This is a genomic window from Halobacteriovorax sp. DA5 (assembly GCF_002903145.1).
GTDB lineage: Bacteria > Bdellovibrionota > Bacteriovoracia > Bacteriovoracales > Bacteriovoracaceae > Halobacteriovorax_A.
In genome coordinates, this window is record NZ_PPDJ01000002.1 from 1 (window position 1) to 700671 (window position 700671).

Genomic DNA, 700671 nt, shown 5'->3' on the forward strand with positions numbered 1-700671 from the left:
CAGATCAATGATCTGGCTTTTTTTGTTTGTGGGTAAAAAAAAATAAGTCACACTACTTCAAGATTGAATTTACCTTTTCAAGTACTTCCTCAACAGTAATAAGATTCATCATATCATCTTCTTTTATACGAAAGCGCCAAGGGACATCGTTCTCTGTTTTATGAAAGTAGTGTTCTAAGGCCCTAGGATAGGCATTAATACAGTTTTCTATTTGACCGAATGGTCCAGTGTATTCTGGAGGTACGGCCGTATATAGACCTATTACCGGTGTATTTAGCGCTGCTGCCATATGGGCAGGTCCAGAGTCTGGAGCAATCACCATTCTAGCTTTTAAAAAGACATTCTTAAGTCCATTAAGAGATGTTTTCCCACATAGATTCATGATATCGGCCTGTGATTCTTGTTCAATAGAATCACATATATCTTTATCGCTTGGAATTCCAGTTAGTACAATTGGTATATTATGTAGTTCTTTTATTTTGTTTGAAAGCTCGATGTAGCGCTTTGTGGACCAAGTTCTTTGAAGTGAAGAAGCTTTTGGATGTATAACGATAAAGTCTTTTGGAGGAAGTTGTGAAACTTCTTCAGTCGTAAAAGGTAAGTTGAATTCGATTTCGTTTGAATTGATTCCTAAGTAATCAGCGAAGCCTAAAAAAGCGTCTACAGAATGCTCCTTCTTGAAAGGGATTGATTCATTGATGAATATTTTTTGTAGATCACGTCCTCTTTTTGAGTCAAAGCCAATTTTTCTCTTAGCTTTTATAAATGGGTAGATAAAATTAATTCTAAGGTTTGCCTGTGTACATAGAAGTACATCAAAGTTGTAAGGGGCAAATACACTTTTTAATTTAAAGTAGTCTTTTAACTTCTTTGGCTTATCAATTCTTATAAGTTCAATATCCTCAATTCCTTCGATTAAAGGGGCAAAGGTATTGCTCGTTATAAAATATATCTTAGCTTTTGGAAGGGCCTTGCGAATGCGATTAAGCATTGGAAGTGTCCAAATAATGTCCCCAAGGGCAGATGTTCGCATAATAGCGATTGATTTAATTTGATCTAATTTCATGTGGTTATTATAGTGATTTTTTGTGAAAAAGAAAGGCCCACTTTGCGTGGGCCTTAAAGTATTTAGCTAATAATTAAAATTAGAATTTTAATTGAACACCAGCTGCTGCCATTGATGCATCATTTTGTGTTGCACCAGTATCAACTTCATATGTTAGGTAAGTGATATTGAAGTCAATATTCTTATTAAGCATATATCTGTAGTGAGCTGCAATTTGAGTGTAGTCATTATTAAGATCTTTCTCATCACGATTTTGGTAAGTAACAGAGAAAACATTCTTATTTAGCATATAAGTGATACCAGCAAGAATACGATTAATTTCGCTATCAGCTACTGTCGTGTCGTTATTTTCAATACTGTAACCTAGATTGATCTTGAAGCTTCCTAGTCCAAGATTTACACCAGCTAGAGTGTAGTTGCTATCTTCAGTTGAAGCACTTGCCCATTGGTCATAACCAGCGTAAACGTCTAGATCTACCTTATCCATTTTTCTTTGGTATCTTACTAGACCTGAGTAATGTGTATCGCCGTAGTTAGCTGTTGGGTCGTTATCATTTCCATTTCCACGATCTGTTGAAAGAGCGATTGTAAGACCACCCATACTTGGTGTTTCGTAAGAGAACATGTCTGTTCTTGCACGGTATCTAAAACCAAGACCACCTGATGCTGCTCCATCAATTCTAGCACTAGTATCAGAACCGGCCATTGAAGCTACTGTTGAGCTTAGTGGATCTGATTTTAGCATTACATAATCAAGTGGAGTATATGTTTGACCCATCTTGAATGTACCAAAAGAAGTCTTTGCTCCAACTGCAGCTTGACGCATTCTGATTCTGTAATCATTACCAGAGTTTGATTTACTTGAGTTAAGGCCCATTTCAAGTACGTAAGTACCTTCAATTCCTTCTGTTCCCCATTTTCCTGTAGCTCCTAGTCTAGACTCAGAAGAATCAACGTCTACAAAGCCAGAAAAAGAAGTTCTGTTTGAGTTTTCGTTGTCAGTGTAAAGTGCAACTCTGTTTAATTTTCCGTAAATTGTTGGCGCATCAATTGTTGCTGTCGCCGCGATTGCTGGAATTGCAACTAGCGTAGCTGCAACTGTCATTAGTTTTTTCATAATTCTCTCCATGAATAAATAATCTAATATAAATATTAAAACGAGAGGTTACAAAATTGGCAAGTTAAATACCTGAAAAATATAATGATGATTTAATGAAGAGAGCATGGTATAAGGCAGCATGAAGAAAAATTTAGAAAATATGGTTTTACTTGGTACGGCAACTAGGCCTCATGGAATTAAAGGTGCTTTTGTTTTTAATCTTGAAAATAAAGTGAATAGTGTCCTTGAAAATGGCTCAACTTTTATAGCTATGCCTTTAAGCGGAAGTAAAATAAGTAAAGATGGCGAAGAGAAAGAGATTAAAACAATTTCTTTTGGTAATAAAGTCATCGCATATTTAAGTGGTGTTGATAATCGTAATATTACAGAAGATATGCTTCCTTTTGAAATCTACGTAAGTCGAGATATTTTTCCTGATATTGAAGATGAGGATGAGTTTTACATGTCTGATATTGTCGGTCTTGATGTTTATGACTTAGAAAAAGAAGCGGTAGTGGGTAAAGTTGATAAGTACTTTGATAATGGAGCTCACATTGTTCTAGTGACAAAAGTAGGTGGCAAATTTGTGGATATCCCATTTGTTGATCATTTTGTTAAATTAGTTAATCTAGAAGAGAATCGTGTGGAATGCTATATTCCGCATCTAATGTAAATGAAGAAAGTTTGGGTCCTTACATTATTTCCACAATTTTTCACTGCCTTTAAAGATAGTGGAGTCATTGGTAAGTTCTTAGGTAGTGAAGTTGAGTTTAACCCTCTTTACCTTGGAGACTTTTCACCAAAGAGTTTTAAAGGTGTTGATGGAGCTCCGTATGGCGGAGGGCCTGGAATGGTTATTCGCGCAGATGTTTTAGAGCGTGGAATTAATCATATCCTAGAGACAGAATCTCTTGATAAGTCTCAGTTAGAGATTATTTATACTTCTCCTCGTGGTGATGTTTTTAATAACGAGGAAGCCAAGTTGTTAGCAAAAGACTTTCAACAAAATAATAAGCAGTATGTTTTTATTTGTGGGCGATATGAAGGGATTGATGAGCGCTTCATTTCTCAGTATGTAACTAAAATAATTTCTCTTGGAGATTATGTGTTATCTGGTGGAGAGTTGGCCGTCATGACTATTGTTGATGCTATGATGAGGTTTTTGCCTAAAGCTCTTGGGAATGAAGATAGCGCAATTCTTGATTCTTTTGAAGATGGACTTATTGAAGGTCCAGTTTATACAAGGCCTTCTGAGTTTAATGGCATAAAAGTTCCCGACGTTTTACTCGAGGGAAATCATAAGTTGATTGATGAGTTCAATCACAGTAAAAAACTAGAATATACAAAGAAGTATAGGCCAGATTTGTATAAAGCCTATATGAGAAATAAAGATTAAGGATATACCAAAGATGAAAGATAATATTTATCTAGGCTTAGTACACCACCCAATTAAAAATAAAAGAGATGATATTGTTACGACTTCAGTAACGAATCTTGATATACACGACATCGCAAGAAGTTGTCGTACTTTTGGGATTAAGAACTACTTTATTGTAACGCCACTAGAGGCCCAACATAAGTTAGTTAATAGAATCCTAGGACACTGGGAAGAAGATGATGCAGGAGCTTATAATCCTGATCGCCAAGATGCACTTGCTATTGCACGCCTAGTAAACTCTGTTGAAGAGGGAATCAATAAAATCAAAGAGATAGAAGGTGTTGATCCTTTGGTCTGTGTTACTGGAGCAAATTTTGAATCAAATAACGGTGTAGAAACTGACCTGATCAATAATGCGCGCCTTGACAAAAAGCCTATCTTCCTGTTATTTGGTACAGGATGGGGTCTTCATGCACAAGTACTCGAACGGGCACATTTTGCGCTTGAGCCAATTTTTGGTGGAAGTGCTGATGGGTATAATCACTTGTCTGTTCGCTCGGCAGTTGCCATCTATTTAGATCGACTGAATAGTGCCTCTGAGACCATGAAATAGAACTTACTTAAGAACAACACGGTGTTGGTCCTCTGAGAAGTTCAAGACGTTAAAGTAGGAGTTCGTAATGAATTTAGTAGACGTTGTAAATGAAAATTACAAGAACACAAACGTAGAATCATTCCCAACATTTAAAACTGGGGATACAGTTGCTGTTCACGCAAGAATCACTGAAGGTCAAAAATCTCGTATTCAGATTTTCCAAGGTGTAGTTATTGCAATGAAAGAAGCTGGAAAACTTACTGGTCACTTCAGAGTTAGAAAAGTTTCTTCTGGAATTGGTGTTGAAAGGGTATTCCCATTCCATTCACCAAACGTAGAAAAGATTGAGATCGTTCAAAGAGGTAAATCTAGAAGATCGAAACTTTACTACCTAAGAGATCGTTCAGGTAAATCTGCTCGTATCGCAATTGACTACGATAGAAAATAATCAAAACTATTTAAGTCATAGAAGGGCCCCTAGAAATAGGGGCTTTTTTTATTTTAAGGTCAAAAATGTTCGAATCACAGTTTGTCGATAACCATAAATTTATCTTAGCAACAGATGAAGTAGGTAGAGGACCTCTTGCTGGCCCTGTTGTAACCTGTGCTGTAAAGGTATCAATTGATAACTTGAAGTCTCTCGTCGAAAGGCTAGACTCAGTTGGTGTGACAGATTCTAAAAAATTAACACTTAAAAAAATGGAGAGTATTCTCAAAGAATTGGGGGTAGAGAAGTTTTCAAAATTCAATGAACATGAACTATTTCAATACAGTGTTGAGAAAGTTGCGCCAAAAAAAATTGATGAACTCAATATCTTTCAGGCGAGTTTATTTGGAATGAAAAAAAGCTGTCATAATCTTCTTTGTGATTCAAGTTCAGTCGTTCTTGTTGATGGAAAGTTTCCATTCTCTTCAAAAAAAATTAACGATATTCATCCGATTATTAAAGGTGACTCAAAATCATCACTCATTGGACTTGCTTCAATCATTGCAAAAGTGTGTCGTGACCACCTTATGACAAGAGAGGCGAAAAAATATCCTCATTACGGATTTGAAAAAAATGCTGGTTATCCAACGGCCGTCCATCGCAAGGCCATAGAAGATTATGGTATCACCCCGATTCATCGAAAATCATTCAAAGGGGTAAAAGAATTTGTCACTCAGGAAAATAGCTAAAGGAAGTTCATTAGAACTTAGAAAGTCTCGACTTGTTCACTCTGAATCTGTTCCTCTTTTGGTTTGTTCGACAATGCTTCGTAGGCATGGTTGTGGGCAAGTCGATATAGCAGGTATTTATAAGCTAAATGGAGAGTTTCTCATTAAGCTGTTTGAAGTTAAATCGAGCGGTTTTATGTCAGAGTCTCAAAGGTTGAGGTTATTAAATAGTGCTCATTTTATCTCTTCTTATTTTGAAATATCGTGCATAGTGTCGCTAGTTTGAACAACATTTACCTTGCATCGAACGAGGCCTTCTTTTACAATTTTCATATGGTTAAAAAATTATTCTTAATTACTCTTTTTATTTCAACAACTTTTACTAGCTTCCAAGCAAAAGCAGATATGGATCCTCGTGTGAAAATCGTCGCTTTAAATGCAGGATATGGAACCGTTGGAGGAGCTCTGCTCGGTACTGCTGCCATGGCATTTGGTTCTTCGGGACGCTCAGTTGCAATTGGTGCATCTCTTGGTCTTTATGCTGGATTAATTTTTGGTGGGTATATTGTAGGAAGCCATGAGTACAGAAAGAATGATCGTATGCAGCCTAGCCAAGAAAATTATTATTATCCAGATACAAACGATAGTCCTTATCAAGATTCTCGCTACCAGGGTGGTGGTTATAATTACCAGGGATCAATTAATCAGGATGGCTTCTCTTTAGAAGGCCCGGCCGAAATTGGTTTTAAACAAGAGCGCCCAGGCCAAGATTTTTATGTGAATCTTTTAAATTATCAGTTCTGAAAAGTACGTTTTCTCTGACCGTAGAATTGTGAAAGCTCTGTATCGTCAGTTTCGAATTCGTTAATTAGAATATCCATTGCATCAAAGTTATAGATTTTGAAAACTTTTAAAAACTCTGGCGCAACATTTGAAAGTCTAACTTGATCACGTCTTTTATTTAATGCTTTGATTGTATCAACGAATACACCAATTCCTGAAGAGCCAACAAAGTTAAGGGCCGTCAGGTCAAGAGTGATTAATGAAGTAGGGTGAGTGTTAGTGATTGTAGCTAACTCTTGCTTAAGAGGAATGATATTTTCATAATCCATTCCACCTTCGATATGAACAGTGATATTTCCTGTTGAATCTGTACGTACTCTTGCTTGCATTGTCATTTAAACTCCTTCTTCTACAAAATAACAGCATCTAATAATTATTGTAACGCATTGCGTATTAAGATTTTAGATGGAAGTTATTTCTTATGTAAGTTATAAATAAGGGGAATCATTAAATATTAGGACTAACTTTGAAACTGACTCTAGTAACAACACCAATAGGAAACCTTGGAGATATAACTGAGAATATGCGTCAGGCATTTGTGAGTTGTGATCTCGTTTTGGCCGAGGATACTCGTGTTTTTCGCTCACTCTTATCAAAATTAGAAATAGAGCGTTCAGATTTAAAAGTTGTCTCATTTAATGATCATTCACAGGATCGTCTTAAGTATTTTCTTGATTTAATCAGATCGGCACAACACCCAATTCTTGTCTCTGATGCTGGAAGTCCTATCATTTCTGATCCAGGGCATATTCTAGTGAAAGAGCTCATTAATGAAGGCGGTGAGGTTACATCAGTAGCAGGGCCTAGTGCAGTTACTGTTGCACTTGAGTTAAGTGGAATGGCACCAAATCCATTCTGTTTTTATGGATTTCTTCCACGAAAAAAAGGTGAGATTTCGGCAAAATTCCAACAAGCATATCAGACAAATGTAACATCTTTATTCTTCGAATCACCACATCGTATTCATGGGACACTAGAGCAATTGTCACAAGAATTTCCAGAAGCGCAGGTAAGCGTTTGTCGCGAATTAACAAAGAAGTTTGAAGAGTGTGTACGCTTTAAAGCACAAGAATTTAAAACTGATTTGATTAATGCAAAAGGTGAGTTTGTTTTGGTTGTTTCATGGCCTAAGCTAGAAGCTGGAGCAACAGCATCTAATGAAGAATTTGAAAAGTTGGCCCAAAATTATCTCGGTAAGCAAACGCCGAAAAACCTTGCAAAACTTCTTTCAAAGATTACAAATCGAAAAACACAAGAGATTTATCAAGAGCTTACTTCTAAATAAACCTATTTTTTCAGTATCTTATTACTAGTAAAAATTTCTAATCCAAGTTAAAATTAAATAAATTGGAGTTAGAATGATCGTTAAAGTCATTGGAGGCCACGGTGGGGTCTCACCACAGTGTCGGGCCACATCGTACTTGGTGGATGATAAATTATTAATTGATGCAGGATCTGTTGCAACAGGTATCAGTGTAAAAGAACAGATAAATATAGATAATATACTTATCTCACACTCTCATCTTGATCATATTTCTGACTTAGCATTTTTGGCCGATAATTGTTTTGGTTTAAAAGATGACCCATTTTATATTTGGACATCTAACGAGGTTCAAACAAGTATTCAAAAGCATCTTTTAAATGATGAAATTTGGCCGGATTTTACTAAGCTTCCAACTAAAGATGATCCAACTCTTAAGTTTTTAAATATTGAAAATGGCGAAACAAAGAAAATTGGAGAGTATACAGTTCACGCAATTAAAGTGAATCACTTTGCAGGCTCTCTTGGCTTTATTATCGAAAAAGGTGATTGTGCAATCATCTTTACACAAGACACCGGGCCTACAAATGCAATCTGGCAAAAGGCCAAAACAATCAAGAATATTAAAGCAATCTTTTCTGAGGTTAGTTTCCCTAATTCTTATGAACAGTTGGCCAAGGATAGTCGTCACCATACTGCGCAGACGATGGGGCTTGAGATCGCAAAGATGCCTAAAGATATTCCAATTTACTTAGGGCATCTAAAGCCAAATTACTTAGACCAGTTAACGAAAGAAATTGAAAAAATTAATACTCATGGACGAATTAATATTATTGGTTCTGAGAATAAGAGCTATCAATTTTAATAGATTTTTATAGTCAAAAATTTCTTTTCGTGAGATATCTCTTGCCGTGAAAAATACAGATAATTTCCAAAGTCAAAAACTTGAAGAGTCATTTCTAAAACGTCTTACACTTTTATGTGGAAAGGAGAGTTTTAGACCTAAGTTAGATCATATCAGAGATTTTCTTTCTCAAGACAGACGCGTTATTGAAGCAAGGTCTAAGGTTATTATCGTAGGTGGTACTAATGGGAAAGGTGAAACTTCCCATAGCTTAAGTTACTTATATGAACGTGCAGGGTTTACAAGTTGTCTATGGACTTCTCCGCATGTTTTATCAATCACTGAGCGCTTTAAATTGAATGAAAAGAATATTTCGATTGAAGAGCTAACAGAATTATTAGATGAGAATGAAGAAGTCATCAAAAGTTTAAAGCTCTCTTTTTATGAAGCACTATTTGTTCTTTTCATTAAATTTGCACTTAAGCATGAAACTGACTTTGTCATTCTTGAGGTAGGCTTAGGCGGGCGCTTTGATGCAACAAATATCTTCACAAGGCCAATTGCTGCTATTACATCAATTGGATTAGATCATACAGAAATTTTAGGCAACACATTAAAAGAGATTTTATTTGAAAAATATGGAATCACTCGTTTTGGTGGAAAACTTTTTGAAAATATTGAGCAGACATTTCTAAAGGATATTCTTTCTCAGTGGTGTGAGCGCGATGATATCACTTTAACTTCTGTATCTAAACAAAGTGAATTACCATATTTTGAAAGAAATAGGCAGATGGCCGTTGCGCTATTTGAAGAATCAACTCAGCAGAGTCTTGATAAGGATTCGTTGAAGAAAATTGAGTGGCCTCTTACACCTGGACGTTGGGATAGTATGCTGGTTGGAGATAGGGAGTTTGTTTTTGTTGGAGCTCATAACCAATTAGGCCATAAAGTACTTTTAAAAAGTATTTCAGATTGTCAGGGCAAAGAGTCATTTGATGTACTTATGAGTTTCTCCACAGGTCGTGAAGATCAAATTAGTAGTACGATTAAGCTCTATAATACTTATCCTTGTATTATTAAATCAGTGAATATTTTAAGCTTTCAGCACGAGAGAGCATTAAGTAAGGAAACACTTCAACAAAACTTAAAGACTGGCACAAAAGTGTATGAAATACACGATTTTCTCGATACAATATTAAGTACTAATGAGGAAATTGACACAGAAAAACAATCAAATATCGAATCACTTAGATCTGGTTCCAACAAACTTCTTGTTGTGGGCTCTTATTACTTTATCGCTTGTATGCAAAAGTATCTTCGTACTAAGTATTCAAAATAATATCTACGCAGATACTCCAAAAGTTTTAGCTTTTGGAGAAAATGATGAAGTCCAAATTCTTTCTGATAAAGCCTATCGTAAAAGTAGTGATAACTCTTATGAAGCTCACGGCAATGTTATTATCAAGCTTGGTACAGATACAATCTATGGTGAAAAGGCCAGCATCTCTCTTGCGACGAAAATTGGTAAGATTTGGGGAAATGTTCGCTACGCCGGTGCCAAATTTAATCTTTATGGAACACAGATTTCATACTCTCTTCAAAAGGCTGAGTTTTCGGTACAAAATGCAAAACTAGTTGATGAAAACTTTGTCCTAAGAGGTAAGGAAATTGTTCGTCATGATAGTGGAGTTTTTAAAGCGATTGAGGCGGAGTTTACAACATGTAAAGATTGTCCTGAGTCTTGGAGTATTCAAGGGCAAGAAGTCACAGTTGTGCCTGATGATTATATTAGTCTAAAGCATGCATTTGTTAAGATTAATGGTGTGATTATTGTTTATATCCCATATGTTTCACTACCTATTAGAAAGGTTAGAGAGTCAGGGCTCCTTTTTCCAACGATCGGTCTTGATTTTGATGAGGGCTTCTACTTTAAGCAACCAATTTATTGGGCAATTAATGATAATAGTGATGCTACTTTTTCACCGACTGTTTTTGGTAAGCGTGGAAATGGTCTAGCTCTTGAGTATCGTAACTCTCTTGGTAAATATTCTAATATCGAATTTGATGGGAAAACTGTAAACGATAAAATTTGGCAGCCAGGTAAGCTCGATCTTGAACCAAGTGGCAAAGATGAGATTAGGGGGGCGTACAAGTTTAACTATTTTTATCATCCAAATAATAAATTATCATTTTGGGCAAACTCTACTTATTTAACAGATCTTGATATTCAAAGTGATTATGAGGAGTACTTCGAAAAAAATATCTATATGGGTAGTGAGAAAGGCTCTCGTATTTCTACTGATTATATGGGTGATTCAGTTATCGCAAACTTATACTCTAGTTTTATGAGCAATAGTATCTTCAGTGATCCCGAAGGTTTCGATACTGATTATGTACAAAATACTGTGAGACTAGGATTAGGACATAGACCTTTTAATATTTTTAATTCGAAAGGTGTTCTATCAAAAATAAACTTTTATCAAAATCTAAAGTTTGATTACTTTAAACAAGATGTTGTTAACGAAAATCTCTATTATAGAAATATTCAGCGTTTTGACTATAACCCTTCCTTAGAGTTTGTTTTAAGGCCGATCTCTCATATTAATATAAAAATGGAATCGGGTCTCGATGCTCAATACTATGTACTTCCTACAGAGAAACTTGAGAAGCAAAACGGTTATAAGTATGGGAACTATGTTAATACTTCAATGTGGGTCGATATCGAAAAAATTTATGGACGTGCTTATATTCAAGAAGAGATTATCAAGCCTGTTTTAATCGAAGATGAGGAAAGAAACTTAATTGCTAAAATTCCACGTACAGAAAAAGAAGAATTAGACGTAAGAAAGCTTTATCGTTCTTCGTATAAACATAGTTTAAAATTCGGTGTGAACCATTTTTATTACAATGCTCAAAAATATCGTGGAAATAAGAGACTAGGGGATCAATTCGCTCTTCTTGAAGACAATGGGCGTTTTGATGAAAGAGATATTATTAGAGGTCGAAATAATACACTTCAAGATGTATCGACTCGTACTGATTTACCTGAATCAAATACGATTGAATTAGTGTTTAACAATAATATTTTAAAGAAAACTCCTAAGCCTAATTATCAGATGTTTAAGAATTTTAATTATCAACTTGATAATTATGAATATTCCAAAATTGCTTATTTCAATATCTCTCAAGGTTTAATCCTAGAAGATAATGAAGAGTCAACGATTGATACTGATGATAGGCTGACAAGGCTTGCAATTTTAAGTGGTCTTAACTTTAATAACTTTTCGCTTAATTTATCAGAGTATTATTTCCATACAGAAAGTAAGCATATTACTTCATTGACAATGAAGCATGATTTGAAAAGATTTCAATATGAACTAGGCTTCAACTACGACTCTTTCTCTGAAGATCGACGTTATTTTACTATTGATGTTGATTTTGAATTAAATGATATCTTTTCATTTAGAACTGGTTATTACTATGACTTCGAATTAGAAAGGGTATATGAATCTTATCTTGGAACTCGTTACAATCCACTTAATAATTGTTGGGTATTTGATATTGAATATCGTCAAAAGGATGAGTTTGTTAATAATAAATTAAATCTTGATCAATCAATCTCATTAAAGATTTTAATTAACTACAATGCTAAGAATTTTGATTCAGTCTTTGGGGTAACTTTGTGAGACTAGTCTTTATCGACTTTGAAGATAGTTTTACAAATAATATTCTCTCTTATTTTGATCAGTTTGATTTTCATATTGATATCGTAAACTTTCGAAATCTTTCTAAAAGCAATATTTCAGACCTCCTAGAAAATCAACTAGTCGTTTTAGGGCCAGGCCCTGGCCACCCAGAGGAATATTTAAAATCCTTTGTAAGTGTTGGTGTCAACTTTAAGGATGAACTTTCAAAGGCCAAGCGGATCATAGGGATATGTCTTGGTCATCAATTAGTTCTTAATATTTTTGATGAACTTCGAGTTGTGAGAAGCTCTAGGCCAATGCATGGTCAGGCCATTACGATGAAGCTTGAAGAAGATGAGGATCTATTTGATTGTTTTAATCGAGAAGATAGGACTGAGCTAATTCATGCCAAGCTTCAGCGCTATAATTCTTTAAAAGTAGAAATTGATAGTGGAGAGTATAAGTCTGGTAATAAGGAGTGTCTGACTCAATTCATTTTCGACAATAACGATGAATTATTAATGGCATACCGCCCGAACTTCTTTTTTACGATGCAGTTTCATCCTGAATCAGTTGGTACCTCATGCAATAATATCCTCTTTGAAGCAATGAATAAGTTTTTAATGTAGAATTATTAGGATGAGATTTGTACTAGAAGGTATATACGACAAAAGAGGATTTAAATTTGCCAATGAAATGGCAAAAGGGGCCTATGGTTTTGATTTTAGACCTAGGAGTTTTAATTTTATCCAAGGTTATGTCATTGAAGAACTTTTAAAAGAATCACTTCTAAAGCTTGAAGATATTATTGAACTACATTTTGAAAATGATGCTCCATTTGTAGTGGATTCAATTATCGAACAAGTTGCAAAAATTCATCCAAATATCAGAATTAACTATGGTACTAGTGGACTTCACACTAAAGAAGAGTTGGAAAGATCTGGTAAACCTTTTTCTATTATTTTTGATATCTCTGACTCACAAGTTTACGAAAAAATTCAGTCTCACTTATGTCAAAGTGTCGTTTTCCTATATGATGATATTCATCAGATGGCGCAGCAGGGACAATTAAATAGCTTCATTGTTAATTTTTATACAAAGGTTATGTCTTCTAAGAATGAGAAGTTTGAATTAGGTATGAAACTAAACTGGGATTCAAATCTTTCAATTGGAATTATTGAGCAACTAGATCCTGACTATATTAAGTTTGAAATCTCATCTCAAGTTGAACGCTGTTATCGAAATATTGATGTTCCTAAGTTATCAGAATACTTTGGTGCTACGATAAAGGCCCTTGCTATTTAATAGCTTTTGATTAATAAGTAATCTATGAATATTTTACTCTCAAATGATGATGGATACTCTGCTGAAGGAATTCAGTGTCTTTATGAAAGTCTAAAAGATATCGCCAATGTTGCAATTGTCGCTCCTGATAAAGAGCGCTCTGCTACATCTCAGGCCTTAACTCTTCATGACCCAATTCGCGTAGAAAAAATTAATGATTACACTTTTAGTTGTAATGGCTATCCGGCCGATAGTGTATTAATTGGAATAAACTCTGTTTTAGACTTTAGGCCAGATTTGGTTATTTCTGGAATCAATCACGGGGCCAACCTTGGACAAGATATCTATTATTCTGGAACAGTTGGTGCTGCAAGACAGGCCGTATTTCAAGGAATAAGGGCCATTGCTGTTTCTACTGTTATGAGATCATCTGATGATGTTAGGCACTTTCAGACGGCCGCTGGAGTCGTTAGAGAGCTCGTTGAAAAGAAGTCTGAAGCATTGCTTGCAATGCCTGAGTGCTCACTGTTGAATATTAATGTACCAAATGTGTCGGCCAATGAGGTTGGAGAGATCGTTTGGACAACTCCTCAGATGAGAAGATACAGTGAAGAAGTCTATGAAAGGGTAGATCAAATGGGACGTCAGTATTTTTGGATTGGTGGATCTCCTTTAGAAATCGATCCAGACACGACATCTGATCACCATGCCATAATGAACGGAAATATTTCGTTTTCTTTCCTAAACCTTTTGAATTTTTCGTCCGATGTATTCCATGAATGGGCGGCAAAAATTTCCAAATAATTTGAAATAATTGATCATTTTTGTCCTCATTTGAAAATTAAACGAATGAGGACGAATGAAGAAGTCATTGCTATTTCTTATAACATTAATGTCGCTACTTAGTTGTACGACCCTTAAAAATGGGCGCTATATTAAGTTAACGGATAATTATAATGCTAAGAAATTAGCAGAGATTTTTAGTATCCCTGAGTGGCAAATCGAAGAGTTTAATAAAGGTGCTGCCTTTAAAAAAGGTGATACGATCTTTCTACCTTATAAGAATGGTATTTTATATAATCGTGTTGAAGGACGATCTATTTCTTCTATTAACTATCAAAAGCTTCGTCAAAGCTCTCGCTTCCTTTGGCCTGTGCCATCATCTAATCGTGTAACTTCAGGTTATGGGCATCGCTGGGGCAGACCTCATGAAGGTATTGATATTGCTGCCCGTAAAGGGACATATATCGTTTCGGCCGATTCTGGTGTCGTTGTTTATAGTGGTAGGAAGTCAGGTTACGGTAATATCACAGTCGTTTCTCATATTGGTGGATTCTTCACTGTCTATGCTCATGCACATAAGAATTATACGAGAAAGGGACAAAAAGTTGCTCGTGGCCAAGTTATTGCTTCAGTAGGAAATACTGGTAAATCAACTGGTGACCACTTACACTTCGAAATTCGACATGACTCTAAGGCCTTTGACCCTCTAGAGTTTTTTCACAAGCACTAGGTCTAATAACTTAAAGTACATTAGAGCAGTGTTAACAGCATCTTCAAGTGCCGTGTGAGCAACATCACCCATATTTAAAAACTTCATAAGTTTTGAGCCTGACTCACATTCTGCTGGTATGATGTCCATATCAATGAGTCCGTAGGCAATACATGAAAGATCAAGTTGACGGTGCTCAAAGTAAGTTCTCATAAAATCCCAGCCAAGATCTCTTGTCATAAAAGGAAGATCAATCGCACTCATCGATTTTCCAAATAGTGTGATTTTTTTATTTCCAAAGTATTCTTTAACTTCTGGTGATTCAAAATATTTAATAAGCTCTTGTTTGAAGTCTTCAATTGCAACGCCTTCAGAGTGGGCCTTTTCAATAAGTTCTTTATTATGATCAATAACCCATTGGTTTAGATTTGGCTTTAACTCTTCAAAGCTTGGGCATTTTATATAAAAATGTTTTTGAAGTTCTTTATTAATTGTTTTTGTTTTTGCACAAAAGGGAACCATTGCAAATTCGATGATTAAATCTTTTTCTTCAAGTCCAGTAGCTTCAATATCGAATGATAAGTAACGCATAGTTTTTCCTTTTTTATATAAGTTTATAAATATGAAATAGTAATATTAGAATTATACTTTTGAATGATATCTTTTACTAGTAGGCCACATGCCAATTGATCTTCATTAATTAGGCAGAGTCTACATACTTCTTCACCATCACAACTAGATGCAACAGGTATGTTATGTTTTCTTAGGAATTCAAGAACTGTTAGCTCAAGTTCTGACTCGTTGACCTCTAGGGACCAACTCTTTTGTGAGGCATCTCCCTTGAGTGTTAATTGCATGTAAGTTGACCGTTTCTTGGATCTTTATATGTACTTAATCCATTATTGAGCTCAAGTACCGTAAGCTTACCAAGTGCAGGCGTATAGTATTGTGCCGTACCTTGTTCGTTCTTAGTCGTTCCATATATTTCAGAGATTGTTCTTTTTGGATTTTGAAGAACTAAAGATCTTTTTGTATTCATATACTCTTGCGCCGAGGAAACACTTGGAAAGTTATTAATTAGTTCTGTTAATACTTGAGCATTATATGTGATTCCATTCATGAGTAGGATATAGCGTCTACCTTGCTTTAATTCACTCATACAAAGTGCTGTGTAATTATCATTTTCAAAATTCGATAGTAGAACATCTTTGATTGAATTATTAATCTCAGGTAGGGAACTTGTAATCCCAATAATATAATTATTCTGGTCTTTATAATGAGAAAAAGTATTGTAGTAAGATTTCTTAGGCCTTTTTAAGATGGCCATTTTTGAGTCATGAAGTTTTGAATCAAATGAGCAACTATAATTACCTCTTCTAAACAGGTAGTTGGAGTTGTAGCTATTTATACTATTATGATCTTTAGCAAATTTTGTTAATTTACTTAGTCTTTTTACATAACTAAGTCTTGCAAATAATTCATTCTCACGTACACCTTGAGCACCTCTAAAATACAATCTTTTCAAATCTTTATTCTTAAATAATTCGGCCTGATTATCTTTAATAAATTGTTCCAAAGAGTTTGAGGCGTAGATGTATTCACTAATGTTCTTTTCGATAAGCGTTAGTCGATTTTTGATTGCGAGCGGTTTTTTATAGAAATTTGCCATTTGAGAAATGGCATTCAAAAAAGCGAAATCATTTTGTTTTTGTGGAATACTGTTAATGAAGAAATCTTTTCCTGCAACCTTTGCAATCAATAAGGTATGAGAGTTGAGCGTAGTCGCGTGCGGAGAGAAGTATAATTGAGAGAGTGTAAAATTTAATATCTGATTACGATAGCTTGAGTTTGTTGATTTCGAGCTAATTATCTTACTAATCTCGGGTTCATTTTTTTCGTTATCTAATAAAATATTATTTTTCTTTTCTACAATAGGACAAGTATGGTTAATACTTTGAGAAGTATTTAACTGCTTTTCAACTTCAGAGCATCCGATAAGAGGGATTAATCCTAGGAGTATAATTAAAGTTTTAAATTGATTTGTATTAAGCTTTGTAATTATCATCTTTATGAAACTCTTCATTTTCTTCGTAATAAATCTCAAGCTCTGAATCACTCTCTGTACTGTAACTCGAATTAAAGGAATCATTTAGCTCTTGAATTAATTTTGTAACTTCTTTTTGTTTTCCAAAAATCTCAATTATTACCCAAAGGCCTTTGTCATTAACAGCAGTATGAGCAATATGATAGGCCATCTCTTTTGCATTTAAGAACTGAGTAACTTGATCAAATGCTTTTTCTTGATATGGTGTCGATCTGGCCGGTGGGGAAGGAATAAAATATGTAAATGTTTGTTTGTATTTTTGAGACTCAAAAGCATGAGTGCTATTATTTGCCGCTTTATTCCTGTTGAAAATACTCATCTATTCCCCGTAAGTTTTTGTGATTACGTTTAATTATAAACGTGCTTCAAGGTAAATGGAAATGTTTACCCATTTATTTTTTTTCTGCATTTTTCATTATTGTGCGTTATAATTTAATTGATCGACAGGATGTCGTAGCAAGAGATAGGCATGAAGCCGAAAAAATGGAGGGCCAGTTGCAGGGCCCTCTTTTTTTTACTCAAAAATCTCGTTATCAAAATTCTTATTCAATTCTTTAATAGTTAATCCATTGGCCATATTTAAAACTTTAAATTTTCCATCTTCAATTTTAAAGCTTCCACATTCAGTTACAACGTAATTAACGACACTTTTTCCAGTGAGAGGGAGAGTGCACTCTGGTAATAGTTTAGGCTCACCAGTTTTGCTATAGTGACTCATCATAACAATGATATTTTTAGCGCCATTGACTAGGTCCATAGCTCCACCCATTCCCGTGATTTTCTTACCTGGGATCTTCCAGTTTGCAAGTGAGCCTTGTGTATCAACTTCCATTCCACCAAGGACACAGAAATCGATATGGCCACCTCTAATCATTCCAAAGCTCATCGAGCTATCAAAAAAGCTTGCACCTTTTTCAACCGTAATAGTTTCTTTGCCTGCATTAATTAAAGTAGCCGATACTTCGGCTTCTGTCGGGTTGTCACCTACACCAAGAACACCGTTTTCACTATGAATGATATAGCTATGATTCTTAGGAAGTTGTGATGGGATTATTGTTGGTAGTCCAATTCCAAGATTAATCGTAGAGTTCTCTGTAAAGAGAGTTGTAACTTCTTTGGCCATCTGCTCTTTCGTCCACATTATTATGACTCCCTCGTTTTTAAAAATTCAATAGCATTTTCATAATTTGAACCTTGATAAATTCGCTGAACAAAGACTCCTGGTATATGCACATCTTCAGGTTTGATATCTCCAAGTTCAACTATTTCTTCCACCTCAACGATCGTTGTCTTTGCTGCCATTGCCATAAGAGGGGAGAAGTTTCTAGCTGTTTCTTTAAACCATAGATTTCCATATGGATCTGCTTTTTGTGCTTTGATAATTGCAAAGTCTGCGTGTAGTGCTTCTTCTAAAATACATGGACGATCAAATTCTTTGACTTCTTTACCTTCGGCCACTTCTGTCCCATATCCTGTTGGAGTATAGAAGGCACGAATTCCCATACCTGCCGCTCTAATTCTCTCACTTAGCGTTCCCTGAGGTACTAGTTCGATTTCTATTTCATTTGCAAACATGGCCGCTTCTAGGTCTGGATTGCCTCCTACATATGAACAGAATCCTTTTGAGATCATTTTCTTTTTCAAAAGTTTTACAAGTCCTCGTCCTGAGTTTCCAATATTATTTGAAACAACTTTTAAATCTCTTAGTTCCATTTGAGCTAACTGATTAATTGAGTTTTCCGGGATTCCACAAAGGCCGAATCCGCCACTCATTATCGTTGAGCCACTTGTTACATCCTTGAGCGCTTCTTGGGCACTTGGGTAAATCTTACTGTACATATGAGTCCTCGATTATATTTAATAAATTATTTAAGCAAGCTTCTAGTTCTTTTGGTGCGTAATTTAGATACGGACAAAGGATTAGAGAGCGGTTTGTGATATTAATGAAAAGACCATTTGAAAGTAATTTGTTCCATAATAGAGAACTTTCTATGATTACATCACTAAGGTCAATGGCCATGAGAAGACCAATATGCCTGATGGAATCTATCGCATGAGAGTTTTCTAATTTGATCTTAAATTGATTTAAGAGGTCATAGTTCTGGTTTCTTATTTTAATAAAATCATTCGATTCAATTAATGACATAACTTCATCAAGAACTTTTAATCCGATAGGGTGTGCAGCATTTGTAAGTCCACAGCTTAGTATATTGTCATCAAAGTAAGCTGCATTATCTTCACTGACAAAGACTGCTCCAAATGGAAAGAATCCACCAGAGATATTTTTTGCAAGACTAATAAAATCAGCTTCTAAATTTGTATAATTTTGAAAACCAAAATTAGTCATTGTTCGACCAAATCCACACACGACCTCATCTAAAATGAGTTTGATTCCATTTTCCTTGCAAATTTTCATGATTTCATCATAGTAGCTTTGTGGGGGAATGAAGACGCCATTGCCACCTGTTATAACTTCGATACAAATCGCTGCAATATCACTACTTCCAATGTCTTGAATGACTTTTTTTGTTTTCTCTAAGTCTGGATCATTAAAGAAGTTTGGAATGAAAGCGTGAAACCTTGAAGGAACACCCGCACCATCTCGGCGCCAATCTCCTGTCAGAGCAAGAGCACCCAGTGTCGCTCCATGATAGGAAGTTTCACATGATAGTATAAATTGGCGCCCTGTAATTTGCCTGGCCATCTTTATGGCATTTTCATTTGATTCGGCCCCTGAAGTTGTATAGAAGATTCTTCCGTCAAGACCTATTAGGTTAACGAGCTTTTGCGATACAGTCTCTTTAAGTTCAAATTGACATTTTGGGGTTGCCATTGGCATTGACTTGATTTGCTCAATCATTGCCTTTTCTATTTGAATATTTCTATTGCCGAATGACTGATGATAACTTCCTGAAGAAAGGTCATAAATCTTCTGATTAGAAGATGTAATATAGCCCCATTCAAAAGTATTTTGGATATCGATTTTCTTGGCCTGGTTTTGTTTTGTCCATGTGTGAAAAAAAGGTAGGTGGGCCATAAACTCTCACTTTAAAATCTAATTTCTCATAAAATTAGGGGTAGATGAATTTCTACATATTCAAAATTTTTGTCATATTTTTTGCAGCCTCTCCAGGCCTTAAATATTTGTGTTTGATAATTATAAAGTGCGCCACCACATGTTTGAGAAGGATCACTTGCTCCCTCTGGAGAGTAGTGTGAGCAAATTGATAAAGGATGGCCGTCGTGAGACATAAGAAGTTTCATAATAGATGCTTCATCCTTAAGTTCACTTCTATACTTTTCGACAAGATCAAACCTTGCATGTGTCGTTTTACTAATATTGTTTCGATCTTCTACTTTTCTAACTGTGCTACCAAGACAGTGATTTGTATGGAAGATTAGACCTTGTGGGTTTGTATTTAAAATTTCTTTTTGTGTAGGAGTGATCTCATAATTGAAGGCACTTTTTCCATCGCTTATAAGATAATTATGGCCTGATGTAATGGGAGCTTCCATTAGTAATTTTCCCATATCATTGAGGCTTTTTTGTTTCGCTGCTTTTCTAATTAATGCAGGCCAGATAATTCCATTTGTTCCATCTAGGACATTAATATTGTTAACACCAATGAATTGACCATGGTTATTAACGGCCATTAATCCTAAACATCCACAAACTGTGTAGATAAGTTCTTTTGTACCATTATCCTTATCGTCAATTTCAATTAGCATGAGATAATTTTTTGCACTTTGATGCATATCCCATGTCTGAGCAGCGATGCTATTTTTATCATCGATATATGAGACCGATGTACACCCTTCGTCTTGATTCTCACTATCGAGTTGAATATCTCTAAAGTCAGTGTAGTTATTTAGGATAATAATGTCTTTGATTGAAGTTTCACTGCCTTTCGCTATCCCTTCAATCTCTTGTGCTAGACTTGCATCAAACTTCATGGTTTCTTTAAACTGTAAGTTTGCAAATTCATCAAGTTTATCTTTCAAATGCGGTGACCTTTTAAGAAGAAGGCCAGTTCTAATCTCTATAAGTTCTTGTATTGCTTCTTTAAAAGTTTCACCGTGCTTAAGCCCATTTTCGTATGGGCCACAAGCATCGTATTTGAATATAGGTAAATTTAAGTCTGTCATTAACATGTAAAATACCACTTCTTACTTGTTTGGTTACCAAAAATACTTGGCGCTTTTAGTGTAAAAGCGTAAGAAGTGTCGTTAATAATTTTAAATTCTTTTTTAGCGTCAGCAGGTGACTCTAAATATGATACAGCTTGAGAAAGAGCATAAGCGTCACCATCCCAAGTTGAGATCATCATTAGAGGCCTTGATTCATAGACTTCTTCTTGCAGCATACAAATACCAATTTGTCCTGCGATGTGAATGTAGCTAGCATCCGGAATAATTCCATGGTCTTTTGAAAAGAGTTTCTTTTTATTATGAAAATAAACACTTTCGTTAAAGACAACTTTTGTTCCGTTGTCATGTGCGATTTTTATAATTTCTTTTAGTTCTTCATTAGTAAAATTGACTAAAAGATCACCAATGAAAAGAGCTAAGTAATCTTTGGTCGCAAGTTTTTCTTTTAGTTGGCCAATTGTATCTACTTTAGAGTTCGGATAAAAGTCTAAGACGCCTGAAAGAGTAGCGGACATAAAGCTTTGCTTACCAAAATAGTCATGGTTAAAAGATATTACTTTTGTTCTTTCTTTTTGGTTTTTGATAAGAATCGATTTGAATATTTTTTCTACACACTCACTATGTCCACTCGCTGTAAAAAAGTGTTGTAGTTCTTTAGGTGCGATATCTTTGAAACGCTTAAGATTTGCCATAAAACTTTCATCAATGAAGTTTGAAAGACAGATCTTGTTTACAAGTGTTGGCATACTCTCGAATGAAGCAGCATTTAAGATAGGGGAAGTTGAGTACTTTAATTCCTCATTACTCCATCTCAGGTTTTGGCGATAGATGATAACATCGCGGTGCTCTTCATCATCGAGATAATTCTCTTTTAGTTTCATCTCAATGATGGCCCCAAGAGAACAGTTTATAGAAAGCATTGCTCCTGCGTGAATATCACGGTTTCTTCCGTAGATATATTCGTTGCCATTGGCACTTGCAATAAGTGTTAGCGCATACTTTAGGTATTTTCCCATTCCTTGTGATTGCTCCATATTTATAATTGTTGTATCGAGCATATAAAGAGTTTTTGGACTATTGAAATACTTAACTAAGCGTAGTCCACTCTCATGAGGGAAGTGGGTAATTTTACCTGCAAATGAGATTCCTACCAGTTGTCTCGTTTCGCTTAGTAGGGCCAGCGCAATTGAATCTTTACAATGAGCAATTTTTTCGAATTTCTCAATGCTTGTTTGTCTCGTTGGCTCATATGTATGACGTTGGATTTCTTCAATCTTGTGCTTGTAATAGTCGAAGTTTTCACCATCAATTTTAATTAATTCTAAGTTAAATTCTTCATTAAAGAATTTTTGGGCAAAGCTAAATGCCGCTTTGTCTTGAAGGTTCCCACTGAAGGCTTCCACTAATTTTGCATGCCATAAGTATTCATTGGGAGAATTTACTTTAGTCTTTGGAGTATATTCTAGTTTATTTGTTTCACCTTTATAAATTCGGTTAGCAATCTCGTTAATTGCGTCGAATAGATAGTCGATATCTTCGTTAGTCCAGGCCGTATTAAGTCTAAATCTTAGTGTATTATCTCCAGCTTGATAATAGAGTAGTCCTAGGTCAAAGCGGTTTGAGATAAAAGGTGCAATATCTTTTGCATCCGATAGATCAAAAGCAAATGCGACACCAAAGCATCTAGGTGATGAAAGCTGATCCCACTTACTTATAAGTTGATTAAGTTTATTTCTTGTATATTCTTCGATTGTTGCAATTTTGTAGCGAAGTTGATCGATTGCTATTGCTTGATAGTAACCTCTGATAACAGAAGAAGTTTGAAACTCATTATTCTCCCAGCATGGATCTTGTGTCAGTACAATTCCACTTTGGGCCTTCTTTGCACATGTAATATACTCAGGATTAATTTGATTTCCTTGTGAATCTTTTAGATCAAATGTTCTGTGCCAGAAGAAGTCACGTCCAAGTCCAAACCCTGTTTGAACCTCATCATAGATAAGTGCAACTTGATAAGATTTTACGATCAAATTAAGGGCCACATGGAAGCGATTTGTTGAATAGCGATCACCACCTTCGCATTGCATTGGCTCAACTAAAATTGCAAAGTGAGTATTCTCTTTTAGAACTTCATGAAGTTGCTTTAAAGAGGCGATTTCTGATTTAAGTAAATCATCAGCTTTACTTTCAAATTCTTTTAAATTTGCTTCAAAGCTTGGTGAAAATGGATTCTCCCATAATCTAATCCACTCTGGATCTATATCTAAAATAAATTGATCATTCTTTGTTTCAGGATAATCGATGAAAGTTGTTTCATGTCCTTCGATTTGATATGGCTCTCGCTTACTTGGATTCCAAGTCGAGAAAAGTGTTGATAGGAAGCGTCCGTGAAAACTGCCTTCAAAAGCTATGATTTTGTTTGCACCAGTATGGGCCCTTTTCATATAGGCCATAATAAGGGCCGCTTCATTGGCTTCCGCTCCAGAGTTCACAAATACTGGTGTAAGTTTGTCGTTAGAAGCTTTCTCTCTTAGAAGAGTTTTAAAAGACTCGGCGATTTCGATAAAAGTTGAATCGAGATAGTTTCCTGTCCATGCACTTTCATGCATTGTTGTTCCAAAAAGGGCCGTTGCATTGAAACCAAGTCCTAGTGTGGCTATCTGTGAAGCAGCATCGAGGAGAAATTCTGGAGAATTTTCATCTCTTGTTTCCATCGCAAGGTATGCTCCTTGTGAAAATTTATGATGAGGAATATATTCTTTCTTCTCTGCAGAAGTGAAGTTATCCTTGTACATTGTTGCTAGCTTTTCTTTAGCGTGTTCGTGACTGTTTTTACCAATTAAGTTGATTTCCATCTCTTTAACCCTTAAGTGTTTTATATTATCTAACTTCTTTTTGAATCTTCTCTTTTAGAAAATCACTAAATTTGAGTCCTGTGTTTTCTAGCATTTTTGGAAACATTGAAATACTTGTCATACCTGGAAAAGTATTGATTTCATTTAAGTATATATCCCCATCGCTTAAGAAGAAGTCTATGCGTGACAGATGTCTTAGCTTTAGGCATTTGAATGCTGTCTTAGCTATAATTTGCATTTGAGAGATCTGTTCATTAGTTAACTCAGGCGCCTCAACATAAGTTTTAGCTTTTGATTGCTCACTATATTTTTGCTCATAATCATAAAATTCATCACTTGCATTTACGATTTCACCAGGTTTAGATGCGTGGAGATTTCCTTCTTGCTCAAATACTGCAATTTCTAGCTCACGCCCTTTAAGTGTTCTTTCAATGAGAATATCATCGCTATACTCGAGTGCTTTATTGATTGCATCCACCAAATCTTCTCTATTTGTTACGTGGTAGCAACCTACTGAAGAGCCCTGACTAGCAGCCTTGATGAAAACGTCATTATTTGATTTTTCAAAAAAATCCACAACTTCACTTCGTTCATAAGGTAAATCTTTGTGAATCGACATCCACTTCGTATTTGGTATACCTAGATGATCAAACCATAACTTTGTCGTTACCTTGTTAAAACAAATACTACTTCCTTCATGGCGTGGGCCAAGGTAGGGAAGCTTATGCATTTCAAGGAAGCATTGTATTTCTCCAGTTTCTCCTGGAGGTCCATGAATAACTGGAATGACATAATTGATATATGGCCTTTCTGTTGCCGTTTCTAATATCTGTCCATTTAGGCTAACTTTTTGACCGTTTAAAGTAAGATCCCCCGACTTTGTCATTTCAACGACAATAGGGTTGAACTCTGGATTGATGGCGACTTGCTCTTTTATATATTGAGCAGAGCGAAGAGACACTTCATGCTCAGTAGACCCACCACCACATATGATTAAGATATTTTTCCTTTCCATGGAAACCTTCTTTTAAAGTGAATATATAAAAAACCCTAAAGCTTATGCTTTAGGGTATTTTAAACTATCTAGTGCCTTAAGTTTCTCAAGCATTTCTGCATTCGTCCAATTGAACGAACCTTTTGCTCCATGCTTTCTAACTGCTACGGCATTGTTTTCAATTTCACGATCACCAACAACGAACATGAATGGAATTTTAGACTTTTGAATTTGGCGAGTCTTATATCCCATTGTTTCATTACGATCATCTACGCTTACACGATAACCTTGCGCAAATAATTGCTCTTTAAGTTTGTGAGCAGCTTCCCCGTGTGCTTCATTATTAACTGGAACAATAACGATCTGCTCTGGTGCTAGCCAGAAAGGGAAAACACCTGCAACGTGCTCAGTGTAAACACCAAAGAATCTCTCAAGTGATCCAAGTAGGGCACGGTGTACAACAACTGGTCTTTCTTCGCCACCGTCTGCCGTCGTGAATTTAAGATCAAAACGGTCTGGTAGTTGGAAGTCTAGCTGAATTGTCCCAAGCTGCCACTTACGTCCAATTGCATCTGCAACCTCAATATCAATTTTTGGTCCATAGAATGCACCGTCACCTTCTTTGATAACATAATTGTGACCAGAAGCTTTTAGTGCTTCTTCAAGTGCGTTCTCTGCAATATCCCAAGTCTTATCATCACCAGCTTTCTTTTCTGGACGAGTTGATAAATTAACAGTGATATTATCGAAACCAAATAGCTCGTAAGCTGTGAAGATCATCTTCATTGTTCTTTGAATTTCTTCTTGAACTTGATCAAGTGCTAAGAAGATATGGGCATCATCTTGGCAGAATGAACGCACGCGAGTTAGACCTGCTAGTGCACCTGCTTTTTCATTTCTGTGAAGACGGCCAAAGTCCGCATAACGAAGTGGTAGGTCACGGTAGCTATACTTATAGTGCTTGAACATTAGCATGTGACATGGGCAGTTCATTGGTTTTACCGCATATTCACGATCGTCAATCTTTGAAAAGAACATGTCGTCTTTGTAGTGCTCATAGTGACCAGAAGTATGCCAAAGAGAGCTATCTAAGATTTGAGGCGTGATAACTTCATCGTATTCATAGATACGGTATAGTCTTCTAATATAGTTCACAAGTTCGTTAATAACGATTGTTCCTTTTGGCATAAAGAAAGGAGCACCTGGAGCAACTGGCTCAAAGTGGAATAATTCTAGTTCTTTTCCTAACTTTCTGTGATCACGCTTCTTTGCTTCCTCAAGCATCATAAGATGTTGCTTAAGTTCTTTCTTATCTGAGAACGAAGCAGCATAAATTCTTTGCATAACTTCACGCTTTTCATCACCACGCCAGTATGCACCCGCAATGCTAAGAAGCTTAAAACCTTGTGGTAGGTCAGTTGTATTTTCTACGTGTGGCCCACGACAAAGGTCAATGAATTCACCTTGCGAATAACAGCTAACTTCTTCGCCTTCAGGGATTGCTTCAATAAGTTCTACTTTAAGTTCCTGACCTTGCGACTTGAAGAATTCAACAGCCTCAGTTCTAGTCATAACTTTTCTTTCGATTGGTAATTTTTCTTTGATGATTGTTTTCATCATATCTTCAATTTTTGGAAGATCTTCCTCGCCCAGGGTTCGATCCATCAGAATGTCGTAGTAGAAGCCATTTTCAATAACAGGTCCAACGCCAAATTGAACGCTCTCATTAGGATAAAGTCTTGAAATTGCTTGCGCCATTAAGTGGGCGCTCGAGTGTCTGATTGTGTCTAAATCGTACTTGGGCATGTAATCTCCATAAAATTTTGGAATAATTCCTACTTTAAAGGCCCATAATATCAAATAATTAAAGGGTTCATCAATATTTTGAGTGTAATTATTTTAGTTATTATAAAGAGTTTTGACGGGCAGCGTGATGACATGTTATGAACATGTTGTGGTAAGATTCCACAAAATTCTCACAGCGGAATAGAAATAGGGAGTTGATATGCAGATTGTCGGGGGACAAGAATCTGGAAATAGTGTAAACAGCGGCTTTAAGACTGAGGTTTTAGGCTTTCTTGGTCATGGTGAAGGGCTTATTCCTTCACAAGATATTTTGACTAAGTTAGAGGTTGGTAAGGCTTATTACCAATTAGGAAAACTTCATTATGATAAAGCCGATCTTAATAAGGCCGAAGTAAACTTTTTAAAGGCCATCGACTGTGCTGAGTGTCCTCAGGATAATTATCGCGTATTAAAAATTCTAAGTTTTCTTATTAGAATTGCTGCTGAAAAGCTTGAAGATGAAAAAGCCGCTAAGTATGTAAATCAGAGTGAGAATATCATTAATGACTTACAGGTAAACCTTGGTAGTCTTTCTGCTGAATACTTCTATTATGCAGGTTTAATCAAGTCGTATCGAAATGATTTTGCAGGTGCATTTAGCGACTTAGAGCTATCTTATAATAAATCTAAAGAAGAAAATGATCCTGATCTTCACTCAAAGTGTTTATTGGCCCTGGCTAATAATGCTTATAATAGAGGTGAATTCGACCTTTCTCTTGATTTCATGGCCCAACTGGATAACTTATTAAAGATTATTAATAAGGAATATCTTGGTGGTTCGATGCATATGACTTATGGAAAAATCCTAATTGCCAAAGGTGATGTGGAGGCTTCTTTAAAGCACTTCAATCTTGCTAATATTACACTTCAGAATAAGAAGTGTTGGAATCTTTATGGTTATATTCTTTTAGGAATTGGTCAGGTTGAAAAAGTGAAGGGTGATTATGATAAAGCTACTCTTTACTATAACCTTGCAAAGCAAGCAGTTGATTCAACAACGTTTAAGCGTCTAACTAATGTACTTGATGCTGAAATTCATGAAGTTAATGATTCAAGTGTTGATATTTACCTTGATCGCAATAATAGAAAAGTGAAAGAAAAGAATATTGGTGTTATCGACTTTAAGCACCGTTTTGTTCTTCTTGAAATTCTATTCTTGTTAGCTAAGAACCGTGGTTCTTTTTATGACAAAGAAGATCTGGCACGTGAGATTTGGAAAGACGAGTACAATCCACTAATTCACGACAAACTTATTTATACGTCAATCTCTCGTCTAAGAAAGCTTATCGAGCCGAAAGACAATAGTAATACGAAGAGAAAGTACATTATCCGTGGTAAAGATGGATATACTTTCAACCCAGACGTTAAGATTCGTTATCAGATGGAGACAAAACTTACTGCAGGTAAAGCTGTAGCTAACGTTGACATTAGTTCTCCAGTTTAATTAGCATTATACCTAATGCGATTTATTCTAGTTTCAATATTTTTAATGAATACATGGGCCCTCAAAGATAGGGCCCTTTTCTCTGTAAATGGCCAAATCTATTTCGGTCAAAACACAAATGATCTTTTAAAAGCTTATAATCAAAGTTTGTGCCTGATAGGGAAAAAGAACTATATTGCTAAGTTAACTGGACTAGCTCCTGTTCTTGAGCAAGTTACAATTGCGCCAGAGTCCCTTAATGCAAAACAGAAAGACTTAATAAAGAGAGTATTATTGCTCTCAAAGTCTATGGATTTAGAAAGTGAGTACGCTTCGTATCCAAAGTTTGGCACTTGTAAAATAAGTAAAGAGCTAACTAAAAAAGTGGTTCAGATTTATAACACAAATTACGAATTGAAGAAGAGATACCAAAATTTTCTAGAAACTCATAAATTAGATAATGGCCCTTATATTGATGAGGAATATAAAGACTTCGTTTTAAAGAATGTTGACTCAAGGTTATTCTTATAAAGATGAAAGAATTCAAAATAGACTTAATAAGCAATATTGACGAAGAGATACTGTCGAATTTATGCGATTTTGAAGCTGCATTTTTCAAATGGCCTTGGTCAAAAGAAAATTGGCAACAATTGGCATCCTCTGGTCGAGACATTTCATGTATCTGGGCCGAAGATGATGAAGTTGTGGGAATTTGTGTGTTTGAGGTGAACCAACCAGATTTTTGTCATTTATATAAAATTATCGTTCACCCTGACTTTAGAAGACGCTCAATTGCCAAAAAGCTATTTGAAGACATGCTGAGTCATTGCAAGAGTGTTTTTAATGGCCAAATATTTCAAGTTTATCTTGAGGTGGAGGCTTCAAATGAGGGGGCCATCAGGTTTTATGAGAGATTGGGCCTTGAAAAAATTCATCTAAAGAAGAATTTCTATGCAGATGGGAGTAGTGCTGTTATAATGCAAGAAGTCGTAAGCTGAAGTTGTTTTCATAAGTTATCAATGACAAACCTTGACAAGATTTCAAAATCTTTGATAATTAATAAGTACTTAGAAATTAGAAAGTTTTTTTCAGATTTTTGAGTAAATAACGATTAGTTAAATATTTAACAAGATATAATCGGGTAGACTTTTAGGGCTACCCTTTTTTTTTATTTTTATAGGCTTTTTTGTAAAAGCATATGGGATGCGTTTTAATGGATTTAGATATCTCTTATTCAGGTATGGAACAAAAATTTTTCGAACTTGCTACTGAAGTTGTAAGTGGGGAAGGTTACCTTCTTTATGATATGGAGTATATCAAAGGTTCTAAAACTTTACGCGTCTACATAATGAATAAAGAGACAAGAACAGCAGTAATCGAAGATTGTGTGAACGTTGACCGCGCTTTTAGTGAGCCAATGGAAGCACTTGATTGGATTCCAGATGATATTGTTCTAGAAGTTTCTTCTCCAGGAATGTTTAGAAAAATTAAAACAAGAGAGCACTTAGAGTTAAGTATCGGTGAGCGTATTCTTGTTCAACTTAATAAGAAATTTGGGGATCTTTTCCCAGGTGAAAAGTTTGATAAGAAAACAACAAATGCTAAGAAAGTTATTTGTAGCTTAAATAGCTACGGAGACGACTATATCGACGTGACTCTCGATAGTGATTTTGATTTAAAATTAAACTTAAATGATATTAATAAGATCGCACTTGAACCAGAAGTGTAATTGTTTGAGGTGAAAAATGAGTTTCTCAGAATTAAGTAAAATTATTGATGTGTTAGGTAAAGACCGTGGTATCGATAAGGCCATTATCGTAAACGCAATTGAACAAGCTTTCTTAGTAACTGCTAGAAAGAAGTTTGGAATTCAAGGTGAATACGAAACTCGTTATAACGAAGATGACGATGATGTAGAGATCTTCCAATATAAAAACGTTGTAGATGAAGTAAGAGATTCAATTATTGAAATCAATCTAGGTGATGCTAGAGAGCTTGATGAAGATGTTGAAATCGGTGACCAATTAGGGATCAAAATTGAAAACCCTAACTTCACACGTGTTGACGTACAAACTGCGCGTCAGATTATTATGCAAAAAGTTCGCGATGCTGAAAGAGAAATCCTATTCTCTGAGTTTAAGCACAGACAAGGTGATCTTGTAACTGGTATCGTTAGAAGATATGAGCGTGGAAACGTGGTTGTTGATCTTGGGAAGGCCGATGCTGTTCTTTCAAGAAGAGAGCTAATTCCTGGTGAGCAATTTAACCCTGGTGACAGAGTACAAGCTTACTTAACTGAAGTAGTTATGACTAACCGTGGGCCAGAAATTAGACTTTCAAGAACTTCACCAATGTTCCTTGTTAAGCTTTTTGAAATTGAAGTTCCAGAAATTCAAGATGGAACAATTGAAATCAAATCAGCTGCACGTGAGCCAGGTCAAAGAGCTAAAATCGCTGTTCAATCAGTAGATAAAGATATTGATCCAGTTGGTGCTTGTGTTGGTATGAAAGGATCACGAGTTCAAAATATTGTTAATGAACTACAAGGTGAAAAAATTGATATCGTAAGATGGAATGATGATCTAGCTACATTTGCTATTGCAGCTCTTGCTCCATCTGAAATTGAAAATATTTCTATTGATCATGATTCAAAATCAATGGACGTAATCGTAGAAGAAGATCAGCTATCACTTGCTATTGGACGTCGTGGACAAAACGTTCGTCTTGCAGCAATGCTATCTGGTTACAATATTAACATTATCTCGAAGTCTAAACTTCAAGAAAAAGTTAATAAGTCAGTTGAGAACCTGCTTCAAATCCCATCTGTTACAGATGCAATGGCACAAGTACTTGTACAAAATAGCATCATGGCAATTGGTGACTTCATGGCAACTCCTGCGGATGAAATTGCTACTATGACTGGTGTTGATGCTGCTACAGCACAAACTGCAATTGATGAAGCTGCAAAGTTAGTTGAAGAAGGAACAATTGAGCTTCAACCAGAAGGTGAAGAAGAATTAGTATCTGCTTCTGCAGTTCCTAAGTACCTAGGTATTATTAATAAAGAAGGTGCTGAGCAGGAAGATGAAGGTTCAGACAAATTTAATGAAGCAGAAAGAAGATTAAGAGAAGAATTAGCTGCATTTAAAATTAAGTAATTTTAAAATAGAAAAGTGTAGTCATACTACGGAGATAAAATGCCTAAGAAAATATTTGAATTGGCCAATGAACTCGGAAAGAAGCCATTAGACCTCGTAGAAGAGCTGAAGTCACACGGATTCTCAGTAAGAAACCACATGTCGGTATTATCTGATGAAGATATTACTAAGTGGGAATCACTTACTGGAGGAAGTGCTGGAGATGCACCTGCTGAGAAGGCGACAAAGAAGAAAACGGTCAAAAAGAAAGCTGCAAAAAAGGCGACTGTAAGAAAGAAGTCTGCGGCACAAGCTGACGATGATAGTGAGGAAGATAAACCTGCTAAGAAGACAGTTACTCGTAAGAAGAAGACTGTTGTACGTCGTAAAGCTTCATCAAAATCTTCGGAGGCAACTTCTGATGATGAAAACACTGAAGCTATTGTTGAATCTTCTGAAGATATTGAAGTAAATGCAGAAGAGACTGTAAGTACTCCTGTTGCTGAAGAAGCTCACGCTCCTGAAGTAGAGGAAGAAAAAGAAGTTGAAGCTAAGGAAGCAAAAGAAGAAGTTGCTGTCGAGGCTAAGACTGAAGAGAAAAAAGCTTCTGAAGAAAAAGAAGAGAAGAAAGAATCGACGACTCTAGATGGAAAGCCATTTGGTCTAAGAATTGTTTCAGCTCCTACTAAAGAAGATAAAGAGAAAGCTGCTGCTCGCAAGGCAAAGAAAGCTGCTACTAAGGACGAAGAAGTTCAAGATGATATCAACACTAAAGCAGGTGTTGTTGAAGGTGATGAAGATCGTACCGCTAAGAAGGATAAAAATCGTCTAAGTGGTCTTGCTTCTATGTTAAGTGCTAAGAAAACGGTTAACCGTTCACAAGCTCTTAACGAAGAACGTGCAACTTCAGAGCTTAAGTCTTACTCTTCACTTCAAGGTACTGGACGCCCAATGTATACTCAAGTTAAGAGAAAGCGTCAGTACTCAGGACCTTCGAAATCAACTGAGATTACAGAAGTAAAAGAAGCAAAGAGAATTATTAAGCTTCACGGTGGTGCTTACGCTGAGCAATTAGCGAAGAAGCTATCTATTAAGCTTAAAGATATGATCGATAAGTGTCTTGACCTAAATCTACTTGTTAGAAATGGTGACTATATTGGTCTTAAATTAGCGGGACAAATTGCGTCTCTTTACGATTATAGAGTAGAGGATCAGACTTTTGATGAGGATGCGGCACTTGGGAAAGAATCTCTTTCTGAAGAGCAACTAAATAAGCTTCCACTTCGAGCTCCTGTTATTACAATTATGGGTCACGTTGACCACGGTAAAACAACTCTACTAGATTATATTAGAAATGAATCGATTGCTGCTGGCGAAGCTGGTGGGATCACTCAGCACATTGGAGCTTACTCGGTAGATGTTAAAGACTCTAAGCTTACTTTCCTAGATACTCCAGGTCACGCGGCCTTTGGTGCTATGAGACAGCGTGGTGCTGATATTACAGATATTGTTATTTTAATTGTTGCTGCTGATGATGGTGTTATGCCTCAGACTGTAGAGTCAATTAAATACATTCAATCTGCAGGTAAGCCTTTAATTGTAGCGGTTAACAAAATGGACCGTGAAGGTGCTAACCCAGATCGTATTAAACAAGCTCTAACAGAATTTAATATCACTCCTGAGGAATGGGGTGGGGAAACTCAATTCTGTCATATTTCTGCACTTAAAGGTGATGGAGTAGATGAACTTCTTGAAGCAATTGCACTTCAAGCTGAAATCATGGAGCTTAGAGCTGAACCTAAAGGGCCAGCTGAAGGTGTTGTTATTGAATCAAGAATTGAGCACGGACGTGGTCCTGTTGCAACTGTTCTTGTTCAAACAGGGACACTTAAAAAAGGTGACTCAATTGTTGTTGGAGAAACTTTTGGACGTGCAAGAAGTTTAACTGACCATAAAGGTGTTCAACATAATAAAGTTGGGCCTTCGATGCCAGTACAAATTATTGGACTTGCAGAAGCGCCATCTCCTGGAGATAGCCTAAACGTTGTTAAAAACGAAAGAGAAGCAAAGAAGATTGCTCAAAACCGTATTGATGAAAGAATCAGAATTGAAACTGCAGCTCAGACTCAAGGGCCTAAAGTTTCTCTTGAAGACTTCTTTGCAACTGCTGTATCGGATGAGGGACAAAAGAAAGATCTTAACCTTATCATTCGTTCAGATGTTCAAGGATCTTTTGAAGCGATTAAATCTGCTATTGAAACAATTTCAAATCCAGAGGTTGAAGTTAAAGTTATTCGCGGTGGTGTCGGTCAAATTAGTGACTCAGACATTGAACTGGCAAATACTTCAGGTGCCTTTGTTCTTGGATTTAATATGAGACCATCAACTTCTGCACGTAAGCTTTCTGAGCAGTATGGAATTGATGTTAAGACTTACTCAATCATCTATGAATTAATCAATGATGTGAAACTAGCTGTTGAAGGTCTTCTCGATCCTGAGTTTACTGAAGAGTACATCGGGCGCGCGGAAGTACGTGATACATTCTCTGTTCCTAAAGTTGGAACAATTGCTGGTTCAATTGTTGTTGATGGTGCTATCCAAGTTGGTTGTAACGTACGTCTTCTTAGAGAAGGTAAGATCATGTTTGATGGTAAGATGTCTTCTCTTAAGAGATTTAAAGATGATGTTAAAGAAGTTAAAAATGGTTACGAATGTGGTGTTGGCCTAGAAAATTACAACGATGTAAAAGTTGGCGACCTATTCGAAGCATATAAACTGAAAGAAAAGAAACGTAAGCTTGAGGATGTTTTAACAGCAGACTCACCAATTCTTTAATTCGGTTGGAGATGTCATGAGTGGCAATAAGAAAAAACTTCAATATGAAGAACAAATTAAAAATGAAGTAAATCAATTACTTCGTCGTGGACTAGATAACTCTGCGTTCACATTTTGTTCGATTACTAAGGTTGAGATAAGCCCAGACTTTTCTACGGCAAAGTTATATTGGGATACATTCGATCCTTCTAGAAGAGGTGATATTGCTAAGGCGATGGATACTTCTCTAGGTAAAATTAGAAGTCACCTTGCTAAGACTTTACAAGTAAGACACACACCTTCATTAACTGCTGAGTATGACTCGCAATTTGAAGATGAGCAGGAAATTGAAAAACTACTGCAATCTGAAAAAGATAAAGGAAAGTCTTTCTAATGGCTTCAAGAAATAAGAAATTTAAGGGCCCAATCTTTGGGCCTTTCTTTTTTAAAGTTGATAAACCAAAAGGGATAACTTCCTTTGATGTTATTAGGCGCTTTAAAAAAAACCTTCCTAAAAATATTGGTAAAATCGGACATTTTGGAACTCTTGATCCATTTGCAACTGGTCTACTTGTTATTGGTATTGGACCTGCAACAAGATTAAATCAATACACTCAAATTGATTCAAAAGAGTATATTGCGACAGGAATTCTTGGTGTTAATTCTCCAACAGGTGATTTTGATACTGAAGAAGGTACAATTGAAGAATTAGAGTTTTCTGACGTAAGCTTCGATGAGGTAAAGAGTCAGCTTGAAACTTTTATTGGTCCGTATATGCAAAGCCCTCCCGCTTTCTCAGCAACTAAGCACGAAGGCAAGGCGCTTCATGAGTGGGCACGAGAAGGTGTCTTTATTGAAAAGCCACCTGTTGAGCGAACAATTCATGAAATTGAACTATTAGAGGTTCAGGGCCGTAAGATCGTCTTTCGTGTTTGTGTTTCTTCTGGAACTTATATCCGAGTTCTCTTTGATGACCTTGCTAAGAAATTAGGAACAAGAGGTGCTCTGGAAGACTTAAGACGAACTAATTCAGCAGGAATTGATTTAGAAAATAGTATTGATTTGGCAATCTTTGATGATGAGAATTTCAGCGCTAATGATTTTTTATTGAATTACACAAATCCGATAACTGAACTTATTGGATTTGAAAAAATAGAATTAGACGAGGCCATGAGCCTACGTTTTGTTAATGGCCAAACATTAAAAATGGATGTGGCCGATGGCCACTATTGGATGAGATCGCAAAATCAAACACTTGGACTCGCGGCCGCAAATGGTGGACTACTTAGGAGTTGCGTGGGCTTTAGTCCAGCTGCGTTAGATAAAATCGATTTAACTATGTGTAATTCCTTAGACGAATAATTTTAATTCGTGCTATACTCTAGGAAATTACAAGTGAAATTTAAGGAGATAAAGTGAATACTACTTTAATTGCATTAGCCATTGCATTATTAGTTGTAACAGGGATGGTTGTCCAACTAGGTGTTTTAAGCCTTCTTTCAGGTTCATTCTTCTTCCTATTTGGGAAGTCGAAGTTTGAAGTTCTAAAATCTTCAGATGATGAAAGTTTTGCTTTTGGTTACCGTTGGAATAATTCTAGGCAGCCTGCTAAGTTTAACCACGTTACGGTAAGGCTATTCAACCCATTTGGTAAGAAAACTCAAGTAACTGTTTCAAGTGACTTTGCTGTTCAAGATTCTGACTTTGGTATTGAAGTTAAAATGGGACCGGCTTTTAAAGATATTTTAGAGCTTGAAAACCTTGATTCTTCAACAGTTGAAATCGAACTTAAGTCTAAAGACGGTGTTACTCAATCTCGCACAATGAAGGGACGCAAGTTTATTGAAGCATTCCGTGGTGCTGAAAATACTGTTGAAACATTTAATGAAAAATATGGTTACGTAAAACCAAAGATGTTTTATCACCAAACAACTCGTTCATTTATTGCAGATGCCATTCCACAAGGTGATATTCCTGTAGGACTTAGAATTTCTGCAAACCCACAGTTTGCTGGTGAATTCGCTGGTGCTGCTGGTGCAGGAGCTCCTGCTCAAGAAAACTTTGCTGTTTCTAAGGTATGGATTGAAGAAGGTTGTATTGTTTGTAACGCTTGTGAAGGTATTTACCCTGAAGTATTCGAAGTTACAGATACTAACTGTGTGATTCGTCCAGATGCGCCACTTGATAACGGACTTTTAATTCTTGAAGCTGCTGAAGCTTGTCCAACTGAAGTTATCAAATTCAATAAAGCATAATTCAGATTTTAAATTTTGATATAAATAAGGCCCTCGAAAGAGGGCCTTGTTGTTTCTATTTTCTGTTATAATTATTAAATGGAAGTAGATAAATATTCAACACTCTTATCTCCTGTTGATAACGAGCATTTTAAACGCCGTTTTTTCTTAACTGGAGAACCAATTAACGAATCCCTTATAACCAATGTTTTCTTTGTTCCAAGGGCCGGTGACAAGTGGCTATACCTTGTTAAAGACAGTGGTAAGCTTGACTATCCTGGAGGAGAATTAAGAGAAGGGGAAAGCGTTATTTTTGGTTTAGAGCGAATGCTAGGTCTTGAACTTGGCATTAGTATGAAAAGTATTAACAAACTTGGGCATTGGATCTTAGAAGATAAATACGAGACGCCCTTGCGAGAGCATTTTTCTCATCCTATCTCAGCTGCTGTCGTTTTCACTGGAGATGCAAATTTCGTTAACTCTAATAATTTAAAATCAGCTACCACTGAAGAGGTTTGCCGACTTTTAAAGTCAGAAGGCCGCCATTTACAAGCAGATATTTACTTAGCATGCGCTGAGTATTTAGAGTCTTTGGATTAGTTTAAGACGAAGGGGATACATGAATAGAATTACTCTAAGATATTTAACTCATGAGGATAAAGATGAATTCTTTGCTGCTTTCCATGAGGACTGGGAAAACAATTTTGACTTTGTTCATTACTGGGAAACTCTAGCTAATAGAGAGTTTGAGAAATATGTTTCGATAGCTCCGGAGTTTGCAAGGGGAATTCATATTCCAAAAGAGCACGTAGCTGCCGCATTACTTTTTGCCTTCAACGAGGACGGGAGAATTGTAGGCCGTACATCAATTCGTTTTGAATTAAACGATCATCTTTTAAAGGTTGGTGGCCATATTGGTTATGGAGTATGCCCCAATTTCCGCCGTCAAGGATATGCGACTCAAATCCTTGCTGAGTCCTTAAACTACGTTAGGGCCAATATTAAGGGCCTTAAAAAGGTTCTTGTTACTTGTGATGAAGGTAATATTGGATCTGAGAAGACAATTCGTAATAACGGTGGTCAGCTTGAGAATGTTATTGAGGTTAATGGTGTGAAGAAGATGAGGTTTTGGGTCGAGTTGTAATTTTTTAGGGACTTTAATTCAATGAGTAAGTAGTGTGGTTTTTGAAGTTGGTTACCCGAAGGCTCCCTTTATGTTCAGGAAGAATTGTATGCCTGCGAGAGGCAGGAGCCGAAGCAGGCCGTGGTCGCCTCTGGGTTGTTCGGCATCATTTTGCCATCGTGGCAAATGACGCCTCCAAAAAAAGAAACCCGCCTGGACAGGGCGGGTTTCAAATTTAAGAACAATTTATCGGTAGATGGTTCGGATTATTTTCCTTCCATCGGATTAATTAGTCTGAAGTATAATCCAAGAAGTTTTACGTTTCTCTTCATATCTCCGTAGAAGCTATCTACATCTTTAGTAACTTTCATTTTCGTCATCGCTTCACCAACAAGCTGATCCATTTGCTGAATCTGAGCGAAGCTGTTTTCTTGGATATCTCTTAAGAAAACATCTCCTAACTTGATTTGCTCGTTATTATTTAGACCTTGGATGATCTTTGTAATAACTGGTGCGAATAACTCAACTTGACCTTGCTCGTTCACAGAAGGCATTGAAAAGTTGTTCAGAAGGTTAGTGATCTTATTGTCTAAGTAAGTATCTTTGTTTCCAGTCTTTGCCATTTGAATCATATCAACTGTTGAACAGTATTGCTCAGAAAGACGACATGCTTCAGCTTCAAAAGCGATTGGAGCGATTGCCTGGCTAAGTACTTGGTTAATGTATTCAAGTGACACACCTTCAAGACCAATCTCATTCATCATTGTTGTAAATTGTGCTGATACAAAGTATGAACCAGCTTGTTTTACAAGTGCTCTTTGAGCAAGGAATCCTGCAATCATCTCTTTTTGATTTTGTGAAGCAAGAAGAGCGTTGATCTGAGCGAAGTATTTCTCCATCTCTGATTTAATTGCTGTTGCATCACCAAGAGCTGCTGCCATATCAAGCTCTGTCTTTTGAGCTTTCATTGTATCTTCAGTTGCACCTTGTGCCGCTGGAGTTTGAGCAAGTTGAAGTCCTGCGATTTGTGCCTGCTCCCATTCTTTAAAGAATGTTGACCAACGCTCATCGTGAGAGATTAACTGCATCATACTCGCTTTCTTAATAACGTTACCAGCTACATATGAATCTTGTGCGTAAGGTACATATGCTTTTCTGATATCAGTTTTCTCAGCTACATAATCCTCTGGGATTTGGTAAGTTTGCCCTTCGTGCTCAAAAGTCTCAGTAAGTAGGTCGTTTTGAGAAATGTGGTTTACCCAAAATGCACGAGCAGGGTTAGCTGTTTGTTCAAAAGTATCAATGTTACCGTAAACTAGACCACCGATAGCAGCATAGTTAGTTTCAACTTCACCAACTTCAACTTTAAAAGCTCCGTTAGTTAGTGGGATATTACGTCCAGTTTCTGGGTCATATACTAGTGGTGTAACTTGACCAGAAAGAACTTCTCCAATTGTTGATTGTACAATTGAATCTTTAATATCAATTCCAAATAGGTACTGCTCTAGTAACTGGTATGGAATTCTTAAAGAGTTTGAACGGTACTTATAAGAGTACGATTCTGACTCTGTAAGTGCTACAAGAGCTGCAGCCTTATCATATTCAACACCACGGTTTTTAGCTCTGTATGAATCACTATCTAGTGAGATTGCCTCATTCCACTTAGTTTCAACAACCATTGGTTTTTGCGTTGCTACTTGTAGAACTGTTCCATCTTCAGCTGTTACTTCAGTTTGAGATGGTACAAGAGTCGAAACAAATCTCTTGTTTCTTTGTGCTTCAGTATCAAGTCCAGCACCTGGAGTGATATCTGGAGTTGCAACTACCGACTGTAGGAAGAATAGTGATTTAATTACACCATTAACTAGGTCGTTAGTTGTTGCATCATGAGTTGCTTGATCTGCTTGAGAGTACAACTCTGGAGTATAAATTAGGTGGTAGAATACCTCTTCATTCATCATTCTTAGCTTGTAGAACTTGTCCATTAGCCAACCAAATGCTGCTCCACCGTAGAATTCCTTACGCTTACCTGGGAAGTAGATATACTCATACATCTGACGGTAGTCTGCAATTTGGTAATCTACGATTTCTTCAAAAGATGAACCAAAGTCGTGTCTGTTACACTGAGGAGAGTTTCCAGCGTCCTCATCTGAACAGAATCTGATTCTCTTAAGACCAGCTTCCGCCATAAGTCTATGCTTAGAGATATTTGATGGGTTTCCATTTTCTCCAACTAGTGCATCAACAACATCTTTAATTCTTACTAGGTGATAGTATAGACCTGGTTCGAATTCAGACTCTACAGAAGATACCTTAACGTCAACACCGTTGATCTCTACAGATTTCTTTCTTGAGTTTGTGTAACCTTCAAGTTCAACCATCCCTGTATAAGCTGCACGTAGTGCGTATACATCGTATGGAGCTAGACCATCGTAAGTAGCGTGGTCATCAATTGTATAATCCATAACAGAAGATGAAGTTCTCTTAGTTTCTTTTTCTCCTGGGAATACCCAGTTCTTCTTATCAAATGATCCAACGAAGTTGTGACGTAGACCAAGGTTGTGTCCAATTTCGTGAGCAAGAGTCGGCATCCAAATATCAATTAGGATATCGTTCTTACCTTCGTCTGTTTGTGCCATCTTTAGAACATCGTAGTTCTTAGCAAGATTACTTAGAGCAAACTCAGCTGTTTCGTGGTTACAAATTGGGTTTTTATTACCTTTTGCATCGTACTCCATTGAGTGCTTGATCTTCGCTTGAAGGGCCTCAATTGAGTTGTCACCATGAATCGCAGCTTGTAGTGCAACATCATCTTTATTAGCAATTGCTTGCCAAGCAGCATGTACTGCTTTTGCTTCTTTTTGGTTAGCTCTTGTGAAGTTAGAAAGAACTTCATCTTTATCAAATGAGCTAGCTCTAAAGTCGTTCTTCATTAGACGGTGAGCATCTTTGATTTTCCCCATCTGTGAAGCGATATTTGGACGCTTAATTGTGTTAAGTAGGCTGCTCTTTAAGTTAGTATGAGCAACACCATGACGGTGAGATTTCATCTCAGCTTTCTTTGTGCTTTGAGATACTGTTTCACCTTCAATTTCAACTTCAACTTCAACTTCAACTTCATCAGAGTCAGCAACTTGTGTATTTTGTCCTGCCGCTTGAGTCTTTGCTTTGTGCTCAGCTAGAGCATCTTCAATAGCTTTCTTATTAAGCTCGTCAGCAAGGTTTTTAAGCTCTTTAGTTGGAGTAATATTCTTAATAAAGTTCTTCTCTGCGATGGCCTTATCAACCATCCAATTAATTGAAGACTTCATGTTACCACCGTATAGGTAAACAGAAGCTGATTCAACAACACCATTTCTTGGGTTAAATGACGGTCCACCAAGTCCAATGATTGAACTTGAAGTTGCTTTTTCTACCCAGTAGATGTGGTTACGTTGTAGATCACCAAGGTGAGTTTTTTCTACTACCTCGATATTTACTGAACGTGACTCACCATCAAGATTGTGAGTAAGAGAAAGATTCTTCGTTCCTGCTGGAATTGAATCATCTTTTTCTATTTTAAGGGTGATAATATCACCACGTCCTCCATATTGTGTACCTTTGAAAGCACGCTTGAAGCCTAGGTTGATATCATCAACAACTTTTTGAGAAGAAACGATAATCTTATTTCTTAAATCAAGTTCTGTTTGAGTCAGTTTTCTAATTAGCTTCCCATCTTTATCATATTTATTTGATGGAATACCTGTAAGTACGTACTCGATATTTTTACCATTTCTGATATCAAATACCATTGGTAGATCTACCGTTGTATCAAAGTCACGAGTTTGCTCAGTGTATCCTTTTGGTACTAGCTTAGAACCAGTGAATAGACCAAAGTTAAACTTCTTTTGTACTTCGTAAGAAAGGTTTTGCTCTGGTTCTTCGAACTCTTGATTATACTTCATGAAAGTAGTTCTTTCTTTGAAAGTCATTGTTTCATTCTGTTGTCCCCAGTAATCTCCACCGAAGTCAGCACAGTTAAAGAAGTTTCCTTTCTTATAAGTTGATTGAGTAGAGAAGTTAAGGAATTCATCTCTTCCGTCAACTACTTGTACGATGTCACTTACTTCTGTAAGACCATGGGCCTTACCTCCACCACAAACGCTCATTAGGTAAGGGTCTAGTGACGTAAGAACATCACCAATTTGATCGTTTCCAAGATTAACTACTGCAATTGCTCTTTCATCATTGTGACTTGCTGGAACGTAAACGATTCCACCTTTGTCATTCTTACTTTCACGGAAGTATTCTGCTTCAAAAGCTAGTAATGGTTCAGTGTCTAGATCAGTTGATCCTGTCTTATCAAGTAGTGGTCTTGATCTTTTTACTAGAACACGATCTGGCTCAAAGTGGAACTTAACGATTTCAACGTGGAAAGTCGCTTTAGAACCTGCAAAACTGTAGTTAAAGATATTTGGAGAGTCTTCTAATACTCTTCTAAAAGTGAATTCTTGATTCTTAAATTTTTCAAGTTTTAGCCAAGCTGTCGATAGCTCTTCTCTGATCTCAGTTGGGTAAATCTCTTCTGGTTGAGAGTCTTTTTCTAGTTGAATGAATTTTGCATCTTCAGCAACTGTACTAGAAGAGATTTTCGTCTCAGCTAGGATCTCATCATTATCATCGATATCGTACTTGAATTTAACGTACTTAATTTTTTCAGAAATTTCTGAACGTAGGAAACAGTTATCAAGAGCGATTCTAGCTCTCTTTGCTGTATCAGCGTCACATCTAGAAAATAGTAGGTTAAATCTTTCTGCACGAACTAATTTTTCTTCGTTATCAGTTAGGTCTTCTTTCTTGATAACACGAGCAAAGTAAGCTTTGCTTTCATTGTCATCAAGAATAACCTTGATTAGATCCTTGTTTTCAAAAACATGACCATCATGCTTAGACGTTGTGAAAGCATTTTCGTTATTAAGGATTCGGTCTTCAAGTTGTCCTACTGTGAATAGGTTATTTTCAACCTTATCACGACGGTAGATTGTCGCGATTTCTTTTTGATCCATTCCGAAAACACCTGTGTAAGTTCTGTTTTCGATTAGGTAGTCAACTTTATAGTGAGTTGATTCCGAACGGTCCTTCTCAACATATCTGATATGTCTTGTTTTCTCATCAAGATCATTCTTTACATTTTCTCTTTGGTAGAAATCAACACCGTATTGAAATAATGGAATACGATCAAGCTTTGAAGCTTTAACTGGAAGAACATCGCGAATGATTTTATTAGAAGCGCTAAGAGTTTGTGCACTAGCATTTACTGGAGCAATATACGCTACTAGGTAGTTTGTTGTAAGATCAAATGTAATCTCAAATTTCTGACCTTCTTTTTCTGCGAAAATAAGAAGATCTTTTACAAGAACATTATAAGTCTTATCATTAGAACTAACGATTTGAGTTGAGTAAAGAGTCTTTGCTTCACTTCCAACACTTGTGTCGATTAGGTCTGTTGAAATTCTGTTTTTAGAAAGCTCTTCTTGAGTCGCAACTGCTTTTGATTCAATAACTAGCTTAGCTGAAGTAACAGAGTTCTTAGTACGGTAACTTTCTTGTGCAAAATCAGGCTCTTTGTCCGGAAGAGTCTTTGCACAACTTGAAAGGATCGCTGCCAATGCGAAAGCATGTGTAAGGCCTCTGAGCATTCCAAACTTGTTTTCATTTTTGATTTTCATTTTTTCTTCTACCTTTGTTCTTTTTGTCATTTGTTCTTCTTTCTCTTTGTCTTCGTTATGTGTGTTCTATATTTTTATTGTTAGTGATGCATAAACTGATGAATCTCTTTCATCAAATAGGTCGATCTCAACCTTCTTCCCATCAGGTGATAGGGGAGTTCCTCCAAATTCATGACCTACCTCTAGGTTGTATTTAGGGCCAAAGCTATAGCCAATGGCCTGTGAGAACGAATAAGCATCTTTTGTATTATTCTGGTATGTCCAACCCTTCATATACGTTCCTCCAAGTGATAGGTATAGCGCATCCGACACGCTGTATGTCAGATATGCAACTGATGAAAGACTATATGAAGTATTTGAGCTTCCAGTCATTGTTGTTTCATACTCATGGAAGTTCTTGGATGCACCAAGAATAACTAATGCAGATAGGTCCTTAATCCCAATAACACTATCGGCTATTGATAGGCCTTCACTTAAGCTAATTCCTGCTTGAAGCTTAGAATATTTTCTAGAAACCTTACTTGTTGGAAGTTTTAACGATGCCGTACCAAATGAAACAACACCATCAAATGGCTGAGAAGCCTTTCTAGTAAAGGATACTGACGTATCGCTGATTCTACTTTTTCGCTCATCAACAAAGTCTTTTGATACTGTTGTTTTAGCGGCGAAACTACCTTTATCAGTAATAATATTGAAACGAAATGAGTTATACATTCCACTATAGTGGCCTGCCTCAGATGTCTTTAATAAATCTCTTGAAACTGTCGTATCAACTCTAGCTGACCAATTTCTAGTCGCACCTGGTGCTTTTTTGACACCCTGGATATTACTAGTGCTACTTTGGGCAACAACAGATGTTGTTGTAAGCGCAAGTAAAATTAATGAGATACACTTAAATGGTGTCACTCTGTCTCCTTTTTTCGTTCCTGAAAATGAAATTCGTTCAATACTTGATGCAAATGGTATGCCATTTGTTCATCTTCGGACGAGTTCGCATTTGAAGTAAATATATAACAATAGGAGTACGAAGACGCTGACTTTGGAAAATCTACAGGGTTGTTTAGGGAGTTGACGATTTTTGAGGGAAGTATAAAGGGAGGCCGTTGGACGGCCTCCGATTACACCTAGGCCCAAAAGAGAGAGGGATTATGAGGGATATTGGGGCCTAAATGATATTTATACCAAAATATAAACATGGGCGCCGCGATGCAGCACTCTCATTTTGAATATGCCTTATTAACGGATTTAGCGCTATCGAAGATAAGTTAATTTTGTTTAAGAAGAGTAAATTAACCTTTAGAGGAATCGTTTCAGAATTCCTGATGTGATCATTTCTTTGAATCCGACTTCATTTTCTTGCCACACTTCTTCAACAGTTACACCAGTATCTACTGTTGGGCATTCAAATGTAAGTACAGGTGCTCCAAGCTCAACACTTCCGTAAGTTCCGAGTGAGCCAGGAGTTGGGTAGCCGATATCATCTGCAATTGGATAATTATTGTGTTTGGCCAAAAGCTGCGCAACATCCTTACAGTCACCATTGTAATTTACAATTGGTTTCCATGAGTGAATTGATAAAATAAAGGCCGGTGGATACTCAATAAAGAGCTTATTTAGGAATTGGTTTTCAGGCTCACTTAATGGAGCACTTCCTGGATTGTACTTATCTTCTTCGAATTCACTTTCCCAGCTTTGAGTAGGTAAGTTTCGATTAAGATCAACTCCATTAGCATTAACGCGCGTTCCTGCATTAACACCATCTTTATTGACGATAGGAATAACGACTAGAGGTAGATCTGTTTCAACTTCAGTCTTAAGCCATGAAAAGATTTCTTTTAGGCAGTGAACTCCCTCGATTTCATCTCCATGAACTCCTGCCATCAGATAGATATAGCGAGGTGAATCAACTTTATTTTTAAAAGCTTCGATTTCAAGGTTGTTAACTGTTTTTCCTGACTCTAGTTTAATAAATTCCATAAAGAAATTGTGGTGGAAGTTTCCTTTTTTGTAAATGAAGTTTTATACTTATGACTTTAAAAAGGAATACTTAAGTAATGAAAAAGAAAAACATACTAAAAACTTTAGAATATTTAGAAAGCGTACTTGATACACAAGATGATCATGATGCAATTGCTCAGCTTCGTGAAAGTGTCGAGCTCCTTGAGGATGTCGATAATGGCGTTGCAAGTGGCAATGGACACTTCAGTATACCAATGGAGGCCATGGGAGCCTATACTGTCTATAGTGACGGTGGATGTCGTGGGAACCCTGGACCTGGAGCGTGGGGGGCAATGGGACAAAATCCAGATGGCGTCGTTTTCTTTGAAAGCTCTGGCTTTGAGTATCAGACAACTAACAATCGAATGGAGCTTACTGGTGCCATTGAATCATTGAAGTCACTAGAGAATGAATTGGAAGAGATGGGGCTAGATCATGGACATGCCGCTTTCCTTTATAGTGATTCGAAATATGTTGTTGATGGAATTACGAAATGGGTTCCTGGTTGGAAGGCACGTGGTTGGAAAAAAGCCGACAAGAAGACTCCAGAAAATATTGAGCTGTGGCAAAGTTTTGATGAAGTGGCAGGACGTTTTTCTAATCTTCAGTTTCGTTGGGTAAAAGGACATAGTGGTCATCCGCAAAATGAGCACTGCGATATGTTGGCCAATAAGGCAATGGATGAAAATATTTAAGGCTTGAAAAGCAGACCAAAGCACTTTAATCTATTTATATAAATATTAATTAGTAAAAAGACTTCAATAAATTTAGACAAAGGATGTTAAATGAAGAAACTACTAGCAACAATGGCAATCGCGCCATTACTATTTGTTTCATGTGGTAAGAAAGAGGAAGTAAAGCCTGAGACTGAAAATGATAAAATCTTCTATTCAGTTGGACATGTTTACGGAAAGAGATTTAAGGATTTCAAACTTACTGAAAGAGAAATGAATAACCTTGTTCAAGGTGTTCGTGACGGTATGACTAAAGATGCAACTGATATTGATACAAGACAATTTGCATTTAAATTTAGAGATATCGTAAACCAAAGAATGAGCGAAGTATCTAAAACAGAAAAAGATGCAGGTGCAAAATTCCTAGAAGAATTTGTTGCTAAAGAAGGTGCTAAGAAGACTGAATCTGGTTTAGCTTACAAGATCATTGAAGCTGGTTCTGCAAAGAAGCCAACTGAAACAGATACTGTAAAAGTTCATTACAAAGGTACTTTAAGAGATGGAACTGAGTTTGATTCTTCTTATAAGAGAAATAAGCCAATCGAATTCCCTCTTAATAGAGTTATTAAAGGTTGGACTGAAGGGATGCAACTTATTGGTGAAGGTGGAAAAATTAAGCTAGTAATTCCATCTGAGCTTGCTTATGGTGATCAAGGTGCTCCTCCATCAATTCCTGGTGGCGCAACACTTACTTTCGAAGTTGAACTAATCGAAGTTCTTCCAGCTGCAAAGAAATAATTCTTAATCGAATTAATCAAATAAAAAGTCGATAAAGTATAGGCCTTCTTAAGTTATCTTAATGAAGGCCTATTTTTTTTCACATCAAATGACATTCAATTTTCGTTATGCTTTCCTTTTACTATTGTTTCTAATTAGGGAGGAAAGATGAAAGTAATTCTACTGATTGCCTTATTGTTACAACCTGTCTCTGAAGCTTCTTTCTTTAAGCATAAAAGAGAGAAAGAATCATTCTTTGCTTATATTATTAGGATATTGATTAAGCCTTCAATTCCTCATGATGGTGAAGGTGATACTTAAAAGGCATATCCAACAGATAGGCCAAACATTGTTTGATCTGTCGATTGTTGGAAGCCATCTGCGAATTCTTCATCAGTTTGGATAGCATCAAAATTAGCTTTGAAAATAAGTGATTGAGAAGTTGAAACCTTATACTCAAGACCTAAGCTGACTGATGGAAGAAGCATTGCGCTTCCAACTCTAACTGTATCTTGGATACTCGTTTCAGAACGGCCAAAGCCTGCGCCTAGTGAAATAAAGTAGCTGAAGCGATAACTCCAACTATTATTAAATGAAATTTTTAAGGCCGCTGTCCCCATCATTCTTTTGGTTTCCTGCTCAACATTTGGATTTAGAAGTGTCAGAAGATCTAGATCGTAGCGAAATCCTATGATTGTTTGAAAAGTTTGATTAATAGGGATGGCGTAGTTAAATTGAAACGTGTCACCAGTTCTCGTTCCATCATTATTAATACTAGAACTTGTCGATTCACTTAAGCCTTGATTCTTCCCGTAGAAAAATTCAAATCGATTATCATAGCGTTGAAATTGTTTTTCTCTAAGAGACATCTCTTCTTCTGCTAGCATCTGTTTGTATTTTGCATCTCCAAGAATTTTAGGGATTTCTAACCATACTCGCTCAGGAGAGTAGTTAACTGTAACAATTTGACCTTTTTCAAAAGGCACGCGCATATTATTATCAGTCACAATCCACTGAGAGTATTCTTTCGTTATGGAGATAGCACGGGCCGTAAAAGAAATCTTCTTCGAAGAAAATAGAGAGACTTGTCCCTTTACAATATTATCAACTCGTCCTTTTCGAATAACAAAAGACATTCCATCATTAGCAATATTTTGAATAACAATTAGGTTTGTATTGAGGTCATACTTTTCGGCAAAGGACGCTGTGGCCAATGATAGAAATGTAATTGTGACTAAAAGAGTTTGCAAAAATCTTTGAACGCTATTCATATAAGTATTTTATAACCAATGACAAGTTTAAGAAATCATTGGCAAATACTCCTTATTTGCAATTGATAACCAAGTGCTTTGGTATAGTAATATTAATAGTTTAACTTTATTTATTAATCTCCGATATGAAATTAGGGATTTATGGATATGAAACTTAATAATGCATTTTACATTCTCTTCGTTGTACTTTTTGTCGCGTGTAAGCCGGTGAGTAATACCGCTCGCAATAACGTTGATTCATCAGACACTTCTGATATTACTAAAAGACATCAGATTACACTTATTGAAGTTTCTTCAAATCAATTGATTCTTAATGGGACAAACCTTTCAACAATAAGTGCTGTTAAAACAAAGAATGGCCCACAAGTTATTAATTTAAATATTTTATCAAAGTCAGCAAATATGGTGAGGTTAGGAGTACCTAATGGTTTAAAGATCGTTGGTGGCTTTATTTATGACCTTATTGTTACAGATGCCTTTGGACAAACAGTGACATCTGTAAGTTTTGATGTCCAAAATAGTTCGATTTCTACAAGTAAAATTCAAGATGGAGCAATTACGAATTCGAAATTAAGTTCTCTTGGCGCATCTAGTGCAGGACAAGTTCTACAGTATAATGGATCAGCTTGGGTTGCTGTTGATTACCTTGGTGGCTCAAACTACTTAGGTCGATTAATTCTTGATGCTGGAGGAGGAGTTACACCACCTTCTGTAGCAGGAGTTAATAATGGTGACTTCTATGTTGTTAATGATGCAGCACCAGTTGTCGGTGATCTAAATGGTGATGGAAATATTGAAACCTTCACTGCAGGGGACATCATTCGCTTTAATGAATCGACTAATAAGTGGGATCTGCAATTAAGTAATGGTAGTTATGCTGGCCCTTGGGATATTAGTGGTTCACATATTAGACGAGTAGGTTCAGGTGGAAAAGTTACAATTTCTGATGATCCTTATGAAGGCCCTTCAAAATTAACTGTAAGTGGAAATATTGCAGGCCCTACTACTGCTGAAGAAAGTATTCTACTGCATGTTGGTGGAAATGTTAGTTCTGGTTTAGGATCTAGTTGGGCAAGGGCATTATCATTTGGTTTAAGACAAGAGCATAATGCCACGATGGGAGTATACGGAAGTAACACTAATGTCGGTGGGATGAATTACTTCTTTATCGATGTTGATGGAGACGGAGATAGTTTAACTTCATCTTTTTGGAATTCTGCTGAATTCTATATCGACTCTTCAGGGAGAACATCAGTTGGTGGTATTCCTAATCCACTATATCTGTTCTACGTTTATGGTAACTCGGGAATAAATGGAAACTTTAATGTTTCATCGACTGTTACAGCTGCTGCATTTGTAGGGGACGGTTCTGGGATTACAAATATTAATGCTATCAATATGACTAATTCTGGAACGACGACAATAACGGCCGGTAGTTCTGGACCTGGTGATATTGCATTTCAATCTGAATCTTCAGATTTTGCTCTCTACGATGCAAATGGTTTTCTTTCATTTGGGCATACATCAAATCTTGGAACATTCAATGCGACTGCTCAAATTGATGTTCGTAGTGACTCTGGAGATGCGAGTGGACAATTCTATTCTTATGGTGGAAATCAGTCATCAATTAATCTTGCAAGTTCACAAGGTCTAATCACTGCACCTTCGATGACAACAACTAACGATGTTCTAGGTCTCTTAAACTTTGGTGGAGATACTGGTAGTGGAATAGTTAATACTGCAAGCATTCGCTCAACTGCGACAGAAAATTTTAGTGCGACAAATCTTGGTACTGAATTGAATTTCTATACAACTGCAAATACTTCTAATACTCAACAAGAAAATATGAGACTGACAAATAATGGAAGGCTATTAGTTGGTAGTTCTGCCGTTTCCAATACATCGGGTTACCAGATGGTTGTTGGTGGAAGTACTCAACTTGCAGGCAATCTGAATGTTACAGGTATTTCTCAGTTAAGTAGTACTGTTGTTTCCGGAACACTTTCTCATACCGGAAATTTATCAACAACAAATTTAACAGCAAGTGGGACAATTCAAGGAAATGGAATTACTTCAACAGGTGGCCTTGTAAGTACAGGCGTACTTACAAATAATGGAAATGCTGTTGTAAATGGAGCTCTACAGGTTACGGGCGCCGCTACTTTTGACAGTGATATTACTGTCACTGGTAATGTGGATTTTGGAAATATTTCTGTTAATACGATTGCAGGTGATGCAACGACAAGTTCAGCATTCTTTGGTCAAGTTACTTCAGCACAAAAGATTATTTCTCAAGGTGGAATTGATAATGTTGTTTTTAAAGGTGGAACGCTTAATAATTTTGAAGTTCTTGTAGATAATGGAACTGGTATAAAGCTTGGAAATATGAACTCAGCAGGAGCAGTTGGCTCAAGCCTTCCTGTTACAATCACTACAGCAAATACTGATCGTATTACTGTTACGGCAGCAGGGCGTGTTGGAGTTGGAACAACGACACCTTCAGAGCAATTTCATGTCGTGGGCAATCTAAGAGTTCAAGGTGCAACAGACTGTACGCTTGGAGGTGGTGCCGGTGCCACGAACTGTACATCAGATGAAAGATTAAAAGATAATGTTGTCGAAATTGAAAATGCACTTGATAAGATTAAGGCACTAAAGGGGGTTGAATTTGATTGGAATGAAAAATCACTTTCTCCTGGAATGCACTCAATCGGTGTAATCGCTCAAGATGTTCAAGCGCAATTTCCAACGGCCGTCATTGAGAATGCAGATGGATGGCTATCTGTGGATTATGCAGTCTTAGTGTCGCCACTTATTGAAGCTGTAAAAGAGCTAGATAAGAATATTTCCATGTATAAGCTTATGAGTGAAGGTGTTGAAGTTCAGTTGGCAACAAATACTCGTGAGATAGCTACACTAAAAGAAGAAAATAATAAGCTTAAAGAAGAAAATGAAGAAATGAGGCAAGCACTTTGCTCGCTTAATCAAAGTTTCAAATTTTGCAAATAGAAGAGAGCGCCTGTCAGTTATTTAAGGCGTTTTCATTCTTTAGTGCATATCTAAGTATCCATAATTACATAAATATAGAGGCGGGATCAGCTATCTTCTATAATATTGAAATAACATAAGTGTTTGTTTGTCTTTATTTAAAGTTAAGAAATATTTTGGCGATAAGTTATTGGGATACTTGGGAAAGATAATGAATCGTTTACTTTTATTTACAATATTTTTAAGTGCTTTCATCGGTTGTACACCGCAGATGAATTCTTTGAAGCAGGCAAGCTGTGATGATGGACACTATTTCGATGAGATCACAAGAAGTTGTGTTCTAGATGTATCTCCCAAAGCTCCAGTTATCACGACAACTTCAGTCTCTATGATGGAAGATGCGCTTAAGACAAGTTTTCCAATCTCTTTTACTGATCAAAATGGGGGAATCCCAACTTCATGTACGATCGTCAATAGCTCTTCAGGCCTTAATCAATCGATTACAATTGGATCAATGACTTTTGAAAGAGTTAATACTTGGCAAAATGCAATTAACTATGCTGATCTATATATTGAACTTGTGGATAATCCTTCTGTTATTGCAGGATCAGAACTTGTTTCAATTGCAACAAATACAATCACAGTACAAATTGATTCTGGATTTTCAACTTCACTTCAAATTACGAATGCTATAAATTCTAGTTCATTGATTAACCCAATTATCGTGGCCTCAATTACTGGGCCTAACACAACAGAGAGTCCAACTCCTGGAATAAAAATGTTAGGTGCTACTTGTGAATGTATTAGTGGTACTTGTTCAATGGATATTGAACCATCACGCCATATTAATGGTTCATCATATATTGATTTCTATATCAGTGATGATGATGGTGATAGTGCCGTTTCTAGATTATATGTTGATGTGACAAATGTTGATCAATCACCAAGTGTTGCTGCAACAAGGTCTGCGACAGTAAGCGAAGATGACTTAATTACTTTTGTTTTTGATAGTGAAGTAAATGAAATTCCAGTTTCTGGATATTTTGATTATGATGGAGACTTTGCAACTTTCTGTAGTGCTAACTCAATTCATGCAAGTGTCCAAAACTCATCAATTTCATGTAACTGTTCGCTAGGTAAGTGTACTTTAGCCTTTAGAGCAAATACTGATTACTTTAATGCTTCTTCAGAGGCCATGGTTGAGTATCAAATCTATGCAAATGGAAAGTACTCTAATACTGGTGTTGCTTCTGTAAGAATTGTTGAAGTCGATGATGAGCCTGTTGCTGCTAATATTATCACTGTTACAGTGGATGAAGATAGCACGGGAACGCCAGGTGCCCAAACTGCCGTTGGTTTTTACTTTCCAACTGCATCAGATGATTCTTATATGGGATTTCCAAGTTCAGATCTCCGTTATAAATTTAAAAATTTAACAAATTATTCAGATATCCAAGGTTCATGTACAGGTGCTCCTGGAGATAATTTTCATGCTAATAGTGTTGATGATGCCACTTATTGTAATCTCTTCTTCGATGGAGATGCTAATGGTGTCTATACAGTAGAATATCAAATTTCTGACTCACCATTACCTTTAACGAGTATGGCAGATTTTCATACAACAGGTTATATCAATGTTGTTATCAATGCTAAGAATGATCCGCCAGTTGTTGCAGGTGGGCCATTTACGCATACAATGAATGAGTCTTCTGATTGGAATAGCGTAAGTGAAACGATTTCATTAGGTAGTGTTTCTGATGTCGATAATACAACATCGACTCTTACTGTTTATTTTATCGATGGTAGCGGAAGTCGTATTAATACGATGGCCGGACAAAGCTCTGTCTCAGGAACAGAGGGGACAATTAAGGATTGTGCAATTTCTTCAGGTGGTGCAATTACATGTTTATACGAAACCCTCAATGGTAATAGCGCTAATACGCTAGGTACACCTGATGATTTCCAATTTGTTGTAAGAGATTCAAGTAATGCGGAGTCTGTTGTTCAAACACTTGATGTTGTTGTTCTTGAAACATCTGATGCACCTGTTATTTGTAATTATTCTGTATATAATCGCCGCGCTGGACGTACCGAGTGTGGTGTAAATAACTGTATTGGAAATGGAGCACCTAGCTTCAATCCTACGTCACACGTAAGTAATGACCCTGTCATTTATTTTGATCGCACAAACGGCCTATGTTATGAATCAATTGATACAGACGAGTGGTCAGTGGCCTCTAATAACGGTACTCAAAACGCTAGTTACATGAGTGATGTTATCGTTGGTGAAAAAGAAGATATTATTATTGATAATGTTATTATTAGTGAAGGTGGAAGTATCAATGAAGCTTCTCAAACAGTAACGATTGAAAATGTTGTTTCAACTAATAATGTACTGATTCAGCCAATGAATATTCATTTTTTAAAAGATACTGATCTAGATGGTGAATATAGTGAAGCCGGAGATCTTGCTGCTGTAAATGGTGCTATGGCAAGTGGTGTAATTGATAATGGAATTTCTATTAATGAAATTCTAAGAATAAAAATGATCCCAACGGCATCTCAATTTGGTGAGACAACGATTTCATTTGATCTTGTGGATAATGGAACTGGATCACCGAGAACTTCTGTTTCTTTCAAAGTTAGAGTTGAGCCGCAGACTGTTGCTCATCATGGTTGGGCAGATGTAAAGGCCCTTGGTACAAAGGTTAACCATTTTGGAATTCGTGTTGAATCAAACTTTACTTGTTCACATTCTCTTACTAAGTGTGACGGTGGAAAAGAGTGTTATGGAACGGTTGCTCCAAACACATCAAATGTAAAACCTGATTCTGCTGGTGCTATTTACCGTACGGCAGGAAATCTTTGTTATTATTCAACTGGAACGACTTCAAGTGATTGGGTACTAATTAATAAGTCTGTTGCATGTAATATCTCAGAGGTTAATCGCGACTACACAACTGATGGACTTTTAGAAGATACGACAACAACTTGTGATGATCTTGGAAGTGCAAGTTGTATTGGTGATGTAACATATGATTCAGGTGATGCTAGCTCTGTAAGTGTTGTTTTCAATTCTCAAACTGAGACATTACTTGCAAGTGATAATAACGGAAAATTCTTATTTAATACTGCTTATCAGGCAACTACTGGTCAGGATTGTTTTTATTCAGATGGATCAAATTGGATTCCTTATCATGGTACTTCTAGAGTGAACCTTGAATGGGAGAATTTCACTGTCGGTACTTCTGGAGCAATTCAAGGCTACAATGTATATCGTAAGAAGGCCGGCCCTCTTTATACGTTTAATTATAGCAATCCACTAAATAGAGAACTTATTACTTCGTCAAATACATATGTTGATAACGGTGAGAACTCGCGTTTAGCTCCTGTTCCAAACCACACTTATGTTTATGAAGTTAGACCAGTTCTTAGCTACACTAATCAGCTAGGGGATAATGAATCTCTAGAGATTACAACTAATAATAATGTTGCAAAACTAACTGTGGTTGCACCTCAAGAAAACTTTGCATTTGTACATCGCTGGATGGTTAATAAGAAGGCGTGTGAGATGATGCATTCTGATTCGTTTATCGATAGTAACTATGTATGTGAGTATAAAGGCTTTGGTGATACTGCCTCAGCTCTTGGAACGATTGGTTCTGTCTATGACTTTGGTAAGGACTTACTTGTACCTCGTTTTGAAATGGGATGCCCTTATTCAAAAACAAGCTGTGATACAACTGATGGACAGTGTGTGGCCCAAAATCTTGGAGCTTATGATGGTCCTGACGGATCAATCTTCTATGAAAGATCAACTGGTACTTGTTATGTTAAAAACGGAACTTGGCAAAACTTTTCAACTCAGACTTTAGACTCTGCTGTTGCATTCCAGTCGTTCTTGCCACCATTAACTAATATTACTAACTCTAGTGCTGTTAATGCATGTACAACACTAACTGGCGCTCCAACGATCGTTGGTTATGGTGCTGCTACTACTTATAAGCTGCCAACTCGTGATGAGCAAATTGCTTATAGTGCATGGGATGTTAGAGCGACTTCTGATGCTAATGTTGAAGTTGTGGAAAGAGGACTTGCGCTTAATTCTTCAAGTAAGTGTAATGCTTCATTAGCAAGTGGGCTTGAGTCTTCGTTCATGGATATTGATAACTTAAGCTCATCAGATATTCATACAATCCCTGGAACAAATTCTTCAGGAATTCGCTCTTTGCATACAGGTTCTGTATTCACGCAAGATTGTACATCTGCCTTTGGTGTTCAAGATGCTGTAGGAAACGTTTCTGAGATTTCTAATACGGCCTATAGCTTCAATGCTAATATTTATTCTTTTGCTTCAATTGTTTCAACTAAAGCTGATATCTATGGTGGGACAGGTGATTATCTGATGGATTCACTCATTGGGCCATGTAATGACTCTGATGGAGACAATGATTGTGACCTAGAGCTTGAAAGTCATTTATTTGAAAATGTTTCTGATTATAGTGCAAGATATTTTAACTATGTTTTCGGAATTCCTATTTCAAATGCAGCAAAAGCTACTGAAGATGCTATGCCGGGAAGTGTTATTAATGATTATACTCTAAGAATCGGATCGACTGCTGGTATCACTAACTCACAACTTCACGATGATGAGATCTTTAGAATCTTTGACAATACTGGTGGAGTTAACGGAAGTATGGCAAGTGGTGGTGATTATTCAAGTCTTTCGGGTGCTGGTGTGTACGCATTTGAGTTTCTTCCAGATACTGAGGCAAGTAGTCGAATTGGTCTGCGTTGTGTTATCGAACTTGATCCAAATCAGTATGACTAATTGGTACCCACTTCTAAATTTATGATATAATCTTTAAGCATCATGACAATGAATGATTCTTGGGAGAAGGTTATGTTCTTTGGTCGCAATCGCACAAATACTTTAGAAGATTTAGGTAAAGGAAAGATAATATCTTTTCTTAATCAAAAGGGTGGGGTTGGTAAAACAACAATGTGTTTTAATACTGCCCATGCCTTGGCCCAGAAAGGTCACAAAGTTCTTGTTATTGATATGGACCCTCAAGCGAATATGAGTTACTTGTTTGGTCATGAAGAAAGTAGAGAGAGTATTAGTATTTTCAATCTGCTTCTTAATTCGATTAAAGAACTTAAGCATCTACATTCTTCAACGATTTTCGAAAAAGTTGTCTTCAAGTCCGAGTTAGGTGTTGATCTACTTCCGGCGGCCCAAGAATTATCTGGATTTGAATTATGTGTCGCTGCCATTAATTCTCCAAGACAAACAATTCTAAAAAAATATGTAGAACAAGCGGGATTAAGAAAACGCTACGATTATATTCTTATTGATTGTCCACCAACTCTTGGACTTTTAGTTGTTAATAGTATTTGCGTCAGTGATGGAGTGATTGTTCCATTTAGACCAGATGATTTTTCAATGAAGGGGCTAGAGCATTTTTATGGGATGTTATCAGACATAGAAGATATGGATATAGTGAAGCTTCCAGAGATCATCACTCATATTCCGAATCTAATGGATACGAGACGTAAGCAAGAAGAGAGTGATCTTGATGAGATTAAGGAACTGATTCGTAAAGTAACTGGAGATGACCGCTTCATTGCTCCATTCTTTAATAAGGCCCAAATAGTGAAATCACAGGCCGCTAAGAAGTCAATTTATGCTTATAATTCTAAGGAATATCAGCCGCTTCATGAACAATTTAATAAAATCGCAAATTTAATTGATTCGTGGAATGATTCGACTTTATAACTATAGTTAAGAGACAAAAAAGGAGCTTTCGTGGCCACTATTAAGAACCCATTATATGTTGTAACAAACGAAGGACGTGACGTGGAAGGTGTCGCTACTTATATCGAATTACTAGTCAAGAAATTTGGTTTGCAGCCGTATCTTGATATTCTGGACTCAATGATTGCGATGCTAACAAATCAGGTTGGAAATTACGGCTTTTTCATTGCCCTTCAAAACTTTATTGACCACATTGCCGCTCAAATTGAAAAAGTGGTGGAGTTTGCTTCACGCATTATCTAAAAAATGCTAGACTCCGACTCATATTGACTTAAGGAGTTCATTTTGCAAATACAAGAAAGAGTTGACGCACTTATTTCAGAATTTAATGGATTTGGTGATTGGGAAGATCGCTACATGCACATCATTTCTCGCGGGAAACAGATGGAGTCCCTACCTGAAGATTTACAACAAGAAGAATATAAAGTTAAAGGATGCCAGTCTCAAGTTTGGCTAATTCCAGAGCTTAAAGATGGAAAAGTTTTTTTTCGTGCCGATAGTGATGCGGCCATCGTAAAGGGGATTGTTTCAATTCTAGTTGGTGTCTACTCAGATGCTACACCTGATGAAATTCTCGCAACTAAGCCTGACTTCTTAGATACTATTGGTCTTCGCCAGCACTTATCAATGTCTCGTGCGAATGGACTTTCAAGTATGATCAAGCAAATTTCAATGTATGCCCTTGCTTATAAAACTAAAATTCAAATGGGATTATAATCTATGTATTTAAATAATATTCGTCCAAGAAGAAATAGAAAGAATCACGCAATGAGATCTCTAATGCGTGAAACAACGCTAACAGTAGATGATCTGATCATGCCACTTTTTATCGTAGGTGGAGAAAATCAAACGATTCCTGTAACTTCAATGCCTGGGATTAATCGCTACTCACGCGATCTAATTGTAAAGGAAGTGAAAGAGCTTTGGAACCTTGGCATTAAATGCGTTTCTCTTTTTCCTGCACTTGATGATTCTATTAAAGACCGTTTTGCAACAGAATCAAAGAATCCAAATGGGCTTCTACAAAAGACAATCAAAGATATTAAAAACGCATGTCCTGATATGCTTATCATGACTGACGTTGCTATGGACCCATACTCAAGTGATGGTCATGATGGACTTGTTTGTGAAAAAACAGGTGAGATCTTAAATGATGAAACTCTGGATATTCTAGCAGGGATGGCACTTGCTCAGGCCCAAGCGGGAAGTGATATCATTGGTCCTTCTGATATGATGGATGGACGAATTGCAGTTATCCGCGATGCCCTTGATGGTGAAGGTTTCTCAAATACACAAATTATGTCGTATACGGCCAAGTATGCTTCGGCATTTTATGGGCCATTTAGAGATGCACTCGATAGTGCTCCTAAAGCAGGTGATAAGAAGACTTATCAGATGGATCCGGCCAATGCTATCGAAGCTCTACGTGAGATTGAGCTTGATGAAGCAGAGGGGGCAGATATCTTAATGGTTAAGCCAGGTATTAGCTATCTAGATATCATTGCTAAAATGAAAGAGCGCACTAATCTACCTGTTGCCGCTTACAATGTATCTGGTGAATATGCCATGGTTAAAGCAGCAGCTCAAAATGGTTGGGTTGATGGTGATGCCGTAGCAATGGAGATGCTTACGAGCTTTAAGCGCGCTGGATGCGATATGATTTTAACGTATTTCGCTAAAGAAGTGGCCGTTCAATTTGCCAAAAACTAAATTTATTTGACCTTAATAGGGATGTAGGCCTTAGCTCTTTTCTCGCGGGCCTGCTTCTCTTTCACTGAAGCAATTCCAACTAAAATACCAACGATAATAACAGGAATCCACATAATCACTCCTTGGTTCCTTTCCTAAGGAAATTATATCATTATTATCGGATAATATTTGATAAAACTAAGTCAATTTTTTGTGAACTTACTCTAAATGCTTGAATCTACGTAGTCTTTTAGGCTCTGGGCCGACTCTTTAGTGCCATCTTTAAACCACTTTGCCTCTGGATAACTGACAATATGGATACCTTCACGGCATTTTCCAAGGCAGTCGCTTGAAGTAACTCTAACGACACCTTTTCCATATTTTTCGTTGAAATATGTCTTTAACTCGCTCTTTAATGCCATGGCATCATCAAGCATAGGGCAATCATTCTTCTTACAGCTCTTGCAAATAAAGATGTGTTTTTTAAAGAGATTCGTGTCGTGTTCTTTTGCCATATAGAGTCCTAAGCTGTTATTATAATTAAAAAATTTTAAGGATTTATACTATGGATTTTTGCCAAATTCTATCAGCAAAACAAAAAGCATTACAAATTAATTTAGATAATAAAATTTACGGCAGTTTCGCAGAAATTGGTGCAGGACAAGAAGTTGCTCGTGAGTTCTTTAGAGCTGGCGGTGCAGCAGGGACTGTTGCTAAGACGATGTCTGCTTATGATATGCAAATTTCGGATGCTATTTACGGTGTCGAGACATCTGGACGTTATGTTTCTCAAGGACGTCTACATACGATGCTAGAGACAGAATTCACAAAAATGTACAAGCGTCTTAAAGATCAAAGAGAAGAGGGAACAAAATTCTTTTGCTTTGCTGATACTGTTGCAGCAAAAAGTTACTCTGGTCGCGGAGAGTGTCATGGTTGGCTTGGTGTACGTTTCCAACATCAAGCAGGGGCAGCTCCTTCTGATTTAATCATTCACGTTAATATGCTTGATCAAGAAAATCTTCAGCAACAAGAGGCCATCGGTTTTCTTGGTGTGAATATGATCCACAGCTGTTTTTATAATTCAAATGATTCATCTCATCTTGTTTCATCTCTAATGGATAACTTATCTGCTAGTCGTCTTAGGATTGATATGATTGACGTTAAAGGTCCGGCCTTTGATGGAGTTGATCCTCGTATTCTTTCTTTAGAACTTGTTAAGAGAAAGTTTACTTCTGCTGTTATGTTTGATGAGAATGGTAAAGTTGTTCAAATCAAAGATTACTTGTACCGCAAGCCACTTGTTGTTTTAAGAGGCTCTTTTAGGCCGCCAACAAAGGGAAATGTTGATGCGCTTAAAGTAGGGCGTGAGCTTTTATGCACAAGTGAGAAGTGTGAGAATGTTGTGACTCTTTCTGAGATCTCAATGTCAAAATTACTTTCTCGTTCATCTTCAATTGATAACGCTGATTTTTTAGCTCGTGTTGATTTACTTGCAAAAATTAAGCAAAAAGTTTTAATTACAAACTTCGCTTCTTACTTCGAACTCAATCAGTTCTTACAGCCAATTGCTAAGAATCAAATTGCATTTATTACTAACACTTATAATTTAAATGAGATTTTAAATATCAAGCATTATGAGGATACTTCATTTGGGATCCTAGGTGGATTAGGTGAATTATTTGGCCTTAATACTAAATTGTATCTTTATCCATGTGCAGATGATAATGATGCAAAAAATCGCCTAAGCTTTGCTGATGTAACTTATGACAAGTCTCTTGAGTTTCTTGTTAAGTATCTTCGTGAAAATAAGTTAATTGTCGATCTTGAAGGTTATGATCATGAAGCATCAGGAATCTGGTCTCGTACAGTTATTGAGATGATCTCAAGCGGCGAGAGCGGCTGGGAAAAAATGCTTCCAGAAGAAGTCGTTGAATTAGTTAAGAGTAATAATTTATTTAAAAATTAAGAGAACATCATGAAAAAGATTCTAAGTATTATTGCAGGCCTTCTTATATTAATCATAGCAAGCGTCTACTTTATGCTATTGGGATCTTTTCCAGTAATGCATGGTAGTCTTAAAGTTGATGGCCTAAATGGTCTCACTAAGATCTATCGTGATCATGAAGGAGTTGTTCATATCGAAGCAGACTCTCGTCACGATATGAATTATGCTCTAGGCTTTTCAATGGCCAGTGATCGAAGCTTTCAATATGAGCTAATTAGTCGTGCTGGCCAGGGAAGACTTGCAGAAATTCTTGGGCCAGATCTTGTCGCTGTTGATAAATTATTTCGTACTTTAAACTCTAAGTATATTCGTGATGGCATCTTGGCCTCTCTTGATCCGGTTGTGAGAAAAGATCTTGAGTCTTTTATGGCCGGCTATAACTACTATCTTGAAAATAATGTTAGGCCGATTGAATTTTTCTTACTGGGAATAAAGCCTAAGAAAATTGATATCGAAGATATCTATGGTGTCTTCGTTTACTTAAATTATAGCTTTTCGCCATTTATGAGAAATGAAGTTGCTTATCAAAATATTATGGCAAATGTTAAGCATCGTGATTTTAAGTATCTCTTTGCTAATAATGAGGTTGATTTCTCTAAGCGTGTAAGACGTGTCGTTGATGCAAGCTTTATTGACTACGAATCATTATTAAAAGGAATTGGTACTTTTACTGGCTCAAATGCTTGGGCGATCTCTGGAAAGAAGACGAAGTCTGGAAAACCAATCCTAGCAAGTGATCCGCATATCAATTTTTCTGCACCTAATATTTGGTATGAAGCAAATATTAAGAATAAGGAAGAGGGCTTTCATATGTATGGCCACTTCCTACCACTTATTCCATTTCCGGCCATGGGCCACAATCGAAAACTTGGTTGGGGATTAACTATTAGTTACACAGATGATGTTGATCTTTATCAGTTAGAAGATGATTTTGAAATTGTACGAGTTGAAGACTCTTTGATTAAAGTGAAGGGAGAAGAGTCAATCGATTTCCAAATCAAGTGGAGTAAGAAGGGTCCTGTTGTTAATGAAATCGTTCAGGCCGTAAACAAAGACGCAAAGAATATTGCGGCCCACTTCAGTTTCTTTCAAGAAGGTAACAAGCCTATTGAGGGATTTTATGGTCTTGGCCGTGCAAAAAACTTTGAAGAGATAAAGAAGGCCACAAGTATCGTTAAGTCACCTGGCCTTAATATTGTCTATGCGGATGCTGATGGGAATGTGGCAAGACTTATCATGGGGGATAGTTACAAAAGATCACATCCATTTGAATCAGATCTTGTTCAAACACCTGATCGCAAGATTCTAGGGGTCTATACATTTGATGAGAAACCTCATGAGATTAATCCTGAAAATGGTTTTGTTGTTTCCGCTAATGATGCACCAAAGACAATGAAAAATGGTATCTATCACCGTGGTGGTTGGCATTCAGATAATCGCTATAATACTATTTTAAAGTCACTTGAGCTTCGAGATAATTGGGATATGGATTCTCAAAAGATGGTTCAAACTGCAAGCTTCAGTACGAATAATCGTAGGATGCAAAAAATTATTAATAATGCGCTAAAGAAATATCCAATGACTGCTCTTGAAGAAGAGGCCTTAAAATTCTTTATGGATTGGAAAGGTCATTCTCGCAAAGAACAGGTTGGACCGACAATATTTCATGAAACAAATATGCGTATTCGTAAGCTTCTAATGGATGAGATGGGTGAGGACTACGTTAAGTATTGTAAGGCCATTAACTCTTGGATTTATTATTACCGCTTACTTGAAATGCCAGATAACTCTTGGTGGGATATTGAAAAGACTGCACCAATTGAAGATCGTGACCAGGTCATTTCAATGGCATTTAAAGAGGCCGTGAACTATCTAAAGCAAGAGCTTGGAGATGATGTCAGCAAGTGGCGCTGGGGACTTATTCATCAGCTAACAATGCCTCACCCATTTGGAAAAAATGAGTTTCTTGCGAAAATATTCAATCAGGGCCCATATGAGGCCAACGGATCTATCAATAGTATCAACCATATTCGTCGTGTCTCATGTGAAGCAGGACACACTCCAGTGACAGGACCAAGTACTCGTCGACTAATTGACTTTGCTAATGTCGATATTTCTTACGGGATCCTTCCATTAGGAAACTCTGGGCATATGCTTTCTCCTTATTATGATAATCAGAGAGAACGCTTTATGAATGATGAGTATCGTACACAAATCTTTAGTTTTGATTTAATGAAGAAATCAGGCCCTAAAGTCTTAACTCTAAGGCCATTATAGAAGTTTATTTAAGTCTAAATTGTGAAGAGCGATTTGGTGCATTCCACCTATCGCTCACAAGCTCACTTGCAACCTGCTGAGAACGACTGAAGTCCACATTTTCTGGCGCATAAGTTACGCCTGGGTCTTGTTGAACGTGAAGAGTTTGCGTAGGGAAGGCAAAGTTAATACCATGCTTCTTGGCCGCTCTTAAAATATCTAATAAGAATTTATGCTTTTCATTTAATTCGTCATCCCAACTTGGAACTTCCCAAAACATATAGACAAGAATATTTAGAGAGCTTGCTCCCATCGAATTAAAATATACTTGGAAGTTATCCTTTCTTGTCATTGGATGAGCAACGATAATCTGACGGATACTCTCGCAAAAGTTTTCAATCTTTTCTGGAGGAGTCGCGTAATCGATACCTAGAGTTGTATTAAAGCGACGATATCTTCTGCGTCCAAGGTTGTCGATATTGGCATTGATAAGGTTTCCGTTTGGAACTGATAGCAGGGAGTTGTGAAATGTTCTGATACGAGTTGAGCGCATACCAACTTCTTCAATAATACCTTCGATATCATTATTAATCTTTACCCAATCTCCAATTGTAAATGGGTTATCAAAGAGAACTGTAAATGAACCAAATAGGTTAGAGATTGTATCCTTGGCAGCAAGAGCGAAGGCGATACCACCAATCCCCATACCAGCAAGAATTGATTTCATATCTAGCTCGAGTGCATCTCCAATGAAGATGATTCCAACTGCGTAAATAAAAAATCTGGCAGTCTTTCTGATAAGTGGAACGACAATATCATCAAATTTATTTTCTGTTTCACGTGCTTTGTCTTCTAGATAGAGACAAATAACAGTGAGAAGTTGATTTAGGATAAATACCACAGAGATTGCCATGACAATATCACAGGCCTTAACAACAAGAACGAGTGCATCTGCAGGGAGATCAATCCATGTTGCTAGCGTTTGAAATACATAGGCAAAAGCAAGACTACCAAAAGGAGAGGTTAGTCTATTTTGTTGTTTCTCTGTAAAAGTGATATTTCTTTTCTTTAAAATTGAAATTGTTTTTGCTGCAATATAGTAGCGAATGATTCGGTCAACGATAAAGCTTAAAAGAGTAATTACAAGAAGCAGAATCCAGTGAATATTTAAAAGTAGAAAGCGCTGATGAAATGTCCATGCTGGAAGGTATTCTTTTAATCGATCCTTAGGGGATTGGCTGTAAACGACATCCTTAGCAACTTTTTTACCTTTAAGAGAGAGGTCATAGAAGCGAAGGGAGTTCATCGTCTCCTTTGTAAATAGCCACACCATCTTGTCGCCACGTTGTACTTGGCGAATTGATATCTCAACATTGTGATCTTTATTTTCTACTTGGACGACTTCTTTACGGTAGTACCAAACTCCATCATCTACCTTTCGTGGGATCTTCTTTACATCTATATATTCAATACGATCAAAAATAGTGATTAGAGTTCGTGAGAAATCTTTAAGCTTAAAATCTTTTACTGTCTCTGGAATATGGCGGCCATCGAGCGCAAGTATTGCTTGATCGAGTCCTCTTTCATTTCCAAGCTTGTAGGCCTTCATTGACTTTAAAAAATAATTCATCGTCGATCGTGGTGAGCTTAGATCAAGAGGTGGTAGTTTTTGGGCAAATACCTGTGCCTTTAAAATTAAAACTAGGATTAGAAAAATCTGAAGAAAAAATTTATTCATAATAATCTCATTTATTTCGAAAAAAATATTTTGGTTACCTTGACAATTATAAAACACGTCCCATCTTTATAGTAGAAGGGGAAAAATACCTCATAATTTTAGGTGTTTATACCCATAAAATTGCGTGGAGGAATTTTTATGAATAAGTACGATTCAATCGTTGCAGGCAGTCTCGATATTGCCCAATCTCTTCTTATGGAAAAGAAGAATACTCAACTATCTGAGTGGCACCTTGCTTACGGGCTGGTGAAAAATCCTTCTTCTTTTTCATCAAGAGCACTAAAGAATAAATTAAAAGATATTAAGGCCGAAGTTGAGCGCTTACCTCAAGCTTCTCAAGAAGTTTCACTTGATAATGTTAGACCAACTGCTGGCCTAAGTAAGTGGCTAACATTGGCATCTTCCAATGCTATTCAATCAAGCCGTCAGGAAGTAACAGAAACTGATCTTCTAAAGCATATTGTGACAACCCTCTCCAGTCTCAATATCGATCCGAATGTCTTTAACTCTGCTATGAATGAAGACGAAGAAGAGGTTCCTGCCTTCCTGACGAACCTGAATGAAATGGCCCAAGAAGGCAAGCTTGATCCTGTCATCGGTCGCTCTAAAGAGATTCGTGCCGTGATGGAAATCCTAGGACGTCGTGGAAAGAATAACCCTGTTTTAGTTGGGCCGGCCGGTGTTGGTAAAACAGCTATCGTTGAAGGCCTTGCTGAAATGATTGTTAAAGGGACTGTCGCCGATGTACTAGAAGGTAAAACTGTCTATGCCCTTGATATGGGGGCCTTGATGGCCGGAACAAAATTTCGTGGTGAATTTGAAGAACGTCTACAAAAGCTTTTAAAGTATATTAAGCAAAATGCGGCCACTTCAATCCTATTTATCGATGAGATACACCAATTAGTTGGTGCTGGTAAGACAGATGGTGCGATGGATGCGGCCAATCTTTTAAAGCCAGCTCTAGCAAGAGGTGAGCTAAATTGTATTGGTGCAACGACTGATGAAGAATATCAAAAGTATATTCTAGGTGATAGTGCACTTGAGAGGCGCTTTCGTGCGGTACCTGTAAATGAGCCTTCAAAAGAAGATGCAATTGAAATATTAATGGGTATCCGTGAGAAGCTAGAAATCCACCATGGAATTAAGATCTCTGATGATGCAATTTATAACTCTGTCATTTTATCTGATCAGTATATTACGGATAAGAACCTTCCTGATAAGGCAATTGACTTAGTTGATGAAGCAGCAAGTGCTCTTAAACTTTCTGCCGAAGCTATGCCTGCTAAGCTGGTTGAATTAGAAGCGGATATTCGTTCTAAGAAAGTTAATATGCAGATTGATAAGGATAATGAAAAGCTTGCTAAGGAAGTCGAAGAGTTAGAAAAAACTTTCAATGCACAAAAAAGTACATGGGAAGAAGAAGTTCTTTCTCTTAAAAGAGTCTCCGAGTTAAAGAATCAGCGCGATCGCTTAAATTTTGAGCTTGAGGCAGCTGAAAGAAATCAGGACTATGAAAAGGCATCAATGATTAAATATTCTCAACTTCCTGAAGTTGAAAAAGAACTAGAAGCTTGCCATCATGATTGGGTTCTAGCGACAAAGGATATTGCACTTGTGATCTCAAGACAAAAAGGGATTCCTGTTGAGAAAATCCTTAAATCTAAACAAGCGCAAATTTTACAGCTTGAAGGATTCTTAAAGTCTCGTGTTTACGGACAAGAGGAAGCCTTGACTGAAATAGCTGATACCATTGTGTCGGCCCACGCTGGTCTTACTGACCCTTCTCGACCACTAGGTTCATTCCTCCTAAAAGGTCCTAGTGGTGTGGGAAAGACGGAAACAGCAAAGGCCCTTTGTGAGTTCTTGTTTGATACACAAGATAACTTAATTCGCTTTGACCTCTCAGAGTTCAGTGAAAAACACTCTGTGAGTAAGCTCATTGGAGCGGCCCCTGGTTATATTGGTTATGAAGAGGGTGGTGTTCTAACTGAAGCAGTAAGACGTCACCCTTATTCAGTGATCCTATTTGATGAAATTGAAAAGGCCCATCATGATTTTGGCGATATCTTGTTACAGATTCTCGACGATGGAAGGCTTACAGATAACAAAGGTCGTACGATTGATTTTAAAAATACGATTATTCTTGTCACTACAAATGCGAAAGAAGTGGAAACGGCATTTAAACCAGAGGTGTTAGGACGTCTTGATGCTATTCTGACATACAATGCTCTTGATCGCTCAATTATGAACTCGCTAATTGATAAGCAAGTACGCTTACTTAACTCGAGACTTCTTGGACGTAAACTTAAAGTCGATCTATCTGAAAATGTACGTGCGAAACTTAATGAGCAAGGGTATAGCGAAGCCTATGGAGCAAGACCTCTGGCATCAATCTTTAACAGACTCGTTACTAGGCCTTTATCAAAAGAGATAATGGCACATGACCTAGAAGAAAAAGACTTAAAGATTGATTATAAAGATTCTCAGTTTACAATTAATTAAAAACTTAGGGACTACTTTTGAAAGGAAGTAGTCCCTTTAAATCCTCATGATATTTTTTCACACTCAAGTTTTGATTATGTACATGATTGGCAATTGCTTCATGTAATTGTGCATTTTTTAAATGGTGCCATGACTCAATCTCCACTGGCCTAAAGCCACGATAGAGCTTTTGTTCTCCTTGAGCACCAGCTTCAAAGATCGCTAGGTTATTTTCAATCGTATACTCCATTGCTTTGTAGTAACACATTTCAAAGTGGAGAAATTCGAAATTGTGTTGGTGTAGTGGGTGAATTCCCCAGTAGCGTCCGTAGAGTTTTGTTTCAGATTCAAAAAAGAGTGCCATTGCAATAATTGAGTCTTCTTTATAGGCCAGGTGAAAAAAACAATTATCTAGTGTGTTTAAACCTAAGAAGAAGGCAAGTGTAAGATAGGCGTAGGCCGATTTCTTATCAATTGTTGTTAGATATAAACCATAGATTTGCTTAAGCTCATCTGATGAAAGCTCTTTAGCGAAAACTTTTTTTATCTCAATATCGTAAGAGTGACAGGCCTTGCGCTCTTTCTTAATACTCTTTCTTTTATTCTTTTTAAGTTTAGAAAGATAGTCGTCAAACGATTCGAATTCGTTAATAAAATGATACTGTGTTGTGATTTGCTTAAAGAAGCCAAGCTCCTTAAGTTCAAGATAGCTCTCATCTGTAAAGTAGTAGTGCTCACTTGATAGCTCGAGTCCTTGATACATATCAAAAGACTTCGTTAGAAGTTTACTATCAAATTCTTGAGTGAATTTACTATTATTTACTGGTGTAAAAGGGATGGCATGAATTAGTTTTGGGTAGTATTCAATTCCCATACGGTGATAAAGATCTGCCCAGGCCCAATCAAAGATATATTCACCATAGCTGTGAGATTTTATATAGGAGATGAGTTGATTATTTTCTCCCTCAATGTGGACAGGCTCCCAGCCTCTTTGAGGGCATGCACTCCCACTATCTTCAATTAATTTTAGAAAGTGGGAGTTGGCAAATGTATGCATGTTATTTATTTAATTCTTCTCGGATCTGTAATTCAAGTTGTTGGTAGCTAAAGCGCTCTAGTGGCTTGCCGTTGATAAAAAATGTTGGTGTACCACGAACTCCAAGGGCCTTACCGTCTTCAGCATCTTGTCTAATCCATTCCATAAACTTTGGATCATGCATATCACTCTTAATTTTGTCGATATCTAAATCAAGAGTTGTAAGGTAGTTCCAAATAAGATCTGGTCTCGGGTTATGATGATTTCCCCATGCTGGCTGACTTTTAAATAATAGATCAAGTGTTTCCCAATACTTTCCTTGTTTTCTTGCGGCCTCTAAAATTGAGATTGCATATGCAGAGTTCTTATGAAATGCAGCGTAGCGAACGACTAGTTTTACCTTACCTTCATATTTATTCATGATTTCTTTTACATATGGAGAAAACGCGCGACATGATTCACATTCCGGATCTAGAAATTCTACGAGAACAACCTTTGCATTATCTGGTCCCATTGATGGAGAGTAATCACGTACAAATAGCTTGTGGTTTTCATTGGCCATAAAGCCTAGTTTGGCCGCCTGCTGTTTCTTGTAAAATGTTGCACTAATAGCAAATACTGCAATAACTGTAATAATCGCAGCTATGATCTTATGACTTTTTTGCATTTAAAAATTCCTTGTTGTTATAAATTTCTAATAAGAATAGTGATAATAAAATTGTAAAAGCAAAGAATGCCAGCATTGGGATTGAGATGAAACCAAACCAATTAATCCATTTTTCTGAACACGGCACACCACTAACACATGGGCTAGCGCTTTCAGGAATGACTTTAAGCTGGACAAGATTGTGATAAATCGAAATGAGCCAGCCTGCAAAAATGAATGGTGCACTATAAAGTATGCTGCGCTTATCATCTTGATAGAAGCCAATTAATAATATGGCCGCAAGAGGATACATTGCAATTCTTTGCCACCAACAAAGTGCACATGGAACAAATTCCATGATCACACTAAAAAATAGCGAGCCAGCTGTTGCAAGTACTGCAACAATCCACATAATGAAGAGAGTGTTTTCTTTGATTAATTTCATGACAATAATCATAACGAAACTTTAAACAGATGACCAAGTAATTCGTCATCTGCTTAAAGCGTTATATTGTCAATTTTTTGTAAAGTGGTTTTTATTAAAGAGAATATTCAGGATTGAACTCTTGTTGTCCTTCTTCAAGCACAACTGTAGGCTCCGCCACGATATCTTCATCTTGTACTTCTACAGAAGATGTATGATTTGATGTCGTTCCCATGTTAAAAAAGCGCTCAAGATTTTCTTGCATCTTTCTAAGCTCTTTCATAATTGAGTCTGCTTCTTTACCTTCATAAGTTAATTCTTCTAAAAGAATTCGAGTAAGGTTCTTATTCATTCTCTTTGATAGGTTTCTTAGGTGTGCGTATTCAGCTGGTAATGGCTCCATTGTCTCCATTTCCTGTTCTGCTTCTTGAACTCCACCTCGTTTAGCAGCTGCAACGATTTGCTTTACTTCTTTTACTGTCTTATCTGCAATCATTGGAAGAACGCTATCTTGCACTTCCTTGTCTAATTTGATGATTTCATTTGTTACACTTGCATTGATGTGACCAAGCTGGCGTGCTTTCTTAACATGTTCTGAAGCAAGAGCATCTCTTTTGATTGCTCCTTTAATAACACTCTTTGAAAGACCAGTCTTTTGTGCAGTAATGGCAGCAAATGAATCTTGATCTTGCTCTTCTTTAGCTTTTTCCAGCTTCTTCTCTTCTGTTGTTGTTGCGATTACATCAACTTCAATCTTAGTCGCTGTCGGATTAAGCTCTTCAAAGATTTCGCGCCCACGATTAAGGCACTTTTCAAATTCAAGTTTATCAAGTGGTCTTCTCACTAAGTTTTCATCAATTGAAATAAGTTCTTGCTCAAGGCTTTGTCTATCAACTACGTGAACAGGAATCTCTTCAATACCGAGTTCTTTGAGTGCTTGATATCTTCTAGCACCTGCTAGTAATTCATTATCTTTATTAATTGTTAGAGGATTAATTAGACCAATATTTTCGATACTGATTTTTAATGTATCAACATCAGTATTTGTTCTTAGGTATTCACTATTAAGTTTAATATCATTGATATTAACAGTTGTTGTTTGCATGGAGTCCTCTTAATTTTCAAAAATTTGTGTGTTGTGTGGGCCCTAGTTTAATAGGGAAATGTATATCTGACTAGAGGTGTAAGGTATTTTTAGTAACCACGCCCTGTGTTGACGCGCTCAATTATTCTCAGTGTAAGTGTGTGAGGTATAGTAGTTAATAGGGTTTTGAAGATTTTGTTTAGAAAACCTGGGACAATATAAAATTTATTTTTGCTAAGTGCGCCTATCGTCTCATTCACCACTTGCTCTGATGAAATACCACTGAAGTGCTGCTTTTCGGCCTTGCCTTGGTTAATTCGAAATTGAGTGTAAACAAGTCCAGGGCAAACTGAAATAACTTGTTTGTTTGTCCCGCTAAGATCTCTTCCTAGGGCCAAGCTAAATGAATGAATCATGCTCTTTGAGGCCGCATAGACACTCTGTCTTGGAACAGGGAAGAAGGCATAGAGTGAAGCGATATTGATTATTTTAAGTTCTTCTTTTTGCTGTAAAAAGTGATGGCTTAAGCGCATTGGTACTTCGACATGTACTCTTTGCATGCTTACTTGTTTTTCAATATCTGTTTCAGGATATTTTCCAGCTACTCCAAAGCCTGCATTATTAACAAGGTATGACAAAGGTTCTTTGATCTTAGAGATTACGTATTCACAAGCTTCACTTTCGCACAGATCCTTAATAATGATCTCACAATTTACTTGGTATTTCTCTCGGTACTCTTTTGCATTTTGATCGAGAAGAGTAAGGTTTCGGCCATGAAGATAGAGGTCGTATCCAAGAGAGGCAAAATAGTCAGCAAAGGCCTTACCCATACCTGTTGTTGCGCCCGTGATAAGTACTGTCTTTTTATCTCTATGATTGCTTACGTTCATGATACCAAATTCCAATATTTCGAGGGGACTCTACTTCATTGAAGAATGCCATAAGTTTTGCTTCTTTGCCTCGCTCTTGTAACATGATAGCACGATCATAGAGAAGGTAAAGCTCAAGAGCACGGCCAAACTGCCAGCGAACAATATTGGCAAAGAAGAGCTTTTCTAATAACTCTTGATTTTTTGCATAGAGTTCATCAAGTTGCTGTGCTGTTAAATTAATTGGAATATTGTTTTCTGTTAGCTTTGAAATAGCGTATTCACTAAAGGATTTAGCATAGAGTCTTTTATGAGCATCACCAATTGAGATCACATCAATATCACTTCCTAGTACACTATCAATGTAGATTTGAAGGCAATAGCGATAGTTCTTAACTTTTTTCTTTTGCTCGAATTCTTCGAGACTCATACTTTGATGGCCGCGAGTTGCCAAAGTTAAGCTATTACTCTCAAGCTCTAGTGGCCCAATTTCTTTTGCATAATTTGAAATATTAATATGCTTACTTGGTTCAAGTTTATTATAGCAACAACCAAAATTTAAAAGTCCACGTGTTTGATTTCTACTTGCCACCTGCATATGCTTAACCGCAAGAGAGCCACAAGTGTGAAGTCCTAGGGAGAAAGAATCATTACAAAAAATACGCGCATTCTCATCTCCATCAAGATCAATACTAAAATCATGATTGATGAAGTTTACGTCTTTTGCCAGATCTGGCCTTGGATATTTTTTTAAACGATTTTTTCCAATTTCTTGAAATTCACTATTAATATCAAGACTAATCATTTCCATACCAAAGTAGTGGGCAAGGGTGCGCGAAAGATGACCAACACCGCCACCAATATCAACAGTATGCTTAAAATCGCCTTCCTTATTTCTAAGTTTCTTAAGAAAATTTGCAATGATTAAAATTTCGTCTTGCTTCTTTCCCTTAACCTTATTAAATGCCCAACTCGGAAGCTCATCTACGCCGCGAATGAGTTCTTCATCCACCGTTTCATAAACTTCATTTTCTCTAAGAGAGCATAGTAAAGTTTTTAAGGGGCCATCTTCTAATTTCGAGTAATCACGAAGACAGTCCATCTCATAGAGCTCTTCGTGAGTAAGCTTTTTTAGAGGTGTGAGGAATTCTTCAGGATACAGCTCGTCGATTTCTCCAGTGCGCCATGCTTGGAGAACTTCTCTTTGCCATAGCTTAGTGTATGGCCTTAAAATAGTGGCAAGATTAAAAAAAAGCTGCTGATAATTCATGCACAGCAATGTAGCACTTTTATCCATATTTTGGAAGGTAATAGTCATATGATCATCAATGAATCGTTAAATAAGTATAATAAGATAGCTGTTGTAGGCCTTGGGGTTTCTGGAGTTTCAGCACTTCGCTTGCTGGCCTTTCTAGGTAAGGATATTTATTTAGTTAATCAAGGACCTGTTGATAAGTGGCCGGCCTTTGAAGATTCGACGTGTATTAAGGCGAGACTTCCTCAAGATGAAGCTGCCGATATGCTAGGGGAGATGGATCTGATTATTCTCTCACCGGGGATGTCTAAGGAGTTGCCATTATTTTCAAAAGCATCATGCCCAATTTGGTGTGAAATTGAACTTGCTTATAAATTTGCTGATGCACCAATTCTTGGAGTGACAGGAACAAATGGTAAGACAACAGTCGTCTCTTTCCTTGAAGAATGTGGCAAGCAGGATCCAACTGGTGAATACTTTGTTGGTGGTAATATTGGAACACCATTTTGTGACTATATCTATGAGCGCATGAGTGGAGAGCGTGAACCGGCCCAAGGTATAATTCTAGAGCTTTCAAGTTTTCAACTAAATCTCATTGAAGAATTTCAGTGTGATGTTGCAGGAATCTTAAACCTTACTTTCAGCCACGGTGAACGCTATGATGATCTAAGATCATATGCACTGGATAAATTCGAAATCTTTAAGAATATGGCCAATGAAGGAATCGGATTCTTACCGAATAATTTAGAAGTAAAAAATGAATTCCCAATTCGCAACGAGCATCAACTTGATCTCTCAATTGCTAAGGTTAAAGAAGAGCTTTCTGAGGTTATTGATATTGATTCACTTAAAATCTACGGTGAACACAATCTCGTCAATACATACTTTGTCTATCTTATGTGGGATGCCTTTACTGGCAATATCAAGGCATTTCAAAATGCCTGTGAAGTCTTTAGTGGTGTGGAATACCGCTTGCAGATGATAAGACACACGCAAGAAGGACGCTATTTCTTTAATGATGCCAAGTCCACAAATTGGGAGGCAACTCTTACGGCCTTAAACGGTGTGAAGGGGCTAGGGGAAGTTGAGTTAATTATTGGTGGCCAGCTTCGTGGTCATGGTGATAACCAGCTTGAGAAGCTTCTTCCTTTTAAAAGTCAGATTAAGAAGATTCTCTTCTTTGGTGAATCTGGAAAGGTTCTAAGTGAATCGAATTTTGAAATTGAATCTGAGTATTTTGAAAATTTGGATGAGATTTTTAAAGCAGGCTTTAGTGCAAGTGTCGTTCTATTTTCTCCGGCGTTTCCTTCTTTTGATCAGTATGCAAATTACGTCAAAAGAGGAGAGCACTTTACGAAATTAGCACTTACTTAAGAACTGAAATTGTTACTTTTTGTGACTTGGAATCCCTCATATTATCTGCAACAGCAATCTTAAATAAGAAAATAATGAGAATTCCAATAATAAACTTACCTGACTTTGATTCCATAATGTGATTATCGGTACTTAGTGATAATACTTTAGTAAATATTATCTTTTGTTAATAAATTTTTGCTTGCGCAAATCTCTTTGTTGAAACTAAGACCAATAATAGCATGCACAGCCCTGCGATCAAGGCGGCGGAATCCTTTGCTGGCGGGTGTTCAGAAAATTCCGTACTTATCTTTTTCTCAATATCCTCATAAATATGGCCATCATACTTGGCACTATCTTTTATCGGTGCAATTGAGCCACACATTGGTATTTGTTCCTTAGGATAAAGGTAAGTGGCACCATCCCAATCGTCTTGCCCAATCGTTTCTCTACCTGTGAGGTTTCTAAAGTACATAAGTGAGCTTTCTTTTGAAGAGTGGCCAAGGCCAAAGGCATGTCCGATTTCATGGGCAAAAAGAGCAATCTTCTGGGCCCTTGTCTGGTCGTTGTAGCGAGTTCCTGCAATGTCATTTAGGCCAATGACAGAGCCTTGGATAACTGTTCCGTTTAGATTATTTGGTAGTGTTACAGCTAAAATTCCTGTGGAAGTAAAAACTGTATTATTACTATTACAAACGATCAGAATCTGTGTGTTAGTACTTGGTACTTGGCTGACACAACCAGCTTCTCCTGCAGCACAGATTTGTTCAGTTGTATAATCATTGTTAACCGTTAAGATATCGCCACCTTTTAGGTGTAAACTACTTGTCGCAATCTTATTCCAATATTCACTAACTGCAATCTCTACCATATCCATGATTTCATCAGCAGAGTCTGTAATATTTGCGCAAGCATTATCCGCTATATCGACACGAATTTCTGGACTTGCAAAGCGAATAGGAATATTTGCGTTGATCGTAAATGCTAAGGTGTATGTTGAAAGAAGTAAGCTTATTATAAATTTCATTAGTTATTTCCAAAAGTATAGTTAAGAGATAATGCATAACTAAATGCGCGCTCATCACCATCTTCAAGGTTGAAGACGCTTAATTGTCCATTTACAAAGTAAGTCTTATTGAAGAGATAATCTGCACCAAGAATGACAATATTATTAACTGCTGTTTGGTAATCATCCGGTGTGTAGAATTGTTGTGTTGATGTTCCATTGCCAAGAGTTTGCATTTTTCCATCCATTGCTGTGTAGGTAAAGAAAATACCAACTCCTGCTTGTACTCTAAAGCTTTGATTGAAGGTGTGTTCGATAAGTGCATGAATCCAAAGGTTTGTAACAGTTACTGCACTATCTTCACTCGATTTTGGAAGAGTTAAACCTGTTTCAATATTTAGCTTTTTTTCCCAAGCAATATCTGTGCGATAATTGGCCCTGATAAATGGATTGAAAGTGAAGTAATTTCTCCCGCCATCAATATCGTTTTGAATTTTACCGACGTATTTCGTCAAATTCCCAAATCCAAGTGAGAACTCGCCAGGAATATTAAGTTCCTTTGCCTTTATAGAAAATGGAAGTATGCATATAATGCACAGAAGTAAAGAATGGGCTGCTTTCATGTAATAATTGTTAAGAAGTTTTCAAGCTTTGACAACTTCTTATTTGTTTTCAAATACTGGCATTTTATTTAAAATGCCAAGAGATTTAAAGAAACTTAAAAAGGATTTTAAATATGTTCGAAAATTATAAGATACCTAATGAATTAATTCCTAGTGATCCACGCTTTGGTGTTGGGCCATCTCTTGTTCCAACTGAATTTGTTCAAAGACTTGCTGATACAAAAGCAACGCTACTTGGGACTTCTCACAGAAAACCGGCAGTGAAAAATCTTGTAAAAGAAGTACAAGAGGGATTAAAAAATTTCTACAACTTACCTGAAGGTTATGAAGTCGTTTTAGGAAACGGTGGAGCAACTTTTCTTTTCGATATGATCGGTCTTGGTCTCGTTAATAAAAAAAGTGTTCACTACACATGTGGTGAATTCTCAAATAAATGGTTTAAGTCACATCATGCAATTCCATGGATTGAAGCGCAGGAAATTGCAAGTGAGTATGGCCAAGGTTGTGAGCCACAAGGCTCAGATGCTCATGCTGATGCTGACATGATTTGTTTTACTCTTAATGAAACTTCTACAGGTGTTCAAACGACGACAATCCCAAGTGTTAATGATGAGACACTTGTCGCTGTGGATGCAACAAGTGGTGCAGGACAAATTCCTCTTGATCTAACTAAAGTAGACTGCTATTTCTTTTCACCGCAAAAAGTTTTCGCATCTGAAGGTGGTCTCTTTGTCGCTATTATGTCACCGAAAGCACTAAAGCGTGCTGCAGAGATTGCAAAGACTGATCGCTATATTCCTGGTATTATGGATTGGACTGTTGCTATTGATAACTCTCTTAAAAATCAAACTTATAATACACCAAGTATCTCAACTCTTTTCTACTTAAATGAGCAGGTAAAGCTTATGAATTCTCAAGGCGGAGAAAAGAATGCAGTAGAACTTGCACGCAAGAAAGCTGATATGATTTACGGCTGGGCAAAGGAAGAAAGCTTTCTTGAGGCATACGTTTCTGATGAGAAGTATCGTTCAACTTCTGTTGCGACGATTAATATCGATGATAAGTATGAAGCTGCAGCACTCATTAAAGTACTTGAGCAACAAAATGCAGTTAACGGAATTGATTCGTACAGAAAGTTAGGAAAGAATCAGTTTAGAATTTCTCTTTTCCATAATGTGAAATTTGAAGATCTACAAAAGCTAACCAAAATTATTTCAAGCGCTGTTAATCAAGCAAATAATTAATTAATAAAGAAAAGGGAGTACTAAGTGCTCCTTTTTTATTTCAAAGAAATCGCTCTTAGATCAATTGACATGGATGAGTTAGTGTAAAACTCTAAGTAATCGCTTCCTAGGTTATCCCAAATCTCTTGTGTTGATAGAGGATTCTTTCTATTTTGATCAGCTACACCAAAGAAGAGTCCGATGATCTCTCCTGTATCTCGATTCATAATAGCACTTCCGGAATCTCCGGATTGAGCATCGCAGGCAGTAAAGAAAACATCTCTTACCTTATCCTTGTTGAATCTAATATCCATATTCCCTGTAAGATAAATGCAGTCAGTATCTTGTGCTATCTTAGCATCATATCTTCTCAGATCGGCCTTGCCACCACCAAAACCAACAGTTACGAGAGGATCTCCAGCTACAGGATTTGAAAATTTAGTATTAAGCGTTGGAAGTTCTGAGAGAAAGTTTAGTTTCTCACTTTTCTTAATTCGAAAGTAAAGATAATCGCTACCTGATTTAATTGTGCCTATGCTTATAACACCATCACACTTTGCTACTATCTTATTGTGGTCTTCATTAATGAGTAAAAGGGAGGATTCGCTACATTCTTTCTCGCCACTTATTACGTGATAATTAGTGAGAAAGATATAATGTTCAAGTTCTTCTTGGTAAAGAAAAGCAGTTCCAATTTTTCTCTTTATTTTGTTAACGACCTTGGCGGTACGAAGAACTAAGCTCTTTGTGTTTGTATCAAGTGTTTGAAAGAGCTTCTTTGTAACCCTTGGCCTACTCCATTCATCTCCACCAACGTAGCGTTTGGCCATTGTTAGATTAGAAAGCAATATCAATGTAAGTATAAGAATTATCTTGATCTTCCCCATAGTAGGGTTTTAGCTTAGATTATTTTTTGGGTCTAGAAATGTGAAAAGTTTATAAGAAAAAGGGACACCGAAATGTCCCTCTATATGGTTTTATTTTTTAGTTTTTAGCACCATCATCTTTATTGTAATTTTTTAAAAATTCAGTTTTCCACTCGTTGTAGCGATTATCTAAAATTGCTTCACGAGCTTCTTCTGCCATATTCTTATAGAATTCAATATTGTGCATTGTCGCTAGAACTTGTCCTAGGATCTCATTTGAATCAAAAAGGTGCTTAACATATGCACGAGTGAAGTTCTGGCAACAGTAACACTTACAATTTGGCTCAATAGGGAAGAAGTCACGACGATAGTTCTTGTGACGAATTCTAATCTTTCCACGTTTCGTAAATAGCGTTCCACCACGTGCAAATTTTGTTGGAATGATACAGTCACTCATATCAATTCCGTATTCCCAGATCATACATAGGTCTTCTGGATTACCAACGCCCATAACGTAGCGTGGTTTATCTTTTGGCATCTTAGGCCCTGTGTACTTAACGATTTTTTCCATAAGCTCAGGCCCTTCTCCTACGGATACACCACCAATGGCATAACCTGGAAGGTCGCGCTTAACAAGTTCATCAAGACACTCATCTCTATAATCATCGTATGTAGAACCTTGGATAATACCAAAAAGGGCCTGCTTTGGATTTGTCCAAGCATCAATACAACGATCTAGCCAGCGGTGAGTACGATCGATTGAATTCTTTGTATACTCGCGTGTCGCTGGGTATGGAATACACTCATCAAAGGCCATCATGATATCTGATCCAAGCTCTTGTTGGATTTGAATTGATGTCTCTGGAGAGAGCATAATTGATTTACCTTTATGGTCCTTAAACTCAGCTCCTTCTTCTTTAATGGCCTTTCTTTGAAGTGAGAAAACCTGGAATCCGCCTGAGTCTGTAAGAATTGGACGATCCCAATTCATAAACTTATGTAGTCCACCTGCTTTTTCAACCAGTTTTGAACCTGGTGATAAGTGAAGGTGGTACGTATTTGAAAGAATAATTTTAGTGTCCAGATCCTTTAGGAAGTTTGGTGGTAGTGCTTTAATTGCACCGTGCGTACCAACTGGCATAAATACTGGAGTTGGAATTTCACCATGAGGAGTAGTGATAACACCTGCTCTTGCTCCTGAATTCTTATCTTCGTGGACAACTTTGAATTTGAAGTGTTCTTTGACTTGATCTTGAATGCGCATAGATCACCCTTTGTCGTAACTCGACTGTTGAAATATTTCTACTAACTTTAATTATTTAAAGTACTTAGCTTTAATATTTCTTTTGCTGCTTCTTGTCCAACAGTATTTGTGCTACCTTGTAAAAATTTGGCCAGATCTCGGGCAAATTTTGTAAATGAAGCACGGTTCTCTCCGTTATCCTTAATTGAAACGAGCTGATTGATCTCGTCAAGTTGACTCATTAAAATTGATTTATTTGTACCGAGAAATGCCTTTTCAACACTATCTATATATTCAATCTTAACTTTTGGCTTTGCTAAGAATGTTAGGCCTTCAAGTTCACTTGATTTCATATTGCCGCCAACCTTTGAGAACTGCATAACTGAGTCATCTGAAATATAGAGATAGACTTCATCAAGATTGCTTCTATAGAAAGACGTGAATTTATTTAAGTTACGATATTGTTTATAGTTCATTTTAAACTCTGCAAAGGCCTTCTTTGATTGGCCAATGGCAAGTAGGTCAACATGAACTAAATCTTTTGTCGATCGTCCTTTGATGATCTCTCCGGCCCAAAATAATTTTCCAAAATCTTCTCGCGTTAAATAGCTCGATTTTTCATCTTTATAGAAAGAGCTTAAATAAGGATAGCGATACTTGAAGAATGGAATTGAGCTAAAGCTTTTTTGAAAATTTCTAAACGACATTTCATCTGTTAATTTTAAAACATATGTATTTGCTGTTTCCTTATTGATGATAAAGTAGCTTGGCCTTTGCCCTGCAATTCTTAAGATAATATTTTCCTGAGAGAATTTTTTTGAAACTAAAACCTCTTTAATTTTCAGCGGTCGTTTACCTAGCTCTTTTGGCACATTGATTTGTTTAGGAACAGGCGTGTCCGAAAAGCTTTCCTGAATAATAGGATAACCAATTACTAGCATTGTAAAGATTGCTAAGTTGATAAGTGAGATGAACTTAAATCCCTTTATACGATAAGTAATTCGCCCTTGAGTGATAAATTCTTTAAGAGATGGTGAATCAAAGATAACAGGGAGCTCAAATAATGGGATAAGGTGAGCAATAAGATCTAGTGGAGTTCTAAGAACAGCTTTTGCTCTTTTTGTAAGAAATGATCCTGTTGTTGTTGCACCACTAATAAAAAGGGTTGGTGAAACACTTAGAATTAAATTTGAAATAAATAGTATACCAAAAAGTACAATTACAATTTTCGCAATATCTGGGCTTACACTGAATTCGACAAATTTTGCAATTTCTGAATTTAGTAGAGTTGCGAGTTTATCACTTAGGCTCTCTATTGCTTCAACATCAATCTGAGTTGAAACTATCGTTGTTGCAAAGACAAGTGTTAATGCACTAACGAAGCGAGTAAAAGGGCCTACTAGTTTTCCTTGAGACTGTTTAATTTTTTTCTTTTTTTGTTGTGCTTTTCTGATCTTCGCACCTTCGTAGTCACGGGCAACACCAAGTTTTAGATCAGAGTCTTTATTTGTTGATTTAGTGCTCTTTTTTTTCTTCTTCGCTTTCTTCTTTTTTTGACTCGTAAGTGGTCGGCTAACGTGATCATTAGATTTTACCGACTTCTTACTTTGCTCTGCCTCTGCACTTTGAAGACGGGCAACGTTTAGAACTTGAGTAATACTTAAGGAGTCAGTGTCTTCTTTCATTCGAGGTTGTGAAGGCTGATCTCCATTTGTATCAATGACAAAGGAGATATCATCTTCATCGCTATCTGATTCGTCATCTGACTCATCTCTATTAAGCATACCACTACTTGTCATTTCAAACGAAGGTGTATGCCCTTGTGTTTGGGCCTTTATTTCTTCAACGCTTTCTTCTTGCTCATTCGTTGCAAAATTACTTAAGTCATCAAATTCAAGATCATCCTCATCATTTGCTGAGGCAATATCAAATTCATCAGGAAGTTGTTTTTCAAGAGATAGAGACTTGAGCTTAAATTCGCTACTTTTGTAGCTAAGTTTTTCTCCAATCTCCATGAAGTAAGTTGATCCTTCTTGCAGTGGAGTATCTTGTAATTTAGCGTCTTGTATTTTTTGAATTAATTTTAAAACTAGGCAATCGTCATCGACATGAACTTTTATGCTACCACCGTTTTCAGAGATAATGAGTTCATTATTTTCTTCTTTAAAAAAAAACTCTTTATTTGAGATTGTGATTTCTTGATTTTCGTTAGAGTTGCTGTGGATAAAACCAACTTGCATAGTCAACCTTTGTTAATTTTCAATTAAATTCCTTTTTATTTTAAAGGGATTATATAAATTTTCCTACTAATTTTTAGAATTGATTCCGTGTTAATATTGGTAAAGAGAATTAAGAAGATTTAACCACGGAAGGGGACAAATAGATGAAAAAATCTTTTTTAGTAAGAGCGACGTTTGCTACGCTCTTAGCAGGACAAGTGGCTTTTGCGGCCGATGCAGATTACAATGTACAGGAACGCTTTCGCCTAATGGAAGACAAATTCCAAACTCAAGAGTTTCTAAGAGAACCAGGACATGACTTTCTTATTGATATGTCTGTTTATGCTAATACGGATCTAATGGAACTTGTTGGTGATGTATCTGATGCTTCAGATGCTGCTGACCCAGATCAAGCAGCTGCTGATGTTCTTTCAGCTTATGCTGATACTGAACAAAACCTTAGACTGAATGTAGAAGTAGGTGTTCCACTTCCATCATTTAATGCTTTTAAAGGGACAATTAGTCCAAGTGTTAGGCTAGGTGTAAATGTTGGATCACTAATTGGAATTGGTGAAGAGGATATCATGATTGATACTTTCATCTCTGCAGTTCCTGGTGATGCTGAACTTAAAACAGTTCTTCAAGATAAAATCACACAAGGTGTTTTAAATGCCATTATCGGTGGTACAGCGGGTTACCAAAATGTTACAGATTTAGCAGCTACACTAGGTTTAAGTACTGAAGAAGAAACGGCCCTAAGAGATGCCCTTGGTGGTGAAGCTATTCCATTTGCTGGTTCAGGTTCAACTGCTCCAATTATCGATGCATATGTTAAGGCAGACGTTACTGCTGGTTTAAACTTTGATTATAAGAATGAGAGACACTTCGGTTCATTTTCTCTTTATGGTTTATATAGAGCTGACGTAAGACGTGTTCTTGATCAAGATGCAATTGCTGGTGACGGTGATGTTATTGATACTGAAAACCTTGATCAAAATATGACTCTTTATGCGATGGCCGACATTACTTATGGTTTCCACTGGCTATCAAATTTCAGAACAATGTTTAAGATCCAAGATATTGCTCTTGCAACAGTGATTGAAAATGATGAAGGTTATCTTCCATTATATGAGCCAGAAATTGGCTACCGTATGCACACAGATTATAGCTTTAATCTTTCAAATATGAGACTTCGTCCATTCGTAGGTTTCCACATGAGAGATGGTTATGATTTTGCTGATGGAGTTTATGCTGGTACTGATCTAATGTTCCATGTTTGGAAGGAGAGACTAGCTGTTACAGTAAGAGGGATGGTTGACTCTGAACACCTAACTCTAACTCCAAGAGTTAAGCTTGGATTCATGGATTTCATGTATTCTCTTAAGCAACCAATCACTTCTGAAGTAAAAGGTGTGAAAATCTCGACAATTCACTCTGTAAACTTCAGACTTCACTTCTAATTTAAGAAACATTGTGTTAAATATCGGGGATCAAATTGATCCCCTTTTTTATTTTGTCCACGTTAGGCCAGGGGACCGTGAGTGGATATGTCTATTTAGGAGAGTATAAAATGGCAAAAAGCACAAAAGAATTTGTTGACATTGTTGATATGGACCTATTTGCAGGTTTCCTTAAAGAGAATAAACTAACAAAACCAACTGAAGTACAAGCTGAAGCAATTCCTCAGTTTCTAGAAGGTCACAACCTACAAGTACAGGCCCAAACTGGTAGTGGTAAAACACTAAGTTATCTTCTACCACTATTTCAAAAGCTAAAAGAAACAGAAGCAGACATAAAAAATCAAAAGGCAGGCTCGCCTCGCGCGATTATTCTTCTACCAATTAAAGAGCTTGCGATGCAAGTCTCTGATGAGTGTAAGAAGATTTCTCACCATGCAAAGATGCGTGTTCGTCTTGCCCTTGGTGGTGAAAAAGGCAAGAAGGTAAGTACACTTAAAAAACAAACTTTTGATATTCTTATTGGAGGCCCTGGCCGAATTAAATCAATGATTGAGAAAAAAGAGATCCGTCTCGATGAACTTGAGTATCTAATTATTGATGAAGCCGACCAGCTTCTTGATATGGGATTTATGCGTGAGCTTAAGGCCATTCGTCGTCATCTTACGTCTTCGTACCAAGCATGCCTTGTTTCTGCAACGATGGCCGATGACTTTGATATGCTAAAGGCCGACTTCTTCTCAGGTATGGAATTTAAATCAGTAAGCCTAGTTGGCTCACACGGACTTTCTCAAACTATTGAAACTTTCAATATTGCTCTCGATTATACAGAGAAGAATGCCATGCTTGATGTTTTCGTTAAAAAAGAAGCAAAGGGCAGTGGGATTATTTTTGTTAACCAAAAAGAGAAGGCGGTAGAAGTTTATAACTATATGAAGCAAGCAAAACTTCATAAAAACCTTTACGTTTCTCATGGTGATATTACTGCAAAAGAAAGAAGTGAGAATTTTAAAAAGTTTAAATCAACTGGTGGTATTCTTATCACTACTGATATGGCGGCCCGTGGGATCGACATTAAGACTCTGCAATGGGTACTAAATTACGATCTTCCATTTGAAGCAGTTTATTATATTCACCGTTCGGGACGTGTAGGTCGTGCTGGAAGGGCCGGAAGTGTCTATAACTTTGTAACTAAGAAAGATCAAAAACTTATTGGTCAAATTAATGATGCCATTAAGAATCAAGATACTTTGAAGATTGATCCAATCTTTCTTAAGTCGATGGCAAAGAAATCGGGAGCTAAAAAGGTTGCAAAGAAAGTTGCTAGACGTGGGCCAGCACCACAGAAAAAGACTTCAAAAACGACGACGAGATCAACATCTCGCACAGGTGGACATACACCTTCTCGTACTTCAAAAACTTCTCGCGGCAGACGCCGTTAAATGATAAAATGCTAATATGTTTAAACATATTAGCATTTTCTTTCTTCTATTAACTTCACTTATTACTTCATCATGTTCTGAAAAGGATATTTATACGCCTTTGGAAATGTTTGATATGGCCTATAAATTCGACAATACAATTGAAGAAGTTCGCCTTAGTGTGAAGGAGAAGGAGAGACACCTTGACTGCAAGGATTATCCGGCCGGCTGTATTGAAGGCTCTCCTAAGCGCTTTAAGGTGAGACTAGTTGAAATGATTGTTGTCCAGTACTTATCATCTAATGAAGCATGTTTGGCCGCTTATAAGCTTGGTCAATATTATGCTCGCAATTGGCTCTTTGATGATGTTGCAGATGAGCCTGTTCTTGTTGATTTTGTTAAACAGGTTTATAAGGCGAAAAGTCCTAAGACAAGACAAGAGTGTAATTAAACCTCACTTACTTTAACCACTGCCTAATCTCTTCATAGTATTGTTCTAGTTTTTTATTAGCACCTATAAAGTCACTACTTGTGATTTGAAAACTCTTGTTATTATTTAATCGTATTTGAATTGCATGATTAGAAGCTGTGGCCCCTTTGGTTTTCAAAAGCTCTACACGTTCAATTTCATCAAGTCCAAATTGTGTGATTTGTTTTCTTAGCAATGAGCGAGCGACTAATCTTGCAGTATTTCTCGGTTTGCTCATTTCCAAGTGACGGTATTTTATTAAGGATAAGACGACAATGGGTGTGAAGAGAAATAGAAGTAGATCTTTTTGAGCCAGCTTATTATTGAATGTTAAGTAACTTCCAAGCCCAACAACAAGTAGTAAGATACACATAAGTGCTAGCTTAGTTGGAAATGAGTTAAGTGTTAAGTTTTGAAAATTAGTTTCAAGTTTTAACATATCGATCTCCGTTACGCTCTATACTTTATCAGGCCTTAAAGAAGTACTTTTTAAAGCCCGTCTGGAATGCATCAATTTTTACTTCCCAAGCATTAATAAACTCAGGGGATTGCTGTCTATATTCATTTAATGTTTCTTTAAAAAGCATTACCCAACGTCCAAGCTCTCCCATATGAATATTTAAGTACTCATGTGCCTCAAGTAAGTGTGCCGCAGGACGAGGAAATTTTATTCCTAGCAATTGTGCCTGCCAAAAAGCATTTATATTAACGAGATGCTCTTGAAAATCATCAATGCTTGAGAGTGGAGCGCTATTAGCAGTTATCTTTCGAAAGTGATAGCCGATGAATACGTCATTAATGGCCTTCTCGTAAAATGACCGAGTAACTTTCTCTATTAATTGAATTTCCAACTGATTGCCTGTCATGACTAAAGTCTACACTAAATATTGCGCTTTAAATACCGATGAAAGTTTATGAACAAAATAATTATATCTTTATTTTCATTACTACTTAGTAAATTTATTTACGCCGGAGCATTAACTTCTGTTAATAACGACACTTGTTGGTACAAGGAAGATGAGGGGCGCACTAAAATAGCTTCCTTTAATGATCAGGTAAGTATTAATACAAATCGTGATGAGATTTTAGGCCACGTTGTTAAGTACTTACATGAACAAAAATTTGCGGCAGACAAGATTGATATGATTCATTCGTTCGGATTATGTGGACCAAGACTTTCTTTGGCCTTTCGTATCTCTTACGATAAAGTCGATTATTGTCTTAGAGCAAATGTAAATAAGAATACTGAGTTAACTTTCTCAGGAATTGGACTTGCTCAAGATAGTAAAGGAGCTTGCCAGTCAATTGCTAGTGATAAATTGATAGTTTCTATTGATCAGAAAAATATTGTCGATCTACAAAAGCTCTTGGGTGAGCAGGGGATGTCGCCTAAGAAAGTTGATAAACTCTCATCTAAGGTTTACGTTTTATACTTTAACGTTGAAAGAGATGAAATTAAAGATGTAAGAAAGAGTATCGTCACATCAAATCTAGTTAACTCTGCGGAGTATTCAACTGGACAATATCATATTGCAGATGAATTCGAGTTATTAAGTATTAGCTACTTTAGAAAGTAGCTAAAACAAATAAAAAAGCCTCGCGATGCGAGGCTTTTTTAATTATCTTTTTCCAATTTCAGCAATTGTTTTTCCAAGAGACTTTGAACGTTTTAAGTATACGTTTGATCTCTCTTCGTGCTCAGCTTCTTCTTTACATGAAATACAAAGTTCCGCTGTGTTTCTCGCCATTAGACGATCGTAACCAATTTCAATATCACACTCATCGCATAGGCCATATTCACCTTTTTCGATTTTTGTAAGTGCTTTATTGATTTTCTTTACGTAGAAGTTTTCACGATTTCTGAAACGAATTTCCTGCGATGTTTGAACGTTAGCTACTGCCTCATCTAGAGGGTCAAGTAGTTCGTTCTTGTCCATGCAATACTGCTCTTTCTCACTGTTTTTGTTAAGAATTCTTTCTTTGTCAGCAAGTAGCGCATCTTTAAGTGCAGCTATTTGCTTGTCCGATAGATACGAGTTAGCTCTGTTCATTTCGACTCCCTTGTGCCGTGTTTCTTCCAGTGAAACAAGTTGCTTGTAACCTTTAATTTGCGCTTAGGCAAAACAATTACGCACAACAAATATTGTGTTCGTGTGTTGTAGAAAGAATTTACTGGTCGGGAAAGTGTTAGTAAAAGGTATTTTTCTTACAAAGGATTACTTTGTCACGAAATTTCAACAGTTTAGATCTAGTTTTTAGGAAACGTTGCTTCACAATGAGGGCAAAACTTCCAAAACTGCTTATCTACCTCATTTTGACAGCTTGAACATGTGATTAGTGCGCTTAATTCCTCAAATGCTTCGTCATACATATTGGCAAAGAGATCGCTTCTCATGGCCGCTATCGTTGTTGGATGGGCCCTGAAAGTTCCAGGCATGGTTTTATTTGGAATGAATTTGGCCGGTGTTACGCTCTTGTCTGGAAAGATCTGAACCTGAACTTCTTGCGAAGGCTGCATTTGATACATCTGCCTATTTGCAATATTGCGTTCGTTCTTTAGTAATTCAAAATTCTCATTGGCGCTAAACTTTCTTTCCATAAGCTAATTGTAGCACACTACTTCCAGCGACGTTCTAGTAGCTCAATTATTTCCACGCAGGCCTTCTTGTGCTGGTTAAATCGTGCAAAGAAGCCTGGTTTTGCTTCTAATACGGCCTTTTTGAAATAAATTGATTGTGAACCAAGGGATTCAATAAGGCGCAGAGTCCATTCAAAGACCTCAGGGTCTTGATGGCCAATAAGTTTTTCAAGTGCCTCTAAGAAGTCAAAAGGTAGTCTTTCACCTCTTTTGTGGAATTCATCTATTATCTGCTTTCTGGCAACGCCTAAACACAGAGTAAGGACTTCTGGATCGTGGCAAAGTGCAAGGCAGTCCATAATCTCTGGGTAGATAATATGATCAAGAGTAATGGTATTATCAAGTAAACACAGTAGAGGGATAAGTGCATCCCAGTTTTCTTCGCGATTTAGCTCCTGAAAACGTAGCTTAAAAACACTGAAATCTTCTTTTGTATAAGTGCAGTTGGGCCTTTTTCCCGCCTGTAAATCAGCGATGACGACGCGAAACTGTTCATCTATATCAATCATATTTCTTCCCTTGGGCCATTTTTGCGATTTTTCATGTAGCAATTACTCGATTTACTTTTAAATATATGACATTTTAAGGCCTTATGCTATATAAATACCCTTTAAGAAGGTTTTCAATGCAGCAGTATCTTATTAACGACATTTACCGTGCTACAGAAGGAGAGGGAGTCTTTGTTGGACGCTCTCAGGTCTTTGTGCGCTTTCAAGGTTGTGCCGTTGGTTGTATTAATTGTGATTCAATGGATACTTGGAGTTTTGATATTGGGCCAACTTCGATTGAGTCGATTTTTGAAAAGATACTAGAAGAATCTTATCAGGGAAAAATAAATTGGATTTCAATTACAGGTGGAGACCCACTTCATCCTAAGCATGTTCCAAGTGTTGTTGCTCTATCAAAATTTTTAAAAGAAAAAGGCTTTAAGCTTAATCTTGAAGCTGCAGGGACACGAGTTGTTGATGAAGTATTTGAAAACCTCGATTACATCTCATTTGATCTAAAAACACCTTCGACAGGTGTACAGACTCGTCTTTCACTTATTGAAAAGCTTGCTCAAAACTATAATGGAAAGTTTCAGCTAAAGGCCGTTATTGCTGATCGTAAGGACTTTGACTACACTCTAGGAGCTTATCGTAAGCTTGAGGAGAGTTTAGGTTCAATTGATTTTCCTTGGGTGCTAACACCGTGTTTTGAACCAAGTGAAGAATTTCCAATGCAAAGATTTATCGATATTCAGGATTGGAATCAGTTAGAGGGTGGACCATTTAGAGTCATCGGACAGCAGCATAAGTGGATCTACGGTGCTGATAAAAAGAGTGTTTAATTAAGCGGCCCTTCTCGTTCTTGCTAAGGTCTCACGTTGCTTGGCCTCGAGTAAATCAACTCCATATTTTTTAATCGTTCCTAAATCAGTAATCGTATAGGAATTAGAGTCGGCCTTAGTTCGATCTTCCTGAGAGAAGTTATCACAAATAACAACAAGTTTTGTGTCTGTAGGAAGTTTCTTAAGAGCAATTTTGATAATCCCTTGAACCTTATCAAGAGAGTTTGTACAGTAGACTACATATTTCTTGTCGTCTTTAGAGACGCTAAAGTGCCAAAGATTGGATTTGTTTTTTGATTCAACGACATGATAATCATATGATTTAAAAACCATCGTACATTGAGTAATAAACCCCTTAATAATTTTTTTAGAATTTGCTATCTTTGCCATTAGATCTCCGCTTAACATCAAGCATATCGGTTAATTGGCCAAAATATTAAGAAATTTTAGAAAGATTATTCCGTATCAATTTTTAGTTAGTTAGAAGTTTTGTGGAGGATTTTTGTCCAATACCTTTACCCATTTTAAATTGTTTACCGGCCTTAGCGCCAAGATTCCATGCATTTGCATCAAAGCTAGTTGCCTGACTTGTTTGCGATGAGACACGAGGGTAGACTCGGTTTCGATGGGCCTCGGCAAGACCTTTAATATGGATTAGTTCACGTGAGCTTATTTGCTTGCTCTGATGACCTTTAAGTTCACTTAGGAATGATTTCGTAAAACTCTTATAATAAGAATTACGAGCACGAACACCTTTTAAATTTGAGTTTTTCTTGGCCTGCTTCCAAAGTCCTTCCATCGCATTTACTGTATAGTCATAGATATAGTGAGCGGCCTCAACATTTTCTTTGGCGCCAATAATTTCGAGGTAGCCCCCGCCACGTCCAGAGCTGAAGACTGGAGAGACTGCATATTCCTTAAGTATATCATAGAGGCAATCGTGAAGAAGGTTACGTCTTTTAAAAGAGGCGACTCGTCTGACATAAGTATCTTCAAAGTCTTTCATATCAAAATCATCTCGTGCTAGATGATTAAGTTTGAGTTTGTCTAAGTTGTGTTTTTGAATGAGATCATTTGCTTTTTTGGCAGCAAGTTTGGCCTCAAATTCATTTTCTGACTTTGCAAGCTCCAGAAGCTTTTGAATCTTTGCCGTGATATTATCATTGCTTTTTACAAAGGCACTTAAGTTGACTTGCGACTTTGAAAAGTTATCATCCCAGCCAAAGCGTTTAAAAATACCTCTAAATTCAATCCCATGGGCCTGCTCGTGTATGCCACATTCAATATGAACTAAGAAGTGGGCAAGCTCATGCTTGAGAACATTTTCTAGAAGCTTGTCATCGTTAATTGTAAGAAAGCACCTGTTGATTCCAATTTGATAAATAAGGGGATCGTAGAAGCCTAGGATTTTGTCAGAGTCATTTACAACAAATGTAAGCGGGTACATCACTCCTTTGTAGTGGAGGCGTGAGCGCTTAAAAGAGAGACCTATTCCCGCGAATATATCACAGGCCATAAGACGAATCTTTTTTATAAATAATTGGGTATTTTCGTTATAAATAAACATTAATATTTAACACTGCATCCATACGGTTTTGTTCTCGCTGGATTTACTTTCTCATTGTTCTTAAGTTGTTCTAGCGCGTTTTTAACATAGTTTCGAGCGTTTTGAATATCACTTTTGTCGGCCGAAGCAATACTGTCGATGGCCCCCATATAGTCAATTACACCACTTTCATTAATGATGAAAATCTCTGGCGTTGTCTTTGCATTATAGCGTCTACCAACAGTTCCATCCGTATCAATCAGAAGGTGAGAAGCATTTGATTTTTCGACCTGTAGGCGATTCTTTGCAGCAGCGGCGTCTCTGATATAACCCTGTTTTCCAATATTAGATGAATTAATTGTAAGCCAGTAATGGCCGCTATCTTTTGCAAGCTTCTGTGTCTGCTGCATATTTAGTGAATCATAATGTTTTCTAACAAAGGGACAGCCTTCGTTATACCACTCAAGAATAACTTTCTTGCCTTTAAAAGAGGCCAGTGTAATCTGCTTTCCGTCTTGGTTTACAAGAGTAAAGTTTGGGGCCTTATCTCCTGGAGATAAAGCGAGAGTAAGTGTAGTTATAAAGAGAGAGACGATTAATTTCATAAATGCTCCTTTTGGATATTCTACGCTGTGAAAAAGGAGCATACAATAAATAAAGGCCTACATTTGTAGGCCCTTATTTTTATTTGAATTTAATTTATTAAATTAAACAGTTGGTGTCGTCTTAGATGTTACAGCAGCTTTTAGAAGCTCTCTGTTCATACGAGCGATATTTGTGATTTCAATTCCTTTCGGGCATGAAGCTTCACATTCAGCTTCGTTAGTACAGTTACCAAATCCAAGATCATCCATCTTCTTAACCATGTTTTGAACACGTTGAGAAGCTTCAGCTTGTCCTTGTGGAAGAAGTGCCATTTGAGAAACTTTGGCCGATACGAAAAGCATCGCAGAAGCGTTCTTACATGAAGCAACACAAGCTCCACAACCAATACAAGCTGCAGCGTCCATTGCTAGGTCTGCTTGCTCTTTTGGGATTAGGATAGCGTTTGCATCTTGAGCATTTCCTGTGTTTACAGATACGAAACCACCAGCAGCGATGATTTCATCAAATGCACTACGATCAACCATAAGGTCTTTTTCTACTGGGAAAGCTCTTGCTCTAAATGGTTCGATAACAATCGTATCACCATCAGAGAACTTTCTCATGTGAAGCTGACAAGTTGTTGTTTCAGCTTCTGGCCCGTGAGCTTGACCATTGATCATTAGAGAACACATACCACAAATACCTTCACGACAGTCGTGGTCGAAAGCTACTGGCTCAACACCTTGTGGGATAAGTTCTTCGTTTAACTGATCTAGCATTTCAAGAAATGAAGCATCCGGAGAAACGTTTTCTAAAGTATAGTCGGCCATTTGACCTTTATCTTCACGATTCTTTTGACGCCAGATTTTTAAATGAAGTGTCATATTATTATTGCTACTCATATCATATACCTCTTATTTGTAACTTCTTTGTGTTAGTGGAACGTTAGGGAAGTCTAGTTCTTCCACGTTTCTAATTGGCTCACTAGCTTCACCAGTGTATTCCCATACAGCTGCGTGACAGAAGTCATTGTCATTTCTTAGGGCCTCGTTCTCATCTGTTTGAGACTCTTCTCTGAAGTGACCACCACATGATTCTGGTCTTTCAAGAGCGTCGCGTGCCATTAGCTCACCAAGCTCTAGGAAGTCTGCAAGACGGTTAGCTTTTTCAAGCTCGATATTAATTCCATCTGCTGTTCCTGTAACCTTAACGTCTTTCCAGAACACTTCACGAAGTTTTTTAATTTTATCAATCCCTTCTTGAAGACCTTTTGCATCTCTTGCCATACCAACATGGTTCCACATGATTTGCCCAAGTTCCTTGTGAATTGACTCAACTGATCTTGTTCCATTGATTGAAAGTAACTTAGAGAATCTTTCTTTTGAATCAGTAAGTGCCTTGTCAAATTCTGGGTGATCAGTTCCAACTTTATTACCCATAAGTTTTTCACTTGCTAGGTAGTTAGGAACTGTAAATGGAGCAACAAAGTATCCATCTGCTAGACCTTGCATTAGTGCAGATGCACCTAGACGGTTTGCACCGTGGTCTGAGAAGTTTGCTTCACCAAGAGCAAATAGCCCTGGAACTGTTGTTTGTAGGTTATAATCAACCCATAAACCACCCATTGTATAGTGAACCGCTGGGTAAATTCTCATTGGAACTTTATATGGGTTTTCATCAGTAATTCTTTCGTACATATCAAATAGGTTACCGTAGCGCTCTCTAATTGCGTCTTCACCATCGCGCTCAATCGCCGCTTGGAAGTCTAGGTAAACTGCTTCTTCACCGGCGCGAACTGATTTACCTTGGTCAATTTGTTCTTTTGCATTTCTTGAAGCAACGTCACGAGGAACAAGGTTACCGAATGAAGGATATTTTCTCTCTAGGTAGTAATCTCTTTCTTCTTCTGGGATCTCAGCTGCTTTTCTGTGATCACCTGGAGTCTTTGGAACCCAAACACGTCCATCGTTTCTTAGAGACTCTGACATAAGAGTAAGTTTCGACTGGTTTTCACCATGTCTTGGAATACAAGTTGGGTGAATTTGAGTGAAACATGGGTTAGCAAACATTGCACCTTTTTTATAAGCTTTCCAAGCTGCTGAACCATTTGAAGTCATTGCGTTTGTTGATAGGTAGTAAACGTTTCCGTATCCACCTGTACACATTAGAACGGCATCAGCTGCGTGCTTTTCGAATTCACCAGTGATTACGTTTCTTGTGATAATACCACGAGCGCGACCGTCAACCATAACTAGGTCAACCATCTCACGACGAGTTAGCATTTGAACCTTTCCACGTCCTACTTCTTTCATTAGAGAAGAGTAAGCACCAAGAAGTAGCTGTTGACCAGTTTGTCCACGAGCATAGAATGTACGTGATACTTGAGCACCACCAAATGAACGGTTGGAAAGAGTCCCACCGTATTCACGAGCAAAAGGAACACCTTGGGCCGCACATTGGTCGATAATATTATTTGCAACTTCAGCTAGGCGATAGACGTTAGCTTCACGTGCACGGTAATCTCCACCTTTTACAGTGTCATAAAATAGACGCCAGATTGAGTCACCATCATTTGGGTAGTTCTTAGCAGCGTTAACACCACCTTGAGCTGCAATCGAGTGTGCACGACGTGCAGAGTCTTGAAGGCAGAAACACTTAACATTGTAACCTTGCTCTCCAAGAGTTGCAGCAGCAGATGCACCAGCAAGTCCAGAACCAACAACGATAATTTCAAACTTACGTCTGTTGGCAGGGTTAACAAGCTTCATGTTAAATTTATGTTGAGTCCATACTTTAGTGATATCGTCACCAGCTGGAACTTTTCCATCCATTTTTTTGATATTCATATTAGTCATTACATTCCTCCCTTAACGTGACACCAAATTGCAATTGTAGAGTATCCAACAGTTAAGACAACAGCATATAGTTTCGATAGAAACTTGATTGCTGGCATATACTTAGGGTGGTTAAATCCAATTGATTGAAAGGCCGACCAGAATCCGTGAGATACGTGGATTCCAAGTACAATCATGAAAACTACATACATTCCCACATTAAGAGGAGAAGCAAAGTATACGATTACTGTTTTGTAAAGGTCACGAACTTCCATTCCGTTTAATGTCGTCATATATACAGCACCATACTTAAAGTTAATTAAGTGCATGATGATGAAGAAAAGAATTAGCATACCTGTGTAAGGCATAGTTGATGATGCGAAAGTTGCTCCGCGTCCTGTTGGTTGCTTCATGTAGTACTTAACTGGACGAGCTGCTTTATTTTCCATCGTAAGTTTCAGGGCCATAAAGAGGTGAGTTAAGAAGATTACTAGAAGACCTGCTTCAGCAACATAGATTAGCGGGTTTGAAGTAAGCGTGTAAGCGTACTTGTTAAAAGCGTCTGCTCCAACCATTAGTAAAAAGTTACCAAGCATGTGTGATAATAGGAAACCACATAGAAGAAGTCCCGTAACTCCCATTACTTGCTTTTTAGCAACGGAGTTAGTCAAATAAAAGCGTAATGCTGACATTGATACATTTCCTTTGTCTAATTTAATAAAAATTTTAAAATGTTATTTGAATGGATTATAATCCTTAAATCACCAAAACTTAAGTGATTTTCATTTTGTGATGCACAGTGTAAATATGCCTCAAGGATTAGGAGAATTTTAAATGTTGATCCACTCTTTTTTTGATAAAGACACTAATACTCTGACTTATATCATTTACTCTTTGGCAACAAAGAAGGCAGTGGTTGTTGATCCCGTTTTAAATTTTGACTACGCTAGTGGATCTGTGTCAACAAAAGAAGTCGAACTCATCGACGAGTTTTTAAAAGCAAATAGTTTAGAGCTAACTTATATCTTTGAGACTCATGTTCATGCTGATCATTTATCTGGTGCATCGAGCCTAAAGAAATTTTATCCAAATGCAAAAATTGTCATTCATGAAAATATAAAGCAGGTACAAGTTGTCTTTAATCAAGCTTACCGTTCACAAGTTAAAGAGGATGGTTCTCAATTCGATTTATTAACACGAGAAGGAGAAACATTTAAAGTTGCAGATGATCTTGAAGTTGAAATTATTGAAACACCTGGTCACACGCCTGCTTGTATGAGCTTATATGTAAATAAAGAAGCGTTATTTGTAGGAGATGCGATCTTCATGCCTGATATGGGAACAGGGCGATGTGATTTTCCTAAAGGCAGTGCGGATGACCTTTATGAATCCATACAAAAAATCTATGCCTTAGATGATAATTGTACCATCTACGTCGGTCATGATTATGGGCCTGGTGGACGTGAGATTATGTTTATGACTACTGTAGGAAAACAAAAGCGTAATAATATACAATGCAAGGCAAGTACTTCTAAAGATGAGTTCTTAAGCTTTCGAACAACTAGGGATGCACACTTAAGCGCTCCAAGGCTACTGATTCCTAGTATTCAGTATAATATGAATGGGGGAGAGTTTATCTTTAATGAAGAGGATGGGGCACCATTTTTGAAAGTTCCAGTTAAATTATAAAATCTAACTAGCTAATTTTATTTAAGTTTATACTTAGAATGTCGATTAGTACTTTGTGGGAGCAAACTAAATGACAAACGAAACTCATCCAGAAATTGAGAACACGATGCAATTTACTAAAATTGGTATCGCCCTTAAAGATTGGCCTTCTCTTTCTGAGTCTGAGCGTCTCTCAACTTTTAATAGTATGTCTGAAGAAGAGGCATTGGACTTCTTTGACTCTCTTGATTCAAACTACCAAGCTGATTTATTTGAACAATTTGACCGCGATCTTAAAAGACGTTGGGCAAATGACTTGGCCTATGATGACTTGGCCGATATTCTTCAACTTCTCGATCGAGACCAAGTAGAAGAAACTCTGTCTCTTTTAGCAAAGCATGCGCGTGTTGAGGTAATGGCCCTAATGGCCTATGCCGAAGACGTTGCCGGTGGTCTAATGAACTCCAATTATATTCGCCTGCGTGCAAATATGATGGTGGAAGAGGCCATTCGCTATATTCGTACTCAAACGCTGAGTAATGTTGAAACGATCTATTATACTTATGTTATCGATGCTTCTCAAAAGCTTTTAGGGGTGGTTTCTTTGCGAGAGCTCTTTGGAGCTCGTGATGGTCAAAAAGTATCAGAGCTTATGAGTAGTGGACAGGATCTAATTGCGATCCCCGATAATATGGACCAGGAAGAGATTGGGCGTGTGTTTGCCCGTCACGACCAGGTTGTTCTTCCTGTTGTTGATGAAGAATTTCGTATGAAAGGTATCATTACAGTTGATGATATCATTAAGGCGGTAGAAGAAGAGACGACAGAAGATATGCAAAAGATCGGTGCCGTTGAGTCTCTTGATGCTCCTTATCTTGAAGTTGGTTTTTTTGAAATGGCAAGAAAGCGTCTAGGCTGGCTTATCATTCTCTTTATTGGCCAGATGTTAACGGCAACTGCCATGACTCACTTTGAAAATGCCATTGCTCAAACCGTTGCTCTTGTAACGTTTATTCCTTTAATTATTTCATCAGGTGGAAACTCGGGCTCGCAAGCTTCTACACTTGTTATTCGCGCCCTTGCTCTTGGTGAAGTTAAAAATTCTGATACTGTCAGAGTCTTTTTCCGTGAAATCGGCTCAGGACTTTTCATGGGGCTTATTCTAGGGGTTTTTGGTTTTTTAAGAATTTATTTTTGGCCTCATGCAAATGAAATTTACGGCCTAAACTTTGCTCGAATTTCCATGATCGTTGGCTTCAGTATTGTTTGTATTGTGACGTGGGGAACTCTTGTGGGTTCAATGCTGCCATTCATTCTTAAGAAGCTTCGCTTTGACCCGGCCACGGCCTCGACTCCCTTTGTTGCAACAATTTGCGATGTTACGGGAATCATTATCTATTTCTCAATTGCTCACGCGCTCCTTTAGCTTATGGTAAATACTTCAGGGGGGAGTGTTTATGTCTCATCGACCATGCTAAATATCAGAAAAAATATTTAGGAGAGTTTATGAAATTAGCTTTGGTAATTTTAGTAAGTGCATTTAATTTTTATGCAGTAGCTGGTCTACAAACTTTAAGAATTGTTGATTTAGCAACAGTATCTTCAACGAGTTGTTATACGGCCGAACAAGAAGAGTCAGGAAGTATTTCTTCAGCTAGCTTTTATCTTGGTAACTATAGCGGTGAAGGTGAGGATAGAACATTTAATTATTATGAAACTTCAGAGACTTATTATGCATCATCTGTAGTTTGTAAGAATATCAAGTTATTTAATAAAGCATTTGATAGCTCTCTTCCTCAGGAAGAGAAGGTATTTAAGTTATTTGTTGATATGAATGATCACATAAAGGGATTTATGTTGCGAAATAGTGATAAAGTTTTATTTTTTGAAGAGTAGAGTTTTATAAGAAAAGGCCCTCAAGTGAGGGCCTTGTTTTTATTTTGATTTTTTCTTTGCCGTTTTCTTTGCCGTTTTCTTTGCAGTCTTTTTGACTACTTTCTTCGCTGCTTTTTTTGGTGCAGCTTTCTTTGCTGTTTTCTTAGCTACCTTCTTTGCTGTTTTCTTCGTAACTTTCTTGGCAACTTTTTTGGCAACTTTTTTGGCCGTCTTCTTAGCTACTTTCTTTGCTGCTTTCTTCGCAACTTTCTTGGTAACTTTTTTGGCCGTCTTTTTAGCTACCTTCTTTGCAGTTTTCTTTGCTGTCTTCTTTGCAGTTTTCTTTGCTGTCTTCTTTGCAGTTTTCTTCGCAGTCTTTTTGGCCACTTTTTTCGCAACCTTCTTTTCTGCTTTTTTAGCTACTTTCTTTGTCGCTTTCTTTACAACCTTCTTAGCTTCTTTCTTAGCATCTTGTGCTTTCTTTGTTAGATCATTAGCAACTTTCTTAGTCGTGCGTTTAACTTCGTTTACCGCTTCTTCAACATCATCTGACATCTCTTTTGCGGCCTTTGCAACTCTGTTAATTGCTTTCTTCGTCGACTTCTTAACATTTTGATATGTTTCACTATGACCAATGGCCTCTAGTTCTTTTTCAATAAGCTTGTCGTATTCTGCTAGAACTTTCATTGGGTCTTTACCCAGGCGATCTAGTTCTTGTTGAAGCTCTTCAAAGAATTTTTCAACCTTATGCTTTTGTACGTTTACTTTGTCATAGCGAAAGCGAAAGTGAGCATAGAGTTCATCATATTTCTCACTACCTTCTTCTTGAATTCTTTCTAATAGGTGTCTACACTTCTTTACAATCTCGTCACTTGATGACGTTAGTGCATGCTTGGCCTGCTTGTTCTTCTTTTTTAAAAAATCGTCTAAACCACTCATTGTTTCCCCCTGTAACAAGATTATCTTGATACACGTAAATAATATTACGTTATAAAGTGTAACGTATTAGAAAGTATTTTCAACACTTTAATGATGGTAATTTTTTAATATTTACTTGCTTTGAGTCACAGAATTCTCTATATATACTTATATCAATCAATTGGACGCTTATGGACAACAAAATGGAAGAAGTTAAAACATCAAAATATGACGAATCAGCTGATCGCGCAGGGTTGCTCGTTTCTGTCTTATGTTGCCTACATTGCATGGCAATTCCATTATTGATTATTTTTGTACCTTCTTTGGCAACTTATTTTGAAAATCCACTTATCCATAGCCTTGCGATTTTTATTGTTGTTCCAGTTGGACTCTTTGCATTTATGAAAAATTTAAAGATTCATAATGATAAGAGACCACTTTTTATAGGTATCCTTGGAATGGCAGCAATTCTAATTGGTCACTTCAATCAATACTTCCTAGCAGATCATGCTGGGCATATGCATATGCACACTCACGCTCATTCAATTGGAACAATAGAAGTTGTGGCATCAATTGTTGGTGGCCTAGCTCTAATTGCGGCGCATTTACTAAATATTAAACTATGCCGCTGTCACCACTGCGAACACTAGTATCGTAGATTAGTTCTTTGGGAAATTTTTAACGAAGAGTTGTTCATATAAAGATCAATGGCATCGCTATATTCTTGCGGCGTCTCTAGCGCAAAGAGTTTCTTTGTAAAGCTATGACCGAAATTAAGCCACACATGACCAACTTTTAAAAAGAAGCGGATACGCTTAAGGGCCGCTTTCTTATCAAAGTATTTAAAGCAAGCATTAACATAGGCTTTAACAAACTCACCATAGTAGCTCGCGTGCAGGTAAGGGTCTTCACTTAGAAATTGTTTTTGAAACTCATTAAGCTCATATCCTTGTTGGGCCGCAAACTGTGTAATTAGCCAAGGTTTTGCTGTTAAAGAGCGACCTAGCATAACGGCCTGGCAACCAGTTTCATTAAGCATTTGAAAAATATCGCCGTGATCTTGAATGTCACCATTACCAATTATTGGAAGATCAATGCTCTCTTGTAAGAATTTAATTTGCTCCCAGTCTGCAACACCTTTTCTTTTTTGAGCTGCAAGCCTTGGGTGTAAGATTAGCCAGTCTGCACCTGCTTCTTTTAGGGCACTACAGAAATCGATAAGAAAGTTCTTATCATTTTGATGACCGGCCCTAAGCTTAACTGAAACAGGAACTGTTGCGTGTCTTTTAACCATCTCCACAACTTCGGCGGCATACTTTGTGTCTCCCATTAGAGAAACGCCGTAGTTATGTTTAAGGGCCTTTTTTACAGGACAGCCCATATTAATATCAATGGCCTTTGCACCCCATTGTTCAAGCTTAGGAATGGCCTTTTCAATATATCTTTCCTCGTTGCATAGGATTTGCGGGTAGAGCCCATAGTCAAATTCACTTTTGAATGTCTCAGGTGTTTCACCAAGTACTTGATCGGGAAGTCTTCTTGAGTTTAACATCTCAGTGGCCCACAAAGTTTTCATTTCACTCGGGAAATAAGGCCTTAGAGCTTCTCTTAGTGCAACATGGGAAAGTCCAACCATTGGCGCAAGCAGTGCCTTAAATTCAATTAAATCGTTAAATTTTTGCCAAGAAGGCGAGATAGGTTGCACCAAATTTGTTCCTTTAGGTCTGCTAGCTGTAGCTTTTGCCTTACGGCGAACTCTTTATAGAGTTGTGAAATTTCAAGATCGCTGCGATCATCAGTTTCAAAGAAGATATACTCTAAGTCCACTTTATTATTCAAGATGGTCTCTTGAATTTTTGCATTTGAAGACTCATAGAAACGTGGACCTAAACTCGTATAAATCTTTCGTTCATGACAATCTTTTAAGTCCTTGATCGTGCCATTAAAGTCATGCAGAATCCAAGCTGTGTGGTCCTTATGAGTTTTATGAAGGCGAAAGATATCTGAGAGGCATCTTACATTATGGATAATTAGTGGCTTGCCTAATTCATTGGCCAACTCAATATGCCAAGTAAAGATTTTTTCTTGTTCGTTAAGGTCTGTCTCAATGGCACGGTCTAGGCCTGCTTCTCCCACCAGAAGGCAATCATCTAGACGACACAGCTTCTTTACCTCTTCAAAGCTACTTACAGCATCTGTGAGTTTCCATGGGTGGACTCCAGCACTATAAAATTGGCCATCTCTGGGTAAGTCATTGATTTGCGGTGAGTAGGAATAAATACGAAAATCCTCAATAGAGGTCGTTTTATTCGATCCCGAATGGCCGTGAAGGTCGATAAATTTTGCACTTTCGCTTTCTTTGCTTGTCATATGGCATATATTTTAATACATTACGGTTCTAATTAAAAATTTGAAAAAAGATATTGCTTATCTTTTTAAAATCAATTATTTATTTAGGAATTATTTAATATATTTATTATAAGCGTTACAAATTGATGTAGGAGTACTTAATGTTAACAATTAGATTACAACGCGGTGGTAGAACTCACATGCCTATTTACACAATCGTTGCAGCTGACTCAAGAAATGCAAGAGACGGAAAATTCAGCGAAAAATTAGGTCAATATAACCCACAACTTAAAGAAAATAACCTTATCGACATTAAAGCTGAGAGAATCTCTGAGCTAATCGGTAAAGGTGCTACAATTTCTGATACTGTAAGAACACTTCTAAAGAAGAACAAAGTTACTCTTAACTAGTAATTTTTTGTTTTTCATTTAAAAAAGCATAAACGGCATTTTTGTAGAAGGAGTTCATGATGAGTGAGTTAAAAGACTTAATCGATACAGTTAGTCGCGCATTAGTTGATATGCCAGAGCAAGTAGAAGTAAACGAGATTGTTGGAGAACAAACAACAGTTATCGAACTTAAGGTTGATAAAACTGACCTTGGTAAAGTTATTGGGAAGCAAGGGAAAACAGCTCGCGCACTAAGAACTATTCTTAATGCTGCTTCAACAAAGTTGAAAAAAAGATCTGTTTTAGAAATTATAGAATAATTTACTTGAATCAATAAATATTGTGTTTTAAAAAGACCTATCGAAAGATAGGTTTTTTTATTTTTATTTTGTTTATACAAAAGCGAGCACATATATGATTGAAACAATGACGATGTCACAAAATCCAGAAATAAAACGTATTTTACTAGTAGATGACCAAGTTGAGATACTAGAGCTATTACAAGATGCTCTTCGTATGGAAGGTTATGAAGTCGATGCATGTGCTGATGCTAGTGCGGCCCTAAGTGCATTAGGTGAGCATACATATTCACATGTTATTTCCGATTATCAAATGCCTGAAGTTAATGGAATGGAATTGGCCACTAGAGCACAGGGTGTTCTTAAGGAGAAGATGCCTCCATTTATTCTTGCGACAGGGGATTGTTCAATTAATTCTGATACGATTAAGGGCAAAGGTGTTAGTAGTATTCTACCAAAACCATTTACCCTTAAGCAGGTAATAACTGTTCTACAGAACTAGAAACTAGCTATTCTTATTTTCGTTATTTGATTGGTCTTCGATTTTACTAGCAGTATTAGTGTTATTCTGCTCATCTTCCTCTTTAAGCCCATGTTTAAAGCCTGTGATGGCCTTCCCAAGTGACTTTCCAAGTTCTGGAAGTTTCTTACCTCCAAACAGTAGAACAATAATAGCTAGGATAATTAAACTTTCAGTAATTCCAAGGCTCATATTTTCCTCATTTTACGCTAAATTAATAAATTTTAGATAAGTCCATTGTATACTTACCTGGAGCATATTCGCTAAATCTTTTTGCACGAATATCCTTATAAATCTTCTTATTGTTGGAATTTGAAGCATATGGATAGATGCAAATTCCACCTCTTGGCGTAAATTCACCAATAACTTCAACGTATTTTGGGTTCATTAGCTTAGCTAAATCGTCACAAATTTTTTGCACACAATCCTCGTGGAAGTCACCATGGTTTCTAAAGCTAAATAGGTATAGCTTTAATGACTTCGATTCAACCATCTTCTTATCTGCGATATAGTTAATATAAATACGAGCAAAGTCTGGCTGTCCTGTTTTTGGGCATAGAGAAGTGAACTCTGTACAAACAAATGTTGTCCATGCATCACTTCCTGGATTTTTATTGTCAAAGGCCTCAAGAACTTCTGGAGCATATGTATCAGGGTATTCAGTATTTGCTGAACCAAGTGCAAATGCGTCTAGCTCTTTAACATTTCTTCCTTTCGGAGATTGTTTAGGTTTTGATTTCGATTTTGATTTTGTTTCAGTTTTCTTAATAGATTTTTTCGATGCTGACATTTATCGACTCTCTTGAATTATTTTGATAGGTTATATTTACTTAATTTAACACTATCAAGGAACAATGGCAATGCGTCATGATCATTTAACATTTCCAGTTGGTAAAAAAGGTGAGCACAAGGTCACTAAAGTTGTTCTTGTTCAGCTTGGCTCTCCTAAGTCTCCATCAACTTCAGATGTACGTAAATATTTAAAAGATTTCTTGGCCGATCCACGTGTTGTGGACATTGATCCAAGACTTTGGAAAATCATTTTAAATCTCTTTGTTCTACCATTTAGGCCAAAGAGGTCAGCAGCACTATATAAAAGAATTTGGGAAGGAAGTGAATTTCCTCTCACAAGAATTACACGCGAATTCACTCATCGAGTAAATGAGCTTACTCCTGAACATATTGAAGTTGAGCACGCTTTCTTGCTTTGTGAGCCTAAGGTTGCAGACGTCTATGCTAAGTGGGAAGCGGAACTTGATGAAAGAAGAGATCCTGCTCAGAAGCTTATTGTGATTCCAATGTTTCCACAATATTCAGAATCAACGATTGCTAGTGGAATTGATTTCTTTGGAAAACTTTTAGAAACAAAAGTTAGAATTCCAAACTTTGAAGTCATCACAAATTTTCATCGCCTGCACGCTTTTATTGATAACTCAATTGCCAAGATTAATGAGAAGTTGGCAAATGAAAGTATTGATGAATTAGTTATCTCTTTTCATGGGATTCCAAAGAGGAGAGTGATCTATAAGAAAGATCCTTATTATCAACACTGTTTTGAAACTTTCGAGTTGATCAAGCAAGGGGTTGTAGGGATTGAAGCAGATAAAATTCATATGACTTACCAATCTCGCTTTGGAAGTGAAGAGTGGCTTACTCCTTATACAGATGAGTATACGGCCAATCTTGCAAAAGCAGGGGCAAAGAATATCGCTGTTTATTGTCCGGCATTCGTTGCAGATTGTTTAGAAACGATTGACGAAATTGGAACTGAGTTACAAGAAGAAGTTGAAGAATATGGGACTCACATTCACGCAATTGAGTGTTTAAATGATGATGAAAATTGGGCAAAAGGTTTTGCTAATTACGTTGAAACACTTTGTGAGAATCCAAAAGATGTTGAAAAAATAGAGTACCAATTAGAAGAGGAAAAATACATGGAAATGCCAAAGCAAACAATGGAATCTGAACCATTAAGTGATAATGCTAAGAAGTCGCTTAAGATCGTCTTTTTAACACTATTCTTAGACCTTGTGGGATTTTCAATTATCTTCCCTCTATTTCCAGCACTTGCAAAATATTACTTAACAGTTGATGCAGATAACGTTTTCTTAAAAGCAATTTTTGGTTCAATTGATACGTTAACTCAAGCAGGGGGAGCAAGTAACTTCTCGGCCATCGTTCTTTTTGGTGGTGCGCTTGGAGCACTCTATTCACTTCTACAATTTGTTGCCGCACCTATCTGGGGAACAATTTCAGATCGAATTGGAAGAAAGCCTGTTCTTTTAGTTTCAGTCTTTGGACTGTTTATTAGTTATGTCCTGTGGGCCGTTGCTGGTAATTTTACAATCCTAATTATTGCAAGATTCATTGGTGGGATCATGGGTGGAAATATCTCAACAGCAACTGCTGTTGTGGCCGATGTGACAACTAATAAGAACCGCTCTAAAGGAATGGCAACAATCGGTATTGCCTTTGCCCTAGGTTTTATTATTGGGCCAGCAATGGGTGGAATTCTTTCTCTATTTGATCTAACAAAGTTTTATCCAGTTCTTGCTGACTATGGTGTAAATCCTTTTTCAATGGCCGCAATTGTCGCTGGTGTTCTTTCGTTATTTAACTTAATTAATTTATTTAATAAGTTTGATGAAACACTTCCTGAAGCGAAGCGCGGAAAACATGAAAGTGAAAGAAGTGCTAACCCAATTACTCTTTTTAAGCCTCTTCCGTACAAAGGTGTTAACCTTACAAACTTTGGTTACTTCTTATTCTTACTAGCATTTAGTGGGATGGAGTTTACATTAACTTTCCTTGCAGCAGAAAGACTAAGTTACTCATCAATGGATAATGCTTATATGTTTATCTTTATTGGTTTAATCTTAGCTCTTGTTCAAGGTGGTTATGTTCGCCGTAAGGCACATACTGTAGGTGAGAAGCGTATGGCACTTCAAGGCCTTGTGACAATTATCCCGGGTCTTATTCTTATTGGATTTGCACAATCTTCTTGGTTAGTTTACGCAGGTTTATTTTTCTTAGCAGTGGGGTCATCTTTAGTTATCCCTTGTCTAACTTCGCTTGTTTCAATGTATTCTCCGGCACAGAGTCAGGGACATGTTATTGGTGTTTTTAGATCGCTTGGAGCATTAGCAAGAGTGATTGGGCCAATTGTTGCCTCTCTTGTTTACTGGCGCTATAGTTCGGCAGCACCTTACTATCTTGGAAGTATCTTTTTGATTATTCCAATTCTTATGATTGCAAGACTTCCAAGTCCACAAGAAACAAACGAATAGTCTGCCATACAGATAAAAGAAAAGCCTCGCTTTGCGAGGCTTTTATCATTTTGGACTAGTGTCCCGTTTTCATTTCAATTTGCGATTGCATGTAATTTTCGATACCAACTTTTTCAATTAAAGATAGTTGAGTCTCTAACCAATCCACGTGCTCTTCTTCAGAGTCAAGAATCTTTGAAAGAAGATCGCGAGAAACATAATCTTGCTTCTTTTCACAAAGTTCAATTGCTTCTTTAAGTAATGGTACAGTTTCAGCTTCTGTTTCAAGATCAGCTTCGATGATCTCTTTTACATTTTGACCGATTCTAATTCTTTCAAGCTTTTGAAGATTAGGAAGTCCCTCTAAGAATAGAATTCTCTTAATTACTTCATCAGCATATTTCATCTCATCGATACTTGCTTTGTATTCAAGATGGCCAATCTTATCGAGTCCCCAGTCTTCAAGCATTCTTGCATGAAGAAAATACTGATTAATGGCCGTTAATTCTTTTGTAAGAACATTATTTAATGCTTTGATTACGTCTTGATCACCTTTCATGATTAATCCCTTTCATTAATTTACTATGGATTAATGCTATAGAAGATTGGGATGTGTTTCAAGGATTTTATTTTTTGACTGGAGTTAAGTTATTCTTAACCTCATTGCCTTGCTCATTTTGATTCGATTTGAGGTTCTTCTTAGCAAGACCGGCAGAGACTTGTTCTAATAAGCAAACACCGCATGAGTTACCGATTCCAAGGCTGTTGATTACCTCTTTCTCTGTTTGTCCCTGCTTTATCGCATTATCGAGCATATCTTGTGTAATGGCGTTACAAATACAAATATACATTTACTTGTCTCCTCATTTGATCTTATCGTCAAAAGTTTTGTTAATCAAACAAAAAATTGAAGAATGATATAGAAATTTGGAGGGTCTAATATAATTTCAGTAGTTTATGACTTTTTCAACGAAGTATTGGGCCATCGTTGAACGGTATTGGGAAGATAATAGTAGCTCATCGCTGTGACTCATTCCGGGGCATCCGTTCACTTCAACAAGCTTATATTGGCCATCTATGGTCTCAAGAATATCAATGCTGATGAAGTAGAAATCTAAGGCGTTTGAAACGCTCGTGGCCAATTCTAAAACCTTAATTGGGACATTCTCTTCGTTAACTAGAATTGTGTTACTAGCGGCAAAGTTTAGAATGTGAAATGCTTCTTCACTTGCCTTAGGCGTCTTCTTTATAACGAGCTTTTGAATTCTTTTAGAATGAATATTTTTAAAAAGCAGCACGCGCCATTCTGCACACAACTCAATATAAGGCTGGATAATATAATTTAGATCTCCCTTACGCAGTAACTCTTGTCGATCTTTTAGAATATCTGTTGAAGGGAAAACTCCCTTTGCCTGTAGGCCTCTAGTCGTTTTAATAATCCACTTCGATTGCGTGTCACAATAATGAGGCCCTTGTTGCAGTGAATAGGTTTGTATTAACTGTGAAGGCGCTAGAACTTCCTTAAAAAACGGCCATTGTTTATACTTATCTCTAAGGATTCGTGAACAAGTGATAGGGTTGATGACTTTTTTATTGCTAAGTGTGGCCAATTTTTCAAGGTCATCATCATTATAGCTTAGTCCCGTGTTACGATTAATCACGAGATCGGCCCAGGCCAACTCTTCATAACTTACGGAGTAAGGATCACTGAATCGGCACGAATGAGTTGCTTCTGTGATCGCTGCTTCGAGTTGAACACAAGCATAAAGCTTTGGGTTCGTTGTTAAGATGAGTAAGTTTAGACTTTCCATATTGCGTAATATCTCACTAAAATATTGAATATCTATAAATTATATATGATATTATAACACTATACTAATTTGGCCTTAATGGTAGCTATGAATCGATTATCAAAATTTAATTACACAATTTTATTCTCATTAATTATCTTTTTACTTTCTTGCTCTGGTGTTGAGGTTATTGAAAATGGCCAACTCAATAAGGAAGTTGTCGTTACCAATAGTGCTGAGCATAGTGATCATCAGGGGGAAGTGGCCAGAAAGAAAATCGAGCACCCGAAAAATGATGTTAAAAGTGATAAGTTCAATTTTACTGACCACTCACATAAGAATGAATTTTCTGCAGTAAAGAATACAAAGCGCGTTGAGTCTTTTTGTGGCGATATTGATGACAAGTTTAAAAAATATGGTTGGGGTAAGTCTCATTGTGATTCATATAAATGGATTCATGTAAGAGATACTCATCAGGGCCGTCCTATTATGTGGACTGTTTTTGGTGATGAAGAAGAACACAAGCAAGAACCTAAGAATATGACTTTAGTTCTATGTGGTGTGCATGGTGATGAAATCACTCCAATTAAATTCTGCTTTGATATCCTTCACCATCTCTATCACGAAGTAGCGACAATTGAAGGTCAAAAAAAGCTTAAGGATAATCTTGTGGCAGTTGTTCCAATTGTTTCTCCTGATTCATTCTTTAAGAAAAGACCAACTCGAACAAATTCTCGTGGCATTGATCCTAACAGAAATTTTCCAACTAAAGATTGGGAGAATAAGGCCCTTCATCTTTGGAAAACTCGCTACGGAGCTGCTAAAAGAAGGTTCCCTGGTAAGGTGGCAAATTCTGAGCAGGAAACAATATTCCAAGTAAATATTATTGCTCGTTATAACCCAAATAAGATCATTACTGTTCACGCACCTCTAACTATTCTCGACTATGATGGACCGGTTGTTTCAAATCATATTCATGAAGAAGATGGCCTTGCTCTAAAGGCAGAAGAGCTTCTAAATACAATGAGTGAAAAGGCCAATGGTTACCGCGTAAAAAATTATCCTTTCTTTCCTGGAAGCTTAGGGAATTACGCTGGAAATGAGAGAAAGATTCCTACTTACACACTTGAACTTCCTTCAAGTGATAACCGCAATCATAAGAAGTATTGGAAGATGTTTCGTGAGTCAATTGACTTCGCTGTTTTCCATGCTCCAATGACTCGATCGGACGTTACGGCCAGAAAGAACCGAATTGATTAAAGTTTAGTCATTTTAGTTACTTAATGGGCCTTTAGGGGCCACTTTTTTACACTTTCATATCAATTTAAATTGACTGAAATTCCATTAGGATTTATTAGTAGCCTATGGAAAAGAACTTATGGAAATTAGCGGGCCTAGAGGCTCCAAGTACCCCTTATGATATGGCAATTGTTACTGACGAAGTTAGGCCTCACAGCGTCAACCTTGTTGGTTTTGGTTTTGATGGAACGGCCTGTTTTAGAAAAGGAACACGCCTTGGGCCAGATGCCTTAAGAGAAGTCTCGGACGGTATTGAAACGTATTCACCATATCTCGATCTTTCGACTGAAGATTGCACTTTCTATGATCTTGGAAATCTTCCTGTTGCTGATCAGCAAGAAGAGAGTTGGAAAGTTGCAACTGCTTGTTTCGAAAAAAACTTCGACCATATTAATTTAAAAGAAAATGATATTAAGATTATGACTCTTGGTGGAGAACATTCAATTTCTTATGCACCAATTAAAAAGTACCTTCATGATTTTGACGATCTAATGCTTATTCATCTTGATGCGCATGCAGATCTTCGTGATGGTTATTTAGGCTACCATTACTCACATGCTTCAATTATTAAAAGAAGTCTTGATCACTTTGGTCCAAAGCATAACCTCATTCAATATGGGATTCGCTCTGGAACGAAAGAAGAATATGATTATATGAATGAGCATGGAACAATTGCAAAGTCTCGCGCAGAGTTCTTAGACCGAGTTCGTGCGATTCCTGCAGATCGTCCTGTTTATTTAACTCTGGATCTTGATTATTTTGATCCAAGTTTCTTTCCGGGAACAGGAACACCTGAGCCTGGTGGAGAGGATTTCCATTCATTCATCAGTTTTGTTAAAATCCTACTAGAAAAGAATATAGTAGGTTGTGATATTGTTGAGCTTGCCCCTGAGATTGACTCTTCTGGGAATAGTTCTGTTTTTGCTGCGAAAGTTGTAAGAGAGATGATCCTACTACTGACTAGTAAAACGAAGTCTTAATAAGAAAAGGAAATTTAAGTAATGACAAATGAGACTTGGACAATTCAAGATTCTGATCGCCTCTACAACGTAAGTAAGTGGAGTAACGGTTATTTTAAAATTGAAGAAAACGGACAACTTAAAGCAACTCCAAATCCAAATAAGAATGTTGGAATTGTTATTAATGACGTTATTGAAGAAGCTAAAGAACAAGGAATTCAATTACCACTAGTAATTCGTTTCCATGATATTTTACGCTCACAAGTTAAGCTTTTAAATAATACCTTTCAAAAGGTAATTGATGATGAAGATTACCGCGGAAAATTCTTTGGTGTTTATCCTGTTAAGGTAAACCAAATGAGAGAAGTTGTAGAAGAAATCGTTGATGCAGGCTCTCGTTATAATTATGGACTAGAAGCTGGTTCAAAGCCTGAGCTTTTATCTGCACTTGCATATAATAATAATGCTGATTCTCTTACTGTACTTAACGGTTACAAGGATCGTGATTATCTAAAACTTGCTATTCTTGGTGCAAAACTAGGACGCAAGGTTTTTGTTGTTATTGAAAAATTCTCTGAACTTCGTATGCTTGTAGAGTTAGGCAAGGAGCATGGAGTAATTCCATTTATTGGTATTCGTGGACGCATGTCTGTAAAAGGCCGTGGTAAATGGGAATCAAGTGGAGGCGATAAGGCCAAATTTGGTTTAACGACTTCTGAAATTATCTTAGCTATTGAATATTTAAAAAAGCATGATCGTCTTGATATGCTAAAACTTTTCCACTTCCATATTGGATCTCAAATCACTGATATTCGCTCGATTAAAGAAGCAATTGAAGAGGGTTCTCGCATCTATTGTAAGATGCAAAAGATTGGAGCTCCTCTGCAGTACTTTGATGTTGGAGGTGGACTTGGTGTTGATTACGATGGAACAAACTCGACAAATGATTCATCAATTAACTATTCAATCACTGATTATATTACTGATATCGTTTATGGACTAAAGTCTGTTTGTGATCTTGAGGGTGTTGAGCATCCACATATTATTACTGAGAGTGGCCGTGCAATTACTGCACACCACAGTTGTGTTATCACTAATATTATCGGTGAAATCGATAATACAAAAATTGAGTTTTCAACTAAGCAAGAAACTGGTGAGCATAATCTTGTTACAGAAATGAGACAAGTTGGTGAAGTTCTTGCAAAGACTAAAAATTGGCAAGAAGCATATAACGATGCAATGAAGATTAAGTCGGATTCAATTCATGCATTCAAACTTGGTATTCTAGAGCTTGAAGAGCGTGCAAAAATTGAGACAATGCACCTTCGCATCTTAAAGGAAATTAGTACATTAGTTCCAGAAGAAGATTTTCAATCAGAGCTAATGGAAGATTTAGAAAATACTTTAAGTGGCCAATACCTTTGTAACTTTTCAGTTTTCCAATCTGCATGTGATAGTTGGGCAATTGAGCAAGTGCTACCTGTTGTTCCATTGACTCGCTTAAATGAAAAGCCTGGTAAGAGATCAACACTTGCTGATATTACTTGTGATAGTGATGGTAAGATTGATCGCTTCTATGACCCAGATGAAGGGTTTAAGAAAACAATTGCTGTACATCAACTAACTGAAGGTGAGGAGTACCGTATTGGAATCTTCCTAACAGGTGCTTACCAAGATGTAATGGGTGATATGCACAACTTATTTGGGCGTGTAAATGAAGTTCACGTTTATGCAGATAGCGATGATCCAAAAGGATTCTATATCGAAGAAACAGTTGAAGGAAACTCTGCTCGTCAGGTTCTTTCAACAATGCAATATAACCCAGAGTTTATGGCATTTAAGGTTAAGCGTTATATCGATCGCCAAGTTTCTCGTGGCCGCATTCGTCCACGTGATGGTGTATCACTTGTAGACTTCTATGAGGATTGCCTTAAGAGTTACACTTATCTTAAATAAAACGGCCGTAACTTATTAGTTACATTGTAAAATTATCGGTCCCTGATAATTGACTTACTTACTTTAGTGTTTGATAATTATTGTATTATTAAAAGAAAGTTTGTCAGGGATCGATAACATGTCTTTAAAATTTGAAAAGAATTCAACCAAAACAGCTAAATCACCAACATCTAAAACTAATTATTTCATTATATGTACACTGTCTTTAATGACACATGGTGTATTAATTTACAATTGGCTCATCACAAGAAGCTTATATAACTTAATCTTCATGGTTGCTGCCATTGCTTTTGCTATCTTTGCTATGATTCCAATGATCAAAGAGTATTACGCAAAAGTAAGACTCTTTAATGATTCAGAGTTACTTCGTTTAGAAGTTGATCGACTAAAAAATGATATCAAGGATTTGAAAGATAGTAAGAAGTCTCTTCAGATTAAACTTTCTCAGGAAATGGATATTGTTTCTGGTCAAAAAGAACAAATCTCTGAATATGAACTAATGACGATTGAACTTCAAAATACAATGGAAGATATCAAGGACCAGCTGCTTGTTGTTAATGATGGCCATAAGGGTATGGAATCAATCGTTGATGCAGTTAATGAGTTAAGAGAGAAAGGTCTTGAGTTCATTAAAGAGCTACCAAAGCAAAAAGATGCACAACTTCAAGCAGAGCAAGGGGATGTGAAGTTCAAGGAAACATTTGAAAAGTTCATGAGTGAATTCCAAGATATGAAAGATATCATCTTTCAACTTAAAACACTTAGCTTTCGCGTTGATGTTCAAGCAAGTCTTCTAAATGACTCAGAAATGACTCAAAGTAGTAGCGAACTTGAAGGACTAAGTCGCAATCTTGCTAAATTCTTCAATAATGTTATTGGCCTACTTTCAAACCTAGAAGAGACATATCGTGGAAATCAAGATGAGCTTATTGAGAAGCTTTCTAAATGTCGTGATGAAATGGACTCTTTCCTAGATTCAAAGCAAGACATTGCTTGTGAAATAGAAGAAGTAAGAGGACAAATCGAGGCCGCTAGCGAAATTATTGCAACTAAAATGGATTTAGTTGAAGAAACTATTGGCAGTGAGGAGAATTCTCTTTCTGACTTTCTAGACGATGAAGACGTTGATGCAGACTCTGAAATCGTAAAAGAAAATACAATGATTTCAGCTACTAACGCTCAAAATTTAGATTCTCAAATAATTCAATAATTCATATATTAAAATATTTTAATCTTTTTACCGATACTTCTCATGTCAGCGACAAAGCTGATGTGAGGAGTAACGGGAAATGCCAATTCAGGACCTATCAAATGTCGATCTAAGTGCTGCCGATAGTACACAAGAATCAAGTGTGCAGGAGTATAAATTTGGTGGTGTTCATGGCCATAACGACCTCTCACATCTTTCTCTCTATTATAAACAACCTATTAAAGCTCTTATTGGACGAACAGGAATTGTTATTCTTAGTTTTTTTACAATAGGGCTTATCTTGTCATTTGTGACTTTATTCCTTAGTTATACAACCTTTGGAAGAGAGTTTTTACAAACTCTAGTCTTTAAAATTTTCTAAGAAATATCTTTTAAAATAGTGCTCGCAATTTGTTTGGGAATAGGCATGATTGAAAGGCGAGAACCCTTCTTTACAAGAGGCATCTCATCGTAGCGAGGATCTGCTTTCATCTCTTTAAGGGTTAGTGCTTTTGAAAATTTTTCGACAAATTTTACATCCACAAGAAACCAACGAGGATTATCAGTCGTGGCCTTAGGGTCAAAGTACTTTGATTTTTCATCGAATTGAGTTTTATCTGGATGAGACTCTTTGACAACTTCAGCAAGTCCCACAATTGCTGGCTCCTTACAACTTGAGTGATAGAAGAAGACCTTGTCTCCAAGCTTCATTTCATCTCTCATGAAGTTACGTGCCTGATAATTTCTCACACCATCCCAAGACTCCGTTTGTTTCGGTCTTCTTGCAAGGTCATCAATTGAGAAAGCATCAGGTTCGCTTTTAAAGAGCCAGTACTGCATGAACTAAGTCCTTATGGGTTTTGGATTAAACCTTCAAGATTCTTCTTCATAAATGTTGGCAGATAGAAAGCTGCCTTATGAAGTCCTGCATTGTAGTAAGAGAACTCAAGTCCAGATTCTGCTACTGCTTCTTCTCTAAAGTCATTAATTGGGTGAGTGTCGCCTTTAGTTGCAAAAGTAAATGACCACAGTCCACCAGGGTAAGTTAGGTTAGAGAAGTTATAGATAAATGTATTTTTGAAAATATCATTTAAAACACCAAGCATACTCTTTTGAATCTCTGCTTCAAACCAAGGTGATTCACCTTGTGAAACAACGATACCATTATCTGCAAGACACTTATTTACGTTTGTGTAAAATTCTGGACCAAATAGAGGGGCCGCTGGACCGATTGGATCAGTAGAGTCGATGATGATAACATCAAACTTTTCAGTAGTTTCTTGTACAAATTTAACACCGTCACCGATGATAAGGTCTAATTTTGGATGGCCTTTAAGTACTTCAGCAGTTTGTGGAATGAATTCCATACATGCTTCACATACGGCGCCATCAATTTCAACCATTGTACACTTCTCAACAGAAGCGTGGCGAAGAACTTCTCTTGCTGTACCACCGTCACCACCACCGATAACGAGAACGTTTTTTGGATTAGGGTGAACAAATAATGGAACGTGAGAAATCATGTCGTGATAAGCGATTTCATCTCTTTCCGTTACCATTACTAGACCGTCGTTAAGAAGCATTTTTCCATGCCCTTTTGTTTCAACAACGTCTACTGTTTGGAATTCTGTTTTTTTCGAGTAAAGAACGTTCTCTACTTTATATCTCATTCCGTAAAAATCTTTATATCTTTCTTCAATCCATAGGTTACTGTGCATAGTTGTCTCCTAAAATATTTAAATTAATTAAAGTAATTTGTAAGGTTTTAAGCGGTTTGTACGTAGCTTGTAAAAATGAGAAAAGTACATGATGTATCCACATTTTAAGAAGCTTTCAACTTGCGTCTTTGCCTTGTATTCACCTGGGTTAACATTTAAACCACAAGTCCCGTCTTGATTAGGGCAGAACTCGATGAAGTCATAAGAAATTGGTTCCATGGCATCGATTAGAACACTTGCAATTTCTTTCATATCAATATCAGTTTCAAAACTAATATATGGGCACTCTTCTTGCGGAGTAATATGGCAAGTGAAGTAGTTATCATCTTTAATCGCATTTAAAGAATATCCGTAAGGATTGAAAACAAAATCATCTAGTTCAAATCCCGGAAGAATCTTATCAAGCTTTAATAAGTCTCTAATTTGATTTTTTGTCACATTCTCATCTGTAAGAAGTTTTCTTGCTTCACAAGAAATCTCATACATTAGAAGCTCATAAGTATGATCATCTGCTGAAGGAGTGTATTCTTGATCTAGGAAATAAATATAATTGTGATGGTCGTCGATATTTCCAAAACGAAGCGCTGTTCCATTAAATTTATTTTCTAATAATTTTATATCATCCATAAAAGTTGAGTGCTGCATATGTGAGAAGTACTCATTCTTTCTTTGAAATATAAGTTGTTTAATTGAATCCTTGCCATATTCGCTTGTGAAGAAATCAATGGCCTGAATCAATGTCGTTTGTCCACAAGTGATGATAAGCATACGATCTTCCCAAACAAATAGGGAAGATTCTGAAAGTAGGAAAGCTTTCAGTTTGTCATTCTTTACACTAGATAGGATTGTCGCTTTCGCTTTTTCAACTAGCTGGGCCCAAAATGTATCAGGGATTTCTAGTAAGTTAAGGCCATCTTTAACGATAATTTCGGCCTTCTTTTCTGAACCTTCAAAAATCATAATTCATCCAATTTTAAATGCATTTATACCTGCTTACTTTACGCAAGTACTCAATATTACAACTAATTTTAATATCACATCTTATTGCTTGTGGGCCCATCAGGCAAGTAATAAGGAGCAAATGCGGCCAATCATATAGATTTTATAGCCAATAATTTTGGGCAACAGCCTAAAGTTTTAACCAAATTTTACCGATTAATAACTGTATAGCATTAATGAGGGGATTATCATGCTCGCCAGTTTTTCAGAATTTAAGTTCTTTCAGTCTTTCAGAATACCTGTAGAGGAAGCAGATAACCTACGTTTTCTTATTCAAAAAGAAGATGAAGTAGGACATCTAGAATATATCGATGATGCAAAGCTTGTTGATATTTCAATAACAGGTTTTGGCTTTAAAACTCATGAGAGAATATCTGTAGGAACGGAGCTTGAAGTTTCTTTGCAATTTAAGAAAAAGCATCTTGATCTTACGGGGCGAGTTGTTCGCGCTTTCTCGAATGTATTAGAAGACGAAGAAATTATCTACGGTGTTGAGTTAGATGTTGAAAAGGGAATTAATAAATTCCTCGAAAGCTATATCATGAGCTTCTCTTCAGAAAGACTTAAAGACTGTTTAATTCAATCAGCATTAAAAGAGCGCTACACAGATCCTAATGAAGGATTTGAAATGTTCTCTCTTTTACTTTCTCTATTTAAAGACATCACTCACTTTGGTGACAAAGAAGGGTTTCTTGATACTATGCTTGAAGAAGTTATCCGCATTTTAAATGCACAACGTTCTTCAATCTTTCTAATTAATCCAGATACAAATGAGCTTGAGGCCATTGCAGCGTTAGGGCTTGATAAGACTGGTTTAAAGTTTGATTACCGTCTAGGTGTTGCTGGATCTGTTTTTACAACAGGTGTTGCGCTAAATATTTGTACGGAAAGTGATGAGTCACGTTTTAATAATGCTTTTGATGAGCAAAATGGATTTACGACAAAGTCGATTATCTGTTATCCAATTCATAACCGCGAAGACAAAATTATTGGTGTCATTGAAGTAATTAATAAACGTAACGAAGACCGTTTTACAATTGAAGATGAAAAAACAATGAAGGTTCTCGCCCTTGTTTTCTCTTCAGTATTTCATAGCTTTAACCCGATTTCGAATAATTCTAAAATTCGTAGGTTCTCAGCTCCGTATGATCGTCAGTATGCAATTATTGGAAACACAGCTGGTGTTAAGTCGATGAGAAATTCAATCTCAAAACTTAAAGATCTAGATAGTCCTGTATTAATCACTGGAGAGAAAGGTGTTGGTAAAAATCTTTATGCAACTGTTTTACACTTTGAAGGTAAGCGCGGTCTGCATGAAGTTAATACAGTAAATTGTAAATTACAAGATATGCAAAAATTAGAGGCCCAGCTATTTGGTCCTGATGAAGAAAAATGCGTTTTTTCAAAGACTCAAGGTGGAACAGTAGTTCTTAATCACATTGAGAACCTATCTTACGAATGGCAAGAGAGGCTTTTTGATGTTATTTCAAATAGAGGAACTCCTGGTGGTATCGTAAGTATTGATTGTCGAATTATGGCAACTTCTATTAAGGATTTAGGAATTCTAACAGATGAAGGTTTATTTCACCGTGATCTTTTTGAATTCTTATCACAAGCGCAAATTAATATTGACCCACTAAGACGTCGTGAAGATGATATTGAAATGCTTGTTGAGTATTTCTTAAAAGTTGAGTGCAAGAGACAAGGCCTACTTCTTAAGAGCTTCTCTAAGAAGGTTATGGAGCAAATTCTTCAGTACGACTGGCCAGGAAATGTTTACGAGCTAAAAAAATGTATTGAAAGAGCTGTGCTATATCATCCGAAATCACATATTATCTCTGATATTGAAATCAATGATGGTGTATCACCTTTAGTTGATATCTCAATGAAGCAAAAACAGTTTGGTCAAATTGATCACGTAACGGATTTTACTTTACCTCTAAAAGATCGTCTTGCACTAGTTGAGCGTGAGATGATTCTTAATGAGATTAAGAGAAATTTTGGTAACAAATCTAAGGCCGCAAAAGAGATGGGAATTTCAAGAGAGGCACTTCGTAAGAAGCTAATTTTCTCTCAGGAAGTACTTGATGCTCTTGAGAGTCCAGCAGAAATTACGAAAGAAAAGAAAGTTGCTTAAACTTAGTAATAGTAGAAATAAAAAGGCCTCGTAATGCGAGGCTTTTTTATTATAATTTATAGTTCAATAATAGGTTTCCATTCAAGCCAATCTTTATCGGCCTTTTTATGAATTCTAAAATAGTCTTTTTTACGCTGTGAAAATTTCTCTGGGGTTGCAAACTCAACTCCACCCGATAAAAGCGTTTCTAGTGATTGTGTGCTGATCTTTGCGCCTGAAAATAATCCGAATTCAACATCAACTCCACTTACATTCCAAAACTTTGTCTCTTCTTTCAAAAGTCTGTGGTATGGAGAATTCACAAAGATGTCTGCGATAACATTCTTAGCGCGTGTATTAAGTCTTACGTCTGTAATAACTCCCACTTGAATGCCACGATAATAAACACCTTGGCCTTTTGCTAGAGAGTTTCGACGATCACTATAAAGGCTGAGTCTTTGTCCATATTTATTATGAACTTCTTTGAGTGGAGCTTGTTTCAAGGCCTTAAATCTATCAGTTTCTTTACTCTTTCTATATCTTGAGCGACTGATATCAACAGCTATATAATTTCCTGTAAGTGCATCTAGTGACTCAATCCCACTAAGAGAAATTTTTGGTTTAACTTCCCAAAACTGTGCACCTTTAACAACAACTTTTTCAAACTCTTTCTTTATATTGGCCTGTACTGTTAGTGTTGATTTATTACGATCAACTTTTGAGCCTGTCACATAACCAATAATGATACTTCTAAATTTAATAGGTGTTTTAATCTTTGAAACAGCACTTCCCAGTGGGAACTCTATTGAAATTTCTTTACCTGGAATTGTTTCTTCGTACGATGAGTAGAGTTTATAGCTCTTTTCGAAGTTTTCTTTTAAGATTGTTTCATCATCACTTTCAAAATTAACAAATGAAATTCCTCCTCTTACAAGAGAAGCTAAGGATTCAGTTCTAACTTTTACTCCAGCAAGTGAAGCATCAACACTTATTCCGCTAACATTGTAAAACCTAGATGTTGAGTGAATAAGATTTTGGTAACGATCTTCAATGAAAACAGTAATATCAACACCATCTCTTTCCATATCCAGATCATAGCCTGTTACTTCACCAACTTGAATCTTGTTATAGTAAATAGGTGAGCCTATTGAGATAGGGCCAAGTTTGTCGGCGTTTAGCTTGATATAGATACCATCTTTTCTAAGACTTCTTGGTGTTTCATTTAGGGCATCAAATCTTCTAATGAACTTGCCTTTAGCTGGATGCATGTTGATAAATTTACCACTAATAATTGTGCTTAAGCCTGAGATACCTGAAAGATTAACCGTTGGGCTTACTAGCCAGAACTTTGTATCCTTTGAAAGATACTCACGCATGCGTGGATTCATCTCAACATGAACGGCAACACTTGTAAGGTTTTCATTTAGTTCCGTATCTTTTACACGTCCTACAATTGTTCCTTTATAGATAATTGTCGTTTTACCTGGAATGATCCCATCAGCATTTCTGAAGTTGATTGTGATATATGAGCCACGGGCCATTAAGTTTGTATACAAAAGCCAGATTCCAATAGAAACCGCAGCAACAGGAAAAAACCATATTGGATTTATTCCTTTTTTGTTAACAACTTGAGGTTTTGCATTACTCATATCTTTCCTTATCATCCCAGATTAATCTAGTGTCCACTTCGTTTGAGGCCAGGATGGTTAGTATTACAACTGCTGTAAAGTAGAGCACTGCGGGCTCTGCCTTTATTTGAGAAATGAATTCAACATTAACAAGAATAACGAGTAGGGCGATGACAAAGATATCAAGCATAGACCATTTTCCAACGATATGAACAACTCGATATAACTTTGTTAACTTCTTCTTTTTTCTCTCATCTAAAGTATTTATATTATCAATGATATACCAAAGTGAAATGATTTTAAATATTGGGACAATTATACTTGCCGCAAAAACAATCATGGCAATGGGATACATTTTTAAATTGATTAAGTTTATGACACCACCAAGAATTGTTCTTGGTGTACCTCTGTTAAATGTAAGAACGGTCATCATGGGAAGTAGATTCGCTGGAATATAAAGCGCGATGGCCGCAATTAAATAGGCCTTACAACGTGAGATCCCATCATAGTTTCGAAGCTCGATCTTTGCTCCACATCGTGTACATGTAAGAATAGAATTTACTTTCTGACACTTCGGGCACAGGGCCTTTTGATGATCAATTCCTCTCATAAAGCCTCTTCCATAATTCATCAAAATGAGTAACCGATTGAAGTAGAATGTTATTAACCATGAGGAGGATTAAGCTCAGAGTCCCAATTGTGAGCTCAACATCTGAGCGGTCGACCATTTTGGATACGGTAACAATAATCCCCATAAAGTAAACATCAACCATAGACCACTCATGTGAAGGTGCAAGGTACTTCAAAAGAGGCCTACCAATATTTCGATTAATAAATTTGTTTTTAAAAATTATTGATAAATATACAAGTAGTCTAAAGAGTGGAATAAGGATAGCGAAGAGAACCACGGAGATTGCTATTGGCCAATAAGCTTTAGTGGCAAATGCGAAGACTGACTGATAAGTCGATGTTTCTAAATTACTACCTGCCATATGAATTTTTAATACTGGTAGAAAGAATGCCGGATAAAATAAGAGAAGGCCTGAGATTGTAAGAACTCTTACCATGCGAATCGTGCTATCTCCGCGGTAAAGAGTGTAGCCACAACAGTGGCAAACGGCCTTTTGTCTCGGGGCGATTAATTCAAATTCATAAAGTTCATCACAGTCAGGACAGAGGATTAATTTTGAATTATCCTTTAGCGTTTCCTCATCAATTGGAAGAGACGTTTTGTCTGTGTCGTCTAGAATTATGGCCATACTAATATTAGGCCATAAATTACTGATATTTTTAAGAGAGCAAACCTTGCACTATGGACTAAAAGGCCTTGTGAGAATCAATTAACTTACCATTGAGGTAGTGTTGGCATGAGCCATCTGTGCGAAGTTCAATATAGCCATGTATAAGCTTTGGCGGCTCATCCGATTCTTCAATACCTGACTCATCTAAGCTGGCATCAGTACTTCCTAGTGCTGCAGCACGGACACCTGCAGTCATGGCCGTGGCATTATCATAGAGGTTTTCGATGGTTTTAGAATCGTAGAAGCTTAAAGTTCGCTTCTTTTCACCACCACCAAGTTGTGGATACATAATTGATTCAACAGATTTTGAATTAGTATGTTTTAATCCTATAAGGTGCCCTAGCTCGTGTAGGATGACTGAAGGCATGTCGTAAAACGAATTGGTCATTTCTGTATTATCGAAAGTAAACCAGTAGTCACGAAGATTAACGATAATATCACCGTGAACCATTCGAAGGTAATCACCTTTGTGTTCAGCAAAGTATGAAGTAATGGCCAGAACGCCATAGCCAACTTCTGGGTACCAGTCTTGAGTGATATAAATTCCGACTTCGCCGTCATAGAAGTCATTTAGATTTGAAGAAGGTGTGCGCGAAGCCGCTTGCCCGTGGCCAAGAACAAAGTAGTCTCTCTTTGAGTCTGCATCATTCCATGCCTTTTGCATCTCTTCCATTAGATCATATTCTAGGTAATCGCCATCATCTTCGGCCGCTAGAGGCAGACTATCTGATCCACGATCCAGCTCATTTATAATATTGAAGTCATTGTGAACTTTTACTGTTAAAGGCAGGGCAGAGGCATTCCAACGAAGGGGTAATGCTGCTAGGGATGGGCCTTTTTCTGGCTCAGCAACACACGAGATTGTAGCGGTACAAAAACACGCTAATAGAAAAGTTGATTTTAAAAAATTCATCCCAAACCTTTACCAAAAATAAAAGAGCGAAACGCTCGGATATGTGCTGGTAAGCACTATTTTAATAGATATCGGTCTGTGGGAATTTAAATTTAGAAAAAATAAAGAAACGGGGAGCATAACTCCCCGTAATCACAAATATTATTTATAGATATTCTTTAGATGTGATAACTGCTGATTATTTCTGTGACTTCGCGTGATCGGCCAGAAATTGTGCCAGTCCTTTTTCAGTCAGTGGGTGAGCGAAAAGTGACTTGATTACACCAAATGGCATTGTTGCGACGTCTGCACCTACCATTGAGCAGTGCTTAACGTGATCAGCGTGGCGAACTGAAGCAGCTAGTACTTCTGTTTCAAATCCATAGATATCATACATATGGCGAATTTCTTGGATTAGAGTCATTCCATCTGCACCGATATCATCTAGTCTTCCGATGAATGGAGAAATATAAGTTGCACCATTTTTAGCTGCTAGTAATGCTTGGTTTGAGCTAAAGCATAGAGTTACGTTTGTTTTGATTCCGTTCTCGCTGAACCATTTACATGCAGCAATTCCATCTTCAGTTAGGGGAAGTTTAATGACGATATTGCTGTGAATTTTAGCAAGCTCGCTTCCTTCCTTAATCATACCTTCTTTGTCAGTTGCAATAACTTCAGCTGAAATAGGCCCGTCGATAATTTCACAAATATCTTTGATAACATCAACTTGTGAGCGTCCTGTTTTAGCAATGATTGATGGGTTAGTTGTTACACCATCAATGATGCCCCATTTTGCTGCTTCTTTGATTTCGTTAATATCACCTGTATCGATAAAAAATTGCATTCTTTGCTCCTAAGGGAAATGTAAAAATTAACTAGTGAAATTTATCATGGGCAGGGGTAATGGACAAGTTTTCTGCCTCTTTTAGTAAAGACGTTTTGCGCTATAATGAACATATGAGATTAATACTTCTAGTATTTTCATTGATTATTGCCCAAGCTCAGGTCGTGGCCAACGCTGATGGTTTTATCATCAAAAAAGATGATGTTCGCAATAAGAATATAAAAAAGGACTATAACGCCTACGAAAATTATATTAACGATCATGGCTTTGATACTTTCTATGATCCAAGTGTCGATTATTCAAAATTTTCAGGACGTGTGACAGATAAGGATCCATCTTCAACAGTTTTTAAAATTCAGGTCGAGTCTCGAAATGTTAAATTTCTAAAACCATCTGATACAGTCTTTTTTAATGTTGCAAGAAATATGGATAATGATCGCTGTAAAGGACATGTGCGCTCTAGTGAAGATAAGTATATAACAATCTATGCTAAAGACCTTGAAGACTGTTGGGGTGAAAATTCGTCTTTAAGAAGAGGTACAATTCTTGTTTTTGAAAGCAAGATGCTCTCGGCCCGAATCAAGGAAGCATCACGCTATCGCTTGTCTCTTCTTGCTAAGAAGAGAGATTTTACATTTCAGTTGAATGACGTGAATAAATTTGTCTGGGGATTTTCTCAAAAGCAAGTTGAAGTAGCGGCCGATTATGATAAGCAAATTCTTGAGCTTCAAAGAAAGAAAGACGAGGCCTTAAATTTACTACTTTCAAAAAAGAACGATCAAGTTCGTCTGCAGGCTGAACTCATTTATAAATTGGATAAACTTGATCAAGACCTTAACTTTTACCGCGTTGAAAAAGATGAGCTCTACACTGATCGCTGGCATCTTGATAAGGATGCAGGCCTGCCTGTTTATGACAGACCAGTTCCAATTAAAAACTCTTATTAATATTTTAGATTAATTTATCTTCATTCATTGCCAACTCAATAAATTGGTCGTTATAGAAGTGCTTATCCATATGTTCTTTATATGGCCTTAGAGAATATGCTGGCGAAACTCCTAACCATTCCTTCATTGTTGTCTCATTAACTCCATTATGAAGCCAAGTAAAAATACAAGACTGACGAAGTGATTTAGGTGTTATTTGAATCATCAGTTGGCTGCGCCACTCTTCGAATAAGAGCTCCATTCCACGTGCGGAAAGTCCTCCTGAGAGGATTTTGTGTGCATTGGCATTAAAGAGTAAGTGAGGGAAGTTATGTCCCTGCTCTTTTTTAACTTTCTCTAAGAGCTCAACATATTCATAAAATAGTCGTCCAAATATAGCTGGAAAAGTAACTGTATAAGGATCACGCTTTTCATGGGTGATAACCGCTTTTATTTCATCTCTAAAAGAGAAACTAGAAACTTTAATTTTTGAAAGCTCGCTTACTTTAAGACCACCAAGGTAGATGGCACTAAAGATAATCCCATTTCGCTTGGCCTTTAGTTTTTCTAGGTCATTCTTGGCCGTACGCTGATCATTTAAGATTGTATGCCACAAGCTTTTAATGTGGGAGAATGTCGCAGGTCTGGGAATATCTAAAAACTTTGGTGAAGTTGGAATCTTTCTAACAGGATTCGCGTTAAAAATACCTTCTTCAACTAAGTGATCAAAAAAGATTCTTAGTGCCTGTACTCGACGGCGACGAGAGTTATCTGAGTTGTACTTGGCCTCTAGAAATTTACCGTATTCAAGAATCTCAAGGATTGAGTATTGTTCAATACTGGTTTGCTTTGCACTTTCTGTAACATATTGGTTAAAACAGGCCAAGTCTGTTCGATAATTCTTAATTGTGTTTAGGCTTCGGCCCTTGGCCTCTATCTTCTTGAAGAAGGCTTTTTGCCACTTTTCTAACTTGTTTTTATTGGCTGTAGTGATTTCCATATCCATCCTTAAACTACGTATATTACTGAATATATTAACGAACCTGTTATTATTTCACAAGAAGAAGCTTAGGCTTGCTTTTGGTGGGATAAAGCATTATAAATGGCCTTAACAATTTAATATTAGGTGATTTATGCTCGAGACGACCTCACTCGCCCCGCAAGGGAAGAGTAATCCATTTGCCCATGCATTTTATGTGCACACGATTGCAAATTTTAAGCAATCTGGTGACGCTAATGCTACTGGTGCATCTGAGCAAAATCACAAATTCTTAATCGATACATTCCTTAAATATTCAAATATTGAAGAGAAGCTTCTAGCTACTTTCAATTTAAATTTTACAGACAGCGCACTTCTTATGCGTGCTTTTACGCATAGTTCATATGCTCACGAGGCCAAAGTAAAAGTGAAAAGCTATGAAAGACTTGAGTTCTATGGTGACTCTGTTTTAGGTGCTTTTGTTACTAAGAACCTCTTTTTAAATTTCGAAAATATGAATGAGGGGCAACTCTCTAAGCTTCGTAGTGCTCTTGTTAATGAGGAGAGTCTAAGTGCTCTTTCGAACTTTCTTGGTCTATCAAATTTTCTGATTGTTGGAAAAGGTGAGCTAGATGAGGAAGTGAACAGTGGGATTCTTTGTGATCTTTTTGAATCTCTTCTGGGAGCTATCGCAATTGATCAAGGTGTTGATCGTGCCGATCAGTATTTAAATACATTACTATCAATGTATGAAAAAGAAGTTGGTGAGAAGTTTTTTTGTGAAAAGAAGCTTTTGGACTTTGATCCTAAGACAAAGCTTCAAGAAGAAACACTAGCGCGTTTTAAATGTTTACCAGAGTATCGCGCCACGAAGATTGAGCAAGAGTTTAAAATTGAGCTCTATGTAAATGAGCAATATATCTGTGAGTTAATCTCTCATAGCAAGAAGAATGGAACAAAAGAAATTGCAAAAAAATGCTTAAAAGATAATTTATTAGATCGACTTTAATAGGTTTAATTTGACGGAGAAATTATGTTATTAGAAAATCAACACCCAGACAACAAATCACTTATGGCAGCAATCGTTGGAGCTCCAAACGTAGGAAAAAGTTCACTTGTAAACTACTTACTAGGAATGGATTTATCAATTGTAACAAGCAAGCCTCAAACAACTCGTAATAAATTTCACGCAGTATTTACAGTTGATCATACTGAAGTTGTTTTAGTAGACACTCCAGGTCTACATAAAGCAAGTCAAGAACTTAACAAAAGAATTAATCAACAAGCAGTAGAAGGTGTTGATGGTGTTGATGTAAACCTTCTTCTAATTGATTTAACAAAGGATATCCTTGGCCAAATTAAAGACTTTAAAGAATATATTGGTGGTAAAGAGTTATCAAAAACTTGGTTAGTATTCACGAAATCTGATCGTGTTGAAAATGCTGAAGCTCTTCCTCTTGATAAAGTTTTTGAACAAGCAAAAGAAGTTATTCCAGCACTTGAGAAGTTTTTCTGCATTTCAACTAAGTCAGGGGATAATGTTCACTTACTAACAGCTGCTCTTTGTGATAACGCACAACCAGGGTCACACCTTTACTTAGATGGTGCAATTTCAAATAAGTCACAAAGATTCTTCGCAACAGAATATATCCGTGAGCAAGCTTTTGAATTATTAAAAGATGAGCTTCCATATGAGATGGCCGTAGTAATTGATGAGTACAAAGACTTTAAAGATAAGACAGGGGAATTTGCTGCTCACATTTCGGCTTCAATTCTAGTTAACCGTCCTTCTCAACGTGCAATCGTTGTTGGATCTAAAGGTACAATGATTAAAGAGATCGGTATGCGTGCTCGTAAGAAAATTGCTGCAATGACTGACGGGACAGTTCACTTAAACCTACACGTTAAAGTTTCTCCAAAATGGTTTAAGAATAACTTCGTACTTGAAGAGCTTGGTCTTCCAAGAGCAACAAACTCTGCACGTGTTTGGAAGAAAAAATAATTTAATTTTAAGAAAATAGGACTTTAATATGCAAAAACGATCAATGATCATTTCATTAATTGGGCGACCGAATGTTGGAAAGAGTTCCGTATTCAACCGATTAATGAAGAAACAATTTAAGGCCATTACGCATGATATGCCAGGTGTTACTCGTGATCGTCACTATGGAATTACAACTTTTAGTGATGCCGATGAGGATCGCCCATTAGATGCTATTCTTGTTGATACTGGAGGGTTTTACCCAACACAAGTTGATGAACAAGGTAAGAATGAGCAAGAGATTAATGCTAATAAATTCTTTAATATCATGACGGATCACGCACATCAGGCAATCGAGGAATCAGATCTAGTTCTTTTTGTTGTTGATGTTAGAGAAGGCGTACTTCCATTTGATAAAACGATTGCTAATTTCATTAGAAAACAAAAAAAGAAAATGTGGCTTATCGTTAATAAGTTTGATTCAAGCGCTCAAGATGGTGATGAGTATGCTTTCTATGAGCTTGGTGTAAATAATGACGAAATGTTTGTCACTTCTGCGGCCCATGGCCTTGGAATGGAGAACCTTCGTGAGAATATTCACCGTGAAATGATGGCATTTTCTGAATCTAATAATGTAATGAATGTTTCAGCACTTCAACGTGGTGTTACTCCACGTGAAAACGTTGTTGCCAAACTTGCTCTTATTGGTGCTCCTAATGCTGGTAAATCAACTCTTTTAAATCAGCTTCTTGGAAGTGAGCGTGCGCTTGTTTCTGATATTGCTGGAACAACAGTTGATCCAATTGATGGCTACTTTGATCTTTTCCTTGGGGAAGATGCAAGGAAGCTTGATGAAGCAAAGGCATTCTTTAAAAACGATAACCTTCTACGTTCTCAGTATGAAGATTTTAAAAAGAACAATCCTGATCTTTATAATGAGCTGATTTCATCATATGACCTTGAAGAAGAGATTGAGACTGAGCTTGACGAGTTCGAACTTGAAGGGCTTGAAGATGTTATGCTTGAGCAAGACGAAGAACTTGATGAAACTTCTGCGACTCGTATGGAAGCACAAGTTTTCGGTGATGATGTTGAAGCTGAATCTTCTGAAGAGGCAAGTGAAGACGTAGTCGAAGCGTTATCTGAAGCAGAGGATGAAGGTAGCCACTGGCGATCAATCCACATCGTGGATACTGCGGGAATTAGAAAGCAAAAGAAGATTGATGACTTTGTTGAGTCTCAGTCTGTATATCGCTCCCTAAGAAGTATTGCAGATAGTGATGTGTGTATCTATATGATTGATGCTGTAAAAGGTGTTTCACACCAAGACAAGCGTCTTCTAGATATCGCAATCGAAAAAGGTGCTTCTGTAATTGTATGTCTTAATAAAGTTGACCTTATGGGAGATACTTTCAAGGATCAAGAAGCACGTAAAGAGTGGCTTTTAAATATTCGCGATAAAATGCCTTGGCTTAATTACTGCGATATTATTCCTATATCGGCTAAACACAAAAGAGGACTTAAGCGTCTTAAAAAGATTCTTGCAAAGACAATCTTCATTAGAAGACAGTCAATTGCAACTGGTGCTCTAAACCGTTTTGTTTTTGAGTTAATTGAAAGACACCCAATTATTCTTAAAGGTTCACGTGGTAAGAGATTCCGTGTTAAGTACGCATCTCAAATTAAGGCAGATCCACCAACTTTCTTATTCTACACGAATAAGTCTAAGGGGATTCCTGAGAACTATCGTCGTTATCTTAAGAATGGTCTACGTGGAGCTTTCCCACTTGATAACACACCAATTCACCTGATCTTTAGAACAGGGACGGATTTACAAAACCGCATGAAAAAAGTTTCAAAATAAAACCAAGGCCCTCGATTGAGGGCCTTTTTCATTTAATAAATTCTTAATTATTCTCTAGATTTGACTTTACTCGCAATTACTCGAACGGCTTGCCGATAAGTAAAGGTATGAGTAGTGATTTTCCTTTTTCCCTATTTAGAAAACTTCCTGTAATGAATTCTAGCGCTAATAAGTATAGCTTTGGCCATGTTGTCATTATTGGTGGAAATCTAGGCTATGCTGGTGCTGCCAGGCTTGCTGCTGAAGGGGCGCTTCGTTCAGGTGCCGGGATGGTCAGTGTTTTAACACGAAAAGCAAGTGTATCAGGTATCATTTCAGCTCGACCAGAAATCATGGTACGTGGAATTGATGCTAATGATAGAGGACTAGCTCATGCTAGCGCAATTTTGGAAAAGGCATCGTCTGTTGTTCTTGGCCCTGGTCTTGGGCGAGATGAATGGGGCAAATTTATGTGGGATCATTTTTGTCATCTTAATCTAAAAAAAGTTGTTGATGCGGATGCTCTTTGGTTCTTATCTCAGGCACAAAGTACTATGAAGCTTGTTAATTCTATTATTACTCCTCATGAAGGAGAGGCAGCAAGACTACTTAATGTACCGAGAGAAGAAATTTCAAAGCATAGACTTTCAAGTGTAAAAAAAATAATGAAGTTTTCAAATGTATGTGTACTAAAAGGTCATGATTCCTTAGTCTCCTCACAAAATGAAGTATATGTTAATAAAACAGGAAATCCCGTTTTAGCAATGGCCGGAACAGGGGATATCTTGGCCGGCATAATAGGCAGCTTTATAGCGCAGGGACTTAGTCTTGAAGAAGCAGCTTGTCTTGGTGTCTGGGTACATGGCCGTGCTGCCGATATATTATATGAAAGTGAAGAAGGAATAAGGGGAAGTGTGGCCAGTGACCTCTTCCCCTATATTAGAAAAGTTATGCTTTAACTGAGTACTTCCCACCGTTTGAAAAGAAAATAGCGATATACGCTACTGCATAAAGTAGTGCTTTTTCTTTTGAAGCAAATGGATCATTTCCATGTATTACAAAAGCAGCAACTAACATTGTTACAGCAGAAATAGCTGCAAACCAACGAGTTTTGATACCAACGATAATGAAGGCCTGGCAGAAAACTTCTGCAAAAACTGTTGCTGTAAGTGAAAATGGAATCCCCAGTCCAATTGGGTCAGGGAATTTTGTTAGTAGTGTTGTGAAGTTAGCAAGCTTGCCCCAGCCATGTGCTAAAAGCATCATTAGTGCTGTTGAAACTCTAAGTACAAGCCAACCTAAGTCTGAGTTCAATCTGTTCATTTAACTGTCCTTGTTATGCATTATTTTGTGTTCTATTTTTTATCAACTCGCTAAAGCTCGTTGAGATTAATGTTACTACGTCATTGCAGACCACTGCGCACGCACCGCTCAAAATGGTGCATATTAAGTTTGCGCTTTGCAATCATCAACTCGCTAAAGCTCGTTGAGATTAATGTTACTACGTCATTGCAGACCACTGCGCACGCACCGCTCAAAATGGTGCATATTAAGTTTGCGCTTTGCAATCATCAACTCGCTAAAGCTCGTTGAGATTAATGTTACTACGTCATTGCAGACCACTGCGCACGCACCGCTCAAAATGGTGCATATTAAGTTTGCGCTTTGCAATCATCAACTCGCTAAAGCTCGTTGAGATTAATGTTACTACGTCATTGCAGACCACTGCGCACGCACCGCTCAAAATGGTGCATATTAAGTTTGCGCTTTGCAATCATCAACTCGCTAAAGCTCGTTGAGATTAATGTTACTACGTCATTGCAGACCACTGCGCACGCACCGCTCAAAATGGTGCATATTAAGTTTGCGCTTTGCAATCATCAACTCGCTAAAGCTCGTTGAGATTAATGTTACTACGTCATTGCAGACCACTGCGCACGCACCGCTCAAAATGGTGCATATTAAGTTTGCGCTTTGCAATCATCAACTCGCTAAAGCTCGTCGAGATTAATGTTACTACGTCATTGCAGACCACTGCGCACGCACCGCTCAAAATGATTATTAATCATTTTGCAGCGGATGCGCTACCAATTCCAAACATATCCAACCATCAGCGTGAATGCAAAACCAGTCAGATCACTCACGCCTGGTCCACCCTTCGTTGCTGGGGCATATTTGATTGTACGTACATCTTGAAGAGCAACTGAGTGAACAAGTGCCTCAACATTTACGTATGATTCTTTTATTTTAATTGGGAATTCAAGTCCTCCACCAAGAGCGATACCGACCCCTCCGTAAGAGTCTTCAACTTCACCGTCTTGATTTGAGATTTTTTCCTGCTCATACCAATATTCAAATCGAGCTGTTAAGTAAGGATTTGAATAAGTGATGGCGGTTCCTAAATTTGATGTATCAATATAATAGCGGTAACCAAAATAAAATCTAAGCATTGAGATATCAACAGAAGTTGGAAACTGCTGGATCCCCTGAGTTGGATACGTCAGTGTAATATTGTGTTTTGAATAAGCAAAACCTATATTCCAGGCCGATTGAAAATCAGAAAAATATTGGATTGTTAAACCAAAAGTAGGAGGAAGGTCTTCATATAACATTCCACGGTTTCCTGTCCAAGTTGTAAAACCGATTGCCATTGAGAAAGAGAAGAAGCGCCCATATTTATAATAGCGTTCGTCTTCATAAATTTGAGATTCTTCAAGGTCTTCATTGAAATCAGAGAAGATATCTCCACCAATATTTAGGTCATCATCAGCACCGACCATTCCCTCTTGGGCAAGAGATAGGCCTTGCAGGCAAAAAAGTGTGATGAAGAAAATAATTTTATTTTTAAACATTAAATTGTCCGTATTTTATAGGTAGAAGTGAAAACCTGCTGTGATAAAGTGTTCACCCATTGTTGTCACTTCAAACTCGTCGATATTCTCAAAGCGAATACCAAATTCTGCACTAAGGCCAATGCTATCCACTCCCTGAAACGAAAACTCTGTTCCAAAGCCTAGGTCTCCTTGAAAACCTGAGTCTGAATCTTGTCCCGGTGTTTTGTTATTCAAGAGAACAGCTGCACCAACAGCATAGAAAGTTAAGTATGGTTCATCAAAGATATTGCGGTAGAGGCGCACACCACCGTGCCAGCCACCATTTTCCGCCGTATTTACACCAAAAATGGCGCCATATGCGAACGTTGTACTGCGTTGAACTTTAATCGACAACGATGGGATATCATTGTTAACTGTATTAGAGAAACCAATCCCCAGCCGTCCAACACGCTCTAGAGCGAAAGTGTTTAGTGAGATGATAAAAGCTGCTATTACTAGTGAAATCCTTTTCATGGTGCGTAATTTTCCTTTTTCCTAATTATGAGTAAATATATTTTAACAATACTCATGTATTTTTGACAACTTTCAATGTTCTTTATTAAAATGATAAAAATTTTTAACCAGAGGGTAATGGATGACAACACAGGTAGCGCCAAATGAAGGCCTTAATTCTGAATTAAATTCAACTGAGCTTGGAGCGTTTATCGCTCAAAACAAAGCTTTATTTCTAGGACTGATTCTATTAGTTGTAGCTGCTATTGGTGGATACGGAATCTTTTCTTACACAAAAGCACAAACAAATGAAAAGGCCGCAACTGCTTTTTATCAATTTGAGCAAGGGTCATTAAAAAAATATCAAGAAGGTGGACTTGATGCGAGTGCAATGAGTGCAGAACTTGGGCTGCTTCTAAATGACTTTGCAGGTACTTCGGCTTCTTTCGCAACTAGCTTACTTGCTGTTGATTACCTTACAAATAAAGGTGAAAACAAGATTGCATTTGAAGTTCTTACAAAGATGCAGCCGGTAAACTCTCTTCAGTCTTACTTTGTAAACTTAAGAAAGGCCGTAGTTCAAGAAGACTTAAATGATATTGATGGTGCAATTGCTTCATTAACTGAACTTAAGAATAATGAAAATAACCTAACAATGGGACGTGTAGAGTTAGACTTAGGACGTATGTACTTTCTTAAAAATGATATGGCACAGGCCAAAGCTCATTTTGAAAAAGTTCTTACATTAACTACTCAAAACGTCTACAAATCACTAGCGAAGAGCTATTTAGCAAAAATTAAGTAATTCTATGATAAAAATTCTAACGGCCACAGCAGTGGCCATTCTTCTTACTTCTTGTTCAACACTAAATGGTGTTAAGACTAAAATTTCTGCTGATAAGTTAGAAAAAAAGCCGCTAACACTTGCTTGGGCAAAGAATTTAGAGCCAAGATATGAAAGTGGAAATCTTCCAATTTCATTAGCATCTCCCTTAATCCATGATGGACAGTTATTTGCAGCTGATGGCCGTGGCCACTTTAATGCATATAATGTTGAATCAGGTAGACTCCTTTGGACTTTAAATATTAAAGGACAAATGACAAGTGCACCTATTGTTTACGAGAATCTTTTGATTTTTGGAGACAATACAGGCCGTGTTTATGCTTACGATCTAAACAAAGGTGAGTTGGCATACGAGTTTGACTTAGACGCAGGTGTTGACTCAACTCCAATTGTTCATAACGGAAGACTCTTTATCCATACAAGAAATCATAAGCTATTTAATATTGATGCCTATACTGGGAGAGTCATTTGGTCTTACAAAAGATCAGTTCCTTACTACTCAACAGTACAAAGAACATCGACTGCTTTAATTTCTGGTAACAAGGTTTATGCAGGCTTTGCTGACGGCTACTTCATTTGTTTCTCACTAGAAGAAGGACAAGTTCTTTGGGAAAGACGTATGAGTACTGGACAGAAATTTGTTGATGTCGATATGAGGCCAACAATCTTTAATTCCAAGATTATTGTAGGATCTGTTGACGATAAAATGGAAGTTATTGATCAGAAATCTGGTGTTCTTTTTAAGAAGCTAGGTTTTCAGTCTAATCGTAAAGGCGTTCTAATTGATGGTGGAAAGCTTGCTGCTTTCGGTAGTGTTAATGGTGAAGTCGTTTATATCGATTCAACTTTTAATGAAGTTAAAAGAGTTAAGGTTGATGATGTTGCAATCTCTTCTCTAGCTGCTTGGAAAGATGGACTTGTTGTAACTACAGTTGGAAAAACTGTATACTATATCGATTCTCGTGGGCAAATTTCTCAACGATTTGATCTAGGATCTGCTTATTCAGCAGTATTTGGAAATATGACACAGGACGAAGATTTTATCGCATTTATTTCATCGCGATTTCGTCTGTACACCTTCAAATAAATCCAAGACATAAACTCTAAAAATTACCTTGTGCGTGTTATTTCGACAATGTTATTATTTGCTCGTTATAACACACACAAGTTTCTAATTTCAGGGGAGAGTAATGGATTTAACATTCAAATCAAATGGTATTCTAAGTCGTGGTAAAGGTCTTACTTTTGACGATGTATTATTAGTTCCGAGATATTCTGAAATCTCTTCTCGAAGACATACTGATTTAAAAACAAAAATTACTAAGAATCATACTATTGATATTCCAATTATTGCGGCCAATATGGACACAATTACTGGGCCAGAGATGGCCATGGAAATTGGTCGTCTTGGTGGTGTTGGAATTCTTCATCGCTTCATGTCACCTGAACAACAAGTTGAGGATGTAAAGGCGATCCAAAAATATTTTAAGGAACACTCGATTACTCTACCTATTGCTGCTTCTGTTGGTGTTAAGGAAGAGGGGATGAAAAGAGCAGATCTTTTAGCTGCACTTGGTGTTGAAATTCTTACCGTTGATATCGCTCATGGTGACTCTATTATGATGATGGAGGTTCTTGAGTATATTAAAAAGAACTATCCTCAAATTGACGTTATCGCTGGTAACGTTGCGACTCCAGATGGTGTTAAACGCATGATTGATAAGGGTGCAGATGCTGTAAAGGTTGGTATTGGACCAGGAAGTATGTGTACAACAAGAATCATCACAGGACATGGTGTTCCTCAGTTAACAGCTGTTGCAATGTGTGTTGCTGAAGCCCAAAAAGCGGGAATACCTGTTATTGCCGATGGTGGACTTAAGAACTCAGGTGACATGGTAAAGGCCCTTTGCGCTGGAGCTAGCTCATGTATGGCCGGATCTCTCTTATCTGGTGCACTTGAAACTCCAGGTGAAGTTAAGGGTGGTATGAAAGAATATCGTGGGATGGCGTCTAAGGCCGCTCAAGTTTCATGGCGTGGAGAGCTTCCTAAAGGCATGGCCGCAGAAGGTGTTGATACAATGATTCCTTGTAAGGGACCAGTTGAAAATATTATCAATGAATTAACTGGTGGTATTCGATCTGGAATGACTTATCTAGGTGTTGATAAACTTGCAAACATGAGTGAAGCAGCACTATTTATGGAAATGTCTTCATCTGGTATGGCCGAAAGTAAACCACACGGTAAACACTAATAAATTTAAAAAAGACGATAAGGTCATCGATTATGGAAAATACTATTCTTGACGATTTATTAAGTTATCCAAAACTTATTAAAAGAATTGAAGAAAGTGATAACCCTGAACAAACTAAGAAGAAGGTTGTTGCTAACTTTAATGAAATGCGAGCAGATTATTCTCCATCTTACCTAAAGTCGATGGCCAAGTTTTTCGATGCAACTCTTCCTCGTTTATACGATGGGGTGAGTTTCAATGAAAATGGAACCGACCTTAAGGCTCTCTTGGAAGAGGCCAGTGTTGTTCTAGTTCCCAATCACCAATCTCACGCTGACTACATTGCTATCAATTATAAATTCTTTAAAGAATATAAACGAATGCTCTATGTTGCTGGTGGTGATAACTTAAATATTTTTCCAATTGGAAAGATTTTTAGAAAGTCAGGTTGTTTCTTCATTAGAAGAAGTTTCCAAAATGATATTCTCTATAAATTTACAATGGAAGCGTATCTCTTTGCGTTGTTAAAGCGTAAGGAGCCCATCGAATTCTTCTTTGAAGGTGGAAGAACAAGATCTGGAAAACTTAGACCTCCAAAGTATGGGCTATATCAAATGCTACTTGAGGCCCACTCGCATCTTCCAGATGCGAAAGAAAAAGGTCTTGCCTTCGTTCCTGTAAGTATCGCACATGAATATGTACCGGAACAAAAAGCATTAGCTAAAGAGATGATGGGTGGCAAGAAGGTTAAGGAATCAACAGGGCAACTTTTTGGTCTTTTTAAACTTATGGCCTATCAGTTTGGAAAAATTCATATCTCTCTTGGAAAACCACAATATGCACATAAACTTGATGATGAGCATGAAAACAAAGTTAACGTGAGAGAGCTTGCTTTCAAGTGTTTCAGAAGTGTTGGTGACCAAATGGTAATCACACCAACGAATCTCTTGGTTTTAATCTTACTTGATGAGCCAAGTGGTGCCTTAAAGTGGAATGATATTATTTTAAAAGCACAAGCTATTTTAGAATATTGTAAGCGTTATGATATTCCTTTTACGGAAGGTCTAAAGGCAAATAAATTAGAAGATTCTATAGGTCGCGCTATGGATATTCTTATTGGTAATAATAAAGTTGATGTTATTGGACAAAGTGAAGGAACATCTCTTTTTTATGCGATTAAAAAGAATTGTCGCGGCGAACTTTTATTCTTTAAAAATACGATTGTTCATCATTTCATCATTCCTTGGACGATTTCACTAGCGTGGTTTAATGTCTTCAGCGGCGAAATTGATAATGTTGATGATCTTAAAGCATTCTTTGTTAAGCAACGAGATATGCTTAAGATGGAATTCTATCTTCCAACTGTCAAAGAATACTATGCAAAGACATTACGCATTTTAAGTAACGCCGTTGGCAGAGATATTACAAATCTTCAAGATGCCATCGAATTCACAAATAAAGACCTATATGAAGTTGCTTCAAAGCTTAGCCTTTTTGCTCGAAGCCTAACTTATATTAACGAAGCTTATTTTGTATCAGCACTAACACTTGAGAGTTTTCAAAAAGATGGTGTGGATCACTTTAAGTCGGCAGACTATATGAAGCGTTTTGTTGAAGTATTTAAGGCCGAAATTCAAAGTCAGCGCATTATCCGCTTTGCGGAAAGTCAGAATGTTGAGCTTATGAAAACTGCTCTGACTTATTTTGAGCAAATTGGTGTTCTTGGTTACGAAGATAATTCTTATGTAATTGCTGATAGAACAAAACTTGATGATTTTATTGAATCAACAGAAAAGACATTGAAAGACCAACTAAAATTAAATTTTAAAGTTGTCTAAATAGGAGATCTTTTGCATTTAGAGCTATCTAAGAGAGAAAAAGAAATAAAGAAGGTTTTAATTATTACTTTCTTTTTAAATTTAATTGTCGCTCTAATTAAGATTCTTGCTGGAATAGAGTTTAATTTTATATCTCTACGTTCTTCAGGTATTGAATCTATCTTTGATGGAACTTCAAATCTCCTAGGCATCGTGACTATAGCACTTGCTTCAAAACCACGAGATCGCAGACATAATTATGGCCACCATAAATTTGAAAATGTTGGGGCATTAATCATTGCTTTCATGCTTTTTGGCTCTGCAATTAAATTAGGGCTTGATTACCATGATCTTATTCTTGGTACACAAACTAAGTACGGACAATTCGGACTTGTTCCTGTTTTATCAATTCTTATTTCAATGGCAATGAGTTTTGGAGTTTCGACCTACGAAGGTAGAAAAGGGCGTGAGCTTAATTCTCAAATATTAACTGCAGATAGTAATCACACCTTTGGCGATATGATTATCAGCTTTGGTGTTCTCATATCAATTATTGCTGCATATTTTAAAATTTACATTATTGACTATATTGTCGGTGGATTGATTATTTTATATTTGATTTACCTTGGTATTCAAATAACTTTAGAAAATTTAAATGACCTTTTAGATGTAGCTCCTATATTAAAAGATAAGTACATTTCTTCACTTGAGGATATTAAATATGTTCGAGATATTCACAATTTTCGAGCACGTGGAAATTCTACGTGGATGCAAATTGATTTTCACTTGTTACTCGAACCTGACTTATCACTGAGTCAGGCCCATGATATAGCTCACACAGTAGAAGATCGACTTAGGTTGATGCTAAAGGATTATTGTCGCGATATCGATATACTGATCCACATGGAGCCAGATGATGAAGGTCATAAGGATTAGAAGATGAGAAATAAAATAAACAAGAGAAAAGTTGGAAATATTAGACTTGCAATCGGTCCGTGGGAAGAAGATTTTACGAAATTATTTTCATCTGCTGCAAAGCTGATGGCACTAATTGTTCATGGACAGCTGATTCATTTCAAAAGTGACGAGATCTTTGTTTTTGCTGATAAAGAGCTTAAAAACTTTCGTGTTGGTGTTCCAATGATAGGTAATCTTAAGGATAAATACCTAGAAAGCTTTGATCTTCATTCTGGTGAAGTTGAGAGTACTGAGTTTGGTATCGAAAAACTAAAGGAATTCGAAAGAATTAAGAATTTATATACTGATCTTTGCTTATCTGAAGAGTATTTTATAAGAATTACGTCTCACGGCGGGCAATATCTGTCATTTTATGAGAAATATCTCATTCAATAATGTATACTGTGGGTATATTTTTTGTTATGTTTGCAATCCTAATAGCTAGATATTAGAATTGAAATTATTGAAAATAACTAATTCGCTAATAATTGGTTTATTTCCGGAGGTGATTTATTAGCAACAATTTTAAAGGTGGAAGGGTTAAAAAAGAAAGAGGCCCAAGAATTAACGAGCAAATTAGAATTTCTGAATGTCGATTAATGAGTGATGAAGAGCAGTACGGAGTTGTATCAATTGATAGAGCACGTGAAATTGCGGAAGAACTTGGTGTCGACTTAATTGAGATTGCTCCAACAGCTAAACCACCAGTTGTAAAGCTAATGGACTACGGAAAGTATAAATATGCTCTTCAAAAGAAAGCTGCAGAAGCTAAGAAGAAGCAGGCCAAGGTTCAGCTAAAAGAAATTCAACTTCGTCCAAATATTGAAGCACACGATCTTGAGACTAAACTTAAGAGAGCCTATAAGTTCTTAGAGGGTGGTGACAAGGTTAAATTTGTTATGCAATTTAGAGGTCGTGAAATGGCCTATAAGGACATGGGAAAAGAGAAATTTGAAGCGATTCTTAATGGCGTATGCGAAGAAGCTGATGGAGTTATTGAGTCTCCAATTAAGATGATGGGTAATAGAATTATCACAATCGTCGCTCCAGGAAAGAAAAAATAATAATTCTTTTATAAGTGCCTGATATTACTTCAGGCACATTCCATTTATTCTGTCTAAGTACCCGATATTTTTTCACTTATTTTAAATAATCCTTTGCATTAATAGCTTGAAGCTGTTAAAAATATGCACTTATAGTTTTGTTGTATTTTGTTGAATTCTCAACTTGCTTTCGAGTGAGTAAAATTCAAGGAGTAAAAAATGCCAAAAATGAAGACTAGAAGAGCTGTTGCTAAAAGATTTAAGCCAGTAGGTAACGGTAAGTTCAAAAGAAAAAGAGCTAACCTAAGACACATTCTTGAAAAGAAGCCAACTGATGCGAAGAAGAGAGCAGGTAAAACTGACTACGTACACGCTTCAGATGTTGCTCGTGTAAAGAGATGTCTACCTTACGCTTAATTAGCGCAAGCGATTCAAAAAAAAGATTGAGTTGGTCGAAACTTTAAATCGACAAAATTGTTTTTTTAACCTGATTTTTGGGAAAGAACGAAAGAACCATTAGCTTGGTCCCCAAACGTCAAAAAAATGGAGTAAATTATGTCTAGAGTTAGAAGAGGTTTTAAAGCAAGAGCGAGAAGAAATAAAGTCTTAAAACTAGCAAAAGGGTTTCACTTTTCTAGAAGACAAAAGTACTATCACGCTTCTGAAACAGTAAAAAGAGCATTACACTACAGATACATCGGTAGAAGACTTCTTAAAAGAGATATGAGAAGACTTTGGATCGTACGTATTTCTGCAGCTGCTAAGCTTCTTGGTACTTCTTATTCAAAGTTCATGGGACAGCTTAAGAAGAACAATGTTGAAATCAACAGAAAGATGCTTGCTGAAATCGCTGCAAGAGATTTCGACGGATTCAAAGCAATCTACGAATCAACAAAATAATTCATTAAACTATTTGATTTAATAAAACACAAACAAAACTATATAGTGCTTGGGCCTCATTTTTGAGGCCTTTGTCTTTTTGCGGCATCTGCAGGAGCAGATGAAGCATAAAGTCCAGGGAGTCCCAGGATGGGACGAGTCGGAAACAGGCCTCGCATACTCACTTAACTCTATCCTTTCATGAATTTAACTTTCACTTTCCTCGTATGAGTCGCATCTCTGAATTCACAAAGATAAATTCCAGACCATCGGCCAATATCAAGTTCACCATTTTCAATAATCATCGTAAGGGAAGTTTGCATAAGAATTGACTTCATGTGAGAAGGTGAGTCATCAGGCCCTTCAGCTGTATGAGTGATAAAAGAGAGGCTTCTTGGGGCCAGATGCTTGAGGAAGTTTTCCATATCAACTTTTGCACTTGGGTCAAAAGCCTCGTTTATACATAGCGCAGCACTGGTGTGTTGTATTTGACACACTAGGATACCATCTTCATCACTAGGGTTGAGTTCTTCTAAGCATTGTCGCATCTGGGCCGTTATGTCGTAAAAGCCTTCACCTGATGTGTTTACTATCTGCGTTTTTATAGGCATCATTAAACTCCTAACATTTTAAATATTTAGCAGTTTATATATTATGACATTATTTTCAACGCTTCTAAAGCAATTAAGCATTAAAGATTTTTTCGACATGGGCATTGTCGCCCTGATGATCTATCAGGTTCTAAAGATCGTAAAAGGGACAAGGGCCATTCAGGTATTACTTGGTATGGTTTTTCTCGCTATCCTCTATACTCTTGGGATTAAGTACAATCTCTACACAGTAAATTGGATCCTTGAGCACTTCTTTGATTATATCTTCATTATTTTCATCGTTATCTTTCAAGACCAGCTTCGTGCTGCTCTTGCAACAGTTGGTACGGGAAGAAAGATGTTTAACTTCTTTGATCGCTCTCCTGTTAACTATGACATCGAAGAGGTAATTAAGAGTGTAACGGCCCTTTCTAAAGAGAGAACAGGTGCTCTTCTTGTCATTGAAAGAAAAAACGGTCTACAAAACTATATCGATACTGGAACAATTATCGATGCAACGATTCATTCAGACTTAATCTATTCTATCTTCCAAACAATTTCGCCTCTTCATGATGGTGCCATTATTTTAAGAGATGGAAAACTTCTGGCCGCAGGTTGTTTCTTGCCATTATCTAAGAATATTGAAATTGATCGCCACTTCGGAACTCGCCACCGTGCAGCTCTTGGTGTTTCAGAAGTATCAGATGCCATTGTTATTATTGTAAGTGAAGAAACCGGAAAGATTAAACTGTGTATTAATGGCCAGTTCTTCTATTCTCATAACGAGAATGAGCTACGTATGATGCTTAAGAAGGCGTGGGCAGGCAAGAGACTTGATCTACAATCTCAAATCGTAGGGCAGGTATAAGATGTTAAAGAAAATTAAAAGCAATAATTTATTTGAATTAATTCAAAATCAGCTACTAACTCTACTGAGTATTATTCTTGCAATTTTTCTTTGGTTCTATGTTGTAAACTCGGAGCCAATTACAACTGAAAGAATCTATAACCTAGAAGTACTTCCAGCAACAAGTATGGATGTTACTTCAGTGTCTGCTCACGAAATTCATGTGACATTAAAGGGAGCTCGTGCATTCCTAAAAGACTTTCATGGCGATGATCACTTGAAGCTTCAAGTTGACCTTAAGAAAATGAAAGTTAATCGCACAACGAAACAAGTAAAATATTCGATTAGCGAAACGGATTTAATTGTTCCTTTTGGTGTTGAGGTTGTGGATATTAAGCCAAAGCATATAGCCATCAAGCTAGATAAATTAATTTATAAGAATGTTCCTATTAAGGTAAATTACATGAATAACTTACCTAAGGAATTAAAGCTCATTTCTTCATCTCTTAGTCGTAATCAAGTTAAGATTGAGGGAGCACGTGATATCATGAGAAATGTGGGGCAGGTGAAAACACGCCTAATTGATCTATCGGAGTTATCTGGTCAGGGGGAAGTTCCGATTCAACTTGAAGATCTTCCAGAGTTTCTTCGTTACGGTGAGAATGACACTCTTTCGTTTAAGTATGATATTAGGCCACAAAAAGCTAATCTCACGTTAAAGAATATCCCAATTTTATTTATTGCGCCTAATATGAAATTTCGTTCTCGCATAAGAAAGGTCTCTTTAGATGTACTAACTACTGGTAGAGATGATATAAAGGCAAGCGAAGTTAAGGTTTATGCAGAAATTCCTTCTGATATGGGAAGAAGTGCAGATATTCGTCTAAGGGCCGAGCTTCCTGAGGACGTTCATTTATTAAAAATTCATCCAGAAATAATTAAAGTGAGTAGATAATGACTGAAAGAAAACTATTTGGAACTGATGGAATTAGAGGTAAAGCAAATATTTATCCAATGGTTCCTGAAATTGCGACAGCACTTGGACGTGCAGTAACTTTCTATTTTCAAAAAAAGAATAAGAATAAGAAAACACCTCTAATTATCGTTGGTAAAGATACAAGACTAAGCTGTTATATGATTGAGCAAGCTTTTTCGGCAGGTGTATTATCTCAAGGTGGACGAGTGATTTTTACTGGACCTCTTCCAACTCCTGGAGTTGCTTTTGTGACAACTTCTATGAGAGCGGATGCTGGTGTTATGATTTCAGCTTCACATAATGATTACGATGATAATGGTATTAAGTTATTTGATGCCCACGGATTCAAGCTTCCAGACGAAGTTGAGTTAGAGCTTGAAGAGTTAGTTCTTAATCCTAAACTTATTCCACCAAAAGTTGGTGCCGAAATCGGTCGTGCAAAAAGACTTGAAGGTGTTGAAGGCCGCTACGTTGTTCACGTTAAGTCAGCAATTGATGAAGAGTGTGACCTAAGTGGTATGCGTGTGGTTGTGGATTGTGCAAATGGTGCTAGCTATAAAGTTGCTCCTCTTGTCATGAGTGAGTTAGGTGCAGAAGTTTTTCCATTAGGTGTAAATCCAAATGGCCAAAATATTAATTTAAATTGTGGAAGCTTACACCCTGCTCTTGCAAGTCAAGAAGTAGTAAAGCTTCGTGCAGATATGGGATTTTGTCTTGATGGTGATGCTGATCGTATTCAAGTAATAGATAAAGACGGTGGACTTATTAAAGGTGATAAGCTGATTGGAATTTTTGCGAAGCTTTTACTTGAGCAAGGAAAGCTTAAAAAAGGTGACACTGTTGTTGGAACGATTATGTCTAACCTTGGGCTTGAGAACTACCTTAAGAAGTTAGGTCTTAAATTTCATCGTACAGCAGTTGGTGATCGCTATATTATGGAGTATATGAGAAGTGAAAATGCTCTTCTTGGTGGTGAACCATCTGGGCATATTATTTTTCTAGAGCATGCAACTACTGGAGACGGGACTCTTGCAGCTCTTAAGTCAATTGAGGCCACTTATTTCTTTAAGAAATCAATTAATGAACTGTCTCAAGAAGTAGAATTATATCCACAAGTTTTAAAGAACGTATCTGTTTCTCAAAAGAAGAAGGTTGAAGAAATGCCTACATTTGCAGCAGAACTTAAGGCCTGTGAAGAAGAATTAGGTGAAGAAGGACGTGTGATTTTCCGATACTCAGGAACTGAACCTCTAGCACGTGTTATGGTTGAAGGACGTTGTGAAGATAAGATCAATACAGTTTGTGATCGTCTTGTGAGCGCTCTTAAAAAGGAAATTGCATAATGACTGATAAAATGATTCCAAGACTTGGTGTAAATATTGACCACGTAGCAACTCTTAGACAACAAAGAGATGAAGGCTACCCAAGTGTTGCAAACGCCGCTCAAGATGTTTTAATGGCCGGTGCTGATCAAATTACTATTCACTTACGTGAAGACAGAAGACATATTCAAGATACGGACTTAACAAGTGTTATGGCCGTAACAAAGCGTTTTGAAAAACCATTAAATCTTGAAATTGGCTGTGCTAAAGAGATTGTTGAAATTGCAGCTGATTTTAAACCAGATTGGATCTGTCTTGTTCCAGAAAAAAGAGAAGAGAAGACAACAGAAGGTGGACTAGATCTTTCTGCAGCTAATTTTGATAAAGTATCACAAACTATGTCATACCTAAGAGAGCATTCTCCAAAAACAAAAATCTCTCTTTTTGTTGAAGCCTCGACAGATGTAATGAAGAAGGCCATCGAATTAAAAGCAGATGCTGTTGAAATTCATACGGGAGCATATGCTATCGACTTCCTAAAAGAAGGAGATCTTAATCCTCATCTTAATAACTATGTTGATTGTTTTAAAGTTCTAGAGGGGACAGGTGTTGCTTTCCATGCTGGCCACGGATTAACAATGGAGAGTGTAAGACCTCTTCTTGAGCAAGGTCTTTTTGCTGAATATAATATTGGTCACTGGATTGTGTCTCAAGCTGTATTTAGTGGAATCTCTAATGTTACTAGAGATATGTTAAATTTGTTTAGAAACCATCCAGTTAAGTAAGGTATGGTTTGCCTTTGATTGCTAATTGATTTTTATCGTGGAAAATAAATATCTAAGCAATTAATTCTAAGGAGCACCTGTTGTTTGACTATCAAGATGTTAGGCATTGGAAAAAAGTATACCAAAGTGATATTTCAAATATTATTGTCGAACTAAAAGAGTCGTTAAATGAGCCATCTGTTGTGATTTTAGATGGAGCAGTTGGCGCGGGAAAGACAACATTCACTAATGTCTTCTTAGGTGAAGACAAGTCAGGTTCTCCAACATATTCCCTTATCAATGATTGCGGCGATGTTGTCCATGCAGACTTCTATCGTCTTGATTCGCCAGAAGAGATCATTCATCTTGAACTTGCAATGTACCTCGATGAGAAAAAATACTTTCTTGTTGAGTGGGGCAAGGACTATATCAGAGATATTTACCGTGAACTTTCTGATGACTTCAATTATTTTCAACTAAGCATTGAGGCCAATGACAAGAAAGATGATGAAGAAAGTGCATCTCGTAATTATTTTTTGAAGAAAATTATTTTTTAACATCTTCTAACAAGTGGGCAGAAATAACCGATTAACTCTGTTTGGCATATCTTGTCATCGCAGTTGAATAATTCCCTAACATATAGATATTATTGATATTATGTGCTCCAGCATTGTCTCCAGTAAAGAAAAAATATTTTTTTTATAATAATTGATTAAATCAAGTTGACTTTAAGACTTGTGGGCTGACATAATATTTAGGAAGAAAGATTTTAACGGAATAAATCTTTCAACAGAAAGGATAGCACGGAATGCGAGTCCTAAATTAGCACACAATTTATTTGCTTTAAGTTTAAAACTATTTTTTTATTTAACATTTGGATTTATGGAGGAAGACCAATGAGACTCACTTCGAAAGGACGCTACGCAGTTAGAGCAATGCTTGACCTAACTACTCACAGCAACGGAAACCCTGTAAGACTTCAGGAAATTTCAGAAAGACAAAACATTTCACTTCACTACCTTGAGCAACTTTTCAGAAAGCTTAGAAATGGCCAAGCTGTTAAGTCAGTAAGAGGACCAGGTGGTGGTTATGTTCTTGCTCGTTCGATGGAAGAAATTACAATTAAAGATGTACTTGAATGTGTTGGTGAAAATATCAACCCAGCAAAAGACATCCTAGGAACAGAAGCAGAGCAAGCTAGCACTGTTGAATTCCACCTGTCTAAGAATTACTTTCAAAACCTTGGTTTCATTATGAGCGAATACCTAACAACTACTTCTTTAGGTGACCTTGTAAGAAAATCTGGTGAAGTTGAGTCAGAAGTTAGAGGTGAAGAAGCTTCTAATGAACAAGCTACTCAAACAGTAGAAGCAGTTACTCAAAACACTTCAAATGAAAGTGCATTTAGCGAGTACGCTTCAGGAATCAGATCAGGTTTAGGTGAAATTAATCAATAATTATCTCTACTTAGATTATAATGCTACGGCCCCCTTAGTTAAACCAGTCCAAGATTGGCTTTGCGAGGGGGCCGTCTACTTTGGTAATCCAGCTTCGATTCACCAGGTAGGAAAGAAGTCAAAATCTCTCATTAATCAAACAATCAAAAAGATTCAAGATACTTTCAATGCGACAAGCTACGATGTTTTTTTTCACTCAGGTGCCACAGAGGCAATCAATAGTGTAGTAAAAGGTTTTTGCTTTAATGCTCTAAAGCTTAAATCAAAATTCCACGTATTCTGCTTTGATGTTGATCATTCGAGTATGGTGAATCAAAGAGAACATGTAGAGCTTCTTGGTGGTACTTTTCACGTGTTAAAAACACATGGAGGCGACTTTGATAGACAAGAAGTAATACAAGCTCTAAACGAGCTTGAAGGAGAGAAGCTCATTAATTTCACTTATGTGAATAATGAGAATGGTGTCGTGTGGGATCTGGCCGATGTTTTAAAAATCAAAGATGAAACAGGCGCTTGTGTTCATGTTGATTGTGTACAAGTTGTTGGAAAAATCAAAGATTGGAATGAGCTTACCCTAGGACTTGATTACTATACTTTTTCTGGACACAAATTTGGTGCTCTTAAAGGTGTAGGTTTTACACTTGTTTCAAAGGATGCGAGTTGGACTCCACTTATTCGTGGTGGTGGTCAACAAAAGGCAATGCGCTCAGGAACTGAGAATGCTTTTAGTGTTCATACAATTAATCTCGCTCTTGATTACAATCTGTCACACTTAAATATTGAGCGAGCTCAAAAAGTAAAAGATGAGCTTGAAACGTGGCTTCTTGAAAAATTTGGTGAAAGAATTACTCTTATCGGTGCCAAGGCAAAGAAGAGAAATGCGACAACTATTTTCTTTAGTGTCCATGATAAGAATATTAATACTGTTATGATGGCCCTAGATATGGCCGGAATCTGTGCTTCTAGTGGTTCTGCTTGTGCATCTGGAATCATTAAACCATCACGAGTTGCAAAGGCATATGAACTCAGTGATGAGGCAGCAACTAATGTTATTCGATTTTCTTTATCTCCATTTTCAGAAGAAGCGGCCCCGATTATTTCAAAATTAGAACCTGTTTTAACAAAATTTCTATCTTAATTCTTTATTTAAAAGATATACGAACGATGCGGCGCAGTGTGCACTTTGGGCCTCTTTTGTATTTACTGTAACGAGTTCATTTTGACCTCAGTGACCTTTTTACTCCAGTAATAAGTGTTTGATTTTATTGAAATTGATGTCTTTGGATATTATTCAAAAGTTGGCACGATCATTGCTTTATTAATAGTATCAATGGTTGGACGGCCTTGGTTCTTTAAAAAGAGTCCCAATAACACTTCTACCGGCCATGCTGAAAAACAGGAATCTGTTTTTTTCTCTTGTTCTAAAATCCTATCTTTTCTTCTTTAAAGTAAAAACCAAGGCCCAATTTTTTTCTTTAGATCGCACCTGAGTCGTTTAGAATTTTGATACAATCTTCATTGCCATTTCTTTTTGCATAGTCAAGAGCGCTTCTTCCGTGAGTGTCTTTTATCTTTAGGTCTGCTCCTGCATCAATAAGAGCTTTTAGAACAGTGGGGTTACAATTTAAGCTCTTGTCCATCGCCATTGTAAAACGTCTATTGTTAAAGATGATATTTGGGTTTGCTCCCTTGTTTAGAGCTTCTATAACTAAGTCCTCGCGCTCATCTGCAAGTGCGGCCATTAGGATGTGATTAGCTTCTTTGTTTTCTTTCAAGGCCGTAGGAGCTTTTCGTGTAAGAGCTGCTCTTTTGTGAACGATTTGTGATTCAATTGCGTTTATCGGGGCCGGTTCATCGTATTTGTTTTGAACAGACTGTGTGCTCTCTTTTGAGATATAAGTAGCAAGGGCCAAAAGTATTACGACGATGGGGATAACTGATTTGTTCATTTATAACTCTTCTATTGGTCCTTCTAGAGGCAGGAAAGATTGTGGTTTGGTGTAGTTTGTTATTTTCTTTGCACCAGCGAATTCTTCAATTAAAAACTCTGTCATAAGATCTTGAACTATCTTAGCATTGTACTGATCTTGTCCATTTGATTTAAAGACTTGATGAAAAAAGCCGAAGTAGATCGCTCCTGACTTTGTCGACAATTTACCTGCCAAAGACTTGGTATTCATAAGAGTGCCTGTCTTTGCAAGGATAGAGCCTAAGTTTCTTTGAGAGTTTAATCTTTTCGATAGAGTCCCAATATCAATTCCTGCAATAGGTAGGACTTGTTCAAGCTTATGGCCACTTTGATTCAAGTTATTTTCTAGTTCCTGGTAAGAGCTAATTACAATAGCGCAAGTTGCATAGTTGTCGACGCGCTTCCCATCTATTTTTGAATCCAGGCCTGATCCTGTATAAAGATAAGTATTTTCTTCAGTATCGTTAAACCCAATTCTTTTTTGAAAGTAATCATTACCAAGTTTTTCTTCAATAAGATTTTGAAGATACCACTTTGAGTATTCTTGAGCTCCATAACTTTTATAAGTTATGTCAGAGAGCCAATTGTGAGAAACTGAGTTTTGAAACTTTAGATAAGTTAGAAGCTTAGGAGATTGAACTAAGTAAGTTTTTTTGATGTCTTTAATAGGATTCGCTGCGGAATACACAACACTATCGACAGTCATTCTATAGGCCGATACTTTTAAAGGAAGACCTAGTTCTTTAAGTCTTTCTTCTTTGGTATTTTTTAAAAACTCTTTAAGTCTTGTTTTTATTTTCTTATTGTTATCAAGGTTAAAGTATTCTTTAAGCTGTTCGATGTTATATTCTTTCGAATACCAGGCTTCGCTCATACTCATATAAGGCCTTAGGGCAATTGCAAAAATAGGAGTATTAGCATCAAAGCTTATGGTGTTGAGTTTAACGATTCCATTTGCATTGAGGGCAGCGATTAAGTAGAAGATTTTTTCTTCACTAAACATTCCATCATTTGCTCCTTCAAGATGGATATTTTCTCCATCAGAAATCACTTTTGTTTCATAATGAAAATTTGGGCCTAGAGTTTCGAGTGCCATTAGTGAAGTTATGGGCTTTGTCGTTGAAGCAAGTCGGCTTTTTAAGTGTGCTGTTGTTCCAAAGATTTCACCTTGGTACATATAACAAAAACCGTGCTCATTTGGATTTAAGTTGAACTCTTTAGATAGTGATAACCATTTCTTTTCGATAGTGTCGTGATTAGCTCCAAAGACACTGGTAAAAGTTAAGAATAGTGGGAGTAAATACTTAATAATAAACATGAAGTTTAATTCTAAAGAATTAGAATAAGTCGGTCAAGAAAGGGGAGCGCTCTGTGTTATTTATCGAGCTAGAGCTTTGCTTTTAAGATAGGGAGAATATTTGAAAGTCCATGAGTGATCATCTGAATTGACATGGCCAGTAGAATTAGCCCCATAATTCGTGTTGTTACGTTTACTCCAAGCGTTCCTACTTTTTGACTAATACGATTTGCATTAATAAGAACAACATAAATTGCTAGGACACTAACAAAGATAATTGGAATACTTAGGGCCCAGTCAATTGGAGAATCTAATTTTTGCGCGTAGATAATTGTCGTTGAAATAGCTCCTGGACCTGCTAGCAGAGGAATGGCCAAGGGTACAATTCCTATTTCACGGATTTCATCATCATCAATTTCATCTTGTGTTAGCTTTGATTCAACATCTTTGGCATTGATCATGGAAGTTGCCATGGAAAAAATAAGAATCCCTCCACCAACTGTAAATGAGGCAATCGAAATTCCAAAGAAGCTAAGAATTTTTTCTCCAATAAAAAGAGAAACTACAAGTGTGACAAAAACAGCAATCGAGCAAACTCGAACCATGCTTCTTCTTTGTGTCTCAGACAAGTTTTGAGTCAATGACATAAACATTGGCAGGGCACCAATAGGATTTACAACTGAGATTAAAGCAATAAAGAAAGAGGCCATGATACTAGATTCCATTGGTTCATTATGACTACTTTCATGGATTATTCAAGTTAGTTTTTTGTTAGCGTCATCTGCAGCATCGTGTGGCAAAAGTGCCCCAACGGGCAGTTTTGACTCACTGATGTATGTGACTTAAGAATCAAAGAGCGCAGCTCGCGTGATTCGGTTATGAACCTAAAAGACACCTTAATAACTCTCTTGAGCTAAAGTTTAGAGTTGTGCCTCAACCATCTAATAGTACATAAACAATGAAAATAAATAATATTTTCTAAACATCTCGAAATGAAAAAAAATATATTTTCTTAAAGTGTTTTTGTTTTAGTTCGATAAAGAAATAACATGTTCATTTGCTGAGGTATTTATTAATTATCTAATTTTTCTTTTGTCTGTCCTTTTTTTAACTTCTTGTGTTTCCCATGTCGATTTTAATTTTGATGATGATAAGCCGGCCCCTTCCTCTGGAGATGGAGTTGGAAAGGTTATTACAACATCAGATTTTTCATTCTTAATGATTAACGATACTGGATCTGGTAATGAGGTTTATCTAAGCTACGGACTAGCAGCTGACACGGTTCAAGTCCCTAATGCTAGCTTTGCTTATTCAAAGATGACTAATCCAGACACGCAGGCTACTGACTCAGTAGGAAATCACTACACATTTTCTAATGGAATGATTGTAGCTGGTTTTAATTCTCCTAATTACGACATCATTCTAATTGATAAGAGTAATAACTTTAATGTTCTGGCAACAATTCCTGGTTTTGGTGATACACAGTCTGATCCAATCTTTGTCAATCGAGTTGGAAATCAGCTCTTTTTTATCATCAAGTCTACTGCCACAACTTATGATCTTTGGGTGACTGATACGACAGTTGCTGGAACTAAGATGCTAAAAACTGTTTCAAATACTTACTATAGTACTTTAAATATCAGGGAACGAAATGTCCTCTTTAATAATAAGATGTATTTTAAAGGTGGCGACGCTGTCAATGGACCTGAGTTATGGGTTACAGATGGAACAGTTAGTGGAACGAAAATGGTTGATGATTATATTGCTGGAGCTTCTGGGCTTGATCCTCGTAGGTTTAGCGTTGCTAATAATAATCTCTATATCTTTTCACAAACAAATCAGACAATTTATCAAATGGGAGCAGATGAAGTTATTTCTGAAGTTACATCTCTTCCGGCATCAATGACTTCTGCAACCTTTAATGAAGCACAGGTCGTATCTAATGATTCCTATTTCTGTTTTAAGCTGTCTGTTTCTTCAACTAAGTATCTCACTTGCATCAATACAGATACTCAAGTTGCAGAGTCTAGGCTTTATACGAGATCGGCAGATTTTCTAGGTGAGGATGGAGGAAAAATCTACTTTGCTGATGTTGTTGATATAGACCCTACTGCAGCGACTGACTATACGGCCTATATTTATGAAACTTCTGGAGCGATATCATCACAGGCTCCGAGCCAAATTCATGAAATGTCTGTTCCTGTAGAGATTCTTAGAACGAGTCAAATTAATTATGACAATAGTAACGGGGCAATAAGTTATCTTAAGTATGATCATACTGATGATGGTGATAAACATATGTTTGTTAAAATCAAGGACTCAGTGGTTACAGAAATTGATAATATAATCTATCCATTTAGTACTGATCCAAATATTACTCAAATCAATCTCTATACGTCTTATAGTGCGTACCGATCGACTACACCAGGAACCTTTGTCTATTTGGTAAATGATGCTGCAATGATGTTAACGGTGTTGCAGTCAGACGGAACGCTGGCCGGTACACAAGTTCTCACACAGGTCGATTTGGCCGATATTATGGCAGATATTTCAGGTGGGAATGCAGCACAGGGATATGCTCGATATATCGTTGGCCTACTTGATGGGATGTCAGTTGTGCGTCCTTATGACTTTAGTGTGGATCAATACTTTAATCCGAATGCTAGTGGGTTGAAATAGGGGGGAGCTGGTTTTGGAGTTTGGTTTATTTTGTTTTATGAATTGTTGCTAAATTTTACTGCGTAAAATTATCGCTTATTTTTCACTTCGATTGCTTTCCCATTAGTCAGCGCTTAAGCAACAAAGCCGGGCTTGAACCCGGCTTGTTGAAGATATATTTCATTTCAGGCGACGTGCGCTATCGGCGCGTCCAATAGATTGCCTTTGGGCAATCAATGCCGCGCCTATTCATCAATAGCGTCCCAATCAAGGTCTTTCGAGATTGTGACACCAGAGATCGTTTTTTGGATTTCTTTCTTAATAAAAGGGAAGTTGATTGCTTCAAAGTTATACTCATTCAACAGGCCTTCTTCCATGACCTCATCAAATGCAATTAAAATATTCTTTGGTGAAGCATCAACAAGGTGTGTGAAGTAAAAGTCTTCTGGTAGCTCAGGGATATCGACTTTCGCTTCTTCGTGTCCTTCAAGAATGGCCTCATTCATTGCTGCTTCTGCTTGGAGGGCCATGATTTGTTTAGCAGGAGATTCTTCACTAGTATCGCGTACGATTAGAGATCCCTTGATATTGGCCGGGTTTAAATCTCTAGTGATATTCCAACTAGCAATATTAAAGAAGTCTAAGTAGAAAGTTGATTTTCCATACTTGATCTTTCTTGGAATTTGCAATTGCGTAAGGAATTTACGCGTTGATTCATCTTTTGATTTTCGAGCAAGTTTTTGGGCCAGTTTTGCGTCTTGGACACGGATAATATAGGCACCAGCTTCCTTCGTAGACTTAAATAACATATATTGGAACGCCACACTAAATAGCGTATATAATTTATGTTGACCTAAGTGGATTCGTGACGCGTCGCTTTCGACAAGGGTTTTAACAGACTCATATAGGTCTTGTTTGCTAAGTTGTGAAGACATTCAGTTTATTCCTTTTATTTTGTGCGAAAGATTTTTTAAGAATTAGGTCATTTTTTGTCAACACGTTTGTCAAAAATAAATACTTAAATATTCTTTATTTTAAGCTCAAAAAAGCCTTATAACTCGTTGACTTGAATGGGTTTTTTCTCTAATATGCAACACTGATTATTTTATCTTATGAACGTTACTTTATAAATTTGGTCATCCATTTTTATTTGGACTCAATTAAATATTAACAACCTCAAAACGGAGTTAAGAATGATTAACAACAAGCTGATGGCGAAAACGAGAAACATCGGTATTTCGGCGCACATCGACTCTGGTAAGACTACTCTTTCAGAGCGTATCCTTTTTTATTGTGACATGATCCACAAAATCGAAGATGTTCGTGGTGGTGGAGCTGGTGCAACTATGGACCACATGGAACTAGAGAAGGAAAAAGGGATTACAATTACATCTGCTGCTACGACAGCACACTGGAAAGGTATTAGCGGTAAAGGGACAACTTTTGCTGACGGTATTGAAAAAGATACTCGTATCAACCTAATCGATACTCCGGGTCACGTTGATTTCACTGTTGAGGTTGAAAGATCACTACGTGTTCTTGATGGTGCGATTCTAGTTCTTTGTTCTGTTTCAGGTGTTCAGTCTCAGTCAATCACTGTAGATAGACAGATGAAAAGATATAACGTTCCAAGAATGGCCTTCTTAAATAAGATGGACCGTATGGGAGCAAACCCATTTAATGGACGTGACGCTCTTAAGGAAAAACTAAACCACAATGCTGTTCTTATGCAAATCCCTATTGGAGCAGAAGATCAGTTCACAGGTGTTGTTGATCTAATTACTAAACAAGCAATGTACTTTGATGGTGATAACGGTGAAAACGTTAGAATCGAAGAATGTCCAGCTGATCTAGTAGATCAAATGGAAGAGCTAAGAGCTGAGATGATCGATGCTGTAGCTGAGTACGATGATGATGTTATGGAAGCATACCTAGAAGGTAATGAGCCAACAGAAGAACAACTTCACCTATGTATTAAGAAAGGTGTTCAATCACTTCAGTTAACTCCAGTATATATGGGTTCAGCATTCAAGAATAAAGGTGTACAAGCACTTCTAGAAGCTGTTGCAAGATACCTTCCTTCACCACTTACTTGTGCACTTCCAACTGCACAAGATGCTGATACTGATACTAAAGTTGAGATCATCCCTGATCCAGCTGGTGACCTACTTGCTATGGCATTCAAGATCACTGATGAGCAATTCGGTCAGCTGACTTATACAAGAATCTATAGAGGTACACTAAATAAAGGTGATACTGTTTATAATACAAGAACAGGTAAGAAAGTACGTATCGGACGTATGGTTCGTATGAACTCTAACGATAGAGAAAATATCGATACTGCTCACGCAGGTGATATCATCGCTATCGTAGGTATCGACTGTGCATCAGGGGATACATTCGTAGGTAACGACGATAACTTAAACCTTTCTCTTGAAGGTATCCACGTTCCAATCCCAGTTATCGAGCTTTCGATTTCTTGTAAGGATAAGAACGAGCAAGCGAAGATGTCTAAAGGTCTTGCTAAATTCATTAAAGAAGACCCGACATTCCACGTTTACACTGACGAAGAATCAGGTGAGACACGTATCGCTGGTATGGGTGAGCTACACCTTGAAATTTACGTAGAAAGATTAAAGCGTGAATTCGGTGCAGAAGTACAAGTTGGTGCTCCTCAAGTTAACTACCGTGAAACAATTAGAACTGAAGCTACTTTTGATTATACTCACAAGAAGCAAACAGGTGGTTCTGGTCAATTCGGTCAAGTTGTTGGTCTACTTAAGCCACTTGCTGACGAAGACAAGGATAAAGAAGATCAAGTATTTAAATTCAATAACGAAATTAAAGGTGGTTCGATTCCTAACGAATTCATCGGTGCCTGTGAAAAAGGTTTCCAAGACGTTATGGATAAAGGTCCTCTTGCTGCATTCCCAGTTATTAACTGTGAAGTATTCTTAAGAGACGGTAAGTCACACGACGTTGACTCTTCAGATATGGCATTCCGTATTGCTGCAAGACAAGCGATGAGACAAGCTATCAACAAAGCACAACCAGTTCTTATGGAACCAGTTATGAAAGTTGAAGTTACAACTCCAGATGAATTCCAAGGTTCTGTAATTGGTGACCTTTCTTCAAGAAGAGGGATGATCCAAGGTTCAGAAACTGATCCAGGTGGAGAAGTTATCATCAATGCTGAAGTACCACTTTCAGAAATGTTTGGTTACTCAAATGACCTAAGATCTATGTCTCAAGGTAAAGCATCATACACGATGGAATTTGCTCGTTACGTAGACTGTCCTTCAAACATCCAAGAGACAGTTATGAAAGAACGTAAAGAGAAACTTGCGAACGAAGATTAAGCCGATATTTAAAAATATTGATTTATATTCGAAGGGCCGTATTTATACGGCCCTTTTTTTATCTTGCGTGAATTACTTTTAGGATACTACTCGAAAGTGTTTTAGCATCAACCCAGATCTGTCCCTTCTCATCAACTTCCCAGGCCTGATCATATTTACGATAATCACCCCAGCTATTTCTAACAAGGTATTGGCATGAGTTATCTTGGGCCTTACGTTGTCCAATAACAAGGACAGAGTGATTGCTACAACTTCCATTCATAGCAGGAAGAGAGCGTTTAAAACTTTTGTTTTTTTCTGTTAAAACTTCTGCACAGATATCGACGATAACTGGTAAGTTGTTTCCTGATTCAAGACTATCACTTATGTTTTGGATAGCGTTTTGGTTAATTTCATCAACTTGAAATCGCTGTTTGAATTCTTCATCAGTTTCATGAAAACCAATGTCACTTGGAGAGTAGTCATGGTATTCAAGCTCTGGCAGATTTAAGTTTATCTTGTGGCCTTCACATAGTTTTTCAAAAACAAGTTGTTCTCTTAAGTAAAAACCTTTTTTCGAAACGGCCTGGGCCAACGTTTCATCTTCAACAATATTGAAGAATTCATCTGCTACACCACGAAGTTTTAGTTCGTTTTTTAAAGTAGAAACTTTTTCTTCAATTGATTTATTTGCATAGAATTCGTAAACAAACGGCTCCCAAAAAGTATTAGGGTCTTTGATTCCAATTGACGTAAGAAAGTTTTGATCACAGCTATATCCTTGCTTCATCTGTTTAAAGAGAATATTAATTTGTCCGACACCAAGGCCTGAGCGACCGGCCCCTCTTGATATATTCGAAAGGAGATTAACGCTACTACCATTGTCTCTTGTTGGTGATAGCTTTGTTTGTAAAGCTGTCGTGATAGGGGAAGTTATATGCCCTTTTGCTTTCATATCATTTTGAATAACAGCATCAATAAATTGTGAGCCAGCAAATGCATAACACATTTGAGAGTCTGTCTTCTTCCCATACATTTGGTCGTGTATAGGGAGGTCTTTAAAAGGAGCATTCTCTCCTTTATCAAGACGTATCTCTTGGCAATCATTTGCATAAATTGTTGTTGATAGGAGTGTTAGTGATGTGATGAATAGTTTTTTTATTTTTATCATTTGATAAATATACAGTGGAATAGTTTCTATTCTTTGTTTGATGTAGAAATTTCTAGCGTGTTAAGTAATAAGACAGAACTCATTTCAAATTTAATGTCATTTTATAAAAGCGTTTATATTATTGACTCTTTTGCGATAGTGTTCATTTTTTAGACGGCCTAAGTGATTGAATGCCTTATAATAAATTGGCACTAGCATTGCTTTATATATCCATGTGAAGAAACTTATTATCGCTCTATTCTTGGTCGCAACTAATGCATACGCAATGAATCTTACATATATTTATGGAGGCATTACACCGCATATTCAAAAGCCAACAGGGCCTAATGCAAGACCACTATGTAATGAGTTATCAGAAGGTAGTGGAGTAATTTTTAATGAATTGCACTCAGTACGATTCAACTATGCCCATGACTGGTCCACTGGACTACTTGTTGGTGAGAATTCGTACTGTGAGCCAATTTGGGGAGTAACCCAAAGCTATAACTTCTACCGCAATAGATATGTAGAGATCAATGGAACTGTAGGGTTTTATCACTTCGATGAAAATGGTTTCGATTTTAGCGAGGGTGCATACTTTGCTAATATTGGTGACTTCTACTTTGTTCCAATCGTAGGTGCGGAAGTAAATTTTAGTCTTTACAAAGATAAGGACTTTCAAATATCTTTCATGAACCTGCTTACTCCGGTTATTACAAATCATTCTTTTGGAGTAACGTTTTTCTTCTAATTTACAATTATTTGACAGAGTTCTTATTTACAAATGTTCATTTTTGGTATAAGGTATAACTTATACTTAAGATAAGGTTGAAATTATGTTAGAAACAAGCCAATTACAAACTCTCGTGGCCGTTGCCCGTGCTGAAAGCTTCTCTCGTGCAGCTGAGGATCTCAATGTGACTCAATCTGCTATCTCTCAATCAGTTAAGAATTTAGAGACTAAAATAGGCGTTAAGGCCTTCAAGAGGACTGGTAAGAAAGTTGTTCTAACTCAAGAAGGTGAGAAGCTCTATGAGCTTGCGACTAACTTTTTAAATGATATGGATGAGACTCTTGTCCAGATTAAAGATAATAAAGATGAAATGAAGGGAAAGATTCGTATTGGGACACTTACCGGTGTTGGTAAATCCTGGCTTGCTAACGAGCTTCTAACATTTGCTGAGCAAGAGAAAGACCTTTCAATTCATATTTCTTTAGGTTTCCAAGAAGACCTAATTAAAAGTTTTGAAGAAAATAAAATCGACTTTTTAGTGCTTCCTGAAGGAGCACTTCCGAAGGCCGGTGAGAAGCTACTTTTAAGTGAAGAGGCCGTGACTCTTGTTTATCCGAAAGGGAATCCTTTTAATATAACTGAGCAAACTTCTCTTGATGAGCTCACTAAGATGCCTACAGTTCTTTTTGAGCAAGGTGATCGTCTTTACTATAACTGGTGTGTTGCAAAGTATGGGAAGAAGCCTAAAAAGGTAAATGTTCGCTACTCAATTAACTCACATGGAAATATGCTACAGGCCGTAAAGAGTGGCCTTGGTATCGCTGTTGTTCCTAATCACGTTTTAAAACGTTGGTACTATAGTGATGAAATCGAAACTTTAGGCAAAGCATTTGAAGTTTCTAATGACCGTTTCTACATTGTCTATCATAAGGAATCGACAGAGCTAGTACGTATTAGAAAGACAATTGAAATGCTTACTAAAGAGGTGAATCCATTTCTTTAGACTCTGCTATGAAGAAATATGACCTCTCTAATATTCCAAACTCGATACAACTTTTCATTAGAAAGAGTTGGGAAAAAGGCTTTAGGCTTTGTCTTGTCGGTGGAAATGTTAGGGACTGGTGTCTTGGTAAGAAATCTACAGACTTTGATTTTGAAATCAGACATCTTGATCGCTACGAAGGGGAGAGTTGGATTCAATTTCTAACTGAAAGCTTTCCTGAGGCCAAGTATATTGGAATGGGAGTTTTTCGTATCAATCTCGGTGAGGCCGAAATCGAATTCTCGTCTGCTCGTCTTGAAGTATTTAATGAAGATATAGGTCATAAGAACTTTACCCCATTTTTCTCTAGTAATTTAAGCTATGCTGATTCATTTAAACGAAGAGATCTTAGGCTAAATGCCATTGGTGTTGAGTTTAATATCGTTAATGACGAAATTCAGTTGAACACCATAGATCCATTTGAAGGCATTAAAGATATTGAAAATAAGGAGATCAATTATATTGATTCCGATTTCTTTAATGATCCTGTAAGGCTTCTTAGAACAATTCGCTTTAGTATCAATACAGGATTTAAAATTATTGAAGATGATAATTATCGAAAGTTTGATTTGAGAAAAGTTTCTCTTCATTATCTAAAATATGAATCATCAAAGTGCATTAATTGTCAGCTATTTGTTGAAACACTAGTGAAATTAATAAAACGTTTTAATATAAAACTACCAATTGCTCTAAAGGATCTTCCTTTGTTAGAGAATCATTATCTTGTAAATGATCTACACTCGATTGAGGAAGTTGTTTTGTATAACTATGCAGGCTTTAGTGAAGAACTTTACTCTTTCTTTGCTATTAAGAAAAACCAATACAAGAAAATTTTAAGCTTTATCACTGCTAAAGAAGAGCTTTCTAAATGTGATAGCATCGAATCTCGAATCGATTTTATCAACTCTATTTGTCGTTTAGATGATGATAGTAGACTAGAAAACTACGACTTGTTTACAAAGATAAGAAGTTATTTAAGTGAACATCGTTCGAAAGATGCTAGAAATAAGGCAATCAGCTCTTTGGCCAAAAGTGAGCTAGGCAAAAACCTCCTAAATAAATAATGCACTAGATTTCTACAGGAATTTCATGTCATAATAAAAGAAGGAAAATCCTTCTTGGGGGAGTTATGGTTGACATACATTCAATAATTGCAACTCATAAAAATAAAGAAGTTGATTCAAGTAAGATCGATACGAACTCTTATCCTATTCCTACGTTTTCTGATATCCCTGAAATATTTTTTGATGAGATTCTTGTTAACTATCGTTTAACAAGAGTTGAAATCGTTGTTTTAATGTATCTCTATCGTCGTGTTTGGGCGAAAACAAATCCATATCGTGAACATGGAATCTCTCAACTAATGTCTTTGTCTGAAATAGTTGAAAGGCTTCAAATATCTTTAGAGGAAATTCATCAATCAATTCTTAAGCTTGAAAACTTTGGATTCATTTCTACTATCAGAGTTGGCCAATATTTTGTCAGAAGATTCTTTACGAAAGAATATGACGAGTATTATGGTCAAAATTATGATGACTTTGAAGTTTAGATTTTGTGTCAAACTTATAATCCCTGTAAAACCAATATGTTGTGTACTCTTTTTTAAAACATGATATCATGTAGATAAGATTAATTTGCTGGAGCTAATTTGTGTCAAAAAAGATTGCTTATCTAGGACAGGATCTTGGTTATTGGGATGACCTAAAGAAAGTTTACGCCAAGACTTATCCTGATGAAGAAAAGAGTTTTCATCATTTTTCTTATAATGAGAAAAATATCAATCTTTGTATTTATGATCTCTTTGAGTTGGCCCCTTCAATTATCTATATCGACATAAAGAAAGAAGAAGTTTTTGGACATAATTTAGGAATGATTCTTAAAAGAATTCATTTTTTTAGATCGATACCTGTCGTTGCAATTGTTAGTAATTTAGATGAAGTTAAAAAATTAATATCAATTCATTTTGACTTCGTATTTGTTAAGGGGATTGAAGTTCACGATGTTGTACACCACCCTTATAAGCTTCGCTATCCTTCAGAAGCTGTTTCTTCAGAGTTTGCTTTAGCTAAATTAACAGCACCTATTAAATTAAAAGAGATTGCTCGTGTTGGTTTTTACGGACTAAGCACAATGCACATTGAAAGTAATAATATCGCACAAGAAGGTAAGCTTGTTGAAGTCGAGCATTCTTTAGAAAAGAATTTAATGGCGACAAATTACTTCATTGCTCGCAAGCACGGGTTTGATAATATCTATTATGGAGCAAATGGCTGGTCAGAGTTAGAGTATTTATTCGTCGATCCTGCAAAGCGTGAAGATGGAAGCTTTAGTTTTAATGTAGAAGATTTATCAGAAGATGAGCTTAATAAAAAACTAAAGATTGGTAAAACGTTTAAGTCTTGGGTTAATGATAACTCTTCATATGGGTCACAAAAGCGTACAAAGCTATTTATGGTCGATCCTCAATTACATTATTTCAAGCAAAGTGAAAAGTTAATCGATACTTATGATTTTGTTTTCCGTATCAATGAAAAATTTGATCAGGACTATACTTATGTGGGCCGTTTAAATCCAGATATAATTGTCTATTGTTATCCTGATTTTATTTCAGATGTTGAGATGGAGGATGCTAAGGATAATCAAGATGTAGAGCAGATGGCCAATGTTGCTCAAAATCTTGAAGAGTTCCACAAGAGGCAAGACGAGATTCTTAAAGATGCGATTAGCAATATTAAAAAATTAAGTGATAACAATCCTTATTTTATCGTCATAAATTGTGATCGATATGATTCAAAGGCCTTTCAAGAAAGATTTAATTATCAATTTGCTCTCGTAAATCCAACAATGATTGGTATGAATGTTCTATCTCAAATGGTACATCAGTTAGAAGAAAGACGCCTTGTTAAAGAAGAACAAGAGCTTAATACTAAAATTGCAGCATTAAGAAAGAAAGATCCAATTAAGTATGCTAAATTGAATAAGTCATACTTTGATCCACCTAAATACTTCATTAGTAAAAAGTCACCTTTAAGTCATGCTCTAATTATAAGAGACGCTAAGTTAATTGAAATTTCTGAATCAATATGTTTCTTTTCTTTAGATCAAGAACTTGTTCTAGGGAATTACTATCTAACTCATCCTTTTAATTTTGCAGTAAAAATCATTCCTCAAGATGGTAATGTTTTTATCAAGGACGGCAATACTTACAAATATAAGGGGCTGATACACGCCATTGGCGAAAAAGAAAAGATGCGTCTTCGACAATTTGTAAATGATATCTACACTCAACATAAGAAAGAGATCCGAGAAAAAGAAGCACTTGAAATGCAAGAGGCCAATGCTCGATTCTTAGAAGAACAAAGAAAGGCCGGTCTAACTGAAGAAGAGGCCGCGGCCGAGGCTGAAGCGCAGGAGCAAGCTCTTAAGGAAGAAAAGCTTAAGAATACGGCCCCTGAGAATATGGATCTTTTAAATGATCTTGATGCTGCTATCACTAAAAAATCAGGACAGTAGTCTGAGTAGTCTGAGTAGTTTGTTCAACTAAGTTGCTAAACATTCTCTTCTTTTCTTACATCTTGTGATTTATTTTCCAACTGCCATTAAAATGAAAGGATATTTTCATGGAGGAAGATAATGAGAAATCTAATGCTAGCATTGATGCTATTAGTATCGAGCAATGTTCTTGCGCTAAATTCAGATACAGTAAATGAGAAATTCAATAATAGATTCTCTTTTGAAAGAGATGACTCTGGAAAGCTTATTGCTGTAAGAGACCGTACTATTCGTACACAATTCAAATTCAAGGATTACGTTGAGTATATTAAAAACTCAATCCTAAATGAACAGGCCCTGATGTCGCAAAGTGGTTTAACTGGAAATTATGAAGCAGAAGTTGAAGGTCTATTTGAAACTGGTCACAGCTTTTTAGGAAATGATTTTCAAACTCAAAAAAATGTAAAAAGAGTTGTTACATCTATGCGTGCATTTGAAGGTGTTGACTTCAATGCAATTTTTGCTGATGAAAACTTTAATAACTTAATTGAAGAGTTTGGTTCAAAGATTAAAGATGCTTTCTATTATATTGATCCAACAATAATTGCTAAGCCTGATAATGCAACTTTCTTTTATCGTAAAAATGTAACTTATAAGATTGTAAATTGGGCGCTAAATCAAGCGCGTAAGCGTTTATCAACTGTTCCAGCTCTAAATACAGCTTTTTATGTAATTACAGAGACGGAAAAGCTTTTTAGAACAAGACGCTTTTATCACCAAAACCTTCTATTACATTATCTTGAATTTGCAACTCCTGTGGAGCTTGGTCTATCTAAGGAAGAAGCTGATCTTATTTATTCTTCTATCTATGAATCAAGAATTGATTGGATTGCATTTTGGGAGTCAAATAGTGCTAAGTTAAACTGGTCAAGATATGGAACAGCAAGCTTTTATTCTCAATTTAGAACAGCTACAAATCGATTTAGATCTTATAAGTCAAAGTATTCAGAGGTTGGCGAAAGAATTAACTATGGTTTCCAAGAGGTAACACTAGATGGCGAAAGAGTTATCGTTAACTTATTCGACGGTAATCATACATTTGATAAGTCTCCAGCGATTGCTTACTCGTTTGATCGTCCTAATCGTGTAAAGAGACTTAGAAGCGTACTTACTCTTGCTAGCCTTGGCCTAAGTTTTGTACCACTTCCTGCAATTATTAAGGATAATGTTGATGGTTTTATTAAGTCATACTATAAGCAGCAACAAATCACTGAAGGAGCGCTGATTGGATACTTCGAAATGAATGATGACCAATTTATGCTTCAAGAAATTAGATCTCAATATATCAATCCATTTATGTAATAAAAAAGGGCCTCTTAGAAGGCCCTTTTTTTATGCTGCTTTATGATTTGATTTTATGACTGTTAGAATTAAAAAGATCGTTTGCACTGCAAAGAATGTTCCTAGGAAGTAGGCACCACCTTGAGAGAATCCATAAGAGTGAAGTCCTGTTGCTAGGATGTAGTTAACCCCAAACCATGCCATCATTACACTCATGAAAGCTGCTGCAACTAGTACTGAAAAGCTCTTATTTGTGATCCAATTTGTGTACTTTCCGTGAAGGATTGCCATGTAGATACAAAGTACAATTAATGACCATGTCTCTTTTGGATCCCATCCCCAGAAACGTCCCCAAGAGTAATCGGCCCATACACCACCAAGGATAATTCCTGCTGCAAGCATGATGATACCGTATTTAAGAGTCGTATAGATTAGATCGTTATAATATGTCTCATCTTCAACTTTAAAGTCTGTGAAAGCTCTTTTGAAAAGAATTGTATTTGCTAGAATCCAACTAAGAGCAAGGGCACCATAAGACATGATAATTGTCGTAACGTGTGTGCTTAGCCAGAAGTTATCTCTTAGAACGGGAACAAGTGGACTAATCGATGGTGAAACCATATTTGTCGCAAATGTAATCATCATAAGTGTACATAGGTTGTATGCAAGTCCCATGTATAGGTAAGTCTTTTCATTTTTCAGGTGACCAATGATCATCGATAGAAGTAGAGCACCATAGCCTGAAAAGATCACTGTTTCATACATATTTGTAATTGGCGCACGTCCTGAAATATAAACTCTTAATGCGATATAAACAGTTTGAACAATGATTGTAAGTGTTGATAGAGCAAGAGCTACACCAAATTTCTTGAAAAGAACTAATGCTGCCAAGCCAATTAAAGTAAGAGCGAAAGCGATTTTAGTTAGTTGTAGCTTATCGAATAAGAATTCTGTTAAATACTTCTCTCCTTTAACTTCGATATAGTCTTTCTTTGCTTTAGCAAATACATCTTTAAATGGAGTTGAAGATACTTGCGCTAGAGCGTCTACTTTTTCTTTTGTTAGAAAGTTTGTTACAGGCTCCCAGCTTATCTCATTACCCATTTTTACAGGTAACTGCCAGTTGTTCCCACTTGTTATATCTTGATAAAGAGCGATCTTGTTAAGGAGTCTATTAAGCTCCTTCTTGTAACCCGACTCAACCTTTTCTTTCTGGTAGGCCATTCTAATCGTTACATTTTCATCGATTAAGTCATCAAGTGCCATTGAACTCTTGCCGCCAAGAAGTTCCTTTGCGTTCTTGTGTTCAATCTTTGTCTCAAGCTTAAATGGAGCCTCTAGGCCAAATGCCTTAGAGCTAAGAAGACAAAATGTATCTACTGATGAGTATCCTTTTGCCTTGTACTTTCCTGTTAGGTGATGAATTACTTCCTTTGCATGTACAGTAAGCGGCTTAATTCTTCCATCTTGAAGAATTGGAAGCTTACCTAATTCATCATTACAAAAATTAACGTTTGCAAGTGTACTTGTTGCAATAAGTAAACTTAGTAGTATCTTAATCATTTCTTATCTCCTAGTTGGCCATTATCTGCTACTTCAAGACCTAATAGCTCCTTAGTTTTTCTCTTTGGGCGATAATTTAAGTAGTAATGCCATAGAGAGCCTAATACGAGTAGGATTGAGCCTAGGTATTTAATCCAGCGTCCTTGATCAAGGTTAACTGATAGGGTTGAACTATATTGTCCAGTTTCTGGGTCCTGTGAGTAAGAGGCCTGGTAAAATGTGAAGCCATCATACTTAAGGGGGTTATTCATATAGATATGATATGGAGATGTCTCTCCGTCTGTGAATAAGTTAACAAAACTCTCATAACTCGCTGGACGGTTAGTACCAGGGTCTTTATCCATCTTAAATCGAGTTAACGTAAACTCGAATGGTAGAAGAAACGATCTCTTTGTTAAGTAAACATTAGTCTTTACACCATCGATTAGAACAGAAACAGGCTTGTCATCTGTTAGCCAATATTCCTTGTCTCTAACTTGGATTTTTGCAGCTCTCGTAATACCTTTTACAAGGCCTCCGTTTTGCTGAATAGGAAGAGTTGATTGTGGAACCATTGTTGGAACAAGATTTTGTTCATTACGTACAAGTTTTAAAGTAAAGCCCATCCAAGGAAGTGACATTAGGCCTTGGCCATCAAAACTTTGGCTTACCCATTTATCTGCATCCTTATCAAAGAAAGATGCTGAATCCCCAAAAAGGAATAGGTTCGGTTTTTCTTTAAAAAGATTTTTTGAGAATACTCTAATTGGAGCATTCATTGCTGGCTTTAATTCTTGATCAAGTGCCCATGGGCTTAAGTCTGGAAGAAACGAGTAAACATTTTCTCCATCTTTAATGACAAAGAATCGTTTATTTGTTGCTGTCTCTTCTACCTTGATATTTTTCTCTTCAGCTGTGTAGCATTGAGATGTTCTTGAGTCCCATAGAATTAATCCACTATCACTTGGTGTAGAAAAGCATGGAGCAAGTGTCTTTGGTAAGTAAGTGATGCTTAGAAGTCCCATGCTTAGAGAGGCTTGAAAATCAAATGCTTCAGGATGAAGACTTAGAGTGAAGTCTTGGGCCACGTTATCATTAGAGATGATATAGCTTGATGAATGCATATTCTCAGAGTCATTTACGCTATCTTTGGCCGGCTGCCAACGCATAACTTTATCAGCAAATGGAATGTACTCTTTAATTTCAATTTCTTTATATGTAACATCAATACTACTATCAAATGCACTATAAGGTAGGGGAAGAACAGCTCTTGTATTCTCATCTGGACGAGTGATCTCAATTACATCTTCATTTAAAACAACTTGCCTCGATGGGCTCATTGGTTGTAAGTGAATTGTCCCGTCGATACCTGCGATATATGTGACAAAAGAACCAATACCAATAATGATAAGGCCGGCGTGAATTGTATAGAATCCGTAAAGTCTCTTTTTAACTGGAAGTCTGATTAATGCCGCAAATAGAATACTTAGGCCCATGAAGAATTGGATGGCCATAAACCACCATGTCTTATAGATAAGTCTTCCTACAAAATCTGTTCCGTAATAACTTTCAACGAATGTTCCTACAATCATTGCAAGTGAAAATAGTGAGATAATAAAAACTGCGAATTTCATTGAGCCAATCGAACGCTCAAAGTACTTGTAATTGAACTTGTTACTTACCATTGCTTTTTAGCCTTTTTCCTTTGCTAAATTAAATAGCATAGTTGGTAAAGAGAGGCTATGGATTTCAAAAAGTTTTCAAAAACCTTACAAAAGTGGCGCGCTTTTTATGATCATGTACGCAATATAAACAATTGAGTAGAGAAAGAGTTGATGAGTAACATAAATGATGAATGAGTGCTTACCTAAGAACTGAATAAAGCGCATAATTTTCCACTGAGGATAGTCGATTTGATACCATTTTAGATGAAAGAAGGTGATACCAAGCATCGAGACTGCGGCCCATGGAAAGACTGCTATATAATCTAGTGAAGCGTGACTCATTTCTGGAAATGGAATGGCATATGGAGTCATTTGAAGCACGAGAATTACCAATGCAAGTAATGCGCTAAGCCAAGGTTTTTTTCTTATAGGAGTCACTAGGATTGTTGTGAAGAAGATACAGTGTAATGTTCCAAAATAGATCCAATTTTTTGGAAACATAAAATATGTTGAGATGCTGATAATTAGTGCCGCTATTCCGATCTTTGCGAGGCGAATTAGGTAGGGACGTGGGTGAATCTTTCCTGGGTGTGCCATGCACATTGAGACACCTACTGAAAACATAAAGAGAGTCACAATAAGGCGTGGAAGATAGTACCAAAACCCTGGTCTAAAAAATTCAACATCCACAAAACCAAAGACATCAAGATCATAAGTAAAGTGGAAGATAATCATTAAAATGACGGCAACACCTCTGGTCAGGTCAATTAGGTGGTATCTCTTTTTTACTGTTTGTGAATCTTGTGTCATTTCTAAATGATAGCATAATCTCTTAATTTATGGTCAAAAGTATTCAAAGCTGATAATTTGATCCATACAAAAAGGTGGATAATGACAATTTCAAATAAAGCACATGAGCTTCTTAGGGAGCTCGATCCTGCACAATTTAATCAATATATTTCTGCAAACTTCTTTGATGATAGCTTTATGGCAAATGAAGAGGATGCATTGAAGAAAAAGGCCCTACTTTATAGTGCTCTTACTATTATAAAAAAAGTTGGCCCGGCATCACTATTTGTTATGACTTTTAGAGAAGCCGAAAGTTTTCTAAGAGATAATGCTAGTGAGCATAGCTGGCCTAATGTTTTGGATTTAAAAAAGTGGTTTGAAACAATCTTGCAAGAGATTCAAAAAGAATTTTTTGAAAATGCACTTATGAATAATAAGATTGAGATTCTTAATTGGGAGAAATTGTCTTTGCAAGAGCGAATTCAGAAAATGGCCCTACTTATAGATAATGTGAATACTACATTGGAGAGTTATAATTTAGGTCAAATTGAATTATTTAGCATTGAAGAAAATGAGGTCTGTGTAGATGATGGGATAGCTTTTGGTGGCTTGCGTCAGTTACAGGCCGATAGTTTAAAAGAAATTATTTACGATGGAATCGCTAAGTATTTGAACTTTAGCTTTCAATCTCAGCGTATAAAATTAGTTGCGCAGTGATGTATAAGCAGTTAATATTAGATAGCTATACGGTAAAGAAAATTAACAAATTAGATATTATAAAAGAGGAAGTAGAATGAAGTTAACGGCCCTTGCACTTATCACACTAGGTATTTTTTCAATGAATACTGCTCACGCTCAAAGCGCGGCCAAAGGTAAGACTCTATATTCACGTTGTATTTCATGCCACGGGGATAATGGGGAAGGAAAGAAGTCGATGAACGCTCCTCGTATTGCTGGACAATACGACTGGTATATCTATTCATCACTTGTTCAGTTTAAAACTGGTGAAAGAAAGAACCCAGATATGTTACCATTTATTAAAGGTCTGAACGACTCAGACTTTAAAGATCTTGCTGCTTATATCTCTACGCTATAATTGTAGAAAGATCTCAGTTTTTTACAATATTATTTACTAGGAAGGAATCATGGTAAAGGCCATTCAATTAGGTGAACTAAGTTTTGAGTCAGTTACATCTCAAAAGAAAGTAAAAGACGTTTACGACTATAACGTTGAGGCATTTTCTGATAGTCCAGATTTCAAGTGGACATTAGATGATATTAAGAAAGAGTTGTCTGATGGTTGGCAGCTTTATTCAGTAAAGTTATCTGAGGAGATTATTGCAGCTGCTTTCGTTAAGAAAGAGGGTGACAAACTTCTTTGTAAGAATACATCGATTAAGATGCAACATAGTGGAAGTGGTTTTTCTCACAGAATCATGGACTTTTTTGAGCAAGCAGCGAGAGAGTTTGATGTGAAGGAAATTGTTCACTTCTGTTCAATTGATAATTTCAGACAGTATTCACTAAATGAAAGTCACGGTTATGAGAAGACGGCCCGTCGTCTTGGAAATAACGGACACACTACTGAGTGGATTAAGCAAATTAGTAAGTAGTAGCAGGATAATGTCTTGTGCTTAGGGGAGACTCGTAGCGAGTCTTCCCCCAACTCTTTTCGATTCTTCCCGTCTTATTATCGATAATTGCTGTAAATGATTGCGGCATCCCATTTACATCACGATTTACAATATAAATACTCTTATCTGTTATTTTTAACCTCTTTACGATTTCGAATTCACTATCTGCAAGGATAGGCAGGTTCTTTTTAACTTTCTTAATTACAGCGATGTCTTCTTTTGTGAGCTCTTTAGCAACTTCTGCGAGTGAGTCTGATTCGCTCACTTCTGTATTTGGCGTTGCTGTAGAAGGGATCGATGCAATTTTTCGTGAGTGATCGCTATGGCCGTGGTGATGCTTGCGCGCTTTAAAGCGTGTCTTCTTCATACTGTCTGTAGGTGAGTATTCTTTAGAGATCGTTTTTGCATCATTTTGATATGAAGAAATAATAAATAATGCTGCTAACGAAATACTGCAAAATATTAAAAACTTTCTCATCGAGGCCTTCTTTTGATTGCGTCTATTGCTCAATCGTAAAGTTAATATTTAAAATACTAAAAGGTTCTTCACCCGCAAATTCATAGTCTTTAAAATCGTCATAGTTCGAACTACTAAGATCATGGTAACAGTCTTCACAATTTGCAAATGTCATACGTAGACGACAAGATACTTCTGTTCCTAGTGGTATATTTTTATTGATTTCAAAGAACATAATATTTGAGTCAGTAAAGAGTGGTGCTCCTTGCTCGGCCTGCATTGTTTCTTGCCAGTTTGACTTTGGTGCCATGAATGGAATGTTTTGAACATTTGTGCTTGGAATTGCTTTTACGAAACAATTATTTAAGTCATTCTGAGTGCGGTCTTCACCTTGACCTAAACAGTCTTTTTCAAGAAGTCCAATATCTGACTTCATTTTCTTTAAGAATTCATGTTGGTTTAAAAGTTTTGTACTTGTTCCATCATTATAAGTAAGCATACAAACAGGCATGATTCTTCCTGTGTCGTTGTAATTAGTTTCATTTATAGGGTCACAAGCTTTTCCACCTTGTGAAACAGAAGGGTAGCCATCACTTAGATTTGAGCATGGAACTCCATCTTGCATATGGGCCCAATCTGAAGCAAGGATTCGTGTTCCTGCCATGATTGAACTAGAATTGTTATAGACGCTAACAAATAGACCTACGATCTCTCCAGGTGAAACTTTACCGTTTCCATTATTATATCGTGCATCTACTGTTGTAACTTCTCCAACATCCATTTGATTTTGAATTGTTTGATACACTGAAGAGCGAATATCAAATACACTTAATGATGAGTAAGAAGAGCGTGTGTCTTTAATAAGTAGATTCTTGTTAATAAGCTCTGACTTTTTACGATTAAGAGGATTAACAGTAATATTTGTCGTTGAAACTGAGTTTAAGTTATTATTGTAAGTTCTAAAAAGTAGCAGCCCGTATGAATCAAATAGTTGTTCTAAATTGTCTTTAGAAAAATTTTGGTATGTGCATAGGTTGTATTGGCTATTTGTAATATTATAAACATTTCTAGCAAGTGATTGCGAAAAACGTCTGAAGTTAATTGGATTCACTGATTTAAGCCATTCTTTTGCATATTGTTGATCAAGGTTGATTTGGCCACTAAGACCATCTTTTGCCTGTGCTGATAGATCTCCTAATTCTCCTAATGATTCAACAAGTGCGTAGAATACAAGTTTCTTTGCACCGTCAATATTACCTGTACAACGTGTACTAAGTTCCTTTGTTAAAGCAACAAGAAGGTGACTGATGATTTGGCCATCGACGTGAATATCGTCAACACGGCTTTCTGTGTTGTAAACGTCGTAACCTAAGTATTCAGGATAGCTTAGTCTTGAGTTTTCATCTGTTGAAATACCTGCAATGTGCATTGAATCGTCTTCTGAGATCGGGCGTGAAGCATTTGCAAATTTACCTAGTCCCCATTCACCCATGTGTTCTCTATTATTTGTGAAGTATGAGAAGTAATCTGCAATACCTTCATTTATCGAATAGGCCTCATCGTGACCAAAGTAGCCTAATGCAGATTCTTCAAGACAAATTGGATTTGATGTATTTAAACAAAAGGCAGCGTTAAATGCTCTGTTTCTGTGGTTCATTAAACGATCAACAATTGCATGTCCAAATTCGTGATAAATGACAGAAGGGTCTTGGGCCATCTTAATATTTTGATAACCAGGAATATAACCTAATTTGATTAGGAAGTTACTAGGATCAAAACTAGCATTTTTTCTAAGGCTAGCATCTGCGTGGACAACCAATTTTGCCTTATTAGAAGCATTCCAGTACGCCTTGTGTAGGTCTGTATTTGTCGGTACTGAAGTATCATATGAAACTTCATTTAAGCGGTCGTAGACATAAGTTGTCACATCACCTAGATAAGTATCGATTACTTTTGCTGTATGATAGAAAGCATTGATTTGTAAGAACTCTGTAGTCGTAACAGGAAATGCCCATTTTCTCGATTCATTTTGAAAAGCTGATACACCAGCATCTTCAGTTACTTCGAGGCAATCTCCAATAAGTGAGCACGACTTTGTTAAGTATTCATTGCTTGTAATGTAAACAGGTGAGCGAGTTATTAGTGTTGATAAATCAGTATTCTCATCAGCAGCATAATCGCTTAGAACTAGTGGGTTGGCCGTTAAGATACGGCCATAATTTGCTGATACAGTGTTTTGTGTATTATTTAATGCTGATCCACCAGATCCTTCTCTTGATGAAGATGCTTGATCGACTACACATGAAGTTGCAAGGATACTGATACACCCTAAAGTCCCTAGTGTATGAAGTATTTCTTTTCTTTTTTTAACTATACGTACCGCAAATTTCAATTAGGCCTCCCATGCCCTTGAATCAATATAATCTTTTATTCTTTTCGTCTTATTGAATCATTCCATCTGACGCTAGGTCACGATCGATCTTTTCAATAAGTCCTGGAATAAATCCTTTTTGACCGTATTGAGAACCATTGATGGCCGCACAAGCAGTTCCACTATATTTCTCACCAATACGGTTCCATTCACTTTGTAGTCCTGGAGAGCTAATTTGAGTAATAATCTTGGCCTCGTAAGCAACTCCTAAAGCGACTAACTTATCTTTTTCAAAGTCTTTTCTTTCTCTCGTAATACATTCTTCTTTTGCTGTATCGGCCTTACTGTCACATAGTTTACCAACGTATTGGTCACGCCCAGAAGAGAGCATTTTACAAAGACCTTTTCCATCATAATCACCACTAATTTCTGATGCTCTATTCTTAAGAGACTGAATCTGTTGAGCGATAATTAGGTTCTTATCAGAAATCTCCTTAAGAGCATCATCACTCATTTGAGTATCTTCTTTGATAAAGTTTTGAATCTCTTCTTTATACTTACTCTCATCTTCAGATAGGTTGTCTGTTAACTTGTCTGTTAGAGATGTAATAAGTTGCTCATCATTTTGTCCACTATTAGAACAAGCGCTTTGTAGCTGAGCTAGAGATTTACCACTATTTGTTGACTCTTTAGAATCTCCATCTGATGGAATACTTCCTTCCGCTGATGCACTTGCACATAACTTCTTATACTCAGAGATTTGTTCAAAAATTAGTGTACTTGATGATCCACCATTCATTGCCATTTGAAGAGGTGACTGTCCACCTGCTTGGGCCTGTAGGATTGAAGCGATCTCAGTTGCATCTGAATAAAGATCACTTGCATTATTGTCTCCAGTACAACCTGGTCCTGGACTAGAGTCCTGTAGACCTTTTAACTTGTAACAGAACTCAACCTGTTGTTGTGATGCCTCGGCAGCTTTCTCTGCACCTTCTTTCGCTGCTTTTTGAGCTGCTTGATTTCTGTCGTTAATTGCAGTGGCACAGTTCGATACGAACTCTTGCCATTTTCCTCTTTCTTCTTGAAGGCTCTGGTTAATTTTTTCAACTTGAGAAGCTAGGTGAGTATTTTGATTCTCAAACCATTTGTTAAGGTCTGCTCTCATGCTTGCACTGTTACCATTCATTCCTGCAAGAAGGTCACGCATAAAGACTTCAGGATCTTTTTCTAATAGAATACCTTTCGTTTCAGCTTCATCCATTGCTTGATCAAGGTCTTGAAGTTTTCCAAAAGTTAAACCTGAAGAAGCTGGAATACCATATGCTCTTGCCATTTCTGGTGTTAGGTTAGGGAACATATTTTTGTATGCATGATCCGAAACTTTTTGCATATGTGCTTGCATTTGCGCCATAAGTGCTTTTGCTTTATTTTCGTATTGCTGCATTTGTGCGTTGTAGACGTCTGCTTTTTGCTTAAGTTCTGCTGTTTTTGCGTTTACTAGTGTTTCTGTAAAAGTAGCACATGTATTAACATTGTCTGAACAAGCTGCGGCCTGTGTTACACAAAATGATTTACTAGAAGTTTCGTAAACATCTGGGCCACACTTGCTAAGCTCAACTGCATTTCCATTACAGTTGTAAATAAGCTCATCGATTTCGGCCATGATACTTCCACTTCCTTCAGAGGCAAGTGTTCTCTTTGTAAGAGACTGAAGTTCTTTAGCTTCTGCCTTAAGTGCTTTCGCTTCAGCACGGTATGTTTCAAGGTTTGCTACATCACCAGCTGGCTTAAGGTCACCATTGTAGATGGCCACACATTCATTTTTAATATCGCTATAGTATTCTCTAGCTGTTTTTGTCACACTTTTTCCACTGCTATTAGAAACAGTGATTCTAATATCATTATTATTAAATGAATTTGCTACGCTATCTAAAGAAGATAATGAAGTCGGATCAGAGAAGGCATTTGAAGCAGCTCTTTTAAAAGATGATAGTGTATCACCTTGGTTCCCAAGTCTAACGTTATCAAATGAGTTAACTGCTTGGTTAATTGGAGTCGAGTAGGCTGCGGCATTTTTACCTGTCATACATTCGATAATGAATTTTTCTTTGTATGAGTCTTCTGATTTTGAAGCTAAGCGATCAACTTTAATTAAAAAACTTGGATCATCAAATTTTGGAAGGTCTGCATCGCTTACACCAAGACTAGAAAGCATTGTTTGAACTTTCTTAAGTTTTGCTGTTGTATTTTGAGCAGCAAAAGTTCTTGCAGATGAGAATAGGTTAGCAAATTGAGTACCTTTGAAAAGGTCTTCTCTTAATGCTTCATCATATCCACCTGTAGCAAGTCTTTGAGCAACTTTCTTCTTATCAGACTCAATTTGATTTCTCATTGTGATAAGAGAGCTTCCTCTAAAGCGCTTTGCTTTACGGTCATCACTGCTCATTCTATCTTTTAATCCTACTAGGCCACCTTGCTTCTTGATGATTTTATTTACATCATATGCTTCTACACATGAAGCAGGCATTAATTTGTTAAAGTCAGTATTAATAAAGTCCTGACTTACGTTATTTCCACCACCATTTAGTAGGGCATGGATTTCTTTAATTTTGATTCTATTCTTCTTTTGAATTTCTGCTACTTGCTTAAGCTCTGCTTCGAATTGTTCAATCATGCGATCATACTGAGATGTCATTGAAGCAAAGTTATCTTGAATACTCTTCATACCATCTTCGATACATTGAGATCCAATGTAAGGAGGTGTGTTTCTTGGTTTTAGAAAACTTGTATATTCGTTTAAAATATTTTGTCCAAACTCTAGTGCCTGCTCTGGAATTTTTAGATTCCCACCAATATTACAAGCTCCGTTTGGTGCAAGGATTGGCTCAGGTGCAAGAGGACAATTAAATGCAGGGTGCATTCTTCTAGACTGAAGCTTTTGTTGAGCATCGGCCTTTGACTTGTTGAAAGCTTGAAGTGCTTGGATCTCTGTATTTGAAAGACGTCCTTGGTTGTACATTTGTTGAGAGATATCCCCAATCATGTTTAGACCACCAATAACCGTCTTCATACCTGAACCAGACGTGAACTCTGACCAAGACTCACCATTTTTCTTAAAAGCGAATGCGCTCATTGGAATAGATGAATGAATAAGAGTCAGTGCCATTACGCTAACTTTAACTTTTTTGAAAGAGGAACTCGTTCCTTTCTTTCCTAAGTTATTTTGCTCTTTGGCCTTCGTTAATCTTTTCACTTTACTTCCCCTGTCAATTCAATGCTTTATACTTATCGACATTTTAGTAATTTTCTTTATTTTATTAATGAATCGATGCCTGACCTAATAAATTGGTTAATAAAATGGCCAGGGGTGCAAATAAGTCGCTGATTTTATGTGATGGAACATGAGATTTCATAGTGTTAAAATACTTCTATAATTGAGAATATTTAAAATTTCAGTGCCAAAAATAGTGGCCGTTGGTTGATTTATCTATGACGTTTTATTCAAATCGCTACCTAAGAATTACTGCTACCATCATCGATTTATGCCTGTGCTTATTTATAAGTTATGCTCTACTTGGTAGTGAATTTATCTTATCCATTACAAATGCTATTTTTTCGATAAAAAATCTAAGCGCTTCACTACAGCATCTCTATGTTTATCTGATGACGTATTTTCTCTACGTTTTCTATTGCTCATTATTTTTCAGCATAACAATTGGACAATACTTTTGTGGTGTAAGGATCATTGCTAATACGGCCATGCAAAAGAGATTGGGTGCAATCATGCGCTTGATTCTCTTACCAGTACGCTTATTACTTGATGTTTTTGCAAAGGGGATTGAGTCTCCATTTAGTGTGAGGCTTACAGCATCCCGAATTACATATAAGTCAAAAGTAGTCTCTTATCTCATGGCCACAATCATCTGTGTTGTTGCAATTGGAGTAACTCCATTTAGTGCCTTAATGTATAAGCAACAATTGTTTAGCTCGCAGTTTGTTGATTTCGGCCTAAAAACTTTTGTTGAGGGTGAAATTACTGATTTTGAATCTTTTGCTGAAATTGGCTCAACATCTTTGGGATTTTCAAGTTTTACAAATTTAGATAATTCGAGATTTACAATTAGGCCTAGTTTTGAAATTAGAAAAGTTGATTCGAAAACGATTTATCGTCCACTAATTTCTATTTGGGATACGAAGCTTAATAATAAGGGAATCTTTAAAATTTCTTCTCGCTTTGATCTTTATTCGTTGGTTAAGATTGCTCGTGATAATCTGTTTCTATTTGATCTGTATTATCCCGAGTTGAGTAAAGTATTAGAGTTATCAAAAAGGGGAGATGATGAACTTTACTATTTAAGTAGTAGAGCTAGTTTGGAGTTATTTGAATTGATTTCAAATGCATTTCTCGTTAACTATAAAAGTATTCCGAGTTTACTATTAAGGGGTCATTTTCAATTCCTTCCTTATCTTCAACTTAAGTTAGAATTAGAGAAGTTACTTGAAATAACTAATGATAATTATATCGACTTTATTAAAAGTGGTGAAAATATCCTGATTAGAAAAAAAGATTATTCTGGTGAAAATATAATTTACCGTGAGACTTTTTTCAGCCTTTCACTTCTAAGGCCTGTCGTTTATAAAAGCATTTGGGACAGAAACCTTGATAATGATAAAGCGCAAACTGCTTTTGCAAATGCTCTTTTTTTTAAAGCAAGATGGGGAGAGCAAGTAAGTGAACGCTTAGCAATTTGGGTAAAAGATCAGATTTTTAATCCATTGGCAGGTTTTGATCTTATCTCTAATAATTCACAAGTCGAGATCTCGAAAAACTACTCCCGTGGACTAGAGAACTACCTAGTTGAATATTACAAGAAAGATGCAATTAGAGCGATAGAGTCTGGAAATGATAATTATATTTCTAGTGTACGTTCGGCCTTACAGCGATTTGCATTAGTTTTTCAACTAGCAATGGAAAAAAATGTAAATTCTTATTCAAAGGCAACAATAAAAGGTTTTAATGATATCTTACTTGCTCTAAAATTAAAGGATGCAAAAATGCTTTCAGAATTAAAGAGTAATTCTGAAGACAAGAAAAAAGATACGTCAAAAAATACTAAAAAGAATAAAAGTAAGCGCAAACGCAAGCGTTAAGAAGTAACAAAGGAAGTTGAGAGATGACATTATGGATGGCAGTCGTCTATGGAATTATTCAGGGGCTAACAGAATTTTTACCAGTTTCTAGCTCTGGACATCTCGCTCTACTACCTTTTATCTATGAGTTTAAAGACCCAGGTATTTTCTTTGATTTGGCCATGCACGTAGGGACTGCTCTTGCGGTTGGTATCTATTTTCATCACGATGTGAGAAGAATTGCTAAGAACTCTTTCTTATTTTTTATTCCCGGAAGAAGCTGCGATAACTTTACTAAGAACTTTATTATAGCAACTTTCTTCACGGGCTTTTTTGGCCTAATCTTAAAATCTACGGCCGAAACTTATGGCCGAAACGAAGTCTTTATTGCATTTAATTTGGCGTTCTTTGGTATTTTACTTTTTATTTCAGATCGAATCGGTAAGACGAATAAAAATATGGAAGGCTTCAGGGCATCTTCTTCAATTGTAATAGGCCTTTCGCAAGTTCTATCAATCTTTCCTGGTGTTTCTCGTTCTGGAATAACAATAACGGCAGCTCGATTTCTAGGGCTTTCAAAAGAGGATGCTTCTTCTTTTTCATTCCTTTTATCTCTTCCCTTAATCTTTGCCGCATTCTTATTAAAGTCTTACAACTTGATTGGCAATCCACAAGACGCTCAATTTGAGGTTTTAAATTGTGCTATTGGCGTTCTTGTTTCTTTTCTTGTAGGCCTTGCGACAATACATTTCTTTATGAAATTGATTAAGCGAATTCAATTCAGCTACTTTCTGATCTATCGCTTAATCCTAAGTGCTTTAGTTTTTTATCTTCTCAATTGATTCGTCGATTGAAATTCTTGGAGAATAGCCAAAATCATTTAATGCGTTATTGTGTTTAAAATAATGAGATGTTCCCATTTGAAGGGCCACAAATCTTGTCATTGCCGGTTGGCCATCGTATTTACCGATTAACTTATAGATGAACTCACAAATTGCACCAATAATGTAGACTATCCTTAATGGTACTTTCTTTGTTAAAGGAGCAACTCCTTTTGCCATAAGTAGTTCATTAATAAAGTGCCATAGATTTACTGGTCGCTCTTGACCAATAAAATAGGCCTTACCTTTATTCTTGGCCTCTCCAACTAGCTCATTAAGGGCCATTACATGCGCATAAGAGGCATTCTCGACATAGTTAATATCGACGAGATTATCTCCATGACCAATTATTTTTAATCGTCCACTCTTGGCCCTTTCAACTAGAGTAGGGATGATATTCTTGTCTCTTTCTCCGTAGATTAAATGAGGGCGAATTGCTGTTGTTAGAAGATCTTGAGTGTTTGCTGCAAGGACAAGCTTTTCCGCAATAGATTTTGTCCTGGCATATTCATTCAAATAATTTTCTGGATATTCTAAGGCTTCATCACCATTTTTTATTTCATCTTTTCCAAAGACAACACTTGGGGTACTCGTGTAGACAAGATATTTAACGCCTGCTTCTTTCATTGCATTTAAAAGATTTTTTGTTCCTTCAATATTAATTCTTTCAAAATCTTCTTTTCTTCCCCACATCCCAACTTTTCCGGCAACGTGGAAAACAGCATCGATTTCAGACAATGCGTTTCTGATATCTTGATAATTGGTAAGGTCTCCTTGGTGTGTTTTTATACCCAGCTCTTTAACTTCATCAGTTTCACGTCTAGAGAAGTTAAATACATCATGACCTGCGGCCAAAAGATCCTTTGCTATATGATAGCCTAAAAAGCCTGTTACACCTGTGACGAGTATTTTCATTTAATTACCTAAGTTTTCCCTGTTGTGCCATTTGGGCCAGTGCTTTGCGATCAATTTTTATATTATGTCTAATATCTACTGGAAATTTAGAACAGATGTAGATCTCATCTATATCTTTAGTATGACTATATTTATTTGCCATAATCTTAAGCTCTTGCTTAAGGCGTGATTTATTAAGAACTCGTCCTTTCGGTTCAATACTCAGGGCAGGACGAACACGGTTATTTCTTAAAATCCAAATCAGTGCCGATTTATTTACTTGAGGGTGCTTATTGAAAATCGCTTCCGTTGAAATAGGGTAGTATGTCGTAGCGTGGGCCTTTACCTGATGGGCCTTTCTTCCATAAAACCATACACGCCCTTGTGCATCTATCTTTCCAAGGTCTCCCATTCGGTGCCAGAATGTATCACCATCATAAATTTTAGCTTCTCTCGTTTTGTTTGGAAGCTCATGATAGGCCGCTGTCGCAGTTTTTGTACGAACAATAATTTCCCCAACAACACCTTTTGCTAATTGCTTAGTATCTTGAATGTCTTTGATAACACCATCAACATCTTTAATGATTCTAATTTCGACACCAGGACAAGGTAGGCCTATACAAGTTCCACCACCTTGTGCCGTCTCAAATTGTGTGTTCGTTAAGACTTCTCTTCCATTAAAGCAGCTCACAGGCAAACACTCAGTTGCTCCATAAGGTGTATAAGTGTCAGCATCCTCTCGTTCAAGGCGAGCGATTAGTTTTTCATGGACTTCATTTCTAACTGGCGCTCCAAACATGACGACATATTTCACCGTCTTTAGTGTTTGGTTGGTTTTCTCTAGGTAGTCCCCAACGCGCTCCCAAATTGCTGGTGAGCCAGCAATGAAAGTGGCACCATTATCATTAATATTCTTAACAAGTGCCTCAGGATTACATTTTGCAGGCTTGCTTGGGTTCATATCTGGAATGACACTCGTCATCCCCATCGACATTGTAAAAAATGAAAAGAGGGGAAAGCCTGGTACATCAACATCTTCAGGTGTTAAGCCAAAGAGTTCTTGTAAGACATCAGTTTGACGATTAAAGATCTCATGAGTGTATTCTACACCCTTAGGTCTTCCTGTTCCGCCTGATGTAAAAAGAATTGCTGCAAGATCAGAATTTTCAACTTTCTCAGTATCATATGTTAGCTGATCTTTTTCTTTTAGTGACTTGATTGTTGTTAAATGTGAAAATAGTTTACCTTCAGTCGTAAAATATTTTTTTATACTTTTGAAGCTATCCTTTTTAAACATTCTTAGGATATGAACAATATTTACTGCAATTAGGTAGTCAGGTTTTGCATCTTTAATCGCTTTAAAAAGGTTTTTAAGTCCCATTCCAGGGTCAATTAAAATTGGTATTGCTCCAATTTTAAAAAGTGCAAATGTTAGGGCAGGAAAGTCAAAAGATGGCCTTACAAATAAAAGAACCTTGTCTCCTTTTTGAATTCCTTCCTGGTTTAATGCAGCTGCATAGTGAGAGCTTAATTGATTAAATTCTTTAAATGTCAGCTCATCATAGTGATAACCACTACCAGTTTTTTTAGGGAATTTTAAACAGATTTTATCAGGCGTCTTTTGGGCCCAATTTTCGATCCTATGCGCGATATTCATTTAAGAAACCTTTTATTTCCTTAAGACAATTTTCTTTCTCATCTTCAATCACGTAGTGGCCAGCATCTTGGTATACTACATACTTGCTGTCAGGGTAAAAATCCTTCCAACGCTTTAGGAAATCCATATTAAAACAGAAGTCTTGAGCTCCCCAAAGAAACATCTTAGGGCATGTTACATTTTTCAAATTGTCTTCAATTTGAGAAAGCTTCGAATATGTTGGATGTTTACTTGATAAAGGGATATCCTTTACAAAGCGAGCTGTCGCAATACGATTTGCATAGTTATTGTAAGGATGAAGGTATCCTTCTTTAATATGCTTTGCTAAAGGCTTTGTCGTCGTCATAAAAGTTGCAGGCCAAGCGAATGCATTAAATGCACGCACCATTGGCTCTCCAATTACAGGCAGCTTACAAAGGGCAATTCTTTTTGGAATATCAAGAGATCTGAATGCTGCTGTATTTAGTAAGATTACACCAGTTACATCTTGCGGGCGTGATGTTGCAACACCCATTCCAATCGCACCACCCCAGTCATGAACAAGTAGTTTAAATTTTTTCACTCCCAATTTATCTAGGAGAGTCAATACATTGTTAATATGATTTTCTAATGTATAGTCATAATCTTGTGGCTTATCTGAAAGTCCACAACCAAAATGATCTGGCACAATACAGCGGTATGTATCTTTTAATTCATTTACAATATTTCTGTAATAGAACGACCATGTTGGGTTTCCGTGAAGCATAACAATGACTTCAGCATCTTTATTTCCTTCGTCTAGATAGTGATATTTCTTATTCTCAATTTCGATGAAGTTACTCTTATATGGATATTCTGCTTTCCAGTTCATTACCAACTTACTCCTAGTACTGAGCATGATAGCCCAGACCCAATGCCTACAAGGGCAATTTTCTTACCTTTTTCAATTCCTTCAATGTCATTCATCTTTGCAAGAGTGATTGGTAGTGCGGCAGAGCCGGTATTTCCCAATGTATCAAAGGTATCAAAAGTTTTATGATTAAGTAGACCAAGTTCTCCCAAGACTATTTCTTTGTGGGCCTTTCCTACTTGATGGCCAATCACAATATCAATCTCGTCTTGATTAAGTCCTGAGTCAGCAAATGTTTTCTTTGCAAGGGCCTTTCCATACTTTAGTAATTCCTCTGAATCCGTCTCCATTACTAAAGATTCTGGATTCCCATCACCTTGACATAATTTATTTGCCGCTGAATCACTACGATTTGTAATAGAAGTAATTTGCGGCGCACTTGGTGCTTCGCTTTTGTGAGCAAGGCAGTAGGCGACACCTGCTGAACCAATTGTTAAATTTGCAAAGAATTTCTTCACAGATTTTCTTGTAATTGACTCGTCTTCATTTAAAGTTTTGATAGTATTTTCTAATAGAGGAGCGCTGTTTTCACCTGAAACAATAATGGCCCTTTTAATCGCACCTGTTTCAATCATATTGGCAACCACTTCCCAAGCACTCACCATTCCAAGACAAGCATTTGAAATATCAAAGAGCATGCACTCGCTAGACATCTCTAAATTTGAGTGTATTACTGAGGCTGTTGATGGCTCAAGAAAGTCACGACATACACTTGAGTTGATAAGAAGATTTACATCTGCTTTTTTAATTCCTTTCTTAGATAATTTATCTAAGAGTTTATTTGCAGCTTCTGTTGCAATTGAACTTGGCCTAGTTGAGTTAGGCCAAAAACCACGTGATTTGATTCCCGTCATAAGCTCAAGCCTTCCTTGTGGAAGCTTTAGTCTCGTGTAAAGAGGTGAGAGCAGCTCTTCAAGTTTATCACTTGTTAGAACCTCTGGCGGTTTGATGTATGCATAGTCTTCTATTACAACATTATTATATTTCATATGGTGCCTTTTATTCCATTAATCCATGTAGGTTTGCCATGGAAATTCCACTTAGCATGGATCCGATAATCCCAAGGAAGCCTTGATCCGTTCCGCATAGATAAAGTCCTTCAACTGGAGTTCTTCCATCTCTTAGCTTATCTGTTGATCCATATACACATCCACGAAGGTGTCCAGTGTAGCGCTCAATTGTATGTGGAGTGAAAACATCTTTGAATTTCACATCAAGTGAGGCATTTGGATATATATTTTTTAAAGTTTGAAGTGATTGCTCATAAACTTCATTTTTCATCGCAAGGTAAGCCTTGCGATCTGAGTTTACTAAATCTTTCCATTTTTCATAATTTGCCATATAGGTAAGGCGAATAACTCCCTCATCACTATCATCACTTGCAAAATTATTTGGAAAGCAGATTACGGCGCTCTTATTGTCAATAAAGTCGCTTGGCCCGCGATACTGATAATCTTCTCTCTCATTATAGAAAAGAATAGTATCATTCATGTCAAAGTCTTTTGGTCGCTCATCAAGACAAAGAATTGTTTCACAAAAAGTCATCGGTCCTACTGCAACCTTTTGTGCGCTTTGACCTTCTGTAATGGCCATCGTTTCTGGATGTCCCATGCTTGAGATGACCTTGTCACATTCAAGGATTTCACCATTTTCAAGAGTAACACTCGTTACTTTATCTGAGTTAGTGTTAATAGAAGCAACACCTGCGCGAAAACGAAGTTCTCCGCCAAGTCCTTCATACTTATCAAGTAAGAGGTTAATGATTTTTCTAACCCCACCATCAGGTCTTGCAAAACCTTCAAGGTAGATACTCTTAAACATGATAACAAATTGAGAGAAATCCATATCATCTTCCCATGCTGATCCGTAAATCAACAGCGGAGCAAAAATCATGGAAATTAGCTTTTCATTCTTAATATATTTTCTGGCAACATCTTTTGCCATATAAGTTTCATTATTTAGGGCGACTTCGTTGAAGTCTCTAATATAGACAACAAATTGATTAAACTCATCAATTGATGCTGGGAATTTGTCTGCAATTTCTTGCGTAAGAACTGCAAAGTCATTTGTAAATGTCAGTGTTGTCTCAGGGAATATAATCTTTGATTGTTTCTGTTCAATAAGATCAAGTTCTGACCAAGGAATTCTTAGTTGTTTAAGAAGTTTTGTTAGAGGTTTTCCTCTTTCTCCTCTGGTCGCAAAATTTGTTAGGGCATGAAGGCCAACATCGAAATTTCTTTTACCGCGACGGTAGTAAGAGTTAAGCCCTCCTGAAATTGAGTGTTTTTCTAAGCACACAACTTTCTTGCCAAACATAGCAAGGCGAATGCTTGCTGCAAGTCCACTCATTCCAGCGCCAATTACAATTACATCATATTTTTGTGTCATAGTTTTTACTTTATAAAAGGGCCACGGTTGTGGCCCTTATTAAATTTATTGAAATTTTGGTGTTAGGTAAGCAACACAAGAGTTCATTGAAGCTAGCTCAGGGTAATCTTCTTGAGGTACTTCAATTGAGTGTTGTTTCTTAAGTTCCATTACGATATCAAGGAAGTCCATTGAATCTAGGTCTAGTTGATCTCTTAGTGGAGTTGCATCATCGATTGAAGTTACATCGTCATCAACTGCAATGTCTGCGATAATATCAACTACGATTTGTCTTACTTGTTCTGGTGTCATATTTTTCTCCTGTGATAATTTAAAGTTAAGCCTTAGCTTCGTATTTTTTTATAATTAAAGTTGAATTAATTCCTAACATCCCAAATGAGTTGTTAAGGATATATTTAACGTCTTTCTTTAGTGGTGCTTCAAGTACAAGCTGATCCATTGCACACTCAGGATCGATTTCATCAATCTTGTGACATGGGTGTACTAGGCCATCTTCAAAACTAGGTAGGTTCCCTGCAAGCTCAAGTGCTCCGGCCGCACCCATTGCATGACCAATTAAACCTTTGGTGCAATTTACTGCAACTTCTGGTGCATCTTTAAAAGCTTCTTTTATTCCTGCTACTTCTTGGATATCACCCATCTTTGTACCAGTTGCATGAAGGTTCACAATATCGATATCATTAATTGTGATACCTGCTTTTGCTATTGCTTTGTGGACACATTCCATCTGGCGCTCAGGATTAGGAAGAACAAAGTCTGTTGCATCACTATTTGTATGATAACCTGCAACTTCTCCGTAAATCTTAGCTCCACGAGCTAGAGCATCTTCTAATCTTTCTAAAGTGTAGACACATCCACCTTCTGAGATAACGATTCCATTTCTATTATTATCAAGTGGGCGCGAGGCACGCGTTTGATCTTCTGGAAAATCTGCTAGTGCACCTTGTGCTTTGAAAGATACATGGTTACCAAATGAGTTCGATGACTCTGAAACTCCACCAGCAAGTGCAAGATCAACTTCTCCAAGTTGAAGCATTTGAACTGCTTGAATTAGTCCCATATTTCCTGCCGCACACGCAGCTCCAATTGTATAGTGAGGTCCAGTAATTCCAAGGTTTAGTGAAACTTCCCCTGCAGGATTATTTGCAACTGTTCTTGGGTTATGGTGATGAGTCCAAAGCTCAGGCTTTTCTTCATTGTTTTTATAAAATTGGAAAAGCTCTTCTTCAGTTTCAACAGGTCCGTGCTCTGTAATACCTAAGTAAATACCAATTCTTGATTTATCAAGTGTTGCAAGATCAAGTCCAGCATCATCGAGCGCTTCTTTTGAGCAGTAGACAGAGATTCCACCGACGCGAGTTCCACGTTTTCTCATTTTTCCTTTTTGGTGCTTTCTTTCGTCAAAGTCACATTTTCCTACAGGGATCTGGCCCATAAAACGTACTTCTTCATAAGTGATTCCCGACTTTTGCTCTAAAAGAGCGCAGCGGAATTCATTTAAGCTATTTCCATTTGGTGCAGTAAGGCCTACACCCGTGATGACAACACGAGATAAGTTCATTCATTAACTCCATTATTACTATGTTTTTCATTTTCTATTTTTGAAACAATATTAAGGAAAGAGTTCCTTAAACCAGATGTGATCCCTGACTTTATTTGATTAATATCTGTCAGTGAGTTCTTCAGCACTTTAGTGACCATTGGAAACTTTTCAATGGCCATATAAGGATTATCAAGCTCCTTGCTAATAGAGATGATAAATTCACTTAGAGACCTAGCAAATCGAGTCGTTGTTAGGATGTTAGTTAAGCGCTTCTTTCTTTTTTCATCGTGAACAAATTTAAGAGATTCTTGTGTGATATTTTCAAATTCTTCGATTATTTCGAGCTCACGCTTCTTTACGATATTTGAGACAATATTGATGGCATCATCATTGGCCTCATGTATCTTCATACGTTTAATTTCTGGGTGATCATGAGTGATGATCATTTTATAAGTCGCAAGAGTCTTTAGAGCACTAGAGACTGCAGGCTGAGATAAGCCTAAGATTTTTTCAATTTCATCAGAAGCTAGTGGCCTAGATGAATAGACAAGTACACCAAAGATGGCACCTTCAATTCTTTTAAAGCCAACTTTTGAAAAAAATGCTTCATAATGAGGTAAGTACTCAAGTAGCTTCTTTTCAACAATCTCAATGTCCATATCAACAGCTTCTTTCATCTTGAAATAACCTTTATATTTTAAAAATAAAATATAAGTAATATTGTCTAAGTGGTCAATCTTAAAAGGATCCTAAATCTTTATTGGTGTGCACAGTGTCTTTATTTTGCGATGCAAGGTGCATCTTGGACCTGATATTTCTAACAGTTTCTTAAAGCACCAGTAAATAATCCAGTTTAGGGCCAATGTGGTACTAAAAACATCAACTTTATGAGACAAAAGTTGGCATGAATCTTGAACTAGTTTCATTATTCTAATTTTAAAATCACGAAGATTTTATTAATGACTGGCCTTGCTGAATAGCAGAGGTATCAATTTTTTTGAGGGAGAGTATAAATGAAAAAATTATTAGCGGTTGCAGCACTTGGTACGTTACTTGTTTCTTGCGGTGGGAGCGGAGGCTCAAGTTCATCGTCTACTTATGGAAGATACACTTCTCCATATGTGACAGCACAAGGTTTTGTATCGGCACTTAATAGTGTAGATCCTTATTACTATGACCTAAACACTCTTGAGAAGGATCAGTATGATTCTCTTAGAGAAGATTTCTTTGTTTATTTCGATGCTAAGTATAATGAGTTCGTAGCAGTTGATATTACATACCTAAGAACACTTGCATATTGGGATTACTATTCGAATAACCAAGGTTTAGCTGATGAGTTCCGTGACATTCAATCAGATGATGCTTGGGACTATGGAATCATCGGTGATGGATGGGGTGATAACTATGAAATCGTTGATTATGTAGGATCTGATGTATTTGGTGATCCAGTATTCCAAGGTTTTGATACTGGTTACTACTATGAAGATGAAGAAGAGACAATGGATACAGGTCTTATGGCCGCAAATGATGAAGAGCTACAGATGTTCAATAAAGCATCTCTATACTCTCAGGCCTTCAAGCTTCCTGCTGATAAGGCACTTTCTCTAGTAACGATGGAAAAAGAAGTTAAAAAGATGCTTGATAATGCAAAAGATGGTGAGCTACTTGAGCAAGATCAACAAGCAATCGCAAACAATATCAAGCACTTCACAGGTAAATCAATCGAAGAGTTTATGGCAGCTAAAAATGATCTAAATGCACGTGAACAAATCATTGATGATGTAGCTGGACACCTAGGAACAACGACTCAAAATATCGAAGACGTCATTCTTCCAGAGCTACTTTCAATTGAATTATAAGTCATTGAAATTATATCCAAATACCACACATTTAAGAGGGCCTGAATAGGCCCTTTTATTTTGAACTTGTACATCGCTTAAACAGCACTTGTAGATCTTTCAAAAGATCGGTCTCATGCGCCAAATATTGTTATTTTATAACGTAATGAAAATATTAAATTTAAGTATATTGATTTTACTGATCTCGATCTTAACGGCCAAAGTTTACGCCGCCGATGGACTTGTTGCCATTAATGGTGAATCACTTCCAGCAGGTGATCTTTATAGTATAGAATATGGGCCAATTGATTCAGAACAAGCATATGAGCTTCAGGCCGAAGGAGTTGATCTTTCAACTCTATCTCCCGTTTTATCTAATCTTTGGAATGGCGCCAATAATTTCTCCGATTACAAAGATGATCTCAACTTACCAATTAACGACTTTGAAACTTTGAATTTTTCTGGTGTGATTAGCTCTCCTGCGGGAGTTTTGAGGTTTAATGCACAAAATGGAGAAGGAAATTTTCAGGTACATTTATCTAAAACACTTCATACGATTCTTCTTAGAAAGAATATGCTTAGAAGATTAGGTTATGTTGTTCCAGCTTCGAAGTATCTTAAAAATATAAGAATTAACTTCAAAGATGAAAAGCAAAAAGATTACTTCAAAGATGTTGAGCTAGTAATTAAGTTGGGTGCTTCTTATAAAAACTGGCTAGTTGAAGAGGGAAGTGATTTTCTTGTTTTAAAAGATATCTTTGTAAGGCAGCCTAAAGAAGACGATTTCTATGATGTTGCTCTTACATCAATTAATGACACAAAAGACTTAAGAACACTAAGAAGTCTTATCGTGGTTTATTCACTTCTAAATCTTGAAGAATCGATTAATAAGTATTCTTTTAATTTTCTAAAAATAAAAAATGATCACTTACTTTTTGAGTATCCTAGTTCAACTGATTTCAGTGCTACTTATGATGATGTAAAATGGATTTCGCGATTAATCGGTGATCTTAATCGCCACGAGATTACCCAAGTCGTAAAGCAGTCACACTATCCGGCCGTCGTTGAAAAACTATTAATTGAAAAGATTATTGGCCGTCGAAATAACCTTATATCAACACTTAAGTTAAATGCACCACTTATTGAATATATTAAGGATATTAAAGACCCTCTTGTTAAAGATGGATTTCTAATTCCACATGAATTTGAAGGTTACGCTGGCCAGTTTAGCTTCGGTGCTAGTAAGTCGCCAATGGATGATATTCCGGCCTTTCTCTTTTCTGAAGCGCAAAGTAGTACATTCAAATGGATTACGGGCAAAATTAGTGAAGGACTTAGCGCATTTGATCTATCAAAGGCCAAGGTTAAGTGGTTACAAGAAGATTTCCTTGCAAATAAAGACTACGCTATTGATTATTTTGCGGAACATGGAGAGTTTCCACCTCTACCTTTCTCATCTTGGAAGTCTCCAGTTGTTAGAGGAAATATTATATTTGGCCGAGACATCGTTGTTGGTCAAAGCCTTGGTACGGACAACTTTGTTCAGCTTGCTGACACAATTGGCTTCACAACAAACCTTGGCCTATTTATTGGCCTAGAAAGATTTATTTCTCAAACAACAGGTGGGTCAGTTTTTCCAAATATTGGGATCAATACAAGTTACACGCATGTAAGGCCAGTTCAAGACCTAAGAGTCGCCGTAAAGACTCCATATAAGAATATGCTAGTAGGTAAGACACTTCGTAATATTGAAGAAAAGCTTAAGCAGTCAATCAATATCTCAGACCTTGATAATGAAACGAGAAGAGAGGATCTTCACGCAATTTATAATGAAGTTTCTCAGCAATTTGGTGTTGGTGAGTCCATTATTATTTCGACTTCAGTTGTACCTGATGTAACTCTTTCTCTAAATGCTCCTTTATTCGGCGTTGCAAACGGTTATGGTTCAATCAGTACAAAATATAAGGAACTTTCGAGAATTCATATTACAAGAAAGTCAAAGTACAAGTTTCAAGTCTACTATGATGAGGCCAATGTTAGTGAGGTTAGGGCACGTGGTGGCCTTTCATATTTAATTCCAATTATTATGAGTGAAGCGGCCGCAATTAAGTCAAAGCTTGATTTAAAGTTTTATGAAATCAATATGGACCCTGAACAAGAAGATTTAGAATTTTCTAAAAATGCGGTTAAGTTCCTTTCTATTCTAAGAGATCGTTCTAATGAAGCAATGGGGCCAGAAGATATTCAATTGTATAATCATTCAAAGGATTCTACTTTTAACCTAAATCTACTTTTCTTTGTTTCACGTACTTTAAAGTCTATTACAGAGCTTTTTGTGAAAATTAAGGATCAAGTCAATATTAAGTTAATATCATCGACTTATGGTGAAATGGATGGGATCGCTGCTGGAAAATTCTTAAAGAATATTGCCTCTTATCATCTAAAGAAATTTATTAATAATTTAGAAGTAAGCTTTGATAAGAGCTATATCCCTATGATTGAAGAGGCCAAGCACTACTATCAGAACCCAGGTAAAGAGCTTTTTGGGGCCGCAACGACTTATGAAACTAAGTTTGAATCTAAATTAAGTGATATAAATGCCAAGGCAAGCTTTGATAACATGAATGAGCTTTATCTTCACTATCGTAAAACTCATGAGAAAGCGATCATGAAGGAGAAGACAATTAAGAAGTATCTTAAAAAAGAGAATGAAGCTTTCAATCTTGATTTCTATACGCCTTCAGATGCGAATGATGCTGGTGATATGCACTTTGTTCGTCTTGAGAGTAAAATTCACTTCTTTGATAAGTCAGTTAAAAAAATTCTCTCAATTACATCAAGAGATTTAGATAAGATTTCCGAAAAAATGAAAGTAAGAAATTGTTTTAGAGGTGGAAATCGAGACAATGATAACTCCGGGCGAACGATATCTGAACAGCTACGTTGTGGCGACCTTGATCCTATTAAGAGTAAGCTATATTGGTGTAATAAGTATTTAAATAAGGCAAAGACTGAAAAAGGTCTTAAGTGTCTAGCTCATGTTGGTCACTATTTTGCTAAATACGTTGATGCAAGAACTTTACTCGAATTTTTCGGTGAAGATAATATGTATATTGAATCTCAACTTTCTGGCTACCGTGTTGGAAGTGAGCTAATGACTAAGCCTATTGTTGGAAATTCATATGGGAAGATTAATTCTCGAAATTTTGGTGGGCCAATTAATAAATTAGTTACTGTCCTTGGAATGATTAAGGCCGAAGTTTTAGGTCTTTGGTATAGGGAGACACTAAAATGATAATAAGAAATATAATGCTCCTTTTTATCATGTTATATGCTCTATCTAGTCAGAAGGCTTTTGCAGTAGATCTTTCTGGGAGACAGTGGAATATCAAAAATACTGGTCAGTCTTATATTAGGAAAATCTCTGAGCTTGGATTTGAAAATATAGAGGGTATAAAAGGTGTTGATGTAAATTACTTTACAGAGAAGCAATTAGCTTCATTTGGTTCTAAGAAAATTATCGTAGCGGTTATAGATACTGGTGTAGACGTTGATCATCCTGAGCTAAAAGACAATATTTGGAATTATCCAGGCTGTATCGGTAAGAGTGAGGAAGAGAAAAAGGCACTACCATGTCGTGGCTATAATGTTCTTGATGGAAATGGAAATGTTTCAGATGATATTGGACACGGTACTTTTGTGGCCGGGCTATTGGCCGCTAAAAAAGATGGGCTCGGCGTTGACGGACTCCTTCCTGAAAATATTGAAATTATGCCAATTAAAGCGATTACTAATTTTAGAGGCTTTACGCATGAGGGAAGTGTTGTTTCTAGCTATATTGCAAAGGCCATTGCTTTTGCCGTTAATAATGGTGCACAAGTTCTCAATCTATCACTTGGTATTCCTAAAGTCATTGAAACTCCACAGATCGTAAGTGCCATTGAATATGCACTTAAGAAAAACGTTATTATTGTAGCTTCAGCAGGAAATAATAATAAGAGAAGAAATATATTTCCATGTAATTATAATGGTGTAGTTTGTGTTGGAGGTTATGATATTCAGGGACAAAAAGTATCCTCGTCAAATTATGGACAAACTGTAGATATATTTGCCCCTGGAGAGAAGCTCGTTGGGACGATTCCATCTAGTATGGAGTCGACTGTACTACGTGTCGGAAATTATGATATTAAAACTGGTACATCATTTTCTATTGCTCATGTCACGGCCCTGGCTGCAGCAGCAAAGCTTAAAGAAGTTAAGACTAATAGTTATGAGTTTCTTGCAAGGCTTAATGCAACTTCAAGAACTCTAGAGGCATCAGAATTAAATTCTCCTGATTATCAACGTTTTCATAATTCATTTAATGAGATTTCTAATACTCTTCTTTCTCCTTTATTTCTAACAAAGAATATCGATAGTATTTCAGTTTCATTTGATAAGAATAAAAGGCCGTTCGCTAAAATGAGTTTTGATATTCATTCAAATCAGATTTTAGAAAATGTGGATATTTGTTTGTCCTCAATTGTTTTTGATCCCACAAGAAGTTGTAAAAAGAATAACTTAAATAAGGGCCTTAATCGAATTGAGTTAAGTTCTTATTTAAGTGGCCTAGATATTGAGAGCTGGCAAAATCTTCATTTGGAGCTCATTCATGATGGAGTATCTCTTTCTTCAAAATCTTTTGAAGCTCAATTCTTCATTCCACTACCTATTGTTGAAAGTAAGAAGATTTCTAAAATTGCAGCAGGTGCTCTTTTAAGAATCGCTCCAAATATTAAGAGTTCCCAACTTCAAAAAGTTATCGAGTTCAATGCTAGCAAGAGTGAACAGGATTATTTTGTTTTAAATAGTCGCTCATTAAAAAGCATATTCTACCTATCTGAAGAGAATAAATCATTTGAGCCTTTTCAAATCAATTTCTCGCAAGACATAAAAGTTATTAGTGTCATGAAAGTCGATATGAATGTTGATGGTAAATTAGATATTCTAGTTTATGGAACTTCTGCTAATAATAGAGAGTATATTCTTGAGTCATTTGACTCAAGAGGTAGGCCGTTATTTGGCAAATATTCAAGCTGGAGCTTAAATGCGACTCAATTTGGTGGTCTTGATTTTAATCGTGGTAGGCCATATTTCAATTTTATCAAGGCCCAAACTAAAGAGTTGGGAACAGTCTTGGTTCCGCTTGTTAGTAAGGTATTTGAATTACCGCAAATTGATAATAATGCAGATCCAATTGATTTTATGAATAATATCCAAAAGAAAAGGCCATATTACCTTCTACCTTCTCTTGAAGAGGAAAAATTGAAGTTGCAGATTCGAACTCTAGAATCATATAAATTTGATTCTAAATTAAGAAAGATGCTTGATCTTCCATTCTTCAAAAAACTACAATTCGTATCTTATCTTGAACAAGATAAATCCTCTCAAAATAGTGGGCGAGTTAGGCTTGTTTACGCCGTTGGAGAAGTTACATTTAATGAATATTATGAAATCGTATTTGATGATATCGACTCTTTTACAATTGATAAAAAGGGAAGATCTCTCCAGATTCATCAATCTAATATTGCTACAATAAGATCGACGGCAAATGGTGATTTTATTGATGAGTATCTTATTACACGCCAGCAGGAGTTGAATAAACTCTCATTTAAGCTCTCTGATGGAGGAAGAACTCTTCGTTTCCAAAGTGACTGGAATGATCCTTTAGCTTCAATTCTGGCCGTCTATAAAGAAGATGAAGCCTACTCTGTTTACATTGAAGGTCGTTATCATATTCATTTAGTTGTTACTGATGGTAAAAAAATTATTAGAACTTCGAAAACGGCCATTAACCGTGAATCAAGTTTTCCGGGTGGGAATTTTTCTCAGCTCTTTCAAATGGGCCAAATCAGTCCGTCTCAAGGTGCTATCTATACTGATATGCAAAGACTTTTCGGTGATAATATTCGTTTGATTACAAGTGAAGATCAGAGTTTAAGTAAGATGCTAAAATATAATTATGCAGTACCTTCTCAATGTGCACTGATAGGGCATACACAAGTTGAAAAATATATGCAAATAAGGCTTCATTGCCTTGGCCCTGATAATTTGTCATCTGTACTCATTTCAAATGGTGCAATTAATTAGTGAAAGGAAAGAAGAGTGTCGATAATGTAAAGATTTGATGCTCTTCACTGTTGCCATTTTCGCAGTCAAACTCTTCTGTAAATTCATCGATAAACTGCATGATCTTTTTCTTAGCATTTGAAAGCTCAGACTTTTTCACATTGATTAGAAAGTGTTCTAAGACCCTTTGTTCCTTTGGAAGGTAATAGCTGTCACTTGATAGTTCACAAATCTCTTTATGAAGAGGTAAGAACTGTGACATATCAAGTTTGTATTGTGGGGTATAATCTTTGTTCAGATAAATTTTAGAATTTTCTATATTGATGATTTTTGCACTCTTCATTTGTTTGATGATTTGTGCGTAATCTTCATGACCTTTATAGATTAATTTTTTAGAATTAAGATCTTTAATCGTATTAAAATCACTCCATTTAAGCATTTCTCTTAAAAGGGCCATTTCCCATTTAAATTCAACCTGTCGATCAGATCTTGTTACATCAGAAGTACGTTTTTCTACTATGGCCTTAAAGGTTTCTTCATCTCCTTTAGAATTCTTTTTAGCATCAACTAAGGTTTGAAAGAATTCGGCCTCTTTCTTATTGAGTTCAAGATTCTTAATGAGCATGGCCGTTATTTGTGGCCCTGGATGCCTTTGGCCTTTTATAATCATGGTTAGGCCTGAGACACTTGATATTCCAAGCTCCTTGGCCCAACGGCCAAATGTATACTTTTTATCGACTGCTTTACGACTTAGATAGATATCTTCTAAGTATTGACGATAATCAATATAGCTAAATAGGTCTATACCCCTAATTTCCATGGTTTACGTATCGACATCTCTTAGAAAACATTTAGTAAGTACCTAAATATATTACACACATACTTGATGAAAATGCTTGAGTATAGGATAAATATCCCCATCATACATAAGGGACTGAAATGCTAAAATCAATTTTACTATCTATTCTTATCTCATTTAATACTTTCGCACTTATTTCAAGTGAGAACCCTTTCACGTACAAAGGAAATCAAATTGATATTGATTTTAAAACTGGATGGGGTGCTAAGACTGGTTGGGGTGCTGATGAAATTGAAGATATTGTAATCGATGTAATCAAAAGAGATTACAAGAAAGTATGTTTAGATGGACAGAAGTCAGCTTTATCGATTGCTGAAGATGAGCTGAAATTTAATATTTACTCTCTTAATAACTTCGATCAAGAAAGTCCTAGTGATAGTACAATTTATCTTTCTGTTTTTGTTTCAATGAAAAGTCGTTATATGTTCTCAGGTGTATTTGACAATTATCTTGTTAAAGTAGATTACGATGAGAATCTTGATCAGATTTTTATTAGTTATAGAAATGAAAACGGCGAAAATAATTCAATTAAATGCTTCTAGCTCTTTGAGCTAGAGGCGAAAGCTTATTCCAGCACCGATTGTCACACCACCTACAGATGAAACAGTCTCTGTGACAAGAGTATCCATTGAACTAGTATATAAAGTCGATATCCCGGCCTGTCCGTAGAAGCCAATTCTTGAGTACGGAGCAATCCTTATACGGCCACCAATATTATAACCATAGGCCATACCTGTTGCTTTTTCACCGAAGTTCTCTTGTTCAAAATCACCGGTTAAGATTGCACCAAAGTAGCCTTCTGCTACAAAGCTATTTCGATTAATGAAGCGATATTGGTACTGTAGTTCACCGAGAATGCTGTTGATTGAGCTATAAGTTGCGGAGGCGAAAAGATAGCCAAGAGAAATTTTAAAGCCATGGCGATGTTTTGGGTCTCTGTATTCAATCGCAAGATTTATACGATTAAAAGCAGGTGAAGTCTCGTTGGCATATTGTGCTTGAAAGCTATCCCAGTCAGTTCCAACTTCAAGTCTAGAATAGTCTAGCGAGAAGAAGCTATTTTCTCTTAATCTTTGAGCATCATTAGTGAAAATCGTTTTTACATCGTGGTCCGTTAATTCTGGAACGTGCTCGAGTTTAGTGCCATCTATTGAGTAACTAATATCATTAGTTCTCACATATGCAATCTTTCCTGATACAACTAGTGGTACAATCGTGCCTTGTTTTAAGTCATTGTCACCAACTTTGATTTTACGGCCACTTCGAATGTAGCCAATTGGTGCCGATAAATTTACATCAGCATAAACAATTGTTTGGCGTGATTTTGTCACAGCAAAACGATAGGCGAGAGAACTTAATTGAGTAAGAGAAAAAATTAACACTAAAAGTTTTTTCATATATCTATTATAATCAAAATAGAATTTTTGACTACATTAGTTTAGGATTATTTATGAGATTTCCAGGTAAGAGAAGATCAAAGCATTATTTCCCAGTAAGTGCTAAAGGTCGACTTTCTTTTGAAACAGATTTTAACCGCAAAGAAAATGTTTATATTGTTGGTATCGATCAACTGCTTGTTGATATCGAAGTCGACGCTTCATTTGAGCTTCTAGAAGAATTTAAGCTTAAGGCCGGAGAGTCTTATGTTCTATCAGATAAGGACGTGGAAGACTTGTATCAGCGCTCTTACGAAGAGGGAAGAATACTTGGCCAGTATGCTGGTGGAGCCGTTGGTAATACATTACATAATTACTCGGTATTGTCGGACGACCAATCTTTTGCTCTTGGAACAATTTGTGAAACGATTAAAGTAGGTGACTACGCCTTTAAATATATTTGTAGCACTTCTTCAAAAGTAGACTTTAGCTATCTTCAGCCATGTGCTGGTAAGATGGCGAGGGCAATGTGTCTTATTACTCCAGATAAGGAGCGAACTTTTGCAATTGGTAAGGGGATTATGAATCAACTTACTGAAGAGTTTATTCCTGATGATCTTATTAAAAATTCTAGTGCATTACTTGTGACGGCCTTCTTATTAAGAGATCGCAATGCGCCTCTATTCAAGGCCACTCTTAAGGCCGTAAATATTGCTAAGGAAAATAATGTACCTGTCGTTTTTGCTCTTGGAACAAGCTCTCTTATTGAAAGTGATACACACTTTTTCAAAGAATTCATTAGAGAGAATGTAAATGTTCTAGCGATGAACCGTGATGAGGCCCAGGCCCTTCTTGATATTGATGATCCACTTCTAATAGGAGAATCTATTTTAGATTATACTGATCTTGCTCTAATCACAGATGGGGAAAGAGGGCTTTATATTGCCTCTTGGGCCTGTCAGACAAGGGCCCGTGAAACAAAAGATAAGCTACATTCTAAGTCGATTGAAAATTATAACCAATTCGAATATTCACGTTCTCAGTTAAAAGTTGATTGCCAAGAGCCTATGAAAATTTACTCTCATATTAATCCTTTTATGGGAGGGCCTGAGAATATTGAAAATACTAATGGTGCAGGGGATGCTGCTTTATCGGCCATTCTTCACGATATTGCGGCCAATGTTTATCACCAAAAGCTGCTTCCTCATTCAATTAAGCATGACGGGAAATACCTAACTTATTCTTCGATTCACCAACTTTGTAAGTATGCTAACCGAACAAGTTATGAAGTTTTGAAACAGAAGTCTCCTAGACTTTCTCATAACCTACCTGTTAAGGAACAAAGTCTAGAAGAGAGCTACTGGGATATGTAAGAAAATTTTCAAGGAAAGAGGTTTTCTTGTAAAACCTCTGGATTCTTTGTAATCGGTCTGCCAACCACAAGATAGTTAGCACCCGCCTTTATGGCCGCTTCTGGTGTCATGACTCTAACCTGATCGTCATGGTCTCCATCAAGTCTAATTCCCGGACATACTTTAGAAAAGTTGAGATTACTTTCATTTTCAAAGAAATTAACAATATCAAGATCAAGACCTGAGCATACAATCCCTCTAACACTTGAGGCCTTAACTTCCTGGAGTAAGTTTATAAGCGCATCTTTATGACTTCTTCCCCAGATATTTTGAATATCATCTTGATCGTGAGAGGTTAGGATTGTTACCGCCAAAATCTCACAACCTGGAATTACTTTTGAAATACTTTCTTGAGCAAGACTTAGCATCGCGGCGCCTCCCGTTGCATGAACAGTGAGAAAGCGAATATCTAATCCCTCAAGAGCATTGCATGCTTTAGCAACAGTTGTTGGAATGTCATGTAGCTTTAGATCAAGAAATATTTGTACTTTAAATTTTTCCTTTATTTCCTTAACTAGCTCTCGTCCGTAGCGGAGAAATAACTCAAGGCCAATTTTGACATTTTTTATTTGTGGATACTGAGACAAGAGATCTAAGACCTCTTGTCTATTCATTCCATCAAGGGCAACAAAGGTTTTATTCATTCGTCATCTCCTGAAGGCTAACCGGTGTTGCCTGAGCTTTGTTGGCCGAAATAATGGCCTTACAGACAGCATTGATATTTTCAATTCTCGTAAAACAAGGGATTGCATATTGAATGGCCGTGTTTCTAATGAATTCACCATCTGATTTTGAGCGTCCTTGATTTAGAGGCGTATTTAAAACCATCGCAAGATCTTCATTCTTAATGGCCTCTAGCATTCCAATATTACTCCCATCATCTGAAAGTTTATCTACTAGTGTTGCCTTGATTCCACATTCATCACTTAAGAATGAGTAAGTTCCCTTTGTGGCAAAGAATTTAAAACCTAGAGAATTTAGCTCTTTTATATTTTGAATCAATTGCTCATCATCTTTTCTCGCAAGAGATAGGAGAACAGACTTCTTAGTTAGAAGATCTGGGTAATTTCCAAGATAAGACTTAATCATGGCGATATCCCCATTCTTATCAATCCCTAAAGTTTCACCAGTTGATCTCATTTTTGGACCAAGAATAATTGAGTCTTGTACGAAACGGTCAAATGGAAAAGTCGATTGTTTAATAATCTTATAATCACTTTTGAAATTGTGATGGTTTTTAATCTCTTTGCCTAGAAGTGCTCTTGTTGCGATGGCCGCAAGGTTTACATCATAGGCCTTTGATAGAAATGGGATTGTTCTTGAACCTCTTGGGTTGGCCTCGATACAGTAGATCTCGTCATTTTTAAGGGCAAATTGGAAATTAATTGGTCCCGTTATCTCCATTGTATTGGCCATATCAGTGGCAAGTTTTCTCATTTTATCCACTATTTCATCTCTGGCCTTTACAGGAGGAGAGATCATTCCTGAATCCCCTGAGTGAACACCTGCATATTCAATATGCTCACAAATAGTAAAAACAGTATTTCCATTTTTGTCTCGAATAAGATCGACATCATACTCAAGAGCATTCGAAATATAATTTTCAACTTGGAAAGTGATAGTGTTTTCGTGAAGGGATTTTAGAATTTCTTCTGGAAGGTTTTCAATGTCCTGTGGCCCTTCAAAGATAAACATACTTTCACCACCAATTACATAACTAGGCCTTATAATAACTGGATAACCGATTTCTGTAATTGTACTGATAAGGTTTTTATAACCTCTAACTTCTCTTGATGTTGTATGTGCAAGATCGATCTCTTTGGTTAGAAGATCAAAGCGCTTACGGTCCTCAACTGTATCGAGAAGTTCAAGACTTGGGCCTAGAAAATTAAATTCTTGGTGTTTTGTTCTAAAAGGTGCCTCAAGATGAGCACGTATGTTTATTCCTGTCTGCCCACTAAATGATGTAATAACATGAGTAGGGTTTTCAAAAGTTAGAATCTCATAAAGATCTTCTGAAAATAGTGGGCTCAGGTAGAGTCTGTCTGAGCTATCATAATCAGTTGAAACTGTTTCAGGATTAGAGTTAAGAAGAATTGATTTAATACCTTGCTCTTTAAGCTCTTTAGCACTTTTTACACATGAGTAATCAAACTCAATACCTTGTCCGATTCGGTTTGGCCCTGAGCCAAAGATTGCACAACTCTCTTCGCTAATTCTTTGAACATCATTAAATTGTGTATAAGTCGAGTAGAAGTATGGTGTTAGGGCATTAAATTCCCCCGAACATGTATCAACGGCCTTAAAGACTGGCCTTATTCCAGCTTCAATTCTTTTGTCGAGAATTTGCTCCTGGCTTTTTCCAGAAAGAAGGGCCAGGTACTTATCTGAGAAACCGAATTTCTTTAATTCATAGAGTTCGTCTTGGTTGTTGATTATTTGTGAATCTTCTTTTAACTGCAATTCCTTATCTAAGAAGCAAACCATTTGATCGATAAACCAAGGAGTAATCGCACTTACTTCATGAATCTTTTGTGGCGATATCCCAAATCTTAGTGCTTCTAAAACAGTAAGTAGTGATAATTCTCTTTGATTCTTTAATCGCTCTAGTAAGTAATCTTGTGTTATCGGATATGGTGTCGTCTTAAGCTGCTCAAGACTTGGAATCTCAAGTCCTTGCTCTGTTGCTCTTAAAGCTTTCATAAAAGCTTCATTGAAACTTCCTCCAAGAGCTAAAACTTCTCCAACTGATCTCATTTGGGGACCGAGGATTTGAGAGCTTGAAGGGAACTTATTAAATGGGAAGATTGGAATCTTAATCGCCACATAGTCTAGCGTAGGCTCGAATGCAACAGGTGAGATACGTGTAATATCGTTTAGAATTTCAAATAGTGTTAAACCTACAGCAAGTCCGGCCGAAATTTTTGCAATTGGATATCCTGTTGCCTTTGAGGCAAGTGCCGATGAGCGTGAAACGCGAGGATTCATTTCGATAACAACGATATCATTTTCATCTTTTGGATTAACTGCAAATTGTACGTTGGCGCCACCTGCAACAACATTCATATGCTTGGCAATGTTTAGCGACATTGTTCTTAATTGCTGATAGCAGTGATCTGAAATCGTTTGTGCGGGTGCAACAGTAATTGAGTCTCCTGTGTGAATTCCACAAGGGTCGATATTCTCAATTGAGCAAATGACAACACCACAGCGGTTCTTATCAACCATAACTTCAAGCTCAAGCTCTTTCCAGCCCAGTAATGACTTCTCCATAGTGATTGGGAATTTAATATCACTTGAAGAAAGAGTTTGTGCCAGTTCTTCTAAATTGTGAACAAGAGCCGCTCCTTTACCTCCAAGGGCAAAGTCTCTTCTTATAATCAGTGGAAACTTCACTTGGTCATCAGCTAACTCTAGTGCGTGATCAAAACTTTTTGCACTAAATCTCTTTCCAGATTTGTAGCCAAGCTTATCCAGCTCTTTTGCAAAGAGCTCACGATCTTCAGTTTTTTCAATAGTATCAATATTGGCCCCTAAGAGCGCAACTGCGTGATCTTTTAGGAAGTTTTCCTTCTCTAGATCAATACACATATTTAGTGCTGTTTGGCCTCCCATTGTGGAAAGAACAGCGTCAACCTTTTCTTTTAGTATGATTTTTTTAATCGTCTCTTTGGTAATTGGCTCGATATAAGTACGATGACTCATATCCTTATCTGTCATGATTGTTGCAGGGTTTGAATTAAGAAGTACTACTTCAAATCCTAGCTCTCTTAATGACTTAAGGGCCTGTGTCCCACTGTAGTCAAACTCTGAAGCTTGTCCAATTTTAATAGGGCCTGAACCAATTAATAGGATCTTCTTATATGGTGAGTTGAGTTCTCCTTCGTGATACTCAGGAATATCCTTGATTTCTTCAGGAGTAATTTCCTGTGCTCCATTTTGGAGATACTCCTTGATCTCACTAAAGAATATGGATGCATCTTTTGGGCCAGGGTTTGATTCTGGGTGAAATTGTACACTTCTAACTCTTGAGTCATAACTTCTGAGTCCTTCAAGAGAGCGATCAAATAGTGAAGTGTACTCACAAAATAACTTAAGCCCAAATTGATTTTCCAATCTCTTGCTCTCAAAAGATTCTTTTTCAATTGCATAACCATGATTTTGACTTGTGATAAGAAGTTCTTGGTTATAATGAGAATAGACAGGGTGATTAGCGCCTCTTTGTCCGAAAGGAAGCTTGATTGTTTCCATCTCACATGCCAGACCTATTAGTTGGTGGCCTAGGCAAATTCCACGAATTGGAATATCTGTTTTAAGTAAATCTCTTACAGTATTGATTTCTTCTTTATAAAGCTTAGGGTCTCCTGGGCCATTAGATAAGAAGACCATCCTTGGTCTATATTCCTCAACTTCATGTGCTGGCGTATTATGTGGTACAACCACAAGAGGGTAACCTAAATCTTTTATATAATTTACGATGGCCTTTTTAATTCCGTAGTCGATAACGACAATTGGATTATCTCCATCTCTAATAACTTTCTTCACTTTAGATGAAACTTTTGAAAGCTCATTGCACTCTAGGTTGTAATCTGAAAAATTTGGCGCTTGCTCTGTTGTCGTTATTAGGCAGCGATGATCTTTTGATTTACATGAAAGATATTTTGTTAGCGCCCTTGTATCGACATCACTTATAAGTGGTAAGTCACAATTTTCTAAAAATTTATTATAAGAGAAGTTTCTTGCAATTAGGCTTGTGGCATAAGGTTTTGTGGAGTTTAGGCCTTGAGAGACTTCTTCATTGAATTCATAATTTCCTACGTGAGCAGTTGTATAAATAATATGTTGACCTAGAAAAGATGGATCAGTTGCTGTTTCTTGATACCCACTCATTCCTGTTGTAAATGCGGCCTCTCCAAAGATGCCATCTTTTAGACGAGTGTCATTTTTGTCGAGATTAATATAGGCTTTAAAAATTGTTTGGTCAGGAAAATGAAGGAAAATAGGAGTCGTTTTAAGAGATTTTTGAAAGAGTAATTCTTGGGATTGAGATAGGAGTGCGTGCCTATCAAACTTTGCTTTCGTCATTTTCCGTTAGTCCTTTTAGTGCTGAGATATGATTATAACGAGCACCAATTTTAGTGTCGCCATTAGTTATCATGGCCTCAATAATTGCCATTCGAATATAGATAGAGTTTTCAACTTGCTTATGGGCCATCCAGAGGTCTGAGTTAACGATTTCACTGTCAACTTCAATTCCAATATTTGCAGGGCCTGGGTGAAAAATTGGTGCGGTCTTTCCAATACTTAAAAGACGCTCCACATTGATTCCCCATTGAAGGTTATATGTCGACATATCAAAGCTCTTTTCATGTCGCTCATTTTGAATTCTAAGAAGATAAATCGCATCACAATTCTTAAGCGTTTCATCAAGATCATCACTTATTTTAATTAGTTTATTATCTGGCAGTTGGGCAGGCATAAACTCTTTTGGTCCACACAGTGTGATCTCGATGCCAAATAGTGGAAGTAAATCCATAAGTGAATGAGTTACTCTTGAATGAGTGCAGTCTCCAACAATACAAACTTTCTTACCAGCAAGCTCGCCTTTGAAATATTCTTTTAGCGTGAATAAGTCGAGAAGGGCCTGGGTTGGGTGCTGATTTGTTCCATCTCCACCATTAATTATCTTAATTGGCGGGTAATCCTTAAATTGCTCCAGTAACTTTGTCTCTGTTGTACGAACAATACAAATATCAATACCTTGATAGAAGAGAGTTAATAGAGTTTGTTCGAGAGATTCGCCTTTTTTGAGAGAAGATTTCTCAGCATCGAAATTAATATGAATACCTTCAAGTTTCTTGATGGCCATTTCAAATGATAATTTTGTTCGTGTTGAATTCTCAAGAAAAGATGTTGCGACTGAAATTTTTCTTTTAAGGGGAAGTCTTGCCGGGGAACCTAATTTAAGTTCCTGGGCGCGGTGGAGGAGTTGCTCAACTTGCTCGCGGTTTAAATCTTCTATTCCTTCCAGAATAGATGGAAATCCAATCATGACATTCCAGTAGTGTTGAGATACATTTATTGAAGAAAGAATAATAAAGAGATACTCACTTGGCCACAAAAAAAAACATATTTTTTTGCAGCTTAACGAGTTAAGGAAATTAAGTGTCTACGAGCTCTGGCAATAACCAATTCATTAATAATTTCAAAGAAATTCATAACCGTACACAACTTGAAGCTTTGAAAAACGAGATCAAAGGTAATCTTTTTGAGTTTCTCGTTGCCAAGGAAATTTCCGTTTTAAATAAAATAGAAGCAAATTTTCTTAAAAATATTGATCAAGAGCTAATGAGAATGATGCGCGAATATGAAAGTTGGTTAAGGCTTCATGCGCGTACTCTTTTGGATGAACTTCCAAAACTTGCTAGAGAGATGGCCAGGGCTATAAATGTAAATATAAAAGGTGATATTACCAATATTACAGTTGTTGGAAAGTTAAGTGATCATCTGATAAAGTCACAACTCCATGAAGCAGATATTGTTGCTCAAGTGAATATTGATGATAAAGTGCGAATTATTCCTATTAGCTTAAAGTTAGTTAAGAGTGGGGCCAATATCACAACCAAATCGGCCGGAGCTAAAAGTATTTTCCAAAAGTATTTCAAGTCTTACTCAGATATTGATTTTACTCAACATACATTGAATGAATATATCGATCAGGAATTTTCTCGCTTTAATAGAAAGCTCTATGAACGCTATGATCTTGAGTACAGTGGACGTTTTGATTCGCAATGGGAGATGACCCAACTTCCTGGGGAGCTTGAAGGAGAGGACCGCGAGGATCTATTTGAACTGTATCGAAGCTTAATCAAACATTATCACGATATATTTTCAGGATTACTGGAAAAGGATAAAGATAAATTTATTTCGTCGCTATTGCCACTTATGGGCCTAGGCAATAAAGATGTTGTCCAAGGGATATGTTTTTATAAACACAATAGTTATAAATTAGATTTTTGCCACGTTGTCAATTATGCCCAGGCCGCTAAGATCTCTATCTGTGAACTTAATCCGGAGATCTCTTCATTTAATATTGAGATTGAAAACGATAAACTACAGATTCGCGTAAAACCTATGAATAAGTTTACAGCGCCATCGTACAAGATTAATTGCTCGATGAAATTTGATTACAAAAAGGATTAATATGTTTGATATTGTATTATGTCAGAGAGACTTTCAAGAAATTAAAGAATGCTTTGGTGACTCTGGAAAATTTGAAATTCATGAATTCTCTGGCGACTCCCAATTACGAGCATACTTGAATGATAATAAAACAGTACTCTTAATTACGACAAAAAGTAGTGTGAAACCTGATCTTTTTAATCTTTTTGAAATGCCAAAAAAAGGCAATTGCGAATACTACTACCTTTCTAAGTTAAATCTCGATAGAGATGAACTTGAGGCCTGTGAGAAATTCTTTCCAGATGTGAGAGATATCTCTGTTTGTGCTGATTATTATAGTGCTAGTGGTGTTTTTTATATCGATCAAATTGATCCAGTGGGAATGCCAAATTTTTCAAAAGAAATTATGCCTGTTCTAAAGCGCTACTTTAAAGATAGCGATTATAAAGAGGCGCTCTTTCTAGATCGTGATGGAGTATTAAATATCGACCATTCTTATGTTCATAAAATTGAAGAACTCGAATTAGTCTCAGGGGCCTACGAGTTTCTACTAGATGATTACAATAAGACTAGGCTTAAGATTGTTCTGACAAATCAGTCAGGTGTATCAAAAGGTAAGTTTGAGTATACTGATGTTGAAAAATTTAATAGTGCATTAAATGAATCACTTCATCATTTAATTGATGCTTTCTATATTGCTCCATTTGAGTTTCTAAAGGGTGTTGGTCAGTATAAGTACCATTCTCTTTTAAGAAAACCTCACCCAGGGATGCTGCTAGAAGCTTGTTTTGACTTTGCTGTTGATTTGAAAAAATCATATATGGTAGGGGATAAACAAAGTGATCAACTCAACTTTCCTCTTCTCGAAACGATTCATCTAAAGAATCGCTATCCTTTAGAAGGTGTGAAATATTTGGCAAATAATTTTGCGGAAGTATTAAAATTTGCCAAGACGTTGCCAAATAAGACAAATTGAGTCAAAATAGCAGCTATGTAAAAGGAATTACATATGAAAATAATAGACTCTATGGGCCTAGCTAGATTTAATAATTTAAGTACTCTCTTTGCCCTATTTTTAACATTTATAACTTCTGCAACTTTTGCTCGACCTCTAATGAATACTGAGCTCGAGTTATCACGTCAGTTAGACTCTCTTAAAGAAAAAAGTAAAGAGTATATCTCTGTTATTAGTTCTCGCACTAATCTTGAAGAGCTTCCTATATCTAAGTATCTTTCTTTCGTTATCTTAAAAAATGGTTGTGCACCTTTTGAGCAAACAATCGAAGAGATTCAATTACAGGATGAGTCTTTTCCTGATCAGAGTGAAGGATTACTTGAAAAGCTAAACTTATGTCGTAAGTCAACTCGTGCGCTTAAGGAATTTGATGTAAGTGGCCTGGATGCAAGTGTCATTGAACGCTTAAGTGAGGAATAATAAGCTCATCACATGGCCTCTACTCCAATTAAATTCTACTATATCCATTCAACTAATCCCTATGTCAATTTAGCATTTGAAGATTATTTGTTTCGTAAACATCAGCTTGATAATAGTCATGAGCAAATTCTCATTCTTTGGAAGAGTGCTCCAAGTATTGTGATGGGGAAATTTCAAAATCCATGGATTGAGTGTCAGGTAAAAAAAATAAGAGAGCTTGGGATTAATCTTGTTAGAAGACAAAGTGGTGGGGGCTGTGTTTATCATGACCTAGGTAATTTAAACTACTCCTTCATTTGCCCTAAGTCTGCTTACGATAAATCTAAGAACGCTTCCATTATTGTATCAGGACTTAAGTCTTTGGGCATTGATGCTTTTGAAAATCATCGTCATGATCTTAGGCTTATACATAATGAAGTGGATTATAAAATATCAGGTTGTGCCTTTAAAGAAACAAAACATAGTGCCCTTCATCATGGAACGCTTTTAATTGATGCTAACCTTAATCAGTTAAATGATCTTCTGCGCTCGAAACTTACGGCCGAAGCGGCCATGGGAGTTAAGTCTGTTCCTTCACAGGTGATAAATCTGAAGCAAGTAAATGCTGATATTAATGAGTCAGTTATTGTTTCTGCCATTAAGAAGTCTTTTGAGTTCAATTATAATACCCAGAGCGAGGCCTTTGAATTAGCTGAACAAGATATTTGTATGATCGATTCCCTGATGGAAAAGATTCAGTCAAATATGAGTTGGGACTGGGTTTACGGTGCAACTCCTAAGTTTTCATTCAAGGTCGCAGACTACTTGGTAACAGCTAAGTACGCTAAAGTTATTGCTTGTAATCCAGAAAATCCTTCTTTAATTGATCTAATCGTCGACAAGGATTATTATTTATCAAGACAAGATTTTAAACTTACTCAGCAGCAAAGCGAATTTATTAAGGAATGTCACCGTATTCTCTTTGTTTAGCTTATCGGAGAAGAAATGAGAGAGACTATTCATATTATTCCAGGTGAGGCCATCATCAATGAAGGCGAGGAAAGTAGTTGTATGTACCTCTTAAAAGAAGGCACGCTGGCCGTCTATAAAGATATTGAAGGTGAACAGAAACAGATAGGAACGATTTATAGTGGTGAATTTGTCGGTGAAGTAAGTTTTCTTGATAAGAGAACTCGTTGTGCCACTGTTAAGGCCATTACTGATTGTGAGCTTGAGATTTTTGATGCACAAAAATTCAATGAGTTTATCGAGTCGAGGCCTAAATGGTTACAGAGTATGATGAAGACCTTGGCCGATCGCCTTCGTTCAACTAATGAAAAGATAAAAGTTTAAAAGGATAGTGATATGAGTAGCCCAACTAATTTATTCATTAATGCTAATCAATATCTTATTCGTGAAGGTGATGAGAGTACAGAAATCTATATCCTCGAAGAGGGAACTCTTGGGGTCTATAAAGTTAGAAATGACCAAGAGGTTAAGATTGGAACGATCTTTCCTGGAGAGTTAGTTGGTGAGATGAGTTTCTTTGATCGAGGGCCACGTTGTGCCACGATCAAGGCACTGACAAACTCAAGGCTAATAGTCATCCCTTCAGTTAAATTTGAAGCTTATTTAAGTAAGCAACCTAAGTGGTTTAGAAATTTATTAGAAACTTTAATTGATCGAATCCGAAAAGCATCAAGTCGTATTAGGCCAGAAGTTTAGCTATTTTTGAGTCTTCTAAATTCATAAAGATTTTCATCAGTGATTTCATTATTGTCACATGAAAGGTGGTGTAGCTTCTCTATTGTTGCAAGGACTCGTGGCACTTGCTCAAATTTGTTGTTATCGATATTTAAGCGTCTAAGTTCTTTGAGCCACTCAAACTCATTAGGAAGAGTTGTAAGTTGATTGTTTTGTAGCTCAAGGCTTTCAAGCTTGCTTTGTTCCACGCACCAATTAGGAAGTATTGTAAGATTGCAATTTGCTAATTGGAGTATTTTTAAGTTTTTAAGATGACTTCCTGCTAGCTCTTGTAGGTTGCATACTCCCTTGAGCTTTAAGATCTCAAGCTCTTGAGCATTACTCAGTGTAAGTTTGCACTGAGCTTGGGCGTAGATATATAGCTTTCTTAAAGACGATAGTTTTGCACAGTCGATTATGATGTGACACGAGTGCTTAAGTGAGAATTCGAGATTTTCTACGGATAAGTAATTATCAATATTTTTGCTGGCCTCAAAGAGGTCATGCTTCTTACTTAGCTTTAGTAACATAACTACTATTGTAGCATAGCTAAAAAAATTAGAGGTATTGAATAAATTTATTATTCTTATCGACTAAGATCTGTTTTGGTCTAATATCTTTTTGGTCAGTCATTTGAAAACCAATAATGATAACTTCGTGGCCCACATTTATAAGATGAGCGGCAGCACCATTTAGACAAATCTCTCCTGAACCACGTTCGCCTTTGATAACATAAGTTTCTAAGCGCGCTCCATTCGTATTAGAGACGATAAGAACTTTTTGTCCTGGCCATAAATCGACAAGCTCAAGTAACTCTTCATCAATCGTAATTGAACCGATGTAATTTAAGTCGGCCTGTGTAACCACGGCCTTGTGAATTTTTGATTGTAACATTTCACGCATAAGAGCTTTTTATCAAATTAGTCTTGGCCCGCCAATGAAAAATTAAGGTTTTGTTAACTAGTTCACCTATAAAATTTCTAACAATCACAATACTTATTGTTTTGAATCTGGCCCTGGAATACCTAGGAAGTACAAGATAGATGTCATTGGTCCGTGACTCATGTGATTTTGAGCATTTTTACGCACGATGTCTTTTGCATGGAAGGCGATTCCTAGGCCGGCCTGCGCTAGCATTGGAAGATCATTTGCACCGTCCCCAATAGCAACAACTTGTTCAAGCGAAATATTTTCTTGTTGAGCAATAAGGTTAACAAGAACGGCCTTCTGGTCAGCGTTAATAATTGTTCCTTTTACACGTCCAGTGAGCTCGCCACCCTCAATTTCAAGTTCATTAGCAAACGCATAATCGAGGTCTAATTTCTCTTTTAGGTAATTAGCAAAGTAAGTGAAGCCACCAGAGATGACAGCAACTTTGTATCCATATTTCTTTACTGTGCGAATAAAGTCTTCAACACCATCTGTAAGAGGCAGATTTAAAGAAATATCTTGTAGTGTCTTCTCGCTTAAGCCTTTTAAATGTGAGACGCGTTCAATGAGAGATTGATTAAAATCAATCTCACCATTCATTGCTCTTTCTGTGATTTCTGAAACCTTGGCCCCTATTCCGTGCACCTTTGCAAGCTCATCAATGACCTCGGCCTGAATTAGTGTTGAGTCCATATCAAAGACGATAAGTCTTTTTGAGCGTCTAAAGACGTCATCACGGATGAAAGCAATATCTGTATGATGACGATTGCTTATATTTAGTAGATCGGACTTTACCTTATTTAAGCCAACTTTCTCAGGTACGTCAGTTAGAACCTCAAGAGAGTTAAAGCCTTCTTTTGATACATTATCAATTCGGTAAATGTTAATATCGTTATGTGCTAAGCATTGGGCAACATCAGCGATAAAATTTGCAGAGATCTTCTTTGGCGCAACACAATTTAAGATAAAGCTATTATAAGGAGTTTTATAAGTTGTCTCTGCACTTACAATCGAATACTCAAGTTTAAGTCCCATTTCATGGGCCGTGAAAAGTAGTTCTTTAAGAACATTTTGATTTTCACCTTTCTTCTCACTCATCTTAATAACAAAAGATAGCGACAATAAGTTATGTGTAATTGCTTGGTTGATATCAGTTATATCAGTATTGTTCTCACTGATAACTTTCATGAGGCCAGCTGTAATACCTGGACGGTCTTGTCCTGATACGGTGATAATGATTTCTTTTATTCCGTTTTCTAAGCTATTTGGCATGGCTGATCCTTCTATTTATTTTTGCTTTCGCTCTTTTCTTACTTCTGAAATCTTCTTAAATAAGCCAAAGGTATAAACTAGGGCCGAGAAAACAGAAAAAACGAACGAAAGGTAAATAAGTATTGTCCCTACTAATGGGAATGAGAAACCAAATGGTTTATCCCAGGCCATAAGCATTGGAATGGCCATCATTTGAAATGTTGTCTTCCATTTTCCAAGTTGGTTAACACTTACTTTTAGGCCTTTTTCCATCGCAAGTAGACGAAGCGCTGTCATATACATTTCACGCACAACTAAAACAATGACAACAATCACGTTGACGCGATCGAGGGCCTGTAAAAGAATAAGAGATGAGACAACAAGGAACTTATCTGCAATTGGATCAAGAAATGAGCCAAACACAGTAACGATATTTCTTTTGCGAGCTATATAGCCATCTAGAAAGTCTGTGAATGATGCGAGGACAAATGTCCATGCCGCAATATAGCCAAGTGTTTTAACAGTGGCCTTAAAAATATTTTCTTCGAATAAACAGAGGTAAAGGGTCAGGCAAATAACGGGGATGAGTGCAACTCGGAAAATTGTAAGGCGATTGGGGAGATTATCGATTTCCCATTCACTGAGAATTTCCTTTTGCGAGACAGTATTATGTGAGTTTTGCATTTTATTTTCCGACATATTTACTCAATGAAGATTTTTCCTATTTATTAAACTTTAAACCTTCGGCCCATAAACGTCTATAATAATTAACATAAATTACTTAAATCGAATAAAAGGATAACTCGAGCTATGAAAAAGCATCTCAATCTTATTAAAACAGGTCACCAATCTATTGAAAAGCGTGTATTTCCACGTTTTCCTTTTAGTTACTTAGTTTTTAAAAGAGAAGATAATTCGAAAAATTATCAAGTTCGAGATATTTCATATGGTGGAATGAGTCTAACACTTAGTGATGGTGATTTAGGCGCGCAGATGGAAGATAAATTCTCTGGAGAGATTCACTGGTATGACCAAAAAGTAAAAGTAAAATGTATTGTAAGAAGAGTTGAAAAAGACAATCTTGGAATTGAGTTCATTAAAGATGATATCTTTGACAAGACGCTTTTAAACTTTCTATCAGTTGCTAATGTTTCAAAAAATCTTAGACCAATTCACGAATATGATGAGCAGCTTGAGCTTCCTGTGGGACTTAAGACTTGGCTTCGTTGTGATGGGCCATTTGAGATTTTCATATGGCACCACAGAGATGGTGAAATTTCAAAAATTCAAATCCTTATGATGGACTCTATTCTAGAGTGGACTGATGGCGAAGGGATTCAGACAGGAAAAGTTCTTAATGTTAGAAGCTCTGACAAGCCATTAACGCATGAAGAAGAATTTGAATTCCTTATTGATACTCCAGTCGATCAGGATCGTTTAGACTTTGCACGTGAACTTGTTGCCCACGTTCCAAAGAGTCTTATTTCCGAAGGTGATCTTGAGTTTCTAACGCGAAAAGTTATTGGTTAATATAACCTTAAGCGCTTAATCGTTAGTTTAATTCATTTATTTCAAAACGAAGCTTTTCAATTGAGGTTTATCTCCTTAAAATAATGCTAAATGTTTTGAATTAAAAGGATTGATAATGAATAGAAACCTCGCTTTAGAATTTGTAAGAGTTACTGAAATGGCCGCTATTAGCTCAGCTAGGCTAATGGGACGTGGTGATGAAAAGGCCGCAGACCAAGCAGCAGTTGATGCCATGAGAACAATGCTAGACTCTGTTGAGTGTAATGCAACTGTTGTTATTGGTGAAGGTGAGCGCGATGAGGCACCAATGCTCTACATTGGCGAAAAGGTTGGTTCGGGCAATGGCCCAGAGCTTGATATTGCTCTAGATCCTTTAGAGGGAACGACAGTATGTGCAAATGGTGGTTGGAACTCAATCGCAGTAATGGCCATTGCTGAAAAAGGTAATTTCCTAAATGCTCCTGATACTTATATGGAAAAAATCGCTGTAGGTCCTGAAGGAAAAGGTCTTATCAATATTGATGATACTCCTGCCGAGAACTTAAAAAGACTTGCTGAGGCAAAGAAGTGTCGTATTCAAGATCTTACTGCTGTTATTTTAGATCGCCCTCGCCACGAAGAATTAATTAGACAGGTAAGAGACGCTGGTGCTCGTATCCAATTAATTGGTGACGGTGATGTTTCTGCTGCAATTGCTTGTAGTGAACCAGATAGTGGTATCGATATCCTTTTTGGGACAGGTGGTGCACCTGAAGGTGTAATCGCTGCAGCGGCCCTTCGTTGTATTGGTGGAGATTTTCAAGGAAGACTTAAGCCAAGAAATGATGAAGAAATCGCTCGTGCTAAAACAATGGGAATTGATGATATCAATAAGATCTACACAATCGATGAGCTGGCTTCTGGAAATGTAATGTTCTGTGCAACAGGTGTTACAGATGGAAGTTTTTTAAATGGTGTAAAATTCAAGTCATGGGGTGCGATTACTGAATCAATCGTTATGAGAAGTCAGTCGGGAACGATTAGAAGAATCGTTGCTGAACATAGATTTGATACAAAACCACGCTACTAATTTTTTAAATAATAATTACAAGGAAGTTGATTATGGCAAAGGCAAGCCGCACTGAAGTTTTTGATATTGATATTAATAAACTATATGACGTTATTGTTGACTTTGAATCTTACCCAGAATTTGTTCTTGGTGTGAATGAAATTAAAGTTCATGATATGACTGAAGCAAGTGGTGTTGTTGAATACTCAATCGATATGATTAAAAAATTAAATTACCAACTTGATATGGAAATGAGCCGTCCTAATAAGGTTGCTTGGACATTCAAGAAAGGTGATTTATTTAAAGTTAACGACGGTGGATGGGATTTAAAAGATCTTGGTGAAGGTAAAACTGAAGTAACATATAGTTTAGAGATCGAAGTCAAAGGATTTATCCCAGGCGCTAAGATGATCGTGAATAAGCTTACTGAAACATCACTGCCTTCTATGATGAAAAGCTTCTACGAGCGCGCAAAGAACTAGTGAGTCGATTATGAGCGAGTCTAAGAAAACAGATAAGTCAGATGGAATTTTAGGTGATACGATAAAGAAAGTTGTCTCAATTGGTATTGGGGCAGCTTTTATGACAGAAGAATCTGTAAAGAAGGTTCTAGATGATCTGCCTTTGCCAAAAGATATTGTATCTGGACTTATGACAAACGCTAAAAAGACAAAAGAGGATTTTGTCATTTCTGTTCGAGAAGAACTTCGTAGTTACCTAAAGAATGTTGATCCTAAAACAATTGTAGAATCAATACTTGAGGATTATGAAGTTACTGTAAGTTTTAAGAAGAAAGAGAAAAAATCTGAAAAATGATTTCTGAAAATTATCAAAAAATTCTTACTCAAGTTGGTGACAAGAATAAACTCTTGGCGGTAACCAAGTATAGTGAGTTTGAAGATATCATAACTGTTTACGAATTAGGACATAGAGACTTTGGTGAGAATCGTATTGAGTCACTTATGCCTAAGGCCCAAAAGGCACATGAATTAGGTTTTCATGATATTAGATGGCATTTCATTGGTCATATCCAATCAAATAAAATTTCAAAAATTTGTCAGGTTCCAAATTTAAAATGTATTCAATCTCTTGATAGCTTAAAGCATATGCGCCTTTTCAATGAAAAGCTTCAGTCTCCTTGCGAGTTTTATATTCAAGTTAACACTAGTGGTGAAGAACAAAAACGCGGCCTTTGGGATCTTGACTCTGTTAGAAATTTTATCGACGAGGCCAAAGATCTTAGCAATATTCATATCGTGGGCCTTATGACCATGGCCGCTGCTAATGGAGCTGCTCCTCGTGATAGCTTTAAAAAGTTAGTAGAAATTCGTGATGCTGTCGATAAAGAGCTAAAGCTTTCAATGGGAATGAGCGGTGATATGGCCGATGCTCTTGCATTAGGCAGTGATTGTATTCGTGTAGGAAGTGCTATTTTTAAGGCATAATTATTGTATCCTTACTATCTAATTTCTCAAAATCCCTTTCTAACTATATGTAATTGCATTGTGTATTAGTCGTGGCTTATAATTGTCATTATTGACTTTAATTTATGCGCACTGTAATAAATTTTTATCTACTAAAATAAATCGACATCAAATATGGAGAGTCATTATGAGTACTGCAAATAATAATGAAAGAAGAGTTCCAGAATTAAGCCTTACTTCTTACACTGAAGGCTCGACTGCTGATCAGATTAAATTTGTCGACGACTTAATGTACGGCCTAAAAGAATACGGTTTTATCATTCTAGATAATCACACTGTTGATCAAAATAAAGTTGATGAAGCATATGATATGGTAAAGAAATTCTTCTCTCTACCTGTGGAAACTAAGCTTAATTACCAAGGACAAAACGGTGGTCAACGTGGCTATACTCCATTTGGAATGGAGCACGCAAAAGATAGCAAGCACCCAGACCTAAAAGAGTTTTGGCACGTTGGGCGTGAGCTTGCAGCGACTTCACAATACAAAGGGGTTTATCCTGAAAATATTTGGCCTGCAGAAGTTCCTGGCTTTAAAGAAAAATTTCTTTCTCTCTATGAATCTATGGATGCTACTGCAAATGTTCTTTTAGAAGCAATTGGAAAAGGGCTAGACGTACCACAAGGCTTCTTTGCAGATATGGTTAATGATGGAAATTCAATTCTAAGAACGATTCACTACCCGCCAACAACTGGTCACGATACAACAAACTCAATTAGGGCCGGTGCACACGAGGATATCAACCTTATCACAATGCTTGTTGGTGCAACTTCATCAGGTTTACAGCTTTTAGATCGTGATGGAACTTGGCTAGATGTAGATTCTAAACCAGGACAACTTGTTGTTGATTCTGGAGATATGATGGCAAGGCTAACGAATAATGTACTTCCTGCAACTACTCACAGAGTAATCAACCCAGACAATTCTGGTGAAGAAAGATACTCTATGCCATACTTTGTGCACCCGCACTCAAAAGCATCTCTAGCTTGTTTAGAAAGCTGTGTAGGTGAAGGCAAGAAGTGGGAAGATATCACAGCTGGAGACTTCCTAAATCAAAGACTAAGAGAAATTGGTCTAATTAAGTAATTTTAATAAATACTGGGGAACCAGAACAACAACACTACGAATAATAAGAATGTAAAGGCCTCGCAATAGTGAGGCCTTTTTTTATTTGTTGATTAAATGTCTATTTGTCTAAATTCTGAACACTTTCTAAACTCTAAATGCTTATAATTTAATCAAAATGGGTGGCACTTTTTTTGCATATTAATTGCCATGCAAAACCTAAAGAAATCGACTTTAATCAAGTTCGTCACTATTCTTGTATTCAATTTCACGATCCTAGCATCTGCTTCAACGCAATTTAATCGTGAAGTTTTATCAATGAAGAGGGCATCTTCTAAGATTCTTGTTCGCTTAAGAAATATGGCCAAAATCCATAATTCAGAATATCAGCGAAATGGATATACAGAAGCCTATTACCAATATGAGAATATTCATTCTGCTATTAGAAAGTTTCACAAGAGAGTTTTAAAGAAGGGCCAACTAGGCACAGATAAAGAAGGTGAGTACACAGATGAGCTTGCCTATAAAGAAACACTCGAGTTCATTCAATACTTAGATAAGCTTATCCCAACATTTTCTAAGACAAAGGGATACGAGAAGCTACCATCTTCTCGTAAGATTCTTATCTCTCAAATTTCAGCATCAGCGCTTAATTTAGCAGAAATGTTAAAAGAAGAAGATATTTATATTCAAATTTCAAAACCACTTAGAGAGGTTGCAAGGGTATATCAAAAGCAGGAAGAATTCCTTAAGCAAAAAGAAGAATTACTAGGTGACTTCTATAATGCACAAGATGAATTAGAGATTTCACTAACAAGAATGATTGATCATCTTTCACTGTTTATTAAAAGGAATCATGGGCCAAGAAAAGAATATCGTCGTCCATATACTGCCGAATCCTATGACTATATCAAATATAAGAAGATCTTAAAGGAAGTAGAAGAGCTTCTCGAAGACTTTGATATCAATGATGGAGCACAGTTTGCAAAGCTTACACAGTTAGTGTCACAGACTAGACAGCTAGTAAATCTTACAAAGACAAATACAAAAAATGCGCGCGTACTTTTATCTCGTGTATATAAGACTTTCAACTTATTTTCTTTAGAAGCTAAAAGCTTAAATAAGAGATTAGTAGTGATTGAGCTTGATCCAACGCTTGGTCTTAAAGAGATGGAGTTTAAGTATTATCGTGCTACCCAAGTATGCTCACTACTTGGCGGGCCAGGAAATATTCTCCTTAGAAGATCACTAGAAAGTGATATCGATCTTTTTGAAGACTTTAGTCCTCGAACTTCAGGGGCCATCAAGCTTGTCGAGTTTTTAAAGTTTAATGATCGAAGTCTAGAGTTTAGACACGCTGAGATCATTACAGAAATAGAGCGTGATACGCGTATAAATACGATGGGATTTTACCCTCTTAGCTTTAATTGGGGAAAGGAAGAGGAAGATAAAATGCCTCCTTTTCTCGAGATAAAGAAGGGATATCGCAAGTGTCATTCTGATGGCTGCGATACTTATGATGATTATCGCACAAATTTTGCATGGCTTCGAGTTAATGAAAAGAGTGCAAAGAAGATGACTCGTACCAAAGAGAAGGCATTAAAGAAAGTTGAAAATAAAGAGGATTATTCAAAGCTAGGTGTATGTTCTGACTTTGTGAATTGGGCATTTGGAAATGTCATAACTTCAAATTGGAACCAGATTCCAATAGTTAGAAATCTTATTCAGATTATTTATCCTCCAGAAGGATTGCAGACACCAGATAATCTTTATGACTCTTACAAGACTGATGTTATTTGTGAAGTGGAAAGAAGAAAACTTAAGTATCCACATTATATCAATGCCCACCATTTAAAGGATCAGGTATTGAGAGACTTAAATTCGCAAAACCCTGCGATAAGCACTCATGCGAAGAATACGTTAAATGAATTAATTAAGAAAAATATAATGGATAACGAATTAAATTTGAACTATGACGTTATTAATTTTGAAACAAAGTAAGAATAAAAACGAAAAAGGAGAGAAGAGAATGAACAACAAAAAACAAAAACTTCTAGTTGCCGCGTTCTTGATGACGCAAGCACCTGCTGTTATCGCGGGTTATTACAATTCTTCAATCGAAGGGATTTCTTTAGATGGTATTTATACACCGGAGAACCTAAGTAATATTTCTAAAACTGTTTGTAAGAAAGTTTATGATGATCCAAATATGGATAAAGAACACACTCAAATGTGTGAGCGTGGAGTTCAGTCTGCTCAACGCATGGCCGCTGTATATGCCGCTGGAGAAGGGACACATTTAGGTTGTGTTGATGGTTATCAACAAGGTCTATATCGTGGGTTTAATGTGACTTCAAACCCGTCGGTTGATATCTTAAGAGACGAGCAACGTGCTCTTAAAGGTGTGACAATTGAAAACGCTGTAGCACTTGGTAAAGATAAGGCCGCAAAGGATTCACGTTATTCTACAGAATCTGAAATCATCTCACGTTTTAGAGATAATGTAAGAGATGATGCTTCTCAAACTGTAACAGCTCCATCAAAAGATTATTCTAATGTTCTTAAAGTTCCACGTTTTGAAGGTTTTGATGATGGTTACGCAAGAGATGGGAAAGGTGGATCATTTAGTGATGTAATTAACGCTGGGTGGGTTTCTTCTTCATCTGCAATCTCTAAGAGGATTCACGCTCGTGCTGTTGCTAGACAATTTGGTCTTAGATCAAGTTTAGCAGATAAGTGTTCTTCAACACCTATTCTATTCGATAAAGGTCTACACACTGTTTCAATGTGGGATCTATTCTCTGCATACGGAGAGTATAACTTCAAAGACTATGGTTGGAAGTCAACAACTCGCGCATGGAATAAGTTTCAAGCATCTGATGAACAAGAAGCAATTGCTTACCGTAATATCCAAGATGTTAAAGAAGCATATCAGCAAAGAATTGGATATCACCAAAAAAGTGTAGCTGTTGAAATCGATGAGATCGGTGCTGATGGACAGCCAACAGGACGCAAAGTAGTAAAAAGAGATGCAAACGGAAATATCGTTTATAAGCAAGTTGATGACTTAAATCGTCCAATCTTTGAAACTCGCTACCGTACTGTTTCTGGAAAGTCTGCTCAAGACCTAAAGGCCGTATATGCTGACGCATTTGCTGAGTCTTATAGAAATCTTGCAAAAGAGCACTTTGGTAAGGCCTTCGTATCAACACATACAATGGCACGCAACCTTGGAGAAGATTCTGGGAAGGCCGTAGGTCTAATCGTTGCACGTGACCTTGCAAAACAACAAGCTTATGATGAAGTTTATAAGGCACAGTCGGCAACTTCATTTGCTAAAGAATACGAAAACCTATTTGTAGCTTCTTGGAATAAGAATTTCGATTACTTTGTAAATAACCCAATGGTAGAGATCACAGGTTTCGATCTTTCTGGTGACGGAAATGGAATCTTTACAAGAGGTGAGTCACTTAAGTCTGTATTAGGTTTAAGAAACTTAGGTCTTAAGTCTGGAAATATTAAAGTTTCTCTTGATTCAGCTTCATTTGAATCAGGTTCAAGTCGCTCAGAGTACGTAACTGCTCCAGCTTCATTGAACTTTACTCACACTTCAGCAAAAGCTCAAGGTAAGCTTTCAAATAACCTAAATGTATTTGATTCAGCAAGACTTACAGTAAGTATTGATGGAAGCGATATCAAGAAGGTTTACGAACTTAAGAGTACAGATAGCAAAACTATCGAAATCTTAGATGTAGCACCAGTTTACCATGCACAAACTCAGATTAACTCTGTAGTAGCTGGGGACGCAACAGTATACGTAACTGTTAAAAACCCTTCAAACTCAGAAACTTCAGCTTCTGTTGATATCTCTGTAGCAATGAATGATGGTAAGACTTATACAGCTACAACAACAGCTCTAAAAGCAGGTGAGTCAAAGAGAGTTCCTGTTCGTGTTACAGGAGTTGATCCATTATTCATTATCAATAATGGGCTTTCTGGTAAGGTAACATCAAAAGTTGGTGGAAGAATCATGAATACACGTAGTGCTTCTTTTGATAATGTGAACTTTGATAAGGCCGTTGCGGATTACTTCAACTCAATCCTTACAAACTCAACAACTAACTACGGTGATGATGGGTATAAAGAAGATAGAGTTGAAACTTTAATCTCTATCATCTTAACTGCTACTGAAAGAGAAATTAAAACTGATTGGGATAACAACGCAAAAGTTGCTAATACAATGATCGGTGCTCTACAGAAAGAATACAAGGCATCTTCAGCTGCTGGTAAGCTTAATGAAGAAGCAAAAGAAACATATAAAGTACTAGCTCAAGAACTAGAAGCTTTATATGACTCGACTTTTGGATACAAAGATTACATCAATCAATTAAAAGTATTCAACGGTGATCTTGAGACTCGTTCAAAGAAAGATCGTAAGAAAGACTAATTCATAGTCCATTAAATAAGAAAGGCCCGCATCTTGCGGGCCTCTTTATTTTCAATAATTTAATTTTTAATTATTGTGCTTCAACTACAGCTTGACCTGGTTTGAACCAACATAGTGGTCTTAGTCCAGTTGTGAAGTTTTCAGTTCTGTTACAAGTACCGATGTTTGCATCGTTTTGATCTACATCTGTGTAAGCGTCAACAGTACATAGAGCACCTTGGTAGTAAGTATCTAGACGACACTGTGGTGCTGGGTGGTTGTCATTAGTTTTAGAAACTACAGCTGGATCTGGAGTGTCAAACTTAAGCTCAGAAGTCATGCTTCTTAGTGCTCTGAAAAGGTTAGCTAGTGACATACCTGCCATTGAACCTCTTAGACACATTGCATATTCGTTTTCGTTAACAAAGTTTTTCTCACAGTTCTTAACTGCTACAGCTGGAACTTCAACTTCGCTCATGATTGAAGCGTTATCGTCGTTTTCCATGAACTTTCTTAGACACTTAGAAGTAGCGAAGTAATCAGCTTGACCTTCGTTTGAAGCCCATGAAGATCCCCACCAGCTAGCTTTCTTAGGTGCTCCACCTAGGTGGTGACCAAGCTCGTGACATACAACAGTTGCAAATCCGTCTCTTGTGATTGTTTCGTGTCTTGCAAGACCACCAAACATACTAACACGCCAAGTGTTACCAATTTGCTGAGCGTATGCGTTAACAGTTCCATCTTCCCATTTTCTTTCGATTTCTAAAGTTTTACCTTTAGCAGCGATAATCGGTGCATAGATCGCTTCAATCTTATCAATGATTGAGTTGAACTCACCTTCTGAAATTGTGTTGATACTTTTAACATTTGAAGGAATCCATAGGTTGTTGTCTTCTACGATTCCTGTTGTTCCGTGCTCGTCACATGCGAAAGAAAAAGTCGATACACATGCAAGTAGTAGAGCTAAAATTCCTTTTTTCAAATCAGTCCTCCCTGAAAAGTATATTATTGATTTGCCAATTCTTTTTCTGGTTTAGCGTAGATATGATTTTTCTGAATTTTTTACACTATGTAAAAGTCTTTTTTTGATTTGGGCCTTAATGTAAGATTTTGTTGGTTTCTAGATGCTGTGCTGCATTGTGAATGTGTTAAAGTTTTTCACCACTCTTTGGTTAAGTCATTAAAATTATGATAAAGTTTTAGCATTATGAAGAAGATAATTTGTATCACTTTTTTTCTACTTTCAGTTGTAAGTTATGGTCAAACTAATGATCCACTGGTTGATCAAATCACACAAATGCGTGATGAGATGTTTAAGCAGATGCAAGCAGGGGATAGCTTTGATGCCGAGATTCAAAAGATGTTTGAGCGATTGCAGAAGTTAGGCCAGATCAAAGGACTTCCTGATCGCTTCAATCGTCATGTGAATATGGTGGAATACTTTTGGCAGGATGCTGACACTCTCGTTATCAAAATTTCTAAAGATGATGAAGTCAATGTCGAAGTGAAAGAAAACATCATAGTTATTAGTGGTCAAAAGGTCATTAAATCGCCAAATGGTATTTCTAAATCATCTTTTTCACAGAGTATCCCATTAAGAGCTAATCTTGACTCGACTTCAGTTAAGATGAGTATGAAGGATGGTAATATCGTAATGGATTTTAGGCCTTTAAAGAAATCTAAGCAGCGATAATTTCTCCGTTTAAATTTTCGAGAATTGCGTAGAGCTTATGATTGAAGTCCTGGGCGTTAAATGGCTTTGTCAGAACTTCTTCTACATTTATCTTTGAAGCATCATGAATCTTGTCGACATCGATATCTCCCGAAATGAGCATGATATGTGGATATTTCTCACGTTGCTTTTCTTCGAGGTGATAGAGTCGTTCAATATATTGTAATACTTCTTGGCCACCCATTTCTGGGAGATTTAAGTCGATGACAATGAGATCATAATTATCATTTTTAATCATCTGACAGGCATCGACTCCATTTGAGGCCATTGATACATTTGCAAAATAGCCACTGCTTGCAATTAGTGACTTAAGGGATTCTGATATTGTTCTTTTGTCGTCAATGATGAGAGCTTTCATAGGTGATTTCCTTATCAGTTACAAATGCAGCGTTGATTCAAAATTATAAACAATATGAGCTTATTTTAATTCGTCACATTATTTTTTATAACTAAATTAATCTATAATATTTGTTAATGTTACTAAACTACTGAAATAACGAGCAAAGTAGTCGGCTAAATTTGAGTAGACGACTAAAGTATCCACTATAAGATACCGATAAATAATTTATGAAAAGCTTCGTTGTGACGTTATTGACATTGATTATTACATCCTTTGCCTTTGGCATCCAGGAGACTTACTTTCATAAGAAAGAGGAATTTGAGATTCCTAAGAGAGATCTGTCGATTATCGCTACAGATAAAGGTTTTTTTCCTTCAAAGGTTACGGCCTTCGTTGGTGAGAAGTTAAACCTTTATGTTACATCAGCGACAAAACAGCCTAGTTGTCTAATATTAAAAGAGCACGAAGTATATGTTGAGGCCAAGACTGGTGAAGTTAGGGAAGCTTCAGTTTTTCTTGATACGCCTGGACGCTTCAAATTTTACTGCCCGTCAGGACAAATCAGTGGAATTTTAACTGTTATTGAACATCCACGAGAGAAGGCAAAAAAAGACGAGCAAAAAAGAGAAATCGCATCTCGTGAAAGTGAGCGAGTGCGTGTTTGGCGTCCAAAAGACGACTGATTTATATTTAGAGATTGATTGTGAGGGATTATGTCTTCGGTATTTAACGATGCGATTAAGAATTTACTTTATCCAATAGGCGACCTTTTGGAAGATGAAGGTGTTTCCGAAGTTATGATTAATGGGCCCCATGAAATTTTTGTTGAAAAGAAAGGTCTCGTTTTTAAAGTTCCAAATCAATTCGAAGACGAATCATCACTTATCTCTGCAATGCGTGCCATTGCTCAATCGGTAAATCGAACAATTGATGAAGATAACCCGCGCCTAGATGCGCGTCTGCCAGATGGTTCACGTATTCACGTGGTACTACCTCCAATGGCAAAGAATGGAACGACAGTGGCCATTCGTAAATTTTCTAAGGAAAGTCTAACTCTTAAGGACCTTATCTCATTTGGTTCTATGTCTGATGTGGCCGCAAGGTTTCTGGATATATGCGTGTATCTTGGAAAGAATGTTCTTGTATCTGGTGGTACGGGTTCTGGAAAGACGACGATGCTAAACGTTTTAGGGGGAAGAATTCCTAAAACACAACGTCTCATCATTATCGAAGATGCGGCAGAACTACAAGTTGATGCCGAACACGTCGTAAATTTTGAAACGAGAAAGGCGGATGAGTTAAAGGGGATTGAGGAAGTTTCAATTCGTGATCTCGTTATTTCTGCCATGAGGCTTCGCCCTGATAGAATTATTGTTGGGGAGGTTCGTGGAGATGAGGCCCTGGATCTTGTTCAAGTTATGAATACTGGTCACGATGGTTCAATGGGAACTGTTCACGCCAATAACCCAATTGATGCCTGTACTCGTCTTGAGACACTTTGCCTTATGGGTGATACAAAAATTCCACCAGATGCTGTTAGGAAAATGGTTGGGAGTGCTTTGCAAATTGTTGTTCAGTGTAGTCGTTATCATGATGGGGGACGTCGTACGTCGCATATTTCAGAAGTATTAGGTGTCGATAATAATGGGAATTATATTGTTCGCGATATCTTTCGCTGGGTTCAAACTGGTAAGGATCCGCAAACTGGTAAGTATATAGGAGAGATGGTGCCGTGTAATTATGTACCAACTTTCTTTGAAGATATTGTTGTCCATAAGCTACCATTTCCAAAATCTAATTTCCTTGCCCCAGATTGGGTGAAGGATATGGTTAAGAAAAAGGTCGCTTAATTATTAGATATCAACTTCGATACCATCCTCATAGATTTCAACGATAAATCGGTTCTGATCTAGCTCTTTAGTCTTGTCGACGATTTCCTTGATATCATCCACTTCAAGTTCTGGTTCAAGCTCCATATCAGCGCTAAAAACCTTGATGATAGCGATACTCATCTTAAAATCACTTAAGTCATTGAATTCAGATAGGGGGAATGTTACCTTGTAACCCCCTGAAAACTTGTCAATATCCACGTCTATTTTCATATAATTAATTGTAATTACATTAGAGTAAAAAGCAATAAAATTTAAACTACGTAGATTCCTGTTGTGTTGTCTAAAATTTGGTGCATAGAAAATGAACATGGCATTACTATTTTTCAACTAGGCCCAATAAAGTCATTTCTGCTGATATTATTGAAGGCGTCAAATAGCTTAATTTTATTTTTGAGGGAAAAATTAAATGAGAAATAGAACTACTTCATTCATCAAATCAACTCTTGTGATGACAGCGATTGCTCTATCTGCAAATGTTTTTGCACTAGAAACAATTCAAGATGATATTGATTCTATTCGCTTTCAGCTTAAGTCTGAGCAGATCTACACTCTTAAAAATTATGGGCAGGGACAATATAAAGAACTTGCTTTTACTCGAATTGAAAAACCAAATCTTAAAGTTGGCCTAAATAAGAAATCTGCAACAGAAACACTAGAAGTTGCAATTGATGAATCTCTTTTAGTTGAAAAGAATTCTCTTGTTCACATAAAGTTAGAAAAAAATAACTTAGTAAATATTGAATCTGCCAATGATAAGGCGGCGGTTTTAACAAAGCTTAAAAATAACGGACTTGGCCTTGATAAAAATCAGGCGGCAAAAATACTAAAGAAAGATATTATTGCAAATCTTAATCGTGTTATTGCAAAAATTGGATTTCGCGATAATACAAAAGTTAGTTATGAGATTAAAAACCTTGCATTTAACTGTCCTTCACTAAAAGGGCGTATCACAAATTGTCGTGGTAAATATGATGTTATTGCTACACTAAAGAATGAAAAGAAGAAGACTTCAAATCTTTCAGAGATCCTTATTAACTCTACTAAGAATTTGAATAATTTTGGTTCTGAAATTGATATTAATGCATATATTGGGGAACTTCGTTCAATCAATAAGCAGCTTAATAAATTATCGGAAGGTAAGCCTAAGGGTGTTGATCTAAAGAAGCTTTACGCTCTTAAAAAAGATGTTCAATCAGAAATTCTTGATTCGTACCAGTACACTGCGATTGCAACATCAAGTGCAAGGGACTTCCTAACAAAGCTTAATTCAAAGCTTAACTAAAACTAGCTGACGCTTTGTTTTAAACTCACAAATAAATTAATTATTTCATTTAATACATCATTATGAAGCTGGCCAAAACTAGCTTCATATTTTTTTGCTTGAGAATCAAATTCAGCTCGATTCTCTTTATTTTTAACTTCTAGCTTTAACTGATCCTTATTGAAAATTAGCTTAATATCAAGATTGTAAATCATGACTCTAAGAATAGGGGATTGCTCCCATTGTCCAAAAAACACCTTGTAACTTAAAATTGTATTTCTATGATCAATACGGGCCAGTGACTTTTTTAGCGTTAGTAGAGTTACTTTTAGCCACTCAAGTGATTTGTCTTCGTTTAGTCCTGTCTTTGGTGGGATTGATTTTAAGTTCTCAATTGAACCATCGATCATGGCCTTAACGGCATATTGTTCAAATTTCTTTGCATCAAAATTTTCGACTTCGTTTTGATATTCGATAAATTCTTTATCCACTAAATTGAGAATGTTCATTTGATCAAAGTGCAAAAGTAAATTATGGTCATTGCTCTCAACGTGAAGATAGATATCATGAAGATTTTTTCGATCATCACGCAAAGGTGTCTTTTCAAAAACATTATGGGCCAAGCAAATTCTCACCGGACTTTGTAGCGACTCTTGCATAGACTTTAAGAGCTTGTCTCTGCTATCATCATTAGATAGACGGTTTTTATTAATTCTAGTGAAAAAGTTTACGAATTTATTTTTAATACCCATAAGGGATAAAATAACGACTTTTTTAGGGATGTCTAGCATTTAAGGTGAAATATTGAAGATAGGTATTTTTGATTCTGGCATTGGTGGACTTAGCGTGTTGCGTGAAGTCGCAAAACTTATGGATCGTTGCGAAATTTATTACTTTGCAGATCGCCTGAATGCACCATATGGCAATAAGACAAAAGAAGAAGTATTTACTTTTTGTCAGAGTATTGTCGAAGACTTTATCTCTCATGGAATTGATACCATTTTAATTGCATGTAACTCTGCTACGGCCATGGCCATTAATGAATTACGCACTAATTACCCAAATATTCGCTTTTTTGGGATTGAACCATTTATTAATGTCATTAACCTGCGCCCAGAGCTTAAAAAGCAAAAGGGAGTGGTTTTAACAACTAAGATTACTGCAGATTCTATGCGTTTTCAGAGCTTGAAAGAGCGCTATGATCCAAAAGAACACTTGGTTTACCGCGTATCAAAGAATTTAGCTAAAATTATTGAAGACAGTTTTGATAGTGGAAGGCTCAATGAAGATGAGATTTCTAAAGAGATAGTTGATTCAATTTTTCCTTCAGGCCAGAAAGAGAGTTATGATTATATAATTTTAGGTTGTACTCACTATCCTTTCGTCAAAGAGCTATTTAAGGCCAATGTTGGGGCCCAAAGTATTTCTCCTTGTTATCATGTGGCCAAGCATATGGCAGATCAATGTGTCATAAACGAAGATGCTCAAATCGTTGATTTCTTCTATTATCGTGATAGTCGAAGCCCAGATTTATGGCGCAAAGTTAAAAAGCAAAATTTAGAAGGTTTTCCCTTTTTCTAAGTGACGATCCTTAAAAGCGTAAGTTAAAATATGGCAAATTTTAAACTAACGAAGGATTGGTATATGTCTAAAATTAAATCTATTACTCCACGTCAAATCTTAGACTCACGAGGAAACCCAACTGTTGAAGTTGATTTAGTAACTGAAAATGGTTTTATGGCCCGTGCAGCAGTTCCTTCTGGGGCATCAACTGGCTCTAAAGAAGCGCTTGAGTTAAGAGACGGTGACAAGTCTTACTACCTTGGAAAATCTGTTAGAAAGGCAATTTCAAATATCAATGAATATATCGCGCCAAAAATTATAGGAATGGATGTTTTTGACTTAAGAGCTGTTGATCAAGCAATGCTTGATGTTGATGGAACAGAAAATAAAGAAAAGTTAGGAGCTAATGCTATTCTTGCTGTTTCAATGTGTGTTGCTCGTGCAGGTGCTCTTGAAAAAGGAAAGTCTCTTTATGCTTATTTAAGAGAAGATCTAGGTGTTCCTGTGGCAAGTGATAAGTATCGCTTACCAACTCCTATGATGAATATTATCAATGGTGGGGAGCACGCTTCAAATAATCTTGATATTCAAGAATTTATGATTATTCCTCATATGGAAAAGTCATTTAGTGAAAACCTAAGAGCTGGTGTTGAAACTTTTCACGCTCTAAAAAGTGTTTTAACAGAAAAAGGATATTCAACAAATGTTGGTGATGAAGGTGGGTTTGCACCATCTCTTAAGTCACACGAAGAGGCCCTTGATCTTATTCTCAGCGCTATTGAGAAGGCCGGTTATAAACCAGGTCAAGATATCTCGATCAGCCTTGATGCAGCTGCTTCAGAGTTCTATAAAGATGGAAGCTACAAAATGCAAGGTAAGAGCTATTCAAGTGAGGATATGGTTGAATATTACTCAAATTTAGTTTCAAAATATCCGATATATTCAATTGAAGACGGGCTTGATGAAGCTGACTATTCTGGTTGGGTAAAGCTGACTGAAAAGTTAGGGGATAAATGCTTACTAGTTGGAGATGACTTATTTGTAACAAATAAGAAGATCCTAGCTGAAGGTATTGAGAAAAAGCAGGCAAACTCAATCTTAGTTAAGATTAATCAAATTGGTTCTCTAAGTGAAACATTTGATACGTTAAAGCTAGCTTTTGAAAATAACTTTAGAGCAATTATCTCTCACCGCTCAGGAGAAACAAGTGATGCCTTCATTGCTGATCTTGCTGTAGCAACTTCGAGTGGACTTATTAAAACAGGTTCTGCTTCAAGAAGTGATCGTCTTGCAAAATATAATCAACTACTAAGAATTGAAGAGGCCCTTGGTAGTGAAGCAAAGTACGACGGATTAATCTAAGTCAAAATATAAAGGCCTCGTTTTAAGAGGCCTTTTTTTATGTCTAAAAATATACCTAAGTCAGATAACGAAGCACTACATTTTCTTCATGATCTTCTCAATCACACACATGGCCTGAAGCTCTATTTAGAGTCTCGTCATGGTCAGATGGAGCAAGCAAGTCTTAATCTTATTTATAATGAAGTTCAGGCCTTAGAAAATCAAATATCATCCCAATTTAAGCGTTTAAAGGATACAGATTCATATAGTGTCGAAAGTCTTATTGATACTTGTAAGAGACAATTTGAAATTTATCAATTAAAGGTCGACTTAAAAGTTTCCATTTTTCAAAGTGATCTGGCCCCTATTGAATTTTCTTGTGATGGACAAATTTTTGAACGCCTAATAAAAAATATCTCAAAAAACTTATATCTTTGGTCGAGTCCCAAAAGTATGATTGAGTGTCACATCAGTGAAGTTGATGAGAAGATTCAACTAACTTTCTCAAATGAAATTAATGAGCACACAGACTTAGAACAACAATCAAATGGCATTGGCCTACTCTCAATGAAGCGTCTTGCTAGTGAAAATGGCATTACATTTCAAAGTTACTTAGAGAATGAGAAATGGATAACGATAATCCTGATTAATAAAGTCGGACATATTAAACAAAATATCGCCTGCTAGGTAAAAGAATTCTATCTATATTAAAAAGTAATAAAGAAGGTTATTCTATATAACATATGGAATTTATAAAGATCTTTATTTCGTTAACGATTTTGTTTGCCTCTGGCCTACAGGCCTTAGCAAACCCTCGAATCTATCAATCAGACGCTACTGCACTAAATAAAGGTGCATCCAAAGTTAAGATTGAAGGCAGCTTTTCTTCGACACTTTCTCAAGTTGATAGTGAGGGTAATGAAGTGGTTTACAATGATGATGTAAGCTACAATTTACTTGATGCAAATATTGATTATCAATATGCCATCATGCCTAAGTTTCAACTTCTTGCTGGCCTTAAAGGACGATATGTAAGTAGTGGTGATACTCTTGAGACGCAAACGACAGCTGGGCTTGAGTCTTTTTATGTCGGAGCATTCTATGCTTTTGATAAAATGCATGGAAAAGATTTTGCTGTAAACGCACTTTATCGCTTCAGGCCTTATACTGTTGATACGTATTCTGGTTCAGCGCCAAGTGATGAATTAATCTTAGGTGACGGTGGAAATGATCTTGAGCTCAATTTCCTTGCTAAATTTGAATCAACAAAGTGGACATCATACGACTTCAAGGTTGGTTACCATATTCCTGGGGCCCCTATTTCTTCAGAGATCATTTTTGATGCAAGACTTGTAAAGCATTATGTTGATTGGGCCTTTTGGCTTTCTGCAAATGGTGTCTACTCCTTGGGTGGTGATGAATACACTGATAACCCGAACGCAAAACCTGTTGTTGCTAGTGGTTACACTTCAAGGTGGAATTCGATTAATCGCCAATTCCTAAACTTAGACGTTAGTGCTCAAACTCTATTTGGAAAGAAGTATCTTGCTTATGCAACAGTTGGTGCAAAGGTTGTTGGAACTTCAACTGATAAAGACTTTTATACAACTCTAGGTCTTACTTGGACTACTGGTGGTGTAACTGCTCAGCAGAAATTTGAAGAGAGTTTTAAAGAGTACTCTGTTGAGGCCAATGTTATTAAGGTTTCTCCTAGGGGAGTTTTCATTAAGATTGATCATGGCTCTCTTGACGATATTCAAGTTGGAAATATTGTTGATATTTATAAAACAGACTACTTTGGCGGAAATATATTAGTTGCTCAAGGAAAGGTTTATGAAGTTTCAAGTGCTTCATCAATTATAAAAGTTGTGGCACGTTACCGTAAGGTGCCAATAGAAAAAGGCTTTGCTGCCAGGATTAAGTAGCTGAAATGAGGAAATATTTAGTAATTGATATAATTGTAAGTTAAGCTAAAATATTGAATATAAACATAAAAAGGATATTATCGATGATGAAGCAAATTCTAATTGCTTTCTACCTACTGGCCACATCAGCTGTAATTGCAAAACCTTATACTTCTAACTTTCTTGAGTTCGAACTACCAAATGGTTGGGAGTGTTCTATTGAGGGAAGTGAGTATGTTTGTCAGTCGACAAATGATAGAAGAAAGAAAGAGGCCATCATTATTTTCGCGGCCAAGCACCGTGGTAAACAAGATGACTTAATTCAATACAAGGCCTATTTAGAGCAGGCCAAAACATTTAAGCTACCTGGTGGAAAAACACAAATTTCAGAACCTTCATACACGAGAATGAAGAAGATTCAAGGTCAAGGTCATACTTGGGTTGATTCACTTCACTTATCAAGTGAGGTTCCTGGCTTTTATACTCGTTATCTTGCGACTGTAAAAGGAGAGTTAGGTGTAGCTGTAACGTTCTCAGTTGCAAAGGAACACTACCAAACTTATAAGCCAATTTTTGATAAAATCATTGAGACGATGCAGGTATTTTCTCGCATTAAGAATGATGCTGATGGGCTTAAGCTCGCTGGTAATAAAGGTGAAGCAGTTCCGGGTGCTTCAGGTGACTTCTTAGATAACGAAGCAGGTCTTAATGATATTGGCGTTGGTGGCCAAAGACAAAAAGGTAAAGGTGCCGGTGGTGATGATATGACTCTTTATCTGATCCTTGCGCTTGTTGTTGGTGCTGGAATCTTTATCGCTAAGAACCGCAAGAAGAAAGGTACTAAGAAAAAGAAAGGTAAGAAGAAAAAGAAATAAATTTATAAAATAAAGCCTCTCTTATGAGAGGCTTTTTTTATTCTGAATCAAGACAAGCTTGAATCGCTTTATTGAATGATATATTTGTCGAAACGCTTGTTCCAAGATTTGTTGTATTACTATAGTGATTGATTGAGCAGCCACCATGTGAGTGAACACCAACAATTTTTCCCGATTTTAGATTAATAATACTTGAGCCAGAATTACCACCAGTCGTATCAACCTTATGGCGAATTAGGCCAGTTCTTCCAATACTCTCTATATAACCGATGCCGTTTTGTTGAGCAAAAGATCTTTCTGCTTCAGTATCGACTCCGTAGCCAGTAATACTTATAAGTGATTTACTTGCTGCAACAGAGTAATCTAATTCATAAAAGCCTTGAACATCTCCCGCATACTTTTGTGTCGTCTCATTTGGTAGTATTTTCATAACGGCCCAGTCATTTCCTGGTCCAGCATCACTAAGAGTAATTGAGCTTTGATCTACTTTATATGTGTCTTCTTTAGATGAGTAGTTTATGCCATTTTTGTCAGATTCAGGCGTATTGAATTCGATGATATTAAAGTACTTCTTGCAGTGGCCTACTGATAGGGCGCAACTTTTTGAAATCATCGTGACTGTACAGGCATCAGTTGCAGTTTCATTACGAAGAGCTCTACCTACCTTGGGTTCATTTGAAGGAATTCGATCATCATTACCACATATTGACTTTTCTAAGGCAAATATTGAAGGCGTGATAAGTAATATAAAAATAGGTAATAATCTATTCATGGAAATCCTTGTTGTTGCGTGATGCGTTAATTTAAGGGATTTCTGAATTGTTATCAATGCTTAGTGTAGAGTTTATAGAGATAAAAAGGCCTCTGACTTAGCAGAGGCCTAATATTGTAGTCAATAGAATTAATTTTCTTTATTCACTTGCTAGGCAGTTTTCAACGGCCGCTTTAAACTCTGCATGTAGTTGAAGAACAGTTCCAGCATTCGCATTTGATTCATCACTTCCGTAGCATCCACCGTGAGAGTGTACTCCAACGATTTCACCTGTTTCAAGGTTAAGTACGCTTGAGCCAGAGTTTCCACCCATTGTGTCAACTCTGTGGTTTAAAATTGCAGCACGATGCTGTCCATAATAGTCACCACCGATTTCAGTTAATGGGCCAATATTATTTTGTTGAGCAAACTTTCTTTCAAATTCGTTATCGTTTCCATAACCTGTGATTGAAAGAATCGTCCCAACTGCAGGAATATCTTTAGCGATAGGGTAGAAGCCTTGTGCTTGACCAGGTAGTAGACCTGTCGTTCTATGAGGCTTGATTTTGAAAACGGCCCAGTCATCTCCTTGGCCATTGCTCTTATATTTAATAGTCGCTTTATCAGCTTCGTAAATATCTTTAGGGTCTGGGTGTGCAATTCCTCTTCTTGTTGAAGCAGGAGTGTTGAATTCAATAACATTGAATGTAGCAGCACAGTGACCTACTGAGATAGCACATGAGTTTGATACAAGTGTTACTGTACAACCTGCTTTATCTCTTGCTCTTTCAAGTGAGCGACCAACTTTTGGATCACTTGAAGGTACTCGATCATCCATTCCGCAAATTGTCTTATCCGTGGCAAAAATTGAAAATGGTAAAATCGCTAGTAGAAATATTTTTTTCACTCTTCTCTCCTTAGTTCGTGAAGAAATATATTAGGTCGTCAAAAAGTAAACGACAAATATGTATTTGAGATAGTAAGAAGTTGTTAGAAAGTTAAGATTTGAATATTTTTTTAAGAAGATTTGAATAAGTCTCTTTATTCATAAAGTGTATATTATGAGAAGCATCATCTATTATATAGCTATGAAATTTCACGTGATCAGATTGTGTGTAGGCGTTAGAGTATGCCTTGTACTTTGTATCTAGAGCGCCGCAGAGGTAATGATATGTGATGCCTTGTGGTAATTCGTTAAGATCTCTTAAGTCCCTTTGCATAGCAACAGAAAGTTGTGGTGATACCTTAGACCAGGCTTGAGCGTACTTTACATATTCTTTCTCTTTGCGAGTAAGCATTTCATCTATGCCAAGACAATCGTTCATTCCTTTAAAGACGCCTTGATCATACCAATTTCGGAAGAATGTTTTTTCATTCTTTCCATCAAAAAGGCCAGAGTCATGTGCGAGACGTTTTTGTCTTTCTTCTTCATTTCCTAGAAATCCTGGAGCGCCGCTTTCATTTATAAAATTCTTAATATTAGTAAGATCTGCTAATTCATTGTCTCGAAGAATCTCGTTAAAGATTCGCCCGGACATCGAATATGTAATGAAATGTACATTCTTATCTCTATCAATTTTCTTAAGAGAAGAAATTAATTGTTGCTTAAATGTTTTAAGAGAATTTAATTTGTAATTCTTTCCGTGTCCCGGTAGGTCGAGATAGATAAGTAGGTAGTCCTTTGCCAGGCCATTTGTGGCCTCTTCTAGCTCTAGTGCATTTCCCATAAAACCGTGAGAAATGAAAATAAGATCACCATTAGGGTTTCCTTGAACGCTGATTGCAATTTCTTCATCAAATTTTAAAAAGAGTTTATTAGTGAGCTCTTTTATTTTTTCTCGATTTATTTTCACCGCCACTTGCACGTCTTTGAGGTCCATGGCCTTAAATAGTAGGTGTGGTCTCTCAAAAGAGATAAGCTCTCGCTCAATAGTCTCTTGCGCATCTTTTAATGAAATGTCATCGCAATAAGTAATGGCAATAAGATTTTCATACCTTTCGTTTTTTAAGGGTGACACATAAATATTCTTGAAGAATTTAGAAAGTTTCTCTTCAATGATTTCAGGATTTATATTCTCTGCAGCTTTTTGGAAAACGAAATCACTTCGCCCTTTGATTGTGTAATTACCGTCTTGATCAACTTCGATCAGGTCATTAGTATAATACTTCTGATCGAAGTCTTGGCCGTGTAGGTAGCCAAGAGCGATGCTCTTTCCCTCTAGAACACATTTAGCATCGATAATGCTAATTTTGCCATCCATGGGTTTGCCACATGTGCTTAGAAGTTTTATGTCTCTTGTAAAGGGGGTTGCCAGAAACTGCGCACAAGACTCACTTGCCCCAAATGAGTTTGATAAATAAATCCCTTCTTGTGTTGCTTTATTTATCAATGCTGTTGCCACTTTTGATCCACCAAGAACGACACCCTTCATTTGACTCATTCTCGAAATCATTTGAGGATCATCGATTAATCTTGCTAGTTGAAGTTGAACCAGAGAGCAGATTGTAATTTGTGTATTGAGTATTAAATCATTTTCTAATTGTGCGACGTTAACAATAGTAAGTGAGCTGGCCGCAATAAGGCTGCGCCAAGCAATCATGATTCCACCGATGTGAAAAAGTGGAAGTGATAAGGCCCAGTTGTCATTAGGGGCTATATGATAATGTTCTACGGTTGCTTGTGCACTATTTAAAAGTGACTCAAGACTTAGTCTTACACCTTTTGGACGGCCCGTGGAGCCAGAGGTGTAAATGACACTTGCGCATGATTTCTCGTTAAGAATTCCCTCAAGCTTTGCATTTATTAAACTATCGAGATCATAGTCTTTGGATGAAGCTTCTAATCTTCTTGCATCAACTAGGATTGGAGTTATTCCATGCTCGATTAAGCGAAAGTATTCAATGAGGAAGGAAATATTATTGTCTGGACGCCAGGATAAAACTTTGTAGCTTAAGTTTTTACCATCGGCCTTTGATGCTTCGTCTAGCTCTTGTATTTGAGATTTTAAGTCCTCATAGCTAAGAACACACTTACCATCTTGATAGATAAATGGCCCTGAGGTATTAGCAATGAGTTTTGATATAAAACCAATTTTATTCATAACTTCGCATTAGACCAACAACAACACCTGCGATTCGAAAGTCATTTTCTGCTGTGATGACAAAAGGTGAGAGGCGATCATTTGCAGGATGCAACTCAACTGAGTTTTTCTTCTTAAAGAAGTTTTTAACTGTGGCCTCATTATCAACAAGAGCGATGACTGTTTGGCCTTGGTTAGCATTTTCTTGTGCACGACAAACGAGAATATCTCCCTCGTGAATACCGTCGTTAATCATAGAGTCACCTTGTACATTTAGTGCAAAGTATCTTCCTGGCCTTGAGACCATATGACTTGGTACGAGAGTGTGCTCACTTGGGTTTTCGATGGCCTCAATTGGATTTCCTGCTGCAACATCACCAAGAAGGGGAATCTCGCTAAATTGTGGACTCATATTTGTTAAGGACGCTAGTTGTTGATCAACATTAGATGTTGTTTGCTCCACATCCAGTAACTTAATTCCACGACGAGCATTCCAGTCAACTTCGATTTTTCCGGCCTCTTGCAAATAGTGCATATATTTATTTACGGAACCGAATGACTTAAGGCCAAAATGCTCTTTAATTTCTTTTTGCGTAGGAGCATAGCCCTCGGCCAGGTAGTAATTCTTTATATAGAGATAAACTTGGTTTTGTTTCTTTGTTAATGCCATAACAATATGTTATGCGTAAGATATGCGTAAGTCAACATAAGTTTTGTTCACATACTTTGTGAATATTTTTCACGGTTTTTGTGAAAAAAACTTACAATCAAAAATCATCTCTTTCTTGAATTGACGTAGGGCCTTGAAATAGCTACTTATAGGTCATCAAATTAAAGGGAGGGTCCATGAAATCGTTTACAAGTTTAAGTCGTTTGGCAGTTATCGCTACATTACTATTTAGTACGAATGCATTCTCTCTAGATGCTAGAGCGCTGAATAAAGCGAAGTTTGAAAAGCTCGATGCAAGAGATCAAGAACAGTATCTTGAGATTGTTGATCGTGAAGTAACTGAAGTTTATCCTCGTTATGGACTTGTTTATAACAAGTTAACAAATGAGAAGAGTGGCGCAGGACTTGGTGAAGTCTTTATGACAGTTGATAAGATTTTGGCCCTTGGGCAAAAGATTTGGAAGATTGTCGATGCAGGAAAACCTGTTAGTAGCACAAAGTTTACAAAACCAATCAGTATCATCCCAAATATGGAAGATGTTAATGGAACATTCTCTTCAATGTCTCACTGGAGAGCTCCAATTGTTCGCTCATTCAAAGTTGCTTACCGCAATGGATTTGGCTCTGAGGTTATCTCATTCGTTTATACAGTTGTATTTCAATACGGTGGAAAGTTTGAAGGCAAGGGATCTTATATTACTGGCCTTTTTGTAAGTGCAAGTAACGTAAGTGTTTCTTGGGGATTTAACTTCTCAGCTTCAAGTGAGATTATGTCAATTGCAAATCAGGGAAGCATGGATTCACCAGTTGCTTCAGCAGTAGTTAATATTAACTACAAGGCATCATCAGTTTTGAAATCGATTGATGAAACAGATATCTTCTACGTAAATGGAGATGGCCTACTACAAAGAATGAATTAAGAATTAAAATAGAAAAGGCTTCCGATGGAAGCCTTTTTTTTATAGTTTGTTTGCCTCTTTTAAAGCATCTGTTAGCATTGATTTGAAACGATCCAGCCTTTCTTCTTGCTGGTTCTTATACTTCTTAGAAGATGCCCTTTCCGCGCTTAAATCACGCCCTTCAATCGCTGGTGCAATAATTTCTTTAATTATATATTCTCGAGCACGAGCACCAGTTCTTGTTTTAGTAATTTTATACCATTTGAAATCTTTCTTATCGATAATATTTAGGAGGTCTCCTGCGTTTATCGTAAACTCTCTAAAGAAACCTCTTAGGCCACGTGAGCGATTTCTCATGCGATTAAGCTCAGTTTGAACAAGAGCATACGAGAGTTGATCGCCAAATGATCCATCTTTCGTATCACTTGTAAGTGCTTGAGCAAGTAATTTTCTAAGATTAGTATCCTCTGCAATATTATCAATTGCACCTTCTTCAACTTTTTTAAGAATATATTCTTTAAGCTTGCGCCCTTGTGGTGTTCTCATAATATCTGTTAGCAGACGATTATTTGTAATATCTTCAATCTTTTCGATAACAAGATTATCTGGCCCATTATAAGAAGCTAGCTCTTTTTTAAAGACTTCATTTAAATTCATTCCCAATTGTGAAGTGATGAGGTTTTCAAGCAGTTCACTTTCCATGAGGGCCTGGGTATTTTGTGCTGTTGAAGACGAAGGATTATCAAGGCCATGCCTTTGCATTGCAATTGTTGTGTTGTGAATTGCCTGATCGCAGATAGCAGTATTATTTTCGCATGAATACTTAAGTGTTGATCCTACTAGCTCAAGAGTTGAAATAAGTTGTGCATTCGGCATTCCCTCAGAAGATGACGAATCTTGTTTGTGATCAGTTTCTTGAGCTTTTGCAGGAATGGTGAGGAGGATATCCATGACCTTTCCTAGTTGCTCTGGGTTTTGTCTTCCGTAGACTTGAATAAAACGATTCTTAACTTCATCTTTTGCTTGTGCTTCAAGTTTAGTAACACAAGAGTTCATATTTTGAGTGGCCTCTTCTAGATCAGGGTTTCTAGGCCCATCAATACAACGTTCAAATTCGCGGTATGCTTGTGATTTCGTGAAGTCCTGTAATGTTGCATTTGGATTTGCAAACTTATTAAGATCAGAAAGGAGAGTCTTAGCAATTGATTTGGCGATATTTCCAATTTCACTGCTAAGGCAATCTTTTGCGTTATCCTGTGCTTTTATATCATCACTTACCGAGTCAAGACACTTCATTAAATTTCTTGAAGATGTTTGAGTTAGAGATGCTACTTTGTTTGGTTCGTTGCTAAAAAGTGGTGCAATCGTTTCTTTTATAATCTTTGGAGCAAGTGAACGGTAAGCATCCTTAACAGTCACTGACATACAAATACTCGCTGCCGTTGTTGCGTTTATTTCACTGTTTCTTTCTTTATCTGCAAGTGTCTTATCAAGACAATTATTAAGTTGGGTACTGATTTTCTCTTTTGCTGCTTCAAATTCAGCTTTTGTAAATTTCGACTTAAAATCCTCTAGAGTCTTTTCAATTGCTCCAGGAGCAACTCTTTTAATAAGTAGAGGAGTTAGGGTGTCGACGTTGCTATCAAGATTATCAGGAGTACTATTAGTTATGTGATTCTCGATAAATCTATTGAGGGAATTAACTTCGTTTGTTGGTAAGTTAAACTCTTTTACCTGAGCATGTGCCATTTCTTTTGCAATTAAACCAATGACACTTCTTTGGGTTTTAAATGTACAGGCCGAAATAATATTGTTCATTTCATCTTGATATGAGCCTAATGATGTGTGTTTTGAAAGATCGCTTTCTAGGCAACCTTTCATTGTATTCTTTACTCTTGATAGCTCTTGCTCTGATATTGCCGCTTCAACTACTGTGTCAGCAATACCTTTGTCACTTGTTGCTTTATAAATACTATCTTTTAGAATTGATCCTGAAAGGGAAGTGATGGCCCCTGTTAAGCACTGGTTAATAAGATTTTCATCAATGTTTTTTGTCAGGTCTCGATATATTTCTCTTTTTGCTCGTTCAATACAAATTTCATAATCTCCAATAATTCTTTGAGAAAGACGAACTCTTTGGGCCTCGTCGATATTAAGAGCATCAAATTGTTTATCAAACTCAAGTGCTAAAATTGACTTTGCAGCTTGTGCTGTTGCCATGGCCGTAATAAATGCTGAACATTCATTTCCGTCAGTTGTATTCTTTGCATTCATACAGGCCGGTAGATGCTTCGTTTTAATTTCTTCAATTAAAAGATTTTTTTCATTTTGAGATAGGCTTTCAGATATCTTTGGATTAGTTAAGATTGCAATTTCTACTACATCGTAAGTTGCACTCATCTTAAGACTATCAATACATTCACCAATTGTTTTTGTGAATTGTTGGGTACTCATTTTAGCAAGCACAAGATATTCTTGTGGTGTTTGACCCTTTTCATTAACAATAGGTGCATAACGACAGTTATTTGACTTCCTTAGTATATCTCCAACAATAGCGTTGTTTTGTGATTTTCCTGTGTAGCCTTTAATTGCATCATTAACACGTCCAGCACGAGTACGATGATAACTTTCTAGGATTCCTGTATAGACACAACCTTTAACGACTGATGTTGTGTCGATGATCTTTTCAAACTTATTAAAGTTTTCACTCACACACTTCATATATGCGTTTGTTGACTTTGATTTAAGTGTCGGTATGCCATCTTCTGGTGTGAAATTAAGGCCAATTTGTTTTTCTAATTCTTTCTCACCTATAGCTAGTGCAATATTATTTGTGAATATATTTGAACATTCGATGACTTGATCTTTTCTGACGGCCTTATTAAGACACTTATCTAAGTCTTTAAGGTAAGGTGTAACAAAGGCCATCTTTTCTTGTTCACTAGAAAAAGTCTTCATATCATCAAGTAGTAAATTGACAACTTCTTTTGAGTAAGCGCTTGCTAGCTCCCTTATTTTATCGAAATTACCAATATCCTTCTTGTTAACATCATCAAATATTTCTTTAATTCTTGCCTCTGTTAAGTTTTCAGAAATTGCACCAATATTCTTAAATGTTGTATACAGAAATTCTTCTTTATCAAATGGGTTAATGCTTCCAAAGAAGTTAAAGACGCCAATAGCACCTCTTTCAATGACTCCCATTGTTTTGTCTCCAAAGTCAGGGGATTCCATATTTGAGTAGCTAAGTCTTGCTGTAAGTGACTTACGATGACACTCTTTTTCAAGATCACGAAATTCATTTGTAAGCTCTTGCCTTTCTTTTGCAATAGAAGTTTTTTCGTATCCATTTAGCTTAGAGATGATTTCGTTTAATTGATCATTTAATTCAATGGCAGGAGTAATAAGGTTTGCAATACACTCTGCTGCATTATTGCAAACGATAACTGCCGATTCTTCACTATAAGTTGTGTCCTCAAGAGTTGCTAAAAAATCAGACTCAAGCTCATACTGTTCTTTCAGTTTATTCATAGGGATAAACTGTCCATCACTAGAGATTATCCCAGCAAGGATCTCTTCTTGATTCGTTTGATTTTGGCAAATAATAGGTGAAGCGCTATATGACTTCGAAAGTTTAAGCTTTTTAATATCACTTAAAAGATGTGTTGATCTTACATCAACTTCTTTTGATGCTGCTTTAATTTTACAATTAGAAAGATTTTCGTCGCTATGATGCTTTGTTGGAAAGTAGGCGATGGGTGTGTCTAGCTTTAGGGTTTTATGAGCAGCATCTCTTTGATTGTATCTGACAGCTGGAATTCGATAGCTAATGCTATCGTTATGACAAGATACATAATAGCGAGTTAATTGTAGGGCCCTTGGATTAGATGTACGTGTACAACTTTGTTCATATACTATCGTATTTCGATCGAGGATAGTTGCACTACATATCGGCGTTGCACTTTGTGCATCTGATTTAATATTGCCACGTTTTAAAACACAGGCCGACAGATCGTCTGAAGCATAGACTTGAAAGGTCGTAGATATAAATATGAATAAAATAACAATAAAACGATACATTTCATTGATCTTTTCGGAATGTTTAGATTAATACTTGAGGGAAATGTTGAGGTATTAAAAAAGACTTGGGCCAGAGATTGAGTCTAAGTAGCTGATAATCCCTTTTGCTGAGTATTTTGCATAGAGGTGATGAAACCAATCATCTAAAACAAGAGAGGCTTCAGTAGTGTTCGTAAGAAAGCCGGCCTCTAAGAGAATAGAAGGTCTTTTTGATAATGCTAGTACATAGAAAAGGCCCGGTTTTAGGCCTCGGTCTTTCATCTTATAATTCTTTGTTAGAAGCTTTCCTAATTCATCGTGAACTTTAGTCCCAAGCTTTTTAGATTCTGGTGCAACACGCTCAACGACAAGATCAGTTAGAATATTGTTGATGATGACCTGTTTTCCTTCAAGATCTCGGTTTTCTACCGCTTCAATTTTTGCGATCGCAGCATCTTGGTGATTGTTTAAGTAGTATGTTTCAAAGCCACTTGAGCTATTGTCTTCGGCCGCATTTAAGTGGATTGAAATAAAAATATCGGCCTTAATAATGTCGGCCATATCTGCTCTTTTTTGTAGAGAGACTGTTTTATCAATTGTTCTTGTTAAATAAGCGCGGTGCCTCTTTGTTTCATTGATATACTTTTTCAATTTAACAGCAATTTTTAGTGTGACATCTTTTTCACAAACAACGTTTAGCTTCTTTTTTCTCCACACTTTTGCCTTGGCCCCACAGTCTTCACCGCCATGACCAGGGTCAATCAGTACAGTCGCTGCAAACGTCTGTGATACGAGTAAGATGGAACAAATAAGAAGTAAGTTTTTAATCATGTATAGTTATTATATGGATATCCCTCTAGCAGTGCAAATGGATTTTATAAAGCTTATGAATCTTTTGATCATGAAAGTCCTCAGGGATGCTCCATCTTGTCATATCCTTGACTTCAAAGCTCTGTTGTACTTGCTCACTAAGTTTAAAGCTACGTAAGTTATTTGAAAAATAGAGGACGCCACTATCTTCAAGAAGTTTTGAACAGTGCTCAATTAAAAGCTCGTGGTCTTTTTGCACATCAAATACAACATCCATTTTTTTAGATTTTGACATTGATGGTGGATCAAGGATGATGACATCGTATTTCTTGTCCTGCTTTAAAGCTTCATCTTTTAGGTATTTTAAAACATCTTCTCTAATGAAAGTATGTTTATTGATATCTAATTCATTAAGTTTAAAGTTTTCTTTTGCCCAATCAAGATACGTATTAGACATATCAACACTTGTTACAGTTGCTCCAGCATATGCACTTGCAACAGATAAGCTTCCTGTATAGCAAAAAAGGTTTAATACTTTTTTATTTTGAAAATCTTCTTTTGCTAATAATTGCCTTAGTGGCCTATGATCGAGAAAGAGGCCTGTATCAATATACTTATTTAAAACTAGTTTAAATTTTAAATTACCTTCTTGAGAAATAAGGGGAGTTTCACCTTTAGATTTTTCATATTGAAAATCCTGTCCTTGTACCTTTCTTTCTTTTATGAAAATGGCATCATCGTTAAGTTCAGTGTGTTCCTTAATGGCCTCAACCAATAGGGGAAGATGGTTCTTATCAGCGTCAATCTTATCAATGCTTCTTTTATAAATAACACAGTAATTGGCGTGAATATCAACAATGAAAGGAAAGTCAGGAATGTCTCTGTCATAGAGGCGAAATGAATCAATATTATTTCTCTTGGCCCATTTCTTTTTATGTCGATAAAGTTTTTTGATGCGCCCATTGATTGCACTCATGATTTTTCCTTCTGTAAATTCAAGCAGCTGATATCACAAAGATTATGCTTAAATTTTAATATTTTGCAAGTACCTGACTAAAGTATGCGACTAAGGTTTCCGTTAAGTAAGACGATATTACGAAAGCTTATCAATTTTAACATATATACAATTGATTCACATTCTATTTCGTGAGGAGAGTTTAATGAAATTTATGGGTAGAAGTATGCTTGCGCTGTATGCGTTTGTAGCAATTTCTGGAAGTACTTATGCAAGTATCTTTACTTTTGGCGAGCTTTTATTGAAGCCGGTCTCAATCAAATCTAAAATTGTGAAAGAAGGGGTCTCTGGCGCTTCTGTTACAAGCCTCAAAGATTCGATTAATAATAGTGTCGCTTCGCTTTCGCATGGACATGCAAGTTTGAGTGATGCCCTTGTTGAGCTAAGGCCAAATACGACAAAAGAAGATGCTGCAAAAATAGGTCGTATTCTAGCTGCATTAAAAATGAATCACGATACCGTCACAGGGCAAGAGTTTAAGGATATTGTAAATGATCTTGCTTATATTGCATCTGTTTATGGTGAAGACTCTAGTAAGATTTTAAATTGTTCATATTGTAAATCGGATCAATTAGCTAGTCTTGGATTCAAGTCAAATATTACTGTTGTTGCTGATCCAGTTTTAAAAAAACAAGTTTCACGACTTCCAAAAAGTTCTACATCTATTTCTCGCTACATTAGCAAGATGTCTCGAAAGGGCAATGCTAAAGATGTCACTCGTTACCTCGATGCAGGTGAGCGTAAGACTCTAGCGTTATTCTTAAGTTTTAATGATCGTGGAGCAAAGAAAGAATACAAGCAGTTCTATGATGCTGTTTCAAAATACAATGCTGACAAGGCCGGAAATGTAACTCTTGCTGGACCTACTGCAAAGGCATCTTTCTGGAAAATTATTGATGGTAAGTTTTCGCCACAAAGAGCAGCGAAATTAGCTAAGGCCATTAATGAAGCAGCTAAGAAGCCAGTTTCTAAAAGAGAAGATGAGTTTTATAAGCAACTTTATAAAGTTAGCGATAAGACTCCTGAAACAGCAAATAGTATTGAAGAGCTAAAAGCTAAAAAGTGTTTTTTCAAATAATTAAATAAATAATAAAAAATGAAGGTATAGCGTATGAGTGATACTAATAGAAAATTTAAAGATCTTTATTTGCCAGTTGTTGGAACTGTTGCAATTGGGACAGCTGCTTTTTTTGGGGTATCCCAACTTAAGCATGGTGATTATCGAAATCCATCTTCTGATGGAAGTTTCAAAACTGCTTATGAAGCATGGGCCGATCTTCAGTATTCTGGAGCATCATATAGTGCCAAGGCGCTTTTAGTAGATGATAAAACTCTTCCAGGCATGCTTGGAGGGGTAACTTACGGTGCCGAAAAAGAAGCGTCTTCTTCTCTATTAACAAGAGTCATGTCTCCTTCGACGGCAATTATTAAAAAGAATATTGATACTCTTTCAGATGCAAATAAAGAGCTTTTCTTTCGCGATTTCTTAGAAAATTATGCAAAGGACTCTAATGGTTATCGTACTTATAAAGACGTTACGACAGGTCGAAAGATTGATCTCGCAAGAGACGTTGTAGACGCCGAAGGAAACCCTAAGGTTATTGACTTAACTGAGCTTAAGGCAACTGATATCAAAACAGCTGACTTAGCAACTTTAGAAAAAGTTTTCTACAATCTATTTGAGCAGATGGAAGATCGATCAATGACTTTCATTAAGCCGACTGTTAGGCGTAAGTTTTTTACTGGAAACCTTCCTGGTCTTCCAAAGATTGTTCAACCAGAAGGTGGTGGTTGGTATAGCAAACCACATAAATTTCTTGGTAACAAGCAAGACTACCGCGAGTGGAAGCCTAACTTTGGTAAGGCCGAAAGATTTCTTACAGATGCCCATGGCCACGGTGGTGGTAATGGTGGTTGGGAGATTAACTTTAAGGCCCAAAATACTTATGGTGAATTCGAAGAAATGGTTGCATGGTTTAGGGAATCTCTTTCTCAAGTTGTGCGCGATCCTTTAACTGGTAAGAATAAAGTTCAACTCTTTCAAGCTCCTGGTCACCAGAGACTTGTTTTTAGAAAGCACCCTGATCTCGATGAAGCAAAGCTTTCAGAGTTCTACCGTACGATTCAGTCTTATATTGTATTAAATGGTATTAAAGGTAACTCTGGAATTGAATTTGCCAATTATAAGAATGTTCAAACAGAATCAAACCTTACTAATCTTTATCATGGTGGACGTGGTGTAATTAGGCCAGACGATCAGTGGAAGCCATGGATTGAAAAGACTGGTGGTTTAGGTATAGAGTTTAGGGCCGGAACAAAGAACCTTGCGCCTGCAAGATTTTATCAAACGACACTGGCCGCTCGTATTGGGGCCAATGACTTTAGTGGCATTGCAAGTATTTCAGACTATAACTTAAATAGCCCTGCATTTAGAGAGCCTGAAAGTATTGCAGCGCGATTTGGTATTGAACTGAGTGTTGTCGAACAGGCAATCGCTAATATGCAAAAGGCAGGAATTAAGGCCGACTACCGTGTGATGTTCTGGGGCTGGACAGAACCAGAGGTTGCATTCATTGGGGATACAAAGCGCGAGATCATTAAAAATCTTGTTAAAGATTATACACAAAAAGTCGCTCTACTTGATCCGAATATGTCTCAAGACAAACTAAAACAAGAAATTCGTGAAATGAATCGTACATGGGTTTCAGCTTCTAAGTTAATTGATGATCTTGAAGCCTATATGCGTCCTAAGAAAATGGACTATAATGCATTAACAATGGACTTTAAGGCCAACGTCGATGCTCCTAATAGAGTTGCAAATCCAGTCGATGTTAATAAGATTGATCTTGGTATCGAGTACTCTGGTAAGTTCCCATTAAGACTTAAGTCGATTACTTCTAAAGATCGTCTTGAAGATGGTAAGCGCGCTTGGGTACAAACTGTTATTGATCTGTCATCACAAGAGCGTGAAGCAATTATTAAAAGAGTTGCTCAAGATCTTTATGAAGAAATTGGTGGAGAAGAAGGTGAGGCACCTGTTAAATTAGAAGTTGATGGACACGGGCACGGACTTGATGTTGCCTATGCAATTCGCGATTCTAAAGGCCGAAAATGGCAAGTTGAATGGGATGGTATTGGCCGCTCATATACTCCTTCTGGTGAGATCATTGCAGATTCTCCACGTGGGGGAACGATTGAGCTAATTACGCCAAAGTTTACTCCTACTATTGAAGAGGTATCGTCGGTATATAAAGCTTTTGAGAAGAATAATGTTCTTCCATCATTAATGGCCGGTGGTGGTCACGTCAATATTGACCTTGCTGCATTTGATGGTAACCCTAAGGCCCTTGCAAGATTCTTAACAATCTTCCACGAGCATAGAGGGATCATTTCATTAATGTTCCAGCATATTAATCGTACACACACTTCAGAGCCTGTCGTTGTAAGTGATACACTTAAGAATGCACTTAAGGACTTTAATGGATCTGAAGAAGAACTTAAAAAGCTTCTTTATAATGAAAGGTACTTTAATACTCGCTTCGGACGTAAGACTCGTTATATCCAACTTGATGTTTCAGCTTACTTTCAGGATGTTATCCCAGAAGAGTTTGTAACAGATGACTTTGATATCTCTAATCCTACAACAGATTGGAGAAGAACTTTTAGAGTCGATCCAAAAATTAGAAAAGGTGAGTTTAGAATGTTCAATGCTCCTCGTGATGCGGCCGAATCAGCAATGCAGATTCAGCTTGTAAGAGCAATGCTTGATAAGGCCATCAATAGTACGACTGCCTTATCTGGTGAAATTGATAATACGACTCATGTTGATTATGTTAAGAAACCAGATATGGTTGAAGATGATCTTAAAAAGTTATGTGATGATTTAGGACTTGATGTTAACCAATTCCGTACAGCTGCAATGGAAGGTTTATCTATTTCTCAACTAGAGTCAGATAAAATCTTCTTTAGAAGTATTGATGAGAAAATGGCAATCCATCCTCATCAACCTGGTTGGGGAAAAGCTGTTGATGCAAGAAGTAGCGATGAAGCTCTTAACTCTACTGGACGTCAGTGGACTCCAGGGCCAGCTGATGAGTTAAATACAATGGATAATGAGCACCGTATCCGTGCAGCTCTTGCTGCCCAAGAGATGAGACAAGATATTGTTCCAGCTCGTGAGCTACCAGGAGAGTTTGTGAGAACAAATAGTTGTGAAGAATTATTAAATGAAATTTTATAGAAAAGAAAAGGGCCTCATCAGAGGCCCTTTATTTTATATTAATTTTTAAGCTTGTAAATCCTGAATATAATCCATAAAGACTTGATGGCGAATTGGCTTATAAAGAATGTCATGTGCGCCTAGTTCTTTTACTTCATCAAGAGACACTTCTTGGTGGGCCGTTACAAAAATAAATTTCTTGAAATCTAGTCCTTCTAAAATAAGGTTTTTTAAGAAGTCGATTCCATTCATTTTTGGCATGCGAATATCAGAGAAAATATAATCGAATTTTTCATTCTTAACTTTCTCAAGCGCCTCTTCACCATTGTACGCAACTTCATAATCTAATCCGATGCGATCAAACATGTATTGATAGAGCTCTACTAATTCAACTTCATCTTCCACAAATAAAAACTTCAAATTAAAAATCCTGTTGTGCCGTGCTGTGTTGTCTAAAAGACACTTCATCATAGTTAATTTTTATTTGTTTATCAAGCAATTTAGTTTGATTGACTTAACTATTTGAAATCATTTGTCTTGAAAAACTCTACATCAGCATACTTTTCCGTTGCAAGCTTAAGGTCCCATTCCGTGCGGTAAATAAAGCAAGGGCGGTCCTTAATATCAAAAGCGATATTTGCACTATAGCGGGAAACAAACTCGTCTTTAATTTTCTCGCTTGGAAATTTTATCCATCTAATACCGTTGTAAGGGAAGCCTTCGTATTCTCCCTTAACATTATATTCGTCTTCTAGGCGACGTTGGACAACTTCAAATTGCAGGGCACCAACTGCACCAAGAATTTTCTCTGTTGAGTTATGGCGTCTAAACAACTGAACAGAACCTTCTTCTGATAGTTGCTGTAGACCTTTATCAAGCTGCTTTCCTTTCATTGGATCTTTTAAGAGAACTCTCTTAAATAGTTCCGGGGCAAAGCTTGGAATCCCTGTAAACTGCATGATTTCACCTTCTGTAAAAGTGTCTCCAATTTGCAGCTTTCCTGAATCGTGGATACCAATGATATCTCCTGGAATTGCATATTCAGTAATTTCTCGATCTTGCGCTTGAAAGATTAGTGGAGTTGCTATTTTTAATTCTTTTCCTGTTCTTGCTAATGTAACTTTTTGGCCACGAGTAAACTTTCCTGAACAAACGCGGATGAAAGCGACACGGTCACGGTGTTTCTTGTCCATATTTGCTTGAATTTTAAAAACGAAACCACTGAATTTATTTTCGTTTGGTTCAACAATACGTGTTTCACCTTTTTCAATTGGAGCAGTTATAACTTCACGCTTACCAGGTCCTGGAGCAAATTTTGAGAATGTATCTAAAACTTCTTTTACACCAAAGTTATTAAGGGCCGATCCAAAGTACATCGGTGTCATGATACCTGCTAAGAATTCTTCTTCGTCGAATTCTGGCATTAGCTCACTAATCATCTCAAGATCGTTTTCTAACTTTTCTAATAATTCTTCGCCAACAAAGTCGACAATATGTTGAGCTCTCAAGTCACTTGCATCAATGATATTTGGACTAAACGGGTCTTGAGCATCTTTAAAGCTCATAATTGTTTTCTTCTTAAGATCGTAGACACCTTTGAAATCAACACCTGAACCAATTGGCCATGTCATTGGAACGCATTGAATTGAACAAGTCTTTTCAACATCATCAATTAGTTCAAATGGGTCAAGAGAGTCGCGGTCAAATTTATTACAGAAGGAAACGATTGGAGTGTCACGCATACGACAAACTTCCATTAGCTTCTTAGTTTGTGTCTCAACACCTTTGGCCGAGTCAATCATCATAAGAACACTTTCAACTGCCGTAAGTGTACGATAAGTATCTTCAGAGAAATCCTTGTGACCTGGAGTATCGAGAAGGTGCATGGCACGTTCGTTATATGGAAATGACATAACAGATGATGTAATTGAGATACCACGCTCTTTTTCCATCTCCATCCAGTCTGATTTTGCGTAATTACCTTGCTTACTTTTAACCATACCTACGCTGCGCACAACCTGACCAAACCATAAGAGTTTTTCTGTCATCGTTGTTTTACCCGCATCCGGGTGAGAAATAATCGCAAAGGTCGCTCTTTTTAAATCTTCCATTTAGCTTGTATCCTAATTTTATAATTTTATGATGCGACACTGTAACACTCTTATGATCATTTGAATAGCTTGTATCAGCAGATTGATAAAGTGAATTTATGGAAGAGAGTCGAGGATTTAGTTGAGTTTTAAGTTTTATTAATGGGACTTATTAGGTCAACAAACTACTGTTGTAATATTTACATGTGCAAAAATGATAGGTTGAAACATCTCAAATCACGTCGTATAAACCACTCATTAATGTAGCAGGGATTGATGAATAAACATATCGATAAAGTTGTGTTGTTGTTCTTTGTTCCCCAAATTCGTGTTAATTTTCGTGTTGTTGTTATTCTCGAATTATTCGTATGTTTTTCAATTTCTGCTACACCTAATATATATAAAGGCCTGCATTGCAGGCCTTTTTTTTTATTGTTTTAATTCTTTGTGCTTGTCTTGAATCATTTTAACAATTTCTAGTGTGTCTTTCGTGCGTAACATCTTAGGTGAAATCTCGTCACTTGGAAGCTCCCAAAGTTTATCTAGGGTACGGTAGAACTTAAGGTTCTTATTTGCCCATACCTCATCAACTTTACTAACAGCAGTGAAGTGAGGTGCTGTGTGTAGTACTTCTGGAGAATCAGAAAGAACATTTTTGATTGCTACTAGAACATCAGTAAAATCATCTAGCTCTTTCTTTGTGAAAGATTCAGTTGGTTCAATCATAAGACCAAATACTTCTGGGAAAGCAACTGTTGGTGCGTGAAGCCCGAAGTCTAGGAATAACTTTCCAACTTTTGCAATAATCTGGTTCTTAAGAGTTCCTGACTTTTCAATATGAGCAAACATATCGTCACTTAGTGTAATAATAAATTCGTGCATACGAGGTGTTTCATCCGCTCCATGTGGTAGCATTGGATAAACATCCTTAAGCTTTTGGAAAAGATAGCGTGCACTTAATACTGCAATTTGTGACATTGTCACAACACCGTCTTGGCCTAGGGCCTTTAGATAAGTGTAGGCACGTACCTTGTGAGCAACGTTTCCATCGTGGCGGTGGAAGTCTCCAATACATTTTGGAGCACGTACTTTCTTGTATGAACCATCAGATAACTTCTCAATTTGAGTTCCTGGAATATAGTCAACAAGTTTGCTACTTACAGCAACGATTGCATCTCCTGGTCCACCTCCACCGTGTGGAATTGTCCAAGTTTTATGAAGGTTGTTGTGGCAAGCATCCACTCCTAATTTTTCAAGAGAAACAATCCCTGCAATAGCGTTCATATTCGCACCGTCCATATAGACTAGGCCGTCAACAGAGTGAATAAGATCCGCTACTTCTTTAAAGTTCTCTTCAAAGATACCTGCTGTATTAGGATTTGTTACCATGATACCAGCAATGCGCTCGCCATCTGTTTTGATAATCTCTTTTAGTTGCTCAAGATCAATTTGACCTCTTTCATTAGCATCTAAAGTAATGATACCAACTTGTTTCCCGTCAACTTTAGCTGGGACAAAACCAGCTACTGCGGCAGTCGCTGGATTAGTTCCGTGGGCAGAGCGTGGGATAAGAATTACATTCTTAGTTTCAGCGTTACCTCTATCTGCATGATAGGCCTGGAACATCTTGATACCAACAAGTTCTCCCTGTGCACCGGCCACTGCTTGAGTAACAAGTCCTGGAAGTCCTGTTATCGCCTTAAAATCTTCTTGGATATTGTAAAGTAGCTCAAGTGTTCCTTGAGTATACTTATCATCTAGGTCTGGGTGTGCCATTGTAAAGCCAGCAAGCCCTGCTGCCCAGTCATTCACATATGGATTGTATTTCATTGTACATGAACCAAGAGGGTAGATGGCATCATCTGGAGAAACGTTTAAGCTTCCACACTTGTCGTAAAATGCTTTTACTTCTTCTGTTGTGAAAGTTGCAATCCCTGGTGCATCTTCTCTTATATATGTTTGAGGGATTTCCGGCATGAAGAATTCTGATTCACTTTGCGCTGAAAAATTTGCATTAAAAGCAGCAATTAATTTATCGAGATCTTCTTGAGTGTGCTGGTCACCAAAAGAGACTTTTAATAGGTTTCCTTCTAGATTGTGGCGGCCACTAATATCTTTACCAGCAACTAGATCTTCAGTTGAGGCAAGCATGTCACTTACTTTCTTATCTAGCTTTAGAACAACTTCATTAAAGTAAGGAGCATCAAAGGCAAGCTCCACACCATCTAGGTGTAGAATATTTGAAAGGAAGTATTGAGTGTTTTGTCTTGAAGTTGCAAGCTTATCTGATAAACCTTCATCACCAAGTGCTAAAAGTGCAGCACCTGCAATTGTTGCTACAAATGACTGGTTTGAGCAGATATTACTTGTGGCCTTCTCACGACGGATATGTTGTTCACGAGTTGATAGTACCATCGCAAGACATTCTTGATTATTCATATCAACTGCATTACCTACGTAGCGTCCAGCAGTTTGGCGAATTTGATTCTTATTTGCGTCGTTAAAACGAATTCCAAAGATACCTAAACCTGGTCCACCATAGTTTGCGTCTAGGCAAAGGTGTTGACCTTCACCAACGATCATTGTTGCACCGGCCTTGTCACTACCGTATTCACTTGGCTTCTTTAAACCACCCTTAGCAAGTAGCATTGGATCGATAATAGCAATTGAGAATACTTCGTTGTCACGACATAGGTCAGTTAAGGCATCAACATCTTCTAGTAGACCAAGTGAGTTTACTTGGCCAAATGCAAATGCAGCAATTTCTATATTTGTTTCAAGTAACTCTTTTACTTTATCGAAGTCTGTTAGACCGCTTTCTTTATTAATTGGTGCCCATAGGATTTCCAGATCAGTATGTGCAGCATTTGTTTCAAGTACACTTCTATCTTGAGGATAGATTGCTTCACTTACTAATACTTTTGTTCTCTTGCGTGCAAGACGTACTCCTGTCTTTAGTGCTTCAAATAAACAAGTTGATCTTTCGTATAAAGACGCATTAACCGCTTCATAACCAGTTAGTGCTGTAATTGCACTTGAGTAGATCCAAAGAGTGTTTAGTGTTCCTTGTGATCTTTCAGGTTGGTAAGGAGTGTATGCTGTTGTTAGACCTCTAATATTACAAACATATGGAACGATCTCATGAATTTTAAACTGTGGAAGTCCATCACCTAAGAAGTTTGTAGGGATTTTATTCTTTTTTGATAGTTCATCAAGATTAGTAACGAGATCATCATAAGATAGTCCTTCTTTTAAAGGAATTTTTGATGAGAATTTTACATCGTCTTTAATATGAGAGAATAATTCTTCTAGTGTCGTTAGACCTAGTTCGTTTAACATCTGTTTAATTTCTTCATCACTTGCACTGATATAATTCTTTGCAAGTTCACGATTAAGATCACCAGAGTTTACTTTTAAATTTCTTGGGTCAAAACCAAGTTTCTCAATAGTTGAGTTTGATACGTCTTGTGTGTGTGACATCTGTTCTCCGTGTGTGTTATATCTAGATAAATTAATTCTAAAGTATGTATTTACGAAAAGTATATATAGCATAGAAAAAACTGGCCATCTACTTGATTTTAATATGAATGAGACTTCACTAATGACTAATATTGATATTGTAATTGACTGCGCGCAAGAAGAAGATTTAAAAACAGAATCTCTGAATCAAGCGCTGCGCAACTATTTGCAGAAGCTCTCTTCTCATAAATTGACTTATCAATTGCACATGACAGGAGAATCCTTAGAAGGGGTTTATTTAGTTTGGAAAGATGATGAGTTGTACTTATTTGATCCGGCCCGAGATTCTTCATTGAAGCTTGATTGGGCAGCTGATTTACAAACTCATCTAAAAAGGAATTATGCTGTAACAAAAGAGCCTCTTTTTCGTGCCCTAAAACTGAAAGGTGGTGACATCGAGCATAATAAAGTTGTTGATGCAACCCTAGGTACAGGTAAAGACGCTTGCTTACTTTTAAGCTTTGGCTGTCATCTCGATTGTTTTGAAAGAAATCCCTATGTTTTTGGACTTGCTCTTTGGGCGTATGAGAAGGCCATAAGTTTTGAAAATGAAAAGATTTCTAATATTTTCAAAAAATATATGAGCATCAGCTATGGTCAAGCAACTTTGGCCGATACGGGAAGTGATTTTAAGCGATGCTTTTACGATCCCATGTATGAAATGACAAAATCCAAGGCCAAGAGTGCGCTTAGTCGCAAGGAAATGGAAGTCTTTAAGGACTTAGTAGGTAAAGATACTGATCAGGATCTATACCTATGGTCTTTGTGTACCAAATTTCCTTTAGTTTGCTTAAAGAGGCCAATTAAAGCAAATGAGGTACAAATTCCTACTGATTGTAAGCATCAAAGAGTCGTCTACAGCGGTAAATCGACACGTTATGAGCGCTACTTTCTTCCTTAATATTCTTAAGAAAACATAGTCTTTTAATAAAGTTATTGTTATTATTTCAAGCGTTTAGTAACTCAAACTCAAATTAAAGGAATTTCATGGATATCGTTATTTCTCCAGCGAAGAAACTTAATTTTGATCACTCAGATATCACTGTTGCTCAAGATGTAAATCTAGAGAAACCTACGTTCATAAAAGAGGCCACTGAGCTTGCTACTAAGATGGCAAATTTTGAAAGTGAAGATTTATCTAAAATGATGAAGCTTTCAAAGGCCTTGGCCGATTTGAATGTTGATCGTTTTAATAATTTTAAGAAAACAAATGATCTTGGCGCTGCAATTTTTAGTTTTGCAGGAGATACATATCAAGGCCTAAATGCGGGTGAGCTTAAAAAGAGTGAGTTAAACTATGCTCAAAAACACTTAAAGATTCTTTCTGGCCTCTATGGTGTTCTTGCTCCATTTGATGAGTTACGTGCTTATCGTTTAGAGATGGGAACTCGTATTAATGGCCAAGGTCTAACAAATCTTTATAATTTTTGGGGCGAAAAAATTGTTGAAAAAATTAATGAAGATGCAAAAGCGAATAAGTCTAAGTATCTTGTAAACCTCGCTTCAGAGGAATACTTCAAGAGTGTTAAAAAAGACAAACTCGTACCTGAGCTTGTTAATGTGCGCTTCTTAGATTTTAAGAATGGCCAATATAAGGTTATTTCTTTCAATGCTAAAAGAGCACGCGGTATGATGGCACGCTTTATTATTGAAAATAAAATTAAGGATATTGAAGGCCTTAAAAACTTTGATGTTGCTGGCTACAAGTATGCTGATTTTGATGAAGTAAATAATGAACTTATTTTTAAAAGAAAAGAGTCTTAAATATAAAGGATTAAGTATGAAGAAGTATGATGTGTACGGAATGGGAAATGCCCTTGTTGATATGGAATTTAAAGTTTCTGATGAATTCCTAAACGACCACCTAATTGAAAAAGGCCTAATGACTCTTGTTGAGAAAGAAAGACAAGATCACCTTCTTAATTCTCTTAGAGGAAGTAATGTTGGTCATTCTCGTGCTTGTGGGGGATCTGCTGCAAATACGATTATTGGTGCTACTCAACTTGGTGCTAAAACTTTCTACTCATGTAAAGTTGCACAAGATGAAACAGGAGAGTTCTATAAGAATGACCTGCTTGCAAATGGTGTTAAGTCTAATATTGAACAAGGTCTATATGATGGTGAAACAGGTAAGTGTCTTGTCATGATCTCTGAAGATGCAGAAAGAACTATGAATACTTTTCTTGGAACGACTGCAACATATTCAGATGAACAACTTGATCTTGCCGCTCTAGGCGACAGTAAGTGGCTTTATATGGAAGGTTATCTTGTAACTGGTGCGGCGGGAATTGCTGCCTGTCAAACGGCCAGAGATTTTGCAAGAAAGAATGATGTTAAAGTTGCATTAACATTTTCTGATCCTGGTATTGTAGGCTTCTTTAAAGATGGCTTCAAGCAAATGATTGGTGATGATAAGTTGGATCTTCTTTTCTGTAACGAGGAAGAAGCAAAATCATTTACTGGAATGGATTCAGTTGAGAAAGCATTTGAAGCGCTAAAGAATATTTCACATTCTTTTGCAATTACTGCTGGCTCAAAAGGAGCTTTCCTTTATAATGGTTCAGAGCAAATTAATGTTTCAGCTCCAAAGGTTTCTGCTGTTGATACTAACGGTGCAGGAGACTTATTTGCAGGTGCATTCCTTTACGGGATTACTAATGGACTAGACTTTAGCGCTGCAGGAAAACTTGCATGTGCGTGTTCTGCAAAGCTTGTAACACAATACGGGCCAAGATTAGAAAAAGAACAAACTCATTCTATTTTAAAAGAAGTTTTATAAGAAGGTATTTAAATGACACAATTAAAGCGCATCGAACTTAAGCAATTATTTGATCAGGCATCTGACTTTATCGGCTCTGTTGTAACTGTTAAAGGATGGGTACGTTCGGTAAGAAAATCAAAAGCATTTTCTTTTATTGTTTTAAATGACGGATCTTCTCAGGATCTACTACAAATTGTAGCTGATGGTGGTATCGAAAATTATGAGGCCCTTTCGACTATGTTAACTGGTACTTGTGTATCAATTACTGGAAAGGTTGTTGAGTCTCAAGGTAAGGGGCAGACAATTGAGATGCAGGCGACAACTGGTACTGTAATTGGTGCAGTTGATGATTCTTATCCTCTACAAAAGAAAGGTACTTCACTTGAACACTTAAGAGATATTGCTCACTTAAGAGTTAGAACAAATCTATTTGGAGCAGTTTTTCGTGTTCGTCACGCACTTGCTATGGCAACTCACAAGTTCTTTGATGATAAAGGTTTCTTCTACCTAAACTCACCAATTATCACTGCAGTTGACGGTGAAGGTGCTGGAGAAATGTTTAATGTTTCAACGCTTGATAAGCACAATCCTCCAAAAACGGATAAGGGTGAAGTTGACTTCGCTAAAGATTACTTTGGTAAAGATGTTTCACTATGTGTAACTGGACAACTAGAAGGCGAGTGTCACGCATTAGGACTTGGAAAGGTTTATACTTTTGGTCCAACGTTTAGATCTGAAAATTCAAATACTAAGCGCCACCTTGCGGAATTCTGGATGATTGAGCCAGAAGTTGCATTTGCTGACCTTGAGGATGTGGCCGAACTTGCTGCTGATTATATTAAGTATATGATCGAGTATGCCTTTACACATTGTCGTAAAGAACTTGAATTCCTTTATTCAATGCCATTTACTGATGTTGATAAGAATCATTTTGAAACACTAGCGGCAGTTCGCGATAGTGAGTTTAAGAAAATTACTTATACTGAAGCAATTGAAATTCTATCTGCTTCAGGTGCAAAATTTGAATTCCCGACAAATTGGGGAGAAGAGCTTCAAACTGAGCACGAGAAATATTTAACAGATGTACACTTTAAATCACCTGTTATTGTTACGGATTACCCAAAAGATTGTAAGGCCTTCTATATGAAGCAAAACGATGATGGGAAAACAGTTCGTGCGATGGACGTTTTAGTTCCAGGTATTGGTGAGCTTATTGGTGGATCTCAACGTGAGGAAGATCTTGATAAACTTACAAAGCGTATGGATGAGATGGGAATGGAGAAAGAAGGTTACTGGTGGTACCTAGAGCTTCGTAAATTTGGCTCGGCTCCTCACTCTGGATTTGGACTTGGTTTCGAGCGTGCAATTATGTACATCACAGGTATGAGCAATATCCGTGACGTTATTGCATTTCCAAGAACTCCAGGAAATTGTGACTTCTAAGAATCGCGAAACGATTATATTTTTTCCGGGGCTTAATCAGGCCCCGGCATCTTTCATCTTTTCAAACCCAAATGTTAAATTTATCTCACTTTCTTTCAACAAGAATTCTCGTCCTGATATTGGAAAGGATTTAGAGCGAATTAGAAAAGTATTTAAGGAAAATGGGCGATCTATTATCGTTGCTCATTCTTTGGCGGCCTTACTTATTGAGTGGTTAATTCAAAATGAGAATCTTGATATAAGAAATTGTAAAATTACTTACGTCGCCCCTGCGTTTTACCCACGCAATTTACTTACTAAATTTGTTAAGGCATCAGCAAGGGGAGCGTTATCTCGTCTTCCTATCCCATCACTTGCGCCACTTAAGACTCGTGTTCGTTCCTATGTCGAACTTGGGGTTTACGCAGAGATTTTGGCCTTAAATGAGGGAGTTCTACTAAAGAGGATTAACGCTTCTGTTATAGTGGATAAGAGAGATGAGATGCTTAATGTAAAATACTTGAAAGCTATCTCTGGGCTTGAAATAGTGAGGGAAAATCATTTCCCTCACCATCGTTGTTATACATCTTTAAAAAGAATTATTGATTAGATTTTGTTTCCGTATTCTTTGGTTTATCACCAGAAGGCTTACGGAAGTTTCCGCTTTTTGATTTATTGCGGTTCCTATTGCGATTGCGATTCTTGTTTTGTGACTTATTTTGGCCATCTTCAGATTGTGCATTTTTATCCTGAGGCCTTCTGTTTCTAGGCCTATCATCACTATCTTTGTCACCTTTTTCATTTCTATTTGTTGGGCGACGCTTTGGACGATTGTTATTATGGCGCTTCTTTTCAATTTTTTGCTTTGGAATATTGTCCGATTCATCTTCAGTTGAATCTAATGGAATCTTCTCAATGTCCTCGTCGTCACTATTATTTGATTCTTCTTCATCATCAAATAACTCGTGCGCATCTTCTTCAATATCATCGCTATCACTATCGTTATTTAGGCTCTTAAGGAAGGCCTGCTTTCTTAGACGTAGCTCTTCTTCTAACTCCTCAATTCCAATAATTGTCGAAGTTTCTTTTGTGATTGATCTAAATTCAGTAGGGAAGCTCCATTCTTTAGGTGGACGACAACGTTTTTTATCAAATTGATTCTTATAATAGCGACGGATATAGCCTCTATCAGTTAACATTTCAAATTGTTCTAATAGAATATGAAGCTTTAAAACCTTTCCGATATCACCATTCTTAGTGCGGATATAAGATCCTTCTCCTGGAAGGAATTCTCTCTTATTTGTGTAAACATCATCTTCGTATTTGATACAACACTTAACTTGTCCACAAACACCATTAATTTTTGAAGGAATAAGGGCAAGGTTTTGATTCTTTGCCATTTTTATGGATACGTTTCCGTAATTTGTTAAGAAGTATGAACAACAAGTTTGAAGTCCACAAGCTCCTGTTGCTCCAAGTGCCGCGGCACGATCTCTTACTGAGATTTGGCGAAGCTCGATCCTCATCTTAATCTCTGACACAAGGTCTTTTACAAGATTTCTAAAGTCTACACGCTCTGGAGCAGTGAAGTAGAATACGGCCTTTTTTCCAAACTGAATAAACTCAACGTGTGTTAAGTTCATATTTAGATTGTACTTTTCAATGAGGCGAAGGCAGATGATTTCGGCCTCGTTCTCTTTTTTCAAATAACTCTTTTGTTCGTCGATATCTTCCTGAGTTGCAACTTTCGAAATTGAACGAATAGGGAGCATCGACTTGTCGAATGTGACTTCGTATGGGAAAGAGTTGATATAACCAACAGTCATTCCTCTGTCACTCATTGCTATTACTTTTTGTCCGTAAGTGAATTTTCTCTTACCTAGTAAGAAAGGCTGACTTTTAGCATTTCCTGGGAAGCGAACTCTTACCATTGTAAGTGTTTGACCTTCTTCGAATTTACCATCTTGCTCTTTAGCAAGTTTATCATCATGCTTGTTGAATTTATTTACTTTCTTCTTACCACCTGACTTATCATTGTCATGTGATTCAGATATATCTTGCTGATCTTGGTTCGTCATTTTGTCCCATCAATTTTTTTTGAGTAGCTTCAATTGTCGTATTATTGGTAGCTTATGTCTAGCCAAATTGCATTAAATCACAAGTTGAAGTAGACGTGCTAGTCGTGATTTAGATGAACCATTAAATGGAATTTCAAAAGTTGAGGCCTTTGTCGCATCTAGACAGCTTTGAGCATCATCGAAGCTATAGTTATTGCTCTGATTCATATGTGAGGCCACTAAGTGATGTATATTTGCTTCTCTGCTTGGTTCTTCTTTAATTAGGTCTCTTAACTCATCTAGTTGAAGGTTATTTGGCCTGATCGTTGATAGAGTTTTGGCCAACGCTTCATCCTCACATTCTTCTGTGATGAAATCAGAAAAGCTCATATTCGTTCTACGCTCAATACTACTATGATCGTGAGAGACAATGTTGATTTTGATTGTTCTTGAATCAATTGTAGCAAGAGTCTTTTCGTCATTTGATTTGATAAAGACGAAAATATGACCTTCTGGTGGCTCTTCAAGTGTTTTGAGTAGCTTATTTGCTAATATTTGAGTGATCTTTTGCGATTGTTTAAAAATCGTAAATGAATATTTAAGTTTCGAAGGTTTGAAACGGATGAAATTGAAGAATTCCTCAATACTATCATCGCTAACTTTATAGGACTTCTGGTCTGTTGAGACAAAGAGAATATCCTCATGTCCACGCTCGAGAACTTCTTTGGCGTGAGCTGGCTCCCAACCATTCTCATAGCAAAGAATATTTATTAGAAATTTATTGGCCCATTCTTGCAGAATTTCGTCTTTGGACGAAACTTCACGGTGGCCACCTGTATGAAGAGTGTAGAAGTGGGCCAATTTTTGCTCTTTGTAACGAGCAAAAAGCGCTTCAAATGGAATATCTTTAACTTTTGAAGAATTATCCATTAATAATCGTTTCAATCTCTTCAATTAGTTTCTGAGTGACTGATTCAAGCTGTGCACTTCCATCGATTGTTGCAATACGATTAGGAAAGATCTGTGCACAATAATCATATCCTTCAATCAGGTCTTGATGAAAACTATTGTCACGTGACTCAAAGTAGTCCTTTGGCATATTTCTTAAACGTTGTCTCTCTAGTGATTTTTCTAAATCAATTCTTAGGTAGAATGTTTTATGAGGGACAATATTTAATGGAAAGCTTGAGTGAATATTTAAGATATACTCTGGCCCTAGTTTTCTTGCCACTCCTTGATACGCAATCGAGCTATCTAGGAATCTGTCACAAATTACTACTGTATTTGGTGAATCGAGCTCTTTCAAAATCAGTGCATGTAGATTTTGTGCACGAGCACTCGCAAATAAATGTGCTTCTGCTGCAGGGTGAATATCTGTATTAGAAGTTAAAATGGCCTGTCTTAATTTTTCACCGAAAGCAGTTCCGCCTGGTTCGCGAATAACGATAACGTTAAAGCCTTTATCTTCAAGGTAATCCTTGATTTTTACAATTTGTGTCGATTTTCCTGAGCCTTCAATTCCTTCAAAGCTGAAGAAGAATGATCCAGGGAAGGCCGCTTGGCGAAATACATTAGTTAGTTGCGTGATATCTTTAGTGTGTTCCATAACTTAAAAGTAACATAAACAATCAATTATTGACTACTTATTCTTTCAATTTTTATGGAGACAACCTATTAGAATTGTTCACCTTCTATAGCATCTTCAGGTGTGAATTCATCACTAAGTCCTGGTGATTCATCCGGGTTTGCACCGGCCGCAGGCGAGCGATCAAGATACTCATCAACGATTTCTCGTGCCGCATCAAGCTCGTCATAATTATTTAGCTCTTGCTCTGGTGGATCAAATGTCTCTTTTGAGATTCTCTCTCGTACAGGATCTAACTCTAGTGCCTCATTGGCATCATCGAAGATAACCTCTGGTGGAAGATCAGCAGGGTCCATTACTGCATCATTCATCTGCCTTGATTCAGATAGAAAGTCAGCGTTTCCAATTGAATCGTTACCTTTTGTAATTTGACGCCTATTTTGCGCTCTCTTCTTAAAGGCGCTTGGAGCTTCTCTTCTTTTTGAAGTTTTAGTCACTGTCTTTGCAGAAGGCTTCTTTTGCACTTGTGCTGCAGGAGTTCTCTTTGTTTGTGTTCTGGCCGTTTTCTTCGTTTTTGCAACAGGAACATCAGGCGTTCCAGACATCTTGCTAAATACAAAGAAGATAGCAAATACAAATACAAAACTTGCAGCAAATGCTCCTAAACGAAACATGGTCGCTGGGTCTGATTTTTCTTTTTGTTCAAAATCGTCAATTGATGCTTTATTTGGGTTTAGCTTTTGATTTCCAATATAAGCAAGATCGTAAATGAATTCACGATCTTCAGAGTCTTGCTTAGATAGCTCAATTGCTTTGTCTGCGTCTAAGATTGAGTTCTTAAAAATATGACCTTGAGGCGATTCTGGTAAACTTTCGTTTGAGCGGCTGCGACGATCAAATACTTCAAATTCATGAATTGTTCCCCAACTTTGTCCGTTATCGACAGAAATAAAGTCAGTGTAGAGTAGTTCTAGAGAATCAAGCATGGCCATAATTTCACTACTCTTATATGGCCCGTCTTTCTTATTGCTTCTTAATATAAAGAATTGGTCGTCTTCATCAACTTGAAACTCTTTAATGATCTCTGGCCTTCTTCTTTGAAATAGAGGATGGGCCGTAATGACAGACCATTGTTCTTCCAACATGCTTTTTACGAAGACCTTTTGGTTAAATAATGAGTATTCTTCAATAAATTCCTTTAGGTCTTCTTGCCAAAATGGTCCAAGTTCCTTGCCACCATCTTTGATAAAGTAGACTTCATTAGGCTCATAGAGTCCTCCTGAAATTTGTTCTTTCGTAAGTAGGTATTCAGTAACTTTTTTCTTTGTACTAGTGGCCATAAATCCTCAAACCCTGATTAGATTAATCACTTTCTATTAGGTTTATCGGAAATTTTTGCCTGTAGTTTAATAAAGACTTAAAAAAACAAAGCCGACTATTAAAGTCGGCTTCGTAAGTATTTAAAATGGAGTAGTTAATTAAAAAACTGGGAAAAATGCTGATACGATTAAAGAAGCATTTTTTAGTGTACCATCAACGAAATCTGGGTCTTCACCTCTGAAGTCAACTGGCTCAAGAGCAAGTGCAGCAGATAGAGAACAGATTGGGAATGAGTAACCAATTTCTGGTGAAAGTGATAGAGTTTCAGACTCTGTAGCACCAGTTTTTCTCTTTGTACGGTAGTACTCAATCGATAGAGCTGTATACCACTTATCATTGATATAATAAGTTGGAGCTACGGCAGCATAGTAGTTCTCTAGAAACTTAGATGAACCAGTATTTCTGATATAATTTTCATAGAACGCATATGTTCCAATCTTGAAGTTATCAGTGATTTTCTTACCACCAATTAGGTAAAGTCTATTCTTTACATCGTACCCTGAACCATTTCTAGTTGCTGCTGGGTAGTAGTAAATTCTGTTTTGTAGGTATAGATCAAAACCGTTCTTTTCATCAGTTAGGATATTCTTAACGTAAAGACGTGCTTGAGTTGCACCGTATTGTTGGTGAACTGTACGGCTTCCGTCTGCATTCTCTTGTCTCTTAGTAAAGTCTGTTTGCCAGTATGGAACAAGCTTAACTGCGAATGTCTTATTGATATTGTAACCAAGGTATAAGTAGTTGTAGAAACTGTAACCATTGATCGATTGTTTAAAGTTGTTAGAACCTTCAACTAGGTATTGCATATTAAAAGGTGAGTCTTTTAATTTTTGGTACCATGAAGTTCCTGTTGAAGCTTCTGAAGTTGTTGCAGAATCTGTTGAAGATGCTGCTGTTGAAGTTGATGAGCTTGACGATGGCACAGATACTGATGACGTTGATGTCGCCGCCATAGAACTTACTGCCACGAATGCAATGATTGCTCCCTTTAAAATTCCCATTTTTTCTCCCTCTTTCTTTTATAGACTGTAGATATTGGAATTTTTTTTATTGAATTGCAACAAATGATTGTAATTTAGTGAATTAATATTTCAGTTTGTAAGAACATGTCAGAAAAATATGTTGATTTAATTACTTTGGTGTCAAATGGACCTTATTTTGGCTTCTATATTAGAAAAAACCTCATTATAATATACCTATGTTATTGATTTTTCTTATTCAGGCAATTGTAAGAATTGCGCTCTATCCATTATTTTTTGTGCTTTATCTATTAAAAGTGGGACCTTTCTACGCTCGAGTCTCCTTTGAAAGAAAGAATTATCGAGATGAAGGTTGTAGGCCCTTTGCTCGATTTGGAAAAAAAGCACACTGTGTCTTTCACTTCTCAAGTGAAGGAGAGTTTGAGCAGATTAGACCTTTGGCCGACGAGCTTATCTCTTTGGGCAAGAATGTTGAGCTAATTTTCACATCTCCAAGTGTTGAGCATAAGGTTATTGATTACTATCAGGCCAATAGAGAAAATATTCGTTATTTACGTTTGCCTCTGATGATTTATTTCCCGCTTCTTTCACGCCAGAATATAATTGCTTGGTCGAGCGCAAAGAAAATGATGATGGTTCGTTATGACTTTTTTCCAGAGCTACTTTATCTTGGCTCTAAAATGAAAGAATTTATTCTTTTTTCAGCAACTGTTAAAAGCTCACGTATAAAGACCACAGATATAAGTGAATTACGCTTACCTGGCCTTAAGAAGTATATCTATTCAATGTTTAGTAAGATTATTTGTGCAACTAATGAAGACTATATGATTATCGGTAAAGATATTAGTGCTGATAAACTAGAGCACCCAATTGAGCTTAGAATGTTGCAAATTGATTCTCGTCAGCACTTCTTTAGAAGACATTCTTTATATGAGGACTTGAATAAGCTCTTATCTTTGGCCGAATATGAAAAGAGAATTTGCTTGGCCCAGACTTGGCCTGTTGAAATGGATGCTTTTTCTGATCAAGAATTTTGCAAGCTGATAGGAGCAGGTGAGTTATTTGTGTTTATGGCCCCGCATGTACTCAAAGACGATAATATTGAAAATTTAAAAGTGCTTATATTAAAGCATTGTCCCGATTTATCAATTCATATGCTGACAAAAGAAATCATTGAAAATAATCAAATAGACTCATTTATTTCAAATTATAAGCAAAGACCTGGACTCATTATATCCACTCTTAGAGGCATATTATGTGAGATCTATCCTTATTTCCGAACTGTCTTTGTAGGCGGAGGACATGGGAAGGGGATTCATTCTGTACTAGAACCCTTTGTTGCTGGGGCAAATATATTTTGTGGGCCAAATGTAAAGCGCTCGACAGAGTACGATACTATTGTAAAGTCCGGGGTTGGCGTTGGTGTGATTGATAATATGAATGATGCCTATTCAATTATAAAAAGCACTAGCACCAATAAGATGGCCAATGAGTTGATTTCTGATATGATTAAAGAAAGTGAAATGGCCAAACGCAAACTTATCGCATTATTAACGAATTAAAAAAATATAATATATGAATAAAAAAATAGATACTCTCATCATTGGAAATAATATTGCTAGTTTTTTAACAGCAACTCAAATTCTTAAAAGTGGATTTGGTGCAATCTATTTGAGGGATAAAAGAATTAAGGCAAGTGATCCTTATTTTAAGTTCTTTGGGCCTTTAGATTTAGCATTTATTGAAGCTTGGGCCAGTGATCTCGAATTAGATTCGACAATCTTTGATAAGGATTCATTTGTTCACGCTCCTTTTTATTTAAAATATAAGAGTGAGCAAACGCTTTGTGCAGGACTTAGTCCTTATTTAAACTTCTCTCAGATTTGTCGTCATTTTCCTGAGCTTTATAATGAGTTTATCAATCGTTTAAGAATTGAAGAAATTGATCAAGAGAAGTTTGACCAAGATTTTATGTCTTCTGTTAAGCGCCTTGGAGAGTCTTTATGTCGTTATAAAACATTCCATCAGGTGACAGTTAATACTCTAAGATCAGCTCTTCCAAATTATATTCATGATATTTATGAAATTTTCAAAAAACATTTAAGACTTAATAAAGACCTTCAACGATTTGCTAGTTGCTTTCGCTGTGTTTATACAAAGACATTAGAGCTAACATTTTCAGATCTTGAAACAATATACTTCTTTATCCTTATGTTATCTCCTCGCTTTAGGTTTCAGTGGCAACTTGAAAAAGAAGAGCAGGCCACAAAGACTATTGAATGTTTAGGAGGAAGTAGCTTTGAGGATATCGTTGAAGAATTTAGTTTTTCTAGCAGAAGACCTTGGGCGGCTCAATTGTCGTCTTTTTCAGGGGTCGTCGCGCCTCAAAAGATCGCAATTTTTAGCTCTAATTTAGACAAATTAAATATCGCTCATAATATCACTGACCTCTATCGCTGTGTGAAGCTAGATTATGCCTTGGCCGATAAGCTAATCAGTGCTGATTACTACTACTTTAATGAAAGTTCATTTGGTGGTGATATCGTCTTTATCAGGAAAGAAATAAGCTTGGATGGTACTTGTCAGATTAAAATGTTTAAACAATTTGATGACTGCTTAAAGTATGATTTCTGCGAAAAAGAACTTCATCAATTTCTTTTAGATAACCAGATAATTGATAGAAATGACACTCTTTTAAAAGGTAAACTGACAAATGAAACTTGCATGCTTCGTAATCACAGTGTGATTAATTCTGGCTCAAGGATTAATCTTAAGTTTAGAATGGGTCAAGCTGGTAAGTTCGAGTCTGTAAAAGGCGTCTTCTACCATGGGCCACTAAAGAAGAATAACTTAGGTATCACGCAAACATTATTAGAGGCACGTGACTTTAAAACCTTTATTTAAGTATAGGTATAATGAAGAGAAGCTACACTACAACCATTCTAAAATCACAAAGCGGTCAAACCGCAGTTGAGTATCTTCTACTTCTAGTGGCCGTCGTCTCTATTCTCTTTGCGGTCTTTCAAACTCTTGATGCTCGCTTCAAGGCCGACCCTGAAGCATGCCAACAAGGTAGTATAAATCCTCTTTGTTTTCTTAAAACTATCGGAATTGATGGCTCCAATGAGGTCGATCCTAAGAAATTTCGTACATTCAGGCTTCGTTAGACAGTTCTAACTATCTAATTTTAAAGAACTTTTTCCGTTTTCATGAAATTATTTCATCAGCGTTCGCTTTTGAACAGATTAATCTCGCAATGTGTTATAAGAAACTGTAACTCTATTTAAAAGAGACAGGGAGAACATCATGAAAACAACAATGATTAACTCGGCCGTATTGGCCGCACTTCTAATTTCAAGTGCAGCCTCATATGGACAACAAGACGATCCATTATTAAGTGAAACAGATCAAGTTGTTCATACTGACGAAATCAATATCGACGGGTTCTACAAAAAGAAAAAGAAACCATCACAAGCTGACAAAATCCAAAAGCTACGTCGTGAGCTAGAGGAGAAACACGAGCAGATGATGAGAAAGAATGTTGAGGATATGCGTCTACAAGAAGAAAAGCGTATCGCTGACAAGATCCAAAAGGCACTTGAGGGACAACTTAAGGCAATGGATGAAATAAATAATCAACAAGCAGCACCTGCAAGAGTACAAGCGGTCGCTCCTGTTGTAGCAGAACCAGTACTTCCAGAACTTAGTAATAAACTAACAATTGAGACTGGATATAAGAGTATTACTGGTGAGCAAAAAGAATGGACAGCAGGGATCAATTTCCAAGCTTCTGTTGAAACTGTTATTTCTGAAAGAGTTTCAATCGGAATTAGCGCTGGATTTATGAACCTTACTATTCAAGGTAATGAGCTTAGTAACTACAACAACTATGGTTACTACAATTATAATAACTATAATGCTTATAACTCTTATTCTCAAAATGATGAGATTTCATATAATGAGTTTAACTTTGGTGGATATGGTAAATTTTATTTCTCACGTTCAGCTAAGATTAAACCATACTTAAGTGTTGGAACTGGAATTCACTTTGGATCTTTTGAAATCCAAAACCCAGTTGATACTTTTAACGAGACTAAGCAATCGATGAAGTATGTATCAGGTAGTGCATCTCTTGGAGCAGAAGTTAATTTTGCTAAAGAATTTAGCGCACAAGTTGGCCTATCTTACGAAAAGAATATTTTTAGACTTGGTGAAGAAGCACAATACAATGGTTCAACTAACCAGAAGGCATTAGTTGACCAAGCTAGAAATATTGAAAATGCTGACACATTTACTTTAGGTGTTGGACTTTCATACCTGTTCTAAACAATTGTTTAAAAAACCCATGTTCTCATAAAAAGGCTCCGCTCAGGGGCCTTTTTACTTTTCATTGCCACTGATTATCCTTACAATATTAAGCAAGTAAAATAATTTGAAGAAAGGAATCATCAATGAAACCAGTCTACATTGTCGAGGCAGTGAGAACTCCTCATGCAAAAGCCGGAACTATAATTAAAGATATTCAAGCCCCTTATTTAGGTGCTTACCTTGTTCGCCATATTATGGATGGAACTTCAATCGGTGACGATGAAGTTGATGAGGTTATATTTGGAAACACAGGTACTCCTGCAAAGTATCCAAACGTAGGACGTGTTATTGCACTAGAGGCAGGCCTTCATAAGAAGACTTCTGGTTACTCTGTTCACAGAAATTGTGCTTCAGGACTTGAGGCCGCTTCTCAAGCTTTCATTAAAGTAGCAAGTGGACGTTGTGATGTCGTTGTTGCTGGTGGTGTAGAGTCAATGTCAAATATGCCACTTATTTATGGGAAGCAAATGACTGAGCTTTTTGCTTCACTTATGAAAGCAAAAACAACTGGTGATAAATTAAAAGTTCTTTCAACTTTTAAACCTGCATACCTTTCTCCAATTATTGCAATTGAACAAGGTTTAACGGATCCTTTTTGTGGCCTAAATATGGGACAAACTGCAGAGCTTCTTGCACGTGAACTTGGGATCACTCGTGAAGAGCAAGATATCTATGCAAATGAGTCTCACCATAAAGCTATTAAGGCCATTGAAGAAGGTCGTTTTGCTGATGAGATCGTGCCACTGATCTATGGTTCAAAATTAGATAAATTACTTATGAATGATCATGGGCCACGTAAAGAATCTTCTGTTGAAGGTCTTGCAAAAATGAAGCCTTACTTTGATCGTAAGTCAGGAACTGTTACAGTTGGAAATAGCTGTCCAATTACAGATGGTGGATCAGCGATTCTTTTCTGTTCTGAAGAGGCCGTAAAAAAATATAACCTAGAACCACTTGCAAGAGTTGTTGATTATCACTTCCATGGACTAGAGCCTGAGCGTATGGGAATGGGACCACTTCATGCAATGGATGGTGTCTTTAGAAGATCTAATATGACTCTTGAGCAAATGGATCTAATTGAAATTAACGAAGCCTTTGCTGCACAAATTATTGCTGTTAAGAAGGCATTTACTGATAAGAAAGTTGCTGACTTCTTTGGTATTGATAAATTATGGGGTGAAATTCCTGCTGAGAAACTAAATGTTAACGGTGGTGCTATCGCTCTTGGACACCCAGTAGGATCAACTGGATCACGCTTAATTGTAACTCTTGCTCATGAGCTAAAGAAGAGAAAAGCAGGATTTGGTGTTGCTTCACTTTGTATCGGTGGTGGTCAAGGTGGTGCCATGATTATCGAGAACTTACAAAAGTAATTAATTTAGAAAATATAGGATATAGCAATGACATATAAGAGAATCAGTTTTGAAATCAAGGACAAGAAAGCATATATCGGCTTTGGTTATAATGACAAAGCTTCGATGACTGTTTTCGATGAAGAAACATTAAAAGAGCTTCAAGATATCGTTGAAGATCTTCATACAAAAGAAAAAGAGCTAGATGGAGCAATCTTCTTTTCACACAAAGACAGATGTTTCATGGCAGGAGCAGATATTAAATTATTCGATACCATGCATACTGCAGCAGATGGACAAGCAGGAGCTGAAGCAGGTCAGACAATCTTTAATCGCATTGAAGACTTAAAGATGCCTACTGTTGCTTGTATCCACGGAGTGTGTCTTGGTGGCGGACTTGAATTTGCTCTTTCTTGTAAATCAAGAATTGTAAGTGATGACAAGGCAACAGGTCTTGGCCTTCCTGAAGTTAAGCTTGGCCTAATTCCTGGATTTGGTGGGACTTTTCGTCTACCAAAAGCAGTAGGGCTTCCAACTGCTCTTGATATGATCCTTTCGGGAAAAACTCTTAATGCTAAAAAAGCAAAGAGATCTGGACTTGTTGACGAGGTATACGCAAAAGAGCGTCTTGTTGATCTTGCACCAAACCATTTCAAGAAGAAAGTTGATAAGCGTGGATTCATGGATAAGATGCAAGACGCTGCAACTGATAATGTATTCACAAAGAAGATTATTTTTCAAAAGGCACGTGAATCAGTTTTAAAGAAAACAAAAGGTTTCTACCAAGCTCCTCTAAAAATTCTTGATGTGATGGAAGCTGGAGTAATGAAAGGTCGCACATCTTACTTAACTTCTGAAGCTCAGGCTTTTGGAGAGTTATGTATTGGTGAACAATCAAAGAACCTTCGCCATATCTTCTTCCTAATGGAAGGATCTAAGAAAATGGACGATGCCAAGGGCGTTGGAAGAAAGCTTCGTCGTGGTGCTTGTCTTGGTGCTGGTACAATGGGTGGTGGTATCGCTTGGCTTATGGCAAAGAATGATATGTTTCCAATCATGAAAGACCTAAATCAGGTAGGACTTGAGCTCGGTCTTAAACAAGCTTCAAGTAACTTTGCTGGTGCAGTAAAAAGAAAGCGTATGTCTCACGATGATTTTGAGCGCAAAATGAGATCAATTAGTGCTCAAACAGATTACCGTGGATTTGAACACACAGACCTTGTTATTGAGGCCGTTGTTGAAAATATGGATATTAAAAAGAAGGTCTTTGCTGAAACTGAAACTAAAGTTCGTAAAGACACGATCCTTACTTCAAACACTTCATCACTTTCTGTTCAAGAGATGGCCAGTGCACTTGAAGATAATTCAAGATTTGCAGGACTACACTTCTTTAATCCGGTTCACATGATGCCACTTGTAGAAATTATTAAACACGATGGTGTCTCTGATGAAACGATTGAGTCACTATATGATTGGGTTGTTAAAGTTAAGAAGACTCCTGTTGTTGTTAATGATGGCCCAGGATTCCTTGTAAACCGAATTCTTATGCCATATATGAATGAAGCAGGATTCTTACTAGAAGAAGGTGTTTCAATTAAAGATATTGATGATGCTTGTCTAAACTTTGGTATGCCAATGGGGCCTTTTAGACTTCTTGATGAAGTTGGGATCGATGTAGGTGATAAGGTTTCTAAAATCATCTATGAGGGACTAGGTGAGCGTCAAGCTTCAAATGGTATTGGAAAGCAAATGCTTGAAAAAGAATTCTTTGGAAAGAAAAATGCTAAGGGATTCTACCTATACGATGAAAAAGGTAAGCCAACTGGTCCTAACCAGGAAGCTTGGAATATGCTTCCAAAAGCGTCTAAAAAGCTGAGTGAAACAGAGATTCAAATGAGAATCTTTCTGCCAATGATTAATGAAGCGGCAACAACACTTGAAGATAAAATCGTTGCAAAAGCAAAAGACGTTGATTTAGGTCTAATCTTTGGTATCGGTTTTCCTCCATTTAGAGGAGGTCTTCTGAGATATGCAGATACTCAAGGTATTGCTCGTTTAAGAGATGAAATGCTTAAGTTTTCTGAAAGTGTAAGTAAAGCCAGGTTCACTCCATGCGCACTTATTAATAAGCTTGCTGATGAAAACTCAACTTTTTACGAGTTATAGTTTAAATGTTTCTAAGTTTTTTTAGATTTTTTCTAAATTACTTATTTAAAGCTAAGACTCGCCAAAGGCTACTTATTATGGCCTTGGCGAGTCTTATCATATCAAGCTTTTCACTCCTAAGTGTTCAGTCAGTTCTTAAAGGACTTCAAACCAATCGCATCGAGCGTGGAAAGCAAACTCTTGGCCGATACATTATTGATCTTCCAAAAGATCTTAGTTTTGAAAAAACACAAGCTTATTTAGATGATAAGAATTTAAAGTATTCATTCGAGTATGAAATCGAAGGACTTATTCGTCTTGAAGGCTACTTAGCACCTGTTATTTTTCATGGTGTAACGAGTGAAACTTCTACGATTTTACCTAAGGCCATTGATCATTGGCCTGCAAGAGAAGAAATTCTCTTATCACCTTATTTAGGTCGAAAGATTTATGCCGGACTTGATGATAAGATTCAATTTATTTCTCCGGCCCATACAGATGTTTTTTTTGGTGAGCTTCCTCGTTTTAAGTCACTGATGATTGAAAATTTCACTGATTCAATGGACCCAGATATCGATGAACTTCACGCCTGGGGACATGCTTATAGTGCGTTCTCAATTGCAAAATCACGTCGTTACAATAAACTGAGGGTTTATAGTGTTTTGGGTGCTGCTGAAGTAGGAGAGCTCAAGCAGTATTTAACTTCAAAAGGTGCAAGCTTTAAAACATGGGAACAGTTAAATCAGAATCTTGTTTATGCTCTGGCGCTAGAAAATAATGTGGTTCTCTTTTTATTTTTAGCAACGATTGTTCTTGTAACATTTTCGATTATCTCAGGGCTTTCAATTTTCTATGCAAGAGTTAGAAATGACTTTGCTTCTTTTTGGATCCTTGGAATGAGTATGGATCAGATTAAGAAGTATGGGGGACTTAATATTGCCATTATTACGGTTTGCGCAATTGCTCTAGGTAATCTTCTAAGCTTTATTGTATTAAAGTTATTAGCGCAGTTTTCTCCTGTTATTATGCCGGCAATGTTTGTTGATCGTTCACTACCTGTTCGATTTACGGCCTCGTCGTTCGTATTTTCATTCTTGGTACCTGTGATTATTACAGTAATCTTCACTCTTTTTTCTAATTGGAGATTTTTCAAGGATAATGGGAATTTCATTAGTTTTGTTAAAAAAGTAGGAACTTAATGTTTAAACATATTCTTCTATTATTTATCTTATTAAATTTTTCTGGATGTACAGGTATGAGTAAAGTTGCTTCTGTATTTATGTCTTCTCTTGGGGCCCACCCAAATAAGAATGAGTTAAGAACATTTGAAAAGTCGGAAAACTTTGATGCCTCTAAGCAAATCTTTATAAACCGCAGACCTAATATTACTAAAGAGCAACCCATTCAAAAAGATGGTTTTGGTTTTTCTAAGTTTATTGAATTCTTAGGAAAGGGCGGAGGGCGCTATCCTGAAAAAACTTTGCCTTCTATAAAGCCTGATATGGAGAAGTTCTTAGAAAAGTCAGATCACGTTAAATCGATTTGGTTTGGACACTCAACGATTCTTTTAAATGTCGACTCTAAGATTGTTCTAATTGATCCAATCTTTTCGGGCTCATCTTCTCCTGTTCCTTTATTCGTAAAGCGCTTTGCACCTCCTGTTCTTAGCTTAGAAGAGCTTCCAGAAATCGATTATATTATTATTTCTCACGATCACTATGATCACCTTGATATGACGACAATGAAATTTTTCGCTAAGAAGAAAGACGTCAAAATTATCACACCACTTGGAGTAGGTTCACATCTTAAAAGATGGGGAATAGATGACTCTCGTATTACTGAACTTGATTGGTGGCAAGATGTGGATTTTGAAGGCATCAAATTTACTGCAACTCCCGCTCAGCATTTCTCTGGGCGTGACCAGGCCCATGAGAATACGACTCTGTGGGCATCGTGGGTTGTAAAGACTCAAAATAATAATCTCTATTTTAGTGGTGATACTGGTTACGACATCCATTTTAAAGAAATCGGAGCTCGTTTAGGGCCATTTGATGTAGCGTTCATGGAATCCGGTCAATATAACCCAGACTGGTTTGCGGTTCACTTGCTTCCTGAAGAATGGCCAAAGGCCTATGCCGATATCAATGCAAAATACTACTTCCCAATTCACTGGGGTGCTTTCTCTCTCTCATTTCATACATGGGATGATCCAATCTTAAAACTAGATGAATATGCTCAGCAAGGTGTTCTTAAGCTAATGGCCCCAAAGTTAGGAGAAATTGTCTCTTTTGATGAACAAGACTATGTTACAAAAAAATGGTGGTAATTCTAAAAGTAAAAGGGGCGCGGGTACCTTTCGAGATTTCCAGTAGATAGCATAGACTATTCTTTGTTCATAATTATAAATTTTTCAACTTTCCACAAATCGACTCCAATTGCTGTATTTTAAATTTGTTTAGTAACGAAAATCTAAGTTCAAGAAAATATAGTAATGGAGGTTACGAATGAAAAAATTATTATTAGTTCTACTATCACTAACAGCACTTTCAGCTCATAGTGCAACTTATAAGGGACAAAATGAAATGGATCAGGCCCTTGTTGGAAATGAGAATGTTGAAGTTACAGAAATCGTAGCAGGTGAGAAGTATAATCTTAAGATGAATTATGCTGGTCAGCTTCAAGTTGATACAACTTGTGAAAAAGACCGTGTTTCAAATGGCTCTATTGTTTTCAGCTGTATGATCTATGAAGAAGAAAACCACAAAGTTGATCTAGTTTTTTGGAAGCAAATGGGGATTCTGGATATGATCACAATCGATCTTAACACTGGAATGGGCCTAAGAGTAAACCTAGAAAGAATTGATTAATAAATAAACTCAAAAGAGGTATGGAAATGAAAAAATCAATATTGCCATTTGTTTTATTTGCAATTTTTTCTACAGGGATTAACGCTAACGATTTGAATACTAACTTTGATATGCCAAGTGCATGTGAAATACAATATAGCTATTCAATGAGTTCTTTTAATAAGGCCTTCAAGTTAAATAACACTCACTTTAATAGAGCTGCAACTGAACTTAATAATACGTATAAAGGTGGCGAACCAACTGAGAAGAATTGTGAGTTGTATCTTGATATTGTGGAAACTATTCAGCTAATGAAATACTACACAATTACTTCATTACAGTCATTTGATCGTGCTATTTCTCAAGGTTGTGATGAAAGTAGTGACTTAGAAAAACTAAAGGAAGGCTTTCGAAATATTAATACAAATTTTAATGGATTAATAGATATTGAAAATAATTACGTTATGAGATTTGCAACATCATGTATTAAACGCGAACTATAACAAATCAAATGATAGAGAGTTTCTACGTGTAAATAATTTTTTAAAAAGTAATAAATCAATTCAAAAGAGGGCCTGTGTTGGGCCCTCTTTTTATTTTCTGTCTTTTAAAGTGTCGATTATTTAGTCAATTTTAAAATTTTTGTTCATGATCTATACATCATTAATAGTCCAAGTAACTAATATTTCATAATTTCTTTGGCCCATGTATTGCTATTTTTATTGATAGAGAGGTTAGAATTTATGTATCGATATTTAATTATTCTTTTCGTCGTTTTCCTAACGACATCACAAGTTCATGCATTGACGAAAATTCGTAGTATGGAACAACTTTGTCTTGATTTAAAGACATTCACTAAGAGTGAACTTATAAAAAATAAGAAGATAAGTATTCATGAAGATAGTAAAGTTGATTTTCTATATTCTAATTATGTCGACTATTGTGGCAAAATCAGAAAAGTCTTGGATATTGATCATTATAAGATTTATCAAAATATTGATGACGGTAGAGTTATCGAATTTATCATTGATCGTGAGGGTACAATTCGTATATACAAGTATGAGTATCCTATTGTTCAAATCCATGCAAGACAGCTAATGCCTAAAAATGGTGATGTTATTCTACCAACCTTTATCTTTAGGCCTCTCGATATACCTTTCAGTGTAAAGCGTGATGCGATCTTAAATCAAACACCATATAGTTTTCATGGAAAATCAATTATTGATGATATATATCAGAAGAATGAAGTTTTAATCAGAAATTATGATTTCATTACTAGTGTTGCCAGAGGTACATTATTTGGTAATAAGGGTTTTGATTGGCTTGATTGGAAGCAAACGAGAGAAGATTCCAGAGCAATTATAAATGAAATTGTTAAGAATGATTGGCATAGTGGGAATATTATCTTAGAGGGCGGATCATATGATGGTTACATGGCCCTTGCTGCCGCTACTACTTATCACCCAGCTATTAAATTAGTTGTTGCTGGAAGCTCTCCGACAAGTCCATTTGAACACTCGTTAACAAATGGTGGCCTCTACCATAAAGGCCTTAATTACGAATTAAGTTATAAGTCAAAGAGCTTTCGACATTTTGATGCCTTGAATAGTCTTGAAACTAATCATTATAAAGGTAGTGATTCTACAACAAAGAAATTAGCTGACTATTACAATCTATTTAGAAGTGATTTTACTAATGTTCAAGCTAATAAGTTTTATGACAATGTTATGGCAACTCAAAATCATATCGTTTCAGACTTTGCTCAGTCGAATAATGATGACTTCTACCTTGCACTTAGGAAGGTTGATATTCCTATCGTTCTAGAGTTTGGAGTCGAAGATGATCAAGACAGTAAAGATTCACTAGATCTCTATGGCCATTTAAAAGATATGGATAATGTAAAGTTGATGTCTCATAACCTAGGGCATGCAACCCAAGCATTGATGTTTGGCTTCTTAACTTTGGCAAACGAAGGACAAACAGAATTTAATTTTGAAAATCATGTTAATGTTTTCAATGGACTAAGTTCTTATAATTTTCTCTTTTACCAAGATAGTATTAATTTTGTAAAAATTGAGGATGACTCTTATAATAGTTTTGTTTCAAAAAACTACCCTAAGAATTTAACATTATCTGTTTCTGATGGAATCGCATCAGCTGAGAATGAGTATGTTTTTGGAACTTTTAAAATACGATTTAAAGTAACGGGAGTAACAAAACCCATATTTGTTAAATCAACTCTTAAAATAAATAATAAGTGGATAGTTCAAAACATACTTGTCAAAAAGATTGATAAAGATGGAGTGTATGAAGTTGAAACTCAGCATTTTGGAGGTGCACTATCTGGTAAGATCACGCCTTACTTTTCGCTTGAGAAAATGAAAGAGGGTGACCCTTCAATTGACAATATTAAGGTCCAGGCCATTGATGTTTCGATCAATGCTATGAACTAGATATTAAATATAAAAGGCCGGGAATATACCCGGCCTTATTAAATTATAATTTTAAAAATTAGTGAAGAATCTATTTAACTTTAAAACCTGCAAGTGCAGCAAATGCATTATTCTTTAAAGGTGCATCGTTTTGCTTTGGCATCTTAGGTTGTCCACCACCACGAGGCTTACTCTGGCGAGGTCCACCTGAAGGGCGCTCATAAGTTTTTGCTTCTTCTGCACCATCTGATTTTAGAGATAGGGCGATACGCTTTCTATCCATATCAACGTCAAGAACAACTGCTGAAACCTTTTGGCTTTTTGAGAGAATAAATATCTTTTTACTAAAAAGCATATTGAACATTATTTTAAATAATAATTTTAAAATTACGTATGCAACTGAAATTCTAAAGGTAACTTTTAGGTTAGCTGTATATCTATTGGAAATGATAATTAATATGACTTTTTTAATCACATACTTATATAAAATGAAATATATACCGATAATTCTTCAATTAGTTTATTTTTATGAGGGGGTTTGATTGAATTCATTTTCAAAGAAAAGAGTAAAGGGAGCTAAGTCGGTTACTGATCACAGGTCAGAATTTGAAATAGACTTAGATAGGTTATTGTTCTCTACACCAGTTCGTAGACTTGCTGATAAAACACAAGTTTTTCCTCTCGAAAAGAATGATAGTGTTAGGAATAGGTTAACTCACTCTATGGAAGTATCAAATCTCGCCAGAAGTATTGGTAATGCTTTAGTTGGAAATAGTAGTGTATTTTCAGAAATTGATTTTCCTATGCGTACAATCCCGCCAATCTTGGCAACAGTTGGTTTAATGCATGATATAGGAAACCCTCCTTTTGGTCATCAAGGTGAGAATGCTATCAGGGACTGGGTTAATAGTAACAAAGTATTACATAGTATTGAGCATATAGACGATTTTAAAAATTTTGAAGGTAACGCACAGACATTTCGATTAGTTACAAAGTTACAATTGTTAGATGATCATACTGGCCTAGACCTTACTTTTTGTACTTTGGCCGCGTCTGTAAAATATCCAGTTTTTAGTAGTGGAATTGATAAAACTAAACCATTTAGAAAAAAATTTAATTTCTTTGAATCTGAAAGGGGAAGGGCGGAAGAAGTAATGAAAGAAGTTGGTCAAAAACTAGGAGAGAGGCATCCTCTAATTTTTATTGTAGAGGCTTGTGATGATATTGCATACAGTGTTTTTGATGTTGAAGATGGTGTAAAAAAAGGGATTATTTCGTATCATGATGTTATTTCATACCTATCCAATAAATCTAATAACGATACGGTAATTAATCGGTTGCTAGATAAATGTAATAGTAAGTATGTCAAAGACTTAGAAGAAGGCCTTAGTCCGAATGAGCTAAATGATGTTTCTATGCAAAGATTTCGTGCATATGCAATTTCTGAAATGGTTAACTCTACAGTTTCTGAATATGAAAAGTCCTTTAGTAGTATTAAAAATTATCGTTATTTTAAAGACTTATTGAATGAGTCGGAGTCTGCAGAATTAGTCAAATTGTTAAAAGAATTAGCTAGTTTACATTTGTTTTGTCATAAATCAGTGTTAGAGCTTGAGTTAACTGGGTATAATGTTATAAAATATTTAATGAATTGTTTTTGGCAATCAGTTAGTGGTAGAATTAAAGACCCTAAAGGCTTTGAAAAAACTCCTTTTCAGAATTATTGTTATTCTCTTATTTCTGAAAATTATAAACGTCAATTAAGCCGTCGTAAAGAGGGCTCAGATTTATCAGATGAATATATCGAGCTTCAGCTTGCTGTAGATATGGTTGCAGGAATGACAGATTCTTTTGCTATTGATCTATATGAACAATTGAAGAGGTATAATGCTTAGCAATCTTCCATCGGAAAGACACCTTAAAAAAAGGATTGAATACTTCTTTCATTCAAGAAAGGGAGTTCAGGCTAATGAAATTTCTAACTTTATTGAACTTCTTATTAACAATTCTTTGGAAGTATTAATCTTTGGTGGTTTGCTGAGAGATTTAACTATAGACGGGTTAAAGTTTTTTAAGTCTGATGTAGATATCGTGTTAGATGGATCTGAGATAGATTTTTCATTGATATTACTAAGAATATCAAAATCTTATAATATGAAAAAAAATAAATTTGGCGGTTATCGTATTAAATTGAATTATTGGGTTATAGATATTTGGTTATTGTCGAATACATTCGCTTTTAAAAAGAAACATGTTGAATATCGAGAGCAGAAAGATTTGTTAAAAACTGTATTTTTCAATTGGGATGCGATTTATTATAATTATAATAAAAAAGAACTTGTGTATTCAAAAGACTATTTTGAAAGTTTAAGGATGTTAAAGCTTTCTATTGTAAATCCTATAAATCATAATCCAGTCGGTGCATTTCGTCGATTAACTCGATTTGCCAGTAAAATAAATTTTGAAATAGATGTTTCTGTTGTCTCGTATTTTTCGGATTTACCTTTGGAGTCTGAGTTGTTAAATAACAAAGATAGAGAACTGCTGTCTAAAATAAAAAAACATTTTTTAACTTCTTCTTTGTTTCCAATCTTTTTGTGTAAAGAAGTTCAAACTAATCTCTTCAAGTAGCGTACAGTTTGGTTATATAAATAAAAAACTAAAAAGTATATTCCAGTTCTGATGTATAGTTGCAAAACTAAAGATACTGATTCCTAATAGATATAATGAAAACGTGATAAGAATTGGTTTGAAGTCCTTCCACATTCTTTTTAAAGAAGCTACAATAATATTGTCTTCACTTTTTTCAATGGCTGAGTTAAGTGGGAGTATTTCTGACTCAATAATCTTGTATGGGGATTTGTTGGAGTAAAGTATCTGATTTGCAAAGTTGTTTATAGCAGAGGAAAACTCTTCATTCTCTATGTTTTTTTCTTTTGCGATTGTTTCTAATAAGTCAGTACCAATTCTGGTGTCTTTTAAATTTTCAATACAACTATTTGTTAGTGACTCTGTTGAACAACCTTTTTTTTCATATTCTTCTATCAGTTTAAAAAAACTTTTGGTTGCTTTCTCTATTGGATTTATAATTGTATTTATGGCACGACTCGGTAAATTAAAGAACCATTGCAGTATGAATGCTGCTGTAAAGAAAATAATTGACCAAAGTAAAGCTCCCTTACCACAGAGTGTTATCAGATTTTCAGTATTAAGTAAGAAAATCCCAAGGCTTCCTGAGTATAAAAATTTTAACTGTTCCTGAATCTTTTTTATATTTGAATTGTAAGAGATACTAATATCATTTTTAAATTCAAGTTGAATTAAGTTAAGCTTTTGCTTGAATGACTCTATATTTTGCTCCATTCGTTCCAACCTATTCATTATGAGATATTATCTCACCCATTTTATTACTTAGTTTTCCTAATTATCTAAATTACAGAGCTTAATGTTTTGGAATTTGATCACTTTTATATAATTTAATAATTAGAAATAGTGGTATATTATTAGTTTTGTAAATATTGTGTAGCCGAGAAGTATCCCGGCTACAAATTAGTCTTTATAATATATTTATATTTTAGTTACTTAACTTTAAAACCTGCAAGTGCAGCAAATGCATTATTCTTTAAAGGTGCATCGTTTTGCTTTGGCATCTTTGGTTGTCCACCACCACGAGGTTTACTCTGGCGAGGTCCACCTGAAGGGCGCTCATAAGTTTTTGCTTCTTCTGCACCATCTGATTTTAGAGATAGGGCGATACGCTTTCTATCCATATCAACGTCAAGAACAACTGCTGAAACTTCTTGTCCTACTTTAAGTACTTCAAGTGCATTATCAACAAAGTGATCGGCCATTTGAGAGACGTGAACTAAACCATTCTCTTTAATTCCGATATCAACGAAGGCACCAAATTGAGTGATGTTTTTAACGATACCAGGGTAGCGCTCACCAATTTTTACATCCTTAAGCTCACGAACATCTTTTCTAAATTCAGTTGTTTTAAATTCTGTACGTGGATCCTGTGACGGGGCCGTTAGTGATTTGTAGATATCATTAACTGTGAACTCACCAAGCTCAGAAATTAGATCCTTATCTGATTTAAGTTGGTTTGCTACAGCGTTATCTGTTGTTAACTGCTCTAGAGTGTAACCTTTTGACTGTGCCCAGTTTTCTAACATTTCATAGTTTTCTGGGTGGATGAATGTTGCATCTAGTGGGTTTTTTCCGTTGTAAACGCGAAGGAATCCCGCTGCTTGTTGGAAAACCTTATCTGTAAAACGAGAAACTTTTAGGATCTCACTTCTGTCACCAAAAAGTCCGTTCTTATCTCTGTGCTTAACAATATTTCCTGCAACAGTTGGCCCAATACCTGAGATGAATGAAAGTAGAGGAGCTGAAGCAGTGTTGATGTCAACACCAACAAAGTTAACACAACTTTCAACTACACCATCTAGAGATTTTTTAAGTCTGATTTGGTTTACATCGTGTTGGTACTGACCAACACCAATTGATTTTGGGTCTATTTTTACAAGTTCAGCAAGTGGGTCTTGGAAACGACGTCCGATAGAAATCGCACCTCTTACAGTTGCATCTTTATCTGGGAACTCTTTCTTAGCAATAGCAGAAGCTGAGTAAATTGAAGCTCCATCTTCTGAAATCATTGTTGCTTTAACTCGACCATCTTTAACAGCAGTTACATTGTCTTCAACGAATTGTAGAGTCTCACGCCCGAAAGTCCCACTTCCGATTGCAATATATTCAACATTGAATTGCTCGATCATTGCATTAAGAATTGTCGCTGACTCACGAACCTGATTTCTTGGCGGGTGAGGATAAACAACAGTATCAACAACAAACTTACCAGTATTATCAACAACAACAGTTTTACAACCTGTCACAACACCTGGATCAAGTGCAAGAACTGTCTTAGGCCCTAAGTATGGCTGAAGAAGTAGGTTTTTAAGGTTCACACCAAATACGTCAATTGCTGACTCATCAGAAAGCTTCTTAAGCTCACCTTTGATTTCTAAATCAAGTGAAGAGTGAATATAGTTTTTGTAGGCCTTTGAAGCGCAATCAACAAGTGCCTTGTAGCTCGTTACTGTTGTATCAGCAAAATGCTTCGAAAGAATCATGTTAGTTGCGTATTCTTCGTCAAATACGATTTCTACTTTCAGGATTTTCTCTGTTTGTGCACGTCGAATTGCTAGGAATCTGTGGGCCGCTTTTGGATCACGAAGATCCGCTACTTTTTGTTCATACTCAAAATAGTCTTTGTATTTTTGCCAGTCTTTGATTTCCTCATAACCTTTTCTTGGTGATGACTTAATCATTGCCTGTGCCCAGTAATCATTTCGAAGAGTCTCTTTCAGCTCTGTATCGTGTGCGATTTCCTCAATGATGATATCGCATGCTCCTTTTAATACATCTTCAAAAGTTGCAACTTTCTTATCTTTATTAATGAATTTTAAGGCCTCTTTTGCAAGCTCTGGCATAGGAAGCTTCGAAGTCTTCATTAAGATTGCAAATGGCTCAAGCCCAGCTTCTTTAGCAATTTGTGCTTTTGTTTTTCTCTTTGACTTAAATGGCGCGTAGATATCTTCAAGTTGGTTGATATTTGTCGCTGCTTTAATCTTCTTTTCAATCTCAGGTGTCATCATCTCTTGTTTTGTGATGGCCTCAAGGATAAAAGCACGGCGTTTTTCACGCTCAATATATTCGTCGTATTTTTCTTGGATTAGACGGATTTGTTCTTCATCTAAACCACCTGTTTTATCTTTACGGTAACGTGTGATGAATGGGACAGTACAGTCTTCAACAAGTAACATGGCAAGTACGGCCATGATTTGTTTCGCTGTGATATCTGTGTTGTCTACACAAAATAGGACGGCATTTTGATCGATGATATCCATTGGGTTTTTTGCTGCTTTTTCTGTCGTCTCTGACATAATTCATACTCCATTAACTAAATTTGAATTAAAATTGTATAGTTATTGAATTTGGAATGACAATGGAAAACTTGAGTAAATTCGACTGGTTAACTTAAAAATATTGATGTAAGAAGTTATTATGACAAATGAATTCGATTATTTAGTAGTTGGTGATGGCATTGCTGGCCGCGCCATTTTATATTTCTTAACAAAAAAATATCCAACGGCAAGCATCGCTCAAGTATATGATGACGAGGCGTTTCCAGCTTGTTCGAGACGCACGACAAGCGTTGTATCATTCGGATTATTTGAAGAAGGGATTTCGAAGCTTGGAAATATTCTCTTTCATGCTCATGAATTCTTAAAAGACTTCGTTGAAATAAATAGGCCATCTGGAGTTTATAGCTGTAAACAATTCTATCTTCCTCCAAATATTAAAGAGGATCCTCTAAAGTTTAAGCAATTTGAGGCCCGTTATGGTGCAGACTTTATTGAGTTTAAGAATCAGCAGACTGTTGCTAAAGATGCATATGTTATCAATCCTGATGAATTCCTTAATTTCTTTAAAACTGATGTCGAACAAATTAGGGCAAGAGTTAGTGGCGTTAATAAAGGCGAGCTCAAGACTAATATTGGAAGCTTCAATGCTCAAAAAATTATTTTAGCAACAAGTGCCTACACGTCATTAATCTTTAAAGATAAGAGTTTACCAGAGGGGAAGCCTGTTAAAGGCACTTACTTTACTTGGGATATCGATTTAAACGAAGAATCCTTTGTGATTTCTCGTGGTCACTTTAATCTTATTTATCGTGCTCAGGATAATCTTCTACTATTTGGTGCAAATTCAATTGAGGGGCTTTCTCATCTTCATTCTCCTAAAGAAGTGTATGAGAAACTAGAAATCTTTCAAGGCTTATTTCCTGAATTTAAAAATCTTGAAAAACCAATGATTCACACAGGAATTCGTCATAAAGGTAAGAGACGCACACCTTTTTGTGGTGAGGTTTGTGAAGGTGTCTACGCTCTAAACGCTCTATATAAGAACGGTTGGAGCGCTGGAGTTTCTCTAGCAAAAGAATTAGTGGATAGGCTCTAAGTTTTCTGAACGGTTTGCTCTAATTTCTTCTAGAACATAATCCCACATCTGTGCTCTAAGTTTAAGTGAATCAAGAGCTACTTGCGTTGCTTGTTCTTCTTTTTCAGCAGTGTCACAAAGCTGTGAAAGAAGTTTTCCCGCAAGGTCTCCATGCTCGTCACCATCAAGTTCAATGTGACGAACTAGGTAGTGCTTAAAATATGGGGCATCGATATTCTTCTCTTCTAAAACATTCACAAATGGTTGAAACAGATCAGGGATCAGATTTTCTCTTCCATAAAAGAATGCTGAAGCAACTGCACTCGGGTGTGCATTTGTTACTAAGTTTAGATTAAAGGCCGTAAATTTAGCGATCTCTTGTGGTAGTTCTTCAAAAGAGAAGTCATTGAAGAAGTTTTCAATTGGCGTTGTATCAGCACCAACTTCCTTCATCGCATTTAAATACATTGTGAAGTGATCAATATGGCCACCGTTTAGATCTTCATCACTTTCTTCACCTAAAACAATCTCGTTAATGAAACGAACGCACTCTTTGTCATACTTTGAAGGCATCCATGGCGTTGACACACATGTCACTTCACGTTGAAGGCCTTTTAATAGAGACATGAAATCCCATACTGCAAAGACGTGCCACTTCATAAGAATTTTCACATCATCAATATCGTTGATATTTGAATAAAGTGGGTGAGCGCATAGCTCGTTGTGGGCGTTTTGAATTGCTATATTGACCGTTTTCATATGCGGCCAATATAGCGTAATTTACTTAACTCTTAAAGTGCGAATTAACCCTTTAGCTTTAGTTGTGAAATAAGTGGTGGAAATCAGGCCTACTTAATGAGCGGCGTCTTCTTGGGCCATTGCGTCGACCACCTTGCATTTGAAGCTTTTGATTATACTTCTTGTCTTCAATATATTTTGTGTACTTGTCTAAGTCTTCTTTTCGGTAACTCTCAAGTTCTTGAAACATTTCATTAAAAGAGAGGATTCCTCCTGCTTCTTTCTCCGCCTTTGCAATCCTTTCGTAGAGCTTCTCACCAACTTGGTCTAGAACAACAAAGAGATCAATCTGTTTTGAACCTAGATTGAGTGGAAATTTCTCTTCTAAGTTTACACCTGCTACAAATTTAATAATACCGCGACTGATAACTGAACGACGTGCAAGCCAAGCAAAATCATTACCTAGTTTTGTTCCAAAGCTAGGATCAAATTCATATCTTTCCTTTTCCATCCATTCAAAAATCTTTGAAAGAATCGCGTCTTTGTAACGTGTATCCTTAAGTTTATCTGGGTTTCTCCATTCGGCAACGAGATCAAAGCGTGAATCAAATTGAATTTCGCCAGGGCCGAATGTTTTAAACTTTGCGATATTTTCACTTGTCACTTGGAGACCAAAGTCTTGTAGAAATGAAAGTAGGGCCGGGTTAAAGCTCGTTTTAAACTCTGGGATATCCATAGCTGTTCCAGAAAGTTTTTCACTGGCAACTTTGTAACCATGATAAATAACTTCAGAGCAAAAGATTTGCGAGTCATCGTTATAGTCCATGGCAAAGTCGTATGGGATATTTTTATCGTTTTTTTTAGTAAATTTAGAGAAACGCTCATGCATCTCTTTGGCCGCTAAATGCGCTAATTTAGCGTCTTTGTGACGAAAGACAACAGTTCTAGAATTTGCCTGATCAAGGTGTACTTGAAAGGGAGCAACAACGTTACCCACTTCGATATGGGCCTCTGACGTGAAAAGCTCGCCTGTCTTCTTGTCTTTATATACTAATGTTAAGTGTGAAAATTGATGGTCATCATCGCCGATTCGAGCAATAGCGGCACTTGAGTAGGCATTCCCGCGTGATAGAATAATATCTCCTGATTTGAGATCTCTCGGGCCAGAGAAGCTATATTCTGGATTAACCATAAAGTGAATAGGAGAGTCGCCATCAAAATTTAATGTGTTAAATTGGCGCGGTACTTTTCCCTTAGGCCTTGAGGCATAGTAGGACTCGATAAAGTAGTCCTCGAGATAGCGTAGGGCCCTAAAAATATCTTTTACACCCTTAAGACATTGCTTTTCATCTTGATCAAGTTCCTTAGTACTATTGAGATCTTTTAATTTCTCCTTGAGATCAAGGCGAATATTAAAGGATGCATTCACGAAATCTTGCATTTGATACTGCGAGAATTCAGAAAAATCGATATCTGTTGATTTAATGGAAAAGAGGCGATTGTAGTAATGTTGAGTCTTTTTCGCACATTCTGCAGGAGATTTTACGCCCTTGGATACCTGTTCGTGCATCTCGTGCATGAGGGATTCAAACTTTGAGCTCTTTAATGAACTTGGCATTCGATAAGACTTCTGATTACAAGATACTAGCAAGGTAGAGACGATAATGGCTCCGGCGATCCCTGTAAGTTTCTGATTTTTCATTGTTTTCCCCCACAATTCTGAAAAATATAAATAGCTAAATAATCAAAATTGAACATGACTCAATAAATTTTTATCGGATTTTACCTTTTAAAACTTAAGTATTATTATCGGGTATAGAGAGATTTATTTATGACAAGCAATAAAAGTGAAGAAGTACATTATCGAATTTTAAATGCAGTAACCAAATTAGAAGTTGCTAAGGGACACCTTAACTGGAAAATCGCCGAGGTGGCCAAAGAGGCCGATGTTACTCGCTCACTCATCTATTATTATTTAGGTAAGGAAAAGGATGTAATCCTTAAGGAAGCGGTTAAGTATATGATTGCTCGTATCTTTAACCTATCTCAGGAAAACTCTGTTGGAATTCGTGAGCGTATTAAAATAGTTAGAAAGCAAATCATTCAAATGCCATATCTGTTAGCACTTTATATGATCAATAAGGGTGCTGGTAATGAGTTGTCTGATATTATTGTGGAAGCCGAGGCCGAGTTATTTGAACTTCTAAAGAAGAAATATCCTAACGTTGATCCTCGTGAGCACTTAAAAATTTATCTTATGGAATTAGGGGTATGTCTTTACCGCGATGTGGATGATGATACTCTTGATTATATCTTTTCCAAATATGACAGCTTTGAAGCAAAGTAATTAAAATAGAAAAAGGCCTCTTTAGAGGCCTTTTTTATTTCTAGCAAAAATCAATTGATGCGTGATTGTACTGATCTGGTGGAAGTTCACACTTGTCTTCTGAGAAGTTGTGGTCTCCGCCGTTTTTAATTGGGTCATACTTCTCAACCGTACCTGGAATTGCTTGGTCATCGATTAAGTCGTGGTTGCTATCAAATGCTTCTTTATAACTCTTGTACACATCTAGCATATAAACATCTGGTGACTGAGTCTTTCTTTCTTTGATGTTAAACATCGAGCTTGAAGCTTTTGCTAGGAAGTCAGTAAACTTATAAAGTGTCTTTCTTCCTCTAAACATCATTGTGTATTGGTTTTCAGTCATTCCAAGTCTATCTCTTAAGATTGAGTTGAATTGGAAACCTTCACCTGTAAAGTACCATGTTTCTTCTAGTCTTTCTTTTCCTGCACTTGGTTTACATACTTTGTAACGAATCGGATTGTTAACAGTGTTGTAAACTAATCTACCACCAAGTCCGTGATTTGATGGATACTTATCAGAGATCCATTCTGCTTTAAACTTTGATGTTCCTTCGATCATAAAACACTGGTGTGTTCTTGCTTCAAAGTTTAGTGTAATTGCTTCAGCGTATAGATCAATTGATTGTCCGCTGTCACTTCTGTTATTATCACCATTTGAACGATCTAGTGACCATGCTGTTGACCAGTCGTATCCTGCTGATACACCAACTCCACCGCTTACTGGTAACTTTTCTCCAAATGGAAGTTTGAAGTCAAGTTTTGCACCAACACCTGTTTTATATCCGTGAGAGAATCCAACTCTTCTGTTTTCAGTAAAGTAAGTTCCGCTACCAGTTGATTTAGAGATTCTAATAGTATTCGAGTGGCTAACTCTTGGTTTTGAAAGAATCTCTTGTACGTGACTTACTGGTGTAATCATCATGAATTCCCATGGAGACTCAATACACTTTTTCATATTGTAGTCTGAGTAAGATTTCCAGATTAGACCTGTTTTTTCTTGGCTAAAGAATGTCCCACATAGCTTAGCAAGTGTTGCTGAGTCGTATTGGTCTTCGTATAGCTTAGAGATTTCAGTCGTCGTAAGCTTATTTTCTTCAATAAGTTTTTTGTTCAGTCCAGTGTGATCAACTTTAATTGTCTCATCAAAAAGCTCGTGCTTCTTAAGTTCGTCAGAGAAGATCGCCTCAGAACTTTTGTTATAACGAGGAGCTAGTTTAGCTGCAATGATATCTTTCTTTGTCACACCTTTTACATCGTTTGATAGCTTCTCTAGGTAGTTCTCAAGTTGTACCATTTCATTCATTTTCTTATCAATTTTTGTATTTGTGAAATCTTGCTCTTCAAACTTATCCGTCACTTGAAGTTGAGTGTGAAGGATTGAGTGAAAAGACTTTGATGATGCGTGGAATGTACCTGCTGCCCAAGCTGGACGAGGTGCATTTCTTGGATCATCTCCCTCTCTTAAGATCGGTGAAAGTTTAATTGCCGCATAAGTTCTCGTGTGGATATATGGCATGTCCACAAACTTGATTGGCATATCAATTCTTGCCTTTAGTAAGTTGTTTTCTACTTCTACTTCACGTGAAGCAACTGAGATAAGTTTAAACTTGTGCTTGTTCTCATTTGTTAAATCAATATCACCCTGTAGTGGCGCTAGGAAGTATACTTCTAGCTTAAGCTTTCCTTGGTAGAAAGGCTCAATTGGATTCATGTGGTGTACGTAGTTACCGTAGTTAACTTTTGGGTACATCTTAACAATGAATGACTTCTCAATTACTAGATCAAGGTTCTTGTTAAGGTGGAAACCGTTGTTATTGTCGTGTCCTAGGAAGCTGTAGTTAACTTCATCAACAAATAGCCTTGCTCTTTGGTTGTTATTATCTTTTTCACACTTTCCAGTTCTTGAAACCTCAGCAAAAATCCAACCGTTATTTGACCATGGGTAAAGACATAGTCCACGTGTTACTTTTGCATTTTGAAGTGTTTCATTTTGAACTTCAATTTCTAGGTTAAATGGAATACGACGAGTGTTTGTGTATCTTTCGTGCTCAAGGTAGAACTTGATTTCACCACAACCTGACTCATCTAATTGACCGTCAGTAATGTCATACATTTCAGTTACTGCATGCTCTTCACCGTTTTCTTGTTTTTCAAGGTTGATTAGTCTTGCTTTAACAAATTCGTTTGATAGTGAGCTACCATTTGCCTTAAGGTTTAAACATCCATTTACAACAACTTTTTGATCAATAATTAAATTATCATTTCTTGGATCAACTTGACCAAAACCTTTAGGAGTGATTTTAACGTTCTTAACATTGATGATCTCGTCTGCACTTAGACGGTTCTTGTTAAGAGAAGTTTTCATCACATAGTTATTTCTGTGAATAATGCTATTTGTATACTGATTCATCGACAGTTTTAGGTCGTATGAAATATTAGCACTTGTTGCAAGAGTTACTACTCTTTCACCCATTGGAAGGTAAGTGTTTGGAAGAGAGTAGTCCATAGTAATTGGCTCATCCCAAAAGATACAGCTATTGTCATCAGCAGTTCTTTCTACAGTTTGAAAGTTTTCACCAGATACGTAGAAAGTTTGGTACTGTAAGCTCTTTCCAAGTTTTGAACTTAGACATGCTTTTACATGAAACGTCTTACCATAAGCGATTCTTGACTTCATTGATGCCTTATCTTCTGTTACTCCTTCTACTGTGAAGCGTGAAACAGACACAAGAGCACTTTCATTTGCAGAAGCCTTAAGCTGTCTTGCAAGTTGCTGTCTTTCGTCGTTGGAAGTGTCACTTCCACAACTAACAAGCGTTGTTAGTGCAAGCATTGAGATGCTTAGGAGAGTGATGTTCTTCATGTTCTTACAAAATGTCATATTCTTTCCTTAGGGAGATTGTATAAACTTGTTCGTCACTGTAACCATCAATTAAGTACGCTGAGTCAAGGTTTCCAAGTACAGTGCGATTAATATAATTAAATTCTGTGCTAAATCCTTTTTGTGTTTCTAATTCAAATCCTACGGCATATCCTTTGTAGTCATTTGAAAAGATTCCACCACGGTAGAAAGCTGGAGCAGTATCTGCTTGGTTTTCAAATGCTAGGGCAGAAAGAGTAATTTTCTTGTCACCCATATTTGTTTTGAAATCTGCTCTGTATGAGTAACCAGTGTTCTTATCATCTGGAACTACTGATTCAGTGTTTTTAATATATGAGCCTGAAAGCTTAAGAGAGTTATCTCCTAAAGCAATTTCAATTCCTGCATTAGCAAAGATTCCTGTAAAGTCATAAAGGTATAGACTTTGATCAATTGGTGTACCGATGCTTACAGAGTTCCCCCAGTAGTAGTCTTTGTTAGCAAGATCACCTGAAAGTTTCTTGTAGCGGTAACTACCTACAGCACCACCAATGCGTAAAGCTTTTGTAAGGTAGCTAATGTCTGCTGACTCAGAGAAGAATTGTGGATCACCTGAATCATCAATATTAAAAGTTTCTCTTAAAATTGCATTTTGTGGCTTAGCTTGTGTTGCTTGAAGGCGAAGGTAGAAGTTTCCAACCTTAGTTGCAATCACTTCTCTTGCACCAATAAACGATGTTCCACCGTTAATGAATGGAGAGATATATTGACGCTTAGTTGAGTTATCAAGAGCACCTGCACTGATCTTTACAAAACTAAGTGGCCTTAAATCAAAATAACCATAGTCATATGTGAACTTTGGCTTGTAAGTTTTAACTCTTTCTGCTTCTTGTGAAGAAGAGTTACCTGATTGATAGCTAAAACCACCACTGAAGTTAAAGTCGATATTTTCAACAACCTCTGCTTCAAGCTCTAGGTTCATCTTTGTCTGATAAACACTTCCTTTATCAGTTCTTGAATCAAGAGCACCATAATCCGCCCCAAGCTCTAGCCCTACATTTTTGAATCCTGCTGTCTTTAGAGTAGAGCTAAGCCCTTCTGTAAAGATTTTTGCCGATTCGTTCTGTGCGAAAGCTTGTGCCTGGCTTAGTAAGGCCAGTAAAATTAAATGTTTAGTTACGTTTTTCGCTTTAATCATGTCATTCCTATTTGTTTTGATACTAGAATAGATGCATGAATGATGCCATGTGTAATGAAACAAGTTCACAGGTGTAAAAAGTTTAAACTGCTGAAATGTGGTGTAAGTATCGAAATTTAGTTTAGGAAGTTAGTGTTAACGAGCTGAACACTGTATAATAAATGAACAAACACTGATTTGTTATGTCTAAGAAGTAATTTGTAATTTATTGGAATTAGATAAGAGGAGAATGGTGCGAAAGGGCAGATTTGAACTGCCGACCTACGGGATATGAATCCGTCGCTCTAACCAACTGAGCTACATTCGCACATTTCGATTGATTAGGATATTAATGACTTGCGCCTCGTATGTCAATATTATAATTTATCAAAAAGTTAAATTTTGTGAAAATAATGGCAATGAATCTAAAACCTAAACAAAAAAAATCACATTCGCTTGAAGCTAAGATGATTTCTCATTTTAAGAAATTCAACGTTGATATGGGCCTTGATCTATCTCGACCTATGGCCGTTGCCTGTAGTGGTGGCGTTGATTCTATGGTTTTAGCGCATCTACTGGTTCAAGCAGGGGCCAAGAAACTTAGACTTCTACATATTGATCATGGCACAAGAAAAGAGATTGAAGACGAAGTTGAGCTGATATCAAGTTTTGCTAACAGACATGGCCTCGAATTTAAGACATATAAGGTTGAACACTTATCTTTAAAGACAAGGAATTTCGAATCTATTGCACGCCAAAAAAGGTATCAACTATTATTGTCCAATCTAGCAGCGGGAGAGTTACTTCTTACTGGTCATCATCTTGATGACTGCTTTGAATGGTCACTTATGCAGCAGTTTAAATCTTCGGCAAAGCAGATTGATTTAGGTATGCCGTATCGTAATGGCTATATTTATAGGCCACTTTTTGCATTCTCTAAGAAACAGATTCTCATGTATGCTAAATTGGCCAGGCTAGAGTGGCTTGAAGATGCCTCTAATAAAGACCTACGCTACGAACGCAACTTTATAAGAAGTCTTGTTGCAAATCAGATTGCTCCACGCTTTCCTGGACACCTTAAACACTATTGTAATCGCATGAATAAGCTGAAAATGATTAAAAAAGAGCTTAGTCGTGCACAAGACTTCAAGGTTATTCAGCGTCAGTGGGGGATCGTGATTTCATATAATGGTGAAATTAGTGAGGGCATTGAGCAGGCAATTCTTTCACAATCTCATTCATCAAAAGGGCGAACTCATTCACAGTTTGATAAGCTACGCTCTCTTGTAAAGTCTTCGAGTATTGGGCCATTAAGCTTTAGCGGTGGGCTACGAGTATTTAATTTTAAAAATCATTTGGCCGTGGTCAAGAAAGGTCATAAGATTAATTTTAGCATTAATCATTCGCAGATTCCTGAAGGCGTTCCATTTCTATCAAATAACACTAATACTAAGCATTCGCTTAAGATTTGTCCGATAGCTGATAGGGATGGGAACCTAAACAAGTTCTTTTCTGAAATTAGTCTTCCAGTTCATTATTCATGGCGTAAAAGCGGTAAAGTTTTAGTTTGGCTTTAAATTACTAGGCTTGACACTCACTAAAATGATACCATTTTAATAACTATAAGGTTACAATATAGCTTTATATTTTATTAAGAATTGTAATTAGTTAGTGAATATTTGATTAATAGTTAATTTGAAAATTAATTAAAAAGGATTTTAATGAAAGGACAAAACAAAACACTCCTCCTATGGATTATCTTAATCCTTATGTTTGCGGCCATCGCTAAAATTTCTTCTGAAAGCCGCCAGGCATACAAGCCTGTGACATACCCGGACTTTGTTAGTGCAATTAAAGGCAAACATGTTGATAAAGTTGTTCTAAAGGGTAAGGACAAGATCTTAGGAAAGTTTAAGGACGGCTATGAGAATGGAGCTTGGTTTGAAGCGACAGGAACGACAGGTGCCGAAACTTTTAAAATTTTAGAAACTCACGGAATCTATCCAGAGTACGAAGCGGAAGAGAAACAAAACGTTATCACAACTTTCTTGCTGCACTGGGGACCGATGATTTTCCTATTCCTCATTGTTATTTTCTTCCTTCGCCAACTTCAATCAGGTGGTGGCAAGGCAATGAGTTTTGGAAAGTCTAAAGCACGTATGCTTTCTCCACACGATAAGAAAGTTACATTTTCTGATGTATCAGGTGTAGAAGAAGCAAAAGAAGAACTAGAAGAGGTTGTAGACTTTCTTAAGGATCCAAAGAAATACACTAATCTTGGTGGTAAGATCCCTAAAGGTGTAATTCTTGTAGGTCCTCCTGGTACAGGTAAAACTCTTCTTGCAAGAGCTGTTGCTGGTGAAGCAGGTGTTCCATTCTTTTCTATTTCAGGTTCAGACTTCGTTGAAATGTTTGTCGGTGTTGGTGCATCTCGTGTACGTGACCTATTTGAACAAGGTAAGAAGAATGCTCCTTGTATTATCTTCATTGATGAGATCGATGCTGTTGGACGCCACCGTGGACACGGTATGGGTGGTGGACACGATGAGCGTGAACAAACACTAAACCAACTTCTTGTTGAAATGGATGGTTTTGAATCAAATGAAGGTGTTATTCTTATTGCGGCAACAAACAGAATTGACGTACTTGATAAGGCCCTTCTTAGACCTGGTCGTTTTGATAGACGTGTAACTGTTGGACCTCCAGATGTTCGCGGACGTCTTGGAATCCTAAAGGTTCATACAAAGAAAACTCCACTTGATACAGCTGTTGATCTTGAGGTAATTGCAAAGGGGACTCCTGGATTCACAGGTGCAGACCTTGCAAACCTTGTTAACGAAGCTGCTCTATTTGCTGCTCGTTACGGTAAGAAGGTTCTTCAAATGATCGATTTCGAACAAGCAAAAGATAAGGTTCTAATGGGGCCTGAAAGAAAGTCGATGGTACTTTCTGATCTAGAAAAGAAAGTAACTGCATACCACGAAGCAGGACACACTCTTGTTGGTATGAATCTTCCAAAGACTGATCCTATCCATAAGGTTTCTATTATGCCTCGTGGAGGAGCTTTAGGTGTGACGCAAACTCTTCCAAACGAAGACATGCACAACTTAACACTAGAGAAAGCTGAAAACTTCATTGCTTTCCTAATGGGTGGACGCGTTGCTGAAGAAATCGTTTTTAACGAAATCTCAAATGGTGCTTCAAATGATATCGAAAGAGCAACTCAACTTGCTTCTAGTATGGTTTGTTCATGGGGGATGAGTTCTAAAATGGGACCTCGTAACTTCCATCAACCAGGTAATTCTCCATTTGGTTCAACTGCACCAAGTGAAGGTGTAGGGTACTCTGAAGAGACAGCACGTGAAATCGATACAGAAATCACACGTTTCTTAGATGAGAACTATAAAGTTGCTAAAAAGATTTTAACTGATCACCGTGATGCACTTGATAGAATTGCTGAAGGACTAATTGTTTGGGAAACTCTTGATTCAAAACAAATTCAGTCTTTAATCGATGGTGAAGATATTGGTGTTCCTTTAGTTGAAGAGGTTAATAACCAACAAGCACCTTCTCAAAAAGCAGCAGGTGAGTCGACAATTTCTAAACCAATTGACGATCCAAAATTAGCATAATCTAAAATGACTAAAATATCTTTTTTAGGGGTAGTTAACACTACCCCTAATTCATTCTCTGATGGCCACTTAAATCTCGATCAAGACTATCAAATCAAACAATTAGAAAAGTTTAAAAACGCCAATTACGGTATCGATATTGGTGCTGAAAGTAGCGCTCCATTTAATGATCCTGTCTCCTTACAAGAAGAATGGGCCAGGCTTGATTCGTATTTGTTCCAGCACCTTAAGTATCTAAATGAATTTAAAACGATTTCAATTGATACCTATAAGCCTGAAACAATGAGGCTGTTCTTAGACAAGTATGCTAAAAAGTTTGAACGTATTATCTGGAATGATGTTTCTGGTGTTATCGACGATAAATGTATAAAACTTTTAAAGGATTATCCAACGATTGAGTACGTCCTTTGTCACACTCTCGTTCCTGGCCGCGATAAGACTCTTGAGCATATGAATTACTTGGATCCTAAGCTCAATGCTGACTCTCTAAAGACTTTTTTCAAGCAGGCAATGGATAAGCTTCAAAGCTCAGGCATAGCTTCTGAGCGAATCATTTTAGATCCTTGTTTTGGCTTTTCAAAAACCACAGATCAAAATCTAAATCTATTAGATGAATTACATGAGATTCAAACAATATCTAAGCGTTGGCTCATTGGCATTTCCAAGAAGTCTTTCTTGCGTCATCTTATTAGCTTAGAGCGCCCAGAGATTCGAGATGATAAACAGGCCTTACTGGCCGCGAGTGAAGGTCCGCACTGGATGTATCTTGGCCAGTTTGCACGTGATTTCAACGAGGTAGATGATCTTATTTTCCGTGTTCACGAGGTTGGAAAAATTACAAAAATTACGTAAATACTCGTGTTTATCAGCTTTTTGGCCTATATATATGAACATTATTTTATAAAGGGCCAAAATGAACAAATTAAAAGTATTATTTTCTATTACTTCACTTTTTATTTCATTCAATGCTTTTGCATATCTTACGCCAAGTATTTCAGATTTAATTGATAATATTGATAAGGCCATTTATGGTGATCTTGATATCGTTGATGTCAATGCAGGAACGTTAATGCATTCTCCTGTTGCAAAGATAAATGCTCACTCGAGTGCTATTGTTGTTAATCGTTGGAGTTTAAACGAAGTAATTAGCGGTAGGCTATTTTCTATAACCGGTTCTGATTTCACAAAGAATGCACGTCTTTGTGAGGGGGAAGAGAAGTTTCTTGACCAGAAAGCGTATGGAAAGTGTAGCGCTGTTCTTGTTGGGCCAAAGCAGGTTCTAACGGCCGCACATTGCATTCAAAATGTTCAAATCGCTTGTGATCGTAAAAGCTTTATCTTTGATGCACGTGAGGATCTTGGAAGTAGTAATGCAACTCAATACTTTGTGAAATCTCAGGTATATAACTGCAAGAAGATTCTTGCCTATAACCAAAGTCGCGATAAGACATTTGATTACGCACTAATTGAGCTAGATCGTACAGTTGAAGGTGGTAGAAAGCCTGTGGAAGTAGAAGAAACTAAACTTGAAGTTTCAGATGAAGTCTATATGATTGGTCATCCAAACGGTTTCTTATCAAAGTATTCTTATAATGGTTTTGTCAGAGATATTGATCCTTTATTTTATATCACTAATCTAGACGCTTTTGGTGGCAATAGCGGTGGGCCAGTATTTTCAAAAGAAAGTAATAAGATGGTTGGCCTTCTTATTCGTGGCCATGATGATTTTGAGTGGGATACTAAAGCTAAATGTAACCGCGTTGTTCACTGCCAAGAAGATGGTTGTGATGGGGAATACGTATTAAAAATCAATGCCATTATTGACGATATCGAAAAGGCCCGTAATAATTAAGAGATGAAATTAGGTCACATCGTTTTATTTAGCTCAAATGCTCATTTAACTTCCACTTTTTTAAGTGAAGTTTTTGATCTTGAAGTTGAAGGAGCGTCTGACTCAGTTGTTGTCTTTAACGATGAGTTACGATTTCTCGTGGTTGAACGTCCTAAACTTGCCCAAGTTGGTAATAATATCGTTTTTGATTTTGTTGTTGATAATTACGATGAGTTAATTGAGCTACAAAAGAAGGTTGAGTTTGTAAACTATCGACTAGAAAGCTCTGGTGAAAACCTTAATATTCTCTCTAATGAAAAGATACCTGAAATACTTGTGCATGAAGGTGTGCAATTCTTCTTTATAACTGATCCAGACAATCGTCGTTGGAAAGTTACCTTAATTGAGTCCAATTAAATCAAGCCTAATTTTTTTAAGCTAATTTAAATTTTATTTAAGTCACAATTCTGACACCTTTTTCTTCGCAATTTGGCCCTAGCGTGTGTCATTTTGACAGGTAAATGCTGGGATGTAGCTGATATCGTAAGATGAACAATTGGCACGGTTTGTGCTTAGTATATAGTAGTTGCCTCAGGCAGGATGCCACAGGCCTTTCTTTATATAAGATATATAAGATCAAAGAACTCAAGGATTGAGTATGCGACTTTTAGTACTTGCTTTGGCCGCCTTCAGTGCGGCCAATATTTCGGCCGATTTTATCATTAAATACAAAGATGGAAGTGTCGAAAAATCAAAAATTAATCCAAGCTCACAATTTTCTTCATTCGCTTTAAGTGACGACGTTGAATACGTGGAAGAAGATTTAAGGCTCTTTGCTAATGGTGGTGAGTACAACGACACTTACTATCCTAGTCAGTGGCACTTCACAAATTACCTCGACAATACTTTCTATCATGCACGAGAGTATGCAACTTCTGAAACAGATACGAGAGTTAATGTAGCAGTTATTGATACGGGGATAACAGACCATTTTGATCTAAATACAAATGTGGTAGGTGGTTATGATTTTATATCCGACTCTGATAATTCAAGAGATGGAGATGGCCGTGATGCAAATCCAAATGATGAAGGGGATTATGGCTCTGCTACTACTGCATGTAATTCTGGAACAAATGCATCAACGTGGCACGGTACACACGTAGCAGGAATTATTGGAGCAAGCTCTAATAATAGTTATGGTGTCGTTGGGGCCGCCAAAAACGTTAATTTAGTGCCACTTCGAGTTTTAGGAGCATGTGGTGGTCTTACTTCAGATATTGCTGATGCTCTGAGATGGGCCGCTGGCGGTAGTGTTTCCGGAGTCCCGGCCAATCCTTATCCTGCCCGTGTTGTAAATATGTCTTTAGGTGCACGTGGTAGTTGTAGTCGTTACATGCAAGAATCAATTGATTTTGCGCGCTCTAAAGGTGTTGTTGTTGTGGTTGCAACTGGAAATTCAAATGCAGACGCTTCTTTTTATACACCATCAAATTGCCGTGGAGTTTTAAGAGTTGGTGCCGTTGCAACAACACGTGCTCGCTCTTCCTATTCAAATTATGGCCGTATTGTCGATATTGCTGCTCCAGGGGATAGTATTTTATCGACTGTTAACAGTGGACAATCAACACAAGGAACAGCTGTCTTTTCAAGAATGAATGGAACTTCAATGGCCGCTGGCTTTATATCAGCAACTGCCGCAATGATCTTTCAAGCAAATCCTTCTTTATATCCAGATCAGGTTAGAGATATCATCACAAGAACAGCTGTTGATTATTATTGCGATCGCAGCTCTTGTGCAAAAGGTGCTGTCGATGCATACGAGGCAGTATCTCTAGCATTTTCGACAACTCCTAATGCAAGTTTCCGTTATAACGATCCCGTTCTAGTAGGTGGAACAGCTGCTTTAAACGATAGCTATAGTAGTGGTAAAAGTGGTGGAGGAGCCTGCGGAACGATTGAAGATGTTAATAATAGTGGCAGCGGTGGAAATATGCTAGCTGGACTTCTTTTGATTATGGCAATTGTCGTAGCTCATCGTATTAAACTTATGAGGCCTTAACGGGACTGCATTCGACTTCAATATTATTGTCGACTATTTTACAGCTATCAACTTTATAAATTTGAGCTCTCGAAGAGTGACCATCTAATTTAATAATGGCATTCCTTGGAATCTCTTCCTTTGTTAAAAGCTTTAAGTGTTTATGATCTTTTTCAACGACACGATAACCTTGAACAACATCACTTATTTCAAATACCTCTATAATATCTCGACCGAGTCTATTTTCATCATTGATTATTTTATTAATCTGGTTAATCACAACATCAAAGCCTTGTTGTTTGAGTACAAAGAGATCGATACCTTTGCGTGCGGCCTCCTCTATTACTTGGCTGTCATTTTCATTTGTTACTAAGATAAAACTCATTTCTTTATCAAGTAATGAAATCTCATCGTACAATTCAATTCCATCCATCTGTGGCATCATATAGTCGCAAATAATATAAAGCTTCTCTCCGCGATTAAGCTTAATTGTTTGTATATCTTCAATGGCCTTAAATGGATTAGTGTGAAAACGAACATGTGAGTTAAATGTGTTCTCGAGGCTAGTGGCAAGGAGCTTGGCAGTTTCGTAGCAGTCGTCAATAACCATGATATGCTTTTTCATAGGAACAGTATAATTGACTTAAGTGCTACCATAGGGATAAGTCGTCTAAATTTAGCTTAATTTAGATTAAGTAAGACGTTATTTAAACAGTCTGTAGGCCTATTAAGACCTACAGTGATACCTCTTGAATTTTGTAACCTTCACCGTAAACACTTCTGATGATAAAGTTAGAATTTTTGATCTTCTTTCTAATTGAACTTATATAAGTATCAATCATGCGATCGTTAACCTTATGATTATCAGGAGCGATATGATTGAGGATTTTCTCTCTCGCCAAAACATTTTGCTCATTTTTTAGAAGTAGATGAATTATTTTGAACTCTGAAGATGTAAAATGAATTCTTTCTCCACGTATTTTAACTTCTTGAGATGGGATATTAAGAGCAATGTCGCGGTAATTAATCACTTCAAGTGCATTCTCATTGTTAACAGACTTAAGAGTTGTGCTAATAATGCTTTTAACTTCTGAAGGCTCAAATGGTTTACTGATAAAGTTTATGCCACCAAGTTGATAACCAGTTACTCTTGTATTCACATTATTCTTTGAAGAAATGAAAACAATTGGTGTATCTTTAAGTTCATCATTCATTTTTAATTGCGAGCAAATTTCAAATCCAGATTCATTTTGTAATAGTATATCTAAGAGGATTAGGTCTGGCTTTTCTTGCCAGGCCGTCGCAATGGCCTCATCCTGATTACTTGCTTCAACGATATTATAATTACTTTCTAGTAGCGCCCTAAGCAGGTCTCTAATTTCTTGATCGTCATCGATTATTAATATTTTTTTCATGAATAACTCCTTTATATTCATGAATATAATGTATAAATATATCAAAAAATCTTCAGCTTAATTTAGGTAAACCTTATATAAAATTCTTAAACACTTGTTTTTAAATCTTCGTTATTTGCAAAGCTTTGAATATTATCAAAAATGAGCTTGGCCATATCAGAACGTGCAACATCATTTGCTGAACCAATATGTGGAAGAATGAAGATATTGGATAGTTCTCTTAAAGGAGAGTTACTACTTAGTGGCTCGTTACAAACAACGTCAAGACCTGCCTGTGCTTCTTCATTATTTTTAAAGAAGTCATACATTGCATTTTCATTTATAATTTCACCTCTTGCCGTATTAATTAGAATTAAATCTTTCTTCATTAATTTAAAGGCATCGTGACCTAAAAGCTCATGTGTTGACTGACTATATGGACAATGAATAGAGATGATATCACTTTCTTTTAAAAGTGTTTGAAGATCAACATAAGTTGCATTGCACTCATTTTCAATTTGATCTTTCTTGCTTGGGCCAGTGTAGAGAATCTCTTGGTTAAATGCGCCCTTACACATTTTTGCAAATTGAGTCCCGATTCTTCCTGCACCAATAATTCCATGTTTTAAATCAAATAAAGATTTTCCAATAAAGCCTGCTGGCTCCCATGTTTGCCATTCTTTATTAATTACATTTTGTCTTGCTGCTTCAATTTTTCGTGCACTACAAAGCATCAGTGCCATCGCAAGCTCTGCCGTGGCCTTTGTGAGAACATTGGGCGTGTTTGTGACAGCAATATTATTTTTTCTACAGTAATCAATATCTATATTATTAAAACCAACTGCATATTGAGAGATGAGTTTAAGTTTTGGAAGTTTTTCTAAAGTTTGTGCATCAAATTTATTGCTCAGCATTGAGATAATAACATCACATTCCTTTGCATTTTCGACTATGTCATCTTGAGTGATTGTTCCATGTTTTAAACGATCCCAAATTTTAACTGTATGGCCTTGTTCTTTTAAATCTTGGAATAGGGGACCTTTGATGACATCTGTCGCAAATATCGTTAAATGACGCATGACTTCCTCTGCTGTATTTGAGTTCTTTATACTATATAGTATTTGTTCTATGTAAGACGTTGTAAGCTATCTTCATTTTACATATGCAATCTACATTTTAAAATAGATAATAGAGCTTAAATTTAATCAAAATATATTTCATTGGAGGAAATTTTGAAAATATTAGCAAATATATTAGCAGTAGCACTTTTATCAAGTGCGACAAGTGCTGCAACAATCGCAATTATTGATTCTGGTACAGATATGATGCATGAGCAGATTGCTCCAAAAGCATGGATTAATGAACTAGAAATTCCTGGTAACGATCGGGATGAGGACCGTAATGGTTATCAAGATGATGTCTACGGTTGGAACTTTGCAGAAAGTAATAATCAAGTTATCGACTATAAGTACCTTGGTACTTTAAATGATGACATGGTTAAGTTCTTTGAGCTTCAAGAGAAGTCAATGAGAGGAACAATTACTGAAGAAGAGGTTACTTGGATAAGAACGATTGTAAAAGACGAAGACTTCATTAAGAGAATGACTGTGTATGGAAACTTTATGCACGGAACACACGTCGCTGGTATCTCTGCTGTAAAATCTGATGATGCTAAAATTCTTGCAGTTAAGCTTATTCCAACAGAGGTTAAGCTTCCTGGTCAAAAAATTGCTGTTAATTCATTCTTAGGTGGATTTGTTGAAAAACTAATTAAGGCAGGAATTGATCAACTTGCAAAAGCACAGACTTCAACATTTAACGAAATTGCTTATTATATCGCAGACCATGGAGCACGTGTTGCAAATGGCTCTTTTGGTACAGGTTACCCACAAGCAAAAATGATTGTTGAAACTGTAATGAAGACTTTTTCAAAGAAAGAACCAAATCCAGAAACGGTTGATATGTATGCGAAGTACTTTCTAAGTGCTCTTGTTAAAAACTCTCAATCAATGCTTCAGGCTGCTCCAAATACATTATTCGTTTTTGCAGCAGGTAATGATGGCCTTGATAATGATGTTTTCCCAACTTCACCAACAAATATTCAAGGTGATAATGAAATCTCTGTCGCTGCAACAATTGATTACGATCAACTAGCTCCATTTTCTAACTACGGTGCGAAGATGGTTGATGTTGCTGCTCCTGGTGTAGGAATTCTTTCTAGTGCTCCAGGAAATAAATACATTAAAGTATCAGGAACATCACAAGCAGCTCCATATGTTGCTGGTGTTGCAGGTAAGGTATTTGATATCAATCCTGAACTGACGCCGCTACAAGTAAAGAGAATTATTCTTGAAACAGTTGATGTAAAAGGCTTCCTTGCTGGAAAAGTAAAAACATCTGGTGTTGTGAACTCTGAGCGTGCACATCGTGCTGCTGTTTTATCTCTAACAGTTTCAGTTGATAATGCAATTGCATCAGCGAAAAATGAAGTTTTAGATATGGAGTCACCTCGTCTTGAAAAAGGTGTAAAGAAGCCTATTTATATTGAAGGCTCAATTCTTCCACTTCCATCTAACTTTGTTATGTCAAAGTAATTAATAAAAAAGGCCGCTTTAAGCGGCCTTTCTTCTTCTTATAATGTTTCTTTTAATTCTTGTATTGTTCCTCTTTTGGCCGTTCCAAAATCCGGAGTCTTTCCCTTTTGCTCAAGCTCTTTTTTCTTAAGTCCTTTCATGTAGACGACAAGACTTAATTGATTTTTACGAGTAGGGTCTTCTATTTGATTGATGAATGTTTGTACTAAATCAAAGCCATACATTGCAGGCTTGCCCATCACAAGGTTTACATCCCATTCAATTCCTTGCTTGTCTTCATTAGGATTTGTTTCATAAGAGTATTGAATAAGTTCCGTACAAACGAAACGAGAATACGAATTTCCATTGAATGAATAATCATACTTCTTTCCAATACTTTTAAATGTACGCTCTAGTGCAAGCGCCTTATCTTTCTTTGTTAGGTTAGGTCGAAGAATAACCAAATTATCCCAGGCCATTGATGGACCTAGTTCCATAAAAACAACACCTGGCTTGAGTCCTTCAAGTGTTACATATGGCCTACCCTGTTTTTCACTATCTTCATATTCTTTCATAGACTCAGGATATTTCTCTTTTAAATACGATATATAGTCCTGGCATTTCATGAATTCGCTAACGCACCTTTTTGCAAAAACTTCATTTGTTTCTATATCGTCTTTAAAGTAATTATTAAATTTAGAATACTTTCCAATAAACATTAGGCCATGGGTCCAGTTACCTTTAAATACAAGATTAGATAACTTTCCATATCGTTGGATTGCACCAACGTCTCCTGGTTCAAATTCTGCCTCAGAAATTTTCTTGAGCTCATCGACTTTTATTGCATGCTTAATAGGCAGGGCAATATAGCTAAAACTTTTTAAAATAAATTCTTTAATATTGTAGAAAATTGTATAGCGGCCAGCATTCCAACTTGTTTCTCTAAGTAAGCTTTTAAATGAAGTTAGCTCTTGGCGAGATTCTTCAATATCATTTTCAATATCTTCAACAAGAAGCTTTAGGCCCTTATCGTTACCTGCAAGCTTTAACACTTCATCGTTGAGATTGTGAAAATCTGTGATTGTCGCAGCTTTAATGTATCTCAGTTGATAGCGATTATATGGAGCTGAGATATGATTTCTGCCTGTCTGATTATTTACACGATTGGAGTCGCTTAATTGACGTTTTGTTTCTTTGAAATCTGCTTCAAAATGTTTCGACTCGTAATTTATATCTTCAAAGTCATCTGAAAAGACTGAGATAAAGTTTTCACCTGACATCATCATGTAGTTCATAAGTGACAGCATTGCTTTGTACTTGGAAGTACGAATTCTTATAAGCTCTAGTGCCTTGGCGTTATTTTTCTTTCTTATATGATGAGTGATTTTTTCTACTGCTTCATCATGTACATGTAGTAAGTAGTCGAGTTGTTCGTAGGCCGCTATTAATTCAAGTCTCTCGTGGTAGCGAACAATATAACGTGGAGTAAAAGTCGTTTGATAGGCAATGTCTTTTGTCTCATAAACGAAGTCCATCAAAGCAGCTTGAAGCTGCTTATCATATGAGGCCGCAGACTTTTGAAAGTCTAAACTATTATATTCTTTTGCCTTAATTGTTAAAGGCAGTGACGAGGCAATTAGTAGCGATATAAATAGAGTTTTCATTCTCTCTTTATAGCAAATTTATTTGAATAGCAGCTTTGGCCTGTAAAGCTTACAGACCAAGTATTAATAGGTTAGTCACTTACCATTCGTGATGACATTGTGGCGGTAAAGCCCATTAATCCAGTTACTTACATCACTTTTGTAGTTATTTGAGAACCTGCGATCACTTAGGCCTCCTGGTAAGACTGTGTAGACGTCTGCTTGATTGTGGTCAGTAACCATTTTCCATGAAGGTACAAAAGAAGTCGTCCTACCATGGGCCTCATAGACTGCCCCTTGGGTAATGGTCGATCGGTTGCCTGGTATTTCAACATTATCAATATCAAAGCCTAGGAAAGCAGGGAGTTTTCCATCAAATAAAATATGCTTCATCTTATAACGATTCTTATCTCCCCAGCGCATATTCTTTGGTGCTTGGAGTTGACTTTTTTCTAGTGCTTTTTGAATATAGTGTTCTTTTTCTTTTTTATCTTTAAACCAAATATGGTCAATATCATTTGTTAGGAAAATACGATCAAATAAACCGTAGAAGTCAGCGATAATTGACGTTTCATCCATACAATAAGTTGTGACTTGTTCTCCTAGAAGGTGATCACTAAAGAAGTCTTTAAGTAGGGTGCGATAGAAATCTTCAAATAAAGTTGCTTCACAATTGTCGACATCATAGTTGCGCTTCCAATTTATTAGGCGTTGGCCTATCTCATTCTTTTCAAAGACTGAATGAAAAACGTTAATATAAAGATCTGCTTGTCTTGAGAATGTGTCAGATTGCATCTTTTTAAACATTTCAACGTTATGATCTTTGTTGCCAATCAATAGCTCTTCAATTCTATCTTTTCGATAAGATGCCATCGGCGCATTGATGGCCGTTGGGAATTGCTCATGCTGAATTCGATTATTAGCAGTTGCAATTATTTTAATATCAGGGTTTTTGTAATGATATAGCTGATTGCCTTCATGATAACCTTGCCAGATATTTTGCTTAAAATAACCTTCAACAGGGTATAGGCCAGAATGGGCCCTCTTTGGAAGTACTCCAGATTGATGGTAACCAATATTTCCGCTTGAATCTGATAATAGCCAATTACAGCTAATGGCCACATTAGAAACACATGCGAATAAATCATCGACATTTTTTGCGTAGAGAAGATCTATGATGGCCTTTAGTGTTTTTGCGCCACCTCTTTTTCGACATGACCACGCCATCGATAAGTAGTGTCCATCAGTTATGCTCTCTAGCTCACTATTGACTTCAAGAAAGCCAGCATGAGTTTCACGCATATATATTTCAACATCTTCTTTCTTCTTTCTTTTAATGAGATCTCTTCTTATTTTGAAATCAAATAGGTTTGATTCAAAACGATACTTATTGTCACGGACCTCTTCAATGAAGTGATCTACCATATCCATGAAGCCGTATGTGAAAGAAAAGGCCGTATCATCACTTCTTCCCATAACAAATCCTGGTACACCAGGCATAGAAATACCAAAAAAGTTACCAACATTTTTTATGTTGGCCTTCATTTCATACCAAATTGCAGGAAGTCGATTACATTCTAAATGCGGGTCACAGGCATGTATTGCATGTCCCTGCATATTTGAAACCCAGTTATTTGAAGCTTGAATCTTTGGAATGTTTTTTAAAAATTTATAACTTTCAGGAATAAGTGGATTGTAGATTCTAACTTTATTAACAAGATTAACTTCACTATCTGTAATTGTATCAAGAGCACCTTTGGCCAGTGACTTAATTCTTTCGACCTGTGTTTGTTGATCGTTTTTGTCGTCTAATTTTTGCGCGTTCTGTAGTAATTGAATAATTAATTTCTCTAGATCCTGTTGCCCTTGGGCTAGTCCTAGAAAGCTCATTGCTTTAATTGTTAGGATTGTATCACTTATTGTCCACGCACTTGGTTTGTGGCCAAGAATTTTGAATTCAAAGGGATAAGCTTCGTGAATGGCCTTATTTATCCCATCTACATAGTGTGTTAATAAGCTATTTGTTTCTTCATCAATATTTTGTACTTCTTCTTTAGCATAGTGATTAATACCCAACTCACGCATATACTTATCAATTGCAAAAGTTTCCTCACTATCTTTAATGCACTCACACAAACGACCTTGTGCGATTAGACGCAACATCTCCATTTGCATTAAACGATCTTTGCCGTGATAGTAACCTTGAGCGAAGAGAAAAGAGTTGACGCTCTCGCATGAAATCTGTCTAGTGACATTATCTAAAACATCTGAGGTATAATCTAAATTAGGTTTTTCCATATATTAATAATGACACGTTTAGCGTTTCCTAAAAAGGAATTTTTTAGGATATAATATGTAAAATTACATTCAAGGATTATTTTATGACGACAATTGATCAAGGCGTAGATCACTCGAAGATTCCAGATTTAGAACACAGAAATTTTAGAAATGATGACTTTTGGAAACAAATTCCTGCTTGGGAAAATGTTACTAGAGGTGAGTTCTCAGATCATATGTGGCAACTTAAGAATTCGATTCGAAAAATTGACCAAGTTAAAAAAGTTCTTGGTGATAAAATTTCAGATGAGTTTTTTGAAGAACTAAAGCAAGGTCAACATATAACTCCAATGAATATTCGTATCACTCCATATGTATTTGCATTAATTGATTGGGATGACCCTGTAAACTGTCCTTTAAGAAAGCAATTCCTTCCTATTGGATCTCAATTCCTAGAAGATCACCCTATGCATATGGCCGACTCTTTAAGTGAAGATGTCGACTCACCAGTTCCAATGCTTACTCACCGCTATCCAGATAAGGTACTTTTTCTACCTCTAACAATTTGTCCAGTTTACTGTGCTTATTGTACACGCTCTCGTGTTATTGGTGGCTCTACTGAGACTGTTGAAAAAGAATCATATGGTGCAAATCAGAAGCATTGGGATAATGTATTTGCATACCTTGCAGCTCACCCAAAAGTTGAGGATGTTGTTATCTCTGGAGGGGATGCATTCATGCTTAACCCTAAGCAGATTCAATACATTGGTGAAAACTTATTAAAGATCCCTCATATTCGTCGTATTCGTTATGCTACGAAAGGGATTGCAATTTTTCCACAAAAGATCTTAACAGATGATGCGTGGATGGAAGCGCTTATTAAGGTTAATAACCTTGCCAAGGGTTTTGGAAAACAAATGATGATTCATACTCACTTTTCTTCTCCACTTGAAATTACGAAATGGTCTCAAATGGCCATGGAACGTCTTTTTAGCGAAGGCATCCTTGTTCGTAACCAGGCCGTACTTCAAGAGGGCGTAAATAATCATGTTGATACGATGGTTCTATTAACTCGTAAGCTTGGTTATATGAATATTCAGCCGTATTATGTTTATATGCACGATATGGTACCTGGTTGTGAGCACTTCAGAACAACTCTTGCTGAAGGTGAAGAGCTAGAAAAGGCCGTTCGTGGTACGACTGCTGGTTTCAATACTCCTACTTTTGTATGTGACCTTCCTGGAGGTGGTGGAAAACGCCATGTTGCTTCTTATGAGTACTATGATCAAGAAAATGGAATCTCTGTTTGGCGAGCACCTTATGTTAAGCCAGATAAGTTATTCACTTATTTTGATCCGATTCATAAATTAGCACCAGATGCTAGGGATCGATGGAAAGATGCGGCCACTCGTAAGGCCATGATTGACGAAGCAATCGCTAAAGTTAAGTAAAAGCTAAGTAAAAGCTAAGTATCTAATATTACACTTGTGTGTGGCATTAAGTTGGCACACGCAAGTTATTGATTTTCCGAATTTTGTACCTAAAATTAAACATTTATATTCTGCTTGAGTAAATTACTCATTATTCCGATAAAATATATATAAATTTAATCTTAAGGGAATTAAGAGGGAAATATGTTTCGTCTCATAATATTATTAACATTCACTACCTTGTTCAACTTTCATACCTATGCTTCAAATGATATGGCCAAGCTTGCTACTGAAGAAGCGAAAAAGCTTGAGACAATTGTTGGCAAGGGAAAAGAAATCGATAAGAAAGCTTTAAAAGCTTATATGAAAGAAAACCTTGATGGCACTAGTGATGAATATATTCAATTTCTCATTGATAAAGTAAAGAAAAAGCCCGTAAACACTCGTGCTAGAGAATTATCTCTTCTAATTTATACAGAAGCAAAATTTATTCCAAAAGGTGGCCCATGTTATTCACCAACTAATCAATGTGTGAAAGGTACAGTATGTGGACTTCCTCTTTATTCAAATTCAAAACATGTTTATGAGAAGTGTCTGGTTTCAAAAAAAGAAAATCAAGCTTGTTCTCCTTTAGAAGACTTTTGTGAGTCTGGCTCATGCAAGAAGATGAAGCGTCTAACAAATATTAATACATGTAGTATTGAAAAAGACTCTTGTTCAAAAGATAGCGAATGTTGTTCAAATTCATGTGATAAGACTCGAAAAGTATGTCGTGCAAATTATAAGTGCTCAAGTTGTTTCAGTGTTGGTCAACGACCTGATAAAGGCGGTGAGTGTTGTGAGTCTCTATTTAAAAACTCAAATGGAGTTTGTGCTCCAATTCTACCAACATTCTCAAAGCTGATGAATTTATTAATTCCTAGTGCCCATGCCTTTGGCAATGCAGGTGATTCATCAGAGATTCAATCTAAGGTCTCTACTCTTAAGTCAAAATTGAGTGCTTTACTATCAAATAATCAGGTCACAAGCACTAGAGCTAGTACATATATGGCAACTGTTGATAGTGAGTACAATTCATGTTTATCAAAACCTGAAAGAGTATATGATAATGATGCTCCAACTCGTTACCCTCGTAAGGAATGTTTTGAGCAACTATACGTTGGTGTCTCAACAGAGTACTCTCATCAACAACAAGTTGCTGCAAAAACAAGTGAGGCCACTAAATTACTAGATCACTTTAAAGAAGAGACGCAGGCAAATCCAAAGCATCCTCAAAACTCAAGTGATGCCTTTAATAAATTTGCGGCCCCATATCAAAATGCTATTGTTTCTTGTGCCAATAAGGGTGCTCCTCTCGGTTCAGACCATAGCACTCGTATGAAACTTGTTAATCAATGTATTGATAACGCTAAGATTACTATTAATGATGGAGTCGTAGAGGCAAATTATATTTCAATGATGACAGGGAAGGAGACAACTGACCCTGACTACACTCTTTATAATGGACATCAAAATGCTTCACCTCTATTTGAAGATGTTTACGTCTCAGATATGAAGTCTTGTCGTGTAAATCTATTTGGTGACTTTTTATCTGCTCAGTCAAATGACTACTTTGATGTTATGATGATGATGTATGCAATGGACTATACTACTGGTGGTAAGGACGAAGGTGACTTCTTTCATATTAAGTCTCAGTACAATACATATCGTCCTGCTAGTGGAAGTTATACTGGAACAGACAACCAACCGTATAATTGGAATATTCAAACGAATTCAATGCGTGGATTTAATTTTTCTCGCTTCGATCCCTCTATCGTAGGACGTGGTAAACCGCTGTGGGATGAATTTGATTACACTGTGGGTGAAGAGGCCTTAAAAGAGATCACAAATTATATTGAAGATTTACCAAAGAATGAAAAGAAAATATTCCTTCACTTATTCTATAACGGAAAGCTTACACCAGAAGCACGTAATAATATTGTAAATTACTACATGAAAGACGATGCAAAGTTTCTTGAAACTTTTGATGGCAATGATCCTAAGTCTGGTGCTGGACGCTATAATATTCGCGATGTGGTTCGTTTTGAGGCCATTAAGTATAAGCACTCTCAATTTAAGCTCTATTCTGTTTTAAAGAAAAGATCTCTTGAGATGATGTGTCGTTGTGTTGATACTGTAGGGCCGATGAGTCCAGAAGACTGGCTTCAGCCAGATGTTGAGGCCAATTACCTTGCTAATTGTAATGGGTTAGGAAAGTATGACACTTACGTTTTAAATAATGAAAAAGAAGTTTGTGATGAGACTGGTGGAAACTGTAAGAAGGTTTCTGATAAAGACTATATGCAAACAATCACAGAAAAAGAAAAGCAAGGTGTTGAGGCCCTTGGTGGTGAGTCCGCTGTTGAAGAAAACTCTCTAGGAAATGCTGTTGTTAAAAATGATGGATATTCTCTTAGAGATAGAGAACAAGACTATTTTGTGCAAACCCTAGATCAAGTAACTGCTTGTATTGGAAGTGGTGAGTGTACAAAATCTTCTCGTTACGGAGAGTTTGTTCAAAATGGTAAGGTTACTTTTACAGATGCAAGAAAAGAGACAGCAAAGGGCCATGGTATGGACTTTACTCTCTTTTTACGTGATATGGCCCTGATGAAGATTAAGGCCATTGAAGATGCAACTCTACAAAATATTAGCGCTGGTACGGCCCTTTTTGAATACACTGTGCAGTGGCTTAAGGAATACAATTGGAATTACATCAAATACAATGGAAAGAGGTACACTCTTGGTAAGAAGTGTCTCTATCCTGTATGTTGGATTATGAAGTTAATGAAGTTCTTTGGACTCCATAAGAATAGTCTTATTGGAAATCTCGTAAATATCACAACAGGTGGGATACTATTTGGTAGTGACTACGATGTTGATCTTGACCCTGAAAGAGGGCCAGAAAATATTTGTGGACCAAGAACCAGCTCGACTTGGAAGATTGCACGCGTTCCAGTCGGCCGAAAATACAAGATTAAATGTATGAGTTTTCACTCCCAGAATAATGATGTCTGTAATAAGGAACTTGCTGCAGGTGCTTGTACGAGAAATACTTATGCTAAAAAAGAGGGAAGTGTTGCACTTAAACTACTAGATCCGTTCTTGCCGGATATGTCGAGCCTGTATTCGACAAATTATACTTCACGCACAAAGATTCCATTTAATGCTGGAAAGAATGATATCCACAATTACTATGTGTTTAATGATCGAATTACAAATTTCTATCGTGACCATGCAAGAGGCTATTTCTTATCGACTCTTGTATCAGAAGATAATGGCGATGAAAAAGAAACTGAAGACCGTAGAAGAATGGCCGATGAATTTGCCCAATATGCTTATCGTTACCATTTTTATGCACCAAAGGTGAGTCGTCTTGACTACTATATAACACCTGGTCTTATTCCGTACTTTGAAATGTTAATTGCAAAACTTAATAATTTCATGGGACAAACACTAGCAAACCTTTCTGGAACGGCAGCATATGCTTTAAAAATGCATAATTACTATCATACTGTTAACGACGGTATTAATGCTTCCACTAATGTTGAGCGCAAGCAAACACACCGTGGTATTCCAGATGTTCAATTAAATAATGGATTTGGCCAGTTTACAAATTGGTTAGGTGGTTTTAGTACTGCAGGCGTTAAATTTGCTGATGCACTTAAGGGTGAAAAAACTCTAGATTCGACAGTTAGTGGAAAACTTCAAACAGGTGGAAATTCAACTAACTCAGCTATTTCTCGTTTAAGTAATGGAATTAGAAAGCAGCTTGATCGCAATGCTAAGAGACGTAAAGATACACAACTAATGAAAGACACCCTTGCAAAACGTGGTAAGAGTGGTGAATTTGCTTCTCTTCAAAGAATTGCAGATAAAAGAAGTGCTGAGCATAACTCAAACCTTTCTTCACTTACAGATTCTTTCCTTAATTCAACTCTAGGAAGTTCAGCGGCATCTCGTATTAAAAATCGTATGGCCAATCAGGGCCGTGGTGATGGAAGTCTATCTGGTGAAGGTTATACTCAAGGGGAAATCAATCCAGATGCACTCTCTTCAAACTCTAAGAACGCACGCGCAGCAAAAGGATATGGAGCTGGAAGTGGTGGCGATGGCCTAAATGGTTCAGGTGGCGCTGGTACGGATGGTATCGGAGCTGATGGATCAATTGCTGCAATTTCATTTGATAACCTTGATGAGACTGACGGACTTTTTGATATGGATGATGGTGCGATGGTTATGCTTGGTGATCAAAAGATGACTGCAGGCCAACTTAAAAATTATATTTCAAACATTAAAGATAAGCGCCAGCGCCAAAACCTTTTTCAAAGAGATGATAAGGAGTGGGAGCGTGAAGGTGTAACCCTATTTGAACTGATTTCTCAACGCTATCAAGAATCTGCATTTCCAAAAATGCTCAAATAAAAAAGGCCGCGATAAGCGGCCTTCTTTTTTAATCTTTCAGTATTATGATCCTGCAATCATTAAATCTTTGAAAAGAATTTTTGGTGTAAAGAATGAGTGGTCACTCGATTCTTCAAGCTTGTCACCAATTAGCTCAATTTCACTTAGCATTTTAAAGAAGTTACCACTAACTGTTACATCTTTAAAATAACCTTCAATTTCACCGTTATTCCATACACGCCCACTTACACCTAGTGAGAATTCACCACTAATTGGTCTAATCCCACTGTGAAGGCCCTGAGCTGTTAGGATTTCGACATAACGTCTAGAATTAAATTCGTCTTTTGTATTTGTACCAGCTTCAATGATGAAGTTTGAAGTCGTTGCTCCTAGTGCAGACTTCGCTCCACGAGTGGCACAGAAGTTATTGGCAAGACCTAGCTCTTTTGCTGTGGCACTATTGTGTAGAAACTGGGCAAGTTTACCATTTTCTAAAAGAGTATTTACTTGTTTCTTTTTTCCCTCTCCATCAAATGGACAAACACTATAACCACCAACGTAGAAAGGGTCGTCTTTAAATGTTAGGCGAGAGTCAGCAACTAATTCTCCTAGCTTGTCACGCCATGGATTTGACTTATCGATGGCCGCACGTGCACTAAATAGAAGCATAAAGCTTGAAAGGATACTATCGAATAGATCGATTTCAAAATTTACGTCATAATCACCAGTTTTGATTTGTTTGGCATCAATAAAGTTATTAGCTACCTCTAGTGAAGTATTGATTACTTTATCGTAGTCAAGATTTCTGAAGTCTCTCTTTGTATCTGCAAAGTAGTGCATAGCATTTTTATCGCCTTTTTTTATAAGAGCTGACGTGTATGCTGTATAGGCCTTTGATTGGTGAGTACAAAGAACTCCTTTTGAGTTTCCAATTGCAAAGTTTGAAACACCTTCAGCGATTCCATTATAAGGAGCACTTTGGCAGTTTTCGTCACGACGTCTTACTTCTGCTTCTAAATAAAGTGATTTTTCAATCATCTCATTTGCATCAGGTGCATGATCGACGTTAACACTAGGGTTGGCATCATCTAGTGTGATACCTTCTTCAATCATTTGATACTCATCAATTTTAGAAAACTTAGAGTTTTGAGAAGCGTTGTAAAGAGTCGTGCGAATGGCCTCATCACTTAGGTCTTCTGTAAAACTAAGGCCTACTCTTTGATCCTTAATAACACGTACACCAAGTGCACCAGTGTTAGACTTCTTGTATTCACTTAATTCACCTTGTTCGGCCTTAAGTGAAAATGACTCAGATCCTGAGATGATAACGTCAACGTTATCGATTCCCATATCCTTTGCCATATTAAGGGTGCGGTTAATATAGTCTTTTTGTAGCTCTGTTTTATTCTTACTCATTATTTACCTCCACCCACAAGAATTTCATCAACTTTAAGGGCAGGTTGTCCAACTGTTGTGTTTACTCCACCTGAAATTGAACCACAAACACCGGCCGCAAAATCAAGGTTATCTGAAACCATTGATATTTGCTTTAAAGCATCTGGGCCTGTTCCAATTAGAGTGGCCCCTTTTACAGGATCTCCAATTTTTCCATTCTTAATTTCGTAACCTTCGATAACAGAGAAGTTAAATTCACCTGTACCAGGACTTACTGATCCACCACCCATTTGAGCACAGTAGATACCGTGATCAATTGAAGCGATCATATCTTCAAACTTATCCTTACCTGCTTCAATATAAGTATTTCTCATACGTGAAGTTGGTGCATATTTATAGTTTTCACGACGTCCAGAACCAGTACGCTCAAAACCAGTCTTCATTGAACCCATCTTATCAACCATAAAGCTTGTAAGCTTACCGTCTTTAATAAGTTGAGTCTTTTGTGTCTTCATTCCTTCATCATCGATATTGATTGAACCCCAGTAGTTTTGATTAGTACCATCATCAACGGCACTAACTACACTAGAGGCAATCATTTGATCCATCTTATCCCAGAAAACAGAAGCTTTTTTAGCAACTGAAGTAGTTTCTAGTAAGTGACCACAAGCTTCGTGGAAGATAACGCCACCAAAACCATTATCAATTACTACTGGCATTTTTCCGGCCGGGCATGGCTTTGCCTTAAGCTTAGTTAAAACTTCTTTTGCCAGTTTTTCCGAAATATACTTAGGGTCTTGACCTTGAATGAACTCCCACCCAAGCATCGCACCTGGTGAATAACCAGCACTATCTTGAATCGTTCCGTCAGATGCAATACAAGACGCTCTAAGGCGTACATAGTTTCTCTCATCTGTGACGTGAAGTCCTTCAGAGTTGAAAATTTCAACCTCTTGGAAGCGTTGACTTGTTCCAATTGGAACTTGTGTGATCTTATCTGTTGTCCCACGAGTCAGGCGATCAATTTCAAGTAGAAGTGGAATTTTTTGATCAAGAGAAATATTGTTTTTAAGTCCAGTTTGAACAAAGTGATTTTGAATTGGTTTCTCAAAATTAAAATTTGTTGCAGTAACGAGAGGATCACGAAGATCTTTTGCACTTAAAGATGAAACAATATCGAGTAGTTCTTCTTTATTTGTTGAATTTGTATAACCGTAGAGAACTTTTGTTCCATAAAATAAACGGATACCAATTCCGAAGTTAATTCCGTTTTCAATATTTTCAACATTCGAACTCTTAATGCTGATTGATTCAAACGTTTGGCGATCGACAAAAATTTCTGCAAAGTCAGCGCCGCGAAGAAGTGCGTAGTCGATAACTTCCTTTGCAATTGTACTATCTAACATCATTGTGTTTCCTCCAAAATATTAGAATATCTTAACAAAGAATGGGGGTGATTAAAAGGCAACAAGCGTTTTTGAGTTGAATTTAAGCTGCTTCTGGTTCGTTTTTTTCCTGATCCTTAAGCTTTTGCTGAACACGTTTCACGCTTGGGCTGTGACGCTCTGAACGATCTGTGGAACGGCGAGTTGTTAAACTTGTGATACTAACGAGTAGGTCATTATGACGAGTTGTGATTTCATCAAATTGATCTTTATCAAGCCTATAAAGCTCACAATAACCAATGGCGCGAACATTAGCGTTTCGCTTGGTGTCGTGTAAAAGAGCACTCTCTCCAAAGAACTGGCCTTCGTGAAGAGTTGCAACAACATTTCCATCACTCAGGATAACCTCAACACTTCCGTGACCAATAAGGTACATTTCGTGTCCAGTTTCACCAATATTGATTATTGTTTGGCCTGGGCCATAGTATTTTTGCTCAAGGGCCGCGGCCACTTCTTTTAAGCAACTTGAACTTAGTGTTTTAAAGATAGGTAGATTACGAATAAGTTTTATATTCATATAAACTGTAAGCTCTCCTTGAAGTGCTTGAGGCAGTTCATTAATAATCTTATTATCATTTTCAGTTAATCTTTTTGTGACAAGGTGATTGTAGTAACTATAAACATTTTGCTGAAGACGTTCAGGAACGTTGTAATGCTTCATAAAACTAACTAGATCATGCATTTTTTCACGGTTTTGCTGCTTATAGCGCTCACCATCTTGGACCATCTTGTTGACTGTACCAATAACAAAACCGTAGACACCAACGCCTAAGATCATAATAACCATGGTAAAGAGACGTCCTTCATTAGTTGTTGGCGTAATATCTCCATACCCAATCGTTGTCAGTGTCGTTACTGTCCAATACATGGCAGTGATATAGTGAGTTGCACGATCTTGTACAAGAGACTGGTCAATAGGAGTGATCATAATCCAGCACAGACTAATCCAGTGTACAGCAACCATAAAGAGTGTAAGTACAGCTGTAAATTTAATCATCTTAGGAACAAAGGCCAGATTTGAAACCATCTCAAAGAGACGTGCAATTCGCACTAGGCGAAAGAGCCTAAAATAAGTAAAGGCATGAAAACCAAATGCGTAACTTAAAATATCATAGGGTATAGAGGCGATTAAATCGATCCCTATTAGTGCATACCACTTATTCTTATGGGCCTTAGACGTAAAACTCATATTCTGCGATCTCTTCTTACGAATTCTAATAATCAAGTCACAAACAAATAGTGAGGATACTGCAAAGTCACAAAAGAGTTGCCACTGTTGAATTTTAGTTTGAAAGATAAATGAAAACGGCGCTTCGATGGCCGTAAAGATAACTGCTGCAAAAATGATCGCATTCCATAAAATTTCTTTTCTTGTAATGTGTTTATTGTTGATCATTTTGCTCTTTTTAAATGAAAATCGTTAACAGTTCCTTATTAAATAGTCGGTTATTTATTATATTTCTTTAGGCCTTTCTGGTTTATTACTTTGAATTGTTAATTTTTTGTAAACAATAATTCGTCTTATTGACCAAATTTACGATTAATCTCTATCATATTGAGAATATTATTTTTTAGGAGTTAATCTAAAATGCTAAGAATTGGTTTATTTTTACTTACAAACATACTGGTCGTTGCCACAATCGGTATCGTTCTTAATTTACTTGGTATCCGCGGCTATATGACTGAAGCGGGGATGAATTATAATTCCCTGATCATCATCTGTGCTGTTTGGGGACTTGGTGGGTCTTTTATATCTTTGGCCCTTTCTAAATTCATGGCAAAAATGGCCTATCGCATGACTGAGATCTCTCCAAATGATCCTAATTATGGATGGGTTGCTCAAGCAGTTCATCAATATGCGCGCGCTAGTGGAATTAAGAACCCTGAAGTTTATATTTATAACTCAAATGAAGTAAATGCTTTTGCTACAGGGCCAAGCCGTAATAATTCAATGGTTGCGGTTTCTGCAGGTCTGCTTCATACAATGAGCCGTGATGAGGCAGAAGGTGTAATTGGCCACGAAGTCGCTCACATTGCAAATGGTGATATGGTGACAATGGCACTTGTTCAAGGTGTGGTAAACGCTTTTGTCATGATCTTATCGCGAATTGGGGCCATGGTTATCTCAAATGCACTTCGCTCTGATGACGAAGAGGGACCAGGACTTGGGCCTTTTGCCCATATGGCGCTTGTCTTTGTTCTCGATATTATTTTTGGCCTACTTGCAATGCCTATTACAATGTGGTTTTCACGCTTTCGTGAATATAGAGCAGATGCAGGAAGCGCGAAATTAGCTGGCCGTGAGAAAATGGTTGCAGCTCTTCAAAAACTTCAGCAGAGTACAAAAATGGTTGATAACTCAGATCCAAATCTTACAGCTTTTAAGATTTCGAGTGGGCCATCTTTTGCTGAGCTTTTTAGCTCTCACCCAAGCCTTGATAAGCGTATTCGCGCACTACAGACAGGCCTTTAAGATTCCTTTAACGTAAAATTCGTAAAAGCTTCTAATATACTCATGCCCCTTTTCACATTTGAACTTGGGGCATGATTAATGACAATACCATCACATGGTGCAATGATAGGGGAGATAACCTCTTCTAAGCTTTCAAGTTTATCAAAGTGATAGACACTCATGATCTTTTCACCCTTCTTAAACTTTTCTCCAGGAGCTTTGTGATACTCAATAAAGCCTGCACTTGGTGAAAAGAAGCCCTTGTAATTCTTTAATTCGCAGAAGTATTGTGTATTCTCTTTTGTGTTGATTTGGTCAGAAGCAATAACACCTCTCTTTACAAGGTAATTGTAAATATTGATCGCATCTATTTGGCCGGCCTTAGAATCTATAACTTCCTCACTGCCTAACTCTAGTGTGTAGGATTCAAAAGCATTTTGACTTTGATGAACCTCATGAAACTTTACCCATGGAAAAAAGCACGCCTCATCCATTGCTCCTCCAAACTCAGGAGGTATAACGAGATGGAAAGGGAAATTAAAGTCGGCCATTTTCTCTTTAAGATAATCTGGCCCGTAGATATAGCGACAACCTACACCTGCTGTGTGAAGATCGAGGACTATATCCGCATCACTTGCTAATTCTTGAAGAGTAATAAAGAGCTGCTTATTTTCATCGATACCATAGGCCTTGTGGTAACTTCTATATTCAGAAAATTTATTTTTAAGAAGTTCCTTATAAGCCTGCTTATTTTCACAGGCCTTAATTTCTTCTTCACTTATGAATCCTTGTCCCTCTTTTTGAGCAAAGAGGTTTAGATACATTCGATTCCAATTATCTCCTGTAATCGGGTTAAAGCGTCCATAAGTATATGTTCCCATCTTTACTGATGTCGCATATGGGTTTGCATTAGGAATCATCCTAATTCTTGCATGTATCTCTTCGTCTTCTAAAAGGTTTAAGAGTTTGAATATTGCCATATTCCCTTGTAGCTCAGCTCCATGAACATTTGCTTGGATATAGATTGTTGGCACATTCTCATCAATTTTATCAGGTATTAAATCGTAGATATGAATTTGGTACTGGGCGTGGTTTGTTTCATCAATTGCAATTGTGCTTTTTTCTAGTTTCCAATTAGACATACTCAACTCCCTAGTGCCTCATTTATAAGTCACTAAATTTTCGAAATTTGACAGATAACCATCTAATTATACATGAAAACCCGTAAGTTGTTTGAATTAATCAAAATTTAAATAATAATTAAGTAATTTCTGATGGCCAGACGATAAGGTAGCGATGATAAAAATAAGTCGACTTTTATATTCAGCTTTTCTAGTTCTAGCAGTAGTTCTATCAACAACTGCAAGTGCTAAGGTAGGTCAACGTATTTATACGCTTGATTTAACTAAACCAGAGTATAAGAACTTTATCACGCTTCAGTACTATCATAATTCAATTGTTGATTTTCATGAAAAAATTGAAAATGCAAGAAAGTATAAAAATCGTTATACATTCCAATTCTTAATTGAAGAAGCATACGCCGCTTCAAGTGAGTGCTTCCTTGCGGGACACAAGTCTACACTAGTAAATGGTAAGTGTCAGATCCCAAAAAGTATCTCATGTGAGACCAGTTTCTTTGGTAATAAAATTTTAAAGCTTAGATGTAATCCTCTACTATTTGGCCCAGGTCAAGATGGGCGTGGCGCTTGTGTTAATGCTCGTCAAAAGGGAAGTAGTAGCTCTAACTTTGGTACAAGCGCATGTAAGAATTCTGCAAGCGAATATACCACTCCTCAAATTGTGAAAGAATTATTAGACGATGAAAAGAAGATGCAGGCCTTTGATGATCTTGCTTCACAAGTTGAAGAGTTTTGTCGTGATAATATGGCCGATGCTTCTTGTTTAGAACAAAAAGATAGAATTGCTAAGATTAAAGAAAGTGTTGCTAAGGCAAAAGAGAATCAAGAAGGTATTGAAAAGGGTGTTGGCCTAGGGCTTTCTAAAGGCGTCGGTATCCTTTCACGTTGTGAAAAAGATTACCGTGCACAAGCTGAAGATAATACTCTTGGAACTTTCTTTATGAGTTCAAGAAATATTGGTGATACTCTTGTTCAAGTTGCTTGTAGTAATGACCAAGTAGTACAAAGTGTGAGTAGTTCTGAATTAAATACTCTTTCTGAGGATTTTGGACGAATTAAGAGACACTCTTCTATTAAATCTCTTCTAGATGATAGTTTAAAAATTGGAAGTGAACTTTCAATGAAGAATTATATTCTTCATAAACTTAAGTCTGATGGTGCTAGTGAGAATAATCTTGATCGTGCAATTGATAAAATTTTAAAGGAATCTCCAAGTTTCGCACAGGAGCCTTTTTTAGGTATTCTAAATAGTGCAAAAGATGAATTTAAAAAGGCCATCGCTGATGGAAAAATCAAAAAGACTAATAAGGGAGAGTTAAGATCAAAAGTTAATGATCTACTTGATGGAATCAATAATCAATGTGATAAAATTAAGACAAAATTTCCATGTGTAACTTCATCTCAGGTAGGAAACTACTACATGGGTGATACACCATATTGTACAACTGTAAGAAGTTCTCGAGCGTATAAAGACTTTATCGCGACGCAACAGAATAATTATGTTTCTAATTTAATGAGTTTTTCTAATGAAAATCCTGATTTTAGAAAGTATTACGCAACAAATGAATTTCGTTCGAAATTTCATGCACCATCAAATGACTTTGCAAAGGACTGTGCGGAGAAAACTTCTTTATTTGGGACAAGTAAGCCAGCAAGTGCAATTTCTACAAGTGATTTTGCAGATCTAGATAAGACTGTAAGTGAAAATATGCTTGAAGACTTAGAAGATCTTGAAGACAAGATTCCATCTTCGTCAAAAGATATTAACGATATGGATGACGATTTAAAGGATCTACTAAAGTATAGGCCATATCTTGTTGCGCAAGCATTCAAGAACAATCGTGCAATTCCAGGCCTCCAAGATATGCAAGCATCATTCCTATGCAGTCAGATGCGCGATATTTATGCCAATGATGAAACTTGGAAGCTAGCAAATATCACAATGGCCGGGGCAGGGATGGCACTATCTGGCGCCCTTGTCATGACAGGAATCGGAAGCCCAGTGGGGATTGCACTTGCTTCAGCGAGTTCTGCACTAATTGTTGGTGAGGCGGCCGTAGGTGTAAGAGAAATTAATGATGCTAATAAACAGCTTGATACAACTGATACAAAACACTCTCTTGGCCTTTCTTCAACTGAAGAAAATATTGAGGCCATTGCAGCTGCTGAGTCTCAAAAACTTAGTGGTCAGATTGCCGTTGGTTTATCACTTGTTAGTGTTGCAACCGATGGTGTAGCTGTAGCAAGATATGGTGCTGATGCCCTGAGTGCAACAAGAGCTGGCCGAAGTGCAGGTTCTACGACTGGTGCAGCTGTCGCTAAAACAGCTAAAGGTACACAGGTCGCGACAACAGCGACAAATGTATCTCCTGCACCAATTGGAATCTTAAATACTAAAACATTGCTGAACGCACCAAAGTCTCAATCTGTTATAGCACTACCTCCACCTAAGGTTCTTGGACTTCCGGCACCAACGACGACGAGTAAGGCCGTTGCTGTTGTTGATGATCAGTCACAAGTTCCAGCGATGCTAAGAAGACTTGAAAACCAATCTGGTGGTAAATTAACTAATGCAAGATTCTTATCTGATAAGGTTATTCCAGAGGTGAGAAGCTATATTAATGGATTTGATGAAGCCGCTAACCCAAATGTTGTTTTCTATACGCGTTTAGGAAAGCGTATGGAAACATTAAAAGAAGGAAAACTACTTGAGGATGGAAGTGGTCTAATTATCAATAAAGGTTCTGATAATTATCAGGCCATCATTGATTCAGGACTAGGAACAGTAACTGATAAGGGTGTTGTCCTTAAGTTTGGTATTGATATTGATAATATTAAAATTCTTTCTGATGCTAAGACTGCTCAAGGCCAGGCAATGAGAGCAGAGAGACACTTTGTTTTTAAAGAAACTCAGCTTCCGCAAATGAATGGAGCTGTTCGTAGTCTTGATGATGTTAAGGATAGAATCTATGATTTTTCTGGTTTAAGTGACCTTCAAAAGGCCACGACTTACCAAAATATTGAAAGTAAAATTACTCGAGGCGAGCGCCTAAGTGATATGGACTTACTTGCTTTGGCCTATCGTAAAGATGTTGCTAAAGGTGGTGAGCAAAGAGCACAGGGGATTCTTGACCTTGTTACATCAAGAGATCCATCTATCATTGATAAGTTAATTAGTGGCCCAAGTGCTGCTTCAACTGCTCGTCGTGAAGTCCTAAGACAGGCGGTAAGCTCAGGTAAGCCTACGACGCCGCAAATAGCATCAACTACCTCAAATGCTCTTATTACGAGACCAGCTCGCGCTCCACATGGGACTCCGCAAGGAGCAATTGCTGGTGAGAAGGCCCTCGGACTTCCTGCTCCGACTCAAGCTAGTCTTCCTGTTCCAACAAGTCCGGGAAGCCTTATAAAGGAAACAGGACAACGTATTGTTGATAAGGCCAGACAATTGGCCCATACAATTGCCAGAACAGATGATAAGATAGAGTTAATTAAGGCCGCTAATAAAAAAGCAAGTGATGCAAAGACAGCTAGTGACACTAAGACAGCTGTTAATGATGGAATTACAATTGAAGGTGAGTTTACAGATATTACGAATCAGGTAAATGCACCTAGATTAACTTCTGGTTCTAATGGATCAGTGAGACCTGGATTACTTGCAAACCCAGGTGTTAGACTGGCCGGTGTTCATGCTGCTCAAGGCTCAAGTGCGATTGAAGCGACTATTGCTACAGTAGTTGAGGAATATTTAGGTGGCGGTGAGGATACTCAGCACGAGCTAGATATTAATGAGCCAGATCCACCAGCAGCAACAGAGCCTACTGATGAAGCTCAACCTGAACCTCCAGCAGCACCGGCAAGTACAGATGCAGATATTAATATTGATTTCAATGGTTCGAAACCTGCTATTTCTGTAACTTTTGAAGCGACAAAGGTTAGTGCTTGTAAGCTTAAAAAGACATATTTTGAAGAAGATGAAGATGGTAATCGCAAAGAGAAAGTTAGCACACTTAATTCTTCACTAGAGAATGGTAAAGAATATGAGTTATCGTCTTATGACTATGCCTATATTGTCTCTGTTGAGTGTAAGGCCACAGAAGGTGACTTTAAATTAGTTACAACTGAAAACTTCAGTGATCCAAAACTATTTATTACAGGGTTAAATGAAGGTAAGGCAGAGTATGTCGTAAATGAGTGTGATGGCGAAAGTTGTGCTTCTGAAAGCTCTAATGGCCCAGGTAGAGGAGTTCCAAGACTTACTCCTGCGCAGCTTAGACAAATGGCCCCGCCTAATATTCAACTGGAAAATATTCCAATTTTAAATACTTTATAATTTGGTAGATTATTCAACCCAATCGGCACTTGTTTTAATTGTTCTGGGAATCATAACGTCTCCTTTGTATGAAACAACTTCCGCCGGTAGATTGTGACAAAGAAAAAATGGCATACTCTCAGTAAAGCCATAAGCGCCACATTGAGTGAAAACTAGCCAATCTCCGTAGTCACAATCTTGTGGTAATTCAAAGACCCCAAGCTTGTCCAGAGATGTGCACAAAGGACCGTGAACGTGAAATTCCTTAGTTTCTTTGGCCTTTTTATCTTCATTTAAAACACGGCAAGGAAAGGCCTGATCCGTAAGGGCCGGTCGTGCGATATGATTGATTCCGCCGTCAAGTACAAGAATCTCTTGGCCACGTACATTTTTTCGATCAATGACTTGGCTTAAATATAACCCGCATTCACCAACGGCAAAGCGTCCTAGTTCCATCCAAATTTTCTTAAGATTATGCTTCGCTTTCAAGCGCATAAGGGCAGCATTAATATCTTTAAAATCTATTCGCGCGTCTTGATTTTGATATGGAATACCAAGGCCACCACCAAGATCAATGACCTCTGGTGTGATATTCATCTTGCTAGCAAGAGTATTGATGCGCTCACAGGTTTTATCCCAAACCTCTTCAAGTCTTTTGGGATCAAGAATATTTCCCCATTGAAAAACATGAAAGCCAATGGCCTCTATATTTTCGTATTCATTTAAATCGATTGATGACCACGTGTCCTCATCAAGTCCAAAGGCCGTAATTTCATCTCCACCAAGAACAGACTTTTCTTGAGTATCCCATTCAAGTTGTACCCTTAAAAGGGCACGGGCCTTAATCCCTAGCTCCTTAGCTTGTTCATTTAACCACTTTAGTTGATAGATACTTTCAACAACGACACAGTTAATTTCATGCTCGAGTAGAGTTCTAATATAGCCACGAGACTTACTTGGGCCAGTAGAGATAATGTCACAAGACTTCACACCACTGGCCACAACTTGGGTAAGCTCTCCCTTGGAAGCAACATCGACGCCGATTCCAAGGTTTCTGATAAGTTTTAAAATCGAAGACAGGGGATTGGCCTTACAAGCATAGTAAAGCTTTATACTTTCATCCTTATTGTCTGTGATATAGCGCAGATGCTCTTCAAGGGCATCTAAATCATAGAAATAAAATGATGAATCTAATCTCTTTGTTAACTTCGTTAAAACTTTTTCCATTAAAAATTTGCCTTATCTTAAAAATGCTTCTAGCTCAAGTGAGGCATCTGATTTTTCATCACGGTATTTAACAATCATGGCACAGTTCATTGAAAGGCCCATATCTCTTGCCCATGAAAGCTTCTCGTTAACAGGTCTTGTTCCTGGAACGACAATTGCGCCTTCTGGAATTGGCTCACCTGGTTCAAGTCTTCTTTCATTAACACAATCATATACCGGAACACCTTTTGATAAGATAACCCCTGGAGCAATAACAGCGCGTTTTAAAACTTGAATTCCTTCAACGATAACTGCACCGGCACCGATAAAAGCATCATCTTCAATGATTACAGGAGCAAGGCCAATTGGCTCAAGAACGCCACCAATTTGTACTCCTGCACTTAGGTGAACATTTTTACCAATCTGTGCACATGAGCCGACAAGAGCGTGAGAATCGACCATTGTTCCTTCATCAACATAAGCTCCGATATTTATATATGCAGGAGGCATGATAATAACACCACTAGAAACATACGCTCCACGACGTACACTTGATCCACCTGGAACCATACGAACACCACGGTCTACACTAAATTTTTGTGCTGGAATATTGTGTTTGTCGACAAAGCCTGGCCAGCCAAATTCAGATTGTTCAACATTTTTTCCAGCTTTAAAAACCTCAAGGATCATTTGTTTTACTTCAGTGTTCGCAACCCACTTACCATCAACTTTAGAAGCTGATCTTAAAGTTCCACTCTCAAGTCCTAAAAGGATTTCATCTACAGTCATTGTCATTATGCTTTTCTCCATTCATTAATTTTCTTATTTGCATTTAAAACATTAGCTTCTAATTTCATATCTTTGATTGAAAGTGGCGGTCGAAGACTTGCATCTTTAATTTGCCCATTCTCTTTCATAAGCCATTTTGCAGGAACTGGATTTGAAGCAACAAACATTGCGTTGCTCGATTCGACCCACATTTTAGTTTCTTCTTCACTTAATTCGCCACCTAAGCAAGCAACCGTGTATGCATGAGTTTGGGCCGGCCATGGATTTGAAGCGACTGAAACGAGACCTTTGGCACCTAGAGGTGCAAATTCTGGAAGCATTCCATCATCACCACTATAGACTCGACCTAACTCACCAGCTGCTTCGACATATTTTGCAAATTTCTCAGGGCTTCCACTTGCTTCTTTAATTGCCCAAAATTGCTTATGCTTATTAAGGCGTTTTACGGCCTCAAATGAGAGCTCAATTCCAGCACGAGAAGGAACATTGTAAAGCATTACAGGTTTGTTTGAAACATCCATTAGGGCCTTAAACCATTCATACTGTCCTTCGGCTCCTGGCTTTGCATATAAAGGAGTAACCATCAAATAAGCATCGATTGCTAGGCCATCAAGGTATGATACCCATTCACATGTTTCAGTTAAGTTGATACCGCCAACCCCACACATTAATGGAACTTTTAAACCAAGATCAATAACGAAGTTTAGAATATTTTTTCTTTCTTCAAGATTTAGATTTAAGGCCTCACCTGTAGAGCCTAAGATTAGAATCCCATTTCCTGCTTTTTCTTGTTCTCTTAAAATAGACTCAAGTGAGTCCAGATCAATCGTTAAATCAGCGTTAAGGGGAGTGATTACTGCCGTCCAAAGGGGCGTTGAATTTATATAGTCGTGATTTGCCATTTATATAGCTCCTTAAATTAGTTTCTTTCTTAGCTATTTCTAATTACTTGTAATGCAATATCGCTAAAGTCGTGTAAACCAGGCGCAAGATTACTTACGCGTTCACAGGCCCAAAGAGCACCTGCTGCAAAAATTTTTCGATCCTTAGCTTCGTGTTTAATTGTAATATATTCATTCGGAGTATCAATCTTTAATTCATGAATTCCAATAACATCTCCAATGCGCTCACTTGTAATAGTTGAGTCTTTTTCTAACCATTCTTGCCATGAAAGGGCAGTGCCACTTGGAGCGTCCAATTTTTTTGTATGATGAACTTCATGGATTTCATATTTTAGATCACTGGCAGGAAAGAGTGCTTGGGCCTTGGCCGCAATACGGATCATTTCTTTTGCTAGATTCATCCCAAGACTAAAGTTAGTTGCTTTAATCCATGGTGACTTAATTTGACTAATTAATTGCGCAGTCCAAGTGAAACCAGTAGAACCAGTTACTACGCAGATTCCTGACTCGCTTAATAATTCGAAATAGTGCTCTAAAAATACATCACCATTCAAAAAAGAGAGGACTATATCAAATCTATTAAGATCATCTTTTTTTAAAGGATTTTTTGAATCAAAAACTTCTAATTGAATATGTGAATATTCTGGTGATTCACAAAGCTCAATTACTTTTGAGCCAGTTTTTCCTTTTCCTAAAAGTGCAATTTTCATTAAATGAATTCCTTATGTAATCTTTGAATCGTTTGATCAGCATCATTCTTACCTACTAAGAAACAAAAATTATGCTTACTTGCACCCAAGCAAATCATACGAACATTAATTCCTTCAACAGCATTAAAAATTCGTGCTGCTAAATTTGGTGTGTGATTGATTTCATTTCCAATTAGACTTACTAATGTTAAGTCCTTTTCCACTTTTACGCTACAAAGCTCAGATAAACGATCAATAATCTTCTTATTTAATAAAGCACTATCATCTAAAGTCAGTGCGACTGAAATCTCTGATGTCGTAATGGAATCAATACTGACTTTAAATTCATTAAAGATCTTAAAAATTTCAAATAGAAATCCGTGTGCTTGAAGCATTTTAGGTGTTGATAATGTGACAAGGCTTTGTTCACGTCTTAGCGCCATCGCACGAATTAGTGGCGCTGACTCAGTATCATTCTTAATCCACGTTCCAGGCTCATTTGGCTCATAGCTTGATCCAACAAAGACCTTAATCCCAGCACGTAATGCCGGAGTTAAGGTCGTTGGATGAAGTATTTTTGCACCAAAAGTTGCCAACTCGGCCGCTTCAGAAAACGTTATTTCATTAAGAAGCTTTGCTTCTTTCACTATTCTTGGATCTGTTGTGGCAATACCAGCAACATCTGTCCAGATCTGTAATGTGTCAGCACCCATGGCCTCAGCAACAAGGGCCGCTGAATAATCAGAACCACCACGACCTAAAGTTGTCGTAAGCCCATCACTCGTTGCACCAATGAATCCTTGCGATACATAGACAATATCGCCATATTTTGCATTCACAAGAAACTGGTCAGCACGAGCTTTTGTCGCTTCAATATCCGGAGCTGCCTTTGTAAAATTATCATCCGTTACAAGAACTTGTCTGATATCGAATAATTCAACTTTCTTATTTGATGCTAACTGTTCATTGATGCGTGCTAGAACTTCACTGAAGACAAGGGAAGAAAGTCGCTCACCAAGGCTTACAAGTGAATCATAGGCGCGATCCGAACACTCTCTTAGCAGTAGCATTCCTTTGGCAATCATCGTTACTTCAGATAGAAGTACTGTTACATCATCTTTTAAACTTTCAGAAGCCTGCATTTCTTGAAGGATTTGGCGGTGCTTGTCTTCGATTTCATGAATAAGCTCATTAACTCGTTCTTCGTCACCAGCAGGTGCCTTTTTAGAAATTTCGACAAGTAGGTTTGTGACACCATAGACAGCTGAGACAACGACCATATTAGCGCCTTTATTAACACTAATTTGAGCACTACGAGTCATGGCCTCGAGATTTGCCATCGACGAGCCACCAAATTTCGCTACAATAACTTCATTTGTTTGAGTTGACATAAGTCTCCAAAGTAAAAACGTTTAAAGTTTTAAAATTAAGTTAATTGTATGTAGGAGAATAAAGAAATGCAAAAAAACATCTAGCCAAAAGATTAAGCTAACATTTGCATTTGAAGCTCTCCACATAACTAAATCCTAATTTCGTTAATTAAAATTTACTATATGACAGTCCTAAGGCTTCTCCCTTAGTAACCAATAAGATAAGTTGCACACTCTGATCTTATTTCGGCAATGAACCCATTGTGTTGACTGATAACGGACTAATATAGTTGTGCATCCTTATCAACACGCTCTGAACACTGCGCCTCTTCAATTGAAATTTATTGTAGTGGATAGACACATTGATGTCTATACTTTTATAATTTTAGGCGTAATTATATGAAAAGGCCTTTGCCTGTGGAGATCAAAATGAAAAAAGTTGGAATTATTGGTTGGCGTGGAATGGTAGGATCTGTTCTTTTAGAGAGAATGGAAAGCGAAGGTGACTTTGCTAAGATCGATCCCTACTTCTTTTCAACTTCTCAAGCAGGACAAAGTGGTCCACTTATTTACAATGCGACTCATACTTTAAAAGATGCAAATAATATTTCAGAACTTGCAGATATGGATATCATCATTTCTTGCCAAGGTGGAGACTACACAAAGCAAGTGCGCCCAGAGCTTGAAAAAGTTAATTGGCCAGGATTTTGGATTGATGCTGCTTCAGCAAAGAGAATGGATGATGATTCTTTAATTATTCTTGATCCAGTAAATCGCGACATTATTGATAAGGCCCTGAATGATGGGATTAAAAATTTCGTAGGTGGTAACTGTACAGTAAGTCTAATGCTTATGGGAATTGGTAGCCTTTTTCAAGAAGGTCTTGTTGAGTGGATGAGTACAATGTCTTATCAAGCGGCTTCTGGTGGTGGTGCTCGTCATATGAAAGAACTTTTAACACAGATGGGAGTTATCGGAAATATGGCAACGCCATTGATGGATGGACCGATTCTACAACTTGATCAAGATATCTCAAATCTTTTGAAAAGTAATGAGCTTGATAGTGACTGCTTTGGTGTTCCATTAGCGCTAAATCTAATCCCTTGGATTGATAGCGCTGTTGAAGATGGCCAAACACGTGAAGAATGGAAAGCATTTAGTGAAACAAATAAAATTTTAGGTCGTACACAAAACCCTATACCAATTGATGGAACGTGTGTAAGAGTTGGAGCTCTTCGCTCACACTCTCAAGCATTAACTGTAAAATTAAATAAGTCTGTTGATCTTAAAACGATTGAAGAGATGATTAAAAACTTTTCTGAATACACTGAGTTTGTTGAAAATACACCTGAAGCAACACGTGAAAAACTAAATCCACGCTATGTTTCAGGAACTCTTAAAACAACAGTAGGACGTGTACGTAAGATGAAAATGGGTGATGATTACTTGAATATTTTTACAAGTGGTGATCAACTTCTTTGGGGAGCAGCAGAACCATTAAGAAGAATGCTTAATATCGTGCTATAGTAATTATATGGAATTAGATTTTGATAAATTAGTTAATGATTTTTATGAAAATGGTTTTTGCATTGTTGAAGGCCTTTTTGACTATAAAGAAATAAAACGCATCAAACGCTCATTTGATAACCTTTATGAGGCGTCACAAACGATCAATGAGACGCAAATGCTAAAGCTTGCTCAATTTGTTTTTGATAAGAGCGCTCTTAATCGCATTGTCTGGTGTGGTGGATATGATGAGCACTTACTTGATATTGGTGCTGATAAAAGAATTTTAAATATTGTTAGTAAGATTCTAGAATCAAATGAAATGGTTCAACTCATTAATCAGGCCCACTTCAAGTTACCAGGACAAATTGTAGAGTTTAAGTGGCATCAAGATAGTGAACACCGTCGCTACGGCACTGAACTCTGGGAAGATGTTGATGGGCGAGGAAGTTATGTACAAACTGTAATGGCCATTGATGATATGAATTCTTTAAATGGACCACTTAAGTTTATTCCTAAGTCACACTTACAAGGTCATCTTAATTACAAAGAAGATCCAAGTATTATCGACGAATTGCTAGATAAGCTTCCGTCTATCGACTTACAGCTTAAAGCTGGAGATGTTGCCTTCTTTGGCCCGTATACTTTTCACTCGTCATCTCTTAATAAAACAGATTCACCAAGAAGAGTTCTCATCAACGGATATGCACAGCCGGGAGCTAATAAGAGAGAGTATCCAGGTGCTGGATACGGCAGACATTTGACTCTTTAAATATTTAACTTTAATTCACGATTCTTAAGTCCATTGCTATTTTCCTTGCGCTATATTGTGACTAAGCACACAATAAAACAAGGAAATAGCTATGAGCAAATCAAGTTATAAGAAGTATCTTCTTCCTAGCTTAGGGGTGACTCTTGCCATTACATGGATTTTCACCGTTACCTATCTTATTCAATCTAATACACCTGAGAGTTCTCAAACACATTTAACGCGATCAGAACTTGATAAGATTTATTATGGGCAATCAACAGAAGCAGAGCGCTCGATTGCATCAGTTCCAGTTAAAGATGATCCGTTATTAAAAGAGGCTTATTCCTTAGGACTAAATGCTTACCTCTGGGGATCAACTCTTGTAAGAATGGAGAATATTGCTCGTACATATACTGATGTCGTCCAAAAACAATCTGAGACAAGTTATCGCGCACCCTTAAATGAATTTGGTCACTCAAGACGCTTACCTGGCCCTACTGATACTGATATGCCAACGGCCAATCAAGACACTCTTTATTCCAGCGCAATTTTGGACCTTAATCAATCAGCGATAGTCCTATCGACACCTGAAGTAAAAGATCGATACTATGTTATTGATGTTTTCGATATGTGGCACAACCTTATCAAATATGTTGGAACTAGGCAGACAGGTACGAGTGCTCAAAAGTATTTAATCGTCCCACCAAACTCTAAAGAAATGTACCAGAAGCAAAAAGGAGTGGAAGGTCTAACAATTATTGAATCTCCAACTTCTAAGGTTTGGTTATGGGGAAGAACCCAGATACTGAAGTCAGATGATATGGAAAAAGAATTAAATGATGTACACAAAATCCAAGACCAATACAAACTAACAGAATTAGATGAATATCTTGGTAAGAAAAATCGTGTCCGCATTTATCCTCTGTCAAAACGTGTTGGAAGTGATAGTGACCCTTTACGTTTTTTTGAAGAATTAGGAGAGTATTTAAAAACTAATCCTGTTAGTGAAAAGGAGAAGGCATTATTTGGGCAATTTAAGAAAATTGGTCTAACTAAAGAAGGATTTAAAAAAGAGATGCTCTCTCAGCAAGTACAAGATGTTCTAATACAAGCTTTAAATGATGGGCCCCAAGTGGTTGCTGCGCAAATAAGAAATCCAGCAAATACAAAATTCATTAATGGATGGAGCTATGTCTTTGATCTAGATAATTTTGGTGATGACTATGCTTTAAGATCAATGGTCTCTCATCCGTACCTAGGCGGGCAAGGGGCCAAGGAAGCTCTATACCCTTTGGCCGAAGTAGACTCTAAAGGAAATAAGCTAAGCGGTTCTAAGATGTATCGTATTCGTTTTGATCGTGAGCCAAAGGTTGGAGCATTTTGGTCTGTCACTGTTTACGATAGTGTAAGTAAAATGCTTATCGAAAATGATCTCAAACGCTACTCATTAAACAATAGTAGTAATTTAACAAAGAATTCTGATGGTAGTTTTGAGCTATACTTTTCTAACCAAGTTCCAAAAGATGAAAAGAAGAAAGCGAACTGGCTGGCCACACCGAAAGGAAACTTCTACGTTATTATGCGTTTATATATTCCGTCTCAAGAGATTTTAGACTTAAAGTGGAAGGTTCCAGGGATCGAGCAAATTGAGCCGAAGGTAATTTCAATGAAATAGGTGAAAATGTGGCAAAAAATGATTTTTCCAAATTTCGAAATATAATTCTCTCAGTCATGGCCGTCATTTTATGGGTGGCCATGATTTCATATCTTTATATTGAGCATGAAAATCGTAGCCGTGTTCCTGCTTCAATGAAAGATAATGACTCAAAACAAAGACCTCATCGTCTCTATCGCAATTAGCTGACTTAGTTTTTGACACCTATGTAGATTTTTTTGAAGACAATGAAAATAGGGCCATGCTTTTGCTATATTTTAGCTATGCGATTCCTATTACTTCTCATTCTTTTTTCAATTTTCAGTGTGAATTATTCATATTCTCAGGACTATGGACTTCTTGATGTAAAAGGATCAATTTATTCAAAAAGAAATGTCGACAATTATTTAAGGCCATTTCAAACAGATGGCTGCTCATCGATCTCCCCACAAGGTACTTTTAATGCTCCTAAATTATGGCAACATTGCTGTATTGAACACGATATAAGCTATTGGATGGGTGGCCCATTAATGGATAAAATTAAGGCCGATGAAGATTTAAAAAGCTGTGTATCTGATGTATTTTCAAGTATTTTTGGCAAGGCGATGCAAGTTGCTGTCTATATTGGTGGGAACCCAACTTTTCATACAGGTTATGCTTGGGGCTATGGTTGGAATCATATTCGAGGCTATCATGAATTATCGAGTTCTGATCGCTACGAGATTTCTAAAAAAATGCCACAAGATCCTTTAAATCAAGAAATCGTCGAGCTAGGTTTTGATAAAGAAACAATTCCTTTAAAGAATGACAATATCTGCTTAGAAGAAATTAATGACTTTCTTGAGAAACGCATTAAAGCAAAAGTCGATATTAAAGTTATCGAAGATATTGATACATTCTTTTCGAAAGGATTCTTCATTGAAGCAAATAACTGTAAAGGTACCTTAAGAGCAATTATGAGACATGGTGTTGATCATAATGACTGTCGAGATATTCCTTATGAAAACAAATGGGAAAGAACGGTTCGTTCACTTGAGGCAACTGGAGAGTGTGCTGAGATTTATGGAACCCAGCACTCTTTAAGAAATTAATAGTATCGAATTATGCTTTCTTAACAATATACTTTGCGAAATACTCATCTAATTTATGCTTAACTTTTGGTGCCAACCAAATTGTCGCAACCATATTTGGAATGGCCATTAGAGCAAAACCAATATCCATCGCATTTACCATATCATCAGGTGCCGAGATCGCTCCCATAAGAACCGTTGATGAATAGAAAAGTGCAAAAGTTAATCTTGCCCCAAGAATGGGGATACCCCCAAAAAGAAAATCCCAACATTTCTCACAATAGTTTGATGCACCTATTACTGTTGAAAGTGAAAAGAGAATGATTGAAAGTCCTAGTAAATGTGATCCTGCAACTCCAAAGTTTTTAACAAAGGCCATTTGAGTCATTAGAACTCCATTGGACTCTTGAAGCTCTTGTGGTGTCAGAGAACTTAGAATTACAATTGAAGTCATCGTACATACAATGATTGTATCAATAAAAGGGCCAATCATCGCAACAAGACCTTCCGCAACGGGCTCACTTGTCTTAGCATTTCCGTGGGCCATTGGAGCAGAGCCGACACCTGCCTCATTAGAGTAAGTCGCTCTTTTAATTCCAGTCTTAAAAATGTGAACAACGGCCAGTCCAGATGCTCCACCAACTGCAGCTCGTCCATTAATGGCCTCATTAAAAATAAGAACAAAAACATCAAGAACACTTGATAGATTCATAAAAATAATAGCAATGGCACAACCAACATATAAAAGGCACATTGTTGGAACAATTTTTGAAGTTGCTTCTCCAATTCTTCTAACTCCACCCATGAGAATATAAACCATCAAGGATGCAGTGATAAAACCAGAAATGTATGTAGGTATACTGTAATTTGATTCGATGAAGGTTGCCATTTGATTTGTATTGAATACACCGAGTGAACCGATTAAGCCTGCTACAGCAAAGAAATAAGCTAGGAAGTGCATATACTTAGGTAGGGCCTCTAAGATTGTATACATTGGGCCCCCTTGAATTTCTCCATGGTGGTCATTCTTTCGATACATAACCGCAAGAGTACATTCAAAGAATTTTGTATTCATCCCAATTAGAGCACCAACCCACATCCAAAAAATAGCACCTGGGCCACCTTGCGAAATAGCAACGGCAACACCAGCAACATTTCCCATTCCAACAGTTGAGGCCAAAGCATTTGTTAGTGCCTTAAAATGAGAAATTTGCCCCTTACTCTCATCATCGTGTTCATGGTGAAATTTACCTACGATAAGCTTTATGGCGTGAAAGAAACCTGCTAGCATTTTGAAACGTGAAACGGCCACAAGATAGAGACCTCCGCCAACGAGTAAGATTACCAAAGGTAGTCCCCAGACAATATCGACGGTTTGCGCAAGAAATGCAGAAATATTCATAAAGGTCCTTTAAAATGCGGGTAATAAAACTTATTTAAAATTTTTCCACACAATAACGTAAATGGCCAGACAATGGAATACAACCTCGATGTATTTGGAGGCAACTCAGGATCAGCGATTTATAGTATTGAGCAACAAGCTGTTATTGGAGTCCATACATTTGGATCTGCATCCCTCATATACTGGCGCAGGAGGCCTTGCAGGAGGGATGCCTATTCGTGAAATACCATCTTATTTTCTTAATGATCTAAATTAATAAAGTTGGCACTCTAGTTGCATCATATATCTCTAAGAAATCATTGAGAGAGGTATATGGTGTTAAAATCTAAGTTTTTACTAGTTATTCTTTTGACAGTGACTATTTTTTCGACACAAGTGCAGGCCAAACCTATGCACAGTGGTCCAATTAATTCTCGCGCCGATGAAGAATGGGGTAATGAAGAAGCATTAGTTTCACTTAAATGGCCTCTTAAATTTCTTCGCTATGATCTTCAGGACTTACTCGTTGGAGATGGTAAAGGTAGCTTTAAAGAGATCTCCAAGATTGACCTTGATCCAATCAATAGAACTTTTCACCTTGATGCCACCGTAAATATTCCAGACTCGATGCTTTTATCGATGGAAGATAAGGCCGGCGATAAGCTCTTAAATGAACACTCAATCTCTCTTGTTCTTGGCTTTCCTCCATATGTGCGTGGACAATATGTTGAGTTAACAATAGAGAAATTTGTCTTAGATGACGTTGATTATACAAATGGTATGCATATTGTAACTAATGTAACTGCGGCGCTTTTAAGAAATCGAAGCTTACTCAATTACTTCATGGCCGATGATAAGGCCCCTACAGATTATTCTGATGAAGACCTTTCTAAAACAATTAAAGATTTATTTGATAATGAAGATATCGTTTTAAAGGACAACCGAGTTCGTCTGCGTTTCAACTTTATGAAACTCTCCGGCCTAACACGTTACCGTGATCTCGAAAATCTTCAAGTTTGGTATATTGGCCCAAAGAAATTAAAAGGAACAAAGCAAGGAGCTTCATTTCTAATTGAAGGTGGAATTGGAAATCCTTCTCTTAGTTATATCAAAGGAATGAAAGAAGAAGGAAAGGTTGCTGCTGATGAGCTTAAAAAACTTCGTGAAGCAGAATATAAGACATATGGTTTTAGCGCTGATACTGAGCTAAGACTCTCCAAAATGCACTCAAGACTCCTAGAAGAGACAGGAATTTATAATTGGAATGATCGCGAAAGAATGATTATTAACGAAATTCTAAAAACGTCTATTACAAAAGCAAGAAAGGCCCTAAGCCTAAAAGACTTATATTTTATTGATGAGCCACAACTGGCAAATATCAAATTCTTTGAGCAAGCAGGCGAGTTTTTAAGAGTCTCTATTGCTGATTTAAAGCTTAGACATGCAGTTGATTGGGAAACTCGAAATGGAGGCCGTAAAGGCTCAGAGATGCCTTTTGTAAGCTCTCGCATCTCACAAAATGCGGTTTCACAATTCACAAATTTCTTTCGTGACTTCAAACTAATTGATAAGGAGCCACTATTTAAAGAATTGAATGTTGTGCTAGCTCCACATCTTCCTGGAATCATCTTAAGAGGACGTGTAAATCTTGAGCTAAACTCGCTATTTGAGATGGGCCTTGAAGGTGAAGGAATTGATTTTAACAATCCAGATATTCGCCTTGATAGTAAGACTTATGGTAACTCTGTTCCATTTGAAATTTCTTTATATACATATATGAGAGATAAGGGTGTTTTAGAGCTAGATATTAAAGATGCGACACTTGGTAGTGGAAAAAATAGCGTTCTTCTAACTCCTAAAACTGACAAAGGATACTTTCTTGAAGAGTTCACAAAGCTTGCAACAGCAAATATTTTAAAGACGTACCTAATTAGTGATCCTCTTGCGACAAAAGAAGATGAAGTTGTAGTTGATGAGGCAGAAGTAAAAAGAAAGCTTATCGAAAAACTTGAAAACTTCAAAAATAACTTTCAACTTGCACAAACTGTTAAGACAGAAGAAGAAATCATAGCGGTTAAAAAGCTTGATCTTCAAAGTCCATTTAATTCAATCCCTGAAGAGATGACAGAAGAAAACTTAGTTGAGTTCTTCAATAATATCCTTGGAATTGATCGCCGTACAGGTAGACTTCAGATCAATCTTGATCCGACTATTTTAAGTGAAAAGATTCTCTATGCTCAAAATAATGTACAAGTTTGGAATATAGAGCCAATCTTCGATAAATTAATGGATAAGACCTATATCGATCTAGCAATTGGTCACGGTGTAAGAACAAAAGACTTCTTATCAAATATTTATAATCGTCCAGAAAAGAAAGATAGCTTAAATTTTGTAGGTACTTCTGGTGATTTTAATAACGAAGGACCTACTGATTACTCATTTAAGATAAATCTTAGAGAATTCGAATCAATGGTAAACTCGATTCTTACGGCCTCAATTGCTCCACAAGTAAAAGAGGCCAAGGCCCAGCTTGCATCTCTTGAAGAAGGAAGTGTTAATATCCTTGAGGATCTTACTGTAAGGTCACAAGGTGATAATCAGCTATACTTATCAATTGCCCTAAATCAAGTTGAAAAGAAGAAGCGCTGGTTTGGAGCAAGAATTGTTAACAATATCTTTGGCAACGAAGACAAGAATTATGTTATTGAGAATAATCGCTCATCAATAAGTGCAAGAATTAAGCTGCATGCTGTGCCTTTAAAAGACTATAAGAGTGATCTAATTGCAAAGAATCAGGATGAAATCTTTTTAGGAAATACTCTTCTAAAGATTGAATTAGAATCAATTGGTCGCACGGCAAAGAATCCTGGACTATTCGGATCGGTTTTAAACGCCATGATAGGGGATGTTAACCTTAAAAATGGCATCGTAGGCTCTAACCTTAAAAAGCTAGTCCTTAAGATTGCAGGGCCAATGCTAAACCCTACAGGTGAGAGAAATGGTAATGCAACTCTAGCGGGATTTGCACTCAATAATTACTTAAAGGTATTTACGACTAAAAAAGATATCTTATTACAGCTTAATCCACGTCTTGCAGGCCCAGTATGGGATCTACTACTTGTCCAAGACCAGGACTTTAAGGGACGCAAGATTGGAATTGGTGTGGATTATCCAAGTGAGACAATTAACTTTGACTTTAAGATGGTCTTTAACCCATCGACAGTTGATAAGCATGAGCTTTATTTAATTATGAAGGAAGCAAGTGAGATTTCCCAATCAGTAAAAGATGGTAAGATTAAATCGACTGCAGACTTCTTAAAAGTTTATGATCGTCTTTTCTATAATAGTGACATCACAAAGCTTTCACTTAAGCATCGACTGATTAAAGTAATTGATAGCTACAATGCGCTTTCTGTTTTAAATGAAGAAGAGACTCATGCTGATAATTACTCAACAACTGGAGCAGAGCTTATGCAAATTGCCACAGCGGCAAAGGTTTTAAGAGATGCCTTAACAAGAGTAAGTGATCTTAAGCAACCAAAAGGTATTAGCACATATGCTAATAATGCACATAGAGTTTTAGCTGAGCTTGATGAAAGATTTATTGGGCCTTATTATCGACTTTATAATAAGCGCTACAAAGAGAATAATCTTAAGATCATAAATGCACAGATTACGGATTGGACGCTTTACATCCTTCCTGATGCACTCTTTGCACAGAAGGCCTTTGAGTTTCTTGACTAGATTTCACAAAAATCTAGCGAGTTGACTCTCCAAGAATATAATTTAGACCGAGAAAAATACTTTCGCGATAGCCTCTTTTAGTTAAGGGGCTATCTTCTACCGCTCCGGAATACTTCGTATACGAATAGAAGCTATTTAAAACGTATTTCTTTCCAATAGGGTAATTAACAATAAGCCTAGCACTTAGCTGATGAGAGGCCCCTGGAGTGTATTCAGGACGATCTGCACGAGCTTCAGCACTTGAGACACCAAAATAGTAGCGACTCCAATTGTCGCTATACTGAGAGTATGTGATACCTGGAATAAGAACGATCTTTTCACCCTTCCAAGGCTCAATTGGGAATGCCTTAGAGACTGAAACATAGTATTTGCTAGCTTCAGAGCGGCCACTAATATCGTGCGTATAACTAAATCTCGTCATAAACCACTTAGATGGCAGAATAAAGGTTAGCCCTAAATCAAGGGAGCGATCTCGCTCACGAAGTCCGTCATTATATGTACCAGCTTCGGCCTCGACTTTGTTAAAGTCTGGAGTAAGAGTTAGGCTTGTGAGAGGAAACAAGCGAAAGCTTGCTGCAATCCCACGAAATGAAAATCTCTTATAATTGTAGTTAATTGAGGGAACAACTGGGATATCGAATTGATCCCCAACTTTATAGAGCGAAGACGAGAAACTTGTTCCTAAACCAACTTGATTTGTTGGCGGCGGTCTCTTATCTCTTTGTCTTTCTAACTCGTTGATCCTCTCGGTTCTACCATTAGAAAAAACAGGGGCCGAAATAATAACGGCCCCTAATGTGATTATTTTGAAAAATAATTTTTTACGACTTGGCAAACGTACTCGCATTCTTCTTCCGTGATATAGGCGAAACATGGCAGGTTTAAAACTGCTTTACTAATATAATCAGCATTTCCGTGATCAATTGATCCAACACTATGGGCAGGAGCACCTTCTTGCTTGCTCATTGCACCTGGATAAATTGTTCCGAAACCTACATTTGCTTCTTTTAAAGCAGCTGAAAGCCCATCTCTAAGCTCTGGCTCAATTAAAGCAACACTACAGTATCCATTTTCTCCTACGTGAGCTGGAACATCTTGAATCTTAAGAGGAAGACCCTGAAGATTCTTGCGGTAGTATTCAACAGCCGCGCGACGAGAATCAAGTCTTGCATCGATATGCTCAAGAGATAGGTTTAGAAATAGTGATTCATAAGCACCAATTCTTGAGTTCCAACCAATTAGGCCGTGGCTATAGTGACTTGTACGTCCGTGGTTAATTAGAGTCTTACAAGTGTTAATTAGCGTTTCATCGTTTGAGAAGATTGCACCTGCATCCCCAGAAGCTCCAAGAACTTTTGCTGGGTAAAAGCTTGTCGTTGAGATCTTAGCTGTTCCTAGAATCGACTCTCCATTGATTGTCGTTCCAAAACACTGAGCACCGTCTTCAATAAGCATTACGCCATTATCTTCAGCGATCTTTCTGATTTCCATTGTATCTGGACATGCCCAACCATATAGGTGAACAAGAATAGCTGCCTTAGGATTGAATTTTTCAACGGCCTCTTTAAAAGTATCTTTATCCCAGTGTAGAGTTTCACGGCTAACATCAACAGTTGCAGGGTTTGCACCTACGTTAACAACTGCCTCAAAAGTCGCCCAGAAAGTCATATCTGGAACTAATACAACGTCGTTTTTTTCAACGCCACTTGCTCTTAGAGCAATCTGGATTGCATCCGTACCGTTGGCACAACCAACTGCGTATTTTGCACCAGTCTTAGCTGCTAGCTTCTCCTCAAGCATATTAACCTGAGGTCCACCAATAAATTGTGTGTTATCAAAAAGTGTTTCAACGCCTGAAAGGAATTCATCACGAAACCCGTCTTCAAAGCGATTTAATGTAATAAATGGTACGCCGTTAACTGACATATTTCCTCGCATTTTTAAGTAATTACAAACATTATAGGGGAAAGAATATGACTTAGGAATAGCGAATATTGTTAAATTTGGGTCAAAAATAGGGGATTTCAAAGGCGATTTCAAGCTGAATTTTCAAGGCCTTACGGCCCAACTTTAATCAACAAAATCTATACACCACTATATATAGATTTCAACATCACTCATTGCGTTCAGATTATCTGTTATATAAATAAAATGAAAACAATCTCATTAGCTATTATTTCTCTAATATCAACTAATATCATGGCCTCTAGTGTGATCACGACGGAAAGTGAGTTTCGTGAAGTCATTGAGAGCGTCCTAAGTATCTACGACCAGAAGTTACCACAAGGCAATCAGCGCCAAGTTGATATTAACTGGGAATCTAAGACATTAAATGCGTCAGTTGGTTACAAGAGAAATTCAGAATCTGTGCGCTTTAGCTTTCACGGAGAGTTTGTTCGAAAAAACCAATTAACAAAAGATGCCTTTGCTCTTGTTGCTTGTCATGAAGTTGGCCATATCATTGGTGGTTATCCGAAGGTTATGCCGACCCAAAAGTATTCAAGTGAGGCGCAGTCTGATTACTTTGCTACTAATGAATGTTTAAAGAAATACTTTGCTTTAAATAACTCTGATAGCTTTGAGCTAAATGGTATTAACGCTGAGAATCTTTTAGAGTGCAAGCAAGATAAATCATGCCTAAGAGGCCTTGGTGCCATTAGAGATGCTTCAGTCATTTATCCTGGAAGTAATATCAACGCTAAGTCAGATCATGTCTCAAAAGTGACAATCTTTAATGATTACCCACAAAGTCAGTGCCGTGTGGACACGCTAAAAGCAGGCCTTTTAAATCAGCCAAGACCAACTTGTTGGTTTAAGTCTTATCAAGCTGAGCGCTATGAATATCAGTACGACTATGAATATGAAGAGGCCCAAGGTGTCGCAGAGATTACCGAAGTAACAGCAACAGATTTCGGTTGTCATATTCGTACGAAATACCCCGATGTATGGATGGGAAGTTACTTAAACCCGCTGTCAGAAAGCGAATTATTACTTAGAGGCGTGCGCTACGTAGGTACTAATTGCAAGTATCAAGTAGGGGATACACTTAGTGGTGCCATGACCCTATTTCGTGGGAATTTATACCTAAATCTAAATCCAACGGATAAGTAAATCTTAAGTTTTCTTAACTATTAAGATCGCCCCCATTTGCATAATAATTGTTAAATATTATTTACAGTTGGGGGACAAATGAAGATTTTAACTAAAATCTCTATTGCATTAACATTAATTTCAGCAGTATCAACAATCGCAGCAACCGTAGACTTTGGGACAACGAATCACATTGCATTCCGTTGCCAAGTAGATATCTTTGAGAAGGTTGTTAATCCAGTTTCATACCGTGCCTATGCCGGAAGACTTATTAATTCAGTATTTCACGAACAGTACAATAATATCACAGGCCCAGACCTAAAAATGCTTATGGATTATGGCAATGGGCGCGCACTTTTTTCTAATGTAATTATTGGTGGAAATGGCTATTTCAAATGGTCTGTTGTGGAAACCGATGATCATGCAATTGATATATTAGATGCAAAATGGCCTATTTCGGCCCGTGTTCTATACAGTCCGAGACACTTTGATCGTGCCAAAAATGGAAAAGCAATAGGAGAGTCAAACGACCATCTCTATCGCGTTGAATGTTTTGAAGTAAAACAAGCACCTGGTGACGACGATATCGTTATTGGTGTCTAAAATAGTGATTGAAAAATCCCCTTCTTTTATGAAATAATTTTTGCTTACTTATTGTTTTATAAAAGAAGGATTTTTCATGAAACTTTCCCTGGTCATTTTAGCAGCTATTTTTAGCTGTTACTCATACGGCTTAAATTTTCAAAATACACAGCAAAATACCTATGAAGCTGCGACTTTAATTGGTGGTGTTGGCATCAAATGCGACAACGGCTCAAATCAGGCCGTAAAGGCGTTTGGATGTAAAACGCGACATCTATATCCCGTAAGATTTGAAGACTTCATTGTGGGGCAAAATTTAGAGGCCGATAAAATCGTCGTGTCATACACGGACGAAAAAGGCCGAAATAAATCGAAAACTCTCCGTTACGATATGACTAGTCAGCGCACGAAAACTTCAGTCAATCTATGGGCCAAAAACCTTCGAAAAAAACCTGTGCTACACACGGGCAAAAATATCATAAAAATGAGCGCATATTTCAAAGGCCGTTTAGTTGAAGAAAAAACACACGAAATCTTTGTTGAAGATCTAGGTCAAATTTCATGTGGATCACAGATGTTTATCTCACGTGATATGTCAGATTGTTTCTCAGCGGCCAGAGCATGTGAGAAGCTATATCAACTGACAAATTACTGTCGTTAGAAATAATACGAAAAAAGTGACGTTCTAAAATGGATTCTAAGAGATTCAAATAAATTACGCGACCAAGTTGTCGCGTTTTTTGTGCTAAAAATTGCCTAGGTGAACACAGCAAAAATTGGGGTTATAATCATTATTATAAGTTACAATATGGCCTTACCCCATATAACTGATATTATATGATATAAAATATTTTCCCCTATAACACTTAAACCCGTCTGAAAAAGTCACTCTCTAAATGCTTTATATCCATAAATTATTCTATGTAATTCATTATATTTTTTATCTGCGTCTTTTTGTTTCTTAAAAGAGCCTCCATGTATTTGTAAACAAGCCTTCCACTTTTTTTGTTTTGTACAAAAATTACTTCCAAAAGTATCGCCAGAATTTCGCTGACTTCTTTTTTTGCAAAATTGTTATAACTATAAATGTTAGCCCAACCAAAATGCTAAATATCATTTCAATGTACTCACCTGTTTTTGGATTAGATGGCCTTATTAGATAAATACCTGAGACCGTATTGTTTATTCCGTGTAAAACAGCACAAACCCAAATTGAATTAGACTTTATTTTAAACCACCCCAGGGCAAAGCTCATAAAAATAATAATTAAAGGGAAAGTAATAAAAGTAGTCAGAAAAACGTTCTCTGCACCATTTACACCTCCTAGGTTTGCAGGAATATGCCAATATGCCCAAATCAATCCAACGAGAAGCGTTCCCTTTAAAAAGCCGTACTTAGTAGTTAAAGTATCTTGTAAATACCCTCTCCATCCAATCTCTTCTCCAAGAGTGGCCATAATTGTTGTTGGAATAGTTCCAATTAGAATTGTTATAAATAGATTCAAAGCAAGGAATGAATATGACTGCTCACCTGTCCCTAGCATTAAACCAATCTTTTTAACTTCAGCTATTCTGGAAAAATCGGGACTCAAAACAAAGCTTTCGCTATTCCATGCCCCTAAATCAAGCATATAAAAACTTAGCTGTGACAGGATGTATGGCGTTAGTGCAACGATAGGCGTGAGTGCCATATATTTAAAAGAAAAAACTCTTAGATTTTTAATAACGTCTTTAGCTTCTTCACCAAGTCCCAGTAGGCCAATCGCAGGAGTCCACATCGCAATAATTAGGAATAAACTATTCTTGTAATAAAGAAATAATCCCTGACAAAGAAAACCACTAATAAAAGTAATTAACAAAAATTTAAAAAGCTTCTTATCTTTAATCATAGAACCTGAGTAACCATATTGCATCGAACAAACCCTTTCTTCAGATTCTCTTTCAATCTTGTTGTACTAACTAAATCTGTTACTGAAGAATTATCTTCAGCATATTTAACTGCACAGCGGGTAACTTTCTCACCTTGTGATTTACAAAGAGCTGCAGTATCAAAAAATTGAGTAATAAGTTTTCCAAATGATGATTCGTTAGAGATATTTCCGACACACTTCACTGTTTCATAATCATACTCATGGCATAACATTAGATTGTAATTAAAACCGTAAGTCGAAAGAAGTGAGCTCGTCGTAACTGCACATTCAATAGTTTCACCTGAATACTTCTTACAAGTCGTTAAGTTGTCCTTAAATGAATTAGGTATCCACATTGAGTTATTATCAGATAAATCTAATGAGCAGTTTATATCTTCTTGGCGCTCGTTTGCGCAGTAGCTTACAGCTTCTTTGATATTTAAATTTGAAACTTTTTTATTCAGGTCTTTCCCGCACTCTAGTTGAACGCGTGTGTAGTTTAGACATAACTCAATACCCACTTTAATATCTCGTGGTGATAGATCTACCCCACACATTATATTTTCAATATCTAGTGAATATTCTCGGCAAAGATTAAGCGCCTTTACTTGGGAAAGTTTCGTGTTACTTGCTGTGTTTTTAAGGATTTCAATTGAGCAATCAAATTGTTCCTGTGTTACCTCGTTTACACTTGAACAACTGTCTTGTGCTACGATACGCATCGAAAATAGTAATGAAATTGTAACTACAGAAAATTGCATAATTTTCATGAAACACTCTCCTAATGATAAACATTTAGAAGGTGATACTATTTTTATTGAACTAGATAAATACGACCTATAATAATTACTGAATTCAATCTTGCTATATAGATATATTATATAATAAACATAATTATCATTCTTAATATGTATAATAGGAAATCTTATGGAATTAGGTCACTTAAAACATTTCTACTATGTCGCCAAGTACGGAGGCTTCACAAAGGCATCTAAGAAGCTCTACGTCCAGCAACCATCGATTAGTAAAACAGTGGCCCTATTAGAAGATCAGCTTGGTGTGAAACTCTTAAATCGTGAAAAGAGGAAGACGACTCTCACTGATATTGGCCAAGAGATCTATGCCAAATGTGACCTTATTTTTAAAACAGTTGAAGATATCGAAAATATCGTAAGTGACGGAAAATTTGAATGCTCAGGCCCTTTAAAGTTTTGTGCTAGTGAGCCGATTTCTGCATACTTTGTTCCTCGAATCTTAAAAGAATTCCTTAGTGAATATCCGCAAGTACAACCAGCGTGTTTTACAAGTTTCTCATCTGACTTATTTAATAGGATCGAAGATGGAGAGTTTGAATTTGGTCTCTTTTTTCATACGCCAGAGATGGCCAAATACGCCCACAAACTTGATCTAGAAGAAGTTGCATCAATCCCCTATGATTTAGTTATTAAGGCCTCTGAGCATAAGAATTTGGACGTTATACGATCATTCATTGGCTCACGCGAGGTTGATGATGTGACAACGAAAAAATATCCGACAATTTCTAAGATGAATAAGGATTATAAGAACGTTAAGATTACAATCTCATCAAATAGCTTAACGTCACACAAGGAAATGGTCTTACAAGGCCTCGGGGTTTCAATCCTGCCGTCAATTATGGTCGAAAAAGAAACCAAGGCAAAAGAGCTTAAAAGATTATATCCAAAGGGGACGTTTCACTTCCCTCTTAAGCTTGTCACAAAGAAGAATCACTTTCTTTCACGAAATGCACAGGCGTGGATTAAGTGCTTAAAAGAGCAATTATCAATCATTTAAACAGCTTGAAATAACTTGGTAGCCAGCAAGAATGATATCAAGTCTCCAGGCCGATGCTCTGACAATTTTTATAACCTGCTTCTTATCTTCTTTGCTAAGCTCACAGTAGCCTGCACTCAGATAACAAGGAACGTGGTGAGAGATGGCAGTTTTCTTAAACTCTCGACAACTAGACTCAGAAGAAATGTCATTCATGCCAGAGATTAGGCAGGCCTTAACATCCTGAATCCATTTCCGACCGTCTTCAGAAAACTTCTCAACCCTAGAATCGAATTTGTTGCAATATTTTTGCCCGAAGGCCAAGGGATAACCACGTTTTCCACATACTCGCTCTTTTTCTATACAGCTGTAATATGCACAGTCGTCACTTAGATCAGCACAATCATTTGCAGCAAACGAATGCGTGGCCAAAAGAATGGAGAAAAAGGTGAAAATGATAGATTTCATCATCAGTAAGTAGCAAATTAATCATCGCTTAGTAAACTTAATGAAAAGTTTATATTCTCTTTACAATATGGCCTATGCAAAAAAGATAGCTAACGCAAAGATTGCTAGCAAACTAATGACGATTGTTTCAAAGAAGTAGTTCTTCTTTGTCTCCGGTGCCTTAAACTCACCTGTTAAACGAAAGTGTGAGTCGTTGATATTGTTTATCACGTATTGAATTTCCCCTAGAGGTGTAAGTCCTGTGAAGTCATAAAGAACTTCTCGGTTTTCACAAATGGCCGTGTATGGAACTCCACGAACACCAAAGTGATCCGCAATCTCAGGACTCTCCATGGTATTTACTTCATAAACATTCACTTCTGGGTTATTTTCATTTAGGGCCTCAAAGACAGGTGCCATTGCTTTACATGGGCCACAAGTATCAGAGTAAAACTTGATAACAAAAACGCTTCTTTCACTAGATACAACAGATTCAAAGTTTTCATTATTTATTCTTTTTATATTCATAAAAGCACCACCCTGATAAATTCAATCTTACTATAACCATTCACATTAAAATTTACAACAAACTTAATTGGATATAACAATTTGTATTCAGGTGGCGTCTACCTTCTATTTACAGTAGAATAGTATTTTTAACCTACATAAAGAAAAGGCATATATTATGAGAGGGACTTTCTTCTTAAAACCATTAGAGTTGAATTTAGAGCTTGCTGGCGAGAGCTGGCCCCAGGGAGAGCAGATAAACGGAGATCTTACGATTAAGGCCCATGGTGAAGCCGATCTATCAAAAATAGGCATTCACCTGTGTGAAGTGAATATAAAGAAGTTTAAGGCCAAGGACGAAGCGGCATTTAAAGTTATTGAAACAGTTGAAGCAAGCGGTGAGCAGACAAGCTTAAGTTTTAAACTAGCTGAAAACTGCCTTATTACTGAGAAGGCCACTTCCCTTTATGTTATCTGTGGAGATATTGATACACCATTTGAGTGTGGGCATCTTCAACTTGATATCCTTCCAAATAAGAATATTTTGAGCTTCATTGAAATCTTTGAAAATTTTCTTAAATTCAAATTTAAGCCACTTAAAAATAAGGCCGGAATGATTCAAGCAAAAATCACTCCACCAGATATAAAAGACTGGACAAGTATTCAGACCATAAATCTTGGAATGTCTTGTATTGATAATATTCTTTCACTCGATTTCGCTTTTAAAGTGAAGAAGATGTCATACGAAGGTGGTGCAGTAGAGACGAAAGAAGTTAAGATTAACAATAAAGTTGAATTTAAACCTAAGGATTACATCCTTTTTGAAAGTACACTAAATCAAGATTTCATTACTGGAGAGTTAAACAAAGTTCTTGATGAGGTAAGGTTTAAGCCGGTTATTTAATAAATGAAATATCGCCACTGACGTGGCCCTTTTTTATTTCGAAGAAACCTTCATACAGTTCTTACTTTGATAATTCTTCTTAACGGCTATAATCTGACCTCTAACACTAGCAAGTTCAAAGGCTTCAACGCCATCGCCTTTTCCTATGCCTCCAAACATGAGTGCCTGGCTATAGCTATCATCAACCCTTCTTCGTTGAGCATCAACAAGAACCTTCTCATGCTGCTTTAATCCGCCATACTCACTTACAAGCATCTTGCAATCAAAGTTTGCGTATTTTTGTGGTGAAACATAACTTGCTTTTACATGCTCTGGTTCAGTCGACATATTTGCACAGCTTGTAAGCAGAAAAAATAGAACGATCTTTTTCATAACTCTCCCTATTGAATTCTTTTGTTTTATATCGGTGTAAAGTCACCAATTAGTGAACGATTTCAACACCTTAAGAATTATTCGAGAATTACTTGGTAAGCATACGAATTTATTATTTTGTGATTTGCACCCTTGCTTACTCTTTACATAGTTCAACTAACTATAGAGAATTAGAACAACACAATTACACAAGATTTATGAGACAATTACTATTACCTATTTTAATATCACTACTTATTCAGCAAGCTCTTTACGCATGTGAAATAAGTGTAGAAAACTTTAGCTTCGACTATGTCGAAGATATTTCACTTACTAGTGATGAATGTCGCCTTATTAATAATAGAGTCATTCAGCTAAAGCAGGAATTCCAACTGACAAATAAAGCCCAAAAACAAAATCAAGAAAAGTATGTCAGCAACTCCGAAACCCTGAGCCTTCAGATTCAACAACTTCGAATTAATGGCCAGGTTTACGGACAAGTCTTGATCGGTAAGTTTTTACTTTAGGGGTGCGCTCATGGGATAAGCCCAATCTTTCGCTCTAGACTTCTGTCATGTTGAAAAAACTTAACTTGGCTACGATAGAAGTCCACCACAGTTTTCTCCATTTCTGGATACACACTCTCCGCTAAGAAGCTTTCTAACTCTTGGGACTTGATCTGCATATCAGGCTTGTCTTGCACATACTTAAAGAGAATTGCGTCTTTGCCTTTCTTGTAGCTAAAATCAAACTTAATATTTTCTGCTGGCTGCAAACTCTTATTACCATCCATGTGAAGTCTAAGTAGGATTGAAAAAATCCAATAACCATTCTCAGCAAGCTTTACGGCCCCGTGAGGTGTATAGGAGACGTCCTCATCAATAGGTGAAAAATATTCTCCTTCATCTTCTTCACTAAACTGAATGGTTGGAACGAGCTTAATAAGATCGTACTCACTCTCTGCAATACCCAAATGACTTTTAAAACCTTTAAACAAAGTTGCTGCAAAATTTGAGGCATCATCATGGGTTTTAAAGAAGAGCTCTCGAGATTTCTTATATTCGCTACATAGATCCAAGTATGACATGAAGGGTTTATCGGGATCGTTTAAACATCTAAGTACTTAAATATTCTTAAAAAAGTGTAAAGCTTACACACTTTTTGAAAACGTCACCTGATGTAAATGAGAGAAATTCAGCTATCGATTATCTTGTCCTCACAGAAAAACAATCAAACAAACAAAACATGATTAAGAAAACGAGGAGAAAAACATGAAAAAATTATTATTAGCACTAGCATTAGTATCAACACTTTCAGCATCTGTTTCAGCTAATTGTGTAGGAATTTATGAAAATACAACAATCCAGCACAATGAGAAAGCTTCTAAGAATGTCTTAGCAGTTATGGGCAGTGAGTATAAAGATATGTTCGAATTTCTATTGGCAAGTGGAGATGCATACTCAATTATTGTATCGCCACTTGCTGCAGTATTGGTATCACCAATTGTTCTTTACAAGTCGATTCATTACAAAGGAACTTATAAGTTCTATAAGAGATTTGTATCAACAATGAATGAAAATAGTGAAGATCATAAGAAAGATTTTAAAAAGTTTAAACGCTCAGTTGCAAAACGTTTTAAAATTTCGAATGAAGAATTCCTTGATGTATTAAAGGATCTAAATGACAGCAGGTCACTTTGTGAAGGGTATAAGAGAAATACAGTTTTAACAGAAGAAGGTATCGCTTACTTAGAGTCAAGAGGCTATAAGACATTTCTTCAAGCAGCTCTAAACGGAAAAAGAGATCCTGTAACATTTAGAGAATTACAATCAAATCCAAGATACTTCACAGTTGTTTACGGCGGAGTAATTGATGCATATGATTTTAAAAAGATCGTAAGAGCAGAAATTGAAGCTCGCGGTTACGAAAAATAATTAATAAATTAAAGGCCTCGACTTCAGTTCGAGGCTTCTTCGTCTTCTTGTTTATCTAGATAATTCACTATATTTGCAATTTCATTAATCTTTTCTTTTCGACGCTTATTATACAAAAAAGTCATACGCGGGTCTGAGTGCCTCGCATACGTTGCCTGATCCTCAAGGCTTGCTCCGTTCTCATATAGATTACCAATGCCTGTAGCACGTGATGAGTGCGGAGATATCTTATGCTTAATCCCAGCAAGCTTTGCGTATTTTTGAAAGATCTGATCGATGGTATTTCGATTAAGAGGTTTAAGTTCCTGAGACTTACGGCCAGAGGTAAATAAAGGCTCATTTTCAAGAAATTCACGGCGAACTCTAAAGACTTCCATATAGTGTTTAATGTCACTGTAGGTTTCATCAGAGATGTAGACCTTTTGTTTCTTGCCACCCTTACTTCGTACATGAAGGTAATTGCCAATATTATCACTAGCAAAGTCCCCTACTTTAAGCGCAATTAATTCCGACTTTCTCAGTAAAGTATAGAACATCACACGTAGAATCGTATAGTGAAGGACACCACTTAGATTATAGCTACCATCGCGGTTCTTTTGATTAACACTCTCAAAGAGGTCCATAACTTCAGGTGCACTAAGATCATTGGTTTTAACTTCCATGACAACTTTAGGGCGAAAGACTCCAGTTGCTGGATTCTTATAGCAAAGCTCTTTTTCAACTAAGAAGTCAAAGAAGCGCTTTATGGACGACAGATGTCTTGCCACCGTGGCATCTTTTAGTTCTTCGTTTTTTAGAAGATGGTCTCGGTAGGCCGAGATATGCCTCTGGGAAACATCAGATAGGCTTGAAAAGGTCTCAAATCCTTTTAGAAACGTTAGAAACTTCTTAAGGTCTCGTCTATAGGCATCTCTGGTATGAGCAGAATTAGACTTGGTCAGGAAGTCCTCAAAGATATCGTTAATTTTTGCATTCGATCTAGCAGGCCTTATGGCCCTTGACCTAGAATAGCTTACTCCAACCATTACTGAAACGATCCTTCATCAACTGTATGCTTATAACTCTTAGACCATGACTCGAGTGCTTCTAGAAGGTTTTCCTTAGGCGAGATAACCCATGTATTAATTTGGGCCAATTCTTTCTTTGTAAAGGCCTCTAAAAGGTCATCTTCATCAAACATATATTCGAAGTGAAGTCTCTTAAAAATATGGCGTCCTTTAAGCACACGCTCTTGGTAGTGCTGGGCCTGTGAGATACGGCCATGTTTCTTATTAGAGATTAAAAGCTCTGTATCATCAATGATTAGATCAAAAAGGTTTCTAAGCTTTGTTAGGAGTCTCTTCTTACGAATAAGCTCCTTATCATATTGCTCAACTAATGCCTTTAGAATTGTCCCAAGTCCTGGTTTCTTTCTTGTAATCTTTGAGGCCACAAGATCGTAGGCCCAAGAAATATACTTAGACTTAATCATGAGAGTCTTATGGATAACTTTATCATTATTATGCTTTTGAGCAAATTCACTCTGATTGCTTCCACTAGATAGAACAATCATATCGTATTCATCATATGTCGGTTTTGTATTATCGATTAAAGGTGTCGATGCTTGAGACGTCCTTCCAGACAGAGATCTAAGCTGTTTCATAAGCGCTCCTTGCTTATTTTAATTTTATCATTCACATGGGTCATATATCAATTTTTCCCCACGTCGATTTTTATTTTTTTATATCTAGGCATAACTCCAATTATGCCTAGATATATTACATGTTACTTTAAACCTAGAAACATGTCATGTTTTTGAGATCAAAATTTGTCACGGTAAATATTTTTAAGCGACATTAAAATTATCATCTGAATCTTTTTCGTATTGTTTCATGCGATGATCGACATCCATTAACCATAATAATCTTATTGATGAAATAATTAGAACAAGCCTGACTATGCTATGCAGATAAATTAATGGTGCGAATGCTTGATTTCTGATTTCATTAAGGCTCATTAAATTAAATACTAAGAAAAAGAGAGCTACTATAATTGTCATAAAAGTTGAAATACGAGGTTTTTTTATTTTCAATAGGCATGCACTACAACTCAAATAGATAGTTCCCATTAAAACGGCCACAAAGAAATCAAGATTGGGTTTCAAACCTTGTGCAAATAAGAATATAAAGCCTAAAATCATCCAGAGAGTGTGTCCAATTAGTATCGAAGAACATAGAAAGCGCCACTTTGTGATTAGATTATTTCGCGCTCTATTGGCCTCATTTTGTTCTAGCTTGTTGTGTATGAAGACGGTCAAAGAAAATGTAATTGAGATAAGAAATAGTGGTACTAATGGTGTTATCCCTAAGTATCTCACAAATAGAAATCCGAATAGTCCACCAATACTTGATATAAGTACATTAGTCGGTTTTACTTCTTTCTTCATAGACTCTCCCTGAATAAGTTATTATCAATTGGGAAAGCCTAGATACAAAACTTTGAATTAAATATTATTTTAGAATTCAATCTATGTCGGCGCTTTATTCGAAATTAAAGATAGTTAGATGATGTGGCCAAAAATACCCTAAAATTATGCTTTTAAAGCGGAAATCAAAGCATTGCCAAATAAATATGTTTTTAGCGACACTCACCATAAATAAGATACTTGCTAAAGGCCGCATACTTTTCTCCCATAGCTAAGCAGCGATCAACTGCAACTGGACAAGACATGGGTATTTGGTCCATGGCCTTCTTGATATTTTTACGCATAAATTTCGATGTATAGGAATTACAATTTATCCCTTCATCCATTCCTTCATCAACAAAATCGGCCATATCGATATCACGAGTTGCTTTAAATTTCCCGTCTATACATTTTATCACACCGGTTCCAGTGAGGTCTTCATTAGTAAGAGGATCAATTCCTTTACCAAAGAGTTTCTGATAAAAGCGCATCCCTTGAAAGTTAGCGACAAGATCACCATTTGAAACAATGCCATTAAAGAATCCTCCCCACATGATATTTTCTGCATTCTTACCATAGTGAATTATCTCTTTAATTGATAGGCCATGTTCTAACTTTCGATAATAGAGGTAGCCGACATTAAATAGATGGCTAAATTTGTCACTTCCAACTAGAGCATCATTTACTTTTAGTAATGGAGAGTAAGGAGTTAGATTCAAAATTGGTTTATAGATAAGTGGAATATAGCGAAAGATGGACTCACTCTTTTTTGTCTTTACCAGATATTCTTTTCCAATTCTTCCCTTGTCGATATAGCGTTGAAGTGGAGCGCTTACAAAGAAACCTTTAAAACTTGCAACTAATTTCTTTTTAACTTTTCGACGTATTGTATATTCGCTACATGATTGTCCAAATATCTCATCCGCATGATTTGCTTCAGCAACGGCCGATCTAATTTTTCCATTAACGTACTTATTAACTTCATCTAAAGCATCATCCTTAACAATGGCCTTATCACGATGTGTGAAGCTATCAACTTCCAAGGCATACGAACTAAAATTGAAACAAATAAATACAATAAGAAATTTCATGAAACGATGCTAGCCCACAGGTAACAATCAAAATATTTAAAAAATCTTAATTTTCTAACTGCGTATATTATTAAATGTCCTTGCCCTCTGTCGTAACTGAAAGTACTCCTGACTCAAAAGGATCATTTATATTAATAAAGTAATAGCATTTCGAATTATCTATCATAAAACCATTAGGTGTTTTAGAAGACATTTGCATACGCCAACCTCTAGCAAGAATTGGTACATCCACCTTTATCAGCGCACCTTTAGTGTCATAGTAGAAATTAACCATAGTCATTTTTAAAAAAGATGGGTCATCTCTAAGCTCACTACCGTGTAAGATATTAAATGTATAAACCATACCAGAAGATTGCTTGGCCTTTAGCACATAGGCATGCTCAGGTATTGCAAAGTAATAAAAAGCTCGCTCAAAATCCTTGATACACATATCTTGTTGGCCAAAACGATTTTCAATCATACCAAGGTTATCTCGGGCCTCAATTCCCCTATCACGCCAATTCTGATCGAGGCGTTCATAATCACTTAGTTCCTCTGAACTAGGCTTTCGCTCATCATCTTTCTTATTACTAGAACAAGAGAAAGCCGAGACTAAGATAAAGCAAATTATAAATATAAGGAGAGTGAGATACTTAATCATAAGAAGCTCATCGGGCATAAGTGTATTTAAACAACCATCAAAGTACTTTTTTAAGAATATTTAACTTATGAAATAGGCCCTTAAAGCTATCGGTATTCCTACTAGGTTCCGCTCGTTGCTTAGAAGCTAGGCCTTGTTCAAAACAAAACTGATTATTGATCTTTGCCGCAACACCAATTTTTCCAATCTTCTTTTGTAAGAAAGTCTTTGAGGTATTTTTTGGATATTGAATTTCATCCCAAGATTTCTTTAACGGCATAAGTTTGTAAATATCTAACTGAAATTCTTTTTGCGTGTACATTAACTCTCTATAGAAACAGCGTAAAATCTTGACTGACATGATATTACTTTGCTTATCATCGCTAGTGTATAGGTTCTCAATTGCGGCAACAACCTTATGAAGTGAATCGGTCATCGTTTTCTTAGCTTCAGCAGAAATTTGTAATGTTGATATCGCCTTATTAAGATCAGCAATTGGCCTTTGTGCATATCCATCAAAGAGACTCTTATCAAGTAATTGAGAATCAACATATTCTTTATACTTTCCAAAGCCAATGGCCGCGATAATTGTCGTGACAAATATTAGTATTAAAATTACCAGAACTTTCTTTTGTGACATTAGTAAAAATCATCCTCTTTTAAGCTATTTCGTATTTCCTGTAGCTCAAGAGTGTGTCCTGTCCCGAGACCGAGGTGATCATTTAAGTAGAGATCATCAATCACAATACTTAACGAATCTTTAACACTAGATGCATAATAGTCGTTATACATATCAGTATCTTTCATTCTCTTATTTAAATTATCCTTTATCGCAGATATATTATTTTTAAGTAGCTCTAAGGTTTTTACAGGATCTTGCTTAATATAGGCTTCATGAAATACTGAAGCAACAATTCGAGCTGAAGGATAAGCCGCATAATCAGCAGAACTCTCTGCTTCAATTTTATCAATCAGTTCATTGGCCATTTCATTATCATACATTTTTGGCCCCCAATCAGAGACAATTAAAGTCGATAAGTGCAATCCTATCGGATTAAAATATTCACCTTGAGCACGAGCAAGAAGCACTTGTGCTTCAATGCTTCCTGGATTTTCCTTTATATAGTTTATTGTGGCACGCATTCCATTACTTGATAGGTAAGCATGTTTTGAATAATCTAAGAAATCTCTTACATAACGAACGTCACCTTCATTATTATAATCTCCCTTACATACTCGACAAGCAGCTTCAACTCGTGCCTTTTCATCGTCACTATTATAAGACAAGCAACAGTCCTCACAAGCGTAAGAAAACTCAAATCCCTCGCCATGAGAATAGCCTAGGTTATGAAGTTGCTCATGGAAGAGAGTTTTTCTAAGTTCATTTCTTTCTGCATCACCTTCAGGAGTAAACTCTAGAGATGTGGGTTGACCAGGATTGATGGCCATATAAGGGTGTTTAACTTTCCCACCATATGCGTCCTGTGTTTTTTCTGAAACAGAAGCATAGGCCAGAGTTCCTTCCCAGTACTTCATGTCATCGGCACGATCTGTACACATTACAGTAACTTCATTTTTACTAAGAAGTTGTTCTAAATCATATGCAATGCGAGTTGAACCCACGGGATTTTTAATATCTTTTCCTAGCTCCTTTAAGCATGCAATACCGTCATGAATAGAGCTCTTTAAGAAATTTGGAAAATCCTGTCCCCATTTAGAAAGACAAGCATTTTCAATGCGATAACCAAAGTCAGTAGGTAGGAATCCATCATCAAAGCTTGCACTGACTTTATTAACAAGAGCAGATAGCTCGCCAATTACAGACTTCGATTGTGGTAAATGGCATTCTTGTTTCTGAATTAAGCTTTGAGTGTTTTTGTATTTTATTTCGAAGACGCCATCAAAATCCTTATCAACCTCAATTGTTGCCTGAAATTGAGAATCATTTAGTTTTCGATAACTAACCCTACGATCAATTTTCCCATCACCGTTGGTATCTTGTAATGTTTGTTTGTATATCTCTTTTAGGTTGAACTTCGTGATAAACTCAAATTTCCCATCGCCATTTCGATCTTCTTGAATTTCAACAATTTTCTTTCCAAGACTTATTTCGATGCGATCGATCTTACCATCTTTATTGATATCAATTTTCTTATGGCGTAATTTTTGAGCTGCATAAGTATTAAAAAATAAGGAAAGGACTATAATAAATCTCATTCCTAAATTTTAACATAAATTGGATTTATCGACGTATAAATTCTAAAGAAATTTCACGATCACTACTGAAAACAAATTTTTGCTTTGGTTTTACTTGCGCTAAATCACATGCTGGCCTGATATGATAACTTCTTAATATATGGGCAAGAATGAGCTTTACTTCAATACTTGCCATTTCACGCCCTAGACAAGTACGTGTTCCTGTTGAGTAAGGAATATATGCTTTCTTCTGCTCACTTGTTAAATGATAAAAACGCTTTGGATTAAATTTATCGTGATCTTCACCCCAAATTTCTTGATTATTGAGGATTTTACCCAGAAGTGAAAAGACGATTGTCCCCTTCTTAACTTTGAATGTAATATCTTCGCTTGTTAACTCTTCATCTTCTGCTGCTTCTCTAAACAAGATAGGGAAGGCCGGCCTTAAGCGAAGGGTTTCTGCAACATAATTTTCCAAGAATTCATTTTTAATTATTGAATTTGAATCGTTAAGATCTAGTGTAGCTAACTCTTGATATAATTCATTTTGTAATTCTTGATTTTGAGCTAGAAAGTAAAGGGCCCATGTTAAAGAGACCGCTGTTGATTCAAAAGAAGCTCCTACTAGGCCATATATTTGACCAATAATTGCTTCAGTATCTAGGCCTTGATTTTTTAAGTGAGTAATTAATGTATAACTAGTTGTTCCTTTCTCAACTTTTTCACGAACAAATTGTTTTCCTTCCTTAATAAATTTAGAAAATCGTAGGTTGCTAAGCGTTGGTAAGTATTTCCACATTGGGCCATAGTTCATTCGCTTAGTAAGTTCAGCAATAAGAAATTTTTGAAAGTAATAGAAACTATCGCTATCTGCATTTGAATTTGTAATTTCCTCTTTATTAATTTGAAAATTATGTTCAATAAAGAACTCACTTGTGATGGCCAAAGCAATTTTTCCCATCAATACTTCAACATCATCAACAATTGAATGATCATCAAATAGTGGAAGTGACTTTTCAAGTCGCTTGCTTGTAATATCATATAGGTTTTCTAATACCTTAGGTGTAAAGAAATGGACTAACTCCCCTCTTAAATCCTGCCACGTTTTACCATCGGCATCTAGAATTGAGGGCCTCCCTTTATTGATGTGTTTAATCTCATTAAGGGTACTTCCTTTTAAAAAAGTATTTCTTTTTTTAACAATTACTTCTTTATAGAGATCATAATTTCCGATTACCACAATATCTTTATGAAAAATTTTAAAACGATATGAATCTCCAAGCACCTTGCTTTTCTCATTAAGCTGATCAAATAGACACTTTTTGAAGTCTAACTCTCCAATACTGCCGATTACAGGTAATGTTTTTAAGCTTGGAATTGTACTCATATTAACCTTCTTTTATAGTCCTAAAATATCGCCAATTCGATCAAAGATTCCTCTTGCAGTATCAGCAACAGGCTTCTTTAGGCCGTATTCAACTGTTCTTGGAGAAGTAACAAATCCAAGTGCCTCATATTCTCTTGCATCTAGTTCAACAAGAGAGTCTTTAATACAAGATTTTTCAACTTCATCTATTTTAAGTGAGCCTGTTTTTAAGTAATTCTCAACACAATTTTTCTCTTCTTTCGTATTAATTGCAGCAGTAAGAAGAACAGCTGAAACTGTTGGTGCAGGATATTTCATATCAAGCTCACCTTTTCCAACATAGTTTCTAAGAACAGATAATCCGTAATTGGCCCCCTCTTCATCATTTGATTCATAAGCAGAACAGGCAGCAATACTAGCAACCTTAAAAGACGAATAACTTGTTGAGTAGCTAACACAAGTAAACTGTTGCTTTGAAGAAATTTGATTACAATATTCAACGACTTTATCATCAATATTAAAGTCTTCTTTTAAGTAATCCACACAAGCAGGCGAAGCATCAAGTAGTCCGGCCTTTACTTTTTGAATAATAAGTTCCTTTTTGTTGACGCCTATACACTCAACATCTGCATCAACAGAACAATAGGCCATATCACCTGCGATATAACAGTCTGAATTACTAAAATCTATTTTTTCATTATTGTCACAAATTCTTTTTATACTAAAAGTAGCATTGGCCTTTGCTTGTTTCGTTGCCGCCAGTTTTGCCTTAGTTTCAGCAAAAAACTTTCCTTCAACTTTTGATTCACCTTGTGAGCGAAGACTTAGATCTGCACGATCACCATATTCATGCAGGCGAATCTCTTGGTACTCAACACTATCCATTGCCTGATCAGCAATTGAGATCGCTCCATGGGCCATAGAATTTAGCAAGAAGAATGCAAGTAGTGATAGTGTTTTTTTCATAAGTCATTACCTTTAAAAATTGTACACCTATAGGCCAGCTGTCCAAAAATGAAACAGGCATAGTCCTCTAAAGTGCTAAATTCTTTAACAAATTAAGTATTCAAGGTAATAAGTTGCAAGGGATGGGCCAATTTAGAAATTTGTTTCGTAACCGCTTTCTTTAAACTCTAATTCACGCCATACACTTTTCCAGTCATCCTTAAGTAGAGTTGACGGCGTAAGTCTTGCTTGATTAGGTGTATCTTCTTTGAGCTCGATTTTCTCAAGGCCAGAGATGAGAAACATTTTATCTTTATCGAATTCAATATAAAAATCAGATTGGAATAAATGTCCCTTTAATGTCTTTCCCTTTAGGAGTACGAGGAGATAATCACTTGTTTTACATTTCTTATCAAGACGATATAGAAGCTCGCTTTTTGCGTTGTAATAGGTTTTGCGCAAGTCCCCCAAGTTTAAGCGCTTCTTACCAATCATAGGAAAAGCGATATTCTCTTTAAGTAGATAAGAAACTGTAGTCGGGGTATCTGGATAGTTAGAATAATATTCTTTAAAGCATTCTTTGTTAAAGAAGCTACCTCTGGTTGTAGCAGCAAGTTGAGACCTTACTTCATAGACCTGGTCAACAATGTGATCGTTGGAATAAGTTGAATATTCATAGAAATCGACAACGACTTCGCCTGCTATTACAGGAGTCGAAATAGTTATCAAAATAAATATTAACTTAGCAAAATGTCTCACAATACAGTTTGTTTACCATAAAAATATAGTGTTTCAATAAACACTTAAGGTTTTTGTAAAATATCTAAGACCACGGCCTTGATTATACGCATTTGTTGGCCATCTTTCAGGTGATAATTAGCTCCTGAATGTCCCCACCAGTCCCAACAACCGTGTGGATTTCTTCCAGGAATTACTGATTTCTTTGCTTGAGGAAAAAGAACAACAACATCAAGCTTATCAGCAGCTTCTTTTATTCCAGTATCATTAATATAACTCATGCCAATATGATCTACAGTTTGCTTACAGCCATGAAAAGCTACATGCAGGTCACACTTTCTGTCACCTTTACAACGCGAAGGAATATAGAGATATGCCTTGTCTTGTAATAGTGGCGTGAATGCTCCAACATCAAAAGCTGTAAAATGCTTGGCCTGATCAACTTCAACTGTTTTTCCTTTGAAAGTAAAACGTCTTTGCTTCTTTTCAGGATAGAGCGCACTAAGCGACTTCAAAGCACCATTGTAATTACAATTTCCAATATATGGAACTTCTGAAAGCTCACACTCAACTCCTTTATTTTCAGTAGGATAAGTATGGCCAGCTGCTAATGTACCCTCGTACTCGAGATTTTTAACACCAAAGAAAGCATACAAGTCTCTAAGTTCTTCACTTACGCTAGAAACGACTGTTTTATCGTTTTGCCCAGAAAAAATATAAACCTTATCATCTTTTAAATTTGTCGTAGGATCAATAAGGCCCATCATGGCCAATCCACTGGCAAATACATACGACTGATATGCACTGCCCCAGGCACCATTTCCCTTCATACATGTATTTGTCGCCAAGGCCACAGAGCCCTTTGCGCAGTAATAAGGGCCTGCTGCAAATATAGCTGCACCTTCTACTAGGTTGCTATTGGCAATGTGAAACTGATGAGCAAAGAAGCCTCCTGAGGAGATCCCTGATACAGTAATTTTCTCACTCAGGTTAAGAGCGAATACATTTGAAACTAAGATTATATAAATAGCTAAGATTATTTTCATTTTTGCTTTATAGAACAAAATCTATCGAATTTAAATGAGCGTGAAATAAGTAAAGGGGGGCCTCCTCACAAAGCCCCCAATTATGCTAGAACAATCAGCAAACCCCTAAGAATTCTTGATTATTCGACAACAATAAAGTTGAATTCACATACGTATTTTCCGCCACCGAACATACCTTTTTTGTAGAAATCAACATCTCCAAAAACATATCCGATAGTTGTATTGATGATTCTGTTTCTCATTTTCATACACTCAGTATATGACTTATCGTAGTTATTAGTGATTTTCTGTTTAATTTGCTTCTTAGATAGTACTTGCTCGTAACTATCAAGAGTTGTTCTGATTTCACAAATGTGATGGCTACCACTTTTTCTAGTGATAAATTCAAATTCAATACCTTCAACTTTGATATCTTTGATTTCATCATACTCAACTTCTGCGTCAAGACATGCTTTCTTGGCCTGCTCCTCTGTGTCATAACGATCTATTTCGATGCTTGATGATTGAAGCTTTGCAAAAGATGATAAAGAAAATACTGCACATAAAATTAAAAGTAGGTGTTTCATAAGTTTCCCCTCTGTTTTTCAATTGTTAAAAAATAATGTTTTTTCTTGAGAAACTTATAGCCAATGAGACTACTCAGGTCAGTTTAAGAAAGGTAAAGTTAAAAGTGAAAATGTATAAACTCTCTTAACTTTACATTATCTCTGGAATTTTGTTGGTAATTTCGGATATTTAGCTAATTCGTCGTTGAAAACCTAGTACAACAAGGGAAAAACCGAAGATGACAAGCCCCATAACTTTATAAATACGAGTTGGATCAAAAGAGATATTTAACTTAACCTTCTTCGGTGTATATGGACTTAATGGATCTAGAGAAATTAACCAGCCACTTATATTAGCTTTTGAATTCTTCGAGTTTAAAATGTATTTTTGATCTGAAATTAAAAGTTCATAACTACTTTCATTATTTTGTTTTGAGATTTTGTCTAAACGAATATCAAAAGGAAGTTTAAATTCCTTATTATGAAATTTAAGATCATAGAATCTTCCTTCACTATCAATAATCTCTCTCGTTTCACCTAATTTCATTTGATAAATTTTTTGAGTATTTCCCTTCTCATAAAACTTAAGAATGTCACTATCATGCTTTTTAAAATTACTGCTATAGCGATATTCTAATTTTAGGCCAGTATCCTCTAAAAAGTTATTTAAGCGGTACTTATAACTATCACCAACAACTTCTAACTTAACTTTTTGCATTTTACATTCGTTACCTAAAGAATAAAAACCATCTTCTTTAAGAGCATATTTATTAGTTAAACAGTATTCTTTTTTGAGCAATGATATTGACTTTCTTCTTGTGTACACTGAACAAGCAGGGTTCACATTTGATAAATTTTCCAAGCAATTGAGCATTGATTGATTAAAAAGAACGATCTCCAAATTACCATCCTTTATACTAGTTGGATGATCAAGACGACTTGAAGAAAGATAAATCAACTCACTATTGACTCCCGAAAGATAGCGAGACTCCTTCAAAACGACAGCACTATTATCTCCTGTACTTTTAAAGTTTGCGTGAAATTTTTCGCTATAAGGTAGGTATGAAATTAGATAAACCGGACCAAAATCGAGATTTAGGCCTTGAGGTCTTACTGAAAAATTTAGATCAATATATAAAGTTTTTCCGCTAGATCGCTCTCTTAATTGAGCTTGGTACTGATCGAGCATAGCAGTTTTAACTTCCGACTTCTCTAAGAGTTCTATATGACCCTTAATTGATGTGAAAGTTGAGACTATCGTCGAGACACAAATAGTAATTAAACCAATATGTGTTAAATGAATACCTAGTAACCTAGTTCTTATTGGAAACTTTTTAAGAAAACTTACGACTAATGATAATGTTACAAGTGAAAGTAAGAAGATAAAAAATGGGCCATTAAAAATTAGGGAATTTGAAATCTTCGGGCCATATAAATAATCGACTACCGCACCTATGACCAAATAAAGGACAAAAATGATGACTAAAGTGATAGCACTATAAACACTACTAAAAGAATGATTTAGTTTTGATAAGACTTGTCTCATGACAATAGAATAACTTGGGTCAAAATATCTGTCTACGTGCTAAAAAAGCGCTAAAAGACGTAAAGCACTTCATTAACCAACCGATAATATAAGGTATGAGAAGAGCTATTATAATTACACTTTTACTACTATTTAATTTCACGGGCCAAGCTAATAAAAATCAAGATTTAGAATGGGAACATGACTTCAGTTTTGACAACATTCAGGTCTGGAAGAATTCTCATAAGAGACTAACAGTCGAGGATAAGAATTCATCGAATAAAATTGAGAATTATAATAAAGAAAAAATAAGAAAATACTTAGATCAAAGAAACAAAATACTCAAGTATAGCGATTTCTCACAATTTAAAACAGAGTCCTTAGACTTCACGAAAAAGAAAAACTATATTCAAGTCTATAAGCTTGGTAGCTATAAAAACTCAAGATCCAAAACAATCTACTTAGCTGAGATACATCGTCTTTATAAAAATCGCACGATTATCACAATGCTAAGCTCTGAAAAAAAGATATCAAAATCAGATATAAAAGACTTAAATGAAAAATTCAAATTTGTTACGGAGCAAAGATAATGAGAAAACTTTGTACCGTACTTACTCTAATTATAAATATGTCAATTCACGCATTTGTCCCAATGAGTAATTATGAATTGGATCTTAGTGTTGCACAGACTCAATGCTTAGAAATTGGAAACCTTAATATTCTTGATGAGGCAAATTCACAACAATTATGTGAAATTGTTGTAAACTCACCTGCCTGCGAAGATGTTGAAGCAATAGATAAAAGAAAATGTGATCCGGGCCTTATAGTCGAGAGCAATGTTGCTGTTGATTTTATCTCTTGCCTACAGGGTCTTTGGGGTTCTGCGGTTGAGTTTATGAAGTTCATTGGTTCAGTCGTCGATTATATTATTGATGATGAGTATCGTGGAGAAAAGAATGAAGAGCTCCTTAATACCCTTCAAAGCGCCAAACATATGCTCGCTATGGAATGGTCGCGCTCACTAAGTGAAACTGATGGTATAGGGCCTTTGCATTATATCAATGCAGCAAAGCACTTCTCAAAAACAATGGGAACAATTATTTTTAATATGCTCCAAGATGCTTATTATTCGACGCAAGCAAACTACGCTTGTCTTTCACCAGCGGCAAGAACAAAAGCAATATGTCAATTTGCGGGTTCTTATGTTATTCCACCAACAATTGTCATAGCAAAGGTTGCGAAATTTCTATTAAAGTCAAAAACTGGTATAAGTCGCTATACTCGCGAAGACTTTGCAAAAGAAGAACTCGAAAATAATATTCACGAGAAAAAAGATATTGATGATGAAGATGTCGTTGAAACAAAAGGGCCTTATTCAGAAGAATCAAGCTTTTTAGCAAGACTCGATTTATCACTGGCCAAAAGAGCGTTTGAAAAACCTGAGCAGATCACAGAGATTTCAAATGCGCAGACAGAAGGAATATTAAAGGTAATCAATAAAATTGAGCTTCCACATCGAATAGATATTATTGAAATTCAAGGAAAGAAAACAAAACGAATTGTTCTTTATGAAGGTGATCTTGTAGCAGCAAAATCAGATGCGGCCAAAGAACTACTTGCATACATGAAACAAACGGGAAGAAGTCAGATCGTTATCTCACCTCAAGAGATGTATCAAAGAAGTAGTGCTCTTCTTGCATCAGATAAAACAACATTCGTCTCAGGTACAGGTCTTGCAAATATCCTACGCCTTAATGAGAAGAATAGTCTGAATCAGAGCAGGGCCTCTGCAGCAATTGAGGCAACGATGATTGATTCATCAGATGAAAACATAATTAGACTTGCAAAAGAGTTAAATGATCAAGGCTTCTCAGTTCGTGTTATAGAAAGAAAGGCCGTTAATAAAGAGACGAATCAGAATGTAACTAAAAAGGCCCTACAATTTAATAAATTTGCTGCAGATCAAGACAACCCAGCAGTAATTAGACTAAATAGATTCAGAAATGAAGATTTCAGACAAAAGATAGTCTTTTATCCAGATGACCTAAAGAAAGCGCAAGGCTCTTCAAATAGAGGTACTAGAACTGTCTCATTTAATTTTTCAAACTTAAGAGAGCTAATTAATGGAGGCCATGCTAATACTCTGCCTCATGAGTTTAGACATGCTAAGTTTGAATATAATCGCTCAATCGGAAAAGAATCCGCTTACGATCTACGTGTTCAACACTTAAAACCAGACGGCAAGCTTCATGATGGAAGAACTTATACAAATTATTTTTCAATGGAAGAGCTTTATAACCACGCACAAGATATTCAAAGTGTGACAAGAAAGATTCAGAAAGACCCTCAAATAGGTTTCACACTAGAAAAGGTCGCTGCAAAGGCAGATACGATAATCAATATTGCGAAAGGATTCAAAGTACAAAACGACTCTCTTAACTTGAACTTAATGTCGAGAATTCTTCCCTCGCAACTTAGTAGGCCTATTAGAGATCAGGGCACGTATAAGATAAATGTTGGGAGTGATAGTTATGTTAAAATAATAAAAGATAATAATAACTATTTCTCGATTGTTTTAAAAGATGATGATGTCGAACACACGGTACCAATGACATCAGAAAACTCAAAAAATGTGCTTAGAAACTTCATCAGAAATGCAGATAATGCAGCTCAAACAAATGATATGAATACTATTGCGAGTGAGTTAAAAACTGTTCTAAGAGATGTGGTTGCTAAAAACAATGAAAGAAGAAATCTCATTCGTTCAATTGAGCCAAGAGCAAAGGCATTAAAAGAAGCAGTTAAAAATACTGATTACTCTAACAAAAGCTTAGAAGAAATTAGAGAGCTGTCACGCCAGCTCTCGCAAGCTACAAAAGGTCGTGTTAATTAGACTTTGTTTTTAACACGGCCTTGTAAAAGGCTTCAGGATCAACGATCCCACCACTTTCACATGGAAGCCTTCCGCTTTTTGGAATATAGGCAGTTGATAGAAGCAGCTCTTTTAATTTTAAAGGAGAAAGCTCTGGATTAATTTTGTGTCCTTTTAACAATACGTTTGTCACAAAAGGAGCGGCCATAGAAGTTCCATTTAATGGAATTGTTCCACCACCTGACTGAGCAGAGACAACACCTTGCCCCGGGGCGAAGATTTGTACTTTCTTGTTTCCAAACTTTGAAAAGCTAGCTGGTTTATATGTGTCCATCTTCTCCTTTTCAAGTGTTGCCGTATTTAGTGCTCCAACTTTAATCATATTATTGTAATCATAGCTTGCTGGGTAATTGTCGTTTCCTTTTAAATCGAGATCAAGATTTCCACGAGCGTTCCCTGCTGCCACAACAAAGATAGTCTCTGGATTTTCAACGAATGTATTTTCTAGATAATAGAATGATTCACGTGGTGCCGACATTGGTGCACCAGGATAACCAATAGCAAAGCTCATATTAACAAATTTAACATTCTTCTCTTTAATATATTCTGCAGCTTTCTCTAAGTGATCAGAGATGGCCACATCTCCAGCAAAACCAACAAGGCCGTACATATCTAAATCTTTTAAAGCAAGGGCCGCTACGTGGGTTCCATGAGAAACAGGATATGGAGTATGAATAAGGGAATGCGTTTCACGAATATTGTTATTGTCTAACAGGAGGCTTAGGCCAGCATCATCTTGTCTTTGCCAACCCCAAGAATCATCGACTCTCCCATTTCCATCATTATCAATACCATCACCTACTAAATCAAATGGCGAGTTATATAATTTATGAGTTAATGAAGGGTGCATAATATCAAAGCCTGTATCAATAATAACAACAGGCTCACGAGTCTTGTCTTCAAAGATACTTAATCTACGCTCGTATTCTTCATTTGAAAGATTAAATTTTTTAAGCTGATCACTAACATTAAAAGGTACAACTTCATTATACTGGCCGATCAATTCCCCAGATGGTGTGAATGCCTTAAACTCTGAAACGAGATTAGCAAGAGGCGCTTTCATATTATAAACAACTTCGTAGTATTTTGAGACCTCGCCATCTTTACCAAGAACATCAATTCGATAAGGCTTTACAACAAAGAAGTCATCATCATTAGTTTCATCGTAACGGTAATGTTTAATTCCAATTTGCTTATATGAGCTTTGTGAGATTACCCATTGTTTTAAAATTGTAGGATCTTCGGCATCACCTTTCATAAGAATCTTTTCTTTTATTTTGTCTGAGACAATGCCATTTTCATCAATAACGTAAACACTTTTTAAGCGCTCTCCATTGTCAAAATATTCAAACTCAGCATGATATGTATAGATACCATCAGAACTCCAGGAGTCATTTGTTAGCATACGCCCTTGTTCATCGTATGTGCTAGCTCCCGTTTTTGAGCCCGTCTTTAAATATGTTTCAAAAGAAGACGTCAGTTTATTATTTTCACATTGGTAGGTCGTTTTCCAATTTCCATCGATTACGATTTTATTCGTTGGACAAGAAGCGGCCATAAGTGAAAGTTGAGATAAAATAAGAGTTGTTGCTGTTGTGATATATTTCATGCCACGGTTTTTACCACACATAGACGCACCGCAAACAATGCTTGAATAGATTACATGAAAAATTTTTAAGACCATATAGTTTCAATGAGTTAAATGTCTTTTTAATACCCCATCACCTATATTTCTGATCACTTTATATGGACGGATTCTGGCCTCTTCGCTAGTATGGCGCTCATGAACGAAATAGAGTTAGAGAAATTTATCAATACACCAGGGGCAGATCACCGCTCGCACCTTAATCGTCTTAAAAGAATTCAGGGACAACTTGAATCCCTCATAAATCTGGTTGAAGATGGAAAGTATTGTATCAATATCGTTCACCGCTCAAAAACAATTCGCGGCGCCCTTCGAGGTTTTGAAAGTTCAGTCATGGAAAATCACTTAAGAGGTTGTGTTGCAAAAGCGATCCAATCACAAGATACGAAACTGATTGATGAAAAAATTGATCAACTTTGTACAATTATCAGAAAGGACTAACCAATCTGAAATTCTGTAAAATTTGAGACTGGCAGCTCTTCAATAATTGTCACATTCGTAACCTTGGCCGTCTCTGGGCCGACCTTTAAAAATTCTTCGAGATTGGTTATATCGTCTAATTCGCCACTGGCCATAACCTCAACGCTTCCATCTTTGAGATTTTTTACATAACCAGTAATTGTAGGTGTATGTTTAAGAACATACTCGTATGTACTTCTTCGAAACCAAACACCCTGAACGACGCCTTCAACGCGGTATCTTCTGTTAATCATAAATCCATCCTAGCATGTTCATACATCTTGAAGATGTAATTTTTCTTAATTTATATGTTAAGATATTACCATGTGTTTTTCGATACAAGCGCAAACAAACTTGAAAGTGCTTTCACAAAAGCTTAATACTCCTTTAAACACGAAGGCTTATGAGTCATTTCGTCTGTTGCAAGAATTAGAAGCTTCTCTTGATCCGCAAGAATTAAAGAAAATACTGGGCCTAAAGAGAAAACCAAGTAGTGATATCTTTAAGTCAGCTGATAAAGAAGGGCGAATTTTTCCAAATTATTTTGCAAATGTTATGACGCAAGAATACGAAGAGAGAAGCATTTCACCAATGCGCTACCGTGTTCGCCCAAGAGGATCGCAAGAAGAAATTCCGACCAAATTCAATGTCTTTAATGCCAGACTTGATTCACTCGAAAAGAGACAAACATGGGCACCACTTTTTATGAAAAACCATGGAGTCATTGCCTTTGAAGCATTTTACGAATGGGTTGAAAGAAACGGCAAGAAAACTCTTATTAAATTTCTTCCACAAGATGGAAAGCTCATTCTTGCACCTTGTTTGTGGGATGAGTGGACATCAAATGATAAGCAAATAAGCTTTAAATCATTTGCTATCATAACAACTGATCCACCAAAGGAAATTGAAGAGATGGGACATGATCGCTGCCCTATCTTTTTAAAAGAAGAGTATTTAAACGACTGGCTTAACCCAAAAGGCTTAAGCAAAAATGATACATATGAGATTCTTACCCATCCGTACCAAGAGCATTATGATTACGAATGGGCCTAATGATTTTATTTTAAGAAATTGAAATAACTTCGTATTCACGAGTAATATCACCCGTTTCAACATCAAAGAAATCTCCAACTTCCATCCCTAAGGCTTCATTTCCAATGGGAGAGAAAACTGAAATAACAAGAAGTGGTGTTCCATCAAGATTTAGCATTGTTCCACCTGCAGTTGGTGTGATGAAGTAATGCCTTGTCTGATCATTGAATTTAAGTTCAACAAGTGAGCCTAGTGCGATTTTATCTCCCTTGGGAAGATCTTCAGAAAGCTCTTTAATCATGTTGATATCGATTTCTAGCTCATCAACACGCTTCTTTTGGGCCCCTGCAAGATAGCCTGCCTCAATAGCGCGAGTATCGTACTTACCTTCTTGGGCCATATCAGGCTCTTGAGACATCACTCGAGTCGTCTCAAATGCAGCTTTGGCCTTTGTCAGTTCTGTTTCTAAATTTTCAATAAGTGTAGAGATGATAGATTCTTTATTCATAATAAATAATTTCGCTAGATTACCTTTAAGAAATGGTTGTATTATTTTCAACAATATACCTCAAAATCCCCTTTTGTACTATAAATTGGGCATATGAAAATCTTGCTTACCTTGCTATGTGCACTATTAACTTTTTCGGCCCTTGCTACAACTAGTGAGAGAAATCCTCATGAGTATCAGATTCTTGCTCATGAAGACCTTGGTTCAGAAGTAAAAGAACAAGATTTTTACTTTGTCGTTGTTGAAGCCTTGAGGCTGTATCAAGACGAAGCGATAAAACAAAAGCGTGGTATTTCAGTGAAAACCCTCGACTGGCAAACTCCGTATTTTAGTGCTTGGGCCTTATACGATGACAAGGCAGATCACTTTAATATTAATTTCTGGGGAGGCTTTGCTCGCATGCCTAATATGACAAAAAGAGCATACGCCTTTACTGCCTGTCATGAGATAGGACATGTTCTTGGAAAAGCACCGCGTATGGAAAATAAGCATTTTTCACAAATGAGTACAGAAGGACAATCGGACTTCTTTGCAGCAGCAAGTTGTTATAAGAAATTTGTCATTAATAATCCAAACTACTTTGACTCTCCAATAGAGCTTGACCCATATGCGGCCTCACTGTGTCTAGAGAAGTTCTCTTCTGATAATTTTAACCAAGAGCTTTGTTTTGAGACAATGCAGGTTGCTCAAGACTTCCCTAAGGCCATTGCTCATATGAGTTCTGACCCAAATAAGCACGCTAAAATAACGAACTCAGATCCTACGACTGTTACCAAGACCCTGGATAGCTATCCAACATTACAGTGCCGTATGGATATCATCAAAAACGGGGCACTTCTTGAATTTAGCGGGGACGAAATATCAATAAAAAACCTCGAATCACGCTTGCCATGCTGGTTTGCAAATTCAGCTACTTCCCATATCCATTGACATAAAATAGCTCTAACGAGTTAAGAGAAAGTTTGCCGTATCTATATAATTTCTTAACTTCTGATATAATTTCAATATGCACGAACGTAACGGCGAACTCTATTCTAAGTTTGAAGAAATCATCAACTCAACAACACATAGCTTGGGTATTATCCTAGGAATAGTTGGAACAATTATGATGGTTTTGAAGGCCAAGTCTGGCATTCACACTTTCGCCTATACTGTATTTGGACTTTCAATCACTTTCCTTTATACAATGTCCACTCTCTATCATGGGACGGCCCATAAGAAGCTTAAGAATATTTTTCGTAAAATGGATCATATTGGCATCTATCTTTTGATTGCCGGCTCATATACGCCATTTCTTATGCTGGCCATTAAAGGTGAAACAGGAATGTGGATGATGATCAATATTTGGGCCTTGGCCTTTATTGGGATTCTGATTAAGCTTTTTGCCTTTAATCGTTCTGAAGTTCTTACGATAATTCTGTGTCTGATTATGGGTTGGATGGTTCTTGCTATTCGCACAGAAATGATCGCAAATCTAAGTTTTGATTGCCTTAAATGGATTGTCATTGGTGGCGCCTGCTATATGACAGGAGTTCTCTTCTACCTGCGTGAAAGTCTATACTTGGGTCATGCAATTTGGCATATTTGTGTCCTTTTAGGCACTACTTCTCACTTTTACGCAGTGTATGCATACGTCTAATCTTTCATAAACTTCAATAGATTTTTACTATGAGCTGACATAGATTCTTTATTGGATTCGTATAATTATTATTGTTATACTTTAGAAAATAAAGGAGAACGTATGAACACGATTAACCAATTAAAACTAATTCAAGCTGATGCACAAGTATACTTTATGAAACTTCACAACATTCACTGGAATGTAACAGGAATGATGTTTCAACCAATTCACGCGCTAACTGAAGCTCTATACAACGAATTTGCGATCGTTTTTGATGACCTTGCAGAAAGACAATTACAACTTCATCAGAAACCTGTTTTAACGATGTCAGGCGCACTCGAAATAAGCCGCATAAAAGAGACGAATGAGTCATCTTTTACAAGTACGCAAGCACTAGAGCTAATACTAAAAGACAATCAATACTTCCTAGAAGCCTTCAAAGAGTTATCGGCAACAGCTGGTGATGAAAACGATGCTACAACAGTCGCTTATGCAGACGAAAAAGTTGCTTGGCTAGAAAAAGAAAATTGGCAATTAAGAGCAATGCTAGAATAGTCTAAAATATCATTTAAAGCCGAAAGTCACCCTTTCGGCTTTTTTTTATTCTTTCCACTATCACCTTAAAAGCTTCAATCATATGATCCTTAACCTCAGATTCCTCGAGAACCTCTAGAGCGTGTGCAATGGCCTCATATGTACACAGAAAATTCTCACCAGGAGACTTTCTTAATTCGTAGATACTGTGTCCCACATCAATTAAGTGATATTTAGGCATACGCCCAAGTACTTCTTCACGCTTGTGAAATTTCTTGGCCTTTGACCAAGAACCGTCAGGTACAACAAGACAAGTCTGCTTACCTTCTTCGGCCTTATAATCCTGCAAAGGAAGTGAGTCTTGTGTTGGAAAAAGATAGATATAATCAAATGTATCAAAGTCGAAAAGCTGGGGCCCAAAAGGCTCATGAACATTTCCTCTTTCGAAAATTTCACATTTCTTAAGTACCTTGGTCGCGAAATAGGCCGTATTACTCGTCAGCCATCTCTCAGTATAATGCATAGGGATGATGACTTTAGTTTGGTTAGCAAACGGTTTAAGCACGTCACAAAAGCACCAATGAGTATTGATGCGACAATTTGGACAGCGGGAATCTCTTGTATCTCGGCGTGACTTTGACATAGGTTTGATTTATCATAATTAGTGCATTTATTCGATTTTAAAATAAAGGAAAGGTAAAAAATGAATTATTTTAGTGATGAAAGTGAATGGAAGTGGATGCTTAGAAACGCAATTGATTGGAAAACTATTATTCCAATGTACTATCCTAACTTCCCTACTGAAGACGGCTTTAATAATGAAGAAGAAATCCTAAGCTTTATGGAAGAGCTTCTTACTCAAACAGGTAGCTGGGCAGCTGATGCAGTCTATACCAGAGCAGAGGCCATTGATCAAAATGGTGCTGGAGAAGTTAAAGATGGTAGAACGATTCCTGGCCCAGAATTAAATGCATTCTATCAAGAGGCAACTGAGCTGGGAGCATTTGGAGTAAGTCTTCCTACTGATTTTGGAGGAATGGGACTTCCTGCTGTTGCACTAATGGTTTTACTAGAACAACTATCACGAGCGTGTAACTCTCAATGTACACAGCTTGCTTTCTTTACTTCAATCGCAGATATGGTTCACCGTTTTTGTGACCACGAAACAGCACAAAGAATTGTTCCTAAAATTATCTCAGGAGAACTTTCAGGATCAATGAATTTAACAGAACCTGGCTGTGGTTCAGATCTTGGTATGATTAAAACTTCCGCAACTCCAGTTGGAGATGGCACATATAAGCTAAATGGTTCTAAGATATTTATCACTAATGGTGGTGGCGGTATTGGCTTTGTATTGGCCAGAGTAAAAGGTGCACCAGAAGGACTTTCAGGTTTATCACTCTTTCTATGTGAGCAAGATGAGCCAGGTGTTGAAGGCCCTAATTTTATCGTTGCCAAAAACGAACATAAGATGGGAATGCATGGATCATTTACTTGTGAAATCGTTTATGAAAATTCTATTGCTCGCCTAATTGGTGAAGAAGGCCAAGGATTCAAGTATATGCTTCACCTCATGAATGAAGCACGTATCGCTGTAGGTATGCAGGCACTTGGTGGAATTGAAGGCTGTATTGGCTATGCTAGAAAATATGCTGATGAGCGTATGCAATTTGATAAGCCGATTTCAGAACTACCACTTATGAAAAGAAATCTTGAAGACTTTGAAACTGAAAGAGATGCAATTAGAGCACTACTTGTTGATACGATTTCTTCATATGATATTTTTCAAAAGTTAGATCTAAAAAAGAAAATAACAGGAGAGCTTACAAGCGAAGAAGAAGCTCAATTTAAGAATGCTTCAATTTGGACAAGAAAACGCACTCCTCTTGTTAAGTACTATTCATGTGAAGCTTATACATACCTCTCAACTAAGGCCATTCAAGTTCTTGGTGGTTATGGATTTATGGAAGAGTATCCTATGAGTCGCTATCACCGTGATTCGTTTGGTCCACTTCTATACGAAGGAACAAGTCAAATTCAAGCGCTCATGGCCCTTAAAGACATGATTAAATATATTGCAAAGAACCCTGACAAATACTTTAAGAATCTCTTTATTAAGCACCCTGCATTTAGTTGGGTTAGTGCGGAAAGCAAAGAACAAAAAGAGCTTACTTCAACACAATATACTTTTAAGAAAAGTCTTGTGAAATTAATCATCAAATGTCTCAAGCCAGATAGCCTTTCAGATCTTGCAAACCCAAAGGCATGGATGAATGAAGAAAATGTCGACAAACTAATGATCCACGCTGAAACGATCTGCCAAGGACTTTCATATCTTGAAACATTAAGAGTTCTTGCAAATCACGCTTCAATCGATAAAGAGAGATATGATTTATTCTCTCGCTACTTAAGACTTGTTACACCAAGACTAACAGCAATTTATAATGATTGGGATTTAAGATAATGAATGAAGCCTCTTATTAAAAGTGAGAGGCTTCTTATTTTAAAGTATATTCTTCAATATTTTGATAATCATACTTAACATTGTTATTTGAGCATTGTGTTTCATATTCAATTTTTTCGATCATTGCATTTCGAGAAGCAGCTGAATTGGCTTCAATTGTATAAGTATACTTTTGCGACAAGACCTTTTCGTTTGCAGATCGATCAGTAACGATACTTCTTACAAAGATATTTGAATTTGGAAATGAATAAACAATTCCAATTCCTGCAAAATTTGCGTAAACCTGGTTAGGATTTCCATTATTGAAGAAGGCCTGACAAAATAATTGCATAAATCCATCTTCATCTGTTTGCACTTGAGTCTCTAAGAGCTCACCAGGTACATCGAAGGCACCAGATACAACTTGTAGGCTTATTTTATTATTATAAACAGCATCAATACTTGCCCTTACATTTCTAACACTCGGGTTAGCACTACAAGAACCTTTTCTAACTTCAAACTTAACAGTCTCGATATCATCAGTACTTGCTAAATTCATACGCATTGCTCTTAAACGAGAACAAGCAGAGCGAGCATTAGATAGAGAAAGTTCATCTAAAGACGGCTGAACTTCAACTATACTACCAACTTGAGAACTAGAAATAGGTGCAGGACCACCACCGTACTCACCACATGACGACATCACAAATGTGCCGGTGATGGCCAATAAAATATGAAAGAATTTAGATTTTAAAACCGTATTCATCAACTAACTATTCGGATTCGGTTAACTAAACTTAAATTTCCATGGCCGTGAAATAGCTCAAGTGTTAAATTTTACCTATGAAATTCAAAACAAAATTAGGCGAATACCAAGCAGTAGAAACCGCTGATGGACATCTAACACTACACAGTGGCCTCTATGATGAGAATTGTCATTCAACTGCTGGTGCCTATGAAGAGACCCTTCATAACTACGTCTATGGCTGCAGCATCATTGACCGAGCAAACAACTCACCTATAACAATTTTAGAGATTGGCCTTGGGGTAGGCCTAGGAGTTCTTGCAACATTCAATGAAGCAAAAAACTGTCAAAATAAGATCAAATTTATCTCAACAGAAATTGACCCTGAACTAGCTCAATGGGTTTGTCGACAACATGGTTTTTCAAATGGCGAAATTTCAAATGATAAAATCAAGTTTAACATAGACGATAATTTTGAAGTTGAAATTCTAATTGGTGATGCCAGAGAAACTATAAAGAAACTTATCCTAGAAGAAATTAAAGTGGATTGTATTTTTCAAGATGCTTTTTCGCCTACAAAAAATCCTTCTTTATGGACAAAAGAATGGTTCAGGAATCTGCGTAGCTTATGTAATAATAATTCCGTAATGACAACATATAGCGCATCAGTCAAAATTAGAAAGGCCATGCTCGAAGCAGATTTTCACGTTACCAATATGAAAGGTTTTGGCAATAAACGAACGGCCACTCGTGCTTTTACTGACGGCCTATTCAAAGACGAGAAATTAGAGGGAGAGCTCAGTCGATCAAAGACTCCCCCTTTTTCAGATAAGGATTTAAATGAAATTTGATATGTTTAACTTAAAAGATAATGTGATTTGTAAGCTCTTCAACATTGAATACCCTATCATTCAAGGTGGGATGGTTTGGGTTTCTGGCTCAAAATTAGCGGCAGCAGTAAGCAATGCCGGAGGCTTAGGCCTTATTGGTGCAGGTTCAATGAAACCGGATCTTTTAAGGGAGCATTTAAGAAAAGCTAAATCACTTTTAGATGATGGTAAGCATATTGGAGTCAATGTCCCTCTTCTCTATCGTCTTGCAGAGGAACAAATCCAAACTTGTCTTGATGAAGGCATTAAAATCTTTTTTACATCAGCAGGCTCACCTAAGAAATATACAAAGTTTTTAAAAGATCAGGGATGTACAGTTGTCCATGTCACTTCAAGTCCTGCCCTTGCAAAAAAATGTGAAGATGCGGGCGTTGATGCAGTTGTCGCAGAAGGCTTTGAGGCCGGTGGCCACAATGGACGAGACGAAATTACAACAATGTGTCTTATCCCACAAGTTTGTGACACAGTTAATATTCCTGTTATTGCGGCCGGTGGCATCTTTGATGAACGCACAATTGCCGCAGGCCTTTGTCTTGGAGCAAGCGGTGTCCAACTTGGAACTCGCTTTCTTATGACCAAAGAAAGTAGCGCCCACCAAAATTATAAAGATCTTATTTTAAAAGCAGGCCCTGGAGACACTCGCCTTCAGATGAAACCATACGTTCCCGTAAGACTCTTAAATAATAAATTTGCCATGGAGTCACTTAAACTAGAACTCGAATGTGCATCAGTTGAAAAGCTCGTTGAACATTTAGGAAAAGGCCGCGCCAAGCTTGGAATGCTTGATGGCGATATTGATGAAGGTGAATTAGAAGTTGGCCAGGCCTCGGGGGCCATTGACGATCTTCCAAGTGTGGACGAGGTTATGTTAAAACTATCATCGGTTTTTAATTAATTACCAACCTTTATAATCTTGAAATTGGCCGGCCCTATAACGACGATCTAATTCTTTATAGAAGATTTTCATATATTGAAAATCTTCTACTTTTATACGAGCATCCATAAGCTCTGTATAAGTTAATTGCGTAAAGCGCTTTGCCTTGGTTAGATCATTATCGAAGTATTCACGATACAACTCGAATTGATATGGAAATAAATCAACTCCTTTAAAACCAGAGCAATATTTAAAATATGCAGTAAATTTAAAACGATCATACTCAGGACTTTTAAACCTATTTCTAAGACTAGAAAAGAAATTATTATAATAATTTTTTCTTTGTGGAGTATTAAAGTAGAGCGCTAACAATTTTCGTTTTAAATAATAATCATCAAACTTAAGATTATTATCAATACAAAACTCTAAATTATTATAGAGCTGAATCTCACGTTCAACCTGAGTATGGTACATATTCTCTAATTCAAATATTCTTTCAAAGGTCCTCAAATACAAAGAAGCTATCTTCCTCTCCTCTTCAGTATCATTCTTTAAATTTGCCATTACATAATCAAACACATCGTCTCTAATTCCATCACCATTTTTATCAACTCCTCTAAGCGTATCACTTAGATCCTGCTTTAATAGTACATGTATTGGTGGAGTTGATCTCATTTTCTCAATGATCCCATAGAGTAATAAACCTATCGCATTGGCCTGAGTAGCAAAAATGAAACAAACCAAAATTTTTAACATTAAACTATTAGTTATTTTTTTCATTTATGAAATCCGTTATTGTACCATTATCATGTTATGTCCACGATCTTTATCAGAATAAAATATTGCTGTGACAAAAGTTTTAGTCCACGATTCAGATGTAGGGTATTGCAAATTAAACATCCTATACCTAGGATATACTCTAACAACAAAATCTTCGATACCATCATTATTGATATCACCATAGGAAGTAACGAATACTCTCCTGTCACATATAACATAGTCATCACTTAAAGAAGATTTTTCACATTCGTAAAAAATATAATCTAGTTCCTCACTCCCATGTTTTTTTGTATAGATTACTGCCTTATTTGAATCCTTAAGCTTGATACCAATCTCTGAATTATCTTTATTATAAAGTGTAATCTTCTTCTTATCTTTAAGAGCATACTCTTTTTCATACTCACCTGCATTTAACTGAGCTAGGTTATACAGAGTTTGAATTTCTGAAACTTTGAGAAGATATACACATGAATCTGTAGAAATATTATTTACGAGTGATTTATAGGAAATTAAATCTGTGGCCACAACATGATCACCCTTTGGCTCAACAGATGCAATGAATAAATCAATAGGTTTTAAACGATCATCAAGGCATGCCAAATCAAATGTTTTTTTTAAATCATTTTCATTATCTAAAGGACGAAAACTATATTTCTTATTTCTTGTAGAGACTATATCCACCACCTCTTTATTGAGACTAAACCTAATTTTATCATTTCTTAGAATCTTTCTATTTTTTATAAAAGTAGATAATTTAGCATAAGCATCGCTAACACTTTTCTCATAGACACGGGATTGTTTCATTATCTTGCCAAGTGTTACATCTTGATTCCGGTTATATTTAAATTCTTTATTGAATCTTTTCTTATATTCATCTTCAAGATTCAAAAATTCTTTATAAATAAAGTTCGAAAATTCATAATATTTTTCGAAGCGAACAAAATCACCACAAGACTTTAGAAACTGAGAAATCAAAATAGGTAATTCTTCATCTTCAATTTTTCTTTGCTGAATTCTTTGAGAAGGAATCATGCCACTAGAAAGAGCGAAGAATGCATTATATAAACGATTCTCCCATGCGTACTCAATAGCTGTAACTCCACTTGCTAGTTTCGTTAATGAATTAATACCAAAATTATTATAATCCTTAATATTTGGATTCTTTAAAGCGGCTTTGATAATCTTATCATTAAGATCTGTGTTTTTAATTTTAGCAATAAATGGAGCAAGCTCATAAAGATATTCACCAATATCCTTGCGATTAGAAAACTCCAGGATATAAAGAAGAGGTATGACATCTTCTCCATTAGAGTTTTCAAATCTCTCTACAAATGAATATCCTGATTTATATAAATCACTAATGCTATTTTTATCTAAGTAAAAGCTAGTCTTATAAGTATTCGTAACAAGCATTAGAGACTCATTAACACTAAAACCAGCTTTAGCAAGTGCCTTAGCTTTATCAAACAACTTCTGATCTTCTTTGATCATGGTAAAGATATTATTGTATTTATTTTTTCTTTTGAATGGTTCTATATTCATCAAATCAGTCATGTATGACTTTCTTGCCTTTTCGCTAAATTTATATTTCGATAAAATTGGAAAAAAGTAGTCATCATACATTGATGCCTTTAATAAGGTATCATTTCCAACAACGTTCGTTATTTCATCGACATTTCCATTATAAAAATAACTTAAACGTAACGCCAAAAACTTTAAAAAGTCTGAATTGTAATGATTAAATAGTATTTTTAAATTTTCGAAATTATGACTACGAACCGCTTCTAAAACATATGCAAAAGAAGAAGAATAGTGATTTACATCCTGCTTACTTCTATAGCTTACGAAATTACTTTTGTAAGCTATAAGACGAGAATACAATGCAAAAAAATATTCATCTGAGGGTATTTTTATATTTGTAAAAGTAACTTCGCCAACCTTCAACTCAGGCTTGTCTATTATAAGTTTTTCAAATAATTTCTTATTTGTTTCCAACCTTTCTTTTAATAACTTTTGGCTATCTTTGTTTCTGACAAGCTTCACAACGTCCTTATCTTCACAAAGAAAAAATTCGTCGGCATATAAACCGTATGTCACCTTACATGTATATACTATTTCTTCTTTTTTTATATAAATAGATTTGTATGCAAAAACTGAGTAACTACACAATAAGAAGACAACAAAGTATTTCATAATATTTTTTTTCAATTAAAACTTCCCAATTATTAATTTATCTATTTATCGACAAATAAAACCTGTTCATTAAACATATATTACTGTTTGATAATCTATATTTGTGGCGCCGCTCTGATCCTGACTATTTTTAACAGTTACTTTGTGTCACCTGTTCAATCTTTTTTTTAGATAATAACCATCTAATATTGTTATGTTTTTTGGCATGGCCCTTGCTTTATATAAAGCAAGGAGGTGAAAAAAAGTCCTAACACTAGGCACACACAACACACGCACATTACACAGACATTTTGACGGAGGAAAACGCAATGAATGCAATCGCGATGAATGGATTATCGTTTGGTTTCTATCGTGAATTGGCCATGACACTAGTATGGTATATTGGCTCACTCTCGTTGATGTTATCGCTATTTGTTTTTGTTATCAGACCAAAATTTGGTCTAGCGCAAGCGCAGCAAGCTGAATTTAGAACACAGATGGAGATTGCAAAATTTATTCACACAAGAAAGTCCCAAGTAGCATTTGGGAATGAAAAAAACTGGAAGTATCTACGTAAGCAAGTCTTTCGTATCCAAGGCACAAAGTGTCTAAAGTGTGGAATCGAGCACGACAATATGCACATTGATCATATAAAACCTAAATCGATTCACCCACACTTAGAGTTTATGATTGATAACCTTCAGGTTCTTTGTCCAAGTTGTAACCGTGAAAAGTCGAATAAAGAAGAAGTCGACTATCGCAAGGGACATCATTTAATGGCATTAGTAAATACCATTAAGGAGAATAAGTTATTAAGAGAAAGGTATACTTATGACTTTGACAAGCTAACGGGCCTTACAAAAGAAAAAATGCAATTTGAATTAGCAGCATAATCAAATGAAAGAAGGGAGCGCAGGCTCCCTTTTCAATTATAGATATTCGATTTTAGTTACTGAAAATAAAAAGACGTCCTCTTCAGTTTCGACCATTGTCTCTACTGAGGAAATTGAAGGCCTACGGCCCTTATAGTACACATCGATCATACCAGCGTTTGTAATCGCATAATCAAGTTTTGAATATTTAAAAAGTTGAGTTACAAGTCCACCAGATCCACTTAAGTAATAATTTGTATACGCAGATGATCTTGTATAGTCGTAGCCAAGATCATGAGAAACATTCTTAATAAGAAAGTTATCACCTTCTCCAACATTGCAATTGAAAACATTCAAACTATTGTTCCATTCAAGAACTTGTGTAACTTCACATTCAGCTGAAATAACTATTTCATTTGTCAGCATATTTGTAATTTCAAAGTCAAATTGAAATCTTGCCGTAGACTTGGCACTTGCATTCGAACTAATAAAAATAAATGATAAAAGTAGCGTCAAAATTATTCTATTCATAAAAACTCCCTAATAAAAATTTAAAGATAGATTATAAATTTTGAAATGAATAGAATATATTCAGGATATGAAAGTTGGAAAAACTCTCCCCGATTTTGTCACACGAGTAACAAATTTAGACACAATTAAATAAAATCAGTCATTTATATCATCACTACCAGGATTAAATAGATTGAAATTGAGCACTAAAGTAACAACATCTTCATCAGTATCTTCAGAAACTATCTTTTTAAAATCTTCAAAAAATCTCAAGTAAAGAGCAATGATTTGTTGTCTTGCAGATTGGCTTGCATTAAAAACCATAGAACCGTAAGCATCTTTTTCTGACTTATCCTTTATATTTGCGATGGCCTTTTCAAGCCAGAACTTACGAATATCATTCATTTGCTGACGGCTACCTCGATCACTAATTTTAATTTTTCCAGCACGATAGATTCCATCGACTTTTTCAATCAATTTATTATTTTCACAAATAACTAGAATATCATTAACTTCTTTTATACTAAGGCCTGTGGCCTTTGCTAGAAACGAATCCTGATGAAAGCTAAGTTTTTTATATGCAGGTAAATCCAAACAAATAAGAACAATTCCAATATTTGGGTTATCAAAATAGTGTTTAGTAATCTCAAGGCGCATCTTATTATAATTATCAAGGAGTGGAATTGACTTCTGTGAAGTTAATTCGAAGACAAGGGCCATCGATTCCATCTCATCAAGTCCAAATACGATTTGTAAGAAATCATTTAAACACAGTCCTGTCTCGCCACTTTTTAAACGTCTTAATTTTGATGTAGTAATGCCACATGAGCTAGAGATGTCATTTAAGGATTTATTACTAAAAATAAAATCAAGTAATTTAGATGGCTCTTGTAAGGTATCTTGATAGCGTAAATAGGACAAAAGAATATTTTTAAGATCAATCTTAAATATGTCACACAAAGATAAAAAGTCTTCCCATGAAGTCTTTGAATGACCTTTTTCCCAACGATGGACAATATTAGAGCTGGCGCCTAATTTCTGATTAACCCATTCTTGGCTTTTGTCACCACGAATTGATCTTATTAACTGTTGTGATAATTCATCAAAATCAAAATCTGTCGTAATACTCATAATCTCTTATCGACAAATTTCATTCATATTTAAGTGAAATATTGGATAAAAAAATGCTAGGGCCTAAGCTCTAGCATTTCCTTTATAACGTCTTATATGAAGGATAGATATCTTCGTAAGAGTTTACACCGTGATTACTATCGCGTTTAAAGATATCCTTACGCTTTAGATCCTTAACATTTTCATAGCCAGCAGCTGCGACAATTTCTCTAACGGCCTCAACTGTTGCGTGGTGAAAGTTTGCAACACGCTTACCTTTTTGATCCACATTAAGACCTTTAACGAGATCAGGGTTTTGCGTTGTGATACCAACTGGACACTTATTTGAATTACAAGTAAGAGCTTGAATGCAGCCAATTGCAAGCATCATTGAGCGCGCGCCATAACATGCATCAGCACCAAGTGCGATGGCCTTTACAATGTCAAAAGCTGTAAAAATCTTTCCAGCGGCAATGACTTTGATTTCATCCTTTAGGCCGTATTCAGTTAAAATATTAACGACAGCTGTTAGACCTTCAATTAAAGGTGTTCCAATTGAGTCAGAAAACTCTAAAGGGGCAGCACCTGTTCCTCCCTCGGCACCATCAACTGCTATATAATCAGGATAGTTTCCAAGCTCTTTAAAGGCCTCAACCATTTCGACAAACTCGTCTCTACGCCCAAAACATAATTTAATACCTACTGGCTTGCCTCCACTTAACTCCCTTAAGCGTTGAATGAAAGCAACCATCTCTGTCGCATCTCTAAACTCTTTGTGAGATGGAGGTGAGTCAACCTCAGTGCCCTGTTTAACTCCACGAATACGTGCAATTTCAGCAGTATTCTTTCTGGCCGGTAAAATCCCCCCATGCCCAGGCTTTGCACCTTGAGAAAGTTTTAACTCAATCATCTTCACCTGATCCAATGTGGCCTTCTCTTTAAAGCTCTTATCACAAAAGCCACCTTCTGGAGTTCGTGCCCCGAAGTAGCCTGTTCCAATTTGCCAAATAAGATCACCTCCACCCTTTAGATGATAGTCACTAATTCCACCTTCTCCTGTATTGTGAGCAAAGTTATTAAGCTTAGCACCAAGGTTTAATGCTTCAACTGCACGCGAACTTAGAGAACCAAAACTCATTGCAGAAATATTGAATATTGAAAGATTGTATTTCTGATCACAATGCTTGCTCCCAACCACGACTCTGAGATCTTTTTGGACTTCATAAAATTCTTTAGGATACATTGAATGATTGATCCATTCATAACCTGTTTCATAAACGTCTTTTTGAGTTCCAAAAGGTTTTGTACTAAGTGCTAGCTTTGCTCTTTGATAGATAACGTTTCTAGTTGTTCGTGGGATGGGTGTTCCATCTTCATCTGATTCAATAAAGTATTGATAGATCTTAGGCCTTAGATCTTCCATAACATAACGAAAGCGTCCAACAACAGGATAGTTGCTCTTTAGTGTATGCTCACTTTGCACTAAATCGTAAAAACCCAGTAAATAGATTGGGACTAAGATTAAGTACTGATAGTAGAAGAACTCATTAAAAAAGACTCCAGCAAATATCGTTGCCACGTTTGTAATAAGAAAAAACAACCAAAATAATTTACGTGGACTAACCCCGCGACCAAGATAGGCCATAGATACCTCATTCGTAGTGAACAAATTATGTTTTAATTTGTCAGTTTTATACTATTTATGACTTACTTATCGTCAACATTTACATTTGTTTTACAATGAAATTGCTCGTGAATTGTTAAGATTAGTTAAACACAAACACGAGAGACACCTATGTGCAAAAAGACTTATTCATTAAAAAATCTAAATAAAACAAATACACTCTTTCTTTTAATCACACCACTAATTGCTATTGCAGGAACAATTGCATGGCTTAAAATTGATGGTTTTGATTGGAGAATTTTAGCGTTATCGTTAATTTTCTATATCGCAACGGGGCTAGGAATAACGGCCGGATATCACCGACTATTTGCTCACAGGTCCTACCAAGCGAGTTGGCCAGTAAGACTTTTACTACTGATATTTGGAGCTGCGGCAGTACAAAACTCTGCACTTAAATGGTGTAATGACCACAGAGTTCACCATGGAAAAGTAGATACCGAACTGGATCCATACAATATCAATGAAGGGTTTTTCTACGCTCATATGGGCTGGATTCTACTTTTAGAAGATCAAAATGAGTACAAGTACTCTAAGGACCTACTAAAGGATCCAATGGTTATGTTTCAACATAAATTCTATCTTGGCTTCGTTGCACTTTTTAGCTTTGGCCTGCCAGCACTCATTGGATACCTATGGGTAGGATCTTGGCTAGGTGGCCTATTTGTGGCCGGTGTTGCTAGAATTGTTTTTGTTCACCACTGTACATTCTTTATCAATTCACTATGTCACGTTGTTGGGACTCGCCCTTACGATAAAGGACAAACAGCACGTGATAGCTGGATTATGGCGCTTTTCACATATGGTGAAGGTTATCATAATTTCCACCACACATTTCAAACTGACTACAGAAATGGAATTAAATGGTATCACTTTGATCCAACAAAGTGGCTCATTCGATCTTTAAACTTCGTAGGGCTTACGTGGAATCTTAAGAGGACACGTCCTGAGTTAATTCAAGCCAAAATTCAGGCCTAAACGAAGCTTATATACCTGTTAAAGGCACACCAGAATAGAAATGGTGTGCCTTTTTTTTCCTCCACCATACCCCAGATAAAAACCTTGCTAAAATTGATATATGTTCGATTTAAAGCAAGAAGATATTGGTCATGACTTTATTCTCGATGAAGAGTTTTTTGAAAACTTTACTTCATCTCATACAAGAAAATCTTATCTAAATGATATTAACCAATTCTTATGCTGGATTAGTGATTACTATAAGCTTAATGACTACGATTCAATTGAGCGTATACATATCATCAAATTTAGAAATTACCTCTCTGAATTTGGAGGTCACAATCAAAACCCTTCAACACCAAAGACGATCAATCGAAAGCTTGCGAGTTTAAGCGCATTCTTTAAGTATCTCGTCGAGAAAAATCAACTTAAGGCCAATCCTGTCTCAAGTGTTAGAAGACCAAGAAGTGAAGTTAAATCCCCAACTAATGCCCTTAACAAGCAACAGGTTTTAGAGCTATTTTATCATATGGGACAAAATGAAAAGAGCAAGTATCTTCACTTAGCACTCTTTACAACGTTCTTTACAACGGGACTTAGAAAGAGTGAAATTTTAAATCTACGTTTTAAAGATTATCAAATACAAGGCGCTAATAAGATTCTTCAATATCGTGCAAAAGGTGGAAAGCTTGGTAAGAAAGTTTTGAATCCTATCGCGATAAAGGCCCTTGATGAATATATTGAATGGATGAATGAGAATGAACGAGACACAGCAGAAAATGACTGGCTTTTTCAACCAACTAGAAATCCAAGTGATCCAACAAATTTAAACAAACCTATAAACCCGAGAACAATTAATGAGCTTTTAGACAAGTATGCTCTTAAAGCAGGTATCGGATTTAAAATTACTCCCCATTCGGCCAGGGCCACTTTTATCGGAGAGCTCCTAGAAATTGGTGTCGATATCTACACAATTGCAATTGAAGTAGGTCACGCATCAGTGAAAACAACAGGTGAATACGATAAGAGAAGAAACAAAATTAAAGAGTCTCCTACACTAAAATTAAACTGGGAATAAGTTAGTTTTTTTATTTCGCACCCCATTGTTCGTATATTTTAACAAGATATAGTAGTGTCAAAAATATTACGGCCACAATATATGGTATAAACACATCGTGTCAAAGACTCCCCTTGCTGATAAAAATTAGATGACAGAATTTTTAAGACAGTATTTTTTTTCTAAAAATAAGACTTGAAAAAGTGCCGAAACCCCTTGTTTAATGGGTCTAGAAAGACACATCAACCTGATCAAGTATAAAAATTAGCGGCCCTTAAAAAAAAAGAAATATCTATTGAGTCTTGTGTATTGAAATAGAATGTAGGCAGTCATACACTGAATAAGAACAACACAACACGATCTTATTAAATAACATTTAAGAGATTTTATATTTTTTTTACTAAATATAAGTTGCATGTATTTAGCACACACACGCTATTGCAAAAGTTAAGGAGGAACTTGTGACTTCACCAATTCTAGCACAGAATGACGATAGATTCGTCCTTTTCCCAATCGAATACAATTCAATCTGGGAAATGTACAAAAGACACATGGCAGTTTTCTGGACTGCTGAAGAAATCGACTTGGCCCAAGATATTACTGACTGGGAAAAGTTAAATGACAATGAGAGACACTTCATTACTCACGTACTTGCATTTTTTGCAGCAAGTGATGGGATTGTTAATGAAAACCTAGCTGTACGTTTCTACAATGATGTACAAAACCCTGAAGCTAGATGTTTCTATGGTTTTCAAATTGCAATGGAAAACATTCACTCTGAAACTTACTCTCTACTAATTGATACATATGTAAAAGACGCTAAAGAAAAAGATCGTCTTTTCCACGCTGTTGATCACTTTGAGCCAGTTAAGAAAAAAGCTGACTGGGCAATGAAGTGGTTATACTCAAAAAATACATTTGCTGAAAGATTAGTTGCATTTGCTGCCATCGAAGGAATCTTCTTCTCTGGTTCATTTTGTGCAATCTTCTGGCTAAAGAAAAGAGGCCTAATGCCAGGTCTATGTACTTCTAACGAGTTTATTTCTCGTGACGAAGGTCTACACTGTGAATTTGCAGTTCTTCTACACTCACTACTTGATAAAGAAGAACAATGTAGCAAAGAAAAGATCAAAGAGATCCTTACTGAAGCAGTTGAAATTGAAAAAGAATTCATCACTGATGCAATTCCAGTTTCTCTAATTGGTATGAATGCAGACCTGATGAAGCAATATATTGAATTTGTAGCTGATTTCTGGATGCAACAATTTGGTCTAGAGACTCACTATGGTGCAGCGAACCCATTTGACTGGATGGAGCTAATTTCTCTTGAAGGTAAAACAAACTTCTTTGAGAAGAGAGTTTCTGAATACCAAAGACCAGGTATTCTTTCTGAAAAATCAGAAAACACATTCACACTAGACGCGGAGTTTTAAGAAATGTACGTACAGACAAGAAGTGGCGAGAGAGAGCCAATTAAATTCGATAAAATTACAGACAGAATCAATACACTTGCCTTTGGACTAGAAGGTAATGTTGATGCAACAATGATTACTCAAAAAGTAATCGAAGGTATCTACGACGGTATTACAACAACTGAACTAGATGGACTTGCAGCCGAAACAGCTGCATACCTTGCAACAAAGCACCCAGACTATAACGTACTTGCTGGACGTGTTGCAGTTTCTAACCTTCACAAAGAAACAAAAGGTTGTTTCTCTGAGAACGTTAAGGAAATGTACCACTATGTTAACAAGGCAACTGGTGAGCACGCTCCTCTTGTTTCAAAAGAACTATATGAAACAGTAATGGCAAATGCTGAATTACTAGATAAGACAATCGTTGATAAGCGTGACTTCAACTACGACTACTTTGGATTCAAAACTCTTGAGAAGTCTTACCTTCTTAGAATGGATGGTAAAATTGTTGAAAGACCAGGCCAAATGCTACTTAGAGTTTCTGTTGGTATCCACATGAATGACATGGATGCTGCAATTGAAACATATAACCTAATGAGCCAGAAGTTCTTTACTCACGCAACTCCGACTCTATTTAACTCGGGAACAACTAAGCCACAGCTTTCTTCTTGTTTCCTACTAACAATGAAAGATGATTCAATTGATGGAATCTACGACACTCTTAAGCAAACTGCACTGATTTCTCAGTCTGCTGGTGGTATCGGTCTATCAATCCACAATATTCGCGCAAAAGGTTCATTCATCAAGGGAACTAATGGTACGTCGAACGGAATCGTTCCAATGCTAAAAGTTTTCAATGATACTGCTCGCTACGTAGATCAAGGTGGTGGAAAGCGTAAAGGTTCATTTGCAATTTATCTTGAGCCATGGCACGCAGATATCTTCGAATTCCTAGAAATGAAGAAGAACACTGGTAAGGATGAGCAAAGAGCGCGTGACCTTTTCTACGCACTTTGGACGCCAGACTTATTCATGAAGCGTGTTGAAGAAGATGGACAGTGGTCACTATTTTGCCCACATGAGTGTCCAGGTCTAGCTGAATGTTATGGTGCAGAATTTGAAGCTCTTTACACTCGCTACGAGGCAGAAGGTAAAGCTAAGAAAACAATCCGTGCACAAGACCTTTGGTTTGCAGTACTTGAATCACAAACAGAGACTGGTTCTCCGTACATGCTTTACAAAGATGCAGCTAACGAAAAATCAAACCAAAAGAACCTAGGTACAATCAAGTCGTCAAACCTTTGTACTGAAATTCTTGAATATACAGCACCTGATGAAGTTGCTGTTTGTAACCTTGCTTCAGTTGCTCTTAACAAATTCGTTAAGACTGACAAAGATGGAAATGTAACATACGACCACAAACACCTTTATGAAGTTGTTTACCGTATGACGAAGAACCTTAACAGAATCATCGACATCAACTACTACCCAGTAATTGAAGCGAAGAATTCTAACATGAGACACCGTCCAATCGGTCTTGGTGTTCAAGGTCTTCAAGATACTTTCTTTATGATGAGACTACCATTTGAGTCTGAAGCTGCACTTCAGCTTAATAATGACATCTTTGAGACAATCTACTTTGCAGCTGTAACTGCTTCAAAAGATGATGCAATCATTGATGGGCCATACTCAACTTACGAAGGTTCTCCAATGTCACAAGGTCAATTCCAATTTGACATGTGGGGACATACTGCTCACTCAGGAAACTGGGACTGGGATGGACTAAAAGCAGAAGTTGCAAAGCACGGTGTAAGAAACTCTCTTCTAGTTGCTCCAATGCCAACGGCATCAACTTCACAAATCCTTGGTAACAACGAGTGTTTTGAGCCAATCACTTCAAATATCTACGTAAGACGTGTTCTTTCTGGAGAATTTGCAGTTGTTAATAAATTCTTAGTTCGCGACCTAATTGATCGTGGCCTATGGGATGATACTTTAAGAAATGAAATCATTGCTAACAATGGTTCAATTCAATCAATTGAAAGAATCCCAGAGGATTTAAAAGCTCTATACAAAACTGTTTGGGAAGTTAAGCAAAAAGCAGTTATTGATATGTCTGCTGGACGTGGCCCTTATATTGACCAAGGTCAGTCACTTAATATTCACCTTGAAAACCCTAACTTCGGGAAACTTTCTTCAATGCACTTTTACGCTTGGAAGAAAGGGCTTAAGACAGGTATGTACTACCTACGTTCACGTGCTGCAGTTAACGCTGTTCAGTTCACAGTAAAGAATGAAGGTAAGAAAACTCCTGAGCAACTTGAGCAAGAAGCGGCAGCAATGGTTTGTTCAATCGACAATCCAGAAGATTGCCAAATGTGTGGAAGCTAGAAGTTACATTAAAATTAAATTTGATCCAACTCCGGTTGAATCGAAGTGCTAGAAAGAGGGGCCAAGGGATTTGGCCCCTCACTACATTTAGAGCGATAATATGAAAATTGAAACAAATCAAAAACAAGATAACGCAAAATTTTGGCAAGAGGGATGGGATAAAGGCTTCACAGGCTTTCATCAGAGTGAATACAATCAGGCCATGATTGATTACTTCGGCGATCTTGATCTAAATGGAAAAACTGTACTCATCCCCTTATGTGGTAAATCACTAGATATGATCTATCTTGCAAATAAGGGGGCAAAAGTAATTGGCGTTGAAGTCGTTAAAGATCCTGTTGAACAGTTTTTTAACGAGAATGAAATTGAATTTAAAAATAATGATCAAGTCTATTGTTCTAAAGATGGAAAGATCGAAATCCATAACAAGGATTTCTTCAAGATCGAAGATTTAGGTAAAATTGATTTTCTCTACGACCGAGCTTCAAATGTAGCACTTCCAAAGTGCATGAGAGAAGAGAAGTACTACCCTACAATCAAGAGATTAATCCAAGAAGAGACAAAAATTCTATTGATTACAATGGATCATGATGGATCTCGTGACTTTGGTCCTCCTTATGCAATAAACAAAGAAGAAACAAAAGAGCACTACCCATTGATTGAGCTGACTAATGAAGATAGTTCTAAGGCAATGGAGCGATTCCAAGAAGAAGGAATCAAGAAAGTAAGACGCTATATTTGGGCCAACTAAAAAAGCGGGCCCAAAGTATAAGCTAAATTAGTAATCGTAGCTTGCAAGAAGTTTAAGACAGTCAGTTTCTGGAGATTCAAACTCAGCTCCGTCTGACTCAATACACTCTTCTAGCCTTCCTTTAAGTTCAATCGACATCTCTTGACGTTCTTCTTCTGTCACAACACCATCTGCAATAATGTGTCCAGCTTCTTCAAACTCATCAGTTGTTAATGCATCATTAATTGATTCAGTCGTCGTAACAAATGGTGAAATTGTTAAAATAGTTGAAAGCTCTCTCTCAGAAACACCATCTGAATGAGCATTTAGACTTAAAAGTGTCATAACGATTAGTGCGATATTTTTCATAAACTCTCCTTTATAAACGTTTTCGTTTGTTGATATCTTTAATTAATTCTTTCGTTGTTTTTATATTCAAAGCGACTTCTTTAATTCGCTCAACTCTGTGCATAAAGTGAATACGATAGAATTGATCAATTCTATTTGTGACATCATTTGCCTTAGGTTTCTTTCCTTGTCTTAAGAGTAAATTGCTCTGTCGATACCAATCCTTATACTCGCTAGCAAGAGCTTCAAATTCATTGGCAATAGATGCGTTTTCATTTTTTGAAGCAAGCTCGAGTAAATTCATATTTTCTGTCGAAAAGGCCATTGTTTCTAGAAACACAAATGCATGTAAAACTGAGGTATCATTAGAATCTTGACGAGAATGACGATGATGAAACATCTGCGCTTTAGCGGCCCTTAAACTAGGTTCAAGTAAGAGATAATCTTCAAAGCTTTTGACATCAAGTAATGCAAGACTCTCTAAAACCTTTTTTGATTTCTCTTTTAAAGTACGACTCTTTTTAGTACTTACATATCCACTCTCTTGTAATTCTTCTAAAAGACCCTTTGGAGTAGAAATATTTGAGCGCAATTTAGTGTGGCCAAAAGCTGCTCTTATGAGCTTGTATGATTCTGTCGCACAATTTGCAGAAAAGAACTTGTAGCGTCCCATATCTTTGTTCTTATATAGATTAAGCGCATGAGAGATAAATCGTCTCTTATCACGTCCTGTTACATTCAGGTCGTATTGGTAGAGGTCTCTAAATTCTTCATAATTATATTTTTGTTTAACTTGGGCAAGTGACATGAAATCAATCTTTGCAGCATAACCACCAAAGATACCTTTGAAAAAACCAGGAGATAAATCATCAACATCGGCCGCAACACCAAGAACAAATTCGACCTGATCTCTTGTTGGACAATTCTCTATATCTAGCTTACATGCAGAAACATAGAACATACTGTGGCCAAAGCGGCTCATTGCACTCTTTCCATTAGAGGCCATAAGGTATGAAATCTTAGTTATACGATTCGTATAAAAACTAATTTCAACAAGGCCCATTTGATTAAAAATAAATGTTGAAAAATGATTATCACACTTACTTGATGTGGGCCTTATACCTGTAACATCGGCCATGAATTCATAAATAGCAAAACGCTCACATTTAAAATTTTCATCGAGATAAAAACTTTCTAAGACTGAAGAAAACTCTTTAGCTGGTGATTTGAAATCAGATTCTAGATTAAGAGACTTGTAAATAACTTGCCTCTTTCTTACGCCCCCATGATGAATCGAACGTATACTTCTTTTCCAATTTGTCAGTGAAAGAAATTGATCCCTATGGGCCTCACTTAACTTACGAAACTCTAGTTCTCCAGCAATAGCTGGCACTATCATTAGGCACATGATGAGTGTCGTAAATAATTTAGAAGTTAGACGTAATTTCATAATTACTATAATTACGCTAAATTAAGGCCATTCTGTTAAGAAATGAAAGAATGTTAGAGGCCGTCTACTCTCTAGACGGCCATTAAATATATGAAATTATAGAATTTTTAGTTCGCGTTAGCGCTTGCTTGAACAAAGCTATAGTAGAAAACCGCGTTTGGATCATTAGAGACTTTCTTTAGCTCAATTCTCATCTCATCAACTGTCTCTTGATCCACACGTCCTTCTTTTACAAGTTGAGGGGCCGCAGACAAGAGAAGCTCACACCAATAATCGATGAATTCCTTTCTCTTATCGGGACGTCGATTATCAAGGTGCCACGTCTTTGATTCCACCTTAATATTTCTAAAACCTTGTTGCATAAGAAGGTTTCCAAGTTTAGCACCAATAAACGGGTCACCGCCCATATCGTATTGATAGTCATTAAAGGCCTGCCAATACTTCCAAGTATTTGGAGAATATGGATCAAGAAGAAAACTAGAATTCATAACTTCAGTAATATAAATACGCCCGCCAGGTCTAAGAACTCTTCTTGCTTCAGAGAGAACCTTTGCTGGTTCAGGCACATGCTCAAGAATCCAACACAGAAATGCTCCATCAAACTTACGTGAATCAAAAGTTAAATTTGTTGCATCCATCTGATGCAGTTCAAAACGATCCTTAAAAGCACCATTAAGAGTGCTCCCGAGAAATTCCTTTGCAGAGGCAAGCTGATGTTCACTGCGGTCGACGCAAGTAATGTGCATATCAGGAAATCTTCTTAAAAGTATTTCCGTTTGAGCACCAACGCCACATCCAATCTCAATTAATTCCTTTACCCTCGAAAGATTTACATCCTTATAAACAGTTTGTTCTGCAAAACGGGCCTGAGCACGTAAGCGATCCTGTTCAGTTTGGTCAAAACCATGAAGATATGGAAACTCGCTAGGATTTACATTATTATTTTCATTATTATCAGACATAGATTACCTCAATAAAGTTTGGGTTATTATATCATGAATGGCCCAAGCGTGATAGATTTGCTAAGTTATGAGAAATCGTTTTCGGAGTAAATTATGCAGTTAATATTAGGAAGTTCATCACAGTTTCGCCAAGCACAATTAAAACAGCTAGGCCTAGAATTCACATGTATTTCACCAAATATTGATGAAGAGGCCATAAAAACACAAGGCCTTACTCCACTTGAGGTTTCTCGTGAATTATCTCTACAAAAAGCACAAGAGGTTCTCAAAACTAATCCTGAATCAATTATCATCGGTGGAGACCAAGTCCTAAACTTCAATGGAGAGATTTTTAATAAGCCAGAAACACCAGAAAATGCTTTTAATCACTTAAAGCGCCTACAGGGTAGTACGCATGAGCTCATTACAAGCATTGCTGTCATCTCAAAAGAAAAGCAAGTGATTGAGACTGTCGTCTCTAAAATGAAGATGAAACCATTAACAGATGAACAGATCAAGCGCTATATCGAAATTGATGAGCCACTATGGAGCTGTGGTGCTTATAAACTTGAAACACTTGGAATCGCGCTTTTTGATGAAGTCGAATGTCCAGATCACTCTTCAATAATCGGGCTACCACTTATATCACTCTCAAAAATCTTAGAAGATTTCGGTATCAAGGTTCTATAAATAACTGAAAAAACTAGTAAAACAAATATCTGACTAAATAACTCCCTCAATATTACCGATGAATAATTGGTATTGATAAATATGAGGGAGTTATCATGATGAGAAAGAGTGCAATAGTTGCTCTTATGGCAACCAGCTTATTCGTTTCGAGTTGTACGAAAGACTATGCAGACATAAATAGAAAAATATCATCAGTAAGTCTCTACGGCCCAGAGGTCGAAACCTATTATGATCATGAAGAATTAGAAAATTATCAAAATAGAATCGAAGAAATTCTAGTCTGGCGCCACAACGCTATTGATTTCATTATCGACATACAAGAACAGAAAGTCTTAAAGAGTAGTCAAATCACTACAATGCACGAAGAAGGAACTGAAACCTACAAACGATTTAGAGATTCGGTATGGCCAAAAATTGATGAAACCAAATGGATTGTTGATCGCTATAACGAAGTAATTATCACAACAGATCGTCCATCAGAAATTTTAAAGAAGAAAAAGAAAGTAAGAACGAATCATAATCAAAAAAGAGATGCCCACGAAAATTATCGTTGGCAGAAATACAAAGAGATTACAATTAACCCAACTGATGAATTAGGTAAGGCCCTTATCTATGACATGAAGATGTCTATCGCTACAGCTCTTGTTATGTACGATAATTACATGATTGTACTTTCACAAATACAAGAGATGAAAAAGATTCGCCACCTCATTAACTACGATAATGCTGAATTAAAAAATCAACTAGCAAAGATTACATTTAGCTACAACAAATATGACAATTACAATCGCGTTGAACGAGGCTTAGAACAATACCAAAACCTTCTAAAGTTCTATGCTGAAAATAATATTGCAACAGACCGTGCTAATTACTACCTAGATTCTCTCATTCAATCATCTATTAGTTTTGATAAATTAAATAAGGAATTTAAAAAAGGAATTCTTGGCAGAAAGATTTCGATGATCTGGCGCTATATTGGCGACTACTTTAAAGAGAGTAAAAATAATGCCACCCATGTTATTTCAAAAGGTTTTGGAAACACTGCAGGCCTTGTTCAAACAAGACGTGGAAAGCTTTATGATCCATCTCCAGAAAAAATTCAGGAGCTTGAGGCACAACTACAACCTCTTGATGTTTTACTAGAAAAGACACCATTTAGACTTACAGATAAATTCATTCCTGGTCACTGGGGACACGTTGCCATTTGGACTGGAAATAAGGCCCAGCTTCAAGAATTAGGAATATGGGATCATCCTGAGGTCGTCCCTTTCCACGATGAGATCGAAAATAAAGGAAAGCGAATTATTGAAGCACTTAGACCAGGTGTTCAGTACAATACTCTTCATCACTTTATGGACATTGATGACCTAGCTGCTGTTCGCTACCAAAGAGAGTTAACTCGTGAGCAAAAACAGGATTACTTAATCAATGCTTTCAAACAAGTTGGTAAGGTCTATGACTTTAACTTTGATGTTGAGACTGATGAGAGAATTGTTTGTTCAGAACTTGCTTACGTCACTTTTGATGATATGGAGTGGCCTGTGGCCAAGGCCGCTGGGCGCTATACAATCTCACCTGATAACGTTGGTGAAAAAGTTGGAGATGATAAATCATTTACAACAGTTTTACTGATTCACGACGGAAAAGAAGTAGCAAAGGATCTCAATGGAAACTTTGCTCAACTTATGAAAGATAGTACTTTAATTAAATAGATTACAATCGATTTAAAACAGAGAATTTCCAAGCTGGGGAATTCTCTGTTTTTTCAAAGAATACCTCTTCACTTACACTAAATTCACTTCGGTCAAACTCAGGAAAGAACACATCGGCCTCTCCTTCAAAATCAACTTCAGTTAAATAGATTCTATCAACCATTGGTAGGTAATATTCGTAAATGAATGAGCCACCAATAACCACGGCCTCTTCTACTCCTGCAGCTTTTAAATTATCTAAGACTTCTAGTGGATTAGAAAAAACTTCGCAACCTTCTATCGTTAAAGAAGGATCACGAGAGACGACAATATTGCGTCTCTTTGGCAGAGGCCTGCCGATTGAATCATAGGTTTTTCTTCCCATAATAATCGGCTTGCCACTTGTTATTTTTTTAAAATTTTTCAGGTCCTCGCTAATATGCCAAAGCAGATCATTGCCCTTGCCTATTTCACGATTCTTCCCTATTCCAACAATTAACGAAAGGATCAAACTGAAACCTCTCCTGCAATATGTGGATGGGCCTCATAGCCTTCAAGCTTGAAGTCTTCATAAGTAAATTCAAAGATTGATGTGATCTCTGGATTTACCCACATCTTTGGAAGTGGATGTGGCTCACGCGTTAGCTGAAGCTTTGCTTGATCCAGGTGATTTAAGTAAAGGTGAGCGTCACCCATTGTGTGAACAAAATCACCAAGCTTAAGACCTGTAACTTGCGCTAGCATCATTGTGAATAATGCGTATGAAGCGATATTAAATGGAACACCTAAGAAGATATCTGCAGATCTTTGATAAAGCTGACAAGATAATTTCATATCAGGTGAAACATAGAATTGAATAAATGAGTGACACGGTGGAAGTGCCATATTATCAACATCGGCCGGATTCCATGCAGTTAAAATATGACGACGAGAAAATGGATTTTCACGTAAACCTTTTACAAGATTTGCAACTTGGTCAACTTCGTCTCCATTTGGAGTTTTCCAGTGACGCCATTGGTATCCATAAACAGGTCCAAGATCACCGTTTTCATCTGCCCATTCATCCCAGATGCGAACTTTATTTTCTTTAAGATATGCAATATTTGTATCACCTTTTAGAAACCAAAGAAGTTCATGAATGATTGAACGAAGGTGACATTTCTTAGTAGTAACTAAAGGAAATCCTTCTTCTAAATTATAACGAGCTTGATAACCAAAAACTGAAATTGTTCCCGTACCTGTGCGATCTTCTTTCTTTTGACCGTTTTCAAGCACGTGTTTCATAAGATCTAAGTATTGTCTCATCCGTGTGTCTCCCAAGGTTGTGTGTGTTTTCTCTAAACTCAATTATAACGAAATAAGCACGATTTTAATAGCTTGCAACTCGTCAAAAAGGCCCATAAAATATTACAAATAAGGAAATATATTATGATAAAAATAGGATTAGAGCGTCTAAGAGATGACGCAAGTTTACAAAATAAAATTACAGGAAATATTGCATTACTTTGTCACAGTGCAAGCGTCGATACAAACTTCAAGGTTGCCCCAATTATTTTCAAGGAAATTTTTGGAGATCGATTCAAAAAATTATTTGGCCCTCAACACGGCTTCGTTAGTGACGTACAAGACAATATGGTTGAGACTGATCACTACACTCACCCATTCTTTGGTGTGCCAGTTTACTCACTTTATAGTGAAACAAGAAAGCCGACTTCTGAGATGCTTGAAGGTATTGATACTTTTGTTGTGGATCTTCAAGACGTTGGAACACGTGTCTACACTTATATTACAACAGTTACATATCTACTTGAAGAATGTTCAAAGCACGGTATTAAGGTCGTTATCCTTGATCGTCCTAATCCTGTGGGACTTGAAAAGATAGAAGGAAATATATTAGAAACTGAGTATAAGTCATTTGTAGGTGCACTAGAAATTCCACAACGCCATGGACTTTCAATGGGAGAATACGCACTCTTGGCCAAAAAGAAGCTAGGTATTAACGTTGAACTTGATATTATCGAAGTTGAAGGGCTAACAAGAGCAATGTTTTGGAAAGACACAGGACTTGCCTGGGTTAATCCATCTCCAAACCTACCAACACCTGAAGGATCACTTACATTTTGCGGAACCGTTCTTTATGAAGGAACAAACTTAAGTGAAGGACGAGGAACAACTCGCTCCCTTGAAGTTGTTGGCCACCCAGCAATAGAGGCCTACTCTTTTGTAGACTCACTTAAAGAGACACTTAATGAAATTGATAACGGAAGCTTTATTTTACGTCCGGTAAACTTCATGCCGACTTTTAATAAACATGCTGGAAATGCATGTGGCGGAGTTCACATTCACGTGACGAATGAAAAAGAATTCAATTCATGGCAAGTTTCTCAATATCTTTGTCGTGAGTTTAAGCGCGCCCTAGGAGACAAATTCCAGTGGGATGCTAAAGACTATGAATATGCGTTTGGCAAGCTGGCCATTGATCTTATTAACGGAAGTGAATTTGTCAAAGACTGGGTAGAGCGTCTAGGTAGCATGAGTGAACTTCGTGAGTTTGAAATTAAAAATCATAAAGAGTACTTAGAAGAAATTGAATCAATAAAAATTTATAAATAAAAATGGCCTCTTTCGAGGCCTTTTTTATTAATTATAAGTTTTCATCTGACCAGACTTAAAACGTGTAATATAATCGTCCGCTTTCGCTTTAAGAAGATTTGAGAAACAAACCATTCCGATAATATTAGGAAATGCGATTGAAAGAAGCATTAAGTCTGCAAAGTCTAGTACGTGACCAATTTCAAGAACAGGACCTAAAATAATAATAAATACGTAACAAAGACGATAGAACTTCACACTTCTAAAACCAATCCATTTCTCAAATAGAAATAAAGTTGCTCTCTCACCATAATAAGACCAAGAGATAACTGTCGAGTAAGCAAAAACACAAATGGCCATTAATAGACAATAAGGTGCCCAATCACCAAGAGTCGCAAAAGCATATGCCGTCATCTCTACACCTTTACCTGCAACACTAGGTTCAATGTGAGCGTTAGTAACAAGAAGAGTTAGGGCAGTAATTGTACAAACAATATGAGTATCAATAACTGGCCCAATCATCGCAACAACACCTTCTCTAACAGGCTCACTTGTTTTGGCCGCAGAGTGGGCAATGGCAGCTGATCCAAGCCCCGCCTCATTTGAAAAAGATGCTCTTTGAATCCCTACAAGCATAACAGCGAAAGCACCGCCAAAAACAGCGTCAGGTGTCATTGCCTCTCTAAAGATCATCGAAAACATATGAGGAATATTACTATAATTTGAAAGAATAATTGCGAGACAAGTAAAAACATAGAATGCGCACATTATTGGAACTAGCTTTGAAGTAACCGTTCCGATTTTTTTGATCCCACCAATAAGAACAACACCTGCTAAGAATGCAAGGATAATCCCTACGATCCACGGTGAAGTACCAGGGTGCTGGTCGGCAATAATTTTAAAAGTTTGGTTTGCTTGAAATAAGTTACCACCACCAAATGATGCTCCAATAGTCATTATGGCATAAAAGATACCAAGGAACTTCCCTACCCAAATGAGCTTAGTTTTCTTAAACATTTCAGTTAAATAAACCATTGGCCCACCTAACATATCTCCATTTGAAGTCTTATGCTTAAACATTTGCCCAAATGTAGAAGAAGCAAATTTCATCGACATCCCAAAAAAGGCAATAATCCATAGCCAAAGCACAACTCCTGGACCACCTTTACCAATGGCAAGAGCAACACCTGCAATATTACCAAGACCAACAGTTGCTGAAAGTGCGGATGTTAGCGCTTGGAAGTGAGTAATATCCCCTTCATCCTCAGGGTTATCATACTTTCCACGAATTACATCAATGGCGTGCTTAAAAAGTCGAATATTAATAAATCCAAGTCTTAGCGTGAAGAATACACCACCAAAGACCATGACGAACAAGATTAATGGCATATCAATAATTGGAATATTCCAAAAAAGAAATGGATAGTATTTTCCATTTATGACACCAAATATATTATTAACTTTATCTTGTAGATCAAGCTCGCTTTGAGCATAGTCTTGGGCGTAGGTACTTAGGGTGATGATAGAAAAAATAATCCCCATCAACGTGCGAGACATTGCGATTTTAATCATTAAACAATCCTTTGTTTTAGTTTACTCTCTCAAAATTCGTATGCGTTTTTTATTGTGTCACAGTAAATTTTATAGAAACTTTATTGATCTTGTCACCTTTTTTATTTTCGGGCCCATTAAAATCGTGTATTCTTATTTCTTATAAAGATTTAAAAGGAGTAAAAAGTGAGTAAGTTACCAACGCTTGAAGAAGCGATTGAAATCGTAAAACCACTTGTTAAGTATTCAACAATTGATAATCAAAAACATATCGATCTAACAGTTGCTACGGCCGATAAGAGATTTATTAGCCAGCAGGCGCTAATGGTTATTAAGACTTCAATCGAAGCAGGCCAAGCAGATGAAAAAGAAGTGAACGCTCGCCTAGGGCTTTAATCTTCAAATCAGTGCAGATTCTTGTCTAAGTCATGAGAAAGACCTACAGGAATCTGCGAAACTGAACCCACTCGCTTATTTTCTATACACCCTTGTAAGCCTTACACCAAACAAAGAATCCCAACCGCTTAAGTGCTAAAATAAACCTATGAAAGCACTACTACTAGCTCTATTCATTTCAACTCATACACTAGCGGCCATTCCACTAAGTGGAGATGATGAGAGATCAATTAACAATATCTCTAAGATGGCCATGCAGAATGTGCAGCTTAAAGAGATGACAAAAAAGCTAAATCTAGCAATTTTTGAATATGCAAAAGTTAGAGACCTAGCTGATCAGGACTACGCTTTAGAGTTAAATAATATTGCATCTGAGTTAACTCATTTAAATGACCACACAAGTGAGCTTTCACCAGAGTATTTAAAAGCATTAGAAGAAGATATTGAATATATCCATCAAGATTTAATCGAGATGAGATAACCCCTCCCCCCAAAGAAATAATAAGACAAAAAAAGACCGAATTAATTCGGTCTTTTTTTTAATCAGCTCTTAAAAATTTTTGATAAATTAATCGATAGTCTTTACCAGAGTGATCACTAATGAAGATTTCACTTTGTTCGATGGCCATCCCGTAATAACGAGAGTCCTTATTGATATCGAAACGATACTGATAAGAACGATAAAGGTAGTATTTAGAGTCGTTGTGCTTTGTATAGATACCTACATCAAATCGATCATCAGAAATGACATTATAAACGTAATACTGAGATCCAACTAATTGCTGAACTTTCGGTGGCGCACCGACATTATTGAGCGTGTAATCACATAGTGACGCCATATAGAGATTATTTTCTGTTGGAATTTTAGTGATAAAATTCTTAACAACACCCTTCGTCCCCTTGAAAGTTGGAGTTGTATTGTAGTCATTAGGCACTTCAATATAAACACCGATATTTGAAATATCTCTTATCGTTGGGTCCCCATAAACTTTTTGACGACGAGAAAATATAAAGTCTTCTGAAAATACACCACGTAAAATATTATCGTGATACTCTTCAAGTCCTTCACACATTCTAGTTAGTCGAGTTAAACTAACTTCACTTAAGGCCACATTCGATATCTGCAACGCCTCACCCGCACGGATTACACCACGATCATTTTGTTCATCCTTTCCATAATCTTCACAAGAAGATAAAGTTAAAACAAAAAATATAGGCCATAGTAAAACGACAAAAAGGCTCTTAAACATCAAATTCTCCAATAAAATAGATCGTTATATTATTCTAACGAATAAAAAGAAATTGAGTTCTGTTAATTTCTTACAATTAATCAATCGATAATGCGATAGTCGGCTTCAATCACATCTTTATCACTAGCTGGGCCTGTACCAGATTGATTTTGACCTGAGCGATAAGAGGTATGTTCATGTTGTTGGTATTTTTGAGTCGTCGGCTTAGAACCAGACAAAACGCCAGTGTTTCTAAGAATCTTTCTTATCTGAATAAAGATAAAATAAAAAATGGCGGCCTTAATTAATGCTGCAAACATGCTTAAAATCTAGCATAAAAGTAGCAAAAATATCATTAAAAATCTTAACTACGTGAAATTATTTTGTTATAGTGTGAGCGATTTCGAAATTATTATTTAAGCAGTAGGTATCATATGACAGAAAAACTGAATCTAGTTCACTGGGCCGACATGACGGCAGACCGCATCATTCGTCAACACGGCGACAAAAACGACTATGTAGTCGCAAGTGGGATCACACCATCTGGTGTTGTTCACTTTGGTAACTTTAGAGAAGTAATCACAACTGACCTTGTTGCTCGAGGCCTTCGTGCTCGCGGCAAGAATGTTCGCTTTATTTTCTCATGGGATGATTACGATACATTTAGAAAGATCCCAGCAAATCTACCAAAACAAGACGAATTAGCTCAGTACTTATTCCAACCAATCGTTGATACTCCAGACCCATTTGGAGAGCACGAAAGTTATGCCGCTCACCACGAGCATAATTTCGAAGAGCAACTTAAGAAAGTTGGAGTTGAAGTAGAACCAATCTATCAAGCAAAGAAATACCGCGCTGGTGATTATAAAGACCAAATCAAACTTGCACTTAATAAGAGGTTTGAAATTCGTGATATTTTAAACCAACACAGAAAAGAGCCGTATGGTGATGATTACTATCCAGTATCTGTCTACTGTGAAAAATATAAAACAGATAAGACGACAATCCTTTCATGGGATGGCGAAAGTAAGTTGCGTTATAAGCACAATGAGCACGACTATGAAGGTGAAATCGATATCAACACAACAAGTCTAGTGAAACTACCATGGCGTGTTGACTGGCCAATGAGATGGGCATTTGAAAAAGTTGACTTTGAACCAGGTGGTAAGGACCACTCTTCTCAAGGTGGATCTTTCACAACGGCCAAAGACATTGTAAAAATCTTTGATTGGGAAGCACCAATTTACCTTCAATACGATTTCGTATCGATTAAAGGTCTTGGTGGAAAAATGAGTTCATCAAAAGGTAACCTTGTTACAGTTAATGATATTCTAAAAGTATATGAGCCAGAAATGGTTCGTTGGATTTTTGCTTCTTATAAGACCAATGTAGATTTTGCGATCTCATTTGATTTAGATGTACTAAAGACTTATGAGGACTTTGATCGTCAAGAGCGTCTAGCTTATGGGCTTGAGCCAGGAAATGAGAAGAAAGTTGCAATGGCAAAGAGAGTTATTGAACTTTCTCAAATTGGAGAGCATCCAACTGAGTGCCCATTCCAACCATCTTTTAGACACCTTTGTAACGTTCTTCAAATTAATGATGGAAATATTGAAGCTGCACGTGCCTACTATGCTGATCAAATCAAAACTGAAAGAGACGAGAGACGCTTTAGAGAAAGAAGTACTTGTGCTCTTCATTGGCTACAAGAGAATGCTCCAGAAGAATTTAAATTTGCTATCAATAAAGAAGCAGTTGAAATGGAGCTAGAAAGTAATGTTCGTTCATACTTAGATAAACTTGTTTCACTATGTGAATCTGAATGGGATTCTATTGCAGACGATAAAGAATTCAATGATAAAATGTATGAGATTATGCACGAGCTAGAACTTAAGCCAGCAGATATCTTTGCACCGATCTATCAAAAACTAATTTCACGTGAAAAAGGCCCTAAGCTTGCTGGTTTCATCCGTACAATCGGGAAAGAGCGTGTAATTAAACTTCTTAAGTAAGAATACTTAAAAAATCTTTTTAAATACTAGGCCATCCTTAGCGATGGCCTTTATTTCAATTGGGTACTCTCTAAATTGTTTTAATCTTTTGGCCACTTCAAGGTCATTCTTTGATAATAAGCATAGTTTAAACTTTTTGCGATCAATATAGCATGAGCTTAAATGAGTATGTGCTATTTCGGCCTTTATAATCGCAAGGCCACACTTTCTGGCCTCACTCTCAAGTTCAAGCATTGTATTCATTATCGTTTTATAGTCAGAGACACTACGAGAAGAACCTTTAAATATCTTTGACTCGAGAATGATATTTCCTTCCAGATGAAAGCGAATCTGCATCACTTCCCTTTTAATTACTCCGTATAGTGCATATGAGTGTCTTAATAATTTCTTGTCCCAACGAGTAGGGCCACAAACCATTTGATCATTGCAGTATACCTGCTGCCCCACAGTTTTAAGGTTGACGTACTCATTACTTAAGGCGTGAATTTTAACTCTTTCAAAGAAGCTCATTTCCATAAATAAGTTTTCGGTGAAGTTATAGATCAATGTGAATAAATCCTAAATATTGGTCACAATGGGAAAAATAGTGGCATTAGGGGCCCAAAAATCTTGATTTTTTGTAAAAACTCCTCGATTTAAATGTCATTTTTTGTGAAAAATCTTAGAATTTCTTACAATGGGCCTAAATATTGCGCCTCTAAATTATTGAAATTGTCACACTTCTTCTTTGTTCATAAAACATAATTAACAAAATAAAAAAAAACGAGAGGGGTTTTATTTATGAAAAAATTTTTAGTTGCTGCTGCTTTATTCGTTACATCTGCAATGGCCATGGCCGAAACTTGTCATGTTGATATGGTTGCCAGAAATGGCCGCTCAATCGATAAATTCTCATCTTATGATTATGATTTTGAAGCCGCTTGCCGCCAGGCCCTTAGGCAATGTACACGCGAACAAGATAGAAGATCATATGATCCAGTTGTTTCAAGAGCGACTTGTAATGTAACTTCAAGAAGGCCAGTTCCACCACCACACCAGAGAAAAGAAGTTTGTTCATTCAACTTAGTTAACACACAAAACGGAAGAGTTGTTGATACATTTACAGCTCAAGCAAATAACGAGCACCAAGCTTGTCGTAAAGCAGATGATAAGTGTTTTGATGCAAGATACACGAAGCAAAACCCATGGAAATTCTCATGTGAAAAAATCCGTGGAGGTTCAAGACCAACACCAAGACCAAACCCAACTGTAACAAGATTTTGTACAGTAGATAGAATCGCAAATGGATCAATCTCAGGACGTGTCGTACAAACTTATACGTCAAGTGCAACTGCAATGTCAGCATACGAAGCAGAAAGCCGTGCTTGTCAAAAAGCAACAAGTGACTGTGCAATGGATGCCAGATATAGCCAACGTCGTGATACTTGTATGAGAAGATACTAATTATCGAATTTTTATAGAAAATCTAATACTCCATTAGATTTTGGTTGTAGCAGAGGGCGCCTTTTCCAGGGCGCCCTCTTTGCGTTTTGGGCGTAATTTGATATGATGCCAATCATAAAAGTGAGGTATCAAATGACAAATAATGTCTATAGTAATCGTCGTAAACAACTTCTAAATATGATGGATGATGGAATTGCCATTATCGCTTCAGCTAAATATGCACATAAAAGTAATGATACGGAATTTCCATTTCGCCAAAACTCAAACTTTCGTTATCTAACTGGATTAACGGAAGCAGATAGTGCACTAATTCTTTCTAAAAAGAATGGTGTTGAAAAACAAATTATCTTCGTTCGTCCAAAAGATGAAATTGCTGAGATGTGGGCCGGAAAAAGACTTGGGCCACATAAAGCAAGTGAACTTTTAGGAACAGATGAAGGTCACTCAATTGAAGATCTTGATAAGAAATTAGAAGAACTTCTTCCTGGACACAAAAGCCTATACGTTCACCTAAGTGAGCGCACAGATATCGCTGACAAAGCTAGAAAAATTGCGGCCTCTTTATTTAGCAAAAAAAGAGCACAACAAGAATTGCCACCAGAGACATTTAAGAATGTTGGGCATTTAATTGAGAAAATGAGATTCATCAAAGATGAAACTGAAATCGCACAAATGAGAGAGGCCATGATTGTTACAGATCGCGCCCATCGTGCGGCAATGGCCCTTGCAAACCCAGGTGTTTCAGAGCAGGAAGTAAACGCCCTGATGACTTACCTTTTCATGAAAGGACCAACTCAAGGAAGTGCTTACGATAATATTATTGCAGGTGGAAATAATGCTAACTGCCTTCACTATATTAAAAACGATGAAATTCTAAATGCAGGAGATCTGCTTTTAATTGATGCTGGTAGTGAGTTAAATGGTTATGCGACAGATATCACTAGAACTTTCCCTGTAAGTGGAAAGTATACTGGAATTCAAAAAGAAGTTTATAATATTGTTTTAGAATCACAATTAGCGGCCATTGAATTATCAAAGCCAGGCAACAACGCTACAATTCTTCATAACAAAGTTAGTGAGATTCTAACTCAAGGACTAATTGATCTTAAGGTTCTTGAAGGAAGTGTTAGCTCAAATATTGAACAATCGAATCACAGAAAGTTCTTCCCACACGGAACAGGACACTGGTTAGGTCTCGATGTTCACGATCAAAACCCATACCTAGTTGATGGAACAAGTGATCCGATGCCATTTACTAAAGGCTGTATCTTCACTATTGAGCCAGGACTTTACTTCTCAAATGAATTCACAAATATTCCAGAAGAACTAAAAGGAATTGGAATTAGAATTGAAGACAATATTCTAATTACAGATAATGGACATGAGAACCTATCTCACATGATCCCTAAAACTGTTGAAGAAGTTGAAGAAGCTTGTGCAAAAGATGTAAAGGACTTCCTACTGTAATGAAAACGACAAATCTTCTTTTAGTTACACTATTTATTTTCTTAGGTGCTTCATGTGCTACCAATGATAGACGAGATGATGAAATTCATCTCGTTCATTGGAATATTAAAGAACTAGACAACACAAAACTTAGTAAAAAAAATGATCAGCTAACAAGTGTTAAGAATATTCTGGAAAAGCTAGACTTTGATGCCATTAGTGTAAATGAGATCCAATACGATCTACCAAATGGAAAAAACCTAGAAAAACTTTTAGGACAATTAAAAGAAGATACGAGTGAATTTGCCTTTAGCTTCACTCAGGCCAACACAGGAAATAAAGCAAAGAAAGTTAATGGCAAGTATTCAAAAGATAGAAAGAATGCCGATCAAGTCAACTACGGCTTATTTCCTGGACAGTACTCAACTGGTTTTGCCTCAAAGCATCCAATAAAAGAGGAAATTATTGTAAAAGATCTTCAGTGGAAAGAGTTTAATCCGGCCGCTGACTTTTCAAAATTTCGTGATGGTGCAGGAAAAAAACTGCCTAAAGAAATGGAACTTTTTGATAAGAGCTTCACTCACCTAGTTGTTGAAGTGGCCGATCAAGATGTACACATCATTCTTCTTCACACTGTTCCAAGTTATCACTTTGGAAACCGCCAAACTCCAAACTATGAAAGAAATCGCGATCAACTGCGATTTCTAGAGTGGTATGTAACGGGAGCAACAAACTTCAATGTAAAACTTCCAAAGAAGTATGCACACTTAAAACCAATTCATAAAGAAGATCGAGTCATCATCATGGGTGATTTCAACACTTCAATCTATATGAATAATCCAGGTTCTGTTGTTCTTAGAAGATTATTTAATCACCTAAATCCTTGGCTTAAAAACCCAGGGCCAACAAATGAGCGCCAAACTTTTGCGGCCAATCGCAATCCACTAACACTTGATTACATCGCATACAGAGGGCTGAAGCTAATGGATGCAGGAATTTATAATCCTGAAACACTTGTGAATAAAGGCAATGTATTTTGCACGCCACCAAGTCAGCTGCCAAAGTATATGGTTAAAGGATTAGATAAGCGTGTAAGTTGTATCGATGACGATGCAATTGAGCTTAAGAAGGCAAGCGACCACTTCCCTATCTGGGCAACGTTTAGACTTTAAAAGAAAGGCCAAGCTAAAGCTTGGCCTTAAATATTTTGTGAGTAATATAATTATCAAACATTAGACAGTTAAGTATCTTAAACCTGGCGATTTAGAATAAACCCACCAATAAGCTCAAGAGGCTTGATCGTTTCAGCTAAGCGCTCTTCATTGAACCCACGAGAAATTAATTCTGTGCGAATTTCGTGAAGGATATCATTAGCTTCATCAACAAGTGCTGTTGCTTCATTTTTAATATTAGAAACATTTTCTGAGATTTCTTCGAGATTAACGATATCCTTAAGCTCGCCACCTTTTTGATACTCATCCATCTTAAGAGGATTTGCCGCAAGATAGTCATAGACAACTGAGTTAACTAAATTCTGCTCTAGATCAAGGTGAGCATCCTTTAGGCTTTCTCCATCACTGAAATCAAGTGTGTCATCTACCATCTGGAAAGCAATTCCGATTAGGTGGCCAAAACGTGCAGCTTTAGATGCAAGCTCTTGATCCTCTACACCAAGGTAAGCTCCAGACCAACAGCACCACCCCATAACAGAGGCCGTTTTATGAAAAGCAATTTTTTCAATAATTTCTTTCGAGTACTTACGAGAATCGAGAGCATCAGACTGAACCCATTCACCAATTGCAAGATCTTGAATTACCTGAGACATGCTTTGAAGAACTTTGATTGAGCCAATTTTAGAAAGGCTTAAGATAACGTCTGCTAGCAGATAATCTCCAGCAAGAACGGCCTTCTTATTTGATGCCTCAACATTAATTGAAGGATTCCCACGCCTTTGCGTTGCGCCATCAATAACATCATCATGAGCAAGTGAAGCAGCATGAACCATTTCAATTGCACGAGCACATATTGCGACATCCTCTTTTTCGTGCGCATTAAAAAAATCTGCCATTAGATATGTCAGCATAGGACGCAGGCGTTTTCCACCAGATAAAACAGTTTTAGCAAGAACTTCCTTAATTGCTTTAAGGCAGTTTTCGGACTTAATTTCTAGGTCAATATTGACCGCTTTCTCTAAAATTTGTGGAGGGATGCTTTCAAAAAATTCGTTCATAGTTTTTTCCGTTTTAATAGTAATACCACTTGTCGAAAGGGGCCGTAAATGATTAATATAACGCAAATACTATTGATAAACACTGCACTGCAGAAGGACTGATTAAATATGAGCAATAAAGAGCTTGCGACAAGAAAAACAAAGTCATTTGAAATCTTTGATAAAATTGCCGGAACATACGATTTACTAAATCACATCCTTTCATTTGGTATCGATATCTACTGGCGTAAGGTGGTTATTGCCAACCTTCCGAAGAGAGAAAAACTTCAGTGTCTAGATCTTGCTTGTGGAACTGGAGATTTAACAATTGCACTTGCTCGTGCAAAAAATGTTGAAAGCGTAACAGGTATCGACTTATCAAAAGGTATGATCGAAATTGGAAAAAAGAAAATTGTTGCTAAGAAATTAGATAAAAAAGCCAAAATGCATATTGGCGACGGTGTTGAAATCCCAGCGGCCGATGAAACATTTGATGTAACAAGTGTAAGCTTTGGTATTAGAAATTTCCCAGACTTCAAAAAATCATTACAAAATATGTACAGAGTGATTCGTCCAGGTGGAAGAAGCTTTGTTTTAGAATTTTCTATTCCAAAGAACTTTCTTTTTCGTGGGATCTACTTCTTCTACTTTAGATACTTACTTCCATTTGTTGGAAACCTAATCTCTAAGCATAAAGATGCTTATACCTATCTAAATCAAACAGTAGAAGATTTTCCATATGGACAAGAGTTTGCAGACGAGATGACAAAAGCAGGTTTTAAAAACGTTAGATTTATTACTCTTACATTTGGGATAGCCACTCTTTACATTGGAGAGAAGTAATTGCGTTTATCTGCCAACAACCTCCAAATTGATATCATCAACGCCCTGATTAAACTTGATTGTTCAAGTGAAGATTTAATCAAGGGTAGTGAATATAGTCTTGTAAAGTTTGAGGCCGGGTTTAATAATATCTCATCTATTATTGACCTCTTTCAAACTTCAAAAAAGTTTTACTTTCTAAACAAAGACAAAGATACAGAGTTTCTGGCCCTTGGTTCTTGGCGTGACTTTAGCTCCCTTTACCACTACGAAGATATTGAGAGGCTAATTGAGTCTCATGATTTTCTTAAAATTTGTGGTGCTCAAAGATTTAAAGCTGAAGCAGATTCGCTTGAGTGGCATGGACTTGAAGACTGCTCGTACTTTGTTCCTAAGGTCTTAATCGAAACGACACCTCAGGGTGTTGATATCAATGTAATTCTTCCAAACTCATTCTTTGCGGATGAGCAAAATAAGAAAGAGGCCCTTCATGAATTGGCCATTACCCTTGATCCAAATCCTAGGCATATGCATAGTGACTACAATCATATAACAAAGAATATTTCTGAGACGAGTAAGAATCAGTGGAGTAAAATAGTTGAGGCCGCAGTTTCTAAGATTAATCGTTCACAAATTTCTAAGATAGTTCTTTCTAGAAAACTTAAGGTTTCATTTAAGAACCCTATCAGTTCATATGAACAATTTAAGACACTAAAAGAAAACAATAGCTACAATAGCTATAATATCTTATTTCAATTTTCAGCACACCAATGCTTCTATAGTGTAACACCAGAGACTCTATTTAAGCTTGATGGCAGAAAAGTTCTGATCGACAGTATTGCAGGAACGACGAAAAGAGGCGCCAATAAGCAAGAAGATGACACGCTAGAGGCAAATCTACTATCTAATACAAAAGAGCTTGAAGAACACAGACATGTCTCAAGTTATATTGAAGAGACGCTAGCTAATTTGGCGAGTGATATTGAAATTACTAAAAAAGAACAAATTCTAAAACTTAAATATATTCAGCATATTCATACGAAGTACGAAGCGACTTTGAATGATAGTGCTAAACGCAGTGATCTAATCACTAAACTGCACCCTACTCCTGCAGTTGCGGGGCTTCCAAAGCCACTTGCAATTAGTCTTATTAGTGAACTAGAAACTAATTCTCGCGGGCTCTACGCTGCCCCAATTGGTTATTTTTCAAAAGACAAAACTGAGCTTGCAGTTGGTCTAAGGTGTGCACTTGTGGATAAAACAGACCTACATATTTATGCTGGTTGTGGAATCGTTAAAGATTCTTCGGCGGAAAAAGAATGGAATGAAACCACAAACAAAATGAAAAACTTCACTGAAGTTATCAAGGCCAAATCATGGACAAATTTCCAGTAACTGAAAATCTTTCAAGACTTTGGGCATCAATCATTGTTGATGAATTAGCAAAGAATTCAATCACGCAATTCTACGCGGCTCCAGGAATGAGAAATGCACCAGTTCTTGCCGCTGCTCACTATCATGAGCTTGTTGACACATATTCATACTTTGATGAAAGAGCACTAAGCTACAGGGCCCTAGGGCGATCTAAAGTCTCAGACTCGATTCCCCTGCTTACATGTACATCGGGAACGGCCATGGCCAATTTTGCGCCGGCAATTATCGAGGCAAATAAATCAGGGCTACCATTAATAATATTAACAGCTGATAGACCTAGTGAATTAGTTAAAACGGATTCAAACCAAACAATAGATCAATTAAGTGTTATTGCTGATCACACTTGTTATAATTTAAGTCTTGAGGCACCAAATGAAGCGCTAAGTGCTACGAGACTTAGAACTCTAATTTCAACGGCCATAGGACGCGCAAAAATCAATAAGAGGCCTGTACACATTAACCTTCCTCTTAGAGAGCCACTTGACTCAACACCAATGCCTATTTCAAAAGAGTATCTTGAAAAAGCGCTAGAGAGTTTTAATAATAACGGTGCCAAGGTGATCTCAAGTGCTTATCAGACTTACCAAATGGAGTTTGAACTAGGACAAAAACTAGTTGAGGCAAAGAATGTCTTACTCGTTATTGGAAAACTTGATGGAAAAAAAGATCTTGAGCATTATCAAGACGCGCTAATGAAAATCAAGGTGCCAAAGTATCTTGATATCACAAGTGGACTAAAGTACCAGTTTTGTCTCGAAGACTATCTGACACCAAACTTTGATCATCCAGAGGTTTTGGATGTTTATGAACAAAGTCCACCGGAGATTATCATTCATATCGGTGGCCGCTTAGTTTCAAAGCATTATTATAATTTCTTAGAAAGAAATAAATGTGAACTTATCCATGTAACAAATGTGGATTTTGATCACGACCCAGGATTTTCAAACACATATAAAATTATTTGTGATCCACTTTCGTTTTTAAATGGACTCGTAAAACTTGAACTGAATCAAGCGCCACCAGTTATGTGGCATGATTTCGTGGAAAGAAAGAGGGCCGTTATCGAAGAAGAAGAGCTGACTCAACCTTTTATCTCTAAGAATATTATTGAAAATATTGATGAAAACTATGATCTTCTTGTAGGTAATTCAACAATTGTCAGAAGCTTTGATAACTTTGTATCAAGTAATTACAGATCAAATGTAAATGTTTTCACTAACCGTGGCGTTAGTGGGATTGAAGGGTTTGTTGCAACATTAGTTGGACTAAGTGATGAGAATGATAAACCAAAGCTACTAGTTCTTGGCGATATTTCATTCAAGCATGATCTAAACTCTCTATATATGCTAGAAGAAGCTGCCAAGGCCGGAAAAAACCTAAGTGTTATTATTATTAATAACTTTCAAGGCGATATTTTTAATCTTCTACCTATTGCTAAAGAGAAGGAGTTTCTTCCTCTTTTAACGACTCCACACAACGATCGCTTTGATCGCTTAATAAAAGCATTTGATGGCCTATCATATGAGTGCTGTGAAACGAAAGATGACTTCAATAAACTTGTGGCAAAGGCCCTAAGTTCTAAAGGGGTCAATATTATAGAGGCCATAACAAATAATGAGTCGAATATGGCACTCTTTAAAAAATTAAAAACAGTAAAAAGGTAAAAGAATGAGTCAACTTGTAAAAGGCTTTATCATTGCAGCAAGGCCAAAGACATTACCAGCGGGAGCTTCACCAGTAATACTAGCGACAGCACATGCCTTTTTTGACCAAGGCGAGATTAGCTGGATTATTTTTGTTATTACTCTGCTTTGTACATTACTTTTACAAATCTCATCAAATCTAATCAATGATTACTATGACACTCAGACTGGTGTTGATACGCAAGAGCGCCTCGGTCCAGAGCGTGTCACAAACACCGGCCTAATAGAGCCGCAAACAGTTAAAAAATTCTTTATTGGAACGTTGGCCTTAGCATTTCTTCTCGGAATCTTTCTGATGAATGTTGGGGGTATGCCCATTGTTATTCTAGGTCTGGCCTCAATCGCTGGTGCATATCATTACACAGGAGGGCCATTTCCTCTGTCACACTATGGAATGGGAGAACTACTTGCTCTTATCTTCTTCGGAAATATTGCAGTTTGTGGAACTTACTACCTTCAGACTTCAACGATTAACGACGCAGTCATACTGCTAAGTCTTTTTCCTGGCCTTTTAAGTGCTGCTATCATGGCCATTAATAATGCACGTGATATTGAAAGTGATGCTATTGCAAAAAAGATGACTCTTGGTGTTCTACTGAATCGTGCACTCAAAAAGAAAGCGTCAAGCTGGCTTCCATTATTTTTTGTTGCTCAAGCCTTTATCATTCTATGTGCCCACTCATACCTAGTTCTAAATCAAGGACAATCACTTGCTTTTATGATGGTGTTTCTAATTATAACTCTCATTTTTTTAAAGACATGGACTTTCTTAATTAAAAATGGGCCATCTCCAGCTTATAACGATAGTCTAGCTCGTACAGGTAAGTACCTATTTATTACATCACTTATCTATAGTGGAATCTTGTGGCTAAGCTAATTCTTAGACCTATATACAAAGAAGTTCACAATATGCGCTTAGCACTTAAGGCGCGAGCAAAAGAGTATAAGAAAATCGATTACTTTGAAGTTGAAGTATATATTGAAGAGGAAGTATTCACTTCTTATATTACTCAGTTTGCTTTCTTCTATGAAAACCAAGAACTTGAGCATGAATACGAAATTGACTATCCTCTCGAGCAATTTCTAAATGGGGACTTATTTGAAGCGCCTCTTATTGATGCCAAAGATATTCCAAATAACGTTATTCTTGCTTTTGAGTATGCCCTCATAAAATATTATCGTAAGAAAAACTTCAAGCAAGACAATCACGAAGATTACTTTAGTAAAAATAATAGCGTCAAAATCAATTTACTATTTCAGAAAGGATTAGACTTAAAGTTTGGCACCTCTGATATTTTAAAATATAAAATTTCGACTAACTCTAATACCCATGAAGTTATCACAGACCTTAATTCACTTGCAGCAAAGGGAGTTAAGTTACGCCTTGATGGCAATAGATCCCTTGATAGCTCAGTTTTAGAAAGTATTCTCTATAACCTCGATTCAAATACAATTGATGCCATCGAATATATTGAAGAACCATTTAGTGAGCTTGGGCTTTGGGCCCAAAGTTTATGGAGTGATAAGATCACTCTAGCTCTTGATGAAAGCTTTGAATTTCAATTTAGGGACTCTATACCAGAGGAAGTAAGTTATTTAGTTCTAAAGTTTGGTGTCAACATAAGTGTCTTTGAATTCTTCCAGTTAAGACGTGATAAAAGAAATTGGCAAATTATCGTCACAAGTGGCTTTGAGTGTCCTAAATTATTTAACTTTATAATTCATCTTGCAGCTTTAGAAAATAATGCCGCAGGCCTTTCTACGTTCAACTTCTACGAAAATGGGTTAAAATTATTCAAAGAATTTCAACCTCAAAAGAGTTTGCTAATTGCAAGGCTTCTTTAATCTTTGTGTTGAAGATTATTAACAAATTTTAAGGAGAAGTTATGTTTAAAGTACTTGGTCTAACTGCATTGTTAGTTATGGGATCTTGTTCATCATTCAAAACTGGTGAGTCATGTGATCGCTCACAAAAGAGTTGTTGCGCTAAGAAGAAAAAAGACTGCAAAGACTCGAAAAAATGTGATGGAAAATCATGTGATCGCAAAGACAAGAAGGGCAAAAAGGCCCATAAGTCACACTCTTAATAATCGATTCTATCGATCATGTAATAGAGGGCCTGCACATTTTGCAGGCCTTTTTTTTATCCTAATTCGAGATATAATATTTGCAGGAAAAAGGAGTTTTTCATGAAAAAAATTATCTCTCTACTTGCCCTGTCTACACTAGTTTTATTTAGCGCCTCGTGCTCTTCGAACTCAACTCGTGATGTCGCTTCTGAGCGAAAAGACTGTAAGGAAACATCAGTTCCTGACTACGAACAATATTACGAGAATTACGAAGACTGCAATAAGCTTTAAAAAACAGCAAAGGCAAAATTATATTGTAAGTAATTCACACTTAACACAATTCTGTTTTTACAGTTTGTCACTTAATTGATACATCTCTCTTATTAAATCGCCAATTTATATGTCATTTTGATAAGAGAGAGTAGACAATGTTTAAAAAATCCCTACTAGTTTCACTATTACTACTTAGTAGTATTACTGCCCAAGCCTACGACTTCAATGTTCGTGCCTTCATGGTTTTAGACCTAATGACACTTGAGAAGATCGGTGGCAACAGCACTCGTGCTGAAATGGGTTATGGTACTGCTGATATTAAAGTTTACTTTAACCACGAACAGTGGAGTGCAAAGTTCAAACTTGATATTGATGCAACTGAAGAAGCTGGGACAACTGTTGATCTAATGGAAGAGGCCCTACTTACTTACCGTTTCAATAGTAATTGGAAACTAACAGGTGGTAAGGGTAAAGTTCCTTTCTACACAATGCACTTTGGTATCACTGAAAGAAACCTAATGGACGGTGGATACCTTACGCAAACATACTCTGGGATGAGAGCTGGATACTTTAAAAGAAAGTATCTTCTAACTCTACGCTACGGTGGATGGAGACAAGGTCAAATTCACGATGTGACTTTCTTTGGTTCAAACCAACAAGTAAGACGTGACAGAGACAATCAATCAATTCCATACCTTGGTGGAGCCCCGACGTCTGAGCTTTCTTATGATACAGAAAGAACTTTTAACACAAACTTTCAAAGAGGTTTTGCTTATAAAGGTCGCTATATCCCTTCTCAAAATCATGAGATCATCGTAGGTGCTTTCACTTATTGGCGCGATATCGATCCAGAAGCAGATCACGGTTATTCTGTAGCATACCAATATGAAAATAATAGCTGGGCATTTTGGACAGAAGGTCTTTTTGGTTACTTCTCAAAGCATCCAAACGATCGCTACGCAACTCTTAAGCAAGAGACTTACAATGCTCAAGCTGGCTTTCTTTATAAGATCGATGACAAGTGGGCCGCAGGGATTAACGCTGAGTACTCATTTGTTTACGACCTAGCACACGATGCAGCCGACTACCCATCAACAGAATTTGGACAGTCGAGATATAACGATGGAAATGTAAGTAGAACAACGATCTACAAGCTAGATATCGGTGCTCAGTACAAGCTATCAAAGAAAGTACAACTTAATGGTGGTTTCCTTGTTGAGCGCCAACTAAGAGAAGAAACAAATACATCAACAGATGGTAACGCGGACGAGACGAACGGATACGCAATTAACTTCTCACTAAGTACTTGGCTTTAGGCCCAGTACTTAGAGCTTAAAAGTTTTACTTATTTAAGTTATCTTAACTAACAATCAATACGATACATCTCCTAAAATGAATTAATTTAGGAGGTGTTTCGTGGCCATCGAACAATTTATCATAATTTTATTTATTGGTGCTATCTCAGGCTGGCTAGCTGGAAGTCTCTATCGCGGAGAAACCTTTGGCCTTGTGGGCAATATCATCGTGGGTATCATGGGCTCCTTCGTAGGAAGCTTCACATTCCATCTGGTTGGCTTTGCAGGCTATGGCCTTATTGGAAGTATCGTTATTTCCACCATCGGCGCTATCGTCTTTCTAGCAACTCTCCAGCTCTTGCAAAAACTATGAACAAAAGTTAATGCGAACAAGGCAATTATCTGTAGACTAATCGCAGGCCTGTGACTAAAATACGCCACATGGGCCTAATGTTTATATTTCCAGTATCAAAAGAAGAAAAAGATCGTATCACAATCAATGAAGAGGGTTTAACTCTTAAAACCTATGGACTACCAATGGTTTTCTGGGGCTATCTTCTAGCAGCGGCAACAGTTGTCTTTGCAATGTTCATTGGTGTTAAAGGTCCAATGGTTAAGCTTTACAACACAGGTGATAGTATCAATCAGGCACTTGTAATTGCAGTTGCGGCCACTCTATTTCTAATTCCATTTATTACGCTATGTTTTTATATGTATGAGAAATTCATCGTTAAGCAAGATGATAAGCTTGTACTAAAGCATAGACTGTTCTTTATTCCAATTTATAAGAAGACTTATAAACTAGAGTCAAAGGATGCCTTTTCAATCGATCACTTTATGGACTCTCCTAATGTGGCAAAAATGAAGCAAGATCCTACAATGCGTGGATTTGAAAACAAAGGTTACTTCCAACTTTTTGCAAAGCTTGAAGATGGAAAGTATATTTTTGTTGATCGCTCAAATAGAAAAGCAGACCTGAAAAAGATTCAGGCCCTGCTGTCGGAATTTTAATTTTTAATCGTCTTTAGAATTTTTATCGTCTTCTTCTTTGTAGTTTTGACGAATTGTTTTAGGACGGCGTCCGCCACCTAGGCGCTTTTCTTTAGAGTTGTCGCGTCCATCACGCTCCCAGTGGTTTTTCCATTCCTCTTTCTTAGAGTTCTTTTCTTCCCACTTAGCTTGACGCTCAGTCATTACTTTCTCAACTTCATCTTTCTTTCTAACTTTAAAGTTTCCAGATTGCTTAAGCTTTGAAAGTTTATCATTAACAACTTTTTTATTCTTAGCTTCGCGCTTTGCCTCAACACCAGCTTTAGAGTGTCCAGACATATCCACAGTAACTTCACCATTTACGATTGTCTGACATGACATACGCTCTTTAGTGATGTGAAAAACATTACCGATAAGCTTTTTTTCAACTTCTGTTGGTTCATTAAGATTATCTGCACCGGCCATTACACGAACGATACAATCTGTACAAGTTCCGTGTCCGCCACAACTAGAGTTAACATAAACTCCATTCTTTTTTAGATGCTCTAATAGAGACATCTCATCATCAACATAGATTGTCTCATTTGATGGAGTAAGAGTAACTTTGAACATTTTAAGCCTTCATTATTTTTATTGAGTTAGATAAAGAAGGATTAAACCGTCTTCTTAATCTTATTCTCAATGGTTTCTAAAATTTTTCCTTTAAGAGGCTTTAGCATAAAAGATAGGTCAAGATCAACCAGACAGTAAGATTCTTCAAACTTTAGCTTCAATTCAAAGCCTTTTCCTTTAGCTTGCATGGAAAAATTACCATCATCAGTCGTCACATCAGCTTTTACATTGAATTTTGCGACGTATTCAGGTGTTACGGCCTGCTTACCTAGATTGTAGGCTTCTTCTTGAGATGAAGCTTGGCTATAGTTTACTTTTAAACTCATTACAATAATCCTTATTTTACTACTTTGTCCCTGTTGAGCCGAAACCTCCAGCTCCTCTTTCAGTATCAGATAACTCATCCACGGCCGAAATTCTGGCCTGCCAAACCGGGGCCATAACCATCTGAGCAATTCGCTCACCATGCTTAATGATGAAATCCTCTTTTCCAAAATTTCCAAGAATGATCTTAACTTCTCCGCGATAATCACAATCGATTGTCCCAGGTGAGTTAACAACAAGTAGGTCAGTCTTAAATGATAGTCCCGAACGTGGCCTAATTTGAACTTCATACCCGTGAGGGATCTCAAAACTAAGTCCTGTTGGAACTAAGACACGAGCACCTGGAGCAATCACAAGGCTATCTTTGTTCTCAAGATGAGCACGAAGATCCGCACCTGCAGCTCCAGTTGTTTCATATTGTGGAAGATCGAAGCTAGAGTCGTAATGCTCTAGCTTCTTTACTTTTAAATCAACTACTCTATCGATCATAAAAATCCTGATCTAACTAACTAGTCTTTTTTCTCACCACGAGGCTTTCTGTCACCTCTTGGCTTTCTGTCATCACGACGAGGGCGACGATCACCTCTATCACCATCTCTTGATTCACGTGGCTCGCGCTTTGGTGCATCTTTTTGAGCTTCTGCTTCAGTTTTACCATCACGACGAGTTAGTGCTTCAACAGCTTTGATTGAAAGCTTTGCACGTCCCATTTTATCAATTTCAAGAACCTTGATCTTAACTTCTTGACCTTCTTCTAGGTAGTCAGCTGCATCAGTGATTCTATCTTCAGCGATTTCAGAGATGTGAACAAGTCCACCAACACCAGCAGCGATATCAACAAATGCACCGTAGTCTTTAAGTGAAGCAACTTTTGCTTCGTAAACTTTACCAACTTCTGGTCCATTAAGTTGTAGGCCAACAAGTGCCATACACTCATCAATCATCTCTTGATTAGTTGAGATGAATTTAGTTGTTCCATCTTCATCAATCTCGATAGTAAGTTCGAAATCTTCTTGAAGCTTCTTAATATTCTTCCCACCAGGACCAATAAGGCCACCGATTTGGTCTTGCTTAATTTGCATAGACTTCATTACAGGAACACCCTCTTTAAGAGTCTTTCTTTCAACAGAAATAGTCTTTGCCATCTCTTCTAGGATGTGAAGACGTCCTTCTCTTGCTTGTGCCATTGCACTTTCAACGATCTCTTTAGTAAGACCTGTAATTTTGATATCCATTTGAATTGCAGTAATACCTTCAGTAGTACCAGCAACTTTAAAGTCCATATCACCTAGGTGATCTTCGTCACCAAGGATATCTGTAAGAATCTTGAATCTTTCACCATCAGTTACTAGACCCATAGCGATCCCTGCAACAGGAGCAGTTAGAGGAACACCAGCATCCATAAGTGCCATTGAACCTGAACATACAGAACCCATTGAAGAAGAACCGTTAGACTCTAAAACCTCACATACAAGACGAGTTGTATATGGGAAGTCTGTTGGGATAACTGCTTTAAGAGCACGCTCAGCTAGGTTTCCGTGACCTTGCTCACGACGTCCAACACCACGTACACCACGTGCCTCACCTACTGAATATGGAGGGAAGTTATAGTGTAGATAGAATTGATCTTCTGAAGTACCAATAATACGGTCACTCATTTGAGCACCTTTGCTACCACCTAGAGTAACAGCGGCCATAACCTGAGTCTCTCCACGTGTGAATAGAGATGATCCGTGTGGAACTTTAAGTACATCAATCTCAGTTTCGATTTCACGTACTTCAGCAAGTCCACGACCAGCAATACGCTTATCTTCATTTAAGATATCTCCACGAAGCATTTCATACATTAGTTCATCTACACCTTTGTATGCTTCTTTTCCGAATGCATCGTTTTCAGTTAGACCAAAAGCTTCTGGTGCGTCTGCCATTGCAGCTTTAACTTGAGCTTCAATAGCTTTAACAGCTTTTTGTCTTTCTAGCTTATCAGTAATCTTAAGCGCCTCACGAGCTGTTGCTGTGTAGTCTGCTCTGATCTTTTCAAGCATAGTATTGTTTGCAGCTGCTGATACGAATTCACGCTTAGCTCTACCAACTTCTTTTTGAATATCTTTAAGGAATGCAACAAAGCCTTCGATTTCTTTTTGACCAAAAAAGATTGCATCTAGAACATCTTGCTCAGGAGCGACTTTCGCTTCCCCTTCAACCATAAGGATTGCATTGTCACTTGCTGCAACAACGATTTCCATATCAGACTCTGCCCATTTGTCATGGTCAGGGTTGATAACAAATTCACCACCGATACGACCAACTTTACAAGTACCAATTGGACCTTCAAATGGGATATCAGAAATAGTTAGAGCTGCTGATGCACCAAGTGCAGCAAGAACCTCTGGGTCACCTTCTGGTGAGTAAGAGATTACAGTTGCAGAAATAACTGTATCAAACATATATCCGTGTGGGAAAAGAGGTCTTAGTGGCCTATCAATTAGACGAGCATTTAAAGTCTCACCAACTGAAGGACGACCTTCTCTTTTTAAGAATCCACCAAGGAACTTCCCTGCTGAATAGAATTTTTCTGTGTATTCAACTAGAAGTGGGAAAAAGTCTTGTCCGTCTTTTACTTCTGTTGCAGATGTAGCAGTAACTAGAACTTGTGTACCACCACTAGATACGATAACTGATGCGTCAGCTTGTTTTGCCATACGACCAGTTTCAATTGTAACTTCCTTACCACCAAAGTTGTAAGTAAACTCTCGTTTGTTGTTTAACATAAATAACTCCATTTATATTTTTGAATGTCTATATTTAGAAATGTGTTAGTTGGAATGTATGTGAGAAGAAATCCAAAGAATATGAAAATCTAAAACCACTGAGATCAGCGTGTTTTTAAATTTTAATATCCCTTAAATCTCAAACTCTCCTCTTAACCATTTCCGTACTAAAATTTTAACTGCTTAAATAAAAAAAAGGAAGCATAAAGCTTCCTTTCTTTTGCCTTGATATATAAAGCTTACTTTCTTAGACCAAGTTTCTTAATTAGTGCTTTGTAGTTTTCTTCGTTGTTTGTAGCAACATACTTAAGAAGACGACGACGACGTCCAATCATCTTAAGAAGACCACGGTTTGAAGAATAGTCGTGAATGTGTGCACCAAAGTGTGTCTTAAGGTTGTTGATTCTTGTTGTAAGAATTGCAACTTGAACCGCTGCACAACCACTGTCTTTTTCACCTGCACCAAATTCTTTACCAAATTCTGCTACGATGCTTGCTGTTTCTGCATTTGAAATCATATTTTTCTCCTAAAACTTACCCAAAACCGAGCAAGGAAGTTATTTTCCAGGCCAAGAAAGGGGCGCTATAATTTTGAGCATACTAACGTATTATTTCACTCATGTAAACCTTTAAATTCTCGAGCAAACGGGCCTCAATTTGGCGAATTCGCTCACGAGAAACCCCATAATCATCTGCGATGGCCTGTAGAGAGCGCGGAGCATCATTAAGAAGCCTTTCGCGAAAGATTTCCTGGTCACGAGGCTTTAGGCCTTGGATAAAATGATCCAGATTATCTTGTAATAATTTCAAGGATTGTTGGAACTCGATATCTTCGGCAAAATCACCAGAATCAGGCAGTAGGTCTCCCATGGTCGAAGACGACTCTCCAACCGGAGTATCAATACTAACTTCAGAGCCACCTTCACCCAGGCGCATATCCATCAGGGCCACGGCCTTTTCACTAACATCAAGGTTCTGGGCAATAGTCTTATGATCAGGCTTAATCCCTTGGGCCTCGAGACGCTCTTTTTCACGCATCAGGTTATAAAACAACTTCTTTTGTTCATTTGTTGAACCAAGTTTAACTAACTTAAAGTTATCGAGAATAAATTTTAGAATATAAGATTTAATCCACCAAGAAGCATAATATGAAAGCTTTGCGCCTTTATCTGGTTCAAATAATGAGACGGCCTTCATTAGGCCAATATTCCCCTCTTGAATCAAATCCATCACATTGGCGTGAGCACTTCGGTACTCCATAGCGATTTTGACAACTAGGCGAAGATTAGAAACAACGAGTTTCTTTGCCAAATCAATATCACCTGATTCACGAAATTGCTTAACCAGCAGCTTCTCTTGTTCAGGAGAAAGTAGCTCATAACGTGAGATATCTTTTAGATATTGGTTTAATTTATTATCTAGTTTTGAAGGAACAGGAAGATTTGAGGCCAGGGCCGGAAGAGTCTCTTGAATGAGCTCAACTTCTTCATCTATCGTAAGTTTTTTAGGACTGATATCAACATACTCGTGATCATCCTCGATTACTTCGACATCATTATCAAAAAGATCAGAATCCTCAACTGATGGGAGAACCTCAACATCATAATTAGGATCTGACTGATTGTTATTCTTATTATTGTTATTAATTTTTGCCATTAAGGCTATTTATCATTTTTTGGCTTCCGAGGCCATAGAATCGATATTATTTAGAGTTTCTAAAGACTTAATTTCACTTAAATCTCTACTTGATAGATCAGATACAATTCTTTTATTTCGTATTGCAACAAGAGCAAATGGTGCAATTCTAATATTTACGCCAATCTTTAGTTGTCTATTATCTTCACCCTTTGGTAGCTCAATTATATCAAATTGTCTAAAAAGCTCATCTGTTATTATTTGCGTTAAATCAGCATTTACTGAAAACTGCATCAGCGTATCTTTAATATCCTTGTAATCATTTTCGACATAAAGGGCCAAACGCTCCTTTAACTTCTTGATCGACTTATCATCGTTTCCAACATGAGCGATTTTGTATTGCTCATAAATCCATTTGATATCAGTACGAGGAATATTAATATCAAAATGTAGGCCTAACATATTATTGATGTCACTTGCCTTATCAAACTCTCCATGAAGAACATTGAAATTAATCTGAGGAAAGCTTTTATGATAAACAAAGTAGTTATTTACTTCTTTATCAACTTGCATAACTAGGGCCTCTTCGTAAGAGAGCTTTTTAGAATTTGATTTCAGATAATCTGATGCCCAAAAATCCCATAGGCCATCATTTGACAATGAAATATAGTCCTTAATTGTTTTTGAATCATGAGTCCATACATTAAAATCAGGTATGCGAGTAACAAGGGCCAAGAACTGACCAATTAAGCGCGGCCTCTCTTCTTTAAACTCATCAAGAGCTCTCACCAACTCAGGACTAACTTCTGTCGAATATTTAGGAGAAGAGAAACGAAATTTTTCACAATACGCTAGTTTGAAATCAAAATTTAAATTGGCAGAACCAACTGGTCGGATGATTCCATTTTGAATTTTTGTGATTTCTTTTGGACGACAAATTTGATTGCGACAAAGCGCCCCTTTTTTGTCAGACAATTTATCATCATAGCTATAAGTATCTAGGCCACTTAATTCACGGATGATAAAACTCATAACAGCGGAAGAAGAAAGAAATTTTGAAAGCTCTCTAGGATACTCAACTTGACCTCCCCAAGAGCATGCGTGTGAAAAAATCCCTGTCGTATAATAAAGTTCATTAACAAGAATTTCATTTTCACTTTGTAGCTTATTAAGTTTATCTGTAAATAATTTCTTTCTTTGATCTATTGGCAAGAATATTTCGCCTTCGTCTTTGAAGTAATTATCGAAATGATACTTTATAAGACGATGTCCCATTAAAGTTATATTTTGCGAACACTTTGAGATGAGAGATCTTACTAAATTATCATATTGCTCGCTATCAAATTGAAGTTTCTTGGCATAAGTCGCTATTGCATGCATCGAATACGTCATCATCTTATACTGAAGAGTTGCCATGATAGTGCGATAAAACTCGTCTCTTTCAAGGCCATTTTTAAAGTATAATTTTGCGCTATTTTCACGACAAAAATAATCAAGTTTCTCATCTTCAAGATAAAATTTTCTATAATCATTTAAGAGATCAAAGTTTTCTTTTGAATTTTTAACGCGAGATTGTTCGATTGATTTACTCAGATTATCAAAAATCATATCCCCTTGTTTGTTTAAAACAAGGCTATCGGCAGCTTGTGAATAAAGAGACAGCAGACCAAATAAGCTCACAAAAACAATGCGCATATAATTTAAGAATTTTGCGAAAACATCCATGTAAAATCCATTTAAAGTTTCCCTTAAGTTATCGGAATTATTCCCGAAAGGTTTAATAGGAAATTTAAAAGAATTAAAATATGAAAATAATTTCACTAAAGGCCATTCTTATACTCATTAGCTTATCATTACTAAGTGAAATGATTCGTGCCCAATCGTATTCTTCGATTATTTCCAGACAAGCAAAAAGAGAACTTGATCCTCCATACAATATTTATCATGAGATTGAGGCCGCCTATTTTAACGAAGGCCTACAACTTGATGATCGTAAAGACTTTCTCGATCAATTACGCGTGGCCAAGTCACTTTTAATAGACGGCCATTCCAACGATGCCATATTGGTATTAGAAAAGTTACTTGCAAAGACTAATAGTTATAAGAAAGAACTCCTTATTAAACGCTTCCTTGTTCTAGCATACTTTTCAGATGCTAGAGCAAAGGAGACAAGAGATACGCTTGCCTCTCTTCAAGATAATGCATCATGGTTTTATCAAAACTGTACACTAAGAATGGTTAGTGCCCTTTCTATGCCAAAGGAAATGGATTCAAAGGTTGAAGAAATATACAATAATTGCATTATTAGAGTACATAATAAAAACCCTTATCAAGATAATACATGGCTTAACTTGGTTTTAGAAAAACGCTTGAAAGGATATGTGAGATCAACACAAATACGAGATCTCATGGCCAGCAATAACTTAGATATCATTAAGACAGTTCTAAGATATGGAATCTTTTTTAAAGAACATGAGAGAGTGTTAAAGCATTATGGAAAAATCCCTGTTGATTTCTATGCTGATCCAATGCTTAGAACTTTAGTTGCAGTAAACCTTTATAATGCAGGAAAATATGATCAGGCTTTAAAACTTGCGCAATCAATAGATAATACGAATACAAACAAGATTAAAGGCCATATGGAAGTTCATAAAGGTGACATTAAAACGGCCTATTCACACTATATCTCTAACTTGATTTTAAAACCTGAATCAATTGTGAATAACAAGTTATTACTAGCTGCCGCATGGCTTAGTGGTAACTTTAGAAACGCAAGGGTTGCCCTATCAAAGATACCCGTATCAGACTCTTTATCGAGAGAGAAAGAGTTATTGAGAATAAATATTCTTATTAAAGAAGGTAAATTTAAGGAGGCCGTCTATCTGATGAATAATCTTGATATTCGTTACAACAAAAGACTTCCTTATGAAGCAGCTATTTTAAGTACATATTTAAAACTGTTAAATAACGATCAAAACTGGGTACAATTGAGTGATAAATCGTGCCTGAATAAGAATATCATCAGTTGTTGGTTACACATGCAATCGAAACTTTGGAATAACTTTACAACTGAAGTCATAAGAAAAGACCAAAAAATGGAATCTAAAACAATACAGGACCGACTTGAGGCGATGATAGCACCTGTCTCAGATAAGAAATTCGAAGAGCCTGTCTTAATTTATCAAAAAGATATTTACGAGCTTGATCTAGCTCAGTACCCAAAACTTGGGCACTGATAAAAATCTTTTCTTAAAAAGAATAGCGATAGCCAATATTTAATACCGCTCCACTCATATCAACATCACTATCATTTCCACCGCCAGAAATTGAATATGAATGGGCCAGATAATCAAATTCCGCAAAAATGAAACTAGCACGATTTAGCCAGTAATCGGCCTTAGCTCCAAAATAGAAACCAATCCCACTATCAACATCAAATCCATCATCAGCATTAGCAAGATTATACTTAGCACCGGCGCGTGCAAAAAGATCTAATTTATCTAGATTAATTACTTTTAGACCAAACTCCCCGATAAAATTAGTTAGAGTTGCACTTACAATACTTGAACTAGCACTAAGTACGATAGGCTCCTCATCAATTGACAGTTGTCCGCTAAGATAGAAAATATGGCCGAATTGATAATCAAGACCTAAATTCATTTGATAAAAACGTTCGATATTATTTGAAAAAGCAGAGGTTTCAAAATTTTCATTTAATAGTCTAAATTTTGCAAATGGCCTAAAACTTCCATTACCAATCAACGCTAAACTTAGCTCAATACCACGCTTACTCAGTTCAAAATCACCTGAACCATAACCGTAAGTATAACCTTGGTTAACGAGTGAAAGGCCAATGATATTTGAAGAAAATCTTTCTGCCGTAGTCATTTTCTTTCCACTTACATTTTTATAACTGGCCAATAAGAGATTTGACTTTAAAAGATTATTTAATTGATTTTGCTTCTCAATTGACTCATGAGTATTGTTGACCACAACAAAGCCACGATTTGGATCAAGAGTCAGATTTTTAGGTGCAATAAAGTTTCCATTTGAACCATTAATGCGGCCAATTTCACGGGCCTCATATACTCGGTATTCTTCGTTAAAAGTGGCATCTTTTTCAGGTGGAATATAAATTCCAGAAACTAAATCAATAAGGCCACCTGCCTTTGGCGCGTATCTTCTTTGATTAGCAGAGTACTGCCCGCGGTATGAACTAACTTGTTCTGCAGGTTTCATTAAGTTAGAAACTAAAGGATATGGTGCAATATTAAAATCATCACTATCAGTATCTTCAGAATAAACTGTCATATCAAGAAGTCTATTACTGTATAATCTTGATAATTGCAGAGGATTGATTTTTACAGGCATAGACACTGGTCTAGAATCGTGAAAAGTAGCACTATACTGTCCTCTAGCAACAGTTGAGACGTCCTTTAAGTTATCCCCAAAGAGAACTTCATTAATTTCCATGCTAAAGTTTTGGAGTTCATTATTTGTGCGAAACTTAAACTTGATCTTTTGCTCTTTAACGCTTCTTCTAAAAACAAGTCTTTCTCCTGCACTAAATTTATGAGAACGATTAACTCTTTTCATATTGGCCTTACCTGTAAAAGTAAGAGCACCTGTTACGTTATTATAGATATTGTAGAGGATAAGAGAGTCAGAGTTTTCAAGTCCTACAAGAGCGCTATTAGTGCGCACAAAGACGCGATCAAATCGCCCCTCTCTTACCTTTCGCTGCTTTTTTGCCATGATTCTAACAAGGCCAGCATGAAGCGAAATAAAGTCACCTTCTGTCGCATTAATTAGTTCAATAGTAACCTTCGAATTTGGCCCTATAAAAATAGTATCACCGCGATCATTAACAAGGCGGGCATATGAATTATCTTCAGTAATGATAAGAGTGTCTTGAGAAAGTCCTATCTCTTGGGAAATTTTTGTTGCGTCAATTTGGCGTGAGCCATTCTTGCTAACGAGTGAAATATCACCACGTCCAGAATTTAACTTTATCGCTGCAATGGTTTGAATTGAAAAGATTAACGATAAAACGAAGAGGGTACTTTTTGAAAGCATGAATATTCCTAAATTGACTTAAATTCTTATATCTATAGATACTTCAATTTTACTTGAAAGTAATTTTAGGTCAATAAGCAATATAGATTACTCGTTAGTTATCTTCTTTAAACTCAATCCCATCAAAAAGATAAACAATGGACTTATCTTCAACGATAGTAGTGATTGAGACAGGTCTCTTCCAAACCTTGTAGATATTGGCCATTGTATCCTGGGCCTGCCCAACGTCAAGGTCTACTCCCTGGTGTACATGACGAAGAAGAAGCTCACCACGATTCTTATAATTTGCCGATTCCACTTCAATAATTGGTGTACCAAAATTTGTTAATTGATTAAGAAGCTTTGACTTAATTTCTTTGAAGTCACGCGTTTCAATTTCATTGCGTCCTGTACGCGAGTTATACTTATACGTAAAAAGCTGCATACGATTACAGAATTCTTCAGTAAAGAACTCATCAATGAAAGTAATATCATTATGAGTGCGTCTTACTTCGAAGATTTTCTCACGTCCCATATTTGTTTCAATATGCCAATTTTCTTTTTTATGAAGGTCTGTGCAATCTTGATACTCTTTTCCAAATTTTCCAGTATCCCAACGGTATTCAATGTCACGCATAAGCTCAATGCCGATCTTATATGGATTGATATTTTGCTTACTCATGGCCATTACACCAGAATGAATATCTGCAAAGTCGATAATTTCAGAACTATTTAAGGCCTTCTTAGTAAGAATCTTAGAGTGCCAGTAAGATGCCCACCCCTCATTCATAATTTTAGTCATTCTCTGAGGAAGAAAGTAATAAGCTTCCTCTCTTAGAATTCCAATGATATCGGCTTGCCAGTCTTCAATTGGAGCGTGATCAATTAGAAATTTCATAATATCACGTGTTCCACGAATTTCTTCATCAAGAAGCTCTAGTGGTGTTTTCTTAACTTCCACCTTATCGCTATCAAGGCCTGAGCGCGCCATTTTAGAATTCATAAATGACTTAAGAACTTGCGAGCGGTCATCCTTAAATTCAAATTCATCATCAGCAGATGTTCTTTGTTTCTCTTCACTTTGGAAGAGCACATTAACATCAAGTAGGTTTTCAAATGATAAGACTGTATCAATAAATTCTTCGACACGGTCTTGGCCATATTTATCCATATAACGACGAACTTTCGTTCCATGATTGGCCATAACATCCATCATGCGACGATCTGTTCCTCTAAACCAAGCATTATTCTTAAAGAAGTCAGCATGCCCATAAACGTGGGCCATAACAAGTTTCTGATCAACATAGCGATTAGAGCTTAAAAGATATGCATAGCAAGGGTCAGTATTGATTACAAGTTCGTATATTTTTTGAAAACCATAACGGTTTCCTTTAGCAAGACGATCATACTCGAGCCCGAATCTCCAGTGCGGGTAGCGAGAAGGAAAACCTCCATTTGCTGCTAAAATACAAACTGTATCGTAGTCACAAACTTCAAAAACAACAGGATAGAAATCAAGGCCATATTCTACTGCATAGCTATGAACCTCATCTCTTAATCTTGCAAGTTCTCCACTTAGTGGTTTAGTTCTTTCCATACTACTTATTACTGGAGTCACGCCTTACTTACCTTTTCCTAGAAAGTCTTTAATTGAATCTAGGATTGCTTCTTTATTTTTAATTTTACTCAAAATAACATCTTCGTGTTTTTCACCGAATTCTTTGGCGAGGTCCTTATAAAACTGACCTGAACCATAACGAGACTCTACTTGTCCGTAGAAGAATGCATTTGAGTTTGGAATAATTGAATTCTTTAAAATATCAAGACAAACCTTAGTGTCCTCTGCAGACCAGTTATCACCATCCGAAAAATGGAAAGGATAAATATTCCACTCATCTGAATTATAATCGCTAGCAATCATATCCTTACAAAGTTTAAGTGCCGATGAAATAAGAGTCCCACCACTTTCACGAGTTCTAAAGAATGTTTCTTCATCAACTTCTTTTGCCGTTGCATCATGAATGATATAGCGAATTTCAATATCTTTATACTGCGACTTAAGCCAGAGATTGATCCAAAAAGATTCTGTGCGAACAATTTCTTTTTGTTCATCCCCCATTGATCCTGAAACATCCATCATGTAGATTACAACTGCAGAGTTTTCAAATTCTATCTTTGAATCACTTGCACGGTAGCGCATATCACTTTTGATTGGAACAACGACAGGGTTCTTTGGATCATATGTCCCCATTGCGATTTGTCGCTTTAGGGCCTCTTTAAAAGATCTCTTGTAGTGCTTAAGTGAATCTGGTCCAACTGTACCGATACTTGTGTAGCGATCAACAGTTGACTGCATATTCTTCTTACCTTTAGGCTCGATCTTAGGAAGTGCTAGCTCATTTCCTAGAATTGAAGCAAGCTCATCTAAGCTCATTTCAACATCGAGGGCCTTATCACCTTCCTGCTCACCAGCTTCACCTGGTTCCCCTTGACCTTCTTGCGGTTCACCTTGTCCATCGACTGGATCTCCTGGCTGCCCATCACCCTGTCCTGTTCCTCCTTGGCTTTTATCACCAAAGCGAAATTGAGGAGTGTTGATTGAGGGCATTGGTACTTTAAATTGCCCATTGCCCTTTGGAATTGGCATCTCACCGCCAGCAATATACTTTCTTAGATTATCACGCACCTTTCCTTTAATAATTTTTCGAAAACGTGCGTGGTCTCTTTTAATCGGGTGATCCATTAACTCTCCAGTTGTGGAGGTGCTAAGTCCTAAGACTTAGCACTGTCTCCTTTTGCAAATATACTAGCGACGTAATTAAGAGCGTCAGTTGCTGAAATTTCACAGTAACCATAGTTCTTAATTAGACGAGACTTGATAACATCAATCTTCTCTTGTGTTTCTTTATCAACAACATTAGAGATGATTGTTGTAAGTTTAATCGCATCTTTTTGATCTTCAAAAAGCTTAAGCTCAAGTGCACGATGTAGTCTTTCATTCATTTTGTAATCGAATTGTTTACCTTCGATTGCAAGAGCACCGATGTAGTTCATGATCTCACGTCTAAAGTCATCTTTACGAGATTCAGCAATGTCGATCTTCTCTTCAATGCTTCTCATGAAACGCTCATCCGCTTCTTCAAGTTTACCTGTGTACTTGTTGCGAACCTTCTCTTTTTGAGTGTAGGCCTTAACGTTATCAATATAATTTGCACATAGAGTCTCAATTGCAGTTTCATCAAGAGAGATAGCTTTTTGAACATCATTTTTAACAATGTCTGTATACTCTTGGCGAACGATTGCTAGCATCTCACGATACTTATCTACTGCCTCTGGATTATTTGCCATAGAATTTTTAAGTCCAGACTCAAGTTCGTTGAAAACCATAAATGGGTTTAGTGAACCAGTATGTCCATACTTAACAAGAGCGTTAGAAATTTTATCTTGGATATAACGAGGAGAAATACCTTCTAAACCTTCTCTTACCGCTTCTTTACGAAGCTCTTTTACGTTGTCTTCATTATACCCAGTAAGAGTCTTACCGTTATAAAGCTTAAGTTTTTGAACAAGAGTAAGGTCTGCTTTCTTTGGCTCTTCCATTCTTGTTAAAACTGCCCACATTGCTGCCATATCTAAAGTATGTGGAGCGATGTGAACATGAGGGATTTTTTCAGCATTAAAATCACGCTGATAAATTCTCACTTCATTATCAAGACGAGTAATATAAGGAATATCAATTTTTACAGTACGGTCACGTAGAGCTTCCATAAATTCGTTATTTTGAAGCTTTCTAAATTCAGGCTCATTTGTGTGACCAAGAATGACAAGGTCAATATCTGTTTGAGCAAATTTCTTTGGCTTAATTGACTGTTCCTGAGACGCTCCTAGTAGGTCATAAAGGAAAGCAACATCAAGCTTTAACATTTCGATGAATTCGATAATACCACGGTTAGCGATATTGAATTCCCCATCGAAGTTAAAGGCGCGAGGATCTGAATCAGATCCGTATTGAGCGATTTTTCTATAGTTGATATCACCTGTTAGTTCAGTTGAATCTTGGTTTTTCTCATCTTTAGGTTGGAAAGTACCAATACCTAGACGATCCTTTTCAGAAAGAATAAGTCTCTTAACACGGATGTGATTTTCCATAACTTTCATGAAGTCACCGTCATATTTAATCATGTACTCATTTAAGATATAACGGTCAGCAGGACAAACTTCTCCGCGAATTTTAATTTTTTGTTCTTTATTACCCTTATTCATTGCTTCAATGAATTCTTTTCTTACTTCATGTGGAATTAGCTTTAATGGGTCTTCATGCATTGGAGATGGAAAAACTTTTTGACCACCAAGAATGTCTGATTCTTCTTCGTCATACCATTCGAAAGTATAAAGAGCTCCCTCATCTGTTCTTGAGTAGTGTTCAAGACCTTTTTTAAGATTTCTTGCAATTGATGATTTAGCAGAACCTACTGGACCGTGAAGTAGTAATACCCTTTTTTCAGTTCCGTAACCAAGAGCAGCGGCCTTGAAAAAGTTTACTAATTTCATTAAGTGTACATCAATCCCAAAAACGGCATCTTTACCATTTCCAATTGGATCATCAAAGAAGTGATATCTAGTAATTTCTTTTTTATATTCTAGGTATGTGCTCGTTCCAAAAGTCATGATCATATCAAAAATTCTTTGGAATGAATTGCGTGCGATTCGAGGATCTTCAGATACAAGATCTACATATTCTTGAAAACTTCCTGTCCAGTGTAAGTGAGCAAAGTCTTCAACTTTGTAGTTCTCACTCATAAAGTCTTTCATATTCATTTTAGTCATATTTTCTCCATCCATGATTTGCATTCTCTGCAAGCTAAATTCCTAAATATATTATAACGTGAAAAACTAAGTAAGATCAAAGGTAAGTATAAAAAAAATATGTAGTGACTTTTTGACACCGTAAAACAATCAAGTAATCACTAGATTTACTAGGCAAATTCTTGGCAAAATTGAAGTCAAACAAAAGCATTTGACTAAAATCTGTATCCATTTGAAAATATAAGAATTACAGATTAAGAATTGTTGAGGGATTACAAGGGTGAACATGGAAATTATTTGTGCCGGCGTATCAGATATTGGCCGCAAGAGAGAAACCAATCAGGACTCTATTTACGTTGGAAATTCAAGTAAACTCTATATTGTAGCAGATGGCATGGGTGGACACTCTGGAGGTGAACTCGCTTCTACAATGGCAATTAAATATATTGCAGAGAAAGTTAAAGAACTAAAAGCTGCCAGCACTGATATCTCAGAAGTACTTAAAGATTCTGTTCACTTTGCAAATGAAAAAATCAAAAACTATGCGGATGAAGAACCATCGCTAAAAGGAATGGGAACAACTGTTGTTGGAATTCTTTTTGGAAAAGATAAAGCAAGTATTGCAAATGTTGGAGACTCTCGTGCTTATGTCATTACTCAAGGTCAAATTTTTCAACTAACAAAAGATCATTCAGTTATTCAAGAAAAAATAAATTTTGGAATTTATACCCGCGATCAAGCAGCAAATGATCCGAATAAGAATTACTTGTCTCGAACGGTTGGTTTTGAATCAGGAATTGAAGTCGACCTTTATGATTACAAACCTAGTAAAGGTGATATTTTTCTACTCTGCTCTGACGGACTTCATGGAAAACTAAGCGATGAAGATATTCTTTTCATCATTAATGACATGATCAAAAAGAACGACGATCTAAGTCATCAGCTCATTCACGACTGTGCACAGACACTTGTTAGACAGGCCAACGAACACGGTGGTCAGGACAATATATCTGTAATCTTAGCTGTAGTTAATTAATCTTAACTTTCACTACTTGAGAGAAATATTTCGTCTCAATGTGTCATAGATTAATGTCTTGCAAACTGTTATCAAGAAACCTACAATAAACATCAGAAATTATTGAAAATTCAAGGAAGTAATTTTGAGTCGTTTTTACACAATTATGGTAATTCCTGAAAAAGAAAAAGGAGTTAAGTCATTTCGCATACCGCGCGTGATCTTCAACTCTGTATTATTCTTCATAGTTATCATTGTAGCAGTTATTGGAATTCTCACTTTTGACTATATAAAGATCCTTAAGCAGGTATACGAAAATCGTCACTTGAGTATTGAAAACCGTCAGCTTAAAGAGCAAATCCAGCTCTTTAATATGAAGCTCAATACTTTAACCGATGATATTGAACGTATTCAAAAAATCGAAAGTAAATTAAGAGTCATCTCTGGTTTTAAAGATTTTGATCTGACAAAGCCTGTAATGCAGAACTCTGATGAACAAGAGGCCCAAGAAGGTGATCACGGCCATAATCATTCGGCACCATCAAATCCATCTCGTAACCCACAATCTGTTCTCATTCCGCAAAGAGACCAGGAGTTAATGGACAAAGTTAAGTCGGAACTAAAGGAACTCAAAACAGTTGAGGAATTTAGTGACATCAATGATCTGTATGAAAGAAAGATCGCTACTAATTTTGGTCTAACTTCTGGTTATAGCTTCACAAAGGAATGGAGTAGCTTAATTAAACAAAGTTTTAAGTTAGCTGAAAACTTCGCGTTTTTTGATTATCGATATTCAATTCTACGCAAGATTTCAGGTGACTTAGAGATTCGTGTTAATGAGCTCGATCAATTCTTACTTGATCGCGAATCTTTTTTAAGATCAACGCCAACTCTACTTCCGGCCCGAGGCTGGATAACTTCGTACTACGGTCCACGTATGAGTCACTACTCAAAACGTGTAAAGATGCACGAAGGCCTAGACGTCGGTGCACCAATTGGAACAATCATCTTAGCGCCAGCGGATGGTATCGTTAAAGTATCAAAGAAAAATTACGGTTTTGGAAACCACGTTGAAATAGATCATGGATACGGTATAACTACAGTTTACGGACATAATTCAGAAAACATCGTTGTAAAAGGCCAAAAGGTCAAACGGGGGCAACCAATTGCAAAAGTTGGAAACTCCGGTTTATCGACAGGCCCCCACTTACACTACGAAATTCGTGTAAATGGAACGCCGGTGGACCCTCTCTATTATGTACTGGATTAATTAGGAGAAATTTAAATGTTTAATCCGCTTAAGTCTTTTTTTGGCACGAAACACGATCGTGACATCAAGAAAATCATGCCAATTGTTAATGAAATCAACTCACTTGAAGCACAGATGGAAAAGCTTAGTGATGAGGAACTAAAGGCCCAAACGACTAAGTTTAAGCAACGTCTAAGTGAAGGAGCAACTCTTGAACAACTTCTTCCTGAAGCATTTGCGACAGTAAGAGAAGCTGCAAAGCGTGTTCTTGGTATGCGTCCATACGATGTTCAGATCATTGGTGGTATTGTTCTTTTTAAAGGGATTATTGCGGAGATGAAAACAGGGGAAGGTAAGACTCTTACTGCGACTCTGCCTCTTTATCTAAAAGCTCTTGAAGGAAAAGGTGCTCACCTTGTAACAGTTAACGACTACCTTGCTAGCCGTGATGCTAAAGAGATGGGTGTTCTTTATAACTGGCTTGGATTAACTACTGGTTGCATCATTGCAGACATGGAAGATGAAGAGCGCCAAGCGGCTTACGCTTCAGACATTACATACGGAACAAATAACGAATTTGCTTTCGATTATCTAAGAGACAATATGAAATTCTCACTTGAAGAATATGTTCAAAGAGATTTTCACTACTGTATCGTGGATGAGGTTGACTCGATTCTAATCGATGAGGCCAGAACTCCCCTATTAATTTCAGGTCCAAGTGAAGGTGACTCAACACTTTATGGTGTTGCAAATAAAGTTATTCCACAGCTTACTGTCGAAAAACATTTCACGATTGATGAAAAATCGATGTCTGCTGTTTTCACAGAAGAAGGGATTTTGAAAGTTCAAGAGCTAATGAAAGTTGATAATCTTTACGATATCGAAAACTCAGCTCTGCTTCACCACTTAAATCAGGCCCTTCGTGCTCACCACTTATTTAAAAGAGATGCTAATTACATCATTAAAGATGGTGAAGTCATTATCGTTGATGAATTCACAGGGCGTCTTAAAACAGGTTCTCGTTGGTCAGATGGACTTCACCAAGCGATCGAGGCGAAAGAAGGCGTAGAGATTAAGCAAGAAAACCAAACTCTTGCATCAATCACTTTCCAAAACTACTTCAAAATGTACTCAAACCTAGCAGGTATGACAGGTACAGCAGATACGGAAGCGGAAGAATTTAAAAAGATCTATGATCTCGATGTAATTGTTATTCCTACAAATCTTCCAATTGCTCGTGTTGATGAAGCTGATGTTATCTATAAGAATAAGCAAGCAAAGTATAGAGCAATTATTAAGCTTCTAAGAGAATTAAATGAGAAAGGTCAACCGGTTCTAGTTGGGACAATTACAGTTGATTCTTCAAACCTACTTTCTCAAGAACTTGAAAAAGCTGGTATTCCACACAATGTACTAAATGCTAAGCAACACGGTAGAGAAGCGGCCATCATTGAAAATGCTGGTCAAAAAGGTGCCGTTACTATTGCAACAAATATGGCAGGTCGTGGTACCGACATTAAAATTAATGACGAAGTAAAGGCCCTTGGCGGTCTATATATCCTTTGTACAGAAAGACACGAGTCACGTCGAATTGACAACCAACTTCGTGGTCGTTCTGGACGTCAAGGAGACCCAGGACGTTCAAAATTCTTCCTATCGCTTGAAGATGATTTAATGAGAATTTTCGGAAGTGATCGTATCGCAAAGGTTATGAACACTCTTGGGATGGAAGAGGATGAGCCTATTGAGCACAAGATGATCACTAATGCGATTGCTAAAGCTCAAAAGAAAGTTGAAACTCATAACTTTGAAATCAGAAAGCACCTTCTTGACTTTGATAACGTTATGAATGAACAACGTCGTGTTATCTACCGTATCCGTCGTGACATCCTTTCAGATGAAGACAACCTTGGATTCGTAAAAGAGATGACAGAAGATGTTGCAGATAACTTATATGAAAATTATCGCCCGCAAAAGAAAGTTCCATTAGAAGACCTTCCTTGGGAAGATATGAAGTCTGGCTTTAGTGCAACTTTTAACACTGAATATGAAGTAAGCGCTGTAGAATGTTCAGAAAAATTTGAAGGAAATGTTAGTAAGTACTTTGAAGAAAGAGCTAAGGAAATCCTAGAAAGCAAATTAGCTGGATACGATGATAGACAAGTAACTTTAGCTCTTAGAGAAATTCTACTATCAACTTTTGATCAACACTGGAAGGATCACTTAAGAAATATGGATCACCTTAAAGAAGGGATCAATCTTAAGGCCTACGCACAAAAAGACCCTCTTACAGAATATAAGAGAGAAGCATTTAACCTTTTTGAACAAATGCGTGTTGATGTAAAAGCAAGTGTTGTACGCAACATGTTTACTGTTCGTCTTTACACTCAAGAAGAAATTGAGGAACTAAGACGTGAGCAAGAAGAAGCACTACAAAGACAATTAGAACTTCTAAAAGCACAAAGAATTGCTGAAGAAGAAGGTCTAGATGAGCCTGTACAACAACAAGCTCCACGCTCTCGTGGCCAAGTTAAAGTTGGAAGAAACGATGCTTGTCCATGTGGTTCTGGAAAGAAATTTAAACACTGTCACGGATCATAATTAATATGTCAGATGGCGATAACAAAAACGATTTAACACGTATTGAAGACTTGTCAGAGTTTCTTCATCAAGGTGATGATGAACTCGACAAGCTTCTTGCTGATCTCGATGAGTCAGATGATGGCCAATCAAATGAACAGGAAGATGAACAAGAAGATGAGGCGGAAATCGAGTTAGCGCCATTTGAGTATTCTAATAATTCAAATGACTCCGAAAACGAGTTTGAGGATGAAGCCGAAAATTACGAAAACTTCTCAGAAGAAGAATCGTATGACGAAGCCGATTACGCGTTTGACGGGCCAGAGCTTGAAGATGAAGAAAGTGGCCAAGAAAGTGATGAAGAGCAAAGCTTTGACAACTTTGACAACTTTGACAATTTTGAAGAGTCTGACAACTTCGACGAGGTCGACGACTTTGAAGAGTCTGCTGACTTAGATAGTGTTGAAGAAGAGCAAAGTGACGATGAAGATTCAAGCTTTGAAAACTTCCCGACTTTTCAAGAAGATCAAGAAGCAGACCAAGAAGAAGACCAAGAAGCTGAAATCGAGCTCTCACCTCTTGAAGAAGACCAACCCGAATACGAAGCTGAGAGTGAAGTTGAACAAGAAGATTTTGTAGCACCGCAAATTGAGTCCTATGAACAAGTTGAAACACCTCTTACGGCGACTCCTGAAACAGTCGCACCTGAAATAAGGCCGGCCCAAGACTTTAGAGAAGTTAGAGATTTTGCGGCCAATTCAACATATGGAAAGGTAGCGATTGGAGGCAATCCTCCATTTTCAATTCTTATGCAAGGAATAGTTCCTGGTGAATACGACGAGAGTATTCTTGCTATATTGAATGAGCACGGACTCTTAGGTGACAATGAAGAACTTTATCGAAGAAGCTTAGAGAGTGGACAACTTCTCATCGCCCAAATTGGTGAGTTTAGTGCAATTTACTTAGCAGGAAAATTACGTCGCTTTTGTCGTGTGATAAAACTAGGTCTTGCTCATGAAATTCATGCTAGTCCAAACTATGACAATAGCGATCAAAGAGGATTAACAGGGCCACGCTCAATTAATCAGAATCAGACGAAGCACTTTATAAGAAATGACAGGGATTTTACGCAAGAAGATGTCTTATTAAGCTCTTCTCACTTCGTCCCGGGATATTTGATAACACATAGCCTTGGACCAATGCAAATCAATGAAGTTATTGATGGCAATGAGTTTAATGATATTAAATCCATTAACCTAATTGAATATTTCAGCGAATTGTTTAGGGAAAGTGCGTTTAAAAAGGGTGCTAATGCAATTATCTCAATTCATTTTACAGTTAATCAGCAACGCAGTGATTCGACATCAAATAATATCATTATCATGGCCCATGGGGACTATGTCGTTCTAGAAGAGAACAAAGCATAGCTAAATAGACAATTATGATTAGCAATTTAAGCGAAACAAAAGATTTTTATAGCACTATTATTATTGGTGGTGGCATCGTTGGAGCGGGAGTTTTTAGAGATTTAAGTCTCCACGATATTGATACTCTTCTTATCGATAAGAAGGACTTTGCCTCTCAAACAAGTTCAAAAAGCTCGAAGATGCTTCACGGAGGAATTCGTTATCTTGAAAACTTTGACTTCCCTCTCGTCTGGGAAGCACTACATGAGAAGAATCTTTGGTTAAAACTTGCACCGCACCTTTGCTTTGAAGAAAAATTCTATCTACCCATATACTCTGATTCGATTCGTCCAAAGTGGATGATTAGAATTGGATTATTCTTATATGATTTACTATCAAGCTTTCAAAATTCTCCTTATGAGATGAAAAACAAGATTGAAACGCTTGAAATAAATGCAGATCTTAAAGAAGAGGATCTAAAAGGAAGCGGTGTCTACCACGATGCTGTTGTACATGACGGACGCCTAACCATTGAAGTTTTAAGAGACGCTGCAATCAATCCACGCTGTCATGCTCTTAATCATATAGGACTTGAAGATTATGAATTTCTTAATGATGGTAGAATTCGTGTCATTTTGAAAGATGAGATCGAAGGTGTGACTAAGGAAGTTTTCTGCAATGACATCGTTTTTGCAACAGGGCCTTTTACCGATAAAGTTCTAGCAAAGTCTGCGCAAATACATTGGAATCCACAACTTCTACCATCACGTGGAAGTCATATTTGGATCTCAAAAGAGCGCCTTAAGATTAAAACAGCAATTCTACTAACACCAAATGATGGAAGAGTAATCTTTGTCATTCCACAAGCTGATCGTATACTTGTAGGAACGACAGAGTCTAAAGTAGAAGAAGAATACTTTGATTTACAGCCGACTGCAGAAGAGATCACTTACCTATTAGCAAATTTAAACCAATATTTTCCAAAAGCTAAAATTCAAGAAGATGATATTCTCTCATCATTTGCAGGAATAAGACCTCTTGTTAAAGATGACTCGACAGCAACTCTTGGAAAAACAGCACGCGTACACAAATACTTTCAACCACTAAAGAATTGCCATGTTCTAGTTGGCGGCAAGTACACAACGTTTAGAACGATGGCCCAAGATGTTGCAAGATCGATAGTACACAAACATAAGAAGGCCTATATTCAAGATAAGACCCTCGCTGAATTTCGCTTCAAAATGCGCTACAACCCATTTAAGCAAAAAGGTTTTACTCCTGAGCAAGAAGCGCAAGTGAGAAAGTATGAATTTATTCGTTGTGAAGAAGACTTTAACAGACGCCTCTAATTTCTTAGCTGCGTCTGTTAGAGAAGTATTTAGAAACGTAAATAAGCACCTGCGATAGCTCTAAATCCACTTAAAGAAATTGTATTCTCAACTGTTGAACCGCCGGTTTCGATGCTAAAAGTTGATGAGCTACTGAAGTAGTCACCTTTTGCATAAAAACCAAATCCTGAATCTAGTGTATACTTAATCCCACCACCAACATTCATATAAGTACCTGAACCTGATAGACTCTCAGTTGTCGATGATCCAGCATTTTGTGGGATTTCGTTAAGTGAAGTCATCGATAAACCAAATCCTACTTCTACGTATGGGATAAAACGATTCGTCGCAAGAGGGTTGAAAATGTGGAAGTTAACTGCTCCACCAAAGTCAATTGAAGAAGACGTTGAATCTGAAATTCCATTGCTTCCTGAATAGTAACCAACACTGGCCTTTAAAGAAAACTTTTGTAAAAAACTTTGCGACTTAGGAAAGAACAACTCGAACTCTCCAGCAAAGCCCAGTGTACTTAACTCAGCATCAGAGCTAACTCCAACGTTATCATAAGTACCACTTAGCATATTAAAGCCGGCCGATACATTTAGGGCCATATTTTTATCTAGAATCTTACTTGGTGTCGGCTTTGACATCGTTTGATTACTAGAAAAAGAAGTTGTTTTAATTGCATCAAGCTCACTTTCTTCATCAAAGCTTTCTGACATTGATTTAGAAGGTTGTGAATAGGCACTTCTTTGCTCAGGAGCTTGACGATTAATATCAACAGGCTCGCCCATTTGTCTTCCTGCAGGAAAAGTTGCTTGTAGAGATTTAGAGCGATCACTTGTCAATTTAACAGGTGATGAAATTTTTAAATTTGCAACCTTATCTCTTTGAATTTCACTAGGCTTAACAATGCGGTAAATACTCCAAACAGAGCGAGATGGTGTTGCTTTAATACAGACGGCCCTTGCAAATACACCAGTTGTGATAAAGAACTTAGCGTGATCTCCAATGACTAATCCATCTTCTAATCCTCGATTCATTAGAATCGTCTTCTTTGAAGATGATGTTTGAAGAATTCTGAAAGTTAACTTCTCATCAATATCGAGAGCAAGAACACTCGAACTCAACAGAGTAATGAGTGAAATAGAGAGAATTTTTAATAAACGTCCTGTCATATCATTTCCTTAAAAAAATATACTTAAACTAGCTATAAATTTTAAATTATTAATTGTTTGATTAAGTTCAAAGTTAGAAGCATCTGTCGCATTAACCTCACTAATCGGGCTTAAACTAAGAAGCTCATAATTTAATTTGGCACCTATTCCATAGCCAAACATATTACCCTTTTCATAATCTCTAAAAGTTGAAATACGAGTTTTAATACCTAGTGAAATTGAAGGTAAGGCCACTAATTCATAGTCATAGCTATAATTAGTGAGTCTTGGCGAAGTTGTCTCACCTGTACCACGCTTTATCCCTAGGCCAACATAAGCAAGCAGTTTATTTCGAACATAAGGTGCGTTGTAAAAATAGTAATTCACGTGGGCGCCAAAATTCATATAAGTCATGCGGCCATTGATCCCACCTAAATCAACATTTAGATTCGAAAGATCAAGCCCAAAGTCAACGCTCCATTTTTTTAATGAATCATGTGCTCTAATAAGATGAAACTCATATGAAGCAGCAAGGCCATATCCAAGATTCTGATGATTGCTATCAGAGTCTGTATAATTTGGCATAAGGTTAGAGATAAAACTTAATTGCACTTCATTACCACTTTCAATTGAAAGTACATTTTCACGCCTAAATTTTTCGCGAGCAATTCCAGAAGATTTTAAGTAGCGACTAAGTTGTTCACTATCCATATCGGCAGACCACAGAGGGCCTTCTTTATCTAAGACGGCCTTAGCTGACTTCGTTACTCGATTCTTTGCTCTTTCTCGTGCAAGACTTTCTTCCATAGCATTTGGAATTGATAAATTTGAATTTGCACCGGTTAGATCTGGCTTTCCACTATAAAGCATTTCCTTATAACCATCTTGTGCAGCAGAAATTTTAATTAATTGATCTTTATTTTGTGCTCCCATTTGAGCATCAAATTCTTGTGCAGATAATTTTGAAGTATCAACAGGCTCTAGCTGGGAGTCCACATACTTATAGCGAAGTCTGCCATCCCTTACGATAATTTCATCACCGTTTCTTAGTTGCGTCTCTTTTGTCACTTTGTAGATCGTCGAGTCAGCAATATCCTGAGCATAATTCTTATCACTTGGCGTTTCTTTATCTTGAATTAAGTCCGTAGGAACCTGCCCATCAATTGCATGCTGATTATTAAATTCAGTTTTTTTCGACTCATATGCCTTAATTTCATAAACAGGCTTTTTCTTATAGCGGCCACTTGCAGTTTGAGAGCGAATTTGTAGAGCAAGTGTCGCATCAGGCGCGAAGTTTGCACGATTTATCTTATCTCCAGAAATATCCTTGAAGTACCAGTAAGATTCGCGATCAGACACTTTTAAGAGTTCAATGCTACCTAGATAAAGATACTTAGGCTTTTGGTAGTCACCAATGCGCATTGACACATCGGCCACTTCACCAGTTTTAAGTCCGGTAAGCTTACCGACAGAAAGCTTTAAGGTGCGTCCAGATTGAGAAAGGGCCACAACTTTTGCCTGCATCATGGCATAAGTATTTGCCATCAATAAATTTAGCAAAAGTATCATTACGAATTGTTTATATTTATCCATATATTTAATTATAACGAATGGAAGTATTTGAAACAATATGGTAAGGTATGTATATTTTTACAAAATTATGCCACGGTGCACCATGAGTGAACGGAGGAAGATATGGCCAAAAGAAAGAAGAATATTCAAATTTTTCGATACGAATGCCAAATGACTGGCGAAGTTTACAAAACAACAAAGAAAGCAGCTAATCCAGATGACCTAGTTAGCGTAAATGCATACTACGATATGCATCCAGAAGAAGATGATCGCCCTGAGGAAATTAAGAAAGAATTAGGAATTGAGTAAAATTTAATAAAACGGAGTTTTTAAATGGCACACCACAAAGTCATTATTATCGGATCAGGTCCTGCTGGTTACACAGCGGCCCTATATGCATCTCGTGCAAACCTTGGACCTCTAGTTATTGAAGGACATGAGCCAGGGGGACAATTAACGACAACAACTGACGTTGATAACTTTCCAGGATTCCCAGAGGGAATTATGGGGCCAGAGCTTATGGCCAATATGAAGAAACAAACTCAGAGATTTGGTACTGAATACCTGAGTGGTTTCGTCACTGATATTGATACAACAAAGAGACCATTTACTTTAACAGTTGATGGTGACAAAACTTATACTGCTGATGCAGTAATCCTAGCAACAGGTGCCTCAGCGAAATACCTAGGCCTTCCAAATGAGAAAGAACTTATTGGTAAAGGCGTAAGTGCTTGTGCAACTTGTGACGGATTCTTCTACCGCGACCGTGTCGTTCACGTTGTTGGTGGTGGAGATACTGCAATGGAAGAAGCAACTTTCCTTACAAAGTTTGCTTCGAAAGTTTATGTTGTTCACAGAAGAGATGAGTTACGTGCATCTAAGCCAATGCAAGAGCGCGCTTTCAATAACGAAAAGATTGAATTCGTATGGGATAGTGCTGTAACAGAAATCATTGCCGATGCAACTGGTGTTACTTCAATCAAAGTTGAAAACTTAAAAACTGGTGAAGTATCTGAAAGAAAAACTGATGGCCTATTTATGGGTATCGGACATAAGCCAAATACTGATTTCCTAAAAGGAAAAATTGAACTTGATGATCATGGGTTTATCGTGACTCAAGGAAAGCACCCTGATACAAGCGTTCCAGGTGTTTTTGCTTGTGGTGACGTTCAGGACTCTTACTATCGTCAAGCAATCTCTGCTGCGGGTTCTGGTTGTCAGGCGGCGATCAGAGCAGAAAGATTCATCGAAGAAAACGAATAATCTTAAAAATAAATTGTGGCCTAGTCTATTAACTAGGCCACATTATCTGAAATATACAACTCTACCCTTTCAACTGTTTCATTAAAAAGTCGCTTTACAACCTTACTACCATTTTTAAGTCGCTCAACCATATCTTCATATTCAATTAGCGATCCCTTCGCAACAGACTTTAGGCCAACAGCGCCTTCTTTTAATTGTTTTGCCACGAAAAAATATAGATAAAGATCAGCACACTCTTTTTCGTTTAAATCATGCTCATCAAAAGCATTAATTTTTAAGTCATTGGCCTCAATTGAGATTTGAGGTTGAAAATCTTTTTCAAATAATGGAGTGATCTCACTCGTACGAATAGTAAGATTTCCGCTACCTTTATTAAAGATCATAAGTCGTGCAATACAGGCCTTAAGCTCTGAAATATTTCCTGGCCAATCATAATCAAGCAGCATTTTTTGAACACGATGAGAAAGTCGCTTCTTTGCAGTATGATTCTTTAAACTATATTGCGATATGAAGTAATTTGCGAAGAAGAGAATATCTTCCTTTCTTTCAACTAATGAAATTGTTTTAAAACTTGGTATGGCCAACTCTGGAATATAGTCAGTACCTGTAAACATAGTTCGATAAGACTCTCTCTTATCAACTGTATTAATAATATAATTGGCAACACTAGTTGATAGCTTATCAAGGCCCTTAAATATAACGTGGCCATTAATAACGCGATCCCTGATCTTGTCCACGATATCATCAATATCTTTTTTGGTCATTTTGGCATAGCAATTAACAATTTCAATATGCGTGTTAGCGGTACTTGATTGCCTTGCAATTCTTTCACAGAGAAAATACTTTCCACTTCCTTCACCACCATAAATATAGACAGGGCCTCTCTCATTTGGAGCACTATATTGCTCAAGAAAAGATTGGGCACCCTTTGCAAAAACACTAATCCCCATAGATGTGTTGAAGGCAACATCCGCCTCATAGTCATCGCTGTGATATTCTTCATATTCCTCAATTTCATCACTCTTATAAAAGTAAAGAAGTCCAATTACTCGGGCCAAAAACATAGCCTGCTTAAGGTCATTATCCGTAAATAGCTCATTCTTTTCTTTATTCGAGAAATTTAAAATACCAAAGATATTTTCATTGTGATCAAAGATCGGACACATCATATATGTTGAAATAGTCGTATTATTAACGACTTCATACATATTAAAAAATTCATCACTAGAAAGAGATTGAGAAAATTTTGATTTGATTCCACGAGGATGATTATAAAGCTCTTCTAGAATACCAACGATTGGATATTCAATTTCTTTCAATTGATTTGTCTGAAAATCAAATTCACTGAATGTATGCTCATCGTGTCCCACAATAAATGCTCGTGCATCGCGGGCCTTTACTATTCTTTGAACTTCTATGATAAATAATTTTATTAATTCGACTTTGTTACGATAATTTTTAAAAATATGAAACAAATCAAGGATCATAGAAACAGAAACATTATCATCAATATCCTTATCAAAGTTATTATCAGAATCATAATTTCCAGCAACAGCTTCATTTAAGACCATGTCATACATGAGATTTCTTAAGCGTCTTTTACCCATTGATGAAACGAGCTCAGTCATAAGATTCATAATATTTTCGACTTCATAATCAATAAACTCAAGGCCAAGGTAGTTATCGCCAATATTGTTAAAATTTGGCCTATAACGTCTAAGCTTTACTGTTTGAAAAAGACGAATTTTTTTGAAACGAATTTCGATTTTGAAAATTTGACTATCAACATACTCTCCTATGAGCACACCAATACCAGTTGTTGAAATATTATCGACAATGACATTAAAAGAATTTGAAGTAGAGTCTCCAATCATTTCATAGAGAATACACTCAATATTATCTGACTCTTTTAGTTTGATACGATAGTTTCTTAGCTTCTTCATATGAATAGTTATCGACTAGTAAAATTACTAACTTTAACTACAAGACATATAAAAATTCTAAAGAAATCGTCGATAAGGGAGTATCTCCAATCGAGCTAAAAATTGAGGAATAATTGAAGTTTAATATTCAAAATTACAAATTTTTCAAATCATATCGTTTTCCAATACATGAAGACGACAAAGTTAGTGCAGAAGTTAGCACAATTGAGCGTGAAAACATAAAGCATAACAGTGTTAGAATCGACTCAATCAACTTATCTGGATTAAATTTCATCTGCTCTCAAAAATACACATTGGGAGAGAAAGTAAAAATCAAAATTCAAACGAAAAGACTATTTAATAACTGGGACTTCGAGCTAACAGGTATAATTATTCGATCTTTCATTTACTGTGAGGATGTAACAAAGACAATCTATGGTATCTCTATTGAACCAAATTCTCAGACAACAGTATTAAAGTACTTCTTAAAAGACTTTTTATCACATTACAGAACCGCAAAACTCAAAGATAAGCTCTTTCAAATCTGCCAAAACAAAATTAAGATCAATCGAGATGACGGTGTTGAACTATTTTCACTTTTTCAAAGTTTGATTCAAAAGACTTATAGTGGAAAGATCATTGATATTTTAAATGAACTTCCTAGCATCTTTCGTTGTGAGAATTATCACATCTTTCTTTTTGATGCCAAAACTGGTGAATTTGAAATAGAGCGAACAAATAGTGACGTGACTCCAAGGGATCACAGCTTTAATAGTATTTTAAAAGAAGCCTATTTCAACAAAGTCATTATCAACAAGAGCTTTCATGAAAAGAAGGCAACGGGTGTTGACCTTGAAATAAAAAACATTCTTATGTCTCCTATCGTGAATCATAATGGAGAAAGCATTGGTATCATTTGCATGTCAAATAGTGTCTCTGGCGGAAAGTTTAATTTCACTATGATTGAGAATATAAAGATCATCGCAAGTCTTATCTCTTATTTCTATGAAGGTAAGAAGCATACAATAAGTAGTGAAAAAGTAGAAAATAAACTTCCTGATCACTTCATATTCAGCGATAAATCACAAACTGGACAGTCGATTATCAACACATTAAACACCATAAAAAACACAAGAGAGAATCTCTATATTCACGGTGAAGTTGGACTGGGAAAAAGCGCCTATGCTCGATATATTTGCGGAGACAATAAAGAAAATATTATCGATTTTAATGATGAAGAAGTGGCCAACCATAAGAAGTTAGAGCAAATAAGTGATCTTACAAACAAGGGAATCAAAGACCTCATTGTTAAAAATATTGAGATGCTAGGCTATGAGGATCAAGCGACTTTCTATAATATTATTAGATCCCTAAAGATTAGAATTGTTACCATTGCCACTAATGATCTTAAGGCGCTTGAAAAGAATGATATTATCCTTACTGATCTTTATAATCTAATAACAACAGTTAAACTCAATGTACCGCCGCTACGTCTTCGTCGAGCTGAAATTGTTGAAATAGCCAAGCACTATATCAAATACGAATGTAGCAAAAGAGCAATACCGATAAAAAAACTATCTCAAGAATCGATAAATGAATTAGAGGCCGCAAACTGGGACTTTAACAACAGTACACTTCATTCTTTAATTGTAAAGGCCATCCTAAAAACCGAGTCAAACGAGCAAGTAATTCATCTTATGCTTAAAACAAGGGATTCCAAAAGAATCGTCAATAGCGACAAAAACACTCAACTACAAGAGTACATCCTTAACACCTTAAATTCATGTGATAAGTCCATCTCTTATAAGAATACTGAAAGTATTTTTGTAGAAAATTTAATGAGAAAAAAAGCTTCTTAGATTTGACAGACCCAGGCCAAAATTGAAATAATTTTATTAACAGATCACGGATCGATCTGAGAGTTTACATTTAGTAACTAAAAATTGCATCGGATAGCAATTTTAAAAAGACCAGGGAAGGTATCAATGAGTAATTTCTTTAAGTACAATACACTCAATATTTCACTATCTAGACAAACTCGCACTTGTAACGTTGTTGTTGCTAACAATGAGCAGTTTTTCAATACTTCAACGTACTTAAATGAACTCGAACACTTCTTTGATTGGTTAACTAATAAAATTGAAATTCATTCGGTAGTTTTTAAATTTGCTAGTGATGATATTGAATTATTCAAGAAAGAAGAATTAAGATTCTTCGATGAAGTAAACCTTGGTAATACCCTACAGCAACTCGCAAGGTTAAGTTGGGGACAACTATTATTACCACAGACGATCCTTTGGTCATTTCAAAAATCAGCTTGCCCATTTAGTCTTGAATTAGCTATGGGTGGTGATATTCGCTACTGTGCTCCTTCTTTTAGTGTGACATTTAACCAACTTGATAAGGGAATCACACCAATGGCCGGTATGAATACCCTTACTAATGAAAAAGCAAATAGTGCAAAGCTTATGCAATACCTACTATCTTCTCAAAGCGTAGGTGCCGATGCTCTTATAAGCGCAGGCCTCATCGGTAAAATCCTTTACAGCGAAAATGAACTTGAAGATATTGTAACTCGTATTTCTAAACAGTCTCCTACTGCAAGAATTCAAACAAAGAGATCATTTAACAACGCTCTTATTAAAGCAATGGAAGATGACCTTTTAGAGGAAATTACTTTTGCTAACTCAACGTTGGCCACAGGTGACTTTAAAAACTACGCAAATGGGAAGGACTTCATTAATCCACGCGACTTTGCCCGTGTTTTAAAGCAAACTCCTACTGTTGCAGAGGCCATCTAGCCTAAGAACGGCCCACCTCCTCTTCAAATAGGTGGGCCAAATAGCTGATTTCACGTAAATTTCTCTCAAAAATATAGCTCACCATAAAATATTTACACAAAACCACGTAATACACTTTTTTTGTGTTATAACTTCCTCGAACAAGAAAACAAAAATATTGAATGAGGAGAGAATATGAAAAAGTTAATGATTGCACTTTCACTACTTACAGCAGCGAGCTCTTTTGCAAACTGTAAGCAGATTTCGAAACACGTTAAAATTTATGAATGTAGAGATGTAATTGCCAAGCACGTACTTAAAAAAGGTAAATGTTGGTACAACGATAATATGTATATCGAATCATATAATGCCTTTGCAGGTGTAGCTTTTGTGGAGGAAGTATATTTAAAAGATGAGAATCATAATCTGCTTACTGAAAGAAGAACTGTTCTTAGCACAACAAGTGGAACAAGTGCCGGAGTGCAGGCCATGGACTCATACTGGGATTGTCGTAAGGCCATGAATAATCTTGAAACTTACACTCTAGTAGAAGTTAAAGATCTTTATGGAATTGAACAGTAACAAATCAAATTAAAAAATAAAAAAGTAAACGGAGAAAATTATGAAAAATATTATTTTACTACTATCTATACTAGCAACTACAAATATCCTTGCAAGCACATGGTGTGAAAAAGGTAAGCATGATGAGAACTACAAGTGTCGTGTTTCTATAAATGAATATGCATTATCTGTAGGACAATGTTCTCCCTTTCCATGGCCAAATGGAGATGTTGAATATAGTGCAAAAGCAATGGCCGTCGAAGTATTTCAAGAGTTTGAAGTAAATGACAAGAATGAAGTAGTTTCAGATATTAGATATAACTATATTACAAAACAATCAGTATTCTCTGGAGTCTATGCAATGAGAACGATGAAAATTTGTAATGAAAAAAGAAAAGCGACTCCTACTCACAAGCTCGCTGATATTAGAAAAATGTATGGATTAAAATAATTAAAAACTAGGCCCATTTTAAGTGGGCCTTTATTATACTGGTCTTAATTCAAAATTAGCTAGCTGTGTAGGAAGCTTAGAGATATCTCGGGCCAAGCCTAGAAGGAATCCTCCCCCTCCGGCGCCACAAAGCTTTAAATAAAAATCATCTGACTCAAGCCCCTCGCTCCAAAGATCACGATAGAGAGCAGGAATCATCGGATTAAAATGTTCAAACTGAAAAGATGACAGCTCTTTAAACTTCTTCCAAAGTTGTTCGCGATCATCAGCAATATAGTACTTAATGCACTCATCTGAAATCGGTGTTAAAACACGATCACAAAGATAGGCAAAATCCTTAGATGAACACTTTTCCATAAAAAGATTTACCAATGGCTCAGTTCTTCTTGCACGGCCAGTATTTAAAAGGAAAAGCCCTGGCCCTTTGGAATCATTTTTAAGAACGACTTCAGTTAGTTGCTTCTTACTATCAATTAATAGTGGAACATTTAGATAGCTTATAAGCGGATCAACTCCAGATGAAGAACCATGAAAATGCGACTCCATTTCTTTAAAGCAATCTTTTAAGAATGCGATATCATTTCTTTGTTCATCACATATACGAGCATAGCGATCGAAAACGGCTGCACAAAGAGCACCAGAGCTCCCAACACCATAGCCTTGAGGGATAGTCGATTTAAATCTAATACCGCTAGAAATATCAAAAGAAAAAGATTGATGATCAAAGTTAAAGCTTAGCTTCCCTTTCTCATTTTGTTTTTTTAAGTATTGAGAAAATGCAGAAAGCTCAGAATCAATTCCAGTATTTTGATCTTCTGGAAAATTTAATTTCCCATCAAAAAGAGCATAAGGCATTGCTAATGCTTTTGAAGAACGAATAATTGAATACTCACCAAAAAGAAGAATTTTAGCACTGAAGCTTCCGATATTTTCCATTATGATTCTCGATTTAGAAACTCAACCTCAACACCATTACCCATGTGATCATGGATAACAATCTCATTATGACACAGCTTAGTTACTTCTTCTTCGATGAATTGACGTACCTTCGCTTCATCTTCCTTCAAATAAAGAATGTGAACATTTGGACCAGCATCAAGAGTGAAACATATCTTTGCGCCTGATTGTGCTCTGAAGTTTCTAATCTTTGCAATGATGGCCAAAGTATTCGGCTCCATAAGAATAAATGATGGTTTTGAATTCATCATCAGGCCATGTAGTTCTAGCGCCTCGGCCTCAACAATTTCAGCAAAAGAATTAAAATCACCACTACTTAGAGCAAAGCAAAGTGAATTAAAGTTATTACATGCATTTAAAAAACGCGTCTTTGCAAATGGATGTGTATTCATAAGAGCGTGACCAGCTGTTGAACTAACGGCCTTTTCACTTGCACTTACAATAGCAATAGAATCACAGATACCTTCAAAAGACTTATCAAAGCTATCAAGCCCAATTGCATAGTCTTGAGAACTACCTTGAACAGATTTTCCCCAAATCGACATTTTTGGAAAAAGCGAGCGAGAAGCACTCCCTGATCCTAATCTGGCCATAAAAGAAGCTTTCTTTAGATAGTACTCTTCGTCGTGATCTTCTTCAGTAACAAGCTTCTCGATTTCACATAGTGCACTTGCAAAGTTAGACATTGAAGCAGCGGAAGAAGCAATCCCTGAAGAATGAGGAAATGAGTTCATTGAATCCATTTCAATATTGCACTCATTAATGAATGGGAAGAATTCGATGGCGCGATTAAAGAATTTCTCAACACGTGCCTGAAACTTTTCATTCTTAAGAGATTCAAATTTAAAATCTAATTCAAATTTATTAGATTTAGTAATCTTATAAGTTGTTAAAGTGTGAGCATTATCAAGTGTCACACTCAGTGAAGGATTAGAAGGCAGTTGCTCCCCATATTTCCCCCAGTACTTGATTAATGCAATATTTGAAGGGCTCTTTACTGTGAAAGAGCGGCCTTCATTTAATTTTTCTATATTATAATTCGTTAACTTGAAATTAGTGGACATTATTAGCTTCAACTTTTGGATCATTATCGACAATTAAATCACGGTAAGGAATGATAACCTTTAGGCCTTTTTCCTCAAAGTAATTTGAAACGTACTTTCTATTATTCATTGTTGAAGCAAGAATGAAATCTCCACCCCATGCACCAAGTGATTTGATTTCTCCATCAAAGTCACTAAACGCCTCTTGCTTAATAGGTTTAAGCTTTAACTGCTTTCCAATGATTTCTTCGTGAGCACGAATTAAGAAATTAAACTCTTCTTGTGTCTTTGCCGCAGCAATCTGATTTGAAAGTTCACTAATTGTATTAATTACTTCCGGTGAATGCGGACGTAATTGATTATAATATTCAATAGCGTCACGAGAATTTTTCTTATGACCTAGATAAATAAAGTATAAATTATTTTTAAATGATGGATTAAATTCTACAGGTGACCACTTTGGCCCATCACCACTTTTTTGATAGATAATTGGATCATCACTTTGCGCACAAGCAATGTCATAACCTGATCCACCTAAAGTATTAAATGCTAACTCAAATGGTGAAACCATCGCCCAATCAGCGATATTATGAATTAATGTCGATGAAGACCCAAGTCCCCATTCTAGAGGGAATCCAAGTTGTGTTACAACATGAACATCAACACCATCTCTTAGAAAGTGCTTATTCTGTCTTCTGGCCTGTCTAAGCATTTGCTGTAGAACCATCATCTCTTTCGTTGGGTTTTCATTTAAGATATTGAAGTGCCAAAACTCAAAGATAACTTCAAACCATAATTTTCCGGCCGGATCATATGACTTCCAATATAACTTTGGGTCAAAAGAAGCCGAATATTGTACGCGAAGAGATTGTCCAACAGTTGTTGGTAGACCAAGTGCTTGAGCACCATCTAAAACAAAATACTCTCCAGATAGAAGTAGTTTTCCATGTCCAAAATATAATTGGCCATTCTTTGGAAGTTCAAGAAATTGCTCTCCTTCCAAATACTTTAAAATTGTGTTGCTTGTGTGTGTTGTGTTCATAATTTAGTTTCTTAAACTCTCTAGTTGTTCTCTTACTGCACTAAACGAAACAACCTTGTCCGCAAAGTATTCAGCAATCTTTTCTTTCTCTTCATTATTAGCTTCAAGCTGTCCCAATATATTCATTAGGTGCATTTTCATGTGTCCTTTTTGAATACCACTTGTCACTAAACTCTTTAGAGCTGCAAAGTTTTGAGCAAGTCCTACACTTGCTGTAATCATCATTAGCTCATTTGCACTTGGACGCTCTAATATATCAAGAGACATCTTCGCTAGAGGATGTAGCTTTGTTAATCCACCAACAGTTCCCAATGCTAATGGAATTTCAATTTCAAATAAGAACTTATCCCCTTCAACCTTACAATTAGTTAATGAGCGATACTGTCCATCTCTTGCAGCATATGTGTGCCCACATGCTTCAACTGCTCTAAAATCATTTCCTGTCGCAATAACAACTCCGTCAATACCATTGAAGATACCTTTGTTATGAGTTGTTGCACGATGCGGATCAATATGAGCGATGCGAACTGCACGTGAAAATTTTTGTACAAAAGTCTTTGCATCCATTCCAAGACTCTTTTCATTTAAGTCTTCAATCGGACACTCTACCCATGCACGGGCCTTACAATTAGGCGTATAATTAGAAAGGATACACATAATAACTTGTACATGCTCTCCTAGCTTTTCTTCTAAATATTTACCAACAGCTTCTAAAACAGAATTAATGAAGTTTGCCCCCATTGCATCACAAGTTTCAAATGCCATTTTGATTTGGTAGTAATTCTCTTCTTTATCAGTTAGATCAACTAATTCAATCGAGCGAATTCCACCACCTCTCTTATCCATATTAATTGTTAATGGAGTCAGAGAGTTTAAAATATCGATTTTTCCGTTTTCAAAGAACTCTTTAAGTTGCGCCTTCTCACCTTCGTAAACAAAGTGCACTTGTCCTATCTTTTCACTTCCAATAATTTCGGCCTTGAAACCACCACGAGAACTCCAAAATTTTGCAGCTTTTGAAAGAGCAGCAACAACAGAGCTTTCCTCAATAACCATTGGAACGTTATAAACTTTTTGATTTAATACAAAATTTGGAACCACACCATATGGTAGGTAGAAATTTGAGATGGTATTCTCAGAGAATTCATCAAAAGTATTTTGTAATTTTTGATCCTGATGCCAGAAAGAGAGAATTTGTTCCTTTGAACCTGTCTCGAGATTTTTGGAGATAAAATCAACTTTCTGCTCTTTTGTTAGTTTTGAAAAACCTTGAATCAATTTCAATTTTCACTCCTTACACTAAGGTATGAATTAGCAAATGCTAGACCTGCTTTAATTTGTGTAACTTGACGACTTACACTTTCATAGTCAACCATGGCCGTCTTTAAAAATTCACTGGCCATACCAAAAATGGCATTTCCTTTTGAGAGTTTACAAAGGTAGAAACCATCAAGATATGACTTAATTCCACCTGAGATAATAAAGTTCTTACACCTTACTTGCTCTCCTAATTGATCGATAATCTGATTGCTCATTTTTACCATTTCTAGGGCAGTATGGCCAACATGACACAGAGGTTCATGAATAGATAAGTCATTGGAATTTCTAATATATTCAAGTTTAGAAAAATTTGTTCCACCAAAGGCAGCAAATTCTATTGCGGCCACATCCATTTGCATAAGGGCGGCCAAAGATTTTGGTCCCATTCCCTGTCCAACTTCTTTAACAATGATAGGAAAATCAAACTCTTCTAAACATATTTTTATAATTTCTAACGGCGAGCGCTTGATGATATCGCCTTCCGGCTGGAACCATTCTTGTGCAGGATTAACGTGAATAATTAAACCATTTGCACCAAGAGATGAGACCACATCACTTGCTTTATTAAGTGCACCTTCATCAATCAACTCTTCTAGTTGTGCCACACCAAGATTTGCATAGAAAGGAGAATTTCCACAGTATTTTGCAATATCAAAATCACTGAAGAACTGACTACGACTGTCTTTTGAAAGAAGCTTTCGACAAGAGCCAAGTCCGATACCAATTCCAAACTCTCCACAAGCACGTGCTAAATTTTCATTAATTTTTGCAGCGATGCCCGTTCCTCCAGTCATAGAAGAAACCCAAATAGGTAGATCTAACTTATGACCTGCAAAGTCTAGACTAAGATCGGGCACTTCTCTATTTCCACTAAAAAGAGGTTCATAGTAAAAGCGCTTATCAGCTAAGATGTGAGCTGTCTGTGCAGCATCTGTTAATTTGATATGCTCAAGCTTACGATCGCTTGTTGCCTGAGCGTCTAAATTGTCTTTTTTCATGTACATACCTAATGATTTAGGCAATTTAGCAGATTTTATTCGAAGCAACAACATTCCATTTATGCTTTGGAAAAATCTATCTGATTTGCTTGGCCTCTAAACAATTACTTTATGATAAGAATGAACTCTTTCTTTAAACCAGAAACTTCTTTGAGTAATTTCGACAACTTACCATATTTTAATTCTTCTTCCTCACCGTTAAGTTCCATCCCAACAAAGCCAATACGCTCACCAAATACTTCAACAGACTCTTCAAGAAGTCTTGTTAAGCGATAGGGAGTATCCATTAGTATCTTAGGCATATCGACTTTTGCTAATTTCTTTAGAAATTCTTTGCGCTCCTCTGGTCTTCGAGGAGGGAAACCAGCAAAGGTGAAATTTGCACAATCAATACCAGATAGCGCTACAGCTAGTGAAATAGAATTACTATGAGGCGTACAAGTGACACGAATACCAAGTTCATGACACCTTTTAACTAGTTTTTGACCTGGATCACAAAAGGCCGGAAGGCCTCCATCGCTCATTAAATAAGCATCTTTACCGCTTTGGATCTTTGAGATGAGATCGTTTTCTATCTCAACTTGAGTGTGCTCATTGAAGAGAATAAAGTCTTCAATAATCTCTCGCTCAAGTCCAAATCTTATCCAACGTCTACGACAAGGCTTTAAGTCCTCGATTAGAAAAAGACTTTGCTCACGCTTTTCAATAGCAGACTTTAATAAATTTAAAGCTGTAGTCTCTAGCGGATTTTGCTCATCAATAGGAGTTGCAATTAAATATAGAGTTCCGTATTTACTTTGTTTGGCCATATCATTTATATATGATCAATTGGTTATAAACTCAAGATCGTGTATATAAATAATATGCAAAAAGCTTCAAAAATTTACGAATTATTTCTCTCTGTTACTCCAGGACTAGAAGTCTTTGCCAAAGAAGAGATAAAAGACTTACTAAGTAGCGAATTCTTCAGTGAAGTTGTGCTTGATTTAGAAGATGGATTAACACTCAAATCCAGCGACTTGTTCGTGCTTCTTACCACTATTAAATTTTTGAAAATTCCAACGAGAGCACTTCTTAGAATTGAAGAATTTAAAGCAAGAGATCTTCCTAAACTTTATAAGAAACTTACTAAAATAAATTGGAATGAATATATACCGACAACTGAGAATGACTTTAAAGTTAGCTCTCATAACTCGCGTTTATTTGATGATCGCAAAATCATTAAGGCCACAAAAGATGCAATAAGTGACTATCAAAAGGCCCAGCCTTTTAAAGCGAAGTACTCACAATTAGAATGGAGTCATCCACCAATAATCTTTTTACGCTTTGAAGAAGATATGTGCCAATTATCAATCGATTGTTCAGGTGAAAGATTAGATAAGAGAGGACATAAAATCCTCAGTGCCAAAGCACCGATGAGAGAATCTCTTGGGGCCGCTTTAATCCGTTTTATCAACGAAAATGAAGACAGTGACTATCCCCTGCTTGATCCGATGGCCGGCTCTGGCACAATTGTCAGTGAATACCTCTTACAAGACGAGCTTAATAATAAGAGAGCTTATAATTTTGAGAACTTTCCAATCTTTAGAAAACTTCCAGCAAAGAAGATAGAGATGGCACCTATTGAAATTACCAGGAAGGCCTTTGCAAATGATATAAACCAAGACAATATCAAGGCGATCAAAAAGAATCTAGAGCAATATAATCTAGAGGTTACTCATGGCGATTTCTTTAAGATGAAAGAACTTAATCATGACAATATCATTATTGCTTGTAATCTTCCGTACGGAAAAAGAATTAAAACACAAAAAAATATCCACGACTTTGTGAATGACTTTTTCTCAAAAGCACAACAAATTGGCGCCAAAAGCGCCTATGCTGTTATCCCAGAGACATTTATCATTGATAAAAAATTTAAGATTCTAAGATCACAAAGGATCAACAATGGCGGAATCTGGATTCAATTTGTAAGAGCTAGCTTTATTTAATTTTTATAGGCCATTGTCTTAACACTTACACCACTAACGTGCGCAACAAGAATTAAGTCTCCAGTCTTAGCAAACTCTGTTTCTGTTCCATTAGTATGTGTAATTTTATGAACTCTAGTTGTTTTAACTTTTCCATCAGGCGTTGTTAAACGAAGCTCATCTCCTACACTTAGGGCACGATCCTGCCCACGCATTCCCTTAATAAGAATGGCCATATGAGACTTTTTCACAACATCAACGACTTCACCTAAAAAGCCTTCGTCTTGACGTTGAGTGCGCTTATTTTTTAGCTTCTTAAAAAGTACATCAGACTTATTTACGTGAAAGAAACCACGAGTAGTAGAGTTGCCAAATTGTTCTTTAATTTCTTTTGCTTTATCCTTATCGAAGTCATTTACTAAAGAGATAACATCAGAAAGAAGATTATTATTTTCAAGATGGCGCGTATCCACTCTTAAATCATTAACTCCGCACTCTTTCAGTTCATCAATATATTCTAATAGAAATTGATCCTTCGTATTGAACATAAATGTTCCATGTTGATTTTCAACAATTGGAAAACCTTTATGCGGAGATTCTTCACTAGAGCCACTCACTTCAATATAGTCGTCTTCTAGTTTCTCATCTGAATACAAAGGAGAGACAAGATTACGAGGTGTATAGAAAAGTAAAATGCGACCAAATACAAGAAGCTCAGTTTCTACGACCCAAGATTTAATTTCTGAGCAAAACTCTTTAACCACACCACTTGATAACTCAATTGATAAAACAATCTTTCTTAAACGCTCACCAATTAGTTTCTTCCAAACCTTGATTGAATGTAGGTTATGATGTCCCCCCGTATCGAGAAGAAGATCAATATCAAGTTCTGGATATTCATTTAGACAAAAATTGATTGCTCCAGGATCTCTTAAGCGAATACTTTTAAATTCAAGATCAGCATATTTTCTAAATTGTTCTTTATACATGCTAAAGCGAGATTCAGTCATTAGAATATCCCACTCAAGACAATAAGAGATTCCTTCAGACTTTAAAGAATCGATGGCCTGGGACATCTCTTCAATTGTTAGTTTCCCAACTTGAGAAAACAGACGAGTCGCTAGAATAACTTCACTAATTGTTGCCTTATTAGCGATAATATTAGGAAGATCATTTAAATTATTTAGGTATGTTGTTGTCTTCATTAGCTAACAACCTTTGCACGTACAAGGTTGTTTACCTCAACACCTGCAACATAAGGGATTTTAAAAAGTGCACCAGGACGTGTACGTTCAAAATTCTCCCCCGCAAGATTTGAAATATGATCAACTCTTACATCAACATGAGCATTAGAAAAAGGCATAATCTCAAGAGACTCTCCTAGTTCAAATGCACTTCTAACATCAACGACGATAAATTCGTTATCGACAACTTGAGCAACTTTACCAATTGCCCTGTATGTTTTGTCCTCGTGTTCACGATCGTTATATATTGATGTTTCATCAGCTTCATCAACTAAAGAAGCTTGCGTATAAGCACGGTGAGTAACTTTCGTAAGTTCCTCTTCCCATTTTAAAAGATCATCACTTAAGAAGTTTCCATGCTCTTTGTAATAAGCAAGGGCGCCTGAATAAACCATAGAAATCGTTCCAGCATACATAGGAGACTTCATACGTCCTTCTACTTTTAGCGAATCGATTCCTGCATCAATAAAGTCTTGTAAAAGTCTAATACCTTCAAGATCTTTAGAACTCATGAAATAACTATTAAGCTCTTTTTTACCGTCTTCGATTTTGTATTCAAAGCGACAACTGTGAGCACAACCACCACGATTAGAGTCACGTCCTTGCGTATAATTTGAAATGACACAATTTCCGGAATAGGCCATACACATTGAACCGTGCACGAACATCTCGATTTCAACACCGGCTTCTTCTTTGATCTTCTTGGCATCCGCAATTGAAACTTCACGGCCAAGAACAATCCTAGTTACGCCAAGTTTTTTCCAAAGCTTTGCACTTTCAACGTTTAAACAGCTTGCTTGTGTTGATAAGTGAACCTCGAGATTAGTATTTTCCGCGATATAATTAATAACGCCAGGATCAGAAACGATTACCGCATCAACGCCAACATCATCGAGCTCTTTGATAAAATCAAGTAGGCCGTCAAAATCCTTATCATGGAAGAATGAGTTTAAGACGACGTAGACAAGAGCGCCACGCTCGTGAGCAAACTCAACCCCTTCACGTATCTCATCAATAGTGAAGTTATCGGCCGCTTGGCGAAGTCCATACTTTTGACCACCAAGATAAACGGCATTTGCACCGTAACTAATGGCCACTTTCAATTTTTCTAGGCTACCTGCTGGAGCTAAAAGCTCGGGTACCCATCTGGTGTTTTTTGCATCTTTCATAAGGTCTTCTATGTACCAGAAATTACGTATATAATAAAGTCATAGGGAAATCTTGATTAGTTTTTATGAAAAAAATATTTAACATCATATTTTATTTGGCCTGTGCGTTCATTATCACAATTTTGGGACTTCTAAGTTACCATTATCACGAAGCGCCTCTGCGTGAAACGCCAGCACCTTATGTCATGGCCCCTGGAGTCTTTGGCCCAGATGAAGTTGCATCAAATGCAGATGTACTTATTGTTGGCGACGAGATGGGTGTCTCAATAGGTCCATTTATTAACGATATTACGACTCAGCTTTCAAAGAAACTTGCTCGTCCGTTATCAATTTATAATATTTCCACTAAAGGTGAATCACTTTATCGCACGATTGAGCGAGTTGCTGCTTTAAAAAAAGTTCCAAAAATTCTCATTCTTGCTTCTGGATATTCTGAATTACAAGAAGATATTTATCCGACTAAAAAAGATGCCATAAAAGTAAATAATCAGAATTTTAAATTTTTTAGAAATCTGTACATCCAAAGTTTAATAAAATTACACCCTAATCTTTCAAGATTAATATTTTTAAACGAAAATCTTAAGCAGTTAACTTCAGAGATTGAACAAATTGATTTCGAGAACCTTTCACCTGAGAGATTTAGAAGTATTCTAGAAAAAGAGCTACTACTCTATGATATTCGCCTGGAAAAATTCTTCAGAAACTTAAAATCGCAGGGTATCAACATCCTGACAATAATCCCTCCAATTAATATGGAAATTAATGATTTAAAAATTTGTCAGGATACAACAAGTGTTCTATTTGAAGATGCCCTAAGTAAGCTTGAGACATTACTGTCAGAGTCAAAAACAAAAGAGGCCCATGTCCTTGTACAATCACTTGATAAGAATATTTTGGCCAACACAAAGTTTCATCAACTGAAACAAGAATTTTTTGAGAAGCAAGGTGAAATTACAAAGGCATATGATCAGGCATTACAAAAGGTTGCCTTTGCATGTGAAGTAAAGTCATCACATCCTCTTTTTATAAAACAGTTAGAAAAGATAGCGGCCCATCAAAATGTCGACATCGTAGATTTTAACGAAGTTCTTAAGCAAAATTATACAAGAAACCCTTTATTTATTTCTAATAAAGCCCCACAATCTATCTATTACCCTAAGCTTGTAAGTGAATTAGTCATTAAGCTCAAGCAGATTACTCAATTAAAATAAGAGGCCATATGAGAATTGTTCATAATGAAAATACTATCATCATTAAACAAGGAGACTCTTCGGACACAATCTATCTAGTGGAGGAAGGAGAATTACTTGTCTTTGTTGTTGATGGCAATAAGGTAAGTCCAGTTGCACTAGTTGGCCCAGGGGAGATGATTGGAGAGATGGCCTTTTTTGCAGGCACTCACCGCGCAGCTTATGTCATGGCAAAGTCAAAGGTAACCCTTATGGAAATCGATAGTGAAACGATCAAAGAACAACTACCTGATTGGCTATTTAAGATGACAAAGAATGTGGTTGATCGTATTCATCATCTCGATAAAGTTATTGCTAAAAGTGGAATCAAAAGAAAAAAAGCTGACACGATTAAACCACTTAGTATTGAAGAACAAAGAGAGATTCTAACTCTCATAAAATAAATTCAAGAAGGGCGAGTATATGAAAAAATACAATAGCCTATTCTATTCTAAATGCAGTGACATCGATGTTTCAACTTTACTTGAAACTGATATTGAAAAAGGTCTCACACATCAAGAGGCCCAAAAGAGACTACGTCTCTATGGACCAAATGAACTCTCTGTAAAAGTAAGTACATCCAAAATTACAATACTCATTCGCCAATTAAAAAGTATCATCGTTTTATTACTACTAATTGCGGCCCTAATATCTTTCTTTATTGGTCATATTGTAGAAGGCTTCACTGTCGTTGCAGTCTTAATTATCAATACAGCTTTGGGATTCTTCACAGAACTTAAGGCCATACGCTCAATGGAGGCCTTAAAGAAGATTGGTGTAACGAGATGTGGAGTTATACGAGAAGCACAATCGTTACATCTTAATACGAAAGAGTTGGTACCAGGTGATATTGTCTTGTTTGAAGCAGGAGATATTCTGGGAGCAGACCTTAGAATAGTTCAAGCAAATAACTTAAATGTAAATGAGTCTCTTTTAACGGGTGAGTCCGTACCAGTAGATAAAATAAGCGAAGCTCTCCAAGACGACATGATTATTGCCGAGAGAAAAAATATTCTCTTTAAAGGAACCTCCATAACAAGAGGATCAGGTCGCGGTATTGTTATAGCTACGGCAATGGATACTGAAGTTGGTATAATTGCAAAAGAAGTAGAAAAAGATAGAAAAGATAATGATGAGACCACCCCACTTGAGAAACGACTAAATAAACTAGCAGGTCAAATTGTTTGGTTCTCATTAGTCATTGCCGCCGTCATTGCAATTAGTGGTATTACAGCAGGAAAGCCGCCTATTCTGATGCTTGAGACGGCCATAGCACTTGCCATCGCAACAATACCTGAAGGACTTCCTATTGTTGCAACTCTTGCCCTGGCAAAAGGTATGTGGAGAATGGCAAATAACAATGCTCTTATTAACAAGCTTGCTGCTGTTGAAACACTAGGAGCCACCTCAATTATCTTCACCGATAAAACCGGAACTCTAACTGAAAATAAAATGACTGTGCAGCTCTATAAGTCTCAAAACAAGAGCTATGATATGAACGAAGTGGAAAATCAATTCATTGATGATGAATTAAAACGACTTCTCCAAATTGGAGTTCTTTGTAACAACTCAGAAATTAATCGCAAGCAGAAGGGCCATAATATTGGAGACCCAATGGAGATCGCTCTACTTGAAGTAGCGGCCAAGTTTAAAATTAAAAGAGCTGAAATGATCCAGCTGATGCCTGAACTAAAAGAGGTCCCCTTTGATAGCTCAACTCTTATGATGGCCACATATCATCAAGTGGCCAATTCAATACTCGTGGCAGTTAAGGGTGCCCCTGAAGCAGTTTTAAAGGCGTGTACGTCTATTCGAAATATTGATGGAGTAATTGAGTTTAATGAAGAATTAAAAAAAGAATGGAATCAAGAAAATCATAAGCTTGCCAGTGAAGGTCTTCGAATCTTAGCACTTGCGACAAAGGATGTTGAGAATATAGATAACTTTCCTTACGATCAACTCACCTTCTTAGGACTTGTTGCTTTACTTGACCCAGCACGCTCGGATGTTAAAGATGCTATCGAAAAATCGAAACAGGCCGGAATTAGAACAATTATGGTTACTGGAGATCAAGAAGGTACGGCCCTAAAAATTGCAAAGGATATTGGCCTAATTGAAAGTGATAATTTCTTTTCAATTAATGGGAAAATTTTGGGGCAAAGAAAAGATTGGAACAAAGAAATCGAAGAGAAGATAAATCGTGGACAGGTTTTTAGTCGAGTTGGGCCATTACAAAAACTTGATCTCATTAAACACTTTCAAGAAAAGAATGCTGTTGTTGCTATGACGGGTGATGGTGTTAATGATGCCGCGGCCTTAAATCATGCTGATATTGGAATTGCAATGGGAAAAAGAGGAACTCAAATTGCAAAAGAGGCTTCTGATATGATCCTACAAGATGATCAGTTTAATACAATTATCTTGGCCATCAAGCAAGGACGTATCATCTATAGTAATATTCAGCGTTTTGTTGTGTATCTTCTCTCATGTAATATAAGTGAAATTCTTATTGTATCAATTGCATCACTTATGAATATGCCATTACCTCTACTACCACTACAGATTCTCTTTTTAAATCTAGTAACAGATGTTTTCCCGGCCCTTGCCTTGGGAATGGGAGAAGGAGATCAAAATTATCTAAAAGCAGCTCCAAGGCCAAGAGACGAACAAATTATAACAAAGAGAAAGTGGGCCCTAATATCACTATACGGATTCATTTTAACAACGAGTGTCCTTACAGGATTCTTCTATACCCTATCAACAACTCAAGATAGTCAAAGCGCCTTATCTGTCTCCTTTCTAAGCCTAGGCCTTGGTCAAGTCTTTCATGTATTCAACATGAGACTTGAGAGTTCAAATATATTAATTAATGAAATAACGAAGAATATTCACGTATGGGGAGCTGTACTTCTTTGTATCATACTATTGTTAGCTACAATTTATATTCCAGGATTAAGAAGTATCTTGAACTTAAAAGTGATTGGTTCAAAAGAATGGACTATTGTCGCTTACTCTTCTTTAGCGCCACTTATAATTATTCAATTATTAGCGAAATTAAAATTGGGGATAAGGATTTAGGATATAAGGTGCCCGCAAGATCTCAAGCAGGCACCTTACTATAATTAAACTAGACCTAGTTCTTTTACAGTATTTCTTTCAGCGCGAAGCTCTTCAAGAGTTGCATTAAACTTTTCTTGTCCAAATGCATTGTGCTCTTGTCCTTCAACAACTTTAAGCTCACCGTTTTCAACACGACATGGGAATGAGAAGATTAGCCCTTCATCAACACCGTATTGTCCCTTAGATGCAAGACACATAGAGAATGTCTCACCAGCAGGAGTATCGTGAGTTAAAGCGTAAACACCGTTTACACAAGCATTTGCAGCAGAAGCAGCAGAAGATGCTCCACGTGCTTTAATGATAGCTGCACCTCTTTTTTGTACAGTTTCAATAAACTCACCTTTTAGGTAATCTTCATCAGTGATAACTTCAGCCGCTGACTTTCCACCAATCTTAGCATTGTAGAAATCTGGGTATTGAGTTGCTGAGTGGTTACCCCAAATTGTCATATTTGTAACTTCTGTTACATCAACACCTGCTTTTTGAGCCAGTTGAGTCTTAGCTCTCTTCTCATCAAGAGTCGTCATTGCAAAGAAACGAGACTTATCAAGTCCTGAAGCTTCCATTGCGATGTAACAATTTGTGTTACATGGGTTACCAACTACGAATAATTTTGAATCTGGCGCAGAGTGAGCGGCCATGGCCTTACCAAGTGGACCAAAAATTCCACCGTTCACCTTTAGAAGGTCAGCTCTTTCCATTCCGTCTTTTCTTGGAACGGCACCGATAGCAAGAATCCAGTTTGCATCTTTAAATGCAACTTCCATTTTATCTGTGCAAACAATATTTTTTAATAATGGAAATGCACAGTCATCAAGTTCCATTTTTACACCTTCAAGTGCACCTAGAGCTTGTGGAAGTTCAAGAAGTTGTAATTCTACTTCTGTTTCTGGACCAAACATTTGACCAGAAGCAATTCTAAAAAGAATCGCGTAACCAATTTGTCCCGCTGCACCTGTAACTGCAACTTTAACTCTTTTAGTCATATAATTTCCCCTTTTTAAAAAATTAGAGAGTTGTTCAATTGAAATTGGCCAATTTTATCATAGGTGTTAGACAAGTTGTAGCTTTACTTAGCAATATTAGGGGCTATAATTAAAATTAAATCTAAAAGTTAATAATCTAAGGAATCATAATGGAGCAAGGCAACAAGAACGCCTCAAATTCATCATCAGCATCTTCAGACAAGCCGCAAAATCGTGGGAACAGAAGTCGCTCGAATAATCGCAGACGTCGTAAGCGTCCAGCAAATGCAAGTGCAGCGAATCCTAATAAAGCTCAACAGCCTCAACAAGGGGCAAACAAGAGTGCTCAATCGGGACAAGCAACAAATAAAAAGCCGTCTAATAAATCTTCTAACCGAAATCGTAGACGTCGTGGACCAAGCAAGAATCGTCGACCGAATCCACAACATTTAAGTGGCGAAGACTTTATCATTGTAAAATACTTCAATTTACTTGAGCAGCACATTATGGCCAGACGCAAGTACTTTGATAACTTTGAGCGCGTTGGTGAGAAGCAAAGAGAAAAGCTTGAGCGCAATTTTATTGAAACACAAAAGACTTTCTTGGCCTTTAAAGAAAGACTTAAAGAAGAAGATCTAAAAGTATTTGAAGAAAAATTTGAATCGTTAAAAATGGATCTAACTTACTCTTCAAATCACGAACTTCCAGTTGGTGAAGTTGAGCCAGAGGTTACAGAAGAAGAAATTGAAGATCCACACTATCTTCAAACTCAAGTTGAAGCAAATTATGCAGATGATACTGAAGAGTCTGTTGGTTCACTTGAAGATTACAAGGCATATAAAGGTTTATAATTAAATTTACTACCATTCATCCTGAACATAAAAAAAGGGAGCTTTCGCTCCCTCTTTTTTTATCAATATTTTCTAACTAACAACCTTCGAAAAGGTAATCAGATTAGTAAACGAAGTTTGAAGTCGTCGTTGCTTCAGCACCAGTTGTTGCACCAACAACACCTGATCCATCCTTTAGATAATTATCTAAAGTTTCTTCGTGATCTTTAATGATAGCGTCTTTTAATTCAGCTTCATTAATGTCTAAGATTTCACAAACTCTACGTAACATCTTTAGTGGGATGTTGCAAAGAGCACGTTCAACGTTAGAAATGAATTGACCATTCTTGTAACCAAGAAGGTGTGATAATTCTGATTGAGAATATCCTTTTGGATGTGCTGTTCTCTTTTCTTTAATTAGTTTCGCGATGTGACTAAAACTTCTCATGTATTTCTCCTAAGTATTATATTCAAGCACTTACGATTCGTATCTTAATATATTCTAAAGCAATAAAATATTTTTGTAAACATATTAACAGATTTGTAAGAAAACTTTTTACAATTTTCTCGTAATTTTATTGTCGATAGCCGATATTGTTCAACATCATCGATTTAGCCAGCTTAACTGTCTGAAATCACATTGCCGTTATAATACGTCGCTTCAATCAAATCCACGTATAAGGCCCTATCTTTGTTAGGCCTCTTAATCAATTTCTTAAGTTTTTCCTCAGTCGTTAAGCTCGCGCTCATTTTTTTGTCACCAAGGCTCACAAAATGTAGCTTTTTCCCAACTTCGAAATTCCCACTTTCTTGTTCTAATTTAAGGGAATTTGCTCCAGCAAGCGTCGCGCGGTAGAGACCTTGAGTGTAGGAAGTATCGCGGTGGCCTCTTTTATGGTTTTGCATAACAAATGAATTGATTACATCAAGCATCGAAAGGAAAGGTCCACCACCAATATCACTGGCAAGCGCCCAGTGAACGTTGTAACGATTTGCTCTCTTATAATCAAAAAGTCCCGAACCTAGCCCTAGCTCCTTTATTGGAGCATTGCTTGTTGGACAATGTGCAATCATCGTTTTCTTTTCACCTAAAAGCTTTAACTCTTTTGGAGAAAGATAAATACCATGCCCCATGATTGTCTTAGGAGTTAGAAGTCCAACTTTGTCGTAGATTTCAGTATAAGTTTTTACTTTTTCAAATCCCTTAATGTCCTTATAGATACTAAGTACAAAGTCGATTTCATTTTGTGTTTCACTTAAGTGAGTTTGAATAAAAGAGCGATGTTTCTTAGCAGTTTTACCACCTGCGGCCATTGTTACAGGATCTGTTGTAATGGCAAATCGAGGTGTCACTGCATATTTATCTTTGTATTCTTTTGCAAGAGCTTCAGTTTGTGCAATTGTCTCCTCTACGCCCATTGTTAGGTACTCTGGCGAGTTCATCGTCATTTGAACATTACCTAGAATATAATCACCCTTAAAATTTTTAAGTGCTTCTGAGACAGAGTGTGAATGAATTGAGCCATAACATGCTCCACCAATCGTTCCGTTATTAGCAATCTTTGAAGTAAATTCTTTTGCTTTTTTACGTGCAAAAGCTAGCTTCTTAAAATTTGCTTCATAAGGCCAAGTGTAATTTTCAAGCCAGTTAAGAAGATTGGCCTTTGGCATTTCACAAACGGCATCTTGTACCCAGTGAAAGTGCGTATCATAAAGACCAGGGATAATATATTGGCCACTCTTGTCGATCACTTCAACATTTTTCTTACGCGCTAAATAGTCCGTAAGCTCTTTCTTAGGCATACGATCGATGATTTTGTAATCACCTTTTGTCGTGCGCTTTGCAACAATTGCATAATCTTCTAAAAATTCACATTTTTTATCATTTATAGGATTAAAAAAATGAGCGATAATTACTTTATAAGTAATATTATTTGATGACATGAAATCTCCTTTAATAAGCAGGTCAACATATATGAAGAAGCATATCATTACAAGTTTTGTAGTACTCTTTACTCTATTTTTAACGTCATTCGGCGCAGTTGCAGCGGATAGCTTTAACCAAGCCAAAGAAGTTAATATCAATAAAATCGTTGCGGTTAATATTGAAGAGGCCATCACTCCGGCCACTTTAAATTACCTTCAAAAAGCCTTTCAAAGTATTGAAGGCGAAAGAGAAAGCGCGATCTTAATTAAGATAAACACTCCCGGCGGATTAGTTAGTGTTACTAAAGAGATCATGCACCTAATTGCAAATAGCGAAAACCTAGTGATTGGATGGGTGGGGCCTAGTTCAGCATCAGCAACAAGTGCTGGAGCAATTATTGCAAGTAGCATCCCAGTACTCTACATGGCCGATGGAACGCGAATTGGTGCAGCAACTCCAATTTCAGGGACATCAGATATTAAAGAAGGCGATATGAAAAATAAAATCGTCAATGATCTGGTAGCTCTCGTAAAGTCTCAGGCTTCCGCAACTGGAAAAAATGAAGAAGTATTCACAAAGATGATTACTGAGGCCAAGAGCTATACTGAAACAGAAGCACTAAAAGAAAATGTCCACAACGGTATTGTTGATACAATTCAAGGTGTAGGCGGTCTTATCAGCACAATTAACAACAAAACTTTTCTTTCACATCATAAACCTTTTAAGGTTGTGATTGCTGATAACTATGTTCTTACGACAATGGAGAAAACACTTGGGCAAAAACTTTTAAGCTTCTTCGCTTCGCCAGATATGGCCTATATTCTTTTTCTCATTGGAGCGGCACTCATCTACGTAGAGTTCCAAGCTCCAGGTGGATTTATTGCAGGAAGTGTAGGGGCCGTGGCCATACTGATAGCAGGAATATCATTTAATATTCTTTCATTAAATACTGGCGCGTTTCTACTTATTATTGCGGCCTTTGTTCTCTTTATCTTAGAAATATATATTACAAGCTTTGGCCTTCTGACCTTGGCCGGGATAGCCAGTTTGATCTTTGGCTCCATGTTCTTATTTCAAACAGAGGAATCATATCTACAAATTTCATCAACTGTACTCTTCTCAAGTATTGGTGCGATTCTTGCCTTCATTGGTGTTATTGCCTATGTCTTTTATAAGTCCAGAAAAAGAATTTTCTCTGAACCAGAAGATCCGTACACAGGAGTTGAGATTACAGTAACAGATATTGATGGTGATAAATTCTTTTCACGCTACAATGGAGAATTGTGGCAACTTACGGCCACTGGCGATATGTCAAAGCTAAAAGTTGGTGATAAGGTAGAGGTCATAAAAAAAGACAACCTAAAGTTACAAGTAAAAATATAGAGGTATAAAATGAGTCAAAGAAAATCTTTTCGCCAATTAATGAGTTTAATCTTTTCAATGTGTCAGAATGAGCTACCAACTAAGAGCGATATCGACTGGGTAAGAAGAGAGATTAAAAAATTCTTGTGGCTTAAATAATTGAAATAAAAGAAGAAAAAACTAAGGGGACGTTGAGGGACGATTGATTTTTGACAAGGAAGAGAGAGAGTTTATTAAAAATCTCCCCTTAGTTTTCTTAATATAATATTAAACTCTCAGTTTTTTTTAGAGTCAGTTAAATGTAAAGTTTTTGTCAATTCAACGGAGGATATATGATTAATTTTGCGCCTTACTTACCATTTATAATTCTACTATTAATTTTATTGTTCAACACTGTTAAGGTTCTAAAAGAATACGAACGTGGTGTCATCTTCTTTCTAGGACGCTTCACAGCTGTTAGAGGGCCAGGTTTAATACTGCTAATTCCAGGTCTTGAGAAAATGCATAAAGTAGACTTAAGAACTGTCACAATGGATATTCCATCACAAGACATTATCTCAAAAGATAACGTTACACTTAAAGTTAATGGTGTTGTTTACTTTAGAGTTGAAGATCCAGAAAAGTCAGTTGTTGCAGTTGAGAACTATCTACTTGCAACAGGACAAATTGCTCAAACAACTCTACGTTCTGTTATTGGTCAATTTGAGCTAGATGAAATTCTATCTATGCGTGAGCAAATCAATGCACGTCTACAGTCTATTTTAGATGAGCATACAGAGCCATGGGGAATTAAAGTATCAACAGTTGAAGTCAAAGCAATTGACCTTCCAATTGAGATGCAAAGAGCGATGGCAAAGCAAGCAGAAGCGGAAAGAGATAAGAGAGCAAAGGTTATTTCAGCTCAAGGTGAATTTGATGCAGCATTAAAACTAGCAGAAGCTGCAAAGGTACTTAATGAATCACCAAATGCGATTACTCTTCGTTATCTAGATACAATGAAAGAAATTTCAAGCGGAGATGGTAAGTCGACAACTTTCTTCCCACTACCTGTGGATTTTTTAACAAATATAATGGGTAAAGGTAACTAACAAAGTAAGAACAAAGTCATTTATGATTTCAAAATATTTTAATTTAATTCCATTTGCTGAAAATGATCTTGATCTCGAAGCTTCTGCTGAGATCAAGGTCATTGACGGCCATGTTAACTTTCACTTCACACTAAAGGGAGACCTCTCTCCTATTTACATTCACCGTGACAATGGAAAGATGAACCGAGTTATCGGCCTTTGGACACAGACTTGTTTTGAATTCTTTATTCTCAATAAGACAGATGGTGAATATTTTGAATTTAACTTTGGGAGTGATTCAAGTTGGAATTGCTTTATCTTCAATTCATATCGCTCAGAACTTACCGAGTATAATGACATTGAACTTGATAATATTGTCATCAAATCAGAGGATGAACTCTTTACACTAAATTGTCGCTTTGAACTTAAGAAGCTTGGTCACAACTTTGAAGATCTTTCTAATCTAAGAGTATCTCCCACATGTGTATTGACGGCCGAAGGTGACAACACTTATTACTACTCAAATAAGCACCCAGATACTTCACCAAACTTTCACCACCCTGATAGTTTTGAGGATTTGATCTCTTAGTACTCGCTTAAATCGTCTTTTTCTTCTTTAACTTCGATATTCTTTAGAATGTAATCGAGCTTAGCATCGTCATCTTTAAAGTCGACTTCGCCAGATATTTGATAATCAGCAAGATCCCTCTCTTGCTTCTTTCTCTCTTTCTTCGTCTCTATTTCAATTTTTGCCTTGAGATCATCTTTTAAAACTTCATCACGATTTGAAAATGTTTTTCCAAACTTCTTCTTAGCAAAATCATAAAGACTAAATAGTTGAGCTGTTTTGTAATTACCTTTTTCAAGATAATAGATCATTTCACGATAGAAAGCTTCATTTTCAAGCTCATGTGACCAGGCACTATAAAGTAGTGCCATCCCCTTGTATTCAAACCTCTTTTCATACTTAAGTTTTCTAAACTCATTATACATCGCTAGAGAACTCTCCTCATCACGAGAAAGACTAAGCTTTAAATTCTTAACAAGTTTATCAAGGACAACATTATGATCTGGATGATTCTTATTATAGCGAATTGTTTGATGGTACAGACGTCCCTTTTCATAGAAGTAGCTTTTTAGGATACCAGAATTCTTTGGCCCATCGAAAAATTGCATTATATGGAAAGGACCATTTTGCACAATCTTCTTTGCATCTTTTGAAAAAATTTGATTACGAATCTTATAGATATAAAGAAAATAACCAAGCTTTGGAAGTGAGTAATTCGAAAGAAGATACTTAATATTTTTATAACTATATAGATTTAATTTTTTTATTTTAATATTAAGGTTTAAAACATCTAGCCAAACAGCTTGATTTGAAGAAGATTTGATAAATTGAGTAACTACCGGAAGATTAAAAATTGGGTCCATCGGTATAGCGGCCTTAAATTTTTCAATTTCAAAATCATAAACACTTAACACACGTCTATTCTTGTGATCAACAATATCAAAATACGGTAAAGCACTTAACTTATCGACATTTGGACGTGGAAATAGCTTAAAGCTTACATCATCAAAAGGAATATCAAATTGAAAGTTTTGAAAGTGTATCGGTTTCCAAAATAAAGTCGCACCTCGAGATTTTTCATAGGGAGATAGTCCACGATAGAGCCACTCATATCGATTAGTGGCAATAAAGTAGTCCGATTGAATCCCTTCATCTTGGAAGGTATAATAAAATCGGTACGGCATCGTAATGACAAGATAAACACTTGATAATACGAGTACAAGAATGGTCATTAGGAAGATAAGCTTCTTCATTATGAGATTTATCGGTTAATTGACCATTAAACTACATGAAAAAATTAATATTTTTTCAAAATTACCGATAAGTTAGGTGATTAATTCGGAGAATTGAATGAAAAAACTAATTTTTATCACAGCAATCATGGCCCTTACTTCTTGTGTAGCACCAAGAGAGACACGCTCAATCTATGATACGAATAGCTCTGGTTCAGGCTCTAGTGTTGGATCAGGAGGAGGCTCTTCAGTCATTGATATTGATGATTCAGGAAGTTCAACTTCAAATGGTTCAAATGCAAATATTCCAAGTGCAATTGCTCACTGTAGCTGGTCTCTTGATGGTCAGACAGGATTTGCAAATACTTCAAATAGTCACCTTGGACCAAATACAATTTGTCAGTCTCGCACTAACGAAACTCAAATCTATGTCCAACTAAAAAACCCTGATACAAATTCTAGAGTTTGTGTCATACCAACTTCAGAGGCCTCAGGAAATTCAATTTATCTTGGTTCTGCCCAATGTAAGTACATTAATAGCTCTGGGACAATTTCATTATTTAACTTAACTAAGAATCGTGATTACGGACGCTATCAACAATTTAGAATCAACGGTGTAATGGTCATGAAGGAGAAAAGCTATGAATTCCCTTCTCCATTTAATCGTGAGCTAATCTCTTACGATGCCTACTTCATGTGTTCAATCAATGTTGATCTATACAACGATAGAACATATTGTGACGCCTTTAAATCTAAGGGCGAATACTTCTACAAATCATTCTAAAAAAAATAATTTAATTAATGGGCAAGCTTATTTCCATCAACGAGCTTGCCTGTTTTATATGAATTCGACAAATCCCCATCAATCGTTGGAAATGAAATAATTGGAACAATCAAGCTTTGCTCTTCTTTTTCTATTTTTGTACAAAGTGCAATATAGAAGAAGCTAACACCACTTTTTTCGAAGGCCTTAAAGTATGCAAAGGCCTCTTCATCATCTTCGTCTTTGAAAACGTAAAGCTCATCGTAAGACTCAATTGTAGGCTTTAAATAGTCCATATAAAGAGTGAAATCTTCAAATGGTATATCGAACTCTTTTCGATGAATCATCATCTCAGCGAGTAATTTAGACTTTTTAAGTTCAATATGCTCAAAATCTTCTGGGTCTAAAATTGAATTACTCTCTATTTCACGGTGGTAATCTTCAAGTGATTCAACCTCTTCTCCAACTTGAAAGTCTTGCACAAAATAATCATTGGCAGTTGCCGTTAATGCCAACACGAATGAAGGCGTATGATCAAAAACAAAGCAAATGGCCATTAAATGGATATCTTCACCTTTATGATTAACTTTAGAAATAAAAGTAAAAATTTCTTCTTTAAGATCATTTTCTAAGCGCCATATCTCATCAGGTTTATGTAGCACACGATCAACAAAAGCAGGATTTTCAAGGGCCTCTAAAGCAGCCTCATCAACGATATTAAGATCTTTTCTCTTCTTTTCAATCTTACCTGTGAAGTAGTCAATTAGCGGTGAATAAAATTTTTCTATACATGCTTCACTACAAAAGCTTAGATTAGAGCCATCTTCAACAAAGAGTAAATCTTCGATAGATGGAACAACTTTTTTACAATTCTTGCAGTAGTAAATATTATCTGAAATTAACAATGAAGTATCCTATTTTTAAATTGATAAATTAAGCCCAGCAAATAGCGTATTCCCGTACAATACAGGAAGATCCCAAAGTTTAGTCGTTTCATTTAAAACAGAAGTATCTGGACGACTCACCTGAAAACCTGCTCCCATATTTAAACGAACAGAACGTGACATACGAAGAAACATTTGAGGCATTAAGTATGAATATTTTAAGTCAGAATTTAGAGAATTAGCAGTAAAGAAATCACTTGAAGAGACCTTTACTTCCCCATAAGTCAAAAGGAATTGAATTTCATGTGAAACCATAATTCCAAGGTTGGCCTTAATATGTGAGATGTCACCAACGGCCATTTCTTCGTCATTATCAAGAGTGTCTGCAAAAACTCTTTCATAATCAACACCAAGCGCAACGGCACCAAAGCGTTTTTCTGTAGAGACTCCTAAAAGACGATCATTTCTTTGTGTCGAAAATTCACTATCACCTTTAAATCTCATCCCTAGGTATGTATCGATAATGAGCTTATTATAATCATTACCAATTTCAAGCCAATTGAAGCCAAGCTTAACACCTGAGTTGGCCTGTTCAAATTCAGAAGTTTCTAAAGACTGAGCTCCACTAGCAGATAAGTCGATAAAGATACCGTGAGCAAATCCCATCTTTAAATTAAAATTTACAAAATTTATATTTTCATCAGTAATGAATGATTTATTTGCAACATAGCCTAGTGAGAAATCATAATACTCTGGTAAAAAGGCCCAAAAATCAGAGCTAGAGCTAGATGTTTGTGCACGAGAAACACTTCTTTCACTTCTAGCAGGAGCACTAGGTCTTGTTGTCACAGGATTATAAGAGCCACCATTACTAGATGATGACTTTGGTGAATAGTCCACCAATGCGAGAGCAGAAAAGTTGAATAAAATTGCCAGGGTTGCAGCTGTTAAGATATTCATCAAAAACATTCCTTGTTCATTGAAAATTTAACGCCTTCTTAGCGTCTACTTAATTGTATCTTTATATTTTCTTAATTTCAATGCGTGCATAACCTACCGCAAGCATCAAGTACTTTAAAAATAACAGTAACTTGCCCGAGCGCGTTCATAAATTAACCTGAAAATACGTATAGCATCAAAGGAAATGTATGCCGTCTGCCAAATAGTCTCTAAAATTTATAAAATAACTCTAGAGATTTTCACGAAAAATTTCAAAGCGAAATTCAGGAGGAATGAGTTGATCGAGTTAGGATTTTTAAAACGCTATGATTCAATTAAGAGATTAATCGACTTTGGTGCAAATGGATATTTCCCATTATTTGAAGATATTGCAATGGGAAGTGATTTCGAAGAGATTCGAATGACAAAAGCTCAACGCCTTAAAGCAAAGTCCCTGCTTAAGAAAATTTCATCACATAATAACCTAGAAAAACAACGCGTTCTCTTTTCAACATTTGATGAGATTGACCAATACATCGTCGCTCGTGCATTAGTTGAAATGGTAGAAGGAAAGATCTTAGATGCTAACCCACAGCTTCAATAAGCTATTAATCGTTGCAACAATCGCTCTAAGCGCTAATGCAGAATACCGAGTCTATCAGTACATGGTCTCTTCACGTCTAAATCCGAGAGGGCCAGCGAGTGTGATCATTACTTCAACACTTGATCCAAATTCATATGTAAAGTACCACGGAGGCAATCGCTCTATTCGCGTCAACCTCCTTAACACTTGGATGTGTAAAGGTCATACTGGTGGCGATCCAGTTTGTGCAGCACCGCTTGCCAAGCTAATGGATGTAACAAATCCAGAAGAAGCACAAGAGCAAGGAAATAACGGCGCACTATGAGAATTGAAGATAGCAACCAATTTAGTAAGCAGAACTTAAAGCTTAAAAATGAGCGCGAACGCCTTATTAAGGATAAAAAACAAGAAATTGAATCAATCCGTAAAAACTATAATCAGATGGCAAGTGATCAAAGGATTATCGGAGAAGAAAAACTAGATTCAGTACGTGATCAAAACCAAGTAGCTATCATCGAATCACTCAATCATAAAGAGGCCAGGCTTAATGAAATAAAAAATAGTCTTGAAAAAACTGGTCAACAATTTGCAAAGCAAGAAAAGCATACAAAACTTCAAACAGATGCCAATATTGCTGCCATTAGAGACAACTATCAGCAACAATTAGAATATGTCCATCAAAGAGGTCGTGACGATCTTGAGGATACATCAAATACTGTCAACGAATTGGCCCAAAAGGTTAAGTACGACAATGAAGAGTTCATTATTGACGAGACAGCAAAGGCCAAGAATCTCGCCAATGAAATTTCCGTTAGAAATGATGGCTTTATTCAACGAATTAATAAACAATTCGATCAACGTGTTGATAAATTATCAAAAGAAAATTCGACAACCGTTAAAGACCTTGAAAGAGAGCAACGCAAAGAGATGTCTAAGCTAAAAAGCGATCACCATTTCAAGCTAACTCAAACAGATGTTTTTCAACAAAATGAGCTAAAAAGCCAAAAAGCATTCCACGAGGATACTGTAAAAAGCAGAAAAGATGCCTTCGAAAAAAAGTATGCGGATCTTCAAAAGGAACACCAAGGCCTAATGGGGCGCCTTAAAACAAAAATAGATGAAGAGTTAAATGCTCTTAAGAGTTATTATACAAAGGCCAAGGAAACGATCCAAGAAAAAGGCCAAGATAGCTTTTACAATATTACAAAGCTAGAGCCTAACATTAAAAGTGATCAGAACTTTTACTACTTCTCTATTGAAGTGCCTAAGCACGAAGAAGAAACTATTCATATCAATGCTCAAGAGCGTGGCATTACAGTTACACAGAATAGAAAATTCGATCAGCGTGTTGAAGAAAATGGAAACACTTTCAAGTCAAAACGTTCAGAGAGTTTAGTTAGACAATTTGATGTACCAGAAATTCTCGATGGAACTAAGGTAAGTCGAAATTACGATCTTGAAACTTCGACTCTTACCTATCGTATTGCAAAAAGATAATTCTTATAAAATATCACGATCTCTTTGGTGAAACTCAACCTTATTCACACGAATGAGCGTTTTAATTTCACGCTTAATCGGAGCAACCCAACGAGGGTGAAGCTGAACATTTAAAGTTAGAAGTCTTTCGTCTGATACAGCATCAAGAACTTCTTCACTTACAATTTCAATATCCTCAACTCTTGAGTATAGAATCTCCTTAACATGTCCACGAATTCGACCATTTGAAAGCACTTCAATATAGAAGTTTTGCTTGGCCTTCTCAGACTCAAGCATACGATAAACTGGGTTAATAAGACGCAGAACTGCAAAAAGTGAAATTGTAATCAAACTAGCAATCACAGGATAACCAAATCCAACAGTCATCCCAATAGCAGCAACAACCCATACAGTAGCTGCAGTCGTCATCCCTACAACATTACCACGGCCTTGTATAATGGCCCCTGCACCCAAGAAACCGATACCACTTACAATTTGCGCGGCCATCCGATTGGGATCGGCCACCGTGCCCATATGCTCACTCATGGTCAGAACACTAAGAGATGTATATGTTGCTGCCCCTAGACAGATCAACATATTCGTCTTTATCCCAGCAGATTTCATCTTCTGTTCACGGTCATATCCGATAAAGCCACCTAGAAAGATTGAGCAAACAACTTTGATGCCCATCGAAATATAAACTGGTTGCTCTCCAATGAATTCAATATACATATAACCTCTTGTGGAATAAAATAAACTAAAGTCTATTTTAACAAGGATTTATCAGTTGAAAAGGGCCAAGGCCGTAAATTTTTTAGCTATTCAGACGAATAACTACCTTAATCTCAAGGCAGACTTCACAATGAGTGAAAATTTGTATTCGAAGAATAAGGACTTTGAAAAATTTGAAGCGCGTTTTCCTATTCAAGCTTATAAATTACTTAGGGCATATGAGTTCGAAATTAAGGTTGTGGCCTTAGATCAAAATAACAAAGAACTCTTCACAAAGAACTTAGAAACAGATTCATATGGAGGCCTGCTTGCCAAGATACCTCTTCCTAGAGATTGCAAGGATTGCTTGGCAAAGATTGAAGCCTACGAAATTTCTAAATACCCAGGGCTTGAGTTACATCTTGGGACCTTCATCCCATTAAAGATTACAGATAATCGAAAAATTATTATCTGTGACTTTGATAAGACGCTTGTTGAAACAAAATACTCGAAGCCAAGTGAAATCTATGACTCATTAACAAGTCCTTTAAAGAATTATCCAACATTAGATAATTCAGTGAAACTTCTTAAGTCATATATTGAAATGGGATATCACCCATTTATTCTTTCAGCATCTCCACACTTTTATGAAGATGCAATTCGTGACTGGCTATACGCTAATGAAATTTTCACGGCCGGTATCTTTCTAAAAGATTATCGCCGCATTCTTTCTATATTAGAAAATGATCTAACTCCAAAAGATATCAAGACTCAAGGAATTTATAAGCTAGGCCACTTACTCGATATCGTTAACATGACAGATATTCCATCTTCTGTTGTTTTAATGGGAGATAATTTTGAGTCAGACCCATTAATTTATCTAACATTCTCTGAGCTGTTATCCGGCCGAGTTGAGCCGAGACAGCTTTGGAATGAGCTAAAAAGAGTGGAAGACTTTAAAGTTACAGCACGTCAAAACGGACTTTTCTTAAATAAGATTTTTCAAATCAAGGATAATGTAAAACACCATGGGCTTGATAAAGAAGTGAAGATTTACATTAGAAAAAAAGGCAATGAATCGCAGCTAAATATTCGCGCTCCGTTCAACTCTTACCATGGAAAGATTGAGTTATATGATGGAAATCTTCTAGCAAATGAAAGTGAGACTAAGAAGCAAATAGAAGCTCAGGGGCCCACAAAATAATTTGTCCAATACAAATATATAGACCTACTTTATGAAACCTTTGAGTGAAATCTTCACCAAAGTTTTTAGAAAATTGTTTTGAAATAGGCCAGTTGGCCGGTGAGAATCTAGTTAACTCAATGGCCACTCTAAGACCAGACAAGGCAACACATACGGCAATAAAAGTTTGATTGCTAGGATTAACAAGTGAACTTAAAATATTAGACATGAGCGCTCCATTTAAAGAAAATTCTCCACTATACATAGAACTCTTCGACAATTTAGAGGAATCAATTTACCAATTGGCCGCCCTCGATAAGGAAGATGTAAAACTTGCCTGGAGTAATTTGAGAGAAAGCTCATATTTTGGGCCAAATATTTTAAAAGGCGCAATTCATAAACTCTTTAGTCAGGTATTTGCCCACCAAAGTACTTTTTTAAAAGACCATTCGGATGAATACTATAGAAAGTCGTATCATAAGCTAATAACTAGCTACGCTCAAGGCCTAGGAATAAGTCCAAAAGACGCACTTTATTTAAGCTTTATGCATGAGTACTTAAATAACCCAAGTGCTGTCTTTGAAGGGATAAAAGATTATCACTTAGAAGCGAACTCTCCAATTGAGTTAATCAATACTCCAATCCAAGAGACTTTCAATGACAAAATTAGATTTGTTCATTTTAAGTCCGGACAAAACCTTGAGGCTATCGTTATTCAAAACCTAATGTCACCATTTGCAACATATGGTGGTGTTAATGAAGCGGGATTAAGTGTCCAACTAGTACAAAGAGATGCATTAAAGATCAACTATAAGGGAATGAGCGCAAGCTACTTGGCCCTAGTTGTTTTATTAGGTTTCAACGATATTAATGAGGCCGTAAAATTCTTAAAAGAACAAGAGCTTGTTTTCCACTGGGAGTTCCATATAAAGGATGCTGGTGGTAATTACCGAGTTGTTGCTATTGATGGCCAAGAAGTTCATGTTTATGACGGCAAAGAAAGGACTGAAAAAGATTATTTTAAATACCATCTTGATACATATAAGAAGAAACATTGGCCTACGACAATTTCGGCCTTAACGATTAATTCAGGTGATATTTATCTTTCAATTTTTGATTCAAAGAAATTTGAAATAAAGCAAATTCACTACTGTGATCTCTTTAAATCGACTTTCTCAGTTGTCTCAAAGAAACAAAAAGTGACAAAAGTTTTTAAAGAAATATTTACGATAAAAAACTACCTCAACATCGCGCAAGTAGCTTTTAACAATAATCTTTCGGAAGAGTGTTATCATCAATTGCAACTGGCCATTGTTTTTGCCAAAAAGATGTCAGGGAATGGAAATCAAAAGAAGCTTATCTCAAAGCTTGAACTTACTTTTATGGCCTGCCAGTATATTTTTGAGTCGCATAAAGAAACACAACAATACATTCTACAAAATTTGATAAAATTATATCCATCCTTAGATGACTACCATAGAGATTTAGCACTTATACTAATGCAAAGGCTGCAGATCCTTATGGACGAAAAAATTCATTTAATCGATGGCCCAAAAGAGCTTAAAAGAGTGATTTTTACGGAATCAAAACTTGGAAAATTCCCACACCAGGCCCTAAAGAAAACAACTTTACTAAGGCCAAACCACCTTGATTTCTGCCCGACATCAGGACTGTAGTGGCGCACAAAGAAATTAGAGAATATTTAGCCTTCTGATGGCCTCATTCATCTTCTCTTTTTTGTCTTTTAGCTTCTTTTTCACAGAGCGTTTGCGTTCGTAGAGCTCCTCTACAAAGCTTTTTATCAATGACATACGCTTACTATCATTATTGCTCTCATCAAAATTTTTTGATCCATCACAACCTTTATGAAGCCGCTTCACACGTGTCTGATCTGAGCTTATTTGATCAGTTGGACGCACAGGATTTTCGAGTTTTTTGATATTTAACGCCATGTTCTTATTATAACCTTGTTTAAATTAGACAAAGACTAAATATTATAAAAACTACCTAAGATAAATTACTGAAATTATTCAGTTTTCAAAGATAATTATAATTGTGATTAGGTTGACATTAAAAAACTGTCTTATTCATGCTAAAAGAGCGTAATTTCAAAATGTTAGATTTTTTTAGATTTCTATATATTAGGATTCAATATACGAGGAGAACAACAAATGAAACACACAATTGTTGCGGTAATGAGCATTGTACTAGCAATAACGACAGGGATCTCTTGTAAGAGAGATATGAAACTAGGAAGTAAAGATAATCCTGTTAAACTTTACTTTACACCATCAGTTGATGCAGACACTATTGCGTCGAATTCAGTTCACTTTATCAAATTCTTAGAGAAAGAAACTGGTCTTTACTTCAAGACAGGTATTCCAACAAACTATATCTCAGTTGTTGAATCTTTTGGTTCAAAAAGAGCTGATATTGCTGTTATGAACTCTTTCGGTTACCTAATGGCAAATGAAAAATATGGTGCAAGTGCAAAGCTAAAAGTTCTTCGTTATGGACACGACTACTACCAAGGGCAAATCATTGCTCACGTAGACAGTGGAATTAACTCAATTAAAGATCTTGAAGGTAAGAAATTTGCATACACTGACCCTTCATCAACTTCAGGATACATGTTCCCACTAAAAATCATGATGGAAAACAATGTAAAACCAGGAAACACAACTTTTGCTATTAAGCACGACAACGTTGTAACAATGGTATACCAAAGACAAGTAGATGCTGGTGCAACTTACTACTCTGCTCCTTCAGAAGATGGAACAATCCGTGACGCTCGTTCACGCGTAAAAACTCAATTCCCAGATGTTGAAGATAAAGTAAAAATCGTTCAAATCACTGAAAAAATTCCTAACGATCCATTCGTATTTAGAAAAGATCTACCAGCTGACGTAACAGCAAGCTTTATTGCTGCAGTTAAGAAATACATCACTACTCCAGATGGAAAAGATGTATTCGAAAATATTTACAGTGTAGGTGGCCTAGTTGATACAACTGATGCAGATTACGATGGACTAAGAAACGTAATTAAAACACTAAATATCAATCTTGAAGAACAACTTAACAAGAAATAGTAGTTTTTTACTTTATTAAATAAAGAGAGAATAAAAATGATTCTAGAAGTTAAAAATGTTAACAAAGTTTATCCGAACGGATGCCACGCCCTAAACAACGTTAGCTTCAACGTTAACAAAGGCGAGTTCCTAGTAATTATCGGTCTATCAGGTTCTGGGAAATCGACAATGCTAAGATGTATGAATCGTCTTCACGACGTTACTAGTGGAGAGATCATCTTCGAAGGACAAGACATCACTAAACTTAAGGGTAGTGCAATGAGAACTGCACGCTCACACATCGGGATGATCTTCCAACACTTTAACTTAATCCCAAGAAGAACTGTTATGACTAACGTTCTTTCTGGAACACTTGCAAGAACAGGAGTTATCAAGTCGGTACTTGGTATCTACTCTGAAGAAGATAAGAAAAAAGCAATGGAATACATCAAGATTGTTGGTCTTGAAGGTAAAGAAAACGTACGTGCAGACAATCTTTCAGGTGGTCAGCAACAACGTGTAGCTATTGCTCGTGCTCTTATGCAAAACCCTAAGGTTCTTCTTGCTGATGAGCCAGTTGCGTCTCTTGACCCTGCAACTTCTCACTCTGTTATGCAATACCTTAAAAAAGTTAACGAAGAACTTGGTGTTACAGTTATCTGTAACCTTCACTTCTTATCACTTGTTAGAGAATACGCATCACGCGTAGTAGCTCTAAAAGGTGGAAAGCTGATCTATGAAGGTCAACCACTTGATATTAACGAAGAATGGTTCCAGACAATTTATGGCGAAGACGCTGTAGAAGTAACAATTAACTAAGTTTTTTGGATATAGGATTAAATAATGACAACGACGACTCAAACGGCAGATACGCAAGTTAATAACTTACCAAAACCAAGAGAAGAGTACACATCATACAAAGTTAAGATGAATTTCTTTTCTTTCTTAATCGATTTTCTTCTTTGGTCATACATGATTCTTGTTTCATGGAAGATCGTATGGGAGAGACTAATTCTTGGTCTACGTTACCCAGATTTTTCTTGGAACCAACCACTAATCGCTCTTGGAGCAGGTTTTGTAGTAGCAGCAGCTCTTTACACAACTAAAATGTCTCTTGGACGCGGATTAACTGGTATTATGAAAAGAGATGAGAATACTCTATTTATGAAAGAGCCATTCTCATTCGTACTTATTGCAACAGTAGCACTAACATTTATTGCTAGTATTTATGTTTCACAAATTTCAATTTATGAATTCCTTTCTGAATCAGGAATGACTGGTGCTAAGAGAATCTTTACAGCTCTTTTAACACCAAACTTTGCAATTTTTGAAGAAGCTCTTTTTGCAGCAATTGAAACGATCTACATGGCCTTCATTGCAACGGCCGTAGCACTTCCAATTGCATTTGTTCTAGCGTTCTTTGCAGCTAGAAACCTAATGAATGGATCTCGTCTAACAATGACAATTTACTCTGTTGTTAGATTCTTTCTAAACGTTTCACGCTCAATTGAGCCACTAGTATGGGCGATTATCTTCTCTGTATGGGTTGGTATTGGACCTTTCGCTGGTATGATGGCACTTTGTCTTCACTCTGTATCTTCACTTTCGAAGCTATACTCTGAGCAAATTGAAAACGTTTCTAATGGACCTATTGAAGCAATGATGGCAACAGGTGCACACCCAGTTCAAGTAATCTGGTTTGGTGTTGTTCCACAAATCGTTCTTCCATACCTATCTTTCTCAATCTACCGTTGGGACATCAACGTACGTATGGCCACAGTAATTGGTCTAGTTGGTGGTGGTGGTATTGGTACAATGCTAATGCAGTACCAAGGTCTAGCGAAATGGAATGAAGTTGGTCTTCTAGTAATCGTTATTGCAGCGATTGTTTGGATCATGGACTGGCTATCTTCTAAGATTCGTGAAGCAATCAAGTAGAACTGATAATTCAATATTTCAATACAAAAGAAGGCCCGCATCCGCGGGCCTTTTTATTTCTCTCCCTAAATAATTAAATCTTAGTTTTCACACATTCCTTTTTTAGAAAATGAGTCTTGAATCTTAAGCGCATCACCTTTTGTATACCAAAACTGGCTATGAGGTTTATCGTTTATCAAGATACGATAATGATTCTTAGCTGGATGCTTTTGTAGTGAGCAAGCACCCTCTACCGATGCAATGTCTCGCTGGGGGGATGTCCCACAAGAAACGAGCGTAAGCCCTAATACGGCCATGGCCATTAACTTTTTCATAATTCCTCCTACGTCCTAATCACGTAGTAAAATTATCGGATAATCTTAAGAATAACTTTAGCGTATTACTCAACTATTATTGTATTTAAAAAAGAACCGCTTTCATGTATGCTTTATAAAAGGAGAAAAAATGAAAGGAAATCAAGAAGTTATCACTATTTTTAATGAGTTACTAACACAAGAGCTATCGGCCATTGATCTCTATTTCCTTCATTCACGCCTTTTTCAAGACATGGGACTGACTAAATTATATGAGCGCATTGATCATGAAAAAGATGATGAAACAATTCACGCAACCAAGCTAATTGAAAGAATTATCTTCTTAGAGGGCCTACCTGAGTTAGGAACGCGTCTTCCATACAAGCCAAGTCGTGATGTGAAGCAATTATTATCTGATGAGCTTCAGTATGAAGTTGAAAATAGTAAATTACTTAGAAAGGCAATCGCCCTCTGTGAGTCTGTTAATGACTATGTTTCAAGAGACCTACTATTGGGACTACTTTCAGATACTGAAAATGATCATATCGATTGGCTAGAAACTCAACTTTCACTAATTGATAAAATTGGTTTACAAAATTATCTACAGACTGCATCTGAATCTGTTTAAAGAAAGTAAAAAAAAGTAAACATTCATCTGTTTTTTATTTATAATTAGATAAATTAATTAAACACGGATGTTTACTTTTATGAATCTAATTAAAATATCATTTCTCTTAATTTCTTTGAGTTTTATTCAATCCAATGCAATTGCCGCCTTTGCAAAAGTTGTAAATATACGAGGAGAAGTTTCACAACTTCCACCTGGTGCCATGCAAGCAACTTGGATCAAGAAAGGACAATTACTAAAAGAAAATACTTCTATTGTAACCAGACTTCGCTCATTTGTGAAAATTGAGATTCTAGATGACGGAAGTTATATTGTTGTTGGGCCAAATTCTAAAATCGAGCTCACAAAAGTGGAAAAGAAATCAGGAAGTATTATTCAGGTTCTAAACGGAAAGATGCGATCTAAGATTGTTCCGGCCAAAAAGTCTAAGGGCCATAGTGCATTTAATAAAGTCTATATCAAAACAAAAACAATGGCCTTAGGTGTTCGAGGAACTGAGTTTGTTACAGTCGTCAGCCAAGAAAACCAAGCAACTTCTGTTGTCACTCTTGAGGGAGAAGTAGCTGTTAAGAAAATTAATAGTGAGAGTATTGATCCTGAAAAAACCGTTAGAGATAACCTTGATCGTGATGATGTAACAATCGTAAAAAAAGGAACTGCATCAACAACTTATGCTCACCTATATGATGAAACTCCTCCACAAAAAGTTAACCCAAGCCAGCTAATTGCACTTGAAAAGAATGAGAATCTTGAAAGTGTAAAAAGAAATGATATCGAAAAAGCCACGGCCAAGGACCTTAGTAAGAAAGAAATCACCGCTCTTTACGGTAATGATGTGGAAGAAGATGAAGTTCCAAAAAATGGTGCCATCGTTGATCTTGATTCTGCAATTTTTATTCCGGCGATACAAGACGAAACTCTCGATATTGGTAGTGTTGATAAGAACACAGGGCAATTTGTTGCCGCCAATGGAATTGAGCTAGATAAGAAGAAAGGGTTTGTTGCCACAAAACAAGATGATGAGACAAAAGAAGTTGTCAAAAAGCTTAATGAGAAAATTGAATACAAAGAAGTACAAGGCCACGAAGTTGTGGACCATAGACCTTATTCTGCAGCGGCCAAGCTAGCGGGATTGAAGAATTCGTGGGGATTAAAAACAGGCTTAAGCGTTAAGCAGATGAATTACTCAAATATGGACAATAATAATGGTAGCGATGATGACAATTACGGAGGTCTTGGTGCAGATCTCATTGGACACTACCGCCATGTTTTAAATCAACAACTATACCTTGATTATATCTTTGGAATCCACGCCTATTTCATGGATCGCAGCGATCTTGAACCTGAAGACATGGATGATGACATCTTAACTTTTGAGTTAGGTATTCAAGCATACTATCGATTAAATAATCGCTTCAGGCTAACAACTGGTTATTTTATGAATGACGAAATGTTTCTCGTCGCTAGGTTTGAAACAAGCCTGACACCGGTTATGGATCAAAGAACGCAATTTGCACCTTATGTTAAATTTGGAGCAGAATATGACTACAGTGATAATTGGAGTTTTCTAACAAGCTACCGCTCATATATCGTTGACTCTCATCACCCTAATATTGCCATCTACTCAGGCAAAGGCTTTGAATTTGGAGCAAGAAGACGTCTTTCGAACTCAACTGCCCTATTGTTTAATTTCTTACACCGCGAATTTATTGCACAAGATATTATAGTTAAAAATAAAGACTTTAGCGTCTTATATGAAATGGAGTTTTAATGAGAGCGCTACTCTTAATAACAGTACTTTTTAGTTTATCATCATGTTTTAAAACAGACGCTGATGGTAATGCCTACCTTTTTGAAAATGATAATAGGGCCGTCATCTCTTTTGAGTTCTTTAATGCGGATACAACAATAAATTGGTATTTTGGAATTCAAAACCAAGTCGATACAACTGTAACAAATGTTCAAGGCTATAACTCATCTCAATACTGGTGCATTGAAAATGTTTATATTCAATTGAATTCTGGGGATGTCTCAAGTGCTTCATTTGACGTTGTCTTAAATGACTCTCCAGTTACAGCAGGTATCCCATTCCCAGGTGGAAATGTGAATGTTCATATTGCTCCGGGTGATCAAGTCAAAGCAGCGATAAATTGCACTGCTTGCACAAATGGTTATGGAACAATTAATTTTGAACTTGGAAAGTGCAACTAACTCATTTTCCTCTACTGATTCTTATAAGTCGTAAATAAATGACAAGATCAGCAAGATAAAAAATTGGTATCCAATAATTGTGAAAAACGAGGAAGTTGAAAAAGAAATAACAATAATATGTAATATTAATACAAAGGCCGACGAGTAAAAATTTGTCGGCTTTTTTGTATGCAAGATAAGCAAAACGAATATAAATTAATAAGCTAAGAAATGCGACAATTCGATACGATGCAGTTAAGAGCTTACTCATATTAAATGGCAAAAGCAATTTCGTTAATTCATTAGTTGTCTTAGAGATAACATCATCACTTATGCAACACGACCCACTTCCCTCAATCAAATAAAGAAAAAAGTGAACTCCAAAAATAAAAAGGGCCAAGTAAACCACGATCTTATACATAGTCATAAGAAGACTATGCTCCTTTAGGATTCTGCTTAAAGAGCTCCACAAGTCCAGACGTGCTAGAAAAAGAAAAAAGAAAATAAGAAGAGAGACTCCAATCTTATAATCTGAATATAAAGGAACAAATAATAGCGAAACAATAAGAAAACAAATCACCGCCTGGTAAAAAGGCATTCTCTCGACAACGAAAGACGATTTAAAAATAGTACGAACACGATATGCACTTAGACTTAAGAAAAGATAATAGATACCAACAACGAAAGTTATCGAACAATATATGGCCGGTATCATTTTAATCTCAGTTTGATTCAAATTTACATCAATCATGTATTTATATCTCTATTGTAAAACAAGTATAAGATTCTTCGTTAACAAGTTTTAAATTACCGTTAATTTTTTCAATATCTTTTTTTATCGAATATAAACCTACCCCTCTTTTATCGCCTTTAGAAGAAGTTCCAAAATCAAATGCCGAATCAGGAGTCTTGAAATCGACATACTTTCCATTATCGATAACTTTGATAATCAGTCGATCATCGAAGTTGTTGATTTTTATTTCGATCCATTCTAAATCTTCTTTAAGAGCTTCATGAGAGTTTTTGATAAGATTAATCAATGAGTTCTTGATAATTCCTTTATTTACTCGTACTTCATTCTTGGGCCTAGTATAGATAATATTAGACTCAGGGAAGATTGAAATTACTTCTTGTATTATATCTGAAATAAAAGATTCATTCGATCCAACGTTTTTATAATTATTTAGAATATCAATAGCGCTTTTAGTTCCTTCATAAATAGCATTAACCTCTTTTGAGTCATCTATTGAGTTTGTACGCTTAAGTCGTTGCAGACGTAGGTTGGTAAATTGTAATGGATTAGCTAGATCGTGAATCATCGAATGATAGGATTGCTTTTGCTCATTTAGTTTATTTGCAAAATGAGTTACTTCAAGTTGCTGTAGTCTTGTATATTCCAAAAGGTCGACAACAAAGTAGAGAGGAATCCAATATTTGAATCCAAATGCATGATAACTAGTCGTATAAAAGATATTAAGAACACTAATTAAAAGCCCAAATATCATAAGATAATCACGGGTCTTAAGTGAAATTAAAAAGAAACGAATATAGACAATTGATACAGTAATCGTAAAAAATTTAACGAATCGAGAAAAACTCTCATTCATTAAAAATGGAATTTGTACCTTCAAAATATAATTTGAAGCAGGATTTTTAACTAACTCTTGGCCAAGACAACAAGGACCAGCTCCTTTCATAAAAAACCATAAAAGATGAATTAGGCAACATCCGATTGCCCCTACAACAATACCACTATAAATAATTCTCAAAGTCTTATTTTCGTTAAAGACTTCAGATAGGTTTCTCCAATAGTAATACCTGGCCGTATATGTAAAAATAAACATCACTAAAGTTAGTGGTACCTTGTATGTGGAATATAATGGAAAAAAGAAATACAAAACAATAATCATGCAAACCATGGCCTGAGAAAAGCACATAATAGTCGTCTTGATTGGAGATGATTGAGCGTTTTGACTTAAGCGATTAAGATGAATACTTGTGATTCCTAGAGATATCAAGTAAGTTGCCGCACCCAGGGCCACCATAACATAGGCAAATGCCAGCCAAAAATTTAAAGAGAATTGGTGTAAGTATTCATACATCAGACAAGAGTAATTATTTTATGCGCCATAGTCAATAAGACTAGTTGACGCATAAAAAAATTATCTCTTTGATGATTACTTTGCAGTCAATTTCTTAGAGATCTGAGACCCAACCACCATTGATAAGACAAAGACGATGATAGGTGCCGAGAGATTAATAAGGTTTACAATCGCAGGGCCTGGGCAAATCCCAGCAATTCCCCAGCCGATACCAAATAAAGCTGCACCAGTAACTAATTTCTTATCGACGATCTTATTTGTCGGAAGATGAAATTGAGTGTCACATATTGGCGCTCCACGCTTAGTGATTAGCTTAGTTGCTATTACACCAATAACGACAGCTCCACCCATAACAAATGCAAGAGAAGCGTCCCATCCACCCTGTAGAGAGAAGATATCGAGAAAGCCAATAACTTTCTTCGGATTAACCATGCCAGAAACAGTTAGACCAATCCCAAATATGATACCAGCGATTAAACTTGTTAGTTTTTTCATTATAATAACCCCACTAAAGAAACAACAATGATTGCAACGGCCATAAAAGTTAGAGTTGCAACGAGAGAACGCTTAGAAAAGCGCGATAGTCCACAGACCCCATGTCCGCTTGTACAGCCAGAGCCAAGTTGTGTTCCAGCTCCGACAAAGAGACCAGCAATGATGGCCTTAGAATAAGAGAGATCTAGTGCATAAGAGAAGAAGTCTGGATTAACTAACTTAACAATTAGTCCTCCGGCCAACAGACCTACAACGAAGAAAATTCTCCAAAAACCACCATCATTCTTTTTGTGGAAATTAAAAAAGATTCCCGAAATACCTGCAACTCGCCCATTAAAATAGAGCAAAAATGCTGCAGCTACTCCAATTAAAATTCCGCCCACAAGCGGCCATGTAAAGTTAGTCATATACTCACCTTTTTGTTAAATATCGTTACTTTGTATTACTTCTTAAGAGTCTTCTAAGACTTTCAAAGTTAAATTAATTATATATAATGATTATAAATTAACATTGATCGCCATCAAACTTGGAAAAACATGATTAAGGAAATCTTAAACAATATTGAACAACCTATTTATCGCCAATATCAAAAAGGTGAAGTTATATACAGAGAGTCAGAATTCCCACAATATCTCTATATTGTAGAAGAAGGCATTATTGGTCTCTACTACAATAGCGAAAATGGAAAAGAGAGCTTCCTAAGAGTTTACGGGCCAGGGGAAATCTTTGGCCATCGTTCATACTTTCTAGAAACTCCTTATCATGCAAACTCAGTTAGCTTGACGAAAGCTAAGCTTATGCTCATCGATCGTAAGCAGTGTGATAATATATGTCTTGAAAGCCCTGCCCTCTTGAAGAATATGACAAAGATTCTCGCAAGAGAGCTAGGAAATGCAGAGAGAAGACTGGCCGGAATGGCAGATAAATCAGCTAAGGCCAGAATTGTTGAGGCACTTGTCTACTTGAAACTCAAGCATCCTGAACACAATTGGACGAGAAAAGAGATCGCTGACTTTGCGGTATCAACTTTTGAAAGTGTGACAAGAATCTTAAGTGAATTAGAGGCGCAAGGTTTAATCACTAAGAGTGGCAGAAGTATTGATATCGTTGATGAGCAGAAGCTACTAAAATTCGCAAATGAGAATTATTAAGATCTTGTTAATTTCTTAGCAAATTTTACATTTAAAATCTCTAGAGCTTGTCTATATCACCCTATTTAGATAGGATGCGGCCAACTGTAACCCACACAAAGGCCATTTTATGAAATTAGCAATTACTCTTTTATCGTTTATCTCATGTCTAGCAATTAGCTCAAACGTAATCGCTTGTGACAATGCCGTAAGTAAGCAACTTGAAAGAAAGATTAGAGCGGATCGCCCTCTAGAAGTGAAGTATCTAATGTACCTTACTCAAGGTAGCGAACTTCTAAATGAAAGAGGAAATAAGCTAGCACAATTCAACGAAGATAAGCTTATCTACTCTGCAATTGGTTCTGAACACTCAGGTTGGTTTAATGCTGCAATTGCTGTTGATCCAGACACATGTTCGGTAGATTACATTGGCTACTTTGCAGCTGAATAAGTCAAAATTATATATTTAAAAATATTCAAGGCCCAGTCTCATCTGGGCCTTTCTATTTCCCAAACAAAATCTATGTAAAAACCTTAAGAAATTCTATAGATTTTTTAAAACTAAAAGCATTTAGTTTAACTAATTAACTTTATAAGGCCTTGAAATCTCATCTTAGAATTTTGAAAGTCCACAAAAAATTGCCACAAAATTAAATATTACCCTTAGAAAGCCGATATAAGTAACTGAATTTAGTGATCTGTTCATTAAATGCTTTAATACTAAAGAAATATTATATTAAGTCGAAAATATTTAAGAACAAATTTTATTCACCATCGACTAAATATTAAGAAAGTTGTGAGGGACTTTGAAAAAACCAATACTCTACGTCGGACTAGCGCTGGCATCACTATTTAGCTTTAGCTATATCTTCTTTGCAGACGATACAGCGAAGACAAATAGCTACAGTGAGATTGCGAAAGAGATTGGTATTGAATATGAACTAGTTAAACCAAAAGTTAAAGCAAGGCTAAACTCAAATGTAGCTACGTTCAGTAAAAGAAGTCCATCTTCAGTTGCACAAGAAAGTGTAGACGAAGCAGTTGAACCGAGTAAAAAAAGAGCAGATTTTCAAATCTCAAAACTTGCTGTTAATAAAAAGAAAAATAATTCAACACAAGTATTCTTAAACGATTCAGATTACTCTAGGCCATATTATTCGAATAATTCATTTGAAAGGATGCCTGCAAAAGCAATTGAAAAAATAGAGAAGCAAGAAGAAAGTAAACAAATTGTTTACTCCATCCCAACTCCTCCAAATGATATTGAAGAAAATGATGAAGAAATAGATACTAAGCAACAAAACACTGGTTCAAGCAATACAGTTATAGTTACTCCGGCCATTGAAGGGCGAATCCCTCCTCTATCAGGACTAATAACACAAACAAATAAAAGTATCTTCATTGATAATGCCTATGCAGCAACAACTTGTGACAATCCAAAGGTAGAACTTTTTGATCTTGTGACAATGACAGTCCTTGAAGATAACCCGATTACATTTGAAGGAATCAACACTTCAACTTATTTTAATTTTGATGCAAAAAAGTTGGCCCTCGATCTGACAGCTCCTGCTCGTTACAAAGTTAAAGTATCTGGTTGTAGTGATGAGCTAGAAAAAGTTGTAACTAGTTACTTTACTCCACAAGATATTACTCCGGTTTCAACATTACTAGCAAAAATCACGAATACAGATTTTGAGTATACTCCAACGAAAGAGCTTGCAGATTATCTCGATCGCACAGAAGCTTTAATTGAAGCAAGTATCGATAATCAAACAATAGACTATGACTTAATTTACAGTGAGCTTGAGAATAATACAGAGGCAAGCAATATCTTCACAGAATTAACGAATGGTGAAACTGCTGCAATTTTAAAAGATGCTGCACCGAAGTTAAAAACTCTTGAAACACCTACTTCATTAAAAGAAGGAATTTCTAGTGACTTTAAAACAAGTGCAGTTCACTGGGATTCATCATATCCTGTTGCCTATCAATGGATACTTGATGGAGCGACTGTTTCAAATACCAGTACATGGAGCTACACTCCACCAGCTGATACTGCAGCAAGTGCTGAGATAATTGTTAGAATTGGAAAGAAGAATGATGGTGACGACAATGTAAACACAGCAATTCCTCATCATCAATTTATCTATACTCTCGATGTAGAACAAATTAACGATGCTCCTACTCTTGTAGCATCTCAAAGTGTAAATGTAATAGAAGATACTATTCACAACTTCTTTCTGACAACTGGTGATGATGTGGACTCGCCAAGTCTATCTTATATTACAACTTCACTACCAACAAACGGAACACTTACTTGTGTAGGAACAACTAATGAATGTACGTATACACCAAACGCAGATTTTGTAGGTGTTGATACTTTTACATATAAAGTTAATGATGGAGAGCTAGACTCAACTGAAGCGACTGTGACTTTAAATGTCTCAAATGTTAATGATAGGCCAGTTATTGGTGCAGATCAAAGTCTGACTTTAGCTGAAGATAACACACTTGCAATCACTCTTAACCAGGCTACGGATGTTGATAATTCACAAGCATCCCTTACATATAAAATTGTAAGTTCTCCGAATAATGGAACTCTTTCAAATTGTATTACAACAGGTACATATGGAAATGATTTAACTTGTGATTATACTCCAAATACAAATTTTTATGGAAATGATAGCTTTAGTTATATTGCAAATGACGGGTCTCTAGATTCTGCAGGTGTAGCAACTGTATCACTAACCATTACTCCAGTTAACGATGCTCCTACACTTGCAGCTACTCAAGCAGAAACGACAAATGAGGATACAGTCATTAACTTCAATCTAGCGGCCGGAAGTGATATTGAAGCAACACCTCTCAATTATACTATTATTTCATCAACGACTAGTGGTGTACTTAATTGTACACAGGGAACATCGACAGCTTGTAGCTATAATCCAAATTTAAACTTTTATGGAACTGATACATTTACGTATAAAGTTGATGACGGAGAGCTTGATTCAACAACGGCCACTGTGACAATTACTGTTAACACAGTAAATGATGCTCCAGTAATGGGAGCAAATCAATCAGAGACGACTAATGAAGATACTGCAATTAATTTCACGTTAAATACTGCAACAGACGTGGATCTTCCTGCCCAAACAATCTCATACAAACTTGTGTCAGCTCCTACTAACGGTACTCTATCAAATTGTATTACGACTGCGACTTATATCAATGATAGAGACTGTACATATACTCCAAATGCTAATTACAACGGATCAGACTCATTTACATATATTGCAAATGATACTGTCACAGATGCAGTCACTTATGCGACGGTAACTCTAACAATTAACGCTATTAATGATGCTCCGACACTTGCTCTAACTCAAACAGTTAGTACAAATGAAGATACAGCACTTAACTTTACTCTAAATGCTGGAGCAGATATTGAAGGAGACACACTTTCATACATAATCGTTTCAGACCCTGCAAAAGGTACCTTAACTTGTACTGGTGGTACATCTAGAGATTGTACATATACACCAGAGCTAAATGATAACGGATCAACTACTTTCACATATAAAGTAAATGATGGACAACTTGATTCATCAGTAGCAACAGTTACTGTGAACATTACTTCAGAAAATGATGCACCTGTAATGGCCGGAAACCAATCTGAAACGATTGCAGAGGATAATACTCTTAGCTTCACTCTTTCAGGTGCTACGGATGTTGATATCCCTGCACAAACAATTCAATATAAACTAATTACAGCTCCAGCAAATGGTACTCTTTCAAACTGTATTAATACATCAACGTACTCTACTGATATTATTTGTGACTATACGCCAGGAGCAAATTTCAACGGAAGTGACTCTTTTACATATAGAGCAAATGACACACTAACAGACTCTGCAACGGATTCAACAGTATCAATTACAATCACTCCTGTAAACGATGCTCCAACTCTTGCGGCCACTCAAAGTGTATCAACAAATGAAGATACAGTACTTAACTTTAACCTAACTGCAGGTTCAGATATTGAGGCGGATACACTTTCATACATAATCGTTTCAACTCCAGCAAATGGGAGCCTTAGCTGTACAGGTGGTACATCTACGGCCTGTACATTCATACCTGATTCAAACTTTAATGGTTCAACGACATTTACCTATAAAGTAAATGATGGTGCACTTGATTCGACTCTTGCAACAGTTACAATTAACGTTTCAGCAGTGAATGATGTACCTGTTATGGCAGCAGATCAAGCACATTCAACAAATGAAGATACTGCTGTAAACTTCACACTTAATGGTGCGACAGATGTTGATCTTCCAGCTCAGACATTAAGTTATAAGATCATTACTTCTCCTACAAACGGTACTATTTCAAATTGTATTACAACTGGCAGCTATGGAACTGATATCTCGTGTACTTACACACCGAATGCAAACTTCTATGGAAGTGATTCATTTACTTATACTGCAACTGATAGTGTTGGGGTTGCTGTAACAAATGCGACAGTTTCATTAACAATCAATAGTGTAAACGATGCTCCTACTCTTGCTGGAGACTGGTCATTTTCAACAAATGAAGATACGGCCCATAGCTTTAATCTAACAGCGGCCACTGATATTGAAAATGATACGCTTTCATATCTTATTGTATCAAATCCAACAAACGGAACTCTTTCATGTACAGGTGGAACGTCAACAGCATGTACATATACACCAAGTCTTAATTTTGAAGGAAGTGACTCATTTACTTATAAAGCAAATGACGGAGCACTTGACTCAAATACTGTTACAGTAAATATCACAGTTAATGCAATCAATGATGCGTCAGTAATGATTGCAGATCAAAGTGAAGTAACTAATGAAGATACTCCATTTAGTATAACTTTAAATGGAGCTACTGATGTTGACCTACCAGCGCAGACTATTAGTTATAAAATAATAAACTCTCCAACAAATGGTACAATTACAGACTGTATCACAACAGGCTCTTACGGAACTGATATCATATGTACTTATACACCAAATGCAAATTTCAATGGTTCCGATTCATTTACATATCTAGCAAATGATGGACTACTAGATTCAGCAACAAGCTCAACTGTTAACCTTACAATTAACGCTGTAAATGATGTGCCAACTCTTGCAGCAACTCAAACTGTTTCAACAAATGAAGACACAATACTAAACTTCAACTTAAATGCTGGCTCAGATATTGACGGTGACACACTTTCATATATCAAGCTTACAGACCCAGCGACAGGAACATTAAGTTGCACAGGAGGGACTTCACGTGCCTGTACTTATACGCCTGCAACAAACTTTAATGGTACAACTACTTTTACATATAGAGTAAATGACGGCTCAGCTAATTCAACAGTTGCAACAGTTACGATTATTGTAAACTCTATTAATGATGCACCAGTTATGGCAGCTGATCAGTCATTTGCTACAAATGATAATACAGCACTGGCAATTACATTAAGCAATGCTACAGACGTCGATGGAGATGCTCTTACTTATAAAATTGTTACGCCACCATCTAATGGAACACTTTCAAATTGTATCACAACAGGTAGTTATGGAACTGATCTTACATGTACATATACTAGTAATGTTAATTTCCATGGTAGCGAAACATTCACATTCATTGCAAATGATGGAACTGTTGATGCGGCCACTGTTGAAACTGTAACGATTAACGTAACAGATAAAACACCTTCAGCTGCGCCGACTATTGCACTTACATCTGCGACTTATACGAACTCAACTGCAAATACTATGACAGTAAGTAGCTGTAGCGATATTTCTTCTGTGATCATTAACGAAGGAAGCCGGCCGCTGGTGATGCATGGGTAGCATGTTCAACAGTTGCAAATGCTACAACATATACTCTTGCAAGTGCAACTCAAGGACTTCATACACTTAGAGCTTGGTCAAAAGATCCTCACGGAAATATTTCCACATCATCAACTAATATAAGTGTTTACTACGATACAATTAACCCAAGTCTTTCACTAACAACTCCTTCGATCCAAAAAGGCGGAAATAATATTAATCTTGCATGGAGCGCTACTGATGCCAGTACATCGACGGCACAAAACTTCCAAGTAGATTTCTACAACGGAAGTAGTTGGTCTTCAATTGGCACAACTGCGGCCATTAATGGACCAATTAGTTCACAATCTTTTACAAGAGCGTGGAGTGTTCCATCTATTAATACATCAAACGCTAAGTTTAGAGTTTCATTTACAGACCTAGCTGGAAACTCTGCAACAGTTGAGTCAGCTGCATTTGTGATTGACTCTATTGCACCAGCACTAAGTTATACATCACCAGCAAATAACTCTTACCACTTATCAAGTACGACGATTAACGGAAATTGTGAAAGTGGATTAAATATTAATATCTCTGGTGATATTCAAGCTGCATTTTCGATTGCTTGCTCTGGGGGGACTTTCTCACAAACAGTAAACTTCTCAGACAACGATGGAGCAAAGAATATAACAATCAATCAAGTCGATGCAGCAGGTAACTCGACTTCTGTTACAAGAACTTTCATACGTGATGAGGTCGCTCCAATTCTTACTAAAACTGCTGGTATCTCACCAGACTTTACAAATGCTAACACACCAAACGCATGGTCAGGTACTTGTGAAGGAACATATACGATATATGTTACAGGTGATGAAACAACTTCATTTAATTGTTCTTCTGGGACATGGAGCTGGACACCTTCACCAAAAACAACAGATGGCACATTTGTTTATAACTTAGTTCAAACTGATGCTGCAGGAAATACATCTTCTCCGGCCCTATCTCTTTCTTGGCAACGTGACGCTACAGCTCCGGCATTTAATGCGACAGCACCAATCCAAATCGAGATCGGAGAAAACCAATCAGAAACAGTTCTGAGAGACAGCATAACAGTATCTGGTATTTGTGAAGGAACAAATGTTATCTCTATCTCTGGAACAGAGTCAGCAAGTATTACTTGTTCAGCGTCATCTTGGACATGGACATCGGCAAATTACACTACAGATGCCACGAGAGCATTCACATTCACACAATCTGACTCAGCAGGAAATACATCAGCACTAACATATACTTGGACAAGAGACTCTAATTTCCCTGCTCTAGCGATCGATGTTAACGCGATAAAAAATAATGGTTCTACTGCCACATTCACAGGAACGTGTGAAAATGGATTAACGATCAATATTACTGGAGCACAAACGACGACAACAACTTGTACTTCAGGTGTATGGTCATGGACAACAGCATCAACTGCATCAGATGTTAACAATACATATAATTTTGCTCAAACGAACGCTGCCTCTAATACGACAACGGTTTCAGGTAACTGGTATCGTGAAACAGGCCTTCCCGTTATAAATACGATATCTGCAGGAGTTGCGGATCCATCACCAACTAACTTTATTCCATATTCGTTAACAGCTAGTTCTCAAAATGCGAATGTTTATCTAACTCATATTTGTCTTCAATCAAATACAACGACTCAACCTGCAAGTGACGATGCTTGTTGGATTGCAGTGAACTCGACTTCGATTGGAATAACTCCAGCACAAAATATCACTGTAACAGACTACTCTTATCTTCTTGGTTGGGAGCCTGCTTTATACGATGTTTATGCTTGGGTAAAAGATGAAGCTGGAAATATTTCAACAAACACACAAGTGCTAAGTACTGACTACGATCAAATTGTATATAGTAAAGATGCTCCTCCACTAATTTGGGACGTAGCTGCTGCTAATAATGATTTATCATCAATTCCTCCAACAAGAGCAGAATCCTCTGTTCCAACAGGTACTGACCTTTATATTCGTTGGAAGGTAGACGATGCTGTTGGTCTTTCGACTACGGCAATTAATCTTTTCTATACACAAGATGAACAAACATTTACGGCAATTGCTGGAGCACAAGGAATTTCACCACATACTAATCACGGTTGTCCTAGCATCACTTTAGCTGCAAATGAAGGTTGTTTTAAGTGGACAGGTGGTTCACCTCTGGCAACTGCATACAAGATCAGAGTTAAGGTAACAAATATCTCAGGTATTAGTACACAGCTTACTTCAACTCCATTAAATGCTGATCGTATTAAGATTATTGCAGGAAATACTGAAGCAGGTCTAGGTGGGGATGCGAGATCGGCCCTATTCTTTAACAAGCGCGTTGGAGACTCTTCTGATATCCACACTCTTGTCTTTACTGATGATGGTAATATTTATTTTGCAGATTATAAAAGAGGTATTATCACAGTTGACCCTGCAGATGGTAAGCAGAAACTCTTCATTGCAAAAACTGGAACGTCAACTGGAGATGGTGGGCCGGCCGAGAGTGCAACTCTACGCTACCCTATGAAAATCACTCTTGATTATCAAGGGAGACTATTAATCCTTGATTATAACAGAATTAGAAGAGTTGACTTAAATCTTGAAAACCCAACAATTGAAACGATTATTGGTGGTGGCTCTAGTACTGCAGACACTGTAGCAAACCCACTAGATCTTCAAATGCGAGGATTATCAAGCTCTGATTACCGTACGAATGCTGTGTTATTCACACCACTACCAAATGGTGATATCTGGTTTAATGCTGAAAGATCAGAAAGTATTGAAACAGACGGCAACTTCAAAGTGCGTATCTACAGAGCAGCAACAGGGCAAGTTGAATCATTCTATCTTGGTGGTACAGGAAATGGTTGGCAGGCATCTCAAGACCTATCTAAGTGTCGAGTTGGATATACTGGTATCAAATTTAATCAAGCGACATCTCAGATTCAAGGAATCACTGGAACGGCCTATCACCATAAGAATTTTCCAGGCTGTGATATGTATGGATCAACTTCTGACTATACTTATGCAAGAATTTATTTTGATCCAACAACTGGTCAATCTATTACACCACTAGATAATAGCTACCGTTGGTATCACTACTATAACTATACAGGTATGGATGGTAACTCATATGTAACAGTAGCAAGAAGTTACATGAATCGAAATAATTTTGATGGAACATACACAAGAATCCTAGGTTCTGGAACGCTTGGAGAATGTGCAGATGGTACTCTGGCCACTGCATGTAATATGGATATCTATTCGGTTTTCGTTGATAAGAATGGAAAAATTTATTTCAGTGACCGCGGTAAAATTAGAACCCTAGATAACGAAGGGAAAGTTGTTACAATCTTTGGCCAAGGTCAGTCTTACGGAGATAATGTAAATGCTGTTAATGCCCGCTTTAGTAATATTAGCCGTGTCACAAGATTAAATAATGGAAAGATTGTTGTAAATGACACTTCATCTTACTATCTAAAAGAATTTACTATCGAAGGGAATATTCACAGTATCGCAGGTAATGGTACAGTGGCCACAGCTTCAACTGCTGCAGCTGCAACAACACAGCCAGTAAGAAACCCATATTGGACCGTAGTTGATCGTGCAACGGGAAATATCTATATGGACCGTGTAGAATGGCACTATGGACGTTTTTCAATGCTTAACCGCTCGACAGGTATATGGGAAGATGTCTTTAGCAATACAAGTGGTACAGCTTATTATGACCCGACTTCTGATGGAAAAATTGGCAGTGACATTGATGTTGCCGGTGATCAAAACAGGGCCCTACCTCTTGGTTTTGCCAATGGAAAGCTATTCTTAAATAGAATGAGATATAACTCAACAGACCTAAGATACGAAGACTTTATGCTTAAGGCCTATGATTCGGCCGACAGCTACCGACAAGAACACGTCTGGGGTGTTCTAGGATACAACAGTCCAGATGAAGGCTGTACAGAACTTAGAACAGCACCAACTTCAGGTAGTACTTGTGAGTTTGAGTACTGGGATAATTACCGAAATATCTACTACGATAGTGTTGATGCGAAGTATGTTACAGCAAAGATGTATCGTGGTGCTCAACGAAGAATTATTGCTTTCAAAGACGGAAACGTTGAGCAAATTGCCTATACTGCAAGAAATATAGATGATGGTTTCGTTTACACTAGAAGAGGTGGAACGCAATATCTCTACTATTGCTATGCCAATAGACTATATGCTCACAATATCGATACTGACACAGATCTCGGTGCTCTAAGCTGGACAATGCCTCAACTTTCATGCCGCGGTGTTGAATTTGATTACAATCCAACTAATGACTCAATCATCTTCCCATTTGAGCAAAATGGACTGTATGGTGTTGCAGAATACTTCCTCTAAACAAGTTTAGATTACCTAACATTTGTTCCCATAGTTAACTGATATTACTCATGTACAATCCGTATACATCGTTATAAATAATGCTCAACAATGAATATTTTCATCTTGTTTAAGTTAAGATGTGGGCATTATGAAGAAGATAAAATTTGTACTTTCCCTATTTATATTTTTCATCAATTTTCTAGTACATGGTAGTGAACTGGATATTAGTATGCTTCCTGACAAGAGTGTCCAACCTGGAGAGGTTGCCATTCAGGTTCTGCCGATTAAGTCACCGACAAATACAACATATAAAATCTCTATTGAAAGTAATCAACAGTGGCGTGCTGAAGGACCAGAAACTATTGAACTGATTGCGGGGGATCTGACTTACCTAACTTTCTATACGTATACTCCAAGCTTCGTTGATGCAGGAACAATTCATGAATTGAAAATAGTTTTCACAAATATTGAAACTCAAGAAAAGATTGAAAATAGCATAAGTTTTGTAGTGGCAAAGAAGCGAGATCTTGATTTTTTTGATGCCGATCAAAATATTGAAACAAATAAGAAAAACCACACTCTTAATCTAAAAGTTAAAAATACAGGTAACTCAAGTGAGGTTTATCATTTTTCAATTAGAAACCTAACACCAGAAGTAAGTGTGAGTGTAAACAGCTCCCCTATTACAATTGCTGCAAATGAAGTAAAGCTTCTTCCAGTAAGAGTTAATTTTAAAAATAGCACATCAACTTATGCAGCATTCGAAGTTAATGCCAAAGTTGGTGGTATCACAAAATTTCAAAAGAAGTTTCAAGTAAAATTTGTGAGCTCTGCAAATAATCAAGATAGACAAGGTAACTATCTAGATACAACACTTACTATTACTAACGACTATATGAGTGTCGAAGGAAGAGACTCTAACCTTAGCTCAGTTGTTCTAAATTCAAATGGCGCCCTATCTGACTATGTTTCTCTATCGAGTTACGTTCAAGCGAATATGGTTAATGGACAAGCACAAGATGCTCGTGGGACATTTCACTTTGATGGTGACAGTTGGCGATTTAGTGCAGGTAATAATGTTGACCTAGATATCGACACAAATGTAGGAAACGAGGCACGCGACGGTGTTGCCTATTCAAAAGACATCCTCCCTAACTTAAAAGTAGGAACACTTGTCGGTGTCGATGAAAATGATGAATTTAATACTGCCGCCATGGTTCAATACGACCCTAAACCAGGACAACGTACATTTGTTATTATTAATCAAAACACAGACTCAGGTGAAACTTCTGGATCAATTGGATATCGTGGAAATTTCAACCCTAATGATAAGCTTTCATTTGCACCATCTCTTACAATTTCTGATGATCCGCAACGTGGAGTTATTCAAGATTACCGAACAGCTGTTCGTTATATGGTGAGAAAGAATCTTCCAATTGCTATTTCATCTGGTTATCGAAAGGATCGCTTTCAAGAAGTCATCTATAATAACGCTTCCCTTTCATATGATTTCGATGGTGTGTTAATAGAGCTTAGTCGCAATGACGAATTAAATCGAGATACTTTTGAAACAAATGATCAAAACAGAGAACATCGTAGTTCAAATAACGTACGCGTAAGTTTTCCAATGGGTGGTGGCCTTTCTGCAAGCGTTAACTATCAAGACCACACTAGCTCAAGTGTGAAAGAACAAAGAAAGTTCATTACATTCGCCTACCAGAACAAACAATTATATGCGGCAATGAGAGCAGGTGTAGCTAGCAAGAACTATACTGATAGCAATATTCAGGATTATTCAAATGAACCATTTGTTTCAGTAGACTTAAGCTATAAAGCACCGAAATTTACGATTAGATCTAACATTGAATATGAATCATACGGAGATGACTCATATCGTACGCGTACAAATATTGGAATCGACTATAATATCGACAATGATCACTTTAATGGAAGTGCCTACGTGAGAGTTGGACACGACGAAGGTCAAAGAAATGATTATGTTACTCAAACGCAAACTGATCTCGACTACATAGAAGCTGGTATCCGTACAGGAACAGATAGTAACTACTCTTTTGAGATCTACACAAGAGCAGAAGATAATCATCAATATGATGATATTGACTATCAGATCGGAATTCGCTTTCAATATCGCTTTGGAGCAAAAACACCAAGAAAAGTTGAAGATGCCTTTGGTGGGAAACGTACAGGAAGTATTGCTGGACGCATCTGCATCGATCGCAACTTAAATGGAACTTGTGAAGACTTTGAAAAAGGTGTTGAAGGCTTAAGCATTTATAGTGTTACAGGAAGCGCAACAACTGACAAAGACGGTAAATATCTAATTAATGAGCTTAAGCCAGATATTGATCATATCTCCCTTATAGAGAGACAGGTTACGGCAAAATCACTTGAGTCGTCGGAGTATTATAAAGGAACAAAAGTTCTTAAGAATCAAACGGTGTACGTTGATTTTGCACTTAAAGAAATCTCTACGATTAATACATTCTCTTACAATGATATCAATAAGAATGGACGTTATGATAAAGATTTCGATACACTTATAGGAGATATTACTTATCAATTAATCGATGAAAATAATGAAATCATCCCTATTAGTGGTAAGTCTTTAAATACAATTAACTATTCACGTCTTCGAAATGGACAGTATAAATTGAGTGCAGTAGCAAACTCTTCTATTTACAAAGATATTCAAAAGGAAGTTACTCTTGATCTTCCTAGAGACAATATGCAAACCGTGACATTTGCTTTTGAGCTAATTGATGTGGATACACTTCCAATTCAAGACCTAATCATTACAGAATTTGACAATAGTATTATTAGTGCACCTAAGTTTAATGCTCTTCTAACCCTTGATTCGGCAGAAACTGAATATAATATTCTTTCAAATATTTCGGTAAAACTTGACGGCTATCAAGTTGATATCGAAACGCAAGAGGTATATTCCGGACTGTGGGATATCAATCTTGACCTTAAAAATCTTATCTCATTGATAAGTCAAAAGAATGAGATCACGATTGATATTGAATTAGAAAATGAAAACGGTGAAAAGTTACAAATAAGAAGAGTAAGAAACCTCTTTTACAATAATTAAAAGGTTATAAGTAATGAAAATATTTTTAACTCTCATTCTACTTTGTGCAAACCTTACGGCTTCAGCTTGTCTTGTTCTACAAAAAGATGACAATGGCAAGAAGTCTCACCCCGCAATCAAGCACTACCTTGAAGGTGGAGATAAGAAGCGTGAAATCGTTGTTAAAAATGTGAGCAATGACACATGTCAATTCATAATCACTAAAACAGAGCTCATCCAATCAAGAGATGGAAGCTATAGCTACCTCCCTTATAAAATTGGTCAGGATGTACCGTTCTCACTAGCACCATTTATGTCTCTTCTCGATGAAAAAGGAATTGAAAGCTTTTCCATTGAGCAAAGACTGGCCCCAGGCGAAGTAAGACACTACGGCCTACAAATTAATATTCCTATCGATCAAAACACTGGGAGCTTTCAGGCCGGCTACAAAATTGATTACCTAAATGGATCAACGTCTTTTATCGTTGGAGAAATTTACTATTCAACAAAGCAGACACAAGTATCACCTCAATTGAGATTTTTAAAATTTGATAAAAAGAAGAAGAAACTTGCATACGCTGTAGCAAACAAAGGTAATGCTTATACTTTCTTTACAATGAATTTGATCTACACTGATCCAATGACTGGTTTTGAATCACGCGGAGTTGTGGATGAGGAAGAGCTGTATCTTTTCAAGGCAAATATTAGAAACCACTTACTTCCCGGAGGAAAGACGATCCTTTCGGAAATAAGTTTAAAGTCACATATTAGAGGATTGAAGAAACAATTTGAAGAGCAATTCCCGGGACAGGAATTTCCTGAGGTTTTAAATCTTACGGCCATTCCTCTGTATGGCATAGACTACGAAAACTGGCAAAATCATAAAAATATACCGTTAGGATTAAAATCAGTAATGATTCAAACTAATTAATCAACTTAAGGAGAAGACATGAAATTAATTAAACTTGTAACACTTGCTTCGGCACTTAGCTTCAGCTCTTTTGCAGCAGATTCTACTGCAAATGGGTCAATCACACTTTCTGGTGGTTTTTCACCGAAAGTAAATAGTGTATCGATTGCACTAGTTGACTGTGGTCAAGACGTATCTTTTAACGACTGTGATGCTACACTTGAATCGACAAGTTTTGGAACTCACACTCAAAATGCATCTCTACCTCTTGGTACTTTAGATGGTGAATCGAATATTAGATATGTGAAGTTCGAGATCAAATCAAAGATGCTACTTTTCAAAAATGACTACCTAAAGATCTCTAAGTCACTAACTTCATCTGCGAATGATGTATCAGTAGCACTTGAAAAAATGATCTTTGTTTCAGCTGGTCTAGGTTCTTACGGTCAACAAACTCTTGGTGCAGGAAGTGCGACTCTTGCAGCAGGTGATATTATGGTAGACACTAAGAAAGATATCACTGACGTAGCGTCTGAAGTATACAACTCATCCGCAGCTAACCCAGGTGTAGCGAACGCAAAAGTTCTTTCAGCTCTAGTAGATAACTCAGCACTTACAGTAAGAGGGATTATTTCTCTTGAAGCAGGTGACGAGGCAACATCAAGCAATTTTTCAGCAGTGATCAATGTTGCTTTCACTGGTGTTGATGGGAACGAAGCTCCTTAATGATTAAAAGCATAACTCTCACATTCTCACTTCTTATTGCATTAAGCGTATATGCAACTTGTAATATGAGTGGCTCTTTTGGATGTGAGAGTTATACAGATAATGGCCTTAATGGGCTTGTCCTCGATCCGTGGCAAGTTTATGAAGGCCGCTATTCCTGTGCCTCATGGTTTAGCTCAAACTATGACTACGACATTGAAGATATTAGTGTACAAGCAGGAATGACACTTGAGATAAGTTTTAAGACAGATACAAGTGAAGAACTAGATATTAAAGCCGTTACATCAAATGGCGTAAGACATATTCAAAGAGTTAGAAATCAAATCGTCTATGACGCTGTCGATGGAGGTCGCTGGTATTGGCAGACATACCGCTACACGTTTACAGGTAAATCGACAACACTTAGACATTTAAGAATAAGAATCCCGTCTTTTACTAATATTGATGATTTTGAATGGGTACTTGGTAATGGATCAGGTGGAATCTCTGATGGACGCTATCTTCAATTAAAAGATCAAGCACACTTTAATTATACAATTTCAGAGGAAGACCTTTTCTCACCTGTTCCTAAAACTTGGAGCCTTGAACTAGAAGGTGTCTTTGGTGCAAATGATGAGGCGCTAATAAGCCTGGCCCCTCGAAGTATTACCCCTATCTACTATCCAACTTGTGAATCAATTATCGACTCACTTATTATCGTGGCACCTAGTGAGAGCGGATCTGATTCTTTCTCAATAGAATGTGAAGAAATCCCTTTTCCCCTCACATCACGCTTTCCTTATCTTACAATTAAGAATAACACAGCAAAGAGTTATTGCTCTGCCATTAACTTTTCAATACAGACTAATTTTAACCTATCAATTTCAGATGATATCCAATCAACTGACTACGTCGAAGTATTCGATATTATTACAGAATTCAACTAAGAAATAATTTCAGAGCAGCAAGGCCTCACTTGCCTTATCTCATGCAAAATGAGATTTAGTACCTAAATATACAAATAAAAATCAGATAGTGAGGATAATATGAAAAAAGCACTTTTATCACTAGTGTGTCTACTAACACTTAATACGCAAGCAGGAATTTCAATTGGACTTCCTCCAGGAATGAGTATGCCAGACTTCGATTCAATCGAACAATCACAGCGTGTATTCAAAGAGACCGTTGAAGAATTAATTTCAAGCGAAGAAGTTAATTTAATTGTAGCAACAGTTGAAGAAAGCTATCTTACAACTTGTCTTGTACAACCTGAAAAAACAACATCTGCTCTTTCGAATTTTTATCTTCGTTATAAATGTGAAGGTACTACAGATCTTAAACTTGTGATCGCAGCAAAGAAGAGAAAAGGCGTTGTAAAAGTAAAAAACTATAAAGTTAAGTTCTAAAGAATAGAAAAACAAAGGCCAGCTAAGCTGGCCTTTTTATTTGCCCTTTTAATTATATTAATGTAATTAATACGAAAATTTACCCAAGGGAGCTGCACCATAATGTGGCTGAGAATAACGGATTTGGCCGTCAAACCTTTTAACTTGATCCAGGTAATGCTGGCGTAAGGAGACTCAGATGAAAATACTGATATTAGTATTTATTTCCCAACTAACATTCGCACAAACAACTTCGGCCAATAGTGACGATGCTATTTATATTTACGGCCTTTTTGAGAAGAAAGAATATTATAGCGACGCTAATAGTACATCACTAAAGACGGCCAATGACTTTTCACAGCAACAATCAACAGATTTGAGTGAATCATTTAAGTCCGTTCCTAACCTGAATATGGCAAATGGGAGCTCACGTTCTAACTTCTTTCAAATTAGAGGAATTGGCGAGAGGTCAGCTTACGAAGGTATATCAAACTACTCGGTAGGACTGATGGTTGATGAAATCGACTATACTGGAGTTTCAGGAACAACAAACCTGAATGGTATTAAGCAATTAGAAGTATACAAAGGGCCTCAGGCCACACGTTTTGGTCCAAGTGCAATGGCCGGAATGATTCATCTAAAGTCTCAAGACCCGACTCAGGAATCGAAGTTTAAAACATATCTTTCATATGAATCATTTAATACATGGGAAGAGAGCATTAGCTACTCAGGTATGCTTAATTCTTCAACAGGGATGACACTAAGCCTAACGAAGAGAGACAGTGATGGCTTCATGAAAAATGAATACCTCAAACGCAATGATACAAATGGACAAGATGAATTAAATATTCGTACAAGTCTAGTTAAAGACTTTATCGATTCAACTCTTACTTTTGGACTTCACTACTTTGATAAGGCAAACGGTTATGATGCTTTTGTGCAAGATAATAGCTACACAACTCGTTCAGACAAACCAGGAAAGGATAAGAGTGAAACTCTTGGCCAGTACCTAAAATACGAAAAGGATCTTAGTGCAAACTTAGCAAGCACAACAATTCTTACCCACTTTAAAAATAACTCATACTATAGCTATGATGAAGACTGGGGTAACAACCCTTACTGGAATACAATCCCAGGTTGGAATGCTGATTACGACTACAATATTGAATTCCCAAGAAAGCGCGAAGACTTTACTATTGATCAACGACTATCATCAAAAAGAAGTACTATCGGTGTTTATCTAAAATCATCTAACGAAGACTTCAAAGAAATTGGCTACGAAGATTCAGCGGTTAGAAAAAGTATCGATGGAGAAGTTGACACTAAACTAGTCTCAATCTATGCCGAGCAAACGAAAGACCTAAGTAAAACAGTTGAAATAAATTATGGTGGCCGTATCGAATATCGCAATGTCGAATTTGAAGCGCAAGAAAGTGGAACAGAAACAAAACTTTCACCAGAAGATTTAATGTATGGCCTAAATATCACACTATCTAAGAAAGGCCTCCTTGGAGATCTTGCATACTTAAAACTATCTAAGGGGTATAAACCTGGTGGAATCAATACACAGTCAGCAGTCCCTGATACACGTAAAGAATTTAGACCTGAGGATCTTTACTCATTTGAACTTGGTCAAAAATATCATTTAAAAGAAAAAGGAATTTCACTAAGTAGTTCTCTTTTTTTCATGTACCGAAATAATGCTCAAGTAAAAACGTCATTTCAGGATGATCCAATGGATCCTAGCTCATTTACTTTCTATACAGATAACGCCGCAAGTGGATTTAATTACGGAGCAGAAATTGAAGCAAGTCTTGAGAAACCATATGGCCTAAATCTTTCTTCAGGTCTTGGTCTACTTGGAACTCGTTATGGTGAATATAATATTGGAACAAGAGATCTCGATGGTAGGCAGATGCCTCATGCTCCAAATTACCAAGTTAACCTTAATTTAAATTACAAGTACAAGAACGGTATGTATTGGGATGTTAACTTCTATGCCTCTGATGATTTTTATTTTTCAAACTCTCACGACTTAAGGTCAACGGCCTATCAATTAGTAGATACGAAGGTTGGTTATCGTTATAAGTCTTTAGATGTCTCAATTTGGTGCAAGAATATCTTTGATGAAATATACTCACTTCGTGGTTACTATTTCGCCAATATGCCTCCAGCGTGGCAAGACGACCTCTATACACAAAAAGAGGCACCACGTAGCTATGGTATTAGTGCAAGCTATGAGTTCTAAAGATAGTCTTTATTTATGCCATAGGCATTAAAAATATGATCATCAGGAGTATGACGATAAAGTTTAAGCTTATTTCTCTCTCGATGTTGCGAAATATATTCTTCGTAACAATCATTAGCTTCTAAAACTTGATTCGTGAATACGCCCTGTTGATCAAAAGCAAAGCGCTCAGCACGATACGCATGTTGGGCGCGGTTTTTCTCTTTTATTTCATAGATCTCATACATTTTGGCCGTTTCGTATTCAGTAAGCTCTTTCATAGGTTCAAGATCGAGTCCAAACAGCTTTTGAAAATCTTTGAAAGTATTGTAATAAATCATATCGACTTCATACTCTTGTGGAATGAGTTCATCAAGAGCATGTGTCGCTTCATGAACAAAGAAATGCGCGACAAGACCTAATTCATCTTCAAGGCCAATGAAAATAGTAGGAGTTTGCATCGTGAAATCAAAAAGAGCTGAAGTTCTATGAGTTAGTCCCCTACGCTCTCTTTCAAATTGAGAAAGGTTTTTAATTGCAAGCTTTCCACTATCTAAAAGTGCAGTAATTCTTTCAACAACCTCTTGTCCCATAGCAGTCGTTGAGACCAAAGAAAAGAGCTCATCTAATTTATAACTTGTCTTATTCAAATGAAATTTTTGGGCCGCACGATTAATTACACAACGAGGGACTTCGGCCCTATGATCTTGTGTACGACGACGATATGTTGGGTTATGGTCAATATCAGTACCTAGTCCACCAAAGCCTCCAAGACCACCAAATGAAGCTAAAATATTTAAATTTATTAGCATTAACGCTAGAGATTTTCCCATAGTAATTATCCTTTAAGCAGAAGATACCACTCATAAGACGCCTGTGGTCATAATTTGAATATACTTCATATTTGACTATTTTATATACATATTTCAGTAACTTAGCTTAATAAAATACGCCCAGAACTAGACGATTTATGATGATTTGACTAAAACTATAGGATACTAATTTAACGTAAGAGAGATTTATGGGAAGAAAATCAGCAAAAATTGCGGCCAAAAAAGGCGCAGCAGACAAGGCCCGTGGGCAAGTATTTACGAGAGCTCTTAAAGATGTATTCTTAGCATCAAAAAGTGGTAGTGGTGATCCAGATACTAACTTTCTTTTGAAAGTTGCTATTGATCGCTGTAAGAAGTTTAACGTACCAAAAGACAATATCGACCGTGCGATTAAAAAAGGTCAAGGTGGAGATGGTGCAGGTTACGTTGATATTAATTATGAAGGCTACGGCCCTGGCGGTGTGGCCGTTTTTGTTGAAGCTTCAACAGATAATAATACAAGAACTGTAGCAAGTGTAAGAAGCTACTTTAACAAGGTTCAAGGATCTCTTGGGCAAACTGGTTCTCTTGAATTCGTATTTAAAAGAGAAGCGAACTTTCTCGTAAACGAAGAGAATGTTTCTGATAAAGACGAATTTGAACTTGAGATTATTGATGCAGGTGCTGAAGATATCACTCTTGAAGATGGTGTTTTTGAAATCATCGCTCCAGTTGAATCTTTTGGTGATATTCAAAAGAAACTACAAGAAATTGGAATTACTCCAGAAGAGGCCAGACTAGAAAGAGTACCTTTAAATCATAAAGCAATTGATGATGAAGATACTTTAAAGCAATTCGAAAGGTTAATCGATCTTCTTGAGGAAGATGACGATGTTGTTACTGTTTATCACAACCTAGAAGAATCAGAGGAGTAATCCATGAAAAAAATAATTATAGCTCTAATCACTCTTCTTGCGACTGCTGGCGCCTCAGACTTTAAAGTAGAAAAAGATCTTGCAAAGAATCTATTTCTTTCACTAGAGTCAACAGTTACACCAGATTGTAGTGGAAATAAGTGCACAATTGATCTCGATCAAATCTTTTGTACTCAATTATTTAAAAAGACAAAATGTACAGTAGGTGCTTTCTCAAATGGTGACATTCTTGTTAAGACAGTAAAGGGTGACGAGGCACAAGATATCTCGGACGCTTTATACGATATTAGCGAAGCCACTTGTTCATCAGACAAAGATGCCTGTGGAATTCACTTCTACAATGTAACTTGCGAAGAAAAATCTAGGCTAGTATTTAAATCTTATAAATGTCATTTAAGTGACCTAAGAAAGTAATTATAATAAAGGGATCCTACTGGATCCCTTTTTTAATGCTAACCAAGTTTACTCATATCAATGACAAAGCGATAACGGACATCGCTTTTAAGCACCCTCTCATAGGCTTCATTAACTTGTTTAGGCTCAATCATTTCAATATCGGGGGTAATATTATGTTTCCCACAGAAGTCTAACATTTCTTGAGTTTCTTTAATTCCACCAATAACAGAACCGGCATAACTCCTTCTCTTCATAATAAGTGGGAATGGATGAATCGCTAAAGGTTCCTCCGGCACCCCCACAGAAACAAGAGTGCCATCAAGTTTTAAAAGATTAAAGTAATTACCCATATCAAGCTTATTACTAGATACTGTATTAATAATTAGATCAAACTTTTCGGCATTCTCTTCAAATACCTTCTCATCTCCAGTATAGAGAAAATTATGGGCCCCAAGCTTTGTAGCATCATCCTTCTTACTCTTAGTATGGCTGAGGACTGTAACTTCTGCTCCTTTTGCGGCAGCTATTTTTACACCCATATGCCCGAGCCCTCCAAGCCCCATTATTGCAACCTTTTTTCCAGGTCCGGCCTGCCAATGAGTTAAGGGAGAATATAACGTAATTCCGGCACACATCAGTGGGCCAGCTTTTTGTAAATCAATATTGTCAGGAATCTTTAAAACGAAGTCTTGATCAACAACGATAACATCAGAATAACCACCTTGTGTATGGCCTGTTCCATCATCTATCTCAGAGCCGTATGTTTGAGTGGCCCCCTGCTCACAATATTGCTCAAGATGATTTTCACAAGGTGAACACTTTCGACAAGAATCAACAAGGCAGCCAACACCTACGCGATCCCCTACTTTATATTTTTTAACATTAGCACCAACTTCACTCACAACCCCAGCAATCTCGTGACCAGGAACAAGAGGAAAAGGTGTATCTAATCCCCACTCATCTCTCACCATATGAATATCTGAGTGGCAGATTCCACAATACTTAATATCAATTACAACATCGTTGTTACCTGCTTCTCTTCTTTCAAAATTATATGGTTCAAGCGCTGCCTTAGGACTTTTGGCCGCAATCCCTTTTGATTTGATCATTTTAATCTCCTTGTTTTGTGTGATGGCATTTTACAAGGTAAGTGCTACCTAACAGATTAATAATTTTCTTAAATTTTATTCTTCGGATATAATTTTGATATGGCAAAACTGAATGTATCAATAGAAGGTGTTAAGTATAATCTCTTTCATGATTTATACTATCGAATGATTAGGACATCATGGACCCGATTTTTTCTATTTGTGAGTTTAATATATTTAATCATTAATTTTCTATTCGCCTTATTATACTTCTACTCTCCCGCTGAAATTTTAAATACCAATAGTAATTCCCTTTGGGATGCATTTATTTTTAGTTTTCAAACAAGTACAACAATTGGATATGGATACTATCTACCTAAAAATAACTCGTCCATTTTCTAGTAATACTTGATGCAATGACGGGGATTTTCTATGCAGCTATAATAACGGGGTTGGCATTTTCAAAATTTGCAAGGCCATCTGCTAAAATTATTTTTACAAATAATATCATTATCGCTCCATTTGATGGCGTACCGACTCTTATGTTTAGGATTGCAAATAGTAGAGATACTCATATTATTGATGCATCTGTTAAACTCGCTGCCTTGATTCCTTATATTTCAAAAGAAGGACATCATATAAGACGTACTTGTAACTTAAACTTAATGAATACAGAAAACCCTACATTTCTATTAACATGGACGGTAATGCATCCTATCGATACTGAAAGCCCACTTTATGGCCTAACAATAGAAGAGATCAAAGAGAAAAGTATTTCTTTCTCTACTTCTTTTACAGGAATTGACAAAGTTCTAACTCAAACTGTTCACACAAATCATATCTATGTTGCAAAGGATTTAGTTAAGGCAAGGAAATTTAAGGATGTCCTCAAGCATGATCAAGAGGACATCTATCAATTAAACTTGGATAATTTTCACTTAATAGAAGACTAGAACCTGATTCCTGCTCCAATATAAAAGTTAAACCCACTTTGATCAATTTGTTGTGAGACTCCACTTTCATGGGCCATAGGTGCAAGAACGTAATCTCTTTGTTCAACTCCAACTTGGACAAAGAAATTGTCCCAAAAGATCGCCTTGGCCTCTAGAGAAACTCCATATGAATAGCCTCCAATATCATTAAAGTGACTTTCATCATACTGTTTTTCGTTATAATAAGTCTTTGTATCAGACTTAACGTGGACTAATCCAGCACTAACACCAGGGCTTAATTCGAATTTGAAGCTAGGTGTATCGACTAATCGAATGGCGTATTTCATTCCAATTTGAATATCATTTAAGATCGTAACATTTTTGGCTTCATATACATCATAGCGATCTTCTTCTAAAAACCCACCTTCAGTTACACCAACGTGCCTACCAGACATATTGTAGCGTCGATATGTATCGGCCAATTCAATACTAAAGTTTCGTGTCACAAGATACTCTATCGATACCTTATGTCCTTCTTTAAATTTTAAATTTTCATCTAGAATACGATCAAATTCTTCATCATAGAAATCATATATTGAATCTCCGTCATTTGAAACATTATATGATGTATCCATCTCAGAACGGTTTATCTTTGAATATGTAATAACGAATCTTTTTCTAATTCCATCTAAAAGAGACTCTTCATCAACTTTTAGCTCCTTGATCTCAATAGGCTCAAAGATGGCCTCGTTATCACCAGTTAACTCATTTAAGTGCGCATGGTTAATATTTAAATTGTCACCAAAAACCTGAGGGACAAATAATAGTATAGATAAGAGAATTTTTTTCATTTAACGCCTTAGTTTTGTATTAATAAAATTCCGGTAAATCTAATTCTTCTTCAACATATTCATCGTAATCTTTATTACCTTTTTTTGTGTCTACCTCATATGATTTCCCAAAAAAGAACTCTTCCATATCAAATCGATATTGGTACGTAAGCATAAACTGGGTTTCATCAATATTATTTTGGCCACGTCCAAAGTTCTCATTAAATTCATTACGCTTTACCTTGAGACCAAAAGTATGCTTAGATTTTTCACTTGGCCTATATTCAATTCCAGCACCATACTCATTTTTCTCGTAAGTATAATTAAATTTCTTATCTTCAGTTTCAAAATTTCTTTCATCACCTTGTTTGTAGTAGGCATAAGCACGGGCCCTACCATCACCAATTTTGAAATGGATTTCACCAGTTGCTTCAATATCTAAATTGATCGAATCTTGATTATAGATTCTTTTATAAGAGCGGCCAAGATTTCGGCTATCTTCTTCATTAAACTGATGAATACTCCAGGTATCACTTGCTTTTGCAACTCCTGAAAGAATAATAGTGGCTTCATCATCTAAGACAAATGCTTTTCTAATTACTAAGTGCGCGTATTGTATGCTACCGTGTTGCCCGATAGAGTCATGGATCTTTTCATATTTTGCCCCAAGGGCCCTTAACGCGATCTCAACCCCACCAAATTCTTCTCTTTGATACCTTTTTTCAAATTGCATCCAGTCTAATTCAGCAAGTTCTAAATTACCGTTACTATCGGCCCTAAAAGTGAGAGTGACTGGCCCTTCATCAAGGCTTGAGTCTTTATACCAATTGCCAAGATTAGTCTTAACACCGGCCTCGGCTCCATATAAATTATTGGCCGCAAGAGTTGTCGTATTAGAACACATAAGAAGTGTACCTATAACAGATAAGTTTTTAAGAGATTTCATCATATGATTTATAAAGCAAATGAAATGCCAATAAAATACACATAAAAAGCTTATATTCGCCTAATAATTGAACAAATATTAGACGGCCGTCTGTTAATATAAACAAATATGAAGCTAAGATTACACTTTAGCATCCATAAATATGGCACCTGCTTTGCTGTATATACTGGATATGCAATTTGGATTTAAAGCTCTATTTATCTCATTATTTGGCCTGTCTTTTCTCACGCAGGCAGATCCATATACAGATATCTTGCTTGGAAAAGATGTCGATAACTTCACCATAAATGAATATTATAAGAAACATTATATTGAAGATAAGGAATCTCTTGTTGTTATTGGCTCTCATTACAAAAAAAGTGAGATGCCAATTGCTGGTACCGGATTTACAATAGAAAGTAACGATAGAAAATTTATTATCACTAATTCACATTTGATTGACGGTGATAACAAATTCTATATTTATCAAGGACAGCTATATCCGATACAAGAAGCTAACACACTATCCTGTGCAAATCATGATGTTGCGGTTATTGAAGTAAATGATGAAATAAAAGAAACCTTTGGTAAATATGATCAAAATAAAGACTCACTTTATACTTATGGAAAGAATAACTCTCCAAGAGGACAACAAAAGAGTGAGTTTGATTTTGGGGAAAAGAGAAAGAGAAACAATAATAATAGGCCTCTTTTTGAGAACTCACTAACTGGAGAAATCCTCTCATATGTACAGATTGGAAATATGTATGACCTTTCATGTAACTTCTATCCAAGTTCACCTGAAGCATACAAAGGAAACGCCCTATTTGTTCCAATTTCAGAGGCAATAAAGGCAATAACAACAGAGGCAATTCCTTATAAACAAAACCATCATAACCAAATTGGTAAGATGAATTCTATTTTGGATCTGATTGCACATAATGAATGTAGAATAAATCTTGATTCTAAAGAAAAAGAACATGAGAAAAGTCGCCAATCATTCTTGAGCAGATCAATTATAACACCTTCAAGCATTGTTCCAGGAATGAGTGGTTCTCCACTTTTACAAAATAATAACTTAACTCAAAGTAAGTATCAAATTGCAGGTATCGCGACTTCATATGATCGTATCATGCAGAAATCAATATTCGCTTCTCACTCAAATATAAAATATTGTCTTAAAAATTACTTAAATGAAAAAAGAGGACATTTGGATTCAGTAAGATTCAAGTATTCTAAAAAGTACAAGTCTACATATCGACAAAAGAAATCTGAGAGATTAATTGAAGAAATCCCAAATACACATGGTAAGGCCAATGGAGATCTAACAGAGACAAAAATAAAAGAATTATATGATCTATACTTAGAAAAGAAAAAAGAATTAAATGTTACAGAAGATAATAGATCAAATCTACAAACGATTGAGATTTTACAAAACTTTAAAGGTAAGAATATAGACCAAACCATTATAAGAGGTGGAAATGGTTACGGAAATGGTGGCGGTCCACTTGCAGACAACTCACTAGAATTTAGAGAGAGAATAATTATACCAACAGGAATCTCAGTCGAAGGAGATTTGGTCATTGGATTCAAATGCCTAAACCCAAATAAAAAGAACGAAGACAACTACATCTTTGCAAATTGGGAAGGCCTTTCATATAGTGAAAACAATCAATGTAGAGAAATTAACACCAATGAGAAAATCGACTTAACAAAATTATTGAAAAATAGAGTTAAGAATCTAAAAAGTGATAAGGACCAAAACACAGAAGAAACGTTCTCAATTGGATCAGTCATAAAACTGAAAAATGACAAAGTAATACTGACTGTTACAGGAAAAAAGAATAAGAAGAAATTTAAAAAATCTGTGGTAATTAACAATGATATAAAAAGCTTTAGACCGAGAGTTGAAATAAACTTGGACGAAGAACATATTATCATTGCAGACATCAAGGAGCTTTTCTTTATCGATATGCTTAACATATCTCGAACAAGTAAAAACCAAAGGATTGAAGATGCAATACAAAAAGATAGTAAAGCGAGGGTCTTTTATAGCTTGAAAAAGAAAGGTAGTAACAAAGGTAGTATACCTCTTATAAATACTTGGAAATAATGAAAAACAAAGTCCTCCCTTCACATTTGATTGATGCTGACATTACACAACTGACGAAGTTGTTTTTTGAGCTAGAATATAATTCAGAGGACTCTTTATATACTCAGATAATGATGGCATATTATCTCAATGATACAAAAAAGCTTAAGCGTCTTAATGACACTGTAAAAGCGAGCTCATTTTTAAATGTCTTTTGCCTAAGCCGAATCGCTATATTAGAAAACAAGAACTATGAAATAGAGAATATTGATATCTATATGAGCTCACCATATATAGGAGATCTCTATTTTGCAATGGCCCTAATAGCTGCGCAACAAGGTAATCATATACAGGTCAAGAATAACTTTCTTAATGCTTACAACTTCTACACAAAAATTGGAGCAACTAAAAAAGCATTAACTGCCCAAATGAATACAATAACGGCCGAAGGCAATATTCATCTAGAGAAAAGACTACTTGCAAATTATATCGAATCGGTTGAGAAGTTAATTGAACATAACTCAATCACAAGTGCTGCAAATATTTGTGTTAACATAGCTGATGAATTTCACAAGGTGGGAGCGCAACGCTCAGCTTACCTCTACAATGAAAAAGCTTTAAAGATTTTAAAAGATCAAAAAAATACACTTCAATACGCACAGGCATTAACTCATCTTTGTGAGTCAATGTTTTGCCTTGGCCAAAATATTAATGCAAACAAGATCCTAGATGAGCTTCATTCTTATGACTTCATCGAAATCAAAGAAGCGACAAAGGCAATTGAAAATGTATACCTTTATAAAAAAAATACAATAAATGAAGATCACCTCACAATGGCCTGGAAAATTAGATTAGAAAAAAAAGATCCTCCTGCCTTATTAGGAGAAGTAAGTGATCAGCTAATTCACCTTCTAGCTAATGGGCCTAGTGAATTTGAAGAGATTTTACAAGAGCTTTATCCAAACATAGATGAACTTGATGCAAGAAATCGTTTAACGACCTTAGTATCAAGAATAAATAAGAAAGTAGATGGGCTGATTATTTTCAACCAAAACAGTCAACATTTTACTCTATCAAATAATGAGAAGATCGTATTTGCAACTCAGGAGTCTTTATCATGTTAGACGTCCTTATGAGCAATCTTGATGAAAAAATATTAAAAGTCGTAGATATTAAGTCACTTTCACAGAAACAACTTTCTACTCTTCATTCATTAATACAAGGTGAGAATAACAATTTATTAAATCGTACTTTCTTCTATCTTTTATCGGCAAAACTTCATGGTGAGGATTTCTCTAAAGAAATTGAAGTCGATATAAACTCTTCATCACAAGATCCCTACCACGGACTAATCTCTAGTCTAATAATAAATAGCAATGAACAACGCCAGATTGAGATCAATGGCAAATTAAGCAAGAAAGAAAGTCTTCTTTTAGACGCTTTAAAAGAAGCAAAATATGATAGACAGCAATTAATAATTATTATCTATGGTGATAACTGCGATTATCTTAAGGCAGAAACTAGCTTTAAATCACTTCTGTACCGATTCAAAAAGAAGATCAAAGGAGAAATCATTGTCTCTGTCGAAGGCGTTTACTCAATATCGGTATAGAGAAAAAGTAAGTACACTTCTAATGCAGTATTGATTTTGAAGAGTTTTGAGCAACGTAATTATCGGTAGAAGTCACTAAAGAAGTTGGAATAACAACGTTAAAAGTTGTTCCTTCATCAGATGAAGAAAAGTCTATTGTTCCATTTAGGTAGTCAACAGATTTTTTAACGATATACATTCCAATCCCTGTACCAATTGATTTATCTTCGTTAAAACGAACAAATTGTTCATACACTTGTGACTTACTTTCACATGGTATCCCAACCCCATTATCAGCAATAGTAATATAAAGATTATTAATATCATCATGTATTTCAACATTCACAAATGGACTGTCTTTTTTTACATCATAATACTTAACAGCATTGATAATGATATTACTTAAAATCTGGAAGACTCTAACTCTTTGAGAAGAGTGCGCTCGGGAGAGATCAACATCTGTTGCAAACTGAATCTTGTTCTTTTCAATCAGATACTCATTTGAAATAACGATATCTGAGATCATTGCCTCAAAATCAAGTTCTTCATTTGAATGTGTCGAAACATCTAAACGCGCAAGTTCAAGAAGACTTGAGATAAGCTCGGCCAAATGATTAACGCGACTTTTAATTTTTTCAACTTTAACTCTCAAGTCATTTTCATTGAAACGATTAGTTTCGATACTTCTAACAATAAGATCACAAAGAATACTTATTGTTGTCAAAGGTGATCTCAGGTCATGAGATGTACGGTAAGAGAACTGAAGAAGCTCTTCATTTGTTTGAGTAAGTTTCTTATTTGTTCGATCCAGTGCCAATAAATCGAAATAGTACATCGACGCCATTGCAAAAATAAGAAGTACAATCGCAACAACACTAAATCGAGAGATATCCTGTGAAATATTATTAAGCTGAACCTCTTTACTCTCCAATATGCGAATAACTTCCTTGGCCGCTAAATCGGCCTGTGTGTCATCAACACGTACCAGATAATCCCTTTCTTCGGCAGAAAGGTTCTTGTCACTATTTTTTAAAATTTCAAGATTGTTACGATATTCTTGTGCTGTTGAAAATAAATTTTCGAGAGACTCTCTTTCTGTATCGGATAGTTTATAATCTTTTGAACGAAGATAAGCTTCTTCGATTTCATTAAATTTTATGACAGCTTTTTTGTAATATGCTTCATTAGATCGATTTACATAGTTTTTAAAATTATGAATAAGGCCATTATATCCAAAATTGCCGACGACAGAAACGAAGAGGTCAATTCTCTGATTTAACTCAACTACGGCCTTACGGTTTTTACTAGAGAAGTAATAAGCACAGCTAATACCAAGAAGAATAAACATCAGAACTGACGCTAGAAACAACTTCTTTTTAAATATATTAGCGTTAACTAACAAATCCACTACCTTTATAAATTAATCATCTAAATGATAGATTAAGAATCAATCCATGTAAAATAATTCACTTAGATTTGAATCATCAAACAAATGGTTACTGCACAGAATTTTTGTTGCTAATAAAGGCATATTATTTATCGCTCTATCACTTACCTACTTGTGCAGTATTGTATGACTGAGCGCTTAAATGATACAATAGATGGAATCTAGAGTTAGGAATGATTTGAATGAAGAAGTACTTTTCCCTCCAAAATATCGCACTTGTCATTGCTTTGGGAGTGTTTATCGTAAAGCAGGCCCCGATAATTGCGAATAGTTTTAAAATTAAAGAAAGAAAGATCCAAACAAGAACTGTAAAGACAATTGAGCTTAATTCGAAGGCTTTAGAATTTCCTCCACAGAGTAAAGTAGTAGCGTTTTATTGGATGACAACATGTGCTCCATGTAAGCTTGAAATGCTACGATTAAAAAAATCTGTCGAAAATGGTAAAATTGCAAAGGATTCGATCTATGCTATCAACCCATTTGAAAGTACTGAAAAAATAAGAAAATACCTAAAGAAAAGTCCATATCCTTTCACTTTTATTGAAGATAATGATCTAGGTTATGATTTAGGAATACAGGTTACACCAACAACAGTTTTCTTAGATAAAGGAATAGTTAAGTCCTTCTCAACAGGTATAAGCTTTCTTGGAATCTATGAAGCAGAAAAATTTCTAACTAATTAAGCTTCTTTAAAGTGAATTCCTCTCCTTGTGTAAAGATAAGGATCTCTCCATTATCTTTGAATTCAAGTTTGATATGAGCACGCTGAAACTTAAATATCGTATTAGAAAATGCTTCAAAAGGGATCTCATTTTGAGCATCACTTGATGCTTCCCCTAGAAGAACTCCATCTTCATTTCTAAAAGTAAGCTTAATTGGAAAATCATTACTTCCGTATGTTCCATTATACAGATCAAGTATTTCTTTCTTAACTAAGATTGACTCTTGAATGACAGGAATATCAAAATCGTCGCCATAAAATCCGGCCAAAAGAGCAAGAGACATATCGTTAAAGTTAAATGCCAGAGCGTTTGTAAGGCTTACTATAGCAATATCATCTTCAATATTATAGGCGGCGATAGATGCATAACCATCGACTCCACCTGTATGTCCAAAGAAGTATTTGTCAGCATATGGAAACTTCATTAAACCTAATCCATACTCTCCCTCGCCGATAAATTCTTTCATTTTCTTAAGAGAGCTTGAATTGATTATTTTTTCTTTAAATAATCCTCTAAGAAATGTTGCAACTTCTAGTGGTGTGGAAGCAATGGCACCAGCACCAAGAGGAACATTCTGATGAGTATTGGTTGCTTCTTCCCAGTTAGCTCTTTTGAAGTAACTAGTGACTTCATTAGATCGACGACTTTTAGCATCATAGACAAAGGTCTCCTGCAAAGAAAGAGGATTAACAATATAACTAGTTAGTAAGTTTGCATAAGTATCATTTCCTGCCTTTTGAGCAATATAGCTTAAGATGACATAACCAGTATTTGAATACTCATACTTTTCACCAGGCATAAACTCCAACTGATAGCGATAGAAACGCTCCATCATCTGACTTTCAGATTGGGGAGTTTGAGAGTATTCCTTGTAATCAGCAAGATCTGTCATATTTGGAATACCGCTACGATGGCGAAGCAAGTCCTCAATAGTGATCTTATCTGCCTTATCTATCTTTGGATAATAGAGAGCAAGCTTATCTGAAAGCTTTAATTTCCCCTCTTCTTCTAACTTTAGAATAATTGTAGCAGTATATATTTTCGAAACAGAACCTATGCGATAAATAGGATTCTTATTATTTTTATCAAAATTATAATTTTTATTATAAATGGACTTACCATCTTTTACTAATATAGCACTTCCTGAAACTACTTTCTTATTTTCTAAAACAGCAAAAAACTTATCTAATTTTTCAGTATTAATATTAGACTCCTGACCAAATTGACATGATAGACAAAAAATAAAAGTGACAAAAAGAATTACTTTTATGATGACCTCTATTGAAATTGTAATGCAAACACTATATCGGTCTAAAATTATTGATCTATAAATATTAAATTCTAATCTAAATATTTATAATTATATAAAACGAAGATAATAAATAGCTTTCTTTCTCATTTTAAATTTGACAGACTGCTTAGAAATCCGTACTAAACAATTCTCCAAGCAAAACTTTTTTCTTGGAGAACCTAATGAAGAATTCCCTACTTCTACTTATTTCACTTGTATTTACTTCTAACACTTCATTCGCATCTTATGACGGATACGATGATTACTATGGCGAAGACATTAACACAGTTGTCGAAACGATAACTTCTTGTCACGACAGAAATTTCAACAAAAAACTTATCGTTAAAAAAGTGTACTCAGATATATCTGGAGAAGCTCTATTTAACGAAATTTCAATTGATGGTAAAGCACTTGAAAAAATTGACTACAAATTCGAAAGTAAGAACTTTGTCGATCCATTAACTAATCTAACAAAAACAGGATATCTTCTAGAACTAAGACATCAGTCGGTCGACAATTCTTCGACACTGAGTCTAATTGCTTCAAGCTTAGATGCTCACCTCTACAACCCAACTTGGGAAAACTATGACCTAAGAGGAACGCTAAAAATTGCTTCAGTATACAATAACGAAACAAGCTACGATGTTCGTTGTAGTATTAAATCTGAAGTTCGTTACGGGACACCAGAAGAAATTGACGTACTTTTTGAAAACTTTGATTACGATTCTTACAATGACAGAAGATAGTAGTCACAATGCTTAAATATATCATTCTAACGATATTTATCACATCAATGTCGAGGGCCACGGTCCTCGACAAAGATGCTTTTCTCAACTGGGTCAAATCAAATGACTTTCAAACACTTACACAAATTATTGAAAGTATCCCGGAGGAAGACTATCAAAATATGACATTGGCCTATAAGTCAGGAGCGCTTCTACCAGCAGCACCAAATAAGCTAAGGCCTGTGATTTGGAATGAGAAAAATTCATTTGTTATTACCTTTTCAACATTTGAAGCAGATCAACACGAAGAAGATTCAATTGAGGCCATCGCTTGGAATCAAGAAGAGCTCCGCTATGAGCTTCTTGTCTTAGACCTTAAAAACAAAAAGTGGCTCATAAATCAAGCCAAGTGCCTTGAGTGCCACGGGCAGCGTCCAAGGCCATTGTGGGGAGAATATCCAACATGGAACGGTTTTGTTGGCCAACGAAATGACTTAATGAATATCAGAGATCGTAAATATCTGAGTAACTTTTTAAAGAGCTCAGAGCCTCGCGGCGAGGCAGTAAGAAGAAAGATAAAGCGCGAAGGTGCACCATTTCCATATAGAGTTGCCACAAAAGAATACTTTGACCACAGAGAACACTCGCAGGCCGATCACAGGCCAAATATGCGCCTTGGACAATTATTTGCCAGACATCATGCCCTTTCTCTTTTTAATGATCTAAAAAAGGCCCTAACACAAGAAGAGCTTAAGAAGCTCTTTTCAATAATCCAATCCAAGAAATACTGGCTCAAAGACAAAAAGCTAGAGTTCTACTTTAATAAAGCAGGCCTTACTCTATCTGATCTGGACATTGCTCAAGTTGCCAATCAAGAAATAAAGACGACATGGGAGCATATCTATTTTGATGGAGATGCAGAGATTCTAGAGTACCTTACATGGCAATATTTGAATGATTCAAAAATGCCCCTAGGAAATGAAGTTTCATTAGAGAAAAAATATCCTTTTCACTTCCCAAATAATCTGGATGTAAAAGAGACAATCAGCCTATTCGATACAATTACTAAATGGATACAGCTTGATTTTGAAATGACAGACAGAAACAAGAAGAGAAAGCGCCATCGTGTTGAATGAGTTAATTGTAACAAATGTATTTCTAACAACTTAGCTCTTACCACCACCATTAAGTAAGAAATAAATTCATGATTTTTAAAAACGTCACCTCATGTAAATGAGATAAATTCTTATATCCATTACCTTGCCTCCATAACAAAAAAATAAAAATGGAGACGAGAAATGAAAAAATTAGCACTTACTTTATCACTACTACTGGCAACTCAAACTTTTGCCTTTAACTGTAAAAATGAACTCGCAAGAGATATTCAAATTAGAACAAAGTCTACAAGCTATCTCCCATCAAAAATACCTGGAGAGATGATTAAAGAGTGCTTCTCAAAGCAGAAGAACTTAAAAGAGAATCTTATTTATTGTGGATTTGCTGCCTATATCCCGGGTTCAATTATTGGTGTAGCAATAGGTGCAGGATTACCAATTCTTGCTCCAATATTTGCGGGAATTGTACTCGTGATGGAAAATGGAAATAAAGATAAGAATGGGATTTCAGGTATTGATCACAAGCGCCAACTTAAATTAAGTAGTCGTCTCTACAGTGTACTTTCAGGTAACACAAGAGATCTATGGTTAATTAAGAATTATCTTCCGGCCTATAAGCATGTTTCAAATGAAGACTTAATGTCTATTCTTACTAAGATGGATGAAGATGGAAGTCTTTGTAATGAGCAAGGCTTTAGAGATAGAGTTCACAAAATATCAGAAGCAGGACTTAGAGAACTTGAAAGAAAAAGTGTCGAGGTAGGAGTTAAGCTTAATTGGATGGATCTTCTAACAATTGATGGTGTTGATTCAGTTTTAACACAAGAATACAAAGAATGGTTTTTATACCGTTACACTTACTTTGATTATACGACTTTTGGACAAGTAATCGATAAGAAGAAACTAAAAAAAGCATTAAAAGAAGAATTTAAGGACCTAGGTTATCGTCCTAGACACCAAGGTCACTCAAATAGATAATTAAACTAATATATTGGCCCCTGTTTAAACTGGGGCCTTTCTTATTTCTTAGCAAGCGAATAGATATAATTCTCAAGATCTTTAATTTCTTTTTCAGTTAAGACATTCTTCCAACCAGGCATCTTCTGTTTATAACTAGAAACCAATAAGTAGAAATTAAAGTTAGGGATTTCTTTAGATAATTTTTGAAGATCAACTTTATCAACACCCCTTCCATTTTCACCATGACACTGAGAACACTTATTCATATAAATACGCCTGCCCCTAAGAACTGATTCGGCACTATAAATACGAGTCACAGGTGTTTTATTTTCACTCTCTGCCACTGGAACAACTCCATGCCTCATGCTCTTATCTTCATAATACTGACGTGATTCAGTGTTAACGCTAGAGCATGATGAGTAAGCTAAAAATAGAATAAAAAGTAATATAAAATTCCTCACAATCACCTCTTATTTAACTTCACGTAAAATCATGAGACGACAAGGGGCATGGCCTACCATGTATTCCGCAAACGAGCTGGAAAATAGTGCTGAGATTCCGTGCTTCCCTCTAGTTTCAATGATCATTTCATCAATTTTATTATCTTCAGCATATTCCTTTAGTGCAACCTTTGCAGAACTAGCAAAGAGACATTTACCAAAGACCTTTCCCTTATAATCTTCAGAAACAATTTGATTAGAAAGACCCAGTAAGAGATCTGAAACAGACTTTTCAATATCACCCATCTGTCCTTCAAGCGGATAAGAAGCAAAATAGAAAGTATCTGCATAGACTAGTGTTTCAAAACCGTGCACTAGATGAACTTCATCCCAGCGATTCCAGTCGAAATCCTTTAATTGATTCTTATAGGCATTGATAGACTCATCAGTTATATCAACACAAATCATTAGCTTACTCATGGAACCTCCCTTTGTTCTGATATCGATATTATCTCTTTATACAATAGTACTCGAATATGACATACGTCACATTATAGATAAGAAGATCTTAATCTTTATTAATAAAACATAAACCTGAGTATTTAACTGATATTAATGCCCAAATATCTTCTCTTCATTAGTAAATGAAGAAAAAATACCTGGACAATTAGATATCTAACATTTGTCTATCGAGATAGTGTATTTAGCACTTCTTTATAGACATAAGGATTAGACTTAAGCTCAGAAATGACTTTCTGTCTAAGAATTAATAGTTCACGACTCTGATTTGACCAGAAGAATTTATTATTAGAGACTTCATCAATTTCTGCAAGAGGTAGACGAATTTCTTGTTTATCTACACTCACGAATACAATTTCTCTTCCATCAATAATAAATGGGAAATCAAAATTTTTGATAAACTTAGACTTACAACTTGTTGGATATTTTTTCTCTTTGAAATCGTAAAGACAACTTTGAAATTCTTCTGAAATATATTCATTATAAACTTGGAGGTTCTCATTCAAAGTTTCACTATAACCAATTTCCTGTGAATCACCTCGCTTATACTTAAGTATTTCATGAAGGATATACACTGAAAGATTCTTAGAGGCATGTCCATTACTTGAAATGAACTTATCTATTGCAGGCCATGTTTCATCATTAGACACGTTATTACCATAAAGATAGTTCTTGATATAAGGGAGTAACTGAGTACCAGATAACAATGCCTGCTGTCTTAAGGCCGTATCAATAACCTCTAAAACATTTAGAAATATTGACTTCACATAATTATTTTCACGCTTCTTACTGCTCGTTAGAAATTCCATAACCTTTTGCTTAGGATATGGTTTTTCATTGATTTGATCATAAATGTAGTAGTAATAATAAGTCTCTAAAAAGTAAGAGATATACTGATTGAGAGCTTTAGTATGATAGAGATTTAAAAGTTTTTCATTTAAAAAATTTCGACTCTTTGAAAAATCAAACTTTTTGTTTGTATCAAAAATGTTAATTTGTTTTGTTGGTAATGCGTTCTTAGCACCCACATCAGTTACATCTAATGAGTAGTATAGAGAACTAAATGCTCTATCCTCATCTTTTCCGTTCGTTGATGCCGAGCTAAAGAACTTATTATACAGTTGTAACAAAGGAATATACTCACTATTAATTACGGAATCATAAGCAGTTTTAAAGTCATCATTTCTATCAATATTTGTTTTAGAAAGAATGTATTTATTATTTGGAACGAGGATACTTCTTAGCCCAGCTAGACAAGGTGCCAGTTCTTCCTTTGCTCCACCATAGTAGAGGTTTTCAACAATCCCCTCATAACTGTCATAACTACCACCAATTACAACATCAAAGCTACCTACATCATTTGGCTTAAATGCTTCTTCGTTTCTTCTAATATCATCAACACAGTTTTGAAGATTACTATGACGGTAGCGAAAATCATCAGCAAGACAAGAGCTTAGCCTTGAATTTAGAAAGTTTTGACATGAGATCATTTTTTGAACTTGAGGATTATTATCTCTAAGAATATCTAACGCTACGGCCTGATTTCCTAAAACCTTATCAAGCTTTGTATCAAAATTTTGATACCAACTCTCATGTTTCTTATAATACTTTGCCAAGTCATCTCGTATAGCAATAACTTGTTTGAATATTTTCTCTTGGTTTTCAATCATTAGTTTTTGGTTTTGAAATACCTTTCCAAATGCTTCCATTATCTCGGCATGTCTTTGAGCATCAGGATCCATTCCTCCCCCACCAAGTAGTCCAGTGATTGCAGCAGTAGCATTCATAATAGACATTGGATCACCTGAGAAGGCAGCAATAACACTAACTGTCGCTTGAGAATATTTTAAAACATTATTTGCTCTTTCGAGATCTTTTCCCTTAAGACCAAGGTTTGTAGCAATTGTTAATGATACCTCAGCATATTGATAAGCCTCTACTGCAATATTTTTCCATTTCTCAACTGACGCCTGATATGAAGATTGAGAAACAACGACAACAGCGCCACTATTATCACCATTAGATGATGACTTAAGATCCTCTTCAACGGAGGCGATTGATCTCGATTTTGTTTTACTTGCTAAATCAGATAGAGACTCAACTAATTCATCAATTTTCTTGTCTCTTTTATGTAGGGCCTTTGCAAAGCTTTTAAGATTACTTTCAATTTTTCCTACACGATCTTCCAAATTAGTGTATTTGTCTTTAAGATCGCCAATATCTGCTGCATTATTATTAATTTCAGAAGCAAGCTCAACCGTATAATCATGTAGCTTAACAATAGCTGGCTGTGCAATTTTTATGAATACCTCAGGCTCTAGATCCTGTTTTAAGGAACTAAAAAGGTCATCATTTTTAATTAAATTCCAAAGCTCCTTTGTTCTCTTTTCATCATTTTCAATTAGAAAAACTTTACTTAAGCGCTCTTCATTAACAACAGCAAGTTTAGATAAAGACAACTCAATTGCTTCAAACATCGTTTCAGAGTCGAGCCCCCTAATATGGTTATTTAATTTTCTAAGTTGGTTTGCACCATCGACAGCAAAACTCAAACCCGTCGCCGCTAAAGACAACGGTACAACTTGAACGAGGCCAAAGAAAGCACCTGCCTTAGATAAACCGCCACTAACTGTCTTAAAACCATTTTCAGCTTTACTATTTACTGAAATCTGATGATTAAATTTACCAATTAGATCTTTGAAAGATACAGTATCTTCACTTGCAACAACCTGCATAAGCTTTTGAGAAGCATGGATCTGTTGAAAGAATAATGCATAAGAAATGATAAATATAAGAGACTTCTTCATTTAGACTCCTCTTATTTGCAATTTTCTACATTATCGAAAGCATTACAACCAATAACTTTTACATAGAAATTAACTGCAATATTCTTAGGTCTAGTTTCAGTAGAAGTTCTTGCCACCAATGATGCATCAAACTTATAACTTTGAGCTCGACCACCACCTTGTGCATTTCCTCGGTTTCCTTGACCAATATGTTGAAATACACCTGAACCAGAACTACCTACATCTCTACCGTGCGCAATCTGTATTAGAGTACCTGTAATATTTTGAAAAGCATCTTCTTGATATGAGCCAAGAACACGCCCCTCTTGAGCATCAAAAGAGCAAGCTTCATTTTCTTCAGTACACTTTGCTCCGTTATTATGCATTCTTAAAAATTTTCCTCTAGCATCAGGGATTCCATGTCCCAATAATTGATTTAGAGATAATTCCGGAAATGATTCTCTTAATCTTTGAAAGTCTTTTCCGCCGTCCATAAGTACCCATGCTGGCCCATGTATCGATCGGAATTCTTCTGGAGAAAAAATACTTGTTTTAATATCGCCGACAGAAAAAACTTCGACATTATTAGAAACTGAACTTAGAGAACGTCCATTAATAGAACTTCCGTTACATGATATAAGTAAAGCACACAGACTTGTAATAGTTAACAGCGAATTAAACTTCATTAAGATCTCCTTAGTTTATAGCCACTTATCGACAAGTAACCAATAAACTTTATTAACAATTAAATTAATAGATGAGATAAAATTGATGAGCCTGTTACAATTTCATAGAAAAATAAAATGATCTTAATAAAATACTGAGACTCGATTGATATGCCTCTAAAATCACACTAGAAAGAAAATGGCACATAACTAATAATCTTTACAAATGTTATATAGCTGAGTGTTTGAACGAAAAAAATACAACGTTGGACAAGAAGGAAGTTTATTGAATATTTATATAGAATCAACGCGGTAAAATACTCTTCTTTATAAAATTCCTACTCCATCATTTCCTCTCACACATATTGATATAAAGAATCTAGCAATTTTTTTTCATCACAACTATCAATATGGCCCAATGGAAAATCATATTTTCGATTTGTATAAGTTTGAAATACTAAGACTTTATTACCGTAAATACTTTTGATAAAAATAGAGTCTAGCTCCTCTAGTAAGAAAGTGTGTTTTTTAAAAAATGTTCCATTAAAAAATGTAATACGAAGATCATCCACTTCGATATAAATTTCTTTTTTTCCATATAAAAAAATATGAAAAGCTGTTCCTAGCATTGTAATTAAAGAAAGAAGCGCTAAGCTAATGACACCAGCTTGTTGAATTATACTTAAGCTCTCATCATCTACAATAAGAAAACAAAAGAGTAGCAATGTCATGCACATCGGTAACACAAAGACGAAGTATATGAGCCACTTTAACATTATAGATTTTTTATAATAAATTCTCATATAAATATCTTCCTAAAAAGCCTTCATCTATAGTTTTAAAGTGTCATCCGCACTACCTGTTCTTGCAAAACGAACTTTCAGTTCCAGGTGTCTTTACGCATGACCAATGAAGAAGCACTTGTTATCTTATTTATCTTTTATTTTTAATATGACCTCTTTGAGAATATACTCCCACTTATTTCTAATCATATAATTCTCTCTAAGGTTAACACCTTCATATCGACTCGATGGAAAAAGCCAAAATAACGAAGATGAGATTGCTCCGTAGTTTTCTGTATATTGAATTTTTTTAAAATTGATTTGATCTTTTTTAGAGTAGATTCGAATGTCGTAATCACCTTCATATGTCCAATATGATGGAATAATTCCGAGAGTTAAAGCGCTAAATACAAGACCATACATTCCAGTCCCACTGCCATGGTAATAAAATGGCGAGAGAACCCTGACATCTACATAATAATCTGTATCAAATTCTATAGGATGCTCTCTATCAAATTCCTCTATCGACGTATATCTTGCAGCTACTTTATCAAAATTTTCCTCTATATCACATTTTACAATATTGAATAAATTGATCTTTTTAACTACATCACATTCGTAACTATTTTTTACAGTACTCTTAATAAACCAGTTCTTATTATCCCAGGAGCTTTGATCACTAACATCATGTAATTTAACAAAACGAAATGTTACTGAACTTTTAACTTGTTCGATGTCTGATAAATCAACAGACTTATATTCATCACCAGTATAGATAGTCGCACAACTTAAAAGTATTTGAGAAAGTAAAGAGAGAATAATCAAACGCATTATTTAATTATAACGTAGAACTGAACTTGTTCACTAAATTTTATTTTGATCAATAGAGATAGGTATGGGTTAGTTTCTATGCATAAGATTTGCCCGACTCCTCCCATCCTGGTCGTCGCTGGATAGTTCGGCATTAAATACCGTCGTGGTATTTAACGCCTCCCAAACCGGGAGAATACATGTTTAAATCGAGCTTATCTTCAGGTTAAAAAAGAAAACCCAGGACAAGCCTGGGTTTTTCTTTTTGAATTTGGAGGACGAGACCGGATTTGAACCGGTGAAAAACAGTTTTGCAAACTGCCCTATTAGACCACTCTAGCACCCGTCCGCAGAATGATTTTAGATTTCCTATAATATGGATATTTTTTAATAAGTCAATTTAAATGCTTAAAAATATTGACCTGCCGCTGATGCGGCAGGCCTATACTTAAGTATTAAAAAAACAGGATGCGTGGCCGTTAAGCTTCGCGGATAACGTACTTGTCTTTACCCTCATCAACCATTTCTCTTAGCTCTTTACCAACTTTGAAAAATGGAACCTTTTTTGGTGGTACTTTTACTACCTTACCAGTCTTTGGGTTACGACCTTCGTACGCTTTATAATTACGATTGGCGAAAGATCCAAAACCTCTGATTTCGATTCTTTCATCATTGAATAAAGCATTGATCATGTCATCAAAACAAATATTAACAACAGTCTCGGCCTGCTTGTGCGTTACATTTGCTTGCTTTTCGATTGCTGCAATTAAATCTGCTTTTGTCATTTTAATCTCCTCTCGATATGAGAACTCTTTCGAGCACAAACTCAATCCTATGATTTTTAGTTACCTCACTTATCGTCCAAGTCGCTAAAAACATTAGGAATATTTATTGTGCCACAAAAACTTTACTATCATTATACACTAGATTTTATTTCCTAACAGTATAACTACTTAAAATTACGTTTATTTTTACAGAATTTCAATGAAATGTAAGAAATTAACCTAAAATTAAAGAAGTCAACGAAAACTGGCGATTAAGTAAGTAGAAAATTAAGGAAATAGGCCAATGAAGGTAATATATTTAATTGTATTCTTATTTATCACATCTTCCTGTGTTCCACAGGTTGCGCGTCCAGATGGATTCTTTGACGACGTCAATAATATCGATACTTGTGAAGATCTATTCTTTCTTTTGAACGAAGGAAATGTATGTGCAAGTTCATGTGGTGAAGGAGAAGTCGTTGCAGACGAAGCGCAATTAGAAGAAATTCTGGCCGATGAAACCCTTGATGACTTTACTCGAGAAAATATTGAAGCCTCTGCAGGTGTTTGTATTACAGCACCAGAAGTGATTGCTCGTCCAAGTGACTCTGTATTCATTGATGACGACTTTTGTATTTGTAAGAATCAAAAAGTTGCCTCGGTAACAAGTGGTGCTTCATGTGCAGCTACTTGCCAGGAAAAGACGGCCACAGTTGCTACCCTATACGGAACAGTGACAGTTGGGCCAAAAATTAAAGACGACTCTAAACTACAAAACCTCTTTGGTTTTTGTAACAACTCAATTGAAAATGGTGCTCAAAATCCACCTTCATGTAAATTAGTTGCAACAGATATTGATGGACGCCGTTACACGGCCGATCTTAAGACTTATCAAGGAACAAATATTTTTGAAGCAAATCTTGAGGCCACAACAGTAAACTTTGGTGAAGCTTATACTTTTCATATTGAAGAAACTGGAAGTGGTGTTGAGAATGCAAAAAGTGATTACGAGCAGTTCAAATTATTTGAGCCAGGTGATGATGACGAATACGAAGGTAATCTTAAGATAAAACTTATCTCACAATACACTTGTATGATTCGTGCGACGGCCACAAGCTCTAACTACGATCCAAGAGATCAAATCTACTTAGATACTGTTAGAAAACACTTCTACATGCCTGTTGACTACCCGACTCCATATCTTCCACCAGGTGTTTCAGATACAATCTTTTGTCACGACTATATTAAAACAGGGCAAAACGATGATGCTCCACAATTTCCACGTTTAGAGCTAGTGCCTGATCACTTTTCTCTGTGGGATATAAATGATGTGCGCTTTATTGCAGATGGTGAAAACCGCAAGGTTGATTTCCTAATTAAAGATCGCATGATTGAAATGGGCGCCAACGTTAGCGGGACTAAATCATACTTTGCACCTCTTGAGACATGTGTGGCACCAAATGTTAGCGTTGAAGACGGAGGCTTCCCTGAAGCCTGTTCAGGAGCTGAGTCAGGGCTAATTCAATCTGGGCTTGCTATGATTCCATTCTTTACTGACAATAGTGGACGCGCAATTTGTCCAGGATATACTGAATACAATTCAACAAATATTGAATTTAAGGCCCTTGGTGAAATTATTGGAACGCCAACAGAAGGCCTCTACTTTGCCAAAGGCCCTCGTGAAGTAATAGATCTTGGTGATGGTAATAAGCAAGAGATTAAGCCAGCTGACGTTATGTTTATTAGAGAAGGACAGCTGAAAAAAATCTGGTTTCATTTAACTAATGATGGAATTCACTACAAGCCTACAAGTGATACTCAGTCGCAACCAACTTACTTCTACTGGCCAGCGGATGAAGATGCACCATACGTTCAAAAACGTGGGTACCAGAAGCTTTATCAGGTAATGCACTCAAGTGAGTTAGCAAGTAGTGGTTACACGACATCAATTCCTACGACGATCAAACCACTTGATCGTAAGATGGGCTGTATTCCAGTAACAAGTAGTAATTAGAAACTAGAGAACTCTTTTTATGAATACATCAACACTTGGATCTAAGTAATCTTTATAAATAAAGTAAAGAACACCTGCTTTGAATCCAGTCGAAAAAACAAAGAAGATGAGCGACTTTACATAGCGAAAGACAAAGAATTCATCTTTTTTGATAAAGGCCCTCTTAAGAAAGAAGCTTAGAATGAAAAGAAAGATCACAGCGCCTAAAGCAAGCTTTAGCACATCCTTATCTTGAGTTAACTCAAATAAGTAAAGCAGTGCCTTATCATCTTTTACAAGACCAACAGCAAAGTTTACAAACCTATCGCTATTAGTAAAAAATTGCATCATTTGGTTTTGAGAGGCACTGTCACGAATCATTTGTGCCACTTGTGCATCAGGAACATTCTTAAATTGTGCATTAATCATCTTAATTGCACGTCTCATCATTTCGGGGTCGGCCTTTCCATTTTTAAGAGTAAGGCCTTGTGTTGGCATCGAGACAATATTAACCCCTTGCCCGCCATTTTTTTCAATTTCTTGATTAAGAGTCTCAATTGACTCTTGAAGATTTTCGACGTCTTGAGATGAAGATGTTTTATCACGACTATCGTAATCTTCATCTCCATACGCAAAAACCCCATGTGTACTAAGAAGTACACACAGGGCAATTAAGTATTTAATAAAACTAAACTTTGAATTAAGCGTTTGCATCTGCAGTTTTCGCCTGCTCCCCTCTAAATTTATCAAATAGAAGTACAACTGGTGCAGCAACGAAGTTAGATGAGTAAGTACCAACAACAACACCAAGAGTGATTGCCATAAAGAAATCACGAATTGCAAGACCACCTACAAAAAACATCGTTGCCGATACGAAAAGTGTCGTACCAGAAGTAAGGATTGTTCTTGATAGTGTTTCGTTAATTGCATTATTGATGTGTTCTTTAATATCACGTCCAACAAACTTCTGCTCATGCTCACGTACACGGTCATAAACGATAACTGTATCGTTCACCGAGTAACCGATAACCGCAAGGATTGCAGCAACTGTCTGAAGAGTAAACTCTGTTCCAGTTAGAGCAAATACACCTAGAATGATAGTTACGTCGTGGAAAAGAGCAACAATTGCACCTGGTGAGTATTTGAAGTCAAAGCGTAGACCAACGTAGATCATGATTGCAAGAAGTGCCCAAAGCATTGCTAGGAAACCAGATTTTCTAAGTTCAGCACCGGCCTTTGGACCAACGATATCAACTTTTCTGATTTCAACACCATCTTTTTCGTACTTAGTTGTTAGAGTTTGAGAAACTTTTTCAGTAACTTCATTAAGGTTACCTTCGTTTGCACTAACTTTAAGTAGATATTCATTCATTTGAGGCTCACCAATCGTTTGGATTGTAACCCCGTTGAAACCAGCGGCTTTCATTTCACGACGAAGCTCGTCTAGGTTTTCAGTTTTTTGGAACTTAACTTGGATCTCAGCACCACCACGGAAGTCTACCCCGTATTTCATTTTAGTACCGATTAAAACAAGAGAACCAATAACTAGAAGTGCAGAAATAACCCCTGCAACTCCGAATTTATTAACAAAATTGAATTTTGTATTACTTTTTATAATTTCAAACATCTTAAACTCCAATCCTTAAATGCTTAAGTCCTGACCTTCAACTTTATTCATATAGAATTCAAAGAAAAGCTTTGAAACAAAGTAAGAAGTGTAAACAGTTGCAAAAATACCAATTAATAATGTAACAGCGAAACCTCTAATTGGACCTGTACCAAAGTTTAGTAGACAGATACCAGCAAGAGCTGTCGTGATGTTTGCATCAATAATTGTCCAGAAAGCAGAGTTAAATCCGTTTTCAACAGCTTTATAGAAACCAACGTTATTTCGAATTTCTTCTCGAATACGTTCGTAAATAATGATATTGGCATCAATGGCCATACCAACAGTAAGAGCGATCCCTGCAATACCTGGAAGAGTCAGAGTTGCCCCAAGCCCAACAAGCATAGCTAGAATAATAAGAACGTTTAGCGCAAGTGTTGTAACAGCGAAAACACCAGAGATTCTGTAGTAAACAAGAATGAAACCAAATACTAAAACACAACCAATGATTGCAGCAAATCTTGCTTTATCAATTGAGTCAGCACCAAGTGATGGACCAACAGTTCTTTGCTCAAGGAAGTCAAGCTGAACAGGAAGAGCACCAGCACGAAGAACAAGAGCTAAGTCTTTTGCTTCTTTAAGTTGCTCATTGTAACTCTTACCACCAAGAGAGATCGTTGCACGGCCACCAGCAATTTTACCATTGATACGTGGAGCAGAATAAACGTTACCATCTAGAGTAATCGCCATTAAGCGTCCAACGTTTTCACCAGTAACATCTGCAAAGATCTTTGCACCACGAGACTTAAAGTTAAGTCCTACTTCTGGGTTGTTGTTATTTTGTGGGTTAAATTGAACTCTTGCATCTTCAAGGTCTTCACCTGTAAGACGAGCAACAGATTCGATTAAGTATGGAACAAGCTGAAGGATATCACCTTTAGCGTTTGTAACTCTTTCAAATGCTAGAACGTGACCTTTTGGAAGATCAGAAGCGACGATTTCGTTAACTTTAGAAACGTAGTCAGAGAACCTGTCACCTTTCTTATAATCAACACCTTGCTCTTTAGCTTTTGATACCCAACCTTGAATTGTAATAGGAGCAACTTCAGAGTTTACCATTTTAAATTCAAGCTTAGCTGTTTTACCGATTAGCTCTTTTGCTCTTTCGATATCTTTAACACCTGGAAGCTGAACAACGATACGGTCTTTACCTTGAGAGATAATCTCTGGCTCAGTAACACCGAATTCATCAATACGGTTACGAATAACTTCGATTGATCTTTTTACTGATTGATCTTCGATATCAGTCTTAACTTTTTTCGTTAAGGCAACAGAGATTGAATTTCCAGTATCCTTAGTTACTCTTAGGAATCCATTGTATTGCTCATGAATAATATCCTTTAGTGTCTCAACATCAGTAGCTGATCCTAGGATAATCTCTTGGCGTGGATCCAGTTCATCAGATGAATCTAGGTCACCAATCTCAAAACCGTTACCAGTTTTGTCTTTGAAGCTAAATTCTAAACGGCGCGCGTATCCTTTAACCTCGTCTTTGTAGACCTTTTTGAAGTCAATTCCTAAGATCATGTATAGACCACCTTGAAGGTCTAGTCCTAAGTTGATCTTAGACTTAACTGGAAAATTGTCCGTTTCTTTAAAATTGAATGCAGTAGGTACAATCGAAATACCTGAAATGATCGCTACGATAAGTAGAAATACGAAGCGATACCACCAGCCTCTTCTCATTAGATTCTCCTAATCCTTGGGTTTCTTTTGGTTTTCTCGAATAATTGAGTTAAATAAACTACAAAAATTATATGAGATTAACTACTTAAAAACAATATTAAGAGAATATTAATTTCAAAAACTTACGATTGCTTTGATTTTTCCGACTCAATTACTTGGTCTTTTTCTTCTTCAGAATTATTAGAATTCTTAATTTCGGCATCACCTTGCGCTGCAACGCTAGCTTCTGGTGACTCTGTGATTTGTGATGCCACAGATTCCTCTTTGTGAGAATTGGTCTCTGCAGCATCGTTGACGTGATCCATTAAATCATCTTTGGCCTTTTGAAATTCGCGTAGTCCCTTACCTAAACCTTTTGCAAGTTCAGGAAGTTTTTTAGGCCCGATAAAAATCAGGGCAAAAACTAAAATAATAAGTAACTCACCAGCTCCAAAGCCACCAAACATAATTACGCCTCTTTTTTATTAGAAAGGATACTTTCTTCAAGTCCACCAAGTTGTGAACGTAGGATTTTAATACGTGTACCTTCAGCAACTTCAAGGTCCACAACTTTTTCAGTCATCCCTACGATTGTACCAAAGATTCCTGATTTTGTGTAAACACGATTACCTTTTTCAAGTGTATCAAGCATTTTCTTTTCTTCTTCCATTTGTTTCTTTTGTGGTCTGAAAACAAGGAAATAAAAAATAGCAACAACAGCAATAATTGGAACAAAGTTCATCGCTGAGTTAGCTGGAGCAGCAGCTGCGCCACCTTGAGCATAAGCATTTGATATAAAAAGTTGTAACATTTGTTTCTCCTAACTTTTATTTTTTCTTTATTGGCCTGAGGCCCATTTTCGTGAAGTGTATCTGTTATAAAATTCTTTATAATAATCGTCAAACCTATCCGCTAGAATTGCTTCTCGTGCATCTTGAGTCATCTTAATCATGAAATAAAGATTGTGATAAGTGATCAGGTTACCAGAAAGAAACTCTCCAGTTGTGTATAGGTGTCTAATGTATGAACGTGAATACGTTTTACAAACTTTGCAATCACAACTTGGATCAGGCGGAAGTGTATCCTCTCTAAAACGAAGATTCTTAATATTAAGAGGTCCATCGTGTGTTAGAAATTGTCCGTTACGTGCATTCCTTGTTGGAAGAACACAGTCAAACATATCAATACCGGCGCGAATCCCATTAAGAATATCAAGAGGCTTTCCAACACCCATTAAGTATCTTGGTTTTTGATCAGGCATAGTGTGAACAAATCCATTTAGGAAATCAACCATCTCTTCGTTCTTTTCACCAACCGAAAGTCCACCTAGAGCAAGACCAGGAAAGTCCATTTCTTCAAGGCGCTGCATACACTCAGTACGAAGATCATGATGTAGGCCACCTTGAACAATACCAAAAAGTTTTTGGTAGTCGCGAAGCTTATAATCAATACAACGCTTGGCCCATCTAAGAGTTAACTCCATACTCTCGCGAAGAGTTTCTTTCGTTGCTGGAAGTTTAGGGCACTCATCAAATGCCATGACGATATCTGAGCCAAGGCCCTTTTGAATCTCCATACTTTTTTCTGGAGAGATTAGATGTTTTGACCCATCAATATGTGAAGAAAAAGTTACTCCTTCTTCTGTGATCTTATTAATGTCTGAAAGGGAAAATACTTGAAACCCACCTGAGTCTGTAAGAATTGGACGATCCCAATTCATAAAACCATGAAGGCCGCCACCTACTTTTTCAATTAGCTCATGCCCAGGTCTTAGGTATAAGTGATAAGTGTTACCAAGAATGATTTGAGCATTCATCTCGTAAAGATCTTCTTGCCACATACACTTAACAGATGCACGAGTTCCAACAGGCATAAAAATTGGTGTTTTAATCTCACCGTGCTCTGTTGTTATTGTTGTTGCGCGGGCCTTACCGCTATAACCTTCAACTTTAATCATATTCACTTACCTTAAAATTAACATCGCATCACCATATGAAAAGAAACGATATCCCTCTTTAACTGCAATATTATAAATCTCTAATGTTTTCTCTCGGCCAATTAGCGCACTCACAAGCATAAGTAGCGTTGATTTAGGAAGGTGAAAGTTAGTTACCAAACCATCAATACTCTTCACATCAACTCCAGGGTGTAAAAAGATTGAAGTATCCTTCATCTCTCCCGGAGTATAATTATCGACTCCATTTTGCCAAATTGTTTCAAGAGTTCTTAAACTCGTCGTCCCAACGGCAATGCGCTTATTAGCATTTTTTATTTTTTCAAAATTAACTTTATCAACAAAGTAATTTTCAGAGTGCATTTTGTGATCTTCTAAATTATCAACTTTAACTGGAGCAAAAGTACCAAGACCAACATGTAAAGTAACTTTGGCAATGTCATGGCCTTGACTTTTAATCTGCTCTAATAGCTCATCAGAAAAATGCAGTCCGGCCGTTGGAGCAGCAACACTTCCTAATTCATTGGCAAAGACCGTTTGATAATCTTTCTTATCTTGTTCGTCTGACTCTCCCCCACGAATATAAGGAGGAATTGGAACAAGTGCATTTGCATTTAAGTAGTCAATAAGATCATTGCCAACAATTGAAGGAGCGATCAAGAACTCACCTTCAATATTATCGACAATTGAAATCGTCAGACCGTTAGCGAAAATATACTTGTCATCGGCCTTCTTCTTGCCACGCGCTTTCACAAGTGCACGGTAGTGGCCATTTTCATCGGCCTCAACACTTAGAAAGAAAACTTCAGCGTTACCACCACTTTCCTTGTGACCTTTTAGACGACAAGGGAAGACCTTGCTTTGATTTAAAACCAAAGTTGTTTCTTTCGGTAGAAAGTTAATTAATTCATTGAACTTATGATGAGAAATTGTATCTGTTTTACAATTGTAAACTAATAATCTTGAGTGATGACGTCCCTCAATTGGGCGCTCAGCAATCTGTTCTTTAGGCAGATCGTAGTCGTAAGATGACAGCTGCAAATCGTCTCTATTTACTTTATTTACTTGATTCATAGGTCCCGATAGTAGCGTGAAATTAGGTAATCGTCATCATGTAAGTTTTTCAAATCACAACTTTCTTATATTCAAATGTAAAGAAAACTGCAAAAACTTACAAAAAGCAAAAGAGAGGGAAATTTGAAGTTAAATCTTACGCAAATCGCATTATTTTCAGCGCTACTTTCAACAAATTCGATGGCCATTAATAAAGTTATTTATGGAAACGATAACAGAGTTGATGTTCACGAATCAAATAAAGAATTCCTAGTTGATAGTGTTGCAGCAATGGTTCCAAGCTATGCTTTTTTGAAAGATGAAAAAGGAAAGGTTGCAGATACAAAACTTCTTAGATTTCCTACATTAAAATACCATAGAGGTTACCCTACTTGTGGTGACATGAGATTTAGAGATCAGCCTACGATTGCAAGTTGTAGTGGATTCTTAATAGGAAAGAATCTTCTTATGACGGCCGGACACTGTATGATCTCAGGTGGAACAGAAGTTTCTGACCAAGTAACATCAAAGTGTAGAGATAATAAATGGGTATTCAATTATAACTCAACATCAGTAAATAAAGATGGGCAATTAGAAATTAAAAAGAATGACGTCTATGGTTGTAAGCGCGTTGTAGCGGCATCTTACACAGGTACACTAGATTATGCAGTTGTTGAACTTGAACGAGAAGCGACAGATAAGAAGCCACTAACTCTAAACATGTCAACGAATGCAACAGCAAAAGGTACAGATATTTATGTGGCGGGCTACCCTACGGGACTCCCTCTTAAAGTTGCAGACGGAGCCAAGGTTATCTCAAACCCAATTTACAGCAAAGAGATCATCACAGACCTCGATACTTTTGCAGGTAACTCAGGATCTCCTGTTTTAAATAAGAAAGATGAGGTTATTGGTATATTAGTAGCTGGTGAAATCGATTATGCCTTTGATTTTGACAAAGGTTGCTATAAAGTAAACGTATGTAAGAAGCAAGGTGGAAAGTGTGAACGTCAATCATCTCCACTTGGAGGCAGTGGCGAAACTGTTACAAAAGTTGTCTCTGCTTACACTGATTACAAATTAAAAGAAGCTTTAGGGCCTTATATCTTTGAAGAAGGCGCTAAGAGCGAAGAAGAAGTGGAAGAAGTCATTGAAGAATACGAAGAAGAATACGAATAATATTAAAGCTAGAATTACTAAAGAAGAAATCAACTCTTTCGAGATGATTGATTACACGGGCCAGATTCATTTAATTGATACTGAACAAAAGGCCCAAGATATTTCTAAAAGATTTCAAGAATTAAATCAAAAATACAATTGCACGGGCCTTGATACTGAATCAAGGCCTTCTTTTAAAAAGACCGACAATTTTCGCATAAGTCTTATTCAAGTTTCATTTGAAGATGAATGCTTCCTTTTTCGTTTAAATAAGATTCAATGCCCTGACTATCTAGTCGAATATTTAGAAGACGAGAATCTAATTAAAACAGGGGTTGCGGTTAAAGACGATTGTCGTGATCTTAAGAAGCAATACCATATCAACGCAAAAGGCGTTGTCGATGTTCAAGACCTTGCAAAAGCGCAAGGCTATATTACTCTTGGTCTACAGTCCTTAACGGGAATTCTCTTAGAGAAGAAAATCTCTAAGAAGGCAAAGCTAACAAATTGGGAAAATAACAAATTAACAGATGCCCAAATTCGCTACGCTGCAACTGATGCTTGGATTTCATTAAAGCTCTATCAGGCCCTTGATAAGAAAGACTAAAATAAATAAGAATTTCTATTCACAGTCTTTCATTAAAGATTCATCTTCTTTGGTAATGATAGACTGTATGAAACTTCTAAGGATATTGATTATATCACTATTATTCTCTGGTGCTTATGCACAAGAAGACTCAGATAATCAAAGCGGCCCATACCGTATGGATAGCTTTGGAACAACAAACCCTTATGAAGAAGCGGCCAATCAAGATGAACGAAAGCTTCGAAGGCCATCATCTGAAGAGATCTATAAATATAAATACGAATTAGAGCAAAATCCCAAATGGCAGGACATCGAAGAACATTGTGGAGACCGTTGCATCTATCCGGACTCTCGTGGTAAGTAATTTCAACAACTTAAACTAGGTAAATTATTTCCTAAATTAATTAAAGATCATTCATTCTATAATTTATTTAGAATGAAACTTGTTAAGTCCGCAATAATATTAACATCTCTTGGCCTCATCCTAACTTCTTGCTCAGGTGGAGCAGAAGGTGCAGATGGTATCCAGGCAGCTCCTGTTGGTCAGGCGGCTCCCAGCGCAATTTCAACGGCCCAGGCCGTGATTACGGGCGCCTTACCGCAAAACGCTCCAGCAGTCTCATGGACTAATCCAGCAAGTTTCGATCATATCGACTACACTCTAGGAACAACATCGGCTGGCTCCGAGCATACGGCCTGGACAAATATTGGCACAGTAACAAATTACACGCACACAGGTCTTGTTGGACTAACAGAGTGCCAAGCTTACTACCCTTCGGTGCGTGCAGTAAGTGCAACAGCACAAACCTCGACGACACTAGCAAGCACTAGCTTCTATTGGGACAACACGGCACCAAGTGCTGTTGGTACACCAGACGTTTCAGCAGATGACGCCACGGCCGCATCCTCTACGACAACAACTTGGGTAGCAGCAACAGATAACTGCCAAATCGATCATTATGAAATTGCAATCGGAACCAATCCGGGCTTCACAAATATTCAGAGCTGGATCAACATCGGCAATGTTACAAGTTATAAGCTAGTTAGTGGTGTTGATGGCGCTAGCTTCTCACTTAATGAAGCAACTAATTACTATATCTCATTGAGGGCAGTTGATGGTGCAGGTCTAAGTATCACACAAAACTCAGTGGCCTTTCAGGTTTTCAATCCAGCAACATCCCTCCCTAATATGGTTGCAAGACTAGATGCTAGCGACTTAAGCTCCATCCTAGACAACACGGGAAAAATTGCGAGCAATGGTGCATTCAATGGAGTTGTCGAAGATTGGCTTGATATTTCCGGTAGTGCCAATACACATAATTTTTATCAAAATGGAGGCGCTCCAACTTTTGATGGCGTCGATAATCATGTTGTTTTTAATGGAACTAATCAGTATCTAACTGTTGCAAACCATGCAGAGCTAAATACGGCCACGACTAATCAAAGAAATATCACAGCGTCTATTGAGACCTCTGCCGATATCACAAGTCTGCAAATTATCTACGAGGAAGGCGGGGCCAGTCGTGGAATGAATATCTATATTCAAGGCGGAAATCTGTACTGTGGATTCTGGAATATAAACGATGACGGAGACGGTAGCCAGCCATTCATTTCTGTCAGCGAGCCGATAGCAATAAATACCATTTATCATATTACTTGGGTTTTTGATTACACAAATTATACGGGAGCGGCCGGGCCTGATGGTGATCTCACTTGTTATATAAATGGAAGCTCAATCGGCTCTACAACTTCAACTTCACTCCTATATGCTCACTCGGGGGCAATCTCTTTAGGTTCATACCTTAGTGATAGCTACACCCATACAGGATCTCTTAGTGGAAATGGTGGCTATTTTAACGGTGATGTTATGGAATTTATGCTCTTTAATGATCCACCTGATGCAGCAACAGTGAACACAATTCATACATATCTTGAAGATAAGTGGAACTAGGCTAGCTCAAATCATAATCATCTGATATAAATTCCTCATGAATTTAAGTGTTTTTGATATCTACTCAATCGGAATTGGGCCTAGTAGCTCGCATACAGTAGGGCCTATGAGGGCCGCTAAAGAATTTATGGATAAACTCGTTTCAATGGGTTTATTTGATGAGACGCAAGTCGTTTCGACAGCACTCTATGGATCTCTTGCCTTAACAGGTAAAGGACATGGCACAGACAAGGCCGTCATTCTAGGACTTAGTGGTTACACTCCTGAAGATATCTGCCCAGATCAAATTGATCGCATCTTAAATCTAGCTCACGACCAAGAAAAGCTTACTTTCTTTGAAGGTAAAGATAACGCAAAAGTGATCTCTTATATTCCACGTGAACATATCTTATTCCATCGCAAACAAACTCTCGACTTCCACTCGAATGGAATGTGCTTCCAGGCCATCGATAAAGATGGACGTGAGTTATATAAGAAAGTCTACTTCTCAATTGGTGGTGGCTTCATCGTAGCTGAAGGCGAAAATAACGAAGGCGATATTTTCTCTCAACACACAAGCAAGGTTAAATACCCATTCACATGTGGAGATGAACTTCTAGCAATCGCTAATGAAAATGATATTTCAATTTGTGATTTAATTAAGACAAACGAAACATCATGGCGAAGTGAAGAAGAGATTAATAAAGGCCTTTTAGAAATTTGGCAGGCAATGGATAATTGCATAAGTAGAGGCCTTAAAGCAGAAGGACAACTTCCAGGTGGCCTTAAAGTAAATAAACGAGCAAAGAAGTTATACGAAGCTCTTTCGAAAAAAGACTGTGAGAAGAACCTTGATCCCCTAACGATTATGGATTGGGTAAATCTCTTTGCTATTTCTGTTAACGAAGAAAATGCTTCTGGTGGAAAAGTTGTGACAGCACCAACAAATGGAGCGGCTGGAATTATTCCAGCAGTTATTAAATACTATCTTAAATTTGTTAAGGACGCTTCAATTGATAAAGTTGTGGACTTCCTTTTAGTCGCCGGTTGTGTCGGGATTCTCTATAAAAAGAATGCTTCGATTTCAGGTGCAGAAGTTGGTTGTCAGGGCGAAGTTGGTGTTGCTTGCTCAATGGCGGCAGCAGGGCTTACACAAGTACTTGGTGGAACAAACGAACAAATCGAAAACGCCGCAGAAATTGCAATGGAACATAACCTAGGACTAACTTGCGATCCAATCGGTGGCCTTGTGCAAATTCCATGTATTGAGCGAAATGCGATGGGTGCAGTAAAAGCAATTAATGCGGCCAGAATGGCCATGCGTGGGGACGGAAGTCATTTTGTGAGTCTTGATAAAGTTATCAAAACCATGAAAGAAACTGGTGCTGATATGCAAACGAAGTATAAAGAAACAAGCCGTGGAGGCCTTGCTGTTAACGTCACTGAGTGTTAATTCAGCTAGTTAGACAGGTTACTTCTTTCACACGTCAAGATAAACACTTTCATTTTAGTGACCCTCATCATACAAAGACCTACTTTTATATAGAAAATTAGGGAGAGAGTCATGAAAAAATTCTTAATTCCTCTTATGCTACTTACACTGTTTACAGGTTGTAAGGAAGTTAAAGAGGCCATCAAAATGCCAGAAAAAATGGATAAGCTTGGTGAGACGACTGATGGTATGAGTGATACAACATCACAACTATACTCACAGCTTCGTTCGGCACAGTCTTCAGTTGAAAGACGTGATGCTTTCGCACTTATCTTAAATGACAATATTGAAATGGGTCAAAAGCTTACAAATGCTGCAAAATTCTTTATGGCATTTGAATATAACCTTTATACAGGAATTAAGCCTTACGATAATTTAGAAATTCGTGACATGCTTTTCTATGATGCAGTAGAAGAGTTTTACAAGAATATGGCCTCTGTTTATGAAACAGATATTAAAGGTGAATTCAACGTTAAAAAAGCAATGAAGAAAGGTAAGATGACTCCTATCCACACAGGAAAGTGGTCACTTAAAAAACGTAACTACGAGCAATCTTTCTATGCTGTAGCTGCGGCCCTTCACAAGGTTCACCACCGTCAAACTTTCAATGCAAAAAATAATGGTTTTGCTGAAATGTCGATGTACACACTTATGAAAGATGCACTTATTAAAGACTCTCAAGGTGCAACACTAAGTAAGTCAGAAGAATATATCGTAGCAGGTCACAACCGTGAAATTTCAATCGCGCTTTTAAAAGCACGTATTGATATCATTCTTGCTCTTGCAATCAATGACTCTATGGATGCTGACGAAGCATCTTTTTGGCCAGGACTTCTTCACGTTATCTCAGGTGGAAAACTTGGTAAGTTAGAACTTCCTTCAACTTTTGAAACTTCAAATGCAGCAACGATGCACGAAGCGAATAAGAAGATCGAAGAAGCACTTAAGTGTTATGACTTCCTTCTATCAATTGGTGTTAAGCACGAGATCGATAAGAAAGTTAAAAATATCTTCGATAACGTTGAACTTCCAGAGCTAGATAATATCCAAGCTCAAAATGATAATATTCAAGAGTACAGAGAATATATTCAACAAATTCAAAAAATTGATTAAATCAAATAAAAGAAAAGGCCTCAATAGAGGCCTTTTTTATTTCTTAAAATGATTTAAAAATTCCTGTGGGGCCTTGGCAAGCTTGCGCTCTTCATAGTCAAAGAAGACTAGGCCATTTTTAGCATAAGCGATAAGACGATCACCGCATGTGAATTTATATAGAAGGTCAAAGCCGTACTCACTAATATCTTCGACAAACATTTCAACCTCTAAAACGTCCCCATGGAAAGCCTCTCCACGGTACATATAAGCAGCATCAGCTTGAATTAGTGACTTACCAAAGCAATTTAGTTCATCATGACCAAGGGATTTAAGAAAGCGCAGACGCCCTTCATGACAAAGTGTTGCCACAGCATCATTTCCCATATGATTTCCATAATTGACGAAGTTAATTGTTAGCTCAATTTTAGTTTTAAAATCAGCTTCTCTTTGAGGTGTCGATAATTTTATACGTGCCATGGATAAATTTTAACTAATTAAACTTACTCACACAAGATATAAGAATTCACTATTGGGCCGAAGAAATATTATATCCTTCTTTTTTAGAGAGGAATTTTGCCAAAAGCTCATGCCTATTATTAACGACCATTGCCTTAATAAGCACTTGGTCATTAAGCCAACGGAAGTCTCTATCCAGAGGCATTCCTTTATCATAATAAGCTAAAAAATCATTTGGACGATGCTTGATAAAAACAAAAGCATAGACAGGTTTTGCCATATGAAAATACGAAAGGAGCTGCTGCGTATTCATTGATGAATAACGAAAGTACCTGAGCATAGAAAGACAGAAGAAGGAAATAATGAGTGAAAGACAGCAGATCATAAAGCTTCTTTCAAACCACTTTTTTAGTGCTTTAGTAGGAAATAGAAAATCACCAAAGAGCTCTCGCGAATCGCCAGTAAATCGAAGCTGATATACTAATAGTGAAACAACAAGCACAATGCTTACATTTGGTGAGTAAGGAATATAATCAAGTAAGACGATAGTAATTAGAAGCGCAAGACTAATAAAAAAGAAAAGAGAAATTAACGTAACCAACATAAGCAGGCCCTCGAAAGAAACCAACTCTCCTAATGCTAAGTGACGTCTGTAGAAACCCAATTGAGCTTTCATAAAATCCTCTCTAATAAGAGTTTATCGCTACTCAACAAATGTTCTAAATACACCTATTTATCGTGCTTTTGAATCCTTATAAGTCAAAATTATGGCCATTAAAGTGGCCATCTCGATAGAGCTTATTTGAGAAAGATTAGATAATTCAGGAATCTACGAATCTTTGATTTCAGTGAAGATTTTTGCTTTTGCATAATTTAGAAGTTCTTCATTCTCAAGGATATGATTCGACCAAGCATGAAATCCATGTGAGAACTCCTTGAAAGTTACATCAACTCCTTCTCTCAATAACTTCTCATAAAACATTAAACTGTCATCGTAGAGAACATCATACTTAGCGGCATAGATAATTGTTTTAGGAAGGGCCTCAAGCTCATCACTATAAAGAGGAAAAATCGCAGGGTCTTTCATATGCACTTCACGATTTGAGATTGCATAATCCAATAGCTTTAAAAGCATAGATTTAGATAAACCACTTTCTTCGCCACTCTCATATCGATTTGCCGACGTCGTTTCAAAATCACTTTGATAATGACCTGTTAAGAGATGTAAATCAGAGATTTTAAATGCTTTACTACCTAAATGATTATTGGCCAATGTAACTAATGTCGCAAGATTTGCACCAGCAGAAGTACCAGTTAACGTAAAACTCTTTATACCTTTAAGATGAAGATCATTTAAAAGAGCGAGGCACCAATTTGTGATTTCAGGAATACTTGATTCTGGAGATAAAGGGTAATCAGGACAAACGATATAGGAAGAGTGTTCGTGGAAATCGAAAAGGGCCTGACAAAATTGAGCACTAGTATACTCATGGCCAGTAACATAGCCTCCTGAGTGTAGATGAATAATACAATGAGCTTTAGGCTCGCCCCAAACTAAGCAAGTATGGTCATTGAGCTTTTGAATAGAGCAATTGACAAGATTCTTATACTCGCCTTCAATAAGATCCATGGCCCGACGAAGCTCATCCAGCGTAATGCGAGAGAAGCGTTTAATTCCCACATCAAAGAATGATTGCATTGATGAGAGTCGTTTTTGATGAATGAATTCAGCTATTGATTTGGACAAGGTCTAACCCATTACATTTACAAGGAAAAGTATTTATTAAATAAAGTATATAAATAAAATTCCGATAGTTAAAATTAGTAAAACTATAATCAGCATTTTAATCAAAGAAAGGTAACAAGGCCAATGAAAGCAATATCCTTACTCGTTTTGTTCTCTATATTAATGGCCGTAAAAGTAAGTGCCTACGACACCTTAGCTATAGAGGGACAGTCGCCTAATAAGACTCAGACACAGGATTTGAAGGCAAAAATCTTTGAAATTGATGATGACGGAATGGGCCCAATAATCCCAAAAGAATATGAACGAAGTCGCTATCCAGCAAGCATTCCAAGCGATGATGAAAATGGTCATACTCATGATAGTGATGGAAAATATAAGCGTCCATTCAAGTAAAAAAAATATCAAACAATCTCCACAATAATTACATAAAAAATCCAAAGTACAGTTTCATAATCAACCAAAGAGCTTAGAAAAGCCTAAACACAAACAAGAGGTATGATATGAAATTGATTCCTATGACTTTAATCGTTCTACTGCTTAGCACGTCTACATTTGCAGCGAGAGATAAGGGCGAGAGAAAGTCAAAAAAGACAGAAAGTCATCAAATGAGTAAAGAAATGAAAAAGGATAAGAAATCCAAAATGAAGCATCGTATGGAGCGTACACCTGCCTCAAGCGATGCAAAAGCAGATGCTTCTCTAAACAACATGCACTACTTAATCTACGAGTAAGAGCAAGGTTAAAAGAGAGGCAAAAAGAGTTATAAGATGAAGACACTCACATACATTATAATCACACTTGCAATTCTTGCTTTCGGCTTTGAAGTTTATGGAGAGCGCTATACTGCCATTGTTGATGAAAATGATCCTTCAGTTCAGCGATTGATTCACGGAGAGGAGCAAAATGCAACTCAGGACCGAAAACAATCTCGTGAAGAGAAGAAACAGAGAAATCCAGCGTCTGAGCAAGAAATACAAGAAATGAATGATGATGATTACAGAGGAAATGAATACATGGAGCGCCATGCCAGACCTCCTCTATATGATCGTCAATATAAATAAGATATTGAAATCTTTTCAATATCTTATTTTTTACAATTAGGTTGTGCACAATATAGTTTTGTGATACATATTACTTATCAAATAAATCAAAGGAGATTGAAATGAGTATTTATGATTACAAAGCTATTGATATTAGAGGTAATGAAAGATCACTATCTGAATTTAAGGGAAAAAGCTTATTGATCGTAAATACAGCAAGTAAGTGTGGCTTTACTCCTCAGTATGAAGGACTTCAAAAGCTATACGATAAGTATCAAGGAAAACTGGAGATCTTGGCCTTCCCATGTAATCAATTTGGCAAACAAGAGCCAGGAAACTCAGAGGATATTCAATCATTTTGTGACTTAACTTTTAAAACTTCATTTCCGCTTTTTGAAAAAATTGATGTTAATGGAGATAACACACACCCACTATATCAATATCTTAAAGATGAATTACCAGGACTACTTGGTAGCAAGAAAATAAAATGGAATTTCACAAAATTCTTAGTAGATAGTGAAGGCCATCCTGTTAAGAGATATGCACCAATTGATAAACCAGAAAGTTTAGAAAAAGATATCGAAAAGAGCTTTAAATAATGAATGATGAAGTTCTATTAATCGACAATCAGATTTGTTTCAGCCTCTATCGACTAAGTAAACTCATTACTAGTCAATATAGGCCATATCTCGATGAGATAAACCTCACCTATCCACAGTACCTTGTCATGCTTGCCTTATGGGAAACTGACAAAGTGAATATGTCTCAGCTTGGAGAAAAGCTTTCTCTTGATAACGGGACTCTAACTCCCCTGATTAAGCGCCTCATTGAAAAGGGCCTAGTTGAGAAAAAGAGATGTATTGAAGATGAAAGGATTGTCTATATCACAACAACGACAAGTGGAAAGAAACTAAAGAAAAAAGCAAAATCAATTCCGCAAAAGCTTCTTTGTTCAAATAATGTTGATCTAAAAGAAATACAGAAGCTAAAGGCTGAAGCAGATAAAATATATAACCAGTGGAGTACACATGAAAAATGAAGAAATTATAAAAGCACTTAATTGGCGTTATGCCACAAAAGTTTTTGATAAAACAAAAAAAATTACAGATGAGGACTTACACGTTTTAAATGAATCTTTAAGACTTGCGGCCAGTTCATTTGGACTACAACCTTGGAAGTTCATTTTAGTAAATGATGAGGCTACACGCCAAAAGCTTAGAGAGCACTCTTGGGGCCAATCTCAAGTAACTGATGCCTCTCACTACGTTGTTCTTGCTTACCTTACAGAGCTAGATGAAGAATATGTTGAAAAGTTTGTGCAATCAATTGCTGAGCAAAGAAATGTAGAACGTGAAAGTCTACAAGGATATTTTGATGTTATGAAGGCGGCATTAATTGATGGGCCACGTTCAAAAACGATTCCAGAGTGGTCACAACGCCAAACATATATTGCTATGGGACAGCTTCTAATGACAGCGGCCATTCAAGGTATTGATACATGTGCAATCGAAGGGATCGTTCCAGAAGAATACGATAAGATCTTAGGGCTTGAAGGGACAAAGTATAAAACTCTTGGAACAGTAGCGCTTGGTTATAGATCAGATGAAGACAAGTACAAGGATCTTGAAAAAGTACGTTTCTCTTTTGATGAAGTATTCAAAGTAATCTAATTAATAAAAATCAGCATCATTTGAGCTATACGGGTGGATTCTCTTATAGTTTTCACCCTGCTCAATATGCGCCTTAATATTTTCAAGATTCCATTTAAAAGTATTCGTTACACTTCGCTTAGTGATGAAGTGAAAGATTTGTTCCCATAAAAAAAACTCAAATTTTGACGGAGCACTTGCAAGTTCATGGCGACGAATATAGCCAGAGCGAAAAGTTAATGACGTCTTATTGTCACCAAGCTTCTTGTAAAATTGTTCAACAAGAAACTCTCCCTTCTCGTTGTAATTCATAAAATCCATAAATTCGTTGAAGTTATAGGCCCTGATCTGCTTGTAGTATTCGTTTTCACTTTTTGAAACCATTGTTGTCGTTTCGTCCCAAAAAGTCCCCTGCTCACTCTCTCTTCGATAACAGCGTCGAGTGAAACCAATATCACTTTGCTTTAACTTCTCATTCCACGGACACTGCGAATTTGGGCAAGAGACAATCTTATAGAAGTAGGTCGACCACTGACGTGCGTGCTCATTTTTTGAGTTATAGTCCCACACAGCTTCAATTGGAGCGTTAATCTCAACTGTATACTCAGCGTAATCAATAGGCCTCGTATACTCTTTAGCATTCAGGGTAAATGATAGTGCAAAGAGCACAAATATTAGAATAATCCTCACTGAACTAGTTTACTGGACGATGCCACAGCGGGTCAATATCGAGCAAGATTTTTCATTGCCAATCAAATTCTAAGTGATTAATATATCTAAAGAATTCAAGTGATTTCAATGTGCCTAGGTGGTGAAATTGGTAAACACGCACGGTTGAGGGCCGTGTGCTTTCGAGCTTGCTGGTTCAAGTCCAGTTCTAGGCACCATTTCCAAGACAAATCCAAATATCATTTTTTAATACATAACTTGCTTAGTTAAAAGCAAGCGTAGCTTGATGGTTTTGGAGGCGTCAATTGCCACGATGGCAAATTGATGCCGAACAAATTCGAGGGGTCAGGAGACCCCGAAGAACAAGGCCAGAGCATACCACAAAGAGAGCTACAAAGGCATGAGCCGAGAGTCGGCCAAGTCCAGCGCGTACTTGCCAACTAACCGAAAGCCGCGCCTTCTCTATTTAAACTTTTCTTTTAGCAGTCCCAATATCTTCAAGATAGAACTTTAGTCTTTGCTCAATTTCCTCAAGGGCAGCAAGGCGAATTTCAATGGCCGTATTACATGAGCGGCGAGTTTTGATAGATTCAATCCCCTCCTTAGATGGGATATTCATAACTGGTCTTTTTTCTTGTTCTTTTTGTAAAGCGACCTGTTCTTCGAATTCTTCGATAAGCTTATTTAGAGGCGTTGGTGCTTTAGCTGTGCGCTCCTCTTCTACTGGAAAATTTTTAGCAGCAGGGAACATCACTAGAACATCGTTTTCTGATTGTGGATTTGTATCAATTAGTTTCATTAAATTTAATTCCTCATAATAAGCATTTATAGCGTTCAATTGCCGTCGCTATTTATAAAGCATAACCTAGGCCAAGAATAATTGGGATAAGCTATGTAAATTTGGCAGGTTATAAAAAATGAACGTCAATTATTTGGTCAGGCAAGGTGTTCATTAGACAAATTTCTCTCGCAATATCAAACACTTAGTCATATTTTATTTAGTCCCCAACTTGCGAGATATCATGAGCGTGGTACAATATTGGAGTGAAAAGAATCAACTGTATGCAATGCAAATATTATTTTAGTACTTGGGACAAGGACGCTCCTCGTGGATGTCGTAAATTTAATATGAAATCCACAAATATGCCTTACATCCTCGTTCGCCAATCGAGTGGCTCGGATTGCAGCTTCTTTGAACAAAAAGAACACTTGAAGAAGAAAAAGAGTAAATTAGACGATCTTAATGACCCAAGCCTGTGGTAATCGACATATATCAAATTAGTATAACAACTATTCCATAATATTATTTCTAATATAAACAAAAACATCATATATAAGCCTCATCAATCAAGTATGTGAGGTGCAAAATGAAAAAAGAGATCCTATTAACGTCATTAATTATGATGAACCCTGTAGCAAACCTACAAGCAAAAGAGATTACTGAAGTCAGAACACAAATGCTTTCAAATTATGAAACCCTGGCCAATTTATCATTTGAATCTAATAAGTCTTTCGACGGTCATTATTGGACATATAACGATGAACTAAACGATGCCACTAAACACTATCGTAAATTTAAATGGGCAATCGAAATTAGAGACAATAGCGATGAGACGATGACTCATACTGAAGATGAATTAAAAATGGAGTATTTTTTAGTTCTCCATCAAGTATTTGAAGATGGATATATCCTGAGCTCTGAAAATGACTACCGTGTTGATCGTTTAACAAGTAAAAGGTTCAAGCTATATAACTGTGACTCATCACTTAATTGCCAAAGTGATTACGCCAATACAGAAATGATTCTTGAGAATATCGGCGGTGAGAAAGTTCTTCTCATTAAGAATCTTAAGAATGTATTTTCACAAAATAATTATGAAGACGTTTTCTTCGTTCAAACTAAGTAAGTAGAAAGAAATTTGTGAATTCAAAAGAAGTTCTAGAATATTTGTTAACTCCCCTTGATCAATCTCAAGGGGATGTCTTTAAAGAAGTTATTTGTGAGATCGAGCAATTAGAGATTCGTTTAATTGCATCGATGAATCCTAATTGGGCCAAGCTTGCTAAATCTCGTCTGCTCTCTTCAAACACTGCTTCAAGAGCAATTGATAATAGCTTAGCAAGATGGGATGAGGCCAATCGTTACATCAGCGAATGTATACAAGATGAAAAGACGCTTAGCTTTGAGATCATCACGAAAATTAACTCCATCTACAATGCTAAGAATTCACAAATCAGAGAAACTCCTATCTACGGGGGTGGTATCGAGTTTATAAGGCCACAGTATCTAGAGGAAGCAAAAGTGCTCCTTACTGATAACCTGTTAAATGATGTCGATATGTGCTTTTATGAGAAGGCCTTTCACCTGTATCAATGGATCGTAAGTCTTCATTTCTTTGATAACGGAAATGGCCGAACTTCAAGGCTATGCGCTGATTACATACTCATGCAAAACGGAAAGCTTCCTATATGCTTCCAGTCGAGTGTCCGCTCTCATGTGGCCCAAATGCTTGAGGATAGGAAGGTGAACAAAGAAGATAAATTTCTTAGTTTCTTAAAAGCAATAAAGCGAAGCTATGAAATTGTCTTAGAGATTTGAGTCTGGCAGCTCAATACCTTGCTCATAATAAGTTGGCCCGGCCTCTTGAATCATTCCACCGCCAAGACACACTTCCTCACCTTCTAAATTCGTATAAAAGACAATTGATTGGCGTTTGGCAATAGCACGCTGAGGAGTATCAAAGTCAACTCTAACAAAGTCTTCAGAAACTTCAGTGATCGTACACTCTTGATCTTTTTGACGATAGCGAATCTTGGCCTTAAGCTTCATTCCAACTTCAGGCATAAATTCCTCATCAACCCAAGATAGATCTGTGGCAGTAAGATAGTCAGCATAAAGTGCACCGTGTTTTTCGCCGCGTTCAACGATAACGACATTGCGCTCAGTATCTTTACCAACAACAAACCAAGGCTCACCTGGCCCACCAAGGCCTAGGCCCTTTCTCTGGCCAATTGTATAAAAGGCGCTACCACTGTGGCGGCCAACTTTAGTTCCATCAAGAAGTTCGAAGTCGCCTTCTTTGATATGGATATAATTTGAAAGGAAGTTTTTAAAATTTCTCTCACCGATAAAACAGATTCCTGTTGAATCTTTCTTATCATGAGTAATAAGGTCATACTTCTTTGCAATCTCTCTTACCTGTGGCTTTTCAATGGCACCAACTGGGAAAAGAACCTTATCTAGAACTTTTGATTTGATTGTGTAGAGAAAGTAAGTTTGATCTTTGTTATTATCAAGGCCTTTAATAAGTTTAGACTTACCGTCAATCTTCTTTGTCTGGCAGTAGTGCCCAGTTGCAAGAAAATCTGCACCAAGCTCCATGGCCTTATTGAAGAAAACTTTGAATTTAATCTCACGGTTACAAAGAATATCAGGATTAGGTGTAAAGCCCTGTTCATATTCCTCAAGAAAGTTTGCAAATACGTTGTCACGATACTCTTTTACAAAGTCCACAGAGTAGTATGGAATATCAAGCTTTTCACAAACGGCAACAACATCTTCAAACTCTAGAGATGCTTTACAATTTCCGTTTTCATCCTGCTCTTCCCAATTTTTCATGAACATGCCAATGACGTTATAGCCTTGCTCTTTTAACAAAGCTGCACATACAGAAGAATCGACTCCTCCGCTCATTCCGACAATGACTGTTTTACCGTTACCTACATTTTCCATGTGCCTTATTTAGCACATTTAGGGGTTATAGGTCTAGTGCCCATGAAGCAATGGCCATAGCAATATTGTTAGTGGCGTGATGTAAAGTCTTAATATTGAGTGCGTTCACATGATCTGCCGGAGTATGGATGCGAGAAGCATTTGAATCACTCTCCCAATTTTGGGTAAAGACCACACTTGGGATATTAAACTTTTGAAATGACGTATTATCACCGTAGACGAAATCATATGGCGTGATGCTAAAATCCACACGAAATGTCCCCTCGGAAGACTTCGTATAGAATCTTTGAGCAATAGACTTTTCGGCCTTATGAAGACCAGAGCTAGCAGGAGAATAATAGAGTCTCATATTCCCAAGCTTCTGCTCTTTATCTTGAGTGAGAGTATCGTAACCAAGCATAACCAATTCTACATAAGAATAGACCCTGATGCCCTTTTCAAGATTTAGGTTTTTTACATAGTCATATGAACCTAAGAATCCATTTTCACCATAATCGAAGAAAACCACTCGAACTGTTTTTTCAAGATCGAGCTCGGCAAGAATATTGATTAAACTCAAGGCCGCAACAACTCCAGAAGCATTATTATCAGCACCTGGTTGACGTCCTTTATTTACAACTGCAAAGTTTTTTAGATCATAAGCGGCCGTATCGTAATGGGCCCCGATGACAATAACATCTTGAGGATTTTTTAGCCCCTTCTTTTCCCAAACAATATTGTATCCATTAACAGACTTAAGGCCATCCACCTGCTGAACTCTTTCATTCGTAAGCTTTTGCCACTTTCGTAAATCTTTTGGACTAAGCTTATCTTTTGTGGCCTCTAAATCCTTTTTAAATAGGGATTTTGCATATTCAACATCTGGAACAAATTTAATTGTCTTAAGAGATGTATTTGTTTTTCGAACATTAGTTTCAATATAGCTAATAATATAATCCTGTGCGGTTTTATGACCACTAGTTCCCACAAAACGATTAGGTCTTGTCTCTTTAACAAAGCTATTAATTAGGGTATCGATATCTTTTTCTGAATTTTTAGATACGGCGTAATAAAGAGAGCGTAATTTCTTAGGAGACCTTTTACTTTTAGAAAGTTTATACGTGTCTTTAAAATTTTTAAATTCTTTTGCTGTCACAGAAAGTGACATCGATAATGCAATAATAAAATACTTCATTTAAAACCCTAGTTCTCTTTTTTTCGGACGAGATTGCGCTTCTTCAAGCTCTTCTTTTTGCTTCTTATTTAGCGGTAGACGGTAAAATTCACCATCGATGAATTGTCCAGTTTGAAAAATTTTTGCGTGACCAATTACCTTAGCACTTGGTCCATTTTTTGTTAAAAAGATAAAATGATCTCCTCTAAACAATATGCCTTCTGACTTGTCATCGAGATCAAAATATATATTTCCATTATTTAAAATATAGAGATTTCCTTTATATCCTTTACCTGTCGAGCTAATTCGACAATAACATTCCACAGGCCTAGATGTGTCAACGACTTCATAATTAACAAAGTGATTGCCAACGATACGCTCAAACGTTAATTCCTTTGCCTTTGCAACGTAAATAAAACCACGAGACATATTGATAGAAACAATTTTACTATCTGGAAGCTTTGGTTTGTTATCAAAAGTTTTATACTGTGTTTGTCCAAGATAATATTGATGCTGGCCTTTATGCTCACCAACAACACTATCGTCATCGTGAAGATAGATAGTGTTCTCTTTGATAAAACTTCGAGCAATATAACGATCAGTTAACTCGATAATTTCTTCATTTGAATAAGCTTGTGAGCGAAGTACTGCTCTTTTTTCAAGTTCAACTCGTGAAATTGTTTTTGAATCCACAAGTTGGCCAATCTTATCAACCTCTGCAGTCTTTAGATCTGCCAAAGGAAGTTTTAAATGAGACATTACCTCATTACTAACCTGAGTTAAGAGATGACAGTCATTTTTGACAGTATCGTTTGGTGCACTTAGCACAAATCGATTTTGAACAGGGATTACCTTACTAAAATGTCCTGTCGCAATCTTTGTGGCCTTAAGAACAGATAATTTTGAATAGAGAGTCTCAAGAACGAGAGTTGCTTTATCAATTGTTGGATTACACCAAATACCTGCAACACGACTCTCTAACAATTTAGAAATAACGCGCTCTTCAAAGGCTCCAGAAGCACTCGTAACATAAAAAGGAATTCCTATTAGTCGACAGATATCCCTGATTTTCTCTTCTGATTCACTTGCCCAAGGACTAAAAATTCTATTGATCTTCTTATTCCACGAAATTTTCTCATATTGTCTAAAGGCCTCTAACTGTTCCTCATCGCCCCTTAGCTCTTCTAGCAATTGCCCTTCAGGAGTAAGCTTTGTTTTAAACTGCTCCAGTAAAGCTTCATCTTCACTAGTGATTTTTTCAAAAAAAGAAATATTGACTCCAATACACTCATGCCCCTGCTTTTTTAAAAGCAGCGCAGTAACGGCCGAGTCAATACCGCCATCCATCCCGACGATAATCCTCTCTTTTTTCATATCTTTCTTAGCAAATTGCATAATTAAATTATAAGTGATTTTAGAAATTTAAACAGGGTAAATTTAAATTTATCAAAAACTTTATCCCACCAAAAGGCTCATATATTCATTGACATAACTCAACGCAAAATCAGATAATATTCATTCACGACGCAATAACACACGAGGACACAACACAAATTATGAAAACGAGTAAGGGTAATAGTAAAAGAAGCAAGAAGCTAAAATTTATTGATATCTTTTCAGGCGCAGGAGGATTTTCTTGTGGACTTGAAATGGCAGGTTTTGAGTGTGTCATGGGAATTGACTTCAACAAACACGCCATGGATACATTTGCGCATAATCACAAAAAGGCCTATCCATATTGCGGCGACATTTCAAAACTAAGTAACAAAAAAATTAAAGAAGTTCTTGGTGACACTGAAGTTAATCTTGTTGTTGGTGGACCTCCATGCCAAGGTTTTTCAACTGTTGGCCCGGGAAACCCAGACGATATTAGAAATAAACTTTTTCTTGAATTCGTAAGAGTTGTGAAACTAACTAATCCAGAATTCGTTGTAATTGAAAATGTGACAGGACTACTTGCTAAGAAGAATGAATCAACATTAAAGGCAATCTTTAAGAAATTCAATTCCCTTGGATACAACCTAGACGTTAAGGTTATGAGTTCTCAAAACTATGGTGTACCTGAAAAAAGACGCCGTACAATCTTTATTGGAAGTCGAGTTAACGAGAAAGTAGAATTTCCAAAAATTACTCACGATACAATTGTAGCAAAAACATATCGCCCACCAGTTACTGTTGGTGAGGCCCTAAGTGATATTGAAACGAAAGCTGGCCATGTTTTAAATCATGACCTAGATAGTGCTAAGATCAAATCTAAACTAGATTTAAAGCGCATCAAACGTATTCCAGAAGGTAAAGGAATTCGTTACGAAAAAGACGAAAAAATGTATCTTACTCCATCGCTAAAACTTGGTGTTGATTGGAAAACAATGCGCGAGGGGCGATTTAGACAAACAAAGTACCAGAGACTTGATTCGAGAAGTGTATCTCCAACAATCATGACTCATCGTCATAGTTATTACCACCCTACAGAGCATCGCTACCTAACTCAAAGAGAAGCGGCAAAAATTCAAAGTTTTCCAAATGACTTTGAATTTTGTGGGCCAATCTCTGCTCAGTGGAGACAGATTGGAAATGCTGTTCCTCCGTTAATGGGTAAAGCAATTGGTACGGCAATCAAGAAGATGCACAATGCTCACCTTAAATCGACAGAAGATGGAAAAGTAAAAAAGAAAACAAAAGTAAAATCAATTATTGAAGATGTTCGAGGAGGAGCATTTGTCTATCGCTAGAATCTCGACACTACTTTTAATTCTACTAACCATATCATGTGCGACAAGCAATGATTCAACAAAAGTAGGCCAATCTAATTGCCACGTCAAAAGGGCCGCAATTGATCTTGGCTCAGGTTCGACAAAACTAGTTGTAGGACTCGTGGATACTTGTCGAGCGATGGTAGAAGGGATTCTCTTTGAAGCACAAAGAGCAGTACCTCTTAAGGATCAACTACAATCTTCAAAAGACAATAAGTTTAATGAAGAGATGCAAAATCGTCTAAGAGATGTTTTTGATGAGTTTAAATATCTAGCAAAAAATGAAGGCGCCGAAGATATTAGAGCTGTTGCGACTTCAGCATTTCGAACATCAGCAAACGGTGATGATGTTGCAGATCAATTAAAAGAACAAACAGGTGTAGACTTAGAGATTATCTCTCAAGAAGATGAAGCCAAGTTTGCTTACTCTGCAGCTCTTTCAAAACTTAAGTCAATGAATGTTTCACAAAATCCTCCGATTGCCATCTGGGACATTGGTGGTGGAAGCATGCAAATCACAAAGCCAATTGATAAAAAAGGTGAACAAACACAGGTGGCCCTTTTAAAAGTTGCATCTGTTACTTTTAAAAATCTTGTTTTAAAAGAGTTTTATCCAAAAGGGACTAAGACGCCAAACCCACTAAAAGAAGAGCGCGCTCTTAAAGCGATGGATCTGGCCAGAGTAACAGCAAAAGAACAATTATCTGACTTTGGAAACCTAAAAGACTATCAGGTTTATGGAGTTGGTGGTGTTCACTACTTCAGCATTGGTGGCCAATTTAAGAAAGCCAATCGCGTCTATAACCAGTCAACTCTCCTGGCCAAACTTCTGGAAAGAGCAAAGCTTACTGATAAAGAGATAGACAGCAAGTATGCATCGACAGACGTGACAAATATGGCGCTAGTTCTAGGTTTTATGCAGACTCTAAAAGTTGATGAAGTAAAGCCTATCAAAGTAAACATGGCCCATGGACTTCTAATCAACCCTACTTTCTGGGAATAACTCTAATAACGATTTGTAAAAATACATAGATTGCCTTCATCGATAATAATCGGCGAAGGCCATTGCTGCTCTTGAGCAATATCCATCAACCATTTATTTGCATTACCTTTTGTGACAATTGTAATTTTTTTCTCGTAACTAATTTCTAAGATTTGATTTAATACATAGTCATAAGTTTCTTTAGAGAAAGGATCGTACAGATAGTAAATATCTGCTTTCGGTATAGAAAAAGACTTTAAAGACAAATCTTGAACTTTAAAGGTTAAGCTCTCATCTAAACCTAAATTTTGGCAGGCATTATTTGAAACCTCTACTCTGTGATCTACATACTCATAGCCAACAAATTCAAGATCAGGTCTAAGAAGAGAACAAACAAGCCCTACTCGTCCATAGCCTGAACCAAGATCAACAACAGTATCTCCAGCACTAGCATCAATTCCCTCGAGTGCTAAGAGTATTGTAGAATAGCCCGATTGAACTCCTACTCCGGCCCTTTGATATAGACGTTCTTTCGTGGTTGAATCATAGGTCATTTCTTGATCCAATTGATAATTTAGTTCAAAAATGTCATCGAGATTATCAAAAGTACGGTATAAATTAGGACCTTGATGGCCCATCTGCTGTATTCGGCCTTCCTGATCTTTTTCTTCTTTAATAAAGTGTGTACTCATTGTATTCAAAGATTGAATCAGAAATTCTTTTTGTTCATGGCCTCTTTTATCAATGATTGATTCGATTACGTGTGCTTCAATCGACTTAGAGCGCTTCTTAATTTCTTTTATTTTCTCAGCTCCACTCTCAACAAGAAATTCTCTTAAAAAAGAAACTGCCTCCAGTTCATCTTCAAATAATGGAGAGATAAAATCTTTATAAGAAGTCTTTTGTCCATTTCGCTTATCTTCTTGTTTCTTGAGCCAGAGCTCATCTTTAAGAAAGTCCATAATGGTGACTAAGAGTGCCGAATTAGTGTAGAGGCCAGCTAATTGAGTTGGCGTAAAATCACTCGTATCACCTTTCTTGCCTTTTAATAAATGTAAGAACATTAACTGAGAAACTCTCATGTTGCCTCCAATGTGTTTAACTGAAACGATCATGGTTGCAAAGCATGAGCTAATTAAATTAGTTTAATGATAACTTTATAATGGCCCTAAGTAAAATTAGTGGCCATTACTAGAGTTTGTCGCTTGTGTGAGATTGTAGAATATACCCCTTTGAAGTATTAAATTTTCAGGAGTATCAAATTCAGCAAGTTTAGCATCTTTGAAAACAAGAATTCTATCACACTCTTTAATTGTATCGAGCCTGTGAGCGATAAAGAAAGACGTTTTACCTTCCATTACATTGTGAATTCCATCGTGTAGAATCTTTTCAAAGTAAGGATCAACATGGGCCGTGGCCTCATCAAGAATAAGAATATTTGGATTCTGTAGGCATACACGAGTTAACGAAATAACCTGTTTCTCACCCGCTGATAAATTCGATCCACCATCTTTTAAGACACTATCAAGAGAAAGCTTCGAGTAATCCATAACCTTACTCATTCCTGTTTTATCACAAATTGAAAAAATGTCTTTATCTGTCAAATCAGGGTTTACCGAAAGATTTTCTCTAAGAGTCCCATCGAAGATAATGACATCTTGAGAAACAATTCCAATCTGATCACGGTAGTGATCGATATCTAAATCTTTAAGATTTTGACCATCAATTAAAACATCACCTTTTTGATAGTCATAAAGGCGAGAAAGGACTGCAACCGCCGTCGTTTTCCCTGAGCCAGTTGGCCCAACAATTCCAATTTTTTCACCTTTATTGATCTTGAATGAAACATCATTTAGGGCCGTACTAATATCATTATAGCCCATCGTCACGTTCTTAAATTCTACTTCACCGTTTATTGTATGATGTCTATCGTTTCGTTGATCAAAGACCTCTCTCTCTGTTTCAACATCAATAAAGTTTGCCACACGATTAACACTTGTAAACGCTGTAATAATATTTGCCATTTCTCTAAAAAGAGAAAGAACAGGCCAAAAGAAGCGCTCACAATAACGTAAAAGAGCAATAAACAGGGCAAGAGAAAGCGTTCCATCTAAGTAAGCGCTTCCACCAAACCAAACAAGAATAAGAAGTGGTAGTCCACATAAGAATGATAGCATCGGCATTGTAAGAGCATAGTATGTATTGGCACTTAGCTGAACTACTTGCTGTTCATTTACTGCTGATTTGAAATTGTCATAAGACCAGTCCTCGACACCAAACGATCGAATCACGTGAATACCATCAATATACTCAGAAAGCTTTGAGTTAATATTTGAAGAGTACTTACTGATGGCCCTATTTAGAGAGCCAATTTTATCTCGCGTAACAATTAGAAAAATAACTGCAGGAATCATTCCTGAAATAACCATTAAACCGATTTTGAAGTCAGTGATAAGCATCGCTGTTGCCGATGAAATAATCATTAAGATCGAGATGGCCAGGCGCCCTAGAGAGCTTGTAAAAAACTTCTCAATCCCTTCCACATCATGAGTCATTCTCGTTACAATTCTTCCCTGAGGCCAAGAATCAAAAAATTTAAGTGGTAAGTGAGAAAGCTTTTGAAATAGTCGATCTCTAATCTTTAAAATAACATAACTTGTTTGCACGATTAGATAACGACGGCCAATATAGTGAATAAGGACACCACCTAGCTCAAGTGCTAAAACATAAAGGGCCCACTTTTTTGCAAGTTCCCACTTTGATTTTGCTAGACCTTCACCAACAAGCACCCCTAGTGCATGACCAGAGAGCATTGATATAACAGTAAACGTAATTAGCATCAGTATTGAGACAAAGATCTTAAGACGATAACCTTTTGCAAATCTGAAAAGAAATGCTGTCGTCTTTAAGGCCGAATGTCCTTGTTCCTTATGCTTAGCTTCATCTTGATCATCTTGTGCTAAAAATTGTTTTGCATCACTCATTATTTAGTCCCTGCTTCTGCACGATCTAAGTTAATCACCTTCTCGCAATATTTGAGAGTCGATTCTCTATGGGCAACCCATACGAGAGTTGATTCAGGCAGGTATTTATTAATATTTGATAGAATAGTTTCTTCGGTAACTGTATCAACCGCAGAAAGACAATCATCCAAAAGAAGTATCTCAGGCTTTCTAACAAGTGCTCGAGCAAGAGTTAGTCTTTGCTTTTGACCACCTGAAAGATTTACACCCCACTCTCCAAGTTGTGTATCTAGTCCATCATCGAAGTTTTCAATATCACTTTTTAAACCTGCAATTTCTAAAACTTGCCATAAAATTTCGTCATCAAAATTTTGATCCATTAAAATATTATTACGAATAGAGTCCGCAAAAAGGAATGACTTCTGATGAACCATTGTAATATGTGATCTTAGAAATTTATGGCCATACTCAGTAAAAGGACGTCCAAAAAAGGCGACATCTCCCCTTACATCTCTCTCTAGTCCACTAAGTATATTGAGCAGAGTTGTCTTTCCTGTCCCAATCTGGCCAATAATTCCAATACGCATTCCACGCTTAACTTCAAGATTAATATTAGAAAGGATGTCATTTCCTTCTTCATATCTAAAGCTTAGATTCTTTAAACTAAATACCGTATCACCAGTAAGTTCAGGCTCAACTTTCTTATCAAGTAAATACTCTTCCTTAAAGTGAGTATAAATCTCTGCAAGTCGTCTTAGAGAAGTAAAAGACTTTCTCCAATCAGATATAATGTAGCCAAGCTCCATCAATGGCTCTTGTAAAAGATGAACAAGTCCTTGGATTGCAACGAACTCTCCTACTGTGATCTCGCCTTTCATAAGAATAGTAAAACCATAAGTAAAAAGAATAACGTATGTTGCCAACGAGGCCATTCCCGAAGAAGGAATATAGAGCATTGAAGTGTTATTGGCATCGAGTCTCATTTTTCGATACTTTTGTGCACCAGCAAATAATCTCTTATACCAAAAGAAGGCCGTATTCCCTAGCTTCTGTAGTCTTACAGTAGAGATGGCCTTTGATGTTTCATCATTAAAATATGAAAGATAATCTTGTGCAATATCGTAGCGCTCCATTTCGATAGTCGAAATATAGCGAACAAGAATTGGAACGATTAATAGTGCTAAGAAAGAGATAATCGTGATTTGTACATTAATTAAAAATAACGAGATAATTGTAAATACACCTAAAAAGAGCACATCTGCAGCTCCTACAAGTGTAAACCCAAAAACAAAGCGCGCTTGACCAACATCACTATTGGCGGCACTCATTAGAATTCCTTTTGGATATTTATTAACAAGAGTATCCATTGAAAAATATTGAGCATTTTGCCAAATATCGTCTTTTAGAAAACCACCTGCATGATGAGTCTGGCGACCTAAAAAAATTCGCCAACCAACACGGCCAAAGTAGAGCATAATTCTAGAAAATAGAACAACTGTAAAAATAAAAAAGAATTTATGCTTTAGATCGTCACCTGTAATGAAGTAATCAATTGTCCAAGAAGGCATGGTTTTATGGGTGAAGAAATCCACCACATCCCCCATGGCACGTGAGTAAAATACCTGACAAAAGTTACAGACTACTATCGAAATAATCCCTAGGAAGTAAACTGATTTTTTGCGGCGTAAATAATTCAACCAAATTTTATAATGCATAGTCATTGCAAAGTATTATATGATTTATACATGAGATTTCATATTCTTTTATTTTTAATATTTTCTGTCACAGCAAACACTTATGCCGAACTCGCAGAATTCGACTCTGGCCCAGGTAACGCTAAAATATTTAGAATTGATGCTCTTGAAAATTACGTTAAAAAGATTAGAGAAGAAATCACTCGCATTGAAAGTGGCATGGATGACAAAATGGGCAAGGAGCTAAAGTCTCTTAAGGCCCAGATCGAAGAACTCAAAAATAAAGAAACTAATTTGGATGGGCTTAAAGTTATTGAAGAGCGTCTAAATAAACTTGAATTAAAACATGCTGACGATGTAAAGAAGATGCAGGCAGACTTTAGAAATCTGCAGCAGAATATTGATCAGTCACTCTTAGATCTATCAAACAAAATTCTTCAACGTATTCAGGTTTTTGAAAAGTACCTTCAAAAGCCTTAGAAAAGCTAGTGAGAACAATGACGGTATTCATTCTCTGTTATCTTCAACTTCTTAGCAATTGTAGGTTGAGTTAAATAAATTGAGGTTAATCTTCTTTCGTTAGAAATATAGGAAGATCCTTTTCTTAATTCTTTATCTAAACATAATTCACTTCTTAAACTATCAACGTCAATACCACTATGGGCCACCACTTCTGCACTAAACCAATCTGCGAATACTTCATCAAGTTGATCGCGCTGTTTTCCAGGTAGAGGGTAAAGAGATCGATTGCATGTAGGGTTTGCCAAGAGATTGTCTCCAACTTCTTTTGTTAGAACCTTATTTTGAACTAAGAAATTTAATTGAGAATCATCTCTAAACAGCGCTCCTGCACTCGTTGAATTTCTTAAGCATTTCTGAATCGAATCAAAAGGATTTTTACTCTTATAAAAACCAGAGAAACGACAGCTATCAAAAGAATGAGCAATCTCGTGTGCCATTAAACTCACTAAGCTTGCACGATACTTGGGAAAAGCAAAATTTAAGCCTTCAAGGCCGATATTAATTTCATTACTCTTTGGATCATAGGCAAATCCCCACTCTAAAAAATCGCGAGGAGCTTGGGCTACTTTAGTGCCAAGGACTTTTTTGGGAATGAAAATCTTAATGTTTTCCACTTTCTCTTTTATTTCTTTGAATGCCTTAGTATCACCCAATTGAATTTTCAAAACAGAAAGTGCACTCTTTTTAGCTCTTCTAAAGCTATCTTCTAAAAGGAGAATTTTCTTCTTTGTATAAAGCTGTGAAAAGACATCAGTTAACTCTTTATCCAAAAGATCTTGAATGGCCTTTGGCCTTTCATTAAATGTTCCAGAAGATAGAACAATATTTTCGATATAATAAAGACGCCACTGTTTCGCGACATTTACAGGATCGTTAATATCGAGTTTTCGACGTTTGATCCAACTTGTAACAACAGGACTCTTCTTAGCAATTAAACTACCAAGGGCCTCATCTGCAACTGCTGCTATTGGCCTTGAATTAGCAAGATCAACTTTAAGTTTTGCGATTTCATTATAAATAGATTCATCTTTTTCAAAGCTAACCTTCTTACAATATGATTTGAAGGTTGGGTTAGCATATAAACTTACAGCAATAAAAAAAGGGAATAAAAACTTCATTCCCCTATTATAACTTAAAAAAATTAAATCGATTGTATGGACTTATTTACCGGAAACCACTGATTGATCAAAGTGATTAGAGCGCATTCCACAGTCGACTAAAATCCCTGCAGCATTAATTCCACTTGATACATTAGATAGTAAGAAAACAACTGTATTTGCGACTTCTTGAGTCTTAAGTGCTTCCTTTCTCATCGTTAGCTTTTCAGCAAAGATATAATTATCGATATAGCCTGGAATCCCTGCGGAAGCAGAAGTCTTTAATGGACCTGAACAAACGCTATTAAATCGTACACGCGAAAACTCACTAAAGCTCTTAGCTAAATATGAACAAGTTGTTTCAAGCATTGACTTGATTGGTCCCATGTATCCATATGAAGTCGCTTTTGTGTCAGAAATCGAGATTGTTACCACCGATGCATCTTGCTCAAAAAGAGCAGATAGTTCATTTGCTAGTTGCACTAGTGAAAAAGAAGAAATCTGTGTTGCCTGTGCAAAGTCTTCCCATGAAGTTTCATGAAATGGCCTTGGCTCAGTAAGATTTGCAAAAGCAATTGAGTGAAGCATTCCATCTAGTTTTACTTCATCATTTTTTAAGTTAATTGCTAATTCTTTGATTTGAGCTTTATCAGTCACATCAACAATATAGCTTTTTGAATCAGGAAAAAGCTTTGTAAGCTTTGCTTGATGCTCTTCACTTTGAACAGTGAATACGCAACTTCCTCCATTATCAATTATTGTCTTAGCACTGAAATAAGCAACACTTTTCTTATTTGCAACACCAGTTATTAGAAATAATTTATTTTCAAAATTTAAAAAACTCACTTTATACCTTTATACTTTTGCACATGTAAATTCGATTGAAAGAACGGCCTTACCAGCAACCTTAGTCTTTCCCTTGAAATAGAAAGCATTAGAGATTTGTTCAATAAGCTCAACTTCCATCACTAGCTCATCACCAGGACGAACCATATTTTTGAATTTTGCATTTGAAACTTTAGCAACAACACCTAGCCCACCATCAGCACCAGCGGCCATTAAACATGCACCTGATTGAAAAATTGCCTCTTGTAAAAGGACACCTGGCATAATTGGATTCCCAGGGAAGTGACCTTTAAAAAAGTCCTCTTCACCAGTCACCTGATAACTTGTTACGATCTTACTGCCTTCTTTTTCGATAATCTTATCAACAAAAAGAAAAGGTTCTCTTTGAGGGATTAAGTCCTTAACATTTAAATCACTCATTAAAGTCCACCCGTTACTTCTAGAGAAGCGCCAGTGATATAGGCAGCTTCACGTGAAGCTAAAAATTGAACTGCATGTGCGACTTCAGAGACTTTTCCAAATCTCTTTAAAGGCACTTGTTTCTTATACTCTTTAACTTGTTCAGCAGGAAGGTCAGCAATAAGCTCAGTTTCGATAAAACCAGGACATACGTTATTAATTGTAATCCCCTTCTTACCAACCTCTTTTGAGATTGATTTACTCATTGCAATTTGCCCCGCTTTCGATGCAGCGTAATTGGCCTGTCCAGGAAGACCAAGACTACCACCAACAGAGCTCATATTAATGATTCGCCCGTATCTCTTAGATAAGAAATGGTTAACTGCTCTCTTTGTCATTAAGAAAGTTCCAGTTAAGTTTATATCAAGTACTCTTGCCCAATCTTCATCAGGCATAATTGGAGAAAGATTATCTTTCCTAATACCAGAGTTATTAACAAGAATATGGATTTGCTCGAATAGCTCGTTCATGCGGTTCCAGAAAGCTTCAACATCAGTAGCATTAGATACATCAAACGCTTCAAGAAAAAGGTTTTCTCCTAACTCTCCAAGCTCTGCTTTGAAGTTATTTGCAGCATCATGATTTCCAGCATAAGTAGCAACAACACGTGCCCCACTTTTTAAGAAAGCTTCAGTGATCCCACGGCCAATTCCGCGTGTTCCACCAGTAACAATTGCAACCTGATCTTTAAAATCAAACATATAATTCCCTTTTTATTCTTTTGAACTATCTAAATAAGTATTTAAGTCATGTCCTACGATAACACCGTAGTTCGCGGCCCCAAGCCAACCAGACATAATAATCCCAACTGAACCTGCATGAAAAAGGCCCTTTATTTCATTTGGAAGTTCTTTAGAAACAGCAAGTCCTTCAAACTTTGTTCCAAACGAAGACCCAAAGTGATGATGTGTATACTTCTCTACTGTACGCGGAGAAGAAACATTCACATGCTCTATCTTATCTTTAAAACCTGGGACTAATTTGTCCATTGTATTAATAGCATTTTGAGCAAGATATTCTTTGCGTTCTTTATATTCATCATCTGTTAAATGCATCCAATCTTCATATCGAGCATTGATACTTGATACAACCGCATACTTCTGCTTCATATGTTTTCTCATATCTGGATAATAGATAGAGAAAGTCTGAGAGTAAGCTTTAGGAGACAACAGAAGATCAGTGTCAAATTTGTCAGAGCTTGAATAGAAAATGAGCTCACCAATATTTGGAATCGACTCTCCTTCTTTTAGTCCCATAAAGACCTGGCAAGAAGATGAGTTAACTCTTACGGCCTTCGCGTCCTTTGCAAATTTTTCTGAGTATTTAGCATTTGGAGTCATCTTGAAGATCGTATTATAAAGGGCCGAGTTAGATAGAACGGATCTTGAAAGAACGCTCTCCTCACCGATACGAACACCTTTTGCAATATTGTCTTCGACTAGGATTTCGTCAACCTTTACATGAAGTTTAATATCCACTCCATTGGCAAGAAGTTCATCTTTCATCATACCGATAAGCTTATCTGTACCACCTCTAAAGATATAAGCACCTTTATTCATGAAATTTGAAAATACAATCCCGAATGTAATGGCCTCATCTTCAAGAGTCGAACCATTCGCGTATGCAATGGGCTCAAGCAGGAAGCGAACAACATCATTTCTTCCCGGAAAGTATTTTTCAAATAACTGGCCGTTTGTCATGGCCTCATCATCATAGAAATTCATTGCACGAAGCTCATCAAAGAATCCTACAACGTACTCACGATCAAGATTGAATTTCTCAACCATGATGTTGATATAGTCTTCTTTCGTGAAATCTGTATCAATTTCAAATTGTGGATTGATAAAACGAATTTTATCAACACGCTCAATACAATCGGCGATATCTTTTGACCAATAACGACGACAAGTCTTAATCATCCCAACAGGAAATCCGTGAAGAGAAATATCAAAAATATGCCTTTCACCTTCATTCGTTGGTCGTCTAAACCAAGTAGCAAAACCACCTAGTTTGTTATGGGCCTCAAGAAGAAGAACTTTTCTTCCATCCTTGGCCAGTTTATTAGCTGCCGTCATCCCCGCAAGCCCTGAGCCCACGATGATGACGTCATAAAATTTTGTAATCGGATCTTTCTTTTTCAGTAATGCCATTTTAACTTTCTTTTAATAAATTATTTTTTTAGTACCATTGTTGATAATTTTTTTGTTTTTGGATTTATTACATAAACAATAAATGCGATAGTTCCATTATCATTGATACGTGGAGCATGAACAAATGGAGATGTTGTTGCATCAACAACTTCGTAATCAACACCATTGATAGAAAGAGCATCTCCTTCTCCGATAAGCTTAGACCACTGTCCATTTACATATTTAAAGATTGCAGCAACACCTGCTTTATCATATCCACGAATAACGATGTCACCATTAGAGTTCATTGCTGGTGCAAATCCATCAAATTTAGAAATCATCTCACCTAGAGATAGAATTGATTTAATGATTCCATTAGTAGAAGCAAATAGCTTTACACCTTCATTTGTTTGCGCCCATACAGCAATGTCACCTTTTTTATTAACTGTGTATTGGTTTTGAATCGCTTTAATTTTTGAAGAAGGTTGTCCATCTCTATCTTGCATAACAATTTGACGACTACCTTTTTTGATATTGTATAAGTAAAGGCGATCTGGTTGAGACTCAGCAGTAGACTTCCCCATTCTAACTTTTGTTAAAACATAATTGCCAGCTGTCACAGGAGAGAAGATATAACCCATATCATTTGTAAAACTTGTAAACACATCTTTTTGCTCATCTAAAGTTTTAATCACAACTTTTGCTTTACTTGTCCCAAAAGAATGACGGTAGATAAGTGTGTCTTCACTATTCATTGCGACACCAGAGACACCAGTAAACATTCCTTCAAAGTTTTCGTGCTCAAGTCTTTTACCTGTTTCAAGGTTAATCGTATAAATTCCTGTGTGCTCATAACCATTATTAGGTGCAAACACGACATGATCTTGACCAGAAGCTGCATCATTGAAAAGATAAAATTCGCTAATGGCCTCATCACCATTTCCTGCAAATAATTTTACATTGTCACTATTGTCACCACATAGAATTCCATATTTTGAAATTCCATTATCCGCACCACTTAGAGAGAAACAAACTTTTCCTGAATTCTCTAGTCTTAGTGAAGTACTAATCCAAAATGTTTGATCAGGTAGGTTAAGATTTAACTCACCACTACTTGCTAGTAATTGATAATTCGCTTGTGCACTGAACATTCCAAATGCGGCCAATGCTATTTTAAATAAATTCTTCATAATATTTACCCCGAGATATGTGAAAGTGTGTGTTATTAAAGGCATTATCATACCTAAGAGGCCACATTTCGGCTAGAAAATGGGCGAGAATTTTTTGGGCCAAATGACTAAAAATAGGTTAGATTTGACACATGTCAATCCTTTGTAACTTAAAAAACATCAATCTTGCCTTTGGGCAGAAAGTCATTTTCAATAACGCACAATTCTATATTGAGCATGGTGATAAAATAGGTCTTATTGGCCTAAACGGAATGGGAAAATCTTCGTTGCTAAAGATTATCAATGAAGAGCTTGCACCGGATTCGTGCACTCCACCCTTCACATTTGAAAAAGCAACACAGGCACAAGGGCCGACCTTAGAATTTAATGTTTTCAAAGTCGATCAAAACTTCACAATTCCAAGTGATGATATCACTATTGCTGATTATTTTTATTTTCAATATCGTGATCTAAAAAAACTAAATGATGACTTAGTCTCTCTCGACTTAGCTACTGAAGAAGGTCTAGCGAAGCAAAACAAAATAATGGAAGAGCTTGAGCATAGGAACTACTGGGAGCTTAAGAATAATTTTGAAAGTTATATCAAGGCCTTTGGCCTAACAGATCTCCATGCCAAAGTGAAAGGTATCTCAGGTGGAGAGCAAAAAAAGATTCAGCTTAGTCTAGGCTTAACAGCAAAAGAGAACCTCATTCTTTGGGATGAGCCCACAAACCACTTAGATTTTGAAACAATCGAACAATTTGAAGATGAAATCATGAAGTCAAATAAGACTCACGTTATCATCTCCCACGATAGGTACTTACTTTCAAAAGTAACAACAAAAATTTTCCATATTCACGCTGGAATCGTTTCTCCATTTAAAGGAACATATGCTCAATATCTCGAGTTCACAGCGGCCCAGGAAGAGTTGAGAGTCAACTCTTTAACAAAGTTAAAAAATTCTCTTAGGCGTGAGACTGCGTGGATGCGCCAAGGAATCAAGGCCCGTGGTACTCGTTCAAAAAAGCGTGTCGAAAATTTTAACGACCTATCAAAAGCAGTGCAAAAATTAAAAGATCAGGCACGTAGTCAACTTGATCTTGCAATGAATGATAGTAATCGAAAAACGAAACAACTCGTCCAATTCAAAGATGTCTCTTTTGGTTTTGAAAATCATGAACCACTCTTTAAAGACGTAAACCTATCTATTTTTAAAGGTGATAAAGTTGGTGTCCTTGGAGAAAATGGAGTTGGGAAATCGACTCTCATGAAGCTTGTTGCTGATCGCTTAACAAATACTTCAGGTACAATCAAAAGAGCTGATGATTTGAAAGTTTGTCTTTTTTCACAAAAAAGAGATGAATTTGATTTAACGAAATCACCATTTGATCTACTTGGTGAAGGTGAAGACTTTATTCATTTCAAAAGTGGCCGCTCAATCCACGTCGCAAGTTATTTTCAAAACTTCCTTTTTGATCGTGGAGAGCTGTATCGCCCACTTTCAAGCTTTTCAGGTGGTGAGCTGAATCGTCTTCAACTCGCGCTAAATCTAAAAAATGAAGCAGATATTTGGATTTTTGATGAGCCAACAAATGATTTAGATATTGAATCAATTGAAATTCTCGAGCAAAAACTTTCTGAATTTCAAGGTACTGTAATTATCATATCTCACGATAGATCTTTCTTAGAAAATATCACTAATCGAGTGTGGTTAATTGAAAATCAATCAGTGACTAAATTTTCAAGCGGATTTACTTTTGTTCGTCCTTATCTTGAGGCACGAGAAATTGAGAGAAATCTTGAAAAACAACAACAACAAGAAGAAACAAGGCCTAAGGCCAACCAGGTAATTGAAACACAAGTTATCAGTGAAATAAAACCAAATGTTGATACTGATAAAATTGAAAGCGAAATTATGGATATTGAGGAGCAAATTGCTAAAATTGATGAGCTTCTTTCTCGTTTTGATTACTCTAATATGGATGATGAGAAGAACCAACTAATTGCAGGCCTTAACCAAAAAAAGAGTGTTCTCAATGAAAAAATTGAAGAGCTATTTGAGCTATTGTCTTAGATATTAATCCACTGCCTTACAAGCTTGGCTATTTTCTATAGGAAGTGGCCAAAAGAGCTACCTAACCTACTGAATTCTTTATGATTTAATTGATCTGCTATGATCAAAAAGTACTAAAAAAGTATGTAAATTAACCGATAAGAACTTGGCTAATAAAGCGGAACGTAAACAGGATAGGAACAAGTTTGAGACTAAAGGCAATTTCGGCCATCGTCATATTAACGTTGGTCTTAATATTAACAAATAAGAATTCCAAAGACGAAGGTCTTATTAGCTCAAACAACCCGACATCAACAAATAAAATCGTAAATGATCAAGAAAAGAATTCAAAACGCACATTAGCATCCACTAGCTCAAAAGTTTCAAATACAGGGCAAATTAAGAATATTGAATCAGCTAAGGTAAAATTACCAAACACACCTGAATATGTAAGTGAAGAAGCAGAAATCGCTTACATCAACAATCGCCCTCAGGACCAAACAAATACTTCTGTTGGTTATACATCACTTAATTCGGCGCCAGCTCCTGTTAGCTCATCAAATAATAATGCTGCCTCTTACTCAAATACTTCACAATCAAGTGCATCAGATAACAACACGTTTAAAAAAGAAGAAGATAAGTCAAATTCAAGCTCAACAAGCTTTTATTACCAAACATCAACAGCGCCCCAAAGCGAAGAAACAAAAACAAGGCCAAGCTCTAGTACGACAAACTCCGGAAAATCAAACCCGTACATACCGCCAACTCCAAGACTACAAGGACTAGTTCCACCACTTAATGGAGTCATTACTCATACGACTTTCTTTACACGACAATTTAGTGCGTATGCAGCAACAACATGTACGGATCCAAAGGTTGCAATATTTGATACGGTAACGATGTCAATTCTAGAAGATAATCCAATTGATCTAGAGACAATATCAACTTCGACTCAATTTGAATTTAATATAAGTGAACTAGAGTTAGACCTGACTGCTCCTGCTCGTTATAAGATCAAACTACTAGGGTGTGATATTGAGCTAGAAAAGATTGTAACAAGTTTCTATAAGAATCAAAATATTACTGCTGCGACAACAATTTTGGCACAACTACCTGCAACGAGTATCAACTATTCAACTGATGCAAGCTTTACTAAGAAACTAGAAGCAGCAGAAGAGGCCCTAGCAAATACGCTTGCTGATAATCTTACTAATTTGGAAGATGCCTACACGCAGATTGAAAGTGATACTGAAATACAGTCGACTTTTAACGAGTTAACAGAGGGTGAAAACTTAGATATTTTAAAAAGCTCTAAGCCTAAAATAAAGAGTATTTTATACGCAACATTAATGGATGAAGGCCTTTCTTCTGAATTCTCTGCCCTTGCTGAACACTGGGATTCGACTTATCAAATTGCTTACGAATGGTTTGTTGACGGCGTTTCAAGTGGAACAGGAAACGTATGGAATTACACTCCTCCATCAAATACACTTCCTAAAGCAATTATTACGTTAAAAGTTGGAAAGAAACAAAGTGGTAACGATCGCGTTGATACAACTCTACCATTCCATGAGAAAAGTTACGAGATCGACATAAATCAAGTTAATGATGCGCCAACTTTAGCAACGCCTCAAACAATTAATACGACAGAAGATTCAGGCCTCGATTTTAGTCTAACTGAAGCTGTTGATCCTGATTCGTTCTCGCTAACTTATACAATTGTGTCACAGCCAACAAACGGAACTCTTACTTGTGATCCAGGCACAACAAGTTGTACCTATACGCCTAACTTAAACTTCACTGGAACAGATAGCTTTACTTATAAGGCCAATGATTCCGAACTTGACTCAAATATTGCGACAGTTAATCTGAATGTTGCCAATGTTAATGATAGGCCATCAATTGCTGCAAATGAAATTTTTACTGCAATAGAAGACACTGCTTTAAATTTCACATTAAGTGATTCAACTGATATCGACAACACAAGTGCACAACTAAGTTATAAATTAATCACACCACCAAGTAATGGTACCCTTTCAAACTGCTTCACGACGGGCAGCTATACTGCAGACTTAACTTGTACATATACACCAAATGCAGATTTCAATGGTAGCGATACATTTACTTATATTGTCAATGACGGTCAATACGACTCTGTTGGACAAGCAACCGTTACAATTAATACAACTCCTGTAAATGACGCTCCTACTCTGAGTTCAACACAGTCCCTAGCAACAGCTGAAGACACACTAGTGGCCTTCACATTAAATACAGGTAGTGATATTGATGCCGACACACTCACTTATAGTATCGTCTCAACAACATCAAATGGTGTTTTGACTTGTACTGGTGGTATTTCAAGAGATTGTCAGTATATGCCCGCATCTAATTTCAATGGTGTTGATTCTTTCACATATAAAGTAAATGACGGAAATCTTGATTCAAATATAGCGACCGCAACAATCACAATATCATCGGAAAACGATGCTCCACTTATAGGTAATGATCAAACGATTTCAACTAATGAAGACACACTTGTAAGCTTCACACTAAACAATGCTACTGACATTGATATGCCTACACAGACTCTACAGTACAAACTTATTACAGGACCAACAAATGGTACTCTTTCAAATTGCTTAACAACTGGAAGCTATACAACAGATATAACTTGTGAATATACACCAAATTTAAACTTTAATGGTACTGACACATTTACATATCGAGCAAACGATACATTAGTTGACTCACCTACAGAGGCAACAGTTACAATTAATATAACTGCTGTTAATGATGCTCCGGTTTTAGTAGCAACTCAAAGCGTTTTAACAAATGAAGACACACCAATTAGCTTTGATCTAAATGCAGCTACAGATATTGAAAACGATGCTCTTACCTATACAATCGTATCAACGACTGCTAGCGGAAGTCTTGTCTGCGACCAAGGTAACTCAAGAGCATGTACTTATACACCAAGTACAAACTTCAATGGCCAAGCTACTTTCACTTATAAAGCAAGTGATGCGAGTTTAGATTCAAATACTACAACAGTAACAATTGATGTGAATTCAATCAATGATGCTCCAGTAATGGCGGCCAACCAGAGCTATTCAACAGATGACAACACTCCACTTAGTATTACTTTATCGAATGCGACAGATGTGGATGGTGATAGCTTAACTTATAAGATTGTCTCTCTCCCTACAAATGGAGTACTTTCGGATTGTATTACGACAGGAAGTTATGGAACTGATCTGACTTGTACATATACATCTAATGTGAATTTCAATGGTACAGATTCATTCACATTCATTGCAAATGACTCAACTACGGATGCTCTAAGTACTGCAACTGTATCAATTACAGTTTCAGATAAAACACCTTCAGCGCCACCTTCAATAGCACTAAGCTCGGCCCTTTATACTTCTTCTACAAGTAATAATCTAACAGTAAGCTCATGTAGTGATATTAACTTTGTCCTAATAAATGAAGGAACTCAGCCTACTGAAGCAGATAGTGCTTGGCAGTCTTGTACGACGACGGCCTCAGCAATTACATACACACTGGCCAATACGAACCAAGGTCTACACACACTTAAGGCATGGTCAAAAGATGTGAATGGTAATGTATCAACGACATCAACTGATATCTCTGTTTTTTATGATACACAGGCCCCAACGATCTCAATTGCGACAATAGCGAATCAAGCTGGATCAAATAGCGTAACACTTTCTTGGGATGTAACTGAGGATAATATCTCTGCGGCCCAAACTCATACAATCGACTATTGGAATGGAAGTAATTGGGTGAATATCACTTCATCACTAAATGCAAGTGTAGGCCCACTTACAAATACAACATTCACTCAAGCATGGAGTGTTCCAAACCTAAATATTGAAGATGCTAAAGTAAGAGTTTCTCTAAGTGACCTAGCGGGTAATACGAATACAGTCGAATCTAATATCTTTTGGATTGACTCAACGGCTCCACAGATTGCGCATGACTCATTTACATCGTATGGACAAAATTCAACAAAAACATTCACATGGACACTTACTGAAAAGCATATTGATTCTGTTGCAAATAATTTTTCACTAAGATTTTACGACGGTAGTGCTTGGCAAAATCTGACAGCGGTAGCAGCTGTTACAAGTGAAAATATATCAAAGAGCTACTCTGCTGATATTAACTTAGGTCCAGAGGTCAATAATGCAATCTTTGAAGTTAGTTTCACAGATGCGGCCGGACATAGCACAACAATTCAAAAGAATTTTGTTATTGATGGGAGCGCTCCTACAATCTCTTCAATATCATTAAATGGTGGTGCCACAACAACAGGAAATAATAATATACAAGTCGATCTCGTTGCTACTGATACTGCATCAGATATTACATATATTTGCCTTAAATATGATGATACAACTGCACCATCAAGTATCAATGATGAATGTTTCACAACACTTCCAGAGGCCAAAAGAGCACAAAATATAACGATTACGAGTGTAGATAATTTATATGTGAGAATCGGTTTTGTTACAAATAGTTATAGTGTCTACGCTTGGGCCGCCGATGCGGCAGGAAATATTTCAACAAATACACAAGTTGCAGGTGTTGATACTGATTCAATTAATTATCTGCCTGGTACACCTCCAGAGATTTTCAATATCATTGCAACAAATACAAATACGCCGAGTTCACCAGCGACTCTGTCACAACTTCAGGCCCCTAAAGATAGCGATATATATGTAAAATGGAAGGCCATCGATAATGAAGGACTAGCAACTAACCCTATCAGTATCTACTACTCATATCTTGATGGAACAGAAGAAAAGTACCAGCTTCTTATGGACAATATTGCAAATATTCAAGGAAGTGGTTGTACAATTACGGCCCAAGAAACAGGTTGTATCAGACTTACAGGACTTTCTCCTACGGACTCTGTTTATAAGATCAGAGTTGTTGCCCTTGATAGCGATGGTAGTGAAACCTTTATGACATCTGCACCTCTAAATGAATCTAATTTTAGAATCATTGCGGGAAGTACAGAAAAAGGTATAGGCGGAAGTGGGCGTTCTGTTATTTTTAAAGATGGAAATTCAACATATGAGATTGATCTATTCTCAACGGTAGTCACTGATCGTGGAGATATTTTCTATCGTGACCTTGATGCAGGACTCTTATGGGTTGATCCGGAAACAGGGATTATCAAAGAATTATTACCAACAACAGGTACACCAAGTGGAGATGGCGGATCAATTGAGAATGCCACAATTGGCTTTGCAAGTGCCATTACTCTTGACTATAACAATGGGCTTCTCATTGTCGATAAGGGCAGTATTAGACGAATTGATATGAATACGACTCCTTGGCAAATATCGACTCTAGTAGGTGGAGGATCGAACTCTAATCCAGGAACAAGTTTTGCACCAAGTGCTATCGACATTGCAAGCTTTCATCGCTTTCTAGGTACTCTAGTTCCTCTACCAAATGGCGACCTCTATTTTAGAAGTACTTCAAGTAATACTGATCGCAATTGGTTTCACTTTGATGCAAGCGAAAATATAGTCAATCGTATCCAAATCGATGGTGTCGGTATCTACAATGAGGACACTTATAGTTGGTCAGGAAAAAGAGTGACGAATATGGCCATCGCCTATAATGCGGTAAACTCGGCTCTTGAGCATATGCATGTAAGTGTTCATAAGCCTGTCACAGGAAATACGCATTACCGTGTCGCTAGACTAGACTACGCATCGGGTACACCAACAACGACATATAATGCCACAGCACCTTATGATATCTATACTGGTTATCGCTCAATTTACAAAACAGGCCTTGATGGAAAAATCTATTTTGATTACAACCATGGCCGCAACCTAATGCTCTATGATCATGTAACAAATACGTATACAAGAGTTCTTGGTACTGATTCAACATCGAGCACACCATGTGCAGATGGAACGGCAGCGACTTCATGTCCAATAGACCTTCAAGGTTACTTTGTTAACCAACAAGGTAAAATCTATTTCAATGATCATGGACTAATTAGAACTTTAGATGACAGTGGTAATATCGTTACCCTAGCAGGTCAATTCTCTTCTTCAGGTGATGGAGAAAGCGCTCTATCAGCTCGTATTTCGGCTTCTTGGCAAATCGATTGGGGTAAAGATAATGGCCTAGATAATACAATAGTTGTCGGTGATTACGTTTCAGGAACATACAGAGAATTTACAATTGGTGGAACCATCGAAACTATTGTTGGTGGCTACTCAGCGAGATCTTATAGCTTCTCAGTTGATCGAACAACAGGAGATATTTTTGATGATGTTGGTTCAGGTGTAAATCGCTACAGCAGAACAACATTAACCAATACTCGAGTTATTGGAAGTGGTGCCACTTGGTACTTTGATGCTGCATCCGATGGACTAGTCGGAACAGATATTAAATTTGACTGGTATAATGAGCAAATTCTTGGGGTGGCAAATGGCGAGCTTATGCTTCACAAGTCACGTTATAATGGAACAACGACTTCTGATGCATTTATTAAGCTATACGATATGAGTGATAGCTACCGTCAATCTCATTTTGCAGGTATGCCTGATACAGAGCGTGGAAGTTTTTATAGTGCAGCTACTCCTCTAGCAAGCTCACGTGTACCAACATATGGTGGTATGGTAAACTCACATTATGACTCAACTCTTGGTTGGATGTTTAAGCAAACAAGTTCTGCTCGAGTTATGATAAAAGGTGGTGACGGAAATATCGTTGACTACACGATGTTACCAAGAACAACTAATGGTTTCACACACGTTCGCTATAATTCAAAAGAATACTACTATTACTGTGCAAGTAATAAAATGTGGCAATATAATTTTACGGATGATATCGAAACTGAATTAAGTTGGGATGCGCAAGTTGATTGCTATACATCACAGAGAAAAATTCTCTACAACCCAACTAATCATTCTGTACACTTCTTAGTCGTTCAAAATGGATTATTTGCAGTTGCAGAGTATTTTCTTTAGATATTTTTTTCTTTACGAATCATTGCCATTGCAACTTTAACACCATCAACGGCAGCAGATGTAATACCACCTGCATAACCAGCTCCTTCGCCACAAGGGTATAAACCTTTATGAGAATCTGATTCAAAAGTCGCGCGACTTCTTTTTATAGTTACAGGTGCTGAAGTACGAGTCTCCGGTGCCAATAAAAGGGCATCATTATTTACAAACCCCTTCATTTTCTTATCAAAAGACTCTAGTCCTTCACGAAGACCTTGAGCAATAAACTCAGGAAGAATAGTTGTTAAGTTATGTGAAAAGATTCCTGACGGACAAGATGTCTTTGGAAGATCTTTAGAAACACGGCCATCAAGAAAGTCTTGTACTCTTTGTGATGGAATCTCTTTTCCAGATGCATTAGCAAGCGAAGCTTCATAGGCTTTCTTTTCAATTTCACGTTGAAAATAATGACCATTTAATACATCATCAAGACCAAAATCTTTTCCTGCATTTACAGAAACAACAAGTGCAGAATTTGACCAAGGCGAGTTTCTTGCAAAGTTACTCATTCCGTTTACAACAATCCCATCAGCATCAGTTCCAGAAGATAAAACGTAGCCACCTGGACACATACAAAAAGAGTATGTTCCTTTATCAACGTTCTTGTTGTGGTATGTAAGTTTATAGCGAGCGGCACCTAGATCTTCTTGAACAAAGCGCCCATACTGAAGAAAGTCAACTTGCGAGCGGCGATGCTCAATACGCACACCAACAGCAAAGTCCTTGGGCTCCATCGCAACTTCTTTTTCTTTTAAATGATAATAAATTTCTTTAGCAGAGTGACCTGTAGCTAGAACAACGTTATTACTCTCAAGTGTTCTTCCATCACTCAGCTTAACACCGGCAACTTTCTTATCGTCCTCAAAAAGTATTTCATCCACCTTCACATTGTAGTGAATCTCACATCCTTTTTCTTTAAGATGATCAGTGATTTGTTTGATTAGCCCACGAATCTTATTAGATCCTAAGTGCGGGTTAGATACATAGGCCGTCTCAGGAGGCGCACCAAAATCAACAAAACGATTCATGACATATTGTACGTAAGGTGACTTAATACGCGTGATTAATTTCCCATCAGAGAAAAGTCCCGCTCCACCTTCACCAAAACAAACATTATTATCATCGTCAAATTCATTGTATCGCCAAAAACGAGCAATATGCTTCATACGATTATGAGCACGATCTCCTCTTTCGATAATGATCGATTTAATTCCATATTCCGCTAAGCGTAGTGCACAAAATAGGCCAGCAGGTCCTGCACCAATAATAATTGGTGTCTTAGAAAAGTTATCAAGAAAGTTAAACTGCTCTCGATACGCAGCAAACTCTTCACCAGGATAAATAATTTCAACTTTAAAATTATAGATTGGTTTTTTACCGCGATTAGCTCCACGAGCATCAAGGGCCTTGTTATGGATTCGATAATCAGCGAAACCAGGAAAGTTTTTGTTTAGATAAAACTCTAGGTCTTGATCGTAGTCTAATTTAAAATTCGTAATTTTACTCATTCGTACTCTTTCTTTCTCTATATGATAAAGTTATGTGTTAAAATAATCAGCGTATATTATAACCTATCTTGCCCAAATTAAAGGATTAACATGGCCAAAATTTCCCAAATAATCATTGGTGACGAGCTGCTAAATGCAAAAATTAATGATCTTAACCTGCAAATACTTGCAAAAGAGATCGCTCCTCTAGGCTTTGACTTCAATAAGTGCACAATCCTAGGTGACAAATTCGATCAAGTAACTCAAGAAATTAAGAAACAGGCCGCTGAGAATGACTTTCTTATCATCACAGGTGGGCTTGGGCCAACAAAAGATGACTTAACAAAATCCATTGTGGCAAATGTACTAGGTGTTGAACTCGTTGAAAACCTCGAAGCAGAAAAGATAGCAATTAGGCAATACGAAACATTTGGCAGAACGTTTTCACGTGAAGTGAGCAACTATCATATGCTGCCAAAAGATACCTCTCCTATTTATAATCCATCTGGCCTTGCTCCAGGAATTCATGCAAAGTTAGGAAAATGTGAGATTTTTTGTACACCGGGTGTTCCTCGCGAATGCCAAACGATGGTTAGAGATAGTATTGTGCCACTTCTAAAAAACCGAGCTGAAAGTGGTCACGAACTTTTTGTGTGCCGTACTCACAGCATTCCAGAAGAGACAATCTTCTTTAAGCTATGCCCTACACTTTGGGAAGACTTGGAAGAATTTGGAAAAGTTAGCTCACTTCCAATCGTCTCAGGAGTTGATATTACAATTAATCTTAGGCCACAATTTCAAAATGAAGAATCACGTCAAAGAATTAGAGATATCATTGAAGCAACAGAGTTAAAAAATAATATTTGGACTTATGGCCTTCGTACAATCGAAGAAGTTATTGTTGAAGAAGCAAAAGCGAAAGGACTCACAATTGGCTTTGCCGAAAGCTGCACAGGTGGACTGGCCAGTTCAACAATCACAAATGTATCAGGGTCATCGTCTGTCTTTTTAGGTGGAGTCGTAAGTTACGCTAATTCAGTAAAAGAAAATATTATTCACGTTAAAAATGAAACACTAAAAAATCATGGTGCCGTTAGTAACGAAACAGCAACGGAGATGGCCGCTGGTTCTCGCAAGGCCCTAGGTGTTGACATTGCAATTTCGTATACTGGAATTGCCGGCCCTGGTGGTGCGACTCCTGGCAAACCTGTTGGAACAGTATGTATCGGCGTTGCCACAAAAGATGGTGTATCAGCGCAAAGATATGAGTTTCGCGGAGATCGAACTCGTTTGAAAAATAAATTCTGTCAGCAAGGTTTGATCCTACTACTTGCAAAGGTACGCGACCTTTAAGGTACGCGCCACCTTTTCAGGATTTCAACATCTTGCGATCATGAGTACTTACACTAAGTGGGATTTCAAAAACACTCCTTTTTAAAGAAGTGCTAATAATATTAGTTAAATTACTTGAAAACCTTTGTTCATAAAAAGACACCTCATCTGCATACATAAAGTGTGGCCTATAGTTTAACAAGCGAGCTTCAAAACTTGTAAAGTGTAGAGAACTATATGGATAATCAATACATCTTTCTACAATATTTACTCGAAGAGGATTTTGATAAATATAACGATATACATTTTGTAAATAGTCCTGATTGGAGACGATAGTCCACTTATAGCGATTACTGAATTTATGATTTATTACCCTAGCATTTCGACTAATTAGCTTTGAGAGTTTGAGATTAAAATACATCATAAACCTATCAAGATTCTCATTAGGAGTTGTAACGAGTAAGTGATAATGATTATTCATTAAAACGAAACAATTTATTTCAACATTAACATTTTTCCGAGCATAAATTAATGCCTGCTTAGCTAAATCCCAAACATGATACATTGGTAGAGGAAAAGGAACTTTATTATTAGTTCGAGATGTTACGTGATAAGGAAACTCATTTTGTCTTATTAATTTAGGTCTAGGCATTTAAACGTTCTGACGTAACAGACATGACAAATAAATAAAAACGACAACATTTTATTTTTTAATTCAATTACGAAACTTGGTACGCGCCACCTTTTCGAGATTCTAGAAAGTTATCTATTAAAAAGGAGAAATCTTCGTCAAAAATCTCACAAGAATAAAAATTACTAATATAAAAAGATTCATTCAATAATGAATACTAATTAAAAGCAACGAAATATAAAGTTAGGGTTAAGTATAGAAGAAATTAGAAACTAAGTGATTAATATCTCGAAAAGGTGGCGCGTACCAAAAACAAAAAGGGGGGCAGCTCAGTGAACTGCCCCTCCCCCCATCTCAGCGCTAGCTTTAGGCAGCTTTCTTAATTTCTTCCATTTCCATGATTAGGGTTGAAATTCGTTTACCTGCGCCCTGTAAACGTCCGGCCAGTAACCTTGATAGATTGAGTATCAAGAGTGAAAAGATTCGAGGATTGGTTTTGTACAGGCCGAATATGTCCGAGTAGTTCATGACGAGAACATCTGTATAATTATCTGATTGAACAGTTCCATAACGTTTATTTTCTTTAAGAAGTACCATCTCACCGAAGAGGTCTCCCTTTTTACAACGAGCAATTTCTTTATCGTCAGCATTAAAAACTTTTGCTGAGCCATTTAAGATAAGGAACAACTCCTCACCACTATCGCCATGTTTAAAAACATAGTCGCCAGGTTTTAGCGTAAGCACCTTACAGTGCTCACATATTGTCATAATTTCGTTGTCATATAGGTCAAAGAATAGCGGACAACCTTTAACGATTGATAAAACACTCATTTCTCTTCTCCAAATTTAAAGTCAGCTTAAATTTTTTAGCTTTATTAAGCTACATTCTTCTTATCAGAATCAACTTTCTTAATAGGAGCGTCTTCACGCATGTATCTCTCGATACTTTGAAGAACTTTTAGTACACCTTGCATTGTACTCTGCTCCTTAGCATTACCACGTTGAAGGTGATACCAAAGGTTCTGCATTGAAGTTTCAACTTTCTTAAAAATCTTGTAACGCTTTTCCGGTAGTGGGAAAAGAGTGTTTAGGAAAGTTAAAATTAGAGAAAAGAAAATCCCCGCAATCGATGTCTTCATCGAGAAGGCAACGTTGATAACGAAACGAGTAAGGTTATCTGAAGATTTTTCAATATTATTAAAGTCAATGGCCGCAATCTCAGGAAGGGCCATGGCAATACCAATGAACGTCCCGAAAACCCCAAATACAATAAAAAGGTTTGGAAGAATATCGATCATACGTGAAGCACCATCAATAGGGATCTGTCCGTAAAGCTTAGTCCAATTTCTATCATCACTCATGATACGGTCAGTAAGCTCTGTATAATTAGGAGGAACTGTTGATTTAAAAACCGAACTCTCCCCATGAATTGAAGCAATTAGACCGTGCTTAGAACCAATATACTGGTTAAGCGAAATACTTGAACCTTCAGAGCTATCGATCTCTTTATCGATTTCTCTTTGCTGTTGTTGCATGGCCTCTTTTCCATCATAGTGACGATTTTGAATATTGGCATTATTACTGAAACGAAGAGCGTTATCAGGAAGGGCCGCATTTACTCGTCCTAGAAGATTCGACATATATGAGTCGATATCATCAATTGGTATATTTTTTTGCTTATCATCATCAATGGCCGCATCAAGCTCGCGAGTAAAACGAGAGTAATAAGCATCATCGTCCTTACTGTGGCGATAAGCTAAGTAGCGGAATACTAGGGCACAAACTAAAAGCCCCATCATAAATTCGATAAGATATGTACCGAAAAACCCTAAAACTATCTCAATCATACGTACCTCTTTGTTAGGTCTACCAATCCTCGACTATTGGTATTCTATTTTAGTTCTGGAGACAATTGTAATAACCTCTCCATCGCTTTTGGATCATCTTTAAGTGTAAAGCTCAGCTCAACACGTTGTGACTGTTTACAACTATAGTCACCACACTTCATGTCTTCGTTTGCAAGTGGAACTGCGTAGCTTGCAGGTTTTCTCTCTTCGACGATGAAACCTTTTGGCTCAATAAGTTCAGCTGCAATCGACTCACGTTGTCTCTCAATAACCGTATCTAATAGAACTGGTCTTGAGAAACCATAACCAATCGACTTCGTCACATTTCTCATATAGAACTTATATGGATAGCTCATTCCATCACTATAGATATAGTTAGAAATTGCTAGTGCACGTCGTGACGACAGGTTTAAGTTATAGTTATACGAATAAGCTTCTGCCATCATAGGATCTAGTGCCTTACCAGCAAATAGTGGTGAAGCGTGACCTTCTACGTTGAAACTATCAAGCTGCTCTCTAACTGTATCATCAGCAAATAAAACTTCTGAGTACAGTGGGATTAGATCTTTTAGCTTCTTCTTCGCATGAACACTCAGTCTTGAAGAACCAGTTTCAAATAGTAGGTTCTTATCCATTAGAAGTGTTACGTTACCAGTTTTAGGATCAACCGCTGCATCAATATTATTATTTCTAAATTTATCAGCTAGGTTTCTCGCAATATTTGCACGTAGATTCTTCTTCTGATCTTCAACTTTCTTCGCAATTTTCTTAACTTGTTTCATGAAGTCTTTCTTATCGTTAACTTCAGCAAGACATGAGTTAAGTTTCTTGTTAGCACCATCAAGCCCGTTACCAAGTTCAGTAACCTTCTTATTAAGCGCACTTGAGCCAGTCTCACAAGCATTTAGGTCTTCACCAAGAGATGCGATTTTACGGCCAAGATTTCCATTTTCATCATTCTTATTAGCAAGGGCATTTTGTAGATCACTAACTTCTTTTCCAAGTCCTGCAACCTTCCCTTTTAAGTCTTTATTTTCGTTATTAAGTCCAGCAAGCTCACCTTTTGCTTTACCAAGGGCCTCTTTAAGTCCACCGTTCTCTTTTCCAAGACCTGCAAGTTTACCTTGGGTCTTACCAAGAGCTTCTTTTAGGCCACCGTTCTCTTTTCCAAGACCAGCAAGCTCTCCCTTAGCTTTTCCAAGAGCGTCTTTTAGTCCACCGATCTCTTTACCCATACCAGCAAGTTTTCCTTGTGCCTGGCCAAGAGCTTCTTTTAGGCCACCGTTCTCTTTTCCAAGACCAGCAAGCTCACCCTTAGCTTTCCCAAGAGCTTCTTTAAGTCCACCGATCTCTTTACCCATACCGGCCATCTTACCTTTAGCTTGACCTAGGGCCTCTTTTAAACCACCGTTTTCTTTACCAAGACCAGCAAGCTCACCCTTAGCTTTTCCAAGAGCGTCTTTAAGTCCACCGATCTCTTTACCCATACCGGCCATCTTACCTTTGGCCTGTCCAAGTGCTTCTTTAAGACCACCGATTTCCTTACCCATACCAGCAAGCTTACCTTGAGCTTGTCCAAGGGCCTTCTTAAGTCCACCGATTTCTTCACCCATGCCTTTCATCTTACCTTTTGCCTGACCTAGAGCTTTCTTAAGCCCTCCATTTTCCTCAGACATACCAGCAAGCTTACCTTCAGCTTGGCCAAGTGCTTTCTTAAGGCCACCAATTTGTTCGCCCATTCCTTTCATCTTACCTTTGGCCTCACCAAGAGCTTTCTTAAGCCCTCCGTTTTCTTCTGCCATACCAGCAAGTTTACCTTGAGCTTGTCCTAGTGCTTTCTTAAGTCCACCATTCTCTTCAGACATTCCCTTAAGTTGACCCTCGGCCTGCCCTAGAGCATCTTTAAGTCCACCATTTTGTGCCATAAGAGATTTATTATCACCTTCAAGTTTACCAACCATCGCCTTAAGACGATCAACTTCACCAGCAAGACCCTTATTCTTAGCGTCCCCTTGTGCAAGTTTTGATTGAAGGTTTTTGATATCACCTTTTAAACCTTGATTGTTCTGCTGAGAACGAGCAAGGTTTGATTTAAGTCCATTAACATCATCGTTAAGACCTGCGATTTTTCCATCACGAGCGGCAACATCAGCATTAAGTTTTTTGATTTGAGTATCTTTTTGTGCTGTAAGTGAATCCATCGCTTGCGCATGCTTACCCTTTAGATCTTTAATTTGATTGTCATATGCAAGCTTCTGATCTGACTTACTTTTTTCAAATTGTTTTGTAAGATCAGTAAGTTCACGTTTGTGATCAGCGTTAAGCTTTGCAATCTGTGACTGCGCATCTTTTTTAACACCTGCTAATTGCTTTTCTTTTGTATCAAGTTCCGATTGATACTTCTTATTTAAATCAGCAATTTTAGACTCATATCCAGCTTTTTGTTTGGCCTCAGATTTCTTATGCATTTTCTCTAGATCAGTAATTTTCTTAGCATGATCTGAGTTAAGCTTTGCAATTGTCTCTTGTGACTTCTTGATTGTTCCAGCAAGTTGAGCTTCTTTAGTATCAAGTTCTGACTGATGCTTTTTATTAAGATTTGCAATCTGAGACTCATAACCCATTTTTGTGTCTTGTTGTTGCTTCTGGTGAGACTTTGTTAAGTCATCAACCTTCTTAGCATGATCCGAGTTAAGCTTCGCAATTGTCTCTTGTGATTTCTTGATTGTACCAGCAAGTTGAGCTTCTTTAGTATCAAGCTCAGATTGGTACTTCTTATTAAGATTTGCGATTTGAGATTCATACCCCATCTTCGTATCTTGTTCTTTCTTCTCATAAGCTTTCGTTATATCTGTAACTTTCTTTGCGTGATCTGCATTAAGCTTTGCAATTGTCTCTTGCGACTGTTTCTTTTGTCCTGCTAATTGTTGATCTTTAGAAGTAAGCTCTGATTGGTATTTCTTATTTAGGTTAGCGATCTGGGTTTCGTAACCCATTTTTGTATCTTGTTGCTTCTTTTCATACGACTTAGTAATCGTATCTACTTTTTTAGCGTGATCAGAATTAAGCTTAGCAATCGTATCTTTTGATTGTTTAATCTGACCATCTAACTGTTGTTGTTTAGATGTAAGCTCTGATTGATGTTTCTTATTAAGATTTGCAATTTGAGTTTCATAACCCATTTGCGTATCTTGTTGCTTCTTTTCATAAGATTTAGTTAAGTCATTAACAGTCTTTGCATGATCAGAATTTAGCTTTGCAATCGTCTCTTGCGACTCTTTCTTTTGACCTGCTAATTGTTTTTCCTTAACATCAAGCTCACCTTGATATTTCTTATTAAGATTGGCAATCTGAGTTTCATAACCCATTTTAGTGTTTTGCTGCTGCTTTTCATAAGTCTTTGTAAGGTCAGCAACTTTTTTCTGGTGATCCGAGTTTAGACGAGCAATCGTCTCTTGAGAGTCTTTTTTCTGACCCGCAAGTTGCTTATCCTTTGTATCAAGTTCTGATTGAAACTTTCTATTCATATCAGCAACTTGTTTCTCATAACCTGCTTTTTGTTGCTGTTTTTGTTGCTCATAAGACTTTGTTAAGTCTGCAACCTTATTCTGGTGATCAGCATTAAGAGTTTTAATTTCATGCTCTTTTGTTGAGATGATATTTGCATACTTCTTATTTAGGTTATCAACCTTAAGCGTGTGATCTTGATTAAGCTTTTGAACTTCTTGTTGCTGTTGCTTTTTCTGTTCAACAATTTCTTTCTCTAGCTTTTCTTGGGCAATAATACGCCCTTCAATCTCACGATTGGCCTTAGCAATTGCTTCTTCATTTTTGCGCTTAACTTGTTGAAGCTCTTGAATTTTCTTTGTATCTTCTGTTACTTTTTGAAGAGTATTTGCTAGTTTTGATCTTACTTTTACAATCTCATTATTAACAAGTTTGTTTTCAGCTTGTTGCTCCTGAACTTTCTTTTGTTCAACTTCTAGCTTTGTTTCAAGCTTTGACTTAACTTGAGTAATCTTCTTAATATCTTCAGTTTGCTTAGTAATCTCTTGTTCAAGCTCTTTAAGTTTCTTTTCTTGTTGAGTTTTAACTTGCTCTACACTTGAAAGAGTTTCTTCGATTTTCTTCTTCTGCTCTTCAACTTGTTTCTTTTTCTTATCTAACTCACCAACTTTTGAGTAAAGAATATTATTCTTATCTTTTGCTTTTGCAAGCATCGAGTCGCGTTCTTTAATTTGTTCTTCAAGATCAACTAATGATTTTTCTTTGAACTCTAAAACAGTTTTAATTCTCTTTTGCTCTTCTTCTTGCTCTTTAATCTTCTCTTTTGTTTGCTCAAGATTCTTAGAAAGCTTTTCATTCTCTTGAGACTTCTGCTTCATCTCTTTAACGATTTGCTGAATTTTCTTCTCAAGCTCTTTTTCTTCCTTCTTTTGACGCTCCATCATTTTTGATAGCTTATCAAGTTGGGCCTCTTTAGAACGTAGATCATCTTGATTCTTACGAATTTCTTCAAGACGCTTCTTCATTTCTTTTGCTTTTTCGTTGATTTCTTTCTTTAATTCAGTATTTTCACGAGAGATCTTTTTTGACTTATACTTTTCTTTATCAAGTTGTTGTCCAACTTTTTCAACAATTGACTCTTTCTTTGTTTGGTTCTCAACCATTTCTTCCATGATCTTTTTATTCTTTTCTAGTTTCTCAACAAACTTAGAAAGCTCGACCATTTTTTGATTGATCACGTTCTTATAATCAGTAACCTCAGTGATTGATTGCTCAATCTCATTCTTGGCCTTCATTTCTTTGATTTTTTGCTCTTTGGAAACCATTCCTTCAAGTTGTTCTTCGTGTTTCTTCTTTTCCTGCGCTTGCTGCAAAGATTTAACACCAACTTTAATCATGGCGAAAACGAACATAACTAGGAATACAACCGCAACGGTTGTAAACATATCTGAGTATGAACTCCAGATTGACCCGTCGTCTTTTCTTTCTTCTCTTTTCATAATCCTACCCTCGAACAGCTATTAGAATAGCGATTTCTAAAGTTTATTAAAGAGAATGGCCTCTAAGCCGTTTAAATTTCTGTCTATCTTAAATATTTACACGAACTTAGCTTAGTCTATGAGCATTTTTGGGGCCAAAAACCAACTTGCAAGATGAACACCAAAAGTGACAAGTATTGTGGCCAACATAAATAATTTTGGCCATTGCCAAGTATCTGAGTCAAATACTCAGATGGATTTTAGAGATTTTCAGCTCTAACCTCCTAATAACTCATTTTATTATGATTTTACTGCGGCATATTTTAACCTTACTTTATATTAATCTTAAGTAGTTACGTGATTGAGACGATAACTATTTGGGATAGTAAATGAAGAAATACACGGAACAGTTTAAATTCATTCTGATGTTTACGCTAATGCTTATGATGGCAAGTTCATGCGTACCTCAGGCAGCTAATAATCGCTCTACATCTAGCAGTGAAAACGATGGTGTGGAAACAGAGATCAACGATCCAACGTTCGCTGATTCAAGGGCCTATATTCAATATGCAGGTAATGTCTATGATGGCGTATTTGAATTGGATAATTACTTTGATGATAAGCTGACATTAAGGGGCCGTGGAATTCATAATTATGTGAAAGTAAATCTTAATAAGACTTACTGTGCTGTCGTTAACTTCCCTGGTATTGAGAGTGGTACACCACTAGTGGCAGTTGGTTTTCCACAATACACAATTAACGTTTCAGAGAATTCAAAAGAATACTTCTTAAAATTTACTTATCGCTCAATTGATAAGTCTATTACTCAGAGCTATTGTGACAATATTGATGTTCAGTCATTTATTGTAGGTAAGGCCCTAAATTCAACGAAAGTAAAATACGATATTGATGAAATTTGTCCAACTTGTTCAAATATAACAACAACGTCAAGTTCACTTCTATTAACAACAAGTTCAGGGGATGACCTTACAACGGCCCTTGGAAATAATATTTCTTTCAAACTATTCTTCACTTATATAGGAACACCTGACACAGGAAATTTGTGTTCACAAGATTCACAATGTAGTGGAAATGGTAGTGACTACTGTTGTCTTAATGGACAATGTGTTCAGGATTTATCGGAAAAAACACAGAATATTCCAAGTACTGTTTTGAATGAGATTGATCTTAACCCATCTGCTATCTATAACTATCCAAATTACTATAATATCTGTACGACAGGTTCTGTACCTGGAACTGACCCAGATGAGGATTATACGCCAGATGAAGAAGCGGCCATTCGCTTTAATCGCCTAAAGCAACTATTTCAATGTACCACTCCATTTGATGGTGAGCGAGGTATCTGTACAACAATTTATGAAGGTGCTCGTACTGATCTAGAAGAAAACTACGAGACAAATATTGATGATACAAATTTTGCTTCTACATATAAAGGAACAAAGCCTTTTGCAAACTCTGTTCATGAAGTACGTTATCAAAATGGAATCATCTATAAAGAAGGTGCTGCTATTGTTCCAGGAACAGTGTCAATATCAGGAGAGAATGACAACTTAACAGATACAACAAAACTTAAAATTACAACTCCATATAGTGAGACGAATAAGTACAAGAACTTAGAGATTGATGCCTATACTGATGTTTCATGTAAACGAATCAATAACTTCCAAGCACAATGTTATAAAGTATATAAGCAGGGACAAAATGAAGGGATGGCAACAGACCACTACCCTGGTACACAGCGATTCCAAATTCCTTATTATGCAAATTTAGGAAATAAGCTAGTTGTTCAAGTTGATGAAGTCACAAGAACACAGAATTCTTCATGGACACTTTCAATTGGATCAATCAATGAAGTTGTCTTTGGAGACAATTATATTGTTCAGGACTCACAGACTGTTAAGATTACATTTTATGTAGACCTTAGCACTTATCCTACGATTCTAACTTCAAAAGAAGCTGCTCAACAAGAGATTGCGACATACTGTAAATGTTCACTTTCTCAATGTGCACTAGAAGAAGTAAGAGATACAAATGACGTGGTTGTAAACTACCAATGTTACCTAGTTTCAAATCAACCACAAGCTCCTTTACAACAATCATTCTATCTCTCTGCAAAGACGGCCCCGCAAAGGTATTTTGACAGCAATGGTGTTTCTAAAAAAGACCTAACGCTTACTGATGTTATTCTTGAACCAAACCTCGCTCAAGAAGGAACAGCATTTGCCTATGCTAACGGTGATAAGTCAAAGCCAAACAATCTAACGGATTACGTTGGTTTTAGTGAGATTTATGGAAGCTTTGATCTGACAAGTACAGCTGCCAAAGCAGCAAAAGAAATCCAAGTAAATGAAGGTATAACTTATGATATCTTCGTTTCAGGTGGAAACTACTCTAGTTGTTCATCATGTGGAAATGATTACTACGCTTCAAGTTTAAAGTATCTTTCAAATGAATTTATAAATGGCCCAGCTGGATATCAACCGGACCTAACAACATCATCGCGTACAAAAACAACAAAATATCGCTCTGATGACTTTTTATTTGGACGTGCCTGTTTTGTACCAGCAACAATGCTTGCTTGGACTCATCAGCCATATGAAGATCAGCAAGATCAAAGATTAAATCGCATGAAGGCACAGCACTTTATGGTTGCTAATGGCTATGATCGCGACTGGTATGGATTCAACTACGGATCTGTTATTGGATCATTTGATGGAGTCAAGTGGTTCGCAGTTGGTTCAAAAAGAAGAATTAAGGCCACAAGTAATAAGCTATTCTTAGCAATTAATGCTAAGTTTGCAGACCAAACTGTTGAAAACAGCTACTCTGTAACAGTACAGGATTCAGTTATTAATGGTAGTTCAAATATTCCAACTACTGACTATGCAACAGATGGTGCAACTTGCCAGCAGGTTCATGCCTGTAACACAGATAATGAATGTGTCTCAGCTCTAGGTTGGGATTACGCTTGTGAAAATATATCAACTCTATCGTCACCTTTTCCAAATTTTGACGTTAACGGAAATGAAATCCCACAAGAAAGTGATATTGATCGTCTACTATCTTTAAGTGGAACTTTTTCTGGTGGAGTTAAAAGATGTGTATACAGAGGACGTGGAGCAGCTTGTCTACCAGAATATAATAATGTGAACAACTCGTCTCAATCTTACACGACAGTCGGTTCGAAGAGACTTCACGGTTGTTCATTCAACAATCATTGTCAGCCACTAGAAGGTGCCAATAATGAAAAATTCAACAATCGTCTTTCTCGTAAGGCAACTTCCCTAGCATTTCAAAATGGTCAAGTTGATTCAGATGAAGATCTTGTTTCAACAGTAGGTCTTGAAGCACCAGCACTTGGCCGTCCATTTAACTATATTGGTAATGAAGCACCTAATTCTAATGCAAAGAAGAATCTACTTCTTAATAATGTTCAGGGACTATGCCTTCCTGGACGTGATGCAAATCTAGAAGATGTTGTCGTTTCAATGGATCGCGAATCAGTTCTAGTACCAGACTTTATTGGGAATATGGGGAACACTGTTACAGATCTACAAAATAATGTGAATCTTAATACTTACCTAAGCTGTCCAACTTTCGATACGACAGGAGACTATGTTGCCTTTGACCGCATTAATAATGTGAGTACAAGAACATCTGACTTACAACTTCTTTCTCGTTCTCAAAACCTAAGTACTTACTTCTTAGAGATTTTTAATGGACTGACAAATAATAATTTACTGAAAGATCTTGAAGATGAAGATGCACCATATGTTGACTCACAGGCACTACCTGTTAATGCATGTCTAAGAGCACCAGGTTCAACTTGTTTTACAGATTTAGATTGTTCAGCTTCTAAATTTGTAACAGATAATACAAAAGGTGTATCAATCGATGATCTAATCACGGCCACAAGTCAGTATGAACTTTCTTTCTGGCAAACAGAACAAGTATGTTCACAACCAGCTCGTGTTGGTGATGATGACTATGACATAAGAAATAATCGTTGCTGTACTCAAATGGGAAATACATTTAAAGTCCCTACTCTTGATATCTTTGGAAGACCAATTTCAAATGATTCAACAATCACAAATAGTGATGGTGTTGATCTTACAAGAGTACCTGGAGCAGAAATTGGAGCAAAAACTTCGACACGCTTCTCAGGAAATGTTCTAACAGAGTATGAGAGAGAAACAGACGGGCTAAACACAATGACGATGGCCACAAAGGATGCAGGAATTCCAGAAGCTAGTGCTTACTCACAATTTAAAGCACTTTCAACATATGGAAAGAAAATGTGCTGTAGCGAAAACTGGGTTCGTAGTTTCAATAAAGAAGTTAATGGTGGTGGCCATGAGTGGGGACCAAATAAAATGCAAGCACACGGCCAGGACTCACTTGAAGATTTCAAATGTTACAACTACGCTGATCAGTCAAAGCAAAACTGTAGTGCAACTCAAGCGCAAAATACATCTAGTTGTTCTTTAGTAGATATTCCAGACGCAATCGGTGAAGATATCACAAAGTGGCTTGGATATTTTGAACTAACAGGTATTCCAAATATTGTTATTAAAGATCATATCTCAGGTGTAGTTGATATGAGTGATAACAAGTGTAGTAAACCTATTTACCGCGATGATACAGCAGCTCCTGAATATGGTGTTGACGGTTATATGATTGCAGATACTCTTGACTACGAGCCACTATCAAAAGCTAACGAATTTAAGCCAGTATTTGAAAGTGATGAGTTTGCTTGTTGTATGCCAGCGGGAACACAGATGCAGGCCGGTGATGATGCTAATTTATGTTGTACAGGTTATATCAATCCGCAAAACAACAAGTGTCAGCTTAAGAATTATTCGAACGTATCAGCATATACAAATCGTTTTGTATCAAGTGAGCTTCAAAATCTACCAGACTCAGATTTTGAACCACTAACAGGACATATGAAAGATCGTGAAAAGTTAGCAATCGTTGCATGTCAGCAGAGCATGTGTGCTGATGGTTATGTTGGTTTTGGTCTTGCTCATGGGCAGTATGGACTTCCAGAAGAGACACTGGCAGATGCAGATGCCGCTGGTGTTGGTAACGTTAAGCGATTCATGCAAAACACAGACAATGATAATGAATTAGGTCGAGTGGATTATTTCCTAGAAGGTCTAAAGTGGAATGCACACGTGTATTGTCTTCCGGCCAACGTGGCTGCTGAGCTACAAGGCTCAACACCAGCTGTTCAAGTTCTTAACTGTAATTAAATTTAATATCAGCAATAATCTTAGCGAGGAGTGCCTTGGCCGCTCCTCTATTATCTTTTGCTATATAAGGATGAATTTTAAAGCTGAGACTTAATTGGCCATTAAACTCCATTGCAACAATTCCTACTGGAAAATTTTTAGATCCAGGAGTCGTTGCAAACCACACTTCATCTTGACCAAGAGATTTATAACTTTCATCACTAACATCCCAGGCGCCAATATTAGAGAATGTTCCTAGCCAGAAATTTTTAGTCGCTGAGTTTCGTGAAAGTTTTGCCATGTAATTACGGCCAAATAAAACACCAATATGATGAACCCACCATAGGCCAATGTGATTTAGAGTTTTTACTTTTTGCGAAAAGCCATTTCTAATTTCGTTATAATCAGAGTTCGCATTTAAGCGTAGTTGAACAAAAGAAGTATGATTCTCGTAAGAACTCTTCTTATTTACAATCCCTCTAATATTAATTGGCAGAAGCCATGAGTATCTTAACTCTTGTGCATCATCTTTTATGAGAGAAAAAACGTGGTGATTAATTAATTCTAGAAGAACAACATTTTGCGAAAGTTTCTTCTCCTTTAAGAAATCATTAAAGGCCTTAGTTTCCTCATGGTTAAGAACGCCTACCTCAAATTCATAATTATCCTTAGGCCTATTATCATTTTTCTCCTTCCACTCAGGAGCACTTGCAGGTGAAATATCCTTTGCTTTTAAAGCAAGCATCAGATGTTTCCAAAAAGATATTTTCTTATGATAATTAGAATAGACTGGAGTTCTCTTTGCTCCAAGCTGAGTTAAATAATAAGGAATTGAGGCACTTCCATCCATCAGAGAATGAGAGTATTCAAAGTACTCTGGTGAAAGAAGGTTACCGTCATGCCACTTAGCACGGCCAATCACACATTGATCGTTCTCTCCCCTTTCTTTTAATAATTCATACCAAACACCTACCCAGTCACGGCCAAAGTAACGTTTAGAAATAATATTAAAAGGCCATATCACAGAAGACTTCCTTCAAAACGAAAAGATCTCTTAGGCCATAGGCCCTGATTCTCATCACTGTGAATTTCAAACATATGTCCTGTGCTTTCCACAACAACGCCGTCAATTAGTGGCGAGAAGTGAATCTCATCCTGTCCCGTATATAAGTTACAGATATGATAATGACTCAACAGATGTGAATCTTTTAAATATTTAATCATAGCTGATATGATATCTTTTTTTGTATCGTTACTCATAGCAGACTTAAAACAGAGGTATTGAACCTCTAAGGTTTTTAAAATACCATTATCAACTTTGGGCCTTCCCATCATTTCAACAATATTAGTTAAAAACTTCTTTGCAAACTTTAAGTTATATAACTTGTAAGATCGTCCAAGATCGCGATTGGCAATCATAAAGATTGAGACTAAATCACTGCCATCAAATACACCGTAATAGGCATTACCTTCTTGATCATCGAGCTCCTCCATAAGGTCTAACTCATGGGCCTCTTGTGTATAGAAAGTTGAAAAATCAGAAAAAGGGATTTCTCTTACATCAAAAAACGTTGGATTAAAGACTGCAGGAATCACAACAGAATAGACGTGATAATTATTGATATAGCGGTAGTTATAACCTCGCCCTCCTTTTGTTAAGGAAGCTATGGCCTTTTCATTATCCGATAAGATCGCGGTGTAGGCCATTTCACATCGAAGATCTTCGGCCAATTTAGGAAGAGCAGCAATGACATCAGCAAAACATTTACGCCACTGTACCTTTGCTCTTCTTCCTCCTTGAGGAGAAACTCTTAAATCACAAAAATATGCAACAGGTCGATAGTCACCATCGATAAATCGTAAGTGTCTTACAATTGTACCAACACCACAAATACTTAAGTCTTCATTTAGAAATAAGAAGGTCCAGAAATGGTTTCCTTTTCTTTCGTAAAACTTGAAGAAGTCACTGCCACGATCAAATGACAATGCTTCATCACCAGTTTCCATATGAATATCTTTATAAAAGTTTAAGATCCCTTCGTTATCTTCTTTAGTCGCCAGCCTAATATGTGAGTAAGGGGCAACGACCTCTTCCAAGGTCAACATACAAACGCTCCTTGCTAGCCAGACTAGCTATAAGATTTAACTTTTTTAATTGAGCGAGCTTTTAGTAGTCTCTTTAAAAGGAACATTACGATGCGACCAAATGATAAATGGACATTCATCATTGTTCCATACTCAATAACTTCATCATCAGGCTCACTCATACCAGGTAGCATTTTAGTATAGCCTTTATAAAGTCTAAACGGGCGTATTGTATTATAGATCTCACCAAGTTTTGGTTTGGCACTTGAGTATGCATAAATATAAAAGTTACGTCCCATGCGTGATGCTTCAATATACATCATAAGCCAGAAGTAAACTCCTAGCAGTCGACAACGTTGATAGCGTGACATCCAAAGTGCTGTGGCTTCGAATAAATCATTTTCAAAATCTGGAACATCTTTTTTTAATTTTGCTAGGGCATCATCAGGTAAACTTTTTACGACACGAGAATCACTACCTAGTGCGAAAGTAAAACCACCACACATTAGCCCGTGTTTATTAAACAGAGCAAATGTCTTATTTCTAGCAAGAAAATCTAAAGGAAATTTAACACCAATTCTTTGGTAAGCGAGTTGTTGAAACTCTTGTAATTCATCAAGTTCGTTAATGCATCTTAGTTCCGAGCGATAAATACGCTTAACTCGGCGCCCCGTTCCAACAATAACACCTGGCAAAACAGCTAATTGTCTAATCATTACTCTCTCCTGTTAGAGTTGATGGGGACATCTTAGGAATAAGCTTAAGCATCAGTAAAATCTCAAAAGATTATTAAAATTTCCCCAATTTCATCCTGCGCACTAATAATACCTATAAAATTGCGCGCTTAGAAAGGGCCAAGAGAAATCTTATTCAATTTCTAACAACATTTTTGGCCATTTCCGTCAAAAAAATATTATTTGCAATAATTATTAGTGTCATAGTGCTACCTTTCGAATTTGTACAAGTGTGAATAATTTCAATAATTAATGCCAAGTACCATGACTTGCGCAGGCCTCATTGCTATTTTTCTCCATTCACAAAAGGAGCCCAATGAAGACAATAATGTCCCTACTACTATTAAGTTTCATGGCCGTTTCAAGCTATGGAATGCAAATTAATAAATCTGCTTTTTCTGGCAAGAATTTCTGGTACATCGATCAAATCGATCGAGTTGAGATTATTACAGATCTATACAAGCAAACAAAAGCTGAATACGCCCTGTGGGAAGTAAAGAAGAAGCGCATCGGTGTTGACGGAGATAAGATATTTAAAGAAGCAATTGAAGCTGAGCAAACAATTGCTGACGTTGATGATGCTGTTTCACAAGCAAGAAGTAATATGGAGTTCTACGATCGTGCAAGAAAGTTAATTGCTAACTTTCAAGATACACACTTTGGACTAAGTACTCATATTGCAGCTCCATGGATTGTATCAGGTTTTAATACAAAGTTAGTTGAAGCTAGCGGAAAAGTAATCATTGCCTCAAAATACGGCAAGGTTATTGAAAAATCAGTTATTGAAACACAAAACTACTACATTAATAAGATCGAATTAGGTGATGAGCTAATCAGTGTTGACGGTGTAAAAGTAAGTGATGCAATTGATGCACTTATGCCTTACATTGACGCATCAAGTCCTGCCTTTGCAAGATCAAGAGCTGCTGCAATGTTAATTGAGCGCTACTTTCTATTTCCAACAAGGCCATATTTTGACATTGAATTTAGAAGTGCAAAAACACAGGAAACTCACAAGGTTCGCCTACCTCTATACTACTCTGGTGATACTAGTATCGTAAGAAAGAAAGATATTTCATTCTACCTTGATCAAAAAGGTTTCTTAAAATTAAAAGAGCTTCGTTTTAAATGGGATAATCAACAGAGAACTTTTGTAAAAGACACAAGTCTAAAAGTCGATACTTTACCAGAAGGCCTTCCAAAAGGTGCTATTGAATTAGAAAACTGGACATCAGCAAATGGTGGTGGAAGCCCTATCGTTCACTCTGCTCTAATTCTTAAAGATGCAAAAGCATATGCTTATATGCAGGTAAACTCTTTTTCAGTATCAACAGTATACTTTAAAGGTGAGCAGCTCTCTTTTATCGAAGCACTTAGAAAAAATATTAAATTCTTTAAAGCACAAAACTTAGACCTTATTTTAGATATTAGAAATAATGGTGGTGGTAATGGTGGCTACCCTGCTCAACTTCTTTCTATGCTAACAGAAGCAGATAAAACATACCCAAATGCTACTTGGGCCTCAGCAGTTACTCGTTATATGAGACAACTAATTGAGTACTACGGTGTTGAAGAAATCTTTAAAGACATTGATGGAAGTGATTGGACAATGCAATCTGATGCTTTCTTTGAAGCTGCAAGTGAAGGAAGAATGCTTTCTCGTGCAACTCAGAATATTGATATTACAGCTGACCCACAAGTAGGTGGATTTGATGGAAAGATCGTTGCTCTAGTTTCACCAAATTGTATTTCAGCGTGTGATATTACAAGTATTCTACTGCAAGGCTCAAAAAGAGCGAAATTAATAGGTACTCATGCAAACGGTACTGGTGCAGGATACCGCTCAAATGACGTGTATAACACGCAATTTAAGGACCGCTATAACGTGTTTTCAACACAGATCCCAAATATGCTATTTGGATACGGTGTTGAAGGTCACCAATTTGGTAATCTCTTAGGAATTGACTCTGCTTATGAGTTAAATTCTGAAAACGTTCCAGTTCAGGCCGATATTAATTATGTTGAGACAAAGAAAGACTTAACTAATTACATGTCAGGTTGGATTGAAAAAGCAATTGAAGTTTTAAACCAATAAAAAACATAGGCCACGCTATTTGCGTGGCCTTATAAACATTCCGATTTCTCTTCGATGCGAAGGAAGATGACAGACAGAGACTTCATACTTCTTATCAGCAGTAAATACCTTTATCCAATCATCAACCTTTTTAAGATCATTAATTACAGGTGTCTTAATAGTTAAGAAAGCACCTTTAATATTCTTATAAAAGTCCATTATACGACGCGACTGATTCGTATTTAAATCTCCATTCAAGTTTAAATCTGAAATGAGCCAGTCACAGTGCTTTGGTAGCTGTGCCCTAGTCACATCAAAGACACTCTTTTTAATATGTGAGAATTGATCTCCAAATTTTTCTGAAATAATTGGATCCATAAGCGCCGGATCAACTGAGACAAGCTTGGCCCCTTTTTCGAGGACATAGTATGAGATTCCACCTGGAGCACTTCCTATTTCCACAATCTGATCTTGCGCACTAATCTCTTCTTTATAAAGCCTAAATGCTTGGCACGCCTTATGATAGGCCCTAGCAGGAACCTCATCAGAAATTTCACTCTCCGTTAAAGAGAAGGTATCGACAGGAGTGATAATAGTATCAAAGTGCCAAAATTGATTTTCCCCCACTCGGATATACTCACCATCAAGAGGGATCTCATTATATTTATCGATAAAAGTCGCCTGTCTACGTGCAAAGGCAACAGGCTTTTTAATAAGCTGTGTTTCGTAATTATCTGGCCCCTTCATGCTAACAAACTCTTTGTTAGAAAAGCTTAGGTGAAGCTTGGGGTGCTTTAGCTTAATTTCTTCTAAAAGAAGATCTTTAAGTTTTGGATGATAGAAGAATAAGTAAAATGTGTTCATAAAAGCTATAGTAGCATGAATAGATAGCTTGGGATAGAACAACTGGCTTCTTAATAGAATTCTAATAAATAGGCATCTTCTCGATTTTTAAAAATGTGGCATAAAATGCCAAGAAATTGGGACGCCCAAAACAAGGGCGTCCACAACGTTATACATCTTATAAAGATGCTGGTGATCTTAGATTTTCTTTAATTTGAAACTGCGTAAAAATATTCTCTTTATTAACACCTTCAGAGTAGAAATTTTGATAAGGAATATTCCCATTTAAATTTGCACTTACACTACCTTTATTAGGATGTGACCCAAATAGACGTGTCAAAAGATGATCATTTTTAATCTGATTATTTACATTATATGCAATATCTTTAAAACGCCACAGCGGTAGTTCATGCTTATATTTTGCAAATAACTGTTTAGAACCAATTTCCATACATGCTGCAATCATTGACCTTCTCTTAGATGGCCTAAAAATATATTTCCAACGATACTTCTTCTCACACTTCTTTTTAATCTCAGAAGTGTAATTGCCAGTCGACCACTCCTTTAAAAAGTCTGCATACGAGTCATATAATTTATGACGACAGCTACTAAATAGAGAGCGAAGCTTCACGAAAATATTTTTCGATTTTCCTCCACACGCTTCTTTGAAGACATTGTAGATTTCATCTGAATTACGATTTAAAAAATTAGCTATATTTGAATTATCCATCGTAATAGTTGATGTAAATTCCGCCGGAGCTCGGACTTGATAATTATCAAACATCGAGACAAAGTTTCCATAGCTATTTGTACGGGCCCTAACAAGATCCTTCATTTTATCTTCTGTCTTTGACACTGCCCAACTATAGTCCTTATTAACCTTACTTTGCTGATCAAAAGTCATCGTAAATACGTTACTGCTGAAGATATCAAAGTCTCGTCTAGCATGAATCAGTTCTTCTTCTGACTGATAATTTATATTCACTTTCTTCGATTCAACACGGTCATTAGAAACTAATTGATCGTAACCAATAAGCTTACCTAAGACGGCCCCGAGTAATTTAGAGAAAATATTTTGAGTATAAGATAGTCTTTCATAACGATGAGAGAAGAATTTATAAACTCTCCCATCCTTAACAACCTCAGTTGACTCAGTTTGAGAGTTCTTTACTCCACCAATGATGAAAGCAAGATACTTCGATTCTTTTAATTCCTTCTTACGGTTTTCATAAGAAGTAATATTACTCGCAAGTGTTGAGTAATTAAATTTACCAAAACGCACAACGCCTTTAAGCTCATTTAATTTCTCACTATTGTTTAAATCATCAACATATAAAGACATATATGCTTTATATGACTTCTCAAAGCTATAATTAAAGTCATAACGAAATAAAGTAAGTCTAATTAGATTTAAGAAATCGGCCATTAAAGTAATATTGGCACCTGCAGAGATTAACTTTGAATCCTCAGCGCTTAATCGAATCATCTCATTGGCCTTAGCATTATCAGCTGGCCCTAGACGTTGAATCTCAACAGTTGATTTTCTTTCGTACTTTGCAAGAGCACCAGCAGCGACACCAATTCCTTGATAAGAAGCAGTGGCGGCTGCACCAGCAGCAAATGTAAGCGCATCTTCCTTTTTGATAAAATCATAATCACCAAGTTTAGAAAAATTCTCCGGCCTTAAATACTTATACATAAAGAAAAGTCGATCAAATTTTGTTTGGAGTGCATCTTCAACATTGTCAGCAAAATGATTAAATCTCATTGTTCTCTTTAGGGAAAGATTACTATAAGACTTTAAGACAGATGGAGATATATTAATGATCCCCTTTTGTTGTAGTGCACTTAAGAAGTTTCTAGCTGAAATTTCAATAACCATCTCATCATTAACGAGGTAGCGATCTTCATCAAATAAGGAAGGTGCCGCACTTCGGTTAAAGAGAACTTTAAAACCATGAAAATCTCCAGCATGTCGCCAACCGACAAGATTAACTCCACCAAAGAAGCCATTGGCATCATGACTTAGACGATCACCTATTGCCTGATAATTGGCCTGGTAATTATCATAGATTTGTCGGTAAATTGGCGAGATATCGGCCAAGTCCGTACTTGAAAATTCTGTTTCTAATTTATGATTATCAACCGAAAAATTAGAAAAAGTAACAGGTTCAACGACATCATCTTGCGCAAGAGCAATCGACGTCTTTGTATTAAATAAAAATGTGAAAATTAAGAGAATAAGTGTTTTCTTCACTCTGTCCTCTGTATTACTTTTTAAGTTCACCACGTCCCCCTTTAGTGATTACCCAATACCCAAGGCTCACTAGCGGAAAAGAAACGGGAACGAACGTGCAATACAGATTCTTTTAGCCTAAAAGGGATTCTACGTTCATTATTCGACACGATGCAAGAAATTCTTATTATTTATTGTCATTCATCAAGTTTTGAATAGTTACCCAGAATTTTTAATAGATTTTGCTTATCTTAAGTTAATTTTAATTTAATAGAATTATTAGGAGATAGTGCCGATAATAAAGACAAGACAAAAGTGATGACCTATTGTTATGGTCAACTTAAGTAAACTAAACAAAAACAAGGAGAATTATAATGGCATTTGAAAGTATTGATGGAAAGCAGGTTCCAAAGACTTCTTTTAAAATTTTTAAAGATGGTGGCCTAGTTGACCTAACATATGATGAAGTATTTAAAGGTAAGCGAGTTGTGGTTTTTTCACTACCTGGTGCATATACACCAACGTGTTCATCAACTCACCTTCCTCGTTACAATGAGCTTGCTGGTGCAATAAAAAAAGAAGGTGTTGATGCTATCTACGTCCTATCTGTAAATGATGCATTTGTTATGGATGCTTGGATACAAGATCAACATGCAGATGAAATTGGTGTCTTACCAGATGGCAATGGTGAGTTCTCTAAGGGAATTGGACTATTAGTAGATAAGTCTGATATTGGATTTGGGGCAAGAACGTGGCGCTACTCGATGGTGGTAAATGATGGTGTTGTTGAAAAATCATTTATTGAACCTGATAAACCAGGTGACCCATTTGAAGTGTCAGATGCTGATACAATGCTTAAGTACTTAAACCCAGAAGCGAAAGCACCAGAGGCAATTGCTATTATCACACGTCCAGGTTGTCCACACTGCCACCGCGCTAAAGAGCTTCTAACAGAAAAAGGGCATAAGTATAACGAGATCATACTTGGGCAACATACTTCTAACCAGTCACTATTTGCTATCACTGGGCAAACGAAGGTTCCACAAATCTTTATCAATGGAGAAAGAATTGGTGGACGAGATAAATTAGAAGAATTAAATGAGCAAGGAAAGCTTTAAATAAAAAAGGCCGCCTATTGGCGGCCTTCTACATTATTAAATCAAAAATAACATTTCAAAATAAGTTGGCACTGGCCATAAATCATCCGGAATAATACTTTCAAGACGTCCACAGTGATCAGCAATCATCTCACTAATAGGCATTAACTCATAAGCTAATGAATGGGCCACTTTTTCTTCATCATGTACATCACTTAAACCTGCCAAGGCATTCTTAAGATTTCTATTTTGCTCAAAAACAGCTTCTAAAGAGAATTGTAGATCTTTTAGAATTTCTGTTTCTACTGACGCTTCGACTTTAATGGCCTTTGAAGCAGCAATTGATGCGGTTAACTTGGCCTTGTAATTAAGTGCCGCAGGGATAACTAATTGGTTAACCATATTTGAAAGAGTACCAAATTCGATATTACGTTTCGTGATATATGTTTCCAGAAGTACATTGTAGCGAGTATCGAGTTCTGATTCACGATAAATACCATGCTTCGTTAGAAATGCTGTCTCTTGTCTATCGACAAGAACATTTAAGCTATCAGCTGTTGTTTTTAAATTAGGAAGTCCTCTTTTTTGGGCTTCTTCAAGCCACGCTTGAGAGTAGCCATCACCGTTAAAAATAACATCCCAAGACTCATTGATAAATGTGTGACAAATATCAAGGAGTGCTTGATCGATAGAAACACCATCACGAATCTTTGCTTCTAGAAGATTATTTGCTTCTTCTAAAACTGCAGTTACGGCACCGTTTAGAATTGTCAGAGGAAAACCAATTGATTGGTCTGAACCACAGGCACGGAATTCAAATTTATTTCCAGTAAATGCAAATGGTGAAGTACGGTTTCTATCAGTGTTATCCTTTGGAAGCTTAGCAAGTGCACCTGCACCTAGATCAAGAATCGTTTGTGACTCAGGAGAGAATTCCTCACCTTCTTTAATTGCTTTAAAGATTCTTTCAATTGTTGAACCAGTAAAGACAGAAATAATTGAAGGAGGGGCCTCATTAGCACCTAGGCGGTGATCATTACTGTGAGAAGCAATTGCGGCCCTTAAAAGTTTAGCATGGCGATGTACTGCTGCAATAACAACAGAAGTAAAAGCCAAGAAACGATAGTTTTGATGTGGTTCACTTCCTGGGTCAAGAAGATTAATTCCCGTATCACTTGCTAGTGACCAGTTAAGGTGCTTTCCTGAACCATTGATACCGGCAAACGGCTTTTCATGTAAAAGCGCAACAAAGCCATGACGAATGGCCACATTTTCAATCATGGCCATTACCATGTGATTATTATCAGCTGAAACGTTAGCATCTCTAAAGATTTGAGCAAGCTCAAATTGTCCTGGTGCAACTTCATTATGACGAGTTTTTGCAGGAATTCCTAGTTTATGAAGTTCATAATCTAGCTCTTCCATAAAAGCGAGCACACGCTCATTGATGGCCCCAAAATAGTGATCATCTAATTGTTGATTCTTTGTTGAAGGAGCTCCAAAAAGAGTACGTCCTGTCATCACAAGATCTTCTCTTAAATTATAGTAATTCTTATCAATTAAAAAATATTCTTGTTCTGCACCACAAGTTGCAATGACTCGTTTAACATTCGTTTCACCTGATAGGTGAAAGAATCTCTTTGCAGTTTCACCCAGGGCCGAAACTGAACGAAGAAGTGGTGTCTTCATATCAAGGGCCTCGCCGTGATAAGAAACAAAGGCAGTTGGGATACAAAGAGTTTTTGATTCACCTGTACCAATTAAAAACATTGGAGATGTTAAGTCCCAAGCAGTATAGCCACGTGCTTCAAAAGTAGAGCGAGATCCACCATTTGGAAAAGAAGATGCATCTGGCTCACCTTGAGTTAGCTGAGACGCTGATAACTTTTCAATAGGTCTTCCAGTTGAGTAGTCAAAATCTAAGAAAGCGTCGTGCTTTTCAGCAGTTGATCCAGTTAAAGGTTGAAACCAGTGACAAAAGTGAGTTGCACCTTTATCAAGGGCCCACTTTGTAACGGCCTTTGCAACAATCTCGGCCTGGGCCTTAGAGATATGAGAGTTTGAATGTATCGCCTCGTTAATTTCTTCTTTAATTGAATCAGGGATTTCCTCTGCCGTTTGAATATCAAACGTATTTTCACCATAGTAGTCTGTTACTTTTTGGTGCTTACCTGATTTGTCTCTGGGACGTAGAAAATTTAAACCTTGAATTAGATTACTTGGGACACTCATTTACTTCCTCTCCGTGGCAGTATAGATGGATAACTCCCTATATTATAAGGACTAAAGAGGATTTGTGTCCAATGAAAATTTATTTCTTGATTGTGATTGCTTGAGAGTAAACTTGCGTTTTAAACACCTGATTATGATCAATTTCGGCCGCCTTGATTTTGGACATACAAAGTACACATCCTGCCATTAAAACAAAGATCATTTTTACGATTGCTTCATATGCATCCGGTGGTAACATTGCTAACTCCAAAAGTTTAGGCTAATTTAATTGACTTAATATTAGAGCATAATGGCAAAAGAAATGCTGATGAGCAACAAAAAATTCATGCGAAGTACATTTTTATACCTTGGCCAAGAGGAGCTACCAGAAGGCTTCATGGCCGACAAGCGCAATGACTTTAGACTGAGTCGTTATTGTTTATCTTCATTAACTGGCCTTAAAGATATATCTATTATCAATCACTTACATTTAGATAATCATGACAATATGCTAGTCTCAATTAGTCACACGAAAGAGCTTGCGGCTTGTGCGCTATGCACAAATAAAGATGTTAAGTCAGTCGGTATTGATATTGAGTGGTCTGATCGAAAAATGCGTGAAGGAACTTTTAAGTATTTTGTCTCACATGAAAGAGAACTAAATATACACTCTCCTCTTGAGATCTGGTGTATTAAGGAAGCGGCCTTCAAGGCCTACTCACCTTTTCATGATGATGAAAATGAGAAGATATTGGTCTTAACTGACTTTGAGATTTTAGAAAAGGGAGTTCTTAAAGGGCCCAAGGACAATAAGCTTGTCTATGAAATCATCGAAGAGAAATATCAGGGCAGGCCCTTTAAGCTTGCCCTGAGTGAATATTAAAATAAAAAGCTTTCTAATTTCTTTTCATCTTCGATATTAATTTCTTTAATCTCTCTAAGACCGTTTCCAAGAGTAACTCTTAAAGTCATCAACTTCCCTGTGCGAGCAATTAAGAAATCAACTTGATCATTTTCTTTATACATCTCGGCCATTGTATCGTAGGCCTTCTTATCAAGTCTTAATGAGTTAAGAGCAATAAGTTCATCACCTGCATTTAGTCCTGCTTTATATCCACAACTTTCTTGGCGAATTGACTTGATGATAAGCTTTCCACCTTCTTCGGCCACTGTTGCACCAATATCTAGCTTAGGAGTTGTCCACTCAACACTAGCACCCATGCGCTTTAAGTAATCTTCAAAATCAATTTCTTCAACACCTTCAACAAGAAGTCTAAATTCATCGCTAATATTTTTAGAAACAAGTCCTTCTAGGATTTCGAAGAAGCCTTCTTTTGTAATTCCCACAGCAGGTCTTTCTTTATAATCCGCCCATAGAGCACGAACAAGATCGTTGATTCCCTTTCCTTCATTCTTCATCAGTGTATTAAGAATAAAGAAAACGAGCCCACCTTTTAGGTAATAGCTAACAGATGAGTTTTTAAAGTTTTCACCAGCACGGTAAAGTTTAATCCAGGCATTGAATGATGAATCTTCAAGAGAGTGATAACCACGCCCAGGAGTGCCAAGGTAATTGTTAATATTCTTCTTCATACACTCTAAGTATTCTTTTAGAGAATAGAAGCCACTGCGATAAGTGATAAGCTGATCAACAAAGCTAGTCATCCCTTCCGTTAACCAGTGCATACGAGTGTAGTTTTCATTTTTATAATCAAATGGCCCAAGCTCAACTGGACGAATTCTTTTTACGTTCCAAAGGTGAAAGTATTCGTGAGCAACAAGTTCCATATACTCTTTATAGCCTTTCTCTTTTGCTAAATGGAATGGACAAAATTGTAGTACCGTCGAGTCTAAGTGCTCAAGTCCACCAAAGCCACTTGGACTTAAGTGAGTGATAAAATAATAGTGATCGTAAGGAAGCTCGTCCCCTACTATCTTTGCAGTCTCTTCAACGATCGTCTTAATATCATCATTAAGCTTATCCATCACTTCTTGTGAAGATTGAGCATGAGCAAAATCTCCATAGAAAGCAATATGGTGTTCTTTATTTTGGTGCATGAAACCATAAGTCTCATGGCATCCAATTTCAATTGGAGTATCAAGAAGCTCATCAAAGTCTTGCGCTTCATAGATAAAATGATCTCTTTTTTCAGAAATATCTTTTAAGGCCGTTGTTACTTTTGACCAAAGTGGATTAATTTTAATTTCTACATGTGACTTACCACTTTGCCCCTCAATGCCAAGAAAAACACTTGGCCCATGTAAGAAGGCATGTGTGTTATCAACATGAGAAGTACGCACAGTTAATTCATGACAATAGATACTATAGGCAATTCTTATTTTTCCATCTTCACCAAATGAAGTCGATTTAAAACTTGGGTGAGTAAGATCAACTCTCCACTCATTCTTTGAAACTTGTTCATGGAAAAGACGTTGTCCTTTCGAATCTTCAACCTTGATTTCTTTAATATGACGAGAGTACTCTCTCATTAAATAAGAGCCTGGCGACCAAGAAGGCATAAAGAAGCGAACTTCATTTGAATTTGTATCCAGCACTGCATCTAAAGAAATATTAACTAAGTGAGTGTGGGGATTTGGAATATCGATTATATATTTAAGCATTTATCGCTCCTTTCATAAGCTTTCGTATTCTACCAATTTATTTCAAGAAAAACCTCTTGAAAAGGATTCGTTTAATTGCTAAAAGCCCTCTAACAACACAATTTAATGGAAAATCTAATGGAAAATCAATCTGACAACGCACAGCAGTCTGAGCATTATAATATTGACCGCTCACAAGTTGTACTACCACAACTTACTTTTACTCAAGTAGCACAAGATCAACTCAATCTTATGCTTGAAAATGATTTCACACTACAAGGAAAGTACTTAAGAATCCTTATTAGTGGTAAAGGTTGTGAGGGATTTAAGTATTCAATTGGGTTCCATAACTTAAATGATGATGATTTTCTAATTCCTGTCCCTTGTATGGATATCGAAGTTATTATTGATCCATTTACGGCATTTTATCTTGGTGAAACTTTAATTGATTACCAATTTAATTATATCAATGACGAAGAAGGTTTTGTTGTAACTAATAAGCAACAAGAAGAATTCCAAGGCAAATTCTGGCGTAAAGATAAAACAAAGATTCCTCCTAAGGCAGAGGCCCTGTAAGCAATGGACTATCGTTACCTAAAGGCGTTTACTCTTACGGCAAAATACTTAAGCTTTTCAAAAGCTGCCGCAGAGTTGAAGATTGCTCAATCAGCAGTTTCAAGACAAGTAAAACTCCTTGAAGAATCGATGAATGAAGAGCTTATTATTCGCTCAAGTAAGAAAGTTATTTTAACAAAGAAGGCCAAGCAACTTCTAAAGTCTATCGACCAATTTGAAGATAGCCTTGGTAATATCTTTGAAACCACTCAAGAGCGTCCTGTACATATCGGGATTCTTGATGGACTACTAGTTAACTGGTTTAACCCTATCCTTGCAAAGTATGCAAAGAATTATAAAAGAGATATTTTCATTCACGTAGCCGATAGCCCAGCACTTAGACGTGGGATTGAGGATGGTATATACGATATTATCTTCTCAACAGATAATTTCCAATCAGACCTCACATCTTCTTTAAAATTATTTGAAGAAAAATTTGTGATCATCTCAAATGAAGTAATCAATAAGAGGAAGCTTCACGAGTATACGTGGATTGTTTTTAGTGAACTTGACCACCTTCATAAATTATCAACAAAGGCGCCACCAAAGAAGATCGTTGTGGACTCTCTAGAGAGTATCAAGGCACTTGTAAAGCATGGTGTGGGGATTGCTGTTGTACCAGATCATACATTATCGAAGCACGATAATTTTACGACAGAGCAAGTAAGTGGACTAAAGAATATGAATATCTATATGACTACTTTAAGCTACAAGAATCAACCGGCATTTCTAAAAGAATTTATTAAGATTTTAAATACGAAATAAAAAAGGCGAACATTTAGTTCGCCTTTTTTTTATTTTCTTTTGATGTCTTTGATTCCAACAACACCAATTAGGAATACTTTGTTTGAGATGAAATGAAGAGTTTTAGTTCTTCTATTTTCAAAATTAAAGAGCCAATCTTCACCAACTCTTTCTACAGATGCAGAATACTTTTTACGACTATCATTTACTCCACTATAAAGAGTATCGATTTCGATATCACCACCATCAGAAGGGTTTAAGTTACTAACAGTGATCTTAACAACATCGCGATCGCTTCTTCTTACAAGAACAACACCTTTCATCACTTGTTCGAGAGAATATGTTTCATTTCCAATGATTTTTCCCTTATCAGAAAATTCTTTTTTATAGACTGATGTCACCTCTCCCATTTCTTCATCAACGTTAACACCTAGATGATAGAAGCTCTGATCCTCGTCATTTGTGATATGAACAAGCTTAACCTGAGCGGCCATTAGTGATGTTGTTGTGACAACTGTTAAAAGAAGTAATTTCATCAATGATTTCATATTCATCTCCCTCTCAAATTGATACGGCATATTGCCATTAATCACTTGTTAATGGGAGAGAAAATTTTACAACTATGTAAGAAAGACAATTCTTCAAACATTAGCCATAACTAATAACACGTATTAGACTAACTTAAGGTGTTAAAAATAATAGGCCCACCAACGTGCTTAAACTCATCATCACGAAGATTTTCAAATTCATAACCCGCTAAATGGTCGTGTAATATTTTCAGGATATACTCATTAATATTCTCAATTTGATCAAGTCCAAAGGTTTGAGCAAAGCCTGCAACCTTTTGGGTAATGTAATCATTTTGAAAAATACCTGAGCTAAGGTTAGATTTCTTAGAAAATTCTCTAAACTCTTCAATTGAAACACCCATTTTGCGAGAGTCATCTTTGTCAAACTTATCAAGACTGTAATTAATAAGAGTTGAGAGGATGATGGCCTCAAAATCAATTGAGTTAATATCGTAGTTTAAATAGAAGTTATCAGAAAGCATGCCATCGTCTTTAAGAGATAAATAAGTCTCTTTAAGTGTTTTAATAAAAGGCATCAACTCAATTAGAAGCTTACACTTGCTTTGTAACTTTCTCCAGACTTCAACATTGTTAACAACAACAATCTTATTGTCATTGTCACGATACTTCACAAGATCACTAAAGAAATCATCTAGAAATAAATCAAAAGAAGCACCTAAAAAATTCTCTTCAGTATCTTCAAAGAGATGATTTCTTAGCGCCTTTTTCACATCCTTTTGCAGAATGCGAATGAGCGAATTTCCAATCTTATAAATATCAGTAAAATCAAAGTACTCAAAAATACTTTCATCAGCAAAGTTTCGGATATCTTTAATATAAGACATTCCAAGAAGGATTAATTCTCGGTTCTGATTCCCAATACGAGTCATAGCAACAGGGCCATCTTTTAAAACCCCATAGTACTCCATACTTGCATTAAGCATGCGAATAAAGTTGAAATGTAGGTAGCTAAAGCGCTTCTCATCTTGAACCTTATTCAGCTCCTCGTGAATACTTGCAGCATTCTTTTCAAAGGCAATAATCGAATTTTGGTGAAGTGTTTGAAGTTTACCTTTTGTCGAAATATTACCAGTTAGAGGCTGTTTTTTGTTAATGAATAAATCAATATGGCCAACAGAAGGAAATGGATTAACCACTTGTAGGGCCTCGAAATAATCAACGAAGCCAAAGTCTCTTAGCCTTTCTTTCTTATCTTGATACTGATTCTCATTGTAGATCATATAGTCTTCAGAAATCATTTTAAAAAGATGCTGGTAAGCAGCTTCAACACCAACTTCAGTATAAAGGTCTTTGATAAGTTGGCGTACTTCATCGACAACTTCATTATCTTCATCAAATTCGAATAAAAGAAGATTATCTTCAGTTAAAAAGTAGTTGTCGTGATCATCTGGATAGAGAGGATCTTCAACATCGAAAGTCCAAACATTGAAGCGTCCCTTAAGAAATAAAATGAACTGATCTGATTTTACAAATTCATAACGAATTTCTTCATCAGGACACTTAGCAACTGTACTTACCCATGATGTGAATTCATTGATATCAAGTTCATCTTTTGTCCAAAGGTCAATATCATAGAAAGTTTCTCTTTGCTCTTTAGACAGAAGCTTAAGAGCGTGAGATTTGACTTCAACAGGCAGGGCCTTAATTGAGACATAAAGTGGCTGAACAGGTAGCTTTTCAAGGCTTTCCCCTTTAGAGATGTAGCTATTAACTAACTCCATCGAAGTATAGGCCTTAGACTCTTTAAGAATTAAAGAAATAACGTCAGTAGTCGCTAAATTATTATTCTTATTGTCTTTCTTATTGTCGCTCATTTTGTCCACCAATATTGTCAAATAAGCCTTTAATTTAAGCTATTTAACTTAAGTTGTTAACCTAAATCTAAAGTTTGTACTGCGATACAGTAAATTACTAAAAATATTAAGAAGAAAAACACCTTCTAACACTAAAACATGATATTCGTCATATTATTTCCCCTATAACTTATTTAATTTAGATATATGAAGTGATAAGATTGGTTTAACCAAGAAAAGGTATAAATTATGGAAAAGAGACAGTGTGTAGATTGCCCATCAAGAGAGTTAGGGATTTTCTGTGGGTTATCAAATGAAGAAGCTGCTAAAGTATCACTTACTGCATCTTCATTAAGGTTTAAACGTGGTGAAAAGCTGTTTTCGCAAGGAAACCGCCCAGCAGGTATCTACTGTGTACAATCAGGAAATATCAAGCTGACAAAAACAGGCTCCGATGGAAAAGAGACAATTGTGAGAATTGCTCAACATGGAGATGTTATTGGCCACAGATCACTATTTACTGCTCAAGACTTCAATGGAACAGCAACGGCCATTGATAATGTTTCCGTATGTTTTATTGATAAACCAAGTTTATTAAAACTAATCAATGATAAACCAGCAATTGCGCTAGAACTAATTAATAAGTTAAGCCGCGACATGGGAATTGCAGAAGAACGCTCAAGTGCTTTCCATCAAAAAAATGTTCGCGAGAGAATAGCTCAACTTCTACTCGATCTTGCTAAGACTCATGGTAACGTGCTTATCAATGGTGAAATTCAAATCGAGCTAAAGCTTACAAGAGAAGAGATGGCCACAATGATTGGAACGGCCAATGAAACTCTAATTCGTATTATTTCTGAATACAGAAAAGACGGTCTTATTGATCAAAATGGTAAGTTAATCATTATCAAGGATGCCGCTGAATTAGAGAAGAGAGCTGAAGGCGTTTATTAAAGTTTTACTATTTTAAGTTTATAAAAAAAAGATAACTAACAAGAATGTAGAGATGGATATCCAAAGTATCACAAGCAAGAGACAGGCTTGCGAGGCACAAGAGTGCCTTCACTGCTCTGAAGAAATTGCCCCTGGTGAGCTCATCACTAATGAAAGAGATGGCAAATTAGAAAAGTTTTGTTGCTATGGGTGCATGAGTGTCCACTCTCTTCTTCTTAGTAATAACCTTGAAGATTTCTATCGCTATCAAAATGAGCAAGGCTCTCAGGCCAATAGCCTAAAAGAGCGCCCTACGACATCTGCCAATAAATTTGAATACATGGATAGCGAAGCTTTTATTCGCGAATACATTACAATTGAAGGAGATAAGCTTAAAGTTCACTTTCTACTTGAAGGTGTCCACTGCTTTGCTTGTATCTGGTTAATTGAAAGAATCTCAAAACTTGAAAACTCAGTTATTGAGGCCCAGGTTAATATTGGAAATAATTTAGGTAGTTTCACAATTGATACAAAAAGACCGTATTCAATTGCAAAGCTTGCTGCAACTCTTGCGCAACTTGGCTACACTCCTCACCCGTTTAATATTGAAAAAGATCAAGAAAAGAAATTAAGTGATCGTCGCGATATTCTTCAAATTGGAGTTGCAGCTTCGGCCATGAGTAATATCATGATCTACGCTGTTTCAAATTATGCCGGGGCAACTGGAGATTACGTAAAATTATTCGATGGAATAAGCTTTGCATTTTGTCTTCCAGTGATTCTTTATAGTGCTAGGCCAATCTTAGTTAATAGTGTCAGTGCTATTAGACTTAGAAGTACTAATGTCGATATCCCACTAGCAATGGCAATTGTCTTTGGCTTCATACTGTCGGCAATTAATTTCTTTAGAGAATCTGGACCTGTATACTTTGATTCAATCACAACACTTATATTTCTGATTTTACTGTCACGCTACTTTGTAAAGATGTTGACTCAAAAATCAATGTCGACAAAAGGCATCTCCTCTCTATTTCTAAACACTGGAGTTAAGAAGATTGTTGGCGATACAATTAAACATGTCTTCTCTAATGAAGTTGAGGTTGGTGATCAAATTCTTTTTGAAGAAGACGAAAGAATTATCTACGACGGAAAGCTTGCAAGTGAAAAAGCACTAATTCTAAACTCAATTAATACAGGAGAGAGCCGCCCACTTGTTGTTAATAAGGGAGACTTCATAGCAGCAGGTGCTGTAAGTTTGAGCAATGACCTCAAACTTGAAATTAGTGCAATTGGAACGCAAACAAAACTAGGTAAGAACCTATCAGCAATTGAGAATAATACAATCGTAAAAAACCCTGCCAATGTATGGGCACAAAAAATTTCACGCTACTTCACAATTGGAATTATCGTTCTAAGTATCGTGGCACTTATTCAAGGTCTTTATACTGGAGACGTTTCAAAATCATTTGAAGTCATCCTAGCAATTTTAATAGTTGGATGTCCCTGTGCCTTTGCTATGGCCACACCAATTGTTGTTGCGACTAGAATTAATAAGCTTAAGTCGTATGGTATCTATGTTAAAAACGAGCTAAGCCTAGAAGAGTTAAATAATGCAAAGAATATTATCTTTGATAAGACTGGTACTCTTACAAAAGGAAAGTTTGCAGTAAGTAGTTTTACAAATCAATCTGATCTAAGTGATGAAGAAATCCTTGCTTTAACATTTACTCTTGAAAGAGCGGCCCAACACCCTATTGCTTTTGCACTAAAGAAATATTCAAAACAAAAACTATCAAATACTGATCTCTCTAAGTACGAAGATATAGTTGCTGAGGTGATTACAGGAAAAGGTGTTAAGGCACAAATCGAAGACACAACTTACTTTATTGGCAAGGGCATACTTGATGCAGAGATTGCCCTTTTTGCTGATGAAGTGATTATTGCCACTTTTAAAATTGAAGACAGCATCAGACCTGAATCAAAAGAGCTTGTGAACTTCTTGCAACAAAGAAATATTGATATTCACCTATCTACTGGTGATGCTTCAGAGATGGCAAAAAAGATAGCGAGAGAAGCGGGTATCAATGAGGCAAGTCTTAATATTGAACAAAGCCCGGAACAGAAGCTAGAGCTTGCTAACAGACTCGAAAATGTTGTCTTTGTGGGTGATGGTGACAACGATGCTCTTGCCATGATTAAGTCTAATGTATCAATTGCAATTGGTGCACAAGCAGACATTGCCCTTAGAAGCTGTGACATTTATATGCCACAAGAAGACTTAAACCTCATAAAGGTCTTATTTAAAGTTGCACGTAATGTGAAAGGTACTTTACGCCGTAATATTATGTTTGCAGTTACTTATAATATCGCAGGAATAACATTGGCGCTAATGCATATCATTACTCCACTGCATGCGGCGATTTTAATGCCAATCAGTTCATTAACAGTTCTTCTTTCAAGTACACTTCCGTTAATTGGATTTGATAAGAGAATGTTAAAAAATAAAGGAAAAAGCTGATGGAAGTCATTATCGTTCTACTACCGATTGCAATATTCTTAGCAGTAGGATTTCTGTTGTTTTTTATTTGGGCGACTAAAACGGGTCAATATGATGACTTAGATACGCCTTCTATTAGAGTTTTATTTGAAGAAGAGAAAAATAATATTGTTCACAACCAAAAAAAGGAAGAATGATTATGAGCATGAGTACAAATGCCAATCTAGAAGAGTTCTCGTATAACGATAAGATATCGAAAGCTTTTCTTATGGCGACAGTTTTCTGGGGGGCGATTGCACTATTTATGGGTGTCTTTATTGCTTTCCAATTGGCCTATTGGAAACTTAACCTAGGTATAGAATGGACAACTTTTGGCCGTCTAAGACCACTTCACACAAATGCTGCGATTTTTGCATTTGTTGGAAACGGAATGTTTCTGGGAGTTTACTATTCAACTCAAAGATTATGTAAGGCAAGAATCTTTTCAGATTTCTTATCTTGGGTACACTTTTGGGGATGGCAGCTGATTATTGTTTCAGCAGCTTTAACTCTACCTCTAGGGATTACAACAGGGAAAGAGTATGCCGAGCTAGAATGGCCAATTGATATTGCCATTGCAGTTATTTGGGTAGTCTTTGCTGTTAACTTCATTGGTACGCTAGTTAAAAGACGTGAACGTCATATGTATGTGGCCCTTTGGTTCTACATAGCAACAATTGTAACAATTGCTGTTCTTCACATCTTCAACTCTCTTTCTGTTCCAGTAAGTTTTTTAAAGTCTTATCCAATTTATGCTGGTGTACAAGATGCGATTGTTCAATGGTGGTATGGGCACAACGCTGTTGCCTTCTTCCTAACAACTCCGTTCTTAGGGATCATTTACTACTTCTTACCAAAAACTGCTAATCGTCCAATCTATTCATATAGACTTTCGATTATTCACTACTGGTCTCTAGTATTTATTTATATTTGGGCAGGTCCTCACCACCTTCTTTACTCATCTGTTCCAGATTGGGTTCAAACACTTGGTATGACTTTCTCAATTATCCTATGGATGCCTTCATGGGGTGGGATGATCAACTTCCTTCTAACACTAAGAGGTGTTTGGGATAGAGTTAGAACTGAGCCAATCTTAAAGTATTTTGCTACGGCCGTTACTTTCTACGGTATGGCAACTTTTGAAGGTCCACTACTTTCAATTAAATCGGTTAACTACATCGGTCACTTCACTGACTGGGTTGTTGGTCACGTGCACGCTGGTACAATTGGTTGGAACTACATGCTAATTGTTGGTGTTCTATACTACTGTGTTGAAAAACTATGGAAGACAGAATTATATTCTAAGAAAATTGCTAACGCTCAATTTTGGTTAGCAACAATTGGTCTTCTACTTTATATGATGTCAATGTGGGTAGCTGGTATTACTCAAGGATTAATGTGGCGTGCAGTTGATGCTACAGGGAAACTTGTTTACCCTAACTTCATTGAAACTGTAATCAAAGTTATTCCAATGTACTGGGTACGTGCATTTGGTGGTGTATTCGTTCTACTAGGTTTCTTCTTAATGATCTTCAACCTATGGATGACTTATAAGAAATCAAAGTATGTAAACAAAGACAAAGAAGAATCAGAAGAAGTATTTAAAGCGGCACCTATTTCAGCTCACCCTGAAGATGCAAATGCTGAAACTCACAGAAAGCTTGAAGGGCTTCCTGTTACTTTTACTGTTCTAACTTTAGTTGCAATCCTTGTTGGTGGAGCAATTGAAATTATTCCTTCAATGCTTTCAAACAAATTTGTCGAAGTAGACCCTAGAGTAAAACCATACACTCCACTAGAGCTTCTTGGTCGAGATATCTTTGTTAAAGAAGGATGTTACGTTTGTCACTCTCAACAAATTCGTCCAACTGTTTCTGAAAAGCTACGTTATGGAAATCCTTCAACTGCAGCAGAATCTGTATACGATAGACCATTCCAATGGGGATCACGTCGTATCGGTCCAGATCTTGCACGTGTAGGTGGAAAATATAATGATATGTGGCACTACCGTCACATGATTAATCCACGTGAAGTGACAGCAGGCTCAATCATGCCTAACTACGACTGGCTAACTAAGAAGAAAGTTAACTTCAAAATGCTTCCAAAGAAAATGGATGTTATGGTTGCACTAGGAACTCCATATAGTGAAGACGAAGTTTCGAATGCTATTGATCTTGCAATGGAGCAAGCAACTCAAATCACTAAGGGATTAAATGAGTTTGGTGTACCAATGAAGATGCAAGATAAAGAAATCATCGCACTTATTGCGTATCTACAAAGACTTGGAATTGACACAAAAGAAACTAAGTCAGAGGAATAGAGATGAAATCTGAAGTAATGCAAAATATGCCGTGGGAATGGATGCCAGCAGTGTCGCTATTCATTTTTGCGGCCATCTTCTTAGGGGCCTTCTTCTGGTCAATGAGACCGGGCTCAAAAGAGCTTTATGAAGAAGTTGCCAACAATGCACTTTCTGACGGCGAAGCAGTCGTTAATGAAAACAAAGGAAGCAACAATGACTAACGAAAATAATAAATCGAAACAGGAAAATATCGTACTTGAGGATGAGAAAGATCTTGTTATGGATCATGAGTACGATGGTATTCAAGAGCTCAACCACCCGCTTCCAAGTTGGTGGACTGGGGTTTGGGCCCTATCATTCATTTTCTCGATACCTTACTTTATGTACTACGTACTAATGGATGGACCAACACTGTTGGATACATACAAGGTAGAGATGGCTGAAATGCAAAAGATCATCGATGCAGAAGCAGCAAACACTGCCAACTTCGATATTCAAGCATACGACAGCTACGTGGCCACACCTGCTGCAAAAGAGCTTGGTAACACTGTTTTTATTGAAAACTGTGCTGCCTGCCACTTAGATGATGGTGGTGGGGACATCGGTCCAAACTTAACAGATAAACATTGGATTAATATTACTAAACTTGATCCAGAACAAATCTATAAGTTTGTTGTTCATGGTAATGAAGATAAAGGGATGCCTGCTTGGGGAGATATCTTAAGCAAGGAAGACATCATGGCCGTTACTGACCACGTATTAGCACTGCAAGGAACTACTCCTGCAAAAGCGAAAGAGCCACAAGGTGAGCTACTTAGCGAATAAAATTAGAATTTGAAAGAGAAAGAAATGGCAAAGAAATCACAATTTGAATTACACGAATCAAGACTTGGTACAACTGACGACAGTGGACACAGAGTCTTCCTGTTCCCTGAAGAAGTTAAAGGGATCTGGAAAACCAGGCGTGAGATATTCTATTGGTTTCTTATTTTTGTCTATCTAGTCTTGCCGTGGATATATATTCAAGGAGAACAAATGATTCTCCTTAATATCCCGGCCAGAGAATTTTCATTCTTTACATACAAATTTTATGCCCACAATGCGCCTATTTTAATATTTGTGATACTCGGTTTTCTTTTCTTTATCGGGTTTATCACAAGTATTTTTGGGCGCGTTTGGTGTGGTTGGGCATGTCCACAAACAGTCTTCATTTCATCAATTTTCCTCAAGCTCGAGGCCCTAATTGAAGGAAAGCCAAGAGCGAGAAAGAAACTTGCAGAAGGCCCTTGGACAAAAGAGAAACTTATTAAAAAATCTCTTAAGTGGATTGCTTTTCTTGCAGTCTCACTACATATCTCACATACATTTTTGGGATATTTCGTAGGTACTCATCACCTACTATCAATAAGTTTTCAAAACCCAGCTGAGAACTTCACACTATTTACGATCATGCTTCTCATCACAACAATTGTCCTTCTAGACTTTGGTTGGTTTAGAGAGCAATTTTGTATTATCGCTTGTCCATATGGAAGAATGCAGTCTGTAATTATGGATGAGAACTCACTAGCAATTCTTTACGATGAAAGACGTGGAGAACCAAGACGTCAGCCAGGAATGAAACCTGAAGAGCATGGTGATTGTATCAACTGCTATGCTTGTGTAAAGGCCTGTCCAACAGGAATTGATATCAGACGAGGTGTTCAACTAGAATGTATCGCTTGTACAAACTGTATTGATGCATGTGACGACATCATGTTAAAAACGAATCGCCCGACAGGACTCATTCGTTACGACACTCAAAGTAATATTGAAGGAAAAGGGCGCCATATTTTCTCAATTCGAAATATTAGCTACCTAGTTGTTCTAATTGGTCTACTAATTGGATTTGTTTATAGTGTTTCAATGTCACAAGGAATCACAACAACAGTCCTTAGAGGTCCAGGAACACCATTTACAGTAAGTTCACCAACGACAACAAGAAACCACTTTCATATTGTAATTGAACAAAGTGGTGAGATTGTTGAAAGAAATATTGAAATTGCAGTTGAAGGGATTAAAGAAGGCTCTTACGAAATGAAGATGCCCAGAAATCCATTCATCTTCAAATCAAACCACGAAAGGAAAATTGTCTTCATTGTTTTTAATAATGATGTACTAACTAACGGAAGCTTAAAGTTTAATTTCATTATAAAAGATCTCGACACAAATGAAGAGATCATAAAAGAGGCGGTTTTAGTTGGACCAACTAAGTAGTCTGCAGGGAATTTCACCTTACGTAATCATAAGCGCAGGTCTGACAATGGGACTTGTTGCAAATTTCCACTGTGTGGGAATGTGTGGTGGAATTACTATGGCCGTCTCTAAGTCCTTTAGTCAAAATATGTCCTACCAAGTAGGCAGACTATTGGGCTACATGGCCACAGCACTGGTTATTCCGGTGCTTGGCTTTACAATCCTTGATATAAAATCAAATCCATACCTCATGCTCTTTTCAGGGCTAAGTATTGGATTGATCTTAATCTGGATGGGACTTAAAAGACTTTTTAAATTTTCAAATTTCAAATTAGCTCAAATAGTCTCTCAAAAATTACACAATCTAAATGCAAGGCTTTGGCCAAAGATATCAAAGAAAGTAGGAAATAAACCTCACCTCTTTAATTTTTCAATTGGAGGTATTAGTGTTCTACTTCCATGTGGGCTATTATGGGCGATGTTAGCACTTGCAATAAGTGCGGCCTCTCCAACACTTGCGGCACTCTTTGTGTTCTTCTTTTGGCTAGGAACACTACCAGGACTTCTCCTTGGGCCAAGTGCGATTAGGAAAATAAAATTTCCAACTCGTATTCAAGCTGGAGTCCCTTACTTATTTTTAATTATTGGAACTGCCACAATTGTCTATCGTGTGTATATGATGTGGAGTCCAGCGGCAGGAGCGCCAACATGTCACTAAAAAAAATGATCACAAAATTCTTTCAAGACCCAGAATACTATGCATTTAACTTTCTGATCTTTACAGTCATCATCTTATTTCCATGTCTACTAGTTGCTTTAACTATTAAATACTGGTCTTAGTAAACGTATCCAATACATATATTTATGGAATGACTGTGTAGTCAATGCTACCGACTCCACCATTACGACTAGCATCGGCACCAAGACCACCTGATGCGTCAGCTAAACCGAGCCAATTATTCGTTCCACAATTTACATGGATGCGACCACCACCGCCACCTGAACCGCGGAAGCCAGTCGTATTTGATCCACCAATTGTTGATATATTTCCACTACCATCACAAGTAAGGCCCTTTACATAAACCGAACCACCAGCACCAGAGCCACCTGTTGCACCAGAGAGATTTCCGTTAACACCATTTGAATCGACTGCAGCGGAGATATTTACATTAGCATCTGAAACTAACCAGATGACACCACCACCAGCACCACCACTGTAATCTCCCGAGTCATCACTTCCACCACCAGAGCCCGGAGTATTTGGCTCAGTTGCACTACCATATGTAATTCCACTATTGGTACAATAACCATCACCACCGGCACCAGCGTGTCCTCCCGCTCCGGCCGGATTATTTCCACTAGAACAGGCAAGTCCACCTGCCACTCCATATCCATTATGACCAATTCGGCCAGGAAGCTCCCCTTTACCAAGAGAAGAAATAGAAGCATTCACATTAATATCACCAACAGCGTAGACATCAGGAAGACCAGCTTCAACAGCTCCATCAAAAGTGACAACACCACCTGAATGGATTTGAGAAATATCCTTACTTGCAGAAATTAAACTAGAAGTTGCTGTTGAGAAATTCCCACTAATATCAAAACCTACATCAGTATTATTTCCATAAACTCTAAGAGTCATCGCTGTATCAAGAATAAAGTTTCCGGCACCAGTAAAGCTTTGTACACCACCTAGAGTTAGGTCGTTACTAACGGTACAAGTTGAGGCAAAGTCACCTGTTGTACAAATTGAGTCCTGATCCATTAATGATACATAGAATGAACCTTCATCAATTCCACGATCATTATTTTTCATATCAATTGTTCCACCATATTGATAGACACCACTAATGTCTGTCATCGTAATAGCAATTCGACCCGCGCCACCATGTCCACTTGAAGATCCACTTGCAGAACCACCTTGAGCGGCCATTGATCCATTTCCAGTAATTGAACCAGTGTTGATCCAAATTGAACCACCAGAACCACCTGAACCATAGTTTCCTGATATATAAGTACCATTCCCACCATTAGATAAAATAGCGCCCGTAAAATTTGTTAGGTTTGAAATAGAAAACTTAACGGCACCACCACCGTCACCACCGGCAGCATGAGCATGACGTCCACCACCAGAACCGAAATCAGTTGGTGCAGTTTCATCTCCATAAAGACTACCCCAAGTGTTGGCACTATAACCTTGGCCACCAATACTTCCGTAACTAGCAGCACCGCCATGATTATTTCCACCACTAGAGTCTTTACCTCCACCAGGTCCAGATGTACTCGTATAACCTCTTTGTGAAACATCAACTGTTCCTGCAAGATCGAGATTTGTTGCAATAAAATCTGCAAGGTTAACCTTCATCGTGGCACCGGCTTCAATCGTTGCATTTCCAGAAATATCAAAAGTGTACTTGTCACGATTTTGAGATTGAATCGTTGCACCAGATTTTACAAGCAGATCTCCAGTAACGTTAATATTTGTAGCGCTATCATAGAGATAAATATCATTATTTATAGTTAAGTTACCTGCAAAGAGATCACTCGGTAGCCATTTGGCATTGTTAATTTCACAAGTCGTTCCACTTGTTCCAACATCACAGAATTGGTCTAATGTTGTATAAGCTAAATATAAAGTTCCAAAATCACCTGGATGAGTTGAAGTACCAGGCCCATAGTTGAATATTCCAGAAAATGTATTACTTGAAGTAGTGATATCAACTGATAAGCGACCACCTGATCCTGAACCAGCACCACGTCCACCAGAGTTACCACCTTTGGCCTGAATATCTCCTGTACCAGTAAAGCTTGTGTTAGCAGTAATCCAAACGGAACCACCCGCACCACCACCACCAGCGTAAATACTTGCACCTGCACCAGCATTTCCGTCGGCCTTAATCTCACCATCGACATTAACAGTATCAGCAATAATTTTGATGGCACCACCACCATTTCCACCTCGGTAATTTCCAGATGAACCACCACCTGAACCAAAAGTGATTGGAGCAGTTAAGCTACCATATGGACTATTACCACCAGCAGTTGATGTTGCGTTTTCACCATTACCACCATTTCCACCGTGCGCCCCGCCCCCAGCTTCATCATTACTATTTGTGAGTCCAGGCGATGGCCCAAAACCTTCTTCAAGGCGATTTCTAGAACCATAGTAACCGAGTCCAACAGCACTTATTAGGCCACCAGATTGAAGATCAAAAGCAGATGTTTCAAGAAGAGATAGGTTCGCATTAATTGATGATCCATTCGCAATTGTTATGGCCGTGTCGGCCGCAATTGAAATCGATCGAAGATATTCTGTATAAGAAATACTTGAGCCAGCTTGAAGGCTTAGACTTCCAGTTAAATCGATTGAGAAATTTCCATTATGGCCTTGAATTGCAAGCCCTGCACTTGGAGATAGAATAAGATTCGCACCAGTAAGAGAAATATTATTTCCTAATGGCTTAGTTGCAGCAATTGTACAAGTAGTTGCAAAATTACCACTATCACAAATAGCATCATTAGTTGAAAGTCCTAAGTGAAATGTTCCAGGGCCTCCGTGCTTACTACTAGAGCCACCATTAGTATTAACAACACCTGTTAGGTTATAGTTGCTACCTGCAAGTTCAATTGAAAGCCTTCCACCAGAACCACTACCACTTCCGTAGTAATACAATTTACCTTCACCACCAGAAACAAGAATATTTCCACTACCAATAATTGAATTGGCCGCTTGAATCCAAACAGAACCTCCGGCACCACCACCTGAAGCATAAATAGAAGTAGTTGCTCCGTCATTTCCTTGTGCCAGGATATTACCATTTAGAATAATATCGTTGGCCACAATCTTAATGGCCCCACCACCATTACCACCAGAAATATTCTTAGAAGCTCCACCACCTGAACCATAGTCAACAGGATTAGTTTCACTACCATATGGAGATTGTCCACCTAGCGTTGCTGCGCCTTCTCCGTTTCCACCAACAGAGGCGTGAGCACCACCACCAGCTTCATCTGTATTATTTGAAAGTCCAGGAGAGATCCCAAATCCTTCTTGATAACCAAGACCGGCACCACGATAACCAAGCCCTTTTGCATTGAGGCTTGATCCTGCTTGAAGTTCAAGTGTTTGGGCCTCAAGATTTGTGAGATTAGCTAGAACCATTGCATTTGCTTCTAATGTCACATTTCCATCTGCAAGCAGTTCAATACCACGAGCATTGGCAATATATGTAATACGAGAATTTGGCTTAAGAGTTAAGTTACCAGTTAGATCAACTGCGATACCAGGGTTAAGGCCATCAACAGAAAGCGAGACACTATCTGCGATCTCTAAGTTATTTGCAGTAATCGTATAGTTTGCACCAATCGTCTTATTTTCATTTATATAACAAGTTGAAACCAGATCACCACTATCACAAATTGAAGAAGGATTTCCTAGAGCTAAATAAAATGTTCCATCTGCGGCCCTTTTCTTTCCAATACCACCTGACGTAAAAACATTTCCAGAGAAGTCATAAGAAGAACCATTATACTCAATGGCAATTCGGCCACCAGAACCACTTCCTGCACCAAAGCTATAAACCTTACCAGCACCACCAGCAGCAGTAATCATCCCCGATCCAGTAAAAGAATTGCTTACTTGAAGCCAGATTGAACCACCAGCTCCACCACCTGCCGCATAGATTGAGCCAGAAGCACCGTCTGTACCATTGGCCGTTAATGAGCCATTAACCGTTAGATTATCTGTAATAATTTTAATGGCACCACCACCATCTCCACCATCGTAACCATTTGATGCCCCAGCACTAGAACCATATTCAATTGGAGCACTAGCTACACCGTAGATAACGCTACCACCAGCTGTTGAAGCATTCTCTCCGTTTTCTCCAACAGAAGCGTGGCCTCCACCACCTGATTCGTCAGTACCATTGCCTAAACCTGCAGATGGCCCCTTCCCATCAGCACCACCATCACGTCCACCAGTGTATCCTCGACCATCTAGATTAATCGCACCACCAGTTTGGATATCAATAGATGTGGCCGTAAGTTCTGTTATATTGGCCGCAAGTGTTGCGCCAGATTCAATCACAAGATTACTTCCAATATTAAGTTCAATACTTGTAGCATCAGGAGTTTGAACAAGAGCACCACTTTGAAGAGTTAAGTTTCCTAAAATCGTATAAGTTACATTGGCCATGAGTGTTTGAGTATCATTGATATAACACGTTGTTAGAACATCACCGCCACCACTACAATTTGGATAAATATTTGGGATATTTACATAGGCCGTTCCCTCTGCAACTCCACGTCCAGCAAGGTGGCTAACATTTGCATTAACAGTTGCCTGATTTGCAATAATAGAAATTCGTCCTCCAGCACCATTGGCAGCGGAGTTGGTATGACCAGAAGTTCCACCAGTTGCCGTTAGTGTTGCAGCTAAAATTAAGTTATCAGCAGTTAGCCAAATTGAACCACCTGCACCACCACCTGAGATATCACTATTTTCTTGGCCATTGCCACCATTAGCAGAAATTGTTCCAGAAATTTCTAAAGTATTTGTAACGCTTAACTTAACGGCACCACCACCGCTTCCACCAATACGTGAACCACCAGCACCTCCACCTGAACCATAATCGACAGGAGCACTGATTGAACCATATGCAGGAGCACCGGCCGTCCCTGCGTTACCATTGAAACCATCTGTAGCATGACCACCGCCACCACCATTATCATCTGTTCCAATACCGCCAGCAGGTCCTCCACCATTGCCCATAGCACGACCACCAAAGTAGCCTTTACTATTTACATTAATGGTACCAGTGATCGTTGCATTAGAAATAGTTGAATCTGAAATATTAGCGTTTAGCGTTCCGGCCATATTAAAATTATTAGCAACAATATTACTAATGGCCGTCATTGCATCCATTGATAAAAGCCCACCAGTAGCAATTGTGAAATCTCCGCCAGCATTATTAAAAGTGAAGTCAGAGTCAAGGCCCTTAACACTTACGTTTCCGGTTGTATCAATTGTTAAATTTCCGCTTGTGAGATTTATGTCACCACCGATAACTTTAGAAGTATTGATAATACATGTTGAAGAAAAATTTCCACTATCACAAAGTTGGTCATTGCTTGTAAGACCTAAATAGAAGCTACCATCTGATGCGCGAGTACCGACACTTCCGCCAGAAACACCAATGGTTCCATTAAATGTATAAACACCAGTGTTTTGATAAATTGCTACTCGTCCAGCTGCTCCAGCACCTGTCCCTTGTGCACCATCGATTGCACCAGCAGATCCACCATTAACAGAAACACTACCGCCACCAGTAATTGTATTTTGAGAAATAATCCATAGCGACCCACCAGAGCCACCAGCTCCTTGGTCACAACAAGTTTGAACACCTGCTCCACCTTGAGCAAGTATATTTCCATCAATATTTAAATTTGTTGTTATTATTTTTACGACACCACCACCGGCACCACCTGATTGATCATCACCAGCACCACCGCCAGAACCGAAATCAACAGGTTCAGTTCTTGAACCATAAACAGTTGTCCCACCACTTGAGCGGCCATCTCCACCAGCTCCAGCGTGTCCAGCACCACCTGGATCAGCACTTGTATTTGAATGTCCTAGACCACCTGAAGGCCCACTTCCATTTGCAGCACCACTTGCTCCACCAGCATAACCTTTACTTGAAACATCAATACTTGCACCTGCCTGGATATCAAGAGTAGTTGTACTTAGAAGAGTTAGGTTTGCAGAAATTTTTCCACCAGATTCAATTGTGACATTTCCATCAACTTGCATAATTATTTTTTCAAGAGCATTTGAAGAGATGTCTCCACCACTTTGAATAACGAGATTACCTGGAATATAAATGACTGTTGAATCCGCCATTGTTTGTAGATCATTTACATAACAAGTTGTGTTTACATCTCCTCCACCTGAACAAACAAGGCCAGTTCCAGATGAAGCGATTGCTGCTGTTGTGAATGTCTGGGCCTGCTGCCCGATCGTATTATTTGAAGTATCAATATAACAAACCGTTAAACTATATTGAGTCGAAGGATTAAGTGACGATATATTTTGAGTTAAGTTTGTATTACCAAAGTCAATTCCTGCAGAACAATCACTAGGGGCAATTGCTCCCGTCACAAGGTGATACTTATATGTTTGTAGATTTGTTGTATTGATAACAGCGTAGCTTAAAGCAATATCATAACTATTAATTGTATCGAGATTTAGTGAGTGTAAGTAGCTGGAAGTTTTTGAGAAGTTTTTAGATTCAGCACTTGAGGTATTTCCGGCACTATCAGTAACTGTTGCACTTACGGTTACAGCTCCATCTGCTTGAGAGCTAAAATCAAAGGTATCGCTCCAATTGCCTCCTGTACATGCAGTTGTCTTGGTTACGACATTTCCACTTAAAGTCACGCTACCATCTTCTGTACACGTTCCTGATAATGTAGCACTTGGGCCAAAGACTTCACCTGCTGTGTTTGTAATAGTCACACTTGGAATTGAAGTATCATAATTTATTGTCGCACTAATGGGATTATCATTAATATACTCACCAGTTGTAGCGGTCCAAATATAAACAGTTCTTGATCCATCTGCTCCTGCTGAAAAGGTAAAATCAGTAGGCTCAGTCGTCACCCAACTACCGTCACTACAAGTAGAAGTATCCGCTGGCTTTGTAGACTGTGATTCAGATAAACACCACATCGTTGCATAAGTATCATTACCAATGCTAAGGCCTACTGATAAATCATTTGAGTCACTCGTTGCCATCGTGATTGTAGGATCTGGCATCGAAACATTTTTTGTCAGAGTAATCGTTTCTTGAGCAGAGGAGTTTCCAGCGCTATCAGTATAGACAACATCAAAATCGAGACTGCCATTAGGGATTGCTGATGTATCGACATCAACGCTCCAACTCCCACCAGAACAAGTAGTTGTTGCTGTTATTGCATTTGATAAATGAACTTCACCACCATCTTCACTACAAGTTCCCGCTAAAGTAAAATTCGTTTGATTCGTTTCATCAATAACAGTAGCGGGAGGAGTTGTGATTGCAGTAGATGGTGCTACGGTATCAACTTCAATGGTTCCAATAATAGGATCTTCTGAAACTTCATCACCACTATTTGCTGTCCAAACATACAGGTCGCGACTACCTTCTCCAGGAGAAAATGTATAAGTCGCAGGAGGGGCAGGTGTCCACGCTCCTCCGTTACAAGTTAGTGTATCTGTAGGCTGAGTTGTCTGAGATTCTGAAACACAATACTTTGTAGCGCCACTTGTGTTGGTGATATTAAGCCCAACAGTTAAGTCATTACTAATTTCGGGGCTACTAGAGTCTGAATCCAATAAAGAAACTGTCGGAATTGTGATTGCTCCATCACCAACGATAGAGTACTTAATTTTCGAACAGGAGCTAAAAGCTATTGCTAATAGAAGGAGAAAAACGTGCATCGATATCAAACCTGTTAAATAATTTTACTTACTCAAACAAGTTTATCGACATAAAGTTAATTTTCTTAACAATTTTTAGTATTTAGCAGAATAAACTCAAGAAGCCATTCATAAAGTCCTGTAATATTAAGCTCTTACAAAACTACTCTATTGAGAAGTGAAATTCTTGCCATGGCCTTGATTTGACATGGCGTAATTCCAAACTGCCAACTTCGAAGGCCAGCTAAACTACTTACACTCTCGCATGCGCTGAAGTAGTTCACTATCCTGTTCTTGAATTCGAGGTCTTAAATACTCAACAATTGAAGAGTTTTCTTGAAGGATACGAACTAAGCGACATAGAAAGACATTATCTTCTGGGCTCTCAACAATTGACCAGCCATCAACGACATTATTTGTTTCATAGAAAAATTTAAAAAAGAGTTCTTTGTACTCAAGTTTTACATTCTTTCCGGCCTGAGCAATTAATTGTTCGCCAAGCGCTTTATCATGAACAGAAAATCCCCACGTCAGTCGATCACCACTTCCAAGATCTAGCGTTCCTTCATAAGTTTTAAAGAAGACACCTTTCTTTGTGATTCGCACTAATTTACCCGAGCGAGTCCCATCAGACTTTGGATAATTTAAAATTCCCCAACCTAGAAGACCTGCAATAATTGCGAGAATAAAAAGTGTGAAATAGATTTTCTTCTTCAAATGAACAACCTCGTTAAATAATTGATAGCTCTATTGTAGCCATTTACATCCTTAGTTGTAAAAAACTTAATATTATTAACGCATCTTTATACCTCTTAAGTTTGATCTAGCGTCTGTGTGCGTTAAATTTCAACAAAGCCAATGAGCGAGGTTAAATGTGTTCGACTTCATCGATTTAACAGATACCCAGGCCGTTATTCCAATTCTAGGCCTGTGCCTTCTGTTATGTCTTGTGGTAGCACGTTTTACTAAATTTATAGGAATCCCTAAGGTCAGTGGTTTTATTATGCTAGGGATTATTCTAGGGCCATATGTCACAGGCCTAATCACTCACGAATTTCTTGAAAAAACTAATTATCTTTCTGACCTTGCTCTAGGCCTTATTCTCTTTAATATTGGCGGGGAATTTAATAAGTATCTCTTAAGGCGCTTAAGCAATGAAATAATTAAAGAAACTCACCTTAAAGTTTTTCTGATGTTCTTGATTAGCAGTGTTCTCTTTGCCACTTGTCTTGCTATCTTTACCGGACTCTCCTTTACAAATATTTTTATAATATCCTCAATGCTTGGAATTATAAGTATCGAAGCGGCTCCCCCTACAACAGTACTAGTAATGAAAGAATACAACACACATGGCCCAATTACTGATGCTATCATGATTCACTTGGCCGTAGTCACTGGACTAACAATTGTTGGGAGTTTATTTTTGACTTCAATTTTTGAAGCAACAGACCTGTGGCCTTCCTCTGCCTCTGCTTATCAGTCACTACTTTCCATGGCCAAAGAAGTGATCGGATCAATTGCAGTAGGAGTTGTACTGGGACTTCTTCTTACTTGGCTTGAAAATTTTGAGAATAAGATTGGTAACTTTCTCTTTTCCATCATAACAATGATTCTCTTTGCTCAAACACTCGCTTATTTCTTAAAGTTGAATGTACTCTTGATATCGTTAGTTTTAGGTTTTACTGTCACCCAAGCTTCTTCAAAAGGTCGCCTCATTCATACGACAGTTAGAGATATTGGAAGTTCACTCTATGCCATTTTCTTTGTCTTTGCTGGCACCCATATCAATATTGCAGGGCTTATATCTGATGACGCACTCTTTGTGATCATGTACATCGTCATTCGAACACTATCTATTTTTGTGGCCCATCGCTTCTTTGCAAAGCGAGTAAAAAGCAATGATTACAGTATGTTAGGTCATTGCCTCTATTCACATGCTGGTACGGCCATAGCTATTGCCATGACCATTCAAAAAATCCCCCATATCACAAGTGGTATAATCTTTCAGACCATCATTTCCAGTATATTCATCTTTGAAATTGCAGGGCCACTTATCCTCAAAGAGGCCCTTAAACGCAGTGGAGAGGTCTCTTTAGAGTCCCTGAGTGATGGGCAGTATAGTTATGGACAGGATCGCCGATCAATCTTCAAAATCACCAAAGACTTTATATCGAACAGTCTGTCAGGACTAAAAAAATAGTTTTGTCAGGATTAACAACCTGAGTTAAGATGCACATATGGATACGACAATTGCAAATAATGAAAAAAACGATGTGGAAACATCGACTAAAGATATAGCTGAACAAGTTTCACAAGAAGAAAACGATACAAAAGAAGAGATAACGAAAACGAGAAAAGACCTACATATGCCACGTAGGATTTTCCACTTTTCGATGGGCCTTATTGCGGGAATGATCTATAAGCATTTTCTTACTCACGCCCAAGCTGTTCACATCCTTGGTATTGCTACATGTGTATTCTATATTCTTGAACAGATAAGAATTAACTATCCAGAAAATAAATTAATGAAGCTAGGTAGCCGCTACCTTTTACGTGCAGAGGAACAACTTAAAGAGTCAGCTTCCATGCCGTATCTTATGGGCCTACTTCTTACAATCTTAACTTTTCCAAAAACGATTTCACTAGTGGCCGTCTTCACTCTTGCTGTTTGTGACCCATTAAGCGCAATCATTGGAATTCGTTTTGGTAAAACTAAATTAAAAGCGAATCGCTCCCTTGAGGGAACTTTGGCCTTCTTAATTGCCACACTTGCCATTCACCTAATGGTACTTATAAATGTCCATGAGTTTAATATAAAGATAGCACTCGTTTCAATCTTCAGCTCTCTTGTGGTAACAGCAGTAGACTTTATGGATTTTAAAATTGATGACAACCTAACGATTCCACTTTCAACAGCTGGAGCGCTTTGGTTATTTATGGCAATTTTTCTTTAGAAAGATAAATAGAAAGATAAATAGAAAGATAAGTAGAAAACTACTAGAAGAACTTTAAAAATTTCTTCTTCTTTATTTGCACGCGACGATAGAAAGCTTCATTCTTAGCCTCGTGCTTCACTTCCACTAGTCCTTCTCTAATAAACTCATTGAGATAGGCTTCGAGGACTTCCATATTTACATCATCAAGAAGGCTTAGATCTTCACTCTTTATTGAAATGAGAAGATTTTCCATATTCATCCATTCAAAGAATGATATATTCTCCAGAATAATCTCTTTTGCTAAATCGATTTCATCGTCCTTGAATGTATGCTGCATTTTAGAATTCACTTTTAAATTCTCCTCGCTCCATCTATTATAAAACATATGGAAAATAATACTAGTCGAACAAATGTTGGTACAAATCTCCCGATTGATTCTATTGAAGTCGGCAATCCTAAAGCGCAAAAAACTCTTTTAGTCCTACATGGTTTTGCCCAAAACAATGAACAAATAAAAGAAAATATTGTCGATAAATTTTCATCAGAGATTATACAGAACTTTCGTATTCTTATTCCAAATGGGATTTTTCCAATTCCTAAGATTAGACCTAAAGAAATTACTTATCGCTATAGTTGGTATTTCTACGACCACACAAGACAGAAATATTATATTGATATGAGTACACCAATCCAGGCCCTTGGAAACTATCTTAAGGCCAACGCAATTGACTTTAAGGATGTCATAATTATTGGATACTCTCAGGGAGGCTACCTTGCGCCAATTATGGCAAGCTACCTACCCGGAATAAATGCTTCAATTGCAATTAATGCAAATACAAGAGTTGATAAGCTTGGAGAAAACTTAAGCTTTAATCATCTTTCAGTACATAATGAAGGTGACCCCGTTGTTGAATTTCAAAACTCTCATAATAGCTTTATTGAACTTAAAAAGAAGATCTCTAATGCTCAATATGTAAGCTTTAAAATTAACTCTCACGAAATTGCGCCTGAGAATATTAGTGCTATTGAGACCTTCTTATTAGAAATCAAATAGTAACTTTAAGAACTCTTTTCGTGAATTAATATCAACGGCACGAGATGTATTGAAGACAACGTGCCCTTCTCCCTTATGAAATTTAATATCCCACATGGCCTGTGATGAATATGGAAGAATACTGTAGCGTGAATCCACAATTGTATTATCTTGGCCCCAATGCAGATAACCGCTAGTGAAGCTTCTAAACCTCTCATAGTCATAAGGAAACTTCTGAGACTTATAGTGCTTTAAAAGGTTTTTAATTTCATTTTCTTTAACAATCGATGCACTCTCACTTTTTGGATAAAGCTTAATCTTACCAAAAGGAATACTTTTAACAGCATAAAACTTTGCTTGATCTTGATCGACGACAATTCCTCGCCATATGACATTATTAAAAATTGTCGGCTTAATCATCTGCCTTTGTGTTTGTTCATTAATAAGGCCCTTAGACGTTAGGAAATTAGTAACTCGCTCACGTTGATAAAAACCAAGTGACATAAAAGCAATGACATAAATAATGGCGGCATCATTAAATTTTAAATTCTTTGTTCGAAGGCAAAGAATAACAAGAATAACGAGCGGGATAGTACAAAGTGGATCAATGACAGCAACGGTATTTAGCGCCACTCTTGTTGAAGAAAGTGGCCAAAAAAGCTGAGTTCCATAATTTGTGAATGAATCAAGAAGCCCATGAGTTGCATAGGCACAAAACGTATAAAGATAACTTCTTTTCACAGGCACACGAAATAGTTTAAGAAATAAACTAACGATTAAGGCCCCTATTGGTATAAAGAAGAGAGAGTGAGTGAAATGCCTGTGAAACTGAACATGAAATAGAGGATCAGAGGATGAACGAATTAAGACATCTAGGTCAGCGGCCATCCCAGCAAGAGCACCCCATAGAGCTATCACCTTTAAACTAGGCGTTTCTTTAGATTCATTAGAGTCATTAGAGTCACTACTATCTTTTGTTTTTTGACGCATTTTTGCTTTAACTTTGGCCGCTCCAAGAGATGCCATCGAACCGAGCACTGCCTGTGATAATGGGTCCACTAAAATCCTCACTTTATGTATTCACCAAGAGTATGTTACCATAAATTAATGAAATTTTTAAAAGACCAAGCACTCCTTGCTGGCATAAAAAATATTTGTATACTAACAGGCGCTGGCATCTCTAAGGAGTCGGGATTAAAGACTTTTCGTGACCAAAATGGGCTCTGGGAAAACCACGACATCTACGAGGTAGCCTCCCCCTTGGCCTTTAACAATAACCCAAATTTAGTTAACGAATTCTACAACCAAAGAAGACGACAGTTACAGTCAGGTGAAGTTCACCCAAATGATGCTCACATAGCACTTGCGGAACTTGAAAAGACAGGAAGTTTTCATACAACGGTTATCACTCAAAACGTCGACAATCTTCATGAAAGGGCCGGCTCAAAGAATATCTTTCATATGCATGGCCAACTTCTAAAAATTCGCTGCAAGAAAACCAAGAAAATCTATGAATGGACTAAAGACCTTACCATCGAAGATCGCTGCCAATGTTGTCATACCAAAGGAAATCTTAGGCCACATATCGTTTGGTTTGGTGAAGTCCCGCTTTTCTTAGATGAAATTCAACAGGCACTACTCAATTGCGATCTATTTGTCTCAATAGGTACTTCAGGGCTTGTCTACCCGGCCGCAAACTTTGTTGCTATTGCAAAAAGCGCTGGTGCTCATTGTTTAGAGATTAATCCACATCCGACAAATAATGCTGAGCTCTTTGATGAAACAATCGCAGAAGTTGCAACGCAGGGCGTACGTCACTTCGTGGAATCCATGCTTGCCATCTAGCATGCAGAAATTACATATCTCATAAAATCACTTTAATTTTCGTTTTCCCTTGGCTATAAGTGGGCACTCAATGCTATTGGAGAGATAAATGAAATCAGTGATTTTAACACTAGCGATGCTGTTTGCAGTTACATCAAACACACAAGCTTCAAGTAATATTAGAGAAATTTGCGAAAATGCTTACTATGCCACTGGCTATACTAAGCTTCATCAATATAATCTCATCGTCAACTGGGCCCGTATTTCGGATCACGCCCTAGTTGATCTTGAGAATATTATCTACTCAGACTACTTCAAAGTTCTAGCTGAGAAAGATCTAGGTAATAACAAATCAAAATATACTTTAAAAGAAAATGGAAAACTAAATTCATATCAATATGAAGCGGCCCTTAGTGAACTTGCAAAGATCACAGGAAATAAAGCTTCATGTGTTTATGATCTTTAATCATTAGAGGGAAAAAATATGAAAAAACTATTACTAGCAGCGACTCTTTTTATTTCAATAAATGCAAGCGCAAACCAAATCAAAATTTGTGCAATGGAAGCTCAAGAAACTTGTAAAGAGTTAACAAACAAAGAAGACTTCTACACATGTTTCAATTCAGTTCGTGACTACTGTATTGATAACTACATGTACCAATCAGGTAACAAGTCAATGCCATGGTGTTTTGATGAGTGTGCTCTTGTTCAAGACGAAGCTCAAAGAAACCTTTGCTACGAAACTTGTACTGAAAAATAATTCATACAATAAAGTATAAATAAAGAAGGCACCCAATGGGTGCCTTTTTTTATTCAATTTTATCTTTCAACGATAGCAACAACGCCCATCCCACCTGCTGTACAGATTGAGATTAGTCCACGTCCGCCGCCTTTTTCTTGAAGCATTTTAGCAAGGCCTGCAACAATTCTTGCACCAGTTGCACCAAATGGGTGTCCAAGAGCAAGAGAGCCACCTTTAACGTTTAGCTTTGAGCGGTCAATTGACCCAAGCGCTGCATCTAGGCCAAGCTTTGTTTTACAGAACTCTTCATCTTCCCAAGCTTTCAGTGTACAAAGAACTTGAGCAGCAAAGGCTTCATGAATTTCATAGAAATCAAAATCTTGAAGAGTAAGTCCTGCACGCTTTAAGAGCTTAGGAACTGCATAAACAGGGGCCATTAAAAGACCTTCTTCTTCGATGAAATCAACTGCTGCCGACTGACAAGTAGTAAAGTATGCTGAAACCTCAAGGTTATGCTCTTTTGCATATTCTTCTGAACATAGGAAAACACAAGAAGCACCGTCTGTTAAAGGAGTAGAGTTGGCCGCAGTAAGAGTTGCCTTCTCAGACTTTTCAAATGCAGTCCTAAGAGATCCCATCTTTTCGACAGTAGTGTTAGCTCTAAGAATTCCATCGCGCTCTAGGCCTTTAAAAGGCACTACAAGATCATTATAGAAACCTTCATTGTATGCACGCTCAGCATTTTGATGAGACTCCCACGCAAGTTGGTCTTGGTCCTTACGAGCAATATGCCAACGCTGGGCCATAAGCTCACAACTTTGTCCCATTGAAAGACCTGTGCGAGGCTCCTTAACCGCAGGGAAAGATGGTTTTAGATCGGCCGGGCGAATACTTAGTAAAGCCTTCACGCGCTCACCTGTTGAGCGAGCATAATTTGCACGGCTCATAGCATCTGAGAATTTTTTTGAAAACTCAACGGGGATATCACTATTCGTATCAACACCACCAGCAATTCCACACTCAATTTGTCCTGTAGCAATTTTCATTGCAATAATATTTGATGCCTCAAGTGATAGGCCACACGCTTTTTGGATATCAGTTGCAGGAGTGTGAAAAGAAAGTCCTGACTCAATTGTACACTCACGTGCAAGAGAGAAATCATAAGCATGCTTACTAACAGCTCCAAGAACGACCTCACCTACTTCTTGGCCTTTTAGGTTCATCTTATCTACTAAACCTTTAAGAGCAGCTGTCATAAGTTCTTTGTTAGATACACCTTGATATGTCGTTCCAGACCTTGCAAATGGAATACGTGATCCCGTGATAATACAAACTTTTCTTTGTTCCATTAGTTTTCCTTTTTATAAATTTGCCTTTTCAATTTATTAGGCTTTTTAGTTCGAAAATTATTTTACGATAACTGCTCAAATGAAAAAATTCATCAAGCTCTAGGAGTATCGAATTCAATTTAAGTTTTTCTTTTGCCTCAATAGACTTGAGGATCTCAACAACATACTTTTCAATGACTATAAAACATATCGCTAGAGGAGATAAATTTGATGTGTACACATCAGGAAATCCTACACCATTTAGAGAACCATGGTGCTGGCGAACAATAACATCAATTCCAGTTGGAATCCCTGAAATCTCCTGCAAGAGAGTTGTCGTCATATTAGCGTGCTCTAACACAAGCTTCTTTTCTTCATTTGTTAAATCCACGAAGGCCATATCATCAAGAGAGTGAATCTTTAAAAGTTTCTCTTCACGTAGAAGGATGTCGTGGAAAAAACAAATATAACAAACTTTATCCATCGTTTGCTTTAGTTGTTCTCCTCGCCCCCATCCTAGATTTGGAATGATTTGATAAAAGAACAAACTAGTTAGATAGTTTCTTTTAAACGCATAAGTCGTTTCATTCTCTAAAAGAGAGCGAAGAAGTGTTGAAAGTTTCTTAGAGCCGCTTACAGTCTTTGTCATAGCTACAATAGAAGTCTTAGCAAGCTTTACTGTTTGTGGAGTGATTCCAATTTCATTTAGAAGGTTTTGTGAAATTTCAAAAGTATCACTACTAATTTCCATAATTTTCTTATCTTCTTTAAAGGCCTTCACAACCTTTGTTAAAGACTGAGATAAGATTTGTCCCATTAATTTCTCGAAATCTTCTTTTTGTACAAAGAAGTGCGAAAGATTATTATTTTCATAACGTCTTACGATATCTTTATCAAGAACGTCATTGGCATAGATTCTTTTAACAAAATGATCCACACCAGTTTTTGTCATTTTAATATAGATATCACAGCATGGATTTGAGAGCTGATAGAAATTTGCAATTTCAACACTAACAAAATCAGGCATCTTTAAATGTCTTAACTCCTCATCTGTAATATTTAAACTCTTAATTAGTTGAAGACTAATATCTCTGAGAGAAAACCTCGATGGTAGAGAGACAAAGCTACCATAATCAATTTCCATCTCACCTAAGATAACAACAGGCTTTTTTATCGAGTGATCAATGATAAAATTTATCAAATTTTGACCGCCAACAATATTACGTCCTTCGCTATCGACATAACGATTCTCACAAACGATCCCGTCATAAGTTGCTAATTCATCCGCATTCGTAATTAGTGATGAGTTAGCAAGACAATCAATTTCAAAAGAGTACTCATTTGTTAAGTACTCTCTCACACTTGATTGGATGCGCTCATCTGAATGGATAATTAGCAATTTTCTCATTAAAATGATCTTCTTTTAAAAATAAAGTTAAAGATTAGTCCCCAAATCCCAAGAGTTGCCACTAAGTGAACAAAACCAAAGACAAAGCTTTTTACAATTTCTAAATTAAGTTCGGCCCCAAGCGATAGCATATCTGCAAGGCCTGAGATTTCACCAATTCTTGGAAGCATCCAATAAAAGATAAAACCGAATATTGAAGAAAGGTTTAGCCCCGAAAGAGCTGGATTTCCCGCCTTGATATAAGTATAGACACCAACAGATGCCAGAACATAAAAACAAGTTAGTAGAAGTGTTCCAATTTTATTAAAGAATAAACTGAAGAAACAACTCACAAACATAATAATCAAAATCTGTAAGAAGTGAGGAATTAGTGAAGCAACCATCTTCACCATTGAGAAATCCACACCCTTTGGCACAAGATCATTTGATAGAAGAATAACAACCCCAATTATCAAAATGAAGATCAGATAAAGGAAACTTAAAACGGCTCCACCAAGCATACGATTGATAACATATGAAGAGCGCTTAATTGGCAGTGCTAAGATTTGAGAAATTACTCCACTTTCTAAATCACTACGAAAGATATTTGCCGAAATAAGAGCTGCGACAAGCTTTGCACTAAGACTGATAATCCAAATAACAACTGTCATACTTGCGGTTGCTAGATATGTACTAAAACCAGATTCTTGAATTTCAATTTGAAGGGTATTACTTAGCACTCCTCCCAGATACATTACAATAACAGTCATAATGAATAGAAAGATTACTGATTTATTTCGAACTTCTTTTTCAATTGTATTTTTAATAAGCGTTAAATTAAACATGAACTTCCCCACTTTCCTCTTTAGTCCCTTTAATAAGAGTATAAAAACGATCCTCTAGAGACATACCACCACGTACTTCATCAATAGGCCCCTGGGCCTTAACTTGACCGTGATTTAAGATAATCACCTTCTTTGCAAATTTCTCAACTTCAGAAAGGATATGAGAGTTAATTAAGATCGTCTTACCTTTGCTCGAAAGCTCAAGGCAGATATCCTTCACATCTTTGATACCGATTGGATCAAGCCCAGAGAATGGCTCGTCTAAGATAATCAAATCTTTATCAGCAACAATAGCAATACATAAGCCTACGCGCTGCATTTGGCCTTTTGATAATTCACTAAGCTTTTTCTTGCCTAACTCTCCAATTGATAGTTTTCCTAAAGCTTCTTGAATTCTTTCTTTTACAAGAGACTTTTCAACTTGGTGAAACTCAGCAAAGAACTTAAGAGTTTCTTCAACAGTGAAGTAGCTATAGAAAGTAAATTTTTCAGGTAAGTAAACCAGGCGAGATCGAGACATAGGATCATTTGAATCAATATCATAAATCGAAATATTGCCACTATCTGCACTTATAAGATTTAGCATACACTTTACAAAAGTTGTTTTTCCAGCACCATTTGGCCCTAAAAGAGCAACGACATCTCCATGTTCTACAGTAAGAGAGAAGTCCGATAATGCCTTTTGGTCTCTATAACTTTTAGAGACATTCTCAACGTTAATTACGCTCATATAGAAATCCTTATTTTTCGAGAATTGTTTTTGAGTTAATACTTCTTGGCCTTTTATTTTCATCAATGGCCACGTATGTGAAAATTCCATCCGTCACTCTAACTCTTTCTGTTTCAAACTTGCGAATAACCCAAGCTTCAACTTTAACAGCAAGAGATGTATTTCCTTCTCTTACAGTTGAGCAGTAACAGCATAAGATATCCCCAACTCCTACTGGTTGGATGAATTTCATTGCTTCAATTGCGATAGTTGCCGTACGGCCATTACAGCGCTTTCCAGAATAGATTGCACCGGCGATATCCATTTGCGAAAGAACCCAACCTCCAAAGATATCACCATTGTGATTTGTATCACAAGGCATCGTTAGCGTGCGAACACATAGTTCTCCTACTGGTTCATTTTCACTATTTTTTCCCACCATTTATATCCTTTTAAAGTCAGTTATAATAATTAAATATATATCTATAATTTTAGAGTAAAAGGTCATTCAATGCTAGAAAAGAAAGAATTGCAACTCATTGGACAAGCTGTTGTTATAAGCAGTGTTATTGTGGCGGTATTAAACGGAGCGTATCTGTCTGGTATTTTTCCACAAGATGGCATGGTCTCAAGATTGCTAATTCTTTTAGGCGGAAATTTCATCAAAGGTGGCTACATTCAGTGGCTAACTTACATGGCATTCTTCTGGTCAATTTCAGAAATAAAAGAACTAAAGGCCCAAATTAAAGCTGAAAAGTCTTATTTTAAGGCCAATCTCCTTCCTACTGATGAAAAACATTTACTCATGTCTGACGATGTCATTCAAATAGGACAAAAAGTTAAGGACTTTGAAAAGAAGTATTCGAAAACTTTACTCACACAGCTCATTAAAAATTCTTGTGCTAAGTTTCGATCAACGAAAAATATTTCCGAAGTTCTAGAGGTCATTAATATTATAACTGACCTACATCGAGACAACTCAGAAACTGAACAGTCTAATATTCGCTATCTCCTATGGGCCATTCCTTCTCTTGGCTTTATTGGTACTGTACTTGGTATCTCAAGTGCTTTAATGTTAGCAAACTCCAAAGACATGCAACTGATTACTTCAACTCTTGGTGTTGCCTTTGATACAACACTTGTTGCACTAATCCTAAGTATCATTCTTATGTGGCTCTTTCACGATTTGCAAAAAGCAACTGATCAATTTCATATGAAAACAAAAGAATATGTAATTGAAAACTTAGTTAATAAGATTGAGATGTAGGAAAGCAAATAATGCGCCAAAGAAAGTCCATAGACGTTTTTAATATTTCATTTCTTGATTTACTTTCAGGAGCACTTGGAGCGGTGATTATCCTCTTCATCGTTGTTCCAAAGAATGAAGCACCTACAACAGTAGAAACTCCAAAAGAAGTTTGCGTTGATAATTCACAGGCACTTTCTCAATGTGAAAAGCTTGCTCAGGATCAAAAGAAAGTGATTAAAGAGCTAACAGCTCAAATTACCCCACCGCAGGCCAAGCCAGAACCAAAACCAGAACCAAAACCGACTCCAGCTCCAACGGTTAAGAATGCTGATGTAGGTTTTAATTTCAAAGGCAAGAGAGTGGCCTTTCTCATTGATGTTTCAGGATCAATGGCAACAGATGATCGTATTGGCCAAGTTAAGGCAGGCCTTAAGATGCTTATTGCTTCAATGGGAAAAGACTACTACGTCGATATCATCTACTTTCCAGGAAAGAATCGCAGTTCTCAGTATGCCCTATGGGGCGTTCTCCAAGATCTTAGAGATTTAAAAATCAAAGAAGAAGTCTATGAATTTCTAGCAGGACTTAGGCCACTTGGCGCTACCCCGACAAGAGCGGCCCTAAAATATGTTATCGACCAATATCCACAACTTACAGATATTGTCTTATTAAGTGATGGCTCTCCAACAAAGTCAGGCCGAACAACTTCACCTGATAGTATTGAAGATATTGTTAGGGATATCACCGACAAAAATAGACTTCGAAAAGTCCAAATTAACGCTATTGGTGTGGGGGCCACTAACTTCAGTAAGTCCTCAAATTTATATAAATTCTTAAAGAATTTAACAGATGCCAATAACGGTTTTTTCTATGGCTTCTAAAGTTGGCAAAAATTGCTAATTTTGCTAACCATAGATTTTATCGGATTTTTTAGCTAAGTAGTTGATATAAAAAGATTAACTACCTAGCAACTTCAGCTACTTACCCAAAATTGTCATAATAGTGTCAATGAACATGGCACTTAAACCAACATTTCGTCAGCACATTGTCAGAGTCTTGTTAAGAGCAAGCTTTTCGGCACTCTTTTTTGGAGCGACTCTCCTGTTCACTTCATGTGCTGGGCCAATGAACCCATTCGGAAGTGACACTCTTTCAATAATTAATGATGGGGATACATTCGAAAATCTCGAGGCCTTTACTAATATCTTAGATAACCATTTAAATTTTGATAATGTTGGAACAAGTACAATTGGAATTGAGTTCTTTCCTAAAAAACAAAATCGTCATGCTGTTTATGATCTTTATATTAAGATAAATTCTACTCGTGGAAAATTGAATCCAGAAAATATCGTTATCTTTTGGAATGGAAGAAATATTACTTCAAGCTTTAAAAATAATAATAAAGTTATCTATGAAGACGATCAAAATATCATCTATAAAATCAATCGCCTGAGTCTTCCAGCAAGACTTGAAACCGATATTAAAATTGGTTACCAATATCGTGGAGAAATTCGCTCTCTATACCGTTATGAAGAACCATCATGTAAGCAATTTACAACAGCAAATAACAACACAACAATTACAACAACAGATCCATTCAATGTTAAGGATAGCTTCATTGATCTTGTAAAAAATGAAGCTAAAAAAGTTCATACAAACCCTTCAATGCTACTTGGAATTATTGCCCAAGAATCAGGGTTTAACTATCGTTCAGTAAGTTCTGCAAAAGCAATTGGGCTTACACAAGTAACAGATGCAGCAAGCCAGCACGTTGTTAAGAAATACGATAAGTGGAAGGTTGATAAGAGAATTGAAAAGCTTCCATATGGACTTGTAAAATTCATGGTTAGGTCAGGAAAGATTAATCAAAGAAATGACTGGCGACTTAATCGTAAGAAGTCAGTTATTGGTGGCCTTGAGTATATTGAATATTTAAAGAAGTACTGGCGTGGAAATATCGATCTTGTACAAAAGTCATATCCAAAAATCAAAGACCTTAAATCATTTGAGAAAAGCCAACTTTTCACAGACCTAATTCTTGCCAGCTATAACTCTGGCCCATTTAGAGTTAAGTCACAACTAATCAAATTAGAAACAAATTGGCGTAACTCTGATCGCCTACAAGAAGCAAAGAATTATATTAATCGCGTAAATAGTTATTGTTATCACTTTACTCAAAATGACACACAAGGAGTCATCAATGAAGATCAAGCCATTAATCTTTAATATTTATGCATTTGTATTTATTGCAATTGCAGTTAGTATCCCAATTCAGGTCATGTTCCTTTATGGTCATGGTGCAACTGATATTGGTGCCATCTGGTCGAAAATGACAGTCTTTAACTTTATGGTTATGGCCTCTTGTTTTCTAAATGCGTACTTTTCATTTACAGCGCAAGATGACATCAAGTGGAGCTTTCCATTATCGATTGGCTTTGTTTGTTTAAATAACTCGATTGTCCTAGTTTATGGAAATGACTTTGAAGCAGCTTCAGTTATTCTATCAACTTTTGCATATATCCTAATGACTTCATATTTTATTCTTAGTCATGAAACGAATGTTATTAATTCTCCTGCTGCTCAGTGGTGGAAAACAGCAATTCGTTACCAAGCACCACTACCAACAAAGGTATCATCAACTGATATTCCAATTAATCTTGGAGAAACTTTTGATATCTCAAGAACAGGTGCTTATATTTCGTATAATACGCCAACTCAAAAAGATATCTTCAATTGTGGAGACACTTTTACTTTTAATATCGGAACAGATTTAGAACTAAAGGCCAAGGTCGTTAGAAAATCGAATGCTGTTGGACGCTACCCAGAAGGAATGGGGGTACAATTTGTTGAGCTTGGAGTTAGCGAAAGACTTCAATTAGAGAAGCTTTTAACAAGCCTTAGACAAAGTGTAGATGAAGAAAATATGGATAGTGATAACGATTACGAAGAGTATAATAAGGCCGCTTAGTCGTCCCCTAAGTAGCTAAAATAACGAGCTTGATTTTTAAATTGGCAGGACCTCACCGAGGTCCTGTTTTTTTATTGGGACTATATTTCGGGTAAATTCTACAATCTCCTACCATCTGTTCATAAATTACCGTAAAAGCTAATTATGTTACGTACCACTCTAATAATTTTAGCAACATCACTCACTATGGCCCAGGCAATAAACCTCAAAGGCCACGGTGATACGAAAACACAAATCGATCAAGCAAAATTCAGAAAGCGTCTTTCTGATTTGATGAAAAAAGGAAAGAGAACTCTTTATTATAAAGAAGCACGTCTTTACCTTTTTAATAATATCTACGCCTATAATAAATCTGGATCCGATAATAAGTTTCTAAAAGACCTTTACTGCGGAAATGAGTACGAAAATAATGTCGATATTCAATTAGACTCTGAAAACCTACCTGATGGTAATATCATCAACACTGAGCATACATGGCCGAAGTCTCGATTCTTTGACTATGGTGAAACTGTTGAACACGGTAAGAACGAATACGATGATATGGTTGCGGATATGCACCACCTTTTCCCAACAGACTCTTTTGTTAATAGTATGAGGGCCTCATATCACTACGGTGAAGTTGACGACAATAAACTTCAAGACTGTGGTGAATCTAAATTTGGAAAGAATAAGAAGTATCCAAATATGCCGCTTTTTGAACCACCTAATGAAGTAAAGGGTGATATCGCTCGTGGACTATTCTACTTTGCAGTAATGTATGAGCTTCCAATTGATGATCGTGAAGAAGCATTCTTAAGAGCTTGGGACAAGTTAGATCCTATCGATGAATTTGAGAAGTTTAGAAATGATGAAGTTGAGAAGTATCAGGGCAACCGAAATCCATTTATCGATTACCCTGAATTAATTGAACTACTGACGGACATTTAATTTCTTACTTGATCTTCGCTGCCATCTCGCTAGCTGGATCCTTAGAGTTTCCATTTAAACGACGATCTAAGATCATTTTGAAATGAGAATATGGGTATGCGCCTTTAACAGGGACACCGGCCACAACAAAACCAGGAGTGCCACTAAAGCCCAATTTATTTGCACTTGCTACGTCCGCAGCAATCTTATTCTCGACACGTTTTGAGTTTACTAATTCCTTAATTTTCCCAATATCTAATTTCATTTCTTTAATTAAACTAAGGAAATATTTTTCACCATGACGAATCTTATTTTGATTCTTTAAAATTGTTTCATGAAAATCGAAGGCCTTTTGGCCATATTCAATTCTAATTGCTTCATAGTATTTTGCGGCCAATCTTGCATTTGGATGAATTGAATCAATTGGCAGGTGGCGATAGACAAAGGCCACATCATCTTTATACTCATCAAGAACTTGTTTTACTGTCTCAAGGGCACGATAACAGAATGGACACTGAAAATCAGAGTATTCATAAATAACCACTTTCGCATTAGGATTACCAATGATTAAATCTTCACTATGCTTTTCGACTTCAATAGGGTCTTTAAATGCGGCCTCTAAGATTTCCTGTTCTTTCTTATTGCGATCTTCAAGGGCCTTCTCTCTCATTTGAGATGCCATCTTCTGAAGTGTTTCCATAAACAATTGCGGGTTCTTCTTCATCACTTCAGTTAAAATCTGCGGATTTTCCTCAAGAGTTTTTTGCAGATCGCTCGCCGATTGCTTCGACTGACATGACGCTAAAAAAAGTGCCACGCAGGCAAAGAGAAGTGGAATGGTTATACGCTTAGACATAATGGTCCCTTAGTAGTTGTTCATATTAACTAACCTTTCGTTATATTATGGCCAAGCTTTATTCAATCTTCGTTAGAGTTATGTCAATTCTTTGAAAAAAAAGGGCCTTTGAAAGGCCCTTAAATCATTTTTTATTCTTATTGAGCAAATTGTGGACGCAGCTTATAGCCGATACCTCGAACCGTTTCAATTAAATTTTCATTAAATTTCTGACGTAATTGAAGAACGTGTGTATCTACGGTACGAGTTGATGGATAACACTCATAACCCCAAACCTTATTTAAAATCTCATCACGAGATAGAGCGCGATTTGGATTTTCCACAAGAAGCTTTAGGAAATCAAACTCCATTTTAGTTAGTTCGACTAAGTTTCCATCCCAAGTAACTTCTCTTGTATCATTATCAATCTTAAGTTTTCCAAGAGTTAAAACACCTTTAGTATCAAGATCCTTAGCTGTAGCTCCTTGATCTCCAATACGAAGTTGCACACGAATACGAGCAAGTAGTTCACGAGACTCAAATGGTTTAGTCATATAGTCGTTTGCCCCTGACTCAAGGCCAACAACTTTATCAATCAGATCAGTCTTAGCAGTAAGAATAATCATAGGTGTATTATTATTGTTAGAACGAATCTCTTTTAGAAAATCAATCCCCTGTCCATCTGGAAGCATCCAATCTTGGATAATAAGATTAAAACCTTTTAAATCAATCTTTCTTGCTTCTTCTAAAGTTTGTGCCCACGTCGTATCAAAGCCTTCCATTTTAAGAAAATCAAGAATTCCCTTACCTAGTGAAACATCATCTTCAACTAATAGAATCTTATCCATAATTACTTCCTTTTAGGTAGCGTGATAATAAACTTCGTCGGCTTCTTAACCAACTCAATTTTTCCACCCCATTCATCAACTATATTTTTAATAATATTTAAACCTAAGCCTGTACCTGAACTTTTAGAACCTTTAACAAACTCACTTGTTAGAGTATCAAGGTCTCTTGTAATCTCTCCACCATCACCGACTTCAACAACAAAGAATTTATCTTTTTCATAAATCTTTAAATAGTGCTCTGGCGCACCATGAATAAAAGAGTTCTCAACGAGATTTTTAATGAGAATTTGAAACCAATAATAATCGACAAAGATCGTATCTTTCACATCAATCGATAATTCTATTTCCTTATCATAAGTTTCCTTAATAGGAATAATTGTATCATAGATAAGATCTTCTAAGTGCTCTAGCTTTTCATAACTAAAAGTTAACATCCCTGAGGCATTAGAGCCTTGCAGGTAGTGCTTAGACTTCTCTGTTAGACGTTGAAGGCGATATACTTCTCCAGCAATTCGAAGAAGATCTTCTTGCTGTTCTTCATCCAATTTATCAATTGAGCGGTTCATTTTTTCAACAATTAAAAGAAGAGAACTAACAGGAGTTCTAAACTCGTGTGTCAAAACTTGAAGTGCCATTTTCTTACGACTCTCCTCAACCTTATCATCCTTGATCTTACTGAATAGTAGCCAAAGAATAATGAAGAAAATAACCATGATCCCGGTAAATGATGTCAAAGTCGAAGTAGAGACAGTCTGTAAGAGATGTCTTGTGTTCTGTCGCCAACAAATTGGACCGTCGTTGTAGACACACCACTTACCTGCACGTGCTCTTGATATTTGATAAGGCGTTTGATCGAGAAATCTTTCAATGGAATCATTTGAGTAAAAGCGATACTCGAGAACATTGTATTGGCGTGGATACTTTATTCGTGCCAATAAAAAGTTCTTTGCTAGAATAGTTCCTTCCTCATTAATAATATCTTGTAGAGTTTCCTGAGAAAGACTTGCAAGTAGACCGTAGATTCCACCGAGTGGCCCGATTTCACGTTGAAGTTGTGCAAGTTCTGAAACATGGAAGTAAGAAAGTCTACGCCTTACCCATGACGTCTGTGACGCCTGGCCTGTGGCCAATTGATATTGAAACAAGAGGTATGCGTAACTAACACCAGATTCATGAATATAAGGTGGAGATTTCACAAACCAGTTAGGAATATTTCGAATTCTTCCACAGCGGATTTGTTCCCAGACTCCTTTTTTACGTGTTCCCGTAAGCTGAGATTGAAGAATCTCAATATTTGAACAACCTTTTGAACTTGAAAGTAGAGATGCATCAAATTCTTCAATAGCAAGTGAAGGATTAAGTAGTTGGAACTGCTCATCTGAGTAATACAATGATGAGAAGTTAACGATGGCGTATGGTGTAATTGTAGTTTGCATCTTAACTTTTAACTCATTGATCTCATCAATTTGATACTGACTAGCAAATCGAGGAGCGAAAGTTTTTAAAACAAAACTTCCTGAAAAGAAGGCAACAATTAACGCCGTGAATATAAGTACAATATAAGGTTTCATTAAATCTAAGTAATCCCAGCATTTACAATATTAAACGTATCGTTAATAATTGTCCTAAATAAGTCAGAATATTGTCAATTAATCTTATGGCACACAGCAAGACCAACAAAAGGACGTCAAATGCTCATTCTTGGAGTTGATTTAGAAGGTATTAACGAAAATCTAACGCAAAAAGGTGTAAACCTTGAAGTTGACCGCGTTACGGAAATTGGAGCAGTCCTTTGGGATACACGCATCAACTCTCCAGTAAGAATTTTCTCAGAATTAATTGACGAGAAAGACCGTCTAAAGCTTACAGAAGAAGTCATTGAGCTAACTGGCATTGATGAGCAATTACTTGCTGAATGGGGCCGCAAGGGTGATGAAATCAAGATGGCCCTTGAAAGAATCGCACTTCTGATGAAGAAGGCCGACTATATGATGGCCCATAATGGTGCAAAGTACGACAAGCCAATGCTTACGGCCATGTTTAAAAGACATGGTATTGAGATGCCAAATAAAGTTTGGATTGATACTCAAGAAGATGTTGAGTACCCAAGAAAAATTACTCATAAATCAATGGCGCTTCTTGAGCACTCACATGGATTTATTAATCCATTCCCTCACCGCGCCGTAACTGATGTTCTAGCGATGCTAAAGATTGCTTCTCACTACGATTATGCACGTATGGCAAAGCTTGCTAGTGCACCTAAAGTTAGAATCGTAGCGGAACTTAAGGCGCCGAATTGGAAGAATCGTCAAGAAGTTGAAAAATTCAATACGATCAAGCACAAGGTTGCTCGTGCAAGATTCCAGTGGGATCCAAATGAAAAAGTTTGGTCAAAGATAGTTTCTCAAGTTCATATTGATGAAGGAAAACTTCTGTACGACTTTGATTGGAGACTTTCATAAGATATTCCACTCGAGCACTACCACCATATAAATTTCGACCGGGAGTGAATCCACATCCCTTGAAGTCTGGTGGCCATATGGAAGAAAGCGGCGAGCCTCAAACAGCTCGCCTAAGCTCTAGTGAAGCTTTTAAAGATAGTGAAGATTATCTGTATGCCATTGACTTGGTAAACCAAGGATATTTCTGGGAGGCCCATGCCTACTTAGAATCCTTATGGAATGAGCATAATCGAACTGATGACTTTGCCATTTTATTTAAGGCCATCATTAAAATAGCAGCAGGGCTATTAAAATTAGAAATGAAGCAAGAAAGTGCATTTAAAACTCACTTTGATCGCTGCCTTGAGCTACTTAATGAATTAAATTACGAAGTTTTTTGCGGAATAGAAATCGAAGATCTAAAAGTCTTGGTTTCTCATATGCTCGGCGAATCTTTCGAAAGCACCCCAGAGTTCTTTATCAAACTCAGGCTTTAAATTCTTCATATCCATGGCCTTTCTCATGCAATAGAGCCACTCATCTCGCTCAGCAAAACCAATCTTAAATGGAAAATGACGCTTTCTCATACGAGGATGGCCGTACTTTTCAATATAAAGACTAGGGCCACCTAACCAGCCAGATAGAAACATAAAAAGTTTCTTATTAGCACTTTCAAGTGAGCTTGCGTGAATAGCGCGACACTTGGAAGCCTTTGGGTCAGTATCCATGATCTCATAGAAGTTATTAACAAGTTCTTGAACGCCCTCGGCGCCACCTAATTTATGATAAGGAGTCATTTTTAATTTTCGAATAAGGAATTCTGGTAGTTTGATTTTCATAAATAAAAAAGGGAGTCGCTAATACGACGACTCCCCTCTTTATATATCACTAGTTTTGGATATTGTTAAGTAGGCGATAAGCTTCAATACGTCCAGACTTAGCTTTTGTGATAAGTCCTGCATTTGGTACTGAAGTTGAATAAATTCTTTCTTTAATTTGAGAGAAAGTTAGCCCTTCTTCTTTTGATAGTAGAAGTCCAAGTACCCCAGAAACCATTGGCGTTGCCATTGAAGTTCCAGACATCTTCTTATAACGATCACCTGGTACAGTTGAAAGAATATTTGAACCTGGTGCAAATACGTGAACTGTATCTTGTCCGTAGTTAGAAAAAGATGAACGGTTACCTTTACCATCCATTGCACCAACAGTGATTACGTTTTCAACATCGTAATTTGCTGGGTAAGTTGGTCTTGCATCGTTGTCAGCTGAAGAGTTACCAGCAGCAGCTACGAAAAGAACGCCTTTATCACGTGCATTTTGAATCGACTCTTTAAGTGCTTCAGAGTACTCTCCTCCACCCCAAGAGTTTGAAAGAATTTTTGCACCATTTGCAACAGCGTAGTCAATTGAAGAGATTGCATCAATTGTTTCCCCTGAACCACTGTCACTTAGGAATTTAATCGACATAATTTTAACATTTGCCATAACACCCATGATACCAGTTCCATTGTGACGAGCACCAATTACACCAGCACAGTGAGTACCATGAGAGTGACCGTCCATTGGGTCACCGTCTTTATTTGCAAAATCGTATCCATAAACATCATCAACAAATCCGTTTCCATCATCATCAATTCCGTTTCCAGCGATTTCACCTTCATTCTTCCAAGTGTTAGCTTTTAGATCAGCGTGAGTATAATCAACACCTGTATCAATAACTGCAACAACTAGATCGCGATCACCTGTTTCAACATTCCATGCAGCAGTTGCATTGATGTCTTCACCAGCTTTTCCTCTTGAGAACCAACCACTAGAGTTGCGTCCGTCATTCATTAATCCCCATTGCTTAGAAAATTGCTCATCGCGATTTTCTGTTAATGAAGCATCATTATGTTGAGGAGCTGAAAAATCATTTAAGTTAATGATCCAGTTCTTCTCAACATACTCAACTGCTGGGTCTTGAACAAGGCCTTCAAAATTTTGCTTAACAACAGCAAAAGTACCAAAGCTTAGTTTTCTAACCTGAGCATCTGCCATATTCGTGTTAACAAGAGACTCGAAACCTGGCTTTAGTTTTACAATGTAACCATTGAAGTTTTGAGCTGAAGCGCTCAGCGCACATGTCATACCAAGTGCAAGAAATAATTTTTTCATGAGTTATCCTTATGTTCATCCGTGATCAAAAGTAATTCGGTAAAAAAAATGATTTCATTTTAATTTTCTTAAGACAAGTTCAGATTACAGGGTGTAAGAAGTTGTTACAATACCCGACTTTTCACATTGGTCTTTTAAACCTTTTCCTACTTTATTGATTTAGGTATTATGAAGGGCAAATTATAAAAGGATTATAAATGTCAGATTCGACTGAAACGAATAACGTTCAAAATAAAAATGAAAACCCGTTCATCAACATTCTCTGTAATGTTGTTATTCCATCGGTGATACTTACAAAATTTTCAGGGCCTGAAGAACTAGGTCAAGTAAATGCTCTGATCATCGCCCTTGCCTTTCCTCTTTTATATGGAGCATGGGACTTTATCTCTAAAAGAAAGTTTAACTGGATTGCGGCCATTGGTCTTGTGAGCGTTCTTCTAACAGGAGGAATCGGCTTATTGGAATTAGATCGCACATGGATGATTGTAAAAGAAACTGCTGTTCCACTTGTAATTGGTCTTTTTGTACTTGCTTCTCAATTCACAAAGAAGCCACTTATTAGAACTTTATTTGAGCAAATTTTTGATATGGAAAAGATCCACCTTGCTTTTGAAGCAAGAGGTTTACACGACGACTTCAAACAAAAGATTCACATTGCAGGATTCTACTTTTCTTCAACATTCTTTCTTTCAGCATTTTTAAATTATGTTCTTGCGGCCATCGTCCTTAAAGGAGCACCAGGTACAGTTGAGTTCAATGAAAGCTTGGGAAGAATGACAGCTCTTAGCTTTCCAGTAATCTCTGTGCCAACTTTAATAGTAACAGTCATTATTATTTTTACTCTAGTAAATTACATCAAGAAACAAACACAGCTTCCATTAGAAGAAATGGTAAAGCAGCAATAATAAATGTAAATGAGGGATTATGAAATTTAATCAACTTGGAAATACAGATATAAAAGTTAGTGAGATTTGTCTTGGAACAATGACATGGGGTGAACAAAATACCATTGAAGAGGCCCATGAACAACTTAATCTAGCGCTCGACTATGGAGTTAACTTTATTGATACAGCAGAAATGTATCCAGTTCCTGGTCAACAAAGTACATACACAAAGACAGAACAATTCATTGGCAAATGGGATAAGATGCAAACTCACAGAGACAAGTTTATTCTTGCTTCTAAAGTTGCTGGCCCTGGATCAATGGATAGCTACATTAGAAATAGTGACATTAGAAAGATCGCCTTTTCAAAAAGTGATATTAAAACAGCTTGCGAGGCCTCTCTAAAAAGACTTAATACAGAATATCTAGACCTCTACCAAATTCACTGGCCATCGCGTGTGACAAATTTCTTTGGCCGTCTAAATTACGAGCATATCACTCCTGAGATTGAAGTGAGCTTCAATGAAAGAGTCGAGGCCATGGATGAGCTTATCAAAGAAGGAAAGATTCTTCACTGGGGATTATCAAATGAATCACCATGGGGAGTTATGAAGTATCTTGAAGCGGCCAAAGAAACAAATATTGCACGCCCAGTTTCAATTCAAAATCCATACTCTCTACTTAATCGCTCATTTGAAGTTGGTCTTGCAGAAATGGCAATTCGTGAGAAGGTTGGATTACTTGCTTATTCACCTCTTGCTTTTGGCGCGCTCTCTGGAAAGTATCTAGATGGAAAGAGACCTGCAAACTCTCGCCTAACTAAATACGGTGAATACTTCACTCGCTACTCTTCAGAACATGCACAAAATGCAATCAGAGCTTATGTCGAACTTGCTAACGATGTTGGACTCTCACCTGCAACTCTTGCACTAGCTTTTGTGAACAAGCGTGAATTTAATACATCAAATATCATCGGTGCTACGACAATGGAGCAATTAAGAGAGAACCTTGCCACAAGTGAAGTGACTCTTGATAGCGACACTCTGAATCGCATTGAGGAAATACACAAGGTGTTTACTATACCTTGCCCATAAGACTGGCACTTTCTGCCACTCACTCCACTAAGTTCTTGATTTAATTTAATTTGATAAAATCTAGAACAAGAACTTATGTGGAGGCGTTCATGTTTTCAAAATTTAAGCAAAAGAGTGAATTCGATCTTGGCAAACAAGAGCTTGCAAAAATCTTCTTTGAATTAGAAGAGTTTGAAGATGCACCTCTTAAGATGGCCCTTGCTAGTTATGAAAACTTAAAAGCAGGAACAAAATCCACAGAAGACTTCTTCTACTACCTAATTGAAGACTCAATTTTTACTTCCCTATACGCTACATTCTATGAACGCATTTTCATGGCCATCAATCAGTATCCGGAACGTGCACTTGAATTAGTTGAGAGCTTTAGTTCAGATGCAGATGAGAGGGAGCAAGTTATTGCAACTCAAACTCAGCAGCATCTGGCCTTTGTTGAAAACTACGGAATGTGTAGCGGATGCGGTTCATGTGAATACCACCAAGACGTTGCAGAGCTTATCGCCTATTATCAAAAGGGTGATATCGACTTCTTTACTGAGTTATATATCGGTATGCAAACAATCCAATTTGCCATGGAATACTTTCTTTACGATTATATTCCAAGTGATCCTAAACTTGTTAAGCTTACGGCCCCTGCCCTAATGCAAAACTGGCGTGAATTGATCTACAATTACGCTAAACTTAAAGCGCGTGAGCTTTAGGCCATAAACTTACAAGTTCTATCTTTAAGCTAGATAAAATTGCATAAACTAAAACTCCTTAATATCATTAATAGGATTATAAAAAGGAGTTTATAATGAAAGTACTAATTAGTTTACTAATGCTTCTGCCTGCTTTCGGTGCAGGACTTCAAATTGGAAATGATCTAGCTTCCAACCCTGTTGAAGGGAGTATCCGCTTAACATGTAATGACAGAAATCAGCACCAAATTCGCTACGTAAATTGTAGTGCAAATTACTTAAGCCCATCTGAGTTTTCAAGCTTTGTTCTAGACGAAGGTGAAAGAGTTGATGCAGATGAAGTAACTCTATACTACAAGGACCACAAGGGACGCAAAAAATCGAAGTCATCTTCATTTGATGCTGAAAAAGGTGAAAGTTCAAAGAAGTTCAATCTTTGGATCTACACTCTACTTCAAAGGCCACTACTTAACTACTACGGTGAAAATGAAATCGAGTACAAGCTAGAAAAAAATGGACGCGAAGTTGCTACTGGAAAGTTCATTGTTAATGTTGAAAAACAAGACACAAAGTACTGTCAAAGCGCAAGCTACTGGTCAAGCAATATGGATGACTGTCGCTTCCCACAAAACTTCTGTGCTCGCTACTTCCGCGATTACAACTACTGCCAATAACCAAGCAAAATACAAAGCCTCCAGTCCGGAGGCTTTTTTTATACTCGAAATATTTTGATTTTGGTTCCAGGTCACTTTTCGTTGACCGAACGTAAAGGAAAAGCGCCAGGAACGCTTATTGCTCCCTCCGGCCAACGATGGCTGACAATCTATTTATTAAATGGAAACCAGCCGTTTCTTTTTAAAACTTTTATGGCAACAAAAATATAACCCCAACTAAAACCTTCAATAAGAAATAAGACCCAAAACGGAGAATCTGAGGTATTTCTATAAATATAAGCCCATAAAAACATCACTGACGTAGCAAAAGCTGCTACGATACCTAGAGGTATCATGAGCTTTGTAAAGACTTCTCTCTGGTCATTCATTTCTAATTACCACCACATTAGATTTTGGTTCCAGGTCACTTTTCGTTGACCAAGCGTAAAGGAAAAGCACTAGGAACTCTTATTGTAGATTTATTTATCACCACAGGGAGGGTTATATTTGTCTCTTATTTGGCTTTCAAATCCCCTTATTTGTTCATCAGTGTAACCTGTCATGTCACGATAGCAAATTCTTAAGACGCCACTACAATTCTTATCCCAACAATCCCTTCTGTCGTGGTCACTAATTCTTTCATTTATATTTGAGGACATCCCAACATCTTTTACATAATGCTTATTATCTTTTGTACAAATAATTGTATAAACTCCAGCTACATCAGGAAGTTGATCGGCCTCATCTAAGTTTATACAAATAAATTGTTCTTCTAGTATTTTCATTCAAACTCCTTGTAGTTTTGCCAATGGGAAACTGCCAAGAAAAGCAATTTCTTAGAATACAGATGTATTTTTTGGCAAATATTAGGCAATTTTAGATTTCTCCCATGCTTTGGTTATCGCTAGAAATCTATTTGTTGGCTGCGGATATTTTATAGCTTCAATGAAATTCCAATCATTAGAAAATGTTATAGTCTTAATTGAATTATCATCCTTGTATTTTAGATTAATTCTAAGGTGCAAGAGAGGCTTAATTTCAATTACCTTATCCCAATTAATTTTCCTCCCATCTATGACAATGCCGTTCTCTGAAACTTCAACTTTATTGTAATAAAACAAGGCCCTTGCAAACACGAAAAGGCAAAAGAGTTCGATCACAATCCCAATAATAATAAAACCAAAGAGATCTTTTAAACGTTCCTCTTTTAACCCAAAATAGACTGCAACCAGTACCATACCTAAAGGAGCCAAAGTAAATAAAATGGGGAATAGAAAACGATCTCTAAAATATTCAATTTTTGTGGTCTTGTATATCATTACCTTCCCCCACCAAGAGCAGTACATACACCACCATCTTTATGATGATTTTGGTTCCAGGTCACTTTTCGTTGACCAAGCGTAAAGGAAAAGCACCAGGAACTCATATACCATGTACGCTTATACTGAATCATCTTTAACTTCATCTAACCCCTTAGGAATAATTCGATAAATCATATGTGCAACAAAACCACTACACATAATTAAAGCTGAAATAACTTTAGACAGACAAGGTACAGTGAAAAGATATATTCCTAAGCCCAGTAACAAAAACGCAACAATCAATAAAGCTCTATCAAGTCTAACAGGAACCATCCCCTTATACTTCTTCTCACACACACCACAAGTTTGAGGCTCTTTAATCGCATGTATCCAAGAGATAGTTCTTGTCTTACAATTTGGACACGCAAGAATCGAGAAATCTTTAAATCGTGGCTCCTTAACAAGCCTTAAATCACCATCAAACTCAGTTGGTATGCCCCACTTCTCATACTGTCGGGAAACTATATAAATAAAGATAAACAAGAGAGCTAAGGCCAAATAAATTATCAGAATTGTGTATATTCCCTTCTTTGTATCAAGTAACAAGAAGCTAAATATAAAGCAGCATAAGAGATAAGCAATAAGAAGTGTATTCTTATCCCTCTCTTTTTTATCAGTTATTTTGTTTGAGTATTTTGAAATTAGCTTAATTGCATAATTTACAAAGATAGAGATAAACAGATTTATTATCAAAAGTATAAGTAGATCATGATGTAAAAACTCAGGTGTGAATTGTTTTATTAATTCAATGAAGCTTTCGAAAAAATTAAATATCATAGATATTTAGCTACAACTTTTGCCAAAACAGTTATGAATGAATCTCTTTCATCAATTTGATAATAGTTATTAAACTCATAACTATCTAACTCCATCTTTTGATTCTGAGATTCAATATCCTTAAGATTTAAATCACCCAAGATAATACTCTCAATATCCTTAAATACCTTTTTCTCATTATCACAAAAATTATTATCTAAATGTCCAATTGTACGAACCATGTGTAAAACAAAAGACTTTCTGGCAGGAGTTTTAATTAAATCAAGCGCCTCAATATAGTTACCAATAGGCTGACTAAAGCTTTGTCTTAAAACTTCAATGTCTTCCTCAGTCGCATTTAAAAGCTTATGAGAGTTTAATTCATCTATTTTTTTCTTAAACCACTTCTCTTCTGATGAAGAGACGACGCCATCCATATGTATAAGACTTAAGACTAACTTCCATACTTCTAGTAGTTCTTTATCCATCTAGCTTCCTCACAAAAATCATTATAGATAAATATCGGAATAAAAAAGTAGAATTGTGAACAAAATCACAGGCCTTAGCGAAACACCAGAAACATAAATTAACTAACTGAAATTATGAAATAAAAAAGCCTCCAGTACGGAGGCTTTTTTAGCAGTTGCGAAACCAAAGGTGCATGGCACCCTTACACGCGGTAAAGAGAAGCGGCCCAAGTAAACCCAGCACCGAATGCAGCACTTGCCACAAGCATCCCTGGCTTTAGAACACCTTCTTTCATTGCATCGTGCATTCCTAGTGGAATTGTCGCAGCAGTTGTATTTCCATATTTTTGAATTGTATTGAAAACTTTCTCTTCAGGAATTCCCATCACCTCTGCAACTTTAGAATTGATTCTTAAGTTTGCTTGATGGAATAAGAAAACATCAACATCATCAACTGTTACACCATTCTTGGCCATAAGTTTTGAAAGTGCTTCAGTCATTCTTTTTACAGCATGAACAAAAACTGTCTTTCCATTCATTTGTGGGTAATGAAGTTTTTCATCAAACATTTCTTGAGAAAGTCTTTCTGTTGAATCAAAACCAGTTCCTGCAGCAGGAAGCCACAGCTCCTTAGCATATTTTCCTTCACTATGAAGAGAAGCATCGATAAAGCAAGGCTCAGTCTTCTTATCATTAACTTCTGTTGCACTCATAACAATTGCACCAGCACCATCACCAAAAAGAACAGAAACATTGCGTCCATCTGGAGTTTGATCTAGACCTTTTGAATGCACTTCTGCACCAACAACAAGAATATTCTTATTTGATCCACTAACAATAAATTTATCGGCAACAGTCATGGCATAAAGAAAACCAGAACACTGTTGACGTATGTCGATAGCAGGAATTTCTGAAAGACCTAGCTTATCTTGTAAGAAACAACCTGTTCCTGGAAAGTCAAAGTCAGGAGATAAAGTTGCTAAAATGATCATGTCGATATCTTCTTTTTTGATACCAGCATTTGCGATGGCCTCTTCACTTGCCTTAAGTGCAAGGTCCGAAGTTGAAGTCTTTGCATCAACCCAGTGACGCTGCTCAATTCCTGTTCGCTGAACGATCCATTCATTTGAAGTATTCATCATCTCTTCGATATCTGAATTTTTAAAAACTTGTGGTGGTACGTAAGAACCCACTCCAATAATTTTACTTGCCAATACAGCCATAGTATTTCCTTTTCATAAATTTTCTTACATCTGAACTGGTGAATGATATCTTTTCAATTTAACACAAGATTCGCATATGCGATAGAGAGCAGACTTACAATTTTATTTTTCTTAAATTGCCCCGATACAATTTTTATGGGCCAATTCTTGCTCGGTTTTTTTATTGGCCAAGATATGTTTTCTTGTTAACATAGAACTATTCCAAGGAAGGAATTAAAATGACTAAGCTTAGTCACCTTATGGTGTTTATTTACATTCAAATGAGTTTTAGCGCATCTGCTGCATACAACTCAACCCAACTGACGAATCACTCTTACTACCCAGAGGATACAGCGCAGTTCATCTCTAATACTCTTAAAAAAGCCAACAAGAACAGTTTAAATACTTCTCTTAAGATAAAAGAAAAGCTTAGAGAAATATTGGTTTCTGCTCATATTAGAACACCAAATAAAAATGACTTACTTGCGGCCGATTGCTCAGGAAAGAAAAATTGTTATCTTCAAAGAACGCCAAGAAATTACAAAGAAGCTAGAAAGTATCTTTTTGGTGATATCTATTTACAGACTTCATCAAGAGGTCTCTATGTAAAAGATGTTTACTGTAACCAAGATGTCACAGAAAGAGATGGTGTTGGAAAAATGCAAATTCCAAATCATCAAGTAATCAACTGTGAACACAGCTGGCCACAATCAAGATTTAATCCAAGAGAAGATAAGAATACGCAAAGAAATGATTTGCACCACCTTTTTCCAGCAAACTCACGTGCTAACTCTTCTCGCAGCAATCACCCATTCGGTGAAGTAATTGGTAGAGTTGTTAATTCAAATTGCCAGGATTCTCACATTGGAGAAGTAAACTACGAGAATGAGACAACGACTTCATTTGAACCACCAGAAGAAATCAGAGGTAATATTGCAAGAGCACTATTCTACTTCTCAACTCGCTATAATCTTCCAATTGATGAGGCCCAAGAATTCTATTTAAGAAAATGGCACAAGGAAGACCCTGTTGATACTTTTGAAGAAAGTATTAATAACAGAATCTATGAAATTCAAAATAGTCGCAATCCATTTATTGACGACGAAAACCTAGTTGATGCTATTAAAGATTTTTAAATTTTCCATTATCGCATTAGTACTCACTTCATGTGCTACGAAGCAAAAACCAGTGAAGCCTCTCACTCAAAGAGAGAGGCAGCTACTCTATTATAAGAAACTTCGTGCGGCAAAATGGGAAGAAATCACTAAAAAGCGCAAACAGCAAGAGCGCAGCTATCACAGAGACACTAAAATCACGATTAAAACGAAAAGGCAGAAACCTGCTCCTAAAAAAGTTTCACCAGTAATTCCTGTTGATCCTAATGAGCAGAGAATCGAGATTGAACAACTAATTTCATTCCATTGCATTAAAGAGAGAATGGATAATTGTGATGAATTATCGACTAAAATTTATGAGAATTGCCTCCAAGAGTTTAACCCTGGAGACAAGAGACTTACATACTGTGTAACAAAAGCACTAAAGTAGAGATTAGTTACCTACCTTCTTATCAGAATTATCTCCAGACTTTTCAAATTCTTCTAACTCTATTTCTGCTTTCTTTCTAAGTTCTTCTTGTTTTTTCTTTAAGGCCTCTTTCTGCTTACGTCTCTCCGCGAGATCACGAACTACATTTACTCGTTCAGCACTAGGCCCACCTGCTTTCCCAGCTTTTCCTCATCATCCTCATTTGTCTTTTCTGTTTTCTTTGGCTTTGGCCTTGAAAAATGCCAATAAGCCTTCACAAGCTCCTTGGCCTCTTTTTCTTCTAGCTTTAGTCTTTCTTTTAAATTCATTATTACTCCTTGCCAAAATATTTTGGTAGTCATCAGTACTTATATTTGGCCATATGAATCAATTCACATCAACTTAAGTTAGTTATAGATTTCCAAACTCAGTTAAAATTAACTTTGTGTTAAGTTTTTCAATTATTTTTAAACATTAGAGTCTGCTTATTGAGTAAAATAAAGATCAGATGTATAATTCTAGAACATGAAGAGTTTAGTTATAAATACCATTGTAAATGCGAGTGTCGATGAAATTTTGAATAATTTCAATGCAGATACTATGCAAGAAGCAACACCTCCTTTTATCAATTTGGAAGTTCCACGCTTTGATGGTAATTCAGTTTCTGATCAGACTCATCTAATTACTTCGATCCTTGGCCACTACCAATCTTGGGTAATCGAAGTCACTCAAAAGAAAGAAACTTCTGATGGGATCATTATTCGAACAGAGGCCATCGAAACTCCATTTCCTTTCACAATGTGGATTCATACTTATCATATTCGCGATATTGGAAATGGGAAAACTAAGATCACTGATAATATCAAATATAAAACAGAAAATTTTGCATTTGATTTACTCATTTACCCAATTATCTATTTCATTATGTACTACAGAAAGCCAATCTTAATGGATAAGTACAATAAAGAACTAAATATTTAAACTATGGCCAAGAGAAATCATTGTCAAAAATGTCAACGTCCACAAGGGCTGTGTCTATGTCACACAATTGAAAATGTGACATTAAAAAATAAATTGATTATTTTCCAAGATGAAAAAGAGGCCCTTCATCCGTTCAATACAGCGAGGTTGGCCAAGCTAGTTGCACCTGATATTGAACTTGTCTCAAGTGAAAATATCACAGAAGAACGAATCCAAGAAATAAGAGAGACAAGGCCATTTCTACTTTTTAAAAATGAAAATTCAATCCCATTAAATACTGAAAATATTCACTTACTTCAGAGCAAGAATATCGTCGTTCTTGACGGTACGTGGAAGAAGGCCAGAAAAATCTATCATACTTGGCCGGCCCTAAGTGAGCTACCATGCTATCACCTCGAGCTAGATGATCAGAAAACAATCTATCAAAGTATTCGAAAGTCATGTGGTGAAACTCACCTCTCTACACTTGAGGCCATCGCTGTAACTCTTGAAGTCCTTGGTGAAATAAATGAAGTACAAGTTAAACAATTTTTAGCGCCATTAAAAGAGCTTATAAAACAGCAAGAAGCCTTCCATCAAAGACCTAATTAATGCTATCATGATTCAATGAAAATGATTCTAAGCCCTCGAATTAGCGATCTTGATCAATGTCCATATTTAAAAGAAGAGATGGAACAACATGAGTTCTTCTTTAGTTCAGAGTTAAGTGATACCGAACTAGACTTTCTACTTGAGCGCGGCTGGCGTAAATTTGGTCAATTCATCTTTAGACCTTTATGCCCAAATTGTCAGAAATGTATTCCAATACGAGTCGAGTTAAAAAAATTTTCCCTCTCAAAAAACCAGTCAAAATTTTTAAAGAGAAATCATAACAAAGGTTTACAGGTTAAGTTTTCGCCGCTGCTATATAGACAAAAGCATTTTGAAATCTATCGTCTGCATGGACAAAACCGCTTTGTCGACAGTATTGATGCTACAATTATTGATAACGAGCTACTATTTAAGGAAACGTTTTATCGCTTTACAGGAACTCAACTTCTTAGCGAAATATTTTTCGAAAATAAACTCATCGCTTTTGGAATTTTGGAGCAATCCCAAAATGCTTTAAGTAGCGTTTACTTTTGTTACGATCCGAGTTTTGAAAAAATGAGTCTTGGGCATCTAGGCGCCCTTGCTGAAATTATCCATGCAAAGAATATGGGACTTGAATATTACTATCTCGGTTACTGGATTGAAGAAAACGAATTTATGAAATACAAGTCTCGATACATGCCTTATCAGCTCTATGACTGGAGTTCGAAAAGTTGGGAGAGCTAATCGACGATATAGCGAAAAGTTAAGTTTATTCTTTCATCAACTTGCTTTGCCGTTTTATTGAGTTGATGTTTCCAATTATGTTGAAGTGCTCCTTTCATAATCAAAAGACTTTTATCTTCCAAATTAATTTCAACTTTTTCTATAGACTTATCAAAACGATGCTTTAAAACAAACTTACGAGACTCTCCGAAAGATGCCGATGCAATTACTGGATTTCTTCCAAGGCTTGCCTCATCGTCACTATGCCAAGCTGCATAGTCGGATCCATCTCGATAAAGGTTACAGAGACACCCATTGAATTGATGCTTCGTTATCTTTTCGATCTCTTCTTTCAAAACACTAAGTTTGTCATTCCAGTCGATACGGGGAAGTATTACACCAGAATAACTATATTCCTTATCATCACTATACCAAGCATGGAGCCTTGGTATTGCATGTGTTTTTCCATATAGTGTGATTTCACCTTCTTGCCATTTAATTGAATTTCTCAAGTCATCAAATTCAATCTTAGTCTTTGCAAAGAAATTAGGATAGTAAATCGCAGTACCACCTTTTAGATCGTAAACGACTTCTTCATTTTCATTTGTACCAAAGAGATCAAATTGATTCATCTATTTCCTAAAATTACCTAAAATTCACTAGAACTCACTAGAACTCAAAGTTAAGCAACCCTAAGTAAGCCGTGGCCGCATCAAACTTATACCCATCAATATTATATAAAGAATAGCCTAATGTTAAGTATGGGTTCCATGCTGCAATCTTAAAATCCATTCTCACACCAAGATCACTAATTGTTGTATCTAAATTATAGCATTGGCCACCATCACAAAAATCAGTCTCTCCATAGTTAAACGAAGAATAAGCACCAAGACCAAACCCACGAGTAAGCATATATGTATAAGATAAATTCACTCCTGCACCCGAATATTCAATCTCATTTAAAATATCATAATCAAAACCATCTTCTAATGTAATAGAATCTGCTTCCATTGTACGGATTGAAAGGCCAATACGAAATTTATGATTATTTATTTTTTTAACGCCACTAACAGCAAGCTCACTACCAACTAAGTGTAAATCTGCGCCATAATAATCAACAGTAGAAGAAATAGCACTGATTCCTAGTTGAACCTTTAGGTTATCTTTACTGCTTTCAAGCTCAGGGGCAATCATCACTTTAGTACTATTAATATCATTATGTAGCTGTTGAGTTGTTGCATCTAACTCCTGCTTTGGTGCTTCGACAACTACTTCTTGTACCAGCACTTCCTCTTTTTTAGGACTGAGTGATTTTGCGATTTCCTTTGCAAGCTCTTGCTTTACAAGCGAACGCATCTGTTCATCTTTGATTGTCGCATTGATTTTTTCAACTTGAGTATTATACTCTTCTAAAGATAGGCCAAATGTTTGAGTAGATAATGCCAAAATAAATATTAAAGATAAAACTCTCTTCACTTCTTCCCCCATGCTCTTATTTCCATATATATAAGCAACCTAGAGGCCAAAAAATTTCATACAATTCTAGCAACTTAGAAATAAGCATTGCACATTTTCTAAACAAAAAGACTAATCTTAGAACAATTTTAAATATTGAGAGCGAAAAGATTCTAAACGCCACGAAAAAGACACGGCCAAAAAAGCGTAAAAGATGCCTAAGTATCTAAAATTGCAATAAATCTTATATAATACTAAGGGTATGAACTTAATTTCGATAAAATACTCTTATAAGCTGAGGAGATCGCTATGAAAATGGCAAGCGGACATTTTATAACTATAAAGAAGTTAATTATAACTCTTGTATCATGGTCGATGCTTTTGACTCCGATGGCCTATGCGCAAGAACAAACTGAAGTAAACACACAGGCCCAGTCACAAGAACAAGTCCAAACTCAAACTGAACAAGAAGACGGCCGCACAGAAGTTCAAAAAAAATCTGACCCGAATTACTGTTATCACGATGGTACAAATCAGAAGTGTGATGGAGGTAATGTTTATAATTGTCACCTTGAACAATGTGTAAGCGCTAATGATAATAAAAACTACAATATGGAATACCAAAATTGTGGGATCGATGAAAAATGTCAGGAAGATCTAAAAGCTGATGCAAAGCTTTTTACAAATCATAAGACAAGTGGACCAAAAGGAGCATCTGATACGATGAGCTACCTTGCTGCCGCTGCACAAGTAGGTCAAGGATGTGTTCTGCTTTTTGGTGGAATGTGCCAGTCAGATGGAATTGGGGCCATGCTTTCAGGTGCAATAATTCTTGCGGTAGCTCTCATGTCGGCCATGGGTGATGGTTATAAGAAAAAATTTAAAAGTTATAAAGATGCTCTTGCTAAACTTGATGAGAACGATGAAAAAGCATGGAACCACCAAACACAAAGAGTTGCTCTAGAAACAGAAGTTCAACTTTTAAAAGATATGGAAAAGGCGGCCCAGGATAAAATGAAGCATCATAAGAGAATTATGATGATGATTACAATCTCAACAGCGATTGCGGCCATCTGTGCTGCACTTACAATTTTTGGCTGTCCAGCTTCAAATCCGTGTACCTACTGGGTACTAGGGCTAGGTGCAGTGGCCCTTATGCTAGAAAACCAGGCCCTATCCACAGCAAAGAAGGCCCACAAAAGTGCAAAGAGCGCCAGAGAAAAGACAGAGGTTGTTCTTAAGAAGCTTATGGCCCGCTATAATAACCAATACAACCCTGCTTCAAGCCAGAAGACATCAGTTGCTAGTGCTATGGCCACACCAGGTGCTCAAGGACTTGGAATGAATAATAACCAAGAAACATTTGATGTTGATGAAGTGAAGTCAGAAAAACTTAAAACAATTCCAAAGCTTGATATTAAAATGGGATCTCTTGGAACGACTGGTGAAACTTTTGCAAATACAATTGGACTTAGTGAAGTACAAGGCGGATACAACAAAACAAAGAAGACTGGAAATTCTAAATATGTAAATGAGGCCCTTGATAATAATGCCGCTAAAATTAATAAAGCAGCTAATCGCGTCCTAAAAGCACTGGCAAAATCAGACAAGACAAACGATAAGGCCAAGAAGGCAATCAACGCGATTCTTAATCCAGCAGCGAATAAAAGATATCTTGCCGATACTCTTGCTGGACACGTATCCCCTGTTCAAATGGCACTGAATTACAGAAGGGCCGGTGGGACAAATGCATCAAGAGATATTGCAAAGAACTCTCAAGAGCTTGAAAAAGGAACAGGAGAAGGACTTGCTGTAGCTTATGACCCAGCCTCTAAAGACTATCTAAATAAACTTAAAAATCAATTAAATGGTTTTGAGAACTTACTTGATAGTGATGATGGTGTTATGGCGCTTTCTAATTATGACCCTACAGTAAATGAAGACGCTGTTGAACAATTAAATGACGACGAGATCATTGAAGATAAAGGAACAATCCACAAGGACTCAAAGCTGTCCCTGTGGAAAATTATTTCAAATCGTTACAATGTAATTAAATTAAAAAAGACACTAGAATAATTGATTAGGCTTCACAGCAGCTGTCATCTCTTAGAGACTGTTGTGAAGCTTTACTAGCTTCTATCTCATCACTTATCCTCTTAAATTCCTTTAAAAAGATATGCTTAAATTTTACCATTTCGTAATTAGCTGAAACCCCATGGCGCTTCTTAGGATCTTCATCAGGAATCCCTACTTGTACAGGGTATCTAAGTGATAAGTAATCAGCAGGAAGCTCATGAACTCCTACACCATATGGTAAAAACTTATTTCCATTTGTAAGAACAGGTCTTCCACAACTTAACGCTTTCAAAGAGAAGTGAGGAAATTTATCTGTTGTATCGATCAGATACTTAGTACCTGCTAAAAGAGGAGCTAACTCACCTGAACAACGATCTCCAAAGAAAAGCTCCGGATGCTTTTGCGCATACATCCCTAAGTGATCATGCTTTCCGATAAACTTAAACTTCTTATCACCGTAAATATCGATGATCTTATAAACTTCAGAGCTCGTCAGAGGCTCACAGTTAATTAGAAAGTAGTCTCGATTAAACATTCCTTCAGGAAGGATCTTGTAATCTTTTAATGCAATTGCCGGTGTAACCTGAGTAGCATTTGGAAACTCTTCTAAAATAGCTTCTTCATTAGACCAAAGAGTATTGGCCCTTTTTAAATACTTTCTCTGCTTAGTACGAGTGAAGGCCTTAAAGAAGAATTCCTTGAATGAAGACTTCTTTTTAATTGAATTGATATCTTCAACAAAATAAGTGAATAAATAAGTGTCATCACACATTTTGATTTCTTGAGAAAACCCACGAGAAAGATTAACGACTAGATCAACACTACATGGAATAAAAAGTCCTCTTGCAGCTCCGTGAACAAGGTGAGATTTATCAACTAAATCTTCCCAAGACTTAACAAAGCGATTTAAGAATGTTGAATGAATCTTTCTTTGTTCAACAGGTCCTAGAACTTGACCTTGTCTATGAACAAGAGTGTAGAGCTCAACGTTATCACCGATAACACCCATGATGGTTTCTAGACACTCAATATAATAATCTCTTTCAATGACAGCATCACAGCTAACAACAACTTTTAACATATATTTTCTCTATACCTATTTTTTAATATCTCTAAAGTATTTTGCAGTTTCTTCAATCCCTTGCGCAAAAGTAACTTTTGGCAAGTATCCTAGTTTCATAACACGATTAATATCTGGTCTTCTACGTTTTGGATCATCTTTTGGTAATTCTTGATAAGTAAGTTTTGAAGAAGACTCAAGTGCATCAACGATTAACTCTCCAGTTTCCTTAATTGTATACTCATCAGGGTTTCCAATATTATATGGCATGTGATCCCCAAGCATTAGAACGTGATCGATTGCATTTGCAAGATCAGTTACATAACAGAAAGAGCGAGTTTGACTTCCATCACCATAAACAGTGATATCTTCTCCTTCAAGCGCTTGGTTAATAAAGTTTGGAATAACACGTCCATCATCAGGGCGCATACGAGGTCCATATGTGTTAAAGATACGAATGATTCGAGTATCGACTTCGTACTTTCTGTAATAAGTCATAGTTAAGGCTTCAGCGTAGCGTTTTGCTTCATCATAACAGCTTCTTGGCCCAATTGGATTAACATGACCAACATAGTCTTCAACTTGTGGGTGAATCTCAGGATCACCGTAGACTTCAGAAGTTGATGCTTCAAGAAATCTTGCACCATGATCCTTAGCTAGCTCTAGCAAATGCTGAGTTCCAATAGAGTTTACCATCATGATTTCAAGAGGAATGACCTTGAAGTCAATTGGAGAAGCAGGAGAAGCCAGAGATAGGATATAATCAAATTTCACATCACCAAAGTCAGGAAGACCCTTGATAATATCGCATTCTGTGAAGTGAAAGTTTTCATACTTAGATAGAAGCTCAATATTTGACTTTGAACCAGTAATAAAATTATCTAACCCATACACAGTTGCACCTTTTTCAAGATAAAGCTGAGCGACAGTTGAAGGAACAAAGCCAGCAGCACCTGCGATTAAAAAATTCTTCCCCTTATGGTCCATTGGTAATTGGTTCATCTAAACTCCTGATATATTTAATTTACTTGTACATTTAATTCGTGTTTTCTATTGGCCAATTGTAGCATCGTCGATCCGAGCAGTAAAAATGCTCCACCCAAAAGCTGAACGACAGTAAGTCTTTGATCAAGGGCTACCCAGTTGATTATGACTGCAAAAAATGGAAAAGACATCTCTGCAATTGTACAAACCTTAGCTGAAACTTGGCCAAGCCCTTTGTAGTAGAAATACATTCCAAAGATCCCCGAGATCAGGGCCAAGATACTAACTTTTCCCCATAGCTCAATTGGAAAATTGAGCCCTGTGCCACTTGCTATCATAAAAGGAATAATTGCCATTAATCCTACGACAAAGCGCAAAGACATAACTTCTTTTTCAATCCAATTGCTCTTCATAAGATACTTGCCAAAGACAGTCGCACTCCCCCAACTAATAACAGAGACGAGGGCAAGACAAAGTCCATACAGAGACGAGCGATCAAAACTAACCTGGCCAGCTTTAATTAAATTAATGGCACTATTAATGTCTTGATAACTAATAAGTATCGCACCAAATAAAGAGACAGCTGCCCATAATAGAAAACGCTTTGTGATGCGCTCTTTTAAAATAAGATAAGCAAGACTTATCGCTATAAATGGTTGAAGTTTTTGTAATAGAATAACAAGCGATGGATTTAAAAGAGCAAATGACTTTGTAAAAGTTAGTGTTGCGATTGCCGAGCCCATGGCACCAATCATAAAAAAGCAAAGCATTTCAAATGGCTTCATTTTCATGATCTTCTTTCTGGCCATATAAAGTGTTGGCAAGAAGAGGATTGTTAAGAAAAGGTGCTCACCAAATACAATGATCTCACTACTATTGTACTTATAAAGCAGTGGATAACGAATAAGCGTATCCAGCGCCCAAATAAAGCAAGCAATGAGAATAAAAACTAAACCTTTCACTTCGTAAAGTACCCACTCATGAATTCATCAAAAACTAATTTTGCGCGATCTGCGGCCAATTGCTTCTTAACTTTCTTGCGGTTTTTTCGATCACGTCTTTGTTCCTTTGTTAAAGTAACAGGAGGAAGAAGTCCAAAGTTAATATTTGAAGGCGTAGGTTTTGGTACAGTCATAATATAATTAACTAAGGCACCTAATCCAGTCTCAACAGGAAATTGTTTAACTTCCTCACCTCTTAACTTCTTTAGTAATTGAAGTGCCACATACTGTCCCATTGATGCAGATTCAGTATAGCCCTCAACACCAGTGATTTGACCAGCAAAGTAGATATTTGGGATTTTCTTAACACTTAAATCAAAATCAAGCAGCGTTCTTGAGTTGATAAATGAATTTCTATGAACAGAACCTAGGTGCAGGAAACTTGCATTTTCAAAACCAGGAATCTTTCTAAATACTCTTGTTTGCTCAGGGTATTTTAGACGAGTTTGGAATCCAACCATATTAAAGGCCGATCCAAGAAGATTCTCACGTCTAAGCTGAACACATGCATATGGAAGAGATCCATCTGGAAGCTCAAGTCCAATAGGCTTCATACATGAGAAGCGTGCTGTATCAACTCCACGCTCTGCCATGATATCAACAGGCAGGCATGATTCGAAGAATTTATAATCTTCAAAATTTTGGGCAGGAACTTTTTCAGCAGCAACAAGCTCAGCAACGAATGCTTCATACTGCTCTTTATTCATTGGTGCGTTTAAGTAATCAGCTTCCTCTCCTTCTTCCTCACTAACCGGCTTGTGGCGGTCTTTGTAGTAAAGTTTTGAATAATCGAGGCTGTCTCCGTCAACAACAGGTGCAATAGCATCGTAGAAGTAGAAATCATCATTTGAAATATTCTTTACAATCCAATTAGAAAGACCTTCTGTTGTCAGAGGTCCTGAAGCGATAATACACGCATCAGCTTGATATTCGGCCATAAGGGCCTGTGGATCAGAAGCATCTTGAGCTACAATAGTGATTTTCTCATTTGCGTGAAGACGCTCAGTTACTTCGGCCGAAAAACCTTCACGATCTACTGCAAGAGCATCTCCAGCAGGCACGGCGTGCTTTCTTGCAGAATCAAGAATGATTGAACCAAGGGCATCCATTTCATATTTTAGAAGTCCATGACCAGAAGCTGGACTCATTGATTTAAGTGAGTTTGTACAAACTAATTCGGCAAAAGAATCAATTTTTTGTGCTGGGTTTTTCTGGATCGTCTTGTTTTCAACAAGAATAACTTCAACCCCATGACTAGCTAAAAAGTTAGCAGATTCACTACCTGCCATACCCGCACCAATAACAATTACTTTATGTGAATTAGACAATTTCAACCTCTTTAATATACTTAAATGATGATATAGACCTTATATATGCAAACATGCTATAAAGTCCATTAATTACCAGTATTTAACTAATATTATTAACATAGAGACGACGCAATGCAAATAGTCATTCATCAAACTGATCACACCATTGGCAACTTTACACAAATTTACAAATACATAGAGAATCTCGTTCATTCTCAGGACTTTCAAAACAAAATTCACATCTTCCCAGAAACGTATTTAACAGGCTATCCGCTTCAAGATTTAGTTCTACAAAAAACATTTATTCGCGAATATCACGAATTACTTGATGCCCTTAAGCAATTATTTTCTAAGATCAAATTTGAGGATCAAACAGCTCTTCTAATTGGCGGAATTCGCTATGACTTTGATGAAAAAACACAGATCCCTTCACATATCTACAATGTGATATTTGAGGTCACAAAAGATGCCAACCTGAATGATATTTATAAGAAATGTCTTCTGCCAGCGTACGATATTTTTGACGAAACAAAATACTATACACCTGGAGACTCTGCGACAATTTGGAGTCTTGGTGACTATAACTTTGGTCTATTAATCTGTGAGGATATGTGGCACTCGAAACAGTATTCGATAGACCCACTTCAACTCCTTATGGATAAAGCTCAAGGTAAATTTCTAAATGGTGTTATCAACTTAAGTGCTTCACCTTGGAATATTGAAAAGGAGCAAAAGCGCCTAAAGCGTGCAAGCGAGATATCGAAAGTCTTCAATGTGCCTTTTTACTATGTCAATAAAGTTGGAGCAGAAGATGAGATCATCTTTGATGGTGCTAGTTTTGTTGTTAATGAAACGACTGTTGTGGCCAAGGCAAAGTCTTTTGTTTCGGATGTGATGGAAGTTGAAGTAGGGCCAGCAGTAGAAATGAAAAATCTTGGAGATGCACCTCAAGGTGCCCACTCTTGGGAGTCTCTATTTGGTCCTCAGATAGAAGAAACTGCAAATGGAGCAAGGCTAAGACCTCTTACAGAAGAAAATTTAGATGCTATTTTAGGAGCAATTAATTTAGGTCTTCAGGACTATGCCAAAAAATGTGGTATGAATAAATTCCTAGTGGCCCTTTCTGGAGGGATTGACTCTGCACTTGTTCTAACACTAGTGAAATTATTCCTTCGCCCAGGTCAAGAAGTTGAGGCCATTTACATGCCTTCTAAGTTCTCAGCAGGACTTAGCTGGGAAATTAGTGAGGAGCTATGTAAGAATCTTGGTGTGAAGCTTCACAATGTACCAATCAAGTTTCTTCACTCATCAGTGCAAAACTTATTCCAAGACTCTCTAGACCCTTTAACAGGGCTAGCTGATGAAAATATACAGTCTCGTTTAAGAGGGGCACTACTCTATGCTCGCTCAAATCAGACAGGAGCAATGGTAATCAATACTTCTAATAAATCAGAAATTGCTGTTGGCTACTCGACTCTATATGGTGACTCAGTAGGTGCCTTAAGCATTCTTGGGGATCTGTATAAAAGTGAAGTATTTGCTCTTTCAAGACATATTAATAAAAACTTTAATAATATCATTCCAGCGGCTGTAATCGAACGCCCTCCAAGTGCGGAGCTTAGGGAAGAACAAAAAGATGAAGATTCTTTACCTCCATACGATACCCTCGATATGATATTGGAATCATACCTTTCTTATCGCTACGATATGGAAGATCTTCTTAAGCTTGGGTTAAACAAAACTGAAGTTGAAAGAGTCATCAAACTAATATTAAATAGTGAGTATAAAAGGCAGCAGTTCTGTCCTATTTTGAAACTTAAAGATAAAAGCTTTGGTTTTGGGAGACGCGTGCCGATATGTAAGAAGGTTGATTTTAATTTAGTCTAATAGGTTTAGGGAGATAAGAGAAAATGAATAAGACTTTTGAAAAGGTAATGAGTTCTTTCGACGATGTAAAAGCAATGGTTGATAATGTTATTACAAATAAATCGGTAAAAGAAGTGGAAAAAAATGTAATGAACTTTATTGGTCAAGTTGAGAAAGAAGCTCGCAACGTTGTTGATAAAGACGTCAGAAAAGTTGTTCTCACACTTCAGAAAGAAAAGAAAAAAGTTGAAAAATTTGTGGACACAACAATTCAAAAAGAAGTTAAAGCCGCAAAGAAATATCTCGATGGACACATCAAAGATGTTCAAAAGCTTCAAAAGAGCCTTGATAAATATCTAAAAGATGAAATGAAAAAGGCCAAGAAGACGGCAACTAAAAAAGTGAAAGAAGCCGAGGCAACAATTAAGAAGAAGGCCAAAACGGCCAAGAAAGTAGTTAAGAAAAATGTTGCTGCTAAAACAGCGGCGGCAAAGAAAGCTACAACAAAAAAGGCAACGACAAAGAAAGCTGCTCCTAAGAAAGCCGCTGCAAAAAAAGCTGCCCCAAAGAAAGCCGCTCCTAAAAAAGCAGCTGCAAAAAAAGCGGCCCCAAAGAAAACGGCCAAGAAAGCTACACGTAAATAGCACTCGACACATATGAGGGAGCCTAATGCTCCCTCACATAGCCCACAAGGTGGATGTCATGGAAAAGAGTCTCAATTCTCATATTCAAAAACTACTTCCGAAGTTTAAGGCATCTAAAAAAACTGAAATTGACTACCTCTTGCCAAAAATTGCAACGATGCAAGAAAATGAACTCCGTCAGGTCCTTCACAAGATGGCCGGAAGCTTCTCTTGCTATAATTTCCTTAAAATTGGTGCTTCTTTAAAGGCTTTTGAGCTAGACCAAGATCTTGACTCAAAGCGCGACCTTGTAAAGAAAGCTCTTGAAGAGATCCTAGCTGAACTATAGTCCAAATACCTATTTTTATTAACAATCCCTTTCTTTTTTGTGATAATGCCCAAATACTAAAATTTGAATAAGGGAATTTAATTGAAGAAACTTGAAAGAAACTTAGGACTCTCGTCAGTTATCTCTATCAGTATTGCCTCAATGCTTGGATCAGGGATCTTTGTTCTTCCAGGACTCGCATTTGAAGTAACAGGCCCATATGTTTGGATCTCATACTTACTAGCTGGACTTTGCGTTCTTCCGGCCGCTCTATCTAAGTCTGAACTTGCCACGGCCATGCCAGCTTCAGGTGGTACATATATCTATATAGAAAGAACATTTGGCCCTATGGCCGGAACAATTGCAGGTCTTGGCCTTTGGATCTCGCTGCTTCTTAAAGCAGCTTTCGCATTAATGGGTTTTGGTGCCTATCTAGGGGCCATTAGCTCAGGAGTTGACTTAAAAAACTTTGCCCTTATTCTAACGGCCATCATCACACTCCTTAATATTGTTGGTGTTGGTAAAGTCAGTGGATTACTGATTGCCGTCGTCATTCTTTCGACAATAGGCTTAACAGTTTTAAATATTGGAACCCTTTCAACGGCCCAGGTTATTACAGGGATTCCATTTTCGTTTACACATATTGATACGATCTTAGCAGCAGCTGGTCTTGTTTTCATTTCATACGCGGGTGTAACTAAAGTTGCAGCAATTGCGGAAGAGATAAAGACGCCAGAAAAGAATCTCCCAAGAGGTATTCTTCTGTCACTTTTAATTGTGACACTTCTTTACTGTGTTACAACACTTGCCCTAGCTAAATACTTACCACTAGAGCAACTCAAAAATAATTTAAGACCAATCTATACCCTAGCATATGAATTTGGTGGGAAAAATTTCGGTCTGGTTATGGCGATTTTGGCCATTCTAACGATGACTTCAATGGCAAACGCAGGCCTTTTAGCAGCTTCTCGTTTCCCTTTTGCCATGAGCCGTGATCACCTTATCCCAAGGCTATTTGGACATCTTCATCGAAAATTTCTTACACCAGTATGGAGTATTTTGGCCTCAGGACTTGTCATCGCCTGTGCCATCTACTTTTTAAATATTGCTAAGATCGCTAAGCTTGCTTCAGCATTCATTCTAACAATTTACATGATTGAAAATATTGCTGTTATCGCTCTAAGAGAAACACATATCCAATGGTATAAACCGACTTACAAATCACCACTATATCCGTACGTCCAAATTTTCGGAATTCTTTCAACTCTATACTTACTTGTAATGATGAAAGACTTGGCCGTGATTGGGCTGGTTTCAATTTCAGTTCCAGGAATTTTGATTTATCTCTTCTACGCTAAAGGACGTGTTAACCGAAAAGGAGTTCTTGGTATCAGAGGAAAGAGAACGGACCTAGTAAATGAGGCCCAATTTCCTGCTCCAGCAATGTCGGAAAAATTAAGTCTTGATCAAGACGCTAATGTTGTCGTGGCCCTCATTGGAAATGAACGATCACCAGAGATGCTCATTGATATGGGGACATCACTTGCGGGTGGAGAAAATATTGAAGTTGCTCACCTGACAGAGGCACCTGAGCAAACTGATCTTAATGACTTTACTGATGAAGACCCAAAACTTAGGTCTTTAAGACGTCGAGTTATTGCCATGGCCATTGAGAAGACAACACCAATTAACTTTGATCCAATTGTTACCCACGATCTATCAAAATCAATCTTTGAAATTGGCCAAAGACTACACTGTAATTGGCTATTCATGGAGTGGAAAGGACGCCTACGTGATACATTCACAACACAAAGTCCCGTAGCATGGCTAAGGTCTCATTTAAATTGTCACCTCGTTATCTTTAGAGACAATGGTGTGAGGTATATGAGAAAGATTATGGTTTTAATTGACCAAAACTCAAATGATGTCACACTAATTCAGGCGGCCCAACAAATTGCAGAGGCCCATAAAGCAGAGATCACATTTATCTACTTAACCGACAAAGACCTTACAATTGAAGAGACCTCACAAGTTGAGAAGTATATTCGCCTTATTAGTGGTGATATGAATGTTAGAACAACTGGACACATTATAAAGTATCACGACAAAGTCGATACTCTAGAAACGATTACAGTTGAATATGACCTGCTCGTTTTCAACTCAAATAAGAAGCATCGTTGGTTTCATGTCTTTGGTACACAAGATGACCAAATTATGGCAAAGGCTTCATGTTCAGTTCTTGGGATTCATACAGGAAACGCGAATTAAAGTAGCTCAGACTTTGGAAGGCTTATAGAGAAAGTCGTATATTCAGAGTCTGGGTCGTACGTTAAACTTCCACCGTGATCCATAATAATTTCACGGCTAATATTTAGGCCAAGACCTGTTCCCTTTTCTTTACTTTTAGTTGTATAGAAACGATTAAAGATTTTTTGAGCTATATCTTTTTCAATCCCTTGCCCACTATCTAATACCTCAAGGATAACGTGTTGAGCATCATCTAGAAGATTAATTTCAATCCATTGCTCTTTAAGTCCAGCAATCGCATCGTGAGAGTTGTTAAATAAGTTGATTAAAACTTGAATAATCTCTGATGAGTTAATATTCACGAGATCCGAATCAGCATCATTTGAAAAAACGATGCGAAGACTTTCGTCAACAAGCCCTGTTTTAAATAATGCAATAGAGTCATGAACAATCGAAGACAAGCTTGTCATCTCACGCATTGAGCGATCATCTTGAGAATAAATATTGAGAGAGCTAACAATATTTGCAATTCGATTTTTTTGCTCACCAATTGAGCGAATTTTCTCTAATAATTGCTCTGAACTAATCGTTTCACCACGTCGCTCAATGGCCTGAACCTGCAGTTCGATGATTGCTAATGGATTATTCACTTCATGAGCTATATTGGCGGCCATTTGTCCGAGGGCCGTCCACTTACTCATTTTATCAATTGTTGCTTTTTGAGAATCAATTTCGCGGTTACGACGGAAGCGTTCCGTAACATCGGCCGTACGATCAAGAAAGTAGTGACCTAGCTGATTGAAGTCATGATACTCCATTGAGCATTCAAAAACTGACTCCTCATCATCTCCCATTTCCATAAAAACAGTATCAGTGATAATTTCACCGACAGATTCTTTTGCTCGATCAGCACGTTGATAGAATTTCTTAAGATTTTTTCCACTTACAACATCTTTAATATTTAGCCCAACGAGAGGCTTTCCATTCCAAGTCGCATCCGCTTTTGAAACGTAGACAAAGTTATAATCCTTATCAAAGACAGTGAAAATATCAGAACTTTGCTCAACCATTTCTCTAATAAAGAAATTTGTCGAGCTAGTAGTAAGATTAACTTCATGCGGGCGAATCTTAGATAAAACTCTCTTATTGCCTTCATCGTCAATAAAAGGATTAAATTCGACATCCCAAGTAATAGCATCTCGATTAAGTCGATTCGTAAGTATAATCTGCTCTCGGCTAAACTCTCCGTTTAGCGCTCTTGCAAAACAATTCTTAACTTTTAAAACTTCAGATTCGCTTAAGTGACCTTTGTAGTAATCATAAACACTCATTCCAAGATAATCTTCAGAGAATCCAAAAAGAGTTGTTGAAACAAAGAGGAAACAAGCATTTTCATCAAACACAGCAACTCGAACATTTTGCTCTTCAAAATTTCCAAGCTTTAATAAATCGATCAGTTGCTGTGTGTTCATATAGTTTCTGTTTGTTTTCTAAACGAATTTTACCACACAATAATTCTTCTTCCCCTTCTTTAGAATTAAGCAAGACTCACTTGCCAAATCTGAGGTAGTTATCACGTGATCAACATTAGCATTCTTAATGTTATTGATGGCAACACCGTTTTGAGTGACCATTTTTCTTGCCTCTCCCTTTGATTTAAACAAAGGAGTTGCAGCAAGCATATCTAAGTAAGTAATTTCACCTAATTGCGATTTTTCAAGCTCAATCGAAGGAACATCATCAAAAATACCCGCTAACTCTACATCAGTCGTATTTTCAATAACCTTACCAAAGAAGAAGTCTGTTGCTTTCTGTGCCGCTTCGATCCCTTCTTTACCGTGAACTAAGCTTACGATCTCTTCGGCCAGTCTTTTTTGTGCTGCTCTTAAATGAGGCTCTGTTTCAACTAACTTCTCGTATTCAGCAATTTCTTCTAAAGTTAAAAACGTTAAAGTTTTTAGATATCTAATTACTGAAGAATCATCTGAATTAAGTAGGAATTGGTACATCTTGTATGGAGATGTCATTGTTGGGTCAAGATAGATTGCTCCACCTTCAGACTTACCAAACTTCTTTCCATTGGAATCAGTTAGAAGTGGAATTGTCATACAAAATGCAGGCTTCTGGTGCATCTTACGAGTAAGATCCATTCCTGCAGTCATATTCCCCCACTGATCTGCTCCACCAATTTGTAAGCTTACATCATATTCTTTATTCAGGTGAGCAAAGTCATAACCTTGAATAACTTGGTATGTGAACTCAGTATAGCTAATTCCAGCTTCTGAGCTAATTCTCGACTTTACAGAGTCCTTTGCAAGCATTTCACCAACACGAAATCTCTTACCAACATCTCTTAGAAACTCGAGGAATGAAAACTTTCCAATCCAGTCAATATTGTTAACCATTGTGGCCGCATTCTCACCTTCAAAATCTAATAGCTTTTGAAGCTGTGCCTTTTGACCTTCAAGGTTTTGAAGAACTTGATCTTCTGATTGAAGATTTCTCTCATCACTTTTCCCAGAAGGATCACCAATCATTCCTGTTGCACCACCAACTAGAACGTAAGGCTTGTGACCTTGTCTTTGAAGACGCATCATTGTAACAACTGCAAACAAATTCCCTAATTGAAGAGATCTTGCCGTTGGATCGTAACCACAATAGAATGAAATTTTCTTATCATTTAAAATTTCTTTCAACTCTTCGTGTGAGTATTGATTAACAATTCCTCTTGCTTCTAATTCTTCAAAAAAATTCATTACGCTAGTCTCTCTTTAATAATTGATACTGGAGTAAGTGCCACAACAGTCTTTAAATCTGGCCCATGTGCGCGTCCAGTAAGACATACACGTGTACCCATAAATAGTGGCTTCCCTTTTATTTTTAATTCTTTCTTTAAATAGTCCATCCACTCACCAACTTGATCTTCAGTAACATTAGTTGTCTGATCAGCTAGTTGTGCCTTTAGGTATTCCTTAATCTGTGGAGTTGTCTCCCACGAAATCGCTTCTTCGTATTGTGGATCTGCATCGACACCAGCATCAAAGAAAATTGGCAGGTGCTCATTAATATTGCTAAATAGCTGAACCTTCTCTTTCATAAGTCCTGCAAACTTAATCTTCCAAGCTTCATCTTGCTTATGGTATTCACTTCCTTCAGCAATGAAGCGATCAAATCCAGCTGCAATATCTTTGTCATCTAATTTTCTAAGCCACTGCTCGTTAAAGAAGTTTAGCTTTTGAATGTCATACATTGCTGAAGACTTAGAAAATCTTTCGTAACCAAATTTATTACCAAGTTCATTTACATCAAAAATATCTGTCTCTTCAGGATGTGACCAACCAAGAAGACAAAGGTAATTTGCAAGTGCCGCAGGTAGATAACCTTGATCCTTATACTGAGTAACCGAAGTTGCCCCATGGCGCTTCGAAAGCTTTTGACGATCGTGACCAATAAGTAGTGAGACGTGACCAAACTGAGGAGGTGTCACACCCATTGCATCGTAGATCATAAGCTGGCGACATGTATTGTTTAAGTGCTCTTCTGCACGGAATACGTGAGTCATCTCCATCTTTGCATCATCAACAACACAGCAGAAGTTATAAACAGGCATTCCGTTTGCTCTTAAGATAACGAAATCCCCAACCATATTCTCAGGAAACTTTACGTGACCTTTTACAAGATCAGTAAACTCCCAAGTTTTTCCTGGGTTTTTAAAACGTATTACATATTCCTCGCCTGCATCAACTCTCTTCTTAGCTTCTGCTGGATCAAGGTCACGATACTGTCCGTGATAAGCATGTGGGTCTTTATTTTCACTTGCTGCTTTTTCAGTTAATCGCTCTAATTCAATACTTGTTAAGAAACATGGATAAGCTAATCCACGATTAATAAAATCCCAAGCAATGTCTTTATAAATATCAAGTCTTTCAGACTGACGGTATGGACCAAAGTCTCCACCCTTATCAGGACCTTCATCATGCTCGATTCCCATCCATTTAAGGTCAGCAATTTGCGCTTCTTCATACTCACGCTTTGATCTTTCAAGGTCAGTATCTTCAATTCTTAAGATATATTTTCCACCATTTGCCTTAGCAAAAAGGTAGCTATAAAGAGCAGTACGAGCGCCACCGATGTGAAGGTAGCCAGTTGGAGAAGGTGCAAAACGAACACGAACAGTCATGTAAATTCCTTTGGGTAATTAAATGTATTTTAAATTAATGTAGTTGAGCGATATTATAGCTTTTTAAATAGGAAAAGACACTTTCAAAGTCGCACTTTTTGGGGAAAAACACTTGATATTATAGACTATTTAGAATCGAGTCCACGTGGTCAACATTCTTTAAACGCTTGGACATGGAACGTGACACGATGCAATTCTCGCCATAACAAGTATTCGTAATATTTTTGAAGCAAGAACTAAGTAGTTGAAAGTAACGTGGCGTTCCAACAACAATACGGCCAGAGCCATCTTCCTTGGAAACGATCTTATCCGCATGAAGCTTAAGACACTCATCGACACCGAAAGTTGTATACTCAAGCAAATATTGTTTACGTGCCTTTAGGTATTTATTCGCAAGCTCAACTTTGGGATGTGAAGCATAGGAGCTTAGTCCAAAGAGCAATTGACAGGATACGAATAAACTCATTAACTTAGTCATAAATTGATTCTAACAATATATTTTCCTTTAGCAATGAGAAATAAATGCGCAGAGAAATTGAATTAAATTCCAACGGACTTGATACACTTGATGATTACTTAGTTGAGTGCGGCCGCTTATTTGATTTCCCAAGTTTCTATACGAATAATATCGACGAACTCTACGAATTTATCCAAACTTATACTGATAAAAACTTAAGTTTATATTGGTCAAATACAAAAGATGCGCAAAATAAATTAGGCCAAGATTTCTATCGTTTAAAAGAAGTTTTTGACTTGATTAGTTCACAATATAGCGAATTTCGATTTTATGTTAATGAGTAAGATAACTCGTTTGTCCTGAATTAACTTCTATCACTGAAGTCCTATTTCCATGTGAAACAATAAGCTCAGCGCTTGTATCACCATCTATTAAATACCCTTTATAAAAGTATAGGTCATCTCTAATATGGATAAAGCTCAAACGTAAACCACGCTGAATATTATTTGAATGAACCCAAAAAGGGCCTTTTTCTTTAGTTCTTAAATAAACTGCAAACGTATTAATATCTTTTGCATAATTAATTTTTACTTTCTGATTACCTAGAAATTCTTTTTCAAAAATCGCCAAACTTGAGTTTTCACAACGAGCAGGTGAAATAAGACAGTACTTTGATACAAGGGTTGTAGCAGGTGTTCCAAAAAGGCGAAATCTTAAATGAACACCGTCGATATTATAATGAGTCGAAGCCTCTTGTTCATTTTTTATATTTGGATTTGAACTAAAAGGGGCCACGGCAAAATCCCCTTCAATATCAAATATACTCGGTGCCAGCGTCGCTGAAATCGTGACAAAGTTTTTATCAGAAATAATATCCTTAAAATGAGAACTCTTGAAGAACTCCAATGTTTCAACAACTTTCTTAGAGCCAATTTTCATATTTTTTAATTCTTTCTTACCAAGAATTGGCAACACAAATGTCCCTAAGGAATAGCCTAGGTTTGCAATAATCGCTCCATAATAAGGTGTCGCCATTGTCATGATATTCTTTACTCGATGACGAATCGGATCTTGGGCCTCATCCATACTCTTAAGCCAAAACATCGTAATAAGGCCACCTTGGGAGTGGGCAACGATTGTAATTTTTGAATTACTATGTTCAAAATTCTTATGCATGTAGGAATCAAAACTTTGGATAAAGTCTTCAAGATTTAATTTATTATTTCCTGTGTCGTATTCAAAAAAATGAGAGTTGATACACTCATTGGGGTGATATTTTTTTAAGTACTCGGCCCAATGGCCAAAAGCACCCTTATTGCTTGCGATCCCATGGATAAAGACCACATCGTGACTTTTATGAGAGTCACTAGTGCTACAAGTAGCACTAGCACTAATTGAAAATAGAAATAAAAAAGATAATACTAAAAATCTCAATTTACTCCATACCTTCTGGGTAGATCTGAATTGCATGATTTAGAGTCGTTTGTACCCAAGCATATTCTCTTGCAATAAGTGGTGCATTTAAGAAATCTTCTTCACCTTCTTTCACAAGATCATAGTCATATTTTGGCATATTTTCATTTGGATAAATTGAATCACGAACGTAGAATACACCTTTCGAAGCGCATCCAACTTCCTCGTAACGTTTTTGAACAGCATCTCCCTTTTCCATCACTTTTTCAGCATTGGCCAAGTACTTAGCACGCCAAGAATCAGATTTTGTTTTCTCGGCCTTCTCTAACCAGTAGTCACGCTTCTCTTCCATAAAAGGTTTAAAAGATGAAACAAATGGACATCCCTTTGTATCAGCATTGTCATTGTAGCCAAAAATATAATTAGCGTGCCAGAAACCCTTATGGTTATAAATGACAAGAACTGGAGCATTTCTTTTATGAAGAGCTTTTTTAATTCTTTCAACAATATCTGCTGGAGCTTTTGCAACAGACCACTGGTCTTTATCAGCATCAACATGAAGGACTTCTCTTTTAAACTTTGGAAGCTTGTACTCAACAGCATTTTTCCCAATAGTATCTGTTAAATCAATCCAATTAAATTGTGTCCCATAAGATCCATCTTCATCATTTGCATCTGTTACAACACGCTTGCCATCAACTTTCTTAAAGTTACCTTTTGTAAAACGGTAATCCTTATTTGAGAACATCACAGAACTTTTATTAATTCTTCTGATATTATCCGTTCTCCAGTTATCAATTTCGTCTTGATTAGTTTTATTAGTCTTTAAAGACATATAGTAACGTTCAGCAAAATCAACTTTATTATCACCTTCAAGATTATTTAGGCGGTTGTACCACCACTCAACAACACCAGTATGTGACATATATAGACATGAGCCAGCATCCTCTTGTGAAGGTGCAGCAACAACATATTTCATTAATTCGTTAAAACCACCAGCAGTCACTTCATCTTCAATGAAAGAATTAGGATTAATTGTACCTACATAATCCTTTGGAAGTGATTGATAAGTTGAGATTTCGGCCTGAGCTGACAATGTAGAAATGGCCGCAGCAATTGCGAGTAAAGTTTTAAACATATTCCCTCTTTTAAATTTAACTTTTTTCATGTGTGAAGAGTGAAATGCTAGCAAACTTGAATCATAATCACAAAAATTAAGACGAAATGAAGCGATGCGCATGCATTAGCTGCGCATCAAGTATTGAATATTTTGTTTTAATATTTTTTAATCGTTTGCTTGCTACTATGAAAGATAAATAACAACGGATGCACCAATAGCAGTGACCGCTATAAGAATCCAAGTGTTCATAGCAGAGCTTCTCTTCACTTCTTTACGATTCGTTACATACTTCTTATTGCGTTTATTCTTATTAGACTTACCCATTACATCCTCCATAAATAATCACAGGCAAAGTATTTTATACAAATTTTATAGCGTTAGCATAGACCGAGTGCTCCACTCGGAGAACAACACTTTAAAAAAGTATTTTCTACCTAGCGACAAAGCGAGTTAAATCACCAAAATAACTATGATATTATAGTTCTATGACGGGAAGAAAATTACTTGATCAACTTATTATTGCATTCTTGCTACTGACAACGATGGCCACAGTTGGCGTCTTCGTTTACACCAATGTTATCTACAAAAAAGAGCTACCAAATAGTGCTACAGAAATGCAGGCGCTTAAAGATGACTTCAAACAAATCAATTTCCCAACAACTTATGTTCTAGATAAGATTACAGTCAACCTAGACTCGGCAACTCGCCGTCTTAGATTTCTTGATGTACAAATCAACCTTGTCCTCTTCACTCAAGACGACTCTCAAATACTCGATACGATCAAACCACAAATTTATGACATCATTATTGATGTCGCAGCATCAATTGAACCTGATGAGCTAAACTCTCTTTCAGGGAAATTAATCTTTGAAGGACGAATCAAAAAACGTATCAATCAATTAGCAAAAAAGAGCGTCGTTAAAGAAGTATTTTATTCAAAATTCGTTGTTCAATAACCACGAATTATATTTCTATGCTATAGTGTAAAAATCATGAATCTATAATCACTTAGAAATCCATTTCTTTATTTCAATCTATTAACCGAGGTGATTATCGTGAACACTTCTCACATTTAAAATTCATTTTTTTCATTCACAAAATTTTAAATTGAGAGGTCTCCATGCGATCTTATCTACTACTATTCTACCTAGGATTAGGACTTCCTGCATTTGAAGTACGATTTCTAGCGAGAAGAAAAAGTATCGAAAATGTTTCAACAGAATATGACTTAGCTGAACGTAAGCAAAAACTTAAAAAGAAAACACGACTTTATAAGAAAGGTAAACGTCGAAATAAACAACACTACCGTCAAAAGCATTTTGCGCTTAAAGGCAGCCATTCGAAGGATGCACGTTATAGTAATGGAAATAAATTAAGAAGAATGTTTATTAATATGTAGCTCTAAAATGTTATAAGGCCCGCGAGGGAAGCGGGCCTTAAGACAACAACACATGGGAATTTAAAAAAGGAATTTTTAAATTACTCGCAACGGCCTTCATTTACATAAATGGCCTTTGCACGATATAGTTCACACGAATTTGGAAAGCTAATAAACGCATCACCGTCGATACCGCTAATGGCACCACAAACAGGAGCAAAGATTTCAGGGCATACGTTAAGCTGTCTAGGCTCATCTACCCAATTCTTACAGTTAAGAACTGCTTCAAGCTTGTACTTACCTAGTCCAGCTTGCTTAAGAGCAAATTGTCCATCTTCACAGCTTTGAGCTTCAAAGTACTCATTTACTAATTCGATTTCTTCATTTTGCTCAGTGATAATAACTTTGAAGATTCTTCCTCTAAATGATTGAGAATCAATAAGATCACCATTAAGAATAATTTCTTTTGCACTTACATTCATTGCTAATACTGCAAGAAAAATAATTGAAACTAATTTACTCATAATCCTACTCCCTAAACCTTCTAAAAAAATTCAAAGTCTTATCTTGTGAAAGGAGTTATAGAACAAAGAATAAATTAGTAGAAATTATATATAATAATCATTATCCATAATTATATGTTATACTTGATCCTATAGAACCACCTAAGGTACTGAAATTATGAACATAGACTATATTTCTATTCCTACACTGCGTGTTTTCATCGAAGTTTATGAGACAATGAATATGTCTCAAACAGCAAAAAATCTTGCGATGACCCAACCTGGGGTGTCTCAGCACATCAAATCCCTTGAGGGACTACTGCAAATCTCCCTTTTTGATCGTATCAATAAGAAGGTCTTACCAACGGAGCAGGCCCACAGGCTCTATACGGAGTGTCGCCAAATTCTTGAGAATCTTGAGAGCGCCCTCGCAGACGTTTCGGCCAAAAAGAATGTTTTAAAAGGTACTTTACATATTGGGATGCCAATTGAATTTGGTAATAATAGACTTATTCCAATCATTGCTGAATGGCTTAAATTGCATCCTGAAGTCTCCTTGCAAATTAACTATGACCACGCCGCTAGACAAAGCCAGCTTCTTTTAAATGGTGGCCTAGACTTTGCAATCACAGATAGTTTCAACTTTCCAAAACAAATTGCGACACGAAACCTATCAAGTGAAAGACTTATTCTTTGCTGCTCAAAAGAGTATGCGAGCTCTCATGGCCTAAGCGAGAATACGAAATTTAAAAAGGCCGATGAATTAGACTTTATTGCTTACCTAGAAGGCTCACCTGTTATCACAAGCTGGTTTAAATACCACCTTAATAAGAACTTTAATAAACATCCAAAAGCGCAATTAATGGACGTTCAAGGTGTTCTGCGCCTAACTCTTGCGGGAGTAGGAATTTCTGTTCTTCCCCTACACGTTATTGAACGCTCAGATAATAAATCAAAGCTCATGCTCTTTAAGGGAACAAAAGATCACATGATTAACGAGCTAAACCTTGCCTTTTTAAATGCTAGAAAATTAGGGCCAGTGGCCTCAAGTTTGTTTGAATTCTTAACGGAGAATATTTAGGAATAAAAAAGGCCGCTAAAAAGCGGCCTTGATATAAAAAATTTTGGTTTGAATTATTGATTCATTCCTGGAGCTGTAGACTCGTCAGTAGTCGTAACGTTTGACTCTTCGTCTTTTAATCCATTTAGGTATTCTTCAACCTGAGCCTTAGTTACTTTACCCTCAGCGATAAGCTTATCTCTTAATCTTAGGTCTAAAATTTTCTCTTGTAACGCTCTTGAAAGTCTCATTGAATTTCCTTATTTAAAAAATTAACGATTGATATATTTATAATAATGTAGCTTTATATCATGTGTTATTTGCTTTGGAAACCCCTAAAAATATCAGGGACTTAAAAAGCTTATTGCCAAAACCTTGGTTCATCTGGATTTGGACGCTCCTCATCATCAACTAATCTTAGGTGACTTTTCTTTTTCTTGCTTGTCGATTTCCCACCTTGCTTAGTTGCAATACGAGAGCCTTGAGAGCGTACGTAATGACCTAGGGCCCTAAAACCTAAAACAAATACAGCACCGAAAATCATAGAAGCAATATTTGCAAAGGCCTGTGCACCACCTGGAGTGAAAAAGCCTTGGTACACATTCATCCCCGCAAGGATTAAACAGAAGTACTTGGCCTTTACCGGAATGATCATAAAGAATTGAAAAATACGATCAGGGTAAATACAGGCGTAACTCACACACATTGCTGATGATAAGAATGCCATTCCATGAAATGGATAATTTATCGTTGCACCACCCATAAAGAGTGCAAAAATAGTGTATGCAAAAGCGTTAACAAGAGCAGCAATCACAAGATACTGTAGGTACCTCTTTGCTCCCCAACGCATCTCAAGATCACTTCCAAGAAACCAAAATAGAAGCCCTGTAAAGACAACATTAAAAAGACCAGTATTCACAAAAGGATATGTAAATAACTTATAAATGAGACCGGCCTTTAGCGCTGAAACGTTGAGCCCTAAAGTATTAACTAATGAGATATTAAGAAATTGTGCAAAGACTGCGCTTATAAGAAAGGATGCGACAATGATCCCGATGAGATACTTGTTTACCTTTGTTAATGGCGGCAGATAAATATTTTGCATTCTTTCTCCTTACATTTTTTGAGCAATCTCGATGAGAACTCCACCAGTTGATTTTGGATGAATAAAGTTCACTAAACAATTATTCGCTCCAGGGCGTGGCGCTTCATAGAGAAGATTATAACCTAAGTCCCTAAGCTCTTGTGACTTTTTTGCAACATCAGGAACGCGGTAACACATATGGTGAATCCCTGGACCTTTTTTCTCAAGATACTTGGCAATTGGGCCTTGACCATCAATCGGCTCAAGTAATTCAATATGAGCATTTTCATCAATATGAGCAAAAGAAGTCGTCACTTGCTGATCTTCAACCACTTCTCGGTGGTTAAATTCTAAACCTAAGTCACGATAAATTTTTTCGGCATTATCTAGATTCTCAACTGCGATCGCAATGTGATCTAGGAAACAATCTTTATTAAACATGATTTCTCCACTTTTCTTACTTAGTAATTTTCAAGCATTATAGAAAAGTCCGAAGGCTTGAGCAACCTTACAAGTTACTATTAATAACTAAAGATCGCTCAAATTAAATGGTGGTGAATCCAGAACATCCTCACCTGAACAGTCTGCAGGAGTCGTTGGAGTAGCTGGCTCTTGAGGTGTAATTGGTGGCTTACAAAGACCGTTTACACAATCACCAAAAGTTGGAACTGAATAACATCTCTTCTCACAAGAAAGAGCATTATTCGGGTCGTTGACACGAATGAGGTAACACTGTCTAACGTATTCGATACGACAGAACTCTTTCGAGACACAACTTTGATTTGGAACCTTTGAACAAAGAACTTGTTCGAAGTCATTATTAATATGATCACGACATGTATTAGTCGTTCCATCACAACAAAGTGACGCACAATCAAAATCTGAATTACAACTATTTCCAGTAGGAAGATTTCCAGTTGAATCGAAATCATCACTACACTGCCCTACAATTGAGCGAGAAAAACAACGATTATTAAAACAACACTCTCCTGAACCACATTCACGATTTGCACTACATGACTTTAGAGAATTAAAATCATAACCATCTTTAGCACCAAGGCCTGTCTTTAGTAATTGAAGCTTAATCTCTTTTGTTTCAGCAATTTGAACTTCAAAACCATCTTCCATTGTAAACAGCTCAATTGTCCCTGTTACGTTACAACTTGAAACCGTCTCACCAGTTGATGCGTTATAATTCTTAGCTCTAATATTACAACCATCCATATAGTACGTATCACCAGCAGCATTTAGAGTTTGAACAGAACGGTTAGAAAATGGAGATTGAGAACCTAAGTATTGAATCCCAGTTGTTTGATAATTAATCTTTCCTGCACGTGGGAAGAGGTATGCCTGAGTTCCTGAAGCAATATTCGTAAAATCTGCAGCACCAGAAAGTGGTGCTTTAAAAATTGCACTTGGAGTCGTTCCCGACTGATAAACAGCTGCACCTTTAATTTCCCACTCATCTTCATTATGAATACGATATGGGCCACGGTAATCATAAGCTCCCCCACCTAAAGCAAGAGCAGTGCCTACGGCCGCAGGATGATTCACACCAAAAAGACTTTGAAACATCGCTGAGTCTTTCTTATCAGGAAGACACTTATATAAATTAGTCTCTAAAGATTCATTTGCAAGAAGATTACCTTCAATATCAATTTGCTCAAATACAGGTGTATTTGTTTTAGAAACTGTTTCAGCATTTACGATTTCATCGTACCAAAGAGTTTGATCCTTAATTTTTGCATATGAGTAAAGGCACACATCCCCTGCTTGATTACAGTAAGGATGACTAATAGAAGATGTAAAAGTTGGATCGTCTTCTAAACGTAGACCACGACAGTAAAGACCTGCATTAGTTGCATCACCTTCAACATCTTCGGCCGTATCATTATCATAATCATTGTAGTCAAATAGATCATAAAGAAGTCTGATGTCGTTAAACTTCTTATCTGCTAAATCAAATGTAATAACATTAATAGTTGAAAACTCAGTAATCCCTGAACCAGGAACTTGACCAACAACACCATCTAAAACAATTGGTGTTCTCTCTCGTCCAAAATAGAAGCGTCCTTTCACAACACGATTTTTAAGGGATGAAATATTTAAACCAGTAAGGTGGAGCTTCCCTCTAAAATCTTTAGGAATTGAAACTTTCTTTTTAAAAGATCCAGTATTTGGGTCAATGATTTGAGTAATTTCAACGGCAGTTGTATTAGGAATACTTGTGATAGTCTCATTATCTCCATCTGTTGCATTATTTCCACCAGATGATCCACCACTTCCGTTATCTCCACTTCCAACTTCTTCAGATGGATTCTCTACAATGTCACGCACAGAACGTGGCTGCTCCATACAAGAAACAAAAAGTGAAAGTGTGAATAGGTAGACTAAGACATTCTTCATCATTAATTTGGCCTTAAGTTAATAATCTTCACTCTACTTATCGAAATCAGAGAAAATTAAGTTAACCCTAAGTAAATATTAACCTCGAACTTGAAAAATCTGCCGATAAAGCGCTAAGGAGCTGAATTTACGAATAAACTCGTAAATCAGCTGCCTTAAATATGTGCAATTTGGAATTAGATAATGAAGAATCTAGGCTTTTCTAAACAAGGAAACAAGAACCCCTGTTAGCACGTCTTGAATCAGAGTTAATAACAGACAAATTATATAAATTAATTCAATCGCTATCCCCGTCCCTGGCGCGTAATTAGTAACGACTTGAGCAATCCCTGCAATGATAAATGAAATCACCAGAAACCCTAAATAAGTGCCGCCAAGAGTTGAAACTTTCTTTTTTGTGATAGCAAAATTCGATTCACCTTCTTTATCAAAAAGAATCGATGTCATGGCAACAAAACTATAGAAATAGGCTACATAAAAAAATGGGATCACAAAAAAAGCGACTCCAAGAATCATCAGTAGCGAAGTAAGAAAGCCGTAGAACATATACGTAGGAATATCCCACAGAACTTTTGAAACTCGATAAGGTAATTTTTCGAAAGCAAAGAAGAAGAAATTAAGAATAAAAACCGACTGAATAATTGTACCAAAAACATTTACCGCGGCCACCGTAATTACCGTCATGTCATCTTGAGCATTAAAATATGCTAGGCCATAGGCCTTTAATGCGAATGATAAAAAGAATAGTGGTAAATAATGAGGAAGATTCCCCTTCATTGCGCTTACTGCTTCATACATTGAATCAATAAAAGAAAGGTCCTTACTATCTTCGTTAGTGACTTCTTCATGATGCATATCCATTTGCATCCTCCCTATAAGTTAGTCTTGAGTATATTCAAACGTACGCTTTGCATGATTCTTTCTCACACCAGGAACTTTAAAAAGTTGCCCGTGAAAAGAAATATACACACCTGCTTCTACTATTCTAGCAGCATAAAGACTTTCTGTAACATTTTGAAAGGCATCACTATCAACAAAGCCCATAGGCTTCATCGCTCCAGTGAAAATGATTGGAACTTGCAAGTCTTTTGCGCCGTCAAGAGCGTCATAAACAAATTGTGCAGACTTTGCCATGGTATCAGTTCCATGCAACACGATTAGAGGAATATTTTTCTCCAACTGCGCCTTTATTGTCTTAAGCAAAACCTGACGATCATAATCAGTGAAATACAGCGAGTCTTTATTGATAATATTCATTATGTGAAGCTTCGTATAAGGAAGCCTTAGACGGTCAATGATAGTCTGGCGAATAAAAGAATCTCGATTCTTTAATGAACCATCGCTCTCGCTATAGGACTTCTCTATTGTTCCACCTGTTGAAATTAATTGAATATCTTGAACATGGTTTTCCATGTACTTCCCTCGCTATAAAAATGAATTCCTATCTTATACCTAATTTTTTCAATGATTTTAAGAATTTAAGTAATTTTTTTACTCTTAACCCTTGACGCTCATCATTTTGCTCCCATCTTTGGGTCGTAAGAACAATTATCTACTTGATTATATATGAAGGAGTATCAATGACTAATCGCACAGGACAAATCTCTGTTGCAACAAGCGACATTTTTCCAATTATTAAGAAATGGCTTTATTCAGAACACGATATCTTCATCCGCGAGCTGATTGCCAACGCAAGTGATGCCATCACAAAGCGCGCCACACTTGCACGTCAAACGGGAGATGAGCTTCCTACTGGAAGAATTTCTGTAAAAGTAAATAAAGACGCAAAAACAATCACGGTTACTGATAACGGGATTGGAATGAGCGAAGAAGAAGTTGAAAAATACATTGCTCAACTGGCTTTTTCTGGAGCTGAAGAGTTCGTAAAAAAAATGGAAGAAGTTGGCGGCGAATCAGATAATGATATTATCGGTAAATTCGGACTTGGTTTCTATTCAGCATTTATGGTTGCAAAAAAAGTTGAAGTTGACTCTCTTTCAATGACTAAAGGCTCAACAGCAACAAAATGGTCTTGCGAAGGTGATACAGAATACACTTTCTCTGATTCTGATAAAAAAGAAGTTGGTACAACGATTACACTTCACATTGCTGAAGACTCTGAAGAGTTTCTAAACAAGTGGAAACTAAATGAGACTCTATCTAACCACTGTGATTTTATGCCATATGAAATTGCATTATTAGATGAAGCAAATAAAGAAGATACTGAAACAATTGTAAATGACACAAAACCTATCTGGAAGCGTGATCCTAAGGAATTAACTGATGAGGACTACAAAGGTCTCTATCGTAAATTATTTCCAATGGACGGAGAGCCCCTATTTTGGATTCACCTAAATGTTGATCACCCATTTACATTAAACGGGATTTTATTCTTCCCAAAATACAACCCAATGAAGCCAGTTGGTGATAAGAATATTCGTCTATACTGTCGCCAAGTATTCGTTTCTGATAACGTAAAAAATATTATTCCAGAGTTCTTAGGACTTCTTAAAGGTGCTATTGACTCTCATGACATCCCACTTAACGTATCAAGATCATCTCTACAAGGTGATCCAAATATTAGAAAGATTTCAAATTATATTGTTAAGAAAGTTGCAGAGGCCCTAAAACTTCTTAATAAGAAAGATAGAGCAAAGTATGAAAGCATCTGGAATGATATTGGGCTATTCGTAAAATATGGTTGTGTATCAGATGAGAAATTTGATGATTTAATGCGTGAGCGAGTACTATTTAAAACTAATGAAGGACAATTTGTTACACTAAACGAATACCTTGAATCAGTACCTGCTGACTACGCTGAGAAAATGGCCGGAAAAATTCTCTACTTTGAAAAAGATGCGGCCAACCAATCTCTTCTAGCTCAACTTAAAGAAGCTGGAATTAAGGCCTTAGAGACAGATAATCATATCGATCCACACTTCATCCAACACTCGGAAATGAAGAAATTCAAAAAGGGTGAAGAAGAAGTTGAAATCAAATTTGTAAGTGTTGATTCTGAAATAGAAAACCTACTTGCAAGTGAAGCAACTTCTGAAAACGACATTAAAGTCAAAGAGATGTTTGCGAAATTCCTTGGTATTAAACTAGAAGAAAAAGAAGGTGAAGCACCGGCAAGTAAGGGACTTGAGATTGGCCGCATGGCAAATGCTCAAACTCCTGCATATTTTAAAGTTGATGAGTCGATGAAACGCTTTGCTCAAATGACTCAGTCAATGGGTGGCGATCACCAATTCCCTATTAAGAAAACACTTGTCGTTAATACGACAAATCCACTAGTTCAAAGTGCATTCAAGATCCACACAAGTGGTAAGAATGAAGACCTAGCAAAGAAACTTTGTCAGCATGTTGAAGACCTAGCGGGTATCTCAAGTGAAGGACTAAAACCAGAAGAGCGCGATCTATTCGTAAAGCGTTCTCAAGATCTTATTAGCGAATTATCAAATCACATAAACTAAAAGTACACGCCACCTTTTCGAGATATTAAGAAGTTAAGAGCTTAATATTTAGAAAAGGTGGCCTTTCGCTCTATATAATTTTCAAAACTTGCCCTATCCAGACTCTTTTCGTTTATAGTCGGCCAGACAAAATAATAAAAGAGGATGACGAAATGAAGAGATTACTTCTTACAACGATCACTTTTGCAACAATTGTAAATAGTGCACAAGCAATGCCAAGTCTAATGAATGAAGATATGCCATCAACATCTGTTGCGACAGCTTTCACAGTGGCACCAATCGGACTAGCAATTCAAGCAGTAGGTTCAGTAACTCATGCTACATTTTTAGCATCACTTGCGGTTTTTAATCCGTCAGAAGCAGTTCAAATGACTAAAGAATCTTTAGGAATTTATAACAGAGAAGAAATCGAGCGTGCTATTGAAAGAAATGACCTTGATATCATCGACTCTTTGAGAGAGATGGTAAGAGAGGACCTAAAAGCTGGTGGACAAATTGAAAGCCTTGATCAACTTTCAGATAGAGATGTTGATCAACTTATTAATGTAGCACTATATATACCAAACGAATCTGAAGAATAATTTGAGGAAAGCAATGAAGAAACTAACTTTATCAATTCTAATGGCATTAACAATCTCTAATCCGGCCAATGCCCTGGAAACAACAAGAGATTTTCTAGACACAAGCTCAATGGTAACAACTGGTTGGGTTTATGCAGCAGGTTTATATACTGAAATGACTGCGACATTAGGTTTTCAAACTTCTTTTGCAGCAAGTGTATCTTCTCTACAGGTTACAGCAAGAGCGATTAATAATCTTAATCGTGAAGAAGTTGAAAGAGCAATTGAAAGAGATGATCAAGATACGCTTGATTCAATTAGAGATCTAATTAGATATGAATTAGAAGAAGCTGGTGAAATCTCTTCTGGAGATGAACTAAGTAATGAAGAAGCAGACATTCTTCTTTATGTTGTTTTAACAAAATAAAATTTCAAATAAAAAAAGGCCAGTTCAAAACTGGCCTTTTTTCTATCTATCCTCTGCTTTAAGTTATCTTTTAAAATGCTGCATTCTTCTCATCAAAGCTTCTTGCAAAAGTTTCAATTGAAACAACATTTGTACTTTCATCCATACCGTCTGCATGTTTAAATGCTACGTTCTTATTATGTGCACTCATTGCATTTCCGTTTGTATGTGATCTCTTTTCATATGTACGAGAATTTTCTTCTCTTTCAAGCTCTTCTTTACAAGAGATACAACAAGTAGCGATTGGTCTAGCATGTAATCTTTTGATAGAGATCTCTTCTCCACACTCCTCACACTCTCCAAAAGTACCGCTTGCAATTTTTTCTAGAGCACGATTAACTTTGTTAAGTAGAAATTTATCTCTTCCCATAAGCTTTAGCTTTAGTTGAGCATCTCTCTCATTAGAAGTTTGGTCGATAATGTCACCGCTAGTCTCGTTAGTTAATACTTGCTCGACACTTCCTGTAGTACTGACCAGCTGATTTTTAAGATTAATGAATAAGTTTTTGAAGTGTTCTTTTTGTTCAATGTTCATAGTATCTCCATTCAATCTAAAAATAAGTAGTCCATTACGTCTTACCTAAAGTTTTCTTCCTGATAACTTTAGAGAGATTCCTTTCTCTGCTTATTATAAAGCAATGAGCGTGCCAATTTTGAAGGCCTTAATTCGGATAAATTTTATGGAATTCGTGGTGTAAAAATGAATTTTGGGGCCAGACTGACTTTTTAAGGCCAGTATTGGCACCGTCAGAACGCACCAGTCCTCAATTTTAGTTGAGTTTAAACGAGTTTATCGTCTCGAGAGATAATCAAGCGTTCATCATCGATCATCTTTGAATAGATTATCATGACTTCCTGGTGTGCTTCTAGGGCCTGAGACTTTGGAACTTTTTTCTGGATAAAGAAAAGAATATCTTCTCGGATGCCTTTAGGAAGTTTTGCAAGAATCCCCTGTCGGTCTTCTTCCCTTTCTAGCTTTAAGGCATTTCCTAAGCTTTCAACTTTTACTTCTCTTAAGAACTCGCTCATCATCTGTGGTGTGATAAATTGCAGATCTTTTAAACGATACATACTCGCACGTAATTTATCTGCTAATTCAAAGTCCATCTTTGTGATATTAGAAATAAGAGTTTCCTTCTCTTCTTTATTCATTAAAGAGATGGCCTCAAGAATTGCTTCAAAGCCCGACTCTTTAGAACCTTTCGACATATGGATTATCCTTCATTAAATGATTCTTTACATAGTCGGCTACACCATCATCTACGATACGAAATTCGAAGTTTGGAAGTATTCTTCTAAATTTATCCATATCTGCTTGAGTGTAGTATTGATATTGATTACGAAGATGCATAGGCATATCGATAAATTCAACGTTTGGCTCACGTCCCATTGCAATGAACGTTTGATTCACGAGATTAAGAAAGCTATCGGCTCGACCTGTTCCAATATTATAAATACCAGAGTGCTTCGCCATCTCCTTCTCAGATAGCTCAATCATGGCATTAACAACATCTTTAACATAAACAAAGTCACGAAGCTGCTTACCATCCTCATACCCTTCTTTGTGCGACTTAAAGAGCTTAACCTTTCCAACTTCATTTATCTGTTCGTATGCTTTATGGACAAGAGAGCGCATCTCTTCCTTATGATACTCATTAGGGCCATAGACATTAAAAAATTTAAGGCCAAACCAATGTTTTGGACGATCAGTTTGATTTAGAACCCACTCATCAAATAATTGCTTAGAGTAACCATAAGGATTTAGAGGGCGAAGCTTTCCAAGCTCCTCCTCTTTGTCTTCATAGCCAAGCTCACCGTCACCATAAGTGGCCGCAGAAGATGCATAGATATATGGAATATTTAAATCACATGCCAGGTCAAAATAGAACTTTGAATGACCAACATTATTAGTCATCAGATAATCCATATCCATCTCAGTTGTGGATGAGCAAGCACCCATGTGATAGATACAAGAAATCTGCTTATGAACTTCTTCTAATTGAATGTCGATAAACTCATCAGCATGAAAATATTCAGCATATTTAACGCCTTTTAAATTCTTCCACTTCTGATCATGATCAAAGCGGTCGACAATAATGATATCATCACGTCCGAGTTCGTTAAGCTTTGCAACAAGAACACTTCCAATAAATCCAGCGCCACCTGTAACTAAGATCACGCCTCACCTTCTTTGCTCTCTAAACGCATTAGACTCGTTAGTGAAATTCCGCACATTGTAAGAAGAGCTAGAAGTTTATAACTATCAAGTCGTACATAGAGATTATGATAACCTCTAAGCTTCTCTTCAAACACCTGATACTCTTCATCAGTGTGAGTGTAATTTGATTTTGCAATCTGAGAGTCGCGAATACCTGGTGATAGTTTAGTTGTATAAACGATGGCCAAGACAAGTGTTGTTAGGGCAATAAACTTCATCACCATTGAAGCCTTCCCTTTTTTCTTATAAAGAAAAGCTGCGATGATCAAAAGAATAGCAAAAATCATTTCAATAATATTGAACGATGTGAAGATAATTCCACCAAGAGTTCCTGCTTCTTTTAGAGAGCTAACATTTCTAAAAATACTTGGAGCTGCAATGAAGTCGATAAAGACGGTTGCAAAAAACCATGAAAGGCAGACGCCAAAAATTAAACTTAATAATACGTGTTTCTTTAGTAGTGATTTCATAAAGAAATCATACCGTCTATTTCATGTGATGACGAGAAAGATATGGGTGAACAATTAACGCAACAGCTAAAATACCCAGTTCAAAAAGTACGACTAACGGCAGCCAAAGTCCCATCATTGTAATGACATCAGGAGGAGTTAACATAGCAGAAACGACAGCGAAGCCAACATAAACATAACGTCTCATATTAGCTAGGGACTGCTTTGTTACTAGGCCCATAAAGCCTAAAATAAGAAGTACATTTGGTAGTTGAAAAATAAGGCCAAGGAAAACAAGAACCTTACTTGAAAGAACGAGGTAATCTTTTAGACCGATTGTTGCTTCAACATTTTGTACACCAAAGCCCATGAGGGTTTGAAATGTTAGTGGAAAAACGATGAAGTAGCCAAAGCTTACGCCTATAGCAAACAGGAAGAGCCCAATAATAAGAAATGGCCTAACGGCCTTTTTTTCATGATCATAGAGACCTGGAGAGATAAATTTCCAAACCTGATAAAACCAAAGAGGACAAGAAAGAATAACACTTGAGTAAAATGCTACTTGAAATTGAGAAAGAACCTTATCAAGTAGTCCAAGATAGACAACCTTTCCCCCTCCAAAATCACCAAGAGCATCTCGCAGAGGCTTCAAAAGAACTTCCTGGATGAGGTCACCATAGGCGTAGCAGGCCACGAAAGATATCAAAATTATGATTAATATCTTTATAAGTGCAGAGCGTAACTCTTCTAAATGGTCAATTAAACCCATCTCTTTCAAAACTTACCCTAGTTTTCCATCCATACTTAAAGTAAAATAAATTAATACTAATAATTTAACACAGTTAGAACGAATGAAATACCCATTATTAATTTTTATTGTTAATTTTATGATAGCTCTTCCAACACAGGCAAAGACGATCTTGCTCTGTCTTGGACAAGAAGAAAGTTACTATGCCAAAAGGTTTGAGACAGGGCCCCGCTATCACTTAAATCAAATTATGATTAATGAGATTTCATCAGTTGGTAATCCGCAATTTTCTAAAGGTTACTACAATAAGTTTTGTTCTGATCCGAGTAAATCACCGACGCTTAAATTACTTAAGGCCATGACAACTGGCCAAAGAAATATTTTCGACTTCAAAGAAGAAGACGGTGGAATTGGTGTTAAGTATTCGATGTCGACTTATAATGAGTTTCGTCTAAAGTCGATTAAGATCCTAATGGATTATCTCGCAAAGATTCAAATCCAAGCAAGTAGTGCCGATTGCCTTGAGTCTAATATTCCTGGCCTAAAAGAGTTCTATGCTCGCTATCGCTATCTTGAAGGAGAAGTAAGCTTAGAGACTTTAAAAGGATCTAAAGAATCTCTTTTAAAGATTTATGATGCTTTAGAGAATGTCGATGCTATCTTAAAGAAATGCCAAAAAACTAAGCAAACTCAAACTAAATAAAGAATACACTAAGCTGAGAATCTAGCGAAGAGACTTTACTAATGAAATCTTGCGCCTCAGGAGTTTGTTCATCACCAATGACATAGAGGTGGTGACCAATTAGGCCTTCGACAGATATCTTTCCGAGTTTTTCAACCATTGGATAAATATCCTCTAAAAGAAATTGATATGGTCTTTTTCCAGCAATCTTATCTTTTTTGAAACCATTAAAGGTAACTGCAGGAATAACCTTTTCCTCACGATTTGATTTAAACATCGGAACAATATCGGCCAGGCACGAACCACAGCCACCAGCGGCCTTTGACAGGTTTGTAATCGTAAGAGGATCACTTGCTCCCCTTTCAATTAAAGCTGCGACTTCTTGGCGACTAACACCAAAACAGCGACAAAGTGTATTTGTCGTATCAATGGCCATAAGTTGATTAGGAGAGAAATAATTTAAAACTTCTTTGAAGAAGCTAAATAGCTCAAGAGAATGACTCGAATTTTCACTTAGAGCTTTTTCGATTTCAAGTATTAGTTGTGACTTTGTATTCTTCGTCTTTTCAAGAATCGTCATGATGACATCTTTTAGTGCACTATCATCACTTTCAACAAAGTACTCTCTTACTTCATTGAGCTTAGAAAACCTAAGCTCAACTCGACAAGGATCATTAATTTTTAAATCTGGTGCAATTAGGCTTGTATTCACAATTAAGGATGAACCTCGTAACTTCTAAGAGTAAGAATCTCAAAGCCACCTTCAGTAACTAAGATTGTGTGTTCAAATTGGGCAGACCATTTCTTATCTCTAGTCAGAACTGTCCAACCATCTTTAAGAACTTTACAATCCTTTGTTCCAAGGTTGATCATTGGCTCAATTGTAAAAGTCATACCAGGCTTCATTTCTGCGCCCTTACCTCTTTTTCCAACGTGAACAACTTGTGGATCTTCATGGAATTCTCGTCCAATACCGTGTCCACAATAATCTTCAACAATACCGTATCCATGATCGTGTGCGATCTCCATAATTGAAGCACCGATATCACCAATATGGCCACCTGGACGAACTTGCTTAATTCCTTCCATCATACATTGGTAAGTTACATCAACAAGTTTCTTCACTTCATCAGAAACATTACCAACTAAGAAAGTCTTATTAGTATCACCGTGGAATTTATTTAAGTATGTTGTCACGTCGATATTTAATATATCACCGTCTTTTAAAACATCTTTTGTACTTGGAATTCCGTGGCAAACGACTTCATTAAGTGAAGTACATACCGACTTTGGAAAACCGTGATAATTTAATGGCGAAGGATACGCACCATTTTTAATAATATACTCGTGACAAAGATTATTAAGCTCTTCAGTGCTTACACCTGGCTTTACGAATGGTTCAATATACTCAAGAGTAGAAGCCGCTAATTTCGACGTTGCTCTCATTAATTCAATTTCGCGTTTCGACTTGATCGATATCATGGTTTTTCCTTTCGCTTATTCTAAGTACTTAAATATACATTCCTTTTAACATAGTTTGACCCACTAAAGAATAGACAAAGTTAAAAATTTTACAATTTACAACACGCTAAGTACCTAAAATGGCATAATGACGCGAAAGAATTCAGAAATTAGGACTAATAAATGAAACAAATTATCGCCATTTTCCTCTTAACTGTGAACGTATTCTACGCTCATGCCCAGAGCAAAGAAGACAATAGGTTGTTCCATTCTACAATGACTCAAATCAATGAGATTCAAGAAAGAATAAACGATACTGACTATGACCCACAAAAGCTTGGGTACAATATTCGTGAGCTAGAAAAATTAATTAATGCAAGTAGTGATCTCGTAAATGTGACTATCGATTATAGCAAACTCATTTATCGACAATCAATTGATCATAAGCCAATAAAAGGTTCTGATTTATCAATCATTGGTAATCTAATGAATACAGTCGCACTCATTATGGAGAAATCGAGTCTTTATACTGTAAAAGACCTTTCTAATAAGCGCTCGTATTCTGAACTTGAGTATGCACAAATCAAGGTGACAAACCTACTTGCAAAACTAAACTACGTGAACCTCTACTTAGTAACTCACAATATTTTTTATGAAATCAAAACAATCAAAAAAGTTACGAAAGAGATTATTAAGATTCTCGACAATGAAAAACAAGTTGAGATTCTTAAGCAATTTACAAAAATTGCAAAGAGTGAGAAATTCCATGAGGAGTTACAAGAAGACCTTAGAAACTTTCTTGATTATCACTACTACTATCTAAAACTTTTAAATCCTGACCTAACAAGAGGTGTTGTTCTTGTAGAGAAGTTTGAGATCGAAAAACATTTACTTGGAAAGAGACTCCCTGCAATTGAATTTAGCAGTATTGGCGATTGGTTTATTGAAATCTTTAATCGTACGACAAACTTTATCTCAGGGCTATTTGGTAACCTTGTTGGAAAACTGCGTTTTCGCCATGGTCATATGTATGCTAACGAACGAGCACTTGATTACCTAGAGACGGTACTAAAGCCGCTAGATATTATTGCAGAAAAAACACCTTTTGCTGCAACAGACTTTTTTATCCCAGGACACTTTGGTCATATTGCCATTTATCTTGGTACAGAACAAAAGCTTAAACTAGCAGGACTATGGAATACACCATTTATTAAAAAGTATCATAATGATATTCGCAAAGGAAAAACAATTGTTGAGTCGATTCGACCAGGAAGTCGCCTTGTTTCCCTTGAAGACTTTTTAGAAATTGATGAAATCACAATTATTCGTGAAAAAGGAATTCTAGAAAATAAGTGGGCAAGAGAGATGGTGTCAAAGGTTGCACTAGAGCAACTTAATAAGAAGTATGATTTTAATTTCGATGTCACAACTCTTGATAAGGTCGTATGCTCAGAGGTTCCATACCATGCTTATGGACACAAGAGATGGCCAACAAGTTATATCTTAGGAAGAAATACTATTTCTCCAGATGAAATTATCGAAAATGCTTATCGTAAAGGATCGGGTATTGAATTTGTTGCCTCAATTAAGGCCAATAAGAAACATCAGCTATTTAGCATTACTAAAAAAGAAATGGGAGATAATCTTGGTTTTATCTACGATGAATCAAGAGATATGTTCAGAAAGAAGATAAAGTCATGTCAGTTAATTAAAGTTGTTGATCATGATCAGCGCTCAACGATAAATGGCCGTTATCGCACTTATAAGAAGTGTAAAACGATCAAGAAAGACTTAATTTACAGCGGATTCTAGCAAAGCAAAGAAAAAGTTGATAGATTAAGGGTATGAACTATTACTTTTATCGACCAGAAATTTCGAGCTATCAAGGTGAGGCCTTTCGCGTTAAAGAAAGGCAGTCACTAGGCCAACTTGGTATCAAGTGCGTGGACACACCTATTGAGATCCCAGAGGGCGAAAGCGTCATTGTTATCTCAACGAGCTATACGAATAATGAGAGTATTGTTAAATCACTAGAGCACGCCAATATTGTCCTCTGGATTCATCCAAACTCGGGCTATGATAACTTCTCACTTGAGTTTGTGAAAAGTGCAAAATTCCCAATTGTTTTAGGAAATGAGATTAGAGCAAATGCAGTAGCGCAATTCTACCTTCAAGCATTACTCAATCATCAAGGACAAATTCCTTACAGACGCCAATGGGATGAAGCACGAAGCTATAATCGAGAGCTCTTGCACACAAAGAAAACTCTAATCATCGGACGTGGACCAATTGGTGCAAGACTTGGCAATGCTCTTGAAACATTGAATGTAAAAGTTAGCTATTACGATCCATACCAAAATAAGCAGCAAAATAACAAATACCTAAAAGAAGAACTGACAAAGTCAGATATCATCATCATGGCATGTTCATTGAATAAGACTTCTTACCATATTCTTAATGAAGAGATGTTTGCTTTATTAAAAAAAGACACTCTCATTATGAATGCGGCCAGAGGAAAATTAATTGAGCAACAGGCCTTAATAAACTTTCTAAGTAATAATAAAGATGCTCATGCAATTATCGACGTCTTTGAGAAAGAGCCAATAGACTTTAATCAATTTAAGCAACTTTCTAATATAACTCTAAGTTCCCATATTGCAGGAGTGTACAAGGGAATTAACGATGCTATTATAAAGTTTGAAAAGCGTGTGATTCGTGATTACCTACACGATCAAGACCTTGACCTTTACAAGACAGCACTACTAAGCTCTCGTGTTAAAGGCGATTTTTTAATTTAAATTTAAGGGAATATATATGAGTGACAAGAATGAAACATTATTAAATGACTACCTTTGCCCTCCAGGCTTTGGTGTATTCACAGTTAACACAGCAAAAGAGAGAAAAGATAAGCTAACTCAAGTGCTTTATAAAACGACTGAAGATGCCGCAATCAGATCGGCATGGAGTAATGAACTTAACAAACTTTCTAACGTAAAAGGTTGTGCAATTCTTGGTGTCGCATCCGACTGTGGAGGAGGGATCCAAAGAGGTGCAAACTGGGGACCTTTATTCTTAAGAAACACATTAATCGAAGACCATTTAGATACTTATAAGCAATGTTTTGACCTAGGTGATATCAGAGTTATTCCTCACCTTCTGCATGACAAGTACTTAAATGATGAAACAATAAAGAGTGCACAAAATGCATTGTACGGTGGAAAGAACTTAAGTGTCTCTCCACTAAGTATTGCCAAAGCAAGTGTTGATGAAGTCTTTAAACATAATAAGGATTTAAAAATCTTCAGTATCGGTGGAGATCACTCAGTAAGTTTTCCACTAGTAAAATCATGGATCAACAATAGAAGATCACTTGGAAAGAAAGTAGGCCTTATTCACTTTGATGCGCATACTGACCTGTTAAGAGAAAGACTTGGTATTGATTATTGTTTTGGTTCTTGGCTAACTCATGTTCTGGATGATCTTGAAACACCAAAGCATTGCTATCAATTTGGCATTCGTTCAACTGGAAAATCAAAAGAACACTGGGAAAGTGAATTTGGACTCAATCAGTATTGGGCAAAAGACGTTAAGGAAATAGGAGCAAAAGAATTAGCACTTAAAACAGTAGCAGAACTTAAGGCCCAAGGAATTGAAGAAATTTATATTAGCTTTGATATTGATGCCCTCGATGAAAGTGTTGCCAGCGCAACAGGCACACCTGAACCAGAGGGACTGATGCCACACGAATGTGCTATAATGATAAAAGAGTTTACTAATGCCTTTAACATAACTGGTGCAGACATGGTTGAGATTGCTCCACTTGTAGGCTTAAGCGAAGAAGGCTCTCGAACAACACTTGAAGTAGGGGCCGCAATGAGTGCTCTTATGATGGAGGCCATGATTAGTGCCAATAATTGAATTCCCACCAGTCGAAGTCGCAGATGAGCAAGGCCTACTAGCTATTGGTGGAGATCTCCACCATGACTCCCTTTTATTGGCGTATCAAAATGGAATCTTTCCATGGCCAATATCTCAAGAGTATCCCCTAGCTTGGTTTTCACCTCCACAAAGAGGAGTTATTCGCCTTGAAGACATTCAAATAAATCGTTCTCTTATTAAGTTTATAAAAAAGTGTGACTGGACTATTACCTTTAACAAAGACTTTCTATCTGTGATCAGAAACTGTCAGCAGATTCACTCAGACTCCATTGAAGGAACTTGGATTACTGATGAAATCGTCGAAGGCTACTTTAATCTTTTTCATCAAAACCTTGCTTATAGTGTCGAGGTATGGAATCAAGAAAAAGACCTAATTGGAGGACTCTACGGCGTAAGCATGGGACACTTCTTAAGTGGTGAATCAATGTTCTACAAGGAATCAAATGCTTCAAAGATCGCATTATTAGCAATTCTTTATATCGTCAAACAATACACTATTCCATTCTTAGATACGCAAATGGTGACTCCAATTACAAAGTCCTTTGGTGCAATCGAACAAGACCGAAGTCTATTTATCAATCAAATAGCTCCGCTATTTGCACAAACACCACTTGTCTTTTCAGAAAATGAAATTTTAGTACGTGATCTACTGAAGTCTTTTTAACTTTATATACAGAGCAACTCTTTTGATAAAAATTGCAAGGCGCCATCTATTTCTATAAATATTTTTTGAAAGAATCATTTTATAATTTCCTCTTCACTAATTCCTAAAGCATTCCACTCACAAGCAATTTGTGAAAGTGCAAATTTCTTTAATCTTTTAGAGAAGTATTTTAAGTTTGCCATTGTTGGTGACATTAAGTGAAATCGATCTAACATACCATCTTCTTTAATATACGATAGGATTGAAACTTCACCAGATGAAACCTGAGTTGTAGCAAGAAAAATTCCAGATTTAGTTATATTTGTATCAGTATCTCTTTCATTTCTAATAATAGGATACTCTTCACAAATTTTTATAATATTTGAATATGTATTTTTTAGTTCTTTTAATCGAATTAAAAGTAATTCGTAAGTTGTTCCCTTTAGGGCCAAGAATTCCGCTTTTGCCAGATCATTGTACTCATAGAAAGGCTCATACTTTTTGATATTGTATTGATAACCATAACTTTGTAGTGGCATAGACTTAAGAGAGAAGCCTAAAGCAGCAAGATTAGAATTAAAATAATTATCTAAATTGAGAAAGAATTTATTCCCCTCAACTGTCGCTAAAATATCAGTAACGACATCTTGATAGTCATGAATACGATCTCTAACATCATAAACCCATTTGCGATCTTCAGTATTAATAAGTTTTACAAGATCATCTTTCGTTTTAATATCAGTTATATTAATTAAGCCTGAAAGAGTTTCAACTTGATGATTTAGGATCTGATAAACTTCATTGAAAGAAGATCGATTAAATACTCTTTCTAAACATTTTAAGTTTTCAAGTGCACAAAAAATTTCATAAATAAACATGCGATGAATTTTCACAGCACTACTATTAACTTTGCTTGTAATGTACTCGCTGAGTTCGAGAGCAAGAAGAGATGTAATATTCTTTAGAGGAAGATCAGATTCTAATAAAAGCGAAATAGCCTCATCAACTCCCTTACCTTCGATATTCTTTTCTATTGATTTTGATTTATTAAAATCAAAGTCAAACGCAACATCATCGATATGATCTTCATCTATATTAAAACGAATTTTAGAATCTGAAATTGACGAGTCAAATTTTCGAATAGGAACTTCAATTTCTTCCCCTGTAACACTTAAAGGCGCAAAGTAATCAGAGCAAAGTTCGACCTGAGATTCATCTAGAAGATGATTATCCTTCTCTAAATAGTACTTTGCTTTAGGAGAGACAATCTCATATTGTATGCGATCTGTTTTGCGATAAAAATGTACACCATAGTTACGACTAACTTCTGCTTCAAACCAAGTCATTGACTCAAATAAGTGTCCAAAAGATTGTGCGGTTTGCCCATAACTTAAAGCTAGTGCATAAAAAATTCGTTTATGATCATTTAGATTTTGAAATTGATAAATTAATAAGAAACGAGAATTTAAAAGATTATATTTATCCTTTAAGTCGTTAGCATTTAGAAGATCAATACAAGATAGGCCAGTAAAGACAATATGCTGATCATCAAAGTGTGCCAGCATTAACATTGAAAGCTCGGCCTTTGACTTAACTTGAACTATATCTGTTACTTCAAAAATATTCATCTATTTAGTTTTCCAATTACTCTAAAGTGAATCTTACATCATAAGGAAAAATCGGCGCTGAATTCTCTTCTTTAGGAGCACAGCTTTGTTTCTTTCCATTTGACCACACCCAATTATATATCTTTTGATTGAATGTGTCTGCCCCACTATCATATTCAATATAACGATAATATGGTGCTCCCGAATTGGATGCACTAGATAATAATGTTATCGCTGCAGGAAATGAAGCAGCAATTTCATTATCTCGACAACCTCCAATTAATTTTCTTTGATCCACAACGAATTTACCTTTACTATTTCTCACGTTGCGAACCCATGTCTTTAAGCGACAATCAAAATAGTAACCTGTATGAACAGCATTTTCAAAAGCAGTTAAGAACTCAAGTTTCCAATGTTTATCTTTCTCTTTTTGTATATTGAAAGGTCGAACATATTTACGACATAGACTGAATCGATCAAGGTGATTACGATAAAAGTCGATAAAGCGTTTCGAGAGCCCTTCTTCTTTTTGAAAAATATCAAGAGCATCATCATAAACTTTTCGGCAAGATGTTTTTAGTGTTTGAAGTTCATCATTAGAAAATAGATGACCAGAGTTTATAACATACTTCAGGGCGCGATTTGGAAGAATTGGAGACTCAAGACGATAAGCACCCTTTAATTTTCGGCCGACATCATTTCTTCCCATTGAGTTTTCAATAAATGCTTTGGCATATCCCCAATCCACATATTTTTTTAGAGTATTTAGGCCCTGTACTTCTTGAAGAGACTCATCAAGCATACTTTTTGCAACAAGAATCACTTCAGACTCCCAGTCATCATTTAGGTCGCATAGTCCTGTTAAACAAGACTTCAAGATATACCCTCCGATTATTTGTACCTGAACAGTTTCTTCTCGTGGAAAACTTCCATCAACAAGGTATTTTAGATCACCAAAAACAGCTACACGTTGAGGTTTTCCATTACGCCCAAGAAGTCTTGGAATCACGGCCCAAGAAAAATTTGGAGTATGAACTTTAGAAGTATAATCATTCCAGATGTCTTTTTCTTTACATAATTTTCTTTCTTTAAAAATTCGTCCACTAACTAAATCGAGCTCAAAGTTAACTTCACTATCACGGGGCGTCGTAATAAAAACGTCTACAAGTTTAGTACGCATATCCATACGAGGTGCAAAGTCGAAGAATAAGTGAGGAACAACTCTACCTTCATAAGTTAGATAATTAAAATTCCCCTCTCCTGCAAACCAAGTAGGCTTAACTTGCGATGTGGGAAGGACAATTTTTTTTGTTGCACAACCTACAATAAAAATTGCAAGTAAAAGAAAAATGAATTTAGTAGTTTTTTTGAATTGACAAATATACACGTTATAGTCCAAAATCGTTAAACACAAATAGCGGTTCGGTGTTGGAATTGGTAGACAATCTGGATTTAAAATCCAGTGGGGGCAACCCCGTGCGGGTTCAAGTCCCGCCCGAACCACCATTTCCTTTTCTTAATTATCAACGGATACATTTATTTTTGGTTCTACTCCCTTAATGGTGGA

Annotated in this window: 643 protein-coding genes, 4 tRNA genes and 2 riboswitches; of the genes, 334 read left to right on the forward strand and 313 right to left on the reverse strand. The window is 36.8% G+C overall.

What is annotated here, in order from left to right; genetic code table 11:
* Positions 1-52: 52 nt before the first annotated feature.
* Together C0Z22_RS03445 and C0Z22_RS03450 are read right to left on the reverse strand one after the other, a co-directional pair.
* A complete protein-coding gene (locus tag C0Z22_RS03445) occupies positions 53-1066 on the reverse strand; it encodes a glycosyltransferase family 9 protein (protein WP_103216951.1) in 1014 nt (337 codons plus the stop codon).
* Positions 1067-1145: 79 nt separating this feature from the next.
* The gene (locus C0Z22_RS03450; protein WP_158246790.1) at positions 1146-2183 is read right to left on the reverse strand and encodes a porin; all 1038 of its coding nucleotides are present in this window, start codon (positions 2181-2183) and stop codon (positions 1146-1148) included.
* A 121-nt stretch (positions 2184-2304) separates the two neighbouring features.
* On the opposite strand from C0Z22_RS03450, the gene rimM reads away from it, so the two are divergent.
* The 6 genes from rimM to C0Z22_RS03480 all read left to right on the forward strand — a co-directional run bounded on the left by rimM (position 2305) and on the right by C0Z22_RS03480 (position 6097).
* Complete coding sequence (gene rimM / locus C0Z22_RS03455) at positions 2305-2838, forward strand: ribosome maturation factor RimM (RefSeq protein WP_103216953.1); 534 nt, start codon at positions 2305-2307, stop codon at positions 2836-2838.
* On the forward strand, positions 2839-3561 hold the full coding sequence (gene trmD, locus C0Z22_RS03460) for a tRNA (guanosine(37)-N1)-methyltransferase TrmD (protein ID WP_103216954.1): 723 nt from the start codon (positions 2839-2841) through the stop codon (positions 3559-3561).
* Between the two features lie 13 nt (positions 3562-3574).
* The gene (locus C0Z22_RS03465; protein WP_103216955.1) at positions 3575-4156 is read left to right on the forward strand and encodes an RNA methyltransferase; all 582 of its coding nucleotides are present in this window, start codon (positions 3575-3577) and stop codon (positions 4154-4156) included.
* Positions 4157-4223: 67 nt separating this feature from the next.
* Positions 4224-4586 carry a 50S ribosomal protein L19 gene (rplS, locus tag C0Z22_RS03470; RefSeq protein ID WP_103216956.1) on the forward strand — a complete coding sequence of 121 codons (363 nt, stop codon included), beginning with the start codon at positions 4224-4226 and terminating at the stop codon, positions 4584-4586.
* Between the two features lie 65 nt (positions 4587-4651).
* Positions 4652-5314 (forward strand): ribonuclease HII, encoded by a 663-nt coding sequence (locus C0Z22_RS03475; protein WP_103216957.1) that lies wholly within the window; start codon positions 4652-4654, stop codon positions 5312-5314.
* 312 nt (positions 5315-5626) lie between these two features.
* Positions 5627-6097 carry a hypothetical protein gene (locus tag C0Z22_RS03480; RefSeq protein ID WP_103216958.1) on the forward strand — a complete coding sequence of 157 codons (471 nt, stop codon included), beginning with the start codon at positions 5627-5629 and terminating at the stop codon, positions 6095-6097.
* Here C0Z22_RS03480 and C0Z22_RS03485 read toward each other — a convergent pair.
* Positions 6088-6471 carry an STAS domain-containing protein gene (locus C0Z22_RS03485; protein ID WP_103216959.1) on the reverse strand — a complete coding sequence of 128 codons (384 nt, stop codon included), beginning with the start codon at positions 6469-6471 and terminating at the stop codon, positions 6088-6090. The two genes, C0Z22_RS03480 and C0Z22_RS03485, sit on opposite strands and share 10 nt — an antisense overlap.
* A 131-nt stretch (positions 6472-6602) precedes the next feature.
* Here C0Z22_RS03485 and rsmI point away from each other — a divergent pair, with 131 nt between their 5' ends.
* The 8 genes from rsmI (at position 6603) to C0Z22_RS03525 (ending at position 14724) form a co-directional block, all read left to right on the forward strand.
* Positions 6603-7421 (forward strand): 16S rRNA (cytidine(1402)-2'-O)-methyltransferase, encoded by an 819-nt coding sequence (gene rsmI / locus C0Z22_RS03490; RefSeq protein WP_158246791.1) that lies wholly within the window; start codon positions 6603-6605, stop codon positions 7419-7421.
* 73 nt (positions 7422-7494) lie between these two features.
* On the forward strand, positions 7495-8262 hold the full coding sequence (locus C0Z22_RS03495) for a 3',5'-cyclic-nucleotide phosphodiesterase (protein WP_103216961.1): 768 nt from the start codon (positions 7495-7497) through the stop codon (positions 8260-8262).
* A 46-nt stretch (positions 8263-8308) separates the two neighbouring features.
* Positions 8309-9580: a hypothetical protein gene (locus C0Z22_RS16365; RefSeq protein WP_103216962.1), complete on the forward strand. Its 1272-nt coding sequence runs from the start codon at positions 8309-8311 to the stop codon at positions 9578-9580.
* Positions 9516-11927: an LPS-assembly protein LptD gene (locus C0Z22_RS16220; RefSeq protein ID WP_103216963.1), complete on the forward strand. Its 2412-nt coding sequence runs from the start codon at positions 9516-9518 to the stop codon at positions 11925-11927. The genes C0Z22_RS16365 and C0Z22_RS16220 overlap by 65 nt, the downstream gene beginning before the upstream one ends.
* Positions 11924-12556: an aminodeoxychorismate/anthranilate synthase component II gene (locus C0Z22_RS03510; RefSeq protein WP_103216964.1), complete on the forward strand. Its 633-nt coding sequence runs from the start codon at positions 11924-11926 to the stop codon at positions 12554-12556. Before C0Z22_RS16220 ends, C0Z22_RS03510 begins: the two co-directional genes overlap by 4 nt.
* A gap of 10 nt (positions 12557-12566) precedes the next feature.
* Positions 12567-13232: a hypothetical protein gene (locus tag C0Z22_RS03515; RefSeq protein ID WP_103216965.1), complete on the forward strand. Its 666-nt coding sequence runs from the start codon at positions 12567-12569 to the stop codon at positions 13230-13232.
* Between the two features lie 24 nt (positions 13233-13256).
* A complete protein-coding gene (gene surE / locus C0Z22_RS03520; protein ID WP_103216966.1) occupies positions 13257-14015 on the forward strand; it encodes a 5'/3'-nucleotidase SurE in 759 nt (252 codons plus the stop codon).
* Between the two features lie 55 nt (positions 14016-14070).
* Positions 14071-14724 (forward strand): M23 family metallopeptidase, encoded by a 654-nt coding sequence (locus tag C0Z22_RS03525; protein ID WP_103216967.1) that lies wholly within the window; start codon positions 14071-14073, stop codon positions 14722-14724.
* Here the strand turns inward: C0Z22_RS03525 and C0Z22_RS03530 are convergent.
* The 11 genes from C0Z22_RS03530 to thrS all read right to left on the reverse strand — a co-directional run bounded on the left by C0Z22_RS03530 (position 14701) and on the right by thrS (position 26611).
* The gene (locus tag C0Z22_RS03530; RefSeq protein WP_103216968.1) at positions 14701-15294 is read right to left on the reverse strand and encodes an exonuclease domain-containing protein; all 594 of its coding nucleotides are present in this window, start codon (positions 15292-15294) and stop codon (positions 14701-14703) included. The two genes, C0Z22_RS03525 and C0Z22_RS03530, sit on opposite strands and share 24 nt — an antisense overlap.
* Before the next feature lie 23 nt (positions 15295-15317).
* Entirely contained in the window at positions 15318-15560 is a 243-nt protein-coding gene (locus C0Z22_RS03535) for a hypothetical protein (protein WP_103216969.1), read from the reverse strand.
* Positions 15551-16786 (reverse strand): hypothetical protein, encoded by a 1236-nt coding sequence (locus C0Z22_RS03540; protein WP_158246792.1) that lies wholly within the window; start codon positions 16784-16786, stop codon positions 15551-15553. The genes C0Z22_RS03535 and C0Z22_RS03540 overlap by 10 nt, the downstream gene beginning before the upstream one ends.
* A complete protein-coding gene (locus tag C0Z22_RS03545; protein ID WP_103216971.1) occupies positions 16749-17126 on the reverse strand; it encodes a hypothetical protein in 378 nt (125 codons plus the stop codon). Before C0Z22_RS03545 ends, C0Z22_RS03540 begins: the two co-directional genes overlap by 38 nt.
* 195 nt (positions 17127-17321) lie before the next feature.
* A complete protein-coding gene (locus C0Z22_RS03550) occupies positions 17322-17948 on the reverse strand; it encodes a 3-oxoacid CoA-transferase subunit B (RefSeq protein ID WP_103216972.1) in 627 nt (208 codons plus the stop codon).
* 2 nt (positions 17949-17950) lie between these two features.
* Complete coding sequence (locus tag C0Z22_RS03555) at positions 17951-18646, reverse strand: CoA transferase subunit A (RefSeq protein ID WP_103216973.1); 696 nt, start codon at positions 18644-18646, stop codon at positions 17951-17953.
* Positions 18636-19844 carry an aminotransferase class III-fold pyridoxal phosphate-dependent enzyme gene (locus tag C0Z22_RS03560; RefSeq protein ID WP_103216974.1) on the reverse strand — a complete coding sequence of 403 codons (1209 nt, stop codon included), beginning with the start codon at positions 19842-19844 and terminating at the stop codon, positions 18636-18638. Before C0Z22_RS03560 ends, C0Z22_RS03555 begins: the two co-directional genes overlap by 11 nt.
* Before the next feature lie 26 nt (positions 19845-19870).
* Entirely contained in the window at positions 19871-20953 is a 1083-nt protein-coding gene (locus C0Z22_RS03565; protein WP_158246793.1) for a C45 family peptidase, read from the reverse strand.
* Positions 20953-23811: an aminotransferase class III-fold pyridoxal phosphate-dependent enzyme gene (locus C0Z22_RS03570; protein WP_103216976.1), complete on the reverse strand. Its 2859-nt coding sequence runs from the start codon at positions 23809-23811 to the stop codon at positions 20953-20955. The genes C0Z22_RS03565 and C0Z22_RS03570 overlap by 1 nt, the downstream gene beginning before the upstream one ends.
* A gap of 25 nt (positions 23812-23836) precedes the next feature.
* Positions 23837-24826, reverse strand: a complete 990-nt coding sequence (locus C0Z22_RS03575; RefSeq protein ID WP_103216977.1) for a D-alanine--D-alanine ligase — start codon at positions 24824-24826, stop codon at positions 23837-23839.
* Between the two features lie 42 nt (positions 24827-24868).
* Positions 24869-26611 carry a threonine--tRNA ligase gene (gene thrS, locus C0Z22_RS03580; RefSeq protein ID WP_103216978.1) on the reverse strand — a complete coding sequence of 581 codons (1743 nt, stop codon included), beginning with the start codon at positions 26609-26611 and terminating at the stop codon, positions 24869-24871.
* A gap of 199 nt (positions 26612-26810) precedes the next feature.
* Here thrS and C0Z22_RS03585 point away from each other — a divergent pair, with 199 nt between their 5' ends.
* The 11 genes from C0Z22_RS03585 to C0Z22_RS03635 all read left to right on the forward strand — a co-directional run bounded on the left by C0Z22_RS03585 (position 26811) and on the right by C0Z22_RS03635 (position 37402).
* A complete protein-coding gene (locus C0Z22_RS03585; protein WP_103216979.1) occupies positions 26811-28094 on the forward strand; it encodes a helix-turn-helix domain-containing protein in 1284 nt (427 codons plus the stop codon).
* A 15-nt stretch (positions 28095-28109) separates the two neighbouring features.
* The gene (locus C0Z22_RS03590) at positions 28110-28604 is read left to right on the forward strand and encodes a hypothetical protein (protein ID WP_146037778.1); all 495 of its coding nucleotides are present in this window, start codon (positions 28110-28112) and stop codon (positions 28602-28604) included.
* Positions 28605-28606: 2 nt separating this feature from the next.
* Positions 28607-29071 (forward strand): N-acetyltransferase, encoded by a 465-nt coding sequence (locus tag C0Z22_RS03595; RefSeq protein WP_103216981.1) that lies wholly within the window; start codon positions 28607-28609, stop codon positions 29069-29071.
* Positions 29072-29286: 215 nt separating this feature from the next.
* A complete protein-coding gene (gene rimP / locus C0Z22_RS03600) occupies positions 29287-29802 on the forward strand; it encodes a ribosome maturation factor RimP (RefSeq protein WP_158246794.1) in 516 nt (171 codons plus the stop codon).
* 16 nt (positions 29803-29818) lie between these two features.
* Positions 29819-31231: a transcription termination factor NusA gene (nusA, locus tag C0Z22_RS03605; protein ID WP_103216983.1), complete on the forward strand. Its 1413-nt coding sequence runs from the start codon at positions 29819-29821 to the stop codon at positions 31229-31231.
* Between the two features lie 39 nt (positions 31232-31270).
* Positions 31271-34045, forward strand: coding sequence for a translation initiation factor IF-2 (gene infB / locus C0Z22_RS03610; protein ID WP_103216984.1), 2775 nt, complete (start codon positions 31271-31273; stop codon positions 34043-34045).
* A gap of 16 nt (positions 34046-34061) precedes the next feature.
* Positions 34062-34418 carry a 30S ribosome-binding factor RbfA gene (rbfA, locus tag C0Z22_RS03615; RefSeq protein ID WP_103216985.1) on the forward strand — a complete coding sequence of 119 codons (357 nt, stop codon included), beginning with the start codon at positions 34062-34064 and terminating at the stop codon, positions 34416-34418.
* Complete coding sequence (truB, locus tag C0Z22_RS03620; RefSeq protein WP_103216986.1) at positions 34418-35386, forward strand: tRNA pseudouridine(55) synthase TruB; 969 nt, start codon at positions 34418-34420, stop codon at positions 35384-35386. The genes rbfA and truB overlap by 1 nt, the downstream gene beginning before the upstream one ends.
* A 53-nt stretch (positions 35387-35439) precedes the next feature.
* Positions 35440-36279, forward strand: a complete 840-nt coding sequence (locus C0Z22_RS16090; RefSeq protein WP_199177516.1) for a ferredoxin — start codon at positions 35440-35442, stop codon at positions 36277-36279.
* A gap of 78 nt (positions 36280-36357) precedes the next feature.
* A complete protein-coding gene (locus tag C0Z22_RS03630) occupies positions 36358-36858 on the forward strand; it encodes a hypothetical protein (protein WP_103216987.1) in 501 nt (166 codons plus the stop codon).
* A gap of 19 nt (positions 36859-36877) precedes the next feature.
* Entirely contained in the window at positions 36878-37402 is a 525-nt protein-coding gene (locus C0Z22_RS03635) for a GNAT family N-acetyltransferase (RefSeq protein ID WP_103216988.1), read from the forward strand.
* Between the two features lie 245 nt (positions 37403-37647).
* On the opposite strand, the gene C0Z22_RS03640 is transcribed toward C0Z22_RS03635, so the two are convergent.
* From C0Z22_RS03640 to C0Z22_RS03650, 3 genes are all read right to left on the reverse strand, one after another.
* Complete coding sequence (locus C0Z22_RS03640) at positions 37648-43119, reverse strand: zinc-dependent metalloprotease (RefSeq protein WP_103216989.1); 5472 nt, start codon at positions 43117-43119, stop codon at positions 37648-37650.
* A 36-nt stretch (positions 43120-43155) separates the two neighbouring features.
* A complete protein-coding gene (locus tag C0Z22_RS03645) occupies positions 43156-43995 on the reverse strand; it encodes a hypothetical protein (protein ID WP_103216990.1) in 840 nt (279 codons plus the stop codon).
* Between the two features lie 390 nt (positions 43996-44385).
* Positions 44386-45066, reverse strand: a complete 681-nt coding sequence (locus C0Z22_RS03650; protein ID WP_103216991.1) for a M14 family murein peptide amidase A — start codon at positions 45064-45066, stop codon at positions 44386-44388.
* 245 nt (positions 45067-45311) lie between these two features.
* On the opposite strand from C0Z22_RS03650, the gene C0Z22_RS03655 reads away from it, so the two are divergent.
* The 3 genes from C0Z22_RS03655 to C0Z22_RS15975 all read left to right on the forward strand — a co-directional run bounded on the left by C0Z22_RS03655 (position 45312) and on the right by C0Z22_RS15975 (position 46859).
* On the forward strand, positions 45312-45782 hold the full coding sequence (locus tag C0Z22_RS03655) for a ribonuclease H (RefSeq protein WP_103217557.1): 471 nt from the start codon (positions 45312-45314) through the stop codon (positions 45780-45782).
* 90 nt (positions 45783-45872) lie between these two features.
* On the forward strand, positions 45873-46559 hold the full coding sequence (locus tag C0Z22_RS03660; RefSeq protein ID WP_103216992.1) for an FKBP-type peptidyl-prolyl cis-trans isomerase: 687 nt from the start codon (positions 45873-45875) through the stop codon (positions 46557-46559).
* 147 nt (positions 46560-46706) lie between these two features.
* Positions 46707-46859: a hypothetical protein gene (locus C0Z22_RS15975; protein ID WP_158246795.1), complete on the forward strand. Its 153-nt coding sequence runs from the start codon at positions 46707-46709 to the stop codon at positions 46857-46859.
* Here C0Z22_RS15975 and C0Z22_RS03665 read toward each other — a convergent pair.
* Entirely contained in the window at positions 46856-47809 is a 954-nt protein-coding gene (locus C0Z22_RS03665) for a hypothetical protein (RefSeq protein WP_103216993.1), read from the reverse strand. The genes C0Z22_RS15975 and C0Z22_RS03665 overlap by 4 nt on opposite strands.
* 147 nt (positions 47810-47956) lie before the next feature.
* On the opposite strand from C0Z22_RS03665, the gene C0Z22_RS03670 reads away from it, so the two are divergent.
* The 6 genes from C0Z22_RS03670 to hemB all read left to right on the forward strand — a co-directional run bounded on the left by C0Z22_RS03670 (position 47957) and on the right by hemB (position 58325).
* Positions 47957-50818 (forward strand): tail fiber domain-containing protein, encoded by a 2862-nt coding sequence (locus tag C0Z22_RS03670; protein ID WP_158246796.1) that lies wholly within the window; start codon positions 47957-47959, stop codon positions 50816-50818.
* 190 nt (positions 50819-51008) lie between these two features.
* Positions 51009-55628, forward strand: a complete 4620-nt coding sequence (locus C0Z22_RS03675; protein ID WP_103216995.1) for a hypothetical protein — start codon at positions 51009-51011, stop codon at positions 55626-55628.
* Between the two features lie 42 nt (positions 55629-55670).
* Positions 55671-56576, forward strand: a complete 906-nt coding sequence (locus tag C0Z22_RS03680) for a ParA family protein (protein ID WP_103216996.1) — start codon at positions 55671-55673, stop codon at positions 56574-56576.
* Between the two features lie 30 nt (positions 56577-56606).
* A complete protein-coding gene (locus tag C0Z22_RS03685; protein WP_103216997.1) occupies positions 56607-56858 on the forward strand; it encodes a hypothetical protein in 252 nt (83 codons plus the stop codon).
* Positions 56859-56900: 42 nt separating this feature from the next.
* Entirely contained in the window at positions 56901-57332 is a 432-nt protein-coding gene (locus C0Z22_RS03690) for a SufE family protein (protein WP_103216998.1), read from the forward strand.
* Positions 57333-57335: 3 nt separating this feature from the next.
* Positions 57336-58325, forward strand: a complete 990-nt coding sequence (hemB, locus tag C0Z22_RS03695; protein ID WP_103216999.1) for a porphobilinogen synthase — start codon at positions 57336-57338, stop codon at positions 58323-58325.
* 203 nt (positions 58326-58528) lie between these two features.
* Here hemB and C0Z22_RS03700 read toward each other — a convergent pair whose 3' ends face one another.
* Positions 58529-58819: a (2Fe-2S) ferredoxin domain-containing protein gene (locus tag C0Z22_RS03700; protein WP_103217000.1), complete on the reverse strand. Its 291-nt coding sequence runs from the start codon at positions 58817-58819 to the stop codon at positions 58529-58531.
* A 50-nt stretch (positions 58820-58869) separates the two neighbouring features.
* Here C0Z22_RS03700 and C0Z22_RS03705 point away from each other — a divergent pair, with 50 nt between their 5' ends.
* Both C0Z22_RS03705 and C0Z22_RS03710 read left to right on the forward strand, forming a co-directional pair.
* Positions 58870-60273, forward strand: coding sequence for a nicotinate-nucleotide adenylyltransferase (locus tag C0Z22_RS03705; protein ID WP_103217001.1), 1404 nt, complete (start codon positions 58870-58872; stop codon positions 60271-60273).
* 9 nt (positions 60274-60282) lie between these two features.
* Entirely contained in the window at positions 60283-62589 is a 2307-nt protein-coding gene (locus C0Z22_RS03710; protein WP_103217002.1) for a penicillin acylase family protein, read from the forward strand.
* A 4-nt stretch (positions 62590-62593) separates the two neighbouring features.
* On the opposite strand, the gene C0Z22_RS03715 is transcribed toward C0Z22_RS03710, so the two are convergent.
* Positions 62594-64306, reverse strand: coding sequence for a mechanosensitive ion channel family protein (locus tag C0Z22_RS03715; RefSeq protein ID WP_103217003.1), 1713 nt, complete (start codon positions 64304-64306; stop codon positions 62594-62596).
* Positions 64307-64444: 138 nt separating this feature from the next.
* Between C0Z22_RS03715 and C0Z22_RS03720 the strand changes: the two genes are divergently transcribed.
* Positions 64445-66808, forward strand: a complete 2364-nt coding sequence (locus C0Z22_RS03720; protein WP_103217004.1) for an ATP-dependent Clp protease ATP-binding subunit — start codon at positions 64445-64447, stop codon at positions 66806-66808.
* A 4-nt stretch (positions 66809-66812) separates the two neighbouring features.
* Here C0Z22_RS03720 and C0Z22_RS03725 read toward each other — a convergent pair whose 3' ends face one another.
* From C0Z22_RS03725 to C0Z22_RS03750, 6 genes are all read right to left on the reverse strand, one after another.
* The gene (locus C0Z22_RS03725) at positions 66813-67844 is read right to left on the reverse strand and encodes a peptidogalycan biosysnthesis protein (RefSeq protein ID WP_103217005.1); all 1032 of its coding nucleotides are present in this window, start codon (positions 67842-67844) and stop codon (positions 66813-66815) included.
* A 1-nt stretch (position 67845) separates the two neighbouring features.
* Positions 67846-68490: a thioredoxin domain-containing protein gene (locus C0Z22_RS03730; RefSeq protein ID WP_233189690.1), complete on the reverse strand. Its 645-nt coding sequence runs from the start codon at positions 68488-68490 to the stop codon at positions 67846-67848.
* Entirely contained in the window at positions 68474-68914 is a 441-nt protein-coding gene (locus C0Z22_RS03735) for a disulfide oxidoreductase (protein ID WP_103217559.1), read from the reverse strand. Before C0Z22_RS03735 ends, C0Z22_RS03730 begins: the two co-directional genes overlap by 17 nt.
* 94 nt (positions 68915-69008) lie before the next feature.
* Positions 69009-69998 carry a ParB/RepB/Spo0J family partition protein gene (locus tag C0Z22_RS03740; RefSeq protein ID WP_103217006.1) on the reverse strand — a complete coding sequence of 330 codons (990 nt, stop codon included), beginning with the start codon at positions 69996-69998 and terminating at the stop codon, positions 69009-69011.
* An 89-nt stretch (positions 69999-70087) separates the two neighbouring features.
* Positions 70088-70867: an SDR family oxidoreductase gene (locus C0Z22_RS03745; protein ID WP_103217007.1), complete on the reverse strand. Its 780-nt coding sequence runs from the start codon at positions 70865-70867 to the stop codon at positions 70088-70090.
* On the reverse strand, positions 70848-72116 hold the full coding sequence (locus tag C0Z22_RS03750) for a methyltransferase (RefSeq protein WP_158246797.1): 1269 nt from the start codon (positions 72114-72116) through the stop codon (positions 70848-70850). The genes C0Z22_RS03745 and C0Z22_RS03750 overlap by 20 nt, the downstream gene beginning before the upstream one ends.
* A gap of 48 nt (positions 72117-72164) precedes the next feature.
* Here C0Z22_RS03750 and murD point away from each other — a divergent pair, with 48 nt between their 5' ends.
* Positions 72165-73475, forward strand: a complete 1311-nt coding sequence (gene murD, locus C0Z22_RS03755; protein WP_103217009.1) for a UDP-N-acetylmuramoyl-L-alanine--D-glutamate ligase — start codon at positions 72165-72167, stop codon at positions 73473-73475.
* Here the strand turns inward: murD and C0Z22_RS16300 are convergent.
* The 3 genes from C0Z22_RS16300 to C0Z22_RS03765 are packed head-to-tail and all read right to left on the reverse strand — an operon-like array spanning position 73468 to position 74975.
* Positions 73468-73590, reverse strand: coding sequence for a hypothetical protein (locus tag C0Z22_RS16300; protein WP_255407609.1), 123 nt, complete (start codon positions 73588-73590; stop codon positions 73468-73470). The genes murD and C0Z22_RS16300 overlap by 8 nt on opposite strands.
* Positions 73591-73641: 51 nt before the next feature.
* Positions 73642-74481: a matrixin family metalloprotease gene (locus tag C0Z22_RS03760; RefSeq protein WP_103217010.1), complete on the reverse strand. Its 840-nt coding sequence runs from the start codon at positions 74479-74481 to the stop codon at positions 73642-73644.
* Entirely contained in the window at positions 74481-74975 is a 495-nt protein-coding gene (locus C0Z22_RS03765; RefSeq protein WP_103217011.1) for a hypothetical protein, read from the reverse strand. The genes C0Z22_RS03760 and C0Z22_RS03765 overlap by 1 nt, the downstream gene beginning before the upstream one ends.
* A 221-nt stretch (positions 74976-75196) precedes the next feature.
* Between C0Z22_RS03765 and C0Z22_RS03770 the strand changes: the two genes are divergently transcribed.
* Positions 75197-76327 (forward strand): aminotransferase class V-fold PLP-dependent enzyme, encoded by a 1131-nt coding sequence (locus C0Z22_RS03770; protein ID WP_103217012.1) that lies wholly within the window; start codon positions 75197-75199, stop codon positions 76325-76327.
* Between the two features lie 35 nt (positions 76328-76362).
* On the opposite strand, the gene C0Z22_RS03775 is transcribed toward C0Z22_RS03770, so the two are convergent.
* The 3 genes from C0Z22_RS03775 to C0Z22_RS03785 form a co-directional block, all read right to left on the reverse strand.
* A complete protein-coding gene (locus C0Z22_RS03775) occupies positions 76363-77136 on the reverse strand; it encodes a serine protease (protein WP_158246798.1) in 774 nt (257 codons plus the stop codon).
* A 154-nt stretch (positions 77137-77290) separates the two neighbouring features.
* On the reverse strand, positions 77291-78436 hold the full coding sequence (gene tgt, locus C0Z22_RS03780) for a tRNA guanosine(34) transglycosylase Tgt (protein WP_103217014.1): 1146 nt from the start codon (positions 78434-78436) through the stop codon (positions 77291-77293).
* 47 nt (positions 78437-78483) lie between these two features.
* Entirely contained in the window at positions 78484-80655 is a 2172-nt protein-coding gene (locus C0Z22_RS03785) for a hypothetical protein (protein ID WP_103217015.1), read from the reverse strand.
* A 143-nt stretch (positions 80656-80798) separates the two neighbouring features.
* On the opposite strand from C0Z22_RS03785, the gene C0Z22_RS03790 reads away from it, so the two are divergent.
* The 3 genes from C0Z22_RS03790 to C0Z22_RS03800 all read left to right on the forward strand — a co-directional run bounded on the left by C0Z22_RS03790 (position 80799) and on the right by C0Z22_RS03800 (position 83963).
* On the forward strand, positions 80799-82094 hold the full coding sequence (locus C0Z22_RS03790) for a hypothetical protein (RefSeq protein ID WP_103217016.1): 1296 nt from the start codon (positions 80799-80801) through the stop codon (positions 82092-82094).
* A gap of 110 nt (positions 82095-82204) precedes the next feature.
* On the forward strand, positions 82205-83533 hold the full coding sequence (locus tag C0Z22_RS03795) for a DEAD/DEAH box helicase (protein WP_103217017.1): 1329 nt from the start codon (positions 82205-82207) through the stop codon (positions 83531-83533).
* 16 nt (positions 83534-83549) lie between these two features.
* The gene (locus C0Z22_RS03800; RefSeq protein WP_103217018.1) at positions 83550-83963 is read left to right on the forward strand and encodes a hypothetical protein; all 414 of its coding nucleotides are present in this window, start codon (positions 83550-83552) and stop codon (positions 83961-83963) included.
* Between the two features lie 7 nt (positions 83964-83970).
* Here the strand turns inward: C0Z22_RS03800 and C0Z22_RS03805 are convergent, their stop codons facing one another.
* A complete protein-coding gene (locus tag C0Z22_RS03805) occupies positions 83971-84420 on the reverse strand; it encodes a hypothetical protein (protein ID WP_103217019.1) in 450 nt (149 codons plus the stop codon).
* 28 nt (positions 84421-84448) lie between these two features.
* Positions 84449-84847, reverse strand: a complete 399-nt coding sequence (locus C0Z22_RS03810) for a hypothetical protein (RefSeq protein ID WP_146037779.1) — start codon at positions 84845-84847, stop codon at positions 84449-84451.
* Between the two features lie 48 nt (positions 84848-84895).
* Between C0Z22_RS03810 and C0Z22_RS03815 the strand changes: the two genes are divergently transcribed.
* Complete coding sequence (locus tag C0Z22_RS03815) at positions 84896-85558, forward strand: hypothetical protein (protein WP_103217021.1); 663 nt, start codon at positions 84896-84898, stop codon at positions 85556-85558.
* A 42-nt stretch (positions 85559-85600) separates the two neighbouring features.
* Here the strand turns inward: C0Z22_RS03815 and C0Z22_RS03820 are convergent, their stop codons facing one another.
* From C0Z22_RS03820 to C0Z22_RS03830, 3 genes are all read right to left on the reverse strand, one after another.
* Positions 85601-86032 (reverse strand): TraR/DksA C4-type zinc finger protein, encoded by a 432-nt coding sequence (locus C0Z22_RS03820; protein WP_103217022.1) that lies wholly within the window; start codon positions 86030-86032, stop codon positions 85601-85603.
* A gap of 197 nt (positions 86033-86229) precedes the next feature.
* Positions 86230-86580 (reverse strand): hypothetical protein, encoded by a 351-nt coding sequence (locus C0Z22_RS03825; protein ID WP_103217023.1) that lies wholly within the window; start codon positions 86578-86580, stop codon positions 86230-86232.
* Positions 86581-86597: 17 nt separating this feature from the next.
* Positions 86598-87128, reverse strand: a complete 531-nt coding sequence (locus C0Z22_RS03830) for a hypothetical protein (protein ID WP_103217024.1) — start codon at positions 87126-87128, stop codon at positions 86598-86600.
* A 116-nt stretch (positions 87129-87244) separates the two neighbouring features.
* Here C0Z22_RS03830 and C0Z22_RS03835 point away from each other — a divergent pair, with 116 nt between their 5' ends.
* Positions 87245-87949: a 7-carboxy-7-deazaguanine synthase QueE gene (locus C0Z22_RS03835; RefSeq protein ID WP_158246799.1), complete on the forward strand. Its 705-nt coding sequence runs from the start codon at positions 87245-87247 to the stop codon at positions 87947-87949.
* On the opposite strand, the gene C0Z22_RS03840 is transcribed toward C0Z22_RS03835, so the two are convergent.
* From C0Z22_RS03840 to C0Z22_RS03865, 6 genes are all read right to left on the reverse strand, one after another.
* A complete protein-coding gene (locus C0Z22_RS03840) occupies positions 87950-88339 on the reverse strand; it encodes a hypothetical protein (protein ID WP_103217026.1) in 390 nt (129 codons plus the stop codon). It abuts the gene before it with no gap.
* Positions 88340-88421: 82 nt separating this feature from the next.
* Positions 88422-89465: a DUF2786 domain-containing protein gene (locus C0Z22_RS03845; RefSeq protein ID WP_158246800.1), complete on the reverse strand. Its 1044-nt coding sequence runs from the start codon at positions 89463-89465 to the stop codon at positions 88422-88424.
* Positions 89466-89515: 50 nt separating this feature from the next.
* On the reverse strand, positions 89516-90100 hold the full coding sequence (locus C0Z22_RS03850; RefSeq protein WP_158246801.1) for a redoxin family protein: 585 nt from the start codon (positions 90098-90100) through the stop codon (positions 89516-89518).
* A 102-nt stretch (positions 90101-90202) separates the two neighbouring features.
* Complete coding sequence (locus tag C0Z22_RS03855; protein ID WP_103217560.1) at positions 90203-90964, reverse strand: succinate dehydrogenase/fumarate reductase iron-sulfur subunit; 762 nt, start codon at positions 90962-90964, stop codon at positions 90203-90205.
* Between the two features lie 30 nt (positions 90965-90994).
* Entirely contained in the window at positions 90995-92935 is a 1941-nt protein-coding gene (locus tag C0Z22_RS03860; RefSeq protein WP_233189692.1) for a fumarate reductase/succinate dehydrogenase flavoprotein subunit, read from the reverse strand.
* On the reverse strand, positions 92935-93606 hold the full coding sequence (locus tag C0Z22_RS03865; protein ID WP_103217029.1) for a succinate dehydrogenase cytochrome b subunit: 672 nt from the start codon (positions 93604-93606) through the stop codon (positions 92935-92937). The genes C0Z22_RS03860 and C0Z22_RS03865 overlap by 1 nt, the downstream gene beginning before the upstream one ends.
* Before the next feature lie 142 nt (positions 93607-93748).
* Here C0Z22_RS03865 and C0Z22_RS03870 point away from each other — a divergent pair, with 142 nt between their 5' ends.
* The 3 genes from C0Z22_RS03870 to C0Z22_RS03880 all read left to right on the forward strand — a co-directional run bounded on the left by C0Z22_RS03870 (position 93749) and on the right by C0Z22_RS03880 (position 96478).
* A complete protein-coding gene (locus C0Z22_RS03870; RefSeq protein ID WP_103217030.1) occupies positions 93749-94603 on the forward strand; it encodes an MBL fold metallo-hydrolase in 855 nt (284 codons plus the stop codon).
* A 70-nt stretch (positions 94604-94673) separates the two neighbouring features.
* Positions 94674-96008, forward strand: a complete 1335-nt coding sequence (mgtE, locus tag C0Z22_RS03875; protein ID WP_103217031.1) for a magnesium transporter — start codon at positions 94674-94676, stop codon at positions 96006-96008.
* Between the two features lie 80 nt (positions 96009-96088).
* On the forward strand, positions 96089-96478 hold the full coding sequence (locus C0Z22_RS03880; RefSeq protein WP_103217032.1) for a hypothetical protein: 390 nt from the start codon (positions 96089-96091) through the stop codon (positions 96476-96478).
* A gap of 39 nt (positions 96479-96517) precedes the next feature.
* On the opposite strand, the gene C0Z22_RS16095 is transcribed toward C0Z22_RS03880, so the two are convergent.
* Positions 96518-97396 carry a hypothetical protein gene (locus C0Z22_RS16095; protein WP_199177518.1) on the reverse strand — a complete coding sequence of 293 codons (879 nt, stop codon included), beginning with the start codon at positions 97394-97396 and terminating at the stop codon, positions 96518-96520.
* A 170-nt stretch (positions 97397-97566) separates the two neighbouring features.
* Between C0Z22_RS16095 and C0Z22_RS03890 the strand changes: the two genes are divergently transcribed.
* Complete coding sequence (locus C0Z22_RS03890; protein WP_103217033.1) at positions 97567-98025, forward strand: MerC domain-containing protein; 459 nt, start codon at positions 97567-97569, stop codon at positions 98023-98025.
* Here C0Z22_RS03890 and C0Z22_RS03895 read toward each other — a convergent pair.
* Both C0Z22_RS03895 and C0Z22_RS03900 read right to left on the reverse strand, forming a co-directional pair.
* A complete protein-coding gene (locus C0Z22_RS03895) occupies positions 98022-99080 on the reverse strand; it encodes a tRNA-dihydrouridine synthase family protein (RefSeq protein WP_103217034.1) in 1059 nt (352 codons plus the stop codon). The two genes, C0Z22_RS03890 and C0Z22_RS03895, sit on opposite strands and share 4 nt — an antisense overlap.
* Positions 99038-99745, reverse strand: coding sequence for a TatD family hydrolase (locus C0Z22_RS03900; protein WP_103217035.1), 708 nt, complete (start codon positions 99743-99745; stop codon positions 99038-99040). The genes C0Z22_RS03895 and C0Z22_RS03900 overlap by 43 nt, the downstream gene beginning before the upstream one ends.
* A gap of 140 nt (positions 99746-99885) precedes the next feature.
* Between C0Z22_RS03900 and rpsP the strand changes: the two genes are divergently transcribed.
* The 3 genes from rpsP (at position 99886) to C0Z22_RS03915 (ending at position 100914) form a co-directional block, all read left to right on the forward strand.
* Positions 99886-100134: a 30S ribosomal protein S16 gene (gene rpsP / locus C0Z22_RS03905; RefSeq protein WP_103217036.1), complete on the forward strand. Its 249-nt coding sequence runs from the start codon at positions 99886-99888 to the stop codon at positions 100132-100134.
* A 59-nt stretch (positions 100135-100193) separates the two neighbouring features.
* The gene (locus C0Z22_RS03910; protein WP_021267274.1) at positions 100194-100433 is read left to right on the forward strand and encodes a KH domain-containing protein; all 240 of its coding nucleotides are present in this window, start codon (positions 100194-100196) and stop codon (positions 100431-100433) included.
* A gap of 94 nt (positions 100434-100527) precedes the next feature.
* Positions 100528-100914 (forward strand): response regulator, encoded by a 387-nt coding sequence (locus C0Z22_RS03915; protein WP_103217037.1) that lies wholly within the window; start codon positions 100528-100530, stop codon positions 100912-100914.
* Between the two features lie 3 nt (positions 100915-100917).
* Here the strand turns inward: C0Z22_RS03915 and C0Z22_RS03920 are convergent, their stop codons facing one another.
* Positions 100918-101124: a twin-arginine translocase TatA/TatE family subunit gene (locus C0Z22_RS03920; protein WP_103217038.1), complete on the reverse strand. Its 207-nt coding sequence runs from the start codon at positions 101122-101124 to the stop codon at positions 100918-100920.
* A 22-nt stretch (positions 101125-101146) separates the two neighbouring features.
* Positions 101147-101722: a preQ(1) synthase gene (gene queF / locus C0Z22_RS16305; protein WP_103217039.1), complete on the reverse strand. Its 576-nt coding sequence runs from the start codon at positions 101720-101722 to the stop codon at positions 101147-101149.
* Positions 101723-101786: 64 nt separating this feature from the next.
* Between queF and hemH the strand changes: the two genes are divergently transcribed.
* Entirely contained in the window at positions 101787-104219 is a 2433-nt protein-coding gene (gene hemH, locus C0Z22_RS03930) for a ferrochelatase (protein WP_103217040.1), read from the forward strand.
* Positions 104220-104274: 55 nt separating this feature from the next.
* Here the strand turns inward: hemH and bfr (C0Z22_RS03935) are convergent, their stop codons facing one another.
* The 3 genes from bfr (C0Z22_RS03935) to C0Z22_RS03945 form a co-directional block, all read right to left on the reverse strand.
* On the reverse strand, positions 104275-104757 hold the full coding sequence (gene bfr, locus C0Z22_RS03935; protein WP_103217041.1) for a bacterioferritin: 483 nt from the start codon (positions 104755-104757) through the stop codon (positions 104275-104277).
* Positions 104758-104824: 67 nt separating this feature from the next.
* Positions 104825-105049 carry a bacterioferritin-associated ferredoxin gene (locus C0Z22_RS03940; RefSeq protein WP_103217042.1) on the reverse strand — a complete coding sequence of 75 codons (225 nt, stop codon included), beginning with the start codon at positions 105047-105049 and terminating at the stop codon, positions 104825-104827.
* 96 nt (positions 105050-105145) lie between these two features.
* On the reverse strand, positions 105146-106009 hold the full coding sequence (locus tag C0Z22_RS03945; protein WP_103217043.1) for a RimK family alpha-L-glutamate ligase: 864 nt from the start codon (positions 106007-106009) through the stop codon (positions 105146-105148).
* Between the two features lie 87 nt (positions 106010-106096).
* Between C0Z22_RS03945 and C0Z22_RS03950 the strand changes: the two genes are divergently transcribed.
* From C0Z22_RS03950 to C0Z22_RS03970, 5 genes are all read left to right on the forward strand, one after another.
* The gene (locus tag C0Z22_RS03950; protein WP_158246802.1) at positions 106097-107248 is read left to right on the forward strand and encodes a M14 family zinc carboxypeptidase; all 1152 of its coding nucleotides are present in this window, start codon (positions 106097-106099) and stop codon (positions 107246-107248) included.
* Positions 107249-107352: 104 nt separating this feature from the next.
* A complete protein-coding gene (gene speB, locus C0Z22_RS03955; RefSeq protein ID WP_199177519.1) occupies positions 107353-108267 on the forward strand; it encodes an agmatinase in 915 nt (304 codons plus the stop codon).
* Between the two features lie 21 nt (positions 108268-108288).
* The gene (gene speA / locus C0Z22_RS03960; RefSeq protein ID WP_103217045.1) at positions 108289-110202 is read left to right on the forward strand and encodes a biosynthetic arginine decarboxylase; all 1914 of its coding nucleotides are present in this window, start codon (positions 108289-108291) and stop codon (positions 110200-110202) included.
* Positions 110203-110410: 208 nt separating this feature from the next.
* Entirely contained in the window at positions 110411-111412 is a 1002-nt protein-coding gene (locus C0Z22_RS03965) for a hypothetical protein (RefSeq protein WP_146037782.1), read from the forward strand.
* 79 nt (positions 111413-111491) lie between these two features.
* Positions 111492-111773 carry a hypothetical protein gene (locus tag C0Z22_RS03970; RefSeq protein WP_103217047.1) on the forward strand — a complete coding sequence of 94 codons (282 nt, stop codon included), beginning with the start codon at positions 111492-111494 and terminating at the stop codon, positions 111771-111773.
* On the opposite strand, the gene C0Z22_RS03975 is transcribed toward C0Z22_RS03970, so the two are convergent.
* From C0Z22_RS03975 to C0Z22_RS03985, 3 genes are read right to left on the reverse strand one after another with little or no spacing between them, the layout of a single operon-like run.
* Positions 111770-112231 (reverse strand): EVE domain-containing protein, encoded by a 462-nt coding sequence (locus tag C0Z22_RS03975; RefSeq protein WP_103217048.1) that lies wholly within the window; start codon positions 112229-112231, stop codon positions 111770-111772. The two genes, C0Z22_RS03970 and C0Z22_RS03975, sit on opposite strands and share 4 nt — an antisense overlap.
* A gap of 11 nt (positions 112232-112242) precedes the next feature.
* The gene (speE, locus tag C0Z22_RS03980; RefSeq protein WP_103217049.1) at positions 112243-113109 is read right to left on the reverse strand and encodes a polyamine aminopropyltransferase; all 867 of its coding nucleotides are present in this window, start codon (positions 113107-113109) and stop codon (positions 112243-112245) included.
* Positions 113110-113136: 27 nt separating this feature from the next.
* A complete protein-coding gene (locus C0Z22_RS03985) occupies positions 113137-114069 on the reverse strand; it encodes an adenosylmethionine decarboxylase (protein WP_103217050.1) in 933 nt (310 codons plus the stop codon).
* A 229-nt stretch (positions 114070-114298) separates the two neighbouring features.
* On the opposite strand from C0Z22_RS03985, the gene C0Z22_RS03990 reads away from it, so the two are divergent.
* Positions 114299-116245 (forward strand): sigma 54-interacting transcriptional regulator, encoded by a 1947-nt coding sequence (locus tag C0Z22_RS03990; protein ID WP_103217051.1) that lies wholly within the window; start codon positions 114299-114301, stop codon positions 116243-116245.
* Between the two features lie 56 nt (positions 116246-116301).
* Here C0Z22_RS03990 and C0Z22_RS03995 read toward each other — a convergent pair whose 3' ends face one another.
* The 5 genes from C0Z22_RS03995 to fsa form a co-directional block, all read right to left on the reverse strand.
* Complete coding sequence (locus C0Z22_RS03995) at positions 116302-117873, reverse strand: intermembrane transport protein PqiB (RefSeq protein ID WP_158246803.1); 1572 nt, start codon at positions 117871-117873, stop codon at positions 116302-116304.
* Positions 117866-118462 carry a paraquat-inducible protein A gene (locus C0Z22_RS04000; protein WP_158246804.1) on the reverse strand — a complete coding sequence of 199 codons (597 nt, stop codon included), beginning with the start codon at positions 118460-118462 and terminating at the stop codon, positions 117866-117868. The genes C0Z22_RS03995 and C0Z22_RS04000 overlap by 8 nt, the downstream gene beginning before the upstream one ends.
* Complete coding sequence (locus tag C0Z22_RS04005) at positions 118449-119111, reverse strand: paraquat-inducible protein A (protein ID WP_103217054.1); 663 nt, start codon at positions 119109-119111, stop codon at positions 118449-118451. Before C0Z22_RS04005 ends, C0Z22_RS04000 begins: the two co-directional genes overlap by 14 nt.
* A gap of 58 nt (positions 119112-119169) precedes the next feature.
* Positions 119170-120066: a matrixin family metalloprotease gene (locus tag C0Z22_RS04010; RefSeq protein WP_103217055.1), complete on the reverse strand. Its 897-nt coding sequence runs from the start codon at positions 120064-120066 to the stop codon at positions 119170-119172.
* Between the two features lie 178 nt (positions 120067-120244).
* Positions 120245-120889, reverse strand: coding sequence for a fructose-6-phosphate aldolase (fsa, locus tag C0Z22_RS04015; RefSeq protein ID WP_103217056.1), 645 nt, complete (start codon positions 120887-120889; stop codon positions 120245-120247).
* A gap of 113 nt (positions 120890-121002) precedes the next feature.
* Between fsa and C0Z22_RS04020 the strand changes: the two genes are divergently transcribed.
* Complete coding sequence (locus C0Z22_RS04020; protein WP_146037783.1) at positions 121003-121836, forward strand: hypothetical protein; 834 nt, start codon at positions 121003-121005, stop codon at positions 121834-121836.
* Positions 121837-121840: 4 nt separating this feature from the next.
* Here C0Z22_RS04020 and C0Z22_RS04025 read toward each other — a convergent pair whose 3' ends face one another.
* Complete coding sequence (locus tag C0Z22_RS04025; RefSeq protein WP_158246805.1) at positions 121841-122815, reverse strand: site-specific integrase; 975 nt, start codon at positions 122813-122815, stop codon at positions 121841-121843.
* 133 nt (positions 122816-122948) lie between these two features.
* On the opposite strand from C0Z22_RS04025, the gene rnc reads away from it, so the two are divergent.
* The 4 genes from rnc to C0Z22_RS04045 all read left to right on the forward strand — a co-directional run bounded on the left by rnc (position 122949) and on the right by C0Z22_RS04045 (position 127577).
* Entirely contained in the window at positions 122949-123803 is an 855-nt protein-coding gene (rnc, locus tag C0Z22_RS04030; RefSeq protein WP_103217059.1) for a ribonuclease III, read from the forward strand.
* Between the two features lie 24 nt (positions 123804-123827).
* The gene (era, locus tag C0Z22_RS04035; protein WP_103217060.1) at positions 123828-124796 is read left to right on the forward strand and encodes a GTPase Era; all 969 of its coding nucleotides are present in this window, start codon (positions 123828-123830) and stop codon (positions 124794-124796) included.
* A 28-nt stretch (positions 124797-124824) separates the two neighbouring features.
* Positions 124825-126639: a GTPase gene (locus tag C0Z22_RS04040; RefSeq protein WP_103217061.1), complete on the forward strand. Its 1815-nt coding sequence runs from the start codon at positions 124825-124827 to the stop codon at positions 126637-126639.
* Between the two features lie 107 nt (positions 126640-126746).
* On the forward strand, positions 126747-127577 hold the full coding sequence (locus C0Z22_RS04045; protein WP_103217062.1) for an NAD(P)H-hydrate dehydratase: 831 nt from the start codon (positions 126747-126749) through the stop codon (positions 127575-127577).
* Here C0Z22_RS04045 and C0Z22_RS04050 read toward each other — a convergent pair.
* The 3 genes from C0Z22_RS04050 to C0Z22_RS04060 form a co-directional block, all read right to left on the reverse strand.
* Positions 127567-127941: a DoxX family protein gene (locus tag C0Z22_RS04050; RefSeq protein ID WP_233189693.1), complete on the reverse strand. Its 375-nt coding sequence runs from the start codon at positions 127939-127941 to the stop codon at positions 127567-127569. The genes C0Z22_RS04045 and C0Z22_RS04050 overlap by 11 nt on opposite strands.
* A 761-nt stretch (positions 127942-128702) precedes the next feature.
* Positions 128703-129470: a hypothetical protein gene (locus C0Z22_RS04055; RefSeq protein ID WP_103217063.1), complete on the reverse strand. Its 768-nt coding sequence runs from the start codon at positions 129468-129470 to the stop codon at positions 128703-128705.
* Between the two features lie 15 nt (positions 129471-129485).
* Positions 129486-129965 (reverse strand): hypothetical protein, encoded by a 480-nt coding sequence (locus C0Z22_RS04060; RefSeq protein WP_103217064.1) that lies wholly within the window; start codon positions 129963-129965, stop codon positions 129486-129488.
* Positions 129966-130086: 121 nt separating this feature from the next.
* On the opposite strand from C0Z22_RS04060, the gene C0Z22_RS04065 reads away from it, so the two are divergent.
* The 9 genes from C0Z22_RS04065 to rplT all read left to right on the forward strand — a co-directional run bounded on the left by C0Z22_RS04065 (position 130087) and on the right by rplT (position 137736).
* Complete coding sequence (locus C0Z22_RS04065) at positions 130087-130749, forward strand: tetratricopeptide repeat protein (protein WP_103217065.1); 663 nt, start codon at positions 130087-130089, stop codon at positions 130747-130749.
* A gap of 4 nt (positions 130750-130753) precedes the next feature.
* On the forward strand, positions 130754-131875 hold the full coding sequence (locus C0Z22_RS04070; protein WP_103217066.1) for a PQQ-binding-like beta-propeller repeat protein: 1122 nt from the start codon (positions 130754-130756) through the stop codon (positions 131873-131875).
* Positions 131876-131978: 103 nt separating this feature from the next.
* On the forward strand, positions 131979-133040 hold the full coding sequence (locus C0Z22_RS04075; protein WP_103217067.1) for a guanosine monophosphate reductase: 1062 nt from the start codon (positions 131979-131981) through the stop codon (positions 133038-133040).
* Positions 133041-133072: 32 nt separating this feature from the next.
* Positions 133073-134857, forward strand: coding sequence for a glycerol-3-phosphate acyltransferase (locus C0Z22_RS04080; protein ID WP_103217068.1), 1785 nt, complete (start codon positions 133073-133075; stop codon positions 134855-134857).
* A 12-nt stretch (positions 134858-134869) separates the two neighbouring features.
* Positions 134870-135772: a cation diffusion facilitator family transporter gene (locus tag C0Z22_RS04085; RefSeq protein ID WP_158246806.1), complete on the forward strand. Its 903-nt coding sequence runs from the start codon at positions 134870-134872 to the stop codon at positions 135770-135772.
* Positions 135773-135775: 3 nt separating this feature from the next.
* Positions 135776-136189: a hypothetical protein gene (locus C0Z22_RS04090; protein ID WP_103217070.1), complete on the forward strand. Its 414-nt coding sequence runs from the start codon at positions 135776-135778 to the stop codon at positions 136187-136189.
* A 116-nt stretch (positions 136190-136305) separates the two neighbouring features.
* Entirely contained in the window at positions 136306-136857 is a 552-nt protein-coding gene (gene infC / locus C0Z22_RS04095; protein ID WP_103217071.1) for a translation initiation factor IF-3, read from the forward strand.
* Positions 136858-137055: 198 nt separating this feature from the next.
* On the forward strand, positions 137056-137253 hold the full coding sequence (rpmI, locus tag C0Z22_RS04100) for a 50S ribosomal protein L35 (protein ID WP_021267185.1): 198 nt from the start codon (positions 137056-137058) through the stop codon (positions 137251-137253).
* Positions 137254-137391: 138 nt separating this feature from the next.
* Positions 137392-137736 (forward strand): 50S ribosomal protein L20, encoded by a 345-nt coding sequence (rplT, locus tag C0Z22_RS04105; protein ID WP_103217072.1) that lies wholly within the window; start codon positions 137392-137394, stop codon positions 137734-137736.
* A gap of 170 nt (positions 137737-137906) precedes the next feature.
* Here rplT and C0Z22_RS04110 read toward each other — a convergent pair whose 3' ends face one another.
* Positions 137907-138329 (reverse strand): secondary thiamine-phosphate synthase enzyme YjbQ, encoded by a 423-nt coding sequence (locus C0Z22_RS04110; RefSeq protein ID WP_103217073.1) that lies wholly within the window; start codon positions 138327-138329, stop codon positions 137907-137909.
* A gap of 40 nt (positions 138330-138369) precedes the next feature.
* Between C0Z22_RS04110 and cdaA the strand changes: the two genes are divergently transcribed.
* From cdaA to C0Z22_RS04145, 7 genes are all read left to right on the forward strand, one after another.
* Positions 138370-139173, forward strand: coding sequence for a diadenylate cyclase CdaA (gene cdaA, locus C0Z22_RS04115; protein WP_103217074.1), 804 nt, complete (start codon positions 138370-138372; stop codon positions 139171-139173).
* 1 nt (position 139174) lies between these two features.
* Positions 139175-140107, forward strand: a complete 933-nt coding sequence (locus tag C0Z22_RS04120; protein WP_103217075.1) for a YbbR-like domain-containing protein — start codon at positions 139175-139177, stop codon at positions 140105-140107.
* Positions 140107-141471: a phosphoglucosamine mutase gene (gene glmM, locus C0Z22_RS04125; protein ID WP_103217076.1), complete on the forward strand. Its 1365-nt coding sequence runs from the start codon at positions 140107-140109 to the stop codon at positions 141469-141471. Before C0Z22_RS04120 ends, glmM begins: the two co-directional genes overlap by 1 nt.
* Positions 141471-142235, forward strand: coding sequence for a pyridoxine 5'-phosphate synthase (locus C0Z22_RS04130; RefSeq protein ID WP_103217077.1), 765 nt, complete (start codon positions 141471-141473; stop codon positions 142233-142235). Before glmM ends, C0Z22_RS04130 begins: the two co-directional genes overlap by 1 nt.
* Before the next feature lie 80 nt (positions 142236-142315).
* Complete coding sequence (locus tag C0Z22_RS04135; RefSeq protein ID WP_158246807.1) at positions 142316-142771, forward strand: tRNA (adenosine(37)-N6)-threonylcarbamoyltransferase complex ATPase subunit type 1 TsaE; 456 nt, start codon at positions 142316-142318, stop codon at positions 142769-142771.
* Between the two features lie 339 nt (positions 142772-143110).
* On the forward strand, positions 143111-143671 hold the full coding sequence (locus C0Z22_RS04140; RefSeq protein ID WP_103217079.1) for an Rrf2 family transcriptional regulator: 561 nt from the start codon (positions 143111-143113) through the stop codon (positions 143669-143671).
* Positions 143655-144809: a cysteine desulfurase family protein gene (locus C0Z22_RS04145; protein WP_103217080.1), complete on the forward strand. Its 1155-nt coding sequence runs from the start codon at positions 143655-143657 to the stop codon at positions 144807-144809. Before C0Z22_RS04140 ends, C0Z22_RS04145 begins: the two co-directional genes overlap by 17 nt.
* 337 nt (positions 144810-145146) lie before the next feature.
* Here C0Z22_RS04145 and C0Z22_RS04150 read toward each other — a convergent pair whose 3' ends face one another.
* From C0Z22_RS04150 to C0Z22_RS04160, 3 genes are all read right to left on the reverse strand, one after another.
* Positions 145147-145620: an ankyrin repeat domain-containing protein gene (locus tag C0Z22_RS04150; protein ID WP_103217081.1), complete on the reverse strand. Its 474-nt coding sequence runs from the start codon at positions 145618-145620 to the stop codon at positions 145147-145149.
* Positions 145621-146958 carry a D-alanyl-D-alanine carboxypeptidase gene (locus tag C0Z22_RS04155; RefSeq protein WP_103217082.1) on the reverse strand — a complete coding sequence of 446 codons (1338 nt, stop codon included), beginning with the start codon at positions 146956-146958 and terminating at the stop codon, positions 145621-145623. It abuts the gene before it with no gap.
* 68 nt (positions 146959-147026) lie between these two features.
* Entirely contained in the window at positions 147027-147662 is a 636-nt protein-coding gene (locus C0Z22_RS04160) for a MarC family protein (RefSeq protein WP_103217083.1), read from the reverse strand.
* A 367-nt stretch (positions 147663-148029) separates the two neighbouring features.
* Between C0Z22_RS04160 and C0Z22_RS04165 the strand changes: the two genes are divergently transcribed.
* On the forward strand, positions 148030-149616 hold the full coding sequence (locus C0Z22_RS04165) for a hypothetical protein (RefSeq protein ID WP_103217084.1): 1587 nt from the start codon (positions 148030-148032) through the stop codon (positions 149614-149616).
* A 224-nt stretch (positions 149617-149840) separates the two neighbouring features.
* Here C0Z22_RS04165 and C0Z22_RS04170 read toward each other — a convergent pair whose 3' ends face one another.
* Positions 149841-150530, reverse strand: coding sequence for a hypothetical protein (locus tag C0Z22_RS04170; protein ID WP_103217085.1), 690 nt, complete (start codon positions 150528-150530; stop codon positions 149841-149843).
* A gap of 258 nt (positions 150531-150788) precedes the next feature.
* Here C0Z22_RS04170 and fusA point away from each other — a divergent pair, with 258 nt between their 5' ends.
* The gene (gene fusA / locus C0Z22_RS04175) at positions 150789-152954 is read left to right on the forward strand and encodes an elongation factor G (protein ID WP_103217086.1); all 2166 of its coding nucleotides are present in this window, start codon (positions 150789-150791) and stop codon (positions 152952-152954) included.
* Positions 152955-153012: 58 nt separating this feature from the next.
* Here the strand turns inward: fusA and C0Z22_RS04180 are convergent, their stop codons facing one another.
* Complete coding sequence (locus tag C0Z22_RS04180) at positions 153013-154104, reverse strand: hypothetical protein (protein ID WP_103217087.1); 1092 nt, start codon at positions 154102-154104, stop codon at positions 153013-153015.
* Positions 154105-154318: 214 nt separating this feature from the next.
* Here C0Z22_RS04180 and C0Z22_RS04185 point away from each other — a divergent pair, with 214 nt between their 5' ends.
* The 6 genes from C0Z22_RS04185 to C0Z22_RS04210 all read left to right on the forward strand — a co-directional run bounded on the left by C0Z22_RS04185 (position 154319) and on the right by C0Z22_RS04210 (position 160712).
* Positions 154319-154834 (forward strand): hypothetical protein, encoded by a 516-nt coding sequence (locus C0Z22_RS04185; RefSeq protein WP_146037784.1) that lies wholly within the window; start codon positions 154319-154321, stop codon positions 154832-154834.
* 85 nt (positions 154835-154919) lie between these two features.
* Positions 154920-155819 (forward strand): LysR family transcriptional regulator, encoded by a 900-nt coding sequence (locus C0Z22_RS04190; protein ID WP_103217089.1) that lies wholly within the window; start codon positions 154920-154922, stop codon positions 155817-155819.
* An 8-nt stretch (positions 155820-155827) separates the two neighbouring features.
* Positions 155828-156922, forward strand: coding sequence for a CCA tRNA nucleotidyltransferase (locus C0Z22_RS04195; protein WP_103217090.1), 1095 nt, complete (start codon positions 155828-155830; stop codon positions 156920-156922).
* A gap of 65 nt (positions 156923-156987) precedes the next feature.
* Entirely contained in the window at positions 156988-157407 is a 420-nt protein-coding gene (locus C0Z22_RS04200; RefSeq protein ID WP_103217091.1) for a hypothetical protein, read from the forward strand.
* Positions 157408-157508: 101 nt separating this feature from the next.
* A complete protein-coding gene (locus C0Z22_RS04205) occupies positions 157509-159371 on the forward strand; it encodes a hypothetical protein (RefSeq protein ID WP_103217092.1) in 1863 nt (620 codons plus the stop codon).
* 120 nt (positions 159372-159491) lie between these two features.
* On the forward strand, positions 159492-160712 hold the full coding sequence (locus C0Z22_RS04210; RefSeq protein WP_103217093.1) for a hypothetical protein: 1221 nt from the start codon (positions 159492-159494) through the stop codon (positions 160710-160712).
* A 30-nt stretch (positions 160713-160742) separates the two neighbouring features.
* Here the strand turns inward: C0Z22_RS04210 and C0Z22_RS04215 are convergent, their stop codons facing one another.
* From C0Z22_RS04215 to C0Z22_RS04225, 3 genes are all read right to left on the reverse strand, one after another.
* The gene (locus C0Z22_RS04215; RefSeq protein WP_103217094.1) at positions 160743-162254 is read right to left on the reverse strand and encodes a cytochrome c biogenesis protein; all 1512 of its coding nucleotides are present in this window, start codon (positions 162252-162254) and stop codon (positions 160743-160745) included.
* The gene (locus C0Z22_RS04220; protein WP_158246808.1) at positions 162251-163867 is read right to left on the reverse strand and encodes a cytochrome c biogenesis protein ResB; all 1617 of its coding nucleotides are present in this window, start codon (positions 163865-163867) and stop codon (positions 162251-162253) included. The genes C0Z22_RS04215 and C0Z22_RS04220 overlap by 4 nt, the downstream gene beginning before the upstream one ends.
* Before the next feature lie 135 nt (positions 163868-164002).
* Positions 164003-164707: a heparan-alpha-glucosaminide N-acetyltransferase gene (locus C0Z22_RS04225; protein ID WP_103217096.1), complete on the reverse strand. Its 705-nt coding sequence runs from the start codon at positions 164705-164707 to the stop codon at positions 164003-164005.
* An 81-nt stretch (positions 164708-164788) separates the two neighbouring features.
* On the opposite strand from C0Z22_RS04225, the gene C0Z22_RS04230 reads away from it, so the two are divergent.
* The 3 genes from C0Z22_RS04230 to C0Z22_RS04240 all read left to right on the forward strand — a co-directional run bounded on the left by C0Z22_RS04230 (position 164789) and on the right by C0Z22_RS04240 (position 166299).
* Positions 164789-165403, forward strand: coding sequence for a hypothetical protein (locus C0Z22_RS04230; RefSeq protein WP_103217097.1), 615 nt, complete (start codon positions 164789-164791; stop codon positions 165401-165403).
* A gap of 76 nt (positions 165404-165479) precedes the next feature.
* Entirely contained in the window at positions 165480-165782 is a 303-nt protein-coding gene (locus tag C0Z22_RS04235; protein ID WP_021267353.1) for a cytochrome c, read from the forward strand.
* Between the two features lie 49 nt (positions 165783-165831).
* Positions 165832-166299: a hypothetical protein gene (locus C0Z22_RS04240; RefSeq protein WP_103217098.1), complete on the forward strand. Its 468-nt coding sequence runs from the start codon at positions 165832-165834 to the stop codon at positions 166297-166299.
* Here C0Z22_RS04240 and C0Z22_RS04245 read toward each other — a convergent pair.
* Genes C0Z22_RS04245 through C0Z22_RS04255 form a run of 3 tightly spaced genes read right to left on the reverse strand, consistent with a single transcriptional unit; the run spans position 166289 to position 172401 of the window.
* Positions 166289-166798, reverse strand: a complete 510-nt coding sequence (locus tag C0Z22_RS04245; RefSeq protein WP_103217099.1) for a hypothetical protein — start codon at positions 166796-166798, stop codon at positions 166289-166291. The genes C0Z22_RS04240 and C0Z22_RS04245 overlap by 11 nt on opposite strands.
* Positions 166799-166820: 22 nt before the next feature.
* Complete coding sequence (locus tag C0Z22_RS04250) at positions 166821-169169, reverse strand: hypothetical protein (RefSeq protein WP_103217100.1); 2349 nt, start codon at positions 169167-169169, stop codon at positions 166821-166823.
* A 49-nt stretch (positions 169170-169218) separates the two neighbouring features.
* Positions 169219-172401, reverse strand: a complete 3183-nt coding sequence (locus C0Z22_RS04255) for a hypothetical protein (RefSeq protein ID WP_103217101.1) — start codon at positions 172399-172401, stop codon at positions 169219-169221.
* Between the two features lie 236 nt (positions 172402-172637).
* On the opposite strand from C0Z22_RS04255, the gene C0Z22_RS04260 reads away from it, so the two are divergent.
* Both C0Z22_RS04260 and C0Z22_RS04265 read left to right on the forward strand, forming a co-directional pair.
* On the forward strand, positions 172638-174299 hold the full coding sequence (locus tag C0Z22_RS04260; protein WP_146037785.1) for an RDD family protein: 1662 nt from the start codon (positions 172638-172640) through the stop codon (positions 174297-174299).
* A 23-nt stretch (positions 174300-174322) separates the two neighbouring features.
* Positions 174323-175120: an undecaprenyl-diphosphate phosphatase gene (locus C0Z22_RS04265; RefSeq protein ID WP_103217103.1), complete on the forward strand. Its 798-nt coding sequence runs from the start codon at positions 174323-174325 to the stop codon at positions 175118-175120.
* On the opposite strand, the gene C0Z22_RS04270 is transcribed toward C0Z22_RS04265, so the two are convergent.
* From C0Z22_RS04270 to C0Z22_RS04305, 8 genes are read right to left on the reverse strand one after another with little or no spacing between them, the layout of a single operon-like run.
* On the reverse strand, positions 175097-176074 hold the full coding sequence (locus tag C0Z22_RS04270) for an NAD-dependent epimerase/dehydratase family protein (protein ID WP_103217104.1): 978 nt from the start codon (positions 176072-176074) through the stop codon (positions 175097-175099). The two genes, C0Z22_RS04265 and C0Z22_RS04270, sit on opposite strands and share 24 nt — an antisense overlap.
* 4 nt (positions 176075-176078) lie before the next feature.
* The gene (locus tag C0Z22_RS04275; RefSeq protein WP_103217105.1) at positions 176079-177710 is read right to left on the reverse strand and encodes a fatty acid CoA ligase family protein; all 1632 of its coding nucleotides are present in this window, start codon (positions 177708-177710) and stop codon (positions 176079-176081) included.
* Positions 177694-178560 (reverse strand): alpha/beta fold hydrolase, encoded by an 867-nt coding sequence (locus tag C0Z22_RS04280; RefSeq protein ID WP_103217106.1) that lies wholly within the window; start codon positions 178558-178560, stop codon positions 177694-177696. Before C0Z22_RS04280 ends, C0Z22_RS04275 begins: the two co-directional genes overlap by 17 nt.
* Entirely contained in the window at positions 178560-179588 is a 1029-nt protein-coding gene (locus C0Z22_RS04285) for a 3-oxoacyl-ACP synthase III (protein WP_103217107.1), read from the reverse strand. The genes C0Z22_RS04280 and C0Z22_RS04285 overlap by 1 nt, the downstream gene beginning before the upstream one ends.
* 10 nt (positions 179589-179598) lie before the next feature.
* Positions 179599-180987 carry an NAD(P)/FAD-dependent oxidoreductase gene (locus C0Z22_RS04290; protein WP_103217108.1) on the reverse strand — a complete coding sequence of 463 codons (1389 nt, stop codon included), beginning with the start codon at positions 180985-180987 and terminating at the stop codon, positions 179599-179601.
* Between the two features lie 45 nt (positions 180988-181032).
* Positions 181033-181278 (reverse strand): acyl carrier protein, encoded by a 246-nt coding sequence (locus tag C0Z22_RS04295; RefSeq protein ID WP_103217109.1) that lies wholly within the window; start codon positions 181276-181278, stop codon positions 181033-181035.
* Positions 181279-181303: 25 nt separating this feature from the next.
* Positions 181304-182548 carry a beta-ketoacyl synthase gene (locus C0Z22_RS04300; RefSeq protein ID WP_103217110.1) on the reverse strand — a complete coding sequence of 415 codons (1245 nt, stop codon included), beginning with the start codon at positions 182546-182548 and terminating at the stop codon, positions 181304-181306.
* The gene (locus C0Z22_RS04305) at positions 182545-183207 is read right to left on the reverse strand and encodes a GbsR/MarR family transcriptional regulator (RefSeq protein ID WP_103217111.1); all 663 of its coding nucleotides are present in this window, start codon (positions 183205-183207) and stop codon (positions 182545-182547) included. Before C0Z22_RS04305 ends, C0Z22_RS04300 begins: the two co-directional genes overlap by 4 nt.
* A 336-nt stretch (positions 183208-183543) precedes the next feature.
* Here C0Z22_RS04305 and C0Z22_RS04310 point away from each other — a divergent pair, with 336 nt between their 5' ends.
* The 3 genes from C0Z22_RS04310 (at position 183544) to C0Z22_RS04320 (ending at position 190497) form a co-directional block, all read left to right on the forward strand.
* Positions 183544-184389, forward strand: coding sequence for a hypothetical protein (locus tag C0Z22_RS04310; protein WP_103217112.1), 846 nt, complete (start codon positions 183544-183546; stop codon positions 184387-184389).
* Between the two features lie 145 nt (positions 184390-184534).
* Entirely contained in the window at positions 184535-187663 is a 3129-nt protein-coding gene (locus C0Z22_RS04315; protein ID WP_146037786.1) for a hypothetical protein, read from the forward strand.
* Positions 187660-190497, forward strand: a complete 2838-nt coding sequence (locus C0Z22_RS04320) for a S8 family serine peptidase (protein WP_103217114.1) — start codon at positions 187660-187662, stop codon at positions 190495-190497. Before C0Z22_RS04315 ends, C0Z22_RS04320 begins: the two co-directional genes overlap by 4 nt.
* Here the strand turns inward: C0Z22_RS04320 and C0Z22_RS04325 are convergent.
* Complete coding sequence (locus C0Z22_RS04325) at positions 190490-191296, reverse strand: TIGR02147 family protein (protein ID WP_103217115.1); 807 nt, start codon at positions 191294-191296, stop codon at positions 190490-190492. The genes C0Z22_RS04320 and C0Z22_RS04325 overlap by 8 nt on opposite strands.
* 119 nt (positions 191297-191415) lie before the next feature.
* Here C0Z22_RS04325 and C0Z22_RS04330 point away from each other — a divergent pair, with 119 nt between their 5' ends.
* Positions 191416-191877: a hypothetical protein gene (locus C0Z22_RS04330; RefSeq protein WP_103217116.1), complete on the forward strand. Its 462-nt coding sequence runs from the start codon at positions 191416-191418 to the stop codon at positions 191875-191877.
* Between the two features lie 9 nt (positions 191878-191886).
* On the opposite strand, the gene C0Z22_RS04335 is transcribed toward C0Z22_RS04330, so the two are convergent.
* Entirely contained in the window at positions 191887-192732 is an 846-nt protein-coding gene (locus C0Z22_RS04335; RefSeq protein ID WP_103217117.1) for a hypothetical protein, read from the reverse strand.
* Between the two features lie 53 nt (positions 192733-192785).
* Here C0Z22_RS04335 and C0Z22_RS04340 point away from each other — a divergent pair, with 53 nt between their 5' ends.
* A complete protein-coding gene (locus C0Z22_RS04340) occupies positions 192786-194084 on the forward strand; it encodes an inosine/guanosine kinase (protein WP_103217118.1) in 1299 nt (432 codons plus the stop codon).
* Positions 194085-194092: 8 nt separating this feature from the next.
* Here the strand turns inward: C0Z22_RS04340 and pyrF are convergent, their stop codons facing one another.
* Genes pyrF through C0Z22_RS04355 form a run of 3 tightly spaced genes read right to left on the reverse strand, consistent with a single transcriptional unit; the run spans position 194093 to position 200175 of the window.
* A complete protein-coding gene (gene pyrF, locus C0Z22_RS04345; RefSeq protein ID WP_103217119.1) occupies positions 194093-194767 on the reverse strand; it encodes an orotidine-5'-phosphate decarboxylase in 675 nt (224 codons plus the stop codon).
* Positions 194760-199208, reverse strand: coding sequence for a carbamoyl-phosphate synthase large subunit (gene carB / locus C0Z22_RS04350; RefSeq protein ID WP_103217120.1), 4449 nt, complete (start codon positions 199206-199208; stop codon positions 194760-194762). The genes pyrF and carB overlap by 8 nt, the downstream gene beginning before the upstream one ends.
* Positions 199189-200175: an aspartate carbamoyltransferase catalytic subunit gene (locus tag C0Z22_RS04355; protein ID WP_103217121.1), complete on the reverse strand. Its 987-nt coding sequence runs from the start codon at positions 200173-200175 to the stop codon at positions 199189-199191. The genes carB and C0Z22_RS04355 overlap by 20 nt, the downstream gene beginning before the upstream one ends.
* 113 nt (positions 200176-200288) lie before the next feature.
* Between C0Z22_RS04355 and C0Z22_RS04360 the strand changes: the two genes are divergently transcribed.
* From C0Z22_RS04360 to C0Z22_RS04385, 6 genes are read left to right on the forward strand one after another with little or no spacing between them, the layout of a single operon-like run.
* Positions 200289-201326, forward strand: a complete 1038-nt coding sequence (locus C0Z22_RS04360; RefSeq protein WP_103217122.1) for a hypothetical protein — start codon at positions 200289-200291, stop codon at positions 201324-201326.
* Position 201327: 1 nt separating this feature from the next.
* Positions 201328-202281: an HAD-IIIA family hydrolase gene (locus C0Z22_RS04365; RefSeq protein WP_103217123.1), complete on the forward strand. Its 954-nt coding sequence runs from the start codon at positions 201328-201330 to the stop codon at positions 202279-202281.
* A 33-nt stretch (positions 202282-202314) separates the two neighbouring features.
* Entirely contained in the window at positions 202315-202740 is a 426-nt protein-coding gene (locus C0Z22_RS04370) for a hypothetical protein (RefSeq protein ID WP_103217124.1), read from the forward strand.
* A gap of 12 nt (positions 202741-202752) precedes the next feature.
* A complete protein-coding gene (locus C0Z22_RS04375; RefSeq protein ID WP_103217125.1) occupies positions 202753-203709 on the forward strand; it encodes a lipoate--protein ligase in 957 nt (318 codons plus the stop codon).
* A gap of 15 nt (positions 203710-203724) precedes the next feature.
* Positions 203725-204072, forward strand: a complete 348-nt coding sequence (locus C0Z22_RS04380; protein WP_103217126.1) for a Crp/Fnr family transcriptional regulator — start codon at positions 203725-203727, stop codon at positions 204070-204072.
* A gap of 12 nt (positions 204073-204084) precedes the next feature.
* On the forward strand, positions 204085-204444 hold the full coding sequence (locus C0Z22_RS04385; protein ID WP_103217127.1) for a Crp/Fnr family transcriptional regulator: 360 nt from the start codon (positions 204085-204087) through the stop codon (positions 204442-204444).
* Here C0Z22_RS04385 and C0Z22_RS04390 read toward each other — a convergent pair.
* From C0Z22_RS04390 to pgsA, 4 genes are all read right to left on the reverse strand, one after another.
* Positions 204441-204992 (reverse strand): leucine-rich repeat domain-containing protein, encoded by a 552-nt coding sequence (locus C0Z22_RS04390; RefSeq protein WP_103217128.1) that lies wholly within the window; start codon positions 204990-204992, stop codon positions 204441-204443. The genes C0Z22_RS04385 and C0Z22_RS04390 overlap by 4 nt on opposite strands.
* Before the next feature lie 28 nt (positions 204993-205020).
* Complete coding sequence (gene panD, locus C0Z22_RS04395) at positions 205021-205365, reverse strand: aspartate 1-decarboxylase (RefSeq protein WP_021267374.1); 345 nt, start codon at positions 205363-205365, stop codon at positions 205021-205023.
* 93 nt (positions 205366-205458) lie between these two features.
* On the reverse strand, positions 205459-206664 hold the full coding sequence (gene serB, locus C0Z22_RS04400) for a phosphoserine phosphatase SerB (RefSeq protein WP_103217129.1): 1206 nt from the start codon (positions 206662-206664) through the stop codon (positions 205459-205461).
* A gap of 15 nt (positions 206665-206679) precedes the next feature.
* Positions 206680-207327, reverse strand: a complete 648-nt coding sequence (gene pgsA / locus C0Z22_RS04405; RefSeq protein ID WP_158246809.1) for a CDP-diacylglycerol--glycerol-3-phosphate 3-phosphatidyltransferase — start codon at positions 207325-207327, stop codon at positions 206680-206682.
* A 126-nt stretch (positions 207328-207453) separates the two neighbouring features.
* Between pgsA and C0Z22_RS04410 the strand changes: the two genes are divergently transcribed.
* The 8 genes from C0Z22_RS04410 to C0Z22_RS04445 all read left to right on the forward strand — a co-directional run bounded on the left by C0Z22_RS04410 (position 207454) and on the right by C0Z22_RS04445 (position 216215).
* Entirely contained in the window at positions 207454-208173 is a 720-nt protein-coding gene (locus C0Z22_RS04410; protein WP_103217131.1) for a PilZ domain-containing protein, read from the forward strand.
* Positions 208174-208288: 115 nt separating this feature from the next.
* Positions 208289-209242, forward strand: a complete 954-nt coding sequence (gene glpX, locus C0Z22_RS04415) for a class II fructose-bisphosphatase (protein WP_103217132.1) — start codon at positions 208289-208291, stop codon at positions 209240-209242.
* 32 nt (positions 209243-209274) lie between these two features.
* Positions 209275-209703 (forward strand): type II toxin-antitoxin system RatA family toxin, encoded by a 429-nt coding sequence (locus C0Z22_RS04420; protein ID WP_103217133.1) that lies wholly within the window; start codon positions 209275-209277, stop codon positions 209701-209703.
* 10 nt (positions 209704-209713) lie between these two features.
* Complete coding sequence (locus C0Z22_RS04425) at positions 209714-210037, forward strand: hypothetical protein (protein ID WP_103217134.1); 324 nt, start codon at positions 209714-209716, stop codon at positions 210035-210037.
* Positions 210034-210666 (forward strand): YggS family pyridoxal phosphate-dependent enzyme, encoded by a 633-nt coding sequence (locus C0Z22_RS04430; RefSeq protein ID WP_103217135.1) that lies wholly within the window; start codon positions 210034-210036, stop codon positions 210664-210666. Before C0Z22_RS04425 ends, C0Z22_RS04430 begins: the two co-directional genes overlap by 4 nt.
* Before the next feature lie 166 nt (positions 210667-210832).
* Positions 210833-211789: an isopenicillin N synthase family oxygenase gene (locus tag C0Z22_RS04435; protein WP_103217136.1), complete on the forward strand. Its 957-nt coding sequence runs from the start codon at positions 210833-210835 to the stop codon at positions 211787-211789.
* Between the two features lie 189 nt (positions 211790-211978).
* On the forward strand, positions 211979-213769 hold the full coding sequence (locus tag C0Z22_RS04440; protein ID WP_103217137.1) for a hypothetical protein: 1791 nt from the start codon (positions 211979-211981) through the stop codon (positions 213767-213769).
* Positions 213770-213797: 28 nt separating this feature from the next.
* A complete protein-coding gene (locus tag C0Z22_RS04445; RefSeq protein ID WP_146037787.1) occupies positions 213798-216215 on the forward strand; it encodes a hypothetical protein in 2418 nt (805 codons plus the stop codon).
* Positions 216216-216285: 70 nt separating this feature from the next.
* On the opposite strand, the gene C0Z22_RS04450 is transcribed toward C0Z22_RS04445, so the two are convergent.
* Entirely contained in the window at positions 216286-217176 is an 891-nt protein-coding gene (locus tag C0Z22_RS04450; protein ID WP_103217139.1) for an ImmA/IrrE family metallo-endopeptidase, read from the reverse strand.
* 225 nt (positions 217177-217401) lie between these two features.
* On the opposite strand from C0Z22_RS04450, the gene C0Z22_RS04455 reads away from it, so the two are divergent.
* Complete coding sequence (locus C0Z22_RS04455) at positions 217402-217887, forward strand: Hsp20/alpha crystallin family protein (protein ID WP_103217140.1); 486 nt, start codon at positions 217402-217404, stop codon at positions 217885-217887.
* Here the strand turns inward: C0Z22_RS04455 and C0Z22_RS04460 are convergent.
* Entirely contained in the window at positions 217874-218284 is a 411-nt protein-coding gene (locus C0Z22_RS04460; RefSeq protein ID WP_103217141.1) for a response regulator, read from the reverse strand. The two genes, C0Z22_RS04455 and C0Z22_RS04460, sit on opposite strands and share 14 nt — an antisense overlap.
* A 209-nt stretch (positions 218285-218493) precedes the next feature.
* On the opposite strand from C0Z22_RS04460, the gene C0Z22_RS04465 reads away from it, so the two are divergent.
* Positions 218494-218949 (forward strand): cupredoxin domain-containing protein, encoded by a 456-nt coding sequence (locus C0Z22_RS04465; protein ID WP_103217142.1) that lies wholly within the window; start codon positions 218494-218496, stop codon positions 218947-218949.
* A 30-nt stretch (positions 218950-218979) separates the two neighbouring features.
* A complete protein-coding gene (locus tag C0Z22_RS04470; protein ID WP_103217143.1) occupies positions 218980-220116 on the forward strand; it encodes a CpaF family protein in 1137 nt (378 codons plus the stop codon).
* A gap of 3 nt (positions 220117-220119) precedes the next feature.
* Here the strand turns inward: C0Z22_RS04470 and C0Z22_RS04475 are convergent, their stop codons facing one another.
* Positions 220120-220368, reverse strand: a complete 249-nt coding sequence (locus tag C0Z22_RS04475) for a hypothetical protein (protein ID WP_146037789.1) — start codon at positions 220366-220368, stop codon at positions 220120-220122.
* A 196-nt stretch (positions 220369-220564) separates the two neighbouring features.
* Between C0Z22_RS04475 and C0Z22_RS04480 the strand changes: the two genes are divergently transcribed.
* Complete coding sequence (locus tag C0Z22_RS04480; protein WP_103217145.1) at positions 220565-221440, forward strand: hypothetical protein; 876 nt, start codon at positions 220565-220567, stop codon at positions 221438-221440.
* A 2-nt stretch (positions 221441-221442) separates the two neighbouring features.
* Here C0Z22_RS04480 and C0Z22_RS04485 read toward each other — a convergent pair whose 3' ends face one another.
* Entirely contained in the window at positions 221443-222171 is a 729-nt protein-coding gene (locus C0Z22_RS04485; RefSeq protein WP_103217146.1) for a hypothetical protein, read from the reverse strand.
* Positions 222172-222223: 52 nt separating this feature from the next.
* Here C0Z22_RS04485 and C0Z22_RS04490 point away from each other — a divergent pair, with 52 nt between their 5' ends.
* From C0Z22_RS04490 to C0Z22_RS04510, 5 genes are all read left to right on the forward strand, one after another.
* Complete coding sequence (locus C0Z22_RS04490; RefSeq protein WP_158246810.1) at positions 222224-223000, forward strand: glutamate racemase; 777 nt, start codon at positions 222224-222226, stop codon at positions 222998-223000.
* 63 nt (positions 223001-223063) lie between these two features.
* On the forward strand, positions 223064-224344 hold the full coding sequence (gene eno, locus C0Z22_RS04495) for a phosphopyruvate hydratase (RefSeq protein WP_103217148.1): 1281 nt from the start codon (positions 223064-223066) through the stop codon (positions 224342-224344).
* A 39-nt stretch (positions 224345-224383) separates the two neighbouring features.
* Complete coding sequence (locus tag C0Z22_RS04500; protein ID WP_103217149.1) at positions 224384-225010, forward strand: hypothetical protein; 627 nt, start codon at positions 224384-224386, stop codon at positions 225008-225010.
* 56 nt (positions 225011-225066) lie between these two features.
* Positions 225067-226248: a hypothetical protein gene (locus tag C0Z22_RS04505; protein WP_146037790.1), complete on the forward strand. Its 1182-nt coding sequence runs from the start codon at positions 225067-225069 to the stop codon at positions 226246-226248.
* An 83-nt stretch (positions 226249-226331) separates the two neighbouring features.
* Positions 226332-227102: a hypothetical protein gene (locus C0Z22_RS04510; RefSeq protein WP_103217151.1), complete on the forward strand. Its 771-nt coding sequence runs from the start codon at positions 226332-226334 to the stop codon at positions 227100-227102.
* 37 nt (positions 227103-227139) lie between these two features.
* Here the strand turns inward: C0Z22_RS04510 and C0Z22_RS04515 are convergent, their stop codons facing one another.
* The 4 genes from C0Z22_RS04515 to lexA form a co-directional block, all read right to left on the reverse strand.
* Complete coding sequence (locus C0Z22_RS04515) at positions 227140-227874, reverse strand: serine protease (RefSeq protein ID WP_103217152.1); 735 nt, start codon at positions 227872-227874, stop codon at positions 227140-227142.
* A 139-nt stretch (positions 227875-228013) separates the two neighbouring features.
* Entirely contained in the window at positions 228014-228760 is a 747-nt protein-coding gene (locus tag C0Z22_RS04520; protein ID WP_103217153.1) for a serine protease, read from the reverse strand.
* Between the two features lie 91 nt (positions 228761-228851).
* Positions 228852-230954 (reverse strand): AMP-binding protein, encoded by a 2103-nt coding sequence (locus tag C0Z22_RS04525; RefSeq protein WP_103217154.1) that lies wholly within the window; start codon positions 230952-230954, stop codon positions 228852-228854.
* The gene (gene lexA / locus C0Z22_RS04530; protein WP_103217155.1) at positions 230947-231603 is read right to left on the reverse strand and encodes a transcriptional repressor LexA; all 657 of its coding nucleotides are present in this window, start codon (positions 231601-231603) and stop codon (positions 230947-230949) included. The genes C0Z22_RS04525 and lexA overlap by 8 nt, the downstream gene beginning before the upstream one ends.
* A gap of 176 nt (positions 231604-231779) precedes the next feature.
* On the opposite strand from lexA, the gene C0Z22_RS04535 reads away from it, so the two are divergent.
* On the forward strand, positions 231780-232523 hold the full coding sequence (locus C0Z22_RS04535) for a hypothetical protein (RefSeq protein WP_103217156.1): 744 nt from the start codon (positions 231780-231782) through the stop codon (positions 232521-232523).
* A 39-nt stretch (positions 232524-232562) separates the two neighbouring features.
* Here the strand turns inward: C0Z22_RS04535 and C0Z22_RS04540 are convergent, their stop codons facing one another.
* From C0Z22_RS04540 to C0Z22_RS04550, 3 genes are read right to left on the reverse strand one after another with little or no spacing between them, the layout of a single operon-like run.
* Complete coding sequence (locus C0Z22_RS04540; protein WP_103217157.1) at positions 232563-236582, reverse strand: hypothetical protein; 4020 nt, start codon at positions 236580-236582, stop codon at positions 232563-232565.
* Between the two features lie 54 nt (positions 236583-236636).
* Entirely contained in the window at positions 236637-237392 is a 756-nt protein-coding gene (locus C0Z22_RS04545; protein ID WP_103217158.1) for an N-acetylmuramoyl-L-alanine amidase, read from the reverse strand.
* Positions 237393-237417: 25 nt separating this feature from the next.
* Positions 237418-238347, reverse strand: coding sequence for a class I SAM-dependent methyltransferase (locus C0Z22_RS04550; RefSeq protein ID WP_103217159.1), 930 nt, complete (start codon positions 238345-238347; stop codon positions 237418-237420).
* 184 nt (positions 238348-238531) lie between these two features.
* Between C0Z22_RS04550 and C0Z22_RS04555 the strand changes: the two genes are divergently transcribed.
* Positions 238532-239464, forward strand: coding sequence for a hypothetical protein (locus C0Z22_RS04555; RefSeq protein ID WP_103217160.1), 933 nt, complete (start codon positions 238532-238534; stop codon positions 239462-239464).
* 33 nt (positions 239465-239497) lie between these two features.
* Positions 239498-242626, forward strand: a complete 3129-nt coding sequence (locus C0Z22_RS04560) for a hypothetical protein (protein ID WP_103217161.1) — start codon at positions 239498-239500, stop codon at positions 242624-242626.
* Positions 242627-242671: 45 nt separating this feature from the next.
* Here the strand turns inward: C0Z22_RS04560 and C0Z22_RS04565 are convergent, their stop codons facing one another.
* The 3 genes from C0Z22_RS04565 to gcvPB all read right to left on the reverse strand — a co-directional run bounded on the left by C0Z22_RS04565 (position 242672) and on the right by gcvPB (position 248175).
* Positions 242672-243025: a response regulator gene (locus tag C0Z22_RS04565; RefSeq protein ID WP_158246811.1), complete on the reverse strand. Its 354-nt coding sequence runs from the start codon at positions 243023-243025 to the stop codon at positions 242672-242674.
* A gap of 98 nt (positions 243026-243123) precedes the next feature.
* Positions 243124-244716: a peptide chain release factor 3 gene (locus tag C0Z22_RS04570; RefSeq protein ID WP_103217163.1), complete on the reverse strand. Its 1593-nt coding sequence runs from the start codon at positions 244714-244716 to the stop codon at positions 243124-243126.
* A gap of 408 nt (positions 244717-245124) precedes the next feature.
* Entirely contained in the window at positions 245125-248175 is a 3051-nt protein-coding gene (gene gcvPB / locus C0Z22_RS04575) for an aminomethyl-transferring glycine dehydrogenase subunit GcvPB (protein WP_103217164.1), read from the reverse strand.
* Positions 248176-248296: 121 nt separating this feature from the next.
* On the opposite strand from gcvPB, the gene C0Z22_RS04580 reads away from it, so the two are divergent.
* The 5 genes from C0Z22_RS04580 (at position 248297) to C0Z22_RS04600 (ending at position 253007) form a co-directional block, all read left to right on the forward strand.
* A complete protein-coding gene (locus tag C0Z22_RS04580) occupies positions 248297-249115 on the forward strand; it encodes a class I SAM-dependent methyltransferase (RefSeq protein WP_158246812.1) in 819 nt (272 codons plus the stop codon).
* An 86-nt stretch (positions 249116-249201) separates the two neighbouring features.
* The gene (gene yaaA, locus C0Z22_RS04585; protein WP_103217166.1) at positions 249202-249978 is read left to right on the forward strand and encodes a peroxide stress protein YaaA; all 777 of its coding nucleotides are present in this window, start codon (positions 249202-249204) and stop codon (positions 249976-249978) included.
* 16 nt (positions 249979-249994) lie between these two features.
* The gene (locus C0Z22_RS04590; RefSeq protein ID WP_103217565.1) at positions 249995-250993 is read left to right on the forward strand and encodes an adenosine kinase; all 999 of its coding nucleotides are present in this window, start codon (positions 249995-249997) and stop codon (positions 250991-250993) included.
* A gap of 12 nt (positions 250994-251005) precedes the next feature.
* Positions 251006-252418 carry an asparagine--tRNA ligase gene (asnS, locus tag C0Z22_RS04595; RefSeq protein ID WP_103217167.1) on the forward strand — a complete coding sequence of 471 codons (1413 nt, stop codon included), beginning with the start codon at positions 251006-251008 and terminating at the stop codon, positions 252416-252418.
* On the forward strand, positions 252408-253007 hold the full coding sequence (locus C0Z22_RS04600; RefSeq protein WP_103217168.1) for a hypothetical protein: 600 nt from the start codon (positions 252408-252410) through the stop codon (positions 253005-253007). The genes asnS and C0Z22_RS04600 overlap by 11 nt, the downstream gene beginning before the upstream one ends.
* On the opposite strand, the gene C0Z22_RS04605 is transcribed toward C0Z22_RS04600, so the two are convergent.
* From C0Z22_RS04605 to C0Z22_RS04625, 5 genes are all read right to left on the reverse strand, one after another.
* Complete coding sequence (locus C0Z22_RS04605; RefSeq protein WP_103217169.1) at positions 252997-254475, reverse strand: regulatory iron-sulfur-containing complex subunit RicT; 1479 nt, start codon at positions 254473-254475, stop codon at positions 252997-252999. The two genes, C0Z22_RS04600 and C0Z22_RS04605, sit on opposite strands and share 11 nt — an antisense overlap.
* A gap of 72 nt (positions 254476-254547) precedes the next feature.
* On the reverse strand, positions 254548-255399 hold the full coding sequence (locus tag C0Z22_RS04610; RefSeq protein WP_146037791.1) for a hypothetical protein: 852 nt from the start codon (positions 255397-255399) through the stop codon (positions 254548-254550).
* Positions 255377-256060, reverse strand: a complete 684-nt coding sequence (gene tmk / locus C0Z22_RS04615) for a dTMP kinase (protein ID WP_103217171.1) — start codon at positions 256058-256060, stop codon at positions 255377-255379. The genes C0Z22_RS04610 and tmk overlap by 23 nt, the downstream gene beginning before the upstream one ends.
* A gap of 68 nt (positions 256061-256128) precedes the next feature.
* The gene (locus tag C0Z22_RS04620; protein ID WP_103217172.1) at positions 256129-257379 is read right to left on the reverse strand and encodes a hypothetical protein; all 1251 of its coding nucleotides are present in this window, start codon (positions 257377-257379) and stop codon (positions 256129-256131) included.
* Positions 257380-257517: 138 nt separating this feature from the next.
* Complete coding sequence (locus C0Z22_RS04625; RefSeq protein ID WP_103217173.1) at positions 257518-258420, reverse strand: hypothetical protein; 903 nt, start codon at positions 258418-258420, stop codon at positions 257518-257520.
* A gap of 197 nt (positions 258421-258617) precedes the next feature.
* Here C0Z22_RS04625 and C0Z22_RS04630 point away from each other — a divergent pair, with 197 nt between their 5' ends.
* The 11 genes from C0Z22_RS04630 to C0Z22_RS04680 all read left to right on the forward strand — a co-directional run bounded on the left by C0Z22_RS04630 (position 258618) and on the right by C0Z22_RS04680 (position 271563).
* Positions 258618-259961 carry a glycosyltransferase N-terminal domain-containing protein gene (locus C0Z22_RS04630; protein WP_103217174.1) on the forward strand — a complete coding sequence of 448 codons (1344 nt, stop codon included), beginning with the start codon at positions 258618-258620 and terminating at the stop codon, positions 259959-259961.
* Between the two features lie 13 nt (positions 259962-259974).
* The gene (locus tag C0Z22_RS04635; RefSeq protein WP_103217175.1) at positions 259975-261303 is read left to right on the forward strand and encodes a hypothetical protein; all 1329 of its coding nucleotides are present in this window, start codon (positions 259975-259977) and stop codon (positions 261301-261303) included.
* Positions 261304-261314: 11 nt separating this feature from the next.
* Positions 261315-261566 carry a Flp family type IVb pilin gene (locus C0Z22_RS04640; RefSeq protein WP_103217176.1) on the forward strand — a complete coding sequence of 84 codons (252 nt, stop codon included), beginning with the start codon at positions 261315-261317 and terminating at the stop codon, positions 261564-261566.
* A 139-nt stretch (positions 261567-261705) separates the two neighbouring features.
* A complete protein-coding gene (locus tag C0Z22_RS04645) occupies positions 261706-262725 on the forward strand; it encodes an OmpH family outer membrane protein (RefSeq protein ID WP_103217177.1) in 1020 nt (339 codons plus the stop codon).
* Between the two features lie 125 nt (positions 262726-262850).
* A complete protein-coding gene (locus C0Z22_RS04650; protein ID WP_103217178.1) occupies positions 262851-264140 on the forward strand; it encodes a thiolase family protein in 1290 nt (429 codons plus the stop codon).
* Between the two features lie 27 nt (positions 264141-264167).
* Positions 264168-266285 (forward strand): 3-hydroxyacyl-CoA dehydrogenase NAD-binding domain-containing protein, encoded by a 2118-nt coding sequence (locus tag C0Z22_RS04655; protein ID WP_103217179.1) that lies wholly within the window; start codon positions 264168-264170, stop codon positions 266283-266285.
* 77 nt (positions 266286-266362) lie between these two features.
* Complete coding sequence (locus C0Z22_RS04660) at positions 266363-267463, forward strand: ABC transporter permease (protein WP_146037792.1); 1101 nt, start codon at positions 266363-266365, stop codon at positions 267461-267463.
* The gene (locus tag C0Z22_RS04665; RefSeq protein WP_233189695.1) at positions 267463-268590 is read left to right on the forward strand and encodes an MBL fold metallo-hydrolase; all 1128 of its coding nucleotides are present in this window, start codon (positions 267463-267465) and stop codon (positions 268588-268590) included. The genes C0Z22_RS04660 and C0Z22_RS04665 overlap by 1 nt, the downstream gene beginning before the upstream one ends.
* 178 nt (positions 268591-268768) lie before the next feature.
* Positions 268769-269131, forward strand: coding sequence for a hypothetical protein (locus C0Z22_RS04670; RefSeq protein WP_103217181.1), 363 nt, complete (start codon positions 268769-268771; stop codon positions 269129-269131).
* A gap of 26 nt (positions 269132-269157) precedes the next feature.
* Positions 269158-269613: a hypothetical protein gene (locus tag C0Z22_RS04675; protein WP_146037793.1), complete on the forward strand. Its 456-nt coding sequence runs from the start codon at positions 269158-269160 to the stop codon at positions 269611-269613.
* A 240-nt stretch (positions 269614-269853) separates the two neighbouring features.
* Entirely contained in the window at positions 269854-271563 is a 1710-nt protein-coding gene (locus C0Z22_RS04680) for a CocE/NonD family hydrolase (protein ID WP_103217183.1), read from the forward strand.
* 70 nt (positions 271564-271633) lie between these two features.
* Here the strand turns inward: C0Z22_RS04680 and C0Z22_RS04685 are convergent, their stop codons facing one another.
* On the reverse strand, positions 271634-271897 hold the full coding sequence (locus tag C0Z22_RS04685) for a hypothetical protein (RefSeq protein WP_103217184.1): 264 nt from the start codon (positions 271895-271897) through the stop codon (positions 271634-271636).
* Positions 271898-272084: 187 nt separating this feature from the next.
* On the opposite strand from C0Z22_RS04685, the gene dgt reads away from it, so the two are divergent.
* Positions 272085-273437, forward strand: a complete 1353-nt coding sequence (gene dgt / locus C0Z22_RS04690; RefSeq protein ID WP_103217185.1) for a dGTP triphosphohydrolase — start codon at positions 272085-272087, stop codon at positions 273435-273437.
* A complete protein-coding gene (locus tag C0Z22_RS04695; protein ID WP_103217186.1) occupies positions 273430-274173 on the forward strand; it encodes a hypothetical protein in 744 nt (247 codons plus the stop codon). Before dgt ends, C0Z22_RS04695 begins: the two co-directional genes overlap by 8 nt.
* 12 nt (positions 274174-274185) lie before the next feature.
* Here C0Z22_RS04695 and C0Z22_RS04700 read toward each other — a convergent pair whose 3' ends face one another.
* Together C0Z22_RS04700 and C0Z22_RS04705 are read right to left on the reverse strand one after the other, a co-directional pair.
* The gene (locus tag C0Z22_RS04700; protein WP_146037794.1) at positions 274186-274923 is read right to left on the reverse strand and encodes a hypothetical protein; all 738 of its coding nucleotides are present in this window, start codon (positions 274921-274923) and stop codon (positions 274186-274188) included.
* 197 nt (positions 274924-275120) lie between these two features.
* Complete coding sequence (locus tag C0Z22_RS04705) at positions 275121-277487, reverse strand: Tex family protein (RefSeq protein ID WP_103217188.1); 2367 nt, start codon at positions 277485-277487, stop codon at positions 275121-275123.
* Positions 277488-277608: 121 nt separating this feature from the next.
* Between C0Z22_RS04705 and C0Z22_RS04710 the strand changes: the two genes are divergently transcribed.
* Positions 277609-278565 (forward strand): FAD-dependent oxidoreductase, encoded by a 957-nt coding sequence (locus C0Z22_RS04710; protein ID WP_103217189.1) that lies wholly within the window; start codon positions 277609-277611, stop codon positions 278563-278565.
* On the opposite strand, the gene C0Z22_RS04715 is transcribed toward C0Z22_RS04710, so the two are convergent.
* The gene (locus C0Z22_RS04715; RefSeq protein ID WP_103217190.1) at positions 278548-279303 is read right to left on the reverse strand and encodes a DUF3050 domain-containing protein; all 756 of its coding nucleotides are present in this window, start codon (positions 279301-279303) and stop codon (positions 278548-278550) included. The genes C0Z22_RS04710 and C0Z22_RS04715 overlap by 18 nt on opposite strands.
* 58 nt (positions 279304-279361) lie before the next feature.
* Positions 279362-280984 (reverse strand): YiiX/YebB-like N1pC/P60 family cysteine hydrolase, encoded by a 1623-nt coding sequence (locus tag C0Z22_RS04720; protein ID WP_103217191.1) that lies wholly within the window; start codon positions 280982-280984, stop codon positions 279362-279364.
* 129 nt (positions 280985-281113) lie between these two features.
* On the opposite strand from C0Z22_RS04720, the gene C0Z22_RS04725 reads away from it, so the two are divergent.
* Positions 281114-281629: a TetR/AcrR family transcriptional regulator gene (locus C0Z22_RS04725; RefSeq protein WP_103217192.1), complete on the forward strand. Its 516-nt coding sequence runs from the start codon at positions 281114-281116 to the stop codon at positions 281627-281629.
* 40 nt (positions 281630-281669) lie between these two features.
* Here C0Z22_RS04725 and C0Z22_RS04730 read toward each other — a convergent pair whose 3' ends face one another.
* From C0Z22_RS04730 to C0Z22_RS04740, 3 genes are all read right to left on the reverse strand, one after another.
* Entirely contained in the window at positions 281670-284528 is a 2859-nt protein-coding gene (locus C0Z22_RS04730) for a hypothetical protein (RefSeq protein WP_103217193.1), read from the reverse strand.
* Positions 284515-285705 (reverse strand): hypothetical protein, encoded by a 1191-nt coding sequence (locus tag C0Z22_RS04735; RefSeq protein WP_103217194.1) that lies wholly within the window; start codon positions 285703-285705, stop codon positions 284515-284517. Before C0Z22_RS04735 ends, C0Z22_RS04730 begins: the two co-directional genes overlap by 14 nt.
* Positions 285706-285935: 230 nt before the next feature.
* A tRNA-Met gene (locus C0Z22_RS04740) sits at positions 285936-286012 on the reverse strand.
* 91 nt (positions 286013-286103) lie between these two features.
* On the opposite strand from C0Z22_RS04740, the gene tilS reads away from it, so the two are divergent.
* The 6 genes from tilS to C0Z22_RS04770 all read left to right on the forward strand — a co-directional run bounded on the left by tilS (position 286104) and on the right by C0Z22_RS04770 (position 293206).
* The gene (gene tilS / locus C0Z22_RS04745) at positions 286104-287261 is read left to right on the forward strand and encodes a tRNA lysidine(34) synthetase TilS (RefSeq protein WP_158246813.1); all 1158 of its coding nucleotides are present in this window, start codon (positions 286104-286106) and stop codon (positions 287259-287261) included.
* 144 nt (positions 287262-287405) lie between these two features.
* Positions 287406-289316, forward strand: coding sequence for an ATP-dependent zinc metalloprotease FtsH (ftsH, locus tag C0Z22_RS04750; protein ID WP_103217196.1), 1911 nt, complete (start codon positions 287406-287408; stop codon positions 289314-289316).
* 6 nt (positions 289317-289322) lie between these two features.
* Positions 289323-290168 carry a dihydropteroate synthase gene (locus C0Z22_RS04755; protein WP_103217197.1) on the forward strand — a complete coding sequence of 282 codons (846 nt, stop codon included), beginning with the start codon at positions 289323-289325 and terminating at the stop codon, positions 290166-290168.
* Between the two features lie 61 nt (positions 290169-290229).
* Positions 290230-291168: a serine protease gene (locus C0Z22_RS04760; RefSeq protein ID WP_103217198.1), complete on the forward strand. Its 939-nt coding sequence runs from the start codon at positions 290230-290232 to the stop codon at positions 291166-291168.
* A 3-nt stretch (positions 291169-291171) separates the two neighbouring features.
* Positions 291172-291564 carry a glyoxalase/bleomycin resistance/dioxygenase family protein gene (locus tag C0Z22_RS04765; RefSeq protein ID WP_021267033.1) on the forward strand — a complete coding sequence of 131 codons (393 nt, stop codon included), beginning with the start codon at positions 291172-291174 and terminating at the stop codon, positions 291562-291564.
* 241 nt (positions 291565-291805) lie between these two features.
* Positions 291806-293206, forward strand: coding sequence for a S8 family peptidase (locus C0Z22_RS04770; RefSeq protein ID WP_103217199.1), 1401 nt, complete (start codon positions 291806-291808; stop codon positions 293204-293206).
* Here the strand turns inward: C0Z22_RS04770 and C0Z22_RS04775 are convergent.
* The 3 genes from C0Z22_RS04775 to C0Z22_RS04785 all read right to left on the reverse strand — a co-directional run bounded on the left by C0Z22_RS04775 (position 293193) and on the right by C0Z22_RS04785 (position 295658).
* Positions 293193-293810 (reverse strand): response regulator, encoded by a 618-nt coding sequence (locus C0Z22_RS04775; RefSeq protein WP_103217200.1) that lies wholly within the window; start codon positions 293808-293810, stop codon positions 293193-293195. The genes C0Z22_RS04770 and C0Z22_RS04775 overlap by 14 nt on opposite strands.
* 109 nt (positions 293811-293919) lie before the next feature.
* Entirely contained in the window at positions 293920-294600 is a 681-nt protein-coding gene (locus tag C0Z22_RS04780; protein ID WP_158246814.1) for a response regulator transcription factor, read from the reverse strand.
* 86 nt (positions 294601-294686) lie between these two features.
* Entirely contained in the window at positions 294687-295658 is a 972-nt protein-coding gene (locus C0Z22_RS04785; RefSeq protein ID WP_103217202.1) for a D-glycerate dehydrogenase, read from the reverse strand.
* A 153-nt stretch (positions 295659-295811) separates the two neighbouring features.
* Here C0Z22_RS04785 and C0Z22_RS04790 point away from each other — a divergent pair, with 153 nt between their 5' ends.
* Positions 295812-297173 (forward strand): S8 family serine peptidase, encoded by a 1362-nt coding sequence (locus tag C0Z22_RS04790; RefSeq protein WP_103217203.1) that lies wholly within the window; start codon positions 295812-295814, stop codon positions 297171-297173.
* A gap of 38 nt (positions 297174-297211) precedes the next feature.
* Here C0Z22_RS04790 and C0Z22_RS04795 read toward each other — a convergent pair whose 3' ends face one another.
* Both C0Z22_RS04795 and C0Z22_RS04800 read right to left on the reverse strand, forming a co-directional pair.
* Positions 297212-298816 (reverse strand): hypothetical protein, encoded by a 1605-nt coding sequence (locus tag C0Z22_RS04795; RefSeq protein ID WP_103217204.1) that lies wholly within the window; start codon positions 298814-298816, stop codon positions 297212-297214.
* Between the two features lie 75 nt (positions 298817-298891).
* Entirely contained in the window at positions 298892-301093 is a 2202-nt protein-coding gene (locus C0Z22_RS04800; protein ID WP_103217205.1) for a penicillin acylase family protein, read from the reverse strand.
* A gap of 83 nt (positions 301094-301176) precedes the next feature.
* Between C0Z22_RS04800 and C0Z22_RS04805 the strand changes: the two genes are divergently transcribed.
* Both C0Z22_RS04805 and C0Z22_RS04810 read left to right on the forward strand, forming a co-directional pair.
* Positions 301177-302523: a KamA family radical SAM protein gene (locus tag C0Z22_RS04805; RefSeq protein WP_103217206.1), complete on the forward strand. Its 1347-nt coding sequence runs from the start codon at positions 301177-301179 to the stop codon at positions 302521-302523.
* 183 nt (positions 302524-302706) lie between these two features.
* Complete coding sequence (locus C0Z22_RS04810) at positions 302707-306966, forward strand: hypothetical protein (protein WP_103217207.1); 4260 nt, start codon at positions 302707-302709, stop codon at positions 306964-306966.
* A 42-nt stretch (positions 306967-307008) separates the two neighbouring features.
* On the opposite strand, the gene C0Z22_RS04815 is transcribed toward C0Z22_RS04810, so the two are convergent.
* From C0Z22_RS04815 to C0Z22_RS04825, 3 genes are all read right to left on the reverse strand, one after another.
* Entirely contained in the window at positions 307009-308361 is a 1353-nt protein-coding gene (locus tag C0Z22_RS04815) for a TldD/PmbA family protein (protein WP_103217208.1), read from the reverse strand.
* Positions 308361-309746, reverse strand: a complete 1386-nt coding sequence (locus C0Z22_RS04820; protein ID WP_103217567.1) for a TldD/PmbA family protein — start codon at positions 309744-309746, stop codon at positions 308361-308363. Before C0Z22_RS04820 ends, C0Z22_RS04815 begins: the two co-directional genes overlap by 1 nt.
* Positions 309747-309828: 82 nt before the next feature.
* The gene (locus C0Z22_RS04825; protein WP_103217209.1) at positions 309829-311181 is read right to left on the reverse strand and encodes a cyclic nucleotide-gated ion channel; all 1353 of its coding nucleotides are present in this window, start codon (positions 311179-311181) and stop codon (positions 309829-309831) included.
* 192 nt (positions 311182-311373) lie between these two features.
* Between C0Z22_RS04825 and htpX the strand changes: the two genes are divergently transcribed.
* Positions 311374-312258 (forward strand): protease HtpX, encoded by an 885-nt coding sequence (gene htpX, locus C0Z22_RS04830; RefSeq protein WP_103217210.1) that lies wholly within the window; start codon positions 311374-311376, stop codon positions 312256-312258.
* Here the strand turns inward: htpX and C0Z22_RS04835 are convergent.
* Positions 312255-313379: a succinylglutamate desuccinylase/aspartoacylase family protein gene (locus C0Z22_RS04835; RefSeq protein ID WP_103217211.1), complete on the reverse strand. Its 1125-nt coding sequence runs from the start codon at positions 313377-313379 to the stop codon at positions 312255-312257. The genes htpX and C0Z22_RS04835 overlap by 4 nt on opposite strands.
* Before the next feature lie 154 nt (positions 313380-313533).
* Here C0Z22_RS04835 and C0Z22_RS04840 point away from each other — a divergent pair, with 154 nt between their 5' ends.
* Positions 313534-317709 carry a hypothetical protein gene (locus C0Z22_RS04840; protein WP_103217212.1) on the forward strand — a complete coding sequence of 1392 codons (4176 nt, stop codon included), beginning with the start codon at positions 313534-313536 and terminating at the stop codon, positions 317707-317709.
* 9 nt (positions 317710-317718) lie between these two features.
* Here the strand turns inward: C0Z22_RS04840 and C0Z22_RS04845 are convergent, their stop codons facing one another.
* From C0Z22_RS04845 to lysC, 5 genes are read right to left on the reverse strand one after another with little or no spacing between them, the layout of a single operon-like run.
* Positions 317719-318915, reverse strand: a complete 1197-nt coding sequence (locus C0Z22_RS04845) for a PLP-dependent decarboxylase (RefSeq protein WP_103217213.1) — start codon at positions 318913-318915, stop codon at positions 317719-317721.
* A gap of 12 nt (positions 318916-318927) precedes the next feature.
* The gene (locus tag C0Z22_RS04850; RefSeq protein ID WP_103217568.1) at positions 318928-319683 is read right to left on the reverse strand and encodes a 2,3,4,5-tetrahydropyridine-2,6-dicarboxylate N-succinyltransferase; all 756 of its coding nucleotides are present in this window, start codon (positions 319681-319683) and stop codon (positions 318928-318930) included.
* Between the two features lie 5 nt (positions 319684-319688).
* Complete coding sequence (gene dapA / locus C0Z22_RS04855) at positions 319689-320585, reverse strand: 4-hydroxy-tetrahydrodipicolinate synthase (protein WP_103217214.1); 897 nt, start codon at positions 320583-320585, stop codon at positions 319689-319691.
* A 29-nt stretch (positions 320586-320614) separates the two neighbouring features.
* Positions 320615-321295 (reverse strand): 4-hydroxy-tetrahydrodipicolinate reductase, encoded by a 681-nt coding sequence (locus tag C0Z22_RS04860; protein WP_103217215.1) that lies wholly within the window; start codon positions 321293-321295, stop codon positions 320615-320617.
* Entirely contained in the window at positions 321295-322665 is a 1371-nt protein-coding gene (gene lysC, locus C0Z22_RS04865; protein WP_103217216.1) for a lysine-sensitive aspartokinase 3, read from the reverse strand. Before lysC ends, C0Z22_RS04860 begins: the two co-directional genes overlap by 1 nt.
* Positions 322666-322770: 105 nt before the next feature.
* Positions 322771-322983, reverse strand: a riboswitch (Lysine riboswitch).
* 90 nt (positions 322984-323073) lie between these two features.
* Between lysC and asd the strand changes: the two genes are divergently transcribed.
* The 5 genes from asd to C0Z22_RS04885 all read left to right on the forward strand — a co-directional run bounded on the left by asd (position 323074) and on the right by C0Z22_RS04885 (position 327646).
* A complete protein-coding gene (asd, locus tag C0Z22_RS04870; RefSeq protein WP_103217217.1) occupies positions 323074-324171 on the forward strand; it encodes an aspartate-semialdehyde dehydrogenase in 1098 nt (365 codons plus the stop codon).
* A 7-nt stretch (positions 324172-324178) separates the two neighbouring features.
* Positions 324179-324922, forward strand: coding sequence for a phytanoyl-CoA dioxygenase family protein (locus C0Z22_RS04875; RefSeq protein ID WP_103217218.1), 744 nt, complete (start codon positions 324179-324181; stop codon positions 324920-324922).
* A 91-nt stretch (positions 324923-325013) separates the two neighbouring features.
* Complete coding sequence (locus C0Z22_RS04880; protein ID WP_103217219.1) at positions 325014-326576, forward strand: DUF1254 domain-containing protein; 1563 nt, start codon at positions 325014-325016, stop codon at positions 326574-326576.
* 8 nt (positions 326577-326584) lie between these two features.
* Positions 326585-326761, forward strand: a complete 177-nt coding sequence (locus tag C0Z22_RS15980; RefSeq protein WP_158246815.1) for a hypothetical protein — start codon at positions 326585-326587, stop codon at positions 326759-326761.
* Between the two features lie 78 nt (positions 326762-326839).
* Positions 326840-327646, forward strand: coding sequence for a hypothetical protein (locus C0Z22_RS04885; protein ID WP_103217220.1), 807 nt, complete (start codon positions 326840-326842; stop codon positions 327644-327646).
* Positions 327647-327656: 10 nt separating this feature from the next.
* On the opposite strand, the gene C0Z22_RS04890 is transcribed toward C0Z22_RS04885, so the two are convergent.
* Positions 327657-329027 (reverse strand): sodium:alanine symporter family protein, encoded by a 1371-nt coding sequence (locus tag C0Z22_RS04890; protein WP_103217221.1) that lies wholly within the window; start codon positions 329025-329027, stop codon positions 327657-327659.
* 312 nt (positions 329028-329339) lie between these two features.
* Between C0Z22_RS04890 and C0Z22_RS04895 the strand changes: the two genes are divergently transcribed.
* Positions 329340-332750, forward strand: coding sequence for a hypothetical protein (locus C0Z22_RS04895; protein ID WP_158246816.1), 3411 nt, complete (start codon positions 329340-329342; stop codon positions 332748-332750).
* Between the two features lie 13 nt (positions 332751-332763).
* On the opposite strand, the gene C0Z22_RS04900 is transcribed toward C0Z22_RS04895, so the two are convergent.
* Together C0Z22_RS04900 and C0Z22_RS04905 are read right to left on the reverse strand one after the other, a co-directional pair.
* A complete protein-coding gene (locus C0Z22_RS04900; protein ID WP_158246817.1) occupies positions 332764-333597 on the reverse strand; it encodes a MipA/OmpV family protein in 834 nt (277 codons plus the stop codon).
* Positions 333552-334676, reverse strand: a complete 1125-nt coding sequence (locus C0Z22_RS04905) for a DegT/DnrJ/EryC1/StrS aminotransferase family protein (protein ID WP_103217224.1) — start codon at positions 334674-334676, stop codon at positions 333552-333554. The genes C0Z22_RS04900 and C0Z22_RS04905 overlap by 46 nt, the downstream gene beginning before the upstream one ends.
* A 225-nt stretch (positions 334677-334901) precedes the next feature.
* Between C0Z22_RS04905 and C0Z22_RS04910 the strand changes: the two genes are divergently transcribed.
* The 3 genes from C0Z22_RS04910 (at position 334902) to C0Z22_RS04920 (ending at position 337083) form a co-directional block, all read left to right on the forward strand.
* On the forward strand, positions 334902-335861 hold the full coding sequence (locus tag C0Z22_RS04910) for a hypothetical protein (RefSeq protein WP_103217225.1): 960 nt from the start codon (positions 334902-334904) through the stop codon (positions 335859-335861).
* Positions 335862-335939: 78 nt separating this feature from the next.
* Positions 335940-336443 (forward strand): hypothetical protein, encoded by a 504-nt coding sequence (locus C0Z22_RS04915; RefSeq protein WP_103217226.1) that lies wholly within the window; start codon positions 335940-335942, stop codon positions 336441-336443.
* A gap of 76 nt (positions 336444-336519) precedes the next feature.
* Complete coding sequence (locus C0Z22_RS04920; protein WP_103217227.1) at positions 336520-337083, forward strand: hypothetical protein; 564 nt, start codon at positions 336520-336522, stop codon at positions 337081-337083.
* A 360-nt stretch (positions 337084-337443) separates the two neighbouring features.
* Here the strand turns inward: C0Z22_RS04920 and C0Z22_RS04925 are convergent, their stop codons facing one another.
* Entirely contained in the window at positions 337444-338334 is an 891-nt protein-coding gene (locus tag C0Z22_RS04925) for a CPBP family intramembrane glutamic endopeptidase (RefSeq protein WP_103217228.1), read from the reverse strand.
* On the reverse strand, positions 338307-339101 hold the full coding sequence (locus C0Z22_RS04930; protein ID WP_103217229.1) for a hypothetical protein: 795 nt from the start codon (positions 339099-339101) through the stop codon (positions 338307-338309). Before C0Z22_RS04930 ends, C0Z22_RS04925 begins: the two co-directional genes overlap by 28 nt.
* A 157-nt stretch (positions 339102-339258) precedes the next feature.
* Here C0Z22_RS04930 and C0Z22_RS04935 point away from each other — a divergent pair, with 157 nt between their 5' ends.
* Positions 339259-340143 (forward strand): LysR family transcriptional regulator, encoded by an 885-nt coding sequence (locus C0Z22_RS04935; RefSeq protein ID WP_103217230.1) that lies wholly within the window; start codon positions 339259-339261, stop codon positions 340141-340143.
* Here C0Z22_RS04935 and C0Z22_RS15885 read toward each other — a convergent pair.
* The gene (locus C0Z22_RS15885; RefSeq protein WP_158246818.1) at positions 340132-340590 is read right to left on the reverse strand and encodes a hypothetical protein; all 459 of its coding nucleotides are present in this window, start codon (positions 340588-340590) and stop codon (positions 340132-340134) included. The two genes, C0Z22_RS04935 and C0Z22_RS15885, sit on opposite strands and share 12 nt — an antisense overlap.
* Before the next feature lie 72 nt (positions 340591-340662).
* Positions 340663-341097, reverse strand: a complete 435-nt coding sequence (locus tag C0Z22_RS04945) for a co-chaperone YbbN (RefSeq protein WP_103217232.1) — start codon at positions 341095-341097, stop codon at positions 340663-340665.
* 157 nt (positions 341098-341254) lie between these two features.
* On the opposite strand from C0Z22_RS04945, the gene C0Z22_RS04950 reads away from it, so the two are divergent.
* Entirely contained in the window at positions 341255-341980 is a 726-nt protein-coding gene (locus C0Z22_RS04950) for a hypothetical protein (protein ID WP_103217233.1), read from the forward strand.
* 33 nt (positions 341981-342013) lie between these two features.
* Here C0Z22_RS04950 and C0Z22_RS04955 read toward each other — a convergent pair whose 3' ends face one another.
* Entirely contained in the window at positions 342014-342352 is a 339-nt protein-coding gene (locus C0Z22_RS04955) for a hypothetical protein (RefSeq protein ID WP_103217234.1), read from the reverse strand.
* Positions 342353-342549: 197 nt separating this feature from the next.
* Between C0Z22_RS04955 and C0Z22_RS04960 the strand changes: the two genes are divergently transcribed.
* Complete coding sequence (locus tag C0Z22_RS04960; RefSeq protein WP_103217235.1) at positions 342550-342858, forward strand: hypothetical protein; 309 nt, start codon at positions 342550-342552, stop codon at positions 342856-342858.
* Positions 342859-342866: 8 nt separating this feature from the next.
* Here C0Z22_RS04960 and C0Z22_RS04965 read toward each other — a convergent pair whose 3' ends face one another.
* Positions 342867-343418 carry a hypothetical protein gene (locus C0Z22_RS04965; RefSeq protein WP_103217236.1) on the reverse strand — a complete coding sequence of 184 codons (552 nt, stop codon included), beginning with the start codon at positions 343416-343418 and terminating at the stop codon, positions 342867-342869.
* 184 nt (positions 343419-343602) lie between these two features.
* Between C0Z22_RS04965 and C0Z22_RS04970 the strand changes: the two genes are divergently transcribed.
* Positions 343603-344265: a hypothetical protein gene (locus tag C0Z22_RS04970; protein WP_103217237.1), complete on the forward strand. Its 663-nt coding sequence runs from the start codon at positions 343603-343605 to the stop codon at positions 344263-344265.
* A 23-nt stretch (positions 344266-344288) separates the two neighbouring features.
* Here the strand turns inward: C0Z22_RS04970 and C0Z22_RS04975 are convergent, their stop codons facing one another.
* From C0Z22_RS04975 to C0Z22_RS05035, 13 genes are all read right to left on the reverse strand, one after another.
* The gene (locus tag C0Z22_RS04975) at positions 344289-345290 is read right to left on the reverse strand and encodes a tyrosine-type recombinase/integrase (protein ID WP_103217238.1); all 1002 of its coding nucleotides are present in this window, start codon (positions 345288-345290) and stop codon (positions 344289-344291) included.
* Positions 345290-345907: a hypothetical protein gene (locus C0Z22_RS04980; RefSeq protein ID WP_103217239.1), complete on the reverse strand. Its 618-nt coding sequence runs from the start codon at positions 345905-345907 to the stop codon at positions 345290-345292. Before C0Z22_RS04980 ends, C0Z22_RS04975 begins: the two co-directional genes overlap by 1 nt.
* A 183-nt stretch (positions 345908-346090) precedes the next feature.
* Positions 346091-346690 (reverse strand): hypothetical protein, encoded by a 600-nt coding sequence (locus tag C0Z22_RS04985; protein WP_103217240.1) that lies wholly within the window; start codon positions 346688-346690, stop codon positions 346091-346093.
* A gap of 191 nt (positions 346691-346881) precedes the next feature.
* Positions 346882-347799, reverse strand: a complete 918-nt coding sequence (locus C0Z22_RS04990; protein WP_103217241.1) for a hypothetical protein — start codon at positions 347797-347799, stop codon at positions 346882-346884.
* A gap of 70 nt (positions 347800-347869) precedes the next feature.
* The gene (locus C0Z22_RS04995; RefSeq protein WP_103217242.1) at positions 347870-348439 is read right to left on the reverse strand and encodes a hypothetical protein; all 570 of its coding nucleotides are present in this window, start codon (positions 348437-348439) and stop codon (positions 347870-347872) included.
* A gap of 37 nt (positions 348440-348476) precedes the next feature.
* Positions 348477-349058, reverse strand: a complete 582-nt coding sequence (locus tag C0Z22_RS05000; protein ID WP_103217243.1) for a hypothetical protein — start codon at positions 349056-349058, stop codon at positions 348477-348479.
* Positions 349058-350635, reverse strand: a complete 1578-nt coding sequence (locus C0Z22_RS05005; protein WP_103217244.1) for a hypothetical protein — start codon at positions 350633-350635, stop codon at positions 349058-349060. The genes C0Z22_RS05000 and C0Z22_RS05005 overlap by 1 nt, the downstream gene beginning before the upstream one ends.
* 25 nt (positions 350636-350660) lie before the next feature.
* The gene (locus C0Z22_RS05010; RefSeq protein ID WP_103217245.1) at positions 350661-352001 is read right to left on the reverse strand and encodes a cytochrome P450; all 1341 of its coding nucleotides are present in this window, start codon (positions 351999-352001) and stop codon (positions 350661-350663) included.
* Positions 352002-352013: 12 nt separating this feature from the next.
* Positions 352014-352946: a hypothetical protein gene (locus tag C0Z22_RS05015; protein WP_103217246.1), complete on the reverse strand. Its 933-nt coding sequence runs from the start codon at positions 352944-352946 to the stop codon at positions 352014-352016.
* A 132-nt stretch (positions 352947-353078) separates the two neighbouring features.
* The gene (locus C0Z22_RS05020; protein WP_103217247.1) at positions 353079-353654 is read right to left on the reverse strand and encodes a hypothetical protein; all 576 of its coding nucleotides are present in this window, start codon (positions 353652-353654) and stop codon (positions 353079-353081) included.
* Between the two features lie 74 nt (positions 353655-353728).
* Positions 353729-354709 carry a PHB depolymerase family esterase gene (locus C0Z22_RS05025; RefSeq protein ID WP_103217248.1) on the reverse strand — a complete coding sequence of 327 codons (981 nt, stop codon included), beginning with the start codon at positions 354707-354709 and terminating at the stop codon, positions 353729-353731.
* Between the two features lie 119 nt (positions 354710-354828).
* Positions 354829-355275, reverse strand: coding sequence for a hypothetical protein (locus C0Z22_RS05030; RefSeq protein ID WP_103217249.1), 447 nt, complete (start codon positions 355273-355275; stop codon positions 354829-354831).
* Positions 355276-355444: 169 nt separating this feature from the next.
* Positions 355445-356800, reverse strand: a complete 1356-nt coding sequence (locus C0Z22_RS05035; protein WP_103217250.1) for a hypothetical protein — start codon at positions 356798-356800, stop codon at positions 355445-355447.
* 95 nt (positions 356801-356895) lie between these two features.
* Here C0Z22_RS05035 and C0Z22_RS05040 point away from each other — a divergent pair, with 95 nt between their 5' ends.
* Both C0Z22_RS05040 and C0Z22_RS05045 read left to right on the forward strand, forming a co-directional pair.
* On the forward strand, positions 356896-357369 hold the full coding sequence (locus C0Z22_RS05040) for a hypothetical protein (RefSeq protein WP_103217251.1): 474 nt from the start codon (positions 356896-356898) through the stop codon (positions 357367-357369).
* Positions 357370-357407: 38 nt separating this feature from the next.
* Positions 357408-359672 (forward strand): hypothetical protein, encoded by a 2265-nt coding sequence (locus tag C0Z22_RS05045; protein WP_146037797.1) that lies wholly within the window; start codon positions 357408-357410, stop codon positions 359670-359672.
* Here C0Z22_RS05045 and C0Z22_RS05050 read toward each other — a convergent pair.
* Positions 359665-361320 carry a S8 family serine peptidase gene (locus tag C0Z22_RS05050; RefSeq protein WP_158246819.1) on the reverse strand — a complete coding sequence of 552 codons (1656 nt, stop codon included), beginning with the start codon at positions 361318-361320 and terminating at the stop codon, positions 359665-359667. The genes C0Z22_RS05045 and C0Z22_RS05050 overlap by 8 nt on opposite strands.
* Before the next feature lie 174 nt (positions 361321-361494).
* Between C0Z22_RS05050 and C0Z22_RS05055 the strand changes: the two genes are divergently transcribed.
* Complete coding sequence (locus C0Z22_RS05055; RefSeq protein ID WP_158246820.1) at positions 361495-361797, forward strand: metal-sensitive transcriptional regulator; 303 nt, start codon at positions 361495-361497, stop codon at positions 361795-361797.
* Here the strand turns inward: C0Z22_RS05055 and C0Z22_RS05060 are convergent.
* The gene (locus C0Z22_RS05060; RefSeq protein ID WP_103217255.1) at positions 361794-362069 is read right to left on the reverse strand and encodes an acylphosphatase; all 276 of its coding nucleotides are present in this window, start codon (positions 362067-362069) and stop codon (positions 361794-361796) included. The two genes, C0Z22_RS05055 and C0Z22_RS05060, sit on opposite strands and share 4 nt — an antisense overlap.
* A 70-nt stretch (positions 362070-362139) precedes the next feature.
* Here C0Z22_RS05060 and C0Z22_RS05065 point away from each other — a divergent pair, with 70 nt between their 5' ends.
* Positions 362140-362868, forward strand: a complete 729-nt coding sequence (locus C0Z22_RS05065) for an SOS response-associated peptidase family protein (protein WP_103217256.1) — start codon at positions 362140-362142, stop codon at positions 362866-362868.
* A 10-nt stretch (positions 362869-362878) separates the two neighbouring features.
* On the opposite strand, the gene C0Z22_RS05070 is transcribed toward C0Z22_RS05065, so the two are convergent.
* Positions 362879-363355 carry a GreA/GreB family elongation factor gene (locus tag C0Z22_RS05070; RefSeq protein ID WP_146037798.1) on the reverse strand — a complete coding sequence of 159 codons (477 nt, stop codon included), beginning with the start codon at positions 363353-363355 and terminating at the stop codon, positions 362879-362881.
* A gap of 93 nt (positions 363356-363448) precedes the next feature.
* On the opposite strand from C0Z22_RS05070, the gene C0Z22_RS05075 reads away from it, so the two are divergent.
* From C0Z22_RS05075 to C0Z22_RS05085, 3 genes are all read left to right on the forward strand, one after another.
* Entirely contained in the window at positions 363449-364285 is an 837-nt protein-coding gene (locus C0Z22_RS05075; RefSeq protein WP_103217258.1) for a hypothetical protein, read from the forward strand.
* A 76-nt stretch (positions 364286-364361) separates the two neighbouring features.
* A complete protein-coding gene (locus C0Z22_RS05080; protein WP_103217259.1) occupies positions 364362-364994 on the forward strand; it encodes a hemolysin III family protein in 633 nt (210 codons plus the stop codon).
* Positions 364995-365096: 102 nt separating this feature from the next.
* A complete protein-coding gene (locus C0Z22_RS05085) occupies positions 365097-365531 on the forward strand; it encodes a DNA starvation/stationary phase protection protein (protein WP_103217260.1) in 435 nt (144 codons plus the stop codon).
* 13 nt (positions 365532-365544) lie between these two features.
* Here the strand turns inward: C0Z22_RS05085 and C0Z22_RS05090 are convergent, their stop codons facing one another.
* Complete coding sequence (locus tag C0Z22_RS05090; RefSeq protein ID WP_103217261.1) at positions 365545-366153, reverse strand: tRNA-uridine aminocarboxypropyltransferase; 609 nt, start codon at positions 366151-366153, stop codon at positions 365545-365547.
* A 60-nt stretch (positions 366154-366213) separates the two neighbouring features.
* Here C0Z22_RS05090 and C0Z22_RS05095 point away from each other — a divergent pair, with 60 nt between their 5' ends.
* On the forward strand, positions 366214-367974 hold the full coding sequence (locus C0Z22_RS05095) for an acyl-CoA dehydrogenase family protein (RefSeq protein ID WP_103217262.1): 1761 nt from the start codon (positions 366214-366216) through the stop codon (positions 367972-367974).
* A 34-nt stretch (positions 367975-368008) separates the two neighbouring features.
* Here the strand turns inward: C0Z22_RS05095 and C0Z22_RS05100 are convergent, their stop codons facing one another.
* Complete coding sequence (locus tag C0Z22_RS05100) at positions 368009-368719, reverse strand: hypothetical protein (protein WP_146037799.1); 711 nt, start codon at positions 368717-368719, stop codon at positions 368009-368011.
* A 77-nt stretch (positions 368720-368796) separates the two neighbouring features.
* On the opposite strand from C0Z22_RS05100, the gene mnmD reads away from it, so the two are divergent.
* A complete protein-coding gene (mnmD, locus tag C0Z22_RS05105; protein ID WP_103217264.1) occupies positions 368797-369549 on the forward strand; it encodes a tRNA (5-methylaminomethyl-2-thiouridine)(34)-methyltransferase MnmD in 753 nt (250 codons plus the stop codon).
* Positions 369539-370483 carry a nitronate monooxygenase family protein gene (locus C0Z22_RS05110; protein WP_233189697.1) on the forward strand — a complete coding sequence of 315 codons (945 nt, stop codon included), beginning with the start codon at positions 369539-369541 and terminating at the stop codon, positions 370481-370483. The genes mnmD and C0Z22_RS05110 overlap by 11 nt, the downstream gene beginning before the upstream one ends.
* Here C0Z22_RS05110 and C0Z22_RS05115 read toward each other — a convergent pair whose 3' ends face one another.
* Positions 370484-371242, reverse strand: coding sequence for a hypothetical protein (locus tag C0Z22_RS05115; protein ID WP_103217265.1), 759 nt, complete (start codon positions 371240-371242; stop codon positions 370484-370486).
* Between the two features lie 12 nt (positions 371243-371254).
* Positions 371255-373339: a hypothetical protein gene (locus C0Z22_RS05120; protein ID WP_146037801.1), complete on the reverse strand. Its 2085-nt coding sequence runs from the start codon at positions 373337-373339 to the stop codon at positions 371255-371257.
* A 404-nt stretch (positions 373340-373743) separates the two neighbouring features.
* Here C0Z22_RS05120 and C0Z22_RS05125 point away from each other — a divergent pair, with 404 nt between their 5' ends.
* Complete coding sequence (locus tag C0Z22_RS05125; protein ID WP_103217267.1) at positions 373744-374307, forward strand: HNH endonuclease; 564 nt, start codon at positions 373744-373746, stop codon at positions 374305-374307.
* A 36-nt stretch (positions 374308-374343) separates the two neighbouring features.
* Here the strand turns inward: C0Z22_RS05125 and C0Z22_RS05130 are convergent, their stop codons facing one another.
* The 3 genes from C0Z22_RS05130 to C0Z22_RS05140 form a co-directional block, all read right to left on the reverse strand.
* Complete coding sequence (locus C0Z22_RS05130) at positions 374344-374817, reverse strand: hypothetical protein (protein ID WP_103217268.1); 474 nt, start codon at positions 374815-374817, stop codon at positions 374344-374346.
* 135 nt (positions 374818-374952) lie between these two features.
* Positions 374953-375927 carry a DUF4423 domain-containing protein gene (locus C0Z22_RS05135; RefSeq protein WP_103217269.1) on the reverse strand — a complete coding sequence of 325 codons (975 nt, stop codon included), beginning with the start codon at positions 375925-375927 and terminating at the stop codon, positions 374953-374955.
* Positions 375928-376009: 82 nt separating this feature from the next.
* Positions 376010-377551 (reverse strand): FMN-binding glutamate synthase family protein, encoded by a 1542-nt coding sequence (locus tag C0Z22_RS05140; RefSeq protein ID WP_103217270.1) that lies wholly within the window; start codon positions 377549-377551, stop codon positions 376010-376012.
* Between the two features lie 150 nt (positions 377552-377701).
* On the opposite strand from C0Z22_RS05140, the gene C0Z22_RS05145 reads away from it, so the two are divergent.
* The 5 genes from C0Z22_RS05145 to C0Z22_RS05165 all read left to right on the forward strand — a co-directional run bounded on the left by C0Z22_RS05145 (position 377702) and on the right by C0Z22_RS05165 (position 384158).
* Complete coding sequence (locus C0Z22_RS05145; RefSeq protein WP_103217271.1) at positions 377702-378565, forward strand: fatty acid desaturase; 864 nt, start codon at positions 377702-377704, stop codon at positions 378563-378565.
* A gap of 100 nt (positions 378566-378665) precedes the next feature.
* Positions 378666-379622: a tyrosine-type recombinase/integrase gene (locus tag C0Z22_RS05150; RefSeq protein WP_103217272.1), complete on the forward strand. Its 957-nt coding sequence runs from the start codon at positions 378666-378668 to the stop codon at positions 379620-379622.
* 440 nt (positions 379623-380062) lie between these two features.
* On the forward strand, positions 380063-381034 hold the full coding sequence (locus C0Z22_RS05155) for a ribonucleotide-diphosphate reductase subunit beta (RefSeq protein WP_233189698.1): 972 nt from the start codon (positions 380063-380065) through the stop codon (positions 381032-381034).
* A 3-nt stretch (positions 381035-381037) separates the two neighbouring features.
* Positions 381038-383407 (forward strand): ribonucleoside-diphosphate reductase subunit alpha, encoded by a 2370-nt coding sequence (locus C0Z22_RS05160; RefSeq protein WP_103217273.1) that lies wholly within the window; start codon positions 381038-381040, stop codon positions 383405-383407.
* 100 nt (positions 383408-383507) lie between these two features.
* Positions 383508-384158 (forward strand): hypothetical protein, encoded by a 651-nt coding sequence (locus C0Z22_RS05165; RefSeq protein ID WP_103217274.1) that lies wholly within the window; start codon positions 383508-383510, stop codon positions 384156-384158.
* 27 nt (positions 384159-384185) lie between these two features.
* On the opposite strand, the gene C0Z22_RS05170 is transcribed toward C0Z22_RS05165, so the two are convergent.
* The 3 genes from C0Z22_RS05170 to C0Z22_RS05180 form a co-directional block, all read right to left on the reverse strand.
* The gene (locus tag C0Z22_RS05170; RefSeq protein WP_103217275.1) at positions 384186-384506 is read right to left on the reverse strand and encodes a hypothetical protein; all 321 of its coding nucleotides are present in this window, start codon (positions 384504-384506) and stop codon (positions 384186-384188) included.
* Positions 384507-384516: 10 nt separating this feature from the next.
* A complete protein-coding gene (locus C0Z22_RS05175; RefSeq protein WP_103217276.1) occupies positions 384517-385935 on the reverse strand; it encodes a DUF4105 domain-containing protein in 1419 nt (472 codons plus the stop codon).
* 107 nt (positions 385936-386042) lie between these two features.
* Positions 386043-386897: a class I SAM-dependent methyltransferase gene (locus C0Z22_RS05180; RefSeq protein ID WP_103217277.1), complete on the reverse strand. Its 855-nt coding sequence runs from the start codon at positions 386895-386897 to the stop codon at positions 386043-386045.
* 93 nt (positions 386898-386990) lie between these two features.
* Between C0Z22_RS05180 and C0Z22_RS05185 the strand changes: the two genes are divergently transcribed.
* Together C0Z22_RS05185 and C0Z22_RS05190 are read left to right on the forward strand one after the other, a co-directional pair.
* Complete coding sequence (locus C0Z22_RS05185) at positions 386991-387566, forward strand: nucleoside triphosphate pyrophosphatase (protein ID WP_103217278.1); 576 nt, start codon at positions 386991-386993, stop codon at positions 387564-387566.
* A gap of 95 nt (positions 387567-387661) precedes the next feature.
* Positions 387662-389278, forward strand: a complete 1617-nt coding sequence (locus tag C0Z22_RS05190) for a YiiX/YebB-like N1pC/P60 family cysteine hydrolase (RefSeq protein WP_103217279.1) — start codon at positions 387662-387664, stop codon at positions 389276-389278.
* A 1-nt stretch (position 389279) separates the two neighbouring features.
* Here the strand turns inward: C0Z22_RS05190 and C0Z22_RS05195 are convergent, their stop codons facing one another.
* On the reverse strand, positions 389280-389768 hold the full coding sequence (locus C0Z22_RS05195) for a dihydrofolate reductase (RefSeq protein WP_199177521.1): 489 nt from the start codon (positions 389766-389768) through the stop codon (positions 389280-389282).
* Entirely contained in the window at positions 389765-390562 is a 798-nt protein-coding gene (locus C0Z22_RS05200) for a thymidylate synthase (protein WP_103217280.1), read from the reverse strand. The genes C0Z22_RS05195 and C0Z22_RS05200 overlap by 4 nt, the downstream gene beginning before the upstream one ends.
* A 123-nt stretch (positions 390563-390685) precedes the next feature.
* On the opposite strand from C0Z22_RS05200, the gene C0Z22_RS05205 reads away from it, so the two are divergent.
* Positions 390686-391870 carry an exo-beta-N-acetylmuramidase NamZ domain-containing protein gene (locus C0Z22_RS05205; protein WP_103217281.1) on the forward strand — a complete coding sequence of 395 codons (1185 nt, stop codon included), beginning with the start codon at positions 390686-390688 and terminating at the stop codon, positions 391868-391870.
* A gap of 27 nt (positions 391871-391897) precedes the next feature.
* Here C0Z22_RS05205 and C0Z22_RS05210 read toward each other — a convergent pair whose 3' ends face one another.
* Positions 391898-393421, reverse strand: a complete 1524-nt coding sequence (locus C0Z22_RS05210; RefSeq protein ID WP_103217282.1) for a sodium:alanine symporter family protein — start codon at positions 393419-393421, stop codon at positions 391898-391900.
* A gap of 165 nt (positions 393422-393586) precedes the next feature.
* Between C0Z22_RS05210 and C0Z22_RS05215 the strand changes: the two genes are divergently transcribed.
* The gene (locus tag C0Z22_RS05215; RefSeq protein WP_103217283.1) at positions 393587-393796 is read left to right on the forward strand and encodes a hypothetical protein; all 210 of its coding nucleotides are present in this window, start codon (positions 393587-393589) and stop codon (positions 393794-393796) included.
* Between the two features lie 148 nt (positions 393797-393944).
* On the forward strand, positions 393945-394277 hold the full coding sequence (locus tag C0Z22_RS05220) for a hypothetical protein (RefSeq protein ID WP_103217284.1): 333 nt from the start codon (positions 393945-393947) through the stop codon (positions 394275-394277).
* A 58-nt stretch (positions 394278-394335) separates the two neighbouring features.
* On the opposite strand, the gene C0Z22_RS05225 is transcribed toward C0Z22_RS05220, so the two are convergent.
* A complete protein-coding gene (locus C0Z22_RS05225) occupies positions 394336-395046 on the reverse strand; it encodes a hypothetical protein (RefSeq protein ID WP_103217285.1) in 711 nt (236 codons plus the stop codon).
* Between the two features lie 80 nt (positions 395047-395126).
* Complete coding sequence (locus C0Z22_RS05230) at positions 395127-395345, reverse strand: hypothetical protein (RefSeq protein ID WP_103217286.1); 219 nt, start codon at positions 395343-395345, stop codon at positions 395127-395129.
* A gap of 114 nt (positions 395346-395459) precedes the next feature.
* Between C0Z22_RS05230 and lysS the strand changes: the two genes are divergently transcribed.
* Positions 395460-397037 carry a lysine--tRNA ligase gene (gene lysS / locus C0Z22_RS05235; protein ID WP_103217287.1) on the forward strand — a complete coding sequence of 526 codons (1578 nt, stop codon included), beginning with the start codon at positions 395460-395462 and terminating at the stop codon, positions 397035-397037.
* Between the two features lie 6 nt (positions 397038-397043).
* On the opposite strand, the gene C0Z22_RS05240 is transcribed toward lysS, so the two are convergent.
* Positions 397044-397553 carry a hypothetical protein gene (locus C0Z22_RS05240; protein WP_146037802.1) on the reverse strand — a complete coding sequence of 170 codons (510 nt, stop codon included), beginning with the start codon at positions 397551-397553 and terminating at the stop codon, positions 397044-397046.
* Between the two features lie 264 nt (positions 397554-397817).
* Here C0Z22_RS05240 and C0Z22_RS05245 point away from each other — a divergent pair, with 264 nt between their 5' ends.
* From C0Z22_RS05245 to C0Z22_RS05255, 3 genes are all read left to right on the forward strand, one after another.
* The gene (locus tag C0Z22_RS05245; protein WP_103217289.1) at positions 397818-398480 is read left to right on the forward strand and encodes a hypothetical protein; all 663 of its coding nucleotides are present in this window, start codon (positions 397818-397820) and stop codon (positions 398478-398480) included.
* Between the two features lie 132 nt (positions 398481-398612).
* The gene (locus C0Z22_RS05250) at positions 398613-399947 is read left to right on the forward strand and encodes an aminopeptidase P N-terminal domain-containing protein (protein WP_158246821.1); all 1335 of its coding nucleotides are present in this window, start codon (positions 398613-398615) and stop codon (positions 399945-399947) included.
* Positions 399947-401098: an endonuclease/exonuclease/phosphatase family protein gene (locus C0Z22_RS05255; protein ID WP_103217291.1), complete on the forward strand. Its 1152-nt coding sequence runs from the start codon at positions 399947-399949 to the stop codon at positions 401096-401098. Before C0Z22_RS05250 ends, C0Z22_RS05255 begins: the two co-directional genes overlap by 1 nt.
* Positions 401099-401175: 77 nt before the next feature.
* Here the strand turns inward: C0Z22_RS05255 and C0Z22_RS05260 are convergent, their stop codons facing one another.
* A complete protein-coding gene (locus tag C0Z22_RS05260) occupies positions 401176-402156 on the reverse strand; it encodes a polyprenyl synthetase family protein (RefSeq protein ID WP_103217292.1) in 981 nt (326 codons plus the stop codon).
* Positions 402157-402264: 108 nt separating this feature from the next.
* Between C0Z22_RS05260 and ubiE the strand changes: the two genes are divergently transcribed.
* The 10 genes from ubiE (at position 402265) to C0Z22_RS05305 (ending at position 410742) form a co-directional block, all read left to right on the forward strand.
* Positions 402265-402978, forward strand: a complete 714-nt coding sequence (ubiE, locus tag C0Z22_RS05265; RefSeq protein WP_103217293.1) for a bifunctional demethylmenaquinone methyltransferase/2-methoxy-6-polyprenyl-1,4-benzoquinol methylase UbiE — start codon at positions 402265-402267, stop codon at positions 402976-402978.
* On the forward strand, positions 402979-404352 hold the full coding sequence (locus C0Z22_RS05270; protein ID WP_103217294.1) for an isochorismate synthase MenF: 1374 nt from the start codon (positions 402979-402981) through the stop codon (positions 404350-404352).
* Positions 404334-406055: a 2-succinyl-5-enolpyruvyl-6-hydroxy-3-cyclohexene-1-carboxylic-acid synthase gene (gene menD / locus C0Z22_RS05275; RefSeq protein WP_103217295.1), complete on the forward strand. Its 1722-nt coding sequence runs from the start codon at positions 404334-404336 to the stop codon at positions 406053-406055. Before C0Z22_RS05270 ends, menD begins: the two co-directional genes overlap by 19 nt.
* A 4-nt stretch (positions 406056-406059) precedes the next feature.
* A complete protein-coding gene (menA, locus tag C0Z22_RS05280; RefSeq protein WP_103217296.1) occupies positions 406060-406971 on the forward strand; it encodes a 1,4-dihydroxy-2-naphthoate octaprenyltransferase in 912 nt (303 codons plus the stop codon).
* A complete protein-coding gene (locus C0Z22_RS05285) occupies positions 406959-407939 on the forward strand; it encodes a hypothetical protein (RefSeq protein ID WP_103217297.1) in 981 nt (326 codons plus the stop codon). Before menA ends, C0Z22_RS05285 begins: the two co-directional genes overlap by 13 nt.
* Before the next feature lie 41 nt (positions 407940-407980).
* Positions 407981-408181 carry a hypothetical protein gene (locus C0Z22_RS05290; protein WP_103217298.1) on the forward strand — a complete coding sequence of 67 codons (201 nt, stop codon included), beginning with the start codon at positions 407981-407983 and terminating at the stop codon, positions 408179-408181.
* 102 nt (positions 408182-408283) lie between these two features.
* Positions 408284-408454, forward strand: a complete 171-nt coding sequence (locus C0Z22_RS15985) for a hypothetical protein (protein WP_158246822.1) — start codon at positions 408284-408286, stop codon at positions 408452-408454.
* A 137-nt stretch (positions 408455-408591) separates the two neighbouring features.
* Complete coding sequence (locus tag C0Z22_RS05295; protein WP_103217299.1) at positions 408592-409752, forward strand: hypothetical protein; 1161 nt, start codon at positions 408592-408594, stop codon at positions 409750-409752.
* Positions 409753-409852: 100 nt separating this feature from the next.
* A complete protein-coding gene (locus C0Z22_RS05300) occupies positions 409853-410104 on the forward strand; it encodes a GlsB/YeaQ/YmgE family stress response membrane protein (RefSeq protein ID WP_103217300.1) in 252 nt (83 codons plus the stop codon).
* 77 nt (positions 410105-410181) lie between these two features.
* A complete protein-coding gene (locus C0Z22_RS05305; RefSeq protein ID WP_103217301.1) occupies positions 410182-410742 on the forward strand; it encodes a hypothetical protein in 561 nt (186 codons plus the stop codon).
* A 3-nt stretch (positions 410743-410745) separates the two neighbouring features.
* Here the strand turns inward: C0Z22_RS05305 and C0Z22_RS05310 are convergent, their stop codons facing one another.
* The 7 genes from C0Z22_RS05310 to C0Z22_RS05340 all read right to left on the reverse strand — a co-directional run bounded on the left by C0Z22_RS05310 (position 410746) and on the right by C0Z22_RS05340 (position 417788).
* Positions 410746-411333: a 2Fe-2S iron-sulfur cluster-binding protein gene (locus C0Z22_RS05310; RefSeq protein WP_103217302.1), complete on the reverse strand. Its 588-nt coding sequence runs from the start codon at positions 411331-411333 to the stop codon at positions 410746-410748.
* Positions 411334-411374: 41 nt separating this feature from the next.
* The gene (locus C0Z22_RS05315; RefSeq protein ID WP_103217303.1) at positions 411375-411659 is read right to left on the reverse strand and encodes a polyhydroxyalkanoic acid system family protein; all 285 of its coding nucleotides are present in this window, start codon (positions 411657-411659) and stop codon (positions 411375-411377) included.
* A 19-nt stretch (positions 411660-411678) separates the two neighbouring features.
* Positions 411679-412146 carry a dUTP diphosphatase gene (gene dut, locus C0Z22_RS05320; RefSeq protein WP_103217304.1) on the reverse strand — a complete coding sequence of 156 codons (468 nt, stop codon included), beginning with the start codon at positions 412144-412146 and terminating at the stop codon, positions 411679-411681.
* Positions 412147-412166: 20 nt separating this feature from the next.
* The gene (gene pnp, locus C0Z22_RS05325) at positions 412167-414428 is read right to left on the reverse strand and encodes a polyribonucleotide nucleotidyltransferase (protein WP_103217305.1); all 2262 of its coding nucleotides are present in this window, start codon (positions 414426-414428) and stop codon (positions 412167-412169) included.
* Between the two features lie 239 nt (positions 414429-414667).
* Positions 414668-414946, reverse strand: a complete 279-nt coding sequence (gene rpsO / locus C0Z22_RS05330) for a 30S ribosomal protein S15 (RefSeq protein ID WP_103217306.1) — start codon at positions 414944-414946, stop codon at positions 414668-414670.
* Positions 414947-415028: 82 nt separating this feature from the next.
* Positions 415029-416084 (reverse strand): RNA polymerase factor sigma-32, encoded by a 1056-nt coding sequence (locus C0Z22_RS05335; protein WP_103217307.1) that lies wholly within the window; start codon positions 416082-416084, stop codon positions 415029-415031.
* Between the two features lie 12 nt (positions 416085-416096).
* Positions 416097-417788, reverse strand: coding sequence for a hypothetical protein (locus tag C0Z22_RS05340; RefSeq protein ID WP_103217308.1), 1692 nt, complete (start codon positions 417786-417788; stop codon positions 416097-416099).
* 80 nt (positions 417789-417868) lie between these two features.
* Here C0Z22_RS05340 and C0Z22_RS05345 point away from each other — a divergent pair, with 80 nt between their 5' ends.
* Complete coding sequence (locus C0Z22_RS05345) at positions 417869-419299, forward strand: hypothetical protein (protein WP_103217309.1); 1431 nt, start codon at positions 417869-417871, stop codon at positions 419297-419299.
* Between the two features lie 13 nt (positions 419300-419312).
* On the opposite strand, the gene C0Z22_RS05350 is transcribed toward C0Z22_RS05345, so the two are convergent.
* The 4 genes from C0Z22_RS05350 to C0Z22_RS05365 form a co-directional block, all read right to left on the reverse strand.
* Complete coding sequence (locus tag C0Z22_RS05350) at positions 419313-421139, reverse strand: hypothetical protein (RefSeq protein ID WP_103217310.1); 1827 nt, start codon at positions 421137-421139, stop codon at positions 419313-419315.
* A gap of 94 nt (positions 421140-421233) precedes the next feature.
* Positions 421234-422715: a SpoVR family protein gene (locus C0Z22_RS05355; protein WP_103217311.1), complete on the reverse strand. Its 1482-nt coding sequence runs from the start codon at positions 422713-422715 to the stop codon at positions 421234-421236.
* Positions 422716-422739: 24 nt separating this feature from the next.
* Positions 422740-423861 (reverse strand): DUF444 family protein, encoded by a 1122-nt coding sequence (locus C0Z22_RS05360; RefSeq protein WP_103217312.1) that lies wholly within the window; start codon positions 423859-423861, stop codon positions 422740-422742.
* Between the two features lie 29 nt (positions 423862-423890).
* Positions 423891-425945 carry a PrkA family serine protein kinase gene (locus C0Z22_RS05365; protein WP_103217572.1) on the reverse strand — a complete coding sequence of 685 codons (2055 nt, stop codon included), beginning with the start codon at positions 425943-425945 and terminating at the stop codon, positions 423891-423893.
* 265 nt (positions 425946-426210) lie between these two features.
* On the opposite strand from C0Z22_RS05365, the gene C0Z22_RS05370 reads away from it, so the two are divergent.
* From C0Z22_RS05370 to C0Z22_RS05390, 5 genes are all read left to right on the forward strand, one after another.
* Positions 426211-426960, forward strand: coding sequence for a Stp1/IreP family PP2C-type Ser/Thr phosphatase (locus tag C0Z22_RS05370; protein ID WP_103217313.1), 750 nt, complete (start codon positions 426211-426213; stop codon positions 426958-426960).
* Positions 426961-427084: 124 nt separating this feature from the next.
* Entirely contained in the window at positions 427085-428209 is a 1125-nt protein-coding gene (locus C0Z22_RS05375; RefSeq protein WP_146037805.1) for a M23 family metallopeptidase, read from the forward strand.
* 15 nt (positions 428210-428224) lie between these two features.
* Positions 428225-430789, forward strand: a complete 2565-nt coding sequence (secA, locus tag C0Z22_RS05380; RefSeq protein WP_103217315.1) for a preprotein translocase subunit SecA — start codon at positions 428225-428227, stop codon at positions 430787-430789.
* A gap of 5 nt (positions 430790-430794) precedes the next feature.
* Positions 430795-432195, forward strand: coding sequence for a hypothetical protein (locus C0Z22_RS05385; RefSeq protein ID WP_103217316.1), 1401 nt, complete (start codon positions 430795-430797; stop codon positions 432193-432195).
* A gap of 14 nt (positions 432196-432209) precedes the next feature.
* Entirely contained in the window at positions 432210-433523 is a 1314-nt protein-coding gene (locus tag C0Z22_RS05390) for a glycerol-3-phosphate dehydrogenase/oxidase (protein ID WP_103217317.1), read from the forward strand.
* 29 nt (positions 433524-433552) lie between these two features.
* On the opposite strand, the gene C0Z22_RS05395 is transcribed toward C0Z22_RS05390, so the two are convergent.
* Both C0Z22_RS05395 and C0Z22_RS05400 read right to left on the reverse strand, forming a co-directional pair.
* Positions 433553-434680: a hypothetical protein gene (locus C0Z22_RS05395; protein ID WP_103217318.1), complete on the reverse strand. Its 1128-nt coding sequence runs from the start codon at positions 434678-434680 to the stop codon at positions 433553-433555.
* A gap of 9 nt (positions 434681-434689) precedes the next feature.
* Complete coding sequence (locus tag C0Z22_RS05400; RefSeq protein WP_146037806.1) at positions 434690-436252, reverse strand: hypothetical protein; 1563 nt, start codon at positions 436250-436252, stop codon at positions 434690-434692.
* A 102-nt stretch (positions 436253-436354) separates the two neighbouring features.
* Here C0Z22_RS05400 and C0Z22_RS05405 point away from each other — a divergent pair, with 102 nt between their 5' ends.
* Both C0Z22_RS05405 and trxB read left to right on the forward strand, forming a co-directional pair.
* Positions 436355-436540, forward strand: a complete 186-nt coding sequence (locus C0Z22_RS05405; RefSeq protein ID WP_103217320.1) for a hypothetical protein — start codon at positions 436355-436357, stop codon at positions 436538-436540.
* Between the two features lie 24 nt (positions 436541-436564).
* On the forward strand, positions 436565-437494 hold the full coding sequence (trxB, locus tag C0Z22_RS05410; protein ID WP_103217321.1) for a thioredoxin-disulfide reductase: 930 nt from the start codon (positions 436565-436567) through the stop codon (positions 437492-437494).
* Between the two features lie 32 nt (positions 437495-437526).
* Here trxB and C0Z22_RS05415 read toward each other — a convergent pair whose 3' ends face one another.
* Entirely contained in the window at positions 437527-439437 is a 1911-nt protein-coding gene (locus tag C0Z22_RS05415; RefSeq protein ID WP_103217322.1) for a hypothetical protein, read from the reverse strand.
* Between the two features lie 113 nt (positions 439438-439550).
* Between C0Z22_RS05415 and C0Z22_RS05420 the strand changes: the two genes are divergently transcribed.
* From C0Z22_RS05420 to C0Z22_RS05435, 4 genes are all read left to right on the forward strand, one after another.
* On the forward strand, positions 439551-441275 hold the full coding sequence (locus tag C0Z22_RS05420) for a hypothetical protein (protein ID WP_103217323.1): 1725 nt from the start codon (positions 439551-439553) through the stop codon (positions 441273-441275).
* 126 nt (positions 441276-441401) lie between these two features.
* A complete protein-coding gene (locus C0Z22_RS05425) occupies positions 441402-442217 on the forward strand; it encodes an enoyl-CoA hydratase/isomerase family protein (protein ID WP_103217324.1) in 816 nt (271 codons plus the stop codon).
* Positions 442218-442391: 174 nt separating this feature from the next.
* Positions 442392-442778 (forward strand): hypothetical protein, encoded by a 387-nt coding sequence (locus C0Z22_RS05430; RefSeq protein ID WP_103217325.1) that lies wholly within the window; start codon positions 442392-442394, stop codon positions 442776-442778.
* Positions 442779-442818: 40 nt separating this feature from the next.
* Positions 442819-443208, forward strand: a complete 390-nt coding sequence (locus tag C0Z22_RS05435; RefSeq protein WP_103217326.1) for a hypothetical protein — start codon at positions 442819-442821, stop codon at positions 443206-443208.
* 33 nt (positions 443209-443241) lie between these two features.
* On the opposite strand, the gene C0Z22_RS05440 is transcribed toward C0Z22_RS05435, so the two are convergent.
* From C0Z22_RS05440 to C0Z22_RS05465, 6 genes are all read right to left on the reverse strand, one after another.
* Positions 443242-444144, reverse strand: a complete 903-nt coding sequence (locus C0Z22_RS05440; protein WP_233189699.1) for a mevalonate kinase — start codon at positions 444142-444144, stop codon at positions 443242-443244.
* Entirely contained in the window at positions 444144-445229 is a 1086-nt protein-coding gene (gene mvaD / locus C0Z22_RS05445) for a diphosphomevalonate decarboxylase (protein WP_158246823.1), read from the reverse strand. Before mvaD ends, C0Z22_RS05440 begins: the two co-directional genes overlap by 1 nt.
* A complete protein-coding gene (locus C0Z22_RS05450) occupies positions 445219-446250 on the reverse strand; it encodes a GYDIA family GHMP kinase (protein WP_103217328.1) in 1032 nt (343 codons plus the stop codon). The genes mvaD and C0Z22_RS05450 overlap by 11 nt, the downstream gene beginning before the upstream one ends.
* Positions 446251-446253: 3 nt before the next feature.
* Positions 446254-447534 (reverse strand): hydroxymethylglutaryl-CoA reductase, degradative, encoded by a 1281-nt coding sequence (locus C0Z22_RS05455; RefSeq protein ID WP_103217329.1) that lies wholly within the window; start codon positions 447532-447534, stop codon positions 446254-446256.
* Positions 447531-448568 (reverse strand): type 2 isopentenyl-diphosphate Delta-isomerase, encoded by a 1038-nt coding sequence (locus C0Z22_RS05460; protein ID WP_103217330.1) that lies wholly within the window; start codon positions 448566-448568, stop codon positions 447531-447533. The genes C0Z22_RS05455 and C0Z22_RS05460 overlap by 4 nt, the downstream gene beginning before the upstream one ends.
* Before the next feature lie 104 nt (positions 448569-448672).
* Positions 448673-449377 carry an SAM-dependent methyltransferase gene (locus tag C0Z22_RS05465; protein ID WP_103217331.1) on the reverse strand — a complete coding sequence of 235 codons (705 nt, stop codon included), beginning with the start codon at positions 449375-449377 and terminating at the stop codon, positions 448673-448675.
* 54 nt (positions 449378-449431) lie between these two features.
* Here C0Z22_RS05465 and C0Z22_RS05470 point away from each other — a divergent pair, with 54 nt between their 5' ends.
* Positions 449432-450556: a hypothetical protein gene (locus tag C0Z22_RS05470; protein WP_103217332.1), complete on the forward strand. Its 1125-nt coding sequence runs from the start codon at positions 449432-449434 to the stop codon at positions 450554-450556.
* On the opposite strand, the gene C0Z22_RS05475 is transcribed toward C0Z22_RS05470, so the two are convergent.
* Together C0Z22_RS05475 and C0Z22_RS05480 are read right to left on the reverse strand one after the other, a co-directional pair.
* Positions 450553-451740, reverse strand: coding sequence for a peptidase U32 family protein (locus C0Z22_RS05475; RefSeq protein ID WP_103217333.1), 1188 nt, complete (start codon positions 451738-451740; stop codon positions 450553-450555). The genes C0Z22_RS05470 and C0Z22_RS05475 overlap by 4 nt on opposite strands.
* On the reverse strand, positions 451740-452948 hold the full coding sequence (locus tag C0Z22_RS05480) for a U32 family peptidase (protein ID WP_103217334.1): 1209 nt from the start codon (positions 452946-452948) through the stop codon (positions 451740-451742). The genes C0Z22_RS05475 and C0Z22_RS05480 overlap by 1 nt, the downstream gene beginning before the upstream one ends.
* Before the next feature lie 65 nt (positions 452949-453013).
* Here C0Z22_RS05480 and C0Z22_RS05485 point away from each other — a divergent pair, with 65 nt between their 5' ends.
* From C0Z22_RS05485 to C0Z22_RS05495, 3 genes are read left to right on the forward strand one after another with little or no spacing between them, the layout of a single operon-like run.
* On the forward strand, positions 453014-454159 hold the full coding sequence (locus tag C0Z22_RS05485) for a hypothetical protein (protein WP_146037807.1): 1146 nt from the start codon (positions 453014-453016) through the stop codon (positions 454157-454159).
* Between the two features lie 8 nt (positions 454160-454167).
* Positions 454168-454581 (forward strand): cyclic nucleotide-binding domain-containing protein, encoded by a 414-nt coding sequence (locus C0Z22_RS05490; protein WP_103217336.1) that lies wholly within the window; start codon positions 454168-454170, stop codon positions 454579-454581.
* Between the two features lie 19 nt (positions 454582-454600).
* On the forward strand, positions 454601-457255 hold the full coding sequence (locus C0Z22_RS05495; RefSeq protein WP_103217337.1) for a cation-transporting P-type ATPase: 2655 nt from the start codon (positions 454601-454603) through the stop codon (positions 457253-457255).
* Positions 457256-457299: 44 nt separating this feature from the next.
* Here C0Z22_RS05495 and C0Z22_RS05500 read toward each other — a convergent pair whose 3' ends face one another.
* On the reverse strand, positions 457300-458283 hold the full coding sequence (locus tag C0Z22_RS05500; protein ID WP_103217338.1) for a malate dehydrogenase: 984 nt from the start codon (positions 458281-458283) through the stop codon (positions 457300-457302).
* A gap of 149 nt (positions 458284-458432) precedes the next feature.
* On the opposite strand from C0Z22_RS05500, the gene C0Z22_RS05505 reads away from it, so the two are divergent.
* Positions 458433-459113 carry a hypothetical protein gene (locus C0Z22_RS05505; protein WP_103217339.1) on the forward strand — a complete coding sequence of 227 codons (681 nt, stop codon included), beginning with the start codon at positions 458433-458435 and terminating at the stop codon, positions 459111-459113.
* A gap of 103 nt (positions 459114-459216) precedes the next feature.
* On the opposite strand, the gene C0Z22_RS05510 is transcribed toward C0Z22_RS05505, so the two are convergent.
* On the reverse strand, positions 459217-459540 hold the full coding sequence (locus tag C0Z22_RS05510) for a helix-turn-helix domain-containing protein (protein WP_103217340.1): 324 nt from the start codon (positions 459538-459540) through the stop codon (positions 459217-459219).
* A gap of 173 nt (positions 459541-459713) precedes the next feature.
* Positions 459714-461036 (reverse strand): amidohydrolase family protein, encoded by a 1323-nt coding sequence (locus tag C0Z22_RS05515; protein ID WP_158246824.1) that lies wholly within the window; start codon positions 461034-461036, stop codon positions 459714-459716.
* 31 nt (positions 461037-461067) lie between these two features.
* Here C0Z22_RS05515 and C0Z22_RS05520 point away from each other — a divergent pair, with 31 nt between their 5' ends.
* The 4 genes from C0Z22_RS05520 to C0Z22_RS05530 all read left to right on the forward strand — a co-directional run bounded on the left by C0Z22_RS05520 (position 461068) and on the right by C0Z22_RS05530 (position 464037).
* The gene (locus tag C0Z22_RS05520; protein WP_158246825.1) at positions 461068-462402 is read left to right on the forward strand and encodes a nodulation protein NfeD; all 1335 of its coding nucleotides are present in this window, start codon (positions 461068-461070) and stop codon (positions 462400-462402) included.
* A 9-nt stretch (positions 462403-462411) separates the two neighbouring features.
* Positions 462412-462540, forward strand: a complete 129-nt coding sequence (locus C0Z22_RS16310) for a hypothetical protein (protein ID WP_255407610.1) — start codon at positions 462412-462414, stop codon at positions 462538-462540.
* 173 nt (positions 462541-462713) lie between these two features.
* Entirely contained in the window at positions 462714-463469 is a 756-nt protein-coding gene (locus tag C0Z22_RS05525) for a slipin family protein (RefSeq protein ID WP_103217343.1), read from the forward strand.
* Between the two features lie 22 nt (positions 463470-463491).
* Entirely contained in the window at positions 463492-464037 is a 546-nt protein-coding gene (locus C0Z22_RS05530; RefSeq protein ID WP_103217344.1) for a hypothetical protein, read from the forward strand.
* On the opposite strand, the gene C0Z22_RS05535 is transcribed toward C0Z22_RS05530, so the two are convergent.
* Positions 464034-465269, reverse strand: coding sequence for a hypothetical protein (locus C0Z22_RS05535; protein WP_103217345.1), 1236 nt, complete (start codon positions 465267-465269; stop codon positions 464034-464036). The genes C0Z22_RS05530 and C0Z22_RS05535 overlap by 4 nt on opposite strands.
* 97 nt (positions 465270-465366) lie before the next feature.
* Between C0Z22_RS05535 and C0Z22_RS05540 the strand changes: the two genes are divergently transcribed.
* Positions 465367-466032 (forward strand): hypothetical protein, encoded by a 666-nt coding sequence (locus tag C0Z22_RS05540; protein ID WP_103217346.1) that lies wholly within the window; start codon positions 465367-465369, stop codon positions 466030-466032.
* Between the two features lie 14 nt (positions 466033-466046).
* Here the strand turns inward: C0Z22_RS05540 and C0Z22_RS05545 are convergent, their stop codons facing one another.
* Together C0Z22_RS05545 and C0Z22_RS05550 are read right to left on the reverse strand one after the other, a co-directional pair.
* Entirely contained in the window at positions 466047-466916 is an 870-nt protein-coding gene (locus tag C0Z22_RS05545) for a hypothetical protein (protein WP_103217347.1), read from the reverse strand.
* A 15-nt stretch (positions 466917-466931) separates the two neighbouring features.
* Positions 466932-467855, reverse strand: coding sequence for a hypothetical protein (locus C0Z22_RS05550; protein ID WP_103217348.1), 924 nt, complete (start codon positions 467853-467855; stop codon positions 466932-466934).
* A 277-nt stretch (positions 467856-468132) separates the two neighbouring features.
* On the opposite strand from C0Z22_RS05550, the gene C0Z22_RS05555 reads away from it, so the two are divergent.
* Genes C0Z22_RS05555 through C0Z22_RS05565 form a run of 3 tightly spaced genes read left to right on the forward strand, consistent with a single transcriptional unit; the run spans position 468133 to position 469914 of the window.
* On the forward strand, positions 468133-468438 hold the full coding sequence (locus C0Z22_RS05555; RefSeq protein WP_103217349.1) for a hypothetical protein: 306 nt from the start codon (positions 468133-468135) through the stop codon (positions 468436-468438).
* On the forward strand, positions 468416-468742 hold the full coding sequence (locus tag C0Z22_RS05560; protein WP_103217350.1) for a hypothetical protein: 327 nt from the start codon (positions 468416-468418) through the stop codon (positions 468740-468742). The genes C0Z22_RS05555 and C0Z22_RS05560 overlap by 23 nt, the downstream gene beginning before the upstream one ends.
* Positions 468739-469914 carry an Hsp20 family protein gene (locus tag C0Z22_RS05565; protein WP_103217351.1) on the forward strand — a complete coding sequence of 392 codons (1176 nt, stop codon included), beginning with the start codon at positions 468739-468741 and terminating at the stop codon, positions 469912-469914. The genes C0Z22_RS05560 and C0Z22_RS05565 overlap by 4 nt, the downstream gene beginning before the upstream one ends.
* A gap of 3 nt (positions 469915-469917) precedes the next feature.
* On the opposite strand, the gene C0Z22_RS05570 is transcribed toward C0Z22_RS05565, so the two are convergent.
* Complete coding sequence (locus tag C0Z22_RS05570; RefSeq protein WP_103217352.1) at positions 469918-470625, reverse strand: MgtC/SapB family protein; 708 nt, start codon at positions 470623-470625, stop codon at positions 469918-469920.
* Between the two features lie 130 nt (positions 470626-470755).
* On the opposite strand from C0Z22_RS05570, the gene C0Z22_RS05575 reads away from it, so the two are divergent.
* Positions 470756-471808, forward strand: a complete 1053-nt coding sequence (locus tag C0Z22_RS05575) for a phosphatase domain-containing protein (RefSeq protein ID WP_146037808.1) — start codon at positions 470756-470758, stop codon at positions 471806-471808.
* Here C0Z22_RS05575 and C0Z22_RS05580 read toward each other — a convergent pair.
* On the reverse strand, positions 471771-472016 hold the full coding sequence (locus C0Z22_RS05580; protein WP_103217354.1) for a hypothetical protein: 246 nt from the start codon (positions 472014-472016) through the stop codon (positions 471771-471773). The genes C0Z22_RS05575 and C0Z22_RS05580 overlap by 38 nt on opposite strands.
* Here C0Z22_RS05580 and C0Z22_RS05585 point away from each other — a divergent pair.
* Complete coding sequence (locus tag C0Z22_RS05585) at positions 472015-473463, forward strand: hypothetical protein (RefSeq protein ID WP_103217355.1); 1449 nt, start codon at positions 472015-472017, stop codon at positions 473461-473463. The genes C0Z22_RS05580 and C0Z22_RS05585 overlap by 2 nt on opposite strands.
* 15 nt (positions 473464-473478) lie before the next feature.
* Here C0Z22_RS05585 and C0Z22_RS05590 read toward each other — a convergent pair whose 3' ends face one another.
* Positions 473479-473739: a hypothetical protein gene (locus C0Z22_RS05590; RefSeq protein ID WP_103217356.1), complete on the reverse strand. Its 261-nt coding sequence runs from the start codon at positions 473737-473739 to the stop codon at positions 473479-473481.
* A gap of 219 nt (positions 473740-473958) precedes the next feature.
* Here C0Z22_RS05590 and C0Z22_RS05595 point away from each other — a divergent pair, with 219 nt between their 5' ends.
* From C0Z22_RS05595 to phnE, 3 genes are read left to right on the forward strand one after another with little or no spacing between them, the layout of a single operon-like run.
* On the forward strand, positions 473959-474876 hold the full coding sequence (locus C0Z22_RS05595; RefSeq protein ID WP_103217357.1) for a phosphate/phosphite/phosphonate ABC transporter substrate-binding protein: 918 nt from the start codon (positions 473959-473961) through the stop codon (positions 474874-474876).
* 36 nt (positions 474877-474912) lie between these two features.
* Positions 474913-475674: a phosphonate ABC transporter ATP-binding protein gene (phnC, locus tag C0Z22_RS05600; RefSeq protein ID WP_103217358.1), complete on the forward strand. Its 762-nt coding sequence runs from the start codon at positions 474913-474915 to the stop codon at positions 475672-475674.
* Positions 475675-475698: 24 nt separating this feature from the next.
* A complete protein-coding gene (gene phnE, locus C0Z22_RS05605) occupies positions 475699-476793 on the forward strand; it encodes a phosphonate ABC transporter, permease protein PhnE (protein ID WP_103217359.1) in 1095 nt (364 codons plus the stop codon).
* A gap of 80 nt (positions 476794-476873) precedes the next feature.
* On the opposite strand, the gene C0Z22_RS05610 is transcribed toward phnE, so the two are convergent.
* The gene (locus tag C0Z22_RS05610; protein ID WP_103217360.1) at positions 476874-477107 is read right to left on the reverse strand and encodes a hypothetical protein; all 234 of its coding nucleotides are present in this window, start codon (positions 477105-477107) and stop codon (positions 476874-476876) included.
* Positions 477108-477237: 130 nt separating this feature from the next.
* Between C0Z22_RS05610 and bfr (C0Z22_RS05615) the strand changes: the two genes are divergently transcribed.
* The 3 genes from bfr (C0Z22_RS05615) to C0Z22_RS05625 all read left to right on the forward strand — a co-directional run bounded on the left by bfr (C0Z22_RS05615) (position 477238) and on the right by C0Z22_RS05625 (position 479925).
* Positions 477238-477714 carry a bacterioferritin gene (gene bfr, locus C0Z22_RS05615; protein ID WP_103217361.1) on the forward strand — a complete coding sequence of 159 codons (477 nt, stop codon included), beginning with the start codon at positions 477238-477240 and terminating at the stop codon, positions 477712-477714.
* A 79-nt stretch (positions 477715-477793) separates the two neighbouring features.
* Complete coding sequence (locus tag C0Z22_RS05620; RefSeq protein WP_158246826.1) at positions 477794-479485, forward strand: FecR domain-containing protein; 1692 nt, start codon at positions 477794-477796, stop codon at positions 479483-479485.
* The gene (locus C0Z22_RS05625; RefSeq protein ID WP_103217363.1) at positions 479485-479925 is read left to right on the forward strand and encodes a hypothetical protein; all 441 of its coding nucleotides are present in this window, start codon (positions 479485-479487) and stop codon (positions 479923-479925) included. Before C0Z22_RS05620 ends, C0Z22_RS05625 begins: the two co-directional genes overlap by 1 nt.
* Positions 479926-480659: 734 nt before the next feature.
* Here the strand turns inward: C0Z22_RS05625 and C0Z22_RS05635 are convergent.
* From C0Z22_RS05635 to C0Z22_RS05645, 3 genes are all read right to left on the reverse strand, one after another.
* Positions 480660-482006, reverse strand: coding sequence for a HAMP domain-containing sensor histidine kinase (locus C0Z22_RS05635; protein WP_103217365.1), 1347 nt, complete (start codon positions 482004-482006; stop codon positions 480660-480662).
* A gap of 75 nt (positions 482007-482081) precedes the next feature.
* Positions 482082-482501 carry a YeeE/YedE family protein gene (locus C0Z22_RS05640; RefSeq protein WP_199177522.1) on the reverse strand — a complete coding sequence of 140 codons (420 nt, stop codon included), beginning with the start codon at positions 482499-482501 and terminating at the stop codon, positions 482082-482084.
* Entirely contained in the window at positions 482501-482908 is a 408-nt protein-coding gene (locus C0Z22_RS05645; RefSeq protein ID WP_103217367.1) for a YeeE/YedE family protein, read from the reverse strand. The genes C0Z22_RS05640 and C0Z22_RS05645 overlap by 1 nt, the downstream gene beginning before the upstream one ends.
* A gap of 129 nt (positions 482909-483037) precedes the next feature.
* On the opposite strand from C0Z22_RS05645, the gene C0Z22_RS05650 reads away from it, so the two are divergent.
* The 10 genes from C0Z22_RS05650 to C0Z22_RS05695 all read left to right on the forward strand — a co-directional run bounded on the left by C0Z22_RS05650 (position 483038) and on the right by C0Z22_RS05695 (position 502204).
* Positions 483038-483652 (forward strand): Crp/Fnr family transcriptional regulator, encoded by a 615-nt coding sequence (locus tag C0Z22_RS05650; protein ID WP_103217368.1) that lies wholly within the window; start codon positions 483038-483040, stop codon positions 483650-483652.
* A 109-nt stretch (positions 483653-483761) separates the two neighbouring features.
* A complete protein-coding gene (locus tag C0Z22_RS05655; RefSeq protein ID WP_103217369.1) occupies positions 483762-484082 on the forward strand; it encodes a hypothetical protein in 321 nt (106 codons plus the stop codon).
* A gap of 355 nt (positions 484083-484437) precedes the next feature.
* Complete coding sequence (locus C0Z22_RS05660) at positions 484438-489501, forward strand: Ig-like domain-containing protein (RefSeq protein ID WP_103217370.1); 5064 nt, start codon at positions 484438-484440, stop codon at positions 489499-489501.
* A 437-nt stretch (positions 489502-489938) separates the two neighbouring features.
* Positions 489939-493883, forward strand: a complete 3945-nt coding sequence (locus C0Z22_RS05665) for a hypothetical protein (RefSeq protein ID WP_103217371.1) — start codon at positions 489939-489941, stop codon at positions 493881-493883.
* 130 nt (positions 493884-494013) lie between these two features.
* On the forward strand, positions 494014-496977 hold the full coding sequence (locus C0Z22_RS05670; protein ID WP_146037809.1) for a hypothetical protein: 2964 nt from the start codon (positions 494014-494016) through the stop codon (positions 496975-496977).
* Positions 496978-496990: 13 nt separating this feature from the next.
* Entirely contained in the window at positions 496991-497887 is an 897-nt protein-coding gene (locus tag C0Z22_RS05675) for a hypothetical protein (protein ID WP_103217373.1), read from the forward strand.
* An 18-nt stretch (positions 497888-497905) separates the two neighbouring features.
* Positions 497906-498592, forward strand: a complete 687-nt coding sequence (locus C0Z22_RS05680; protein ID WP_103217374.1) for a hypothetical protein — start codon at positions 497906-497908, stop codon at positions 498590-498592.
* Positions 498592-499518 (forward strand): hypothetical protein, encoded by a 927-nt coding sequence (locus C0Z22_RS05685; protein ID WP_103217375.1) that lies wholly within the window; start codon positions 498592-498594, stop codon positions 499516-499518. Before C0Z22_RS05680 ends, C0Z22_RS05685 begins: the two co-directional genes overlap by 1 nt.
* Before the next feature lie 99 nt (positions 499519-499617).
* A complete protein-coding gene (locus tag C0Z22_RS05690; RefSeq protein WP_103217376.1) occupies positions 499618-499977 on the forward strand; it encodes a hypothetical protein in 360 nt (119 codons plus the stop codon).
* A 75-nt stretch (positions 499978-500052) separates the two neighbouring features.
* A riboswitch (TPP riboswitch) is annotated at positions 500053-500165 on the forward strand.
* Positions 500156-502204 (forward strand): TonB-dependent receptor, encoded by a 2049-nt coding sequence (locus C0Z22_RS05695; protein ID WP_103217377.1) that lies wholly within the window; start codon positions 500156-500158, stop codon positions 502202-502204. (Overlaps the previous riboswitch by 10 nt.)
* Here the strand turns inward: C0Z22_RS05695 and C0Z22_RS05700 are convergent.
* Positions 502201-503016 carry a hypothetical protein gene (locus tag C0Z22_RS05700; RefSeq protein ID WP_103217378.1) on the reverse strand — a complete coding sequence of 272 codons (816 nt, stop codon included), beginning with the start codon at positions 503014-503016 and terminating at the stop codon, positions 502201-502203. The two genes, C0Z22_RS05695 and C0Z22_RS05700, sit on opposite strands and share 4 nt — an antisense overlap.
* Positions 503017-503204: 188 nt before the next feature.
* Between C0Z22_RS05700 and C0Z22_RS05705 the strand changes: the two genes are divergently transcribed.
* Positions 503205-503930 (forward strand): YebC/PmpR family DNA-binding transcriptional regulator, encoded by a 726-nt coding sequence (locus C0Z22_RS05705; RefSeq protein WP_103217379.1) that lies wholly within the window; start codon positions 503205-503207, stop codon positions 503928-503930.
* Between the two features lie 3 nt (positions 503931-503933).
* The gene (locus C0Z22_RS05710) at positions 503934-504344 is read left to right on the forward strand and encodes a hypothetical protein (protein ID WP_103217380.1); all 411 of its coding nucleotides are present in this window, start codon (positions 503934-503936) and stop codon (positions 504342-504344) included.
* Positions 504345-504382: 38 nt separating this feature from the next.
* Here C0Z22_RS05710 and C0Z22_RS05715 read toward each other — a convergent pair whose 3' ends face one another.
* Complete coding sequence (locus C0Z22_RS05715) at positions 504383-505435, reverse strand: NAD(P)-dependent alcohol dehydrogenase (RefSeq protein WP_103217381.1); 1053 nt, start codon at positions 505433-505435, stop codon at positions 504383-504385.
* A gap of 165 nt (positions 505436-505600) precedes the next feature.
* Here C0Z22_RS05715 and C0Z22_RS16370 point away from each other — a divergent pair, with 165 nt between their 5' ends.
* Complete coding sequence (locus tag C0Z22_RS16370; RefSeq protein ID WP_368667182.1) at positions 505601-505816, forward strand: ion channel; 216 nt, start codon at positions 505601-505603, stop codon at positions 505814-505816.
* Positions 505817-505866: 50 nt separating this feature from the next.
* Entirely contained in the window at positions 505867-506367 is a 501-nt protein-coding gene (locus C0Z22_RS05725; RefSeq protein ID WP_158246827.1) for a hypothetical protein, read from the forward strand.
* Here C0Z22_RS05725 and C0Z22_RS05730 read toward each other — a convergent pair.
* Positions 506364-507197, reverse strand: a complete 834-nt coding sequence (locus C0Z22_RS05730) for a hypothetical protein (protein WP_103217384.1) — start codon at positions 507195-507197, stop codon at positions 506364-506366. The two genes, C0Z22_RS05725 and C0Z22_RS05730, sit on opposite strands and share 4 nt — an antisense overlap.
* 19 nt (positions 507198-507216) lie before the next feature.
* The gene (locus C0Z22_RS05735; RefSeq protein ID WP_146037810.1) at positions 507217-508122 is read right to left on the reverse strand and encodes a hypothetical protein; all 906 of its coding nucleotides are present in this window, start codon (positions 508120-508122) and stop codon (positions 507217-507219) included.
* A 172-nt stretch (positions 508123-508294) separates the two neighbouring features.
* On the opposite strand from C0Z22_RS05735, the gene C0Z22_RS05740 reads away from it, so the two are divergent.
* From C0Z22_RS05740 to C0Z22_RS05750, 3 genes are read left to right on the forward strand one after another with little or no spacing between them, the layout of a single operon-like run.
* Positions 508295-510214, forward strand: a complete 1920-nt coding sequence (locus C0Z22_RS05740) for a trypsin-like peptidase domain-containing protein (protein WP_103217386.1) — start codon at positions 508295-508297, stop codon at positions 510212-510214.
* A complete protein-coding gene (locus tag C0Z22_RS05745) occupies positions 510214-511317 on the forward strand; it encodes a hypothetical protein (protein WP_103217387.1) in 1104 nt (367 codons plus the stop codon). The genes C0Z22_RS05740 and C0Z22_RS05745 overlap by 1 nt, the downstream gene beginning before the upstream one ends.
* Positions 511311-511805: a hypothetical protein gene (locus C0Z22_RS05750; RefSeq protein ID WP_103217388.1), complete on the forward strand. Its 495-nt coding sequence runs from the start codon at positions 511311-511313 to the stop codon at positions 511803-511805. The genes C0Z22_RS05745 and C0Z22_RS05750 overlap by 7 nt, the downstream gene beginning before the upstream one ends.
* 19 nt (positions 511806-511824) lie before the next feature.
* On the opposite strand, the gene C0Z22_RS05755 is transcribed toward C0Z22_RS05750, so the two are convergent.
* Positions 511825-513186 carry a HAMP domain-containing sensor histidine kinase gene (locus C0Z22_RS05755; RefSeq protein ID WP_146037811.1) on the reverse strand — a complete coding sequence of 454 codons (1362 nt, stop codon included), beginning with the start codon at positions 513184-513186 and terminating at the stop codon, positions 511825-511827.
* A gap of 227 nt (positions 513187-513413) precedes the next feature.
* Here C0Z22_RS05755 and C0Z22_RS05760 point away from each other — a divergent pair, with 227 nt between their 5' ends.
* Positions 513414-513914 (forward strand): TlpA disulfide reductase family protein, encoded by a 501-nt coding sequence (locus C0Z22_RS05760; protein WP_103217390.1) that lies wholly within the window; start codon positions 513414-513416, stop codon positions 513912-513914.
* Here C0Z22_RS05760 and C0Z22_RS05765 read toward each other — a convergent pair.
* Positions 513907-515307, reverse strand: coding sequence for a serine hydrolase (locus C0Z22_RS05765; protein WP_103217391.1), 1401 nt, complete (start codon positions 515305-515307; stop codon positions 513907-513909). The genes C0Z22_RS05760 and C0Z22_RS05765 overlap by 8 nt on opposite strands.
* 119 nt (positions 515308-515426) lie before the next feature.
* Here C0Z22_RS05765 and C0Z22_RS05770 point away from each other — a divergent pair, with 119 nt between their 5' ends.
* From C0Z22_RS05770 to C0Z22_RS05780, 3 genes are all read left to right on the forward strand, one after another.
* Positions 515427-515990 (forward strand): hypothetical protein, encoded by a 564-nt coding sequence (locus C0Z22_RS05770; protein ID WP_103217392.1) that lies wholly within the window; start codon positions 515427-515429, stop codon positions 515988-515990.
* Between the two features lie 8 nt (positions 515991-515998).
* Positions 515999-517105 carry a hypothetical protein gene (locus C0Z22_RS05775; RefSeq protein ID WP_103217393.1) on the forward strand — a complete coding sequence of 369 codons (1107 nt, stop codon included), beginning with the start codon at positions 515999-516001 and terminating at the stop codon, positions 517103-517105.
* Positions 517106-517267: 162 nt separating this feature from the next.
* Entirely contained in the window at positions 517268-518062 is a 795-nt protein-coding gene (locus tag C0Z22_RS05780; RefSeq protein ID WP_103217394.1) for a hypothetical protein, read from the forward strand.
* Between the two features lie 41 nt (positions 518063-518103).
* Here C0Z22_RS05780 and C0Z22_RS05785 read toward each other — a convergent pair whose 3' ends face one another.
* The 8 genes from C0Z22_RS05785 to C0Z22_RS05820 form a co-directional block, all read right to left on the reverse strand.
* Positions 518104-518505 carry a cytochrome c gene (locus C0Z22_RS05785; RefSeq protein ID WP_146037812.1) on the reverse strand — a complete coding sequence of 134 codons (402 nt, stop codon included), beginning with the start codon at positions 518503-518505 and terminating at the stop codon, positions 518104-518106.
* 9 nt (positions 518506-518514) lie between these two features.
* Complete coding sequence (locus tag C0Z22_RS05790) at positions 518515-518964, reverse strand: universal stress protein (protein ID WP_103217396.1); 450 nt, start codon at positions 518962-518964, stop codon at positions 518515-518517.
* Positions 518965-519170: 206 nt separating this feature from the next.
* A complete protein-coding gene (locus C0Z22_RS15990; RefSeq protein WP_103217397.1) occupies positions 519171-521810 on the reverse strand; it encodes a hypothetical protein in 2640 nt (879 codons plus the stop codon).
* 11 nt (positions 521811-521821) lie between these two features.
* Complete coding sequence (locus C0Z22_RS05800; protein ID WP_103217398.1) at positions 521822-522475, reverse strand: hypothetical protein; 654 nt, start codon at positions 522473-522475, stop codon at positions 521822-521824.
* A gap of 335 nt (positions 522476-522810) precedes the next feature.
* The gene (locus tag C0Z22_RS05805) at positions 522811-523185 is read right to left on the reverse strand and encodes a hypothetical protein (RefSeq protein WP_103217399.1); all 375 of its coding nucleotides are present in this window, start codon (positions 523183-523185) and stop codon (positions 522811-522813) included.
* A 198-nt stretch (positions 523186-523383) separates the two neighbouring features.
* Positions 523384-524067: a hypothetical protein gene (locus tag C0Z22_RS05810; protein ID WP_103217400.1), complete on the reverse strand. Its 684-nt coding sequence runs from the start codon at positions 524065-524067 to the stop codon at positions 523384-523386.
* A 251-nt stretch (positions 524068-524318) separates the two neighbouring features.
* Positions 524319-524395 (reverse strand) — tRNA-Cys (locus C0Z22_RS05815).
* Between the two features lie 130 nt (positions 524396-524525).
* Positions 524526-524831: an HU family DNA-binding protein gene (locus tag C0Z22_RS05820; RefSeq protein ID WP_021266755.1), complete on the reverse strand. Its 306-nt coding sequence runs from the start codon at positions 524829-524831 to the stop codon at positions 524526-524528.
* A gap of 283 nt (positions 524832-525114) precedes the next feature.
* Between C0Z22_RS05820 and C0Z22_RS05825 the strand changes: the two genes are divergently transcribed.
* Positions 525115-526824: a hypothetical protein gene (locus C0Z22_RS05825; RefSeq protein ID WP_103217401.1), complete on the forward strand. Its 1710-nt coding sequence runs from the start codon at positions 525115-525117 to the stop codon at positions 526822-526824.
* 3 nt (positions 526825-526827) lie between these two features.
* Here C0Z22_RS05825 and C0Z22_RS05830 read toward each other — a convergent pair whose 3' ends face one another.
* From C0Z22_RS05830 to queA, 7 genes are all read right to left on the reverse strand, one after another.
* The gene (locus C0Z22_RS05830; protein WP_103217402.1) at positions 526828-527517 is read right to left on the reverse strand and encodes a hypothetical protein; all 690 of its coding nucleotides are present in this window, start codon (positions 527515-527517) and stop codon (positions 526828-526830) included.
* Complete coding sequence (gene secF, locus C0Z22_RS05835) at positions 527504-528430, reverse strand: protein translocase subunit SecF (protein WP_103217403.1); 927 nt, start codon at positions 528428-528430, stop codon at positions 527504-527506. The genes C0Z22_RS05830 and secF overlap by 14 nt, the downstream gene beginning before the upstream one ends.
* Positions 528431-528445: 15 nt before the next feature.
* Positions 528446-530155: a protein translocase subunit SecD gene (gene secD, locus C0Z22_RS05840; RefSeq protein ID WP_103217404.1), complete on the reverse strand. Its 1710-nt coding sequence runs from the start codon at positions 530153-530155 to the stop codon at positions 528446-528448.
* A gap of 122 nt (positions 530156-530277) precedes the next feature.
* Positions 530278-530601 carry a twin-arginine translocase TatA/TatE family subunit gene (locus C0Z22_RS16315; RefSeq protein ID WP_103217405.1) on the reverse strand — a complete coding sequence of 108 codons (324 nt, stop codon included), beginning with the start codon at positions 530599-530601 and terminating at the stop codon, positions 530278-530280.
* 2 nt (positions 530602-530603) lie between these two features.
* The gene (gene yajC, locus C0Z22_RS05850) at positions 530604-530945 is read right to left on the reverse strand and encodes a preprotein translocase subunit YajC (protein WP_103217406.1); all 342 of its coding nucleotides are present in this window, start codon (positions 530943-530945) and stop codon (positions 530604-530606) included.
* A gap of 27 nt (positions 530946-530972) precedes the next feature.
* On the reverse strand, positions 530973-532091 hold the full coding sequence (gene tgt / locus C0Z22_RS05855; protein ID WP_103217407.1) for a tRNA guanosine(34) transglycosylase Tgt: 1119 nt from the start codon (positions 532089-532091) through the stop codon (positions 530973-530975).
* A gap of 6 nt (positions 532092-532097) precedes the next feature.
* A complete protein-coding gene (gene queA, locus C0Z22_RS05860) occupies positions 532098-533162 on the reverse strand; it encodes a tRNA preQ1(34) S-adenosylmethionine ribosyltransferase-isomerase QueA (protein WP_199177523.1) in 1065 nt (354 codons plus the stop codon).
* Between the two features lie 123 nt (positions 533163-533285).
* Here queA and C0Z22_RS05865 point away from each other — a divergent pair, with 123 nt between their 5' ends.
* The 6 genes from C0Z22_RS05865 to C0Z22_RS05890 all read left to right on the forward strand — a co-directional run bounded on the left by C0Z22_RS05865 (position 533286) and on the right by C0Z22_RS05890 (position 539420).
* Complete coding sequence (locus tag C0Z22_RS05865; RefSeq protein ID WP_103217408.1) at positions 533286-534320, forward strand: serine protease; 1035 nt, start codon at positions 533286-533288, stop codon at positions 534318-534320.
* Positions 534292-534906 (forward strand): 3'-5' exonuclease, encoded by a 615-nt coding sequence (locus tag C0Z22_RS05870; protein WP_103217409.1) that lies wholly within the window; start codon positions 534292-534294, stop codon positions 534904-534906. The genes C0Z22_RS05865 and C0Z22_RS05870 overlap by 29 nt, the downstream gene beginning before the upstream one ends.
* Positions 534907-534991: 85 nt before the next feature.
* Positions 534992-535249: a hypothetical protein gene (locus C0Z22_RS05875; RefSeq protein WP_103217410.1), complete on the forward strand. Its 258-nt coding sequence runs from the start codon at positions 534992-534994 to the stop codon at positions 535247-535249.
* Positions 535250-535321: 72 nt separating this feature from the next.
* Positions 535322-536836 carry a hypothetical protein gene (locus tag C0Z22_RS05880; RefSeq protein WP_103217411.1) on the forward strand — a complete coding sequence of 505 codons (1515 nt, stop codon included), beginning with the start codon at positions 535322-535324 and terminating at the stop codon, positions 536834-536836.
* A 37-nt stretch (positions 536837-536873) separates the two neighbouring features.
* A complete protein-coding gene (locus C0Z22_RS05885; RefSeq protein WP_103217412.1) occupies positions 536874-538268 on the forward strand; it encodes an L-serine ammonia-lyase in 1395 nt (464 codons plus the stop codon).
* A 111-nt stretch (positions 538269-538379) separates the two neighbouring features.
* Positions 538380-539420 carry a hypothetical protein gene (locus C0Z22_RS05890; RefSeq protein ID WP_103217413.1) on the forward strand — a complete coding sequence of 347 codons (1041 nt, stop codon included), beginning with the start codon at positions 538380-538382 and terminating at the stop codon, positions 539418-539420.
* A 36-nt stretch (positions 539421-539456) separates the two neighbouring features.
* Here the strand turns inward: C0Z22_RS05890 and C0Z22_RS05895 are convergent, their stop codons facing one another.
* The 3 genes from C0Z22_RS05895 to C0Z22_RS05905 all read right to left on the reverse strand — a co-directional run bounded on the left by C0Z22_RS05895 (position 539457) and on the right by C0Z22_RS05905 (position 541605).
* Entirely contained in the window at positions 539457-539879 is a 423-nt protein-coding gene (locus C0Z22_RS05895) for a thioesterase family protein (protein ID WP_103217414.1), read from the reverse strand.
* Between the two features lie 49 nt (positions 539880-539928).
* Positions 539929-540534 (reverse strand): hypothetical protein, encoded by a 606-nt coding sequence (locus C0Z22_RS05900; protein ID WP_103217415.1) that lies wholly within the window; start codon positions 540532-540534, stop codon positions 539929-539931.
* Positions 540535-540687: 153 nt separating this feature from the next.
* A complete protein-coding gene (locus C0Z22_RS05905; RefSeq protein ID WP_146037813.1) occupies positions 540688-541605 on the reverse strand; it encodes an alpha/beta hydrolase fold domain-containing protein in 918 nt (305 codons plus the stop codon).
* 123 nt (positions 541606-541728) lie between these two features.
* Between C0Z22_RS05905 and C0Z22_RS05910 the strand changes: the two genes are divergently transcribed.
* The 6 genes from C0Z22_RS05910 (at position 541729) to C0Z22_RS05935 (ending at position 544315) form a co-directional block, all read left to right on the forward strand.
* Positions 541729-541998: a hypothetical protein gene (locus C0Z22_RS05910; RefSeq protein WP_146037814.1), complete on the forward strand. Its 270-nt coding sequence runs from the start codon at positions 541729-541731 to the stop codon at positions 541996-541998.
* Positions 541999-542105: 107 nt separating this feature from the next.
* A complete protein-coding gene (locus C0Z22_RS05915; protein WP_103217418.1) occupies positions 542106-542336 on the forward strand; it encodes a hypothetical protein in 231 nt (76 codons plus the stop codon).
* 36 nt (positions 542337-542372) lie between these two features.
* Positions 542373-542666, forward strand: coding sequence for a hypothetical protein (locus tag C0Z22_RS05920; RefSeq protein WP_103217419.1), 294 nt, complete (start codon positions 542373-542375; stop codon positions 542664-542666).
* A 101-nt stretch (positions 542667-542767) separates the two neighbouring features.
* Complete coding sequence (locus tag C0Z22_RS05925) at positions 542768-543244, forward strand: glutathione peroxidase (RefSeq protein WP_103217420.1); 477 nt, start codon at positions 542768-542770, stop codon at positions 543242-543244.
* On the forward strand, positions 543244-543684 hold the full coding sequence (locus C0Z22_RS05930; protein ID WP_199177524.1) for a MarR family winged helix-turn-helix transcriptional regulator: 441 nt from the start codon (positions 543244-543246) through the stop codon (positions 543682-543684). Before C0Z22_RS05925 ends, C0Z22_RS05930 begins: the two co-directional genes overlap by 1 nt.
* Positions 543674-544315, forward strand: a complete 642-nt coding sequence (locus C0Z22_RS05935; protein ID WP_103217422.1) for an NAD(P)H-dependent oxidoreductase — start codon at positions 543674-543676, stop codon at positions 544313-544315. Before C0Z22_RS05930 ends, C0Z22_RS05935 begins: the two co-directional genes overlap by 11 nt.
* Here the strand turns inward: C0Z22_RS05935 and C0Z22_RS05940 are convergent, their stop codons facing one another.
* A complete protein-coding gene (locus C0Z22_RS05940; protein ID WP_146037815.1) occupies positions 544316-544984 on the reverse strand; it encodes a hypothetical protein in 669 nt (222 codons plus the stop codon).
* 112 nt (positions 544985-545096) lie between these two features.
* Here C0Z22_RS05940 and C0Z22_RS05945 point away from each other — a divergent pair.
* Positions 545097-545181 (forward strand) — tRNA-Leu (locus tag C0Z22_RS05945).
* Between the two features lie 248 nt (positions 545182-545429).
* Here C0Z22_RS05945 and C0Z22_RS05950 read toward each other — a convergent pair.
* Complete coding sequence (locus tag C0Z22_RS05950; RefSeq protein WP_103217424.1) at positions 545430-545762, reverse strand: hypothetical protein; 333 nt, start codon at positions 545760-545762, stop codon at positions 545430-545432.
* A 245-nt stretch (positions 545763-546007) separates the two neighbouring features.
* Here C0Z22_RS05950 and C0Z22_RS05955 point away from each other — a divergent pair, with 245 nt between their 5' ends.
* The 3 genes from C0Z22_RS05955 to C0Z22_RS05965 all read left to right on the forward strand — a co-directional run bounded on the left by C0Z22_RS05955 (position 546008) and on the right by C0Z22_RS05965 (position 547562).
* A complete protein-coding gene (locus C0Z22_RS05955) occupies positions 546008-546226 on the forward strand; it encodes a hypothetical protein (protein WP_199177525.1) in 219 nt (72 codons plus the stop codon).
* A 104-nt stretch (positions 546227-546330) separates the two neighbouring features.
* Positions 546331-546870: a hypothetical protein gene (locus tag C0Z22_RS05960; protein ID WP_103217426.1), complete on the forward strand. Its 540-nt coding sequence runs from the start codon at positions 546331-546333 to the stop codon at positions 546868-546870.
* A 14-nt stretch (positions 546871-546884) separates the two neighbouring features.
* On the forward strand, positions 546885-547562 hold the full coding sequence (locus C0Z22_RS05965) for a Fic family protein (RefSeq protein WP_103217427.1): 678 nt from the start codon (positions 546885-546887) through the stop codon (positions 547560-547562).
* Here C0Z22_RS05965 and mnmA read toward each other — a convergent pair.
* The 3 genes from mnmA to C0Z22_RS05980 are packed head-to-tail and all read right to left on the reverse strand — an operon-like array spanning position 547551 to position 551244.
* Positions 547551-548696: a tRNA 2-thiouridine(34) synthase MnmA gene (mnmA, locus tag C0Z22_RS05970; protein WP_103217428.1), complete on the reverse strand. Its 1146-nt coding sequence runs from the start codon at positions 548694-548696 to the stop codon at positions 547551-547553. The genes C0Z22_RS05965 and mnmA overlap by 12 nt on opposite strands.
* A gap of 25 nt (positions 548697-548721) precedes the next feature.
* Positions 548722-549870 carry a M28 family metallopeptidase gene (locus C0Z22_RS05975; protein ID WP_103217429.1) on the reverse strand — a complete coding sequence of 383 codons (1149 nt, stop codon included), beginning with the start codon at positions 549868-549870 and terminating at the stop codon, positions 548722-548724.
* Positions 549871-551244 (reverse strand): hypothetical protein, encoded by a 1374-nt coding sequence (locus C0Z22_RS05980; RefSeq protein ID WP_103217430.1) that lies wholly within the window; start codon positions 551242-551244, stop codon positions 549871-549873.
* 161 nt (positions 551245-551405) lie between these two features.
* On the opposite strand from C0Z22_RS05980, the gene C0Z22_RS05985 reads away from it, so the two are divergent.
* Positions 551406-552581, forward strand: a complete 1176-nt coding sequence (locus C0Z22_RS05985) for a DNA cytosine methyltransferase (protein WP_103217431.1) — start codon at positions 551406-551408, stop codon at positions 552579-552581.
* Complete coding sequence (locus tag C0Z22_RS05990; protein WP_158246829.1) at positions 552568-553605, forward strand: Ppx/GppA phosphatase family protein; 1038 nt, start codon at positions 552568-552570, stop codon at positions 553603-553605. The genes C0Z22_RS05985 and C0Z22_RS05990 overlap by 14 nt, the downstream gene beginning before the upstream one ends.
* A gap of 2 nt (positions 553606-553607) precedes the next feature.
* On the opposite strand, the gene C0Z22_RS05995 is transcribed toward C0Z22_RS05990, so the two are convergent.
* From C0Z22_RS05995 to C0Z22_RS06005, 3 genes are all read right to left on the reverse strand, one after another.
* Complete coding sequence (locus tag C0Z22_RS05995; protein ID WP_103217433.1) at positions 553608-554666, reverse strand: methyltransferase domain-containing protein; 1059 nt, start codon at positions 554664-554666, stop codon at positions 553608-553610.
* A gap of 96 nt (positions 554667-554762) precedes the next feature.
* Positions 554763-556568, reverse strand: coding sequence for an ABC transporter ATP-binding protein (locus C0Z22_RS06000; protein ID WP_103217434.1), 1806 nt, complete (start codon positions 556566-556568; stop codon positions 554763-554765).
* A complete protein-coding gene (locus C0Z22_RS06005; protein WP_158246830.1) occupies positions 556568-558244 on the reverse strand; it encodes an ABC transporter ATP-binding protein in 1677 nt (558 codons plus the stop codon). Before C0Z22_RS06005 ends, C0Z22_RS06000 begins: the two co-directional genes overlap by 1 nt.
* 48 nt (positions 558245-558292) lie before the next feature.
* On the opposite strand from C0Z22_RS06005, the gene C0Z22_RS06010 reads away from it, so the two are divergent.
* The gene (locus C0Z22_RS06010; protein ID WP_103217436.1) at positions 558293-558721 is read left to right on the forward strand and encodes a hypothetical protein; all 429 of its coding nucleotides are present in this window, start codon (positions 558293-558295) and stop codon (positions 558719-558721) included.
* 5 nt (positions 558722-558726) lie between these two features.
* Here C0Z22_RS06010 and C0Z22_RS06015 read toward each other — a convergent pair whose 3' ends face one another.
* From C0Z22_RS06015 to C0Z22_RS06040, 6 genes are read right to left on the reverse strand one after another with little or no spacing between them, the layout of a single operon-like run.
* A complete protein-coding gene (locus tag C0Z22_RS06015) occupies positions 558727-559881 on the reverse strand; it encodes a hypothetical protein (RefSeq protein ID WP_103217437.1) in 1155 nt (384 codons plus the stop codon).
* Positions 559882-559923: 42 nt separating this feature from the next.
* Positions 559924-560706, reverse strand: a complete 783-nt coding sequence (locus tag C0Z22_RS06020; RefSeq protein ID WP_103217438.1) for an enoyl-ACP reductase — start codon at positions 560704-560706, stop codon at positions 559924-559926.
* A 9-nt stretch (positions 560707-560715) separates the two neighbouring features.
* Positions 560716-561126, reverse strand: coding sequence for a 3-hydroxyacyl-ACP dehydratase FabZ (gene fabZ, locus C0Z22_RS06025; RefSeq protein WP_103217439.1), 411 nt, complete (start codon positions 561124-561126; stop codon positions 560716-560718).
* A complete protein-coding gene (gene fabG, locus C0Z22_RS06030; protein WP_103217440.1) occupies positions 561126-561866 on the reverse strand; it encodes a 3-oxoacyl-ACP reductase FabG in 741 nt (246 codons plus the stop codon). The genes fabZ and fabG overlap by 1 nt, the downstream gene beginning before the upstream one ends.
* Before the next feature lie 12 nt (positions 561867-561878).
* Positions 561879-563315 carry an NAD(P)/FAD-dependent oxidoreductase gene (locus C0Z22_RS06035; RefSeq protein ID WP_103217441.1) on the reverse strand — a complete coding sequence of 479 codons (1437 nt, stop codon included), beginning with the start codon at positions 563313-563315 and terminating at the stop codon, positions 561879-561881.
* Positions 563316-563335: 20 nt separating this feature from the next.
* Positions 563336-564484: a hypothetical protein gene (locus C0Z22_RS06040; RefSeq protein ID WP_103217442.1), complete on the reverse strand. Its 1149-nt coding sequence runs from the start codon at positions 564482-564484 to the stop codon at positions 563336-563338.
* Between the two features lie 131 nt (positions 564485-564615).
* Between C0Z22_RS06040 and C0Z22_RS06045 the strand changes: the two genes are divergently transcribed.
* Complete coding sequence (locus C0Z22_RS06045) at positions 564616-566538, forward strand: ABC-F family ATP-binding cassette domain-containing protein (protein WP_103217443.1); 1923 nt, start codon at positions 564616-564618, stop codon at positions 566536-566538.
* Positions 566539-566723: 185 nt separating this feature from the next.
* Positions 566724-573542: an Ig-like domain-containing protein gene (locus tag C0Z22_RS06050; protein ID WP_103217444.1), complete on the forward strand. Its 6819-nt coding sequence runs from the start codon at positions 566724-566726 to the stop codon at positions 573540-573542.
* On the opposite strand, the gene C0Z22_RS06055 is transcribed toward C0Z22_RS06050, so the two are convergent.
* Positions 573539-575089 carry an NAD(P)/FAD-dependent oxidoreductase gene (locus C0Z22_RS06055; protein WP_103217445.1) on the reverse strand — a complete coding sequence of 517 codons (1551 nt, stop codon included), beginning with the start codon at positions 575087-575089 and terminating at the stop codon, positions 573539-573541. The two genes, C0Z22_RS06050 and C0Z22_RS06055, sit on opposite strands and share 4 nt — an antisense overlap.
* 90 nt (positions 575090-575179) lie before the next feature.
* Between C0Z22_RS06055 and C0Z22_RS06060 the strand changes: the two genes are divergently transcribed.
* On the forward strand, positions 575180-576421 hold the full coding sequence (locus tag C0Z22_RS06060) for a CinA family nicotinamide mononucleotide deamidase-related protein (RefSeq protein ID WP_103217446.1): 1242 nt from the start codon (positions 575180-575182) through the stop codon (positions 576419-576421).
* Between the two features lie 16 nt (positions 576422-576437).
* On the opposite strand, the gene C0Z22_RS16375 is transcribed toward C0Z22_RS06060, so the two are convergent.
* The 4 genes from C0Z22_RS16375 to C0Z22_RS06080 form a co-directional block, all read right to left on the reverse strand.
* Positions 576438-577052 carry a transposase gene (locus tag C0Z22_RS16375; RefSeq protein WP_103217447.1) on the reverse strand — a complete coding sequence of 205 codons (615 nt, stop codon included), beginning with the start codon at positions 577050-577052 and terminating at the stop codon, positions 576438-576440.
* A gap of 345 nt (positions 577053-577397) precedes the next feature.
* Complete coding sequence (locus C0Z22_RS06070; protein ID WP_103217448.1) at positions 577398-577862, reverse strand: cyclic nucleotide-binding domain-containing protein; 465 nt, start codon at positions 577860-577862, stop codon at positions 577398-577400.
* Positions 577863-577906: 44 nt separating this feature from the next.
* The gene (locus C0Z22_RS06075) at positions 577907-578878 is read right to left on the reverse strand and encodes a hypothetical protein (protein WP_103217449.1); all 972 of its coding nucleotides are present in this window, start codon (positions 578876-578878) and stop codon (positions 577907-577909) included.
* Between the two features lie 44 nt (positions 578879-578922).
* Positions 578923-583884 (reverse strand): hypothetical protein, encoded by a 4962-nt coding sequence (locus C0Z22_RS06080; protein ID WP_103217450.1) that lies wholly within the window; start codon positions 583882-583884, stop codon positions 578923-578925.
* Between the two features lie 368 nt (positions 583885-584252).
* Here C0Z22_RS06080 and C0Z22_RS06085 point away from each other — a divergent pair, with 368 nt between their 5' ends.
* Complete coding sequence (locus C0Z22_RS06085; protein WP_103217451.1) at positions 584253-589139, forward strand: hypothetical protein; 4887 nt, start codon at positions 584253-584255, stop codon at positions 589137-589139.
* Here C0Z22_RS06085 and C0Z22_RS06090 read toward each other — a convergent pair.
* The 3 genes from C0Z22_RS06090 to C0Z22_RS06100 are packed head-to-tail and all read right to left on the reverse strand — an operon-like array spanning position 589126 to position 591919.
* Positions 589126-590142 carry a hypothetical protein gene (locus tag C0Z22_RS06090; RefSeq protein WP_103217452.1) on the reverse strand — a complete coding sequence of 339 codons (1017 nt, stop codon included), beginning with the start codon at positions 590140-590142 and terminating at the stop codon, positions 589126-589128. The genes C0Z22_RS06085 and C0Z22_RS06090 overlap by 14 nt on opposite strands.
* The gene (locus C0Z22_RS06095; protein ID WP_103217453.1) at positions 590139-591224 is read right to left on the reverse strand and encodes a hypothetical protein; all 1086 of its coding nucleotides are present in this window, start codon (positions 591222-591224) and stop codon (positions 590139-590141) included. Before C0Z22_RS06095 ends, C0Z22_RS06090 begins: the two co-directional genes overlap by 4 nt.
* Positions 591225-591247: 23 nt before the next feature.
* Entirely contained in the window at positions 591248-591919 is a 672-nt protein-coding gene (locus tag C0Z22_RS06100) for a hypothetical protein (RefSeq protein WP_103217454.1), read from the reverse strand.
* A gap of 334 nt (positions 591920-592253) precedes the next feature.
* Between C0Z22_RS06100 and C0Z22_RS06105 the strand changes: the two genes are divergently transcribed.
* Positions 592254-594032, forward strand: coding sequence for a S41 family peptidase (locus C0Z22_RS06105; protein ID WP_103217455.1), 1779 nt, complete (start codon positions 592254-592256; stop codon positions 594030-594032).
* 15 nt (positions 594033-594047) lie between these two features.
* Here the strand turns inward: C0Z22_RS06105 and C0Z22_RS06110 are convergent, their stop codons facing one another.
* Complete coding sequence (locus C0Z22_RS06110; protein ID WP_103217456.1) at positions 594048-594875, reverse strand: SAM-dependent methyltransferase; 828 nt, start codon at positions 594873-594875, stop codon at positions 594048-594050.
* Between the two features lie 157 nt (positions 594876-595032).
* Positions 595033-597141 (reverse strand): hypothetical protein, encoded by a 2109-nt coding sequence (locus C0Z22_RS06115; RefSeq protein ID WP_103217457.1) that lies wholly within the window; start codon positions 597139-597141, stop codon positions 595033-595035.
* Positions 597142-597464: 323 nt separating this feature from the next.
* Here C0Z22_RS06115 and C0Z22_RS06120 point away from each other — a divergent pair, with 323 nt between their 5' ends.
* The gene (locus C0Z22_RS06120) at positions 597465-598208 is read left to right on the forward strand and encodes a glutathione peroxidase (RefSeq protein ID WP_103217458.1); all 744 of its coding nucleotides are present in this window, start codon (positions 597465-597467) and stop codon (positions 598206-598208) included.
* A 36-nt stretch (positions 598209-598244) separates the two neighbouring features.
* On the opposite strand, the gene C0Z22_RS06125 is transcribed toward C0Z22_RS06120, so the two are convergent.
* Positions 598245-600419 carry a glutamine synthetase III gene (locus C0Z22_RS06125; RefSeq protein WP_103217459.1) on the reverse strand — a complete coding sequence of 725 codons (2175 nt, stop codon included), beginning with the start codon at positions 600417-600419 and terminating at the stop codon, positions 598245-598247.
* Positions 600420-600498: 79 nt separating this feature from the next.
* On the reverse strand, positions 600499-600657 hold the full coding sequence (locus tag C0Z22_RS15995; RefSeq protein ID WP_158246831.1) for a hypothetical protein: 159 nt from the start codon (positions 600655-600657) through the stop codon (positions 600499-600501).
* A gap of 51 nt (positions 600658-600708) precedes the next feature.
* Here C0Z22_RS15995 and C0Z22_RS06130 point away from each other — a divergent pair, with 51 nt between their 5' ends.
* Positions 600709-601281, forward strand: a complete 573-nt coding sequence (locus C0Z22_RS06130; RefSeq protein WP_103217460.1) for a 4'-phosphopantetheinyl transferase superfamily protein — start codon at positions 600709-600711, stop codon at positions 601279-601281.
* On the opposite strand, the gene C0Z22_RS06135 is transcribed toward C0Z22_RS06130, so the two are convergent.
* Positions 601278-603020 (reverse strand): M61 family metallopeptidase, encoded by a 1743-nt coding sequence (locus tag C0Z22_RS06135; RefSeq protein WP_103217461.1) that lies wholly within the window; start codon positions 603018-603020, stop codon positions 601278-601280. The two genes, C0Z22_RS06130 and C0Z22_RS06135, sit on opposite strands and share 4 nt — an antisense overlap.
* 117 nt (positions 603021-603137) lie before the next feature.
* Between C0Z22_RS06135 and C0Z22_RS06140 the strand changes: the two genes are divergently transcribed.
* The gene (locus tag C0Z22_RS06140) at positions 603138-603575 is read left to right on the forward strand and encodes an iron-sulfur cluster assembly accessory protein (RefSeq protein ID WP_103217462.1); all 438 of its coding nucleotides are present in this window, start codon (positions 603138-603140) and stop codon (positions 603573-603575) included.
* 3 nt (positions 603576-603578) lie between these two features.
* The gene (locus C0Z22_RS06145; protein ID WP_103217463.1) at positions 603579-604379 is read left to right on the forward strand and encodes a LysR family transcriptional regulator; all 801 of its coding nucleotides are present in this window, start codon (positions 603579-603581) and stop codon (positions 604377-604379) included.
* A gap of 29 nt (positions 604380-604408) precedes the next feature.
* Here the strand turns inward: C0Z22_RS06145 and C0Z22_RS06150 are convergent, their stop codons facing one another.
* Both C0Z22_RS06150 and C0Z22_RS06155 read right to left on the reverse strand, forming a co-directional pair.
* Positions 604409-604906, reverse strand: coding sequence for a hypothetical protein (locus C0Z22_RS06150; RefSeq protein WP_103217464.1), 498 nt, complete (start codon positions 604904-604906; stop codon positions 604409-604411).
* A 128-nt stretch (positions 604907-605034) separates the two neighbouring features.
* Positions 605035-606762, reverse strand: coding sequence for a DUF6178 family protein (locus tag C0Z22_RS06155; RefSeq protein ID WP_103217465.1), 1728 nt, complete (start codon positions 606760-606762; stop codon positions 605035-605037).
* A gap of 228 nt (positions 606763-606990) precedes the next feature.
* Here C0Z22_RS06155 and C0Z22_RS06160 point away from each other — a divergent pair, with 228 nt between their 5' ends.
* From C0Z22_RS06160 to C0Z22_RS16320, 9 genes are read left to right on the forward strand one after another with little or no spacing between them, the layout of a single operon-like run.
* Positions 606991-607695 (forward strand): Crp/Fnr family transcriptional regulator, encoded by a 705-nt coding sequence (locus C0Z22_RS06160; protein ID WP_103217466.1) that lies wholly within the window; start codon positions 606991-606993, stop codon positions 607693-607695.
* Positions 607696-607747: 52 nt separating this feature from the next.
* A complete protein-coding gene (locus C0Z22_RS06165) occupies positions 607748-610192 on the forward strand; it encodes a heavy metal translocating P-type ATPase (protein WP_103217467.1) in 2445 nt (814 codons plus the stop codon).
* The gene (ccoS, locus tag C0Z22_RS06170) at positions 610192-610368 is read left to right on the forward strand and encodes a cbb3-type cytochrome oxidase assembly protein CcoS (RefSeq protein ID WP_103217468.1); all 177 of its coding nucleotides are present in this window, start codon (positions 610192-610194) and stop codon (positions 610366-610368) included. Before C0Z22_RS06165 ends, ccoS begins: the two co-directional genes overlap by 1 nt.
* 8 nt (positions 610369-610376) lie before the next feature.
* Positions 610377-612530 (forward strand): cytochrome-c oxidase, cbb3-type subunit I, encoded by a 2154-nt coding sequence (gene ccoN, locus C0Z22_RS06175; protein ID WP_103217575.1) that lies wholly within the window; start codon positions 610377-610379, stop codon positions 612528-612530.
* A gap of 2 nt (positions 612531-612532) precedes the next feature.
* Positions 612533-612733, forward strand: coding sequence for a cbb3-type cytochrome c oxidase subunit 3 (locus C0Z22_RS06180; RefSeq protein WP_021267131.1), 201 nt, complete (start codon positions 612533-612535; stop codon positions 612731-612733).
* Positions 612726-613337, forward strand: a complete 612-nt coding sequence (locus C0Z22_RS06185) for a cbb3-type cytochrome c oxidase N-terminal domain-containing protein (protein WP_158246832.1) — start codon at positions 612726-612728, stop codon at positions 613335-613337. Before C0Z22_RS06180 ends, C0Z22_RS06185 begins: the two co-directional genes overlap by 8 nt.
* Positions 613338-613346: 9 nt before the next feature.
* Positions 613347-614765 carry a cytochrome c oxidase accessory protein CcoG gene (gene ccoG, locus C0Z22_RS06190; RefSeq protein WP_158246833.1) on the forward strand — a complete coding sequence of 473 codons (1419 nt, stop codon included), beginning with the start codon at positions 613347-613349 and terminating at the stop codon, positions 614763-614765.
* Complete coding sequence (locus tag C0Z22_RS06195) at positions 614749-615462, forward strand: sulfite exporter TauE/SafE family protein (RefSeq protein ID WP_146037819.1); 714 nt, start codon at positions 614749-614751, stop codon at positions 615460-615462. The genes ccoG and C0Z22_RS06195 overlap by 17 nt, the downstream gene beginning before the upstream one ends.
* A complete protein-coding gene (locus C0Z22_RS16320) occupies positions 615453-615584 on the forward strand; it encodes a hypothetical protein (protein ID WP_255407611.1) in 132 nt (43 codons plus the stop codon). Before C0Z22_RS06195 ends, C0Z22_RS16320 begins: the two co-directional genes overlap by 10 nt.
* A 22-nt stretch (positions 615585-615606) precedes the next feature.
* On the opposite strand, the gene C0Z22_RS06200 is transcribed toward C0Z22_RS16320, so the two are convergent.
* Positions 615607-623226 (reverse strand): hypothetical protein, encoded by a 7620-nt coding sequence (locus C0Z22_RS06200; RefSeq protein WP_103217472.1) that lies wholly within the window; start codon positions 623224-623226, stop codon positions 615607-615609.
* Positions 623227-623454: 228 nt separating this feature from the next.
* On the reverse strand, positions 623455-623922 hold the full coding sequence (locus tag C0Z22_RS06205; RefSeq protein ID WP_103217473.1) for a hypothetical protein: 468 nt from the start codon (positions 623920-623922) through the stop codon (positions 623455-623457).
* Between the two features lie 157 nt (positions 623923-624079).
* On the opposite strand from C0Z22_RS06205, the gene C0Z22_RS06210 reads away from it, so the two are divergent.
* Both C0Z22_RS06210 and C0Z22_RS06215 read left to right on the forward strand, forming a co-directional pair.
* Positions 624080-625405 (forward strand): cation:proton antiporter, encoded by a 1326-nt coding sequence (locus C0Z22_RS06210; protein WP_103217474.1) that lies wholly within the window; start codon positions 624080-624082, stop codon positions 625403-625405.
* 37 nt (positions 625406-625442) lie between these two features.
* Positions 625443-626159 carry a diacylglycerol/polyprenol kinase family protein gene (locus C0Z22_RS06215; protein ID WP_103217475.1) on the forward strand — a complete coding sequence of 239 codons (717 nt, stop codon included), beginning with the start codon at positions 625443-625445 and terminating at the stop codon, positions 626157-626159.
* 43 nt (positions 626160-626202) lie between these two features.
* On the opposite strand, the gene C0Z22_RS06220 is transcribed toward C0Z22_RS06215, so the two are convergent.
* Entirely contained in the window at positions 626203-626490 is a 288-nt protein-coding gene (locus tag C0Z22_RS06220; RefSeq protein ID WP_146037820.1) for a hypothetical protein, read from the reverse strand.
* Positions 626491-626526: 36 nt separating this feature from the next.
* Here C0Z22_RS06220 and C0Z22_RS06225 point away from each other — a divergent pair, with 36 nt between their 5' ends.
* Positions 626527-627195 carry an acyl-CoA thioester hydrolase/BAAT C-terminal domain-containing protein gene (locus C0Z22_RS06225; protein WP_103217477.1) on the forward strand — a complete coding sequence of 223 codons (669 nt, stop codon included), beginning with the start codon at positions 626527-626529 and terminating at the stop codon, positions 627193-627195.
* Here the strand turns inward: C0Z22_RS06225 and C0Z22_RS06230 are convergent.
* A complete protein-coding gene (locus C0Z22_RS06230) occupies positions 627181-628233 on the reverse strand; it encodes a metal-dependent hydrolase (RefSeq protein ID WP_103217478.1) in 1053 nt (350 codons plus the stop codon). The two genes, C0Z22_RS06225 and C0Z22_RS06230, sit on opposite strands and share 15 nt — an antisense overlap.
* 48 nt (positions 628234-628281) lie before the next feature.
* On the opposite strand from C0Z22_RS06230, the gene C0Z22_RS06235 reads away from it, so the two are divergent.
* From C0Z22_RS06235 to C0Z22_RS06245, 3 genes are all read left to right on the forward strand, one after another.
* Positions 628282-629019 carry an NAD-dependent deacylase gene (locus C0Z22_RS06235; RefSeq protein WP_199177526.1) on the forward strand — a complete coding sequence of 246 codons (738 nt, stop codon included), beginning with the start codon at positions 628282-628284 and terminating at the stop codon, positions 629017-629019.
* A gap of 88 nt (positions 629020-629107) precedes the next feature.
* The gene (locus tag C0Z22_RS06240) at positions 629108-629464 is read left to right on the forward strand and encodes a hypothetical protein (RefSeq protein WP_103217480.1); all 357 of its coding nucleotides are present in this window, start codon (positions 629108-629110) and stop codon (positions 629462-629464) included.
* Positions 629465-629482: 18 nt separating this feature from the next.
* Positions 629483-629758, forward strand: a complete 276-nt coding sequence (locus C0Z22_RS06245; protein ID WP_103217481.1) for a hypothetical protein — start codon at positions 629483-629485, stop codon at positions 629756-629758.
* A gap of 59 nt (positions 629759-629817) precedes the next feature.
* Here the strand turns inward: C0Z22_RS06245 and C0Z22_RS06250 are convergent, their stop codons facing one another.
* The 5 genes from C0Z22_RS06250 to C0Z22_RS06270 are packed head-to-tail and all read right to left on the reverse strand — an operon-like array spanning position 629818 to position 634451.
* Complete coding sequence (locus C0Z22_RS06250; RefSeq protein ID WP_103217482.1) at positions 629818-631089, reverse strand: acetyl-CoA C-acetyltransferase; 1272 nt, start codon at positions 631087-631089, stop codon at positions 629818-629820.
* Positions 631090-631117: 28 nt separating this feature from the next.
* Positions 631118-632476 (reverse strand): hypothetical protein, encoded by a 1359-nt coding sequence (locus tag C0Z22_RS06255; protein WP_103217483.1) that lies wholly within the window; start codon positions 632474-632476, stop codon positions 631118-631120.
* Positions 632476-633300, reverse strand: a complete 825-nt coding sequence (locus C0Z22_RS06260; RefSeq protein ID WP_103217484.1) for an ABC transporter permease subunit — start codon at positions 633298-633300, stop codon at positions 632476-632478. Before C0Z22_RS06260 ends, C0Z22_RS06255 begins: the two co-directional genes overlap by 1 nt.
* On the reverse strand, positions 633293-634030 hold the full coding sequence (locus C0Z22_RS06265) for an ABC transporter ATP-binding protein (RefSeq protein ID WP_158246834.1): 738 nt from the start codon (positions 634028-634030) through the stop codon (positions 633293-633295). Before C0Z22_RS06265 ends, C0Z22_RS06260 begins: the two co-directional genes overlap by 8 nt.
* A gap of 10 nt (positions 634031-634040) precedes the next feature.
* A complete protein-coding gene (locus C0Z22_RS06270) occupies positions 634041-634451 on the reverse strand; it encodes an acyl-CoA thioesterase (protein ID WP_103217486.1) in 411 nt (136 codons plus the stop codon).
* 69 nt (positions 634452-634520) lie between these two features.
* On the opposite strand from C0Z22_RS06270, the gene C0Z22_RS06275 reads away from it, so the two are divergent.
* From C0Z22_RS06275 to C0Z22_RS06295, 5 genes are all read left to right on the forward strand, one after another.
* The gene (locus C0Z22_RS06275; protein ID WP_103217487.1) at positions 634521-635276 is read left to right on the forward strand and encodes a MotA/TolQ/ExbB proton channel family protein; all 756 of its coding nucleotides are present in this window, start codon (positions 634521-634523) and stop codon (positions 635274-635276) included.
* 11 nt (positions 635277-635287) lie between these two features.
* Complete coding sequence (locus C0Z22_RS06280; protein WP_103217488.1) at positions 635288-636139, forward strand: vWA domain-containing protein; 852 nt, start codon at positions 635288-635290, stop codon at positions 636137-636139.
* Positions 636140-636266: 127 nt separating this feature from the next.
* Positions 636267-637484 (forward strand): transglycosylase SLT domain-containing protein, encoded by a 1218-nt coding sequence (locus tag C0Z22_RS06285; RefSeq protein ID WP_103217489.1) that lies wholly within the window; start codon positions 636267-636269, stop codon positions 637482-637484.
* A complete protein-coding gene (locus tag C0Z22_RS06290; protein ID WP_158246835.1) occupies positions 637459-638226 on the forward strand; it encodes a PilZ domain-containing protein in 768 nt (255 codons plus the stop codon). The genes C0Z22_RS06285 and C0Z22_RS06290 overlap by 26 nt, the downstream gene beginning before the upstream one ends.
* Positions 638227-638370: 144 nt before the next feature.
* Positions 638371-639153, forward strand: coding sequence for an endonuclease I family protein (locus C0Z22_RS06295; protein WP_103217491.1), 783 nt, complete (start codon positions 638371-638373; stop codon positions 639151-639153).
* Between the two features lie 4 nt (positions 639154-639157).
* Here C0Z22_RS06295 and C0Z22_RS06300 read toward each other — a convergent pair whose 3' ends face one another.
* From C0Z22_RS06300 to C0Z22_RS06310, 3 genes are all read right to left on the reverse strand, one after another.
* Complete coding sequence (locus C0Z22_RS06300; RefSeq protein WP_103217492.1) at positions 639158-639988, reverse strand: thioredoxin domain-containing protein; 831 nt, start codon at positions 639986-639988, stop codon at positions 639158-639160.
* Positions 639989-640125: 137 nt separating this feature from the next.
* Entirely contained in the window at positions 640126-640815 is a 690-nt protein-coding gene (locus C0Z22_RS06305; protein ID WP_103217493.1) for a response regulator transcription factor, read from the reverse strand.
* A gap of 2 nt (positions 640816-640817) precedes the next feature.
* A complete protein-coding gene (locus tag C0Z22_RS06310; RefSeq protein WP_103217494.1) occupies positions 640818-642386 on the reverse strand; it encodes a sensor histidine kinase KdpD in 1569 nt (522 codons plus the stop codon).
* A gap of 120 nt (positions 642387-642506) precedes the next feature.
* Here C0Z22_RS06310 and C0Z22_RS06315 point away from each other — a divergent pair, with 120 nt between their 5' ends.
* Complete coding sequence (locus tag C0Z22_RS06315) at positions 642507-643277, forward strand: 3'-5' exonuclease (RefSeq protein WP_103217495.1); 771 nt, start codon at positions 642507-642509, stop codon at positions 643275-643277.
* 77 nt (positions 643278-643354) lie between these two features.
* Positions 643355-643753 carry a DUF309 domain-containing protein gene (locus tag C0Z22_RS06320; RefSeq protein ID WP_103217496.1) on the forward strand — a complete coding sequence of 133 codons (399 nt, stop codon included), beginning with the start codon at positions 643355-643357 and terminating at the stop codon, positions 643751-643753.
* Here the strand turns inward: C0Z22_RS06320 and C0Z22_RS06325 are convergent.
* A complete protein-coding gene (locus C0Z22_RS06325) occupies positions 643676-644095 on the reverse strand; it encodes a group II truncated hemoglobin (RefSeq protein ID WP_199177527.1) in 420 nt (139 codons plus the stop codon). The genes C0Z22_RS06320 and C0Z22_RS06325 overlap by 78 nt on opposite strands.
* 49 nt (positions 644096-644144) lie before the next feature.
* Positions 644145-645410: a S8 family peptidase gene (locus C0Z22_RS06330; RefSeq protein WP_103217497.1), complete on the reverse strand. Its 1266-nt coding sequence runs from the start codon at positions 645408-645410 to the stop codon at positions 644145-644147.
* Positions 645411-645607: 197 nt separating this feature from the next.
* Between C0Z22_RS06330 and C0Z22_RS06335 the strand changes: the two genes are divergently transcribed.
* The 4 genes from C0Z22_RS06335 to C0Z22_RS06350 all read left to right on the forward strand — a co-directional run bounded on the left by C0Z22_RS06335 (position 645608) and on the right by C0Z22_RS06350 (position 648738).
* Positions 645608-646315, forward strand: coding sequence for a VC0807 family protein (locus C0Z22_RS06335; RefSeq protein WP_103217498.1), 708 nt, complete (start codon positions 645608-645610; stop codon positions 646313-646315).
* A 19-nt stretch (positions 646316-646334) separates the two neighbouring features.
* Positions 646335-647387, forward strand: coding sequence for an aldo/keto reductase (locus tag C0Z22_RS06340; protein WP_103217499.1), 1053 nt, complete (start codon positions 646335-646337; stop codon positions 647385-647387).
* Between the two features lie 89 nt (positions 647388-647476).
* Positions 647477-648085 (forward strand): hypothetical protein, encoded by a 609-nt coding sequence (locus C0Z22_RS06345; protein ID WP_103217500.1) that lies wholly within the window; start codon positions 647477-647479, stop codon positions 648083-648085.
* 95 nt (positions 648086-648180) lie between these two features.
* Positions 648181-648738 carry a hypothetical protein gene (locus C0Z22_RS06350; RefSeq protein WP_103217501.1) on the forward strand — a complete coding sequence of 186 codons (558 nt, stop codon included), beginning with the start codon at positions 648181-648183 and terminating at the stop codon, positions 648736-648738.
* Between the two features lie 149 nt (positions 648739-648887).
* Here the strand turns inward: C0Z22_RS06350 and C0Z22_RS06355 are convergent, their stop codons facing one another.
* The 6 genes from C0Z22_RS06355 to C0Z22_RS06380 form a co-directional block, all read right to left on the reverse strand.
* Positions 648888-649106, reverse strand: coding sequence for a hypothetical protein (locus C0Z22_RS06355; protein ID WP_103217502.1), 219 nt, complete (start codon positions 649104-649106; stop codon positions 648888-648890).
* A 90-nt stretch (positions 649107-649196) separates the two neighbouring features.
* On the reverse strand, positions 649197-649502 hold the full coding sequence (locus C0Z22_RS06360; protein ID WP_103217503.1) for a GIY-YIG nuclease family protein: 306 nt from the start codon (positions 649500-649502) through the stop codon (positions 649197-649199).
* 81 nt (positions 649503-649583) lie between these two features.
* A complete protein-coding gene (locus C0Z22_RS06365) occupies positions 649584-650036 on the reverse strand; it encodes a hypothetical protein (RefSeq protein WP_103217504.1) in 453 nt (150 codons plus the stop codon).
* A 120-nt stretch (positions 650037-650156) separates the two neighbouring features.
* Positions 650157-650624: a hypothetical protein gene (locus C0Z22_RS06370; protein ID WP_233189701.1), complete on the reverse strand. Its 468-nt coding sequence runs from the start codon at positions 650622-650624 to the stop codon at positions 650157-650159.
* 227 nt (positions 650625-650851) lie between these two features.
* A complete protein-coding gene (locus C0Z22_RS06375; RefSeq protein WP_103217506.1) occupies positions 650852-651322 on the reverse strand; it encodes a hypothetical protein in 471 nt (156 codons plus the stop codon).
* A 182-nt stretch (positions 651323-651504) separates the two neighbouring features.
* Positions 651505-652524 carry a 3-oxoacyl-ACP synthase III family protein gene (locus tag C0Z22_RS06380; RefSeq protein ID WP_103217507.1) on the reverse strand — a complete coding sequence of 340 codons (1020 nt, stop codon included), beginning with the start codon at positions 652522-652524 and terminating at the stop codon, positions 651505-651507.
* Between the two features lie 218 nt (positions 652525-652742).
* Here C0Z22_RS06380 and C0Z22_RS06385 point away from each other — a divergent pair, with 218 nt between their 5' ends.
* Both C0Z22_RS06385 and C0Z22_RS06390 read left to right on the forward strand, forming a co-directional pair.
* Complete coding sequence (locus C0Z22_RS06385; RefSeq protein ID WP_103217508.1) at positions 652743-653639, forward strand: endonuclease I family protein; 897 nt, start codon at positions 652743-652745, stop codon at positions 653637-653639.
* Positions 653640-653691: 52 nt separating this feature from the next.
* On the forward strand, positions 653692-654048 hold the full coding sequence (locus C0Z22_RS06390) for a hypothetical protein (RefSeq protein WP_233189702.1): 357 nt from the start codon (positions 653692-653694) through the stop codon (positions 654046-654048).
* A 146-nt stretch (positions 654049-654194) separates the two neighbouring features.
* Here the strand turns inward: C0Z22_RS06390 and C0Z22_RS16000 are convergent, their stop codons facing one another.
* Positions 654195-654356: a hypothetical protein gene (locus tag C0Z22_RS16000; protein ID WP_158246838.1), complete on the reverse strand. Its 162-nt coding sequence runs from the start codon at positions 654354-654356 to the stop codon at positions 654195-654197.
* Positions 654357-654552: 196 nt separating this feature from the next.
* On the opposite strand from C0Z22_RS16000, the gene C0Z22_RS06395 reads away from it, so the two are divergent.
* The 3 genes from C0Z22_RS06395 to C0Z22_RS06405 are packed head-to-tail and all read left to right on the forward strand — an operon-like array spanning position 654553 to position 656325.
* A complete protein-coding gene (locus tag C0Z22_RS06395; protein ID WP_103217510.1) occupies positions 654553-655008 on the forward strand; it encodes a hypothetical protein in 456 nt (151 codons plus the stop codon).
* Positions 655009-655011: 3 nt separating this feature from the next.
* Positions 655012-655599: a tRNA-uridine aminocarboxypropyltransferase gene (locus C0Z22_RS06400; protein WP_103217511.1), complete on the forward strand. Its 588-nt coding sequence runs from the start codon at positions 655012-655014 to the stop codon at positions 655597-655599.
* Positions 655600-655614: 15 nt separating this feature from the next.
* The gene (locus tag C0Z22_RS06405) at positions 655615-656325 is read left to right on the forward strand and encodes an arginyltransferase (protein ID WP_103217512.1); all 711 of its coding nucleotides are present in this window, start codon (positions 655615-655617) and stop codon (positions 656323-656325) included.
* Here C0Z22_RS06405 and C0Z22_RS06410 read toward each other — a convergent pair.
* Together C0Z22_RS06410 and C0Z22_RS06415 are read right to left on the reverse strand one after the other, a co-directional pair.
* Complete coding sequence (locus C0Z22_RS06410) at positions 656322-656936, reverse strand: alpha-ketoglutarate-dependent dioxygenase AlkB (protein ID WP_103217513.1); 615 nt, start codon at positions 656934-656936, stop codon at positions 656322-656324. The genes C0Z22_RS06405 and C0Z22_RS06410 overlap by 4 nt on opposite strands.
* A gap of 37 nt (positions 656937-656973) precedes the next feature.
* Positions 656974-657780, reverse strand: a complete 807-nt coding sequence (locus tag C0Z22_RS06415) for a hypothetical protein (protein WP_146037822.1) — start codon at positions 657778-657780, stop codon at positions 656974-656976.
* Positions 657781-658068: 288 nt separating this feature from the next.
* On the opposite strand from C0Z22_RS06415, the gene C0Z22_RS06420 reads away from it, so the two are divergent.
* Entirely contained in the window at positions 658069-659835 is a 1767-nt protein-coding gene (locus tag C0Z22_RS06420) for a hypothetical protein (protein WP_103217515.1), read from the forward strand.
* Between the two features lie 4 nt (positions 659836-659839).
* Here the strand turns inward: C0Z22_RS06420 and C0Z22_RS06425 are convergent, their stop codons facing one another.
* Genes C0Z22_RS06425 through trmFO form a run of 4 tightly spaced genes read right to left on the reverse strand, consistent with a single transcriptional unit; the run spans position 659840 to position 664208 of the window.
* On the reverse strand, positions 659840-660916 hold the full coding sequence (locus C0Z22_RS06425; protein ID WP_103217516.1) for a hypothetical protein: 1077 nt from the start codon (positions 660914-660916) through the stop codon (positions 659840-659842).
* 15 nt (positions 660917-660931) lie between these two features.
* Positions 660932-661897: an NAD-dependent epimerase/dehydratase family protein gene (locus C0Z22_RS06430; protein ID WP_103217517.1), complete on the reverse strand. Its 966-nt coding sequence runs from the start codon at positions 661895-661897 to the stop codon at positions 660932-660934.
* A 17-nt stretch (positions 661898-661914) separates the two neighbouring features.
* The gene (locus C0Z22_RS06435) at positions 661915-662841 is read right to left on the reverse strand and encodes a DMT family transporter (protein ID WP_103217518.1); all 927 of its coding nucleotides are present in this window, start codon (positions 662839-662841) and stop codon (positions 661915-661917) included.
* Positions 662838-664208, reverse strand: coding sequence for a methylenetetrahydrofolate--tRNA-(uracil(54)-C(5))-methyltransferase (FADH(2)-oxidizing) TrmFO (gene trmFO / locus C0Z22_RS06440; protein ID WP_199177528.1), 1371 nt, complete (start codon positions 664206-664208; stop codon positions 662838-662840). The genes C0Z22_RS06435 and trmFO overlap by 4 nt, the downstream gene beginning before the upstream one ends.
* A gap of 114 nt (positions 664209-664322) precedes the next feature.
* On the opposite strand from trmFO, the gene C0Z22_RS06445 reads away from it, so the two are divergent.
* The 4 genes from C0Z22_RS06445 (at position 664323) to C0Z22_RS06460 (ending at position 669275) form a co-directional block, all read left to right on the forward strand.
* Positions 664323-666077 carry an NAD+ synthase gene (locus C0Z22_RS06445; RefSeq protein WP_103217519.1) on the forward strand — a complete coding sequence of 585 codons (1755 nt, stop codon included), beginning with the start codon at positions 664323-664325 and terminating at the stop codon, positions 666075-666077.
* Positions 666078-666100: 23 nt separating this feature from the next.
* Positions 666101-666700 (forward strand): outer membrane integrity protein, encoded by a 600-nt coding sequence (locus C0Z22_RS06450; protein WP_103217520.1) that lies wholly within the window; start codon positions 666101-666103, stop codon positions 666698-666700.
* A gap of 58 nt (positions 666701-666758) precedes the next feature.
* Positions 666759-667028 (forward strand): hypothetical protein, encoded by a 270-nt coding sequence (locus C0Z22_RS06455; protein ID WP_103217521.1) that lies wholly within the window; start codon positions 666759-666761, stop codon positions 667026-667028.
* An 81-nt stretch (positions 667029-667109) separates the two neighbouring features.
* Complete coding sequence (locus C0Z22_RS06460) at positions 667110-669275, forward strand: amino acid permease (protein ID WP_103217522.1); 2166 nt, start codon at positions 667110-667112, stop codon at positions 669273-669275.
* Here the strand turns inward: C0Z22_RS06460 and C0Z22_RS06465 are convergent.
* The 4 genes from C0Z22_RS06465 to C0Z22_RS06480 all read right to left on the reverse strand — a co-directional run bounded on the left by C0Z22_RS06465 (position 669272) and on the right by C0Z22_RS06480 (position 673912).
* Positions 669272-670726, reverse strand: a complete 1455-nt coding sequence (locus C0Z22_RS06465) for an ATP-binding protein (protein WP_103217523.1) — start codon at positions 670724-670726, stop codon at positions 669272-669274. The two genes, C0Z22_RS06460 and C0Z22_RS06465, sit on opposite strands and share 4 nt — an antisense overlap.
* 18 nt (positions 670727-670744) lie before the next feature.
* On the reverse strand, positions 670745-672010 hold the full coding sequence (gene tyrS / locus C0Z22_RS06470) for a tyrosine--tRNA ligase (protein WP_103217524.1): 1266 nt from the start codon (positions 672008-672010) through the stop codon (positions 670745-670747).
* A complete protein-coding gene (gene gltX / locus C0Z22_RS06475) occupies positions 672010-673434 on the reverse strand; it encodes a glutamate--tRNA ligase (protein WP_103217525.1) in 1425 nt (474 codons plus the stop codon). Before gltX ends, tyrS begins: the two co-directional genes overlap by 1 nt.
* 118 nt (positions 673435-673552) lie before the next feature.
* Positions 673553-673912, reverse strand: coding sequence for a hypothetical protein (locus C0Z22_RS06480; RefSeq protein WP_146037823.1), 360 nt, complete (start codon positions 673910-673912; stop codon positions 673553-673555).
* Between the two features lie 44 nt (positions 673913-673956).
* On the opposite strand from C0Z22_RS06480, the gene C0Z22_RS06485 reads away from it, so the two are divergent.
* A complete protein-coding gene (locus C0Z22_RS06485; protein ID WP_103217527.1) occupies positions 673957-674235 on the forward strand; it encodes a barstar family protein in 279 nt (92 codons plus the stop codon).
* Here C0Z22_RS06485 and C0Z22_RS06490 read toward each other — a convergent pair.
* From C0Z22_RS06490 to C0Z22_RS16005, 3 genes are all read right to left on the reverse strand, one after another.
* Positions 674225-675325 carry a triacylglycerol lipase gene (locus C0Z22_RS06490; protein WP_158246839.1) on the reverse strand — a complete coding sequence of 367 codons (1101 nt, stop codon included), beginning with the start codon at positions 675323-675325 and terminating at the stop codon, positions 674225-674227. The two genes, C0Z22_RS06485 and C0Z22_RS06490, sit on opposite strands and share 11 nt — an antisense overlap.
* Before the next feature lies 1 nt (position 675326).
* The gene (locus C0Z22_RS06495) at positions 675327-676442 is read right to left on the reverse strand and encodes a hypothetical protein (RefSeq protein ID WP_103217529.1); all 1116 of its coding nucleotides are present in this window, start codon (positions 676440-676442) and stop codon (positions 675327-675329) included.
* Positions 676443-676607: 165 nt separating this feature from the next.
* Positions 676608-676748, reverse strand: coding sequence for a hypothetical protein (locus C0Z22_RS16005; protein WP_158246840.1), 141 nt, complete (start codon positions 676746-676748; stop codon positions 676608-676610).
* A 161-nt stretch (positions 676749-676909) separates the two neighbouring features.
* On the opposite strand from C0Z22_RS16005, the gene fliL reads away from it, so the two are divergent.
* Positions 676910-677380: a flagellar basal body-associated protein FliL gene (gene fliL / locus C0Z22_RS06500; protein ID WP_103217530.1), complete on the forward strand. Its 471-nt coding sequence runs from the start codon at positions 676910-676912 to the stop codon at positions 677378-677380.
* 164 nt (positions 677381-677544) lie between these two features.
* The gene (locus tag C0Z22_RS06505) at positions 677545-677823 is read left to right on the forward strand and encodes a hypothetical protein (RefSeq protein ID WP_103217531.1); all 279 of its coding nucleotides are present in this window, start codon (positions 677545-677547) and stop codon (positions 677821-677823) included.
* An 80-nt stretch (positions 677824-677903) separates the two neighbouring features.
* Here C0Z22_RS06505 and C0Z22_RS06510 read toward each other — a convergent pair whose 3' ends face one another.
* On the reverse strand, positions 677904-678326 hold the full coding sequence (locus C0Z22_RS06510; RefSeq protein ID WP_103217532.1) for a hypothetical protein: 423 nt from the start codon (positions 678324-678326) through the stop codon (positions 677904-677906).
* Positions 678327-678483: 157 nt separating this feature from the next.
* On the opposite strand from C0Z22_RS06510, the gene C0Z22_RS06515 reads away from it, so the two are divergent.
* Entirely contained in the window at positions 678484-679386 is a 903-nt protein-coding gene (locus C0Z22_RS06515; protein WP_103217533.1) for a LysR family transcriptional regulator, read from the forward strand.
* Positions 679387-679439: 53 nt separating this feature from the next.
* Here the strand turns inward: C0Z22_RS06515 and C0Z22_RS16010 are convergent, their stop codons facing one another.
* From C0Z22_RS16010 to C0Z22_RS06540, 6 genes are all read right to left on the reverse strand, one after another.
* Entirely contained in the window at positions 679440-679616 is a 177-nt protein-coding gene (locus C0Z22_RS16010) for a hypothetical protein (RefSeq protein ID WP_158246841.1), read from the reverse strand.
* 110 nt (positions 679617-679726) lie between these two features.
* Positions 679727-680470 carry a rhomboid family intramembrane serine protease gene (locus C0Z22_RS06520; RefSeq protein WP_103217534.1) on the reverse strand — a complete coding sequence of 248 codons (744 nt, stop codon included), beginning with the start codon at positions 680468-680470 and terminating at the stop codon, positions 679727-679729.
* A 9-nt stretch (positions 680471-680479) separates the two neighbouring features.
* The gene (gene mce, locus C0Z22_RS06525) at positions 680480-680890 is read right to left on the reverse strand and encodes a methylmalonyl-CoA epimerase (RefSeq protein WP_103217535.1); all 411 of its coding nucleotides are present in this window, start codon (positions 680888-680890) and stop codon (positions 680480-680482) included.
* Positions 680891-680977: 87 nt separating this feature from the next.
* Positions 680978-682858: a hypothetical protein gene (locus C0Z22_RS06530; RefSeq protein ID WP_103217536.1), complete on the reverse strand. Its 1881-nt coding sequence runs from the start codon at positions 682856-682858 to the stop codon at positions 680978-680980.
* A 189-nt stretch (positions 682859-683047) separates the two neighbouring features.
* Positions 683048-683716, reverse strand: coding sequence for a hypothetical protein (locus C0Z22_RS06535; protein WP_103217537.1), 669 nt, complete (start codon positions 683714-683716; stop codon positions 683048-683050).
* Between the two features lie 18 nt (positions 683717-683734).
* Positions 683735-684268, reverse strand: a complete 534-nt coding sequence (locus C0Z22_RS06540; protein WP_103217538.1) for an asparaginase domain-containing protein — start codon at positions 684266-684268, stop codon at positions 683735-683737.
* A 167-nt stretch (positions 684269-684435) separates the two neighbouring features.
* Between C0Z22_RS06540 and htpG the strand changes: the two genes are divergently transcribed.
* The 3 genes from htpG (at position 684436) to C0Z22_RS06555 (ending at position 687318) form a co-directional block, all read left to right on the forward strand.
* On the forward strand, positions 684436-686331 hold the full coding sequence (gene htpG, locus C0Z22_RS06545) for a molecular chaperone HtpG (RefSeq protein ID WP_103217539.1): 1896 nt from the start codon (positions 684436-684438) through the stop codon (positions 686329-686331).
* A 152-nt stretch (positions 686332-686483) separates the two neighbouring features.
* Positions 686484-686912, forward strand: coding sequence for a hypothetical protein (locus C0Z22_RS06550; RefSeq protein WP_103217540.1), 429 nt, complete (start codon positions 686484-686486; stop codon positions 686910-686912).
* Between the two features lie 13 nt (positions 686913-686925).
* The gene (locus C0Z22_RS06555) at positions 686926-687318 is read left to right on the forward strand and encodes a hypothetical protein (protein ID WP_103217541.1); all 393 of its coding nucleotides are present in this window, start codon (positions 686926-686928) and stop codon (positions 687316-687318) included.
* A 70-nt stretch (positions 687319-687388) separates the two neighbouring features.
* On the opposite strand, the gene C0Z22_RS06560 is transcribed toward C0Z22_RS06555, so the two are convergent.
* From C0Z22_RS06560 to tatC, 5 genes are all read right to left on the reverse strand, one after another.
* Complete coding sequence (locus tag C0Z22_RS06560) at positions 687389-687892, reverse strand: TraR/DksA family transcriptional regulator (protein ID WP_103217542.1); 504 nt, start codon at positions 687890-687892, stop codon at positions 687389-687391.
* Positions 687893-688137: 245 nt separating this feature from the next.
* On the reverse strand, positions 688138-688566 hold the full coding sequence (locus tag C0Z22_RS06565) for a FliG C-terminal domain-containing protein (RefSeq protein WP_103217543.1): 429 nt from the start codon (positions 688564-688566) through the stop codon (positions 688138-688140).
* Complete coding sequence (gene rfaD / locus C0Z22_RS06570) at positions 688550-689536, reverse strand: ADP-glyceromanno-heptose 6-epimerase (protein WP_103217544.1); 987 nt, start codon at positions 689534-689536, stop codon at positions 688550-688552. Before rfaD ends, C0Z22_RS06565 begins: the two co-directional genes overlap by 17 nt.
* A complete protein-coding gene (locus C0Z22_RS06575; RefSeq protein ID WP_103217545.1) occupies positions 689533-690045 on the reverse strand; it encodes a DUF4149 domain-containing protein in 513 nt (170 codons plus the stop codon). The genes rfaD and C0Z22_RS06575 overlap by 4 nt, the downstream gene beginning before the upstream one ends.
* 16 nt (positions 690046-690061) lie before the next feature.
* Positions 690062-690793 (reverse strand): twin-arginine translocase subunit TatC, encoded by a 732-nt coding sequence (gene tatC / locus C0Z22_RS06580; RefSeq protein ID WP_233189707.1) that lies wholly within the window; start codon positions 690791-690793, stop codon positions 690062-690064.
* A gap of 118 nt (positions 690794-690911) precedes the next feature.
* Here tatC and C0Z22_RS06585 point away from each other — a divergent pair, with 118 nt between their 5' ends.
* A complete protein-coding gene (locus C0Z22_RS06585) occupies positions 690912-691475 on the forward strand; it encodes a hypothetical protein (RefSeq protein ID WP_233189703.1) in 564 nt (187 codons plus the stop codon).
* On the opposite strand, the gene C0Z22_RS06590 is transcribed toward C0Z22_RS06585, so the two are convergent.
* Both C0Z22_RS06590 and map read right to left on the reverse strand, forming a co-directional pair.
* Positions 691468-692166: a (2Fe-2S)-binding protein gene (locus C0Z22_RS06590; protein ID WP_103217548.1), complete on the reverse strand. Its 699-nt coding sequence runs from the start codon at positions 692164-692166 to the stop codon at positions 691468-691470. The genes C0Z22_RS06585 and C0Z22_RS06590 overlap by 8 nt on opposite strands.
* Before the next feature lie 2 nt (positions 692167-692168).
* Positions 692169-692936, reverse strand: a complete 768-nt coding sequence (gene map, locus C0Z22_RS06595) for a type I methionyl aminopeptidase (RefSeq protein ID WP_103217549.1) — start codon at positions 692934-692936, stop codon at positions 692169-692171.
* Positions 692937-693098: 162 nt separating this feature from the next.
* Between map and C0Z22_RS06600 the strand changes: the two genes are divergently transcribed.
* The 4 genes from C0Z22_RS06600 to C0Z22_RS06615 are packed head-to-tail and all read left to right on the forward strand — an operon-like array spanning position 693099 to position 697518.
* Positions 693099-694727, forward strand: a complete 1629-nt coding sequence (locus tag C0Z22_RS06600) for a YiiX/YebB-like N1pC/P60 family cysteine hydrolase (RefSeq protein ID WP_103217550.1) — start codon at positions 693099-693101, stop codon at positions 694725-694727.
* Between the two features lie 32 nt (positions 694728-694759).
* On the forward strand, positions 694760-695713 hold the full coding sequence (locus tag C0Z22_RS06605; RefSeq protein WP_103217551.1) for a D-isomer specific 2-hydroxyacid dehydrogenase family protein: 954 nt from the start codon (positions 694760-694762) through the stop codon (positions 695711-695713).
* A gap of 16 nt (positions 695714-695729) precedes the next feature.
* Positions 695730-696833: an arginase family protein gene (locus tag C0Z22_RS06610; RefSeq protein ID WP_103217552.1), complete on the forward strand. Its 1104-nt coding sequence runs from the start codon at positions 695730-695732 to the stop codon at positions 696831-696833.
* Positions 696820-697518, forward strand: coding sequence for a leucyl/phenylalanyl-tRNA--protein transferase (locus C0Z22_RS06615; RefSeq protein WP_103217553.1), 699 nt, complete (start codon positions 696820-696822; stop codon positions 697516-697518). The genes C0Z22_RS06610 and C0Z22_RS06615 overlap by 14 nt, the downstream gene beginning before the upstream one ends.
* A 74-nt stretch (positions 697519-697592) precedes the next feature.
* Here the strand turns inward: C0Z22_RS06615 and C0Z22_RS06620 are convergent, their stop codons facing one another.
* Both C0Z22_RS06620 and C0Z22_RS06625 read right to left on the reverse strand, forming a co-directional pair.
* Complete coding sequence (locus C0Z22_RS06620; protein WP_103217554.1) at positions 697593-699125, reverse strand: NADH-quinone oxidoreductase subunit C; 1533 nt, start codon at positions 699123-699125, stop codon at positions 697593-697595.
* A gap of 16 nt (positions 699126-699141) precedes the next feature.
* Positions 699142-700491 carry a hypothetical protein gene (locus tag C0Z22_RS06625; protein WP_103217555.1) on the reverse strand — a complete coding sequence of 450 codons (1350 nt, stop codon included), beginning with the start codon at positions 700489-700491 and terminating at the stop codon, positions 699142-699144.
* 32 nt (positions 700492-700523) lie between these two features.
* On the opposite strand from C0Z22_RS06625, the gene C0Z22_RS06630 reads away from it, so the two are divergent.
* Positions 700524-700610, forward strand: a tRNA-Leu gene (locus C0Z22_RS06630).
* Positions 700611-700671: the final 61 nt, after the last annotated feature.

Coding starts and splice junctions, on each gene's coding strand:
- C0Z22_RS04680 (WP_103217183.1), top strand. CDS start 269,854: ATGTATCGATATTTAATTATTCTTTTCGTCGTTTTCCTAACGACATCA.
- C0Z22_RS04775 (WP_103217200.1), bottom strand. CDS start 293,810: ATGAAAAAGCATATCATGGTTATTGACGACTGCTACGAAACTGCCAAG.
- C0Z22_RS06040 (WP_103217442.1), bottom strand. CDS start 564,484: ATGAAGAATTTATTTAAAATAGCATTGGCCGCATTTGGAATGTTCAGT.
- C0Z22_RS06480 (WP_146037823.1), bottom strand. CDS start 673,912: ATGACTAAGTTAATGAGTTTATTCGTATCCTGTCAATTGCTCTTTGGA.
- C0Z22_RS16095 (WP_199177518.1), bottom strand. CDS start 97,396: ATGAGTGGTTTAGACGATTTTTTAAAAAAGAAGAACAAGCAGGCCAAG.
- C0Z22_RS04815 (WP_103217208.1), bottom strand. CDS start 308,361: ATGAGTAAGAATAAAACAGAGCTACAAAAAGACTATATTAACCGCACC.
- C0Z22_RS04390 (WP_103217128.1), bottom strand. CDS start 204,992: ATGTTACTAAAGCTAAGTAAGAAGCATGACCTCTTTGAGGCCAGCAAA.
- C0Z22_RS06335 (WP_103217498.1), top strand. CDS start 645,608: ATGTCAGATTCGACTGAAACGAATAACGTTCAAAATAAAAATGAAAAC.
- C0Z22_RS05370 (WP_103217313.1), top strand. CDS start 426,211: ATGGAAATTATTTGTGCCGGCGTATCAGATATTGGCCGCAAGAGAGAA.
- C0Z22_RS04985 (WP_103217240.1), bottom strand. CDS start 346,690: ATGAAGAAAGAAGTAAAACCGACTAATGTACTTATATCAAGTATTGGT.
- glmM (WP_103217076.1), top strand. CDS start 140,107: ATGACTGAAAGAAAACTATTTGGAACTGATGGAATTAGAGGTAAAGCA.
- C0Z22_RS04525 (WP_103217154.1), bottom strand. CDS start 230,954: ATGAATAAAATTGGTTTTATATCAAAACTCATTGCTAATACCTCAGGG.
- C0Z22_RS05010 (WP_103217245.1), bottom strand. CDS start 352,001: ATGAGTACAATTCCAAGCTTAAAAACATTACCTGTAATCGGCAGTATT.
- C0Z22_RS04850 (WP_103217568.1), bottom strand. CDS start 319,683: ATGACTGTAGATGAAATCCTTTTAGGACTTGAGAGTGGAACTTTAAGA.
- C0Z22_RS04070 (WP_103217066.1), top strand. CDS start 130,754: ATGATAAAAATTCTAACGGCCACAGCAGTGGCCATTCTTCTTACTTCT.
- C0Z22_RS04055 (WP_103217063.1), bottom strand. CDS start 129,470: ATGTTTAAAAATAAAATTATTTTCTTCATCACACTTTTTTGCCTGCAA.
- C0Z22_RS04330 (WP_103217116.1), top strand. CDS start 191,416: ATGCTAAAATCAATTTTACTATCTATTCTTATCTCATTTAATACTTTC.
- thrS (WP_103216978.1), bottom strand. CDS start 26,611: ATGCCCAAGTACGATTTAGACACAATCAGACACTCGAGCGCCCACTTA.
- C0Z22_RS03810 (WP_146037779.1), bottom strand. CDS start 84,847: ATGACAGGCAATCAGTTGGAAATTCAATTAATAGAGAAAGTTACTCGG.
- C0Z22_RS06445 (WP_103217519.1), top strand. CDS start 664,323: ATGCAAATAGTCATTCATCAAACTGATCACACCATTGGCAACTTTACA.
- C0Z22_RS04625 (WP_103217173.1), bottom strand. CDS start 258,420: ATGGGAATTTTAAAGGGAGCAATCATTGCATTCGTGGCAGTAAGTTCT.
- C0Z22_RS04890 (WP_103217221.1), bottom strand. CDS start 329,027: ATGAATATTTCTGCATTTCTTGCGCAAACCGTCGATATTGTCTGGGGA.
- C0Z22_RS03665 (WP_103216993.1), bottom strand. CDS start 47,809: ATGAATAGCGTTCAAAGATTTTTGCAAACTCTTTTAGTCACAATTACA.
- C0Z22_RS05255 (WP_103217291.1), top strand. CDS start 399,947: ATGAAAACGACAAATCTTCTTTTAGTTACACTATTTATTTTCTTAGGT.
- C0Z22_RS04995 (WP_103217242.1), bottom strand. CDS start 348,439: ATGATTAAGTATCTCACTCTCCTTATATTTATAATTTGCTTTATCTTA.
- C0Z22_RS06520 (WP_103217534.1), bottom strand. CDS start 680,470: ATGCAAAATATTTATCTGCCGCCATTAACAAAGGTAAACAAGTATCTC.
- C0Z22_RS03965 (WP_146037782.1), top strand. CDS start 110,411: ATGACACATGGTGTATTAATTTACAATTGGCTCATCACAAGAAGCTTA.
- tgt (WP_103217014.1), bottom strand. CDS start 78,436: ATGCGCATTCAAGATCAAGTCAAAGAACACTTCAAATTCAAAGTTGTC.
- C0Z22_RS04460 (WP_103217141.1), bottom strand. CDS start 218,284: ATGAAAGCTCTCATCATTGACGACAAAAGAACAATATCAGAATCCCTT.
- C0Z22_RS06365 (WP_103217504.1), bottom strand. CDS start 650,036: ATGATATACAAGACCACAAAAATTGAATATTTTAGAGATCGTTTTCTA.
- C0Z22_RS05030 (WP_103217249.1), bottom strand. CDS start 355,275: ATGAAACACCTACTTTTAATTTTATGTGCAGTATTTTCTTTATCATCT.
- C0Z22_RS05450 (WP_103217328.1), bottom strand. CDS start 446,250: ATGAACACAACACACACAAGCAACACAATTTTAAAGTATTTGGAAGGA.
- C0Z22_RS03910 (WP_021267274.1), top strand. CDS start 100,194: ATGAGTGAGTTAAAAGACTTAATCGATACAGTTAGTCGCGCATTAGTT.
- C0Z22_RS06375 (WP_103217506.1), bottom strand. CDS start 651,322: ATGGATAAAGAACTACTAGAAGTATGGAAGTTAGTCTTAAGTCTTATA.
- C0Z22_RS06575 (WP_103217545.1), bottom strand. CDS start 690,045: ATGAAATCACTACTAAAGAAACACGTATTATTAAGTTTAATTTTTGGC.
- C0Z22_RS04665 (WP_233189695.1), top strand. CDS start 267,463: ATGTTTAAACATATTCTTCTATTATTTATCTTATTAAATTTTTCTGGA.
- C0Z22_RS04770 (WP_103217199.1), top strand. CDS start 291,806: ATGCGACTTTTAGTACTTGCTTTGGCCGCCTTCAGTGCGGCCAATATT.
- C0Z22_RS05170 (WP_103217275.1), bottom strand. CDS start 384,506: ATGAAAAATATCGCACTAATCGTTATGACACTTTTAAGTCTAAATGCT.
- C0Z22_RS05610 (WP_103217360.1), bottom strand. CDS start 477,107: ATGAAAAAGTTAATGGCCATGGCCGTATTAGGGCTTACGCTCGTTTCT.
- C0Z22_RS16310 (WP_255407610.1), top strand. CDS start 462,412: ATGAGTCAAAGAAAATCTTTTCGCCAATTAATGAGTTTAATCTTTTCA.
- tmk (WP_103217171.1), bottom strand. CDS start 256,060: ATGGAACACACTAAAGATATCACGCAACTAACTAATGTATTTCGCCAA.
- C0Z22_RS05730 (WP_103217384.1), bottom strand. CDS start 507,197: ATGAAAAAAATTCTCTTATCTATACTATTATTTGTCCCTCAGGTTTTT.
- C0Z22_RS06070 (WP_103217448.1), bottom strand. CDS start 577,862: ATGAGTGTTTTATCAATCGTTAAAGGTTGTCCGCTATTCTTTGACCTA.
- C0Z22_RS05485 (WP_146037807.1), top strand. CDS start 453,014: ATGAAAAAAATATTTAACATCATATTTTATTTGGCCTGTGCGTTCATT.
- C0Z22_RS06465 (WP_103217523.1), bottom strand. CDS start 670,726: ATGAACACACAGCAACTGATCGATTTATTAAAGCTTGGAAATTTTGAA.
- rpmI (WP_021267185.1), top strand. CDS start 137,056: ATGCCAAAAATGAAGACTAGAAGAGCTGTTGCTAAAAGATTTAAGCCA.
- C0Z22_RS03705 (WP_103217001.1), top strand. CDS start 58,870: ATGGATTTTTGCCAAATTCTATCAGCAAAACAAAAAGCATTACAAATT.
- C0Z22_RS04300 (WP_103217110.1), bottom strand. CDS start 182,548: ATGAACTTATCTCGTGTTGTCATCACGGGTGTAGGCCTTACTGCACCA.
- C0Z22_RS03670 (WP_158246796.1), top strand. CDS start 47,957: ATGAAACTTAATAATGCATTTTACATTCTCTTCGTTGTACTTTTTGTC.
- C0Z22_RS04605 (WP_103217169.1), bottom strand. CDS start 254,475: ATGACGAACCAAGATCAGCAAGATATATCTGAATCACATGACAATGAT.
- C0Z22_RS03715 (WP_103217003.1), bottom strand. CDS start 64,306: ATGAATAAATTTTTTCTTCAGATTTTTCTAATCCTAGTTTTAATTTTA.
- C0Z22_RS06105 (WP_103217455.1), top strand. CDS start 592,254: ATGAAGACAATAATGTCCCTACTACTATTAAGTTTCATGGCCGTTTCA.
- C0Z22_RS04140 (WP_103217079.1), top strand. CDS start 143,111: ATGAGACTCACTTCGAAAGGACGCTACGCAGTTAGAGCAATGCTTGAC.
- map (WP_103217549.1), bottom strand. CDS start 692,936: ATGATATCGATCAAGTCGAAACGCGAAATTGAATTAATGAGAGCAACG.
- C0Z22_RS05640 (WP_199177522.1), bottom strand. CDS start 482,501: ATGAAAAAACTAACAAGTTTAATCGCTGGTATCATATTTGGGATTGGT.
- C0Z22_RS06010 (WP_103217436.1), top strand. CDS start 558,293: ATGAGATTTCATATTCTTTTATTTTTAATATTTTCTGTCACAGCAAAC.
- C0Z22_RS05125 (WP_103217267.1), top strand. CDS start 373,744: ATGAATGCAATCGCGATGAATGGATTATCGTTTGGTTTCTATCGTGAA.
- C0Z22_RS03815 (WP_103217021.1), top strand. CDS start 84,896: ATGAACAAAATAATTATATCTTTATTTTCATTACTACTTAGTAAATTT.
- ubiE (WP_103217293.1), top strand. CDS start 402,265: ATGAGCAATAAAGAGCTTGCGACAAGAAAAACAAAGTCATTTGAAATC.
- C0Z22_RS04020 (WP_146037783.1), top strand. CDS start 121,003: ATGAGATTAATACTTCTAGTATTTTCATTGATTATTGCCCAAGCTCAG.
- C0Z22_RS05220 (WP_103217284.1), top strand. CDS start 393,945: ATGAAAGCACTACTACTAGCTCTATTCATTTCAACTCATACACTAGCG.
- nusA (WP_103216983.1), top strand. CDS start 29,819: ATGAGTTTCTCAGAATTAAGTAAAATTATTGATGTGTTAGGTAAAGAC.
- C0Z22_RS04270 (WP_103217104.1), bottom strand. CDS start 176,074: ATGAAAATACTCGTCACAGGTGTAACAGGCTTTTTAGGCTATCATATA.
- ccoS (WP_103217468.1), top strand. CDS start 610,192: ATGGAAGTCATTATCGTTCTACTACCGATTGCAATATTCTTAGCAGTA.
- C0Z22_RS04805 (WP_103217206.1), top strand. CDS start 301,177: ATGACGACAATTGATCAAGGCGTAGATCACTCGAAGATTCCAGATTTA.
- C0Z22_RS05315 (WP_103217303.1), bottom strand. CDS start 411,659: ATGAGTTTAAAAGTAAACTATAGCCAAGCTTCATCTCAAGAAGAAGCC.
- C0Z22_RS06605 (WP_103217551.1), top strand. CDS start 694,760: ATGAACTATTACTTTTATCGACCAGAAATTTCGAGCTATCAAGGTGAG.
- C0Z22_RS06100 (WP_103217454.1), bottom strand. CDS start 591,919: ATGATTAGACAATTAGCTGTTTTGCCAGGTGTTATTGTTGGAACGGGG.
- C0Z22_RS05200 (WP_103217280.1), bottom strand. CDS start 390,562: ATGAGACAATACTTAGATCTTATGAAACACGTGCTTGAAAACGGTCAA.
- C0Z22_RS04785 (WP_103217202.1), bottom strand. CDS start 295,658: ATGCGTCATTTAACGATATTTGCGACAGATGTCATCAAAGGTCCCCTA.
- C0Z22_RS04920 (WP_103217227.1), top strand. CDS start 336,520: ATGAAACTTTCCCTGGTCATTTTAGCAGCTATTTTTAGCTGTTACTCA.
- C0Z22_RS06060 (WP_103217446.1), top strand. CDS start 575,180: ATGGCCAAAATTTCCCAAATAATCATTGGTGACGAGCTGCTAAATGCA.
- C0Z22_RS05165 (WP_103217274.1), top strand. CDS start 383,508: ATGAAAATTGAAACAAATCAAAAACAAGATAACGCAAAATTTTGGCAA.
- C0Z22_RS03820 (WP_103217022.1), bottom strand. CDS start 86,032: ATGAACAGAGCTAACTCGTATCTATCGGACAAGCAAATAGCTGCACTT.
- C0Z22_RS04800 (WP_103217205.1), bottom strand. CDS start 301,093: ATGGAAAAACCTAATTTAGATTATACCTCAGATGTTTTAGATAATGTC.
- C0Z22_RS05575 (WP_146037808.1), top strand. CDS start 470,756: ATGAGTGAAAATTTGTATTCGAAGAATAAGGACTTTGAAAAATTTGAA.
- C0Z22_RS06155 (WP_103217465.1), bottom strand. CDS start 606,762: ATGAGCGACAATAAGAAAGACAATAAGAATAATAATTTAGCGACTACT.
- C0Z22_RS05150 (WP_103217272.1), top strand. CDS start 378,666: ATGTTCGATTTAAAGCAAGAAGATATTGGTCATGACTTTATTCTCGAT.
- C0Z22_RS04875 (WP_103217218.1), top strand. CDS start 324,179: ATGGAATTAGATTTTGATAAATTAGTTAATGATTTTTATGAAAATGGT.
- C0Z22_RS05060 (WP_103217255.1), bottom strand. CDS start 362,069: ATGATTAACAGAAGATACCGCGTTGAAGGCGTCGTTCAGGGTGTTTGG.
- C0Z22_RS06350 (WP_103217501.1), top strand. CDS start 648,181: ATGAAAGTACTAATTAGTTTACTAATGCTTCTGCCTGCTTTCGGTGCA.
- mgtE (WP_103217031.1), top strand. CDS start 94,674: ATGACAAACGAAACTCATCCAGAAATTGAGAACACGATGCAATTTACT.
- C0Z22_RS04160 (WP_103217083.1), bottom strand. CDS start 147,662: ATGGAATCTAGTATCATGGCCTCTTTCTTTATTGCTTTAATCTCAGTT.
- C0Z22_RS06450 (WP_103217520.1), top strand. CDS start 666,101: ATGAATAAGACTTTTGAAAAGGTAATGAGTTCTTTCGACGATGTAAAA.
- asd (WP_103217217.1), top strand. CDS start 323,074: ATGAAAAAAGTTGGAATTATTGGTTGGCGTGGAATGGTAGGATCTGTT.
- C0Z22_RS03920 (WP_103217038.1), bottom strand. CDS start 101,124: ATGAGCCTTGGAATTACTGAAAGTTTAATTATCCTAGCTATTATTGTT.
- tatC (WP_233189707.1), bottom strand. CDS start 690,793: ATGGGTTTAATTGACCATTTAGAAGAGTTACGCTCTGCACTTATAAAG.
- C0Z22_RS04845 (WP_103217213.1), bottom strand. CDS start 318,915: ATGGAAAAAGTTTTAACGAAGTTAACAAAGAGATTAGATTCATCATTT.
- C0Z22_RS05415 (WP_103217322.1), bottom strand. CDS start 439,437: ATGAAGAAGCTAAGAAACTATCGTATCAAACTAAAAGAGTCAGATAAT.
- C0Z22_RS03855 (WP_103217560.1), bottom strand. CDS start 90,964: ATGACACTTCATTTAAAAATCTGGCGTCAAAAGAATCGTGAAGATAAA.
- C0Z22_RS04630 (WP_103217174.1), top strand. CDS start 258,618: ATGTTATTGATTTTTCTTATTCAGGCAATTGTAAGAATTGCGCTCTAT.
- C0Z22_RS05185 (WP_103217278.1), top strand. CDS start 386,991: ATGCAGTTAATATTAGGAAGTTCATCACAGTTTCGCCAAGCACAATTA.
- C0Z22_RS16370 (WP_368667182.1), top strand. CDS start 505,601: ATGATTAGGACATCATGGACCCGATTTTTTCTATTTGTGAGTTTAATA.
- C0Z22_RS04235 (WP_021267353.1), top strand. CDS start 165,480: ATGAAGTTAACGGCCCTTGCACTTATCACACTAGGTATTTTTTCAATG.
- infB (WP_103216984.1), top strand. CDS start 31,271: ATGCCTAAGAAAATATTTGAATTGGCCAATGAACTCGGAAAGAAGCCA.
- C0Z22_RS15985 (WP_158246822.1), top strand. CDS start 408,284: ATGAAAAAAATTATCTCTCTACTTGCCCTGTCTACACTAGTTTTATTT.
- C0Z22_RS06215 (WP_103217475.1), top strand. CDS start 625,443: ATGGATACGACAATTGCAAATAATGAAAAAAACGATGTGGAAACATCG.
- C0Z22_RS03975 (WP_103217048.1), bottom strand. CDS start 112,231: ATGCAGTACTGGCTCTTTAAAAGCGAACCTGATGCTTTCTCAATTGAT.
- C0Z22_RS06015 (WP_103217437.1), bottom strand. CDS start 559,881: ATGAAGTTTTTATTCCCTTTTTTTATTGCTGTAAGTTTATATGCTAAC.
- C0Z22_RS04695 (WP_103217186.1), top strand. CDS start 273,430: ATGCTTAGCAATCTTCCATCGGAAAGACACCTTAAAAAAAGGATTGAA.
- C0Z22_RS04700 (WP_146037794.1), bottom strand. CDS start 274,923: ATGAATAGGTTGGAACGAATGGAGCAAAATATAGAGTCATTCAAGCAA.
- C0Z22_RS06275 (WP_103217487.1), top strand. CDS start 634,521: ATGCTAGAAAAGAAAGAATTGCAACTCATTGGACAAGCTGTTGTTATA.
- C0Z22_RS05100 (WP_146037799.1), bottom strand. CDS start 368,719: ATGAATACGGTTTTAAAATCTAAATTCTTTCATATTTTATTGGCCATC.
- C0Z22_RS05355 (WP_103217311.1), bottom strand. CDS start 422,715: ATGGAAAGAACTAAACCACTAAGTGGAGAACTTGCAAGATTAAGAGAT.
- C0Z22_RS05565 (WP_103217351.1), top strand. CDS start 468,739: ATGAGAATTGAAGATAGCAACCAATTTAGTAAGCAGAACTTAAAGCTT.
- C0Z22_RS06300 (WP_103217492.1), bottom strand. CDS start 639,988: ATGTCTAAGCGTATAACCATTCCACTTCTCTTTGCCTGCGTGGCACTT.
- C0Z22_RS05495 (WP_103217337.1), top strand. CDS start 454,601: ATGAAAAAATACAATAGCCTATTCTATTCTAAATGCAGTGACATCGAT.
- C0Z22_RS04660 (WP_146037792.1), top strand. CDS start 266,363: ATGGCCTTGGCGAGTCTTATCATATCAAGCTTTTCACTCCTAAGTGTT.
- C0Z22_RS06080 (WP_103217450.1), bottom strand. CDS start 583,884: ATGAAAAGAGAAGAAAGAAAAGACGACGGGTCAATCTGGAGTTCATAC.
- C0Z22_RS05475 (WP_103217333.1), bottom strand. CDS start 451,740: ATGAAGACAACAACATACCTAAATAATTTAAATGATCTTCCTAATATT.
- C0Z22_RS06420 (WP_103217515.1), top strand. CDS start 658,069: ATGAAAATGGCAAGCGGACATTTTATAACTATAAAGAAGTTAATTATA.
- C0Z22_RS05050 (WP_158246819.1), bottom strand. CDS start 361,320: ATGAAATATATCACAACAGCAACAACTCTTATTTTATCTCAACTTTCA.
- htpG (WP_103217539.1), top strand. CDS start 684,436: ATGACTAATCGCACAGGACAAATCTCTGTTGCAACAAGCGACATTTTT.
- C0Z22_RS04685 (WP_103217184.1), bottom strand. CDS start 271,897: ATGCTTTTTAGTAAAAAGATATTTATTCTCTCAAAAAGCCAAAAGGTT.
- C0Z22_RS03535 (WP_103216969.1), bottom strand. CDS start 15,560: ATGCAATTAACACTCAAGGGAGATGCCTCACAAAAGAGTTGGTCCCTA.
- C0Z22_RS05295 (WP_103217299.1), top strand. CDS start 408,592: ATGTTTAAAAAATCCCTACTAGTTTCACTATTACTACTTAGTAGTATT.
- C0Z22_RS05000 (WP_103217243.1), bottom strand. CDS start 349,058: ATGTCACAAAAGAAAGTTCTGGTAATTTTAATACTAATATTTGTCACG.
- C0Z22_RS06280 (WP_103217488.1), top strand. CDS start 635,288: ATGCGCCAAAGAAAGTCCATAGACGTTTTTAATATTTCATTTCTTGAT.
- rimP (WP_158246794.1), top strand. CDS start 29,287: ATGGATTTAGATATCTCTTATTCAGGTATGGAACAAAAATTTTTCGAA.
- C0Z22_RS03950 (WP_158246802.1), top strand. CDS start 106,097: ATGAATCGATTATCAAAATTTAATTACACAATTTTATTCTCATTAATT.
- C0Z22_RS06290 (WP_158246835.1), top strand. CDS start 637,459: ATGAAGATCAAGCCATTAATCTTTAATATTTATGCATTTGTATTTATT.
- C0Z22_RS03635 (WP_103216988.1), top strand. CDS start 36,878: ATGAATAGAATTACTCTAAGATATTTAACTCATGAGGATAAAGATGAA.
- C0Z22_RS05960 (WP_103217426.1), top strand. CDS start 546,331: ATGAAAAAAGAGATCCTATTAACGTCATTAATTATGATGAACCCTGTA.
- C0Z22_RS04260 (WP_146037785.1), top strand. CDS start 172,638: ATGACGTTTTATTCAAATCGCTACCTAAGAATTACTGCTACCATCATC.
- C0Z22_RS04180 (WP_103217087.1), bottom strand. CDS start 154,104: ATGATAAAAATAAAAAAACTATTCATCACATCACTAACACTCCTATCA.
- C0Z22_RS05140 (WP_103217270.1), bottom strand. CDS start 377,551: ATGGCCTATCTTGGTCGCGGGGTTAGTCCACGTAAATTATTTTGGTTG.
- C0Z22_RS04305 (WP_103217111.1), bottom strand. CDS start 183,207: ATGAAAGAAGCTGTTGATATGGACATTGAGATTGTTGAAAAGAAGCTA.
- C0Z22_RS05045 (WP_146037797.1), top strand. CDS start 357,408: ATGTCAATTCACGCATTTGTCCCAATGAGTAATTATGAATTGGATCTT.
- C0Z22_RS04370 (WP_103217124.1), top strand. CDS start 202,315: ATGAAAATAATAGACTCTATGGGCCTAGCTAGATTTAATAATTTAAGT.
- C0Z22_RS15885 (WP_158246818.1), bottom strand. CDS start 340,590: ATGAAATCTATCATTTTCACCTTTTTCTCCATTCTTTTGGCCACGCAT.
- C0Z22_RS06075 (WP_103217449.1), bottom strand. CDS start 578,878: ATGATTGAGATAGTTTTAGGGTTTTTCGGTACATATCTTATCGAATTT.
- C0Z22_RS05710 (WP_103217380.1), top strand. CDS start 503,934: ATGAAAAAAATAATTATAGCTCTAATCACTCTTCTTGCGACTGCTGGC.
- C0Z22_RS05530 (WP_103217344.1), top strand. CDS start 463,492: ATGATTTCAAAATATTTTAATTTAATTCCATTTGCTGAAAATGATCTT.
- C0Z22_RS06380 (WP_103217507.1), bottom strand. CDS start 652,524: ATGGCTGTATTGGCAAGTAAAATTATTGGAGTGGGTTCTTACGTACCA.
- C0Z22_RS03940 (WP_103217042.1), bottom strand. CDS start 105,049: ATGTATATTTGTATTTGTAACGCCATTACACAAGATATGCTCGATAAT.
- C0Z22_RS04130 (WP_103217077.1), top strand. CDS start 141,471: ATGACTGATAAAATGATTCCAAGACTTGGTGTAAATATTGACCACGTA.
- C0Z22_RS03700 (WP_103217000.1), bottom strand. CDS start 58,819: ATGGCAAAAGAACACGACACGAATCTCTTTAAAAAACACATCTTTATT.
- C0Z22_RS16315 (WP_103217405.1), bottom strand. CDS start 530,601: ATGTTTGGTGGCTTTGGAGCTGGTGAGTTACTTATTATTTTAGTTTTT.
- C0Z22_RS04500 (WP_103217149.1), top strand. CDS start 224,384: ATGTCTAAAAATATACCTAAGTCAGATAACGAAGCACTACATTTTCTT.
- C0Z22_RS04990 (WP_103217241.1), bottom strand. CDS start 347,799: ATGAAATTTCTTATTGTATTTATTTGTTTCAATTTTAGTTCGTATGCC.
- C0Z22_RS05540 (WP_103217346.1), top strand. CDS start 465,367: ATGAAAAAACTAATTTTTATCACAGCAATCATGGCCCTTACTTCTTGT.
- C0Z22_RS05115 (WP_103217265.1), bottom strand. CDS start 371,242: ATGAAAAAAATAACTAATAGTTTAATGTTAAAAATTTTGGTTTGTTTC.
- C0Z22_RS05825 (WP_103217401.1), top strand. CDS start 525,115: ATGAAGGTAATATATTTAATTGTATTCTTATTTATCACATCTTCCTGT.
- C0Z22_RS03485 (WP_103216959.1), bottom strand. CDS start 6,471: ATGACAATGCAAGCAAGAGTACGTACAGATTCAACAGGAAATATCACT.
- C0Z22_RS04310 (WP_103217112.1), top strand. CDS start 183,544: ATGAAAAAATTATTAGCGGTTGCAGCACTTGGTACGTTACTTGTTTCT.
- C0Z22_RS04955 (WP_103217234.1), bottom strand. CDS start 342,352: ATGAAAAAGATCGTTCTATTTTTTCTGCTTACAAGCTGTGCAAATATG.
- C0Z22_RS06430 (WP_103217517.1), bottom strand. CDS start 661,897: ATGAACCAATTACCAATGGACCATAAGGGGAAGAATTTTTTAATCGCA.
- C0Z22_RS04545 (WP_103217158.1), bottom strand. CDS start 237,392: ATGATTAAAAACTTACTTCTTATTTGTTCCATCTTACTCGTATCACAG.
- C0Z22_RS06185 (WP_158246832.1), top strand. CDS start 612,726: ATGACTAACGAAAATAATAAATCGAAACAGGAAAATATCGTACTTGAG.
- C0Z22_RS06125 (WP_103217459.1), bottom strand. CDS start 600,419: ATGAGTGTCCCAAGTAATCTAATTCAAGGTTTAAATTTTCTACGTCCC.
- C0Z22_RS04425 (WP_103217134.1), top strand. CDS start 209,714: ATGAGCGAGTCTAAGAAAACAGATAAGTCAGATGGAATTTTAGGTGAT.
- mnmA (WP_103217428.1), bottom strand. CDS start 548,696: ATGGAAAATGTAGGTAACGGTAAAACAGTCATTGTCGGAATGAGCGGA.
- mnmD (WP_103217264.1), top strand. CDS start 368,797: ATGAAATTCAAAACAAAATTAGGCGAATACCAAGCAGTAGAAACCGCT.
- C0Z22_RS04580 (WP_158246812.1), top strand. CDS start 248,297: ATGACTAATATTGATATTGTAATTGACTGCGCGCAAGAAGAAGATTTA.
- C0Z22_RS05515 (WP_158246824.1), bottom strand. CDS start 461,036: ATGTCATCAAATAATATTACTTATAAAGTAATTATCGCTCATTTTTTT.
- C0Z22_RS05790 (WP_103217396.1), bottom strand. CDS start 518,964: ATGAGTAAGCTAATGATTTGTGTTGATATAACTGATGAGTCTATCAAT.
- rpsO (WP_103217306.1), bottom strand. CDS start 414,946: ATGATTTCAAATGCAGAAACAGCAAGCATCGTAGCAGAATTTGGTAAA.
- C0Z22_RS04915 (WP_103217226.1), top strand. CDS start 335,940: ATGAAGATTTTAACTAAAATCTCTATTGCATTAACATTAATTTCAGCA.
- tyrS (WP_103217524.1), bottom strand. CDS start 672,010: ATGAATTTTTTTGAAGAATTAGAAGCAAGAGGAATTGTTAATCAATAC.
- C0Z22_RS03860 (WP_233189692.1), bottom strand. CDS start 92,935: ATGACTAATATGAATATCAAAAAAATGGATGGAAAAGTTCCAGCTGGT.
- C0Z22_RS04045 (WP_103217062.1), top strand. CDS start 126,747: ATGAGTAGTGATTTTCCTTTTTCCCTATTTAGAAAACTTCCTGTAATG.
- C0Z22_RS06130 (WP_103217460.1), top strand. CDS start 600,709: ATGGCAAAAGAAATGCTGATGAGCAACAAAAAATTCATGCGAAGTACA.
- C0Z22_RS03630 (WP_103216987.1), top strand. CDS start 36,358: ATGGAAGTAGATAAATATTCAACACTCTTATCTCCTGTTGATAACGAG.
- C0Z22_RS04780 (WP_158246814.1), bottom strand. CDS start 294,600: ATGAAAAAAATATTAATAATCGATGACGATCAAGAAATTAGAGACCTG.
- C0Z22_RS05995 (WP_103217433.1), bottom strand. CDS start 554,666: ATGAGAGTTTCTCAGTTAATGTTCTTACATTTATTAAAAGGCAAGAAA.
- carB (WP_103217120.1), bottom strand. CDS start 199,208: ATGACGAAAGCAAAGTTTGATAGGCACGCACTCCTATCTCAATCCCAA.
- lysC (WP_103217216.1), bottom strand. CDS start 322,665: ATGTCAACTCAAACAAATGAAGTTATTGTAGCGAAATTTGGTGGCTCG.
- C0Z22_RS03475 (WP_103216957.1), top strand. CDS start 4,652: ATGTTCGAATCACAGTTTGTCGATAACCATAAATTTATCTTAGCAACA.
- C0Z22_RS05290 (WP_103217298.1), top strand. CDS start 407,981: ATGTTTAAAGTACTTGGTCTAACTGCATTGTTAGTTATGGGATCTTGT.
- C0Z22_RS03550 (WP_103216972.1), bottom strand. CDS start 17,948: ATGTGGACGAAAGAGCAGATGGCCAAAGAAGTTACAACTCTCTTTACA.
- pgsA (WP_158246809.1), bottom strand. CDS start 207,327: ATGCAAAACTCACATAATACTGTCTCGCAAAAGGAAATTCTCAGTGAA.
- C0Z22_RS03865 (WP_103217029.1), bottom strand. CDS start 93,606: ATGTCAGCATTACGCTTTTATTTGACTAACTCCGTTGCTAAAAAGCAA.
- C0Z22_RS04735 (WP_103217194.1), bottom strand. CDS start 285,705: ATGATTAAAGCGAAAAACGTAACTAAACATTTAATTTTACTGGCCTTA.
- C0Z22_RS05065 (WP_103217256.1), top strand. CDS start 362,140: ATGTGTTTTTCGATACAAGCGCAAACAAACTTGAAAGTGCTTTCACAA.
- C0Z22_RS03835 (WP_158246799.1), top strand. CDS start 87,245: ATGCAGCAGTATCTTATTAACGACATTTACCGTGCTACAGAAGGAGAG.
- C0Z22_RS15995 (WP_158246831.1), bottom strand. CDS start 600,657: ATGTTACCACCGGATGCATATGAAGCAATCGTAAAAATGATCTTTGTT.
- trxB (WP_103217321.1), top strand. CDS start 436,565: ATGGCACACCACAAAGTCATTATTATCGGATCAGGTCCTGCTGGTTAC.
- C0Z22_RS04050 (WP_233189693.1), bottom strand. CDS start 127,941: ATGAACAGATTGAACTCAGACTTAGGTTGGCTTGTACTTAGAGTTTCA.
- ccoN (WP_103217575.1), top strand. CDS start 610,377: ATGAGTACAAATGCCAATCTAGAAGAGTTCTCGTATAACGATAAGATA.
- C0Z22_RS05520 (WP_158246825.1), top strand. CDS start 461,068: ATGAAGAAGCATATCATTACAAGTTTTGTAGTACTCTTTACTCTATTT.
- rplS (WP_103216956.1), top strand. CDS start 4,224: ATGAATTTAGTAGACGTTGTAAATGAAAATTACAAGAACACAAACGTA.
- cdaA (WP_103217074.1), top strand. CDS start 138,370: ATGACATTATTTTCAACGCTTCTAAAGCAATTAAGCATTAAAGATTTT.
- C0Z22_RS05715 (WP_103217381.1), bottom strand. CDS start 505,435: ATGATCAAATCAAAAGGGATTGCGGCCAAAAGTCCTAAGGCAGCGCTT.
- C0Z22_RS04170 (WP_103217085.1), bottom strand. CDS start 150,530: ATGTCTTCACAACTTAGCAAACAAGACCTATATGAGTCTGTTAAAACC.
- dapA (WP_103217214.1), bottom strand. CDS start 320,585: ATGGCAAATCACGACTATATAAATTCAACGCCCCTTTGGACGGCAGTA.
- surE (WP_103216966.1), top strand. CDS start 13,257: ATGAATATTTTACTCTCAAATGATGATGGATACTCTGCTGAAGGAATT.
- C0Z22_RS04010 (WP_103217055.1), bottom strand. CDS start 120,066: ATGAATTTTTTAAAATCAACTTTTCTATTAGCGTGTTTTTGTACCGCT.
- C0Z22_RS04885 (WP_103217220.1), top strand. CDS start 326,840: ATGCGATTCCTATTACTTCTCATTCTTTTTTCAATTTTCAGTGTGAAT.
- C0Z22_RS04110 (WP_103217073.1), bottom strand. CDS start 138,329: ATGATGCCTATAAAAACGCAGATAGTAAACACATCAGGTGAAGGCTTT.
- C0Z22_RS03740 (WP_103217006.1), bottom strand. CDS start 69,998: ATGCAAACAACAACTGTTAATATCAATGATATTAAACTTAATAGTGAA.
- C0Z22_RS03850 (WP_158246801.1), bottom strand. CDS start 90,100: ATGAAATTAATCGTCTCTCTCTTTATAACTACACTTACTCTCGCTTTA.
- C0Z22_RS05080 (WP_103217259.1), top strand. CDS start 364,362: ATGCACGAACGTAACGGCGAACTCTATTCTAAGTTTGAAGAAATCATC.
- C0Z22_RS05385 (WP_103217316.1), top strand. CDS start 430,795: ATGTCAGATGGCGATAACAAAAACGATTTAACACGTATTGAAGACTTG.
- C0Z22_RS06345 (WP_103217500.1), top strand. CDS start 647,477: ATGTTTTCAAAATTTAAGCAAAAGAGTGAATTCGATCTTGGCAAACAA.
- C0Z22_RS03785 (WP_103217015.1), bottom strand. CDS start 80,655: ATGCAAGTTGGTTTTATCCACAGCAACTCTAACGAAAATCAAGAAATC.
- C0Z22_RS06295 (WP_103217491.1), top strand. CDS start 638,371: ATGTTACGTACCACTCTAATAATTTTAGCAACATCACTCACTATGGCC.
- C0Z22_RS06120 (WP_103217458.1), top strand. CDS start 597,465: ATGGCATTTGAAAGTATTGATGGAAAGCAGGTTCCAAAGACTTCTTTT.
- C0Z22_RS05460 (WP_103217330.1), bottom strand. CDS start 448,568: ATGAAAAAAGACAATTTAGACGCTCAGGCAACAAGCGATCGTAAGCTT.
- C0Z22_RS03760 (WP_103217010.1), bottom strand. CDS start 74,481: ATGAAATTTATAATAAGCTTACTTCTTTCAACATACACCTTAGCATTT.
- C0Z22_RS04965 (WP_103217236.1), bottom strand. CDS start 343,418: ATGTCATACTTGGATCTATGTAGCGAATATAAGAAATCTCGAGAGCTC.
- C0Z22_RS04290 (WP_103217108.1), bottom strand. CDS start 180,987: ATGACACAAAAATATGATGTAATTGTAATTGGCGCTGGAATGAGTGGA.
- C0Z22_RS04080 (WP_103217068.1), top strand. CDS start 133,073: ATGGAAAATACTATTCTTGACGATTTATTAAGTTATCCAAAACTTATT.
- truB (WP_103216986.1), top strand. CDS start 34,418: ATGGCTTCAAGAAATAAGAAATTTAAGGGCCCAATCTTTGGGCCTTTC.
- serB (WP_103217129.1), bottom strand. CDS start 206,664: ATGCCAAATAGCTTAGAAAACGGAATAAAAGAAATCATTATCACCGTA.
- C0Z22_RS05040 (WP_103217251.1), top strand. CDS start 356,896: ATGAGAAGAGCTATTATAATTACACTTTTACTACTATTTAATTTCACG.
- C0Z22_RS05775 (WP_103217393.1), top strand. CDS start 515,999: ATGCTTAAATATATCATTCTAACGATATTTATCACATCAATGTCGAGG.
- C0Z22_RS06225 (WP_103217477.1), top strand. CDS start 626,527: ATGGAAAATAATACTAGTCGAACAAATGTTGGTACAAATCTCCCGATT.
- C0Z22_RS03445 (WP_103216951.1), bottom strand. CDS start 1,066: ATGAAATTAGATCAAATTAAATCAATCGCTATTATGCGAACATCTGCC.
- speB (WP_199177519.1), top strand. CDS start 107,353: ATGGAAAAGAACTTATGGAAATTAGCGGGCCTAGAGGCTCCAAGTACC.
- C0Z22_RS06035 (WP_103217441.1), bottom strand. CDS start 563,315: ATGGCATTACTGAAAAAGAAAGATCCGATTACAAAATTTTATGACGTC.
- fusA (WP_103217086.1), top strand. CDS start 150,789: ATGATTAACAACAAGCTGATGGCGAAAACGAGAAACATCGGTATTTCG.
- C0Z22_RS06510 (WP_103217532.1), bottom strand. CDS start 678,326: ATGAGTAAATTAGTTTCAATTATTTTTCTTGCAGTATTAGCAATGAAT.
- C0Z22_RS16010 (WP_158246841.1), bottom strand. CDS start 679,616: ATGAGACTTTCAAGAGCGTTACAAGAGAAAATTTTAGACCTAAGATTA.
- C0Z22_RS05915 (WP_103217418.1), top strand. CDS start 542,106: ATGAAATTGATTCCTATGACTTTAATCGTTCTACTGCTTAGCACGTCT.
- C0Z22_RS04945 (WP_103217232.1), bottom strand. CDS start 341,097: ATGAATATAAAAAGAATAAATAATGAAAACTTTGAATCTGTTGTATCT.
- C0Z22_RS03730 (WP_233189690.1), bottom strand. CDS start 68,490: ATGCAAAAAAGTCATAAGATCATAGCTGCGATTATTACAGTTATTGCA.
- C0Z22_RS06550 (WP_103217540.1), top strand. CDS start 686,484: ATGAAGAGATTACTTCTTACAACGATCACTTTTGCAACAATTGTAAAT.
- C0Z22_RS04040 (WP_103217061.1), top strand. CDS start 124,825: ATGCAAAAACGATCAATGATCATTTCATTAATTGGGCGACCGAATGTT.
- C0Z22_RS05440 (WP_233189699.1), bottom strand. CDS start 444,144: ATGGAAAATATCGGAAGCTTCAGTGCTAAAATTCTTCTTTTTGGTGAG.
- C0Z22_RS05655 (WP_103217369.1), top strand. CDS start 483,762: ATGAAATTAGCAATTACTCTTTTATCGTTTATCTCATGTCTAGCAATT.
- C0Z22_RS05490 (WP_103217336.1), top strand. CDS start 454,168: ATGAGAATTGTTCATAATGAAAATACTATCATCATTAAACAAGGAGAC.
- C0Z22_RS05735 (WP_146037810.1), bottom strand. CDS start 508,122: ATGAAATCTCTTAAAAACTTATCTGTTATAGGTACACTTCTTATGTGT.
- C0Z22_RS05925 (WP_103217420.1), top strand. CDS start 542,768: ATGAGTATTTATGATTACAAAGCTATTGATATTAGAGGTAATGAAAGA.
- fliL (WP_103217530.1), top strand. CDS start 676,910: ATGACGGGAAGAAAATTACTTGATCAACTTATTATTGCATTCTTGCTA.
- C0Z22_RS06200 (WP_103217472.1), bottom strand. CDS start 623,226: ATGCACGTTTTTCTCCTTCTATTAGCAATAGCTTTTAGCTCCTGTTCG.
- gltX (WP_103217525.1), bottom strand. CDS start 673,434: ATGACTGTTCGTGTTCGTTTTGCACCTTCTCCAACTGGCTACCTTCAC.
- C0Z22_RS03825 (WP_103217023.1), bottom strand. CDS start 86,580: ATGGAAAGAAAGTTTAGCGCCAATGAGAATTTTGAATTACTAAAGAAC.
- C0Z22_RS05180 (WP_103217277.1), bottom strand. CDS start 386,897: ATGTCTGATAATAATGAAAATAATAATGTAAATCCTAGCGAGTTTCCA.
- phnE (WP_103217359.1), top strand. CDS start 475,699: ATGACAACGACGACTCAAACGGCAGATACGCAAGTTAATAACTTACCA.
- C0Z22_RS03745 (WP_103217007.1), bottom strand. CDS start 70,867: ATGAACGTAAGCAATCATAGAGATAAAAAGACAGTACTTATCACGGGC.
- secF (WP_103217403.1), bottom strand. CDS start 528,430: ATGTTTGAAATTATAAAAAGTAATACAAAATTCAATTTTGTTAATAAA.
- C0Z22_RS05055 (WP_158246820.1), top strand. CDS start 361,495: ATGAACGAAATAGAGTTAGAGAAATTTATCAATACACCAGGGGCAGAT.
- queA (WP_199177523.1), bottom strand. CDS start 533,162: ATGAATCAAGTAAATAAAGTAAATAGAGACGATTTGCAGCTGTCATCT.
- C0Z22_RS03495 (WP_103216961.1), top strand. CDS start 7,495: ATGATCGTTAAAGTCATTGGAGGCCACGGTGGGGTCTCACCACAGTGT.
- C0Z22_RS04505 (WP_146037790.1), top strand. CDS start 225,067: ATGGAATTTATAAAGATCTTTATTTCGTTAACGATTTTGTTTGCCTCT.
- C0Z22_RS06095 (WP_103217453.1), bottom strand. CDS start 591,224: ATGTTGACCTTGGAAGAGGTCGTTGCCCCTTACTCACATATTAGGCTG.
- C0Z22_RS04835 (WP_103217211.1), bottom strand. CDS start 313,379: ATGTCTAATTGGAAACTAGAAAAAAGCACAATTGCAATTGATGAAACA.
- C0Z22_RS04320 (WP_103217114.1), top strand. CDS start 187,660: ATGATAATAAGAAATATAATGCTCCTTTTTATCATGTTATATGCTCTA.
- C0Z22_RS03675 (WP_103216995.1), top strand. CDS start 51,009: ATGAATCGTTTACTTTTATTTACAATATTTTTAAGTGCTTTCATCGGT.
- C0Z22_RS05650 (WP_103217368.1), top strand. CDS start 483,038: ATGATTAAGGAAATCTTAAACAATATTGAACAACCTATTTATCGCCAA.
- C0Z22_RS16300 (WP_255407609.1), bottom strand. CDS start 73,590: ATGGAATCAAAGTCAGGTAAGTTTATTATTGGAATTCTCATTATTTTC.
- C0Z22_RS06455 (WP_103217521.1), top strand. CDS start 666,759: ATGGAAAAGAGTCTCAATTCTCATATTCAAAAACTACTTCCGAAGTTT.
- C0Z22_RS04590 (WP_103217565.1), top strand. CDS start 249,995: ATGAAGAAGTATGATGTGTACGGAATGGGAAATGCCCTTGTTGATATG.
- C0Z22_RS16000 (WP_158246838.1), bottom strand. CDS start 654,356: ATGAATTTAAAAGAAAGACTAAAGCTAGAAGAAAAAGAGGCCAAGGAG.
- C0Z22_RS05625 (WP_103217363.1), top strand. CDS start 479,485: ATGAGAGCGCTACTCTTAATAACAGTACTTTTTAGTTTATCATCATGT.
- C0Z22_RS05525 (WP_103217343.1), top strand. CDS start 462,714: ATGATTAATTTTGCGCCTTACTTACCATTTATAATTCTACTATTAATT.
- C0Z22_RS03735 (WP_103217559.1), bottom strand. CDS start 68,914: ATGAAATTAATCAAAGAAAACACTCTCTTCATTATGTGGATTGTTGCA.
- C0Z22_RS04705 (WP_103217188.1), bottom strand. CDS start 277,487: ATGTCAGAGACGACAGAAAAAGCAGCAAAAAACCCAATGGATATCATC.
- C0Z22_RS03515 (WP_103216965.1), top strand. CDS start 12,567: ATGAGATTTGTACTAGAAGGTATATACGACAAAAGAGGATTTAAATTT.
- C0Z22_RS05430 (WP_103217325.1), top strand. CDS start 442,392: ATGAAAAAGTTAATGATTGCACTTTCACTACTTACAGCAGCGAGCTCT.
- C0Z22_RS04245 (WP_103217099.1), bottom strand. CDS start 166,798: ATGAGAAAGTTTTTAATATTTTGCAGTATTTCGTTAGCAGCATTATTT.
- C0Z22_RS05590 (WP_103217356.1), bottom strand. CDS start 473,739: ATGGCGTTAAATATCAAAAAACTCGAAAATCCTGTGCGTCCAACTGAT.
- C0Z22_RS05620 (WP_158246826.1), top strand. CDS start 477,794: ATGAATCTAATTAAAATATCATTTCTCTTAATTTCTTTGAGTTTTATT.
- C0Z22_RS05160 (WP_103217273.1), top strand. CDS start 381,038: ATGTACGTACAGACAAGAAGTGGCGAGAGAGAGCCAATTAAATTCGAT.
- C0Z22_RS06270 (WP_103217486.1), bottom strand. CDS start 634,451: ATGGTGGGAAAAAATAGTGAAAATGAACCAGTAGGAGAACTATGTGTT.
- lexA (WP_103217155.1), bottom strand. CDS start 231,603: ATGGCATTAACAAAGAAACAAAACCAAGTTTATCTCTATATAAAGAAT.
- pnp (WP_103217305.1), bottom strand. CDS start 414,428: ATGTTAAACAACAAACGAGAGTTTACTTACAACTTTGGTGGTAAGGAA.
- C0Z22_RS16005 (WP_158246840.1), bottom strand. CDS start 676,748: ATGGGTAAGTCTAATAAGAATAAACGCAATAAGAAGTATGTAACGAAT.
- C0Z22_RS05090 (WP_103217261.1), bottom strand. CDS start 366,153: ATGTCAAAGTCACGCCGAGATACAAGAGATTCCCGCTGTCCAAATTGT.
- C0Z22_RS05360 (WP_103217312.1), bottom strand. CDS start 423,861: ATGGATCACCCGATTAAAAGAGACCACGCACGTTTTCGAAAAATTATT.
- C0Z22_RS04515 (WP_103217152.1), bottom strand. CDS start 227,874: ATGAATAGATTATTACCTATTTTTATATTACTTATCACGCCTTCAATA.
- C0Z22_RS04440 (WP_103217137.1), top strand. CDS start 211,979: ATGCAAAACCTAAAGAAATCGACTTTAATCAAGTTCGTCACTATTCTT.
- C0Z22_RS03970 (WP_103217047.1), top strand. CDS start 111,492: ATGCCAATTCAGGACCTATCAAATGTCGATCTAAGTGCTGCCGATAGT.
- C0Z22_RS04230 (WP_103217097.1), top strand. CDS start 164,789: ATGACAATTTCAAATAAAGCACATGAGCTTCTTAGGGAGCTCGATCCT.
- C0Z22_RS15975 (WP_158246795.1), top strand. CDS start 46,707: ATGAAAGTAATTCTACTGATTGCCTTATTGTTACAACCTGTCTCTGAA.
- C0Z22_RS04540 (WP_103217157.1), bottom strand. CDS start 236,582: ATGTATCGTTTTATTGTTATTTTATTCATATTTATATCTACGACCTTT.
- C0Z22_RS06540 (WP_103217538.1), bottom strand. CDS start 684,268: ATGGAAAACCATGTTCAAGATATTCAATTAATTTCAACAGGTGGAACA.
- C0Z22_RS04220 (WP_158246808.1), bottom strand. CDS start 163,867: ATGAAATTCGCAGTTTTTATTATCTCACTATTTTCACTTGCAATGATT.
- C0Z22_RS16375 (WP_103217447.1), bottom strand. CDS start 577,052: ATGCCTAGACCTAAATTAATAAGACAAAATGAGTTTCCTTATCACGTA.
- asnS (WP_103217167.1), top strand. CDS start 251,006: ATGACACAATTAAAGCGCATCGAACTTAAGCAATTATTTGATCAGGCA.
- C0Z22_RS04795 (WP_103217204.1), bottom strand. CDS start 298,816: ATGAAAACTCTATTTATATCGCTACTAATTGCCTCGTCACTGCCTTTA.
- C0Z22_RS06265 (WP_158246834.1), bottom strand. CDS start 634,030: ATGAGCGTAATTAACGTTGAGAATGTCTCTAAAAGTTATAGAGACCAA.
- C0Z22_RS06250 (WP_103217482.1), bottom strand. CDS start 631,089: ATGGAACAAAGAAAAGTTTGTATTATCACGGGATCACGTATTCCATTT.
- C0Z22_RS04755 (WP_103217197.1), top strand. CDS start 289,323: ATGACTAAAATATCTTTTTTAGGGGTAGTTAACACTACCCCTAATTCA.
- C0Z22_RS03585 (WP_103216979.1), top strand. CDS start 26,811: ATGCAGATTGTCGGGGGACAAGAATCTGGAAATAGTGTAAACAGCGGC.
- C0Z22_RS05175 (WP_103217276.1), bottom strand. CDS start 385,935: ATGAAATTACGTCTAACTTCTAAATTATTTACGACACTCATCATGTGC.
- C0Z22_RS03795 (WP_103217017.1), top strand. CDS start 82,205: ATGGCAAAAAGCACAAAAGAATTTGTTGACATTGTTGATATGGACCTA.
- C0Z22_RS06530 (WP_103217536.1), bottom strand. CDS start 682,858: ATGATGAAGAATGTCTTAGTCTACCTATTCACACTTTCACTTTTTGTT.
- menD (WP_103217295.1), top strand. CDS start 404,334: ATGGACAAATTTCCAGTAACTGAAAATCTTTCAAGACTTTGGGCATCA.
- C0Z22_RS06495 (WP_103217529.1), bottom strand. CDS start 676,442: ATGTTTAAAACTTTACTCGCAATTGCTGCGGCCATTTCTACATTGTCA.
- dut (WP_103217304.1), bottom strand. CDS start 412,146: ATGATCGATAGAGTAGTTGATTTAAAAGTAAAGAAGCTAGAGCATTAC.
- C0Z22_RS04810 (WP_103217207.1), top strand. CDS start 302,707: ATGTTTCGTCTCATAATATTATTAACATTCACTACCTTGTTCAACTTT.
- C0Z22_RS05560 (WP_103217350.1), top strand. CDS start 468,416: ATGCTAACCCACAGCTTCAATAAGCTATTAATCGTTGCAACAATCGCT.
- C0Z22_RS06555 (WP_103217541.1), top strand. CDS start 686,926: ATGAAGAAACTAACTTTATCAATTCTAATGGCATTAACAATCTCTAAT.
- C0Z22_RS05800 (WP_103217398.1), bottom strand. CDS start 522,475: ATGAAGTTTAATTCGCTGTTAACTATTACAAGTCTGTGTGCTTTACTT.
- C0Z22_RS06055 (WP_103217445.1), bottom strand. CDS start 575,089: ATGAGTAAAATTACGAATTTTAAATTAGACTACGATCAAGACCTAGAG.
- C0Z22_RS04410 (WP_103217131.1), top strand. CDS start 207,454: ATGAAAAAGCATCTCAATCTTATTAAAACAGGTCACCAATCTATTGAA.
- C0Z22_RS04570 (WP_103217163.1), bottom strand. CDS start 244,716: ATGGAAGATTTAAAAAGAGCGACCTTTGCGATTATTTCTCACCCGGAT.
- C0Z22_RS03590 (WP_146037778.1), top strand. CDS start 28,110: ATGCGATTTATTCTAGTTTCAATATTTTTAATGAATACATGGGCCCTC.
- C0Z22_RS04155 (WP_103217082.1), bottom strand. CDS start 146,958: ATGTTTATTATTAAGTATTTACTCCCACTATTCTTAACTTTTACCAGT.
- C0Z22_RS05505 (WP_103217339.1), top strand. CDS start 458,433: ATGGAGCAAGGCAACAAGAACGCCTCAAATTCATCATCAGCATCTTCA.
- C0Z22_RS05480 (WP_103217334.1), bottom strand. CDS start 452,948: ATGAAAGATGCAAAAAACACCAGATGGGTACCCGAGCTTTTAGCTCCA.
- C0Z22_RS05335 (WP_103217307.1), bottom strand. CDS start 416,084: ATGGCAAAAATTAATAACAATAATAAGAATAACAATCAGTCAGATCCT.
- C0Z22_RS03995 (WP_158246803.1), bottom strand. CDS start 117,873: ATGAGTAATGCAAAACCTCAAGTTGTTAACAAAAAAGGAATAAATCCA.
- C0Z22_RS06425 (WP_103217516.1), bottom strand. CDS start 660,916: ATGTTAAAAGTTGTTGTTAGCTGTGATGCTGTCATTGAAAGAGATTAT.
- C0Z22_RS03465 (WP_103216955.1), top strand. CDS start 3,575: ATGAAAGATAATATTTATCTAGGCTTAGTACACCACCCAATTAAAAAT.
- C0Z22_RS03985 (WP_103217050.1), bottom strand. CDS start 114,069: ATGATTTTTGAAGGTTCAGAAAAGAAGGCCGAAATTATCGTTAAAGAT.
- C0Z22_RS04215 (WP_103217094.1), bottom strand. CDS start 162,254: ATGATTAAGATACTACTAAGTTTACTTATTGCAACAAGTACACTTGCA.
- C0Z22_RS06600 (WP_103217550.1), top strand. CDS start 693,099: ATGAAACAAATTATCGCCATTTTCCTCTTAACTGTGAACGTATTCTAC.
- C0Z22_RS06610 (WP_103217552.1), top strand. CDS start 695,730: ATGAGTGACAAGAATGAAACATTATTAAATGACTACCTTTGCCCTCCA.
- C0Z22_RS05805 (WP_103217399.1), bottom strand. CDS start 523,185: ATGACATTGCTACTCTTTTGTTTTCTTATTGTAGATGATGAGAGCTTA.
- C0Z22_RS06340 (WP_103217499.1), top strand. CDS start 646,335: ATGAAATTTAATCAACTTGGAAATACAGATATAAAAGTTAGTGAGATT.
- C0Z22_RS05400 (WP_146037806.1), bottom strand. CDS start 436,252: ATGGATAAATATAAACAATTCGTAATGATACTTTTGCTAAATTTATTG.
- C0Z22_RS03720 (WP_103217004.1), top strand. CDS start 64,445: ATGAATAAGTACGATTCAATCGTTGCAGGCAGTCTCGATATTGCCCAA.
- gcvPB (WP_103217164.1), bottom strand. CDS start 248,175: ATGTCACACACACAAGACGTATCAAACTCAACTATTGAGAAACTTGGT.
- C0Z22_RS04650 (WP_103217178.1), top strand. CDS start 262,851: ATGAAACCAGTCTACATTGTCGAGGCAGTGAGAACTCCTCATGCAAAA.
- C0Z22_RS04445 (WP_146037787.1), top strand. CDS start 213,798: ATGAACAACAAAAAACAAAAACTTCTAGTTGCCGCGTTCTTGATGACG.
- C0Z22_RS04375 (WP_103217125.1), top strand. CDS start 202,753: ATGGCCTCTACTCCAATTAAATTCTACTATATCCATTCAACTAATCCC.
- C0Z22_RS05680 (WP_103217374.1), top strand. CDS start 497,906: ATGAAATTAATTAAACTTGTAACACTTGCTTCGGCACTTAGCTTCAGC.
- C0Z22_RS04960 (WP_103217235.1), top strand. CDS start 342,550: ATGAGACAATTACTATTACCTATTTTAATATCACTACTTATTCAGCAA.
- C0Z22_RS05585 (WP_103217355.1), top strand. CDS start 472,015: ATGAGCGCTCCATTTAAAGAAAATTCTCCACTATACATAGAACTCTTC.
- C0Z22_RS05305 (WP_103217301.1), top strand. CDS start 410,182: ATGTTTATATTTCCAGTATCAAAAGAAGAAAAAGATCGTATCACAATC.
- C0Z22_RS05675 (WP_103217373.1), top strand. CDS start 496,991: ATGAAAATATTTTTAACTCTCATTCTACTTTGTGCAAACCTTACGGCT.
- C0Z22_RS06515 (WP_103217533.1), top strand. CDS start 678,484: ATGAACATAGACTATATTTCTATTCCTACACTGCGTGTTTTCATCGAA.
- C0Z22_RS06240 (WP_103217480.1), top strand. CDS start 629,108: ATGAAATCAGTGATTTTAACACTAGCGATGCTGTTTGCAGTTACATCA.
- C0Z22_RS04315 (WP_146037786.1), top strand. CDS start 184,535: ATGAAAATATTAAATTTAAGTATATTGATTTTACTGATCTCGATCTTA.
- C0Z22_RS04025 (WP_158246805.1), bottom strand. CDS start 122,815: ATGGAAATCACTACAGCCAATAAAAACAAGTTAGAAAAGTGGCAAAAA.
- C0Z22_RS05470 (WP_103217332.1), top strand. CDS start 449,432: ATGCAAAAAGCTTCAAAAATTTACGAATTATTTCTCTCTGTTACTCCA.
- C0Z22_RS04120 (WP_103217075.1), top strand. CDS start 139,175: ATGTTAAAGAAAATTAAAAGCAATAATTTATTTGAATTAATTCAAAAT.
- C0Z22_RS04060 (WP_103217064.1), bottom strand. CDS start 129,965: ATGAAAAGGATTTCACTAGTAATAGCAGCTTTTATCATCTCACTAAAC.
- C0Z22_RS03555 (WP_103216973.1), bottom strand. CDS start 18,646: ATGTACAGTAAGATTTACCCAAGTGCCCAAGAAGCGCTCAAGGATGTA.
- C0Z22_RS03945 (WP_103217043.1), bottom strand. CDS start 106,009: ATGGAAAGTCTAAACTTACTCATCTTAACAACGAACCCAAAGCTTTAT.
- C0Z22_RS05465 (WP_103217331.1), bottom strand. CDS start 449,377: ATGGCCAAACAAAGTAAATACGGAACTCTATATTTAATTGCAACTCCT.
- C0Z22_RS05095 (WP_103217262.1), top strand. CDS start 366,214: ATGAATTATTTTAGTGATGAAAGTGAATGGAAGTGGATGCTTAGAAAC.
- C0Z22_RS04430 (WP_103217135.1), top strand. CDS start 210,034: ATGATTTCTGAAAATTATCAAAAAATTCTTACTCAAGTTGGTGACAAG.
- tilS (WP_158246813.1), top strand. CDS start 286,104: ATGAATCTAAAACCTAAACAAAAAAAATCACATTCGCTTGAAGCTAAG.
- C0Z22_RS03575 (WP_103216977.1), bottom strand. CDS start 24,826: ATGGAAAGGAAAAATATCTTAATCATATGTGGTGGTGGGTCTACTGAG.
- speE (WP_103217049.1), bottom strand. CDS start 113,109: ATGCACAGTAACCTATGGATTGAAGAAAGATATAAAGATTTTTACGGA.
- C0Z22_RS05985 (WP_103217431.1), top strand. CDS start 551,406: ATGAAAACGAGTAAGGGTAATAGTAAAAGAAGCAAGAAGCTAAAATTT.
- C0Z22_RS05005 (WP_103217244.1), bottom strand. CDS start 350,635: ATGAGATTTATTATAGTCCTTTCCTTATTTTTTAATACTTATGCAGCT.
- C0Z22_RS04725 (WP_103217192.1), top strand. CDS start 281,114: ATGACAAGCAATAAAAGTGAAGAAGTACATTATCGAATTTTAAATGCA.
- C0Z22_RS05250 (WP_158246821.1), top strand. CDS start 398,613: ATGACAAATAATGTCTATAGTAATCGTCGTAAACAACTTCTAAATATG.
- C0Z22_RS05085 (WP_103217260.1), top strand. CDS start 365,097: ATGAACACGATTAACCAATTAAAACTAATTCAAGCTGATGCACAAGTA.
- C0Z22_RS03775 (WP_158246798.1), bottom strand. CDS start 77,136: ATGGCCAAACGCTACGTTGGTGGAGATGAATGGAGTAGGCCAAGGGTT.
- C0Z22_RS05745 (WP_103217387.1), top strand. CDS start 510,214: ATGAAAAACAAAGTCCTCCCTTCACATTTGATTGATGCTGACATTACA.
- fabG (WP_103217440.1), bottom strand. CDS start 561,866: ATGTTTGATTTTAAAGATCAGGTTGCAATTGTTACTGGTGGAACACGC.
- C0Z22_RS04465 (WP_103217142.1), top strand. CDS start 218,494: ATGAAAAGCTTCGTTGTGACGTTATTGACATTGATTATTACATCCTTT.
- C0Z22_RS05535 (WP_103217345.1), bottom strand. CDS start 465,269: ATGAAGAAGCTTATCTTCCTAATGACCATTCTTGTACTCGTATTATCA.
- C0Z22_RS05210 (WP_103217282.1), bottom strand. CDS start 393,421: ATGATTAAAATCGCAATGTCTCGCACGTTGATGGGGATTATTTTTTCT.
- menA (WP_103217296.1), top strand. CDS start 406,060: ATGAGTCAACTTGTAAAAGGCTTTATCATTGCAGCAAGGCCAAAGACA.
- C0Z22_RS04655 (WP_103217179.1), top strand. CDS start 264,168: ATGACATATAAGAGAATCAGTTTTGAAATCAAGGACAAGAAAGCATAT.
- C0Z22_RS05340 (WP_103217308.1), bottom strand. CDS start 417,788: ATGGATGTTTTCGCAAAATTCTTAAATTATATGCGCATTGTTTTTGTG.
- C0Z22_RS04720 (WP_103217191.1), bottom strand. CDS start 280,984: ATGAAAAATCAGAAACTTACAGGGATCGCCGGAGCCATTATCGTCTCT.
- C0Z22_RS04640 (WP_103217176.1), top strand. CDS start 261,315: ATGAAGAGAAGCTACACTACAACCATTCTAAAATCACAAAGCGGTCAA.
- C0Z22_RS04560 (WP_103217161.1), top strand. CDS start 239,498: ATGAGTGATACTAATAGAAAATTTAAAGATCTTTATTTGCCAGTTGTT.
- C0Z22_RS03800 (WP_103217018.1), top strand. CDS start 83,550: ATGTTTAAACATATTAGCATTTTCTTTCTTCTATTAACTTCACTTATT.
- C0Z22_RS05950 (WP_103217424.1), bottom strand. CDS start 545,762: ATGAAACTAATTGATACAAATCCACAATCAGAAAACGATGTTCTAGTG.
- C0Z22_RS06325 (WP_199177527.1), bottom strand. CDS start 644,095: ATGAAAATCAAACTACCAGAATTCCTTATTCGAAAATTAAAAATGACT.
- C0Z22_RS05760 (WP_103217390.1), top strand. CDS start 513,414: ATGAAGAAGTACTTTTCCCTCCAAAATATCGCACTTGTCATTGCTTTG.
- C0Z22_RS04355 (WP_103217121.1), bottom strand. CDS start 200,175: ATGATTGGATTTCCATCTATTCTGGAAGGAATAGAAGATTTAAACCGC.
- C0Z22_RS15990 (WP_103217397.1), bottom strand. CDS start 521,810: ATGAAGAAGTCTCTTATATTTATCATTTCTTATGCATTATTCTTTCAA.
- C0Z22_RS03830 (WP_103217024.1), bottom strand. CDS start 87,128: ATGATTGATATAGATGAACAGTTTCGCGTCGTCATCGCTGATTTACAG.
- C0Z22_RS05900 (WP_103217415.1), bottom strand. CDS start 540,534: ATGAAAGCTCAATTGGGTTTCTACAGACGTCACTTAGCATTAGGAGAG.
- C0Z22_RS06255 (WP_103217483.1), bottom strand. CDS start 632,476: ATGAGAAAATTGCTAATTATCCATTCAGATGAGCGCATCCAATCAAGT.
- C0Z22_RS05750 (WP_103217388.1), top strand. CDS start 511,311: ATGTTAGACGTCCTTATGAGCAATCTTGATGAAAAAATATTAAAAGTC.
- C0Z22_RS06560 (WP_103217542.1), bottom strand. CDS start 687,892: ATGAACATTGAACAAAAAGAACACTTCAAAAACTTATTCATTAATCTT.
- C0Z22_RS05910 (WP_146037814.1), top strand. CDS start 541,729: ATGAAAGCAATATCCTTACTCGTTTTGTTCTCTATATTAATGGCCGTA.
- C0Z22_RS05830 (WP_103217402.1), bottom strand. CDS start 527,517: ATGCAAACGCTTAATTCAAAGTTTAGTTTTATTAAATACTTAATTGCC.
- fsa (WP_103217056.1), bottom strand. CDS start 120,889: ATGCAATTTTTTATCGATACAGGTGATATTAACGAAATCAAAGAAGCA.
- C0Z22_RS04240 (WP_103217098.1), top strand. CDS start 165,832: ATGGTAAAGGCCATTCAATTAGGTGAACTAAGTTTTGAGTCAGTTACA.
- C0Z22_RS03880 (WP_103217032.1), top strand. CDS start 96,089: ATGAAATTAGCTTTGGTAATTTTAGTAAGTGCATTTAATTTTTATGCA.
- C0Z22_RS05920 (WP_103217419.1), top strand. CDS start 542,373: ATGAAGACACTCACATACATTATAATCACACTTGCAATTCTTGCTTTC.
- C0Z22_RS05880 (WP_103217411.1), top strand. CDS start 535,322: ATGAAACTTGTTAAGTCCGCAATAATATTAACATCTCTTGGCCTCATC.
- C0Z22_RS05130 (WP_103217268.1), bottom strand. CDS start 374,817: ATGAATAGAATAATTTTGACGCTACTTTTATCATTTATTTTTATTAGT.
- C0Z22_RS05695 (WP_103217377.1), top strand. CDS start 500,156: ATGAAAATACTGATATTAGTATTTATTTCCCAACTAACATTCGCACAA.
- C0Z22_RS04820 (WP_103217567.1), bottom strand. CDS start 309,746: ATGTTAGATAGTACAATTGCAAAGGAAGTTATCGACTACGCACTTCTT.
- C0Z22_RS05345 (WP_103217309.1), top strand. CDS start 417,869: ATGAAAATAATTTCACTAAAGGCCATTCTTATACTCATTAGCTTATCA.
- C0Z22_RS04195 (WP_103217090.1), top strand. CDS start 155,828: ATGAAGAAATATGACCTCTCTAATATTCCAAACTCGATACAACTTTTC.
- C0Z22_RS06400 (WP_103217511.1), top strand. CDS start 655,012: ATGGCCAAGAGAAATCATTGTCAAAAATGTCAACGTCCACAAGGGCTG.
- C0Z22_RS04730 (WP_103217193.1), bottom strand. CDS start 284,528: ATGACATTTTGTAAGAACATGAAGAACATCACTCTCCTAAGCATCTCA.
- C0Z22_RS05135 (WP_103217269.1), bottom strand. CDS start 375,927: ATGAGTATTACGACAGATTTTGATTTTGATGAATTATCACAACAGTTA.
- C0Z22_RS06310 (WP_103217494.1), bottom strand. CDS start 642,386: ATGAAACCTTATATTGTACTTATATTCACGGCGTTAATTGTTGCCTTC.
- queF (WP_103217039.1), bottom strand. CDS start 101,722: ATGTCAGCATCGAAAAAATCTATTAAGAAAACTGAAACAAAATCAAAA.
- C0Z22_RS06315 (WP_103217495.1), top strand. CDS start 642,507: ATGCTCATTCTTGGAGTTGATTTAGAAGGTATTAACGAAAATCTAACG.
- C0Z22_RS04380 (WP_103217126.1), top strand. CDS start 203,725: ATGAGAGAGACTATTCATATTATTCCAGGTGAGGCCATCATCAATGAA.
- C0Z22_RS04325 (WP_103217115.1), bottom strand. CDS start 191,296: ATGGAAATTAGGGGTATAGACCTATTTAGCTATATTGATTATCGTCAA.
- C0Z22_RS06180 (WP_021267131.1), top strand. CDS start 612,533: ATGAAATCTGAAGTAATGCAAAATATGCCGTGGGAATGGATGCCAGCA.
- C0Z22_RS04435 (WP_103217136.1), top strand. CDS start 210,833: ATGAGTACTGCAAATAATAATGAAAGAAGAGTTCCAGAATTAAGCCTT.
- rpsP (WP_103217036.1), top strand. CDS start 99,886: ATGTTAACAATTAGATTACAACGCGGTGGTAGAACTCACATGCCTATT.
- C0Z22_RS05015 (WP_103217246.1), bottom strand. CDS start 352,946: ATGAAAAAAACACTATCACTACTTGCATTCTTCTTGCTAAATTCTATG.
- C0Z22_RS06410 (WP_103217513.1), bottom strand. CDS start 656,936: ATGAATCAATTTGATCTCTTTGGTACAAATGAAAATGAAGAAGTCGTT.
- C0Z22_RS06320 (WP_103217496.1), top strand. CDS start 643,355: ATGGAAGAAAGCGGCGAGCCTCAAACAGCTCGCCTAAGCTCTAGTGAA.
- C0Z22_RS06565 (WP_103217543.1), bottom strand. CDS start 688,566: ATGTCGAAAGGTTCTAAAGAGTCGGGCTTTGAAGCAATTCTTGAGGCC.
- C0Z22_RS03900 (WP_103217035.1), bottom strand. CDS start 99,745: ATGACAAGCAAAGAAAGCGAAAGTGCAAAATTTATCGACCTTCACGGC.
- C0Z22_RS05405 (WP_103217320.1), top strand. CDS start 436,355: ATGGCCAAAAGAAAGAAGAATATTCAAATTTTTCGATACGAATGCCAA.
- secA (WP_103217315.1), top strand. CDS start 428,225: ATGTTTAATCCGCTTAAGTCTTTTTTTGGCACGAAACACGATCGTGAC.
- C0Z22_RS06505 (WP_103217531.1), top strand. CDS start 677,545: ATGCGATCTTATCTACTACTATTCTACCTAGGATTAGGACTTCCTGCA.
- C0Z22_RS04225 (WP_103217096.1), bottom strand. CDS start 164,707: ATGACACAAGATTCACAAACAGTAAAAAAGAGATACCACCTAATTGAC.
- C0Z22_RS06165 (WP_103217467.1), top strand. CDS start 607,748: ATGGATATCCAAAGTATCACAAGCAAGAGACAGGCTTGCGAGGCACAA.
- C0Z22_RS04335 (WP_103217117.1), bottom strand. CDS start 192,732: ATGAAAAAACTTTTAGTGTTAATTTTTTCTCTTACTCAATTAAGTTCT.
- C0Z22_RS06620 (WP_103217554.1), bottom strand. CDS start 699,125: ATGAATATTTTTGAAGTAACAGATATAGTTCAAGTTAAGTCAAAGGCC.
- C0Z22_RS06485 (WP_103217527.1), top strand. CDS start 673,957: ATGCGCAGAGAAATTGAATTAAATTCCAACGGACTTGATACACTTGAT.
- C0Z22_RS05260 (WP_103217292.1), bottom strand. CDS start 402,156: ATGAACGAATTTTTTGAAAGCATCCCTCCACAAATTTTAGAGAAAGCG.
- C0Z22_RS04265 (WP_103217103.1), top strand. CDS start 174,323: ATGACATTATGGATGGCAGTCGTCTATGGAATTATTCAGGGGCTAACA.
- C0Z22_RS06285 (WP_103217489.1), top strand. CDS start 636,267: ATGAACATGGCACTTAAACCAACATTTCGTCAGCACATTGTCAGAGTC.
- C0Z22_RS04210 (WP_103217093.1), top strand. CDS start 159,492: ATGAGAAATCTAATGCTAGCATTGATGCTATTAGTATCGAGCAATGTT.
- C0Z22_RS04825 (WP_103217209.1), bottom strand. CDS start 311,181: ATGATCAACAATAAACACATTACAAGAAAAGAAATTTTATGGAATGCG.
- rimM (WP_103216953.1), top strand. CDS start 2,305: ATGAAGAAAAATTTAGAAAATATGGTTTTACTTGGTACGGCAACTAGG.
- C0Z22_RS04760 (WP_103217198.1), top strand. CDS start 290,230: ATGAACAAATTAAAAGTATTATTTTCTATTACTTCACTTTTTATTTCA.
- C0Z22_RS04475 (WP_146037789.1), bottom strand. CDS start 220,368: ATGAAAATAGACGTGGATATTGACAAGTTTTCAGGGGGTTACAAGGTA.
- C0Z22_RS05395 (WP_103217318.1), bottom strand. CDS start 434,680: ATGACAGGACGTTTATTAAAAATTCTCTCTATTTCACTCATTACTCTG.
- bfr (WP_103217041.1), bottom strand. CDS start 104,757: ATGAAAGGTGATCAAGACGTAATCAAAGCATTAAATAATGTTCTTACA.
- ftsH (WP_103217196.1), top strand. CDS start 287,406: ATGAAAGGACAAAACAAAACACTCCTCCTATGGATTATCTTAATCCTT.
- C0Z22_RS06140 (WP_103217462.1), top strand. CDS start 603,138: ATGGAAAATCAATCTGACAACGCACAGCAGTCTGAGCATTATAATATT.
- C0Z22_RS04555 (WP_103217160.1), top strand. CDS start 238,532: ATGAAATTTATGGGTAGAAGTATGCTTGCGCTGTATGCGTTTGTAGCA.
- C0Z22_RS05390 (WP_103217317.1), top strand. CDS start 432,210: ATGATTAGCAATTTAAGCGAAACAAAAGATTTTTATAGCACTATTATT.
- C0Z22_RS04535 (WP_103217156.1), top strand. CDS start 231,780: ATGAAATCGTTTACAAGTTTAAGTCGTTTGGCAGTTATCGCTACATTA.
- murD (WP_103217009.1), top strand. CDS start 72,165: ATGATCATCAATGAATCGTTAAATAAGTATAATAAGATAGCTGTTGTA.
- C0Z22_RS06145 (WP_103217463.1), top strand. CDS start 603,579: ATGGACTATCGTTACCTAAAGGCGTTTACTCTTACGGCAAAATACTTA.
- C0Z22_RS03710 (WP_103217002.1), top strand. CDS start 60,283: ATGAAAAAGATTCTAAGTATTATTGCAGGCCTTCTTATATTAATCATA.
- C0Z22_RS03570 (WP_103216976.1), bottom strand. CDS start 23,811: ATGGAAATCAACTTAATTGGTAAAAACAGTCACGAACACGCTAAAGAA.
- C0Z22_RS04975 (WP_103217238.1), bottom strand. CDS start 345,290: ATGGTTGGAGTAAGCTATTCTAGGTCAAGGGCCATAAGGCCTGCTAGA.
- C0Z22_RS04925 (WP_103217228.1), bottom strand. CDS start 338,334: ATGCAATATGGTTACTCAGGTTCTATGATTAAAGATAAGAAGCTTTTT.
- era (WP_103217060.1), top strand. CDS start 123,828: ATGTTATTAGAAAATCAACACCCAGACAACAAATCACTTATGGCAGCA.
- C0Z22_RS05310 (WP_103217302.1), bottom strand. CDS start 411,333: ATGTTCAAAGTTACTCTTACTCCATCAAATGAGACAATCTATGTTGAT.
- C0Z22_RS03640 (WP_103216989.1), bottom strand. CDS start 43,119: ATGACAAAAAGAACAAAGGTAGAAGAAAAAATGAAAATCAAAAATGAA.
- C0Z22_RS04880 (WP_103217219.1), top strand. CDS start 325,014: ATGAGCAAATCAAGTTATAAGAAGTATCTTCTTCCTAGCTTAGGGGTG.
- C0Z22_RS04620 (WP_103217172.1), bottom strand. CDS start 257,379: ATGGCCACTAGTACAAAGAAAAAAGTTACTGAATACCTACTTACGAAA.
- rplT (WP_103217072.1), top strand. CDS start 137,392: ATGTCTAGAGTTAGAAGAGGTTTTAAAGCAAGAGCGAGAAGAAATAAA.
- C0Z22_RS04645 (WP_103217177.1), top strand. CDS start 261,706: ATGAAAACAACAATGATTAACTCGGCCGTATTGGCCGCACTTCTAATT.
- C0Z22_RS05820 (WP_021266755.1), bottom strand. CDS start 524,831: ATGACAAAAGCAGATTTAATTGCAGCAATCGAAAAGCAAGCAAATGTA.
- C0Z22_RS06395 (WP_103217510.1), top strand. CDS start 654,553: ATGAAGAGTTTAGTTATAAATACCATTGTAAATGCGAGTGTCGATGAA.
- C0Z22_RS05205 (WP_103217281.1), top strand. CDS start 390,686: ATGATAAAAATAGGATTAGAGCGTCTAAGAGATGACGCAAGTTTACAA.
- hemB (WP_103216999.1), top strand. CDS start 57,336: ATGTATTTAAATAATATTCGTCCAAGAAGAAATAGAAAGAATCACGCA.
- C0Z22_RS04005 (WP_103217054.1), bottom strand. CDS start 119,111: ATGGCCATAATTCTAGACGACACAGACAAAACGTCTCTTCCAATTGAT.
- panD (WP_021267374.1), bottom strand. CDS start 205,365: ATGCGTGAAATGTTACAATCAAAAATTCACAAGGCCGTGGTTACACAG.
- C0Z22_RS04190 (WP_103217089.1), top strand. CDS start 154,920: ATGTTAGAAACAAGCCAATTACAAACTCTCGTGGCCGTTGCCCGTGCT.
- C0Z22_RS04935 (WP_103217230.1), top strand. CDS start 339,259: ATGGAATTAGGTCACTTAAAACATTTCTACTATGTCGCCAAGTACGGA.
- C0Z22_RS05740 (WP_103217386.1), top strand. CDS start 508,295: ATGCAATTTGGATTTAAAGCTCTATTTATCTCATTATTTGGCCTGTCT.
- C0Z22_RS05890 (WP_103217413.1), top strand. CDS start 538,380: ATGAAAAAATTCTTAATTCCTCTTATGCTACTTACACTGTTTACAGGT.
- C0Z22_RS05070 (WP_146037798.1), bottom strand. CDS start 363,355: ATGAATAAAGAATCTATCATCTCTACACTTATTGAAAATTTAGAAACA.
- C0Z22_RS05365 (WP_103217572.1), bottom strand. CDS start 425,945: ATGACTAAAATGAATATGAAAGACTTTATGAGTGAGAACTACAAAGTT.
- C0Z22_RS04980 (WP_103217239.1), bottom strand. CDS start 345,907: ATGAAACAGCTTAGATCTCTGTCTGGAAGGACGTCTCAAGCATCGACA.
- tgt (WP_103217407.1), bottom strand. CDS start 532,091: ATGATTAAAGTTGAAGGTTATAGCGGTAAGGCCCGCGCAACAACAATA.
- C0Z22_RS05570 (WP_103217352.1), bottom strand. CDS start 470,625: ATGTATATTGAATTCATTGGAGAGCAACCAGTTTATATTTCGATGGGC.
- C0Z22_RS03725 (WP_103217005.1), bottom strand. CDS start 67,844: ATGCATACATTTGCCAACTCCCACTTTCTAAAATTAATTGAAGATAGT.
- yajC (WP_103217406.1), bottom strand. CDS start 530,945: ATGTTACAACTTTTTATATCAAATGCTTATGCTCAAGGTGGCGCAGCT.
- C0Z22_RS03480 (WP_103216958.1), top strand. CDS start 5,627: ATGGTTAAAAAATTATTCTTAATTACTCTTTTTATTTCAACAACTTTT.
- C0Z22_RS04075 (WP_103217067.1), top strand. CDS start 131,979: ATGGATTTAACATTCAAATCAAATGGTATTCTAAGTCGTGGTAAAGGT.
- C0Z22_RS05930 (WP_199177524.1), top strand. CDS start 543,244: ATGAATGATGAAGTTCTATTAATCGACAATCAGATTTGTTTCAGCCTC.
- C0Z22_RS03990 (WP_103217051.1), top strand. CDS start 114,299: ATGCTCGCCAGTTTTTCAGAATTTAAGTTCTTTCAGTCTTTCAGAATA.
- C0Z22_RS05810 (WP_103217400.1), bottom strand. CDS start 524,067: ATGCGTTTGATTATTCTCTCTTTACTTTCTCAAATACTTTTAAGTTGT.
- C0Z22_RS04340 (WP_103217118.1), top strand. CDS start 192,786: ATGAGATTTCCAGGTAAGAGAAGATCAAAGCATTATTTCCCAGTAAGT.
- C0Z22_RS03770 (WP_103217012.1), top strand. CDS start 75,197: ATGTTCGAAAATTATAAGATACCTAATGAATTAATTCCTAGTGATCCA.
- C0Z22_RS05635 (WP_103217365.1), bottom strand. CDS start 482,006: ATGTATGAATACTTACACCAATTCTCTTTAAATTTTTGGCTGGCATTT.
- C0Z22_RS06235 (WP_199177526.1), top strand. CDS start 628,282: ATGAAATTTTTAAAAGACCAAGCACTCCTTGCTGGCATAAAAAATATT.
- C0Z22_RS04950 (WP_103217233.1), top strand. CDS start 341,255: ATGAGAGGGACTTTCTTCTTAAAACCATTAGAGTTGAATTTAGAGCTT.
- C0Z22_RS03650 (WP_103216991.1), bottom strand. CDS start 45,066: ATGGAATTTATTAAACTAGAGTCAGGAAAAACAGTTAACAACCTTGAA.
- C0Z22_RS04420 (WP_103217133.1), top strand. CDS start 209,275: ATGGCAAAGGCAAGCCGCACTGAAGTTTTTGATATTGATATTAATAAA.
- C0Z22_RS05975 (WP_103217429.1), bottom strand. CDS start 549,870: ATGAAGTATTTTATTATTGCATTATCGATGTCACTTTCTGTGACAGCA.
- C0Z22_RS03750 (WP_158246797.1), bottom strand. CDS start 72,116: ATGAATTATCAGCAGCTTTTTTTTAATCTTGCCACTATTTTAAGGCCA.
- C0Z22_RS04905 (WP_103217224.1), bottom strand. CDS start 334,676: ATGTCAGTTAACGGCGTACCATTTATTACATTAAATCGCTTTGAAGAC.
- C0Z22_RS03545 (WP_103216971.1), bottom strand. CDS start 17,126: ATGAGTATTTTCAACAGGAATAAAGCGGCAAATAATAGCACTCATGCT.
- trmD (WP_103216954.1), top strand. CDS start 2,839: ATGAAGAAAGTTTGGGTCCTTACATTATTTCCACAATTTTTCACTGCC.
- C0Z22_RS05025 (WP_103217248.1), bottom strand. CDS start 354,709: ATGAAAATAATCTTAGCTATTTATATAATCTTAGTTTCAAATGTATTC.
- C0Z22_RS05980 (WP_103217430.1), bottom strand. CDS start 551,244: ATGCAATTTGCTAAGAAAGATATGAAAAAAGAGAGGATTATCGTCGGG.
- C0Z22_RS04510 (WP_103217151.1), top strand. CDS start 226,332: ATGATGAAGCAAATTCTAATTGCTTTCTACCTACTGGCCACATCAGCT.
- C0Z22_RS05145 (WP_103217271.1), top strand. CDS start 377,702: ATGTGCAAAAAGACTTATTCATTAAAAAATCTAAATAAAACAAATACA.
- htpX (WP_103217210.1), top strand. CDS start 311,374: ATGCTAAGAATTGGTTTATTTTTACTTACAAACATACTGGTCGTTGCC.
- C0Z22_RS06405 (WP_103217512.1), top strand. CDS start 655,615: ATGAAAATGATTCTAAGCCCTCGAATTAGCGATCTTGATCAATGTCCA.
- C0Z22_RS04470 (WP_103217143.1), top strand. CDS start 218,980: ATGTCTTCGGTATTTAACGATGCGATTAAGAATTTACTTTATCCAATA.
- C0Z22_RS03790 (WP_103217016.1), top strand. CDS start 80,799: ATGAAAAAATCTTTTTTAGTAAGAGCGACGTTTGCTACGCTCTTAGCA.
- C0Z22_RS05705 (WP_103217379.1), top strand. CDS start 503,205: ATGGGAAGAAAATCAGCAAAAATTGCGGCCAAAAAAGGCGCAGCAGAC.
- C0Z22_RS05885 (WP_103217412.1), top strand. CDS start 536,874: ATGAATTTAAGTGTTTTTGATATCTACTCAATCGGAATTGGGCCTAGT.
- C0Z22_RS04895 (WP_158246816.1), top strand. CDS start 329,340: ATGGTGTTAAAATCTAAGTTTTTACTAGTTATTCTTTTGACAGTGACT.
- C0Z22_RS05225 (WP_103217285.1), bottom strand. CDS start 395,046: ATGTTTAAGAGCCTTTTTGTCGTTTTACTATGGCCTATATTTTTTGTT.
- C0Z22_RS04200 (WP_103217091.1), top strand. CDS start 156,988: ATGGTTGACATACATTCAATAATTGCAACTCATAAAAATAAAGAAGTT.
- C0Z22_RS04275 (WP_103217105.1), bottom strand. CDS start 177,710: ATGAATATCGCGCATAGGATCGAAAATTGGGCCCAAAAGACGCCTGAT.
- C0Z22_RS04065 (WP_103217065.1), top strand. CDS start 130,087: ATGACAACACAGGTAGCGCCAAATGAAGGCCTTAATTCTGAATTAAAT.
- C0Z22_RS06110 (WP_103217456.1), bottom strand. CDS start 594,875: ATGAACACATTTTACTTATTCTTCTATCATCCAAAACTTAAAGATCTT.
- C0Z22_RS04550 (WP_103217159.1), bottom strand. CDS start 238,347: ATGAGTGCAATCAATGGGCGCATCAAAAAACTTTATCGACATAAAAAG.
- eno (WP_103217148.1), top strand. CDS start 223,064: ATGTCTAAAATTAAATCTATTACTCCACGTCAAATCTTAGACTCACGA.
- bfr (WP_103217361.1), top strand. CDS start 477,238: ATGAAAGGAAATCAAGAAGTTATCACTATTTTTAATGAGTTACTAACA.
- C0Z22_RS03560 (WP_103216974.1), bottom strand. CDS start 19,844: ATGGCCCACCTACCTTTTTTTCACACATGGACAAAACAAAACCAGGCC.
- C0Z22_RS06330 (WP_103217497.1), bottom strand. CDS start 645,410: ATGAAAAAATTATTTCTTGCACTTGGTATGACATGTGCGCTGAGCGCT.
- C0Z22_RS05110 (WP_233189697.1), top strand. CDS start 369,539: ATGAAATTTGATATGTTTAACTTAAAAGATAATGTGATTTGTAAGCTC.
- C0Z22_RS06260 (WP_103217484.1), bottom strand. CDS start 633,300: ATGTTTAATTTAACGCTTATTAAAAATACAATTGAAAAAGAAGTTCGA.
- C0Z22_RS06045 (WP_103217443.1), top strand. CDS start 564,616: ATGTCAATCCTTTGTAACTTAAAAAACATCAATCTTGCCTTTGGGCAG.
- C0Z22_RS05690 (WP_103217376.1), top strand. CDS start 499,618: ATGAAAAAAGCACTTTTATCACTAGTGTGTCTACTAACACTTAATACG.
- C0Z22_RS05595 (WP_103217357.1), top strand. CDS start 473,959: ATGAAACACACAATTGTTGCGGTAATGAGCATTGTACTAGCAATAACG.
- C0Z22_RS05580 (WP_103217354.1), bottom strand. CDS start 472,016: ATGTCTAATATTTTAAGTTCACTTGTTAATCCTAGCAATCAAACTTTT.
- C0Z22_RS05510 (WP_103217340.1), bottom strand. CDS start 459,540: ATGAGAAGTTTTAGTCACATCGCGAAACTAATTAAAGAAAAGAGAACA.
- C0Z22_RS05935 (WP_103217422.1), top strand. CDS start 543,674: ATGAAAAATGAAGAAATTATAAAAGCACTTAATTGGCGTTATGCCACA.
- C0Z22_RS06385 (WP_103217508.1), top strand. CDS start 652,743: ATGACTAAGCTTAGTCACCTTATGGTGTTTATTTACATTCAAATGAGT.
- C0Z22_RS04675 (WP_146037793.1), top strand. CDS start 269,158: ATGAAAAAATCAATATTGCCATTTGTTTTATTTGCAATTTTTTCTACA.
- C0Z22_RS04090 (WP_103217070.1), top strand. CDS start 135,776: ATGAGAAATAAAATAAACAAGAGAAAAGTTGGAAATATTAGACTTGCA.
- C0Z22_RS03565 (WP_158246793.1), bottom strand. CDS start 20,953: ATGACAGACTTAAATTTACCTATATTCAAATACGATGCTTGTGGCCCA.
- C0Z22_RS03450 (WP_158246790.1), bottom strand. CDS start 2,183: ATGAAAAAACTAATGACAGTTGCAGCTACGCTAGTTGCAATTCCAGCA.
- C0Z22_RS16320 (WP_255407611.1), top strand. CDS start 615,453: ATGTCACTAAAAAAAATGATCACAAAATTCTTTCAAGACCCAGAATAC.
- C0Z22_RS05245 (WP_103217289.1), top strand. CDS start 397,818: ATGAAAAAATTTTTAGTTGCTGCTGCTTTATTCGTTACATCTGCAATG.
- speA (WP_103217045.1), top strand. CDS start 108,289: ATGACAAATGAGACTTGGACAATTCAAGATTCTGATCGCCTCTACAAC.
- C0Z22_RS04670 (WP_103217181.1), top strand. CDS start 268,769: ATGAAAAAATTATTATTAGTTCTACTATCACTAACAGCACTTTCAGCT.
- C0Z22_RS06585 (WP_233189703.1), top strand. CDS start 690,912: ATGATAGCTCTTCCAACACAGGCAAAGACGATCTTGCTCTGTCTTGGA.
- C0Z22_RS04485 (WP_103217146.1), bottom strand. CDS start 222,171: ATGGGTATTAAAAATAAATTCGTAAACTTTTTCACTAGAATTAATAAA.
- secD (WP_103217404.1), bottom strand. CDS start 530,155: ATGAGAAGAGGCTGGTGGTATCGCTTCGTATTTCTACTTATCGTAGCG.
- C0Z22_RS03890 (WP_103217033.1), top strand. CDS start 97,567: ATGGACAACAAAATGGAAGAAGTTAAAACATCAAAATATGACGAATCA.
- C0Z22_RS06360 (WP_103217503.1), bottom strand. CDS start 649,502: ATGAAAATACTAGAAGAACAATTTATTTGTATAAACTTAGATGAGGCC.
- C0Z22_RS05425 (WP_103217324.1), top strand. CDS start 441,402: ATGAGTAATTTCTTTAAGTACAATACACTCAATATTTCACTATCTAGA.
- pyrF (WP_103217119.1), bottom strand. CDS start 194,767: ATGAATAAAACCTTTGTTGCCCTTGATGGAATGAATAGACAAGAGGTC.
- yaaA (WP_103217166.1), top strand. CDS start 249,202: ATGGATATCGTTATTTCTCCAGCGAAGAAACTTAATTTTGATCACTCA.
- rbfA (WP_103216985.1), top strand. CDS start 34,062: ATGAGTGGCAATAAGAAAAAACTTCAATATGAAGAACAAATTAAAAAT.
- C0Z22_RS03525 (WP_103216967.1), top strand. CDS start 14,071: ATGAAGAAGTCATTGCTATTTCTTATAACATTAATGTCGCTACTTAGT.
- C0Z22_RS05670 (WP_146037809.1), top strand. CDS start 494,014: ATGAAGAAGATAAAATTTGTACTTTCCCTATTTATATTTTTCATCAAT.
- C0Z22_RS05500 (WP_103217338.1), bottom strand. CDS start 458,283: ATGACTAAAAGAGTTAAAGTTGCAGTTACAGGTGCAGCGGGACAAATT.
- C0Z22_RS04910 (WP_103217225.1), top strand. CDS start 334,902: ATGAAAACAATCTCATTAGCTATTATTTCTCTAATATCAACTAATATC.
- C0Z22_RS03530 (WP_103216968.1), bottom strand. CDS start 15,294: ATGCGTTACTTATCATTCGATATTGAAGCTACTGGACTTGAAGAAAAA.
- C0Z22_RS05240 (WP_146037802.1), bottom strand. CDS start 397,553: ATGGAAATGAGCTTCTTTGAAAGAGTTAAAATTCACGCCTTAAGTAAT.
- C0Z22_RS04710 (WP_103217189.1), top strand. CDS start 277,609: ATGACAAATGAATTCGATTATTTAGTAGTTGGTGATGGCATTGCTGGC.
- lysS (WP_103217287.1), top strand. CDS start 395,460: ATGACAGAAAAACTGAATCTAGTTCACTGGGCCGACATGACGGCAGAC.
- hemH (WP_103217040.1), top strand. CDS start 101,787: ATGGCAATGCGTCATGATCATTTAACATTTCCAGTTGGTAAAAAAGGT.
- C0Z22_RS05700 (WP_103217378.1), bottom strand. CDS start 503,016: ATGGGAAAATCTCTAGCGTTAATGCTAATAAATTTAAATATTTTAGCT.
- mvaD (WP_158246823.1), bottom strand. CDS start 445,229: ATGTCCACTAATTTCAAGTTAACGAATTATAATATAGAAAAATTAAAT.
- C0Z22_RS03870 (WP_103217030.1), top strand. CDS start 93,749: ATGTTGATCCACTCTTTTTTTGATAAAGACACTAATACTCTGACTTAT.
- C0Z22_RS05435 (WP_103217326.1), top strand. CDS start 442,819: ATGAAAAATATTATTTTACTACTATCTATACTAGCAACTACAAATATC.
- C0Z22_RS06355 (WP_103217502.1), bottom strand. CDS start 649,106: ATGAATGACCAGAGAGAAGTCTTTACAAAGCTCATGATACCTCTAGGT.
- C0Z22_RS04635 (WP_103217175.1), top strand. CDS start 259,975: ATGAATAAAAAAATAGATACTCTCATCATTGGAAATAATATTGCTAGT.
- C0Z22_RS05770 (WP_103217392.1), top strand. CDS start 515,427: ATGAAGAATTCCCTACTTCTACTTATTTCACTTGTATTTACTTCTAAC.
- C0Z22_RS04295 (WP_103217109.1), bottom strand. CDS start 181,278: ATGACACCAGAACAAGTAAGACAAATCGTAGTTGATATTATCGCAGAC.
- C0Z22_RS05895 (WP_103217414.1), bottom strand. CDS start 539,879: ATGGCACGTATAAAATTATCGACACCTCAAAGAGAAGCTGATTTTAAA.
- C0Z22_RS05075 (WP_103217258.1), top strand. CDS start 363,449: ATGAAAATCTTGCTTACCTTGCTATGTGCACTATTAACTTTTTCGGCC.
- C0Z22_RS04480 (WP_103217145.1), top strand. CDS start 220,565: ATGAGAAATAGAACTACTTCATTCATCAAATCAACTCTTGTGATGACA.
- C0Z22_RS04285 (WP_103217107.1), bottom strand. CDS start 179,588: ATGAAATATAATAATGTTGTAATAGAAGACTATGCATACATCAAACCG.
- phnC (WP_103217358.1), top strand. CDS start 474,913: ATGATTCTAGAAGTTAAAAATGTTAACAAAGTTTATCCGAACGGATGC.
- C0Z22_RS03660 (WP_103216992.1), top strand. CDS start 45,873: ATGAAGAAACTACTAGCAACAATGGCAATCGCGCCATTACTATTTGTT.
- C0Z22_RS03540 (WP_158246792.1), bottom strand. CDS start 16,786: ATGAAGAGTTTCATAAAGATGATAATTACAAAGCTTAATACAAATCAA.
- C0Z22_RS06000 (WP_103217434.1), bottom strand. CDS start 556,568: ATGAGTGATGCAAAACAATTTTTAGCACAAGATGATCAAGATGAAGCT.
- C0Z22_RS05230 (WP_103217286.1), bottom strand. CDS start 395,345: ATGTTTGCAGCATTAATTAAGGCCGCCATTTTTTATTTTATCTTTATT.
- C0Z22_RS05685 (WP_103217375.1), top strand. CDS start 498,592: ATGATTAAAAGCATAACTCTCACATTCTCACTTCTTATTGCATTAAGC.
- C0Z22_RS05350 (WP_103217310.1), bottom strand. CDS start 421,139: ATGCTTTCAAAAAGTACCCTCTTCGTTTTATCGTTAATCTTTTCAATT.
- C0Z22_RS03845 (WP_158246800.1), bottom strand. CDS start 89,465: ATGGCCTGTGATATATTCGCGGGAATAGGTCTCTCTTTTAAGCGCTCA.
- C0Z22_RS03680 (WP_103216996.1), top strand. CDS start 55,671: ATGACAATGAATGATTCTTGGGAGAAGGTTATGTTCTTTGGTCGCAAT.
- fabZ (WP_103217439.1), bottom strand. CDS start 561,126: ATGAGTGATTTAAATGTTAAGGACTTAATCCCTCAAAGAGAACCTTTT.
- C0Z22_RS03805 (WP_103217019.1), bottom strand. CDS start 84,420: ATGTTAAAACTTGAAACTAATTTTCAAAACTTAACACTTAACTCATTT.
- C0Z22_RS05035 (WP_103217250.1), bottom strand. CDS start 356,800: ATGAGACAAGTCTTATCAAAACTAAATCATTCTTTTAGTAGTGTTTAT.
- rnc (WP_103217059.1), top strand. CDS start 122,949: ATGCTCGAGACGACCTCACTCGCCCCGCAAGGGAAGAGTAATCCATTT.
- mce (WP_103217535.1), bottom strand. CDS start 680,890: ATGTTTAATAAAGATTGTTTCCTAGATCACATTGCGATCGCAGTTGAG.
- C0Z22_RS04840 (WP_103217212.1), top strand. CDS start 313,534: ATGATAAAAATAAGTCGACTTTTATATTCAGCTTTTCTAGTTCTAGCA.
- C0Z22_RS03595 (WP_103216981.1), top strand. CDS start 28,607: ATGAAAGAATTCAAAATAGACTTAATAAGCAATATTGACGAAGAGATA.
- C0Z22_RS04715 (WP_103217190.1), bottom strand. CDS start 279,303: ATGAAAACGGTCAATATAGCAATTCAAAACGCCCACAACGAGCTATGC.
- C0Z22_RS04930 (WP_103217229.1), bottom strand. CDS start 339,101: ATGAAAATTATGCAATTTTCTGTAGTTACAATTTCATTACTATTTTCG.
- C0Z22_RS03655 (WP_103217557.1), top strand. CDS start 45,312: ATGGGAGCCTATACTGTCTATAGTGACGGTGGATGTCGTGGGAACCCT.
- C0Z22_RS06245 (WP_103217481.1), top strand. CDS start 629,483: ATGAAAAAACTATTACTAGCAGCGACTCTTTTTATTTCAATAAATGCA.
- glpX (WP_103217132.1), top strand. CDS start 208,289: ATGAATAGAAACCTCGCTTTAGAATTTGTAAGAGTTACTGAAATGGCC.
- C0Z22_RS04900 (WP_158246817.1), bottom strand. CDS start 333,597: ATGCGAGTACGTTTGCCAAGTCGTAAAAAATTATTTTTCAAAATAATC.
- C0Z22_RS06305 (WP_103217493.1), bottom strand. CDS start 640,815: ATGGATAAGATTCTATTAGTTGAAGATGATGTTTCACTAGGTAAGGGA.
- C0Z22_RS06150 (WP_103217464.1), bottom strand. CDS start 604,906: ATGAAATCATTGATGAAATTACTTCTTTTAACAGTTGTCACAACAACA.
- C0Z22_RS04455 (WP_103217140.1), top strand. CDS start 217,402: ATGAAGAAGATAATTTGTATCACTTTTTTTCTACTTTCAGTTGTAAGT.
- C0Z22_RS04970 (WP_103217237.1), top strand. CDS start 343,603: ATGAAAAAATTATTATTAGCACTAGCATTAGTATCAACACTTTCAGCA.
- C0Z22_RS05780 (WP_103217394.1), top strand. CDS start 517,268: ATGAAAAAATTAGCACTTACTTTATCACTACTACTGGCAACTCAAACT.
- C0Z22_RS06085 (WP_103217451.1), top strand. CDS start 584,253: ATGAAGAAATACACGGAACAGTTTAAATTCATTCTGATGTTTACGCTA.
- C0Z22_RS03915 (WP_103217037.1), top strand. CDS start 100,528: ATGATTGAAACAATGACGATGTCACAAAATCCAGAAATAAAACGTATT.
- C0Z22_RS04765 (WP_021267033.1), top strand. CDS start 291,172: ATGAAATTAGGTCACATCGTTTTATTTAGCTCAAATGCTCATTTAACT.
- C0Z22_RS04000 (WP_158246804.1), bottom strand. CDS start 118,462: ATGAGAGGAATTGATCATCAAAAGGCCCTGTGCCCGAAGTGTCAGAAA.
- C0Z22_RS06160 (WP_103217466.1), top strand. CDS start 606,991: ATGGAAAAGAGACAGTGTGTAGATTGCCCATCAAGAGAGTTAGGGATT.
- C0Z22_RS04365 (WP_103217123.1), top strand. CDS start 201,328: ATGTTTGATATTGTATTATGTCAGAGAGACTTTCAAGAAATTAAAGAA.
- C0Z22_RS04150 (WP_103217081.1), bottom strand. CDS start 145,620: ATGAACAAATCAGTTATCCCCATCGTCGTAATACTTTTGGCCCTTGCT.
- C0Z22_RS04860 (WP_103217215.1), bottom strand. CDS start 321,295: ATGAAAATTGCACTTTTAGGAAAAGGAAAAACTGGCTCAAAAGTAATT.
- C0Z22_RS06535 (WP_103217537.1), bottom strand. CDS start 683,716: ATGGATATGCATCATGAAGAAGTCACTAACGAAGATAGTAAGGACCTT.
- C0Z22_RS03840 (WP_103217026.1), bottom strand. CDS start 88,339: ATGGCAAAGATAGCAAATTCTAAAAAAATTATTAAGGGGTTTATTACT.
- C0Z22_RS04280 (WP_103217106.1), bottom strand. CDS start 178,560: ATGAACTGGAAAGCAGAATATCCATATAAGAGTAACTTCATCGAAATT.
- C0Z22_RS05550 (WP_103217348.1), bottom strand. CDS start 467,855: ATGAATATCTTAACAGCTGCAACCCTGGCAATTTTATTCAACTTTTCT.
- C0Z22_RS04385 (WP_103217127.1), top strand. CDS start 204,085: ATGAGTAGCCCAACTAATTTATTCATTAATGCTAATCAATATCTTATT.
- C0Z22_RS06135 (WP_103217461.1), bottom strand. CDS start 603,020: ATGCTTAAATATATAATCGATATTCCAAATCCCCACACTCACTTAGTT.
- C0Z22_RS05190 (WP_103217279.1), top strand. CDS start 387,662: ATGATGAGAAAGAGTGCAATAGTTGCTCTTATGGCAACCAGCTTATTC.
- C0Z22_RS05645 (WP_103217367.1), bottom strand. CDS start 482,908: ATGACTAACTTTACATGGCCGCTTGTGGGCGGAATTTTAATTGGAGTA.